This is a genomic window from Herbaspirillum sp. 1173, from assembly GCF_031455335.1.
GTDB lineage: Bacteria > Pseudomonadota > Gammaproteobacteria > Burkholderiales > Burkholderiaceae_D > Herbaspirillum > Herbaspirillum huttiense.
Genome location: NZ_JAVDSP010000001.1, coordinates 225,218 through 1,147,963 on the forward strand (window position 1 = coordinate 225,218; position 922,746 = coordinate 1,147,963).

Consider the following 922,746-nt stretch of genomic DNA (forward strand, 5'->3'; position numbering starts at 1 on the left):
GAATCTGGTTCTGAGCCGCTGGCGGCGATGTGCAGGGTCCGCGTTGTGGCCCTGCGGCCGCAGTGGCGTGACGCTGGCATTGCTGTCAGGACGGAAACCTAGTATGATCTCGGGTTTTCCTCTTCCCACACCCGTCTTGACGCCGGGGTGGGCGTCTTCAATAAGTCCATAAGGAGTCTACATGCGTCATTATGAAATCGTATTTATCGTCCACCCGGACCAAAGCGAGCAAGTGCCGGCGATGATCGAGCGTTACAAGGGCATCGTCACCACCCGCGGCGGCAAGGTCCACCGTGTCGAAGATTGGGGCCGTCGCCAACTGGCTTACCAGATCCAGAAGCTGGCCAAGGCTCACTACGTCTGCCTGAACATCGAAGTCGACAGCGAAACGCTGGCTGAAATCGAAACCGGCTTCAAGTTCAACGACGCCGTCCTGCGCCACCTGACCGTCAAGATGAAGAAGGCCGAAACCGGTCCTTCCCCCATCCTGAAGGCAGTGCAGAAGGAAGACGCGGCCAAGAGCCGTACCGAAGCTCCGGCAGCTTAAGCGCTGCGAACATCGCGGAGAGTGAACCAGTTTCAAGTCATCGCCAGCCTGGCAGAACGTGATGTCCTACGTTATACGCCGGCCGGTATCCCGATTGTCACTGCCAGGTTGCAGCATCAGTCGGAGCAGACGGAGGCTGGCATGAAGCGTCAGGTCGAATTCGAGATCGCGGCGCTGGCAGCGGGGGAAATCTCCGGTGCGCTCAACAGGGCGGCACTGGGTGAAGTCTTCCGGTTCACCGGCTTTTTGGCCCGCAGGAATCGCAACAGCAAGAGCGTCGTGTTTCATATCGTTGATTTTGGCCCGGTCGCGCCGGATTGAGCGGCGCAAGGTAGCCAAACAGACCTTACCCAATTTTTAGATACAGGAGCCAACCATGGCATTCGGTAAAAAGTTCGATAAAAGCAAGCTGAAAAACAAGCGCCAACAGCAAAACCCGCTGTTCAAGCGCAAGAAATTCTGCCGTTTCACCGCCGCTGGCGTTGAACAGGTCGATTACAAGGACGTGGACACCCTGAAGGACTTCGTCCAGGAAAACGGCAAGATCATGCCGGCACGCCTGACCGGTACCAAGGCCCACTACCAGCGTCAAGTTGACACCGCCATCAAGCGCGCGCGTTACCTGGCTCTGCTGCCGTACACCGATCTGCACAACGCCTAATCAGCGTCGAGAAATAGGAGAAAAACATGCAAGTCATTCTGTTGGAAAAAATCGTGAATCTCGGCGGTCTGGGTGATGTCGTGCGCGTCAAGGACGGTTTCGCACGCAACTTCCTGATCCCCCAACGCAAGGCCCGCCGCGCTACCGATGCAGCCATCGCTGAATTCGAAGCCAAGCGCGCTGACCTGGAAAAGGCTGCCGCCGAGAAGCTGGCCGCTGCCCAAGCCCAAGGCGAAAAGCTGGCTGGCGCTACCGTGGAAGTGTCGCAGAAGGCCGGCGTTGACGGCCGTCTGTTCGGTTCCGTGACCAACTTCGACATCGCTGAAGCCCTGGGCAAGAAGGGTTTTGCTGTCGAGAAGTCGCAAGTGCGCCTGCCCAACGGCCCGCTGAAGACCGTTGGCGAACACCCCGTGTCGGTGGCTCTGCACACCGACGTGGTGGTCGATGTCACCATCGCAGTCAAGGGCGAGCAAGCGTAATACGCCTGTTTGCTGCAATTCGTTTTGCAATAGAAAAGCCGGGTTCGCCTGGCTTTTTTATTGTCAGTTGTACCAAGACACGCCGCCACTGGTCATCGTCATGGCGCGGCTTGTCAATGGCTTCATATTGCATTCGTTCGCATGAAGCATCTGGCCGTGCAAAAACGTTCGGCCGGACCTACGGCTTCACATCAGCAGGTTATAATGCGCGCCATGAAAGAATCGTCCCGCGGCAATCCAGAATTTTTCCGTGGCCAGAGAGAGTCATCCGATCCCCAGATCGATGCGCTCCGCGTGCCGCCCCACTCCATCGAGGCCGAGCAATCGGTGCTGGGCGGCCTGCTGCTGGACAACGCAGCCTGGGACCGTATCGCCGACTTCGTCAGCGCTGAAGACTTTTACCGCTACGATCACCGCATCATCTTCGAGCACATCGTCAAGCTCATCAACAGTACCAAGCCGGCCGACGTCATTACCGTCTATGAAGCCATGTCCACCAGCGGCAAGGCCGAAGAGGTGGGCGGGCTGGTTTATCTGAATGCACTGGCGCAAAACACGCCTTCTGCGGCCAACATCCGCCGCTATGCCGAGATCGTCCGTGATCGCGGCATTCTGCGCAAGCTCATCACCGTGGCCGACGAGATTTCCGGCAATGCCTTCAATCCGCAGGGCAAGGATGTGAAGTCCATGCTGGACGAGGCCGAATCCAAGATCTTCGCCATCGCCGAAGAAGGGTCGCGCGGCTCTCAGGGCTTCATGGAAATCCAGCCGCTGCTCACGCAAGTGGTCGAGCGCATCGACGAACTTTACAATCGCGACAATACCAGCGACATCACCGGCGTTCCGACCGGTTTCATGGATCTGGACAAGATGACCTCCGGCCTGCAGCCGGGCGACCTGATCATCGTCGCTGGCCGTCCTTCCATGGGTAAAACCGCTTTCTCGATCAACATCGGCGAACATGTCGCCATCGAGTCGGGCCTGCCGGTAGCCGTGTTCTCCATGGAAATGGGTGGCGCGCAGCTGGCCATGCGTATGCTGGGTTCAGTCGGACGCCTGGACCAGCACCGCCTGCGTACCGGCCGCCTGCTGGACGAAGACTGGCCGCGCCTGACGCACGCCATCCAGAAGATGAACGATGCGCAGTTCTACATCGACGAAACGCCGGCGCTGTCGCCCATCGAATTGCGCGCACGTTCGCGCCGCCTGGCGCGCCAATGCGGCAAGCTGGGCCTGATCATCATCGACTACCTGCAGCTGATGTCGGGCAACGGTGGCAGCTCTTCTGAAAACCGCGCCTCCGAAATCTCGGAAATCTCGCGTAGCCTGAAGGGCCTGGCCAAGGAACTCAACTGCCCGGTGATCGCGCTGTCGCAGCTGAACCGCTCGCTGGAACAACGTCCCAACAAGCGTCCCGTGATGTCCGACTTGCGCGAATCAGGCGCTATCGAACAGGATGCTGACGTTATTTTGTTCATTTACCGTGATGAAGTTTACAATCCGGACTCGCCCGACAAGGGCACGGCGGAAATCATCATCGGCAAGCAGCGTAATGGCCCCATCGGCAGCATTCGTCTGTCCTTCCTGGGGATGTATACCAAGTACGACAACTATATCGGCAATCTGGCGCAGCCTTACGGCGGCGACTGATGCCATCGGCGGCGCGCCACCAGGGCGTGTCGCTGCACAAGGATCACGGGCGGCGTCGGGCCGCCCGTGTCATGCAAGGCGAACGGCCCCCAAGGCCGTTCGTGCAGGACCGGCAGGGCGGGGTACCGGCTTCCAAGGGGGTAGCCGCAGGCCGGTTCGAAACGGCGCTTTACATGAGCGCTAACCATTGATGAGAGAGAAAAATGTTTGGACGATTGATGCCGACTGAAGGCAAATTCTTTGACCTTTTCAATCAGCATGCAGAGCTGGCGGTCAAGTGCGCGAAAGAAATGGTGGCGCTGATGACCAATTTCGACGACCTTGAAATTCGCGTGCACGCCATTGAAGCCGTCGAGAAGGAAGCCGACAAGGTCACGCACAATGCCATCGAACTGCTGCACAAGACCTTCATCACGCCGCTGGACCGCGATGACATCCACCAGCTGATCACCCGCATGGATGACATCCTGGACCTGCTCGAAGATGCGGCCCAGACCATCTCGCTCTACGACATCAAGGCCATCACGCCGGAAGCCAAACGCCTGGCCGAGCTGTGCCTGTCCTGTGCGGAGAAGGTGCAAGCCGCCGTGGGCCTGCTGTCGAACATGGACAACTCGCGCCAGATCCTGTCGATCTGCCAGGAAATCGACCGCCTGGAATCCGACGCCGACCACGTCATGCGTGCGGCCATGTCCAAGCTGTTCCGCGATGAACCGGACGTGCGCACCCTGATCAAGCTCAAGGCCATCTACGAAATCCTGGAAACCGTCACCGATCGCTGCGAAGACGTGGCCAACATCATCGAAGGCATCATCGTCGAAAACGCCTGATCTCGCGGCGTAGCGGCGATTCCCTCGATTTCCGACGGGGACGCCGCTGGTTTCACACAACGGTTTCCCCCATGCAAACAATCCAAATCAGCTTACATATTCTCGCGTTGTTGATCGTCCTGGCGCTGCTGTTCGACTTCATGAATGGTTTCCACGACGCCGCCAACGCGATCGCCACCGTGGTCTCCACGGGCGTGCTGCGTCCGCAGACCGCCGTGGCCATGGCCGCCTTCTTCAACCTGGCGGCCGTGTTCGTGTTCCATCAACTGCACGTGGCGGCTTCGGTGGGCAAGGGCACCATCGAACCGGCCATTGTTGACCAGTACGTCATCTTCGGTGCCCTGATCGGGGCCATCTTCTGGAACCTGGTGACCTGGTATTACGGCATCCCGTCCTCGTCCTCGCATGCTCTGATCGGCGGCCTGGTCGGCGCGGCCGTGGCCAAGGCCGGCACCGGCGCGCTGATCTCGGCGGGCCTGCTGAAGACGATTCTCTTCATCGTGCTCTCGCCCGTGCTGGGCTTGGTCTTTGGCTCCCTGATGATGCTCGTGGTCTCGTGGATCTTCTTCCGCTCCACGCCACGCAAGATCGATGGCTGGTTCCGCCGTCTTCAGCTGCTGTCGGCCTCCATGTACAGTCTGGGCCACGGCGGCAATGACGCGCAGAAGACCATCGGCATCATCTGGATGCTGCTGATCGCTTCGGGCTATTCCTCCCCGGATGCGCCGCCGATGTGGGTCATCATTTCCTGCTACTGCGCCATCAGCCTCGGTACGCTCTTCGGTGGCTGGCGCATCGTCAAGACCATGGGCCAGAAGATCACCAAGTTGAAGCCCGTCGGCGGTTTCTGCGCCGAAACCGGCGGTGCGATCACCTTGTTCATCGCCACCGCCCTGGGCATTCCGGTCTCGACTACCCACACCATCACCGGTGCCATCGTCGGCGTGGGCGCGGCGCAGAAGATGTCGGCCGTGCGTTGGGGCGTGGCCAGCAACATCGTTTGGGCCTGGATCTTCACCATTCCGGCCTCGGCCTTCGTGGCGGCGATCGCCTGGTGGATTGGCGTGCACGTGCTGTAACAAGCCGTCATTCATGGTCGCTGCCAGCGCGGCGGCCGTCCAAAAGCAAAAAGCCACGTTTTCACGTGGCTTTTTGCTTGGGTGCTGAAGAAAAGTGCTTACAACACGTCGCTGGCGTGATCGGCCAGGCGCGAGCGTTCGCCACGCGCCAGGGTGACATGCCCGCTGTGCGCCCAGCCCTTGAAGCGGTCGACCACATAGGTCAGGCCGCTGGAGCCTTCGGTCAGGTAGGGCGTGTCGATCTGGGCGATGTTGCCCAGACACACGATCTTGGTGCCGGGACCGGCACGGGTGACCAGGGTCTTCATCTGCTTGGGCGTCAGGTTCTGGGCCTCGTCGATGATCAAGAACTTGTTCACGAACGTGCGTCCGCGCATGAAGTTGAGCGACTTGATCTTGATGCGCGAGCGGATCAGGTCCTGGGTCGCGGCACGGCCCCATTCCCCGGCATCGCCATCGGACTTGTTGAGCACTTCGAGGTTGTCATCGAAGGCGCCCATCCAGGGGCCCATCTTCTCTTCTTCCGTGCCCGGCAGGAAACCGATGTCTTCACCGACCGGCACCGTCACGCGGGTGACGATGATTTCGTTGTAGAGCTTGGTCTCCAGCACTTGCGCCAGGCCCGAGGCCAGTGCCAGCAGGGTCTTGCCGGTACCGGCCTGGCCCAGCAGGGTGACGAAATCACACTCCGGGTTCATCAGCAGGTTCAGCGCGAAGTTCTGCTCGCGGTTGCGCGCAGTGATGCCCCAGACGCTGTTCTTGGCGTGGCCGAAGTCGCGCAGGGTCTGCAGCACGGCAGTCTTGCCGTTGATCTGGCTGACCTGGCCGTAGAAGGCCGGTTCACCATTCTTGGGCTCGATGAAGACGAACTGGTTGACCAGGAGCGAGGGCACGTAGGGGCCGGTGACACGGTAGTAGGTGTAGCTGCTGCCGTGGCGGCTTTCCTGCCAGGACTCCATGCCCTTGCCATGCTTGTTCCAGAAGTCATCCGGCAGCTGCTGGATGCCCGAATACAGCAGGTCGGTATCTTCCAGCACATGGTCGTTGAAGTAATCTTCCGCGGGCAGGCCAATGGCACGCGCCTTGAGGCGCATGTTGATGTCCTTGGAGACCAGCACCACCGGACGTTCCGGATACTGCTGGTCCAGCGCGCGTACCACGCCCAGGATCTGGTTGTCGGCCTTGCCTTCGGGCAGGCCTTCCGGCAGGGCGGCGTTCTGCAGCTTGGTCTGGAAGTACAGGCGGCCCTTGGCATCCTTGTTGCCCAGCTTGGCCAGCGGGATGCCCAGGTCGATCGAATCCTCGGCCACGTCGGACACCAGCGCATCCAGCGAACGCGAGATCTGGCGCGCATTGCGGGCCACCTCGGACATGCCCTTCTTGTGGTTGTCCAGCTCTTCGAGCGTGACCATGGGCAGGTAGATGTCATGCTCCTCGAAGCGGAACAGCGAGGTCGGATCGTGCATCAGCACGTTGGTATCCAGCACGAACAGCTTGGACTTGCCCAGCTTGTCGGCCACGCGGCTGGTGGGCGACTTGGGTCGGGCTTCTGCGCTCTTGGGAGCGGCTTTCGGTTTCTCGGCCACGGCGGCAGTCTTGCCGGTGATGCGCGCGCGGGGCGCGGTGACCTTGGTATCGGAGACGTCGGCAACGGCAACTGCAACTGCTTGGGGAGCAACTACGGGAGCGGAGGTTTCAACGAGAGTGATGTTCGGTTTGACGGGCTTGTTGCGATCGGCCTTGGGATAGTCCTTGGGAGACAGCATCGAAGCTGGTTTGCTCGGCATTTTGGGCAGGGGCATCAGGACCTCGGAAGTGGATGAAGAAAACACCGCTTTGTCAGAGCGAACAGGTGAAGCAATACATCAGACAGCAAAGAGAGGGATCTTGCTGCAAGGCCGGGCATGCCAATGAAATCCTTGCACCTGTGCTGCAACGTAGCAGCCGTTGCCGTACGGAGGGCAGACAGGGAATGAGCGAGGGCTTGATTGGCCGGGACGGCAGGGGTGGCAAAGTAAAAAGTAAAAAAGCCGTTTCGGCAGGCCACGGGCCTTAACCTGAAACGGCTTCCAGCAAACGTTTTTCTGTTTGAATTCAATGGCTTGTATCGTTTGACCGCATGGTTGGAACGCGTCGCAGCTACTTGCCAGGTCTCCGCGCCGCGGCCTGAATCGATCGTTGCCGTCCGGACCCTGCGCGCAGCAGCCGGGTGGGCTATTGCGCTGCAGCAACCGGACCGCCTGTCTCAGGAATCGAACTTCATTCAGGCCAGGGTTTTGATGAAGGCCAGCACCTCATCCACGTGTGCAGGAACCTTCACTCCACGCCATTCTTTCACCACTTTGCCTGCGGCGTCAATCACAAACGTGCTGCGCTCCACGCCACGTACCTGCTTGCCATACATGTTTTTCATCTTCATGACGTCGAACATGGTGCACAGGGTTTCATCGGGGTCGGAGATCAGCTCGAAGGGCATGCCCAGCTTGCCCTTGAAGTTTTCGTGGGACTTCAGGCTGTCGCGGCTGATGCCGAAGATCTCGGTGTTGGCGGCCTGGAATTGCGGATGCAGGTCACGGAACTGCATGCCCTCGGTGGTACAGCCGGGGGTGTTGTCCTTGGGGTAAAAATACAGAACCAGGTTCTTGCCGCGATAGTCGGCCAGGTTGAAGGTCTTGCCACTGGTCATGGCGGCCGAGAAGTCCGGCACGGTCTTGTTCAGGAGGGATGGTCGGTCTGTCAAAGTGGCGCCCCGTAGGTGAAGTCTTGTTGGTGGATGGTTGGCGGGCCGGGGTTCCCGGCCCTGATAAAGCCATGATCAAGCCCTGTGCAGCCTTACATGGCCTGCACGATCATCTCGCCCGACCGGCCGGGCAGTTCGCCCCAGGCGATCGGCAGGATGGGCAGGACGTCATTCTTGATGCTCTGGTAGTAGTCGCCCATGGAGACCAGTTCGTAGCCTTGGGCGCGCCAGCCAGTGAGCAATTGTTCGAAAATGGGGCCGAGTTTCTGTCCTTCAAGCTCCGCGTGAAGAGTGAAGACATGGTCACGCGGTTCCTTGGTCAACTGAAGCAAAAATTCAGCAGCATTGCTCGCGTCGATCATCTTGCCGCCGATCTCGCGACCCAGGATTTCATCCAGCGTGGGCAGGGTGGTGGGCAGTTGCACGCAGGAGAGCGGCTTGCCGAAGGCCGACAGGCGATGCGGGCCGGCATCGGCATCGGCCAGGCGGCCGTTTTCCCGCAGCTGCGAGCGTCCGTCCGAGGAGTAGGCCATGCCGAACTGGTCCAGCTGGACGAAGGCGTGATCGTTCATCTGCCAGCCCGCAGCGCCGTGCGTACGGGGTGCCTCACCGAAAATCTCGCGATAGCGGGCATGCGACTTGTGCATGGTCTCCACGGTCCACTGAGCGTCGGCAGTGCGAACGTCGTCCTGCCAGACCCGGTGGTCCCAGGTATGGATGCCGCATTCGAAACCCGCGTCCCTGGCTGAGCGCATGAAATCGGCGCAGGTCTTGCCGATGTCGGGGGCGGGCAGCAGGGTGCCGTACATCAGCGTTTTGATGCCATAGTGTTCCACCACCGAAGTGCGCGAGACCTTGCTGAAGAAGCCCGGACGGAAGATCTGCTTCAGCGCCCAGCCGGTGTGGTCGGGCCCGAGCGAGAACAGAAAGGTGGCACCGGCACGATGGCGGCGCAGCTGGTTGATCAGGTTGGGGACGCCCACGCGGGTGCCGCGGTACGTATCGGCGTCGATCTTGAGAGTGAGTTTGGGCAATTCGCTGGACCGGAAAGAGGGTGATCGGCGGTGGTCCGCCATGGTGTTGCTGACTGTCGTGGTAGTGCGCCGGGCGTTGGACTGCGGCGGCTGACGACAAGTTGCGAGACTAGCATCCTGCGCCGGATAGAACAATATGCAGCAGCGCAGCATGCGGGGCAATACGGTGTCACGACGGCGATCTGTTCCGGCGCAAGCCAGACGGACATGGCCGGAAAAAGCAAAACCGCGCCGAAGCGCGGTTTGCATGAGATCGACAGTCAGCGGCCAATCAATCCATCAGCGCACGTGCCTGAGCCACCTGGCTGCGGTAGGCATCGAAGATGTTGCGCAGGGTGTCGGCCATGGTGGTCTTGGGGGCCCAGTTCAGTTCGTCACAGGTGTTGGTGATCTTGGGCACGCGGTTCTGCACGTCCTGATAACCCTTGCCGTAGTAGGCGGCGGAGGTGGTCTCGACCAGCTTGACCTGCTTGGCGGTCTCGGCGTATTCCGGGTACTCGGCGGCCAGCTTGAGCATCATGTCGGCCAGGTCCTTGATGGAATAATTGTTCACCGGATTGCCGATGTTGTAGATCTTGCCGGAGGCCACGCCGCCTTCGTTGGCGATGATCTTCATCAGGGCGTCAATGCCGTCATCGATGTAGGTGAAGGCGCGCTTCTGCTGGCCGCCGTCGACCAGGGAGATATTCTCGCCACGGACGATGTGGCCGAAGAACTGGGTCACCACGCGCGACGAACCTTCCTTCGGGGTGTGGATCGAGTCCAGGCCGGCACCGATCCAGTTGAACGGACGGAACAGGGTGAAGTTCAGGCCGGCTTCCATGCCGTAGCCCCAGATCACGCGGTCCATCAGCTGCTTGGCGCAGGAGTAGATCCAGCGCGGCTTGTTGATCGGGCCGCAGATCAGTTCGGATTCTTCCGGATCGAATTCCTCGTCATGGCACATGCCATAGACTTCCGAGGTCGAGGGGAAGACCAGGTGCTTCTTGTACTTGGCGGCCGAACGCACGATCGGCAGGTTGGCTTCGAAGTCCAGCTCGAACACGCGCAGCGGGGCGTTCACGTAGGTCGACGGGGTCGCGATGGCCACCAGCGGCAGGATCACGTCACACTTCTTGACGTGGTATTCCACCCATTCCTGGTTGATCGTGATGTCGCCCTCGAAGAAGTGCATGCGCGACTTGTAGGCCTCGTTTTCCAGAATGTCGGTGATGCGGTCGGTCATCATGTCCATGCCATAGACGTGCCAGTCCGTGGTTTCCAGAATGCGCTTGGACAGGTGGTGGCCGATGAAGCCGTTGACGCCGAGAATGAGGACTTTTTTCATAATGTAGAGAGCTAGTGAATGGCCGGACTTCAGGAGGCCATGTATTTCAGGTAATTGTTGAGTGAAGCATCCTGATCATTGATCAGGATGCCCAGGATCTGGAGGAAGTTGCCATCGCCACAACGTGCGTACAACTTGCCGCCTTCGAAGAACTTGTCTTGCGTACCGTGGGCCCGCTGCAGCGCAGGATGGGCCGCCGGCGGAACCAGCCGGGTTCTCGTGACCGTAATTTTATCACCCGCGATTTCCTCGAAGGCACCCGGATAGGGCGGGGCCACCGCGCGCACCAGATTATGGACCTCGCCGGCGGTACGCCGCCAGTCGATACGGCCATCTTCCGGCTTGCGGCCACTGAAGTAGCTGCCTTGCGAGAGGTCATTGGGCAGGTTGGGCGTATTGCCCGCCAGCATGGCCGGCAATACGTTCCAGAGCGTCATTTCTGCCGCCACGACCACCTTGCCAAAGACTTCATGCGCGGTATCGTCCGGCAGAATCGGTACGGCAGTCTGCGCCACGATGGCACCGGCGTCGGGCTTGACCGTCATCTCATGCAGGGTGGCGCCGGTTTCGCTCTCGCCATGCAGCACCGCCCAGTTGATGGGGACGCGGCCACGATACTTCGGCAGCAACGAGCCGTGCATGTTGTAGGCACCGCGCCTGGCGCAGGCCAGCACTTCCACCGGCAGCATATGACGGTAGTAGAAACTGAAGAGGAAGTCCGGCTGCAGCGCTTGCAACTGCGCCAGCAGCTGCGGCGAGCGCGGGTCAGCTGGGGTGATGCAGGCAATGCCATGTTCGCGGCACAGGCTGGCTACGGAACCGAACCAGATATTCTCGGTAGCGCTGTCCTCGTGGGTCACCACCAGCGACACCTGCACGCCACGCGCGAGCAAGACCTTCAGGCAGCGGACGCCCACATCATGGTAGGCAAAGACGACGGCGTTCATAGGGCTTGCTTGTCTTCCGAAGAGGATTGCTCAAGGATGGCTTGCACCACATAGCGCGGGCGCGAGCGCACCTGCATGTAGATGCGGCCGATGTATTCGCCCAGCAGGCCGATGGAGAACAGGATCACGCCCATCAGGAAGAAGGTGATGGCGAACAGCGTGAAGACGCCACCGACTTCCGCGCCGATCAGCATGCGGCGCAGCACGATCAGGATGAACAGCGCCGCCGACGCGAACGACAGGCCGATACCCAGCAGCGAAAAGAATTGCAGCGGCACCAGCGAGAAGCCGGTGACCAGATCGAAGTTCAGGCGGATCAGGCTGTAGAAGGAATACTTCGATTCGCCAGCCGAGCGCTCTTCATGTTCCACCACGATCTCGGTCGGATTGCGCGAGAAGGTGTAGGCCAGGGCCGGCACGAAGGTATTGACCTCGCGGCACTGGTTGACCAGGTCGATGACGTTGCGGCCATAGGCACGCAGCATGTTGCCCTGGTCGGTCATCTTGATGCGCGTGATCTTCTCGCGCAGGCGGTTCATGGCCTTGGAGGCGTAGGTGCGCCAGGCCGAATCCTGGCGCTTGCGGCGAATCGAGCCGACGTAGTCGTAGCCCTCGCGCATCTTGGCCACCAGGTTGCCGATTTCTTCCGGCGGATTCTGCAGGTCGGCATCCAGCGTCACCACCACTTCGCCACGGGTGGCTTCGAAGCCCGCCATGATCGCCATGTGCTGGCCGTAGTTGCCATTGAACAGCACCACCCGCGTCACGTCCGGGCGCAGGCGGTATTGCTCGGCCAGGATGCCGGCGGAGCGGTCGCGGCTGCCATCGTTGACGAAGATGACTTCATAGCTGTAGCCCAGGGCGTCCAGCGCCGGGTAAAGGCGCTCGAACAATTTGGAGAGCCCGGATTCCTCGTTGTAAACCGGGATGACGACGGACAGTTCTGGTTTCATCAAATATCAAAAAAATAAGGCTGGAATGCCTGGCCCTGCGGCCTGCATCCAGCGGTACTGAAAGCGTGTTCTGCAATAAATCAATGGCCCGATGCGCCACGAAACAGGGTCATCGCGGCGTTCAGGCCAGGGGCAAGGCAGGAGACCAGCTTGCGAAAATGCAAATAAAACGAATTATGCCGAATTTTTTCGTCGAATTCTTTGCATTATCCGCAAAAATCAACCAAGCACCGATTTTACCGTTTCCACCGAGCGTTCCACGTCCTCTTTACTCATTGCATTGAACATGGGCAGCGACACGATGCGCTGGCCGACGCGTTCGGCCACCGGGAACATGCCTTCCTTGAAGCCACGTTCACGATAGAGCTTCAGCAAGTGAATGGACGGGTAGTGGTAGCCGATGCCGACCTGCTTTTCCATCATCTTTTCCATGAAGGCGGCGCGGGTGATGCGCTCCGGCAGGACCAGCTGGAACATGTGCCAGTTGGAGTTCTCGAAGTCGGCCACTGGCAGCTGGGCACCGAAGCTGGCTTCGAAATCGCTCCCGAAGCAGGCGAAATAGTGGCGCGCCAGTTCCTTGCGATGGGCGGTGACGGCATCGATGTGGGCGAACTGGCCCAGGCCGATGGCGGCGGCCACGTCGGTCATGTTGAACTTGCCGCCCAGAACATCCACTTCCAGGCCGTCGAAGCCGCTGCGGGTGACGCCCTGCAGGCGGTATTTCTCGGCCAGACGGGCTTCCTCGGCATTGTTGAGCACCAAGAAACCGCCTTCGGAACTGGTGATGTTCTTGTTGGCCTGCAGGCTGAAGGAGACGAAATCGCCGAAGGCACCGATGCGCTTGCCTTTCCAGGTCGAACCCAGCGCCTGGGCGGCATCTTCCACCACGCGCAGATTGTGCTTGGCGGCAATCGCGTAGAGGCGGTCCATGTCCAGCGGCAGGCCGGCCAGGTAGACCGGGATGATGGCCTTGGTGCGCGGGGTAATGGCGGCTTCGAGGCGGTCCAGGTCGATGTTGCGGGTGACCGGATCGATGTCGGCGAACACCGGGGTGGCGCCGGTTTCCAGGATCACGTTGGCGGTGGCGACCCAGGAGATGGGGGTGGTGATGACTTCATCGCCCGCGCCGATGCCGGCGATGCGCAGCGCGATTTCCATGGTGCAGGTGCCGGAGTTGAAGGTGCGCACGATGCGTCCGCCCAGGTAGTCCGACAAGGCCTTTTCGAACGCCTGCACCTTGGGGCCGCTGGTGATCCAGCCCGAGCGCAGCACTTCGCCGACGGCGGCGATGGTGGCGTCATCGATGGTGGGTTTGGAAAACGGCAGGAAAGGCAGGCTCATGGTGGAATCCGGTCAGACTAGGTTCAAGGGGAGGGCGCTGCCGCAGCGGGCAGCGCAGTGGCCGGCGCGCCGGGCGCGCGGCAACCCGGTATTGTAAATCAGCTTCTGGTCAGCAAGACCACGCCGACGATGATCACGCCGATGGCCAGCAGGCGCTGCAGGGAGATGGCCTCGCCCAGGAAGTACCAGGCACCGATGGCGTTGATGATGTAGCCCAGCGAGAGCAGCGGGTAGGCGATGGTCACGTCCACCCGCGACAGGCCGATGATCCACACGCCCACCGAGATCACGTAGCAGGACAGGCCGCCGATGATGGGCAGCTGGGTAGCCAGCTTGAGGCCGGTGGAAAACCAGTTGTCCGCCGTCAGGTGGATCGCACCGACCGCATTGGTGCCGGCCTTGAGCAGCAGTTGTGCAACGGCGTTCAGGCAGATGCCGACGAAGATGAAGCCAAAGGTAGTCAGGTTCATTTCGCCGCCTTCTTCTCGCCAGCGACCGCTGCGGCGGGGGGCGGATCATTGGCCACGATCACGCGGCGCGGGTCCTGGCCGATCAGGCGCATCGGCAGCTTGCGTTCGACCAGCTGCTTGTAGATGGTCGGATCGATGATGGCGATATCCTTCTTGCCAGCCGCGTTGTCGGCCACCCATTGCGCCACGAAGGCGTCAATGGTCGGCAGCCACAGCTGCGGTTCCTGCTTGAGACCGAACTCCATTTCGTCGGCATGCTGCACCAGGGTCATGGTGCGGCGCAGGTAGAAGGGCAGGGCCTGTTCATAGCGGCCGACCAGGTAGATCGGGGTTTCCGGCTTCAATTCAGCCTGCAATGCCGGCACGTAGTCCACACCCGCCGAGTAGCGGCCCTGCGGATCATGGCCCAGCATCAGCAGCTGGCCGGCCACGAAGGCGGTCGCCGCCAGCGCGGTCACGGCCCAGTCCTTGTGCTGGCGTGCCAGGCGGATGGCGGCGATGCCGCCGACGAAGAAGATCAGGGTGGCGGCGTACAGGTAGGGCACGTGGGCCTCCACCAGCGGCAGCGAGTAGGCATCCTTGGCCAGCGAGGGCACGCGCGGGATGAAGGCCAGCGCCACCGCCGAGGGCAGGGCCACCAGCGAACCGGCCCAGGCCAGCGCCTTGTAGTCCGCTTCGTCCAGGTAGCAGGCGATCAGCAGCGCCAGCGCCGGGAAGATCGGCAGGATGTAGGAGGGCAGCTTCGAGTCCGAGATGCTGAAGAACACGAAGATGAACACCGCCCACACCAGCAGCATCCGCTTGGGCTGGAAACGCCCGCCGTTGAGGCTGTTGTAGCCGGCGGTGTCGCGTTGCTCGCGGGTGCCTTTCCACAGGCTCTGGAAGAACACGCCCAGCCAGGGAATGATGCCCAGCACCAGGATGGGAATGAAGTAATACCACGGACCGGTGCGGCTATGGATCTTGGTGGTGAAGCGCTGGAAGTGCTCGTGGATGAAGAAGAACTGCGGGAATTCCGGATTGCGCAGCGACACCGCCACGAACCAGGGCGTGCAGATCGCAAAGAACAGGATCAGGCCCTTGACCAGATGCAGTCGCTTCCAGATCGCCCAGTCGCGCGCAAACAGGGTATAGAGCACCAGCACCGCACCGGGCAGAACGATACCGATCAGTCCCTTGGACAGCACCGCCAATGCCATGCCGGCCCAGCACAGGAGCATCCAGTTGCGCTGGCCTTCACGGGAGGCACCGTCGCGCTGCGCCATCAGCAGCGAGCACAGGGCGATGGTCATCATGCCCGACAGGCCCATGTCCAGCGTATTGATGTGGCCCATGCCCGCCCAGAAGAAGCTGGAGGCCAGCACCAGGGCGGCATAGAAGCCGACGCGGGCGCTGAAGACGCGGGTGCCGGTGTAAGCCGCCAGGCCGATGCCCAGCAGGCCGCACAGGCCGGTCCACAGGCGCGCCTGCCATTCACCGAGGCCGAACAGCTCGAAGGTGATGGCATTCATCCAGGTTTGCAGGGGCGGCTTCTCGAAGTACTTGATGCCGTTCAGGCGGGTGGTGATCCAGTCCTGCGTGGCCACCATTTCGCGCGCCATCTCGGCATAGCGGCCTTCGTCGGTGGGCACCAGTACACGGGCTCCGAGCATCCAGAACCAGACCAGCAGGAAGAGAATGAGCAGCGTCCAGACGAACGCCTTGGATTTATACAGTTCGCGCATTGACAGCGGTTCCTTGTTGCGTGTTCTTGGGTTTCTTGTCGCGGCAGGTGCCGGCGTCAGGCCTGGGGCGCAATGATCAGCGCCAGCGCCACCTTGCGCCCTTCGGCCATGAGAATGTTGTAGGTCCGGCAGGCGGCCTGGTTGTCCATGCACTCCACGCCGATGCGGCGCGCAGTCAGCACCGTGGTCAGCTTGGGATGGACGAAGCGCTGGCGCTCGCCGGTGCCCAGGATGACCACGTCCGGTGCGGTGGCATCGATCTGGGCGAAATGCTCGGGAGTGAGCGCCTCGAAGCTCTCTGCCGGCCAGGGCACCGGCTCGGTCTCGGGCAGCACCAGCAGGCTGTTGGTGAAACGGATGGCATTGAGCTCGACGCCGTCCTCATCATAGGCGGTGACGGTCTGGTATTGCTTGGTTTCGGTCGAATGGAGCTTCATCGCAGATGGGCAGGATGGGTTGCAGGCGGCCCCGCGGGGCGAACGACCGGGCCATGATGTCAAGTCGACATGCATCGCAGCAACGCGGTCGTAAAGTGCGCCATTGTAGCCGTTTCCGACCCCGGCGCACGCCTATTTGATTGATAAAATGCTTAGCTTTGGGCAAAATGGCCGGTTCCCGGCAAGCCCATGAGGCAGCGCCGCAGGCCGCTTTGCAGGTGCTTTACATTGCACTGCAGCAGGCAAAAACGTGCAGGAAAATGATGGCAAGCGTGGTAATGGAGGGGAGCCGCAGGATAATGGTTCCGGTCCGGTGCCCGCGGCCGATGAAGCAGGACAGGACGGGCAGGGGCCGACGCCGCCTGTCGCGAAACGATTAGAGGAAGAGCTGTGCGACCGATTCAGAAATCCAAGAAGCTGGCAGATGTGTGTTACGACATTCGGGGTCCCGTGCTGGAAAAGGCGCGCCAGATGGAGGAAGAAGGCCACAAGATCATCAAGCTCAACATCGGCAACCTGGCCGCCTTCGGCTTCGATGCGCCCGACGAGATCGTGCAGGACATGATCCGCAACATGGGCAATGCCTCCGGCTACACCGATTCCAAGGGCCTGTTCGCGCCTCGCAAGTCGGTGATGCACTACACCCAGCAAAAGAAAATCGAGGGCGTGACCATCGATGACATCTACCTGGGCAATGGCGCCTCCGAACTGATCGTCATGAGCGTCAATGCGCTGCTCAACACCGGCGACGAAGTGCTGGTGCCGTCGCCCGACTATCCGCTGTGGACCGCCGCCGTGAGCCTGTCCGGCGGCACCCCGGTGCATTACGTCTGCGACGAGCAGCAAGGCTGGCAGCCCGACATCGCAGACATCAAGAAGAAGATCACCCCCAACACCAAGGCCATCGTCGTCATCAATCCCAACAATCCGACCGGCGCGCTGTATTCGGTGGAGGTGCTGAAGGAGATCATTGAGCTGGCGCGCCAGCATCAACTGATCATCCTGGCTGACGAGATCTACGACAAGGTGCTCTACGACGGCAACACCCACACCTCGCTGGCCTCGCTGGCCGACGATGTGCTGTTCATCACCTTCAACGGCCTGTCCAAGAACTATCGTTCCTGCGGCTACCGCGCCGGCTGGATGGTGGTTTCGGGCGAGAAGAAGCATGCGCGCGACTACATCGAAGGCCTCAACATGCTGGCCTCGATGCGCCTGTGCGCCAATGCGCCCGGCCAGTTCGCCATCCAGACCGCGCTGGGCGGCTACCAGAGCATCAATGACCTGGTCGCCCCCAATGGCCGCCTGACCAAGCAGCGCGACCTGGCGCACAAACTGCTGACCGACATTCCTGGCGTGACCTGCGTCAAGCCCAAGTCGGCGCTCTACATGTTCCCGCGCCTGGATCCGGAGGTTTATCCGATCAAGGACGACCAGGAATTCGCCTACGAACTGCTGGCCGAGGAAAAGGTATTGATCGTGCAGGGCACCGGCTTCAATTGCCCGACGCCGGACCACTTCCGCGTGGTGTTCCTGCCCAACACCGACGACCTGACCGAATCCATGGGGCGCATCGCGCACTTCCTGGAAGGCTATCGCCGCCGCCACGGCACGGCCTGATCCGATTTGCAGTACCCGTCACGGCCGCGGCCTGCGGCGTGGCGGTCATTTTTCACCAACCACGAAGACAATATGAAATCCATCAAAGTAGGTTTGCTCGGCATCGGCACCGTGGGTTCCGGTACTTTCAATGTTCTCAAGCGCAACCAGCAGGAGATTGCGCGCCGTGCAGGCCGGGGCATTGAAATTACCATGGTCGCCGCTCGCAATACTGCCCGCGCGACCGAACTGACCCAGGGAGAAGTCAAGGTCGTCAATGACGGCAACCTGGTGGTGAACGATCCCGAGATCGATATCGTCGTGGAGCTGATCGGCGGCGATGACATCGCCCGCGACCTGGTGCTCAAGGCCATCGCCAACGGCAAGCACGTGGTCACGGCCAACAAGGCCCTGATCGCCAAGCATGGCAATGAAATTTTCAAGGCGGCGCAGGAAAAGGGCGTCATGGTGGCCTTCGAGGCGGCCGTGGCCGGTGGCATCCCCATCATCAAGGCCCTGCGCGAAGGCCTGACCGCCAACCGCATCCAGTGGGTGGCCGGCATCATCAACGGCACCACCAACTTCATCCTTTCCGAGATGCGCGACAAGGGTCTGGACTTCGACGTGGTATTGAAGGAAGCGCAGCGCCTGGGCTATGCCGAAGCCGATCCGACTTTCGACATCGAAGGCGTGGATGCCGCCCACAAGCTGACCATCATGGCCTCGATCGCTTTCGGCATCCCGGTGCAGTTCGACAAGGCCCACGTGGAAGGCATCACCAAGCTGCAGGCAAGCGACATCACCTATGCCGAGAAACTGGGCTACCGCATCAAGCTGCTGGGCATCACCCGCCAGACTGCCAAGGGCATCGAACTGCGCGTGCACCCGACGCTGATTCCGGCCTCGCGCCTGATCGCCAACGTTGAAGGCGCGATGAATGCCGTGGTGGTGCGTGGCGACGCCGTGGGTGAAGCGCTGTACTACGGCAAGGGTGCCGGTTCCGAGCCGACCGCCTCGGCCGTGATCGCCGACCTGGTCGACATCACCCGCCTGGCGACTGCCGACCCCGAACACCACGTGCCTTCGCTGGCCTTTCAGCTCAACGCCATGGCCGATACCCCGGTGCTGCCGATGAGCGAAGTCGTGACCAGCTACTACCTGCGCATCCGCGTGGCCGACCAGGCTGGCGTGCTGGCCGATGTGACGCGTATCCTGGCGGATTCGACCATCTCCATCGACGCCATGCTGCAGAAGGAGCCGGCTGAAGGCGAGCAGCAGACCGACATCATCATGCTGACCCACCAGACCCAGGAAAAGAACATCGAGGCTGCCATTGCCAAGATCGAAGCCCTGGCGACAGTGGTCGGCCAGGTCACCAAGATCCGCCTGGAAGAGCTGAGCTGATTCGATCTGCTGTCATTGCATCAAGGAAAAACGGAGCCCGCGGGCTCCGTTTTTCTTTGGATCGGGAAGAAGGGGGGGGTGGTAAACGCCCCCTATGATCATTTCTTCAGTTCGAAATTGCAGACTGCCTGCAGCATGGCGTCGCCGACCGACATCGGCTTGGGCTTGATGAACTCTTGTCCCTTCAGGGCATCGCTGTGGTCACGCTTGTCGCCCTTGCCATCGTTCTCGGCGAAGATGATTTCGCGCACCAGCTTCATGCTGCCGGCCTTGCAGTTGTACTGGTGCAGGTCCTTGTAGGATTTCAGCGCGGGGAAGCTCTTGTCGCCATTGTTGGGACGCGCTTCCTTGAAGTTCCACATCGACCAGGCTTCGCGGATGCCGCCCGATTCGACGATGGAGTCGGTATCGACCAGCAGTTCGGACGTATCCGAGCCACCCAGCGATTGCCAGTTCTCGGCGTGCGCCGGCAGGCTCGCCAGCAGGGTGCCGAACAGGCCGGCCGCGGCCAGCAGGGTCTTGATCTTGTGGTTCATGCCGTTTTCCATCCTTTTGAGTTTGAAGTGCATCTTTGATGTGGCCAGCGTGCAAACATTCCCGCCATCCCGGCGGCGCTGCACGAAGTGGCGCAGCATAGCCCGGGCATGCGCGGCTTTCAAGGGTGGTAACGTTTTATTTCAGCTTGCGCCGGCGCCATGATGATTCAGTGCAACAAATGGCCCGTCAGCCCGAGACCCTGCGCCACCGCCCTGTCTGCAGGTGCAGCTTTCTTCCATGCCGCGCTTTTGTGCAGCGCCCGCTGGCCGTATAATCGTGGACTTTCCTCCCATTCCACGCTCCCGCCGCCTGCCGGCGCATCCTAATCGACATGCAATACGTTTCCACCCGCGGTCACGCTGCAACTCCTTCCTTTTCCGACATCTTGCTGGGCGGCCTGGCCCCTGACGGCGGCCTGTACCTGCCGGCCACTTATCCGCAGGTCAGCGGTGCCGAGCTGGACCAGTGGCGTACGTTGTCGTATGCCGACCTGGCTTTCGAAGTGCTCAAGAAATTTGCCACCGACATTCCCGAAGCCGACCTGAAGGCGCTGGCCCACAAGACCTATACCGCCGACGTCTACCGCAACACCCGCGCCGGCGAAGATGCCAGCCAGATCACCCCGCTGCGCACCCTGCAGGAAGAAGGCGGCAAGAAGCTGGTGCTGCAGAGCCTGTCCAATGGTCCCACGCTGGCCTTCAAGGACATGGCGATGCAATTGCTGGGCAACCTGTTCGAATATGCGCTGGCCAAGAAGGGCGCGGAATTGAACATCGTCGGCGCCACCTCCGGTGACACCGGCAGCGCCGCCGAATACGCCATGCGCGGCAAGAAGGGCATCCGTGTCTTCATGCTGTCGCCGCACAAGAAGATGAGCGCCTTCCAGACCGCGCAGATGTTCAGCCTGCAGGACCCGAACATCTTCAACCTGGCCGTGGAAGGCGTCTTCGATGATTGCCAGGACATCGTCAAGGCCATCTCCAACGACCTCGAATACAAGGCCGCCAAGAAGATCGGCACCGTCAACTCGATCAACTGGGCGCGCGTGGTGGCGCAGGTGGTGTATTACTTCCGCGGCTACCTGGCAGCCACGACCAGCAACGAGCAGAAGGTGTCCTTCACCGTCCCCTCGGGCAACTTCGGCAACATCTGCGCCGGCCACATCGCCCGCATGATGGGCCTGCCCATCGACAAGCTGGTGGTGGCCACCAACGAGAACGACGTGCTGGATGAATTCTTCCGCACCGGTCACTACCGCGTGCGCAAGTCCGCCGAGACCTACCACACCAGCAGCCCCAGCATGGACATCAGCAAGGCCTCCAACTTCGAGCGCTTCGTCTACGACCTGCTGGGCCGCGACAGCGCACGGGTCAAGGCGCTGTTCCACAAGGTCGAGACCGCAGGCGGCTTTGACCTGAGCGGCCAGGCCGGCAGCGACGGCAATGAATTCGCCAGCGTCCTGCAGTATGGCTTCGCCTCCGGCAAGTCGACCCACGCAGACCGCCTGGAGACCATCCGCTTTGCTGAAAAGGCCTATGGCATCACGGTCGACACCCATACCGCCGATGGCATCAAGGTAGCGCGCGAGCATCTGACGCCGGGCGTGACCATGATCGTGCTGGAGACGGCCTTGCCGGCCAAGTTCAATGAAACCATCCGCGAAGCCCTGGGCCGCGACGCCGACCGTCCGGCGGGCTTCGAGAACATCGAGGCGCTGCCGCAGCGCTTCGAGGTGATGCCGGCCGATGCCGCCCGGGTGAAGGCTTACGTGGCCGAGCACACCGGTCTGTAAGCCGCGCCTTACCATCTCTACGCCGTCCGCGCCATTGGCCCGGACGGCGTTTTTCATGGAGCGCGTGCGGGCGGCGATTGCATTAGAATGTCGGGTCGCTGTATCGACCAGAAAACAACGCTTCACCCTTGTCCCGAACTTCGATCTTCTCCGTCAGGCCTGCCATGTCCTCCACGCCCGTTCCTTCCGCAGCCCCCTCATCCGACAAGCCGGCCCGCCCGCCCATGCAAAGCGTCAGCCAAGCGCTCGATACCTTGTTGTCGGCCGCCGTGCCGGTGGTGGAGAGCGAGACCGTCGATACGCTGGAGGCGTGCGGACGCGTGCTGGCAGCGCCGGTGGCGGCTTCCATCGACGTGCCCGGCATGGACAATTCGCAGATGGATGGCTACGCCGTGCGGGCGGCGGATTGCGCATCGGGCCAAGCGCGCCTGCGCGTATCGCAGCGCATTCCGGCGGGCCACGTGGGCCAGCCGCTGGAACCGGGGACGGCGGCGCGCATCTTTACCGGTGCGATGATGCCGCAAGGGGCCGACGCCGTCGTCATGCAGGAAGCCTGCGAGACCGAGGGTGAGCACGTGGTGATCCGCCATGTCCCCAAGAGCGGTGAATGGGTGCGCCTGATCGGTGAAGACATCCGCCAGGGCAGCACCATCCTCGCCGCCGGTACCCGGCTGCGCCCGCAGGAACTGGGGCTGGCGGCCTCCATCGGACAGGCGCAGCTGCAGGTGCTGCGACCGGTGCGCGTGGCGGTGTTCTTCACGGGCGATGAGCTGACCATGCCCGGCCAAGCCCTCAAGCCGGGCGGCATCTACAACTCCAATCGCTTCCTGCTGCGCGGCCTGTTGCAGAAACTGGGCTGCCAGGTCAGCGACTTCGGCATCGTGCCCGACAGTCTGGAGGCGACCCGCCAGACCCTGCGCGAGGCCGCGCGCGAGCACGATCTCATCATCACCAGCGGCGGCGTCTCGGTGGGGGAAGAAGACCATGTGAAGCCTGCTGTCGAAGCCGAGGGCCGCATCAACATGTGGCAGATCGCCATGAAGCCTGGCAAGCCGCTGGCCTTCGGCCAGGTGCGCCGCGGGCAAGGGGCGGGAGAGCAGGGAAGTGAAGCTTTCTTCCTGGGGTTGCCGGGCAATCCGGTGTCGTCCTTCGTCACCTTCCTGCTCTTCGTCAGGCCCTTCATCCTGCGCCTGCAAGGGCTGCCGCGCGAGGCCGTGTTGCCGCAACCGGTGGCCATGCGCGCCGACTTCGACTGGCCACGTGCCGACCGCCGCCAGGAATTCCTGCGCGTGCGCCGCAATGCGCAGGGCGGACTGGATCTGTTCCCCAGCCAAGGGTCGGCAGTGCTGACCTCGACTGCCTGGGCCGATGGCCTGATCGACAATCCGCCGGGGCAGATCATCGCCGCCGGCGACACGGTGCAGTTCCTGGCCTTCGATCATCTGCTGAACTGAACGCGGCGCAACAGCGATGAGACTGGCGGAGATCGATCAGTACCTGAGCAGCAGCATTCCCAGCGAAGCCACCGGCTGGCGGCGCTTCGTGCTGGAGTTCCTCATGTTCGGCCTCAAGGAGGCGCGTTGCTGCCTCTTTGCGGGGCTGTTCTTTGCGGCCGTGTTCCTGATGCCGCGCGCCGGTCTGTTCGGCATTCCGCGCTATGACGCCTTGCTGCTCTTCGCCTTGCTGGTACAGGTCTGGATGGTGTCGACCCGCATCGAGACCATCGCCGAACTCAAGGCCATCAGCGTCTTCCACGTCGTCGGTTTTGCACTGGAGGTATTCAAGACCTCAGGAGCGATCCAGTCGTGGAGTTATCCTGACTTTGCCTATACCAAGCTGTTCGGGGTGCCGCTGTTCTCCGGCTTCATGTATGCCGCCGTGGGCAGCTGCATCATCCAGGCCTGGCGGCTGTTCGACCTGCGCATCCAGCATCATCCCCCTTACTGGATGGCGACCCTGATCGCCTTGCTGATTTACGTCAACTTCTTCACCCATCACTACATCGGTGACTACCGCTGGTACCTGGCAGCCTGCGCGCTGGGCCTGTATGCGCGCTCCACGGTGCTGTTCCGTCCGCTGGACCGCGATCGCAAGATGCCGCTGCTGCTGGCGTTCCTGCTGATCGGATTCTTCATCTGGCTGGCCGAGAACATCAGCACCTTCTTCGGCATCTGGCGCTACCCCAACCAGATGGGGGCCTGGTCCACCGTGCACCTGGGCAAGTGGAGCGCCTGGTCGCTGTTGGTCATGATGACCTTTACCATCGTGGTGCATCTCAAGCATATCCGCAGCAAGATTCATATCGCCCACTAAGGGCCTGCTGCCACCCTCAAGGAAATCCATGAAAATCGAACTTCGTTTCTTCGCCAGCGTGCGCGAAGCCCTGCAGACCTCGCAGGAAATCATCGAGCTGCCGGACAGCGTCAAGACCGTCGGCGACGTGCGTGCCTTCCTGATGGGCCGCGGCGGCATCTGGGCCGAAGTGCTCGGCCCCGAAAAGAACCTGCGCATGGCCTACGACCATGAAATGACGGAGGCCGATACCGAGGTCGTCGACGGCGGCGAAGTGGCCTTCTTCCCGCCCGTCACCGGAGGCTGAGGTGAGCCCCCGCCGCGATCCTGTAGCCGGCACCATTGCGCATTACAGCAGCCATGCCGAGAGCTTCCGCGAAGGGACCTGGGATCATGACGTCAGCCAGAACATGGCAGCCCTGCTGGACGCACTGCACGCCAGGGCGGGAGCCGCCGGGCAGGGACCGTTCACGATCCTCGATGTTGGCTGTGGCCCGGGTCGCGACCTGATCGAATTCACCCGGCGCGGCCACGTGGCAGTGGGCCTGGACGGCACTGCCGAGTTCGTCGAAATGGCGCGAGCGGCCAGCGGCTGCGAAGTCCTGCACCAGGACTTCCTGCAACTGGATCTGCCGGTGGCGCGCTTCGACGGGATCTTTGCCAATGCCTCGCTGTTCCATGTGCCGGCGGTGCATTTGCCGCGCGTGCTGGGGCAGTTGCATGCCAGCCTGAAGCCGGGCGGCATCCTCTTCAGTTCCAATCCTCGCGGCAATGATCTGGAAGGCTGGAGCGGTCCGCGTTATGGTGTCTGGCATAGCCTGGAAGGCTGGCGTCGCTACTTGCAGCCAGCAGGTTTCATTGAATTGCGGCATTATTACCGCCCTGACGGTTTGCCACGCGAGCAGCAACCGTGGCTGGCCAGCGTCTGGCAAAAGACGCAAGACCCGCATCCAGCGGGCTGAGATCGAACATTCGGAATCCCGATTCTTTGGGAGGAGACCAGGCCTGCGCCAAACAGGTCTGCGGAGGGGTGCAAAAGACATCGTTCAATGAAGCGATGCGCATTCATCCACACCTGTAGAAGGATCTATCTTGATTTCGACCCATCTGGCCGCCTGGGCGGCCCAGGACACGCAGTTGCTGCTGGTGACGCTGGCGGCACTGGTCACCATCGTGGTGCTGATCAGTTTCCTGTCCATCGCACCTTTCCTGTCCATCCTCATCGGTACCTTCGTGGCCGGCATCGGTGCCGGCCTGCCGCTGGAAGACATTGCCAAAGCCTTCAGCAAAGGGGCCGGCAGCCTGCTCGGCGAAGCCGGCATCATCATCGCCCTGGGGGCCATGCTGGGCGCGCTCATGGCCGAATCGGGCGCAGCCGACCGCATCGTCAATACCCTGCTCCGCTATGCGCGCGGCAGCATCATTCCCTGGATGATGGCGCTGGTGGCGCTGGTGGTTGGCCTCCCGCTGTTCTTCGAAGTGGGGCTGGTGATGATGGCACCGATCATCTTCGTGATGGCACGCCGTTCCGAACTGCCCATCATGCGCGTGGCCATTCCCGCACTGGCCGGCATGACTACATTGCACGCGCTGCTGCCGCCGCATCCGGGCCCGCTGATCGCCGTGTCCGCGCTGCACGCCGACCTGGGCACGACCATGCTGCTGGGCTTCATCGTGGCCATCCCTGCGGTGATCATCGCCGGTCCCCTGTACGGCAACTTCATCGCGCCGCGCCTGAACCTGGCTGAACCGGACCAGATCGGCAAACTGTTCAGCGCCCGTGAAGGCCAGTCGCAGCCCAGCTTCCTGGTGGCGCTGGTGACCATCCTGCTGCCGGTGGTGCTGATGCTGGGCCGCACCGTGGCGCGCATCTGGGTCACGCCCAAGACCGAGCTGTTTGAAATGCTCAATTTCTTCGGCGAACCCATCATCGCGCTGACCGTGACGGTGCTGTTTGCGGTGGTGGTGCTGGGCTGGGGGCAGGGCAGCAGCCGCTTTGAAGTTGGTGCCACGCTGCGCCGCGCCTTGCCGCCCATCGCCGGTCTGTTGCTGACCATCGGTGCGGGTGGCGGACTGAAGCAGACCCTGCTGTCGGCCGGTATCAGCGACACCATCACCAAGATCGCCGATGGCACCCACATGCCGTTGATCCTGCTGGCCTGGATCATTGCCGTGGCGCTGCGCCAGGCCACCGGTTCGGCCACTGTCGCCACGACCGCCACTGCCGGTATCGTTGCGCCGCTGGTGGCGGGCCTCTCTGCCACCCACAACTCCCTCATGGCGCTGGCCATCGGGGCTGGCTCGGTGTTCTTCTGTCACGTCAATGACGCCGGCTTCTGGATGGTCAAGGAATACTTCGGCCTGAACCTGAAGCAGACCCTGGCCACCTGGTCGGTGATCCAGACGCTGGTTTCGGTGATCGGACTGGGCATGACGTTGCTGCTGTGGGGACTGCTGGTGTAATGCCGCTGCACTCGCGGACGGGCTGGCGCTGGTAGAATCGCAGCCTGCATTCATTTCCTGTTGAACCATGCCCGTCCGCGTCCAGACTGCCGATTTCGATCTCTCCACTGAAGTGGCGCAGTTGCGCCTGGCCAATCCGCGCGTCGGCGCGGTGGTCAGTTTCGTGGGCACCGTGCGCGATCTCAACGATGGTGCAGCGGTCTCGGAGATGGAACTGGAACACTATCCGGCCATGACCGAGCGGGCCCTGGAGCAGATCGTGGAACAAGCCAAGGCACGCTGGCCCATCTTCGATGCGCTGGTGATTCATCGCGTCGGTCCGATGCAGCCGCGCGAACAGATCGTACTGGTGGCGGTGACTTCACCGCATCGCGGCGAAGCCTTTGCCGCCTGCGAATTCATCATGGATTACCTCAAGACCCAGGCCCCGTTCTGGAAGAAAGAGCAAACACCCGACGGTGCCCGCTGGGTCGATGCCCGCGAAAGCGACGACACGGCGCTGGCCAAGTGGGCGCAATAAGTCAGCATCGCCCGGGACACTGATCCCGGCGACGCCATCAACGGCACACAGGGGGATTTTCGTCTTGCCATTCACTTTCCGCTTTCCCCGCATCCCGGGTTTGCCCACGACGGCCACGGCACCGTTCTGTCCTTCCGAAGTGGCCGGTACCGTCAACGTGCCGCGTGGTGCTTCTGTTTGGCAGAAGCTGCGCATCTACGTCGGCCCCGGGCTGCTAGTGTCGATCGGCTATATGGATCCGGGCAACTGGGCCACGTCCATCCAGGCGGGTTCGCAGTTCGGTTATCAGCTGCTGTTCGTTGTAATGCTCTCCAGCCTGGCTGCCATCGTGCTGCAATGCCTGTGCGCGCGGCTGGGCATCGCTACCGGCAAGGATCTGGCGGTGCATTCGCGCGAGCACTATCCGCCCGCCGTGGGCAAGGGCATGTGGGTGCTGGCCGAACTCTCCATCATCGCCTGCGACCTGGCCGAGGTGCTGGGCTGCGCGCTGGCCTTCAACCTGCTGCTGGGGGTGTCGTTGCCGGTGGGCGTGCTGCTGACCGCGCTGGATACGCTGATCGTGCTTGGCTTGAAGGGCAGGGGATTCCGCCAGGTCGAAGCCATCATCCTGGGCCTGGTCATCACCATCGCCGCCTGCCTGCTGGCGCAACTGGCCTTCGTCAAGGCGGACTGGCACGAGGTAATGCAGGGCTTCGTCCCCTCGCTGCAGGCTATTTCCAGCCGCGAACCGCTGTACCTGGCCATCGGCATCATCGGGGCCACGGTGATGCCGCACAATCTCTACCTGCATTCCTCCATCGTCCAGACCCGCAGCGTGCAGCGCGATCCGGCTTCGCTGCTGGAGGCGGTGCGCTATACGCGGGTCGATACCACGGTGTCGCTCCTGATCGCCATGGTCATCAACGCCACCATCCTGATCCTCGCGGCTTCGGCCTTCCACAAGAGCGGCAATACGCAGGTTGCCGAGCTCGATCAGGCCTACCACCTGCTGGACCCGATTACCGGCTCGGCCATGGCGGCCATTCTGTTTGGGGTAGGCTTGTTCGCCTCCGGACAGAGTTCGACCTTCACCGGCACCATCGCCGGACAGGTCATCATGGAAGGCTTCCTCAAACTGAAGATTCCCTGCTGGCAGCGCCGCGTCATCACCCGCGCGCTGGCCCTGGTACCGGCGCTGATCGGCGTGCTCACGCTGGGGCCGCATTCGGTAGGCAAGCTGCTGGTCGCCAGCCAGGTGGTGCTGTCGCTGCAGCTGCCCTTCGCCATGTATCCGCTGATCCGCCTCACCAGCCGCCGCGATCTGATGGGCGACCTGGTCAACCGCTGGTGGGTGAGTGCATTGGCCTGGCTGCTCTTCGTGACCATTTCGGCGGCCAATGTGTGGCTGGTGTGGCAGGTGTTTGCCGAGTAGTACAAGCTCATTTGCACATCAAAATATCATGATTGAACTGGATTTTCAGGTTAATGATGATAGTATGGTGTGTATATGAAGACTTCCTGCACACTTCAAGTTCATATCGACGGGGCCTGGCGGCAGGCCGGTGCGTTGTCGTTGACTGCGCCGGTCGAGCTGGGCATGGCGGCCTCGACTTACTTCAGCTATGACGCCGTGCACGCCATCGATTACATGGGCAGGCGCGATGCTGCGGCCTTGTCGGTGAACGTGCCGGTGGGGTTGGAGAGCCTGAGCGAAGCGCGCTGGCCAGCTTGCCTGATCGATCTGCTGCCGCAAGGTTACGGCCGTGGCGAGCTGTTGCGCCAGCTGGGGCTGGATGAACGCGCCGAAGCCAGCGCCGACTGGCCGCTGCTGTGTGCGGGCGCGGGCAACCCCATCGGCAACCTGCGCGTGCAGGAAGCCTGGGAGTGGGCGCAGGCGCGCAGCGGACCGCAACTGCGCGGCTTTGCGATGGATGACATCGCTGCACGCTCCGAAGACTTCAATGAATACCTCGCCCAGCATGGCTTGTTCCTGGCGGGCTCGTCGGGGGTACAGGGCGAGTGGCCCAAGATCCTGCTCACCCGTGCCCGCGATGGCCTGTTCTACCTCGACCACGCCTTGCCCGATGAGCAGGCCGAGCGCCATTACATCGTCAAGTTCGGACGCGGGCCCGACCCGGATCTGGCCGACATCCTGCGTCTGGAGGCCCCCTACATGCAGCTGGCGATGCACTTGGGCCTGAAGGTCCACGGCGCGCTGCAACTGCATGGCAAGGCCTTGTTCATCCCCCGTTTTGACCGCGAAGTGCGCGGGACCGAAATCGTACGCCACGCACAGGAAAGCATTGCTTCCCTGTGCGGCGTGACGGGCTTTGCGGCCATCCCGTCGCACAATGTTGTCTGCGCCAGGCTGGGTGAAGTCGCCACCGATCCGCTGCCCGAGATCATCGAATATCTGAAGCGCGACATCGCCAACATCGTCCTGCGCAACAAGGACAATCACGCCCGCAATACCGCCATCCGGCGCGATGCACAGGGGCGGATCAGCCTGACGCCGCTGTTCGACTTCGCCCCGATGTGGCTGCATCCGGATGGCATTGCACGGCGCATGCGCTGGGAACGCGACGATGGGGGCTCACCGCAGTGGGCCAGGGTCATCACGCAGGCCTGCGAAGCCGCGCAGATCGAACAGGAACCGGTCAGATCGGCCTTGCGCGAGATGGCGTCGCCGCTGGCGGACCTGCTGCCATATGGCCGCAGCCTGGGTATCGAAAGCACCTTCCTCGACCCGCTGGCCGCCACCGTGGACCAGGTACGGGCACAGCTGGAGGCGCTCTGAATGGACAAACGCTTCAAGCCCCTGACCGCCATCGAGCAGATGGAAGAGCGCCGCGCACTCTTCGACGAACTGGCCGCCGATCCCACGCTGCCGGTGCCGGCGGTGGTCCGCAAGATCCGCACCACCTTGCGCCTGACCATCGCCGAATATGCCAAGGTGTGCGGCGTATCGGCCCGTACCCTGCAGGACATCGAACGCGGTGAGTCCAGTCCCACCCTGGCCACGGCCGACAAGCTGCTCAAGCCGGTCGGCATGTGCGTCGGTGCCGTCATGCGCAAGCGTCCATAAAAAAAGCGACCTGTCGCCAGGTCGCCTCATCGTTTCATCTCACTGCAACGTCATCAATTCTTTGCCATCGCCTGCTGCTTGCCGCTGCCCGGCTCCAGCACCACCGTGCAGGTCAGCCCCGAGGCCAGCAAGACGTTTTCCGGCACCTTGTCCAGGTGGATGCGCACCGGGATGCGCTGGGCCAGGCGTACCCAGTTGAAGGTCGGGTTGACGTCGGCCGTCAGTTCGCGGCTCTGCGGGTTGTCGCGGTCATAGATGCCGCGGGCGATGCTGTCCACGTGGCCTTCCATGGATGCGCCGTTGATCAGCTGGATCTTGGCGCGGTCGCCGATCGACAGGAGCGGCAGCTTGGTTTCTTCGAAATAGGCATAGACCCAGAAGGAGTGACTGTCGATCACCGCGATCTTGGCTGCACCGGCGGCCGCATAGTCGCCCCGGCGCACGCTCAGGTTGGTGATGTAGCCATCCACGGGCGAGAAGACCTTGGTACGTTCCAGGTTCAGCTTGGCCGTATCCCGCTGCGACAACGCGGCCTGGTATTGCGCCTGCGCTCCCTGGAATTGGGCCTGGGCAGCTTCCAGCTGGGCTTGCGAGGCGGTGACCTGGCTGCCGGCATCTTCACGGGCTTCGCGCGAGACCACCAGCGCATCCACGTCGGCACGGCGGCGGGCTTGCGCACGGCGCATGTTCAGGTCGGCGCGGCGCGCTTCCACTTCCGCCTTGCGCACGTCCAGATCGGCCTTGCGCGCCGTGACGGCAGCCTCCGCCTGCTGCAGCGCCAGCGTGTAGCGGGCCGGGTCGATTTCCATCAGCAGGTCGCCCTTCTTGACCAGCTGGTTGTCGCGCACCGGCAAGGCCACTACCTGCCCCGAGACATCGGGGGCGATATTGACCACGTCGGCGCGGACGCGGCCGTCACGGGTCCAGGGGGAATGCATGTAGTGCTGCCACAGGCTCCAGGCCAGCAGGATGGCCAGCAGGAAGATGGCCGTGGTGATGAGAACGCGGAAGATCGATTTGACCGGCATGATGAACTACTCCTGATTGTTTCTTTATCTTTTCGTAGGGGATGGGTACGCAAGGAAGTGCGGTGCGCTAGCGATACACCGCCAGCCCCAGCAAGGACGCCAGGCAGACGAACAGGCTGACCCGGAACAAGGCTGGGTGCCAGGTCAGCTCGTAGAAGCCGAAGCGCACCAGCACGCGGTCGGCCAGCATGGCCAGCACGGCGGCTACCACCGCCAGCAGCAGGACGGTCGGAATATAAGCGTCGAAGAAGGAAATCTCACGTGGCATGGCGGGCTCCCGTTGTGTTGTTCTGGCCCCCGGCGCGCATGGTGTGCAGCGGTGATTGCTCGTCCAGCAGGGCGGTACGGATGAAATGCAGGTAACTCAAGGTGCGCTGCAGGCGATGGCGTTCGCTGCGTTCGCGGTAATGCGGACCGATGGCGGCCTGGACTTCGGCGATGGTGGCATCGTTGGCTGCCAGCGCCGCCGACAGGGTGGCCGCCGAGGGCTGTGCAAACAGCGCCGGGATGGCTTCACGCAGACGGTTCAGGGCCGCATGGGCAGAGGCTGGCAGCAGGTCCGGGGCCTCCGAGCGGATGCCCTGCAGCTCGTTGCGCAGTTCGATGATGGCGTGGCCCACTTCCAGCGTGGCAAACATCCAGCCCAGCGCCTTCTGACGTAGCAGGGGACGGCTGCTGGTGAACATGGTGATCTGGTGCATCAGGTCGCGGGTACCGCTCTCGAACTTCAAGGCCAGGTGGGCCAGCTTGCCGAAACAGGCATCGACCACCTGCTTGCGCAACTGCTTTTCCAGCACGCGCACGGTCCAGTCGGTGGTCGGCGGCAAGAGCAGCATGAAGGCGACGGCTGTCACGATCAGCGATACCACCAGCGCCACGGATTCGTTCAGATAACCGGCCGCATTGAAGTGCGCAAAATTGTCCGGCACCGCCAGGAAGGGGAAGAAAATGCAGATCCCCAGGCCATAACCTGCATAAGCGGGTCGGGTGGTCAGGTAGACGGCCAGCATCAGCACCGGCATCAGCGCGCTGGCCAGCATCCAGTAGCCATCCAGGCGCGGCAGGATATGGAAGGTGTAGAAGTAGCCGGCTACCGCAGCAAACAGCACGCCAATGGCCACCGTGCGGGTCGCCTTGGCCGGATCGGGCGCGGCCGAGGTGATGGCACAGAAGGCAGCGGCATTGAGCACGGCCACATCGCCGCTGGGCCAGCCGCTGACGATCCAGAACGCGGCCAGGGCCAGCATCACGATGGCGGCGCGGGCACCGGCAATCAAGGCAGTAGTCATGCTGGTCTTGGGGGCATAGGAATGCTCCCATTGCTCGCGCTCGTGGTGGCGCTGGGTCAGCGAGGCATAGGTCAGCGTGTAGGCGTGCAGTTCCTCGATGACGCGATAAAGCAGTTCGGACGCCGTATCGAAGTCCAGCATGGCGCTGTCGCTCTGGCACTGCTCGGACAGCGTATGGCGCGTGGCCCGCACGCGGCGCGGCAGTTCCCGCTTGTATGCGTCCAGCTTCAGGGCCGCATCGGCCGCGTCCAGCGCGCTCATGACCGGCTCGCCGCTGGCGCGGGTGAGCAGGGGCTGCACTTCGCGGTAGTAGGGTGAAATGGCCTCGATCACCACCCGGGCACTCGGCGCCGGGTTGGCATGCAGCCGGTTCATCAGCTGGTGCAGCGCATGCACGCGGGTCGACAAGGCCATGAACTCGCTGTTCATGCGGGAGAGGCGGCCACTGCGCAGGCGCACTTCGGGGTCCTCGAAGATGGCCGAGCTGCGCATGGCTTCCAGGCCGATGATGTCGCCCACGAAGCGGGCATTGGTGGCCTCGAGCTGCTTGCGGTCGGCGGTGCCGCCCAAGGTCGCACTGACCATGTCGACGAAGGCGGTGAAGCGGCCGCGGATGATGCGCACCAGTCCGGGGGCGCTGGCCTGCGGGAATACCAATGCGCTGACCAGGCCCACGCAGACGATGCCGACCATGATCTCGCTGACCCGCGTCATCACCGAATCGAAAGTGACGGCCGGGTGCAGGGCCGAGGGCAAGCCGATCAGTGCCACCGTATAGCCGGAGAGCACGAAGCCATAGGAACGAAAATTACGGTTATGGGCCGAGCCCACGGTACACAGGCCGATCCACAGTGCCGAGGCCAGCAGGAACAGTTCCGGGGTCTGGGCAAACAAGCCGACGAAGACCACCACGGCGGCTGAACCGACCAGCGTACCGATGACGCGATAGAAGCTCTTGGCCAGGATCATGCCGCTTTGCGGCTGCATGACGATGAAGACCGTGATCAACGCCGAGCGCGGCGATTCCAGATCCAGGCCGTAACCGATGCCCAGCGCCAGCAAGCCGGCGAAGACCATCTTGAATACATAGACCCAGATCGGCGCATCACTGCGCCACCAGTCGGTGGCCGCCTCGCGCAACTGGGCTTTGATGGAAAGGGCGGGGGTGTTCATTGTGCCGCCACCTTGGCCGGTGCTTCATCCTCGATGCCGCCGCCCAGTGCGGTCTGCAGGGCCGCAAAGGCCGCCAGGCGCTGTGCCTGCAATTGCTGCACGATCTGTTGCTGGCGCAGCCATTGGGTCTGCGCATGCAGGATGTTGAGATAGTCGGTCAGGCCACGCTGATAGGCGCGGGTGGCGATGTCGACGTTCTTCTGCGCCGCCTGCACCGATTCCTGCGCCTGCTTCTGCTGGCGTGCCACCGACTGCAGGGTCACGACCTGGTCGGAGATGCCTTTCAGGGCTTGCGAGAGCAGGGCGTTGTAGTGTTCCACCTCGATGTCATAGCCGGCACTGGCCGCCCCCAGCTGGCCGCGCAGGCGTCCGCCTTCGAAAATGGGCAGCGAGATCGCCGGACCGTAGGTGGTTTGCAGATTGGGGGCCGAGAGGAACGAGAACAGCCCGCCACCGGCGGCGGCGGGGCCGATGCCGGCCAGCAGGTTGATGTTGGGATAGAAGGCTGCCTTGGCCACCGAAATGCCCTTGGCAGCCGCTTCCACACGCCAGCGGGCGGCGCTGATGTCAGGGCGGCGGCCGACCAGGTCGGCCGGCAGCGCACTGGGCAGGCCGAGCGAGGTCTGCAGTTGCATGGTCGGCCGCGTGATGCCGTCGGCAGCACCGGGGCCGGCACCGAGCAGCGCGGCCAGCTGATTGCGGATCAGGGCAATGTTTTCCTGCAGGGCTTCCATCTGGCGGCGGGTTTCCGGCAGGGGGGATTCGGCCTGGGTGATTTCCAGCTGGGTCCCGAGGCCGCCCTTGAAACGGCGCCGGGCCAGGTCGAGGATCTTCTGTTCTTCCTTGAGCATGGCCTCGGTGTTGTCCAGCAGGCCGTACTGCAGCGCCAGTTGCACGTAGGTGCGCACCACATTGCCTTCCAGCTCGAGCTGGGCAGCACGGGCGTCGGCGGCCACGGCGTGCATTTCATCCTGGGCACGCAGGGTGGTGTTCTTGTTTCGGTCCCACAGGTCGACGTTGTAGGACAGACCCAGGGTCGCGGTGTTGTTCCAGGTCAGCTTGTCGCGGAAGGCCGCGCCGTAATAGACGTTGTCGGACCAATCCTTGCGGCCGACCGACACGTCCAGCTGGGCACTGGGCAATTCACCGGCATGGGCGACGACGGCCATCGACTGCGCCTGGCGCACGCGAGCGGCTGCCACGGCCATGCTGGGGTTGCCGGCGACGGCGCGGGTCACCAGCTGGTTCAGTTGCGCATCGCCATAGGCTTGCCACCAGGCACGCTGCGGCCAGCCCGCTTCGCTGGCGGCCTGGCGGATGGCCTGGCCGGCGTCCAGCGCGGCGACGTCGCGCAGCTGGGCCTGCGGCTGGATGCCGCCCTGGTCGGCACAACCGGCGATTGTCAGCGAAAGCGCAATGACGGTCAGCGCGGGCAGCTTGGAGAAGGCGATACGTGTCATGGAATTACCCAAAAAAATGCAAATATCAGAAGTTGTGTATTCTATTTTGTAATTATTCTCGAAAAAATCCGCTATTTCGCAATTGTTTATATCAGATGCAGCAACAATGATTGCTCAATTCTGGGTAACAATGCTGTCATGGCGCAGTGTGTCCGCAGCGGCAAGTTCGGCCAGACGGACCCCTGCGCTCAGTACAGTGATAGGAAAACGATGGATACCCTGCAAAACATGCGCGTCTTCGCGCGCGTGGTCGAGGCTGGCAGCTTTACTCAGGCGGCTCAGCAGATGAGTCTGACCACTGCCCATGTTTCGCGCGCCGTGGCCGATCTGGAGCGGCATCTGCGCACCCGCCTGCTGAACCGTACCACGCGCCGCATTGCCCTGACTGAAGCGGGCGAGCGATATTTGCTGCGTTGCCAGCAGATCATGGCCTATGTGGACGAAGCCGAGGCCGAGGCCAGCGCGGCCTACGTGAAACCCTCCGGCCGGCTGCGCATTCACGCCATGACCAGCCTGGGCCAGCGCTACGTGATCCCGTCGATCTCGGGCTATCACAAGCGCTATCCGGAGGTGGCGGTGGAGCTGACGCTGGCGCAGCGCATCCCCGACATGCTGGAAGAGGGTTACGACGTCTCCCTGGTGGTGGCGCGCGAGCTGCCCGATTCCGGCCTGATCTACCGGCAGCTGGGCAGTACCTTCAGCATCCTGTGCGCCTCGCCCGCCTATCTCGACAAATACGGACTGCCACAGCATCCCGGCGATCTCCTGAACCACGCCTGTCTGCAACTGGTGAGCCCCATTTCTCCGCTGATCGAATGGGCGCTGGAAGGGCCGGAAGGCCAGACCGTGATCCCCGTCAGGAGCAATTTCCAGGTCAACGTGGCCGAAGCCATGCTCACCGCCGTGCGAGAAGGGATGGGCATCGGCGTGCTGCCCATTTATTCGGCGGTGGACGCGTTGCGCGCTGGCACCATCGTGCGGGTGCTGCCGCAGCACCGGCTGCAGAACATGGGGGTGTATGCGCTGTATCCTTCACGTCAGTACCTGGATGCCAAGATCAGCACCTGGGTCGACTGGATGCACGAAACGGTAGACAAGACCTTGCAGGAAGATCATCAGGCGCTGGAGCGCCTGGGCAGTCTGCGCGAGGAAATGCAGGGCTTGGCCGCACGCGGTGGTACGCTGGCCTGATCAATCGAGGGGAATGCGATGGGATGGCTGGCGGTCGGGATGGGAGCAGCGCTGGGCGCCTGGTTGCGCTGGCGCATCTCCGTGGTATGGAACGTGGACGGGCACTTCGTGCCGCTGGGCACGCTGGCGGCCAACTGGATCGGGGCCGGCGTGATCGGTTTTCTGGTCGCCTATTTCGAGCAGCATCCGGCATTGGCACCGGAATGGCGGCTGTTCGCCGTGACCGGCGTGCTGGGCGGGTTGACCACGTTTTCGACCTTCTCGGCCGAGTCCATGATCCTGCTGCAGCGGGGCGATTACCTGTGGGCCATCGGGCACTCGGGCCTGCATCTGCTGGGCTCTGTCGTGCTTTGCGTTGCCGGGTTTGCAAGCTATCGCGCTTTGGCTGGATGACTACTTTGAGCGACATGATGCAGATCAAAACAGACGGCACGATCATTGCTTGAAAATCGCAGGCGCTGGCCCAACTTTCATCTCATTGAAAAATTGGAGCGAACCATGCGTCTCGACAAACTCACCACCAAATTGCAGGAAGCGCTGGCCGACGCGCAATCCCAGGCAGTCGGCCACGACAATCAATATATCGAACCCGTTCACCTCATCCTGGCACTGCTGAATCAGGATGACGGCGGCGCGCGCTCGCTGTTGCAGCGTGCCGGTGTGAATGTGAACGGTCTTTCCACCGCCTTGCAGGCCGCCGTCAAGCGCCTGCCGCAGGTCTCCGGCAACGGCGGCGAGGTGCAGGTCGGCCGCGAGCTGGTGGCCCTGCTGAACCTGGCCGACAAGGAAGCGCAAAAGCACGGCGACCAGTTCGTCGCCAGCGAAATGGTGCTGCTGGGCCTGGCGGACGACAAGTCCGACGCCGGCCGTGCCGCCCGTGAAAACGGCCTCACCCGCAAGTCGCTGGAAGCGGCCATCAAGGCGGTGCGCGGCGGCGCTTCCGTGTCTTCGCAGCAGGACGAAGGCCAGCGTGAAGCCCTCAAAAAGTACACCCTGGACCTGACCGAGCGCGCCCGCGCCGGCAAGCTCGATCCGGTCATCGGCCGCGACGATGAAATCCGCCGCGCCATCCAGGTGCTGCAACGGCGCAGCAAGAACAATCCGGTGCTCATCGGCGAACCCGGCGTGGGCAAGACCGCCATTGTTGAGGGCCTGGCCCAGCGCATCGTCAACGGCGAAGTGCCGGACAGCCTCAAGTCCAAGCGCGTGCTGTCGCTGGACATGGCCGCATTGCTGGCTGGTGCCAAGTATCGCGGCGAATTCGAGGAACGCCTGAAGGCTGTCCTGAAGGAAATCGCCCAGGACGAAGGCCAGACCATCGTCTTCATCGATGAGCTGCACACCATGGTCGGCGCCGGCAAGGCCGAAGGCGCCATGGATGCCGGCAACATGTTGAAGCCGGCCCTGGCCCGCGGCGAACTGCACTGCGTGGGCGCCACCACCTTGGACGAATATCGCCAGTACATCGAGAAGGATGCCGCTCTGGAGCGCCGTTTCCAGAAGATCCTGGTGGATGAGCCCAGCGTGGAAGCCACCATCGCCATCCTGCGCGGTCTGCAGGAAAAGTATGAAGTGCACCACGGCGTGGACATCACCGACCCGGCCATCGTGGCGGCTGCCGAGCTGTCGCATCGCTACATCACCGATCGCTTCCTGCCGGACAAGGCCATCGACCTGATCGACGAAGCCGCTTCCAAGATCAAGATCGAGATCGACTCCAAGCCGGAAGTCATGGACAAGCTCGACCGTCGTCTGATCCAGCTGAAGATCGAACGTGAAGCCGTCAAGCGCGAGAAGGATGAAGCCTCGCAGAAGCGCCTGCAGCTGATCGAGGAAGAAATCGAGAAGCTGGAGCGCGAATACGCCGATCTGGAAGAAATCTGGAAGGCCGAGAAGTCCACTGCGCAGGGCGGCCAGCAGTTGAAGGAAGAAATCGAGAAGGTGCGCCTGCAGATGGAAGAGGCCACCCGCAAGAGCGACTGGCAGAAGGTCTCCGAGCTCAAGTACGGCAAGCTGGCCGAGCTGGAGGCCGCGCTGGAAGTGCAGAACAAGAAGGATGCAGCGGGCGTCAAGGCCGAGAAGCCCAAGCTGGTTCGCACCCAGGTCGGTGCCGAGGAAATCGCCGAGATCGTGGCGCGCGCCACCGGCATCCCGGTCTCGCGCATGATGCAAGGCGAGCGTGAGAAATTGCTGCACATGGAAGACGTGCTGCATGAACGTGTGGTCGGCCAGGACGAAGCCATCGTGGCCGTGTCCGACGCCATCCGCCGTTCGCGTGCCGGTTTGGGTGACCCCAGCAAGCCGTATGGTTCGTTCATGTTCCTGGGCCCGACCGGGGTGGGCAAGACCGAGCTGTGCAAGGCGCTGGCCTCGTATCTCTTCGATACCGAAGAAGCCATGATCCGCATCGACATGAGTGAATTCATGGAGAAGCACTCCGTGGCCCGCCTGATCGGCGCGCCGCCGGGCTATGTCGGCTACGAAGAGGGGGGCTATCTGACCGAAGCCGTGCGCCGCAAGCCCTACAGCGTGATCCTGCTGGATGAAATCGAGAAGGCGCATCCGGATGTCTTCAACGTCCTGCTGCAGGTACTCGACGATGGCCGCATGACCGATGGCCAGGGCCGTACCGTGGACTTCAAGAACACCGTGATCGTGATGACTTCCAACCTGGGTTCGCACAAGATCCAGAGCATGGAAGACAGCGATCCGGCCTTGGTGAAGCTGGCGGTGATGGCCGAGGTGCGCACGCACTTCCGCCCGGAATTCATCAACCGGGTGGACGAGATCGTGGTCTTCCACGCGCTGGACGCCAAGAACATCGGTGCCATCGCCAAGATCCAGCTGCGCATCCTGGAACAGCGCCTGGCCAAGCTGGAAATCGGCCTGCAGATCAGCGAGGCTGGCTTGCAGAAGATCGCCGAGGCCGGCTTCGATCCGGTCTACGGGGCGCGTCCGCTCAAGCGTGCCATCCAGCAGGAGATCGAAAACCCGCTGTCCAAGCAGATCCTGGCGGGCAAGTTCGGTCCCAAGGACGTGGTCCACGTGGAGGTGCAGAACGGCCAACTGGCCTTCAGCAAGGGCTGAGACCCCTGGTCTGCCCGGTCTTGCGGCCGGGCAGACCAGCTCCCTCATGAAAGTGAAGGTCCTGGTATTCAGGGCTGACAAGCGGCGGGACATGTGTTCATGTCCCGCCGTTTTTTCATGAATTTGCGTCAGCAAAAGCGCAAGCAGGCCGGTCTGACTTGCACAGGTGTCCGTAAAAGTTGTAATACATCTACAATAATTGGCGAAATGGCACTTCTCCGCGCCCAGTGCGGCTCTTGGCGAGGTTGACGGGCGTGCTTTATTACGCCGCATCGCAAAAAAACCCTCCCCAAGCGAGGGGGAATGTGATATTTACTTCACTACAAGGGGGACGCGCCTGAACAGACAAGACCGGTGCGCCATCGATAAAAGGAGCAAGCCAGCGCGGCAATGGCCGGGCCGGTTTGCGATGCTGGCAGCAAGGAATTCATGGTCATATCCGTCATTTGGGGTCACGTCAGCAGCAGGGGCGTATGGGGGCGATTCTGAAGCGATCGTCCTTGCAGCGGCTGTTCATCTTGCCGTTCATCTTCTTGATGGTTTGCCTGATGCTGACCATCGGCTGGTTCCTGTACCGGGCGGGCGACGATGCCACCGAGGTACTGGCGCGCAATGCCCTGACCGAAGTGATGGGCCGCGTCAGCCAGGCCATCACGCGCCAGACCATGGGGGCCCGCGAAACCCTCAACGTCATTGCGCCGCCGCCGGTGCCGCCGGCCGAGGCCGGGCAAGCACCGGCTGCGCTGCCTTTCCCCAAAAGCCGCAAGGAGCTGGAAGACCGGCTGTGGCTGGCCAATTCGCTCTTCGATGAGCCCAGCTACGTCTATTTCGGCGGTGCCGATGGCAGTTTCCTGGGAATCAAGCAGGAGCAGCCGCAGGTCTTCATGTACAGCGTGCGCGAGCCGGGACAGAAGAATTTCGTCTACTACCTGCGCGGTCCCGGGACCGAGATGAAACTGACCGCCGTACAGGACTACGAACCGCGCAAGCGGCCCTGGTACCTGCAGGCCGTGCAGCAGGGCCGGGAGACCTGGTCACCGGTCTATGTCGACTACCGCAACAAGGCCATCGTCGGCATCAACCTGTCCAAGCCGATCTTCGCCGAGGATGGCAGCCTGCTCGGTGTGGCCAACAGCAGCATCGGATTGCAGCAGCTGACCGATCTGCTGCGCCAGGTGCCTCTGAGCGCCCAGGGCGTGGCCTTCGTCACGGAGATGAAGGGGGACATGGTCGCCACCTCCCTCGATGAACCCATCTACCAGGCCGGCGAGAACGGTGGCGAACCGCTGCGGCTCAATGCCGGACAGAGCAAGTCGCCGCTGGTGCGGCAGGCTTTCGAGGAAGTGCAGCGCTATCTGGGCACGCACCCGCCCGAGCCGGACAAGCTGATCCTGCTGGGATCGCGCAGCGAAGGCAGCAAGATCGAGGTGGCCTTTCGCCTCTACCGTGATCCCGCCGGACTGGCCTGGCTGTCCATCAGCGCGGCACCGCGCTCGGACTTCTTGGGATCGGTCACCAGCGGCGTCTACCAGACGCTGACGCTGGGCCTGATGGCGGTCTGCCTGACCTTCGTGATCGGTTTCCTGCTGCTGCGCTGGGTGCTGCGCGATATCCGCAAGCTGACCCTGGCCGCCAAGAGTATCGGCAACGGCAGCCCGTTCCCGGCCCTCAACATCGACCGCAATGACGAAATCGGCCAGCTCGCGCAAAGCTTTGTGGAGATGGAGCGCAACCTGCGCACCGACCGGCTCACCAATGTCCTCAATCGCGATTCGCTGATCGCGCAGATCGATTTCCGCCGCCGCAACAGTTCGCAGGCCGTGCCGCTGCACTTTGCCTTGCTCTTCATCGATCTCGACCGGTTCAAGGCAGTCAATGATGAATACGGGCATGACGAGGGCGACAAGGTCCTCATTGCCATCGCCGAGCGCTTGCAGCACAGCCTGCGCCATGATGATTCGGTGGCACGCTTCGGCGGCGACGAGTTCGTGGTCTACCTGCATGGCGTGACCGAGATGGACGTGGCCCGCAGCATCGCCGACAAGATCCGGCACGCCGTCAACAAGCCCATCGCAGGGCGGGATGGCCAGGACTATACGGTCGATGCGTCGGTCGGCGTGTCGCTCTATCCGGACGACGGGCTGGATGTCGAAACCTTGCTGCGGGTCGCCGATTCACGTATGTTCGACCAGAAGCGCCTGCATCGCATCTTGTCAGTGTGATTTGCGTTCAGGTGTCCCCAGACCCACCATCGAACGCCCGGAGAATCCCATGACCCTTGCCAGCTTTGCCACCTGTGACCTGTGCGACGCCAACGAAGACAAGCTGACCGCCGGCACGCTGCACGTGCTGCCGCCCATCTTTGCCTCCTTCGGCCGCAAGCAGGTCTTCGCCGGTCCGGCGCGTACGCTCAAGGTCTTCGAGGACAACGTGCTGGTGCGCAAGGCCCTGGAAACCCCGGGCAATGGCGACGTACTGGTAGTCGACGGCGGCGGCAGCCTGCGTTGCGCCCTGGTCGGCGGCAATCTGGCACAGCTGGCGCAGGACAATGGCTGGGCCGGCATCCTGGTCAATGGCTGCGTGCGCGATGCGGCTGAACTCAATGCCTGCGAGGTCGGCATCCGGGCGCTTGCTACCCATCCGCAGCGCAGCTTCCGCAAGGGGGCAGGGGATGCCGACATCAAGGTCGGCATTGCCGGCGTGGCGGTGCACCCGGGCGACTGGATCTATGCCGATTTGGATGGGGTGCTGGTGTCGCGTACCCGGCTTTGAGCGTTTTCCTTCACCTTCTGTTGCAAGCTCTCAAGCCCGCCGCGTGCGGGCTTTTGTTTGAGCCCGCAAAGCCGCTCAGTCCGGGGTTTTGCGCAGTACCCGGTCGATGGCCTCGGTCTGGCTGACAATTTCCTTCAAATCCTGATTCAGCAGGCTGGTCCGGCGGCGCAGATTGTCCCAGCCGGACCAGGCGCTGGCCTCGGCCGGTACCGGCTCCGGCGTGACCGGGCCGATCAGTTCGATCTTGCCGGACAGGGCCTTGTCCTCGGCTGCGTCGGGTGACACCACCACGGCACCGCCACGCTTTCTTGGCTTGGGGGCCAGCAGGCGCTGGGCTTCGGCCAGGTGCTGGCTGGCTTCCAGATAGGTCTCCTCGATCAGCCTGGCCACTGCGCTTTGGGGCATGTTTTCCTGATGCCGCCGCAGCATCAGGCGCAGGGCAGCAATGTGGGCCGCCACCAGATAGTTCTGCACGATGAAGCGGTTTAGCTCGCGCACCGCGCGCTGCTTGGTGGCCGGTTCATCCATCATCCGTACCAGCGCCGAGATGAGCGCGGCCAGGCTGTCCATGAAGCCCTTGCGGCAAACCCGGTAGAAGAAATCATCCTTGACCTTGCCCTCCAGCAGATCGCGGCTGGCCGTCAGATAGCGCTGGCTGGACTTGAGCACGTTGCGCAGCAGTTTGGGCAGGTCGCGGTACTCCCAGGCCGGCAGCACGTAGCTGAAGACGGTGGCGATGACCACGCCGATGAGGGTATCGATGAGCCGCTCGCCGATCACGCCCTGGTGACCGGCCGGGACCAGCAGGTTGAGCAGCATCAGGATCTGCACCGAAGCCGCAATGGCCGTGTAACGGTACTTGATGTAGGTGAAGGCAGGGGCCGCCACGCTGGCGGCGAACAGCACCGCAAGCTGGCCCAGCGGGTTGTGCACGAAGCGCAGGATCAGCATGGTGATCAGGCAGCCGATCACGGTGCCGATCAGGCGGTCCGCCATGCGCTGCTTGGTGGCGCTGAAATTGGGCTTGAGGATGATGACGATGGTCAGCACGATCCAGTAGCCATGCGCCATGTAGGGCAGCAGCCCGGCAATCCACAGGCCGGTGGTCACGGCCAGCGCCACCCGGATGGCGAAGCGGAAGATCGGCGACTGCCAGCGCAGGTTCACCAGCAGCATGTTGAACTTGAATTTCTGCTGGGTCAGGAAGGGTGTCATGTCCGAACCCGGCAAGATGGGCAGCGGATCGACCGGGTTCTGCGTGGCCTGGTGTACCTGGCCGATGAATTCGATGATGTCGCGGATCTTGTTGTAGGTCACGCGCAGCAGCGTGAGCGCTTCCTGCGAGGCCTGGCGCGGACCGGGCTGGGCCAGTTCCTGCATCTCGAACTGCACCGCGCGCAGTTCGGCCTTGTAGTTCACACTGGGTTCGGAGGCCTTCTTGCGGGTGATCGCATAGGCGATCGATTCGATGTCCTGGGCCGCCTTGGTGGCCAGGTCGCGCAGGAAGATCATCACGTCGGACTCGCCGAAGTGCTGGCGCAGGAGGGCATAGTCGGCGTGGGTAGAGAGCACCTGTTCATACAGTTCCAGCATCGACAGGTGCACCTGCACCAGCAGGCCATCCTGCTTGGTATGCAGGTCGCGCAGGATCAGGTCGCGCGAGGCCTGCTGCTTGTCGGCCACCACGATCTGCTGGCGCACCAGCTGGTTGAACTGGCTGGCCAGGTCATGCCTGACGTCATAGAAGTCGGCCTTGATGCGCAGGTAGCGTGCCAGCTCGAACAGCGCCTCGGCCAGCACCTGCTGCTTGATGCGGCGGCGCAGGAACCACGATACCGTCATCGAATAAGCCAGATAGCCCAGCCCGCCGCCCAGGAACAGGCCCGCATGCAGGAAGGCGTCGGCAATGGGGACCTGGTTCTCCATCGACAGCGTCATCACCATGAGCGCAGCGAACTGCAGCGGCATGGTCTTCTTGCCGTAGACCACCATCATGCTGGCGAAGAAGCTCACCACTACCATCATCGCGCTCACCAGCCACGGCACCGGCGCACAGAGGCTGATGACCAGCATCACCACCGTACAGAGCAGCACCCCGGCCAGCATCTCGTTGAACTTGTGGCGCAGCGGGCTGGGCAGGTCCATCAGGCTGGTACAGAGTGCCCCCAGGAAGACCGTCATCGTGGTCGGCATGTCGGCCACGTTGAACACCAGCAGGGTCAGGCCGACTACCCCGATCGCGATCCGCACACCTGTATAGAAATAATGACTGAAGAGGAAGGTGCGAATGTCCAGGGCGTAATGCATGTAGACAGGGGCGGCGTTGCATCACCGCTTTGGAATGAGTTAGGCGCTTATTCTCTGCCTTCTTTTGCAATTAGACAACCCGAGCGCCTTGGGTCGTGGAAGACAGTTTGACGAGTCGATAGATGAAGGAAAAAACGGATCTTCGGACGCCAGTGCGGCCTGGATCGGTCAAAAGCGTCATCAACGATCGCGGTGATATGAACGATGAGCGTGCAAGAGGTTTCATCTCCGCGCTTTTTTTACTATACGAAATCGTCATTTCGTATGGTGAAAAGTACGAGTGCGCTGCATCAAAATTCCTTTTCATTCTCCGGATTTTCGTTTCGTATCGCAAAATAGAGCGCGTAAGTACATGATTATATTGGTATAAAAATTTTACAGATATCTTATATAAGACATTGTTGCTCCGCTCCGCCAGGCCTACTATGAAGTCATGGAATCAACGATTTCATCCGGTTTCAAGCCACTTCATATTGACCAACAAGGAGATCCACATGAGCACACGTGAACAGCAAATCCAGGCCCTGGAACGCGACTGGGCAGAGAACCCCCGCTGGAAGGGCATCAAGCGCAACTACAGCGCCGCCGACGTGGTCCGCCTGCGCGGCTCGCTGCAAATCGAGCACACCCTGGCCAAGCGTGGTGCTGACAAGCTCTGGAACCTGGTCCACAACGAACCCTTCGTCAACGCCCTGGGCGCGCTGACCGGCAACCAGGCCATGCAGCAGGTGAAGGCCGGCCTGAAGGCGATCTACCTGTCCGGCTGGCAAGTTGCCGGCGACGCCAACCTGGCCGGTGAAATGTATCCCGACCAGTCGCTGTACCCGGCCAACTCGGTGCCGATGGTGGTCAAGCGCATCAACAACACCTTCGCCCGTGCCGACCAGATCCAGTGGTCCGAAGGCCGTGACGACATCGACTTCTTCGCGCCCATCGTGGCCGATGCCGAAGCCGGTTTCGGTGGCGTCCTGAATGCCTTCGAACTGATGAAGTCGATGATCGAAGCCGGTGCGGCCGGCGTTCACTTCGAAGACCAGCTGGCCTCGGTCAAGAAGTGCGGCCACATGGGTGGCAAGGTGCTGGTGCCGACCCGCGAAGCCTGTGAAAAGCTCAACGCCGCTCGCCTGGCTGCCGACGTCATGGGCACCAAGACCCTGGTGATCGCCCGTACCGATGCCGAAGCCGCCGACCTGCTGACTTCCGACGTGGATGCCAACGACAAGCCCTTCCTGTCGGGCGAGCGCACCGTGGAAGGCTTCTTCAAGACCCATCCGGGCATCGACCAGGCGATCTCGCGTGGCCTGGCCTACGCGGAGTATGCGGACATGGTCTGGTGCGAAACCGGCAAGCCCGACCTGGCCTTTGCCAAGACCTTCGCCGAAGCCATTCACGCCAAGTTCCCGGGCAAGCTGCTGGCCTACAACTGCTCGCCGTCCTTCAACTGGAAGAAGAACCTGGACGACGCCACCATCGCCAAGTTCCAGCGTGAACTGGGTGCCATGGGCTACAAGTTCCAGTTCATCACGCTGGCCGGTTTCCATGCGCTGAACTACTCGATGTTCAACCTGGCGCACGGCTATGCCCGCAACCAGATGTCGGCCTTCGTGGAACTGCAGGAAGCCGAATTCGCCGCCGCCTCCAAGGGCTTCACGGCGGTCAAGCACCAGCGCGAAGTCGGCACCGGCTACTTCGACGCCGTGACCCAGGCTATCCAGCAAGGCCAGTCGTCGACCACGGCCCTGCACGGTTCGACCGAAGATGAACAATTCTTCGATGACAAGGCCAAGAAGGCCGCCTGAGCCAAGACGATGCCGAAGTTTGAGTGAATGTGTGTGATGTAACGCCGGCCCGCATCCTTGCGCGGGCCGGCGGGGAGATCCCCGAACTTGATGCCGCACTCCACAAGAGTGCGGTTTTTTTTCGACCGTCTCCCGGAAATCAGGCGGCCAGGATCAGGGATGATGCAGGCGGCCGTCGCGCAGTTCGAACACGGTCTGCCCCAGCGCTTCCACATCGGCCGGGTCATGGGTGATGAGCAGCATCGGCACCTGCAGACGGCTTTGCAACTCGGCCAGCTCGCTGCGCATGCGCTGGCGCAGCGACAGGTCCAGTGCGGAGAAGGGTTCATCCAGTAAGAGCATGTCGGGTTCGGCCACCAGCGCGCGCGCCAGCGCCACCCGCTGCCGCTGGCCGCCGGAAATCTGCGCCGGGCGGCTGTGGGCGATGGCGTCCAGTTCAAAGGCCTGCAACCACTGGCGCACGGCCGGATGCTCGGCGGGGCGGCGCAGGTTGATGCTGCCGCGTGCCAGACCGAAGGCGATGTTCTGCGCCACCGTCAGATGCGGGAAGAGGGCGTAATCCTGGAACAGGTAGGCGACGTTGCGCTCCTGTACGCGCACATCGATGCCTTGCGCGCTGTCGAAGAGCGTGCGGCCCTGGATGCGGATGTGGCCGCTGTCAGGACGCATCAAACCGGCGATGGCCTTGAGGGTGAGGCTCTTGCCCGAACCCGAAGGGCCATAGAGCACGATGCGCTGGCTGTCGGAGGCCAGCGTGATGTCGAGCGAAAAGACGCGATCGGCAGCGCGCAGCTCTTTCTGAAGGTGAAGGTCGACGCTCACGTGATCGTTCAGGTGTCAGATGGCAGGAGGGGAAAGTGAAGCAATCTTACCGGAGCGGCAGCTGTGCGCGGTCCGGCATCAGGCGCCCGGCCACCATCAACAGCACGATGCAGGTGATCGAGGTCACCACGACCAGGAAGGTAGCGGCCCCATCGTCCCCCGCCTGCACGGCTTCGTAGATGGCCACCGACAGGGTTTGCGTGCGTCCCGGCAGGTTGCCGGCCACCATCAGGGTGGCACCGAATTCGCCCAGGGCGCGTGCAAAGGCCAGCAGCACCCCGGCCGTGATCCCGCGCGTGGCCAGGGGCAGGCTGACCCGGAAGAACACCCCGGCTTCGGACACGCCCAGCACGCGGGCGGCATCTTCCAGTTGATGATCCACGCTCTCGAAGGCCGCCCGCGCCGCCTTGAGCACCAGCGGAAAGGCCACCACGGTGGACGCCAGCACTGCCCCCTGCCAGGTGAAGACCAACTGGATGCCCAGGCTCTCCAGCCAGGCCCCGAAGGTGCCGCGCCGGCCGAACAGCACCAGCAGGTAATAGCCCAGCACGGTCGGCGGCAGTACCAGTGGCAGGGTCAGGATCGAATCGATGAAATCGCGCAGCGGCGAGCGCCAGCGCGAGAGTCCCCAGGCGGCGGCCACGCCCAGCACCAGGTTGAGCAAGGTCGCCAGTCCCGCGACCTTGAGCGAGAGCAGCAGGGGAGTCCAGACCGGATGCATCAGGCGCGCCGTGTCAAGCGATCAGGGCTTCTGGAAGCCATAGCGCGCCAGCACCGCCTGCCCGCTGGCCGACAGTACGTGCGCCACGAACTGCGCGGCCAGTGCCGGCTGCCGGGTACCGGCAGTCACCGCGATGGGATAAGTGGCCGGAGTAGTGGAGGGGATGCGCAGGGCAACCTTGACCTTCTCCGGCATCACCGCAGCATCGGTGGCAAAGACGAAGCCGGCATCGACTTCGCCGCGTGCCACGTAATCCAGGCTGGTGCGCACGTTCTCGGCCATCACGCCCTTGGCCTGCACTTGCGCCCACAGTCCGGCCTGCTCCAGTGCGGCCTTGGTGTAGCGGCCGAAGGGGACAGAGGCCGGATTGCCCAGCGCGATGCGCTGGTAGCCTGCGCCGGTGAGGTCCGCCAGCGTCGCCGGTTGCACTCTGGCGTCATGCGGCACGATCACCACGATCTGGTTGGCGGCAAAATTCTTGCGGGTAGAGGAATCGACGGCTTTTTCGGCGGCGGCTTTATCCATGGCGGTCTGGTCAGCCGAGGCGAAGACATCGGCCGGGGCACCGCGCACGATCTGTTGCATGAGGATGTCAGAGGCGCCGAAGTTGGTAATGACCTTCACACCCGGATGCTGCTGTTCGAAGCTTTGGGCCAGTTCCTTGAAGGCATTGGTGAGGCTGGCGGCGGCCGACACCACCAGGTCGGTGGCCTGCGCGCTGGTAGTGGCCAATAGCAGCGTAGCGGCACAAGCCGCACCCAGAGCGGCTTTCAGGCGGGCGGTCTTTAGCATCGTGCAGTCCTTGGTCGTGACAAATGAAGAAAAAGGCAAAAAAGCGCAAGCGCGGCAGGTCGGCGAAATATACGCAAGGATATAACGAACGTCAATTGCGTGCAGTCGCCTGGCCGCAGCCGACTGCCCACTAGTACAATCACGCGCATGAATGATTCCAAGACCCTACGAGTGCGCGTGATGCAAGGCGAGACCATCGCCTTCGGCCCGGGGAAGGCCGACCTGCTGCAGGCGATTGCACGGACCGGATCGATTTCCGGTGCGGCGCGCGAGATGGAGATGTCCTATCGCCGCGCCTGGCTGCTGGTGGAGGAGATGAACCGCTGCTTCGCCAGCCCGCTGGTGGCGACCGCCACGGGCGGCGCACGCGGGGGCGGGGCGGCCGTCACTGAGCTGGGGCAGGAAGTGCTGGCGCGCTATCGACGCATGCAGAAAAAGGCGGCGGCCAGTATCGCCGCCGATCTCAGGCATCTGCAGGGCTTGATGAGCGCCGTCCAGCCGGAGGGCGAAGACGACCATGCATGAGCTGTGGATCAAGTACCGGCTGCGCGTCCTCAATGCCTGCCGCGTTTCCGAAAATCATTCGATGCTGCTGTGGGGCGCGCTGGCCGGCTTCGTCGGGGCGCTGGCCACGATCGCTTTCCGTGAATGCATCGCGCTGCTGCAGATCTGGCTGACCGGGCATGATGGCAGCTTCGTCGATATCGCCAAGGGGCTGTCCTGGCCGGTGCGGGTACTGCTGCCGACCTGCGGCGGCGTGATTGCCGGCCTGTTCCTGGTATGGGCCAAGCGCACCCCCGCCGGCAATGGCGGCGACTACATGGAAGCGGTGGCCATCGGCGATGGGGCCATTCCGGTGCGCAATACACTCTTGCGCAGCATCTCTTCGCTGGCCTCGATTGCCTCGGGCGGTTCCATTGGCCGCGAGGGGCCGATGGTGCAGCTCTCGGCACTGTGCGCCTCGCTGGTGGGCAAGTTTTCGCATTTTCCTTCATCTCGCCTGCGGCTGCTGGTGGCCTGCGGGGCCGCAGCCGGCATCACGTCGGCCTACAACGCGCCCATTGCGGGCGCTTTCTTCATTACCGAGATTGTCCTCGGTTCGCTGGTGATGGAGAGCTTTGGTCCGGTGGTGGTGGCCTCGGTGGTGGCCAACATCACCATGCGCGAGCTGCCGGGTTATCGCGCCGCATACGAGATGCCGTATTTCCCCGAGATCGGCGGCTGGGAAGTGCTGCTGTTTCTGGTGCTTGGGGTGCTGGCCGGGATCCTGGCACCGCAGTTCCTGCGAGTGCTGGAACTGGGCAAGCAGGGTTTCGGCAAGTTCAAGTTGCCGCTGCCGGTGCGCCTGGGCGTGGGCGGGCTGCTGGTCGGGCTGATCTCCATCGAAGTGCCCGAGGTCTGGGGCAATGGCTACAGCCTGGTCAATTCGCTGCTGCATACCACCTGGCTGTGGCAGGCGGTGCTGATGGTGCTGGTCATCAAGGTGCTGGCCACCGCCATTACCGTCGGGTCAGGGGCGGTGGGCGGTATCTTCACGCCAACGCTGTTCGTCGGCGCGGCGGTGGGTTACCTGTTCGGGGATACCGCGCAGGCCTTGCTGCCGTTCCACATGTCGCAGCCCTTCGCCTACGCCATGGTGGGCATGGGGGCCTTCCTGGCGGCTGCGTCCTATGCGCCGCTGATGGCGATCCTGATGATTTTCGAGATGACCTTGAGCTATCAGGTGGTGCTGCCGCTGATGCTGTCCTGCGTGGTGGCCTATGTGGTGGCGCGCAGCACGGACGGGCGATCCATGTACGAGATCACCCTCAAACGCCATCGCGACAACGAAGAGCGGCTGCGCCTGCGCGGCACCCACATGAGTGACCTGATCCGCCCGGCCGATACGGTGCTCAGCGAGACAGCCAGCCTGGAAGAGGTCAGCGCGCTGTTCCTCAGATACCCGGTCAAGTACGTCTACATCGTCGATGCCCATGAGCGCTACCTGGGCGTGGTGGCCTTGCAGGACATCACCTCCTGGCTGCTGGACAAGAAGGAACCTGCAGGCCGGGTCGCCCGGGACTTTCTGCGGCCGCACTTCCTGCATGAAGTCACGCCCGACATGTCCCTGGGCGAGGCGCTGCAGCTGTTCCTCGATCACCAGGGGGAGCGCCTGCCCGTCATCGCCAGCGCGGAAGACCCGCGCCTGTTGGGGGTGGTCTTCAAGACATCGCTGCTGGATGCCTATTTCCGCCTGGATCGCGCCGGAAACTGAGGGCAGGGAAGGCGGGAGACTCGCTTGTCGCCGCCGCTGGCGCCGCCGTCGTTTGTAACAATGGCGGAGCTGTCCGACAACTGCTCACTTATCCTTGATAAAATGCGAAACGTTCCACCTCAACGGTGGCCGTGGCGCAGAACTCGTTCGAGCCGATGCGTCACCCGATTTCAACCCCCATCCTAGAAGTGAATTTTCCATGCTGAGTTATCGCCACGCTTTCCACGCCGGCAACCACGCCGATGTCCTGAAGCACATGGTGATCATCCAGTTGATGCGCTATCTCGGGCAGAAAGACCCTGCCTACATGGTCATCGACACCCATGCCGGCGCAGGCGTCTATGCGCTGGATGGAGATTACGCCAGCAAGAACGCCGAATATGAAACCGGCATCGCCAAGCTGTGGGACCGCAAGGACCTGCCGGCGATGGTGAAGGAATATGTCGATCTGGTCAGGTCGCTCAATCCCAGCGGCAAGATGCGTTACTACCCCGGCTCTCCCTACTGCGCCGAAAAGACCATGCGCGAGCAGGACCGCCTGCGCCTGTTCGAAATGCACCCCAGCGAGGTGAAGGTGCTGGAAGACAATTTCCGCAAGCTCGAGGCCCACGCCGCCGCCCAAGGCCAGCGCCCGGCTGCACGCGGCAAGCGGGTGATGGTGTACCGGGGCGATGGTTTCCAGGGCCTGAAGGCCTTGCTGCCGCCGCCGTCGCGCCGCGGCCTGGTGCTGATCGATCCGCCCTATGAAGACAAGCGCGATTACACCCACGTGGCCCAGGTGCTGGCCGATGCGCTCACGCGTTTCCCGACCGGCACGTATGCGGTGTGGTATCCGGTCCTGCAGCGCAACGAATCGCGCCAGCTGCCTGAACGACTCAAGCGCCTGGGCGCCAAGAGCTGGCTCAACGTCACGCTGGCCATCCATGGCCCTGCGCCCGATGGTTTTGGTCTGCACAACAGCGGCATGTTCATCCTCAATCCGCCCTGGACGCTGGAAGCCCAGTTGAAGGAAGTCATGCCCTACCTGATCGAGGTGCTGGGTGTGGATGACACCGCGGAGTACGTGCTCGAATCCGGCGAAAACTGAATCGCGTGAATGCGGGCTTGTGAATATTCGTGAGTTTTTTTTCGTTTGGAATAGTCATGATGTCGCTGAAACAATGCCAAATCGGCATACAATAAGCGGATTGCTGCACGTCAAGATTGATCGCAACGCCAGGGGCCCGTAGAAAAACAACCATGTCAGACCAGTCAGCCGACCCAACCGCTTCGACCCTTCCCGCGCACCAGGCCCTGGATTTCTTCCTGGCGCGCCAGCCCATCCTGAGCCGCGAGCAGGATCTGATCGGCTATGAACTGCTGTTTCGCAGCGCCGCATTCGGTCCGGCCAATGTGAAGGATGACGTCACGGCCACGGCGGCCGTGATTGCCCATGCTTCGGAGCTGGGGCTGTCCAACGTGATCGGCAATCTGCACGGCTTCATCAATGTCGATGCCGCCGTGCTGATGAGCGACTTCATCTATTTCCTGCCGGCCGACAAGGTGGTGCTGGAAATCCTCGAAACCGTGCGCGTCACGCCCGAACTGGTGACGCGGGTGCGTGAACTCGTGGCCGCCGGTTACGTATTCGCGCTGGACGATGTGGTGGCTGAGTCGCAGGAGATCGAAGAGCTGCTGCCGCTGGTGAAGATCATCAAGATCGACGTGATGGAAGTCGATCCCAGCAAGCTGCTCAAGCTGTCGGTGCATTTCAAGCGGGCGCAAAAGGAACTGCTGGCCGAGAAGGTCGAGAGCCTGCAGGTGTTCAATGACTGCATGACGTTTGGCTTCGATTATTTCCAGGGCTATTACTTCGCCAAGCCGATGATCCTCCAAGGCAAGAAGCTGGAAGCCTCGAAGATGATCATCATGCATCTGCTCACGCTCCTGGTGCGCAATGTCGACAACGCCGAGATCGTGCGTTACATCAAGCGCGACGTGGCTCTGTCGCTCACGCTGCTGCGGCTGGTCAACACGCCCGTCTACGGTTTCCAGAAGTTCATCGATTCGCTGGGCCAGGCGCTGATCGTGCTGGGCCGCCGCCAGCTCAAGCGCTGGCTGCAGATCCTCCTGTTTGCCAATACCGACAAGGATCGTGCCCATTCCATGTCGCCGCTGATGATCCTGGCGGCCACGCGCGGCAAGATGCTGGAACTGATCACGGCCAAGATTCGCCCCGGCCGTCGCAAGATGTCGGAGATGGCCTTCACGGTCGGCATCATGTCTCTGGTAGATGCCTTGTTCGGCATGAGCATGGAAACCGTGCTGCGCCAGATCACCGTCAGTACCGAGATCCGCGAAGCGCTGCTGCGCCGCACCGGTTTCTATGGCACCGTGCTGCGCCTGGTGGAGTGCACCGAGCTGCGCGCGCCCGATCAGGAGGAGATGCAGCGCCTGCTGGAAGAGCTGCAACTGTCTGCAGACGATTTCTTTGCCGCCGAAAAGCAGGCCTTCGAATGGGGCAACAGCATCGCCAACAACAACATCGGCCAACAGGCCACGATGCAGATGTCGCCGCCGCCGGAGGGCTACATCGATGACGACGATGACGATGACTGATTGCGCCGCTGCCGCATGAGCGGGCGTGTCTTCATGAAGTAAGGGCTGCTTTAGCAGCCCTTTTCATTTTTGAAATCAGCAAGATGAATCTATTTGCTCCGCATGCGGGCCACCAGCCGGCGCAGCAGCCGCAACAGGCGAGAGGACGGCGCACCGGGGCGTGTGACGATGCGGGCGGCCAGCTTGCGCTTGAACTCGCCAATGGCCGACTTGACCGCCTTGAGCAGACGCTGCACCTGCTGCCAGCCGGCCGTGGCCTGCAGTTGCGCGGTGAGCCGGGCTTTGATGTCCAGCAGCCGGGTGTGATAGCGCTGGAACCACTCCAGCGACAGCAGGCTACGCCGCGTGAGCGCATAGATGCGCGCTACCAGCGCCGTGCCCAGCACCTTGGCCGTGAGCACGATGATCACGCCCAGTGTAGGGTGGCCATGCGCGATGGACATCAGCGCCAGAATCTTCACCGGCAACAGCAGCAGGGTCGGTGCCAGGAAGATCAGCAGGGCGGCGTAGGGCGAGAGCCGTTCCACCCAGCGCTGCAATTGCACCAGCCAGGGCCATTCGGGGATGCGTGCCAGCACCGCCTGGGTGGCGTCCCACAGCCATTCTTCCAGCATCAGCAGCAGGGCTGCCGTGTAGAGCAGCGGTGCCAGCAGCCGTCGCCGCCAGCGGGGCGGCCGGCGCGGCGGCAAGGTCGGGTCAGTCATCCAGCGATCAGACGGCGCGCGCCTTGATGAGGGAGAGCCAGCGATCGCCCCATTTCACGTCGCTCATGCAGGAGGCATAGCCGGTGACGGTGCGGGCGGCGCGCTCCAGCAACTGGATGTCGGCTTCGTGCTGGCGTGCCACGTGCGGGTCTTCCAGGAACAGCACGCGGCGGCACTGGCGTTCCAGGATCAGTTCGGCGATCTGGGCGTCCCCGCCCAAGGGACCGGAGAGGAAGGGCTTGACCCAGTTGCGGCCAGCTTCGCCTTTCATCTTCACCGCCAGCTGGTTGAGCAGGCCGCCGGTGGTGCCGGTGGCACAGCGGAAGGCAAATTGGTCGAGTACCTCGAAATGCTTTTCGGCCAGCTCCAGCATGCGCGTTTTCATGGCGTCGTGGGCGATCAGGGCGATGCCTTCGTCCTTCAGATGGAAACGGTCGTCCAGGAAACTATCGGGCGCGGCTCCGTTGGCCAGGGCTTCCAGCTCGAACCACTCCTGGGCACCGGCCAGGGTCGAGAGGAAGGGCTTGCCGTGGATCACGCACTGGCGCTTCAGGGCCACCGCTTCCGGGAAGGTGGACGAGGGGTCGACCGGATCGATCAGGTAGATCACCGCATCGAGGGTGCGGGCGGGATCGGGGTCCACGGTACGCGACACCAGCTTCATCAGGCCGCCGTGGCGACCATAGGGAAAACGCACCAGATGCTCGTAGCCAGGCAGAAGATTCATTTGTCCGATGGCATCGAGCGTGCGGCCGACCACGATCAGTTCGGGTTGCAGGCTTTCGATGCGATGGCGCGAACCGGTCAGCAGCTGGACCAGGGCGGAATCCGAAGCGTCCTGATGGGCGCGGTTGGCAATGAGACCGATGCGATAGCGGGGAGCGATGGAAGACATGGGCGCGAGCAGGCGAGTTGGAGAACCTGGCATGGACGTCATGCGCAGGCGCGAGTGCAGATTATCGCCGAGTGCGCCCCAAAGGGCGAGCCCGGCACGGTGCCCCGCGCATTAATCGCCGCAACTGTACCGTTGCAGGCGCTCGCATGCGGCTACAATAAGCGTCAACCTGCATACCAACCCCACTCCAGCATGAACAAGGCTTTTGTTAAAGAATCCGACGGTGCCGACGACGATGATGACATCGCCTTGCCGGCCATCCCCGCCGGCAGCAAGAACTACATGACCCCGCAGGGGCATCAGCGCATCAAGGATGAACTGCTGCACCTGATCGATGAAGAGCGTCCGGAAGTGGTGCGCGTGGTGTCCTGGGCCGCCTCCAACGGCGACCGTTCCGAAAACGGCGACTACCTCTACGGCAAGAAGCGCCTGCGTGAGATCGACCGCCGCATCCGCTTTCTGACCAAGCGGCTGGACAATGCCGAGGTGGTCGATCCTTCCGTGCACCACGGCAGTGACCAGATCTTCTTCGGCGCGACCGTGACCTACGAAAACCAGCGCGGCGAAGAGCACACCGTCACCATCGTGGGCATCGATGAACTCGATCCCCTCAAGGGACTGATCAGCTGGATCTCGCCGGTGGCGCGGGCGCTGACCAAGGCCCGCGAGGGCGATGAAGTAGTGCTGCAGACACCGTCGGGGGTAGAGCAGCTGACCATCCTCGAAGTGACCTATCCGGCACCGCAGTAGCGCTTGTCCTTATCCCTTGTTGACGGCGGCCCGGCGTGCAAATTGCATGCGGGCAGGCTGTCGCCGCGTCCGGCAAACCGAATTTCAATCCTCCACGAGAACGTTCATGTCCATCGTTTTTGCCAGCCTGAATCACCCCCAGCGCGTCGTCCTGGCTGCCGAGGTGCATTCGCGCCCCTTCCTGCAGCTCACGCGCTCGGAAACCTTGACGCACCTGGCCGTCTACGTACGCGAAGACGGCAACGGCGGCCGTCACGCCAGCGCCCAGCACGTCCTGCTGGACGAACTGTGCGCCCACTTCGGCGTGGTCGCGCCGGGCGGCGAGGCCAAGCACTTCTATCATGACTTCGGCCGCTTCCGCCTGAAGTGGGAATGTCATACCGAGTTCGCCACCTACACCTTCGCCCAGGCGCACGAGGAAGAACTGGGCACCGACCACGCCTTTGCCCGCGCGCCGCTGGCGCATATTCCGCAGCAATGGTTGCTGGGCCTGAAGGGCAAGCTGATGGTGGCCGCGCACGTGGTGGTCGAGCCGGGCGCTGACGATACGGCCGCCACTGCACGCCAGATGCAGCGCATCTTCGAAGGCAAGCTGATGAGTTCCAGCAAGGTCTTGCAAGGGGGCGAGATCTGGACTGATTTCCAGATCCAGTCGGATGGTTTTTCGCGTTTTGTGGTGCGCGATATCGGCCTGCGCGAATTGCAGGGCGGACGCCTGGCGCAGCGGATTCTTGAAATCGAGACCTATCGCATGATGGCGCTGCTGGGCTTGCCGCATGCGCAGCAGTCCGGCCCTTTGCTCAATGAAATCGAAGGCGACCTGGCCGCGCTGACGGCAGCCATGGTGCAGTCCGAACAATCCACCAGCGGCACGCCGGAAGAGATGGCCGAGGATGAGCGCATCCTGCGCAAGATCACCGGACTGGCGGCGCGCATCGAAAAGCTGTCGCTGGAGAACAGCTATCGCTTCTCGGCCTCGCAAGCCTATTTCCGCCTGGTGCAGGCGCGTATCGAAGAATTGCGCGAGCAGCGCATCGAGGGTGTACCGACCATCGGCGAATTCATGGAGCGCCGCCTGGCCCCCGCCATGAATACCTGCCAGGCCATCGCCCGCCGTCAGGAAGCGCTGGCCGAGCGCATCGCCCATACCAACGACCTGTTGCGTACGCGTATCGGCATCGTGCAGGAGCGCCAGAACCGCCAGATCCTGGAATCCATGAATGCCCGCGCCGCCCAGCAACTGAAGCTGCAGCAGGCCGTGGAGGGCTTGTCGGTGGCGGCGATCTCGTATTACGTGATCGGTTTGCTGGGCTATGCCGGCAAGGCGGCCAAGGCGGCGGGCCTGCCCATCAATCCCGACCTGGCCACCGGCTTGGTGGTGCCGGTGGTAGCGGCCTGCGTCTGGCTGGGCTTGCGCCGCATGCACAAGGACCTGGGCAACCATTGACGGCGCGCCAAAGCAAACGGGGCGCACCACGTTGGCGGCGCACCCCGTTGCTGGGAATTGCTCTGGCGAGGATCAGACAGTGGCGTTGATCTTGGCTTCTGCGCCGGCCACGGCGGCCTTGGCAGCTTCTTCGCCCATCGACACACCCTCGGCGACCACCAGTTCCACATCGGTGATGCCGATGAAGCCCAGTGCGCTCTTGAGGTACTTGCCCTGGAAGTCCAGTGCTTCCATCGGGCCTTCGGAATACTTGCCGCCGCGCGAGAGGATGATGACGGCCTTCTTGCCCTTGACCAGGCCGACCGGGCCGGTCTCGGTGTAGCTGAAGGTGCGGCCGGCGCGGAAGACGTGGTCGATCCAGGCCTTCAGGGTCGACGGCGGGGCGAAGTTGTACATCGGCACGCCGATGACGATGGTGTCGGCGGCCAGCAGTTCGTCCACCAGGGCGTCGGATTGCTTGATCACTTCAGCCTGCTCGGCGCTGCGGGCATCAGCCGGGGTAAAGTAGGCACCCAGGAGCGATTCGCTCAGGTGAGGCAGGGCATTGGCCGCCAGGTCACGGTGCACCACCTTGCCGCCAGGGTTCTTGGCTTGCCATTGCTGGGCGAAGGAAGCGGTCAGCTGACGGGAGATGGAACCGCCGCTGCGGGCGCTGGAGTCGATGTGCAGAAGAGTGCTCATGGTGTGTCCTTTCGTTGTTCGGTGGGCAAGGCCTTCGGTGAACGCCTTTGCATTGGGGTCAACAATACCCAGTTTTCATTTCTTCCAATAGATGCGAGAATCGCATTTCACTGATCCATTTTTGGTGGGAATCGAACATCGCCATGCTAGACCTCAACGACATCTGGCTTTTCGTCCATGTAGTGCGGGCCGGCAGCTTCGCCGCTGCCGGGCGCAAGCTGTCCATGCCGCCCAATACCATCAGCCGCCGTTTGCAGGCGCTGGAAGCGGCCATGGGGGTGCGGCTGCTGCAACGCTCCACGCGCCAGCTCAACATGACGGCGGCGGGGCGGGAATTCTTCGAGCGCTGCGCGCCGGGCCTGGAAGACATCGAGCACGCCAGCGCCAGTCTCACCCAAAGCCAGGGCGAACCGTCCGGCAGCCTGCGCGTGGCTGCACCGGTGGACTTCTTCGACAATTTCTCCATCGAGTGGATGCATGAGTTCATGCATCTCTATCCCAAGGTGCAGTTGGAGTTCGTGCTCAATGACGGGCGCGCCGACCTGATCGCCGAGGGTATCGACCTGGCCTTCCGTGGCGGCGTGCTCCCCGACTCCAGCCTGGTGGCCAGGAAGCTGGTGCAGAGCCATATGGCCCTCATTGCCAGTCCGCGCTACCTGGAGCGCGCAGGCACGCCGCAGGCCCTGGCCGACCTGGTGGGCCATGCCTGCCTGGCGACGTCGCAGGCACCCCAGCATACGGTGTGGAAACTGGAAGGGCCGCACGGTCCGGAAAACGTGCGGGTGGTACCGCGCCTGTGCATCAACACCGCACAAGGGCAGTTGCGTGCGGCGCGGGCAGGATTGGGCATTGCGCTGCTGCCGACCATGCTGGCCTCCGAAGACCTGCGCAATGGCAGCCTGATCAACATCCTCCCGGATTACCAGCGCGACACCATGGGCTTCTATGCCGTGTACGTACACCGGCGGCAATTGCCCAGTGCGGTCAGTGCGCTCATCGAATTCTTCGCCGACAAGCTGGAGCGCGGCATTGCCGACAAAGGCGCACAGGCCTGCCAGGAGCATCTGAAACGGGAGGCCGCTGTGCAACCGCTACCGCAGAAAGCGGCCTGAGTCCGTCTCAGAACTCCACCGCCTGTTCGGCCAGGGCATAGCGGCGGCAATGTTCCAGATAGGCGCGCTCATGGTTGGCGACCAGGTCGACCACGCTGCGCCACAGCCAGGATGGCACTTCCAGCGTCTTCGACCGTTGCCGCGCCAGTTCGGTGTACCACGCGCGGCAGGTTGCTTCATCCATCTGGCGCGCATGCGCCTGGCCGACGACGCGGGCCAGGTAGCGCGCCGCACGCAGGGCCTCTTCCTGGCTGACGTGATCGATTTCCAGCTTCAGGTCCTGCGGCAGCAGCTCGCGCACGAACACCGGGCGCTCCAGCAGCCGCATGGCCAGCATGCGTGAACCCAGATGTGGCGCCAGATGGCGTGCACCGGTGACGACGCGTTCGGCGTTGTCGCGCGGCATGCCGGCATCGCGGTAGCGGGGCGCGGCGGCGGTGACGGCTTCCTTGATATCGAAGAGGCACAGGTCGCTGCGTTCGCTGGCCTGTTCGTTCACATCCAGCAGCACGGCAAAGCGCAGCAGGCCCAGCGAGCTGCATCCCTTCATCCAGTAGGCGGTATCGAGCATCCTGATGGCGGCGTCGTCCTCGCGATGCCGCAAGGACGTCAGCAAGGCGCGCGCCGGAGCTGACTCCACCAGCGCGGTGATCTCTTTTCTTTCCTGTCGCGAGGCCGACCAAAAGCGTTTTCCCAGCGGGATACGCACGGTCTTGCCTTGCATGCGTTCACGCGCCAGTTCCTTCCAGGTGCGGCGATGTGCAGTCTTCAGAGCCACGCGCACGGACTTGGGTTTCTTGCCCAGTCGCAGGTCGTCACCGGGCCGGAAGGCAGATTCATATCCCTCCACCAGCACCTCCATCATCTTGGCCGTGATCACGCCCGGCAGGTCCGAACTGCGCGCGGCCATGGCCAACGACAGTGCCAGGCGGATCAGGTCGTGCGATGGGTTGCCGATGACGGTCTGGTCGAAGTCACGGATCTGGATGTCGATCTTGCCCTCGGCATTGGCCACCGGTCCCAGGTTGCCGATGTGGCAGTCGCCGCAGATCCAGATGGCCGGACCTTCGGGCAGGCTGCTGGCCTGGGTCTCGTTTAGCCAGTTGTAGAAGCGCAGGGTGCTGCCGCGCACGTAAGCGTGGGCGGAGCGGGCCATTTTGAGGTTCTGGGCGGTTTTCAGGATGTCCTGGCGTGCAGAGGGACGAGGCGTCCTCGTAAGCAGTTTTTTTGGCATGGCGATTTATATTATTTATATTCATTTTTCTTCTGGGCGGATGAAGCCCAATGTTCAGTTTCCTCGCCTCTTCGCCGCTTGCCTATCAGAGAAGCGAGACTTGCCTTGTCAGACACCCGGCCATGCGCTGCCTGCAAAACGAATTCCGGAAAAGACAAACGCCCGCATCAGCGGGCGTTTGAGGAGGGGGCCGAGCCGGATCAGCCGCGTTCGCGCAGGATACGTGCGACACTGTCGATCTTGCGGATGCCGCGCATCAGGCGCGCCAAGTGCACGCGATCTTCGACCTGGATGGTGAAGCGCAGATACTTCATCGAAGCATTGCCGCCTTCGTCATCCATGGCCACCGAGACGATGTTGGCATCGGACTCGCCGATCTCGGCAGCGATGCGCGCCAGCGTGCCGCGCTCGTTGTGGATCAGGATGGTGATGCGGCAATCGAAGCGGCGATTGAGATCGTGGCCCCAGACCAGGTCGATCCAGCGGTCCGGTTCCTTCTCGTGCAGCCGCTTGGCGGTCTCGCACTCCTGGGTATGCACGATCAGAGTCTGGTCCGGCTTCAAATAGCCGGTCAGGCGATCGCCCGGGATCGGCATGCAGCAGGACGACAGTTGCGCCGAGGCCCCTTCGCTGCCGGTGATGACCACCGGGTCCGGCTTGTTGGGCAGCATGTGGCCTTCCGGATCGAGCTGCGGCACGCTCACGCCGGTATCCATCATGGTCATGATGTGTCGTGCCACCAGCGGGGCCATGCGGGTGCCGATGCCGATCTCGGCATACAGGTCATCCATGGTCTTGGCGCTGGATTCGTTGAGCAGGCGTTCGACGATATGGGAAGGAAGTTCGGGTTCGATGCCCAGCGTATGAAGAGCGTTGCCCAACAAGCGGCGTCCGACGGCTTGCGACTCGACCTTGTTGGCCGTGCGCAGGCGGTGGCGGATGGCCGAACGGGCCTTGCCGGTGCGCACGTAGCCCAGCCAGTTGGGGCTGGGGCGCGAGGTCGGCGAGGTGATGATCTCGACGATGTCGCCGTTGTGCAGCTCTGAGCGCAGCGCGGCCGGTTCGTGATTGATGATGGCCGACGTGGTCTGGTCGCCGATGTCGGTGTGGATGCTGTAGGCGAAATCGAGCGCCGTGGCACCACGGGGCAGGGCGATGATCTTCGATTTGGGCGTGAAGACGTAGACCGAATCCGGGAACAGGTCGACCTTGACGTGCTCCAGGAACTCGGCTGAATCGCCAGTCTGCTTCTGGATGTCCAGCAGCGACTGCAGCCAGGCGTGGGTACGCTGCTGCAGGTCGGTGAGGCTGCCTTCGTCGTCCTTGTAGAGCCAGTGGGCGGCCACGCCGGATTCGGCCACGCGGTGCATGTCGGTGGTGCGGATCTGGAACTCCACCGGGGTGCCGTAGGGGCCGATCAGGGTCGTGTGCAGCGACTGGTAGCCATTCAACTTGGGAATGGCAATGTAATCCTTGAACTTGCCCGGCATGGGCTTGAACAGGGAGTGCAGGGTGCCCAGCGCCACGTAGCAGTTGGCGAAGCTGTCCACCACCACGCGGAAGCCGTACACGTCCAGTACCTGCGAGAAGCTCAGGTGCTTGTTGCGCATCTTGCGATAGATGCCGTAGAGGGTCTTTTCGCGGCCATCGACCTGGGCCGGGATGCCGGCGGCGATCAGGGTGCTGGTGACCGATTCCATGATCTTGGTCACCACTTCGCGGCGGTTGCCGCGCGCGGCCTTGACGGCCTTGAGCAGGGTGCGATGGCGCAGCGGATGCAGGTGCGCGAAGGACAGCTCCTGCAGCTCGCGGTAGATGTTGTTGAGGCCCAGGCGGTGCGCGATGGGCACGTAGACTTCCATGGTCTCGCGCGAGATGCGGCGCTTCTTCTCGGGCGGCATGGAGCCCAGCGTGCGCATGTTGTGCAGGCGGTCGGCCAGCTTGACCAGGATCACCCGCACGTCGCGCGCCATGGCCAGCAGCATCTTGCGGAAGTTTTCCGCCTGCGCCTCGACCTGGCTCTGGAATTCGATCTTGTCCAGCTTGGAGAGGCCATCCACCAGTGAGGCCACGGAGGCGCCGAAGCGCTCGATCAGCTCTTCCTTCTTGACGCCCTGGTCTTCCATGACATCGTGCAGGAAGGCCGCCATCATGGCCTGGGCGTCGAGCTTCCATTCGGCGCAGATCTCGGCCACTGCCAGCGGATGCGAGATGTAGGGCTCGCCGGACTTGCGCATCTGGCCCAGGTGCATCTCGTCGGCGAAGCGATAGGCTTCCTTGACCTTCTTCAGTTCGGAAGGGGTCAGGTACTCTTCGAGCTTGGGGATCAGATGCGCGAAAGTCGCCACGCCGCTATGTGCGGCAGGGGCGACTTCGAGGGGAGTTGCGGTGCGGCCGGAACCGGCGGCACGTTTGGAGCTAGCAGCGGCTGATAAGGTGGAGTCGGTAGTGGTGAGGCTCATACTTGTCCGTTATCAGCTTCATGGACGGACCAGGATCAGGCCGGAACCTTCTTGAGCATCTCGATACCGACTTTGCCAGCGGCGATTTCGCGCAGGGCGGTCACGGTCGGCTTGTCCTTGGCTTCCACCTTCGGGGTGTGGCCTTGCAGCAGCTGGCGGGCACGGTAGGTGGCCGACAGGGTCAACTGGAAGCGGTTGGGGATCTGCTTGAGGCAATCTTCGATGGTAATGCGGGCCATGTGATACTCCTGAATGACGGTCTTGCTTGTGGATTGATGGGTCCGGCGCCGGGTTGCTGGTCTGGCTTGTGCGGCTTAGCTCGCGTGGATGCCCAGCTGGGTGAAGAGGTAGGCATTGCGGGCGGCTTGCTGCGGGAAGCGGCAGCGGGCGGCCTGGACGATTGCCGTCAATTCGGACAAAGCGACGGCAAACTCTTGATTAATAATAACATATTCGAACTCCGGCGAGTGAGCGATTTCGCCGCCGGCGGCCAGGATGCGGCGCGTGATGACGTGTGGTTCGTCCTGTCCGCGCTTCTTCAGGCGCTCTTCCAGCGCGGCAATCGAGGGCGGCAGGATGAAGATGCCGATCGCATTGGTAAATTGTTTCTTCACCTGCTGCGCACCTTGCCAGTCGATCTCCAGCAGCACGTCGGTGCCATTGGCGATCTGGTCGGCAATCATCAGGCGCGAGGTGCCGTAGTAGTTGCCGTGCACTTCGGCCCATTCGAGGAATTCCCCTTCGGCCTGGCGCTTCAGGAAATCTTCCACGTCAGTGAAATAATATTCACGGCCATGTTCTTCGCCCGGACGCGGTGCGCGGGTGGTGTAGGAGATCGACAGCTTGATGGCCGGCTCCTGCTTGAGCAGGGCGTTGACCAGGGTCGATTTGCCGGCGCCGGACGGGGCAACCACCATGAAAAGGCTACCGGAAGTGGGTTTTTGGACGGGCATGGGGTCCTCGCTGAAAAATGTCTTTTAACTAATCAATATCGGTCGGAATGGGGCTGTGCGGCTGGGGTCATTCCAGATTCTGCACCTGCTCGCGCATCTGGTCGATGAGCAGCTTCAGTTCCATGGAGGCATCGGCCAGTTCCTTGACGGCGGCCTTGGAGCCGACCGTGTTGGCCTCGCGGTTCAGTTCCTGCATCATGAAATCGAGGCGCTTGCCGACCTGGCCGCCCTTTTTGAGGATGTGGCGGGTTTCGCCCAGGTGGGCCGACAGGCGTGCCAGTTCCTCGGCGATGTCGATGCGGATGCCGTAGAGGGTCACTTCCTGGCGGATGCGTTCCAGCGATTCCTCACGGGTGGCCACCGGCGTTGCGCCATTCTGCGTCTGCAGGGCCAGGCCCAGAGCTTCGGTCATGCGTTCGGTGGCCTTCTGCTGGAATTGTTCGACCAGTTGCGGCACCAGCGGGGTGATGCGGGCCACGATGGCTTCCATCGCATCCACCCGGGCCAGGATCACGGCCTGCAGGGCCGCACCTTCACGGGCGCGGGATTCGACGAAGGCGTCCAGGGTCTGCTGCATCGTGGCCAGGATATCGGCCTGCAGGCTGTCCTGGCTGATCTCGGCTTCTTCCATCACGCCCGGCCAGCGCAGCAGTTCGTTGATCGACAGCGGCGCGGCATCGGGGAATTGCGCGCGCAGTTGGTCTTGCAGGCTGGCCAGCTGGCCGACCAGGGTGTGGTTCAGGGCCTGGCTGTTGCCGCTGGCGACCTTGCGGCCGAAGGACAGGCGGCATTCCACCTTGCCGCGCACCAGGCGGCCCATGATGGCTTCGCGCAGCATCGGTTCGACCGCACGCAGGTCATCGTTGATGCGGAACTGCAGGTCGAGGAAGCGCGAATTGACGCTCTTCATTTCCAGGGTGACCGTGCCGGCAGTGGTTTCACGGGTGGTGACGGCATAGCCGGTCATGCTGTAGATGGTCAAGGTCGGGACTCCATAAAGCGGGCGGGCGGCGCAGCAGGGCGCGCCGGCGAATAAGGGTTGCGGGCGGGGCGGGCAGGGTGGCCAGAGAGGTAAATGGAGGATGCCGCGACGGCGGACATCGTGTTCCTTTACAATGCCGGACTTGAACGTTCCGGCACCGCCTGTGCGGCCTGCCCGGGTGCCACCCGGTCGGAGCCCGCATTTTAATGAAGTTTCGCGGCGCCGCGCTATCAAAAACATCAAACCGGCGGTTTTGGAGGCCAATTGGCCGCCCGCCATCCGCCCAGCCTCGCCCAGACCAAGACAAGGATCACCATGACAGCTTCCCATCGCCCCAGCGGCCGCAGCGTTTCGCAATTGCGCGACGTGCGCCTGACCCGCCAGTACACCAAGCACGCCGAAGGCTCGGTGCTGGTCGAGTTCGGTGACACCCGCGTGCTCTGCACCGCCTCCATCGAGGAAAAGGTTCCCGGCTTCCTGAAGGGCAAGGGCCAGGGCTGGCTGACCGCCGAATACGGCATGCTGCCGCGCTCCACGCATACCCGCATGGACCGCGAAGCCGCCAAGGGCAAGCAATCCGGCCGTACCCAGGAGATCCAGCGCCTGATCGGCCGCGCCCTGCGTGCCGCCTTCGACCTGGAAGCCTTTGGCGAACGCACCCTGCAGCTGGACTGCGACGTGCTGCAAGCCGATGGCGGCACGCGCACCGCCGCCATCACCGGCGCCATGGTGGCCGCCTATGACGCCTTCAACGTGCTGAAGTCGCGCGGCCTGATCGAAACCATTCCGGTCAAGCAGTTCGTGGCCGCGATTTCGGTCGGCGTCTACCAGGGCGTCCCGGTGCTCGATCTGGATTATCTGGAAGACTCGGATTGCGATACCGACATGAATGTGGTCATGACCGACGGCGGCCATTTCGTCGAAGTGCAGGGCACCGCCGAAGGCGCCGCCTTCGACCGCGCCACCCTCAACAACCTGCTGGACCTGGCCCAGCAGGGCATCGCCACGCTCAACGGCTTGCAGAAGCAGGCCCTGGGCCTGTAATCCCCGGCCACGCCGCGGCGCAAATCGCCGTACAATGCCGCCTAGAAGCGATATGAACAAAAACGCCATGTGCTCCATCGACATGGCGTTTTTCATTGGGGCGCAGCGGCTGTCATGCCCATCCCGTGCGCCTCGCCAAGATCAGGACCAGACATGCAACCCAAGCAAAAGATCGTGATGGCGTCCAACAACGCCGGCAAACTGAAGGAATTCGCCAGTCTCCTGGGCGACATCGGATTGGACGTGCGCCCGCAAGGCGAATTCGACGTGCCCGAAGCGGAAGAACCCTTCGGCACCTTCGTCGAGAATGCCCTGACCAAGGCCCGCCACGCCGCCCGCCTGACCGGTCTGCCGGCCCTGGCCGATGATTCCGGTGTGTGCGTGAATGCCCTGGGCGGTGCGCCCGGAGTCTATTCCGCCCGCTACGCCGGCGAGCCCAAGTCGGATGCCAACAACAACGCCAAGCTCATCGCCGATCTGGCAGCCCATGCCGACAAGTCCGCCTATTACTACTGCGTGCTGGTCTACGTGCGCCATGCCGACGATCCGCAACCGGTCATCGCCGATGGCGTATGGAAGGGCGAGATCATCGATCAGCCGCGCGGCCAGGGCGGATTCGGCTATGACCCTTATTTCCTGCTGCCCTCTCTGGGCAAGACGGCCGCTGAACTGACGGCCGCAGAGAAGAATGCCGTCTCGCACCGTGGCCAGGCCTTGCGTGCCTTGGTCGAGAAGCTGGCATGATCCCCATCAAGCCGATCCCGGCCGATATCCCGGCTGGCCAGGCGGCCAGCGGCCCGGCTCAGGCCGCGCTGGCCTTCCTGAAGCCCGGCAGCCTGCAGCTGACGGCTTTGCCGCCGCTGTCGCTGTACGTGCATTTCCCGTGGTGCGTGCGCAAGTGCCCGTATTGCGACTTCAATTCCCATGAGGTCAAGGGCAGTTTCCCTGAAGAAGCTTATCTGGATGCCCTGCGCAGCGACCTGGAGCAGTCGCTGCCGCTGATCTGGGGCCGCAAGATCCATACGATCTTCATCGGTGGCGGCACGCCCAGCCTGCTGTCGGCCGCCGGTCTGGATCGCTTGCTGTCGGACCTGCGCACCTTGCTGCCCTTCGATGGCGACATCGAGATCACCATGGAAGCCAATCCGGGAACGTTTGAAGCCGACAAGTTCCGCTCCTACCGGGATAGCGGCATCAGCCGCCTGTCGATCGGTATCCAGAGCTTCAACGGCCAGCACCTGCATGCTCTGGGCCGCATCCATGATGGCGACCAGGCGCGCAAGGCGGTGGAGATCGCGCAGGCCAACTTCGACAACTTCAACCTCGACCTGATGTACGCGCTGCCGCAGCAGACGCTGGCAGAGGCCAAGTCCGACATCGAAACGGCCATCGCCTTCGCGCCGCCGCACCTGTCGCTGTATCACCTGACGCTGGAGCCCAATACGCTCTTCGCCAAGTACCCGCCGCCGGTGCCGGATGACGATGCCAGCGCCGACATGCAGGACATGATTGCCGAGCTGACCACGGCTGCCGGTTACGTCAACTATGAGGTCTCAGCCTATGCCCAGCCCAAGCGGCGCGCCCGCCACAACCTCAATTACTGGCAATTCGGCGACTACCTGGGCATCGGCGCGGGGGCGCATTCCAAGCTCTCGTTCCCGCACCGCATCGTGCGCCAGATGCGTTACAAGCATCCCCAGTCCTATCTGGAGCATGCCAAAGCCGGCACGCCTGTCCAGGAAGAAGCGGAAATCGGCCGCGATGCCCTGGGCTTCGAATTCATGCTCAACGCCTTGCGCCTGACGGAAGGATTCTCACCGAATCTCTTCGCCGAGCGGACCGGCATGAGCCTGAACCAGATCGAAAAATCACTGAATCTGGCCGAGCAAAAAGGCATGTTGTATCGCGATCACGCTTTGATCCGGCCGACCGATCTTGGGCGTCGTTTTCTCAATGATTTGCAGGAAATTTTCTTGTCAGAATAAACCCATGTTGCAAGGTGGCTTTTATCGGGTATATTTAGAAAAAATTTAATTTTAATTAAGTATTCTGCTGGGAAACTTGTTAATATGTTTTTAACATTGCAGAGCGTCTCAGCAAATAATGCGGCGCGCCACGATAAAAATATGGCTGTTCAGGATAAAAGCGTTCCATTCCCACTCGTGTTTTTGCAGCCCGTTGCGGACGTCCACCACGTCTGGACCGCGCTGTCCTTGCATATTTCACCTGCGGTCGAAGACGACAACGCCTTGCTGTCTCGCTTGTTCAATGAATTTGATCTGCACGACGCACTGGGCGGACTGAGCTGCATCATCCCGGTGCGTGATCCTGCGGTCTTCGCGCCGGAATTCCGGCAAGAAATCCCGCAAGGGCAGCTCGCATTGCGCGTGCCGGTAGAGCATTGCGTGGACCCGGGCAAGATCGATGCGCTGGACTGGCTCTACAGCCGCGGCTTCGCCATCATCGCCGATGGCTTGCCGGCGCAGGGCGCGAGCGTTTTCCCCTTCGTTGAATCGATGGCGCTGGACGCCGGGGTGGGGCACCTGCCTGAAACCGGGCAATGGCTGCACCGCCTGCGTGGCCCGCACCTGGCCGAGAACGTGGGCGATGCCGTTCAGTTTGATGCCTGCCGGGTGGAAGGTTTCCGCTGGTTCTCTGGCGACTATGCCTTGCATCCCGACAGCCGCCTGTCGCAAAAGAATTCCATTTCCCGTGCGCGCCTGCTGAAATTGCTGGAGCTGGTGGCACGCGACGCCGATGCCAATGAACTGGAATCCCTGCTGAAGCAGGACCCGGCCTTGTCCTATCAGCTCTTCAAGCTGGTCAGCTCGGCCGCCTTCGGTTTCTCGGCCCATATCACCAATTTCACCCAGGCCATCAACCTGCTGGGCCGCCGCCAGCTGCAGCGCTGGCTGCAGTTGCTGCTGTATGCACGCTTCCCCGGCGACGAGTCCGCCAATCCGCTGCTGCCGCGTGCCGCGGCGCGCGCGGCGATGATGGAATCGATGGCGCAGAAGGTGGACTGCACCCAGGAAGAACTGGACCGCGCCTTCATCACCGGCATGTTCTCGCTGCTGGATATTTTGCTGGGCATGCCGCTCAACGACATCATCGAGCCGCTCAAGCTGCCGGTGGATATCGTCAATGCGCTGGTGTACCGTACCGGCCGGCTGGGCAAACTGCTGAACGTGGTCGAGCGCTCCGAAGATGGCCGCATTCCGCTGCGTCATGTCGACCTTGATGCAGCCGGTCTCGATGCCGAGGTGTATTGCCGTTGTCTGATCCAGGCCTTCAATTGGGCCACGCGCGTCAGCACTGAGGCGTGATGACAATGATTTCCTCCGTGGGCACTGACGATCTGGCATGCTGTTCGGCACTGCTGGACGCCATGCAGAACCTGCAAGGCATGGCCTTGCATGCGGCACTCGGAGGGATTGCATCCGGTTTCCTCAAGCGTCCCGATGGCCGCTATGTGGTCAGCCCGCCGCCGGAGTCGGCCAGCGGGCTGTGCCAGGTGGTGGAGCATGAGGGCGCGCGCTTCGGCCACTTCGTCTTTCCGGCGCTGACCCGCCCCTATACCGAACTGGAACGCACGCGTCTGGCGATGCTGGCGGCTTTCCTCGGCCGCCTGATGCAGCGCCGCGCCGAGACCGACAAGCGCGCCCGTTCGCTGGACCAGATCGAAGCCAAGCTGGAGCAGCAGGCGCAGATCCTCAATCAGATGCACGAGTCGGTCATCACCATGGACCCGGCCGGTTTCATCACCAGCTGGAACCGTGGGGCCGAGCAACTGTTCGGCTACAGCGCGCTGGAAGCCATCGGCCGCAACGTGCTGTTCCTCTACGAGAACGAAGAGGAAGAGGATTCGCTGCACGACTTGTTCCTGGAGCAGGGTGGCCGCGAGATGGAGGTGCGTCGCCGCAAGAAGTCCGGCGAGGTGTTCTGGGCCAGTCTGTCGCTGTCCGTGATGCGTGACCAGCACGGCCATCCGATTGGCCTGATCGGCTATCTCAACGACATCACCGAACGCAAGAACGCCGAAAAGCTGATCCATCATCTGGCCTACTACGATGCCCTGACCGGACTGCCCAACCGCACCTTGCTCACCCGCACCGTGGATCAGGCGCTGACCGAAGCCCGGCATGAGAACATGCACGGCTGCGTGATGTTCATCGACCTGAATCGCTTCAAGCCCATCAACGACACGCTGGGCCACGTGGCCGGCGACATGCTGCTGGTGGAAGTGGCGATCCGCCTGCGCCGCGCCTTGCGCGAGCAGGATGTGGTGGCACGCCTGGGGGCGGATGAATTCGCGGTAGCGCTGTTCGACATCGACAAGGATTACCATCCCGGCTTCGTCGCACAGAAGCTGCTGGCCGTGTTTGATGATCCGTTCTTCATCGACGGCCATGAGCTGCGCGTGGGGGCCAGCATTGGCGTGAGCATGTATCCGGAAGACGCGACCGATACCGAAACCCTGCTGCGCCTGGCTGACATCGCCATGTACCGGGCCAAGCAGGGTGGCGACAACAACGAAAACGGCTACGTCTATTACAGTGAAGAGATGAATCGCAACACGCTGGATCTGTTGCGCATCGAAACCGGTTTGCTGCACGCCTTCGAATACAACGAATTGCTGCTGTACTACCAGCCCAAGGTGGATATGAACACCTTGGCGATCACCGGTGGCGAGGCCCTGGTGCGCTGGCAGCATCCGGAGCGCGGATTGCTTTTGCCGGGTGAGTTCATCCCGATTGCTGAAGAAACAGGCTTGATCGTGCAGTTGAGCGATTGGGTGCTGGACGCAGTATGCCGCCAGGCGCGCTCGTGGAGGGATGCCGGCCTGGCTCCGATCCGCATCGCCCTGAACGTGACGGCGCGCGAATTCACCCGTTCGCTGCCGGACCGCGTGCGTGCGGCGCTGAACCGCCATTCGCTCAGTGGCGACTGGCTGGAGCTGGAAATCACCGAGAGCATGCTGATGCACAGCACCGATCGGGTCATTTCCATCATGGAAAAGATCTGCAGCCTGGGCATCACGATTTCACTGGATGACTTCGGGACTGGCTATTCCAGCCTCTCGTACCTGAAGCGCTTCCCCATCAATACGCTCAAGATCGACCGGTCCTTTACCATGGGCATTCCGGACGATACCAATGACTGCGCCATCGCCAGCGCCATCATCGGCATCGCCAAGCAATTGCGCCACAAGGTCATCGCCGAAGGGGTGGAGACGCAGAAACAATTGAACTTCCTGCGCGAAGCCGGTTGCAATGAATTGCAGGGCTATATCTTCTCGCGCCCGATTCCGGCGGTGGATTTCCACGCCATGCTGCTGGAGGGGCGCAAGCTCAACTTTGTGCCGGAAACGTCGGCTTCCGCTGAAGACCTTCCCGACCAATAAGGCTGGCCGCCGGTGCGTGGTGTTGCGCTGCCCGGCAACTGGCTGCTTCTCTTCCAGATTTCCCTGTTGTCCTGCGCCGCATGCGGTCCTATGCTGAAGGCCGTGTTGCGAGAGATTTAATCCCTTCGGGCATTCTCTCGAAGTTTTTCGGTCTGATGGGAGAATATTGTCCAGATATCATCAGCGATTTTTCTGGTTTTCGGCCTGCTGCCGTGTCAGTGCCTATTCTTCACCTTTCAACCAACGAAGGAGAACGATCATGAAACGACGTATTGCACAGCTGGCCTTGCTGGCCGGCGCATCAGCGGCTTCGGCTGCCATGGCTGCCGAAGCGCCGCTCAAGGTGGCGCTGAACCTGGTCAACGCGCAAGGGGTGGCGTCTCCGGCGGGCGAGGTGACCATCAGCGAGACGCCTTATGGGCTGCTGTTCCAGCCGGCCTTGTCGGGCTTGCCGGCGGGTGTGCATGGCTTCCATGTGCACCAGAATGCCTCCTGCGCGCCGCTGGAGAAGGATGGAAAGATGGAGCCGGCGCTGGCCGCCGGTGGGCATTGGGATCCGCAAAAGACCGGCAAGCATGAAGGTCCCTATGGCGAAGGCCATCTGGGTGACTTGCCGGCCTTGTATGTGACGGCCGATGGCAAGGCCGAGAATCCGGTCCTGGCCCCGCGCCTGAAGACGCTGGCCGAAGTGCGCGGACATGCGCTGATGGTGCATGTGGGCGGGGATAATCACTCGGATCATCCGGCTCCGCTGGGTGGCGGGGGTGTGCGACTGGCGTGCGGGGTGATTCAGTAAGCGTTCGTCCTGACATTCCATCAGGATGTGGATCAGGAAGTGCGTTCCAGCGGGCGCACTTCCTGTTCGATCCGCGCGCCGTGGTCACGCTGCTTGACCTTCAGATGGAGGGGTATTTGCCGGTTCAGTCAGGACCCAATCAGCAGCGAGAATTAAAGTTGCCCTGAACGAGTCGGTGCAAGCGGGGATTTTTCGAGTAAGAGATAAAGCCGGAAGGGAAAATGAAAAACGGGTCCATCAGGACCCGTTTTTCATTTGAAGCTTTGGCGGAGACGGAGGGATTCGAACCCTCGATACAGGTTTAAGCCCGTATGCTTCCTTAGCAGGGAAGTGCCTTCGACCACTCGGCCACGTCTCCACACTGAAGGCTGTTATCGCATTGCTGCGTTGCCTCAGCGAAGACCGAGATAATATCTTCTCATTTGCATCCGGTCAACAGTGGTCTTGCAAAAAATCACTGTTTTTTCAGCGGTGCGGTCTTCGCTTTGCGCGGTGCGTGATTTACTTGGCGCTGTCCAGGTCAAAGGCCTTGTGCAGGGCGCGCACGGCCAGTTCCATGTACTTCTCGTCGATCAGCACCGAGATCTTGATTTCCGAGGTGGAGATCATCTGGATGTTCACGCCTTCTTCCGACAGCGTGCGGAACATCTGCGAAGCGATGCCGACGTGGCTGCGCATGCCCACGCCGACCACCGAGACCTTGGAGACCTTGGTGTCGCCATTGATGGCGGCTGCGCCGATGTGTGCCTTGACGCTGCTGTTGAGCACTTCCACAGCCTTGGCGTATTCGGCGCGCGGCACGGTGAAGGTGAAGTCGGTCTTGCCTTCCACCGACTGGTTCTGGATGATCATGTCCACTTCGATGTTGGCGTCGGCCACCGGGCCCAGGATCTGGTAGGCGATGCCCGGACGGTCGGGGACGCCCAGCACGGTAATCTTGGCTTCGTCGCGGCTGAAGGCGATGCCGGTGATGGTTGCTTGTTCCATGTTCTTGTCTTCCTCAAACGAAATCAGGGTGCCGGAGGCGGCTTCTTCGGCCAGCGGCGTGAGCGGGTCGGTCAGCGACGACAGCACGCGGGTCGGCATCTTGTAGTTGCCGGCGAATTCCACGGAGCGGATCTGCAGGACCTTGGAACCCAGGGACGCCATTTCCAGCATCTCCTCGAAGGTCACGGTCTTCAGGCGCCGGGCATCGCTCACCACGCGCGGGTCGGTGGTGTAGACACCATCCACGTCGGTGTAGATCAGGCATTCCGCCGCCTTGATGGCAGCGGCCACGGCCACGGCCGAGGTGTCCGAGCCGCCACGGCCCAGGGTGGTGATGTTGCCGTCGGCGTCCACGCCCTGGAAACCGGTGATCATGACGATCTTGCCAGCGTTCAGATCCTTGCGGACCTTGGCGTCATCGATGGAGCGGATGCGCGCCTTGGTGAAGGCCGAGTCGGTCTTGATGGGGACTTGCCAGCCGGCGTAGGAGACGGCTTGCTTGCCCAGTGCCTGCAGGGCGATGGCCAGCAGTGCCACCGAGACCTGTTCGCCGGTCGAGGCCAGCATGTCCAGTTCGCGGCCGTCGGGCTGGGCCATGATTTCCTTGGCCATGCCCAGCAGGCGGTTGGTTTCACCAGACATCGCCGAAGGCACGACAACGATCTGATGGCCGGCGTCGTGCCATTTGGCAACGCGCTTTGCGACATTCTGGATGCGCTCGATTGAGCCCATCGAGGTGCCGCCGTATTTGTGAACGTATAAAGCCATAGGGGATAAAAAAAGGTGGCCCGACTTTGACAAGAAAACCCTGAGCCAGGCGGGAAGGAACAAACCCTTGACTTTACATGCGGTGCGCCAAAATCTCAAGGAAAAGCTCGGTTTGACAAGGTTTTCCGGGGATTTTTGCATGTCGCATCGCAGCAAAAAAGCGCATTGAATGCATCAGTCATGCACGATCTGGCCGGCTCATGCGGTGAGAATGCACGTCGCTTGCGACCAGGGCGCGATCAGTGAAAAAAGAAGGGGAGCCAAACGTGGGGAGGAGGGAGGCTGGTGCACCAGCTGTCATGCGCCCGGCAAGACGTGGCGGCATGGCAGGTGGTGCTGCGGTACGGGGACTGCGGTACTGCGGGTAGTGCGTTGCTGCGGTATAGCTTCATCCTGGCACGGTGGTTCGGACGCAGGCGGTCGGCATTCGTTCGCGTTCATTCACGTTCAACGCGGGGCATGCGCCGGTGCGGAACACTGCCGTGGCGGAATCGGTCCATCCGGACATCGGATGCGGATCGGTTCCGATCAAGCGCCGCTATACAGGCTTTGTGCTGCGCTGTTGGCTTGTTGCACATGGTTGGCGACATCCTGGCGGCTCAGTTGCGAGGGGGCTTGGCGGATGATGGGATATTCATTGCGCGTGGCGATCTCGTGATTGGCTTGGGCGCGTTGCAGTTCGGCCTTGACGTCAGCACGGGTCTGGGTCGAGTGGAACGGGGTTTCCGGCGGATACGGAGCTTCAGCCATGGCGGCACCAGCAGCGGCGAGCAGGGAGGCGGCAACGATGATGTTCTTGATGTTCATGATAATGTCCTCTGTTTGGGTAAGTGGGGTTGCTCTTCTCCAGGGCCGGCGAGTCGCGGGAGTGATCCATGCTCTCCTTGTGGGGAAAGCCCACTCGTGGGCGACCTGGTGAAGCCGGTCGGCGCGATCTTGTTGCTTTGTTGCGTTGCGCTAACCGATGACTGAAGTGTAAATATTGCGAAGACAAAGAAAAATAGGTTTAATCGGAATTGACTATTTCTCTTTGTGGAACAATCAGGGACTTGAAAAATGGATCGTCTGCAATCAATGCGGGTGTTTGCAAAGGTGGTGGAGCAGGGCAGTTTCGTCCGTGCCGCCGAGTTGCTGGACATTTCCAATGCGGTGGCAACCCGTTTCATCGCCGATCTGGAGGCACACCTGGGGACCCGCCTGCTCAATCGCTCGACCCGCCGCCTCTCGCTTACGGAGGCCGGGCAGGCCTATCTGGAGCGGGTTCACATGATCCTGGCCGAGGTCGATGATGCCGAAGCGCTGGTATCCATGGAAACCAAACGTCCGGCCGGGACGCTGGCGATTTATTCCAATGCCGGTTTCGGCCAGTCGCAACTGGGCGAGATGCTGGCTGCCTATGCCGGGATCTATCCTGACGTGGGGCTGGACGTCTATCTTTCCGACCGCTCCATCGACCTGGTGGAGGAAGGCATCGATATCGGATTCTTCAGCAGCATGCAAAAGTTTGATGCCAGCATGATCGTGCGACAGCTGGGTGTAGCCAAGGTGATCCTTTGTGCTTCACCTGCCTACCTGGAGCGCGCCGGAGCGCCCGCACAGCCCGAAGACCTGTCGCGCCACAGCTGCCTGAACTTCTCGCATGAATATTTGCGCCATCACTGGCATGTCAATACTGAGGCCGGCGTGATGGATGTGCCCATCGTCAGCAAGGTGGTCTCCAACAGCGGCGTGCTTTTGCGTGACCTGGCACTGGCTGGCATGGGTATCGTGCTGCGGCCCTCCTACTCGCTGGGCGATGACCTGCGTTGCGGCAAGCTGGTACAGGTGCTGCCCGGCTTTGACATGGGGCAGGTGGTGATTTCGATGGTGTATCCGAGCCGCCGGCTGCTGTCGGCCAAGGTGCGCAGCTTTGCCGATTTCATCAGTGCGCGCTTCCCGCACCCGGAAACCGATCCCTGGCTGACCTGAAGTACGCAACCAGAAGCGACGCGCGTTGAGGGAAACTTCAGCCGATCACATCAGCCAGCTTGTCCAGCAGGCTGCAATCTTCCTGCCAGGTGCGGCGCTCGGCGGAACTGGCGGCTTCACGTTGCAGATCGGCGTCGCTCTTGTCGACCTGGGCCAGCAGGATGCGCTCGGCCAGGCGGGTGTCCGGTTCCATGGGGCCGAAGAAGGCGACCGTGGCACCGCGCTCGATCAGGAGGGTAGGGAAGTTGTCGATGTCGAGATCGCCGACCAGGTCGGCCTGGTCCTCGATATCGATCCACACGAAGTGATGCTGCGGATAGCGGGCCGCCCAGGCCTGGAAGGCGGCTTCATATTCACGGCAGCTGCCGCACCAGTTCGCGCACAGGCAGGCCACGACCCAGGTGTCGTTGCGAAGCGCCTCGGCGAGCGGGCGGCGGTTGGTTTGGTCTAATTTCTGGTAGGACATGGCGCGCTTATTTTACCCCCTTCGGCGCGAAGGGTTTTGCGCTGCCGCACAAAGGCTCACGTTAGATGCGAACGCTCCGAACAATTGCGCGCCGCACGGTAAAATAGCGGGATGTCCACGATTCTTGCCATTGAAACCTCCACCGAGCTGGCCTCGGCGGCCTTGCTCTACCAGGGCGAACTGATTGCGCGCCAGTCCGCTGGTACCCAGACGCACTCGGACGCCATCCTCCCCATGATCCAGCAATTGCTGGCCGATGCCGGCCTGGCGCTGTCGCAATGCGATGCGCTGGCCTTTGGCGTGGGCCCCGGCTCCTTCACCGGCGTGCGCACGGCGTGCGGCGTGGTGCAGGGGCTGGCCTTTGGCTGTGACCGTCCGGTGGTCCCCGTGGTGACTCTGGAAGCGGCGGCCCAAGCCTGCCGTGATGAAAATCCGCAGGCCAGCGATGTGCTGGCCGTCCTCGATGCCCGCATGGGTGAAGTCTATTGGGCGCGCTACCGTGCTCGTGCCGATGGCGGCTGGGAGACGCTGGCCGAACCGGCCCTGTCGTCTGCCGCTCAGGTACCGGTCGAAGGTCGCCCCCATGCCTGCGGCAATGGTTTGTCGGTGTATGCCGAGCATTTCAGCGCCAACTTCTGCACGGCGGCCTTCGCCAGTGTGCAGCCGCAGGCCATGCCGCACGCGCGCCAGGTGGCAACGCTGGGCCAGGTGCATTTCAGCGCCGGCCTGGCCTTGCCGGCGCAGCAGGCGCAGCCGCTCTATCTGCGCAACAAGGTGGCCCTGACCACGGCCGAGCGCGAAGTGCGCGATGCGGCCAAGGGTGTGGCATGAGCGAGCAACTGGCCGTGTCGCTGCCTGTCTCGCATCCGCGCTACGGGCGGCTGCAATTTGCGGCCATGGGTGCGAGCGATCTGGATGCGGTGGTCAGGATCGAAGAGGCCGTCTACTCCCATCCCTGGACGCGCGGCAATTTTCAGGATTCGCTCTACAGCGGCTACCAGGCGCAGACCCTGCGGGATGCCCACGGCGAATTGCTGGGCTACTTCCTGGTGATGCTGGCCGTGGATGAAGCCCATCTGCTCAATATCAGCGTGGCCGCCTTGCATCAGCACCAGGGCCTGGGCCGCAGGCTGCTGGACCAGGCGACCGGGCTGGCACGCCTGCACCACATGCGGACCATGTTGCTGGAAGTACGTGAGTCCAACGTGCATGCCGCCAAGGTCTATCGCCAGTACGGCTTTACTGAAATCGGGCGGCGCAAAAATTACTATCCCGCCGCCAACCAGACCCGAGAAGGGGCTATCGTCATGAGTCTGCCCTTATGAATGAAGAATTGAAACAAGATCCGGGCTTCGGCTCCTCCCTGGCCCTGCTGGATGCGCTGGGCATTGGCCCGGTCTGGGTGCGGCGTGAGCTGGCGGTGGAAGAGGTGCAGGCCGCGCAGGCGGAAGTACCTGCTCAGGAAACGGCCGCGCCCGCTGCCCCTGTCGACGCGCCCAAGGTCATCGCGCCTGAACCCGTCGTGGCTCAATCCAAGCCGCCCGTCGCTGCTCCTGTGGTGCAAGCGTCCACGCCTGCTGCTCCTGCTGCTCGTCCGGCTCCCGCCGCCCCCGCCCGTCCGCGTGCGCCGCTCGAGGAAGAGGGCGGCCCGCCTTCCTGGCTGGACGAGATGGACTTCGGTACTGCGCTGGAACCCATGCTGATCCCTGAGGGCGACGACGAGGAAGACGTCCCTGCCGTCGACCCCATGATTGCCCGCATCAAGGCCATGGACTGGCCGCAGCTCAAGCAGCAGGTTGCTGAGTGCCGCCGCTGCGGACTGTGCGAAGGCCGCAAGAATACCGTCTTCGGCGTAGGCGATGAAAAGGCCAAGTGGCTCTTCATCGGCGAAGGCCCGGGCCGCAACGAGGATCAGCAGGGCGCACCCTTCGTCGGCCCTGCCGGCAAGCTGCTGGACAACATGCTGCTCTCCATGGGCGTCAAGCGCGGTGAGAATGCCTACATCGCCAACATCGTCAAATGCCGTCCCACCGACGACAACGGCCGCGACCGTCCGCCCTCGCCGCAGGAAGTGGCCGCCTGCCTGCCCTATCTGCAGCGCCAGATCGAACTGATCCAGCCGACCGTGCTGGTAGCACTGGGCAAGACGGCGGCGATTTCGCTGCTGGGCATGGATCCGGCCACGCCGGTTTCGCGTCTGCGCGGCACGGTGCATCGCTATCATGACCTGCCGCTGGTGGTGACCTACCACCCGGCCTATCTGCTGCGCACGCTCACCGACAAGAGCAAGGCCTGGGCCGACCTGTGCCTGGCCATGAGCACTTACGCTGCGCAAGCCCGCTGAAGCGATGGCCGGCATGGACCTGAGCTCGCATCAGGCGCGTTTCCACCAGCGCTGGCCCGATCTGCGGGATCCGCACGTGCGCGCACTGGCCTGGCTGTTGTATGCGCCCGATCTGCTGGCACCGGAGGCCGTCTGCTGGGAGGGCCGGGTCGCCACGCTGGGCCAGCTGTCACCCGAGGTGGCCGGCTGGCTGCACGACCTGCAATACGATCCGGCCATGAATGCCGCCTTGCACGCCCACCTGGCGCAACAGCCCTCAGGACGCCTGGGCCGGTACGCCGAAAAGCTGCTCGGTTTCTATCTGCGCCAGCAGGACTGCCTGGTCGCCGCCAATTTGCAGGTCCGCAATCAGGGTCCGACGCGAGAAACATTGGGCGAATTCGATTTCCTGATCCGTTCCCCTGAGGCGGAAAGCGATGCCGGCGTCGTGCATTGGGAGTTCGCCACCAAGTTCTATCTCTTGCAGGCGCGGGAGCTGGCCGCCACGGCGCAGGCGGATACCTTCGTCGGTCCCAACCTGGCCGATTCGCTGGGCCGCAAGATGCGCAAGATCATGCGGCAGCAACTGAAGCTTTCCGAACATCCGGCGGCCCAGGCGGTACTGCCGGCTCCTGTCGTAGCGGCGCGCGCCCTCGTCAAGGGATGGCTGTTCTACCCGCTGGATGCGGCGCTGAGCTTGCCGCCCACCATGGGCATTGCTGCCGATCATTGCCGGGGATTCTGGTGTGATGCGGCCTCGCTGCCGCGTATTGAAGAAGAGACGATGTGCTATGCCGTCCTGCCGCGCCTGTCCTGGCTGGCACCGGCGCGCCTTCCAGCCGGGCAGGGCATGACCCTGGCACAGCTGCGGAGCACCTTGGAAGACATGTTCAGTGCCGACGACAGTCCGGTCATGGTGGCGCAATGCCGCCTGCAGGAGGGCACCGAACCGGAATGGCTGGAAGTGATGCGCGGCTTCGTCGTGCCGCCGCAGTGGGAAGCGCGTGCCGCCGCAACGGTGCAGCACGCCATCGTGCCGGTCTGAACCGCCGGTCCAGACCTTCAATCCATCGTGAAATCAGTGGTGGGGATGCTTGTCCTCGCCGATCAGCGCCAGCGAGTCATGCTCGCGCTGGTTGGCGGCATGGCGGCGCATGATGAGATACATGATGCCGGCCACGAAGGAGCCGAAGATGATGATGACGGTATTCACATCCAGGTTCATGCGCACCATGAAGGCATACAGCACCAGCATGGTCAGCACCGAGAGGTTCTCGTTGAAGTTCTGGACGGCAATCGAATGGCCTGCGCTCATGAGCACGTGGCCACGATGCTGCAGCAGGGCGTTCATCGGCACCACGAAGTAGCCCGACAGCGCGCCCACGATCACCAGAAGCGGGTAGGCCACCCACACCGAGGTGGTGGTGGTCATCAGCATCACCACGAGGCCCATGATGATGCCCAGCGGCATGACGGTCAGCGATTTTTTCAGCGGCACGAAGCGGGCGGCGGCCACTGCACCCAGGGCAACACCCACGGCGACGATACCCTGCAGGATGGCGGCCTTGTCCAGCGGCATGTGCAGCGACTTTTCCGCCCATTTCAGGACGATGAACTGCAATGTCGCCCCCGCGCCCCAGAAGAGCGTGGTCACGGCCAGCGAAATCTGGCCGAGCTTGTCCTTCCACAGGGTGGTGAAGCAGCCGGCGAAATCGACGATGAGACGGATGGGATTGCGTTCCTGGTGCTCGTAGCGGGCACCGGTATCAGGAATGTAGAAGTTGAAGAGGGCGGCGACGATGTAGATGCAGGAGATGATGCACAGGGCCGCTTCGGTGGGGGTGTCAATGGGCAGGTCGACCATCGGGAAGTCGAAGCTGAGGATCACCGCTGAAATCTTGGGATTGACCAGTGCCCCGCCGAGGACCGTGCCCATGATGATGGAGCCCACCGTCAGCCCCTCGATCCAGCCGTTGGCCGCGACCAGTTTTTCCGGCGGCAGCAGTTCGGTGAGGATCCCGTACTTGGCCGGTGAATAGGCCGCCGCGCCGAATCCGACCACGGCATACGCCAGCAGCGGATGCACGGTAAAGAACATGAGGGAACAACCGACGATCTTGATCATGTTGGTGATCAACATGACCTTGCCCTTGGGGAAGGCGTCGGCGAAGGCGCCCACGAACGCCGCCAGCAGCACATAGGAAAGCACGAAAAACAGCTTCAGCAGCGGGGTCATCCACGCTGGCGAATGCATTTCGGCAAGTAGGGCGATGGCGGCGATCAGCAGCGCGTTATCGGCGAGCGACGAAAAGAACTGCGCCGCCATGATGGTATAGAAACCGCGATTCATCCCTGTCCAAGATGTATAACAAATGATGTCCGGGTAGCTTTATACCATGAAACCATGCACGCTCCGTCATAAGTCAAACCATAAAGATGTTCGTCCGGTAAAATGCCCGCTTGTTCCCCGCTGGACAAAAACTTCCGGGCGAACCGCGACAGGCAGGCCCATGGCGGCCTTGCCGCTCGCCGTGCGCATTGCCAGCCGAGATCGGCCGTTCGCCTACCCGCGAACGCCCTCTGTGAGCCATCTGCCCTCGTTACTGCCACTGGATATCATGCCAAGACCGATCGTCGCTTCCATCAGCATTTCTGCACTTCAACACAATCTTGCCGTCGCCCGCGCCCATGCGCCCAACGCCCGCGTCTGGGGCGTGCTCAAGGCCAATGGCTACGGTCACGGGCTGGAACGCGCCATGCGCGGTTTCGCCGATGCCGACGGCCTGGCGCTGGTCGAACCGGATTATGCCGTTCGCCTGCGCGAGCTGGGCTGGACCAAGCCCATCCTGTTGCTGGAAGGGTTCTTCGATGCCGAGGACCTGCCGGTGCTGGCCCGCCACGACATCCAGTTCGCCGTGCATTGCGATGAGCAGATCGCGCTTTTGGAACAATTCGTCACCGAAGCCGCCTTCCATGTGCACCTGAAGATGAACAGCGGCATGAACCGCCTGGGTTTCAAGCCCGAGGCCTTTCACGCCGCCCATGCGCGCGTGAGCAAGATCGCCAGCGTGCGCAGCATCACCATGATGACCCACTTCGCCAATGCCGACGATGCGCTCAACCCGTCTTTGCCGCTCTCCGAGCAGGTACGCCGCTTCCAGGCCGGCACCGAAGGGCTGCCGGGTCCGCGCAGCCTTTGCAATTCCGCTGCCGACCTGATGCATGGCGAGCTGGCCCATGACTGGGTACGCCCCGGCATCATGCTGTACGGCGGTACCCCGGGCGGTGGCAGTGCCGCCGACTTCGGACTGCGCGCGGCGATGACGCTGGAAAGCCAGATCATCGGCGTGCAGGACATCCCCCCGGGCGAAGCCATAGGCTACGGCAGCCGCTTCGTGGCGGACAAGCCGATGCGTATCGGCGTGGTCGCCTGCGGCTATGCCGACGGCTATCCGCGCCATGCACCGACCGGCACGCCCGTGCTGGTCGACGGTATCAAGACCGGCACCGTCGGGCGGGTCTCGATGGACATGCTGTGCGTGGACCTGACCGAACTTCCCGGCGCCAGCGTGGGCAGTCGCGTCGAGCTGTGGGGCCAGCAATTGCCCATCGATGAGGTCGCATTTGCGGCGGGTACGATCGGATATGAACTGATGTGCGCACTGGCCCCACGGGTGGCGGTACGTGAAGTGGACTGAACGAAAAAAGATGAACTTCCTGGCAGATTTCCGGGAAGGCTCAGCAGGCATACCCAAGTAGAGCAGAAAGCAGCAAGGCGACGATGGCGAAGGTCAAGACCAATTACACCTGCACCGAATGCGGCGGGGTCAGCAACAAATGGGCCGGCCAGTGTCCGGCCTGCGGCCAGTGGAATACCCTGGTTGAGACGCTGGTGGAGAGCGGTGGCGGGAATCGCTATTCGTCGACGCCGCAAAGCCTGGCGCAGACCGCACCGGTACTGAGCCTGGCCGATATCGAAGCGATCGACGTGCCGCGCTTTGGCACTGGGATCGAGGAATTCGACCGTGTGCTGGGCGGTGGCCTGGTGCCGGGCGGAGTGGCGCTGATCGGCGGCGATCCCGGCATCGGCAAGTCGACCTTGCTGCTGCAGGCGCTGGCCAATATCTCCCGGCTCAAGAAGGTACTCTATGTGAGCGGCGAAGAGTCCGGTTCGCAGATCGCCTTGCGCGCCAAGCGCCTGGCGGTGGATGCCCGTGAACTGCAATTGCAGGCCGAGATCCAGCTGGAAAAGATCCTCGCCACGCTGGCCGAGCACAAGCCCGAAGTGGCCGTGATCGACTCCATCCAGACCATTTATTCCGATGCACTGACCTCGGCTCCCGGCTCGGTGGCGCAGGTGCGCGAATGCGCGGCGCAACTGACGCGGGTGGCCAAGACTTCCGGCATCACCATCATCATGGTCGGCCATGTCACCAAGGAAGGCGCGCTGGCCGGTCCGCGCGTGCTGGAGCACATCGTCGATACGGTGCTGTACTTCGAAGGCGATACGCATTCCAGCTTCCGCCTGGTGCGCGCCTTCAAGAACCGCTTCGGAGCCGTGAATGAACTGGGCGTGTTTGCGATGACCGAGAAGGGCTTGAAAGGGGTCTCCAACCCTTCGGCGCTGTTCCTTTCGCAGCACGAAAACCAGGTCCCCGGCTCCTGCGTCATGGTGACTCAGGAAGGCACGCGTCCGCTGCTGGTGGAAATCCAGGCCCTGGTGGACAGCTCGCACGTTCCCAACGCGCGCCGCCTGTCGGTCGGCCTGGAGCAGAACCGCCTGGCCATGCTGCTGGCGGTGCTGCACCGGCATGCGGGCGTGGCGGCCTTTGATCAGGATGTCTTCATCAATGCGGTCGGCGGGGTGAAGATTACCGAACCGGCGGCCGACCTGGCGGTGCTGCTGGCGATCAATTCCTCCATGCGCAACAAGCCCTTGCCGCGCGGATTGGTGGTGTTCGGTGAAGTGGGCCTGGCTGGGGAGATCCGCCCAGCGCCACGCGGCCAGGAGCGGCTGCGCGAGGCCGCCAAGCTGGGCTTCTCGATTGCGGTCATCCCCAAGGCCAATGCACCCAAGCAGGCTATTGAGGGATTGAAGGTGATTCCGGTGGAGCGCATCGACGATGCTCTGCAGAAGGCGCGCGAGATCGACGATTACGCTGCCTGAACCGGATCACTGAATCAGCCTGGCGCGTCGAAAGTGACGATGACCTGGTTCATTTCGCCCTTGATGGGCGGTTCACCTGTGCGGGCCGTTCCGCGCACGCTGTAGTGCAGCTGGAAAGGCTGGCCGGCGTCGCGGCCATTGAAGAATTCGGTACTGCCGGCATTGGCCTGGCTTACGTCCCAGCATACCCCGGCATGCTTCCAGCACAGTTTGGCCTCGAAACCGGGCGGCTTGCTGGCCAGCGTATAGCGCCAGCTGACCTTGCGGATGATTGCGCCGGCCGGTATCTGTCCCACCACCTTGAATTGCGTGATGTAGTCGGCGTTGCGGGCGCGGATGTCCGGGCCTGGCTCGTCGGAAGCATAAGCCCCTGCCGGACCGCCCTGTGGCGGGGCAATGCTGAGCGGTGAGGGACCGTTTGGAATGACCGGCGAAATGATCACGATGGGACGCTTGCTGCCCTCACTGCCGGCAGCGGGCATGCTCAGGTTGCGATCCGCATAGGTCTGGGCCATGGCCAGGACGGGCAGGGCGGCTGCCAGCAGGCAGGGCAGGTGCCGCCAGTGGAGGGACCGCTCAGGCATGGCGGCGATGGCCCTTCAAGGGCAGGGAAATCTGGATCAGCAGGCCGCCGTGGGTGTCTTCATGTCCCTTCAACAGCAGCTTGCCATTGTGCTTGAGCACGATGCGGTTGACGATCGCCAGTCCCAGGCCGGAACCATTGGCCTGGCCGCGTGCGGTATCGAGCCGGGTGAAGGGGCGCAGCAGGCGTTCGCACTCGCTCTCGGGCACGCCCGAGCCATGGTCGAACACTTCCACCACCACCTGATGTCCTTCGATGCGGCTGCGCAGATGAATTTCTGCGCAGTCGGTGCCGGGGGTCTTGCCGTAGCGGCGCGCATTTTCGATCAGGTTGCTGAAGACACGCGCCAGCTCGGTGCCATTGCCGGCGACTTCGGTGGCGGGCGCGATCTCGGTAGTGAGCTTCACGTCCGACAGGCGCGCAGACTTGGCGGCCACGTCTTCCAGCACGCCGGCCAGGTCGATGGTTTCCAGACTGTTGGCATCGAATGGCTTCGCGTAGTCGAGGAACTGGCCGATGATGCTGTCCATCTGTGCCAGGTCCGAATGCATGCCGTCGCGCGATTCATCGGACAGGTTGGCCATCTCCACTTCCAGTTGCATGCGTGCCAGGGGCGTGCGCAGGTCGTGCGAGATGCCGGCCAGGATGAGGGCGCGATCCGATTCGATGCGATTGAGGTCGGCCACCATCTGGTTAAAGCTGCGGTTGGCTTCCTCGATCTCGGTCGGGCCGGATTCCGGCAGCGGCTCGGGCTGGCGGCCCTTGGCAATGGCGCGAGCGGCCGCCGTCAGCCGCGCCAGCGGCTGGTTGATGAGGGTGGAGATGAAGACCGCACCGATCAGCGACAGGAACAGCGCGATCGAGCCCCAGCCCAGCCATTGCAGGCCGGACGTGCGGTCCAGCCTTCCGCGGTCGAGCATCAGCCAGTACTGGTCATCGTCGATATTGAAACTGATCCAGAAGCCTTCCACTTCATTCACGCTGGAGGCGAAGATGGTGTTCTCATCCAGCGACTGGCGCACGTAGTACTCCAGTTCCGGGATGATGGGCGAGTCCTCGGGCGGGACGATGCGGTCGCTCTTTTCCAGCGGATAGATGCGGATACCTTCATTGCTGGCCAGGTCGAACAGCAGTTCCCGGCGCATCTCGGGGGCCGAGTGCGTCAGTGCCGCACGGGTGATGGTGACCACCGAGACGATCTGCGCGGCCAGCTGTTCCGCACGCGGTCCGCGTTCGACCATGCGAAAGCTGGCCACCCAGGCCACCATGCTGGCGGTGATCAGGAAGGTCAGGAGGAAGAAGGTGCGCCAGAACAGGCCGTTGCTGAACCATCCGGATTGAGGGCGGGTTTTCATCGGCAAACGGCCTGCAGGTCAGGGGTGAAGCGGGAGATCAGCGCGGTTTCCCTTCCGGGATGAAGACATAGCCCAGGCCCCACACGGTCTGGATGTACAGCGGATTGGCCGGATCGGGTTCGATCAGCTTGCGCAGGCGCGAGATCTGCACGTCCAGGCTGCGGTCAAAAACTTCATATTCGCGGCCGCGCGCCATTTCCATCAGCTTTTCACGCGACAGCGGCTGGCGGGCGTTGCGTGCAAATACCTTCAGTACCGAGAATTCGCCGGTGGTCAGGGAAATGGTTTCGCCGTTCTTCTTCAGGGTACGGGTACCCAGGTCGAGGATGAAGTCGCCGAATTCGAAGGTTTCCGGGGTTTCCGAAGGCGCACCCGGCAGTTCATCCGGACCCTTGCGGCGCAGCACCGCATTGATGCGCGCCACCAGTTCGCGCGGGTTGAAGGGCTTGGGCAGGTAGTCGTCCGCGCCCATTTCCAGACCGATGATGCGGTCCACGTCCTCGCCCTTGGCGGTGAGCATGATGATGGGTGTCTGGTCGCCGGCACCACGCAGGCGGCGGCAGATGGCCAGGCCATCTTCGCCGGGCAGCATCAGGTCCAGCACCAGCAGGTCGTAGCGTTCGCGGATCCAGAGCTTGTTCATGGCCTGGGCGTTTTCCGCCGTGACCACGTTGAAACCCTGCTCGGTCAGATAGCGGCGCAGCAGGTCGCGCAAGCGGATGTCGTCATCCACCACCAACACTTTGAATTGATTGGCGGATGTTGTCGTATTAGTATTGCCGTTGGTCGTATTCATGTTGCCTATGGTAGCGTCTTGGCGATTTTGAGCAAGTCGGGGCTGTTGATCCATTACAAACTGTTACATACCTTACCTTAATCATCTTATACCATCGCGGCCTGCGGCCTAAACTGGAATCACGTCGGGAAAGCAACGTCGATACCGCTTTCTCTTCCCTGATTCTCTGTCTCCGGAAAAAATCGCATTATGAAGATTGCAGTCGTCAACAAGCTATGTCTTGCAGCGATGCTGGCGCTCGGTGTGGGAGCGGCCGCGCTGGCTGGCCCTCCGCAGGGCGGCCGGCCGATGCCGGGGCAGCCGGGCGACTTCAGGCAGCATGCCGGTGACTTCAACCCGCAAGATCACCGCAACCAGATCGCCAGCGACCAGGACCAGCGCCGCAACGGCAAGCTCAGTGCCGATGAACGCCGCGAACTGCGCCGCCAGATCAATGAAGTCGGCCAGGATATCTACCGCGTCAAGCGTTGAGTTCCGCGCGGATGAAAAGATTCCCGCCCCGGTCAACAAAAAGCTGACGAAAAAGCCCGAGTGCATCGCATTCGGGCTTTTTTCCTTGGGGCGGGCGATCAGTGCTGGTGCGCCTTGCCCAGCCGCTTCTCCAGCCGGTGCTGCAAGGCTTCGAAGCACAGGCTCAGGATCCAGTAAATGGCTGCCGCCGCCAGATACAGCGGGAGCGGGCGGAAGGTCACCGCAATGACTTCCTTGGTCGCCAGCATCAATTCGGTCACCGTGATGACTGATACCAGCGAGGTATCCTTGATCAGGCTGATCAGGGTATTGCTCATCGAGGGCACTGCTATGCGCACTGCCTGCGGCACGATGATGTAGCGCAGCGTCTGGAAATACGTCAGTCCCACGCTGTAAGATGCATTCCACTGCCCATGCGTCACGCCCAGGATGGCGCCGCGCAAGCTTTCCGAGAGGTAAGCGCCGGCATTGAGGCTCAGGGTCAGTACACCCGCTGTCAGCGGCGAGAATTCGATCCCGATCCCAGGCAAGCCGTAATAGACCACGAAGATCTGCACCAGCAGCGGCGTGCCACGCATCATGCTGACGTACACGGCAGCCGGCCAGTGGATGGGCCGCCAGGGAACGATGCGTGCCACCGCCAGCACGAAGCCCAGCACCAGGCCGCCGACCATCGAGGCCAGCGCGAAGAGCAGGGTGTAGCCCACGCCCTTGGCCAGGGTCGGGGCGGCTTGCTGCAGCAGTTCGAGGATTTCCATAAGCATTCGAATAAAAAAATTATCCCCGCGATGCGGGGATAAGTCGGTCCGCCCGGAACGTGCCGGGCGGCAGGGAGCACCAGTTCAGGCGCGCCTTATTGTGCTTTCGGCGGCTGGCTCACGTCAATGCCGAACCACTTCTCGGAAGCGGCCTTGAAGCTGCCGTCCGCCTTGATGTCGGCCAAGGCCTTGTTCAGTGCAGCCTTGAACTCCGGATTGCCCTTGCGGAAGGGAATGCCGATCTTGTCGACGGTGCCGATCGGGCTGCCAGCCTTCAGCGGCAGGTTGGTCGACTTCAGGATGTAGCCGACCAGCAGGCTGTCGTTCAGGGCAGCATCGATGCGACCGGCGGCCAGGTCAGCCAGATACTCGGGCGAACCCGGATAGGTGCGCACGTCGATACCGGCCACGGCCTTGGCCTTCTGTTCGAAGTTGGTGCCCTGACCCAGGCCCAGCTTCTTGCCCTTCAGGTCGTCCAGGCTCTTGAATTCGCGCTTTTCATCCTTGCGCACGATCAGCTGGGCGCTGGAGAGGGTGTACGGATCGGAGAAGTCGAAAGCCTTCTGGCGCTCGTCGGTGATGCCGACCTGGTTGATGATGACGTCGTACTTGCCTGCGCCCAGACCGGCCAGGATGCCGCTCCATTCGGTGGTCGTGAAGACCGGCTTGACGCCCAGCTTGGCCGCCAGCAGTTTGGCCACGTCGACTTCAAAACCGGTCAGTTCTCCGGTCTTGGCATCCTTGAAGTTGAACGGCGGGTAGTTGCCTTCCAGCGCCACCTTCAGCGTGCCGCTGCTCTTGACCGATTCCAGCAGGTCGGCCGCCGATACGCTCAGGCTGGACGCCAGCAGGGTTGCGCCGACACCGGCCAGCAGCCATTGCTTGATATTCTTCTTCATATGTTCATGTCCTTATAAAAACTTTCGCCACAAAAACTGCGGCCAGGGCGCAATGATGCCCTCGTTTTGCCGAACTGCAAGGGCTGGCTTAATACTTTGATGTAGAAAGCTTATGCCCGACGCGGTTCCGCAGCTCAGGCCTGCAATTGCTCCAGCGCCTCCTGCTGTTCCAGCCATTCATTTTCAAGCTGGTCCAGCTCCTTGCTGCAATAGGCCTGGTCGGTGATGAGCGTCTTGAGTTCTTCCTTGTTGGCGGCGTCGTAGATATCCGGGCTGGCCAGGCGCGCATCGATCTCTCCCTTGCGCGCATTGAGCTTGGCGATCTGTTCGTCGAGGCGCTTGATGCGGGCCTCAATCGGTTTTTTGAGGGCCGACATCTTCTGGCGCTGCTCGGCCTCCAGACGCTTCTGTTCCTTGCGGTCCACCAGCGAGGCCGGAGCCTCGGCCACCGGCTGGCTGGCCGTGGGCAGCGGCGCGGCAGCCGCCGCATCGTTGCGGGCGGCCAGCTTGGTCTTGAAGAGCCAGTCCTTGTAGTCGTCGAGGTCGCCATCGAAGGGTTGCAGCTTGCCTTCGGCCACGATCAGGAACTGGTCGGTCGTGGCGCGCAGCAGGTGGCGATCGTGGGAGACCAGCACCAGCGTGCCTTCGAACTGTGCCAGCGCCATGGTGAGCGCTTCGCGGGTTTCCAGATCCAGGTGGTTGGTCGGTTCATCCAGCAGCAGCAGGTTGGGGCGCTGCCAGACAATCAGGGCCAGCGCCAGGCGCGCCTTTTCGCCGCCCGAGAAGGGGGCGATCGAGGAGGTCGCCATGGTGCCGTTGAAATTGAAGCTGCCCAGGAAGTTGCGCAATTCCTGCTCCCGCACATCCGGGGCCAGACGCGTCAGGTGCCACAAGGGCGATTCGTCATGGCGCAGCATCTCGACCTGATGCTGGGCAAAGTAGCCGATCACCAGTCCCTTGCCCAGGCGGGCGGTTCCTGACAGCGGATCGATCTCGCCGGCCACGGTCTTGATGAGCGTGGACTTGCCCGCGCCGTTGACGCCCAGCAGACCAATGCGCTGCCCACTCTGCAGCGAGAAATCGATGCCATGCACGATGATCTTGTCTTCATCGGACGCGCCATTCTTGCCCTCGATGTGATAACCCGCGTTGACCTTTTCCATCACCAGCAGCGGATTCGGTGCCGACAGGGGCTCACGGAATTCGAAGGAGAATTCGGCGGCCGCCCGCAGCGGTGCCAGCTCTTCCATCTTCGACAGGGCTTTCATGCGGCTCTGCGCCTGTCTGGCCTTGGTGGCCTTGGCCTTGAAGCGGTCGATGAAGGATTGCAGGTGCGCGCGCTGGCGCTGCTGCTTCTCGATCATGCCCGCCATCAGTTCCAGCTGGGCCGAGCGCTGGCGCTCGAAGCTGCTGTAGTTGCCGGAATAGCGCTTCAGTTTTCGATCATCGATATGAACGATCACGTTCACCACGCCATCCAGGAAATCGCGGTCGTGGGAAATGATGAGCAGGGTGCCCGCGTAGCGCTTCAACCAGTCTTCCAGCCAGATGATGGCATCCAGGTCCAGGTGGTTGGTCGGTTCGTCCAGCAGCAGCAGGTCGGACGGGCACATCAGTGCCTGCGCCAGGTTCAGGCGCATGCGCCAGCCGCCGGAGAAGCTGGCCACGGGCCGCGCCATCTGCTCCAGCGAAAAGCCCAGACCCAGCAGCAATTGCTCGGCGCGCGAGCGCACGGTGTAGGCATCGGCATCGGCCAACGCGGTATGCAGCTCGGCGATATGGTTGCCGTCGTGTTTGTCGTCCGGCTGCGCTTCGGCGCGGGCCAGATCGGCTTCCAGCTGACGCAGGTGAGCGTCGCCATCGATGGCGTACTCGATGGCGGGACGATCCAGCGCCGGCGTTTCCTGCGCGACGTAGGCCATGCGCCAGCGCGCCGGGAAATCGACATTGCCCTGGTCGGCATGCAGCTCGCCGCGCAGCATGGCGAACAGGCTGGACTTGCCGGCGCCATTGGCACCGATCAGGCCGATCTTGTCGCCCGGATTGAGCGTCAGGTCGACATTGTCCAGGAGCGGCTTGACGCCGCGCTGGAGGGAAACTTGCTGGAAACGGATCATCGGTGATTCACAATCGTTGGAGCGCGCTAACGCGGATGCTGACGCTCAGGGTCAGGCCAGTTGCAGTTGTTCGGCCGTGACCAGGAACACCATGTCGTCACCGGCACTGGTGGTCAGCCAGGTCAGTTCCAGTTCCGGGAAGGCCGCTTCGGCGAAGGCGCGCTCATTGCCGATCTCGACCACCAGCACGCCTTCGGGCGTGAGGCGCTCGGCGGCGCCGGCGACGATCTTGCGTACCAGGTCCATGCCATCCTCGCCACCGGCCAGGGCTAGTTGCGGTTCGCGCAGGTATTCCTGGGGCAGCTTGCTCATGGAACCGGAATTCACATAGGGCGGATTGCTGATGATCAAGTCATACTTGCGCAGCGGCAGTTGCGTGTACAGGTCGGACTCGACCAGCTTGATGCGCTCCTGCAACTGGTATTCGTCCACATTCTTGCGCGCCACGGCCAGCGCGTCGGCAGAGACGTCGACCGCATCGATCTGCGCGTTCGGGAAGGCATCAGCCAGCAGGATCGGCAGGCAACCGGAACCGGTACACAGGTCCAGCGCGTTGACGATGGCTTCCGGATCCTGGATCCAGGGCGAGAAATGCTGCGGAATCAGTTCGGCGATGAAGGAACGCGGCACGATCACGCGTTCATCCACGTAGAAGCGATATGCGCCCAGCCAGGCTTCATTGGTGATGTAGGCGGCCGGGACGCGGTCCTTGCTGCGGCGTTCGATCACGCGCATGACGGACGCGATTTCCTCGGGGAGCAGACGCGCATCCAGGAAGGGATCGAGCTGATCCAGCGGCAATTTGAGCGTATGCAGGATCAGGTAGGCTGCCTCGTCGAGCGCATTGCTGCTGCCGTGGCCGAAGAACAGTTGCTCGGTGTTGAAGCGGGTCACGGCGTAGCGCAGCAGGTCGCGCACGGTGGAGAAATTGTTGGGGGTCATGATGTTCTCGTCAATGCTTGGGCTTACGCCAGCAGGTTTTCCAGCGTCTTGCGGTAGATGTTCTTCAGGGGATCGATATAGCGCACTTCGATGTGCTCATCGATCTTGTGGATGCTGTCATTTGGCGGACCGAACTCGATCACCTGCGGGCAGATCTGGGCGATGAAGCGGCCGTCTGAGGTGCCACCGGTGGTCGACAGTTCGGTGTCCAGTCCGGTCTCGTCCTTGATCGCCTTGGACAGCGCATCCGACAGGTCGCCGCGCGGGGTCAGGAAGGGCAGGCCGCCAACGGTCCACTTCAGGTCGTATTCCAGGCCATGCTTGTCGAGGATGGCATGCACGCGCTGCTGCAAACCTTCCACGGTGCTGGCGGTGGAGAAGCGGAAGTTGAAGTCGATCACCACTTCGCCGGGAATCACGTTGGAGGCACCGGTGCCGCCATGGATATTGGAAATCTGCCAGGAAGTCGGCAGGTAGTATTCATTGCCCGCATCCCACTGCTCGGCCACCAGTTCGGCCAGTGCCGGCGCAGCCTGGTGGATGGGATTGCGCGCCAGTTGCGGATAGGCGATATGGCCCTGGATGCCCTTGACGGTCAGCTTGCCCGACATGGTGCCGCGGCGGCCGTTCTTGATCATGTCGCCCAGGGTCTTGGCCGAGGTCGGCTCGCCGACGATGCAGTAATCCAGCTGCTCGCCACGCGCCTTGAGGGCATTGCAGACCACCACGGTGCCATCGATGGCCGGGCCTTCTTCATCGCTGGTGATGAGGAAGCCGATCGAACCCTTGTGATCGGGATGGGCCGCCGTGAACTCTTCGCAAGCCACCACCATGGCGGCAATCGATGTCTTCATGTCGGACGCGCCACGGCCATAAAGGCGGCCATCGCGCAGGGTCGGCTGGAAGGGATGCGACTGCCACTTCTCCAGCGGGCCGGTGGGCACCACGTCGGTGTGGCCGGCAAAGACCACCAGCGGCTGCGCCGTTCCCTTGCGCGCCCACAGATTGGTGACGTCGCCGGACTGGATGGTCTCGCAGACGAAGCCCAGCGGCGCGAGCAATTCCGCCAGCCGCGCCTGGCAGCCTTTGTCTTCGGGGGTGACGGAAGAAAGGGACATCAATTCCTGGGTCAGGGCCAGCGTCTTGCTCATGATCATTTCTCGAAAATGTGTTGATACTGATCGGCCTTGAAGCCGACGTGATACTGCTTGCCATCGAACAGCACCGGGCGCTTCACCACCGACGGGTTTTCCACCATCAGGGCCACCGCAGCGGCGTCATCGGTGATGGCGGCCTTGCGCTCATCCGGCAGGGCGCGCCACGTGGTCCCCTTGCGGTTGACCAGCACGTCGCGCTCCACGTCCTTCAGCCAGGCCCGGGCCTGTTCGGCAGTGAGGCCGGCCTTTTTGAAATCGTGGAAGTGAAAGGCGATGCCTTGCTCGTCCAGCCACACGCGGGCTTTCTTGACGGTGTCGCAGTTGGGAATGCCAAAAAGGGTGATCTTGTCGCTCATGTTCGCTTTCTCAATGGGGCTGGCTATCGGGGGCCAGAACACGACGCCGCGCCGGTGTGCGAGACGACCGGCGCGGCGCGTGGGTGCTTCAGGCCTTCAGCAAAGCCGCAGCGCGGAATTACTCGCCGCGCAGCAGTTCGTTGATGGAGGTCTTGGAGCGGGTCTGGGCATCGACCTTCTTCACGATGATCGCGGCGTACAGGCTGTACTTGCCATCCTTGGACGGCAGGTTGCCCGGCACCACCACCGAGCCCGCCGGCACGCGGCCGTAGTGGACTTCGCCGGTTTCGCGGTCGTAGATCTTGGTCGACTGGCCGATGTACACGCCCATGGAGAGCACCGAGTTCTCTTCGATGATGACGCCTTCGACCACTTCCGAACGGGCACCGATGAAGCAATTGTCTTCAATGATGACCGGACCCGCCTGCACGGGCTCCAGCACGCCGCCGATGCCGACGCCACCGGAAAGGTGAACGTTCTTGCCGATCTGGGCCGCCGAACCGACGGTGGCCCAGGTGTCGACCATCGTGCCTTCGTCGACGTAAGCGCCAATGTTGACGTAGGAGGGCATCAGCACCACGTTGCGGCCAATGAAGGAGCCATGACGCGCCACCGCCGGCGGCACCACGCGGAAGCCGCCCTTGGCGAAATCTTCCGCAGTGTAATTGGCGAACTTGGTCGGCACCTTGTCGTAGAACTGCGGATAGCCAGGTCCGGCCGACATCGGCACGTTGTCTTCCAGGCGGAAGGACAGCAGGATGGCCTTCTTCACCCATTGGTTGACTTCCCACTGGCCGACGCCCTGACGGTTGGCCACGCGCAGGGTGCCATCATTCAGGCCTGCGATCACTTCGGCCACCGCATTGCGGATGTCGGCCGGGGCGCTCTTGGGAGACAGGCTGGCGCGGTCTTCCCACGCCTGATCGATGATGTGCTGAATGGACTGTGTCATGTTGATATCGATGAACTCTAGGGTGAACGGGAGAGAAACTGGCACCGGGGCCGGTGCGGACAAGCTCAAGCCTGGCCGGCCAGTTTCTTCGTGAAGGCGACGATGCGTTGCGCAGCTTCCAGGCATTCGTCGACTTCGGCCACCAGCGCCATGCGGATGCGGCCCGCGCCCGGATTGACGCCATGCGCTTCGCGTGCCAGGTAGCTGCCCGGCAAGACCGTGACATTATATTCGGCGTACAGACGGCGGGCGAATTCGGTGTCGCTGATGTCGACCAGCTTGTCGACCTTGGCCCACAGGTAGAAGGCGGCATCGGGCAGGGCGACGTCCATCACTTCCTGCAGCAGCGGGGTCACCTGGGAGAACTTGGTGACGTACTTGGCGATGTTGTCCTGCACGTGGGTTTCGTCCTGCCAGGCCAGCACGGAGGCGGCCTGGATCACCGGGCTCATGGCCGCGCCGTGGTAGGTGCGGTAGAGCAGGAATTTCTTGAGGATGGCTGCATCGCCGGCCACGAAGCCCGAGCGCATGCCCGGCACGTTGGAGCGCTTGGACAGGCTGGAGAAGGAGACCAGGTTGCGATAGTCACGGCCCAGCAGACGTGCGGCCTGCATGCCGCCCAGCGGCGGATCCTGCTTGAAGTAGATCTCGGAATAGCACTCGTCGGAGGCGATCACGAAACCATAGCGATCCGACAGGGCGAACAGTTCCTTCCAGTCTTCCAGCGTCAGCACGGCGCCGGTCGGGTTGCCCGGCGAGCAGACGAACAGCAGTTGCACGCGTTCCCATATTTCTTGCGGTACCTGGCTGAAATCGGGCGCAAAGTTGCGCGCCGGGTCCGAATTGACGAAGTAGGGCTCGGCGCCGGCCAGGTAGGCCGAACCTTCATAGATCTGGTAGAACGGGTTGGGGCACATCACCAGCGCGCCGGGCCTGGTCGGATCGACCACGGTCTGGGTCAGCGAGAACAGGGCCTCGCGCGAACCGATCACCGGCAGGATCTCGGTGGCCGGATCGGGACGCGGGATGTCGTAACGCTTCTGCAGCCAGTCAGCGATCGCACCGCGCAGGGCGTCGCTGCCCAGGGTGGCCGGATACGAGGCCAGGCCGGACAGGTTGTCCGTCAGCGCCTGCTGGATGAAGGCAGGGGTAGGGTGCTTGGGCTCGCCGATGCCCAGGCTGATCGGACGATAAGCCGGGTCGGGCGTGATGCCGGCGAAGAGCTTCTTGAGCTTTTCGAAGGGATAGGGCTGCAGTTTGTCGAGTAGGGGATTCACGTCGCTGGACTGGAGTAAAGCTTTCCGGGCCAGCGTCTCGCGAGGAGCTCGGCCGGCCACGGCAAAGGGCTGGGAAAGTTGGCGATTATACCGTCATTTGAGGGCATTGCCGCGCTCCCGGTCGGCCCGGTGTTGAGTCCTTGGCATGTCTGGCTCACAAGAAAACGGCTGTGGTGATCCTGATCGGGCGCGTGTTCACCTTCCTGCACGCTGGCAAAGAAAAGGTGCAATCCGGAAAATCAGGGACAGTTACGCGGTGTATTCAGGGGATTGTCAGGGAGAGTCAGAGAGTATTGTGGTCGCTCGCCAAAACGGGACCGTTCACAGGGCGGCCCACCCATTCCCGGAGAACAAGAATGAAAAGCCTCAAGGCGCAGCTACTGTCTGCGCTGGTCGTGATGTGGATCGGTTTGCTGGCGCTGGCCGCCTGGTCCGCCTTCAGCGCCCGTGAAACCATGATCGAAGAACGCAAGGATGGCCTGCGCCGCGTGGTGGAAGCCGCCAACGGGGTGGTCAACAGCTATGTGGCCGATGTCGCGGCCGGCAAAATTTCCAAAGAGGAAGCCCAGAAGAACGCGCTGGAACGCATCGCCGCCATGCGCTACGACGGCGACAACTATCTCTTCATCTTCGACTCCCGCCCGGTGGTGTTGATGCTGCCCTCCAACAAGGCGATGATCGGCAAGAACGTGGCCGACCGCAAGGATTCCGAAGGCAAGGCCTATTACGTCGAGATGATGAAGGTCGGCCAGGAAAAACAGCACGGCTTCGTGCAATACATGGGCCGCCTGCCTGGTACCGACGACAGTAACCGCACCCCAAAAATGAGCTATGTGGTGCACAACAAGACCTGGGACTGGTTCATCGTCACGGGCGTGTTCCTCTCCGATGTGCAGGCCCAGTTCCGCTCCGACCTGTTCAAATTGCTCGGTATCCTGGTGGTGGTCGGTGGACTGGTCTCGCTGATGATGCTGGCCATCATCCGCCGCATTACCGGTAGCCTCGGTGGCGAGCCGGCCTATGCGGTGGCCATCGCCACGCGCATTGCCAACGGCGACCTGACGGTACGGGTCGACACCCGTGCCGGTGACAACCGCAGTCTGCTCTTCGAGATGGCCACCATGCGAGAGCGGCTGGGCGGCGTCATCAAGGGCATCCGCCAGGGCACCGATGCCATCGATATCGGCGCGCGCGAGATTGCAGCGGGCAACCTGGACCTGTCTTCGCGCACTGAAGAGCAGGCCGGTTCGCTGGCGACCACAGCCTCCAACATGGATACCCTGACCGCCACCGTCAAGCAGAACGCCGACAACGCCCGCCAGGCCGGCCAGTTGGCAAACAACGCCTCGGAAATCGCCAGGCGCGGCGGCGAGGTGGTGGGGCAGGTGGTGCAGACCATGGAGGGCATCACGGAAAGCTCGCGCAAGATCTCCGACATCATCGGCGTGATCGATGGCATTGCGTTCCAGACCAATATCCTGGCCCTGAATGCGGCGGTGGAAGCCGCCCGCGCCGGCGAGCAGGGGCGTGGCTTTGCGGTGGTGGCCTCGGAAGTGCGTTCGCTGGCCCAGCGCAGTGCCCAGGCGGCCAAGGAGATCAAGGCCCTTATCGAGGATTCGGTGCAGCGCGTGGGCGATGGCTCGGACCAGGTGGCCCGCGCCGGCGAGACCATGGGCGAGGTGGTGTCGGCGGTGCATCGCCTGACCGACATCGTCAGCGAGATTTCGGCGGCCTCCGAAGAACAGCGCCGGGGCATCGAGCAGGTCAACCTGGCCATCGGCGAGATGGATCAGGTGACCCAGCAGAACGCGGCCCTGGTCGAAGAGGCTGCTGCCGCAGCCGGTTCACTGGAAGAGCAGGCGCGACGCCTGAAGGCCGCGGTGGCGACCTTCCGCGTCGAAGGAGAGGAGGGCACCGCAGCGCCCGCGCCGATGGCTGCCCCCAAGGTTGCGCCTGTTGCGGCCAAGGCAGCGATCCCGGTCAAACCACTGCCCAAGCCTGCGGCCAAGCCCCTGGTCAAGGCAGCCGCGACGCTGGCGCCACCAGGCAAGCCTGCAGCCCCCGCCAAACCGGCCTCTGCGGGCAGGTCATCGCCCGCAAACGATGATGGGGATTGGGAGACCTTCTGATTTTCTCGGATTGAAATGAAGAAATGGACGCCGTACCGGGTGCGCTCGGTGCGGCGTTTTTCATGGCGGCCGGCGCATGGGACAGAAGAGCGGAAGCAGGCATCCTGGCGCGGTTTTTGGTCTGGCCGGGCCCGTGCGATGTTATGATACCGGCCGTTCCGGAAGCAAAAATCCCGCTTCCTCTTAATTGATTCAATTTGTCGATAACGTGCGTCTAACTTCCATCAAATTATCTGGATTCAAGTCCTTCGTCGAGCCTACGCACTTCCAGGTTCCGGGGCAGCTGGTGGGTGTGGTCGGGCCCAATGGCTGCGGCAAATCCAACATCATCGACGCCGTGCGCTGGGTCCTGGGCGAATCCAAGGCCTCCGAGCTGCGTGGCGAGTCGATGCAGGACGTCATCTTCAACGGCTCCACCCACCGCAAGCCGGCCGGGCGCGCCTCGGTCGAACTGGTGTTCGACAACTCCGCCGGCAAGGCGGCCGGCCAGTGGGGCCAGTACGCCGAAATCGCCGTCAAGCGCACGCTCACGCGCGACGGTACGTCCTCGTACTACATCAACAACCAGTCCGTGCGCCGCCGCGACATCCAGGACATCTTCCTCGGTACCGGCCTGGGCCCACGCGCTTACGCCATCATCGGGCAGGGCATGATCTCTCGCATCATCGAGGCGCGTCCTGAAGAGCTGCGCATCTTCCTGGAAGAAGCCGCCGGCGTGTCGAAGTACAAGGAACGCCGCCGCGAGACCGAGAACCGCCTGCACGACACCACCGAAAACCTCACGCGCCTGGAAGACATCCTGCGCGAACTGAACGCCAACCTGGAAAAGCTGGAAGCGCAAGCCGCCGTGGCCAAGAAATTCCACGAGCTGCAGAACGACCAGGAAGAAAAGCAGAAGCTGCTCTGGCTGCTGCGCAAGAACGAAGCCAAGGCCGAGCAGGAGCGCTTCTTCAAGGAAATCGAACGCGCCCAGATCGACCTGGAAGAGCAGACCGCCAAGCTGCGCCACGTCGAAACTGAACTGGAGCACATGCGCCAGGCGCACTACGCCGCCGGCGACCGCCTGCACCAGGCGCAGGGCCACCTGTACCAGACCAATTCCGAGATCGGCAGCCTGGAAGCGCAGATCAAGTTCGTCATCGAATCGCGCAATCGTCTGCAGGCGCAACTGAACTCGCTGGGCGCGCAGCGCGACCAGTGGCAGCGCCAGGGCACGCAGCAGCAGGAAGAACTGGCGGAAGCCGAAATCCAGCTGGAAGAATTCGGCATGCGCGTGGAGCAAGCCCAGCACGCCGTGCAGGACACCAGCGACCGACTGCCCTCGCTGGAATCGGCCTGGCGCGAGTCGCAGGTCAAGACCACCGAGTCGCGCGGCAAGATCATGCAGGTGCAGCAGCAGATCGAACTGCAGTCCACGCACCAGCGCAATGCCTCCAACATCCTCTCGGGCCTGGCCGTGCGCCGCGAACGCCTGCTGCAGGAAAAGAGCGGCATGGCCCTGCCTGACGAGACCCACCTGTCCAACCTGCGCATGCAGCTGGAAGAAAAGCAGGCCTCGCTGGAAGAGGCGAGCATGTATCTGGAAGAGGCGCAGGAGCAACTGCCGCGCCTGGAAGAAGAGCGCCGCACCGCCCAGGAACTGGTCAGCAAGGAAACCTCGGCCAACGCCCAGCTGGAAGCCCGCCTCACCGCCCTGAAGCAATTGCAGGAAAGCGTGCAGGCCCAGGGCAAGGTCCAGCCCTGGCTGGAAAAGCACGGCCTGGCCGAGCTGCCGCGCCTGTGGCAGAAGCTGCACATCGAATCCGGCTGGGAAACCGCGCTGGAAGCGGTGCTGCGCGAGCGCATGTCGGCCCTGGAAATGTCCAACCTGGACTGGGCCAAGGCCTTCTTCAGCGACGCCCCGCCGGCCAAGCTGGCGCTGTACGCCCCCAATGCCGGCCTGGCCCAGCCCGAAGCCCAGCCGGTGGCGGGCCTGAAGCCCTTCGTGACCCTGCTGCAGCTGAACGATCCGGGCCTGCGCGCCCTGATGAACGACTGGCTCAATCACATCTACATCGCCGACGACACGGCCACCGCCTTTGCCGAGCGCGCCAAGCTGCCGCTGGGCGGCTTGTTCGTGACCCGTCAGGGCCATGTGGTGAGCAATGCCAGCGTGCGTTTCTATGCCTCCGATTCGGAGCAGGACGGCATGCTGGCGCGCCAGCAGGAAATCGAGAACATCACCAAGCAGCAACGTGCCCAGGCTATGCTGGCTGAGGAGGCCAAGGGCCGTGCCGTGCGCGCCGAGGCAGCCCTGTCGGGCGCATCGCAGCGTCTGCAGGAACTGCGCCAGCGCGTCAATTCGCTCACGCAATCGGCACACAGCCTGCAGATCGAGGTGATGAAGCTGGCCGAAGTGCAAGAGCGCTTCAACCAGCGCAGCACCCAGATCGCCACTGATCTGGAAGAAATCGGGATGCAGGAAGCCGAGCAGCAGCAGGTGCAGGCCGAATCCGAGGCCCGCTTCGAAGAGCTGGACATCGAACTGGCCGAACTGCAGGAACAGCACGAGAACGGCCAGACCGATTACCTGAACAAGGAACAGCAGCTCAACGACGCTCGCACCCGCCTGCGCGAGCTGGAGCGCGCCGCCCAGGAAACCGAGTTCGCCGAGAAGTCGCATCGCAACAAGATCGAGGAACTCAAGCGCGGCATTGCCACCGCCTTGGAACAGGCGGCGCAACTGTTTGCCAGCATGCAGCAAGGCTCGCTGGAACTGGAAAGCCTGGACGACCAGGCCGCCCAGGCCGGCCTGCAGGAATTGCTGGACCGCCGCAGCGAACAGGAGCGTGCGCTGGCCGATGCCCGCCACGAGCTGGATCAGCTGTCGCAGCAACTTCGTTCACATGAAGAATCGCGCATGCAGGCTGAACGCAGCCTGCAGCCCCAGCGTGACCGCATCACCGAGCTGCAACTGAAGGAACAGGCCGCGCGCCTGAACCAGGAGCAATTCTCCGAAGCGCTGGCACAGACCCAGGCCGACGAGGCCGCGCTGTCGGAAAAACTGACCAGCGACATGCGTCCGTCCTACCTGCAAGGCGAAGTGACGCGCCTCACCAATGCCATCGCCGCGCTGGGGGCGGTCAACCTGGCCGCACTGGATGAACTGGCGACCGCCTCCGAGCGCAAGCACTTCCTTGATGCCCAGCACGCCGACCTGAACGAAGCCATCACCACGCTGCAGGATGCGATCCACAAGATCGACATGGAAACCCGGGATTTGCTGCAGGACACCTTCGACAAGGTCAACCACCACTTCTCGGAACTGTTCCCGGTGCTCTTCGGCGGCGGCCAGGCCAAACTCATCATGACCGGCGACGAAATCCTCGATTCCGGCGTGCAGGTCATGGCGCAGCCGCCGGGCAAGAAGAACGCCACGATTCACCTGCTCTCCGGTGGCGAGAAGGCCCTGACCGCCACGGCCCTGGTCTTCTCCATGTTCCAGTTGAACCCGGCGCCGTTCTGCTTGCTCGACGAAGTGGACGCGCCGCTCGACGATGCCAACACCGAACGCTTCGCCAACATGGTCAAGCGCATGTCGGAGTACACGCAGTTCCTCTTCATTTCCCACAACAAGATCGCCATGGAAATGGCGCAGCAGTTGATCGGGGTGACCATGCAGGAGCAGGGCGTGTCGCGCATCGTGGCGGTGGACATGGAGTCGGCCGCCAACTTCTCCAGCGCCGAGCAGGCCGCCTGATGATTTGTGCGGCAATGGCCTGCGGCTTTGTCGGCTTGACAAGCAGGGGGTGTGACCGTACCCTGAAAACCTTGCCGGCCAGCCCGCAGCGGGCGCAAGCCCCAGCTGGAACCGTTCTGATTCGGCCCCCACGGGCCATGGAAAAATAACAATATCTTGACCGCGCACTTGCCGTACCCGATCCGTCCGATTTTCCTGCATGGCTCCGCTGAGCCGGTGCAGGTGGCTGCCAGCGCTGCGGCAGCATCGACGGAGCGCCGTGTGAGCGGCCCGCGCGGTCCAGGCTTTCTTGGATTGATAGGATTCGGATTTCTTCGATGAGCAGCTTTTCCCAGCCGACCATGCCACGCGGCGCCCATGATGGCGCCCTCCAGCCCGCCAGCCTGAAAGGTCGTGCAGCATGATGATGGATCTCCAGACCAGCCTGATCATCCTGGGCGGCGTCTTCGTCGCCGGGGTCATCACCTACAACAAGTGGCAGGAGCACAAGGCGCGCAAGACCGTGGAGCGCGCCTTTTCTTCGTCCCATGATGATGTCCTGATGTCGCCGGACGAGCCGGCGGCCACGGCCGAGCCGGTCTTCGCCCCGCCTGTGGCAGACCGCACCGCGCCTGCGCCGCGCATGGCCGAGCCGACGCTCGAACCTGATGCCGGACGCGCCGAGCCTTCCTTCTACGATCTGCCCGAACGCAAGCCGGTACCGGCCCCGGTGAAGGCTTACCAGGAGCAGGCCGAGTTCGAGCCGCGTGAACCCTTCCTGGGTGAGCCGCCGGTGCCCGCAGCCTCTGCCACTGCGGCAGCCGAGGAGGCCGTACTGGGCGAGGCGGTGGCGCAGGCGCCGCAATCGACGGTGGCCCAGGTCATCGCCGGTGCGGAAGAGCAGGGCGATACCGTCCCCGCCTTCACGCCGCCGCCCGAGATGCAGGCCCGCCTGGCGCCAAAGCGCGAACTGCCGGTGGACGAACTGATCGACTGCAACATCCCCATCGCCCTGGACAACCCGCTGCGCGGCGAAAAGCTGCTGCCGATGCTGCAAGGCCTGCGCCATGTCGGCAACAAGCCGGTGCATTTCATCGGCCGCACCACCGACGGCGACTGGGAAGCCATCGCCCACGGCAGCATCTACAACGCCTTGCTGGCCGGTGCGCAGCTGGCCAATCGCAGCAATGCCATCAACGAGATCGAGTATTCGGAACTGGTCATGCGCCTGCGCGACCTGACCGATTCGCTCTCGGGCGAACCCGAACTGCCGGATATGCCCGACGTCATCCGCACCGCCCAGGCGCTGCACCAGTTCATCATCGACCATGATGCGCAACTGTCGGTGAACGTGCGCTCGCAAGGCGCGCCCTGGAGCCTGGCGACCTTGCTGGCCGCACTGACCCGCCAGGGCTTTGATCGCCGTACCGAAGGCTATCTGGTGATGCAGGATGGCGAAGGTGAAGTGCTCTTCGCCCTCTCCACCAATGCCACGCCGACCGATGAAACCACCGATCGCCTGACCCTGTTGCTGGACGTGCCCCGTGTGGCGCCGTCGCGCGATGGCTACGGTGCTTTGGTGGCCTGCGCCAAGTCGCTGTCGGCCCGCCTGGGTGGCGTCATCGTGGATGACAGCGACCAGCCCCTGACCGATGAAGCTCTCTCCGATATCGCCGAACAGGTGGCCGCGTTCTACAGCGCCATGGAATCGGCCGAGATCCCTGCCGGTTCCACCCGTGCCTTGCGCCTGTTCAGCTAAGGCCGCGTTTTTACTCCCCCTACGATGCAAGACGACTTGTTTTCCGCCGGACGGCCCCCGCAAGGGGAGCCGGACTGGCTGTCGCGCGCGCGCGTGCTGCGCGACGAACTGAATCGCCACAACCACAGTTATTACGTACTCGACCAGCCCAGCATTCCGGACGCCGAATACGATCGCCTGTTCCAGGAACTGCAGGCACTGGAAACCGCCCATCCCGAACTGTTGACGCCCGATTCGCCGACGCAACGCGTGGGTGCCGGGCCGCTGCCGCAGTTCGAGCCGGTGCGCCATGACATCCCCATGCTCTCGCTGGGTAACGGTTTCGCCGACGAAGACATCGAAGCCTTCGACAAGCGCGTGCGTGATGGCCTGGAAACCTTGCAGGAAGTGCGCTACGCCACCGAGCTGAAGTTCGACGGCCTGGCCATCAGCCTGCGCTACGAGAATGGCGTGCTGGTGCAGGCCGCCACGCGCGGCGATGGCACCACGGGCGAGAACGTGACCGCCAACATCCGCACCGTGCGTGCCATTCCCCTGCGCCTGCACGGCGAGAGCCTGCCGCAAGTGATCGACGTGCGCGGCGAAGTGCTGATGTACAAGGACGACTTCGCGCGCCTGAATCAGCGCCAGCGCGATGCCGGGCAGAAGGAATTCGCCAACCCCCGCAATGCCGCCGCCGGCAGTCTGCGCCAGCTGGATTCGCGCATCACCGCGCAACGCACGCTGCGCTTCTTCGCCTATGGCATTGGGGTGCTGGAGGGGGCCGAGATGCCGGCTTCGCACTCGGCCCTGCTGGACTGGTACCAGCAACTCGGCCTGCCGGTGTGCAAGGAGCGCGCCGTGGTGACGGGGGCTGCCGGTTTGCTGGACTTCTTCCGCAGCATCGGTGCCAAGCGCGAGAGCCTGCCTTACGAAATCGATGGCGTGGTCTACAAGGTGGATCGGCTGGACCAGCAGAAGCATCTGGGCTTCGTCTCGCGCGCTCCGCGCTTTGCGCTGGCCCACAAATTCCCGGCGCAGGAAGCGCTGACCGTGGTGCAGGATATCGAAGTGCAAGTCGGCCGCACCGGTGCCATCACTCCGGTGGCGCGTTTGAATCCCGTTTTCGTCGGCGGAGTCACGGTGACCAACGCCACCCTGCACAACGAAGATGAAGTCCGCCGCAAGGACATCCAGATCGGCGACACGGTCATCGTGCGCCGCGCCGGTGACGTGATTCCGGAAGTGGTGGCCTTCGTGCCCGAGAAGCGTCCGGCCGATGCGCGCCCCTTCGTCATGCCGGCCAACTGCCCGGTGTGCGGCTCGCCCATCGTGCGGGCGGAAGATGAGGCAGTGGCGCGCTGCTCGGGCGGTTGGCTGAAATGTTCAGCGCAGCGCAAGGGCGGACTGCAGCATTTTGCTTCACGCCGCGCCATGGACATCGAAGGCCTGGGCGAACAGCTGGTGGAACAACTGGTGGATCGCCAGGTGGTCAACACGCCGGCGGATCTGTATCGCCTCGGCTTGTCGGCGCTGGCCGAACTGGACCGCATGGCCGAGAAATCGGCGCAGAACGTACTGGACGCCCTGCAGAAGTCCAAGACCACCTCGCTGGCACGGTTCATCTATGCGCTGGGCATCCGCCACGTGGGCGAGGCCACGGCCAAGGAGCTGGCGCGCCATTTCGGCGGCATCGACAAGCTGCTCGCCGCCAGTGAAGAACAACTGCTGGAAGTGGCCGATATCGGTCCGGTGGTTGCCGCCTCGATCCGTGCCTTCTTCAATGATCCGATCAATGTCGAGCTGGTCGAGCAGTTGCGCGCGGTCGGCGTGCACTGGCCCGAGAGCGAGGGTGTCGATGCCGGTGCCAAACATCTGGCCGGCAAGACCTTCGTGTTGACCGGCACCTTGCCCAACCTGTCGCGCGATGAGGCCTCGCAGCTGATCGAAGCGGCCGGCGGCAAGGTTTCCGGTTCCGTGTCGAAGAAAACCAGTTACGTGGTTGCCGGGGCCGAAGCCGGCAGCAAGCTGGCCAAGGCCGAGGAACTGGGCATCGCCATCCTCGATGAGGACGCTCTGAAGGCGCTTTGCGCCGGTCAGGATGCGTCAGAAACGTAATCACCTTGTCTTTTTATTCATATAGAATGCCGCCCGTAAGCAGTCCCGTTCCCGGGACTGCGGTGCAGGATTCACCGCATAACGCCATAACAACATAGCAAGACCCATTCTTACCTCGGAGTCATGATGATCAAGAAGATCAAGAAAGCCGTTTTTCCTGTCGCCGGTCTCGGTAGCCGCTTCCTGCCCGCCACCAAGGCCCAGCCCAAGGAAATGCTGCCCATCGTCGACAAACCGCTGATTCACTATGCCGTGGAAGAGGCGGTCGCCGCCGGCATCACGGAAATGGTGTTCATCACCGGCCGCAACAAGCGCGCCATCGAGGATCACTTCGACAAGGCCTACGAGCTGGAATCCGAGCTGGAAGCCGCCGGCAAGAAGAAGCTGCTGGAGATCGTGCAGAACGTGGTGCCCAAGAACGTCAACTGCATCTTCATCCGTCAGTCCGAGCCGCTGGGCCTGGGCCACGCCGTGCTGTGCGCGCGTCCGGTGGTGGGTGAAGAACCCTTCGCCATCCTGCTGGCCGATGACTTCATGGATACCGATGAGGGCGTCAAGCCGGTGCTGGCACAGATGACCGACATCTATGCACGTGAAGGCATGAGCATGCTGGCCGTGCAGGAAGTGCCCAAGAACGATACCCGCCAATACGGCATCGTCAGCGCCACCCCTTACCAGCCGGACCTGGAGCGCATCAACGCCATCGTCGAAAAGCCGGCCCCGGAAGAAGCCCCGTCCACGCTGGCCGTGGTGGGCCGCTATGTGTTGAACAGCCGCATCTTCCACTACCTGGAAAACATCCCGCGCGGCGCTGGTGGCGAGATCCAGCTCACCGACGGTATCGCCAAGCTGATGCAGGCCGAATCCGTGCTGGCTTACCGTTACCAGGGCCAGCGTTATGATTGCGGTTCCAAGCTGGGTTACCTCAAGGCCATGGTGGCCATGGGCCTGAAGCACCCGGAAACCGGTCCGGCCTTCTCGGAATACCTGCAGGAAGTGGCCAGCAAGGCACGCTGATCGCAGCTGCGGTCCAGCGCCAGCCTCTGGCGCGGCGCACTGCTTGCACAATGACGCCCGGTTCCTGCCGGGCGTCTTTCATGGAGAGCTTCAATGGCAATACGCGAGATCCTCAAAATGGGCGACCCGCGCCTGCTGCGCCAGGCGCAGCCGGTCACGCAATTCGGTACGCCTGAACTGGCGCAACTGGTGGACGACATGTTCGAGACCATGCGTGCCGTAAACGGTGCCGGGCTGGCCGCGCCCCAGATCGGGGTCGACCTGCAGCTGGTGATCTTCGGCTTCGGCCATAACCAGCGCTATCCGGAGGCACCGGCGGTGCCCGAGACCGTGCTCATCAATCCGGTGCTGACGCCCTTGTCGGACGAGGAAGAAGAGGGCTGGGAAGGCTGCCTGTCGGTGCCCGGCATGCGCGGCGTGGTGCCGCGCTGGAGCCGTTTGCGCTATCAGGGCCTGGACTTGCACGGCAACGAGATTGACCGCACCGTCGACGGCTTCCATGCCCGCGTGGTGCAGCATGAGTGCGATCACCTGCAGGGCATCCTGTATCCGATGCGCATCCGCGACTTCCGCCAGTTCGGATTCACGGAAGTGCTGTTCCCGGATCTGGATCCCAACCAGGACGACTGAACAAGGACGCTGCAAAAAACACATCCCGGCACCAGGCCGGGATGTTCGTTTCAGGACCGATGAAACCGCATATCGGCCATCAGGCGTTTTCCTTCACACGCTGGTCGATGTGCGCCAACGCCTCTTCCACCTGGTCGATCAGGATCAGGCACAGGTCGCCGGGCTGCAGGGTAGCGAGGGCAGTATCGATGGCGACGAATTCGCCGTTGATTTCCTTCACATCCTTGGTACGCTTGGCCCCTTCGAGGCCCTGGCGCAGCAGCGCAATCACTTCGCCGTCTTCACGGCCGCGCTGGCACTGATCCTGGTACAGCACCACTTCATCGAAGGCATCGCCCAGCAGTTCGGTCTGGCGGGTGATGTCGACGTCGCGGCGGTCACCGGCACCGCTGATGACCACCGAGCGGCGCTTGGCAGGCAGGCTGTCGACGGCCTTGATGAGGGCCTGGATGGCATCCGGATTGTGGCCGTAGTCGGCGATCAGGGTGGCGCCCTTGTAGTCGAACAGGTTGAAGCGGCCCGGGGCGGTGCCGCTGTCGCTGATGAAGCTGGCCAGGGCGCCGGTGATCTGTTCCCAGTCCAGGTTCAGCGCCCAGGCGGCACCCACGGAAGCCATCACGTTCTCGACCTGGAAGCCGATGGCACCGCTGCGGGTGAGCGGAATGCCGGACAGCTTCAGGCGTTTTTCGAACGTACCTTGCGCGGCCACGATGGCGTCGCCGTCTTGATAGACGATGCGGTGGCCCTGCGCGCGGTGGGTGGCCATGATGGGGTGGGTCGGGTCCAGCGCGAAGAAGGTCACCGAGCCGGGGCAGGAGGCGGCCATCTTGGACACCATCGGGTCCGCCGCATTCAACACGGCAGTGCCGGTCGGCGCCACGTTCTCGACGATGACGCGCTTGACCACGGCCAGGTCTTCCACGGTGCTGATGTAGGACAGGCCCAGGTGGTCGCCCATGCCGATGTTGGTGACCACGGCCACGGCGCAGCGGTCAAAGCCCAGGCCTTCGCGCAGCACGCCGCCACGGGCGGTTTCCAGCACGGCAGCATCGACATCGGGGTGGAACAGCACATTGCGGGCGCTGCGTGGGCCGCTGCAGTCGCCGGTATCGGTGCGCTGGCCATCGATGTAGACGCCATCGGTATTGGTCATGCCCACGCGCAGGCCGGTCTTGGCCAGCAGGTGCGTGATCAGGCGCACGGTAGTGGTCTTGCCGTTGGTGCCGGCCACGGCCACCACCGGGATGCGGCCATCGTCGCCATCGTCGTACATGGTTGAGATGATCGCTTCGCCCACATCGCGAGCCTTGCCGTAAGAGGGCGAGAGGTGCATGCGCAGGCCGGGCGCGGCGTTGACTTCGACGATGCCTCCGCCTTGTTCTTCCAGCGACATGTGCACCGAATTGCAGACCACGTCCACGCCGCAGATGTCGAGCCCGACCATTTGCGCAGCGGCGATGGCGCGTGCGGCCACATCCGGATGCACGTCGTCGGTGACATCGGTGGCGGTGCCGCCGGTGGAGAGGTTGGCGTTGTTGCGCAGGACCACGCGCACGCCCTGGGCGGGGATGGCTTCCGGGTCCAGGTTTTGGCCGGACAGCACCGACAGGGCGATGTCGTCCAGGCGGATCTTGGTCAGCGACGTGGCGTGGCCATCGCCGCGCAGCGGGTCGGCGTTGACCTGGTCGATCAGCTGGCGGATGGTGTGCACGCCGTCGCCGATGACTTGCGGCGGATCGCGGCGGGCGGCCGCCACCAGGGTCTTGCCGATCACCAGCAGGCGGAAGTCGTGGCCGGGCAGGTAGCGCTCGACGATGACTTCATCGCTGATCAGTGCGGCGTTGTTGAAGGCGCGGGTGATCTGTTCCGGGGTGCTGATGTTGACGGCCACCCCCTTGCCCTGGTTGCCGTCCAGCGGCTTGATGACCACCGCCGAACCGATTTCCTCGGCGGCCTTCAAAGCATCTTCTACGGTCTCGACCACGCGGCCGTTGGGGACCGGCACGCCAGCGGCGTGCAGCAGCATCTTGGTCAGGTCCTTGTCTTGCGCAATCGATTCGGCGATGGCGCTGGTATTGCTGGTCTCGGCGGCCTGGATGCGCTTCTGGCGGCTGCCCCAGCCGAACTGCACCATGCTGCCCTGGGTCAGGCGGCGATACGGGATGCCGCGCTTGATGGCGGCGTTGACGATGGAGCCGGTCGAGGGACCCAGGCGCACATCTTCATCCAGTTCGCGGATGCGGGCCAGCGCAGCGGTGAGGTCGAAGGGGGTGTCGGCCTGGGCGGCGCGCACCAGTTCCAGCGCGAGGTCGAAGGCCAGGCGGCCGACTTCTTCTTCGCTGTATTCCACCACCACCTGGTAGATGCCGGTCTCGACGGTGGAGACCGTGCGGGTGAAGGTCACCGGGCAGCCGGCCTGGTTTTGCAGCGCCAGGGCAGCAGCGGCCAGGGCGTGCGCCATGGAGACGACCTGCTTGCCGCCATCGGGTTCGAGGAAGCCGATCTGCGGGAAGCGGGCGCGCAGGCGCAGTTCGAAGCCGGGCATGTCATTGATGACGCGCTCGTTTTCCGGGCAGGAAACGATGGCCTCGATGGCAGTGTGTCTGCTCCAGAGATTGGGGCCGCGCAGGGCGCGAATGCGGGATACGTCCATGGACTCGTTTTCCTAGATGTCTCTTGATCTTGATTCAGTCAGTCTTGCAGCAGAGCGCCGATTCAGGCGGCCTGGCTCTTGAACTTCAGGCCTTGCTCTTCGGCGCGCTCGGTGCCGAACAGCTCGATGCCGGCACGGATCACCTCCGGGCCGATGCCCAGGGCCCAGGCGGCACCGACGGCGGCCAGCACGTTCTCGACCTGGTAGGCTACCGCGCCGTTTTCTGTCAGGGGGATGGCATCGACCGAGCTGACCTTGCACTGGCGCTCGCCTTCGGCCTGGATCAGGTCGCCATCGCGCAGGAACACGGCGCGGCCGCCTTCCTTCAGGTGGCTGGCCAGCAGTTCGGACGCCGGGTCGGTACTGAAGAAGATGACTTCGCCATCGCACAGCTGGGCCATGTCGGCCACCAGCGGGTCGTCGGCATTGAGCACGGCAGCCCCTTCCGGCAGCACCAGGTCAACCTGGGTGCGCTTGACCTTGGTGGCGATCTGCTCGGCGTTCTCGATGTAGAACTCGGGCAGGCTGTCGGTGGGATCGATGTTGGCCACCACGCCGACCAGGCAGCGGTCATAGGCCAGGCCTTCGGCGAGGATGGCAGCGCTGCCGTTCTCGAACACGGCAGCTTCCACGGCGCGGTTGAGCAGGACGCGATGGGCGGCATCCCAGGTGGCGCGGTTGCCGCGCTCGATCTGGCGTTCGCCGAAGTACAGGCCTTCACCGCAGGCCAGGCCCACGTGCTTGCCCGAGAGGTGCACGATGCGGGCGATCAGGCGCGAAATGGTGGTCTTGCCATGGGTGCCGGTGACGCCGACGACGGGAATGCGGCCGTTTTCTTCCGGGCCGAACAGGTTGTCGACGATGGCTTCGCCGACCGGACGCGGCTTGCCGTCGGAGGGCTTCAGGTGCATCAGCAGGCCGGGGCCGGCATTGACCTCGACGATGGCGCCGCCCTGGTCCTGCAGCGGGCGCGAGATGTCTTCGGCCACGATGTCGACACCGGCGATGTCCAGGCCGACGATGCGCGCGGCCAGGGAAGCGGCAGCTGCCACGCTGGGGTGGACCAGGTCGGTGATGTCGGAGGAGACATTGCCATTGCGCAGCAGCAGGATGCGGCGGCCGGCGGCGGGGACCGATTCGGTGGTCAGGTTCTGGCGCTGCAGTTCCAGCACGGCGGCCGGTTCGCGGTCCAGCAGCACCGGGTCCAGCAGGTGTTCTTCCAGCAGGCCGCGGCGCGGGTCGCGATTGAGTTCGTCCAGCAGGTCCTGCACGGTGGACTTGCCATCGCCGACGATGAAGATCGGTTCACCACGGGCGGCAGCGGCCAGCTTGCCGCCGACGATCAGGAGGCGGTGTTCCAGGCCCGGCACGAAACGTTCGACCAGCACGCCGCTGCCTTCTTCCAGCGCGACCTTGTAGGCGGTTTCGATTTCTTCCTGGGTGTTCAGGTCGATGAAAACGCCCCGGCCGTGGTTGGCATCGCAGGGCTTGACCACCACCGGCAGGCCGATGTCCTGGGCGGCCTCCCAGGCGTCTGCGGGGCTGACCACCAGACGGCCTTCGGGCACCGGCACGCCACAGGTTTCCAGCAGCGACTTGGTGAGATCCTTGTCACGCGAGATGCCTTCGGCAATCGCGCCGGTCTGGTCGGATTCGGCGGTCCAGATGCGGCGCGACTTGCAGCCGTGACCCAGTTGCACAAGGTTGCCTTCGGACAGGCGGATGGTCGGGATGCGGCGCTCGTCGGCGGCGTCCACGATGCAGGCGGTGCTGGGGCCCAGGCACAGGCGGTCGACCATGCGGCGCAGCTTGCGCAGGGTGCCGTCGAGGTCGTACGGACGGTCTTCGATGGCGGCCATCACCAGGTCGCGGGCGGCAAAGAGCGCTGCGCGGGTGACCGTTTCATGGCGGGCACGCACCACGACCTTGTAGACGCCGCGCACGTTGGTCTCGCGCGCCTTGCCGAAGCCGCCAGGCAGGCCGGCCAGGTTCTGCAGTTCCAGGGTCACGTGTTCCAGGATGTGGCCGGGCCAGGTGCCTTCGTGCAGGCGGCGCACGAAGCCGCCGCGCTCTTCGTAGCTGCAGCGGTGTTCGATCAGGGTGGGCAACCAGGTGGTGAGGCGGTCGACGAAGCCGGGAATGGTATTGGAGGGAAAATCTTCCAGTTCGCCGATATCGATCCACACTTCGAGGGCGGAGCGGTAGGTCCAGATGTTGGGACCCTTGAGATTCAGAAAACGGAGGAATTCGATGTTTTTCATGTGTGGTGGATAGTCCGCTGTAATTGCCCAAGCCAGGATGCCGATGCTGGCTGCATCGCACGTGCCGCCCTGCGCACGCCGGTCAGCGCTCTGTCAGAATAACGCATGGTTCACTAACGCGCAGGGCGAGTTTTGGTTTACTGCATTTGCCAACTGGAATAACTGAATGAAATGGAGTGTTGCCTTGTGGCAATCAAGAACTGGCTCCGCAGGTGAGAGGGCAGGCCGGAAGGTGCAGGCGAAATGCGAGAATCATGCGGGCAGGCTGGGGGTGGATATGAACGATATTGTCGCAGACTGTCCCGTTGCCGTGGCAATGCGGCCGGAAAAAACGCGCACGCCGTCGTGACCTGAAGCTTTGGGCAGATCAGCCGTTCGCATCATGCGGGAAAGATCACCCCCGCGTAGTCGGAAGTGAAATTGCCGGTACACCGTTTGCGGCGCTCTTGCGTTATCGGAGGGCCGCTGCCCGATCGATACCCACGAGGCGGCGCAGTTCGTGGATTTGCAGCAGGGGACGCTGCGCTATAATCGCGCGCTGCCCGCTGGCACATCCTTGCAGGCATCAAGACAACAGGTCCGGCGAGACCTGCACCTCCTAAAACAATAGCCAAACTGCTCACTTCGGGCCTCAACGCTGCCGTTACATGACTACTGACTCAATACCTTCCGCGACCGCCAGCCTGCCCGAGCGCTGGCAAACGGAAACCGCTGCCCGCCTGGTCCAGGGTGAATCCGTGCTGGCCTGGCTGGAACTGGACCTGGACGCCCAGCTGCAATTCAACGCTTCGCTGGTGCTGGCCACCGACCGCCGCCTGCTGGCGCTGGCCCCGGACCGCCAGCAATGGCAGGAGTGGGCCTATCGGCCCGACCTGCAACTGAAGCATGTCGACCACGCCGGTGTGGGTACCCTGGAGCTGTGCGACGCTGCCAGCCGGCTGGCCGCCTGGCGTTACACCTTGGCCCAGAATCCGCAGGCGCTGCGCCTGATCAAGCTGTTCGAGCAGCAGCGCGACCTGCTGGCCTCGGGCGTGCAGGCCGAAGAGGAGGGCGACGTCTGCCCGACCTGCAAGGCCGTGCTGCCGGAAGGACAGGAAACCTGTGCCATCTGTCCGGAAACCAAGGAGGCGCCGCCGTCGACCTGGGCGCTGTTCCGCCTGTCGCGCTTTGCCAAGCCCTACAAGGGCTCGCTGCTGCTGGGCTTCCTGCTGACGCTGGCCTCCACCGCCGCCACGCTGGTGCCGCCCTACATGACCATGCCGCTGATGGACAACGTGCTGATCCCGTTCCAGAACGGCACTCCCATTGACACCCACCTGGCCACGCTTTACCTGTCGGGCCTGCTGGGCGCGGCGGTGCTGGCCTGGGGACTGGGCTGGGCGCGCACCTACATCCTGGCGCTGGTGTCCGAGCGCATCGGCGCAGACCTGCGCACGACCACCTACGCGCACCTGCTGCGGCTGTCGCAGGAGTATTTCGGCGGCAAGCGCACCGGCGACCTGATGGCGCGCATCGGCTCGGAAACCGACCGCATCTGCGTGTTCCTGTCGCTGCACCTGCTGGATTTCGCCATCGACGTGCTGATGATCATCATGACGGCGGCCATCCTCATTTCGATCAACCCTTGGCTGGCGCTGGTGACCTTGTTGCCGCTGCCGTTCATCGCCTGGATGATTCACGTGGTGCGCGATCGCCTGCGCCACGGTTTCGAGAAGATCGACCGCATCTGGTCGGAAGTGACCAATGTGCTGGCCGATACCATCCCCGGCATCCGCGTGGTGAAGGCGTTTGCGCAGGAGAAGCGCGAAGTGGCACGTTTCCGCGAAGCCAACCGTCACAACCTGATGGTCAATGACCGGGTCAACAAGATCTGGTCGCTCTTTACGCCCACGGTCACCTTCCTGACCGAAGTGGGCTTGCTGGTGGTGTGGGTGTTCGGGATCTGGCAGGTCTCCAGCAACCAGATCACGGTCGGTGTGCTGACTGCCTTCCTGGCCTACATCAGCCGCTTCTATACGCGCCTGGATTCGATGAGCCGCATCGTCTCGGTGACTCAAAAGGCCGCCGCCGGCGCCAAGCGCATCTTCGACATCCTGGACCACGTCTCCAGCGTGCCGGAACCGGCCAACCCGGTGCACCTGGAAAACGTCAAGGGGGCCATCGAAGTGCGCAACATCGGCTTCCGCTATGGCAACCGCGCGGTGATCCGCAACATGAGCCTGTCCATTGCGCCGGGCGAGATGATCGGCCTGGTCGGCCACAGCGGTTCGGGCAAGTCCACCATGGTGAACCTGATCTGCCGCTTCTACGATGTGTCCGAAGGGGCGATCCGCATCGATGGCGTGGACATCCGTTCGCTGCCCATCTCCGAATACCGCCGCAACATCGGCCTGGTGCTGCAGGAGCCCTTCCTGTTCTTCGGCACCATCGCCGAGAACATCGCCTACGGCAAGCCGGAAGCCACCCGCGAGGAAATCATCGCGGCGGCCCGTGCGGCCCACGCGCATGAGTTCATCCTGCGCCTGCCGCAAGGCTATGACTCGCTGGTCGGTGAGCGCGGCCAGGCCCTGTCGGGCGGTGAGCGCCAGCGCATCTCGATTGCGCGCGCGCTGCTGATCGATCCGCGCATCCTGATCCTGGATGAGGCCACTTCCTCGGTCGATACCACTACCGAAAAGGAAATCCAGAAGGCGCTGGACAACCTGGTCCAGGGCCGCACCACGATTGCCATCGCGCACCGTCTGTCGACCCTGCGCAAGGCTGATCGCCTGGTGGTACTGGATCGCGGCCAGGTGGTCGAAGTCGGCAACCACGAAGAACTGATGGCCCGGGAAGGGCATTACTACAAGCTCTACCAGGCCCAGGCGCGCAATCCTGAGGGCGATGCCGAGGTCTCGGTGAGCGAAGAAGAGAAGGGCGAATAAGCCATGAGCACCACGAACAATTCTGCCCAAAGCTTCACCCTGGAACGCAATGCTTTCGGACGTCTGGTCTTGACCGACGCCCAGGGCGGCCTGCACGAGCACGTGATTCCGGTACGTGCATTTCCGGTCACATCGCCCGATCGCGGCCTGTCTCTGGTCAGCAGCGACGGCCACGAGCTGGCCTGGATCGATACCCTGGAGGAAGTGGATGCGCCCACGCGCCGCCTGATTGAGGAAGAACTGGCCAGCCGCGAGTTCATGCCGGAGATCCAGCGCATCGTCAGCGTGTCGACCTTCGCCACGCCCAGCGACTGGACCGTGCAGACCACGCGCGGTACCACCACCTTCACGCTCAAGGGCGAGGAAGACATCCGCCGCCTGGCCGCGCCGGCGCTGCTGATCGCCGATAGCCACGGCATCCAGTTCCTGATCCGCGACCAGAAAGCACTGGACAAGCACAGCCGCAAGATCCTGGATCGTTTCCTCTGATCCGTTTCAGTGCTGCAAAAAAGAACGGCCCTGATGATGAATCAGGGCCGTTCTTGTATGGAGCGGGCTGAGGCTCAGAACTTCTCATCCGGCCGCAGGTAGCGCCACTGGCCGGTCGGCAGTTCGCCCAGCTTGACGCCGCCGATACGCACGCGCTTCAAGCCGATCACCTTCAGGCCGACCATGTCGCACATGCGGCGAATCTGGCGCTTCTTGCCTTCGCGCAGGGTGAAGCGCAGCTGATCCTCGTTCTGCCAGACCACCTTGGCCGGGCGCAGCGGCTTGCCATCCATGATGAGGCCGTGGTTCAGGCGCTTGAGATCGGATTCGGGCAGCTTGCCGGGGCGGGTGTATTGCACGCGCACCAAGTATTCCTTGTCGACCGCCGAATCCTCGCCGATCAACTGCTTGGCGATGCGGCCATCCTGGGTCAGCACCAGCAGGCCCACCGAATCGATGTCCAGCCGTCCGGCCGGCACCAAGCTCTTCAGCTGGCGCGGGTGGAAGCGCGTCTCGGTCTGGTCTTCAGCCCAGCGCGATTGTTCATTGACCAGCACCATGGCCGGCTTGTAGCCATCCTCGGCCTGGCCGCTGACGTAGCCCATGGGCTTGTTGATCAGGATGGTCACGCGCTGGGCCTGCTCGGCGCAGGCCTGGCGTTCCACGGTGACCTTCTGGTGCGGCAGCACCTTGCTGCCCAGCACCGACACCACCTGGCCATCCACGCGCACCCAGCCTTTTTCTATCCATTCGTCGGCTTCGCGGCGCGAGCACAGGCCGAGTTCGGACATGCGTTTGGAAAGTCGTACAGGTTCAGTCATGGGGATTGCCTTGCGAAAAACGGAGGCCGGCCAGCGGCGAGGGTGAGATTGTACGGCCAGCCGCGCCGCCGCGCCAGACTGGGGCGGCAGCGCGGACAGGGTGATGCGGGTCAGATGCGCAGGGTCTGCAGCAGTTCGGTTTCCAGCATGATCTGGTTGCGCGGCTGGGACAGGCCGGGGCCGTCGATCAGGAAGACGTCTTCCACGCGCTCGCCCAGGGTCATGACCTTGGCGGTATGCAGGTTGATGCGGTACTTGGCCAGCACGTTGGAGATCGAATACAGCAGCCCGGCGCGGTCATTGGCCGAGACCGACAGCAGGTAGTACTGGCCGCGCTCATCCGGGCGCAAATCCACCGACGGATTGACCGGGAAGGTGCGCGACAGGCGCGACAGGCGAGCCTTGGAAGGAGCCGGCAGCGGGGCGTCGGACTGCAGCAGGGCCCCCAGTTCGTGCTCGATCAGGTTGATGATGTCGCGGTAGTTCTTGGCGAACACCGGGGCATTGATCAGGAAGGCGTCCAGCGCGTAATCGTTGCGGGTCGTGTGGATCTTGGCGTCGAAGATGCTGAAGCTTTTTTCGTCGAAATAGCTGCAGATGCGCGCAAACAGGTCAGGGCGGTCGGGCGTGTAGACCGCCACCTGAACGCCTTCGCCAATGGGCGCCAGGCGGCAGCGCACCAGCGGTACGCCGGTATCGACCTTGTCGTAGAAGCAGCGCGTCTGCCAGGCGATGTCGGAGGCGTCGTGGCGCAGGAAGTAGGCCACGTCCAGCTGCTTCCACAGCGCTTCGTGGGCGTCGGCCGGCAGGCCGTACAGGCGCAGGGTCTTGATGGCTTCCTGCTGGGTATTCTTCAGTTCGCGGTCGGCCGAGGGCGCTTCGCCGCCCAGCACGCGCAGGGTCATGCGGTACAGGTCTTCCAGCAGCTTGCCCTTCCAGGCGTTCCAGACCTTGGGGCTGGTGCCGCGGATGTCGGCCACCGTCAGCAGGTAGAGCGCGGTCAGGTGGCGTTCGTCCTTGACCAGCTGGGCGAAGGCGGTGATGACGTCGGGGTCCGACATGTCCTGCTTCTGTGCCACGTGCGACATGGCCAGATGCTGCTCCACCAGGAACACGATCAGCTCGGTATTGTCCGGCGAGATGCCGTGCTGCTCGCAGAAGGCGCGCGCATCGTCCATGCCCAGCTTGGAGTGGTCGCCGCCCCGGCCCTTGGCGATGTCGTGGAACAGCGCCGCGATGTACAGCACCCAGGGCTGGCCGAAGTTGGCCATGAGCTGGCTGCAGAAGGGATATTCATGCGCATGTTCGCTCATCGTGAAGCGGCGTACGTTGCGCACCACCATCAGGATGTGCTGGTCCACCGTGTAGACATGGAACAGGTCATGCTGCATCTGGCCGACGATCTGGCGGAAGTTCGGCAGGTAGCGTCCCAGCACGCTGGTGCTGTTCATCCCGCGCAGGGCGTGGGTGATGCCGCGCTTGCTCTGGATGATCTGCATGAACAGGCGATGATTCTCCGGATTGGCGCGGAAGGCATTGTCGATCTTGAAGCGCGCATGCCATAGCGCACGCAGGGTGCGCGCCGACATGTCCTTCAGTTCCGGATGCTCGGAAAGCACCAGGAAGACTTCCAGCATGGCCGAAGGCGTCTCTTCGAAGACCCTGTCATGGGCGATGTCGACGAAGCCGTTGACCTCGTTGAAGCGCTCGTTGAGCGGGCGCGGAACCGCCTGCTGCGGGAACAGATGGGCTTCGATGTTCTGCAGCAGGATGGTGTTGAGCTGCGTGACCGCCTTGGCTGCCCAGTAATAGCGCTGCATCAGGTATTCGCTGGCGCGGCGGGTATCGGTGGTCTTGAAGCCGAAGGTCTCGGCGAGCTGGGTCTGGATGTCGAAGACCAGCCGGTCTTCGCGGCGGTCGGTCAGGATGTGCAGGCGGATGCGAATGTCCTTGAAGGCGCGTTCCTTCTGGCGCAGCTGGCGCGCCTCGGTGGAGGTCAGCATGCCGTGTTCGGCCAGCTCGCCCCAGGAGTTGCCCAGGCCCGCCGCCTTGGCCACCCACAGGATCACCTGCAGGTCGCGCAGGCCGCCGGGGCTTTCCTTGCAGTTGGGTTCGAGGCTGTAGGGCGTATCTTCATATTTGATGTGGCGCTGGCGCATTTCCAGGGTCTTGGCCTGGAAGAAGGCCAGCGGCTCCAGCGCCGCATGGTAGCGCTCCTGCAATTTCTTGAAGAGGGCGCGGTTGCCGGTCACCAGGCGGGCTTCCAGGAGGCTGGTCTGCACCGTGATGTCGGCAGCCGATTCATCCAGGCATTCGTCGATGGTGCGGATGCTGTGGCCGATTTCCAGGCCGATGTCCCAGAACAGCTGCACCAGGGATTCCAGCTTTTCCTTCTTGGCGGCATCCGGGGCCTGGTCCAGCAGGATCAGCACATCCACATCCGAATGCGGGAACAGCTCGCCCCGGCCATAGCCGCCCACGGCCACCAGGGCGGCATTGCCGGACATGCCCAGTTCTTCCCAGGCAGTGGTGAGGGCTTCGTCCACGTTGCGGCGCAACTGGGCCAGCAACTGCTCGGTCTTGTGGTTGGACTGGAACACCTCGATGGCTTGCTGGCGCGCGGCCTTGAGCTGTTTCTTGAGCGTGATGGCGAGTGTGGGCATCGTGGTCGGCAATTAAGGCAAGCAGGGCGGCGGGGCGGCGCCTATATGAACAAAGCCGCATCCCCATGCGGCTTTGCGCTCGAAGCAGGTTTCGTGCCGGAAACTGTGTGCAGGGTGGAGGGGCACATGGTTCCAGCCGCCAGGGTCACGCCGGGGTGGCGACCTGGTTCTGGATGAAGGCCGGCGGTGCCGGCATGCCGGGCGACACCGTCAGCACTTCGAAGCCGGTCTCGGTGACCAGCACGGTGTGTTCCCATTGGGCTGACAGGCTGCGGTCCTTGGTCTTGATGGTCCAGCCGTCGCCCATTTCGCGGATCTCGCGGCGGCCGGCGTTGATCATCGGTTCCACGGTGAAGATCATGCCGGCTTCCAGCTTCTCCAGCGTACCGGGGCGGCCGTAGTGCAGGACTTGCGGTTCTTCATGGAAGACCTTGCCGATGCCGTGGCCGCAGAACTCGCGCACCACGCTGTAGCCGGCCTTTTCGGCGTGCTGCTGGATGACGTGGCCGATGTCGCCCAAATGTGCGCCCGGCTTGATCTTGGAGATGCCCAGCCACATGCATTCATAGGTGATCTCGGTCAGGCGGCGTGCCAGGATGGACGGCTCGCCCAGGAAGAACATGCGGCTGGTGTCGCCGTGGTAGCCATTCTTGATGATGGTGACGTCGATGTTGAGCACGTCGCCGTTCTTCATCACCTTGTCGCCGGGGATGCCGTGGCAGATCACGTCATTCAGGGAGGTGCAGATGGCCTTGGGGTAGGGCGTGTAGCCCGGCGGGCAGTAGTTCAGCGGGGCCGGGATGCTGCCTTGCACGTTGGTCATGTACTCGTGGCAGAGGCGGTCGATCTCGCCGGTGGTCACGCCCGGCTTCACGAAGGGGGTGATGTAGTCCAGTACCTCGGCGGCCAGGCGGCCGGCCACGCGCATGCCTTCGATGTCTTCGGCGGTCTTGATGGTGATGTTGCCCATGATGAATCGCAATTCGCTAGAAAATCGTCAAGACGGGATTATAGACGACGGGGGTGCTTTCTGTTTTGCCGGCTCCGGCCGACAAGCCGGGGACGGCGTTTGGCTGCGTTCCTTATCTTCATGTGCTACTTGAACAAAAGTGATGGGTCGAGTAGAATGCCGGGCTGATCTGAAAACCACAGGTCAGTTGTCGAATGCGGTGTGCGGAATGATTCTTCATGTCTGTTTGGCAATAAGTGTCGTAAATTATTTTTTGAAACGCGAATCCGTTCGCTAAAAGGGTGTCCGGCTGCATGAGCCGGATGACCGAGCGGATTCCAGACCTAACCCTGGAGAAATTCATGTCCGTTACCATGCGCGAAATGCTGGAAGCCGGTGTCCACTTCGGTCACCAAACCCGCTTCTGGAACCCCAAGATGGCCCCCTTCATTTTCGGTCATCGCAACAAGATTCACATCGTCAACCTGGAAAAGACCCTGGGCATGTACCAGGAAGCCGTCAAGTACGTGCGCCAGCTGTCGGCCAACCGTGGCACCATCCTGTTCGTTGGTACCAAGCGTCAAGCCCGCGACATCCTGTCCGCTGAAGCGCAACGCGCTGGCGTGCCCTACGTTGACCAGCGCTGGCTGGGCGGCATGCTGACCAACTTCAAGACCATCAAGACCTCGATCAAGCGCCTGAAGGACATGGAAGCTGCCATCGAAGACGGTTCGGTCGAGAAGCTGTCGAAGAAGGAAGCCCTGCTGTTCACCCGTGAACAGGAAAAGCTGCAAAAGGCCATCGGCGGCATCAAGGACATGGGCGGCATTCCTGACGCCATCTTCGTCATCGACGTCGGCTACCACAAGGGCGCCATCACCGAAGCCGCCAAGCTGGGCATTCCGGTCATCGGCGTGGTCGATACCAACCACTCGCCCGAAGGCGTCACCTACGTGATCCCGGGTAACGACGACTCCGCCAAGGCGATCGCTCTGTACGCTCGCGGCATGGCTGACGCCGTGCTGGAAGGCCGCGCCAACGCCGTCAACGACGTCGTCGAAGCAGTCAAGGGCGATGAATTCGTCGAGGTCGAGCAGGCTTGATTCTGCTCTTCCGGTAGTACGGTAGTCCAAAAAGGGGTGACAGCGGGTAGTGACGCAGTGGCCCCTTTTTTTTGATTCAATTTTCGAGTTTCAGGCATGCCGCAAGCGCGGGATGCCTCCAAGTCAGGAGAAAAGTATGGCGGCAATTACCGCAGCAATGGTGGGCGATCTGCGTGCGAAGACCGACGCGCCGATGATGGAATGCAAGAAGGCGCTGACCGAAGCCGATGGCGACATGGCCAAGGCCGAAGAGATTCTGCGCGTCAAGCTGGGCAGCAAGGCTTCCAAGGCCTCTTCCCGCATCACCGCAGAAGGCGTGATCTCGGCCTACATCGCTGGCAACGTCGGCGCGCTGGTCGAAGTGAACTGTGAAACCGACTTCGTGACCAAGAACGACGAGTTCATCGGTCTGGTCGAAGCTGCTGCCAAGCTGGTGGTCGAACAGAATCCGGCTGACGTGGCTGCCCTGGGCGCCTGCAAGCTGGCCGACGGCAAGACCCTGGAAGAACTGCGCACCGAACTGATCGGCCGCATCGGCGAGAACATGTCGTTCCGTCGCTTCCAGCGCTTCGAAACCGCCGGCAAGCTGGCTGCCTACCTGCACGGCACCCGCATCGGCGTGATCGTCGAGTTCGACGGCGCTGAAGAGCAAGTCGGCAAGGACGTGGCCATGCACATCGCTGCCATGAAGCCGGTCGCCCTGTCGGCCGAGCAAGTGCCGGCCGACCTGATCGAGAAGGAACGCTCGGTCGCCGCCCTGAAGGCTGCCGAATCCGGCAAGCCGGCTGACATCGTCGCCAAGATGGTGGACGGTTCGGTGCAGAAGTACCTGAAGGAAGTGTCGCTGTTCAACCAGGCTTTCGTGAAGAACGACAAGCAAAGCGTCGAACAGATGCTGAAGGCGGCCAATACCACCGTCAAGTCGTTCGCCATGTACGTGGTCGGCGAAGGCATCGAGAAGAAGCAAGACGACTTCGCTGCCGAAGTGGCAGCGCAAGTGGCTGCAGCGAAACAAGCTCAGTAAGCGTCGCAGGAAAAACGGGCCGAGAGGCCCGTTTTTTTAAGCCGGATTCCGGGAACTTTCGGAGTCGCCCGCGTCTACAGTCAGGGTCGTCCGTCGGATGAATGATGACGCGCAGGGCAGGCCGCCTGGCAACGGCAATATGGGTAGCAAAAGCAATACTGGCAGCACACGGCAAGACAGAATAGGGCGCAGCAGTACATCCCCTCATGCGTTCGGACCTGCCCCTGATGACGAAAAAGCGCCATTTCGTCGGGTGACAGCGAGTGCCGGCGCGTCAATACGTAATTCAACCTCGGACAGAACACGGAGCCCTGCAATGACAACACCAGCCTACAAGCGCGTACTCCTCAAACTCTCCGGCGAAGCACTGATGGGCGACGACGCCTACGGTATCAATCGCGCGACCATCGAACGCATGGTCGCGGATGTAGCAGAAATCAGCAAACTGGGCGTGGAACTGGCCATCGTGATCGGTGGCGGCAACATCTTCCGCGGCGTCGCGCCGGGCGCCCAGGGCATGGATCGTGCAACCGCCGACTACATGGGCATGCTGGCCACCGTCATGAACTCGCTGGCCCTGGCTGATGCCATGCGCCAGGCCGGCCTGACGGCCCGCGTGATGTCGGCCATCGGCATCGAGCAGGTAGTCGAGCCCTATGTGCGCCCCAAGGCGCTGCAATACCTCGAAGAAGGCAAGATCGTGGTGTTCGCCGCCGGTACCGGCAACCCCTTCTTCACCACCGATACCGCCGCCGCCCTGCGTGGCTCGGAAATCGGTGCCCAGATCGTGCTGAAGGCCACCAAGGTGGATGGTGTCTACACCGCCGACCCCAAGAAGGATCCGGCCGCCACCCGCTACCAGTCGATCTCCTTCGATGAAGCCATCGCCAAGCACCTGCAGGTGATGGATGCCACCGCCTTTGCGCTGTGCCGCGACCAGAAGCTGCCGATCAAGGTGTTTTCCATCGTCAAGCCGGGCGCGCTCAAGAGCGTGGTCATGGGTGACGATGAAGGCACCCTGGTCCACGTCTGATTGATATTGCAGTGCAGAAACCGGCCGCAGGCCGGGATTCCCGTTTACAATGCCCGTCTTTCAGGCATTTGCCATCAAGACAAGCCAAGTTATTGCACCAAAGTTAGGAGAGCAGCATGAGTGTCGCTGACGTCAAGAAAAATACCGAGCAGAAGATGGCCAAGTCCATCGAAACCCTGAAGGCCAACCTGGCCAAGGTCCGTACCGGCCGCGCCCACACCGGCCTGCTGGACCAGGTCATGGTTGAATACTATGGTTCGCCGACAGGCCTGTCGCAAGTCGCCAACCTGACCCTGATCGATGCGCGCACCATCGGTGTGCAGCCGTTCGAGAAGAAGATGGCCGCCGTCATCGAGAAGGCCATCCGTGAAGCCGACCTGGGCCTGAACCCGGCCACCCACGGCGACCTGATCCGTGTGCCGATGCCTGCGCTGACCGAAGAGCGCCGCAAGGAAATGGTCAAGCTGGTCAAGAGTGAAGCCGAAGATGCCAAGATCGCCGTGCGCAACATCCGCCGCGAAGGCAATGAAGGCCTGAAGAAGCTGGTCAAGGACAAGATCGCCTCGGAAGATGAAGAGCGCCGCGGCCAGGACGAGATCCAGAAGCTGACCGACAAGTTCGTGGCTGACATCGACAAGATGGTCACCGACAAGGAAAAGGAAGTGATGACGGTGTAAGCCGTCCTGCAGGTCTCACGCGCGGCTGCCATGGCGGCCGCGCTGCACGAACAAGTCCAAGACAGCAAAAGTGCAGGCGGGAAGTGAGAGCGGCAATGGGGGGAGGGGGCTGGCCGGTTTGTCAAAGCGGCGCGTGCCCGTTACCATGTTGCGCTTCACCATCCGGCGCACGGAAAAGTAATAAATCATTTACATGAAGCATCAAAGCTCAACTCTGGCGGTTCCGGAGACTTCCGCGGTTCCGCGCCATGTTGCCATCATCATGGACGGCAACGGTCGTTGGGCGACCAAACGTTTCCTGCCGCGTGTGGCGGGGCATGCCAAGGGCGTGGATGCAGTGCGCTCCATTGTCGAGGCCTGCGCCGAGCGCGGTATCGAATTCCTTACCCTGTTTGCCTTCAGTTCCGAAAACTGGCGTCGCCCTGCCGACGAAGTGTCGGTGCTGATGCGTCTGTTCATGACGGTGCTGGAGCGTGAAGTCGGCAAGATGGCCAACAATGGCATCCGCCTGCGCATCGTCGGCGACATGAGTCGCTTCGATCCGAAATTGCAGGAGATGGCGGCCAAGGCCGAGGCACAGACCGCCGGCAACAGTCGCCTGACGCTGACCGTCTGCGCCAACTATGGCGGGCGTTGGGATGTCATGCAGGCCGTTTCCAAAATGGTCAAGGACAAGCCGGGCGCGACCGACTACACCGAAGAAGAACTGGCCCCGTATCTGGCCATGGCGTATGCCCCCGAGCCCGATCTGTTCATCCGTACCGGCGGTGAACAGCGCATCTCCAATTTCCTGTTGTGGCAGCTGGCGTACAGCGAGCTGTACTTCACCGAAACCTTTTGGCCCGATTTCGACGACAAGGCGCTGGATCAGGCGATCGGCTCCTACCAACAACGCGAGCGCCGCTTCGGGCGCACCAGTGCCCAGGTACTGGACCAGAAAAAGGCTTCCTGATGCTCAAGACGCGTGTCATCACGGCGTTGATCCTGCTGGCAATCCTGTTGCCCATCCTGTATTTCGGTTATTTCCCGGCCTTTGCCATGGCGGTGCTGGTGTTCTTCGCCGCCGGTTCGTGGGAATGCTTCCGTCTCTTCAAGAGCCCGCGTCCCACCTTGTGGGCTGCCGTGTGGACGTTGGTCTTCAGCGTCATCCTGTTCTTCTCCGGCTTGCCCAGCGTGCGCGCCCTGTATGTGCTCTGCGTGCTGTTGTGGGCCTTGCGCTTCGTGCCCGCGCTTGGCCTGGGCCTGCCTCGGATCGAAGCTTTCGGCAATCGGCTGCTCAACGGCACCTACATGCTGTCCATCCTCGGCTGCTTCGTTGCCATCGTGGACCTGTTCCAGCATTCGCCGCTGTATCTGCTGTCGGTGATGGCCGTGGTGTGGGTGGCTGACATTGGTGCCTATTTCTCTGGCAAGGGCTTCGGACGCCACAAGCTGGCTCCCACCATTTCCCCGGGCAAGTCCTGGGAGGGTGCCATCGGCGGCTGGCTGGCGGTGCTGGTGATTTCGGCGGCAGTGGCCATGTCCATGAGTGGTGGCGAGACCTTCCAGTATCACCTGTTCAATCGCTGGGGCTGGGGCGGCTTTGTCGGCGTGCTCAGCCTCATGGTGGTGGCCAGCGTGGTCGGTGACCTGTTCGAGTCGCAACTGAAGCGCCGCGCCGGCATGAAGGACAGCAGCAACCTGCTGCCCGGCCACGGCGGCGTGCTCGACCGCATCGATGCGCTCATCCCGGTGCTGCCGCTGGCAGCGCTGGTCGATCTCTGGCTGGCGGCTGCCTGAGCCGCCGCTTTCCTTCTGGAAATTTCATGCAGTCCATCAGCATTCTCGGTGCCACCGGTTCCATCGGCGTGTCCACGCTGGACGTGGTGGCCCGTCATCCCGACCGCTATCGCGTCTTTGCGCTGAGCGCCCATTCCCGTGTTGCCGAACTGGCCGAGCAATGCCAGCGCTTCAGTCCGCAAGTGGCCGTGGTCGGTTCCGCCGAAGCGGCCGCGCAGTTGCAAACCTTGTTGCGCGCAGCCGGGCTGTCCACCGAAGTGGCCTACGGTCCGCAAGCCTTGTGCGACATCGCGTCGGCCGACGGCTGCGACATGGTCATGGCGGCCATCGTCGGTGCCGCAGGACTGGCCTCCACGCTGGCCGCCGCACGTGCCGGCAAGAAGATCCTGCTGGCCAACAAGGAAGCCTTGGTGATCTCCGGCCAGCTGCTGATGGATGCGGTGCAGGCACATGGTGCCAGCCTGCTGCCCATCGATAGCGAACACAATGCCATCTTCCAGTGCCTGCCCGCCGGCTACACCCGTTCGATGACGGCGCATGGTGTCGAGAAAATCCTCCTGACGGCCTCTGGCGGTCCGTTCCTCCATCGGGATGTGAATACGCTGGATCAAGTCACCGTGGAAGAAGCCGTGGCCCATCCCAAGTGGGTGATGGGGCGCAAGATCTCGGTGGATTCCGCCACCATGATGAACAAGGGCCTGGAAGTGATCGAAGCGCACTGGCTCTTCGGCGCGCCGGCGGACAAGATCGAGGTGGTGATCCACCCGCAGAGCGTGATTCATTCCATGGTCTCGTATGCCGATGGCTCTGTGCTGGCGCAGTTGGGCAACCCCGACATGCGCACGCCCATTGCCAATGCGCTGGCCTATCCGGAGCGTATCGCCTCGGGCGTGGCAGCGCTGGATCTGGCGCAGATCGCGCAATTGTCCTTCTTGCCGCCTGACTATCAGCGCTTCCCCTGCCTGAAACTGGCGTATGATGCGCTGCGGGCCGGCGGTACGCTGGCGGCGATCCTCAACGCCGCCAACGAAGTCGCCGTGCAAGCCTTCCTCGATGGTCGCATCGGCTTCGGGAAGATCGCCCCCCTGATCCAAGAGGTCATGTCCGCCATCCCCAACCGGCAAGCCGATGACATCACGGCGCTGCTGGAGCAGGACCGGCAGGCGCGTGACCACGCCGAGGCCCTGATTTCACGATGAACCTGCTGCATACCCTGATCGCTTTCTTCGTTGCCCTGGGCACCCTGGTGGTAGTCCACGAGCTGGGGCATTACCTGGTGGCGCGCTGGTGCGGTGTGAAGGTATTGCGCTTCTCGGTCGGCATGGGCCGGGTGATCTGGTCGCGCCGCTTCGGCCGCGACCAGACCGAATGGGCGTTGTCGGTGCTGCCCTTGGGCGGCTATGTGAAGATGCTGGACGCGCGCGAACAGCCGCTGGAAGACATTCCGGAAGCCGATCTCAAGCGCGAATTCACGCGCCAATCCGTCTGGCGTCGCATCGCCATCGTGGCGGCCGGGCCGATCGCCAATTTCCTGCTGGCCATTCTCCTCTTTGCTGGTCTCTACATGCACGGCGTGCCGGAGCCGGTGCCCGTGCTGCGTGCAGCGACCGCGCAGTCGGCCGCCTACCAGGCCGGCTTGCGCGCCGGTGACCGCATCACGGCCATCAATGGCGCGCCGGTGCAGGTCTGGTCCGAAGTACGCTGGAAACTGATGCAACTGGTGCTGGAAAAGGCCGATGCCCGCATCGACGTCGAACGTCCCAACCCTAATGGCAGCGGCAAGCTGCTCAACTCGGTCACGCTGCGTCTGGGCGGCATCGACAGCAATGAGCTGGAAGGCGACTTCCTCGGCAAGCTCGGCCTGTCGCTGGCACGTCCGCCTGCCGTGCTGGGCAAGATCATGGAGGGTCCGGCCAAGATGGCAGGCCTGGAAAGCGGCGACCGCATCACCGCCATCGATGGCGTGCCGGTCCAGGATGGCCTGGCCTTCGTGGAAAAAGTGCGCGAATCCGCCGGCAAGCCTCTGCTGCTGCAGGGCGTGCGCGGCACGGCGCCGATCGAGGTGCGCGTCACGCCGGAGTCGGTGGAAGAGGGTGAAAGCGGCAAGCGCATCGGCCGCATCAAGGTCGAAGTGCCGCTGGCACCGGAGATGGCCACCGTCAGCGATGGCCCGTTGACGGCCGTGGCCAAGGGCGCGCAGCGCACCTGGGATACCAGCGTGATGACCATCAAGATGATCGGCAAGATGATCATCGGGCAGGTCTCGCTGAAGAACATTACCGGCCCCATCACCATCGCCGACTATGCCGGACAGACCGCCCGCGTGGGCCTGGTGAGCTACCTCAGCTTCCTGGCCTTCATCAGTATCAGCCTGGGAGTGATGAATCTGTTGCCAATCCCGGTTTTAGACGGCGGTCATTTGCTGTATTATGCGCTGGAGATTTTGACAGGGCGGCCCGTTTCCGAGCGGTTTGGGGAAATCGCGCAGCGCGCCGGCCTGGGATTACTGATGGCGCTGATGCTCGTTGCCGCTTTCAACGATATCGTGCGACTGATGTTCCAAGGATGAATCCGGCCTGATGCCGGCCCCGTCGAGCGAGCAACATCGGCGGGGCGGCCAGAAAGACCGGATTTTTTACATTTGCCGGCCAACCCCGATGGCAGTTGTTAAGCAATTGGCAATGGATCAGGAATCCGTTTTCAATTGCTTACCAGCATCATGTCAGGCAGTGCCGCAGCGAAAAACTGTTGATGAACGATAGATGAAATTACACCCTGCGCAACATCCCATTCCGACTCTCTCCCGTCGCCTGATTGCCGCTGCCGCCTTTGCCCTGTGCTCCAGCCAGGCCATGGCCATCACGCCGTTCGTGGTCAAGGATATCCGCGTCGAAGGCATTCAGCGTACCGAAGCCGGTACCGTCTTCAGCTACCTGCCGGTGCGCGTGGGCGATACCTTCAACGATGAAAAGGCCACCGCCGCCATCAAGGCGTTGTACGCCACCGGATTCTTCCGTGACGTGCGCATCGAAGCCGAAGGCGACGTGCTGGTGGTGCAGGTGGTCGAACGCCCGGCCATTGCCAGCGTCGACTTCTCCGGCATCAAGGAATTCGACAAGGAGCAGCTGACCAAGGCCCTGAAGGAAATCGGTGTCGCCGAGTCGCGCATCTTCGACCGTTCGCAGGTCGATCGCGCCGAGCAGGAACTGAAGCGTCAGTACCTGTCGCGCGGCCTGTATGGTGCCAAGGTGTCGACCACCGTCACGCCGGTCGAGCGCAATCGCGTCGCCATTACCTTCGCCGTGGATGAAGGTGAAGTTTCGCGCATCAAGCAGATCAACTTCGTCGGCAACAAGGTGTTCTCCGACAGCACCCTGCGCGACCAGATCAAGCTGACCACCCCGGGCTGGTTCACCTGGTACACCAAGGCCGACCAGTACTCCAAGGAAAAGCTGCAGGGCGACATCGAAACCCTGCGCTCCTACTACCTGGACCGTGGCTATCTGGAGATGCAGGTCGAATCGACCCAGGTGTCGATCACGCCCGACAAGAAAGACATCTACATCACCGTCAACATCAAGGAAGGTGAGAAGTACACCGTCTCCGACATCAAGCTGGAAGGCGAGATGTTCGGCATGGAGCCGGAACTGGCCAAGCTGGTGCAGCTGAAGAAGGGCGACGTCTATTCCGGCGCCAAGCTGACCGACAGCACCAAGAAGATCGGTGAACGCCTGGGCAACTTCGGTTACGCCTTCGCCAACGTCAACGCCAACCCCAATGTGGACCGCGAGAAGAAGGAAGTTGCCTTCACCATCATGGTCGACCCGGGCAAGCGCGTCTACGTGCGTCACGTCAACATCGCCGGCAACACCAAGACCCGCGATGAAGTGATCCGCCGCGAATTCCGCCAGTTCGAGGATTCCTGGTACGACGGCGAGAAGATCAAGCTTTCGCGCGATCGCGTCGACCGTCTGGGCTACTTCAAGGAAGTGACCGTGGATACGCCTGAAGTGCCGGGCACCAGCGACCAGGTTGATGTGAACATGAAGGTCGAGGAAAAGCCGACCGGCAACATCATGGTCGGTGCCGGCTTCTCGCAGTCCGACAAGCTGAGCCTGACCGGCTCGATCTCGCAGGAAAACGCCTTCGGCAGCGGCAACACCGTCGGTATCGACATCAACACCAGCTCGCGCTATCGCACGATCTCGCTGTCGACCACCAATCCGTATTTCACGGATGACGGCATCAGCCGCACCTACGAAATCTACCTGCGCACGATTCGTCCGTCGGTCTATACGACCGGTGACTACCGCGTCAAGACGCTGGGCGGCAGCATCAAGTTCGGTGTGCCGTTCTCGGAACTGGACCGCGTGTTCTTCGGTATTGGCGTGGAAAACACCAACGTCAGCACCGACAACACCAGCCCGACGCTGTATCGCCAGTACGTGCGTGACTTCGGCGGCGTGGGCGGTTCCGGTTGTAACGTAACTGACGTGTCGTCGACCGCGACTTGCGGTATTGGCAGCGCCCGTACCACCAGCATCCCGCTGACCGTGGCATGGCAGCGTGACGGCCGTGACTCGGCCCTGGTGCCGACCACCGGCCGCTATCAGCGCGCCAACTTCGAGGTCTCCTATGTGGGCACCCTGAAGTACTACCGTGCCAGCTACCAGCAGCAGTACTTCCAGCCGTTCTTCAGCAAGGCCGTGACTCTGGCGCTGAATGGCGAAGTCGACTACGGCCGCGGCCTGGGCAGCAAGCCGTACCCGGTGTTCAAGAACTACTACGCCGGCGGTATCGGCACCGTGCGCGGCTATGAAGCGTCCTCGCTGGGTAGCCTGAAGGACCAGTACGGTGACTCCATGGGCGGCGCTTCGCGTCTGTACGGCAATGCCGAACTGCAGTTCCCGTTCCCGGGTTCGGGCCAGGACCGCACGCTGCGCTGGTTCACCTTCTTTGACGGCGGCAACGTCTTCGCCGACGGCGAAAACATCAAGCTCAACGACCTGCGCTATTCGGCCGGTGTCGGTATCAGCTGGGTGTCGCCGATCGGTCCGCTGAAGCTGAGCTTCGGCAAGCCATTGAACCTGAAGGCGGGTGACAAGTCTCAAACCTTCCAGTTCCAACTGGGTACCGGCTTCTAAAGCGGTCATCATTGATTCGTAATACGGAGAGTAATCTTGAAGTTCATGACCAAATCGTTCCTGTCCCTGCAGACCATCGTGATGGCTGCCTGCCTGTTGAGCTTTGCCCCCGCCCACGCGCAGGAAAGCTCGAAAATCGCCTTCGTGAGCACCGAGCGCATCTTCCGCGAAGCGGCGCCTGCCAAGGCCGCACAAACCAAGCTGGAAGCCGAGTTCGCCAAGCGTGACCGTGACCTGCAAGACATGGCTGCGCGCCTGAAGGCCCAGTCCGACAAGCTGGACAAGGATGCTGCCGTGCTGTCGGATTCCGACCGCGCCAAGCGCCAGCGTGACCTGTCCGACCTGGACAAGGAATTCCAGCGCAAGCAGCGTGAATTCCGCGAAGACCTGAACCAGCGCCGCAATGAGGAACTGGCCGTGGTCCTGGAGCGCACCAACAAGGTGATCCGCCAGATCGCCGAAGCCGAGAAGTACGACATCGTCTTCCAGGAAGCCGTCTATGCTTCCAAGCGCATCGACATTACCGACAAGGTCCTGAAGGAACTGGCCAAGTAATTGCCGCCTTCACCATGCGGGCGCCGGGCGGCAACGTCCTGCGCCCGCATGTCGCTTCAGGGGCTGCCTTCAGGGCGGCCTTTGTTCTACCGTAAGCCAAGCAACGCCTACCATTCGGAAAAGCCAAGATGAGTATTCGACTGCAGCAACTGGTCGAGCGCCTGGGCGGTCAGCTGAAGGGTGATGCGACCATCGCGGTCGATGGCATCGCGCCGCTGGATGCCGCCGGTGCCAGCCACATCACTTTCCTTTCCAATCCCAAGTTCCGTGCGCAAGCCGACCAGACCCAGGCGGCGGCGCTGATCCTGTCCGAGACGGACGACGCCCAGGTGCAGGGCTATGCCGGTGCCCGCATCGTCACCCGCAATCCTTACGCCTATTTCGCCCGCGCGGCCCAGCTGTTTCAGGCTCAGGCCGAAGTGCGCGCGCCTGCCGGCATCCATGCCAGCGCCGTGGTCGATCCATCGGCCCAGGTCGCACCGGATGCGGTCATCGGCCCGCTGGTGGTGATCGAAGCAGGTGCCGTCATCGGTGCCCGCGCCCGTATCGACGCCGGCAGCTTCATCGGCCACCACGCCAAGGTCGGTGACGACACCCATTTCCACGCCCGTGCCACCCTGCATCACGCCTGCGAGATCGGGGCGCGTGGCATCGTCCATTCGGGCGCGGTGATCGGGGCCGATGGCTTCGGTTTCGCCAACGAAGCCGGGCAATGGATCAAAATTCCGCAAGTTGGCCGTGTCATGATCGGCGATGACGTCGAAATCGGCGCCAATACCACCATCGACCGCGGTGCCTTGGCCGATACCGTGATCGAGGAGGGCGTCAAGCTCGACAACCAGATCCAGATCGCCCACAACTGCCATATCGGCGCCCATACTGCCATTGCCGCCTGTGCCGGCATCGCCGGCAGCGCGAAAATCGGCAAATACTGCTCCATCGGCGGCGCGGCCATGATCCATGGCCACATCACCATCGTGGACAAGGTGCACGTCTCGGCCGGTACCCTGGCCCTGCGTTCGATTCTTGAGCCGGGGCAATACACCGGCTTCTATCCCATCACCGAACACCGCGACTGGGAAAAATCAGCTGCATTGGTGCGCAATCTGGGCACGATGCGTGAGAAAATCCGGGCGTTGGAAAAATCGCTTAAAACGTTGACACAAGAACAAGCAGGCCAAGCCCCGCTTTCAGAGAATCAAGAAGAGAATGAATAGCCTCGACATCAATCAAATCAAACAGTACCTGCCGCACCGTTATCCGCTGCTGCTGGTTGATCGCGTGCTGAACTGGGAGAGCGGCAAGACCATCACCGCGATCAAGAACGTGACCGTGAATGAAGAATTCTTCAACGGCCACTTCCCGCACAAGCCGGTGATGCCGGGCGTGCTGATGATCGAGGCGCTGGCCCAGACCGCTGCGCTGCTGTCCTTCCTGACCGAAGGCCGCAAGCCCGACGAGAACACCGTGGTCTACTTCGTCGGCATCGACAATGCCCGCTTCAAGCGTCCGGTGGAACCGGGCGATCAGCTCAAGATGGAAGTGGAAATCACCCGCCGTGCCCGTGGCATCTGGAAATACCGTGCCGTGGCCACCGTGGACGGCCAGGTGGCTGTGGAAGGCGACCTGATGTGCACCATGCGCAGCGCCGCCGACGCCAGCCAGAGCGCCTGACCCCAGGCCTGCCTGCAGGCTTGACGCATCAAGCCAGGCCCGGCGGTGATCGGCAAGATCGCGCCGGGCCTGATTCATTGTGCAGATTGCTTCATTGCAAGATGTGCAACAAGTGAACCCATCGAAGCACAGGACATGTCCAAGATCCATCCCAGCGCAGTGATTGCCCCCGGAGCGCAGATCGACGAATCGGTCGAGATCGGCGCCTATGCCGTCATCGGTCCTGACGTGCGCATCGGCGCGGGCACGCGCATCGGTCCCCACGTGGTGATCGAAGGCCACACCACCATTGGCCGTGACAACGAGATTTTCCAGTTCGCCTCCATTGGCGCCGCACCGCAGGACAAGAAGTACGCCGGCGAACCCACCACCATGGAGATCGGCGACCGCAACACCATCCGCGAATTCGTCACCTTCAACCGGGGTACCGTGCAGGATGGCGGCGCAACCCGCATCGGCAATGACAACTGGATCATGGCCTACGTCCACCTGGCGCACGACTGCCAGCTGGGCAGCCACATCATCCTGGCCAACAATGCCACGCTGGCCGGCCACGTGCACCTGGGCGACCACGTGTTCCTGGGCGGTTTCACCACCGTGCACCAGTTCTGCCATATCGGCGCCCATGCCATGACGGCCTTTACGGCGGCCGTGAGCCAGGACGTGCCGCCCTTCGTGACGGCGGCCGGCAACCGTGCCGTTCCGGCCGGCATCAACAGCGAGGGCTTGAAGCGCCGTGGCTTCACCAGCGAGCAGATCATGGAGATCAAGCGCGCCTACAAGCTGATCTACCGCGCCGGCCTGCCGCTGGAAGAAGCCAAGCAGCAACTGGCGGACATGGAAGCCAAGTCGGCCCACAGCGCCGAGCACATCCGCCTGCTGCGCGAGTTCATCGAGGCTTCGGCCCGTGGCATCATCCGCTGACATCACGCGCCGCCAGTCGATCGCACTGGTGGCCGGCGAAAGCTCGGGCGACCTGCTGGGCAGCCGCCTGTTGGCCGGCGTGCGCGAGCGTCTGCCGGAAGTGCGCCTGCACGGTATTGGTGGCGAGCACATGATGGCGCACGGCTTTACCAGCGACTGGCCGATGGACAAGCTGACGGTGCGTGGCCTGTTCGAGGTGATTCCGCGCTACCGCGAGATCAAGGGCATCCAGGAGTCGCTGCGTGACAAGCTGCTGGCGGACCGGCCGGATGTTTTCGTGGGTGTGGACTATCCCGGCTTCAACCTGGGTCTGGAAGAACAGCTCAAGAAGGCCGGCATCCCGACCATCCACTTCATCGGCCCGCAGATCTGGGCCTGGCGCGGCTGGCGCGTCAAGAAGATCCAGCGTGCGGTGTCGCACATGCTGGTGATCTTTCCCTTCGAGGAAAACCTGTACCGGCAGGCGGGCGTTCCGGTGACCTATGTCGGCCATCCGCTGGCCGAGGTGATCCCGCTGCAACCGGATACCGCAGGCGCACGCCAGCGCCTCGGACTGGCGGGGCCGGGCAGGGTGGTGGCCATCCTGCCGGGCAGCCGCATGAGCGAACTGAAGCAGAACGGCGAAGGTTTCCTCGCCGCGGCACGGCTGTTGCGGCAGCGCGACCCCCAATTGCAGTTCATCACGCCCATGGCGGGTGACCGGCAGATGGCCTTTTTTGAAGAGCAGATTCGCCAGGGCGGATATGAAGATCTTGGCATCAGCGTCATCCGTGGCCAGTCGCACAGTGCGATGGAAGCCTCCGATGCGGTGCTGGTGGCCTCGGGCACGGCCTCGCTGGAAGTGGCCTTGTACAAGAAGCCGATGGTGATCTCCTACAAGGTCAACTGGGCCTCGTACCAGATCATGCGGCACATGGCTTACCAGCCCTGGGTGGGCCTGCCCAATATCCTGGCGCGCGACTTCCTGGTGCCGGAACTGCTGCAGCACCAGGCCACGCCCCAGGCCCTGGCCGATGCCATGTGGCACCAGCTGGAAGACCATGCGCACCAGCAGCGGCTGGTGCGGCGCTTTGCCGACATGCACCAGTCCCTGCTGCGCGATACCAGCCGGGAGAGCGCCAATGCGGTCTGTGAAGTCATTGGCGCGCGTCGTCGTTGACGGGCCGAAAGAAGGATCGCTGCGGCGATCCGTGTGAGAGTTTGATGAAGGAAATTGCTATGCCCAAGGCGGCCCCCCAGACCCTGGCTTTGTTTGACGACTATACCGGCGAGATCATCTGCGGCGTCGATGAGGCCGGCCGTGGTCCGCTGGCGGGTCCGGTGTTCGCAGCCGCCGTGATCCTCGATCCGGCGCGTCCGGTCAAGGACCTGCGCGACTCCAAGAAGCTTTCCGAAGCCGCGCGCGACAGCCTGGCGCTGGAGATCAAGGAATCGGCGCTGGCCTGGGCCATTGCCTCCTGCAACGAGCAGGAGATCGACGAGCTCAACATCCTGCACGCCAGCATGCTGGCCATGCGCCGCGCGGTGGAGGCACTCTCCACGCTGCCCACGCTGGCCCTGATCGATGGCAACCGCTGCCCGGTCATGAGCATCCGCTCCGAAGCCATCGTCAAGGGCGACGACAAGGTGCCGGCCATCTCGGCCGCCTCCATCCTCGCCAAGACCGCGCGCGATGCGGCGCTGCTGGTCTTGCATGACACCTATCCACACTACGGTTTCGACCGCCACAAGGGCTATCCGACCCCGCTGCACCTGGAGATGCTGCGCCTGCATGGCGTCTCGCCGGTGCATCGGCGCTCCTATGCGCCGGTCAGGGCCTTGCTGTCCGGCCAGACGGTGGTGATGGCGTGAGCGAGACAGGCATGAAACTGATCACTTCCAAGGACAACCCGGTCTTCAAGGATTTGAAGCAACTGGCCACCAGCAGCCAGGCCCGCCGCCGCGCCGGTCAGAGCCTGCTGGATGGCGTGCATCTGGCGCAGGCGTGGCTGCAGCATCGCGGCGCGCCGCAGGTGTGCGTGGTGGCCGAGAGCGCCCAGTATCACCCGGAAGTAGCGCCCATCCTGGCGCAATGTGAAGCTTTGCACGCGCAATGCCTGGTGCTGGCTGACAAGCTGTATGACGCCATCAGTACCGTGGAGAACGGCGTGGGCTTGCTGTTGCTGGTGACTACCCCCGAGCCGGTGGCCCCGGCGCAATTGAAGGAATCGGCGGTGCTCCTCGATGGTCTGCAGGATCCGGGCAATCTCGGCTCCATTCTGCGCAGCGCCGCTGCGGCAGGCGTGAAGCAAGTGTTCTGTTCACCCGGCACGGCAGCGGCCTGGTCGCCCAAGGTGCTGCGGGCCGGCATGGGCGCGCATTTCGTGCTGGACATCTTCGAGAGTGCCGACCTGGTCGCCCTGTGCGCCGCCAGCCGCATCCCCTTGCTGGCCACCAGCTCGCACGCGGCCCAGACCATTTACGATTGCGACCTCTCCGGTCCGGTGGCCTGGCTGCTGGGGCATGAAGGGCAGGGCGTGTCGCCGGCCTTGCAGGATGCGGCCACCCATGAAGTGGTGATCCCGCACCTGGGCGAGATGGAATCGCTCAACGTGGCGGCGGCAGCGGCGGTCTGCCTGTTCGAACAACTGCGCCAGCGTACCGTCGGGCGCTGAGGGTGGAGCGCATCATGGCTGCCTTTGTCCCCGCCGATCTGGCCGCCATGGCCGATTACTTCCTCGGGGAATGGATCTTCAGCCGCACTATCTGGGAAGGCAGCGAAAGCCCGCAAGCGACGGCGTCAGGTGAACTAAGTTTCACTAGAGGCGAGGTGCGGGGGCAGTTGGTCTACCGCGAGCATGGCCAGCTGCGCATGACCAGCGCGCCCGGCCGCTTGATTCCGTTTTCCCGCGTCTTTGACTATCGCTTCGGCCCGGACCGCCTGTGCGTGCTGTTCGCTGACGGCGAGCGTGTCGGCCAGCCTTATCAGGACTATCTGTTGCGTGGACAGGAACTGATACCGGCCGCCGATCACCTGTGCGGCCCGGACTGCTATACCGCGGTGTATACAGCCCATGGTGAAGACTCCTTCACCATGGAAACCACCATCAACGGCCCGAAGAAGCGCACCCGCGTGCGCACTGAATTTTCACGCCGACAGTCGGTCAGCGCGTCTCCAGCTTGATCTCCTGCAGGATGGTGGCGGCGATTTCCTCGATGGACTTGGTGGTCGACGACATCCAGCGTATCCCTTCGCGGCGCATCATCTTCTCGGCCTCATTGATTTCATAGCGGCAATTTTCCAGCGCGGCGTACTTGCTGCCGGGACGGCGTTCATTGCGCACTTCCGAGAGGCGTTCGGCGGCGATGGTCAGGCCGAAGATCTTCTTCTTGTGCAGCACCAGCCCGCTGGGCAGCTTTTCGCGTTCGAAGTCTTCCGGGATCAGCGGATAGTTGGCGCACTTGATGCCGAACTGCATGGCCAGGTACAGGCTGGTCGGGGTCTTGCCCGAGCGCGACACGCCCACCAGGATCACGTCGGCTTCCGACAGGTTCTTGTTGGACTGGCCGTCATCGTGTGCCAGCGAGAAATTGATGGCCTCGATGCGGTTGCGATATTCCTCGGAATCGGTGGTGTTGTGGCTGCGGCCGATGGTGTGGGTGGACTTCATCTCCAGTTCCTGCTCCAGCGGCTCCACGAAGGTCTGGAACAGGTCCATGTGCATGGCCTTGGCGCGCCGGATCACCGAGGACAGTTCCGATTTCACCAGCGTGGAGAAGACGATGGGCAGCTTGCCATCCACCGCATAGGCTTCATTGATCTTGCGGGTGGCGTCGTGGGCCTTTTCCAGGGTATCGATGAAGGGCAGGCGGATCTGCTTGAAACGCAGCTCGAACTGGCTCAGCACCGAATGCCCGAAGGTCTCCGCAGTGATCCCGGTACCGTCGGAGACGAAGAACACGGTGCGGTTGGCGGCCACGACGGGGGAAGGGTGCGGGATCGGCATGGGGTCGAGCATTTAGTTGTCTTTTGGAAAATAGAAAAAGTATTGGGTGCTACGAACAAAAATGATTTCACGCGGTACAATGCTTGGCAACAATTTCGAGAAGCCCATCTTGATGACCGTCATGTCGCTGCGCAATTTGCCCGAATTCCTGATGATGTTTGCAATGGCAAACGTCCTCGGTGTGGCTGCGCGCCTGATGCTGTCCCTGGGCTGGTCCTCGAAGCCGCACCTGCTGCCGCAACCGTCGCAGAATAACAAAAATAAACCGACCCATGCCGCGCCCGCGAAGATTTCTTATCATCAAGCTAGGGGTTGTCATGTCCAACGCAGTAAACACCCAGGGGGCGGTATACGTAGCCTCCTTTGAAACTCTTCGCATGACGGACGTCGAGTCCGTCGGTGGCAAAAACGCATCGCTGGGAGAAATGATTTCCCAGCTGGCCGGCGCGGGTGTACGCGTGCCGGGCGGTTTCGCCACGACTGCGCAAGCTTTCCGTGATTTCCTGGAGCACAGCGCCGATGGCGGCCCGACCCTGGCCGCCCGCATTGCCCAGCGCCTCGAAGGCCTGGACATCGACGACGTGCGTTCGCTGGCGCAAGCCGGTGCCGAGATCCGTCAATGGATCATCGAGACCCCGTTCCAGCCCCGCCTGGACCAGGAAATCCGTGCCTTCTACGACAAGCTGGTGGCCGATTCGACCGCCGAGATGTCCTTCGCCGTGCGTTCCTCCGCCACCGCAGAAGACTTGCCTGACGCGTCCTTCGCCGGCCAGCAGGAAACCTTCCTGAACGTGGTCGGCATCGACAACGTGCTCGAAGCGATGAAGCACGTCTTCGCCTCGCTCTACAACGACCGCGCGATCTCCTATCGCGTCCACAAGGGTTTCACGCACGCCGAAGTGGCCTTGTCGGCCGGCGTGCAGCGCATGGTCCGTTCGGACGTGGGCGCGGCGGGCGTGATGTTCACCATCGACACCGAATCCGGCTTCAAGGATGTGGTCTTCATCACCTCCAGCTATGGCCTGGGTGAGACCGTGGTGCAGGGTGCCGTCAACCCGGACGAATACTACGTCCACAAGCCCATGCTGGAACTGGGCAAGCAGCCGGTGATCCGCCGCAACCTGGGTTCCAAGCTGATCAAGATGGAATTCACCGGCGAAGCCAAGGCCGGACGTTCGGTCAAGACCGTGGATGTACCGGTGGAACTGCGCAACCGCTATTCCCTGACCGACGCCGAAGTGGTGGAACTGGCCAAGTACGCCACCATCATCGAGAAGCACTACCAGCGTCCGATGGACATCGAATGGGGCAAGGACGGCCGCGATGGCAAGCTCTACATCCTGCAGGCCCGTCCGGAAACCGTGAAGTCGCAGCAGAAGGCGACCGATGCGCAGCAGCGCTTCAAGCTCAAGAGCTCGGGCACCGTGCTGGCCACCGGCCGTGCCATCGGCCAGAAGATTGGCGCCGGTCCGGTGCGCGTCATCAGCGACCCGGCTGAAATGGAACGTGTGCAGCCCGGCGACGTGCTGGTGGCTGACATGACCGACCCCAACTGGGAACCGGTCATGAAGCGTGCCTCGGCCATCGTCACCAACCGTGGTGGCCGTACCTGTCACGCCGCCATCATCGCGCGTGAGTTGGGCGTGCCGGCCGTGGTCGGCTGCGGCGATGCCACCGAAGTGCTCAAGGATGGCACCCTGGTGACGGTCTCCTGCGCCGAAGGCGACGAAGGCAAGATCTATGATGGCCTGCTGGAAACCGAAGTGACCGAAGTGGCCCGTGGCGAACTGCCGCCGATCCCGCTGAAGGTGATGATGAACGTGGGCAACCCGCAGCTGGCTTTCGACTTCCAGTCGATCCCCAACGGCGGTGTCGGCCTGGCGCGTCTGGAATTCATCATCAACAACAACATCGGCGTGCACCCCAAGGCCATTCTGGAATATCCGAACATCGACGCCGACCTGAAGAAGGCCGTCGAATCGGTCGCCCGTGGCCATGCCTCGCCCAAGGCCTTCTACGTTGACAAGCTGGCTGAAGGCATCGCCACCATCGCTGCGGCCTTCTGGCCCAAGCCGGTGATCGTGCGCCTGTCGGACTTCAAGTCCAACGAGTACAAGAAGCTGATCGGCGGTTCGCGCTACGAGCCGGACGAAGAAAACCCGATGCTGGGCTTCCGTGGCGCCGCGCGTTACCTGGCCCACGACTTCGCCGAAGCCTTCCAGATGGAATGCCAGGCCATGAAGCGCGTGCGTGAAGACATGGGCCTGACCAACGTCGAGGTGATGGTGCCCTTCGTGCGTACCCTGGGCCAGGCCGAGAAGGTCATTGGTCTGCTGGGCAAGTATGGCCTGAAGCGTGGCGAGAACGGCCTGCGCGTCATCATGATGTGCGAAGTCCCGTCCAATGCCATCCTGGCTGAGCAGTTCCTGGAACACTTCGACGGCTTCTCCATCGGTTCCAACGACCTGACCCAGCTGACCCTGGGCCTGGACCGCGATTCCGGCATGGAACTGCTGGCCGCCGACTTCGACGAGCGCGATCCGGCCGTGCAGGCCTTGCTGACCAAGGTCATCGCTACCTGCCGCGAAAAGGGCAAGTACGTCGGTATCTGCGGCCAGGGTCCTTCGGACCATCCGGACTTCGCCGAATGGCTGATGGAGCAGGGCATCGAGTCCATCTCGCTGAATCCCGATACCGTCATCGACACCTGGCAGCAGCTGGCCAAGAAGTGATGAAGCTTTAAGCGTCACTCACGACCAACTTCGAAAGAAGTGAAAGGCGCGGGCAGAAATGTCCGCGCCTTTATTTTTAGGTTCTCAAGCTGCGGTAGACTTGCGCTGTTTGCAGTTTCATTCACGGGGAATCAACAATGACCGACTGGGCTATCTGGCTGGTGCTGGCCGGCGCGCTGCTGGGTGCAGAACTCTTCACAGGCACCTTTTACCTGCTCATGATCGCGCTGGGACTGGTGGCCGGTGCGGTCGCCGCCTGGTGCGGCTTGATGCTGGAATGGCAGTTGCTGGTGGCCGCCGTGGTCGGCGTGGCGGCGGTGCTCGGTCTGCGCCGCAGCCAGTATGGCCGGCTGCGGCGCAGCAGCGCCAACGACGATCCCAATCTCTTGCTCGATATCGGCCAGAGCGTCGAGGTCCCGGCCTGGCAGGTGCACGGCAACCAGTTCATGGCGCGCGTACCTTATCGCGGTGCGCAGTGGGATGTCGAGCTGCTGCCCGGCCATCATGCCAGTCCCGGCAGCTTCGTCATCCGTGAAATCCGTGGCAGCCGCTTGCTGGTTGCGCCGCGTTGATCGGCGTCTTCACTTCTTCCCCCCTCTCGTTTTCAGGAGAATTTCATGCTGGGTAGCGTCACTCTGGTCATCTTCTTCCTTGCCATTGTCTTCGTCGTGCAGACGGTCAAGGTGGTCCCGCAGCAGCATGCCTGGGTGGTCGAGCGCCTGGGCAAATACCACGCCACGCTGGCCCCTGGCCTGAACATCGTGGTGCCCTTCATCGACCGCGTGGCCTACAAGCACATCCTCAAGGAAATCCCGCTGGACGTGCCGCCCCAGGTCTGCATTACCAAGGACAACACGCAATTGCAGGTCGACGGCATCCTGTATTTCCAGATCACCGACCCGATGCGCGCGTCCTACGGCTCCTCCAACTACATCGCGGCGATCACCCAGCTGGCGCAGACCACGCTGCGCTCGGTGATCGGCAAGATGGAACTGGACAAGACCTTCGAGGAACGCGACCACATCAACACCGCCATCGTCAGCGCCATCGATGAATCGGCCGAGAACTGGGGCGTGAAGGTGCTGCGCTATGAAATCAAGGACCTGACCCCGCCCAAGGAAATCCTGCACGCCATGCAGGCCCAGATCACCGCCGAACGCGAAAAGCGCGCCCTGATCGCTGCCTCCGAGGGTCGCAAGCAGGAACAGATCAACATCGCCACCGGTGAGCGCGAAGCCGCGATTGCCCGTTCCGAAGGCGAGAAGCAGGCCTCCATCAACCGTGCCGAGGGCCAGGCTGCGGCCATCCTCGCCATCGCCGAAGCCAGTGCCGAGGCGATCCGCAAGACCGCCGCCGCCATCGAGCAGCCGGGTGGTTCGGATGCGGTCAACCTGAAGGTCGCCGAGCAGTACGTGGATGCCTTCGGCAAGCTGGCCAAGACCAATAACTCCATCATCGTGCCGGCCAACCTGGCGGACATGAGCGGGCTGATCGCCTCGGCCCTGCAAGTCGTCAAGCAGCAGAAGTAAGCCATGCATTCACGTTTCACGTCCGTTTTTGCATGCAAACCGCTGGCTGCACTGATGGCGGCGGGCCTGATGCTCGCTTCCGTTTCCGTGCTGGCGCAGGAAAGCCCCGACATGGCCGCCGTGGCCGAACGCGTCGACCAGCAGATGACGCAATTGCTCGGTCAATATCCCGTGCCCGGTGCCAGCATCGCCATCGCCTATCAAGGCAAGCTGGTTTACCAGCGTGGCTACGGCATGGCGGTGACCGAATCGAATACGCCGGTCACGCCGCTGACGCGTTTTCGGATCGGCAGCGTCTCCAAGCCGGTCACGGCGGTGGCGGTGCTGAAGCTGTTCGAGAAGGAGCTGCCGCAGGTCCTGGATCGTCCCGTGTTCGGTCCGGAAGGATTGCTGCCGGACGCCGCCTATCCTGACTTTGCCCAGCCCCTGGACCAGCGTGTCCTGAAGATCACCTTGCGCGAGCTGTTGCAGCACACCAGCGGCTGGGGTGGCAGCGATTACGATCCGCAATACGACCTGGTCAACATCGCCAAGGCGCGCCAGGTAGCCGCACCGGCCTCGGCGCGCGACGTGATCGCCTACGTGCTCAAGCAGCGCCTGCTGGATGCAGCGCCTGGGACGGAGTATTTCTACAGCAATTTTGCCTACAACGTCCTGGGACGCCTGGTGGAGCAGAAGTCCGGCATGTCTTATGAAGAGGCGTTGCAGGCACTGGTCTTCAAGCCCGCTGCGGTGGAGGACGCCGCCATCGCCGGTGACCGCCGCATCGAGCGCGCCGCCAACGAGACCGTCTACTACGACGATCCACGCTGGCCCGCTGTGGCCGATCGCGATGGCAGTGGCGCCACCGGTCCGGAATCCTATTCGGCCCTGCATTTCAAGGCCATGGATGCCACTGCGGGCTGGATCGCCACGGCGGCCGACCTGGTACGCTTTGCCGATGCGACGCAGGGACGGGGCGTTGCTGCGTTGCTGCAACCGCAGACGCTGGCACTGATGAAGCAGCGCAATCCCGCACAGGCCGAGAACAACTATGGCCTGGGCTGGGTGGTGACCCGCAGCAATGGGGTGGAGATCCTCTCCCACAGCGGCGCCCTCACCACCGGTACGTACGCCTACCTGCAATCGCGCGCCGATGGCTGGACCTGGGCAGTGCTGATGAACCGCCTGCCGATTCCTTATCCACCCGAGCAGGGCGTGAGCGAGTTGCAGGCCTTCCAGGTGGCGGTGCAGCGCGGGTTGATGAATGCCATCGTCAATCCGGCCGCGGTGCCTTCTGCTGCACAATAATTCATACAGCAAACGCCCATTGAAAAGCCCCGCCCGGCGTGAAACCGGACGGGGCTTGGTCTTGGTGAATATCGTTCATATCGTGCTTGTCGCCCGCGAGGCGGCGCTCAGATCTCGGCAGTGTCTCCGCGTGCCGGCTCATCGGCCATGAAGGGCAGGGTGATGTCCACCCGCAAGCCACCGTCGCTGCGATTGGCGGCGCGGATGAAGCCCTGGTGCGCTTCGACGATGCGCCGTGCAATCGAGAGCCCCAGTCCGTGGCCGGCGCTGTTGCTCTTGGTGCGGCTGCTGCGGAAGAACAGCTCGAAGATGCTGTCCATTTCTTCTTCCGGTACACCCGGTCCGCGATCCAGGATGGACAGGTGCAGCAGCTTGTTGACCTCGTCGATCTCGGCCACGAATTGCACGGCCGTCTCGGGTGCCGTGTGCTTGATGGCATTGCGCAGCACGTTCTCGATGGCGCGATAGAGCAATTCCGGATTGCCCTTGACCTGCACCCGGCAATCGATGCGGCTTTCCACCCGCTTGCCCAGCGCCTCGGCCTCGAAGCTGGCGTCATTGGTCATGTCGGCCAGCATGGCCTGGATGGCGATAGCTTCTTCCATCGAACCGGGCACGTTGGCTTCCAGCCGCGACAAGGTCAGCAATTCGCCCACCAGCTTGTCCATGCGCACGCTTTCGCGTTCGATGCGTTCCAGGGTCAGTTCCAGCTTGTCCTTGTCCTGCACGCGTGCCAGGCCGATGGCCATCTGCAGGCGCGCAATCGGCGAGCGCAGCTCGTGCGAGACATCGTGCAACAGGCGGCGCTGGCTTTCCATCAGGGTACGCAACTTGGCCGTCATGGCGTCGAAGTCGCGTCCCAGGTCGGCCAGTTCATCGTTGCGCGCGCTCATGACCGGTTCCAGCGCCTGGTCCAGATTGCCGTTGGCGGCCTGGTTGAAGGCATTCTTGAGGTGCCGGATCGGATGCGAGAAATACCAGGCCAGCAGCAACGCAAACACCAGACTGGCCACCAGCGCCACGGCAATCGGCATGGTCGGGAAGAACAGCGGCTTGGGTCCGCCCCTGTCCTTCATGTAACGCGGCTCGCGGCCCGGCATGCCGCCCGGGGGCGGGCCGAACTCGTCGTTGGGCGTGGGAATGAACATCAGGTAGCTGTGGCCATTGGCGGCCTTGACCAGTTCCACCACCCGGCGATCGCGTTCGGTGGCCAGCACGCGGCGCGCCTGTTCCACCAGATGCGGCGAGACTTCGCGGCCCATCAGGTCCTGGTTGTCTTCATCCACGGCATACAGCTGCAGGCGATGCGGGCGCCCCTCGTTGATCAGGCTGCGCAAGGCTTCCGGGCCGCCGAACTGCAGGGTGGCGGCGGCCGCGCGGATCATGAAGGAGGCCGGTGGACTGAGGTCGATCTCCGAATTGCGGTTGCTGCGTTCCAGGTTCTCGATCCAGAACAGCACGCCCACGCCGAAGGTGGCGGTGATCTGGGCGATCGCAATGAAGAAGAAGAACTTCCAGAAAAGCCGGCCCACTTTATTCCTTGATGAACTGGTAGCCCAGGCGGTAGACGGTCTGGATGCAGCTCTTGTCGCTGCCCAGCGCGGCGATCTTCTGGCGGATGCTGGAGAGGTGGACGTCGATGTTGCGGTCGAAGCGCGCCAGCGGACGGCCCAGGCCTTGCTCCGACAGGGTCTGCTTGCTGACCGGCTTGCCGGCATTGCGGGCCAGCACTTCAAGCAGGTTGAATTCGCTGCTGGTCAGTTCCAGCGGACGGCCGTTCCAGGTGGCACGGCGCTGTTCCGGCCACATCGACAGGGCCCCCACGGCCAGCGGCGAATAGGGCGCCTGCTCGCTGCTTTCGGCCGAGGCGCGACGCAGGATGGCACGGATGCGGGCAGCGATCTCGCGCGGCGTGCAGGGCTTGGGGACGTAGTCGTCGGCACCGAGTTCCAGACCGATGATGCGGTCGGTGTCATCGCCCTTGGCGGTCAGCATCACGACCGGCATGTTGCTCTTGGCGCGGATGCGGCGCAGGGTGTCGACACCGTTCAGGCGCGGCATCATCACGTCCAGCACGGCGATGGCGTACTGGCCGGTGAGCGCCTCGGCGGCACCGGCTTCGCCGTCATGGGCGACGTTGACTTCGAATTTTTCCTGCTCCAGGTATTCCTTGAGCATCTCGACGAGCTCCACGTCATCGTCGATCAAAAGCACTTTAGACATTGCTGCATTCCATTCTCGAATTGCCCTGCCTTCAGGCCGCAGGGCGTCGGCAGCCCGTAATATGCCGTAAAAGGTTTTGCAGAAGTGTTTCAGGCCTTCTTTACAATTGCATCTTTACATTCATTTACCGCGGCCGGCCGCCGCCTGTCAAAGTGCGAGAACTCGCATTTTTCTTGCTTTCCATTCATCAGTGCCTGACGGCAACCCGCACCGGGCCTGGCTGGGGCGCTGAGGCCGGACGAGCGCGCTTAACAAGACTTTACTCGGCTTTACGCAGCAGGCATCAACTTAACACGTCTTGATGACCGATACTTTTGGCATGTACAAGGGAGCGATGCACGGGGCATCGCGCACAATAAAAGGAGTCCGTCATGGCCATCAGCAGCGTGTCGTCCAGCAATTTCAGTCTTGCCGATCTGTCGGCGTTGTCCGGAACCAGCGGTTTTTCGACCAGCGCCACGCCGCGCATGGATGCGCCGCCACCGCCGCCGCCGCGTGGTGACAAGGGCGGGGGCCTCATCGGGGCGCTCAAGGATATCCTGTCCGCGCTGGGCGTCGATCTCGACAGCTCGGCCACCAGCGCCACTTCGGTCACGTCGGCGACCACCACTTCCTCCAGCAGCAGCATCTCGTCGGCCAACGTCGATTCCAAGCTCGATGCCTTCCTGCAGGAATTGATGGCGGCTCTGAAGGGCCAGAACAATCCGCCGCCGGGACCGCCCCCGGCCAGCTCCACGTCTTCCTCGGACAGCAGCACCAGCAGCGTATCGGCCACCAGCGATACCAGCAGCACGAGCAGCACGAGCAGTACCACCAGTTCAACCAGTACTGATACCACCGCACGCGCCTACACACCGGGCGGCCGTCCGCCGCCACCGGGAGGAGGGCTGGAGGCGGATCTCCAGAGCCTCATTTCCAGCCTCTCCGGCAGCAGCAGCGGCACTGATGCAGGCTCAGGAGACGGCACCGTCTCCTCGCTGGAAAGTGCGTTCAGCAACCTCCTCAGTTCCTTGGGCGCGTCGTCATCCACGACCTCGCTCTCGAGCTTCCTGCAAAGCCTGCAGAGCAAGCTGGCCGCAGGCAAGACCACCGGCAACCTGATCGATACCACGGCGTGACGGGAAGGGCCGTGCCCGGGCCGGCAGCCATGCTAAGCTGCCGGCCATGAATGCTCCCGACCCCGCCACCCTGGCTGGCATCATGGGCCTGATGTGCGAGGCCATCGCCCTGCGCGGTGCAGGCCAGCCTGCCGCCGCCCTGGCCGCTCTCGATCAGGCCCTGCGACTCGATGCCGGCTTCCTGCCCGTGCTCATGCAGCGTGCCAGCCTGTTGCAGGAAACCGGCGATCTTCCTGCCGCGGCCGCTGCCTACCAAGCCTGCCTCGATCTGCTGCCCGATTACGACGAAGCCCGTGTGGCGCATCGTGCCGTCTTGCTGCAATGGGCCGATGCGCTCCAAGCGCGGCTGCTGCAGGAGGGCGCAAGGCCTGTCGATCAGCGGGTGTTGCTGGCGCGCTTGTACCACCAGCTGGACCAGCCTCATGCGGCCTTGTCCGCCATCGAGCCTGCCCTCCCGCTGCCTGCGCTGGAGGACCAGGCCCTGCATGCCGATATCCTGCTGCGGCTGAATCGCCATGAAGAGGCCTTGCGCTGCTATCCCGACGACGCGGCCGAGGATGATGCGCGCGCCCTGATCGCCTTCAATCGGGCCGACATCCTGCGTCGCATGGGCCGGATCGAGGCGGCTCAAGCCGGATATGAAGAAGCCTTGCGCTGGCATGCCGACTTTCCGCAAGCCCAGGTGGGGCGTGCGCATATGTTGCTCACGCGCGGGGACTTCGCCGAAGCTTGGCGAGAACATGAAGCGCGCTTCCGGATTCCGGAATTGGCCCGGCGCGCCATCGCCACGTCCAGCCCGTCCTGGCAGCACGGTGAGTCGCTCAGTGGCAAACACATCCTGCTGTGGTCTGAACAAGGGCAGGGCGATTGCCTGCAATTTGCTCGCTATCTGCCGCTGGTGGCAGCGCAGGCGGCGCAGGTCACCCTGTGTGCGCCGGCGGGCTTGGTGGCAGTGCTCGCGCCGTCCTTTGCGCAGGTTCGCTGCGTGGCGCATGTCAGTGAAGCCGGTCCGCATGATTGTCACGCTTCCTTGCTCAGTCTTCCGTATTTGCTGGATCTGCCTCATCCGAGCCAGGCTCCGGCCGCGCCTTACCTGAATGTGGATCCGATCCGCCTTCAGCAATGGCAGCAGCGTCTGGCCGAGACAGCGGCGGCTTCACCGCGCCGTCCGCGCATCGGCCTGGCCTGGGCCGGTCGCCAGTACGCCACGCCGCACCCCAGTCGCGACGTGCCACTGGCCGAGTGGCTACCTTTGTTTGAGTTGCCGGTAGAGGTGGTCTGCCTGCAAGTCGAGATCCCGCTGGCCGATCAGGGCGTACATCAGGAGCTGTCTGGCCGGCTCTGCACCTTCCCGCTGGCGGACTGGGCCGATTCGGCAGCGCTGGCCTGTGCGCTGGATCTGGTCATCAGCGTCGATACCGCCGTGGTGCACCTGGCCGGGGCGTTAGGCTTGCCGTGCTTCCTGCCGCAGCGGCTGGAGGGCGAGTGGCGCTGGGGCGTGCAGGGCGAGCAGACTGCCTGGTATCCCTCGGTGAGGCTGTTCCGCCAGCAGCAGCGGGGGCAGTGGGGCAGTGTGGTGCAAGAAATCGTCACCGCTTGCCGTGAACGGTTTGAGGGTTGGGCGTAAGCGCGCTGCAAGCGGACATGAAAACGGCTGCACAAGGCAGCCGTGGTCGCAGTCAAGGAGAGGCAGGAAGGGATCAGCGGCGATGCTGCTTCATCGCCGTCTGGATTTCGCGCTGGGTGTCGCGCTGTTTTTCGGTCTCGCGCTTGTCGTGCTGTTTCTTGCCCTTGGCCAGGCCGATGTCGCATTTGACGCGGCCTTTGCTGTAGTGCAAGTTCAGTGGCACCAGCGTGTAGCCGGAGCGTTCCACCTTGCCGATCAGCTTGCTGATCTCGGCGGCATTCAAGAGCAGCTTGCGGGTGCGGGTGGTCTCCGGATGCACGTGCGTGGAGGTGCTGGTCAGTGCACTGATGTGGCAGCCGAACAGGTAGACCTCGCCATTGCGCACGATCACGTAGGCTTCCTTGAGTTGCACGCGGCCGGCGCGGATCGATTTGACTTCCCAACCTTGCAAGACGAGGCCTGCTTCGAATCGCTCTTCGATGAAGTAATCGAAAAAGGCCTTTTTGTTATCAATAATGCTCATCTAAATAAAAATTCGTCTCGTCGGTTAAAATTGTGCCTTTGCGATTTTATCAAACGGATCACCCTCGATGGCAGTCGTACACAAAACCGTCCTGATCAACTATAGCGCGGAGCAGATGTTCAACCTGGTCGACAAGGTTGAGGATTACCCTGAATTCCTGCCCTGGTGTGGCGGTGTCGAGGTTTCCGAGCGCAGTGATGAGAGCCTCACGGCCAAGATCAAGATCAATTATCACGGCCTCAAGCAATCCTTCAGCACCCAGAACACCAACGTGCGCCCGACCAGCATGACCATGCGCCTGGTGGAAGGCCCGTTCAAGCATTTCGAAGGCCGCTGGACCTTCAAACCGCTGCGCGAGGATGCCTGCAAGATCGAATTCGACATGGAATATGAATTTTCCAGCCGCATCCTGGAAGGGGTGATCGGGCCGGTCTTCAGCATGATCGCCAACAGCTTCGTCGATTCCTTCTGCAAACGCGCCGAACAGATATATGGCTGATGATGCCTTTTTGCAAGTCCAGCTCTGCTACGCCGCGCCCGGCCTGCAGATCCTGCAGGACCTGCAGGTAGCCCCCGGCAGTACCATCCAGCAGGCCATTCTGGACAGCGGCCTGCTGCGCGAGCAGCCGGCCATCGACCTGTCGGTGTGCAAGGTCGGCATCTTCGGCAAGATCAAGACGCTCGACACGGTGCTGCGCGCACGCGACCGCATTGAGATCTACCGGCCGCTGATTGCGGACCCCAAGCAGTCGCGCCGCCGCCGCGCCGCGCACCGGGAGCAAGCGGACCGCCCTTGAACGGTGCTGCTGCCCGGCCCGGAATCCCAGCCTTCCGGCATTTTTACGACGCCCGGAGGGAGAAACGCAAGTAGAGCAAGACGCGCGTTCAGCTTTTCTGTATAATTCGCTTTTGCGCCTATAGGAAACACTATGCGTCTTCTCCAAAAAGCACTCACGTTCGATGATGTGCTGCTCGTTCCGGCCTTCTCGGACATCCTCCCCAAAGACACTTCCCTGACCACGCGCCTGACGCGCAACATCTCGCTGAACATTCCGCTGGTCTCCGCGGCAATGGATACCGTGACTGAAGCCCGCCTGGCCATTGCCATGGCGCAAGAGGGCGGCATCGGCATCATCCACAAGAACCTGACGCCCAAGGAACAGGCGCGCGAGGTTTCCAAGGTCAAGCGTTTCGAGTCCGGCGTGGTCCGTGACCCGATCACCATCCCCCCCACCATGAAGATCCGTGACGTCATCGCGCTGTCCAAGCAGCATGGCATTTCCGGCTTCCCGGTGGTGGAAGGCAAGGCGCTGGTCGGCATCATCACCAACCGCGACCTGCGCTTTGAAGAAGAACTGGACGCAGAAGTCCGCGCCAAGATGACCCCGCGCGACAAGCTGGTCTACGTCAAGGAAAACGGCTCCAGCGCCGATCCGGAAGAAGCCAAGCGCCTGATGAACAAGCACCGCCTGGAGCGCGTGATGGTCGTCAACGATGCCTTCGAACTGCGCGGCCTGATCACCGTCAAGGACATCGAAAAATCCACCGAACACCCCTTCGCCTGCAAGGACGAACACGGCAAGCTGCGCGTGGGCGCCGCCGTCGGCGTCGGCCCGGACAATGACGAGCGCATCGAGCTGCTGGTCGCCGCCGGTGTGGACGTGATCGTGGTCGACACCGCCCACGGCCACTCTGCTGGCGTGCTCAACCGCGTCAAGTGGGTCAAGACCCGCTACCCGCACGTGGAAGTCATCGGCGGCAACATCGCTACCGCCGCTGCCGCCAAGGCTCTGGTGGAACATGGCGCGGATGCTGTCAAGGTCGGTATCGGCCCCGGCTCCATCTGCACTACCCGTATCGTCGCCGGCGTCGGCGTGCCGCAGATCTCGGCCATCGCCAACGTCGCTGAAGCCCTCAAGGGTACTGGCGTTCCGGTGATCGCCGACGGCGGTATCCGTTTCTCGGGCGACGTCGCCAAGGCGCTGGCCGCCGGCGCTTCGGCCGTGATGATGGGCAGCATGTTCGCCGGTACCGAAGAAGCCCCGGGCGAAGTGATCCTGTACCAGGGCCGCAGCTACAAGTCGTATCGCGGCATGGGTTCGCTGGGTGCGATGGCTGACGGTTCGGCCGACCGCTACTTCCAGGACGGCGACAACACCGCAGACAAGTTCGTGCCGGAAGGCATCGAAGGCCGCGTTGCCTACAAGGGCTCGGTGGTTGCAATCCTGTACCAACTGGTCGGCGGCGTGCGCTCCTCCATGGGTTACTGCGGTTGTGCCTCCATCGACGACTTCCGCGAGCGCGCCGAGTTTGTCGAGATTACCGCGGCCGGCATGCGTGAATCGCATGTCCACGACGTGCAGATCACCAAGGAAGCCCCGAACTACCGCGCCGAGTAATTTTCGATGCGGCCACAGCCCGACAGTCCACCGGCCTTGTGCCAGGCTGTCGGGCTGTTGATCTTTTCAGAAGTCCATTTTTAACGTAGCCAGACCTCACTGCCCATGTCCACGCATTCGCATTCGAAAATCCTGATCCTCGACTTCGGTTCCCAGGTGACCCAGCTCATCGCTCGCCGCGTGCGCGAAGCCGGTGTGTTTTCCGAGGTATTCCCGCATGACGTGACCGACGAGTTCGTGCGCAACTACGGCGCGGCCGGCGTCATCCTCTCCGGCGGCCCCAACAGCGTCACCGAAGGCGATACGCCGCGTGCCCCGCAAGCGGTCTTCGAACTGGGCGTGCCGGTGCTGGGCATCTGCTACGGCATGCAGACCATGGCCGAACAACTGGGCGGCAAGGTCGAGAACGGCCACCTGCGTGAATTCGGTTACGCCGAAGTGCGCGCCCACGGCCACACCAAGCTGCTGGACAACATCAGCGACTTCACCAATGCGCAAGGCCACGGCATGCTGAAGGTGTGGATGAGCCACGGTGACAAGGTCAACGAACTGCCCGCCGGCTTCAAGCTCATGGCCTCCACGGGCAACTGCCCGATCGCCGGCATGGCCGACGAAGAGCGTCGTTTCTACGGTGTGCAATTCCACCCGGAAGTGACTCATACGGTGCAGGGAAAGGCCATGCTGGGCCGCTTCGTGCACGAGATCTGCGGCTGCCAGTCGGACTGGAACATGCCGGACTACATCGCCGAAGCCGTCGAGATGATCCGCCAGCAAGTGGGCAGCGATGAAGTCATCCTGGGCCTGTCGGGCGGTGTCGACAGCAGCGTGGCGGCAGCGCTGATCCATCGCGCCATCGGTGACCAGCTGACCTGTGTGTTCGTCGACCACGGCCTGCTGCGCCTGGACGAAGGCAAGATGGTCATGGAGATGTTTGCCAAGAACCTGGGTGTGAAGGTGATCCATGTGGACGCCACTGCGCAGTTCATGGGCCATCTGGCGGGCGTGACCGATCCCGAAGCCAAGCGCAAGATCATCGGCCGCGAATTCGTGGAAGTGTTCCAGGCCGAATCGGCCAAGCTGACCAGCGCCAAGTGGCTGGCCCAGGGCACGATTTATCCGGACGTGATCGAAAGCGCCGGCAAGGGCAAGAAGACCGCCCACACCATCAAGAGCCACCACAACGTCGGCGGCCTGCCGGAAACGCTGAACCTGAAGCTGCTGGAGCCGCTGCGCGAACTGTTCAAGGATGAAGTGCGCGAACTGGGCGTGGCGCTGGGCTTGCCGCCGGAGATGGTGTATCGCCATCCGTTCCCGGGTCCTGGCCTGGGTGTGCGTATCCTGGGTGAAGTGAAGAAGGAGTACGCGGACCTGCTGCGCCGTGCGGATGCGATCTTCATCGAAGAACTGCGCAATACGAAGGATGAAGATGGTCAAAGCTGGTATGAGAAGACCAGCCAGGCCTTTGCCGTGTTCCTGCCGGTGAAGTCGGTGGGCGTCATGGGTGATGGCCGTACCTACGAATACGTGGTGGCCTTGCGTGCGGTGCAGACGCAAGACTTCATGACGGCGCACTGGGCGCACCTGCCGCATGAACTGTTGGGACGCGTGTCCAATCGCATCATCAACGAGGTGCGTGGCTTGAACCGGGTGGTGTATGACATTTCGGGGAAGCCGCCGGCGACTATTGAGTGGGAATGATTCCCTAGAAACCCGGATCAGCCTGAACCTGGCTTTGCAAAAACCCGCTGAATGGCGGGTTTTTTCATATCCGGAGGGCGACCGTGGCGCGCTATCATTGGCTTCGCCCCATTGCGCCGCCGTTTCGGGCAAAGGCCTGGCCTTGAATCTTCATATCGCCCCTGAACCTCATGCCCCCACCGCAAATCCACTTCCGATGCGATCCTGCGCTGATTGATCATCTCCCACGCCCCCGCCTGGCCCGCGAGCTGATCCCCGACTGGATCCGCAGCATGCCGGCCAAGGCCTTCTCCGCGCTGCATGACCGCGATATCCGTACCGTCAAGCAATGCCCGCCCTTCATCGATGCAATGGCCCATGGCTTCATGATCCTGCTGCCCTGCGACGTGCACGTGGACAAAGGCAGCTTCAGTTGGGATTGGGAAGCCCCGGCGACCACCGTGGAGGGCCATCCGCGCGCGCCATTGAGTTTTCATCCGCCCGCACAGGTCACCGGCACACCCTTCGAACAGGGCGATGCGCTGGTGCTGAAGTTCAACAGCTTCTGGACCATCGAACTGGAACCTGGCTGGTCACTCTTTGCGACGCATCCGGTGAACCGCCACGACCTGCCGTTCCGACTGCTCTCAGGACTGGTGGATGCGGACCAGTTCCATGACGCCGGTATCAATTTCCCTGCCGTCTGGACCGATGAAGAGTTTGTCGGCGTACTGCCCAAAGGCATGCCGGTCGCGCAATGCATGCCCGTGCCGCGCGAACGGCCCGTGCTGCACTTCGATACCCTGGAAGGGGAGGCCGCTACCCGCTACAGCCAGACCGTCGCCGACGTGCTGGCCGCCCCCAACGTCTACCGCAAACAATACCGCCAGCGCAAATAGCCGCTTACGGGCGTCCCGGCAGGATGGTCGGTGTGGCGCGGGGCAGGGTGCGTGGATAGTCCTGGCTGAAGTGGAGGCCGCGGCTTTCCTTGCGCATCAGGGCGCTGGAAACGATCAACTGCGCCACATCCACCAGGTTGCGCAGCTCCAGCAGATCGCGCGAGATGCGGAAGTTGGCGTAGTACTCGTCGATCTCTTCCTTGAGCAGGCGGATGCGGTGCTGGGCGCGTTCGAGACGCTTGTCGGTGCGCACGATGCTGACGTAATTCCACATGAAGCGGCGCAGCTCGTCCCAGTTGTGGGCGATCACCACTTCCTCGTCGGCATCGCTGACGCGGCTTTCATCCCATTGCGGTACCTCGGCGATGCGCCAGGTGCCCGCTGACAATTCCCGTTCAATATCCTCGGCGGCCGAGCGGCCCAGCACCAGGCATTCCAGCAGCGAATTGCTGGCCAGGCGATTGGCGCCATGCAGTCCGGTATAGGCCGTCTCGCCGACCGCGTACAAGCCCGGCAGGTCGGTACGGCCGGCCATGTCGGTCACCACGCCGCCGCAGGTGTAGTGCGCTGCCGGCACCACCGGGATGGGCTGGCGCGTGATGTCGATGCCGAACTCCAGGCAGCGCGCCTGGATGGTCGGGAAGTGCTCGGCGATGAAGGCCGGGCTTTGATGACTGATGTCCAGGTCGACATGGTCCAGCCCGCGTTTCTTCATCTCGAAATCGATGGCACGCGCCACGATGTCGCGCGGCGCCAGCTCGGCACGCTCGTCGTGTTCCGGCATGAAACGCTGGCCCGCCAGGGCACCCGCCGAAGCCGGCAGCTTGAGCAAGGCCCCTTCGCCGCGCAAGGCCTCGCTGATGAGGAAGGATTTTGCGTAAGGGTGATACAGGCAAGTCGGATGGAACTGGATGAATTCCATGTTGGCCACCCGGCAGCCGGCGCGCCAGGCCATGGCGATGCCGTCGCCGGTGGCTGAATCGGGATTGGAAGTGTAGAGATACACCTTGCCGGCCCCGCCTGTGGCCAGCACCGTGCGGCCGGCCGCAATGGCCAGCACGCGGCCGCTGGCGGTGTCCTGGACATGCACGCCCAGGCAGCGCGGTTCGGCCTTGGGATCGAGCTTGCGCGCGTGGATCAGGTCGATGGCGCAGTGATGCTCCAGCAGCGTGATGTTGGGGTGGGCCCGCACGCGCTGCTCCAGCGTCACCTGGACGGCGTGGCCGGTGGCATCAGCGGCGTGGATGATGCGGCGCTGGCTGTGGCCACCTTCGCGGGTGAGGTGATAGCCCAGCTCGGCGCTGTCGTCGCGGGTGAAGGGCACGCCCTGCGCGATCAACCATTCGATGGCCTCGCGGCCGTGTTCGACGATGTAGCGGGTGGCGCTTTCATCGCACAGGCCGGCACCGGCCACCAGCGTATCGTCGATATGCTGGGCGTGGCTGTCGCCCGAATCGAGCACGGCAGCAATGCCGCCTTGTGCCCAGTTGCTGGCCCCGTCCAGCAGCTCGCCCTTGGAAACGACCACCACCTGGTACTTCTCTGCCAGATGGAGGGCCACGGAAAGACCGGCCAGACCGCTGCCGAGGATGGCGACATCACACTTCATGATCGTGAGCAAAGCTGCTGTTGTGGAGGGAGACGGTGATTATAGCGGCATGCCGTAGGCATATCGTTTATATCGTTTCTGGCACAAGGGTGATGTTTTTGCCCGCCCAAAACAAAACGGGCCCCGATTTTCGTCGGAGCCCGTTCACGTCATGCGACTGAGTGCAAGATCACTGCGGAATCACCGGCTTGACCTTGGCCGCAGCCTGCTTGGCGCGGATACGTGCGGTTTCGACGCTGTCACCGGAAGCCAGCGCCACGCCCATGCGGCGGCGGGCGAAGGATTCCGGCTTGCCGAACAGGCGAATATCGGCACCCGGGATGCGCAGCGCTTCAGCCACGCCATCGAAGGCGATGCCCCGGGCGTCATGCTGGCCGTAGATCACGGCGGAGGCACCGGGGCTCCTGAGGGCGGTATTGACCGGCAGGCCGAGGATGGCTTTGGCGTGCAGTTCGAACTCGCTCTGCACCTGGCTGACCATGGTGACCATGCCGGTGTCATGCGGACGCGGGCTGACTTCGGAGAACCAGACCATGTCGCCCTTGACGAACAGTTCCACGCCGAACAGACCCAGGCCGCCGAGGTTCTCGGTGACCTTGCGGGCGATGTCGCGGGCCTTTTCCAGCGCGGCGTTGGGCATGGGGTGCGGCTGCCACGACTCGACGTAGTCGCCCTTGACCTGGACGTGGCCGATGGGGTCGCAGAAGCTGGTGATGGTGTCGCCGTTTTCGTTCAGCGAGCGCACCGTCAGCAGGGTGATTTCATAGTCGAAGTCGATGAAGCCTTCGACGATCACGCGGCCGGAGTCGACGCGGCCACCGGCGGCGGCGTAGTTCCAGGCGGCTTCAATTTCATCGGGGCCGTCGATCTTGGACTGGCCCTTGCCGGAAGACGACATGACCGGCTTGATCACGCAGGGGAAGCCGATCTGGTCAATGGCCGCCTTGAGTTCGTCCAGGCTGTCGGCGAAGCGGTAGGGCGACGTTGCCAGGCCCAGGGTTTCACCGGCCAGGCGGCGGATGCCTTCGCGGTTCATGGTCAGCCAGGCAGCGCGCGCGGTCGGGATCACGCGGGCACGGCCGGCTTCTTCCAGCTTGACCAGGGTCTCTGTGGCAATGGCCTCGATTTCGGGCACGATCAGGTCGGGCTGCTCCTGCTCGATCAGTGCGGCCAGGGCGGCACCGTCGGTCATGTTGATCACATGGGCACGATGGGCGACCTGCTGGCCAGGCGCGTTCTCATAACGGTCAACGGCAATGACTTCAACGCCCAGGCGTTGCAGGGCGATGATGACTTCCTTGCCGAGTTCGCCGGAGCCCAGCAGCATGACTTTGGTGGCGGAAGGAGACAGCGGAGTGCCGAGTCGGATTGGTTTTTTCATATCGGGGGGAGTGTGTCAGCGGGGGGCGCTGATGCAGTGCGAGAATCAATCACGGGCGGACGATACCAAATCTTGCAGGGTTTGGACAGACGCAATGTACGCAGTTTAGCCAGGAATAATTGGCTAAAAATTTCCTATTTTTCCAAGGGGAAACTAATATCTTCCGATGCCGATGCTGATGTGACTAACGTCGCGCTAACTGGCGTCAAAAGCCCATAAATTGCTGAAGATTTTTCATTCTTGCTGGGTGGGAATGCTCTTCGCTTTGTCAAAAATCCTGTTCAGCGACCTCGACTCGCAAGTCAATATCGAGCATCACCCCCGACAACGCCTTCCCATGCGCATCCAGCGCCAGTGACCGGGTAACCCCTCCGCCCAGCGCACGTTGCATCACGAAGTTGAGCGCCCCCAGATGCGGCAGCGCGTGGCGCACCACTTCCCCATGGACCACACCGGCAAAATGCGCACGCACCCGTTCGGCCGTCAGGGTGCGCTCCAGCAGCGCATAGTCCTCCTGCCGATAGGCGATTACGGAGATATTCGATATGTCGCCTTTGTCTCCGGCGCGCGAATGAGCAATTTCTCTGAGCAGCATCTCAGGCCTCCTCGATGAAAACGGATGGATGCACCAGCGTGCGTGGAAGCAGCAGCGACAGCACGGCGATGACTTCGCGGGCCGACTTGGTGGCGCCGCCGCCACCGGCCGGGCCATTGGTATAAAGCGTCTCGACTTCGTTGCCGATGCGGACCGCCTCTTTCATGCTGGCCGTGCGGCCGGTCACACGCAGGCGGACTTCGTGCGGCTCGGGCGCTTGCGCCGACATCTGTTCACCGGCAATGGCATTGATGCCGATCAGGTCCACGCGCAGTTCTTCAGTCTGCACGCCGGTCATCGCCAGCCGCTCGCGCACGATCTCGCCGGCCAGTTGCGCACGCGCTTGCGCGCCTGGCCCGGCATACGAGATCTGGCCTTCGCCAATGAAACTGTCGCGGTAGCCCAGCGTGGTCTTGAGCGTCTGCGGTCGCGCACGGCCGCGGCCGCCGGTGACGGCGACGCGGTCCGGCCCGACTTCTTCGATGCGGACTTGCGAGAAATCGGCAATCACATCCGGCGTGAAGTAGGCGCTCGGATCATGGATTTCATAGAGCAATTGCTCCTTGCAGGTGCGCGCCGTGACTTGTCCTCCGGAGCCGGCCACTTTTGTAATGACTGCACTGCCATCGGCTTTCACTTCACCAATGGGAAACCCCAGCCGCGCCAGTCCGGCTACGTCCTTCTTGCCGGGGTCGGCAAAATAGCCACCGGTAATCTGTCCTGCGCACTCCAGCAGGTGGCCGATGAGGGTGCCCTGGCCGAGCTTGTCCCAGTCATCGGCGGCCCAGCCGAATTCGTGTACCAGAGGCGCCAGCACCAGCGCAGGGTCGGCCACGCGGCCGGTGATGATGACCTGGGCCCCGGCCTGCAGGGCTTCGACGATGGGGGCGATGCCCAGATAGGCATTGGCCGAGATGAGGCGGCTACCGAGGGAAGCGACCGGCTGGCCATTGTCCTCGATGCGCCATTCGTCCTGCTGCACGGCCTCCAGCACGTCGTCTCCTGCCACGGCTGCTACCTTCAGTCCGCTCAGTCCCAGTTCACGCGCGATCTCGCGCACGCGTTGCGCCGCCGCCAGCGGATTGGCCGCGCCCATGTTGGTGATGATGCGGATGCCCCGGGTGGCGCAGGTCTTGAGTACCGCATGCATGCGCTCGGCCAGCAGCGGGTCGTAACCCTTGCCCGGGTCCGCTAGCCGGGCTTGCTGGCCGATGGCGATGGTGCGCTCGGCCAGGCATTCGAAGATCAGGTAATCCAGCTGGCCGTGTTCGGCCAGTTCGGCGGCCGGCTCGATGCGGTCGCCTGAATAGCCGGCACCGGCGCCGATGCGCACGGTGCGCTGTGGATCTTGGGTCATGCGATTCTCCAAAACAGGGTGTTGCACTTCCGGTGGCCCGCGCTCAGAACAGCGGGAACAGCCCCAGTACCACGCAGGCGATGGTCATCACCACGGAGGCACCGAAGAGGAAGGGAATGGTGTATTTCTGGTGGTCCGCCAGTTCGATCCCGGCCAGGCCGCACACCAGGAAGGTCGCGGGCGTGAGCGGGCTGACCGGGAAACCGGTCGTCATCTGGCCCAACAGCGCTGCCTGGGCCACCTGGATGGTCGGTACGCCCAGCATGTGGCTGACCTCGGCGATCACCGGCAGCACGCCGAAGTAGAAGGAATCCGGATCGAACAGCAGCGACAGCGGCATCGACAGCACGCCCAGCACCACCGGGATATGCCCGGCCATCTCGGGCGGCACGAAGCCGACCGCGGTCTTGGCCATGGCCGAGAGCATGCCTGACTTGGTCATGATGCCGGTGAACACGCCCGCCGCAAACAGGATGCTGGCCATCAGCAGGGCCGCCTTGGCGTGGGCGTCGATGCGCTCGCGCTGCATGGCCACGTCACGGTAGTTGATCATCAGCGCCAGCACCACGCCGATCATGAACATCACCACCGGATCGACCTTGCCGCTGATCATCACGCCCAGCACGAAGACCGTCAGCACGATGTTGGCCCAGAAATTCTGCGGGCGACGGATCTTCAGTTGCGCTTCGCTCAGCTCATGCTGCTGCACGAAATCGACCGTCGATCCCTTGCCCAGCCCGAGTCGGCGCTCTTCCTTCAGGCCCAGCAGATACGAGGCGATGAACACGAACGCCAGCCCCACCAGTTGCACCGGCACCAGCGGCGTGAAGATGTCCGAGACCGGGATGTGCAGCGCCGCCGAGGCGCGGATCATCGGCCCGGTCCACGGCAGGAAATTCACGCCCGCCGCCATCGAGGCCACGCAGGCCAGGATGCGCTTGTCGATGCCCAGCCGCGTGTACAGCGGCAGCATGGCGGGGATGGTGATGAGGAAGGTCACCGCACCCGAACCATCCAGGTGGATCAGCAGCGCCAGCAGCGCCGTGCCCGGCACGATGCGGGTAGGGCGGCTGCCCACGGTCTTGAGGATGCGGCTGATGATCGGGTCCAGCATACCGGCATCGGTGACGATGCCGAAGAACAGGATCGCAAAGACGAACATGCCGGCCACCGGCGCAATGGCGGTCACGCCCTGGACGATGAACTTGGAGGTCTGCAAGCCGAAACCACCCACTAATGCGGCAATGATGGGGATGGCGATCAGCGCCACCAGGGGCGACATCCTCTTGGTGAGGATGGCCGTGAACAAGGATACGATCGTAACAAAGCCGAGCAGGGCCAACATGCGTGTCTCCGGTTTTTTTGATGTGATGTTCTTGTCGTGTCAGCACATCCGGTACCGGTTCGTTCTTTTTTCTGCTTCAGCTTCTGTACATGATTCCGTACAGGGTGCGCGGATGTGAGCAGGGCGAGTGTAGGTGGCGGCTGATTTTGTTGTAAAGTCGCTTTTTTCGATTGATTGACCTGCTTTTCGGCATAATCCGCTCCCGTCTTCCACCATGCACGCCAACCTGTCCACGCGCCTGCTGCACGCATTCCTCGCACTGGCCGACTGTCGCCATTTCGGCCACGCGGCCGAGCGCTGCCATGTGTCGCAGTCAGCGTTCAGCGCCATGATCCAGAAGCTGGAAACGGCAACCGGCGCGCGCCTGTTCGAACGCGATACCCGCAACGTGAGCCTGACGCCGGAAGGTGAAGTCTTTGTCGAGGTGGCACGCCAGCTGGTCGCAGACATGGAGGCGGCGCTGGCGGACATGAACGATTACGTCGCACGGCGCAAGGGCAGAGTGGCCATCGCGGCCTTGCCATCGCTGGCGGCGGGGTGGCTGCCGCCGGTGCTGGCGGCTTACCGGCAACGTCATCCGGGCGTGGCGGTGGAGCTGTTCGATGCCATATCGGATCAATGCCTGGACCTGCTGCGCCAGGGCAAGGCCGATATCGCCCTTACCGCGCCGGGCCCCAATCTGCTGGAGTTCACCACGCAGCCCCTGTGCGCCGACCCGTTCTACCTGGTCTGCCGCAAGGACCATGCGCTGGCCGGCAAGCGCCGCATCAAGGTGGCCCAACTGGCCGGGTGCGAAATGATCCACCTGGCGCGCTCCACCAGCGTGCGCCAGCATCTGGATGCCGTGCTGCGGCCGGGCGCGGTGATCCACACCGGGCTGGAGGTCGAGCACCTGGCCACCCTGGCCGCCCTGATCGAAAGCGGCCTGGGCGTGAGCGTGGTGCCGGAGCTGACGCTGTTCCAGTTCCGCCTGCCCAATCTGGTGGCCATTCCGGTGGACGCGCCGGAGCTGGTGCGGCCGCTGCTGATCGTCACGCCCAAGGAGCGCAGCCTGTCCATCGCCGCACAAGGATTGCTGGACCTGATCCAGGCCAAGGCGCGCGCTGAAAGCGCAACCCCCGCGCGGCGCGGCCGCAAACCACAGGCTTCCTAGAACAATTCCATGGCCGGCAAGTCCGGCTCGCGCACCAGGTGGCGGTGCTCCTGTTCCACGTAATCGATGACCACCTGCGCGATGACAGTGGCCGCCTCATGCGCGGGCAGGATCACCGTGGTCTCGCCCGCCATTTGGGCCAGGGCCGCATTGCGCCGGTCCACGGCGTACTGGACGCGCTCCACGCATTGCCGCACTACGTCCTGGAACTGCAGATGGCCCAGCATGTTGCCGGTGGTCGCGACCAGTTCCTCGCCGTGCGCCATCATCTGCGTGTATTGCTGGTCACTGGTATCGCGCACGTGCTCGAAGCTGCTACGCAGCCTGCCCACGGCCTCGGCGGTGGCGGCGATGCGATCCAGGTCGGCCGCCGACTGGGCCGTATTGCCGCCCAGTTCGTCGTGCAAGGTCTTGCGCACTTCCGACAGGGTGGTGCGAATCCGTGCCGCCGCGGTATGCGAATTGGCTGCCAGGTTGCGTACCTCCGAGGCGATCACCTTGAAGGCTGCTCCCTGCTGGCCGGCGCGGCTGGCCTCGATGGCCGTATTGATCGACAGCAGGTGCGACTGCGTGCTGATGGCCTGGACGTTCTGCGCCAGATCGGAGAGGTTGTCGATTTCCTCGGCGATGCGGGCAATGCTTTCAACATCGCGGCGCATGCGTTCGGGCAGGCTCTTGAGGAATTCGGTCATGGACACCAGGGCATCGACCGTTTCCAGCATCTCGTCACGTACGCGTTCGTTTTCCTGGCTGGCACGCTGCATGCGCTCCAGCAGTTGCGCAGAGCGGTCGCACAGGGCGCGCGCTTCGCTCATGATGGCCAGCGAGGAATTCTCGGTCTGCTCCACCGCACCCTTGAGGCGCACGGCGATTTCTTCGTCGAGTTGCATGCTGGCCACCAGGGCGGCCTGGCAGGTCGGTCCCGGTTCTGCCGGCATGTGCGGCTGGGCGCGTACCCGGGTGCGCAAGGCGTGGATGATTCCCATGTCAGGCCCCCGGCAGCACCTGTTTGACGATCTTGAGCAGCTCGGCGCCCGGCACCGGCTTGACCATCCAGCCGCTGGCCCCGGCACTGCGGGCTTCATCGCGCTTGGCCTGCTGGCTCTCGGTACTGAGCACCAGGATGGGCGTGAAGCGGAAACCCGGCAGGGCGCGCGCCTTGCCGATGAATTCGATGCCGCCCATGTTGGGCATGTTGATGTCGGTGATGATGAGATCCGGCTTTGGCGCCTGGCCCAAGCGGGCCAGGGCGGCCGCACCGTCGTTGGCGGTGATGACCTTGAAGCCGGAAATTTCGAGATTGTTTTTCAGGCTCAGGATCATGGTGCCTGAATCGTCCACTACCAGGATGGTCTTGCTCATTTGGGTACTCCTTGCTGGTTGATGCTGCTTGTCTGGTTTGTCTGGTGTGTTAGTTTGTCCGGGTCGTTGGCGGCGCAGGCGGCCTCAGTGCTGCGGCAGAGCCGCGCGCAGCCATTCGCTGAGTTCCGGCGCGCCCGGCCAGGCGCTGATGCTGGCGGCACTCGCCATCAAGACCTGCAGGCAGGCCGTATGCACATGCTCGCAGGCAGAGAGGTCCACCGCGGCCGCCGGATGGCCGGCCACCAGGGCCAGCAGGGCCTCGGCATCCTCTACGGCCAGTACGCCCGCACAGTGCAGGGTGTCGTCCTTGAATTCGATCGTCATTTCAGCAGCTCCTTGGGGTTGATGACCATCAGTACCGAGCCGTCGCCCAGCAGGGCCGATCCGGCATAGGCCGTGAGGCCGGCGAGCACTCCGGAGAGCGGCTTGAGGATCACTTCCACCACCTCCCGGAAGTCATCGATCACCAATCCCAGGTACTGCCCGTGCACGCGCAGGATCAGGGTCGCCCATTCGTCGTGCTCGTTGCAGCACTGCGGGGTGTCCAGCCCGAGCAGGCTGTTCAGTTCAAGCAGCGGCACGATGCGCCCGCGCAGGACGGCGGCATTGTGCTGCTTGATGCGGTGTACGTCGGCGGCCGGGACGCGCACCGTTTCCACCACCGCTTCCATCGGCAGGCCGTACTGCACGCCGCCGGACTGCACGATCATCACGTTGGTCACCGCCATCGACAGCGGCAGCGACAGTTGCAGGCGGGTGCCCTGGCCGGCTTTGCTTTCCAGCTGCACGCTGCCGTGCAGGCGTTCGATGGCGGTGCGGACCGCATCCATGCCCACGCCGCGCCCGGAGAGATCGGTGACGGCCTCGGCCGTGGAGAAGCCGGGCAGGAACACCAGGTTCACGGCCTCGCGGTCGCTCATGCGTTCCAGTGCCGCTTCATCCACCAGGCCGCGCGCATAGGCCTTGCGGCGGATCACGGCGGGGTCGATGCCGCGCCCGTCGTCGGCGATCTCGATGACCACGCAATCGGCTTCCTGGCGGGCGCTCATGACCAGTTTGCCGGTGGCCGGCTTGCCGGCGGCGCGGCGTTCTTCGGGCGTTTCCATGCCGTGGTCCAGCGCATTGCGCACCAGGTGAACCAAGGGGTCGGCCAAGGCCTCGATGACGTTCTTGTCGGCCTCGGTGGTCTCGCCTTCCAGCAGCAGTTGCACCTCCTTGCCCAGCTTGCGTGCGATGTCGCGCACCAGGCGCGGGAAGCGCTGGAACACGAATGACACCGGCATCATGCGCACCTGCATGATGGCATCCTGCATTTCCTCGACGATGCGGTTGATGACCGCATGCTGGGCCCGGATATCGCGGCCCAGCTCGCGCTCGCCGTACTGGTTCTCGGCACGGGAGGCCAGGTAGGGCAGGCCGTTGCGGGCCACCACCATCTCGCCGATCAGGTTCATGAGGCGGTCCACTTTTTCCTGTTCCACCTTCAGGACCCGCGCGCCATTGCTGTCCTCGGCACGGCGTCCGAAATTGACGGGAGCCTCTCCCTCGGCAGTGGCGGGCGCCATTGCCGCCGTCGCCGGGGCCGCAGCCTCCGCGGCCGGTGCGGCGATCTCTGCGGCGATCATTTCTTCTTGCACATCCGCGTGTGCGCTCACCTCGGCCATCGACTGCACTTGCGCATGCTGCTCGATCCAGGCCACCACCGGCGCCACGCTCGACAGCGCAAGGGCTTCCTCGGCGCAGGCTTCCAGTGCCGGCAAGACATCCAGGCGTCCGATGGCGCGCATGCAATTGGCGATGGTCGTCACGGCCGCTTTCAGATGGCCAGGGACCCAGGGCGCGCCTTCGAGTGCCCACAGTGCATCATTCTGGGTTTGCACGATCATCAGCGCATCGTTGGCCCGGGTCTGGTCCTTGACTTCGATGGCCGCTGCCGGCAGGGCGGTGATCCAGAACTGTCCTGGCACGTAGCGGAAATGATCATCCAGCAGGCTGCGGTCGGCGGTCGTTACTGCCTGGAATACCAGGTTGGCACGATAGGCATCCAGCTCGGCCAGGGCCGGCCAGGCGCTGCCGGGCAACACGCGGCGCCACAGCACGCCCGGCATCTGCGCGGCCAGGCGCAGCGGATCCTCGCCCTTGAAGAAGCATTCCGGTTCAGGCGTGTATTCCACCCATAGCAAGGTCTCGCCGTTGCGGGCGGCATCGGCCCAAGCCATGCGCAGGCTGGCGGGCACCCGGGCCAGGGCCTCGGCCATGCGGCTGCGGGCGGCTTCTTCAGCCGCGCGCTGGCTCGCCTGGTGGGCATCCTGGCCACCGCCCTGGGCCAGCTGCATCCCGCAGCGCTGGCGCAGGCGGGCCACCAGTTCCGCGCACGGGGCAGCCTGGGCCGGGTCCGGCTGGCCGGCCAGTTCGATGTCGTCGAACTGGCGTGCCACGAAATCCATGGCTTCCAGCAGCAGGTCGGCCATCTCGCGGTCATAGGCGACCTGGCCGTCGCGCACCGCACTCATCAAGTCTTCGGCCGCATGCAGCACCCGGAACATCTCGGGAAACTCGAACAGTCCGCAGTTGCCCTTGAGCGTATGCACCACCCGGAACAGGGACTCCATCAATTCAGGATCGGCCGGCTGGCGTTCCAGGGCCAGCAGGCGGCTGGCGATCTCCTGCAGGCCGTCGCGCGACTCCTGCATGAATTGCAGCAGCAGGGGAGAGAAGGCGGTCGTCATTGCGTTTCTCCCAGCATCAGTTTCACGTTGCGCAGCAGCGGCACGGGGCGCGCCGGCTTGACGATGTAGAGATTGGCGCCGGCCTCGAAGGCCTTGCGGCGATCGCATTCCTGGGCTTCGGTACTGACCATGATGGCCGGTGCCTGGGGGATGTCGTGCTGGCGCAGGGCGCGCAGGAAAGAGTAGCCATCCATTTGCGGCATGTTGACATCGACCACGTACAGGTCGAAGGGCTGCTGGCCTTCGGCGCAGGCGGCCAGCGCCGTCTCCAGCGCCTCCAGCCCGTTGCTGGCTTCGCGCACGGTATAGCCGGCGTCCTCGAAGATGGCCCGTTCATACAGACGGACGGTGGCAGCATCGTCCACGATGAGGATATGTTTCATGCTTGCTCCAATGGCTTCTGGTAGACGATCGCTTGTGCAAACTTGCGGATCGCAAACAGCGATGAGATGCGGCTCATCGACTCCGAGTGGCCCAGGCAGATGAAACCGCCCGGGCGTAATACGTCATAGAAGGCTTCGGCGGCACGGCGGCGCGAGGCGTCGTCGAAGTAGATCAGCAGGTTGCGGCAGAACACCAGGTCGTAGTTGCGGTAGGCTGCCACTTCGGCGCGTTCGTTCAGGTTCACGCGGGTAAAGGCCACGACCTCGCGCAGGCTGCGGTTGATGCGCCAGTTTTCCCCCTCGCGGGTGAAATACTTCTGCAGCCAGGCGGCCGGCAGCTGGTGCACGGCACGCGGCGAATAGAGGCCGGCCTCGGCCTGGGCCAGGATGCGGGTGTCGATATCCGAGGAGACGATCTCCACATCCCAGCGTGCCAGTTCCGGCCAGCGTTCCAGCAGGTACATGGCCACCGTGTAGGCTTCCTCGCCGGAAGACGACGGCATGATCCAGATGCGCATCGGTTCGCCGCGCGGCTTGCGCGCCACCAGCTCGGGCAGCATCGACTGCACCATGCAGTCGAACTGGTAGTGCTCGCGCATGAAGTAGGTCTCGTTGACCGTCATCTCGTTGACCAGGCGCTGCCATTCGCGGCCCGAGGTCTCGAAGCGCAGCAGCGAGAAGTACTCGCGAAAGTCGGCACAGCCTGCTGCCTGGATGCGGTCGATGAGGCGCTTGTCGACGAAGTAGCGTTTGGTCGATTCGAAGTGGATGCCGCTGCGGCGGTAAAAATATTCACGGAAGCGCTCGAAGTCTTCGGCGCTGATGCTGCTGGTGGGGGCTTCTGCAGAAACATTCATTACGCGCCCCGTCCAAGCCGGTTCAGCAGCAGGCGCCCGGCAAACGTGATGTAGGGCTCGTCGGCAAAGCGGCGCATGAGCGTGGTCACCGGTCCGATGGCCGCTGGCGTGCCGATGGTGGTCAGCACTTCCAGTGCAGCGCCGCAGACGTTGACATCGGTCTCGGCATCGATCAGTTGCAGCAGCCAGTCCTCCACCCGCGCATGGCGCAGCGTGTCGAGGATGCCCACGGCCAGGATGCGGATATCGGTTTCCGGATCAATGAGCATGTGCGCGATCACGGGAGCCACCTGCTCGGGCATGCCGCGCAGCAGGTCGATGGCGGCGTTGCGCAGCCAGGCGTCTTCGCTGCGCAGGCAGCCGGCCAGGGCTTGCACGGCCTCGTCGCCGGGCGTGGCCGCCAGTGAATCGAGCAGGGCCGTGCGCACGGCCAGGCTCGATTCGCGTTCCAGGGCATCGAGGATGACCGGTACCGCCTCCGGCTGTCCGGCCAGAGTCTGGGCCGCACTGCGGCGCAATGCCGGGTCCGCCGCCTGCAGGCTGGCCAGGGCCGTGGCGCGGGCCACTTCCGGGATACTGGCGCTGGACATTCCTGTGGACTTGTTCAAGGGCATGATGGGTTCCGTATCGGTGTGATTCGTATCAGTTGAGGGGACACAGCCACTGGATCAGCTGGCCTGCAATCCGTTCGGCCGGCAGTACGCTGCTGGCGCCGCCACGGCGGATCAGTTCGGCCGGCATGCCGAAGACCACGGCGGATTGTTCGCTTTCGGCGATGGTGCGTCCGCCGGCTTGCCGGATCTCGGTATAGGCCTCGGCACCATCGCTGCCCATGCCGGTGAGCATGACGCCCACGATGGCCTGGGGCGGATACAGCTGCAGGGCGCTGGCCCCCAGTAACTGGACCGAGGGATGCCACAGCTGGGTTGCGTCGGGCGGGCGGCTGACCAGCGTGGGACGGCCGTTGCGCGTGGTGAAAATGCTGTCGGCACCGCCCTTGCAGACATACACCGTGCCCGCTTCCAGCGGCATGGGCTGCGCCGCCTCGACCACACGCAGGGCGCATAGCCGGCCCAGGCGCTCGGCGAAGGGCGCGGTAAAACTGGTCGGCATGTGCTGCGCCACCACCACCGGCCAGGGGAAGTGCGCCGGCAACTGCGGCAGGATGCGCTCCAGCGTGCGCGGGCCGCCGGTGGAGACTCCGATGACCACCACCCCCGGCCGGCGGGCATCCAGCGGCGCGGAGAGGGTAGCAGTCGGGGCCGCCGTCGCTGGTCCGGCAGGATCGGCTGGCCGAGCGGCGCTACGGGGGCGGGCAGCGGTGCGCGGCGACGTGGCCGGCGGTGCTGCGTCGGGCCCGCGCACCTTGGCCTTGGCGGCGCCCCGTACCTTGGCCACCAGTTCGGTGCGCAGCGCATCGATGCCCAGGCTGATGGTGCCGCCCGGCTTGGCTACGTAATCCACCGCCCCCAGGGCCAGGGCTTCGAAGGTCGCCAGCGCCCCCTGGGCCGTCAGGGAGGAAAGCATGATCACCGGCACCGGACGTTGCAGCATCATCTCCGCCAGCGCCGAGAGACCATCGAGTTCGGGCATGTTGATGTCGAGGGTGACGACATCGGGCGCGAATTCCAGGTTCATGCTGACGGCTTCGCGGCCATTGCGGGCAAAGGCCACCGCAAAGCCACCGGCCTGCTCGAAGAGCTCGCCCAGTTGCTTGCGCATGAGGGCTGAATCGTCGACGATGAGCAGCTTCATCCTTCTCTCTCCTGTCCTTTCTCGTGCGTAGGCTTACGCGGCTTGTCTCATGCCGGCCAGCAGGGCCAGCTCTTCGCCTTCCACCAGGTAGCGCGGTTCCACCAGCTGGATCATGCGTTTCTGTTTCTCGATGTTGGCCATGCGCGAGAGCAGGCGCACCTGCTGGCTCGACAGCGAAGGCGCGGGCCCGATGGCGCGGCGTTCGATTTTGAGGACCTCGGCCACCGAATCGACGATGAAGCCGGTGCACACCTGGTCGATCAGGAACACCATGATGCGCTGGCGGTCACTGCGTTCCACCCGTGGCAGGCCCAGCCGCATGCGCAGGTCGATCACCGGCAGCACGGCGCCGCGCAGGTTGATGACGCCTTCCACAAATGTCGGGGCGCGCGGCACGTGGGTCAGTTGCTCCGGCACGCGCACGATCTCCTGCACGCTGTCGATGGGCACGCCGAATTCCTCCTCGCCGAAGCGGAACACCACGACCTGTTCCTCATCGTCGCTGCGGGTTTCGGGCTGCTTGTTCTGGTTCACCTCGTTGTCCTCCAGCAAGGTTTCGATGGCCGGCTGGCGCAGCAAGCTCACGGCATCGATCACCGACACCAGCCGCTTTCCGTTGTCCAGCCGGCAGATGCGGGCGATGTCGGCCATCCCCTGGTCGCGCGCCAGCAGCGTGGGGACCGCTTCCACGGTGTTGAGCGGCACCCGCAGCACTTCGTTGACGGTATCGATGACCACTCCCACGGCGCCTGCCGAGTCCCCGGCCGCCGGGGCAACCACGGCGATGCGGCTGCTGTGGTCCTGCTGGTGCGGCGGCAAGCCGAACATGTGGCGCAGCGACACCAGCGGCAAGAGCCGGTTGCGCAGGGTCATGATGCCCAGCACGTGCGGCTCCGCATGCGGCACCTGCACGATGGTCTGCGGCATCTGCACGATTTCCTGTACGTCTTCGATGGCTACCGCATATTCCTGGCCGGCCACCATGAAGCTGACCAGTTGCAGTTCGTCGCCACCCTGGGCCTGCACGTCTTCGGTGCTGCCGCCATCCATGGCAGTCTGTCCGGCGCGCGTGCCGGTAGCGGCTTCGGCAAATTCGGCCGCCACCAGCCGGGCGAAATCCAGCACCATGATCATGGGGTGGCCGCCGACGTCCTTGATCAGTCCGGACAGCAGCTCGGTGCGCACCGAGGAGGCGATGCAGGCCACGTCTTCGATCTGGCGCAGGTCCACGCCGACCACGCTGGCCACGTGATCCACCACGAAACCCAGCGGCTGGCCCAGGTCGATCACCACGGCACGGCTGGCATCGTCGGCCGGCCGGTCCGGCAGCCCGAAGATGCGGCTCAGGCTGACGATGGGCAGCACCTTGCCGCGCAGGTTGGCCAGGCCCAGGAGGGCCTGCGGGGCCAGCGGCACGTGCACTACTTCCGGCACGCGGATGATTTCCTGTACCGGTGCCATGTCCACGCCAAAGACCTCGTCGCCCACCGTGAAGGTGACGAACTGGCGCAGTTCGGTGTCGCCGGTGGTGGGCGGGGGCAGGTCGTCGTCGGCTGTGCCGGAGTAGGCCGGCGGCGTCGCTGCGCCAGGTACGGGCGCGACGGCGGCCGGGGCCGTCTCGCGCTCGATGAGGGATGCGTCATTCATGTTGTGTGTGCCTTTCTCGGGTCCACGGGTTCACTGGAGCAGCGAGTCAGGTGCTTTGCAGCTCATCGGCCAGCGAGGCCACTTCCTCGACGGCGGCGGCCAGTTGCTCGGCCCCCTGGGACTGCTGGCGCGCGGCGGCAGCAGCTTCGGTGGCGGCACGGTCGGCTTCCTGGGCGGCGGCGGCAATCTGCTCGGTGCCGGTGCGCACCTGCACGATGGCCGCAGCCACCTCGCTGGCAGCCGACAGGATTTCCTGCGTGCCTTGCTCCACGGCGGCCACATCGCTTTCGATGCTGACCAGGGCGCTGGTGATGGCCTTGGCTTTTTCGGCTTCACCGATGGCAGCGTCGGCAATTTCTTCCAGGTCGCGTTCGACCACGGCGATCTGGTCCTGCACTGCTTTGACCAGATCCTTGATGTTGTCGGCATTGCCGGCCGAGTCGTGGGCCAGGTTGCGGATGTCTGTCGCGACCACCACGAAGCCCTTGCCGAACTCGCCGGCGCGGGCCGCTTCGATGGAGCCGTTCACGGCCAGCATGTTGGTCTGGATGGAGACGGTGGTGATGGCATCGACGATCTTGTCGATGCGGCGCGAGACCAGGGCCAGGTCCTTGATCTGGCGGATCGAGGCGCGTGAGGCGTCCACCGAATTGGCGATGCCGGCGATGAGCGAATCGACGGCCTTCTTGTTCTCGCCCAGCAGCGTCCGGATCGCGGTGGCGCGTTCGCCGCTGGTGCCGGCGCGTGCTTGTGCCACCTGCAGGCCGCGTGAGATCTGTTCGATGGCCGTGGCCGATTCTTCGGTGGCCACTGATTGCACCTGCGTACCTTTGCGGATCTGTTCGATGGCCGACATGATCTGGGCGCTGGCGCGGCTGATTTCCTGTACGGCCGCCGAGAGTTCTTCGGCACTGGCGGCGACTTCTTCGGCACTCTTGGCCACATCGGTGGAGTTCTTGAGGTCTTCGGACAGTTCCGAGAGCGCTTGCGAGGTGGTTTCTGCTTCCGACAATGCCTGGCCTTGCTCGGCCACGGTCTTGGCGGATTCGACGGCAGCGGCCGATTGTTCTTCGGCGGCAGCGGCGATTTCCTGGGCGCCATCAAGCGCCTGCTTGGTCGCGGCGACCGACTGCTGGGCGCCTACGGCAATCTCTTGCACGCCGGCGACGATCACCTGGGCATCGCGGCGGATGTTCTCCAGCTGGGCGCTGATCATCTTGCCGCTTTCGACCTCGCCCAGGACAGTGGTGGCGGCCGCGCCGATACCTTCGACCACGGCCTTGACTTCACGCTGGATCTGGCCGACCAGTTCCTGGATCTGCTTGGCGCTTTTTTCCGAGGTCTCGGCCAGGGTGCGCACCTCGTCGGCCACCACCGCAAAGCCCTTGCCATGCTGTCCGGCGCGGGCCGCTTCGATGGCCGCGTTCAGGGCCAGCAGGTTGGTCTGGTCGGCGATGCGGGCCACGGCCTTGACGATGTCGCCGATGTTGGCGGCCTGCTTTTCCAGTTCGGCCACCATGGCCACCGAGCTGGACTGGCGCTGGGCGGCGATGCCCACGTTGGTGACCAGGGTGGCGATATCGCCGCTGGTGCGGGTGACCTGGTTCTGCACGGCCAGCATGCGGGCCTGGCTTTGATCGGCATTCTGCAACTGGCGGCCGATGGCCTGCTCGACCTGGCGGAAGGCGGCCAGCGACTCCTGAGCGGCGCTGGAGGCTTGCTCGGCGCCGCGCGCAATCTGGTCGGAGGCGCTTTTCAGTTCTTCTGTGGCGGCAGAAGCCTCCGAGATGCCGGCGCTGAGTTCGGCGGTGGCGGCGGCGATGCGCTCGGCGGCCTGCTGCTGCTTGGCCAGGGTGCGTGCCTTCTTGCGCAGGGCATCGGCCTGGCGCGACGTCGAGGCGGCCGCACGCTGGTCGGTTGTGCCCTCATAGTTGGAGTTCTGGATAGTCTTGACGAGCGCCATGTGCGCCTCCTGGAAAAAAGTTGTGCTCAAACGGACGGTCTTGCAGGAGAAATGGTAGGCGGCAATATTGCCGGGCGGAATCGGTTCTGGTCCTAGGAGATACATAGGAAATGTCCTAGGCAAACCGAGCAGCCCGGTTGCGCTTGCCTAGGGCCGTGTTGACGCCTTGGCCATGTGCGCAGGACCGCGCTTTGCGCAAGGCAAGCGCGAAAGCACGCGTGCCGCGGTCAGCGGGCGCTGTTCCGTACAAAGGATGGGGTGGAAAGTCGCCGCACTGGCGTGCCGGGTGGCAGGAACGGGGACAGAGAGGGCGCGGGAAGTTGCGCGAATGGATCAGGAAAAACGACTGCAGCAGCAGCTGAAGGAAGGTTCAGGTCTGCCGTTCCACCAGGTTGTTCTTGACGGCCCACAAGACCAGTCCGACCACGTCGCGTACGCCGATGCGGTCCATGATCTGGGCGCGGTGGGCCGCGATGGTCTTTTCGCTCAGGTCCAGTTCGTAGGCGATTTCCTTGGTCGTCTTGCGATGGGCGATCATGGCCAGGATCTGGTGCTGGCGCGGCGTAAGCGGATCGGCCTGGGTCTGCCGGGCGGGCCCCGTGTAGAGGCAGTGGCTGATCATGGACTTGGCTACAGCCGGGGTCAGGTAGCACTCGTTGCGGGCGACGGCCTGCAAGGCGATATCGAGTTCAGCGGGATTGGATTGCTTGAGCAGATAGGCCGCTACCCCCATGCGCATCACCTCGGCCAGCAGCTCGGCATCGGGCTGGTTGCCGACGATCACCACGCGGCTGGCAGGGCATTTGCTGCAGATGTCGGCCAGCAGGGCCAGTCCCTTGCGGGTGTCGGTGGAGATATCGATGATGACCGCGTCCGGCGCCACGCTCTGGATCACATGCAAGGCCACCGGTCCGGCTTCCACTTCGCCAATGACTTGTTGGCCTTCCAGCTTCTCGATCAGGCAACGCAGGCCCGCGCGCATCATGATCTGGTCGTCCACCAGGACTATATTCATGTTCAGGATCCCCCACTGAGCAAGTTGATGTGGCAACCCTCCTCAGTGTGCCGGCGACAGCGCAGGGCACGCGCAGCGGTCTCGGGATGCCTGTTCTCAGCGGTGAATTTACCGGTTTTTCTTAATCATTTCAATCAAATATAGCGAATAAGTGCAAATTCATCAGAAGTATGATTTTTGATGAAGATGATCTGGTCATTCTGTTCACGTTCAGCACGCCCGTTCTTGGCTGTTACGCCTCACCCATGAAAAAACCGGGCGCAATCATGATTGCGCCCGGTCCGGGAATGCTTTGCGCTGCGCCGTCCTGCCTTGGGGGGCGGGCGGCGAGCACGTCATTGAGAAGCTTACTCGTGGATGTTGTTGCGCACGGTTTCCTTCACGAACAGCAGACCGATCACCACGGTGATCAGCGAGATCACGATCGGATACCACAGGCCGTAGTAGATGTCGCCCTTGAAGGCCACCAGTGCGAAGGAGGTGGTGGGCAGCAGGCCGCCGAACCAGCCGTTGCCGATGTGGTAAGGCATGGACATGGAGGTGTAGCGGATGCGGGTCGGGAACATTTCGACCAGGCAGGCGGCGATCGGGCCGTAGACCATGGTCACGTAGAGCACCAGGATGAACAGCAGCAGCAGGACCATGGGCTTGTTGATCTGCTCCGGATCCGCCTTGGCCGGGTAGCCGGCGGCCTTGATGTCGTCTGCAAGTGCCTTGGACAGTTCCTTGTCCTTGGCAGCAGCGTCTTCCTTGGACAGGCCGGTCGCGTCATAGGAGGTGATGATGCGATCGCCGATCTTGACGGTGGCCACCGAACCCGGGGCGCCGGCCACGTTCTGGTAGTTCACCGAGGCAGCCGACAGCTTGGCCTTGACGATGTCGCAGGACGAGGTGAACTTCTTGGTGCCGGTCGGGTTGAACTGGAACTGGCAGCTGGCCGGGTCAGCGGTGACGATCACCGGCGACTTTTGCAGGGCGGCTTCCAGCGCCGGGTTGGCGAAGTGGGTCAGGCCGTTGAAGATCGGGAAGTAGGTCACGGCGGCGATCAGGCAGCCCCCCAGGATGATGGGCTTGCGGCCGATCTTGTCCGACAGCGATCCGAAGAACAGGAAGAAGGGCGTGGCCAGCAGCAGGGCTGCAGCGATCAGCAGGTTGGCGGTCGGGCCATCCACCTTCAAGGTCTGGGTCAAGAAGAACAGAGCGTAGAACTGGCCGGTGTACCACACCACGGCTTGACCGGCGGTCAGGCCGACCAGCGCCAGGATCACCAGCTTCAGGTTCTTCCATTGGCCGAAGGCTTCGGTCAGCGGGGCCTTGGAGGTCTTGCCTTCAGCCTTCATCTTCAGGAAAGCCGGCGACTCGTTCATGGACATGCGGATCCACACCGAGATGGCCAGCAGCAGGATGGAGACCAGGAAGGGAATGCGCCAGCCCCAGTCGGCGAAGGCGGCTTCACCCACGGCCGTACGCACACCCAGGATCACCAGCAGCGACAGGAACAGGCCCATCGTGGCCGTGGTCTGGATCCACGCGGTGAAGGCACCGCGGCGGCCTTCCGGCGCGTGCTCGGCCACGTAGGTGGCGGCACCGCCGTATTCACCACCCAGCGCCAGACCCTGCAGGATGCGCAGGATGATCAGGATGATCGGGGCAGTGATGCCGATGGAGTTGTAGTTGGGCAGCACGCCGACGATGAAGGTCGAGGCCCCCATGATCAGGATGGTCACCAGGAAGGTGTACTTGCGGCCGACCAGGTCACCCAGGCGGCCGAACACCAGCGCGCCGAAGGGACGCACGATGAAACCGGCAGCAAAGGCCAGCAGGGCGAAAATGAACGCGGTATTGGGGTCGGTGCCGGCAAAGAACTGCTTGGCGATGATGGCCGCCAGCGAGCCGTACAGGTAGAAGTCATACCATTCGAAAACGGTGCCTAGCGAAGAGGCGAAGATGACTTTCTTCTCCTCCGGGGTGATGCCGCGCGCAGTCGTATTGACTGATGCTGTGGTCATGTCTGTCTCCTTGGTTTTAATGAGTGTGCTACTGCATGGAATGCAACCAGGTACTCGGGGCAACAGGGCAACAATGCAACAGATGGCCGAATGGGGCGTTATGCAAGAACGCACCGGAGAACAAAGCATGAAGAGCATGCAAAGCATGAAACATCGACACCCCTCGCTTCCCCGTCTGACACAAACCGCGATATTGGCTTCGCATTGCTTGCGTAAGGACCCACTTGTCCATGCGGCGAGTGTGCGACGCCAAACTTACGCAGGACTTGCTCCAAACTTACACAAGCTTACAGCGCAGCAAGTCGATTTCTGGTTGCGACGCAGCAGCAAAAAGCCCGTCAGCCAAGGCCTTGCGGGGTGGTAACAGATATTGCGGCGCAGCGGCCGCAGCGCGCGGCTCGCCTTTTGGGGAACGCGGTCAAAAAGATTTTTCTGTCAGGAATCAGCGCGAGCAAGTGAAGCATCGTGCCAGGCATGCGGATCAGCGGCATGTGCTCCCGGGCGGGACGGCAGACGGGACGGCGGTGACAGGACGGCATCACCGCCCTGTCACGGCTCAGGTGCGGGGATCAGGCCAGCGCAGTGGCCGGGGTTGCTTGCGCTGTCGGTGTGGGCAGGCTGTCGCCCTCCAGCAGCGCCTTGACCACGCGTTCGCCCAGGCCCAGGCCGACGCTCATGCCGATGCCGGTATGCATCAGCACCACCGAGGTGTGGTCGTCGATGGCCAGGGCCGAGAACGGGCCCGGTCCCTTGCTGCCGTAGACGCCTTGCCAGCGCTCGATCACCTGCACGCGCGAAGCCAGGGTATGTTCGACCAGGCCGATCAGCAGTTCATCGATTTCCTCACTGTTGAACGGGGGCGAATCGGTACCGTAATGGTGCGAATCGCCGACGATGAGCTCCTGATACGGGGTCGGGCTGACCAGCAGGTGAATGCCGTGCTTGTTCAGCAGCGGGGCGTTCGCCTCGATCTCCGCGTGCACCGCGCGGGCGGTCGGCAGGTCCGAGAAAGCGCCGTAGTGGGTGCAGGACAGGCCGGTCAGCACGGCATGGGTCAGCGGCACCGCCTCTTCAGTCTTCAGGCGCAGCATCTGCAGGCGGCACTGCTTCAGGTTCATCGGCTGCAGACGGTCGGCAAAGAGCGTCAGGTAATCGTGGCCCGAGCACACCACCACGCGCTCGGCGCGGAATTCGCCGGCGGTGGTCGAGAGGCGGCCGTCGGCGGTGCCATGCACCAGCGTGTTGAAACGGAAATGCACGCCCTGCGAATGCAGGTAGGCCACCAGGGCCGGCATGGCTTCGCGCGAATACAGCTGCAGGTCTTCGGTGCCGTGCAGGGCCGAGCGGTGATGGCTGAAACGGCCGTTGTAGAGCGCGTCCAGCTTGTCGCCTTCGAGCAGGGAGGCGCGGTAGTCGTACTGGCGTGCACGCACGGTCATGAATTCCAGCAGCACGTCGTGTTCGGCCTCGCTGCGGGCAAACAGCAGGGTGCCAGCTTCACGGGCGCTGAAATGCGCGCGCGCGGCCAGGTGCAGCCAGAGGGCGCGGCTTTCGCGGGCCAGGTCGAGCATGATGCCGGGGGGCTGGCCGGTCACCAGGCCCATGCCGAAGTTGCGTACGGACGCGCCCAGCGGCGTGCCGGTGCGTTCGAAGACGGCCACCTTGAGGCCGCGCTTGACGGCGGCATAGGCGTGGGCGAGGCCAAGGATGCCCGAGCCGACCACGGCCAGGTCGAAGTGCTGCGGATCGTGTTCTGAGAGGGAATTGTTCATGAGAAGTGCTCCATCGGAGTCAGTGGCGAGATGTTGTGCGGCGTCTTGTGCGGGGACGCTCTGACGGCGTCCTGCGGTCCTCTCCGTGCGCCGTCACGCTACAGCTCGAAGCTGTTGGACCCGTGACGGCGCGGTAGTGCGGGCAAGTGCAGGGATTACTGCTTCTTCTCCGACTTGCTTTCGTAACGCTTGCTCCACTCGGTCAGGATGCGGTCACGGCTGGTGCTGGCCCAGGTGAAGTCGTTCTTGATCAGGCGCTTTTCATAGTCGGCCGGCAGCAGCTCGTCCGGCTTGGCCACGCCAGGAATGGCGACCACGGCGAAGTTCTTTTCATACAGGGCCATGGCTTCCTTGCTGGCGGAGAAGTCGGCCAGTTTCTTGGCGGCTTCCAGGTTCTTGGTGCCCTTGACGATGGCAGTGGCTTCGATATCCCAGCCCAGGCCTTCGGACGGCAGGATCACGTCGATCGGTGCGCCTTCCTTCTTGGTCTTGACGGCACGGTACTCGAAGGCGATGCCGATCGGGAATTCACCGGTGGCCGCCTGTTTGCAGGGCTTCGAGCCGGAGTGGGTGTATTGGCCGATGTTCTTGTGCAGGGCGTCCATGTAGGCCCAGCCTTTTTCTTCACCCATCATCTGCAGCCAGGCCGAGACATCCAGGTAGCCGGTGCCGGAGGAAGCCGGATTGGGCATGACGATCTTGCCGGCATAGACCGGCTTGGTCAGGTCGGCCCAGGAGGTCGGCTTGGGCAGGCCCTGCTTTTGCGCTTCCACGGTGTTGAAGCAGATGGCCGAGGCCCACACGTCCATGCCGACCCAGGCCGGCGGATTGGCGGCGCTGCGGTACTTGGCGTCGATCGCTGACAAGCCTTGCGGGGCGTACGGGGTCAGCATGCCTTCCTTGTCCAGCAGGGCCAGGCTGGTGGCGGCCAGGCCCCAGATCACGTCAGCCTGCGGGTTGGCTTTTTCGGCCAGCAGCTTGGCGGTGACGATGCCGGTGGAGTCGCGCACCCACTTGATCTCGATGTCCGGGTTGGCCTTCTGGAACGCGGCCTGGTAAGCCTTGATCTGGTCGGCTTCGAGGGCGGTGTAGACGGTCAGCGTGGTAGCGGCGTGGGCCTGGGCCGAGAACAGCAGGCCGGCACCGATCACCGATGCGAACAGGGAAAACAGCTTGGTTTTTTTCATGATGGCCTTCGTCAGTGAATGGCTGGGTTGAAAACGCGTCGGGGACGCAAGGTGGAGAAATCGTAGGGCTGCCGGTCCGGCTCAATGCGCGCGTCCACGGCGCCAGGCCTGGGCCCGCGCCAGCCAGCGGCTGCCGGCCAGGTGCATGAAGAGCGAGGCTGCAGCCGAGGTCAGCAGGATCAGCGTGGACATGGCGGCCGCCGGGCCGACATCGCCGGCGTCGTCCATGTTCAACACCGCCACCGAGGCCAGTACCGTATCCGGGCGATACAGGAAGATCACCGCCGACACCGTGGTCATCGAGGACACGAACAGGTAGCGGAAGATCTCCAGCATCTGCGGCAGGCACAGCGGCACCGTCACGCGCAGGAAGGTCTGCAGCAGAGGCACCTTCAGCGACAGCGAGGCCGCTTCGAATTCAGGATCGAGCTGCTTGAGCGCGGTGACGGCGGTGAGATGGGCCGTGGTGTAGAAGTGCACGATGGAGCAGAGCACCAGCAGCGTCATGGTCCCGTAGAGGAAATTGAACGGATTGGACGGATGGTTGAAGAACAGCAGGCTGCCCAGACCCAGCACCAGCCCGGGCACGGCCATCGGCAGGAAACTCAGCATGCGCAGCAGGGGGGCGAGCCAGGCCTGGCCACGCGTCTTTTCCATCAGCCAGGCACCGGTGAAGATGACCAGGGTCCCGGCCACGCTGGTGCCGCAGGCCAGTTTCAGGCTGTTCCAGTAGGCCAGCCAGCCGCCGCCATCCATGTTGTCGAAGTCGTAGTGCTGCAGCGTCAGTTGCAGGTTGTAGGGCCACAGCTTGACCAGAGAAGCCCCCATGGCCACCACGATCATCATCAGGATGGCGGCCGCAATCAGGGCCACCGCCAGCAGGTTGATGCCATCACGGCGCCAGTCGGGGCGGGGAACGTAAGCTTCGGAGCGGCTGCTCATGGTGGCGCGCTGGCGCCGCTGCAGCCAGGCGTCCAGCGCAAAGGTCAGCAGGGCCGGCACCAGCAGCAGCAAGCCGATCAGGGCACCGCGTCCGAACTGCTGCTGGCCGACCACCGCCTTGTAGGCTTCCACGGCCAGCACGCTGTAGGCGCCGCCGGTGATCTTGGGTACGCCGAAGTCGGTGATGGTGAGCGTGAACACCAGGCACAGTGCACCGAAGATGCCGTAACGCGTGGCCGGCAGGGTGACGGTAGTGAAGATGCGCCAGCGCGAGGCGCCCATGGCGTGCGCCGCGTCGTACAGCCGGCCATCGGCCTGCGACAGCGCCGACAGCAGGATCATCATGGCATGCGGGAAGGTGTAGAACACTTCACCCAGCAGGATGCCCCAGAAGCCGTAGATGCTGCCATCCATCCACTCCTTGAACAGCCCCTGGTTGCCGAACAGGTAGATCAGCGCGATACCGGGCAACAACGACGGTGCCAGCAGCGGCAGCAGGCCGATGCCACGCCACAGGCCTTTGAAGGGAATGCAGGTGCGCTGCAGGGCGTAGGCGAACACATAGGCCAGCGGTACCGTCACCACGGCGGTCACTGTAGAGACCCACAGGCTGCGCCCCAGCATGGGCAGGAAATTGATGTTGGAGAACAGGGTCACGAAGGGCTGGCTGCCCGCCCAGTTGCCCTCGGGCGTCAGCACGGCTTGCGCCAGGATGAACAGCAGCGGTCCGCCCAGACCCAGCAGGAGCAGGGCCAGCAGCATCCATTTCATCGCGCCCGGCAGCCGCTGGCTGCGGTCGGTCGGGGAACGCCGCGCCGCTGGGGCGCCAGCTTGGGTGCGATCGCGCGCCAGGGCAGGCATGGGGGAGGTGGGCGGCAAGGAAGATTGCATCGTCATGAACGGTCCGGCTCAGGCAAAGACCTGCAGGGCCTGACGCGGCAGCGCCACCCACAGTCCGTCGTGCGCCGGCAAATCGGCCAGGCGCTCGTGCGATTCACCGCTGACATCGGCCAGCAGCGTCTGGCCCGGCAGGGCATCGGCCGCCAAGGCCAGGCGATAGCGGTTGCCGAGATAGATGCGATCGATCACGCGCGCCTGGAAGCGGTTGGCGCAGGACTCGGTAGCAAACAGTTCCACGGCTTCGGGGCGGCAGAACAGGCGGCCGGTTTGCAGCTCCGCTTCTTCAGGGCGGACTTCGAAGCGCAAGGCCCCGACCGTGACCTGCGAACCCGAGATGCGCGAAAACGGCAGCCAGTTGGCGTGGCCGATGAAATCCGCCACGAAGGGCGTGGCCGGGCGACGGTAGATCTCGGCGGGCGTGCCGAACTGTTCGATGCGGCCATGCTGCATGACGGCGATGCGGTCGGCCATGACCATGGCTTCTTCCTGATCGTGCGTGACCATCAGGGTAGTGATGCGGAATTGCTTCTGCAGGCGGCGGATTTCCAGTTGCAGGTGTTCGCGCACCTGCGCGTCCAGGGCCGAGAGCGGTTCGTCGAGCAACAGCAGCGAAGGCGAGGGGGCCAGCGCGCGCGCCAGGGCCACCCGTTGCTGCTGGCCGCCTGAAAGCTGGCCGGGATACTTGGATTGGCTGCCGGCCAGGCCGACCATGGAGAGCATTTCCGTGACGCGCTCCTGGCGTGCCTGGCGCTTCATATTGCGCAGGCCGTAGGCGACGTTGTCGGCCACGGTCAGATTCGGGAAGAGGGCGTAGGACTGGAACAGGATGCCGTAATCGCGCGATTGCGGCGGCAGATCGGAAATGTCGCGGCCAGCGGCGAAGATCTGGCCGGCATCCTGGCGCTCCAGGCCGGCGATGGTGCGCAGCAGGGTGGTCTTGCCGCAGCCCGAGGGACCCAGAAGGCAGACCATCTCGCCTTGGCGCACTTCCAGCGAAACGCCGTCCAGCGCGGTGAAGGCGCCGAAACGCTTGTCGATGCCGCGCACCGACAGGAAACGCGCGTTGCCGTCGGTGTCATCAGGCGGGCAAACCGGCATCGCAAGGGCGGCGGCGGAAGAGGGTGTCTGCATCATTTCGGAGGGTTTCCAGCTGGTTCGCGATGTTCCCCAAAGGCAGTCCCCATGCGGACTTTCGCCGGATGGACTGGCCCGTTCAGAGGCAAGCGGATGGTACGGGCCAAATATGACTGCTGGATGACACCCCCTGCTGTGATAGCAGCCCGGAATCCTTGCTATAGATTGAAGCTATGGATCATCTTGGAAGCTCTCGCGGCGAGGGAATCCGGGCGGCGCAACGCTGTCCAAATTCGGTCCGATCATTCATTGACGCCATGCGGCGAGTGAAGCAAGATCGGCCAGTGATCAGGAGGAGAAAATGAATAAATACGGTAGGCCCGCCCGCCGGCCGGGCGTGCGCCTGGCGATGTCGGGCTTGGGCATTGCTGCCATGCTGGCGGCCTGCTCCGCACCCGAGAGCACCCAGCAGGAGCGTGATGCGCTGGCGCGCTCCCTGATCGAGCAGAAGAAGACCACCGAGGACGCCACCTCCACAGCGACGTCCGTGGATGGCTACAAGGTCGACCTGGCCAAACGCATTTCGCAGGTCAACTTCACCAGTGTCTACGTGGAACGCCCCCAGGCCTTGCTGCGCTCGGTGATCGTCATCAAGTACGTGGTCGATGGCGACGGCAATCTGGTCAAGAGCGAGATCCTGCGCAGCAACCGCGACAAGCACGCCGAAGCCAGCGCCCTGGGCAGCCTGAAATCGGCCACGCCCTTCCCCAAGCCGCCGCCGGCGCTGCTCAAGCAGGGCCGCATCGAACTGTCGGAGAGCTGGCTGTTCAACAACGACGGCCGCTTCCAGTTGCGCAGCGTGGCCCTGGCCCAGATGGACCGCTAGCGGCAGCCTTGCCAAAGATGCCGCCCGGCATTGGCATGTGTATAATGTCGCGCGAGCACGACGGTGTGCGTTGTGTCTCCCGGGCCTGACGGGCCTGCGCCGGATCAGGGCGAACGCGAGTTCGCCTTTTTTCTTATGGGCGCGCACCAGCGGCAGTCTGCGCTGAACCCCGCTGTCCTTCATTGACCAGATCGTTTATTGATTGGCTATACATGTTTGATTTCATTCGTACTCACCAGCGTCTGATGCAGTTCCTGCTGCTGCTGTTCATCTTCCCGTCGTTCGCTTTCTTCGGCCTGGAAGGCTACAGCCGCCTGACCGACGACAACGGCGTGGCCAAGGTGGCCGGCCAGACCATCACCAAGGAAGAGTGGGATGCCGCGCATCGCCAGCAGCTGGACCGCATGCGCCAGGTGTACGGCAATCAGTTCGACAGCAAGATCTTCGACAGCCCGCAGGCGCGCCGTGCCATCCTCGACAACCTGATCGCCCAGCGCGCCCTGGGTGCCGAAGTGGTGGCCAGCAAGCTGGTGGTGCCGGACCAGGTGCTGCAGCAAAGCATCCTGCAGATCCCCGGCCTGACCAAGCCGGACGGCAGCTTTGACAATGAGCAGTATCGCGTGCTGCTGGCGGCCCAGGGCATGACCCAGAAATCCTACGAAGCCGGCCTGCGCCGCGAGATGGCCCTGCAGCAGCTCAATGCCGCCATCCAGACCACCGCCTTCGCCCCCAAGACCGTGGCCGAGAACCTGTCCAGCCTGAACGACCAGGAGCGCACGGTCCAGATGCTCAACTTCAAGCCGGACAGCTACGCCGGCCAGGTCAAGGTGAGCGATGACATGCTCAAGGCCTACTACGACAAGAACGGCGCCCGTTTCGAGACTCCGGAACAGGCCGACATCGAATACGTGGTGCTGGATGCCGCTGCCGTGGCCGCCCAGGCCAGCGTCACCGATGACGACATCAAGGCCTACTACGAGCAGAACCAGAAGCAGTACGCCACTGAAGAACAGCGTCGCGCCAGCCACATCCTGATCACTGTCAAGAAGGATGCCTCGGCCGCCGACAAGGCTGCCGCCAAGACCAAGGCCGAAGGCCTGGTGGCGCAGCTGCGCAAGAACCCGGGCGACTTCGCCAAGCTGGCCAAGGCCAATTCGCAGGATCCGGGTTCGGCCGACAATGGCGGCGACCTGGGTTACTTCAGCCGTGGTGCGATGGTCAAACCCTTCGCCGATGCCGCCTTCAGCCTGAAGCAGGGTGAGATCAGCGATCCGGTCGAATCCGATTTCGGTTATCACGTCATCGAAGTGACCGGTATCAAGCCGGCGTCGGTCAAGCCGCTGGAGTCGGTCAAGGCCGAGATCGGAGCCGAGATCAAGAAGCAGATCGCCGCCAAGAAGTATTCCGAAATGGCCGACCAGTTCAACAACCTGGTCTATGAAAACGGCGACAGCCTCAAGGCCGTCTCCGACAAGCTCAAGCTGAAGATCCAGACCGCCTCGGGCGTGACCCGCAACCCGAATCCGGCCGCCGGCGCTGCGCCGTACAACAACGGCAAATTCCTGTCCGCCCTGTTCACCGACGACGTGATCAAGGCCAAGCACAATACCGAAGCCGTGCAGACCGCCCCCAACACCTTGGTGGCCGGCCGCATGACCAGCTACAAGCCGGTGGCCAAGCGTCCGTTCGAGGAAGTCAAGGCCGATGTGCAGAAGGCCGTTCTGTTGGCCGAAGAGCAGTCGCTGGCGGTCAAGGCCGGCCAGGAACGTCTGGCGCAGCTGCAAGCCAAGGATGATGCGACTGGTTTCAGCGATGCCAAGGTGGTCTCGCGCGTGAAGTCCGAGGGCTGGACCCAGGAAGCCTTCAACGCCGTCATGAAGGCCGATACCGCCAAGCTGCCGGCCTACGTCGGCGCCGAGACCCCGGGCATGGGCTACCAGATCTACCGCATCACCAAGGTGGAACAGCCCAAGACGGTCGACACCGCGCGCCGCAAGGCCGAGCAGGAACAGATCACCGCCGCCTTGTCGCAGCAGGAAGCACTGGGTTACCTGGACTATCTGCGCGAGAAGGCCAAGACCAAGCTGTTGAAGGGCGCCGCCGCCGTCAGCGCGGATGACGCCGCCAAGTAAGGTGAAGGGCATGGCCCGCCTTTGGGGCAATGCGTGCAGAGGGCGCACCGGGATCGTGAATCGGTGCGCAGTGCCGCCCCAAGGCGGGGAATTGTCGGCATGACTGCCACAATTTACTAAAAAATTTACACGTGCCGCTTTTCCAGCGGCCCTTTTTGTTTCATCATGGACACCGGCGCTGCATTCGGGCGGGATGCACAAGGGAGCCGGCACCGGGGAATCCGCTTCATTTCTTCCATCGCCGTTGGCGTTTCGTCAGCTTTCCATCTAGCGGGAAAAGGCAGTTTTTGTGCTGTCGAGATGAATTTCCTGTCATCCGCACGTCATGTTGCGCCGTTTCGGAAACAAACGGCTGCCGTACTTGTTGTCGCTTTCTCCAGTCGACATTCGAAAAGCATCGCAGGGGGTATTTCCACGAGGAGTACGTCCGATGCGAGTCTTGCCCTGAATACGACCACGTTTTTATGCCTGCCCCAGTCCTGATCATACAAACCGGCGATGCCAATCCCGCCCTCAAGACCAACTACGGTGGTTACGCCGACCAGATAGGCTGCGCTGCCGGCCTGTGCCACACCGAGATCGAAGTCGTCACCGTTTATGAAGGCCAGCGCCCGTCCTGCCCGCGCAGCTACCGGGCAGTCTTCATCACCGGCTCACCGGCCATGGTGACCGACAAGGAAGACTGGAGCGAACGGACCGCCGAATGGATCCGCGACGCTGCCGAGCTCGACACCCCCATGTTTGGCATCTGCTACGGCCACCAGCTGCTGACCCACGCCTTTGGCGGCGAAGTCGGCTACAACCCGGCCGGCCGCGCGGCCGGCACCATGCACGTGAAGACGCTGGAATGCTGCCGCCAGGATGAATTGCTGGGCGTGCTGCCTTCGGAGTTCCCGGCCCACATGCTGCACATGCAGTCGGTGCTGCGTCCGCCCAAGGATGCCATCGTCATGGCGCGTTCGCCGATGGATCCCCACCACGTCATCAAGCACAAGCACAACGTCTATTCGACCCAGTTCCATCCCGAGTTTTCGCCGGAGTTCGTGCGGGCGCACCTGCATTACTACACCGATATCTATCGTGGCTGTGGCATCGATGCCCAGGCGCTGTGCGAGAAGGTGTGTGACACGCCGCAATCGACCGGATTGCTGCGGCGATTCCTGGAGTTGTACGCGCGGCATTGAAGCGCCTGCGCTCAATGAAATAGCCCCTGCGACCAGCGATGGCACAGGGGCTTTGTTTTGTGTTGCTGCGCTGAGGAGGCTTACTTCACCCCGACCAGCGGCTTCAGATACGGCCACACATTGTCCAGCAGCCTGGGCTGGGCCTGTTCATTAGGATGGATGCGGTCGGCCTGGAACAGCGAAAGATCGGCGGCAATCCCCTCGAAGAAGAACGGCACCAGTGCCACCTTGTTGCTCTTGGCCAGCTCCTGGAACATCCCTGCGAAGCGGCGCGTGTAGTCGGGGCCGTAATTGGGCGGAATCTGCATGCCCACCAGCAGCACCTTGGCCTTCTGCTGGCGCGCCAGGTTGATCATGGCCTGCAGGTTGTCCTGGCTGGTCTTCAGCGGCAGGCCGCGCAGGGCATCGTTGGCGCCCAGTTCGATCACCAGGACCTCCGGCTTGTGCTGCGTCATCAGCGCCGGCAAGCGGTTGCGCCCGCCGATGGTGGTGTCGCCGCTGATGCTGGCGTTGACCACCCGGTAATCCGCCTTGCTCTGTTGCAGCCGCTGCTGCAGCAGTCCGGTCCAGCCGGTGCCGCGCTGCAGCCCGTATTCGGCCGAGAGGCTGTCGCCGAGCACGAGCAGGTTTTTTGGGGCAGAATAAGCGCTCGTCGCCGCAACCACCAGCGCGACGCCCGCCAGCAGCCGCACTGCCGCGCCCAACAGCGCCTTGCGCCTCGCCCCTGTTCCGGACCCTCTTGCCCGATTGCCCTGCATGCCTGCTTCCGCTCCTGCCAGTTCCGCCGTCATTGCCGCCATTGAAGTCCTTCAGTTATCCAAACACGTTGCCGATGTCTCCGCGCCTGCCGGCCGGCTGACCATCCTGAGCGACATCGATTTTACCGTGGCCGCCGGGACCACGGTGGCCATCGTCGGCGCCTCCGGCTCCGGCAAGTCCACCTTGCTGGGCCTGTTGGCTGGACTGGATACGCCCAGCGAAGGTTCCGTGCGGCTTGATGGCGAAGACATCTATGCCCTCGACGAAGACGGCCGGGCGCTGCTGAGAAAGCGCAAGCTGGGGTTCGTGTTCCAGTCCTTCCAGTTGCTCGGGCACCTCAATGCCTTGGAAAACGTGATGCTGCCGCTGGAACTGCGCGGTGATGGCCAAGCGCGGGCCAAGGCCGAGCAGATGCTGGGCCGGGTCGGCCTGGGCAGCAGGCTGAAGCACTATCCCAAATACCTCTCCGGCGGTGAGCAGCAGCGGGTGGCGCTGGCACGCGCCTTCGTGACCGAACCGCCGTTGCTGTTTGCCGATGAACCGACTGGCAGCCTCGATGCGGCGACAGGAGAATCGGTCATCCAGCTGATGTTCGAACTGAACCGCGAGCGCGGCTCCACCCTGGTGCTGGTGACCCATGACCCCGGCATCGCGGCGCGCTGCGAGCGCACCCTGACCATCGCGACCGGGCGGCTGGTGAAGTAAATCCGACCGATCAGACGGATTCCATCGGATCGGCCGGCGGCAGCGGGTGCGCCCGCTTGTGTTCGATATAGGCAATGCCGATGCCGCTGGCGCAGATGATGGCAATGCCCAGTACCGTGATCTGGTCCGGGAACTGCCCGAAGACCAGCCAGCCCATGCCGCAGGCCGAGATGATCTGGGCGTAGAAGAAGGGCGTGAGCACCGAGGCTTCCGCGTGCCGGTAGGCCGAGTTCTGCAGGAAATGGCCGATGGTGCTGGTGATGCCGGTCGACACCAGGATCGCCAGTTCCACCACCGTCGGCGTATGGCTGGTCCAGAAGAAGGGCACCAGCAGCGTCGAGACGATGCTGCCCACCAGCGCGCCATAGAACAGCGTCACCATCGGATTGTCCGCCTGGCTGGCCTTGCGGTTGAGGATGGATAGCAAGGCTTGGGTGAAGGCCGAGACCAGGCCCAGCGCCACGCCCACCGGCGGGATGTCGCCGCTGGGGCGGATCACGATCAGCATGCCCGTAAAACCGATCAGCACCGCAATCCAGCGTGACAGATAGCTGCGCTCGCCCAGCAGCCAGGGAGAGATCGCCAGCACGATCATGGGCGCGCAGAAGTTCATGGCCGTGCCTTCGGCCAGCGGTACGATCTTCAACACCGAGAAGAAAATCAGCGTCGAGGCCAGCAGCAGTGCGCCGCGCCCCAACTGCAGTCCCAGCCGGTTCGACTTCAGGATGCTGCGCCCGTGACGCCGCCGGTAGAGCGGTGCCAGCGTGGCCGCCATGAAGAACAGGTTGATGGTGTAGCGCATCCACGCAATCATCACCACGTGATACCCGGCCAGCGCCAGCAGCTTGCCGGCCGTATCGAGCAAGGACAGCGTCCACAGGCCCGCGATGAGGAAAATGATGCCCAGCTTATGGTTGTGGGCGATGCGGATGTAAGGCAGGACGGCGCTGGACATGGTCTCGGAGGATCTGGTTGAACACGGCACGGATGGCCGGGATGAATTCGCTGGCGGTCAGCCCCACCGGGCCCTGGCCGGCCGCCACCAACTGGTCGGCGGCGGCGCCGTGGATCCAGGTGGCCGCCAGTGCCGCTGCCCGGGTCGGCCAGCCCTGCGCCAGCAGCGCGCCACACAAGCCTGACAGCACGTCGCCGGTGCCGGCCGTGGACAGCGCAGGATTGCCGCTGGGGTTGATGGCGATCTCGCCATCGGGGAAGGCAATGACGGTCCCCGCGCCCTTGAGCACGGTGATGGCGTTGAACTGGCGTGCCAGCAGGCGTGCGGCCTGCGGGCGGTCCTGCTGGATTTGCTGGGTAGTGCTGTCGAGCAGGCGTGCTGCCTCCAGCGGATGGGGCGTGATGATGCTGCAGGCCTCCTTGCTGCGCTGGCTGCGGCGATGCAGCTTGTGCTGCAGCGTGGGTTCGGCCGAGATCAGGTTCAGGGCGTCGGCATCGACCACGATGTCGGCTTCGCTGTCGAGCGCCCGCGCCAGGATGTCATGCGCATGGCGCGAGGTACCCAGGCCGGGGCCGATCACCAGCGCCGCGCTGGCGCCGAATTCGACACGGTCGGCCAGGCGGAACATCAGTTCGGGATGCTTGTCGTCGTAGGCCGGGCCATCGTCGACGAAGGCCACATAGACCCGTCCGGCTCCGCCGAAGGCGGCGGTGCGCGCCGCCAGCACCGGCGCTCCGGCCATGCCGCGCGCACCGCCCACCACGATGACGTCGCCGTAGCTGCCCTTGTGGCTGTTGTTGGCACGTGGCTTGAGCGCGGTGGCAAAACTCTGCGGACCATTCAGGAAGGCACGCGCCGGTGGCAGCAGGGCGGTGTCGATCTCCAGCGCGTCGACCACGATCTGGCCGCTGTGGTCGCTGCCGTCACAGGTGTGCAGTCCGGGCTTGTCGCCGATGAAGCTCAGGGTATGGGTGGCCTGCACCGCCACGCCCTCGCGGCCGCCCACGATGCTGCCGGTATCGGCATTCAGTCCGCTGGGGACATCGATGGACAGCACCGGGCAGCGCAGGCTGTTGATGTACTCGATGATGGGCCGCATGGCCGGGCCGGGCGGGCGCGTCAGGCCGATGCCGAACAGTCCGTCGATCACCAGCGCCCAGGAGCGGGCGCGCAGCGGGACATCCCCCGTTCCTTCAATGAACTCCAGCTCGGCCTCGCGCGCCCGTGCCAAGGCACGGCGCGCATCGGCAGGCTGGCGGCTTTCATCAGCGTGCAGTTGCACGCTCACTTCGATGCCGGCTTCTTCCAGCAGGCAGGCGGCTTCCAGTGCGTCACCGCCATTGTTGCCGGGACCGGCCAGGACCAGCACCGAGGGCGAGGAGGCCGTGGTCGAGCACAGCAACTGCTGGGCCTGCTCGGCGATGGCCGCGCCGGCGCGCTGCATGAGGGTGTAAGGAGGCAGGGCGGACAGGGCCGCTTGTTCAACCTGGCGGATCTCGGCAACGGAATGGAGCGCGCTCATGATCGGGGTGGCAGGGACGTTGAGTGGATGGGCGTCAGTGCAGCAGGCAGATCGCTGGAACCCGCGAAAGATCGGCGCTGGGGAGCCAAGTGCAGAAAAATTCACCTGCTCAAGCGCTGGTCACGCGGGTGCTTGATTTTAAGTGAATTGTTCTGCCAGCGCAGGCGCTTCGGCGATTTTCATCGATGAAAAGAATGCACGCGGTCGGCCTGCACCGCGTGGTTCGGCAACTGCTCGCTCAGCCGAGCACGTCACGCGGCAGCAAGCCTTCGACCGGGATTTCGCTGTCATCGCCGCTGATCATGTCGCACAACAGGCGCGCCGAACCGACGCTGGCGGCCCAGCCGGTGGCACCGTGGCCGACGTTGACGAAGACGTTGCCTTGCCGCGTCGGTCCCACCACAGGCAGGCCGTGCGGCAGCAGGGCCATGGTATTGCTCCAGAAATGTGCCTGGTTGTAGTTGGCGGCATTGGGGTAATAGTCGCCGGCAATCTTGAGCAGGTTGCGCAGCGCCTTGGGCGGCAAGGTCTGGCTCTGCGGCACGAAGCCCAGCAGGCCACTGATGCGGATGCGGCTGCCCAGGCGTGTCATGCTGACCTTGTAGCTGTCGTCATGCAGGGCCATGCTGGGTGCATCATCCGGATTTTTCACGGGTACCAGTGCCGAATAGCTCTGCAGGGCCAGCAGCGGCAGGTCGGTATCGAGCGGACGCAGCAGTTCGGCGCTGGACATGCCGGCTGCCACGACCACGGCATCAACCCGCATTTGCGAGGCCAGATGAGGCGAGCTGACGTGCAGCGTCAGGCGGCCGCCGAATTCGGCGTTGATCGAGGTGACGGTGGAATCGAAATGGAAGCTCACCCCCAGGTCCTGGGCCGCATTGCGCATCTGCTTGGCAAACAGCACGCAGTTGCCGGCCACGTCTTCCGGGTAGTAGAGCGCGCCGGAGAGCTTCGCTTCCGACGAGAAGGCCGGTTCCAGTGTGCGGATGCCGGCCGCGTCCAGGGCCTGGTGCTTGAACTCGCATTGGCCGGCGGCTTCCTCCAGCTGCGCCATGCGGGCCGCTTCGGCAGGTTGGCGGAAGAGGTGGAACACGCCCTGGCCATTTTCATGCTCCAGGTTGTGATGGGCCTGCAATTGCAGGGTCAGGCTCTGGCCGTAGGCCGACAGGCGCGTCAGGCGCAGCTTGTTCCCGGCAAAATCGTGGTGCTGGGCCTGGCGCGTGGCGCGCATCCAGCGCCGGCGGCCGAAATCGGTCCCGGGGGCCAGCAGGACCCGCGGCTCGTCCTGGAAGCGGCAGGCGAAGGTCGCCATGGCACCCGGTAATGTCAGCGGCATGGCCGCCCCCGGTGCCAACAGTCCTGAATCGCCGAAGGTGGCTTCTTCGGCCACGTGCGCACGGCGCTCGATGACGGCAACTTCATAGCCTCTGGCGGCCAGGAAGTAGGCGCTGCAAATCCCTGAAAGTCCCCCGCCGATGACGGCGATCTGTCGTTGTGTGCTGTTCACTCTGTTCGTCTTGGAAGCGGCAGGGCCGCTGTGGTCGTGGGCATCGGCCATGGATCGCCGGGCTGGCCCTGCGCCGATGCGGGCCGAATGATACCGCGAAATTTCCTTGCAGTTTGGATATTGCCGCAGGGCTACGTGCGTCCTGCCCGAAAGGGGGGACATTTTCTGCTCCAAATGACAACGTCTGGCGACACGGCGCGGATGACAGCGGTCTGCTGCATCGCGCTGCCGCCCGCTTGGAGGCAGCGCGGCCCCACCGCTCGCTTTGCGCGGGACTTGGCGCGGTGTCCACTGTATAATGCCGGCTCTGCCAGCAAACGCGCGCACGATCCATCATTCCGCCAGTCCCCGACCTGCACGATTTTTCCTTGTGCGATGCGTCATCCGGGGCCGGTTGGTGTCGGTGGACCGGTCCCTGCCGCGATGCTGCGACGGTTTTCCCGATTCAAGCTAACTGCCTCGACCTCGCCATGCTGATCCTGCCGGGCTCCAATGCCCTTTCCGCTTTCCGTACCCAACGCCTTCTGACCCAATTGCAAGCAGTGGATGCCGCCATCACCGGCGTATCCGGCCGCTATCTGCACTTCGTCGACGCCGGCCAGGCCCAGGCCCTGACGCGGGAGGACGAGGCACGCCTCAACGGCCTGCTGACCTATGGCGATCCCTTCAATGGCAGCGACGAGGGCGATGCCTTCGTGGTGATCCCGCGCTTCGGTACCATCTCGCCGTGGGCCAGCAAGGCCACCGACATCGTGCGCAACTGCGGCATGGGCCACATCCACCGGGTCGAGCGCGGCATCATCTTCCGCGTGCAGGTCAAGACCGGCCTGCTGGGGGGGACCAAGAAACTGAATGAAGCCAGCATCCCGGCCGTGGCCGCGCTGCTGCACGACCGCATGACCGAAACCGTGCTGCGCGATCCGCAGGACGCCGCCGGCTTGTTCTCGGAACTGCAGGCCAAGCCGCTGGAATCGGTGGACGTGATCGGCGGCGGCCGTGCCGCGCTGGAACGCGCCAACACCGAACTGGGCCTGGCCCTGTCGGATGACGAGATCGATTACCTGGTGGACGCCTTCACCAAGGCCCAGCGCAATCCGACCGACGTCGAACTGATGATGTTCGCCCAGGCCAACAGCGAACACTGCCGCCACAAAATCTTCAATGCCGACTGGACCATCGACGGCGAAAAGCAGGACAAGTCGCTGTTCGGCATGATCAAGAACACCCATCAACTGGCGCCCAAGGGCACCGTGGTGGCCTATTCGGACAACTCCTCCATCATCGAGGGCGCGACCGTTTCGCGCTTCTACCAGCGTGGTGCCACCAAGGGCAACGTGTATGAAGCTTCGGACGAGCTGACCCACATCCTGATGAAGGTCGAGACCCACAACCACCCGACCGCCATCTCCCCGTTCCCGGGTGCCTCCACCGGCGCCGGCGGCGAGATCCGCGACGAAGGTGCGACCGGCCGTGGCTCCAAGCCCAAGGCCGGTCTGACCGGCTTTACCGTGTCCAACCTGATGGTCACGCATGCGGTGCAGCCGTGGGAAAACGCCCGCGACGTCGCCCAGCCGGTGGACCAGCGCGATGAACACGCCCAGGGCGGCATCTACGGCAAGCCGGAGCGCATCGCTTCGCCCCTGCAGATCATGATCGACGGCCCGCTCGGTGGCGCGGCCTTCAACAACGAATTCGGCCGTCCCAACCTGGGCGGTTACTTCCGCACCTACGAGCAGAACGTGGGCGGGCAGGTCATGGGCTATCACAAGCCCATCATGATCGCCGGCGGCATGGGCAACATTTCCGCCAAGCACACCAAAAAGAACGACCTGCCGGTGGGCAGCCTGCTGATCCAGCTGGGCGGCCCCGGCATGCGCATCGGCATGGGCGGTGGTGCTGCGTCCTCGATGGCTACCGGCGTGAATACTGCCGATCTGGACTTCGATTCGGTCCAGCGCGGCAACCCGGAAATGGAGCGCCGTGCCCAGGAAGTCATCAATGCCTGCTGGGCGCTGGGTGACGACAATCCCATCCAGTCCATCCACGACGTGGGTGCGGGCGGCCTGTCCAACGCCTTCCCCGAGATCACCAATGATGCCAAGCGCGGTGCCATCTTCGACCTGCGCAAGGTGCCGCTGGAAGAAAGCGGCCTGGCTCCGCGTGAGATCTGGAGCAATGAATCCCAGGAGCGTTACGTGCTGGCCATCCTGCCGGAACACCTGGATCTGTTCAAATACCTGTGCGAGCGCGAGCGCGCCCCCTTCGCCGTGGTCGGTACCGCCACCGAAGAACGCCAGCTGAAAGTCATCGACCCCGAGCACAACAACAACCCGGTCGACATGCCCATGGATGTGCTGCTGGGCAAGCCGCCCAAGATGCACCGCGACGTGCAGCACGTCGAGAAGCAATTGCCGCCGGTGGACCTGACCGGCATGGAGCTGGTGGACGTGGCCCAGCGCGTGCTGCGCCTGCCGGCCGTGGCCGACAAGTCCTTCCTGATCACCATCGGTGACCGCAGCGTCGGTGCCATGACCGTGCGCGACCAGATGGTCGGCCCGTGGCAGGTTCCGGTGGCTGACGTGGCCGTGACCGCCATGGGCCTGGAAGGCTACCTCGGCGAAGCCATGGCCATGGGCGAGCGTACCCCGCTGGCCGTGATCGACGCCCCGGCTTCTGGCCGCATGGCCGTCGGTGAAGCCATCACCAACATCGCTGCCGCGCCCATCGCCGAAATCGGCGACATCAAGCTGTCGGCCAACTGGATGGCGGCCTGCGGCCAGCCCGGCCAGGACGCCGCGCTGTTTGACACCGTCAAGGCCGTGGGCATGGAACTGTGCCCGGCACTGGGGATCTCGATCCCGGTGGGCAAGGATTCGCTGTCCATGCGCAGCACCTGGAGCGATGAAGAGGGGGCCAAATCGGTGACCTCGCCGGTCTCGCTGATCGTCTCCGGCTTTGCGCCGGTGACCGACGTGCGCCGCGTGCTGACCCCGCAACTGCGCAAGGACAAGGGCGAAACCGTCCTGATCCTGATCGACCTGGGCCGTGGCAAGAACCGCATGGGTGCCTCGGCGCTCACGCAGGTGATGCAGCAGATCGGCAACGAGACCCCGGACGTGGATAGCGCAGAAGACCTGAAGGCCTTCTTCAACGCCATTCAGCAACTCAATACCGAAGACCGCCTGCTGGCCTACCACGACCGTTCCGATGGCGGCCTGTATGCCACCCTGGCCGAAATGGCCTTTGCGGGTCACACCGGCATCTCGGTCAACCTCGACATCCTGACCATGGAAGCCGAGCATGCCGCTGACTGGGGCGATTCCAAGAACTGGACCACGCAAGTGGCCGAGCGCCGCAATGAACTGACCCTGCGCGCACTGTTCAGCGAAGAACTGGGTGCGGTGATCCAGGTTCCGGCCGAGCAGAAGTCGGACGTCATGAACGTGCTGCGCAGCTACAACCTGGGCGCGTGCAGCCATATCATCGGCAAGCCCAACGACCGCGACGTGATCGAATTCATGCGCGACGCCAAGAACATCTACAGCCAGCCGCGTGCCGAGCTGCACCGCGTCTGGAGCGAGACCAGCTGGCGCATCGCCCGCCTGCGCGACAACCCGGCCTGCGCCGATGCCGAATACGAACGCCTGCTGGACGCAGCCGACCCCGGCATGACGCCCAAGCTGACCTTCGATCCGCAGGAAGACATCGCCGCACCCTACCTGTCGCTGGGCGCAGCGGCGCGTCCCAAGGTCGCCATCCTGCGCGAGCAGGGCGTGAACTCGCACATCGAGACCGCCTATGCCATGCACAAGGCCGGCTTCACCGCCGTGGACGTGCACATGAGCGACCTGATCGCCAACCGTGCCAAGCTGGATGACTTCAAGGGTTTCATCGCCGTGGGCGGCTTCTCCTACGGTGACGTGCTGGGCGCCGGCGAAGGCTGGGCCAAGACGATTCTCTTCAATGCGCAGCTGGCCGAGCAGTTCTCGCGCTTCTTCCAGCGCCAGGACACCTTCTCGCTGGGCATCTGCAACGGCTGCCAGATGATGAGCAACCTGAAGTCCATGATCCCGGGCGCGGAAGCCTGGCCCAAGTTCACCCGCAACAAGTCCGAGCAGTTCGAGGCGCGTTTCGTGATGGTGGAAGTGGCCGATTCGCCGTCCATCTTCATGCAGGGCATGGCCGGTACCCAGGCACCGATCGCCACCGCCCACGGTGAAGGTTTTGCCGACTTCTCGCAGACCGGCGACATCGACAAGGCCCTCATCGCCATGCGCTACGTCGACCATCGCGGCGCGGCCACGGAAGCCTATCCGTTCAACCCCAACGGTTCGCCACAGGGCATCACCTCGGTGACCACCCCGGACGGCCGCTTCACGGTCCTGATGCCGCACGCCGAACGCGTGTTCCGCACCGTGACCCAATCCTGGCACCCTGAATCGTGGGGCGAGGATTCGCCGTGGATGCGCATGTTCCGCAATGCCCGCAAGTGGGTGGGTTGAGCCGGAAATGGCTTGAAATGAAGTTTCCTGTTCCGACTGCCCGCTGTGCGGGGCACTCGGGTAGGGGCTGAAAAAGCAGGATGAAAAAAAACGCAGTTCCTTTCGGAACTGCGTTTTTTTGTTTCTGCTGCGCGGTCGGATGATGACGCTTCCCCGAAGGAAAGCGCCGTCCTCAAGCCGGATCAGAAGATGTGACGAATGCCAACGCCGACGGTGGTCAGGTTGCTCTTGCCGTTGGCCGAGTTGGTGATCTCGTACACGGCAGCGTCCTTGGCCTTGTTGTAGTCCACGGTGGTGTACAGCTGGGTGCGCTTGGACAGGGCGTATTCGGCCACGCCCACGACGGTGTAACGCTTGCCGTCGCCGACATTGCCGAGGGTCTGGTAGGCCACGTTCTTGCTCTTGTCGTAGTACACGCCGCCGGTCAGGCTCAGTGCAGCGGTGGCCTGGTAGTTGGCACCGAAGAAGTAGCCATCATCCTTGCGTTCCACGCCGACGGTGTTGCCACCTGCGGTGTTGGCCAGCGAGTAGTTGGTGGTTTCCATGAACAGACCGTTCAGGCCGGTCGCGTCCTTCATGCGGTAGTAACCGGCGAAGACCTTGGCCGCGCCGAAGGCGTAGGAAGCCGACAGGTTGTAGGTCGTGGCCTTGTTGCGTGCAGGCGTGGTGTCCACGGTTTGCTGGAAGCCGCCACCGATGGCGAAGCCACCGTTGTTGTAGCGCAGGGCGGTGCTGATCTGGCTGCCGCTGCGGGTCGAACCGGCTTGCTCGCCGAAGGCGTAGCTCACGGAAGCGGCCACGGGACCGAACTGGCCGTCATAGCGCACGGTGTTGTCGCTGCGCACGCGGGTGGCGGCAGCCGGCATCCAGGAGTTGGTTTCGTAGTTGCCGACGGTCAGCGGATCGAAGTGATCGGCCATCAGGTCGAACAGGGCGGTGTTCTGGCGGCCCACGGAGACCTTGCCGAAATCACCGGCCAGGCCAACCCACGATTGACGACCGAACAGACGGCCACCTTGTTGGGCGGCGCCGGTGTCGCTGCTGAAACCGTTTTCCAGACGGAACACTGCCTTCAGGCCGCCACCCAGGTCCTCGGTCCCCTTGAAACCGATACGGCTGTTGGAAATGGCGCCATTGTCCATGCGCACGTTGCTGCTGCCCTGGGCATTGTCATTGCTCAGATAACGAATGCTGGTGTCGACGATGCCGTAGATGGTCACGGAGGACTGGGCAAAGGCTGCGCCGCCGGTGGTCAGGCCGGCTGCCAGCAGCAGCATGGAACTCTTCTTCATAGGTTTCTCTCCAGAAAGCACGATGTTGTGTTGTTGATGGCGCCGTGGATCAGCCTTGTGTGCCTCTCCCCGAAACACCTCTTTTATCGCCGCGACCGCATTCAACGTGGCCGGCCGCAGCCTGTCCCTATTTGGAACTGGGTCGAAGAATATCAGAACGATGGTTCGCAAAATGCGCGAAATGCTGCAGGAAAATTCCTCTTTTTTAATTATTTAGTGAATTTATATGATTTTAAAAAATTCATTGCGTAAATCTTTTATAAAAATAAATCTTCACTATGAAACTGGATTTGTGTCTTCCATATGACAGGAAAGCCAATTTCAGCGGTTTTTTGGAGGAAATCCGAGGTTTACAAGTGACTTTTCGATGTTTCAAGCAGAACTTGTGCGTGCAAACGTAGCTAAAAAGCAACATGCCCGGCAAGGAAACCTGGCCGGGCATGCGGGGAGAGCGATGAAGAGGAGGGCGCGCGGCCGTCCTCTTCGGCGATCAGGGCGTCAGGCTTATTGCACCTTGGCCTTGGCGCGCAGTTGCTCCTGGTAAGCCTGCAGCTTCTTCTGTTGCAGGGCTTCGGCGATCTGCGGCTTGACTTCGTCCAGGGTCGGGACCTTGGCCGGGCGCACATCTTCCAGCTTGATCACGTGCCAGCCGAACTGGGTCTGCACCGGAGTCTGGGTGATGTCACCCTTCTTCAGGGCCACCATGGCGTCGGAGAACGGCTTGACGAAGGAGGCCGGGGTCGCCCAGTCGAGGTCGCCACCGTTGGCTGCCGAACCGGTGTCCTTGGATTGCTTGGCCAGGTCTTCGAACTTGGTACCGGCCTTCAGCTTGGCGATGATGGCTTCGGCGTCTTCCTTCTTGTCCACCAGGATGTGGCGGGCGTGGTATTCCTTGTCGCCGGCCTGGGCCTTGAACTTGTCGTATTCGGCCTTGATGTCGGCGTCGGAGACCGGGTTCTTCTTCAGGTAGTCAGCGATCAGGGCCCGGATGACGATGGACTGGCGGGCCAGTTCCAGCTGGTTCTTGACGTCGGTGCTGTTGGACAGGCCTTGCTTGTCGGCTTCCTGCATCAGGATTTCACGATTGATCAGCTCTTCCTTGATGGCACCGCGCAGTTGCGGGCTGTCAGGCTGGCCTTGCGCAGTCATCTGCTTGACCATCAGTTCGGCGCGGGAGGAAGGGATCGCCTTGCCGTTCACGACGGCCAGGTTTTGAGCGAAGGCCGGGATGGAAGCGATGGCGAACAGCAGCACCAGCAGACGAGCGGGTTTGAATGTCATTGTTGAATCCTAGAAAAGAAAGGAATGAATCAAAACGGAGAAGAAAAACAGGAGGGGCTTGGATAAAAGCAGGCGTCGGTCTTTGTTCTTGGTCTCAGTTCGTTGCCTCTGATGGGGAGAGCGCCACTATGGCCAGCGCATGGATCTCCTGCTGCATCAGGTCGGACAGGCAATCATACACCAGCCGATGGCGGTTCAACCGATTTTTGCCCTCGAACAAGTCGGAAACCAGGCGGATCCTGTAATGTCCTCCGCCAGAGGCGGCACCGGCATGTCCAGCATGCAGGGCCGACTCATCCTCGACCAGACAGACCTGCGGCGAGAAAGTTGCAGTCAGACGCTCGGTGATGCGCTGCACGCGGGTGTCAGCGGCGCTCATTCGGCATCCTTCATGTACTTGGAGAGGAACAGGCTCTGGCCGATGATGAAAGCAAACATCAGGCCCATGCTGCCGAACATCTTGAAGTTGACCCAGGTATCGAGCGAGTAATTGAAGGCGATGCACAGGTTCAGTACGCCCATGACCGCGAAGAACACGATCCAGGCCAGGTTCAGGCGCGGCCAGATCGCTTCGGGCAGGGTGACCTGCTTTTCCATCATGACGCGGATGAGATTTTTCTTCATGAAGAGCTGCGACACCAGCAAGGCCAGGCCGAAGGCCCAGTACAGGATGGTCGGTTTCCACTTGATGAAGGTATCGTCACGGAAATAGATGGTGGCACCGCCAAAGACCACGATGATGGCCAGCGACACCCACAGCATGCCGTCCACCTTGCGCCGGCGCAGCAGCAGCCAGGCGATCTGGCCCAGCGAGGCGACGATGGCGACCGCGGTCGAGAGCAGGATCGGGGCCTGGCTGGCCGTGACGGCACCGGCCGACATGGCCCCGCCCAGGTATTGCATTACCAGGTCCTGCGCGGCCGAGGGATGGCCCTCGGCCCATTTGAAGACGCCGAAAAACAGGATGACGGGGAACAGGTCGAACAGAAACTTCATCGGGGTGGCTTCTTCAGTGAGTCAATGAAACGGTGGAGGAGCGGCTTACGCCGGGTCGAAACGCAGCGAAGCCGAATTGATGCAATAGCGCAGTCCGGTCGGCGGCGGGCCGTCGGGGAAGACGTGGCCCAAGTGGGCGTCGCAGACGTTGCAGATGATCTCGGTGCGAATCATGCCATAACTGCGGTCCACTTTCTCGCGCACGTTGGCCGGATCGATGGGTTCGAAGTAGCTGGGCCAGCCGCAGCCGGAATCGAACTTGGCATCCGAGGTGAAGAGCGGCGTGTCACAGCAGACGCAGGTATAGGTGCCGGCTTCATGGTGATCCCAGTAACGGCCGGTGAAGGCGCGCTCGGTGGCGGCTTCGCGGGTGACCTGGTATTCCATCGGGTCCAGTTGTTCGCGCCATTGCGCTTCGGTCTTTTCTACACGTTTGTTCATGCTTGGCTCCTTGGGGGATGACGGGCGGCGGGCAACTGCGGCCTGCTCAGGAAGAAAGTTTCAGATATGCCAAAAGTCAGGCCATGCTTCAGGATGAGCAGCTCACTTCCAGGTGACGGGCCCACTCCGGCGGCAGCGCCGCATAGCGCTCGAATTCGGGCTGTTCGTCAAAGGGATGTTGCAGGATCTGCTGCAGGCGGGCCACTTCCCTGAAATCCTTCTCCAGCGCACGGTCGATGGCGTCCTGGGCAAGGTAATTGCGTAGCACGTACTTGGGGTTGACCGCGTGCATTGCAAGCCGGCGGGCAGCGTCGTCGCTGTCTTCGGCGCGCAGGCGGGCGCGGTATTGCGTGGCCCAGGCATCGAAGGCGGGGCGGTCGAGGATGAGATCGCGTACCGGCTCATCGTCAGCCGTATTGCCGATGCGCAAGTCGCCCAGGCGGCGGAAGAACAGGGTGAAATCCACGCCATTGGCTTGCAGGATGGCAAACAGCGCTTCGATCAGTTGCTCATCCTCGGGCTGCTGCGTGCGCAGTCCGAGCTTGGCGTGCAGCAACTCGGCATGGCGCGCCTGGAAGATGGCTTCATAGTCGGCCAGCGCCGCTTCGGTCCGCTCCACCGAGCCGATCAGCGGCAGCATGGCCTGGCCCAGCGCGAAGCAGTTCCATTGGCCGATGCGTGGCTGCATCTGGTAGCTGTAGCGGCCCTGGCGGTCGGTGTGGTTGCAGATGTGGCGGGCGTCGAAGGCTTCCATGAAGCCGAAGGGGCCGTAATCCAGCGTCAGGCCCAGGATGGACATGTTGTCGGTATTCATCACGCCATGCATGAAGCCCACGGCCTGCCATTGCGCCATCAGCGTCGCCGTGCGGCGGGTGACTTCTTTCAGCAGGGCCTGATACGGGTTCTCTTCAGACAGCAGTTCCGGATAGAACTGCTCGAGTACGGTATCGGCCAGAATCTTCAGTTCATCGAAGCGCTGGTTGTAATACCAGTGCTCGAAAGAACCGAAGCGGATGAAGCTGGGGGCCATGCGGGTGACGACGGCGGCGGTTTCCGGGGCTTCGCGCATGACGCGCTGGTCCGAGCCGATCACGGTCAGGGCACGCGTGGTCGGGATGCCGAGCGCGGCCATGGCTTCCGAACAGAGGAATTCACGGATCGAAGAGCGCAGCACGGCACGGCCATCACCCATGCGCGAATAGGGGGTCATGCCCGCGCCTTTGAGCTGCAGCTCGATGCGTCCCTGGCCGTCGGCGGCCGGCAGGTCGCCCAGGGTGATGGCGCGGCCATCGCCGAGCTGGCCGGCCCAGACGCCGAACTGGTGTCCGGAATAGACCGCCGACAGCGGCGTCGAACCGGGCGGGATCAGGTTGCCGGCGAAGATGTCGAGGAAGCTGAAGTGCTCATCGGCCGGCCATGGCAGGCCGGCCGTGGCCGCGGCTGCCTCGCTGAATCCGACCAGGTAGGGCGCGGGCAGGGGCGTGGGCTGCAGCCGGGTATAGAAGGCCGGTGGCAGTTCGGCGAAACGGTTCCCGAAAGGGGGCAGCGGATAGGATTGCGTCATGGTCAGCCTGTGGCGCGCAGCCCGGACCGGGCCGCAATCCGCTATTTTGACAGAGAAGCGCGAATCCCATAGGATCGCTGCACTTTTGCGTCCTGCCGCGCCTGGCCGGACGCGGCAAGCTCTTCAACCTCCTCGATACGGCATCTCCCCGCAAGGCTGGCAATTTGGAATTCGCGCTGATCACCTTCCTGAACGGCCTGGGCTACGGCTTTTTGCTGTTCCTGCTGTCCTCGGGCCTGACGCTTATCTACAGCATGATGGGCGTGCCCAATTTCGCCCATGCCAGCTTCTACATGCTGGGTGCCTATGTTGCCTATGCACTGGCTGGCGTCCTCGGATTCTGGTGGGCGCTGCTGCTGGCGCCCCTGATCGTGGGTGTGGCCGGGGCGCTGGTGGAGCATTACGGCCTGCGCATCGTGCATCGCTATGGGCATGTGCCGGAATTGTTGTTCACTTTCGGTCTGTCCTATCTGGTGGTGGAACTGGTGCAACTGGTGTGGGGCCGCTCGCCGGTGCCTTATCGCATCCCGCCCGAACTGGACGGCACGCTGTTTACGCTGTATTCGACCGCCTTCCCGGTCTATCGCGGCTTCATGCTGCTGGTGGCGGCCTTGATGCTGCTGGCCTTGTGGCTGTTGCTGCGCCATACCCGCATCGGACTGGTGATCCAGGCCGCGCTGACCCATCCGCAGATGGCCGAAGCGCTGGGCCACAACGTGCCGCGCGTGTTCATGCTGGTATTTGGCGGCGGCTGCGCACTGGCGGCGCTGGCAGGCGTGATCGGTGGCAATGCCTTCGTGACCGAGCCGGGGATGGCGGCGGCCGTGGGCAGCATCATCTTCGTGGTGGTGGTGGTGGGCGGGCTGGGCTCGCTGGCCGGAGCCTTCATCACCTCCCTGCTGATCGGCATGATGCAGACCTTTGCGGTGGCGCTGGATGTCTCGCTGGCCAGCCTGGGCTTGCAGGTGCCGGCCGCCAGCGCGCTGGCACCGCTGGCGCGGCTGACATTGGCGCAGGTGGCACCGGTCTTGCCCTATCTGCTGCTGGTAGTGATGCTCATCGTGCGTCCCAAGGGCCTCATGGGCCGGCGGGAGAGTTGAGCCATGCGACGGATCGTGCTTCCCTGGCTGCTCTTTGCCCTGATGCTGCTGGCCGCACCGCTGGTGTTTCCGCAGAGCGCAGCGTTGTCGCTGCTGTCGCAGATGGGCACGATGGTGCTGCTCTGCCTCTCATACAACATGCTGCTGGGCGAGGGTGGCATGCTTTCTTTCGGGCATGCGGTGTATTCCGGCCTGGGCGCCTTTGGGGCCATCCACCTGATGAACCGCATGGCCGATGGCGTGCTGGCCTTTCCGGTGACGCTGGTCCCGCTGGCCGGCGGCCTGACCGGTGCGCTTTGTGCGGTGGTGCTGGGCTATCTCACCACGCGCCGCGCCGGCACGACGTTCGCCATGATCACGCTGGGACTGGTGGAACTGGTCTCGGCCTGCGTGTTGATGTTTCCCGAGGTTTTCGGCGGGGAGGGCGGCATTTCGGGCAACCGCGTCATCGGCGAGCCCGTGCTCGGGATCAGCTACGGCCCGCAGATTCAGGTGTATTACCTGATCGCCGGCTGGCTGCTGGTCTGTGCCGTCGCCATCCATGCCCTGCGCCATACCCCGCTGGGCCGCATCCTCAATGCCGTGCGCGACAATCCTGAACGCGCCGCCTTCCTCGGCTACGATCCGCAGCGGGTGCGCTATCTGGCCTTGATCCTGTCGGCTTTCTTTGCCGGCGTCTCTGGCGGGCTGTCGGCCATCAATTTCGAAATCGTCAGTGCGGAATACGTCGGAGCGCTGCGCTCCGGCACCATCCTGCTGTTTACCTTCATCGGTGGCACCGCCTATTTTTACGGGCCCGTCATCGGGGGCGTGGTCGGGGTGCTGTTTTCTTCCTGGCTGTCGGCTTATACGCAGGCCTGGCAGTTCTATCTGGGTGCGTTCTTCATCCTGATCGTGATGACTACGCCGGGCGGGCTGGCCAGCCTGATCGACCGCAGCTGGCACCTGCTGCAAGGCGGCCAGATGAATGCCCGTCTTGCGGGACGTCTGGCATGGTGGCTGGCGGCTGCATTCTGTACCTCGACGGGTGTCATCCTGGCGACCGAGATGGCGTATCAGGCCAGCCTGGGCAGCCTCGCCGATACCGGCGAAGGCGCTGCATCGCTGATGCTGTGGGGCTGGCGCATCGACGTTCATGCCGCTGCCCCGTGGGGCATTGCAGCGCTCTGCGTGGTGGTCGGCGCGGGTGCGCTGGTGGGCTGGCAACGTTCGGGGAGGGCGCGATGACGGCCGCTTTGCCACTGGTACTGCAGGATGTGCACAAGGCCTTCGACCGCAGCGAGATCCTGCGTGGTGTCGATCTGCAATTGCAGCCCGGCGAGCGCTGTGCCCTGATCGGGCCGAATGGAGCCGGCAAATCCAGCCTGTTCCACGTCGTCTCGGGACGCCATCGCGCCGATGCCGGCCGCGTGCTGCTGCACGGACGCGACATCACGCGCCAGCCGCCCCAGCAGATTCACCGGCTGGGACTGGCACGCAGCTTCCAGATCACCAGTCTGTTCCCGCGCCTGAGCGCTTTTGAGAATGTGCGTTGCGCGCTCTTGTGGACCCTGGGCTACCGCTATGCCTTCTGGCGTCGCATCGGCCAGTTGCGCGATGCCAGCGAGCGGGCGCTGTCCGTGCTGGACAAGGTCGGTCTGGCCCAGCGTGCCGAGGTGGCCGCGGGCGAGCTGAGCTATGCCGAGCAGCGTGCCCTGGAGCTGGCAGTGACCATCGCGGCCGATGCCTCCGTGATCCTGCTGGACGAACCGACCGCCGGCATGAGCCGTGCCGAGAGTGCCGCCATGGTCGCGCTGATCCGCGAAGTCACCGTCGGCAAGACCCTGCTGATGGTGGAACACGACATGCAGGTGGTCTTCGGCCTGGCGGACCGCATCGCAGTCATGGACAACGGCCGCGTGATCGCTTGCGACAGCGCCGAGCGCATCCGCGCCAATCCGGATGTCCAGGCGCTGTATCTGGATCGGAGGCCCCATGGATAAATCCTCTGCGTTGCTCAGGCTCACCGGCCTGCAGGCCTGGTACGGCCAGAGCCACGTACTGCATGGCATCTCGCTGGAGGTGGCGCGCGGGGAGATCGTCAGCATCCTGGGCCGCAACGGCGCGGGCCGCTCGACCCTGCTCAAGGCCGTGATGGGCCAGGTGCGCAGTACGGGGGAGATCGATTTCGAGGACCGTTCGCTGGCCGGTCTGGCCACCTACGCCATCGCGCAGCGCGGCATCGGCTACGTGCCTGAAAGCCGCGATGTCTTTCCGGCGCTCACCGTGCAGCAAAATCTGCTGCTCGGCCGCAAGAGCGGGCCGGTACCGCGCGATGGCTGGCGCGAAGAGGAAGTATTGACCTTGTTCCCGTCCCTGGAACGGCGCTACAAGGTGGCGGCCGGGGCGCTGTCGGGCGGGGAGCAGCAGATGCTGGCGCTGGGCCGCGCACTGATGGGCAATCCCCGGCTGTTGCTGATTGACGAACCGACCGAGGGCCTGTCGCCACAGATGGTCGGGCAGGTCGCCCATTACCTCGCACTGCTGCGCCAGCGGCAGGTGGCGGTGCTGCTGATCGAGCAGAAACAGGCACTGGCGCTGGAGCTGTCACAGCGGGTTTACGTGATGGGACGCGGCGAAATGGTCTTTCATGGCACGCCGGCGCAACTGGCGGCGGACCAGGCCTTGCAGCAGGAGTGGCTGGCTCTCTGAGGCCAGCGTCGATGAAAGGCGGCAATTCTCGTGCCGCCACGATGGCCGGGCCATCAGGGGACGCGCACAATCCCCGCTTTAGCCGATCGGGAGATGTTCATGCTGCTCTGGCCCCTGCTGATTTGCCTGGCCGTCCTGGCCCTGTATGCGGCTGACCGCGCCTGGTTGCGTTACGTCCGCCGCGAGGATGTGCCCTTGCACGATCCGCAGGGCTATCTGGAGATGACCGCCCGCATGACTGAACTCTGCCACGGCGACCGGATGCGGGTTGACCAGCTGATTGCCCGCCAGCGGCAGCGATTTCCGCAGGCGGGGCATGCCGAGCTGGTGCGGCTGGCCATGCGGGCATTGCTGGAGCCGCAATCCGCAAGCCAATCGGAACGCAGACGTTGATCCACGGCGTGTGGATTTTTCTCTTCTGATTACAGCATCGCCGGTGGCAAATCCAATCCCAGGGTGCGCAGCATCTCCTTGCGACGCAGGCGCAGGTCGTCGTCGCTTGCCGGCCATTTGCGGTAGATCGACAAATAATCCAAGGCGATCGAACCTTGGGACTTCGCGTCGTTGTTGCGGCTCTGGCCTTCATTGATGTGCACGACCGGCCCGGAAATGCCGAGGAAATTGAAGTCGTATTTCACCACCAGCGAAATCAGATAATCCCAGTCCTCATGGCTTTGCAGCGCGGCATCCACCAGATGGCGCTTGGCGATGGACGAGGAGAGGATGATGGTGTTGTTGGGGATGAAATTGCTGACCAGCAGGCCGCGGATGTCGGTGCCGCTCATATCGATGTCGGTGCTGGAGATCACCTGGGTGCTCTCGGCTGTACGCATTTCCCTCACCTGGCTATAGGACACGTAGTTGACGGCATCGCTGCGGAAGCGGTTGCATTGGACGATGGCCTGCAGGAAATCGGGCCGATAGCTGTCGTCATCATCCAGGAACAGGATGAAACGGCCACGCGCCAGCTGCACACCCGCATTGCGTGATTCGGCCGGGCCCTTGGCACCGGGCAGGCAGAGGAAGACATCAGTTTCGCGCAGCAGGCGGCTGGCGACTTCCTTGGTCGCGGCAGTGCCTTCATCAGCGACCAGGACAATCTCGAAATCCCTGAAACTCTGGGCCAGCAAGGATTGCAGAGCGCGTTCAAGGATGGCCGGGCGGCGGTGCGTGGAGACGACGATGGAAAACACGGGCGCAATATGCATGGTCATGAGTCAGTAGTGGGCGGTGGATGTCAGCCGGCCTGGGCCGGTAATCCTGAAAGGAGATCGTCAGGCCATTCGTCCGGCTGGCAGGCAATGCTCTCCCGGCGAACGTAGAAGAGGTGCAGGGTGTCGATGGACATCGGCCCGGCGGGCAGACGATGCAGCAAGATGGGATCCCCCCCGGAATCGACTTTTATTGGGGGCTAACTATAGCGCCCAAAGCAGGCACTGTAAACTTGATGCGGGGAGCTGCATGAAGAAGTCCACCTGCCGGGAGGCAGGTGGAGGGCCGACCTGAATGCGAAGAGGATTGCCAGGCCGTCTTACTTGTTGACCAGCTTGGCCGGCAAGCTCAGCGTGAGCAGGCCGCCGATCACCAGCGAGGCCGCCAGCACGTACATGCCGGCATTGGTGCTCTGCGTGGTGTCCTTGAGCCAGCCGACCAGGAAGGGGCTGACGAAACCGGCCAGGTTGCCCAGCGAATTGATCAGCGCGATGCCGGCCGCAGCTGCGGTGCCCGACAGGAAGGCCGTCGGCAGGCTCCAGAACAGCGGCAGGGTGGTCAGGATGCCGACGCTGGCCAGCGTCAGCGAGGCCATCGCCAGCGCCGTGTTGTGACCATACAGGGTGGACAGCAACAAGCCGATGCAACCGACGAAGGCGGGAATGGCCACGTGCCAGCGGCGTTCGCGGCGGGCGTCGGCGCTGCGGCCGATGAGCACCATGGCCGCAGCGGCGAAGGCGTAGGGGATGGCGGTGAGCAAGCCCACGTTCAGCGGATCGGAGACGCCGGTGGCCTTGATGATGGTCGGCAGCCAGAAGCTCACGCCATACAGGCCCATGACGAAGCAGAAGTAGATCAGCGCACCCAGCCAGACGCGGCCGTTGGCGAACATGGCACCCAGGGACAGGTGCTCCTTCTGGCTTTCTTCGTGGCTGATGTTGGTTTCCAGCAGGTGCTTTTCGTCTTCGGTGAGCCACTCGGCGTCACGGATGCGATCCTTCATATACAGGATCACCAGAACGCCCAGGATCAGCGAAGGAATGGCTTCCAGGATGAACATCCACTGCCATCCGGTATGACCCCATACGCCCGGCATGGCATGCATGATCCAGCCCGACAGCGGGCCGCCGATCACGCCCGAGAGGGCAATGCCGGTCATGAAGAGCGCAGTGATCTTGCCGCGCCGCGCAGCCGGATACCAGTAGGTCAGATACAGGATCACGCCCGGGAAGAAGCCGGCCTCGGCCACCCCCAGCAGGAAGCGCATGATGTAGAACATTTCCGGCGTGGTGACATAGGCCATCGCGCCCGAGATGATGCCCCAGGTGATCATGATGCGGGCGATCCAGAGGCGCGCGCCGACCTTGTGCAGGATCATGTTGCTGGGCACTTCGAAGACGAAGTAACCCAGGAAGAAGATGCCCGCGCCCAGGCCGTAGACGGTATCGCTGAATTTCAGGTCCTGCAGCATCTGCAGCTTGGCAAAGCCGACGTTGACCCGGTCCAGGTAGGAAGCCACATAGCACAGGAACAGCAGCGGCAGCAGCCGCCAGGTGACCTTGCTGTAGGTCGCGTCTTCAAAGGATGCGCGCGCGCCGTCGGCGGCTGCGCCTGCTTGGTAGGTCATGTCTCGCTCCAGATAGTGTTTGACGTATCGTTGTTGTGCGTCGCCGGTTCTTTGTGACCGCTTGACGGTGCCACGCATTGTAGTGGCGGTGAGGACATTGTCAAATCATTATCCTCACCGCTTGCATGAAGATTTTTACATCGCCGCCTTACACGCAACGCCCGCCATCGACCTCGATGCACACGCCGGTGACGAACTCTGCTTCATCCGAACCCAGGTAGAGGCAGGCATTGGCGATGTCTTCCGGGGTGGAGAAACGGCCCATGGGGATGGTGGCGACGAACTTCTTGCGGTTTTCCGGGGTGTCGGGCACGCCCATGAATTCGGACAGCAGGCCGGTGGCCGAGATGACCGGATTGACGCAGTTCACGCGGATCTTGTCCGGACCCAATTCGGCCGCCATCGACTTGCTGGTGGTGATGACGGCGCCCTTGCTGCCGTTGTACCAGGTCAGCCCGGGACGCGGGCGGATGCCGGCGGTGGAGGCGATGTTGACGAAAGCACCGCCGCCAACCTGGCGGAAATAGGGCACGAAGGTCTTGGCCGAGAGGAAGATGCTCTTCACGTTGACTGCATAGACGCGGTCGAACTCGTCTTCTTCCACTTCCAGCATGGGGCGGTTGCGATGCGTGGTGCCGGCATTGTTGACGACGATGTCGAGCTTGCCGAAGTGCTCCAGGGCGCTGGCCAGCAGCTGGTCCATGTCAGCGCGCTTGGAGACGTCGGCCTTGGCGAAGACCGCACGGCCGCCGGCCGCCTTGATCTCTTCAACCACCCGCAGGCCGCCCGTTTCGCCGATATCGGCCACCACCACGGAGGCGCCTTCACGGGCATAGGCCTTGGCGATGCCTTCACCGAAACCCGAACCGCCACCGGTGACGATGGCTACCTTGTCTTGCAAACGCATGATGTGTCTCCTTGAAAATTGTGTGTGTTGAATGAGGGGGAATGTCAGCCGTGGCGGATGGCGATGGTCTTGAGGACCGTGAAGCCATAAAGGGCTTCGAAGCCCTTCTCGCGTCCGTGGCCGCTGGCCTTGACGCCGCCAAAGGGTAGTTCCACGCCGCCACCGGCGCCATAGTTGTTGATGAAGACCTGGCCGCTGCGAATGGCGCGCGCCAGCCGCAGCTGGCGGCCGCCGTCGCGGGTCCAGACGCTGGCTACCAGGCCGTAGTCGGTACCATTGGCCAGGGCGATGGCTTCGGCTTCATCCTCGAAGGACATGGCCGCCAGCACCGGACCGAATACTTCTTCCTGCGCCAGCCGATGCTGCGGCGGCACGTCACGCAGCAGCGCCGGGGCCTGGTAGAAACCGCCCGCCGGGGCGCCGGGCGCGATCTCGCCTTGCGCCACCAGGGCGATGCCGTCGCGCCGCGCATCCGAGAGGAAACCGGCCACGCGTTCCTGCTGGGTCTTGCGGATCAGCGGGCCGCAATCCAGGTCCATCTGCGAGGAACCCACCTTGAGTTGCGAGAACAGCCCGCCAAGCCGTTCCAGCACCTGCTCGTAAGCGCCACGTTGCACCAGCAGGCGGCTGCCGGCCGAGCAGGTCTGGCCGGCGTTCTGCACGATGGCATTGACCACCACCGGCAACAGGGCGTCCATGTCTGCATCCTCGAAGACCACCTGCGGCGACTTGCCGCCCAGCTCCAGAGTGACCGGGGTGTGATGCTCGGCGGCCGCGCGCACCACCAGCTTGCCCACATTGGGCGAGCCGGTGAAGGAAACGTGGTCCACGTCAGGGTGCTTGACCAGCAGGTCGCCGGCCTCGTGGCCATAGCCGGTGACGATGTTGAGCGCACCCTCGGGGAAGCCCGCCTCGGCGGCCAGTTCGGCCACCCGGAGGATGGACAGGCAGGCATCCTCGGCCGGCTTGACCACACAGGTATTGCCGGCAGCCAGGGCGCCGCCCACGCAGCGTCCGAAGATCTGCATCGGATAGTTCCACGGCACGATGTGGCCGGTCACGCCGTGCGGCTCGCGCAGGGTCAGTACCGTATAGCCGGCCTGGTAGGGAATGGTGTCGCCGTGCAGCTTGTCAGCGGCACCGGCGTAGAACTCGAAGTAGCGCACGATGGCCGCAGCATCGGCACGTGCCTGTTTCATGGTTTTGCCGCAGTCGCGTCCCTCCAGCTGGGCCAGTTCTTCCTGATGATCCTGCAGTTTGAATGCCAGCTTCATCAGCAGGCGGCTGCGCTCGGCGGCGGAAAGCTTGCCCCACGCACCTTCATACGCGCGGCGTGCTGCCTGCACGGCCTGGTCGATGTCGGCGGCATTGCCACGGGCGATGGCCTCGAAGGCCAGGCCATCGGAGGGATCGATGACCGGGATGCTTTCGCCGGAGGCGGGGGCGACCCAGCGATTGTCGATGAAGTGCTGTTTCATGGCAGTGCGGTCCTTGGAGGCGGATGACGGGGGAGCAGCACAGGGAAGCGGCAGGATGGCACGCCTTGCAGGCGCGGGCCTGCTTCGGATGGTCAGTCCGAGCTTGGCCGGGTAGGGGCTTGTCTCCTGGTGTCTTGTCGTGTGCTGCTGTTTTTTGTTGTGCCTGAATCTAAGCCTGTGCATCCAAGATGTCAAATATATTTACTACTTTGATGACTACTTGCATCGGATGGCTGGCGGTGAGACTGACAAATCCGCTACCATGCGGCCCATGCCGTTCCTGTCCTTTCCTGCCTAACTGGAGTGTCGATGCCCTCATCGAGCAAGTCCCCACGCCCCGGCGCTTCCGGTGACATCCTGAGTCTGGCCGCGGCTGGCCTGGGTCCGGTGCGGCCGGAACGCTTCGCTGAACGCGTGTATGAAACCTTGTTCCATGCCATCGTCGAAGGCCGCATTGCCGTCGGCAGCAAACTGCCTTCCGAAAACGACCTGGCCACGCTGTTCGAGGTCTCGCGGCCGGTGGTGCGGCAGGCGCTGGATCGGCTGCGTGAAGATCAGCTGGTGGAGTCCCAGCGTGGCTCCGGGACCTATGTGAAGGAAAAGGCAGGATTGGCCCCGGCCCGTCTCGATGGCGAACCCGAGACCCGCATCGGCCACATCATGAACGGGCTGGAACTGCGGCTGGTGCTGGAGCCGGAATGCGCCTACATGGCCGCCCTGCGACGCAACAAGCAGGATCTGGAAAAGATGGATGCCTTGCTGCTCGGATTCGAGGAAGCCAACCGCGTGGGCGGCATCGCCCATCACTATGATTTCGGCTTCCATGAAGCCATCGCCCAGGCCACCGGCAACCAGCGCTTCGTGCAGGTGATGAAGACGCTGGAATACGATGTCAGCCACGCCGTCAACATGCTGCGCCACCTGATGCAGATCCCGCCCTGGAAGCGCTCGCAGGATGCCATGGACGAACATCGCCAGATTTTCGAGCTGATCCGCCTGCAGGATGCCGAAGGCGCACGGCGCGCCATGCGTGGGCATATCGAGAATGCCCGCACGCGCATGTTCAACAGCCGGCCCGGCTTGTAAGGCTGCTTGTCATTCAGGCTGTCAATTTAGTTAACTACTTATCGTCAAGCAGGAAGCTCTTCGCATGGAATTACGCCAACTGCGCTACTTCGTGGCCATCGTCGATCACGGCTCGCTCTCACGCGCGGCGCGTGTGCTGCACATCGCCCAGCCGGCGCTGACCCAGCAGATCCGCCAGCTGGAGGACGAGATGGCGGCGCAATTGCTGCATCGCTCGGCCCAAGGGGTCATCGCTACCGATGCCGGCAAGGTCTTCTATGAGCACGCGCTGGCGATCTTGAAACAGGTGCAGGATGCCAAGCAGGCCGTGGCGCAGTCCACCGACAAACCCTCGGGTACGGTGGCGCTGGGCATTCCGCAGAGCGTCTCCAATGCGCTGGCCTTGCCGCTGCTCAATGCAGTGCGCTCGATCTACCCCGAGATCACCCTGCAACTGACCGAGGAGTTGACCGGTAACCTCATCACCCAGTTGAAATCCGGCCGCATCAACCTGGCGGTGCTGTTTGACGATGGCCAGCTGTCGTCCTTCGCAGCCACGCCCATGATCGAGGAAGAGATGATGTACATCACCCGCGCCAAGTCGCGCTATGGGGTGAAAGGCCGCAAGGGCGTGCCGCTGGCCAAGGCCATCGAAGCACCGCTGATCCTGCCGGGCCTGGCCCATGGGGTGCGCCCGCGCATCGAGAGCCTGGTGCGCGGCCAGGGCATGAGCCTGGACAACGTCATCGAGATCAACTCGGTGGCCATCCTCAAATCCGCCATCCTGGCCGATATCGGGGCCACGATTCTGCCGGTGGCACCGCTGCTGGCCGACATCGAGCGCGGCGAGATGGTCGCCCATGCCATTGCCGGCGAACAGATCTCGCGCACCCTGGTGCTGTGCGCCTCGCGCAATATCCCGCTGACCACCGCGGCGGCTGCGGTGGAACGGCTGGTGCTGGATGTGACCGACGCGCTGTGCCGTTCCGGCCAGTGGGGACATACCCGGCTGTTGGAACGTACATGAACCACGCTAATAAAGTGAATAAAATTGAACAAGCGCCGTCTTTTTGAGCTTAAAAGTTCAGATTTTTTGATGAATTGCTGAAAATCACTGCTGAGCTGGCGCCTTCGGTTACACTGGCGTCGACCCTGGCCGTCCTCGAGCCCCAAGCCAACTGAGGACGCCGCCGATGCGCTGAGGGGCGCATCCTCCGCATCGCTTGCCGCGATGCCTTCTATACCTGCCCGCAAGGGCAAGCGAATCCGCATGAATCCTTTCACCGCCAGCATTGCGCTGGCCATCGTACAGTTTTGCAGTGGCGTGATCATGACCGGCCTGTTCATCAGCACGCCGTCAGAGCGCTTCACGCGGCTGTGGGCGCTCTCGGGCGTGTTCTCGGCACTGGGGATCTGCGTTACCGTTGCAGTGTATGCCGGGCTGGCTGGCAGCCTGCGGCCGCTCGGCTTGTTGCTGGGCAATACGCTGGTGTTTTCTTCCGGCATCGTTGCCTGGTGCGGACTGCGCAGCTTTTACCAGCGCCAGTCGGGCGACTGGCCTTGGATGCTGCTGATCGCCTATGCCGTCAGCTTTACCGCGCTGCTGATCGGCGGCGCCGATTTCACCCATCGTGCCTACCTCGCCGTGGGCGGCATGCAGGTGGTGTTCTGCCTGGTGCTGCTTGAATTCTTCAAGGGCTTGTCCGGGCCGCTGGCCGCGCGCTATCCACGCTGGACCTTTGGCCGCTGGATCGGCATCGTGGCCTTGTTGATCCTCAGCGCCACCCATGTGAGCCGGTTGCTGCTGTCGTTGTCGCATCCGGAACTGTTCATGCCCCCCGAGATGAGCAGTCTGGGCGTGGGCCTGATCTATCTGATTCCCATCAGCGGCACCTTGCTGCTGTCGGTGTCGCTGATGATGATCTACTTCGAACGGCTGCTGGCCGACAAGCAGCGCCTGGCCACCGAAGATGAACTGACCGGCACCCTCAACCGCCGCGAGCTGGTGCGCTGTGGCGAAGAGGCGCTGGCCCGGGCCGTGCAGGGCAGGCGGGTCCTGACGCTGGCCTTCATCGATGTGGATCACTTCAAAGACATCAACGACACCCACGGCCACCTGGTCGGAGATCGGGTGTTGGCTGACATCGGCGCCTTGCTGCGCGAGCACTGTTGCCAGGGCGGCATGGTCGGCCGCTACGGTGGCGAGGAATTCTGCGCGGTCTTCCCGGACTGGTCGGAAGCCCAGGCACGTCAGATTGCCCAGCATCTGCTGGAAACCGTACGCAACCACGATTTCGGTCATGGACAACCAGTCACCATCAGCGTCGGATTGGCCGTGCTGTCACCGGGCCAATCCAGCAGCTGGGATGCGCTGGTGCACGAAGCCGACCTGGCCCTGTACCGTGCCAAGAGCGAAGGGCGCAATGCTTTCCGGATGGCGCTGGCGGCTTGATTTCATCGGTAAAAAATGCTGAGTAAAGAACACAGCGAGTCAGCACGACTTGCTTGACTTGCCGCTATACGAGTTGCTAGTCTTCAACCTCCCATGTAAATGGGATCGGGTTTGGCGACTCGAATTCACCCAAAGCGGACATCCGCCTCACGGCGGCTTTTTTACGTCCGTTGCCTTCGCACGTCCGTACCATGGCGGGCCTGGGCAGGGATACCTTCGGGTATGCCGGTGGCTTTGGGTGCCGGTTCGCCAACCCTGTCTTGTGCCTGCCACCTTCATTTGGCGATGAAGTGGCTGGTTTTTCAATGCGACCCAAGGAGGCAACATGCCTGATACTCGTCATTCCGAAGTGTCCCCGGTGCCCTTATTCCAAGCGTTTTCGTGGCACAACCCTGAAGTCCCTCCCTCCCACAACAAGAAGTTTTTTGAGTACGCACACGACGTCAGCAACGGCGTGGCGATCCTGCTTTCTCTGATCGAGTTCAGCGAAAGTGAGAAAGAAGATGAGAGGCCGCTGCTTTGCGAGCCTGACAAAGGCGCGTTAATGCGGTTGGCGATTACTGCAAGCCGGATGCTCGCCAACGTCGCGGAGAAACAGATCGACTCAGCCAATAACGCTTATTCGCAGCAATAGTTCTCTGCCTTGGGAGGTGTCATGACGCCTCCCAAGTTCGCTTCAGCACGCATTCAGAAGAAATCCCGGCTGCGCGGCTGCAGCTCGCCCAGCAGATGGGTCCAGTCTTCCAGCCGTCCCGCCACCAGGTGGCGCACTTCTCCATGGCACTGCCAGCTGCCATACACCCCCAGCAAGCGCGCATTCAAGACCTCGCTGCGCTGCCGTTCCAGCACCGAAGGCCAGACGATCACATTGGCTGAACCAGTCTCATCCTCCAGCGTCATGAAGATCACCCCCTTGGCCGTGCCCGGCCGCTGGCGCACCGTGACGATGCCGCAGCAGCAGGCGAACTGGCGGTTCTGCAGTGTGTTCAGGTCGGCCACGCTCATGAAGCGCCGCCGCTGCAAGGTCGGGCGCAAGAGCGCCAGCGGATGGCGGCGCAGCGTCAAATTCATGGCGCGGTAGTCGTCGACGATCTGGTCGCCTTCGCCGGGTGCCTCCAGCTGGACCGCGTCATCCCCGCGCGCTGCCGTGCGCAGCAGGTCACGGTCGGGCACTGCGCCTACCGCATGCCAGAGCGCAGCGCGCCGGTGTCCGGCCAGCTCGCGCAAGGCATCACCTGCTGCCAGTGCCTGCAGGGCGTGCCGATCCAGTCCGGCGCGCCGGGCCAGGTCATCGACATCGACAAAGGGACGTTCGGCCCCGGCCTGCTCGATACGCTGCGCCGCCTGTTCGGGCATGCCGCGCAGCAGGCTCATGCCCAGCCGCACGGCCGGACGCGCCTGGCCGGTCGGGTCCAGCTCCAGAATGGATTCCCAGCGGCTGCGCAAGACGTTCACCGGCAGGACCTTGACCCCATGCCGGCGTGCATCCTGGATCAATTGAGAGGGCGAGTAAAAGCCCATGGGCTGGCTGTTGAGCAGGCCGCACAGGAAGGCTTCCGGCTCGTGGCACTTGAGCCAGCTGCTGAAATAGGTCAGCAGGGCAAAGCTGGCGGCATGGCTTTCGGGGAAACCGTATTCGCCGAAACCCTCGATCTGGTTGAAGATGCTCTCGGCGAATTCACGTGAATAGCCATTGTCGGTCATGCCCAGCACCAGCCGTTCATGGTGCGGTCCCATGCCGCCCTTGCGCTTCCAGGCGGCCATGGAGCGGCGCAGGTCATCGGCTTCACTGGGGGAATATCCGGCAGCCTCGATGGCCACATCCATCACTTGCTCTTGGAAGATCGGGATGCCCAGGGTGCGCTCCAGCACTTTCCTGATCTTGCCGCTCTTGCTGGTGTTGTCCGGATAGTCGAAGCTGCCGCCGCTGCGCACCAATTCCCGCCGCCGCAGGTAGGGATGGACCATGCCGCCCTGGATCGGCCCCGGCCGCACGATGGCGACCTGCACCACCAGGTCGTACTGGGTGCGTGGCTGCATGCGCGGCAGCATGCTCATCTGGGCGCGGCTCTCGATCTGGAACACGCCGATGGTATCGGCCTTGCAGATCATGTCGAACGTGGCCGGATCTTCACGCGGAATGTCGTACATCTGCATGACTTGGGGCAGGCCGCGCCGCAGGCTCACCAGTTCCAGCGAGCGGCGCAGGGCGGTCAGCATGCCTAGCGCGAGCACGTCGACCTTGAGCAGCTTCAACGACTCCAAGTCATCCTTATCCCATTCGATGACGGAACGCTCTTCCATGGCCGCATTCTGGATCGGCACCAGCCGCGACAACTGCCCGCGTGCGATCACGAAGCCCCCGGTGTGCTGCGACAGATGGCGCGGAAAGCGCAACAGCTTGCCGGTGATGCTGGCCCATAGGCCGATCTGCGGCAGTTCCGGGTCCAGACCGGCTTCGGCAAAGCGGGCCAGCAATTCTTCCCGGCTGTCGAACCAGTGCTGCGACTTGGCCACCGTATCGACGATGGCCGCATCCACGCCCAGTGCCTTGCCGACCTCGCGCAGAGCGCCACGCGGCCGGTAGCTGTGCACGGCGGCCGCCAGCGCAGCGCGGCGGCGGCCGTACTTGCGGTAGATGTGCTGGATCACTTCTTCGCGGCGCTGGTGCTCGAAGTCCACGTCGATGTCGGGCGGTTCTTCCCGTTTTTCGCTGATGAAGCGGGCAAACAGCAGCCGGGTGGAGGTGGGATCGACCTCGGTCACCCCCAGGCAGTAGCACACCGCCGAGTTGGCCGCCGAGCCGCGCCCCTGGCACAGGATGCCGCGTGAACGGGCGAACTTGACCAGGTCGTAGACCGTCAGGAAATAAGCTTCATATTCCTTTTGGGCGATCAGGGACAATTCCATCTCGATCTGTGCGCGCACCTCGCCCGGCATCCCTTGCGGATAGCGTTTAAAGGCCCCGGCCAGGGTTTCCTGCCGCAGGTAGTCGGCCGGGCTCATGCCCAGCGGCACCAGTTCGTCAGGATATTCATATCGCAATTCAGCCAGGCTGAACTGGCAACCGGCCGCCACCGCCAGGGTCTGGGCCAAGGTGGCCGGGCTGTGCACCAGCGACAGCCGCATGCGTGGCCGCAGGTGCTGTTCGGCATTGGGGGCCAGGGCCAGGCCGCATTCCTGCACCGGCTTGCCGACGCGGATGGCCGTGACCACATCTTGCAGGTATTTGCGCGAACGCTGGTGCATCTGCACATCGCCCACCGCCGCCAGCGGCAAGCCATGCCGCCGTGCTGCGGCATCGATGGCAGCGCGATGCAGGTCGTCCAGCGGACGGTACAGGCGCGTCATGCCGACCCATGAGCGGCCGGGGGCCAGCGGGGCGAACCAGCGCAATTGCGCATCCAGCGTTTCTTCATCGGCCGGGTAGTCCGGCACCAGGATCAACTGGCAATCGGGCAGGGTGCGCAGGTGCGACAGGGCGGGCGGCGGCTGGCTCAGGTCTTCCGGCGACAGCAGGTAGCTGCCTTTTTCGGCGCGGGTGCGCGCCAGGGTGATGAGTTCGCAGAGGTTGCCATAGCCCTCACGATTCCTGGCCAGGGCCACCAGGGTCATCCTGGCCAGGGGATGGGCCGGATCGTCCTTCAAGGCTGTAAATCGGAAGCAACTGCCGATGAGCAGCTTGAAATCCTTGGCCTTGCCGCGATGGACCTGTTCCACCCAGGCGGCATGGGCGCGCACCACCCCGGCCATGGTGCATTCGTCGGTGATGGCCAGGGCCCGATAGCCCAGTTCGATGGCACGATCCACCAGTTCCTGCGCATGCGAGGCCCCTTGCAGGAAACTGAAGTTGGTGCGGCAATATAGTTCGGCATAGTCGGGCAGGCCGGTCTGGGGGACGCCCAAGGGCAGGGAAGCTTGCATGCCGTGCTCCTAGCCGAACAGGCCGTGCAGGAACCACTGCGGCTCCTCGTCGGACCACTCGCCGCCGCGCCACTGGCGGAAGATCCAGTAATAGGCATGGCTGGCATCGCGCGCCGTGAAGTAGTCGCGCGTCAATGGCCGGCCTTCCCACCAGCCGGCTTCGATGCGTTCGGGCGGCGAAGTGAATTCCAGCGCACTGCGATAGAAGGGCTTGTGCTGCTGCATCCGCAAGGGCAAGGGTTCGGCCAGCAGCCACAGCGGACGCGGCGGCAATCGTGCCGCATCGGTGTTCAGGGCAGCCGGCAGGCTGGCGGGGCTCTGCATCACGCTGCACCAGCGGTTGGCGATCTCGGGCCGGTGATCGGCGCGCGGGGCGGCCTGCTGCACCTTGTCCGCGCCCAGACGCGCCACCAGCAGTTCCAGCAGGCGCTGGTGATCCTCGGCACTGCCGCCGGGTTCGGGAAAGAGCATCTCGCTGGCCGCCTGCTGGCTTTCCAGTTCATCGGCGGCCAGCCCCAGGGCGATGGCCGGGGCGGGCAGGGAGGAACGGGCCAGCTTTTCCTTGACCAGGGTGTGCAGGTGGTCTTCCTGCCAGGCCGGGACCGACAGCGCTATCTGCAGCCCGGTCGGTGCCACTGCCTGCCGTCCCCGTTCATGTTCCAGCCACAGGCACAGCTTCTTGATGGCCAACTGGCGTGCCGTCAGCCAGCCGGCCAGCTGGGCCAGCAAGCCTTGAGCATAGGCGGCCAGGATGTCGGTGTGCTCGATGCGGTCCGGCAGCTCCACCCGGGCCTGGAAGGTTGGCGGTGCCACGATCCAGTCATGCACTTCGGGTGCGGCACCATAGGCGCGGTCCAGCATGGCCAGCAAGTCCTTGCCGCAGCGGCGCTGCAGACCGGCGCGGGGCAGGCGTTGCACCTGACCCAACTGGCGGCAGCCCAGCCCGTGCAGCCATTCCAGATGGGCACGGGCGGCGGTGAGCAGAACCACTGGCAGGCGGTCCAGTCGGCGCTGCAGGGAACGATGATTGAGGGTACGCACGTAGCCGTAGCGCGCCAGCAGCCAAGATCCGGTCGCCGTAACGGCGCAGGACAGGGTAGCCGACAGTCCCATGCGGGCGATAGTCACGCGGATCTTGCGGCACAAGGCCCGGATGCCGCCGAACAGGCGCAGGCTGGCGCCCACTTCCAGCAGGATGCAGGCCTCTTCGGCCAGCGTGACCTGGGGCGTGTATTGCAGCAGGGCCAGGGCGGCTTGCTGCAAGGTGGTTTGCTCCCGCAGGATATCCCGCTCATTCAGATGCGCTTGCGGTGCCAGCAACTGCACGCCGCCACGCCGCATGCCTTCGTGCACGCCCAGCGCGCGCGCCGGTGCCGTCAGGGCGGATACGCGATCGCGCTCGAAGACCACGGCCGCTTCCTCATCCAGCCAGTTCGGACGGAAGACTTCCAGCGGCAGCAGTGGCAGGTGTACGGCGATCCACAGGGGTGACATGGCGTTGCAAATTCGGTGAAGGCAGCAAAGGGAGAAACAGGCTTTGTTCGCGCAGCGGTCCGCGGCGCTTGAGAAAACCGATCTCCAGCCCGTCGCGCGCCGGCTTGAGCGTCAGCCGCAGGGGCGCGGGGGAAGGCTCGCGCGCGCAGGACAGCGGCCTCAGCATGAAGAACAGCGTCTGACCGGCCTGCGCCGCCACATGCAGGCGTCGCAGCAAGTCATGATCGCCCTTGCGCAAGCGCGGCTGCCACATCAGCAGGGCCTGGCAACTGTCGGCCCGCAAGACCTGCTCGGCAGCCCAGCAGGCGTCGGCCGCATGATCGGCCTGCAACTGCAGCAGCCGTGATGCTTCCACCCCCATATGCGCCCAGCCGGGGGCATTGACCTGGTGTGGGGCCTGCAGCAGGGCGATCCGGCCAGCCTGCGGCGGGCGCCGGGCAGTGGCGGGCGCACGCGCCAGTACCGGGCGCAACAGGCGCAGCTCGCCCACGCCCTCCTGCGGCAGCAGCAGCTCGATGAGCACCCCGGGCGGCCAGCCGCGTTCGGGCAGCTCGGCATCCAGCGCCTCGAATCCGCTGGCGACACCGCGCGCACCACCGCGCGCCAGCTGGGAGGCCAGCCAGAGCGAGGGGTGGATGATTTCCGGACGAGGGACCGGAGAGCTGGATGTCAACATGGCAAGAAAACGAGGATGCGAAACAGCAGGAAAGTGCGGGTAAAAGCAAAGACTGTATAAATATACAGTAATTGTTTTGAGGTGTGAAAAAAACTGCCTTTGGGCTTTCAATCACGTGAAATTTCCTGGGTGCAATGCCGAAGATCGCTGATCCATCAGCAATTGATACCGAAAATGCAAGCTCATCTTCAGTTTTTCCTACCTGTCTGACAGCCATTGCTGACCTTGGCAGAAGAGCTCTTCCGATAGTGAGGATCGGTGAGGCTTTCTACACTGCAGATGTGGACAAAAGTTGGGTTGTCATTTGCATGCTCGCGCAGAGCAAGAGGGCGGCGAATGACAAATGTCTGCTCCATTCGATCATCCAAGACAAGGAGTCACACATGGCAAATTCACAAAATCCGGGGAACAGCAATCGCGGCTTCGCCGCCATGGATAGGGAGAAACAGCGCCAGATCGCCAGCATGGGAGGCAAGGCCGCCCACGCCAAGGGTGCCGCCCATGAGTTCACCTCCGCCGAAGCCCGGGAAGCCGGACGCAAGGGTGGCCTCAACAGCCATGGCCGCAAGAATGCCGCCGCGGCCGCCGCTGCTCAGAACGGCAATGGTGGCAATGGCGCCAGTGCATCGGCCCAGCCGCAAATGAACCAGAGCACGCCGCAAGAGGGCAATGGCGCCCAGCAGCCGCAGCAGTCGGACAGCAATCCCCAGCAGCAAGGCTGAGAAAGCGGCCCCAGCGGCCACCTCAGGCAGACTCAGCCGCCGTACCAGGACCCTGATCGCATCAGGCAGCCGTTCCAACGAAGGACCCTGCGCTCCACTGGCTTCAGGAACCGGGCGGTGCACCTAAGTCGATAACAATAAAACGAAAGGCGCGTTGAGCGCCTTTTTTGTTGCCTGCAGCCCGCCTCCGATGGGAGGCTTCAATTGCGTGCCAGATCATCCATCATCGGCACCAGCGCCAGCAGGAACAATGCGGCTGCCAGCGGCATGGTCGCGAGGAAGCCCAGCGCCTTGAAGCCAAAAGCACCCGTCACGCCCCCCAGGAAGAACATCAGCAACAGCGAGGACAGCAGCATGAACTTGCGCCGCGCACCCGGCACGGGATCTTCCGTCACCGCCTCATGGGGCTGGCGGGGGGCCAGGGTCCAGTAGCACATCTTGCCGATCTCGATGCCGATGTCGGTGACCAGGCCCGTGACGTGGGTGGTACGGATCTCCGATCGCGAAATCTTGCTGATCATGGCATTTTGCAGACCCATCACGAAGCACAGCAAGGCCGCGGTCACCGGCACGAACAGCAGACGGTGATTTTCCAGATTGCTGCCGAGGATGCCAAAACACAGCAACAGCATGGCTTCCAGCATCAGCGGCATGGCGTATTCGCTGTGCAGGCCGCGCCGCCGCGCCCAATTGATCATCACCGCCGAACAGGCCGCTCCCAGCAGGAACGACAGCAAGGCACTGGCGCCGGCCACCAGCAGCAGGGTTTCCCCCAGCACCAGGTTGTCGGCCAGCGAGGAGACGATGCCCGACATGTGCGAGGTGTATTGGCCCACGGCCAGGAAACCGCCCGCATTGACGGCGCCGGCGATGAAGGCCAGTGAACGCCCCAGATGGCGGTTGGAGAGATCGGTGCGCGCCGGACTGGTCAGACGGCGCAGGTAATTGATGGGCATGACGGTTCCAGACAGAGAGGCAAGCACCCCAGGCGACAGCATCCCCCAGCCACCCCTGCGCAACGTCTGCCTCTCCTGTCCCCCCGGAGAGACTCATCTTCGCCGCTTCCTACGCAGAGAGCCGGTGGCTTCTTGCTGCCTTTGCCTTCAGTGTTTCTTATGCTGACAAGAATACTTCTTCCTGGCCCGGCGCGGGGAAAGAGGCTGCATTGCCTGACCTGCGTCAGTGGCGCGGGCGGCACAGGTTTCTTCCTGCCGGGTCTTTCACCTTGAACAGAGGAGCACACCATGAGCATTCCCATCGACATTCCCGGCGGTCACCATCTGGGCGAACTGAGCGGCCCCGTGGCCGATGCGCAAGGAGGAGCGCTCATGCAGCCAGGCGTGCAGCAATCCGAGGAAGGCGGCTTTCGCGGCATCGTGCTCATCGGCGCTTCCCCGCAAGCGCCGCAGGAGCCGGTCTCTACCCATGTCTGCCCGATGTTGCGCACGACCAGCGAACTGGCCTATGCCGATGCTCTGGCGTTTATCGCCGGACAGGGCAAGTGAATCATTCGACCCATGCGAACCATTCTTCAGGTGAAGAAACCAATGCGGATAAAAATGAAGATAAAAAAAAGGCCGCCTGGGGAGGCGGCCTGAGGGGGAGGGATATAAGACGCCGGGGATCGGGGGAATCGCCGGAGAATTTCTGCTTATGAAAACGACTCGTGGGGATAAACCGATGGGGGATGGACTGTATTCATGACACGACGGAGGGGGACGTTCGTATCGGAATGTGGGGTCCTCGGTTTCGAGTTCGTTGAGATACATAGTAGCGATGCAGCGCAAAAAAGAAGATCGGACAGTGTCCAATAAACGCGTAGGAAAACACCTACAGCGCGTCTCTCCAGATGCCCCGCAAAGCCGCGCCAGTACTAGTTGTGGCCGATATTGACCTCGTGCATGTCACTATTGCGCACTTCCGGCAATTCGAAGTCGCCAGAAGGCGACACTTCCTGTGCCGGACGCACCGGTGCAGCGGGCAAGGAAATCTCCGCCAGTGCGTTGCCCACGCCGCGATTCTGGGTCTTGGCGGCGACGTCGCCCAGGCTCACCATGCCGACCAGATTCTTCTGGCGGTCCATCACGGGCAGGCGGCGGATCTGGCGCTGCACCATATCGTCCAGCACATCATCTACAGGCTCATCTTCGTAGCACCACAGGACCTCGTGGCTCATTACCTCGGTCAGCGGCAGGCTCTCGGAAAGGCGATTGCGGGCCACGGCGCGCAGAACGATGTCGCGGTCGGTGACCAGGCCGACCAGATTGTGCTGGGCATCGCAGACGGGCAGGGCGCCTACGTCCAGTGACTCCATCGCCTGGGCGGCCCGGATGACGGAATCATCCGGGCTCAAGGTATGGACACCGCGTGTCATGACGTCGGCAATGGTTCGGGTAGCGTGCATGTTGACCTCCTGAGTGGATGGGAATGGCTGTAAAGGGGGATCTGAAGGGGGATCTTGACTTCCACTCCAGACTAGGGAAGTGAGGCCGATGCCGCAATGCCACATGCGCCCTTTGTCGGGTCGGCCAATTCGCGCAGGCCCGTGCGAATGCGCCGACCTGCGTTGCAGGGCTGCCGGGGAAACTTCCTACACCGCCTCGCGGCGCTGGCCGACTGTGGCCGCTGCCGGCTTGGTCCACCATCGGCACACCATTAGCTTGCCGGGCCTTCACGGGCTCATCTCGACCATCATGTCCGATCACATCACCGACCTCATCGGCTGGGGCGCGACCCTCATCCTTCTGCTCACCATCTCCTCCCAGGTCTACGAACAGTGGCGCAGCCGCTCCACCCAGGGCGTCTCGCACTGGCTCTTTGCGGGCCAACTGGCGGCTTCTACCGGCTTCGTCGCCTACAGCGTCCTGCAAGGGGACTGGGTGTTTGTAGTCTCCAATGTGTTCCTGCTCTTTACCGCATTGCTGGGGCAGGTGCTGTATCTGCGCAATCGCCGCCGTCAGCAGTGAGTCACGCATGAGTCACGCATGATCCGGGCGCCATCCCGCTCATCGATTCTTACATCGGTCATTGGCGCTGTCTGATGCAAGCCGCCGCGCTTCCTGACTACAGTGAAAACATGGCAGCCCCGAATGGGGCAGAAGCTGATCCATCATCCACACGACAAGGAGCCTTTCATGCAACGTACGCAGAATATTCAATCCCGCCCGCACACCTGCGCCAGCCGCCGCCTGATCGGGGCCGGCCTCCTGATGATCGCCGGGGCCGCCTTGTCCTTCAATGCCGCGGCCGAGTCCGTGAACAGCAAGGACAAGAGCTTCATGACCAACGCCGCCGAAGCCGGTCATGCCGAAGTCGAAGCCAGCAAGATCGCGCTCGAAAAGAGCAGCAACCAGGCCGTCAAGGATTACGCCCAGAAAATGATCGACCAGCACACCACGGTGGATGAGCAACTCAAGCAACTGGCCTCGAGCAAGGATGTCACCCTGCCGGCCGAACCGAGCATGGCCCAGCGCGCCAAGATCGCCATCCTGGAGAAGCTCAAGGGCAATACCTTCGACAAGCGCTATGCCAGCATGATTGGCGTGTCCGCCCATGAAGATGCGGTCAAGCTGTTCCAGAAGTCGTCCAAGGAAGCTCAAGATCCGGATGTGAAGACTTTTGCCGCCAAGACGCTGCCGGGCCTGCAGGAACACCTGCAGATGGGCCGTGATCTGAAGAAAACTGTGGATGCCGCCAAGAAATAATCGTCATCCCTTCAGTCGATCAGCTCTGCAAATGAAATAAACCTTCCCTTGCGGCGTTGATCGACTAAGCTGTAGTCAGCTTCACTCCCGCTCCCTGTCATGCCGTCCCCCCCTCACGCCCGTGTGCCCAGGAGACTTGCCATGAAACACTTCGCCCGCTCCGTCGAACAGCAGCAAGCCGGTCATTTCATGCCGCGTGTCACCAAGCTGGACAAGCACAAATACGTCGCCTACATCGATACCCGTATTGATGAACTCTGGCACATGGATTTGCTGGACCTCGGTGCGCAACCGGTGCGTATCTGCAAGAAACGTAAAGCGGCCGAGAAGGCTGCCTTGGCACTGCTGGCCGAAGCCATGCACAAGCATCAAGCGGAACAGAGGGGCTAGGCCGCCGATGGATGCCGGCCATTTGCCTGGCGTCCTTGGTGCTGCCAATGCCGTCCGGCGTGGTCCGGGCGGCATGCTCATTTTCAGGGCTGGCAGTTTTGGTCAATTCCTTCACGCAACAGGCGCGCGCTTCAGAGCCAACCCGTCGCCCGGCCATAAAAAATCGAGGGGCTAGCCCTCGATTTTCACTTTCCTTCATATCAGCCTGAAACCGTGCTTAACCATCGCTTTGCGCCGATTCGCCATGGGCGACCGCAAAGGCTTCGCTTTCATGGTTGGGCGGTGCGGCCGGGGCACTGCCTTTCTCCGACAATTGCGGTTTGGAGGAGCCGCCGGCAGAGATGGAGCCATCGCCTGCAGCGTCGGCGGGTTGCTGGCGCTGTTCACGGCGCTGCTGCTCATCCAGCAGTTTCATGAATTCATTGTTGAAGGCCGGGATATCGGCGGGTTTGCGCGAGGACACGAAGTTTTCGTCCCGCACCACTTCCTGGTCGACCCACTGGCCACCCGCATTCTTGAAGTCGTCCTGCAGGCTGGGCCAGCTGGTGACGGTGCGCCCCTTGGCGATGCCCGCCGAGATCAGCAGCCAGCCGCCATGGCAGATGGAGGCGATGGGCTTTTCCGCATCATTGGCGGCGCGCACGAAATTGCGGGCTTCGGGCAGCAGGCGCATGGCGTCGCCATTGACCACGCCACCCGGCAGCAGCACGGCCGAATAATCAGCCGGATTGGCGCTATCCAGGCTGCCATCGACACTGACCACTTCGCCCTTGTCCACGTGCTTGAAGCCCTGCACGCTGTCGCTCTTGTCGGAGAGGATGTGGACCGTCGCGCCGGCGGCTTCCAGCGCCTTTTTCGGTTCCAGCAGTTCGGCCTGCTCGAAGCCATCGGTCACCAGCACGGCGACCTTCAATTGGTTGTAGCGATTGCTCATCATGGTTCTCCCTTCATCAAATAAAAAAGCGGCCGGCATGCACCGGCCGCCCAGGAATCGGGCGCAACTGGATCAGTTGGCCTTGGGGGTGTTTTCCTTGACCCGGTGGCTGTTCTGGTGGTCGTCCTTGGCCTTGTCCATCTCGGGCGCCTTTTCGATGCGCGTGATGTTGGAGGTGGACACCGGATCGCTGCCGGGGAAGCTCATCTCATTGGCCTCATCCAGCGTTACTTCGGACGGCGTGTCGTACTGGTTGGGACGATGGTCCTTGCCGGTTTTGCTTTCGCTCATGCTGTTCTCCTTCTGGTCTGATGGAATGGGCTGGCAAGCGGTGCAGCCTGTGAGATGAAGCTTACTGCGCCTGCCGCTGCCCCCCTATAAGCGGGAGGCGCAACCGCACGTAAGAATGCGCGAGGAAGATTTCTCCCCGCGCAGATTTCACGGCCAGGGTGCTGGCGTCACGTCTTCGAACTGCGTTTGCTGCGCGCCGCTGGCGGGAATGCCGTCGGGTTTGCGGCCCGGGTGCAGCATGGTGCCGGTGAGCAGATCCAGTTCACGTTCGGCCGCAATGAACGCGCTGTCGTCCAGCGGCTGTTCCGCCACGGGCCAGTGCTCGATGGCCCAGCGCTTGTATTGCTCGAAACGCAGGCGCAGCTGCCTGGCGTACTCTTCTCGTTGCTGTTCGATGGCATCCATGGTTCATCCTCCTTGCATGGCAATCAGGCTTTCCTTGACCTTGGCCAGGCCGAATTTCCAGATCTGCTCCATCTTGATGTGCGGCATGACGGGCAGCTCCGACGGATCGATGAAAACATCCAGCACCGCCGGGCCAGGCGCGGCCAGCAGCTGCTGCAGGCTCTCCTGCAACTCTTCCGGGGCGCGCGCAGTGAAACCTTGGCCGCCACAGGCACGGGCGAAGGCGGCGAAGTCGGCATTGGGGAATTCCGAGCCCTCGAAGGCAGGCATGCCGGCTTCTTCCATCTCCAGATGCACCAGGCCCCATTCACGGTTGTTGAAGACGATCACCTTGACCGGCAGCTTGTGTTCCACGCTGGTCATGAACTCGCCCAGCAGCATGGTGAAGCCGCCGTCACCCACGCCCACGATCACCTGGCGTTCGCGGTCCAGTGCCTGGATGCCATTGGCCTGGCCAAGCGAAGTGCCGACCGCGGCATTGTTGAACGAGGCCAGCAGGCGCTGCTGGCCGCGCTGGCGGATCCAGTTGCCGCACCACAGCGTGACCACGCCGGTATCGATCACGAAGCGCGCATCATCGTCGGCCAGGTCGCTCAGGGCCCGGGCCACGCTTTGCGGTTTGATCTTCTTGTGATGGCGCTTGATCTCGGCGGCGCTGTCCAGCTTGCTGTTCCAGCGTTCACGATCGGCATTGGCTTTCTGCAGGAAACTGCCATCGGTCTTGCCGTCGACCTTTTCCAGCAAGGCTTGCACGGCCGGTCCGACCGAGCCGGTAATGCCCAGCGTGACCGGGGCGCGGCGGCCGAGCACGAAACCGCGTTCGTCAATCTGGATGATCTTGGCTTTGGTCGGCAGGAATTCCGAATACGGATAATCCGAGCCCAGCATCAGCATCACCTCTGCACCATGCAGGGCATCAGTGCCAGGCGCGCCACCAATGAGGCCGACTCCGCCGATCCAGTGCGGATGGTCGTAAGCCACCAGATCCTTGCCTCGGAAGGTATGCATGACCGGAGCCTGCAGCTTGCTGGCCAGGGCCAGCACCTGGTCGATGGAACCGCGGCAGCCATTGCCGGCGAAGATGGCCACCGAGCCGGCGGCATTGATCAGTTCAGCCGCAGCGGCAATCTCGGCGGCCGGCGGGGCCAGTTCACTGCGTTCACGCAGCGTATGAATGCTGGGGACGGTGCCGCTGACCTTGGCGCCGATGATGTCTGCAGGAATGTTCAGGTGCGCTACGCCGCGCTGTGCATAGGCCTGGGCGATGGCCTGGTGGAACACGGCGGGGGCCTGTTCCGGGCTGGTGACGACCTGGCTGTAGGCAGCCACATCGCGGAACAGCATGTCGGGTGAATTTTCCTGCAAATAGTCGGTGCCGCGCTTGGCCGCGGGCACACCGCCTGAAATGGCCAGCACCGGCGCGTGGTCCTTGCGGGCTTCGTAGAGCCCGGCCACCAGGTGGTTGGCACCGGGGCCGGTGGTGCCGCAGCACACGGCCAGGCGGCCGGTCAGTTTGGCCTGGCCGGCGGCGGCCAGGGCGGCGCCTTCTTCGTGGCGTACACCGATCCATTCGATGCGCTTGTCACGGCGGATGGCGTCGGTCAGCGGGTTCAAGGCATCACCGACGACGCCAAAGATCTGGCGCACGCCGATCTCGTAGAGCGTGTCGATGAGAATGTCTGCAACGGTAGCGGGCATGGCGGCTCCTGGGAGGGGGAGGGAATCGCTCAAGAGTAAGTCCGGCAGTGCCGGGCCTGTATCGGCATGTGCGGTAAATCCATGTAGGAGAAGACCGGGCGGGAGGCCGCAAGGCGCGCCATGGCGGGCGGGAGCGGCACATTCCTACGCGGGCTTCATCGGCAGTCCGACTGCGCGGCGGACGGGGCGATTTGATAATCGGCGCATCAGCGAACTTGCGGAGGAAGCGATGCGACGCGCACTGTGGAAGGGAGCCATCAGCTTCGGGCTGATCAATATCCCGGTCGAACTCTATACCGCCGAAAAACACGATGAGCTGGATTTCACCCTGCTCGACAAGCGCGACCTGTCTCCGGTGGGCTACAAGCGCTACAACAAGAAATCCGGGCGCGAAGTCCCCTGGGAAAACATCATCAAGGGCTACCAGTACGAGGAGGGCAAGTTCGTCCTCATGTCCGATGAAGATTTGCGCCAGGCCAATGTGGAGGCGACCCAGAGCATCGACATCCAGAGCTTCGTGGAGCGTGAGCAAGTCCCCATCCTCTACTATGAGCAGCCGTATTTCCTGGCCCCGGCCAAGGGCGGCGACAAGGCCTACGCCTTGCTGCGCGAAACCCTGCTGGCCAGCGACAAGATGGCCATTGCCCAGATTGTCATCCGTACCCGGCAGCATCTGGCCGCCCTGATTCCCCAAGGCGACATGCTGCAACTGATCACCTTGCGCTATCCCAGCGAATTGCGGGCACCGGATGACTTGCCGGTGCCGTCACGCAAATCGAAGAAATCCGCCGTGTCCAAGCAGGAAGTCGAGATGGCGCGGGCGCTGGTGGATCACATGTCTTCCGATTGGGAGCCCGGCCAGTTCCACGATACCTATCGTGATGACGTGCTGGCGCTCATCAAGAAGAAGATCAAGAGCCGCCAGACGCATGCGGTGGCCGAACCCGATGAGGCCGCTGCGCCAGCCACGTCGGGCGCGAAGGTGGTGGACCTGATGGCCTTGCTCAAGAGCAGTCTGGAGGGACGAGGCAAATCCAAGCCAGCCCCGAAAGACAAGGCAGACGAGAGCACTGCCAAGGTCCACAAGATGGCCGACCGCAAGCCTGCTGCCAAACGCCGCAGCTCGGCCAAGAGCGAGTCCCGAACGGCGGCCCGCAGCAAGGCATCGCCCCGTAGCAAGGCCGCCGCCAGCAAGAGTACGGCGCGCAGCATGCCTGCGCGCGCCAACGCCAGGAGGGCGCAGGCATGAGCCGGTCTTCTTCCGCACTGGATCGTTACCATGCCAAGCGTGATTTCAGCGTCACGCCCGAGCCGTCCGGCCACGCTCAGGCTGCCCGGCGGCAGGGCAAGCAGGCCTCACCGGAGGGCTTGCAGTTCTTCATCCAGCGCCATCATGCACGTCGGCTGCATTACGACTTCCGGCTCGAGCTCGATGGCGTACTCAAGAGCTGGGCCGTTCCCAAAGGGCCGAGCCTGGACCCGCATGACAAGCGGCTCGCCGTGAGGGTCGAAGACCATCCTTTTGATTACGGCACGTTTGAAGGCGATATCCCGGCCCACCAGTACGGTGCCGGCCACGTGGTGCTGTGGGATCGCGGCCAATGGCAACCGCATGGCGATCCGCAGGCCGGGCTCAGGAAAGGCCATCTCAGCTTCCTGCTCACGGGTGAGAAACTGCAGGGCCGCTGGGCTCTGGTGCGCATGGGCAAGCCTGCCGAGGACGGCAAGGAGAATTGGCTGCTCATCAAGGAAGAAGATGACGCCGCCCGCACCGGCGCAGCCGCCGCCATCACCGACCTGCGCCCGGAAAGCGTGAAGGACCAGGGGGATACGCCCCCTGCTGGCAAGGCCATCGCGCCTTCGCCCGCGCAATCCACCAGCGACATGTCCGAACGCATGGAAGCGCAGTTGGCCACGCTCGCCGACAGCGCACCCCAGGGCGAGGAATGGCTTTCCGAACTGAAGTTCGACGGTTATCGCGGCCTGTGCCGCATCGAGAACGGCCGGGCTGCCATCCATACCCGGGAAGGACTGGACTGGAGCCATCGCTGGCCCATCCTGGTGGAGGCGCTGGCCAAGCTGCCGGTGGATCAGGCCTGGATCGACGGCGAGGTGGTGGCACTGGATGCCGACGGCCGTGTCAGTTTCGAGGCCCTGCAAAATCTGGTGCGCGGCGACCGCCAGCAGGCCAACGGCATCCGCCTGGCCCTGTACGCCTTCGACCTGCTGTACCTGAATGGCCATGACGTGCGCGAACTCCCGCTGCACCAGCGCAAGGAGCTGTTGCGCGAGGTGATTCCGGGTGGCGATGAACAGGGCTTGCTGCTCTACAGCGAGCATATCGCTGGCCACGCAGATGAAGTATTTCGCCACGCGTGCCAGCACGGGATGGAAGGTATCGTGGTCAAGCGGGCCGATGCGCCCTATAGCGGGCGGCGCGACCGCAACTGGATCAAGGTCAAGTGCGAACATCGGCAGGAGTTCGTCATCGCGGGTTATACGGAGCCGGCCGGACAGCGCAGCGGCTTCGGGGCCATCCTGGTGGGTGTGCATGACGAACAAGGGCAACTGCAATATGCCGGCCGCGTGGGCACGGGCTTCGACGAACGCTTGCTGGGCAGCATGCTCAAGCAGTTCCACCAGCGCGAACAGGACCAGCCTGCCTTCGTCAATCCGCCGACCGGGCAGCAGCGGCGTGGCGTGCACTGGCTGAAGCCGGAACTGGTGGCAGAGGTGAAATTCGCCCAGTGGACCAAGTCCGGCATCCTGCGTCACGGCAGCTTCGTAGCGCTGCGCGAGGACAAGGCACCGGAGGAGATCGTCAGGGAAACGCCGGGAAGCGCCTCTGATGAGGTCCATCCCGAAAACGCGGAAGCGAAGCCGAAAGCACCCGTCCGCCGCAGCGCCCAGGACCTGTCCAGGCCCGTGATGGTGGAGGGCGTCAAACTGACGCATCCCGGCAAGATCCTGTTCCCCGATACCGGCCTGACCAAGCTGGAACTGGCGCGCTACTACCAGAGCGTTGCGCCCTGGATCCTGCCCGAACTCAAGCAGCGCCCGCTATCCCTGGTGCGCTGCCCGGATGGCCATGCCGGGAAGTGCTTCTTCCAGAAACACACTGGCCAGGGCATGCCGGACGCCATCGAGACCATAGAAGTGCCGGAAGGCGAAGGTACGGCCCGCTACATGATGGTCAACGACGTCGCCGGACTGGTCGCCACCGTCCAGATGGGCGTCCTGGAGCTGCACGCCTGGGGGGCCACCGGGCGGGCGCTGGACAAGCCGGACCGGGTGGTGTTCGACCTCGATCCGGCACCTGATGTGCCCTGGGCCACGGTGGTGGAGGGTGCGCAACTGGTACGGGGGCTGCTGGAGGAGCTTGGCCTGAGCTGTTTTTTGAAGACTTCCGGCGGCAAGGGCCTGCATGTCATGGTGCCAATTCGTCCGGAACACGACTGGGACGTCATCAAGGACTGGGCACACCGCCTGGCGGCGCATCTGGCGCGCCTGCTGCCGGATCGTTTCATTGCCCGCATGAGCAAGGCCGCCCGCACCGGCAAGATCTTCATTGACTACCTGCGCAATGCGCCCGGTGCCACTACGGTTGTGGCGTATTCGGTGCGCGCCCGCGACGGCGCGCCGGTGTCGGTGCCGATCACCTGGGAAGAGCTGGAGCAGGGCGTGCAGGCCGACCATTTTCGGGTCTCCACCATGCAGAAAAGGCTGGAAAGCCTGTCCCACAGCGACCCTTGGGCCGATTTCAACAAGCCTCCGCAGCGCCTGACGCGCGCCATGCTGAATGCCTTCGATCCGGCCTGAGCCGACCGGCAAGCTCAACAAGGAGGTGATGTCCTACACGCGGTTCATCTTCCTGCCGACTGTGGATGACAAGGGCAAACTTCATAATCCACTTTAACTTGATGGACGCGGCTAGCCGGTCCGTTTGCAACCTGACAGAGCACGCCCCGCCGTGACATGAACAACAAGAAGGATTTGGCCAGCGCCATGAATACCATCAGCCACCGCACTTCGCTGACCCAGCTGTTTACCCGCCCCTTGCAAGCCGTGATGCCGGCCCTGATGCCGCAGGCTCCCGCCGCGCTGCACGTTGCCCAGCCGCGCAAGTTGCCGGCGGCACTGGTGGACCGCCTGCTGGAACAGGAAGGACAGCGCGGCCTGCGCCACGCGGGCTTGCCCCGCGCCACCTTCAATGCACCGCAGCCGGCGGCCCATCGCGCTGCCACGTTCAGCTATCCGCTGCATATCGACCGCGCCAGCATTGAAGCCTTGCCCGCAGCCTGCGGCGTCTACATTTTGCGTGGTGTGAACGATCAGGCTTTGTACGTGGGCCGCAGCGTGAACCTGCGCAGCCGCGTGCTGGCCCATTTGCACAATCATGAAGAACAATTCCTGATCGGCCAGACCCGCCGCATCGAATGTCGTTGCACCGCCGGTGAGCTGGGCGCTGCCCTGCTGGAAAGCAGCCTGCTGCGCGATCTGCGTCCGTCGCACAACAAGAAGCAGCGCACCAAGCGTGGACTGTTCACCTTGCGCCTGAACGCTGCCGGCCAGCCGCAGGTGGCCCAGGTCGAGGAACGTGAATTCAGCCGTGCCGAGAATCTGTTTGGCATCTATACCAGCGAGCGTGCTGCACAGGAAGCGCTGCAAAAGATGGTCGAGCGCCATGGCCTGTGCTCCATTGCCACCGGTCTGGAGCAGGCCGATGGTGTCGGCATGGCCTGCTTCGGCCGCCAGATCCGCCGCTGCCGCGGTGCCTGCACCGGTGAAGAAACGCATGAACAGCATCAGCAGCGCCTGATGCAGGCGCTGGAAGACCTGCGCATCCTGCCTTGGCCTTATGCTGGCCCGATGGCCCTGGTAGAGCAGGGTGATGGCTGGCAGCAGGTGCATGTCATCGATCATTGGCGTTATCTGGGCTCGCTGGACCGGGACAACCGCCAACTGGCCAGCCGTCCGGCCGCCAGTCTCAAGGGTTTTGACCTGGACAGCTACAAACTGATGATCCAGCCGTATCTGCTGGGTCAGTTGGAATTGCGTCCACTGCCCGGGCTGCCGCTGGCGCAGGGCTGAATTCGCATTGACTTGGGCCGGTCTTCCCGGCCCTTGCTGTTTTTGCCGGACCAGAAGTCCGCATCACACTCCTCCCGCTTTTTCTGTTTTGACTCCCTTCGATCCGATGCAACGACGATTCCCTCTCCCTGTCGCCGCCATCCTGCTGGCCGCTCCCATCAGTCTGAACCCGGCCCATGCCGCTGATTCCGCAGGTTTCTGCAACACCGAGCAAACGCTGGACAAGGACCAGCTGGCTGCCACGCTGATCCGTACCTATCCCGTGAGTACCGCCTATCTGTCGGTCGGCAAGGAGCCAGCGCCGCTGAACTCGCCGCGCGCGCTGGTCGCCTGGCTGCTGCAAAAGCGCGCCACGGAAAAGTCAGGGGGACAGGCCTGCCAGGGCGACAGCTGCAACGTCGACCACATGGCGGCCGATGTGCAATCGCTGCTGGATGGCAAGGATGCCCGTTTCCAGCCTAGTGGCCGCAGCGATGTCATCGCCTTCTTCCGCGACAACAGCCGCGTGGCCTTGCGCTGCACGACGGCCGATGCCACTCCGCGGCTGGCCCATGCAGATGCCGCCTTGCGCATGGGCGTGGCACCGGCTCCTGCATCGACGCCAGCGGCCGCACCCGCCGCGCCAGCCACGGCGCAGGCTCAGGAGGCTCAGCAGGCGGGCTGGATGGACCATGTACGCATTCGCGGCAATCCTGACCAGCTTTCCATCGATCATCGCAACAAGGCGGCTTTTGCCTCGGTCGACCGGGCCAGGGTGTCGCTGGCCAATGACGATGTGGCGCAATCGCGTACCAATGATGTTGTGGTGTTTGCCGGGTATTCGCTGGACAAGCGGGCCATGGGCGAGCCGGGCAGCACCTATGAGGCGGTGCCTTATGTGGGCTTCAAGCAGAACCGGGTGACCACCTATGACACGGGCAATCCCGAGATCACCACGACGCGCACCAGCCAGATCGGGATGCTGTCCGCCTTTCACTTCGCGCATGCGGATACGGCCAATACGGAGGATCTGACGGCGCGTCCCGACTACCTGGTCAACAATACCGACGGCAGCCGCCTGCTGACGGTCAACTTCACGCTCACGCCGGTTCGCCCGGGCGTGCTCAACGATTTCCTGCGCTGGAACAACGGGCTGGCGTTCAAGCCCATTCTGATCGGCCAGAGCCGTAACGGTATCTACATCAACCGGGGGGATCCGGATGTCTACGACCAGCACCGAGATTTCATCCGACTGGGGGCGCAGGCGGGGTTCACGCTGTCTTCGACCAATCCGGCCTTGCCGTTTGATTTCACCACGACCTACACCGGGTTGAAGGCTTTGCAGGGCAATCGCAGCATTCATTACTGGAAGTCGGTGCTGACTTACAACTTTAACCAGAACGTGGGCCTGAGCCTGGATTATTCGAACGGCTTGCTGCCGGATAGCGGGGATGCGGAACGCAAGTGGGGGTTGGGGGTGTCGAGCAAGTTCTGATGATTGGACGCAGCGCTGACGGGGTCGGCGGCGCTGTCGCGATGCTTAATCGCATCCTGCGCCAAGCCCGTAGAGCAGCCATTTTCCCTGGTCGAGTCGGAGGCTGCGGCTTTCCACGCAGGCTTCGTCGGCAAAGAACATCACCTCAATTTGCTCATCGGTGACGGTTGTGGTGACTTGCCAGGCTTCACCGGCTTTCATCAGGTGATCAAGCAGCTCGTCGTTTCATCTTGACGCCACGAATTCACTGAGTACTTCTTTGATTTCGTCCTTGGATAGATAGCCAGTGCTGAGAATCGTATCGAGATCCTTTCTGGTAAGGGGATGATTCCTGAGAAGTTTCAGCAGGGCTTCCTGACGGAAAGGAGCTGCTTCTAACGGGGCGATCATGGTCGGATCCGGCAGGTTCTCCAGCGGCAGCGGCATGCGGTCGATGTTGACGTAAATTTTATAGCGGGAAAATCCTTCAGGGAACGAGGTGTCGTAATAGAGCGTTGTGCCAACCGGTAAAATTCCATTGGAAGCCTCCTTCGTGCCGAGCTGCAGCGGTGCGGCCAGGCGATGGATTTTTACGGTAGCTGGCTTCCAGACAAGGTAGACGCAGATCAGCAAACTTGCGGCAGTGGCCCCGCCAAGGAAAGAAAGTATCGTGCCTGGTATTTTCATGATTCGTAAATTTCTGAGCTTGAGCCTTTTGCGCCTCGACATCATGAGGGCAGCAGTAGTCGGTAATTGTTAGCCTGACTGCTTTCCGGGAAATGCGGGACAAGTTTCCAAATCAAGATTCATGTCGTAAATCACGTCGACCACCTTTCCTGTCGTCAGATCCACGATATCGTGATCCACTATCGCTGTTCTGTGATTCCTGCTGAAGGCCGCTTCGTAGGGGCCCCTCGTTCTCGTGAAATGATTGATCGGCTTTCTCTTTTTTAGATCGATGACGTAAATCTTATTAACGGGCGGGGCACCTATCCGTGCTTTACTTAGATCTTGTCCCCATGCAATGGCACGGGTTCTTGAGCAGTTGACGGCCCAGTCGCTCACTCGGATACCGAGCGGAATTGAAACTGTACGTTTTCCTGCTTCGAATGCGAATCCATTTGCTCCGCCGCGGAACGAATTGCGAAGTTCAATGTTCGAGGCGCTGATCGGATCTGGAAATAAGAAAAACATTGAGAGAAATAGGGAGAGGTAATCGCATGCTTCGCCAATTTTGTAGAGAAGCCATTTTCCTTGAGCAAAGCTGAGAGTGCGGCCTTGCAAACATGCTTGGTTGACAAAAACCATTGCGTCAATTTGTCTGTCAGTGATGTCTGCCGGGCCTGAGATGGCTGAGCGAGAAACTAATCGCAAGCATCATCGGTTTCGGCGATCCACCATTTTCCTTTGAGCCGAATTAAATTCCGACTGGAATGACAAACTTCATTTGGCATGAAGTTGAGCTGGATTCTGTCAGCAGTGACCTCCAAATCTACATTCCATGCTTCGCCTGCGCTCAGTAGTTCTTCTGCAAGCTCGGGGTCGGCTTTGATCACTTTGGTGCGCTCAATATAATTTTCGTCTAGTCCTGTTCTTTTAATGAATTTGCGCATATGCCTCAGCAAATAGGTTTTGCTGGCTTCTGTTTTCTTTACACATAAAAGGGCATCAACTAAGCCACGGGCGTCCTCCGGTAGTCTCTTCAACATGGACTGCTTTTGTTCGGGGAGACACGCGTTATGTTTTATCTCTCCATAAACGTCAAGAGGTGGAAAATCTGTACTGTGCGGGTTGGCCGAAGCTGCAGTGCAAAGGATCAACAAGGTATGAAACAGCACAAGAGGAAATTTGCTGATCATAAAATCTTTTCTTCCAAGATGGTGATGTGGAAATGATGCGCGTGTGTTTTCTTGTTCTGTGTGATTTGCATATGAGGTAGTGGTACGTCTTTATCTTTGCTGTTGGCATCGATGTGCCATGGCTCAAATATGTGCGATACCGCTGGTTGCCTCATCAGTGACTGTCTAAACGTCCTGACCCGTTTGCCTGGGTGACAGCAAGGGTGATCAGGATCGCTTGCGCGGTATTGCGGAGTGTTATTTTTTCTCCAAATTGATGTCAATGGCGAAGCCATGGCTGCGCTTGCATTGGCCTGATGAGCAGCAAGGGCGATGAGAATTGCGTACGTGGTGTTGCGGAGCTGACCTGCTTCTGAATTACTAATCAATTACTTTTGTTCCGAATGCTTTCCGGGGAATGATGGACAAGCTTCCGTGGCTATCTTTACGTTATCCGTCATGCTCAGCACTTTTCCTGAATTTTGGTCTATCACATAGTCATCTACTATCACCGTTCTATGATCCGCGCTGAATGCGGCACTAAATGGACCACGTGTGATTGTGTAGTGATTAATGATTTTCCTGCTATCAAGGTTAATGATGTAAACCTTGCTTACTGACGGTACACCTGATTGACTTAGGCCAAGATCGACGCCCCAGACGACGGCCCGAGTTCTTGTGCAGTTGATGGACCAACCATTGACATGGATGTCGAGATCAAATCTAACCGTCCGCTTTCCCTGTTTGAAGGAAAACAAATTCTTCCCGCTGCTGAACGAACTGCGCGATTCGAAATTCGCGGCGTTAGCCTTACCTGAAACAGGAAGTGCTGATAGTAGTATTGAGAAAATCAAAATCTTATGGCCGTGGAAGCGCCCCACGACCAGGGATTCGGGAAATCCAGCGTCCTGTGCGCTGGCCAGCGTGATCAGGCGCGCGTGCTGCAACAGGCCGGGCCCGAACAGCGTAGAGGGGAAACCAGAAAGGAGTGTGGAAAGTAAGCGTGCTGCAACAGGCGCGCTGTGCTGCCTGCCGGGCGGTGCTGCATCTTGCGTCACGGGATAGCCTCATCTTGATGGTCCGCCATTCGCGCTGTACTGCGAATGAACGTGTGTTGGTCTTCAACACCACGCTGGCATCAAGTTGTCCCCGTGCTACCCCCGTATCGACTGCTGCATGGCAGCGGCGCTCAGCAATAAGCCCGCTCATTTTTGTGCCGTGCATTTTGCCAATCCGGGCCTTCACCCTCCATCGAAAAAGTTCGTTAATTCATGACTGAAATATGGGCAAGAAAAATAAAGCTTCATGCCGCAGCATGGCGACATGAAGCTTCAACCAGGTTTGCTCTTTACTGGAACGTGCTGGCCATCTTCGCCGGCAGCGGCACGTTGAGCCATTTCTGAACAATGGCATTGAGTTCGCCGCTCTTCTTGGCCGCCGTCAGCACCTCGTTGACCTTGCCCAACAAGGCCGTCTCGCCCTTGTTCAAGCCGACGTTGCAGGCCGATTCCTGGATGATGTACTTGAGCACCGGCTTGTTGTTGGGTGCCTTCTCCGCCAGGGCGTAGGCCACGAAGTCACCCGTGCCCACCAGCTGTACCTGGCCCGAGACATAGGCCGAGATCATGGCGTTGTTGTCCTCGTAGCGTTTGATGGTGGCGCTCTTGGGCGCCGTGTCGGTCAGTTGCAAATCCTGGAAGGTACCGCGTGCCACGCCCACGGTCTTGCCGGCCAGGTCCGCAGGGCCGCTCACCGCCACACTGGCCACACCGAACACGCTGTTGTTGTAGGGCGCATAGGGCTGGGAAAAATCGATCACCTTCTCACGCTCGGCATTCTTGCCCAGGGTGGAGATCACCAGGTCGGCCTTGTGCGTCTGCAGATAGGCGATGCGGTTGGCGCTGGCCACCGGGACCAGTTGCACCTTGAGGCCCATTTTCTGGGCGATCAGCTTGGCCACATCAATGTCCAGCCCCTGCAATTGCAGGTCCGTATTGACTGAACCGAAAGGCGCAAAGTCCTGCGGTACGCCGATACGAACCACGCCGGCCTTCTGGATGTCGGCCAGTGCATCGGCCTGTGCCGGCGCGTTGGCCAGCACGCCCAGACCGAGTGCAATTGAAAGGGCCAGCAGGCGGTGTTTGGATGTCATTTTCTTGGTCTCCTCTTATGAATATCAGCGCGCCGATGATACCCCCATATTGCATGGGGGTTCAGCCCGGCAGCGGCAAGACACAATCCTCCGCCGCCAGATAGATGCGCTGCCCCGGCAAGGCATCGACACGATAGCCGCCCGTGAACGCGCCAAAGGCCGGAAGCATCGCCCAGCGCTCATCCACGACAAAGCAGGGCAGCCGCAAGCTGTCGCCCGCCGAGGACAGGCGATACACCGGATGCACATGGCCGACAATGGCAAAGGCACCGTCGACCGTCTGCGGATGATGGCAAAAGGCCAGCGGGCCGACCCGCCAGGGTTCATCGACCAGCTCCATGCCCAGTGCTTCAGGCGGATCCCCCGCATGATGGTCGTGATTGCCGCGCACCAGCGTGAGCGTCAGCCCCGCGTTGCGGCCACGCCATTGCGCCAGCGCCGCGAGCGTTCCTGCAGCACGGCCCGCGCGAGCATGCAGGAAATCCCCAAGGAACACGATGTGACGCACCGCATGCTGCTGAACCAGCGCATCAATGGCCTCCAGGTTGGCGCGGGTCGTGCCGTGCGGGACGGGAATGCCGCCCGCCCGAAACGCCGCCGCCTTGCCGAAATGCACATCGGCCAGGATCAGCATGCCGCGCTCGCGCCACAGCAGGGCGCGTTCCGGCAACATGGTCAGAATTGCGCCATCGGCGTCGAAGCTGGGGTAGTGCATCATGCGGCTGTCTTGGGCTTGGCCTTGCGCCGTGCGGCGGGCTGGGGTTGTTCACGAGAAGCGGTCTTGTCAGCGGCACCTTCCAGCTCGCGCAGCATGCGTGCGACACGGTCCGCCAGTTTCTCGGTCGAGAGTTTCTCGCGGAAGCGTTCCACCATCAGCGGCAGCGCAAACGGGGTAGGGCGCTCCAGTTGTACCAGCGTCATGGTGCGCGCCCGCAGCTCGGCGAGGGTGCTGCGCAGGCGCTCCAGTTCCAGCTCCTGTTCCAGTACCTCGCGCTGGGCCTGGGTGAGCAGAAGATTGCCGGCATCATGCTTGCGGAAGACCTCGAAGAACAGCGCCGACGACGCCTGCAACTGGCGCGCGCTCTTGTGCTGGCCCGGATAGCCCTGGCTGACCAGTCCGGCAATGCGGGCGATCTCGCGGAAGCGCCGTTGCGACAATTCCGTCGCGTTCAGGCTGGCGAGTACGTCCTCCAGCAAATGCTCTTCGCTGAAAAGGTCCTGCGCCTGTTGCGGGGCCAGACGGGCCATCTCCACCTGGTCCGCCGCCAGCAATTCGAAACCATAGTCGTTCACGGCAATGGAGAAGGTGGCGGCGCGCGTGCTGGCCAGTCGCCAGGCCAGCAGCGAGGCCAGCCCCATGTGGACCAGACGCCCGGCAAAGGGATAGAAGAACAGGTGATGCCCCTCGCGGCTTTTGAGGGCTTCCACCACCAGCCGCTGCCCCGTTGGCAGCGCCGACCAGGCATGCTGCAAGGCCAGCAGCGGCTGCACGGCCTGCATCTCGGGGCCTTCGAAGTGCTGTTGCTCGGCTTGCTGCAAACGATCCAGGACAGCATGCGCCAGCGTCGAGGACAAGGGCATGCGCCCGCCTTGCCAGCGAGGGACCGCGCCACTGCCGGCGGTGCTGCGGCGGACCCAGGCCGTCATCTCATGCACCCGGACAAATTCCAGCACCCGCCCCCCGAAGAGAAAACGGTCACCCGGACGCAGGCGCGCGATGAAACCTTCTTCGATGGTGCCGATGCGTCCGCCCTTCATGTACTGCACATGCAGGCTGGCATCGGCCACGATGGTGCCGATGTTCATGCGATGCCGGCGCGCGATGGCGGGCACATCCACACGGTAGACGCCATCCTCGCCCTGGCGCACCCGGTGGTATTCGGGATAGGCGGTCAGGCTCTGGCCCCCGCGCACCACGAAATCCAGCGCCCACTGCCACTGGTCCTCGCGCAGATCGCGATAAGACCAGGCTTGCCGTACTTCGTCCAGCAGCGCATCGGCCTGGAAGCCGCCGCCCAGCGCGATGGTGACCAGATGCTGCACCAGCACGTCCAGTGGCGTTTCCGGTACCGGACGCTGCTCCACACGACCCGCTGCGATCGCATCCTGGGCCGCGATGGCTTCCACTAGTTCCAGGCTGTTGGTCGGCACCAGCGTGGCGCGCGAACTGCGACCCGGGGAGTGGCCGGAACGTCCGGCACGTTGCAGCAAGCGGGCCACGCCACGCGGACTGCCGATCTGCAATACCCGCTCTACCGGCGTGAAATCCACGCCCAGGTCCAGGCTGGAGGTGCAGACCACGGCCTTGAGCCGGCCATCGCGCAGGCCGTGTTCGACCCAGTCCCGCACTTCGCGGTCCAGCGAGCCATGGTGCAAGGCGATGATGCCAGCCCAGTCAGGCCGGGCGTCCAACAAATTCTGGTACCAAAGTTCAGCCTGGGACCGGGTATTGGTGAAGACCAGTGTACTGCCACTGGCCTCAATCTCCTGCACCACGGCCGGCAGCATCTGCATGCCCAGGTGGCCGGCCCAGGCGAAGCGTGCCGGTTGCGGCGGCAGAAGGGTGTCGATGACGATGCGCTTGCGCTGTTCGCCGCGTACCAGTACGCCTTGTTCGGCAGCTGCCGGACCCAGCAGGGCTTGCAGTGATTGCTCAAGATTGCCCAGCGTCGCCGACAGCCCCCAGACCACCATTCCGGGCCGCCAGCGGCGCAGTCGCGCCAGCGCCAATTGCACCTGCACGCCGCGCTTGTTGCCCATCAGCTCATGCCATTCATCGACGATGACGGCATCGAGCCTGGCAAAGCGCTGCCGGGCATCGGCTTGCGAAAGCAGCAGGGACAGGCTTTCAGGGGTGGTCACCAGCGCCTGCGGCAGGGATTTCATCTGGCGCGCACGTTCGCCGGAGGCGGTATCGCCGGTCCGCATGCCCGCCTGCCAGTGCGGCAGCAGATCGGCCAGCGGCGCTTGCAGGGCGCGCAGGGTGTCGGCCGCCAGGGCGCGCATCGGTGTAATCCACAAGACCCGCAAGCCAGGCGCGTTGGCGGGCAGGTCAGGCATGCCGAGCCTCGGCTCGGCATGGAGCAGGGCTCCGAACCAGACGGCATAGGTCTTGCCGGACCCCGTGCCGGAATGCAGCAAGCCGCTTTGGCCACTGGCAGCGGCCTGCCAGACGGCGCGCTGGAAATCGAAGACTTCCCAGCCGCGCTGGCTGAACCATTGTTCTGCGCGTTTCAGTGCGGGCGCACGGGAGTTAGTCGTCTTGCGTGGCACGATGCAGTTCTTTCTGTTTTTCTTCAGGCGGCAGGCTGGCCGACGGCCCCAGCAGCGCCCGCAGGCTGGCCAGGGTATCGGCCTGCTCGATGGTCTTGTCCAGGCGCTGGCGCAGGATGCGCGGGAAGCGCACGGCGATGCCTGCCTTGTGGCGCGAGGACAGCGCAATTCCCTCGAAGCCGATCTCGAACACCATGCTCGGCTTGACGCTGCGGACGGGGCCGAATTTCTCGATGGTCGTCTTGCGGATGGCCTGGTCCACCACGGCAATTTCGGCATCGGTGAGGCCCGAATACGCCTTGGCGAAAGGTACGAGCTTGCGTTCGCCCTGGTCATCCGGGGTATCCCAGACCGCGAAGGTGTAATCGGTGTAGAGCGAGGCGCGTCGGCCATGGCCGGCCTGGGCGTAGATCAGCACGGCATCGATGGAATAGGGATCGACCTTCCACTTCCACCAGGTGCCGACATTGCGCGTGCGGCCAATGCCGTAGCGGGCTTCCCGTTGCTTGAGCATCATGCCTTCCACGCCGCGTTCGCGCGAGGTGCTGCGCAATCGCGCCAGTGACTCCCAGTCGCCCGAGGCGATTTGCGGTGCCAGCATCAGCGCCGGGCTTGCATGGCCCTGCACCAGCGTTTCCAGCCGGCTGCGGCGTTCGTGCTGGGGCAGGCTGCGCAGGTCTTGCCCATCCTGCTCCAGCAGGTCGTAGGCAATCAGACCCGCCGGCAAGTCCGCCAGCAGGCGGGCGGTGAGGTTCTTGCGGCCGATGCGTTTCTGCAGATCGGCGAAGGGGGCCACACGATCGGCCTGGGGGCCGGAATCGGGCAGGCGGATCACGATCTCGCCATCGATCACTGTGCCGTCCGGGAGGGCCAATGCGGCCAGTTCGGGGAAGCGATCCGTGATCAATTCTTCACCGCGCGACCACAGCCAGTTGCTTCCCTGACGTCGCACCAGCTGGGCACGGATGCCGTCGTATTTCCATTCGACTTGCCAGTCCGAGAGCGGACCCAGGGTGTCCGGTGTTTCCAACAGGGGATGCGCCAGGAAGAATGGATAGGGCTGGCCGCCCTGCAACTGTGCATCCTGGCCGTCCGCCGGCGCGATGAGCGCGGCGAAACGGCGGGCGTCCGGACGGGCGCGGCCATCTGTCCAACCAACCATGCGTTGCGCCACCAGCTTGGGATCGAGTTGTGCGACGCTGGCCAGTGCACGCGTGACCAGCAGCCGCGACACGCCCACCCGGAAACCGCCGCCGATCAGTTTGGCCAGCAGGAAGCGTCCCTGCCAGTCCAGTTCATCCCAGGCGGCAAACAAGGCGGTGCGGATCACGGCAGGATCGGCCCCGCGCAAGGGCGCGATGCGCTCTTCCATCCAGCGCCCCAGCCCCAGGTCGCTCGACCCCTTCGGCGGCGGCAGGACGTGGGCGATGGTCTCGGCCAGGTCGCCGACGCTGTGATAGCACTCCTCGAACAGCCATTCATCGATCTGCGCGTATTCCATGGCACATTGCTTGAGCAAGCCCGTCGGGACGGCCTGGCGCGGCTTGCCGCCTGCCAGGAAATACACCGCCCAGGCCGCATCGGCGGCATCGGCGCGGCCGAAGTAATCCTGCAGGGCCGCCAGCTTGCGGATGGTGGAGGTGGTGGCGTCCAGTTCGGCATACAGCCGTGAAAATTCACGCATGGCCGCCTTCCTGCGCCGTCACGGGGGCGGCGGGGCTGGGGTTCTCGTTAGTTTCTTCATCTCCGTATTCAGTCGCGAAGGCCCCGGCATCCAGTCCGTTCTGACGCAGCCAGCGCACCATGGTGGCGACTTGGCCGTGGGTGACGATGACGCGTTCAGCACCGGTGGCGTGGATGGCTTCGTGCAGGGCTGGCCAGTCCGCATGGTCGGAGAGGATGAACCCGCGATCCACGCCACGCCGGTGGCGCGTGCCGCGCAGGCGCATCCAGCCGCTGGCGAAGGCATCGCTGTAGTCGCCGAAGCGGCGTATCCAGGGCGACCCGGCCGCCGATGGCGGGGCAATCACCAGACTGCCCGCGTAGGCGGCCGCCTTGCCGCGCTTGCCGGCTTCCGCTTCGCCGACCGTCAGTGTCTCCGGCAGGGCGATCCCGGCCTCGCGGTAGAGGCGATTGAGCGGCTCTACCGCGCCATGGCACACGATGGGGCCAATGCTGGCATCGATGCCGTGCAGGATGCGCTGCGCCTTGCCGAAGGAATAGCAGAACAAGACGCTGGCACGCCCTTCGGCGGCATTGCTGCGCCACCATTGGTTGATTTCCTCGAAAATTTCCCGCTGTGGTTGCCAGCGGTAGATCGGCATGCCGAATGTGGACTCGGTAATGAAGGCGTCGCAGCGTACCGGCTCGAAGGGGGCGCAGGTGCCATCCGCTTCCAGCTTGTAATCGCCGGAGGCTACCCAGATGCGGCCTTCATGTTCCATACGCAGTTGCGCCGAGCCCAGCACGTGGCCGGCCGGGTGCAAAGACAGGCGCACGCCATTGTGGGTGATGGTTTCGCCATAGGGCAGGGGCTGCAGGTTGATCTCTGCGCCCAGCCGCGCACGCAGGATGCCGGCCCCCGGCGCTGCTGCCAGATAGTGGCCATGCCCTACGCGCGCGTGGTCGGCGTGGGCATGCGTAATCACCGCGCGCGCCACCGGTCGCCAGGGATCAATGTAGAAATCGCCGGGCACGCAATACAGGCCCTCTTTGCGTACCACGACCATGTCTTCCTTGCCTGCCATTGCTGATGTGTCCTCGCTCTGCCTTGTCGAAATCGTGCGGCTCCGTTGTGCCGTGTCCGGCGGGCTTTGTCCATGCCTGCCGCGTCCTTGTCCCGGCTTTGCCGCAAGTTATATGAAGGTTCAGGCAAATTTGCCGCTACTTGTCACGCTCGGTCAGCTTAACGGCAAGCCGGTCCGGAAGCTGTCAGTGCCTGTCTTGCCTTTCTGTCAGCGGGAAGGTCGCGAGCACGCATGAAACTTGATTTCAGTTTGCAATGATGCAACGCACAACGGCTATTATTTGGGTATGCTTGTCGTCAATTCCAATTGGCGTTGCGCCAAGCATCGAACTCAAAAGAATCACACCAATCCTCATGTCTCATTACGTCGATCCCAAGGTTTTCCGTGAACTGCAAGACTCCGAAGTCTTGCCTGCGCCCTCCGGCGTGCGTCTGAAGATCATGCAGATGTGCCAGCAGGAAGACATCGCGCTGCCGGATCTGGTGGCGCAGGTGCAGGGCGACCCTGTACTGGCCGGCCGCCTGATCCAGATTGCCAACATCCCCAACATCAACAAGGGGCGCATGGTTGCAGCCGTCAATGTCGAGCTGTTGCTGATGGTGGGGCTGCACGCGGTACGCCAGATGGCGCTGGCGATTTCGCTGACGGAATCGGCACGGCGCGGCGATTGCAAGGAATTCGATTACGACCTGTTCTGGAGCCGTTCCACGGCCATGGCCTGCGCCGGCCAGGCGTTGGGCGACCTGCTGCAGGTGGCTCCCCCGGCAGAAATGTTCACCATCGGCCTGCTGGCCGATATCGGCCGCCTGGGTCTGGCCTCGGCCCGTCCCAAGCGGTATGGCGAACTGCTGGCTAGCGGCGTGCAGGGCAGCCAGTTGCGCCAGGAAGAAAAGGCGCTGTTCGGATTCAATCACCTGGAGCTGGCCGCCGCGATGATGCAGGACTGGCATTTCCCCAAGCTCTTCTGTGAAACGGTGCTGTATCACCATGACGCCGACAATACCGGCATGGACGAGGAAGACCGCCAGCAGCGTCTGATTCGCTTGCTGGAACTGGCGGCCTGCGTGGCGGACGTCTGCGTGGCCAGCGATGCCGCACGGCCAGCTTTGCTGCCGCGCCTGCTGGCGCTGGGTGAGCGCTTCGAGCTGCCGCTCTCCAGCCTGGAGTACCTGTGCGGCCGCGTTTCATGGGACTGGAGTGACTGGGGGGCCTTGCTCAAGGTGCCGACCCGGGTGCTGCGCGAGATCGGGACCGAACTGGCTGCCGCCGCGGAAAAGCCGGAGTGACGGATCTGCAAGAATCGTCAGATTTAGTCATGAAAAATCGAAGTTTTTTGTTGCTGATTTGTCAGTCGCCGATGGTACTATCCCCCTCGCTCTGGAAATGAAGCGCCTCTGTTGACCGTCAGGATCGCTGCAGGAACCGCCTGCAGCCGGCATTCCCCGTCATCATCAGACCCTGCCAAAACTTCGCTTCCAGCCGCATGCAAGGCTCGATGAACCCAGCCAGATTGATGTTCCTTCCGTAAAAGCCACGGCATTTACCGCAGCCACCAACGAGGACATATTCATCAATAAGGCCTTGCCTGCGCCTCTCCTGTCCGGAATGCCTGGCAAATTCCTTTGCTAATGTGTCCCGGCATGGCAGCGGCGCGATTTCCCTTCGGTTCGCTCCGACCACTTTGCTGTACCCGTCGCCTGCGGCGTGCTCCGTCACGTCCGTGGCAGGCACGGGTGTGTCAGTGTGGCCACGCGAATGCCGTACCGATCAAAACAAAGTACACAAAGTACAAGAAAGTGGGGTCTTTCATGAAAAACAACACCATCCGTCTGTCCTGCCTGACCGCACTGCTGCTGGCAGCCAGCCATCCCGCCTTCGCGGCCCATCCGCTGAACACCGACGATGCCGGCGTACAGGGGGCCGGCGGCATCCAGCTCGAAATGAATACCGACTGGAGCAAGCAGAGTGGCGATGCCGGCCACGTCGGGGCGTTTACCTTCACCTATGGTGTTACCGACAAGCTCGACCTGTTCTTCAACCTGCCGCAGACCTTTCAGTCGATTAACGGCACGGGGGTGAACGACGTCTCCGCAGGAGCCAAATGGCGCTATTACGAGGCGGACGGCCTGGCGCTGGCGCTCAAGCCGGAATTGTTCATGCCCAGCGGCGAGGAAAGCAAGGGGCTGGGGAGCGGCCGCAACGGCATGGGCCTGACTGGCATCGCTTCCTACGAGACCGGCCCCTGGACCCTGCACGGCAACCTGGGCCTGCGCTATAGCCCGTACAAGCTGGAGACTGACCAGGAAACGAAGCGCAAGACCATCTGGCGCGCCTCGGTGGCGGTCTGGTATGGGCTGAACGAACAATGGCGACTGGTGGCCGATACCGGCGTGGCACAGAATCAGGACGCGTCCAGCCGGAAATTGCCCTCGTATGCCCTGGTGGGGGCCATCTGGTCGCCCAACAAGACGGTGGACATCGATGCCGGCGCCAAATTCGGCCTGAACAAGGCCGAGGTGACGCGCCAGTTCGGCGTCGGGGTGACCTTGCACTTCTGACGAGGCAGGTAACGGCGGACAGAGCTTCATCTCTGTGCGCTGCAACATGCAATGCGCTGGAAAGCCACGGCAAATCTGCTATCGTTGACCTTGGCGCTAGGCCACGACTAAGGAGACGACATATGGATCTGGTGGAAAAATTCGATGCCAAGGGCAAGACCGGCGCACCTTACCACGTAGAGGTGTATCAGACGCAACAGGACGAGGCCGATGAAGCGGCCCGGGCCTTCAGCCGCAGCTACAAGCTGGCCGATGGTCGCGCGCTGGATCCCCTGACCAACGAGAAATTCAGGATCGTCCAGACCGGGGAGAAAATCTACCGCGTCTGAGTCCACCCTGGACCCGCAAGCCGATCAAGCCGGCACCGCAAGGTGGCCGGCTTTTTCATGTCTGCAGCCACTGGCCGCAGCCTCGCCTCAGAACGCATCCCCCGGCACCCGCACCCAACCCTCCATCAACACCCGCGCACTGCGGCTCATGATGGCCTTGGTGACGACCCACTGGCCGTCTTCCAGCTTGGCCTCTGCGCCCACCCGTAAGGTGCCGGAGGGATGGCCGAAGCGCACGCTGTTGCGCTCGCCGCCGCCCGCTGCCAGGTTCACCAGCGTGCCCGGAATGGCCGCTGCTGTGCCGATGGCGACCGCAGCCGTACCCATCATCGCGTGGTGCAGCTTGCCCATGGACATGGCGCGCACCAGCACGTCGGTATCCTGTACCGTGACGGTCTTGCCGCTCGAAGAGACATATTCCTTGGGCGGCGCAACAAACGCGACCTTGGGCGTGTGCTGCCGGGTCGCGGCTTCTTCCACCTTGCTGATCAATCCCATGCGGATCGCTCCATGGGCGCGGATGGTCTCGAAGCGGGCCAGCGCGGCGGGATCGCTGTTGATGGCGTCCTGCAGTTCGGTGCCGGTATAGCCGATCTCGTCGGCATTGAGGAAGATGGTCGGGATGCCCGCATTGATCATGGTGGCCTGGAAGCTGCCGACGCCGGGCACTTCCAGCGTATCGACCACGTTCCCGGTGGGGAACATGGCACCGCCGGCGCCTTCTTCCTCGGCCGCCGGATCCATGAATTCCAGCTGGACTTCCGCGGCGGGGAAGGTCACGCCATCCAGTTCGAAGTCGCCGGTTTCCTGCACCTGTCCGCCGCGAATGGGCACATGAGCCACGATGGTCTTGCCGATGTTGGCCTGCCAGATGGTGATGACGGCCACGCCGTCCTGCGGCACTTTGGACGGGTCCACCAGCCCGGCGGAAATCGCGAAGGGGCCGACGGCTGCGGACAGGTTGCCGCAATTGCCGCTCCAGTCCACGAAATCCTTGTCGATGGAGACCTGACCGAACAGGTAGTCGACATCATGGCCCGGCCGCTCGCTGCGTGAAATGATCACTGTCTTGCTGGTGCTGGAAGTCGCACCGCCCATGCCGTCGATCTGCTTGCCATAGGGATCGGGACTGCCGATCACGCGCTGCAGCAGCTTGTCGCGCGCAGGGCCCGGGACGCGGGCGGCTTCGGGCAGGTCATCCAGCTTGAAGAAGACGCCTTTGCTGGTGCCGCCCCGCAGGTGGGTGGCGGCAATTCGGATCTGGGGGACTTGGCTCATGCTTGTTCCTTGGCGTTCTGGCCGGCGTTGGCGGAGGCTTCCAGGAAATCCTGGGCGAAGCGTTGCAGCACGCCGCCGGCTTCGTAGATCGACACTTCTTCGGCGGTATCGAGGCGGCAGGTCACCGGCACTTCCACACGCTCGCCATTCTTGCGGTGGATCACCAGCGTCAGGTCGGCGCGCGGACGGCGCTGGCCGATGACGTCATAGGTTTCGGTACCGTCGATGGCGTAGGTATTGCGGTTTTCGCCGGCCTTGAATTCCAGCGGCAGCACGCCCATGCCGATCAGGTTGGTACGGTGGATGCGTTCGAAGCCTTCGGCCACGATGGCTTCCACACCCGCCAGGCGCACGCCCTTGGCGGCCCAGTCGCGCGAGGAACCCTGGCCGTAATCAGCCCCGGCAATGATGATCAGCGGCTGCTTGCGCTCCATGTAGGTTTCGATGGTTTCCCACATGCGCATGACTTTGCCTTCCGGTTCCAGGCGCGCCAGTGAACCTTGTTGCACGCTGCCATCGGCCTTCCTGACCATTTCGTTGAACAGCTTGGGATTGGCAAAGGTGGCGCGCTGCGCGGTCAGGTGGTCGCCGCGATGGGTGGCGTAGGAATTGAAGTCTTCTTCCGGCAAGCCCATCTTGGCCAGGTATTCGCCGGCCGCGCTGTCGAGCAGGATGGCGTTGGAGGGCGAGAGGTGGTCGGTGGTGATGTTGTCGCCCAGCACGGCCAGCGGCCGCATGCCCGAGAGCGTGCGCTCACCGGCCAGCGCACCTTCCCAGTAGGGCGGACGGCGGATGTAGGTGCTTTGGGGACGCCAGTCGTACAGCGGGCTGACCGATTGGCTGCGGTCCACGCGGGCGGAGAACATCGGGGTGTAGACATTGCGGAATTGCTGGGGCTTGACTGCGGTAGCCACCACGGCATCGATTTCCTCGTCGCTGGGCCAGATGTCCTTGAGACGGATTTCCTTCCCTTCGGCGGTCACGCCCAGCACGTCCTGTTCGATATCGAAACGGATGGTGCCGGCAATGGCATAGGCCACCACCAGCGGCGGCGAGGCCAGGAAAGCCTGCTTGGCATACGGGTGGATGCGGCCATCGAAGTTGCGGTTGCCGGACAGTACGGCAGTGCTGTAGAGGTCGCGGTCGATGATTTCCTGCTGGATCTTCGGATCGAGCGCGCCTGACATGCCGTTGCAGGTGGTGCAGGCGAAGGCGACGATACCGAAGCCCAGCTTTTCCAGGTCAGCGGTCAGGCCGGCTTCTTCCAGATACAGTTCCACCGCCTTGGAGCCAGGTGCCAGCGAGCTCTTCACCCACGGCTTGCGGGTCAGGCCCAGGCGATTGGCATTGCGTGCCAGCAGGGCGGCTGCGATCACGTTGCGCGGGTTGCTGGTGTTGGTGCAGCTGGTGATGGCGGCGATGATGACGGCCCCATCGGGCATCTTGCCTGGCTCGTTCTCCACCTTGCCGGCGATGCCTTGGGCGGCCAGTTCGGAGACCTGCAGGCGCTTGTGCGGATTGCTGGGACCGGCCAGGGTGCGGACCACGGTGGAGAGGTCGAAGCGCAGCACGCGCTCGTATTCGGCCTTGGCCAGCGTATCGGACCACAGGCCGGCCTCCTTGGCATAGGTTTCCACCAGCTTGACCTGTTCATCTTCACGTCCGGTCAGCTTCAGGTAATCGATGGTCTGTTGATCGATGGAGAACATGGCGGCCGTCGCGCCATACTCCGGGGCCATGTTGGAGATGGTGGCGCGATCCCCCAGCGTCAGGCTGGCCGCGCCATCGCCATAAAATTCCAGATAGGCCCCCACCACCTTCTGCTTGCGCAGGAATTCGGTCAGCGAGAGCACGATGTCGGTGGCCGTGATGCCGGGCTGGCGGCGGCCGCTCAGTTCCACGCCGATGATGTCGGGCAGGCGCATCCAGGAGGCGCGGCCGAGCATGACGTTTTCCGCTTCGAGGCCACCGACGCCGATGGCGATCACGCCCAGCGCGTCCACGTGCGGGGTGTGGCTGTCGGTGCCGACCAGGGTGTCGGGGAAGGCCACGCCATCCTTGGCGTGGATCACCGGCGACATCTTCTCCAGGTTGATCTGGTGCATGATGCCGTTGCCGGGCGGGATCACGTCCACGTTTTCGAACGCCAGCTTGGTCCAGTCGATGAAGTGGAAGCGGTCTTCATTGCGGCGGTCTTCGATGGCACGATTCTTTTCGAAGGCCTGCGGATCGTCGCCGCCACATTCCACCGCCAGCGAATGGTCCACGATCAGTTGCACCGGTACCACCGGGTTGACCTTGGCCGGGTCGCCGCCCATGTCGGCAATTGCGTCGCGCAAGCCGGCCAGATCCACCAGCGCGGTCTGGCCCAGGATGTCGTGGCACACCACGCGCGCCGGGAACCACGGGAAGTCCAGTTCACGCTTGCGTTCGATCAGCTGGCGCAGTGAATCCGTCAGGGTCGCCGGATCACAGCGGCGCACCAGGTTTTCTGCCAGCACACGGGAAGTGTAGGGCAGGGTTTCCCATGCGCCAGGACGGATCGCTTCCACGGCGGCGCGGGCATCGAAATAATCCAGTCGGGTGCCGGGCAGTTGCTTGCGGTATTGGGTATTCATGGCGGTTGGCTCGTGTCTCGTTGATGGAATGGTTGTTGTGTGGAGGAATGCGTTCAGGCCTGATCGCGCTGCTGCCCGGTACTGCCGGGCCCGGTCTGGGCGATCTGGTGTTCGATGTTGCGGCGGGAGGCCCCGATGTGACGCCGCATCAGCAGGTCGGCCAGTTCGCCGTCGCCATCGGCCAGGGCATCGAGGATGCGGTGGTGTTCGGCAAAGGCCTGGCGTGGCCGGTTGGGTGCGGCCGAATACTGGATGCGATACATGCGCGCCAGCTGGTACAACTCGCCGCAGAGAATGCGCGTGAGGATCTGGTTGCCGCTGGCCTGGATGATCTTGTAATGGAAGTCGTAGTCGCCTTCCTGCTGGTAATAGCCGCGTCCGGCCTGGAAGGCTTCGTCCTTCTCGTGGGTTTCCAGCACCCGGCGCAGCTCGTCCAGCTCGGCGCGGCTCATGCGCTGCGCCGCCAGGCGGCAAGCCATGCCTTCCAGCGATTCGCGGATCTGGAACAGTTCCACCAGCCCTTCCAGGGTCAGTGAAACCACGCGCGCTCCCACGTGCGGCACGCGCACCAGCAGGTTCTGGCCTTCCAGCCGGTGGATGGCTTCGCGCAGCGGTCCGCGGCTGATGCCATAGGTGCGGGCCAGTTCCAGTTCGGAAATCTTGCTGCCGGGCGCGATCTCGCCCTGCACGATGGCGCTCTGGATTTTGCGAAAAACGTGTTCTGAGAGGGTCTCTCCCTCACGTTCGGCACCAGGCAGTGCAATCAGCTCGCTCATGGGTTTTTTACCGTGTCAACAATCCAAGGGATTTGATGCGTTTAATCATAGCACTTCGCCTGAAAAATGGAAGAAGTGTCGACACTAGAATATTTTCGGCACTACCTAGTAAAAAAATAGCATGAGGCAATTTTCGTTACAGGTGAGAAAATTCAGCCGCCCGCTGGGAATATATGAAAAAGTAGCTCAAAATTTTTCTATTTATTTCCTCATATACGGGAATCGTTCGCCCAAAGTGAGAATTTAACCTTATATTGCCGCCATGGACTCACCACAAACCTCTACCATCGTTGACCGCGTTCTCCACGTACTCGCCGGCGTGGCCCGTGCCGGCAAGCCCGTCAGTGCCAAGCAGATTGCTGCGATGGTGCAACAACCGGTCAGTACCGTTTATCGCCACCTGGCATCCCTCAAGAAATGGGGACTGTTGCAGGAGCACATGAATTCCGGCACCTTCGAGCCGGGTCCGACCGGGGTGCAGCTGGCGTGGGGGTTCGACCAGAACTCCAACCTCATCAGCCAGAGCCGCGAGGAAATCATTTCGCTGGTCCAGCGCAGCGGGGAGAGCGTGGGCCTGCTGGTGCCGATCAATGGCCAGATGGTGTGCATCGCCATGGAAGAAAGCGATCAGCCACTGCGCTGTTCCTTCACCAAGGGCCGGGCACATCCCTTGCTTAAGGGAGCATCGGCCAAGAGCCTGCTGGCCTTCATGCCACGCAAGCTGCAACAGAAACTGGTGGCTGACCAGCTGGGCGACAAGCCCGAGGAAGCCGCCGCGCTGGAAGCACAGCTCGATGAGATTCGCCGTCGCGGCTATTCCATCAGCGAGAGTGAAGTGGACCTGGGCGTGTGGGGCGTCTCGGTACCCATCATGACTTCAAATGGCCGCCTGGAAGGCACCATCACCCTGATGGCGCCGGCCCTGCGCGTGGGTAACCGCGAACAGGAGCTGGTCCGCATGACGGTGGAGTCCGCCCAGCGCATATGTAATCGTTTTTAAGCCAGTCAGGCTGCGCCGTCCGGAGAGACGGTGCTGGCTGGACGCGGGAGGGCCCCATCCGGGCCCAGGGATGAATAATCCATTACGCCGGTACCCCGGCGTCCAGTCCATGTCGTCGTTTCTACCGAGGAACTCATGATGAAGCTTTCCCGCCTGCTGTGCGCCGTCTCGGCCAGCCTGTTTCTGCTGGTGGCGGCCGCGCCTGCCGCCCGTGCCGCCGACAACGTGATCCGTGTCGGTACCGATGCCACCTTCCCGCCGATGGAATTCGTCAAGGATGGCAAACGTACCGGTTTCGATATCGAATTGATGGAAGCCCTGGCCAAAACCATGGGCAAGAAGATCCAGTGGATCGACATCGACTTCAAGGGCCTGATTCCCGGCCTCATTTCCAACCGCTTCGACATCGCTGCCTCGGCCATCTACATGACCGACGAGCGCCGCAAGGTGGTTACCTTCAGCGATCCCTACTATCGGGGTGGTCTGGCCGTGCTGGTGCGGCGTGACGACAACAGCATCAAGGTGCCGGAAGACCTGAACAAGGGAAAGCGCGTCTCGGTCCAGGTCGGCACCAAATCGGTGAGCTATCTGCGTGACAACTTCCCCGGCGTGGAACGCGTGGAAGTGGAAAAGAACCAGGCCATGTTCGACCTGCTGGCCACCGGCCGCGTCAATGCGGTGGTGACCGGCCGTCCGGCCGCCGTCGAATATGCCCGCACCCAGCCGCTGGTACGTGTGCTGGACAAGGGATTGACCACCGAACTGTATGGTTTTGCCCTGCGCAAGAACGATACCGCGCTGGTCGAGCATCTCAACAAGGCCCTGCAGACCTTGCGCATGAACGGCACCTACGATGCGCTGACCGAAAAGTGGTTTGCCAGGAAGGACTGAGATCCTGCGCACCTGGCCTGGCGTTGTCGCCGGGCTCCTCCATTCCTCTCTGCATGGCCGACCCGGTCCGCCAGCCGTGACCGGGCAAGCGACTCCTTTTGCCGGAGCACTTCATGAAACTGGATTTTTCGGGCGTCTGGGACAGTTGGCCCTCGCTCCTCCACGGCACCATGGTGACCGTGGAAATCACCGCCGCCTCGCTGGTGCTGGGGTGCGTGCTGGGCCTGCTGACCGGCCTGGGGCGACTCAATCCGCAGCGCCGGCTGTTGTATGGTCTGTGTACTTTCTATCTCACGCTGGTACGCGGCACGCCCTTACTGGTGCAACTGTTCCTGTGGTTCTTCGGATTGCCGCATGTGGGCGTGATTCTGCCGGCGTATGTGTGCGGCATCCTCGGGCTCGGCATCTACAGCGCTGCCTATATTTCGGAAATCGTGCGTGGCTCGATCCAGTCCATCGAACGCGGCCAGATGGAAGCGGCACGCTCGCTGGGCTTGCCTTATCGGATGGCGATGCGCCGCGTGATCCTGCCGCAGGCCTTCGTGCGCATGATTCCGCCGCTGGGCAATGAATTCATCGCGCTGATCAAGAACTCGGCACTGGTGTCGCTGCTGACCATTGCCGACCTGATGCATGAGGGCGAGAAGATCATCAGCATTACTTACCGCTCGCTGGAAACCTATCTGGTCATTGCCCTGATCTATCTTGTGCTGACCAGCGTGACCACGCTGGCGCTGCGCCGGATCGAGAAGGTCCTGCGCTCCGAAGGGAGGGTGTGATGGAACACAGCGTGGTCGATATCAAAGGCTTGCGCAAATCCTTCGGCAGCCATCTCGTGCTCAAGGACATCGATTTTTCGGTCGCCCCAAGTCAGGTGGTCGTCATCATCGGCCCCAGCGGCAGTGGCAAGAGCACCTTGCTGCGCTGCCTGAACGGGCTGGAGACCGCCGAGGGCGGCACCGTGGTGGTCGGCGGTCATACGGTGGTCGAGGGCGGGCGCATGATGCCTGAAGCCATGCTCGATGCGCTGCGCGCCGAGGTGGGCATGGTATTCCAGTCCTTCAACCTGTTCCCGCACCTGAACGTGCTGGACAACATCACCCTGGCACCGACCTGCCTGCGCGGCGTGCCGCGCAAGGCGGCGCAGGAGCAGGGGCTGCGGCTGCTCAGGAAGGTCGGGCTGGAACACAAGGCGAAGGAATATCCCGGCACCTTGTCCGGCGGCCAGAAACAGCGCGTGGCTATCGCCCGTGCGCTGGCCATGGAACCGAAGGTGATGCTCTTCGACGAGCCCACCTCGGCGCTGGATCCGGAACTGGTCGGTGAAGTACTGCAGGTGATGCAGGACCTGGCCAGCGACGGCATGACCATGCTCATCGTCACGCACGAGATGGGATTTGCGCGCGAGGTGGCCGATGTGGTGGTGGTGATGGATCACGGCAGCATCGTCGAGTCCGGTCCGCCCTCCGAGATATTTACTTCACCGCGCGAGGCACGTACCCGCAGTTTCTTGCAAACCATGCTGGCCCGCGAGGTGGGTCATGCCGGGTAAAGCCCATGCGGTGGCGGGTTCCGGGGTGCCGCAGCACGGCGCGATAGCGTTCGTCGGCGAGCTGGCCAGCGTGGCAGCCGTCCCCTGGAAGAACGAGGGCGGGCAGACCCGTGAACTGTGCGTGGAGCCGCCAGAGGCCGACTTCGCCAGTTTTATCTGGCGGGCCAGCGTGGCCGACGTCGGTAGCGATGCAGATTTTTCCACCTTCGAGGGTATCGATCGCACCATCGTCCTGCTTGAAGGCGGCGGTTTCACGCTGCACAGCGAGGGACGGCAGGTCCACGATCTGGCGCACTGCTTTGCGCCCTACGACTTCCCCGGCGAGCAGCCGATCCAGGTGCGGATGCATGGTGCGCCCACGCTGGACTTCAACCTGATGGTGCGGCGTGAAGTCGCCGAGGGCAGGGTAGTGATGCTGGACGAGCGCAATTCGCGTTGCCTGCCCAGCCACAGCGCTTTGTTGTACGTGGCAAGAGGCGCCGCCTGCCTTTCCGATGAAGACGGTCTGCAACAGGCCTTGCGCGCCGGCCAGTTCGCGCGGCTGCAACCAGGGCACAGAGCGCGCATGCCCGATCTGCTTTGTGCGCCAGGGGCGGTGGTGGTGCTGGTCTGCATCATCCCCAAGCAAAAGGAAGGCCAGCACATGTAAGCGTTGAAGCGCCGAGGCCGTTCTGATTCCACCCGCTGCAAGCGGCACAACGGTGTCCGGCATACACTACAAAACCGCCAGTATAAAAGGTGAGCATATGGCATCGCTTGGCGAACAAACACAGCAACACCTGCATGCACATCCACAGCCGCATGCGCACGCGCTCCCTCGCCAATCGGCGCGTGCCCTGTTTTGCCCGCTGGCCTTGCTGCCGGATGGCTGGCAGCATGACGTCCTGCTGCGCTGGGATGACTCCGGACGCCTGATCGAGATCAGCGCCCGCAGCGCGCCTGGCACAGCAGCGCAGGCATCCGGGCCGGTGATTGCCGGCATGCCCAATCTGCATTCGCATGCCTTCCAGCGTGCCATGGCCGGCCTGACCGAGGTCATGGGCAGTCCTTCGGATTCCTTCTGGAGCTGGCGCAAGCTGATGTACCGTTTTGCCCAGCGACTGCAGCCGGAGCACCTGCACGCCATTGCCTGCCATCTCTATATCGAGATGCTCAAAGCGGGCTATACCTCCGTCTGCGAATTCCATTATCTGCACCACGCCCCGGGCGGCAGCCCCTACGCCGACCGCGCCGAACTGGCGCTGCGGCTGATGCAGGCGGCGTCCGAGGCGGGCATCGGCATGACCCTGCTGCCGGTGCTGTACCAGTACGGCGGCTTCGGGGGCCAGCCGGGTTCGCAGGAGCAGGCGCGCTTCATCGCGACGCCTGACGACCTGCTGGCCCTGCGCGAGCGCCTGCTGCACGCCTTGCCGGAGAACCCGATGCGCCGCTATGGCGCAGCCCCGCATTCGCTGCGGGCGGTATCGCCGCAAGGCCTGGAAGAACTGGTCAGCGGCCTGCGCCAGCAGCCGGGAGGACGCGACGCTCCCGTTCACATCCACGTCGCCGAGCAGTGGCGCGAGATTCAGGATTGCCTGGCCTGGTGCGGCCAGCGTCCGGTGCAATTGCTGCTGTCGCTGCAGGAGGTGGATGCGCGCTGGTGCCTGATTCACGCCACCCACATGGATCAAGCGGAATACCTGGATCTGGCCGCCAGTGGTGCGATCGTGGGACTGTGCCCGACGACCGAGGCCAATCTGGGCGATGGCATCATTGATGCCGGGCAGCTTTTGCAGTCCCGGACTCCCTGGGGCCTGGGCTCGGACAGCAATATCGCCATCAACCCGCGTTCCGAATTGCGGCTGTTGGAGTATGGACAACGCTTGCATCATCGCCGGCGCAACGTGCTGGCCTCCGAAGCGTCACCGGCCACGGCCGACCGCCTGTTTGCCCAGGCCGTGGCAGGCGGTGCGGCTGCCAGCGGCCGCGCGGTCGCCGGGCTGGCTGTGGGGCAGCAGGCGGATTTCGTGGTCCTCGACGGGGACGACGTCAACCTGGCCGATCGCAGCCCCGGGCAATTGCTCTCGGCACTGGTGTTTTGCGAGCATGATGGCCAGCCCATCCAGGATGTCTACGTGGGTGGCCGCCAGGTGGTGACCGCCGGGCAGCACCCCTTGCAGGATGATGCGCGCCGCGCCTATCGCCGCGCGATTGCCGAATTGTTGAAGGATTGAGGACCGCACGATGCCAGTAATGCCGCACGATATTTGCCAACTGCACCAGGGCAGTTCGCCCCTGCTGATTTCCATGCCTCACGTGGGCACCCGTCTGCCGGAGGAGTTGCTGGCCTCCTTTAGTGCGGTTGGCCTGCAGGTGGACGATACCGACTGGCATATCGCCGAGCTCTATGATTTTGCCGTTGGTCTTGGTGCTTCGGTGATTCGTCCTTTTCATTCACGTTACGTGATCGATCTCAACCGGCCAGCGGACGGACAGAGCCTGTATCCGGGGCAGAACACCACCGGGCTGTGTCCGCTGACGACATTCGACAACCTGCCGCTGTACCGCGAGGGCTGTGAGCCGGATGCCGCCGAGGTCGCACGCCGCCTGCAGGTCTACTGGCATCCCTATCATGCGGCACTGCAGGCCGAACTGGCGCGCCTGAAGGCAGTGCATGGCTACGCGCTGCTGTGGGATGCGCACTCGATCCGCTCGGTGATTCCGCATCTGTTCGAGGGCGAACTGCCGGTCTTCAATTTCGGAACTGCCAGCGGTGCTGCCTGCGCACCTGGTCTTGGAGAAGACTTGCTGGCGCTGGCGCAGCAACTGGCACCGCAGTTTCCCGCCGTACTCAATGGCCGCTTCAAAGGCGGCTACATCACTCGTCATTACGGCCAGCCCGCCCGGCAGGTCCATGCCCTCCAACTGGAATTGGCGCAGCGCAGCTACATGCAGGAGCACGCACCTTACGCGTTGCAGGCAGCGTTGGCAGATCGGCTCAAGCCGGTGCTGAAGGCGCTGGTGACGCGCTTCATGGCGTTTCATCCCTGATGCGAGCCTGCGCCCGTACCATTTGATCCAGCGCAAACGCAGGCCAGCTGCGGCGCTGCAGCCCGGGCGGCTTGATGCATGTCAAATCCGTTCATGCAGGCGAGGCTTAGTATGCAGTCATACCAAGTCAACGCAATCCAGTCACCTGCTGAGGTCATCATGTTCAAGAACATCCTGTTGGCAACCGATGGTTCCCGTCTGTGCAACGAATCCGTCAAGGCCGCCATCGCGCTGGCCAAGAGCTGCGGCAGCACCTTGGTTGGCTTGTCGGTAGCAGGCAATCTGCGGGCCTTGTCGATTCCTGAAGTCAGCGTCGGCGTGGATGTGGAGCGCACCGATGAAGCCGGTCGCGAACGTGCCCTGGCCAGCGTCGAGATGATCACCGCGATGGCCCGTGAAGAAGGTGTCCCCTGCACGGTGCAGGTGGCCCAGGGTGGACGTCCCTACGAAGAGATCATGCGCGTGGCCGAACGCGAGCACTGCGATGCCATCATCATGGCCTCCAAGGCCCGTTCCACGCTGGGCCGCCTGCTGCTCGGCAGCCAGACCCAGAAGCTGCTGGCGCATAGCAAGGTACCGGTGCTGGTTTATCGCTGATTGGCGAAAAGATGAAGAGATGCGCACCGCATGCGTGCGCATAGGGCGGTTGAAAATGCCGTCATGAAGGTTTGTGGTGTGGAGGGTCGGGCCGTTCCTGTGGAGAGGGACGGCCCATTTTTTTTTTGTCCGCGCATCGCGAGCCCGGGGCCGAAAGTTTGGAGAAAGACCTCGGCCTTTGTTACAGTCAGGCCTTGTTTTGAAGACGACAACAAGGAGCCCGCATTGACCACATCCCCTCATCAGGCCCACGGCGGTAACGCCTTTACCCGCTTCTTCGCGCATGAAGCCGCTGGCGGCATCGTGCTGGCCATCGCTGCGGTGCTGGCGCTGATCATCAGCAACAGCAGCTGGCGAGAAACCTACGAGGCCTTCACCCGAATTCCCGGCAAGGTCGACATCGGTGGATTGGTGGTCTTGTCCAAGCCGCTGTTGCTGTGGGTGAACGACCTGTGGATGGCGGTGTTCTTCTTCCTGGTCGGTCTGGAAATCAAGCGCGAATTCGTCGAAGGCGAACTGGCCTCACGCAAACAGGCCATCCTGCCGGCGGCAGCGGCCTTGGGCGGTATGGTGGTGCCGGCGGCGATATATGCGCTCATCAACCTGGGCGATCCGGTAGCGCTGCGCGGCTGGGCCATTCCGGCAGCGACCGACATCGCCTTTGCGATCGGTATCGTGATGCTGCTGGGGTCGCGGGTTCCGACCTCGCTCAAGGTTTTCCTCACCGCCGTGGCCATCATCGATGACCTGGGCGCCATCGTGGTCATCGCGCTCTTCTATACCGACAACCTCTCACTGGGCATGCTGGCCGGGGCCGGGGTAGGGACGCTGGTCCTGTTGCTGCTCAATCGCAGCGGCGTGCGGCGCGCAGATATCTACATCGTCGTCGGTCTGGTGATCTGGGTGTGCGTGCTCAAGTCGGGCATCCACGCCACGCTGGCCGGGGTGGTCACGGCGCTGGCCATTCCCATGCGCGACGCCGACGACCAGCCGCTGGCGGGTGCCCTGGAGCATGGCTTGCATCCCTGGGTGGCCTTCCTTGTGCTGCCCATGTTTGCCTTCGCCAATGCCGGCGTGTCCTTCCAGGGCATGTCGCTGGGCAACCTGTTTGAGCCGATCCCGCTCGGCATCGCCGGCGGACTGGTACTGGGCAAGACCATCGGTGTCTTCGATGCAGCCTGGCTGATGATCCGCAGCGGACTGGCCGCAGCACCGGCCGGTGCCAGTACCCGGCAGTTCATCGGCGTCTGCATGCTGTGTGGCATCGGCTTCACCATGAGTCTCTTCATCGGCGGCCTGGCCTTCCAGGGATTGAGTGCGGATTTCGAAGCCAAGCTCAAACTGGGGGTGCTGGGCGGCTCCATCCTGGCGGGCTTGCTGGGCACACTGGTCTTGTGGCGCAAAGAGATATCACCAGCGTGAACATCACGGTGCGCCGCATTTTCCATGCGGCCACTGTGCGTGTTGTCTATCAAAAACCTCATCAATACGCTTGAGACACACGAAAAGTCGCCATTTGGCGACGAAATATCGACTTTCTGTTTTGCGATGCAAAAAATTATATAAAAAATAATTGTTTGCACACCATTAGTGCGATTCCGGCCGGAAATGGGGTCCCGACGGGCTTCCGCTTCCACATGACGAAGTGAATCCCTACGACAACGAAATGTCGACCAGCAGCTCGGCCATGAATTGCTGCTGCGCAGAACAAGCGATTGTTTACATCACCTTTTGGCAGTAGCAAGATACTTGCACGGGCCTGTAACGGCGCGGCGTGGAAGGGCGCCGATGCTGACACTACTGACAACAGCGCCCGCAGCAAGCCGGGGATATTGTCTTTTCGACATTTTCACCCCTTGGGACGATAAGCCAGGCGAATAACAGCCCGGCCATCAAAAGCAGAGGAGACAAGCATGAAACTGATGGAATTGCTCATGAGCTACGGTAGCCAGGCACTGGTGTGGTATGCGATGTACGTGATCGTGGGGAGCTGTGCCTTCGGAGCTTATGTCTGGCGCCGCACCCATTTCGGTCACTGACCTCCAAACATTCACCCTGACGCACGCCGGAATGAACGCCGGCGCTGCGTGAACGACGCCAGGCGAGGGTACCGGACCAGTGCTGGCCTGAAGCATGCCGCTTCCCATCCCGCGCAAGGGCGTGGACATGGGAGCGGTGCCGTGCTGGTCTCCCGCGCGTATCGTCGACTTGTCATTTGACACCTGCATTTGCCTGCCAGAACGGCGGGGAGCGTCTTGCCGGCGCTCCCCGCCGTTCGCCGTTTTGGCGGTGGGGAAGGGCTGCAGCGGGCTTCCTCACGCAATCTCCAAGGATGAAAAAAAGCTGCACCGCAGCTTTATTTTCTTATTTTGCGGTGCTATTCTCCTTTCCGCGCAAACGTTTGCGCACTTATAACGGCGTCTATCTTCTAGGAAACGCCGGCAACATCAATACTGGAGACCCAGATGAACAAATTCACCCGCCGCCATTTCGCCATCGCCGCCCTGGCATGTGCAGTCCTTCCCGGTGCCGCCATGGCACAGACTCCGGCCAAGCCCAAGGTGGCCCTGGTCATGAAGTCGCTGGCCAACGAGTTCTTCCTGAACATGGAGAACGGCGCCCGCGAATACCAGAAGGCCAACGCCAGCAAGTTCGACCTGATCGCCAACGGCATCAAGGACGAGCAGGACACCGCCAACCAGATCAAGATCGTCGAGCAGATGATCGTCTCCAAGGTCAATGCCCTGGTGATCGCCCCGGCTGACTCCAAGGCCCTGGTGCCGGTGGTCAAGAAGGCCATCGATGCCGGCATCATCGTGGTCAACATCGACAACAAGCTCGACGACGCCGCCCTGAAGGAAAAGGGCATCACCGTGCCGTTCGTGGGCCCCGACAATCGCAAGGGCGCCAAGCTGGCCGGCGACTACCTGGGCAAGCAACTGCAGAAGGGTGACAAGGTCGCCATCATTGAAGGCGTGTCCACCACCTTCAACGCACAGCAGCGCACCCTGGGCTTCCAGGATGCGATGAAGGATGTCGGTGCGAATGTCGTGACCGTGCAGTCGGGCCAGTGGGAAATCGACCAGGGCAACAAGGTCGCCGCCTCGATCCTGAACGCGCATCCTGACATCAAGGCCATCCTGGCCGGCAATGACAACATGGCGCTGGGCGCCGTGGCAGCCATCCGCGCCGCTGGCAAGACCGGCAAGGTGCAACTGGTGGGCTACGACAACATCAACGCCATCAAGCCGATGCTGAAGGATGGCCGCGTACTGGCCACCGTGGACCAGTTCGCCCAGCAGCAAGCCGTCTTCGGCATCGAGACCGCCCTCAAGGCCGTGACCGAGAAGAAGCCGCAAAGCGCCCTGGGCGGTGTGGTCGAGACCAAGGTCTCGCTGGTCACCAAGTAATACCGACGCTCTCTGGCGTCTTCTCTGCAAGGTACCTGCGCCCGTGACCGGGCGCGGGGCTTTGCCTCTCCCTCCTTGTGCGCTACAGAACCATGCAGCCCAACGACTCCTCTCCCTCCCAAGCTTCGCCCTTGCTGACCTTGTCCGGCATCGGCAAGAGCTACGCCGCACCGGTGCTCGATGGCATTGACCTGGACCTGCGTCCGGGCCAGGTGCTGGCCTTGACCGGCGAAAACGGCGCCGGCAAGAGCACGCTCTCCAAGATCATCTGCGGCCTGGTCGATGCCAGCGCCGGCGGCATGACGCTGGATGGCCAGCCCTATCAACCGACATCGCGCACGCAGGCTGAAGGCCTGGGCATCCGCATGGTGATGCAGGAACTGAACCTGATCCCCACGCTGTCGATTGCGGAAAACCTGTTCCTGGAAAAACTGCCGCGCCGCTTCGGCTGGATCGACCGCAAGAAGCTGGCCGAGGCCGCTCGCGCCCAGATGGAAGTGGTCGGACTCGGTGAGCTCGACCCGTGGACGCCGGTCGGCGACCTGGGCCTGGGCCACCAGCAGATGGTCGAGATCGCCCGCAACCTGATCGGCAGCTGCCGCTGCCTGATCTTGGACGAACCCACGGCCATGCTGACCAACCGCGAGGTGGAACTGCTGTTCTCGCGCATCGAGCGCCTGCGCGCCGAAGGTGTGGCCATCATCTACATCTCGCACCGGCTGGAAGAATTGAAGCGCATCGCCGACCGCATCGTCGTTCTGCGCGATGGCAAGCTGGTCTGCAATGATGACATCGGCCGTTATTCGACCGAGCAACTGGTGCAACTGATGGCCGGTGAGCTGACCAAGGTTGACCTCGATGCCGAACATCGCCACATCGGTGCTCCGGTGCTGCGCATTCGTAGCCTCGGGCGTGCTCCAGTCGTGCAGCCGGCCAGCCTGGCGCTGCACGCCGGTGAAGTGCTGGGCATTGCCGGCCTGATCGGCTCCGGCCGGACCGAACTCCTGCGCCTGATCTTTGGCGCAGACCGTGCCGATCAGGGCGAGATCTTCATTGGCGACAGCCAGCAGCCTGCGCGCATCCGCAGTCCCAAGGATGCGGTCAAGGCCGGTATCGCCATGGTCACCGAAGACCGCAAAGGGCAGGGGCTGCTGCTGCCGCAAGCCATCAGCGTCAATACCTCGCTGGCCAATCTGGGCAGCGTGAGCCGCGCCGGCATGCTCGATCACGCGGCCGAGAGCAGCGTGGCGCAGGACTATGTGAAGAAACTGCGCATCCGCAGCGGCAGTGTGGCGCAAGCCGCCGGCGAACTGTCGGGTGGCAATCAGCAGAAGGTGGTGATCGCCCGCTGGCTGTACCGCGATTGCCCCATCATGTTGTTCGATGAACCCACGCGCGGTATCGACATCGGCGCCAAGTCCGATATCTATCGCCTCTTCGCCGAACTGGCGGCGCAGGGCAAGGGCTTGCTGGTGGTCTCCAGCGACCTGCGCGAGCTGATGCAGATCTGTGACCGTATCGCCGTCATGAGCGCAGGCCGCATTGCCGATACCTTCAGCCGCGATGACTGGTCGCAGGAGCGCATCCTGGCGGCCGCCTTCAGCGGTTATGTGGGACGCCAGGAAGCCGCCGCGGCGGCGCATGTGGCGGGCAACACCGCCTGAGCGGCCGGACCCTGCGGCCCCGACTATCAACTGCCAAGAATCAACGAGACAGATGCAAACTTCTTCCTCTACCCCCGCCGCCAGCCGGCAAGCGGCCTACCTGGCCGGTTTCAAGAACTACCTGGGCCTGATCGCGGCCTTGCTGGCCATGTGCGTGATGTTCGCCTTCCTGAGCGAGAACTTCCTCAGTGCGGCGACCTTCATCACGCTTTCCAATGACATCCCGCCGCTGGTGGTGATGTCGGTGGGCATGACCTTCATCCTCATCATCGGCGGCATCGACCTCTCGGTCGGCTCGGTGATGGCACTGGCGGCCTCCATGCTGTCCATGGCCATGGTGCGCTGGGGCTGGCCGCTGTACGCTGCGGCACCGCTGGGCGTGGTGGTGGCGGCGCTGTGCGGCACGCTGACCGGCCTGGTCTCGGTGCACTGGCGCATTCCTTCCTTCATCGTCTCGCTGGGTGTGCTGGAGATCGCACGTGGCCTGGCTTACCAGGTCACCAACTCGCGCACCGAATACATCGGCAGCGCGGTGGACGTGATCAGCTCGCCGATTCTGTTCGGCATGTCGCCGGCCTTCCTGTCGGCCATCGCCATCGTGATCATCGCCCAACTGGTGCTGACCCGCACCGTGCTGGGCCGCTACTGGATCGGCATCGGCACCAATGAAGAAGCGGTGCGCCTGTCCGGTGTGAACCCCAATCCCAGCAAGATCCTGGCCTTCGCCCTGATGGGCGCGCTGGCCGGTATTGCGGCGCTGTTCCAGGTCTCGCGCCTGGAAGCGGCCGATCCCAACGGCGGCGTGGGCATGGAGCTGCAAGTCATCGCGGCGGTCGTCATCGGCGGCACCAGCCTGATGGGCGGCCGGGGTTCCATCGTCAGCACCTTCATCGGCGTATTGATCATCTCCGTGCTGGAAGCGGGCCTGGCCCAGGTTGGCGTGAGCGAGCCGATGAAGCGCATCATCACCGGCGCCGTCATCGTGGTCGCCGTGATCCTGGATACCTATCGCCGTCGCGGCCAACGCCACGCCCGCTGAGCGAATTCGCCATGGCCACCATCAAGGATGTCGCCAGGCTGGCCGGGGTGTCCTACACCACGGTCTCGCATGTGCTCAACCAGACGCGCCCGGTCAGCAGCGACGCCCGTGAGCGCGTGCTGGCCGCCGTCAAGGAACTGGACTACGTGCCCAGCGCACTGGCGCGGTCATTGCGCAGCAAGGTCACGGGCAGTATCGGCCTGATCATTCCCAACAACACCAACCCGTACTTTTCGGAGCTGGCGCGCGGGATCGAAGATCATTGCTATGGCGCCGGCTACAGCGTCATCCTCTGCAATTCCGACGATGATCCCGACAAGCAGCGCGACTACCTGCAAGTCCTGCAGACCAAGCGCTGCGATGGCCTCATCATCGCCACCCTGAACCAGGCCGATCTCAATCCGGCGGGCAGGCTCGATATTCCGACGGTCCTGCTGGACCGTGCGCCCAAGGAGCTGGACATCGATCTGGTCAGCACCGACAACGCGCTCGGCGGCAGCCTGGCGGCGCGCCATCTGCTGGACTTGCAGCGCCGCCACGTGGCCTGCATTGCCGGGCCGGATGGGCTGGAACTGTCGGACGAGCGCGTGCAGGGCTTCCGCCAGACCCTGCGGGCGGGCGGCCTGGCGCTGGCCGACGGCGACCTGCTGCATGCCGACTTCAGCGGCATCGGCGGTTATCAGGCTGCGATGCAATTGCTGCAGGGACGAGCGCAGGGCGCACGGCCGGATGCCATCTTCTGCTGTAACGACATGATGGCCATCGGCGTGTTGCGTGCCGCCGGTGAATTGCAGATCGAGGTGCCGGGCGAATTGTCGGTGGTAGGTTTCGACGATATCGAACTGGCGCAATTCGTCCATCCGCCCCTGACCACGGTGGCACAAAATACCCGCAAGCTGGGCAACCTGACGGCGCAGTTCCTGCTGGAACGCATCGCCGACCCCGGCTTGCCGGCGCGCCGCGAGACGGTGGCACCGCAACTCCAGCTGCGCGGCTCGACCGGCCCGCTCCGGAACCCGACCTGAACAAGAAACACTTCAACAGAGCACGAGAGAACACACATGATCGTCATCATCGGCAGCGTCAACATGGACCTGGTCTTGCGCGTACCGCGCATGCCCTTGCCGGGTGAAACCCTGGCCGGCGAAAAATTCATGACCATCCCCGGTGGCAAGGGCGCCAACCAGGCCGTGGCTTGCGCCCGCCTGGCCGCACCGGGCACCTCGGTGGCCATGGTGGCCTGCGTGGGCGACGATGCCTTCGGCGGCCAGATGCGCCAGTCGATCACCGCCTGCGGCATCGATGACCGTTACATTGACGAAGTCGCAGGCGAAGCCACCGGTATCGCCTCCATCATGGTCGACGCCAATGCCCAGAACAGCATCGTCATCGCCGCCGGTGCCAATGGCCGCCTGGACGTGGAGCGCATCGAACGCGCGCGCCCCGTGATCGAACAGGCTTCCATCGTGCTGCTGCAACTGGAAGTGCCGATGGAGACCGTCATCCACAGCATCGAACTGGCTCACGCCCTGGGCAAGACCGTAGTGCTCAATCCCGCACCGGCACAAGCCTTGCCCCGTGCACTGCTGCAGAAGATCGATTACCTGATCCTCAACGAAATCGAAGCCGCCATGCTGGCCGAGGAACAATCCGAGGACATCCCGCTGCTGGCGCAGAAGTTGCACGGGCTGGGCGCGCGCAACGTGGTGGTGACGCTGGGCGAGAAGGGCGTCTACGGCTCCTTCGCCGACGGCCAGCAGCGCCATCTGCCGGCGCGCAAGGTACAGGCGGTCGACACCACGGCGGCAGGCGACACTTTCATCGGCGGTTTCATCGGTGCCATTGCGCAGGGCCGCGATCAGTTCGACGCCATCGCCTATGCCCAGGCGGCGGCCGCCCTGAGCGTGACCCGCGTCGGTGCCCAGACCTCCATTCCCACGCGCGACGAAGTCGTGCTCTGATCGCTTATCTTTCTGATTGCCATGAAAAAGACTGCTCTGCTCAACGCTGCCATTTCCCAGGTCATCGCTACCATGGGGCATGGCGATACGCTGGTCATCGGGGACGTCGGTTTGCCTGCCCCCGCAGGTGTCCCCGTGATCGATCTGGCGGTGACCCGCGGCGTGCCGGACTTCATGACGGTACTCAAGACGGTGCTCACGGAATTGCAGGTGGAATTCCACGTCGTGGCCGATGAAATGCAGACCGTCAGCCCTGCCTTGGCTGCACAGATTGCGGCGCTGGACCTGCCGCAAGCGCGTACCCTCTCGCATGAGGCCTTCAAGCAGGCAACCGCCGCTGCCAAGGCCTACATCCGCACCGGGGAATGCACCCCTTACGCCAATATCATCCTCGGCGCTGGCGTGGTGTTCTGAGCAAGAGATTTACAAACAAACACATTTATACATCTAGTTGTGTGATGACTTTGCGACACTTGCTGAAATAGTGTCGCGCAACGGTTGTACGATGGGTTGCCTTGGCGCATCATGCGGGCTCCAGAATAAAAATACAGAGGAGCTTGTTTCCCTGTTCGATAACAAGAAGCTGGATCTTCGAGGACTGGAAGAGACAGACAATAAATGAACAGCATAGGGAACCAGCATGTTTGGATATTTCGGGAATCTCAAGGTCGGCGCGCGCCTGGCGATCGTGTTTGCTTTCATCGTGGCCTTGCTGGCCGTGGTGAGCATCACCGCCTTCATCAAGATCAACAACATCAATCGTGCGATCGACCAGATCGTCAATGACCGCTACCTGAAGGTGCGCTGGGCATTCGACCTGCGTGACGGCGTCAATGAGCAGATCAAGTACCTGCGTGGCATGGCCATCGATATCGGCAATCCGGCCGCCAATGAAAAGCGCATCGGCCAGCTGGACGTTGCGGTCCGCGCCAGCAAGGAAGCCTTGGACAAGATCACGGCGCGCCAGGTGACTGCAGTAGGCCAGAAGAAGGCCAAGGCGCTGGATGATGCGCGCCAGCTCTTCGAGACCAGCCGGGCGCAGTTCCTGGCGTTGATCCGGGCAGGCCAGGGCGATGCCGCCGACGAATTCGTCCTGCGCAAGATTACCGACAGCCAGAACGCCTATCTTTCCCTCGCCACCGCCTTCGCCGATTCCCAGGACAGCCAGCTGCGTGCTGAAGGTGCGCAGGCCGTCGCTGACGGTGCGCTGGCGATCCAGGTCACCCTGGCTTGCTCGGCGGTCGCCGTGCTGGCCGCGATCCTGCTGGGGTATTTGATGGTACGTTCCATCGTCAAGCCGCTCAACGAGGCCGTCCGCGTGGCCGAGAACGTCGCTGCCGGTGACCTGACCACGCGCATCGAACCGCATTCCAGAGATGAGACGGGCCAACTGATGGCGGCCCTGCGCAAGATGAACGACAACCTGGTCGACATCGTCTCCGGTGTGCGTCGCAGTACCGACTCGATTGCCACCGCCTCGGGAGAAATCGCCAGCGGCAACATGGACCTGTCGTCGCGCACCGAGCAGCAAGCCGGTTCGCTGGAAGAAACTGCCTCGGCCATGGAAGAGATGACTTCCACCGTGCGCCAGAACGCTGACAATGCCCGCCAAGCCAACCAGCTGGCTGCCACGGCCTCCGAGGTGGCCTTGCAAGGCGGTGAAATCGTCGGCCGCGTGGTCACCACGATGGAAGAAATCAACCAGTCTTCGCGCAAGATCGTCGACATCATCGGTGTCATCGACGGTATCGCCTTCCAGACCAACATCCTCGCCCTGAACGCTGCCGTGGAAGCGGCGCGCGCGGGCGAGCAGGGCCGCGGCTTTGCGGTGGTGGCTTCTGAAGTGCGCTCGCTGGCGCAGCGTTCGGCGGCCGCAGCCAAGGAAATCAAGGGCCTTATCAGCGATTCCGTCGCCAAGGTGGAGGGCGGCAGCCTGCTGGTGGCCGAAGCCGGCCACACCATGGAGCAGGTGGTCAGCAGCGTGCGCAGCGTTACCGACATCGTCGGCGAGATTTCGGCCGCCAGTGTCGAGCAGAGTACCGGGATTGAGGAAATCAACCGGGCAGTGGGCCAGATGGATGAAAGCACCCAGCAAAATGCTGCCTTGGTCGAACAGGCCGCTGCCGCTGCGGGAGCTCTGCAGGACCAGGCCGCCAACCTGGCCACCGCGATCAGCATCTTCAAGCTGGCGCAAGGCCCGCAGGTGACCGTGGCAGCGCCTGCCAAGCCGGCAGCACCCGTCCGGCCGCCGGTCCGGCCGCCAGTTGTGGCCCCGAAGGCAGCGGCCGTCCCGGTTCTCCGTGCGCCTGCCGTGGCGGTCCCGGCGTCCACACCCGCGAGCAAGTCCGCAGCGCGCGCTGACGAAGACCTCTGGGAAACCTTCTGAGCGGTTCCTGACGGTGCTGCCCTCCGCGCTGCCGCTACTCTGACAAGCAGGTGGCGCAGCCTCCTATAGCCTTGGCGCGTCCGCCAGCTGATACTGTTGCGTTTGCAGAACGCAGATCAATCGATGGCCAGCGGCCAGGGAGGAAGGGGAAACATGCGAGAGGGCGGGGAGACGGCAATCACTATCATGATGAGGCGGGGTTTCAGGTTCCTGACCTGGGTGGCCCTGACGCTGGTCGCATTGATGGCCACGCTCGCGCTGGCCGTTGCCCTGTTCGACTGGAACCTGGCCAAGCCCTGGATCACGCGCCAGCTCTCTGCTGTGCTGGCGCGCGAGATTCGTGTCGATGGCCCCATCACGCTGGGGTGGTCGCTGGCTCCTGCGCACAAGGACGGCAGCAGCCCCTGGCTCCCCCAACTGCATTTCACTGCACGCGAACTGCACATCGGCAATCCCGATTGGGCCCGCAGTGCCGACCACCTGCTGCGCGCCCGCACGCTGGATCTGCACTTTTCTCCCTTGCCGCTGCTGCGCTGGCATTGGCACATTACCGACCTGCGCGTCGAAGGCCTGGACCTGGTCATGGAACGCGCCGATGAGCGTCGCAAGAGCTGGCGCTTTTCCGACCAGCCACGTTCACGCTGGAGTTTCGACATTCATCAGATCGTCTTCGAGCGCGCACAGATCCGTTATGTCGACCAGCCGCTGAACATGGATCTGCACTTCGATGTTCGACCGCTGGTCAGTTCGGCTAACCAGGCCGCCGAGGTACGCCAGGCAGAAGGCGCTGCCAGTGTCGGCCCTGCCAATCCATCGGCCATGGTGTTGCAGGCCGCGATCACCGGGCGCTTTGGAGATGCCAGCATTCAGGGCAATCTGCGCGGCGGAGCCTTGCCCGATCTCCTCAATGAAGACAGTATTTATCCCTTGCAGGCCGAAGGTGAGGTTGGCGAAGTCCATACGGCGTTATCGGGCAAACTCATCAATCCTCATCAATTGACCCGTGCCGAACTGCAGTTGCAACTCAGCGGCGACAGCCTCGACCGGCTTTACGCCGCCAGCGGTGTCCCGCTTCCCGCCACGCGGCCCTTCACGACCCAAGGTCAGCTCAGCATCACCCGCCTCGATACCGAGACCCGCGCCTGGGACTGGCACTATGCGCACTTCACCGCCAAGGTCGGTGACAGTGATTTCTCCGGCGATGCACAGTACTACCGCGGCCCCCCCAAGAATCGCTTGCGCGTGACGGCGGAGGCGGGCCTGCTGCGCCTGTCCGACTACGTTCCCGATGCAGGGAAAAAATCCGGCGCGCATCCGGACAAGACCGACTCCCGCGTTCTTCCCGATCAGCCCGCCAAACCACAGCGCTGGGCCAAGCTGGATGCCGAGATCGCCTTGCATGCAAAACGCTTGCAGTTGCATCCGGACATCGCCTTGCAGGACGCCAGCACCACGCTGCGCCTGCAAGACCAGGTGCTGACCGCCGCGCCACTGCGCTTTGCACTGGCCGGTGGCAAGGGAGAAGGAGAGATCCGCCTGGACGGACGCCAGGCCGATATCGGCGCGAAGCTGCAACTGCAAGTGCAGGGTGTGCAGGTGCGTGAACTGTTCCCGCGTCTGGCCCGCATCGATGCCAGCTTCGGCAAGGTCGATGGCCGCGCCACGCTGACTGGTAGCGGCAATTCGGTCGCAGCCATGCTGGCCCATGCCAATGGCGAAATCAAGGCGGACCTCAGCCAGGGCACCATCAGTCAATTCATTCTGGAGGCGGCCGGCCTGAACCTGGCCAATGCAGTGTTCGCCAAGCTGTATCGGGACCAGCAGGTCAAGCTGCTGTGTGGTGCCGCCGATGTTGGCATCAAGGACGGACTGGCGCAGGTGCGTCATGGCATTCTCAATACCGAGGATGCCGCCATCGACATCAGCGGCCAGGTTGATCTGGCCAAGGAAACCCTCTCGCTGGACGTGGTCCCTCGCACCAAGCAGGTTCGCATCCTGTCGCTGCGTACGCCCTTGTATGTACGTGGCACGTTCGCAAAACCGGACATCGGTGCCAGCAAGGGTGCACTGGCCGCGCGGGCTGGTGCGGCCGCTGCGCTGGCGCTGGTGGCGCCGGTGGCCGCAGTGATTCCATTGATTACGCCGGGACAGAAGATTCCCGACGACTGCGCGCCGCATGCCGCTGCGGCACCCTCATGATGGTATTGCGTTTCAGTCGGTGAATTCGAAGACGGCGTCAAAATCAGGCAGGGCCACCAGCACCCGTTGCGCATCCTGCTGCAACGGCAATCCGAGGGAGCGCGCGCCCGCGGCGACAATGGCCCGGTCCGCCCCGAAGAAACGTAGCATGGCAAAGGCCGCCGGTCGCGAGGGAGCATGCTCGGCCAACGTGTCGAGACGTGAAGCGAGGGCAGGAGCATCCAGGAACTCCAGCTGGAAGCCATCTTCCCACTGGCCCAGCCGTGCATAGGAAAGGCGGGTCGCCTGAGGATCGCGATCCACCACGACCATGCTGGCAACACCGCGCGCACCATTGGCGTGGGCCATCCACTGCGGACGCCAGACCAGTTCGGGCGTGAAGTGATGGCAGGCATAGACGCGTCCGGCGGCGAACTGGCCGGGAATCAGGCGGACCGTGGAGAAGCGCGCATCGATGGCCACCCCGTCCACTTCCACCGGCCGCGAGAAGTGCTGCACCGGTTGCACGGCCAGCCCCAGCGCCAGCCAGGCGTCGTGGCAGGCGGGGACGTCATCGACGGCATAGACCAGGCCATCGAGGCCGAGCGGACTGTCGAGGATTTCCTGGCGGACTTTTTCGCTCTCCCGGGGCTGGCCGATCAGCTCCAGGTAACCGCCTTCGAACATGACCAGATGGTTCACCGAGCCCAACGTATGATGGCCGCGCGGTGTCAGCGTAAAACCGAGCGCATGCAGTTGCGCGTGGGCACGATCGATCTGGTAGTGGGTATTGAGGACCACGTGATCCAGCCGGGCAGGAATATTTTGCGAGGACGGGAGCGTTTTGGAGGAAGCGGTAGTCATAAAAGCCAATCAACAAGAAAGAGCGCGCCAACCAGCAGCGGGCTGCCATTGTAAGGGCGGCCACATGGACTGTCATGGCGGGGGGGATTTGTCCGGGAAACTGGCCGCAGGGTCAGGGATTCCATTACTATGCCGACAAGCTCTACCGTAACGACGCAAGCGTGGTGGCGGAGGACGCTCAATCAGAACAGTGCGACGAGGAAGGGCGTAATCTTGGATCAGCAAGCGGCAACGGCAATGGAAAGCAATTCTCCTTTGAGCAGAGCGTATCGGCACGCCTTGCTGGAGGCGATCGATGACGGTTTCTGCATCATCGAATTCATCGATGGTCCGCACGGACCGCTCAGTGACTACGTCCACATCGAAGCCAATTCGGGCTATTACCGGCATACCGGCATCGAGGGCATTGTCGGCAAACGCCTGCGCGAGATCGAGCCGGACAATGCCCAGGTCTGGCTGGATGTCTATGGCCAGGTCCTGCTGACCGGCCAGCCGCTGCGTTTCGAACAGGAATTCCAGGCCGTGGGCCGGCACATCGAAGTGTCGGCCACGCGCGTCGGGCCAGTGGAGATGCGCCAGGTCTCGGTGCTGTTTCGCGACATTACCGCGCGCCGCCGTACCGAAGCCGCTCTGCGCGAGAACGTCCAGCGCGTGCAGCTGGCCATGGAGGCCGGGGCCATCATCGGCACCTGGATCTGGGACATCCCCTCCGACCGGTTCAGCGTGGATGACGGTTTCGCGGCTGCCTTCGGCGTCCCCCCTGAGAAGGGCCTGGTTGGCCTGAAGCTGGAAGACCTCATGCAGTCCGTACACCCGGACGACCGCGAGCTGCTTTCCACCCGCATCCGCGAAGCCCTGGCGCGTGGCGGTGCCTATGCCCACCAATACCGCACGCGCCGCCGTGACGGCCGCTACTACTGGCTGGAAGCCAATGGCCGCGTGGAGTTGACCTCGGACGGCCATGCCAGCACCTTCCCCGGTGTGCTGATCGACATCGAAGGGCGGCGCGCCGTCGAAGCCGAACGCGATCGCGCACTGGCTGCGCTGCGCGCCCTCAACGACACGCTGGAACAGCGCGTGCAGGAGCGTACCAACGCCTTGCTCGAAGCCGAGGAAGCCCTGCGCCAGGCGCAGAAGATGGAAGCGGTGGGCCAGCTCACCGGCGGCCTGGCACATGACTTCAACAACATCCTGGCCGGCATCAGCGGTAGCCTGGAACTGATGAAAGTGCGGCTGGCCCAGGGCCGCATCTCGGACATCGAGCGCCACCTCAATGGCGCGCAATCTGCCGTCAAGCGTGCGGCTTCATTGACGCAGCGGCTGCTGGCCTTCTCGCGCCGGCAGACGCTGGATCCGAAATCGGCCGACCTGAACCGCATCGTGGCCGACATGCACGAACTGATCGGCCGCAGCGTGGGCCCGGCGATCACGGTGGAAACCATCGCGGCCGGTGGCTTGTGGAACACCTTCGTGGACGTCGGTCAGCTGGAAAACGCCTTGCTCAATCTGTGCATCAATGCCCGCGACGCCATGCCGCACGGCGGGCGGCTGACCATTGAAACCGCCAACCGCTGGCTGGACGACATTGCCGCCATGCAGCGCGGTGTGCCGCCGGGCCAGTACGTGTCGCTGTGCGTGAGCGATACCGGCACCGGCATGTCGCCGGATGTGGTGGCGCGCGCCTTTGATCCTTTCTTCACCACCAAGCCGACCGGGCAGGGCACGGGGCTGGGGCTGTCCATGGTGTATGGTTTTGCCGGCCAGTCGGGCGGTGCGGTGCGCATTTATTCAGAACTGGGTCAGGGCGCGACGCTCTGCATCTACCTGCCGCGCCACCTGGGCGAAGCCGGGGAAGAGGACCTGCCGTTGCCGGACGACGGTTCTGCGGCGGCAGCGCCTGGCAGCAAGACCATTCTGGTGGTCGATGACGAACCGCTGGTGCGCATGGTGACGGTGGAGGTCCTGAGCGATCTGGGCTACAGCGTGCTGGAGGCGGAAGATGGTCCCTCGGCCTTGCGCGTATTGGCCGCTTATCCCGAGCTGGATTTGCTGGTCACCGACGTCGGGCTTCCCAATGGCATGAACGGCCGCCAGCTGGCCGATGCCATCCGCGCACCGCGGCCCGAATTGCCGGTGCTGTTCGTGACCGGCTATGCCGAGAATGCGGTGCTCAATCATGGTCATCTTGAACGCGGGATGCAGGTCTTGACCAAGCCGTTTGCGGCCGATGTCCTGGCGCGCAGGGTCAGGGAGCTGGTGGGGGAGGAGAGTTCGGACCGCAGCGGGTGATGCGACAGCGGGGCTACCTCCGGCGGCGGGATCGGGTGCCCGAGTGGTGCGTCGTGTTTTCCGATCCCTACGTGCTCGCTCCGCCACCACCGCTGAGGACGGCCCATCCCTCGCGCAGGTGGTCGGGGAATTGCGGCAAGTGTTGATCGGACTTGGGCGGCCTTGACGACACTAATTCGCCTTGCCGCTGCACTCTGCGGCATCCCATCTGCATTTCGTCGCATCCCGCTATCGTCCTGCCAGCAGCCTCAGCAGAATCGCTCCACCGATTCGCTGAAAGCCTGCCATGTCCCTCACACCTCTCATCGCACTCCATTTGAGCGTCGCACTCGCTGCGGTCGTCATTGGACCCTTCGCCTTCTGGGCCCGGCTCGGCCGCACGGTGCGGCCACGATGGCACCGCGCCCTGGGCTATGCCTGGTTCAGCTGCATGGCCGTTACTGTCCTTTCGGCGCTCTTCATCCGTTCGCATGACCTGCCCAACATCGCGGGCTATACGCCGTTGCATCTGCTGGTGCCAGCTACGGCCTTCCTGCTCTACCGCGGACTCGCGGCGGTGATGCGTGGTGATATCGCGCTGCATCGGCGCACCATGCAGCGGGTCTACATCGGTGCTTGCCTGGTGGCGGGGGCCTTCACGTTGCTGCCGTCACGCTATCTCGGCCAACTGATTTGGGGGCAATGGCTGGGTTGGCTTTGATGGCTAGACGGCCGCGCCGAAGAAAGACCCGATCGCCGCCGTACACCCCATGGCCAGCGAGCTCCACAAACTCACCCGCAAGGCTCCCTTCCACAAGTTGGCACCACCGGTTTTGGCCGCGACCGCACCCAGTACTGCCAGCGACAGCAGGGCGGCGATCACGATGGCCGGCAACAGGCTGGCGACCGGTGCCAGCAGCACCACCGCCAGTGGCAAGGCCGCACCGACGGCAAAGCTCAGGGCCGAGACGATGGCCGCTTGGACCGGCCGCGCTGCCGTGGTTTCGGAAATGCCCAGTTCATCGCGCGCATGCGCATCGAGGGCATCGTGGGCCATCAATTGGGTGGCGACCTGATGCGCGGTCTCCTGACTCAGTCCCCGGCGCATGTAGATGCCCATCAGTTCGCGATGTTCGCCTTCCGGATCCGTGGCCAGTTCTTCGCGCTCCTGGCTCAGGGCGGCGTGTTCACTGTCCGCTTGTGAGTGCACGGAGACATATTCGCCGGTCGCCATCGACATGGCGCCCGCGACCAGGCCGGCGACGCCGGTCAGCAGCACGTTCTCATGCGTGGCATTGGCCGCCACCACGCCCACCAGCAGGCTGGCAGTGGAGACGATGCCGTCGTTGGCACCCAGGACGGCGGCGCGTAGCCAGGAGATGGCGTCGACCTTGTGATGTTCGAGATGGAATTTGGCCATGACACTTCTGTTCATATACAGGGTTGCGGAATGGCGCAGATTCTAGGGCTGTGCTGCGGCAAAGGCTACGACAATTAGCGAAAATGAGGGCAATTCGTATTTGATGGCGAACGGATGGCGCAGCTTGACCGCCGTTTGTCCCACGAGGATGACAGGCTTTCGGAAGGCCATTTCCAGGCTGGCGCTGATGCCGTTGCCCGACTCCGCTTGCTAGGGTGAACGCTTGCGGATGAGTCTTCATTCTGAATTTTGAGCGATCCGTCCGCAGACCCCATTACATCCATGCATCAAGGGAGATCTCATCATGGCTGATCGCAAGCCCAAAGCCGCCATCGCCATCGTGGCCGGCATCCTCATCCTGGCACTGATCGGCGGCCTCGCGCTGCTGGGACTGTTCCAGTCCGCCGGACACAGCTGACCTTGCTCACACCGCGTTGAGCGGGATCTTCAGATAACGCACACCATTGCCTTCCGCTGGCGGCATCTGTCCGGCGCGCATGTTGACCTGTACCGAAGGCAGCAGCAGCACCGGCATGTCCAGCGTGGCATCACGCGCGCTGCGCATGGCCACGAATGCCTCTTCGCTGATCCCTTCGCGAACGTGAATGTTGTGCTGGCGTTCTTCCGCCACGGTGGTCTCGAAGCGCAGTTCGCGGCCCCCCGGCTGGTAATCGTGGCACATGAAGAGGCGTGTCTGCGGCGGCAGCGACAGCACCGCATTGATTGAACGGAACAGCTGCCGCGCATCTCCGCCCGGAAAGTCACAACGCGCCGTCCCATAGTCGGGCATGAACAGCGTGTCACCGACGAAGGCGGCGCTCTGTCCGCCTTCTTCCACTACATAGGTGACACAAGCCGGCGTATGGCCAGGCGTGTGCATCACGCGCGCCTGCAACTGGCCGATCCGGAAGATTTCGCCATCGGTGAAGAGATGATCGAACTGGCTGCCGTCGTGCTCGAATTCGGTGCCGGCGTTGAAGAGCTTGCCAAAGACCTGCTGCACCTGGCGGATGTGCTCGCCGATGGCGATGCGGCCACCCAGCTTCTGCTTCAGGTAGGGCGCGGCGGAGAGATGGTCGGCATGCGCATGCGTTTCCAGTATCCATTGCACCGTCGCACCGAGTGCCTGCACACGGGCGATCAGATGATCGGCGCTGCGGGTGGAGGTGCGGCCGGACTTGGGGTCGTAGTCCAGCACGCTGTCCACCAGCGCACAGTGCAAGGTGGCGCGGTCCAGCACGAGGTAGCTGACGGTGCTGGTGATGGTGTCGAAATGACCTTCGATATGCAGATTGTCCATGGGTGATCCTGGTGTTTTTTCTTCACATTCAAACGGGCAGATTACGGCGAGAGGCCCCCTGTAAGGACACCCTGCGTGCAGCAACATTCATTTCGCCCAAAACCGCTCATTCCAGCGGAACAGCAGCATGCCGGCCACCATGGCCAGCACGAAGGCCAGGCCCTTGCCCGATGCCATGCCTAGCAAGACCAATGCCGGTCCCGGACAGATGCCGGCAATGCCCCAGCCGATGCCGAAGAGCAGGCTGCCCAGCACCAGCCGGCGGTCGATGGTGCGCGCCGTGGGCAATTGCATCGGTTCGCCCAGCAGTGTCCGCTGACGCTTGCGTGCCAGCGTAAAGGCCGGCAGCCCGATGGCGATGGCCCCGCCCATCACCAGGGCCAGCGACGGATCCCACTGGCCAGCCAGATCCAGAAAGCCCAATACCTTGGCCGGATCGGCCATGCCCGAGACGATCAGGCCTAAGCCGAACAGCAAGCCAGCAGCCAGCGCGGCGAGGCTGCGCAGGAGCCTCATGGCAGTACTCCTTGCAACCCCAGCATGTGGCGCAGCAGATAGACACTCAGGAATCCGGCCGCCATGAAGCACGCCGTTGCCACCGCCGAGCGTGGCGACAGGCGCGACAAGCCGCAGACGCCGTGACCACTGGTGCAGCCGGCACCGTAACGGGTCCCCACGCCGACCAGCAGGCCTGCGAGTACGATGGCCGCATAGCCGGCATCGATGCGCGGCGCGGGCAGGGCGCTTGCCAGTGACGCCAGCAGCGGCGCGAGAAGCAAGCCGAGAACGAAGAGGGCGCGCCAGGCGCGATCCGATGCCGAGGGAGGCAGCAGCCCGGCGACGATGCCGCTGATGCCGGCAATGCGTCCATTGCAGAGCACCAGCACGCTGGCGGCCGCTCCGATCAGCAGGCCACCGGCCAGCGAGGCGACGGGGGTGAAGGCATTCCACGCAATGTCCATGCTCATTCCTTGGGGCAATAAAGTTGGTACATCAGTCCCAGCATCTCAAGCAGCTTGGGATCGGCGACACGGTAGTACACCCGCTTGCCCTCGCGCCGCGTACTGACCACCCCTTCGTTGCGCAGCACGCCAAGTTGCTGGGACAGTGTGGGCTGGCGGATATCGAGTGCTTCCTCCAGCTCGCTGACGCACATTTCAGCCTGCGATAGCTGGCACATCAGCAACAGCCGGTCTTCATTGGCGAGTACCTTCAACGCGGCCACCGCCTGGCCGGCGGCGCGGCGCATCTGGTCGGCTTGTAGCGAGCTGGGGCTGGTCATGGTGAACACTATTCAATTTAATAATATATTAAGTCATATAATAAATGCGCGACATGAAGATGGCAAGGCTTTCTGAACCGGAAGCGAAGCAAGAGGAGGGTGTGAAACGATGGGTGATTCGCTGAAACAGCTGTGGCAAGCGCGCTGCGCTGCTCAGGGGGAGGCGTGCAGCAGGTCGATCAGGTGGCGGCTGGCCTGCTTGGCGGCCGCCATCGCCTCTTCAGCGAACGCAAACGGGGCATCTTCACCACAGAATTGCAGTTCGCCATTGATATAGAGATCCCAGGTCCAGCCGGTGCCGACGTCGCCCGGACACTTGAGCTCTATCCTGACCAGCTCGTCGCGATACCTGAAAAGTGCCTTCCTCATCGTGCCCGCCGGGTTTCTTGTCGTGAAGCAGCAAGCTCGACAACACTTGCCCCCTGAGTTGCCCAAGTGTACGCCATTACCACGTTGGCAATATTGGCATTAGCGTACATATATTTGCGCAAATCTTCTTGCATTCTACCAAGGAGTAGCATTTATTTCTGACCGGTAACCGGCGTGCGGCTGAAACAATCTTCCTCGAAGATCAAGAAGGGAAGGGACCGCCCGCCAGCAGCCGGTCCAGCAGTTCATCGTAGTGATGATGCGGCGTGGTGATCGCATAGAAGCTTTCCACCAGCTCGCTCGTCTGGCCGGCCACGACCAGGGCACCATTGCGCAGTTCGTCCTGCACCACCACTTCCGGCAGTACGGTGAGCCAGCCGCTGTCGCGCGCGATCAGGCGCAGCATGGCCATGTCGTCCACCTCGGCACGCATGCGCGGGCGCACGTCGTTGGAGATGCACAGCGCGTCAAATTGCATGCGCAGGGCGTGACGCGGGCCGGGCAGGGCCATGTCGACGCCTTCCAGGTCTTGCGGAATGCGCAGGCTGCGTGCCTCCCAGCGGTGCGCCGGACCGACCACCGAGACCGCCTGGCTGCCCAGGAAGCGGCAGTGCAGGGGCCGATCCGGGTCGGAGGGCACGGTCTCATTGGCCAGCACCACATCAAGCTGATGCTGCATCAGCCGCTCCAGCAGCCCTTCCAGCAAGCCCGACTCCAGCGTCAGGGAGACCGAGGGGTCAGAGAGCATGGGACGGATCCAGTTTTCCTGATAGTTACGCGACAGTGTGGCCACGCTACCCACTCGCAGGCGCGTCACCCCGGCCGAGCGGCCCTCCAGCCGGCCCAGCAGCTCCTGGCTCAGTCCAAAGATATTGTCGGCATAGGTGAACACCAATTGCCCGGTATCGGTCAACGTCAGGCGGCGGCCTTCGCGGATGAAGAGATCTTCTTCCAGCTGCTTTTCGAGCTGGCGGATCTGCGCGGACACGGCGGATTGCGAGGTGTGCAGCTCTTCCGCCGCCCGTGTCAGATGGCCGAGCTTGGCCACCCGCCAGAAATAACGCAAATGATGAAAGTTAAGCTGTTCTAAGCGCATCGTTCGATTTTATGAATGAATTTGTTCTGATAAATGTAATTTACAGAACGATCGATGGCAAGCATCATGATGCCATTCCAATGCATGAGGTTCTTGTCATGACGACCATCCCCCTGATTTCCTGCAGCGCCTGGGCACCGCCCGCGCTGACGATGGCCGCCGCCCTGGCGCTGTGTCTGTCCCGGCTGGCACCGCCGCGCGTCTGGACGCTGTTCCAGTCGCTCTCCCTGTTGGCTTTGCTGCTGACCTTGTTCAACCTGGTGATGGCCCGCGACAGCGCCCCGTGGCCGGGCGTGCTGCATCCGTCCACGCTGGGCCTGGTGCTGGCCCTGCTGGTACAGGGACTGGGCACCGTGATCGGCAGTTTTTCGGCGCGCTACCTGCAGGGTGAAGCCGGCCAGCGCCAGTATGCCGCGGCGCTCGCGCTGGTACTGACTGCCGTCCACCTGCTGTTGCTGGCCGATCACTGGGTGGTGCTGATCGCCGCCTGGGCCGTCGTGGGCCTGGCCCTGCAACGCCTGCTGTGCTTCTATCCGGAACGTCCCTTTGCCCGTCTGGCTTCGTACAAGAAAAGCATCGCCGACCGCATCGCCGACTGCCTGCTGATCGCGGCGGCCGCGCTGGCCTGGACGACCGTGGGCAGCGGCTCCTTCTCGGACTTGTGGGCCTACCTGAGCCAGCACGGCATGAGCACCAGCCTGCAGGTCAGTGCACTGTGCCTGACGCTTGCGGTGATTCTGCGGACTGCGCTGCTGCCGGTACACGGCTGGCTGATTCAGGTGATGGAAGCGCCGACCCCGGTCTCGGCGCTGCTGCATGCCGGCGTGGTGAATCTGGGCGGCTTCGTGCTGGTGCGGTTTGCCCCCTTGCTGGAGCAGGCCGTCGCGGCGCGCGCCGTGCTGCTCATCGTCAGCGCCGGTACCGTGCTGCTGGCCGGGCTGGTGATGCTGACCCGCATCAGCATCAAGGTCAAACTGGCCTGGTCGACCGTGGCGCAGATGGGCTTCATGCTGCTGGAGTGCGCCGCCGGACTGTACCTGTTCGCCGCGCTGCACCTGATCGGCCACTCGCTGTACAAGGCACACGCCTTCCTGTCGGCCTCCTCGGTGGTGCGGGAGACCCGCCTGTCGGCCTTGCACAGCCCGGCGCTGCCGTCGGCCTGGAGCGTGATCCTCGCCCCGATGGTCAGCATCGCCCTGGTGCTGGGTCTGCACAGCCTGAGCCCGCATGCGGCCTGGCCATGGTGGTGGAGCGGCATCCTCGGGCTGGCCTGGGCACCGCTGCTGTGGCGCTCCACGGCCAAGGGCAGTGGCGGCCTGCGCGGCTGGCTGCTGGGCCTGCTGGGTGCGGCCGGCCTGACCCTCGCGGCCCTGGTGGCCCACCTGCTGCCGCTGCACGTCAACGATTACCCGCGTGCCGTGTTCGGCGTGACGGCCTTGCTGGCGATGCTGGCCCTGTATGTCTGCATGGGCTTGCTGCAACTGGCACCGCAGTCCATGGCCGCCTGGCGACGCCGCAGCTACGCCGGCTTCTACCTCGATGAAGCCTATACCCGCCTGGCGCTGCAGTTGTGGCCCTCGAACTGGGCTCCCAGTGCCCGCCGGGCCGCTGCCGAACAACAAGTGAACAATCTCGCCGCCGATGGCCGTAGCCAGGGCTGAGCCCGTCTCACCGGAGAAACAGCATGAACGTATTAGCCCAAGATAGCCAAGGACCAGCCGCCGCGCCGATCGCTGCGTGGAGCGCCGAGCTGGAGCAGCAATTGCAGCAAGCCTGCCAGGATGCCTGCGGTGCCATCGCCCCGGCCTGGCCGCTGGATCGCGCCATCGCCGTCAATCCGCACTGGTCGCGGGTGGGCATGCCGCTACGCCAGGTGGCCGCGCGCATGGCCCTGCTGGGCGGGATCCAGGTCTTTCCGCCCAAGGAACAGCTGCAGCAGGCCTGGGACCAGGGCCGGGTGACCCAAGCAGATCTGGAATACGCCCTGGCACACTCGATCGAGGCCCAGGAACGCGGTTTCGACGTTGCCCACTGTCTGTCGGTACTGGCCGCCACCGGCCCGGCGCCAAGGCTGCCGCTGCTGATCGACGTGCTGGACAACGATCCCCAGCGCCACACCCGGCTCTCCTGGCGGCAGGCCATCACGCACCAGGTCAGCCAGACCTGTGCCGCCTACTTCGACCAGCACCAGGCCGACTGGCAGCCTGAACGCGGCATGGGCCTGTATGCCTTCTGGCGCGAGACGCTGGAACACGACCACGGCATCGGCCTGCTGATGGGCCTGCCGCACATTGCCGATGGCGTCCGGGCGCTGCCGGCCTGCGCGCGCGAGGCCGAACGCTGGGTGATGCGGCGCATGGACCTGCCGCCCGAGGTCTGGGCCGATTATCTTGAATCGGTCCTGCTGACCGTCAATGGCTGGGCCTCGTGGTGTGCCTATCTGGGCTGGGAGGCCAAACTCGCAGGCGGCAGTGATGAACACCTGCGTGAATTGCTGGCCATCCGCATGGCCTGGGGTGCCTTGCTGTTGGAGTGCAAGGATGACGAAGCCGCCAGCCACGCCTTCCACACGGTGCAACAGGCCTGGGCACGCTCGCAGGAGCGTCTGGAACAAGTGCGTCAGGACCTGCTGGTCGATGAACTCTGGCAGGTCGCACTGGAGGCCGGCTACCAGCGCAAGCTGGCGGCAGCCTTGCTGCAACAGTCGGCCAATGCAGCGCCGCAGGTCGAGGTGCAAGCCGCATTCTGCATCGATGTACGCAGCGAACCGCTACGGCGGGCGCTGGAAGCGGTCCATCCCGGCATGCAGACGATGGGCTTCGCGGGCTTCTTCGGCCTGCCGGTGGCCTACACGCCGTTGGCCACCGAGGCCAGCCGTCCGCAGTTGCCGGGCTTGCTGGCACCGGCCTATCAGGTGCAGGACGTGGTGGCACCTGCTGGAGCGGCCACCGGTGACGGCGTACTGGCCGGTGCCGTGGCACGGGCGCGGCGCAAGTCGCTGGCCCTCAAGGAACAGTGGCAGGGCAATACGCGCTGGCCGGGGTCGGCGTTTTCCTTCGTCGAGGTGGCGGGCGTGACAGCACTGGGCGGTCTCTGGAAATGGCTGCAGCCTGGCCAGGCCGAACGTGCGCGCGATGACCTGGCCGGGTTGCCGGCGCGCTATCGCGAAGTGTGCCGGCCGCTACTGGTCGGCGTCGCGCTGGAAGACAAGGTGGCACTGGCCGCCCGCGTGCTGCACGCCATGGGCCTGGATCGCCAGGTGGCCCCGCTGGTGCTGCTGGCCGGCCATGGCAGCCAGTCCGCCAACAACGCGCATGCGGCAGCGCTGGACTGTGGCGCCTGCTGCGGCCAGACCGGCGAAGTCAACGCGCGCACGCTGGCCCAGTTGCTCAACGAACAGGAGGTGCGCCGCGGCCTGCTGGACCGGCAGATCTTCATCCCCGAAGACAGCCACTTCCTGGCCGTCCTGCACAACACCACGACCGACGAAATCGAAGCTTTCGATCTCGACCTGATGCCGGCAGCGGCCCGCGCGCGCTGGCAAGCCCAGCAGCCGGCGCTGGCCGAGGCCGGTGACCGTGTCCGCCGCGAGCGTGCGCTGCGCCTGGGGATGGAGCCGGCCCAGGCCGCGCCGGCCTTGCTGAAGCAACTGCGCCGCCGCGCCAACGACGGTGCCGAGACGCGTCCTGAATGGGGTCTGACCGGCAATGCCGCCTTCCTGATCGCCCCGCGTTCACGCAGCCGTGGACTGGACCTGGGTGGCCGCTGCTTCCTGCACGACTACGAGGCCAGCGAGGATCAGGACGGCAGCGTGCTGGAACTGCTGATGACCGCGCCCATGCTGGTGACGCACTGGATCAACTGGCAATATCACGCCTCCACCAGCGATCCGCAGCGCCTGGGCAGCGGCAACAAGCTCTTGCACAATGTGGTCGGGGGCACCATCGGTGTGTTCGAAGGCAATGGCGGCGATCTGCGCATCGGCCTGTCGCGCCAGTCGCTGCATGATGGCCAGCAGTGGGTGCATGAACCGCTGCGCCTGACCGTCGTGATCGATGCGCCGGCCGAGGCCATCGATGCCGTCGTCGGCCGTCACGCCATCGTGCGTCAGCTGCTGGAACATGGCTGGCTGCACCTGTGGCGTTTCGGAGAGGCAGGCCTGGAGCAGTGGCGGCGCGAGGGATGGAAGTCAATCGGCTTGTGAAACTTCTGGTATCGTTGGCAAGATGCGGTAGCATAGATGCCGTTTTGCAACTAATGATTTGCCGGAGAAAGCATGATCCCCATCATTCCAGACTCCAATGCCAGCCCGGGAGAGGACGCCGCGCGTCGCTCCTGCGAGGGCTGCTCGGACGACGGTAAGCTGGACATCGAGTTTGAATATGCCTATCAGCCCATCGTGCGCCTGTCCACGCGCTCGGTGTACGCCTATGAAGCATTGGTGCGCGGGCCGCAGGGCGAGCCCGCGTACACGGTGCTGGAGCAGGTCAACGACAGCAACGTCTATCGTTTCGACCAGGCTTGCCGTACCAAGGCGGTGGAAGGCGCGGCACGGCTGGGCATGACGCAGTACCTGTCGATCAATTTCCTGCCCAATGCGGTGTATCGCCCGGAGGTCTGCATCCAGAGCACCTTCAAGGCCGCGCGCAAGCATGACTTCCCGATCGAGCGCATCATCTTCGAGGTAACCGAAGGGGAGCGCGTGGTCGACCGCCCGCACCTGGTGAACATCTTCCGGGAATACAGCCGCTTCGGTTTCCGCACCGCCATTGACGATTTCGGGGCCGGTTACGCGGGCCTGAACCTGCTGGCCGAATACCAGCCCGATCTGATCAAGATCGACATGGACCTGGTCCGCAACATCGACACCGACAAGCCGCGCCAGGCCATCGTGGCCGGCATCGCCGCCATCTGCAAGGAACTGGATATCGAGATCCTGGCCGAGGGCGTGGAGACCCGTGCCGAACGCGATCACCTGGCGGCGCTGGGGATCGACCTGATGCAGGGGTACTGGTTTGCCAAACCTAAGTTTCAGGCACTGAGCGTGTTAGAGAATTCGGTTTGGGAATAGCGCAACCTTGCTCCCACCGGTGCTGGCGGACTGCCTTGTGGGCAGATGCCCGCGAGCCGCGTCGCGCGCGATTTTAAGATCCTGACGCAAGCATGCTTATAAAACGCCCAGCATGTGTGGGTATGCAGCATGTTGGTGTTTCCCTGTAGAATCGTCACAAAAATTTACGAACGACAGGGCTTGCATGAATCCCACGACGCAGGAGCTCAGGGGGCTGACTCCGCTTGATTATCACCTCGCCGTCATCGACCATCTGCGCACGCACGAGCCCGAAGTCTGGCGCTGGGCGGCCGCCCGGACCAGCCATGCAGAGCAGCGCGAATCCTTGCGCACGGCACTGTTGCGCAACACTTACCGCATCGACCAAGCGGCCCATCCCGAGATTCACGCCACACTGGACTTGGCGCGGCAGCGCCTGGGCCTGAACGTGGAGGTACCGGCCACCCTGTACCAGTCGGCCGGGACGGAGATGAATGCCTCGCTGGTGTTCGTGCCCGGTGAGGTTCACCTGATCGTGCAGGGCGACCTGCTGGCGCGCCTGTCCGAACAGGAAATGCTGGCCGTCTTCGGGCATGAACTTGCGCATTACGTGCTCTGGTCGCAGGAGGAGGGGGCGTTCCTGCATGCCGAACGCATCCTCTCCGATGCCAGCGCGGCTCCGGGTGCCGCCGCCTCCTTCAGCGAAACCTGGCGTCGCTACGCGCTGCATACCGAACTGTTCGCTGATCGCGGTGCGGCCATCGCCTGCGGCTCGCCGGACCCCGCGATTTCCTCGCTGGTCAAGCTCAATACCGGCATCCGCCAGGTCGATGCGGCCGCCTATCTGCGGCAGGCGGCCGAGGTCGATGCGCAGCAGACCGGTGCCAGTGAGGCGGCCAGTCATCCGGAAGTATTCATGCGCGCCCGCGCCCTGCAGCTTTGGTGGGAAGGCAGCGAAGAACTCGGCCCGTGGCTGCAGCAGCGTCTGCAGGGGCCGCTGGCGCTGCGCGGCCTGGACCTGCCTGGCCAGCACCGGCTGCAAGGCATGACCCGCGGATTCCTGGCGCACTTCTTTGTCGGGACGGAGCTCCTGAGCGAGACGGTGAAGGCGCAGATAAAGCTGATGTTCCCCGACTGGCACCAGGATGAACCCGCCGTCACACCGCAAGCCTTTGCCCCGGAACACGCCGATGAACCCGTGCGCCATTACCTGACGGCCTTGATGCTCGATCTGGCCCTGGCCGATCCGGACCAGCAGGAACCGGTCCTGCTGCGTGCCGGCGTGATCGCGCAAGCATTGGCGACGCTGGACCATCTGCATCAACTGCTCAAACGCGAGGCTGGCTTCGGCAAGCGCGAACTGGACCGATACAAGCGACAACTGGCCAAGGAGGCCGCAGCATGAGTGAACACCCATCCTCCCCGGCCGCATCGGCCAGCCTGCGCGAGCTGATCGATGCGCAAGCCGGCAAGCTGCTCTCCAACGATGACCTGCTGGTGCTGATGCTGCCGCTCTTTGCGCAGGTCGCAGAACTGCATGCACAGGGCCGGGTCGCCGCACTGAGCGAAGAGACGCTGCTGGTGGATCAGCAAGGCGGACTGTCCCTGCGGCATCCGGCGGGTCAAGCCCCGCAGATGAATATCGATGCCGTCCATGCTTTGCAACCGCATCTGTCTTCGGGCCTGTCCATCGTGGGTGCGCTGCAGCTTGATCATCACTCCGACGGCCTGCGCACCCAGCACGATCTGGCCTTGCTCGAGGACGAATCCGCGCGGATGACGCGGCCGGTCTACCTGAGCGGTCCGAAGAGCTGGGAAATCGCGCTGGGCCATCATGATGAAATCACCGATGTGTTCCAGCTCGGCATGCTGCTTGGCGGGCTGGCCTGCGGGCTGGACCTGGCCGAGCAGGACGACCTGCGCCTCTTCGTGCAGCACCGTCACAATCTGTTTGAGCTGCACGACAAGCTGTCTCCCATCATCGCCAGCGTCATCGTCGAGATGACCGAACTGAACCGCCATGATCGCGCCACCGATGTGGCTGCGTTGGCGCTGCGCCTGCGTACCTGGCGCGACCAGCCGGTGGCGCTGGATGTGGAACGGGCGCTGGCGGGCAAGGATGGGGTGGCCCCGCGCCGCATCGCCGTGCTGTCGCACCTGCGGGATCGCCTGTTCGACCTGTCCCGCCGCAACCGGCTGCTGTATTTCCGCCCCACCAGTGCCAACGTCAACCTGACGGTGGCCAGCGTACCCCTGATGCTCAACGTCGACAGCATCAAGCCGGAACAGATTTGTACCTGGGGCGACCCTTTCGCCGAACAACTGGTGGCGGGCAAGCCGATTTCCCTGCAGAACTGGCTGCGCTTCGATGACCAGCTCTATCTGCCCGCCACGCTGGACAAGCTGATTTCCGAGACACGCCACGACCGTGCCGAGTTCGGCTTCAGCAACCTGCGGCTGGTGGTGGCTTTCCTGCGCTGGCACAACCTCAAGGAAGCGCCTGATGAGCGTATCGTCTCGCCGCTGCTGTGGCTGCCGGTGGAGCTGGTCAAGCGCAAGGGCGTGCGGGATCAGTACCTCATCCAGTGCAGTACTTCCGAAGCCGAATTCAATCCGGTGCTGCGCCACTGCCTGTCCCAGCTGTACGACATCGCGCTGCCTGAAACCATCGACCTGGCCAAGACCTCCCTGCAGCAGATCCACGAGGACTTGCGCAACAAGATCCACCAGTCCGAACCGGCGGTGGAGTTACGTCTGGTCGACAAGGCCTCGGTGCGGCTGGTGCGGCAGAAGGCCATGCAACGCATGCAGCAATACACGCGCCGCCGCCCGGGTGGCGGTGCGCAGCGCAGCCGGGCCACGTCATGGCTTCCGCCTTACAGTTATGCCCGTGATGACTATCGTCCGCTGGGCAAGGCGCTGTTCGAGCACTATGTGCGTCCCAGCGAGCTGCCGCAGCGCTTTGAGGCCGGTGCCACGCTGCGCCGCCCGCAGATGGTGGCCACCAGCGAAGCGGCCGTCAGCGAGCAGCAGGAAGAGCGGGCCGGCTATGTTCTGGAGGAATCCAGCGGGCATCGTTACGCCTGGGATCTGGATCTTACCCAGGTAACGCTGGCCAATTTCAACTACAGGAAAATGTCGCTGGTGCGCGACTATGCCCAGCTGCTGGAGGACGCCAACGGCAATCCGGCCTTTGACCGTATCTTCTCGATCCAGCCACGCGAGCTCGATACCAGCCCGCCGGCACCGCTGGCCCCCTCCGAGCAATGGAACGTGGTGTCCTCGGATGCGACCCAGAACGCCGCCGTGCAACTGGCGCGCACGCAGCGCAGTTTCATCATCCAGGGGCCGCCCGGCACGGGCAAATCGCAGACCATCACCAACCTGATTGCCGATTATGCCGGGCAGGGTAAGCGGGTGCTGTTCGTCTGCGAGAAACGGGCGGCGCTGGATGTGGTGTTCCACCGTCTCAAGCAGAGCGGGCTGGCGCAGCTGTGCTGCCTGATCCACGACTCACAGGCCGACAAGAAGGCCTTCATCGCCGATCTGAAGCAATGCTATGAGCAGTGGATCGCCCAGCCGCCTGAGGGTGAGCGCTTGCGCGCCCGGCGCGCCGGCGTGGCGGCAGGCTTGCAGGATCAGCAGCGGCACATCGACCAGTTCGAACAAGCCATGGCAATGGTGCCGGAGAGTGTCGGCCTGAGCGTGCGCAGCCTGTTGCGGCGGCTGGCCGAGCTGCCGCCGCCACTGGACGTGGGTGCAGCGGTACGTGAAGCTTTGTGCGCGTGGACGCTGTGGGACGGGCAGCGCGAGCTGACCCGGCGCTTGCAGGGCGTCATGCAGGAACGTTTTGGCACCAGTGTGCCGGCCACCCATCCCTTTGCCACGCTCTCTGCCACGGTCTTGCGCCAGCAAGGGGTGGTGGCGGAACTGGAGCGTCGCTGTGATGCGGTCGATGCCATCCTCGGGCGTCTGACGTCTTTGCTGGAAAGCAGCCAAAGTCCGATCGTCGCCGACACCCCTTTGAAGGCCGCGCAGCAGGTCGTTACCGAAAGCAAGCGCCTGGTCGACAGCGGCCTGGCGCGCCATCTGGATCTGCTGGATCCTGCTTCACCTGGCCAGGCGGCCTTGTCGCAATGGTGCGAAGCGATGGCACAAGGCCAGCAAGCCGTGACGGCAGCCCAGTCGGTCACCGGCCACTGGCGCGACAAGCTGCGGGCGGATGATACCGAGACCGCGCTGCGGCTGGCCGGCCAGATGGAATCATCCTTCTCGCGCTGGTTCAAGCCTGCCTGGTGGCGTCTGCGCGGAGAACTCAAGCGTCGCTACGATTTCAGCCAGCATGCTTTGCACCCCGGCTATGCCACCGTCCTGACGCAACTGAAGGCCGAACACGAGGCGCTGTCACGGCTGGCTGCGACGGAGGAAGAGGCGCGTCGACGTTATGGGGCCAGTGACATGCAGCAGTTCCTGCAGACCCTGGAAACGCTCAGGAACCGCATGAACACGCCGGCCGGTCTGCAAGCGCTGGTCGATCATCTGCGCCGCGCCGGGGATCCGGCTGCGCTGGTGATGGGTCTGGCGGGTGCGCATGACGATGTGCAGGCGCTGGCAGCACTGGTCGATTCGACGCTTTCGGCTCCGGATCAACGGAATCTGGAACAGACAGGCGAGCTGTTCCGCGATCTGCGCGAAGCCCTGGAAGATTTGCCGGACCTGCTGCCGCTGTTGCAGGCGGTCCATGACGCTGACGCCACCTACGCTACGACGGTACTTGGCGTGCATGCCGATCCGCTGGCGCTGGAAGCTCTGGTGGCGGATGAGGCCTGGCGTCGCCTGGGGCGCGCCCATCCGGTGCTGGAACGCTTCAGCGGCACCGACCTGGCGCTGGCGACCCGCGCGATAGCCCAGGCCCAGCGCAGCTTGCTGGACATCAATGCCGAGGCGATCAAGGCCACCTTGCAGGGACAGTTCAGCGAGCATGTACGCCTTTCCGGGCTCTCGGCCACGCAGCTCGATACCCAGGGCAAGGCCCTGAAGAAGCAATACGCCACCGGCCGCCGCGAACTGGAACATGAGTTCGGCAAGAGCATGCGCTATCGCTCCATCCGCGACTTGGCCGATGATGAGACCGGCGCGGTCATCAATGACCTCAAACCGATCTGGCTGATGAGTCCGCTGTCGGTATCCGATACCTTGCCCTTGAGCAGCACGCTGTTCGACGTCGTCATCTTCGACGAGGCCAGCCAGATTCCTACCGAAGAGGCGATCCCGGCACTGAGCCGCGCCCAGCAGGTGATCGTGGTGGGCGACGAGATGCAGTTGCCGCCGACCAGTTTCTTCTCGGCGGCCGGCAGCGGCGAGGAAGACGAGATCCTGGTGGAAGAGGATGGGGAGCGCATCGCCATCAATCTGGATTCCGACAGCCTGCTGAACCAGGCAGCCCGCAATCTGCCCGCCACGCTGCTGGCCTGGCACTACCGCAGCCGCCACGAAACCCTGATCAGCTTCTCCAATGCGGCCTTCTATGATGGCCGTCTGGTCACCATTCCGGACCGTCTGCGGGAACGTCCGCTGGAGCAACTGCCGCGCCCGCGCTCGAACCAGGACGATGCCGGCACGCTGGCCGCCGACCTGCTCATGGGCAGCCCGGTCAGCTTCCACTGGCTGGAGGACGGGGTCTACGCCGATCGCAGCAATCAAGCCGAGGCACGCTACATCGCCCAGGCCGTGCGGGAAATGCTCAATCGCGAGACCGGCCTGAGCTTGGGCATCGTGGCCTTCTCCGAAGCCCAGCAAAGCACCATTGAAGCGGCACTGGAGGCGCTGGCGTCTGAAGATCCGGAGTTCAGCACCCGTCTGGAGCGCGAATACGTGCGCGAGGACGACGACCAGTTCAATGGCCTCTTCATCAAGAACCTCGAAAACGTGCAGGGCGACGAGCGTGACGTCATCATCCTCAGCATCTGTTACGCCCCCGGCCCCAACGGCAAAATGCTGATGAACTTCGGCCCGATCAACCAGCGCGGCGGCGAGAAGCGGCTCAACGTGATCTTCAGCCGGGCACGCCATCGCATGGCGGTGGTGAGCTCGATCCAGGCGGACGCCATCACCAACGTCCACAACGACGGTGCGGCAGCCTTGCGTAGCTTCCTGCAATTTGCGCAGGCCAGCGCCACCGGCCGCTTCGATCACGCCCAGACCATCTTGGGCGCGCTCAACCAGGGGGCGCGCAAGGCCTTTGCCGCCGAGCTGCAGCCAGACAGCATCCGCGATGCACTGGCTCAGGCCCTGCGCCAGCGCGGGCACCGGGTCCAGCTGCAGGTCGGACGGTCGCAGTTCCGCTGCGATCTCGCCATCGAGGGCGTGGACGGTACCTACGCACTGGCCATCCTGCTCGACAATCCCGCGCAGGCGGTCACCGATACGATGGAGCGCTACGTCTTCCGTCCAGCCATCCTGCGCAGTTTCGGATGGAAGGTGCTGGACCTGCCGGGACGTGACTGGCTGCGCGATCCGGTTGCGGTGATCGAGCGCATCGAACGGATATTGGCCGAGGGAGAGGACGCGGTGCTGCCGGAGCAGAACGCCGGTCCGGGCGAGCAGCCCGCCGAGTCGCCAGCCACACCGACCGCGCACGTTGCCATCGATGAGCTGTCCGAAGCGACCGCTGCGAGCGGTGCCGCCGCCGAGAGTCGTGCGCTTTCCTATGTGCAGGGGAGTTCCAGCAAGTTCTGGAACATCAGCCGGTCGGGTGCCGAGCTGACCGTCACTTACGGCCGGACCGGGACGCAAGGTCAGCGCCTGATCAAGTCGCATGAATCGGAAGAGCGTGCACAACGCGAGATGGAAAAACTGGTCGCCGAAAAGCTGCGCAAGGGATACGTCGACGCACCCTGATCATCCAAGGCGCAGGGAAGGGCCGGAGCGCTACAGCCAGCCTGCGCAGTGCCGCTCCGGTGCAGGCAGGTGAGCTTACTCGGGGAAGCGCACCAGCCGCTTGGCCTCCTTCGGTGCCTGGTATTGCGCCGCGTTCATCTGCATGGCCAGCAGCGTGTAATAGGCATTGATGCCGGTCAGATCGACCACGCCCTTCTTGCCGAAACGCTTTTCGGCGCGGGCGAAGGTCGGATCGGAGACGCGCTTGTTGCGATGCAGTTCGAGCGAGAAGTCATAGACGATCTGCTCGTCCTCGCTCAGGCCCTCGGGACGGCGGCCGTCGGCGATGGCCGCCGCCACTTCCGGCTTGATGCCGGCCTTGATGGCGATGGGGTAGTGCACGTACCACTCGTAATCCTGGGTCCATTCACGGGCCGTGATGAGGATCACCAGTTCGCTCAGGGTATTGCCGATGGCCGAGTTGTAGCGCAGGTAGTCGCCCATCGAGCGCGCCTGCGTCATCACTTGCGGGCTGTGCATCAGCGGTTCGAAGGGGCCGAACACCGGCACCTTGCGGGCGGCCAGGAATTCATCGGCGGCTTTTTTCTGTTCCGGCGTGTATTGATCGGGCGGGATCACCGGCAGGCGATCCGCAGCCTGGGCTACGGCGGCCGAGAGCAAGGTCGAGGCAAGGGCAATGCGCAGGAATCGTTTCATGAAGGTCTCTGTCTCTGGATGTTGGTCTGGTTATGGTGCCGACGCTGGCCTTGGCGGGCCACCGGGATGGCGGCTCCAGGATAGGGGAGCTTCAGCGGATTGTGTTGCTGAGTCTTCACTTTCGCCTGAGCCCATGTGAATGTCATGCAACATCGGCACGTCCTTGCCGATTTCGCTCCCGTCCGGAGGTGCTGCTGCGCGGCGTCATGGTGCCGGGACCCGTGCGCGGCTACAATCTCTGCCCACAGAACAAGCAACGAGACCTTACCGATGAAAACCTACGCCGTGCTCCCGTGGCTGGCCGTGATGCTGGCGCTTGGCGGTTGCGCCACCGAGGCCTATCGCGCCACCGAGAGCCAGTGCGCCCCGGCCGCCTATGCCCAGTACCCGATCATCCAGCAGACGCGGATGGAAATGCGCACCCGCACCATCCAGGTACCGACCGGGCAGACGCGCTGCAGCTCGGTGGTCAACGGCAACCGGACCGATACGGTCTGCCAGGACATCCTGCGTACCGAGTACCAGCAATATCCCGTCTACGTGACGGTCGACATCAATGAATATGGCCGCAACCAGGTGATCGCCGCTTGCGCCCGTGCGCAATGCGTCAGAACGCACGGCAATCCGGACTGCGAGTAGTCCGGCCAGACGGGATCGCGGTGGTTTATGGTTCGGCCTGATCGGGCGTGTCGAGCGCCGCAGTCTGCTGCGGCAGCAGACGCTCCAGCATGGCGCGGTGGTAGGGATCCTGGGATTCCACATAGCGTGCCGCCGAATGAATGTTTTTCCATCCCACGTATTCCATCAGGGCGCGCATCTCCCAGCCATTGGCGCTGGCCCAGCTGGCAAAGCCGCGCCGCAGCGAGTGCGAGCTGTAGAGATGTGCATCATCAATCCCTGCCGATTTCAGGATCCGTCGCAGCAAGGGGATAATGCTGGCCGCATTGACCGCTTCTTCGCTGATGCGGCCCCAGCGATCGATGCCGCGCAGTACCGGTCCGCTGCTCAGGCCGCTCACCGCCAGCCAGTCGAGATAAGCCGCCACCGGGCACAACCGTGACAGCGCCGGCGTCTTGTAGGTGCTGCCTTTGAGGCTGCGGTCGGTCTTGGTGCGAGGCAGGTGGATGCGCATGCCTTCGCCTGCTACCGCCTCGATGCGTTCGATATCCAGCCGCGCCAGTTCGTCGCTGCGAAATCCCCGCCAGAATCCGATCAGCAACAATGCCTTGTCGCGCGTATGCCGCAGCAGGTCGGCAAAGCGCGCCTGCTGGCGTGCCAGTTCCCGTTCGCGCTCCAGATGGGCGATGGTCTGCTCCAGCGCCTCCAGCTGCAGCGGCTTGGCGCGTTTTTCCTGGGCAGGATGCAGTTCCAGGATGCCGCGCAGCATCTTGCGCACGACCGGGGCCTTGGTCGGGTCCGGGAATCCCTGGTCCACATGCCACTGGCCCAGCGCGGAGATGCGCTGCTTGAGCGTGTTGTGGGCCAGCTTGCCGGCGTGCTCAGCGAGATAGCGCACCAGGCTGTCCGCCGTGGCTGGCAGAAAACCACCCCATTCCACTTCGAAATGCTTCACGGCCGCACGATAGCTGCGGCGAGTGTTGTCACGCGTGGCGGCGTGCAGATAGTCATCGATATTCAACGGTGCTGGTGCGGCTGGCATGGGCTCATTACAGACGGGTGAGGGCAGATTAGGAGGATTTTACGCGATCAGATTCGATAATCATCCAATATCCTGTGTGAAATATGTTTGCAATATTTCTGATTACTCTTCAATAATCTTATGTAATTACGTATTATGTAATACATCATCAAATAACGGATCTGGACCATGGCACGTACCGGCCTCTACAAATCGGAAGTGAAGAAAGCGCGCGATTCCTTGCTGGCATTGGGCCGGCATCCGTCGGTGGATGCTGTGCGGGTAGAACTGGGCAATACCGGCTCCAAGACTACAATCCACAAATACCTGAAGGAATTGGAAGAAGAGGAGGGCGGCCAGAGCCAGCCGCGCAGCATCAGCGAGGCGCTGCAGAACCTGGTGGAGCGGCTCGCCGTGCAGTTGCAGGAGGAGGCGCGGGCTGAGGTCAAGGCAGTGCGTGCCGAAACCGAGACCGTAACCGCCCGATTGGCGCAGGAATTGGCATTGCTGAAGGCCGCCCATGGCGAGCAGGGCCTGCGTCTGGATCAGACGCAAAAAGCCCTGATCGCCGAGCGCGCCGCCCATGAGAAAACCCGCGAGGAACGCCAGGAGCAAACCGCCATGGCACGCACCCTGGAAGTGAAGCTCGCTGCCTTGCAGGAACGCCTGGCCGAAAACGAACAGCACCGCCAGTCGCTCGAAGAAAAGCACCAGCACGCCCGCGATGCCCTGGAGCACTACCGCAGTGCCGCCAAGGACCAGCGCGACCAGGACCAGCGACGCCACGAGCAACAACTCCAGACCCTGCAAGCCGAATTGCGCCAGTTGCGCCAGGATGCAGTGGTGCGCCAGGAGGACGTCACCCGGCTCAATCAGGAAGGCGTGCGCCTGATTGCCGAGTTGTCACATGCGCGGCAGGCGCTGGCAGAACAGCACACGCTGGCCACGCGTCGCGAACAACAAATGGAGGTGCTGCAGGAGCAGGCTTCCGCCAAGCGCGTGCTTGAAGCGCAACTGGCTGCCAGGAACGAGGCCTTGACGCAACTGCAGGCCCGGGTCATCAGTGCCGAAGAAGAGGCCGCCAGCGCGCGCCGGCAATGGCAGCAGGGCGAGCGCGAGCTGGCGGCGGTACGCGCACGACTGGATACGCACGAAATGCTGCTCAAAGAGTGGCGCAGCCAATCCGCCGCGGAACAGGAGAGGCAGGCAGCGCCGCCGGTACCAAAAGAGCCAGGCACCGACCCCGGCTGATACCGGGGCAGGGCAGTGGTGCCGTGCATGCGCTCGCTGCACGTCCGTGCTGCACTTCCATTCAGCCAGCCATGCCCGCCGATGAAGGCTCATGCAAAAAGCTGATATCCAAGCATGTTTTACTTTGTAGCTCCAAATGATCTGATCGCCCACAATCGGGGCTCGCGGCGGCTTTCGAGGCCGTGTCCGCTGCCTCCATTGAACGACTCCACGATCAGGTCATGCACGCAAAGAACTTCATTCGCCGCTTCCGGTTTCCGCAGTCTCTGGCCGGTGCCATCCTGGCCTTGAGCGCAGCGTTTTCGCACGCTCAAGCCCTGACCATCGGCGTGACGCCCGGCGTGATCGCCGACTCCATCCAAGTGGCCGCAGCAGAAGCCAAGCGGCAGGGACTGGAGGTACGCGTGGTCGAGATGACCGACTGGACCACGCCCAATGTCGCCCTGCAATCCGGCGACCTCGACCTGAATTACTTCCAGCACACCGCCTTCCTGGAAAACGCCATCCGTGAACGTGGCTACGCCTTTGCGATTGCCGGTTATGGCGTGCTGCCCAACATCGGCCTGTTTTCCACCCGCATCAAGAGCCTGGCGCAACTGAAGGACGGTGCCACCGTCGCCGTGGCCAACGATCCCGTCAACCAGGGCCGGGGATTGCTGCTGCTGGAACGCGCCGGACTGATCAAACTCAAGCCGGGTGTGGGCGCCAAGGCCAGCCTGGCTGACATCGCCAGCAACCCGAAGAAACTGGATTTCAAGGAAATCGAAGGTCCGCAACTGGTTCGCGCCCTGGATGATGTCGATCTGGCGCAGGGCTACCCGGCGCATCTGGTTGCCGCCGGCAAGCCGGAGATCGCCAAGAGCGGCCTGCAGTATTCGACCGTGGACGACCAGCGCTTCGCGATCGTCTTCGTCTCCCGCACCAGTAATGCAGCCGACCCGCGCATCCGCAAATTCATCACGCTGTACCAGCAATCGCCCGCCGTGCTGGCCAAGATCGATGAGCGCTATGCACACGACAAACGGCTTTACAGCCTGCCCTGGCAAAAGCCCTGAGTGAAGCTTTATGTCGCTGGCGAGTGATCTTCTCGTGCCTCGCCGGCCGCAAGCCCGCTTCCAGCGGCCTCCCGTTGCGCCGACGCTGCCAGCGGCTGATTCACGACCTGAACATTTTTTCCCAAAACCCATTTTTTCCGGAGCCCTGCATGCAGCCTTCCCATCTTTTCCGTCATTTGCTGGTCGTCCTGACTGTCCTTTCTGCCCATGCCGGTGTGGCGCACGCCGCCGACAAGCTGCGCATCGGCGTGGTGCCTGGGGCCTATGGCGACTCCATCGCAGTGGCCGCCAAGGAAGCCAAGAACCAGGGCATTGACGTGCAAGTCGTCGAATTCACCGACTGGACCACGCCCAATGTGGCGGTGGATGCAGGGGACCTGGACCTGAACTATTTCCAGCACCAGCCCTTCCTCGACAATGCCATCCAGAAGAACGGCTACAAGCTGGCCAGTGCCGGTACCGGCATCCTGGCCAACGTCGGCCTGTATTCGCTCAAGCACAAGTCCTTCGCCCAGGTGCCACAGGGCGGCAAGGTCGGCATCGCCAACGATCCGGTCAACCAGGGGCGCGGCTTGCTGTTGCTGCAGAGTGTGGGACTGATCAAGCTCAAGCCCAACGTCGGCTACCTGGGCAGTCTCAATGACATCGTCGAGAACCCCAAGAAGCTGAACTTCGTCGAAGTGGAAGGCCCGCAGCTGGTGCGCATCACGCCGGATGTCGACCTGGCCCAGGGCTATCCGCACTTCATCGTGGCGGCCAAGGCCTTCGATCCTTCCAGCGGCCTGGCCTATTCCGGTATCGAGGATGCCCGTTTCGCCATCCAGTTCGTCACCAAGGCCAGCCGCGTGAATGATCCGGTGATCCAGAAATTCATCCGCATCTACCAGAACTCCGAGACCGTCAAGGCCGATATCCACCGCGCCTTCAACAGCGACAAGCGTCTCTACACGCTGGCCTGGCAGAAGCCCTGAACCCGCCGCACCCGTCCCGGAAGGAAACCGCATGGAACTCTCGATCACGGCCAGACAATCCTTGACCGCTCCCAGCCGTCCCGAGGCGGAGCATGATGCTGCCGCGCAGGCCTCGGCCCCCGGCGGCCCGTGGCCCGGCAGCGGTCCCAAGGGCAGGGTGGCCTTGCGCCAGGTCGGCAAGACCTACCTCTCATCGGCCGGCCCGGTGCAGGCCTTGCAGGACATCGACCTGGAGATTGCACCCGGCAGCATCTTCGGCATCATCGGCCGCAGCGGGGCCGGCAAATCCAGCCTGCTGCGCACCATCAACCGGCTGGAGACGCCCACCAGCGGGCGCATCGAAGTCGATGGGGTGGATATCGCGACCCTCGACGATGCGCAACTGGTGGAATTGCGCCGGCGCATCGGCATGATCTTCCAGCATTTCAACCTGCTCTCGGCCAAGACCGTCTTTGACAACATCGCCTTGCCGCTGCGCGTGGCCGGCGTGCCGCGCCAGCAGGTGGAGGGCAGGGTGCGTGAACTGCTGGCCCTGGTCGGTCTGCAGGACAAGGCAGAAACCTATCCGCGCCGCCTCTCGGGTGGCCAGAAGCAGCGTGTCGGCATTGCCCGCGCCCTGGCCAGCGGGCCCGAGATCCTGCTCTGCGACGAGGCCACCTCGGCGCTGGACCCGGAAACCACCCGCGCCATCCTGCAACTGCTGCGCGACATCAACCGCAAGCTGGGCATCACGGTGATCCTGATCACGCATGAAATGAGCGTCATTCGCGAGATCGCCGACCAGGTGCTGGTCTTGGAGCAGGGGCGCATCGCCGAGCTGGGACCGGTGTGGCAGGTGTTCGGTAATCCCGCCCATCCAGCCACGCAAGCTTTGTTGGCGCCACTGCAGCAAGGCCTGCCGCCGGAACTGCTGGACCAGCTGCAGACCGTGCCGCCGTCCGGGCTGCATGAGCGCATTCTGCAATTGCAATACCGTGGCGGGGATGGCCTGGAGCCTGATCTGTTGCGCGTGGCGCAGGCGCTGGGCGGCAAGACGCGCTTGCTGCAGGCCAGCGTGGAGCGCATCCAGGGACATACCCACGGTCAGCTCTACATCGCCTTGGCCGACGTCACGGGATCACCAGACTGGCAGGCCCTGACGCAGGGACCCACGGCGATTGCGCATCACATCAAGGAGTTGGGATATGTCACTCGAACTTAGTCTTTCCATTCCCATCGAGCGCTACGGCAATGCGCTGGTCGATACGCTGCAGATGGTCGGCATCTCGGGCGCACTGGCGCTGGTGGCGGGCATTCCGCTGGCGGTGCTGCTGATCGTGACGGCGCCGGGCGGCTTCCTGGCCTCGCCGCGCGTGCACCGGGTATTGGGCAGCATCATCAATGGTTTTCGTGCCACGCCCTTCATCGTTCTGCTGGTGGCGCTGATTCCGCTCACGCGCCTGGTGGCGGGCACCACCATCGGCGTCTGGGCCGCCATCGTGCCGCTGGCCATCAGCGCCACGCCTTTCTTTGCGCGCATCGTCGAGGTGAGCTTGCGCGAGGTTGATCCTGGTCTGGTCGAAGCAGCGCAGGCACTGGGCTGCAAGAAATGGGACATCGTGCGGCATGTCTACCTGCCCGAAGCCTTGCCGGGGATCGTGGGTGGATTCACGATCACGCTGGTGGCCCTCATCAGCTCTTCGGCCATGGCCGGTGCCGTGGGCGCGGGCGGGCTGGGGGATCTGGCGATCCGCTATGGCTATCAGCGATTCGATACGCAGGTGATGGTGATCGTCATTGCGGTGCTGATTTTGCTGGTGTCGGTGGTGCAGCGGCTGGGGGATGGCTACGTGCGCTGGCTGCGGAACCGATGATAGCGGCCGGCAGAGCCCAGTAGCGGCTGGATCCGTGGCAGCGTACGCAGCAAAATATCGCTGAATTCATGCACCGGCAAGTTCGCAACAACCATCTCTTTGATACCATTGCCGACTGTTAACAAGCGGCGATACAACGGGGGAGGTTAGAACGATGCTTGACGGTTGCAGCAAGACCTTGGATGGCACAACGGCCAACGTGCCGCAGAACTGGAACGAACAGCTTGAGGCACTGCTCTCCCGCATCAACGGATTGCCGGAGGGGACGGTGCGCGCAGGACTGGTTGGCGACATGGTCTCTTATGTCCTCACAGGTGCGCCCCAGGCTGTCCTGCAAGAAGTCGGCCAGAACTCCAATGTGGCTGAACAGCTGAACGTAGTCGGCTACAGCGATGAACGGGAGCATGCAGTCGTCCTTCGTTTTTACGATGCTTTCGACACCCTGCCGGTGGAGGTCGCGTTGCGTTGGGCCAGGCTGCTGGAAGCTTGCGTGGTGTGGAACAACAGCAGGTTGTTTCTGAAATTGCCTGGCGAGGCGCATTGGCCGGAAGTCTTGCTCATGCACACTACCGGCCATGGCCTCAACGTCTGGTCGCCGCGGCGACCCCACAGCGCAGCGCTGTCGGCACCAACCATCGAAAAGCTGCTGATCGAAGCGGGAATCGCCCCGGCTGCACTGCTGGTGGCCTCATTTTCGGAGGCTTCTCTGGTGGGCTACTACGCCTACCAGCGCCACCTGCTCATCACTGACCTCAAGGACTACGGCATGTGGCTGGACCGCGAAGTCGAGTCCATCCGCCACTTGCTGGACGGCTCCGTTGCGCACCGCCTGCACTGCCTTTCCATGCTGGAAAGAGCCGAGGTTTCCACACTCCGGAGCCTGCTGCCGGAGCTGATGGCAATGGTCGCCTCGAGCAGCAAGCAGGTGAGATCGGCGGCGGACGTGGTGATCCGCCGTGTCGGCCTGCCGGCCTGCGCGGCTTTGCTTGACTTCGCCTGCCGTGGCAAGCCAGAGCAGCGGCTGCACGCATTGCGGCTGATGTACACCATTGCGTGCGAGCAGGAGGATGCACCCAGCCAGCAATTGGCACGGGATACTGCCGCCGCCGACAAGGCGGCTTCCGTCAACGCCTTGCTTGCTGAGTGGGACGATGAGCAGCAATCCGCTGCCAAGGCAAGCACACAAACCTTCGACTATGCGATGCCTGTCATTAAATGGCCGGTGGCGCTGACTCCGGTTCTTTCTGATCAGCTCGACGCCTTGTGGCAGACGATCACGGACTCCATGGTCACCGCCAACAAGCAGTCAATCCAGCATCACCAGCGGATGCAGGCTGCAGGGCACAACTTCCCGTTGCGTCAGATAACCCTCTATACGGAGGATGACCAGCGTGCGTTGCGCGCCTACCTGGCCTCGGAGAGCCCCATGCCGCCCGAGCACGACGATCGGCGCATGATCAATCATCACCATGTCGGTCCCGCGCTGCGGACACTGGTTGCCTCGGAGGAGATGACGCCAGCCGCATTGCTGAAAATGCTGTTGTTCTTTGACTTGGCTACCGACTCGGACGGCAAACTGAGCTCGGTAGCGTCGGGGGCCTTCAATGAGATGTACCGCACCAGCGGCCGGCCGACCCTCCTGGAGTTGTCGGGAATGCTCGAAGAAGCCGGACAGTCGGCCACCAGCGTTCTGTACACTTACTGCTCCGCCTGGGGCGATCCGATCGGCAGAGAATGGGACCATGGGGCCGTATGGCCATTCGTGGCCCGTCATCTGGAGACCGTGGTTCAGCTGCTGGCCGGAAGAGATGAGCCGTTCGGGTACTGGTTCAACCGTGATGGTCTGTTCCGTGCGATAGCGACTCTGCCGTTCCCACCGCCGCCATTGGTCAACGTGCTGTTCAGCCTGGCGCTCGGCACGGCCAAGACGCAACGCCAGGCGGCCCAGGTTGCGCTGGCAACCTTGCCGGACAAGGAAGCGCGTATCGTTTCCGCCTTGGCCGATGGCAAGGCAGATACCCGTGCGGTGGCGGCGCAATGGCTGGGCCGGCTAGGTTTTACAGGTGCCGTTGCGGCGCTGGAACTGGCGCTGAAGAAGGAGAAGAACGATCTTGCCAAGGGGGCCATGCTGGATGCATTGGAGGTATTGGGTCAGCCGGTCGACAAGTATCTGGACCGCACCGCACTGCTAGGCGATGCAACCAAGGCGCTGGGCAAGGGCTTGCCCAAGGAACTGGCCTGGTTCCCTTGGGCCGCCTTGCCGACAGTCCGCTGGGCCAATAACGGAGAGGCCGTCGATGGCGATCTGCTGCGCTGGATGATGGTACAGGCCGTCAAGCAGAAACAGTCTGAACCCAACACCTTGCTGCGCAAGCTGTGCGCGATGTTTGAGCAGCGCGACCGCGAGCGGCTTGGGCAATTCATCCTGGAGGCCTGGCTTGATGAAGACGTGCGTCCGATCGCGCCCGAGGATGCCATGGCGCTGGCGCAAGGCCAAGCACACTCGATGCACCATTACTTGAGCAATTATTCAAAAGGCCCGAATGCTCCCCAGCAGGTTCCGACGTTGGAGGAACTGGTAGCCAAGTATCTGCCAGCCTGCCTGCGCCAGCCGGCAGGCTCTGCCAGCGCCAGCCGGGGCTTGCTGGCCATTTCCGCAGTGTGCGCACGCGAAGGTGCCGCCGTCCCGGTATCGCGCTACCTGAAGGCCTGGTACGGCTCGCGTGCCAGCCAAGGCAAGGCGCTCATCGGTATGCTGGCGTGGATCGATCATCCTTCCGCGACCCAACTGATGCTCTCCATCGGAAGTCGTTTTCGTACCAAGAGCTTCCAGGATGAAGCCACCTCCCAAGCGAGCGCACTGGCCGAGCGCAAGGGCTGGACACTGTCCGAGCTGGCGGACCGGACCATACCCACGGCGGGATTCGACGAGAACGGCGAGATGGAATTGAATTATGGCCCGCGCAGCTTCGCCGCACACCTGCATGCAGACTTCAGGATCGAACTCTGCAACCAGGACGGGAAAAAGATCGCCGCCTTGCCGGAGCCGCGCCAGGACGATGATGCTGAGCTCGCCAAGGACGCCAGGAAGGCGTTGAGCGCGGCCAAGAAAGAGATCAAGAGCATCGTCAGCCTGCAGAGCGAGCGCCTGTATGAAGCGCTGTGTACAGAGCGAGAATGGTCGTTCGAAGACTGGAGCCTGTACTTGAACCGGCATCCGGTGGTGCGTCATCTGGCGCAGCGTCTGGTATGGGTCGAAGTGGGGAAGGAGGGCGCGCTGCGCACCTTCCGTCCGCTGGACGACGGTACCCTCACCGATGTTGATGATGAAGAACTGCAGTTCCGGGCGAACGCCCGCATTCGCATCGCCCATGACTGCCTGCTGACGCCGGATCAGATAGCGCGCTGGCAGCAGCATCTGTCCGATTACGAGATCGTGCCGCTGTTCCAGCAGATGGGCAAGGGCATCTACATCCCGCCGGCAGAGGTCAGCAACAATCAATGCATCACGGATTTTGAGGGCCACCTGATCGAATCGTTTGCGCTGCGCGGCCGCTCGCTCAAGCTGGGCTATCTGCGCGGGGCGACCGAGGATGGTGGATGGTTCTACAGTTACGAAAAGCGCTTCCCGACCCTGGGTCTGCAGGCCGTGATCACGTTTACCGGGAATCCGCTCCCAGAAGAAAATCGTACCGTGGCGCTGTTGAACCTGTCGTTTTCCAGCACGGCGAGCAGATCGGGTTGGCAGCGCGCGGGCCTGCCTTTGCATACGGTACCCAAGATCCTGCTGTCCGAGTGCTACAACGACTTGCGGGTGATTGCTTCCGAAGGGAGCGGTTTCGATCCTGAATGGAAAAAGAAGAGCGAGTACTGACATGAACTTCGTACATGAGTCCATCCTGCGCGCTCCAGCCGAGCAGGTGTATGCGGCACAACTTGCCCTGCTGGCCGAACGGGATACAGGTCCAAGGCCCAGCGGCTGGAAGCTCTCCCCCAGGGCGGTGCGCGCGTTCATCCTGGGTGACGAAAAGTTCGGCATCAAGCGCAAGTTCTACGGCGATGATGCGCTGGTTGACCGCTGTATCGTCACCCTGATGAGCGACCGAGGCCTGCTCCTGGTGGGAGAGCCGGGCACGGCGAAATCGATGTTGTCGGAGCTGTTGTCGGCCGCCGTGTCGGGCAACTCCGCCTGCGTGATTCAGGGCACGGCGGGTACTACAGAAGACCAGATCAAGTATTCCTGGAACTATGCGCTCCTGCTGGCTGAAGGGCCGACGCCGCGCGCGCTGGTGCGCGGACCGGTTTATCAGGCCATGCAAAGCGGTGGTGTGTGCCGCTTCGAGGAAGTCACACGGGTGCAGCCCGAGATCCAGGACAGTCTCATTGGCGTGCTCTCGGACAAGGTGCTGCATGTGCCCGAACTGGATGGCGAGGCCGCGCTGATCTTTGCCGCACGCGGCTTCAATGTGCTGGCCACCGCCAACATCCGCGACCGGGGCGTGCATGAGATGTCCAGCGCGCTCAAGCGCCGTTTCAACTTCGAGACGGTGCGACCGATCAATGACCGCAAGCTGGAAATCCAGCTGGTACGAGAACGTACCGAAGCGCTGCTCAAGCACGCCCAGGTGGACGTCGAGCTGACACCGGATGTGGTGGAACTGCTGGTCACCGCGTTCCACGATCTGCGCGCCGGGGTCACCAGTGAAGGCGTGGTGGTGGAGAAGCCCAGTGCCGTAATGTCCTCCGCCGAGGCGGTATCGGTCGGCTTCGCGGCGTGTCTGGACGCGCATTATTTCGGCGACGGCCTGGTTGGCGGAGAGCATATTGCGCGGCAGTTGATCGGTACGGTGCTCAAGGACAATGTGGACGACGGCAAGAAGCTGCGGCATTACTTCGATGTGGTGGTCAAGCCCCGTGCCGAGCGCCAGCCGCAATGGCGGCGCGTGCTTGAGGCGCGCCGCGAACTGGACCGCTGATCGGCCCCGGATGCTGCCGATTTCCGACCACGTGCGCGCATTGGGCGCACAGCTTTTCTCGGATGAGCTGGTGGTGTTCCCGGTGCGGCACCACAGCCCCGTGTGCGCATGGCATTTGCAACAGCTGCTTGAGCAGATCCGGCCATCGGTGGTGCTGGTAGAGGGCCCGCGTTCATTCACAGCGCTGTTGCCCCAGCTGGTGGATTCTCGGGCACGCATGCCGCTGGCCATCTACACGTATGCGGTGCGGCGCGCGAAGGGCGACGAACCTCCCCCACGGCGGGCCGCCTATTATCCTTTCTGCGATCATTCGCCCGAGCTAGTGGCGGCGCGCGCTGCCAGCAGGCAGGGCATCCCGGTCCGTTTCATGGACCTGGATTTTTCCGAACAGATACTGTTGACCCCTGCAATCCAGCCCGAGGGTACACACGCCGAGTCACTGCTGGAAGAGCGACATTACCGCCGCAGCCATTATCTGAGCGCCTTGGCAGAGCGGCTGGGGTGCCGCGACCATGAGGAACTTTGGGAACACCTGTTTGAGATACCGGGTACGACGCGCACTGTGCAAGAACATGTCACGACCATGGTCGCCTACTGCCACCTCGCCCGCGGCGAATATGGCGATCAGGAGTTGCAGGCCGAAGGAAATCTGGCGCGCGAAGCGGAAATGGCATGGCACATTCGCGAAGCGCTTGCTACGAGGCAGCCGGGAGCGGGGCCGGTACTTGCCGTGATGGGCGGATTTCATGCTGTTGTAATGCCGGACCTGTTGCGGCGAGGGGAGGAGGGAGCGCCGCGGCCGTCGCTATCGCTATTGCGCCAGGACATTGCAGATGAGGCCTCTGCGCTGATCCGTTACAGCTTTGACCGGCTCGACCGGCTCAACGGCTATTGCGCCGGCATGACATCGCCGGCCTGGCAACATCAGGTCTGGGAGGGCATGCGCAAAGCCAGTCAGTTGGCGCCGCGCCCGTTGGTAAAAGTACGCCACGACGTGGCCCTCCACGTGCTGTTTGACGTCGCCGCCAGATTGCGGCAGCAGCATGGGATGCGTTTGCCCACGCCCACGCTGGCGGCGGCCTACGAGCACGTTGTCAGGCTAACTCGGTTGCGCGGTCGCCCAGCACCCGCACGGGAAGATGTGATGGATGCGGTCACGAGCTGCTTCGTCAAAGGCGACACCGATGCTGAGGGAGCGCAGGTGTTTGCTGCTGCGGGACATGTTCTGAGCGGCGACGCCATGGGACAGGTACCGCCCAACGCCGGAATGCCGCCGCTGGTCCAAGACTTTCACTACAGAGCACGGCGCCAACGGCTGAAAATCGACGACGTAACCTCCCGACGCCTGCTGCTCGACATCTATCGAAGGCCCGAACACCGGACGACCAGCCGGCTGCTGCATGGCCTGGCCTTTCTCGGGATACCGCTGGCGGCGCGCACCGGCGGCCCGGATTTCGTCAATGGGATCGGGCTCGAACGCCTGCACGAGCAATGGCAATACGCTTACTCGGCCGCGACCGAAGCGACGCTGGTGGAAGCTTCAGTCTACGGTGTGACCGTTCCAATGGCCGTGGCCAACCGATTCCTGGCAAAGGTAGCGCAACTGGAAGCCGACAGTGGCCAGCACAGTGCACGCGCCGGCGCCGCACTACTGACGCAGGCCTGCGTGCTGGGCCTGCATGATCACGTACCGCGCGTGGTGGCCCTGTTGCGGCGGCAAGTCGGGGCGGATCCTGCGTTCGATTCCGTGGTGGCGGCGGCGGGTAGTCTCTGCCTGTTGACCGAATCCCGCGAACCGCTGGAGGCACGCGAAGTGGAGGGCTTGCCCGACCTGCTGCAGGCCGCCTATGCCCGCGCCATCTACCTCGGCCGCGAACTTGACGGGCACCACAGTACGGCAGGAGACAGCATGCAGGCGCTGGCAAGGCTGCGCGAGTTGCTGGCCAGCCGCGCGGGCGACGCCTTGGATGCCAGCCTGTACTGGGCCATGGTTGTCGGCTTGCACGCTGGCCATGACTCCACGCTGATATGCGGTGCCGCAGCCGGTCTGTTGTTTGCCGCGGGCCGCCTTACCGATGCCGGCCTGGGGACGGTCTTGCGGGGCCATCTGCGTGGAATGGCACCGCCGCACGCGGCGGTAGGCTTCCTGCGCGGCTTGTTCCATACGGCGCGCGAAGTTGCGTGGCAGCAGGAAGGCGTGCTGCAGGTACTGGATCATTTGTTGGCAGAATGGGACGATGAAGCGTTCATCGCCAACCTGCCGGAGCTGCGCCTGGCCTTCACCGAGATGACTCCGAAGGAGACGGGACGGATCGCCGAATCCGTGGCCCGGCTTCATGGGCAGGACTACCTCGGTCGACTGACCCACCACGATCTGAGCGCAGCGGATGTACAGGCTCATCTTGTATTGTCGCAGAGCATGGAAGAGATCCTCCGCAACGACGGTCTGCAAGGATGGATGACGTAATGAGCGAACCCGACAACACACTTGCACGCTGGCGCTTGATACTCGGCAAGTATGCCGAGAAAGGCTTGCCACACACCATCCAGTCAGCCCACGCCGCCCGGCTTGATGCCGCGCTGGAATTCCTGTACAGCCGGGAGTATCTCGGGCGAGGAGTGCGTGGCGAACACGGAGCCGCCTCGCTGGAAGCGTCGCAGCCAAGCTTGGTGACCTGGTTAGGGGAGGTCCGCGAGCTGTTCCCGAACGACGCCGTCGAAGTCATCGAGAAACATGCACTGGAGCGCTATGGCCTGACGGAGCTGCTGACAGATCCCCGGACGCTGGAGCGGTTGGAGCCCAACCAGCAGCTGCTGCATACGCTGTTGACCTTGCGTGGCTACCTCAAGGATGAGGTCTTGCAGGTAGCCCGACGCATCATCAGGCAGGTCATTGAGGAGATTCGTGCCAGGCTCGAATCGGAGGTCCGCATGGCCTTGGCCGGGCGGCTTAACCCTTTGCGGCATTCGCCCATGGCGATGGCGCAGAACTTCGATGTGATGGGCACCATTCGTCGCAACCTGAAGCACTACGACACCCGACGCCAGCAGATCGTGATCGAACAGCTGCGGTTTTTCGAACGCAACAACCGGCGGTTACCCTGGGACGTCATCCTGTGCGTGGACCAGAGCGGCAGCATGGCCGACTCGGTCATCCACAGTGCTGTCATGGCAGGCATTCTGGCCGGCCTGCCTGCGTTTCGGGTCAAGATCGTGGTATTTGATACCAACGTCGTGGATTTGTCGGGCTACGTTGACGATCCGCTCGAGGTCTTGATGCGGGTTCAGCTCGGGGGCGGTACTCATATTGCCCAAGCAGTCCGCTATTGCAGTCAGTTGGTAGAGAATCCGCATCGCACGGTCTTTGTACTGGTGAGCGACTTCTGCGAAGGTGCGCCGCCAAGTGAACTTCTGCGCGAGGTGGCCAAACTGGCCGAAGCGCGCGTGAAAACCCTCGGCCTGGCGGCGCTGGACGGGCAGGCTCACCCGGCCTACGACCGCCAGATGGCAGAGCGGCTGGCGGCCTGCGGGATGGAGATCGCCGCACTGACGCCGCAACGGCTCGCGCATTGGCTGGTCAAGGTGATTTCATGAGCCACTTTTTGTCGCAGTTGCAGAGCCAGTTGCAACGCTTTGACGACGAGGCGTTGGCGGCGCTGGCCAATCGCGGGCTGCTGCGGCGCGCCCACAAAGACCTGAAGAAGCTGACGCTCCGCATCTCGGAAGAAAGCGCTGCCGAGCTTGTCTTGAGCGCCGGTGAACACCGGATCCGTTTCGATACCCGCGGCCCCGCCCACGCTCAATGCAGTTGCCCGGCCAGCGGTATCTGCCAACACATCCTCGCTGCGGTGATCGCTCTGCAGAGGATGACTCCGGCTGCGGACGCCAGTCCAGTTACGGAGCACAATCGCGAACAGAAGAGCGGAGAGGGCGCAGATGCAGCCGAGGCCACCTCTGATGAACCGCTTGCTCCCTTGCATGCCGCACTGCTGCACATCACTCCCTCCGACATGACACGCCATGGCGGAACCCGCGCTTACCGATGGGCGCTGCAATTCGTGCATGATCTGGACGCGCAGTCTGACCCGAAAATCAGTGGCAGCAAATACGTCGTGATCCGTTTCGCACATCCGCGGGTGGAGTTCAGGTACCTGGGCGGCGGGCTGGACAACCTGATAGCGGACGTCAACCTGCCTTCCCGCGAGAAGTACCAGATTGCAGCAGTGCTGGCGTATCAACGCGCGCATGGGGCCGAGCTGCCCGCACCGTTCTCGCACGATCTGCCCAAGACCGGCACGGCGGCCCTCAACCTGAGCAAGGAGCATGCCCTGCCGGATGCTGCCGGCGAGCAGGCAGCAGCGCGACAGCGCTTGCGAGAGAGTCTGCAGCAATTGATTGAGGAATCGGTCAGTCTCGGTCTGGCGCATTTGTCCCGAGGCATACAGGAGCGGTTTTCTACACTGGCGGTGTGGGCCCAGGGGGTGCAATACCATCGGCTGGCCTTGCTGATCCGCGGGCTGGCAGACCATGTAGAGATGCTGCTGGTCGGAGCGGGCGGTGCGGATGAACATCGATTGCTTGACGAGTTGGCACTGGCCTATGGGCTTGCCAACGCCCTCGGCAGTGCGGCCACTGAGGGCGGTGCACCGACGCATTTGATCGGGCGTGCCCGCAGTCAGTATGCACAGGGCGGCCCAGTCGAACTGCTGGGCCTCGGCGCCTGGCCATGGCGCTCCGCTTCGGGTTATGTGGGTCTGTCGATATTCTTCTGGTCGCCGCAGGATGGTGTTTTTCTCTGCTGCAGTGACGCGCGGCCGGAAACACAGCGTCGTTTCAATCCGCGTGAGCGCTATCGGGCATCGGGCCCTTGGGCGGGTATTAGTGCACCGGCCCAGTTGACCGGCTGCCGGGCCTCGGTTACCGGAGCTCACTTCAATGCCCAGGGACGGATTTCAACAGGACAGGGCTGCAGTGCGTCGGTATTGCCGCCCGTCGGCGCAGCCCACTTCGCAGCGACCTTGCCGGTCTGCGACGACTGGTCGGTCTTGATTGCGGCGCGCGGGCAGCGCGGGGGCAGCTTGTTGGCCGAGTCGCAACCAATGAGGGATTGGGTCGTCTTGCGGCCCGCGCGCTATAGTTCGGCCACGTTCGACACGACGCGCCAGACACTGAATTGGCCTGTTTTCGATCAAGAGGATCGTATGCTTGATGTTGAACTGGTCTACAGCGACATGGCCGCACACGCCATCGCACGCATCGAGCAGATGGAGCCTGACCAACTGCCACCCGGCACGCTGCTGGTAGCGAAGTTGCGTAACGACCGGGCACGCCTGACTGCCGAGCCGCTCAGCCTGATCTACCCTGATGCCGGGATTGGCCAGACTGTGGTCGATGCTCTGCACTTTGATGATCCGGTCGACGCCAACGAACCGTTGCGTGCCCGGATACGGCACCCGCAACACTACCCTGCTGTTCAGGACGCCCATGAAGTCATCGCTAACGGCGCGCCATCTCGGGTCCCGAGGGCGTTGCGCGACGTTCGGGAGTGGGCACAGCGGCAAGCAGAATCCGGTCTTGCACCGGAAACAGGTCGGCAAGCACTGGCGCGGATCAGTGTGCTTGACCAGAGAGCAGAGGCTGGTGGCATGACACTGTTTTCGAAGCTTGCGCCGGAGGTGAATCCTGCGAGACGTTTGCTGCGCATGCATTACCTCTGCATGCAGTACGAGCGGCTTTTGGAGAGTGAGTTGGGTGACGGAGACCTTGGTGGGCGGACAAGATGAACCTCCAACCGAGTACTGCCCCTTTTCATGAGCGCGAGCTCCAGCTCAGCCAGGCAAGCTCGCCACGATGAACATGCGCTGGAACGGCAGCAATGTGCTGCCGTCTGCGCTGGGCGGGTAAGCCTGTTGCATGCGGCGCGCATATTCGGTGCGGAAGGCCTGCAATTGATCGCCTTCCAATTTCTCGAGATAGGGACGCAGGCTGCTGCCGCTGGCCCATTCCAGTACCGGGTCCGCGCCCGTGAGGATGTGCAGGTAGCTCGTTTGCCAGATGTCCAGCGTCGCCACGCGCGGGCGCAGCAGGTCGTAATAGCGGCCCACCTCCAGGACATTGCGCCGTTCCGACACCTCGCCCAGCACATCGGCATAGGCGGGTGACCTCGCCAGCTCCACCTGCGCGCGCCGCAACGGCGCGTCATGCATGACCGGCATCTGCACCGCCAGGCAACCGCCAGGATTGAGGAAGGACAGCAGCCGCGGGAACAGCTGCGCATGATCGGGCAGCCACTGCAGGGTCGCATTGGTGTAGATCAGGTCCAGTTTGTGCTCGGGCACCCAATGATTCAGATCGGCAGCGACGAACCTGGCCTGCGGCACGTTCAGGCGCGCCTTGGCCAGCATGTCATCGGAGCCATCCACGCCCAGCACCTCGGCCCGTGGCCAGCGCTGCTGCAGCAGTGCGGTCAGGTTGCCGGTGCCGCACCCCAGGTCGAGGATGCGCGCGGGGTTCTGCGTGGGCAGATGCAACATCAGGTCCAGGGCCGGGCGCAGGCGTTCGCCGCCGAAACGCAAATACTGGCTGACGTCCCATTGAACCTGGGCTTGTATGGATTCTGGAGAGGTTTGCATGGATTGCTCCTGTGGCGAAGGTTGATTCTGGCTGAGCAGTCTGCCTCGCCTGGCTTGCAGATGAGCGGCACCGGCTTGGCTGACCTCTATCCGGGCCACGCCGCCAGATGCATGGACGCGTGCCAGATAGCCTCGCGCATTGGCGTCTTCCCAGACCGGCAAGCGAGGGCATGAGGTTCGCCAAGTATCTATCACTTCGCTGTAAGGCCGTCCATCGGCTCCTATCCATTCGAGAAGATCAAGGATGAGCGGCTCGACGGCGTCGCTTGCGGCCGGTTCTTCATGACCTGGCTGCGCGTCCGATAGGGTGATGTTCATGATCTGGCTCCCTTAGGGCTGACTTGAGGCTGTATCTTGAGCGCTGCCGGAGAAGCAGTAAAATGAAATTATCTGAAAGATTAATAAGTTTTACTCATGAAAATCGACATCCTCGGTGTACAGGCGTTTGTCGCGATTGCCGATCACGGCAGCTTTCAGGGCGCGGCTGGCGCCTTGCACGTGACGCAGACGGCGGTGACGCTGCGCTTGCGCAAGCTGGAGGATTTTCTGGGAGTGACCTTGATGGAGCGGACCACGCGCTCCCTTGCGCTCACCGAAATCGGACAGGACTTCCTGCCCCAGGCCCGGCGGCTGCTGGACGAGCTGGCGGGCGCGCTGGTGGAGATCCGGGAAACCGGGATGGCGCGGCGTGGCGACGTCTGCATCGCCTGTGTGCCCACCGTGGGTGTGCAGTACCTGCCACGCATCCTCCAGGCGTATTCCGCGCGCTATCCGCACAACCGCATCAAGATTCTCGATCACGCCTCTTCAGCCGTGGCCGATGCGGTGCTGCGCCGCGAAGCCGAATTCGGCATCAACATGGCCAGGGAACATCATCCCGAGCTGGCAAGCGTTCCATTGACCACGGACCGGTACGTGCTGATCTGCCACCACACCCATCCATTGGCCAAACGCCGCCGGGCCACCTGGGCGCAGCTCAAGCCGTATCCGCTGATCTTTGCAGGGGAGGTGAGCGGCAATCGCACCTTGCTCGATCCGGTGCTGGACGCCAACCGCCTCGCCTTGCGTTCTTTCTATGAAGTGCAGCGCAGCTCAACGGCGATGGGACTGGTGGCGCAGGGGGTGGGCATCGCCGTGGTGCCGGGGCTGGCCGTGCAGGAGGGAGCCTATCCTGATGTGCGCACGATCCAGCTGGTCGAGCCTGTGGTGTCCCGCAGTCTGGTGCTGATCACACGCAAGTCGGCGCACCTCTCGCCGGCGGCACAGGCGCTCTACGACATGATCCTGACAAAAGAAAGCAAGAACTGACAGGTCAATACGCTACATGTCTGAGGCCAACTCGATAATCACGTCGCGTAGCCAGCGATGTCCGCCATGGGCGTGGTTACGTTCGTGCCACAGCATGCCGACGGGAAATCCCGGGACCGGGAAAGGGCATTCGACAACGGTCAGGTTTTCCTGCCGATCGAGCACCAGCCGCTCCGGCACCAGCGCCACGACATCGGATCGCGAAACCAGGTCCGGCACAATCAGAAACGAGGCTGCCGAGAGCACCACGCGACGCTGGTACCCGAGGGCGGCCAATCCATCATCCACAGCCGTGCTGAAACCGCCGCCATCGAGCGAGACGACGACGTGTTCAAGCTGCGCGAACTGCGCCACGGAGAGCTTGCGCCTCAGCTTCGGATGTCGATGCCTTCCGATGAGCACATAACGTTCGTCAAACAAATGCCGGTAGCGCAGGCTTTGCGCCGCATGATCCGGCGTCATCAGCGCCAGATCGACGTCGCCTGCGGCCATCTGTGCTTCGAGTTGGGGCGGGTCAAGATGGCGCAGCGCGATGCGGATGCCCGGCGCGTGCTGCCGCAATACCATGCAGAGCGTTTGTATGACGCATGCCTGCACATAGTCGGTACTGGCGATGGAGACACTCATCTGCGCGCTCATGGGATGGAACTGGCTATGTTGCGCGACCGTGGATCGCACTTGATCCAGCGCCTGCCGCAAGGGTTCCAGCAGATCAAGCGCTTTTGCCGTCGCGGTCATGCCACGGTGGGAAGGAATCAACAGCGGATCCTCGAACAGTTCGCGCAGTCGATTGAGTTGCGCGCTGACAGCCGGCTGGCTCAAATGCAGCCGCTCAGCTGCCTTGGTAACGTTCTGCTCTGCAAGCAGCGTTTCCAGCGTGACCAGAAGATTCAAATCCAGGCGTTTTTTGCTATCCATAGAATGGATGGTAGCAGCAAAGATTCATGATTTCACTGATACCTGCGACTGGCCCACACTGGCTCCGTTTTCATTGCATCTGAAAGGAAGGCTGGCCATGCATTCGCACGACCGCAAAAAAATACTGATCGTCCACGCCCATCCGGAAAAGACCTCGCTGACGCACCATCTGGCCGAGGTGGCATCGAGGACCTTGCGCGATCAAGGCCATGAGGTCCTGCACTCGGACCTGTATGCCATGGGGTGGAAGAGTGCATTGGATGCCCAGGATTTCCCTGTCCGCCAACATTCCGATCGTCTTTCTATCATCGCCGAGTCCGAGCATGCCTTTGCACATGGCTGCCAGACGTCCGACGTGGCGGAAGAACAGCGCAAGCTGTTGGCTGCCGATGCGCTGATCCTGCAATTTCCGCTCTGGTGGTTCAGCATGCCGGCGATCATGAAAGGCTGGATCGACCGGGTGTGGGCTTATGGGCTGGCCTACGGCTATCGCGGCGCGGGCAATGCCTACCGATACGGGGAAGGCGGGTTGGCCGGAAAGCGTGCGTTGCTTTCGGTGTGTGTGGGAGGGCCGGAAGTGGATTATTCACCCCGGGGCATCAACGGACCTCTGGAGCAGCTGCTTTTCCCGATCACCCATGGCAGCTTGTTTTTTCCGGGGATGGAGGTCTTGCCGACCTTTGCGGTATATGGCGCAGGGCATTTGAACGAGGCCCGACTGGCTACAGCTGAAGATGCCTTGCGTTTGCGGTTGGCGGGACTGTTCCGGGACAAGCCGATTCCTTTCCGCACGCAAAACGGGGGAGATTATCCGGATGCTCATGTTCTGGCGGAGCATATCGCCCCGGGACAGAGCGGCCTGGCGGCGCATGTCGAGGAAGTCGGGCTTGGTTGAGACATCGGGACCATGCAGCAGCGCTTAGAAGGAAAGTTTGCCCGGGTAAGGTATCGACTTGTCCCCCGCACTACCTTCCTTTAGGCGCGCCCTTACGAAGCTTTCCTTCCTAAATGTTGCTCATCCAAAATAGAAAGTCGGAGCGATGAAGGAATAATTGGTACTTTCAAAATCTCCAATTCCAGTGAAAGAACGATCCTCCTTTTCCAGATCTTGACTAGCTCCTATTTTTGATTGAAATGTCAGATTTGCGGTCTATAGTAAAAACTATGTTCGCCCCTTGCGAGGCCGCGATGTCTAAGTCATCTCCCTACTCGATACTGAGTAACTTTTCAGCTCCATCACTCCCGGGTCGACAGCGTATTTCCGCGGTTGCAGCGATGGACAAGCGCTCTGCCAAAGCAGACTGCTGGTTTTTCGACTCTCCCAAAAATAAGCAACGGTTTGCTATACAAGGACAATTGGCCTACATACAAGCAGTACTACTCGAAGGTGATACCAGTGTCACCGGCTACGAGGTTGAAGATGAGCGTATTGAGTTGCCGGAAGATAATGTGTCGCTTAGGCCGACGATGACTGTGTACTTTAGAAATGGCAGTTTTGCTTGGCAGGATTTTCGCTATGAAGAAGATGATCCGCTAAAGCGTATATTCGTTCTCCGCCGCAGTCATGCTGAGCAGAAGGGCATTCCATATAGCCTGGTAGAAGAGAAGGTCCTTCGTGCAAAGCTTATCAAGTTCGATAACTGGCAAATGTTGAGCGCGATAATTAACCGGACGAAAAGCATCGATTTTCTTCATTTGCAGCGTGAAGTCTTTAACTTGTGTCGTCGCTTTGGGCGGATCACGTGCAAGGGGTTGTTGGATGCATTCCCTGGAGAAGATCCAGCCTTAATTTACGCCAGTGTAGCAATCGCCCTACAAGCTGGGGCATTGGTCTCTGAACTAGATACGGAACTATTCAATCTGGATTCGGAGTTGAGGAGCGGCTCGTCATGACAAACGTTAAGACACTCATCCCCATATCGCTGCAAGACCTTAATCTCTGGCCTAAACCAGATTTGAATTCTCTACCGGAGCACATTCGCTCGTTGTATCTCAGGAGGAAGCTAGCGATTGAAAGCTACGCCAGAGATGAATCTTACAAAGCGATAGAAGAAAAGACGGAACTAAACCAAAAGGAAGTCCGCCGGCTCATTCGAAGATGTACTGCGTTCTCTGAATCGATCGGGCAGATATGGGGCTTCTTTGCGCTTATTCCTAATGCGAGAATATCTTCATATGAGCGCAGGAGCCCAATAGATGGCATCTATCGGGGGCGCGGGGCCTATGCCGGAGCCTTTGAGAAGTTGCTCGAAAAATATCCCGATGTACGGGAAAAGATTGATTCCGAGTTTTTGAAAAAAGGAGGCGGGAAACAGGTTTTCGAAGCTAGAGTAACCCTCCGCAATTTACATGATCAGTTTAAATCTACTCTAAAAGAAAAAGGTCTTACCGAAGACGATTATCCTTTCAATACAAATGATGTTGCCTACCGCTCACTTTGCACATATTGCAGATCACTGTCTCATCGCGGTGGCAAGGTGGCGATGCGAGCCCGTGCTGGTAGGGACGCCGCGAATCGGGATCCTGTTGGCAATGGTAAGGAGCGTCTTATTAGGTGTCTACGTCCGTATAGCTCCGTGCAGCTAGATTACCTAAAGGTAGATGCCGCCTCAATCATCATGATCAAAAATAGTCATGACGAATGGCTGGAAGTGCTAGTGGCAAGATGGTACATCGGATTGCTCGTGGAGGAAGACAGCGGTGCAATCATAGGTGCTCACGCTGCTTTCGAAATGAATCCAAGTGGCGATACCGCCCTAGAGGTCGTAGATAGCTGTCTGCGATCGAAGCCATTCGACTCAGATGACTGCAGGAGTGAATATGTGGACGAAGGAAAAGCTCTGGTAGTCCAGATGATGCCAGAGTTGGAATACCAGACTTTCAGCTCATTGAAAGTGGATCGCGGATGGGCGAACTCAGCTACCGATGTGGTCAATAACATTATGGATACTTTTGGCTGCTCAATTTGTTTTGGCCCGACGTACTCCTGGTGGAAACGTGATCTTATTGAGAGGATAAATGGCCAATTAACCCGGCGTGGCTTGCAGAGGTTTCCCTCAACCTATGGAAGCAGCCCTCATGATACGAAGAAAGATAAGCCAGGTGAGACTGCCAAAAAACTCAAGATAAAAATTACGGATTTGGTGGCGGTGGTGTATGGGGCTATAAGAGAAATGAACGAGGCTCGTAAGGATAACTTAGAGCACTCTTCCCCAATTACGGTACTTCGATCAGCATTGAAAAATCCTAAAAGAGGTTTTTTTCATCAGCCAATTCCACGGAAAATGCAAGAAGGCTTGCAATTGTTGGCAGCAGTTGATGAGCGAATTGTAGCTGGCAATATTGAGAAGAACGTAAAGCCATACTTTAGCAGCGGTGGTTAGCGATACACCAATATCACCCTTGCAAACAGTTGGCACCTGGTGGGGAAGAAAATCATCATATACACCAACCGACGTTTGTGCCGCAATGTTCTTGCCTACGTAAAAGATACCGGTGAACCTCTGGGGCCGATGCAGCCAATCGGATGGCCGCGTGACAGCGTAATGACGCTAGCCGAACGCAAAATGATGGCAAGAGCAGGTGTACGAGAACGTGGGAAGGATATTCCCCACGACAGCTTAAATAGACATGTCGCAGAGAAGATTAATAGGATCCAAAAAGAAAAAAAAGGGGCCGCCGAAGCTTTGAAAATTGCGAAGCATCTGACTAATAAAAAGAGAGCAAAAAAAGAAGAAGCTTTCTCGAACGATCCGGTGATTCATGAAGAGAATATTGGATCCCAAGAAGAGCCTAAGGCAGAGTATTGCGAAGTTCAAGAGCCGTCGGGGGCGGGAAATGGTCTTTTTGATACATCACAGATGCGGCCGATTAGGAGAAAGAGATGAGTGCTGCAGCGCCCTCTGTTCGATATCACGAGCGCAATGTCAATAATGCGGCGGTATCGATACCTCGTGGGAAAAACTTTTCGCATCTCCGAGATCACCCTCTCTTTACGGGCGAGCTGCTACTCCCCACAAAACCAGTTGAGTACCTCTATCAACAAGTTACGAGGGCAATACTTTTATCGGAAACGGGTATCTGTTTTTCCGCCCCGTCTGGTGCTGGGAAATCCAGTGCATTGGATGTGGTGGAGGGAAACTTGGCGACAGACTTCCCAAACATTCCCGTATACGTTCACTCAACACACACTGCTCCAATTTCCTCTATCAGAGCGTTCTTTAAACACTTTTTGGAAACAGTGGGGCATTCAAAGCTAAATGGCGAGACACCTGATCTTAGGCGTCGTCTCATCATGAAGATAGTGGATGATGCTAGGGCTGGCGGGGAAAGAACGGTGCTGCTGTTCGTCGATGAGGCTCAAGCTATGCACATTATGGATTTCAACTTTCTGAAAGATGTGCACAACGACTTGCGTTCCGAAGGTATAAATTTGGTTACCGTGCTAATGGGTCAGGAACCCGAAACCACTGCAATTCTTAACAGTTTTAAGGCTGAGGGCAGGAGCGATCTGACTGGGCGTTTCGCAATGCGCGCCTTACCTTATCGAGCTCTGAATAGCGACGATCTTCAAGCACTTTTTAAACTGATCGATACGACCATAACGGCTGAAGATGAAGTGACCACATGGACCAGACATTTCTTTGATGAGTTATGGAAGCAAGGTTGGCGCTTTGAGAACCAATTTATTCCGTTTATCAATACGTTAAAAGAAGTCTCAAATTTCAGTTCGAATGCAGAGATTGCATGTCCCGCTCGGCAAACGTTTCTTGCAATCCGCTACTTCATCCTTGAACGCTATGTATCAAACGATTTAACGCACGTTCCATTAGATGCATGGGATGCTGCGATCAAATACGCACGGATGCGCGAAGCTAGCGAACTCTCTGCGTCGCAATCTCGAACTGCTGACCCTGCCACCAAAGTGATTCTATGAGATTGTTCCCTAGGCAAGATGCCCGCTATGAGTTGCCATCAGCGAATGAGAAACAAATATGCAGCCTCAGGGTTAGTACCCTTGCCATATGAATCTTCAATTGCAGGGCTATGGCGATTCCAATGGAGAAATGCCCTAAGCGCATCGGCATTACAAGAAATATGCAGCAAGCGGCGTGCAAATTTGCTGCGCCCCCATTTCATTAGTGACGCAGCTGATACAGCTTATTTCGAGACGCTTACTGGACTACATCTACCCAGCGAGGAGGAAAACCGATTTTTCGCCTTTAGAATTGACGACCTATTGTGCCCCTTTCTTCGTTACTGTCCGTTGTGTCTGGAGTTGGGCTATCACAGCTTTATCCAACAGTTCGAAGGTATTTCAGCATGCCCATGGCATCAGGTAGAGCTCACTACAAAGTGCCATTGTTGTGACGCACGTCTGCCTGCAACACGGATGCCAAAAGAGATTTTTCACTCACCATATCGATGCTCTAAGTGTGGTGGAGCATACTGCGGCATCGAGCCGAATTTGCAACTAGATGAGCTTCTTCGCATGCAAGCAGCTGAGGTAGAACGATATTTTGGCCCGATATATAGGTGGTGGTTAGATGCGGAGTCGACACGTGAAACTGCTTTGACTTTGCTACCTTATGGTGAGGACAAGTATTCACTTTCCGGCCTCAATAGTGCTCATTTGCAGCCGCTGGCACACGGCTTTGTATTCCATTCTAGTCCACGTCCATCTGCGATAGGAGATCCATTTTGCCAAACTCTGTGTTGTCTGACTTGGCAGCATCAGAAATACACCTGCTTCGAGCCCATATCGTCTCAGATGCGTCCGCAACGTGATGCTAGCGAAGTTAAAGACCTCTTTAACTACGCTTATAGGACCGCTCTCTTCGCTATTGAACAATGGGTAATGAATGACGCTGGACTAACGCACGACGAACTGTTATCAGAAATGGATCTGCCTCGTGAGTTCGTCTCGGAATACAAAGAATCGGTACTCGCACTTGTATGCTTTCGAGCTCAATTTGAGAACCGACCGGTAAGCGCGAATGATCTTTGCCCAACATATGCTTCTGTAAATTATGTTCCTGATGCTAGGGCACCGGATTTCTACGCGGATACTTCTTGGGCAGCATATGTAAGCTTCTATTTTCTGTCTCAATACGCTTCCTGGTGGATGAGAATTAGGCAGGCGCGGCGCGCTCCCGTTTCTTCGCTAGGATATTTCGAGACCCCGGAATTAGTTAGAAAATGCGAACATGTTTTTGGACCGGAAAAGGAAGGAATTATTCACAATTCGACGGGCTTTTTCGTACTGCCGGATATTCCTGGATGTCTAGAGTTTTTCTTGGAGTATTCACGCTGCCCGACCGTAGAACTTTCATGCCAGTTGATTACCTTAAACCACCGATTTCATCCATCGAGATGGTATTTGGAGAAAAGACGATCCTTAATGGCACATCCGCTGGTGCATGAGGAAGTAAACAAGTTCAGTCATAAACTGGATAAATTTCTTGCGCTCAAAACTTCGATTGACGGTTTTCACTCTGCTGAAGAAGTGAAGATGGAAGTAAATCGCTTTTTGCAGTGGTGTTCGGGTGTTTTTGCAGCGGACCCATACTGCATTTCTGCAGACGAACTTAACGAGTACCCTTTGTTTCTTGTACGGGGCTTTAGCAGTTCAACGGGCTACTCATCAGATGGTATTTGTCAAAAGGAATTTGAAGTAAGGATTAAGAGAATATATAAGAAGACGAGCTTATCGATCGGCTCAATTATTGGCGTGATTAACCAGTTTCTGGAAATGGATTTGGGCCTTCTGGGGGAGAGATGTCTCCGTAAGATGATAGTTTCCCCACTGCTATCTGGGCGTGAGTTCAGTCTCAAAGATGTCAAGCAATACCTCTTGGACTGTATGTCGCCAGGTGACGATCATCTCGAGGAAGTACATGACGCGGCCCTGATATCGCTGGCTATTGATACCCAGTGGTCACTTAGCAGCTTGCTGAAGATTCGAGCGGGAGACTTTAGCGATGAGATTTTTAGTGCAACGCCCGGAGAGCGCCTCGGTTCTCGGTCAGTATGGGATCCAGTTCTATGCAGATATTGTTCGCTATCCGCAGAAAGTGTCGAACTAATAACTAATCTTATGTCCATGCGCAATATGCGCTTTACTCATCACGGAGGCCTAATCTTTTCGCGCCGTTCAATCGGAATCCGTCCTAACCTTGATAAAAAGAAAAGAACTATAGAGGCGCGTATCAGCGATAAGTTGCCTGGAGGAACAACTTGGGGAAAAGGCTCGTTATCCGCCAAGACCGAAAAATTTACCGTGTTAACGTTGCGACATGTTCAAAACCATACTGTGACTGTTAAATTTATTTTTCCAGACAAGCTTCCTTTAACGCTTCTCATCGGAGCGGATATGTCCTTGAGTTTCTTCCGTTGAGTATTGAATTGAAATTTGATAATCATCTCGCCTTCGTCCTTAGGCAAGAGCCGAGCGTAATTCATGTCGTGAGTCTCACCATTTTGCGGGAGATCGGCTAGGAAATTTTAGGGAGCAGCGTCGCATCTTCAGTCAACCTGTAGCATACGTGTCATTGCTCACCCGTCGCTGAAGGGCTATACAAAGGAAATGGAGAAATTGCTTACACAACCGATGTAGTGGCAAGAACGATTCCCACTTTTCGCTTCGTAGATCATAAGCTGGGGAGGGTGGGAACGAAGGATAGAAAGGGCGGACGGTTCAGTCTCCCCCCTTAGTTTTTCCAAAGATTGAGCATCGCCGCAGCCAGCCTTAGGAAACTATTCTGCGCTAGCTCAACGGCTATCTTGTCCTTGAGTTTCTTCCGCTGAGTATTGAAAGCTACCTCCTGAGAAGCGCGGATGGGTCAAGGTTGATCTAGAAATTTTTCCGCTTGCCGCGCAAGTTGTGCTTCGAAACGACCCGGTTATTTATAAACGAGCTAAGAATCATGTTTGACAGTCCCAACTGGTTTGGGCAGGAGCGATCTCACAGGGCGTTTCGCAATGCGCGCCTTACCCGTCTAAAGTAGAAATTTCCGGCCATCATTGGAGCTGTCGTACTGGCTCCTGGCTTGCCCGGCGGAAGCCCCATTCGCCGGCATCCGGTCGGTACAACGCATAGATCTCAGTAATTCCCTTAATGGTCCACGTACGCAGATAGTCGCTGATGCCCGTAATGTGAATCTTGCGCAGCGCCTCGGTCGCACATTGGCTCACGGCGCATTCGGAGTGATTTTCGAGCGCACCGATCAGCTGGCCATAATTCTCGCCCCCGATACGGCCCCACCAATACTGGACAAAGGCCGGAATATCGGTTCCGATACGCATCTGGCGCGGGCCATGTCGCCGCTGGCGCATATCGAACTGCACCGGCAGCAAGGGCGTCACGAGCGATTGGCTGTCATCGGCGAGCAAGTCGTTGCTCTCGGAGGCATAGTACCCCAGCGACAGCATGAGCCGCTGTTGTTGTTCCGGTATCGCTGCCAGCACGACGGAAAGGTCGATACGTTCCAGGCGTTCTCGCTGCCATCTGCCTACGCCGCTCGCCGCCAGATGCTGGCAATAGATTTCCGCATCCAGTGCCGAGGCGAAGGTGAGTACGCCGGCTTCCTGCCCGAGCCGGACGATGAAGGTTTGCTTCATGGGCGGCTGATGAGGAGCGGTCTCGGCCTCCAGCGTCAGGCCCCAAAGAGAAAAGGGTGAATGCTTCGCGGACACGTTAGGATCTCCCATGATCGATCGGGATGCGAGGATGAGAAAGCATGTCCGGGAATCCCGTCTTGTCTTGACAAGGCGTACCGCTTTCGCCGAGATCAGCGAAGGGGGACTGTTCTGGGTGGCAAGGTTCGGCAGCGCGGTTCCACGCCTACGCAACGCAGCGCCAGGGTCCGGTACCGCAGTGAGCGCCGGATGCCGGTGCTGGGGTTGCTTGCCATGCGGGCATGCCGCTGGCCGCGTCGCCTACGCATCGAGCGCAGAAAGGAGTGAACATGCATGCTCATGATCACGCCATCTTCAAAGCCCGCGCCGTGTCATCCAGCGTCAGCGCGAGCTTGTCGATCAGTTCGTCCAGTTCGGCAAGACTGGCCACCAGCGCCGGCGCAAGGATGATGCGTGCGCCGGAAGTGCGCACGATCAGTCCATGGTGCTGCGCCCGCTGCATGCAATACAGCCCCACCGCATTTTCGTTGGCAAAGCGCTGCTTGCCCTGCTTTTTCGGGGCCAGCTGCAGGGCGGCTACCGCGCCGGTTCCTTCAATACCGTTGACCAGTACATGGTCGCCCAGCCGGCTGCGCAGTTGGGCCTGCAGATACGGCCCGGTGCAGCTGGCCAGTCGCGCCAGGACACCGCCTTGGTCCAGCAGTGACAAGGTCGCTAGCGCGACCGCTGCGGCAACCGGATGCCCCTGGTAGGTGAAGCCATGAGCAAACACGCCACCACGCTCGGCCAATGTCTCGCCGACGCGCTCGGAGAGCAGCAATCCGCCCATGGGCACATAGCCGGAAGTGAGGCCCTTGGCGATGGTGATCAGGTCGGGCTGGAACCCGAAATGCTGATGCGCAAACCAATGACCGGTCCGTCCGAAGCCACCGATCACCTCATCGGCGCACAGCAAAACGTCATGGCGTTGGCAGATGCGCTGTATCTCGGGCCAATAGCTGGCGGGCGGGAAGATCATGCCACCGGCGCCCTGAAAGGGCTCCGCCACGAATGCCGCCACGTTGTCCGCACCGAGTTCAATGATCTTGCGCTCCAGGGCTTGCGCTGCATGCAACCCAAACTCGGTCTGGCCCAGCGAACCGTCATAGCCGAACCAGAAGGGCTGCTCAATGTGCGCGACCTCGGGCAGCAGGCTTGCACCCAGCGCGTGCATCATCTTCATGCCGCCCAGGGAGGCGCTGCCAACCGTCGAACCGTGATAGGCATTGTGACGCCCGATGATGACGCGCTTGCCGGCGCGGCCGGCGAGTTCCCAGTAGCGGCGGACGACCTTGATGAGCGTCTCGTTGGCCTCGGAGCCCGAGTTGCAATACAGCACGCGGCTGTAACAGGCCGGCAGCAGCTCGAACAATCGGGCAGACAGCTCGGCTACGGCAGGGTGGGTGGTGTTGAAGAACTGGCTGCAGTAGGACAAGGTCGTCATCTGCCTGGCGGCCGCGTCCACCAGCTCTTGCCGCCCGTAGCCGAGGGTGGTACACCACAGGCCGGACATGGCATCGAGCAAGCGATGGCCCTGCTCGTCCCAGACATGCAGGCCCTGCCCGCGTACGATGACGCGTGCATGCTCGGGTTGAAGGAACTTGTGATCCTCGAAGGGCAACAGATGTCGCGCCAGATGAATGGCCCGATAGTCTCTTTGCTCCAGTACGCGACCGACGATATGGTTCATGGTTTTTGTCAGCAGAAGTTTGCCTCGGGGAGCGCCAACGGAGTAGAGCGTGCCGTGGCGGACCATTTCTCGTTGAGTGGCATCGCAGCGCCGACGGTTCCCCCACCGGCAGGACCCCGACCGCAGGAGTCAACATGAAAGCCATCGTGACCGGCCACAGCCGTGGTCTTGGGGCGGCCATCGCCGCCGAATTGATGCAACGCGAGATTGCGGTATTGGGGCTGGCACGTGGCCGCAATGACGCGCTGGCCCGGCACTGGCCCGGGTTGTTGCATGAACAGGCGATCGATCTGGCCGATCCCCGGCAACTGGGCAGCTGGCTAGACAGTGGCATATTGGCGGCCTTTTTCGCAGATCAGGGGCAGGTGCTGCTGATCAACAACGCTGCCACGATCGAACCCAGCGCTGCGTTGCCATTCCAATGCGCCCATGACGTCGCCCGGGCTGTCATGCTCAATGTCGGCTCGGCCCTCATGCTGTCGGCCAGGGTGGCGACACTTGTGCAAGCCCGCCCCGGATGCACTTGCCGCATCCTGCATCTGTCCAGTGGTGCTGGTCGCCACGCTTATCCTGGGTGGTCGGTATACGGCGCGAGCAAGGCCGCGCTGGACCAGCATGCACGCGCGGTCGCGCAGGATGCCTTGCCGTGGCTGCGCATCTGCAGCTTGGCCCCCGGGGTGGTCGATACCGACATGCAGGCGCAACTGCGGGAGCTTCCCGCCGAGCGATTTCCTTTGCGGGAACTGTTTCTTAGCCTGCGGGCGCAGGGGCAACTGGCGGAACCGGCTACCTGTGCGCGGCATCTGGTGGAGTTTCTTCTGGCTGAAGCGTTCGGGCAGCAGCCGGTGGCAAGCCTGGCTTGAGCGCCGCCAGGGCGTATAGGCTGGCGATCTCAGGCAGGGCGGTAGCCATGGCCGGACAGGGGGATGACCGTCACGCCGCACGGTCCGAAGCGATCGCAAGCTGCCGCCGCCGCGTCGCCGCTGCTGTGAGCAAGTTCCATGTAGGTATAGGCTTGTTCGGCCGTTCTTACCCGGACTGCAAATTTTCTCATCTGAGCATCTCCTCCCGGATTGCGCCATCGGCTGTCACGGTCTGCATGCCTGGCCACGGTTAGTGGCGATGGCGCGCCAGTTGGTTCGCCAAGCAGATGCACCGCCGTGCTACAGACTTGTATTGTTTCCGTCAGGGAAACAGTGTATCGTTTTGGTCTTGATCTTCCGTTTCATCGGGCAGGTTACGGACCAGGTGCCAGATGCCGTGACCTGATTCGCCCGGGCGGGCGAACACCATGCGCGTATTTCTGCGAAAATGGCCATCCCGTGGGGGCGGGACCAGGCCGTTGGTGACGGTCTCGTGAAGATTGCGTTGAATAACAAGGAAACTGATTTATGAGTTACACCGTCGATGCCGTCAGCAAGGCGATAGAGCTGCTGTTTCTGGTGGCTGAAGAAGGGGGCAATGGCGTGACCGAGCTGGCCAAGCGCTCCGGCAATACCAAGGCGCGTGCCTTCCGGCTGCTGACTACGCTGGAAGAATGTGGTCTGGTACGGCGTCAGTTGCCCATGGCGACCTACAGCCTCGGTTATCGTGCGCTGATTCTGGGAACCGCCGCGCAGGGCCAGTTGAGCCTGGTCAACGTGGCCCGTGACATCCTTCAGGATATCGGGAACGAATGCAACGAGAGCGTCCTGGTCAGGGTGCGCGATGGCATGGATACCGTCTGCGTGGCGTGGTGGGATGCACCGCATGCGATCCGGGTTCACAGCCAGTTGGGTGATCGCCGTCCCTTGTTTGCCGGGGCCTCCGGCAAGCTCTTGCTGGCGTATGCACCGGCCGATGTGCAGGCCGAGATCCTCTCCGGCAAGCTGCAGAAATTCACCCCGAACACCATCATCAAGCAGGCCGACCTCAAGAAGGAACTCAAGAAGATCCTGGCGGAGGGATTCAGCATTTCCCATTCCGAGAAGACGGCAGACATGGTGGCGGTCGCCGCTCCGGTGCGCGACTCCCAAGGCAATGTGGTGGCGTCGCTGTCCATGACGGCACCGTCGAGCCGCGTGCCCAGGGAGAAACTGGACAAGTACGTCAAGATCATCACCCAGGCCGCCGCCCGTTTCTCCCAGCTGCTCGGTTACGTCGACGCACTGGCCTGAGAAACGCAGACCTTTCCTGTATTGCTTTCAGGCCGGACTGCTCGCGCGATCCGTCGAGTCTTCCCGGGACGCGCTCCCGGTCCGGCCTGAAACGCCTCTTTCTTCTTCATTGATACGCATGCAGCAGCGACCTGAGTTTGCGCCGCGCATGAAACATGCGGGTCTTGATGGTATTGACCGGACATCTCATGGTGTGTGCGATCTCATCGTAGGCCATGCCGTGGTAGTAGGTCAGGGCGACCACACTGCGCTGCTCAAGCGGTAACTCGCCCAGCGCGTCTTCCAGCAATTTCCTCATTTGCAGATGGTTCATCTGCTGTTCCGGCTCGGACATGGCGCTGCGCTCATCTTCGTCGATCACGATCTCTGTCTTTCGTTGCACGCTGCGCAGTGCTTTGAGACCCTGTCGATAAGCTATCGAAAACACCCAGGTCGAGACCTTGCAGGTCTGATCGTAGGTATGCGCTTTCTGCCACACCACCAACATGGTGTCGTTGATGATCTCGTCGACAAGGTGCGGGTAGGCGGCGAAGCGACGCAGGAAAGCGGTCAGCCGCGGACAATACTGTTTATATAATTTCTCGAAAGCGACCAGATCGCCCTGGGCGATGCTCGCTATCAGACCCGCGTCGTTGGCGGCCACATCGGCGGGCACATCGCCGTCCGGCACGCGGCGCTGTCGCCCCTTTTTCGGCATGTCGTGTCGCATCTCGCTTTCCTTGCATTCAGGTGTCAATAGGCTGCCATGCATGGCCTGACGCATTCATCGGTGCGATGTCCGGAGCACGCCTGCGCTCTTTCGATCAGTGAAACGCCAGTCTCGGCCAGACATGACGCCGGGCATGGTCTCATTTGGTGCGGCGTCGCCTGCCAGTGCCACTTTCCGGCGCATTTCCTGCACCTGAATAGCCGACGTTGTTTCACATAATAATACAGCTTATTTTTTAATGAAACATCGTTGACGAGCTGGACACAGCTGATTAACATGTCGCCTGTCGTTACGGTGGTTTGTACAATGAGACGATGGGATGATGTTTCTATTATCGACAATCTGGTATCAAGGGAGAGAGATGTGAAGAAAACCGCAATTGGACTGGCCTGCGTGGGGCTGGTGGGGACCGCCTGTGCGCAAAGCTCGGTGGAGATTTACGGCATTGCCACGGCCGGGCTGGGTTATGTCGACAAAGTGGCTACCACCGGCACCAGCACGGGTAATCGCGTGGGCATCGATTCGGGCCAGTACACGCAGTCGCGTCTTGGTTTCCGTGGTGCCGAGGATCTGGGCGGCGGCAACAAGGCCGAGTTCGTCATTGAAGGCGGCTTTACGCTGGATAACGGTGCCTCCACGCAGAATGGTGCCACCTTCGGTCGTCGCACCACGGTGGGCCTGTCGGGTAATTACGGCGATGTGCAGTTGGGTCGCCGCAAGGATTACACCGATTTCATCGCCAACCAGTATTCCACTGCATCGCGCATGCTGCCCTTCACCGGCAAGGCGCATGGCAACAATCTGGATCGTGCTACCGGCGAACGCGCCAACAACATGATCTACTACACCACGCCGAACTTCAGCGGCTTCCAGGCCAACTTCACCTACGCCTTCGGCGAGACGGCCGGCTCCAACAGCACCGGTCAGTCGCTGGGACTGGGTGCCAACTATGACAATGGTCCGTTCGGCATCGGCTTCGCCTACTGGCAGTCGAAGAAGGCAGCCACGGTCGGCTCGGCCACCACCAATACCAGCAGTGACCAGGGCGCGGCGTCCAACGCCGGCTGCAATACTTCCACCTTGGGCAATGCAGGCGACACCTGCACCAAGGTCTGGATGCTGGGTAGCAACTACGATATCGGTCCCGTGACCCTGCGCGGCACTTACTCGCTGGTCAAGCAGCCGCTGGTCAACGCCTCTTCGGGTACTGCGGTCAACTTTGTGCGTACCGCGACCGCCACCAGCGGCGTGGCGGCATTCACTGCGGGCGGCATCAACAATTCGCGTGCTGATATCTATGACGTCGGTGCCGACTACAAGTTGGGTAACTGGGTCTTCAAGGGCAGCGTGATCCATTCCCGTTACGACTTCGTGGGTGCATCCAACAAGGGCAAGCTCACCACGCTGGTGCTGGGTGCCGACTACAACTTGTCCAAGCGCAGCCTGCTGTATGCGATGGTGGCCAACATGCGGGCCTCCGACATGTACAGCCCGGGCCTGACCAGCAATGGCGCGCCGGGCGCGGACAAGTCGCAGAATGCCCTGGCGCTGGGCATCCTGCATCGCTTCTAAGGTTCCGTTTTTCTTGAGGTGTCTCCTCTTTGCCAATCTCGCTTGCGGGATTGGCTTTTTTCTGGAACGTCGGCCTGCCTATGCAGCGCCGGAGAACCGCGCTGGACTCCTGCCGAGACATCAGAGTCATGACTGATTACACAATCGATGCAGTTGAAGAGACGCTGGGGCTGCTCCTGCTGGTGGCGAAATGTCCCGGCCTGGGTGTGACGGAGTTGTCGCTACGCTCGGGGATGACCAAGGCGCGGGCGTTCCGCATGCTCTATACGCTGGAGAAGAGTGGTCTGGTATGTCGTGATCACCAGGCACCTGTCTATTGCCTGGGCCACAATGCCTTGTACCTGGGGGTGGAGGCCGAAGGTCAGATCAGTCTGGCCCGACTGGGCAAGAAATATCTGCGTCAGATCGGTACTACCTGCCAGGAAACCGTACAGATGCGCATTCGCGATGGTCTGGAATCGGTCTGCATTGCACGCTGGGAATCCGTAGAGCCGGTCAGCGCTCCGTGCGAGCCAGGTAACCGGCGACCGCTCTATGCGGGAGCGTCAGGCAAGGTACTGCTGGCTTATGCTCCGCGGGAGATTCAGGATCATATCCTGCGCACAGAACGCAAGCGCTTTACCGGGGCCACGCTGGTCAATCGCAGCAGCCTCAAGCAGGCGCTGGCCAAGGTCCTGCAGGCGGGGCATGCGGTCTCCTACGGTGAGATGTCGGTCGATTCGGTGGCCATTGCAGCGCCTGTCTTCAATGCCAATGCCGAGGTGATGGCCACCATCAGCGTGGCCGGCCCGGCCAGCCGTATCGGTGGCGAGGAGGTCGCGACAATGGCAGGCATGCTGCGAACGGCGGCGCGCCAATTGTCAATGAATCTGGGATATCGTTGAGCGCCGGACGAAATATATCCATGTGCTCACCTGGCGGCCGCTGGTAAGGATGGTTAATGCGAGCGACAACGAGGCGAAGCCGTCATGAAATAAGCGGGCGCGCCAATACGGTTCTTGTGTTCTGCCTCTGGCCGGACGCATTGCTGCACCGGCCAGAGGGTGACAGGCAATGAGCTGATGGCGGCAGCTTCAACTGTTTAATCGAAGTCAAGGAGAGGGTCGCAACATGTTCAAGGTAGTGAGGAAAGTATTTGCCGCAGCCTGTATTGCCGTTGGGCTGCTGGCGTCGGTCGTGCAGGCGGCTGAACTGAAGATCGGGTTCAAGGCGGAGATCACCTCGGCCGATCCCCATGTGCTCAACAGCGCCAACCGCAACATCTGGGTTCACGTCTATGACTCACTGGTGGCCCAGGATCATCAGCTGCGTCCCAAGCCTGGCCTGGCGCTGTCGTGGCGCATGCTCAATCCGACCACCTGGGAATTCAAGTTGCGGCCGGATGTGAAGTTCCATGATGGGCAGACCATGACGGCCGAGGACGTCAAGTATTCGATCGAGCGCGCCATGAATCTTTCGGGACCGCGCACCTTCCGCTCCTATCTGCGCGAAGTGAGCGCCATCAGTGTCAGTGCGCCCCTGACCGTGCAGGTCAAGACCAAGCACGTCAGCCCGACGCTGCCAGACAATCTCGGCCTCATCGCCATCCTGCCCAGATCCCTGGGTGAGCACGTCAGCGAAGAAAGCTTCGCCAATGGTAAATCGGCCATCGGCACCGGACCGTATCGCTTCGGCAGTTGGCTGCATGGACAGAAACTCGTGCTCACCAAGAATCCGACGTACTGGGGCGAGAAGGAGCCTTGGGATACCGTGAGCTTCCAGTTCATTCCGCGTGAGCCGGCTCGCGCAGCCGCCTTGCTGTCGGGCTCGCTGGACATCATCAACGATATCACCGCCAACATGGAGACATCGCTGCGTGCCTTCAAGCTGGTCTCGGTGACGTCCTACATGCTCAACTATCTGGCGCTGGATCAGTTCCGCGACAGTTCGCCCTTCGTGCGCGACGCCAGTGGTGCCCCCCTGAAGAAGAATCCCATGAAGGATCTCAAGGTGCGTCAGGCGATGACGATGGCCATCAATCGCGACGGCATCATCAAGTACCTCATGAAGGACGATGCCACGGCGGCGTTGCAAACGGTGCCCAAGGGATTCTTCGGCTACGACGCCGACCTCGGAATGCCCGCCTATGACGTCGCCAAGGCCCGGGAGTTGCTGGCGCAGGCGGGCTATCCGCAAGGTTTTCAGCTGACCCTGCATTGCCCGAACAACCGCTATGTCAATGACGCCCGACTATGCGAGGCGGTCGCCCAGCAATGGAGTCAGGTGGGGATCAAGACGGACGTGGCGACGATGCCATATGCCGTGTTCCAGACCCGTGCCTTCGGAAGTGGCGGCAGCGGCGAGCCTGAATTCAGTGCCTTCCTGGTCGGCAACGGGGCGGTGACCGGCGATTCACTCACGGGGCTGGTGTCGATGATCCACAGCTACAACGCGGCAGCCTCTGTTGGCGTGAGCAACTATGGACGCTACAGCAACATGGAAGTGGATGCCCTCATCGAACGCGCTGCGGGTACTACCGATGAGGCAACCCGGGCGGATCTGCAGCGGCAGGCCAGCCGCCTGGCCTTGAGCGATGTCGCCATCATTCCGTTGCAGCACCTCAATGCATCCTGGGCCATGAAGAAGAGCCTCGTTCTGACACCGCGCGCTGACGGATTCACCATGGCCATGGATATCCGCCAGAAGTAAAGATCGTCGCATACGACCCGGGAAGGAGTGCGCAAGGAGTGCAGATTGCACTCCTTTTTTTCTTTTGCTGAACCACGGTTTCTCCACGGCTCCGCGCCCGAAGACGATCTGCGATGATTGCTGAAATCCCGCTCTGGAACTGGGTTTCCGCCTGGAATCGCAGGGCATGAAAAGATGTTTCGGATGGTGATCTTTGTTTGACACGGTATCGCTTGATAATATATAGTATCGCTCATTGATACGGCGTATCATGAGCTGCGAGGGGCTGCCGGGACAGCCTCCTGATCGCGAGCAGGAGTCCGGCGTGAATTCGACATGGGAGCGGAACGATGTTTGAGATGTTGTTGAGGCGCGCGCAGCAAAGCGTGCTGGTGATCTTTGTGATGTCGATTCTGGCTTTCGTCGGGATCAATCTGGTGGGCAACCCCATTCATCTGCTGGTCGCACCGGATGCACCACTGGAAGAAATACAGCGCGCCTCGCATGCGCTGGGGCTGGATCTGCCGATGTACCAGCAATACCTGCGCTTCGTGACCAATGCCTTACATGGGGATCTGGGCAATTCCTTCGTCTTCAATCAGCCGGCCATCGGCCTGATCTTCGAACGCATGCCGGCCACCTTCGAACTGGCTGTGGCGGCCTTGCTGCTGTCGGCGTTGATCGGCATTCCGCTGGGGATGTGGTCCGGTTTGCGTCCCGGTAGTCGCGTGCACAAGCTTGCCATGGGATTTTCGGTGCTGGGTGTGACGGTGCCGGTGTTCTGGCTGGGCCTGCTGCTGATCCTGGTATTTTCGGTCAATCTGGGATGGTTGCCTTCCGGCGGCCGCGGTCCGACCACTTCCTTGCTGGGAGTGCAGGTGAGTTTCCTTAGCTGGGAAGGGCTGCAATACATCATCCTGCCGGCCAGTACGCTGGCCCTGCACAACATCGCCCTGGTGATGCGCATGACCGAGGCCGGCACGCGCGAGGTGGCGGTACAGGAATATGTCAAGTTTGCGCGTGCCAAGGGGGTAGGGGCGGTACGCCTGATGATGCGGCATATCGCGCCCAACGTCATGATTCCCATCGTGACCGTCATGGGCATCGAGTTCGGTCACCTGATCGCCTTTTCCCTGATCACCGAAACCATTTTTGCCTGGCCCGGCATGGGCAAGCTCATCATCGATTCGGTACTGCAGCTGGACCGGCCGGTGGTGGTCGCCTATCTGATGGTGGTCTTGCTGCTTTATGTGGTGATCAATTTCGTGGTTGACGTGTTGTATCTGATTCTGGACCCGCGTCTGCGGACCAAGTCGGCTTGAAGAGGCAAACATAATGATGATGAATGATATCGAGACAGGCGCACTGGCATCGGAGGCTCATTCCGGAGCAGGCATCGCCAGGCCGTCCACCGAAACCGCTGCCTCGGAGTCTCCCTGGCGCGTTCTGGCCAGACGCTTCTTCAAGAGCCGCGTCGGCACGGCGGCGTCACTGCTGCTGGCCATCCTGATCGTCGCGGCGGTAGCCGCACCCCTGATTGCCCCACAGGATCCCTATGATCTGTCCAAGGTCTCCATCCTAGAAGCCGAACGCAGTCCCGGTACGCTCAGTACCGACCAGAGCATGCACTACGTACTGGGCACCGATGGCGCTGGCCGCGACATGCTTAGTGCCATCCTCTATGGCTTGCGCATCAGTCTGGGCATCGGCGTGGCCAGCGCGCTGGTGGCACTGGTGCTGGGCACCAGCCTGGGCCTGGTGTCGGCCTACTTTGGCGGCAAGGTGGATGCCTTGCTCATGCGCGTCGTCGATGTGCAACTAAGCGTGCCGACGATCCTGGTGGCCTTGGTGCTGCTGGCCGTGCTGGGGCAGGGGGTGGACAAGACGCTGATGGCGCTGGTGCTGGTGCAGTGGGCCATTTTTGCCCGCAATGTGCGCGGCGCGGCCCTGGTCGAACGCGGCAAGGATTACATCGAGGCGGCCTTGGGCCAAGGCTTGCCGGCGCGCCGCATCATGTTCCGCCACGTGTTGCCCAACTGCGTGGCACCTCTGATCGTCACCACTACCAATCAGATGGCCAATGCCATCACGCTGGAGGCGACCATGAGTTTTCTGGGCATCGGCCTGCCGCAGACCAAGCCTTCCCTGGGCCTTTTGATTTCCAACGGTTTCGACTACATGCTGTCGAACCAATACTGGATCAGCGTCTTTCCCGGTGTGGCGCTGGTCCTGCTAGTCATGGCGGTAAGTCTGGTGGGCGACCAGCTGCGCGTGGTCCTCAACCCCAAGCTGGATGCATAAGGAGCGAAGATGGCACTGCTGGAAGTCAGGAATCTGGTCACCCAATTTCATACGGAAGCGGGTGTGGCCAAGGCGCTGGACGATGTCTCGTTCGCGCTGGAAAAAGGCAAGGTATTGGGCATCGTCGGCGAATCGGGATCAGGCAAGTCCGTCACGGCTTTTTCATTGATGAACCTGATTGACGCGCCGGGCCGTGTCACGGGCGGCGAGATCATCTTCAACGGCGAGAACCTGCGGCAAGCCAGCCCCAAGCGCTGGAGCCAGTTGCGCGGGGATCGCATCGCGATGGTGTTTCAGGATCCGATGATGTCTCTGAACCCGGTCATGCGCATTGGCGCGCAACTGGGCGAGACCATTGCCATCCATCGCAAGGTATCGCGCAAGGAGATCGATGCGCGCGTCTGCGATGCCTTGAAGCGGGTCGGCATCCCGGCCCCGGAGGAGCGCATGCGGGTGTACCCGCACGAGATGTCCGGGGGCATGCGTCAACGCGTTGCCATCGCCAATGCCATCATCAATCATCCGGATCTGATCATCGCCGATGAGCCGACCACAGCCCTGGATGTGACGATCCAGGCCCAGATCCTGTACGAGATGAAACAGCTGGCGCGCGAAAGCGGAACCGCCCTGATCTGGATCACCCACGACATCAGCGTGGTCAAGGATCTGGCCGATGATCTGTGCGTCATGTATGCCGGCCGCATCATCGAGCGCGGGCCGGTACAGCAGGTCATCCGGCAGCCGCTGCATCCCTACACGCAAGGCCTGATCGACTCGCTGCCGCAGGCCGAGCATCAAGGCAAGCGCCTTTACTCCATTCCCGGTGCCACGCCGCCCCTGCTGCGACTGCCGCCCGGATGTTCCTTCGCGCCACGCTGCAGTCGTGCAGCGCCGGCTTGCCAGACCATTCCGCCGGTCGTGGCTGCGGGCGGCCGGGAACATCGCTGCTTTTACCCATTGAGTGCATGAGGATGACAACAATGCTGACGACCAACGAATTGAGCAAGAGCTTCAGCCTCAAGAGCAGCGGGCTCACACGTGCACTGGGCAAGCTGGGGCTGGCCAAGCCGCCGGCACAGCGGGTATACGCGGTCAATGAAGTCTCGCTGTGTATAGAACGCGGTGAAGTCCTGGGGCTGGTCGGTGAATCGGGCTGCGGCAAATCCACCGTGGGCAGGATGATTGCCGGTCTGCTGCCGGCCACCAGCGGCAGTCTCGCCTTCGAAGGCGAGGATATGACCAAGCCGAGCCTGCAGACACACCTGAACATTCAGATGGTATTCCAGAACCCGTATGCCTCGCTCAATCCGCGTCAGCGCGTGGATCAGGTCATCAGCGAAGCGGCCTTGTATCACGGACTGGTGCAACGCAAGGATGCCTCTGCCTTCGTCGGCGATCTGCTCAAGCAGGTCGGTCTTGACCCATCCTATGCCGGTCGTTATCCGCACCAGTTCTCCGGCGGGCAGCGACAGCGCATTGCGATTGCGCGCGCGCTGGCACTGGACCCGAAGTTCATCGTCTGCGACGAGGCCGTCTCGGCGCTGGACGTGTCGGTGCAGGCGCAGATTCTCAACCTGTTCATGGAATTACGCGAGACCAAGCAACTCACCTATCTGTTCATCAGCCATAACCTGGCGGTGGTCGAATACATCGCGGATCGGGTGGCGATCATGTATCTGGGCCGCATCGTGGAGATCGCCGACAAGCGGTCGGTGTTCGCCCGGCCCAACCACCCTTATACCCAGGCGCTGATGGCCGATGCGCCCAGGCTCGATGCCAAGGTGGTGCAACATCGGCCGATCCAGGGCGAGCTGCCCAGTCCGCTCAACCCACCCACCGGCTGTACCTTTCACCCTCGCTGTCCGCGCGCCATGCGCCGCTGCAGCGAGGAACGGCCGATGCTGCGCAGCATCGGCGATGGCCACTGGTCTGCATGCCATCTCAATGACGCCTGATGGCGTCGCAGTATCCAACGGAAAAAGCAATGATCAAGTCAGTCAATCAAGTGTATGCATTACTGCGCCCGGGCGTGAGCGAGACCCAGCTGCCGCTGGTGGTCGATTCGCCCCACAGTGGCACGATGTATCCCTTCAACAGCGGCATCGTGGCACCTGCCGAGGTCTTGCAGACCACCTGGGATGCGTACGTCGACGAATTGTGGGCGGGCGCGCCGGCGGTCGGAGCGGCCTTGCTGTCGGCGCGATTTTCGCGCGCCTACATCGATCCCAATCGCGCGCCCGATGATATCGACCAGGAGATGCTGGCACAGCCCTGGCCCCATGCGCTCACACCCTCAGCGGCATGCGGCCGCGGCATGGGCCTGATCCGGCGTCACGCCTTGCCGGGCATTCCGATGTATCAGGACAAGCTGAGCATCGAGGAGGTCGAACATCGCCTGCGTCATTACTATCATCCCTACCATGCCGTTCTGAAGGACTTGCTCGATGAAGCGTTCCAGCGTTTCGGCCGCGTCTGGCATATCAACTGCCATTCGATGAAGTCGGTGGGCAATGCCATGAACGTGGACAATGGCGCGGATCGCCCCGACATCGTGGTCAGCGACCGCAAGGGCAACTCGGCCAGCAGCGCGCTCACCGAGTGGATCGCCGGCGAGTTTGACCGACGCGGCTATCGCGTCAGGATCAATACGCCGTATCAGGGCGGCTATATCGTCCAGCATTATGGTGTTCCGACGATGCGCCGACATAGCATCCAGATCGAAATCAAGCGCAGCGTCTACATGAACGAGAAACGCTGCGAGAAACATGAGGGATTCGACCGCCTGCAGCATGATCTGAGCAGCTTCCTGGGCTCGCTGGCCGAGCACCTGCGCCAGGATATGCACCAGAGTCCTCCGGTGACGCCCGCACCGTGAGGCTACTGCGTCACCTCCTCACTTAGCACAGAATCGGAAATCGTCGAAAAGGAAATCAAGATGCAAGACCTGGTAGCGCGCCTGAACGCCATCTGCGATGAGCAGCCCTATGTGACCGCCTGGTATGTCAAGAACCTGATCACCGGCCAGGAGGCCGATCGCGACGGAAATGTCGCCTTTCCGTCGGGAAGCACCCGCAAGACCTCGATCCTGATGGCCGTGCTGCGTGCCGTCAACCAGGGCCGGCTGGACCTCAATGCGCCCATCGTGTACGAGGAGAGGCTGCGTCAGGGCGTGATGTCTGGAACCTTCAAGTACCTTACGCCGGGCTTTACCATCAGCCTGCGCGACGCCCTGGTCCAGATGATCATCGTCAGCGACAACGTTTGTACGGCCATGGTGATGGAGCGTATCAGCCTGGAAGAGATCAATCAGTTCTGTCACGGCATCGGCATGCGCAATACGGTCCATCGCAATTCGGTGCCGCGTCCGGATATGCCGGCCGATCACAAGCTCGACGAAGTGACCACCATCAGCGCCTGCGATCAGGGACTGCTGTATGACCTGATCCTCAAGGGCTGTTCCGATCATGAAGCCGCACAGCGCCTGGGTTGCACGCCGCAACAATGCGCCTTTGCCATCGAGGTCTTGAGCTGGCAGAAGTTGCGGACCAAAATGGCATCGCTGCTGCCCTCCGATACCAAGGTCGCCCACAAGGGCGGCACCGGCAAGCGGGGTCGCATGGATGGCGGCATCGTGTTCCGCAACGAACAGCCCCTGTTCATCCTGACCGGTTACACCGACCAGGTGCCCTGGGAAATGCCTGACGGCATGCCCGGCTACGTGTCGGCCTTCAATACCCTGGGCCGCCTGGCGCGGGCCTGCTGGGATGGTATCGGCAACGACCGCTGATCCGCGTCCCGACCCGCTTAACGTAATGAAAGAGCAGCCATGAACGACAAGCAAGATGTCCACCACGAAGAAGGAAAACTGGACCCTTCGTGGATGGATGCCAACCTGCCCGAGGGTTTCACTCTGGTGGCCGTAGGCGACCTGATCCTGACCGACGCCATCTTTCCACGGCTGCAGCGCAAGAGCCCGGACCTGATCGACTTGCTCAAGAGCGGGGATGTCACCTTCGGCAATTTCGAGGGAACCGCCATCGATCTGCAGCGCTTCGGCGGTTACCCGTCGGCGCTGGCCGGTGGCTCCTGGCTCATCAGTACGCCTGCCGTGGCGCAGGATATCAAGGACATGGGCTTCAATCTCATGAGCCGCGCCAACAACCACACTACCGACTGGGGCGTGGAGGGCATGCGTTATACCGATGCGTTGTTCGACAAGGCCGGCATGGTTCACGCCGGAACCGGCGAGACTCTGGCGCAGGCCCGCGCGGCGCGCTACTTGTGCATCCCGGCGGCACGCGTGGCCATGGTGGCGCTGGCTTCGCGCTTTGAGGCCAATGCCCGGGCCATCGACCCGCTCGGCCAGATTCCGGGGCGCCCCGGCCTCAATGCCTTGCGCACCACGCGCCATGTACTGGTTTCCCCGCAGCGACTGGCGATGCTGGCGGCCATCCGCGATGCGCTGCCCAAGGGCATGATGCGCAAGTCGGTTCTGGCTGCCGATGCCCGCAATGGCACGGTGACCCTGTTCGATATCAAGTACCGCGCCAGTGAAGAGGTCGGGGAGGGCGTTGATTTCACCTTCACCATGGACGAGCGTGACCGCAAGGAAATCATCCATCACCTGCGCCAGGGCAAGCAGAGTGCCGATTTTGCCATCGCCTCCATGCACACGCATGAACCGGGCAATTTCTGCGAGACACCGCCGGACTTCATGCCGCTGCTGGCCCGCCATGCCATCGACAATGGGGCCGATGCCTTCATCGGCCACGGCCCTCACCAGTTGCGCGGAATCGAAATCTACAAGGGCAAGCCGATCTACTACTCGCTGGGCAATTTCTTCTTCATGGAGAACCAGCAGCAGCCCATCACCCGCGATGAACACGAGAAGGACAAGGTAGAACCGATGTCCATGACCGAGGCCGAGTTCATGGAACACCGGCGGGTGCATGGCGTGTTCAAGGAACAGGTGTGGTATGAAAGCGTCGTGGCCGTCAATCGCTACGGCAGTCGTGGCCAACTGCAGCAGATCGTGCTGCACCCCATCGAGATGCATTGGCAGGGTGAACGCGATGCCGACCGCGGCATTCCGCGCATCGCCAACGGCGAGGATGCCCAGCGCATCCTGCAACGTCTGCAACGCTTGTCTGCCGCCTATGGCACCCGCATCGATATTGTCGGGGAAGTGGGCATCGTCAGCCTGACCTGAACGAGACCACAGAAAAAATGCTGCCTGCCGGGAAGGCAGGCAGCATCGTCAGGCGCAGATCATTGATGACGCGTCAGTTCAGCAGCACTGGCGCGCACTGCTTCAATGCGTGATGGCATCGTCGTCGGTGGACGTGGGTCTGCTCCACAGCTGCGGGATCTTACTGGCATGACCGTGATGCCGCCTGGCCGGCGGAGGGTCGAGGAACTGATCCTTGCGCCAGTCCATGGCCTTGGCGGCCAGATGGGCCAGAATCGAACGCAGCATGGCGGCATCCATGCCGCCGAGCCGGTAACGGTTGGCAAAGACGACCCGACCGGTCGCCGGCGAGAGCGTGTAGATGGGACCGTTGCCGGCATACATCAACAGATTGGTCTCCAGCAGCGCGCGATAGGCCTGGGCTTCGCGTCCGGCTTCCACCGCGCCGAAATCACAATAGACCAGCAGGGTGTCGGGGCTGAGCTGCTCGTGGTGGGCCAGTGAGAACACGACATCGTTCACCGCCACCGGTCCGCCTTCCAGAATACCCTGCGCACCCTTGATCTGGCACAGGTTGCAGAGCTGGTGGATCAGTTGTTCATAGTGCTGTCTGGACATGGATGACCTCGTTGTTCTTCGTTATCGGCCTAGCGTGCAAACTTCGTTTCCAGTCGCGCCAGGTTGCGGGAAAACTCCACCGCCATCTCCGCCAGGGCCTGGGTCGGGTCGATCAGTTTGATGTCGCCGTAATCTTTGTCTTTCAATGCCAGGGGAATTTCGGTACATCCTTCCACCACGGCCGAGAGCTTGTGCTCCTTGCCCAGTTCCTGGACCGCATTGTCCAGCAGTCTGGTTCCCTTTTCCATGTCGCCGAACTTGACGCCTTCGTAAATGCCGGCCATCACGTTGTCTCTCTGGGATGCTGGGGAGGGCAGCGCCCACTTGATGCGGGGGCAGCCATACTGCTCCATCCGCGTCGCCGTGGTCTGGTAGAGCTTGCTGTCGATGGTGCCGCTGGTAGCCAGCAGACCGACTGACTTGTCCGGATCCAGATTCTGCTTCCTGAGTGCCCACATGGTGGCTTCGGCGATATGCAGCAGCGGCACCTTCAGTTTTTCAGACAGCACGCCGTGGTAAGCGTGGAAGGTATTGCAGGGAAAGATCAGAAAATGCGCCCCGGCGGCCACGCAGGCCTGTGCCACGACGAGCGCGCCATGATAGGGATTGTTGGGATCGTTCTTGAGCAGATGGGCGCGCCATTCGTCGGCGTTGTTGCGGTCGCCCGTGAAGCTGTTGAGATAGGCAGTGCGGTCCTTGATCAGATTGGGGATGTTCATCGTGATGACCTGCATGTGATCCTGGTCGGATTTCGGGGCGCCCACCTCCTTGGCTGTCTTGAAGAGCTTCTGGGTGAGGTCCAGCGTCGCTTCCGGGCCCATGCCGCCGACCACCCCGACCGGGACGAAGTTGACGCAGGGCGGCAGCGGCACCTGGGCCGTGTCGATATCCTCCGTGCGCAGGCGCTTGGGGGAAGACCCCTCCTGGAAACTGCTACCCAGATCGAGGTGCCTCTTCCACTTCTGTTGGAGGATGGGATAGATGTCGTCGTTGTTCAGTTGCAGGGCCGGTCCCCACGGAACGACGCGCGCTTGCAATGCGGGCACACGTTCCTGGACCGGGGCTTGTTCTGAGGAACCCGCCTGGCTGGTGTCGCCGGGCGAATGATGTGAAATGGCGGCCATGATGATATCTGAGTCGAATTGATGGAGCAGGGCGCAAGCCCCGTGCGGCGCCGGGCCGCACGGGATTACGCGCTCTGACTCTGCGGAAATTACTTGTCCAGGATGGTGTCGCTCTGGTCGACGTTGGCCAGGATGTGCGACACCAGGCGAGTTGACCACTTGCACAGCTCGGTCATCTCTTCCTTGCTCACACCGACCAGATCCAGCGTGGCTTCACTGCACAGCGGCTTCATGAATTCGGACGCGGGCAGGCCGGTGGCCAGCACCTGGGCCGAGACGCTGGCGAAGCTCTTGGAGAAGTCGCCGCTTTCACCTTCGCGCAGTTTGGAGCCGCCATCGATCTTGATGATCGCCGGCACCGCCTTGAGCTGAGGGCCCTTTTCCTTGTCGGAGTAATCCGAATACACGGCCACGCGGAATTCGTACTTCATCGACTTCAGCGGCGAGTCCTCCTTGGACACACGGTCGGCGGTCAGGTACTCGGAGATGGTGTACGGGAAGCCGCCACGGTCACCATAGGTGCCCTTGACCGATTCGTAGGACTCCCTGATTTCCTGGCGGATCAGTTCCGGGGTCTCCTTCTCGGCAATGTCGAAGGCGCGGATACCGTCGCCATGGCCGGTGCCACTGGGCTTGATGATGACGCGCTTGCCCTCGGCCAGCATGCTCAGCACTTCCTTCTCGACATCTTCCAGGGTGGAGGCCTGACGATTGACGATCTCGCGCGAGAAGCCCGGATAGGCCGCCCCCTCGGCCTTGTTGAACTGGTTGGTGAAGGCGTAGGCGTGACCCTTGGAAGCGGCCGGCACATAGCTGATGTTGTTGGAGGTGAACTTGCTGGTATCGAGTTTCTTGCCGCTGCCCTCATTGAGCGCATTGATGTTCAGCACCAGACGGTCGTTGCCGATGAAGCTGACCTTGCGGCCATTGAGGAAGGGCGTGCCGTCATGAATCTCGATGGCCTTGGCCAGTTGCGCGGTATAGCCGACCAGCACGGTGGGTTGGGTGGGCTTGTCCCAGTTGTGGCTGTTGAGGATGTTCTTCATCTTTTCCACGCCATCCTTGTCGCGTCCCGGCTTTTCCAGTGCCTTGCTGTTCTCGATGACCGGCTTGCCGTCCTTCATGATCAGGGCGTCGGCATCGAAGCTGTCCACGCCCAGTACCTGCACGCCCAGGACCGGCTGGCCGGTCTTTTCGGCTTGCTCCTGTTGCGCTTGCGTGATGGTGGTTTGCATGGCATTGGCGATCATCAGCTTTTCGTGGATCTTCTTGCTTTGCCCGAACGCGGGCGGATCTTCACGTCCGGAACAGGCGACCAGGAACAGTGCCGTCGGTTCTTTCTCAAGGATGTGGCTGACGTTGCCGAACGAACTCATCACGGTGTCCAGAGTGTTGGGCTCCATGGTGGTGATGTTGCCGTAACCGGTGCCGTTGAGTTCCAGCAGGGTGGCGCGGAACTCGCCGGAGTCGGCAACCTTGTAGGGCATGATGTCCAGCGGTGCCACCACGAACTCGGTCGGCTTGATGTTGGCGGGCAGCGGCACGGCCGAGGCGTCGCCAAAATGCTTGGCCAGGGCGGCGTCCTGTCCGCGCTGGGTCTCGAAGTTCTGTTCCAGCTTAACGTCGCGCACCAGGTCGGCCACGCCGGGGCTGGTCATCATCTTGACGAAGCCGGAACCCAGGCGCTTTTGCAGCAGCGACAGGTTCTTGGCCGCCAGGCCATCGTCCTTGCCGGTGATGTTCTGCAGGATCTCGGCGACCACGGGATCTGAGACTGCCCGCAGCGAGGAGGCACGCGAGCCGGAACCGGAGATGCGCGGGGTGCCGCCGGTTTCAGTGGGCGTCGTTGCGCGGGTGGGGGATTGGGAGGGGGTGTCGGCGTAGTCGTCGTAATCACGTTTGACGCCGCTGGTGGAAGGAATGTATGCCATTTTTTTCTTGCCTGTGTATTCTCAAAATTGCGTGATGAACCGGAGGCAGTTGCCGTGTAACAGAGGCGTGTCCGCGCCAATGGGAGGGCGGTGTGTGCATGTCACGTCAAAGGTGCTTCCGGGGTGAATGACGGGAAATTCATTGAACCCGCGTCATTGAGTTGAGGCCCGAAAAGAGCTGGTTCCATCGCGGCAACAAAATGGGAATGGCCGGGCGATCCGGCCGCTACCGGGTGGCCGGCAAGGGGGCGTGGGCAGGCGTGGGGAACGAGACGGGGAGGGAACCGGGCACAGTGGCGCGCCCACTCATGTCGACTCATGTCGAGTCAACTTCACCTCAAGGAAAGGAGTACATCATGTCGCTCATTGGCGGTCTGTTTCATGCACTGACGCATCCCCTGGATACCCTCATGAACCCCGTCGGCACCTTCATCGAGGGATGCACGGAAGACAGCAGCCCCAAACCGGAAGACATCAAGTAAGACGGCAGGCCGGAGCAGGACGTTACAAGGACGTCGTGGAGCCGGCTCCCAGCGGCGGTGCTGCAGATGCTTTCCCCGCTGCGGCACCGCCTGGCCGACGCAATACGCGGGCCGACAACAACAAGCAAAAATGACGATCAGCCGTTACCGACAATTGATTGAACAACTGGGCGCACATTTCGGAATGCCGCTACAGGGAACCATGCACCAGGCCACCACTATGCAGGTGAAGGGGGTGGAATTGAATCTCTATCACGGTGGACTGATCGTGCCGGACAGCATGCTGCTGTCTTGCGAGTTCGGCCCGCTGCCTCAGTTTCAGCGCGAGAAAATATTGCTGCGTCTGCTGGAGACCAACATGTATCTCTTCAACGCCAATTGCCCCGCCTTCACCTATCAGGCGCAGAAAGACAGCATCATCCTCATCTGCCGCTTTTCACTGAGTTCGGCCTCGCTGGAATCGACCCTGGAATTGTTTGATTTCCTGGTAAGCCTGGCACTGCGCTGGCGGCGCGACCATTACCTGTTTGGCGAGGACGGAACGGAAATCTGAGTGCGCCAGGATAGCGCCGCGTGTAATTCGTGCGCTCGCTGATGATGCAACACGCAAGCAGCGACGAGATCCCGGCATGCCGGGATCTCGTCTGCTTTGTTGCTCCGCCTGCAGGTACCGCACAGACGCGCACAGGCGCTGCGATGGCTGGATCGTGCACGCCATCGCGCAACCCTGCTACAGGATCAGCCGCCCTTGATGTCGCCGCCGCCGGCGTCACCACCGCCAGCATCGCCGCCCTTGGCGGCATCCAGGGTCTGGGTATCCACGCCCAGAGCACCGGCCAGCTTCTGCTCTTCACCAGGGCTGATGGTGCCTTTAGTCAGTTTCTTGAGCAGCTTCTTGATCTCGTCATCATCGCCGCCATTGCCGCCACCGTTGCCGGCGCTGTTGGCACCGCTGTTGGAATCGGGTTTCTGCGATTGCTGCGCTCGGTTTTCCAGTTCCTTTAGGATGGCATCCTTCTGCCACGGCTCCATACCATCTTTGCCCAGGGCCTTGAGCAGGTCGCCGGATGATGCATTTTTCAGGGTCGACGAGAACGAATCCATTTCGGCGCCGGTCGGGATGCTGCTGACGCCACCAGACGAGATACTTAAGCTCATGTTATTTCCTTGTAAGAGTTGAAGGGAACATCATTACTGCCCCGATAGGTTGTTTCTGGGGGCGCAACGGTTCCGTGCGACTCTTTCATTTCGTCGCATCGCCTCGCCGTTCGATCGCAAGCGCCTGCCATGAATGGAACCGCACCGCCGGAAAATCCATACAGGGAGACTGGCGGGCAATCCACCAGCTCGCTGCACAAAGAAAATGATCTCGCCGACGGAACTATCGGCGTCGGCTTTCCCACCCATCGATGACCGTTCTGCTGTTTCGGTAGTGCGGTACTTTTTTTTACCATTCATGGAGGTTGTTATGGCTGCTGTAGGTGGTGCTTCTCTTGCAGGTTCTGGACATGCAATTGCGGATCAAAGTATGGAAAGCGCAGCTGAAACCGCTGTCAATGCCGTTACCGCATATACCAAATTCGTGAAGAAAGGGGAGGATAACGCCATTCAAAATATTTAAGCTCGGTAACGACCGGAAAGTTTCCGGCAAGTGGCGGTATCCGCAGCGGTGCCGCCACTGCCACTGCCGATTCTTTTTTCAAATGACGTCCTCATGAAAGGATACGCCGATGAGCACTTATCAAAGCCAGATGATGAATTCGTCCCAGTCGTACGGCAATCCCAGCCTGCGTCAGGGTGGTGAAGATCCCATGGTGCAGAATGCCCGGGCTGGCTCGGAAAATGCCATGGAATTCCAGCTGTGGGTGTCTCAGCAAGCTACATCGCTGGCCAAGCTGAAGATCTTCAGTGCGATGGCCAAGAACGTCAACGACCAGCAATAGGTAGTGCACGCCAGGCGCGATTGCTGCCAGGAGAAATCAAGGAGAAATGGATGATCAGTAATGCGACTTCTTCGGTTGGTGTCGGTGATGGCGTTCGCAAGGGAGCTGAGCGCTCCATGCAAGTCGAATCGGCCATCAGTGCTGCGGTGACAAACGTCGACAATGTGACGGTGTTCACCAAGTTCATCAAGAAGGCCGAGGATGCGGCGCAGGCGGCTGTCTGATCAGCGCTGCGCCTTCTTTACCTGCTTGATCTGACAGGATGACGACCACGATGATCCATTCACATTCACGCGACGATGCGGGAAGCGGCCACAGCATCTCAGCTGCGGCCCTGCCTGTGGACACGCTCCAACAGCCCGTGTTGGATGAGCATTTCCCCTGGCACCGCATTCGTCGCATGCCCCGCAAATAAGCCAGCGGATCAGTACAACGGCATGCAGTGTGTCGCATGCGCAGCGCCTGCCCGGGGATACGGTGCGGCGCATTTCTTACGACAGAAAGGCAAACGCAATGGAATGGAGCAATGGCTATGTGCATGGCATCGACTATCCGGTCAGTTTCTTCGCCGAGCAAAGCCCGGTTCATTTGAGTGTTGGCTGTGTGGTGCACGGGGTGGAACCGGTGCCGCTGGACCGGCCCTTCACCTATATGGAACTGGGTTGCGGCCAGGGCCTGACCTCGGCGGTGCTGGCAGCGGCCAACCCGCAAGGGCACTTCTATGCCGTTGACTTCCTGCCCACCCACGTCCAGACCGCACGCGAGATGGTCGACGCCGCATCGCTGGACAATCTGACCGTAATCGAATGCAGTTTCGAGCAGATGGCAGGCGGCGAGATCGATCTGCCGCAGTTCGATTTCGTCACCATGTACGGCGTCTACAGTTGGGTCGATGCAGCCAACCGCAGTTACATCGCCGAATTCCTGCGTCGTTACCTCAAGCCGGGCGGCATCGCCTACCTCAACTACAACGCCATGCCGGGCTGGAGCTCGGCGCTTTCCCTGCAGCGTCTCCTGCGCGAATTCGGCCGTGACAGCACGCTGTCCTGCGAGCGCCAGGTGGCACAGGGGCGCGCACTGGTCGAGGCGCTGCGTGACCAGAAAGCCGCCGCATTCGCCCGCGCTGACAGCGACGGACTAGGGCTGCGGCTGGAGATGTTGGGCGGCAAACACGTGGACTACCTCGCCCACGAATATCTCAACCAGGGATGGGATGCGCTGTATTCCATCGATGTGATCCAGGCGATGGCTGCGGTCAAGCTGGATTATGTCGGCTCGGCCCTGCTGGAGAACAGTTTCACCCAGCTGTATCTGACACAGGGACAACGCGAGCTGCTGGCCGGCCTGCCCAACAGCGGCATGCGTGAGCTGGCATGGGACCATTTGTGCAACAGCTCTTTCCGCGAGGATATCTACGTCCGCGGCGCGCGCATGATGAGTCCGGCTCGCCGTGACGCCTGGCTGGAGCGCTGCGGCGTGGCGCTCACCCTGCCTCGCTCACGGATCAATCTGGAACTGACGCTGGTGATCGGCAAGATCAACGCCGATGCGCGCCTGGCCGATCCGATGATCGAGGCGCTACTGGAGCGCCCGCATTCGCTGGTCGAACTGGCCGCTCTGCCGGAAATCCGCAGCCGGGGATATGGCTTGCGCGAGGTCGCGTCGATGGCTGGCTTATTGATGGCGGGCAGGCAAGCGGCGATATTCTTTCTGTCCTCGGCCGGGAACGATCAGGCTCCGGCAGCGCGCCTGAACCGGGTGATCGCAGCCCGTTCCCGCGAGTGCGATCATTTCCAGGCCCTGGCGTCGCCATTGCTGGGCAATGGCGTGAAATCCAGCCTGCTGCAGCGGGTAGCTTACGATCAGGCCGGGCATGCGGTGCTACAGCCGGAAAGCTGGGTACAAGCCATGGCGCAAGCTGTGCAGCGCCAAGGTGCCAAGCTCGAACGGGCGGGCGTGGCGTTGGAAACGCCGCATGAAATCGATGCCGAACTGCGCTATCTGGCCGAAGCCATCGCCGAACAGCGCATGCCGGTCTGGCGCAACCTGAACATGGCACCGCTGGCTGCCACGCCCTGAGGGACGGTACGCGCCAAGGGGAAGGCGGGAACCCATGTCATCCATCGTGGTGAGATGCGTTCCCGGCACATGTCATTTCTTTGCACGGGTTGAAGCGAGCTGCTGACGCTGCTCACAGGTCTCATGACGGACAACGACCGTTCCGTGAGCTTCCTCATTTCATCGCGAGATCCTGCCTAGGCGCAAGCACCTGCAATGAAGGGAACCGGTACAAGTCTGTCGCGACTCAGAAATCAGTTCAGCGACGTGACTTCCGCACCGCTTCTTTCTGAGGACAACAACATGGGCATTTACAACAATTTCAGTTTCCGGTCGGTCAGCGACTATTTCTCTGTCGGCGGCGAGGGCCGTACCAAGATTCGCGAAGGGGCAGCCAGGCTGTCCTCGTCATTCAGCGCCATGCGCAACAGCGCCTGGTACAAGAAATGTACTCGGTTCGATGCTTCTGATCTGTCCCGGCGCATGCAGAGCCATCCGCGCGCGCAACAGGCTTATGCCGAGGCGCGTCAACGATTGGCTCAATTGCAGGTGCAGATGAGCGGGCTGATCCAGGAGATCTACAGCAAGCTCAAGCAATACGGTATCTACGCCAGTCACCAGCCCCATGACGCGGAGCGTGCCATCCATCGGCGCTGGAGTAACGTACTGCCGCCGGGCGCAAGCATTCTGCCGGGCGCCCATTTCGATGCCAGGGAACGGGTCGAGCGAATGGAGTGGCACAGCGAGAGTGTGAAATGGAACGCGACCCATCATGTAGATACCGGTGAACGTATCTCCGTGACCGACTGGAGAAGCGGCGCTGATGGCTGGCAGCAGCGTGAAGAGATCGAACACAACTACCAACGCCGCTGGACCACCAGCCGACGCGAGGGACCACCGCTGCAACATTTCAGCATCTTTGTTCCGGTCGTTCCGAATAACGAAGGCTGGTTTGTCGGCATGATCCGGGATCATGCGAACGCTATCGAATGGAAGACCTACTTCCATCCCGGACGGCAGACGCATTATCGTTGTACGGCGTGGAGCGCCTCGGGTGATCAGGGAGTGCTCTTGCGAACCACCTACGACGAAGTTACCAAGACGACTTGGCACGAAACCTACAATCAGACGAACGGAGCGCACCACTCCAGGTCGGACTGGCGTACTGCGGAAGATGGCGTCAGCCGGGAGCGCACGGTCAAGGATCACATCACCGGAGAGGTCTTCGTCGAGGTCAACGAAGACTTCAACCGGACCGGCTTCTTCGATCAGGAATACGCCGGACAGGACTTGCACAAACTGGCAGCGGAGTCTCTTGCCGCACTGGGGCTGGAACCGCACGAGCGTGACCAGAGCACGATCAAGAAGCACTACAAGAGGCTGGCCTTGCGCTGGCACTCCGATAAACAGGTGAGTAAAAGCGAGGCGGAAAAGGAGGCAGCGCAGCGGGAATACGATCAGATCGATCGCGCCTACAAATTCCTCTCCAGCCCGGCCTTTGCCCAGCTTTGAGCGCCAGGATCCGACATGGAACGTGACGAATTGACGATGTACTTTTCCTATCCCGATCCGCAGCTCAAGTGGCCACTGAAACGCATCCCCATCCAGCTCCCGCCGGATCCTCAAACGACGGTGGCATACACTGACTTCGCCGCGCTGGCCCAGGCAGCGCGTGCATCCATGGAGCAGGCGTCGGACACCGCGCAGCAGCAGGATCAGCAGGGCATACGACAGCTGGAGGCGCTCAGGAATATCGGCTTGTCCGAGCAGGAGATGGAGCTGCTGCGCAAGCAGCTCCAGGAGGGCATTTCAGCCGTGATCGATCAGGTTTTCGCGGTACTGGTCAAGACGACGGAGGCCCCGGCGCGGCTCGGTGGCCAGATCGAAGAGATGGATCTGCGCACACTGAAAAAAATGTCGCGCGATGGCGAATCCATGATTCGCAACGGTCGCGAGCTGGCCGAGGATCTGGTCATCGGCAGCCTGGTCAACTGGGGCAACGAAGTGTGGGATCCGAATGATCCTTCCACCAGCGCGGCCTCGTCCGGCAACCTGCTGATCAAGATGCTGCAGCAGTAATTCGACAGCAGGCATGGCTGTCTTCATCCGACGCGTCACGAAGCCGTGGCAAGCGCGCTTGTCGTTGGTCGTATCTTCAGGAGCCGGCGGCCAAGTGAGCGCTGGCCGCCGGCATTCAAAAAAAGGAACCCGGCAAGACGCGGCGTCACTCATTCGGGAGTCCATGGGTGTTGCGGCAGTGGAAGGCATGGCGTTGGGGAAGACCCTCTCCAGCAATGGGTGCTGCCGCGCGCCACGGGCGTGCGGATCGTCCACCATCTTTTGGAGAAATCTATGTCGGTAAATATCACCACCACGACCACCACCACGACCACCTACAACATTGATCAGGAGAATCTCCTTCCACGTGCTCTAACGGATGGACAGCTCGATCCCGAGTCCAGCGATATCCTGTTGAAGGAGGGCGACGACGCGACCTCCGATATGGTCAACAATCTACCCATCCCCGACAACTTCAAGGGCGCGATCCTGAGCCTGATGGGCCTGGCCGGCGGACGCAATCCGTCGAGTGCGAGCGCAGCCAATACCATCCGCAACTTCCAGCAGGAAAACAATACCGGTCTGCTGTCGGCCAAGCAGATGAGCGATATCGCCGATACCGGCTATTACCAGGACAAGAACGGCAATCTGAAACCGGTCTCTGCCGATGTACAGGCCGCCGCCCAAGCCTTGATGGCCAACGGAGGCGCGCTGTTCAAGCAACTGGAATCGGCCAACACCGGCAAGCAGGATGGCCTGCTCGGTCCCAAGGATTTCCCGGCTGCCCGGCGCCAGGGAATCCTGTCGGACGATTCCGGTACCAACCGTACGACGCCGCGCAACGGCCTGGCGGACGACTTTCTGCTGCAGGCAGTGATGCGGGGTCTGCTCTCCAACGGTCAGTCGGGTTATGACGCCGGCAAGACGATGGACAGCTTCATGAAGGACAACAAGATCGATCTGCTGTCGGCCAATGACGTTCGTGATATGGCCCAGACCGGCTATTACAAGGACAAGGATGGCAACCTCAAGCCCCTGCCTGAAAACGTTCGTGAGGCGGCCGAGGAACTGATGGAAAATGGCGGCGAGCTCTTCAAGAAGCTCGAATCGGCCAACACCGGCGTGCAGGATGGCCTGCTGGGACAGAAGGACTTCGATGCCGCCGTCAAGAACGGTAGTCTGGACGGATTCAACAATACCCGCAGCGCCGGCAGCTGGAATGCCCCAACCAGCGTCGCCAGCAACAACGTGTTGCCCTCGGCCTACAGCGCGGGCAGTACGATGGATCACTTCCTGAAGGACAACAATATCGATCTGCTGTCGGCCAATGACGTGAAGAACATCGCCGAGACCGGCTACTACCAGGACAAGGATGGCAAGCTCAAGGCCGTTCCTCCTGAAGTGCAGCAAGCTGCGCAGGCCCTGATGGCCAATGGCGGTCAGCTGTTCAAGGAACTGGAGTCGGCCAACACCGGCAAGCAGGATGGCCTGCTGGGACAACTGGACTTTGCTGCCGCCGTCAAGAATCGCAGCCTGGACAGCCAGAACGCCACGCCGGCCATCGCCACACCCAACATCGTGCTGCCCTCGGCCTATAGCGCGGGCAACACGATGGATCACTTCCTGAAGGACAACAAGATCGATCTGCTGTCGGCCAACGATGTGAAGAACATCGCCGAGACCGGCTACTACCAGGACAAGGATGGCAAGCTCAAGGCCGTTCCGCCTGAAGTCCAGCAAGCCGCGCAGGCCTTGATGGCCAATGGCGGTCAGCTGTTCAAGGAACTGGAGTCGGCCAATACCGGCAAGCAGGACGGGCTGCTGGGACAACTGGACTTCGCCGCCGCCGTCAAGAACGGCAGCCTGGACAGCCAGAACACCATGCCTACCATTGCCACGCCCACCAACGTCCTGCCGTCTCCCTACAGCGCGGGCAATACGATGGATCACTTCCTGAAGGACAACAAGATCGATCTGCTGTCGGCCAATGATGTGAAGAACATCGCCGAGACCGGCTACTACCAGGACAAGGACGGCAAGCTCAAGGCCGTTCCGCCTGAAGTGCAGCAGGCCGCTCAAGCGCTGATGGCCAATGGCGGTCAGCTGTTCAAGGAACTGGAGTCGGCTAATACCGGCAAGCAGGACGGCCTGCTGGGACAACTGGACTTCGCCGCCGCGGTCAAGAACCATAGCCTGGACAACAATACCTCGACCTTGCCGACCGGTTCCCCGACCATCGTGGCCGACAACACCGTACTGCCATCTGCCTACAGCGCGGGCAATACGATGGATCACTTCCTGAAGGACAACAAGATCGATCTGCTATCGGCCAATGACGTGAAGAACATCGCCGAGACCGGCTACTACCAGGACAAGGACGGCAAGCTCAAGGCCGTTCCGCCTGAAGTGCAGCAGGCCGCGCAGGCCTTGATGGCCAATGGTGGACAGCTGTTCAAGGAACTGGAGTCGGCCAACACCGGCAAGCAGGACGGTCTGCTGGGACAACTGGACTTCGCCGCCGCCGTCAAGAACGGCAGCCTGAGCGGCAACGCCAACATGCCCACGATCTCGCAACCCAACACTGTCCTGCCGTCTGCCTACAGCGCGGGCAATACGATGGATCACTTCCTGAAGGACAACAAGATCGATCTGCTATCGGCCAATGACGTGAAGAACATCGCCGAGACCGGCTACTACCAGGACAAGGACGGCAAGCTCAAGGCCGTTCCGCCTGAAGTGCAGCAGGCCGCGCAGGCCTTGATGGCCAATGGTGGACAGCTGTTCAAGGAACTGGAGTCGGCCAACACCGGCAAGCAGGATGGCCTGCTGGGACAACTGGACTTTGCCGCCGCCGTCAAGAACGGCAGCCTGAGCGACAACACCACCATGCCCACGATCTCGCAATCCAACACCGTCCTGCCGTCTGCCTACAGCGCGGGCAACACGATGGATCGCTTCCTGAAGGACAACAATATCGATCTGCTGTCGGCCAATGACGTGAAGAACATCGCCGAGACCGGCTATTACCAGGACAAGGATGGCAAGCTCAAGGCCGTTCCGCCTGAAGTGCAGCAAGCCGCTCAAGCGCTGATGGCCAATGGCGGTCAGCTGTTCAAGGAGCTGGAATCGGCCAATACCGGCAAGCAGGATGGTCTGCTGGGACAACTGGACTTCGCCGCCGCGGTGAAGGCTGGTCAGTTTTCAGCTGGCTAAGTAAAGGACGGTGCCGGGCCGGATGGCATACGGCCTGGCACCCTCTGAGCGTTCAGCAAATCGATAGGAAGCATCATGTCAATTGCTCGTATCAATACCCACGGGCCATCCCGTGCAATCGACTACGCCTTGTTCCTGCGTGACTACATCGACATGCAGGAAAGTCAGTCCGCACAGGACTCGGCCCCTGCACCTGCCGCAAGCGTCGCGACCGCGCCGCCGAGCGCACCGGCCAAGGCGATCGATCATCCCCGGCGTGGCACCCGCGCTTTTCTGGAGCGGGCACCCGGTACACCGCGCAACCGGGTCAGCAACAAACGCCGCTACGGTGATTCGTCAGAAATCGTCCAGGGCGACATCGCGCACTGGCAGCCCATGGATACGCAAGCCCGCGAATCGCTGGATGCGATTCCGCAAGGCGACGAACTGGCGCGCGCCATGCGCGTGGACAAGCCTTACATGCGGCGCATCGGCGAGGGCAGGGCAGGCAGGTCCAAAGACGGCCCGGCGGCCGCTACCTCAGCGCCGCCGAACAAGGCTGCGATGAAACGGGCGAGCGGAGTCGGCCAGGCCATGCGCGAACGCGCCCAGTTCATCCGGATGCACGGTGTGCTGCTGGAGGCAGCATGGCGGCCCGTCGCTCACCTGGCACAGGTCTGAGGTCCGCCGCAGCTGTGGCGGCAAGATCGTTTCAGAAATCAATCTGCATACATCCCGGTTGGAGTTCAGCATGAAAAGGTATCTGTCTGGCATCGACGCCATGGAGCGCGAGAACGGGCCGCAAAAGAACCGCAAGCGTCGCAGGACGCCCTCCCTGGAGCACTTCGGGGATGGCGAGGAACTACGCCTGGACGAGCATTTCCCCTGGCATCGCATTCGCCGTCTGCCACGCAAATGAAGCGCCTGCGGGCGCGCTCCTGGCACAGCTGTGGGTCGGTGCGCAGCAAGCGGCCGTCGTCATCTCAACTCATCACGAGGGATTCAAATGCAATGGCATGAAGGCTATGTTGCCGATATCGACCATGTGGCCACGTTTTTTCCCGAGCAGAGTCCCGCCCAGTTGAGTTTCGCGTGTCTGCTCAATGGCTGCGAGCCACCTTCTCCGGAGCGGCACTTCCGCTATCTGGAACTGGGATCGGGCCAGGGCCTGACCGCCAATATTCTGGCGGCGGCCAATCCTCAGGCAGATTTCTATGCCGTCGATTTCAATCCGGCGCACATCGCGGGCAGCCGGCAACTGGCCGAGGCGGCAGGACTGCAGAACATCCGCTTTCTGGAAGCCAGCTTCGCTGATCTGGCCGATAGTCTGACGGCGCTGCCGCCGATGGATTTCATCACGATGCATGGCGTCTACAGCTGGATCAGCGCTGAAAACCGCCATTGCATCATGCGCCTGGTCGAGCGCTACCTGAAGCCGGGCGGGGTGGTCTATCTGAGCTACAACGCCATGCCCGGCTGGGCCCCGAGCTTGCCACTGCAGCGCCTTCTGCTGGAACATGCGAGCCGCTCTCCGGGCAGCATGCAGGCACAAATCGACAAGGCCCGCAGTCTCGTGCGGGCTCTGACGGAAATCCAGGGCGGCTATTTCACCAGGACCACCAGCGCCAACCTGCAGGCCCATCTGCGGCTCGCCATGGAGCAGGATGCCGGCGGCGCGCCCGAACTGGTTCACGAATACCTGAGCCAGGGCTGGCAGCCGCTCTATCACATCGATGTGGCTCGCGCTGCGGCCCAGGCCAAGCTGGAGTATGTGGGGTCGGCCGACCTGTCGTGGGCATTCCCCGCGTTGTACATGAATGCACAGCAACGCGACCTGCTGCAGCAGATCGAAGACTCCGCGCTCCGTGAAACGGTAAATGATTATGTCAAGAACACTTGCTTTCGCAAGGATATCTACGTGCGTGGCAAGCGTCCTCTGAGCGACCGGCAACAGGAGCAATGGTTCGACCGTATAGGCCTGGCACTGACGGTGCTACGGGAGACGGTGAGCCTGAAGATGGGGTTCCCCCTCCATGCCCACCAGCCCGATGCCGAGATCTACGGTGCCATGCTGGACGCGCTGGCGCCCGGCCCCAAAAGTCTGGCGCAATTGCGCCAGCTGCGGTGTCTGCAAGACCGGAGCCTGGCTGATATTGCAAGTCTGGCGGCCTTGCTGGTCGACACCGGACAGGCCGCGCCTTATTTCCTCCAATCCGCCACGCAGGATCGTCGACCGGCGCTGTGCCTGAATCAGGCGATTGCCCAGCTGGATAGCGGCTATCGCGTATTCGCGTCGCCCTTGCTGGGCAGCGGCGTGGCAACGCCACTGTTCCAGCGGCTGGTCTACAACTCGCTGGCTGATCCGCATACCGCCACCATGAGTTCCACGGACCTGGCCAGCCGGGTGCTGCGCCGGGTCGAGTCGCAGCATGTGCCAATTCTTCTGGACGAGCGCGAACTGGTGAGCGCGGAAGAAAAAAGGCGTGAGGTACAAGAAACCGTCAAGGCCATCCTGACCCGCCGCCGCCCGTTCTGGAAGCACTTGCTGATGTTGCCGGATGCGGCACAGGTCGGCGCGCATTGATCGACAAAGAGGAACTATGGAGTGCAAGCAAGCGTATGTCGCCGGCATCGATGATCCGAGCGGTTTCTACCGGGAGGCAAGCCCGGTGCATTTGAGTTTTTCCTGCGTTCTCCATGGTGTGGAACCGGTAGCGCTGGATCGCCCGTTCAACTATCTGGAGCTGGGGTGGGGACCGGACCTGGCTGCCAGCGCGCTGGCGGCAGCCAATCCCCAGGGGCGCTTCTACGCAATCGATTGCAGACCCGCCCAGATGCAGTGCGCGCGGGAACCAACACAGGTCGCTGAACCGGACAAGCTCTGCGTACTGGAATACAGCGTCGCTGAGGTCGCTGCCAGGCTGACCGAATTGCCGCCGATGGATTTCATCGCTCTGCGCGGCCTCTACAGCCGGGCCGGTGCCGGCCAGCCCCAGTGTATCGTCGACCTGATCTCCCGCTGTCTCAAGCCGGGCGGCATCGTCTGGCTGAACTATGACGCCATGCCGGGATGGAGCCCCTCCTTGCCGCTGCAGCGCCTTATCCGTGAACGGGCCTGCAGCGATGGCCCTGCCACGCACAAACAGATGTCAGCGGCACGCGAGATGGTGCAGCAACTGCAGGCAGCGGGGGCAAGCTTTTTCGATGGCAATCCCAATCTGCAGTACCAGCTCGATTCGCTGCGCCAGGAAGAGGGCGGCTATCTGGCCCAAGCATGCCTGAGCGAGGGTTGGACGGCGTTCTATCATGCCGACGTCGCAAGAGTAATGGCCGGGGCCAAGATGGATTACGTGGGCCCGGCAGACCTGGCGCAGGCCTTTCCCCGGCTCTACCTGACGCCACAGCAGCAACAGTTGCTGGCGACGATGGACGATCCCATCCTGCGCGAAACGGTCAAGGACTACCTGTGCAACACCAGTTGGCGCTCGGATATCTACCTGCGCGGGGTGCGGCGTATGACTTCTTCGCGGCGCGAGCTTTGGCTGCGTCAACTCGGTCTGTCGCTGACCAGCTTGCCGGACAGCCTCACGCTGGATCTGGAATTGTCCATCGGCATGGTCAAGGCCGATCCTCGTTTCTATGAGCCGGTGCTCAATGCGCTGGTACGGCGACCACACAGTCTGGTGGAGCTGGCCGAGATTCCAGCCCTGTTCCCGCTGCGGCTGGAAGACATTGGCCAAATGGCCGCATTGCTGACAGCCTCGGGCCAGGCCGGCGTTCATTTTCTCGGCGCTGGTGAGCTGCCGGTCGCGCCGGTGCCGCGCCTCGCTGCTGCCCAGAGCGATGCGATCATCATGCGGTATGCGTCGGCAGGGCGCACCCTGCACAAACGCTGATGCGTGCGACAAGGGCGCGCTGGCGCGCCCGGATATTGCCTGGCGTCATCATTACGAGGCGTTGAGAAGCCGCGCCGGCCCACGGCGTTTCGCGGTTAGAATAACGGCTGCATTGGGCGGGCGCGCTGCGCCTGGCCAATCATGACCCGGGGAGGACCGTTGGCCATTCCCGTTTGCAACGATAGCGAGACGCCACCATTGGATAGTGAAGAAGAGAAGTCTGGTCCGTACGGCGAGACCCACATTGAAGGGGTCAACCGCCTGCTGCGCGAGCTCATCGGCTTGACCGGCCAACCTGACGCGAGCGTGGCGGTGCTGGAGTTGCAGCTGGGCGAGATTTTCACGCGGACCCTGATCGATCCCGACACCTCGGATCACCACCTTGCCATCACGGCCTTGCTGCCCCGTTGCGAGCAGCCGCATTACCTGCCGCGCATGTTTTCTCCGCCGGGCGCACCGCCCCTGCCACCGCATACCGATTTCCTCTGGCATGCCGATCAGGGCTGCTATATCGTTGTGCAGCGCATCGCCGTGGACGCATTGGCCGACGAACGCAGCATCATGGATGCCATCCTCCTCACCGCCGACATTGCCCGCGACTACCATCTGGCGATCAATGCCGGTGCCGCCTCGGGTGGCTAGGGCGTATTTCCGCTGTTTCCTTAACGACGTCCTGTAACTCAGCTACGCTCAGGCGCGCCTGCCCCTAACGAACAGGGCAGGCCCATGTCTCGCATCAGGCGTACAGACTGTGGCTCAGCGGCGCGCTGCCATATTTGCTGCGCACGGTGGCGCGTACGCGCGAGACCCGTGAGCGTACGGTACCAATCGGAATGTGCAGGTGCTCGGCGGCTTCCTCGTAGGTCGCATCGCCATCGAGCACGGCCTCGAAAGTGGCGCGGATCTTGACGGGCAATTCGTTGAGCAGGTTTTCGACCTTCTCGGCCATCTGGCGCATTTCATAAAGCACGGCCGGATCCGCGTGCGTATCGACAATCTGTTCCATGAAATTCTCATCGACGGCATCGCAGCGGTCGGCGATGTTGCGACGGACCTGGTTGCGTGCCAGGTTGAGGGCAATGCCGAACAGCCATGTCGAAGGCTTGGAGAGCCCGGAAAAGCGATGCGCGCATTTGCTGGCTTCGATGAACGTGTTTTGTACTACGTCTTCGGCATCTTCATGGCTGCCGACATAGCGCTGGATGAAGCGCAACAAGTGAGTTCTGTGTTCGGTATAGAGTTGAACGACATCGATGGGGACGATTTGAGCGGCCGCTTGTTCCTGGGCGTACTCGTCATGTTTCTCTGCGCTGTCGTGCAGTTGTTCTTCGAATGCTTGATTCATTTGCTCCTCCTTGGAAAATCGAGGGGTGGGTGGGGGCAGGGTCACGCCGCGTTGGCGGGCGAACCTTGCTGGTTGGGGCGGAAGATAGCAGCGACAGATCAAGTTTCATCAAAACGGTGAACATTCATGAGACTTTGAAAAATGTTGAGGAAGCTCTTCATCATTGATGAGAAATTTCCGGAACCGGAGATGTTAGGGTAGCCACCGACAAGATTGCGCACCCGTCACCGGGGCCGCAGTGAGGGGAAGGAACCATGGACGCGGGCCGAGCCACTCAGGGCCATGAACATGAAAATCATCCCCTTCGATAGCCTCGACAACCTCAGCCCGGACACCACCCTGCCCAGGCCGCATCTGCGTCACGGCCATCGTCCCGGCATGGATCCCTTGGGCAATGCCAATACGACGGCCGAACTCAGTCCGCTCGATGCGCTGGAGGTCCTGGCCGGGGTTCAGGAGGGACTGGCGTTCAGCCGCAAGAGCCTGCGGCAGCGCCTGCGCGCACCGGTGCGCGCACAGACCCAGCAAAAGCTGTCCACGCCCGCACGCAAGTCCAAAGTCAGAGTGAGCGAGAAGGAACACCGCGACGAGGACGAGGAAGAACTGTTCGCGCCAATCGAACAGACCCTGGATCTGCTGCGCAACGGGGCGGACCGTGAGCGCCAGGCGGAGGTGGAGGCCATGCTGGCCAGGCATTTCGATCCGCTGCAGCGCTACCACGTGTTCTACGAGGCCTTGGAACAGATTGAACAGAATCCGCAGGGTGGCGGCAAAGACCGGGCGATCAAGAAGGCACTTACGGCGATGATGAACAATCTCACCGAGCGCCATCCCCATGAGCTCAGACGCGCCTTGCAGCAGAGCGATGAGATGGTCAGTTCGCTCGAAGCGATGGCCGGCGAGGATGGTATCTCCGCCAGCGGACCCAGCACGCGCGAGCTGCGTTTCCTGATCGGCGCAAAGTCCAAGGGCAATTTCGATGCGCCGCTGACACCACTGACCATGCTCAAGGCACTGATCCGTAATTTCGGACCGACCAAGTGCGAGCAGGCGCTGAGCAGCTTGCGGGCACGCATGATGGCCGGCTTCTGAGCCTCTTCACAACATGAAATGAAAGCGAACACCAATGCAACGAGTACCGACATGGCCCGCGCTGCGACAACACCGAGGCGGGGCCGCGGCATGAGTCTCCGATTCGATTTTGCCGTAGCCGAGGCGCTGCGACGCAAGCTCCTGGATGGGTGGCAACCTGCCCACGGGAGCGAGCTGCACGGCCTTGGCCAGCTATCGGCCATGTTGCGCAGACCGGAATTTTGAAACAACCCCGGCACGCGCAGCGTACCGCCGTCCTTCACACGGAGTGCTGATGTCAGCGCCTGCTGAGAAGGCGGGCGCATTTTTCATGCAATTCTTCGTCGGTGTTTTCATCCACTCGCCGGAACAGGAAGACTCAAGATGAAATCGGATTTGCGCAAGAATCCGCATCGGAGCATAGGGCGCTACTGGCTCACGATGTCCGATGCCTCGGCCTTTACGCTGGTGCGATCGGGTATTGCCATCGCCGATGAGTTGCGCGTGGCGCTGTGCGACAAGGAAAAGCTGTTGATCACGCAAAGCAGCGCGGAATTGGCGGTACTGATGCTTACCGCAGCAGAAGCGGGCTGGGGCAAGGGCAAGGTGGCGCATCTGGTGTCGCAGATGGTGGATGTGCGCAAGCTCGACAACCACGGCAAGGGCAGGGTGTATCTCCTGATCCGGGATGCCATGACGCGCTTGCCCATGATTCTGTGGCCGCAGGAAAAAATGCAGATGCGCCGCGAATTGCTGGAGGAGCTGACCCGTCAGATCAATCTCTACCAGGACGATGCGCCCAGCGTGATGACACGAGACGAGGTTCGCGAGCGCCAGTGGCGTGAATCGGTGCTGGCCATGCGCCAGCGGGAAACCAGGATCAGGAGCTGAGAGCAGGGAGATGGAAGAGATTCTCACCACGATGATTCATGACGCCAGCTTGCAGAAGGTGGTAGCCACCCGGCGTCGGGAGGATGGCCTGGTGCTGTTCGTCTATCCGCTGGCCGAGGGCGTCATTGTCGGGATGGGCGGCACGCGCGAGGGGGCTGCGTCTGCCAGGCAGATCTTGAGCCGACGCGCAGAAGATCTGGAGCGGTATGGCGCCTGGTTGCCCGCCATGTTCACCGACGGCAGCCTTTACGTGCTGCAGCGACTGAGCAGCGTCCATGAGCAAGTCCCGCCACTGGACGATGCGGCGCTGGCCATTGCAGAGGAGTTGCTCAATTGATCCATCAGAAACTCAGTGCCAGTGATCCGGGCTATCTGGCCGGGTTAGATGAACTTGGGGATATCCATAGCCTTCCCCAGCTGCCGGTCACCCGCAAGGCGCTGCCGGAGTTGTTGCCGGTCGAGCAGGAGAATTCGCTGCCCCCCCTGGATCTGCCGGTCGATCCGGGGATGGTGGTGCTCAACCGCCTGCTTGGCCCCGAATGCTCCTTCGACAGCCCGGCATGGAGCCTCAACCCGGTGCCGTGCATGCGCCAGCTGCAGAAGGTGCTGATCGCCCATTCGTTGCAACTGCCTGAACAACAACGCGGCCCCTGCCTGACCGCAGTACGCAGGATCAACGACAACATCGACTGGCGTCTGCGCCTGCAGCAGATGCGACGCAGCCACGCCGAGGGACCGTCCATTCAGCAAGACCAGGAAAATGATGAGAAGAAAGAGACCGCATGATGCCCTCTCCGAGGAACGGCTCATGGCCATCGCTCTGGTCTGGGGCTACTTCAGCGCCTACCAGTACGAAGCGGCCTTTGAGCTGGCCCAGGGCTGCCTGCAAGTGTGGCCGGACGAACCGAAACTGTTCCTGATGGCGTCCTATGCGGCGACCGAATTGCTTGAGCCGGTGGACCGACAGCGTCTTCTGACCATGCGCAATACGGAAAACGCAGCCTGGATCGACCTGATCCTCGCCAGGCTCAATGCAGGCGAGGCGTCCCAGGCGCTCTGCGCCACCAATCGCTAGGGGAAGGCATGCAAGGAATCGGGATACTGATGGCGCTCAACAAGTTTGCTGCCAAACTTGCCCAGCGCGCCGAACTGATCGTCGCCGCCTTCGTCATCGGCATCGTGTTCATGCTCGTGCTGCCCATGCCGGTATGGCTGCTGGACATGCTCATCGCCTTGAGCCTGTGCATCTCCGGCCTGATCGTGATCGTGGCCATGTACATGCCCGGGCCCACGGCCTTTTCCACCTTCCCGGCGGTGCTGCTGCTGACGACGCTGTTCCGGCTGGCCATCTCGGTCTCGACCACGCGTCTGATCCTGCTGGAAGGCGACGCCGGCCATATCGTCGAGACCTTCGGCAACTTTGTCGTCGGCGGCAACCTGGTGGTGGGTCTGGTGATCTTCCTGATCCTGACGGTGGTGCAGTTCATCGTCATCACCAAAGGCTCGGAGCGGGTCTCGGAAGTATCGGCACGCTTTTCGCTGGATGCCATGCCCGGCAAGCAGATGTCCATCGACAGCGATCTGCGCGCCGGTATCCTGACGGCCGAGGAAGCCAAGCAAAAGCGCGCCAAGCTGGGGCAGGAAAGCCAGCTGCACGGGGCCATGGATGGCGCCATGAAGTTCGTCAAAGGGGATGCCATCGCCGGCATCTGCATCGTGGCCATCAACCTCATCGGCGGCATCTCCATCGGCATCATCCAGCGCAATCTGGATGCTGCAGAATCGATGCGGGTCTATTCCATCCTCTCCATCGGCGATGCCCTCATCGCGCAGATCCCGGCCCTGCTGATCTCGCTGGGCGCTGGCGTGATCACCACCCGGGTCAGCAAGGATGAGGAAGCGGGCAAGAGCACCAATATCGGCCGCGATCTGGTCGGCGAGTTGTTTGCCGAGCCGCGGGCTCTGCTGACGGCGGCGGCCATCATGCTGTTGTTTGCAGCCATCCCCGGCATGCCCAGCATGGTCTTCGTCATCCTGGCGCTGGCGCTGTTCGTGGCCGGCATGGTCGGGGTCCTCAAACCGCTGGCCGATGCCCAGAGCAAGCTGGAGGCCGAGGAGATCGAGCGCGCCAACGCCGGCATCGTCGACCTCACCAATTTCTCGGCCACCACCCCCTTTACGTTGCGCATGCCCGAAGCCATGCGCAACACGCCGGAGGCCGAAATCATTCGCTCGGCGGTACGCATCATGCGCAACGGATTGCTTGAGCGGCGTGGCATCCCGGATCTCAAGCCCATCGAGTTCGAGTTCCATACCGCTGTGCCGGAAGGTCGCGTGCAATTCCTGATGGCCGAGGTTCCCCTGATCGATGAACCCATCATGTTGGGCTGGGGTGCGACCCGCGAGAATCTGGAGCGGGTGACCGAACTGGGCTTCGAGGCGCACGAACGCAATATCGCCGGATCACGCCGCCGCCGCGTCTGGCTGCGTCTGGACGATGAAGAAAAACTGGCCCAGACGGGCGTGCCGGTACAGCGCTGGGAACACGTCTTCTCTGCCGATATCGAGGTGGAGATGCTGCGCAACTGCCAGATGTTCGTCGGCGTCAACGAGGTCATCCGCTTCACGCGCTGGGCCGAGCGGCGTTACCCCGAACTGGGCAAGGAGGTCATCAAGTCGGTGACGCTGCCGCGGCTCACTGAAGTGGTACAGCGCTTGACGCGCGAAGGCGTCGCCCTGCGTAATGCCCGCCTGCTGCTGGAAACCACGCTGGACTGGGCACCCAAGGAACGCGATCCGGATGTCATCGCAGACTATGTGCGGCTGGCATTCAAGCGCCAGCTCTGTTTTGAGGTCGCCAGGGAGGGGCTCATCGAAGTCATCCTGCTGTCTCCGGAACTGGAGGACAAGCTGCGCAATGCGATGCGCCAGACCAGCCAGGGCAGCTACCTCGACATCGATTCGGAACTGGAACAGATGTTTCTGGACCGCCTCAACGAATTGTCTTCCAACGTCAGTACCCCCATCACGCCACCGGTACTGGTGACCGCCGCCGACATCCGGCGCTCGGTGCGCAAGCTCATCGAGGAAGAATTCTTTCCGGTGCCGGTCTTCGCTTTTTCCGAGCTGACCCAGCATGCCAAGGTGAAACCGGTCGGAATGATCGAGATCTGAGCCGGGCAGGGCAGCTCGCCACTGCACCACCGTGGAACTTGTTGCCACAGACCGACATAAAGAAGGGTAGGTCTTCTCCGTCCCGCCCCGCTGCAAGTGTGCAGTCAGACTGGATGCCCGCAGCCGCAAGGCGACGACGGTGAAGATGTCAGGGGCCGCCATCACGGCGCTCATCGCAATTCATCTGTTGGAGCAACAATCATGGCTTTTCATGTCAACTCCTCGGGAGCACCCGAGATTCATCACGATCATGCCGCAGAGACCGGATCCCCGTCCCTGCTGGCCAAGGTCTCGCGTCAGGCGGTGTCGCTATCGCGGCGGTTCATGGTGGCGTATGCCGCCTTCAGCCTGAAGCATCTCGAACACACCATGCGTGCATTTTCGACACGCAATGGCGAGGCGCACGATACCCGCACCTTCTACGCCGGCATCTTTGCGCACGCAAGGCAACGACTGCAAGTCAAGCAATACAGCGTCGAACAGGACCTGCTCAGGATCTTGACGTTGCTGGAGGCGCGGGGGCCGGGCGCACCGCATGGTGCGCATGCAACGGCAACACCGCCGGCCTTCACGGACGTGCTGGAAGCCTTGGCAGGCCAGCGCCAACGCGACGCGGAGGCCGCCGCATCGGCGGCAGAGCGGCATGATCGCCGCGGACAAAGCTGATGACACTGGCGTTTCAGCACACCGTCCTTTCGCCTATCCCTATCGCTTGATTCAACGGAGTGTAATTCATGAGCTTTTCTGCAAAAGAAGTACCAGCCCAGCCGCCCGCCTCACCGATGACCCGGGAGCAGGCGCAGAACATCATCGACCGGGCGAGCAAGGACAGCTTTCTGGCACAGGAGATCGATCAGCTCAGGGAGAAATGCTGCCTGTTCATCGGGGAAGTCATGCAGGAGGTCAATCAGGCGCTGGCCGAAAAGGAAAAACGTACCCCGGCCCTGCTGCGCAGCAAATCTGACAGCGCCATTTCCTTGCAAGCGGCCGGCCGCGAGCGCGAGAAGCTGGCCAAGCAGCGCCGCGAACTGGCCGAAGCCATGGTCATCGGGGCCTTGCTCAACAGTGACAATCCCGGCTGGAATCCGCTCGACCCATCGACCGCCAGGAGCGGCGGAGGCAGCCTTTTGCTGGCACTGCTCAAAAGTGCCGAGTTCTGAGCCTGCAGGGGCAACCACATCACCGGTTCACTCTTGAATTTGATGGAGCATTGTCATGCATGAAATGCGGATTCTGAATGGTTATCTTCGCGGTGCAACTATCCCGCTTGGCGACCAGGTCTGCATCATCGGTGCCAGCGACGAGGCCGATGTGGTCCTGGCGGACCCTGGCATTGCCACACGCCACGCCAATGTGTCGCTGAGCCCCGAGGGCTGGACACTGGAAGCGCTGGACGGCCAGCTGCGCAATGCCGAGGACAACCACCAGCGTGATTTCCTCAAGCTGGAGGTCGACGATTTCGCACGCCTCGGTCCGATCTGGCTGACCGTCACCGAAGAAGGCACACCCTGGCGTGATCCTCCCCCGGAGCCGGTCGACAGCGTGGCCGAGGTGCCAGATGCGCCGATCCCGCACGCTGCGGAAGACGACGAGGTGCACCACGCGGTCACGGACGCCACCGTGATCAGCGCAGATGAGGCCACGGCCACGCCGTCGGCAGAGACCTTGCCCACCGCACCCACCAACACCAAACGCGGGCGTCGCCTGTTGTTGCTGCCCTTGTCGCTGGCCGCGTTGCTGTCGGCGGCAGCGGCCTATGCCATCACCCGCCATTACCCGGTCGACGCGGAGCAGAGTTTGAGCGCCAATGAGCGGCTGCTGCCGCCGATTGGTACCACCGCGGCCATGGAGCCGCCCGCTGCCAGGATGACGCCTGAACAGTTGCGTGCGGCCTTTCGCAAGCGGCTGGCGGAGGTGGATCTGCTCAAGCGTTTCAATCTGCAACTGGACGATCACGAGTGGGTATTGCAGGCGGCCCTGGATGAAGACGAGAGCGAACGCTTCCAGCGCATGCTCAGCAGCTTCGTGCGTGCGCATGACATTGACTTCCCGGTCAGGGTCAAGATCGGCAGCGCCGAATCGATGTTGCCGTTCCGCATCCAGCAGGTGATTTCCGGCAGCAATGCCAGCATCGTCACCGAGGATGGCCGGCGTCTCTATATCGGCGACGAATATCGCGGCGTCGTCCTGGCCGCCATCGACAACAACCAGGTCAGCTTCACCGGCCGCCACAACATCAACGTCCGATGGTAAGCCCGACGCTAAGCCCGATGCCAGCCACGACCGCAGCCGTCGACGATGCCGATCCGTTGGAACGCAAACTGCAACACATGCGTCGGCAGCTCGGCGCATGGCGCCAGAGTCTGCCTCTGCGACCGGGGTTCGTCAGCTTCGGCAAGGTATCGCAGGTGCTGGGCACCCTGGTGGAAGCCCACATGCCGCCGGTCCAGATCGGTGAACTCTGCCATCTGCGCGACCCGCATGTGGAAGGTCCGCCCATCCTGGCCGAAGTGGTGGGTTTCACCGACAAGGCGGCGATCCTGTCGGCCTTGAGTCCGCTGGAAGGGGTCTCCAGCAGCACCATCATCGAACCCTTGCGGCGCGCTCACAGCATCGAGGTAGGGGATCACCTGTTCGGTTGCGTGCTGGACGGATTCGGTCGCTGGATGTTTCGCGCGCCGGCAGCGGCGGAGAACGTGGCGACCTGGCGCGCCATCTCGCCGGTCATGCGCGACGCCCCCAAGGCCACCGACCGGCCACGCATCTCGGTGCCGCTGGCCACGGGCGTACGGGCCATCGACGGTCTGCTGACCATGGGGACGGGACAGCGTATCGGCGTCTTCGCGGGGCCCGGATGTGGCAAGACCACGCTGATGGCGGCCATTGCGCGCGGCTGTGAAGCCCAGGCCATCGTCTTCGGACTGATCGGCGAGCGTGGCCGTGAGCTCAACGAATTCCTGGAACATGAACTGGATGCCGAACTGATCCGCAAGACCGTGGTGGTCTGCGCGACGTCCGACCGTACTTCGATGGAACGGGCGCGCGCGGCCTTTACCGCTACCGCCATCGCCGAGGCTTTCCGCGATCGCGGCATGAAGGTATTGCTGCTGGTGGACTCACTGACCCGATTTGCCCGTGCCCAGCGCGAAATCGGCCTGGCCGCCGGCGAGCCACCGGCCCGGGGCGGCTTCACGCCCTCGGTCTACACCATGTTGCCGCGCCTGATCGAGCGCGCCGGGGGGACGCCGCAGGGTTCGATTACGGCGATGTATACGGTGCTGGTGGATGGCGAATCGGTATCCGATCCCATCGGCGACGAAGCCAAGTCGTTGCTGGATGGTCATATTCTGCTGACCCGCAAACTGGCCGAACAGGGGCATTACCCGGCCATCGATGTGCTGGCCAGCATCAGTCGGGTGATGAGCAATGTGACCACCCGCGAACACCGCAAGGCGGCATCGCATTTCCGGGAACTGATGGCGCGCTATCAGGAGATGGAGCTGCTCATCCGCCTGGGTGAGTACAAGAGCGGTACCGACCCGGTAGCCGACCGCGCCGTCAAGCTGCGGGACGAGCAACTGGCCTTCCTGCGCCAGGATACCAGCAGCAGTGCTCCCTTCCAGCCGACGCTGGACAAGCTCATGGAATTGCAGGCATGACGACCGCACATCAGATCGCGGGCGGGATCGGACGTCGCGGCCGCCGTGAGGTCATCGATGTACTCGAACGCAAGCGCGAGGACCGGCGGCTGGATCAGTTGCTCCATGTGCGCAAGCAGCGTCTCGGGCGTCTGGAGCGCGAGCGCAACGAGGCCCGCCAGGCCTGGCGGGCCTCGCGCAATCAGTTGCGGCAGGCACGGCAACTCTGGCGTGACATGCTGGCCCGCACTCAGGAGCAGTGGCAGCAGTCGCGCCGCGAGTTCATGCAGATGACACTGACCACCGGCCAATTCAATCGCGCCAAGGCGCTTTACAAGCGCATGCAGGCGGAAAGCGCCCAACTGTATCTGCGCTGCCAGGAATGGGTACAGCGCTGCCGCCAGGCACGCAGCGTCTTTTTCGAGGCACGGCGCAAGGTGCTCGAAGCCAACCGGCAGCAGGAAAAACTGAGCGTCTTGCGCGACGAAATGCGTGCGCAGGCGCAGATGATGGAGCAATGACGGATGTCACCTCAAACCATTTCTTCGGTCATGGAGCACCTCTGCGGCGAGCCGCTGCCGGTGCAGCGCTCACCGGCCAATCGCGCGCCGCCATTCACGGCACACTTGCCGCCGGTACGGCCGGCACCGGCGGCGGCTCCCTCGCATGCTCAGCCAGGCACGCAGAACAACCAGCGTCCACGTACGCCCGCGAGCCCCCGGCGGGTGACCCGGGAGCGTTCGGCCATGTCGGGCAGCGGCGAACGCGCACCGGCCAGTGCCAGCGATACAGCGCGTATGGATGGCTGCATCGTGTTGCCAGAGGACAGACAGCAGGAGCATTCCGGGGAGGACGACAGCCAGCCGGAAGAGGGACTGGGCAGCACGGACGCGACGTCAAATTTCGATACCGAGGCCTTGCTCGATCTGCTGCCTGTGCAGGCCCAGAGCGGCGTCTTTGAGGTCATCCTGCCCGGTGGCGAGACGCTGGCCGTGCTGACCGACCTGAGGGAGTCTCTGGCCTCGTTCCTGCTGGCGGCCGGGAGCGATCGGCTGCGCGAGATCCTGCTTGGCAAAAGAATGGAACTAGAAAAGGGGCTGGCGCAACGTATGGGCAGAAGCGTGCGACTGGCCGTGCTCTAGCTGGATGGCCAACAGACCGGGTGCCAGCCCTAATGCGGACACCTACGATCAACCATGCAGCAGGATGCCCCATTCATGTCCTATACCGTTGCCGGCGACCTTCCGGAGCAGAACGGCGAGTCTGCCCGATTGACCACGAATCCTCTTCTGCGCCGCGCACCCAAGGTCTCTGCCAGCCTGGCGGCGCTGACGCGCAAGGTCGGACGCGGGTTGCTCATGGTGCTGCCGGACCAGCAGGGCGAGCTGACGCTGCGTCTGGCCACAGGCAATGCAGCGTCGCAGACAGCAGACATCCCGCTCCTGCTGTCGGGACCGGCCGGTTCCGTGTGGCTCGACGACGGCATACGCTGGTTGCGCGTACTCACCGGCATCGACCTCACTGCGGCGCTGGCCGATCCATCAACTCAGGAATGTCCGCCGTGGTTGACCGCTGCCGTCGCCGCCAGATTGCAGGGCAGCCCGTTGTACCGGACCGCACGGATCAGGTCTGCACAGATAGCCGATGCATCAAAGGTTTGCACCCTGGAATTGAGCCTGCAGCAAGACGCTCATGTGATGCTGGGCAGTCTGCACGCGGCGCCGCAAACCTGGCTGCGCTTGCTGGAGGACTGTGACCTCACCGCACTGCGCGCGCCAGAAGACGATTTTTTTGCGATCCCGTGGCACCAACCCGTGTTGCTCGGATGGCACCGACTAAGTGATGCGGACTACGCCGCACTGGCGCCGGGGGACATCATCTTGCCCTCCCGTCCTGCCTTCCAGAGCAATGGCACGGGCAGGCTCAATCTGGCCGGGCGCAGCTGGCGTGTACGTTATCTCGCTCCCGCGCAACTGCAACTCATCTCACCGGAGTCAAGCTTGGATATGGAATCAGCAGAGGATCTCGATTACGACGCAGCGCCGGATTCCCCCGCAGGTGAGGGCATCGCGGAAGTCGACGCGCCCGCCGTGCTGGAAGCGTTGTCGCTGACGCTGACCTTTGAACTGGGACGCATCGCCTTGCCGCTGGGAGCGGTGCGCAGTCTGGCCCCGCAATCGATTCTTGCCTTGCAGTCCGGCCAACCGGGCGACATCGGCATCTTCTGTGGAGGCCGCCGGGTGGGACAAGGCGAAGTGGTGGATGTGGATGGCGCGCTGGGCATTCGTATCGTCCACTGGGGTGGGGCATGCTGAACAATCAGTTCGACGTCGTATCGTTTTCTGTCCTGCTGGCCCTGCTGGCGCTGATCCCGCTGCTGGTGGTGACGACCACCTCGTTCCTGAAAATTTCGCTGGTGCTGCTGGTCCTGCGCAACGCCATCGGGGTGCAGCAGGTGCCGCCGACACTGGCCATCTATGGCATCTCGCTGGCGCTGAGCGTGTTTATCATGGCACCGACGGTACAGGAGATCGGGGTGCACGCGTTACAGATGGAGTCCTCGCCGGTCACGTCACGGACCACACCATTGCTGGTGAGGGCGCAGGAATCATTCGAGCCGCTGCGCAAATTCATGATGAAGGTCAGCCGACCGGAACAGCGCGAGCTGTTTCTTGCATCGGCCAAAAAACTCTGGCCCAAGGACGTGGCCAAGGAGGCGCGCCCCAGCGATGCGCTGATCCTGATCCCGGCCTTCGTGGTATCGGAACTGCAGGCCGGCTATGAGATCGGCTTTCTGATCTATATCCCCTTCGTGATCATCGATCTGCTGATTTCGAATCTATTGATGGCGCTGGGCATGCAGCAGGTCAGCCCGCAGACCATCACCATTCCCCTCAAGCTGCTGCTCTTCACACTGGTGGCCGGCTGGGGCAAGTTGCTCAATGCGCTGGCGCTGTCCTATGTGTGACAGGTCTTCCGGGTTCGGCGCAATTTCACAAGAAAGCGAAGATGGCTGATACGCTCAATTTTTTCCAGCAAGGCCTTTGGATGGCAGTGATGATGTCGGCACCGCCGCTGGTCATCGCCACGCTGTGCGGCGTGGTGGTCTCACTGATCCAGGCGGTGACCCAGATCCAGGACCAGACGCTGCCCTATGTGGTCAAGCTGGTGGCGGTGGCCGTCACGCTGGCGACCATGGGCCGCTGGATCGGTGTGGAACTGCTGCGGCTGGCGGACCTGGCCATGACCATGGTCCCCGACATCGGCCGCTGAGACTGCAGCGCCCATGCAATCTTCCACCCTGATCGACCTGCATGCGGTGATGGTGACCGTTGCCATCGTCACGCCGCGCGTGCTGGTGTGCCTGGTGATTCTGCCCGGCTTCGGCCTGAACGTGCTGACCGGGATGGTCAAGAACGCCACCGCCATGGCCATTGCGCTGCCGGCTGCGGTACCGACCTTTCTGTTCGTGCAGGACCGCGTTCCCGATTTCCTGCTCTCGGCCATGCTGGCCTTCAAGGAAGCCATGATCGGTCTGCTGTTCGGTGTCTTGATGGCGCTTCCGCTGTGGGTCACGCAGTCCATCGGATCGATCTTCGACATGCAGCGCTCACCCATCCAGATCCAGGCCAACAACGCCAGTGTGGACCGCGATGCCAGTGCCATCGGTGCCATGCTGCTGCAAGCGGTGGTGCTGGTGATGGTGCAGGCCGGACTGTTTTCGGCACTGGCGCGCATCCTGCTGGAGAGCTATGCCCTGTGGCCTGCCTACACCTTGCTGCCGCCTTTTGAGGCTGGGCATTTCGATGTCCTGGTCAAGCGCTTCGGCGAGTTCCTGTGGTATGTCGTGGTGTATGGCGCGCCGGTCATCATTCCCCTGATGCTCATCGAATTCGCCTTCGCCATCATCGGGGTATTCGCCTCCAATCTGCAGGTCTCGTTCGCGTCCGCCCCCATCAAGAGTCTGGTCGGCTTGCTGATCCTGCTGATGTACTGGGCCACTTTTTCGCATCACGTGACCGGCGACTTTTCCCATCTGCTGGACCTGCTGGCCAGCCTGACCGATGCGGGGAAGCGATGAGTGACGAAAAGAACGAAGAACCTACCCACAAGAAGATCGAGGATGCCAGGAAGAAGGGCCAGATCGCCGTCAGTCGGGATCTGGCACGGCTGGCCATGCTGGTGGTGGTGGCCGAACTGGCGTTGTCCACCGAATCGCTCTGGCGCGGTGCCATCTCCAACCTGATGGAGGCCGGCATCCATGGAGTGGGACAGGATTTCATCCCGGTGGCCATGTCCATCCTCAGTTCGGCCGGCATCTTCGTGGCTATCGTCGTGGCCACCTGCTTTGTGGTCTGCATCGTCATCGGCGTGGCCGCCCACTGGGGGCAGTTCGGTATGCTGGTGGCCAGCGAGGCGCTTACGCCCAAGTTCGACAAGCTCAACCCGGTCAATGGTCTCAAGCAGATCATCTCCAAGAAGAAGCTGGTGGAGCTGATGACCACCGTGGGCAAGGCGCTGTTGATCGGCTGGATCGTCTACGTGCTGGTGCGCGGGAATCTGGCCAACATCGTTTCTCTCTCCAGCGGCGATCCCAAGGACAGCTACTACGGTTTTCTGACCATCCTGCGGTCCATCTTCCACGTCGTCATCGTGGTCTGTCTGTGTCTCGGTCTGGTCGACTTTGCCATCCAGAAGTACTTCCACAAGAAGGAACTCATGATGGACAAGGAGGAAATCAAACGTGAGCACAAGGAGTCCGAGGGCGATCCGCTCATTAAGGGGCAGCGCAAGCGGCTGGCGCGTCAGTGGGCCAATGAGGCACCGGCGGCCAAGACCGCCAATGCCAACGCCGTAGTGGTCAATCCGACCCACTTCGCGGTGGCCCTTTACTACGATGCAGGCCAGCAGATGGTTCCGCAGGTACTGGCCAAAGGCAAGAACGAGACGGCGCGGGCCATGATCCGGCGCGCACGCGAATGCGGCATTCCGGTGATTCGCCATGTCTGGCTGGCCCGTCACCTGTACGCCCACTGCGATGAGGATACGGTGATCCCGCGAGAAACCTACGAGGCCGTCGCCCATGTCTATGCCGTGGTGCACGAGCTGGTGGCCAGTGCCCGCACCGACCGCCACGTCGAGCTGGAAAGTCACGGCATCAAACCGGATTCATCGGAAGGGCCGCCATGATGAAAATGCCCGACTATCTCAGCAGCGCCGAGCAGACGACAACGCCGGGAACCGCCCGAGAAAGCCTGTCCCGACGCACCATCAAGGCGACGCTGAGCCATACCGTCACCCGGGTGCGCGTGAGCGGCAAGGAGAACCCCGACAGTTCGGAGACCGGTGCGGCACGTACCGACATCGGAGACATCACGAGTTTCAGTTGCACCGTCCAGCTGGAGATCATCGGTGATATGCAAGCGACCGCATTACCTGTATCGCCTGCGCCCCAAGCAAGGTCCGGGGAGGCTGGCGGTCTGCTGCCGGGCGAAGCGGACGGGCCATGCGATGACAACGCCGGCATGGTCACGGGCGGCACCGAACGCGACGCGGGAGAAGAGACCATCATCGGCAGCGGTGATCGCGCCCATCATCTTGCGCTGAAGGACACCCAGGTCTCGGTGTCCTTGCGATCTTCCCGCATAGTAACGCCGCCACTGATCGCGCCCGGTGCGCCCTTGTCGCCGAGCCAGCGGCAACGTCGCTGCCTGCAGTCCGGGTTCTGCGATCCCTCCTCGCCGCTAGGCTGCGGCGGGCAATTTTGCGACCTGCTCCCCGACTTCTGAGCGCGGGCAGGGCGGAACCAGCAGTGCGCCAGCGACCACTCAGGAAGGAGTCAAGAGCTGCCATTTCCTGGAGAGGCGAAAACATGAGTGTGATGACAGAGGCTGGCAGCGCCGGCTATTCCTTTGAAACGCTGGGCAAGAACAATAACGTGACGCTGGACTTGCAGCCCGTCAATGCAGCCGACAGCAGCGATTTCCGTGCTGCCCTGGCGCGCCATCTGAACAACGATCCGGCGCATATCAAGACCGACAACGCCTCGCTGGGTTCGGCCATCGTTGATCGCACCACGCACCTGGCTGCGGAGATCAAGCAGGACCAGCAGTACGTCTCCAAGCTGCTGGAACAGGCCACCCGTACCGGCGACTCGATGCAGTTGATGAAAGCGATGATGGCACTCAATGATTTCCAGCTACGGGTGCAGACCGTGTCCAAGGTCGTCTCCAAGGCGGTGACCTCGGTTGATTCGCTCACCAAGCTCCAATAAACCATGCGCCTGCGACCACTGGCCAATTTCCTGCCCCTGCGCCCGCGATCACGTTGCAGCAACCGGCTGCTGGCACAGCTGCCGCGCCTGGCGGCGATTCTGTTGCTGCTGCTTCTGCTGTCGGCCTGCTCACGATCGGTCAATCTACAGGCCGGTCTGTCCGATGGCGATGCCAACGAAATCGTTCTGGTGCTCAATCGCAAGGGCATCAGCGTCGAGAAGCAGAAGAGCAAGGAGGGCGTCACGCTGATCGTCAAGGAAGATGATCTCTCGCGCGCCACCGAAACCATGAACGAGGCGGGCCTGCCGCGCCGCAACCTGTCCAACCTGGGGGAGGTGTTCAAGAAGCAGGGGATGATTTCCACCCCCATGGAGGAGCGTATCCGCTACATTCACGGGCTCTCCGAGGAACTGGAGTCAACGCTGCAGCAGTTCGACCATGTTATCTCGGCGCGCGTCCATGTGGTCCTGCCGGAGCGGATTGCACCGGGCGAACCGATTCAGCCGTCGTCAGCGGCGGTATTCGTCAAATATCGTGCACCGCTGGACGAGGATATGGTCATGCCGCGCATACGCAAGCTGGTGGCCTCCAGTATTCCTGGCCTGAGCGGCGAGGAGGGACGTGCCAAGGTCTCGGTGGTGATGATGCCCGGCGAGGTGCCCACGGCGGGCATCGAATGGACCACGCTGGGGCCCTTCGTGGTGGCCGTCTCCTCAGTGAGGGCGCTGGGCCTGACCCTGCTGGGGCTGGTTTTGCTGGTCCTGCTGGGGGGCGGCTGGCTGGCATTCCTGCATGTGCAGCGCAATCCCAAACTCATGTTGATGATCGCCCGGCTCGCCATGCGCAAGGCCAAGTCCGCAGATCCAACCGAACCGACCACGACCAAGGCCACGGCTGCGCCGACTTCGCCAGCCCCCGCAGCCGCAACGGCGATAGCGGGCAAGGCAGGGCAGGGCAAATCGTGACCGATCTGGTTCCCGAGCCTGCACCACCGATATTGAGTCAGGCTTTTCTCGACTGGTGGTTCGCCCCCTGGCAATACCTTGATCTGGCCGTCTTGCCGGGGATGAGCGCCACTCTCGTGGCCAGGCGCGACAGTTATCGTGCCTGGTGTGAACGCGCCGCGCTGGCCCCGGACCTGCCGCGCCTGTTCAATCCCGGCTGGCAGAGTGCGGCCAGCCAGCAGGGGCTGGAGTTGCGCCGTCGTGCCGGACTGTTCGGCGGCCTGTTCGCCGCGCGGGAGCACCAACAGTCGGTTCTCGGTACGCTGACCCGCGACCAACAGACCTGGTGTCAGCGCATCTCGCTGGCCCAGCCGCTGACGCGCTGCGTCCCCCGGATCAGCAGCCCCGACGGTGCTCAGGCAGACGCCGTCCTGGTCGGACTGGCCGAACTGGCGTGGCGGCTGCAACAACATTTCCCCGGTATGTGGGCGCGCCTGCGCGGCTTGCTGGATCCATCCGAACGCAGCCGCATCGACAGCGCCTTGCCCGCTGCGGCCCAATCACCGGTGGCCGAATCAGCCGCTGCCGCCCGGCGTGCACTGCGGTGTTGGCAGTCCTGTTGCACGCGTGCGCAGCAAGAATGAGATCGCCCGCGTTTTATGAAAGTGACGACCCATGAGCGACTTTGCCGTGCAGCGTGTGACCGTGCCGGATCAACTGCGTGCGCACCACGGTGTGCTGCGCCTCACCGGGCTGACCGTGACCAGCGATGCGGCGCAACTGGCAGAGCAGATGCTGGCGCAGGCCCGCGACGAGGCTGAGCTGATACGCGAACAGGCCGCAGAAGACGCCAGGCATGCCGTAAAGCGACAGCAGGAGGAAGTCGCGCAACGCGGGACTGCGTTGCTGGAGGGATTGCAACGAGCGCAGCACGACATGCTGGAGCGCATCGAAGAGGTCGTCGTGGATCTGGCGCAGGACGTGATGGAGTGCCTGCTGCTGGAGCTTGCCCCGCGTGACCGCATCGCCGCCATGCTGCGCAGGGTAAGTCAGGAGGCGCCAGCCAAGCTGCACGAGGCGGTACTGTGGGTCCACCCGGACGACCAGCAGCTGCTGCCGGCTTCGCCCTGGGAGATCCAGACCGATTCCGCGCTGGCCCCGGGCAGTTGCCGCCTGGAGGCGGCCAGCGGGGAGTGGCGCAGCGACTTTGCGCTGGCGGTGCAGGCTTTGCGCGATGGTCTGGCCGCTGCCCGCACCCACCTCGGAGCCCAAGATCCTTCATGAGCAGTGGTGGCAGAACACATCGACCCGGCAGATAGCGAGCTCGCAAAAAATCCGAACTGAAGTCCAGGCCGCTGCCACCTATCCGCCGTAAGCCCCCTGTCATCCACATGAGGAGATGAGCGTCATGTCGAGCAATCCGGTACTGCAGAATCTACGCCACATGGACAAGAAGTTCGATGAGATCAGCCAGAAGATCAACGACTTCAACCGCCAGCAGGTCGACGGCGAGATGCCTGATCCGGCCACCTTCATGGATCTGCTGCAAAAGCAATCCGTCACCAAAAGCGCCATGAGCGCCCAGTTCAATCTGCTGCAAAAGCCGTTGAAGACCGTCCTCAACGAAACCAAGTAACACGATGTCCACCGAGAGCCCAGACCACTGGCTGCAGACCCTGCCGCTGGATGAACCGGTCGTCATCGATGGTGAGACGGTGTTTCTGCGGGTACGCCAGGAAGGTGCCGAGCTGGGCGTCTACCTCGGCGGCCGGCCCAGCGACAGTGCATTGGCCGAGGCCATGCGCGTGAGTTTCCAGAGCGCCAGAGAATTCGACGCAGGTCTGGCCTGGGAGCCGGAAGGCGGACTGGTGCTGTCGCGCTGGGTGGCCGGTGCAAGTGGCTGGCACGACCTGGCAGAGCCGCTGGAGCAGCTGCTCAACCAGCTGGCCTTGTGGCGCGTCGCCTTGTCCCGCGCCCCTGCCGGCCATGACAAGCGCACCAGGCGCGATGAAGAACGCTTCTACAAACTGTTGTCTCAGTCCGGGGGAATGAAATGAATAGCCGCGAGTGGATCAAATCGTGGGGCATGGGCATCTTGCTGGCGGCGTTGCTGCTGTGGGGGACGACACTGCATGCGGCCGTGCCGGCAGCATGGAAGGACAGCGGCTTTTCCATCAATGCCAACGGCATGACGCTCAATGGTGTGCTGGAGGATTTCTCCCGTACCTACGGGGTGCGGCTGTCGATGAGCGGCGAGGGCGACCGCCTGGTGAAAGGGCGGCTCAAAGCCGACAACGGTATCGAGTTTCTCAACCGGCTCGGTGCGACCTACAAGTTTCGCTGGTTCGTCTACAACAACACCCTCTACGTCGCCTCGGCCAGCGACAACACCTCCGAGCGGCTGGAGGTGGGCGAGGATGCCGTGCAGGACGCCAAGGCTGCGCTGGTCGGGCTGGGTCTGTATGACGAGCGTTTCGGCTGGGGCGAGCTGCCGGACGAGGGCGTGGTCATCGTCAGCGGCCCGCGCAGCTATGTCGATCTGGCCCGTAATGTGCTGCTGCCCGCCAGCGACAAAAAAGTGCCCCGCAAGGGGCGGCAGATCATGATGTTCCGCCTCAAGTACGCCACGGCGATGGATCGTGTCATCACCTCGCGCGGCAAGACCGAGACCATCCCCGGCATCAAGACCATCCTCAGCAACCTGCTGTTCGGTCCCAACAGTGGCGAGAAATTGAGCGGTTCTACGCCACGCTTCGATGCCGCCAGCAATAAACGATCGCGCCAGCCCAAAAATGAGCGCGCTGCCATCGGCGAGAGCACCGGTGAGGGGCTGGGGCCGCTGTTTTCTGCGCCCGTGGGCAATGGCAACAACCTGATGATGCCGGGAGGCGCGATGGACGGTGGTCGTAATGGCGGTGGTGCCGGTGACTCCGGACGCGCCAGCGAAGAGGAGGGACGTCCGCGCATCGAGGCCGATCCCAGCCTCAATGCCATCATGATCTACGACAACATCAACAAGCGCGACATGTATGCCTCGCTGATCGCCGAACTGGATGTCCAGCCGCAGCAGATCGAGATTGAGGCCCTCATCGTCGATATCGATCGCAGCAAGCTCTCCGACATGGGCGTGGAATGGGGCGTGCGCGCCGGCGCGGTCAACAGCACCATCAATGCCACTACCGCCGCCTCGGAAGGCATGAACCTGCCATTGCCCGGCGCCACGCTGCTCATCAGCAACGCCGCCCGCTTCTATGCGCGGCTCAAGGCCATGGAATCCAATGGCGATGCCCACGTCCTGGCCACGCCCACGGTACTGACCCTGGACAACGTGGCGGCCGTGCTCGACCTGAGCCGTAGCGCCTACGTGTCGCTGGTGGGTGAGCGCGTGGCCGACCTCGCCGACATCACCGCCGGGACCAAGCTGCGCGTGATCCCGCGCATCATCCATGATGGTGGACAGACGCGGGTGAGACTGGAGGTCGACATCGAAGATGGCTCCTTGGACAGCAACGACAGCGGCAACAGCGGCAATCCCAACAATACGGTATCGACCAGCGTCACCCGCTCGACCATCAGCACCCAGGCCATCATTGACTCGCAGCAGACCCTGATGATCGGCGGCTATCGCGCCGAGGCATTGAGCAAGAACAAGCAGAAGGTGCCGGTGCTGGGAGACCTGCCGGTGTTGGGCGGACTGTTCCGCAGTGAATCGCAGTCCACCAGCACCAAGGAACGTTTGTTCCTCATCACGCCGCGCATCACCGGCACCGACGGTCTGGATGTGTCCACGACCAGGGCATTGCGCGAAAAGTCGCCTGACCAATCGGCTGCGCCGGCCATTCCCGCCACTCCGGCCACTCCCGCTGCGCCAGGAACAATGCCGGGTGCGCCAGCCGCACCGATGCCGCCACTGCCTCCAGGCATCCCCGGCACCACGACCGGACCCGTGCTGCCGGTAGGACCGCCACCGCATGCCGCCGGTCCGAGCGATACGACAGAGGCCAGCGCGACGCCCGCCACCGCGGCGGCCACCACTGCATCCGATACCCCTGCCGCCCCGGTAAGCACTGCTGCTGCAGCTGGCCCTTTCAGCCCCATTGGCAATGGCTTGCGCCTGCCCACACGAACGCGGGTCCAGTGCAAGCGACCCGCCGGCGTCGGAATGATGTAGGTAATTACGTAATGGTGACAGCCTTGTTGCAGAAGAGGGCAACGGGTCTTGAGAACGATTTGATGAGGAAGCGAACGTTCGATCTTTTTAAGAAATGCCGGGGAGGATTCTAAGAAAATGCCGGTCATATTTTTTGAGAATCTCCGTCTTGAATCTTCTTTACTATCAACAAGAAATAAAACAAACAGAAGCCAGCAAGGCAAAGGTCGCTCAGCCAGTCTCGAGGAGAAATTGCGGACAGATGCCACTTTCTGTATCGCCGCAACACCCTGACAAGAGCATCGGGCGGTGAAGAAATCAACCAAATGACGCATAAGGGTTAGTCATGTATTCAGAACAAATTACTTACAAATGCATGAGCAGAGTACTAAGTATTTTCTCCTTTACGCTGGGCTGCACGCTGCTGGCCGGTAGCATGCAGCCTGCCCATGCGGAAACCTCCACCGAACATCTGTTCCCCGTGACGGGCCGGTTCGACCTGCTGGCGGGAGACGGCGGCTTCTCCGATGACTGCGATACCGCGACGGGGCTGGCCGCCGGCGACAATGGTGTGATCATGCTGGCCAAGCTGGATGGTCAGAAGACGCGGGCAACCGGGAAGGGCAAGAATGGCGGCGCCACCGCGCCTGCAGCGGATGTGGAGCAGCTGCCGGCAGCGCTGCCGCAGAGTCCGACGGCACCCGATGCGCAGGAGACCTGGGAAATCATCGTCTCTGATAAGACCCTCAATGCCGCCCTGGCACGCTGGGCCAGCAAGGCTGGCTGGCAACTGGTGTGGGAGCTGCCGGTGGACTACGCGGTCGAGACCCGTACCACTGTCCATGGCAGTTTCGAGGAAGCGGTCGGTGCCGTGACACGCGGCATGGAAAGTGCCGAGATCCCGATGAAAGCCATGTTCTATCAAGGTAACAAGGTCTTGCGTATCACGGCCAAGGGAGCGGAATGATGAAGGCAAAATACTGGGCGCTGGCACCGTTGGTCGTCGTCATGGGCGGATGCACCGCGCTGCACCAGATGGAAAACGATATCGATGCCACCACCGACAAGACCACAAGCCTGGTCAAGGAAGTCGGCCGCACCGCACCAGGCGCGGTGATGCCGTCCACGCCACTGGTGACCCACGATAGCGGAATCTGGTTGGGCAAGAACGTGGTCAAGCTGGGGCAACCGGCGCTGCCGCCCATCTTCTACGAACCCACCACCTTTGATCGCACCCTCTATTCGCTGAGCGAACTGGCCGAGCGCATCACCTTGCGCACGGGCATTCCCAGCCGGGTCACGGCCGATACCCAGGAAGTGGCCGGCATGGCATTTCGCAATCGCCCCGGCGCGGCCGGGTTCAATGCTACGCAGCCGCTGCCGCCTGGTTTGCCCGGCGAGAATGGCCCGGGGGCAGCACCCGGCGCGGCGGCCGGCAATGCCGCACGCCTGCCGCTGCCATCTGCACCGACGCCGCAATTGCTGTCCCTGCCAGGAGATGCGTCGACGGGCGTGCGGATTTCCTATGCCAATGGTTCGCTCAAGGGGCTGCTTGATACCGCCGCTGCGCGGTTCGGTGTCTCGTGGAAATACGTCGACGGGACAATTCAGTTCTTCCACACGGAGTCGCGCAACTTCCAGATCAATGCCATTCCGGGGGACTCCACCTTCACGGCCACCGTTACCAGCGGTGCCACTTCCACCGGCGGCGTCTCCGGAGGGGGCAGCAGTGGCGGGGGCAGCACGACTTCCAGTGGCAGCGCCGTATCGGCCAACAATTCCCAGAACACCGGGGTCGCTTCGAAGCTGTCGGTCTACAGTGGTATCGAGAATGCCATCAAGGTCATGCTCTCGCCCTATGGCAAGGTACTGGCCTCGCCTGCTACCGGGGCCATCACCGTCGTCGATACGCCGGATTCCCTGGACAAGATCGCCGCCTACATCGATGGCGAGAACAAGGCGCTGTCACGCCAGATCGCCATCAATGTCACGGTGCTGTCGGTGAGTCTGTCGCATTCCGACGAATACGGCATCAACTGGAGTGCGGTCTACAACAGCCTGAACCGGAACTTCGGCATCAGCAACAGCTTTACGCCAGCCTCGCCGGGCTCCGGCAATTTCACGGCCGGCATCGTCGGCTCCTCCAAGTTCTCCGGCACTACGGCGGTGATCAATGCCTTGTCCGAACAGGGCAAGGTGCGTCGTCAGACCACCGCCTCGGTCGTGACCCTGAACAACCAGCCGGTACCGGTGCAGGTGGCGCGCCAGACCAGTTACCTGCAATCTTCGCAGACGTCGATCGTGGCGCAGGTCGGTACCACCACCACGCTGATCCCGGGGGTAGTGACGGCCGGCTTCAACATGAGCATCCTGCCGCACGTGCTGACCAACGGCACGGTAATGCTGCAGTTCTCCACTGACATCTCCACCTTGCGCGGCATCCGGCAGATCGAAAGCAATGGCAGCCGTATCGAATCCCCTGAACTCGATACCCGCAATTTCCTGCAGCGTGTCGCCATGAAGTCCAACGAGACCCTCATCATCAGCGGCTTTGAACAGACCGATGACAACCTCGATTTCAAAGGGGTGGGCACGCCCAGGAATTTCCTCCTCGGTGGCGGCGTCAATGGCCAGAACAACAAGGAAATCATCGTTGTGCTGATCACGCCGGTGGCCATGGCCGCGATCTGAGGAACAGGACCCGAGCTATGGCGAGCTATGTCACCCAGATAGAAAAGCACCGCTTCGTCTGCGGGCTTTTCTGGCAGTCCCTGTCGCGTCCGCGCGAACTGAAGAAGGAGGCCATCGACCTCGGCCGCAAGATCGATTCCGATCTACTGGTCATCCGCATGGATCACTCCACCGCCCAAGCTGGTTTTGCGCATAGCCGGGAGGGCGGGCGTTGCGGGATGTTCTCGCTGGCGGCGATCGTCTCCAAGACGCTGGCCATCGAGGGTGCCTTTTACGATGGCGAGCAGCAGGCGGTCCACAACTGGCTGGGGGTGTTCATGCTCCCGGACGGGAAGTGGCTGTACCTGGCCGTGCGCGACGCCAACTTCCTGCCCAACGGCGACTTCGTGGGCGAGAAGGAGGAGGTGCTGGACCGGCTGCATTCCGACTATGCGCTAGGAGGATGGAATGTGGTCATCGGCGAGCCCGAGCTGGCCGATATGGGCTTCCACAATTTCAACGCCCGCACCATCGCCACCCTGATCCCGCGCAAGAAGGACGGCAGCATTCGCGTGCACAAGTGGTGGCGCCTGTATCAGATCGACGGCGTGCCGTCCTGGCTGCCCACTGTAGCGGGGGCTGCGGCCGCCCTGTTGGTGGCCGCGGGCGGATGGCTGGGCTGGCGCTATTACCAGCAAAAGCAGGCGGAACAAGAAAACGAGCAGGCCATCGCCCGTGCGCGCGAGCAGATCCAGCGCGAAGCCCAGGCCGCCGCGCATCCCTGGTCGCACATCCCGTTGCCGGCAGTGATGGTGAAGACCTGCATGCATCAGTTCGATCATCTGACCGCAGGCGGCTGGCAGCTTGAAAGCTACCTCTGCACACCGGAGCGACAGAGCTACAGCTGGCAGCGCGGCGATTCGACCATCGCCCTGCTGCGCGCCCAGGTGCCGGACGCCATAGTCGATGCCAGCGGCGACAAGGCCAGCTATGTCCACCCCCTGTCGATGGCAAGCGGTGACAACGATGTGCTGGGCGAGGCGCAGCCCACCCTGGAAGGGCTGATGTCGCGCTTCCAGGCCATCGGTTTGCCCATCAAGGTGAGCGCGGTCGCGCCGCTGAAGCTGCAGGCGCAGCAACAACCGCAACAACAGCAGTGGCAGCCGGGATGGCGCTCTTTTCTTTTTTCCATCAATGCCCATGGCATGGCACCGACCGACATCGCCGCCATGCTCAGCCGCCCGGGCGTCCGGGTCGAAAAACTTGTTTATCACGGGGCCGAGTGGTCCCTGGAGGGAACGATCTATGCAAAATAATCTGGCGCTGATCTGGGTCGCAGCCACCGCGCTGCATGTGATGTCAGCCTCGGCTGAAAACGTCTCCGAGAGCCTCACGCGGATCGAAGCGGAAACCCTTGTGTTGAAGGCCCGAGAACGACAGTTGGAGATCCAGTCCAACATCGTCACGCGACAGAATGAGATCGCCGTGAAGCAAAACATGACTGCTGCCATCACCCAGCGCGTGGTGGTGGGTGACCCGGTGATCCGCGCCATCGAAGGCGTGGGCAGCAAGATTTTCGCCACCCTGCAGCTCAGTGACGGCAGCATCGTCGATGTCCAGCAGGGAGATACCTTGTCCAATGGCATGAAAGTGGTCTCGGTGACGCCACGCGAGGTCGTGGTGATGTCCAAGTCCAATCAGCGTATCCGCCTGGGAACCTATGCACCGCAGAGCGCGGTCTTCAACGGCGCTTACGCGGGCACGGCAATGGGTATGCCTGCTGCGCCAGCCAGGAGTGCTGCGCGATGATCCAGCATGCCGAACGGCAGGAGGGGCAGGCAACGGGCAAGGGGCAGGCCACACTTGGACTCGATGATCTGCAGGCGCTCTGTGGACTGGGCCTGCTCAGCAATGCCGGCAGCTTGGAGGCGCGACCGGAAGAGAAGAAACTGCTCTGCCTGCTGGGTGATGGCCGGCTGCTGGTGGCGGCCGGTCAGGCATTCAATCCGCATGTGCTGTCCTACCGCGGGCGGCTGGAGCGCATGGGCCATCCCTTCAGGGAAGTGCAGGCCAGCATCGAGCTGATCCGTCGCATCAACAGCAATGGCTTGCCGATCCAGGCCGAGCGCAATCAGGAACACTCGATGATGCAGGTCACGGCCAAGGAGATGCTCAACAAGGCCTGCCGGGTGCGGGCCTCGGACATCCATCTGCGGGTGCGGAAGAATTGTACGGAGATCTATTTCCGCATTCACAACGATCTGTTGCCAGTGGGGGGACAGACCCGCGAGTACGGTGAGCGCCTGTTGGCGACCTTGTATGGTGCCATGACGTCGGTGTCGGACAGCTCCTACAAACCGACCGAACGCCAGGATGCCAGCATCGCCGACCGTGACAAGCTGCCCCCGGAACTGTATGGGGTGCGCATCGCCACGGTGCCGACCAACGAGGGCAGCGTGATGGTACTGCGGTTGTTGTACAACGATGTGGGCGAGAACCTGGACCTGCGCTCGCTGGGCTTCTCCGACCAGCATGTGAGCGACCTGCAGCGTCTGAAGGAGCAGCCCATCGGCATGAACATCATCAGCGGGCCCACAGGCTCGGGCAAGTCGACCACGCTGCAGCGTGTGCTCTGCGGGCAGATTCTGGAAAGCGAGGGGAAACTGCACGTACTGACCATCGAAGATCCGGTCGAATATCCGATCGAAGGCGCGGTCCAGACCACGGTGACCAATGCCCACACCGAAGAGGAACGCTCGCGCCTGTTCTCGGCGGCGATCTCCAATGCCATGCGGCTCGATCCGGACACCATCATGATCGGCGAGATCCGCGACCGGGCTTCAGCCCAGAATGCCTTGCGTGCCTCGATGACAGGCCACCAGATCTGGACCACCCTGCATGCCAACAGTGCCATGGCCATTGTGGACCGTCTCGTCGATCTGGGCTTGCAGCAGAGCCTGGTGCTTGACCACACCGTCATCACCGGCCTGATCAGCCAGCGCCTGGTCAAGCAGCTGTGCCCGCATTGCAGGCAGCCACTGCTGGCGCACCTGGATCGGGTGCCGGCGGCCTTGTTGGCGCGCTTGCGCAAGGTGATCCCGGATCGTCTGCAGGACGTCTTTCTCTGCGGCCCGGGATGCGAAGTCTGCTCGCATCGCGGCACGATCGGACGGACTGTCGTTGCCGAGGTCATCGTGCCGGACGAGATTTTTTTCCGCCATCTGCGGATGGGCGAGAAATGTCAGGCGTGGCGCCACTGGAAGCAATCCCTGGGCGGCCGGAGCATCGCCGATCATGCACTCGAAAAGGTCGTGGCCGGTCTGATCGATCCGGCCATGGCGGAAAAGGTGGTCGGATATTTCCAGGAAGCGGCGGTGACCGCCGCACCTCACCTGCACGTAGTGGAGGCCGACGGTGCTGCGTGATCTCAATCGCTGGTGGGCGCGGACCCAATTCACGGCCACGGTCAGGTTGAGCCTGTACCGCAAGATCGCCAAGATGCTCTCGCATGGACTGCCCTTGCTCAAGATCCTGGAAGAGTTGCGCGACCGCGCCTCCGAGCACGGCAAGAAGCCGGGTGAGCCGCTGGCCATCGTCCTGGATGACTGTCGGCGCATGGTGCAGAACGGGCGTCTGCTGGCCGAGGGTCTGGAATGGTGGGTGCCGCGCTCGGAGCAGATGATCATCATGGCCGGCGAACAGTCCGGCAAGCTGGAGCACACGCTCATGGCGGTGGTGAACGTGGTGCAGGCAGGTAAGAAGATCAAGGGGGTGATTCTCGGCGGACTGGCCTATCCCTTATCGGTGCTGGCGCTGGTGATCGTCTACATCTACCTGTTCGGAACCCGGGTTATCCCCGAGTTCACCCGCATGATCGATCCCTCCGGCTGGCATGGTGCGGCCCGGTCGCTGTACCTGATGTCGCTGTGGGTACAGCAGTGGATGGCTTATGCCGTGCTGGGCTTGCTGGTACTGCTGGTCGCCCTGGCGCTGTCGATGAGTCGCTGGACCGGTTCGCTGCGCATCCTGGTGGACCGGCTGCCGCCTTATTCCATCTATCGCCTGATGGTCGGATGCGGATTCCTTACCGCATTCTCGGCCTTGCAGTCGGCCGGCGTGACGGTGGAGAAGTCGCTGCTGCGCCTGTCGGCGATGGCACAACCCTGGTTGCGCGAACGACTGGACGGTGCCTTGCTGGGGGTGCGTTCGGGCCTGAATTGCGGCGAGGCACTGCGCAATGCGGGGTATCAGTTCCCGTCCAAGGAAGTCATCGATGACTTGTGTGTCTATGCGGAATACAAAGGATTTGCAGAAGCGCTCAGGCTTCTGGCAGATGAATGGATGGAGCAGGGCGTGGAGGCCATCTCACTGAGGATGAAGGTATTGAACGGTTTTTCCATCATTACCCTGGCCTTGGTGATTGGCTGGCTCGTGACCGGATTTTTCGGCATCCAGCAGGAAATTGCAGCACTAACCCGAAGTGTCCATTGAACTACCAGACAAGGAAGCATGATGAAGTGCAAATACATCCATAGCAAAAAAGACCATCTGGCCATCCGTTCAGACAGCCTGCTGGCGCGACAGCAAGGGGCGTCGCTGCTGGAAGGCATTGCCTACCTGGGCATTGCGGCCATTGTGGTGCTGGGCGCGGTCTCACTGCTCACCGGTGCCTTCGGTAGCGCCAAGGCCAACCAGATGACCGAAGAGGTCGTGGCCATCCGAACCGCCGTCAGAAAGCTCTATATCGGCCAGAGCTATCCGACCTCCTCGCTGGTGCCCAGCCTGCTGCTGGCCAATGCCATCCCCAATACCCTGGCACGGCCGACCAATACCACCCTGAGCAACAGCTGGGGTGGGGCCGTGACCATCGTTGGAACCAGCACCGGCTTTACCATCACCTACAACGCAGTACCGCAGGATGTGTGCGTGAGCATGATCAGCGGTGCCAGCGGCTGGACGCAGATCGACCAGGGCGGCAACAATCCGATCACCACCTTCCCGGCAACGGTGAGCAATGCCAATTCGTTGTGCACGGTGAATTCGGCAGCCGGCAATTCGATCACCTTTACCGCCTCCTGAAAGCCGCTGCTGCCCCTGCCGCCAGCGAGGCGGTGGGTGCGACCACCGGGCTGATGCAGGAACGCGCATCAACCGGTGGCAATGATGTCGACTAAGGAAAGGACAGAGCGATGTGGGGCCTCATCGTGGCATTGGCAATGATCGCGGCGGGTGGCTTTTATTGCAGCACCAGCAGTCAGCAACTGGCCGTGGTCCAGTCCAATCGCGTCCGCGAAACGGCAGCGGAGATGGCCCTGTACCGCCAGGCCGTCATCGATTATTTCAGTGCCAACGACCTGCGCGGCACAAGCGTCTCCATCGAGACCCTCAAGAGCGCGCACGCCTTGCCGAGCTGGTCGCTGCTCTATCAGCAAAGTGACCGGCTGATCTGGAGCAACTACCGTGACCAGGACGGAATCATCTATGTCTACGGGACGTCGCTGCCTCCATTCAACATTCTCGCCGATCTCACGCAGCTCTCCGGCAATTCCCTGCTGGTCGGCGTCTACCGGAGCGGCAAGAGCACACTGCAGTCGGGGCTCTTCGGCGACACCGGCATTCCCGTCACCGCGTTGGCCGGCAGAGCCGTTCCGGATGGTTCTCCGCTGTGGATCGCGATGACCCAATGAGGCAAGCGGGTCGCAAGCCTTGCGACTGATTTTCCGTTTTCCAGTTGTTGCCGCTGTTCGTGCAGCCCGGCCTGCGCTTTTTTTTTCGGAGCCGATCCCATGCCTCATCCCTCCTCACGTATCCATCCGCAGCGCGGTTTCGCCATTATTGAAGTGCTCGGCGCACTGGTCATCGGTTCGATGATCCTGTTGGGTCTGGCGCATCTGATCGACGACTCCATCGATGATCTCAAGGGCACGCAGACAGCCTACTATCAGTCGCAGATCAGCGCGGCAGCGGCGAAATATCTCAGTATCAACAACCAGGCCTTGCAAAGCGCCACCCCCACCGCCAGCACGGTAGTGGCTATCGGCCTGGCCGATCTGAAAGCCGCCAAGCTGGTTGCCAGCGGGATGGCCTCCAGCAATCCTTACGGGCAGATCCCCTGCGTCCTGGTGCGCCAGCCGGATCCGACGGGTCATCCCGGGCAGTTCGATGCCCTGGTGATCACCAGCGGAGGCAACAAGATTCCCGATCGCGAGATCGCCGCCGTCTCCATGAATGCCGGCCTCGGCAGCGGCTACATTACGGCCGCCAATCCCGGCGTAGCGCGAGGTGCCTCGTGGAGCATGGCGACCGACGCCTATCGTTCGGTGGCCTGCAGCGGTGCCCCGGCATTGAGCGGCGGGGCCGCCGATGGTGGCCATCTGGTGTCGAGCGTCTTTTACGATGGGCCGGGACAACTCTCCACGGATTTTCTGTACCGTAGCGCAGTGCCGGGGCGACCCGAACTCAACCGCATGAATACGCCGGTGCGGTTTGCGTCAACGGCACTGGCGCAAAGCGGCACGTCCTGCCTGAATGCGGCCGGCGTGGCGGAGGCGGGCATTGCCATCGACAGCGCCACGCGCAACCTGATCACTTGCGCCAGCAATGGTCGCTGGTCGAGCTCATCCCAATGGCGCGAGCCGGTGGCCAGTTGGGCGGCTCTGCCCAGTTCAGGAAATCAGGCCGGCGATGTGCGCATGGTCACCGGGCTGAGCCGTGCATTTACCTATGATGGTGCCAAGTGGGTGGCACTGGCGGTGGACCAGCAGGGCAACATGACCGTACCCGGCACCCTCGATGCCAGCAAGCTGGCCGCCAGCCAGTCCGTCAGCTCCGGGGGAACCATCAGCGCCAATGGCGACATTAATAGCCAAGGCAACGTCGGAGCCGGCAACGATATGAGCGCAGGTCGCAACATGAGCGTTGGCATCAACCTCGCGGTCGGCAAGAACATCAACGTCGACAACATCTACGCCCAGGGCAACGTCAACTCGAAGGGTGGCATGCATTCGCCGCGTATCCAGTTGTACGACTCCGCGAATCCTCATGATCCCTGCAACTACAACGCAATTGACGACGATGGCAATCCCTTCATCAAGTTTCCGATCGGCACGATGCTGATGGACCAGAACGCCACGCCCCTCATCTGCTACCAGGACAAGACTTTTAGATATGCCAATGGTACTTACTCACCCTGATCAGCGCGCTGCGGCCAGTGCGCTCCTCGCGCAGCGTCGCTGGCGCAACCTGTTGGCCGGCACGCTGCTGGCGTCAAGCTGCGGCCTGGCGCACGCCTGCTGGGAGCAGGTGGCCAACTGGTACGGCGTGAACGTGCATCTGCTGTATGCGATCGCCAAAACCGAATCCAATCTCAATCCTCTGGCGAGGAACCAGAACAAGAACGGCTCTTACGACATCGGGCTGATGCAGATCAACAGCACCTGGCTGCCCACGCTGAAGAAGTACGGAATCGACGAGTCCCGCCTGAAGGATCCCTGTGTCAATCTGCAGGTCGGCGCATGGATTCTCTCCCAGAACATGCAGCGAATGGGGCCGACCTGGGAGGCGGTCGGCGCCTACAACGCCAGAAATCCCAAACTGAGAATCGAATATGCGCGGCGGGTCTATCGAAATATCCCGACCGAAGCGCTGGTTCAGGCGGGAAGGTAGTCGTCCGGGTCTGCGGTGTGCTGACCGGACGCCGCCTCCTTGCATAATTCCAACCGATATCCCTGGTTGTAGGCGGTGCGGATCATGACCACCGGCCGGTCGGGGTCGATCTGCAGCTTTTTGCGCAGCTTGTAGACGTGCTGTTCGATGGTGCGGCCGGCGATGTCACTGTCGGTGCTCCAGATCACGGCACCGATGGTCTCGCGCGAGATGTAGACCCCGGGGGAGGAAAAGAACAGCCACGCCATGCTGAATTCGCGCGGGGTCAGGTTGATCGGCGTTCCCTGATAGCTGAACCGGGTGGATTCCCGGTTCAGGGAAAATCCCGCATATTCAATCGTGCGCCGGCTCGCGGCCGGTGCCGAGCGCCGGATGAGGGCGTTCACACGCGCAGTAAACTCAATGACTTCGAAAGGACGGACCAGAAAGTCGTCAGCCCCGCTGTCCAGGGTCAGCGCAGCCAGCTCGGCGCTCCGGGTGGGCGACAAGACCAGGGTCGGGGTGCGGTCGCCGCTCCGGTAGTTCAGCCAGGAAAAAATGTTATCGTCACTGCCGGGGGCCTCGGTGATATCGATGATGATCAGGCTGAATCCCCTGCGCCGCAGCGAGCGCAAGAGATCAGTCTCCGTCGTGAAATGCACTGGCTCGAGGCCAGCTCGCATTAGTGCTTCCTTCACTTGGACATATACAGACGGGTTACGTAGATAGCATGCTATTTTCATTTCGCGATTCAAGCTGTGTTATGCCATCTCTACGTCGATGGATATTCCAGATTTCGGTTGTCAAAACGTTGAGAATTCTTGAACATCTCGTCATTCAACGGAAGGTATACTTTAATTATTAATATAGAGCAATTTCATCCGATCCCTGGGGCTCTGCAATGGTTTCCTCCCTGGTGGTTCAATGCCAAAACTGGACAGGCAAGGCAATAGTGTTTCTCCGGTTGCTCAATAATTCATGATCATCCAGGTGACCGAATGGCAAACAATTCCTCCTTTGCGCGAGATATGCGGCAAGAACTTCTCCTGCTGCTCAATAACCAAAAGACGTTCTCCGATATCCATATCGAGCAGGACGAGCCGCTGATGCTGAAGACGCCCCGTGGCTGGCAGTCTTGCGGCGACTCTCCGGTGACGCTCGAAGAGATGCAACCTCTGCTCAACGCAATCGACGAGGATTGGGAAGACAAGATCATCGACAAGGCAATCGATTCTCCGTTCATTCTTGATCGCTGGCGTCTGCGCTGCAATGTGTTCCGCATGGCACGTGGCACACGGGTGGCGATTTCGATCCGCCGCTTCCCGCTTGAGCCGATGGCACTGGAAAGCACCGGATTGCCGCCTTACATCAAGACCATCCTGGATGTCACCAAGGGCCTCATCCTCATCACCGGACCAACCGGGGCGGGCAAGACAACCACCATGGCCTCCATGCTGGAGTACATCAACGCCACCCGTCACGCGCATATCGTCACGATCGAAGAGCCCATCGAATACGAACTTCAACGCAAGCAATCCATCATCTCTCAAAAAGAGGTGCCCACCGATACCGCGAGTTTTTCCAGCGGTCTGCGCGAAGCCCTGCGTCAAAAACCCGACGTATTGATGGTCGGAGAAATTCGCGACTTCGAGACCGCCGACACGGTCCTGCATGCCGGTGAGTCAGGGCACCTCGTGCTGGCCACACTGCATACCAGCAGTGCGGTGCGCGCCATTACCAAACTTCTCAGTTTCTTTCCGCCCGATCAACGCACTCAGCGGGCGGCGTCGCTGGCGGATTCGCTGATCGGCGTCATCTTCCAGAGCCTGCTGCCTTCCGAGGATGGCGAACAACACGTGATGGCCAGCGAGATGGTGTTCAACAACAACCAGCAGATCGCGCCCTTCATCACGGATCCGGAAAAGCTGCCGCTCATCGGCGACTTCATGAAGCGCAAGGAAGATAATATGTCCCGCACGCTCAACGATGTCCTGATCCAGTTGATCGCCAAGAAGCGGATCAATCCGCGCGATGCCTTGCGCATTGCCTATAACCGCATCGAACTGCACGAGATGCTGACCAGCAAGCGCTGAAGGCCGACCATGACGGACGGGGGCGCGCCCTCGTCCGCATCCTGCCGGCAGCACAACGGCGGCGCAATGCCGTAGCATTTGCACGCACGAAGTACGCGCAACGCGTCACCGGGCTTTCTCCTGTCTTACTCTCTGAAACTGCCGGTTTATACCAAGTTCCCCGGAAGCAGGTTCTATCGGGCAGCTCTTTTTTCTATTTCTCTCATGGCACCCATGGCGCTCACGCGAGACCATCGGCCGCGCTACGCCCCTGTCACCCGGTGATCTAACCCGGCAGATCGCGATGAACATGCCGTGATGAGTGGAACTGTGATCACGGCAATGGTGACCCATGACTGTGCACGGAGTCGCTCGCTATCGACATTGTTAACGGACGAAGCTGACATCTGTGTGACATGCATAGAACCCATTTCATCAATAGGCGTGAGATGCCTATTGATGAAATGGGTTCTAGAACAACAGCGGACCAAGTCCGTGGTCAACTTCGAAAGACCTCAATGAAAGAAACTGACTTTGGCACACTGGTGGCCGATATCTCCCGGCTTGCCAACATCCAGCCACCGGAGGGAGTGGCCGGGCATGCCCACCTGGAAATCGATGGCATCAACTTCACCCTGATGGATGGTGCGGCCATGGAGGAGGGCAGCCTCGCCTACTTTTGCGACTTCGGCCCCATCCCCGACAACGCCGACCGCGCCGATATCCTGCAGCGCCTGCTGGAATGCAATCTGCTGATGTTCGGCGTGGGCACGCCGACTTTCTCGGTCAACTTTGAGACCGGCCACGCCATGCTGATGGGACGCGCCGAACTGGCGCAGATCGATGCCCGCAAACTGGTCAATGCCTTCGTCCACTATGCCGCCGAAGCAAGGCAATGGCAGCAGAACCACTTCCTGGAAAGTGCCACGCGCACCAGATCCAAGACTCAACACCGGCTCTTCAGCGCGGCTTAAGCCAGCGCACCAGCCCCGATTTCGGAACATATCATGCACATCACAACGGGAATTACCGAGGCCGGCCCCCTGTCGCCGACTCGCGAAACAGGATCGACATCACCCCCTGCCGGGCCGGTGCCGTCCATCAGCATCAGCCTGACACCGCCCCCGGCCAGCTTGCGGGAAATCGTTCAGCAACAGGCGCCGGCAGTGCAGGAACTGGATGTCCTGCCACTGGCTTCGGCAGCCGACACCGCGCGCGCCGGTGATATCGAACTGCGGCAGATCCTGGACAACTACCTGCAGGTCAAGAATCGACCGGTCAATCCCGAGCAGGCACTTGCATTCGTAAGGGAACAGCAAACGCAGCTGGCCAGACCGCAAGCACAGCAGGACTGGACCCGCGCTCAGGAACTCTATCTGCAGATGCAGCACATCACGCCGGAGGAATTCAAGGCAGTGGCGGGTGGCGTCTTCAAGGGAGGCTGGATCGGTTCGGGTACGGTGTACGCAATGAGCAGCCAGTTGGGCAATTTTCTTTCGGTGCTGCCGTCCATTTACACCGCTTCGGTCCCGCGCGACGAACTCAGAAATCATCCGGTCCACTATGCGCTGGTCAACCTGTGCATGCAGCTGGGCTTTTCACTGATTACGCCGATGATCAATGCGGCCATTCAGATTCCCATGGTGGCGCGCCAGGAGCTGATGCGCGCCAAGGGGCAGCCGGCACGCTCGAAGGAAATGCGGGCGCCCCTCTATCCCGAGACCCGGCAGCAGCTCATCAACGTCACGCGCCAGATGGAGTTGTGTTCCAAGCACATGGAAGCACATAGCGAGGCACTGGCCGCGTTGGAGAAAGGTTCGCCGGCGTGGAATGCGCGGATCGAGCAAATGCAGCGGCACGGTGAGGAGGCGATTGGCCTGATGCAGCGGCACACGCAGTTGCAGAAAGAATTCCAGGTGCGCAAGGACGTCACCGAACTCAACTACGTCAGCCAGTATTACCTCGCATGGAATCGTGTGCTGCGCGTGGCGGGCACGCTGGCCGGGCAGATCAGCGGTACGGCCACGGGCAATTCGCACCTGTCGGCCTATATTCAGATCGGCACGGCCGTATTGACCATGGGCCTGCAACAATTCTGGGCCGGGCCCAAGGGACAGTTGGCCAAGCAAAGCGATACCCTGCTGGCCACCTTGCGTTCAACCCGCTTGATCCGGCCCGAGCAGCAGACGCAACTGGAGCAGGGCCGACTGAGCGTGGAAGAACTCTCGACGGAACACCTTGACCTCAGCGATGTTCCGCGCCAATGGACCCGCGGCGAGGCGGTCGCCTTGGGTCAATTCAAGGAGTACCTGTCTCTGCAGATCCAGTATCTGGAGCAGCAGATGGCCGACATGCTCGGCATGAATCCGCATGAGTGGCGCACCCTGGCTGCCACCAGCGCGGACCCCGAGGCAGGCGAGGTCAGGGCGCTGGCCGTCCATGAGCGCAAGCTCGACAGTATGGAAGGTGCGCGGCAGCGCTATGCGGCCCTGGGTGAAGAACTGGCACAGGTGAAGGCGGACAAGGAGCATGTCCAGGCAGACCGCTGGCTGGATGTCTCGCCGGAGAATCGCGCGATCCTCTTGCGCAGCGTCGACGGCAAGCACGACTGGGAGACCGCCCTGCGTACGGCATGGGTGCGCATGCGTCTGCCCTCGGACTTCATTCCGCAGGTGGCGCAGCGGGTGGGTGCCCAGTTCCAGATGGTGTTCGCCGGCAGCAACATGCCACTGGTGGTCTCGGCCTTGATACGCATGATCCAGGCGGAGTCCACCGAGGCGCATCGCCGGGCCGTACATATGCTGGCCCAGGCCCCGTCTCCGCTCAACAGCCTGGCTCCCGCACTGGCGGCCACCCCCACAGTGGCGGCCGCAGCCGCACCGGTGATCAGCAACGGTGGCCGCTATGCCATCGCCTCGGTCATGTCCCTGATCGGCGTGGCCGGTGCCTTCTCCAGCGGTGCACTGGTCAACGACAAGATCACCCAGCGCAGCGAGATGCGCGACGATGCCAAGCGCGGCGAAACGCCTCGTGTCGGTTTCCAGCCGGGTCTCACTGTCCGCGCATTGAAGGCGATTGGCCGTTCCATGTTCGCTTTGCCCACGGCTGTCGTGAAGCGGACGATGATCGAATACAGCGCGCGCAGCGCCCGACATACGCAGGCGCAATTGCAGCAGCGCATCGACAGCGCAAACAAATTCGCCGCGGGTAACGGCTGATCCGCAAAGTCTTTGATACGTTCTATGAAAACCGCTTCCACCTCTTTTCACTTGCCTACGCTTTCTGAATTGCCGCCGCTGGCCGGTGCAATTGCTCCGTCTGACGGCACCGTTCAGCCCCGGCTGGCGGCCGACGACGAAGATGAGCGTGGCCACTCGCAACGCATCATCTCCGACCGCCGCGCAGCCGCGGTCTTGCTGGCGCAGGTGCGCAGAACCGCTTCGGCACCCTTGCCGCAAGGACGCGCCGCGCCACCGTCCGAGGAGATCGCCGACAGCGAGCTCGATCACGTCAGCCTCATCGACAGCCAGGCACCGCCTGCCGACGGCGATACGACGGTCTCCCCGGCGCTGCTGCAGCTTGCGCGGCGCGGTGAGCTGCTGCTGCAATACCAACATGCCATCGATCGTCGGTTGGACCTGGACCATGCGGTGGCTGCGATCAAATTGCGGCGAGCCGCCGAAATCTATTTTCCCAAGAGAAATCTTGCAAAATTCCTGCCACGCCTGCCAAAGTCCGACCAAGACCGCCAGACACTGCAGCGGCTGTATCACCAGCCGATTGACGATCTGCTCGCCGAACTGCGCTGCCATCCCGAAAATTATTCCCGTACGCTGCTCACTGACGTGGCCACCGCGCACATGATGGAGGCGCTCAATATCGATGTCGCCAACTATCTGCGTGGCATCAGGGCTGCCGGACGTTATGAGGGACTGCACAGTGTTGCCGGGCGTGTGGTCAGTACTGCCGCCGCACTGATCAGCCTGGGTGTATCGGAGTTGCCGTGCAGCGGTGAAGCGCTCAAGGTGCTGGCGGAGGTGTTCAAGATACTGGCCCATGAACTCCCGCCCAACCTGATCAATCCGTTCGTCACGGGTCGGTTGCGCACGTACACCGATATCAAGGAATCGTTCAAGCGCGCCGGCGGACAGCCGGTGGTCAGGCCGGAGATCGACAAGAGCCCGGACATGGGGCAGATCCTGCACAGGGCCGCCGCCCGTCGCCAGGCGCTGGAACAGGCGATCACGCAGTTCGAGCGAGTGGTCGATGGTGACGATCAATCCGCTGCACTGGCCGGCCTGGTCGCGGCCTTCATGGACTTGCACGAGCTGATCGACCGTACCTACCGGCGGCGCATCGGTCTCAATCGCACCCAGACCTACAGCAAGGCCTGGGGCATGGCCGTCAACGGCATCGGCGTGAGCGGCGCAGTGATCACGGCCACCGTGCCGGTGGCCGGCCAGATTGCCGGTCCGGCCATCCTTGGCGCGACCATTCCCTTGCAATGGGCGGCCGGTTATCTGGATGAGCAGCGCAACCGTCACCGTTACAACCTGCGCGCCAATGTGAAATGGGGAGATTTCCTGCTGCCGCATGCCGCAAAGCGACACTTCTCGGAACTCACTGCAGCGGACGTGAATGAAGCCGCTTTGCGCCAATCTTTCATCACCCAGCCGGAGATCCGCGTGGCGGCTATCCGAGAGGTGTACGAAGATGCGTTCGCCACGCTGGTCAAGGAACAACTGGAGCTTGAACGCGAGATTGCCGCAGGCGGCAGCCGGCAACGACCGCTGGCGGTGCTGCAGCGACGCAGCGCCGAACTGGCCGAGGAAATCGCCATCGCCACCCGCGAGATCGACGACTTCGAATCGTTCGACATGGAGCACTGGCACCGGCTCCCCGCAGACGGTCTGATCGGCCGTTGCCTGGACGATCTGTCCTACCTCGAAAAGCGCAATCGCCGCGCACGCCTGCGTAAGCCGGGCGAGTCCGCCCAGATCATCCAGCGCTACGTGCAGGCTTTCCAAGGGGGAATCTCGACCGCCACCAGCATGCCGATCATCGACACCCTCACCAACATCGACAGCCTGCATGTCCCTGGCGATAGCCACCAGCTGCAACCTGCTCCGCTGGCCGGGGCGGTCACGGTGGGGATCACCGGGGGAGCCGCCTTCACGGCTGCGACCGGCGAGGTGCGGGTGACCAAAGCCGACAACAAGCGCATCCTTTCCGGGCCACCGCCCTCGGCCCTCGACAACCCGCCGCTGGATGATCCGCGCTGGTCCCTGCAAACCTCCACGCGCAGCGTGGACCTGCGCGGCACCCTGGCTTACCGGCGCTTTACCTATACCCGTCGCGACGAACTGAGGCTCTTGGGGCGCGCCGTAGGACATGGCCTCACCAGCGGACCGGTCGGTTTGTACAACATGGCACGGGCGCGCGGGTGGCCGCAAGCCGAGGTGGCGCAGTCGCGCCGCATGTTGCGCCGCGCACTGGACGCACTGGCGAGAGTGGGCTTGCCCAAACTGCCGCCGCCGGGCGTACGCGCCGACACGATCTCGGCGATGCGAGACGAACTGTACGACTATCCCGCCATCCGTTCACTGCTTGAGCGGCCGCAGGCAGGGTAGTCCAGCCTGGCCTGAACGCTCAATACTGCAGCGCCAGGGAGCGCTTGACCAGCTTGCCGGACGCGTCCTCCAGTACCGGGGTCTCGGGACTCCCCTCAAGCTTGAAGATGCTGATGAGGTCCGCCAGACTGCGGGCCTCATCCTTCATGGCGGTCGCTGCTGCCATGGCTTGTTCCACCAGGGCCGCATTCTTCTGCGTCACGTCGTCGATCAGGTTGATGGCGTCGCTGACTTCGGCGATGCCACTTGCCTGATCCTGGCCGGAGGAACTGATATCGCCAATGATGGCGGCGACGCTCTCCACGCTCACGACGATGCCGTGGATGGTCTTGCCGGCTTCCTGTACCAGCGCGGTGCCTGCGTTGACCTTGAGCACCGAATCGGTAATCAATTCCTTGATCTCCCTGGCCGCGGCCGCCGAACGCTGCGCCAGGCTGCGCACTTCCGTGGCCACCACGGCGAAGCCACGCCCCTGTTCACCGGCACGGGCGGCCTCGACTGCCGCATTGAGTGCCAGGATATTGGTCTGGAAGGCGATGCCATCGATCACACCGATGATGCTGGAGATCTTCTGGGATGAAGCATTGATGGTTTCCATGGTCCGTATCATCCGCGCTACCGCGTCACCACCGGCCGAGGCCGCACTGGAAGCGATGGCGGTGGTCTGGTCGGCACGCCGGGCGTGCTCGGCGTTGCGTTTGACGGTGGTGGCGATCTGTTCCATGGCGGCTGCGGTCTCTTCCACCGAGGACGCCTGCTGCTCGGTCCGTACCGAGAGGTCCTGGCTGCCGGTGGCAATTTCGGCCGAGGCGATGGCAATGCCGTGGATGCTGATGCGCAGCTTGCTGATGAGCTCGCGCAGATTGAGCGTCATCGAACGTAGCGATTGCATCAACTGGCCAACCTCGTCCCGCGCGTCCACTTGAAGGTTGGCCGTCAGATCGCCGCGGGCGACCCGGTCCGCGACACCGACCGCCTCGGTCAGCGGGCCGATGATGGAGCGCGCCAGCAGGTGCACCACGATGGCCGCCAGCACGATGGCAAGCCCCTCCAGAATCAACAGCAGCCGACGGCTCTGCTTTGCCGTCTGTTCAATATCGAGATTGGTGCGATCGATCTGCTGGCGCTGGACATTGAGAAAGGCTTGCATGAGCTGCTGGAATTCTTTGGCCACCAGCACGTATTCATTTTCCAGTGTCTTGAGCGCCAGCTCGGCCTGGCCGGCCGCCTTCAACTGATTGACCCGATCCCGCGCGGCCAGATAGCGCTTGCGCTGCACACCGATCTTCTCAAACAGCGCGCGTTCTTCATCGGTGTCGAGCAGGCTGCCGATATGTTCTTGCAGATCCCCCGATTTCTTGGGCCCTTCGGTAGCGAGAAAAGCCGTCAGTGAGGTATCGCTGCTTTTGGCGATGGCGGTGGTGCGCATGATCCCGGATTCGATGGCCCGATACCAGTCGCTGCTGAGCCGCTCCTTCATCAAGGGTTTCTTCATCATGGCCGAGGAGGCGTCGCTCAGTGTCTGCAGATTCCACAACGCGACCCCGGTGGTCATACAGGACAACACCAGAACCAGCCCAAGACCCAGGCCAAGTCGCCTGGCTATCTTCAGATGAGTGAACATGACCGCCCCTTTTCAAGAAAACCTTACGCCGTATCAAAAAAGTAGAGTATCGCGGATGGTAACACCGTATTGATGAGTGAGACATAAAAAATTCAATGTATGGCACGCAGCGCTGCCACATTGCGCGACTGCGCCCGCCATTCATGAACGTCGGCGTCGCGCTTCAGAGCAAAAAAGAGAATGAAATCGGGGCAAAAGCGGGCAGGGTGATGCAGAGCGTTGGCGAGCGATGAAAGGCGCGGCGGCGCCTCCCTGCAAAGCAGGGGATGGCGACACGCAAACACGGATTCGCAGGCAGCCGCCCGCACGGGCATCCGCGTGTCAGGTATTTGTCAGCTTGTCTGGCGTTCTTCGATCAGGCACTTGACTAGCTGCGTCCGGTTGCTGACGTTGAGCTTCTTGAAGATCTTGGAAATATGGGTGCGTACCGTCGAGAATTCGATGTGCAATTCACGTGCGATCGCCTTGTCGGAAAGCCCGCAGCAGATGTAGCGGGCCAGGTCGCGTTCGCGCTCGGACAGCCGGGATACGACGGCGGGGTCGACTTCAGCCGCTGCCAAGGCTGCCGCACGCGGTTTGGTCCGCTGCAGGGCGTGGGTGAACGATGGCTGGATCAATGCCAGCAACTGCAGCGCCGCCGGACTGAAGTTTTCTTTCCGCGCGCCGCGCCAGATGCGGATGTCACCGATATTGCGGGTGCCATCGTAGGCAAACATGTTGATGCCGAAGCACAAGCCGTCCCGCGCCAGGAAGTCATTGAAGAATTCGGTGCGTTGCAGATGCTCCATCGGCATCACCTGCGTGACCAGGGTCGGTACGCTCAGGCGCTGAAGCTTGTGGGTGATGGGATCACGATACTGATAGTAGTGCTCGTAGTTGGCCAGATTGGCCGGATCCATATTGACCGACACCCGGTCACTGAAACACTGCCGGTCGTCATCCCAGGTGTAGGACGCGAAGTAATCCGCTTCCAGCAGCCGGAGCAGCGGCAGGGAAAGGAATTCCCGAACTTCATGGTTGGAGCGGCAGCCATTGAGCCCCCACATGATGTGCTCAAGCAACCGCAATTTATCGGCCGAAATGTACACGCGTCGCGCCCTCCTCAACACACATCCGTCGTCCCTTGCTCGTCCCGGATCACGCACCAAAAAGCATCGCGCCCGCACCTGATCGTGCCGCCATGCACCCGTGGATGCTGCATTCGGATGCAGATATCTTCGCCACAGGTAGCACGCAGGCAAGCGACCTGCCATCAAGCAAGATGCATTCCACGCCTGCCTTCCAGCCGGCGCGCGATCACATCATCGAAGAACAAGGGACTGCAGGGTACGCAGTGACAGGGAGTCAATCCTGTCGCCGCGCGGTCTCCATACTTTATAAATTATTTAAATCGTTTTGATTGCCGGTTCCGGCGCCTGCGGTCTCACGAGCCACGCTCGCGAGCCAGATTCGCAGCGCGACCATGCTACCGATTTTGCCGTCACGACGCAATGCTGCCGATGTTGCGCGCCGGCCGCAAGCGCTGATCTCGCCTGCATTTCGGGCCGATGGCGGGCTGCACGCGATGGGCGACGCACAGGCGTCGACGTTTGCGCAGTCTCTCTTCCGGCTCATCAACGCATCCTCATTCTTGTGGATAGGCGCGGACGCGGCACTGACCTATTCTCCAAATCAACCGATGAGCTGTTTCTCTGAGTGAGATGCGATCTCAGGCCGATACCTTGCGGCTGGCTCGCCTGTGCGGCGGGCGTGCGGGAAGCGATGGCGGCAGGTTGCCACCAACCAATTGACGAAAAAAAGGGAGTGACGTGATGCGCAATATTCTGTGGAAAGGCTTGTTCTGCTCGGGCGTGGTGCTGGCGTCTCCAGCCGTGCTGGCCGTGGAAGGCGGGGGCGGCAATACACCCAACGGGGCTGACGGCTTCATGGCAGGCGCGCTGCCGCCGCCGGGCACCTACGGCCTGGCGTTTCTGAACCACTACAGTGGAGACCGCTTCAACGACGGCAACGGCAATTCCTCCGTGCCGGGGTTCAGCGTCAAGGCCAATGTGGCTGCCCTCAAGATCGTCCACATGACCAACACCGACGTCTATGGCGGCCTGCTGGGCTTCTACAGTGCGCTGCCGCTGGTAGACCAGACCGTCCAGGCTGTAGGCCGCACAGATAGCCGAACCGGCCTGGGCGATCTGGAAGTGGGTTCGCTGGTGGCGTGGCATCAGGGTGACTGGCACTGGTATGGCCTGATGGCCCTGGTCGCACCGACCGGCTTGTACAACAAGGACCGGCTGGCCAACATCGGTTCGAACTACACCACCCTTCGCCCCCAGTTTGGCTGGACCTATGCGCCGGCCAACGGCATCGATATTTCCAGCCGCTTCACCTATAGCTTCAACACCCGCAACAACGCCACCAACTACAAATCCGGTCAGTACTTCGAGGCCGACTACAACCTCGGTTATGCCTTTACCCCCAGCTTCAAGGCAGGTTTGCAGGGCTATTACTTCCAGCAGATCACCAACGACGAACAGAACGGCGTGAAGGTGGGTAGCGACGGCAACAAGGGGCGGGTACTGGCAATCGGCCCCGGGCTGTTCTATCAGTCCAGTTTCGCGTCCTTCGAACTCAAGTACCTCACCGAGACCATGGTGGAGAACCGGGTACAGGGCAAGAGCCTGTGGTTCAAGAGCGTATTCAAGTTCTGATTCAAGTTTTTGATTGGCGCGGCTGCGGCTCGCATCACCTTGAGACCGGCCGTCGCGCTTGTGGGGCTGCGTGCAGGCGTGGCCGGTCTCTTCACTAGTAAATGGATGAATTCATGGATCTGCTGGAACTGACCCTGATCGAAGCGAGAAAAGGGCTTGCCGATCGCCGTTTCTCCTGTACGGAATATGTCAATGCTCTCATCGCCGAGACCGAAGCACAGGCACATCTGAATTGCTACCTGCACCGCGACTCCGAGTTGCTGCGGGCGCAGGCGCGTGCGTTCGACAAGGGTGCCGTGCATGGTGCGCTGGCCGGCATGCCGATCGCCATCAAGGACAATATCGACGTCGCCGGTATCGCCACCACGGGCGGCACGGCGGCTTTGCGACAGCACGTGGCGCAACATCACGCTCCGGTGGCAGCGCACCTGTTTGCTGCTGGCGCGCTGTATGCAGGCAAGGCCAACCTGCATGAACTGGCCTTCGGCATCACCAGCAACAACGGCGTGTTCGGGCCGTGCCGCAATCCGTATGACCGTGATCTGATTGCCGGTGGCAGCAGTGGCGGCTCCGCAGCCCTGCTGGCGGCGCGACTGGCCCCGGCCGCGGTGGGCACGGACACTGGCGGGTCGGTCCGCATCCCGGCGGCACTGTGTGGCGTGGTGGGTCTGCGGCCGAGTTCGGGAAGGTATTCGCAGCAGGGCATCGTGCCGATCTCTCATACACGCGACACTGCAGGCCCGATGGCGCGCAGCGTGGCCGATGTAGCCCTGCTGGACCAGATCATGGCGGGCAGCCCCGAGCTGCAGCCTCTGACCGCGATCTCGCCCGGGCAATTGCGGCTGGGGGTATTGCGCAATCCTTCCTGGGTCGGCCTGGAGCAAGAGGTAGAAGCCGCCGCCGAGGGTGCGCTGGCACGCTTGGCCAAGGCGGGCGTGGAGCTGGTCGATGTCGAACTGCCGACGCTGCAGACACTCAATGGTGCCGCCGGCTTCGCCATTGTGTTGTATGAGTTTCTGGTTGATCTGCCCGCTTATCTGCATGCGTCGGACGCCAAGCAAGCCTTGCTGGACATATTGAAACAGGTCGGCAGCCCCGACGTGGCTGGCATCATCCATGCCGCCATGGATCAGCCCGTACCGGAACAGGCTTACCGTCAGGCGCTCAGGGAGCGCGCGATGATCCAGGCACTTTACGACGATTGCTTCCGCAGCAATCGTCTCGATGCCTTGATCTTCCCCACGACCGCGCTCACGGCCCGTCCCATCGGCGAGGACGCCAACGTCGATCTCAACGGCGAACGCATACCCACATTCGGTGCGTTTGCCCGCAATGTCGACGGTGCCAGCATTGCCGGGCTACCCGGCATCAGCATCCCGCTGGGCTTGTCGGAGCATGGCCTGCCCGTGGGTCTGGAACTGGATGGCCCCGCCGGTTGGGACCGCCGCCTGCTGGAGGTGGCGGCCTGCGTGGAGGCGATCCTCGGCACGGTACCGCCACCGCCGCGGCAGCCTCGCTAGGCCGATGCCGCTTGCAGGTTCTGTTTTTCATTGTTCTTCTATCCTGTCATTTTTCCGGAGAAACGCATCATGCAACGTCGTACTTTTCTCGGCCGCACCTTACTCGGCGTCACCGGCATGGCCAGCAGCAGCGTACTGGGTCTGGCTGGCGCGCTGACCGCCCGCAACGCCCACGCGGCCGACACACTCAAGGTCGGTGCCATGATTCCTGCAAGCGGTCCGGCCGGATTGTTCGGCCCATCCAGCAAGAATTGCTGCCTGCTCGCCCAGGATGACATCAACGCCCGTGGCGGCATTCTCGGACAAAAGATCGAGGTGCTCTTCGGCGATGCCGGTGCCGGGCCGGAAGCCGCCACGCAGACTGCCCTCAAATTATGGAAGGGGGCCGGCGTACGTGCATTCGTCGGCATGCACGACAGTGCCGTCCGTGGTGCACTGACCACCATGCTGCGGGGCCAGGTGCCGTATTTCTACACCGCTTCCTACGAAGGCGGGGAGTGCTCTCTCGGCGTCTACGTCACCGGCGAAACACCGGCCCAGCAGCTGGCACCGGTGATCCCCTGGCTCAGCGAGCAACGCAAACTCAAGCGCTGGTACCTGATCGGCAACGACTACAGCTGGCCACGCGAGACCAATGCGATTGCGCGCACCCATATCGCCAGCAGCGGTGGCAGCGTGGTCGGTGAGGAATATGTACCGTTCTCGGTCGACAACTTCGATGCCAGCCTGGCCAAGATCCGGGCCAGTGGCGCCGACGCGGTGCTCATCACCCTGGTGGGCGGGGCCTCGGTGAGTTTCAATCGCGCCTTCGCCGGCCTCGGTCTGGCCGCCGGCATCACCCGTCTGGGGACACTGATCGAAGAAAACACGCTGGCCGGTATCGGTGTGCAGAATGCCGAGAATCTGTATTCCTCCGCCGGTTACTTTGCCGCCCTGCAGACCGCACCGGCCAAAGCGTTCGCGGCGCGCTACCAGGCTCGATTCAAGGGTCCGGATGCGCAACTCAACAGCCTGGCCGAATCCTGCTACGAGGGATTCCTGATGTTCGAGGAGCTGGCCCGACGCGCGGGCAAGATTACGGTTCCTGCCTTCAATGTCGCAAGCGAAGGGGCCCATTACGACGGTCCGCGCGGTCGGGTGGAAATGCATCAGCGACATGTGGTGGAGGATATCCTCGTCGCGCGTGCCTCACCGAGCGGCTTTGAGATCGCCAAGACCTTCCCCGCCGTGGGTGCCGGCCAGAGCTGCAAAGTCTGAGCACCATGACTGCGATGCATGCAAGCGCGCTGGCGACGATGGGGCTGGACCTGCTCTACGTGCTCTCCATCCTGGCGCTGACAGCCATCGGACTGGGTATCGTGTTCGGATTGCTGGGGGTGATGAACATGGCCCATGGCGAGTTCGTCATGCTGGGAGCCTACTGCGTGGTCTTCATACAGCAACGCGGACTGCCGACCCTGATGGCCTTGCCCTTGGCCATCGTGGTCTGCGCCACGGTCGGATGGGCGGTGGAACGCTACCTGATCCGCACGCTCTACAGCCGTCCCTTCGATACCTTGTTGGCGACCTGGGGACTGTCGATCGTGATGCGTGAGCTGATCAAGGCAGCCTTCGGTGCCGGATACCAGAACGTGATGCTGGCAGCCGCGCAGCCGCTGCAACTGGGGACGCTGGCCTATCCGCTCTATCGGCTCGAACTGATGGCGTGCGTGTTCCTGGGCTTGCTGGCGCTGGGAATCTGGTTTGGCCGCAGTCAGGTTGGTGCGCGTATCCGCGCCATGACCGGCAATCCGGTCCTGGCCAGGGCGGTCGGTGTCAATACCACGCGGCTGGCGAGCCTGAGCTTCGTGACGGGCGTGACGCTGGCCGGCCTGTGCGGCGTCATGCTGGCACCGCTGGTACGGGTCGAGCCCTACATGGGGCTGGACTATCTGCTCAACGCGTTCTTCGTGCTCATCGTCGGCGGTTTCGGCAGCGCGGCAGGCCTGCTGGCCGGTACCGGGATCATCGGTGCCACCCAGAGCCTCACGGCCAACCTGCTGGATCAGACGGCTGGCTATGCCGCGGTGCTGATCGTGTCGATACTCTTTCTCTGGATTCGTCCCAATGGTCTCATCGCGCGCCGCTAACCGCCTTGCCCTTGTCCTGATCAGCGCTGCGCTCTTGCTGGTGCCTGCCATGGTGGGGGATTTCGATGCCTATCAAATCGCGCTCTACCTGTTGCTGGGCATCGTCACGCAAGGCGTGGCGCTGTGCTGGGGCAATGTCGGTTTCCTGTGTCTGGGGCAGGCCGTGTTCTTCGGGCTGGGTGCCTACCTCTCAGGAACCCTGTTGCGGGCCGCCATGCAGCAGCCGGTGATGCTGGCGCTGCTGCCGCTGTGCCTGCTGTTGCCGGCGGCCATCGCCTATCTGCTGGCCCGTGCAGTCTTTGGGCGCAAGGTGGACAATGGCCCGTTCTTCTCGCTCATCACGCTGGCGCTGGCCATGCTGGCCAGCCTGCTGGCCAATCGTTTCAGCGGCCTGACGGGCGGCTTCAATGGCATGGTCGACATTCCCGATCTTCCCGGAACCGATCGATACGCCACGCTCTACTACGTCATCGCCGTGGTATCCATCGGCAGTACCTGGATTTTCTGCCGGCTGCTGCGTTCACCGCTCGGCATCTTGTGGAGCGCCCTGGAGCAGAACGAGGAGCGTCTGCAATTCTTCGGTTTCGATACCGGCAGGCTCAAGGCGATTGCCTTTGCCATCGGCGCGGCGGCCTCCGGACTGGCCGGCCTGCTGTACGCTCCCCACCAGGGCATTGTGACACCCAGTGCCATTGGCATCGGCATGTCCACGCAATTCGTGATCTGGGCGGCCATCGGTGGTCGCCGCAGTCCGGTGGGGGCATTGGCGGCCACGGTGATCATCGGTCTGGTCTCGGCCAGCTTGCGGGATCGCTATCCCTTCTGGGAAGCGCTCATGGCGCTCATCTTCATCGCCGCGGTGCTGTGGTTTCCGCAGGGACTCTCAGGCGCGGTGGCGCCTTGGCTGCGCTGGCCGGCGCGCTGGGTGCGACCGTCCACCTCGCTCACGGAACTGCAAGCACCGGCGCTGTCGTCAGGTGCGCCCAGCGGCGGCGATGCCGTCCCTCATCTGCAACTGCAGGATGTGCACGTGCGTCGCGGGGCGGTACGCATTCTTGACGGGCTGGCGCTGGAGAGCCGAACGCGCGGTATCTGTTGCGTGATCGGTCCCAACGGGGCAGGCAAGACCTCCATGTTCAACGCCATGAGCGGACGCCTGAGCGCCGACCGGGGAAACATCTGGTTCGACGGTCAATCGATCACCCGCTCTCCCGCATGGCGGGTCGCGCAGTTGCGCATCGGACGAAAGTTCCAGATTCCCTCGGTATTCCCTCGACTCAGCGTCAGACACAACCTGCTCATTGCGCTCTGGGCCAACCGTCTGTCGCCGCGCGATCATCTGCGCAGCGCACCACTGGGGTGGCACTCGGCGTTCGGTCAGCACCTGCTGGCAAGGCTGCCGCTGTTGCAACAGCGGCCCGAGCTGGCAGCGGGCAGCCTCTCGCAAGGGGCGCGCCAGATGCTGGAGTTCGCCATGGTGGCGCTCATGGAACCGCGACTGATGCTGCTCGATGAACCCTGCGCCGGGCTGTCGCCGGCGGAGACCCAGCAACTCATGGAGGTCGTACGCTGGAGTGTCGACCATCTCGGTGCCAGCGCGCTGCTGATCGAACACGACATGAGTGCGCTGGAGGCCATCGGCGGCCATGTCTTCGTGCTGCATCAAGGCCAGTTGCTGGCACAGGGCGCACTGGCGGAGATCAAGGCATCGCCAGAGGTACGCAAGGTCTATCTGGGAGGAAGAAAATGACGCTACCCGTCCCGCTGCTGACATTCGATAATCTGGTGGCCGGTTATGCGGATACGCCCGTCCTGCATCGCGTGAGCGCTAAGGTGAGCGCCGGGCAGGCGCTGGGCGTGATCGGGCGCAATGGCGTCGGCAAGAGCACGCTCTTGCGTGCACTGGCCGGGATCATCCGCCCCTTTTCCGGCAGCGTGTCCTGGTCAGGTCAGGCGCTGGAAGGGCAGCCCGCCTATGCCTATCGGGCAATGGGCATGAGCTATGCGCCTCAGGAACGGGTGGTCTTCGACGAGCTTTCGGTGGCGGACAATCTGACGCTGGGTCAGGCCAACCGCGACCTGGCGATCTTTGCCAACAGCTTTCTGCTGTTTCCGCGGCTGCAGTCCCGGCTGCCTCAGAAGGCCGGAGTGATGAGCGGCGGCGAAAAGAAACTCTTGTCCTTTGTCCGCATCATGAGTGAAGAGGGCGCCTTGAGCTTGCTGGATGAGCCCAGCGAAGGAGTGACTCCCGAAAATATCGCGCTCATGGCCCAGGTCATCCAACAGGCCAAGGCGCGGGGCAAGGCGTTTCTGCTGGCGGAACAGAATATCGACTTCCTGCTGTCGGTATGCGATCACCTGCTGATCATGGATCATGGGGAGTTCGTTGCCAGCGGCCCGCTGGCGCAATTTTCGCGCGAACGCATCGAGTCCTATCTGGCGGTGTGAGCCGCAATGCCGGGCGCAGACGAGGATCGTGACACTGCGTGAATGCGCTTCACGCAGTGTCGCACTGAAGGTCTAGTGTGAAGCGATCAGGCCGCGCCGTAGTCGTACTTGTTCTTGTCCAGGCTCAGCGGCGAATTTTCCGGTACCGTGCCGCCCAGGTGGACGGCGGTGGCCACGGCCGCATTGATCGCAGTCGTGACCGCGCCTTCGACCCAGCCGCCGTTGTGAGAGATCGAGTCGCCGGCGATGTAGACCCCGGTATCGGTATCGGGATGGTCTTTGTTGACGCTCAGGTACTGGTAGTAGGCCTCTTGCTGGCTGGCCTCCTGACCGGGGGTATTGAGCTTGAAGGCACCATACTGGTTAGGCGTACCCTGCCAGTCGATGGCATGGATCTCGTCATTGACCGGCACCAGGTTGCGGGCGAACTCGGGACTGACCTGTTCGATCACCTTCTTGAATTCGCTCAGCCGCTCTTCCGGCGTCATGGCCATGAGCTTGGTGGATTTGTCACCCCAGGTGTAGCTGACCAGTACCACGCCTTCCTTCATACCCGGATAATCCAGGCAATAGATGCCGTGCGGCGACTGGTCGGTCTGGATGGTCTGCGGAATATCCTTGCGGGGGTTTCCCTGCTCATCCAGCCAGAACTTGGTCGGGGTGCGGATGAACAGCTTGGAAGAATCCATCATGTGCAGATCCATCAGCGCACTCTTGACGGTATCGCTGAGCGGGTCCGTACCTGTTCCGGAGGTCACGGTCAATCCCATGCGCTGCAAGGCGGGGGGAGTCGCCGTGACGATCACGGCGTCGAAGGTTTCGGTACTCTCTTCGGCCGCCTCGCCGTTTTGGCGGACGGCGGTCAGACTCGGACGGCCATTGTCCATCTGCACACTCGTCACCTTGGTCTGCAGACGAATGTCGGCGCTGTCGTCGAGGCTGACCTTGCTGCCGTCAGGACGCGTCACCGGTTCCGAATAGAACTGTCGCAGCGCTGCGCTGGTGCCGTCGGGCAGCAGGTTCTGACGATCTTCCAGCTTGTTGAGCATGACGCGCAGAATCTCCAGGAAATTGACCTGGTACAGCGGGCCGAAACCACCGGTCCCGATCCCCAGCGCACCGAAGGCATCCATTTCCGTCTTGCCCCAGCCTTTTTGTTCCTTGAGTCCATCCAGCACGGCGGCCTGGAAGCTCATGTCCTTGTACTTGGTGATATAGCCCTGCCAGATTGCCTCCATTTTTTCCGTATCATGGACGGCACGCGCCTCTTCCAGCGGCATCATCAACGCGGTCGCAAATTCGGTGAAGTCGCGGCCCACCTTCTGCAACACCGGGTCCGACGGTGTGGCATTGCCCCCCGGCCAGTCGATGACCTGATTGCGATAGAACAGCTTGGTGTCGACCTTGCCCGGATTGGGGAAATTCGGATCGGTCTTCACACCGAACTGCTTGAGATAGTGGAACCAGGTCTCCCCGGTGGGCGGAAAGCGCATGGCGCCCATTTCCGAGAAGGCTTTCGATTCTGTCTCGCCGTCATGATAGGGACGGGATTCCAGGCGACCACCGATGCGCTTGTCGGCTTCTATGATGACGGGGGTCAGGCCGATCTTGAGCAGCTCACGTGCGGCGACGGTGCCGGCTGCACCACTGCCCACGATGGCCACCTTCTTGTTCATCGCCTCGGGCGGCAAGACGGCGATGCCGTCATTGAACTTCAGGTATTTCTTGTAACTGTAACCGGTGTCGATGAAGCTGATGTCCGGCTTCTTCTCCAGGATTTCAGTGATCGCACTGCGTTCGCCATCATCCAGATGCATCAGTAGCTTGTTGCGCTGAGGCGAGCTCATCTCGCTGAGCAGCGAATGCAACACGCTGACCGACGGGCCCTGGCGGCGTACCGCGATCAGCGCAGCCAGTCGCGCAGGCGGCAGGGTACTCTTGAGGTGATCGAGCATGCCACCGGGGACGCCTTCAGCGGCGAGATGGTAATACTGATTGGCCAGCCATAACTCCTTGTTCTCCAAGGTAGGGTTGGGGCTGATATCGCCCTTCAGGTATTGCACGCTGACATGCTTGAGCAACTCGACCTTTTCGGCGTCGCTCATGACATGCCAGTGCTGATAGATCTCGCGCTGTGCCTGCAAGCGCTGTTCACCCTTGGGCATATTGCGCAGCAGTTCCAGGTTGTGGAGCATCGGTGCGGCCAGGGATTGCGGACGGACCGCCGGCCACTCGCCCACCCGGGTGGTATTGATGAATGGCAGATCGCGTTTGCCGTTGGTGCGGCTGGGGCCGCTCTCCAGAAGGGACAAGGTAGCGGCCGTGAGACTGGCGGCAGAAGTGGATGGAGCAACTTCGCGGCCGGAGGAAGTGGATGCCGTAGCATCGAAGCCCGTCCGGGAAGTTTCTGTGACGTTGTGCATGATTGAATTCCTTGGTAAGTCATGGGGCGGCACCGCCCTCAGCGGTTGCGCACCATGAGTGAAGCAAAACTGGATGCACCCTTGCTGGGCGGTGGCGCGCGCCGCTCCTGGCTGAGCAGGAGCGGATCGATGCGCCATTGCCGCGCTTCGTGTGCGAGGACTTTTAACTTTTGCAGCAGCGATCCCGGGGTCAACTCGGCCACCGTCTCGGCTTGCAGACGGACCAGGTGCCCGGTGTCCGGCGAGAGTGCAAAGATCGGCTTCTCGGTGGTGTGCAGCGACAGGTTCATCTTCAGCAGTTTCTGGCAGAAATCCGGAGCCTGCGTCTGGCCGAGTTCACCCAGATCGCAGCAGATGGTCATGCGCGCCGGATTGATCTGTTCGCTGTGGATCAGGGAGAAATCGATTCCCTCTACCTGAAAAGCCTGGCCCTTGAGCAGGGTTTCAGGCTGTTCGAACAGGGTCAGACCGCAGAACTGCGCGATGAGCCGGGAATAAGGGGAGTGGGACATGATCGTGAAAGAGGCATCGTTAAAAGGCGGAAGAAAGGAGGGCGCCCATAAGACGACGCCCCGGTTCTTTTCCCGCATCGATAAGTGGCATCCGGGCAGCGCCGGTTCCATCTCATGCGCCGCCTGATCAGCGCGCCGTCGCGGCTGGCTGCGTTCGCTCACCATGCAGTTCGGCATGGGTTCGGTCGAGCCACTGATCGATGGGATCGTAGTCGCTGCGCGCAAAATTCTTGAGACAGGCGAGTACATCGCGGGCCGAATTGGCCACGTAGTCGGGGCGTCCCGGCACCAGTCTGCGCCAGCCGCGCGTCGTGTCGGTAGCACTGACCAGAGCACCATCACGTACCTGATAGCGGCGCTGGTCGGGGTTGGGATACGCGGCCGCCAGGAAAGCATGGATGAGATTGCCGGCCTGCAGGCTATCACCGGCAATACGTACCGGAACTGCCCGATAGCTGGCCTCATGCAGTGTGACCAGATAGTAGCCGCGCGGCCCGACGCCCAACATCGGGGCGACCTCGGGGGAATAGGTGAGGTCGAACAGGTCGTGGGTCTTGAGGAAATGCCGTCGTATCGCTGGCACATTCTGCAGGCGCAGGGCGTGGTTGTCGTCGCGCACTTCCTGTTGTTCCAGCAGCAGCTGGCCGGCTTCATCCACTTCCATGACCATCAGCGGACGGTGCAGGGCGGTCGACAGCGTACGTGCCAGCATTTCGCCCGGAAAGGGCCGACCGGGCAGGAACGGCTGGCCGGGGGCGGGCAGGGGGAAGCGCGTTGCGGGTGTCCAATCGAGAATCTCCGGCAACACATTGGCACGCACCCGCTCCTTCATGGCCTGGCGCCGCTCGTCGTCGCGCTGCTTGTAGCGGTGATTCGGATGATTGACGTCGTAGTAGCCCCCTTTTTCCCGGAACTTCTCATGCGATACGTTGCGCACGGCGTCGTTGAGAAACGGCGTGATCGGATGGCCGGTAAGGATGGCGCCCAGTATGCCCACGCGGATCTGCGCCGGACTGAGCGCCGAATGGTAGGGATGGCGCCAGCGCGCCGGTTCATCTTCGCGAGGCTCCAGCGGCGCGCCGTGAAAATTGTTGAGCGTACCGCCGGTAAAGATCATCTCCTGGCGTTGCGCATCGTAGCGATACATCTGCGCCGTCTCCGGATGGCAGCAGATGGCACCGTCTTCCAGCTCCAGCTGTAGCGGCTGACCATCTTGCCGGGCCTGTTCCAACGCTTCCAGATAACGGTGATAGCGCACCTCGGCCTGGAAGGTGTCGAGCTGGCGGATGTAGAGCACCTGACCGAGATTGAATTCTTCTGCGTCGTCCGGGCCGTCCGCCCCCCCGCGCCGCGCGCGCTCGGCTGGGGGATCATGATCGATGCGATCCAGCACCGCGACCGAACCGGCCATGAGCAGGCTCTCCACCTGCATGTGCTCGGCCAAGGGGATGACCGTCACGGCGGTCTCCTGCTGTATCACCATCTTCTGGCTGCGATCCAGCGGGGCCGCGCCATAGCCCAATCCCTGCAGGAAGGTCGCCGCCATGTGCCCGGAGCTGGTGACCGACATGAATTCGGTCATGGCCAGCAGGGCCCCCTCGCCGATGAAGACGGCATCCGCGCCATAGCGTTCGCGCGCCTGCGCCTGGCGCGACTGCTCCACGTAGTAGGCATCGGTCACCACGGCCCGGTAGACGTTGTGCGGGACGGTCTTGGCGTGCAGGGACATCAGATTGACCATCAGGACCGATAAAGGCGTGACCATGCGATCACGCTCTCCGGTGAGATTGCCACGCTGGTTCATGGCCGCCGTCTTGAACCACACGCCCGGCGCCAGCCGCAGATAGCGCGCCTGCCCGGTCTGCGCCCAACGCAGCAGGTAGTGGAACAGCTGCGACTCCAGCGTATAGGCATGGATCGCTTCCCGTCCTTCCTCGATCATGCGATTGCTCAGACGCTGGTAGAGCGGATTGCTGTGCTCCACGGTCTGCGGCATGCCCGGTGCATTGCCCAGCGTCTGCTGCAATTCCTTGACGTAAGGTACCTGGGCATCGGTAAAGGTGGTCTGTTCGCGCGGAATGCGTTCGGTGCGGGCGAAGGGTGCCGACGGGCTGGCCGTGTGCGGCAGCGGTGCACTGATGAAGTCGGGCGACACTGCGGTCGGATAGGCCATGGCCGAGTTGACCGCATAGGTCGCCGGAAAACTTTTCATCAACTGTTCCGTGGCCTTGCGGATGCGCACCGGCAAACTGGCAATGCTGTTGGAGGCAGCCAGTTCCAGATCAGGGAGCTGCGAGGGACCGGCCTGCTCGATATCGGGCGGGTGCGCGCGCCCGGAGAGCAGGTCGGAGGCGGCGATCATCTCTTCGTAATAACGCTGCACATCCTCCAGATGTTGCTGTTGCCGTGCCGGCGACATCTCGTGGAAACGGGCCGCTGCCTGCACCTGTTCAAGCTCTGTGCGTGCCGTGCGTGGTGCCTCCAGGTTGAGATGGTTGATCGCCCGCCGCATGTTCTCCACGCCATCCTTGAGCATGACCGAGGTTCGTCGCAAGGCTTCCACATCTTCCAGACGATCACGTCCTTGCTCAAGCATGCGCTCGGTTTCCACAGAAAAGACGTTGAGCAGATCGCGCACCCGTGCCAGCAGATTGTTGGGACTGTTCTCCCGCGCCAGTTGGTCTTCGCCGACGCGCGCGGAACGGCCGGCCAGACCGGCACCGGCAAACACGATAGAGAGTATCGGCAGCAAGGCCTTGTCGACGCCACGTACACCGAGACGCGTGACGAACGCTTCCAGATAATTGCGGCCCATGTCGCCGTGCCCGGCGGCAGCACCGCTGGCGCTGGCCGCAGGCGGCGGGGCACCGTAGACCGCGCCCAGCGAACGGAACACCAGGTCAGCCGCGAAAAAGTCCATGGCCTTGTAGGTTGCGCTGAGCAACAGATGGTTCTGCGGGTCGCCCGAGCGGCCGCGCAGGAATTCGATGCCGGTGAGCACCGTGGCCACGCCGAAGAGGCTGTAGATATCGTTCTGATTGCCGCGCGGCAGTCCCATGCGGGACTGGATGCCGTAATTGAGCAGCAGCCGCCCCAGCTCGCCCAGGAAAGGCAGCAGCGCTTCATTGAAAATCTGCCCCGGAATGTGTTCCCGGCTCTTGGCCGTGTCCTTGACGAAATTCTTGTACGCAAAACTGTAGGCCACAGTCACCACATCCTGTGCCAGCACGGTCACTGCGATGGCGCTGGCAATGGTCTTCTCGTCGACGACACCCGCGCCCGAACCGGTGAAGGCGCGGGCACCGGAAAACAAGGTATGCGTCTTTTCGTCGCGCAGGCTGTTCATCAGCGCCGTCATGCCATAGACCGTGGTCCCGGTGATCAGTGCGCGCAGGCTGGTGCGGATGATGCCATTGGCGGTAGTGCCCGCGACCATGGGATTGAGGTCGTTGAGGATGATGTCGGTCAGCACATGCGAGGCCGCCGTGGCAATGCCCTTGAGCGAATGGCGATCCTTGAGGAAGGGAGCGGCGGGGATTTCCTCGCCGGTGGAAACGATGATCCGGGGATCGGCATAGCCGGCGATGCTGCCATAGGGTCCGGTATTGTCGCCGCGCCACCCATAGGTCGAGACATCCGCACCTGGCAAGGGCGATAGCGCCTTGACCGCATCACCATGCGGATCGAGCAGGGTCATTTGCAGGCCCTGCTGCGTGTATTCGAAGCGGTGTCTGTACTGGTCTTCAGTGCGTACGATGAGGGTGCGGTTACGTGGCCGCTCGTCCATGAAGGATTCGATGAGCTGGCGCATGGTCGCATTCTTCACGCCCGGCGCATTGCTGGGCGCGATGATCTCCACCCCGCGTTCATCGAAGCCGGTCACCTGGGCGATGGCGCCGCCGCTGATGTTCAGACTGGCCGGATACTCGCCATAGGAGCGGCTCTGGATCGGACGCGGGGTATCGTGGTACTTCTGGTCGGTGAGGAAGATGATGGCCCGGTTCTCCGGACCATTGAGATCGCAGTAGCCCAAGCGGAAATCACTGCTCCGGCCGTCGGCGCGGCTCGATGGTGGCGGATCGCCAAATCCCTCGGCCATGTAGTTCTCGGCATTGGCCCATGAAAACTGGCGGGGGAACTGGGTGGCATTGGGCGGCACCGGCATGACTACGGTATTGCTCTCGTCCACGCTGCGGCGCGCGAACAGGACCGAGCGCCGCGAACACTCCAGCAAATAGGTACAGAAGTAGGTTTCCATGGTCACTTGCGGACCGCCCGTGCCGCTGAGTTCTGCCGCCATGAGTTCCTCGCGCCGTGCGTCAAACCCCACCAGCGCGCGCGCGCTGACCAGCCGGTTGGCGTAACCCTTGATGAAGTAAAGCTCGTCCGGGCCCTGCGGCCCCGGCACGCTGTCCTTGACCACCAGCAGGTGCGTGGCGACCGTGCTGGTACGGAAGGCGAACGGAAAACTGGCGATGCCGACATGATCATTGAGCGAGGCCAGCCTGATCCCGGCCGAGGCCGATTCCACGTGCCGCCCATTGAGGGCCACGACGATCTCGTCGAATTCGGCACGGCTTACGCCGCTCTGCCGCATGTCTTGGTGCAGCTGTGCCAGCGCAGGCGAGGGGGCCGCTACTGGTGTGCGCAGCGCCGACAGCAACGTGGCATCGGGCGCGATCTCGATATGGACGTCGGCCGGGGCGTCAATATGCGGGTGCAGAACCGGTATTTGCTGCTGCTCGATGCGTCCTTGCAGCTGTACGGGTCGGCGTTCCAGGCTGCGACCGGATGGCAGACGAACGGAATCCGCCGATTGCGGAGGCGACGCCGCCTCAGTGTGAGCGACGGTCGTTGATGTTGCAGATGACGCCCCGCTCGGCTCGGCGATGTCGCCGAACGCTGGGCGTGAAGAAGAAATATGGGCCATGTTGGTGCAAGAGAAGAGGGCTGAAGGAGGTCCTGCCGGCGTCGCGCGACGCGGCAATGACCTTGGGTCTGCTGCTGGGTGGCACGAACCGTCACATCGTTCCAACGTCATCGAAATGTCATATTCTCAGAGCGCAGTTAACCACTAATTGGACCGTACCACTTGTGCAAAAAGGTTCCTTTTTGGCGCGCCTTGCAATTCCCCGACGGCAGGGATGCGGGGCAGGCAGTTTTGCGTTGACCGCCCTAAATTGGCCCTATGCAGCACTTTAACGGTGCATAAGGAGAAATATCCCCGTAGCGACAAGCGAAGTAAACGTCCCCAATACCGCATTTTTGTTACCGCAATATTAAAAACAAAAAAATCAAATATATATTTAGTTGGTACGTACCACTTATTGACAGCCGAGTTCTGAAATTTCATAATCGCCTCACTTTCAGGGCGCGTGCGAACTTTTTCCCATGCGCAATACCGACCAAGGAGTTGAAGCGATGAGAAGCTGGGGCGAAACGGAAAAGCGCAGGGCGCGTATCGAGATCATTCCGATGATCGACGTGATGATGTTCTTGCTGGTCTTCTTCGTGCTGCTGAGCCTGAACGTCATTCCGGCGTTGGGCATCAAGACTTCCTTGCCCAGCTCCTCCTCGGCCAGCGACCTGCAGACCCAGTACATCGCACGCATCGCCCTGGGGGCAGGCGGGGAGCTGGAGCTCGAAGGCAAGCCGGTCAAGCTGGAGGCGCTAGTGCCGGGCCTGAAGCAATTGCAGCAGAAGGAGCCCGGCAAGAAGCTGGTGCTCATCGTCAATGCCGATCAGAAGATCGAGTTCCAGCGCGTGATCGACCTCATGGATGTCCTCAAGGGCAACGGCTTTGATGCGCTGTCCTTCGTGTCCAAGCGCAAGTGATGGCCATGCAGCTCATTTATCGCCATCGCGACTGGGTAGCCGCCTTGCCGGCAACCGGGCTGATCCTGCTGCTCGTGACGGCCGGGATACAGTTGGTCAAGCCGCTCAAGCCGAAGTACGACGAGCCAGTGAAATTGGAGGTCATCGATCCTGTCAGCCTGCCCCCTCCACCGCAGCCACCGCAGCCGCCCAAGACACCGCCGTCCGAGCCGGCCCCGCGCAGCCTGCCGCAGCCCAGGCCGACACCGCCGGTGCCAAAACCCGAGCTGCCCAAGCCGACGACCACGCCGGCGGTAAGCGTGCCCGCGCCGGTGGCAGCGCCCACCCCGCCAGCGCCCGCAGCGCCTGCGCCAGCAGCGCCTGCGCCAGCAGCGGTGGCGCCGCCGACGCCACCGGCACCGCCTGCACCCAAGCCGAATGTGGAGGCCGAATTCATCGCCCGGGTGCGCGCCTATCTCAATGCCGTGAAGCGCTATCCGACCGGGCGTGAAGCCAGCCTGCAGCGACCGGAAGGAACGGTCAAGGTGTGGTTCATCCTCAATCGCGATGGTTCGGTGGTCGACGCCGGTATCGAGCAGAGTTCCAATTCGATGCTGCTTGACCAGGCCGCGCGGCGCAGTGTGGGGATGGGGCGGTTCCCCGCGTTTCCCGAACAGTTCCAGCCGGGACAATCCACCCACCGCTTCGTAGTCGATCTCGAATTCAAACCGGCAACGGACTGATACGGACCACCCGTGGCCCACGCCAGCAAAGCTTTTCCGAGCAGTCGGCATCGCATGGGCGATGCATGAGAAACGCAATGGCCATCAGCGTCGGCAAGGCGCGCGAGGCACAACCGAACCACTCTATGGGAGTCGCAACGATGAAGTTCAAATTCAACAAGCTGGCCCTGCTGGTGTCGGGCCTGTTCCTGACCGAACTGGTGCCGGCATGGGCGCAGGAGACCAGCAATCTGGGTCAGATCACCGTCACCGGTGCGGCCGAGGCACCGGGCGGCGGCATGATCCAGGCCGACGACACGCCCAAGGCGCGCAGCTCGGTCAGTCGCGAGGCCATCAGCAAAATGGGAGCCTCTTCGACGGCCTTCCAGATCATCCAGAGCCTGCCGGGGGTATCGGCGTTCGACCAGGACGGCACTGGCCTGTTCGGCGGCACGCTGCGGGTACGCGGCTACAACGCCAATCAGATGGGCTTGACGCTGGATGGCGCACCGCTGAACGACTCGCTGAACTATTCGATCAACATCCAGGAGTTCGCCGATCCCGAGAACACCTGTGATGTCTTCCTCAACCAGGGCAGCGGTGACATGGAAGCACCGCACGTCGGTGCCAGTGGCGGTAACGTCGGTATCAGTACCTGTGACCCGCGGGACACGCTGGGTGGCAAGTTCAATCTCGCCTTCGGCTCCAATCGTTACAACAAGGAATTCGTGCGCTTCGATTCCGGCAAGTTTGCCAATGACCGGGCCAAGTTCTTCATTTCCATGTCGCAGGCCGGTGCTGACAAGTTCAAGGGCAGCGGCAGCGCCAAGCGCGAGCACGTGGACGCCAAGGCGGTCTTCGATTTCGGCTCAGGCAGCTACTCCAAACTGGCCTTCCTGTGGAACAAGATGGACAACGCCAACTATCGCACCGTCAGCAAGGCCGATCTGGCGCGCTTCGGCTATGGCTATGATTTCGGCACGACACCGCCGAGCCACCTGACACCCGGCAGTGGTACGGCCCAGAATGAGGCCACGGCCAATGCCGCCATCCTCGGCAACTACCAGGGCTTCAACAACAATCCCTTCGAAAACTATCAGGTATCGATGGTGAACCACTGGCAGCTCTCGCCGCAGGCCAGCGTGGATGTCAATCCGTACTACATCTACGGCTACGGCACCGGCGGCAACCAGCTCACCAGCGTCTCGGAGGCGCGCGGCAGCAACCTGCTGCACGGTGGCATCGGCGACCTCAATGGCGACGGCGACACGCTCGATACGATCCTGGGCTACGGCAGCAATATCAGCCAGACCAATCGCTTCGGTGTCACCACCAAGGCCAACTATCAACTGGGCAGCCACAACCTCTCGGGCGGATTGTGGCTGGATCGCGGGATCTCGCAGCAATACAGTCCCTTCGCCTCCATCGACAGCAATGGCAATACCTCGGATTACTGGCTGACCAACAGTGCCCAGTACCTGAAGTACGCCGATGGGGCGCCCTACAATGCCGGTCGCAACTGGTACACCCGGGTGGATGCGCACACGGTGTTCCTGCAGGACAGTTTCTCGCTGGTCAATGATCGCCTCAACATCCAGTTGGGCCTGAAGCGCCAGGAGGTCAAGCGCGACTTCCTCAACTTTGCCAGCGGCCTGACCGTCAACAGCGGCGGGGCGGACTACGAAGTGAAGCAGACATTCAGCAATACGCTGGGCAATGTCGGCCTGCGCTATCAGCTCACCGAAACCCAGTCGGTCTTCCTGAATCTGGGGCAGAATGCCCGCGCACCGGAGAACACCGCCAATACCGGCCTGGTACAGACCGCGGCCGCCAGCAACTACACCACCTCCATCGTCAATGGCGCGCTGATCGCACGTGACAGCCAGGGCAACATCGTGCCGCTGCGCATCGGCTCGCCCAAGGTCAGTCCGGAAAAATCCAACAACATCGACCTCGGCTACCGCTATGCAGGCAACCGCCTCACACTCTCCGGCTCGGTGTTCTACATCGACTTCAAGGACCGCATCGCCAGCCAGTATGATCCGGTCTCGGCCCTGAGCACCCAGTTCAACGTGGGTGCCTCGCGCACCTATGGCCTGGAGCTGGAAGCGGGGTACAAGATGAATGACAACTGGAACATGTATGGCTCGCTGACCCATGCCGACTCCAGCATGCTCGATGACAAGGTGGCCGTACGGGCCGCCAACGGCACCGCCACCACCTTGCAGACCTCAGGCAAGCAGATGCCCGACACCCCGCAATGGCTGGCCTCCCTGTCGCTGCAGTACACCACCGGTCCCTTCTACGCCAGTGCGCAAGGGCGCTACGTCGGCCAGCGCTACACCACGCTGGTCAACGACGACAGCATCGGCGGTTATACGCTCTTCGATCTCGGCGCAGGCTATCGCTTCAACAAGACCCTGTTCCTGCAGACGCCGACGATCCGTTTCCAGCTGCTCAACCTGTTCGACAGGAAATACCTGAGCATGACCGGTCCCAGCGGTTCGTCCTTCACCACCAATGCCAACGCCACCACCGGCACCAATGGTGCCGCCATCGCGGCGGCCTCGGCACCGCTGTTCTACGTCGGCGCACCGCGCACCTTCCAGGTATCGCTGAGCAGCGATTTCTGATCCGACTGGCCTGACCGACCGCACTGCCGTCCTGAAACCGGCAGTGCCTCTACCCCAAGGAGCTTTTATGAATGCCATCCAGCTATTCCATGAACTGACTTTCTATGCCATGTATGCGGCCGCTGCACTGGCGGTTTTCATGATCGTGGAACGGCAGCTGTTCTTCCTCTTCAGCGCCCGCGACGCAGCACGCTTGCTGCGCACGATGAGTGCCGGGGAGGGTGGCTCGCCGCTCATCGATCCCGCGCTGCTGGAACGCCAGACGGTGCCCGCGCAACTGGTTCGCGAGGCGCTGCAGACACAGGGCAGAGGGCTGACACATTCCCAGCAGGAAGACCTCGGCGAGGCCATCTACATCGCCGGCAAGAAACGGGTCAATGCGCGCCTCTGGGTCCTCGACACCATCGTCACGGCCGCACCGTTGCTGGGCCTGGTCGGCACCATCCTGGGCATCATCGATACCTTCGCGGTCCTGGCCTCCTCGGGCATTTCCGACCCCTCGGGCGTTTCCAAGGGCATCGGCACGGCACTGTATGCCACCGCGCTGGGCATTTCCATTGCGTTGTTCGGTCTGCTGTTTTACAACTATTTGCGTGAATGCGCCGACAACCTCAATGACCTGCTCAAGGAACTGTTGCTGCGCAGTTCCGGTCTGGAACATGATGCTGCCGAGGACGACAGCCGCCGCCTGCGCGACGCCGGCGCGGCGGCCCGCAGCGCCCGCCACCCGGTGCTGGCGGCAGGCTGAGCTAAGCGGAGCGGGCTGGTACGCGCCGGTGACTCACTTCGCCACTTCACCACTTCGCACCTGCCCGGTGCGACGGTTTCGGTCCGGGTTCAGTGATTTACAACTGGTACGTACCAATGTAAGATTGCCGTCATGAAAAAAGACCTCACTCCAAGCGAAACCCAGCTGCCGCGCTACCGCTGGCTGGCCGATATCATCCGCGACACGATCGATCGCGGTCTGCTCACCGACAATCAGGCGCTACCGCCCGAGCGCGAGCTGGCAGAGCACTATGAAGTCAGTCGCGATACGGTGCGCAAGGCACTGCGCTACATGGAAGAGCGCGGCATCATCTACAGCGATCATGGACGCGGCACCTTTGTCTCGCCGGCCATCGTGCGTGGCACCACGCGCTTCATCGACAGCTTCTCGCAAGATACCGGCAATCGGGGCGGCGTACCTGGACAGCGCATCATCAGCATCGAGAACATCGGTGCCAGCATGGCCATCGCCACCTTGCTCAATATCGATTCCGGTACGCCGCTGGTACGGGTGCGGCGCGTGCGCCTGATCGACGACATTCCGGTCGGGGTGCACGATGCCCATCTGGTCCTGCCGCGCGGATCGCGCCTGACCCGCAGCCAGATCGAGCGCAGCGGTTCGCTCTACAAGCTGCTGACGGCACAGTACGGTTTCGACCCGGCCGAGGCCGTGGAAAATCTGTGTGCCGGTGCGGCCGATGCCGACGACGCGCAATGGCTGGATGTACCGGTGGCGGCACCTCTGCTCATCTGCGAACGGATCACTTTGTCCGACCGCCGCCAGCCTATCGAATATTGCCTCATGAAATACGTGTCCAGTTACCGCTACCGCACGCGCATCGCCCGTCATAGCGACGGCACGCGCTGAACCTGCCTCCGCCCGCATTGATGAACGCCACTCTCCGCTACCTGCTGCCTCGCCTGGCCTGGACCCTGCTTCTGCTGGCACTGCTGTCGCTACTGGCGCACTGGTCCGATGGGCTGGCACGCAAGGGCAATGACAAGACGGTGCTGCGTGCGGTCCTGTTCATCAATGGCACGCTGGGCGACAAATCCTTTTTCGATTCGGCGGCCAAGGGAATGCGCCGCGCCGGGCGTGAACTGCCGGTCAGCGTGCGGGTGGTCGAAGGCGGCAATGACCCGACGCGCTGGGAGTCCGCGCTGGCCGATCTGGCCGATAGTGGCGACTACGATATCGTGCTGGCCGGCACCTTCACCATGGTGCCCTACGTACAGCGGCTGGCCGGAGAGTTTCCGCGCATGCGCTTCGTGATGTTCGATGCTGCAGTGGACTATGCCCGCTGTGCTTGCGGGAATGTACATTCCATCCTGTTCCGCCAGAACGAGGGCGCTTACCTGGCGGGCTATCTGGCCGCCATGCTGCTGCAGGAGCGGCTGCTGCCGGGCCTGCCCACCAACGCCGGTCTGGGGCAGGTGGGTGGCATGCAATTGCCGGTGATCGATGATTACCTGCTGGGCTTCGGTGCGGGCGCACGTGCGGCCAATCCATCGATACGGGTGGCGATACAGTATGCCAACGGCTTTTCCGATCCTGCGGCCGGCAAGGATATTGCCAATGCCCAGATGGCGGCGGGTGCCGGTCTCATCTTTCAGGCGGCCGGTGCGACCGGGCAGGGCGTGACCGAAGCGGCCAGCGAGGCGCATCGTTACACCATCGGCGTGGATCTGGACCAGTATGAGATGTATCGCCACAGCAATCCCCAGCGCGCCGCCGCCATCGTCACCTCGGTGTTGAAGAACGTCGATGTGGCCATCGTGCAGGCCCTGAGTCTGGCGCTGCGGCAGCAGCTGCCCTATGGACGCGCCGATTCCCTCGGCCTGGCCGAGGGCGGTATCGGGCTGGCACCGCATTCGGAGGTGCTGGACCGGCTGCCGCAGCCCCTGCGTCAACGTCTGGATGCCGTGCGCGCCGATCTGGTGAGTGGCCGCTTGCACCCGCCCAGTGGCTTTGCCCGCGCCAACACGGAGGCAAGGGGATGAGCACGCCAGCGATGCCGCAGGCCGGCACGGCGCTACTGGAGTTGCGCCAAGTCTCCAAACTCTATCCCAACGGCACGCTGGCCAACGACGATGTGAGCCTGTCCATCCGGGCCGGGGAGATCCACGCCATCGTGGGCGAGAACGGGGCCGGCAAATCGACCGTCATGAAGATGCTCTATGGCCTGGAACAACCCAGCTGCGGCAGCCTCTGGCTGGACGGCCAGGCGCGCGTACTGGCCGATCCGGCGCAAGCCATTGCCGCCGGAATCGGGCTGGTGCCCCAGCATCTGCATCTGCTGCCTTCCTTCACCGTGACCGACAACATCGTGCTGGGCGCGGAGCCCCGGCGAGGCTGGCGCATCGACCGCAAGACGGCGTTGCGGCGCGTGCAATCGCTGGTGCAACAATTCGGACTGGAGGTGGAGCCGCTGGCGCGCGTGCGCGACCTGCCGGTCGGGGTGCAACAGCGCGTGGGTATTCTCAAGGCGCTCTATCGCGGTGCGCGGGTGCTGCTGCTTGATGAGCCCACGGCGGTGCTCTCGGTGCAGGAAGCCGAGAGCCTGTTCCGCGTTCTGCGCAGCATGGTGGCGCAGGGTCTCACCGTGGTGCTGATCAGTCACAAGCTCAAGGAGATCCGCGATGTCGCCGACCGCTTTACGGTATTGCGCAAGGGACGGGTCAGCGGCAGCGGTCGGGTAAGCGATTTTTCCGAGGCCGAACTGGGCAGCATGATCGTTAGCAAGGCACCGCCGCCCATCCCCGCGCGTACCCGGCAGCGGGCGACGCAGCCGCTGGTCGAAATCCGCGATCTGCAGGCGCATCATGCAGACGGACGCCTGGCCTTGCAGTCGCTGTCACTGGACATCGCAGCCGGAGAGATTCTCGGCATCGCCGGCGTGGAGGGCAATGGGCAGGATGTGCTGGCGCGGGTGCTGCTGGGCCTGCAGCCAGCCAGCGGCGGACAAGGCCGTTTGCAGGGGCGGCGCTTCACCGGCCTGAGTGTGCGTGAGGTGCGTGCCTGCGGCGTGGGCTACATCCCCGAAGACCGCATGCGCGACGGCGTGGCAGCCGAGATGAGCATCGCCGACAACCTCATCGCCGTCAGTTACCACCAGGCACCGCTTGCCCGCCGCGGCTGGCTCGACAGCGCCGCCATCGGCCGTACCGCCGCCACGCTCATGCAGCACTGCGGTGTGGCCGCCCCTTCATCGGCGACGCTGATGGGAGCGCTCTCCGGCGGCAACATGCAAAAACTGGTGCTGGGGCGCGAGGTGGCGGCCGGGCCGCGTCTGCTGATCGCCAGCCAGCCCACGCGCGGGGTCGATATCGGTGCTGCACGGGCCTTGCATGGTCAGTTGCTGGCCTTGTGCGAGGGCGGTGCGGCAATCCTGTTGATCTCGGCAGACCTGGATGAATTGCTGGTGCTGTCGGACCGCGTGGCCGTGATGGCCGAGGGGGCGCTGGTGGCGCACTTCGATGCAGCCGGGCTGAGCGCCGATGTCCTCGGTCCCTATCTGACCGGCGCCCAACGCCAGCAAAATGCCACCGCCTTGCTCAATAACGCAGTCACATTTTCCGGAGTTCCCGCATGAAGCAAGCGACCGCCCTGCCATTGCAGCAGCGTCTGCAACGTCAGCAAGCCCTGGCGCAACGTCTGCGGCTGCCGGTGGCGCTGGCCGCCGGTCTGGGGTGTGGTTTCCTGATCATGTGCGCGGTCAGCAGCGAGCCCCTGCGCGCGTTCCTGACCCTGCTCACCGGTGCCTTGCCGCGCCTGCACTGGGGTGCGGGCGAGGGCTGGCAACTGACCCGCCTGGTACGTTTCGGGGCCGTGATCGAAGACGCCATCACGCTGACCCTGCTGGGTCTGGCCGTGGCCATTCCTTTCCGCGCCAGGCAATTCTCGCTGGGCGCAGATGGTCAGCTGTTCCTGGGCGCGCTGGCCGCTACCGTGGTGAGCCTGTATCTGCCGGGGCCGTGGTTTGTGGTCCTGAGCCTGTCGATGTTGGCGGCCTGTGCCAGCGGATTCCTTTGGGGTGCCTTGCCGGGGCTGCTCAAGACGCGCTTTCAGGCCAACGAGATCGTCACCACTCTGATGCTCAATATGGTGGCGGTGCAGGCCTATCGCTGGCTGGTCAGCGGCTGGCTGCGCGACCCCGCCGGCGGCTTCATCGTCACGCCCTTCCTGCCGGCCTCGCTGCAGCTGCCGGTGCTGCTGGTCCATACCAACGTGACGGTGATGCTGCTGGCCTTGCCGCTACTGGTCTGGATCAGCTGGCTGCTGCTCATGCGCACCACGCTGGGTTACGAAATCCGGGTGGTCGGACAGTCAGCTGCGTTCGCCTTGCAGGCCGGCCTGCCGGTACAGCGCACGGTCTGGCTGTCGATGGGAGCGGGCGGGGTGCTGGCCGCGCTGGCGGGCATGCATATCAGCCACGGCCTGCTCAAGCGCCTGCCGGTCGATCTGCCTGCCGGACTGGGTTACGAAGGCTTGCTGGTAGCGTTGCTGGCCCGCTGCGAGCCGCGCGCAGTGCCGTGGGCGGCGCTGATGTATGCCTATCTGCGTACCGGGGCACTGGCCATGGAACGCAGTACCGATGTATCGCGCGAAGTGGTGCTGGTGATCCAGGCGCTGGTCATCCTGTTCCTGGTGGCCGAACGCATGCAGCCGGCGCTGGCCGGGGGCTGGCTGCGCTGGCGCGCGCGCAGGGTAGCGGGAGGCCGACATGACGCATGACTATTGGGCCTGGAGCATGGCTGCCGCCACCTTGCTGCCGGCGGTGCTGCGCGCCGCTACACCGATCCTGCTGGCCGCGCTCGGTGGACTGATTTCTGATCTGGCAGGTTGCATCAACGTGGGCCTGGAAGGCCTGATGCTGGTGGCGGCTTTCTTTGCCGTGGTGGGGTCGGTGCTGGCGGCGTATTGGCTGCCGGGCCTGCCGCCGGTCTGGCACGCCTGGCTGGGGGCGTTGGCCGGGGTACTGGCGGCCATGCTGCTGGCGCTGCTGCTGGCGGTGTTCCACCTCGAATGGGGTGCCGATCTGATCGTGGCCGGCATCGCCCTCAACGTACTGGCTGCCGGCCTGACGGTGTTCCTGCTGTCCACGCTGGTCGGCGACAAGGGCTCGACCGCCAGCCTCGATACGCCAGTGCTGCCGGCGCTGCATCTTCCCGGCCTGCAGTCCTGGCCGCAACTGGACCTGCTGCTCAATGGCGAACATGGTCGGGGCCATCATCTGCTGCTGTGGACCGCCTTGCTGGCCATTCCCCTGCTGCGCCTGCTGTTGCGTCATACCCGTACCGGCGTGTGGCTGTGTGCCTCAGGGGAGCATCCGCAGGCCGCCGCCGAGGCGGGCATTCCGGTCAAGCGCATGCGCTATCTGGCACTGCTGGTCTCGGGGATGCTGGCTGGCCTGGGCGGGGTCTACCTGAGCATGGGCTACCTCAGTCTGTTCCAGTCCGACATGACTGCCGGACGTGGATTCCTGGCACTGGCGGCGGTCTTCGTCGGCGCGCGCGGTCTCACCGGCACGGTGCTGGCGTCCCTGCTCTTCGGTGCCAGCGCGGTCCTCTCGACCCGGCTCGGTGCGGCGGGCATGGCACCGCAACTGCTGTACATGCTGCCTCCTGTGGTCACCCTGCTGGCGCTGGTCGCCGCCGGTGCACGCAAGCAGGGCAGGGCGCACAGATCAAGCTAAGCAACAACCCCTTCGCATTACAGGAGAAGCATGTGAGCAGCACAAACTTTAGGGACAGGATCTTCGCCTCGCTGGCCCTGGCCGGTATGGGCGACGCCCTCGGTGCCCAGACCGAACAATGGAGCATCGACGAGATCGCCGCCCGTCACGGCGGACTGGTGACCCGCTTCGGCACCCCGCCCGATGACACCTTTGCCGGTGCCAATGCCGGCAAGCGCGCTGAGGTCACCGATGACGCCAGCCAGATGTACTACCTGGCGCGCGCCCTGATCGCCGCCGACGGACGGCTCGACTATGACGGCTGGGTGAGCTGCCTGCTGGATTGGGCCAGCACCAGCCCCAAGGCGGGATTCATGGGGCCGAGCACGGCGCTGATGGTCAAGGCCTTGCAAGAGGGCGGCGATGTCAATGAGGTGGGCATCATCGGCCGCTCGCGGCGCAAGATGACCACCATTGGCATTACCAATGGTGCGGCCATGCGGGTGGCACCGGCTGGGCTGATTCATCCCGGCGATCTGGCGGCGGCCTGCGAACAGGCACTGGTCACCTGCCTGCCTTCACACGATACGGATGTGGCCATTTCCGCCGCCTGCTCGATCAGCGCTGCCACTGCCCAGGCGCTGGTGAGCGACGATCTGCAGCAGGTGCTGGCGGCGGCCACCCACGGCGGCCGTATGGGCGAGCGAATGGCCAGCCAGCATGCGCGCTCCGTGGCCGGGCCGAATTATCTGGCCAGGCTGGAAATGGCCTTGAGTATCGCCGCCGAATCGCGCAACGACCGCGAGTTTCTGGTGAACATGGAAAAGAAGGTCGGCAATTCCGTGCTGGCAGCGGAGTCCGTACCGGCGGCCCTGGGCGTGGTGTGCTATGCGCAGGGTGATCCTTTGCGAACCATCGCACTGTGTTCCTCGATCGGCAATGATACGGATTCCATCGCCACCATGGCGGGGGCCATCGTCGGCGCTCTGCGCGGCACGGCTGCGTTGCCGGCCGATCTGCTCAGTGAATTCCTGGAAGTCAATCATGACGACTTCGACCTGCAGCAGATCGCCGAGGGCCTTAGCCAGCTTGCGATCGTCAACATGGCGCAACGCGCCCAACGTCTCTCCAGCACCGTATCGCCACGGATACAGCCATGAGTTCGCGCTCGTACGACCTGCTGACCCTGGGCGACCCGGTGGCCGACCTGATGCTGCGCGCCGAGCAGCTGCCGCCGCCCGGCGGCAAGACCGTGGGGCAATGGCTGGGCGTCCTGCCCGGCGGCACCACGGCCAATGTGGCCTGTGCGGCCAGTCGGCTGGGGATGCACTGCGCCCAATTCGGACGGGTTGGCGATGATCCTCATGCGCAGCTGCTGCGCGACTCCCTGGGGGAGTATGGTGTTGCCACGCAATGGCTGACCGTGCAGCAGCAGGCGGCCTCGGCGTCGTCAGTCGCAATCCTGGCGCCTTCCGGGGAGAAGTCGATCATCTACCTGCCCATGGCCGCCGCCACGCTGGATACGGACGCTTTGCAAACGGCGCTCAGACAGTCGCGGCTGGTCTATGCCATGCCCTACGATCTGGCTGAGCTGGAGACGGTCAGTCACCTGGCCCGTGCCACTGGCACGCTGGTGGCCATCGATCTGGAGGCAGCCGTGGCACCGAACGCAGACGAGATGTGGCGTCGGGCCTCGCTGGCGGACATCGTGTTTTTCAACGAGGCGGGCTTTCACAAGGCGACCGGCTGCGCACCCTCCGCTCAGGTGCTCACCGAGGCTTTGCGCCTGGGCCCCTCGGAGATCATCGTCACGCTGGGGGCGGATGGGGCCATTGGCGCAGTACGTACCAGTTCCTCCCGCCACGCGGCCTTCCCCGCACAGGTGGTCGATACCACCGGGGCCGGCGACTGCTTCAACGCGGCCTATCTGAGTGCCCGCCTGAGAGGACAGCCCTTGTCGCTGGCGCTGCGTTTTGCCTGCGCTGCTGCCAGCTGCGTCGTCAGCGCCCTCGGTGCGCGCCACGGCTTGCCCGACCAGGGCAGCGTGGCCGCCATCCTTGCCGCCACCGCTTGCACAGGAGCCACTTCATGAGCACTGTCATCATCGACTGCGATCCCGGTATCGACGATGCGCTGGCCTTGTTCCTTGCTGCCGGCAGCGTCGAGCTGGATCTGTTGGCCATCACCACGACGGCGGGCAACCGGCCTGCTGCGATCACGGCCGGCAATGCCCGCAAGCTGATGGATCTGGCCGGTCGGCCAGACCTGGCTGTTCACGCCGGGGCCGAACACCCCTTGAGCGGCCAACCGGCGCGCTGCAACCTGGTGCATGGTGAAGACGGCCTCGGTGGCGTCCTGCCCGGGACACCCGCTGCTCTCGAGAGCGAGCACGGTGCGCTGGCATTGGTGCGCCATCTGCAGCAGGCACCCGCCGGCAGTATCGACCTCGTGGCCATCGGCCCTCTGACCAATCTGGCACTGGCCGAATTGCTGGTGCCGGGCATTCTGCGGCGGAGCAGACGGCTTTCCATCATGGGCGGCGCCTTGCGGGTGCCGGGCAATATCACCCCGGCGGCCGAGTTCAATTTCTATGCCGATCCGCTGGCGGCTGACCTGGTCATGCGCAGCGGTGCTGCCATCCATCTGTATCCGCTGGATGTGACGCACCAGGCGGTCATGAGCCCCGCGTGGATCGAGACGACAGGGTGCCTGGCCAATCGCTGCGGGCAAGCGGCCGCCGCCATGCTCAGGCAATACGCCGCCATGGATCCATTGCTGCACGATGTCTGCCCGGTTGCCGCGCTGCTGCAACCTGCCTTGTTTGGCGAGCAGCTGTGCCGCGTTGAGGTCGACTGGCGCCCCGGTCTCACCGAGGGCTATGCGCTCACGCAGTTTGACCCGCCAGATGCGTCTGCCTCCTTCATTCGAGCCGCCACCAGCGTCGATAACGACGGGTTGCTGGCGCTGGTGCTTGAAAAACTTTCCGGTCTCCCGTGAATCCTGCTTTGTCATGCGATGGACCGTCGCTGAACTCCAACCGTTCCTGTTTATGCGTTCATTACCGTTGCCTGTTTTTCTGATGCGCACCCGCCTGGTGTGGCTGGCTTGCCTGCTGGCTTTCTGGTTGGGCGGCTGTGCCGTCAACCCGGACCAGAGCACACCGACGAAATCCCTTGTGGGCAGCCTGCGTCTGCTGGGCGAGCAGCGCATTGCGCTCAATGCGCCATTCATGGGGACGGTGATCGGCGGCTTGTCCGGAATCGACTACGATCCCCGCTCCGACACCTGGGTCGCGGAAAGCGATGATCGCTCCGAGGTCAGTCCCGCGCGCTTTTACACCTTGAAGCTGCGCTATGACCTGCAGGGATTTCATGCCCTGCAGGTGGATGCGGTGACGCTGCTGAGACAAGCCGATGGCAGCCTGTACCCGGATGCAAGAGAAGCGGCAGTGCGGGGCGGCGATATTCCTGATCTGGAATCCATACGGGTTGATCCGCTCGATGGCAGTCTCTGGTATAGCAGTGAGGGTAATCGTCCGAAAAAGATGTCGCCCTTTGTCCGGCGCGCTGATCGCGACGGGAGCTACCTGTCACAGTTTCCCACCGGTACGATGTTCCAGGTGCGCCCGGATCAGCCACTGGGGCCGCGCGACAATCTTTCCTTCGAAGGTCTTTCTTTCTCGCCCGACGGACAGACACTGTGGCTGGGGATGGAGGCTCCCTTGTATCAGGACGGCGAAGTACCTACGCTGGAACATGGTGCTCTGGCCCGTATCACTCACTATCGTCGCGACGGCACGATCATCGCCCAATATGCCTACTCCTTGGACGCAATTGCGCATGCACCGGGAGGCCGATATGCCGATAACGGCCTCTCCGAGTTGCTGGCCGTCGATGCACATCATCTGCTGGCGCTGGAACGCTCGGGAGTGCAGGGGAGCGATGGCGTGTTTCGTTTCCACATCCGGCTCTACGAAATGGATATCAGCAATGCTACCGATATTGCGGCGATGCCTGCACTGGCCGGACAGTGCTGCATCAGGCCGGCCGGCAAACGACTGATCCTCGACTTTGACACCTTGCCGCTGGCGAAGATCGACAATCTGGAGGGCGTATCCTGGGGGCCGCGACTGGCCAACGGGCATGACAGCCTGGTCTTCATTTCAGATAATAATTTCAATGCCTCCCAGGTAACGCAGCTATTGGCGTTCGAAGTGATTCCCCCTTGAAGAGAAAGGACTGCTTGCAATGAAAATTCTGTCCACCATAGCACTGCCTCTCATCGGTCTGTGCTTGAGCGTGCCCTCCGCTTTCGCCGACACAGTCCCTGTGACGGCGTTATCCAGCCAGGCCGACATCGTGCAGGCGCTCGACCAGGGCGCGACTGTGCGGCTCTCGCTGGACCTGAGTCATTGCCGCCCGGATGGGGTGACCAGCCGGACTGGCAAAGCGAAAGGGGGCCTGACCATCGATGCTTATCTTGTCATGGATGGCGTGCTGAGCTTCTCGGACAGCCATCCTACTGTGAGCAGAAACGGCGAGCCGTTGTGGCAATTCCTGCGCTACCAGGTCAAGGCCGATCAGAGCGTAACCTTCACTGCTGACATGTTCCAGCTGCCTGCTTACACGCGGCTTGGAGAGCGCATTTCCTACCAGTGCAGCATCAATGAAGGCATCCGGTTCTTCCAGCAATGAGCCATGAGTGCAGGGCGTGTACGCCCTGTGCAAAGGCCCTAGCGATAGCGGTCGCGGTTGCAGCTCAGTTCGAAGACCAGTTCGTGACGCGATGAAGTAAAGGACAAAGGCCGCTCCTGATTTTGGTCGGCATGGACGCGGCCGGTCTTTCGCCACTGTTCCATTTCTTCGGCCACGGTTTGTCGTATGGCGTTGCGTAACGCAATGCGGAACAGGATGACGACAACGATGCCGCAGCCGATCCCCGTGATTTCCAGCCAATCGAGCATGATTCCTCCTGTGTGCCAGGTTGAGACTAAGTGAGCCGCCACGCATAGGTAGGTGTGACTGGAGAAAGAGTTCCTCGACGCATTGAGCACCTGTATCAGGCGCCGTGCGTAAGCTCGATGCGTGCAGGCATGGCGAGCGAATTGTGCGACATGGCTCGGAACGCTGAAGCTCCTGCTGCCAGATCCTGATCCGTCGCTACTCTGCATGATCAATCCAGTTCGCCAGCCAGTTGCGCAAGAGGGGTTGCGCTGACGTCCTCAGTGAACTCCATTTTCAGGATGGAACGGATTCCTGAGAATGCGTAAGCTCTTGTCGCCTGGTAAAACCGGGACATCTCGTTCATGAATCGGGGCAATTCACCCGGTGGCACCTTACATTCACCCAAGTTTGAATCAAACACGGTCAGTGAATGCCTATCCCCTTGCGAAAATACGCTGAGGTTGTGGCCAGCTTCTTCTCCGCTCTGATTGGTGAGACTAATGCCAAGATCGTAATAACCGGGCGATCTTTTCAGTAGCTGTTCTGCACGTAGATACGCTGCTGACCCCGTGAAAAATTCATTGCTGATGCACCTCGCCTGACTTGAATAGACGCTTGAGAGATTTGATACCGCCGTATCGAACTGGGCTTCGAGCCCCAGCTCCAGCAGCCTTTTCAGGGAGGGCGCTGCACCGGAGTGGTGATGAACATTTTCCTGGGCGTACAGTCGTTGTGCGATGGTGGCATGTGCCGTACCACGCTCCGACATCAGCAGGGACATGCGTGCCGAGGCTTTTGCCGCCGGTTTCGCCTGATGCAGACGAAGCCAGACGGAGCCCATACCTCGGCAGATTCCTCTCTGGCTTTCAAGATGGTCGGCACCGAAGTGCCTTTGCTGGGCCAGTGCTTTTTGCATGCGCGCTTTGACGTACTTGCGCAGCGCAGGTTGCAGTTCGTCCCATTGTGGATGATCGATATTGGCGCACTCATTGACAGAACCGGACGCAGCTTCCTGATGCCGGAAGAGGCGACTGAATTTGCTCAGCGTGGATTCGCGGCGGCGAGACGGTCCGCCGACTTGGCTGGAGTCGCCAAGTGCAGCAGCGGGACTGCCGCAAGGTAATTGGCCGGCGTTTTCTGCGCCGGAATCCTCTGCTTCCGGCACCATGCTCCATGGGAGAGATGCATTGAGGTGGGCGGGAGGATTTGAGCGTGGAAACATGTTTGCAAATGAAAACCGATGTGGGCAGTTGGAGTGATGAAGATTCAATCTCCTGATGGGTGCAGGAACAAGTAGATAAGTTCGCCGAGCGCATCTGAAACAACGCGAATAATTTAACCATTCTTGATTTTCCCGATTTGTCTTTTTAGCCGATTTTCGGATTGGGCTGCGCTTGTCTGTACACCCAACAAGGGCTGGACATTGATCCCGCGTTTGGGGGCTTTACTTCGGATCACCCGCTCAGGGCCGACTCTGCGAGTCAGTCAACACCTGTCGCCGATTATCGGAATTTTTTTCCGCTCTTTCGCTTGCAATCTGCTAGTACGTCTGGAACCCGATGCCGGATAGCGGGCTGCGCCCTCGCAGGGTAGAGCAGCTGAACACTTGAGCGGCACGGAAGGGCAGGTGCAATAGAACCAGGCGCGTCCGCGCACCACTCATGAGCTCCATTGCCTACCAGGAGCTCGCGGATGAGGATTGCCAGCCATTCGATCAGCACCATGGTCCCCACGGAGACTGAATTCAATGCTCAGGAGGCAGCGGCCTCATCGATGGGGGGCATCGGCTGTACTCAGCGCCACCAATACGGGGTCGGCCAGCATGCGTCACAGCCGTCCAGTTTGGCTCCAGTCTGAGGACTTCGCCGACGACATGGCGCTGTCAGCGCACTCGGGCCCGCGCAAAGCTGAAGCTGCGCCTCAGGGTGGCGATGATTTTTCATCCGCGCTGGAACAGTACCTGGCGGTGCGCTGGAGGCACGATCGCACCGCCGTACTCGACCGGCTCGGCCAGCTACGCGCGTCAGCGCAGCGAGCAATTGCAAGCCATCCACGGTAGTGGTGATCCGGCCCGGCAATATGGCCTCCTCGCGACCAGGAAGGAATACGCGCTGCGCGGGTCCTCACTGGACCAGCACCATGTGCCCGGACTTACGGTGGAACATCAAGAAAGTGCAGAATATCAGCGGGATGCGCCCTCCGAGCGAACTAGGACGCAATGCCTGGACATCTACCGCATCTTGGGGCGCAGCCATCCTTCCAAGTGCGTCCTTTTCGCCAACTCGCAGACCAACGCGGCCCGCATCCTTGCCCAGCTCAAAATACGCAATTCGGCTTCCTGCCTGGTCCCCGGGCGCAAGGAGCCAGGCAGGATCCTGCCCTTGAAGCCGGGCCTGGTGGCCATCGAATTGTACAGCGAGGCACTGGAACCCGAGGCGCAAAAAATCGGTGTGACGCCTGGGCTGCCAACCTTCGCATTTTCATGTCGACAAGCTCCACTGGCAGTCTCTGACAATACGGTACGGCCGCGCAAAACGCTGCAGCATCTCTTTGATGAGGAACGCATCGACAATCACGCGCAATTGCAGTCGGCCAGGGGCGGAGACATGCCACAGACGATATCATCACTGCGGCAGCTGCCATCTGGTCATGCCATGCAGACGTTGGCCAACAGCACCGCATCCTTGCTGGCAGCATTGCAGCAGACCCTGCAGAGCAAGCTGGACAGCCCCGGATTGCGACACGATCCCCTCATCGCCGATGCCCTCGACAGCCTCCTCAGGACTGCGCAGGCAATGACCTCGGTGACCAATGACTCCACGCTGTTCTTCTGGGCGCAGGAGGCGATCATCGAGGAAATGCATCTCCTGCTGGCGTCCGTGCAGCCCTACGGCTAGACCGATTTCAAGAAGGCAACGGCAGCGTTGCTAGAGCGCCGCCCTGGACCGGTGCTGGGTCAGCTGCAGATCTTCCTTTTCAACATCTATTTTCAGAAATAGGAATACGAGTCTTTCCCTACAATGTTATTGCAATAGCTACTTTTTCTACTTATTCGCTTAGCGCGCTTAAATGCATCGCCTGCTCTGAAATTTTCATGACGCCTCTATCTAGCTAGTTTTCTCAGCTGGGGCAAATCAATTCTCAAATTAAAAATTAACTTTTTTGAAAATAACAAATACTTACAAATCTCATTTCTAATTACTGATTTTGTAAGGTATTTGTCAGCTTAAAAATGCGAGCTTGTAAGAGAATGTTCCCGTCACTTCGCATTGAGGTGACGTTCCCCTCACATCTATAAGGAGTTGTTTCATGCGTATCGTCAAGACCGTGGTAGCTGCTATTTTGTTGGTCGGTTTCGCATCCTCTGTCTTTGCGGAACCTCGTCTGTCCAGTGGTCTCCGTATCAACAAAGCTTGCGACGACATCGATGGCGTGAAAATTTGCTACTGAAGCATCTAGCGAGCAATAAAGAAGCCCCGGATCTAGCCGGGGCTTTTTTTTACGGTACCACCTGAGATAAATCCAAGTGGATTTTGTTCGGTGTCATTAAGAGATTAAAAAGCCCCAAATTCCGGGGCTTTCCTTCTTTTTTGAGAGTAGTGAGCTTGTTTATTTCTATTGCTAGAACGTTTGGAATCCGATTCTCCTCGATCCGCTTGGGTTAATAACCTCCCTATATGGCTCTACATTGTGTTCCATGGCCGTCACAAGTGCTTCTCGCATGTCAGACCAAGCTTCGATTCGTGAATTCAAATCGCTCAAGATATTTTCTACTCGATGTCCGGAATGAATAGTGGAAGCGCCAGTAAGATAGGCGTAATGCATGTCAGCCGTTTGAAGTGTTGTCGTCGTATCTCGGAACAAGCGGTTGTAGCGATCACGAATACCACCAGGTGCTCGGTAGATCACGAAGTCATATTGATCTCGTGGTAGGCCGGCCGAATTTTGCAGTTCGTTCCGACGCTGCAAAATTTGTGTGGCTGCATCACTTTCCTGATGTGTTGGAGAGCTAACTTCATGGGTTCCGCTCGCCCCCCCTACGCAAAGATAATTTCCCATTGCAATTCCTTTAAAATTTGAACTAATGATCGAGCCAGAATCTATATGGTCTCGATACGTTAGTACGTGGAAGAAAAGCAATATATGGTTCGATTTACTAATTGAAAAAAAGCCCCAGAGTCTGGGGCTTTTTTTATTTTGTGCGGATTCACTTTTGGAAAACTAGCCACTTATTGCACGAGATTAAATGACGCTTTGATTTCCTTTTTCCCTATCGCATATGCGGAGCGAGCCAGAAAAGCCATTCTCAACTCTAATTTTCAATTCAATACACTATCAATTTTGAAGGACTTAATGTAGCCATGAGAATTCCCGACAAATCCGTGCATGTCTCGGCCCATCTCGAAGTGGCAGGCGAGATAGAAGAGGTGACGGCGTCGCCTTCACCAAGTCCTGTGCACGTAACTGGACATTTTCCGAGTGTCCCTCCTCACATCAGAAGGGTTGGCGAAGAAGCTACGAGTAAACGCCTCCTCAATGAAATGACTGGTACGAATATAGATCTACCTGATATTCGAGAAAGCGAAATATGCATCGATATCTCGGAAGACATACTAGTTCAGGTCGCTCTCGATAACATTCCCTGGTCTGCTCGCACCGCCGAAAATCAGCCCTTTCATGAAAGACAGCGGCAGTTGGAGCGAATCTTTGTTGATTGGGCCGCTCAACAGGTGAAGGCGCGGCAGCAAGCTTTCGGTCACGCCTATGTTCTCGGAGTTGACATGAGCGCTCCTGTAAAGGAAGCATTGTTGCCTGCGCTTTATGATGGCGTCCGGCAGTTTATCTATGCTGCTGCGCGAGGCCCGCTTCGGAATGCGACCGTATCAGCGCTTGGCCCCCGCAAGAACGAGGCAGGTCAGAACATTGGGGAGCTCAACACCGAATTCAGTGCGACGATGGTAGGCGGCGCTACAGGTGGATTAAGCGCTTACCTGGCAGAGGTATGGTTATTACAGGCAATGGATCGGCGCGCCAATCTTTCGAATCTGGCGAAGCTTGATCCGGTAGATATGCGTGTGCTGGCACCGGATCCTTGTCCCGTACAATTGCGATTGGTTGATGGTGCCAAAGAATATTGGCTTCCTGCCTCTGATGAATATGGCGGGCATGCTGAAGCCGGTAAGGACGAGAATGATCCCAGCTTGCCGCGCGACATTGATCCGACCCTTACTATGCTGAAGGACCAAGCCGTCGAACTGAGAGCGTCGTGGGTTCGATGGCAGGGTAATATTGAAGGGAAGGGAATGCTATCTTGGTTCCGCCCCGGTCTAAGTGGCGCGTTTAATACCGCGCGTAGAGCGCTTTCGACCATGCAAATGCTGAAGTCACCCCTCCCGTTGTTCGGCACTTCGGTGCTGGCTGCCAGCGCAGGAGGTGTCGCTAACTTTACGATTGGGATGAGCAAGGCGATGCCGTGGATATCGCAAGTGCAAGCAGATAACTTGATAGGCGGGACGCAAACGCTCAATCTGTTCAAGCTCACGAGCCCGCAGTCGAATATTTCCTCTGTGTCGTGGCGTGACGCCCCTTCTTTTCCTCGCTACGCAAAGGATGTCATATGGGAAATGGGCGGGCGCATAAAACATTCCTTCAATCCGCAGCGCTCGTGGCGCGATTTCTCGGTGCAGGCTAAGGATGGCTTTCGAAATGCCGCTATTAGTGCAATCGGAAGCATGATGTCTGCCGCCACCGCCAAAAAATTGGCGGAAGTCATGCGCAACGGAAGTCCCGTGGAACTGCCGGGAGAATCTTTCAAGGCCGGGGCGAGCCTTCTCCAGCAATTTGGTCAGAGCACCACCTATGACTATATTTGGGAGGCCTTCAGGGATTTTACCAAAGGCGATGCGTACGACCTTTCTCCGAGCCTAGACAGGACACGTGATCAGCGGCAATTGTCTCTTCTATTTCAAACAAGGCAAGAGTGCGCGACATTGCTCGTTGCTATGGATGAATGGCGCAAGCGTATGCCGTCACATATCCAAGTTATCGAGCAAATCAATCTTCATATCAACGAGTTTGAAAAGTATGTCAGTGTGAATCAGATTCAAGCCATCCATGAGGTTCTCACAAGCGAAACTGTTATATCCTGCCAAAGAACCGCAGCACAACTTCATTCGTACACAAAGCTAATAGATTCGACAGAGAAGGTGATTAAGCTGATCAATCAACGCGAGGCGTTGATGGCCAAACGCAGACCAGCCAACTAAAGATAAAGTCATCAGTAATTGTGGTGGGCGGCAAGCTTCGATAGCTTACAATTCAGGAAATTTCAGCAGAAGATATACCATCAACTGAGCCCGTTTTAAGCCGATCTCATGTAGAAAAGTACGAACTTGGGAGTTTTCGACAAAATACACAGCTGGCGGCAGATCTTGCATCGCGTGGCAACGGATGTAATGCAATTATTAATTGGAGTCCCGAAGTAAGCATGGAACTGACCGACCGATGATCTCCGGTTTGTCTTCACACTGCTGCTGAAGAGTCTTTTGTAGTGCTCGGCCATGAGCTGGTACATGCTCGGCATTTGATGGAAGGCACTTCAAAGGCGTACTCAGGTGGTTATCGATATGATGAGACAACTCCTGCAGGCAAAGAAGAATTGAGGGCAGTTGGTTTAGGCAAATATAGGAATTTGCCGTCCGCAAACTCGATCAGAGCGGAGTATGGTCTTCCTTTGATGTTTAGATATAGACCTCGGGATGCCTAATGACATATTGCAGTCCTGCCGTATGGATGGGATAGAGAGAGGCAAGATCCAAAAAAGAAAGCCCCGGAACTCCGGGGCTTTCTTTTTGGTGAAGGGCAGGGCGCTTGTCAATCTGGTGGACGACCGCGCCGAGCGATACAAATGCGCAAGAGTGGGCATCGGCTGTACTCAGCGCCACCAATACGGGGTCGGCCAACATGCGTCACAGCCGTCCAGTTTGGCTCCAGTCTGCGGAGTTCGCCCACGACATGGCGCTGTCAGCGCACTCGGGCCCGCGCAAAGCTGAAGCTGCGCCTCAGGGTGGCGATGATTTTTCATCCGCGCTGGAACAGTACCTGGCGGTGCGCTGGAGGCACGATCGCACCGCCGTACTCGACCGGCTCGGCCAGCTACGCGCGTCAGCGCCGCGAGCAATTGCAAGCCATCCATGGTAGTGGTGATCTGGTCCGGCAATATGGCCTCCTCACGGCCAGGAAGGAATACGCGCTGCGCGGGTCCTCACTGGACCAGCACCATGTGCCCGGACTTACGGTGGAACATCAAGAAAGTGCGGAATATCAGCGGGATGCGCCCTACGAGCGAACTAGGACGCAATGCCTGGACATCTACCGCATCTTGGGGCGCAGCCATCCTTCCAAGTGCGTCCTTTTCGCCAACTCGCAGACCAACGCGGCCCGCATCCTTGCCCAGCTCAAAATATGCAATTCGGCTTCCTGCCTGGTCCCCGGGCGCAAGGAGCCAGGCAGGATCCTGCCCTTGAAGCCGGGCCTGGTGGCCATCGAATTGTACAGCGAGGCACCGAGCTGGCCCCAGCGTCACGGCGAACAGGACAAGCAGAACGATTGGAGCACGGACAAGCTGGTCCGTCAGACCATCGCTTGGGTCAAGAACGGGAAGATGAGTAAAAGCGATCCCGGTGTACTGGTGCTTGTTGCGACGCTGGAGCAACGTGCCTCCGATGGCAAATCCGATCTCGCCGATGTCACTAAGAAGCTGCAGCCGCTGATCGACAGTGGTCAGCTCAAGATCGTACTCTGCAAGAGCTATCAGAAATACACCTCACTGGGCAGTGGCAAGAGCATGGCGGGGGCAGTGACCGTCATCGGACGTGACGATGCCAAAACCCGCCTGGCCAACAGCAAGCTGCGTGAGGCAGAGCTGGGTCTTGGCTGGATCAACAATGACGAGAGCCAGTTGCTGGTGCGCATGCTCAGCCACGCGCAGGACGATGAACTCAAGCTCATCGACGAAGCCACCCAAAATGCTGCCTTCGTCGAGGCTTTCTGCCTTCGCAAAGCTCACCAGATCGACGCCGGGATGATCCTCCGGGAAAAGGATTTACCTTTCACTATCATCAATACCGAAAGCGCCCGCAGGGCCATGCAGCTCCTTGCGCGTCAGGTGGAGCTGCGGACCAGTTTCGGCTTCCTCGGGACGGCCATGCTGGATGTCGGGAGATAGTGGCTGCGCTTGACTGTGAGTAGCGAGAGCAGGGTGGAGCTGGTGGAGAAACACTTTGCAATGGGCTGGACGCTGGAGGGTGGCCTGTCCGATAACGCGGTTTCCGAGCTGCATCACAAGGTCGTGGAAGTCGCCAAGGATGCCTTGCGTACGATGCTCGAGCAGGGCGATGTGACGCGCTGGGGCCCCACGGCGATACAGATCATCAACACGCGTTCCGACACGCGTGGTATCCCAGCGCCATTGACGCTGCAGCGCTGCAAGGCCTTGTTGGACGAGCTCATCGTCAGCGCGACGCCGACTTCTAAGTATGCCGCGGATAGGGTGGCCGGCCAGAAGCAGTGGCTCAGGGAGCAACTCGACAGCCTGCTGGAGGAGTCCGAATACCTGTCCGACGCGCTGATTACGGAAGAAATGCTCGTGCTGAGCTTCCCTAATCGCGCTTTGCTTTCGCACTGTTTGGACCTGTAATTTACAGTCAGTTATCTAACGTTGAGTTCTGTTTCTTGTAGTAACTACTATTGTCGAAGTATTCGATGGTTCTTGTAAGTGCTGTGTCTAAGGCCTGGGATATTTCGTCCCTATGTTGTTTATCTTTTGCGAGTTCTACAATGGAAGAATAGTCGAGGTGGTAGTTTTCAAGATGCTGTACAAATACCTTCTTCCGCTTTTCATCGAGTAACCCTTGCCGATTACTATTTGCGAAACGCTTCGCTACGGATGGGGGAGCCTTGCCATTAAGAAGCCTTTTTTCCAGCGCTTTCGTCCTTGCTACCTCTTCCGAATTCAGTTCAATTTTTTCGCTAGCAATGATTGCAGTGTAGACGGCCATTACTTCGTTTAGAGAATGGCCGCCGTCAAATCCGAGAAACATCATGCCAGCCAGTATGGCTTGATCCACTGAAAAATCACTGTCTTCCTTGGCGATCCTTCGGCTGAGGTAAGTCAGCAAGTTGGCGTTGCCGGATAGTCCCGTAACGATCGCATGCCCGTGATACAAAGCTTGCTGTTCCATTCCTGACAGGTTCGCCATGTTGGGATTCATGCGCCCATAAGTGGTATCTCTCGCGATATAAAATTTCTCCTGCGGTTCGTACTCGGGATGGTTAAGCAAACCGGTGCCGTATCTGCTTGTTTTGATATCCAGTCCCAGTTTATTTGTCAGATCTGCGGCTTGCTGTGCGCTAACGCCGACTTCATTTTCAAGAACCTGGAATGGGCGCGTCTTGCGAGCAGGCTGCAAGACGTATTTGTATCGTTGATCAGCGTACTCTTTCCATTCAATGTCATCAGAAAATTGTTTGCTCACTTTGGAGATCAGTGACTGTACCTTAAGTATATCGATGCCATTGTTGACGCTTAGTAGCATTGACTTCAGGTTGCTGTAAGTAGGCTCCTCCCTGAACTTCTCCAGATCAGGGGCCAGTGCTGTCCAAGGTCGCAATTCGATGGATTCCGCTATTCTTTTCAATGTCGTTTCGGTGGATAGAGCACCTGACGCATGTATCTTGTCAAAATCATTCAGCAGCGCTTGGCCAATCTTCTGGGTAACTTCTATGGTGCCGCCTGGGGGATTTTTGACGAGAATATGAATGAACTCGGATTCGAATTTTCTTCCATACATATTGTCATTTCGCTGGGTTGCCTCTTTCGGCTTGATGACAGCATCAGCAATTGAAACTACGTAGGAATGAAGACGAGATCTGTCTTGCAACTCCGACGCGGCATCCATCAGGAACGCAGCCACTGCGGTATCACTGAGATTGCCGGACATCCATAGCTTGCTTGCCTTTTCAAGCAATTCCTTTGCTCTATCTCCTCCTGATCTCTGCATGAGATCCATGAACTGAATCAAACAGTCCGCTCCGGGACGTGCTTCAGATCTCTCGTCTTCGGTGTTGGTTTGGGTAAGTGATTTGATGATGGCCGCTTGTAGTTCGTTGAGCGCGGTGTTGGAAAGTTGTTTTTTGAAAGAGATAACGCGCCCGATCCCGTCAAATTCGACGGAATGCATGTGTTTTTCGGCAACCCTAGGGTCTATTGTTTGACCTATAAGCAGGTTTTTTCTCCGATTGAGTAAAGCTTTCTTCTCAGAATTCGAGGAAAAAAATCTCCTGAGGATGCTCCGTTGCTGAGTATTTGAGTGAGCAGTCAATCCCTGTCTGTTCAATGCCGACTCTGCAGCGCGAGTATCCTTGGCGGGATGATTGTGCTCCGAGTTCCGTACGCGAACTTCAGCATCTCTTTGATCTAAGGGGCCAGGGGGCTCAATGCTCGACGCTGGCCAGATGTTTTTCCACACAGGGCGGTTCCTCTCGTGTTGTGCTCTAAAAGTATGTCGCTATCAGCGGCAGAGTGCTCCATGAGTGTGTATGAAGGAGTACCTGACGCAATGAAGGCCCGACCAACGGAGGCATCTCGCAGCCATTGCTTGACTTTGCCACAGTGACTCGGCTCCGCTAAGCCACTTCCCCTTACCGGTGATGGGTACTATGGCAGGCATGCCCCCTGTTCTCAGCGCTCGCCATGTTCGAGATCAGGCGTGACGCTGGTCGCTGCATCGTCGGATGGCTTTCCCAGCACTGCCCGCTCGTAGGGCAATCGCGCACGGATGCGCAGATTGTTCTCACCCGGTCCGAGCAGGTCCGTCATGGTCTTGCTTGCCTGCGCGGGTAGCGCCCTGAGCATCTCGGTATAGCGGGTGGCGGTCTGTGTATCAGGCGCATGCTCTTCGCCACGTAGATAGGAAATCGACGGGCGCGCGACGGCCATGCCAGCAGAGACCGCCCATTCCACGGCAGTTCCAGCACTGGCACCGACATACTGCCCTGCCGTGGAGAGCAATTCTCCAGTGCGGGATGCCAGATGACGAACAGCGTCGGGCATGGTCGCGCCGATGCGCGATGGCAGATCTGCCAGTGCACGCAGCCCGACCCGCCCGCCGTTTCTGAGATGGCTGCCCCCCTCATAGACCGGATGAATCATGGCACCGCCCAACATGGACACTGTCTGTTGCTGCCATTGGCGCAAGCCTTCTTCCGAGATCAGTCGGTTATCCAGCAGGAACTGTACTGCCATGCGCCGGCTCCGGACCGCGCCAGGATTGTCCTGCGAACATGATTGCATCACCTCCGCCAGGCGCGTCCGCAGCTCTTGTTCGTTGGCGCGATTGGAAATGGCGCCTGTGATCGTCATCCAGAGAAGTTCACCCGGGCCAAAGAAGACGGTATCGAGCGCAAACGAAATCGCCTGATTCATCCCCGGAATCAGCGAAATACCACCCTGCACGACACCCGAAAGAAACTCCATCGGGACCGACAGGCGGACCGCCAGCGCATCGGGCTCGTTGTTGAGCTGTTCCTGGGTCATATCCCAGACCGCGCGCTTGACTTGCTCCATGTCGCTGCGGTCGAAGGCCTGAGTGGCATCGAAAGGATTGTGCTGTGGCCAGGCCAATTGCCGCTGTTCGAGTGCTTGCAGAACTGCTGCTTCGGTCTCGGCTGCTACTTCGCCCATCTTGAGGAAGAATCCTGAACTGCACGCGAGGCTGGATACGGGAGATGTCACCGCGACCTTGAAGCCTGCCTTAAAGGCACCCACGGCACCGGCTGGCTTCCAGATCTCGATCGCCTTGTCGGGCCAAGAGAATACGCCCGAGATGATGCCGGCCGGCACTGCGAACGAAGCAGAAGAGACCATCTGCCCCATCATTGCAGAGGCTTTCGCAGCTACCGTGCTGAGCCCTGACTTCAGATTGGCGGCTGTCAGCTCTGCCAGACCCTGTCCTATTTTCTCTTGCGACGCGACCAGTGCCCCGGCTAGCAAGACAGTACCAGCTTCGGCACCAGCGTTCTCGCCAGCCTGCACAGAGATCTGATCAGTGGCATCGGTTGCCACGGCTTGCAGCGACGGCTCATCGTCGGAGTCGTCATCGCCCAGCACGGCATCGAGGATGGCGTTGTCGAAGATCTCCCAGCTACCCAGTTGCCAGCTCGGATCGAATGTCATCAGGAATTTTTGCCACGGTGTCGCTACCGACAGGAGGTCTTCGGATACATCCGAAAACAGTTTCTGTGCCGTGGTTTGTCGATCGAGCCCGCTTTCGCGCCGCACCTCTGCCGGGATCATGCTGCGGTTGATGACATTGTTGAGCATCATCATTCCGAGCGAATAGACAGCGCCGCCTATCATGCTGCCGCCTAGCGCGCCCCAGCTGTGCTCAATCCGGCCCGCCTGATAACGCGCATGAATCAGCGCCTGACTTGCGCGAAAGTCCGCATGGGAAGGTTCGGCCAGTTCCAAACGGATGGCCTCTCCAAGCGCGTCTAGCCAAATGTCATCGGCTGTCGCATGTACCGAGATATCAGGTATCACGCTTGCGAGGCGGGCATAATCGTCATGGCCAGTTTTCTCGTCCCAGAGTGCCCCCTGCTGGCGCATACCTGCGAGGGCGGCACTGAAGACGCTGACACCGTTGAGGTCGAGCACAACGAAGTCCTCTTCAGCCCCGATCGAAGGCGAATGTTCGGACGCGGCCGCCAGCACTTGGTCGCGACGACGCGCTGCATGGTCGCCATCCTTCCATACCAGAGCCTGTTTGACTTTGAAGCGTGATTGCAGATGACGATATTGCGCATCCATTGACGCGCCCATACTGTAGCGCAATTCAAGTGTCTGTTCTGGCGCGAGGTTTTGGTACAGATGCTTCATCCGCTCCAGAAATGTGGGAGAGCTGTTCAGCTCTTCCACCAGACTGGTCAGGGCCGCGACATCACCGGCCGCGCCGGTTCGCGCAGCCCCCAGGCGCCCACTAGCGGGATCAATCACCAACTGGCAACGCAGCACAGGCCACTGCAGCGGTTTAATTTGCTCATCGATGTCGATATGCGCTGCGAGCTGTTCGTTATTGGCCCGGGCCAGCGTGATTTCCGTACTGCAGCTGAGCTGCTGCGCGCGGATGCGCTGTTCGTGACTACGATCTAACATGGCTGCAGCGGTTGGCAGCGAGGCCTGTGCAGGCGCATCGGCAGCACCATGCTGATGTGCGGCAATATCTTCGAGCAACGGATCCAGGAGGATATTGTTGCTGGCGTTTGAAGGAAGAACGTGGTTATTCATTAGATGGTCCAATAACATTTTTATGGGAAGCTCCGCCTTGGCAATCTGGCTCACTAACCGGATCGGATGCGGACTACCCTGCAGTTCAGATCACTGCTGTAAGAGGGCAGGTCACGAATGTATATCGTGCTTGCAGGGGGACTAGTGGTCAGTCCGCACAAGTACGCGTCTGCGGCGAACGGGAAAGATTTTCCGACATGAGCACGTCTGAGCGTAAAAATGGGTCAAGAGGAGAACTTCCTTTTCGCTGTCGACGTCGCGAGGCTTGCAGGATTTATCGATGGACTCGACGTCGCCCTGAGCAAGATTATGTAGACAGCGGAAGACTCCTAGTTCCACAGATCAATACTGTCGCCAAAGAAACCGTGGGTGGAAACGAAAAATTTTCCGTAAAAATAGGGAGTATTTGAAGGCAGAAAATGCGATAGAGACCCGCCTGTTCGATCAAGACTTACTTCCTCGTTTTTCGAATTTGTAAGTAACTAGGGAGTGGGAGCGGATGAGGGATGAAGTGGCAGAGGCAATGAATAATCCGCAGCGGCCTTCTGTTATCGTGATTAATCCCTCTGAAACGTTAGACCCTCGCAATATATCTCGTCGAATTGGTAATCAAACATTTTGATAAAAGAAACAGCCCCCTAGCGTGGGCTTTTTACTGGAATCTGGATTGATGTAACTTCCTAATACGGCCCCGGGATTTAGCAAACCGTAATATTTGATTACCGATTAGATTGGTATTGTCTGCAGCGCCTTCGCCCCACGCGTGAGTGATGCGGCACGCCATGGTACGGATGTGGCGGCGATGCGCGCGGCGATTCAGCGAATCGGTATGGCCGCCGGCACGGGCGAGGGCGAGGACCTGTCGGCTGCGATGGAACGAGCCCGCTATGCGCCGCATGCCATTGCCTCGCTGCTGGCCGGAGGTGCGGTGGCATTTGCACCGGGGGCGATGCCAGTAGAAGATCCGTCTCGTTGGGAGTCACTTTTTGCGATGTGCCTGGACTCAGGCTTGCCCGGCGTGACTGCCGAGACCCGCGCGCATATCCTTTCGGACTGGGCCATGCTGCATGAACGCAATCTGCAAACCGAGGACCCAGCCCTACAGCGTGCTGCGGCAGAAGAGATTCCGCGTCACCTGCGCCTGGGCTCCTATCGCGACATCGGGGCCAGGATCTTCGCCGCCATCAAGGAGAACACCTTTGCCGCGCTTGCGCCTTCGGTTCAGCAATGCCTGACTGAAGCCTTGTGCGCCGGGCTGGATGTGGATGCCCGCCTGGCCTTCATACAGAAGCTGGCACAACGCCAGCAGACCAGCAAACTGCCGGCGTGCGTGAAAGGTTTTGCTACCGCGTTGGCCCAGGAGCCCAACGCGGTAGCTGCCTTACGGATGTCCGATATTCTGCTGGAGGGCAGGATCGCACCGCGTGAGCAAATGCGCCCACTCACGTAGGAGAAGCGTGGAGAGCTACTGCAGGCGCTACAGTCCTATCAAGGGCCGCAGGTGGACGTAACGATATGAGCAAATGTCTCGGCCAGTGTTTTCAGTGCAAACGCCGGAGGCGGGCGGAGATGGATATAGAAGCAGATCCAGTCACCAATGTCGTGAAAAAGTCGGACATGAAAGAAGAGACAGGAAGGGTTGATCCTGCCTTCCCTTATTCGGACAATTGCCGAACGCGGCGCAACTTCTCTTCAGCATCTAGTGCTCTGTCACGATACTCGCCTGCATGCTCTAGAAGGTGATAGACCTCCAACCAATACGCGCCGTCAAGATCTCCTCCCTCTAATTGCAGGCGATGCAACTTCTTGAGAGCTGTGGTCAAGTCGATTTTTTCATCCATGGTTTTCTCTTTTGCATTCCTAAAATTAATGCCCAGCCGCTATTCAAAGAATGCCAAAACTTGGATCTTTGTTTGCTCAGTGATAGCGGGTTGCGCTTCATAGGTTTTCACCGCGACGCCTTTGGCGTCAAAGTGCGCATAATAAGGAACGCCAGCTGGCGCAGCTTCATATTTTCCAAGCCCCAAAACCTCCGGAAAACGTAGCTCGCTAAAGCCGCTCTCATGCTGAACTCGTTCGATCATATATACCTTGCATCGGGAGCCAAGATCACCTACTGCGTATTGGATGAGGCGCTCCACCGAAGAAATAATAGCCATAGAAAAAGGTTTTACGCACTTCTCAGCTTCGTTATTAGCAGCGACGATGAAGCATGGCTCCGTTTCTGACGCCATCACCCAATCCCACATTTTGAATGATTTAACCCAATGCTTGCGTGCATCTCGCAATTCGGATGATGGATCTGTAATCAACATAGATTTCGAAATACTGAGGTTTTTTGAAGTTGAACAAATAGGGGCTCGCAAGATTGCGAAGACCGCGACGTCCTATTAGCGTAGATCCCAGCCGAATTTGAAGCTGCGCACCTCATAGCGTGTGATGCGTGGCGTGCATCCGCTCAATTTGCAATCGACGAAGTCAAATTCGACATCAACATCTGCGGTAAATTTAAGCGACGAGTTTTCTTTTGAGGCAGCATAAATTTGTGCCTGATGTACTTTCGGATCAACTGGAACATTCAGATGTAATTTCGGCACTTCATAGTTGATATTACAGTTTTGGAATGCCCAGGAGTCGTTCGGAGAATTTGATACAAGAGGACCGTAACTACCCGTTGAGCGCGATTTCCCGTTTCCTTTGAGCCGCTTGTGGGCGGGCAAATTGACAAATACGTCGAAGACCGATAAGTCATCTCGCCCCGAAGCGATCGGTGCTGTAAAGGCCTCTATCTTTTCCCGGGTCCAGTAGCGGGTAGTTGGATATGCCCGAATTGCCTCTTGATTACGGGCCGCTGCCATGGCTGTAACATCGCCCAAAATCGCCTTCGGGTTCATCTTGGCGTTTGTCCGTGCTATCTGCTCTAGGGCTAAGTCGCGGTAGCACATAGTCGCGAATCGCGACCGCTCGGCTAAATTGGAATTTAGAAGGAGAGCACTGATAAATACTTGATTCAACTCCTGTGGGTCGATCTGGTCTATACGAACAAGTCCTAGATCAGCAATCGGTTGTTGGCTCGTGTTCCGCTGTGTAGATGAGCAAGCCACTAGGCCTACAGAAACCGCGGCAGTTAAAAAAATTTTTCTCATTCTTACACAAGCATCATTTATCAATAAGATGCTAATCATAGTATGTAGAATTATAGTATGCAACGGGCGGACACTTTGCGCATGCCCGTCGCACCCCAAAACAGCCCGCTAGTAATTAAATTTGCGCACAATGTGCGCAAATTTCGTCTAGCTCGCGGCGTCTCGCAAGAGGCATTGGCGGAGGCAGCAGGATTGCACCGTACTTACATAGGCATGATTGAAAGGGCGGAAAAGAACATTACGCTCTACAACATCGAGCGAATCGCCATTGCACTGGATGTAGCTCCGGCGACATTGCTCAGTTAGCCCATATTTTCTCCGCTGCGCGCTTAGATCTGGGAGACGAATTGAGATGCGGAGGCGTATCCTTGATCTTGGTTGTCTTCTTGGTTAGGACTGAACTTTTTTCCCGTACAATCAATCTGTGCCGCTTATCAGGCATGTGTATCTACATTAGTTCTAATCGCGATACACGAACTGTTAGGGTAGGGGACTGACCGCCCCTTCTCATCTGATCTTGAGTGTGCTCGTTATCATTATCGTAGCAGTGAAAAAGACCTTAGGGCATTACACTTAGCTCGGCTGAGGCCGGGGGCCTATCAACTTTCCTCGTCTGACTCTTGTAACACAACCGCATCGAATTCCCATCAATGAGAGTGCCTGCGTGCCTAGGCGGCAATTCGGCGTCAGAAGTCAACTTTGGGCTGGCAGCCCCATATCTTCATCTTTACAAATCCCACCATGAGCGCATGCCTTAGCCATCGATATTCGGGGCCTAGGGAATAATGTACTGTATTACGTTACCCCTCTCAGTACGTACGAGTACACATAAAAACTCGGGGCAACCTTACGGGTATAACCGTCGATAAGACTTCTTATCGACGGTTATCTTTTTCGCGCATGGCGTGAGTCAATTTATACCGGTACAACATCCCATAACAAGCGACGCATTTTCCTTCGCCTTTCGCCAAATCATTGACAACCCGCCCGGCAGGCGGTCGGCGAAAAGCGGGATTCGTAGTTTTGTGTTGACGCCTTGGGGTAAGCCCGATTCCTCCTCAGCCAAGTAGCTGTCGCAACAGCTCCTTGTTAAGCTGATTCGCATAATGAAAACGAAGGTCTTCATCCTCTTAAAAAGATAGGCAGTTGCATCTTCGTGAAAAGTGGACTATTCATTGTAAGTAAGGCTTGACATCGGCATCTAGCATCGAGCGATGAAGGCTCTCTCCAGCTCATCTAAGGTCGAGTTTCTTACAGCGCAGCTAAAAAAGAGTTTAATAAGGTTGGGACACCATGCTTAGCTCAGATCAAATATCGTTGTGGAGTCGAGATAGTCGCCTTGCATTCGAGGCCTGGATCCTCTCTATGAAGGGAAGGGGCCTCAGTAAAAATGCAAAACAAGAAACAATCAAGATATATCGAGTTCGATGGGGACAATTTGACCAATATTTGCGAGACCATAGACTCAATATCTATCAGGTCCGTCCACAACATATAGGAGAGTTCTTATCCCAGAAGGCACGGATGCTCTGTGACAAGAAAAGTAGTTATGAGCAGGACGAGCTCAATCAAATTGAACAGCTTCTGTGCTATCGCCGGCTTATTGAGAAGGTCTACGAATTTGTCATCGACACCTGTCCCGACAATATCTCAAAAAATCCAGCTGAACTGAGCAATCAGGAAGGGAAGGAGTGGACTGGTGCGATTAAAAGTGATGGCCGAGATTTTCTGTCAGAGCCAGAACTCGAAATTCTTGAGCAGCACCTTGAATACATTGCGCAAAAGCCCTTCGAATCACTCCGAACGCTCGCAGAAATCAGAGAGTTCAGGCGATACGTCACTACGGCATTAATGATTGGCGCTGGACTGAAATCATCTGAAATTCTGACACTCAAAATTTCCGACATTCATATCCGATCGGGACAGATCTCATTACATCGGGAAGATACACCTTTTCACAGAAAGATAAACTTAAAAGACGTTAGCTATCTTTATGTATTGCTAGAAAATTGGCTCACCTACTGGCACTCGTATTTTGAGCAACCGCAGCCGCGGGAAAAGCTGCTATTCCCTGCGATGGGCCCTGTGGCTTACCCAGCCGTCGGCGGCCAGATGAATAAGACCACCTTGCAACGTAACACAAATGCTGTTTTCGAGGAGGCCTACAAACATGCGGAGGCCATAGTGCCGGAGCTATGCGTACGAGCTTTAACCTCCTCGGCGGCAAGAGGAGGGATCGTAAACCCACAGATTTTACGTAACAGCTATGTAGCCCAGCTTTTCCGAAATGGATCAAGCACGGAATCAGTTGCGAAACACATGGGATTTGCGGAAGTCGTAATCGCGGTGCGCATTTGGCGTTCTTGGATGCAATGGCGCGCAAAATATGAAACATCTGCGTTTATCGCCTGGGTAACAAATAACCCATGGGACTATCATCTTCATCAATCGCTAATACAAGCCCTCGGCGATTTGGAACATAGTGAGTACTTTTCAGGCGACTTCACTGATAAAATTTATTCAATTTTAGAATCGGGGGGTACGCCGCGCGCGGCCACCGGCTGACCTGCTTCCCGATTTCGTACGAGAACGACATGGAGTCTGGGTTCAACCTGGAGGAAGGCTCAGCGCCTTTCTATCTGATTAGGATCGGCGGCCACTCGTATAGCGTTCCTCATGAAAGAATAATTCGCGGTGCTTTCGCGGAGAATATTCACCGTTGTCGATGATAATCGATTGCGGCAAACATCGAAGCTCTGATAGGCGCGACAGCACCGATACGACCCGTGCGCGAGGCAGCGACGTATCCAATTCGATAGCCAGGCATGCCTCGGGGAGGGCGCCCACGATGTTCAATCAGCACAATCGGCGACCATCAACCAATCGATCCGATACAAAGTCCATCGACCAGCTTTGATTGGGCGTCGTCGCCCGAACGGTCGGCTGCCTGATCTGTTTTCCTTTTTATCTCTTGCCTTGCGCCACAATGCGGCGAAGGGGTGGAGGGGGCGTATCGGGGAGGGAGCGGGACGAGGTTCCATAGGTACGGCTACGACCGCGACGTAGTCGCAGCGATGGCAAGGCAGGTAGCAATCCCGCACCGACAGCAGTTTGTCAGCCTGTTCTCCTAAGATATTCTCTCAATATGCCCACCGCTGACCTGGCCGCTTCGGTTGTTGCTGTTTGCCCTCAATGATGAAATCATTCAATCAGGATCGATCTGCTCAGCTATTAGCAATTTTGTTTGGAGGCATGTGGCTTTTACTTATGTCCCCTTATCTCCTCAAAGTCTTCCATCCGCCCAAAGCGGATCTCTGCGCCACTACTGAGTCCGGCTACCCCGCTGCCAACCGTTTCGTGCAAGGGATCGTTCACTATCTCGGAAGATCAGTCGTGATCGAGAGTGGAGAAGGAAAGCAATTTGGCAGGACCTTCCTCGGTGGATGCGGGAAGCAAGGATGCACGCTTGTGTACGAGCAGCTAAAGACATATGCAGGAAAGAAGATCACAGCTGGATTTTGTGAAAATACTCTGGTGGCGATTACGACATTGGATGGTGTCGTTCAATATCGCGGCAGTCCAACAACACAGGCTGAGCTGGACCGCAAATACAGACGCGATTCGCTGTTTATAGTGGGCGTGTACTTGATGGTCTTGGGTCTGATCTGCGTCTCTTGGCGCAAGATCAGACAGGTCTCTTAATTTTCCGTCCCAACACCGTATCCATGAACATCTCCCGTTTCCTGTTGGTCCTCTGCTTTCTCGCCGCTACGACCGCTCATGCCGCGAGCTTCGATTGTGAGAAGACCTTGACTCCGATGGAAGAGACCATTTGCGAGGATCGAGAGATTTCCGACTTAGATGAAGTGCTGCTCCGGACATACGAGGCCGTGTTAAGAATTTCGGAAGATCCTGCCTCGGTAAAGATAGATCAAAGGCGGTGGCTCACTAAAATTCGTAACGGCTGCGATGATGAAAAGTGCCTTGTTTTTTCGTATGCGAACCGCATCTCTGAACTCGAAGATAGCTGGAAGAAGAAAACAGTAGCACTCCATTCGAAGCAGAGACGTAACGCCCTCTCCAACGCTAAACCGTTTGAAGGAAATTGGAATTCATGCCAGCTTATCAGGGGTGATGAAGTCTGCGTTTCTTACACTCTCCTTCAGAACGGAGAGCGCATTTGCGGTGAGTCGGAGCATTGGGCCACCTTTCGTACATACGATGGACGCCTTCAGGCAACACTACAAGCACGTGGGCGTGCGACAGTTGAAGCGAGTTGTGGGAGCGTCGGCGGAACTGGCTGTGTAGATCCAGAGGATGGGAAAGACCGATGGGAAACGGTGGAAAGTACATTGCTAGTCTGCGGAAATCAACTTTATAACGCTGCTGCCGACAAGCAATGCAGCGAGCTGTCCCGTGCCCCCGGTTTTTTTTATAGCAATCTAACAAACGCACAACGGAAAGAAATGCTTTCGCAACCCTGGTTAAAGCAGTGCATTGGTAAGAACTAGTGACTCTTTTTCGGGGCCGACTTGGCAGGGGCCGGCCTGGTCAGTGCTCCGTGGCCGTGTTCGATGCGGTTGAAACCGTCCAGCTTCGGTGTCTCTCGACCGCGATATCGGCGTTTTATGGCTACCAATTCGCAAAAACGTTGACGCAGTTCCACATCGTCAGGACGACGGGATTCGTAGTGAAGCAAGGAGCAGGAACTTCCTATCAGTAGGCGTGCACTGGTTCCGCCTAGACCGTCGACATGTATGATGTGCGTTACGGCGCTTCGCTTATCCTGCGGGCATGCCACTTCCGGCCGAGCGCATCCTTCAGGGCGGCGTTCCCTGGCAGGTTTTCTGCAAGCCGTTTCTTGGGTGAAAATTCCTGATTTGTAACTAGCTAGGTCAGATTCATTTAACAGTTATACGTCTAAGATCATTTAATTTTTACCAGATCAAGAAGAATCGATTAAGGAGCACTTAGCGTCTTAAGCCTCTAATCGCGCTTGTGAGGGACTACCTAGCGTCACAACAGTTTGCAGATACCTTTTTAACCGCAAACTCCAAGTTCCCGCAGTAACTTAGGAAGCAGGTCAGGCGTAACTAATACCCTCAATATGTATTTTTTGGTACCAGTATTGCCGGCAATTTGTTGACTATCTGTTACAGTGTAAGGAAATGCTAAGACGAACACTGGCTCAACAAATGACTGCCTCATCTCGGCGGTCTTGCAGCCATTCTACGTTTCCAATTAAGAAAAAAATCTGGAGGGTAGTCGATGCAAGGCAGTGTGGGCAGCACCGCGGGGGATATACCGCGCTTGACCATTGATGCGTTTGTTCGCTCGATCTCGGTAAACCGCAATCGGCCTACGATCATCCTTTTAGGAGCAGGCGCCTCCATTACATCTGGAATGCCTTCGGCGCAGCGCTGCATCTGGGAATGGAAGAAAGAGATATTCGTCACGAAGAATCCTTCGTTGCAAGACTCCGTGTCCGAACTTTCGCTCCAGGGCACAAAAAAAATTATCCAACGATGGCTCGATCAGAGCGGTTTGTATCCGCCAGAAGGTGCACCAGAAGAATATTCGTTCTACGCGTTGGAGTGCTATCCCACCGCGCTGGATCGATCTGCCTTCTTTCATAAATTCATTGCCGAATCCAAGCCTCACGTTGGCTACCAGCTATTGGCGTTACTCGGCGGCGCCGGCGCCGTAAGAAGCATTTGGACCACCAATTTCGACAATCTGGCCGCGCGTTCCTTGAGCGCTGCGAACGTAGTGTGTGTCGAAGTCGGTATAGATACCCAGCAACGAACATCGCGCGCCCACGGCAACAACGAAGTGCGCCTTTTGGCTCTGCATGGTGATTTTCGATACGACAAGCTCAAGAATACGAACGACGAACTGCGAGCGCAAGAGACTTGGCTAGGCACCGAACTGATACGTGAAATTCAGAACTACGACCTAATCGTAGTGGGGTACAGCGGCAGAGATCAGTCACTCATGGATGTTCTTGACCAAGCCTACAGAACGTCGGAGCGTCGCCTTTACTGGTGCGGCTTCGGCGACGAACCGTCGGAAGAAGTCAAGATACTCCTACGTACCATCCCAGCTGAGAAGCAATCTGCTTTCTATATTGCGTCCGCCGGATTCGATGACCTGATATCGCGATTGGCAATGCGCCAGTTAGAAGGTGATGATCTGACGAAGGCGCAGGCGTTGATCGCCAGCACAGGACAAGATGGTGTTCGCAAGATGGCATTTTCGGTACCGCCACTGCAAATCAGCCATCTCATCAAGAGTAATGCGCATCCGCTGCGATATCCTGCATCAGCCCTGAAGCTGCCCTTGTATATGCCGGAAGTTGGAAGCTGGAAGGACTGGCTGCGTGAGCAGACACCGAACGAGGCTGGCCCAACCGTGGTATTCGACAAAGGGGCGCTGTGCCTGTGTGACGCACCGCTTGCGCAAAGACTATTTGCCCACCATTTGAACGGACCGGCGACAGAAGTGGCCATCTCGGATGAAAATCTCATCTCGGACGGCCGTATTTTGGGGCTGTATCGCCGCGCGTTGGTGATCGCTGCCGCAAGGGCGACGGGAATGCAGACGGACTGCCGGCGCAGGATCTGGGAGGCCGCGCCGTACGACCAGAAGATGGCAGACAAGGTCAGCTACAAGGTACATCGTGCATTGTCGATCGATATTGTCGGCATTGATGGGGTACCGCATGTCGTCTTTATGCCAGAGATCGTCGCCACAACGTTGGAAGGCAAGATTGCCGATGTTGAACCCACCAAGGCGCTTCGTAACCAGATTTACGGCTATCAGCACAACAACGTCTTCGATGCTGACTTATCGAGATGGACTGGCCAGCTGGTGAGTTTGGACTTACCGTCGCCGCATGGTGGCATATTCCATATTGCCCGGGCGCCGCTGTTTGCCGGGCTTTCGAATAAGGCGGCGAAGACGCTTCCTGCTGAATTTTCCAAGTATGCAAAGCAGTCGGGGATTGTAGTTCCTGATGCACCGTTGATTTTCGCCAGCAAAATGGGGCGTCACGAGATCAAAAATCCCAATCCATTACACGGTTTGGTCGAAAATCGACCCTGGGATCATTCGCTGACAAGTTCAGGATTCTGTCAATCGACGGATGTCGCAGTGGTATGCCCGGCCAATCTTGCGGGCAATTTTGAGCAGTTTTTGCATGGCTTGGAGCAGCCCGCCAATCCAAGCCAGTCTGAGAGAGACTATCTGCACGACTACCCGGGATACACGGCGGCTTTCGGCCTGCCGTTGAGGACACCATGCAGAGGAGAGTCCGCTTGGCTGGCGCTTGACGACAATGTCAGCAGTGACGCCATGGTCGGCGCCAAGCAGCTCGCGCAAAGGATATGCCAGACGCTGGATCTGATCCGACGGGCTCGTCAGTCAGTAACGGTGGTGATCTATGTCCCTCGGCGCTGGGAGCCGTACAAGCTTGTGTCGAAGGCCCACGAGTCGTTCAACCTTCATGATTATGTCAAAGCATATGCCGCACGACATGGCCAGAGCACGCAATTCGTGCGGGAGGAAACCACGGGTTCAGCCTCCCTATGTCGAGTGCGCTGGTGGCTGGCCCTGGCGCTTTTCGTGAAGTCGATGCGCACTCCGTGGCGGCTAGACGCACTCGACGAAGACACTGCCTTCGTCGGAATTGGCTATAGCCTGGACAAAGATGCTCACAACGATAGTCACGTGCTTTTAGGTTGCAGCCATCTCTACAGTGCTCGTGGAGAGGGACTTCAATTCAGGCTAGGTCGCATCGAGAATCCGATCATAAAAGGTGGCAATCCATTTATGTCGCAAGACGACGCGCGACGAACAGGCGACACTATTCGCCAGCTCTTTTATGAGTCCAAGATGCATCTTCCGCGGCGCGTCGTGATACACAAGCGCACGCGCTTTACGCAGGATGAACAGGAAGGGCTGCTACAGGGGCTTGAAGGCGTGCCCAATGTCGAGCTGATCGAGATCAACGTTGAACGCTCGCTACGCTATCTCGCCTCCAAGCTTAAAGACGGAAAATTGGGCATCGACGGCTTCCCAGTACAGCGGGGAACGACTGTTGTTGAAAGCGACGATACGGCGCTTCTATGGGTTCATGGATCTACACCCAGCGCGGCCAACAAATACTACAAATATTATCAAGGGAAGCGACGAATTCAGGCGCCGCTGAGGATCCGCCGGTTCATGGGCCAATCTGATGTCATGCAATGTGCAACTGAGATTCTTGGCCTGTCGAAAATGAACTGGAACACCTTAGATTACTACTCCAGAATGCCGGCTACGCTGGATTCTGCCGGGAGTATTGCCAAGTTCGGCAAATATCTCGATGGCTTCACGGCGGCACCGTATGACTACCGTCTTTTGATTTAAAGAAGTATAGAGGAGAAGGGCAGTGAACCCAATATGGACGGCTGTTATCCCTATTATCACGGCCATTGCTGCCGGAACTGCCACATTGGTCGGCATTCGTTGGGGAGCTGGGCTCACGCGTAAGCGGGAGCAAGAACGGGAGGATGCTCAGAGACAGCAGGATGCGACGTACTTGGCCATCATTGTTAGTACGCACCTGGAGCGCTTCACAAATTCGTGCGTCGACGTCATGTATGACGATGGAACTGCATATGGTCAGCCCGCCGATGCTAAGACCGGCTATCACGAGGTAACAACTACCACACCCACCATCGATCCGATGGAATTTGACGTGAACTGGAAAGCATTGCCGGGAGCGTTGATGTACGAAATCCTTTCGTTGCCGTATAAGCAGGAGCTGCTGAAACGGCATCTGGGAGCGGTCGGGGAACACGATATGCCACCCGACTTTGCTGACTTCTTTTGGGAGCGCCAATACGGTTACGCCTGTTTGGCGAGGGATGTTGCCGACCTTGCTTCACGATTGCGAATGAACGCAGGATTGCCGGTGCTGCCTCATTCCCTTGGCAAGTGGGATAGAGCGCAAGGCATCGACGAACGGATTACTAAGCTAGAACACATCCGAGACTCTCAACCCAGGCCTGTCATGCCGTTTTTCCCGGAAGGGTGAAAGTCATGTCCCAGAACCCCTGATCGGTGCCCGAATTAGCCAAAAAGTGTCTACAACTTTTAGCAAACAACAAAAGTCCTCTGGCCATCTTGAATTTCCTATGGATGCGGCTTGTTTGAGCCAATCAATCATCTGTTTCTTGTTGTTCGGCACTAAAGAACGACGTGCGCATCTCCCGAAATGGTCTGATATTACTTTGGTGAATGCGTGAAGGAATAATTTAGTTTTTGAGGGGAGTGAATTTTGGCGGAAAGAATAACTGTTTTTTTGAGCTAAATTACTGAATTATTTTCAAAGGGAAAACGATTACTTCTTGTAGGCGCTAAAAAGATCAATCTTTCTTTCTAAGCGCTGCAGCAGCTTGCCTTAATCAGGCAATCTGCAAACTATATTTTACATAATACAAATTATGCGAAATCGACGAAATATAAACCCGGGAAACGAGTTCGATAATTTCTCGCACAACGGGAACAATCTTTTCTCGCGGGTCACCTATCAACTCGACTAAATAAAACACGAGCCCATATGAGATATCCCAATATCAGATACGGTCACAAAGGCGAACTTGAGTTTTGGATGCAAGGACATTCAGTAAAGGACGTGGCAAAACGGCTCAAGCGTTCTGAGCGATCCGTGCATGATTGGCTGCACGGCAAACGCAAGGTGCCTTGGTGGGTTCCAGAGATACTCCGGCTACAACATTATGAATACCAAGACCGACTCAGACAAATGGGGTTTATCTCTCCTAAGACAAAGCTTGCCATCGCTACCGCCGATGTATTGACGTTTCCCACGCCCGCCAGCCCGGTCAGCGCTCCGATAACATCACTCCAAAGGCCCAATGAATCCAACCAAACCAGCGCCCGCTAACACGGTGCTATACTGATCGAAAGCAGCCCAATGGCAACTACCCTTTTTGATACTCACGAATACGTCAAACGGCTTGAAGCAACTGGTGTTCCCACCGAGCAAGCCGAAGCCCACGCAACCGCACTAGCCGAAGCCATGAATAACGAACTGGTCAAGAAAGCCGATCTAACAGAGTTCCGCGCCGAGGTGCGCGGACAATTCGAGCTGCTCAAATGGATGCTGGGTTTTATGCTGGCTGGCACCGTGGGAATTTTGTTCAAGATTTTCCACTGACAAGCGCCCTTCCCTCCACAAAATGCAAAGCCCTGGATTTCCGGGGCTTTTTTTTGCGCCTTTTGAAGCTCCAGACCATATCAGCACAGCACGAAAGCTGAAAAAAGCTCAGCTCGCCGCAATGTCTGATTCGCCGTAGCCCCTAATAAGATTTCAAGTTCAATTGATAGCAGCGCGTCTGGTTACTAGGACATCTCGTTTATGAACCAGCTTAATCAGCTTCTTTGTCGAATTAATCAGCTTCGTATAAGCATGAAGCTGTGCAGCCGTTCTTTGACAAGATGAAACCGCTTCGCTTGTGAGTACGTCGTGAATGGACTGGATCTGCCTCACACTAATATCCCGTTCTAAAAGGCTCCTCTGCTATGAAACCATGGGGCAAGCTTGACGAGCGCCCTGCTGGATAAGCGGCTGAACGACATCGGATCGGATCTAGTAGCGAACTATGTTGCTGGAAACATGAAGCCTGCGGTCGATTTTCCGAATTGAAATGTGGTCTCTGATGTACGAGCTTCGAATCCCTTGCTCAGCTAAGATTTCTGCATACAGGGACTTTTTCACTAAGAGTATCTGGTGCCTTCGAACTTCACATCAATATTCCCTTTGATAACTTTTAGGCCAAAAGTCTCAGGAATCAGCAGGACATGCTTTCTACGTATGAGCTTACTCGGCATAAAAAAGGCCGGCTTATAAGTAAATTCTCGCCCAGCAATCTTAACCACGGAACGGCCATCTATGAGACCTCCTATAGGAGCCGAGACATATCCAACCCTAATTTCCAGCTGATCTAATGCCTCCAGAAACTCCTTAAGGAAATCACCCTTACCGTTACGACAGCTTTGAAACTTGATCACGCCTACTTCTCGCAACCCTGCCCTCTTTAGTTTACAAGCAAAGATAAACGGACCGTCATCCTCGAACATAAACATGTTCCCATGGCCGTGCAAATCAAGCCGGCAACTGCAATCAAGCGTACTCAGGGCCCCTTCGTGCAATAGCTCGCCGAACTCCGAATAGTAAGATGTTTCCTCCAGCTCGAAACGGTTTGACTTGGGAATACGACGGTCTAATGCATTCAGCAACCCGCTAGTTCGTACCACGCTATCACTCATGCTAGAAATAACAAATCGTTTTTCCGGCGCCCATTTATGGCGACCTATATGTAGCATTGAGCGCAATTTTTCCGCAATGCTTTGCCCCCCATTTCTCTGAAAATATACATCATTCGATGTTTTTTTGTAGGAAGACGAAGGCGGTGAGCACTCGCCCCCATTCCCTATGGATTTGTTATCTTCAGACACGTCAGAAATATGGTCACAGCGAAAAATGTGGCTCGTTTTGAAAATCATGATGCCTCTAATAGATTCATATTTGGCTAAAATATCAGCAATTACACTCAGATATGTCGTGAACGTTACGTGAAGGTTCCATCACTATGTTGATTTGCTCGCAGATTTAACCCTCTCCATTTGACCCACCTTCCATTGCCTTCCGAAGGCAGTCACCCGGTCAGACGACCCCTCGTATCCCAGTTCTCTTAAGTCCAGGAACATCTGTTTAAGGGTTTTTCTTTGGTTCCGAGATTTGATCGCCTCTGCGCTGAGCCAGGCGAGAGCCTAGATGTGAAGTTGTCGGGCGAGCGTGGCGTACGCCTTGCTGGATACCCGAAATGAAAAAGGTCGTCTGACCGCGTGACAGCCTTCGGAAGGCAATGGAAGGTGGGTCAAATGGAGAGGATTCTGCGAGCAAATCAACACACCGGTTGCGCGGTGAATGCTCGCAAAGCTACGCCCCGCAACGACGGAAGATACGATATTTAACGCTACAACATTTTCGTCTAGAGAACTATTTATCGAGATGTTTTCACATACCCATGCGAAAAACGTCGCAATTTTTACCTTTTGATCGAATTTATATTGTTGAGGCTTACTAATGGGAAATTTATGTGTTGGTGGTTCTAGAGATGCTCAAGAGGTGAACTCTCCTAATCACGAGAACCACGTCATTGCAAGACAGATTTTGGAAAAACGAAATGAGCTACGAAATGCCGCTGGCGTACCGCAAAATCAATACGATTACGTTCTTAATGCAGCACCCGAAGAGCTTCGTAATCGCTATAACAGTCTTTTTACAGCAACGAATAACTCCATTCGAATGGCAGATGTAATACACGACTATCTAGCAGAGATTTCACGTGTTCATCCTGGCGTTATCACCCCTCAATCTACATTAACTGACCTGAACGAGAAAATTGAAGCTTGGACGGCTATGAGAACCTCTATAGAGGCTCACATGCGCAGCAACGGTGCCCCATACACGGCGGTAATTGGCCCCAGTGGTTCACGCAGAATCGGCTTCCAGACATTTTAATTTTCGTATTCCGAAAGTGCCGCTCTCCATTTAAATATTGTCTGACTGGTGCAAATCAACAGCCTGAAGGTCACAACGTCGAATTCAAGCTTTCGATAATGAGGAAGGGGAGCTTCCCCAGTTGGAACTTAACCGCATCAATGACTACGTATTAACTCTCTTCCAAGAGAGCGATTATTATTTTTAATTTAAATAGAAAGGACCTCGACATGTCTCTGAACAGCCTATTTCATAACATTGGCCATTCTCTTTCCGATGCATTTCATGGCCACAAGGTAGATAAGGAAGAACTGAAGCAGGCCCATCCAATGAAGGAACACGAGGCAAAAGCAGAAGACATTAAGTAATCGAAAGCCCCGGCTGGTTCCGGGGCTTTCGTGCCAGCTAGATAATTTAGAAACAAATCTTCTGACCGTCTTCGTAGGTGCAAGCGGGATCGTCCTTCGCTGCGTTCACGCGACGGCCACTGGCCAAGTTGGGCTCCGCAAAGACCGAGGATGCAAAACCGACCAACAGAACAGCAGCTACAACAGTCTTGATGATACGCATGGAATATAACTCCTTAAAAATTTGGTTAATGTCATCTCAACGGGAAACGACGTTTCTATTCTTATATAAGCTCGCATTTTTAGGCTGACAATTTACTTACAAATTAATGACATCAACATAAGAATCGTAAGTTTTTGTAATTATTAACTAACCGCTTCTCTTCTTTAATAATCGCTGATCCCTCTATGAGAAAAATATAACTAGAGCGTTAATTGAAAGCTCTATCGTTGAAATTTGATCTGCATGGATATGAAGCAGGATATCTAAATTAGGCTCAACAATAGAATTTCCCAAGAGCCATCGCGTTTCTATTCGCAAAAATTTTATTTAAAACGGAGCGGTCAACAAACTTCCTTTGCCTTGATGAGGTGCGGTTGCTATCCAGATAACATCTAGCGCTTTGTTGTACCAAAACTGCGCACCGTCTAAGAGGCCCGTACCGGCAATGACAAAGGCCGTTTGCACCGCACCGAGAGAGTCAGTACTGGCGAGCGTCCAGCTCTGCACATCGGGCTTAGGAATACCCCTTGAGGCGAAATAGCGCTTCTGGTCAAAGTCCCTGCACTGCATCTGCTTACCGCAGTATTTAGCGATATAAGAGGCGAGCTTGTGAATGCCCTCCTTCCCGAAACCGAACTTGGAGGGATTGCGTACATCAATATTTGACATTGAGCGCCCTTGGTCATCGACACCGACGATGCTTGACCAGATCGAGCGCAGAAGCTGATAGCACTGCCGGCCACGGACAGCAACATGGAAATGCAACGCTCCACGTTGCTGCTCCTCAATCACGGCCACATAGTGGAAATCAACGCACTTTCCAACCCTACGTCGGAACTTGTCCCAATCCTTCAGTGCCTTTTCCCGATCAACCATGTTGTCTCTATAGGTCAGCGTAATCATGCGATCTGCCCCAATGGACTTACAGCGCTCTCTTACGCATTTCTTTGCATTGCGTGCGGCGACGGCCTCGTTACGCTCGCGGTTTTCGGATTCACCGCGCTTGGTGCGCTTACCGATAATCGGAGCGGGGCCTTTGAAGTGCTTCTCACGGCAGACTGTCACTTCCATCTGCCCGTCTGGATATGTGACCTTACGGGCCACGTAGCGATCATTCCACGTGTTTCTGATGCCCTCATCGCTCCAGCCCGGAGCCTTTTGTTCGAATTCGTTGCAGGCATCAAACGAAACGTTTGACAGATCAAAATCTGGGGTATAACTTGCAGACATTCATTCACCTATCTCAGCTAGTTGGATGAACGCCCTGATCGGATCGCGAGTCCTTTCAGGGCATTTTCTTTTCTGGACTACCCTTCCCTACTATTTTCTTCTTTCGGTTTGTCTGCCTTGGCATGCCGCGCCAGGCTTGTTTCCGTTAAGTATGCTTAATACAAGTCTAGGCGCTCGCTTCGCTCGCGCCGTCCTCGCAAGCTGCGGGCGGCGCGATCTTGCTGCGCCTCTTTTCCGTTACGCGTAACGGAAATTCCCCTGCCTTTATCGAGCGCCGCAGCGCCTCGAGTCAACCGCATGAAACCTGACTTGTGAGTGCTTTGCACTCATGGGCCGTTGAGGCCGTTTCTCCGATCAACCCGCCACCGTTTTCCTGAGTTCTCCGCCTTTTCGATGAACGATAGCCGGCGCGTCTTTTGCTGCAAGGGGGCATTCATAAAAGCGCCAGCAACCGCGCTTTTACAAACCTTCCCCCTTGCGGCAAAAGCCTAATGCGCCGTCTATTCGATCATCGGGCGAAGAACTCAGGAAAACGGCGGCAGGCGGTGGAGTAGAAACGACCGAAACCGCCGGTCTTACGGAGGGCTCCGAATCTAGGAACCCGGTCAGCTTTAACACCACCTCGAAGGCGCGATCATGGAACAACCAGAACTGCCCCTGCTGCATTTCCCGTATCAACCTTACTTCGCTCATTTCAAGCGCACGCGTAAGGCGCTGGCTCCGTCCAACTTCGTCCCGCCGTGGAAGCAACTGCGTCTGACGCTGTATGTCCGCAATCTGATGCGCAAGGGTGCGGCCTTCATCTGGACGCGTCCGGATGGCCGTCAATTCTTCTGCAAGACCATGCGCCAGTTGGTGGCGCGGATCATGGACTACGACGGATATATCCTGCATACGATTTTCAAGAAATATGGAATACGAATGATTAAAACCTAAGGCATATTTCAATTTCTATTGCGTCGATCCTGCGTTTCCTTCACGGAACTATCAAACCATTGCCTGTTACCTACCTCATAGGTTGCGGCAGTGAAAAAGGCCTGCCGTTTCGCAAGACGGGCATTCAGATCAAAGTTGCCCATATCTACTAATGAGAGAAAAAATGGATCGTATTTATCCAAAACCCCCCTTCGAGTTTTACGATAGCAGTGACAGTGACAACGAAAGTAAAAACACTCAGTCCCCCTCGCGCGGTGAGTCGAGCAGCAGTAATTGGCAGCCAAGCACCCGCATCCCTGACAGCAATCGTCGAGTTCGCTTCGACGTTCCAACAGAGCCAACTCTTCAGCGTAGTACCGGTAGCCGACAAGAAGTGATGGAGATTTACAGCCTAGAGCAGGAGTTAAGAAAGGCAAAACGACATATCAATGAGGCTGCAGCTGATCTCGTAAAAATGGGGCAAAGTTACTCCACAATGGTGAAGGAATACGTCGGAAAAGGAGAAATTCCTCCGGCTCTTAAAAGCAAATACAAGCTTGACGAACTTGACATCCCAGAAGTGATCAAGCGATACAAAGACACTCTTGCGGATCGATAATAGTTAATCGAACCTTAAGGCGGTTCCTGTAGAGTGCCCATAAAGCTGGGCGCTCTACAGTTTTGTAACCTGTAATACAAGGAGTATCTCTATCTTTCCGGTCTGCCCTGTGTTGGATCTCATCCAATCAGGCAAGAACGAAAATCCGATGCGGCCGGAGCTTTCTCGGTTCTCTGCAAGACCACCGATGATGACCACATCACCATCCGTGACCGACAATGAAGTGCTGACTTCCCGCTTAGTAAGCGTAGGCGAATTGTTGACGCCAGTTTGCGTGACAATGAAATTTGATAGCTGCTGGCTGACTATCAAATCCACTACTGACTCTCGCACAATCGGCTTCAAATCGAAGATAACGCCCGAGCTCCGATACTCCACCGACTGCACCGGAGCGCTTCCATTCCCAGGATAGCTGATTGCGCCAAGCACAGGCACATCCTGACCAACAGCGAAGCGACCAGCCGCACCAGAGCGCACACGTAATGACGGTGCAGATATCGTCTTGAAGCGGCTGTCACTGGAGAGTGCTGCAAATACGGCGTCAATGGACGCATTCTTGATCCGCACGAAACCGTCAAGGGTGGATGGCGTAGAGAGACCGGCAGACACAGTGCCGCCAAGCAGATGCAGGGCGAGAGAAAATGCCGAGCCTTCGGCCCCATTGGAAGCGACCTCAAACACCTGGCCGCGTACCATCACTTCGCCTTGCCGTGTATCCAGTTGCGCAAGCAGCGCAGAGAGCTTCTTGATATCTGGTTCCGTTCCATTGAATACCAGCGCGTCCGGATCGGTATCGAGCAGCGAGGCGGCAGAACCTGCAGGGGCAGGCATTTTCGATTGGCCGGTCACTGAGTCCGCCGTGATCGCTTGCGGCGCGCCATGAATGGATCGCGTGGAGGTGAATTCCCCTTTTGGGAAAAGGCCGCGCAGAAGCTCTACCAGATATGTCACATCCCGATACTTTGGCCGATACACGAAAGGCTCTTTGTCCGGCTCCACTTCTTTCACAATCCCGACGATATCAACGCCGTTCACCGTGCGCACTGATAATCCGAGTAGACCCATGAAGCGAGAGACTTCAGAGCGAGCGGAAACGCCAGTGCCGAAGCGGAATGAAACAAGCCGCTCATCAGCTACGACTTCAGGCTGTATCAGGTATGGCGTTTTGAGGATCTGCGTATACATCGCTTCGACAGCTTCCGCCACGCGCACCCGCGAGAACTCCATAGCGCTATCAGACTGTGGCGGCGCACCAGCGGGAAGCGGCATAGACAGAGGCATGAGAGGAAGCAATGGGCCAGCAGGGGCAGCGGCTGCAACTGCGCTGTATGCCATCAGTAACGCCGTAATCATGCGTTTCATTTCTTCCCCTCGATATGAACTGGATGAACCACCGCGCCGGAATAGCGCGTCACTTTGGCACCATCAATTTCCCCAATGGTCTGCGGTCCCATCTGCACGAACATCGAGGGCGATTCATAGCGCAGACGGCCAGCCTCATCCGCAATAACGACATAGCTTGTCGTGCCGAATCGCGCCGTCCCTACAATCCGCCACGCGTCCGAGAATGCAGGCTTTGCAGGCTGGACAGCAGATTGCTTTCCGCTGTTATTTCCTGTGTCTTGCTTCCCTGCCTGAGTTGATTCGGAGACCGGCTTCGGATGAAAAAAACGATTGATGCTGTAAAGCCCAACCACCAAAGCTACCAGCAGAACCCCCGCTGTCATCCAAATCTTTTTACGCGCCAGCATGTTTTGACGCTTATCGACATTGACTATTTTCCCGTCAGCTCCGCCCTTGAAGGAGGAATACAGAGGAAAGATATCCTTGCGGTACTTGCGCAGTTCGACACTGATCCGCGCTGCCTTGCTCTGCTTATTCCCCTCGAAGATCGACACGCTGTAATGCGTGGGCATGCCTAGCGATATCTTCTTGTGCGTGCGAATGTGAAACGCCACCACGTTCTTTACGAAGCGATTCAGCGTAGACATGTCCTGAATCATCAGCACCAAATCGCAGGCCACTCCCGTTTGCTCATTGGTGAAATGCCGATGCTCAAGGAAGAAGCTCTTATGCTCTTGCAAGAGATTCGCACCAGTGGCAGGCCAGAAGCGCCACGCCTCATCGATGCAGACCAAATCCCCAGGCTGAACGATGGTATCGGTGTGCGCACCCTTCTTATCGTCGTAATAAGGGAAGAAGTTGGCGAGCGCGACATCGCCATTTGTCACATGGTGTACCTCGCCTAATTGCTCTGGAACCGGCTTGTAATTCTTTTCAATGTAGGCGCGGATTTTTTCTCCATCGATCCCATCCACATTGGTGACAACGCGCCGCCCTTTGGCGATGGCAGGGACGATGACTTCAGCTACTACCTCATAGCTTTTTCCGGAGCCCATCAGACCGGTATAGACATTGATGCCCATGATTAGCCAATCAGCGGGATACGGCGGATCGTGAAGCGCGTCACGTAGGCCGATAGCAGCAGCGGTATCCCGGCCTTGATATTGAATAGGTTGAGGAAATACCAGACCGCATTGGGAATGCCGCCAAAGGCATTCGTGAGCTGATCGCCAGTCGGAAGGAATTGCACGATGACGGCCATAAATTCAGTCGTCACAAAGAACAGTGCAAAGAACACGACGAACTTAACAATAATCGACCGTAGAACGAATGCAAGGACGGCATTGAGCGCCGACAGAACGATGCCAAACATGTCTTGTTCCCCTTAAGAGCGAAGGACAATGAACAGCGCTAGGAGCGCATAGACCACGGCCATTGCCGCATAGAGGGAAGACCTCGATTGCTCCAGGAGCGGACAGTGATCCTTCAACGCGATATCTTTGCCGAAAACGGGAACAGTCCAAGTCGGGCATTGCACATCCACACTAGGGACAACGAAGGATTTCAGTGTCGGAAAGATATTGCGCGTGGGCGCAATAATTTGCGTGGCCGTTGGAATGGGCTCCAAGGAGGGAGCGCCAATGCCGGGATCAGGTCCGAGGTTTTCCAGCGGCTGAGTGCTGGGATTGCTGCCTGTATTTGGTGCCGAACTGGACGGATCAACCGAGGATTGTGGACTGCTGGAAGTCGGTAATCCAAAGGGTGACGAACTAGCAGGCGAACTGGAAACCGGGCCGCTGCTAGGAATCGGATTGGTCACATTGCCGGTGCCGGGATCTACCGGCGTGGCCTGCTGGGGTGTTGCGAAGTCTCCTACGGTCGGCCAGTAATCGGGGTGAGAAGATTGCCAGTTGGAGACATCCCCCGTTGTGATCGGATTGGAGGCGTCATAAGGCAGGCCATCATAGCCGGACGAACCTGCAGCGGTTCGCCACGCTGCGTTAGCGATATCGGCAATGGGTTGCGTTGGCAAAGGCGCTGCTAGATCAGAGGAAGACAATGACTTGGCCGCGTCAGCAGCGCTCATCGAAGGAGCAGCAGCTAACTCTTTGAAATTGGAGGCGGGACAGACGCCGTTTGAGGCCGTGAGCTTGATGCCGGGACAGAGCGTTTTATTGTTGGACGATTTTTGTGGCGCGCCCAGCGAGCCATTATCTTCTGTGTAGGAGCCGCCCGTATCTGAAACAACGGTGCGGATCAGGTGGCAGAAACCGTCTGAGTTCAAGACAGCGCGTTGCGTACCGTGTCCACCGGAAATCGTGAAGTCAGAATACGATGCGCCTAAACAAGCAGTGGCCGGAGAAGTCGCCACTGCATTAGAAAAAATATAAATCGTATCCGGAGGTGCAAGGCCCGCAGGCGTATTGATCGAACTAGGGTTATCGCCAACTTGCACACTTCCGTTTTTGCCGTAGTACCACTTTGCCCCAAGATAACCGATCGCCCAACCAACGGCACCAGCCACTGCAAGCGCTCCGATGACAATAGCGCCAACCGTTCCCCACGCTACCAGCGTGCTAGAGGCGGCAGCAGCCCCACCAGCAGCAGCTTGGGCTTGCGTCGCCTTCACCACAGCATCCGTCAGAGGGTAAGAAGAACGCACCAACGTATTTGCCAAGCGGGGATCAGATGCGGAAATGCCGTTGGATACGGCTTTTGCTTGAATCACACCGGCCAGCGCATTCTGCACTTTCGAGACCGGCACGTTTGCGCTATGCGCATCCAGCCAAACGGTCCACAGCGCTACGAGCAAGAGGAAATGGGCGCGCTTCATTTTGAAACCTCAAGGCCGACGACCACCGCCCACGCGCAAACCATACCCCACGCGAATGCGATCAGATACCACCAGTTCGAATAATTCACGCCTTCCCCCTTTTCGTATGGACGAAAAAAAGGACGATGCAGCGCTACATCGTCCCTGATTACAGCTTGGCGAACCTTAGGCCGACTTCAGGAACGCCATCACCAGCTTGGCCGCTTTCACGGTCACATGCACTACGGCCAGAACCGCACCGATGGCCAGAACGCCGGTCACGATGTCGCCGGACGAGACAGCACCGGTGATCGAACTCAGATCCACCGTGGTGCCAGCAGCATGAGCAGGCACCGCAGCGACTGCCGCCACACCAGCAGCGGCGACGGCTGCACCCTTCTTGAACTTGGAGAGCACTTGCATGGTTCTACCCCTATAAAACGCCGGAACCGTCCGGCAGCGCTTGCCCGAGATAGGCAAATCTTTAGCAGAAGGCGCGGAAGATCAACACGAAATCTAGCACCCACAAAGCGGCGACGCCTGCCGCCAATAGCCCAGTTATTGCACCTGTTGACATCACCCCTCCCGAATCATTTGAAGTACTGCGCCAATGCAACGCCCGATCAGGAAACACGCCATCACCAAGGAGAAACCGGCAGTCCAGACACCAGCTACTGACGAGGCATCCGGGGAGTCCAGCGTTGTTTCCAGCAGCCCGACCTGTAGCGCCGATGTACCGCCGTCGCACGAGAGCTTGCCGTCCACTGACACCGTAGGTGCGGCATCTTGCGAGCAGTACAGAACGTACTTAGGCATCGGATTTATCGTTACGCGTAACGGAAATTAGGAAATCGAACTTGCGCCGCTGGCGAAACTCGCGCTGACGTTGTGCATTCGTTTTAGGCACGAGCTTCGGCGGGCGGCCACGGCGGGGACTACTAAACAGATCCGCCGTGAATTTATCCGCCGCCTGTTTCATGGTCAGGCCGCAGCCTTTGCTGGTTCTTTTTGTGCGGCTTTTGGTACGTAGGGAACGATGGAATCCACTACGGACTGGATACGCTTGTCTTGGGCGACCGACAGGCGGAAGTCAACTTCGTACATCCCTCGCGGAATATCGTTGTATTGCTTCGGCAGAAGTAGTTCGCCAACGAGCGGCTCAACTTGGCCGGTATCTTTGTTGACGTGGTGGACGATGCACTGAGCAAAGCGCATGTCGTAAGCGTTGCCGGACTTTTTTCCGACGCCAGACAGGGGAACAACGTGAATGATTTCAATGATGGATTTAGCCATTTTCTTCGAGCCTCTAGACTGAATAGAGAAGATGGAGATTCGCGATACCAGCCGTTTCGCTTAGTACGCGCGTACTTGTGATATCTTACAAATAGCCCAACTGAACTAAGTACATTTGGGCTAATGCAAAATCAATCTTAGCCCAATCGTACAAACTTTGTAATTGGAGTTTCAAATGAACTACGAAGAATTAATAGCTAAAGCTGTCAAGGGAAGGACAGTGAACAGCCTTGCAAAGGAATGGGGAATACCCCAGAAAACCTTGGACAACTACGTCAAAGGAACGCGAACACCCGACTTTCATACCGCTTTAATTTTGGTCAAAGAGACGGGGATAGCCGCAGAGAAGGTGCTCTGGGTGCTGGCCGAGCATGAGGCGAATCGAAAGCTGACCAAAAGAAATCTGAGTGCAATTACCGATAAATTTTCGCCGTCTTTTGAATTGTTACTGCGTTTGGCGAACACTTGCTGGGCTCAAATACAGCGAGTGGCGTAGTAACTGATTCGTCGATTTCTTTAAATACAAATTATACGAATAAATACCCCTCGAATAAATACGAATAATAGCTATTCTCATTTGATACAATTCAAAGACACTTTGTTACATGAGGCAACAATATGCGTACTTTGAATCTCATCCAGGACCTAGGTGAACCCCAAGATGTCCATCTCAACCGAGCCTGGCATCAAGCCCGGCAGCGCAGTCTGCAACGCACCCTGCAAGCGCTGTTCCGCGAAAAGCTGCTGCAGCGGGAACACCTGATCTTCGATGGGCACTACGCCTGGCTGCCCTTGTGGAAAGCGCAAAGCATGCTGCGCATCGAGGGCCTGCACCTGGGTGTGGCGGACAACTGCCAGCTTCACGGTTCCATCGCACACTACAGTGTCGGAAACCCGGTCCCGCAAGCCTTGCTGAGCTCGTCCATGCTGTTGGCCAAGGTGGCTCGGGCGCATGAGGACATTTCCGAAGCCAGCCTGCAACGGCTGATCATGGAGCTCTCCAACAGCGCAGAAAATGACGCCCTTTGCCTGAATTACCGCCAACACTGGGGACTTCGATTGCGTGCTGATTTCGGGCAGCAGCAGACCAATTTTGTCGCCGCATTATTCCGTTCAGCACACCCCAACCCGAGCCTGCTGCTGGAACAATGGGGTACGCTGGGCCATCCCTGGCACCCCAACTACAAGACCAAACTCGGCTTGAGCAGCGCCGAGGTCATGGCGCTCTCGCCCGAATTTGAAGCCACGATCACGCTCTCCCTGGCAGCAATGCACGTCGATGTCGCCTGCATCACCGGCGGCCAGGACCACGCCGAATACCGGCAATGGTTCGCTACCCACTACCCGCAAGCCTGGGAAACGTGGACAACAGCCTTGCAGCACCGAGGTGAAGACGTTTCACACTGGCTCCCCCTGCCCTTGCATCCCTACCAGCTGGATCGCGCCATCCCCGAGCGCTTCGCTCAGGCAGTGGAAAAGCGCCAGCTCCTGCTGCTGCCCGAAGTGAGCCTGCCGGCACGGCCGACCATGTCCTTCCGCACCGTGGTCCCTGAAGGCTCGCCGACACAGCCGCACATGAAATTGCCCGTATCGCTGCGCCTGACCAGCGTCGAGCGTACCGTCTCGCCCAAGTCTGCCGTGATGGGCCCGCGCCTGACCAGGCTGCTGCGCGACATCATCGCCAGGGAAAACGGTTTCGGCGGACGACTGGCCATCCTCGGTGAAGAAGTCGGCCTGTATTACCGCGACCCGCAGGGCAATGACGATGTCTCCCGCCACCTGGCCGTGCTCTACCGCAGCAACCCCATGACGCAACGCTGCAAGGAGCGCATGCCGGTACCGGTGGGTGCCTTGTTTGCAGATTCCCCTCTGAGCGGCCGTCCGCTGGTCTGCGATCTGGTCAGCGCAGCGTGGGGAGACGACGCCGATGCTGCCGAACACTTCTTTGCTGCCTATCTGGATGTCGCCTTGCCGGCAGTGCTGGGAGCTTATCTGCGCTATGGCATCGCCTTTGAAGCCCATCAGCAGAACAGCTTCGTGATGGTGGATGCCCAACTTCGGCCCGTGCAGATGCTGTTGCGAGACTTTGGGGACCTGCGCATCCATGCCCCCGCCTTGCGCCACAGCAGACTGGCGCTGGAAACTTACAGCAGCAAGCACACCCTGTTCGAAGACAACGATTCCGTGCGCGACAAATTTCTGCACGCCTTCATGCTGTGCCACATCATCGAACTTGCCTTGCTGCTCTCACGCAACTATCAGAAGCCGGAAGCAGCATTCATGGCGATACTGCGCGAGCGTCTCGAAGCCTGCTTCGCGGAACTCAAGCCAAACACCGAACCGCAGCGTTGGCAAACCGAGTATCTGGCACTGCTGCAGGATGACTGGCCGGCCAAGTCCTTCGTCCGCATGCGGCTGAGCGACACCTCCGAGGACGTCGTCCTGCGCATGCCCAATCCCCTGCTGGGCCCAGCATGAGCGTGTTGATGGGCCGCAGTCCGGCTGTGGCGTTGCGCTATCTGATGGCCATCCAGCTGCTCTCGATGGGCGCGATGGAAATGAGCGGCCCCTTCTGGCCTCTGCATTTGCGGGAGCTGGCTCCCATGTCGGCTGCCATGCTGGCCTGGGTCAGCATGGCGGTCTATGCCGGCCCCTTGCTGATGACCATGCTCACCGCCCCCTGGTGGGGCCGCCTGGGCGACCAGACCGGCCACAAGCCGATGGTGGTGCGGGCCTTGCTGGCGCTGGCGGTCAGCCAGCTGATGGCGGCCTGGACCGACAGCGTCACCGTAGTACTGCTGGCACGCCTGATCCAGGGCGCGCTGGGCGGCTTCATCGCTACGGCGCAAGCCTATGGCGCGGGTCTGGCCACCCCGGCGCAGCGCAGCTCGCTCATGGCACGATTGCAAGTGGCCACCGCCATGGGCTCAGCCCTGGGCCCATGGCTGGGCGGCCTCCTGTTTGACCTCTGGGGCTTCTGGATCGTCAACCTGACGACCGCGCTGGTGTGCGTGCTGTGCGCGCTGCTGGCTGCGGTGGCCCTGCCCTTCGTCAAGCCAGCCGCGCCGACTGATCGACAGCGCGCATCATCAAAGCCGGTTGCTCCAACGGCGGCAGAACGCCCTGCACTGCAGGCGTTTCAAGGCTTGTTGCTGGGCATCTTGCTGGTGCAGGCGGGCAAGATCATGCCGCAGGCTTTCTTTGCGGTGTATGCCGATCAGGTCCTGCATGCCAATGCCAGCTTCACCGGCCTTTGCTATGGCGCTACCGCACTGGGCCTGTGCATTGCGGCTCCGCTCTGGGCACGCGCCTTCGCTGCACTGGCACCGGAGCAAGTCCTGCAGCGAGTCAAGTGGATCACGCTGGCCTGCGCTGCCACGCTGGCCTTGCAGTCCATGAGTCATGTGCCGGCATGGTTTGTCGCGGCACGCTTGCTGTGGGGCGTGTTCCTCGGCGCATTGCTACCGGTGTTCTACACCCTGCTGTCACGCCAGGCCGATGGGCACCGCCAAGGCTGGGTGCTTGGCGCCGGCAACAGCGCGGCCAAGGCCGGTGCCTTGCTGGGAACAGCTGCCGGTGCCTTGGCCATGGGCTGGCTGCCGATCAGTGAAGTGTTCTGGCCCAACGCTGCCGTCTATCTGATCGTGGCCGCCGCCCTGCATGGTTTGCAGCGACGTTCCGACACCCGCGAGGCCGCCAGCTGAAACACCTCCCTTGCAGTCCCAAGCTTTCCCTCCGCCAGCCTTCCGCCAGCCTCTGCAACAGAAGTTCGTCCATTCACAACGTAAAACAATATTGCTATGAACACCAAACTGTGTACCCTCAGTGCCCTGCTGGCCCTGGCCTTCGACAGCTACGCGCAACAAGTCCAAACCAATGCGCTGCCGGAAGTGACCGTCAAGGCGACTGCAGATGACAACAGCGGCTACCGGCCCAAGAACTCCTCGGCGGCCACCAAGATCGACGTACCGCTGCGCGACGTGCCGCAAACCGTCAACACCGTCACCAAGCAGGTCATGCGCGATCAGAATGCCCTGTCGCTGCAGGATGCCCTGCAGAACGTGGCCGGTCTCAGTTTCAGTCTGGGCGACGCCCAGCGCGACCAGGTCATCATCCGCGGCTTCAGCGCCATCACCGATCAGTTCATCGATGGCGTGCGCGATGATGCGCTGTATTTCCGCGACCTCTCCAATGTGGAACGCGTGGAAGTGCTCAAGGGTCCGGCCTCCGTGCTGTACGGACGCGGCTCGGCGGGCGGCATCGTCAATCGTGTGACCAAGAAACCGAGCGACGATCCGGTCAGCGAGATCGGGCTCACCGTCGGCAGCGAAGGACAGAAGCGCAGCGAATTCGACGTAGGCCGCAACAGCGCCGACGGCACGCTGCTGTTTCGCCTGACCGGCGCGGTGGAAGACTCCAGCAGTTTCCGCAACCAATATTTCCTGGAACGCCAGGCACTCTCCCCTTCCCTGACCTACAAGCCGGATGCGCAGACCAGTTTCACGGCGCAATTCAATTATCTGCACGACAGGCGACTGGCCGACCAGGGCATCCCCAGTTACCGGGGCCGTCCCGCCGATGTGCCCATTGCCACCTATTACGGTGCGGCCAACGGGCGCGACAGGGCCTTCGTGCAATCCGAGGTGAAGGATGCCACCTTCACCCTCGACCACAAGTTCAGCGAAAGCCTGGCCTGGCGCTCGGTACTGCGCACCTATGATTTCGACCTCGACCGCAACTACACCACCATCAGCCGGGTCACCCAGACCGCCAATCCGACGGTGACGATCGCCCAGGCCCATCGCCAGCGTGCCGAGCGTGGCTTGTTCTGGCAAAACGAACTGACCCAGAAACTGCAACTGGCGGGCATGCATCACGAGCTGTTGTATGGCGTGGAATACAGCTGGCAAAACAAGACTGACTGGCAGGTCACGCGCAACAATGCGGCGACCTATTCCCTGTTCAATCCGGTGCTGGCCAACTTGTCGCCCATTGCAGCCAACGCCGTGCCGAACATCAATGCGGAGACCCGGATCAATACGCTGGCCACCTATGTCCAGGACCTGATCAGCCTGACGCCGCAATGGAAACTGCTGGCCGGTCTGCGCTATGAGCGCCTGTCCCAGGACCGCGATGACAAGGTCGCCAGATCCAGCCTCAATCGCGTCGACACCCCGCTGTCGCCCCGTGTGGGCCTGGTCTACCAGCCCGATGAGCGCACCTCGCTGTATGCCGGCTACAGCCGTTCCTTCCAGCCGCTGGCGGACTCCTTCGTCTTCTACGGCAACAGCGCCCAGCTGGAACCGACCAAGACCGAGAGCAAGGAGGTCGGCATCAAGTACGAGCTCAACGACAAGACCAGCCTGACGGCCGCACTGTTCGAGATGACGCAGAACAACATCCAGGTCGCCGACCCCAACCGGCCGGGCTTTGCCATCAACGTCGGCCAACAACGCACGCGCGGTGTGGAATTGTCCGCCAGCGGCGAGCTTGCGCCGCACTGGAATCTCATCGCCGGCTATGCCTACATGAATGGGCTCATCGTGCAATCCAGCGGGCTGACCTCCGCCGGCACGCCCTTCCAGGGCAACGTGTCTTCCCTTACGCCGCGTCACACCTTCAACCTGTGGCTCAAGCACGATCTGCCTGATGGCTACTGGGTGGCGGCGGGCGCGCGGGCGGAATCGGCGCGTTTCGCTTCCTCTGACAACCTGACGGTATTGCCCGGCTATGCCGTCATCAATCTTGGCGCAGGTTATGTAGCCGAGAAGTTTGACGTCACGCTGTCACTGAAGAATCTGCTGGATCGCCGCTACTTCATCTCCGCCCACAGTGCCGCCAACGATTACAACATGCCCGGCGAGCCGCGCAGCCTGCTGGTGAGTACGCGTTACCGGTTCTGATAGCGGAGCGGCCGCGTGCGTGCTTTGCCCGCATCGGATCCTGTCCCCTTGCAGACAAGAGCCGATGCGGCGGGGAGCAAGTCGCGGCCGGCCTGGCACGGATCTCCAGGACTACTGATGATTTGAGAAGTCAGCCTCGGTACGGTATCTATTCCCTTGGTCATCATGAAATGGATTCAACCCTCAGCGTTAGCGGGGTGGCTTGAATTGGCCGGCCATCTGATGCTGTCGTTATGCTGTATCGAGGCGCAATGCATTGGCTGGATCCGGCGCAGCTGCCGCCAAGGAAGTCAGCCGGGACGACCATTGTTGATGCGGTGGAGCGCCAGATTCATCATGGTCTCGCGGAGGAACTCCACCACTCGTCGCGCACTCGGCGACAAGGGCCACTCCGCCCGATGGATCAGCCACAGGTTATCGACCACCTGGGTGCCATTCTGGATGACCTGCAACTGATCCTGTCGCGCGAACGCCTGACGCGCAAAGCGCGGGATCACCGTGAAGCCCAACCCGCGGCTCACTGGTTCCAGGATCAGGCCAATCTGGTTGCTGAAGCCATGGCAGGGTAGCTGCCGCACCCCAGGTGCGTCCGGGAAGCGACGGCTGAGCAGACGCGTGGCCATGGCCTGCCCGTCCGGATGATCGATGAAACCCAGTCGTGCAAGATCATCCCACTGATCTGCATGACGGCCGGCGGGTACCACCAGTTCGAGCGGCTCTTCTGCGAAGTGCGTCACACTCAGACGCGCATCATCGGGCCGCAGCGCCAACACCCCAAGTTCATAGCGGTTCTCCAGTACCTCACGCAATACTTCGGTATCGGGAGCAAAGCGGTGGCGCACTGACAGCCCCTGCCAGCGCTGCTGCAAATCCATCAGTAGCGGATACAGGCATAGTCCGATGCTGCCCGGGGTGATGAGAGAAACCTCCCCCGGCGTATGGTCCGCCTCTACCAGACGCTGACGCAAACGGCGCTCGGCATGATCAGCCTCACGGCAGTATTCCAGCAACAGCAGGCCGGCTGGCGTGAACTCGAGGCGGCGCGGGCTGCGAATCAGCAAGGGCCCCAGCTCAAGTTCCAACTGACGCACGTGCTGACTCACGGCCGCCTGCGTGAGGCCCAGACGATCGGCACTACGGGTGAAGCTGCCCTCCTCGCCCAGTGTGGCAAAGGTTCTCAGCCATTGCGGATTTAGCATAAGCAAAATTTATGGCACTGATAATTTGCACGTCATTTTAATGATTCGGGGCAGGTCCTACACTACGGCACTCTGGTCCGTCGCAAATCTCCCGCGGCGCCGTCAGTCTGGAAAGGAAATCTCGTGCCCCGCTATCCCCGGAATTTTTCTCACATCGGCCTCTCAGTCACGGATCTGGATGCTGCCGTCAAGTTCTATACCGAAGTGCTGGGATGGTACCTCATCATGCCGCCCACCACGATCAATGAAAATGACAGTGCCATCGGCGTGATGTGTACCGATGTCTTCGGCGTTGGCTGGGGCTCCTTCCGCATCGCCCATCTCTCCACGGGTGACCGTGTCGGCGTGGAAATCTTCGAGTTCCGCAACGCTGAACGCCCGGCTGACAACTTCCAGTACTGGAAAAGCGGCGTTTTCCATTTCTGTGTGCAGGACCCGGATGTCGAAGGGCTGGCCGCCCGGATCGTGGCAGCCGGAGGCAAGCAGCGCATGCCCGTCAGGTATTACTTTCCCGGCGAAAAACCCTATCGCATGGTCTACATGGAAGACCCTTTCGGCAATATTCTGGAGATCTACAGTCACAGCTACGAGCTGACCTATTCGGCGGGGGCTTATGCCTGAGATCGCCTTGCCGCCACTGCCACCGGACCACCTCGCGTGGGGTTGGTATGCAGGTTTTGACACGCGGGCCTTGCGCCCCGAGCGGCAGCCGCTGCCGCAGGTCGGGACGGGCCAGGTGCTGGTGCGCAATCGCGTCGTCGGTCTCAACCCGGTTGACTGGAAAGTGCTGGGCCGCATGGGCGCATCCTGGGCCCCCGGACATGTGCCCGGGGTGGACGGTGCGGGAGAAGTCATGCGCTTGGGCCCGGACGTACCGTCCAACTGGCTGGGCAGCCGGGTGGCCTATCACCAGGACCTGCGCCGTGGTGGCAGCTTTGCCGAGTACACCGCGGTCGATGCGCGTGCGCTCATGCGTATTCCCCATGCAATGAGCTTTGCTGATGCAGCAGCCTTTCCCTGCCCTGCATTGACGGCATGGATAGCGCTGCAGAAGCTGCCGGCGCCTGCGGGCCGGAGGTTGCTCATCAGCGGAGCCGGCGGATCGGTTGGCCACTATCTGATGCAGCTGGCGTGCCGTCAAGGCTGGCAGGTAACCGCCATGGCCCATGCGCGTCATTGGCCGCGCCTGCATGCGTTGGGAGCGATCAACTGCCTCGATGGCCCCCTGTCGCCGACTCATGGTGCATTGACCAATGACCTGCACGTCACGGCCATCATCGATTGCATCGGTGCACAGCATGCCGCCCTGCTCGCCTCCGCCCTGGATGCCAATGGCCATCTGGTCTGCATACAGGGCCGCATTGAACACTGGCCTTGCGCGCCATTCGGCCGCGCGCTGTCGCTACATGAAGTGGCGCTGGGCGCCTTGCACGTGCATGGCAGCGATGCCGACTGGAATACGCTCACCGGCGCTGGCCAGCAGATGCTGCAGGACCTCGCCCGGAGGGACTTGCAAGCCGAGCAGCATCTCCTGCATGACTTCGATCAGCTGCCTACGGCACTCGAAGGACTCAAGCAACGCAATTTCACCGGCAAGTCGCTGGTCCACGTCAGTTCATGAACGCCGCTACGGCCTTACGGGGAAACGCCGCCCGGATGCGCTGGATTACGTGGCTGGTCACCGGCGCCCTGTTCATGGAGATCCTTGACGGTGCCATCACGACGCCGGCCATCCCCGCCATGGCGCGCGACTTCGGTGTCACGCCACTGGCCCTCAATGTAGGCATCAGTGCCTATCTGCTGGCCGTGGGCATCTTCATCCCTGCCAGCAGCTGGATCGCCGATCGCTTCGGCTCGCGCCGGGTCTTCATGTCGGCTATCGCCCTCTTTACGCTCAGCTCAGTGCTTTGCGCACTGGTGCAGCATCTGGAAGCCTTCGTTGCGATCCGCATCATCCAGGGCATCAGCGGCGCCCTGATGGTCCCGGTCGGGCGATTGGTGATACTGCGCCAGACCCCGCGCGAAAATCTCATGGCTGCGATGTCCGCACTGATCTGGCCGGCGCTGGTGGCCCCGGTCCTCGGTCCACCATTGGGCGGCTTCATCAGCCAGCATCTGGGCTGGCAATGGATTTTCCTGATCAACGCCCCCCTCGGTCTGCTGGCGTGGGTGGTGGCGTGGCGCATCCTTCCCGACGTCCGTGGCGAACAGATCACTCGCTTCGACTGGACCGGCTTCCTGCTCTGTGGCGGCAGCATCTCGCTGTTGCTGATCGCACTGGAGAAGTTGGAGGCCAATATCGACGCAACAAGCCTATGGTCCGGCCTGGCCGGAGTGATTCTGGGCGGACTGTCATGTCGGCATTTCTTGCGCAGCAGCGCGCCGATGCTGGACCTGGCAGCACTGCGCATTCCTACCTTCCGCTTTGCCATGTTCAGCGGCACACTGGCCCGCATGGCCATCGGTGCTGCGCCTTTTCTGCTCACGCTGATGTTCCAGCTCGGCTTCGGTGCTGATCCAGGTACGGCCGGCCTGCTGGTACTGGCTCTGTTCGCCGGCAACCTTCTGATGAAGAGCATGACCACCCGCGTGTTGCGCGAGTTCGGCTACCGCCAGGTCCTGTTGTTCAATGGCGCGCTCTGTGCACTTGCCTTGCTGGGCTGCGCCCAACTGCAGCCACACGACTCTCCGGTCCTGGTAGTGCCGCTGCTGATCGTTGCCGGAATGACGCGCTCGATGCAGTTCACCGCCCTCGGCACCATCGGTTTTGCCGATGTGCCCAAAGCCATGATGGGGCATGCCAACGGACTGTCCAACACGATCAATCAGATTGGCATGGCAGCCGGCATCACCGTCGCTTCACTGAGCGTGCGCCTGGCGCACGGCGGGGTGAACCGTACCCTCATTACTCCCACCCTGGAAGATTTCCAGACGGCCTTCATCGTGTTGGCACTGATGGTCGTGGTCAGCCTGGTGGGCGTGCTGCGGCTACCTGCGCATGCAGGGCAGGATTTTATTCAACGCAGCGGCCAAGGCTGAACTCCCGGTTGGCGTGTTGTCGCGTGCGGTTTCCATAATCAGCACGAGTGCGCCACCGCGCACGGATCATCTGATTCATCGTAGTCCACTATGAGAGGAGGCCTATCCATCCGATCCGCATCAACGTTGTTGCAACACGCGCACACTGAGTGAAGTGCATCCGCCTGTCATTTTTCCGACGGTGCAAATCCAGGTAAATGCGCAGGGAATACTTTTAGAACAGTAACAATTACTATTTAAAATATTCCAGCTCTGGCCCCCCTTGCAGCCCCCATCCACGGTTTGTACCCCGCTGCTGCAGCTGCCAGATACTCCGCGAAATCCCGCCAGCCGCCAGACTCGCTCACTCCAACTCCCTGAAACCAGGACGCTTCGCCACCTGCATATCCATGCGGGCGACGGTGCTTTCCTTTCCACTCAACAGAGGACGCTTCGTGTCATACATAAAAAGTCGCAAACGCGCGCCAAACGATTTCCCTGTCTCACCGCTCTCTCGCGGCAGTGCTACCGTCATCACCGGACTGGCCATGACACTGTCGGTGTCCGTGACCCACGCCGCTGATACCGGCACCGGTGCTGACAGCAGCACCGCTCTGCCCGGTATCACCGTCGAGGCAAGCGGGACCAAGGTCCTGTCTTCGCCGAAGTACACTGCCCCTCTGGCAGAGACCACCCAGACCATCCAGGTACTCGACAAGGAAGTGCTGAAATCCGAGGGCGTGTCCACCCTCACCGAGGCCATGCGCAACGTGCCAGGCGTGGGCACCTTCAACGCCGGCGAAGGCAACGGCGGCCCGAATGTCGGTGATGCGCTCTACATGCGCGGGCTGGATATTTCCAACAGCATCTACGTCGATGGCATTCGCGACCTCGGCTCAGTGACCCGCGACATGTTCAATATCGAACAGGTCGAGGTCACCAAGGGTGCGGCAGGTACCGACAATGGCCGTGGCTCGGCGGCTGGTTCCATCAATCTGGTGACCAAGCAACCCAAGCTGGCTGACAGCTTCGATGCTTCCGCAGGCGCGGGTAGCGGCAGCTACCGGCGCACTACCCTGGACTGGAACAAGAACCTGGATGAATTCAGAAGCGGTACGGCTTTCCGCCTGAACCTGGTTGGCGAGGATTCTGGTGTAGCCGGTCGTGATCAGGTCAGGAACCGCGGTTGGGGTGTCGCTCCCTCACTGGCCTTCGGCCTGCATACCGACACCCGGGTCTACCTGAACCTGCTGCACGTGGAAAAAAACAACCTGCCCGAAAGTGGACTGCCCACCATCGGTATGGCCGGCTTCTCCGGAACCGTCGCAGGACTGTCCTCTGCAAGCCAGGTCAACAGCAGCAATTACTACGGCAGCAGCGATTCGCACGACAACTCCATCGCCACCATGGCTACTGCACGTGTCGAGCACGATATCAACGGCTCCACCATGCTGCAGAACACCACGCGCTGGGGCAAGAACAGTGTCGACTACCTGGCCGTCACGGCCGGCGTTCCTGCCACCAGCAACGGCACCATTACCCGTCTGGGTGCAGCCAAGCAACTTGACGACGAGATCATCTCCAACCAGACGAACCTGACGACGAAATTCACGACGTTCGGCATGGAACACAGCCTGAGTTCCGGCTTCGAAATCTCGCGGGAGAAGCAAACCAATTACGGCTTGAACAAGACCGGCACCCTGTCTTCCCTGAGTCTCTACGATCCGCAACTGACCTCCAGCGGCCTGACCATTACCCGCAACGGGCAGGACGCTGTGTGGCAGACCGATACCGCCGCGCTGTATGCGTTCGATACGCTCAAGATCAACCAACGCTGGCAGGTCAATGCGGGTCTGCGCCTGGATCACTACAAGACCACTTACAACGCCATCGCCACTACCGGCAACACGAATATCGAGGGCAGCGGCAACCTGTTCACCTACAAGCTGGGCGCACTCTACAAGCTGACCAGCAACGGCAACCTCTACGTCAACTACGCGCTATCGCAGTTGCCGCCGGGCAGCACCAGCAGCTTCGGTGCCTATTCGCTGTCGAGTTCAACCAGCAGCGCCAGCAATCCGAGTATGGAACCGCAGAAGTCCAAGACGTTGGAAGCGGGCACCAAGTGGGAATTCTTCAACCAGAATCTCCTTCTGACCGCGGCGCTGTTCAGGACCGATGTCTACAACGAAGTCTACGAGAATGACGATGGCACGTATTCCCAGATCGGCAAGAAACGCGTGCAGGGTGTCGAACTGTCCGCTACCGGCAAGATCACCCGCGACTGGGACGTGACTGCGGCCTATACGCATCAGAAGACCGATATCGTGGTCGGCGCGGCGACCGCACAGGATGGCTCGTCCACCCTGCCCTATGCTCCCGAGAACGCGTTGAGCCTGTGGAGCAGCTACCGCATGCCAATGGGACTGACCGTCGGCGGCGGCGCGCGCTATGTCGGCATCGTCAAGCGCCAGACCAAGCTGGCCACCACGCCGGACCACATTCCTGCGTACTGGGTGTATGACGCGATGGCAAGCTACAAGGTCAGCAAGAACTGGGATCTGCAATTCAACGTCTACAACCTCTTCGACAAGCACTACATCACCGCCATCAACTACCTGGGATATCGCTATACCCCGGGCCTGGAGCGCTCGGCGCGCGTGACCGTCAATTATCACTTCTGACGGAAGATGTTCCCGGGGCCGAAGGCCCCGGGATTTTTATGAGGTCTGGACGATGTTATTGCATATTCCCAACGTACTGAGCCGGGAGCAGGTCCTGGCGATGCGTGCCGCCATTGATGCAGCCGACTGGATCGATGGTCGCGCCACGGTCGGCAGCCAGGGCTCGCAGGTCAAGCGCAACCGTCAACTGCCGGAAGATTGCCCGGTGGCACGCGAACAGGGACAGCTCATCCTGCGCGCCTTGCAGCAGAATCCGATGTTCTTCCGGGCAGCGCTGCCGGCGCGCTACATGCCGCCTCTGTTCAACCGCTATGCCAGCAGCACCGGGGAAACCTACGGCCTGCATGTAGACGGCTCGCTGCGCGGGGTTCCCCATTCACCGGTGTGGCTGCGCACAGATGTCTCCAGCACGTTGTTCCTGAGTGATCCCGAGGATTACGACGGCGGCGGTCTCGTCATCGTCGACAGCTATGGTGAACATGAGGTCAAGCTGCCTGCCGGCGACCTGATTCTCTATCCGGCCACCAGCCTGCACAGCGTGGAGCCGGTCACGCGCGGAGAGCGCGTATGCTCCTTCTTCTGGACGCAGAGCCTGATCCGGGATGATGCACGGCGGACCCTGCTGTACGAAATGGATCGCTCCATCGACAGCCTGCGCAGCCGCGTGGGCGAATGCAAGGAAACGCTCACGCTGACCGGCAATTATCACAACCTGCTGCGCATGTGGAGCGAACCGTGAAGCGGGATCACCGGCTCAAGCGCTACGCGTGGGCTCCGTGAACAGCTTGACCACGGCAGTCATGTTTGCCTTGCCCAGGCCACACTGCATTGCGGCACGGAAGACTCCGCGCGCAGCAGCGATGGTTGGCACCATCAGCTCCGACGTTGCAGTGTCCACGGTATAGGTAAAGTCCTTCTCGATCAGCTCGACCGGAAACTGCGGGGCAAAACCTCCCGCGAGCATCGAGCCGGCCACACGCCCTGCTACCGGACTCCATACGGGCGTCGCCGCAACCGCTTCGAGTACCCTTGCCACGTCCGCGCCGGCATGACGGAGCAGGCCTATCAGTTCGCCAAGGACGCTGACCTGGACACCAAGCAAGGTATTGGTGGTCAGCTTGGTCAGTGCCCCCGCCCCGAGCGAACCCACGTGCTGGATGACGCTGCCCATCGTCTTCAGGACGGGTTCGGCGCGGGCCAGCGTAGCAGCCTCGCCACCGACCAGATAGACCAGTTGGCCCGCCTCGGCCTGGGGCGTACTTCCCGATACCGGTGCCTCGAGCAGGGCGATCGACCGGTCGGCAGCTTGGCGTCCCAGATCACGTATCCAGTCCGGAGTGAGCGTCGAGCTCTCGATCGCAATGGCGCCAGGACTCATGCCGGCCAGCGCACCGGTGGCTGCATCCAGCCACACCTGCCGCGAAGCCTGATCGTCACGCACCATGGCCATGACGAAGTCCGCGCCCATGGCGGCTTCCTTGGGCGTGCCGGCCCATCTGGCGCCGGCGGCTACCAAGGCGTCGGCGGCAGCCGGGCTGCGATTCCAGACGGTCACGGTGTGACCTGCCTTGATGAGATTGGCGGCCATGCGCGAGCCCATCGCGCCCAAGCCCAATACGGCGATTGTTGTCATGTGTCTTTCCTTTTGGCGGGCGGGCTTACTGCAGGGGCCCGGCCCTGAATGAACAAAATGGCGACGCCGTTACGGGCGACGTGCCTGACGTGCTGCTGCCACCAGGCCATCCAGCCAGTCCTGGTGTCCGTTGATCATCGGGTTGGGCTTGGTATTGTGCAGCACCTCGGCCGGCTTGCCTTTCTGCGTTTCCTGCGTGAGGATCCGCACCCGCCCTCCGTCCAGGTCTTCCACCAGCCATGCGTGATGCACGTCCAGGCGATCGTCGCTGCCCACCTCCCCGGCCCAGCCGTGCCAGGCGATACGACCGGCCTGTCCGGCAGCGGGGGCCACGTATTCATTGCATTGCGCCTCGACCGGGAAACCGAAGGTTTCGAAATAGAATCGGTCCCCGTCAGCCAGTTGCGGACCCTTGCCGTCGTAGAAACGTACATTCGCCGAGTTGGCGTAGTAGGTCGGCCATTGCGATGGCACGGCAAGCAGCGGCCAAACGTCGGCCGCACTCAGGCCAGCGACGATGACTTCGTTGGAGGCAAAATTCTCGGTAAAGCCCGGCACGTAGCCTTCGGGCCAGATGATGGCGTTCATGTCACATCCCTTTTCATGGTGCAGTTGAATGAAGATGAGGCAAGCTACCAGCGTGTCGGACTGGCATTTGCCGACGGTCGCAGAGGATTGCCTCATCACAGGAAGGTCATGATGCGAACAAATCAGATATAAATCCAATCCTGTTTTCTTATCATTGTCATCAGCTCAAATGATATGAGAAATGATCCCTCCCCTCAGTTGGCAGCTTGTTCTACCTGTGTGTGGATCCATGCAAACAACCCATCGTTAGGTAGCCCTGAAATTTCCGGACACGCCTGTTTGTTAAACTTGACCAACAGGAGCAAGCAATAAGCAAATCAGAGAAACAGAGATACACAAGGGAGCTCCGCACCGAGACGCCCGGCACATGGCCTGATTCATCACACGGACCGTGGCAGTCAGTATTGCTCCCATGCCTTTGGTCGTTTGCTGAAGAAGTTTGGCGCGTGGGCATAGATGTCGCGCAAAGGGAACTGCTACGACAATGCGCCGATGGAGAGCGTCTGGGCAGCTTGAAAAACGAACTGATTCATCGCCAACGTTACACAACGCGTGCAGAGGCTGGGGCGTCGATTCGGGAACACATCGAAATTTTTTATAACCGCAAGCGGCGTTACTCTCGTCTTGGCAACATTGCCCCCGCTCGGTTTGTTGAACAATTCAACAGGAAACTGCGGACCGCATAAAACAAGAGTGTCCGTTATTGACTGAGTTGTACCGAATTTTGCAGCGAACCTGTCCGACGACAATGCACTAGCGGCAAGCCTGCTGGCCTGCCGCTGAACACCCGTTACCGATGCGGCAACAAGAAAATCAAGGTTGCTGCAAAGCCCGCTGGATATCCCCCACCATATCGAAATCCGCACCCACCCAGCGGCGCGCCAGCCTGTCAATGGTGCCATCGCGCGTCATGTCGCCAATGGCCTTGCTGACGGCCTCCTTCAATGGCTGCTGGCCCTTGGCCATGGCCGGTGCCGACAGCTGGTAGATCAGTACTGGTCCGACTTCCTTGATCGGCAACTTGTTCACGTTCGCGTATTTCATGCCACCGAAGTGCGAACTGATGACCGCATCGATGCGCCCATTGCCCAGGTCATTGAAGACGAAACCGCCATTGTCATAGGCGCGGATATCCGATTCCTTCAGATTGGCCCGCGCCCAGCTTTCGTTGGTGGTGCCGGTCGTCACGCCGACCTTCTTGCCCTTGAGATCGCGCTTGTCCTTGATGCTGGCATTGCTGGCCAATACGAAGATACGAAAATCCTCCACGCCATAGGGTGCCGCAAAATCGACCTGCTTCTCCCGTTCCGGCGAAGGGGTGAGGTCGTTCATCACCATGTCGTACTTGCCCGCCTTGAGTCCTTCCACAAAATTCTTGAAGCTGTCGGCCACGAAGACCACCTTGGCCACGCCGATGCGGCGCGCCACTTCCTTGGCCACCTCGACGTCATAGCCGGCCGGTTGCAGCTTGTCATCGATCAGGCTCCAGGGCGGACTGCTCTGGGTATTGGCGATGCGGATCACGCCCGACGCACGGGCACTGGCCAGAATGTCGGCCGGAATGTTCTGGGCTGTCACGGCAGCCGCTGCGCTGCCCAGGAGCGCTGCCAGCAGGCAGGCAGGAATAAAATAATGCAACTTCATGGTGCTGTCCCCTCTTGATCATCAATGGAATCGGAAGCCCATTCTGTGCTCAGGCCGGGGGATCAGCAATCCGTGCACGTTTCTTGAGTGATAAGCGGAACTTATACTTTCTTCGATCAAACTGATGGATCGATAAGATATGCCGCACCAATCCGGCACAGCAAAATGATAAGGGCCAACAGTGTTTCACCCTTCCCTGTCCCAGTTATCTCCGGGCTGACTGCTCTTCGTGCGGTCTCGTGCACCATGGCCTTGCCCCAACCCTGTGCGCAGCGCTCAAATCGGTGCATTGCCGCGAAGTTCAGAGCGCGCCAGGTTTCTGGTACAGCACCTGGCGCAGCGAACTCATGTCCGACTCCATCTGGATCCGCATCACCCGCAGCAGCTCCTTGGCATTCTCCGACATCGGCACCCCAGGCCGGAAAACCAGCAGCGCCGTAAAGTTGGCCGTCACTTCCATCGGCTTCAGGCGCAGGCCGCGCGTGACGTAATCCAGCGCCAGGATGGGATGCGCCATGCCCATGCCAACCCCGCGCATGGCGAATTCGCACACCGAATTGGAATAAGGCGTCTCCAGGATGGGACGCAAAACCTTCCCCTGCAGCATCAGCTCCTGCTCCAGACGCCGGCGGCTGGCATCTTCCGGATTGAGGGCAATAAAGGGATGTTCCAGCAGATCGTCAGCCGTGATCACCGGCTTGCCGGCCAAGGGGTGCCGGTCGTTCATCACGATCACACCCGGCACGCTCATGAATTGCGAATGCTCCAGCCCGGAGACTGACAGCTCATCGGCCATCAGTCCGAAATCCAGCTGCCCTGCGCTGACCTGCTGGTAGACCTCGCGCGAGCTCATGATCTGGAACGACATCTGCACACGCCGCTCACCCAGTCCGAAGGCGGCGATGGCGCGCGGCATGAAACCATTGCCCAGTGCGGGGAAGGAAGCGATGGCCAGACGACCCAGTCCGAACGAGCGCAGGCTGCGGATGCGGTGCTCAATCATCTCGAAGCCGGCAAAGCAACGATCCACTTCCACGATCAAGGCCAGCGCCTCCTGCGTCGGCACCAGGCGGCCACGGGTGCGCTCGAACAGCCGCAGTTCGGAAGTCGCTTCCAGCTTGCGGATCGACTGGCTGATCGCGGGCTGGGAGACGTTGAGCAGGGCGGCGGCCTTGCTGGTGGTTCCGGCGCGCATGACGGCGCGGAAAACCTGGATATCTCGCATGTCCATATATAAGTACCACTTATAGAGTTAGTCCGGCGTGCTGTTGATGGCTGCGGCGCGAATTCGGATACTGGGTTCCTCTTTTTTAGATTAACAAATTAATCGCATGAGCCACCCTATTTCATCGCAACCCGCGTTCGCCAGTCTCTCGCCCCCGGTGATGCGCGCCTCCACCGTGGTATTCGACACCTTCGAGGACTTTGTCCAGCGCAAGCAGCGCCAGCCCGATGGCTTCAGCTATGGCGTCACCGGCACCCCCACGGCGCGCCTGCTGGAGCAGCGCGTGGCCGCGCTGGAAAACGCCCGCCACTGCGTCATTGCGCCCTCCGGTGCGGCTGCCCTGATGACCACCGTCATGGGCTTCGTGCGCGGTGGCGACCACTTGCTGGTTTCGGCCGCCTGCTATGGCGCGCTCAAGACCTTTGCCGAGAAATGGCTGGCACACATGGGCGTGGAGGTCGAGCTGTATCGGCCGGACATCGGTGAGGAAATCGCCGACCTGATCAAGCCCACCACCCGCATGATCTGCATGGAAGCGCCCGGCACGGTCACCATGGAAATGCAGGACATCCCGGCCATCACCGCCGTGGCACGCCAGCACGGGGTACTGACCATGCTCGACAACACCTGGGCCAGTCCGCTGGGCCTGACATGCCTGGATCTGGGCGTGGACTTCAGCATCCAGGCCGCCACCAAGTTCCTGGGCGGTCACTCCGACGTGCTCATGGGATGCATCAGCATGAATGACCACGGCCACTACGGCATCCTGCGCGAGACCCAGAGCATCCTCGGCCAGCAGGTCAGTCCCGAGGATTGCTTCCTGGTGCTGCGCGGGATGGAAACACTGCCCTTGCGGGTGCAGGCGCAAGGTGCGTCGACCCTGCGGGTGGCACGCCATCTGGCCGGTCATCCGATGGTGGCGCGCATGATGTATCCGCCGCTCGACAGCGACCCCGGCCATGCCCTCTGGAAACGCGACTACAAGACCCCTGGCTGCCTGTTCTCGATGATCCTGCAACCGGCACCTGAGAGCGCCTTCCATGGCTTCTTCGACGCCCTGCAGCACTTCGCCATCGGTGCCAGCTGGGGCGGCGTGCACAGCCTGGCGGCGTATTATCCGGCCGCGCTGCAGGCCAATCGCGCTTTCCCGGCGACCGACCAGCCGGTGGTGCGCCTGTCCATCGGTCTGGAAGATCCTGCCCTGCTGATCGCCGATCTGGATCAGGCACTGGCCCAGTATGCAAGCGCGGCAGCCCAGGCGTGATGCCCGCATCAATGAACACTGAAGCAGCGCCCCAATGCAGGCGCTGCAACCGGGAGGAGAACCATGATTGATCTGTTTGTCAGGGCGCTACCGCTGCTGGAAAAAGCGGTAGTGGTGACCATCGGGCTGGGTATCGGCTCGTTCGTGCTGGGCTCGGCGCTGGGCATGCTCATTGCGCTGGCCCGCATTTCCGATGCGCGGCCGCTGCGCTGGCTGGCGTTTGCCTATGTGTCGGTGTTTCGCGGCACGCCCTTGCTGATCCAGATCCTGCTGATTTATTTCGGCCTGCCCAACTACGGCATCACCATCGATCCCATCCCCGCCGCCTTGCTGGCGCTGACCTTGTTCTCGGCGGCCTACCTGAGCGAGAACTTTCGCTCCGGCATCAATGCGGTCGATCGCGGCCAGTGGGAAGCCGCCTGGGCCATGGGCATGGGTTACTGGAAGACGCTGTGGCGCGTGATCCTGCCGCAGGGCCTGCGCATCGCTATTCCACCCGTGGGCAGCCGCCTGATCGCGCTGATGAAGGACACCTCGCTGGCCTCCACCGTCACCGTGGTGGAGCTGACACGCGTGGCCGACCAGCTGGGAGCGACCACCTTCCGCTACATGGACATGTTCATCATCGTCGGGACCATCTACTGGGTCATCAATCAACTACTCACTCTCCTGCAAACCTGGCTGGAAGAGAAACTGTCGAGGCGCTATCAATGAATCCGTCTTCTTCCTGTACCGTGCGCGTGAGCGCCTTGGCCAAGGCGTATGGTGCCAATCAGGTACTGCGCAACATCAACCTCGAAGTCGCGCGGGGCGAAGTGGTGGTCATCATGGGACCCTCCGGGTCCGGCAAGACCACTTTCATCCGCTCGCTGAACCTGCTGGAATTGCCGGATCGCGGCAGCATCGAGATCTGCGGCGTGGCGCTGAACGATCCGGCGACGCTGCCCGCCCGTGAACTGCGGCGCAAGACGCTGCAGATCCGGCAGCAGACAGCCATGGTGTTCCAGTCCTTCAACTTGTTCCCGCACATGACCGCGTTGCAGAACGTGATCGAAGGGCTGATCTCGGTCAAGGGGGTCGCCAAGGGGGAGGCCCGTGAGCGAGGCCTGGCACTGCTGGACAAGGTCGGGCTGGCGGAGAAAGCCGATGCCTATCCGGGCAAGCTTTCCGGTGGCCAGAAGCAACGCGTGGCCATCGCCCGCGCGCTGGCCATGGATCCGGAAGTGATCCTTTTCGATGAGCCGACCTCGGCACTGGATCCGGAACTGCGCGACGACGTGTTGAACGTGATGCGCGCGCTGGCGGCCGAAGGCATGACCATGCTGGTCGTGACGCACGAAACGCGCTTCGCCCGGGATGTAGCCGACCGCATCCTCTTCATGGAAGGTGGACACGTGCTGGAAGATACCACCCCTGCCCTGTTCTTCGGCACGCAGGGCAGCGAGCGCTCGCGGCAGTTTCTGGGACGCCTGCACGAATGATGTGCGCAAGCTGGCGAGCTACCTGGCCGCGCTGCGCACTATCCCGGCGGCGATATCACCTTAGGTTCCAAACTGCCGAGAGACCGTGACCTGGGCCGACAATGGACGGCCCGGGCTCAGGGTGTAATTGAAGTTGGAGGCCGAACCACCCGTGTAATAGCGACGATTGAACAGGTTCAAGATATTGAGCTGTGTTTTCCATGGGCCGGCCTGATAGGCGAGCATGAGGTCGGTACGGGCGTAGCCTGCCAACTGGAATGTATTTGGCAAGCTCGCTTCGCGTGCGCCCATCGCGTAAACGCCAGCACCCGCCTTCAAGCCTCACAGCGATTTGAGCTCATACCTGGTTGGTGATTGATTCAGCGCTTCTCAATGATCCATGGTGTTTCGGCACGTCTACAAATACTCAAGAAGCCGAAAGAGATTCAAAAAGTTTGCTGCGCTCGGACCATAACTGCTGGAGCGACACGTCCAGAAAGAACGGCTCGTCACCGTCTTCTGGCCACCATTCGAACACACGTCCCTCAGCGGTCATGCCCCAGGTCGACCCGATACCATAATCCCCGAAGGCCACCGCTGCGGACCATAGTGATGCAGCGGCCGGCAAGCCGCGCAGAACTTGCGTGAGCCTTAGCATGGTCACCAAGGAGAACGCCTCTCTTCGCGCCAGCGGGTAAAGAAACCGGGCTTCGGACGGCCCGGTAAAACCGTTGGCGCTGAGGTAGGCATTGCGCAACTCCATCGGCAATGAAAAACCAAGGATGCATTCCGCATCGAGGATTTCCCGCTCGGTACAAGGCTGGCCGCTCTCCAGCACTTCCAGATCCGACATCAAGAACATAAGAAAACAGCGAGCCCGAAGCCCGACTCAGAATGCAAACCAATCTTCAGCTGCCGACTGGTCGCGAATTGATTCATTCGGATACCATCTGCCTGCCTTGCAGGAGTTGATGATTGTGCGACCAATCGAACTCCTTGTACCGGATTTCATGTGCGACATATTGTCGCTATGTCCGCTCCTCGCAATAGGCTGAAGACGGCCCCCTCTCGTTCAGGCGGCCAGCTTTTCCGTCTCCCATTTCGTTGGAATCCTGCCGCGCATGAGTTGCTCCAGGACTTGTGCCAGCCGTATCATCCAGAGCCGCTTCAACGCATCGTGAGCTAGCCTGTCAGCAGACAAGCGCAGACGATTGCCGAGCTGCCCCTGGACTGCGGCAAGGATTTCCGGCGGACACTCCATCGTCTTGAGCAACTCTATAGCGGCACGTCGGAGGTCATTGGGAGTCCAGTCCGAAATGGGCAGGCGTGGCCGCTGATATTCAGGTCGGGAATCGCAGTCCTCGCGTGCATTCCAGACGGCCACGCCGACATTCTTGGGATCGAAGCGGCCGCCCTTGCGTCCTTCGAACAGATAGCCTGTCCCGCTGGCCAGCAGGCGACGCTGTACGATTTCCAGCGCCCGGCCCACCAGGGGAACACGAAAATCACTAGCGGCACCGCGTCGTTGGGGACGCAGCTTTTCCTCCGGGATCGTCCACCACCAGCCATCTTGCTCCTGGTTGATCTCGCGGGCGTGCATGGCGCAAATTTCCTTTCCGGGAGCGCATGTCCAGGCAAACAGCGTCAGGATATCCTCGTTGGCGCTGGTGAAATGATGGAGCCACGGCAATAGAACGGCGAGCTCATTGACCGACAGCAGACGCTTCTCAGGGCCGCGATGCACGCCCTTGATGCGAACGCCTTTGCTCTTGAACTCACCACGCAGGACGCTACGCCACACGTTGACGCACTTGGCAGGAAGCAATCCATGCGCAATGGCGTAGTCCCAGGCAGCACCCAGTTCGCGTCGCGTGATAGTGCCTTGCGTGGGCCGATCCAGGAAGCCACGAAGAAAATCAGCGGCCATGTCTGCATCGACCGCCTGTGCAGACAGGTTCCCGAATTCACCCAGCGTGCGCGCGAAAATACGCCACACTTCCTTGGCCCCTCTTTCGCCCCAATGATGCTTGACGTGTCCCTCGTAATAATGAAAACCGATTTGCTGCACCGTCAGTTGCGCAGCGGACTCATTGGACATTGATACGGAATCACGTTGCGGGCGTTCCGCTTGCCGATGCACCGTTGATGGATCGATCCCCTGATCACGCAAACTCTTGAGTTGCCGCCATTGGCGAACGGCCGAGTTCAATGACATGTGGGGCCATTCGCCCAGTTTGACCTGGCGAATCCTGCCATCATTTGGATTCTTGTAACGATAGATCCAGTTGTACATGCTTTCGTTGGCGCGCAAGCGCAAGCCACGATGCTTGGGGATGGTGAGATGTTTGCCAGCGGGCAGAGATTGCACTGTGATTGCATTGAACATGTTTTCTTCTCCCTCAGAGCCCTTCAAAGGTCAGCCAATTCATTTGGCTTGGTGGGCCGCCAGTTTGGGATGACGGAAGGAAGTTGAGCTGCTGACTGCGGTATGGCATGTGGGGATCAGAGGGTGCGGGAAATTTTTCCATCATTGAGGCCCACGCTGCTTTCACCTCAGGGGCCTTCGAACGTTCAAGATGAACATCGATCAGGACGCGAGCAACCGGAATACCGGTTAGCTGGGCCACCTTCACTGCTGTCGCATCGCCGATACCACTTTTTCCACTTTTCATATGGCTGATCGCACTGCGCGTCACACCCAGTACATTTGCCAATGCGTGGTCGGACTGCAGGTCGAGCTTTCTCTTTACCAATTCCAAATAATCATTCGTTTGCATATGGCCTCCTGGGGCCGGACAGGCCGGAGTAACAAACCTCGTTGTGGACGTTTCGATTGGGATCATGTAATCGGACATGCGCAAATCGCTGCATCCTGAACGGAGCGTTCGCTGAATGGATCGGGAGAGAAATGAGAAAGCCTCCGCGCTGACTGCGCTCGCTTTCTCATAAGATGAGCCTATGGCATGCATCCCCGCTTGCTCATGTTCTGCCTTTCTGAACATCTGTGGTTAGTGTGGCCAGGCACACAAAGACCTGCACAAGTTCGCGAAAGAGACTTGTGCAACACACAGAATCAAGGCGGTCAAACGAGAGTCGGAGGTGCTCGACTGCGATGTGCCGTGGGAGCCAGAGCCGGGACCACGGTGAAGTCAGTAATGAAGAAGACTGGATGCACCAGTACCGCAATCAGCGAGGCGATACCCGGCGCAGCAGACGGTAGTGTCGGTGCGTGCTGCTGAAGGACACAATAGCCGCAGTGTGCTCCGTCGACGGGAATTTTCTCCTGCCCTGCCGTACTGTTTCCTGTTACCGCGACGCGCTTGGTGCCACTGGCACTGCAGACTTCCATCCAGGTGAGCTGGCTATTGGAGGCCAGCGTGCGCGAAATGGTTGGAGCGGCAGCACCAAACACCATCACGCATAGCGCAAGCCATGCGAGCAGTTGATGAAAGCGTCGGCTCAAACTCATGTTCGGAGGTCTGGAAACGAGAGGCAAAAATAGGATCTGGCGTAACCTATGATAAGCCCGCATTCGCAGATGATGACGCTGCATGGACCCGACTGCGTCAATTTGCCGCAGCCAGGTCATGTGCCATGCGACTTCCGTAGCATTGCTTGGCGTCGGAATCTCCCTGTCGGGTACCGATCAAATTCTCGTCAAAACAATCGCGCCGTCCATGAAGTAAATTTCTGAAAACCAGCTTGAAGAACTTCTCGACCGATATGATCTTCAGGCAGGCCATTTCTGGCACAGTCTGCGCGGAGAAGATCCAAGGGGGACGCCCTGTTTTCCCTTCGTGAACCAGGCGACGCAATGGGCATGGCTTTAAATTTCAACAAGGCAACAACCTCATGAATCGACGAGAATTCAATTTGGCACTGCTCGCAGCGGCCACGGTTTCCAAGGTCGCTTTTGCGCAGCCGATCCGAGAGAACCCGCAACTACTGCTGGACACGGAGCATTACAAACATCAACAGGTAACGGTTGATGGGCAGGTCATCCAGGTACGCGCCTTTGAGGGCATCCCCTATGTGGCGCGACCCGTCGAGCCCGAGTACCAGGTACTCAACCTGTACATTCCCGAGACCTACTTTCAGGGCGGCCGCATCGGTAGCTTCGACGCGCGTAGCGCCCCGATCTTCTTTCCCAATGCGGTAGGCGGCTACATGCCCGCCAAACCAGGGACTCTTGCCGGACGCGGCTTTCCAGCGGGACCGCCGGGTGGCCAACGTGGGCAGCAACACATTCCGCCGCCAGGCCTGCCTCCGGGGGCCTTGCCACCTCCCCCTATGGGCACAAATACCGTCAGCGCCAGTGCCGTGGCCCTGGCGCGTGGATTCATCGTAGCGGCCCCGGGTGCGCGGGGACGCACTCTGCAAGCGAGCGATGGCCGATGGACCGGCAAGGCACCTGCCGCCATCGTCGATCTCAAGGCGGCAGTGCGCTGGTTACGCTACAACGCTGGCCGCTTCCCCGGCAACCCCGAACGCATCATCTCCAATGGCACCAGCGCGGGTGGTGCTTTGTCAGCGCTGTTGGGTGCCAGCGGCAATCACCCTGACTACGAGGCCGAGCTCAACAAGCTGGGGGCAGCGCCGGGGCGCGACGATATCTTCGCCGTATCCGCTTATTGCCCCATTACCAATCTGGCGCATGCCGATGAAGCCTACGAATGGCAGTTCGAGGGCTTGCGAGAGTATCGCAATGTGGCCATCTCGATGCTTGATTACAAAATTCAGCGTCAGGAAGTCGTGGGGCAGCTCAGTGATGCGCAGTTGCAGCTGTCGGCGCAACTGCGTGCGGCATTTGTCGATTATGTCAATGCCTTGGGCCTGCGTTCGCCGGAGGGAGGCACGCTCAGCCTGCAGGCCGATGGTCACGGACCATTGCGTGATCATATCGCCGGGCTGTTGCTCGACTCGGCCCGCAAGGCCCAGGCCGGCGGCACTGATCTGGGCCAGCCGGCATGGCTTCAGCTTCGCGATGACAAGGTGGTAGCAGTCGATTTCAGTGCCTATGCTCGTAGTGTCGGACGCATGAAGAGTCAACCAGCCTTCGATGGCCTGGCCCTGGAAACCGGCGAGAACCAGCTGTTCGGTGATGCGAACACCGACAAGCGCCACTTCACCGCATTCTCGGCGCAGCACAGCAAGGTCTCCGGTGCTGGCCTGGCTGAGCCACAGACGGTCAAGGCCATGGATGCGATGCAGGAAATCGCTGATGCGCGCTCCGTAGTAGCGCAACGCTGGCGCATCCGACAAGGCACGATGGATCGGGACACCTCGCTGGCGGTGCCGACGCTGCTCGCTGCAGCGGCACGTCAGCGTGGCGCACAGGTCAATCTGGAGTTCGCCTGGAACCGCCCACATAGTGGCGATTACGACCTGGAGTCGCTGTTTGCATGGATCCAGGCGCAGGTGAGTTAGGCTGGGGAGACCGGATATCTCAGAGCGCAAGAGCATGTGCTCAAGACGTCACGCTGCGGCGCTTTGCCGCAGTGGCAGCATTTTCAATTTGGCTGCAACATTCCCAGCCATGCCAGCAACATCAACGCAAACCAGGAGAGCAAAATTTCCGCCAGGGTCAGTCGGCGTATCTGTCGCAGGGCATTGCGATGATGACGCATCGACGGTACCAGTACATACCTGTTGAACACGGCAATCGCCATCATTGCGCCAGCCACCAGGATCTTCATGCTCAACAGCGCTTGGTAGCGAAAATGGAAGTCCAACGGCAGTCGTCCAAGAATGAGGAGGGTATTGAGCAAGCCTGTCAGGAAAACCAATGCCACCACTGCATGACCGATATTTGAAAAACGCCGCAATATTGTATTGACCATATCTGGATACGCGCGGCGATATCGGTCTGACAGGACCATCAAGACGATCGGCAACGCGCCTATCCAAGCCCCGACGCTCCACACGTGGAGAACGTCGTTTGCCTGATGCAACAGTCCCCTCCATCCTTCATGCATGACGGCATGTCCGGTCAGCGCCAGGCTCGTCAGCATGATGCCGCTACCACCGATGCATGCGAGCAAGCGCATGCGATCCAATGGCGTCACGCTGAGCAAGAGCAGGCAAATGGCGACCAATTGGGTCCACCATGCCGTACCGATCGAGGTCCCGTTGGCTACCGCGGCGAGCATGTCAAGGTGCCAGGCATCAGCCCAGCCATCACCAAGAATACTGGCTTGCACGGGCAAACTGGCAAGCACGGCAGTCAACAGGAGTCCCAACAAAAGACGTCGCCATCCGGCCAGGCGTTGCCATAGCTCGCTCCTGAGCGGCTCTGCCACCAGCACAAACAAGGTCAGGCCGGAGCCCCACAGAAACAGTGCCGCTCCATCGATTGACAGCCGGCAAAGCCCCAACAGAAGCGTGGGAGAAATCAAGGCGCTACGGAAAAGCTATAGCTGCCCTCGGTCTTGTGTCCATCCACGGACAAGGCATGCCATTGCACCGTGTAGGTACCCGGTGCCAGTCGCGTGGGGATCCCCACCATGAATGACTTCCCCTCGTCCATGAGCATGGACTCACCCAATTTGACTTCCTTCTGATCGGGGCCTGACAGCCTGACGCCGCTGAATTTCAGATTCAATCCCTCTGAGAAAGTGAGTGTCAGCTCTGCTGGTGAAGCCACTACCGCCTGATCGCCAGGAATGGCCGTCTTCAGGTGGGCGTGCGCCCAGACGAATTGCGCCAGGAAAAGACTGGAAAGGATCACTAGCGACAGGAGGCGCTTAACGTTTTTCATTATCTTCAATTCCGCTATGGGATCGGCTGAGGGGATGTACTTACCCTGATCGGTCCGGTGATTTGATTCATGGAAGCTGACTGAGCCCGCATCCGGGCGCACATCTTCGCGGGCGACAAGTTTGCCACGACCAAGGCGCAGCACATGCGACATATTGTCGCAGACAAGCCGAATGTGCATCTGACGAAAATCTTACAAATCCTTTACAGGCAAGGACTTCCTGTCTTTTTCTCACAGGAAGGCTTGATTTCCGTGAGCGGCCCGATCGGCTCCTTGGGCGTTAGAATCTGCGCCCATGAAAACTCGCCTTCCCCGCATGCGCATGATCGCGTGGCTCACCATTGCTGCCCTGCTGGCAATGATGTGGTCGGGAGTGGTGCAAGCACGCATCGGTACCAAGCTTGCCTTAGCTTGGAATGACATATGTTCCGTCTCCGATGATCCAGCTACGACTTCAGGTGGGGCCAGTGGCAAAACCGGGAATGTAGCCCATGCAGGGCACTGCATGTTCTGCGCAAAGCAGGATCTTGCCCACGCATTGCCGCCGCGGTTGGACCTGTCACAGCCTCCATTGCGGATATCGCGGGCCGTCGAGCTTGTCCAGGGAGCGCGACGGACACACACGGCCTGGGCAACTGCCGCCCCACGCGGCCCACCAGGTACACGCTATTGATTGACCCGATGCGGTCACTGTAGCCGGCATCCCCACCCTGACGCCCTCAAGAGGCGTTGAAGATGCTGTGTGCCGCGCGTGACTGGGTCTTTCTCAGTCACCCCACGACACCTTCCCCGAGACACTGACATGACAAAAAAATCCCAACCACACACCCTCGCGTATCCTGCCCGTTCGCTGCCAGCCCAGTTGCGCCGCACGATTGCATATGCTCCCTATGCACTGCCCCTGCTCTGCCTCGCCGCTCCTGTCCAGGCAGAGCAATCCGCCAATGCGCTGCCGGCCATCACGATCAATGCCCAGAGCACATCGCCGCTGCAAAATCAGGTGTCGGTCGGTTCCAATCTGGATCTGACACCATTGCAGACGCCAGCCAGCGTCACCGTCATCAACCGCCAACAACTGGAAGAGCGCGGCGACGCCAGCATCACCGATGCCATCACCCGCGCACCCGGCTACAGCGCCATGGGCCACCCGGGCAACAGCGGCAGCGCGCTGTCGGCACGCGGCTTCACCGATGCCACCTCCGTGATGCGTCTCTATGACGGACTGCGCCAATACGGTGGCGTGGGCGTGAGCTTTCCGTTCGACACCTGGAACATTGACCGTATCGAAGTCCTCAGCGGACCTGCCTCGGTGATCTATGGCGATGGTGCCATCGGCGGCGTAGTCAATGTGATCCCCAAAAAGCCCACACGCGGGAAGATCGAAAACGAAATTGAAACTACCATCGGCACCCACAACACCCGGCGCCTGGGACTGGGCAGCGGCGGCGCCATCAACGAGATGCTTTCCTACCGGGTCGACATCGCGGGAGATCGCTCGGATGGCTGGGTCGATCGCGGCAACACGAACAACCTGAGCCTGTCCGGTGCGCTGCGCCTGGATGTCAATCGCGATCTGTTCGTGCAGCTGAGTTATGCCCAGGGGCATCAGCGTCCGATGGCCTATTTCGGTACGCCCCTGATCAACGGTCAACAAGTCGATGCGCTGCGCGAACGCAACTACAACGTGGCTGACGGCACCATCGACTACAAGGACCGCTGGGCGCAACTGGAAGCCCAGTGGACACCCGACGCCGATACCACGCTGCGCACCCGTCTCTATCAGATCAACAGCAATCGCTACTGGCGCAACGCTGAAAGCTATGTCTACAACAACGCGACCGGACTGGTCGATCGTGGCGATGCCACCGAAATCCGTCATGACCAGTCTCAGACCGGGGTGACTACTGATGCGACTTTCAAGGGACATCTGGCAGGCCTGAAGAATCAGGTCTCGGTCGGCTTTGATATCAACTCGACGTCTTTTACGCACACCAACAACACCTACAGTGGCAGCTTCAGCTCCGTCAATCCCTATAGCTTCGACCCGGGCAGCTATGCCAGCGGCGTGGGGATTCCGGCTTTCCTGCCTCGCTTCCGCGCGCGCGCCTCGCAGTATTCAGTCTTCTCCGAAGACAAGCTGGACCTGACCGAAAAACTGAGTGTGCTGGCCGGTCTGCGCTTCGATCACGCGGATGTCTCCCGCACCGATCTTGCCGGTGGCACGGGTGGTTTCGATCAAGGCTTCTCCAACCTGGGCTGGCGCCTGGGAACCGTCTATGCCATTACCCCTGACCTGAGTGTCTACGGCCAATACTCGAAGGCTGCCGCGCCCGTGAGCAGCATGCTCTTCATGAGCAAGGCCAACAGCAAATTCAAGTTGTCGACCGGACGACAGATTGAGGCGGGCATCAAGCAGGTGTTCTGGGACAAGCGCGGTGAGTGGACGCTGGCGCTCTACGATATCCGCAAGAACGATCTGCTGACCCGCGATCCGGCCAATCCCAGTGTGAGCGTGCAGGTCGGACAGCAGTCCTCGCGAGGCGTCGAAGCCAGCCTGTCGCTGGCCTTTGCAGAGCAATGGAAACTGAACGCCAATGCCACCGTGCTGCGCGCACGCTTCGATGACTTCACCGAATCGGTCAGTGGCGCGGCTGTCTCGCGTGACGGCAAGGTACCCACCAACGTCCCCGAGCGTCTGGCCAATGTCTGGCTGAGCTGGAACTTCCTGCCGGCATGGACCGCCAGCGGCGGCCTGCAGTATGTCGGCCAGCGCTATGCCGACAATGCCAATACGATCAGACTGCCCTCCTACACCACCACTGACCTGGCGCTGCAATGGAAGGCCACGCAGGCCACCACAGTCACACTGCGTGCCAACAATGTCTTCGACAAGCGTTATTTCACCACGGCGTATTACACCACCACGCAATGGCTGTATGGTCCCGAGCGTGAAGTTCAGCTGACGCTGAATCATCGCTTCTGAGCTTGATGAAGAAATTGACAGGCAGCCTGCGGCGCTGGACCTATCTCACGCACCGCTGGTGCGGTGTCGCCGGCTGCCTGCTGATGGCGTTGTGGTTCGTCAGCGGCATGGTGATGCTGTTCATCGGTTATCCCAAGCTCACCCCTTGGGACCGATTGGCGGCATTGCCAGCGCTGAGTGCCGCACCACAATTACCCTCGCAGGTCATGGGAGATGTGCCGGTCAGCCGGCTGCTCCTCAACGCTGCCTCCGGGCAAGCACGCTATATCGTCCAGCGCGCCGATGGTAGCCTGATCAGCATGGATGCTTCCAGTGGCGTCCAGGCAAGAGGCTTCAGCAGCGCTGCGGCACTGCGCAGCGCCAGGGTATTCTCAGGCAGTGACGACGTTCTATACCTGGGCAGCATCGATGAAGACCGCTGGACCCATTCCGGCAGCCTCAACCCGCATCGCCCCCTGCACATGGTGCAGGTCGGCGATGTTGCGCAGACCTTGCTCTACGTTTCCTCCCGGACCGGTGAGGTCGTGATGCAGGCCAGCCGGTCTCAGCGCATGTGGAATTATGTTGGCGCGTGGCTGCACTGGATTTATCCCTTGAAGAACCAGTCGCGCGATCCTGTCTGGAGCTGGACCGTTATTGCGCTCTCGGCCGGCTGCGTTCTGGTTGCCTGCAGCGGCATCGTCGTGGGGCTTTGGCGCTGGCGCTTTGCGCGACCTTACAAATCGGGTTCCCGCTCGCCCTTCGCCCCGGGATGGATGCGCTGGCACCATCTGCTCGGGTTGGGCTTTGCTGCCATTACGCTGACCTGGATTTTCAGCGGTTTGATGTCGATGAATCCACTGGGTATTTTTTCACCGACGCAATCGCCGAACCTGGCGCGCTACGACGGGGCCATTGTCTCCCGGCAGCACATGGATCGCACGCCAACGGACATCCTGCAGGCACTGCAGCGGGATGGTTTCCAGGCCGTCGAACTGGAGTGGAAGAATCTTGGCGGCCATTGCTTCGTGCTAGCACGGGATGCCGCAGATGGCACGCGCATCGTCACCACGGATGCACAGGGTCTGCTGGTGCAGCGGCGATGGCCACAGGCCGTACTGCAAGAGGCCGCTGCAATGCTGCTGCCCGCCAAACTCATGCAGGCAGAGCTGCTCGATGGCGGTGATGCCTATTACTACCGCCGTGCGCCGGAAGCCATGATGGGCGGCACCGAGCGCCGCCTGCCGGTGCTCAGGTTGCGTTTTGATGATGCGGGCAGCACCCTGGTCTATATCGATCCAGCCACCGGGCAGATCGCTCTCACCGCTGACCGCGCGCAACGCGTGGGGCGCTGGCTGTTCAGCTTCCTGCATAGCTGGGACCTGCATTTCATGCTGGCTGCGGTCGGCTGGAGGGAGGCTGTGCTGATCCTGCTCAGTCTTGGGGGACTGGGGCTTTCTCTCAGCGGGATTGTCATCGGAGTGCGTCGTGTCGATAGAAAGATGAGAAGTCGCAACTAGAACTCGTTGAAGTCCCAAGGACAGCGATCTTTTGCTTGGTTGGCGGCTGACAGTTCAGGTGTCGCAGATGATCTGCTTAAGTCGGTCTTTGCATTAGCAATGGTATTTTTCTTCGTTGAAAGCCGGCGCGCCAACGGACAGACTGCCGCCTTTGAGCGTGAGCACCTTTGCTCATCGCGCCCCTCCTTGCCGGCTTTTTGCATGAACGACTTCTTCACTCCCATTACCGGCTCGGTGCTACCGCGCTTCGCCGGCATCCCCACGCTGATGCGGCTGCCGCCGCTGACACTGGAGGACCCGCGTCTGGCCGAGCTCGACATCGCGCTCGTGGGTGTCCCCTGGGACGGCGGCACCACCAACCGTCCCGGTGCACGGCACGGTCCGCGCCAGGTGCGCGATGCCTCCACCATGGTGCGCAACGTCAACCGTGCCAGCGGCATCAATCCCTTTGCGCTGTGCCGCTGTGCCGATCTGGGCGACGCCCCCGTCAATCCCGTGGACCTGATGGATAGCCTGCAACGCATTGAGTCCTTCTTTGCCAAGCTGCATGCCGCCGAGGTGGCCCCGCTGGCCATCGGCGGCGACCATCTGGCCAGCCTGCCCATCCTGCGCGCACTGGGCAAGGATGGACCGGTGGGGATGATTCATATCGATGCCCATACCGATACCTGGGACACCTACTTCGGCGGCCACAAATACACCCATGGCACAGGCTTCCGGCGGGCTATTGAAGAAGGCGTGCTCGATGCGCGCCGTACGGTGCAGATCGGCATTCGCGGTGCGCTCTACCACGATGCCGAAGATACCTGGGGCCAACAGCAAGGCATCCGGGTCATCGATATCGACGAGTTCCATCAGCTCGGACTCGACGCCGTCATCGCCGAAGCACGGCGTGTGGTGGGTGATGGCCCGACCTACATCAGCTTCGACGTCGATGGCCTGGATCCCGTCTACGCGCCTGGCACCGGCACCCCTGAAATCGGCGGCTTGACGACGCTGGAAGCCCAGCGCCTGCTGCGCGGCCTGCAGGGCTTGCATCTGGTCGGCGGCGACGTCGTAGAGGTGTCGCCGCCCTTCGACCCCAGCGGCAATACCGCACTGGTGGCCGCCACGCTCGCCTTCGAAATCCTGTGCGTGCTGGCGCACAGCGTGCAAGCTCGCAAAGGGTCATCCGCGAAATCCGCATAAGGAACCGCGAAAACGGTCGTTGTGCAAGCCATGCGCGCTTTGCATACTCATCAACGACGCAAGCTTGCGCGCCCATTAAACCAAGAACAGGAACAGACCATGCACATCACAAGAAGAGTATTCAACACCGCCATCGCCGCCCTGCTGCTGACCGGAGCCACAGCCGCAGGTGCAGCCGACAAGCCCATCGTTGTCGGCTACCAGAGCGATGCCCTGCCCTCGTCCCTGGCCATCGCCAACGGTGAATTCGAAAAGGCCACCGGCAAGAAGATCGACTTCCGCAAGTTCAACTCCGGCGCCGACGTGATCGCGGCCATCGCCGGTGGCGATGTGCAGGTGGGCTACGTGGGCTCGAGCCCGTTGGCTGCGGCCGCTTCGCGCGGACTCGACGTCAAGGCCTTTTACCTGGCCTCCATCTCCGGGACCGATGAGGCCTTGGTGGTGCGCAATGGTTCGGGCATCAACAGCGTTGCCGACCTGAAGGGCAAGAAGCTGGCGGCCGCGCCCGTCTCCACCGACCATTACCAGCTGCTGGCGCTGATCAAGAGCCAGGGGTGGACAGAGAAGGATGTGAAGGTTTTTGCCATTCCGCAGCCTGAAATCGTGGCCGCCTACAATCGTGGCGACATCGACGGCGGGTTCGTCTGGGACCCGGCTCTGACCGAACTGAAGAAAAACGGCAAAGTTCTGGTGACCTCCAAGGATGTGGCCGACAAGGGCGCGCCGACCTTCTCGGCGTGGATTGCCACCGGCTCGTTTGCCAAGGAACAGCCTGAATTCCTGAAGACCTTCAGCGCCGTGATCGACAAGGCCAGCCTGTCCTTCCAGAACGACAAGGCCGCCTGGAACAAGGATAGCGAGAACGCACGCCTGCTGGCCAAGCTGCTCGGCGGCACCCCGGCCGACCAGGCTTCGGGCCTGCAGAACCTGAACCTGGTACCGGTCAGCGCCCAAGCCTCGCCGGCCTGGCTGGGTGGCGGTGAAAACTCGGGCCTGGCCAAGATCCTCAAGGAAACCGCCGTGTTCCTGAAGGAACAGAAGAAGATCTCGGACGTGCTGCCCAGCTATGCCGCCTTCGTCACCCCAACGGCGGTGACTGGCCTGAAGTAAGCCTCCCCGTCGATACCGTCTGCGAGCCCGCCGTGCTGATAGCCACCCTGTCGCACGGCGCTTGCGTTTGCACGGTTTGGAAAGAACACACATGTTGAAAGTAGAAAACGCCAGCGTCTTCTTTGCCGGCCGGGACAAACAGGTGGTCCATGCGCTGGACCGGGTCTCGCTGGAGATTCCCGAACGCGGCTTCGTGGTCGCGCTGGGCACCTCGGGCTGTGGCAAGTCGACCTTGCTCAATGCCATGGCAGGATTCCTGCCGCTCTCCGAAGGCAGCATCACCCTCGACGGCAGACCGGTTTCCGGACCCGGTGCCGAGCGTGGTGTAGTGTTCCAGAAGGACAGCCTGCTGCCCTGGAAATCGGTGCAGGACAACGTCGCCCTCGGTCTGAAGTTTGCCGGCGTGCCGCGCAATGAAAGCCGCGACCGTGCGCAGGAGTTGTTGCGCCTGGTAGGACTGCAGGATTTTGCCAAGGCTGCCCCCTACGAACTCTCGGGCGGCATGCGCCAGCGCGTGGGCCTGGCCCGCGCTTTGGCTCCGGATCCCAAGATCCTGCTCATGGATGAGCCCTTCGGTGCGCTCGACAGCATGACCCGCGAACAGATGCAGGAGCTGCTGGTGTCGGTCTGGGCACGCACGGGCAAGCAGGTTTTCTTCATCACGCACTCCATCGAGGAAGCGCTTTTCCTGGGCACCGAGGTGATCGTGATGTCACCGCGCCCGGGCCGCATCGTGGCGCGTTTCGAGACCGATTTCGTGCGCCGTTTTGCCGCCGAAGGCGATGCCCGGGCCATCAAGACCGAACCTGCCTTTGCACAATTGCGTGAAGAGATTCGCGCCATCGTCCACCAGTCCGAAGACCTCGTCACATCATGAGCGACCAAGTCCAACCCCTCCCTTTGCTCGATTCCCTGCGCGCAGGGACATCGGCTCCCACTACGGCCAGTGCGCCGCCGCGCCTGGTCAAGATGCGCAGCTTCGGCATCGGCGAAGGCTCTACGGTGCGCATCAGCATGGCCGCCGGCATCGCCATCCTGGCGCTGTGGTGGCTCATCGCGCAGACCGGCTGGGTGCCGCACCTGTTCCTGCCTACCCCTTCCGAGGTCATCAATGTGGCCCGGAGCATCTGGGAAGACGGCTACGCCAATGCCACCCTGACCGAACACGTGGGCGCAAGCCTGCTGCGCATCCTGACCGCCGGTGTCATTGCGGTCTCGCTGGGCATCCCGGTGGGCCTGCTGATGGGGCTCAATCGCTGGGTCAAGGGCGTGCTCGATACCCCGATTGAATTCTATTGGCCCCTGCCGCCGCTGGCTTACCTGCCCTTGATGATCATCTGGCTGGGCATTGGTGAAGCCTCCAAGATCACCCTGCTGACCCTGGCCATGTTTGCACCCGTGGTGCTGTCGGCGCAGGCGGGCGTACGCTCGCTGCCGCTGGAGCGGGTCAATGCGGCGCTCTCGCTGGGCGCGACACGCTGGCAACTGCTGGTCGAGATCGTCCTGCCCTCGGCTCTGCCGGAAATCCTGACCGGCATCCGCATCGCGCTGGGCGTGGGCTGGAGCACCCTGGTGGCAGCCGAACTGATTGCAGCCAATCGCGGCATCGGCTACATGATCATGTCGGCATCTCACTTCCTGGCCACCGATGCGGTCTTCGTCGGCATCGCCTTGATTGCCATCTGCGCCTTCGTCTTCAGCTATGGCATGCGCCTGCTGGAACGCGCGCTGGTTCCCTGGAAGGGCAAGAGCTGAGGCCATCGGGCCAGCCTGCTTTCCTCCTTCAATCCCCTGACACTTTCAAGCCATGACATCTGCTCACCTTTCCGCCGTTGCACGCGATCCTGACCACACCGACGAGCTCTCCGTCGCCACACGCCGTGCCGCCGCCGTTGCCCACTTCGTGGCGACCGCCCGCCAACTGATCGGCGACCCCGCGCATGCGCGGCGCGAGGACCTGGAAGCGGTAGCCCGCCATCTGGAAACCCTGGGCCGCCAAACGGCGCTGTTTCCGGAAGGCGACTTCCCGGTCAATGAAGAAACCCCGGCCGTGGTCTATCGCCTCAGCGAAGAGACCGACGGCACGTTCGCCCTTTACCTCTCGGTCGGTTTGCCAGGCAAGTCGGTCCAGCCGCACGACCATACGACCTGGGCCATGATCACCGGCGTGCAGGGCATCGAGCGCAATGTCTTCTATCGCCGCGAAAAGACCGCCGACCCCGCACGCGATACCCTCACCCCTGAACGCACCATCGATGTCGTGCCGGGCAATTCGGTCATCCTTGGGCCGGACGATGTGCACACCATCGAATTGCAGGGCCCGCAGACCGGCTTGCACCTGCACTTCTACGGCCGTGGTCTGGACCACATGCCGGCGCGCGTAGTCTTCGAGAGCCGCGAAGGCGGCAGCTATCGCACCTTCGGCCCGCCGGCCGGGATTCGCCACGCGCGCATCAGCCCGCAGGCGCTCAAGGCGGCGCTGGCCGGGCGTGAAGAAATCGCCCTGCTGGACGTGCGCGATGCCGGCGTCTATGCCCGCAGCCACCTCCTGTTTGCCGTGTCGGCGCCGCGCTGGCGGCTGCCGCTGGAGATCGATCGCCTGGTACCGCTGCGCAATACCCGCATCGTGGTGGTCGATGGCGATGAAAGCCAGGCGCACGACGGCGCGCATCAGCTGATCCGCCTCGGCTGGACCAATGTCTCGGTCCTGGCAGGCGGCACCGAAGCCTGGGCGGCCGCCGGACTGGAAGTGTTCAGCGGCACCAATGTGCCCAGCAAGGCCTTTGGCGAAGTCATCGAACACGAGAAGCAGACGCCCTGGATCACCTCCGATGAGCTGGAGCACCTGGTCCAGCAGGGTGAAGACATTGCGGTGGTCGACAGCCGCACGCCGGAAGAATTCGCCGCCTTCAGCCTGCCGTTCGCCCACAGCGTACCGGGGGCCGAACTGGTCTACCGCATCGGCGAGATCGCGCCCGATCCGAAGACGCTGGTGGTAGTCAATTGTGCCGGTCGCACCCGCAGCATCGTCGGCGCTCAAACGCTCATCGACGCCGGCATTCCCAATCGCGTGGTCTCGCTGCGCAACGGCACCATGGATTGGCTGCTGACCGGCCGTACGCTGTCGCACGGCCGCCAGACGGCGCTGCCCGAACCCTCGGCCAGCACCCAGGCCAGTGCGCGCGCGCAAGCCGAAGCCGTGGCGCAACGGGCCGGCGTGCGCCGTATCGACAGCACTACCCTCAAGCGCTGGCAGGAGGCCGCACGGCAGCAGCAACGCACGCTCTACCTGTTCGATATCCGCACCCGCGCCGAATACGAGGCCGGCCATCTTGAAGGCTGGCGCTGGGCACCGGGTGGCCAGCTGGTACAGGCCACCGATGAATATGCAGGGACCCGGGGCGCCCGCATCGTGCTGGCCGATTGGGATGGCGTGCGCGCCCTCACGACCGCCGCCTGGCTGGCCCAGCTGGGATGGGATATCTCCGTGTATGCCCCGGCCACCCACGGTTCCGAGGCAGCCCGCGTGACCGGGCCGGAGCCGGTACGCGTGCTGGTCCCCGACCACCCTGCGCCAGTGATCTCCCCGGCGCAGGCGGCCAGCTTGCAAGCGGCGGGCAACGCCATCCTGATCGACATCGACAGCCGTGCAGCCTACGAGAAGCGGCATCCGGCCTCGGCCCGCTTCGTCGCGCCAAGCCGCCTGGCGGAGTTCCTGGCCTCGCAGCCGGCGGAGCTCTCGGTGGTGCTGGTTTCCGGCGACGGCGTGCTGGCCGCCAGCGTGGCCGCAGGATTGCTGCGTGGCGCGAAACCGGCGCAGCCGCTGCTAGCCCTGCGCGGCGGTACGCAAGGCTGGATCACCGCCGAGCTGCCCACCGGCAGCGGCAGCGAGGGCGTGGTCACCGGCGACGATGACCAGGGCTACAGCCCCTACCTGCACAAGGACCTGGCGCTGCGCAATGCCGGCTTCGTCGACTACCTGGAGTGGGAACTCGGCCTGGTAGCCCAGCTGGAACGCGAAGGACATACCGGTATTAGCCTGATCGAGTAAGGCAATGGGAACCAGCCTTCGCTTCCGGTGCAGCGCATGCCGGCGCGAAGGCCGGTGACCGGTTTGCAGGACGGGCATAAAGCGCATTAGCAAACGCAAAAAGCTTCGTTGCTCGCGGTTGCCGGGATATTGCATGATCTGCGCCCATGTTCAACCGTCCTCTGCGATCCGCCATGTCCTCTGCGTCCGTTTCTCTGCCTCGTACTGCTTCCCGTCTCTTCACCCTGCTGCTGCCGCTGGCCCTGCTGGCCAGTCCCGCTGCACAGGCCGATGCCACCCTCGACAAGATCAAGCAGCGCGGCAAGCTCTCCGTGGGCGTGGACGGGATCAGTCCTCCGTTCGGGGTGATGGATCCGGCGACCGGCAAGACCGGCGGCTACCAATACGAACTGGCCGCCGATATTGCCCGCCGCCTGGGCGTGTCGCTGGAAACCGTGTCGGTCACTGCCTCGACACGCGTGCAGTTCCTGCAGACCGGCAAGGTCGATCTGCTCATCGCCAACATCCAGTGGACCAAGGAACGCAGCGATACGCTGTCCTTCGCACCCACGCCCTACGACCTCATCGGCGGCGGCGCACTGGTGGCCAAATCCAGCGGCATCAAGCGCTGGGAAGACCTGCGCGGCAAAGTTGCCTGCGTTTCCCAGGGCAGCAATTTCGCCAAACCACTGGCGGAAAGCTATGGTGCCGTGGTCAAGGGCTTGCGAGGCATTCCCGAGTCCTTGCTGGCGCTCAAGGGCGGTACCTGCGACGCATCGGTGCACGTCTACCCGGCGCTCTACAACACCCTGCACGGCGATGGCAGCGACCAGTGGAAGGACTTCACCCTTGGCACCGAAGACCAGCTGATTCCCTCGCCCACCGTGGTCTGGGTGCGCAAGGGAGAAAGCGATACCCAGGCCTTCGTCGACAAGGCCATCCAGGATTGGCATCGCTCCGGTTTCCTGCTGCGCCAGGCGCGCCAATGGGGTGTCCCGGACAAATGGATTGCCAGCCGCCACGAGCTTGCGCTCAAGGGCAAGTTTGATCGTGCGCCCTTTGATTTCGACGTCTACAAGTCGGCGCAACTGGCTGACGCCACCAAGAGCAGCAAGCCATGAGCGCAGCGGCTCTGCTTGATGCGCTGCGAACCGCCCTGGGTACGGCGCACGTACTGGTCGGGACAGACGCCGCGGGCTATCTGACCGACCAGCACGGCCGCCTCACCGGGCAGGCGCTGGCGGTGGTACGGCCGGCCGATACCCACCAGGTTGCCGAGGTGGTCCGCCTGTGCCGTCAGTACCGCACACCCATCGTCGCCCAGGGCGGCAATACGGGTCTCATGGGTGGCGCTACGCCAGACACCTCCGGGCAGGCCATCGTCCTGCTGCTGGGGCGGCTCAACCGCATCCGCCACATCGATACGGACAACGACACCCTGACCGTCGAAGCCGGTGCCATCCTGGCCAATGTCCAGCAGGCCGCACGCGAGGCCGGCCGGCTGTTTGCGCTCAGCCTGGGTTCCCAGGGCAGTTGCACCATCGGCGGCAACCTGGCCACCAATGCCGGTGGCACCCAGGTGCTGCGCTATGGCAACGCACGCGAGCTGACACTGGGGCTGGAAGTGGTCACCGCCGAAGGCGAGATCTGGGACGGCCTGCGCGGCTTGCGCAAGGACAATACCGGCTACGCCCTGCGCGACCTGTACGTGGGCAGCGAGGGAACCTTGGGCATCATCACGGCAGCGACCCTCAAGCTGCATCCGCTGCCGGCAGCCCAGCAAACCGCCCTGTTGGCGTTTGCCAGCATCGAAACGGCGCTGTCTTTCCTCAATCTGGCCCGTGCCGGTTTCGGCGCCGGCCTGACGGCCTTCGAGCTGCTCTCCGAGGCCATCCTCGGCCTGGTTGCCCAGCACGTGCCGGAGCAGCCGCTGCCGCTTGCGCTCGGCCATCCCTGGTACGCCCTCATCGAGCTCTCCGACAGCCAGGACGATCAACATGCGCGCACCCTCTTCGAGAAGGTGCTGTCGCAGGCCATGGAGGACGGCATCGTCCAGGACGCCGCGCTGGCGCAGAGCAGCAGCCAGCACCTGGCCCTGTGGCGCTTGCGCGATGAAGCGCTGGGCGTGGCCCAGAAGCGTGACGGGGGCAACGTCAAGCACGACATCTCGCTGCCGATCTCGCGCATTCCGGCCTTCCTCACGGCCACGGCAGCTGCGCTGCAGGCCGGCTTTCCAGGGGTGCGCCCGGTGGCGTTCGGCCACCTGGGCGATGGCAACCTGCATTACAACGTCTCGCATGCGCTCTCCGGCACGGCCGCCGAACTCTTTGCCGTGGAAGACCATATCCATGCCATCGTGCATGACAGTGTGCACGCCCATGCAGGATCAATCAGTGCCGAGCACGGCATCGGCCAGACCAAGCGCGACCTGCTGCCACGCTACAAAAGCGCAGTTGAACTGGACCTGATGCGCAGGCTCAAGACCGCCTTTGATCCGCTGGGCCTGCTCAATCCCGCCAAGATTCTCACTCTCGACCACCGACCCTAGACCACCACCATGAGCCAGGCCATTGCCCCCATCGTGCTCTCGCCGCGCGTCTCGCGCGTGAAGCTCTCTCCCAATGCCGCTGCGGCAGCCCGCGCTGCGGCCTTGGCCGCCGAAGGGCGCGACATCATTTCGCTGACCACCGGCGAACCCGATTTCGACACCCCCGAAGCGATCAAGCAGGCCGCCATCGCCGCTTTGGCGCGTGGTGAAACAAAATACACGCCCACCCCCGGCACGCTCGGCCTGCGCCGTGCCATCAGCAGCAAATACCTGAACGAACTGGCATTGGAGTACGGTACCGGCCAGATCATCGTCAGCAATGGCGGCAAGCAGGTCATCTACAGCGCCTTTGCCGCCACCCTGGCCGAAGGCGATGAGGTGATCATTCCCACCCCGTACTGGCCGTCCTTCCCGGACATGGTGCTGGTCAACGATGGCGTACCGGTGCTGGTGGCCAGCGGCATCGAGACCGGCTACAAGCTCAGCGCTGCCGCACTGGAGGCGGCCATCACGCCGCGCACGCGCTGGCTGGTCCTGAACACGCCGGGCAATCCTTCGGGGGCCGTCTATGACCGCGACGAACTGGCCGCGCTGGCCGAGGTGCTGCGACGGCATCCGCAGGTGCTGGTGCTGCTCGATGAACTGTATGAGCACATCTGGTTTACGCCGGAGGCACCGGTGCACTGGCTGCATGTGGCACCGGACCTGAAGGCCCGCACCCTGCTGGTCAGCGGCGCTTCCAAGACCTATGCCATGACGGGCTGGCGCATTGGCTGGGGAGCGGGACCGGAACGGCTGGTGCAGGCCATGGTGGTGATCCAGTCACAGGTTTCGTCCGGCCCCAACGCCATCGCGCAGGCGGCGACCCAGGCGGCGCTGGAGTCACCCGACCAGGAGTTTGCCGTGCAGGCACGCCAAGCCTATGCGCGCCGCGCGCGACTGGTGGAAGCCGCCATCGCCAACATCCCGGGCCTGGCCCTGCGCCGTATCGATGGTTCCTTCTTTGCCTTCGTCCATTGCGCCGGGCTGATCGGCCAGGTGCGTCCGGATGGCCAGGTGATTGCCACGGACCAGGATGCGGTGCAATGGCTGCTGGAGTCCGAAGGACTGGCGCTGGTCGATGGCGCGGCCTTCGGGCTCTCGCCCTATCTGCGCTTGTCCACGGCGGCTGCCGATGCGGTGCTGGAAGAGGCCATGCGGCGGCTCAAGCGCGCGGTCAGCGCCTTGCGCGCGCCAGTACTTGAACTCAATCAGTACTGAAACCGAGAATGACGCCATGCGTCTGCGACGGCGGCACCACCAGCTTGCCGCCGCTTTCCTGCACGCCCTCCACGGCCTGTTCCTGCAGGTAAGCGCGCGTCGCGTCCAGCGACTGCACGCGCACGGTCAATCCCACGGCACGCTCGATGCCTTGGGGTACCAATCCCACATCCACACCGTAATGCGCTGCCACGCCCTCGCGGGTCAGATACCAGATGGCCGTGGGGCCGGCCTGGAAACGCACGCCATGCGCATGCCGGGTCAGGCTGCCCGTACCGAACGCCTGCGCCAGGATGCTTTGGGCAGCGCTCGGATCGAGCGCCAGGTAGACATATTCGGCCAGGCCCGTTGCACCGTTGGGATGCTGCTGCCATTCCTTGCGCCACACCAGTTCGGGCGTGCCGTGCTCACAAAAGAACACCCGGCCGTTGGGGATGCGGTTGGCGGCAATTCGCAGGGTACGAAAACGGGCATCGCCCAGGTGCTGCCCGTCGACCACCACCGGCCGGTGGAAGGACTGCGGCCCGCCTTCTTCCAGCGGCACGCCGCGCTCAGCCAGGTGGCGCCAGGTGTGATCGGCATCGCTGGTCTTGAAGACCAGCCCGGCCAGCCCGCCAGGATGGCCCCAGCGCAAGGTGGAGCGCTGCGGCTCCACCCCCAGCAGCTCCAGGTAATCATCGCCGAAGACGGCCAGGTGATTGCTGGTGCCTTTGGAATGATGGCCGCGCGGGGTGAGCGCAAAACCCAGGCGGGCATAGGCTTCCTGGGCCTGGTCCAGGGCTTCTTCGACGTGGATCACGACGTGGTCGATACGTTGGGTCATGCTTGTCTCCGGTGGGTGTGGCTGTCCTCACGGGCCAGCGCGTGATGCCAGTGCCGGCCCGGAACCGAGTCGAGCAGCTGGCGCGTATAGGGATGGACAGGCGCACCGAATACCTCGGCGCTGCTGCCGCTTTCGACTACCCGGCCGTCCTTCATGACGGCGATGCGGTCGCAGATCTGCGCCGCTACGCGCAGGTCATGGGTAATGAAAAGTATCGACAGCCCCAGCTGTTCACGCAGGCGCGCCAGCAAGGCCAACACTTGCGCCTGTACCGACACATCCAGCGCCGACACCGGCTCATCGGCCAGCAGCACGCGCGGTTGCAAGGCCAGCGCACGCGCCAGGCCGATGCGCTGGCGCTGGCCACCGGAAAATTCATGGGGATAGCGCTGCAAGGCATTCGGATCCAGCCCCACCAGCGCGAACAATTCGCGCACCTGCGCCAGAACCTGCCGGCGTGGCACGCCTTGTTCCAAGGGACCTTGCGCGACGATGTCGCCCACGCGATGGCGCGGATTGAGCGATCCATACGGATCCTGGAACACCATCTGGATCTGGCTGGCCCGCTCGCGCCGTCGTCGCCAACCCTGGGGCAAGGGAGCACCACCGACCTGGATGCGGCCGGCATCAGGTTGTAGCAGACCCAGGATCAGGCGCGCCAGGGTCGATTTGCCGGAGCCGCTTTCGCCGACGATGCCCAGCGTTGCGCCCGCTGGCAGGAGCAGGCTGACCTCGTTGACGGCCGGACGGGCTGGGGTCTTGCGCTGGAACCAGCCGCGCGGACGATAGGTCTTGGACAGGCCACTGACCTCCAGCGCGAGAGCCGCATCACTGGTGGTGGCTGCCGGGCGCGGCGGCGGCGGGACCAAGGCCGGTACGGCAGCGATCAGGCTGCGGGTATAGGGATGCAGCGGGGCGTTGAGAACGTCTTCTGCGGGCCCCTGCTCCACCAGCTTGCCCTTCTGCATGACCGCCACGCGGTCGGCGATCTCGGCGACCACACCGAAGTCGTGGGTGATAAATAGCACGGCCGTGCCGCGCCGGCGTTGCAGTTCGTGGATCAGGTGCAGGATCTGCGCCTGGGTGGTGACATCGAGCGCCGTCGTCGGTTCGTCCGCAATCAGGAGGGCCGGTTCCAGCGCCAGGGCCATGGCGATCATCACCCGCTGGCGCTGTCCGCCCGAGAGTTCATGCGGATAAGCCTTGAGCGCGCGCGCCGGATCAGGCAGCTGCACCGCCACCAGCAGGTCATGCACGCGCACGGCAATCTCGTGCCGGCGCAGCGTGGTGTGGACCTCAAACACCTCGGCCAGTTGGCGGCCGATGGTGTGCAAGGGGTTCAGGGCCGTCATCGGTTCCTGGAAGATCATGCCGATGCCCTGGCCGCGCAGGCGGCGCAGCTCGGCGGGGTTCAGTTGCAGCAGGTCCTCGCGGCCCTGCCAGAGCGCCTGGCCGCCGCGCACGGCCACGCCTTCGGGCAGCAGGCCCAGCAAGGCATTGGCCGTCAACGACTTGCCCGAGCCGCTCTCGCCGACCACGCACAGGATTTCACCGGCACGCAACTCGAAGGAAACGTCATCGAGTGCCAGCGCCCGGTCCGCGCCCTTGGGCAGTGCGATCGATAATTGGCGCACCGACAGCAACGCGGGAGGAAGAGGATGAGGAGCGGTCATGAGCGGTGCAGCCTTGGATTGAGTGCGTCATTGAGGCCCTGTCCGACCAGCGAAATTCCCAGCACGGTCAGCAGGATGGCCACCCCGGGAATGGCCGAGACATACCATTGCACGCGGATCACGCCACGGCCGGCGCCGATCAGGTTGCCCCACGACGGCACATTGGGATCAGAGAGATTGAGGAAGGCCAGCGCGCTTTCCAGCAGGATGGCCACGGCCATGATGACGCTGGCATAGACGATCACCGGCGGCAAGGCATTGGGCAGGATCTCGCGGAAGATCAGCTTGATGTCGCCCACGCCCAGGCTGCGCGCAGCCTGCACGAACTCGCCATGGCGCAGCGCCAGGAATTGCGAGCGCGTCAGCCGCGCCACCGGTGGCCAGGAAACGATGCCGATGGACAGCACCACGGTACGGATGTCCGAACCAAACACCGCCACCAGTACCAGCAGCAAGAGAAAATTGGGCAGGATCTGGAAGGCTTCCGTGATGCGCATGAGCACATCGTCGATCCAGCCGCCGTAGAAGCCGGCCACCGCACCCAGCACCAGGCCGATGATGGCCGCGATGGCCGTGGCGACCACGCCGATGCCCAGCGAGATGCGGGCACCATGCAGGATCTGGGCGGCGATGTCACGGCCGACCTGGTCGGTACCCAGCAGGAAGCGCGCGCTGTCGCCCGGCCACTGCAACGGGCGCCCGGCCAGCGACAGGGGATTGCGCGGATAAACCCAGCCGGCGGCCAGGGCGCCGGCCACCACGGCCAGCAGGAGCAGCAGTCCGACCACGGCGGCCGGATTGCGCAGGTAACGTTTGAGCAGATTCATGGGATGTCGCCAGGTCCTTGATTCAGTGCGTGCCGTGAATGCGCGGGTCCAGCCGCGCATAAAGCAGGTCGACCACAAAGTTGATGGCGATGACCAGCAGCGCCGAGACGAAGACGATGCCCAGCAAGGTGTTGAGATCCCGCTGCAGCACCGCTTCATAGGCGAGCCGCCCCAGCCCGGGCAAGGCGAACACGGTCTCCACCACCACCGAGCCGCCCAGCATGGTGCCGGCCTGCAGGCCGATCAGGGTGACCATGGGCAGCAGCGCATTGCGCAGCATGTGGCGCACCACCACGGCCGTCTCGCCCACGCCCTTGGCACGGGCGGTACGGATGAAGTCCTGGGTCGACACCTCCAGCATGGAGGCACGCATGATGCGCAGGTACACCGCCAGGAAGATCAGCGACAGGGTGACCGTCGGCAGCGTCAGGTGCCAGGCGATATCGGCCACTCTGGCCCAGCCGTGCAAGGCCACGTCGATGGACTCGAAGCCGCCCGAGGGCAGCCAGTCCAGCCAGATGGCGAAGACGAATATGCCCATCAGGCCGAACCAGAACGAGGGCGTGGCATAGAACACCAGGCCCAGGGTGGAGATGAGCGTATCGGGCCAGCGATTCACGCGCCGCGCCGCCAGCACGCCCAGCGCCATGCCCACCGCAAAAGCGATGGCCAGCGCCGAGCCCATCAGCAGCAGGGTCGCCGGCAAGCGCTCGATGATGACCTGCGCGACCGGCTTGCCGTAGATGGCCGAGTGACCCAGGTCCAGATGCACCAGCCGCCACAGGTAGTCGCCCAGGCGCACCGAGACCGAATCATTGAGACGGTAGTACTCGCGCAGGCTGGCGATCATGGTGGCGTCACCACCGCCCATCTGCGCCACCAGCGCATCGACGGTGTCGCCGGGAGCCAGTTGCAGCAGCAGGAACAATCCCGCCAGGATGATCAGCAAGGCCGGCAGCGCCGCCAGCAGGCGGCGTCCGGCCAGGGCAAACAGACGCATGCGTTCGCCCCTTATGCCTTGAGCCAGGTGTCATGCCAGCTGCTGGAAGGCCAGCGGGCATTGTTGTGGCCGTTCTGCACGTTGCGGCTGACCACCGAATAGAACTCGCGCTCGGTGGCCATCCAGATCGGCAGTTCGTCGTTGACGGCCTGCACCCACTGCGCATAGAGCGCACGGCGCTTGGCGGGATCGATCTCGCTGGCGGCATCGTCGATGAGCTTGTCGACCTTCTCGGACTTCCAGCCGTACTGGTTGGTCCAGGGCGCGCCGGCCGGGCTGCCCGAGCGATACCAGACGGTGGTGGAGACGGCCGGATCGCCGCGGAACTGGTGCCAGCCGGTGGCGATGTCGAAATTGCTGTCCTTGTAGACGGCAGTCAATGCGCCGGCGATGTCGTACTGCACGATCTCGACCTTGATGCCCACCGCCTCCAGCGACTGCTGGATGAAGGTGGCCAGCAGCGGCACGTCTTCGCCGTTCTGGATCGGCACCAGCTTCAGGGCGAAACGCACGCCATCCTTGCCGCGCTTGTAGCCTGCTTCTTCCAGCAGGGACTCGGCGCGCTTGGGATCGAAGGGATAAGGCGGCTTGGCCCCCTTGGGCGAGAACGACGAGCTCGAGGGAATCGGTCCGTTGGCCGGCTTGCCCAGGCCATAGAGGAAGTTCTCGATGAAGTAATTGATGTCGATGGCATGCACGATGGCACGGCGCACGCGCACGTCGGACAGTTCCTTGCGGCGGACGTTGAACTCCACCGTATTGTTGAAGAGGTTGGCCTCCAGTCCCTTGCTGCGCACTTCGAACTTGGGATTCTTGCGCAGGCGGTCGAGATCGGCCAGGCCCAGCTGTGAATAGGCCGACAATTGCAGCGAGCCTGTCTCCAGCGCTGCGGTAGCAGCCGACTTGTCGGTGATGATGCGCCAGACGATGCGGTCCAGGTAAGGCAAGCCCTTGCGCCAGTAATTCGGATTGCGCTCGGCAATGATGTACTGGCCGCGCTGGTATTCCACGAAACGGAACGGACCGGTACCGATGGGCGCGGTATTGGCCGGATTCTCCAGCACATTGGATTTTTCGTAGATATGACGCGGCACCACGTAGCCCAGGTCGGCCAGTGCGCGGAGCAGCAGATCCAGCGGCATCGGGCGCTCGTAGCGGAACACCACCGTGTGGGCGTCGGGCGTATCGACGGCGCGCAGATAGAGATGCAAGGCTGTGGCGTAATTGAGCTGCTTCTTCCACAGCTCCAGCGCGTTGTACTGTACGTCGGCAGCGGTGAAGGGCTTGCCGTCATGCCACTGCACGCCTTCGCGCAGCTTGAAGGTGATGGTCTTGCCGTCGGCCGAGCTGGTCCAGGAGGTGGCCAGCTGTGCAACCGGCTTGCCCTCTGCATCCAGGTCGACCAGTGACTCGATGATCTTGCTGGTGACGATGTAGACGCCGGTGGAGGCGCGCAAGGCCGGATTGAGGATGCGCTGCTCGGAGCCGAGGTGGACGTTCAATACCCCGCCGCGGCGCGGTTCGGTCTGGGAAAAGGAAATCGAGGGCCAGGCGGAAGACACCAGCAAGGCACCGGAAGAGAGCAGAAATTGACGGCGGGTTGCGCGCATTGTTGTTGTTCCTGTGATGGATTGTTGGAAACACCGCGCAGCGTATGTCAGGGGCAGATGGCTGCGGAACGACCAATTTCGCATTTGCAAATGCGTTTGTCGTTGCCAGCGGATTACGCCCGCACCCAGGCGTCATCGCCGGCGGTCCTCCCTGCCGCCCGGGAGGACTTCGCCAGGCCGGCTCAGACGTTCAGCGGAAAGAAGTGATTGACCACGAACAGCACGACCAGGAGCGTAATGCCGGTGATGAGACTGCCGGCGATGAGCTTCTTTTCGATTGGCAGCAGGGGCTCGGCGTGGGTGCCGGAGGCCAGTTCCTGTTTCAGTTCTTGTTGCGACATGGGCTTATCCTTTCAGTAAGAACGCGTCAGTTGGCCAGTGGTGGCTTGACGCCGGCGAAGAAGATCCACGACACCAGCAGCCCGACCCAGATCACGAAGCCGAACAGGCTCACCACATAGACCGCCACCAGCTTGCCCAGCCCGTCTTCCCACAGCTTGCGGAAGTTGGAGAGCACCCCGATGGAGAAGAAGGTGAGGATGAAGAAGATCACCCGGAAGGTATTGGCGACGCCGACCGAGGGCGTGAGCTTGGCCAGGGTGTCGGGCGAGCTGGTGGTGGCCAGCCAGAAGCCGACCAGGAAGGTCGCCACGAAGCCCAGGATGAATTTGGGGAAACGCTCCCAGATTTCAGCGGCGCGGGCGCGCGGCTGGCCGGGCTGCACATTGACGTGGTTGGTCCAGATATAGGCCAGGATGAAGGCCCAGATGCCGATGAAGACGTCGATGAAGACCTTCACGGTCGCCGTCGTGCCGAGGATCCAGCCACTCTGGTAATGGATGCCCTCGGCCGCGTTCTTGGCCTGAATCAGGGCTTCGGTGATGCCGCCTGCGGCCACGGCCGCGCCATCGGTCTTGACCGCCAGGCCCAGCCATGCAGCGGCGACCAGCGGTTCATGCGAGAGGAAAGCCTGGGCCAGGAACGGCAGCACCAACACCTCGATGACGGCAAAGATCACCACCAGCGACGACACCAGCACCGGGACCGCCGGGCGTGAGCGGATTGCGCCGCCGGTAGCGATGGAAGCCGCCACGCCGCAAATGGAAATGCCCGAAGCGAGCGGCGCGGCCCATTCCCGCGAAAAACCGAACCACTTGCGCGCCACGAAATACACCACAGCCCAATAGATGAGGTAGGCCTCGACGATGGCGGCCAGTCCACGCAGCAGCACCGAGCTGGCCAGCGAGAGCTTGCCGGCGATGGTTACCGCAATGAACCCGCCCAGGATCACGATGGCGATCTTGATGTACAGCTCGGGCCGGATGGCTTCCTTGAGCCAGTCGGCAAAGCGCGGGAAGACATTGCTGATGACCAGTCCCACGATCAATGCCACCACGAAGCCACCTTCATTGGTCAGCCGCAGGGACCAATCGATGCCGAACTTCTGCAGGTCGGCCGGCGTCACCGCAGCCAGGTAGGCATTGTTGCCCACGAACCAGCTCAGGTAGGCCAGCGCAAAGACGACGGTAAAGGCCGCCGCAAAGCGCCCGACCCGCAGCTTGAGCAGGGAAGCCCCCAGCGACAGCACCGCCAGCAGGGCCACGTAGGTCGCCAGCAAGGCGCCGATGCCGCCCAGTCCCGCATAGGACTTGGCGGTCGGCCCGAGCGCGCCGGCCGGCGCGTGCCAGACCGAAGTGGAGACCACCCAGCCCAGCAGGTTGGCGCCGGCCAGGCCACTCAAGGCCAGCGCAAAGATCAGCAGGCCGATACCCAGGGCCAGCCAGTCTTCGTTGAAGCGAGCCTGCTGGCCCACCTGGGAATTGACTGCATTGGCAATCACGGGATTGGACATGGAAAAACACCTCCGCGTAAGGAATACGACGCCAGCGGTCTTGGATGTTGTTGGCGATGGCGCGTTTGCTTCGACGATCTGCCTGGCCCTTGCAGGGGCCAGGCGCGGATTGCCGCTCCGCACTTTATGGCGCTTCCCGTCCGGTGCAAGACGGGTCGGCGCACAGGGGCTTTGGCGATTTGGTCATTGGTGGTACGGACCGGCAAGTGTTGAAAATACCGCGCCGCCGCGGCGTGCAGAACGAATCGATTTGCATATCCATACGCAACTTTTGCGCGGCAGGGGCGGCCGCCGCTTATGCGTTTTTCTTCTTTCAAGCCTCTTTTTTATTCGTTCACCAAAGACAACGGCAGTTTTACAGTGGACCCATCGATTGCCGTCTATAGCCACCAAAAGACGGCCCGGCCCCACAACGCTTCCTTGTCCATGGAGAACCCGAGATGTCTTCCCTGTCGTCCGTAGCCACCCTGAACACCTTTGCCCCCGATGCCGCGCAGCAAGGCCTGCCGCCCGAGCTGGAACAGATCCGCGCACAGGCAGCCGCCGATGGCCTGCCCTACGCCGGCGGCATCGGTCCGAAAGAAGCCTGGGCACTGGTCGAAGCGGGCAAGGTCGTGCTGGTGGACGTGCGTACCGCGGAAGAACGCAAATTCGTCGGCCATGTCCCCAACAGCCTGCACGTGGCGTGGGCCACCGGCACATCGCTGTCGCGCAATCCCCGCTTCGTGCGTGAGCTGGAAAGCAAGCTCGGTGGCAAGGATGTCCCGGCGCTGCTGCTGTGCCGCAGCGGCAAGCGTTCGGTGGCTGCCGCCGAAGCCGCGACCAAGGCCGGACTGACCTGTATTTTCAATGTGCTGGAGGGCTTTGAAGGCGAACTCGACGCCGGACAGCAGCGCGGCAAAGCCGATGGCTGGCGCTTCCACGGCCTGCCGTGGGTGCAGGACTGACCCGAAGCGGCGACCGCCTGCGGCCCCCAACAAGAACCAACAAGAGAGTCCCATGGCCAATTTCGACATCCACCAGATCGTCCACTCCCTGCACGAAGCCCGCGTCGGCTGGCGTGTAGCGCAGCGGCGCAACAATGATTCCAACGGCCGCGAGTTTCCCTCGCGCGATGCCCTCGATGGCATCGTCACCACGCTCAAGGGCGTACTTTTTCCGATGCGCCTGGGGCCGCCGGATTTGCGCCAGGAAAGTGAGAACTACCACGTCGCCCACGCGCTGGACGCCGCCCTGCATGGGCTGCTGGAGCAGGTGCGACTGGAACTGAAATACAGTGCCGGGCTGGCCGGCCGGGCCACTCCCACACTCGAAGAGGACGCCGTTTCCATCACCCGCGCCTTCGGTGCCTCCCTGCCCCAGATCCGCAGCCAGCTCGATACCGACGTCCTGGCCGCCTACCAGGGTGACCCGGCCGCTCGTAGCGTCGATGAAGTGCTGCTCTGCTACCCCGGCACCCTGGCCATGATCCACTATCGCCTGGCCCATCGCCTCTACCAGCTGGGCCTGCCCTTGCTGGCGCGCATCATTGCCGAACTGGCGCATGGTGCCACCGGCATCGACATCCATCCGGGCGCACAGATCGGCACCGGTTTCTTCATCGACCACGGTACCGGCGTGGTGATCGGCGAGACCGCCATCATCGGCAACAACGTGCGCATCTACCAGGCCGTGACGCTCGGGGCCAAGCGCTTCCCGACGGATGCCGAGGGCAAGCTTGAAAAGGGTCGGGCGCGCCATCCCATCGTGGAAGACGATGTCGTGCTCTATGCCGGAGCCACCATCCTCGGGCGCATCCGCCTGGGACGTGGGGCCATCATCGGCGGCAACGTCTGGCTCACGCATGATGTGCCAGCGGGTGCCAACATTTCTCAGGCAGCCTCGCGCGAAGACGCGCTGTCCCTGGCCAACGCCGCAGCAGCATGAGCGAGGCGGCCATGAGCAATCCCGTCTTTGCTTCCGGGCATGCCGATGAAGAGGCCCTCACCAGTGCGCTGGTCCAAAGTTTCGGTATCGGCGTGCGCCAGCTGCGGCGCGAGCGCGGCTGGTCGCAGGAGAGGCTGGCCGAGAACTCCAACCTGAATCGTTCCTACATCGGCGAGATCGAGCGCGGCACCGCGATCGCCTCGCTGGTGACGGTGGAGAAACTGGCTACCGCCCTCACCCTGTCGCCTTCGGCGCTGGTGACCCATGGCGAGCGGATCAACCAGCAGAACCTGGTGCGTGGCCTTCAGTTGATGGCTATAGCATGTTGAGCCATCAGGCCTGAGCCCCGACACTTCGCCTGTTCACTCACCCCATTCCCTGCAACCCTCTCTTACGGAGTCCAGATGTCCGCAACTGTCGGCGGTACCACCGCACTCGGCGATAACGCAGCACGGCAACTAGCCAATGCCACCAAGACCGCCCCCCAGCTCGAAACCATCAGCCCGCGCTGGCTCACGCACCTGCTGCAGTGGGTCCCGGTCGAAGCCGGCATCTATCGCTTGAACAAGGTCAAGAACCCGGAATCGATCAAGGTCACCTGCACCGCCCGCCAGGAAGAAAACCAGCTGCCGCGCACCTTCGTGGACTACGAAGAACAGCCGCGCGAATATTTCCTCAATGCCGTCTCCACCGTGCTGGACGTGCATACCCGCGTCTCCGACCTGTACAGCAGTCCGCATGACCAGATCAAGGAACAGCTGCGCCTGACCATCGAGACCATCAAGGAAAACCAGGAAAGCGAACTCATCAACAACCCCGACTACGGCCTGCTGGCCCAGGTGACCGACGAACAGCGCATCTTCCCGCTGACCGGTGCACCGACTCCGGACGACCTGGACGAACTGCTGACCAAGGTCTGGAAGGAGCCTGCCTTCTTCCTGGCGCACCCGCTGGCCATTGCCGCCTTCGGCCGCGAAGCCACCCGCCGTGGCACGCCGCCGCCGACCATCAGCCTGTTCGGTTCGCAGTTCATCACCTGGCGCGGCGTACCGCTGATCCCCTCGGACAAGGTGCCTGTGGCCGATGGCAAGAGCAAGATCCTGCTGCTGCGCGTGGGCGACAAGCGCCAGGGCGTGGTCGGCCTGTACCAGCCTGGCCTGCCGGGCGAGCAGAGCCCGGGCCTGTCGGTGCGCTTCATGGGCATCAACAACCACGCCATCGCGTCCTACCTGATCTCGCTGTATTGCTCGCTGGCCGTGCTGACCACCGATGCCCTGGCAGTACTGGACGATGTCGAGATCAACAAGTATCACGACTATCCCGACACCTACAAATAAGAGGCCGCCAACGTGAGTATCCTCACTCCCGCTTCCCCCGGCGCCGGCTTGCCCGGCCAGGACGCGTCGGCGGCGCCTTTTGATCCGGCGCTGCTGGCGCGGCTGGCCAACGAGCTGTTCGCCGCGCCAGCAGCACCGGCCTGGGCGCCCGGCCAGGTGCCGGGTGCCCAGCCGCCGGCCAACTTCGCACCGCCCGCCTCGCCCCTGTCCAGTCCGGCCGGCACCAGCCAGGGCGTGCCTGGCACTGCCATTCCGCAAGGACTGGCTCCGGGCCTGAACCTGATTCCGTCGTCGCCGCATCAGGTGCTGACACTGGGCAACCGCGCACCCTCGCTGGCTCCTGCCGCACCCGCTGGCAATGGCACGCCGGACAAGGCGTTTGCCGCCCTGCCCGCCTACGAGCCACGCCTGGGTGGTGCTGCCACTGGTGTGCCGCAAGCGGCTGCACCGGTAGCCACGCCTGCTGCGCCCTCCACGGCGGGGTATTACTTCCTCGATGGTGGCCATGGCCATCCCCGTGGAAGTGCGGCGGCACCAGCTGCCGCTGCGCCATCGGCCCCGGCCGGTGCGGCCAGCAGCCCGCAGTATTACTTCCTGCACGCGGTGGAATTGCCCAGTGGCTATGTCACCCCTGCCAAGCCGGCGCCGCACGCGGTGCACCAGCCTGCCGGCGCGCAGCAAGGGGCGGCCTTCGACGTGCATGCGGTGCGCCGGGACTTCCCTATCCTGCAGGAGCGCGTGAATGGCCGGCAACTGATCTGGTTCGACAACGCTGCCACCACGCACAAGCCGCAATCGGTGATCGACCGCATCAGCGAGTTCTATCGCCGGGAGAATTCCAACATCCACCGCGCAGCGCACGAACTGGCCGCGCGTGCCACCGACGCCTACGAAGGCGCACGCGAGCGGGTGCGGGGCTTTCTCAATGCGCCGGATGTGAACGAAGTCATCTTCGTGCGCGGCACCACCGAAGCCATCAACCTGGTCGCCAAGTCCTGGGGCGGCAAGCACGTGGGTGCGGGCGACGAGATCATCGTCTCGCATCTGGAGCACCACGCCAACATCGTCCCCTGGCAGCAACTGGCCGCCGAAAAGGGGGCCAAGCTGCGCGTGATCCCGGTGGACGATTCGGGCCAGGTGCTGCTGGATGAATATGCCAAGCTCTTGAACGAGCGCACCAGGATCGTGGCGGTCACCCAGGTCTCGAATGCCTTGGGCACCGTCACACCGACCAAGCAGATCGTGGAGCTGGCCCGTCTGGCCGGTGCGCGCACGCTGGTCGATGGGGCGCAATCGGTGTCGCACATGCGCACTGACGTGCAGGCGCTGGGCGCGGACTTCTTCGTTTTCTCCGGCCACAAGGTGTTTGGTCCGACCGGCATCGGCGCACTGTGGGGCCGGCGTGAAGTGCTGGAAGACATGCCGCCGTGGCAAGGTGGCGGCAACATGATTGCCGACGTCACTTTCGAGAAGACCATCTTCCAGCCACTGCCCAACACCTTCGAAGCCGGCACCGGCAATATCGCCGATGCCGTCGGACTGGGTGCGGCCATCGATTACGTCAACCGTATCGGCATCGACAACATCGCCGCCTACGAACATGCGCTGCTGGAATACGGCATGCACAAGCTGGGCGAGATCGAAGGCTTGCGTCTGATCGGCACGGCCACCCACAAGGCCAGCGTGATGTCCTTCGTACTCGACGGTTACAGCACCGAGGAAGTCGGCAAGGCGCTCAACCAGGAAGGCATTGCCGTGCGCACCGGGCACCATTGCGCACAGCCGATCCTGCGGCGCTTCGGGGTGGAAACCACGGTACGTCCGTCGCTGGCCTTCTACAACACCTTCGAGGAAATCGACTGCCTGCTGACGGTAGTGCGTCGGCTGGCGGCGCAGCGTCACCGGCGCTGATCCATTCCAGATGGACTTGCAACGGCCGCCTCGTGCGGCCGTTTTTTGTTTTGCATCAGCATCGCAAAAACCGCATAAGCACATGAAAAATGGGCGCAGCGGGATGAGGACAGCTGTCTTAGACTCGGTTCCATTCTCCCTCGCCTGGAACCTGCATGCCCCAAAAATACTCCGACATCGCCATCATCGGCGGCGGTTTTGCCGGCACCGTCACGGCCATCAAGCTGCTGCGCGCCCTGGCGGCCGAGCCGCAGCGCCTGCCCCTGACGCTGACCCTGATCGAGAGCCGTGCCGAGATCGGACGCGGTATCGCCTACAGCACCGACAATCCCGACCATATCGTCAACGGCACGGCACAGTTGTTCGGTCTGTACCCCGAGCAGCCCAATCATCTGCCAGGCTGGCTGGCGGCCAATGCTGCGCGTCACGGCTGGCAGCCCCCGGCAGGCGTGGCCGAGGCCGGTTATGTGGATGCCTTCCCGCCACGCAGCCTTTATGGCGCCTATCTGCAGGACGAATTGCGGCAGGCGCTCAAGGCCGCCGGCCGGCAAGTGCGCTGGCAACCTGTGCAGGGCCGCGTGATCGATCTGCTGCCGCAGGAGTCCGGATACGAACTGATCCTGGAAGATGGCCGCCGCTTGGAGGCCGCACGCACGGTGCTTGCGCTGGGCCTGTTCCGGGCCAGCGGCGCCGGTTTCTTCGCTACGCCGCAAGAGCGCCAGGTCTTGGGAGACCGCTATATCGACGACGTCTGGAGCGCCGCAGCCTGGCAGCCTGGGGCCAATGACCAGGACATCCTGCTGGTGGGCGCCAGCCTGACGGCGCTGGATGCAGCGTTCAATGCCGACCGGGCAGGCTTCCGTGGACGCTTCCACCTGCTCTCGCGCCGTGGTTTGCTGGTCCAGCCACGCCGGGGACTGGCACCGTGGCCGGACCTGCTGGATGCCGAAAAGCTGCCGTCCAGCCTGCGCGACCTCCTGCGCATCACACGCCAGGCGCGCCGCGCCGTGCGCGCCAGCGGTGCCGACTGGCAGCAGTTGCCCCCAGCCATCCGCCCCCACGTACCGGCCCTGTGGGCGCAGGCCAGTGCCAGCGACCGTCGGCGCTTCCTGCGCCATCTGCGGCCTTTCTGGGAAATCTCGCTGCATCGTGCCGGTCCGGAATCGGCCCGCAAGCTGGCGCAGTATCAGGAACAAGGACGCTTCCGGCAACTGGCAGGACGCATTCACGCCCTGCGCAAATCGGGCGACAAGGTCGAGGTGCAATGGCGTGCGCGCGGCAGCGACACCTTGGAGACACTGCTGGTGGATCGCGTTGCCAATGCCGCCGGCTATGAATTCAACTGGCCGCGCATCGCCGATCCGCTGGTGCGTGCGCTGCTGGAACGGCGACTGGTCCGTCCAAATGCCACCGGATTCGGCATCGATGCCGATCCGGCCAGCGGGGCGCTCTTCAACGCCGACGGCCATCTGCAGGAAACGCTCTTTGCGGTCGGCCATCCCTTGCGCGGCGTGTCCTGGGAATCCAATTCCATCGGCGAGCAGCTCATCGGTGCTACCGCGACCGGACTCGCCCTGGCCGCCACGCTGGTGTCCCAGGCCACTGCCAAGGCCGCCTGATTCAACCATTCAATGACTGACAGACCATGAGCCGTACCCAGTACAAATCGCACTCCCCGCGCCACCTCGCCCTCGGCGCCTTCCTGATGCAGACTGGCCATCACATCGCCGGCTGGCGACATCCCGAGGCGCAGGCCGATGCGGGCAGCAACTTCGCGCATTACGTCGCATTGGCCAGGCAAGCTGAAGCCGCCAAGTTCGATGCCATCTTCATCTCGGATTCGGTGGGCGTGCGCAACCGCGACCTCAACTCGCTCTCGCGCACTGCCCGTGCCGACCAGTTCGAGCCGCTCACCCTGCTCTCTGCCCTGGCAGCGGTCACCGAGCGTATCGGGCTGATCGGCACGGCCTCGACCTCCTTCAACGAGCCTTACAACATCGCCCGCAAGTTTGCGTCGCTGGATCAGATCAGTGGCGGCCGTGCAGGATGGAACCTGGTCACCTCCAGCGGCGACGGCGAGGCCGAGAACTTCAATCTGGTCAAGCATCTCGACCACGCCCTGCGCTATGAACGCGCGGCCGAATTCCATCAGGTGGTCCAGGGACTCTGGGACAGCTGGGAAGACGATGCCTTCCCGCGCGACAAGCAAAGCGGCCGCTACCTCGATCCGGCCAAGCTGCATGTACTCAATCACCAGGGCAAACATTTCTCGGTGCGCGGCCCGCTGAACGTGTCGCGCTCGCCGCAGGGACGGCCGGTCGTGGTCCAGGCCGGCGCGTCCGAAGCGGGGCGTGACCTGGCCGCCCGCACGGCTGAAGTGATTTTCGTGGCGCACCAGACCTTTGAGGAAGCACGCAGTTTCTACGCGGATATCAAGCAACGGGCTGCAGCGTACGGACGCACGCCGGACGAAATCAGGATCATGCCGGGCATATTCCCGGTGGTGGCCGCGACCCGCGCCGAAGCGGAAGAGAAATTCCAGGTACTGCAGGAGCTGATCCCGGTGGAAGTCGGGGTGCAATTGCTGTCGCAAATGGTCAGCTTTGATCTGTCGCCCTACCCGGTGGACGGTCCCTTGCCCGAGCTGCCGCCCACCAATGGCGCCAAGAGCCGCCAGCAGCTGATGGTGGACCTGGCCCGGCGCGATGGCCTATCGATCCGCCAGACCTATCTGCGCATCGCCGGCGCACGCGGGCACCAGCAAGTGGTCGGCTCGCCAAAGGATATTGCCGACCTGCTGGAGTTGTGGTTCCGCGAAGGCGGCGCGGATGGCTTCAACATCATGTCTCCAGCGCATCCGGTTGGCCTCACGGACTTCATTACGCTGGTCCTGCCGGAACTGCGCCGGCGTGGTCTCTTCCGCGGCGACTATGAAGGCCGTACCTTGCGCGAACACCTGGGCTTGCGTAGACCCGCTCATCCTGCTGCAGCATGATGTTGCGGGATCTGTGGCAACGTCCATCAGGGCAATTCTCCGCGATCCGCTTCCTGTTGACGGACATGGACGAGACGCTGACGCATCACGGGCGCCTGGCCGCAGCGACCTATGCAGCGCTGGAGCAATTGCAGCAGGCAGGCATCAAGGTCATCCCCGTGACCGCCGCGCCGGCAGGCTGGTGCGACCAGATGGCGCGCATGTGGCCGGTCGATGGCGTCATTGGCGAGAACGGCGGATTCTTTTTCCGGCGTGACGGTGCGCATGGCGTGCATCGTCATTTCTGGCATGGCGATTATGCTGCAGCGGTCATGCAGCAACTGCGTGACAAGGGCGATCTGATCCAGCGCCAGCTGCCTGGGGCACGGCTGGCAGACGACCAGCCATTTCGCCTGACCAGCCTGGCCTTTGCGCGCCAGGGCAATGACGAACTGGAACAGGCGCTGCTGGCTGCCATGCAGTCGCTGGGCCTGGATGCCACCATCAACAATCTGTGGGTACTGGGATGGATAGGCGGCTACGACAAGCTGGCGGCGGCACAACGCGTCCTGCGCGAGCATTACGCAACCGACGATGCCAGCGCGCTGGAGACCTTGGCATACAGTGGGGATTCGCTGAACGACGCGCCCATGTTCGCGCATTATCACCATACCCTGGGGGTATCGACCATTACGGCCTGTCTGCATCAGCTGCCACGCGCACCGGCCTGGATCAGCCAGGGTCCCGGCGGTGCAGGTTTCGTCGAGTTTGCGCAGGCGATCCTGGCTGATCAGCGTCAGTAGAGCCCGGCTTCGGTCCGTTGCGGAAGTTCGCGGTCATAGGCCTCCCCATCGAGCTTGCCGGCACTCAGGCGCTGATGCATGGCCCCCGGCGATGGCAGGCTGCTGCGTTCGACCTGGGCCGAGGCAGACCACAGGGCCGAGCGCACGATGGACTTGGAACAATGGAAGTAGGCGCGCTCGACCTGTACCACGATGACACTGCGCGGCAGCTTGTCCCGTATTTCGAAGCGCGCCAGCAAGGCCGGGTCAGTCGAGATGGTGGCGCGGCCATTGACGCGCAAGGTCTCACCTACCCCCGGGATGAGGAACAGCAGTGAAATACGCGGATCGGCAATGAGGTTGCGCAGGTTGTCGAGCCGGTTGTTGCCCGGCCGGTCGGGGACCACCAGCGTGCGCGCATCGATGATCTGCACGAAGCCGGCCGGGTCTCCCTTGGGCGAACAGTCCAGTCCTTCGCTGCCGGCAGTGGCCAGCACCACGAAGGGGGACGCCCGCACGAAGGCCTGGTAGTCCTCGTTGAGATGATCGATTTCCTTGACGATGGCGCGCTCCCCTGGCTGGCCATACAAGGCTTCCAATTGTTCGACGGTCGTGATGCGCTCGCTCACTGTGCTCTCCTCCAAGTGAATGGCAAGGCCTCAGTATAGCGGGCCATCCTGCAGGTCTCCTTGGCACGAATGCGCATAAGCAAAGCCGGAAATAGTCGTTCCACAATGGGGCGGGTGTTTCTATACTCGCTCCGGTTTGGTGCAGATCGCACCAGATCGCAGCAAGCCTGAAGCCGGGCCGCCACGAGCCCCGGCAGACAGCCTGCCGCGTTCCAGGACATGCGAACAACAAGGAAAACCCATGAAACAAACAATCTTGAAGACGGCGTTCACGCCGCTGTTCATCGCCCTCGCCCTGGCCTCGGGCGCGGCCCACGCCGACAAGCTGGACGACATCAAAAAGGCCGGCGTGCTGCGGGTCGCCGCCTTCGACGGCAACCCGCCGTTCGGCTATGTCGATGCCACGACCAAGAAGATCGTCGGCCTCGATATCGACTATGCCAACGAACTGGGCAAGAAGCTGGGCGTGAAGGTCGAGATCGTCCCGACCAATCCGGCCAACCGCATTCCCCTGCTGACCTCCAACAAGGTCGACCTGGTCTTCGCCAACTTCACCATCACCGAAGACCGCGCCAAGGTAATCGACTTCAGCATTCCCTACATCGCCTCCGGCCAGCAGTTCCTGGCCAAGAAGGGCTTGCTCAAGTCGGCCGATGACATCAAGAAGGTCCGCGTGGGCACCGACAAGGGCACCACCATGGAAACCACCCTGCGCGAGAAGTATCCCGACACCAAGGTCGTGCTCTACGACGACACCCCGCTGGGCCTGGCCGCCCTGCGCAACGGCAACATCCAGGCACTGAGCCAGGATGGCACCAAGCTGACCGCGATCCTGGCGACCCTGCCGGACAAGGACAAGTACGAGATCCCGCCCTTCGCCATCTCCGAAGAATATGAAGGCGTGGGCGTACCCAAGGGCGAGACGCGCCTGGTGAATTACCTCAACGACTGGCTGCGTGAATTGGAGAAAACCGGCACCGCCCAGCAGATCTACGACAAGTGGTTCGGTCCGCAGAGTACGCAGCCGCTGCCGCGTCTGTTCAAGATCGGCGATACGAAGCTGAGCCAGAAATAATTTTCGTCTTGCCACAGTCGGCCGGCGTCATGCCGGCCGTTTTCGTTTTCCGTATCGGACCCCGCATGTTGTCGCATTTCCTCGCCGGCCCCTGGCTGGCTCCCAAACATCTGCTCTGGATGTGGCAGGGTTTCCTGACCACGCTCTGGCTGAGCCTGCTGGTGGCCTTGTTCGCCACCCTGCTGGGCATCGTCCTGGCCAGCGCCCGCGCCAGTACCCTCGCACCGCTGCGCAACGCGGCCGCGTGCTACACCTCGCTTTTTCGCAATACGCCGTTGCTGGTGCAATTGCTGTTCTGGTATTTCGGCGTGCCCAGCCTGTTCCCGGAAGGGACCATGGACTGGCTCAACGCCGACCACGTCCTGAACCTGCTCGGCCCGTTCTCGCTGCGCTGGCCCTCCTTTGAATTCCTCTCGGCCTGGTGCGGGCTGGTGTGCTACTCCACCGCCTACATCGGCGAAGAGATCCGCTCCGGCCTGCGCGGCGTACCGGGCGGCCAGGCCCTGGCGGGTGCGGCCATCGGCATGACGCGGCTGCAGGTGCTGCGCCACATCGTGCTGCCCCAGGCGATCCGGCTGATCCTGCCTTCGCTGCTGGGCCAATACATGAACATCCTCAAAAATACATCCCTGACCATGGGCATCGGCCTGGCCGAACTGTCCTATGCCTCGCGCCAGGTCGAATCGGAAACCTTCCTGGCCTTCCAGGCCTTCGGTGTGGCGACCATCCTTTATATCGCTGCCATCGCCCTGCTCGAAGCGCTGGGACAGGCGCACCTGCGCGCACGCCGTGCGCGGCAAGGGAGGGCATGATGCAGCTGGCCGTGATCGTGGACAACCTGCCCTATCTGCTCTGGGGCAATTATCCGGACGGACCGCTGGGAGGCGCTGCCCTGACCGTGCTGCTGAGCGCCGGTTCAGCCGTGCTCTCGGCGATACTGGGACTGGCGCTGGGCATCCTGCTGGCGGTCGGCCAAGGGCCGTGGCATCGGCTGCTGGTGGTGGTGATCGGCTTTCTGCGGGCGATCCCGGTGCTCATGCTGATCTTCTGGACTTACTTCCTGCTGCCCATCGCTTTCGGCATCGACGTGCCGGGGGTGCTCTCCGTCATGTTCGCGCTGTCACTGGTCAGTGGCGCTTACCTGGCGCATGCGGTGGCCGCCGGCATTGCAGGCATCGGCAGCGGCCAATGGCAGGCCGGCCTGTCGCTGGGCCTGCCGCGCTGGCAGGTGCTGGCCCACATCATCCTGCCGCAGGCGCTGCAGATCATGCTGCCGTCCTTCGTGAACCAATGGGTGACGCTGGTCAAGGACAGTTCACTGGCCTACATCGTAGGCGTGGGCGAGCTCTCCTTCGTGGCGGCACAGGTCAACAGCCGGCTTATGGTCTATCCCGCCGAGGTGTTCCTGCTGGTGGGGCTGCTGTACTTCCTGATGTGCTCGGCACTGGAACAGCTGGCGCTCTGGGTCGGCCGCCGCTTCTCGGCAGAACGCCGCGCGGCGCGCAGGGAGGCGGCGCAACAAGGGACAGCGCTGGCCACTTCGCAGGCCGGAGCAAACACGGCCGGCGCATAAGGATATCGATTTATATTCGTTCCGTGCAGGTGGGCGCATTCATTAGAGTGAGCCCCTCACCTTAACCACGAAAAAAATATCCTCATGCGCAATTCGTTCCACACCTCCACTTCCCGCAGCCTGAGCCAGTTCGCCGCAGCGCTCGCCCTGACCGGCGCTACCGCCTTGCTGGCCAGCGCACCGGCACACGCTGACGCCACCCTCGACAAGATCAAGAGCCGCAACAAGATCGTGGTCGGCGTCATGCTCTCGGGTGGCCCCTTCGGTTCCATCGATCCCTCCACCCAGAAGCCGGTCGGCTGGAATTTCGAACTGGCCCAGAAACTGGCGCAGGACCTGGGTGTGGAGCTGGAGACCGTGCAGGTACAGCCGTCGAACCGCGTGCAGTTGCTGCAGCAGGGCAAAGTCGATGTGCTGATCGCGTCGATGGAATGGAATGCCGAACGCGGCGAGCTGCTGTCCTTCGCGCCGACGCCGTTCTATCGTGTCGGCGGCGTGGCCATCGTCCCCGCCGACAGCAGCATTCGCCGCTGGGAAGACCTGCGCGGCAAGGACATCTGCATCTCCCAGGGCAGCAGCTACATCAAGCCGGTCTCGACCGAATACGGTGCCATTCCCAAGGGGTTCAAGGGCGCGCCCGAATCGCTGCTGGCCCTGCGCGGCGGCAATTGCGTGGCGGCCGTGCATGACGCCACGCTGCTCAATCCGCTGGTGGCCAGCAATCCCGACTGGAAGAACTATCGCACCATCACGCCCGAGCTGATCCCCGGCAATTCGGTGGCCTGGGTGCGCAAGGGCGAGCAGGATACGGCCGCCGCCATCGACCGCGTCATCCAGGGCTGGCACAAGAGCGGCTGGCTGATCGCCACTGAAAAGAAGCTCGACATCACCCCGGCCTCGCCTGCCCTGCCGGAACTGCACAACAAATACAAGAACGGCTGAGTCCCCGGCATGAGTTCCACCGATTGGCCGCAAGCCGCCGTCGCCAGCCTGAAGGCGGCGGGCCTCAATTATGATTTCCTGCTCGCCGCCAGCGAGCGCGCTGCCTTCCTGCACGGACTGGTGGTCACGCTCGAACTGGCGATGGCCGCCATCGTCTGCAGCCTGGTCGCCGGGCTGCTGCTGGCGGCCATGCTGGTCTCGCGCCATGGCTGGCTGGCGCTGCCGGCGCGTGCCTTCGTCGAGGTCACCCGCAATACGCCCACGCTGGTGCAGCTGTATTGCGCCTTCCTGGTGCTCAACATGCTCATCACCGAAGCGCTGAAACTCTCCGGTGGCAATCCGCTGACGCCCTTCCTGTGGGTGGTGGTGGTGATCTCGCTGCACAAGGCGGCGTTTCATGCGGAGGCCCTGCGTGCAGGACTGCAGGCAGTGCCGCCGGTGATGCTGGAGGCGGCGGCCTCGCTGGGGTTCACCACCACGCGCCGCCTGTGGCTGGTGCAGTTTCCGCTGGCCCTGCGCTTTGCCTTGCCCAGCCTGGTCAACAACCTGGTGGACCTGGTCAAGATGACCACCGTGGCCTCGGCCATTGCGGTGGGCGACGTGACCTACCAGGCCATCATGATCTGGAGCCAGCGCGACAACGTACTGGAGCTGATGCTGCTGCTGTTGATTTTCTTCGGCCTGCTGACCTGGCTGGTCAACCGGGGCGGCCGCGCCCTGGAGCACTACTGGAGGATGCCTGGCTATGGCCGATAACACCGAACTGACGGCGCGCCTGCCGGCCTGGCGCAGCGCGCGCAGCATTACCCTGCCAGCCGCAGCGGCATTGGGCATTGCGCTGCTGCTGGCACTGGCCGTGCTGTGGGTCATTCCCGTGTGGACGGCCTCGCCGCTGCTGGGCCACATCCTGCGCTGGCTGCCGGCGCTGCTGTGGGGCATGCTGGCCAATATCCAGATCAGCGTGCTGGCCATTGCCCTGGGCACGGCGGCCGGACTGGTGATCGGGGCGCTGCAATTGTCGCCGGTGCTGCCGGTGGCTACCGTGGCGCGCTGGTATGTGCAGATCTTTCGCAATGCGCCGATGCTGATCCTGATCTACTTCAGCACCTACGTCTTCCCCTTCGAGATCCGCCTGGGCAGCACTTATCTGGCCTTTCCCGACTGGATCAAGGTGACGCTGGGACTGGCGCTGCCCGCCAGCGCCAATGTCGCCGAGATCTTCCGGGGCGCCATCGGCGGCATTCCCTCGGCGCAATGGGAAGCAGCCGCACAGCTGGGGCTGCGCCGTTCGCAGGCCTACCGCTGGGTGATCCTGCCGCAGTGCCTGCGCCGCATGCTGCCGCCGTGGATGAACCTGTACGCCACCATCACCATGGGCACCGCACTGGCTTCGCTGGTGGGTGTGAAGGACCTGCTTGATACCGCGCAGATCGCCAGCAGCACCGTCAACCGGGTCGATTTCACGGTGGCCGTGTATTTCCTGACGCTGCTGCTGTTCTTCCTCTACTGCTATCCGATTTCGCGTTTGACGCAATACCTGGAAAAGAAACATGCCTTCCATTGACTCCCCCGGCCAGGCCCTGGTCAGCCTGCGCGACGTTCACCTGACTCTGGGCGGCAACGCCATCCTGCGCGGCATCGACCTGGAGGTGCAGCGCGGCCAGGCGGTTTCCATCATCGGGCCTTCCGGTTCCGGCAAATCGACCATCCTGCGCTGCATTACCGGTCTGCTGCATCCGCAGCAGGGGCAGATCCTGGTCGATGGCGTGGAACTGGGTTCGCTGCGTTCCGAAGCCCAGCTGGCGCGGCTGCGCCAGCGCGTGGGTTTCGTGTTCCAGCAATACAACCTGTTCCCGCACCTGACCGTGCTGGAAAACCTGGTGATGGCCCCGGTACGCATCCTCGGACTGGACCGCGGCACCGCGCGCAGCCGTGCGCTGGCCCTGCTGGAACGCGTACGCCTGGCCGGCAAGGCCGATGCCTATCCCGGCCAGCTCTCCGGTGGCCAGCAGCAGCGCGTGGCCATTGCACGAGCGCTGGCCATGCAGCCGGAACTGATCCTGTTCGACGAAGTGACCTCGGCGCTGGACCCGGAAATGGTGGGCGAGGTGCTGGCCGTGATCCGCGAGCTGGTACAGGAAGGCATGACCTGCGTACTGGTGACGCACGAGATGCGCTTCGCCGAGGAAGTCAGCGACCAGGTGCATTTCATCGAGAGCGGACGCGTGGTCGAGCACGGCGCAGCCAGCCATATCTTCAGTGCGCCCGACAACGAGCGTACCCGCGCCTTCCTCAACCGCGCCCTCAACGGTGAACGCAGCGCTGCGCGCAACAGTTTTGCGCCCATCGCCTTCAACCAGCTGGCCTTCTCCGTCTAGGCCAGCCCACTTACAGAACAAGGAAATCCGCCATGAGCCTGTCTTCGCAACGCGCCACCGCAGTGGCCGCCACCCTGCAACGCATCCGCCAGATCGAACAACAGCAAGGCATCACCCGCGCCTCGCTGCAGGACATCACCGCCGTGCTGCAGGAACTGGCAACACGCCACGACCTGTTCAACTTCGGTGAGTTCCCGCCGCCGCAGGCCGACAGCGGCAGCACCTCCAAGCGCTACTACCTGAACCAGGAAGGCGCAGAAACCGACAAGGATGACATCGCCCTATACCTGAATTCCATCATTCCCGGCAAGACCACCTTCCCGCACAACCACGATACGTGGGCCGTGATCGTGGCCGTCAGCGGCCAGGAACTCAACCGCCTCTACGAGCGCGAGGATGACCGCAGCAATCCCGAACAGGCGCAGATCCGCGTGGCTCGCGAGCTGGTGGTGGAACCTGGCACGCCAATCAGTTTCCTGCCAGATGACCTGCACAGTATCCACGTGCAGGGCGATACACCTACCTTACACTTCCACCTGTACGGTCGCCCGCTGGACACCCTCACCGGACGCATCGGCATTGATCCGCAGAGCGGCCGCATCCTGAACTACAACCAGAATTTCTTCAACCGCAGCGAGCAGCCAGCATGAGTCACCACCTGCACACTGCACTGATACACGCCGGTACACCTCGCCTGACAGAAGGCACCGGGCCGGTCAATGTGCCGGTCGTCCGGACCAGTACACTTCGCTACGCCAACATGGCCGAATACGACGGCATCCATGAGCGGCGTGCCGCTGGCGAGAACGTGGCCGCCTACGGACGCCACGGCCTGGACACGCACCGAGCACTGGAGTCGGCCATCGCTACCCTGGAAGACGGCCAGCACTGCCTGCTGGCACCCTCCGGTCTGGCTGCCATCACGCTGACCTTGCTGGCCTTGCTGTCGCCGGGTGACCACGCCCTGGTGCAGGACAGCGTCTATTCGCCGCTGCGCCGGGTAGACCAGAGCCTGCTGAAGCGCCTGGGCATCCGCCTGAGCTACTTCTCGCCGGGGAAGGATGATCTCGATGCCCTCATCGAGCCGCAGACCAGGCTGCTCTATCTCGAAGCCCCCAGCTCGCTGCTCTACGAGATCCCCGACCTGCCGGCCCTGGCGGCACGCGCACGCGATCGCGGCGTGCTGGTCGCCACCGACAATACCTGGGCGTCCGGTTATCTGTATCGTCCGCTGGCGCTGGGCGCTGATGTCTCGATCCTGGCCGCGACCAAGTACATCTCGGGTCATTCCGACGTGATGCAGGGCGCGGTGGTGGTCAAGGATGACGGACTGGCACAACAGTTGCGCGAGACCAGCGACAGCCTCGGACTGGCCGTCAGCCCCGACGATGCCTATCTCTCCCTGCGCGGCATCCGGACCCTGCCGGTGCGCATGCAGCAGCACCAGGCCAATGCCTTGCAGGTTGCGCAGTTCCTGCACAGCCATCCGCAGGTGGCGCGGGTGTTCTATCCGGCCTTGCCCTCGGACCCCGGCCATGCGCTCTGGCGGCGCGATTTCAGCGGTGCCAACGGGCTGCTGTCCTTCGCGTTTGCGCAGGGTGATGTGCAGCACGCGCGGCGCTTCATCGATGCGCTGGAACTGTTCGCCATCGGTGCTTCCTGGGGCGGCTATGAAAGCCTGGTCCAGCTGGCCGCACCGGCACGCCTGGCCGAGCACAGCTACTACCAGGGCAATACGCCGGTGGTACGCCTGCACATCGGCCTGGAAAACCCGCATGACCTGATCGACGACCTCTCGCGCGCCTTCCAGGCTGCGCAGGGCTGATGCAAGGAGACTGACATGGCAGACACGATTTCCCCCGCCACCCTGCGCCACTGGCTGGCTGACGGCGCTGAACTGGCGCTGTTCGATGTACGCGAGGCCGGCCAGTTCGGTGAAGGACACCTGTTCTTCGCCGTGCCGCTGCCCTACAGCCGCCTGGAACTGGATGCGCCCCGCCTGGCCCCGCGCAAGGACGTGCGGCTGGTGCTGGTGGACGACGGCGACGGCATCGCCACGCTGGCCGCGGGCCGGCTGGAAGCGCTGGGCTATCGCCAGGTGCTGGTGCTCGATGGCGGCGTGGCCGCCTGGCAGGCCGCCGGACATCCGCTCTTCAAGGGCGTCAACGTCCCCTCCAAGACCTTCGGCGAGCTGGTCGAACACGCCTACGCCACACCGCACATCAGCGCGCACGAGCTGGACCAGTGGCGGCGCCAAGGCAAGCGCTTCGTGCTGCTGGACGGCCGCACGCTGGAAGAACACCACAAGATGACCATCCCCGGATCGGTGGCCTGCCCCAATGGCGAGCTGGCCTATCGCATCGGCACGCTGGTGCCCGATGCGGATGTGCCGGTGGTCATCAATTGCGCGGGCCGCACGCGCAGCATCCTGGGTGCGCAGACGCTGCGCAACCTCGGCCTGGCCAATCCGGTGCTGGCGCTGGAGAACGGTACCCAGGGCTGGTACCTGGCCGGCCTCACGCTGGAACATGGCAGCCGCGCACGCTATCCGGACCAGGTGCCCCAGGACCTGGAGGCCGCGCGTGCCGCAGCCGAACGCCTGCGCCAGCATTTTTCCATTCCGCTGCTGGATGCGGCCCAGGCACAGGCCTGGGTCGATGACACACACCGCACCACCTATGTACTCGATATCCGCAGCGCCGAAGAAGTCCGCGCCGGCACGCTGGCCGGCGCCGCCCACGCGCCTGGCGGGCAGCTGATCCAGGCCACCGACCAGTATGTGGGCGTGCGCCGCAGCCGGCTCATCCTGCTCGACAACGAACAGGTGCGCGCCCCGGTAGTGGCCAGCTGGCTATATCAGCTGGGCTTCGAGGTGGCAGTACTGGCGCAAGGCATCGCCACGCCGCTGCGCCTGCCGACGAAGGACGAGGCCCCGCGGCCTGGTCCCGCAACGGTGGCTCATGCGGACGTGCAAGCGGCGACAGCCCTGATCAAGCAACGCCAGGCGATCTTGCTGGATGTGCGCAGCAGCGAGGCCTACCTCAAGGAACACGCCCTCACCAGTCAATGGCTGTCTCGTGCGCGGGTGGCACATTGGCTCAAGGCACAGCCTTCGCTGCCGGACCAAGTGTTCCTGGTGGCCGACAGTGCCGAAGCAGCAGCGCTGGTCGCTCAGGACCTGCAGGAAAACGGCGTGCGGCAGGTGGCCTGGATTGACGGGCTGGCACCGCTGCAACAGGCTGGATGGCCGACCATCACCGACCCCGCTTCACTGGGCGCGGCTGAACGCATCGATTACCTGTTCTTCGTGCATGACCGCCACGCCGGCAACGCCGAGGCGGCGCGCCAGTACCTGGCCTGGGAGACCGCGCTGGTCGGCCAGTGCAGCCGGGATGAACTGGGCGCGTTCCGGCTCGATTCGCTGCCGCTCTGATCGTCCGCTTCTCCCTCACAACCGGCCTCCGTGCGAGGCCGGTTTTTGTCGTTTCTTGCGGGTTTTTCCTGCGCTTCCTTAGCGTTTTTTCTCCCGCGTCTCCTGCACCACTGCTGGCACCAGCCAGCGCATAAGGTCATACGAATTCATTCGTTTTCCTGCGCAATTCCCCCTTCCTATACTGGCCGCACGCCTTTCGTCCTCCACGACGATCAACCTCCGCCCCCAGAAAGGACCCGCCATGCAACAGGACCGCCGTAGCGTCCTCAAACAACTCGCGGCTGGCAGCGCCGCGCTGCTGACCCTGCCGCTGCACGGCGCACGTGCCGCCGCTACCGGCAATGGCCAGCCGGCCATCATCCGCATCGGCGTAGCGCAGCCGGGCATCGGCAATCCGCCGGTTTTCTCGGGCAGTTCCGCCGCCGTGGCGCATGCCAAGGGATGGGTGGAGGAAGAGTTCAAGGCCGACGGCATCAAGGTCGAGTGGTTCTTCTTCAAGGGGGCGGGGCCGGCGGTCAATGAGGCGCTGACCAACCAGCAGCTGGACTTCGCCTTCCAGGGCGACCTGCCGGCGATCGTGGCACGCGCCGCTGGCCTCAAGACCAAGCTGGTGCTGGCCACCGGTGTGCGTTCCAACATCTATCTGGCCGTGCCGCCGGACTCGCCCATCCAGTCGGTCAAGGACCTGCGCGGCAAGCGCGTGGCCATCTTCAAGGGCACCAATGCACAGTTGCCCATCAACCGCGTGCTGGAAGCCAACGGCCTGCAGGAACGCGACCTGCGCTCCATCAACCTGGACCAGGCGACCACGCTGGCCGCACTCTCCACCAAGGACATCGACGCCGCCTTCGGCAACATCAACCTGCTGCGCCTGCGCGACAAGAACGCCGCTCGCATCGTCTATTCCAGCAAGGGCGGCAATCCCATCTTCACCACCCAGTCGCACGTGCTGGTGACGGAACAGTTTGCCCAGCAATATCCGGAGGCGACCGCGCGCGTGGTCAGGACCTTTGTGAAGGCCGCCAAGTGGGCCTCGGACGAGGTCAACCGGGACGAGGTACTGCATCTCTGGGCCAAGGCGGGTACGCCCTACGAGCACTGGCGCGAAGACTACGAAGGACAGCCGCTGCGGGTGCGCATCAATCCCAATTTCGATCCCTTCCTGATCGCCCGCTACAAGGATTCGGTGGAACAAGCCTACCGCTTCAAGCTCAGCCGCGCCCGCGTGGACGTGGACCAGTGGATCGACCAGCGCTACCTGCAGGCGGCCCTGAAGGAACTGAAGCTGGAAACCTACTGGCCGATCTTCCAGGCCAACGGCAAGATCCTGGGGGCCTGAGCAATGGCCCATTCCTCCGGCACTCTTCCGGCCGCCGCCAGCGTGCCGGCACGCAGCAACAGCGGCCCGGCGCGCAATGCCTACAGCGCCTTCTTCGGGCGCTGGGCCGGCACCTGGCTGGCGCTTCCTTTCCCGCTGGGCTTGCTGCTGCTGTGGGGCGTGTCGGCCCATTACGGCTGGGTCGCCCCCCAGGTGCTGCCTTCGCCGCAGGCGGTGCTCACCACCTTCATCGACCTGGCCCAATCCGGCGAGCTGTGGGACAACCTGTGGATCAGCCTGCTGCGCGTGCTGGCCGGCTTCGGCGTGGGTGTCGTCGGCGGCCTGCTGCTGGGGGTGGCCATGGGGCTCTCGCCGCTGTTCAAGGATTACACCTATCCCTTCTTCAAGGCCTTCAGCCAGGTGCCGGTGCTGGGCTGGCTTCCCTTGCTGATGCTGCTGGTGGGCATCGATGAAGCGCTCAAGATCATCCTCATCGCCAAGGCTGCGCTGGTGCCTATCGCCGTCAACACCTACAAGGGCATCGAGAACGTGCCCTCGCGCTATGTCGAAGTGGCGCGCGTGCTGCAGTTCTCGCGCTGGCAATTGCTGTGGCGGGTGGTGTTCCCGGCCGCGCTGCCGCCGGTCTGGAATGGCGTGCGCTATGGTTTCACGCATGCCTGGTTGGCGCTGGTGGTGGTGGAACTGCTGGCCTCCTCGGAGGGGCTGGGCTACATGATCGTCTTCGGCCGTCAGCTGTTCCAGCTGGACGTGGTGATTGCTGCCGTGGCCGTGGTCGGCGTGGTGGGCTACCTGGGCGACCAGTTGCTGGCCCGCATCGAAGTCGTCCTGCTCGGCTGGCGCCGTAGCGGCTTCTGAGGAGTTGCGCATGATTCCGTATTTCAACAAGACCCGTCATCAGCGCGACCGCCATCCGGTGCCGCCCTTCCTGCGCGGCTGGGTGCTGCCCATCGCCCTGGTGCTGCTGTGGTGGCTGGCCGCGCGCCTGCACTGGTCGGATTCGCCGCTGCTGGTGCCGCCGGGCAAGGTGTGGGACACCGCCGTGCAGCAGGTCGCCAGCGGCGAACTGGTGCGCGCCCTGGCCGCCAGCCTGCGGCGCGACCTGATCGGGCTGGCCATCGGGGTCAGTGCTGGGCTGGTGTTCGGGATCGCCTTCGGCTTGTCGCGCCTGTTCGAAAAAATGATCGGCCCGACCTTCCATACCTTGAAGCAGATTTCGCTGTTCGCCTGGATTCCGCTGTTGTCGGTGTGGTTCGGACTGGGGGATGCCGCCAAGGTGGCCTTCCTCTCGTTGGCGGCCTTTTTCCCGGTGGTGTTGAACACCTTCGAAGGCATCCGCAGCGTGCCCGGCGAACTGATCGAGGCGGCCCGCGTGCTCAAGTTCACGCGCCGCCAGTGGCTGACCAAGCTGGTGCTGCCGGCCGCCGCGCCCTCCATCCTGGCGGGCATCCACCTGGCGCTGGTGTACGCCTGGCTGGCCACGCTGGGTGCCGAATACCTGCTGGTCTCGGGCCAAGGCATCGGCAACACCATGATCGATGGCCGTGAACTGTTCCTGATGGACCTGGTGATCTTCGGCGTGATCGTGGTGGGGCTGGTGGGCTTTGCCCTGAACTGGCTGGCCGCACGGCTCGAACGCCGCCTGCTGGCCTGGCGCGGACGCTCGGTGGCGCAATTCTGAGATCGAACAAGAACGGAAATTCCCAACAAGGAGTCAAGATGGCGCAAGCCGGTACGCTGGAAATCCAGCACCTGAGCAAATCCTACGCAGTCAAGGAAGGCGACCTGGCCGTCCTGGAAGACGTGACCCTGCACATCGCCCCGGGCGAATTCGTCAGCATCGTCGGCACCAGCGGCTGCGGCAAGTCCACCCTGCTGCGCCTGATCGTGGGCCTGGAAGACCAGTACCAGGGCCAGGTCCTGCTGGATGGCCAGCGCATCGTCGGCACCAGCCTGCAACGGGGAATCGTGTTCCAGGAGCATCGTCTGTTCCCCTGGCTGACGGTGGAGGGCAACATTGAACTGGGCCTGCTCAATGCCCCCGGCACGCCCGCGCAGAAGCGCGAAGCGGTGCGCGAGCACATCGCCCTGGTCGGCCTGCAGGGCTTCGAGAAATCCTATCCGCACCAGCTCTCCGGCGGCATGGCCCAGCGCGTAGCCATTGCCCGTGCGCTGGTGAGCAAGCCCGAGATCCTGCTGCTGGACGAACCCTTCGGCGCGCTCGACGCCATGACCCGCGCCTACCTGCAGCAGGAGCTGCATCGCGTCTGGCAGGCCGAGGGTATCACCATGATCCTGGTGACCCATGATGTGGAAGAAGCGGTCTACCTCGGCGACAAGGTGGTGGTGATGGAACCGCGTCCGGGCCGCGTGCGGCGCATCGTCCCGGTCAATTTGGCGCATCCGCGTGCGCGTGGCGAGGCGGATTTTGCCGCTGTGAAGCAAAAGGTCCTGGACGAGTTCTCCCACGACAGTGCCAGCCTGGCCGAAGCGCCGCTCAAAGCGGATCCCGGGACTGTGCCCCAGCTGCCGGCCGCGCTGTGGCAATTCGCGATATGAAGGAATTGGTAAAAAACCAGAACCGCCGCCGTTTCCTGCGGGGCGGTGGCGCACTGGCCGGGGCTGCCCTGGCCTCCACCGCATCGGCCGTCGGCGCGCTGGCGGGACAGGCCCAGCCGCTGGAGGTGGCCCCGTGGAGCAAGACGCCAGGCGAGCCGGCCCTGTGGCATCCCTACGGCCAGCCCTCTCCCTTCGAGGACAAGGTGGTGCGCCGCTCGCGCGGTGCAGCGCCCTTCCCCGGTGCCAATTCTTCGATGACGCCGCTGCAGGACCTGTTCGGCATCATCACCCCGACCGGCCTGGTATTCGAACGCCATCACGCCGGCATCCCGCTGATCGATCCAGCCCAACATCGACTGGCAGTGCATGGGCTGGTGGCGCGGCCGACGCTGTTTTCCATGGACGACCTGGTGCGCCTGCCGTCGGTGTCGCGCATCCATTTCCTGGAGTGTTCCGGCAACACGGGGCGGGAATGGAAAGGTCCCGGCACGGCCTCGCTGCAGTTCAGCCATGGCTTGCTGTCCTGCTGCGAGTGGACCGGCGTGCCGCTATCGGTCCTGCTGGAGGAAGTAGGCGTGGACCCGCAAGCCGCCTGGATCCTGGCCGAAGGCGCGGATGCGGCCGGCATGACGCGCAGCATCCCGATGGCCAAGGCGCTCGATGACGCGCTGCTGGTCTATGCGCAGAACGGGGAGCGCCTGCGGCCCGAACACGGTTATCCCTTGCGCCTGTTTCTGCCGGGTTTCGAAGGCAACATGAGCGTGAAGTGGCTGCGCCGGCTCAAGGTCGGGCGCGAACCCTTCATGTCCCGCGAGGAGACCTCGAAATACACCGACTCCCTGCCCGATGGCACGGCGCGCCAATTCACTTTCCTGATGGAGACCAAGTCCGTCATCACCTTCCCGGCACCGGACCACCGGCTGCGCGAGCCCGGTTTCTACCAGATCGCCGGACTGGCCTGGACCGGGCGCGGGCGCATCCGGCGCGTCGATGTCTCGGTGGACGGCGGGCGCAACTGGCAGGAGGCGCGCCTGCAGGAGCCGGTGCTGGACCGCGCCCTGACCCGCTTCACCCTGCCCTGGCGCTGGGATGGCGCGCCTGCCGTGCTGCAGAGCCGCGCCATCGACGAGACCGGCTACGTGCAGCCGAGCGGACGGCAACTGGTCCACGCCCGTGGACTGGAATCGAATTATCACTTCAATGCAATCCAGAGCTGGAAGGTAGGCGCCGATGGGATCATCAGCAATGTGCAGGTCTGAGCGCGTCTGGTTGGTGCTGGCGCTGCTGATGACGATGGCCGGCAGCAGCAGCGCGGCCGAACGCCTCGCCCTGGGCCAGCCGCTGTCGGACGCCCAACTGGCGCGCTGGAACATCGATGTCGATGCGCAAGGGCGCGGCCTGCCTGCCGGCCGGGGCAGCGTGGCACAGGGCCAGCGGATCTACGCCCAGACCTGCGCGGCCTGCCATGGCGACAAGGGCCAGGGCAATCCGGCCGATGCGCTGGTCGGCGGCCAGGGCAGCCTGGCCACGGCCAAGCCGCTCAAGACCATCGGCAGCTTCTGGCCGTACGCCACCACGGTCTTCGATTTCATCAACCGTGCCATGCCCTACAACGCGCCCAAGAGCCTGAGCGCCGATGAGGTCTATGCGGTGACGGCCTACCTGCTGCATCTCAACGGCATCGTCCCGGCCAACACGGTCCTGGACGCCGCCAGCCTGCCGCAGGTGCGCATGCCCAACCGCGACGGCTTCATCGGTGACACCCGGCCCGACACCAGCAACGTAGCCTGCCAGTATTGTTCGCCGCCGGCCGCCGCCTCAACGCAGTAAGGATTTTCTTTTCCGCAGCACAGAGCCCGCAGTCCCATCCAACAAGGAGATTCGCCATGTCTGACACCCTGCTTGACATCCACCCGGTCGCCGGCCGCATCGGCGCTGAAGTGCGCAACATCCGCCTCTCGGCCGAGCTCGATACGGCCACCTTCGCTGCCGTGCGGGCGGCGCTGCTGCGCTACAAGGTGCTGTTCTTCCGTGGCCAGCATCATCTGGACGATGCCGCGCAGGAAGCCTTCGGCAAGCTGTGGGGCGAGCTGGTGGCGCACCCCACGGTACCGGTGCGCGATGGCACCGACTATCTGCTGGAGCTGGACTCCGAACATGGCGGCCGCGCCAACTCGTGGCACACCGATGTCACCTTCGACCTGGCCTACCCGCAGGCCTCGATCCTGCGCGGCGTGGTGATCCCGGCCGCAGGCGGCGATACGGTCTGGGCCAATACCGCCCAGGCCTACCTGGACCTGCCGGCGCCGCTGCGCGCACTGGCCGACCAGCTGTGGGCGCTGCATACCAACGAATACGACTACGCCTCGCGCTTCAATACCAGCGAAGCGGGCCTGAAACGCTACCGCGAGATCTTCACCTCCACCCTCTACGAGACCGAGCACCCGGTGGTGCGGGTGCATCCGGAGACCGGGGAACGCACGCTGGTGCTGGGCCACTTCGTCAAGAAGCTGCTGGGCTATCCGACCTCCGACTCGGACCATCTGCTGAAACTGCTGGAGAGCTACGTGATCCGTCTGGAAAACACCGTGCGCTGGCGCTGGTCCGTGGGTGACGTCGCCATCTGGGACAATCGCGCCACCCAGCATTACGCCATCAACGACTACGGCGACCAGCATCGCGTGGTACGCCGCGTGACCGTGGCCGGTGACGTGCCGGTATCGGTGGATGGCCGCCAGAGCGTCTCGCGCAACGTGCGCCGCCAGGCCGCCGATTCGGTGCGTGCGCCCGAGGGCGTGGGGCAGCAGGCGGCGGTGCTGTCATGAGCACCCCGCGCCGTCAGATCAAGCTGGGGGCCTTCGTGATGGCCACCGGCCATCACGTGGCGGGCTGGCGTCATCCGGGTGCGCAGCCGGATGCGGGGCAGAACATCGCCCACTACAGGCAGATCGCCCAGGCCGCCGAGCGCGCCAAGTTCGATGCGCTGTTCCTGGCCGATGGCGTGGCCATCCGTGCGCATGACCAGGAGACCCTGCATCGCACCGCCCGCGCGGCCTCCTTCGAACCCTTGACGCTGCTGTCGGCCCTGTCACAGGTAACCGAACGCATCGGGCTGGTCGCCACCGTCTCGACCACCTACAACGAGCCCTATCACGTGGCCCGCAAGTTCGCCTCCCTGGATCATCTCAGCGACGGCCGCGCAGGCTGGAACGTGGTGACCTCGTGGTCCGAACACGAGGCGCAGAACTTCAACCTGGACAAGCATCCCGAGCACGCTGCCCGCTACCAGCGCGCCGAGGAATTCGTCGATGTGGTGCGCGGACTGTGGGACAGCTGGGAAGACGATGCCTTCCTCTACGACCGCGAGAGCGGCCTGCTCTTCGATCCCGAGAAACTGCACACCCTGCATCACCACGGCCAGCATTTCTCGGTCAAGGGACCGCTCAACGTGGCGCGGCCGGTGCAGGGCCATCCGGTGATCGTGCAGGCCGGTTCCTCCGAGGCTGGACAGGACCTGGCCGCCCGCACGGCCGAAGTGATTTTCACGGCCCAGCAGTCGCTGGCCGATGCGCAGGCCTTCTACACCAGCCTCAAATCGCGCATGGCGCGCCATGGCCGTGACCCGGACCAGCTCAAGATCATGCCGGGCGTGTTCCCGGTGGTCGGGCGCAGCCACAGCGAAGCGCAGGAAAAATATGAAGAACTGCAATCCCTGATCCATCCCAGTGTCGGGCTGTCGATGCTGCAGCAGCATCTGGGCGGCATCGACCTGTCCGGCTATCCGCTGGACGGACCGCTGCCGGAAGATCTGCGCGAGCCCAACGGGTCAAAGAGCCGTTTCCAGCTGGTCACGGCACTGGCACGGCGCGAGGGGCTGACGCTGCGCCAGCTTTACCTGCGCCTGGCGACGGCGCGCGGACATTGGTCGCTCTATGGCACACCGGAGAGCATCGTCGATGAGCTGGAGGCGTGGTTCACCCAAGGCGGTGCCGACGGCTTCAACATCATGCCGCCGACCTTGCCGGGCGGGCTGGACGATTTCATTGCGCTGGTGCTGCCGGAGTTGCGGCGGCGCGGTTTGTTCCGCACCGAATACGAGGGCCGGACCTTGCGAGAGAACCTTGGACTGGCCAGGCCCGCGCACCAACGGCCGAGCCGGCCGGATAGCGCGCTGACCAAGGTGGCGTAGCAAGGTTCGGAACAGGTTTGCGCGGGTATGCGCCGCCCGCGCAAGCTAAGAAGAATTTCGCAGTTTGGTCCGGCGCTGCATGACCCTATGATGTCCTCATCCTTGCCATCCGCTGCAAGGCCGATTCCCGGACCTCTTCAGACACGACCTCATGAGCACAATCTCTCCCGACCTCCTGCAACGCATCGCCGACGGCGCTGCCCAGCGCGACGCCCAGCGCGAACAACCCTTTGACGTCATCGCCGAGGTCAAGGCCACCGGTTTCGGTGCCGGCCGCCTCGACGCCGACTACGGCGGTGGCGGCGCGAGCTTCGTCGAGACGCTCGATACGGCCATCCAGCTGGGTGCGGCCGATCCCAACGTCGCCCACATCTGGCGCAATCACCACGTCGCCCTCGAACGCCTGCTCAATGCACCTCTGCAGCATGCGGGCGTGCAGCGCCTGCGCGAGCGCGTGCGGGCCGGAGATCTGGTCGGCGCTTCCCACACCGAACTGGGCCAGCCCCAGATTGGCGGTAACGCACCGCTGGCCACGCGCCTGGTGCGCCAGGGCGATCACTACGTACTCAACGGCCAGAAGTTCTATTCCACCGGCTCGCTCTTCGCCGACTGGCTGCACGTGACCGTGTCGGTCGAGGATGGCCGCCGCGCCGTCGTGCTGCTGCCGCGCCAGCGTGAAGGCGTGCAGACTGTCGACGACTGGTTCGGCATGGGCCAGCGCCTCACCGGCAGTGGTACGACCGTCTTCGAAAACGTGGTGGTGGCCGCCGACGAAGTGGTCCTGCCGGATCAGGTACCGGCGCGCCAGGCTGTCTTCGGCTCGACCATCGCCCAGCTCTTCCTGACCTCGGTGATCGCCGGCGTGGTCAGCGCCGTTGCCCGTGACGGTGCCGCCCTGCTGGGCAAGCGCAAGCGCAATTACTACTACGCGCCTACGCCCTCGGCTGCGCAGGATCCCATCCTCCTGACCGCCCTGGGCGAACGCGATGCCGATGCCTTCGCCACCCGCGCCGTGGTGCTGGCCGCGGCCGCTGAAGCCGACCGCGCCTATGCCGCCCTGAAGGCCAATGCGTCTGACGCCGATGATCGCCTGCAAGATGCGGCCGCTGCCGCCGCCCGCGCCAAGATCACGGTGGACCGCATCGCCCATCACGCCGCCACGGCGCTGTTCGATATCGCCGGGGCCTCGGCCACGCTCGCGCAGTTCAACCTGGATCGCCACTGGCGCAATATCCGCACCATCTCCACCCACAACCCGACCTCGCACAAGGCCTATGCGCTGGGCAACCTGAGCGTGAACCAGGTCCGGCTGCCCACGCAAGGCTTCTTCTGAGCCTGACCCTGCCCGTAATACCCTGCGCCCGCCAGGGTTTTCATTTGGTTAGTTGTCCTATAAAGTAGACAAAAAACCAAATCAGGGACAGGCGCGGGCAGCATGAATCAACCAGCACCCACTCTGGCTGCGACAGGGGAGAAACCGGCCAGCGGTCAACAGGGCAAGCCGTCCAGCGGCAACGCGTGGCGGCTTCGCCGTTCGTGGCCATGTCTGCTGAAACGGCTCGCACTGCTGGGCCTGTTGGCCGCTGGCAGCGTCTGCATGACTGCGCACGCCCAGCCGCCAGGCGCACCTGCCAAGCTGTTGACCGTCGGCGTCTATCAGAATCCCCCCAAGATCTTCTTCGACGGCGAAGGGACGGCCAGCGGCCTGCACATCGACCTGATCCGGCTCATTGCCGAGCGCGAGCACTGGCAATTGCGCTTCGCCCCCTGTGAGTGGCAGGCCTGCCTGAAGCAGCTTGAGGAGGGCCGGATCGACCTGCTGCCCGACGTGGCCTGGACCGAGCAGCGCGAAAAGGTCTTCCAGTTCCCTTCCATACCGGCGCTCTACAGCTGGTCCATCCTTTATCGCAGCCGCTCGGTGGCGATCAATTCCGTCTTCGATCTCAAGGACAAGCGGATCGGCCTGCTCGAAAACTCGGTGCAGGCCAGTTATTTCCGCAACCTGATCGACAACTCCGGCATCAAGGTCCACCTGGTCATGCTGCCCAACGTCGAGAGCGGTTTCCGGATGGCGGCGGCGGGCGAGCTCGATGGCATCGTTGCCAGCCAGCAAGCGGGCGACATGCTGGCCGATCGTTATCATCTGGCCGATACCAGCATCGTGTTCCAGCCGGTCAAGCTGTTCTTTGCCAGTGGCAAGCAAGAGGACCCGGAAGTGCTGGCCGCGATCGACCGCGCGCTCAGCCAATGGCAGGCCGATCCTGATTCCGTGTATTTCCAGATCCTGCGCAAGTGGGGGCGCGGCAATACCAGCCTGCCCGCCCATGTCTGGTGGCTGCTGTGCGGCGCGCTGGCCTTGCTGCTGTGTGCCCTGCTGATTGCGGCCTACCTGCGGCGCGAAGTGGCACGCCGTACGGCACGGCTGCAGCAGAGCGAGACCTCGCTGCGCATCGCGGCGGCGGCCTTTCATTCGTCCGAGGCGATCTGGGTGCTCGATGCCGGGCGCAACGTGCTCGATGCCAATGCCGCCTTCATCGCCCTGACCGGCTACCAGCTGCACGAGCTGCCTGCGGAGGGGATGCCGCCCTGCCAGCGCGAGCAAGACCAGGAGGATTTTCGCGCCCGGCTATGGACGCTGGTCCAGCGCAACGGCAAATGGCAGGGAGAGGTGCGGGTCTGGCGCAAGAACGGCGAAACCTTCTGCGCCATGCTGACCCTGACCGCCGTGGCCGATCCGGCCGGACACATCACGCACTACGTCGGCACCCAGATCGACATCAGCGACCAGAAGCGCCTGCAGGACGAAACCCGGCAACTGGCCTTCTATGATCCGCTCACCGGCCTGCCCAACCGCCGCCTGCTGCTCGACCAGATCGCCGCCGCCAGCTATCTCGGCCAGCCCTCAGCGCTGTTCTTCATCGACATCGACAATTTCAAGGATCTCAACGATGCCCTCGGGCATTCCATCGGCGACCGGCTGCTCTGCCAGATCGCCACACGCCTGCAGGAACTGGCTGGCGGGGCCCTGGTCGCCCGCCTGGGCGGTGATGAATTCGTGATCCTGCAGCAGCAGCCCCTGGCCTCGCCAGCCCTCATCGAAGAGAGCGCCTGCGGATTCGCACAGCGCATCGTGGCGGCCATGGAGCAGCGCTTCGACCTGGACGGGCTCAGTCATTTCGCGACCTGCTCGGTCGGCATCGCCCTCATGCACGGACAAGGGGCCAGCGTCGAAGACCTGTTGCGCCAGGGCGACCTGGCGATGTATGCGGCCAAGCAGAAGGGGCGCAATACCAGCTGCCTGTTTGACCAGGCGATGGAACATGCGCTGCATTTCCGCACCGGTCTGGAAAGCGACCTGCGGCGCGCCATCGGCAGCAGCGAATTCCTGCTGCACTATCAGCCGCAGCGCGACCAGGCCGGCAACCTGATCGGCGTGGAAGCGCTGGCGCGCTGGAACAGTCCTTTCCGTGGCAGCGTCTCGCCGGCCATCTTCATTCCGGTGGCCGAAGCCTCGGGATTGATCCTGCCGCTGGGTCACTGGGTGTTCCAGCAGGCATGCCGGCAGTCGGTGCGCTGGAACCGCGAAGGCCGGCGGGTACCGGTGGTCATTGCCGTCAACGTCAGTGCTGTCCAGGTGCGCCAGCCGGACTTCGTGAAGTGCATCCTGGAGACCCTGCAAGCGACCGGAGCCGATCCCTGCCACCTCAAGCTGGAGCTGACCGAGTCAGCCATGGTCGAGGATGTACAGGCCACCATCGAAAAGATGATGGAACTCAAGCAGCACGGCCTGGCCCTGTCGCTGGACGATTTCGGGACCGGATATTCGTCGTTGTCGCTGCTCAAGCGGCTGCCGATCGACCAGCTCAAGATCGATCAGTCCTTCGTGCGCGAATTGCTGTTCGCGCCCAGCGACGTGGCCATCGCCAAGAGCATCATCACCCTGGCTGATGCGCTGGGGCTGGAAGTCATTGCCGAGGGCGTGGAAACCCGCGAGCAGCAGCAGTTCCTGGCGGCGCTGGGGTGTACGCGCTATCAGGGCTACCTGTTCGGCAGGCCGGTGCCTGCGGAACAGTTTGATGACGTGATATGAGGGATGGGTTGCCGGCTCGAATGAACGCTTGAATGAACGCCCGAATTCAAGCGCGAATTCAGGTGTGAATTCAGGCTTGATTTCACCCCTGAATTCGCGCGTGTTGCCTCATTCAATGGGTGGCGCGACGCTCCGCCATGGTCAGGTATTCCGCATGCAGGTGCGCTGCTTCCAGCACCTTGCGGCATTTGGCGCGCTCTGCCGGCAAGGCCGCCAGTTCATGCTGCAGCAGCTGTTCGATAATCTCGGCGGCCTCCATCGGTTCGGTCCCCGCCGTCTGCATGGCCAGCAGGCAGTTGCGGACCGTGGCGCGCACCAGCTCGGCGATCGGTTCATCCTGTTCCGACATCTCACACAGCCGCACGATGATGCCCAGATGACGCCGCGCGATGCTCATGGCATTGGTACACATGTCTCCCTCCTTGTTATGCAAACCAAGATAGGACGTGGCCATCCACACCGCCATCAGGCGTTTCCTGATTTCAACATCGACAAGCAGCGCGCATTCCCGGGCGATGAAAAGCCTGCCTTGCGTAATCTGCCGCCATGATTTTTTCATCGTGCCGCCTGTCACCCTAAACAAGAACACGTCTCATTCGTCAACCAGAGAACGGGCCCTTCGGTTCGTGCCAGCACCGCTGGCGATCCCTCTTTGCGACCACGCTCCTGACCATGACGACAAGAAAAACCTGCCGCACTTCCCCGCACGCCCGCGCTCTCCTGCCCTCTCCCGTGGCCCGTCCCCGCCTGATGGTGCAGGCGCTGCGCCTGGCCTTGCTGGGCCTGCCCGCCGCCGCCCCCGCCTGGGCGCAGACCACCACCGATGCCACGCTACCCCAGGTCACCGTCACCGCCGGCCAGGAAGAACAGGCCACCGGCCCGGTCCACGGTTTCGTCGCCAAGCGCAGCGCCACCGCGACCAAGACTGATACCCCCATCACCGAAACTCCGCAATCGATCTCGGTCGTCACGGCCGACCAGATCGCCACCCAGCAGGCGCGTTCCGTCTCGGAGGCACTGGGCTACAGCAGCGGCATCCAGGTCTCCAATGGTGCCTTCGCCATTTCCGAAACGGCCTCGCTGCTGCGCGGCTTCCCCATCAACAATGGTGGCTCGCTCTATCGCGACGGCACGCTCACCGCCTCCAACGCCAGCTACAGCCGCTACGCGCCGGAACCCTACGGACTGGAACGCATCGAGCTGCTGCATGGACCGGCTTCGGTGATGTTCGGACAGAACGCGCCGGGCGGTCTGATCAACGTGGTCTCCAAGAAACCGACCACCACCACCCTGCGTGAACTGCAGCTGCAGGCCGGCAGTTTTGATCGCAAGCAGGTGGCCGGCGACTTCGGTGGCGCGCTCGATGAAGGCGGGGTCTGGTCCTATCGCATCACCGGACTGGCACGCGACGCCGGGACCCAGGTCGATGGCACCGTCGATCGCCGCCTGTTCCTGGCACCGGCCATCACCTGGCGTCCGTCCGACCGCACCGAATGGACCGGGCGCTTCGAATACCAGCGCAGCGAAGGCCTGTCCAACAACGTCTTCCCCGCCAGCGGCACGGTCACGGCCAATCCCAACGGGCAGATCCCGACCAGCACGGCTGTGGGCCGCAGCGCCGACAACAGTGAGCGCTACGAGAACTGGTCGCTCAGCTCGCAGTTTTCGCATCAGTTCAACGAGGTGTGGAGCTTCCGCCAGAACCTGCGCTATACGGATTACAACGGCACCCGCAACAGCATGCGCTTCGCTGCCTTCTATCCGGCCACGCAGTCGGCGACCGCCGCCCTGCAGCGCTGGCGACTGGGTACCGAGTCCGATACCTTCACCGCCGACAACCAGCTGCAGGCCGACTTCAGCGCCGGTGCCGTGCAGCACAAGGTGTTGATGGGTGTGGACTTCCATCACACCGCAGGCACGGTACGCGGTTATGTCAGTCCCAATACGCTGGCCGGTTATGTGCTCTCCAATCTTTACACGACCAGCTACGGCAATCTGCCCGCCGTATCCGAGAACTACAATCTGCGCACCGTGGATGACCAACTGGGCTTCTATCTGCAGGACCAGCTGAAGATCGCCGAACGCTGGTTTGTCTCCGCCGGCATCCGCCACGACCGCTCGCAACAGACCGTCAGCAATGCCATCGCGCGCACCCGGACCGAGCGCAGCGACCGCGCCAACACGCGCAACCTGGGGCTGGTGCATGAGTTGGCCAATGGCGTCTCGCCCTACCTGAGCTACACCGAATCCTTCACGCCCACCACCGGCACCAGTTTCGGCGGCGACATGCTCAAGCCGGAACGTGCCAAGCAATATGAAGCCGGGGTGAAATACGCACCCGTCAATACCAATGCGCTCTTCACGCTGGCGGTATTCGACTTGCGTCGCCAGAACGTGGCGACCACCGACCTGGTCCATGCCGGCTACTCGGTGCAGACCGGTGCGGCCCGCTCCAAGGGCGTGGAGCTGGAAGGCAAGCTGTCCCTCACCGAGGGCCTGAGCCTGACCTCCAGCTACAGCTATACCAACGCCAAGGTCACCAGCAACAATGCCACCAGCAGCAGCACCAACACCGAGGGCAAGGCCTTGCCCGGCGCGGCCAGACACAATGCAGGCGTGCTGGCGGACTATGCCTTCCAGCGCGGCGCGCTGGCCGGTGCGCATGTGTCGGCAGGCGTGCGCTACATCGGGCGTTCCTACGGCAATGCGCTCAACACCTTCGAGGTGCCTTCGGTCACGCTGCTGGACTTCGGCGCGCGCCTGGACCTGGGCCGCATCAATGCGGACTGGCGCAACTTCGAGCTGGCCTTCAAGCTGAACAACGTGACTGATCGCGTCTACGCCTTCTGCTCGGAACTCTGCGAGTATGGCGCGCGCCGCACCGGCCTCGTGCAGCTGACCACGCGATGGTAAGCACGCTGTCCGCCTGGCTGTGTCGCCGTGCGCCACGCCGCCACCACCTGGTCCTGCTGCATCGCTGGACCGGGCTGGCCATCGCCTTCTTCCTGCTGGTGGCCTGCCTCACCGGCAGCCTCCTGAGTTTCGAAGAGGAGCTCGATACCTGGCTGGCACCCGAGCTGCACCTGGCGCAGCCGGGGCCCGGCCAGGCGGCCACTGCGATGCTCGATCCTTACCAGTTGCGCGCACGGGTGGAACGGGCGCTGGGACCGCAGGCACAGGTGAACCAGTTGATCCTGCATCCGCAACCGGGACGCACGGTTCGCTTCATCGCGGAACCGGCGCTGGATCCGGCCAGCGGCAAGCCCTATCGGCTCAGCTATGACGAGGTCTTCGCCAATCCCTACGATGGCACAGTCCAGGGCGTGCGGGACCGCAACGCGATCAGCCTGCGGCCCGCGCAACTGATGCCCTTCCTGTTCAAGGTGCATCATTCGATGGCCCTGCCGCGCGTGCCGGGCGCACTGTTGATGGGCATCGTGGCGCTGCTGTGGACCCTCGACTGCTTCGTCGGCATGATCCTCACCTGGCCGCGCGCGCGGCCCTTCCTGGTGAAATGGAAACCGGCCTGGCTCATCAAGTGGCAGGCCGGTTTCTATCGCGTCAATCTCGATCTGCATCGTGCCTGCGGCCTGTGGCTATGGGTGATGTTGTTGCTGATCGCATGGTCCAGCGTGATGTTCAACCTGCGCGACCAGATCTATCTGCCGGTGATGTCGCAGATCCTGCCCTTCGATACCAGCTGGCGCGGCCGCCCGCCACTGGCCAGGCCGCTGGCGCAGCCGCCGCTGGAATGGCCGCAAGCCCATGCCATGGCACGTGCGGCCATGGCGCGCTTCGCGCAGGAACGCGGCCTGACCGTCGACTTCGAGGAAAAACTGAGTATGGATCGTCGCAGGGGCTTGTATGCATACATGGTCCACAGCAATGCAGACATCCGCAGCGACGCCGGCAATACCGGCTTGCTGATCGACCCCGCCACCGGCGATATACGCGGCCACTGGCTGCCGCAGGGCGACCGCAGCGGCAATACCTTCAGCAACTGGATCGGCGCACTGCACATGGGCCAGGTGTTCGGCCTGCCATGGCGTATCTTCCTGGCCGTGCTGGGCGTGCTGGTGAGCGTGCTCACCGTGACCGGCATCGTCATCTGGTGGAAGAAACGCGCAGCGCGCGCTCCACGTCCGGTCAGGGCGGCGGTGTCAGCGCGAGGCACTGGCGGCAGCTTGCCTGGGCATCGCGGATCAGGAAATTGACCAGCGTGACCGAGATGCCCAGTTCGCTTGCGATCTCGCGCTGGCTCAGTCCGGTCAGGCGATACAGCTCGAAGGCCCGCCGGGTACGGGCAGGCAAGCCGTCCAGCGCCTGGCTCACCAGTGCCAGGGTCTGGCGGCCAATGGCGATGGCCTCGGGACCCTGCGCTTCTTCGTGGATGTCTTCGCCGGCTTCTTCCTCGGCAAAGACATCGCTTTCAAAACGGCAGCGGCGATGACGATCGATCGCCAGGTTGCGCACGATGCGCATCAGGTAGGCCTGCGGCTGGCGGATGGCGCAGTTTTCCTGTTCTTGCACTTCACGGATCTTGAGATAGGCATCCTGCACCACGTCATCGGCGCGATGCGGACATCCCAGAATGCGCTGGGCCGCCTCGCGCAAGCGCTGGCGCTGGCCGATGAAGTGCTGTTGCAGGCCGGTGGGGGTGGCGGCGGTGGCGTGATGCATGCGTCCGGGTCTCCTCGTGAAGTGCTACCAGCGATAGCGGGCACTGAGCACGGCGGTGCGCTCCTCGGCCCAGAAACAGGTCAGCGTCGGCTCGGCCAGGCAGGACGTGCTGCGGCGATTGGCCAGGTTGCTGACGTTGAGGGCATAGCGCCAATGGCCCTGGTCCAGGCGCAACATCGCGTCGAGCAGCACCGTGGCGGCGTTGCGCACGCTGTTGTCGGCATTGGCGTAACTGGCCCCCGTATAGCGCGCGCCGGCACCCATGCCCAGGCCGGGCAAGTCCTCGCCCGGCGTGTAGTCCAGCCACAGGCTGGCGGCATGGCGCGGCACCAGCATCGGCGTCTTGCCGACCAACGCCGGATCGGCATGGGCCGTATTGATGGCCTGCGTCCAGGTGTAGGCCGCCAGCAGGTTCAGTCCAGGTGACAGCGCACCGCGCGCTTCCAGTTCCAGGCCGCGCGAGCGTACCTGGCTCTGGTCGACCGAGAAATTGGCGTTCTGCGGATCGCTGGTGAGAACGTGATCCTTGCTGGTCTGGAACAGCGCAGCGGTGTAGAGCGCCCGCCCCGCCTCGGGCTGGAACTTGATGCCGGCTTCGATCTGACGTCCGTGGCTGGGGGAAAATGGCCGGCCCGCTACGTCCTGCCCAGGCTGCGGCAGGAAGGATGTGCTCACGCTCAGATACGGCACCAGCGACGGCATCAGTTTCCACGACACACCGGCGCGATGACTGAGCGCATGGGCGCGCGTGTCGGTGCGCACTGCCGTGCTCAGGTTGCGGGTGGTGTCGGTGACGCGGTCGTAGCGGCTGCCCAGCGTCCAGACCAGTGCGCCGTCACGAATCTGGTCCTGCACGTAGAGCCCGGTCTGCTGCATGTCCTCCTGCAAGCGCGCGGCCAGTTGCGAGGCCATGGCGATGGGCAGGCCGTAGACCGGTGCGTCCAGGTCCAGACTGGGTGCGCTGCCGCGATAACGCTGCTCGTCCTGATGCAGGCGAGTCAGGTCCAGCCCCAGCACCACCACATGTTCGGCATCGCCCTGCTGCAACTGGCCTTGCAGGCGCGTATCGAGCTGGCTGCTTTGTAGTTGCGTGTCGTAGCGTGCCGCCATGCGGGTAAGCACGCTGCCACTGAGGCTGACCGGATTGAGGACCGAATACTGCGACCGCAAGCCGGCCTGGCGAAAGTCCTGCAGCAACTGCCAGTTTTCATTCAGGCGATGCGCCAGCTGCCAGCCCAGCGACCATTGCTCGCCGCGCTGGCGGTCGATGCCGGGATCGCCCACCAGCGTGTGGGTGAGGCTGCCGTCGGCATTGACGGCGGTCCAGCGGCTGCTGCCGTTGCGGTCCTTGAGGTAGTCGGCCAGCAAGGTGAGGCTGGTGTCGCTGCTCAGGCGCAGCTTGAGCGAGGGGGCCAGATACAGGCGGTCGTTCTCCACGGCGCGGCCATTGCCGTAACGGAACTGGGTATCGCTCTCACGCACCAGTGCCACGAGACGCGCCTTCGCCTGTCCGTCTTCATCCAGCGTGCCGCTGAGGTCGGCGGCCAGCTGGCGCGTGTTGAACGTTCCCGCCGACAGCATCAGTTCATCGAGCGACTCCGCGCCGGCCAGTTTGCTGATGCGATTGACCACGCCGCCCGGATCGGCCTGGCCGATGGTGGCCGAGGCCGCGCCGCGCAGTACTTCGACCCGCTCCAGTCCATAGGCTTCGGTGCGGAACATGCCGAAGCCCGCCACCAGCTGGCGCAGGCCGTTGAGGTAGTTGCTGGTGTTCTGCGCATTGATGAAGCCGCGCAGGTTGAAATAGTCGTAGCCACGCGGATCCACGCCATGGGTCTGGGTGTTGGCCCCCGGCAGGTAGCGCAGCGCGTCCATGACGCTGGCGGCTCCGCGTGCGTCCATTTCCTCACGCGTGACGACCGAGAGCGATTGCGGGATCTCCAGCAGCGGTGTGGCGGTGCGGGTTGCAGTCTGGCCGTGGGTGGCGGCGTAGTCTGGCTGCCCCTCGTGCATCGCCAGAGAGTCGGGACGGCCGATGATGACGACCTGTTTCAGGCGTTGGCCCTGCTCGGGGATGAGGTCATTGCCGGAGCGCGCCGGCCCCTGCCATTGCAGGCCATAGCCGCCGCCCGGGGTGCGCATGGCCCGCAGGCCAGATCCGGCCAGCAGCTGCGCGAGGGCATCTTCCACCGCCAGATCGGCGTCGAGGGCGGGGGCAGTTCGGCCCTGCACCATGTCCGGCGCATAGGAGAGCGTGATGCCGGCCAGACGCGCGAACCGGTTCAGGGCTTCGTCCAGCGGTCCGGCACCGAGCTGGTAATGGCGATGCACCGCCCTCGCCTCCTGCGCCCAGGCGAATCCGCCGAAGCGCGGCACGGCACAGGCCAGCAGCAGCCCGAGCACGAGGCAGGGGCGGCGCAGACGGTCAGCGTGCAGTCGCGGCGGGATGAAGGCGGGCATGGAAAATGACAAGAACATTCACTGGTTTCATGAGGTATGCCGAAGCAGGCCCCCAAAACCCGCAATCCCTGCCAGAAAATTCTTATCGGCTGTTTAGCGCCGTCACCCGGACCCAGAAGCGGGTACGCTGTTCGATGCGCACCGGCAGCGCTTGCGCCAGCGACTCCAGCGCTGCATCGCCATCGCGCAGCTGGAACACGCCCGACACCTTCAGGGATGCCACGGCGTCCTCGCAGACCAGCCATCCGTGGCGATAGCGTGCCATCTCGGCCAGTACATCACCCAGGCGCATGTCGCGCGCCACCAGCGAGCCATCGAGCCAGGCCGTGGGGTCCATGGCGGCCGCCGGAATGGCCTGCCGCCGCAGCTCGCCGCGCGTATCGATCTCCACCGTTTCGCCGGGGACGATCACGGTGCGCGTGCCCTGCCCCGGGTCCACGGCCACCCGCCCTTCCAGCACGCTCAGGCGGGTCACGCCCTCTTGCTGGCGCACGGCGAAGCGCGTACCCAGCGCCTGCAGGCGAGCCTGGGCCGTCTGGACCAGGAAGGGGCGATGGCGGGGCGAGAGTGCATCGCGCCCGGTATCGATGAAGATTTCGCCGTGTTCCAGCGCGATCAGGCGCTGCTCCCCATCGAACTGCAGGCGCACGGCCGTCGCGGTATTGAGGGCCAGTTGCGTGCCGTCGCCCAGGGTCACGCGGCGCTGGTCGCCGGTCCCGGTGGCGTAGCGCTGGCCGGCGAGGCTATCGAACAGCCCGGCCTGGCGTGCGGCCAGGCTGGCCAGGGCTACGCTGCCCAGGCCCAGAGCCACCCCGCCCAGCCAGCGACGACGCGACTGGCGGCGGCTGCGCGAGCGGTTCAGCGCCGAGAGCGGTTGCTGCCATTGCGCGGGCGCGACCGGCAAGGCCACCAGTCGCTGGAATTGGGCTTCTGATGCCATCAGCTCGGACCACACGCTTTCATGACGGCCATCTGCCGCGCGCCAGGCATCGATGCGGGCCTGCAAGGCGGGATCCGGCGCCACACCGGAGGGCTGCGCCCGCAGCTGAACCAGCCAGGCGATGGCTTGTTCCAGGACCGGATCAGGTGGGGCCGAAGGCATTGGATTGGCGGACATCAGCGTGAGAGGATGTGCTTCAGCTGGCTTGCCAGGCTTGCCGCATCAGATAGCAATGGCGGATGGCGGCCCCCATGTATTTTTCGACGCTGCTCAGCGAGACGCCCATGCGCCGGGCGATCTCGGCATAGCCCAGGTCGTCCAGCCGGGACATCAGGAAAGCCTCGCGCGGCTTGGCTCCCAGGCCTTCCAGCATGGCGTCGATGGTGGCCAGTGCCTCGACCAGCAGCATCCTGGCCTCGGGCGAGATCACTTCCGGTACCGGCAGATGGGCGATGGCCTCCAGGCAGGCGCGTTCGACCTCGTCGCGCCGGACCTTGTCCACCACCAGGCCCTGCGCGATGCGGGTCAGCCAGGCGCGCGGTTCGCGTACTTCAGCCAGCACTTGCGGCTTGCCCAGCACCCGCAGGAAGGTATCCTGGGCCAGATCGGCCGCATCGCTGCTGCTACCCAGCTTGCGTCGCAGCCACTGCTGCAGCCAGCCATGATGCTCGCGGTAGAGCGAGTCGATGCGCTGGGCGTCGGCGGGGTGCGGGACGGACATGAGGGAGCCGGCAGTCTCTAAATAATAATAATTCTCATTTTAGCGACGGATATGAAGTTTGACAACGGTGGGAAAGGTACGCTGCGTTGCGATGGATGTTTTAATGCTGTATAAATACATCATTATTCTCTGCATGATGCATTTATGCGCCATAAACCGGATTTCCTTACTGCGACAGTACACGACACGCTGACCCAGCTTGGACTGCGAATCCGGCGCGCGCGCAAAGCGCGCAAATTGTCGTTGTCGCAATTGGAGCAGATCACCCGCATCCACCGCTCGACCTTGGGCAGACTGGAGTTGGGTGACCCGGGCGTTTCCATTGGCGGCTTCCTCGCCGTACTGGAAGCCTTGCAAGAGCTATCGGATGTTGAATTGCTGGTCAACCGCCCGGAAACTCCGCGGCACTTGCGCGATGCGCCGTCGCCAATAGTCGATCAGGACTTCTGACATGCGGCAAACAGCCTGCACTGTCTTCGATTGCTCCAATCCGGACGCGCCCCGCCCGGTGGCCGGTTTCGCGCTCGACGCCAACGGCGACGGCAGGCTGGGCTACGGCAAGCACTACGTTGCACACCCTGACGCGTTCTCGCTCGACCCGGTTCACTTACCGCTCCAGACTGACTTGCATACAGTGCGCCGACGCCGTGATGGCTCCTTCGGCGTGCTCTCCGATGCCGGACCAAACGCCTGGGGTGTGCGCCTGACCGCCAGCATCAATCGCCAGTACGGCCGCCCACAGCCCGAGACGCCGGTAGACTGGTTCATCCACTGCTGGCATTTCGGATCGGGCTGCCTGGGATTCTCCGAACACCATTCGGTGGTACCCGTGCCCGGTAACCGGCCCGAGCCATTGTCGAGACTGGACGAGCGGCAGACCCATGCGATCGAGGCCCTGGCGGGTGACCCGGATAGCGAATTGGATGAGGAAGCACTGCGCCTGTTCTTTCCCGGTGCCAGCCTTGGCGGTGTCCGGCCAAAGACCGTGGTGCTGCATGAAGGCCGGGAGGCCATCGCCAAGTTCAGCCGCCTCGACGATCGATTCGACGTTCCGACGGTTGAATACGCCACACTGCGTCTGGCGCACCAGGCCGGCATCGACGTACCCGACTTTGAACTCGTGACATTGGGGAGCCGTTCTCTGCTTCTGCTGACCCGATTCGACCGCACGGACGATGGACGCCGTCTTCATTATCTCAGCGCCAACAGCCTCATCGACATCGACCAGGTAGACCCCGGGCTCCTTCGAACCCGTTACTCCTATGCCGGTATCGCCGAAGCCCTGCGTCCGCTGGACGATTATGCCGTGCGGGACGCTCACGCCTTGTTCCGCCGGATGGTCTTCAACATCCTGATCGGGAATGTTGATGACCACATGCGCAATCATGCTCTGCTGCGTGATACGCGTGGCCGCTATCGACTCTCTCCCGCCTTCGACCTGCTTCCGCATCTGGATGCCGCCTATCTGCCGCAATCCATCGGCGTGGGGGACCATGGTGCTGCCAGCACGACGATCAACGCCCTGTCGCAATCCCGCCGTTTCCTTCTCACGCCGGAAGAAGCACGGACGATCATCGAGGAGGTGCGATCTTGTGTTGCGGGCTGGCGCACGCTCTTCGCGGAGTGCGGGGTAAGCCGTACCGATCTTCAGCTGCTGGGGACCTGCATCGATGCCGGCCGTTGAACGCGTCCATGCTCTGCGCCGCGCGCTCCGGAACGTAATGTGCGTGCCCTGACCAGTCCAAATGGACTAGTTTCATTCCCGGCAAGCCCCGTTAGAATGCCGCTGGTAGATGAGTCACCCTGGAGGGGGGAAAAGATCGGCCCGCATAGCGCGGCGTCGGCAGCTCGGGGGGGACTCATCTGCTTTCTTCTCGTGGCATCCTCTGCCGCGCCTGCCTGAGTTCCATCCCAGCCTCGTTGTTTCCCTGCCCGGCGCTTCTTCCGCCGACCCTCCAACAGACTGACCATCTTGCGGCTGCCCGACAAGGCAACCGCCACCTCGCCATGCTGCAGCGTGGCGGCCCCGTGATGAGAACGCGCAGGCGCGGATTCTCGCCCGGCGGAAGAGGCCGGGAACGGCTGCCACAGCGTGCTGTAGCAGCCGACCAGAAAAAAATTCTGTGCGGTTTGAGTGGCCTTTTTTGCATCAAGCTCCCGCACCCGCGCCCGTATTCTGGACCCACTGGCCCCCGCGCAGCCATTCGTGGCCAGGTCCCCCACTCTCATCGTCATTCCCTTTTTTCTGGAGCAAGACATGCCTCTGAAGGATTTCAAGGTACTCACGTTTGACGTCGTCGGCACTCTCATCGATTTCGAAGGCGGCATGCTCGCGTACCTGCGCAAGGCCGCTCCCGACTGCAAGATCTCGGACGAGGATTTCCTGGCCGCCTATCGCGCCGCGCGCAGCGATGGCAACACCGGCTGGTATCCGGATGACCTCGAGCGCTGCTGGCATGTCATCGCCCCGGGCCTGGGTCTGCCCGACACCCCGGAACTGGCGCGCGGCCTGCGCGATTCGGTGGCCGACTGGCCGGCCTTTGCCGATTCGGTCGAGGCGCTGCAACGCCTGCGCAAGCATTACAAGCTGGTCACCATGACCAATGCGCAAACCTGGGCCCTGCAACACTTCGCCCGCACCCTTGGCGAACCGTTTGACCTGCTGCTGAGCTGCGACGACGCCCTCTGCGAGAAACCCGACCCGCAATATTTCGCCTACGCCCGCGGCCGCTTCGAAGGCGCATGGGGCTATCGCCAGGCCGACAACCTGCATGTGGCGCAAAGCCAGTATCACGACATCGGCGTCTCCAAGCGCCTGGGCATCACCACCTGCTGGATCGAGCGCCGTCACGGCAAGTCCAGCTCGGGCGGCACCATCGCCTCCGAGCACACCGTCCCCGATTACCACTTCCACACGCTGGCGCAACTGGCCGATGCGGTAGAAGCGGGGCAATAAGCTTCACCCTCACAGCGGACCGCAGAGTCCGCATTCACCGGCACGCAGCGCCGTGCCGGCTTGCATCAGTGCATCCGAGTCCAGGCGGGCCGCCATCGCCCCGCCGGTCTTCTCACGCCTCAACAACACAGGGAGCTGCACCATGGACCACAACAGCAAGAACAAACTCGACCTGCTCGGCGCCAGCGACACCGCTGGCCTGATGGATTGCCTCAAGCGCGGTGCCAGCCGGCGCGACATTCTCAAAATGCTGCTGGCCGGGGGCATGCAAGCCACGCTGGCGGGCGGTCTTGCCACCAGCGCCGCCAGTGCCTACGCCCAGACCCCGCGCCGCGGCGGCAAGCTGCGCGTGGGCGGCGACACGGCATCGGTCAGCGACACGCTCGATCCCGCCAAGCAATCCAACAAGACCGATTACTCGCGCGGCACCATGCTCTACAACGGCCTGACCGCGCTGGATGCCAGCCTCACGCCGCAACCGGCGCTGGCCGAATCCTTCATCAGCAAGGATGCCAGGGTGTGGGTGTTCAAGCTGCGCCGGGGTGTCAGCTTCCACGACGGCAAGCCGCTTACGCCGGCCGACGTGGTGTTCTCGCTGATGCGCCACAAGGATCCGGCCACCGCCTCCAAGGCCAAGACCCTGGCCGACCAGATCGAGAGCGTCAAGGAAACCGGCCCCGATGAAGTGACCGTCACGCTGACCGCGCCGAATGCCGACCTGCCGGTCATCGTCGGCACCTTCCACTTCCACATCGTGAAGGCCGGGACCACCGACTTCAGCGCCGGCATCGGTACCGGTCCCTACAAGCTCAAGGAATTCACTCCCGGCATCCGCTCGGTGGTGGTACGCAACGACAATTACTGGAAACCCGGCAAGCCCTACCTGGACGAGATTGAGTTCGTCGGCATCGGCGACGAGAATGCGCGCGTCAACGCCCTGCTCTCGGGCGGACTCGATCTGGTGGCCAACCTCAATCCGCGTTCCATCGAGCGCATCAAGGGCAGTGCCGGCTTTGCGGTACTGGAAACGCCATCCGGCGCCTATACCGACCTGATCCTGCGCAAGGATGTGGGCCCCGGCAGCAACCCCGATTTCGTGCTGGCCATGAAGTACCTGATGGACCGTGAGGTCATGCGCAAGAACATTGCGCGCGGCCATGCGGTGCTGGGCAATGACCAGCCGATCGATCCGACCAACCCCTTCTACCTCGCCGGCCTGCCGCAGCGCCAGATGGATCTGGACAAGGCCAAATACCACCTGCAGAAGTCCGGCGTGACCGGCAAGATACCGCTGGTCTGTTCGGCGGCGGCCATGTGTTCGGTGGACATCGCCACGGTGCTGCAGCAGACCGCACAGCGCGTCGGACTGGACCTGGAACTCAAGCGCATGCCACCGGAAGGCTACTGGTCTAACCAATGGCTCAGCAATCCGGTCGGCTTCGGCAACGTCAACCCGCGCCCCAGTGCCGACGTGCTGCTCACCCAGTTCTTCCAGTCACAGGCGGCGTGGAACGAGTCGCGCTTCAAGAGCGAGAAGTTCGACCAGCTGCTCACGGCCGCGCGGGCCGAGATCGATGTCGGCAAGCGCAAACAGATGTATGGAGACATGCAAACCATCATCCATGAGGAAGCCGGGATCGGCATCCCCATGTTCCTCGCCCTGCTGGATGGCTACAGCAGCAAGGTCAAGGGACTCTCGCCGATTCCGCTGGGCGGCATGATGGGCTACTCCTTTGCCGAGCATGTATGGCTCGATTCATGATTTGATCCATACAAGCTGGAGGGCTTGTCCGACGGCGGCCTGGCTCACTTTTCCGCAGTCACTCGCGCTTTTGCCTTAGACTCTGGCACCATCCGATGGCCGGATGCATTGAAGGAGGCATGGCAAGCGATGCGAATTCTGCTGGTGGAAGATGACGCCATGATTGGCGAGGAAGTCCGCGCGGCCCTGCGGGAGGCCAGCTACGCGGCGGACTGGGTGCGCGACGGCAACGCCGCGCATGCTGCCCTGGACCAGCAGGACTACGACGCCGTCCTGCTGGATCTGGGCCTGCCCGGTGCCGATGGCTTGTCGGTACTGCGCCAGATGCGCCGGCACGCCACCACGCCGGTACTGATCCTGACCGCCCGCGATGGCGTGCAGGACCGCATCGACGGACTCGACAGCGGTGCCGACGACTACATCCTCAAGCCTTTTGCCATGGGCGAATTGCTGGCGCGCCTGCGCGCGGTGATGCGGCGCAAGTCGGGGGCGGCTACGGTGGTGCTGGACAATGGCGAACTGTCTATGGATCTGGCCGACAAGACCGCCCGCTGGCAAGGCCAGGCGCCGGTGACGCTGTCGGCCCGCGAATTCGCCCTGCTGCAGGCACTCATGCATCGCCCTGGCGCGATCCTGTCGCGCAGCGAACTGGAAGAACGGATTTATGGCTGGGGCGAGGAAGTGGAAAGCAATGCGGTCGAATTCCTGATCCATGCATTGCGCAAGAAACTGGATCGTACGGCCATCAGGAATGTGCGTGGCATGGGCTGGATGGTGGCGCGCGGAGCAAGCGCTTCATGACACCCCTGCAACGCTCCCTGCAAGCACGGCTGTCGCTGGCGCTGACGCTGGCCATACTGGCGGTGGCCCTGTGTGCCGGGGCCTTCGGCTTCCTCAGCGCCTATCGCGATTCGATCCGGCAGCAGGACGACCTGTTGCTGCAGGTGGGCACACTCATCGCCCGCCTGGGCGGCACCCTGCCCGAGGATGGCGCGGTGGGCAGCTACCCCGGTGCCGATCATGAATCGCGCATCAGCGTGCAATGGCTGCCCGAGCCGGGCCAGTCCCCATCGGCGGTTGCCGCCTTGCCGCTGCCCTCGGGCCTGCGGGACGGCTTCCAGACGGCCGTCATGTTTCATGAGAATTTCCGCGTCTATGTCCAGCCGCTTCCTTCCGGCCGCCGCATCGCGCTGGCGCAGGAAACCGATGTGCGCGATGGCATTGCATCGCGCAGTGCCTGGCGCGCAGTGATTCCCGTCCTGCTTCTGGTACCGGTGCTGCTGCTGGCACTCCGGCGCATCATGCGCACGCTCTTCGCGCCGCTGGCCCAACTGCGCCGCGAGATCGACCAGCGGCGCGATGATCAGCTCGATCCCTTGGCCACCCAAGGCCTGCCCACTGAAATCAGCCCCTTCGTCGACGCCATCAATCGCCTGCTGGCGCGCGTACAAGAGGCGATGACGGCACAGCGCCGCTTCGTGGCCGATGCCGCGCACGAATTGCGCACGCCCCTGGCCGCACTCTCGCTGCAGGCAGAAGGACTGCAGCAGAGCGAGCTTTCCGATACCGCCCGCGCACGCTTGCAGCGTCTGGAACAAGGACTGGAGCGCGCGCGCATGCTGGTCACCCAAATGCTCGCCCTGGCCCGCGCCCAGGATCAAACGGCAGCCTCGCCGCGCACACGGCTGCTGCTGCGCGAGGCCGTGCGGCCGATGCTGGAGGACCTGCTGCCGCTGGCTCAGCAAAAGGACATCGACCTTGGCGTGGACGGACCGCTGACGGCCGAGGTGGACAGCAATCCGGTAGAACTCGGCTTGCTGCTGAGCAACCTGATCGACAACGCGATCCGCTATACGCCGGCGGGCGGCTGCATCAGCCTGGCGCTCGCCGCAGCGGCTCAGACGCCGCCGGGGCGCGTGCGTCTCGAGATCACCGACAATGGTCCCGGCATTCCGGCCAGCGAGCGCGAGCGCGTGTTCCAGCCCTTCCATCGACTCGATCCCGCAGCCGCTCCCGGTGCTGGCCTGGGGCTGGCCATCGTGCAGTCGGTGGCGGCGCGGCTGGATATCATGATCGGGCTGGCGGCAACGGATGAGAAATCACAGACCGGATTGCGCGTGATCCTGGATATTCCTGCGCCGGGGCAGGCCTGAGTCAGGTTTGGTCAGCAGTTTCTTGCACGAGGCTAATGCTGAACTAAGTTTCCTGACTTACCATGCAGGCTCATTTTTCCAATGGGAACCCAGATGAACAAAACCAATAATGCCCTCGGGCAAGGCACCCGCTACCACCCCCTCTACGCCGCCCTGCACTGGCTGATGTTCATCCTGTTCGTGGTGGCGCTGGCCACCATCGAATACCGCGACGACATCCCCAAGGGCGACCCGCTGCGCGACCTGCTGCGCACGGTGCACATGCATGCCGGTCAACTGGTCCTGATGTTCGTCGTGGTGCGCCTGATCGCCCGCAAGCTGCTGGGCGTGCCGCCCGAACTGCCGCTGCCGCGCCTGCAGCAGCTGGGCGCGAGCGCCGTGCATCTGCTGCTGTATGCCGTGATGATCGGCCTGCCCATCACCGGCATCCTGTTCACCCAGGCCGGTGGCCGCGATGTGGTGTTCTTCGGCATGACGCTGCCGGTGATTCTGGCCAAGGACATGGCCGTGCGCGGTCCCATCAAGGAAGTGCATGAATTCATGGGCAATGCGGTGTATTTCCTGGTCGGGCTGCATGTGCTGGGTGCGCTGTGGCACCAGTTGTTTGATCGCATGCCCATCCTGCAGCGCATGTCCTTGCGCTCGCCACGCAAGTAAGCGGATTTGCCACCCGCGCAGCGAATGCTGCGCCGCCTTCGTCGACCACGCCATCCGGACATTTCGGGTGGCGTTTTTTGTTGTGAAAGGCCGGTTTGTGAAATCCATCAAAAACCTGACAGAGGCCGCGCCAGCGGTCTTTGCGGAAGATCAAACGGCTTCCGATCAGCGTATCGATGTGGTCACAGTGCAAGGTTTAAATGGGGCAGGTTTCACTCTCGGAATAACGATCCGGACCCATCATGACAACACTTCACCGCCCCCTTCTTCCCCTGATTTTTCTCTTGCTCGCCACGCTGATGCTCTGCTCACCGCTGGCCAGTGCTGCACCGGCCGTCGCCATGCCGACGAGCGCGGCCAACCTGAGCGACGATCTTCCTTCCGACTTCAGCGACGCGCTCGATGCCAGTACCCGCGAGCAAATTCTGCGCGGCCGCTATGTCGCCCGGCTGGGCGACTGTGTGGCCTGCCATACGCAAGACAAGCGCAAGCCGATGGCTGGCGGCCTGGCGCTGGAGACGCCGTTCGGCAAGCTGTATTCCACCAACATCACGCCAGATCGCCAGACCGGAATCGGGCAATACAGCTTCGCCCAATTCGATCGCGTCATGCGTGAGGGCGTAACGGCGGACGGCCGCCATCTTTATCCCGCGATGCCCTACCCGTCCTACGCCAAAATGAGCGAAGAGGACATGCGCGCGCTCTATGTCTACCTGATGCAGGCGGTCACGCCGCTGGCGCTACCCAACCGGCCGCTGGAGATGTCCTTCCCCTTCAACCAGCGCTGGGGGATGGCGCTATGGAACATGGCCTTCCTGCAAGCCGGTCCATTCCGGCCCGATCCTGCACAGTCGGCCCAATGGAATCGTGGAGCCTACATCGTGCAGGGGCCGGGGCACTGCGGGGCCTGCCATACACCGCGGGGTATCGGCATGCAGGAAAAAGCCATGAGTGAATCCGGCAGCAATGGTCCGCTGTTCCTCTCCGGCGAGACGGTAGAGAACTGGCGCGCGCTCGACCTTCGCGGCCGCTGGCAGCCCGCGGATGTGGCCGGGCTGCTGCGCACCGGCAGCAACCGCTTCGGTACGGTGGCAGGCAACATGGTCGACGTGGTCCAGCACAGCACGCAATACATGAGCGACGAGGATCTGCTGGCCATCGGCACGTATCTGGCCAGCCTGCCCTCGCCGGCGCGCCAGCGCCCGCCGCAGGCCACCGCCGCACCCGTCGCCGCTGCCATCCCGGCCGACCTCTACCTCTCGCGCGGCGGGCTGGGTTACGTGCAGTTCTGTGCCACCTGCCATCGTAGCGACGGCAACGGGGTGCAGGGGCTGTTCCCGCCGCTGGCGGGCAATCCGACCCTGCAAAGCAATGAGCCCGCCTCGCTGATCCACATCATGCTCACCGGTTGGCGTGCGGCGCGCACCCATGCCCAGCCCAAGGCAATGAGCATGCCGGCGTTTTCCGTGTTGAGCGATGGCGAGATTGCCGAGATTCTCAACTTTGCGCGGACCAGCTGGGGCGGCCGTCAACAGGCGGATATCAGCGAGCGCCAGGTCGCACGGCTGCGTGCCGAACTGGGCGCGCAGCCGGCAAATACGGTGGGGCCGCGCTTCGAAGCGCCGCGCCTGGCTGACATGCTGAAAGAAAAAAATGCCGCACAGCTCATTCTTGGTGCCCGCCTCAATATCGAGACCGGCCGACTGCTGCCGCAGCACGTCGGCAACGGACTGAACTGCGCCAGTTGCCATCTCAATGCGGGCACCGTCGGCGGCGGGTCGCCCTATGTGGGCGTGTCGGCCGCCTTCCCGAGTTACGCGGCACGGGCCGGGCGTGTCATCACGCTGGAAGATCGCATCAATGGCTGCTTCCCCCGCTCCATGAATGGCAAGCCCCTGCCGCCGGGATCGCAGGACATGCAGGCCATGCTGGCCTACATCGAGTGGATGCGCCGTGACGCGCAGCCCGGTGAAAAAGTACCGGGACGCGGCATCGGCAAGATCGATCAGAAACTCAAGCCCGATCCGGTCAATGGCGAACGCATCTACCACGCGCAGTGTGCCGCCTGCCATGGCGCGCAGGGCGAAGGCATCCGCAGCCCGTCCGGCCAGTGGGTCTACCCGGCGCTGTGGGGCGCGCAGTCCTTCAACATCGGTGCCGGCATGGCGCGCACTTATACCGCTGCTGCCTTCGTCAAGCGCAACATGCCGATCGCCCTGCATGACCGTTTCCCGCTGGGCCAGGGCGGGCTGTCGGACCAGGAAGCGGTGGATGTGGCGGAGTTCTTCACGCATCAGCCGCGTCCCGACTTCGCACCCAAGACCAGGGACTGGCCGCGGGACAATAAACCGGCCGATGCGCGTTACTGAGGTGCCGCCACGCGATCCGGGAAGTGCAGCCGGCAGGCTGCCCCCATGCCATCGCCGCGATTGCTCAGGGTAATGCTGGCGCCATAGCCGTCCAGCACGGCACGCACGATGGCCAGTCCCAGTCCGGCACCGCTGGTCTGCCCCTGCTGCGAGGCGCGACCGCGATAGAAGCGCTCGAACAGTTGCGGCTGGTCGCCACTGGCGATGCCGGGGCCGCGATCGAGCACTTCCAGCGTGGCCCCGCCACCCTCGGCAAACACGCGGATCTCCACCGCCGAATCAGGCGCGGAAAACTTGATGGCGTTGTCCAGCAGATTGTTCAACACCAGCAAGGCAGCGCGCTCGCCCACGCTGGCGTGGACCGCCTCCGGTGCGTGCAGCTCAAGCCGGATGCGGCGCGCAGCGGCCGTGGCTTGCCATTTGGCGATGGCCTCGCGCATCACCGCATCCAGCGCAATGCGCTCGGGTTGGCGGCTTTCCTGCCCGGCATCCAGGCGCGCCAGTTGCAACAGCTCTTCCACCATGCTGGTGAGACCGACCACTTCTTCCAGGCAGGATTGCAGGGTGGCCACCTGCTCCTGCACCGAACGGGGCCGCCGCAGCGACAGCTCGATCTCGGTGCGCAGGCGCGACAGCGGCGAGCGGATCTCATGGGCGGCATTGGCGGTGAAGTTGCGCTGCAGTTCAAAGGCGCGCTGCAGCCGTGCCAGCATGGAATTGAGCGTGTCCACCAGATGCCCGATCTCGTCATCGCTGCCCGGATGCGCGAGCCGCTCGCCCAGGCTGGCATCGCTGATGCGGCGCGCCTGCGCGGCGATGCGCTCGACCGTGCCGAACAGGCGGCCGGTGAGAATCGCCCCCGCCGCCGCCAGCGCCAGCAGCAGCGCCACGGCCAGGCCGCCGAACAGCAAGGCGGCTGATTCGACGATATGGTCCGCATCGTCCAGCGACCCGGCCACCAGCACCGCATACCTGCGCTCGCCCAGCCGGACCGGGACCGCCGCCATGCGCAAGGGTTCTTCGCTGGCCTTGGGCAGGGTTTCAAAGACGGTCTGCCCGCGCTCCAGGCGCTTGAGCAGGCCGGCCGAGACCGGCAGGGTTCCCGCACCCAGGTTGTTGCTGCGCGCGAGCACCTGCCCGTCGGCATCGATGATCTGTACCAGCCGGTCCAGCCGCACCAGCGAAGGCGGCGCCGTACCGGGGCGCGGTTCGTGGACGTGGATGGCATCGGGCGCACCTTCCGCCAGCAGACCCGCCTCGGTCTCGCCCAATGCCAGCAGCGCCGCATCGAGCTGGCCCAGCACGGATTGCGAGAGCAGCCACCAGCCCGCTGCCGCCGCACACGTCACGATCAGCACTACGGCCAGCATATGCACCAGCAGCAGCCGTTTGCGAAAACCCATGCTCATGGCGCGCCGTCAACGCGCATGCGAAAGCCCTGCCCGCGCAAGGTTTCGATCAGCGCCGGCCGGCCATCGGCTTCGATCTTGCGGCGCAGGTTCTTGATGTGAACGTCCATCAGGTTGTCGATGGCGATCAGGTCGGCATGCCAGACTTCCTCCGCCAGTTGCTGGCGGCTGACCACCTGGCCGCTGTGGCGCACCAGCAGCACCAGTACGGCGTATTCCTTCTGCGTCAGGTCCAGCCGCTGGCCGTCGCGCATCACCTCATGCGCCAGCAAGTCGATGCGCAGATCGGCCAGCTGCAAATGCAGCACCTGCAGCTGGCGCGGACGGCGCAGCAAGGCATGCAGGCGCGCCAGCAATTCCTCGAAGGCGAAGGGCTTGGCCAGGTAATCGTCGACCCCGGCATGCAGGCCCTCGACCTTCTCGCCCAGTGCATCGCGCGCGGTCAGCATGAGGATGGGCCACAGCACCTGCGACTGGCGCACGCGCCGGCACAGCGCCAGACCGTCCATGCCGGGCAGCATGCGGTCGAAGATGGCCACCTCGAAGGGACGATCCAGCAGCGCCAGCGCCTCTTCCGCACTGTGCGCCACCGTCACCGCGAAACCTTCTTCCTGCAAGCCCTGGGCCAGCAGTCGCGCGGCTTTCATGTCGTCTTCCACCAACAGGAGTTGCATACCTTTCCATTCACGTGCGTCATCGAGATCGGGATTAAACCATGGGCTGGCGGCCCGTTTCCTGAAGAAACATTCAGAAACCCCGGAAACCAGGCCCCCTATCATAGCGACGTTTTCTGCAGCGCGGCCCACGGCGACGGCCCGGCGGCGCGGCTGCAAGACACAGCGGCGACTTCGCCACGCGGACACCCGTCCCTCCCCCCAACCGCACAGTCCACGGTGCCACCATGAAAACCAGAATCTCCACGCGCAGTGGCGTCCTCGCCCTGCTCGGCGCAGCCGCTTTGCTTGTCATCGCCGTACGCGGCACCCTGCCGCTCATGGCCGGCGAGCTCAAGCCGAATCCGGCCGCCAGTCCCACGCTGACCCATGAAGGCGAGGCCATCGTCGTTCCTGCCGGATCAGCGCTGCGCAGTACCCTGAAAACCGCCACCATCGAGGCCCGTCCGATGGCCACCCCCTTCAGCCTGCCGGCCGTGGTGGAGGCTGATCCGGCCAAGCTGGCCAGGATCCTGCCGCCGACGACCGGGCGCATCGTGCTGCTGCACAAGCGCCTGGGCGATGCGGTCAAGGCCGGCGAAGTCTTGTTCGAAATCGATTCCTCCGACCTGGGCCAGGCCGTCAGCGATGCGCGCAAGGCGCAGGCAGCGGTGCAGCTGGCACGACGCAATCTGGAACGCCAGCGCAGCCTGGACCAGGCCAACATTTCCGCGCGGCGCGACCTGGAACAGGCGCAGAGCGACTATGAGCAGGCCGACAGCGAAGCCGCCCGCGCCCAGGCGCGCGTGGCCGCACTCGGCGGCACCACAAGCAGCAGCGGTACAGCGCGGCTGGCGGTGCGCTCGCCCGTGAGTGGGCACGTGATCGAGCTCAATGCCGCCGCCGGGAGCTTCTGGAACGACGCCACGGCCTCGGTGATGACGGTGGCCGATCTGTCCTCCGTCTACGTCACCGCCAGCGCCCAGGAGAAGGACCTGGCGCGCCTGCGCCCCGGCCAGGATGCCGATCTGACGCTGGACGCCTATCCGGGCCAGGTGCTGCCATCGAGGGTGCAATCGGTGGCCCAGGTACTGGACCCGGATACCCGCACCGTGAAGGTCCGCATGCGCGCCGCCAATTCCGATGAACGGCTCAAGCCGGGCATGTTCGCCCAGGCCACCCTGCACGAGCCGTCCCGGCCCGGTCTGCTGGTGCCGATGACGGCGGTGGTGCAAAGCGGCTTTGCCAATCGCGTCTTCGTGGAAGTGGCCCCGTGGAAATTCGCGGCCCGCAAGGTCAGCCTCGGCGCGCAGATCGGCGATGCGGTTGAAGTCACCGCCGGTCTGGCATCGGGCGACCGCGTCGTCACCCAGGATGGAGTGCTGCTCAATGATTGAACGTCTCGTCAACCTCTGCTTCCAGCGTCGCGGCATCGTCCAGCTGGTGTTCCTGCTGGCCGCCCTGTACGGCTGGTATTGCTGGAACCAGCTGCCGCTGGAAGCCTATCCCGACATCGCCGACGTCACCTCGCAGGTGGTCACCCAGGTCAACGGCCTGGCCGCCGAAGAGGTGGAACAGCAGATCACCATTCCGCTGGAGCGCCAGATCATGGGCACGCCGGGCATGCACGTGATGCGCTCGGAGAGCACCTTTGGCCTCTCGCTCATCACGGTGGTCTTCAATGATGGTGCCGAAGACTACTGGTCGCGCCAGCGCCTGCAGGAGCGCATCGCCGCCGTCAGCCTGCCCTATGGCGCGCAGCCGGGGCTGGATGCGCTGACCTCGCCCATCGGCGAGATCTACCGCTATACCCTGCAATCGAAGACGCGCGACCTGCGTGAACTCTCCGAGCTGCAGTTCTGGAAGGTGATTCCGCGCTTGAAGCAAGTCTCCGGCGTGGTGGATGTGTCCAATTTCGGCGGGCTCACGACGCAGTTCATGCTGCAGCTGGATCCGGCCAAACTGGTCAAGTACAACACCTCGCTGAGCCAGATCAGCCAGGCCATCTCGGCCAACAATGCCAATGCCGGCGGCAGCATCATGAAACGCGGCGAACAGGGCCTGGTCATTCGCGGCGTCGGACTCATCCGCAGCCTGGACGACCTGGGCAATATCGTGGTGTCGCAAAAGAATGGCGTGCCGGTGCTAGTCAAGGATCTGGGCCAGGTGGTGCTGGGCAACCAGGAGCGCCATGGCGTGCTGGGCATCGATGGCCAGTCCGATGCCATCGAAGGCATCACCCTGCTGTTGAAGAACGAGAATCCCTCGCGCGTGATGGAAGGCGTCCATGCGGCCGTGCAGGACCTCAACGAACACATCCTGCCCAAGGACGTGAAGATCGTGCCCTACATCGACCGCAGCAAGCTGGTGGACGCCACCGTGCATACGGTCGGCAAGACGCTGGTGGAAGGCATGCTGCTGGTGTCGCTGGTGCTGCTGCTGTTCCTGGGCAGTGCGCGCGCAGCGGCCATCGTGGCCATGACCATTCCGCTGTCGCTGCTGACGGCCTTCATCCTGATGCATCATTTCAAGATCCCGGCCAACCTGCTGTCGCTGGGGGCGATTGACTTCGGCATCCTGGTCGATGGTGCCATCGTGCTGGTGGAAAGCGTGCTGCGCCTGCGCGAAGAACGTCCGCAAGGCGAGATTACCGGTGCCGACATCCAGCAGCTGATGCGCCAGCTGGCGCGGCCGATCTTCTTCGGCATGCTGGTCATCATCATTGCCTACCTGCCTCTGTTCGCCTTCCAGCGCATCGAGTACAAGCTGTTCGCGCCGATGGCCTTTGCGGTCGGCTTCGCCCTGCTGGGCGCGCTGCTGGTGGCCTTGCTGCTGACGCCCGGCCTGTCCTGGCTGGCCTATCGCAAACCGGTGAAGATCTTCCATAACCCGGTGCTGGCCTGGCTGGAGCCGCGTTACCGCCAGGTGCTGGGACGGCTGGTCGGCAAATCCCGCTTCGTGCTGGCCGCCACCGCCCTGACCCTGGCCGCCATCGGCGTGCTGGGAGCGACCATCGGGCGCGACTTCCTGCCGTATCTGGATGAGGGCTCGATCTGGCTGCAGGTGCAATTGCCGCCGGGCGTGTCGCTGGACAAGGCCAGCGAGCTGGCCGACCGGCTGCGTGCCGCGACCCGCGAGTTTCCCGAGGTCGAGCACATCGTGACCCAGGTGGGCCGCAATGACGATGGCACCGATCCGTTCACGCCCTCCCACATCGAGGCTGCGGTGACGCTGCATCCCTATTCCGAATGGGCCTCCGGCTGGACCAAGCAGGAACTGATCGCGCACATGGCCGAGCGCTACAAGAAGCTGGCCGGCATCGATGTCGGTTTCACGCAGCCCATGATCGATGGCGTGCTGGACAAGCTTTCCGGCTCGCACAGCGACCTGGCCGTCAAGATCTACGGCAACGACTTCGGCGAGATGCGCGTGCTGGCCACGGCCGTGCAAGGCGTGCTGCAGGACGTGCCGGGCGCGGCCGACGTGGTCATCGACCAGGAGCCGCGCCTGCCCCAGGTGCGCGTGAATGTGGACCGTGCTGCCGCCGCCCGGCTGGGCATCAACGTGGCCGACATCATGGCGCTGATCCAGACCGGCATCGGCGGCAGTCCGGTGACCCAGGTCTTCATCGAGGAACGCAGCTACAACGTGGCCGCCGTCTTCAATGGCCGCGCCCGCTCCACGCCCGAGGCGCTGGGCAACCTGACGCTGGTGGCCGCCAACGGTGCGCACATCGCACTGTCGCAGGTCGCGCACATCACCATGGAAGATGGCGAGACCACCATCACCCGCGAGATGAACCGCCGCCACCTGACGGTGCGCCTGAACCTGCGCGGCCGCGACCTGGCCTCCTTCCTGGATGACGCCAAGGCACGCATCGCGCAGCAGGTGCAATACGACCACGGCCGCTACCAGATCGCCTGGGGTGGCCAGTTCGAGAACCAGCAGCGGGCCCAGGCGCGCCTGGCGCTGATCCTGCCGATGGCGCTGGCCCTGATGTTCGTGCTGCTGTTTGCCGAGTTCAAGAACCTGCGCCAGCCTGCGCTCATTCTGCTGTGCGTTCCGCTGGCCACGCTGGGCGGACTGGTGGCGCTGCATCTGCGCGGCATGACGCTCAACGTGTCCTCGGCGGTGGGCTTCATTGCCCTGTTCGGGGTGGCCGTGCTCAACGCCATCATCATGATGTCGAACCTGAATCGCTGGGTTGCGCGGTCCGGCCTGCCGCTGCGCGAAGCCGTCATCAGCGCTGCGCTGGAACGCATGCGGCCGGTGCTCATGACCGCGACGGTCGCCGCGCTCGGCCTGGTCCCGGCCGCCATTGCCCACGGTCTGGGCAGCGACGTGCAGCGGCCGCTGGCCACGGTAGTGGTGGGCGGCCTGATGAGCGCCACCCTGCTGACCCTGGTCTTGCTGCCCGCCTTGTACTACCTGGTCGAATCGAAGCTGGCGCGGCCTGCGCAAGCGCCTTCCGATGACCCTGCCAACGCCCGATGAGGATGACTTCACCATGTTCCTGACTCCTGTCACTCTCCGCCTGCTGCGCTGGCCCAGCCTGGCCTGCAGCACCGCGCTCGCGCTGACCCTCGGCGGCTGCGCCGTCGGTCCTGACTTCAAACAACCCGCTGCCCCGGCGGTCAGCAGCTACACCGCCGAGAAGGTGGAAACCACAGCGTCTCTCGATGGCCAGCATTTCGTGGCCGGGCAGGATGTGCCGGCGCAGTGGTGGAAGGTCTTTGGCTCGCCGGCGCTGGATGCGCTGGTCGACCAGGCCTTGGCCCACAACGCCGACCTGGAAGCGGCGCAGGCCGCCCTGCGCGCGGCGCGCGAGTCCGCCGCGGCCCAGGGCGGCGGGCTCTGGCCCAGCGTGGACCTGCATTTCATGCCCACGCGCCAGAAGGTCGCCGATACCCTGGCCAGTCCGCTGGCCGACAACAGCTACATCTACAACCTGCACACCGCCCAGCTCAATATCGCCTATGCCCCGGACATCTTCGGCGGAACACGCCGCCAGATCGAGGCGGGCCGGGCGCAGGCCGAGGTGCAGCGCTTCCAGCGCAATGCCACCTACCTGACGCTGGTGTCCAACGTGGTGCTGGCCGTGGTCAATGAAGCGGCGCTGCGTGAGCAGTTGCAGGCCGCTGAACAGGCCGCCGCTCTCGCCGCACGGCAGCTGGATCTGGTGCGCCAGCAACGCGCGCTGGGGGCGCTGGGGCTGGCTGACGTGGCGGCCCAGGAAAGCCTGCTGGCGCAGGCCCAGGCGGCCTTGCCGGCCCTGCGCAAGCAACTGGCCCAGCAGCGCGACCAGATCGCCGTGCTGGCAGGACGCTTCCCCGGGGAAGGCGGCAGCCCGCAACTGCCGCTGTCGGCCCTGACCCTGCCGGCCGAGCTGCCGCTGAGCCTGCCGTCGACGCTGGTGCAGCAACGCCCCGACGTGCGCGCCGCGCAGGCGCAACTGCAGGCGGCCTCGGCCCAGGTCGGCGTGGCCATCGCCAACCGGCTGCCCAGCTTCAACATCACCGGCACCATCGGCAGTTCGGCGCAGGAGTTCTCCAAGCTGTTCACCTCGGGACCCGGCTTCTGGACCTTGGGGTTGGACCTGGCCACGCCCCTCTTCCATGGCGGCAGTCTGCAACATCAGCAGCGCGCGGCCGAGGCCGGGCTGGATCAGGCCGGCGCACAGTACCGCAGTGTGGTGGTGGGCGCGTTCCAGAACGTGGCCGACACCTTGCATGCCATTGCTGCCGATGCCGACGGGCTGGCAGCTGCCACACGCGCCGAGAGCGCGGCCCAGCGCAGCTTCGATGCCGCGCAGGCGCAATGGAAGGCCGGCATCGCGGGCTATCCGCAGGTCCTGCTGGCACAGCAGAACCTGCTGACGGCCAGCCAGTCGAGGGTACAGGCGCAAGCCGCGCGCCTGGCCGATACCGTGGCGCTGTTCCAGGCACTAGGTGGCGGCTGGTGGCATCAGGACCTGTAACCGCTCACACCACCACAATGTCACGGAGGGCGCGGCCGGCATGCCGCCGCTCTCCGTCACCCGGAGACCCGATCATGAAACTGCCCCCGACCTCTTTGCTCTTGCTGCTGAGCGCGCTGGCCCTGACGGCCTGTGCCTGGACGCCATCATCTCCGGCCCACCGAGCCAGCAACACGCCCGGCGTGGTGGAAGGCTTCATCGATCCGGACACGCCGGCCGACCAGTTGCCACCCTGCGTGGCAAAACAACTGGCCAAGCTGCGTGGCGGCACGCGCTTTGCCGCCATCGGCTATCGCCACTGGGCCAGCCATTTCCATGGCACTGCCTACACCGCGCTGGCCGACGGCACCGCTTTGCAACTGCATCAGAAAGTGCTGATTGTTCCCGGAGACTGCAATCGCGGCGACCTGGCGCAACTACTGGAACCGACCTGGATTCCCGTCATGAACAACGCCACCCCGTAATGCTCAGAACCAGTGATTGGCCTGCTTCAGATCGCTGCGCAGCTCGCGGAAGCAGTGATCGGTCCAGTGGCTGCGGCTGACCTCATTGCGCCGCATGAGGACGATCTTGCGTTTCAAGGTCGGCTGCCGCAGCGGGGCCACGTGCAGGCTGTCATCGCGCAGATACGTGGTGTAGAGGCTGGGCATGATGCCGATGGCAATCCCCGAGCGCACCACCCCATAGAGTGATTCGCTGTGCACGACTTGATAGCGCCGCGAGGATGCCAGCCCGTGCTGCATCAGCGCTGCGGAAGCAAATTCCCACACGCTGCCCTGGGTGAACAGCACGATCTCTTCCCCCGCCATCTGCCGCCACTGCACCTCCTTGGCCCCCGACAGGGGATGGCGGCGCGAGACGATCAGCACCAGTTCATCTTCGAACAGGGTCACCGTCTCCAGCGTCTGCGAGGATAGCGAATCGGGCGGCTTGATGCCCACGCAGAAATCCAGCTTCCCCGAATGCAGCGCGTCCAGCAGGGCATCATTGGGCATGTCCTGTAGCAGAATTTCCACATGTTCGTCATGCGCCTGGTTGTAGCGCGCGATCACCGCCGCCGTCAGCGTCACCGCCGAGGGAATCGCACCGACCCGGATGCGATGGCGTCCGGTGCCGATGGCGTGCTCGATGTCGTCGAAGATGTTGCTGGCCGTATTGAGCAGATGGCGGGCGTATTCCAGCACCACGCTGCCCTGCGCGGTCAGGCTGATCTGGTGCGTGGTGCGGTCGAAAAGCCGCGTGCCGAGCTGGTTTTCGAGCTGCTTGATGGAAGCCGACAGGGCCGGCTGCGTCACCGCCAGGGCATCCGCAGCACGGCTGAAGCTGTTGGTGTCGGCCAGGGTGACCAGCGCCTGCAGATGGCGCAGGGTGACTTTCTGATTCAGTTTGATCATGGCAAGCCCGCAAAACAAGTTGGCAATCCCGCAGTCCATGCAGAATCAGCTGACGGGAAACGCGGCATCGTTATAAATTGAATTTATGAAATTATAAATATAAACAAATTATATTATTTAACGTCTTGTCCTATCCTCCACACCGTTCGCAGCGAATTCCAACAATGAACGGTCGCAAGGCCATCTTCAACACCACAGGGGCAGGCATGAAAAAACACTGGATGATAGGCGCGCTGGCCATTCCGGCAGCGCTGGCAGGCGCACAGGCACAGGCGCAGAGCAAGGTCGAGATCTACGGTCTCATCTCGGGCGGCGTGGGGTATCTCACCAACCAGGGCGGTCCGCACAACTTCGAGGCGCTCTCGGGCACCAACCAGAATCCGCGCATCGGCTTCCGCGGCCAGGAAGACCTGGGCGGCGGCACCCGCGCCATCTTCACGCTGGAAAACGGTTTCAACATGATGACCGGCGCGGCCTCGCAGAGTGGCCGCCTGTTCGGCCGCCAGTCCTGGGTCGGCCTGGCCTCCAACAGCATGGGTACCGTGACCCTGGGCCGCCAGTACGAAGCGGTCAAGGACTACCTGGGTCCGGTGGTCATCGCCAGCAACGGCGTGCACATCGGCGACAACGACAACGGCTACAACAACCTGCGCGTGCAGAACTCGGTCAAGTATGTCAGCCCGATGTTCAACGATTTCAACGTCACCGCCTTGTATGGATTTGGCGAAGCCGCCGGTGATGCATCGGTCAACCGCGTCATGAGCATCGGCTCCGGCTACAAGGGCGGCAACTTCCGCTGGGCCGTGGCCTTCACCCAGATGGACCAGCCCAACAGCACCAAGAGCCCCGATGGCGCCATGGGCAACGACTACGCCAGCTCGCTGCTGATCTTCAACAAGAGCGCGGTCAACAGCTCGGCCGGCGTACGCCGCCAGCGCATCGCCGGTACCGGCGGTTTCTATACCGTCGGCAAGACCGACTTCGGTGCCATGTATAGCAACGTCAAGTACGAATACCTGGACAACACCAAGCTGACGCTGCAGAACTTCGACATCAACCTGGTGCACCACTACACGCCGGCCCTGAACCTGGGCGCGTCCTACTTCTATACCACCGGCAAGTACGACACCATCAACAAGAACCCGAAGTGGCATCAGATCAACCTGCAGGCGGATTACTTCCTGTCCAAGCGCACCGACGTGGCCATTACCTACAGCTACCAGCTGGCGGCAGGTGATGCGACCAAGGCCACCATCTTCGGTTTCCCCTCGTCCAGCGACAAGAAGCAGGCCGTGCTGATGCTGGGCATGCGTCACGTGTTCTAAGTTTCATCTGCTCTCCCCAGGCCTGGCCAGTGGCTCCCGCGCTGGCCGGGCCTACAATATGCAGTCTTTTCACCGGTATCAAGGATCGCCATGTTCAAGCCCGCTCGTTGCTCTCGTCCCCTCGCCGCCCTGGCCATGACCGGCCTCGGCCTGTCCCTGCTGGCGGTCCCGGCCCACGCGGAAAAGCGCACGCTGGTGCTGTCGGCGTATCCGATTTCCCAGCCGCTGTTCAACAAGCTGGTCTATGCACCCTTCAAGGAAAAATGCGGCTGCGAAATCGTGGTGGAAACCGGCAACAATGCCGACCGCATCGCCAAGCTCGACGCCCGCCGCAACAATCCGGTGGTGGACCTGGTGCTGCTGTCTGACTTCGGCATGCTCGAAGCGGCGCGCAAGGGCCTGGTGCAGCCGCTGGACTATGCCAAGCTGAAGAATTACAGCCAGATCTATCCCTTCGCCCGCAATCCCATCGGCGGCAATTACGCGGTCGGCTACACCATCTATTCGGTCGGCCTGGTGTACCGCAGCGACAAGACGCGTGCCCCGCAATCCTGGAAAGACCTGTGGAGTCCCGAACTGAAGGGCCGCCTGGCGCTGCCCGACGTGAGCACCACGCAAGGCCCGCTGGCCCTGCAGATGGCCGACCTGGCCTGGGGTGGCAAGGGCGGCGACTATGCCACCGGCATGCAGAAGATCCTCTCGATCAAGAACAACGTGGTGACCTTCACCAAGAACAGCGCGCAGTTGTCGTCGCTGTTCGCCCAGGACGAGATCTGGGTGGCACCGGTAGCACGCTTCACCTGGTCGCAACTGATGAAGACCGGCATGCCGCTGAAATGGGCCATCCCCGCCGAGGGCCAGGCCGCCGGCATGAACGTGATGGGCATCGTCGCCAAATCGAAGAATGCCGACCTGGCCTACCAGCTGATGGACTTCTGGCTCTCCAAGGAGGTGCAGACGGCGCTGGCCATGGAACTGGTGGATTCGCCGGTCAATACCCAAGTCGTGCTGCCCAAGGACAAGGCCGAATTCAATACCTATGGCGGTGAACACATCGCCTCGCTCAAGTTCGTCAAGCCGGAAGACCTGCTGAAGTACCGCTCGGGCTGGCTGGAACAGTGGAACAAGGGCATCAGCAAATAAGCGAAATCCTTCATGTCGCGGCGACGCCTGCCCGGTGCAGTGCGCCGCCCTTTTCTTTCCGGACCCCGTTAGCGCCCCATGCTCGCCTCTTCCAAATCACGCCTCGGACTGATGCTGGTCACGCCTGCGCTGATCTTCACATCGGTCTGTTTCCTGCTGCCGGTGGCGGCTTTGCTGCTGGATGCCTTCCACATCGGCGGCCCCGACAGCCTCGACGGCGGCCCGCTGCAGTGGAGCCTGGCCCGCTTCGCCGACTTCTTTGCCGAGCCGCTGCACCTGCAGGTGCTGTGGCGCACCCTGCGCATTGCCGCCCTGGTGACGCTCTGTTCGGCCCTGCTCTGCTATCCCGCCGCCCAGGCCATCGTGCGCGTGCATGCGCGCTGGCGCGGGCTGGTGCTGGGCATGATGATCCTGCCGCTGATGGTCTCGCCCATTGCGCGCACCTATGCCTGGATCGTGCTGTTCGGACGCAATGGGGCGGTCAACGCGGTGCTGTTGCATCTCGGGCTGGCCGATGAGCCGCAACGCCTGCTCTTCACCGAGATGGCGGTCTTCGTGGGCCTGCTGCAATTGCTGTTGCCGCTGATGCTGATGTCGCTGGTCAGCGCCATGGAAAACATTTCCGCCGACCTGGCGCTGGCTGCCTCCACGCTGGGTGCCAATGCCTGGCAGGTGTTCACCCGCGTGACCCTGCCGCTGACGCAGGAAGGCTTGATCGTCGGCGGCACCCTGGTCTTTACCGGCAGCGTCACCGCCTACGTCACCCCGGCCCTGCTGGGCGGACCGAAGGTCCTGATGCTGGAAACCCTGCTTTACCAGAAGGTCAGCGTGGAAAGTGATTTCGGCACCGCCAACGTGATTGCGGTGATCCTGGTAGCGATGACGCTGGCCGTCAACGCCGGTCTCAAACGCATAGCCGCTCCCCGGAGGACGACATGAAACAAGGACTCTTCCCGCGCGTGGTGCTGTGGGCCGTGATGCTGTTCCTGCTGGGCCCCTTCATCATCGTCTTCCTGGCCGGGTTCAGCGGCGGCGAAACGCTGGCCTTCCCGCCGCCTTCGTATTCCCTGCGCTGGATCGTCTCGGTGCTGCAGGCCGATGAATTCCGCCAGGCCTTCGGCACCAGCCTGCAGATCGGCTTGCTGGCGACCGTGATCGCGCTGCTGCTGGGCGTGCCGGTGGCTTATGCGATGTCGCGCATGCCGCCGCCGGGCATGGCGGTGATCAAGCAGGTGCTGACTTCACCGCTGATCATCCCGGCCATGCTGGTCGGTCTGGGCCTGTTGCGCCACTTCGTGCTGCTGGTCGATGCGCCGGTGTTCCTGGGCCTGCTGATCGGCCACGTCGGGCTGCTCACGCCCTATGCGGTGCGGGTGGTCTATTCCAGCCTGGCCAACCTGCGGGTCGATATCGAGGAAGCCGCCATCACGCTGGGGGCCACGCGCCTCCAGACCTTCCGGCTGGTGGTGCTGCCCAATATCCGGGGCGCGGTGATTGCGGCCTTCTTCCTGGCCTTCGTGACCTCCTTCAACCAGGTGCCGGTGTCGCTGTTCCTCACCGGCCCGGGCATCAGCACCCTGCCCATCGAGATGCTGGGCCACATGGAAAACAGTTTCGATCCCTCCATTGCGGCGCTGTCCACGCTGCTGGTGCTGTTCACCATGGCCTTCGTGCTGGTCACCGAGAAGGTGCTGGGCATTTCCAAATACATGTGATGTGAGAACCTGATGAGTTACCTGAATCTGCAGCAAGTGGCGCTCGGCTACGGCAACGCCAGGACCGCCGTGGAAGGCCTGGACCTGGCCGTGCAACGTGGCGAACTGATTTCGCTGCTGGGCCCCAGCGGCTGCGGCAAGACCACTACCATGCGCGCCATCGCCGGCCTGATCGACCTGCGCGCCGGCCGCATCACGCTCGATGGCCGCGACATCAGCCGCCTGCCGCCCAACAAGCGCGACATCGGTCTGGTGTTCCAGTCCTATGCGCTGTTCCCGCACCTGAACGTGTTCGACAACGTGGCCTTCGGCCTGCGTCTGCGCAAGGTGCCGGCCGCCGAACTGCGCCAGCGCGTTGAGAAGGTCATCGCAGCGGTCGGCCTCAGCGGTTTTGAAGCGCGCTTGCCGGCGCAGATGTCGGGCGGCCAGCAACAGCGCGTGGCGCTGGCGCGCGCCATCGTGATCGAACCCAAGCTGCTGTTGCTGGATGAACCGCTGTCCAACCTCGATGCCAAGCTGCGCGTGCAGATGCGCGCCGAGCTGCGCCGCATCCAGCGCGAACTGGGCATCACCATGCTCTACGTCACGCACGATCAGGATGAGGCGCTGGCCATGTCGGACCGTATCGTGGTCATGAACAGCGGCAAGATCGAGCAGCTCGATACGCCCGAGCAGCTCTTCAATGCGCCACGCACGCGCTTCGTGGCCAACTTCATGGGCTTCGAGAACCTGTTCGATTATCGCGACGGCCAGTTGCACGGTGCGGCGGGACAACTGCCGCTCCCCGGCCTGCCCGCCAACACCGCCTGCGCCGGCTGGCGAGTACAGCAGGTGCAGGTCGGCAGCGGTCCGTATGAGGGCCGCGTGCTCTCGCGCGGCTTCCTCGGCGAGCATGTCGAATACCTGCTGCAGACCGCCCTGGGCGAGGTGCGCGGTATGGCCCCGGCGGCGCAGGCATCGGCACGTGAAGGCGACACCGTCCGCTTCGACCTGCCGGCGCAGGACGCGCTGGCGCTGGCCGCCTGAGCCTTTCCCCTGGACCTTTGAAGAAGAAGACAAACATGCACAAGATCTGGCTCGATACCGACCCCGGCTTTGACGACTGGCTGGCCATGCTGATGCTGTCGGCCAACCTGGAGGTGAACTGGCTGGGCGTCTCCGTGGTGGCTGGGAATGCCCCGCTGGTCACCACCTACGACAATGCGCTGCGCATCAAGCAGCATTACCAGCTCGACGTGCCCGTCTATGCGGGCTGCGAGCGGCCGCTGGCCGGCGCCGTGGAAACCGCACAAGGCATCCTCGGCGAATCCGGCATGGCGACCACCGGCGAGGCCCTGCCCCAGGTCGACATCGCCGACCTCGAGGCACGCCAGTCGCGGCAACTGCAACGCGACCCGCTGCCGCATGCGGTGGATGCCATGATCGAGGCGATCCGCCTGCATGCGGGCGAGATCACGCTCATGTGCATCGCCCCGCTGACCAATGTGGCCGTGGCCCTGCAGCGTGCGCCCGAGATCGCGGGCATGGTCAAGGAAATCATTCTCATGGGCGGCTCGGCCGACCAGGGCAATCACACCGCTGCCGCTGAATTCAATATCTATGCCGATCCGGAAGCGGCCGATGTGGTGTTCCGCTCCGGCATCCCGCTGCGCATGTTCGGCCTGAACCTGTGCCGCCAGCTGCTGGTGACCGCCGCTGAAGTGCAGCAGGTGCGCGCCTTGGGCACACCGCGTGCAAAGTGGCTGGCGGGCTACTTCGATGCCTACCTGCGCATCCGCAGTCCGGACGGCTCGGTGCCGATGCCGATGTATGACCCGGCGGTGGCGATCTGGCTCAAGCGTCCGGAATTGTTCAGCTTCCAGCCGGCACGGGTGGACATCGAATTGCAGGGCCGTCTCACGCGCGGCATGACGGTCTGCGAATTCCGCGTACCGCGCCGCGCCCCGGCCAATACCGAGGTCGCCATGACGGTCGATGGTCCGCGCGCCATGCAATGCATGATGCAGGAATTGCTGGGCAGCCTCTCCTGAAGAGGCCGCCCTCCCAGCACACCGGCCCCGGCCCTCTCCACTGATTTGCGTTTCATGACCTTCGACAACCAACACCAAGACGACACAGGCCCGCTCACGCTCGAACAATTCGTGCGCGCGCTGCCCAAGGTCGAACTGCATTGCCACCTGTTCGGCGCGGTGCGCCGCGAGACCTTCAGCGATCTCTCCGCCCGCGCCGGTCATCCGGTCTCGCCGGAAGAGATCGAAGCCTTCTATACCCGTGGTGAAAAACCGGTGGGCGTACTGCGCGTACTGCGCGCGCTGGATGCCGAGCTGATCCGACAGCCTGGCGATCTCTACCGCATCACCTACGAATACCTGGAGGATGCCCACGCCCATGGCGTGGCCTGGAGCGAATTCTTCTGGAATCCGACCGGTACGGTGCGCGTGTCCGGCATCCCCTATGCCGATGCGCAGGACGCCATCGTGCGCGCCATCGTCGATGCCGAACGCGAGATCGGCATCATCGGCCGCCTGATCCCCAGCATTGACCGCGAGGCCAGTCCGGAAGAAGCCGTCGCCATGGTGCAGTGGATGCTGGCCGCCCGCGTCCCGCAGGTGCCGGGCATCGGCATGGATTACCGCGAGAACGACCGCCCGCCGGAACTGTTCGAAGCCGCCTACCGCCTGGCGCGCGAAGCCGGCCTGAAGACCACCGCCCATGCGGGTGAATTCGGCATGCCCTGGCACAACGTGGCCACGGCCATCGACCTGCTGCAGGTGGACCGCATCGACCACGGCTACACCATCGTCGAAAATCCCGATCTGATGCAGCGCTGCATCGGCCGCGGGCTGGTCTTCACGGTGGTGCCGACCAATTCCTACTACCTGCGCACACTGCCCCCGCAGCGCTGGGCGCAGGATCACCCGATTCGCCAGATGCTGGCGGCCGGGCTGCGCCTGCATCCCAACACCGACGATCCGACCTTGCATCTGGTGACCCCGACCGGGGCCTGGATGATGATGCTGCAGCTCGGGGCCACGGTGGAGGACTTCCGGGACTTCATGCGCAATGGGCTGGATGCGGCCTGGATGGATGAGGGCTTGCGCAGTCAGTGGCAGCAGGCCTGGAGCGAGCGCTACGATCAATTGCGCGCGCGCCTTCAGACCTGATCACCGGGGCATCAACGGGACATGTCGATGACCAGCTCGCCCTCGCCGGTACCCTCACCCGTCTCCAGGCGGAAGCGGGCCATCAGTGCGGCCATGCGTTCGGTCGCCAGGCGCATGGCTTCTGCGGCCGCGGACGATTGCTGCACCAGTAGCACGTTGCGCTGCGTAGCCTGATCGATGGCGCTGACCGACTGGCTGATGCGGCGCGCCCCGGCCGATTGCTGGCTGCTGGCGCTGGCCACCTCGCCGATGAGCTGATTGAGCCGTCCCACCTGCGCCACCACTTCCTGCATGCTGCGACCGGCCGTTTGCGCGCGCCGGCTTCCTTGATTGATGCGCGCCATCGCATCGTTCAGCAAGACCCTGATCTCCTGCGCCGCATCGGCGCTGCGGCGGGCCAGCTGCCGCACTTCATCTGCCACCACTGAAAAAGCCTGGCCATGGGTGCCGGCATGGGCCGCCTCGACGGCTGCATTCAGCGCAAGCAGATTGGTCTGGGAAGAAAGGCCATCGAGTTTGGCCACGATCTCTTCGATACGCCCGGCCGCCAGGTGCACCGCGTGCATGTTGCCGACCATCTCGCTGACCGCCACGCCGCCCTCCAGCGCCGCTTGCGCCGCCGACCGGGTCAGGCTGCAGGCTTGCTGCGCGCGGTCGGCGCTCTGCTGCACGGCCTGATTCAACTGTTCCATGGCGATAGCCGCCTGCTGCAGGGAACCGGCCTGCTGGGTGGCCCGTGTGGTCAGATTGAGCGCCCCCTCGGCGATCTCCCCGGCAGAACCCCGCATGACCCGCGCCCCGTGCCTGACCTCCCGCACCAGATGGCTCAAGCCCTGGCGCATGTCCTGCAGGGACGACAGCAGTTGCCCGGTTTCGCCCTGGAAGCCCCCATCGATGCGTCCGCACAGATCGCCCTTGGCCACCCGCGAGGCCACCTGGGCCGCCTGCGACAGCGGACCGGTCACCAGCCGGTACAGACTGGCCACACTCACTATCATCACCAGCAGCAGCAAGCCGCCCACTGCGGCCACCACGGTATCGAGCCGCTCCCTGGCCTGACGCGCCCCCAGGATGTCCGCCCGGGTGCGGGTGTCCAGCATGGCCTGCAGTGCTTCCAGCGGGCGCATCATGGCGGCCCGCGCCGTTTCGTAGCGCGGTTCGTGGAGCAGTCGGCGGGCCTGTTCGAGCGGGTCTTCGCGCAGGGCCGCATCGATCAGGACGCGGTCCCGCGTATGCCGCCGCACCAGTTCCATGGCGCGCAACTCGATGGCCAGCACCGCACCGGACCGGCTGCGCACTTCCTCCACCTTCGCCATCTCATCGCGGCTGAAGCCGGCCTGCTGCATCAGCTCGCCAAGCGGCACGATGACCGCGCTGTCCGGACGCGGCGGCCGGCCATCCGCATCCACCAGGTCCCAGTAGATGCGCTCGTAGTGTTCCGGGCGGGGACGGCGGCCGTCACGGATTTCCGCAATGGCCTGGTATTGGCGTTCAGCCTGGTATTCACCGGTGGCCACGAAGCTGCGCGCCAGGCGGCTCAGGTCGTCAGCACCCTGGCGCAGCTCGGCCACCAGCCGCTGTGCCTGTTCGCGCCGCTCAATGGCGATAGCCATGCGGTCTTCGGCTTCCAGCGCTGCCACTGACAGGGCAATGAGCAGCGCCAACAGCAAGGCGACCACCACGCTCAAGGCGGACACGATCTGCCGCATGGAAAAATATTTGTAGATGGACATGCTCCCCTCGCTGATTCGACTGAAGATGCCGGGCCCGGGCCTGCGCGCCGGGCGGCGGCGTCTCGGCGGGGACGGCAAGCGGACGATACGTGGGGAGCCCGTCCTTGTGCGCGAGGGGCTAGATATGCTGAACGAATCTCGAATTACTTCGCTTTTTATCTCGAAATTATTTGAATTTCTCTCTAAAACTATCCGTTTACTTGCCAAATAATTCGGCTCTTTTTTCTACTATCGGAGACAGTCTTCCAACGAAAGAGCGAGCGCCAGCAGAAAAACGCACCAAGGTTCACAATAGCGGTCTTTGCCATGCAGCATCCGCTCTCCATGAACCCTGTCAGTCCCGCCACACGGCCTGTGCCGCGCCATCCGCCGAATCACCCTAAGTTCCTGCTGTTCCTGATCTGTGCCTTTGCCTCGGCGGGCCAGCTGGCCATCGACTTGTACGTGCCGGCCCTGCCCCAGATGGCGATCGACTACGGCACCTCGGCCCAGGCCATCCAGACCAGCGTGACCGGCTACCTGATCGCCTACGCCTTTGGCCAGCTGGCGTTCGGACCGCTGGCCGATGCCTGGGGTCGCAAGCGCGTCCTGATGCTGGGGCTGGGCCTGTTCACGCTGGGATGCGTGCTGACGCTGCTGGCCCCCAACCTGGAAACCTTCGTCGCGGCGCGGGTACTGCAGGGCTTCGGCATTGCCGCCACCAATTTGCTGGCCAAGGCCATCATCACCGATTCCTTCGTCGGCCAAACCCTGGTGCATGCCTACACCTACATGGCCATTGCCTGGGGCCTGGCACCGATCATTGCACCGGTGATCGGGGCGCACTTGCAGGAAGCCTTCGGCTGGCGTTCCTGCCTGGTGTTCCTGCTGCTGTATTCGTTCGCGATGTGGGCCATCCTGTGGCGCTATCGGGAAACTTTGGCCGAGCCGGTGCACCTGCATCCGGCGACCCTGCTCAAGAATGCGCGCATGGTGCTGGTCAGCCCGGTGTTCCAGAGCTGTTTCCTGGCCCAGGGGCTGTGCTACAGCATCCTGCTGGTGTTCAACATCGTCGGTCCCTTCATGGTGCAGAACACGCTGCGCCAGCCGCCGACCTTCTTCGGCTACCTGGCGCTGGCGATCGGGATGATGTATTTCCTGGGCGGCATCTCCAACCGCATCCACCATCGCCGCCTGCCCTCGGCCGAACAGCGGCTGCGCATCGGCGCGCGGGTGATGACGGCGGCGGCCTTTGCCATGCTGGCCCTGGCCTTGCTGGTGGGGCTGACGGTGTGGACCCTCATCACGCCGGTGCTGGTGATGGCCTTCTGCGCCGGGGCCATGTATCCCACGCTGATGGCCAAGGGCAATTCGATCTTTCCGCACATTGCCGGACTGACCAGCGCCATCCTGGGCTTTGCGCTGCTGCTGGTATCCTCGGGCATGATGGGGCTGGCCGGGTTCGTCTCCATCCACAGCCTGACGCCGCTGGCGGTGTTCTTCTGCATCGTCGGCCTGACCGTGATAGCCATGGTGGGCAAGCTGCTGCAGCACCTGCAGGTACCGGCGCCTTCGGCGACGTTGCAAGTCAGACCATCAGAAAAACCCTGATATCCGCCGCCTCCCGGCAGGCATACGATGTGGCCATCGACACTGATTCATTCCCGGGAGGACCCCATGGCCATCATCCAGACCCTGCTGCACTACGGTAGCTATCTCGCCGCGTTCTACGCCGTCTATCTGCTGGCGGGCAGCCTGGCGTTCGGGCTGGTGCTCTGGCAGAAGGTCTACGGCAAGTCACAGCGCCAGCCGGTGCCGGTGCGCGTGCGCGTGCATTCCGAGCGGATGGACGGACGCGAACGCGATTCGTATTACCGCTGAAGCGTGAATGCAGTGATGCGTCGAACGTAGACAATCGCTGTTCGCCTGCAGGTCAGCCAAGGGCTGGATTCGTGGAATCCGGCCCTTTGTCTTTGGTGATGCTCCCCATCCGTTCAGAACAACTCCTGCTGCGGCGAGGTCACCGCCGCAAAACTGTCGCCCACGAAGACCAGGATGGCATCGGCCACCGGGGCCAGCTGGCGTTCCAGGTAATGGCCGTAGTCGATGGCGGCGCGGCGTTTTTCCAGGGGTTCCGGTCCGGCCGTGGTCATGACGTAGTTGATCCAGCCGCCTTGCTGGTATTGCAGCGGACGCCCGCCTTCCTCGTTGACCTGGTCGGCCATGCGCGCAGCGCGCACGTGGGGCGGGACGTTCTTTTCGTAATGGTCGAGCTGGCGGCGCAAGCGCTTGCGATACACCAGCAGATCATCCAGCCGCCCGGCCAGCAGGTCGGCCACGTAGCCGGTGATGAAGTCGCGGTAAGGCTCGCCACGGAAGATGCGCAGATACAGTGCCTGCTGGAAGCGCTGCGCCAGCGGCGACCAGTCGGTGCGCACCGTCTCCAGTCCCTTGTAGGTGACCTTGTCCTCGCCTTCGCTGGTCCGCACGTAACCGGCGTAGCGCTTCTTGCTGCCGGTCTCGGCCCCGCGCACATGCGGCATCAGGAAACGCTGGTAATGCACCTCGAACTGCAGTTCCAGCGCGCTTTCCAGCTGATACTGCCCGGCCAGATGGCGACGCCACCAGTCATTGATGCGCGCGGTCAGCTGCAGACCGATCTGGCGCGCCTCGTCATCGCCATGCGGCCGGCGCAGCCAGACGAAAGTGGAATCGGTATCGCCATAGATGACTTCGTAACCCGCCTCCTCGATCAGCTCGCGCGTGCGATGCATGATCTCGTGCCCGCGCCGGGTGATGGACGAGGCCAGGCGCGAATCGAAGAAGCGGCAGCCGGTCGACCCCAGCACGCCGTAAAAGGAATTCATGATGATCTTCAGCGCCTGCTGCAACGGCTTGTTGCCCTGGGCCTTGGCGGCCTCGCGACCCTGCCAGATCTGCTCGATGATGGCCGGCAGGCTGTGGCTGCGGCGTGAGAAGCGGGCGCCGTTGTAGCCGGGCACGGTCTCGCTCTCCGGCTCATTCAAGGTGCCATCGACCAGCCCGACCGGGTCGATCAGGAAGCTGCGGATGATGCTGGGATACAGGCTCTTGTAGTCCAGCACGATCACCGAGTCATACAGCCCCGCGCGCGAATCCATCACGAAGCCGCCCGGACTGGCCAGTGCCTCGGCATCCCCGAGATTGGGAGCGACGTAGCCCTTGCGATGCATGTGCGGCAGATACAGATGCGTGAACGCCGCCACCGAACCGCCGCTGCGGTCGGCCTGCAGGCCGGTCACGCTGGCGCGTTCCAGCAGGAAGGAGAGAATGTCGGTCTTGGCGAAGATGCGCGTGACCAGTTCACAGTCCTTGATGTTGTAGGTGGCCAGGGCTGCCTTGTCCTCGTTGAACATGCGATCGATCTCATCCATGCGCTGATACGGCGTGGCAATGGCCTTGCCTTCGCCCAGCAGCGATTGCGCCACGTTCTCCAGACTGAAGGACGGGAAATTCCAGAACGCCCCGCGCAGGCTTTCAATGCCGTCGATCACCAGCCGGCCCGCTGCGTTGACCAGCAGGTGATTGGCGCGCATGCCATGTTCGCGCCATTCCAGTGCCCGTCCCGCACGGCCCAGGCGCAGCGTGGTGTGGTATTTCTGCGCCTGCTTCTGCAGTACGTTGAGGTCGAACTGCACCAGGTTCCAGCCGATGAGCGCATCCGGATCGTGGCGTGCCACCCAGTCATTGAGGCTGTCGATCAGTTCCTTGCGGCTCTGGCAGAACTGCAGTGCGAAATCCACCGACGCCACCGCGCCACTGGGCGGCCCCAGCGCATAGACGCTGCGCTGGCCGCAGCCTTCGATGGCGATGCTGTAGAGCTCGCCCTCCCAGCTGGTTTCGATATCCAGCGACGCCAGCCTGAGCGGCGGACGATAGCCCGGCAAGGCACGAATGCGCGCTTCTGCCAGCACCCCGTGCCCATCGTCCACGCCCTGAAAGGCCAGCGGCGCATTGATGAAACGCTCCATCAGATAACGTTCGGGCGGACGGATATCGGCTTCATATACACTGATGCCAGCGGCGATCAGGGACTTCTCCATCTTCAGCAGCTTGCGGTACTGGCGCGCATACAAGCCCAGTACCGGGCGCTGGCTGACATCCTTGAGATGTTCCAGCGCACGCAGTTCCATACCGGGTTCGCGGGCGATCAAGGCCTGCACGCGTTCGGCCTCGGCTTGCGGCACGAAGGCTACCGCTGTCTGCGGCGGCAGGCGCAGGCATTGCGGACCGTCATCAGTGGCCACCCACAGCTCGATCTCCACCCCGGCCGGGGTATCGCGCCAGTGCCGGGACAACAGGAAGCCTGCGCGTTCGCCGGGGCGCAAGGCGGTGGAGGAAAGAGGAGCGGCTGAGTCGGTCACCGTCAATAGCGGGCTGGTGCGGATGGAGACGGGATTCTACTTGGATGTGAGCGAGCTTGCGCGACTGCGCACGGGCAATTGTGAAGAACGGCCAACATGCTTTTTCAGCTGCAAAGATTTTAAAAAAATTCCGTTTCTTCTCCGCGTTTTGGGCAGCCAATGGCAGTGCGATGCTGGCGCCCATCACGTCCCCGCAATACGGAGAGTCTCGCCATGAAAACCCTGCCCCTCATCCTCCTGCTCAGCAGCGCCAGCCTGTTGGGTGCGCTGGAACTTCCGTCGGCGCGTGCCGCCAGCTTCGACTGCAGCAAGGCCGGTTCGGCCAATGAAAAGACCATCTGCCGGGATGCCGAGCTGTCCGCGCTGGACGATCAACTGGGCCACGCCTACCGCCGCGCGCGCCAGGCCGCAGCCGATCAACGTGCTTTCCGCACCGCCAGCGATGCGCAATGGCGCTGGCGCGAAGACAACTGCCGCGACCGCGCCTGCCTGCTGGCCTGGTATCAGCGTCGCCAGACCGAACTGGAGGCACAAGCCGCACCGGCCATCGCAGCGGCCCTGCTCACCGCCAAAGGAAATGCGACTTCACCTGCGCCCGCCCTGGTCGCAGTGCCCCCTGCCCAGGCCCCGCTTGCGGCACCGGCCGCCCCGGGCTTGCGGCTGGGCCTGGACGCGCGCCAGATCGACCACCTGGCGCCGGCAGGCAGCACGCCCTGGCCGCATTACGCGCGGGCCGAACGCGGCCAGTATTTCTATCGCGACCCCGAGGCCGGCGAGACCCAACCGCTGGTGGCCGTGCGCTATTACGGCATCGAAAACGGCCAGTACATCCTGGAAGCCGTGCGCGGCCAGACCGTGCTGCGCTACACCTGCAGCGCTGACTGCCGCTACATCGCACAGCTGGCCCTGCCGGGCGACGTGGAAAAGGATACGGTGATCGTCAGCAATGACCGCGCATCGCTGCCCGGACTGATCGTGAGCGATGCGGTCAACGGCTTGCTGGCGCCGGTGCAATCGCGCTAAAGCGGCGTCACGGATGAGATTGCGTTCTTGTCCTACACGTCTTTGCGAAGGCGGATGACAGGCAGGAGAAATCGCCAGCGGCATACTGCGCAACATCGAGCATGGTGCGCATGCTCCCCTTGCCCTGGCGAGAAGCTCCTATGAAGAAAATCGAATTCGACGGTTACCTGCTGGTCTATCAGGCCGATGATAGTGAAGGCCGCTGGAAAGGCTCCTACGCGATCCTGAAGGATCGTGCAGAAATCACCCGGGGCTCCCTGCCCCTGTCCGCCCATTCGGAGGACGAAGCCGTCGGCGAGATTCTGGCAGCCGCGCGCCGCCAGACCAGTCTTGCCATCGCGGCCTAGGTTCTCACACCACCTACACTACTGTTTCGCGCGGGCTGCGGCGATGGGCCAGTTCCATCAGCCGCCGCAAGGCGTGGACCAGTTCAAAGCGGCTGCGCGAACGCCCCAGCGAGAGACGAATGTGCGGCGCACCGCTGCGCGCGGGTTCGCCGTCACCGGCCTGGAAACTGTCCTGCGCAACCACGTTGAGCCCAGCCTCCCTGGCCTTGCGGACGAAGTCCTGCCCCTTCCAGTGTTCCGGCAAGGCCTTCCAGAGATGGATGCCGCCGCTATCGGCCGGCCCTTCCTCACCCAGCGTACGCAAGGCCAGCGCCTGGCGCGCCCAGGCTTCCTGGCGGATGCCTTCGGCCAGCATGGCGGCGGTGCCATCGTGGATCCACTGCGTCGACAGCGCCGTGGTCAGCGGCGTGGACATCAATACGAAAGACCGCAGTGCAGCCAGCACTTCGTCCTGTGCCTGCCCCTCAGGGGTGAGCACATAGGCGGTCCGCAATCCGGGGAGCAGGCACTTGGCCAGCGTGGACACGTAAAACACATGCCGCGGTGCATAGTGCGCCAGCGGCCTGGGCGCATGGGCCGCAAAGCGCCAGTAGGGATCATCTTCGATGATGCGCAGATCGAGCCGGGTGGCGACGGAAGCGATCTCGGCGCGGCGCGTGGCCGGCATGGTGCGGGTGGTCGGATTCTGCAGCGTGGGATTGAGATAGACCAGCCGCGCGCCATGCTTGCGCACCATGGTCGTGAGCAGATCCGGGCGCATGCCTTCGTGATCCACGCCGACCGCGACCACGCGGCGCCCGAGCTGGGCTGCCGCCGCCAGCAGCCCAGGATAGGCCAGCGGTTCGGCCAGCACGGTTTCACCCGGCCGGGTCTGCGACAGCAGCAAGGCGGCCAGGGCCGACTGCGCCCCCGGACAGGCCAGCACCCGGTCATCTTCCACCGGGCCCAGCATGTCCTGCAGCCACATCGCACCGGCGGCGCGGTCGGCACTGCTGCCACCGCCCAGGTGATACGTCATCAGCAGATCGACATCGCTGTGCATCAGCACCTGCGACACGCCCTGGCGCAGCAGGTCATCCAGATCGATACCGGCCGGCGGCGGCGGGATGTTCATCGACAGGTCGATCACCTGGCTCAGGTCCACCTTGGGCGCGGCCACGAAACTCCCGGCGGCGCCGCGTCCTTCCAGCAACTGGCGGCGGCGCGCCTCGCCATAGGCGCGGGTGACGGTGGTGAGATCGACATCGAGGCGATCAGCCAGCATCCGCTGCGGCGGCAGGCGATCGCCGGGCTTGAGGCGTTCGTCGGCGATGGCCTGCTCCAGAAAGCCCACGATCTGCAGATAACGTGGACCGCCATGAGCCGTGAAGCGGCTGATCCAGTCCAGGGAGGGATCTGCGGTGTGTGAAGGGTTCGGTCGGGCCATGGAAAATCCTGGTGAAGGGCTGCCTGCCGGCAGGTGTACAGGCAGACATCTAGTATGGATGCACCAACAACAAAAATCCATACATCGCCACTGCCCCTTGTGCCAAGGTTTTCCGGGCTGCTGGCGTTTATGCGGAGGCCGTGCGCATCCATTCCACCGCATCTTCTCCTGCGGCGATGCGCATCGGCGCTCCTGCCTCGGTCGCCGCCCGCCACACCGCTTCGGCTACATCGCTGGCGTGGGTGATCTGGCTGTGATCCTGGAAATTGTTGAACACTTGCGCTGCGAGCGCGCCGTAAGCATCCGGGATCGCCCCTTCCATGCGCGGCCGGGCATTCTCGGCGAAGCGGGTCTGCGGTGCGCGCCCCGGCAGGACCAGACGCGCCTGCACGCCGACGCTGGCCAGTTCGAGGGCGACGGATTCGGTGAAGGCATTCACGGCAGCCTTGCTGGCCGTGTAGACCGCCAGCAGCGGTAAGGAGCGCAAGGTCACCGAGGAGGTGACATTGACGATCACGCCCGCGCCGCGCTGGCGCATCTGCGGGATGACCGCCTGTGTCATGGCGATGCTGCCGAGGGTGTTGGTGTCGAAGATCTCGCGCACCTGCTCCATGGGCTGGGCTTCGACGGCGGCAAGCGCGCCGATACCGGCATTGTTGACCAGCACGTCAATCGGGCCGGCCTCTGCGATGGCAGCGGCGATGCTGGTAGCGCTGGTCACATCCAGCGGCAGGATGCGCAGCCGGGGCGAGTCGGGCAGCAAGTCGCTGCGCGGTGTACGCATGGTGGCGATGACCTGCCAGTCGCGTTGCAGGAAGTACGAGGCGATTTCGAGGCCGAAGCCGGATGAACAGCCGGTGATGAGGACGGTTTTCATGCTGGATTCCTTGTGAGGTGTAAGAGAACAAGGCGAAGAATAGGCGCCCGCAGCCGGACTTGCTACAATCCAGAGTCCATCATTCATTGGCAATCGTCCAGCCATGTCCGAACCATCACTCACCGATCCCCTGGCCGAAGTGGTCAGTCTGCTGCAGCCGGCCGCCCGCTACACCAAGTACGTCCAGGGTGCCGGCGGTTGGCGGGTGCAGCGTTCCCGGCCGGAGCTGGCCTTCTATTGCGCGGTGCTGGAGGGCAGTTGCCGCATCCTGCGCGCAGATGCCGGCGCAATGACCGAGGAGACCTGCATCGTGCTGCACGCCGGTGATTTTTTCCTGGCCCCGGCCTTGCAGGGTTTTACCCTGGCCAGCATGGACGATTGCGATGACGCCCTGCTCGATGAAGACAATCCGCCGCCGCGTCTGTCCGATGGCCGCTATCACCTGGGGACGCTGGGCTTGCCGCCGCAGGTGCAACTGGTGGTCGGCCATTGCGTCTTCGCCTCGCCCGATACGCCACTGCTGCTCTCGCTGCTGCCCAGCCTGGTTGTGGTGCGCGCCCATGCGCGCCTGCATACGCTGGTGCAACTGGTGGGTGACGAATACCGCGCCGAGCGTCCGGCGCGCGACGTCGTGCTGGCGCGTCTGCTGGAGGTGCTGCTGATCGAAGCCCTGCGTTCCGGCACGGACACCGGAGCGGCCGCCACACCCGGCCTGCTGCGGGGCCTGGGCGATGTACGGCTCGCTGCGGCGCTGCGATCCATACATGCGCGGCCCGCCGACAACTGGAACGTGCTGCGGCTGGCGCGGGCTGCTGCGCTGTCGCGCTCCTCCTTCTTTGAACGCTTCCGCCGTGAAGTCGGACTGGCTCCGATGGAATACCTGCTGGCCTGGCGCATGGCGCTGGCCAAGCGCCTGCTGCTGGGCGAGGCGGCCTCCATGGCGACGGTGGCTCAGCAGGTAGGCTACAGCTCGGCTTCCACCTTCAGCGTGGCCTTCAGCCGGCATGTCGGCGTGCCGCCGTCGCAGTTCGCCCAGCAGGGCAAGGCCTAAGCCGCCACGAAGCCGACCCGTTCCATGGTTCCGATGTGCATGCTCAGCAGCTGCACGGCACGGTCGGTCTTCTTGTCGCGCAGGGCTTCGATGATGAGGCGGTGATCGTGATCCGAGCGCGGCTGCCAGCCGCGCTTGAAGCCGGTCGAGAACAGGTAGCGTGAATTGGTCAGCTGCAGTTGCTTCAACACCGCCAGCAGGCGCGGCATGCCACATTCGCTGGAGAGGATGTCGTGGAACAGGTTGTTGGCGGCATCCCATTCGATCAGCGAAGCGGCCTGGGCACAGGCCTCCTGGGCGGCTTCCAGGCGGGCGATATGTTCGGGGCCGAACTTGCGGATGCTGTGGCGCAGGGCCAGGATTTCCAGCGAGCCCCGCATCTCGGCATTTTCCTTGACCGCCGCCCGGTCCACCTGCGTGACCCGCACCCCGCGACGGGGCAATGTGAGCACCAATCCCTCGGCTTCCAACTGGCGAAACGCTTCCCGTACCGGCACGTGGCTGGACTGGAATTCCTGCGCCACGTGATCCTGCCGAAGCGCCGCCCCGCCTGCGATTTCGCCGCGGATGATGCGCGTGCGCAGGACCTCCGCGATGCGTTCGACGGTGCTTGGATGCTCGGAATGATGCGCCATGTTTTTATAGATAATCTATGAAAAAAGAAATTGTTGAACGAATTTGAGCGAAGTTAGAATCCGCCGAAGCTGAATTCTAAGCCTTTTCACTCACGGACCGGATTTTATCGATGAGCCAGTGCCCTTCCCCCGCCGCTGCCCAAGCCAGCGCTCCCCTGCATTTCCACCGCCCTTTGGCCGCCATCGACAGCAGCGCGGCCGAGCAGCTGTTTGAACTGCCCTTCCTCGATCTGCTGTACCGCGCACAGACCGTGCATCGCCAGCACCACCGCGCCAACGAAGTCCAGCTGTCCAGCCTGCTGTCGATCAAGACCGGGGGCTGCGCGGAAGACTGCGGCTATTGCTCGCAGTCGGCGCATCACAAGGAAGCGGGCGTGCCGGCCGGCAAGCTGATGGGCGTGGACGAGGTAGTGCAGGCCGCACAGGCCGCGCGCGACCAGGGCGCGACGCGCTTTTGCATGGGTGCGGCGTGGCGCAATCCCAAGCAACGTGACATGGCCGCGCTCACCGAGATGGTCAGCCAGGTGCGCGCACTCGGGATGGAAACCTGCATGACCCTCGGCATGCTGGAGCAAGCCCAGGCCGAGGCGCTCAAGCAGGCCGGACTGGACTACTACAACCACAACCTCGATACCGCGCCCGATTTCTATGGCCAGGTCATCTCCACCCGCAGCTACCAGGACCGGCTGGACACCCTGCAACGCGTGCAGGAAGCCGGCCTCAACGTGTGCTGCGGCGGCATCATCGGCATGGGCGAGACGCGCGCCCAGCGTGCCGGCCTGATTGCCCAGCTGGCCAGCCTGCCGGTGCCGCCGCAATCAGTGCCGATCAATCACCTGGTGCCGATCGCGGGCACGCCGCTGCAGGATGTGGCACCGCTGGACGAATTCGAATTCGTGCGCACCGTGGCGGTGGCCCGCATCGCCCTGCCGCACGCGGTGATCCGCTTGTCCGCCGGGCGCGAGAGCATGAGCGAGGCGACCCAGGCCCTGTGCTTTGCGGCAGGCGCGAACTCCATCTTCCTTGGGGCCAAGCTGCTGACCACGGCCAATGCGCCGGTCTCGGCCGACCTCGACCTGCTGCAGCGCCTGGGCCTGCAAGCGGCAGCTGCGGCCGCCTGATGCCACTGCACTGGAGCACCGCCCACTGCGGCGGAGCCTGGGTCATCACCGGTTACGAGGAGGTGGCCGCTGCCTTGCGCGATCCGCGCCTATCCGTAAGGCGTGCAGCGCGCTGGATCAACAGCGGGCTAGGTGAAAGCGGTAACGGACAGCAGGACGAAGCGCAGCGTGAGTTCAAGCGCCTGTTCTCGCGATCCTTGCTGTTCCTGGACGGCCGCGCCCATCGCCGCCTGCGCGGCGTACTCAATCCGGGATTCAAACCGGCTGACCTGCAAGCCCGGCGTGGCGACATCACCGCACTGGCGCAGCGGCTGGCCGATGCCATCGTGGCCGATCCGCAGGCAGCACGCGGCTTCGATTTCATCGCGCGCTTTGCACGTCCCTTGCCCGCCCTGGTGATTGCGCAACTGCTGGGATTGCCCGACCGCGTACCGGCGGAATTCATCGACTGGGCAGCCGATCTGGCGGCCTTCATCGGCAGTCCGACGCCGGACGCCACGCAGACCCTCGCGGCGCAACAGGCCATGCGCAATCTGTGTGATTTCTTCAGCCAGGCGCTGGCGCGAGCGGACGAGCTGCCCGAGGCTTGTCTTCTGCGCGGCCTGCTGAAAGCCCATGCAAGCGGACAACTGAATCGCAACGAACTGCTGGCCCAGTGCAGTACCCTGCTCTTCGCCGGCTACGAGACCACCCGCAATCTGCTCGGCAATGGCGTGCTCGCCTTGCTGCAACATCCCGCGCAATGGGCCGCACTCAAGGCCCGCCAAGCGGACCCGTCCGCGCTGCGGATGGCCGTGCGGGAGATGCTGCGCCATGACAGCCCGGTGCAGTACACCGGCCGCCGCCTGTTGCAGGACGTGACGCTGGCTGGTCAACGCCTGCAGCGCGGCCAGCTGGCCATCCTGCATATCGGGGAGGCCAATCACGATGCGCGCCGCTTCCGTGATCCGCAGCGTTTCGATATCCGGCGTGACGAAGGCATGCACCTGTCCTTCGGCCAGGGGCCGCATGTCTGCCTGGGGGCGGCACTGACGCAGCTGGAAGCCGAAATCGCTTTCAGCGTGCTGATGCAGCGCCTGCCCACGCTGTCCCTCGCTGACGAAACGCCGGTGTGGCAAGGCAATGCCGCCTATCGGGCGCTGGATCGCTTGTCCGTATTTTTCTGAAAGCCCCTCCATGCAAGATTTCACCCGTGAGCTGGATGCCCTCGCCAGCCAGAGCCTGCTGCGCACGCGGCGTGTGGTCGACGGTCCGCAGGGACCGCTGCTGCAGGTCGATGGACACGACGAATTGTCCTTCTGCAGCAATGATTACCTGGGCCTGGCCAACCATCCGCAGCTCATCGCCGCTGCCGCCGAGGCCTTGCAGCGCTATGGCGTGGGTGCAGCGGCCTCGCCTCTGATCAGCGGCCACAGCCGCGCTCATGAAACGCTGGAAGCCGAACTGGCGGCCTTTGTCCGCAAGCCTTCGGCGCTGGTGTTCGGCAATGGCTACATGGCCAACCTGGGGGTCGCCGCAGCGCTGGCCGGCAAAGGAGACACCGTCGTCGTCGACCGCCTGGCCCATGCCTCGCTGATCGATGGCGCACGCTTGTCCGGGGCCAGCCTGAAGGTATTTCCGCACAACGATGTGAGCCGTCTGGAGCAGGTGCTCTCCCGCTGCAGCAGCCCTCGCAAGCTGGTGCTCACCGATGCTGTCTTCAGCATGGATGGCGACCTGGCCCCGCTGGCCGAACTGGCGGCAGTGTGCGCCCGGCATGAGGCCTGGCTGCTGGTGGATGACGCCCATGGCCTGGGCGTACTTGGCCCGCAAGGACGAGGCAGCCTGGCCCTGGCGGGCGTGCAGGCGCCGCACGTGCTGCTGATGGGCACGCTTGGCAAGGCGGTCGGGGTGGCCGGCGCTTTCGTCGCAGGGGATGCCGGCGTGCTTGCATGGATCCTGCAGCGCGCCCGTACCTACATGTTCAGCACGGCGCATCCCCCCGCGCTGGCCGCCGCCACCTCGGCCAGCCTGCGCCTGATCGCCCGCGAAGAGTGGCGGCGCGCGCATCTGCAGGTACTGGCCAAGCAATTGCGCAGCGGACTGGCGGGGCTGCCGTGGACACTGCTGCCCTCCCCGACCGCCATCCAGCCGCTGATCGTCGGCGACAATGCGGCCGCCCGCGCCCTCTCGGCGGCCCTGCGCGTCAGGGGCATCTGGGTGCCGGCGATCTGCCCGCCCACGGTCCCCAAGGGGACAGCCCGGCTGCGCATCAGCCTGTCAGCCCTGCATACCCCGGCCGATGTGGCGCGCCTGGTGGCGGCACTGAGATCACTGGCACAAGGAGAATCCGCATGACCATGGCAAGCCCGCTGGCCGCCCGCAGCCTGCGCAGCGTGTGGCATCCCTGCACCCAGATGCGCCAGCACGAGCGCACGCCTCCCATCGCGCTGGCCCGTGCGCACGGTGCATGGCTGGTCGATACCGAGGGACGGCGCTATCTGGATGCCATCAGTTCCTGGTGGGTCAATCTGTTCGGCCACACCAATGCGCGCATCAATGCGGCCCTGATCGACCAGCTGGGCCAGCTGGAGCACGCCATGCTGGCAGGCTTCACGCATGAGCCGGTGGTGCAGCTCTCCGAGCGGCTGGCGGCGCTGACGGAGCATGCGCTGGGCCATTGCTTCTATGCCTCGGACGGTGCCTCGGCGGTGGAGATCGCGCTGAAAATGAGCGTGCATGCATGGCGCAATGCCGGGCATGCAGACAAGAATGAATTCATCTGCATCGCCGGCGGCTATCACGGCGAGACCGTGGGGGCGCTCGGCGTGACCGACACGCCGCTCTTTCGCAGTGCCTATGAATCCCTGCTGCGTCCGGCACATATCGCTGCCTCGCCCGATGCGCGACAGGCTGCACCGGGCGAGACGGCCGCCGATGTCAGCCGCCGCGCGCTGGCCGATGTGGAAAGGCTGCTGCAGGAACGCAGCGGACGCATTGCCGCCCTCATCGTCGAACCGCTGGTGCAATGCGCTGCGGGCATGGCCATGCATGATCCACAGTATGCGCGCGGACTGCGCGCGCTGTGCGACGCCTACGGTGCGCACCTGATCGCCGACGAGATCGCGGTCGGCTGCGGGCGTACCGGCCGCTTCTTCGCCTGTGAGCAGGCGGGCGTGTGGCCGGATCTGCTGTGCCTGTCCAAGGGCATCAGCGGTGGCTACCTGCCGCTGTCGCTGGTGATGGCCAGCGAGGCCATCTATGCCGCTTTCTACGATGACGATGTGCGGCGCGGCTTCCTGCATTCGCACTCCTATACCGGCAATGCACTGGCGTGCCGTGCTGCGCTGGCGACGCTGGACATCTTCGCGCAGGAACAGGTGCTGGACCGCAATGCCCGGTTCGCCCCGGTGCTGGCCGAGGCCCTGCAGCCGCTGGCGCAGGATGCGCGGGTGCGGCACGTGCGACAGTGCGGCATGATCTGGGCTTGTGATGCGCGCATCAATGATGCCGCCGTCACGGCAGGTTTTTCGCGCCGGCTCGCCGACGAGGCCGCGCAACGCGAACTGCTGGTGCGTCCGATCGGCAAGACGCTTTACGTGATGCCGCCCTACATCCTCGATGCGGCCCAGGCGCAATGGATGGGCGAGCGTCTGCATGCGGCCTTCGATGCGGCGATGCGCGCGGAGCCTCGTCCATGAGCGGCCGCAGCTATTTCGTCACCGGTACCGATACCGGCGTGGGCAAGACGCTGGTGGCGTCCGCGCTCATCCACCTGCACGCCGCGCGAGGCATGCGTGCCGGCGGCATGAAGCCGGTGGCATCCGGAGCTTTCCTGCAGGACGGCGTCTGGTGCAACGAGGATGTGCAGGCCTTGCAGGCCGCGGCCAATGTGGATTTGCCGCTGCACCTGGTGAATCCCTACCTGCTGCGGCAGGCCACGGCACCGCACATTGCGGCGGCGGAGGAAGGCGTGCAGATTGCACTCGATCATCTGGCGCTATGCCATGCGCAATTGCAGTCGGCGTGTGACGTACTGATTGTGGAGGGTGCGGGTGGCTTCATGGTACCGCTCGATGCGGACCACAACAGCGACGATCTGGTGGCCCGGCTGGGCTTGCCGGTAATACTCGTGGTCGGCATCCGCCTTGGCTGCATCAATCATGCCTTGCTGAGTGCGCTGGCCATCCGCGCGCGCGGGCTGCACTTGGCTGGCTGGGTGGCCAATCATGTCGACGCCCGAGAGACGCAGGCCGGCGCCATGGTGAACACGCTGGTGCGGCGGCTGCAAGCGCCGCTGCTGGGACGTCTGCCCTGGTCACCTGAAATGACGGCGGCGCAAGTGGCTGGTCTTCTTACTTGGCCAGATCCATCTTGACGACGTTGGACGTGCCACTGCGCACGGCCGTGATGTGCTTGTCGTGAATCGTGCGATAGCTGGCCAGTCCCAGTTCTGCCATGGAGTTGGACAATTCCACCAGGTCGGTGACGGCCTCTTCGGAATACATGGCATCGACCTCGTTGGCATCGAGCCAGTGACGGATGCGGCGCTCGCCGGAGAAGACGAAATCGCTCAGCCGCACCCAGTGGCCACCAAGGATGGCAGCCTCCTGGCCGTCGCGGCCGGCCAGCACGCTGTCAACCTGCGTGACCAGCTGGCGCATGCTCTTGCCGCTGCCGTCGACCAGGAACCGCGTGAGCTCCTCTTCGCTGGCGCAGTACCACAGCCACAGGGCATTGAAGGCGGCCTCGATCTGGTGCCCGATGAGGGCAAAGGCCGAGGCGTGGACCGGCATGTCATCACGCAGCAGCAGGATGATGCCGCAGTGATGTTGCTGGGCCACAGTGAGACAACCGATGGCGGCGCAGGCGCGCCGGTCATCGGGCAAAGGCTGGCCGTTGAATTCGGCCGAAATGCGATAGGCAAGGGACTGCGCCCTGGCCAACAGGTGATCCAATTGCATGGGACAACTCCCCTTCGTGTGAGGGCACGTGTACGGACGACTTGTTGTTATTCTTTTCAGCTCACGCCAGTGGCGCCGTCGAGGACAATGCGGATCTTGCGCGCCAGCTCATCGTGGCGGTAAGGTTTGTCGAGGACGGGAAATTCGCCATCGGCACCATGCCGCTCTATCGATTCACTGGCATAACCGGTAGTTAATAAAATTTTGATGGAAGGTATCATGCGCCGGGCCTCTCGCGCCAGTACCACGCCATTCATGCTGCCCGGCATGATGAGGTCGGTGAAAAGCAGATCCACCTTCGGTTCGGAACGCAGCACCTGCAAGGCTTCCGTCGGTGAATTCACCATGCTGACGCGATAGCCCAGGCTTTCCAGCATCGCCTGGGCCAGCTCGGCGACCTCGATTCTATCGTCAACCACCAGAATGTGCTCGTGACCGCCTTGGGTATGCGTGCGGTTGTCATACTCGAAGGCCCCCCCGACCTGGTCCTGCGTGGCCGGGAAGTAGATCGAGACGGTCGTGCCGCGCTCTGCGCTGGAGACGATGCGCACGGATCCGCCGGACTGCTTGACGAAGCCATACACCATCGACAGACCGAGGCCGGTGCCCTTGCCTTCGTCCTTGGTAGTGAAAAACGGGTCCATCACGCGCGGGAGGATGTCCGCAGGAATGCCGGGGCCGTTGTCCGTGACCGCGATGCAGACATAGAGACCGGGTTTTACGCCCAGCTGGATGGCACGATCTTCCGAGCTCAGGTCTTCATTGCTTGTATGGATTTTTACCGTTCCCTTGCCGGACATCGCATCGCGCGCATTGATGAGCACGTTCAGCAATGCCACTTCCATCTGGGTCGGATCGAGACGGCAATTCCACAGGCCCGAGGCCAGCTCGGTTTGGACCTCGATATCGCCACCGAGCGTGCGTTGCACGAGATCGGTGAAACCTTCCGTGAGCGAATTCAGGTTGATGGTGCGCCCCTCCAGCCGCTGCTTGCGGGCGAAGGCCAGCAATTGCTGGGTCAGCATGGCCGCCTTGCCGGAAGCCTTGCGGATGCTGTCGGCGCTGCGCGAGACACGCCCGAGGTCGGGCGTATCGCTGCGCAGCGCAAGATTGATGATGTCCAGGTAGCCGCTGATGACCTGCAGCAGGTTGTTGAAGTCATGCGCAATGCCGCCGGTGAGCTGGCCCAGCGCTTCCATCTTGCGCGCCTGGCCGAGGGCTTGCTCGGCATCACGTCGGCGGCTGATGTCCAGTTGCGAGCTGAAGAAGTATTTCAGTTCGCCATGCTGGTCATAGACCGGTGAAATGAAGAGCGCATTCCAGAACGTCGAGCCATTCTTGCGGTAGTTCAGCAGCTCGGTGGCGAGCTCGCGCTTTTCCGCCACGGCCTGGCGCACTTGTGCGACCACTGCGCGGTCGGTCTCCGGGCCTTGCAGGAACCGGCAGTTCTTGCCCACGACCTCGGCCCGGCTGTAGCCGGTCATGTTCATGAAGGCGTTGTTGACGAAGATGATCGGATTGTCCGGCTTGTTGGGATCGGACACGATCATCGGCATGCGCGTCATTTCGACGGCTGCGAAGAAGATATCGTTGGCGTCATCGCCTACCGCGACCTTGGCGTGGTCGTTGCGCATTCCTGCATCATTGAAGTCGTCGGCAGGCCAATGCACCGTGGGGTGCTTGGCGGTGTTGGGCATTGTATTTTTCTCCAGTGGGCTGGGCTCGGTTGCAGTGAGGCAACGGGAAGCGAGCTGCTTTCAGGAGTTTGGACACGGACGACCTCAACGGTTCCCGGCCCAATTGCAACAAGAATGCGAGTGTCCTGTTACACGTTGAGATGCATTTTGCGCAGCCCTTGCTGCAGGCCGGATTGCCATGGATGAGCTTGACGGGATGGCGTGCTGTCCTACGGCAACATGCGGCCCTGATCCAGTGTGTAGCTGCGGTCGCTGACCAGGCCGGCGAAGTGCGTATTCTGTTCGCAGAGGAGGATGGACATGCCGCGCCGTTTCAATTGCAGGATCATGTTCGCCATCTGCTCCACAATCACCGGGGCCACGCCTTCGGAAGGCTCATCCAGCAACAGCAGGTGCGGATTGCCCATGAGCGTGCGGGCAATGGTCAGCATCTGCTGTTCGCCGCCGCTCATGCGCCCGCCGGGGCGATGCGGCATGGCGCCCAGGTTGGGGAAGAGCGCGAAGAGCGCCTGCGGCGTCCATGCCGGCTCGCCCGCGCGCGCAGGCTGCCGACCGGTTTCCAGATTCTGCAGAACGCTCAGTTCGGTGAAGATGCGCCGGTCCTCGGGCACGAAACCGAGTCCCAGGCGGGCGCGCTGGAAAGGGGCCAGGCGCGTGATGTCGCGGCCCTCCAGCGTGACCTGGCCCTGCGTGCCTTCCAGCAAGCCCATCAGCGCCTTGAGCGTAGTGGATTTTCCCGCGCCGTTGCGCCCGGTGAGCGCGACCACTTCGCCGCGCCCCACTTCCAGCGAGAGATCGAACAGGATATGCGCCTGCCCATAGAAGGCATGCAGTCCCTCGACCCGCAACAATGGCCCACTCATGCCGGGCTCCCGAAGCTGGCACCCGAACCGAAGTAGACCTCGCGCACGCGCGCGTCCTGGCGCACCTCCTCGGGAGCGCCTTGCGCGATCAACTGGCCGCGCGCGAGCACGATGATGCGGTCGGCAAACGCGAATACCACATCCATGCTGTGCTCGGTGAAGAGTACCGACAAGCCGCGTTCGCTGACCAGGCGGCGCGTCAGGGCCATCAGCTCCTGACGCTCATACGGGGCCATGCCGGCGGTCGGTTCATCCATCAACAGCAGACGCGGCGCATTGGATAGCGCCATGGCCAGCTCCACGCGCTTGATGTCGCCATAGGCCAGCACGCCGCAGGCCCGTCCGGCCTGATCAGCCATGCCGACCTGCGCCAACAGGGCCATCGCTTCCTCGCGCAGACAAGCCGCAGCGGGACGCCACAGCTGCCACAGCCGGCGACGATGCGAGAGCAAGGCGGCCTGGACGTTTTCGAGCACGGTCAGCGATGCAAAGGCGGCCGACACCTGGAAAGTCCGCCCCACGCCGCGCCGCCAGATGCGGCGCGCATCGAGACCGGCAATATCCTCGCCATCAAGCAGCACACGCCCGGCATCCGGACGCAACTGGCCGTTGATGAGATTGAAGCAGGTGGACTTGCCCGCACCGTTCGGTCCGATCAGCGCCAGCATCTCGCCGGCCGGCAACGTAAAGGAAACGCCATCCAGCGCGGCGACACCACCGAAGGATTTGCGCAGGCCATCGATCTGCAGCAGGCTCATGCGCCCTCCTCCCGCTTCAACGGTGCACGCAGGCGGCTGAACGCGCCTGCCATGCCGCCGGGGAACAGCAATACCAGCAGCAGGATCACGCCGCCCAGCAAGGCACGCCAGTAATCGGTCTCGCGCGCCACCAGGTCTTGCAGCCAGGTAAACAGCGCTGCGCCCAGCAGCGGACCGAGCAGGCTCTGCACGCCGCCCAGCAAGACCATCACCAGGCCATCCACCGAGCGCCCCACGCTGGCCACCTCGGGCGAGATGCTGCCCTTGGAGAAGGCGAACAGCACACCGGCCAATCCGCAGAACAGCCCGGCGATGGCGAAGCCGCCCCATTGCAGGCGGCGCACGTCCATGCCCAGCGACTCGGCGCGCACGGCCGCGTCGCGGGCGGCGCGCAAGGCCAGTCCGAACGGCGCATGGATCACGCGCCGCAGAAGAATGACGCCAAGCGCGGCACAGCCCAGGGCCAGGTAGTAGTAGGCCAGCGGGGAGGCCAGCGCTTCTGCGGGACGAATGCCGACCAGCCCGTTGCTGCCGCCGGTCAGGTCATCCCACTGGAAAAAGGTGGCCCAGACAATCTGGGCGAAGGCCAGCGTCAGCATGGCCAGATACACGCCCGACAGCCGCACGCAGAACCAGCCGAACAGGATCGCGCCAGCCATGGCCGCGAGCGCGCCGGCGAGCATGGCCAGCGGCATCGGCCACTGCAGTTTGAGCGTGACCAGTGCGGCGGCATAGGCCCCCAATCCGAAATAGGCGGCGTGACCGAAGGACACCATGCCCCCCGGCCCCATCAGGAAATGCAGGCTGGCGGCGAAGAGGACGGCGATCAGGATTTCCACCATCAGCACCGGCAGATAAGGGAAGCGGCTCGCCAGCAAGGGCAGCGCCAGCAAAGCCAGCAGCGCGGTCCATCCCGCCAGGCGTGCCTTGCGCCCGGGTGCGCGCAACGGCGCGTCATGGCCGGCACCGCTGCGCACCAGCGCCAGCGGCTTGCCGAACAGGCCCCACGGGCGCATCACCAGGATGGCCGCCATCACCAGAAATTCCACCACCAGCGTGAGCCGCGAGAGCGAGACCTCGATGCCGAACAAGGAGACATTGCCCAATGCAATGCACAGCGCCTTGACCTCGGCGATCAGCAAGGCAGCGGCGAAGGCACCGCCGAGCGAGCCCATGCCACCGACCACCACCACCACGAAGGCGTTGCCGATGGTATCGAGATCCAGTGCCAGGTTGGCCGGCATGCGTGGCCCTTGCAGCGCGCCGCCCAATCCGGCCAGGAAGCAGCCCAGCGCGAAGACGGCCGTGAACAGCCAGGCCTGATTGACGCCCAGCGCACCGAGCATCTCGCGATCCTGCGTCGCGGCGCGGATGAGCGTGCCCCAGCGCGTGCGGTTGAGCAGCAGCCACAGCAGCCCGAACACCAGCGGACCGATGACGATGAGCAGCAAGTCATACTGAGGCAGGCGCCGCCCCAGCAACTGCACGGCACCGGAGAGCCCCGGCGCACGCGGGCCGAACAGGTCTTCCGGCCCCCAGATCCAGAGGGCGGCATCCTTGATGATGAGGACGAGGGCAAAGGTGGCCAGCAGCTGGAACAGTTCCGGCGCACGATAGATGCGACGCAAGACCACCACTTCCACCACGGCACCCAGCGCGGCCACGGTGAGCGCGGCCAGCAGCAGTGCGCCCCAGAAACCGAGCGCCGTGCTGCCCAGCCGTTCCACCAGGCTGTAGGCCACATACAGCCCCAGCATGTAGAACGAGCCATGCGCAAAATTGACGATCCGTGTAACGCCGAAGATCAGCGACAGGCCTGCCGCCACCAAAAACATCGCGGAAGCATCGGCCAGCCCATTGAGCAGCTGGACGGTGAGGCTGGCAAGCGTCATGGCATCAGCAACGGCCGCATTGGAACGTGAGCAAGATCAGCGTGGCAGGTCAATCCGCCGGACGCAGCTTCTTGACCTCGGCATCCGGCAACTGCAGGCTGGCGCCGTCGACATAGCTGAAGCTGGTCATGATGCCCTTGCCGTCCTTGATGCCGGTACGGCCGACGAAAGCGCCCAGCGTGGACTGGTGATCCTGCGGGCGATAGACGATGGAAGCCACCGGCGTCTCCACCTTCAGGCCCGAGAAGGCCGCAGCGAGCTTGTCGGCATCGGTACTGCCGGCCTTCTTGATGCCGGCGGCAATCGACATCAACGCGCTGTAGCCAACCAGCGAACCATTGCGCGGGTAGTCGTTGAATTTCTTGCGATAGGCGTCCACGAACTTCTTGTGTTCGGGCGTGTTGATGGCGTACCAGGGATAGCCGGTGACAATCCAGTTCTGCGGGGCTTCGTTCTTCAGCGGATCGAGGTATTCAGGTTCGCCGGTCAGCAGCGACGCCACCTCCACCTGATCGAACAGACCACGCGTGTTGCCTTCACGCACGAACTTGCCCAGATCGGCGGCGAAGAGTGCATTGAAGATGGCATCCGGCTTGGCATCGGCCAGCGCCTGCGTGACCGCGCCCGCATCGATCTTGCCCAGCGGCGGCGCTTGTTCGGCGACGAATTCCACATCCGGCTGGGCTTGCTTGAGCAGGGTCTTGAAGCTGGCGACGGCGGACTGGCCGTATTCATAGTTGGGATAGACGATGGCCCAGCGTTTCTTCTTCAGCTTGGCGGCTTCTTTCACCACCGACGCCACCAGCATGTAGGTGGACGGACGCAGGCGGTAGGTGTACTTGTTGCCGTTCTGCCAGACGATCTTGTCGGTCAGCGGCTCGGCCGCCAGGAAGAAGACCTTGTGCTGCTTGGCGTAATCGGTGAGCGCCAGGCCGGTATTGGAGAGGAAGCCGCCAAAGAGCAGCGCCACGCGTTCACGCGCCATCAGTTCTTCGGCCACGCGTACCGAATCGCCGGGGTTGCCATTGTCGTCGCGGGCGATCACTTCCAGCTTCTTGCCCAGCACGCCACCGGCGGCATTGACTTCATCCAGGGCCATCTCCCAGCCCCGGCGGTACGGCTCGAGGAAGGCAGGCTGCGCCTTGTAGCTGTTGATCTCGCCGATCTTGATGGTCTCCTGGGCCTGGGCTGCGCCTGCAGAAAGATTCACGATGGTCGCGGCGCACGCCCACAGCAGGCCGCGCTGGAAGTTGAAATGGTTCACGTCATTCCCTTCTGGTGAGAGTGCCCCGGCCGTTGCGGCGCGCGGGGCGGGCGTAATGATAACCGCTGGCGCGGCCGTGTGCAGATTACTTCACACGCTGTTTTTCCAGCTTGCGCGCCAGGGTACGGCGGTGCATACCGAGGCGGCGCGCGGTTTCGGAGATGTTGAAATCGGTTTCCACCAGCACCTCGTGGATGCGTTCCCATTCCAGGGTCTTGATGGAGGTGGCGCGCGCGGGCAGTTCGACGTCGGAGGCACCGGCCACGTGGCCGAAGGCGGCTTCGATGTCGTCGGTATTGGAGGGTTTGGCGAGGTACTGGCAGGCGCCCAGCTTGATGGCTTCCACCGCCGTGGTGATGCTGGCGAAGCCGGTCAGCACGACGATGAGCATGGCTTCATCGTGGGCATGCAGCATCTGCACGCAAGCGAGGCCGGAGGCGTTGCCGCCCAGTTTCAGGTCGACCACGGCATAGCCGGGACTGTGTTCTTTCAGGTGGGCCGCCGCTTCCTCCTGGCTGGCGGCCAGCAGGACGGTGTAGCCGCGACGCTCGAAGGAGCGTCCCAAGGTGCGTGCGAAGGCGGCGTCGTCCTCGATGATCAGAAGCAGGCGATCAGCCGGCATGTGCATTTCCTATTTTTCTACTTTGCCAAAGCCGGTATTGTAAGGCGAGACGGCGCCGGACATCGCCAGCACATGAAGAAAAAGGAAATGATCACGGTCAATGCCGCGTCAGGCGCGGCTTGCGGCACATCAAGCGCCCATCGGATAGTCCGGTGGTTCGCTGCCAGGCTCCGTTTCGGTCAGCGGGGCCAGGCTGATGGCCGACAGCGGCAGCTCAAGCGTCACGCGCGCACCACCCGCGGCACGATTGCTGGCCCAGATCCGTCCGCCCAGCTTGCGCGCGACGTTGACCACAAAGAACAGGCCCAGGCCACGACCCGGCTTGCCCTTGGTGGACTGGTAGGGCTTGCCGATCTGGTTGATCATCCAGTCGGGGAAGCCGGGGCCGCGATCGCTCACTTCCATGAGCAGCAGATCCCCTTCCCGCCTCACCTCCAGCGCCAGCCATTGCGGCGAGACCTCGAAGGCATTGTCCAGCACATTGCCCAGCATCTGCTTGATGGCCGAGTCGAAGGCGACCGGCACATCCTGCGCGATCAGGTTGCGGTATTCGAAGATCTCCACCGGCCGCGTCTTGCGCCAGTCTTCGGCGACGCTGTCGAGGAAGGTGTTGATCGTGGTCTTGATGGACGATTCGCCGCGCGCCTCGCCGGCCGACAGCAACACGCCGCTGACGATGGATTTGCAGCGCTGCAGCTGGGCTTCCATCTCGGCGATGTCTTCCAGCATGTCGGCGCGCTGGCTGATTTCGGGCATGCGCTTCCAGTCACCCAAGATCACGGAGACGGTCGCCAGCGGCGTGCCCAGCTCGTGCGCCGCACCGGAAGCCAGCAGGCCCATGCGCACGATATGGTCCTCTTCAGCGGCACGCTGGCGCAGGTCGGCCAGCAAGGCATCACCGGCGCGCAGGTTGCTGCTGATGCGGGTGATGAAGAACACCATCAGCCCGGCATTGAGCAGGAAGCAGATCAGCGTACCCTCCACATACAGGCTCAGCAAGCCCGCGTTGTGGTCCGGCGGCAGTGCCAGCGGCTCGGAAAACAGAGCCAGTCCCGCCAGGCAGGCCATGGTCACGGCGACGATGGCCCAGCTCGACCAGGGCTTCAGGAGCACGGCCGAGAGGATGATCTGCATCAGGTACAGGAACGCGAAGGGATTGGTGATACCGCCGCTCAGGTAAAGCTGGAAGGTCAGCACCGCCACATCCACCAGCAAGGCCAGGAACAGTTCGGCATTGGTGGCGATGCGCCGTTCATGCCAGCGCAGGTGGCTGGCAATGTTGAAGGCGATCAGGCAGGACAGCACCTCCAGCATGTGCGGCAGCGGCAGGTGCAGGTCGAACACCAGCACCACGAAGGCAATCGTGGAGACCTGCCCCAACACCGCCAGCCAGCGCAGCTGGATCAGCAGCAGCATGTTCTGGTGGCCGGCCGGGTTCTGCTCGCCCTGGCGCAGGCGCTGCCAGCGCTCGCGCAGGGTCTTGCGCTTGGCGACGGTGTCGGAGGCAGTCATCGCTCAGCCCCTGGCTTGCGCATCCTGGATGCGCTGGCGCCAGCGGCGTTCGTCGCGGATCACCCAATAGCCCGCACCCAGCGACATGAGCGCCAGGGCATACCAGGTCAGGGCATAGACCAGGTGGCTGTTGTGGAAGGCGATCACGGTCAGGCCACCGACGGGTTTCTGCGCATCAGGAGCGCTGGCGGCATTGGCTTCCGACGACGCCTTGTCGGCATCGACGAAATATGGTGCCACCTGCCCCGCTGGCAGCTGTCGGGCTTGTGCAATTGCCTTCACATCGCGCGAATACCAGCGGTTCTGCGCGGCGTCATTGCTGCGCAGGAAACCGCCGCCCTGCTCGCTCATGCGCAGCAATCCAGTCACTTCGTTCAGTTGGCCTGCAGGCGCATCCGCCAGCTGGGAGTCAGCCAGCTTGAGCGGCGATACCGAGACGAAGCCGCGATTGATCAGCACTACGCTGCCATCGGCAGTCTGCAAGGGCGTCAGCAGCCAGGCACCGCTGCCCAGGTCGGTACTGGCCTGTACGGCCACCGTCTTGCTGTACAGGTAGCGGCCGCTCAAGGCCACGCGCTTGTACTCATCGCGTTCGGCGGTCACGTTCGGCCAGTCCTGCGCAGCGGGTGGCGCCACCGGCGCAGCGTGCACCCGGGCGTCGACCTTGGCGATCAGGTCCAGCTTCCATTGCAGGCGATAGACCTGCCAGGTTCCCAGCGCAGCGAAGACCAGAAAGAAAAATCCCGCCAAAAGCGTCAGCAGCAACAAGCTGGCCTTTGTGCGGGATACCGGGGCGGCTTGCGCCGCCCCGCTTTCTTTGCCTTGCGTCACGCCATCAGTTGGCGTCGGGCTCATTTCGATGGGGCTGCGCCGTGTTGCATGCCTTGCATACCCTGCATCGACTGCGGCACGGTTTCGGTCGGCATGTTTTCAGGCGACATGGTCGGCATCATGTTGTGGTTCAGGTGATACATGACCCACAGCGAACCGGACAGCGTAATGACCACGATGACGATGGTGAAGATCATCGCCAGCATGTTCCAGCCGCCTTCGGACTTGCCGTTCATGTGCAGGAAGTAGCGGATGTGTACCACGATCTGCACGGCCGCCAGGGCCAGCAGCACGATGCCCAGGGTCGCCGAATTGGCGATGGTCTTGTTCATGACCATCCAGAACGGGATCGCGGTCAGGATCACGGCCAGCACGAAGCCGGTGACGTAATCCTTCATCGTGCCGTGGGCGGCGTGGTCGCCATGACCATGGCCGTGACCATGGTCATGGTCATGGTCGTCGTGATGGCCCATCGGTCGGGCCGGGTGTTCTTGGTGGCCGCGGCTCATGGCAGGACTCCCATCAGATAGACAAAGGTGAAGACGCCGATCCAGACCACGTCCAGGAAGTGCCAGAACATCGACAGGCACATCAGGCGGCGGCCGTTGGCTTCGGTCAGGCCGTGCTTGTTGATCTGGAACAGCAGCACGATCAGCCAGATGATGCCGAACGTCACGTGCAGGCCGTGGGTTCCGACCAGCGCGAAGAACGAGGTCAGGAAGCCGCTGCGGGACGGGCCCGCGCCTTCGTGGATCAGGTGCAGGAACTCATACAGTTCGAAGTAGATGAAGCCGGCACCCAGCAGACCCGTGATGATCAGCCAGATGATGGTGTTCTGCTGCTTCTTGGCCTGCATGGCCAGCATGGCGAAACCGTAGGTGATCGACGACAGCAGCAGCAGCGCGGTGTTCAGCGCCACCAGCGGCAGGTCGAACAGCTCGGCACCGGTCGGACCGCCTGCATAGTTGCGGCCCAGGACGGCGTAGCACGCAAACAGGCAGGCGAAGATCAGGCAATCGCTCATCAGGTAGATCCAGAAGCCCAGCAAAGTGCCGTTCTCCGGATGGTGATGGCGGACGAAGTAGCGCGAGCTAGGCGTCGCGTCGGCCGTGTGGTTGATTGCTTCAGACATGGCTATTCAACAGACGTGTGCGCTCTGCTTCGACACGGACGACTTCGTCGGCCGGGATGTAGTAGTCGCGGTTGTAATTAAAGGTGTGGATGATGGTGGCGGCAACCAGAACAACGAAGATTGCCACGGCCGGCAGCCACATGTGCCAGATCAGGGTGAAGCCCAGCGCTGCCGACAGCGCAGCGATGATGAAGCCGGCACCGGTGTTCTTGGGCATGTGGATTTCCACGAAATCACCCAGCGGACGCTGATACTTGTTCTTCTTCATGTCAGCCCAGGCGTCGTTGTCATGCACGACCGGGGTGAAGGCGAAGTTGTAGGCCGGCGGCGGCGAGGAAGTCGACCATTCCAGGGTACGGCCGTTCCACGGGTCGCCGGTCACATCGGCCAGCTTCTTGCGGTCGCGGATCGAGACGGCGATCTGGATGATGAAGGAACCGATGCCCAGGGCGATCAGGCCAGCACCAACGGCAGCGGTGACGAACCAGATCTGCAGCGACGGATCATCGAAGTGGCTCATGCGGCGGGTCACGCCCATCAGGCCCAGTACATACAGCGGCATGAAGGCCAGGTAGAAGCCGACCAGCCAGAACCAGAACGAGCACTTGCCCCAGAATTCGTTCAGCTTGAAGCCGAAGGCCTTCGGGAACCAGAAGTTGATGCCGGCGAACATGCCGAACACCACGCCGCCGATGATGACGTTGTGGAAGTGGGCGATCAGGAACAGCGAGTTGTGCAGCACGAAGTCAGCCGGGGGAACGGCCAGCAGCACGCCGGTCATGCCACCGATGACGAAGGTGACCATGAAACCGATGGTCCACAGCATCGGGACTTCGAAGCGGATGCGGCCACGGTACATCGTGAAGAGCCAGTTGAAGATCTTGGCACCGGTCGGGATCGAGATGATCATCGTGGTGATGCCGAAGAACGAGTTCACGCTGGCACCTGAACCCATGGTGAAGAAGTGGTGCAGCCACACCAGGTAGGACAGGATGGTGATCACCACGGTCGCGTAGACCATGGAGGTGTAGCCGAACAGGCGCTTGCCGCTGAAGGTCGAGACGATTTCAGAGAAGATGCCGAAGGCCGGCAGCACCAGGATGTAGACCTCGGGGTGGCCCCAGATCCAGATCAGGTTCACGTACATCATGGCGTTGCCGCCCATGTCGTTGGTGAAGAAGTTGGTGCCGAAGACGCGATCCAGGGACAGCATGGCCAGCACGGCGGTCAGCACCGGGAAGGCAGCCACGATCAGGACGTTGGTACACAGCGAGGTCCAGGTGAAGACCGGCATCTTCATCATGTTCATGCCCGGGGCGCGCATCTTGACGATGGTCACCACCAGGTTGATGCCTGAGAGCAGTGTCCCTACCCCGGCCACCTGCAAGGCCCAGATGTAGTAATCCACCCCCACGTCAGGGCTGTACAGGATGCCCGACAGCGGCGGGTAAGCCAGCCAGCCGGTGCGGGCGAATTCGCCCACGAACAGCGAGGCCATCACCAGCAGTGCGCCGAAGGTGGTCATCCAGAAGCTGAAGTTGTTCAGGAACGGGAAGGCCACGTCACGTGCACCGATCTGCAGGGGCACGACGTAGTTCATCAGACCGGTCACCAGGGGCATGGCCACGAAGAAAATCATGATCACGCCGTGGGCGGTGAACACCTGGTCATAGTGGTGCGGCGGCAGGAAGCCGGCATTGTCGCCAAAGGCGATGGCTTGCTGCGCACGCATCATCAGCGCATCGGCAAAGCCGCGCAGCAGCATGACGATGGCCAGCACGATGTACATGATGCCGATGCGCTTGTGGTCGATACTGGTGAACCAGTCGCGCCACAGCATGCCCCACAGGCGATATTTGGTGAGCAGGCCGAGTACTACTATGCCGCCCAGCGCCACCATGGCGAAGGTACCGATCAGGATCGGCTCATGGTATGGAATCGCTTCCAGACTGAGACGACCGAAGATCAGCTTTATCAGGTCAAAATTGTCAGACATCTTTACTTCCCGGGGAAAAAGGAAATGGGGGCGCAGCGGTGTTCTGCTGCGCTGATACGGCTACCAGGCAAGGAAATCATTCGGCCTTTTGCTGGCCCGGTTTCACGTTCAGGTCGGTGGCCATCATCTTGTCCATGCAAACCGTGTTGGGTGCGACGCAACGATTCACGATGGCGTGGAACAGTTCGGGCTCGACGCTGCCGATCAGGCGGGCAGGTTCACGTTCACTCGGCTGTTCCAGCTTCAGGTATTCGGCACGGTCCAGCTTGCCCGCGCCCGCCTTGGCCTTCTGCACCCAGGCGTCAAAGCCGGCCTGGTCCAGGCCATGGAACTTGAAGCGCATGTGCGAGAAGCCGGCACCGCTGTAATTGGCGGAGAAACCGTCGTATTCGCCGGCCTTGTTAATCACGGCGTGCAGCTTGGTTTCCATGCTCGGCATCGCGTAGATCTGGCCTGCCAGTGCCGGGATGTAGAACGAGTTCATCACGTTGGAGGCAGTGATCTTGAACTGGATAGGGGTATCCACGGGTGCGGCCAGTTCATTGACGGTAGCGATGCCCTGCTCCGGATAAATGAACAGCCACTTCCAGTCCAGCGCCACGACTTCCACCACCAGCGGCTTGACCTGAGGCGACAGCGGACGCTCGGCGTCGATGCGCGAGAGCGGACGGTACGGGTCCAGGGTGTGGGTGGTGATCCAGGTCAACAGGCCCAGGGCGATGATGATCAGCAGGGGTGCGCCCCAGATGACCAGTTCCAGGCGGGTCGAGTGATCCCAGTCCGGCTCGTAGGGAGCGGAAGTGTTGCTCTTGCGATAACGCCATGCGAACAGCAGCGTCAGGATGATCACCGGGACGATGATGAGCAGCATCAACGCGGTCGAGATGACGATCAGGCGTGCTTGCTGGTTAGCGATGTCGCCGGAAGGATTCATCACGACGGTGTTGCACCCAGCCAACAGAAGCGCAGGAAGCAGGAGCAATCCGCGACGGAGGATTTGAGAAACCATGAAGGAAAATTCCAGTCGTATGTATCAGAGCGTGGTAATGTAACGCCAATAAAGTGTGTTGGCGATTGGACGTTTTGTCCCACCCTGTCACTTGCCACCTGCCAGGTTGGGATTTGTAGCACGTACTGCGACTAAACCTCTAACAGTGGGAGACAAAGCCATGGCAAGCACCAGCATCCACAATGGTGAAGGTTCCGGTCAACTCCGGCCTCAATCCAGCAATCCTTCCACTCACCACGAACACGGCACGATCGAACCCGGTGAGATCGCGGTGGGCGTGGTGATCGGACGCGCGTCCGAATACTTCGACTTCTTCGTTTATGCACTGGCTTCAGTGTTGGTGTTCCCGGCGGTCTTCTTTCCCAACGAACCGAAACTGGAAGGCACGCTCTACGCCTTCGTGATCTTTGCCTTCGCCTTCCTGGCCCGCCCCATCGGGACCACGATCTTCATGGCGATTCAAAAGCACTACGGCCGAGAGGTGAAACTGACGCTGGCGTTGTTCATGCTCGGCTTTTCGACTGCGGGCATTGCGTTATTGCCAACTTACGAACACATTGGTGTGTGGGCCATCATCTTGCTCTCGCTCTTGCGTGTCGGTCAAGGGGTGGCGCTGGGCGGTGCGTGGGACGGCCTGCCTTCGCTGCTGGCGATGAACGCCCCGCCGAACAAGCGTGGCTGGTATGCCGCACTGGGCCAGCTGGGCGCGCCGCTGGGCTTCGTGATTGCCGCCAGCCTGTTTGCCTACATGCTGGCCACGCTGACCACGGCGGACTTCCTTGACTGGGGCTGGCGCTTCCCCTTCTATGTGGCCTTTGCCATCAACGTGGTGGCCCTGTTCTCGCGCCTGCGCCTGGTGTCGGCGCCGGAATACGCCAAGCTGCTCGATGAACGCGAACTGGAGCCGGCCGGCGTGGTTGAGCTGGCCACCACCCAAGGCCGCAACATCATCATCGGCGCCCTCGCCGCCCTGGCCAGCTATGCGCTGTTCCACCTGGTGACGGTATTCCCGCTGTCGTGGATCAAACTGTATTCGCTGCGTGAAGCCTCGGCTTTCCTGGTGATCCAGATCTGGGGCGGTGTGATCATGGCAGCTGGCATCGTGGTATCGGGCCTGATTGCGGATCGCTTCGGGCGCCGCAATACCCTGGGTTCGATGGCATTGCTGATCGCTATCCTGTCGGCCTTCGTCCCGAGCTTGATGAATGGCGGCGAATCCGGCCAGAACACCTTCATCCTGATCGGCTTTGCGCTCCTGGGCTTGTCTTACGGCCAGGCTGCCGGCGCCGTGACGGCCAACTTCAAGACCCGCTATCGCTACACCGGCGCGGCCCTGACGTCAGACCTGGCCTGGCTGGTCGGTGCCGGTTTCGCACCGCTGGTCGCACTGGGCTTGTCAGCGCACTTCGGCATGGCCTACGTAAGCTTCTACCTGCTGTCGGGCGCTGTGGGTTCGCTGGCGGCGTTGAGCCTGAACCGGGCGCTGGAAGGGCGTGATGACTGAAACAGCCTGAACTCTACGTCACGGCTTGCCTGATGAAGAAAAAACCCGGAAGGAAACTTCCGGGTTTTTTAATGGGCGACGCGCATGTGAGTGAACAATCCTGCGAGCCTCAAGCAGGCGCGCCGCCATTGACCACCTCATGCACGAAGCGCAATTTCTGCAGCACCGGCGTAGACAAGGTGAAGGGATAGGAATCCGGCATGCCAATGCTGCGATTGAGGCTGTTGAGCACATAGGTCAGCGCAAACCACTCGCGGGCCAGTTCGTCAAAGGAACCGGCCGCCACCGGCGGCGCCTTGATGACCAGCTTCTGCTCGCCCTCATGGCGCGGCCGCAGCTGCACGCCGCAGGCATAGGCCGTCTCCAGCGTATCGAACATATGAAGATAATGGGCCCAGGTCTCCGCCCAGTCTTCCCAGGGGTGGCTGCTGGCGTAGGCACTGACGAAGTTTTCTTCCCAGTCCGGGCGCGGGCCATTCTCGTAATGAGCCTTGAGCGCTTCACCATAGTCCTGGCGCTCGTCACCGAACATCTCCCGGAACGGTGTGATCCAGTCGGTTGGCGCCACCAGCCGGTCGAAATAGTAATGGCCGCTCTCATGCCGGAAATGCCCCAGCAGCGTGCGATACGGCTCGGCCATCTGCTCGCGCGCCTGTTCGCGGTAGGCGGGATCGGCTTCGGCAATGTTGATGGTGATGACGCCATCGGCATGCCCGGTCAGCACCCGCTCGCCATGCGGAAGGTCTTGCAGGAATTCGAAGGCCAGGCCGGCTTCTTCATCTTCCATCTTCGGTACCGGCTGCAATTGCAAGGTCCAGAGAGAATGCAGCAGGCGCCGCTTGGCCGTCTCCAGGCGGCTCCACAGCACCCGGTTGTTGCCTTCGTCGAGATTGGGAATGACGCGCGTGAGGCGGCAGGAGGCACACAGTTCGTGCGGCTCGCGCTCATCGAGCATCCAGTTGCAGATGTTTTCGCGCCAGTAGTTGACGCACTGCTTGAACACCAGACCCTCATTCTGCGGCTTGACGCTGCGCCAGCGTCCCGGCCCGGCTTCAGGGACGACGGCGTTGGCGTCCGGCGCCGGTGCGGCTGCCGGCGCCAGCGGCGAAAAGCTGGCAATGGCCTGCAATTGTGGCTGATAACCCAGCATCCAGCCGCAATTGCCACATACGGTGTTTTCGAAGAAGACTTGCGCGCTGCAATTGTCGCAGTGAAAGGTTTTCATGGGCTCCCCCGTTGTTTATCGTCATTGCCAACGAAGCATTGTCGTCGGCATCTGGCGTTTGAAGGGGAAAACCGAGATACGTTCCTGCATGCAGGAACGCAAAAAAGTGAAGCCTGGTGCAAGTTACTGCGCCAGGCCGATGCAAGGGTGAGGCCGGCCGTTCAGCCGGTCAGCCAATCACGCGCAAGGAAAAATCGGTCGCCTGGATATCCTTGGTGAGGCTGCCAATCGAGATGCGATCCACGCCGGTCTCGGCAATGGCGCGCACGGTCTGCATGTTGATGCCGCCGGACGCTTCAAGCAAGGCGCGCCCCGCATTGACGGCTACGGCCTCGCGCATCATGTCCAGAGAAAAGTTGTCCAGCAGAATCGATTCGGCACCAGCCTGCAGGGCTTCATTGAGCTCGGCAATGCTTTCCACCTCGACCTGGATGGTCACGCCTGCGTTGAGCTTCAAGGCGGCAGCCACAGCCGCAGTGATGCCGCCGGCGGCCGCGATGTGGTTTTCCTTGATGAGGATGCCGTCATACAGCGCCAGGCGCTGGTTGGCACCGCCGCCCACCCGCACCGCGTATTTCTGCGCCAGGCGCAGACCGGGCAAGGTCTTGCGGGTATCGAGGATGGCCGCGCGCGTACCCTGCACTACTTCCACGTAACGACGGGTAGCGCTGGCCACGCCCGAAAGCAGCTGCAGGAAATTGAGTGCGCCGCGCTCGGCGGTCAGCAAGGCACGAGCCGGGCCTTCGATGGTGCAGACCTCGCTGTCGGCGGCCATCAGGTCGCCTTCGGCATAGCTCCAGCTGACCTGCAGGCGCGGGTCGAGCCGGGTCATGACGGCCTCGAACCAGGGCGCACCGCACAGCACGGCAGCTTCGCGCACGATGACGCGGGCCTTCACGAATTCGTTTTCCGGTACCAGGAGACCCGTGTAGTCGCAGTCGCCCACATCCTCGGCGATGGCCTGGTTGACGTTGGCGTCGAAAGCTGCATGCAGCGCGGCATCGAAAGGACCGAAGGGATTGCGCAGATTGCTGGCCGCGATGGTCGAGGCAGTCTTGAGGGCGTGGAGCGTCATGCGGGGCCGATTCCTGCAAACAGTTGCTGTTCGTCTTCAAGGCGCGCCGAGGGGCGGACCTTGGCCTTGCGCTGGGCGGCGAAGTCCAGCATGCGGTCGATGCAGACCACGGCCTGCTTGCCGATCGCCGGATCGACGTGGATTTCATTGGCGCCGGTTTCCAGCACGTGCAGCAGGTTCTGCAAGCCATTCATGGCCATCCACGGGCAGTGCGCGCAGCTCTTGCAGGTGGCGCTGTTGCCGGCGGTGGGTGCATCGATGAAACGCTTGCCAGGAGCCGCTGCGCGCATCTTGTGCAGGATGCCATTGTCAGTAGCGACGATGAAAGCCGGCGCATCGGACGATTGCACCGCCGCGATCAGCTGCGAGGTCGACCCGATCACATCGGCCTGCGCCACCACCGCTTCGGGCGACTCCGGGTGCACCAGCACCAGCGCGTCCGGATGTTCGGCACGCATCAGTTCCAGCTCGATACCCTTGAATTCGTCATGCACCAGGCAGGAACCCTGCCACAGCAGCATGTCGGCGCCGGTCTGCTTCTGGATGTAGCTGCCCAGGTGCTTGTCCGGTGCCCACAGGATCTTCTTGCCCTGGGCGTGCAGGTGCTGGACGATCTCAAGACCAATGCCGGAAGTCACCATCCAGTCGGCACGGGCCTTCACGGCCGCGCTGGTATTGGCATACACCACCACGGTGCGGTCCGGATGCTGGTCGCAGAAGGCCGCGAACTCATCGGCCGGGCAACCCAGGTCCAACGAGCAGGTCGCGTCCAGGTCGGGCATGAGGATACGCTTTTCGGGGCTGAGGATCTTGGCCGTCTCGCCCATGAAGCGCACGCCGGCCACGACCAGGGTCCGGGCGGCATGGTCACGGCCGAAACGCGCCATCTCCAGCGAATCCGAGACGCAGCCGCCGGTTTCCTCGGCCAGGTCCTGCAGGTCGCCATCGACGTAGTAGTGCGCCACCAGCACCGCCTGCTTTTCCTTGAGCAGCTGGCGGATGCGCGCTTTCAATTGCGCGCGTTCCTCGGGGCTGGGCGTGGCCGGTACCTTGGCCCACGCATTGGCGGTACAACTGCCGCCGGTCTCCATTTGCGGTCGCTCGAATTCGACGACCTTGGTTGCTGTTGCTTGCATGGCGGTCAACAATGCTGTGCTGATGCGGTTGGGGGAATTATTCGATGCCCTGGCTGGCCAGGTAGTCTTCGTAGCCGCCCTGGAAGTCGATCACCTGGCCGTCCTTCACTTCGAGGATGCGGGTGGCCAGCGAGGACACGAATTCACGGTCGTGCGACACGAAGATCAGCGTACCGGCATACTTTTCCAGTGCGATGTTGAGCGATTCGATGGATTCCATATCCATGTGGTTGGTCGGCTCATCCATCAGCAGCACGTTGTGGCGGCCCAGCATCAGCTTGCCGTACATCATGCGGCCCTTTTCGCCCCCGGAGAGCACCTTCACCGACTTCTTCACATCATCGCCGGAGAACAGCAGACGGCCCAGAATGCCGCGCACGGCCTGGTCATCGTCGCCTTCCTGGGTCCACTTGCCCATCCAGTCGGTCAGGGTCTCGCCACCGGCGAATTCCTCGGTCGGATCCTGGGGCATATAGCCGACGTTGGCGTTTTCCGCCCATTTCACCTCGCCCGAATCCGGATGCAGGCCGGTCACGTCGCCGCCGATGCTGCGCAGCAGAGTGGTTTTACCCGCGCCGTTGGCACCGATGATGGCGATCTTCTCGCCGGCTTCGACCATGATGCTGAAGTTCTTGAAGATGTCGCGGTCGTAGGTCTTGGTGATGCTTTGGGTTTCCACGGCCAGGCGGTGCAGCTTCTTTTCGCCTTCGAAGCGCACGAACGGGTTCACGCGGGAAGACGGCTTGATGTCCTCGACCTTGATCTTGTCGATCTGCTTGGCGCGCGAAGTCGCCTGGCGGGCCTTGGACTTGTTGGCCGAGAAGCGGCGCACGAAGTCCTGCAGTTCGGCCACTTTTTCCTTGGCCTTGGCGTTGACGGCCAACTGCTGCGCTCGCGCTTGCGATGACGCCAGCATGTAGTCGTCATAGTTGCCGGGATAGATCTTCAGCGTGCCGTAATCCATGTCGGCCATGTGGGTACAGACCTGGTTCAGGAAGTGGCGATCGTGGGAAATGATGATCATGGTGGAATTGCGCTCGTTGAGCACTTCTTCCAGCCAGCGGATGGTGTCGATGTCCAGGTTGTTGGTCGGTTCGTCCAGCAGCAGGATGTCCGGGTTGGAAAACAGGGCCTGGGCCAGCAGCACGCGCAGCTTCCAGCCGGGTGCGACATTGCTCATCGGGCCGGTGTGCTGTTCGATGGGCACGCCCACGCCCAGCAGCAGCTCGCCGGCACGCGCTTCGGCGGTGTAGCCGTCGTATTCGGCGAACTTGGCTTCCAGGTCGGCGGCCTTCATGTAGTCGTCGTCGGTGGCATCCGGATTGGCATAGATCGCATCGCGTTCGGACATGGCCGCCCACATCTCCACGTGGCCCATCATGACCACATCCAGCACGCGCATTTCTTCATAGGCGAACTGGTCCTGGCGCAATTTACCCAGGCGCTCGTTCACGTCCAGGCTGACGTTGCCGCCCGACGGCTCCAGGTCACCGCCCAGAATCTTCATGAAGGTGGATTTGCCGCAGCCATTGGCACCGATCAGGCCGTAGCGATTGCCATCGCCGAACTTGACGGAAATGTTCTCGAACAACGGCTTGGCGCCGAACTGCATGGTGATGTTTGCGGTGGATAGCACTGCGAAAACCTTTTCAAAAATGTAACTTGCGTACGCCGGTCAACAACGAACCCCTGGCGCGCGAAACCGGGCATTTTACCACTGCACGCCTGATGCGGCTTGTGTTGCGGTGGCGGCGCACTGCCAAAATCTTGCCAAATTTCAATGTTTGCGTTGCTCATCTGCAGCGCTGCCTTACAATTCCCGGGATTTTTACGCCCTTGGGCGCGCTCTGACCCATTTTGTCACTCTGGAAACCGCAAGCATGAAGCGAGCCATCCTCTCCGCCATCGCCCTCCTCGCCGTATCCACGCCGCCCCTGCTGCCGGCGCACGCGGCCGATACCGGTTACAACATCTGGACCAATGAATACACCGTCTCCAGACAGCAACTGCAGAGCGCCATCGCCCCGCAATTCCCGCGCAAGATGCGCTACATGGACATCTTCGACGTGACCTTCAGCAACCCGCGCCTGGGCATGCTGCCGTCCGAAAACCGCATGAATACCGTGGTCGACGCCCAGATTGCCAATCCCCTGCTCCTGCAGCGCCCGGTCAACGCGGTGCTGACCCTGAGCAGCGCATTCAAGTACGATCCGGCCACGCGCTCGCTGCGATTGGATGCCCCGAAGGTGGACAAGGTCGACAGCACCGACCTGCCGCCGCAATATGCCCAGCAGTTGACCACCCTTGGCAATGCCGCCGCCAACCAGTTCCTGCGCGGCTACGCGCTCTATACCTTCAAGCCGGAGCAGTTGCAGATGAACGGCAAGACCTTCGAGCCCGGCAAGATCACGGTCGAACAGGACGCGGTCAAGGTGGAAATCAAGGAAAAGTGACGATTCCTTCACTGAGCACGCAAGCAGCCCGCCGGGCCGCGTGCAGTCTCAGCGACGGGCCAGGGTCGGATAATCCGAGAGAGTCAAGGTGAAGCCTTCTGCGCCGCGGGCATCCAGCTCCGCGTGTGCGCCCAGCGGCAGGGTCACCAGATCGCGCACATGGCCGAAAGGCAGGCCGGTCACGATAGGGGTGGCGATGCGCTGGCGCAGGAAGGCCAGCATTTCAGTGAAATCGTAGCCGTTGTCGATCTCGGCCAGGCGGTAGGCCGAGAAGTCGCCCAGCAGGATGGCCTTCTGCCTGGCCAGCACGCCAGCCTGCTCCAGCTGCAGGAACATCCGTTCCACCCGGAACGGATGTTCATTCACATCCTCCAGGAACAGAATCCCGCCGTCGATCGCGGGAAACTGCGGATGGCCAACCATATGCGCCATCATCGCCAGATTGCCGCCCCACAGCTTGCCCGAGCACTGCAGCACCGGACTGAGCGGATCGGTACGGCGGTCGCCATTGGCGGCCCGATCTGCACCGGCCTGGCCGTCATAGTTGTGGGCCACCACCTGCGATGAAGTCAGCGTGCGCCACAAGGTCGCCAGCGCTGCCCAATTGGGGGATTCGGCACCAAAGTCACCGGAGAGCATCGGCCCCTGGAAACCGGCGTAGCCGGATTGCGCCAGCAGGCAGCACTGCAGGGCCGTGAAATCGCTGTAGCCCACCAGCAGCTTGCCACTGGCAGCGAGCGCAGGAATATCCAGCGCTGGCAGGATACGGCTCATGCCGTAGGAGCCACGCAGCCCCATGATGACCTCGATTTCCGGGTCGGCCGCCGCTTCCATCAGTTGCGCCGCGCGCTGCTCATCGGTGGCGCCGAAGCGCTGGTAGCGCCGGGCATGGTCGTAGAAATTGCGCACCCGGCAGCCCAGCGATTCCAGCAAGGCCACGCCACGCTGCACGCCGGCCGGGTCCAGCCCGGCATGGCCACACGGTGCCACAATGGCCACCCCCGTTCCCGGCGGGACCAGTCCTTCCAGCAGTTCACGGCCAGCAGTTGCGATCGTCATGTTGGTTCACCTGATGCTTGAGCATCGCCTTGCGCGGCGGCGTCCAGCAGGCGTTGCTGCTTCACTTGTTCGCGTCGCATGGCGAAGAATTCTTTCAGTAACTGGCCACATTCCTCGGCCATCACGCCGCCCAGCAGTTCGGTGTGATGGTTCAGCTTGTCCTGTTCAAACAGGTTCACCACCGAGCCGCACGCACCGGTCTTTGGATCGGCCGCGCCATAGACCACGCGCGCCAGGCGGGCGTGCATCATGGCACCGGAACACATCACGCAGGGTTCCAGCGTGACGTAGAGTTCACATCCGGGCAGGCGATAGTTGCCCAGCTTCTCGGCCGCCCGACGCAGCGCCATGATCTCCGCATGGGCGGTCGGATCGTGCTTGCCGATGGGCTGGTTGAAGCCGGTGGCGATCACCACGCCATCCTTGACCACCACCGCACCCACCGGCACCTCGCCCAGCGCCCAGGCATTGTTGGCCTGGTCGAGCGCGGCGCGCATGTGGCGCAGGTCGGCCTCGGTGATGGCTTGCGGGAGGACAGCGCCGTCCATCAGTCGGCCGTGATTTCAGCCCAGCAATTGGGCGTTTCGTGCAGCACCAGCTTCTGCAGATGCAGGCCGGTGCCGTAGCGGTCCTTGTAGGCTGCCTTGAGGATGGCGAAGGCTTCGCGGGCCAGGTTTTCGACCGTCGGGATGCTGCCGATGATGACCGTCTTGTGGCCCGGCAGGCTGGCCAGGAAGTCGCGGACCGGCGTGTCCTTTTCATAGACCAGGAAGGCATGGTCCCAGACATCGACCAGGTGCTCCTTGGCCAGGGCCTTGATGTCGGAGAAGTCCATGATCATGCCATTGTCGGAATTGCCCTCGATGTCGATGACCGCGCCGGTCAGGGTGATTTCCAGCGTGTAGCGGTGGCCGTGCAGGTTGCGGCACTGGCTCTTGTGGTCCGGAATGCGGTGGCCGGCGTCGAATTCGAGTTTGCGGGTAATGGTGAGCATGAATGTTTCTTCGAGGATGGCCGCCGCACAAGCCGTGCAGCAGGCCGGGTAAAGCCATTGTAATCACGCGGCGCAGCGCCGCATGAAGAAAAAAGCAAAAAATCGATCAGGGGATATTGAGCAGCTTGTGGGTCTGGATGCTCAGTTTCCACTTGGGGTTGTTCTTGACCATCTCGATGGCCAGCCGGGTATTGGCGGCCGCCTGCAGACCATCCATGGGCTGCAGCAGGAAGTGCTGGAAATCCAGCTTTTCATATTCGTCCAGCGGCTGGCCGGGCTGCGGCACCACCACTTTCAGTTCGCTGCCGCGTTTGACCTTCAGTTCCGAACCCATCTTGGGGCTCACGCAGATCCAGTCCACGCCCTCGGGTACTTCGATGGTGCCATTGGTCTCGATGGCGATTTCAAAGCCGACCGCATGCATGGCCTCGATCAGGGTCGTATCCAGTTGCAGCAGGGGCTCGCCGCCGGTGAAGACGACGTATTTGCTGGCCGCGTGGCGGGCCGGCCAGAAGCTGTTGATCTTGTCGGCCAGCTCAGCCGCCGACTTGAACTTGCCGCCGTTCTCGCCATCGGTGCCGACGAAATCGGTATCGCAGAACTGGCAGATGGCGCGGGCGCGGTCTTCCTCGCGGCCTGTCCAGAGGTTGCAACCCGAAAAGCGGCAGAACACCGCCGGACGGCCGGCGTGCGCGCCCTCGCCTTGCAAGGTATAGAAGATTTCTTTGATGCTGTAAGTCACGATATGAAGGCGAAAGGCAGGCGCAAGGCCGCACTGGGATGAATTCACGCGGCGGGCTTCAGCAATTCAGCAAACTTCACTAAGTCACTGATATTGCAGCCCATTTTGTCCGCATCAGGGGCGATATTATAGCCGCTCCTCGCGCCAGTTCACCTCATTGATCCTCATCGAGCATGCGGCCGGGAGGCGGCAAGTCCAGCTTCAGGCCCAGGCGTTCGATCAGGCGGCGCGCATCAAAGGGGGCCTTGACCTTCATATCGTTATCAAAATAACAGTAAATATCGCGACTGGCCCGCTTGCGCGGCGCGCTCCCCGAGATACGCGGCCCATCTTCCGGCTGACCGCCGCTGGCCCAGGCCCGGATACGCTCGGCCCAGGCGTCGATGGCTTCATCGCTGTAACCGCTCTGGTACAGGCGCTTGTCGCCATGCAGGCGCAGGTACATGAAATCAGCCGTCACGTCCTCCTGATAGGGCCATTTCTTGGGCGCATCCGCGACGACCAGCGCGACCTTGTATTTGCGCAGCAGCTTGATGAAGGATTCATCCACGAAGCTGTCATGACGAATTTCCATGGCATGGCGCAGCTTGCGCTTGCGGTCGATGTCCAGCGCCACCCTGCCCTCCATGCGCGGCTCATGGCCACGCGCCAGCCGCTGCGCCGCCTCGGTATCGTGCGGCAGCAGGTTCAGGAAGTGTTCCAGCGGCTCCGGCTCATAGCGGAAGCTGGGCGGGAATTGCCACAGGAAGGGGCCGAGCTTTTCTTTCAGGTTCAGTACGCCGGAGGCGAAGACATTGGCCAGAGCGCCATCAATATCCTGCAGCCGGCGCGTGTGCGTGATGAAGCGATTGCCCTTGTGGCTGAAGAGGAAGCCGGGCGGCGTGTCTTCATACCAGCGCTGGTAGCTTTCGGGGCGCTGCAGGGCGTAGAAGGAACCGTTGAGCTCGATGCTCGGCAGCACCCGCGAGGCGTAGTGCAGTTCGTCGTCCTGACGCAACCCCTCGGGATAGAAACTGCCGCGCCACGGCGCATAGCGCCAGCCGGAAATGCCGATCCATATCTTGCCCATGATGCTCTCCTCGTTCAGATTCTCCTGTCCGGATGTGACCAAAGGCATCCAGCTTGGTGCCAGCCAGCGCGACTGTAGCGGGCCCGCTGCTGTTACACTGCTGGCCTCGCCGTTGACCATGCCTGTCCACTTCTTCACCATGTCCGCCACCCCTGCCATCACCCAGTTCCGCCTGAATTCCCCTGCACCCGAATATGACCACCCACGCGAAGACCGCCGGCTGGAGGGCAATCCGCTGCGCACCACGTGGAATCACTTCACCAATGCCAGCGGAGAAGTGAACGCCGGCATCTGGGCCTGCGAAAAGGGCAGCTGGCGCATCGCCTTCGCCCCCAACAAAGATGAATATTTCTGCGTACTCGAAGGCCGCTGCCGCGTCATCGACGAACAGGGCCACGCAGCCGAAGCGGGTCCGGGCGATGCGATGGTGATTCCGGCGGGATTCAAGGGCGTCTTTGAAGTGCTGGAGCCGGTGCGCAAGCATTACGTCATCGTCGAACGCGCCGCTGGCTGAACAACCACCTGCCCGCGCCATGTCCGCCTCGCCAGCCGCTCCCGACCAGATCATGGGCGCCGCCCTGCAGCACTACAATGGCGGACGTGCCGCAGAAGCCGAACAAGCCTGCCACGCCTTGCTGGCGCTGGTGCCGCAGCATCCGGCGGCCCATCAGCTGCTGGCCATGCTGGCGCTGGACCGGCAGGCGCAGGCGCAGGCGCGGCAACATATCCTGCTGAGCCTGGCACCTCGGCCGCAGCATGTGCCCTCGTTGCTCATGGCCGGCCGGATTGCGCTGGCCGAAGGCGATCCCGCCACGGCGGTCCACTATTTCCAAGCAGTTGCGCGACATCAGCCTGAACTGAGCCAGGCGCATTTCCACCTCGGCACCAGTTTGTCGGCAGTGGGGCGGCATGCGGAGGCAGTGGCGGCTTTGCGCCAGGCCGTCGCGCTGGCGCCGCAAGCCATGGAAGCCGTCCTCAACCTGGGGAGCGCCCTGCGTGAACTGGGCGAGCTGCCCGCCGCCCGTGAGGCCTTTGAACAAGCGTGCCGGCTGCGTCCCGAGGTAGCCGAGACCTGGTTCAACCTCGGTCTGACGCTGCAGGATATGAAGGAAGGTGCCGCCGCCGTCGACGCCTTTGCCCGCGCGCTGCAACTGCGTCCCGGCTATGCCGATGCCGCGCTCAACCTGGGTGTGGCCCTGCAAGAGATACATCGCATGGACGATGCCCTGCAGGCCTTCCGCACGGCGCTGCGGCTGCAACCGCAGTGGTTCGGCCGCATCGCCCACGCCCTGACGGCTGGCAAAAGCGGCCGGCTATGGCTGCACGTGCGTGACCTGGAAGCGGCCCTGCGTGGATGATTGACCTATGAACTGTCTGCAACAGACAACGCGTCGTTGTCGATGAGCTTCAATCTTGCTACTATCGGGGTCAAGGAGATGGCATTCCTCCTTCAACCGCCACCAACGTCCTGTTGGGGCTGATGATGCCTACAGTGACCTGGCAATCCGGGGCTGTAGGCGTTCGCCTTTCTGCTTCGCGCGCTCCTTACCCGGTGTGCCAGGATGTTCATTCAGCACTCTGGTCACATGAAAAATCAAAAACTCCCCGAACAGCTGCACCTGCTGCCTTACATCGTCAAATGGTGTCTGATCGCCAGCCTGATCGCCGCCCTTGCCGGATCGGCCTCGGCCTTCTTCCTCTTCGCGCTGGACTACGCCACGCACTGGCGTGAAACCCATCCGTGGATCATCTGGCTGCTGCCGCTGGGCGGTTTTGCGGTCGGCTGGCTGTACCTGAAGACCGGCAAGCCGGTGGAAGCCGGCAACAATCTGCTGATCGATGAAATCCACGATCCGAAAAAGGTGATCCCGCTGCGGATGGCGCCGCTGGTGTTGTTTGGCACCGTGATGTCGCACCTGTTCGGCGCCTCCGTGGGCCGTGAAGGCACGGCCGTGCAGATGGGCGGCGCGCTCGCCGATCAGCTGACCACGGTGCTGCGGTTGCGCACGGAAGACCGGCGCATTCTCCTGATGGCCGGCATCAGCGCCGGATTTGCGTCGGTCTTCGGCACGCCGATGGCCGGTGCATTGTTCGGACTGGAAGTGCTGGCCATCGGCCGCATGCGCTATGACGCCATCCTGCCCTGCTTCGTGGCGGCCATCGCGGCCGATCAGGTCGGGCTGGCCTGGGGCGTGCATCACACCCACTACCACATGGGCGGCGTGGTGCCGGTCGCGCTGTGGAGCGTGGCGGCGGTGATCGCGGCCGGTGTGGTCTTCGGGCTGGTCGGCATGGTGTTTGCCAACAGCACGCACCGGCTGTCGGCCTTCATGAAGCGCCACGTCAGCTATGCGCCGCTGCGGCCGTTCATCGGCGGCGCCATCGTTGCGGTGGCGGTGTGGGCGCTCGGTACGCAACGCTACATCGGCCTCGGCATCCCGGTGATCGTGGAAGCCTTCCAGCAACCGCTGGCCCCTTGGGATTTCCTGGGCAAGATGGTGTTCACGGTGACCTCGCTGGGCACCGGTTTCAAGGGCGGCGAAGTCACCCCGCTCTTCTATATCGGCGCGACAGTGGGCAATGCGCTGGCCCCCCTGCTGCATCTGCCGTTTTCGATGCTGGCCGGGATCGGCTTCGTGGCGGTCTTTGCGGGCGCGGCCAATACGCCGATTGCCTCCACCATCATGGCCGTCGAACTGTTCGGGCCGGAGATCGGTCCGTTTGCAGCGCTGGCTTGCGTGGTGGCTTATCTGTTCTCCGGACATACCGGCATCTATCACGCGCAACGCGTGGGACAGGGGAAGGTTCTGTCGCTGCCGGAAGGCTTGAAGATCGGCGAGATTGGCGCCTACAGAGCGCGGCGTCGCGTGGAGCGGGAGTCGGAGCACGCTCGCGAGAAGTGATGCCAGGTCAAACCAGAACCGTACAGCAAGCTGTATCGGGACTGTAATGGTTATCAGCCCAAACTGTACTGCTGCCCGAACCAGAGGTGTCCGCACAAGTGTCCGCACCAATGCCGATTTCTGATGCGGCCCCGGTCAGAAGTCCAGCTGCTCCAAGGTGATGCCCAGCGCTGACGCAATACGGACCAGCGTTGCTGGCCTTGGGCTGAGGCTCTTCTCATGTTTTGCGTAAGTTGGCTGGGCGACTCCCATCCGCGCGGCCACTTCGGTCTGCGTCAAACCAAGATATTCCCGCCACGCGCGCGCTGGCGTTGCGCCCTCAACCGTGGCTCCCACTACCTCGTTGGGTATGAGCTTGCACTCCTGTCCGCACAGCGCGAGGAATTGCGCGTAGGGCAGTACGGCAAACGCCGGTTTGCCGTCCGCGCCCTTGATCATCTGAATGTCAGTAGGTACGTTCATCACGTTTTCTCACTTCCTGGATTTCCACGATCCGGATCTCGACCGTCCAGTCAAACAACACGCGATATTGGCCCACTCTCAGGCGATAGCCGTATTCGTGATTCATCAGGCGTTTGACGTTGTGGCAGCCCGGCATCTCAACAAGCTCCTGGATCGCGCTGTAAATAGGCGTGCGGATGTGCGCGTCCAGCTTGCGCAATTGTTTGGCTGCTCTAGGGGTCCAAGTAATCACGTTCATGATTACCGAATATAGCCAAAATATCACTTTACGAATAATTTGGCTATTTTTCCTTGACGAAACTCGTCAAATTTTGGTTCAGGGGGTGCCGCTGCCCACTTCATCTGCATGCTGACAGATTAAAAACATTCACCGGCATCACGTCACCGAACGCGCGATAATCCCCGAACTCGACCAGCTCAGATGGCCCCTCAAAGCCACACCGCCCGCAGCCCAGCTGCCAAGGAGACCGCATGCCAGCCGCACCCGCCTTCGCCCGCACCGTCCGCCACCCCGGCCCGCCTGATCCGCAGCGCATCGTTGCACTGGCCGGTCCGGCGATGCATCTCAACTTCACCCTCGAAGCCGGCATGAACCTGCGTGACGCCATCAGCATTCCACTGTCACGTGCGGGCCTGGATGGCGGTACCGTGCGCTTCGCCAATCTCCCTGTCTCCCTCCTTCACTTCCTCATGCCTGCACTGGCGGTGGATGACCAACACGCCGCTTTCTACAGCGCGCCACAGGCGATGGAAGAAGGAACGGTGATCGAATACGCCTGCGCGACCGTCGGACGCAAGGATGGTGAGCCTTTCGTGCACTGTCACGCCATCTGGCGCGGACGCGACGGCCAGCGCCAGGGCGGTCACCTGATGATGGAAAAAACCGTGGCCGGCGCCAGTACGCCCGCGCAAGCCTGGGGCCTGCAAGACGCCACCATGGCGACTCGCTACGATCCGGAGACCAATTTCACCCTGTTCTACCCTACCCGGCTGAGCGACCAGACCCTCTCGTCGAGTGGTAAGCGCGTGGTACTGGCACGCATCCGCCCCGATCAAGATCTGACCATTGCCGTCGAACAGGTCTGCGCGGAGAACGGTATGCGCGATGCAGTCGTGCGTGGCAGCGTGGGCAGCATCATCGGGGCGGAATTCGAAGACGGGCGCGTGCTGGAAGACCGTGCCACTGAAATCCTGATCCGCTCGGGCGAAGTGCGTGATGGAGTCGGCCGCCTGGACATCGGCCTCATCAATCCACAAGGTCAGGTCTGTGAGGGCGTACTGGCGCGTGGTTGCAATCCAGTCTTGATTTGCTTTGAGCTGGTGCTGGAAGAAAAATAAAGCCGACCTCATCATGAAGGCCGGCTTTGTGACTAGCTCAGCGAGGTTTAGACACCCACCAGCTTCTTGAACGTCGGCAACACTGCCTCCCCCTTGAAGGGCTTGACGATCCATCCCTTGATGCCCGCTGCCTTGCCACGCTCCTTCATGATGGGCGAATTTTCGGTAGTCAGCATGATGATGTTCACGCTGGCATTGCCCAGTTCGCTGCGGATCTTCTCGGCCATGGTCAGGCCATCCATGTTGGGCATGTTCACGTCGGACACCACCAGCTTGATGGCCGGGTCGCTCTTGAGCTTGGCCAGGCCATCGCGGCCATCCACGGCCAGGGCCACGTCCAGGCCATTTTTCTTGAGGAAGTCACCGACTTCGGCGCGCACGGTGCTCGAATCGTCCACTACCAGGATTTGTGCCATCTTGAATTCTCTCTTTGCTTGATTTACGTAATTGCTTGAGGGGAAGGTAAATCAATGCCGGGGTGCTGCCCCGGCCTCAGAACAGTTCCAGCTCGCCGGATTCGAACAGCTCTTCCACCGAAGTCTGGTTCTCGGTGAAATCCTCCGGCGACCATGACAGGTTGAAGATGAAGCGCTGCAACAGCACCAGCGGCGCAGCGCCGTCATTCCGGCGCAGCAAGTACTTGAAGCACAGCTGCGCATCCTCCGAACCGAAGGAAATGTATCGATGCTGGTGATTGATGATGATCGGCACCTGGCTCAGTTGATGAATGGGCTGGCTCTGGTTGATGAAGCGGTTCTTGAACCAGCCCCAGATCAGGTTGGTCAGTTCGCCCAGCGCATTGTTGAGATGGCGGAAATCGCCCGATTCGTCCGGTGCCAGTGCCTGCAGCGTCTTCTGTTCCGCCTGCAGCATCATGTAGCCACGGCACCAGCTGCTCTCCAGCGGAATGAGCGTGAACACTTCGCCGAAGATGATCCGGTCGCGCACCAGGTAAGGCTGCTCGATCTCGACCTGCATCCCGGGGAACTGGCTCTCCAGCACCATGCGGCTGATCTCGGCAATGCCGCGCACCAGTGCATTGGGGTATTGCTGGCTGAAGATCGACGAGGCCACCGCTGGTGCCAGCGCATCGATGTGCTCGATGCGATAGACGGCGCTGAAAAGTTCACTATCGCGTTCGGACAATTCGACATCAGCAGCTTCCCGGCGGCGGCGCAGGAAGATCGGCAATTCCGGACGCACCTCGCGGATGCGGCGCGCCAGGCCCCGCCCGCCCTCGCCCAGTCCGGCCAGGCTTTCCGAGAGCATGATGCCGCCCAGGTCGACGTTGCTGCGCAAGACCGCCATCACATGTTCTTCATGCGCCTTCAGCCCGACCAGGTTGTGGCGCTCGCAAAAGGATTTGATGGTGTCGTAGCAGTCGGCGTCGCGGTCCAGGACCAACACCTTGCTGGTGATGGCGTTGTCGAGGCTGGCAGTGGCTTCCATGGTGATGAGATTCCCCCGAATCGTTGAATGGTCAGAACAGTTCCAGCTCGCCCGTGGTATCGGCCTCTTCGCCCGGTGCCACGGCAAAGTCCAGCCGGTCGTAAGTGGAAAGGGCCAGCGAGACATGCAGGCGCGGCGTGTCTGCCATGTCGATGGCGAAATGCCGCACGTGCGCGCAGTTGAGTTTTTGCAGGTAGGCCACGCACTGGGTATCGATCACGTTGGGCGTGGACATGCCCAGGTGCGGGAAGAAGCGCCCCAGTTCGCGATTGAAGATACCGCAGCAGAGATTGCCGCATTCGGCAATCGCATCCATCAGGGCCTGCTCGCCCATCTCGCTGGCCGACACCCGCGTCAGGCGCGCAAAGTGGCCGCGCGTGGCGGCGTCCGGCGAGAAGTGGAACATCACCATCAGGCGGAACAGATAAGACGAGATGGTCAGCACCACCATCTTCTTCTCGGTAAGGGCGGCGATGTCTTCCACCACCGAGATCTCCGCACTGGCGTCCGACGGCACCAGGCTGCTGCGCAGCGCCTGCTGCAGGAGCGTATCGAAACCGTCGCGCGCGCTGGCGCTGATGCGCTCGTCGGCCACGACCTCGGCTACTGCCTGCAGCTCGTCCATGTCGTTGGCGCTCATGCCGCTTCGGCCAGGGCTTGCCGGGTCTTCTTGTTGATCAGGTCGAGGCCGATGACGGCACCCATGATCATCTTGCCGCCGGCCTGCAGGTCCTGGAAGGTGGTGGTGGTGATCAGGTCGTTCTGGTACAGGTTGGCGCGATAGCTCTTGGAAAGCTTCTCGGCCCGCTGCGCCAGATCGCGCACTTCCTGCGCCACCACGGCAAAGCCACGGCCATGCACACCGGCACGCGCGGCTTCGATGGACGCATTCAGGGCCACGATGATGACCTGATTCACGATCAGCGCGAACTCGTCGTTCTTGCGATGCATCTCGCGGTTGTGCGCGATCAGCTCGTTCATGTCGTCATGCCAGCGCTCGAAGGTGCGCACCAGACCCAGCAGCTTGCTGATGGTGTCCTGCGACTCGTCGCAACTCTGGCGCACGCGCGACACGTGATCGGACTGCTCGCTGGACAGGCGCGCCAGCATGGCCTCGCTCTCGCGGCGCATCTCGGCCATATGCTGCTGCGCGGCCAGCCGATCCTGTTCCAGCTGTTGCTGGTGCGCGCTCCATTGCTGCTGTTGCTCGGCGAGTGCGGCCTGTGCCTGGTCACGCACGCGTTCCAGCTGACCGGCATCGATCAGCTGGCGCGCGCGGCGCTTCTGGCGCACCCACAGCGCGGCCATCGGCAGGCCGGCCAGGGCAGCGCCCAGCGCCACCAGAAGAAGTGATTGAAACATGGCGTGCTATTCCTGCTGTCTTGATGATATTGCGTGATCGCGTCAGGTGAATCAGGCGACCTGTGCATCGCCGCCCGGCGGCAGCACCGCCGGTGCAGCGATTTCCTGTCCCGCCATTGGATACGGCACGTCGATGCCATCGACTTCCACCGCCACGTTTTCCGGCAGCATCACGATGATCTGGAAGGCACGGAAGGCAGCCCCCTCTTCGCTATCCATGAAGCGGATCTCGATCTTGCCGTGTTCACGGGTGACGAAGTCCAGCACTGCATCCATGCCCACGCCGCGTCCCGACACCTCGGTCACTTCGCTGCGGGTAGAGAAACCCGGCTGCAGGATCAGGCGCGCGATCTCGGCATCGGTCAGTACCTGGTCCACGCTGATGAGCTGCTTCTCGATAGCGATCTGGCGCACCTTGTGCAGCGCCAGGCCACGGCCATCGTCAGACAGCGCCATCTGGAACATGTCTTCCATCACGCCCATTTCCAGCTTGATGGTGCCGGCTTCGGGCTTGCCCTTGGCCAGGCGCTCTTCGCCCGATTCCAGGCCGTGATCCACGGCATTGCGGATCAGGTGCATGAACACGTTCTGCAGCAGCGGCGAAGCAAAACTGTGGACCACGTAGCCGTTGTCGTCGATCTGCACCACCGGGGCCGACTTGCCGAGGTCGCTGGCCAGCGCCGGCAGCGAATCGATGACCGGGGCCAGTACTTCCTCGATGGTCTCGGTGCCCAGCAGGCGCAGGGTACGGCGCACGTCGTTGCGCACGGCCACCAGCTCGTGCAGGTTGGCGGTATTGACGTTCTCCAGACGCAGCAGGCTTTCCTGGATGTGCTTGCGGTCGATGGTCAGGACATGGCGTTGGTAGCCCGGCAGCACCTGGTCGCCGCCGGCACCGGCGCTGGCACCGCGGCCCAGCGTGACGTCGTTGATGCGGGCGTAGCGGTCGATGATCTCGCGCACCTGGGCCAGTTGCAGCAGCAGCTGTTCCTGGTTCCAGACGGCTCCGCTGGCCGGATGGCGCAGGTCGTCATAATGCTGCTCGGTGTGGTGGACCACGTTGGCCAGGTGCAGCAGGCCGTAGGTGCGGCCGTTGCCCTTGATGGTGTGCATGTTGCGGAACAGCTTGGCGATGGCGAAGGCCGTCGCCTGCGGGTTCTGGTGCACGATCTGCTCGTTCTCGTCCAGGAAGCGGCGGGCACTGACGATGAATTCGGCAAACTTGGCCGGGGCCACGGCGAGGATTTCACCAATCATTTCCAGTTCGCGCTTCTGCTCGTTGGCTTCGGCGGCCAGGTGGCGCAATTCAGTGACGTCGCGCACGCACAGCATCAGGCGGATCACCATGTCCTGCTCATCGGTGATGGGCGACCAGGAGAGATCGAGGATCTTCACGCTGCCGTCGGCCATGGTCTTTTCAATTTCGCCGACCATCAGGTGTTCGTTGAAGCTGAAGTTCATCACGTCTTCGCCGATGCAGGCACCGCCGATGGCTTCGATCTGAGAGAGCGTGTCGGCGCCGAGATTGGTGTTGGAGAAGACCAGTTCCATCACGTCGCGGCCGGCGATGTCGGTGGTATCGAACACCGTTTCGAGGAAGGCCGAATACTCCGGATGCACCTTGTTGCCATCGACGATGGTGAGAATGCCCTGCGGAATGTTCTGCAACATGGCCTGCATGTCGGCAGTCTTCTGGCGCACCTGGGCCGAGGCTTCCTCGATCTTCTCGACCATGCCATTGAAGGCGACGATGGAATGGCCCACTTCGTCCATGCGCTGCACCGGCAGGCGGCGGGTGAAGTCCTGGCTGGTGGCGATCTCGCCCATCATGGCGGCCATGCGGCTGATCGGACCGGTGATCTGGCGATACAGCAGGAAGCCCAGGCCACCCAGCAGCAATACTGCCACCACGGTGACGATGCTGATGGTGGTAGTGGTCTGCGCCAGCTTGCCGTTCAGCGAGGCAATGGCGTTGTCCTTGAAGCGGTTCTTCTCGATGCGCAGGGTGTTGACGATGCCTTCCAGCTCGGTCTGGTACTGCATCACGCCGCCGAAGAATTGCGCTTGCGCGATCTCGTTCTTGCCGGCCAGCTTGAACTTGGCGGTGGTATCGATGGCACCGAAGTAATTGTCCAGGCTTTCCTTGGCCTGCTCGATCAGCCCGCGCTGCGCTACGCCCTCAGCCTGCTGCGCCTGCAGGGCCAGTGCCTTTTCCAGCACGGCCTTCTTCTCGGCCAGCTTGTCGTTTTCCTGCGCGACCAGTTGATTGTCGGTCTCGTTGACCATCACCATGGCGGCCAACTGCACATCCTTCAACTGCCCCATGAGATCGGCCGAGGCCAGCACGCTGGGCATCACGCCCTCGGTCACCGAACGCACCTCCACGGCGCTGCTGCGGGATTGCATCATCGCGTAGCCACCGATACCGGCGATCGCGACAAAGGTAAGTATCACCAATAGCGTGATACGCATGCGGATGGTCATGGAATTCCCCTTGAGGTGGCGGTGAACCGGCGCAGGTTTGGTCATTTGCTTCAGTTTCTTCCCTGGAAACTGAACGAATGAACAGCCGGTCTGGATGCGGGGCGCATTGTTGCACTGAAGTATTACTGCTCCATGACAACAAAAAATTACACTTTCGCGTTTATCGGAGACTCGCATTTGCCCTGCCAGGGGCGATCTGCGACAGCATCTTCCTACATCAGCTTGGGGAGCTGTCCGATGGGCTGCCGCCGAGGAAGGGCCTAATGTGAAGCTTTTGGCGGCATGGCCCCCTGCGCCCTGCTGCCATCACGCTTACCCATTTGCTTTGCCAGTTGAACAGGAGCCCGCATGCCCAGCCTCAATCCCTCCCAATTGCAACGTTTCAAGGACAAGGTCGTCATCGTTACCGGGGCCGCCTCCGGCATCGGCGAAGCGACTGCGCGCCGCTTTTCGGACGAAGGCGCGAAGGTATTGCTGGCCGACCGCGATGCTGCCGCACTGACCAAGGTCTTCGATTCCCTTCCGGCCGAGCGCAGCGCCGCGCGTGAAACCGATGTGTCGCACCATGAAGACGTGCGCCAGATGGTGGATTTCGCCATCGAACGCTTTGGCCGCATCGACGTCCTGGTCAGCGACGCCGGCATTTTTGCCGAAGGCGACATCACCCAGGTCAGCCCGGAAGACTGGCACCACGTCCAGGCCACCAACGTCAACGGCGTGTTCTACGGGGCGCGCGAGGCCATGCCCCATCTGGAGAAGACGCGCGGCTGCATCGTCAACGTGGCCTCGGTCTCGGGACTGGGGGCCGACTGGAATCTGGCGGCCTACAACACATCCAAGGGTGCCGTCGTCAACCTCACCCGCGCCATGGCCCTGGATTTCGGCCGCAAGGGCGTGCGCGTGAATGCAGTCTGCCCCAGCCTCACCTTCACCGGCATGACCGCCGATGTGGCGGAGGACCAGGAACAGCTGGCCAAGTTCGCCGAACGCATTCCGCTCGGACGCGGTGCGGACCCGGTGGAGATTGCTTCCGTGATCGCCTTCCTGGCCAGCCCTGATGCCGGCTTCGTGACCGGTGTGAACCTGCCGGTCGACGGTGGCGTCACCGCCTCCAACGGCCAGCCGCCGCAATGAACCACAAGTGATTGAAAGTGAAGAGGAGCCCATCGTGAGCGACAAAATTCCCCTGCCCGAAGAAACCACGGAATCCACCGAGACCGGCATGGACCAGCGCAAGCCCAAGCCTCTGCCGCACCAGGCGCTGCAAGAGCGCAGCAAAGGCGCGACGGATGCGTCCCGGCAATCGACCGACACGGATGAACATCCGATGTCTGTTGGCAAGCCCTGATCCCATTCACACCACAACGATCACAAAAGTCACGTGTCTCCGGAGGCCATGATGTCGTCCACCCCTGTCCAGGACTCCCCCGCAGCGGGGCTGCTGCAGCCCGGCCGCAATTGCTGGCGGGTGGAACATGCGCAGCGTTTCAAGCTGCTCATCGACGCCGCCGATTATTTCCGCGCCTTGCGCATGGCCCTGATCAACGCCCGGCGCAGCGTCTTCATTCTCGGCTGGGATATCGACAGCCGTACCGTCCTGGTACCCGATATCACTGACACCGACGACGGCCTGCCGCCGCAGCTGGGTGACCTGCTGCATGCGCTGGTCGAGCGCCAGCCCGATCTGCACATCCGCGTGCTGAATTGGGACTACGCCATGCTCTACGCGCTCGAACGTGAATGGATGATTGCCCGCAAGCCGGGCCGTGCGCGTAACAAGCGTCTGCATTTCCGGACCGATGCGCGCCATCCGGTCGGCGCTTCGCATCATCAGAAGATTGTGGTGATCGATGACAAGCTGGCGTTCGTGGGCGGCCTCGACCTGACCCGCTGCCGCTGGGATACGCCGGAACATCTGCCAGAGAACCCGCTGCGTCGCGATCCCGACGACAAGCCTTACGCCCCTTTCCATGACGTGCAGGCCATGGTCGATGGCGATGTCGCCCGTGCCTTGGGCGAACTGGCGCGTCGGCGCTGGAGCCTGGCCGGCTACGCCGAACGCCGTACTGCGCTGACACAAACCACCAGCATGCCTGCCGGTGATCCTTGGCCTCAGGGTTTCGAGCCCGATGTGTGCGATCTGCGGGTCGGCATCTCGCGCACCGAACCTGCCTATGAAGAACGTCCGGGGGTGTTTGAAGTGCGCGAACTCTATCTTGATGCCATCGCCGGCGCGCAGCATCACCTGTTCTTCGAAAACCAGTACTTCACCTCGAACGTGCTGTCCGAAGCGATTGGCGCGCGCCTGCGCGAACCGCAAGGCCCCGAAGTGGCCGTCATATCTCCGCAGACCCAGAGCGGCTGGCTGGAGCAGGCCACCATGGGCGCGCTGCGCGCCCGCATCCATCACCGTCTCAAAAGCGCCTTGGAAAACCAGGGCGAGCAGGCCGCTACGCGCTACCAGATGTATTGCCCGCACCTGCCCGGCCTGGAAGATGGCTGCTGCCTGAACGTCCACAGCAAGGTCTTCAGCATGGATGACCGGCTGTTCTCGGTCGGCTCGGCCAACATGAGCAATCGCTCCATGGCCTTCGACACCGAATGCAACCTGACCATCGAATTGCAGGGCGATGCCGCCAAGCAGGACGAAATCCGCGCGGCCATCGCGCTCATGCGCAACCGCCTGCTGGCCGAGCATCTGGGCGTCGCACCTGCCGATGTGCAAGCCGCCCTTCAGCAGGAGCAGAGCCTGCATGGCGCCATCGCCCGCTTGCGCAAGGCAGAACGGCGCGAACTGCGCCCCATGGATCCGCGCCTCATCCCCGAGCTGGATGCCTTGACCCAGGACAATGCCGTCTTCGATCCGGAACGCCCCATCAGTCCCGATGAAATCGTCGATGCTTATGTGCCGCACAGTGCCAGAAAGCCGGTCCCGCGCCGCATGATCGGCCTGGGCGTGCTCGCCGTGGCGCTGGTGGTCTTTGCATTGGCATGGCGCTTCACGCCGCTGCGCGAATGGATCAATCTGAGCTCGCTGATTGCGCTGGCGCGCAGCGTCGACCAGATGCCCTTCACGCCGGCCATCGTGATTGCGGCCTTCGTGGTGGCGGGCATGCTGATGGTACCCATCACGGTGCTGATCGCGGTCGCGGGGGTGGTGTTCGGGCCGGTGAATGGCGGCCTGTATGCCACGGCGGGCGTGGGCTTGAGCGCCCTGCTCGGCTTCGGCTTGGGCCATTGGCTGGGGCATGACGCGCTGCGCGACATGCTGGGTCCACGCATCAACAACCTGAGCCGACGCTTTGCCCAGCGCGGCATCGCTGCCATGGCCGTGGTGCGGCTGCTGCCGATTGCGCCCTTCACGGTCGTCAACGTGGTGGCGGGTGCGTCGCACCTTGGCTTGCGCGATTACCTGCTGGGCACCCTGATCGGCATGGCCCCGGGTATCGCGTTGACGGTGGTGTTCTCGCACAATCTGGCCGAAGCCATTCGCCATCCGAGTTTGCAGACTGTGCTGATTCTCGTCGGCGTGACTGCCGCGCTGATGTTGATGGCGTTTGGCTTGCAGAAGCTGCTCAAGCCGCGCGTCGGGAAGAAATCGAAATCGTCCGCACCGTCCGCCCGCAAGAGCCCTGCGCCGCGCACTCCGGGCGATGAGGACATGGCGCGCGTCAGCGCCGAGCATGGCGTGGAGGCGAGGCAGGCCTGATGCGCTCCGGTAGCCTGTCCCATCGTGCCGCCGAGCACCAGCCGGCATCGACGGCGGAGGCGCGTTCCGATACGGAACTCGTCCTCACCGGCGATGTGCCCTTGCGCGACCTCGACCCATGGCCGCTCACCGTGGCGACGTACAACATCCATGGGGCGATCGGCACCGATGACGTATTCTCCCCGCAGCGCATTGTCCAGGTGCTCAAGGAAATCAATGCGGATGTGGTGGCCCTGCAGGAAGTGCCCCTGGGCGGCTCCTCGCAGCCGGATGTGCTGTCCTTGCTGAGGAAAGAGACTGGATTTTTCGCGGTCGAGGGACCGACCATGGAGAGTGCCGAACGCCGTTATGGCAATGCCGTCCTGAGCCGCTACCCCATTCTGGCCAAACAGAGCATCGACTTGTCCTTCGGCAGCCGCGAACCGCGCGGCGCACTGGATGCGGATATCGATTGCCACGGCCACATGCTGCGCGTGATCGCCACCCATCTGGGGCTCAAGCCCGCTGAGCGGCGTGCCCAGATCAAACGGCTGCTGCAGGCCTTCGATACCGACCAGGCACCGGTGATCCTCATGGGCGACGTCAATGAATGGTTCATGTGGGGGCGTGCCCTGCGCTGGCTGGTTTCCCACTTCGAGGCCGCACCCGCGCCGCGCACGTTCCCATCTCGCTGGCCGCTGTTTGCGCTGGACCGCATCTGGATCAGCCCGCGTCAACGCCTGCTGCAGGTGCAGGTCCACCGCACCGCCCTGTCACGCGTGGCCTCTGACCATTTGCCGCTGGTGGCCCATATCGATGGCTGACCAGCTGATAACGCGAAGGATCAGCCTGCGCTGCGCTTGCCGCTCCACAGCTTGACTGCCAACGCGATCCAGATCAGCAGGAACAGCATGTTGCCGGGCAGCCAGATCATCTGCGTCCATACATAATCGCGTACCCACATCGAGACTGCCTCACGGCAATCGCAGACGTGATCGGCGTAAAACAATTCGCCGCCGCTGCGCGCGGCGACGAACTGCAGCCAGAGAAATCCCAGCAAAAACGGAATGCCGACGAAGCCGGTGAGACACCAGCGCCGCATCTTGCGATAGCGGCGGCAGAATTCCTGGCCATCGCCGGAAGCATCACCGCCCCGGCATGACTGCATAGCGTTGCTGTGCATATTTCCCCCTTGCACTGGCATATGTTGCATGTGTGGTCTGCCCCTGGGTTGCCCACGCGCCGTCGTGACGACGCCCAAATGCGCGGCGGCAACCATGCGCCAGTCTCCCGTGAGGGATGCTGGCAATGACTGTTCGGATCAACGTCGTCTGGAATTGCGCCGGCCTGCACCGGTGCATGGGAAGAAGCAGGTCACCCACTGAGCAGGTGGCTCGCATTTCCCGAGGGCTGTCCTCCGCGCCCTCTGCGGAGGAAGAGATGGATTTTTGTCGTCGAAAGCCGCCGTCTGCTGGCGCTTTCAGCGTATCCCGGTGGCCCGGAATCGCTGATTTTTGACGCAAAAGTTCACTTGCCCAGAACCAATACGATACGTTTCGTCTCGGATTCTAGGTGCAATCGGGGTACTGCTCAATAAAATTTACGTTTGTTGGCTCGAAATTTTACTTGGCGTCAAAAGGGGTTGGGACAGCGCAATGCTGCCCAGGACCAGTTTCAGTTGGGACTGGATCTGGCGTTCGTCGATGTCGGCGCTGCCGGTCAGCAGACGCTGCAGTACGGGGGCGTACAGCAGGTCGAAGACCAGGTTGAGGTCGGCATCTTCCCGGAATTCACCGCGCTGGGCGCCACGGCGCAGCACGTTGACCAGCGCCAGGCGGCGCGGCTCCAGGTAGTTGTCGTTGAAAATGCGGCGGCTCTCGGGCTCGAACTGAGCCAGCGCGATCATCTCGCGCACCACCCGGCCGGACTTGCCACGCAACAGTTGGGACAGTTGCAGCATGTGCTGTTCGATGTCGTCGCGGGCCGAACCGCTGTCGCCCAGCGGCGGCAAGGGTTCGACCGCGCGCAGCAGGGCTTCCATGGCCAGTGCGCTCTTGTTGGGCCACCAGCGGTAGATGGTGGCCTTGCCTACGCCGGCGCGCGCCGCCACGCCCTCCAGGGAGAGCTTGTCGAAACCGATCTCCTCGAGCATCACATAAGTGGCATCGAGGATGGCGTCATGACTGACGGCATTCCTGCGGCGACCGGTGGCCGGATCGGAGATGAAGGTGAGAGAAATGATGTGCTCCAGATGACAAAGGCATGTTTTCCGTCATTGATAACGGCATGCTTTTGGACAACTTGAGCGATTGACAGCAAAAAAACGAAGATTTTTGTGACAAAAATCCCGGAAATCTCATTACTGCATCGTCACCGCGTCCAAGGGACGGCCGAAACGCTCCAGACGCGGCTTGTAGAACTGGTCGGCATCCAGGGAGAAGGCGATGCGGCGGGTGCGCCCCATCAGCTCGCTGCGGGCGAAGAAGCCGAAGTAGCGCGAATCCATGCTGTTGTCCCGATTGTCGCCCAGCATCATGTAATGATCGGCCGGCACCACCACCGGGCCGAAGCTGCTGTGCATGCTGGGATGGGCCTCGGACAGGCGCACCAGGTGATTCATCCCGTCCAGCCTTTCATCGCGGTAGCGCGCCTGGTCGACGCCATCTCCGCTTTCGGGACGCGCGTGCGCCGGGCCGTAGCTGGCGGGCTGGCCATTGATGAAAAGCACGTTGTCACGCAGCTCCACCACATCGCCCGGCAGCCCGATGATGCGCTTGAGCAGCAGTTCGCCGGCCTGCCGCGAATCGATGGTGACGATATCGCCACGCTGCGGTTCACCCAGGCGCAGCAGGCTGATGTGGGTGAGCGGCAGGCGCAGGTCATAGGCCAGCTTGTCGACCAGGATGCGGTCGCCCACCATCACGGTCGGCAGCATGGAGCCGCTGGGCACCACGTTGTAGTCGGCGATGGCGCTGCGAAACACCACCATCAGCGCGATGAAGGCCAGCAGGCCCTTGTTGGCTGCTGCCAGTTGTTTGAGGGGGAAGCTCATGTTGCCGTCTCGTTGTTTGTTTTCACGAAGACCACCATGCTAAATGAAATCAGCTCCATGCGGGCTGGACGCTGCGCAAGGGCGAGGCCGGCCGGTCCCACGCCATCTCGGCCGCCCCCACGCTGAGCGGGCCTCGCAGGCGCCGGGCCGGGCCCCAGACGGTCATTTCCAGATGCGGATGCACATCGGCCATCGTTTCGGGGGCCAGCGGCGATTGGCCTGAGCCGGCCGGATAATCGGCCAGCAGGCGGGCAGTACGGGCCAACGACAAGCGGTATTGGCTGCCGCCACCGGTCTGGCGCCGGGTGAGCCCGCGCACGGCGGCCGCCGCCATCAGATAACCGGTCGCATGGTCCAGCGCCTGCACCGGCAGCGGTACCGGCTTGTCGCTGCCGGCGGCGCGCATGCCGGCCTCGGCAATGCCGCTGCTCATCTGCACCAGGCTGTCGAAGCCGCGCCGCGACGACCACGGACCGCTCCAGCCGTAGGCATTGAGGGCCACATCGACCAGCCCGGGGTTCAGTTCGCGCCGCCGATGCGCACCCAGCCCCAGGCGCTCCAGGGCATCGGCACGATACCCGTGCACCATCACGTCGGCCTGCCGCACCAGCGCTTCCAGCACGGCGCGCCCGGCTGGCTGGCGCAGGTCCAGTCCGGCGCAACGCTTGCCGAGCGTCATGTCGGGAACCACGCCGGGCTCCTCCCACGAGGCCGGGTCGATGCGCAGCACATCGGCCCCGAAAGCGGCGAGCAAACGCGTGGCAGTCGGGCCGGCCAGCACCCGCGTCAGATCCAGTACCCGCACCCCGGCCAGTGGCCGCACCGGGTCCACCGGGCGCGGCGCGGCCGCAGCCGCATCGAAGTAACGGCAGGCCACCAGCGGCTCGGCCGCCACGGCCGCGCCTTGCGGATGGCTTGCCCATTGCACCTGGCTGCGCATTTCGGCGGCGCAGCCACCGTGGGCTACCACGGCGCTTTCCAGTTCGCTGGCGCGCCAGCCCGAGACGGCACGACCCACGTCCTCGCGCGTGGCCTGCCCTGCATCCAGCCCCAGCGCTGCCAGGGCTGCAGCACGGTGATGGCTGGCGTTGGTGTGCAGGCGGATCCAGCCATCGGCGGCGCGGTAATCGCCCGCTACCGCATCCCACAAAGGCGGCGGCGCCCAGCCCTCGGGCCGCAGGCTGCTGCTGAACCACATCGCTGCAAGGCGGCGATCGCAGCTCACCTCGGGGTAAGCCCCGCCGGCACCGCTGACCAGCCCGGCCAGCGCGAGTCCGGCTGCCGCCACCGAGGCCTGGGCCAGGTCGGTGGTGGCAAACACCGACGGCAAACCGCCCTCGCCCGTCAGGCCCACGGCGGCAAGAGCGTCAGGATCGCCGTCGAGGGCGCTCCACATCATGGCAAGCATGGCTTGCGAGGGGGAAAGGGATGTCATGGCAATCCTCGGAATGAAAGGGCGATGACTGCAGGATACTAGCCTTGAATTAATCGTCAATATTGATTAATTTAATCAACTTGTCTGTCTTTCAGGGCCCCCATGAGCCGCTATCTTTCCTCTTCCGAGGCCGCCACCTTGCTCGGCGTATCCCGCCAGACGCTCTACGCCTACGTCAGCCGCGGCCTGCTGCACGCCCATCCCGGCGGGCAGGCCCGCGACCGCCGCTACCTGGCCGCCGAGGTCGAGCGGCTGGCCGCCAGCCGCTCCCGTGGACGCAAGCCGCGCGAGGTGGCACGGGCAGCACTGGACTGGGGCTTGCCGGTGCTGGAATCGGCGCTCACGCTGATCGAAGACGGCCGGCTCCATTACCGGGGCCATGATGCCGTGACCCTGAGCGCCGAGGCCAGCGTCGAAGAGGTCGCCGCCCTGCTCTGGGATTGCGCGGTGGAGGATGCCTTCGGCCCGGTGCCGCCGGCCCGGCCGCCGCGGCTGGAGAGCGTCCAGTCCGAATGGAGCGCAGGCCGCGCCGAGCAAACCTTGCTGCCGCTGTTTGCCCTGGCCTGCGCTGAAGACATCGGCGCCCAATGGCACCTGCCGCTGGCGCGCCAGCTGGCCAGCTGCGGCTTGCTGGTACGCCGCCTGGCGGCCTGCCTGCTCGGAACGGCGCCTTCCACCGCGCCCCTGCACCAGCAATGTGCCAGCGCCTGGGGACTGGATGCGGCCGGTGCGCAGCTGGTACGCCGTGCCCTGGTGCTGTGCGCCGACCACGAACTCAATGCCTCGGGTTTTACTGCCCGATGCATTGCCTCGACCGGCGCCAACCTGCAGGCGGCCGTCATCGGCGGGCTGGCCGCGCTGTCCGGGCCGCTGCATGGCGGCACCACGGCGCGTGTCGAAGCCCTGCTCGAGACGCTGGATGAACAGGACGATCCCGCTGCCAGCCTGCGCCAACGGCTGGCACGCGGCGAAGAGCTGCCCGGCTTTGGCCACCATCTCTATCCGCAGGGTGACGTGCGCGCTTCCGCCCTGCTGGCGCCGCTGCTGCCGGTCCATCCGCGCTGGCAGCAAACCATCGAGGTGGTCCGCGAACTGACCGGCCATCCCCCCTCGGTGGACTTTGCCCTGGCCGCCGTGCGGCGCCATCTGCACCTGCCGCCCGGCAGTGCCTTCGGCCTGTTTGCGCTGGGGCGTTCGCTGGGCTGGATCGCCCATGCGCTGGAACAGGGCCGCAGCGGCAGCCTGATCCGGCCGCGGGCTGCCTATGTCGGTGTACGTCCTGGCTGACAAAATTGTCATGTTGATGTCAGCCTCGCGTTGAGCGGCCGGGCTTACATTAGCGCCGTAAGCAGGGGTCGGCCTCGGGTGCTGAGGGGTGCCGCGTTGCCGGCCAGTCCTTCATCCGCAAGCCATCATCGTGAGCCCTATGGTCGTCCCGTTTCGCCGCGTCGCAGCCAGCGCCCGTCTTCGTCATTTCACTCATCACCCACAACACTCCCCCTTCCGCGCCAAGAAGGGAATGACGGTACTGGTGCTGGCCGCGCTGCTGGGCGGCTGCGCGGTCGGGCCCGATTACGTGCGCCCGGCCATGGATCTGCCCCAGGCCTACAAGGAACAAGGCCCCTGGAAAGTGGCCGCGCCGCGCCAGGCCGATGACCATCAACGCTGGTGGGAAGCCTATGGCGATCCCATCCTCAACGACCTGGTCAATCAGGCCAACGCCGCCAACCAAACCATCCAGCAAGCCGCTGCCCAGTATCGCCAGGCCCAGGCCACAGCCGCCGTGGCGCGCGCCAGCCTGTGGCCGACCGTCGGCGCGCAGGCCGGTGCGGCCCGGGCGCAGACCAATACCAACGGCGTGCAACGCCTGGGCGACAGCTACACCGTGGGCCTGAATGCCTCGTGGGAAGCGGACGTCTGGGGCCGCATCCGGCGCGGTGCCGAGGCCGGCGATGCCAGCGCCCAGGCCAGCGCCGCCAGCCTGGCCGCGGCCCGCCTGGCGATCCAGGCGACGCTGGCGCAGAACTACCTGCAACTGCGCGTGACGGACCTGCAAAAGGATTTGTACCGCCGCACGGTCGAGGCCTATACCCGCTCGCTGCAACTGACCACCCATCAATACGAAGCCGGTACCGCCCTGCGTTCCGACGTCGCCCAGGCGGAGACGCAGCTGCGCTCGGCCCAGGCCCAACTGATCGACCTGGACGCCACCCGCAACCAGCTGGAACACGCCATCGCCATGCTGATCGGCAAGGCACCGGCGGCCTTCAGCCTGGCTCCCCTGCCAGCGGCGGCGGCCACCGACAGCGGCATGGATGCCAATGCCCTGCGCCTGCAGGCCAGCCTGCCGCAGATTCCGGCAGGTTTGCCCTCCGACCTGCTGGAGCGCCGCCCCGACATCGCCAATGCCGAACGCCTGGCCGCTGCCGCCAACGCCAATATCGGCGTGGCCCGTGCGGCTTACTTCCCGACCCTGACCCTGTCGACCACCGGCGGCTACAACAGCGCCTCGTTCGCCGACCTGTTCAACACGCCCAGCCGCGTCTGGTCGCTGGGTGCAGCGCTGGCCGAGACGCTCTTCGATGGCGGCGCGCGCACTGCCCGCAACGACGCAGCGATGGCCGCCTATGACGCTGCCGCTGCGCAATACAAGCAGACCGTCCTGGCCGGCCTGCAGGACGTGGAAGACAACCTCTCCACCCTGCGCGTGCTGGATCAGGAAAGCGCGGCCCAGGCCCAGGCCGTCAGATCGGCGCAGCTGGCCGAACGGCTGGCCATGAGCCAGTACCAGGCCGGCACCGTGACGTATCTGTCGGTTGTCACCACCCAGGCCACCTCCCTGACCAACCAGCGCAGCGCAGTCACCCTGCTGGGCCGCCAGTTGGTCGCCAGCGTGGCGCTGATCAAGGCCACCGGCGGCGGCTGGCAGGTCGGACAGACCGATCCGGCCAGCGTGCAGGCACCGATGGCTGCGCGCTGATGTGCGCGGCCCATCTTCCGAATCCCATGTGCATTTTCCAGGACGAGTTTCAGGCATGACCACCTCACCCAACTCCCCCAAGACTTCCCCGACTCCGCAACGCTCCCCGCTGGCCATCGTCGTGGCGACAGCCCTGATCCTGGCCGCCGGCGTCGGCGGCTGGAGCGCCATGCAACGCGCCACCGCGGCCGATCAGCCTGCCACCAAGGCACTACCCCCGGTATCGGTCTCGGTGGCCCGCGTGCAGGAGCGCGATCTGCCGCTGTATCTGGCCGGCGTCGGCACGGTCACCGCCAATGCCAGCGTGGTCGTCAAGACCCGCATCGACGGCCAGCTGGACAAGGTCGGCTTCGAGGAAGGCCAGGAGGTCAAGAAGGGACAACTGCTGGCGCAGATCGACCCGCGTGCGCTGCAGGCGCAACTGGCGCAGGCCGAGGCGCAACGGGCCAAGGATGCGGCCACCCTCATGAATGCGCGCCTGGACCTGCAGCGCTACACCACCCTGCGCAGCCAGGATGCGGCCACCCAGCAGCAGCTGGATACGCAGAAGGCGCTGGTGGCGCAGCTGGAGGCAGCGGTCAAGACCGATGAGGCGCAGGTGGCCTATGCCAAGGTGCAACTGAGCTACACCACCATCAATGCGCCACTCTCGGGTCGTGTCGGTGCGCGCCTGGTCGATCCGGGCAATATCGTGCATGCGGCCGATGCCAATGGCCTGGTGGTCATCAACCAGATCGATCCGATCACGCTGGTCTTCACCCTGCCGGAAGAAGCCGTGGTCGGCATCAACCGGGCCCAGCGCAACAGCCAGCAGCCGCTGAAGGTGGTCGCCTATGCGCGCGACTCTCAGGAAGTACTGGCCACCGGCAAGCTGATCCTGCTGGACAACCAGATCAACACCACCAACGGCACTGTGCAGTTGAAGGCACGCTTCGACAATGCCGAACACAAGCTGTGGCCGGGCCAGTACGTCAATGCCCGCCTGCAGATGAACAGCCACGGCAACGCCCTGACCGTGCCCGCTGCCGCCATCCAGCGCAACCAGCAAGGCACTTATGTCTATGCCATCGACCAGGACGACAAGGCCAACATGCAACCGGTCAAGGTCGACCGCATCCAGGACGGCGTCGCCGTGCTGGCCGCCGACAGCGGCGTGACGGCGGACCAGCGCGTGGTCATCGACGGCCAGTACAAGCTCAAGCCGGGCAGCCGCATCGTGGAAAGCAAGCCGCAGCCGGCCAAGGGCGCTGTTGCTGCTGCGCCTGCCGCCAACGCTGACGCGAAAGGAAGCACCAAGTGAGCGTCTCCGCCGCCTTCATCAAGCGCCCCATCGGCACCACGCTGCTGGCCATCGCCATCCTGCTGGTGGGCATCGCGGTGTGGCCGCTGTTGCCGGTCGCGCCCTTGCCGCAGGTCGATTTCCCCACCATCCAGGTGACTGCGCAATTGCCGGGAGGTAGTCCCGAGACCATGGCCTCCAACGTGGCACAGCCGCTGGAACGCCAGTTTTCGCTGATCGCGGGTCTCTCGCAGATGACCTCGCAGAGCACCCTGGGCAGCACCCAGATCACCCTGCAGTTCGACCTCAACCGCAACATCGATGCCGCCGCGCTGGACGTGCAGGCCGCCATCAACGCCTCCACCGGCCAGTTGCCGGCCAACCTGCCCAATCCGCCGACCTTCCGCAAGATCAATCCGGCCGATTCGCCCATCATGATCATGTCGGTGCAGTCCGATGCGCTGCCGCTGACGGTGGTCAACGACTATGCCGACAACATCCTGGCCCAGCAGATCTCGCAGATCTCGGGCGTGGGCCTGGTGAGCGTGAACGGCCAGCAGAAACCGGCCGTGCGCATCCAGGTCGATCCGGCCAAGATCGCTACGCTGGGCATCAGCCTGGAAGACATTCGCGGCGTCATCGCCACCACCACGGTGAACCAGCCCAAGGGCACGGTCGATGGCGCGCGCCAGGCCTTCACCGTCTATACCAACGACCAGCTGCTCAAGGCCGAGCAGTGGAACGACATGGTCCTGGCCTGGCGCAATGGCGCGCCGATCCGCGTCAAGGACATCGGCATCGCCATCGACGGCCCGGAGAACAACAAGATCGCCGCCTGGGCCTTCGCCGGTGCGGCCAATACGGCCGATCACACCATCAGCAATGGCCGCTCCATCGTGCTGGCCATCACCAAGCAGCCCGGTGCCAACGTGATCGAGACCGTGGGCCGCATCAAGGCCGCCATGCCACGCCTGCGCGCGGCCATCCCGGCGGCGATCAACGTCAACACCCTGATCGACCGTACGCAGACCATCCGCGCCTCCGTGGAGGATGTGGAATTCACCCTGGTGCTCACCATCGCGCTGGTGGTGATGGTGATCTTCGTGTTCCTGCGCAATGTGGCGGCCACGCTGATCCCGTCGGTCACGGTGCCGCTGGCCATCATGGGCACGGCCGGGGTCATGTACGTGGTCGGCTACAGCCTCGACAACCTCTCGCTGATGGCGCTGACCATTGCGGTCGGTTTCGTGGTGGATGACGCCATCGTCATGCTGGAAAACATTTACCGCTACGTCGAGGAAGGCATGTCGCCGCTGGAAGCGGCCCTCAAGGGCGCGGGCGAAATCGGCTTCACCATCATCTCGATCTCGGTGTCGCTGGTGGCGGTGTTCATTCCGCTGCTGCTGATGGGTGGCATCGTCGGGCGGCTGTTCCGCGAATTTGCAGTGACGGTCACGCTGACCATTGCGGTCTCGGTCATCATCTCGCTCACGCTCACACCCATGCTGTGCTCGCGCTTCCTCAAGAACGAGCATGGCCGTCAGCACGGCAAGCTGTATCAATGGTTCGAACGCTGCTTCGATGCCATGCTCAATGGCTACAAGCGCGGGCTCGACGTGGTGATGAAGCACCAGTTCATCACGCTGATGAGCTTCATCGCCACGGTGGCCCTGACGGTGGTGCTGTTCATCTTCATCCCCAAGGGTTTCTTCCCGCAGCAGGACAATGGCGTCATCGTCGGCTTTGCCGAGTCGGCCCAGGATACGTCTTCGGCGGCCATGCAGGAACGGCTGCTGAAGGTGGCTGAGGTGGTGCGCAAAGATCCGGACGTGATCGGCTTTGCCATGAGCGCCGGTTCCACCACCTTCAATACCGGACAATTCTTCATCGCACTGAAACCCAAGGATGAAGGCCGCACCACCAATGCCGACGAAGTCATCGCGCGCCTGCGTCCGCAGGTGGCCAAGGTGCAAGGCGTGAACCTGTTCATGCAGGCCAGCCAGGACATCAACGTTGGTGGCCGCCTCTCGCGCACCCAGTACCAGTACACCATCACCGACACCGACCTCGATGAACTGAACGTCTGGGCACCGCGCATGCTGGAGCGTTTCCGGCAGCTGCCGCAGCTGACCGACGTGGCCTCCGACCAGCAGAACCAGGCAGCAGCAGCGGTCATCACCATCGACCGGGCACGCGCCTCCAGCTTCGGCATTTCGCCTTCGCTCATCGATGCCACCATCTATGACGCCATCGGCCAGCGCCAAGTGGCGCAATACTTCACGCAGATCAACAGCTACCGCGTGATTCTGGAGGTGACGCCACAGTTGCAGAAGGATCCTGCACTCTTCGACAAACTCTACCTGACCTCGCCCCTGACCGGCCAGCAGGTGCCGCTGTCGACCTTCGTGAAGGTCGATACCACCAAGACCTCTTACCTGTCGATCAGCCACCAGAGCCAGTTCCCGGCGGTGACGATTTCCTTCAACCTGGCCAAGGGCGTCTCGCTGGGCGAGGCGGTGGACATCATCCAGAAAACCAAGGACGAGATGGGCGTGCCGCAGACCCTGGTGGGCAACTTCCAGGGAACGGCCAAGGCCTTCGGTGATTCGCTGGCCTCGCAGCCTTATCTCATCGCGGCCGCCCTGATCGCGGTCTACATCGTGCTGGGCCTGCTCTACGAGAGCTACATCCATCCGCTGACCATTCTCTCCACGCTTCCCTCGGCCGGCGTGGGGGCACTGCTGATCCTGATGATCGGCGGTTACGACCTGTCGGTGATCGCCCTGATCGGCATCATCCTGCTGATCGGCATCGTCAAGAAGAACGGCATCATGATGATCGACTTCGCCCTCACCGCCGAGCGCACCCAGGGGATGAAGCCGGAAGAAGCGATCTACCAGGCCTGCCTGCTGCGCTTCCGTCCCATCATGATGACCACCATGTGCGCCCTGCTCTCGGGCCTGCCGCTCATGCTCGGCCATGGTGCCGGCTCCGAGCTGCGCCGTCCGCTGGGTTATGCCATGGTCGGCGGTCTGGTGCTGTCGCAGGCGCTCACGCTCTTCACCACGCCGGTGGTCTACCTTTACCTGGACCGTGCGCACTACTGGTACGAACGCAAGAAGAAGGCAAGGCAGGAACGCAAGGCCGCGCGCCTGGCGCAGGAACATTGACTCCGTAGCTGTTCATCAACAAGGGGAGCCGGGAAGGTAGAATCCGGCATGGGCCGGCGCCGGGGAATGTTCCCGGCGCGGCCAGTGGAGACCGAATGAAGATCCTGATAGTCGAAGACGAGCAAAAGATGTCCGAATACCTCTGCAAGGGCCTCACCGAGCAGGGATGCGCGGTGGATGTGGCCAGCAACGGCATCGACGGGCAGCACCTGGCGATCCAGCATGACTACGACGTCATCGTGCTGGACGTGATGCTGCCGGGCCTGGATGGCTTTGCCGTGCTGCGTTCGCTGCGTACCGTCAAGCAGACGCCGGTCATCATGCTGACCGCGCGCGACAGCGTGGAAGACCGCATCAAGGGCTTGCATGACGGCGCCGATGATTACCTCATCAAGCCGTTCTCCTTCCTGGAACTGCTGGCCCGCCTGCAGGCCCTGACCCGCCGTGGCCGCGTGCAGGAAGCGCCGCAGCTGCGCATCGGCGACCTGCAGATCGACCTGATCTCGCGCAAGGCCTTCCGGGGCGGGCTGCGCATCGACCTCACCGCCAAGGAGTTCGCCCTGCTGGCCGTGATGGCACGCAGACAGGGCGAGATCCTCTCCAAGACCGCCATCGCCGAACTGGTCTGGGACATGAATTTCGACAGCAATACCAACGTGGTGGAAGTCGCCATCAAGCGCCTGCGCGCCAAGATCGACGCGCCCTTCGAGCAGAAGCTGCTGCATACCGTGCGCGGCATGGGCTACGTGCTGGAGCCGCGCGCCACCTCCGATGCCGGCGATGAGTGAGACCGCTGCCGCGCCGGCAAAGAAGCGCCGCCTGCCGCTGCGCCAATCCATCACCGCGCGGCTGGTGCTGATGTCGGCGGCGTCGGCCCTGTTGATCTTCGCAGTGGCCGGCGTGGCGCTCTACACCGTCCTGAAGGGGGAACTGCTGCGCCACGAACGCGATGCCCTCTTCACCACCCTCAACGACATCAGCTACCAGATCGAGCGCGCCGGCAATACCGAGCGCTGGGCCCGCGTACAGTTGAAACTGTCGACGCTCTCGCAGGCCGACCAGCACGTGTTCTTCTGGATCGCCAGCGATGATCCCCGCTACACCTATGGCGACCTGACGCGGCTCGCGCCCTCGGCCATCAATCATGCCGACGGCAAACAGGTCGGCCGCCTGCACCTGCCGGGACGCGCCTATCCACTGCACATCATGACGCGCACCCTGCCGGCCTTCGAGGATCGTCCTGAAGTGCGCGTGACGGTCGGTGTCGATGGCGCTCCCTACTTCGAGATGCGCCGCACCTTCCTGCTGGCCACCAGCATTTCTTCGCTGCTGGGCATCGTGCTGGCGGTCATCTCCAGCTACTGGATCGCTCGAGCGGGGCTGGCCCCGCTGCGGCGCATGTCAGCGCGCGCGCAAAGCTTTTCGCCACGCAAACTGTCAGCTCGCATGCCGGTGGAAGCCTTGCCGGAAGAATTGTCGGTATTGGCCGATGCCTTCAACGGCGCGCTCGAACGCATCGAGCAGGCCTATACGCAACTGGAAGCCTTCAATGCGGACGTGGCCCATGAGTTGCGCACGCCGCTGGCCAACCTGATCGGCGAGACCCAGGTGGCGCTGGCGCGCGAACGCAGTGCGGGGGAATTCAAGGACGTGCTGCAATCGAACCTGGAAGAGCTGGACCGCATCCGTTCCATCGTCAACGACATGCTGTTCCTGGCGCGCTCCGACCAGGGCGAAGCGGCCACTGCCCGGGTACCGGTGCGGGTCGCCGAAGCGGTGCAGAAGACCGTGGATTTCTTCGAGTTCGTGCTGGACGACACCGGCATGTCCATCACCGTGGCGGGCGATCTGGAGGCCACGGCCACCATGGAAACGGCGCTCTTCAAACGCGCCCTCACCAACCTGATCCAGAACGCCATCCAGCATTCGCCGCAGGGCGCGCAATTGCGCATCGACATTTCCGGTGGCGAAGAGATGGTGCGCGTGGCCGTGACCAATCCCGGCCCGGCCATCGACGAGCAACACCTGCCACGCCTGTTCGACCGCTTCTACCGAGTCGACAGCGCGCGCCAGGACATCAACGGCAGCCACGGCCACGGCCTGGGGCTGGCCATCGTCAAGGCAGTGGCCCGCATGCACGGCGGGCGCGCTTTTGCCAGCAGCAGTGGCGGGCACAATACCATCGGCTTTACCATCGCGCGCCAGTGAACGCGCCGGTTGTACTCAATGGCGCGATGGCTCAATGGCTCAATAACCGCGCTTGAGATCGACATTGGCAGCGATCTCTCCGGTGTTGCGATAGCGGCGGATATTGGCGGCCACGATGGCTGAAGCGGTGCCCGAATCGGTCGGTGCCGAACAATGCGGCAGTACCGTCACCGCAGGATGCGACCAGGGCCACGCCTCTGGCGGCAAGGGCTCGGTGGCGAACACGTCCAGCACCGCATGGCGCAACCTGCCCGCATCCAGCGCCTCGCGCAGCGCCTCATCATTGATGATCGGCCCGCGTGCGAAATTGATAAGCTGTGCCTGAGGAGGTAGCAGTGCCAGCCGCACTGCATCCAGCAGTCCGCGCGTTTCGGCCGTCAGCGGTAGCAGGCAGACCAGAATGTCGGTCTGTGCCAGCATCTCCGCCAGTCCGTCCATGCCGCTGCAGGTCCGCACGTCGGGCACGTTGCGCGCACTGCGGCTCCAGCCCAGCACCGGGAAACGCGCCTGGCGCAATGCCACGGCTGCCGCTTCACCCAGCGCGCCCAGGCCGAGGATGGCTACGCGGCGCTGCTCCGGCAGCACATAGTCCAACGGCCTCCATTGCCGCGCCTGTTGCTGGCGCGCGTAATGCGGCATGTCGCGATGCAGATAGAGCGTCCAGGCCAGCACGGCTTCGGCCATGGTGGCGGCCAGGCGCGGATCGACCAGGCGCGTGATCTGCAAGTCGCTCTGTCCGAGATCGGCCACCAGCCGCTCGACTCCGGCCCAGACGCTATGCACCCACTGCAGTTGCGGCAGCAATTTCAGCTGCGCCGGATCAGGATTGGCGACGATGGCCACGCGGCATTGCGCGCGTTGGTCTTCGTCCAGCTCGCTGAAGGCGATGATCTCTTCCTCCGGCATGGCCGCGCGCAAAGCTTGCAACCACGACGCTACCGCAGCGGGATCACTCTGGCTGACGAAGGGGATCGGCATGGGCGCGCTCATTTGGCGTACACCGTCGCCAGATCGCGGAAGCCCTTGACTTCAATGGGGTTGCCCGAGGGATCGAGGAAGAACATCGTGGCCTGCTCGCCCGGTTCGCCCGCAAAGCGGATCTGCGGGGCCAGCACGAATTGCACCTCCCCGCTGGCGCTGAGGCGATCCGCCAGTTGCTGCCATTCATCCAGTTGCAGGATCACCCCCAGGTGCGGCATCGGCACCAGATGATGGCCGACATGGCCGGTATTGCTCACGGCAAACGGTTCACCCAGGTGCAGCGAAAGTTGATGGCCGAAGAAATCGATGTCGACCCAGGTTTCGGTGCTGCGCCCTTCGGCGCAACCCAGCAGGTCGCAATAGAAGTGGCGCGACTGGTCGAGGTCGCGCACGTGGTAGGCCAGGTGGAAGATGGATGGCATGGACAGTCCCGGATCGGCAGGCAGGTTGCGAAAGCCGACAAGCATACCGCAACCGTCATGCTTGTATGGAAACAAGCCAATAATGCTTCCCTACAAGAGCCACGGGGCAGGATTGACATGCGTCAAGCAGTTCGGGATTTGCGCTGGACGCATGGAGGTGCCCGGCCTAATCTGCCTGCATGGCATCCCGCCCCGGATGTCTTCCCCCACGAATTTCCGAGGAGCCACCATGAGCTACAAGTCCATCCTGGTCCACGTCGACCAGTCGCGCCACGCCGCCCAGCGCATCCGCATTGCCGCCGAGCTGGCCCGCGCACAGCAGGCGCACCTGATCGGCAGCGCCGTCAGCGGCATCTCCAGCTTCATCACCATGGAAGGCGCGGCCTACATCGCGGCGCAGATGGATGGTTTCCGCGACCGCGCGCTGGCCGCGCTGGAAAATTTCGACAAGATCGCCAACAGCGTCGGCGTGCCCTCCTGCGAAAAGCGTTTCGTCGATGACGACGCCGAGGGTGGACTGGCCCTGCAGGCGCGCTATGCCGACCTGGTAGTGGTGAGCCAGGCCGACCTGGACGATGCCGATGACAGTTTCCTCACCGACCTGCCCGAGTACGTCATGCTCAATTCACCGCGCCCGGTGCTCATCATCCCCAGCGCCGGTGAATTCAAGCAGGTAGGCAAGAATGCCCTGATCGCCTGGGATGGCAGCATGGAATCGACCCGCGCCATCACGGCCGCCCTGCCCCTGCTGCGCCAGGCCGACAACGTGACGGTGGTGCTGTTCAACTCCGACAAGCGCCTGGGTACCCACGGTGAACAGCCCGGTGCCGACATCGCGCTCTATCTGGCGCGCCATGGCGTGAAGGTGGAAGTGGCACAGGAACAGACCACGCTCGATATCGGCAATGCCCTGCTCTCGCTGGCTGCCGACAAGGGCTCCGACCTGCTGGTCATGGGCGGCTACGGACACACCCGCTTCCGCGAAGTGCTGCTGGGCGGCGTGACGCTGACCATCCTCAAGACCATGACGCTGCCGGTGCTGATGGCGCACTGACACCGTCAGCAACACTTGCGCGGATTCAGCGCGCCTCCACCACCGGCCCCTCGCGGGCCGGTGTCTTTTGGGCGGCCAGGCGCTCGCGCTGCTGCAGGCGGGCACGGCGCTTGCGCACCCAGATGATCACCCCGGTGACCGACAGCATCGCCACCAGCACGCCCATCAAGGAAATCAGCACGCGTCCCGTCAGCCCGAGGATGCGGCCGGAATGCAGCGGGAATTGCGCCTGCAGGAAGATATCGCCTGCACTGCCGCGTCCCGGAATCTTGCCGCCTTCATAGGCGCCGCTCATGGCATCGAAATACAGCCAGGCATTGCCGAGGCCCACATCGCCATGGTCATTGCCAGGCTGGAAGAAGCCCACGCCATAGACCCCGAACATTCCCGAGTAGAAGACCCCGCCGACCGGCTCCGTCAGGCCCAGCTTCTCGCCTTGCGCGCGTCCCAGCGCCACCGCTTCCTCGCGTGAAATACGCGGTTCCGGCACCTTCTCGGGCGCAATCGGCGTACGCGTGTCGAAGGGGCCCGCAGTCAGGGTGGAAACGCTTTGCAGAATCGGACGCATGACCTGCCGCTCCAGATTCATCGACACCGACGTCACCGCCAACACCAGCAGCAAGCCCCAGATCCAGACCCCGCCCGAGCGATGCAGGTCGAAGTTGAGCTTGTGGCCGCCCTCGCGCCAGCGGAAGGCCAGCGACTTGCGCCAGCTGCGCCAGTTGGGGAAGGACAGATAGAGCGCAATGAAGCAATCCAGCGCCCACACGATCCCGATGATGCCCATCAGCCAGATGCCGGTCTCGATCCCGCCCATGTCCGGCAGGTGCATCGTGTAATGCAGTTTGTAGAGGAAAGGCAGCAGGTTTTCACGCGCCAGCGAAATCGCGCCCCACATGCGGCGGCCCTGTATTTCACCGGTCACCGGATCGACCGCGATCTGGTTGTAATCCAGGACCGGCAGCTTGCCGGTAGCCGGATCCAGGCGCGGTTCGACCATCATGCTGATGGTATGGCCGGGCTCGGCTTCGGTGAGCACATAGGTCACGCGCAGCTTGGGCTCGGCCGCTTCCACGCGCTGCGCCAGTTCCAGCCCGGGCATGGGCTGCCCGGCGTCCGGACGGTCGGCGCTGCGGGCATGGAACAGTTGCGGATTGAGCCAGGCATCCAGTTCGTGATCCCAGGAGATCAGCGCACCGGTCACGCCGGCGATGAACAGGAACACGGCCACGGCCAGGCCGAACCAGCGATGGAGGAGGACGAGAAGTGCGCGCATGGGCTGGATTACCTGGCTAATTGGCGGAGTGATTCAGGGACTGCCGGGAGGGCGACCATGACCAGATCAGAAATCGACCTTGGCCGACACGCTGAAGGTACGCGGGTCACCCGGCTTGATGTAGTTCTCGTACTGGTATTGCCAGTAACGCTTGTCCAGCAGGTTGTTCACCGAGGCCCGGAAAGTCGTGTCGTGCTGGCCAATGCGCGTGGTGTAGCTGGCACCGAGGTTGAACAGCGTATAGCTGGCCAGCTCGATGTCGTTGGCCGCGCGCGCCATGGTGCTGCCGGTGAACTTGGCATCGGCCGAGAGCTTCAGGCCAGCGACTTGCGGCACCAGATAGGCGACCGATGCGGTCGCCATGTTGCGCGGCGCACCGGCCACGCGATTGCCATTGTAGGTATTGCCCTTGTCGTACTTGGCATCCAGCAGCATGAGGCTGCCGGCCACTTGCCACTGCGCCGTCGGACGATAGGCTGCGCCCAGTTCCAGCCCCTGGTAGTTGGACTGGCCATCCTGCACCAGCGCCCCGTTGAGCGTGTATTCCGAGGCGCGTTCGATACGGAACAGCGCAGCGGTGGCACTCCAGTTCTGCTGATCGGTCTTGGCCCCGACCTCGTACTGCTTGCTCTTGAGCGGCTTCAGCTGGCTGCCGTAGTTGGTGTTGGTCACGCCCGGTACGCCGCCCTGCTCCAGCGATTCCACATAGCTGGTGTAGACGGTGGTATTGCGCTCAGGCTTGAACATCAAGGCTACCGTAGGCGTCAAGGCCGACTTGTCGTAGCGCGAACTGAGGGTCCCGCTGGTGCTGAAATTATCCTGGCGGAACTGGTTGTAGCGGCCACCGGCCAGCAGCGACCAGCGCTCCGAGAAGTTCAGCGTATCGCTGGCGAAGACCGCCTGCTGGGTGATGATGGCGTTGTGATAGGTCTGCAGCTCGGTGCTGCTGTAATACGCATTGGTGTTCTGCGTATAGAGATTGCCGGTACCGATCTGCTTGTACACCGAGCTGATCGAGTAATCATTGACCTGCTTCTGCCACGAGGCCCCCAGCACCAGCTGATGATCGATGCTGCCGGTGCGGGCATTGCCTTCCAGCATGGCCTGCCACTGGTCGAAGGTATGGCCTTCGCGGCTGTCCGAGCGCCAGTCGGTGTAGTTGCCGGCGGCATCCGAGAGCATCGCGATGTCCTCGTTGCGGAAGCGCTTGGAGGTGCTGTGGCTGTAGCTGAGGTTGGCCTTCCAGTCCGGGTTGATGCGATAGGTCAGCCCGGTCTGGTAGAGCTGGAAGTTGGTATCGAGATGCTGGCCCGGACCGACCAGGGTCTTGTCGGCCCCGCTGACCACCGACGGCAGGCGGCTGCCGGTCAGGCTGCTGGTGACGACCGACGGCGTCTGGTCGGTGGAATTGCTGTTCTGCCAGATGGCCTGGAAATCCCAGGTCAGGTCGCGCGTGAGGCGTCCGTCCAGCGCCAGCGAAGCGGAATTGCGGCGGATGTGGCCTTCATTGAAGGTCTCGCCCTGGTCATGCGTGACATTGAGGCGATAGCCGAACATGTTGTCGTTGCCGAAGCGCCCGCCGAGATCGACGTGCTCGCTCCAGATGCTGTTGCTGGTATAGCCCACCGAGACGCTGCGCACCGGGGTGTCGGTCGGCTTCTTGGTGACGTAGTTGAGCACCCCGCCCGGCGAGCCGAAGCCATACATGAAACCGGCCGAGCCCTTGAGCAGGTCGACGCGCTCGAAGTGATCGTAGGGCAGCGTGATGCCATAGCCGAGGAAGGGCTTGCCATCGATGCGGAAGGAATTCTGCCAGTCCGCCGGCAAGCCGCGAATGGTGATGTACGAAGCCCAGGCGCTGTAGCCACCGCTGTTGTCGCTGACCGAGGCCTCGTTGTAGAACAGATCGCCGAGCTTGTTGACCTGCTTGTCGGCCAGATCCGCAGCCGTGATGCTGGTGACGGAAAAGGGCGTATCCAGCAGCGAACGCGATCCGAGCGCACCGGCGCTGGACTGGCTTTGCAGGTGCTGCGTTCCCTCGCCTGCAGCAGGGGCCGAGACGGTCACGGTCGGCAATTGGCCGGCGCTACTGTCATTGGCGGCAGTGGCCGCGCTGTCGGTGGCGGACTGCGCCAGCACCAGCGCAGGAGCGCCGGCCAACGCCATGCTGATGAACACCGGACGGAGAGCACGGGACATGGCGCTGGGGCGGGCGCGCAGGGACGACTGGAGCAAGGGATTCCTCTTCATATTCATTTTATTTAATACGAACGATAATAGTTCTTATTTATTTTATGGAATATGACAGAAAAAGGAAACCTTCCTTACAAAGTTTCTGAAGTCCCTGCCCTGACTTCTCGAAATGATTCGACGCAGTGCTGCAAAAATTACTGATTGTGATTGATCTCTTGCCGCCTATGCGCCACAGGCTGAGCGATGGCTTTATCTTCCCTGCTTTTCCTCCTGTGAAAGAGACTGCATATGACCAGGGCCATCATCCGCCTCGACGATCCGACCTCGCATGGCGGCGTTGTCCAGCAAGGATTTGACAATGTGAAGCTGTACGGCAAGCCCATGGCCGGGGTGGGCCATCGCGGCTACTGTCCGAAATGCCGATGTGAATTCATCATCCTGCCAGGTGAAGAAAACTACGAATACCTGGGCCGACGGGTGGCCGTGGAAGGGATGAAAACTTCATGTGGTGCCCTGCTCATCGCGACCCAGCAGTTGGCCAGGATCGCGCCAACCAAAGACGACGAATGATCGCCACGAAAAAATGGCCCGCTCACCGGGATGAGCAGGCCATGTTCTGCGCGCGGCAGCAGGAAGGAACCCGCCCTGCCCCACGCGCTCTCGCCGGGCATCACGCTGCAGGCATCACGCGGTCGCGATCTTCTTGAGTATCTCCTGCAGCTGGTCGATATCGTAGGGCTTGGGCAGCGCATGCGAGGCGAAGCCGACATTGCGCGCCACCATCGCGCCATAACCGGAGGCGAAGATCACCGCCATGTCCGGGAAGCGCTCCAGCGCGCTCCTGGCCAGGTCCACGCCGGACATGCCGGGCAGATTGACGTCGGTGAAGAGCACATCGAAACTCTGCTCGCCCAGCGCCTGCTGCGCATCCTCCGCGCTGACCACGCCGCGTGCCTGGTGGCCCAGCGTTTCCAGCAATTCGCACACCAGTTGCTGGGAGTCGATGTTGTCTTCCACCACCAGCAGGCGCAGGCCGCTTGCTGACGCGGAGACGGATTCTGCCTCCGGCACCGTCACTACGCTGGCCCCGCTGCCTGCCTGGTCGAAATGCGCATCCTGACCGTCAGCCTGGCGATGGCTGCCGCCCACCGGAAGGACATGGAGCATGGCATTGGCGTCTGCACTGGCATTGGCCTGGTCGCGCTCGCGCGTCATCTGTGCCAGTTCGATGCGATGCGCCCGGCCCGACAGCATCTGCCGGATGCGCTGCGCCAGCTGGTTGATGCGATACGGTTTGGACAGCAGCTCCACGCCCGCATCCAGCCGCCCTTCATGGACGATGGCGTCGCGCGGATAGCCGGAGGTGAACAGGATCTCGATCTCCGGCAACAACTGCCGTGCCTGGCGCGCCAGTTCAGTCACCGGCACGCTGCCGGGCATGACCACATCGGTGAACATCAGGTCGACCGGAATGCCGCTCTGAAGGATGGCCAGCGCGCGTTCGCCATTGTCCGCCTTGAGCACGCGGTAGCCCAGCGAGGACAGGGTATCGATCACCGTCAGTTGCAGGTTGGGATCGTCTTCCACCACCAGGATGGTTTCGTCACCGCCGCGCACTTCCATGTCGCGGTTGTCGTCGATCACCACTTCCTGATCGATGCAGCGCGGGAAGTAGATGCGGATCGTGGTGCCCTTGCCCGCTTCGCTGTGCAGGCTGATGTGGCCCTTGCTCTGCTTGACGAAACCGTAGGCCATGGACAGACCCAGACCCGTGCCCTCACCTTCGCGCTTGGTCGTGAAGAAGGGCTCGAAGGCACGCTCGCGCACCTCGGGCGACATGCCGGCCCCGTTGTCGGAGATCTGCAGTTCCACGTAATCGCCCGGCGGCAGGTCGGCCTGCGAGAGGAAGGCCGGATCGCTCAGTTGCACGTTGTCGATCTGCAGCGTGAGCCGTCCGCCATTGGGCATCGCATCGCGCGAATTGATGGCGGTGTTGATGATGAGGTTCTCGACCTGATTGGGGTCGAGCATGGTATTCCAGAGATCATGCGTGATGACGGTGGAGATTTCGATGTTCTCGCCCACGGCCCGGCGCAGCAGGTCATCCATGTTCAGCACCACGCGTTCCAGATTGATGCTGCGCGGCTGCAGCGGCTGGCGGCGGGCAAAGGCCAGCAACTGCGAGGACAGCTTGGCACCGCGATCGACCGCGCCAATGGCGATGCGCACGCGCTGGCGGCTGCGGTCATCCAGGCGCGGATCGGTCTGCAGCAACTGCAGGTTGCCGCCGATGATCTGCAGCACGTTGTTGAAGTCGTGCGCCACGCCACCGGTCAGTTGGCCCACGGCTTCCATCTTCTGCATCTGGCGCAGCGCCGCCTCGGCGCGGCTGCGTTCAAGGATCTCCTCGACCACGCGCTGCTCCAGCGTGTCATTGAGTTCGCGCAGGGCGTCTTCGGCGCGACGCCGTTCGGTGATGTCGGTAGAGACCGCGATCATGGCCTGTGGCCTGCCCTCGCCGTCGACGATGCGGCTGATGTCGCTGGAGACCCAGAACGCGCTGCCATCAGGACGCAGGTAGCGCTTTTCCAGCGTGAAGGAACTGCCGTCGGCAATGCAACGCTTGAACAGCGTCATGTTCATCGGCACGTCATCAGGATGGGTGACGTCGGCCAGGGTCATCTGCAGCATCTCGGCCTCGGTGCGGCCCAGCATGCGGCACAGCGCCTGGTTCACGCGCAGGTAGCGGCCCTCCAGGTCCAGTTCGGAGAAGCACACCGAGGCCTGGTTGAAGATGGCGGTCAGGCGATTCTCGCTCCACGACAGCGCCTGCATGCCGCGCCGCCGTTCGGTCAGATCGATGAAGGTGCACAACGCACCTTGCAGCTCACCATCCTGCCAGACCGGATGGGCCTGGTATTGCACCGGGAAACTGCTGCCATCAACGCGCAGGAAATCTTCGCTCTCCACGTGCGTGGTCACGCCGTCACGGGCGGCCTTGAGCACGGCACATTCGCCGCGCACGCCGCTGCCATCGTCGGCTGAGGTCAGGATCACCTCGTGGATCGAGCGGCCCAGCACATCCTTCTCGCCGGCATAGCCGAGCAATTTCAGGAAGGCCGCATTGCACAGCGTGACGATGCCCTCGCGGTCGATCGAGAAGAAGCCCTGGTCGGTGGAATCCAGCAGTTGGCGCACGAAGGCATTGTTGGCCCGCACGCTGGCTTCGGAAGCGGCCAGTGCCTGCTCCATCAGCTTGCGCGAGGTGACGTCGAACACCACCCCTACATAACGCGAACCGGCACGCGGATCGTCTTGCACCACCTCGCCTTTGCGCGCCAGCCAGCGCTGTTCGCCGTCGGGGCGGGTGATGTGGTATTCGGTATATTCCAGCGGATTGCGCGGACCGCCTTCCTTGATGCGCGAGGTGCCCAGGTTCGGGTGGAATTCTTCATCGATCATGTCCACCAGTTGCTGCGAGGTGACCTCGCCTTCGGCTGGCAGACCCCACAAGCGGCGGAATCGATCCGAGACCGCCAGCTTGCCGGAGACCGGGAACCATTCAAAGATGCCGATCCCGCCCGCGCGGTCGACGATGCGCAGGCGCTCTTCGGCCACGAAGCGTTCGGTGACGTCATTGCCCTCGATGAAGATCCCGGCCACCTGGCCATCGGCGCCCTTGATGGGCTGGAACACGAAATCCAGCACGGCCCCCTCGAAACCGGTCTCATGCGCGCGCCGCAGGAACAGGCGCGCACCGCGTTCGGTATAGGTCTGCCCGGTCTGGTAGACGCGGTCCAGCAATTCGTAGAGATTTTCGTCCAGCAGCTCGGGCAGCGCTTCCCGCGCCGGCAGGCCCAACACCGGCCGGTCACCGAAGAGCTTGAAGTAGGCCCCATTGACGCGTTCGAATACGTGCTGCGGACCGCGCACCACGGCCTTGAAACTGGGCGACTGCTCCATCAGGTCGCGCAGCATGTCGGTGTGCGCCAGCGCGGCATCCAGACCGGTAGAGCGCACCAGCGTGCAGAGCACGCCGGCCACTTGCGCGGGCTGATCATCGGCCGCGTCTTCCCACACCGGCACGCAAGTCAGGTCCCATTGATCGGGTGTGCCCGCTGCTGCCGCGGTATCGGCAAACAGCGATACCCGGCCCAGTTGCTGTTGCTGGCCCTTGAAGGCCGCACCGATCGCCGCTTCGCAGAGGCGCGCGGCACCCCGCCACAGCGCGGACTCGCTCATGCGCGCACCGAAGGCCGCCGGATGGGCCGTACCGATACAGGCCGCGAAGGCATCGTTGTAAAGCATCTGGCGTGCTGTGCCCCAGACCAGCAGACTCGGCAGGGGTGAATGCAGTGCGATGTTGAGAGAGGTGCGCAGGGTCGGCGACCATTGCGCCGGCGCACCCAGGGGACTTGTGGTCCAGTCGGTTGCCGTGACGATCTGCGCGGCCAGGCCTGTGCCGCGCAACCAAGAAATGTCTGCCATGTCGTGAAACTTACCTTTAAGCCTAGCTTTGAGCACCGAGGTCGGTCTCGCGAGAGACGAGGCTTGCGCCGTCATGCTCCCGCGGGTCCCTTCATTGTTGTTCGCATCCGCTTGGAGCAGGCCCGTGAAGACGGGCGCAAGCACCCGGCGCGCCTGCTGCGTGCCGCCGATGATTATACGGGAAGCCGGCGCCGCTTCCGGGGCCGCTCTCAGCCCACGGAAAAACATCCACCGGCCGCAACACCGCATGGGACAGGCATCTGCGCAGTCTTCCTGTTTTCCTACATGAAATTGCGCCGAGCACCTACGCGCGCCCTTCCCGCAGGACGGCGCGCGAAGGGAATATTCAACTGATGCAATTGGCGCAATCTGCGCAATTGGCGCAAGGCGCGCTCAGCTGTCCGGCTGGCTTTTCTTTTTCAGCGCCCGCTCCTCACGCAGCAGGCGGTTGAGTTCGGCCAGTTCCTGTACCGCTTCCTGGGTCAGGATCACGGGCTCGTTGGGCCGGTAGGCACGGCCGCCGAGACGGCCGTTCATGCCGATGTAAGCCCGCGCACAGCGCCGCCGGTAGGCGAGGATATCTTCCTCGCCGTGCAGTGGCTGTCCGGCGGTGTCCTGCGCCGGTTCGGGGTAAGCCGGCATCGCCAGTGGTTCGGGCTCGGCATCCGCCGCGGCGTGGCCCTGCGAGGCGATATGGTTGCGGTAGGCCGTCCAGTCGCCTTGGGCAATGGCGATCAGCGGATCATAAGGATGGGTGGAATCAGACTTGTCCATGAGGCTACCCTGCTCAAAGATCCGGCGCTGACCACTTGCGCCGGGCTGGTTGCAACGTCAGCTTGTCCTGTGCGGCATCGCGAAGGACCTGCGCATGCAGGCGCTCGCGCTGCCACTGATCGACCAATCGTGTCGTCTGGCCGACACTGCGATCGATTTTTTCCCTGTGTTTCATCGACAGCATGGGGTGTTCGCTCCCTGATGGTTCACCGGCTGCCCTGCTGCCTCCCGCTTCCGATGACAATTCATTTTAGCCGCGTCCGCCCAAACTGGAAGAGGCTGATGCAGCCGTTGTCCGAGAATTGTCACTGCAAAAGTGGTCACAGCGCAGGACCGGAATTTTTCTTTTCCCATGTGGCATCAATCGGATCCGCTCATCCTGCAGGAAGACCGACCGTGCCGCGTTGTTTCTGCGAGTTTTGAGGATCTTAGAACCTCGCACGGATGAGTCCTATCGGACTGCGCCCGATTGATTTGTAGGACAAAGTGGAAGAACCCCCTTGACGGCGATACTGCCCGGATCGTCACTTGTCGCGCGGTGGAATTAAATGTTGTTCAGCCTGCACGCAACTTTGCGATGACGCCTATAATTGGCATTTCCCGAAGCCAAGAATGCGCATCATTTGCCATCGCAGCCACTGGTCATGAGCCAGCATCTGCCGGACGTGAGACCGGGGTCTCCCGGATGCCCTTGCTTTCGCCCCCCACCTTGCCGGCGCGCGCGCATCAGCGCATCGGCAGTTCGACGTCCTGCAGTGCAGGCATCGAGAAAGTAGTGAATGAGCAATCCGTATCACGCAAGCCGCCGGCGACCGGTCGACCTGAGCAATTGTGATCAGGAGCCGATCCACATCCCCGGATCCATCCAGAATCATGGTGCCCTCCTGTGCTTCACGCCCGAGGGCAAGCTTGCCACGCGCAGCGCCAATGCCGCTGCCTTGCTGGGCGACTTGCCGGAGGTGGGACAGCCTCTGGAGGAGGCCCATCTCAACGCTGCGGCCCGCGCCGTGATCCAGGCGGCACTGGAAGACCGCTATGGCTACGTCGACTCGCGCATGATCACGCTGGCCTCCGGTGCCTTCGACCTGGTCACGCACAAATCCGAAGGCGTGCTCATCGCCGAATTTGAACAGCGTCCCGCCGATGCCCTGTCGCTGGAGTCGTTCGCCCTGGCCGCGCATCAGGCCATCCAGCGCATCCAGCGCCAGCCCGGCGTGGAAGACCTGCTGACGCTGGCGGTCGACGAGATCGCCCGCATCACCGGCTTCGACCGCGTGATGGCCTATCGCTTCCTGCATGACGACAGCGGCGAAGTGATCGCCGAGCACAAGCGCGAGGACCTCGAACCTTTCCTCGGCCAGCGTTATCCGGCCAGCGATATCCCGGCGCAGGCACGCCGCCTGTACGTCATCAATCCGATCCGCCTGATCGCCGATGTGACAGCCTCCACCGTGGCGCTGGAACCGGATCACAATCCGCTCACCGGCCGTCCGCTGGACCTCAGCCACAGCATGCTGCGCAGCGTCTCGCCGGTGCACATCGAATACCTCAGCAACATGGGCGTGGGTGCCTCCATGAGCCTGTCGATCGTGATCGGCGAACGCCTGTGGGGCCTGATCGCCTGCCATCACATGAGCGCGCACCTGGTGCCGCATGCGGTGCGCATGTCATGCCAGCTGCTCTCGCAATTCGTGAGTGCCCTGGTGGAACGCAATCTCAACGGCGAGCGCGCCCGTGCGCTGGAGTACAGCGCCGACCTGCGCCGCAAGATCGTGGCCCAGGTCACCGACCGGGAAGACATCGTGCTGGCCCTGGCGGCTGACCATGAGGGCTTCCTGCGTCTGATGAATGCGCACGGTGGCGCCATCTCCATGGAGCGCAAGACCCAAGTCTTCGGCAAGGCTCCCTCGCGCGAAGGCGTCAACGCGCTCATCAACTGGCTCAACGAAAACGAGCCGGGCGACTTCTTCTCCACCAGTGCGCTGGGGGCCGATGTGCCGGCACTCAAGGCGGCGCTGGGCGATATCTGCGGCGTGCTGGCCGTGCGTTTCTATCGCGAACAGGATGGCTACGCCTTCTGGTTCCGCACCGAGCAGGTGGAAGACGTCCGCTGGGGCGGCAACCCGGAAAAGAAATACAGCATCGGCCCGCTCGGTCCGCGCCTGACCCCGCGCGGCTCCTTCGCGGTCTGGAAGGAAACGGTACGCGGCAAGAGCCTGCCGTGGGCCAAGACCGAAACCGAAATCGCCAACCAGTTGCGAATGGACTTCCAGGAAGTGGCGCTGTCCAATGAGAACATGGTCAAGCGCGCCCGCGAAACCCTGCTGGCGACGCTGGGCCATGACCTGCGCGATCCGCTGCAGGCCATCATGATGGCCGCGCGCATGATCGAGGTGCGCGAGCATTCGCCATCCAGCTCCAACCTGAGCAAGCGCATCTCGTCCTCGTCAAGCCGCATGCATCGCCTGATCTCCCAGGTGCTCGACATCAGCCGCCTGCAAAGCGGCATGGGGCTGGACATCCAGCGCCGTCCGGTGGATGTGCGCAAGATGGTCACCGAGATCGTCAACGAAGCGCGCATGGCCTACCCCGATAACGAGATCATCCTCGAAGCGGAAGACTGCGGCGAAATCGAACTCGATGGCGACCGCATCAGCCAGGTGGTCTCCAACCTGCTGTCAAACACCCGCCATCATGGCGAGATCGGTACGCCCTCGACCCTGATCGTGTTCCGCCGCGACGACGTACTGACGCTCTCGGTCTCCAATCACGGTCCGGCCATCCCGATGGCGGTGCGCGAGCACATGTTCAAGCCCTACAAGAAGGAATCCATGGGCAATCAGCGCAATGCGCGCGGACTGGGACTGGGCCTGTACATCGTCAGCGAGATCGCCAACGGCCACGGCGGCAAGATCGACCTCAACTGCGATCACCACATCATCACCTTCACCGTCACCTTGCCCATCCTGCCGGCCTGAACCGGCTGGATGGCGCATCAAGGCCAGTCCCGCTCCTGCTCCGGCAGTGCGCCGGAGAGGATGCGGTGCCGGGCAAGCAGGTCTTCCACCCACTGCGACTGCGCCCGCGCATGGCGCTCGATCACCTGCAAGCCCTTGTGCAGGTTGGCGGCATCCGTCCCGCCTTGCAGCAGGTAATCGGTCCAGCCGAGGATGGCATTGAGCGGCGGGCGCAGTTCCTGTGACAGCGTCCGCAGGAAGGCATCGCGTGCGCTGCGCAGGCGCTCGATCTCGGCCTGCGCCGCCTGCACCTCAGCCAGCAGCGCGTCGCGCTCGGCCTGCAGCTGGCGCACCTGCTCATCAATCTGCCCGGCATCACCGGCCTGCCGCTGCTGCGCCAGCACGCGCTGCACGCATTGCGGCAAGTGGTCGAGGTAATCGCTGGTCTTGGGCAGTACATCGGCTACGCCAGCCCGCAAGGCTTCGATGATGCGCATTTCATCCGACATGCCCGAGACCATGATGGCCGGGATCTCCATGCCCGCAGCCCGCAGGCTGCGGAAGAAATCCAGGCCACTGTCCAGCGCCTGCAGGTTGTAGTCCACGATCAGCAGGTCGGGCCGATCCTGTTGCACCGCCGCCTGGGCGGACTCGGCATCGGCCACGGCGGTGACACGGTATCCCTGCTTCCTGAGCACACGGCCGGCCAGCGCCAGCAGGCCTTCGTCATCCTCCAGCACCAGCACATGGACGGTCGCACCGCTCATCGGGAATCGCTCTCCCGCACCGGCGCGCCCGGCGGCGGCAGCTTGACCACCTGCAGGAAGAAGCCCAGCCGGCGCACCGCTTCGATGAAGTCGTCGTATTCCACCGGCTTGGTGATGTAGACATTGCAGCCTACTTCATAGCAATGGGCGATCTCGCGCGGGTCGTCGGTCGTGGTCAGCATGATCACCGGAATGGCTGCCGTGGCCGCGTCCTGCTTCATTCGCCGCAGCACCTCTACGCCATTCACGCGTGGCATGTTAACGTCCAGCAGCACCACCACCTGCTGCAGGTCGGTCCGCCCCAGCTCGCCCCCGAAAAAATGATCCAGCGCTTCCTGTCCGTCGCGCAGGCGCTGGAAGCCGTTGACCAGCCCGGCGCGCCGCAGGTTCTTCTCGACCAGCACGGCATGGCCGTCGTCGTCTTCGACCAGGATGATGTTGACGCTCTGCTCTGTGGCCATCTCGTTCCCCCTTGTCCGTTGTTGATCCCTGTTTTGTCCGATACGGTTCGAATGCGTTCAGAACACCGGCGGGCGGGCCGGCAGGGCGACGTAGAAACAGCTGCCCTGCCCTTCGACCGATTCCACCCAGATGCGGCCGCCGTGCCGCTCCACCACCCGCTTGACCAGTGCCAGCCCGATGCCTTCGCCCTTGGCGGCGTTGCCATGCAGGCGCTGGAAGGCAATGAACATCTTGTCCATGTAGGCGGCGGGAATACCGAGCCCGTTGTCGCGCACGAAATAGGTCACCAGACTGGGAGCCGCCACCACGCTATCGGCCTGCGGCACATGACCGATGGTGATGTGGCCCGGACGGCCCGGATCAAGATAATTGACGGCATTGCCAACCAGGTTGCCTAGCACCTGCTCCACCGAGGTCGGATCGCCATAGGCCGGCGGCAGATCCGCTTCGATCTCGACCCGGGCGGACTTGACACGGATGCTGCCGCTCATGGCGGCGACGATGCGGGTGACGATGGCATGCATGTCCAGCATCACCGGCTGATATTCAACACGGCCGGCACGGGACAGTCGCAACATGGCGTCAATAATCCCGGCCGAGCGTGTCACGGCATTCTGGATGAAGCGCAGCGATGTATGGATGTCCTCTTCGACAAGCGTGCGCAGGCGTTGCCGGTCCGGTTCGGGCAGCGCCAGGCGATCCACCTCGTCCAGCAGATCTCGGGTGGCATGGGTGATTTCCTTGCTGAAGCCCTGCAGGTTCACCAGCGGCGAACGCAGGTCATGCGAGACGCTGTAGATGAACATCTCATTGTCCTGGGTCTGCTGGCGCAGGTCGGTGTTGACGTCGGCCAGTTCGCGCGCGCGCTGCTCCAGTTCCTCGCGGTAACCCTGGCCCTGGCGCGCGGCTTCGGCGAGACGCTCGCTGCTGCGATGCAGGGCATCGTCGAGCAGCGAGATCTCATCATGGCCACCCAGGCGCGCCGCCAGCGGCTGGCCATCGGCCAGGCGGCGGGCATTGCCGGTGAGCACGCCGATGCGGGTGCTGATATTGCGCGTAAAAGCCAGCGAGGCCAGTGCGGCCGTCACGATGGAAACCAGCACCGCCAAGATCAGCAGCCAGGTCTGCGAGCGGCGTGCCGCCTGCAGGCGCTCGCTGCGTTCGGCACCCAGACGCCGCTCTTCGGCCACGAAGTTGTCGAGCAGATTGAGGAAGGTGGAAAGCCGGTGTGCGCCCTGTTCGTCGCGCAACTGGCGGATCAGGTCATCGCGCTGGCCGCGCATGAGGCGCTCGCGTGCACTGTCATCCCAACTGCGGTAGCTGGCAATGGATTCATGCACCTTTCGTACGGCCGCGCTTTGCGACGCGTTGTCGGCAACCAGCCGCGCAAGCTCGCCGGTCTTGACCTCGATGTCGGCCCACAGGTCGCCCCGGCTCAGGGTGTCTGGCAGGTCCAACAGAACCGCATTGCGCACGCGCGCTGCCTCCAGCAGCATCGGCTCACGCAGTTCGGCGGCCTTGTTCATCACCTGCAGGGAATGCGAGGCCCAGCCCTCGGCATCCTCGGCATCGGCCTGGACCTTGAACAGCGCTCCCAGCAGCAGCACTTCAAACAGGCTTGGGATGGCAACGATCAGCAAGCCCTTGGTCAGCAGTCTCATGTGCATTCGCCCGCTTCACGATCATTCTTACGGTGCAAAGCCACCGGTCCAGCGCTGCCGCCACTCGCTGCCCGGCGAATGCCAAGCTGCATCGGACGGCATCGGGCTTGACCTGCAGTGCGCCCCCTTCTGCATTTCCTTGTTGTTCTGTCCTGCGCACGTCCCGGTTTGCTTGCGGACCATGGGTCACGTTGATCCGGCCCCGCAGGCGTGCGTTTCTGGTAATCAATTGTTACGCACGATTATAAACTCACAATATGCCCGCACGTGTGCGCGATGGCAAGCGTCAATGCAAAAGCCCGGCAGGACACTGCCGGGCCAGGGGGAAGCGAGGCTATTCGGAACCTCAGCCGTGGAGCCCTGCGCCCCTACGCATTCACGGGCTGCGGCGGGGAGAGCGGATCAAAGTCGATCCAGTCGCCCGCGCGGATGTTGCCCTCGGCGCGTTCCAGATCGCTGCCGTCCACGCCTTGCAGCAGGCGGATGACCTGCAGGCTTTGGGGCTCGTCCTCCACGTCGACTGCCACCAGCATCCCAGCCAGACGCCGTGGCGGTGTGACCTCATCGGTCGCGGCCAGGCTGCCGACCAATCCACCGAGATGGCCGCCGACCAGGCCACCCAAGGCGGGGCCAAGCGGGCCAGTCACTGGGGCGGTGGCCAGACCGGCAGCCGCTCCCGCGCCGGCACCCGCTGCAACACCGACGGCGGCGCCGCGGTCGGTATCTTCGGCACCGGGTGATTTGTCGCGATCGCCGCCGACTGCAAAGCGGTCATGCTGGCCCGCCGGGTTGACGAAGAAACTGCTGATCCGCTCGCGCGCAAAGCCGGCGTCTTCCAGCACCGAGACCGCGTGCGCGGCGTCTTCCTGCAAATCGAAACGGGCGGCGATGATGGTGCTCATGGTTTCTCCTGCGCAAGGACGGGCAGCGCGGCTCAATCGTTCTGATCGGACCAGGCGCTGCGATAACGGCGAATCAGGGCGTTGGTGGAACTGTCATGGTGCAGCGGTTCGGTCGGGTCGAGCAGCTGCCGCGCGGTGCGCTTGGCCAGCTGCTTGCCCAGCTCGACGCCCCACTGATCGAAGGAATCGATGTTCCAGATCACGCCCTGAGTGAAGACGCTGTGCTCATACAAGGCCACCAGCGTGCCCAAGCTGTGGGGCGTGAGCCGCTCGACCAGCATGCTGTTGCTGGGACGGTTGCCAGGGAAGACGCGATGCGGCGTCAAGGATTCCGGCGTGCCCTCTTCCCGCACCCGCTGCGCATTCTTGCCGAAGGCCAGCGCCTCGGCCTGGGCAAACATGTTGGCCATCAGCAGCGCATGGTGGTCGCCAAGTGCTTCCACCGGCTGGCAGAAGCCGATGAAATCACAGGGAATCATCTGCGTGCCCTGGTGCAGCAACTGGTAGAAGGAATGCTGGCCGTTGATGCCATTGTCACCCCAGTAAACCGGCGAAGTCTGGTAGTCCACGGCATCGCCCTGCAGGTTCACCTGCTTGCCGTTGCTCTCCATGGTCAGCTGCTGCAGGTAGGCTGGCAGGCGCTTCAGGTACTGGCTGTAAGGCAGCACCGCCTGACTCGTGGCACCGAAGAAATTGGTGTACCAGACGGTGAGCATGCCGAGGATGGCCGGCACGTTGGCTTCCAGCGGGGCGGTACGGAAATGTTCATCCATGGCATGGAAGCCGGCCAGCATCTCGCGGAAATGTTCAGGCCCGATGGCGATCATGGTGGACAGGCCGATGGCACTGGTCATCGAATAGCGGCCGCCGACCCAATCCCAGAAACCGAACATGTTCTGCGGATCGATACCGAAGCGGCTGGCCTCCTCGATGTTGGTCGTCACCCCGACGAAATGACGGGCCACCGCCGCTTCCTCGCCCAACTGCCGCACCAGCCAGTCGCGCGCCGCGCGCGCATTGGTGGTGGTTTCGAGCGTGGTGAAGGTTTTGGAACAAACGATGAAGAGCGTCTCCTCGGCGGGCAGGTGGCGCACGGTTTCCAGCAGCGCGGCACCATCCACGTCCGAGAGGAAGTGAAGAGACAGGTCCGGTTGCGCATAGGGACGCAATGCCTCGTACGCCATCATCGGGCCGAGGTCGGAGCCGCCGATGCCGATGTTGACGACGTGGCGAATGCGACGGCCGGTGTGGCCTGTCCATGCGCCGCTGCGGACCTGTTCGGCGAAGGCCTCCATGCGGGAGAGCACCTCTTGCACCGATGCGATCACGTCCTCGCCTTCGACCACCAGGCGTGCGCCGGCAGGCATGCGCAGGGCCGTGTGCAAGACCGAGCGCTGCTCGGTGGCATTGATGCGGTCACCGCGGAACATGGCCTCGATGCGATCCTGCAGGTCGCACTGGCGCGCCAGGTTCATCAGGAGGGTCATGGTCTCGGTGGTGACCAGGTTTTTGGAATAGTCGAGATAGATGCCGGCGGCTTCGGTCACCAGTTTTTCACCGCGTTTGTCATCGGCAGAGAAGAGACGCTCCAGCCGGAAATGGCGGGCGCTGTATTGATGGTGTTCCTGCAGGGCGATCCAGGCGCTCTTCTCGGTCAGCGACTGGCGCTGGCCATAGGTGAACAGCGGCAGCTGCAGATCGGCGGCGGGCAACTTGGTCATGCGCAAACTCCTTGTACAACATGGCGGGGCCGGCGGAGATGCCGGTATCGCGTCATGGTAGTGGCCGGAGACGAATGCACGACATCGGACGGCGGAACATTTCCATGTAGGAAAAGAGGAAGTCATGCGTGACGACGCACACAAGCACAGCGCCATGCGTGAAACTCAGAGCCCCCGAACAATCGGTTGTTCGGGGGCTCTTCACGCTACGGCTCAATTCACACGCAACGCCAGCAATTCCACCGGCAAGCTGCCCAGAATGTCCGCCACCACAATGCTGCCGCCGCGTTCGCCATCAGGCATGGCGCACTCCTCCAGCTCACCCTGGCCACTGGTGAGCACGCTGCGCCAACGGCGCATGCCGCCGCCGGCATGCGACAGGACCTGCGGAATGGCGATGCGCGTATCGCCCCAGGACTCGGCGGAGACCAGCGGCAAGGCCTCTTCGCGGCGTCCCTCGAAGGACAGCAGATGACCGGCCAGGCGCGTGCAGATCACCAATGTTGCCTCAAGCGCGTGCTCGCCCCCTTCCTGCACCGGCAATAGCCGGGCAAAGGCGATCACGTGCCGCGCCAGCTTGCCGTGGGTGGTCAACGGAACATAAGCACCCTGCGCAAACAAGAGCGCATGATCGCGCCGGTACTGCAGCACCGCGTGAATCAATTGCTGCTTGGCGCTGCCGCTCTGCCAGTCGCGCAGCGACACCGGCCGGCTGACGGCATCGGCCAGACGCCGTTCACGCAAGGCGAAATCCACCGGACGACGATTGTCGGGATCGACCATGCTCAAATCCCACAGCTCGCTGCCCTGGTAGAAATCCGGTACGCCCGGCGAGGTCAGCTTGAGCATGGTCTGCGACAGGCTGTTGACCGTGCCCAGCGGTGCCAGCCGGCGCACGAAATCTTCCAGCTCGGTGAGGAAAGGATGATGGCGCGGATCGAGTCCCGGATCACACAGCAGCGCGCGCGTAAAGCGCTCGCAGGCCGCCTCGTAGTCAGTCTGCGGCACCACCCAGTCGCTGCGGCGCTTGGCTTCGCGCAAGGCCTTGCGTTGCCAGGCGATCACGCGCTCGGCCAGTTCTCCCAGTGCACTCAGGTCATCGTCACCGGCACGCATGCCGTCGGGCCAGGCACCGACCAATGTCTGGTACAGCATGCATTCATCGACTGCATCGATGCCGCCCTGCTGGCCCGCCGTCGCCGCCACGATGGGCGCGTTCAATTGATGCCAGTGACGCAGCACCGTGGACCATTCCTCGGCAATTTCGGAGAGCGCGGCAAGCCGCATGCGGGCATCCTCCCCGCGCTTGTGATCGTGGGTGCCGGTGGCCAGCAGGCTGCCCGGCGTCTGCTCGGCGCGTCTGGCCGCGAGCCGGTGGAAGTGCGACACCGACAGTGACAGATGGGCCGGCTCGGCACCGACTTCATTGCGCGAGAGCAGTCGGCCAAAGCGATAGAAGGCCGTGTCCTCCATCGACTTGGCCGTCAGCGGTGGCGTCAGTTGCTGGAATCGCGCCATGGCATGCAGCTGCAGGGCGCGGCGATGCGCATCGCGACTGTCCAGCAACAGGTCCCCGCCCAGCCAGCCTTCCACCACATGCAGCGCGGCATGGTCGGCCGCATGCAGCGTGGCCTCGGCCTTCTGCACGGTGCTGGCCAGCAGCTCGCGATCTCCGGCAGGCATGCCCTGCGCGTTGGCGTAGGTACGGTAGACCGGGAAATGCACCAGCAGCTCGGCCACCGCACGGCGGATGGACATGAGCGTCAGGTCGCGCGTCTGCGTGGCGCTGCGCGCCAGCTGATGCAGGCACAGCGTCAGGGCATTGAATTCCGCAGCAAAATTGCGGACCAGGAAGCTGCGCCGCGCCTCCTGCACGATGGTCGGGAAATGGCACAACTCGCCCGGACCGTGGCTCTGCAGCTGATCGGCCGTCACCGGCAATTCGCCGACGATGTCGCGCCAGAGTTCGTCCAGCACAGGCTCTCCTTCGCCATCGTGCAGCACCGCTGCGCATTGGTCCATGAACTCGTAACCGGTGGTGCCGTCGAGTTGCCAACCGGGTGGCAGGCTTTCGTCGCCGGCCAGAATCTTCTCGGCGATCAGATAGGGTTCGTGACCGGGGCGCAGCGATCGCAGGCGCTCACGCAGACGCAGGCAATAGGTAGCAGGATCGGTCAGGCCATCGATATGGTCCAGCCGCAAGCCATCGATGATGCCCTCGGCATAAAGCCGGAAGATCTCGGCATGCATGGCCTCGAAGACGTCTTCGCGCTCCACGCGCATGCCCACCAGTTCGCTCACTTCGAAGAAGCGCCGCCAGTTGATCTCATCGGCGGCATTGCGCCAGTACGCCAGACGATAGTGCTGACGCTCCAGCAATTGATGCATGGCACTGCGGCCATGCGGCTGGCTGGCCGAGAACGCAGCAAGCGCGGCGTCGATGTCGCCCAGCGCCTCGGGATCGGCGGCCAGGGTGCGCAATTGCGCGCGGGCGGCATCGGCGCGGCCATCCTTGTCCTCCTGCGCGGGATCGATGGCGGCAAAGGCAGCGATCACATCCTTGAGCCGCGCACTGCCTGCCGTCTCCAGTACGGCAGCGTAATCCGTCGGCGTGAGCGGGAACACATTGTCGTGATGCGCAATCTGCAGCTCGCCGTGCTCGGCGTCAAAGCGCAACACCAGCTCGCCCGCCTCCAGCGCTTCCGCGTAGGGTTGCCCCAGGAAAGGCAGCAGGACCTTGCCGCTCAGGGCCGGATCGGGGCTGTCCCAATGGATGTCGAACCATTCGGCGTGGCGGCTGTGGCGGCCCCAGCGCAGCACGTCCTGCCACCACGCATTGTGATGGCCCACGGCCATGTGGTTGGGCACGATGTCGACCACGATGCCCATGCCCTGTGCGTGCAAGCGCTGGTGCAAGTGGCGCAGTCCGGCTTCGCCGCCCAGTTCGGGATTGATGCGAGTGGCATCCACCACATCATAGCCATGGGTGGAACCGGGGCGGGCCACCAGAATGGGAGAAAGATAGAAGTGGCTGATGCCCAGGCGGTGGTAGTAGTCCACCGTCGCGGCCGCCTGCTCGAAACGGAAATCGCGGTGCAGTTGCAGCCGCGCGGTGGCGCGCGGAATGCCGCTGTGCGCCGAAAGGTCTGGCGATACGGAAGGGGCTGGCATCAAATCTCCTTGGCGGTGCCGCCGCGCACGCGGCGCAGGCGCTCCAGCCTGGCCTTGGCGGCGTAGGCGGAAAACAGTTGCGGCGTGTCTTCCGGCAAACGGCGACGCCAGTTGGGGTGAGGCTCGGTCATGCCGGGCAGATTGGGTTGCTGGGTCAGGCCGAGGATGTCTTCCACCGGCACCACGGCCAGCGAGGCGGGCGTGGCGGCGACGTAATCCAGTGCGGCATCGACCACCATGGCACAGTCGTCCAGCGCAACGGGCAAGGCGGACTCTTCGTCGCCTTCCTTGAGGGCCGGCGCAGCTTCGGGCAGCGGGCCGCTCGCGCAGCCCTGCTGCACCAGTCCTTGCCAGAGCTGGCTGCGCTCTTCGCGGCGCTGCTCACGGGCGGCCGGCAAGCCGTCCTCCAGTTGGCCGAGACGCTCGCGCCAGGCCAGATCGGCACCGGACCACCAACCGGCCACCGTCGGCAGGTCGTGCGTGGTCGTCACGGCAATGGCCTGACGCGACCAGTCCGAGGGCGGCAGGAAACCCGTCTTCTCACGCTGGAACCAGAGCACGCGAATACCGGAGACACCCGCCTCATCCAGCACGGTATCGAAGCCGGGCGGCACGGTGCCCAAGTCCTCGCCGATGACGATGGTCCGATAGCGCCAGGACTCCAGCGCAATCAGGCGCAGCATGTCCTGCTGGGGGAAGGATACATAGGCCCCGGCATCGGCCTCTCTCCCCTGCGGCACCAACCACAGGCGGTTCAAGCCGAGCACGTGGTCGATGCGGACCCCGCCGCCCTGCGCGAAGGTCGCACGCAACATGGACAGGTAAGCACGATAGCCGGTGCGGCGCAGGGCCAGTGGCGAAAACGCGCCCAGCTCCCAGTTCTGGCCCTGCGGGGCCAGGCGATCCGGTGGCGCGCCGACGGTCAGGCCGGCGGCGATCTCGTCCTGATGGCTCCAGGCCTGGCTGCCGCCATTGTCGGCACCGACGGCCAGATCGGCGATGAGACCGATCGCCATGCCCGCCACGCGAGCGCTATGCTGGGCCTCTGCCAGCTGGCGTGCCGCCTGCCATTGCAGGAACAGGTGAAAGTCGATCTCGCCTGCATGTTCAACGGCGAAGGCCTGCATCTCGGGCGTATCGGGATGGCGTCCAGCCTCGCCCCATTGCCGCCAGTCGCAGCAACCGGTGACACCCTGACTGCTCAGGTGGTGGCTGTAGGCTTCGAACAAGGCGTGTGCGCGCAGTGCGGCACCGCCTTCGAGCTGGAAGGCGGCGAAGGCCGCCTGCTGCGTGGCATCGCCTGCGTGCTCCGTGCGGAACAGCGCATGAAGCCGGCGCAGCAGCGTCATGCGATGCGCACCGGCGCGCGCCCAGTCGATCAGGTTGGATTGTTGCAGGCGTTGATGCGCGGCGATCATTTCCGAGCCGCCCTCGGCCAGCACCTGGGCCTGGGCATCCGCACCGAGAATGCCGGCCGGATCGATCAGAAACGGATTGAGGAACAGACGGCTGGACGGCGAATACGGGCTGCTGCGGCCGGGATCGGCGGCAAACATGGCATGCACCGGCGACATCGCCAGCGCGGCTGCACCATAGCGCGCGGCCAGCGGTGCCAGTTCGGCCAGCGCGCCGAAGTGGCCGATGCCGCCGTCGCCATAGACCTTGCGCGCTTCCTTGAGGCTGTCGCTGCGCAAGCCATAGACCTGCGCAGCCAGCGCCCAGCCGCGCTCGCGTCCCTGCTCGGCCAGTGCATCGGCAATGGTGTAGCAACGCGGCGGTGCGATGGCCAGTGTCAGGATGTGACCTGCCACCAGCAGGCGGTGATAGCCGGGGACATCAATGGGCGACAAGGTCGGCGGCGCGTTCAGATCGGAGGAGATCAGCAGGGTCAGGCGGGCACCGTTGTCCAGCTCCACGCGGCAGGACAGTCCATGCAAGCGCGAATGCGCAGGCAGTGCAACCGGCTGATGCTGTACGCCGGTCAACAGCGGAGGCAGGTAGCCTACCGCGTGCTCGCGGTCGAGCTGCGCCAGGCTGTCACGGCAGTCGCTGGCCGTAGCGCAGGGCAGGCCCAGCGCTTCCAGGATCGCCTGCAAAGCCTCATCGGCGACGACCTGCGGCTGGTCGTAAGCGTCGATCCAGTGGACGGCAATGCCGGCACGTTCTGCCAAACGATATAAATCGTTTTCAGACGAGGACGAATTCACCGGGGCAATGAGTTCGGGGGCCGCTGACGCAGCCGGCTGGCGCAGGGCGGCGTTCATGCTGCGCTCCCGGCCTCGGCGGCGGCCGGAGGTTCGCGCAGTGCCAGGATGGCATGGCCCGGGAAGCTGCCGGCGGCCAGCGCCTCCAGTGCGCCGCCACTGTCGAAGAGCACGTCGGCGCCGGCCGGCCGGGCCAGATCGTCCAAGGCTTCCTGCAGCGGCGCTTCGTCGAGATTGACCGTGATGTTGAGGACGCTGCCATTGGCCAGTTGCCAGCGCGCGTGCACGGCCTTGGGGCCGATGGCGCGCGCCTCCAGCGACTTGGCTCCACGCAGGTAAGGCACGATGTGCAGCTTGCGGATGTGCAGCAGTTCGGCGACGCGCCGCAGGCAAGCCGCCGAACCGGGTGCCGGACCGGGCTCCGGAATGGAGGACACGAAGGTGGCAAAACTGTTGGGATCCGGAATTTGCTCCAGCAGCTTGGGATCGGCAAATTGCGGGAAGCGCGCGAACTCGCGTCGACGCCCTTCCCGTACTGCCTTCACCAGTTCTTCGTCGCGATGGCTGGTGAAATACAGGAAAGGCTGCACCGCGCAGAACTCCTCGCCCATGAACAGCATCGGCACCTGCGGTGCCAGCAGGATCAGGGCCTGTGCGGCGTGCAGGGCCAGCGGATGGGCCAGCACGGTCAGGCGCTCACCGAAGGCGCGATTGCCGATCTGGTCGTGGTTCTGCAGGAAATTGACGAAGGCCGTGGGCGGCAGGTCGGCACTGGGCTCGCCACGCGGCTCACCGGAATACGGCGAAACCTCGCCCTGATAGACGAAGCCCTGTTGCAGGCAGCGCGCCAGTTTCTCGGCAGGGGCCTCGGCGTAAGCGCTGTAGTAGCCGCTGTCCTCGCCGGTCAGCAGCACGTGCAGGACGTGATGGGCATCATCATTCCACTGCGCGTCGTAGACATGGCTGGAGCGCTCGCGCACCTGGCCGATCTCGGCCACTTCCGCCTCGGCCTCGACGGCAGCGGTATAGCCCAGCAGATGCGCGGCGTTGCCGTCATGCTCCAGCACCAGATGCACATGGCGTTCATTGCCGATCTCGGCGCGGACGCGCTGGCCCAGCGCCACCAGCCAGTCAGGCTCGCAGATGGCGTGCACGGCATCCAGGCGCAAGCCGTCGAAACGATATTCCTGCAGCCAGTACAGCGCGTTCTGGGTAAAGAAGTCCGACACTTCCGGCCGGCGGAAATCGATGGTCGCACCCCACAGGGTATTCATGTCATGGCGGAAGAAATCCGGCGCATAGCTGTGCAGGTAGTTGCCATCCGGCCCGAAGTGGTTGTAGACCACGTCGAGGAAGACCATCATGCCCAGTCCATGCGCAGTATCGATCAGCGCCTTGAGCTGGTCCGGCGTGCCATAGCTGGCATCGGGCGCGAACGGCAGCACGCCGTCATAGCCCCAGTTGTGAGCCCCGGGGAATTCGGCCACCGGCATCAGTTCGATGGCGGTGATGCCCAACTCGGCCAGTTCGGCCAGGCGCTGCTGGATGCCGGCAAAGCCGCCCATTGCGCCCGGATGCAATTCGTACAGCACGGTCTCTTCCCACGGGCGCCCCTGCCAGTTCGTGTGCTGCCAGAGGAAGGCTTCCGCATCGACCACCACGCTGGGATCGAAGACATCGCCGGCTTGGCCGCGCGAGGCCGGGTCCGGTGCGCTCACTTCGCCCTGCTCGCGGGTCTGGAACACATAGCGATACAGGGTGCCCGGATCACACTCGGTCTCGAGCACGTACCACGCCGGGGAGGCCGTATCCTCGGCGCGCATCGGCAGGCGGCCACGGCCGGTGATGTCCACCGCGACCGCGTCGGCACCGGGTGCCCAGACGCGGAAGCGCACCTGGCCGGGCGCGGTGACCTGCGCGCCGAACGGCAGCTTCACGGAAAAGCGGGCACTCATGCGCGTTCTCCCCATTCGTTGCGTTTGATCCATTCATTGGCGGCCAGCGGATAGATGGCCGAAGACAGATGCAAGGGCCGGTTGGCAAACACCTGCAGGGTGTGCGCCTGCACTTGCACGGAGGCGCTGCCGTCGACCTTGACCTGGCCGCCCTCGCCTTCCGGCATGCCGGTCGGCTGGGCGCAGTCGAGCAGCAGGAAGTACTCGCCCTCGGTACGCGGGAAGCTGAATTCGATCGGCTCGTGACCGGCATTGACGAAGATCATCAGCACATCGGGCGGCACTTCCTGAGCCTCCCCCGGCCCGTCTGCAGCGGCACCGGCGCCGTCATGCAGGCGTGAACTGAGCTGCTTGTGCGGCTCCAGCCGCTTGCCCGCCAGTTGCAGGGTAATGGCGCGCGCCACCGGGTTGTTCCAGTCTTCGCTGGTGACCGGTTGCGCCGATTCATCGAACCAGGCCACATCCGGCAAGCCATCGGCCACCATCTGGTTGCCATGCAGGAAGTAACTCGCACGCAGGACGTCGAAGTCGCGCCGGATCGCCGTCACGCGGCCGACGAAGGCGGTCAGCGCGGCACCTTCTGGCGAGCGGGCCTGTTCCCAGTTGATCCAGGAAATGTCGTTGTCCTGGCAATAGGCATTGTTGTTGCCGCCCTGGCTGCGATTGAACTCGTCACCGGCCAGCAGCATCGGCGTGCCCTGCGCCAGCAGCGTGGAGGCCAGCATGGAGCGCTGCACACAGGCGCGGGTGGCCTGGATGGCGGGATCATCGGTCTCGCCTTCAGCGCCCCAGTTGTAGCTGGCGTTGTCGTTGTGGCCGTCGTTGTTGTTCTCGCCATTGGCGTCGTTGTGCTTGCCGTTGTAGCTGACCAGATCGCGCAGCGTGAAACCATCGTGCGAGGCGATGAAGTTGACCGTCGCCCAAGGCTTGCGGCGATTGTGCTCGAACAGTTCGGCCGAGCCCATCATGCGCTGGGCAAAGCCGCCGCGCATGGCTTCATCGCCCTTCCAGAACTTGCGCATGTCGTCGCGGAATTTGTCATTCCACTCGCCGAAGCGCGCCGGATGATTGCCGAGCTGGTAGCCGCCGGGGCCGATATCCCAAGGTTCGGAGATCAGCTTGAGCTTGGACAGGACCGGGTCCTGCAGCAGCGCGTCGAAGAAGCCCGAACCCGGATCGAAGCCATGCGGCTCGCGTCCCAACGTCGAACCCAGATCGAAACGGAAGCCGTCGATATGGAAGGACTGCGCCCAGTAGCGCAGCGAATCCATCACCATCTGCAATACACGTGGATGCGACAGATTGAGCGTATTACCGCAGCCGGTATCGTTGATGTGATAGCGCTCCTGCCCCGGCAGCAGACGGAAGTAACTGGCGTTGTCGAGGCCACGGAAAGACAGCGTGGGTCCGAGTTCGCTGCCGCAGCTGGTGTGGTTGTACACCACGTCGAGAATCACCTCGATCCCGGCGCTGTGCAGGCGGCGCACTGCCATGCGCAATTCGTTAGGATCGCCCATGGACATGTAGGACGGCTCCGGTGCGAAATACGACAGCGTGCTGTAGCCCCAGTAATTGGAGAGGCCGCGTTCGATCAGGAAGCTGTCCTGCAGGAAGGCGTGCACCGGCATCAGTTCCAGGGTGGTGACACCCAGGCGCAGCAGGTGATCGATGAAGGCCGGATCGGACAAGGCGGCGAAGGTGCCGCGCTCATGCGGCAGCAGATCCTCGCGCATCTTGGAAATGCCCTTGACGTGGGCCTCGTAGATCACCGTCTTGTTCCACGGCACCTGCGGCAGGCGATCGTGTTCCCACACGAAGGCATCATCGGTGACCATGGCCTTGGGCATGGCGGCGGCACTGTCGCGACGATCGAAGGACAGGTCGGCACGTGCCGAGTGCAGGCGATAGCCATAGAGCGCATCGGTCCAGCGCACCTGGCCGACCAGGCGCTTGGCGTAAGGATCCAGCAGCAGCTTGTTGGGATTGAAGCGATGGCCCTTGGTCGGCTCGTAAGGACCGTGGGCACGGAAACCATAGACCAGGCCGGGCGCGGCACCGGGCAGGTAGCCGTGCCACACTTCATCGGTACATTCGGGCAGCGTGATGCGCTTGAGTTCACGCTTGCCGGAGGGGTCGAACAGGCAGAGGTCCATGCGGGTGGCATTGGCCGAGAACACCGCAAAATTGACCCCCAGGCCATCGGAAGTGGCACCGAGGGGGTAAGGCAAGCCTGGCATCAGGCGATCAGGAAAGGCGACGCTCATTATCAGGACTCTCTACGCAGGATCAGGGTGGATAGCGGGGGCAGGTTCAGTTCGATGGAAGTCGGGTGGCCGTGCCAGCCAAATTCCTGCACTTGTACCTGGCCCAGGTTGCCGCTGTTGCTGCCGCCATAGACGGCGGCATCGGTATTGAGCACTTCGCGCCAGACGCCATGATGGCCGGGCGCGATCGGTGGCACGCCGATACGGTAATGGGTGCGCGGTACCGGGGTCAGGTTGACCACGATCAGCACTGGCGGACCCTCATCGGCATAGCGGAAATACGCCAGCACGCTGTTGACGCTGTCGTCGCCCACCGCCCAGGAGAAACCGTCGGCGCGGCAGTCGCGCTGGTGCAAGGCGGGCTCGCTGCGATACAGATGGTTCAGGTCGCTGACCAGCTGGCGCAACTGGCGATGGCCCGCAGGATGGTCGCCGTGCTCGTTGAGCAGGTGCCAGTAGGGCGACTTGTCGTGGTCGAACTCGTCAGGCTGGCCGAACTCGCTGCCCATGAACAGCAGCTTCTTGCCGGGATGCGTCCACATGAATCCGTAATACGCACGGACGTTGGCGAAGCGGCGCCATTCGTCGCCGGGCATCTTGTTGAGCAGCGCGCGCTTGCCATGGACCACCTCATCGTGCGATATCGGCAAGATGAAGTTTTCCGAGAATCCATATAGCAAACCGAATGTCATGTCGTGATGGTGATAGCGACGGAACAGCGGGTCATGCTGCATGTAGCGCAGGGTGTCGTTCATCCAGCCCATGTTCCACTTGTAGCTGAAACCCAGGCCGTGATGGTCGGCCTCGTTGCTGACCTCGGAGGTCACGCCGGGCCAGGAGGTCGATTCCTCGGCGATCATCAGCACGCCGGGGCAGCGCTGTGCCACCACGGTATTGAGTTCGCGCAGGAAGGCCACGGCCTCCAGGTTCTCGCGGCCGCCGTGGATGTTGGGTACCCATTCGCCGGACTTGCGGCTGTAGTCGCGATACAGCATCGACGCGACCGCATCCACACGCAGGCCGTCAACGTGGAAGTGTTCTATCCATTCCAGGGCGCTGGCGATCAGGAAGCCGCGTACTTCATTGCGGCCGAGGTTGAAGATCAGCGTATTCCAGTCCTGATGGAAACCTTCGCGCGGATCGGCGTGCTCGTACAGCGCGGTGCCGTCGAATTGCGCCAGGCCATGCTGGTCGCTAGGGAAATGCGCCGGCACCCAATCCAGCAACACGCCGATACCGGCCTGGTGACAACGGTCGACGAAGGCCGCAAAGCGCTCCGGTTTGCCGAAGCGGGCACTGGGGGCAAACATGCTGATGGGCTGGTAGCCCCAGGAACCGCCGAAGGGGTGTTCCATCACCGGCATCAGTTCGATATGGGTGAAGCCCATGCCGACCACATAGGGGATCAGCTCATCGGCCAGCTCATCCCAACTGAGGTTGCGGTGCGCCTGTTCGGGGATGCGCCGCCACGACGCAGGATGCAGCTCATAGATGGACATCGGTGCCGACAGCGACTGGCGCTGCGCGCGCTCGGCCATCCACTGCTGGTCCTGCCACAGGTAAGGACGGGCATCCGCCACGACCGAGGCGGTGGCCGGCGGGGGCTCGGTAGCGCGCGCGACGGGGTCGGCCTTGAGCGGCAGCAAGGCACCATCGCGGCCCAGGATTTCGTACTTGTAGACATCGCCGGGGCCGATGCGCGGGATGAACAGTTCCCACACGCCGGATTCGTGGCGCAGGCGCATGACGTGGCGGCGGCCGTCCCACTGGTTGAAGTCGCCGACTACCGAGACGCGCTCGGCATTCGGTGCCCACACCGCGAAACGCGTGCCGGGCACGCCGTCGATGTCCATCGGACGTGCGCCCAGGCAATCAGCCAGCTGGCGATGCCGGCCTTCGCGCAACAGGTGCAGGTCGAGCTCGCCGAGCAGGAGGCCGAAGGCATAGGGGTCTTCCGTGCTTTGTACGCTGCGGCTGCCGTCCGGGATCAACCAGTCCACTTCAAGCACATAAGGCACTTGATGGCGACGCTGGTCGAGACCGGTGGCCACACCACTGAAGAAGCCGCTGGGCTGGCCATGCAGCTCGAACTGCTGCAATTCGCCCAGCAGCACACCGCTGTGACGGCAGCGCACACGCACCGCTGCCGCGCCGGGATGGAAGGCGCGGATGGCAGAAACGCCACTGGACTGGCTGGCATAGCGCGGGCCGAGCAGGCCGAAGGGCTGTGTCAGGCGGCCGGCCAGCAAGGCTTCGAGCAGGCCCTGCTCTTCAAGGGAAAGGGACAAGGCGGTTTGTTCCGGGAATTCAGGGGGATGAGAGGAATGAGAAAAAGACGGCGGCTGCGCCGAAGCGGAACCGGGCGCGGCCGAGCTGGCGTCGGAAGTCTCTTCCTGGGGCGTCGTGGACGCCCTATATGCCGTGACAGACATGCCGGACATGCACACTCCTGTTGTTGTTATCGGGGTTGATCGAAACATCGCAAAACAGCGGAATCAAAACAGCTGAATCAAAAACCGGCGCGCTGAGGGCGGCGCGCCGGCAAACACTCTCCCTGCCCGGTCCATGCGGACCGGGTAAGGATCAAAACAGAATCACAAGGGGCGCAACGCCGGCGCAATCGCCCCGGCGCCTCGTCGTTCAGGCAGCCGCCACGGCGGCCGGTACGCCGACCACGCCGGCCAGTGCCGCAGCGATGGCGGCCGCCGGACTGACCATGCGCTCCGGCTGGGCGTGCGCCTGGGCAGCAGGACGATCCACCGACAATGGACGCGGTGCGAACAACGGGCGCACCGCCATGTCGGCCACGTGCGCATAGGCGTCGATGTAGGCGCGGGTCGGGCCAGCCCAATCGCAGTCGATGCTCATGGCATTGCGCTGCACGCTCTGCCAGTGCTCGGTGTCGTTGTAGAGTGCGAAGGCACGGGCCACGGCGTGCTGCATGTCGGCGGCGCTCTCGCCTTCGAACAGGACGCCGGTGGCGCGCTGTGGATCGCGGTCGGCATCGCACACGGTGTCGACCAGGCCACCGACGCGCGAGCCGATGGGGATGGCACCGTAGCGCATGGCATACAGGGGAGTAAGGCCGAAAGGTTCAAAGCGGGTCGGGTGCAGCAACATGTCGCTGCCCGCATGCAGGGCGTGCGCGCGGCGCTCGTCATAGCCGATGTGGACCGCGATGCGGCCGCGATAACGCTCGGCCAGATCAAGGAAGGCGGCTTCGTAGTCGTGATCACCACAACCCAGGATCACCACCTGCAGGCGCGGATGGCGCTCCATGATGCCGGGCAGCGCTTCGATGACGACATCGGCCATCTTCTGGTGCGAGATGCGCGAGCCCAGGCCCATGACAGGTGCGAAGGGATCCACTGGCAAACCGAAGAGCTTTTGCAGATCGCGCTTGCAGGCAGCCTTGCCCTTCATGTTGCCGATGCTGAAGTTGCGGGCGATGAGCGGATCATCGGCGGGATTCCACAGTTCAGCATCGATGGCATTGGGAATGGCGCGCAGATCCAGCTTGCGGAAGGAAAGAATGCCGTCCATGCCGCAGCCGAAGCGCGGGGTCATGATCTCTTCCGCGTAGTTCTTGCTGACGGTGGAGACGCAATCGGAGAAACGAATGCCGGCCTTGAGGAAGGACAGCTTGCCCCAGTACTCGACGCCGTCGCCGGTCAGCAGATGCTGGGGAATACCGATCTGCTCGGCCGACTCCAGCGCGAAATTGCCCTGGAAAGCCAGATTGTGAATGGTCAGCATGGTGCCGATGTGATCCAGCCCGCGCAGCTTCAACAGGCAGGGAATCAGACCGGCGTGCCAGTCGTTGGCATGCACCACGTGCGGCACCGGCAGGCTGGTTTCACCGGCGCAGATGGCCACAGCGGCGTGCGACAGATCGGCGAAGCAAAGCGCGTTGTCGCTGAACTCTACGCCGTCGGTATCGACGTAAGGATTGGCCCCGCGCTGGCGGAAGCGCGCCGTATCCAGCAGCAGCGCCGGCACGTCGGTACCGGGGATGGTGCCGCGCAGAATCCGGCCGGCACCGCCGGGCAGGCCGTGCTTCAGGCCGATCTGCACCGTGTCGCCGAGATTGCGGACCGCCTCCGGATAGGCGGGCATGAGGATGCTGGCATCGATGCCGACTTTGCGCAGCGATACGGCCAACGCGGTAATCACGTCGGCCAGGCCACCGGTCTTGACGAGCGGTACGGCCTCTGAGCTGACTAACAGAACTCGAGCTTGCAAGATGGACCCCTAATGTGTGAAAGCACCTGAGATGGAAAGCACCCTTGGCTCGTCGCATCGCATAGGTCTTCGTCCTGGCCGTGGCTTGATCCGGGGGCCGGGGCGAAAACACGTCCTTGTTGTTGTGTTGGACTGGACAGTCTTTTGAGCGCCGATGATTACGTTATACGGATCGGCAGATCCGCTCACTATCGGACAGCGGCCTGAGATGGCGTAGGATGAATCCTACTGTTGCAGCGCGGCGAAAATGCCCACGCCTCAATGCATCGACGATCACCATAAAGCAACAAGCCGGCATCGCACAGCCGGCTTGCGCTCTTCAATCACGGAAGAGCTCGCCACGCTGCACTGCCAGATGAGCTACTTGAATGGCTAAATGATTTACGGGAAAAAACGGCACGAGGTGCCGTCATTGAAACGCCCTGGATCGAGGGTTCAGGGCGCCGGGTGCGAAGAGTTTTCAGCTTAACGAGCCGATGCCACAGGCGCAAATTGAACATCGCTATCCGCTGGCGATGCGCATTGCCTGCCTGTATCCCTCATCCATGGCATCGGCCTTGGTCGCTCAGGATTCGACGCGGAAACCGATCTTCAAGCCCACCTGGAAATGGCCGATGCTGCCATTTTCCACATGGCCACGGCATTGCGTGACCTCGAACCAGTCCACGTTCTTGACAGTCTTGGCCACGTCGGCAAGGGCATTGCGGATCGCTTCATCCGTGCCGTTGGGCGAGCTGCCGACGACTTCGATGATCTTGTAGGTGTTGGAATTGTCTTGCTTGCGTTCGGTCATGGGGACTCCTTCCTGATGGGGATGGGCTCATCGGACGATGAGGCGAATCCATAGCCTAGCCGGCCCATTGCGCGCACGGCATCGGCCAACGCCAGCAGCTTGCGTAGGACAGCAGGCGGGAAAGCCATCCCGCGCAGGACAGACGACCGATCAGATCAACTCATTTTTTGCTTCGCAGCAAATTTACCGGAGCCGCCCTGCCATTGCCGCAAAACAAGGATTGCCGGTCTTCAACAGTGCGTGTCTTCCTACAAAAATTTAAGCCGCTCAATACCTGTTGCACCGCAACCAAACCGGCTAATATTGCATCATCTGGCTTGCCAAAACGTTCATATGCGTTGCGACGCTACGCATGATTGATGGCCGCCCTGCCCGCCCTGATTCGTTCCGGCGGGCCTGCACGAGATTTTCATCCCTTGGAGATCATCATGTCGCAACTCAACCCCGGCGTTACCGTCACTGCACCCACAGGCGCACCCGTGAAGGTCATCAGCGCACCGCCCGAAGACCTGCAACACGTCAACGACGATGCCGCTGCCGCCCGCAACCTGACGGCCATCCGCATTCGCGGCCAGCTGGCAGAACTGGATGTGGAGCGTCAAGACGCCTGAGGCTGTTCTCCGCTCTGGCTTTTTGACACCAGGCTTCACGCCGCCACGGCCGGAATCATGATGGGCAGCCTGCCCTGACGGATTCCGGCCGTTTTCTTTTCTTTTTCTTCATATCGACCGTAAACCACCCTCCCCTCGGCTCAACGCAGTCCGAGACGTCTGGCCAGCCGGTTCAGGTTGGCCCGGTCCACCCCCAGCTCCCGCGCCGTCGCGGCAAGGTTGCCGCCATGGCGTTCGAGACACTCACTGACCAGCTTGCGCTCGAAGCGCTCGACGGCTGCACGCAGGCCTTCGCCCGGCTGCGCGGGTTCAGCTTGTGCGCTGGCCACAGTGTCAGGCGAGTCAAGCGGGCGGGCGGAATGCCCCAACTCCAGCGCCGCCGCATCCAGCGTCAGGATGGCGGGTCGTTTTGGCTGCGATGCCAGGGCGCGCAGGGCGCTGCGCCCGATCAGGTGTTCCAGTTCGCGGATGTTGCCGGGCCAGGCGTAGTCCAGCAGTGCGCGCTGGGCATCGGCTGCCAGGCGCAGACTGGACAAGCCCAGCCGCGCCCGGTTCTGCTCCAGGAAATATCCGGCCAGCAGCAGCACATCGCGCCCGCGCTCGCGCAGCGGCGGCACGCGGATCGGGAACACCGACAAACGGTGATAGAAATCCGCGCGGAAATGGCCGCGCTTCACTTCCTCGGCCAGGTCCCGGTTGGTGGCAGCGATCAGGCGCACGTCCACGCGGTGCTCGCGATCTGAACCGACCCGCTGCAGCTGCCCGCTCTGCAGCACCCGCAGCAGCTTGGCCTGCACCGCCAGCGGCAGCTCCCCGACCTCATCCAGAAACAGCGTACCGCCATCGGCCATCTCGAACTTGCCGCGACGGTCTGCAACCGCTCCCGAGAAAGCCCCGCGCACGTGGCCGAACAATTCACTTTCGACCAGCGTATCGGGCAAGGCTGCGCAGTTCAGGCTGATCATGGGCTTGTGCGCACGGGGCGAGGCTGCATGCAGGGCGTGGGCCACCAGTTCCTTGCCGGTGCCGGTTTCGCCGGTGACCAGCACCGTCATGTCGCTGGGGGCGGCCATGCGGATCTCGTCCAGCAGTTGTTGCTGCGCCGGACTCTGGCCGATCAGTTCGCGCTTGCCCTGGCTCTCCTCCAGCCCCAGCCGATAGGCTTCGGCGCGCTGGCGTGCCTGTTCGCCAGCGGCGGCCAGGTCGTCGATGCGTTCGGCCACATGAACGGTGGCAGCCGCCAGCGCCGCAAAAGCCTGCAGCGAGGCCATGTCGACGCCATCGAAGCGCCCTGCACCCAACGCATCCAGCGTGACCAAGCCCCACGGGCGGCCATTGACCGAGAGCGCACAGCCCATGCAATCGTGCACTTCCAGCGCGCCGGAATGGGCGTCATTCAAGCCATCGACCAGACCGTCATAGGGATCGGGCAGGCTTGAATCGGCAGGAAAGCGTGTCGGCCCGAGATTGGCCAGCAGCACGCCGAAGCGCGGATGGTCGGCGATGCGGAAACGGCGGCCCAAGGTATCGCTGGAAAGTCCGTCGATGGCCAGCGGCACCAGCAGCTCGCCCTCCAGTCGCAGCAAGGCTGCAGCATCGCAGGGGAACAGCGTGCGCAAGGTCTGCAGCAGGCGGCGATAGCGCTCGCGGTCATCGATCTGGCGCGACAGGTCGGCTACCAGCGGGAGCAAGGCGTCGAGCAGGACTTTTGAGGTCATATTGACTCCCAAAGGAAGAATGATTGGTCATTATGACACAGGTCATAAATACACCAAGCGCTCGCAAGTTCCTGATTTTATTGGTATTCGAAAGTGGCACGCCTTTTGTAATAGCAAGAGGGTCCCGGACATTCCGGCACTTCCTCCACCGCTTCCAACAGAAAGGTCCCGCATGCTTACCGATGCCCAACTCGCCATCGTCAAATCCACCGTCCCCCTGCTCGAATCGGGCGGCGAGGCGCTGACCACGCACTTCTACAAGATGCTCATGCGCGACTACCCGCAGGTTCATCCCCTCTTCAATCGCGCCCACCAGGCCAGCGGCGACCAGCCGCGTGCGCTGGCCAATGGCGTACTGATGTACGCGCGGCATATCGATCGCCTGGAAGAAATGGGCCCGCTGGCCGCGCAGATCATCAACAAGCACGTCGCCGTACAGGTGCAGCCCGAGCACTACCCGATGGTCGGCGACTGCCTGCTGCGTGCCATCCGTGAAGTGCTGGGCGCGGAGATCGCCACCGATGCCGTCATCGATGCCTGGGCGGCCGCCTATGGCCAGCTGGCCGACATCCTCATCGGCGCCGAACGCCAGCAATATGACGCCAAGGCCGCCGCACCAGGCGGCTGGCGCGGTGCGCGCAATTTCGTGGTCACGCGCAAGGTGGCCGAGAGCGAGGAGATCACCTCCTTCTACTTCATGCCCCAGGATGGCGGCGCGCTGCTGGACTTTGAGCCGGGCCAGTACATCGGCCTGCGCATGGTGGTGGACGGACTGGAACAGCGCCGCCAGTATTCGCTGTCGGCCCCGCTGCGCCAGCAGGGGCAGCCGCTGCAATACCGCATCAGCGTCAAGCGTGAAGCCGAGGGCAAGGTCTCGCGCCATCTGCACGACGAGATCCATGTGGGCGCGGTGGTGGAACTGTTCCCGCCGGCCGGCGACTTCACGCTCACGGCCAGTGACAAGCCGCTGGTGCTCATCAGCGGCGGCGTGGGCATTACGCCGATGATGACCATGCTGGCAGCGGCGCTGCCGACCGGTCGCCCGGTACATTTCATCCATGCGGCGCGCCATGGCGGCGTGCATGCTTTCCGCCGTCAGGTGGAAGAACTGGCGGCGCAACACCCGCAACTGCAGGCGCATTTCTGCTATGAACGGGCGCGCGCAGGCGATCCGGCCCCCTACGCCACCGGCTTCATCGATGCGGCTCTGCTGCAGCAATGGCTACCGCAAACACGGGACGTGGACGCCTACTTCGTCGGCCCCAAGCCGTTCATGAAAGCCATCAAGCGTGCGCTGGGCGCGCTGGGAGTACCGGCGGCTCAGAGCCGATATGAATTCTTCGGTCCGGCTGCCGCGCTGGAGTGATCCTGTCTGGCCGAAAGGCGCGCTGAAGGGGCGATGGCGGGCGATCCGCCATCGCCCTTTTGTTCCGTCTGAGCGCCATGCTGCAGCAGCGTGAAGCTCTTTGCAAAATTTACCTGCCTCGCGCTGGCAATCCCTGAAAGATTGATCTTCGACAAGTTTTCCGCGCTGCAGCAAATGCTATCCTGAGGACTCCCCTCCTCCTCCGAAAGACCGCCATGAGCGAAAAGCTGAGCGCCGAGCGCCACACTCCCGATGAACTGACTCAGGAACTGGAAGCACTGGACCTGGAGATCGTCCGCTGCGCCGTGATCTGCCAGGTACGCCTGTTCGATCCGGGCGTACTGAACCAGGTCATGGACAACAACGAGCAGGTCTGCGGCCAGGCCCATCCGACTGCTTTCCAGAGCCTGCGCGGACTGCTCTACCTGCATTTCGACATGCATCGCCAGCTGGCGCAGACCTATGGCGCCGACGATGCCGAACACATCATCCAGCGCGTGCATGAACACCTGCGTCCGCGCATCGGCGAGCAGCTGGGCTCGCTGTTCGACACCGGCCGCCATGCGAGCTGATCAGGCCACCAGACGCTCGCCCAGTTGCTTGCCCGCGGCGAAATCATTCAGGTTGGCGATGGTGGTCTGCATGATCTGGCCGATGGCTTCCTCGGTGAAGAAGGCCTGGTGGCCGGTGACGATGACATTGGGGAAGGAGACCAGGCGCTGGATCACGTCATCGGTGATGATGGTCGAGGACAGGTCCTGGAAGAACAGGCTGGCCTCCTGTTCATAGACATCGATGGCCAGGCCGCGCAACTGGCCGCTCTTCAAGGCGGCAATCGCGGCTTCGGTATCGACCAGCCCGCCGCGGCTGGTGTTGACCAGGATGCAGCCGGGCTTGGCGAGGGCCAAGGTCCCGGCATTGACCAGATAGCGCGTGGCTTCAGTGAGCGGACAATGCAGCGAAATCACGTCACTGGCGGCGAAGAGCTCTTCGCGGCGCACGTAGCGTCCGCCCAGAGCCTCGAAGTCCGGATTGTGATGCACGTCGCTGCCCAGCACGGTGCAGCCGAATCCGGCCATGATGCGGGCGAACAGCGCGCCGATCTTGCCGGTACCGATCACGCCCACGGTCTTGCCGTGCAGGTCGAAGCCCATCAATCCTTCCAGCTCGAAATTGCCTTCGCGGGTGCGCATGCTGGCGCGCGCGATTTTTCGGTTCACCGCCAGCAGCAGGCCCACGGCGAACTCGGCCACCGAGTAAGGTGAATAATCGGCCACGCGCGCCACCGTGATGCCCAGCCGCCGCGCGGCTTTCGTATCGATGTGATTGAAGCCGGTGGAGCGTGTGGTGACGAAACGCACGCCCAGAGCGGCCAGGCGTTCCAGCACGGCAGCACCCAGGTCATCGTTGACGAAGGCCGCCACGGCCTGGCAGCCGCTGGCCAGCTGTGCCGTATCAAGATCGAGACGGTCTTGCAGAAACACCAGTTCATGCGCAGCGCCGGACGCGGTATTGGCGCGCGTGAGCAGGGTCTGGTCGTAGCGGCGGGCGCTGAAGACGGCGGTTTTCATAGGAACCTTTCATGGATGAGCTGGGCTGCGTGAAGTCACGAGCCATGCCGCATTGCACCATAATTCACCTCTGATCGCCTTGATACACCGCAGCTTGTCGCGCGAACAGCTTTTTGCGATGGAAATGCGCGCTGAAGCTTTCATCCAGCTATCGAAAAAACCGATATTTGCTTGCGCAGCGCCGCAAGTGGGTCCCATGGATCACTTTCGGGCATAGAATCGGCGGCGCAATAGCTGTCCCCACAAAAAAAGATCCTGACACAAGCTGCCGCATGGCAGTACGAGACAGGCGCAAGACCGGAATCAACACGGTCCGCCCAACAGATAACGAGGCACATATCATGACGACATCCACTTCTTCGCAATCGAAGTTTTCCACCGTGCTGCGCGTGACCAGCGGCAACTTCATGGAAATGTTCGATTTCTTCCTGTTCGGTTTCTACGCGACCCACATCTCGAAGGCCTTCTTCCCCAGCGACAACGAGTTCGCCTCGCTGATGCTGACCTTCATGACCTTCGGTGCCGGCTTCCTGATGCGCCCGCTGGGCGCCATCATCCTGGGCGCCTATGTCGACCGCGTCGGCCGCCGCCAGGGCCTGATCGTGACCCTGGCGCTGATGGCCCTGGGCACGATGCTCATCGCCTTCGTCCCCTCCTACGCCACCATCGGCGTGCTGGCTCCGATGCTGGTGCTGGTCGGCCGCCTGCTGCAAGGCTTCTCGGCCGGTGTGGAACTGGGCGGCGTGTCGGTCTACCTGGCCGAAATGGCCACGCCTGGCAACAAGGGTTTCTATGTGAGCTGGCAGTCGGCCAGCCAGCAGGTGGCCATCATCGTGGCAGCGGCCATCGGCTACATGCTCTCGACGACGCTCACCCCGGCCCAGGTCGGTGACTGGGGCTGGCGCGTGCCGTTCTTCATCGGCTGCCTGATCGTGCCGGTGCTGTTCGTGATCCGCCGCTCGCTGCAGGAAACCGAAGAGTTCATGCGCCGCAAGCATCGTCCGAGCACCGGCCAGATCTTCCGTTCCATGATCGAAAACTGGAAGCTGGTCATTGCCGGCATGATGCTGGTGTCGATGACCACCGTGTCGTTCTACCTGATCACGGTCTACACCCCGACCTTCGGCAAGAACGTGCTGAAGCTCTCCACCGAGGCCAGCCTGATCGTGACCTTGTGCGTGGGCCTGTCCAACTTCATCTGGCTGCCCATCATGGGCGCGCTGTCAGACCGCATCGGCCGTCGCCCGATCCTGGTGACCTTCACCGTCCTGACCATCCTGACTGCCTACCCGGCCGTGAACTGGCTGGTGCATGACGCCAGCTTCGCCAAGATGCTGATGGTGGAACTGTGGCTGTCCTTCCTGTACGCCAGCTACAACGGCGCGATGGTGGTGGCCCTGACCGAGGTGATGCCGGCTGACGTCCGTACTGCGGGCTTCTCGCTGGCCTACAGCCTGGCTACCGCCGTCTTCGGCGGCTTCACGCCGGCCATTGCGACTGGCCTGATCGAAATGACCCACGACAAGGCAGCGCCTGGCCTCTGGATGAGCACGGCTGCAGTGTGCGGGCTGATCGCCACCCTGATCCTGTATCGCAACAAGGCGGCACGGCAGGCAGTGACGGCCTGAGACAGGTTCTTGTACTAGCTATTGGGATGGGCCGCAGAGTTGCGGCCCTTTTTTGTTTGCTCAGCGTCCGTGATCGAACCCGATATTCTCAGGTAGTCCTGATTTCTTCAAGCAGACCGGGATGGCGATCCAGCAGCCTGAAGAGCTTCACCAGTGAAAGCGGCGGCTTGGCCTTCCCGTTTTCGTAGCGAGAAAAGGCATTGACGCCGCCGCCGAACAACTCGGCGGCCTCACGCTGGTCCAGATCAAGCTTGCGTCTGACCCGCGTGATATAGGCCGGGTCAACATAGGTGGCGTTGACCGTGCGCTGAAATTTGCCGATTTGTGCGCTGTAGCGGTCGCCGTGTTCACGATCAAGCAGGACTTCGCCGCAGGCCGGACAGAAATCTCCCGTCACCGCTTCAATGAGGGTGCTCTGCCCTTTGTAGGTGTAGGGCAGATTGCGCGTCTCGCGGACCAGTTCAGCTGCACCGCAGCAAGGACATTTCATTTCATAGCTCCTTGAAGGAAACGACAAGCACATCATCAACCACGCTCAGCTTGAGATACACCTTGACGCCGCTGGCAAGCCGAGGGTGATAAACATCCTGCCAGATGCGATGGTCGGCGTGCGTGGTCATGCTTTTATGGAAATCACGGACGGACAGCCCGAGAATCACCGCACAGATGCCTTCCAGGTTGTCGATGCCGCAAGCCCGCGCACCCTGGAAGGCAGTAGCGGTCACCCTCACCCTACCGGACTCGATCAACGACCTGAGCAGGGGCAGCTTGCAATGTGCGGTGTGCTTCTCCATCGGAATTCTAACCTGTCAGGTGATTAAACCAAATAGGTTAAAAGATTCCACGGAAGGAACAAACGCGGCGGCTCACATTCAAGCCAAAAGCAAAAATTTCTTCAACTCTTATAGATGAGTTGAAGCGCTTTATTGGAATAGGCCGCAGATTTGCCGCCCCTTCTTATGGGCTGCTGGAGAATTGCCGCTTGCTTAACGCACTGACGCGAGGGGCAAGAACAGCGTGAGCGGTGCATCCTGCAGGGCGATGAAACCATGGTGGCGGTAAAAGGCTGACGCCTTCGGATCCTTGGCGTCGACCACCAAGACCGCGCCCGGAATCTCCGCCGCGACGGCCCGGCGCAATGCATTGACCAGCAAAGCATCACCGAGGCCCCGGCCCTTGAATTCCCGGTCGGCGGCAAGACGACCGAGACGGATGGCAGGAATGGCGCCATAGCGAGGCAGCTTGCGGCGCATCTCATCGGACAGGCCCACCAGCGGCACGCTGGCGCTGGCCAGCGTGTAATAGCCGGCCACCCGCTGATCGTCGTCCACTGCGACAAAGCAGGCGGCCACGCGGCGCCGGATATCCTGGGTCACCTGTTCGCGCAAATAGCGGTTCAATGCGGGTGTGCCGCTGTCGAAGCGGCTGCGATCGTGAAGGGCGGGTTCTAACGCCGTCACGAGGAACGGCGGGCGCGTCATTCTTCGCTGCGCAGGAGTTTGTCATGACGCGCCATGGCGCGCTGCAGTGCTGCCGATGGTGGTGGCGGAGCCAGAAGCGCCTCGGCAAAGCGCTGTTGGTCCTGCAAGGACAAACGGATGACTTCGGCCTGCTCGACCGCTTTCTGCGCCGCTTCCCGGACGGCAGCAACGACAAAGTCGGTCAAGGTCCGTCCTTCAATCTCGGCGGCACGTTTGAGCAATTGCTGAAGCTCCGGGCTGATCCGGGCTTCCAGTCGAGCAGTGGCGACAGCTGGCGTCATGCGTTTTCCCATGAAATGAATTGTACGGCATTTTGCCGGATACCCACAAAAAGTGGATCCACGACAATAGCAGAGTCATGCCAAGGGATTGAGAACGGGGCAGCAATCCTTCGAAAAGCAAAAATTTCTTCAAGTCTTATATAAGAGTTGAAGCATTTCGCCCCGCTTAGGAGTAAACTACCGCTGTTTTTTGCCGCGGCCTTCTGGCAGCAGTACGCCAGCCATGCCGCCCCGGGAGACGAATTTCCACGCAGCACAGCCGACAAGGAGGTGGCGCCAGCCCAGGCCGACAGAGCCAGGGCGGTCCATCCGGCGCTGCGGGGATCGCACCAAAGCACATCAACACACCAACGCAAGGACATCATCGTGACTACTGGCAACCCGACCATCATCTATACGCTGACCGACGAGGCACCCTATCTGGCGACCCACTCGCTCTTGCCCATCGTCAAGAAGTTCACCGCCGCGGCCGGCATCGACGTCGTCGAAAGCGATATCTCGGTGGCTGCGCGTATCCTGGCTGAATTCCCGGAGTACCTCACCGATGAACAGAAAGTCCCCGACAACCTGGCCGCACTGGGCGCACTGACCCAGAGCCCCGACGCCAACATCATCAAGCTGCCCAACATCAGCGCCTCGATCCTGCAGCTGCAAGCGGCCATCCGCGAACTGCAAGCGCGCGGCTACAAGCTGCCCGACTATCCGGAAAACCCGAGCACCGAAGAAGAAAAGGCCCTGCAGAAGCGCTACGCCAAGGTCACCGGCAGCGCCGTGAACCCGGTCCTGCGCGAAGGCAACTCCGACCGCCGCGCACCCAACGCCGTCAAGAACTACGCCCGCAAGCACCCGCACTCGATGGCCAAGTGGTCCATGGCCTCGCGTACCCACGTGGCGCACATGCACGGCGGCGACTTCTACGCCGGCGAAAAGAGCCTGACCCTGGACAAGGCCGTGGACGTCAAGATGGACCTGGTCACCAAGTCCGGCGAAACCATCGTCCTGAAACCGAAGATCTCGCTGCAAGCCGGTGAAATCATCGACAGCATGTTCATGAGCAAGAAGGCCCTGTGTGCCTACTACGAAGAGCAGATGCAGGACGCCTTCGACACCGACCTGCTGCTGTCGGTGCACGTCAAGGCCACCATGATGAAGGTCTCGCACCCGATCGTCTTCGGTCACGCCGTGCGTACCTACTACAAGGACACCTTCACCAAGCACGCCAAGCTGTTCGCCGAGATCGGCGTGAACCCCAACAACGGCATGTCCGGCGTCTACGAAAAGATCAACACCCTGCCCGAAGACAAGAAGGCCGAAGTGCTGGCCGACCTGAAGGCCGATGAAGCCAAGCGTCCGCGCCTGGCCATGGTGGACTCCGCCAAGGGCATCACCAACCTGCACGCCCCCAACGACGTGATCGTCGATGCCTCCATGCCGGCCATGATCCGTGCTGGCGGCAAGATGTGGAACGCCGCTGGCAAGACCGAAGACACCAAGGCCCTGCTGCCGGAGTCGACCTTCGCCCGCATCTATCAGGAAATCATCAACTTCTGCAAGACCAACGGCGCCTTCGACCCGACCACCATGGGTACCGTGCCCAACGTCGGCCTGATGGCCCAGAAGGCAGAAGAATACGGTTCGCACGACAAGACCTTCGAAATCGCCCAGGCCGGCGTGGCGCGCATCGTCACCCTGGATGGCCAGGTGCTGCTGGAGCAGAACGTGGAAGAAGGCGACATCTGGCGCATGTGCCAGGTCAAGGACGCTGCGGTGCGTGACTGGGTCAAGCTGGCCGTGACCCGTGCCCGCCTGTCCGGCATGCCCGCCGTCTTCTGGCTGGACCCGTACCGTCCGCACGAAGCCGAACTGATCAAGAAGGTCAACACCTACCTGAAGGATCACGACCTGACCGGTGCCGACATCCAGATCATGTCGCAAGTGCGCGCCATGCGTTACACCCTGGAACGCGTCATCCGCGGCCTGGACACCATCTCGGTGACCGGCAACATCCTGCGCGACTACCTGACCGACCTGTTCCCCATCATGGAACTGGGCACCTCGGCCAAGATGCTGTCGATCGTCCCGCTGATGGCAGGTGGCGGCATGTTCGAAACCGGTGCCGGCGGCTCGGCCCCCAAGCACGTGCAACAGCTGGTCGGTGAAAACCACCTGCGCTGGGATTCGCTGGGTGAATTCCTGGCCCTGGCCGTCTCCATCGAAGACGTGGGCATCAAGACCGGCAACGCCCGCGCCAAGATCCTGGCCAAGACCCTGGACGCTGCCACCGGCAAGCTGCTGGACAACAACAAGTCGCCTTCGCCCAAGACCGGTGAGCTGGACAACCGTGGCAGCCACTTCTACCTGGCCCTGTACTGGGCCCAGGAACTGGCCGCACAGAAGGACGACGCCGAACTGGCCAAGCAGTTCGCCCCGCTGGCAAAGGCACTGTCCGAGAACGAGCAGAAGATCGTCGAAGAACTGAACTCGGTGCAGGGCAAGGAAGTCGACATCGGCGGCTACTATCTGCCGGATCGTGAGAAGACCTTCGCCGTGATGCGTCCGAGCGCCACGCTGAACCAGGCACTGGAATCGGTGTAAAGCGTCGATGCTTGAGGGAGGGGGGATGCATCGCCCTCCCCGCGCAAAAATGAAAGGCCGCGAATGAAAGTTCGCGGCCTTTTCCTTTTTCCCGATAACGCTTCCCTTTCAGATTTTCAGATAAGCCGGCTCATCCCCGCCGAGCAAAAAGTTGCGCCGCACATCCAGTGCCTCACCCTCGCTGGCCGTCTCATCCTTCAAGGCCACGCCGGACAGGGCACGCTGGTGCGCCTGCGCCATCAGGTAATGCAGCTTGTAGGCGGCTTCCGGATAGGGCAAACCTTCCGGCCGCACATTGGAGATGCAATTGCGGCTGGCGTCGGTGAGTCCGCGCGAGGGCATCCAGGTCAGATAGAGACCCATGCTGTCCGGCGAACTCAGCCCCGGCCGCTCACCGATCAGGATCACCACCAGCTTCACGCCCAGCAACTCCCCGATTTCATCGGCCACCGCCACCCGTCCCTGCTGCACGATCACGGGTGGCGCCATCGACCATCCTTCCGGCGCAATACGCTGCATCACCTCCGCCAGGAAAGGCGCGGCATTGCGCACGATGGCCAGCGCCGACAAGCCATCGGCGATCACGAAGCCCACATCGAAGCGCCGTTGCGGCTCGGTACCGAAACGCTCAAGCAATTGCTGGCGCGATGCTTCCGACAGCCTGCGCCCGAAGTCCGGTCGTTGCAGGTACACCAGCCGGTCCGCTGCCGCGCTTTGCACATCGATCACTTCTTCGGCTGCGCAGAGACCTTGCTGCTGCAATTGTTCCTTGAGCGCAGCCACATCCAGCGGCAGATGCACGGCATCGCGCGCCTGCGCATGCGCCAGCTGGAAAGCCAGTTGCGGCGCGGTCGGCAGGCTTACGCCACTGCGTCCCAGGGCGATGCGCGCAGCAGTGAAGCGGCGCAATGCCTCCCATGGATTGGCCGTGACGTTTTCTGCACCGGGGCTGACGTTTTCTGCACCTTGCGGTGAAATGGCTTGTTTGTCGTCCATGGTCATTGAAGGCGCAACAAGGTCTCGCGGAAACCGGGGGGCATGTCGGCATGCAGGCGGAATGCCTGATCCTGGCCACCCGCATTGAAGATCTGCATCCTGTGCAGCCACGCCTCGAACTCCGGCGCCGGCCGCGAACCCAGTACCCGCCGCGCATACAGCGCATCGTGGAAGGAAGTGGTCTGGTAATTCAACATGATGTCATCCGAACCGGGGATGCCCATGACGAAGGTACAGCCGGCGACGCCCAGCAAGGTCAGCAGCACATCCATGTCGTTCTGGTCCGCTTCGGCATGGTTGGTGTAGCAGACGTCACAGCCCATGGGCAGGCCCAGCAGCTTGGCGCAGAAATGGTCTTCCAGTCCGGCGCGGATGATCTGCTTGCCGTCATACAGGTATTCTGGCCCGATGAAGCCCACCACCGTATTGACCAGCAGCGGCTTGAAGGCGCGGGCCACGGCATACGCGCGCGCCTCGCAGGTCTGCTGGTCGAGTCCGTGATGCGCATTGGCCGACAGCGCACTGCCCTGGCCGGTTTCGAAATACATCACGTTGTCGCCGACCGTGCCGCGCTTCAGGGACAGCGCAGCCTCACGCGCCTCGCCCAGGATGGCCAGGTCGATGCCGAAGCCGCGATTGGCCGCCTCGGTCCCGGCAATGGACTGGAACACCAGATCCACCGGCGCGCCGCGCTCGATGGCGGCAATCGTGTTGGTGACGTGGGTGAGCACGCAGGATTGCGTCGGGATCTCGTAACGCGCGATCACATCGGCCATCATGCCGACCAGCTTGACCACCTGCGGGACGTTGTCGGTAGCGGGATTGATGCCGATGACCGCATCGCCGTTGCCATACATCAGGCCATCAAGCATGCTGGCGGCGATGCCGCTGGCGTCATCCGTGGGGTGATTGGGCTGCAGGCGGGTGGACAAGCGGCCGGGCAAGCCGATGGTATTGCGAAAGGCCGTGACCACGCGGCACTTCTTGGCCACCAGGATCAGGTCCTGGTTGCGCATGATCTTGGAGACGGCCGACGCCATCTCCGGCGTCACCCCGGGTGCCACGGCGGCCAGCACCGTGCTGTCGGTGTCATCGGCCAGCAGCCAGTTGCGGAAATCGCCCACGGTCAGGTGCGCGATCGGCGCAAACGCGGCACGGTCGTGACTGTCGAGGATCAGCCGGGTGACTTCATCCTGTTCGTAAGGGATCAGCGGCTCGTCGAGAAAAGTCTTCAGCGGCAGGTTCGCCAGCGCCATCTGCGCAATGGCACGCTCCTCGGCGCTGCCCGCCGCTACACCGGCCAGCAGATCGCCGGAACGCGCCGGGCTGGCCTTGGCCATCACTTCCTTGAGATCACGAAACACGTAGCTGGCGCTACCCACACTGTGCCGGAAACGGTGTTCGGCCATGATGATGCTCCTCCTTGGTCACCGCTGCCTGCTCAGGCAGCGGTGCGTCATGCCCCGCAACGGCGCGATCAGCTGGTCAGCAGTTGCGGTGCGGTCTTGCCGTATTTGATGCTGGTTTCGGCCGGCAGCCAGTTGCCGGTCGACTCCTGGCGTCCCTGCAGCAGGAAGCGCGGCTTGGCGGCACTGATCTGGTCAGCCGCGAGTTTGGACAGCTCACCGATCTTGCCGTTCTTCATGCGATTGACGATGAGGCCGTAACGGGTCTCGGGGAAGTCACGCAGCATATCGTAATCGCCATCGCTGTCGCCCGCCACGAACAGCGGACCATACCCCTTTTGCGCCACCAGCACCTGCTTGATGGCGACCGTCTTGCCCGGCCCCCAGGTCAGCGGCCACTCCTTCAGATAGGCATTGCGGAAGCTCTGCCCGTTGCGCTCCAGGCGCAGGCCGATGACGTTCTCACGGGTAACGTGGTAGCCATACTTGGGGTGCGTCGCAAACACGGCCACCACATCTTCCAGCGAGGCGGTACAGACATAGACGTCGATGCCATTGCGGCGCAGGCTGTCCATCAAGGTGGCGATTTCGGTGCACAGGCGGATGCCATGGAAGTGCGACACGCTCACCACGCCCGCCTTGCCCGCACGATCGGCCGGGCTGGTGTACTTGACCTTGGTCAGCGCCGCGCCCAGCGCAGCATCGTTGGAGGCTTCGGCCAGCGCGCTCACTTCGGCCACGCTCATGTTGGCGAAGAAGTAGATCACCCACGGATAACCGACGGCTACGCCATGGGTATCGTTGACGGCTTCATAGAGGTAGTAGAGCTTGGTACGGAAGTCCTGGAACTCCGGCGTGGCGGTGATTTCTTCCAGGCTCTTGCTACCGGCCATGCCCTTGTAGTTGGCGTACAGGAACGCATAATCCGCATCGAGGTCAGCGCAGATCGCTTCCAGATCCACGATGTTGCCTGCCGCATTCTTGAAGTCCTTGCTGAACGGACCCGGCGGCACATTCTGACGGGTGATGGCCGCGAACTCGTTTGGTGTCAGCTTGAAAGACAGCGTATTGATCTGGTACATCAACAGCGCTTCTTCGCAGTCATTCATGATGCTGGTGTTGTCCCAGTCGAACACGGCATAGGGCCGCTTGCCGCTCTGGTAACCGGATGACAGCTTGCCATGCTCGGCGATCATCTGCGCCACCATCTCGTGATTGCGGGCCGCCCATTTGGCACGGTCCAGCGCGACTTCAGCGCGGGCGGCCGCCTGGCCGGGCGTGGCGATGGTGGCCAGTGCGCCACCGGCCGCAGCCGCCAGCAGGCCGCCCAGGAAGCCACGGCGCTTGAGAGCGGGTGCGGCGGTGTCGGTCGTCGGTTTGTGATTGTTGTTCATGATGGCCCTGTCGAATGATCGGTATGGAGTTATCGGTATAAAAGTTTTATATCGTTCAGAATTCTGCAACCGCCGCCGCCCCTTCCGCACGCTGGCGTGCCGTCGCCAGGAACCAGGCATAGCCCAGTGCCAGCAAGGCGACGAAGATGCCGAAGATCAGCGGGTTGTAATAGATCATGGTGGCCATGCACACCAGCGCACCGAAGAGCGCGAAGGCCGGGAAGTACGGATACAGCGGTGCCCGGAAAGGCCGCTCCAGGCCGGCCTCGGCGCGGCGCAGGCGGAACAGCGAGAGCATCGACAGGATGTACATCAGGATGGCGCCGAATACCGACATGGTGACGATGTTGGCCGTGAGCGTCTGGCCGCCGATCTTGATGAGTTCATCGCTGTAGATGGCGGCGATCCCCACCACCCCGCCGGCCAGGATGGCGCGGTGCGGCGTCTTGAAACGCGGATGGACGCGGGCGAAATACGCCGGCAGGTAGCCTTCGCGGGCCAGCGCAAAGATCTGGCGCGAGTAGCCCAGGATGATGCCGTGGAAGGACGCCACCAGCCCGAACAGGCCCAGCCACACCAGCATGTGCAGCCAGTTGCTGTTGTCGCCGACGATCAGCTTCATGGCCTGCGGCAGCGGGTCGTTGATGTTGGCCAGCTTGGTCCAGTCGCCCGCACCGCCAGCAAAGAGCATCACCCCAATGGCCAGCACCACCAGCGTGAGGATGCCGGTGATGTAGGCGATGGGAATGGAACGCTTGGGGTCCTTGGCCTCTTCGGCCGCCATGGCCACGCCTTCGATGGCCAGGAAGAACCAGATCGCAAACGGAATCGCCGCGAACATGCCAGGCACTGCCGCCATGCTGAAGCCATCACTGCCGGACCAGCCGCCCTTGGTGAAATTGGCCAGCGAGAAGCCCGGTGCCACCACGCCCATGAACACCAGCAGCTCGAAGATCGCCAGCAGCGTGACGAACAATTCAAAGGTCGCCGCGATCTGCACGCCGACGATGTTGAGCGTCATGAACACGAGATACGCCCCCAGTGCCGCCAGCTTGGGATCGATATTGGGGAACTGCACATTCAGGTAGGCGCCGATGGCCAGTGCGATGGCCGGTGGCGCAAAGACGAATTCAATCAGCGTGGCGGCCCCGGCCAGATAGCCGCCGACCGGCCCGAAGGCGCGCTTGCTGTACGCAAACGGCCCGCCCGCATGGGGAATCGAGGTGGTGAGTTCAGTGAAGCTGAAGATGAAGGTGGCATACATGGCCGCGATGAACAGCGCCGTGACGGTGAAGCCCAGCGTCCCGGCACTGGCCCAGCCATAGCTCCAGCCGAAGTATTCGCCGGAAATCACCAGCCCGACCGCAATGGCCCAGAGCTGCAGGGTGGACAGGACGGGCTTGAGCGTATGCCCCTGCCCTGAAGAGCTTGCATTCATCGGATTCTCCCTTTGGCGCGAAGGCGGAGCCGCTGCATGGCGGCCCCTGTGAAAGGACGGGCGGGCATGGCGCTTGCTTGATTTCGCGCAATGCGCTGCCCTGCCGACGCAATATAGCAACGGCGATTTCAGCGGCGTTATCGAAATTCGGCAAAACTGCGCGGCTTGCCCGCCCCCCGTCGATCAAGGAGCCTGTCCATGCCCACTCTCGCACTGTCCCAAGCTGACACACCTGCCACGCACAGCCAGCGGGCATTGCGCACCGCCATCGCGCGCGACGTGGATGAGCATGCGCACAACCTGACCGATTGGGAGCAACGCTACGACCAGATCACCTGCGGCGCTTTCGAAGGCGTGCTGCAGGAATGGCAGAGCAGCGGCCTGCAGATCTTCCGCGAGGCCAGCAGCCGCGCGGTACGGCAGTCCTGCCAGGTGTGGCCGGACGCCTTCTGGTTCGGCATCGAGGTGCGCACCAGTGGCATGCGCATCAACGGCCGCCAGGTCGGCGAGGATGTGGTGATGACGCGGCCCGGCGCCTGCGAATTCGAACTGGTCACGCCGGATGCACACGAGATCTATGGCATCGTGGTCCAGCGCGATGCTCTGCAGTCCAGCGCGGCACGCCTGGGCTGCATGGCCTCACTGGACTGGAAGCGTCTGGGCCAGGCAGAGTTGCTGAAAGTCGATCACCAGGGGCTGGAGGAGTGCCGCCAGCAGATCGCTGCCCTGCTGACCCTGGCCGGACAGGCCAGCGGTGCGCAAGCGCACGCCGCCCTGCAGCTGCGCCAGGAAGCGGTGCTGGTGGCGCTGCTGGCGATGCTCGATGAAGGCGAGATCGAGGCTGAAGCGGGGGCCAGCTTCCTGCGCCGCCGCCGCATCGTCAACGATGCGCGCGAGTTCGCCATGGCGCATCAGGACAGTCCGGTGACCGTGCCCATGCTGTGCGAAGCGGTCCATGTCAGCCGCCGTACGCTGCAATACTGCTTTGAGGATGTACTGGGCATCAGTCCCATGAGCTATCTGCGGTCGCTGCGCCTGAACGGCGTGCGCCGCGCCCTGTGCGAAGGTGATGGCAGCCAGGCGGTGGGCAGCATCGGCGACATCGCGGCCGCCTGGGGCTTTGCCAATTTCAGCCAGTTCTCCTGCGACTACAAGAAGCTGTTCGGACAGACGCCGTCGGCCATGCTGCAGGCACGGACCCGGCACTGATCGCCGCCCGCCGGTACGATGAAACGAGAGGCATGCACGACCGGCCATGCCGCAACGAGGTATATTCTGCACATATGCATTCGCATGCAAGCCTGCACTTGAACCTATGGTACGCCGATGGTCCGCTTAGCCCCCCTGGTCCGCTCAGTCCGATTTTCTGCCCTGCTCATCGCCGCCTTGTGGGCGTTGCCAGCAGCAGCCGAGTCCTCATCGTCCTCCCCGCCCGCCCCTGAGCAGGCGCGTCAGGCGCTCTCGCTGGGCAGCACGCCCTACACCATGGCCGTCTATGCCAACGCCGATCTGAACGATCTCCCCAGCCATGTCGAGCGCGCCGTCATCATCGTGCACGGGGTCAAGCGCAATGCGGTTGACTACTTTGCCCTCGGTCAACACCTGCTGCAGCAGGCAGCGTTGACTTCAGGCAATACACTGCTGCTGGCACCCAACTTCATGGCCCGCAAGGATGCCGGTCTCTTGCCGGGCATGCCGATCTGGGCCGGCAACGGCTGGATGCAAGGAGCAGCCTCCATTCGAGGCGTCACGGGGATCAGCAGCTTCGCGGCACTGGATGACCTGGTGCGCTGGCTGGCAGAACCGCGGCGCTTTCCCGACCTGCGCGAGATCGTCCTGATCGGCCATTCCGCCGGGGCCCAGCTGATGCAGCGCTACGCCTTGCTCAATCCGGTCGCGGAGACCTTGCAATCCGCCGGGATCCAGGTGCGCTACATCATTTCCAGTCCTTCGTCCTATCTCTACGTAAGCCCGGAACGTCCGCAGGCAGGCGCATTCGCGGTACCGGCAGCGGCGTCCTGCCCGCAATACGACCACTACCGTTACGGTCTCGTCGAGCCTCCCGCTTACCTGATGCAGCAGCATCTGGAGGCGCGCCAGCTATGGGCGCGCTATGCGGCTCGTGACGTGCGCTATCTGGTGGGCGGGCGCGATGTCGATCCGCAGCATCGCTTCCTCGACCGCTCCTGCGGCGCCGCGCTGCAGGGACCGACGCGGCTGGCGCGGCAACTGGCGTACCGGGACTATGAACAGTTTCTGGCCGGGCAATGGCAGATCCCGATACACCATCCGCAGCAGGTGATTCCGGACGCGGCCCACGGGGCGCCGCGCTTGTATCGTTCTCCGCTGGCGCCGCGCCTGATCTTTGCACAGCCCGCGCAGGAGCCTCCGGCTCAGCACTAGCCGTCTTGGGGCAACGCCTCTCGCAGATTGCATGTGAACAGGCTCCAAAGCACTGGCAGTGAACCCGGAGAGACGGCACAATGCCGGCAGCCCAAGCCCGACAACGAGAACACAATGACGGCCAGCCAAGACGACATTTTCTCCCTGGAAAACTTCGAGTACCTCTGTTACGCGCGCCAGCAGGAACCTGCGGCACGGGAACTGGTGCGCCTGCTGCAACTGATTGACCGCCAGTATGGCCAGCTGGCCGGCAAGTTTTCGCTGCAGGTCTCCCCGGCCGTAACCCAGGCAGAACTGGAACAGCACACGCTGACCCGCATCACCGGTGCCATCTCGGCCCTGCTGTCGGATCCCGGCTTTCACCTGAGCCCCAATGGCTTCGGTCAACTGATCCACTTCCAGCGCTGGCTGGCGGCCCTCTTCGGTGCCAGCCACTTCATCAATGCCGACCACATCCTGCGCTCGCTCAACTTCGGCGGGCCACAGGCCCAGGTGTTCGAGGTCAAGCCGCTGGACCTGGTGAAATTCTGTCTGCTGTATTCGCCCGAGTCGGAGTTGGCACTGGATGTGGAAGCCCTGTGGGCGCAAAACAAGCCGCTGGCCGCCGCCCTCTTCCTGGCGCTGATGTCACCGCGTTTTCTCGGTACGCCGGCGGCGCACTCCAAGCGTGAAGCGCTGCTGCAGTGGCTGCCTGACCGGCTGCCCGAGCTGGAATCGCTGGACGGGCTGCCAGTGGCCGTCCTGCATGATGTCTACATGCACTGCAGCTACGCCGACCTGCCGCAGCGCCATCGCATCAAGGGCGCAATCAACCAGCTGCTGCGCAGGAAGCTGGATGCCGAAGGGCTGGACGACCTTTCGCAGACCGGCGATGCACGCGTCAATGGCAAGCCGGTGATGCTGGTCTTGCTGGAATGGTTTTCGGGCGGGCATTCGATCTATCGCACCCACTCCAAGACCCTGGAAGCGGCGCGCCGTCATTTCCACGTGGTGGCCCTGGGCTACGCGGCCAATACCGACGAACTGGGCCGTGCCGTCTTCGATGAATTCATCACGCTGGCGCAGCCGGGCAATCTGATGGCCAGCCTGCAGACGCTGCGCGAGATTGCCACGGCGCGCCGGCCGCGGGTGTTCTACATGCCCAGCGTGGGCATGTTCCCCATCACCATGTTCGCCGCCAATCTGCGCGTGGCGCCCTTGCAGGTGGCGGCGCTCGGGCATCCGGCGACCACCTGCTCGCCGCGCATCGACTACATCAGCGTGGAAGAGGATTTCATCGGCGACCCGGCCTGCTTCAGCGAGCAACTGCTGCGCCTGCCTGCCGACGGACAACCCTACCGGCCCTCGGCCGTGCCCTTCATCGTGCCGCAATTGCAGCGGCGCAATCAGCCGGTGGTGAACGTGGCTGTGGCCGCCACCACCATGAAACTGAATCCGCGCTTCCTGATGGCCTGCCAGCGCATCGTGGAATTGTCGGCGCAAGTGCCGGACGGCGCGGCGCGGGAGGTGCGGCTGCATTTCCTGGTGGGGCAGGCACAAGGGCTGCTCTATCCGCAGCTGCAACGGCTGATCCTGCGCTACGTTCCGAGCGCGCAGGTCTATCCGCACCAGCCTTACCAGCAGTACCTGTCGCTCTTCAACCAGTGCGACATGTTCCTGTCGCCCCTGCCCTTCGGCAATACGAATGGGATCATTGATGCCTTCACGGTAGGACTGCCGGGCGTCTGCAAGACCGGGCCGGAGGTTTTCGAACACATCGATGAGGGGTTGTTCCGCCGTATCGGACTGCCCGACTGGACCATTGCCGCCACGCTGGACGACTACATCCTGGCGGCAGTCCGCATGGCGACCGACTATGCTGCGCGCAGTGCGCTGTATGCGTTGCTGGCCGATCCGCAAGCGCTGCAAAGACTGTTCGAGGGACGGCCCGAATCGCTGGGCGATGCGCTGGCCGCACTGTGCGGCGAGGCAGCGGGCGACTGAGCCTCAGGCGGTGGCGAGGGGTGCCGCCTGCTCCGGCGGCAAGGCAGCCAGCGCGGGAAGGTTCAGGGCTGCGCGTCGTTGCTGGCAGGCGGGATTGGGTTGCCCGTCGGGCTCCCAGGGAGAGAATTCACGGCAGGTGCTGGGCCGCTGCGGGTAGATGCGGCATCCCACGCCCGGCTTGCCCAGCTCCCCGACCAGCGCGATGCAGCGGCCATGGCCGTTTTCCGTGCCTTTCATGCAGGCCAGCGTGTCGTTGACCTTGCTGGTGAGTTCCACCGGCACCACCCCGCCCAATCCATCGCTGAGTTCGCCGCAATAGAACGACACCCGGAAATGCGCGCAGCAGCCACCACAGGCAGTGCAAGGATTGTCGGGTGAATCGGCCATGTCGGTGAAGAGACGGTCTTCATCGACGATCCAGTGGAGGGCGGTGTTTTTCGGCATGAAGAAACGTAAGCAAAATGTCGGGCATATTCAAATGACATGCGCCGGCAGGCGAAGACGCGACTGCTTTCAGTCGTCCTCAGGCGGCCACTGCTGCGCGCCATGAAGAAGACGAATGACTTCGATCACACGTTGACGTGGCCGATAACGATAAACAGCAATGAAGGGAGTGCCACTGATGACCAACTCGCGGGTACCGTTTATGCGTCCGGCTCGCCCCAGAAGCGGATGCGCAAGAAGATGAAGAAGTTGATCTTCAATCTTGTCGCCCTGATCAATCGCAGCGCTGAGATTATGTTGAGCGATGTAATCGATCAAAGCATCGCGGTCAAGAAACGCCCTGGGAAGCCAACGTAAAATCAATCACTTCCCCCTCTTCACCTGCCTCAACAAATTGGCCCGTTTTTCGGACCAACTTGCCTGCGCTTGCTCCTGGCTTATCCATTGGGTCGCGGGATCATCGGCTTCGGCCAATCCCTGTTCCACTTGAGCGCGGAACCAGCGATCATGTTCGACGGCTTCATTGGCGTTCTTCATGGCTGCGGCGCGATCGGGCCGTGTACGCGCCAACGGCTTGAGCTCGGGATTCCAGTTGGAAATATCAAATGTGCCTACCATCAGGCCAAGCTTGCGCAACAAGGTAATGGCAGGAAGCGGATTGGGAAACGTACGCGGTTCATCGCTGCGCGCATGCGAAAGTACGGCTTCCGCATTGTTCTTGGTCGTAATCCGGACGTAGAACCCGCCGCCTTCGGCCTGCAACCTGACGGCAGAAACTCCGCCCGCCTCCGTTGCAGTACGCAATTGCTCAAGAGTCCAGCTTTGCATGATGACACCTCGGCGCGAGACCAATAATGATTAATTGTCTGCAAGTTTAACATAAAACGTGCGAATTTTTCAAGACTGAACTTGCATAAGTTGCCTTACCATCTCTGCGATAATCGGCAGCGCGCACCACTGCACACATCGGACCGACAATCTATCCTGGCGAAACACGACGGGTTCGCCTTATTGTGATGAGCTCAACGTCCAAGGATCTGAATCGGATTTCCACATGGCAGCCAAAGCCAAAGACCCGCTCTCTGCTATTCAGAAGACGCACTCCATTCTCTGGATGAGTCTGTGTTTTACGATCATCTTTATCGTCATGGGAAGCTATTCGTACTTCGAAAAGCCAATCGGACTTCCATGCAAGTTCGCCACGAGAACAGGCATTCTCAAGAAAACGGCCAACTCGGATTTCCTGCTGGATGGCACGCATCAATACGCACTTTCCTGGCCACTCCGCCACGGCCATGGGGGTGCATGGAACGCCTTGGAAAACGCCCGCAACGGCATGCATGTCCAGTCGCAGGTATGTGGGAATGACTTGGTGCGGGTGTTCCTGGAAGGTCGTGAGGTCTTCGTCATCCACTCACGAGACACGCGGGCAGAAAACGTCGCCAGTGCCAAACTGGCGTTCGGCATGGCTTTTTTCTGCCTCGTGTTGATGACCACGATGAGGTATCGATTGAAGCATTTGCGCGCCTGAGCTCGCAACTACGTTGCAGCGGCGATCGCCACACACCATACGAAATACACCCCTGTCCGGGGTTGCCGCGTCGAATCAGCCACCCTTGCGCTCCTTGAACACCGGCACGAACATCTCATGCCACACCGCCGGCTTGGTCTTGATGGTGCCGGCCTTGCCCATGAAGATCACGTATTGCATGATGTCCACCGGGGTGCTCGTGAACTCGGTGCCCGGGTCCGCCAGCATCTGCTCCACTTCTTCCTGCGGCAGCTTCAGCTTGGAGACGCGCAGGAAGATCTCGGCTGCGCCCTTGCGGTTCTTGGCGATGTAGGCGTTGGCCTCTTCCTGCGCGGCCATGAAAGCCTGGGTCAGTTTGGGATTCTTGTCGGTGAAGGACTTCAGTGCAAAGACCACGTCAATGGTGATGTGGCCCAGCACGTCGGTGGAATTCAACACACGGGTGATGCCCGGCGCCTTGGCTTCCTGATAGGAGAATGGCGGCGAGGTGAAGTGCGCCGTGATCTCGGTCTTGCCCGAGACCAGCGAAGCCATCGCTTCCGGGTGCGACAGGCTCACCGTCAGCGGATCCAGCTTCGCGTAGTTCTCGATGCCGAAGGTCTTGGCGGCCGCCATCTGCAACAGCACCGCCGACAGCGAAGTCTTGATGCCGGGAATGGCGATCTTGTCCTTGGGCGTAAAGTCTTTCAGCGACTTGACGTTGGGGTTGTTGGTGTTGAGCCAGAGCGGCGACGTCGACAGTGCGCCCAGTCCCACCACTTCCGAACGCGGAATGCCATGCGCCTTGGACCACAGCGTCACGAAGCCCGGTGCGCCGGTGCCGGCGATGTCGAGGTTGCCGGCCAGCATGGCGTCATTGATGACGTTGCCGCCGTCGAGCAGCACCCACTTGGTCTTGACCTCGCCCAGGCCCATGGCCTTGGCGTGCTTTTCCACCAGGTTCTGGTCGCGGATCACCATCAGCGGCAGGTACAGCAGGCCATAGCCGTGCGAGATGCGCACTTCCTGCGCTTCGGCGCGGGCCGTGCCGGATACGGCGGACAGCGCCAGGGCGCTGGCGATCATGAGGCTGGTGAAGGTACGTCGTTGCATGCTTGTCTCCTGAAGGTCGTCAGTTTATCGGTCTTGTATGGATCGTTGCGTGTTGATGTACGGCTTGCGCGGACCTTGTATGGAGGCAAGGTCCGCAGCCCGGCAGCTCAGTGCTGCATGCCCCAGCGGCGGATGGTGCGCTTCTCGATCTGGGCGAAGATCAGGTTCTCCACCACCAGGCCGATGATGATCACGAAGAACAGGCCCGAGAAGACATTGGCCGTTTCCAGCTGGTTGCGGTTTTCGAAGATGTACCAGCCCAGGCCGCCCGCCCCCGAGGACACGCCAAAGACCAGCTCGGCTGCGATCAGCGTACGCCAGGCGAAGGCCCAGCCCACCTTGAGGCCGGTCAGGATGCTGGGGAAAGCGGCCGGGATCAGGATCGATTTCACCAGCGAGAAGCGGCGCAATCCATAGTTCTGGCCGACCATGCGCAGCGTGTTGGACACCGCCCGGAAGCCGCCATGGGTATTGAGCGCCACCGCCCACAGCACCGAGTGCACCAGCACGAAGATGATGCTGCCGGTACCGAGACCGAACCAGATCAGCGCCAGCGGCAGCAGCGCAATGGCCGGCAGCGGATTGAACATCGAGGTCAGCGTCTCCAGCAGGTCATTGCCGATGCGCGAGCTGATGGCCACCGTCGTCAGCAGCCCGGCCAGCAGGATGCCCAGGCCATAGCCGACCAGCAGCGTCTGCATCGATACCGCCGCGCGCTGCAGCAGCACGCCGCTGCCGATGCCGGAGAGGAAGGCTTGCACCGTCTCGCTGAAGCTGGGGAAGAGCAAGGCATTGTCCAGCCAGCGGCCGTAGACTTCCCAGATCAGGGCCAGCACCAGCAGGATCACGGTCTTGCGCAGCCAGCCCATGCGGTACAGGGACTCGAAGGCCGACAGCGGCCGCTGCACTTCGGCAGTGGCATGGGGATTGGGGTCCACCAGGATTTCCGGGCGGACGAAGGGCAGATTGGTTTGCATGATGAAGTCTCCGGCGCGGCTCAGTGATGGGCGAACAGCATGTCGTTGATGCGGGTTTCCAGTTCGGCCTGGGCAGCGGTGCCCAGCTTGCCGGGATCGATGCTGTTGAGTTCGGCGCGGACCTGGCCCGGGTGCGGTGTCAGCAGCAGGATGCGGGTGCCCACGCGGATCGCTTCTTCGATCGAGTGCGTCACGAAGAGCACCGTGAACTGGGTGTCGTCCCACAGGCGCAGCAGTTCATCCTGCATCTTGCGGCGGGTCAGTGCATCCAGCGCGGCGAAGGGTTCGTCCATCAGCAGCACGTCCGGCTCCATGGCCATGCCACGGGCAATCGAGACGCGCTGCTTCATGCCGCCGGAGAGCATGTGCGGATAGCTGTCGATGAACTTGGCCAGGCCGACCTTGCCGATGTAGTACTCGGCGCGCTCGGCGGCAGCCTTGCCTTGCAGGCGGCCACTGGCGTGCAGCGCGAACTCCACGTTCTGGCGCACCGTCTTCCAGGGCAGCAGCTGGTCGAATTCCTGGAACACCATCATGCGGTCCGGACCGGGCTCATGCACTTCCCGGCCCTTGAGACGGATCGCCCCCGAGGTCGGCTGCAGGTAGCCGCCGATGGCCTTCAGCAGCGTGGACTTGCCGCAGCCAGAGGGGCCCAGCAGGATGTAGCGGTCGCCCGGATGGACGTTGAAACTGACGTTCTGGGTAGCGGTGACCAGTGAATCGGTGGTTTTGTATTGCAGGGTGACGCGGTCGATTTCCAACAGCGGACGCGATGGGTCGAGGATAGCCGCAGCTTGGGCAGGGTCGCTCATGCCAGTCTCCAAATGATTTATAAGAATTATTGATGCTGGAACGGATGCTAGGCCGCCAAGCTGTAACGAATCTGACTAAATCCTGACGTCTTCTTTTCGTGAGCGGTTCGGACATACAATGACGACCTGCCCAAGCAGCGTCCAACAGCTGCGGCATCGAAAAACAACACTGGAGATCCCATGCGCATCCTGCTGGTCGAAGACACTGCCGACGTGGCCGAGGCCATCGTTTCCCACCTGGCCCGCATCGGCCACACGGTCGAATGGGAAAGCCACGGCGGCCACGCCGCGCGCCGCCTGGGCGAGGCCTTCGACCTGCTGATCCTGGACGTGATGCTGCCGCAGACCGATGGCTTCGCCCTGCTGGAGCAATTGCGCGCGCGCGGTCAGCACACGCCGGTGCTCATGCTCACCGCCTGCGGCGAGATCGAAGAGCGCGTGCGCGCACTCGACCTGGGCGCGGACGATTACCTGGTCAAGCCCTTCGACTTCCGCGAACTGGAGGCGCGCATCCGCGTGCTCCTGCGCCGGAGCGGCGGCGAATCGACCAACCTGCTGCACTGTGCCAACCTGTGCATCGACCGCAAGAGCCGCACCGCCACGCTGGACGGCCAGCCCATCGAGCTGACCCGGCGCGAGGTGACGCTGCTGGAAATCATTGCGGCAAGGCCGGGGCGCATCTTCAACAAGGATGAGTTGATGGATCGCCTCTTCACGGTCGACGACACGCCCAACGCCAACACGGTCGAGCAATACGTGGCGCGCCTGCGAAAGAAACTGGCCGCTGCCGCCTTCGAAATCCGCACCCTGCGCGGCCTCGGTTATCAGCTGGTGTTGCACGCCCCGGCCGCCGGTGAAGCTTCCGCGTCCACTCCTGCCGCTGCCCTGCACTGATGCTGGGCCGTTCGCCGCACGTCGTCGCCGGACGCTCGCTCTACACGCGGCTGGTGGTGCGCGTAGGCGCGGTGCTGCTGGTGAGCGCCGCCGTGCTGCTCATCGCCATCTGGATCTCGACCCAGCTGGCCGCGCGCCAGGCCTATGACCGCATCCTGGCCGGCAGTGCCTTGCAGATCGCCGAGAACACCTGGTACGACCATGGCGAGGTCAATGTCGATGTGCCGCTGGCGGCGCTGTCGATGCTGGGCACCGGGGACCATGCGATCTATGCGGTCTTCGATCCGCGTGGCCGGGTGATCGCAGGCGATGCCGAATTCCGTCCGGAGATTCCCTGGAACGAGCTGGAACAAGGCCCGCTGTTGCGCGACGGCGATTATCTGGGCACGCCGGTGCGCATGGCCATCATCGGGCGGCGCATGCCGGTCGACAGCGCCCATCCTTGGGCCGTGATCGTGCTGGCACAGACCAACAACGCGCGCATGTCCTTTGCGCAAAGCCTGGGCGGCAAGGCGCTGGTGGTGATCGTGGCCATGAGCGCCCTGACGATTTTGGCAGCGATGTTCACCCTGTACCAGGCACTGGCACCGCTCAAGCGCATCGAGGCGGCCATCCGTGAACGGGACCTGAACGATCTTTCACCCCTGTCGTTAACCGTGCCTGCCGAGACGCATGCGCTGGTGTCGGCCATCAATGCCTTCATGGAGAGGCTGGTGGTCCACCGCGCCACCATGCGCCGCGTGATCGGCGATGCCGCGCATCAATTGCGTACGCCCGTCACCGCCCTGGTGGCGCAGATGGAACTGCTGGCCACCGAGCCCAGCGAGGAGAAGCGCCAACGCCACTTGGCGCTGCTGCGCGAGCGCACGCGCCACCTGGGCGCGCTGGTGAACCAGCTCATCAATCACGCCATGGTCCAGCATCGCAATGACAGCCGCCTGCAGGAACGCATCGATCTGGCCGACCTGGTGCGCTCGCAGATGACGGAAGTGCTGTCCAATCGCGCGCGCACGCCGCACGACCTGGCGCTGGATGTGCCGCCCCTGCCCTGCCTGATCCAGGGCGACCCGATTGCGCTGGGCGAGGCCATCAAGAACATCCTCGACAACGCCCTGCAATACGGTGCGCCGGGGCTGTTGCACGTACGGCTGGACAGCGATGGCCAGCGCCATCGCCTGAGCTTCATCGATGACGGGCCGGGGATTGCTGCCGAGGATTGGGAGAGATTGCGCAAGCCCTTCGCCCCGCGCGGAGAGAACCGCATGGGGGCAAGCCTGGGCTTGTCCATCGTGGAAGAAGTCATGCGCGCGCATGCGGGCGAGATGCGCTTTGCTTACCTGCCCGACGGGCATTTTGCGGTCCTGCTGGATTTCCCGGCCTGGCAGGAGCCGGCCTGAGGCGCTGAGCGCGAATCAGCGCCCTATTTCCATTCCAGGATCGCATTGCGGCGATCCAGCCAATGTACCTTCACACTGCCGGGTGTCACCTTGCGTGCCGCGCAGGCGCTGGCCGCGAGCGCGAAGGAGGCATCGTAGTAACGTCCGCTGGCCGACGAGCGCAACGGCGTCTGCGGCGCATTGCGGGCAATCCAGTCAGCCGCATTGGTGCGCAGGAAGATCATGCAAGCGCTGCCACTGGTCTCGGCTACCTGGCAGGCGCAGCTGTTGCCGGAGGTGGTGATGGGTTCGCTCAGTGGCGGGTTGCGATTCAGCGCATCCGGCACCGGGACAGGGACCGGTACCGGAACGGGCACCCCCTGCTGCGGACCGTAATGGCCGCCCAGATCGCGGGTGGTGACCTGGGCCGTGGCCGGCAGGAGCAGCACGCCCAACAGCAGCGGCAGGCATCGGATCATGTTCATGGATGGTGTCTCCTCGCTGGCATCAGGTGTGTTCAGGCGCGGGCGCGCAGGCGATACAGGCTGGTGGTTTCCTTGCTGCGCGCAGCATGCAGCGGATCATCGCGATCGACTGCCTTGCCGTGGCGCGGCTTGATGTCGTGCCGTGCCACCACTTCCAAGCCGGCCTGGGCAATCGCCTCGGCCAGCATGCCGGGGGCGCGCAAACCCAGGTGTTCGGCGAAGTCGGAGAGAATCAGCCAGCCTTCGCCCTGCGGGGTCAGGTGATCGGACAGTCCCTTCAGGAAGCCCAGCAGCATGCGGCTGTCCGGATCGTAGACCGCGTGTTCAATCGGTGAACTGGGACGCGCCGGCAGCCAGGGCGGATTGCAGACGATCAGCGGTGCGCGGCCTGAGGGGAACAGGTCGGCCTCCTGCAATTCGACCTGCGGCAAGACCCCCAGCCCTTGCAGGTTCTCGCGTGCGCAGGCCAACGCGCGCGGGTCCATGTCGGTGGCGATGATCTTGCGCACGCCGCGCCGGGCCAGCACGGCCGAGAGCACGCCGCTGCCCACGCCGATATCGAAGGCCAGTTCGGTCGAGGGCAGCGGGGCCTTGGCCACCAGGTCCACGTACTCGCCACGCACCGGCGAGAAGACGCCATACCACGGATGGATGCGGCTACCCAGTGCGCCGATCTCGACGCCCTTCTTGCGCCACTCATGCGCACCGATCAGGCCCTGCAGCTCGCGCAGCGAGACCGCAAAGGATGTGCCCTGCAGCGAGGGCGCATAGGCTTCGCGGCAGGCGGCCTGCACGTCGGGCGCACGGCGCAGCGGCACCACGAAACCGGGATCGACGGGAATGAGCAGCATGCCCAGGATGCGCGCGCGCTGCGCCTGCATCTGGCGATGATGATGGAAGGCTTGCGCCGGGCTCTCAGCGGTGGCCGCTTTGGATTTGCTCTTGGCCTGGGCGCGCTCGCGGGCGCGGTCCACACGTCGGCCCAGGGCTTGCAGCAGTTGGCGCGCATTCTGGAAGTCGCCGCGCCAGAGCAGGCCCGTTCCCTCGCAGGTCAGCTTGTAGGCGGCATCGGCGGCCATCTGGTCGTCCGCCTCGACGACGCGCTTGGGGGGCGGATTGCCGGCCTCGGAATGCCAGCGCAGTTGCTGTGAAGTGGCACCGGTGGTCCAGGTGATGAAAGCGGAAGTGTCGTCGTGTGAGGTCATGAATCAGGGGATCAGCGAGCGCGGCACAGGAAGCGCCGCGCAAAAACAGCCGCCAGTGTAACAAAGCATGGCCTGTACTCGGCGCTGCCGGAACTTGTGTCTGGCAACCGTACCCAAACAGAAGAACTTGATGCCGGGCAAACCCCGGCGCCTTTTTTTGCCGGCCCGGGCGTGATGCGCCTATGATGGAGCCGGTCCATCACCGAAGGAGAATCCATGAGCGAGCCCATGCAAAACCCAGCGTTCGACCACCAGCGCCTGCTGGACATGGTCGGCCAGTTCGAGGCGGAATTGCAGAAACTGCCCGCTGGCAGCACCGAAGCCGACCAGCTGCGCGAAGACATCGCCCGTCTGCGCCAGCACCTGAGCGAACCGCAGCCGCATGCGGGACAGGTCGGCGATACCTGGCACTCCCTGCGCCGAGCCGCCGACAGCCTGGAAAACCAGGTGCTCAAAGACAGCCCCTACATCACCGAGATGGGGCGCATCATCGGGCTGATCTGATTTGTCAGCGCATGAACGGCTGCAACGGCCGATCACTAACCGCCTGTCGCTGGAATGCCGCAGGCGGTTTTGTTTTCAGGTGGTCGGTAGCAATTCGATCATCTTGCATGGCTTATTCTCCAAAATCCGTACAAAATATTCTGCCATAGCAGAATTTGTCACTCGATTTCCCGAAATACGCTCCACCGCAATAAAAAATTCTATTTTGATAGAATATTGAGTGAATTCAGCCATTGAGAAACCTGATATTCTTCTATAGCAGAATACGGAGGGCATATGGCAAAGCCAGAATATTTTGGAAAAATCAACGAAGCAGCAGGTTTCGGCGCTGCCATCCGGGCCGCACGTAAAGCAGCCGGGATGCGAATTGCCGACGTTTGCGCACTGGCGGACGTGTCCATCCAAACCCTGAGTGACATTGAATCGGGCAAGCCGACGGTCAGCATCGGCAAGATGCTTGATGTGGCGGATTGCCTGGGCGTTTCGTTCTTCTCGGTCTCGGCAGAAGAACGGCACACTGCGGAGAAAGAACTCCCGCGCTTGTTCCCGGCGTGGCATCGATGAGCATGTTCCTCAACATCTGGATGGGTGGAGTGCGGGTCGGCGAGCTTTGGCACCACACCGATGAGAACCTGTTTTCCTTGCGCTACGACGAGGCCTGGACGCAATCCGGCCATGCCTTGTCACCGGCCCTCCCCCTGATTCGTCCCGAAGCAGAAAGCAGGGAACGTCACAGCATGGAGGTGCGCAATTTCTTCCAGAACCTGCTTCCGGAAGGAAAGGCGCTGGACGACGCCGTGGCCACCTACCATCTTTCCAAGTCGAACCTGGCGGGTCTGCTGCATGCACTCGGCCGCGAGTCGGCGGGCGCGCTGGTCTTCACCGCCAACGCCGTTACGCCCCACGACAAGGACGAGCGACAAGCCAGGCGACTGTCATCGGAGGAACTTTCCCAGCGCATCCGGGCCCGGCCGGAGCATCCTTTCACGGTGTGGGATGGCCGGGTCAGGCTGTCCATCGCCGGTTATCAGGACAAACTGGCCGTCCTCCAGCAGGGCGATGTGTGGTTTCTGCCGGAAACGCTGCAACAGTCCTCCACCCACATCCTCAAGCCGGAGCCGGTCAGCCGGCAGCTCGCGGGCATGACCACCAACGAACTGATGTGCATGCTGCTGGCAGGCGCGGTGGGCGTCAGGGCGGCTGGGGTGAGACTGGCGCACGTACCGGAGCCGGTACTGGTGGTGGAGCGATTTGATCGTGTCCACGCCCGGGGGGACATGCAAGCAGCGCAGGCCGACGGCACGCAAGTCTTGCGCCGGCAATGCATAGACGGCTGTCAGGCCTTGGGACTTCCGGTCGACTTCAAATACGAACGGCCCTTTGGGGATGGCGATGACGTCAAGGAGATACGCGATGGCGCCTCGCTCAAACGCTTCTTCCGTTTGCTTGGCGACCGTGACCTCATGCACTCGACCGGCCCCGCCAAGCTTGCCTTCCTGCGCTGGCTCATCTTCCAGGTATTGATCGGCAATACCGATGCGCACGCCAAGAACCTGAGCTTTTTCAGCGATGCCAATCGGCTTGTACTGGCGCCCGCTTATGACATGGTGTCGGGATTGGCGCTCATTGACGCTCAGGTGGCCGACCAACTGGCGATGGCGGTGGGCGACAATTTTGATCCGCGCACCATTCGTGCTTTCGACTGGGCCTTGATGGCGCATGAGTGCGCCCTTGCACCGAGGCTGGTCGTCAATGCGCTCAAGGAGCTGGCTACGCTCAGCCTGAAAAAATTGCCGGACATCTGCCACGAAGTGCTGGCGCAGGGAGGAGACCCGCGCATGACGCAGCGCGTGGCGGGCGTCGTGCAATCGCAATGCGAAGCAGCCTTGGCCTGTGCGAAGGATATCCTGGCCGTCAATCCGGCCTACCTTTGATCGGACAAATCGGACAAAAAAACTGCCCATCGCAGCAGGGGTGACGGACAGTTTTCGTTTTGGACACGGCGTATCAATGCGCCGGCAGCGGAATCCACTCAGTCTCACCGGGAATATCCGGGAACACGTTCTTGTCACGTCCATTCCAGGCCAGCTTGGCCGCTTCGATCTTCTCGCGCGAGGTCGCCACGAAATTCCACCACACGAAGCGCGGACCATCCAGCGGTGCGCCGCCCAGGATCATGAACACCGTTTCTCCCACGGCCTTGAGCGCCACTGCCGCACCCGGGGCCAGAATGGCCAGCGTGCCCGGCTCCATGCGCTCGCCGTCCAGCGTCACGTCACCGCGTACCACGTAGACCGCGCGTTCCTGTACGTCGGCGGCAATCTCCAGCTCGGCGCCTTGCGTGGTGCTGCCCGCCACATACAGCGTCGGGCTGGCCGTGGCCACCGGCGAGCTCACGCCGAAAGCCGAACCCGCCAGCACGTGCAGACGGGCGCCGCCCACTTGCGCCTCAGGCATGTCCTCCGAGGCGTAATGACGGAACAGCGGGTCGCTGTCTTCCTGCTCGACCGGCAGGGCCACCCACATCTGCAGGCCATGCACCGGCACCTTCTGCTCGCGGATATCGTCGGGGATACGCTCTGAATGGACGATGCCGCGTCCCGAAGCCATCCAGTTGACCGCCCCCGGGGTGATGCGCTGGACCACGCCCAGGCTGTCCCGGTGCATCATGGCCCCCGAAAACAGGTAAGTCACGGTGGCCAGGCCGATGTGGGGATGCGGACGGACATCGCCTTCGGTGGTGCCGGCATCGAATTCCACCGGCCCCATATGATCGAAAAAGACGAAGGGACCGACCGTGCGTGCAGCCGCCGCCGGCAGCAGGCGCCGCACCGGAAAACCGATGTCGCGAGTCAGGCCGTGGATCTGGTGAAGAATGTTGCTCATGGTGCTCTCCTGTGGCGGCGGGCGCACTTGGCTGCCCGCCGCTGGGGTTCGGATGAATCAAGGGTTCAGAAACGACCGGCGCGGAAATCGTCGATGGCGGCTTCCACCTGTTCGCGGGTATTCATCACGAACGGGCCCCACTGGGCAATCGGTTCATTCAAGGGCTTGCCGGCAATCAGCAGGAAGCGGCTGGCCTGCTCGGCCCGCACCGTCACACCGGCGGCGCCCGCCACGTTGGACAGCACGGCCATGCGACCAGCCTCGGCGGCACGGGTCTCGCTGCCAGCCGCACCTACGGCCAGCTTGCCTTCATACACGTAGAGGAAAGCATTGTGCGTGGCCGGGATCGGCAGGTCCAGCGTCACGCCGGATTCCAGCTTCAGGTCCAGATACAACGGCTCGGTGGTCTCGCGGCTGATGGCGCCAGCCACGCCAAAGGCGGTCCCGGCCAAGACGCGGACCTTCACGCCCGCTTGCGGCTCGGTCTCGGGGATACCTGCCGAGGGGATATCCTGATAGCCGGGATCGGTCATCTTGTCCTTGCCCGCCAGGTTCACCCACAGCTGGAAGCCGCTCATGAGGCCGTTTTCCTGTTCCGGCAACTCCGAGTGCACCAGGCCACGGCCGGCCGTCATCCATTGCATGCCGCCCGGTTCCAGCAAGCCTTCGTTACCGGCATTGTCGCGGTGGCGCATGCGGCCGGCCAGCATGTAGGTCACGGTTTCGAAGCCGCGATGCGGGTGGTCGGGGAAACCCGCCAGGTAATCGCTGGGCTCGTCCGAGTGGAAGGCATCCAGCATCAGGAACGGGTCCAGGCGGCGCTGCAGGTCGTGGGTCAGCACGCGGGTGAGGCTTACGCCGGCGCCATCCTGGGTAGGGATGCCGTTGACCAGGCGTTCGATTTGACGGGTGTAGGGGGTGCTCATGCTTGTCTCTCCTGTAGAGGCCCGCACGTCGTGGGCGCGGGCCGGTGAATCATGGTCGATGGTTGGAACGGGTGGCCATCAGGCTCAACGGCTTTCTTCCGGCTGGGCTTGCGGGTCGATCGAGGACACCAGCAACAGTGCACCGATCAGGGCCACGTTCTTGAGGAAGTGAATCATCTGGCCTTGGGCGGCAGCGCCTTCGAGCGTCCAGAAATGATGGGCCGACAGGGTTGCGCCGACGGTGAAGAGCGCAATCACCAGCGACACCGGACGCACGCCGCGACCGGTCATCAGCAGCAAGCCGCCGCCGACTTCGACCAGGATGGTGACCAGCACGGCCAGAGTCGGTACCGGCAGGCCCAGGCTGCCGAAGTAGCCGACCGTGCCGGCAAAGCCGACGATCTTGAAAATGCCCGAAATGACGAACAAGGAAGCCAGCAGGACGCGGCCAATACGGAAAGTGGTGAAGTTGGTAATCATGGTAAGCCTCTCTGATGTTGGGTGAACGACGATGTTTGAATTGTGATGCCGTGGTGCCTTGAATCTTGTTGTTGCCTGACGCCAATCTCTGACCGGCTCTCGCGCTGTGCTCTGCCCGGTGATGCATTCGCTGCAGCCAGTGACGACAGAATAGGCAAGTTCGCCTTCGGCTAAAACTGATTATCTTTTTATAATCATGATCTAAATTTTAGATATAGTTGGCACTTTCTTATTTCATCGTAGCTTGAGGGCCTTATGAATATTGAGCGTCTGTCGCTGGATCAGTTGCGGGTTTTCGTGCAGGTGGCCGACAGCGGCAGCTTCCTGGCCGCCGCGCGCAAGCTGTCGCGGGCGCAGTCGGCCGTCAGCTATGCCATCGCCACGCTGGAGGATCAGTTGGGCGTGCTGCTGTTCGACCGCAGCGGCTACCGGCCACAGCTGACCAGCCCCGGCGTGGCCCTGCTGGCCGATGCCCGGCAGGTGCTGGATCACGTGGATTCGCTGCAGGTGCGGGCCAATTCCTATGCGCGCGGGCAGGAACTTGAAGTGTCACTGGCGGTGGATGTGTTTTTTCCTACCGATTGTCTGGTGGACCTCCTGCAGCGCTTTCGCGTGGCCTTCCCGGCGGTGACCGTACGACTGGAGGTGGAAGCACTGGGGGCGGTGGCCGAGCGCGTCATTGACGGACGCTCCATGCTGGGCATCCTGGGGACACTGCCGACCACGCCGCCCAACCTGCTGCGCATCACGCTGCCCAGCGTGCAACTGGTGGCGGTGGTATCACCGGACCATCCGCTGGCCAAGGTAAAGGGAAGGATTTCCGAAAAGCTCCTGCAGCAGCAAACCCAGCTGGTGCTGTCCGACCGCAGCGAACTCACTGCGCGTCAGGATTTCTCGGTGCACTCGCGGCTGACCTGGCGCATGAGTGATCTCGGCACCAAGCACGCCCTGCTGCGTGCCGGCATGGGCTGGGGCAACATGCCGCTGCACGTGGTCAAGAATGACCTGGACCGCGGCCGGCTGGTCAGCATCAGCACCATCCACCATCCGCCGCAAGGAGCGGAACTGCCGATCCAGTGCGTTTACAGACCGGACCATCCGGCTGGCCCGGCCCTGTCGTGGTGGCTGGATTCGCTGGCAGCATTGACTGCATTGACGGCGCTGTCGCCAGACGACCCGACACAGTCATGATTACAAGCCAAAGCTGATAATGTTAGTTTATCGTATTTAAACGATAAATACCAAAAACAAGACATTTCTTATATTGTAATTTTATCGTTCTTACCCTATATTTTCCTCAACAGCCGCGCAGCCTGGCCATCCGCCATGCGCACCGTTGCGGCTGCATCCTTGTCTTGAGGAAAACTTCATGGCCAACGATTTTCCCATCAGCCTCTCCATCCAGTTGCGCGAGCATCTGCGTGCCTTGCGCAAGCGGCGGCACATGACCCAGGCGCAACTGGGCGAGCGCATCGGCATCAGCCAGGCGCGCATTGCCGAGATAGAAGCCAATCCCGGTGCCGTGAGCGTGGAGCAGATGCTGTTGCTCCTGTCGACACTGGGGGCCGGTCTCAAGCTGCATGTCCACGCGGTAAACAAGCCGGTCGATGCGGTCGGGGAAGATGGAGCTGTCTACATCCCCTCACGCAAACAGGGCTCCTGGTAATGCTGCATGCCTGGATGAACGGTGAGCTGGTCGGTACCTGGAGCGTGGAACGCCAGGTGCATCGCTTCCGCTATGCGCCCACGTGGGTGCGCTCGTCGCATTTCCGTCCATTGTCGCTGTCCCTGCCGCTAACCGCCTCGGGCGAGCTGCGCGGCGACAGCGTGCGCAACTATTTCGACAACCTGCTCCCGGACAACGCCGATATTCGCGAACGGCTGCGGCAACGCTATCGCCTGCCCTCCACCGAAGTCTTCGACCTCTTGCAGGCCCTGGGACGCGACTGCGTCGGCGCCCTGCAACTGCTGCCACCGGACCAGGAACCGCAAGGCTGGCGCAGCATCCACTGCGAGCGTCTGGATGAGGCGATGCTCGAACAACTGCTGTATGCCCTGCCCTTGTCTTCCCCCCCGGCCAGCGCACAGGAAGATGCGCTGCGCATCTCGATCGCAGGTGCACAGGAAAAGACCGCTCTGACCTGGCATCGCGGCAAGTGGTGCCGTCCTCTGGGGGCCACGCCGACCACCCACATCATCAAGCTGCCGCTGGGCCTGATCGGCGGCGTGATGCAGCGGGTCGATGCGGGCGACTCGGTCTACAACGAATGGCTGTGCTCCCGCATCCTGGCAGCGATGGGTCTGCCGGTGGCCCCGGCGCGGGTGGAACATTTCGGGCGTCATACGGTGCTGGCGGTGGAGCGTTTCGACCGCGTCAGGATGAAGGAGGGCTGGATCGCCCGTCTGCCGCAGGAGGATTTCTGCCAGGCCTTCGGCCTGCCACCGACGATGAAGTATGAAAGCCAGGGCGGTCCCGGCCTGAACCAGTGCCTGGGCCTGCTCAATGCCAGCAGCCAGGGCGGCGACAAGACGTATTTCCTGCTGGCGCAACTGGCCTTCTTCCTGCTGGCGGCCACCGACGGCCACGCCAAGAATTTCTCGCTGCACCTGCATGCGGGCGGCCGTTACGAGATGACGCCGCTGTATGACGTGCTGTCGATGTGGCCCTACTTCGGCAAAGGGCCGAACCAGTTCCGCGCCCGGCAGGCCGGTCCTGCCATGCTGCTGCGCGGACGCAATCCGCATCGCCACTTCCATACCATCGAAGCCCGCCACTGGCGGCAGCTGGCCTTGCAGCACGGCGGTGAACCGGTGTGGCAGGCGATGCTGGCGCTGGTGCAAGGCGCCGAGCATGCCCTGGCGGTGGCCGAAGGCGAACTGCCGGACGACTTCCCTGTACGCACCTGGGAGCGCATCCGCGAGGGAGTCCGACACCACCAGGAACGTTTCCTGCGCGGTGTGGGGCAGTAGATCACTGGGCCGCGAAGCGCTCGCGGTATTGCCCCGGGCTCACCCCCAGCTGGCGCAGGAAGACCCGCCGCAGGTTCTGTTCTTCCCCGTAGCCGGACTGGCTGGCAATGCGCTTGAGCGGCAGCCGGGTTTCTTCCAGCGCCCGGCGCGCCGCCTCCAGCCGCATCAGCTCGACCGTGCGCGCCGGCGTGCGGCCGGTCTCGGCCACATACAGCCGCGCGAAGGTACGCGGACTCATGTTGGCCTGGCGGGCCAGGTTCTCGACCCGCAGATCCGCTTCCAGATTGCCGGCGATCCAGGCATGCAGCTCGGCAAACCGGCCCGCCCCGGTGGCCTGTGAAGCCAGCGGCGTGCTGAATTGCGATTGTCCGCCCGGACGCTTGATGAACATCACCAGTTGGCGGGCCGTCGCAATCGCAGCGGCGTGGCCCAGGTCCTGTTCCACCAGCGCCAGTGTCAGGTCGATACCGGCGGTGACGCCCGCCGAGGTCCAGATGCGGCCCTGGCGGATGTAGATGGGCTCGCCATCCACGTCCAGTGCGGGATAACGCTGCTGCAAATCTTCGGCCGAATCCCAGTGCGTCGTCACCCGCAAGCCGTCCAGCACGCCCGCCTCGGCGAGGTGGAAAGCACCGGTGCAGACCGAACAGACGCGCCGGGCCAGCGGCGCGGCCGCGCGGATCCACGCGACCAGGGCGGGATCGATGCGGAAGCTGTCCCCCACGCTGCCGCCGGGCGAAATCAATGTGTGCAGTTCCTCAGCGCACAGCAGCGCGTCCAGCGCAGACAGCGCTTGCGTCAACACCGGCAGGCCGGCGCTGGTGGTCACCGCGCCGCCCTCTGCCGAGGCCACATGCAGGCGATAGACTTCACGGCCTTGCAGGCGGTTGGTGGTCGCCAGCACCTGCATCGGGCCGGCAAGATCCAGCAGGTTCATGCCGCCATAAGCCAGCAGCACCACATTGCGCGGGGCCTGTACGGCCTGCGCGGAAAGGACGGGGTTCATTGGAATCATGCTCCGATGTTAGCGCAGGCCCGTCACCAGCGCCGTGCGCGCAGTACGCTGGGCCCACATCCAGCGCAGCGTGACCAGCGCCGACACCAGCAGCACCGGCAGGATGGCCGCATTGAGCGTTTCCCAGCCGAAGCGGGCCAGCAAGGGACCGGCACCCAGCGTGGCCAGCGCCGTCGCGGCATAGCGCATCAACTCGGCCAGCCCCTGGGTCTTGGCGCGTTCCGATGGGGTATAGGACTGCGCCAGCAAGGTAGTGCCACCGACGAACATGAAATTCCAGCCCACGCCCAGCAGCAGCAAGGCAACGTAGAAAGCGGGCAGCGTGGTCGAGAGCATGGCGATGACGGCGCAGCCGAGGTTCATGCCCAGCCCTGCCAGCAGCACCGGTCCCAGGCCGAAGCGCTGGATCAGGCGTCCGGCAAAGAAGGAGGGAGCGTACATGCCCATCAGGTGCCACTGGATGATGGCCGCACCATCATCAATGCCGTGATGGCAGGCCACCGCCGCCAGGGGTGCGGCCGTCATGATGAACATCATCACCATGGAGCCGGCCACGTTGTTGGCAACCGAGGCCATGAAGACCGGCGTACGTGCAATGGCCGATAGCGGGCGCGCGGGGGCGAGGTCAGATTGCGACTGCGCAACGGCCGCCGGTTCGGCCTGATCCCGATAGAACAGCACCAGTACCAGCACCGACAACAGCCCCATGAGCGCCACCACCAGATAGGCCCCGGCAAACAATGCCGCCGGGAACCAGTCCTTGCTCCAGGCCGCCAGGGCCGGGCCGACCAGGGCCGCGATGACGCCCCCGGCCAGCACGGTGGAAATGGCACGGCTCTTGGCCGCTTCGGCGACCGCATCGGCGGCCGCCAGCCGGTAATACTGCGCAAACGCCTGAAATACACCGACCAGCGCCGTGCCGACGCAGAAGAACCAGAACTGCCCATGCCAGACCGACCACACCGAGATCAGCCCGCCGACACAGCAACTGGCCGCTCCCAGCACGAAGGACCAGCGGCGACCCAGGCGCTGGATCAAGAACGCCGCAAACCAGGTCACCACGGCACCGGCGACCGTGATGAGGGCGAACGGCAAGGTTGCCAGCGCCTTGTCCGGAGCGAGTTGCCAGCCGGTCAGCGCGGTCAGGGTCAGGTCGATCGAGATGGCGCAGGTGAACAGGCCCTGGCACAAAGCCAGGATGGCGGCATTGCGGCTACCGCCATGGGAATCGGCGGACAAGGAGGCGCGCATGGATTTGCTCCGAAGGGTCAATGATGGAAAAATTGTCGGATTCCCACCCGCTTGGCGTCAATGACACAAGACCTTCAATTTCTGCCAAGCCCACATGACAGGACTTCCATGCTGATCCAGGCTCATCAATCCGCCCTGCTGGTGATCGATCCCCAGGAAAAACTCTTGCCCGCCATCCACGAGGGCCAGGCCGTGCTGGCGCAGACCGTGCGCATGGCCGCCATTGCCGGCCTGCTCGGGGTGCCGGTCATCGCCACCGAACAAAGGCCGGACAAGCTCGGCCACAACCATCCGGATATTGCCCGCCTGTGCGACAAGACGCTCTCCAAGCAGCATTTCGATGCCTGCGCGGACGGCCTGCTGCCGGTCATACCACCGGCCGTACGGCAGCTCATCGTCGCCGGTTGCGAAGCCCACATCTGCGTGCTGCAGACTGCGCTTTCCCTGCTGCAACAGGGCTACACGGTGCTGCCCCTGCTGGAGGCCTGCGGCTCGCGCCGTCCGCTGGACCGCGACGCCGCCTTCGAGCGCATGCGCGCCGCCGGTGCCATCCCGGTCACACTGGAGATGGTCGCCTACGAATGGCTGCGGCACAGCGCACATCCGCAGTTCCGGGCGGTCCTGAAACTGGTGAAATAACCGGGCCCGCCAAGCGCAAACAGGGTGACGTAACCGAAAAGCAAGTTTCCCCTTGCTCCGATGAAAGTTTTGATTGCTCCCCCTGCGTATGCGTTTTGCAGGCAAGAACTGTGGTAAAAGTACGGGAAAAATAGCTGCGCAGCTGCATGACAATGTGGCGCATCACAAATCATCACGCCAAGACCTGGCCAGCCGACGCCGCCACAACATAGAGGAAAATCCAACGCTTATGTCCAGCTTACCTGCCCACACGCCCATTCATTCGCCGCCTCCGCTCACCCTGCACGCCCTGCGCGCCAGCTGCTCGGCCTGCAGCATGCACCAGCTGTGCCTGCCGATGGGGCTGGACCAGGGCGACATGCAGCGGCTGGAACAGGTCATCAACCGCCGCCGCAAGGTCAAGCGCGATGAAAGCCTGTACCGCCTCAACGACAAGTTCGACATGCTCTACGCCATCCGCCTGGGCCATTTCAAGACCTTCCAGGGCAATACCAATGGCGGCCAGCAGATCACCGGTTTCCAGATGGCCGGCGAATTGCTGGGCATGGATGCCATCGGCGCCGGGCACCATCTGTGCGAAGCCGTGGCACTGGAAGACAGCGAAGTCTGCGAGATTCCGTTTACGCGCCTGGAAGAATTGTTCCGCGACATGCCCACGCTGCTGCGCCAGTTCCATCGCATGATGAGCCTGGAGATTTCGCGCGAGCAACGCGTCATGCTGACCCTGGGCAGCATGACCGCGCAGCAGAAGATGGCGGCCTTCATGCTCAACCTGTCCTCGCGCTACGCCAGCCGTGGCTATTCCTCGACCCGTTTCCAGCTGCGCATGACGCGCGAGGAAATCGGCAACTACCTGGGCCTGGCCGTGGAATCCGTGAGCCGGCTGCTGACCAATTTCAAGAAAACCGGCGTCATCGAAGTCAACCATCGCGACGTCGAACTGTGCGACCTGCCTGCCCTGCGTGCCATCGCGCTGGGCAACGATCCCTGCGCCTGACCATACCGGCACCCTCCAGCCCCTTGCCGGGGCACGGGGGGCTGAGGTTAGAATGGCCGGATGACAGAACGACACTCTTCTCCCTCTCCCTCCCTCCAGCGTTTCCTGCGCGCCCGCATGGCGCGCGACCACCATCTCGGACTGCCGCTCACCACGGGCCTGATGGCCGCGCTGGCCACGGTGATGCTGTTCGCGCTGATCGCCTACGAAGTCAGCAGCAAGGGTGCGCTCACGCGACTGGATCAGCAACTGGCGGACTGGTTCAACCAGCATGCCTTCTCGCCCCTGACCGAACTGGTCCTCGGCTATACGCATCTGCATGGCACCATCGGCGTGCTGGCCATGGGCGCACTGCTGCTGTGGCACATGGTCCGCAAGCAGCGCTGGGCCTGGGTCACCGACCTGCTGCTGGTGCTGCCCGGCGGCATGCTGTGCAATTTCACGCTCAAGCACATCTTCGCACGCCTGCGTCCCAGCTTTGAGGATCCCATCCTGGTACTGCACAGCTACAGCTTCCCCAGCGGACACACCATCGGCGCCACCCTGCTCTACGCCATGCTGGCCGCCTACCTGCTCAACCAGCCGGGCGTGACGGCCGCCATCGGTGCGCGCCTGAAGACCGGCGAGCGCGGCGTGCAGGCCGCCGTCATCGGCGCAGCCCTGCTGCTGGTGGCGCTGACCGCTTTCAGCCGGGTCTACCTGGGCGCGCATTTCCTGAGCGACGTACTGGGTGCGATGCTGCTGGGCACGGCCTGGTTCGCGCTGTGGACGACCGTGGTTTTCACCTGGCAGCGGCACTATTACGCGCAGCCGCGCTCCAACGGGCTCTGAAACCACCTTCCTACTCGCCTGCGGATGACAGAACAAGACATGACCCAGGAATTGCCCGCCAGCCAGGGCCGCCCCGACGTGGTGGCCGCCATCAACGCCCGTGCCGGTGGCGGCCACGCCGAGGAACTGGCCGCGCACCTCACCGAAGAGTTCGCCCGTCACGGCCTGCACGCCGTGGTGCATCTGGCGCGCAGCGGCGAAGACATGCTGGAGGCCGCCCGCGATGCCGTGCGCAACAAGATCGCGGTGGTCGCCGTGGGCGGCGGCGATGGCAGCGTCAATGCCGTGGCCTCGACCCTGCTGGCCGATCCACACTGCGAGAGCGCGCTGGGCGTGTTGCCGCTGGGCACGCTGAATCACTTTGCCAAAGACCTCAACATCCCGCTGACGCTGGACGAGGCCATCGCCAACATCGCCACCGGGCGCAAGCTGCGGGTCGACAGCGGTGAGGTCAATGGCGCGCCCTTCATCAACAATTCCAGCCTGGGTCTCTATCCCGACATCGTGCGCGAACGTGAAAAGCAGCAGGCTCGCCTGGGCCGTGGCAAATGGCTGGCCTTCACCTGGGCCGCCATGGGCGCGCTGCGGCGCTATCCCTTCCTGCGCGTGCGGCTCTCCATCGACGGCAAGGAACACTGGCGGCGCACGCCCTTCGTCTTCATCGGCAACAACGAGTACCTCATGAGCGGCCTGGACATCGGCAAGCGCTCCACCCTCACCGACGGCCAGCTGAGTCTGTACGTGTGCCACCGCACCGGCCGCCTGGGCCTGCTGCGACTGGCCCTGCATGCACTGTTCGGCCGCCTGCGTGAAGCGCATGACTTCGATGTACTGACCTGCAGCGAGATCCATATCGAGACGCACAAGAAACGCATGCGCGTGGCCACCGATGGCGAAGTCAACCTGATGCAGACACCGTTGCACTACCGTATCCGTCCGGCCTCCTTGACCGTGATCGTGCCGCAGCTCGCCGCCCCGCAAGCGGCCGCCCCCCGCGAACCCGGCCTGCTCGACAAACTGCTGGGGGAGAACTGATGCGTACCCTCATTCATCTGTCGGACCTGCATTTCGGGCGCACCGATCCGGAGATCCTCGAACCGTTGATCGCCCAGATCCACGAGCTCAAGCCGGACCTGGTCGTCGTTTCGGGCGACCTTACCCAACGCGCGCGCAGCATCCAGTTCAAGCAGGCCAGGGAGTTTCTCAATGCGCTGCCGCAGCCCCAGCTGGTGGTGCCGGGCAATCATGACGTTCCGCTCTTCAACGTGGCGGCGCGCCTGCTGCAGCCGCTGCGCAAGTACAAGCGCCACATCACGGCCGATCTGCAGCCGCGCTACGTGGACGAGGAAATCGCCGTGGTCGGCATCAATACCGCACGTTCCCTGACCATCCAGGATGGCCGCGTGAACGACAGACAGATCGAACACGCGCGGCGCGAACTGGCTGGCGTGGGCGATCACCTGGTCAAGATCATCGTCACCCATCATCCCTTCGACCTGCCGCCCGGCCCGCAGCATCACGGCTTGGTCGGCCAGGCGGTACCGGCCATGCGTGCCTTCGCGCTGTGCGGCGCCGACCTGCTGCTGGCAGGTCACGTGCATACCAGTTCGGCCGTGAGCAGCGCCGGGCGCTATCACATTCCCGGCTATTCGGCGCTGGTGGTGCAGGCGGGTACGGCCACCTCCACCCGTGGGCGCGGCGAAAGCAATTCCTTCAACGTCTTGCAGGTGGAAGCACACCAGATCGTGGTGCATCGGCTGGGCTGGAAGCCCGATGTGAAGAGTTTTGCGCTGGCCGCGTCGCAGACCTTCGTGCAACGCGGCAGCGAGTGGTTCGAGCAGACCGCCGATGGCCTGCTCAGTGAATGATCAGACCGTCGCGCGGCGTGCGCGGGAATAACGGATCACATCCACCAGCAGGAACAGCAACAAACTGGCCCCCATCAACGGCAGGCTCCAGCCCAGCAGCAGGGCCAGCACAGCCAGCGTCAGGCGTTGCAGGGGCGCCAGGCGCATCACCGCCTGCGTCAACGGAGCCAGGCTGGCACCCGCCGCCGGGCGGCGCCGCCACCACATCACGTAGCCCAGCACGATGAGCCCGGTCAGGGCCACGCCGAAGAGGGCCATCAGGATCTGGTTCGCCACGCCGAACAGCACCCCCATGTGCGCATCCACACCCCAGCGGATCAGCTTGGCGATCAATGGGAAATCAGCGAAATCGGCCCGGCTGGTAATGGCCATGCGGTCGGCATCGATAGCCACCGTATCGACCTGGGTCGGCCAGGAGCGATCCACCTCCCGCACCACCCAAGCCTGCTGGGCCGAGCGCGGTGGGCGGATTTCGATCTCGGAGGAGTCGATGCCACCCGCGCGGGCGATCTGCTGCACCATGTCGAAACGGGCCGGATCGCTGGCCTCCGGCATGGGCATCTGCATGCCATGTGCGCCCATGTGATCGGCGTGTTCGCCCATGGACATGGCCGGGGCACCGGCCTGCAATTGCGTCGATACCGAGGGCGTGATCCAGCCCAGCTGCGTGCGCATCTGGCTCACGCGCTCACCGGCCCAGCGTGACCAGGTCAGGCCGGTAGCCGAGAAAAACACCAGCCCCAACACGATCCACAGCCCTACGAGGGCATGCAGCCGGCGCGCGTTCATGGGACGCGGCGCGCGCACCGTACTGCCAGCGCGGCGCTGGCGACCTCGCCACCACAGCCAAACTCCGCCCAACGCACCCAGCCACAGCCATGAAGCGGCCAGCTCGCTGTAGTTGCGGCCGAAGTCGCCCAGCATCAGGTTGCGGTGCAGGTAATCCAGCGTAGTGCGCAAAGGCAGCACGCCGCTGGTGCCATAGACGATCAGGTCGCCCTTGACCTGCAGGCTGACCGGATCCACGAAAATGGCCCGGCTTTCCGAGTCGCCCAGACCGGGCTGGCTGAACATCACGCGGGTATTCCATCCCTCCGCCTTGGCCGGGCGCACCGCGAACAGGCGCGCCTGCGGCCCCAGGAATGCCTGCGCGGCCTTCACCTGTTCGGCCAGCGGCCGGGCCTCGCCCCGGCTCTGGTTGTAAAGCTGCGAGGCGTAGAGATGCGATTCGATCTGCGGGGTGAGCACGTACAGCGTACCGGTCAGCGCCGCCACCAGGATGAAGGGGCCGACGAACAGGCCGATGTAGAAATGCAGGCGCAGCAGCACGGCGTGCAAGGCGGAGCGATGGGCATCGCCAGTACGAGCGGTCGCGCTGGCGGCGTTGGCGGCGCCATCGCCGGCGGGCTGGAAGGAGGTGGTCATGAAGGCGGGCGGGGAGTGCCGAAAACGGGAACAGGCTCGCGATTGTAGGCCGTACGGCGGTCCCTGCGAATGTGGCAATTTGTCGCAGCCCCAATGAAAAAGAGCCGACGGAACACATTCCGTGCGGCTCTTCCTGCCTGTGATCTGCAGCACCGTGGCAACGGCGCGCGGCGGGATCACATGGGATTTTCGTCGATCCAGTCGCCCGAAAAATCGAGGATGTAGGCGATCGCCTCGTCTTCGGTATCGAATTCATTGGTGGGCGCCTTGCGCTGATAGCGCAGCTTGCCGCTGCCATCCTTGCCCTCGTGAATCACGAAGCAAGCCATGAATTTGCCGTTGTCGAGCTTCTTGATCTCCGGGATGACGGCGTTTCCCTTGTACGGGAAGATCTGGGACATGTGATGAAACCTCCTTGTTGCGAGGCGACATGCTAGCACAAGCCGGGCTTTCCTTCCCGCGGACGGCCACTGGCAACCCCTCTCTCAGATGCGTGACCGGCGCGCACACCGCACCCACTATTTGCAACAAGGTTGCATTTATGAGATATTCGCAACTCAGTTGCATTTATCTCGAGAAATCTGTCATCAGTTTCGCTGATGGCATCGCTTGCTCCTCCACCCTTACGCTGATTTCACACTCGCCATGACCTCCCTCCAACGCCAGCCAGGCGACCGCCGGCTTCCCGTGACGGTGCTCTCCGGTTTCCTCGGTGCCGGCAAGACCACCCTGCTCAACCACATCCTGCACAACCGCGAAGGCCGGCGCGTAGCGGTGATCGTCAATGACATGTCGGAAGTCAACATCGATGCCGCGCTGGTGCGTGATGGCGGTGCGGATCTGTCGCGCACGGAAGAAAAACTGGTGGAAATGAGCAATGGCTGCATCTGCTGCACCCTGCGCGAAGACCTGTTGATGGAAGTGCGCAAGCTGGCCCGCGAGCGCCGTTTCGACCAGCTGGTGATCGAATCGACCGGCATTTCCGAACCGCTTCCGGTGGCCGAGACGTTTACTTTTACCGATGAAGAGGGGGCCAGTCTGGCCGATGTGGCGCGGCTGGACACCATGGTCACGGTGGTGGACGCCTTCAATTTCCTCAAGGACTACAGCTCCCAGGACAGCCTGCAGGAGCGTGGCGAATCGATGGGCGAGGAAGACAGCCGTACCGTGGTCGACCTGCTGATCGAGCAGATCGAGTTCTGCGACGTGATCGTGCTCAACAAGCTGGACCTGGTCTCGCCGCTTGATCTGGAGCGCCTGCACGCCATCCTGCACAAGCTCAATCCGCGTGCGCGCATCGTCACATCGGAGTTTGGCAAGGTCGCGCTGGACCAGGTCCTCAACACCGGCCTGTTCGATTTCGAACAAGCCAGCCAGGCCCCCGGCTGGTTGCAGGAACTGCGTGGCGAGCACGTCCCGGAGACCGAACAGTACGGCATCACCAGCTTCGCCTGGCGCGCGCGCCGGCCCATGCATCCGCAGCGTTTCCACGATCTGGTCAACAGCGAATGGCCGGGCGTGGTGCGCTCCAAGGGTTTCTTCTGGCTCGCCACCCGCCCGGCCCATGCGGGTTCATGGTCGCAGGCCGGTGCCGTCTGCCGCCACGGGCTGGCCGGCAAATGGTGGGCCGCCGTGCCGCGCGAGAAGTGGCCGCAGGATCAGGAGTCCATCGACTTCATCCTCGAACAATGGGATGACAACGTCGGCGATGCCCGCCAGGAACTGGTGCTCATCGGCATGGACATGGATCAGGCCGCATTGACGGCCAGGCTGGAAGCCTGCCTGCTGAGCGATGCCGAGATGGCGCAAGGTCCGATGGGCTGGGCGCGCATGGCCGATCCTTTCCCCGGCTGGGAGTGATCGGCATGACCCTCATCAGCAAGCGCAATTCCCTGCCCGACGTCGCCCGCGATGAACCCGCCAGCATCGCCCTGCCCCTGCAATGGGTAGGCATGTGCGGCATCGCCCTGCCGCTGCGGCTGGCCGACGGCACGCCCCTGCCGGCCAGCGCCGAAGTGGCGGTGGACCTGCCCGATCCGCAGGCCAAGGGCATCCACATGTCGCGCTTGTACCTGCTGCTGGACGCCTTCGCCGCTCGATCGCGCCTGACGCCGGCCGCTGTGCATGAACTGCTGCGCCAGATGCGCGAGAGCCACGCCGATTGCCAGTCGCGCGCCGCCTTGCTGCGGCTGGACTTCGCCTTGCTGCAGCAGCGGGCCGCGCTGGTCACGCCGGAGCTGGCTGGATGGAAGAGCTATCCGGTCACGCTGACGGCGCAATTGCGCGATACCACGCTGGCGCTCCGCTTGCAGGTGCGCATCGCCTATTCCTCCACCTGCCCCTGCTCGGCCGCCCTGTCGCGACAGGCCCTGCAGGATGCCTTTGCCGCCGACTTCGCGCAGCACGAGGCCATCGGCCGCGATGCCGCGCTGGGCTGGCTCGCCCGCCATGCGAGTCTGGCCACACCGCACAGTCAGCGCAGCGAAGCGGAGCTCAGCATTGCCATCACCGGCGATGCCGCGCAGTTCCCGCTGTTGGAATTGATCGATACCGCCGAAGCCGCACTGGGCACGGCCGTGCAGACCGCCGTGCGGCGCGCGGATGAGCAGGCCTTTGCGCTGGCCAATGGGGCCAACCTGATGTACGTGGAGGATGCTGCGCGCCGACTGCGGCAAGCACTGGAAGCGCGCTTTGCTGCCTGCTCCGTCCGCGTGTCGCACTTCGAAAGCCTGCATGCGCACGACGCCGTGGCGACTGCCGTGACACCCGGCTGGCAGGAGCTGCTGCGCTGATCCCGGCGGCGGCGACTGGCAGCGCCGCCCGAACCGGGGTATCGTTGCCCTTTCTGCTTCCTGTGCATGCCACCCGATGACGTCCGATTCCCTTCCTTCTTCCCTGCGCAGGCTGCAATATGCGGCCTTCACGCCCGGCCCGCGCCTGCTGATCCTCGGTGCCGTGCACGGCAATGAAACCTGCGGCACCCAGGCCATCACCCGCCTGCAGCGTGAACTCGACAGCGGGCAACTGCGCCTGCAGCGCGGCCTGCTGACGCTGGTGCCGGTGACCAATCCGCTGGCCTATGAAAAACAGCAACGCCAGGGTGACCGCAATTTGAACCGCAACCTGCGCCCGCATCCGGCCCCCGCCAACTTCGAGGACCAGCTCTGCAACGTGCTGTGTCCGTGGATCGATGAACACGAGATCCTGCTCGACCTGCATTCCTTCCATACCGGCGGCATGCCCTTCGCCATGCTCGGCCCGGAAGACAATGACGGCGAGGTCGAACCCTTCGCGCATGCCGCCGCCGAAGCACGCATGGTCGCGCACCTGGGCTGCCAGCGCGTGGTGGAAGGATGGATGGGGGCCTATGTGCGCGGGGTGGAACGCCGCCGCCAGCAAGGCCATGCGGTCTCGCCCGACCTGCTGGACCGGCAGTATGGCGTGGGCACCACCGAATACGCGCGCAGCAAGGGTTTATACGGCGTGACCCTGGAATGCGGCCAGCATGATGATCCGCAAGCGCCGGAAGTCGCCTATCGCGCGATCCTGCAGACGCTGGCACTGCACGGCATGATCGATGCGCCCCCGCAGCCGCCGGTGGCGGATATCCAGCTGATCCGCCTGGTGGACGTGATCGACATGGAACATGCCGAGGACCGCTTCACCCGTGACTGGTCCAGCTTCGACCGCGTGCAGCAGGGTGAAGTGATCGGCCACCGGCACGATGGCCAGGCGGTGCTGGCAGCGGGCGACGGCTACATCGTCTTCCCCAATCCGCGCGCCTTGCCGGGCAATGAATGGTTCTACTTCGGGGTCGACAGCCAGCGCCGGCTGTGACCTCGCAAGCGCTTCAGCAATCCAGCGCGTAGAAGCGGGTATCGACCACCATCACCGGGAAAGCGGGCGGCAGCGTGCTCTTCTCGATGAGCCGGAAACCGTTTTTCTCGTAGAAGCGATGCGCCGCCAGGAACTTGTCCGTGGTACCCAGGAAGATCTGGCGCACGCCCTGCGCACGCGCCCAGGCGATGGCCCCTTCCAGCAGGCGCGCGGCGGTGCCGTGCTCCTTGCCGCGATGGCTGGCCGCCACGAACATCTTGCGCAGCGCGACCTGGGCGTTGCCGATATCGAGCAGGGAAATGGTGCCGACCACCTTGCCACCATCAACCGCCACCCAGAAATTGCCGAGGCCCTTCTGGTAGAAACCGGCAATATCCTTCAGGTCGGGCTGCCCTTCCAGCGTGATGGGAATACCGAACTCTTCCTGCTGGATGGGCAGGATGACCTCGACCACGCCCTGTGCGTGTTCCGGGCGATAGACTTGAATCTCGATCATGGCAATTCTTTATAAATGATTTAAAACGTTATTTAAGTTCATTTCCGGGCGTCAGCTCCCAGCAGCGGGGGCTGTGGGCGAAACCGATATGGCTGTAGTAGTCGGTGGCATCGGGGGCGGCCAGCAACCGCAGGCGGCAGCGCGGACCGAGGCGGCTGCGGGCGGCGCGGATCAATTCCTTGCCGATGCCCCGGCGCTGGTACTGCTCATCGACGGCCAGCTCCGACATATAGCAGGCGTAGACGAAATCGGTGACGCAGCGCGCCACACCGACCAGCAATTCGCCATCCCAGGCGGTCGCGGTCAGGCTGGCATGGGTGACCATGGCCTCCATGCATTCGCGGTCCTCGAGCGGACGGCGCGGGCCCAGCGAAGTACGGGAAAGAATGTCGATGAACTGATCGGCGGTCAGGCGAAGGTCGGTACGGTAGACGATGGACATGGGCGCAGGCGGACGTGACGACGAAGCCGGTCACGTTAACACAAAACGCCGCAGGGCATGCAGCGCTGCGGCGTCCGTTGTGCTTGGCGAAGACCGGCGGATCAGTCGGGCCGCGCGTAGACCTTGTGCGATACGGGCTTGCCGCTGGCATCGACCCGCACCAGCACCATTTCTCCCGAGGCCACACTTTCTCCGGTCCAGCGGCCGATGTTCACGTCATGCGTGACCAGGATCAGCGCCCGGCTGCCCTTGCCCGGCAAAGCCGTGCGCAGGTACTGCTCCAGTCGCTGGTTGGCGGTCTCGCCCTGGGCCGCGTCGTTGAAGAAGGAGGCCAGGCCATCCTGCACCTCGGGCGTACCGAAACCCAGCAAAGTGGCGGTCTCTTTGGTACGGCACCAGGGGCTGCTGGCGACGATGGCGCGGCTTACGCCTTGCTGACGCAGCCAGTTGCCGATCTTGCGCGCCTGTTCGCGGCCTTCATCGTTGAGATTGCGTTGCGTGGCACAGTCATTGAGCGTGAATCCTGCAGGATCGCCAATGCCCGGCGCACGCGCGTGGCGCATGATCAGGACATGATCGGGCTGGGTCAATTTGTCCGACAGTTCGGAAGCCCCCGCCGCAACGGGCAGGCAGGACAACGTCAGCAGGGAGAACAGAAACGCGGCAATACGTGATGACATGGAAAGCCTCGACGGGATCGGATGGATCAAATGGATCACGTGGATCAAGGCTGCCAGTCTAGCCCAAGGCCATCGCACCACGCCCTCTCCGACGCCGCATTTGCCGCGTCAAAAACAGGTCATGATGCAGAAAACGTCAGGCCCTGTGCCGAAACGTTCAGGCGTTTTTCCAGCTCGGCGCGCGCTTTTCGAGGAAGGCGTTGACGCCCTCCTTCTGGTCCTGGGTATCGAAGAGATCGACGAAGAGTTCGCGTTCGGTTTGAAGGATAGTGCCAAGCGGATTGTGGCGCGCCCCCTGGATCAGCTGCTTGCTGGCCGCAACAGACGAAGGGCTCTGCTTTTCGGCTTGCAAGGCCAGCGCCAGCGCACGTTCGCGCGCTTGGCCCTTGGGGACCACTTCCTCCACCAGGCCGATACGCAGCGCGGTCTCGGCATTGACGCGTTCGCCGCACAGGATCATGCGCTTGGCCCAGCCTTCGCCGACCAGCCACGGCAGGTTCTGCGTGCCGCCCGCGCAGGGCAGCAAGCCCACGGCGGCTTCCGGCAATGCCATCTGGGCCTGTTCTTCGGCGATGCGGATGTCGCAGGCCAAGGCGCACTCCAGGCCACCGCCCATGGCGTAGCCATTGATGGCCGCAATCGAAACGCCCCGGAAGCCCGACAAGGTCTCGAAGGCTTCCCCGAAGCGGCGCGCCATCTCGCGCGCCATGGCCTTGTCGCCATCGGCGAAGAGCTTGAGGTCGGCCCCGGCGGAAAAGAATTTCTCGCCCTCGCCGGTCACCACCAGGGTGTAGATCTCACGGTCGGCGTTGAGGTCCTTGACCAGGCGCGTGAGGTCGGCCAGGGCTTCACGGGTCCAAGTGTTGGCGGGGGGATTAGACAGGGTCAGCACGGCGGTGTGGCCGCATTTTTCCAGCTTCAGGTTGGTGTAGGTGCTCATGCGTTTCCTTGTGAGGGGTCAGCGGATGTCGTCCAGCGTGTCGCGGCCGAGCAGGTTGCGCGAGATGATGACGCGCATGATTTCATTGGTGCCTTCCAGAATCTGGTGCACCCGCACGTCGCGGAAATAGCGTTCCAGCGGATATTCGCGGATGTAGCCATAGCCGCCATGCAATTGCAGCGCCTCATTGCAGACGCGGAAACCCAGATCGGTCGCCAGCCGCTTGGCCATGGCGCAATAGGTGGTGGCTTCGGGCGAGCCGGCATCCAGCTTGGCCGCCGCCAGCCGCACCATCTGGCGCGCGGCCACCAGTTCGGTCTGCATGTCGGCCAGCTTGAATTGCAGCGCCTGGAAGTCGGCAATCGGACGGCCGAACTGCTTGCGTTCCTTCATGTAGGCGTGGGCCGCATCCAGCGCTGCCTGCGCCGCACCGACCGAGCAAGTGGCGATGTTGATGCGCCCGCCATCGAGCCCCTTCATGGCGAAGACGAAGCCCTCGCCCTCCTCGCCCAGCAGGTTGCCCACCGGCACCTTGACGTTGTCGAAGCTGATGGTGCGCGTGGGCTGGCTGTTCCAGCCCATTTTGCTTTCCTTCTTGCCGTAGCTGATGCCGGGGGTATCGCCCGGCACCGCGATGGCCGAGACGCCGCGCGCGCCGGGGCCGCCGGTGCGCGCCATCACCACCAGCAGGTCGGTGCTGCCCGCGCCCGAGATGAAGGCCTTGGAACCATTGATGAGGTAAAAGTCATCGACCCGGCGCGCCGTGGTCTTGAGCGATGCAGCATCCGATCCCGAGCCCGGCTCGGTGAGGCAGTAGGAGCCGATCTTCTGGCCGGCGGCCAGTTGCTCGCACCATTCTTCCTTCAGTTCGGCATGGCCCCAGGTGGCCACCATCCAGCTGACCATGTTGTGGATGGTGAGATAGGCCGCCGTCGAGGTACAGGCGCGCGCCAGCTCCTCGAAGACCACCGTGGCATCCAGGCGCGAGAGGCCCAGGCCGCCCACCTCTTCCGGGGTGTAGAGGCCGCAGAAGCCCAGTTCGCCGGCCTTGGCGATGACGTCCAGCGGGAAGTGCGCCTCCTCGTCCCACTTGGCGGCGAAGGGGGCCATGGCGCGCGCAGCGAAATCGCGCGCGCTTTGCTGGAAGGCCAGTTGGTCTTCGTTGAGTTCAAAATCCATGCTTGTCTCCTGTTCGTTGTTCTTGCCAGGCAATGCGGGTTGGGCGCTTGGCTTCCCGCTTTGCGCCCAAGCTTAATGGAATTCGCGCCGGACAGTTGTCACCGGCGCGACATTGGCCGATCTCGATGCCGAAGCGGTCAGGACCGGTCAGGCTGCGGCCGGCGTTGCACTCGGGGCGGCAGGCTTCTTGCCTGCCTGCGCAAACGCCGCCAGCAATTCCGCCTGCCGCCCCTGCATGGCCTGTACCGCCTGCTCCTTGACATGACCGAAGCCGCGCACCTGTTCCGGCAACTGCGCCAGGGCGATGGCCTCGGCCAGATTGTCCGCCGTCAATGCGGGCAGCAACTCCAGCACCATCTGGCGATATTGCACGATGAGCGCCCGCTCCATGCGCCGTTCTGCGGTACGCCCGAAGAAATCGAAGACACCGCCGCGCAGCCCCTTGCAGCGCGCCAGCAGCTTGAAGGCCGTCATCATCCAGCTGCCATAGCGCGCCTTCACCAATCGCCCCTGTCCATCCTTGCGCGCAAAGATCGGCGGTGCCAAGTTGAAGCTGAGGGTGAAATCGCCCTCGAACTGCTGCGCCAGGTCCTTCTGGAACTGGCCGTTGGTGTAGAGCCGAGCCACCTCGTATTCATCCTTGTAAGCCATCAAGCGCGAGAGACTGCGGGCGACGGCCAGGGTCAGCTTGTCGCTGCCCAACGGCGCTTCGGCGGCACGCACGGCCGCGACCACTTCGGCGAATTGGGCGGCGTAGGAGGCATCCTGATACTCGGTCAGCAAGGCCACCCGGCGCTTGACCAGTTGATCCAGTGACTGCGGCAGATGCACCACCACCGGCTGGGCCGGCACCGCGATCTGCTCCACGCGGCGCAGATCGACTGCGGCACGGCGGCCCCAGCGGAAAGCGGTCTGGTTGGCTTCGACCGCCACGCCATTGAGTTCAATCGCACGCAGCAGCGCGCCTTCGCTCAAGGGCAGTTCACCGCGCTGCCAGGCATAGCCCAGCATGAAGAGATTGGTGGCAATGGCGTCGCCCATCAGGGCCGTGGCCAGGCGTGTCGCATCGATGAAGTCGGCCTGCTGGTCGACCGATTCCAGGATCAGCGCCTTGACCTCCTCGAACGGAAATTGCCAGTCAGGATTTTTGGCGAACTGGCCCGGCGGCTGCTGGTGCAGGTTGACCACCGCCCGCGTGCGGCCGGGGCGCATCTTGGAAATGGCATCGAAAGCGCCCGCCGTGAGCATGTCGCAACCCAGCACCAGGTCAGCTTCCCCGGTGGCGATGCGCTGCGCGCGGATGGTGTCGCGCCGTGCAGCGATGCGCACGTGCGAGGTCACGGAACCGTTCTTCTGCGACATGCCGGTCATGTCGAGCACCGACGCGCCCTTGCCTTCCAGATGCGCGGCCATGCCCATGAGTGCGCCGATGGTGATGACCCCGGTACCGCCGATGCCGTTGATGAGGATGTTGAACGGCGTCTCGCAAGACGGGATGGCCGGTTCGGGCAGCGCGCCGAAATCGTCAGTCGCGCCTTTCTTGTGGACGCCGGTGCGCGACTTCTTCAACTGCCCGCCGGTCACGGTGACGAAGCTGGGGCAGAAGCCCTTCACGCAGGAGTAATCCTTGTTGCAGGAAGACTGGTCGATGACGCGCTTGCGGCCCAGCTCCGTCTCCAGCGGCAGGATCGAAGTGCAGTTGGACTGCACGCCGCAATCGCCGCAACCCTCGCACACGGCCGCATTGATGAAGAGCCGTTCGTTGGGGTCAGGGAATTCTCCCTTCTTGCGGCGGCGGCGCTTTTCGGCGGCGCAGGTCTGGTCGTAGATGATGACGCTCACCCCCGGAATCTCGCGCAGCTCGCGCTGCACGGCATCCATCTCCTTGCGGTCATGCAGGCTCACCGCCGCCGGCAAACCGTTGCGGCCGGTGTAACGGCTGATGTCCTCCGACACCAGCGCGATGCGCTGCACGCCTTCAGCGGCCATCTGCTGCGCGATCATCGGCACCGAGACTGTCCCGTCCACCGGCTGTCCTCCGGTCATGGCCACGGCATCGTTGTACAGGATCTTGTAGGTCATGTTGACCCGCGCGGCCACGGCGGCGCGAATGGCGAGATAGCCCGAATGGAAATAGGTGCCATCGCCCAGGTTGGCAAATACGTGCGGCACTTTGGAGAAGGGCGCTTGCCCGATCCAGGGCGCACCCTCGCCGCCCATGTGGGTGGTCAGCTTGTTGAATTCCGGATAGATGGCGGTGGCCATGACGTGACAGCCGATCCCGGCCAGCGCGAAGCTGCCCTCGGGCACGCGCGTGGAGGTGTTGTGCGGACAGCCCGAGCAATAGTAAGCCGGGCGCGGCGGCGTGTTGACGGCCTTGGTCAGCACCGCATCCTTGGCATCGAGGAAGGCCAGGCGCGCCTTGATCAGGTCACTGGTATGGAAGCGCGCAATGCGTGCGGCGATCACGCGGGCGATCTGCGCCACCGAGAAATCGGCCTTGGAAGTCAGCAGCCATTCGCCGCGCGGAGCCACCCATTCGCCCTTCTCGTCGAACTTGCCGATCACGCGCGGACGGACATCGTCGCGCCAGTTGTAGAGTTGCTCCTTCAACTGGTATTCGACCATCTGGCGCTTTTCTTCCACCACCAGGATTTCATCGAGGCCCTGCGCGAATTCGCGCACGCCATCCGGCTCCAGCGGCCAGGGCATGGAGACCTTGAACAGCCGCAATCCGATCTCGGCTGCGAAGGCTTCATCAATGCCCAGTTCCGATAAAGCTTCCAGTACGTCGAGATAGGACTTGCCCGAGGCGATGATGCCCAGCCGCGCACGGGGGCTGTCGATCATCACGCGGTTGAGCCGATTGGCGCGGGCGTAGGCCAGCGCGGCGTAGATCTTGTAATCCTGCATCAGCGCTTCCTGCTTGCGCGCCTGCACGCCCAGGGTATCGGTGGACAGCCGTGCATTGAGGCCGCCGGGGGGCATGACGAAATCGGTCGGCAGACGGATGTCGACGCGGAAAGGATCGGCATCCACCGACGCGCTCGATTCCACCGTGTCGGCCAGCGCCTTGAAGCCCACTACGCAACCGGAATAGCGCGACATGGCCCAGCCATGCAGGCCCAGGTCCAGGTATTCCTGCACGTTGCAGGGATAGAGCATCGGAATCATCGATGCCGAGAAGATGTGGTCGGACTGGTGCGGCAGGGTCGACGAATAGGCCCCATGATCGTCCCCGGCCACCAGCAGCACGCCGCCCTGGGCGGAGGTGCCGGCGTGGTTCATGTGCTTGAGCACATCGCCGCAGCGGTCCACGCCGGGGCCCTTGCCATACCACATGGCATAGACGCCGTCATAGTCGGACGGGCCGATCAGCCTGACCTGCTGCGTGCCCCAGACGGCAGTAGCAGCCATGTCTTCGTTCACGCCCGGCTGGAACTTCACGCGGTGCGCGGCCAGGTGCGGCTGGGCATGCCAGAGGGCTTCATCCAGTCCGCCCAGGGGCGAGCCGCGATAGCCCGAAATGAAACCGGCCGTATTGAGGCCGGCCGCACGGTCGCGGATCTGCTGCAGCATCGGCAGGCGCACCAGCGCCTGGATGCCGGAAAGATAGATGGCGCCTTCGGTGGCGGTGTATTTGTCGTCCAGACTGACAGGTGCCAGTCCGGAAGTGTCTGAAACTGTTCCGGTACGGTTACCTGTCCGGTCAGTCAAGTGTGCGGTGACGGTATGCAAGCCGTCTGTCGCGGGGGTGCCGGGTGTCTGGTCGAGGACCGGCGAGTGAGCGCTCACTGGGGTCACAGCCTGTGCGCAGTCGCGAACGCCTTCTACGGTTGGCGTCGCCGCTGCGGCAGGCTCAGCTGCCGAACGGAATTGCATTTGCTTGTCTCCAAAATTTTTGTTTCAGATAGCGTCTGCCATTACTGCACCGGGTACGGCACATCACTGCCAGACACATCGACCGTGGTAGCGGTCCACACAACAATCTCCGTTTCGAAAACTGCTGTGACTGAAGTCTATCCGCAGCGACCAGCCATGCGGAAATACCGAATGAGGATAGGGGTATAAGGAAAAACGATAGCCCTGCACACATGGCGCGCGTCGACTTCCGGCGATTGCCCTGCAGAAACTTGAGTGGGCAGTTGCACGCTTGAGCGCATTTTTTCATCGTCCTGACAGCAAGACGCGTTATGCTTGCCGGCAAATTTTTTGTGCTGCCTTGTGGCAGCATTTCCCGACAACAACTCCGTTACCACCACCTCGCGACCAGGAATCATGAGCAACTCGATCCAAGAACAGATGGAACCCGACAGCGCCGTCTACAAAACCCTGCTGGAATCAACCAAGGCGATTCCCTGGAAGATCGACTGGAGCACCATGCAATTCACCTACATCGGCCCGCAGATCGAACAGCTGCTGGGCTGGACCCCGGAGAGCTGGAAGACGGCCGACGACTGGGCCATGCGCATCCATGCGGAAGACCGCGAGGCCGTGGTCAACTTCTGCATCTCGCAATCCAAGGCCGGTGCCGATCACGAAGCCGACTACCGCGCCCTGACCCGCGATGGTGAGCACATCTGGATCCGCGATGTGGTGCACGTGGTGCGCAATCCCGATGGCAGCCCCAATGCCCTGATCGGCTTCATGTTCGACATCACCGAACGCAAGAAGACCGAAGCGCGCCTGGTCGAGCTGCAAAAGGAACTGGAGGCGCTGTCCTATCGCGACGGCCTGACCAACGTGGCCAATCGCCGCATGTTCGATTCGGCGCTGGAAGTGGAATGGGCCAATGCGGTCAACACGCGTGCGCCGCTGTCGATGATCATGCTCGACATCGATTACTTCAAGCAGTACAACGACCATTACGGCCACATCCGGGGGGACGAGTGCCTCAGGCAAGTAGCCCAGCTGCTGAGCCAGAGCGCGACCCGCAGCCGCGATTTCTTTGCCCGCTATGGCGGCGAGGAATTCGTGCTGATCCTGCCGGATTGCGACGAGAAGGCCGCCCTGCAAGTGGCCCAGCGCTGCCGCGCGATCATCAACGAGGCCGCCATCCCGCACGCCAAGTCGCAGATCTCGACCCACGTCACCATCAGCCAGGGCGTGACCACCATCGTGCCTTCGCCGATGGACCAGCGCATCGCCTTCCTGGAACAGGCCGACCGCCGCCTGTATCGCGCCAAACAGTTGGGCCGTGACTGTATTGGCGTGGGAGACTGAACTGTACCTGTCTCGCAGTGAAGGCCGTGGCTACAATCGGCCTTCCTGCTTCTGCCGATGCGGAAGTTTCATGAACCTGCTGCGAGACCTCCATGCCTGCCACCTACGCTTACCGCCTGCTCAACGTCTTCGCCGAATCCACCTTCGGCGGCAATCCCCTGTGCGTGTTCGAGGATGCACGCGGCCTGGATGAGGCCACCATGCTGGCGCTGGCCCTGCAATTCAATCTCTCGGAAACCACCTTCATCCTGCCCTCGGCGGTGGCCGATGCGCGGGTGCGCATCTTCACCACCGGCTACGAGATGCCCTTCGCGGGCCATCCCACGCTGGGCACGGCGCAGGTGGTGCGTGATCTGCTGGGAACGGGTGACGCGCTGCGCCTGGAGTTCAAGGCCGGCGTGGTCCCGGTGCATGCCCAAGGGGATGTCTGGACCTTCACTGCCCCCTGCCCCGGCGGCCCGCGCACCGCGCCATCGCCGCTTTCGCGTGCCGAAGTGGCCGCCCTGCTGGCGCTGGAGGAAAGCGACCTGGCAGCCGATCCGGTCTGGGTCGATACCGGGGCCGACCAGTTCCTGATCCCCCTGCGTTCGCCCGCAGCGGTGCGCCGTGCCCGGCCCGACAGCGGGCTGCTGGAGCGCTGGCCGGTGAGCAGTCTGGGACGCAAGACGGCCTATGTGTTCGCCTTCGATGAAGACGCACCAGGCCAGGTGCTGGCCCGCTATTTCTTCACCAAGCAAGGCGGCGGAGTGGCCGAAGATCCGGGCACCGGCTCGGCCTGCGCCAATCTGGGCGGCTGGCTCATTGCCACCGGTGCCACCCTGCCCGCCCACTACGCCATCGAGCAGGGCGCGGCGGTCGATCGACCCTCGCGGCTGCGCCTGACCGTCAATGCGGATGGGGCAATCCAGGTCGGCGGACGCGTCATCGAGATCGGACGCGGCACGGTCACCATCGATCCGGCCGGACAGACCATGCTGGCCTGAGCGGGCCGCTCAGCGTGTGAGGCCGCCCTCCTGCGTGAGCGGAAAGATCAGCGCATGCAGCCAGTCCATGAACTCCGCCAGCCGTGCCGGTACATGGCGCCGACTGGCATAGAGCAGGTTGATGGGCATGGGCGCCGGACGATATTGCGGCAACACTTCCACCAGCTTGCCGCCGTCGAGCATCTTGCGTTTCTGCGCGCCCACCAGCGGCAGCTGGATCAGGCCCAGGCCGGCCTGGCAAGCGGCGTAATAGGTCTCCGTACTGTTGACCGTGACGCTGCCGGCCATGGGCAGCGTACGGGTCTGGGTGCCGTCGAACCACTCCCATCCCGGTGAACGTCCGCCCAGCACCTGGCGGTAGTGCACCAGCTGGTGATGGGCCAGATCCTCCAGGGTGCGCGGTGTGCCGTGCCGTTTCAGGTAGGCCGCGCTGGCGCAGTTGATCTGCACCAGATGGCCGATGGGCCGCGCCACCAGCGAGGAATCGTCCAGCGTGCCGGTACGCAGCACGCAATCAAATCCTTCAGCCACCAGATCGACACGACGGTCGCTGGCTGACAGCTCGATCTCCAGTTGCGGATGCTGCGCCAAAAAAGTCGGCAAGGCCGGCAGCACCACTTCACGCGCCATGGCACTGGACATGTCGACCCGCAGCTTGCCGCTCAAGGGCTGCCCGCCCGCGCGGAACATGCCGCGCAGGGATTCGAATTCATCCAGCAACTCCTGGCTGCGCCGGTAGAAGGCTTCGCCATCGGCGGTCAGCTGCACGCGCCGCGTGGTGCGCTGGAGCAGGCGCGTGCCCAGCATCTGTTCCAGCTGCTGCACCGCCAGCGAGACGCTGGCATTGGGCAGGCCGAGCTGGCGCGCCGCACCGCTGAAACTGGCCAGTTCGGCCACGCGCTGGAAGATCTTGAGGGTGTCCAACTGGTTCATGTGCCCGCCTGATTATTATTCAATTCTGAAAAGTCTAATAGTAAAACCGAAATTTATTCTGAAATTTCTTCTCAATATACTGGGCTCCGTGGTCTTGCAACATCCCCTGCATTGCTTTCCTCAACGACTTCAGGAGCCTCACATGAACGCAGCAACCGCTTCCAGCAACACTATTCCCCGCATCGCCCTGATCACCGGCGGCAGTCGCGGCCTGGGCAAGAACGCCGCCCTGCACCTGGCCCGCGAAGGCGTGGGTATTCTCCTGACGTATGTCGGCAACCGTACTGCTGCCGATGCCGCGGTGTCAGAAATCGAAGCCCTGGGTGTACCGGCGGTGGCCCTGCAACTGGACTTGGCCGACAGCGCAAGTGTGCCGGCCTTCGCACAACAAGTGTCCGATGCACTGTACCGGGTGTGGCAGGTCCGCCAATTCAACTATCTGGTCAACAACGGCGGCATGGGCATCTATGGCCCGATCGCCGAGACCAGCGAAGCGGACTTCGATGCGCTCTACAAGGTGCATCTCAAGGGGCCGTTCTTCCTGACCCAGGCGCTGCTGCCGCTGCTGGCCGATGGTGGCCGCATCATCAACATTTCCAGCGGGCTGGCCCGCTTCACCCTGCCGGGCTATGCGGCCTATGCCGCCATGAAGGGCGGCGTGGAAGTGATGACGCGCTACATGGCCAAGGAATTCGGCGCGCGTGGCATCGCCGTCAACACCGTGGCACCGGGCGCCATCGAGACCGATTTCGGCGGTGGCCGCGTACGTGACAATGCCGAACTGAACGCTTTCATCGCCGGCCAGACCGCGCTGGGCCGGGTCGGCGTGCCGGATGACATCGGTGCGGCAATCGCTTCGCTGCTGCGCGAGAACAATGGCTGGATCAACGCCCAGCGCGTAGAGGTCTCGGGCGGCATGTTCATCTGAACGGAACAACGCTTCAAGCGATGTCCCTGTCATCCCGACATCAGACATCGTGATCTCCCGATCTCCCGAAATCCTCACAGACAGACCGGTGTTTCCATGGCGGAAACTCCGGTTTTTTTGTGCATGACACCCCGCTTTCCTGTCAGCTCATCCATGCCTTTCTGCACTCCCGTGCACATGGCGCGCGGCCGCATCCAGCCTGCCGCAGCAGCGGCGGATGCATTCTGTTGCGCAATGGAATCTGCTCGGGTAACATCGCTCGGCATTTGGTGCAGTGCCGTTTCTGCTGGCGTCTCCAGCATGTCAGCAGAGCTGGTGATCACACCACCGTCTCCACGGACGGCAGAGTCAAAACTACAGGACAGGGCACCGCTCTCATGCGGTGATTTCAGGGAAGGACGACACGGCAGTGCGTCGGGCGCGAGATCGCGAAGTTCGCGCCACGCTCGTATTGCTTCGTCCATAGGGTGGCGTCTACATAGGGGGCAGTATTTTCAGTCGACTCTTTCGCAATCGCGCAGTGCGTGCCTGTGCGAATGTGGCCACACTTTTCACTGCCCTGCTGGCTTGTTCCCCTTCCCACGCTGCCGGTCCCGATTGCTCGCGTCCCTATACGCTGGCGCTGCACGATCACGGCCTGCTCTACTCGGCCGCTACCGATACCGGCATCGACAAGGATTTCGCCGACGAGCTGATCCGCCGCAGCGGCTGCAAGGTCAATGTCAGTCTGATGTCGCGTGCGCGCATCTGGCAACTGATCGAATCGGGGGCACTCGATTTCAGCCTGTCCGGCATTACCAATCCGGAACGCGACAAGTTCGCCGCCTTCGCCTGGTACTTCAGCAACAAGTACTACCTGCTGGTGCGCAAGGATGCCGGCATCACTCAGTTGGCCGACGTCGCGCGCAATGATCGTTTCCAGATCGGCGTCATCCGCGGCTTCCGCTACAGCAGCAATGCCAATCGCATGGTGGACCAGCTCACGGCTGCCAATCGCGTCACCCTGGCCGGTGGCCTGGAACCGCTTTATGAAGCGCTGCTGCAGAACCGCATCCAGGGCATGATCATGGAGCCCTTCGATTACCCGGTCGTGGAAGAGAAACGCATTCGCGAGGCCACCACCATCATCAGCTTCGAGGATCCTTCCGTACCGCACGGTCTGATCATGTCACGCAAGGCGCTTGCGCCGGCCGAGCTGGACAAGTGGCGCGCCCTGGTCAACGGCATGCTGGCAGACGGCACGGTGCTGCGCATCTTCCGCAAGTACTTCAATCCTGAACTGGCGGCAGCCATGGTCGAATTCCAGAGCAAGCCGTGAACTGGATACGCCAGATCCTGCTCCCCGTCATCATCCTGGCTACAGGATTGGGCGTCACCTGGACCGCATGGGACCACGAGCGCGAAGCCGCCGCCAAGGAAGTCCACACGCAGTTCGCCTCGGTGCTGCGCGAGACGGTCAGCCGCATCGAGCAGCGCATGGCGTCCTACGAACAGATGCTGCATGGGGTGCAGGGCCTGGTTTCTGCCACCGGCAACATCGACCGCAACCAGTTCCGCGATTACGTTGACGCGCTCAATCTGGACGCCAATTTCTCCGGCATCCAGGCCATCGCCATCGAGGAATGGGTACCGGCTGCGCAGCTCGACGCCCATCTGCTTCGCATGGCGCGCCAGGGGGTGGCCGATTACAAGATCCGTCCGAGCGGCAGCCGTACTGCCTATGCCCCGACCATCCTGCGCGAGCCCTATGTAGGCCGCAACCGCATCGCCTTCGGCAATGACCAGTGGGCCGATCCGGTGCGGCGCGCCGCCATGGAAAAGGCGCGCGACTCCGGCATGGCGACCATCTCCGGCAAGATTGAACTGAGTACGGAAGGGCCGGCAGCACCGGCCTTCATGATGTACCTGCCGCTGTACGAGCGCGGCAAACCGCAGTCCACCATTGCCGAGCGCCGCGCCAGCCTGATCGGCTGGGTACATGCCGTTTTTCGGATGAGCGACGTGATCGCCAGCCTGTATGGCGAAAACAGCCGCACCATTGCCTTCACTCTCTATGACGGCGTGACCCAGGAAACGCAAGCCCTGCTCTACCAATCGCCGCTGGCCAGCGGCCCGCTGCATCGCCCGCGCCTGCAGGCCGATGAATACCTGGTGGTGGCCAACCACAACTGGACGCTCTCCATGAGCACCACCGATGCCTTCACCGCCCAGTTCGGGCGCAATGCCGAGCAGCTCATCGCCGTCACCGGCATCGCCATGAGCGTTACGCTGGCGCTGCTGGCCTGGCTCATGATGTCCAGCCGCAAGCGCGCGGTACGCCTGGCGCAGAAGATGACCGTCGAGCTGCGCGCCAGCGAAGAGCAGTTCCGCGCCATCGCCGATTGCACCGTCAACTGGGAAGTCTGGTGGGGCCTGGATGGCCGTCCGCGCTGGATCAATCACGCGGTGCGCGACTACACCGGCTATACCGTGGAGGAATGCCTCTCCATGCCGGACTTCATCGGCAGCATCGTCCATCCGGATGACGAGCGCCGCATCCGCGCCGAACTGGCGCGCTGCATGGATGGCCAGAAGCGCGAAGACGTGGAATTCCGCTGCGTGCGCAAGGATGGCACGGTATTCTGGCTCTCGCTGTCGTCGGCCCCGATTGCCGATGCCCAGGGCAGCTTCACGGGCTTCCGTACCAGCGCGCGCGACATCACCGACCGCAAGCAGATTGAAGCCGAACTGCGCATCTCGGCGGTGGCCTTCGATTCGCGCGAAGGCATGCTCATCACCGACGCCAACAGCAAGATCCTGCGCGTGAACAAGGCCTTCACGGAGATCACCGGCTATACCGCCGAAGAAATCGTCGGCAAGCACCCCAACCTGCTGCGCTCGGACCGCCACGGCCCGGCCTTCTTCCAGGAGATGCGCGAGAGTGTCCGGCGCTTCGGCAAGTGGCAGGGCGAAATCTGGGACCGCCGCAAGAACGGCGAGGTCTACCCCGAATGGCTGACCATCTCCGCCGTCAAGAACAAGGACAACCAGGTCACCCACTACGTCAGCACGCATCACGACATCAGTGACCGCAAGCTGGCCGAGGAGCGCATCCGCGAACTGGCCTTCTTCGATGCTCTCACCCGCCTGCCCAACCGCACCCTGCTGCTGGACCGCCTCAAGCAGGCCATCGCGCTGTCGCTGCGCACGCGCACCTGCGGCGCCTTGCTGTTCATCGACCTGGATCACTTCAAGACGCTCAACGACACGGTCGGCCACGAAAAGGGCGACACCCTGTTGAAACAAGTGGCGCAGCGCCTGCTGGCCAACGTCCGTGAAAATGATACGGTGGCGCGCGTGGGTGGTGATGAATTCGTGGTGGTGCTGGAGGGGCTCAACGACACCCAGCAGGAAGCCGCGACCCAGACCCGCACCATCGGCGAGAAAATCCTGGCGGCACTGGGCCAAACCTACCAGCTCGACGAGGTGGAATACCGCACCACCGCCAGCATCGGCGCCACCGTCTTCCTGGGCCGTGCGGCCTCGGTGGATGAGCTCATGAAGCAGGCCGACCTGGCCATGTACAAGGCCAAGGAAACCGGCCGCAACGCACTGCGCTTCTTCGACCCCGCCATGCAGACCGCCGTGCTGGAACGCGCCACGCTGGAAGCCGGCCTGCGCAAGGCCATCGAGGGCAACCAGCTGCTGCTGCATTACCAGCCGCAGGTGGTCGAAGGCGGCCGCGTCACGGGTGCCGAAGTGCTGGTGCGCTGGCAGCATCCGCAGCGCGGCATGGTGCCACCGGGCGACTTCATTCCGCTGGCCGAAGAAACCGGGCTGATTCTGTCACTGGGCAACTGGGTGCTGGAGACCGCCTGCACGCAGCTGGCCACCTGGGCCAAGCGGCCGCGCATGGCCGAGCTCAGCATCGCCGTGAACGTCAGCGCGCCGCAATTGCGCGAGCATGATTTCGTGCAGACCGTACTGGACATCATCGACCGTACCGGTGCCAATCCGCGCCGCCTGAAACTGGAGCTGACCGAGAGCCTGCTGGTGGACAACGTCGAAGACATCATCCAGAAGATGTTTGCCTTGAAGGCTTACGGCGTGGAGTTTTCGCTGGATGACTTCGGTACCGGTTACTCCTCGCTGTCCTACCTCAAGCGGCTGCCGCTGAATCAGCTTAAAATCGACCAGTCTTTCGTGCGCGATGTCCTGATCGATCCCAACGACGCCTCGATAGCCAAGACCATCGTCAACCTGGCCCAGAGCCTGGGACTGGGGGTGATCGCCGAGGGCGTGGAAACCGATGCCCAGCGCTCCTTCCTGGCCGATGCCGGCTGCCATGCCTACCAGGGCTACTACTTCTGCCGGCCGGTGACGGTCGAGGCCTTCGAAAAATTCGCTCAGGACCGCGATCTCCACATATCCGTTGCCTAGGAGTCCGATCTCATGAGTCACGCTTTGTCCGCCTTCGCCATCAATCAAAAATGGCCGGCGCAACATCCCGACCGCATCCAGCTGTATTCGCTGCCCACGCCCAATGGCGTGAAGGTCTCGATCATGCTGGAAGAAACCGGCCTGCCCTACGAAGCCCACCTGGTCAGCTTCGAGACCAATGACCAGCTGTCGCCGGAATTCCTGTCGCTCAATCCGAACAACAAGATCCCCGCCATCATCGACCCCAACGGTCCCAATGGTGCGCCGCTGCCGCTGTTCGAATCGGGCGCCATCCTGCTCTATCTGGCCGAGAAGACCGGCCAGTTCCTGCCGGCCGATCCCGCTGCGCGCTATCAGGTGATCCAGTGGGTGATGTTCCAGATGGGCGGCGTCGGTCCGATGTTCGGCCAGCTCGGCTTCTTCCACCGCTTTGCCGGCAAGGAATACGAAGACAAGCGTCCGCGCGACCGCTACGTCAACGAATCCAAACGCCTGCTGGGCGTGATGGACAAGCGCCTGAGCCAGAGCCAGTGGCTGGCCGGCGATGCATATTCCATCGCCGATATCGCTACCTTCCCGTGGATCCGCAATCTGATCGGCTTCTACGAAGCGGCCGAGCTGGTCGGCTTCCAGGACTTCCCCCATGTGGCCCGTGCGCTGGAAGCTTTCGTGGCTCGTCCGGCCGTGGTGCGCGGTCTCAACATCCCGGCGCGCGGCTGACCGGATCTGCGTTGATGGCCAGGTCCGGAGCGCAGGGTGTAAATCGCTTTGCGCCACCGTGGCCTGCACGTTAACATGGCGTCCATTCCCGCGACCGCATCCTGTCTGCCATGACGAACCGCTTTCCGTCTCGCCCTTCTGATCGCGCCGGCCGCTTGCGCCGCCACTTGCTGGCAGCGCTGTGCGCACTGTGCGCACAGCCGCTGCTGGCCAGCCTGCCGGCACAGGCGATCGATCTATCCTTGAAGACGATCCGCGTCGGCAATCTGTCACGCGCCTATTTTTCCGAACGCAACGCCGTCGGTGAACCGCAGCCGCTGATCGTCGCACTGCACGCCAGCGGTTCCAGCGGCTCGCTGATGGCGCGCGCTACCGGACTGACCGAGATTGCCGAGGCGGCGGGCTACATGATCGTTTACCCCAACGGCACCGGGCTGGCCATCGACGCCCGTACCTGGAATTCCGGCGGATGCTGCGGTTACGCGCAGATGCACAAGGTGGATGATGTGGCCTTCCTGCGCGCCCTGATCGACAAGCTGGTCAAGGATGGGCTGGCCGATCCGCAGCGCATCTACCTGGTGGGCGTGTCCAATGGCGGCATGATGGCCTATCGCATGGCCGCCGAAGCGCCTGAACTGTTCAAGGCAGTGGCGGTGGTCAGCGCGGTGCTGGATGTGCCGCCCGAGGCCGTCAAAGCCCCCATGCCGCTGCTGCACATCCATGGCAGCGATGATCCCTTCATTCCCTTCCTGGGCGGCATCGGCAAGCAGGAAGTCTCGCAGTTGCCGCGCATCTCGGTGGCGCGCAGCATCGAAGCCTTCGTCAAGGCCGATGGTGCCAACCCGCGCCCGACCGTCGCCGATATTCCCGATACCGCCAACGATGGCACCACCATCCGCCAGTACACCTATGCCAGCAAGAGCGACCCGCAGGCCGTGGTGCTTTACGAGGTCAAGGGGGGCGGCCACGCCTGGCCGGGTGGCGTAGTGCCCATCGTCAATGGCGGCAAGTCTTCGCAGAACCTCGATACCTCGCGCACCGTCATCAACTTCTTCAATGCCCACGGCGGTGGCCGCCAGAACGAGCAGGTCGATGAAAACCTGCCACCGGGAGCAACGCCGCTGCCCGCCGCCGCGCCTGCGACGACGGTCACGCCGACGGGCGCTGCTCCGGCCAAGCCGCCCGTACCGGCTGCCCCGGCACCGACACGGCCCGGCATGAAGGGGCTGTCGCCCGGCTGATGCGCCATCACAGGTCAAATCGCACTATCATAGGCCCCAGCGTTCAACCCTCCCGCCAAGACAATGAAAAGACTCCTGACCAGCATCCTGATCGCCATCGTCCTGTATTTCCTGCTGCCGTGGATCGGCAAGCTGATTCCGCACTACCGCCTGGCGGTCATCTGCATTACGGCGGGCATCGTCTCCTTTGCGGTCTCGGCGCTGATGGAAAAGATCTGATCCCGTCCGCCTCAGCGCAACCCGCCAACGACAACGGCCGCAACGTCTTCACGTTGCGGCCGTTTCGTTTCATCACTTCAATTCAAATCAAAACCGGCGAGCTTCAGCACTCACCCTTGCGCGCATGGCCCGGCGGGCAGTCGCGCCCGCGTCCCGGACCACGGTGGTCGTCATCGCCATCATCATGACGCGGACCCCGTCCCGGCGGCGGACCACCGCGCCAGCCACCGCGATCCAGTTCCCAGCCGCGCGGTCCCTGGCGCCAGACCGGCTGCGCATAGACATAGCCGGGACGCTCGCGCACCCAGTGGCCTTCGCGCCAGATGTGGCGGTAGCCATCCCAATCCCAGAAGCCGGGCGCCCAGACATAGCCATGGCGCGGGGGTGGCAGCGGTTCAGCGCGCGGCGGCGGCGGTGCGCCGATGTTGATGTTCACGGAGACTTGCGCTTGGGCAACCGGCAGCACCGCGGCCGACGCGCCCAGCGCGATGAGGCTGGCGAATATTATTTTTTTCATCATATAAAACAGTCAGGGGGTGAAGAGGGTTGTATGACACACGGCCGGCCGATGCAGTTCCGGCCTTTACACCGGCCCGGCGGGTGCCCGTCAACCGCCCTTGGCGTTCTTGAACATGGTCTTGATGCCACGGATGGCCTGGCGGATGCGCGATTCATTCTCGATCAGGGCAAAGCGCACGTACTCGTCGCCATATTCACCAAAACCGATGCCGGGCGAGACGCAGACCTTGGCCTGTTCCAGCAGGATGCGCGAGAATTCGAGCGACCCGAACTGGCGATACGGTTCCGGGATGCGCGCCCAGATGTACATCGAGGCCTTGGGCACATCGACCATCCAGCCCGCCTCATGCAGGCCCTTGACCAGCACGTTGCGGCGTTTTTCGTAATTGGCGCGGATCTCCTCCACGCAGGACTGGTCGCCTTCCAGCGCCGCAATGGCTGCCACCTGCACCGGGGTGAAGCTGCCATAGTCGTGATAGCTCTTGATGCGCGCCAGCGCCGCCACCAGGCGCGCATTGCCGACCATGAAGCCGATGCGCCAGCCGGCCATGTTGTAGCTCTTGGAGAGCGTGAAGAATTCCACCGCGACCTCCCGCGCACCCGGCACCTGCATGATGGACGGCGCTTTCCAGCCATCGAAGGTGATGTCGGCATAGGCCAGGTCATGCACCACCAGGATCTGGTGTTCGCGCGCCAGCTTGACCACCCGCTCGAAGAATTCCAGTTCCACGCATTGCGCGGTCGGATTGGAGGGAAAGCCCAGGATCATCATCTTGGGCTTGGGATAGCTCTCCCGCACCGCGCGTTCGAGTTCATCGAAGAAATCCACGCCCGGGCTCATGCGCACCGAGCGAATGTTGGCACCGGCAATCACCGCACCATAGATGTGGATGGGGTAGCTGGGATTGGGCACCAGCACGGTATCGCCCTTGTCGAGGGTGGCCAGCATCAGGTGCGCCAGGCCTTCCTTGGAACCGATGGTGACGATGGCTTCGCTGTCGGGATCGAAGTCGACTTCGTAGCGGCTGCGATACCAGTGCGCAATCGCCCGGCGCAGACGCGGGATGCCCTTGGAGGAGGAATAACCGTGGGTATCGGGCCGCTGCGCCACTTCCACCAGTTTCTCGACGATGTGCGGCGGCGTGGGGCCATCGGGATTGCCCATCGACATGTCGATGATGTCCTCGCCCCGGCGGCGCGCGGCCATCTTGAGTTCGGCGGTGATGTTGAAGACGTAGGGTGGCAGGCGTTCGATGCGCGGGAAGCTGACCGGGAAGGCGTCTGGGGAAGTGGCAGGAGAAGAGGATACTGCAGGCGTGCGCGAGGGATCGCGCGAATCGGCGGATTGCGTCATGGGTGTCTTTCACGTAAGCGCCCGGAACCGTCCGAGCGACGTTGGAACCAATGTTCCGTTGCCGATTTTATGCGCGAAGCTTCACCTGCACAAGCACAAATCGCCCGGCATGTTAGATCCCCTGCAAGCTCCTTCACCTATTCGTATTTGCGGGCGTCCTCAATGACCTTGCCATCGTTGGGCAAAGTCCCCGGCGCCACCAGCAACACATCCCCTCGCAGCTTGGTCACCTCGCGCAGGCTACCGGCCAGCGCGCTGACATCAATGGCCGGATCTTCCGGGTCACCCACTTCGCAATGCAGGGTCATGATGTCATTGGCCATCTCGCCCGACACCACCAGCCGCGCCCGCAAGACATCGCCATGGCGGCGCAGTACGTCCGCCACCTGCGAGGGATGGACGAACATGCCGCGCACCTTGGTGGTCTGGTCGGCGCGCCCCATCCAGCCCTTGATGCGGGTATTGGTGCGCCCGCAGGGAGAAATGCCCTGCACCACCGCCGACAGATCCCCGGTCCCGAAGCGGATGAGCGGATAGTCGGGATTGAAGGACGTCACCACCACCTCGCCGACCTCGCCTTCGGCCACCGGATCGCCGGTGCCGGGCCGCACGATTTCCAGGATCAGCGATTCATCCAGCACCATGCCGGGATGCACCGCGCCCTCGCTCATGGTCTCGTAGGCGATGTTGCCGATGTCGGCCGATGCATACAGCTGCAGCACCTGCGGCACGCCGTGTTCATGGAACCAGCTGCGCAGCGAAGGCGGCAGCGCTTCGGCGCTGACCAGGGCGCGCTGCACGCTGCTGATATCGGCGCCCATCTCGCGCGCCTTCTCGATGATGATCTTCAGGAACGAGGGCGTGCCGACATAGGCATCGGGCTTTAGCGCCGCCATCGCATTGACCTGCAATTCGGTCTGTCCGATGCCCGCCGGGATCACCGCACAGCCCAGCCGCGCCGCCGCGCCCTCGACCATGAAGGCCGCCGGCGTGAAGTGATAGGCGAAGCAGTTCTGCAGGATGTGCCCGCCCTGCAATCCCAGCGCCTTCATGGGACTGGCAAAACGCCACCAGTCCGCCCCCTGCCCCTCGGGATCGAAGATCGGGCCGGGCGACACGAAGAGCCGCCGCAACTGCCGCGCCGGGGTCGTGTTCAGACCGCCGAAGGGGCTCTCGCGGGTCTGCAGTTCCTTGAGGTCGGACTTGCGCGTCACCGGCAGTTGCGCCAGCGCCGCGCGCGAGGTGATCGCCGCCGCGTCCACGCCAGCGAGGATGCGCGCCCAGCCCGGCGCACTTTGCGCGCGCGCCACCAGTTGCGGCAAGGCGCGCATGAGTGCTTGCTCGCGCTGCTGCGGATCGCGCCGCTCCAGCGCATCCAGTTCGGCCAGTACCTGTGTCGGATCGGACATGATGCCCTCCCCTTACGCCAGCCAGCGCTTGCGGCGGCGATAGAACTTCATGTCGCGGAAATTCTTGCGGCCGCCACCGGAGACGCCCAGATAAAATTCCTTCACATCTTCGTTATCGGCCAGTTCACTGGCCGCACCTTCCATCACCACACGGCCGTTTTCGAGGATGTAGCCGAAGTCGGCATAGCGCAGTGCCACCATGGTGTTCTGCTCGGCCAGCAGGAAGGAGACTTTCTCCTTGCTGTTCAAATCCTTGACGATCTCGAAGATCTCTTCGACGATCTGCGGCGCCAGCCCCATCGAGGGTTCATCCAGCAGGATCATGGAAGGCTTGGCCATCATGGCGCGGCCAATGGCCGTCATCTGCTGCTCGCCGCCCGAGGTATAGCCGGACTGCGATTTGCGGCGCACCTTCAGGCGCGGGAAATAATCGTAAATCTTTTCCAGTTCGTGCTTCACTTCGGCGTTGCTGATGCCACGCGTGTAGGCACCGGTCAGCAGGTTCTCTTCCACCGTCAGGTGACCGAAGCAATGCCGTCCTTCCATCACCTGGATCACCCCGCGCTTGACCAGGTCATTGGGCGTCATGCGGTCCACGCGCTCGCCCCGGAACTCGATGCTGCCCTTGGTGACGTCGCCACGCTCGGCGTGCAGCAGGTTGGAGATGGCCTTCAGGGTGGTGCTCTTGCCGGCGCCGTTGGCCCCGAGCAGCGCCACGATCTTGCCTTCCGGCACGTCCAGCGAGACGCCCTTCAGGACCAGGATCACGTGGTCATAGATCACTTCGATGTTGTTGATGGCCAGCGCCTTGGCCACCGCTGCCGTAGCGGCGGAAGGCGCGGCACTGGTCTGGATCGGTGTGGCATTCATGGTCGTTCGCATTCCCAAAAAAGCACCGGCGGCCGTGGGAGACGTGCAGAGCCGCCGGCGCAAGCGCCTACTTCATGCAGGCAGGAGTGATGCCTTTTTCTTTTGCGTATTTCGCGGCCGAGGCCTTGAAGAGCGGGTGGATCAGGTTCTTGTTGCCCTCGATCCAGTCCGACACCAGCACCCACTTCGTGCCATCCCATTGCTGGATCTTGACCTTGCCCGAGCCCTCATGGTTGTCGCACGAGGTCTTGATTTCAGGCAGCAGGCCGGTCGCCCCCAGGGCCTTCAGACGGGCATCGGTGATGTTGAGGTTTTCGAAGCCCCAGCGCACCTGCTCGCCGCTCATGACCTTGCCCTTGCCGTATTTGTCCTGGGCCGTACGCACCGCTTCCACGGTGGCAATGGCCGCCGAGACGCCCCGGTTGTAGAGGATGGAGCCGAGCTTGTTCTTGTCCTGCATGTTGCCCTTGCCCGCGCCATAGACCACCTTGTCGATGTCGGCAATCACGGGGACATCCTTGCCGGCCACGTTCCAGGTGGCCGACAGGTAGCCCTTGGCGGCGTCACCGGCGGGGATGGTGTCTTCTTCCGAACCGGCCCACCAGGAACCGACGATCTTGTCACGCGGATAGCCGACCTTCTGCGCGGCCTTCAGTGCGGTCTGGTTCATCACGCCCCAGCCCCAGAAGATCACGTAGTCCGGGTTCTCCTGGCGGATGCGCAGCCACTGTGCGCCCTGCTCGTTGCCGGGGTGGGCCACCGGGATTTCCACCAACTTGAACTTGCCGATGGAGGACTCCGCCTGCAGCGCCACGATGGGTTCCTTGCCATAGGCCGAGTCGTGATACAGGAACACGATCTTCTTGCCCGCCAGCGAACCATTGTTCTTGCCGGCCAGGTATTTCACGATGGCCGAGACCTGCATCTGGTAGGTGGTCACCAGCGGGAAGGCATACGGGAACACCGAGCCATCCACCGCATCGGTACGGCCGTAGCCGATCATCACCAGGGGTACCTTGTCCTCGGCGGTCTTGTCGATGAGCGCATAGGAGATGCCGGTGGCCATGGGGTTGATGGCGGTGCCGTGCGTGACCTGGTTCTTGTTCTTCATGCGCTCGTAGCACTCCACGCCCTTGGCGTTGTTGTACTCGGTCTCGCACTCTTCCCAAGATAGTTTGACGCCGTTGACGCCGCCTTCCTTGAGGTTGATGTAGTTGAGGTAATCGACATAGCCGCCGTAATACGACTGGCCATTGGTGCCATACGGCCCGACCCGGTAGCTGGGGATGGCGATGAACTGGTCGCTGGCCTGCGCCAGGGCCGGCGCCGCCGGAGCCAGCAGGCTGGCGGCGCAGGCGGTGGCCAGCAGCCACTGCCGCAGATGCTTCATGGTTTTCATGGTCTCGTCTCCTTGTTGTTGTCGTTGCCGACTTTGATCGGAGACCGGTGTTCCGGTCTCCGCCTACCTCAATCCGGTCCTTGCGGCGCTCAGTGCGGGAACGGCCACAAGCGCAGTTTTTCCTTGGCGATCTGCCACAGCCGCGCCAGCCCGTGCGGCTCGGCGATCAGGAAGAAGATGATCAGGGCACCGAAGACCATCATCTGGATATGCGAGACCGTCGCGTTGGTGAACGGCAGGTGCAACAGAGACGCCAGCGGCGGCAATGCGTTGTCCAGGAAGATCGGCAGCAGCAGGATGAAGGCCGAGCCCAGGAAGGAACCGAGGATGCTGCCCACGCCGCCGATGATGATCATGAAGAGGATGCGGAAAGACAGGTCCAGCGAGAAACCGTCCGGCTCCACCGAGCCCAGGTAGCAGAAGGCATACAGGGCACCGGCCACGCCGCAATAGAAGGAGCTCACGGCAAAGGCGGTCAGCTTGGTGCGCATGAGCGGGATGCCGATCACTTCGGCCGCTACGTCCATGTCGCGCACGGCCATCCAGGCGCGTCCCGTGGAGGAGCGCACCAGGTTCTTGGCCACCAGCGCCAGCACACTCACCACGGCCAGCACGAAGAGGTATTTGCGCACCGGAGTATCGATGGCGATGCCGAAGAAATCGATCTTGGGCGTGCTGATCACGCCGGATGAAGAATTGTTGGAGAACCAGGGAAACTTGGTCAGCGCCCACACCACGAAGAATTGCGCCGCCAGCGTGGCCACGGCCAGGTAGAAGCCCTTGATGCGCAGCGAGGGCAGCCCGAAGAGCACGCCCACCATGGCCGCACAGGCCCCCGAGAGCAGCAGCGTGGCGACGATGGGAATGCCCTCCACCCGCAACTGGAAGTTGTAGGCCGCATAGGCGCCCACGGCCATGAAGGCCGCCGACCCCAGCGAGAGCTGGCCGGCGTAACCGGTCAGCACGTTCAGGCCCAGTGCGGCCAGCGCAAACACCAGGAACGGCACCAGGATGGCCGAGAACCAGTATTCACTGCCCAGCAGCGGCACGCCCACGAAGGCGAACACCATGAAGAGCGTGAAGATGATGCGATCCTGGCGGATCGGGAAGATCTGGCTGTCGGCGATGTAGCTTGTCTTGAATTGTCCTGCTTCACGGTACAGCATTGCGTTCTCCTTGTTCCTGCATGGCACCTGTGGCGACATATCGCCAACATTGGAATGAGCACATTGTCATACTCGGTCGATATGGCGCTCGCCAAACAACCCTTCCGGCCGCACCAGCAGGAACAGCAGCGCGAACACGTAAGGGAACCAGCCTTCGATGCCACCGAAGTTGCCGCCGAAGGCATCCTGCATGACCGGCGGGATATAGATCTCGGCCAGTTTCTCGGAAGCGCCGATGATGAGCCCGCCCACGATCGCCCCGGGAATCGAGGTGAAGCCGCCGAGGATCAGCACCGGCAGTGCCTTCAGGGCCGTCATGGTCAGCGCGAACTGCACGCCATTGCGCGAACCCCACAGCAGGCCCGCAATCAGCGCCACGAAACCGGCCACGCCCCACACCACGGCCCAGATGTGCTGCAGCGGGATGCCCAGCGACAGCGCCGCCTGGTGATCGTCGGCCACCGCACGCAGGGCGCGGCCGACCTTGGTCTTCTGGAAGAACAGCGCCAGTGCCGCCACCAGCGCCACCACCATGCCGGAGGCGAAGAGGTCGAACTTGGAAATGCCGATGCCGATGCTGTCCATCACCGACTGGATCGGTTCATCGACGATGCCCAGGTCGATGGGCCGCACTTCGCTGCCGAACAGCAAGGGGCCCAGACCTTCGAGGAAGAAGGTCAGGCCGATGGTGGCCATGAAGAGCGTGATCGGCGGCTGGTTGACCAGCTTGCGCAAGACGAAGCGCTCGGTGGCCAGGCCCACCAGGATCATCACCACGAAGGCGCCGATGATGGCCGCCCACATCGGCATGCCCTTCTCCATCAGGCCCACCACCGCCAGCGCGGCGAAATACACCATCGCGCCCTGGGCGAAATTGAAGACGCCGGAGGCCTTGTAGATCAGTACGAAACCCAGCGCCACCAGGGAATACATCAACCCCGAGAGCAAACCGCTCAGGGTGACTTCGAGGAAGAATTGCATGTCGTCTCCTTGCCTGCCATGTCCATATTGTTTTTATTGTTTATATTGTTTTCACATTCAGTGGGAAGTGCCGAGATAGGCCTTGATGACTTCCGGATTGCTCATCACCTCATCGGGCGTGCCGTCGCCGATCTTCTTGCCGTAGTCCAGCACCACGACGCGGTCGGAGATATCCATGACCACACCCATGTCGTGTTCGATCAGCACGATGGTGGTGCCGAACTGGTCGTTGACGTCGAGGATGAAGCGGCACATATCCTGTTTTTCTTCCACATTCATGCCGGCCATGGGTTCGTCCAGCAGCAGCATGTGCGGCTCGGCCGCCAGGGCGCGCGCCAGTTCCACGCGCTTTTGCAGGCCGTACGGCAGGCGTCCCACCGGGGTTTTGCGGATGTGCTGAATTTCAAGGAAATCGATCACTTCTTCGACTTTCCGCCGATGCTCGATTTCTTCGTTGCGGGCCGCGCCCCACCACAGCGCATTGGAAAACAGGCCCGAGCGCATCTTGGTGTTGCGGCCGGTCATGATGTTGTCCAGCACGGTCATGCCTTTGAAGAGCGCGATGTTCTGGAAGGTACGAGCAATGCCCTGGCGCGCGATGCTGCTGGGATGCATGCCCAGGCGCGGCTGGCCGCGATAGAGGATGCTGCCCTTCTGCGGATGGTAGACGCCGTTGATGACGTTGATCATCGAGCTCTTGCCGGCGCCGTTGGGTCCGATGATGGCGCGGATCTCATGCTCGCGCACATCGAAGGAAATATCGGTGAGCGCCTTCACCCCGCCGAAGGACAGCGAAATGTTCTGCAGGTCGAGGATGACCTCGCCGATGCGGCGGCCATTGGCGGCCACCGACGGGGCTTCGTCATCGGGGCTGGTCACGGGCGGCAGTCCCGCGGGCAGGATTTCGGAAGACAGGTGTCGTTTCATGGTCGGATTCATTCAGCAGTGGTCTGGTCGGGCTACGCTGCAAGCCGGAGGCATCGAGGCCGCCGGGACGGGACTGCGTGCTGCTCAGGCGGCGCTTTGCAGCGTCTTGAAGGTCTTGGCGTCGGCAATCCTGAGGTCGGCCGAGATCATGCCCTGGCGGCCATCCTCGAACTTGACCTGGGTCTCGATGTACTGCGACGCATGGCCCGCATAGAGCGCCTCGATCAGGACCGCATACTTGTCCGCGATGAAGCCGCGCCGGACCTTGCGGGTGCGGGTCAGCTCCTCGTCATCGGGATCGAGTTCCTTGTGCAGGATCAGGAAGCGATGGATCTGCGAATCGGCCAACAGCGGATCGGCCACCAGGTCAGCATTGACCTTTTCCACGCATTCACGCACCAGGTCGTAGACCGCCGGATTGGCGGCCAGGTCGGTATAGCCGCTGTAGGGAAGATTGCGGCGCTCGGCCCAGTTGCCCACGGCATCCATGTCGATGTTGATGAAGGCCATGCATTGTTCGCGGCCATTGCCGAAGGTCACCGCTTCCTTGATGAAGGGGAAGAACTTCAGCTTGTTCTCGATGTACTTGGGCGCGAACATGCTGCCGCAGGCCATCTTGCCGACATCCTTGGCGCGGTCGATGATTTTCAGGTGGCCGTCGCTGTCGAAGAAACCTGCATCTCCCGTGTGGAAGTAGCCGTCCCGGTCGATGGCTTCGGCGGTGGCATCGGGCCGCTTGAAATATTCCTTCATCAGGCCCGGAGAGCGCACCAGTACCTCGCCATTGGCATCGATGCGCACTTCCACGCCCTTCATGGGGCGGCCCACGCTATCGAGCTTGACGTCGCCCGAGGGTTGCATGCACACCGTCACGCAGGTCTCGGTCATGCCATAGAGCTGCTTGAGGTTGATGCCCAGCGAACGATAGAAGTCGAACAGGTCCGGCCCGATGGCCTCGCCGCCGGTATAGGCCACGCGCAGGCGCGACATGCCGAGCACGTTCTTGAGCGGTCCATACACCAGCAGGTCGCCGATGGCGTATTGCAGGCGATCCACCAGCGACACGCCCGGCTTGCCATCGAGGATGCGCATGCCGACCCGGCGCGCCACCTTCATGAAACCATGGAACATCTTGCGCTTGATCCAGCCGGCGTCCTCAATGCGGATCATCACTTGCGTGAGGATGTTTTCGTACACGCGCGGAGGCGCAAAATAATACGTCGGGCCGATCTCGCGCAGGTCCGTCATCACCGTATTGGGCGACTCCGGGCAATTGAGACAGAAACCGGCCACGTGCTGCTGGGCGAAGGAGTACAGGAAGTCACCGACCCAGGCCAGCGGCAGGTAGCAGAGGATGTCGTCGCTCTCATCCAGATGATCGAACTCCACCAGCGTGGTGGCGGTGGTGATCATCGCGCGGTGCGAGTGGCACACGCCCTTGGGCTTGCCGGTGGTGCCGGAAGTGTAGAGGATGATGGCCACGTCATCGGGCGAACCCGCCGCCACCTCCTGCTCGAAGTAACCCGGATGCGCACGTTCGTAAGCGCGGCCCAGTTCCTGCACGCGGGCAAAGGACAGCAGCTCGGGCTGGTGGTAGTTGCGCATGCCGCGTTCGTCGTCATAGATGACGTGGGCGATGCGGGGCAGGTTTTCCTTGATCTCGAAGACCTTGTCGACCTGCTCCTGGTCTTCGGCCATGACGAAGTCGACGTTGGCGTCGGCCAGCACGTAGGCCATGTCGGCCGCAGGCGCATCCTGGTACAGCGGCACCGGCATGCCACCCAGCGCCTGGGCCGCGCTCATGGCCCAGTACAGGCGCGGGCAGTTGTTGCCGATGATGGCCAGGCTCATGCCGCGCTTGAATCCCAGCGCCGCCAGGCCGCAGGCGAAGCTGCGTACCTCGTCGGCCACCTGGCGCCAGGTCGTGGTCTGCCAGATGCCCAGGTCCTTCTCGCGGAAGGCCGCCCGTTCGGGCCGTCGTTGGGCATGCGCCAGCAGCAGCCGCGGAAAGGTCGCGGCTTCCTTGTCTTGTCTCGTCTCCACCATTTCCCACCTTCTTGTGCAGGTTCGAAAGATCCGTTTCCTTCATGGAATTGCATGAGGATACGAACCCGGTGTCGGATCAGTCTGTGCCGCCAGGCTTACGCTGCTCTTACTGCGGCAGTCATTGTGTCGGGCATGCCAGCTGTCCTGTCTCTATGATTGGCCAGACTTCTGCCTGGACCTTTTTTGCGATGATAGTAGAGGCAGTGGTTGCCAGTGGATGTCATCTCACCGACAATTGACAAAACTTTCGATATTGCGACGCATCATCATGGAGACATCAATTCGACGCATGCTGTCCAAGAGCATCTGGGCGCAGGCGCTGACCGAAGAACAGCTGGCCCGGGTGGAAGCCGAGGTGGTCAGCCGCAAGATCCCGGCCGGGGGCTACGTCTGCCGCAAGGGCGATCCGGTGGCGCACTGGATCGGAGTGCACGAGGGCTTGCTGAAGATGAGCAGCGTCTCGCCCGAAGGCAAGACCGTCTCCTTCGCCGGCATGGCCAACGGCGGCTGGCTGGGCGAAGGCTCGCTGCTCAAGGACGAACCGCGCAGGTATGACGTGGTGGCCCTGCGCGAAAGTGAACTGCTCTACATGCCCAAGGCCACCTATCTCTGGCTGCTGGACAACAGCATTCCCTTCAACCGCTTTCTCGTGACGCAATTGAACGAGCGCCTGGCGCTGTTCATTTCGCTGGTGGAATACGACCGCATGCTGGAGCCGGATGCCCGCGTGGCGCGCTGCCTGGCGGCGCTGTTCAATCCTTATCTGAATCCTGGCATCGGGCTGAACCTGCAGATCTCGCAGGAAGAAGTCGGCAACCTCTCCGGCACCTCGCGCCAGCGCGCCAACCAGGCCCTGCAGGTGCTGGAAAAGGCCGGCCTGCTGAAGGTGGACTACGGCAGCATCACCATCAATGACCTGGAAGGGCTGCGGCAATTTCCGGGATGAAACGCAGCTCCGGTCAGGAACCTGAGGACATGAAAAAAGCGCGGCCTGGCCGCGCTTTTTCGTTGGGGGTACAGTCGCTCTCTCAGGGCGTGGGCCGGGCGGGCTCATCCCCGCGCGCCGGACGATTGCGGTTGCGCCAGTAGATGCCGGTATCGGCCACCGTGCCCATGAATTCCTTGGGATCCGTGGATTTGACCACGTAGCCATTGGCACCGAGTTCGTAGCTCTGGTTGATGTCGCGCTGGTCGTCGGAAGAAGAGAACATCACCACCGGAATGTGCGAGGTGGCGGCATTGGACTTGATGATCTTGAGGAAATCGTGGCCGCTCATCAGCGGCAGGTTCAGGTCAAGCAGGATCAGGTAGGGATGCAGATCCTTGCGGCTCGCATATTCCCCCTGGAAAAAGAATTCCTCCGCCAGCTCCGCATCGGCAAACCAGGTCAGCTTGTCAGCCAGCTTGCGGCTGCCCAGCGCCAGGCGTGTCAACTCGGCCACTTCCGGGCTGTCGTCGACGAGGATGATGTCATATTGCTCGATATCCATGGATGGATCGCTTTCTTCAATTAATTTCAAGCTGGAACACTTCTTGTCTGGATGACCACATCCCGGCCACCCTGCATCGCGTTGCTGCCGCCTGCCCCGTCCATCCCCGACGCAGCTGCGGGCAGTGCATTTCACTGCTGCCACTGCCCTGCGGCCTGGTTCCAGCCTCGGCGGTCTGCTTGAAACCAGTACCGACGCCGATCTCCGTACTGTCAGGGGATTATTGCACAGGCATTTTCAAAAAAAATCAGAAATTTCCTGAATGTGAAGATCTCTTCACTCAGGTTTTTTGTCACTTGTCCGGCGTGGCAATGCCGGTACGAATCGCATAGCGCACCAGGCCGGGCACATCGCGGATGTCCAGGCGCTCCATCAGCTGTGCCCGGTGGGTCTCGATGGTCTTGGCGCTGACGTTAAGCTGGTAGGCGATCTCCTTGGTATTGTTGCCTTCGGCAATCAACTGCAGGATTTCGCGCTGGCGCGGGGTGAGCACTTCGACCGGCGTGCCGTTTTGTGCAACACGCTTCATATAGTTATCGAGCGCCTCGCGCGAGATGTGCGAATCCAGGTACTGGCGCCCATGTTTTACTTCATACAGGGCTTTTTCCAGCTCGGTGGCGGCCGAATCCTTGAAGAGATAGCCGTTGGCGCCGGCATTCAAGGCCTGCATGACGTATTCCTCGCTGCCGTACATGGACAGCATCAGGAAGCGGATGGTCGGATACTCGCCCCGCAGGCGGCGCAGCGCTTCCAGGCCGTTCATGCCCTTCATGGCGATGTCCAGCAGCACCAGGTCGGGTTTCAGCTGCGGGATCATCTCGATGACTTCGGCACCGTCGGACGCCTCGCCCACCACCTCCACACCCGGCATGGCGGTCAGCAGTGCCTTGATGCCGCTGCGCACCAGCGCGTGGTCGTCGGCCAGCATGATTCGGGTCAGCATTTACATTCTCCTTACGATGGGGGCGACCGGCAGGTGCATGACGATTTCCGTCCCTGCGCCGGGCGCCGAAGTGATGTCCATGGAACCGCCTACCAGCACCGCCCGCTCTTCCATGTTGAGCAGGCCGAAACTGGTGCCGGAAATGGCATTGCTGCGGGCACGCTCGATGTCAAAACCTTTTCCGTCATCGCGGATGCTCAGGTACACCTGGTCCTGCTGGCGGTCGATCTTGACCCAGATGTTCTGGCACTTGGCGTGGCGCAGGATGTTGGTGACGGCTTCCTGCACGATGCGGAAGGCGGTGTTCTCGATGTCGTGGTGCAATTCTTCATCATGCCCGCTGCTCTCGAACCAGCCGTTCACGTTGGCCAGCTTGGACTTCTGCTCCACGTAGGAACGCAGGGCGGCAATCAGGCCCAGATTGTCCAGCTGCGGCGGGCGCAGGTCCAGCGACAGGCTGCGTACCTGGGCCAGCACGGCGGTGACGATGTCGATGCCGTTCTGCAGCGACGGGCCTTCCAGCGAGCCGGTCTTCTTGATGGTTTCCAGGTTGATCTTCAGGGCGGTCAGCGACTGCCCGACGTCGTCATGCAAGCCGCGCGCCAGGTGCTGGCGTTCGCGCTCCTGCACCTCGATCACGCGCGAGGACAGCAGTTGCTGGCGCTGGATCGCCAGTTCCAGTTCGCGCCGTGACTGTTCGCGCTCGGTGACGTCGATGGCCAGGCCGGCCACCATGTCGCCCTTGCCTTCCCCACTGATCGGGAAACGCACCACGTCGAGGATGCGTGCATTGTGGTTGTGGTCGAACACGGTTTCCTGGGTGTGCAGCTCGCACTTTTCTTCCAGCACCTTGCGATCGTACTCACGCGAGGCTTCGGCCCCGCCCGTGGTCATCAGCTCGGCATCGGTCATGCCATCCATGTCGTGCGGGGTCATGCCGTAGAAGGCCGACTGCGCCGGATTGACGTAGCTGTAGCGCAGCTGCGCATCCTTGATCCAGGTCGGCATGGGGGCGGCATTCATGAAGGCATTGAAGCGCGCCTGCATCTCGCGCAGGGCCTGGGCACTGGCGCGCTGCTTGCGCCGCGCCTGGGCGTCGCGCAGCTCGCGGTCAACCGCGTGCGGCAGGCGGGCGATGGCGCTTTTCAGGAAGTAATCCTGAGCACCCGCCTTCATCACTTCCACTGCCGTCTGCTCGCCGATCACGCCGGAGACGATGATGAAGGGCGTCTGGTCATTGTCGGCCTTGACCAGCTTCAAGGCTTCGACGCCGGAGAACATCGGCATCGAATAATCCGAGATGACGATGTCCCAGCGCTGCGCCTGCAGCGCCGCCAGCAGGGCCTGTTCGTCGTCGACCCGTTCCCAGGTCGGATCGAAGCCGCCGCGCTTGAGCTCACGCACCATCAGCACGGCATCTTCTTCCATGTCTTCGACGAACAGTACGCGTAGCGGAATGCTCATGGGACCTTGTTCTCCTTCAGGCTCACGGTTGAGTCGGTTCAATTCTCATCGGACGATCGGCGCGCTTCGCCCAGGCTGGGCAGCACGCCCTTGCGCGGCAACGCGAAGTAGAAGCTGGCCCCTTCCCTGGGCTTGCTCTCGGCCCAGACCCGGCCGGTGTGGCGCACCACGATGCGCTGCACCAGCGCCAGGCCAATGCCGGTGCCGGCGTATTCCTCCTGACGATGCAATCGCTGGAAGGTACCGAACAGCTTGTGCGCATAGCGCATGTCGAAGCCGACGCCGTTGTCATGGACGCCGTAGACGTATTCGTCCGCATTGGCCTGCATGGTCACGCACACGCGCGGCTGCTCGCTCTTGCTGCTGAACTTGACGGCATTGGACAGCAGGTTTTCCCATACTTGCGCGATCAGCCCGCGATTGGCGACCGCACCTTCCAGACGCGGCACGTCGAAGATCACGCCGGGGTTTTCCTGCTGCAGACCGGCGACCACCTGCGCCACCAGTTCGTCCATCGAGAAGCGCTGCAAGGTCAGTTCACCGGTGGTGGACTTGGCCAGCTTGAGCAGGTCGTTGATCAGGGCATCCATCTTGCGCACGTTGCGGCGGATCACCTGCAGCTGCTCGCGCCCCTTCTCGTCGATGGCGTGGGCGTAGTCCTCTTCGAGGATCATGGCATAGCCGGAGATGGCACGCAGCGGCGCGCGCAAGTCATGCGAGACCGAATAGGAAAAACTCTCCAGCTCCTTGTTCACGTTGTGCAGGTGCTGGGCCTGGCGCTCCAGGTCGGCATTGAGGGCCTCGATCTCTTCCTCGGCGCGCTTGCGTTCGGAGATGTCGTAGATCACGGTACGGCTGATGAGCTTGCTGTTGTCGCGGCTGGGAATGGCGGTGGCATTGACCAGCGCGGTGAATTCGCTGCCATCGGCGCGGCGGAAGTTGAGGTCGATGCCGCTGATCTCGCGCCTGAGCAGGAACTGGGGTTGCAGCTCGCGCTCGTAGCGCGCGGCGCTGGCCGGGGCCAGCAGGTCGGTCTGGGTCATGCGGCCCACCACCTGTTCGCGCGTGTAGCCCAGCCATTTCAGTTCGGTGTCGTTGATCTTGATGATGCGCTTGTCGGTCTCGTCGACCGAGTGATAGCCGCAGGGCGCGTTGTTGTAGAGATCCTCGATCTCGTCCGAATAAGCTTGTGCGCGCTGCTGGGCCTCGACCCGGCGCGACATTTCCTTGCGCAGCTTGCGGTAGACCAGCAGCAGCAAGGCAATGCTGAGCAGGCTGCCGCTGATGACCATGAAAATGGTCAGATTGGCGCTCATGGCCGTGTCATGTGAGCGTGTGGCCAACAATGCGTTCTCGTTGCCCTTCATCTGCTCAAAGCCGGTGCGGATGCGCTCACCCAGTTCCTTGCCCTCCAGCACGCGGGCGCGGCCCTCTTCCTGGCTCAGTTCCATCAGCTGGCGCGACAGCGTCAGGCGCTGCATCACCAGGTCTTCGGTCTGACTGAGCAAAACAGCCTGCCGCGGGTTGTCGCTCAGCAGGCGGCGCAAATCCTGCAGCAGTGCGTTGACATGACGCACCCCCGTCTCGAAATTGTTGCGGTATTCCTGCTCACCCGAAAGCGCAAAGCCGCGCGAACTGCTGACTGCGTCGCGCAGGGCCGAGTTGGCTTCTTCCAGCTTGTTGAGCACCGTGTAGCTATGCTGCAGCCAGACGGCACGCCGCTCGAAGTCACGCACGCTGTGGTACGAAAAAGCTGCCACGCCCAGTGAGAGCAACAGGGCCAGCAGAAAGAAAATGCCGGTGCTGGCGCGGGCCAGTCCGCTTTGTCTGGTTATCGGCATGGTTCACGTTTCATTGGTCTGCCAGTCACGCTTCCGGCTTGCGAGCCGGTTACCCGACCACCTGCCCGAATGCAGCACGCCTTGAGCAGGCTGCTCGGGTATTCATACTGTGTGTTGCCGGGAACCGCGCATGCACACGCACCTGGATGCGGCGTAGCCATTCCCCCCCGCAGCAGCCCGGCCAACCTGTCTGCGCCAGGGTGGTGAGGGGGCGGCTGAAGTGTCTCCTTGCTGCCTGTCCCGATACCGGAATACGGCCTATCCGATATCAACTGTTTTCTTTCTGTCAGCAAATGGAACCAACATCTTCAAATTCGTGGAAAACGCTGTTGCGCAAATGCGCCATGCGATGCGCATCAAGCCCAGCTATCCGGCATTTTCCTATTGTTTATTCGAATTAATTCTATAATAGATTCCGATATTTACCCGTTTTTTCCGGGCTTGGGCCCGAGCTCTGCCGGCGCGTATTTCGATGAAAAATTCACATTCCCTGCTTCTGGCTGCCGGCCTCCTGAGTTGCATCAATCTGGATGCACTGGCTGTTTCCTCCACCGGCAACCTGGAAATTTCAGCCATCGTCCCCTCACAATGCGCGGTCCAGAGCGCCGCCCTGCCCTTCGGCAGCTATGCAGCCAGCGCCCTGCAGCAGAATGCGCAGATCGGCGTGGCTTGTTCCAACGGCACCAGCTACACCGTGAGCCTGGATGCCGGCACCGGCAGCGGTGCCAACGTCGCCACGCGCAAGCTGAGCACTGCCGATGGCCTCAATACCCTCAACTACGGCCTGTATCAGGATGCTGCGCGCACCCGTTCCTGGGGCAACAGCACTGGCAGCGATACAGTGGCCGGGGTGGGCAACGGCAGCAACCAGAACATCCCGGTCTACGGCTACATCCCGGGTGGCCAGACCGCCCGTGCGGGCAGCTACAGCGACGTGGTGGCCATCACCCTGTCCTATTGATTCGGAGAACGCCGGCGCAGCGCCGGCAGGCCAACACAATGGCGCGGACTCCTCACGGAGACGCGCCATTTTTCTTGCCCGCACCGCTGTCGCTGGCGCCACCAAGTTACTGATGAGCAAATTTTTTGTTGATTGTTGATCACATTCTGTGGCTGGCTTGCAACTTTCTTCACACTTTTTGACCAGTTCCGTTTTAATCTAGCAAAAAACTGACAACGATCTGACAACCAGAGTGGAGATGTCGCAGCGTGACGAGATCAGCATCCATAGGGGGGCAGCTGGTGCGCGTAATGGCGCTGGCTTGCCTGGCAAGTGCGGGGGGATGGCAGGCGGCCCACGCGTCCAATTTCGAGATCGCTCCGGTGGTGCTGGAGCTGTCGTCCTCGCGCACGGCCGGCGTGATCAAGATCGTCAACAACGACAATCACAATGTCTCCCTGCAACTGCGCGCCTATGACTGGCAGCAGGCCGACAGCAAGGATGAGCTGCAACCCACGCAGAACCTGATCCTCAGTCCCCCCGTATTCAATCTGGCCCCCGGTGCCTCGCAAGTGATCCGGGTGGTGGCCAAACAGCCTGCCGCGCCGACCGAGATCGCCTATCGCCTGCTGATCGATGAAATCCCCGCCGCCACCGAGGGAGCCACCATCAATTTCAAATTCCGCATTTCCATGCCGGTGTTCATCGCACCGTCCACCGCGCCCAAGGCCCAGCTGGAGTATCAGCTGCGCGCCGGCAAGCCCTTGCGCCTGCTGGTCGAAAACAGCGGCAACCGCCGCGCACGCCTGCTGGACCTGGCGCTGACGCTGCCCAATGGCAAGAAACTGAGCGCGCCGGGCGGGGGCAATCCCTACACCCTGGCCGGCATCACCCGGCAATACCTGATCGAGAGCGACACCCCGCTTGCCGTGGGCAGCCGAGTCAAGCTGACTGCCAACAGCGATGCCGGGCCGATTGATGCCGAACTCACCGTGGCACCTTGATTCGCACGGCACGCTGGTTTGCTTCCCTCCTCCTGGCCGGGTGCCTGGCCATGGTGGCGCTGGCGCGGGCTGCCGAGCCGGGTGACGAGATCCTGTTGCTGGAGGTTTCCATCAACGGACGCAACACCAGCCTGGTAGCGCAGTTCACGCGCCGCCAGCAGGCACTGTATGCCACGGCATCGGAACTGCGCAGCCTCAAGCTGCGCGTCGATGGCGCGGATGAGGAGCTGATCGCCCTGCGCGCCCTCACGACGGCAGTCGACCTCGACGAGGCCGGTGCCAAGATCAACCTGATGGTCCCGGCCCGTTTCATGAACACCACTGACATCGACGCCGCCAGCATCGCCAGCAAGGTCCCCCTGTCACCCGGCGGACAGGGGCTGGTGCTGAACTACGACCTGCTGGCGTCCAGCAGCCAGAACCAGCACGCGCTGGGCGGACTGTTCGATGCGCGCTGGTTCTCCGGCAGCAGCGTGTTCAGCTCTACCGGGCTGGGCTATACCGGCAATAGCGGCGGGGTGTCGGCCCGGCTGGAATCGACCTACACCTATTCGGACCCGGCCACGCTCACCCGCTATCGCCTGGGCGATGTCATCAACAGCAGCCTGGCCTGGAGCCGCTCGGTGCGTCTGGGCGGTTTCCAGTACGCATCGGATTTCAACCTGCGGCCGGACCTGGTGCGTTTTCCCACGCCGTCGCTGGGCGGCGAAACGGTAGTCCCTTCGACCGTCGACCTGTTCGTCAACGGCGTGCGCCAGCTCTCGCAGCCGGTGCCGCCCGGTCCCTTCGAGATCCGCCAGCCGCCCATCGCCAGCGGAGCCGGCCAGATCGCCGTGGCGGTGACTGACGAACTGGGGCGGCAGACCTTCCGCACCATCAACTTCTACGCCACCGACCGGCTGCTGAAACCGGGACTGTCGTCCTATTCGGCCGAAGGCGGCTGGGTGCGGCGCAATTACGGTCTGCGCAGCAATGACTATGGACAGTTCGCTCTCTCCGGCACGGCACGCCATGGGATGAGCGACTGGCTCACCCTGGAAGGGCATGCCGAAGCCATGCGCAGTCTCAAGCTGGCCGGCGGCGGCGCGGTCTTCAACCTGGGCAATCGCGCGGTGTTGGCCAGCTCGCTGGCGGCCAGCAGCAGCGAGGGCAATTCCGGCCAGCAAGTCTCGCTGGCCATCGAGCGCAATGCCGATCCGGTCAGCCTGTCGCTGTCGCGCACGCAATCCACGCGGGGCTATCAGGATATCGGTGCGCTGCAGGGGGCCCCGGTCTCGCGCAGCGCCACGCTGGCGACGCTGGGCCTGAACCTGCGTGAATACGGCTCGCTGAGCATGGCCTATGCACGCAGCAAGAGTCCGCTGCTGTTCACCGACCTCGGCACCAGCAATCTGGCAGACAGCGAGACCGTGACGGTGACCTGGTTCAAATCGGTCGGCAACACGTCCAATTTCTATCTCACGGCCTATCGCGACTTTCGCAGCAGCGGCTACGGTGCCACCATCGGGCTGATCATCCCCTTCGGCGGCCGCGACGTGGCCGGGGCCAGCGTGAGCAACAACAACGGCCAGCGTACCAGCACGCTGCAAGCCAGCCGCTCGACGGTGGCCATCGGCGATCTCGGCTGGCAATTGCAGGATACCGAGGGCAGCTATCGGCAGCGCATCGGCCAGCTCAACTACAAGAGCCGCTACGGCAGCGTCAGCGCGGCAGCCTCGCAATCGAACGGTGCCACCAGCCAGCGCCTGGGTGCGCGCGGTGCGCTGGCCTTCATGGATGGCAGCGCCTTCGCCACCGACTGGATCGAGGACAGCTTCGCGGTGGTCAATGCCAGCGGGGTCAAGAATGTCGGCATCTACAACGAAAATCGCTACGCCGGCCGCACCGACGACAACGGCCAGTTGCTGCTGACCGACCTGCGCGCCTATGACGTCAACAAGATCTCGGTGGACGTGCTGGACCTGCCGCTGACCCTGCAACTGGACCAGTCGGACCAATACGTGAAGCCGCGCGACCGCTCCGGTGTGGTGGTGCATTTCAACGCCCGGCGCGCCTCGGACGTAACCATCATCCTCAAGGACGCCGCGGGGGAATTCATCCCGCTCGGCTCCTCCATCCGCGTGCGCGAGAGCGGCCTGCAGGCACCGGTCGGCTATGACGGCGTGAGCTATCTGCAGGAACTGGGGCCGGTCAACACGCTGGACGTACTGCTGCCGTCCGGAGCCCGCTGCCAGGCCATGCTGACGCCGCCGGCACGCAGCGAAGGTGGCATGAGCAATGAAATCGTGACCTGCCGTTGAAGGGCGGCCTGCATCGTGGAGAGCACATGAAGAACACTATCCATTCCGTGTCCCTGGCTGCGCTGGCGCTGCTCATCGCATTGGCCGCTGGTCCGGCGCAGGCCCAGCAACTCTGCTCGGCGGCGTCCAACCCGGTGTCCTTCGGCCTCTACGATCCGCAGTCCAGCAGCAGCCTCGACAACACCGGCAACATCACCGTCACCTGCCAGGCAACCGCCTCGCTGCTGATCGCCTATACCGTCAAGCTCAGTGCCGGCAGCAGCGGTGCCTATGCCCAGCGCAAGATGCTCAGCGGTGCCAACAGCCTCAACTACCAGGCATATCGCGACGCCGCGCACACCTCCGTGTGGGGCGATGGTTCCTCCAGCACCAGTTTCATCAGCGACGGCTACCTGCTTCAGGTCCTCACGCCGGTGAGCAGGACCTACACCGTCTACGGACGCATACCGGGCAGCCAGAACGTCAAGGCTGGCAGCTATCTGGATACGCTGACGGTGCTCATCACCTACTGAGCGGATCCGGCAAAGTGGCTGGAGAACTGCTGATGAGCTTGATAAACGTTCTCGTTGCGATTCAGGTTTTCCCTGACGAAAATTGACAGGGTGATAGGGAATAGCCGGATGCCTGATACGGGCTGCGGAAATTAAAGTATCTCCATACCAACGCTGCACAGGGAAGTTCTTGCAAGGGGCGAGGACGGGGCAGCCAGACCAGGAGAAACAAAATGTTCTTCATCAAGAAAAATCGCATCGTCGCTGCTTCCATCGCTGCTGTCGTGCTGGCTTCCAGCGCACCGGCTTCCTTCGCCGCCACTGCCAGTGGCACGCTGACCATCAGCGCCTCGGTGGTCGCCGCCTGCACCGTGGTCGGTTCGGCCATCGCCTTTGGCGCCTACACCCAGAGCGTGGTCAACCAGTCCGGCACCATCACCGTGCTGTGCACCAACGGCACGGCCTACAACGTTGGTCTGGACGCCGGTACCGGCACCGGTGCCAGCGTGAGCAACCGCAAGATGAGCGCAGCCGGCGGCGGCACCCTGAACTATGCGCTGTACCGCGATTCGGCCCGCAGCAACAACTGGGGTTCGACCATCGGCACCGATACCCTGACCGGCACCGGTTCCGGCCTGACCCAGACCCTGACCGTCTACGGCCAGATCCCGGCGGCCCAGACGCCGCTGGCAGGTTCCTACTCGGATACCGTGACCGTGACGCTGACCTACTGAACTACGGAAGTATTCAAGGATGGAAGGCTGACAGGATGGCCTGACGCGCTTTTGACACAAGGATTGCACTGCAAGCATTGCGCTGCAGCTTGACGATCCTGCAAGACGCGGACTACAACATCAGCTGCGATGCATACCGGGGAAACCGGAGGGGGTGGGCGGTGTACTTCATGATGAAGTACACCGTTTTTTTTTCATCCGCCAAGTCGTGGTTTGGCGCGTCGGCCTGATGCGTTCATGCCGGGAATACGGACTGCACCAGCGCCGCCTGCTGGGCATAGTGGCGGGCCTTGGACGCCGTCGGACCGGCATCGGTATCCGGCCGTGTTACGGCTCGCAGACGCACCTGCAACGGCAAGGCCGCTTCGATGGCATCCCGCACGCACAGCCAGGCCCCCTGCTTGCTCTCTTCCTCCTGTACCCAGATCACTTCCTCCAGCTGCGGATAGCTGCGCAAGACAGCACCCAGCCTGTCTTCGGGGAAGGGATGCAACTGCTCCACGGTCAGCAGGACAGTGCGCGTGTCGCCCGCCTTGCGGCGGCCGTCGGCCAGGTCGTAGCAGACCTTGCCACTGCACAAGACCACCCGCTGCACCTGTGCGGGCGGCGGCGCATCGGCATCCTCCACCAGGGGTTGGAAGTCCCCTTGCAACAGGGCCGACAAGGGCGACTGCGAACGCACTTCGCCATGCAGCATCGATTTGGGCGTGAAGACCACCAGCGGACGGTCGCCCTGCAGTGCCTGCTGACGCAGCAGGTGGAACCACTGCGCCGAACTGGACGGATACGCCACGCGCATGTTCTCCTGCGCGCACAGCAGCAGCATGCGGCTGAGGTAGCCGGTCGAGTGCTCCGGCCCCACGCCTTCATAGCCGTGCGGCAGCAACACGGTCAGCGCGGAGGGGTAGCCCCATTTGCCGCGACCGGAGGCGATGAACTGGTCGATCATGATCTGGGCACCGTTGACGAAGTCGCCGAACTGGGCCTCCCAGATGACCATCGTACCGGGCCCCGCCTGTACGCTGAATCCATATTCGAAGCCAACCACTGCCTCTTCACTCAGCGGTGAATTGACCACCTCCAGCGCCGTACCGGGCGCAGCCACCTGGCGCAGGGGCCAGAAGGCCTGCTGCACGCCTTGCGCCGCGTCGATCGCATGCCAGACGGCGTGGCGCTGCATGAAGGTGCCACGTTGCACATCCATACCGGAAATGCGCAGCCCCTGCCCTTCCCACAGCAAGGAGGCATAGGCCATGTTTTCGGCGAAATTCCAGCTGCACGCGTGATCGCTGGCGCTGACGCTGTCCTGCCACTGCGCAATCAGTCGCGTGACTGCAGGATGTGCAGCAAAGCCTTCCGGCAAGCGCGTCATGCGTTCCACGAACTGGCGCAGGCGCAGCAGGTCCGGCGCGTCGGGCTTGACGGCCAAGGCGGGTGCCCTCCGTTGCGCCGCCGGGGCGGATGGACGACTGTTGCGGAAGCTTGCGAGCACTTGCTGGCTGCTCACCGCCAGCAGCGTCGCGCCGTCGTCCGAACCGGGCCACCCGGCCTGGGCATAGAGCTGCGTGACCGGCGGATGCTTGTCGATGAAACCGTGCAGCAGGGGCTGGGTCACGGTCGCCGTATCCTGTTCCGCATGCCCCCAGCGACGATAGCCGACCAGATCGATCACCACATCGGCGCCAAACTGCATGCGATAGTCGAAAGCGATCCGCGCGGCACGCAGTACCGCCTCCGGCTGGTCGGCGTTGACGTGCAGCACTGGCGCGCCGACGATGCGGGCGATGTCGGTGCAGTAGCCATGATTGAGGGGATCAAGCGGATTGGGCGTGGTGAAGCCGATCTGGTTGTTGACGATCACGTGGACCGTGCCGCCCACGCTGTAACCCGGATGCAGGGACAGCTTGAGCGACTCCATCACCACGCCCTGGCCGCAGAAGGCAGCATCGCCATGGATCACCACCGAGGCCGGCATGGGTGATTGCGGATGCGCACTGCGGTAGCCGCGCACCATGCCCAGCAGCACCGGATAGGCGCTTTCCAGATGGGAGGGATTGTGCGCCATGAACAGGCCCAGCTGACCATGGGCGGTGGTGCGCACGGTCTCGGCCCCCAGATGGTAAGGCAGATCCACTGCGCCGGCTGCTGCTGCGGTCGTGCTCGTCGCGTCGAAATACGCCACGATATCGGCCGCCGGCATCTGCATCAGGTTCACCAGCAGGTTGAGACGGCCGCGATGCGGCATGGCCAGGAACAATTGCTCCAGCTGATAGAAACTGCTGCGCTCGGCCAGCGCATCCATCAGTACCAGCAGCGCTTCGCAGCCTTCCAGCGAAAAGCGCTTGGCGTGCGGATAATCTTGCTGCAGGTAGTGCTCCCACTGTTCGGCGGCAGCCAGCCGGGCCAGGATGGCGGCGCGCTCGGCAGTTGCAGGATCGGCCCCCGGGTCGCGCGCGGCCAGGCGTGCAAACAGCCACTGGCGGCGGGACTCATCACGTACGCCACTGGCATCGAGGCCGAGCGGGCCGCAATACAGCCGACTCAGAAAATGCGTCAATTCCTTCACATTGGTGAGGCCGAGCCCCTCCAGAAAGCGGTGCTGGCCCAGCGCCAGGTCCTCATCCTTCAGATCGTGGTGTTGGGGCAGCAAGGCAGGGATCTCGGGCACCGAGAGCGTGCCCAGAGGATCGATGTCAGCGATCCGGTAGCCCTCATGGCGATAGGCCTCGATGAAGGATTGTATGCGGGCGTGGGCCAGGGCCTGGCGCGCATCGGACGTCTGCTCGGTGCTGCCGGCGGGGGAATGGTGGAGCGTCATGGCTAACCTTTCGGGGCTGGGTCGGGGGCGGACTGCGTGCAGCGCCCTGAGCAGCGGCGACGCACGCAACGGACGTGTCCGCTCCTGCCAGCCGGCTGCCAGGCCTTTTCAGGCCGGGTGCGGCAGCAGCGTGCAGGGGGACACTTTGTTGTTGTCGCGCCCGGCGTGACGAAGCGGGCGCGGTCTCCTCGCAGATACCGGTTCAGGCGGCAGGCACGCCGCCCGGGTGAAGCATCAGCCCTGGATCAGCGACAGCTCGGGCTGGATGACCTTTTCGCGCGGACCTTTGCGCGGGGAAGCGGCATGGCCGCCAGCCTGGCCGTTGGCCAGCAACTCGCTGAGCCGGAAGCGGCCCATCAGCGCCGACAGCTGCTCGGCCTGGGATTGCAGTGCCTGGGAAGCGGCCGCATTCTGTTCCACCAGGGCCGAGTTTTCCTGGGTCATCTGGTCCATCTGGCTGATGGCCTGGTTGATCTGCTCGATGCCCTCGCTTTGCTCCTTGCTGGAGGCGCTGATATCGGTGATGAGGTCGGTGGCGTGCTTGATGCTGGCGATGACTTCATCGATGGTGGCGACGGTCTGCTCGACGATGCTGCTGCCGGCCTTCACATGACCGACCGAGCCTTCGATGAGCGACTTGATTTCCTTGGCGGCCACGGCACTGCGCTGAGCCAGGCCGCGCACTTCGCTGGCCACCACCGCAAAGCCACGTCCGTGCTCGCCGGCGCGGGCCGCTTCCACGGCCGCGTTCAGCGCCAGCAGGTTGGTCTGGAAGGCGATGCCATCGATGACCGTGATGATGTCGGCGATCTTGCCGGAGGAGGTGCTGATGGCGGTCATGATGTTGACCACCTGCTCCACCGAGGCACCACCGCGTACCGCGACATCCGAGGCGGAGACTGCCAGTTCGCTGGCCTGGCGAGCATTGTCGGCATTCTGGCGCACGGCCGAGGTCAGCTGCTCCATGGCGGAAGCGGTTTCTTCCAGCGAGCTGGCCTGCTGTTCGGTGCGATCCGACAGGCTCAGGTTGCCTTGCGCCAGTTCGCGCGCGGCCATGTCGATGGCGGAGGTGCCATTGCGCACGTTGGAGACGGTATCGTGCAGGTTATCGCTCATGTGCTGCAGCGCCTGCAGCAGGCGGCTGATCTCGTCCTTGCCGGCAGCGTTGAGGCGATAGGACAGGTCGCCCTGGGCCACCGCTTCGGCCAGCACCACGGCGTGGCGCACGGGGGCGGTGATGGAGCGCGTGATGAGCACGCCAATCACCGACGCCAGTACCACGGCCACGGCGGCCAGCACGATCATCTGGATCACGGCCAGGTGGCCGTCCTCGGCGACCTGGCGGGAATCTTCGACCATTTCCTGGGCCAGCGAATTGACCATCTTGTCGACCATGACGAAGTACTCCGTCTGCAGGCGCGCCAGATCGCCCTGGAAGAGCGTGGTCGCCTCGGCGCGTTCGCCGGTCTTCATCAATTCGAAGAACTTGCGCACGGCCACGCCGTAGGCCGAGCGGGCGGTAGTCTGCTCGGCGTAGAGCGCTTTGGTCTTGTCGGAATCGAGCATGCCTTCGAGCTGCTTGTAGGCCTCGGTGTTGGCCTTTCGCAGGCCGTCGTATTCACCCATGTACTTCGCCGAAGCCTCGGGCGTGGTCGCCAGCAGGATGTTGGACAGCACCGCATTGGCCTTGTAGCCATTGTTCTTGATCTGGTTGCTCAAGGCGATGAGCTGGTACTTCTCGTTGACGATGCTGTTGATTTCAGCGTTGTTGGAAGACTGGTTCCTGACACCGACCATGGCCGTCACCATGATCAGCAGCAAGACTACTGCAAAAGCGCCGCCCAGGCGGACGCCAATGTTGAAATTGGCGAGCTTCATCGCTACCCCCTTGTTTGTCCCATTTGATGCCCACGTGCAGGCCCTGGCTGGACGACTTTGTCCCGAGTCGTCGCTGATTGCCCTGCGTGCCCATGACACTGCACCACTTTGCGAATCCGCAATGCGTCTCTTGGGTTCTCTTCACATCTTTGGGGAGCGGCTTGTGCCCTTCTTCCTCGGCCTGCTTGCAGGGGCCGGGTTCCCTCAAAAACATTGTTTGCCCCGGGCTATGCCGGTCTCCTGTTTTTTGAGAAATTGCAAATTCCGGTTCAGTGTAAACATTTCCGCGCGGAAAAGTACTTGAAAATCACATTTATTTGACTCCTGTCGCGTAATTTTGTCAGGAGAGGGAAATAAAGCCAGTGGGTGAGAAATGATGAGTGGAGTGAAGCTTTTCGCTGCGCAAAAACAAAAACGCCCCGTTCTTGCGAACGAGGCGTTTTATTTGGCGGAGCGGACGGGGCTCTCCTACACAAGCGCAGGCCGCGGAATCGCTTGCAAGCGATTCCCTTCTCGCCCCGCCGGGAGCCGCGCAGGCGGCTCCCTCCGCTCCGCATGTTTTTGCTGCGCAAAAACAAAAACGCCCCGTTCTTGCGAACGAGGCGTTTTATTTGGCGGAGCGGACGGGGCTCGAACCCGCGACCCCCGGCGTGACAGGCCGGTATTCTAACCAACTGAACTACCGCTCCTAAACTGGTGCTGACTGCAAGATGCTGGTGGGCGCTGAGAGGCTCGAACTCCCGACCTAAGCCTTGTAAGGGCTCCGCTCTACCAACTGAGCTAAGCGCCCCGGCAAACTTGTCAGTCTCGTTGCTTTGTTACCTCAGCAACGAAAGAACATTATTTTATAGCATCTTTTAAAGCTTTGCCAGCTTTAAATTTAGGAACCTTGGATGCCTTGATTTTCAGGGCAGCGCCCGTCTGAGGATTGCGGCCCGTACGCGCCGCACGCTTGCCCACCGCAAAAGTGCCGAAACCCACCAGGGTAACCGTGCCATTCTTCTTCAGCGTGGTCTTCACAGCACCAATGAATGCGTCTACTGCTCGTCCTGCTGCTGCCTTGGAGATGTCTGCCTCGCCGGCAATGTGCTCAATCAGTTCGCCTTTATTCACTTACGCCCCTCGAACGAGTTTCTGGTTTGTTTGATTTCAAACGACGGTGCTTCGGCTCCAACACAGCGCGACAGAGCCCTCCTCACCATCGCTTGCCTGACGGAAATTTTCCGCAGCGGCTATTAAACAAGCCCATCTGCAGCGCTGTCAAGCCAAGGCGCAGGCTTGACGCGATTTTCAGTGAGATTTTCACGCACATTCCCGCAGGCCGATACATGAAGCCTTTGGGTACATAAAAAAGGCGCCTCAACTGAGGCGCCTTTCAAAGCGGAGGACTCCCGCAGGATCAATGCTTCACAACCGGGTCCGTCGCACCTTCCTTCGGCTTGACGGCCGCTTCGACGATGGCTTCATCTTCGGTCAGCGGGACCGGCTGGCGCTCCAGCGCCACTTCCAGGACCTTGTCGATCCAGCGCACCGGGATGATCTCCAGCTTGTTCTTGACGTTGTCCGGGATCTCGGCCAGATCCTTCACATTCTGCTCAGGAATCAACACGGTCTTGATGCCACCGCGATGCGCCGCCAGCAGCTTTTCCTTCAGACCGCCGATGGGCAGCACCTCGCCGCGCAGCGTGATTTCACCGGTCATCGCCACATCAGCACGCACCGGAATGCCGCTGAAGATGGACACCAGCGCCGTGGTCATCGCAATACCGGCCGACGGACCATCCTTGGGCGTCGCACCTTCCGGCACGTGGATGTGAATGTCGCTCTTCTCGAACACCTCATTCTTGATGCCCAGCTTGCGGGCACGGCTGCGAACCACGGTACGTGCTGCCTCGATCGATTCCTTCATCACGTCGCCCAGAGTACCGGTGCGGATAATCTGGCCCTTGCCGGGCATGTTCACCGCTTCGATGGTCAGCAGGTCGCCGCCGACTTCGGTCCAGGCCAGGCCGACCACCTGGCCGATCTGGTTTTCCTTCTCGGCCATGCCGAAGTCATAACGACGCACGCCCAGGAACTTGTCCAGATTGCGCGAGGTGACGGTGACCTTCTTCTCCTGCTTCTTCAGCAGCAGCAGCTTGACCACCTTGCGGCAGATCTTCGAGACTTCGCGTTCCAGCGAACGCACACCGGCTTCACGGGTGTAGTAGCGAATGATGTCACGGATGGCTGATTCAGCCACGCTGATCTCGCCTTCCTTCAGGCCGTTGTTCTTGATCTGCTTGGGCAGCAGGTAACGCTGCGCAATGCTGGTCTTCTCGTCCTCGGTGTAACCCGACAGGCGGATCACTTCCATCCGGTCCAGCAGCGCCGGCGGGATGTTGAAGGAATTCGACGTCGCCACGAACATCACGTCCGACAAGTCGAAATCGACTTCGATGTAGTGGTCGGAGAAGGTGTGGTTCTGCTCCGGATCCAGCACTTCCAGCAGGGCCGACGAAGGATCGCCACGGAAATCCATCCCCAGCTTGTCGATTTCATCGAGCAGGAACAGCGGGTTGCGCACGCCGACCTTGGACAGGCTCTGCAGGATCTTGCCCGGCATGGAACCGATGTAGGTGCGGCGGTGGCCACGGATCTCGGCTTCATCACGCACACCACCCAGGGCCATGCGCACGAACTTGCGGTTCGTTGCGCGGGCGATGGATTGGCCCAGCGAGGTCTTGCCCACGCCCGGGGGGCCGACGAAGCACAGGATCGGTGCCTTCAGCTTGTCCACGCGCTGTTGCACGGCGAGGTATTCCAGGATGCGTTCCTTGACCTTCTCCAGGCCATAGTGATCGCCTTCCAGCACCTTCTCGGCATTGGTCAGGTCGTTGTTGACCTTGGACTTCTTCTTCCACGGCAAGGCCACCAGCGTGTCAATGTAGTTGCGCACCACGGTCGCTTCGGCCGACATGGGCGACATGAGCTTGAGCTTCTTCAGCTCGGATTGCGCCTTTTCCAGAGCTTCCTTGGGCATCTTGGCAGCGGCGATCTTCTTTTCCAGCTCTTCCAGATCGGCACCGTCTTCGCCTTCGCCCAGTTCCTTCTGGATGGCCTTGACCTGTTCGTTCAGGTAGTACTCGCGCTGCGACTTTTCCATCTGGCGCTTGACGCGCCCACGGATGCGCTTTTCCACCTGCAGGATGTCCAGTTCGCCTTCCAGCTGCCCCAGCAGATGCTCGTAGCGCTTGGTGACGTTGAAGATCTCCAGGATCACCTGCTTCTGCTCCAGCTTCAGCGGCAGATGCGCGGCGATGGTGTCGGCCAGGCGGCCAGCGTCATCGATTCCGGCCAGCGAGGTCAGGATCTCGGGGGGGATCTTCTTGTTCAGCTTCACGTACTGGTCGAACTGCTGCACGATGGTACGGCGCATGGCTTCGACTTCGGCCTCGTCGCCCTGCTCGGATTCGACCGGGGTCAGGTCGGCGACGAAGTGGGTTTCCAGTTCGCTGATGTGATGGATGCGGGCACGCTGTGCGCCTTCAACCAGCACCTTCACGGTACCGTCAGGCAGCTTCAGCATCTGCAAGATATTGGCCACGCAGCCGATTTCATAAATGTCTTCGGCCGAAGGCTCATCCTTGGCGGCGGCCTTCTGGGCTGCCAGCATGATGCTCTTGCCCTGCTCCATGGCCGCTTCCAGCGCCTTGATCGACTTCGGGCGGCCGACGAAGAGCGGAATCACCATATGCGGGAAGACAACCACATCCCGTAAGGGCAACAGCGGCAATTGCGATTGTTCTGTGAGTATAGGAGTCGTCATGGCGGGCCTTATCAATAAGTACTGTGAATGATGTTGGCACGAGTGACCAAAACACAAGTCCGGTGGAAGAAATATTCACCAGCTGCGCGTTGTCATGATCGCAACAAAATAAAAAAGCCACACGCGAAGCTAGCTCCGGGTGGCTTTTCGATGGAAGCCAGTTATGTGCGCCGGTTTATTTTACCGTGTTTGCGGTGACCGGACTTCGTGGTGGCTTCTTGCTTCCGGAAGGCCCCACTTGGGGGCCTTCCTTTTACTGCTCTTTACTTCACTTGCCGGGCAATCAGCCGCCCGAGACCTTGGGTTGGTCGTGATAGATCAACAGCGGCTTGGCACCATTGGTGATGGTGTTCTCGTCGACCACCACCTTGGCCACGTTCTGCTCGCTCGGAAGTTCATACATCACGTCCAGCAGGGCGTGCTCCAGGATGGACCGCAGGCCGCGTGCACCGGTCTTGCGCGCCAGGGCCTTCTTGGCGATGGCGTGCATGGCCGCCGGACGGATTTCCAGCTCTGCGCCTTCCATCTGCAACAGCTTGGCGTACTGCTTGATGAGCGCGTTCTTGGGCTCGATCAGGATCTGGATCAGGGCTTCTTCATCCAGCTCGTTCAAGGTCGCGATCACCGGCAGACGGCCCACCAGTTCCGGTATCAGGCCGAACTTGACCAGGTCTTCCGGCTCGGCATTCAACAGCACTTCCGAATTGCTCTTCTGGGTCTGGCTCTTCACGCTGGCCGAGAAACCGATGCCGCTCTTTTCGGAACGGTCGGAAATGATCTTGGCCAGGCCATCGAAGGCGCCGCCGCAGATGAACATGATGTTGGTCGTGTCGATCTGCACGAAGTCCTGGTTCGGATGCTTGCGGCCACCTTGCGGCGGCACCGATGCCATGGTGCCTTCGATCAGCTTCAGCAGGGCTTGCTGCACACCTTCGCCGGACACGTCGCGGGTGATGGACGGGTTATCCGACTTGCGGGAAATCTTGTCGATCTCATCGATGTAGACGATGCCCTTCTGGGCTTTCTCGACTTCGTAATTGCAGTTCTGCAGCAGCTTCTGGATGATGTTCTCGACGTCCTCGCCAACATAGCCGGCTTCGGTCAGGGTGGTCGCATCCGCGATCACGAACGGGACGTTGAGCATGCGTGCCAAGGTCTGTGCCAGCAAGGTCTTGCCGGAGCCGGTCGGGCCCACCAGCAGGATGTTGCTCTTGGCCAGTTCGACGTCATCCTTCTTGCCGAGGTGCTTCAGGCGCTTGTAGTGGTTGTAGACCGCCACCGACAGGATGCGCTTGGCGGTAGCCTGTCCGATCACGTACTGATCCAGCAGGTCGGTGATTTCCTGCGGGGTTGGCAGATCCGACTTGGTGCCGGTGACGCTTTCCACGCTGGCGGCTTCATCACGGATGATGTCGTTGCACAGGTCGATGCATTCGTCGCAGATGAAGACCGAAGGACCGGCGATGAGCTTCTTCACTTCATGCTGGCTTTTGCCGCAGAAGGAGCAATAAAGCAGTTTTTCGCCGCTGGAAGATTTTTTCTCGGACATAGAGCTACTAGAGTAAAAGTTACGACCCGATCATACCCGCGAAATCCGGATTCGTCACGGCTTGGTCATTTTTGCTGTCCCAAATTGCTTCACAGGACTGCCGTATGACCGTTATATGTCAGCCCAGGTGCCATTTATCAAGCAAATAGAACCCGAAAAGCCGCTCTGTGCCAATTTCGTCAAAATTTGGCCAAAAAAAAATGCCCGAACAACATTACGTTCGGGCATTTTTCGCGTTGGATGGTCGCCAATGCGATGACGCAAACTCAAGCGCGCTGGGTCAGCACCTGGTCGATCAGACCGTATTCCGCGGCGGCCTCGGCCGACATGAAATTGTCGCGATCGGTGTCCTTGCTGATCTGCTCGACGCTACGGCCGGTCTTCTCAGCGAGGATGGTGTTCAGACGTTCACGCAGGTACAGGATTTCACGTGCCTGGATCTCGATATCCGATGCCTGGCCCTGGGCGCCGCCCAGAGGCTGGTGAATCATGATGCGCGAGTTCGGCAGCGAGAAACGCTTGCCCTTGGCACCAGCAGCCAGCAGGAAAGCGCCCATGGAGGCAGCCAGACCCGTGCACAGCGTCGACACTTGCGGCTTGATGAACTGCATCGTGTCGAAGATCGCCATGCCGGCCGAAACCGAACCGCCAGGCGAGTTGATGTACAGGGAAATGTCCTTGTCCGGGTTTTCGCTTTCCAGGAACAGCAGCTGGGCCACGATCAGGTTGGCCATCGCATCATTGACCGGTCCGACCAGGAAAATGATGCGTTCCTTCAGCAGGCGCGAATAGATGTCGTAAGCGCGTTCGCCACGGCCACTCTGTTCGATCACCATCGGCACCATGCCGAGCATTTGGGTATCCAGTGCAGATTGCTTCATCAGACCTGTCATGTATGCATCCTTAAGCGTAAGAGTTTTCTGATACTACTAGAGAAAACCGGATTACGCTTGCGCCTGATTACCCATCAGTTCGTCGAACGAAACCGGCTTTTCCGAGACCTTGGCCTTGCCGAGAACGTAGTTGACGACGTTTTCTTCCAAAACAAGAGCTTCGACTTCGGCCAGACGGCGACGGTCGGAGAAGTAGTACTTCAGCACTTGTTGCGGATCTTCGTAGCTTTGGGCGAAGTCTTCGATCTGGGCCTTGACCTGCTCTTCGGTGGCTTCCAGCTTGTTCTGCTTGACCACTTCAGCCAGGATCAGGCCCAGGCGCACGCGGCGCTCGGCCTGGGCGGTGAACAGTTCCTTGGGCAGTTGCATGACCTTCGGGTCCATGCCGCGCTGGGCCATGTCCTGACGGGCCATTTCGGACAGGCGCTCGACGTCCTGATCGATCAGGGCCTTGGGCACTTCCAGTTCCGACGCCTTGATCAGGGCGTTCATGACGCTGTCCTTGGTCTTGGCCTTGGTGCGGGCGGTGACTTCGCGCTCCAGGTTCTTCTTGATGTCTTCGCGCATCTTGGTCAGGTCGCCGTCTTCGATGCCCAGGGATTGAGCGAAGACTGCATCGACTTCAGGCATGTGGGCCCATTCGATCTTCTTGACGGTGATGGTGAATTCAGCGGTCTTGCCGGCCACGTCCTTGCCATGATAGTCCTCGGGGAAAGCCAGCGGGAAGGACTTCGACTCGCCGACCTTCAGGCCGATGGTCGCAGCTTCGAATTCCGGCAGCATGCGGCCTTCGCCCAGCACGAACGGGAAGGCATCGGCCTTGCCGCCCTGGAATTCAACGCCGTCGATCTTGCCGACGAAGTCCACGGTCACGCGGTCGCCGTTCTGGGCCGACTGGTCGGCACCGCCGTCGCCGTGCGCGCCTTGCTCGCCCTTGACGTGGTAGTGCACGCGCTGCTTGCGCAGGATGTCGATGGTCTTGTCGATTTCGGCGTCGGAGACGGCCGCGGTGGTCTTCTCGACTTCAGCGCCGGACAGGTCACCCAGGGTGACTTCCGGATAGACTTCGAAAGTGGCGTCGAAGGCCAGCTTGCCTTCGCCGGCTTCTTCGCTGGTCTTGGGTTCGATGCGGGGGAAACCTGCCACGCGCAGATTGTTTTCGACAGCAGCGTCGTTGAATGCGCGGCCGACCTTGTCGTTCAGGACTTCGGTTTCGACCTGGTAGCCGAACTGGGCGGCAACCATCTTCATCGGCACTTTACCCGGACGGAAACCCGGTGCCTTGGCGGTACGGGCGCGCACCTTCAGGCGCTTTTCCACTTCAGCCTGAACATCGGCCAGCGGGAAAGACAGGGTCATACGACGTTCGAGTTTGCTCAGGGTTTCGACTGCAGTTGCCATTTAAATCGTCCAAATGTTAAGAATTCCGTAAGCCGGAGCATGCTGTCTTCCATCCCAATCATCAGACTGCAGACGAAAAGCGCCCTGCCCGGCCGCGCTAAAGCTCGCTATTTTATACGCAAAAAGCGCCGATAGTCCAAAAATGGGCTTGCCATGCTGCAAACAGCAGCAAATCCCCTCCAAAGCCCGCCGGGCCAGCGCCGGTGCGGCCCGCCAACGCGTGACCGCCGCCCATGGATTGCCTGTCAGCAAAGTCCACCGTAAAGAATTTAGAGAATTTTCCTCATTTCACCGGAATCGGCGTGGAAGGTGCCACCGGCACGGCGGTGACGGCATTCATCGGGCTGCCATCGATGAGCTTGTCCGAATAGGTCAGGTAGACCAGCGTATTGCGCTTGGTATCGACCACCCGCACGACGTGCAGGCGTTTGAAGAGAATGGACATGCGCTCGCTGAAGACGTCTTCCTGGACCGGCAGCTTGTCCTGGAATTGCAGGGTCGGCGCCACCTGGCGGCAGGCGATGGAGGCTTCGGACTTGTCCTCGGCCAGGCCGACCGTGCCCTTGACGCCACCGGTGCGGGCACGCGAGACGTAGCAGGTCACGCCCTGCACCTTGGGATCATCATAGGCTTCGATGACCACGCGGTCGTTCTTGCCCAGCCAGCGGAAGGCGGTGCTGACGTCGGCCAGTTCTTCGGCCGAGGCCACATGGGGAATGGTGGCGGCAAGGGCGAAGACGGAGAAGATCGCCCCGGCCAGGGCGCGTGCTTGATGTTTCATGAGGATGCCCGAATAAGGTGAATGGAATTTATGAAGGATTGAAGTAGACCGTCATGCGCGCGCATTGTTCAGCTTGCATCCGCCAGCGACGCGGTTTTGCATCGAATCGCAGCAGCCACCCGGAACTACGGGCTGGATCAGTCCTCAATCTTTTCGAAACGCGGCACCTGCTTGCCGTCGACCTCGACCGTTTCGAAGAAGACATCGCGCGGACGCAGCCAAAGGCGGCCATCGGCGGCGCGGTAGATGATCATGGGCGTGAGGTCGGCTTCGAGGATGGCCTCGTCGATATAGTCATAGATGCCGCCCTTGTAGTGACGATAGCGTGTCATGGCGATCCTGCTGGCTGGAAGAAGAAGCGGCATGGTACTACCGATCAGCGGCGGCACAAAAATGTCCGCACAGAAAAACGCCCACAGTGACAACACCTTGCAGTACAATGGCGCGCTTTGACAAATTGCTACCTGCATCGGTAGCGGCAGGTCTGCGGCGAAAGCCCTGCCAGACTGCTATCGCACCGGTGCCCGACCCCCTTCAGCGAGGATGGCGAAATTGGTAGACGCACCAGGTTTAGGTCCTGACGCCAGCAATGGTGTGGGGGTTCGAGTCCCCCTCCTCGCACCAGAAAATCCCTTTAAAATCAATAACTTAGATGTTGAATTGCATTGAAATCTGACCCACTTTCTCAGGAAATTTGCATCCTAAGTTGACCCATGTTTAGACCACAATCCTGCTCATGACAGCGAGCGGGAGAACGGAGTGATAAACGTGGCCCTACTTGGAATTATTCGACGCTGGTACATCAGAGACCATATCTCAATCCGGGAAATCGCTCGTCGCCTGGACATCTCACGCAACACGGTTCGCCGTTATATCCGGTCGGATGCGATCGAACCCGCATACCCGGCAAGGCATTCGCCCAGCTCCCTTGATGAGTTTGCTCCCAGGCTCTCCGCTTGGCTGAGCGCTGAATCCGTTAAATCTCGCAAGCAACGAAGAACCCTGAAACAGATGTTCCTGGATCTAAAAGAACTGGGATATCAAGGGTCGTACGACCGTGTGGCCGCCTTTGGTAGACGATGGAAGGTGGGTCAAATGGAGAGGGTCAAATCTGCGAGCAAATCAACACACGTGCCAACTTGATTTCCCCGAAATCAAAAGCTAGCCCAGCAGAAACAGCAAAATCACGAACCTTCTTAAAAAACCATCGCTGTGCGTGCTTTAACTCATACAAGGAATGAATAACACGCGCAGCTGCGAACCGCTGCAGACGAGATCCTTCAGCGCATCCTTCCAATGCGACCATCGCGAGCTGCATATCCATAATGAAATGCTCGACATGGACACCTATATTTCGTAGATCTCGCATGAGGGGATCTTTCATTAGCGGAGCGAGCGTAACCACGACAGCCGAAAATTTCTCAGACGAACGCGCCACTTCGTCCGCCAGCTCATTGCTGATCCTGAATTTTTTAGCGAGAGCTAGCTCCCTATTATTCTCATCCACAGCGAAGCATCCCTTTAATCCCAAGCATCTGCCGAAATATACACGAGCTTGCTATGAGCAAAACAATGGCAATGACAACCTTATGCCAGCATCCCCGCTACAACACGCTTCATTATTGTGTAGTGAGGATATTCGAGCCCCCCTCCTCGCACAAAAAATCTCTTTGAAATCAAAGACTTAGAAATTCTCGACTGACATTATTGCGCGTATTGTGTGACAGTTTTAGCACAGTAATGCCAGCAGAATCAGAAGCTGACTCTGTTTAGGTGCAAACAAAAAGGCCTCTACCGCTCATGCACCAGAGGCCTTTGTTTTTCCTTCTCGGCGGCTCAGCCTTGCCATACCGGCGGCATATTTTCGTCAGACGAAGAAAATGTCGTGATCAATGTCCGGCAGATGGCCAAAAGTCAGGGGCTACATGCCGATAAATCATCTCAGCTGTGCCGACAAACTCCATTGAGCATTCTTTTCTCGTTCATCGAAGCCTTCCCACATGGGGCAGATAACAACAGCGCCAGCCCTGCCTGCTGGCAGAGCCGGCGCTACTGGTTTACCCCAGGCACTCAGGACTTCGGAGCGAGCCAGGAGTCTTCTGCCTCGATACCGTCCGGATCGAAGGTCCAGGTGATCTTCTCGTAGGTGAAGGAGATGTCTTCCATGTGACCCATCTGCTGATTGGTCGGCGTCAGGCAGTTCGGCGTCCAGGCACGCATGTTGGTCAGGATGGCGTTGGACAGCTTGACCGTGTAGTACTTCTCTTCCGTGCCCTTGGGCGAGATGCGGTAGTACTCCAGCGTCACATCCTTCATCTGCTCGCCCGAAGTCAGCGCCTGGAACAGCTTGGGCGAGGACTTGTCGATTTCCTTGGTCAGCGTCATCGGCAGGTGCACGCGCTTGCCGGTCGGCAGCCCGGTCTGCGGGCTCTTCGGGATCTCGATGGTGTGATCCACGGCTTGCACCAGGATCTTGCCTTCGTGACCCTTCACTTTGGTCGAGCCTTCGATCTTGCCCTGGTTCTGGCCTTCGAGGATCAGGTAGCATGGCATCGGCATGATGATTTCCTTTATGTAGAGAGTCGGTTGGTTCGCTGTTGATAGCGTAATGGGCAGATCCATTCATGGGGCCCGCTCCGGCGGCAAGGCCCCTCAGCCCCACACGCCATCATTTGCCTGCCCCTGCCCAGTCCTTCTTCAGCGCCCTGGGCATGGAAATCATTCTGGGGCGCTTTCGTTACCGGCACATTTCACGCCCGCACCGTTTCGGTTACAGTTGAAACACAAGGATGTCTCACACCCCGGCAATTGCGTCAGCCGGACGTGACTCTCGGGCCCTGCGCCAACGCGCCTGCTGGCGCGCAACGGCGGTTTTCCGTCACCGAGGCCGCTCATTTCCATCTACAATAGCGCGCGGATTGATCGACGCAGCCGGCATCTGACCGGCAAGGGCGCTCAGTACGGGGGGATGGCCGTGAAAATATCAAGGGGCGGGAAAAACAGCTGGGCAAACGCAGCCGTCGCGTCATGCACTTCGAGTGAGGCGTGTGCTTGCGTCGGTCCGTTCACATCCAGCGCATCAGGCGTTGACGAGGGAGCCGACCTGGCATGAACTCGCTGAAGCGCCTCTGGATGTTCACGCTCACGCTGAACCGTTTTTTCGTCATGTTGCTGGCACTGGTGCTGCTCGTGGGCAGCGTGGCCGGTGTACTGGCCTGGCGCGAGGCGCTGGAACAACGCAGTGCTGTCCTGCGCGAGGCACGATTCCAATTCAATCTCAACACCATCAAGCGCCAGCTCGAATCCGGACTGCAGGTCGGGCTGCAACTGCCCGAGCAGACCGGCATGCAGCATCTCATAGAGCAGGTGCGCGCCTACGAGGTGGTCATTCGTTCCATCGACGTCTTCGACGCCCAGGGGCATATTGTTTTCAGTACCGATGGCGGTGGCGTGGGTGCCAACATCCCGGTGTCCTGGCGCCAGTCCTGTCTGAGCGCGACTGCAGCCAACTGGGGGGCGGAGGATGAAGAGGGCCGCCTGCTGTGCGGTTCGGTCATCACCGGCTTCGATCAGGTCGCCGGGGGAGTGGCCCTGCGCTACGGCCTGCCGGACCGCAGCAGCCTGCTCAATCAACTGACGCGCTATTGGCCGATGTTGCTGGGATTGGGCGCGACGCTGCTGTGCGGTGTCGGCCTGCTGGCGTGGCTGCTGTTGCGCCCGCTGGAGCGGGATCTGCAAGCGCAGACCGCCGCCCTCGCCGGCGAGGGTACGGCGCACAACGATGCCTTGTGCGGTCCGTTGGCCGATGCCATCGTGCAAGGCCACGCCTTGCAGCAAGCGCTGGCGCAGGTCGACCGCGAAGCCGATCGGCTCGACAACCTGGAGGCGAGCTGATGCTGCCCCGCCCCTTGCGCAGGCTTTGGCTGAGCTGGTCCTTGCTGATGCTGGCGGCCTTGATGGCGCTGGTCGCCGGCCTGGGATGGATGGCCCACCGCGCAGCCGCCGATCTGGCGGCTCCCGAATTGAAGCAAAGCTCGCGCCTGATTGGCCGCACCTTGGTCGGCGATCTGGAACGGGCCCTGGCCTATCGCATTCCCATCGCCCGCCTGGTCGGCGTCGATGCCTGGTTCAATGGACTGGCGCGCGACAATCCCATGCTGGACCTGCTGGTGCTGACCGATGCCCAGGGCAATATCCTGGCCAGGCTTGGCGGCGATGCGACCGTGCTGCGCGAGCTGGGCGCGGCTTCCGCCCAAACCACGGCGGCACATGGCATGGCGCGCGGCAGTTTCAGTTACATCGAAACCTTGCCAATCAAGACCCCCGACGGCGCGCTGGCCGGCTGGTTGCACGTGGGCAGCAAAGCTCCCCCCCTGCCGCTCTACGGCTGGTGGTGGTCGCTGTCGGCAGCCGTCGTCCTGGCCGCACTGGCGACCCTCAGCCTGTTGCAACTGGTCCGCTGGCGCCTGCAGTCGCCCTTGGCGCTGTCGCACCAGTGCACCCTGGCACTGGCCGGCGGGAAGTTGTCGCACCTGAGCGATGTACCGGTACGCGATCCGGCTTCGCAATATCAGGCGGCCCTGGCGGGATACCTGCATACGCTGCGGCGCCGTAACGATGCGTTGCTGCTCAAGCTGGAGGAAGTCCGCGCGGCGCATTTCAACCCCGCCATCGTCGAGACCCTGGATAACTTGGCGCGCCCGCTGTTGGCGCGCCGTCCGCCCTCCCATCAGGAGGCCGCGCAGTCCACCGCTCGCGGTGCGAATGCTCAGCACCGTGCGCTACTGGTCACACTGATGTGTGTGCTGACCCTGCTGACCTGCGCCTATGGGCTGCACCGACAATACCAGCAGGCGGATCAGCGCAGGCTCCTGGAAAGCGGCTCACAACTGCTGCTGCAGTCCTGGCAAGCTGTGCTCGATGAAGACCGTAACCAGCTCGACCAGGATCTGGCACCGCTGCTGACCGCAGAGGCCGGCCAGCGGCTGCTACGCGACAAGAGCCCTGACGATGTCCTGGAGACGGTGATACGGCACAGTACCCGACCCGGGCTGGCGCTGGCCGTGCTGGAGCTGGACGGCTCGCTGCATGCCGCCGCCGGCCAGTCGCGCGAAGCCACCACCATTCCTGTGCTGACCTTGCCCTTGCTGCGGGGCGCCACCGATGGCCTGTACGGCATCTGGCAAAACGGTGTGCGCGATTATCAGAGCGGTGCCGTCAGGCGCATCGAGGTCGAGGGACACGCCCTGCTGCTGGTGGCCACCCGCCCGCTGGAAAAGAGTCTGGGCCGCCTGCGCGAACGCCTGCTGGCCACTCGCTTGGCAGCCGGGGACGACGGCGCAAGCAGTCTGCAGGTGGCGGTGGCCGACCTGCGCGGCCAGCCGGTACTGGACGCCTATGCGTCACTGACCAGTCTATGGCGCGCCCACGATCGCAGCAATTTCATGCGCGATGGCAATCAGGCCGCAGTCCTGGTGAGCCTGGCCCTGAATGCACCCAGCGGGCATGCGCTGGGCACCTTGTTGGCCATGCTTCCGCAGGCGCCCCGGCTGGAACCGGACGAAGACCTGGCGATCCTGCTGTGGGCAGCACTGGCGGCATCGGCCCTGCTGGCCTTGCTGCTCTACGTGCGCAGCCCGTTCGTGTTGCTCGGACAGGCGACACGGCAGCTGGAAAGACTGGCCGATGGTGACACCGATGTCCAGGCGCCCTTGCAGGGCGTTCGCCAGGTACGGCTATGGCACGGCATGATGCAGCGTATTGCCGGCAAGATCGATGCCCTCGAAACGCTTCGCCGTTCCCGCGAGCGCCAGGGCAAGCGTCAGGCGCGTTTCATCCGGCGCCAGATGATGCAGCTGGCCGAGCGCCTTGATGAAGCCGCCCGCCGCGGCATCCTGGAGGACCTGCACCGCATCGAGCACGGCCGGCGCCCGGATGCGACCAGCGATTCCGGAACCGATGAGCGCGCCGGGCGCATCGCTGACGAATTCGGCGTGCTGGCACTGGGTTTCCAGAACTTGGTGAGCCGCGTCGGCGAGCAATACCAGGAACTGGACCGCCTGGTAAACCAGCTCCGCGAGGCCTTGCAAGCCAAGACCCAGTTCATCGCGCTGCAACAAGAACTCGAAATCGCCAGCAAGATGCAGTTATCCATCCTGCCCCGGCAATTCGCCGCCAATCCGGCCTTGTCGCTGCACGCCATGATGATTCCGGCCAAGGAAGTCGGCGGCGATTTCTATGACTTCTTCGACCTCGACGCCCATCGCACTGCCCTGGTGATTGCCGACGTTTCCGGAAAGGGCGTGCCTGCGGCATTCTTCATGGCCGTGTCACGCACGTTGCTACGTGCCATTGCGCCGTATACGAGCAGCGCAGCGGCCTGCATCGCGCGCGTCAACGATCTGCTGGCAGCAGACAATGAAGAGATGATGTTCGTGACCCTCTTCTACGCCATCCTCGACACTCGTGATGGCAGCATGCACTACATCAACGCCGGGCATAACCCTCCCTACCTGCTGCGTGCGGACGGGTGCGCCGGACATCCTCCCGCGACCCGAGGCATTGCCCTGGCAGTGGAGACGGACATGTATTTCGAGCAGGGAACGGTACAGCTTGCGCCGGGCGATGGCCTGTTCCTCTATACCGACGGCATTACCGAAGCCACCGATCCTGATCAACAGCTGTTTGGCGAGCAGCGGCTCATCGAAGAGCTGAAACAGGCGACCGGACGGCCGGTAGACCAGATTACCCGACACGTTGTCGAGCGCATCAAGGACTTCGAGGCTGGCGGACCGCAAGCCGATGACATTACTTGCATGATGGTGCGCTACCGGGGTGGCGCATGAATACTCCCGCCCCGCCGCCCCTGGCGCCCTCGGCCTCAGAACGGCAGATGGCCCGGCAAGCGGCGCTGGAAGCGCAGGTGCGCCTCGCGCAGCGAACGTTGTTCCCCTACGCCGATGTAGCCGGCGGCAAGCGCCTGCTGCTGGCCGCTCAGGTTGTCGCTGCCGATCAGGCGCTCGTCGCTGGCGACGACGACGGGCCTGCGCCGCATGTCGATGAGGGTGAGCTGTCGTTGCAAGCCATCGATGTCGCCGGCCCAGGCAATGTGCATGCCCGAGCGCAGCATGTTGTGACGGCTGGAATGATTGCGAAGCGAGACCATGCCCATGCAGACGTTGCGGCCATAGCCGCGCGCCAAGGCCAGGCGGGCAGCCAGCAGCGCCCGCTGCAAGCCGATGCCACGCCATCCCTCGCGCACCATGCAGCTTGCCAGGTGAGCCACCTCCATCCGATCGCGCGGCGGCAGGCCGATCACCGCACCCAGGTTGGCGGGATCCTCCGGGTGCGGCAAGGCCAACATGGCATAGGCCACAAGGCTGCCCTCATGGAAGATGCCGATGGTGGCACCATGTGCACCGAGGTGTTGCAGCAGGAAAGTGTGCTCATCGGATTCGCGCACATAGCAATCGGGATCGGGCAACGCCGCCAGCACTTCATCACGCAGCGCCTTGAGAGCCGGCAGGTCATCCCGCAAGAGCAAACGGCTGTGCAGCTCCGACCGGCCGGCGAAACCGCCGACAGACATCTGCGTGGACATCATGGAATATTGCGTCGAATACAAGTCTGAATCTCCTAGACAAGCGTAGGGAAATACTCAGTCTTCGGCGCGAGGAGGGGGAAGGTAAAACTGAATGTGGTTGGAGTCTAACATGGGAAAGCAAGAGTTGGATACTTCAGTTCAAGCGCACTCAATGCGAAAAAAACTGCGTCGCCAGGCGATGCAGTTTTCAGGCTTGTTCTGCGGCTTGCTGTTCTGCCTGACACTGGTACTGATCATCTGGCGGGTCGAGCAGATGTTGACGACGCTGGCCCAGGACAGGACCGATCGCATCGTGCGCCAGCTGGTCGAGGAAGGCGAAGGCGCCATGCGGCTGGGGATCGATGCTGGCGACCTGCAGTTCTACCAGGAGCGTCTGGAGCGCTTGCGCCAGGACGATCCGGGCATCTTGCTGGCCTTCGTCGAAACTCGTACCGGCGAGGCCGTGGCGGAATCGGGCGACCGTGCCCTGCGCCGGCTGATTGATCCACGCTGGATCCAGCGCCTGATGAGCGGGGGACGCAGCGCGGCCAGTGAACTGCGTCACCTGCCGGCGCACACGATCAGCGGTGCCACTCTGTTCGATCCGACCGGTAGCCCGGTAGCCAGCCTGTGGCTGGTCGCGAGCCCCGAGGCGCTGCGCATCCAGGCGCGCAGCGCAGCCCAGGCGGTGGTCCTGAAGGCCTTGCCGCTGGCGGTGCTGTCCTGCCTGGTTCTCTACCTGGCCATGCATGGCTGGGCCAGGCGCAGCATCTGGCTGGTCACCGGCCACACCGGCACGGCCGGTAGCCGGCGCGCGCGCCGCGCCGCGCCGCTGATGCTGGCGGCCCTGTTGCTGGCTTCTCCGGCGATGATCTGGATCGCTCGTGAAGCCGCCCGCCCCTATGTCAGTGCACAGATCGAATCCAGCGCCGACATGGTGGCAGCCAGCGTGGCCGGCCAGGTCCAGCGCGCGCTGCAGCTGGGCGTGCCACTGCAGTCGCTCAACGGGCTGCCAGCCCTGTTCGCGGATCGACTGGCGGTGGCGCGCGAGCTGTCCTGGCTGGCCCTGCGCGGCCCCGACGGCCAGGAACTGGCGCATGCCGGCACCAGCCATCCGGATGACATCATGACCGAGCGCAGCGCCCCGGTTGGCGGCAGCAGCGCCCGCATCGTGGCCGCCTATTCGCACAACTACGTGGATCGCGCACTGGGCGCAATGCTGCTGGACCTGGTACTGGCCGTGGTCATCAGCGTGGTGCTGCTGCGTGAGCTCACCCGAGGGCTGTGGCGCCGTTCGCTGCTGCATCCTTTGCTGGACTATCGCATTGCCCGCGTCTGGTGGTGGATTGATGGCCTGCGGGGACGCAAGCCCTCGTCGAAGACCGTCGAAGAGGCACGCAAGAAATGCAAGGCTGAACTCTCCATCGCCGCCTCGGGCCACGTCCACGGCGAGATCGACAGCGGCGGCACGGATTTCGGCGTCCAGCTGACGCGGCTACGGCTGGCGGTGTTCCTGATTGCGCTGTCGGATGAATTGCTGCGTCCCTTCTTCACCGCTTTCGCAAGTGAGATGCAAACGTCTTCTGCATGGCTGTCACCGGCCATGCTGGCCGGTCTTCCGGTGGTGGCCTTCATGAGCATGCTGGCCTTGTCGCAGATCATCGGCCCCATGCTGGCACAACGTTTCGACCTGCGCCGCATGCTCATGCTCGCTGCACCGGCAGGCGCCCTGGCGCTGGTCGGAACGGCCTTCACCCACGATGTTGGCGCGCTGGTATTGTTGCGCTCGGTCAGCGGCGCAGCCTACGGCCTGGGATTGATCCTGGTGCAGACCGCCATCGTGCGCCATGCGCCTCCAGCCCAACGCGCCCGCAGTCTGGCGGAGGTAGCTGCGGCCATCGTCGCCGCCGGCATCGTCGGCCCTCCGTTCGGCGGCATGCTGTCAGGCCGTATCGGCGACGCCCACGCCTTGCTGGCCTGCGCGCTGGCGATGATCGGCGCCCTGGTGGTGGCATCGCGCCTGCGCCTGTCGTGCACCGCCCGGGATGCTGAGACTCCGGTAACCACCACGGCACCCACCTGGCGTGGCTACCTGGCGGTCCTCCACAACTGGCGGGCCATGTGCGTGATCCTGGGGTCGGCACTGCCGGCCAGGCTGGTGGCTGTGACCGTCCTGGTGGTGGTGGCACCGCTGTACGTCAGGCAGCTGGAGCTGTCAGCCGATGCCGCCGGCCGGGTGATGTTGATGTATTTCCTGTGCTTTGCCGCAACCGCCTCGTTGATGGCGCACTGGTCTGACCTGCTAGGGCAGCGCAAACCGTTCATTGTGGCCGGTTGCCTCGTGGCTGCTGTGGCCTGCCTGCAGTTGCCGGCCATCCAGGGCATCGGCGGACTGGCGCTTTGCTGCGCCTTGCTGGGTGTGGGTCAGGCGGTCCAGTCCTCGCCCCAGATCACGCTGGTGACCGAGCTGTTCGAGCGCAAGGAGGCCTCCGTTCAGGCCGCCACGCCTGAGCAGGCGCTGGCGGCCTTCCGCCTGATCGAACGGGGTGGCAGTATCATCGCCCCCTTCGTGACCGCATTGGCGATCGCGCTGCTGGGCCTGGAGGGGGCGGTAGCGGCCGTGGGCGTGTTGCTGGCGCTGGGCGCGCTCGGAGTCTGGCTGGGGCTGCGACCCTCTGCGCCGCTGGCGATCAGCGCTCGCTCTTGATGAATCACGTGCTTATACCAAGGAATTGTTCCATGCATGCCTTCTTTGCTTTCACGTCGGCCGGGATGACCCGCTTGCTGTGTGCGCTTTTTCTCTGCAATGCGACGCTGGCCATGGCCCAGATGCCGACTCCCCGGGACCAACCGGTGGAGGCGCGCAATATCGCGACGGTGACCATTGCCATGGTCCTGCCGCGCGAGGAACAGAATATCGAGGAAGCCTTCAAGGCTTATCTGCAGCATCAGGGCCTGTCGGTGCATTACATCCCCATTCGCTTCAGCGGCAGAGCCGAGGATGCCGGCCGCTTGCGCCAGGAAGTGCGCGATGCGCATCCCGACCTGATCTATTCCTGGGGCACGCCCACCACCCTGGCACTGGCTGGCAAGGTCGATGGCCCGGCGGGCGACGCCATTCGCGACATTCCCATCGTCTTTACGGAGGTGACCGATCCGGTCGGAGCCGGACTGATGCGCTCACTGGATCACCATGAGAGCAACGTCACCGGCGTGAGTCACGTAGCGCCGCTGCCGGTGCAGCTCAATGCGATACGCTCATATCGCCCGTTCAGTCGGCTGGGCTACCTGCACAATCCGGCCGAACCCAATTCCGCGCTGGTCCGCGCCCAGTTGCAGCAACTGGCAGCGCAGCAGAAATTCGAGGTGGAAAGCGCCGACATTCCGCTCGATGCCCGCGGCGAACCCGATGTCCAGGCCCTGCCGGCTCTGATCCGCCGCATGGCCGAACGCAAGGTGGATTTCCTGTACATCGGCCCCAGTACGTTACTGGCCTTCACCCACCGGGATCTGGTCACCGGGGCGGCGCTGCAGGCCCGCCTGCCCACGTTCTGCGCCACCGAGAGCATCGTGCGGCGCTCCGGCTGCATGTTCGGATTGTTTTCCAACGGGGCCAACACCGGGCGTTACGCTGCGGCCAAGGCCTTGCAGATTCTGGTACAGCATATCCCTGCACAACGCATACCAGCCTCCACCCTGCAGCGCTTCTCGCTGCTGATCAACATGCGCACCGCGCAGAGTCTGGACTTGTACCCGCCCATGCTGCTGCTCAATATCGCTGAAGTCATCGGCTTGGGACCGAACCCGTTGCGGCTGGGCATGGCGCCGCGATGAGCCGGAAATACACAGTCCATCTGGACTAGTGCCAATGTCCCTGAGAATTCCTAAAATGCTGTTGGATTTGCCGACTTCAGGAGGGGAACCGGACCGCCATTCAGCGGGCCGGGCTTCGGGGGGGTGGCGAGTCCGGATCACCACAACAAGAAGCGACCAAATGCGCGACAGGCTCATCGGCTTGTCGCGCTGGATTGCAAACTCAACACGTTCACCAGGGCCTGGGCGAGCCGACAGGCTGACTCTGCGCCATTAATCCCGCCATTTACCTGGGCTTCATCAGGAAGAAAGGGGCGAATCGATTGCATTTCAGATGCACAAAGTCAACTGAATCGTCTGGCACTTACCTACCCTCTCAAGGGGTTTTCTCCTGACTCAGAGCGAGCCGGGGGCGGATTAATCGCTGCCTGAATGAAGAGATATTGACGTCTCGCCGTAGAGCCCAAAAAGAGAATCCAACTATGCACTGCCTCGTCGCACAGCATCGTCGACCAAATTCGATCTCAACAAGAAAATGCCAGAATCAAGAGGGCGTAAATAGGCGCAAGACGCATTACAGTATCGAACCGTCTCCGGGCCATTGATACGCCGTGAAGCCCACCCTTGCTTCACCGACCTAACTCCTTTGAGCAGCAAAACGCGCCTGCAACGGCTCACCCTCGTGGCACCCGGCCACTGCCGACCCTTCGTCACAGGCCGCACCGGCATGAAAAAAAATATCATGCCCCCTTCCCGCCTCCCCCGCTTCCAGTCCTCACCGCCACCGCTTTGAACGACCATCAGTCCCCTCACGTTGGCATTTCTCTTGTGGTCAGTTCTTGTCAAGCGGCCAACGGCACTTTTGTGCGATTTACCGAAGCATTTCAATCCGATTGAATCGCCCCGGGACAACAAAATTCATATAGCAAGCTTGCGGCACCGTGCCATCCCGGCGCTGGCACTTCCGGCCAGCGTCCGGGCCACGCGGCATTGCAAGCAACACGTCCCCGGGGAAAGACGCAGCATGCGCAGACTCTCTCCGAACGCCTTCGCCTTTACCGGCGTAATTGAAAGGGAACCCGTGTCAACCACCACCTCGCAGGATCAACCCAAGGCAGCATCGTCGCTTTCGCATCCGGTCATCACTCGCATCGACAAGCGCTTCGTCCAGATCAAGACCGGCACCGGCACCAAGATCGTCTTTGCGCCGATCTCGCCCGACATCAAGCTCTTCGATCCACCGGAAAAGCCCGCCACCACGCCACCGGCCACCAGGCCGCCAGCCATTGCGAGCAAGCCCGTCGTCGCGCCGCCCTTGGCCAGCCCCACCAAACCGGCAGCAGCCAAGCCGTCGCCCATCCAAACGCCGGTCAACGTCAAACCGGATATCGCACCGCCACCCATCACCAGCAAGCCCGCAGCCATTGACGATGGGGCCGATTGGAGCCAGTCCGGATTGAGCGGCTGGCACCAGGCAAGCCGGTGGCGAATCAAGACCTCGCCGCCGGCTTCTGTTTTTTTGCAATTTGCTTCACCAGCCCCCAAGGCGGCGGCCCCCGACGGGCGACGGCAAGGGGCTGCCGGAGAAAACTTCACTTGAAGGCTTTTTTGCTGCGATCCACGCACGCTGGGCTGATTGCGCCTCGCCTGCCCGCAGCGGCGTGCTGAACTGCTACAATCCGCGCCTTTGCTGGCTGCTGCAGGAGCCTATCCTGCCCCAGCCGCGCCATCCCGCGAGGACCCGCCATGCCCACCCAGGAAGAATTCGACGCACTCAAGCAAAGCCACAACGCCTTGCTCAACAAGTTCATCGAGAACAATACCGCTGACCAGATCCTGTTCTCCACCCTCTTCACGGCAGCGGCCGTGCTGTCCAAGGATGGCAAGCAGTTCACCGAAGGCGCCATGGGCATTGCCCGCTCGCTGGCCGCGCAGTTGAATGCCGGCGGCACCATGCCCAAGGCCCTGCTGGAGACGGTCGAAACCCGCATCGCCACCATCGAGGCGCTGCTCAAGGACAAGTTCGACTGAGTCACGTGCCCCATGGCCGTCGATCACTACGAGAACTTCCCCGTGGCCTCGCTGTTGCTGCCGGCCCGCCTGCGGCCGGCAGTCACCGCCATCTACGCCTTTGCCCGCAGCGCCGACGACATCGCCGATGAAGGCGACGCCCGCCCTGAAGAACGACTGGCCGCGCTGCATGCCTACGACGCGCAGCTCGACCTGATCGAGCAGCAGTTGCCCTGCACGCATCCCGTCTTCCCGCGTCTGCAGCAGACCATCGCCGATCACGCCCTGCCCCTGCAACCCTTCCGCGACCTGCTCTCGGCCTTCCGCCAGGATGTGGTGACCACCCGTTACCCCCGCTATGCGGACCTGCTGGACTACTGCCGCCGGTCTGCGAACCCGGTAGGAACTCTGATGCTTCACCTGTACGGTGCGGCAAATGAAGAAAACCTCCGGGATTCGGATGCCATCTGCAGTGCCTTGCAGCTCATCAACTTCTGGCAAGATGTGGCCATCGACTGGCAAAAGGCGCGCATCTACCTGCCGCTGGAAGACCTGGAGCACTTCGGCGTCAGTGAAAACGACATCGCCCAAGCCTGCAGCGACCAGCGCTGGCAACAGCTGATGCAGTTCGAGGTCACGCGGGCGCGTGCATTGATGCTTTCCGGTGCCCCGCTGGCGCGCCGCCTGCCGGGCCGTATCGGGCTGGAACTGCGCATGGTGGTGCAAGGCGGGCTGCGCATCCTGGAGCGCATCGAGGCGGTGCAAGGCGATGTCTTCCGCCAGCGCCCCAAGCTGGGCAAGCCGGACTGGCTCCTCGTCGGCTGGCGCGGCCTGACCCGATAAGCCGCAGCCGCAATGAAAAAGCCCCGCCCGGCACATTGGCCGGGCAGGGCTTCAAGAAGAAGCGGTCGCGTACTGGTTCAGACCAGCAAGGCAGCGGTCAGGGTGCGGATCTGTTCTTCGGAATCATCCAGCATCTCGCGCAGCGAACGGTCCCCGATGTAATCATCCACCAGGTTCTCGCCACCGATGCCGGCCTCGGCCACCACGGTGCGTTGCAGCGGCGAGGGCACCGGCGACAGTTCCTTGGCCAGCAGCAGCACGTCGCCGATGGTCTGCGGCGGCAGCACCCGCACGCCATGCCACAGGGATTCGATGGCATCGACCACCGGCTGCGGCACGCCCAGCTTCTTGAGCACGGCACGGCCGATCATCTTCTCTCCGTATTCCATCCAGTCCTCAGTACCGCCGTCGAGCAGCCCGGGGAAGTCATCCGTGCGTGAGAGCAGGTAGAAGCCACCCACTTCATGCACGATGCCGGCAAACATCGCCGTTTCCGGATCGGCCTTGGTCAGCTTGGAGGTCAGCACATAGGCGGTGGCCGCCACGTGGGCGCAGTGCTCCCACAGCTGGGCCGACTTGATGCGCATGCCGGGATTGTTGATGGTCCGCCCCAACTGGCGCACGATCACCGACGTCGTGATGGTGTTCAGGGTGCGGAAGCCCAGCCGCATCACGGCCGCCCGCACGTTGTTGATCTCGCCGCCGGAACGGTTGTAGGCCGCCGAATTGGCAATGGCCACGGTACGCGCCGACACCAGCGGCTCGGCCATCACCAGCTTGGCAGCCAGCTCCAGATGGCAGTCCGGGTCGGCCAGGGCCTTTTGCAGCTTCAGCGAGGCGCTGACGTTGGCCGGGAATACCAGCTCGCCGCGACCAGCCTGCGAAGCGATGTTGCGAAAGATTTCCAGTCTGTCCATATTGTCTCCAGCCTCCAGGGGGCCATCGTCGATGGCCGGGGTTGCCGATGTGCCGCGCTGCAAGCGGGGTTGACCGCTGCAGCGCCACGTCTGGTTAGATTAACGGCAGAATTCATCCGGATTTGATGTCATGTGAATTTGTTTTTCCGGGATGCGCTTGACCCGAGCTTAATGGACAACGCCGGGGGCCGCAATAGACGGGTTTCAGGCCCCGTTTCAAGGCCAGGTCAACGGCAGCCGGCATTTGCCCTGCCGGGCGCACTCGGCTAGCATAGCGCCTTTGCCGCAGGGGGCCGTCAGGCTGCCTGCCCCATGCTTCAACCGCCCGCCACGCATCCATGTCTCCAGACGAATACTGCCAGCAGAAGGCCGCCGCCAGCGGTTCCAGTTTTTATTACAGCTTCCTGTTCCTGCCGCCGCAACGCCGGCTGGCGATCACGGCGCTGTACGCCTTTTGCCGCGAGGTCGACGACACCGTCGATGAAATCGAGGACGCCATGGTGGCCCGCACCAAGCTCATGTGGTGGCGCAAGGAAATCGCAGCCATGCTCGAAGGCCAGCCCACGCACCCGGTCACCAAGGCCCTGCATCCGCACGTGGCGACCTACCAGCTCAAGGGAGAACACCTGCAGGCCATCATCGATGGCATGGAAATGGACCTGGACCAGACCCGCTACCTCGACTATCCCGGCCTGCAGCGCTACTGCTGGCACGTGGCCGGGGTGGTCGGGGTGCTCTCGGCCAGCATCTTCGGCCATACCCAGCCCGGCACCCTGCTCTTTGCCGAAAAGCTGGGGCTGGCCTTCCAGCTCACCAACATCATCCGCGATGTCGGCGAGGATGGCCGCAAGGGCCGCATCTACCTGCCCGTCAATGAATTGCAGCAATTCAACGTCACCGCCGCCGACATCCTCAACGCCCGCCACAGCGAGCGCTTCGAGGCACTGATGAAGTTCCAGGTCGAGCGCGCCCAGGCGGTCTATGACGAAGCCTTCGCCCTGCTGCCCAAGGAGGACCGCCGCGCCCAGCGCCCCGGCCTGATGATGGCCGCCATCTATCGCACCCTGCTGGACGAGATCACGCGAGACGGCTACCACGTGCTCAACCAGCGCATCTCACTCACCCCCATCCGCAAGCTCTGGCTGGCCTGGAAGACCTATGTCTTCGGCTGACCGGGCATTCTCCCGATGAACGCCCCGCGTCACTACGCCGTCATCGGTGCCGGCTGGGCCGGGTGCGCTGCTGCCGTGGCGCTGGCTGCCGGCGGCCATCGCGTGAGCCTGTTCGAAGCTGCCCGTACGCTGGGCGGCCGCGCGCGCCGGGTAGAACTGGACGAACGCACGCTCGACAATGGCCAGCACATCCTGCTGGGGGCCTATCGCTCCACATTGGCACTGATGAAGCAGGTCGGCGTCGATCCGGCCAGCGCCTTGCTGCGCCTGCCCTTGCAGATGCGCTATCCGCTGGCCACGGGGGCCGAGGGCATGGATTTCGTGGCACCCCGCCTGCCGGCCCCCTGGCATGTGGCCGTGGCGCTGCTGCGGGCCAAGGGATTGCAACGCGAAGACAAGATGGCGCTGGCGCGCTTTTCCACCACGGCGCGCTGGATGGGCTGGCAGCTGCATCAGGATTGCAGCGTGGCCGAGCTGCTGGAACGTTATGAGCAGACCGCGCGCCTGATCCGCCTGATGTGGCGTCCGCTGTGCATCGCCGCGCTCAATACCGCGCCGGAACGGGCTTCGGCGCAAGTCTTCCTGAACGTGCTGCGTGACAGCCTGGGCGCGCGCCGCGCCGCCTCCGACATGCTGCTCCCCCGCGTTGACCTGGGCGCATTGCTGCCCGATGCCGCCGCGGCCTATCTGGGCAAGCGCGGCGGTCTGGTGCAGGCAGGCGTGGCCGTGGCACGCCTGCTGCCGGGCAATGACGAGGGCAGCTGGCGGCTGGAAGACCGCGCCGCTGAAAGCCTGGGCGAATTCGCCGGGGTGGTGCTGGCCACCGGCCCCGACGCCGCCGCCCAGTTGCTGGAAGGCCTGCATGACACGGCGCTGCTGCAGGCGCTGGACCACGAACCGATCACCACCTGCTACCTGCAATACCCGTCTGGCGTGCGCCTGCCGGCTCCCTTCCTGGCGCTGGCCGATGATCCGCAGCGCCAGGCCTGGGGCCAGTTCGTCTTTGATCGGGGACAACTGAGCGGTGAGGCAGGCTTGCTGGCCGTCGTCGTCAGCGCTGCCGGCCAGGCCATTGCCGAGGGCCACGCGGCACTGACGGCAGGCATCACACGCCAACTGGCCAGCGACTTCGGCGAAGCGGCCCTCGCCACGCCCGGCTGGAGCCGCGTCATCACCGAAAAGCGCGCCACCTTTGCCTGCACACCCGGCCTGCAGCGGCCCGACAATACCGGCATGCCCGCCGGACTGGCACTGGCCGGCGATTACGTGGCGGGCGATTACCCTGCCACCCTGGAAGGCGCGGTGCGCAGCGGGATGGCAGCTGCGCGGCTGCTGGCGGCCTGACCGTAAAATTTTCATGGATGGCGGCAAAGGGATTCACCCCAAGCGCGGCAGGTATGCACTAGCATAACGGGCATTCTGCAGTCCTTTTGTCCGCAGCCCGATTCCGGTTCGTGTCTGCAAGCCCAACACAAGGCGGCCCTGGCCGCCCACCATAACAACGGAGAAAACACCATGCCGGTCATGACCTGTGTCGAAGACTTCCGCCTGCTGGCCAAGAAGCGCGTTCCCAAGGCGTTCTACGATTACGCCGACAGCGGCTCCTACACCGAGAGCACCTATCGCGCCAACACCAAGGATCTGGCCGCCGTGAAGCTGCGCCAGCGCGTTGCCATCAATGTCGATGAGCGCAGCACCCGCAGCACCATGATCGGCCACGACGTGACCATGCCGGTGGCCATCGCCCCGACCGGCCTGACCGGCATGCAATGGGCCAATGGCGAGATGCTGGGTGCCATCGCGGCCGAGAAATTCGGCATCCCCTTCACCCTCTCCACGATGAGCATCTGCTCCATCGAGGACGTGGCCAGCGTGACCACGAAACCCTTCTGGTTCCAGCTCTACGTGATGCGCGACCGTGGCTTCGTGCAGTCCCTGATCGACCGCGCCAAGGCCGCCAAGTGCTCGGCCCTGGTGCTGACGCTGGACCTGCAGATCCTCGGCCAGCGCCACAAGGACCTGAAAAATGGCATGTCCGTGCCCCCCAAGCTGACCCTCGACACCCTGCTCGACCTGGCCAGCAAGCCCGGCTGGGCGCTGCGTGCACTGGGCGGCCGCAAGACCTTCGGCAACCTGGCCGGCCACATCAAGGGCGGTGAAGGTGCCGGCGGCGTGCAGACACTGTCCAAGTGGACCGCCAGCCAGTTCGACCCGACCCTGAACTGGGAAGATGTCGCCTGGATCAAGCAGCAATGGGGCGGCAAGCTGATTCTGAAGGGCATCCTCGATGTGGAAGATGCCAAACTGGCCGTGCAAAGCGGTGCCGATGCCATCGTGGTCTCCAACCACGGTGGCCGCCAGCTCGATGGCGCCATGTCCTCCATCGAAGCCCTGCCCGCCATCGCCGAAGCCGTCGGCGACCAGATCGAAGTCTGGTTCGACGGCGGCATCCGCTCCGGCCAGGATGTGTTGAAGGCGGTCGCCCTGGGTGCACGCGGCACCATGATCGGCCGTGCCTTCCTCTACAGCCTCGGCGCCATGGGCGGCGATGGCGTGTCGCAGATGCTGGAAATCATGCGCAAGGAACTCGACGTCAGCATGGCACTGACCGGTACCAAGGACATCAAGGACGTCGGTCCGCAGATTCTGGTGCGCTGAAGCAGCCGACCATGTAAAACGTCCCGGTCCACCGTGAGGTGGCCGGGACGTTTCCTTTTGCGGGACCGAATGTGCGGCTTACTGGCGCGGTTTGACGTTGAGCACGTCGATCACGCCCTCCTGCCCGTAGCGGCGGGCCAGGTCCATGGCAGTCAAGCCATCCTTGTTCTTGAGCGTGAGGTCAGCGCCGTTGTCGCGCAGCACTTCCACTGCCGCAACGCGGCCGCGCATGGCGGCCAGCATGACGGGCGTCATTTTGTCATCGGGGGATTCGGCATCGACATAGGCCGAGGCATCCAGCAGCAGCTTGACGATCTCGGAGCTGCCATTGATGGCGGCGTAATGCAGGGCGGTCCAGCCGGGACGGTTGACCTCGACCTCGCGCGCCAGCAACAGCTTCACCACAGGGATATTGCCGTAGAAGGAGGCCAGCATCAGCGGCGTGTCACCGTTGGTGGCCTGGGCTTCCAGGTTCACATCGGGCGCATTGACCAGCACGTCGAAAGCCTTCATCGAATCTTCGCGGATGGCCAGCATCAGGCCGGTATAGCCGCGCTTGGGCTCGATCAGGTTGGGCCCCATGCCCCGCTGCATCAGCTGCTTGAGGAAATAGACATTGTCCATGCGGATGGCCTGGAAATAATCTTCATACGCACCCGCGCGGGCGGCCCCCGGCAACAGCAGCGAGGTATAAAGGACGATACGGCCGATGCCGCCGAAGCGGGCGCGCAGCTTTTCCAGCAGGGTCATGGCTTGATTCCGAACAGCTTGAAGAAATTGTCAGAGGTCTGGCGCGCCACTTCGGCCGCGCTGATGCCGCGCAGGTCGGCGATGAATTCACCGACATGGCGCACGTAACCTGGCTCGTTGGTCTTGCCCCGGAACGGAACCGGTGCCAGGTAGGGCGAATCGGTTTCGATCAGCATGCGCTCCAGCGGAATGGTGCGGGCGACTTGCTGCAAGTCCTTGGCCGACTTGAAGGTGACGATGCCGGAGAAGGAAATGTAGAAACCCAGTTCAATGGCCGCATCGGCCACCGCCTGTGATTCCGTGAAGCAATGCATGACCCCGGCCACACCGCCCGCCTGCGGGCTGGCGCCCTCTTCCTGCAGGATGCGGATGGTGTCTTCCGACGCAGAACGGGTATGGATGATGAGCGGCTTGCCAGTGGCCCGCGAGGCGCGGATATGGGTACGGAAACGCTCGCGCTGCCATTCCAGGTCACCCTGAAGGCGGTAGTAATCCAGCCCGGTTTCACCGATGGCCACGATGCGCGGATGGTCCGCCAGGCGGATCAGCTCATCGAGCGTCGGCTCGGGGGTGTCTTCGTAATCCGGATGCACGCCGACCGAGGCGTAGACGTTGGGATATTGCTCGGCCAGGGCCAGCACCTGCGGGAAATCCGGCAGGTCCACCGAGACGCACAGGGCATGGCTGACCTGGTTGTCGGCCATCTTGCCGAAGATCTCGGGCAAGCGCGCCGCCAGGTCGGGAAAATTGATGTGGCAATGGGAATCGATATACATGGCCGCTATTGTAAAGCCATGCCGACAGGCTGTCGCCCCTGCTTGCCGGGCGCTTACCTTTCGTTACAGAGCCCCGCGATGTCGGCTCAGCGTGCTACCGGCCGCTTGGCCAGCTTGCGCTGCAGGGTGCGGCGGTGCATGTTCAGCGCCCGTGCGGTGGAGGAAATATTGCCTTCGTGCTCGGCCAGTACGCGCTGGATGTGCTCCCATTCCAGTCGTTCCAGCGACAGTGGCGATGCCTCTTCCACCGGCAATACGGGCTCATCGACTGCCTCGCCTTCGGCCACGTACGACAGCGCCGACAGGATGGAATCCACATTGGCCGGCTTGGCCAGGTAGTTATCTGCGCCGGACTTGATGGCCTGCACCGTGGTGGCGATGCTGGCATAGCCGGTCAGCACCAGCAGGCGCGCCTCCGGCAACGCCTGGCGCAGCGGCCCGACCCATTGCAGGCCGGAATCCTTTTCCAGCTGCAGGTCGATGGTGACGTAGTCGAAACGCTCGCGGCGCGCGGCCTCCAGCGCCTCTTCGCCGGTGTGGGCGACGACGGCACGAAAGCCGCGCCGTGCCAGCGAACGTGCCAGCGTGCTGGCAAAGACGTCATTGTCATCGAGGATCAGGAAGGCGGCACTCATGGGGATATCCGTAAAACCAGAAGAATGAAGGATGGCGGTTCACACCAGGGGGAAGCGCAACTGCGCGACCGTGCCCTGGCCCGGCGACGAGCGCAGCTTCAGCTTGCCGCCCAGGTGGGTGGCGCTGGCCGAGGCCAGCATCAGGCCGATGCCCGAGCCGCCCGAACTGCTGGCCACCGGCCCGTGGCCCAGGCGCTGCAACAGTTCCGGGCTGATGCCGGCGCCATTGTCGGAGACCTCGATGATCGCCATGGTGCGCCCCGGCTTGCCGGAGGCGGCAGATCCGCCCTCGCCCGCCTCGGCCGGTGCCAGGCGGATGCGGATTTCGCCTTGGTGGCCGAGGCCGCGCACGGCATGGGCTGCATTGTCCAGCAAGGTCAGCAGGATCTGCGACAAGTCCTGCAACTGGCTGGCCCGCCAGCCCGGCTGATGTACCTCCGCCGCCAGCAGCACGGCCGGATGGCGCAGGCGCCAGCCTTCCAGCAGGCTGGTGAGCCAGGGCGTGATGGGCGCGCTGTCTTCATTGCGCAACTGGGCATCGGCGTCGAGCCGCATGTTCTCCAATGCGGCCTTGCAGACGGCGATCTGTTCCTCGACCACCCGCACGTCTTCCTCATAGGCCGCCAGCGCGGGATTGCTGGCCATGTCGCGGCGCATTTCGCCAGCGATCACTGCTACCGTGGACAGCGGTGTATTGAGCGCATGGGCGGCACCGGCAGCCTGGGTGCCGAGGGCGACGATGCGATGGCTCTGCAGCTGGCGCTCGCGCGCCTGTGCCAGCTGGCCGTCGCGCAAGCGCACGGCCGCTGCGATGCGGCTGACGAACCAGGTGATGAGCAAGGCCGAGATCGAGAAGTTGATCCACATCCCGGCCAGGTGATAGGCCATCGCCTGCCCGTGGTCGTGGATGTGCAGCGGCTGGTAAAAGTACACCAGCCCCGAATAGCAGCCCAGCGCACACAGGGCCAGCAGCAAGGCATAGGGCCAGGCCAGCGTGGCAGCGCCTGCTGCCAGTGCCGGCAGGTAGAAGGAAACGAAGGGATTGGTCGAGCCGCCCGAAAAATACAGCAGCGCCGTCAATACCGTCACATCCAGCAGCAATTGCATGAACAGTTCGGCCTGCTCGGCCGGCCGCGCCCAGCGCATGCGCAGCCAGGTGGCCGCGTTGATGATGGCCTGCAGGCCGATCAAGGCCAGCAGCGCCGGCAAGGGCAAGGCGATATGCAGCCAGGCATGTGCCCCGGCCAGCACCAGCAGCTCGCCCGCCACCATGGCCCAGCGCAGCCAGAACAGCCGCGACAGCAGCAGGTGCTGCGGCTGGTTCATCTGCTCGGAGACGGGAATGAAGAAGGAGGTCAGCGACATCATGCCGGAATTATACGGTCCGGCACGCCGCTTCCCCCCAGGCGCGGCGATTTGCCGCAGGCCCGGCCTGGTCGACGCGGCGTCAATCGAACAAGCGCGCGTAATCGATCAGCATTTCCTCGATGAACAGCTTGGCCGACAAGGGGTGATCCGCAATGGCGCGGCGATCGCCCATGCCGCGCAAGGCCTTGGACACGGCCAGCGCATCGACCCGTTCGGCCAGACGCCCCAGTTCTTTGCCATACCGCGGGTAGTAGCGCACCACCCCGGCCGACTTCAGCGACAGCAAATCATACAGCCAGCGCTGTACCCAGCCGACCAGGTCGGCGGCCGGCGTTTTCTGCAGTTTGTCGGCAGCGCGCAAGGCACCATCCACGCCGGGCTGGGCCAGGTGGCGCAGCAATTCATCCAGGGCATCACGGCCCTCGCCCTGGGCAGCTTCCAGCGCGGCCAGCGGTGCCCCCCCCTGCTCGGCCAGCCAGGCATCGGCATCCTTGACGCCCTGCTGCTTGAGCCAGGCCAGCGCTTCGTCATGGCCGGGTGCGGTCAGGGCGAACTTGCGGCAGCGCGACAGAATGGTCGGCAGCAGGCGGTCCAGGCGATTGGACAGCAGCAGGAACATGGTGCCCGGCGGCGGTTCTTCCAGCGTCTTGAGGAGCGCATTAGCGGCCGCCGTGTTGAGCGCTTCGGCCGGATACAGCATCACCACCCGCAAGCCCGAGCGGTGGGTGGAAACGTTCATGAAATCGGCCAGCGCACGGATCTGGTCGATCTTGATGTCCTTGGAGGGGGCCTTGCTGGCCTTGGCGGTTTTCTTTTCTTCACCTGCCTCGTCTTCGGCGGTCTCATCGTCCAGTACTTCAGGGCGCACGCGCCGGTAGTCAGGATGATTCGATTGCGAGAACCAGTTGCAGGAGGCACATACGCCGCAGGCATGGGCCTCTGGCGTGGGCGATTCGCACAGCAGGGACTTGGCGAAGGCTTCGACGAACTGCGTCTTGCCGGTGCCGGCCGCGCCATAGAACAGCAGCGCATGCGGCAGGCGTTCACGCAGCTGCTGCAACTGGCGCCAGCTCTCGCCCTGCCAGGGCAGCAATACCTCGGAAACGGTCACGGACATGCAGCCTCCCTCACAGCGCTGCCACGATGGCGCGCAGTTCTTCCTGGATCACCGGGATGGGACGCGTGGAATCGATCAGGCGGAAACGCTGCGGGAACTGCGCGGCGCGGCGCAGGTATTCGGCGCGGGTGTTGGCGAAGAAATCGGCCTTTTCCTGCTCGAACTTGTCCAGCGTGCGTTCGGCATCCAGCCGCGCACGCGCCACTTCCAGCGGCACATCGAAGAGCAGCGTCAGATCCGGTTGCAGATGGGGATGGACCCACTGTTCGAGGCTGTCCAGCTTGTCCAGCGCCAGCTTGCGGCCACCGCCCTGGTAGGCGAAGGTGGCATCGGTAAAACGATCCGAGATGACCCAGTCGCCGCGTGCCAGGGCCGGCTCGATGACCTGGGCCAGATGCTCGCGGCGCGAGGCGAACATCAGCAGGGCTTCGGTTTCCAGATGCATCTTGTGATGCAGGACCAGCTCGCGCAGGCGTTCGCCCAGGTCGGTGCCGCCGGGTTCACGGGTGGCGACCACAGTCATGCCGCGCTCGCGCAGCAGCTGGGTCACGAAAGGAATGTGGGTCGACTTGCCGGCGCCGTCGATGCCTTCGAAGGTGATGAATTTGCCTGATGCCATGAAGGTATCGCTACTCAATGAATGAAACGGTAAAAGAAAGACTGGCTCAACGCTGGTAGCGGTTGACGGCCTGGTTGTGTTCGTTCAGGTTGCTGGAGAAATGGCTGGTGCCATCCCCGCGCGCCACGAAGTATAAGGCCTCGGTCTTGTCCGGGTTCAAGGCCGCCGCCAGAGAGGCTGCTCCGGGCAAGGCAATCGGCGTGGGCGGCAGACCGGCGCGCGTGTAGGTGTTGTAGGGGGTGTCGGTGAGCAGGTCGACTTTGCGGATCTTGCCCTGGTAACGGTCGCCCATGCCATAAATCACGGTCGGATCGGTTTGCAGCAGCATGCCGGTGCGCAGGCGGTTGACGAAGACCCCGGCCACCATGCCACGCTCGGATTTCTGCCCGGTCTCCTTTTCGACGATGGAAGCCATGGTCAGCGCCTCATAAGGCGTACGGTACGGCAGCGACAGGTCGCGCCGCGCCCAAGCTTCGTTGAGCTTCTTGCTCATGAGGGCGAAGGCCTGTTTGTAGACCTGCATATCACTGGCCCCCTTGGCGAAGAGGTAGGTATCGGGGAAGAACAGGCCTTCCGGATAGGTGTATTCGTTGGTCAGCTTGGCCAGGATCTGCTGATCGGTCCAGGTGGCGGTGTCGTGCTTCAGGGCGGGTTGATCGGCGATGGCCTTACGCATCTGCTTGAAGGTCCAGCCTTCGATCACCGTCAGCGCTTCCTGGGCGAATTCCCCGCGCACCAGTTGCAGCAGCAGGCGCTGCGGCGTGTAGCCGGGCTTGATTTCATAGCTGCCGGCCTTGATGCGGCCGCCTTCGCCGGACAGGCGCGCGTACAGGGCAAACAGGTCGGGGTTGACCGGCACCCCGGCCGCGGCAATCTGCTGGGCAGCGCCGTTGACGCCCGCGCCCGGCGTGATGGTGAAGGCAATCACTTGTCCGTTCGGCTCCACGATGGGCTGCTTGGACCAATAGACGCCTGCCCCTGCCACCAAGGCTGCCAGCACCAGCAATGTCACAAATAACTTCTTCATACCAGAGGCGAAATCCTTGTTGCTCCGACGCGATTTTTCGGAGATCACTATAATCGAGGCATCAATGATAATCGCTGGCACGACAGTTGCCTAATTTGCCGGACCGACCGACCCGGCAAGACGTAATCCGTAAAAGATTTCCTTTATGACAGACATGACTTCTTCGCCCTCCGGCTGGCGTGACTTTCTGGCGCAACAAGGCGCCCAGTTCGACGCCGAGAGTGGCGACATCACGGGCTTTGGCCCGACCGCCCCGGCACCGCAAAGCCTGGAAAGCTTCATGGCCCCCCTCGCCAGCCTGGGCCTGATCACAGCCACCGGCGAGGACGCCGCCAGCTTCCTGCATGGGCAGCTCACCAATGATGTGCAACAGCTCGACAGCAGTGCGGCCCGCCTGGCCGGCTATTGCTCCCCCAAGGGCCGTCTGCTGGCGACCTTCCTGATCTGGCGCGACGAGCAGGCCATCTGGCTGCAACTGCCGCGCAGCCTGCAGCCGGCGATCCAGAAGCGTTTGCAGATGTTCGTGATGCGTGCCAAGGCAAAACTGGCCGATGCCAGTGCCGAACGTGCCGTGCTTGGCCTGGTCGGCCCGGCCACGGCCAATGCCCTTGCTGAATGGTTCCCGGTCTTGCCGGCGGCCCCCTACGCCAAGATCGACAACAGCCACGGCACCCTGATACGCCTGGCCGATGTCGCCGGCAGCCCGCGCTACCAGTGGATCGCGCCGGTCGACGTCCTCACCGCCGCCTGGCCCAAGCTGGCCCAGCATCTGACCCCGACGGCCAGCCTGGCCTGGCGGCTGTCGGAGATCCGTGCGGGCGTGCCGGGGATCGTGCAAGCCACGCAGGAGCAGTTTGTCCCGCAGATGATCAATTTCGAACTGATCGGGGGCGTCAACTTCAAGAAGGGCTGCTATCCCGGCCAGGAAATCGTGGCGCGCAGCCAGTACCTGGGCAAGCTCAAGCGCCGTACCATGCTGGCCACCATTGCCAGCGCCGAGGCACGCGCCGGGCAAGAAGTCTTCGCTGCCGCCGATCCGGGGCAGCCCTGCGGCATGGTGGTCAACGCCGAAGCGCTGGATGCGGAGCACGCACTGGCTTTGGTGGAAATGAAACTGGCCGCTGCCGAGGATGCCGTGCATCTTGGTGCCGCCGATGGCCCGGCCCTGCATTTCCACGCCCTTCCCTATGAGCTGGCCGATCCGCAATAAGCGGCGCGCCGCCTGAGCCACACCGCAGCCATAGGGACGCATCCATGGATCTCTACATTTACTATCGGGTCGACAGTGCGCACGCGACTACCCTGTTCGGCAAGATCAAAGGCGTGCAAGCCATGCTGCAAGCGCGCCTGGGCATCGCCGGCGCGCTCAAGCGGCGTCCCGGCGAACAAGACGGCCTGCAGACCTGGATGGAAATCTACCAGGGCATCCTGCCCGCTTCCGCTGAGGACTTCACCCGGACCCTGGACCGCGCGCTGGCAGATTCCGGCGCAGCGGCGCTCATCAGCGGCGAACGCCACGTCGAGCACTTCGAGGATGTTGCGCCATGTGCCTGATCATCTTCGCCTGGAAAGTGATCCCCGGCATGCCGCTGATCCTGGCGGCCAACCGGGACGAGTTCTATGCCCGCCCCGCCGCCGATGCCGGCTGGTGGAACGACCATCCCCACATTTACGCCGGGCGCGATCTGCAAGGCGGCGGTACCTGGCTGGGCGTGACCCGGGACGGACGTTTTGCGGCGCTCACCAATGTGCGCGCACCTTCGGAGCGACGGGCCGATGCGCCCACACGCGGGCAACTGGTGGCCGGCTATCTGGCCGGAGACCTTGATCCGCAAGCCTACTTGCGCCAGATCGAACCGCAAGCGCAACGCTACAACGGCTTCAACCTGCTGCTGGGCAACCGGGAAACGATGGTGTGGTATTCCAACCGGGGGCAGGAGGATCCGCGCAACGGACAGCCTTTGGAGTATGGCGTCTACGGCGTTTCCAACGCCTTGCTCGATACCCCATGGCCCAAGCTCACCCGCGCCAAGGCGCAATTTGCCAGCCTGCTGTGCCAGGGAGCTCCGGAAGAGACCTTCTTCGAGATGCTCACTGATGGCACCCGCGCCAATGATTGCCGCTTGCCCGATACCGGGGTGGGGCTGGAGAAGGAGCGCATGCTCTCGCCCATCTTCATTCGCTCCCCGGACTACGGTACCCGCTGCTCGACGGTGCTGCGCGTGCCCATCGTCGGTGAGCCGGTGCTGACCGAGCACGTGGTCGATCCTATGGCAATGCAATATAGTGCCGAGCCGGCCACGGACAAGGCTTGCAAGATTCCGTGCAAACCACGTGTGCAAGAAGCTTCACCAGAAGACGGGCTGCAGGGTGAAACCACACGCCCGGCGTGATGATTCGGCTTCACATGAGCCCATCGAGAAATAAGCAAATCGAATATCTGATATACGAAAGATAAATTGGCTGAATTTGGTGCGGAGCAGTAAAGTTGCACCTGTCTCCTCCAATTTCCTCCTAAAGAATTGGATTGAAGCCCACACCGCAAGGTCGTGGGCTTTTTTTTCGTCCATACACGGCGATACCGGGCCAACGGGATTGCTCCCGCCGCCCGGTGCCGCTCTCAACGCAACTTCTTGCGCTTCAACCACGCCAGCAATCGCTGCGGTTCATCGGTCTGGATGATGCTCACCCCACTGGCAATGAGCTTGCCCCACACTTGCTCGGGATGAACCACCGCCACCGTATCGAGGTAAGGTCCGGCCAGATCCATGGGCCGTCCGCTGTCGATGTCGATCGCCATGGTGTTGACCAGCAGGCGTACCGGCCTGCGCCCGATCGCCTGAACTGCCTCGCCGACTACGGCGGGATCACGGAAGATGATCTGCAACACCGTCGGCTCCTGTCGGGCCATGGTTTGCAATTGCCCGCTGCGCGCTGACGCTCCGGTCTTTTCATCGAAATACAGCGTCTGCACGGCAATGCCCAGCGAACGCGCCCAGGCCACCTGCTGCGCATCGACACCTGCATTGATGTTCAGCAGCACGTCGCGCGCGGTATCCGTCTCCAGGATCGCCGCCACCATTGGCCCGATGTCCGCCGCCTTGACATCCAGATTGAGCAGGATGCGCCCGCGCGCCGCAGCCAACGCTTCTTGCAGCGTAGGCACCCGGCGCGCGGTCAGGGACGCGCCTTTGCCACCGCCGCGCGCATACAGGCGCAGGGCCTGAATCTCGGCCAGCGTAAGGTCGGCCACCGCGCCATGTCCGTTGGTCGTGCGATCCACGGTCTCATCGTGCATCAGCACCAACGCGCCATCGCGCGTGGTGCGGACATCGATTTCTCCGATATCGATGCCTTCGGCGATGCAGCGACGGATGCCATCGAGCGAATTCTCCGAGGTTTCAGTCCAGCAGCTGCGGTGCGAGGACACCAGCACCGGGCCGGTCGCGGTGGTCAGCGCCGACTGACGCCAGGCAAGGGGTGCTGCTTGTGCGAGAGCTTGATCCATGAGCAGGCAAAAGGTACAGGTGAGGAGAAAACGGCCAAGAGAATGCATGAAAACTTCCTGGTAGATGAAGGAATGTAAAAATGGGCCGTCCTGAAATGACCCATGAAGAAATGACTAGGTGACGAAAAAGGACGGACGCCCGGTTTCCACATGGCCCGCCAGCCGGCGCGCAAAACCCGGCCTGTCCTCGCTCTGGACCAGCAGGTCGTACCAGTGGTGACTGTTTTGCAGCGGCCATCGCAGCGTGGCCGACTGCCCCGGTGCCAGCGCAGCCATACGCGCAGGCTGCCCGTAGGCCTGATCCCGCAGCACCAGGCGCACTACTTGCGCACCCGGATTGGTCAAGGCCAGTACCAGCTCGCCACGCTCGCCATCATGGCGCACCTGCACTACCGGCCCGGCATCGCCGCCAGCGTCCAGGCTGCCGCGCAACTCACGCAGGAAACCGTTGGGGCCGTACACCTTCAGGTCGTAGACGCCCGCCGGCCCGACGCCGCGCCATTGCGCCGTCAGTGACTTGCCCGGTTGTACGGTGAAGGTCTGGTAGCGTTCGCTCTCCTGACGGGCATACACCTGATAGACCACACCCGCCTTGCCGGGGTTGAGGAACTCCAGCTGCAGAGCGCCCCCTTGTGGCAGCGGCAGGTCATCTACCGCCAGCACATACGGCAAGGCCCGCGCCGGCCGCATGCCGCGCTCCTGCTGCGGCATCATCGGACTGGCAGGCGCAACGGGTGCGGGCAGGCGGGCCTGCGCATCCGACAGCGCGCGATAGGCCGAGGTGTCGGGCAAGACCGGACTGGCCACGTCGCGGCGACTGAAATCGAAGGCCGAGGTCAGATCCCCGCACACCGCGCGCCGCCATGGGCTGATGTTGGGTTCGTGCACATCGAAGATCTGCTCCAGGAAACGGATGACCGAGGTATGGTCGAACACTTCCGAGCACACATAGCCGCCCTTGGACCAGGGCGAGATCACCATCATCGGCACCCGCGCCCCCAGCCCGGCGGGCAGGTCATCGGCCGGGTTGACGTAGTCGCCCAGCCGATGGAATTCGCCGCTGACCTCTACCGTGGACTGGCCCTGCCCCCCATGCAGCGGCGGCGTGGGCGGTGCCACGTGGTCGAAGAAGCCATCGTTCTCGTCGTAGTTCACCAACAGTACGGTGCTGCTCCACAGCGCCGGATTGGCGGTGAGGATGTCCAGCACCTGGCTGATGTAATGCGCGCCGTAGCCGGGAGTGCGGTCAGGATGCTCGCAACTGAGCTTGGGCGGCATCAGCCAGGATACCTGCGGTAGCGTGCCGCCGTTGACATCACGCGCCAGGTCGGCCAGCGTGAACTTGCTGCAGGCCTTCTGCCACAACGGCGAATCGGGCGCGGCATTCTGGTACTGCGCGAAAAAATACTGCAGCACGTTGAAGTCGCTCGGATAGTCGCCGTGGTCCTTGTGCAGGTCATCGGTCCCCTGATACACCTTCCACGACACGCCATGCTGCTCCAGCCGCTCCGGATAGGTGGTCCAGCGGAAACTGTCGGCACCGTTGCGGCGCTCGCCCGGCACCCCGGACCAGCTGCCGGTACGCGGCTGGAAGGTCATGGGTCCACCTGCCCTGCCCTGCAGGTCGATGCCGCCGCTCATCATGTGAAAGCGATTGGGATTGGTCGACCCCAGCACCGAGCAGTGATAGGCATCGCAAATGGTGAAGGCATCGGCCAGCGCGTAGTGGAAAGGCAGGTCTTCGCGCGTGAAGTAGGCCATGGTCACGGTGTCCTTCTTGGCCTCGATCCACTTGTCATAGTCGCCCCGGTTCCAGGCCGCGTGCTGATCCTTCCAGGCATGCGGCAGATTGCCGCCGGCGCGCCCGGCACTGGTGGTGGCCATCTCCATGCGATACGGCAGCACCAGCCGGCCCTGCGGATCGCGCTGGTGAAACACCGGGCTGCCGTCCGGCAAGGGACGCGGGATAGGATCAGCGAAGCCGCGGACGCCCTTCAGGCAACCGAAATAATGATCGAAGGACCGGTTCTCCTGCATCAGGATCACCACGTGTTTCACATCCTTGATGGTGCCGGTCGGTGACGAGGGAGCCACTGCCAGCGCCTTGCGGATGCTGGCTGGCAAGGCCGTCAGTGCCAGCGCCGCGCTGCCGGTGCGGGCAGCATTCTTGAGGAAATGGCGGCGGCCGGGGGATTTTCTGTTCATCGGCGAATCTCGCAATCTTCGTATTGTTACGCTCAGTTCAGACTGAAGCGCAGTTCGACCTCACCCAGCACCGGCTCATCGGTACGTGAGAACTTCCATTGCATCAACGCCTTGGTCGCGGCCTGGTCGAACAGCTTGGGCGGCTGCGCGCGCACGATCTGCACGGCGCTGACTGAGCCATCCTTCTCGATGGTCAGGTGGGCCACCACCACACCTTCGGTATTGCTGGCCAGGGCTTTGGGCGGGTAGTCCGGCTCAACTCGCTTCAGCGGCACCAGACCGCGCCGTACCTCGCCGGGCTGGGCCTTGGGCGCAGGCGCCGCCGGTGCCGGCGGCGTACTGGGCACAGCCGCAGCAGGGGCTGGCTGACTGGGAGACACCGGGGCTGGCACTTCCTGAGACGGCGCGCTCGGTGCGGGCACCACCGGAGCCGGCTTCGGCGTGGGCGCTGGCTTGGGCGGGACCGGTTTGGGCGGCGGCCTGGGCGTCGGAGGCACCGGCGTCGGCGGTGCGGGCGCAGGCAACGGCGGTGCCTCGGCAATGCTCACCAGCTTCATCACCTTGACCGGTTCGGGCGGAGGTTCGGGCACCTGTGTCTTGGGCCAGGCCAGCAGCACGATGGCGCACTCGACCGCCACCGCCACGCCGACCGCCAGCGGCCAGCGCAGGGCGCTGCCGGCGGGTACGGCGGGTGGCTGATCCTGCCAGGAAGATGACGGCGCGGCGGACCGCGGCAGGGTCATGGAATGACGCATATCCACCTCAATGCTTGGCCGCAATGCCGATGTCTTCGACCCCGGCAGCGCGGGCCACATCCATCACGTGCAGCAGGTTTTCCAGCGACACGTCCTTGTCGCCGGCTACCAGCACTTCCAGCTTGGCGGTCCGGGCGCGCTCTTTCAGTTGGCCAACCAGCGCATCATGCTCAACCGGCTTGCCTTCGAAGAACATGGCCCCCGTCTTGTCCACCACGATGGTGAGCGACTTGCTGGGCAGCGTGGCGGCACTGGCGGCTTGTGGCACGTTGATCTTGAGTCCGCTCACATCGATCATCTTGAGCATCGTCACCATGAAGAAAATGAGCAGGAACATCATGATGTCGATCATCGGGATGATCTCGATATGCGGCTCATCCGACTGCAGGTAGCGGGTGCGGCTCATGATGCGGCTCCGGCATAGACGACCTCGGCGGCGCGCTTGATGACGGGCTTGCCCTGCCCGGCTGCTGGCGACTCTCCGGCCTGACGCACCACGATGGATTCTTCCAGCAGACAGTGCTGCTTGATGAAGACCAGCTTGATCAGATCCAGCTCCAGCAGCGCCAGGCGCACTCGCTTGGAGAAGTAACTATTGGCCGCCACCCCGGCGATGGCCACCAGCAAGCCACAGCCCGTGGCCAGCAAGGAGTGGCCGATCCCGTTGGTGACCGCCCCGCTGCTGCTGCCGGCGGTGCCCAGCACGTTGAAGGATTCGGTGATGCCGATGATGGTACCGAGCAGGCCGATCAGCGGGCCCAGCGTAATGGCCGCACCCAGCAGCCACAGTGCGCGGTCCAGTTCGGGCATGGTCCGTACGATGGCCTCGTCGATGTAACGATCCATGGCCTCGCCCGAGGCCAGTGCACGCGACTCCACGGCCGCATGCAGGGTCGGGCCGAAGACCGTGTTGCGATAGCGCTGGGCGATCTCCTGCAAGGCGGCGTCGCTGCGGTGATCGGCGCGCAGCAGCGCCTGGTCGATCTGCTTGCCCGACGGCAGGCAGCGGGCAAAGAAGATGAAGCGCTCGACCGAGACGGCCAGCACGACCAGCAGCAACAGGGCCAGGACGGGAATGATGCCCATCGATTGGCGGCTCAGTTCCAGGAGTTGTTCAAGATTGGACATGGCGTTTCCTTACAGGGGGGAGGTACAAAGGGTGAGTCAAACAAAACAATGCATCACAGGTTCTTGGGGCTGTAGTTCACTCCGAGCCAGATCATCCGGCCCATGGAGAAGGTGTCCTTGAGCTGGTCCTTGTTGGGACCAGTGACGCTGGTCACCGGCGAATTGGTCAGGTTGGCCACCTCGGCAAAGGCGCGCCAGCCACCGCCCAGGTCGTAACGGGCCTGCAGGTCGATCTGCTTGCGGGCCTGCCAGTAGACATCCTGGCTGGGCAGGCTGGCGTCGACCAGGCGCAGGCTGCGGCCGGTCCAGTTGTAGGCGGCCGAAAGATCCAGCTTCTGGTAGTTGTAGAACACGGTAAGGTTGCGGATCTGGTCGGGCTGGTTGACCAGGTTCTGGATGGTGCGCGTACCGCCACTGCTGGTGGCGGCGTTGAGCCGGCCGTCCAGGAAACTCAGGTTGGCGCTGAAGCCCAGGCCTTGCAGGGCCGGGCTGATCCAGCCCAGCGAACTCTGCACGTAACTCAGTTCCACGCCGTTGATACGCGAGCTGGAGGCATTGACCGGCTGGGTGATCGAGGCCGCACGGGTCGCGCCGTTGTAGAACAGAGTGCCCTGGCTGGAAAGGGTGTAGATCTCGTTCTTGATCTTCTTGTTGAACACCGCCAGCGACACCAGGCTGGAATTGGGCAGGTACCACTCGACCGAGGCATCGAGGTTGGTCGATTCGCGCGGCTTGATGTCCGGATTGCCCTGGGTCACGGTGACCGAGCCATCGGTGTTCTGGCTGATCGTGGTGTTGGGCGCATAGGCATCGTAGTTGGGACGGCCGATGGTCTGGCTCGCCGCCAGCTTCAGCTTGACGGCATCGGTGGCGCTGAAGACCAGCGACGCCGCCGGCAGCAGATAGTTGTAGCTGGAATCCTTGGTCTGCGACACCCAGGTGGTGCTGCCATTGCTGACGTTGCGCACGTTACCGGTGGTGGAAAGATTCGTATTGTCCTGGCGCAGGCCGAACAATGCGCTCCAGCGATCGGTCCGGTAGGAACCCATCGCATACAGCGCGGCGGTCTGTTCACTGTGCGAGTAATTGCTCTGCAGGCTGTTGACGCTGTTGGCACTGCTGGCGGCGATCTGTCCCTGGTTGGCCGCGAACTGCTGCCAGGCCTGGGCACCGTTGACCAGGATGAAGGGCAAGCCGCCGCTGTAGGGCATGATGGTGCCGGATACCGAACCATTGCCGGCCAGCGTCAGCCCGCCCGAGGTCGGGAAGTACTGGTTGTTGACGTAGTCATAGCTGTGCTCCAGGCGGCGATAATCGACGCCCACGCCGGCACCCAGGCCGCGGGCATCCTGGTCCATGTTCCAGCGGTAATCCAGCTTCACGTCGCCGACCTGGTCATCGATGCTGACCATCTCCTTGCGCCAGTAATAAGCCTGCCAGTTGTTCAGGTTGGTGAAGTTGGAAGGATTGTTCAGTGCGACCGAAGGCTCGAAACCGGAGGTGTTGTAGCTCATGCCGAGCGCATTGGTGCCGCTCAGGACCGGTGCCGATCCCGCCCCCGGATAGGCGAAGTTGGCAAAGATGTACTTGGCCAGCTCGCGCGGCTCGCGGTGCTGGGCTTGCGAGTAGGAAGAACGCAGCGAGAGCACCTGGCTGTCGTCCAGCTTCCAGTCCAGTCCGCCCTGCAGGGCCGATGTGGTGCGCTTGATGGTGGAGGCAGCATAGCCGGCTTCGGCCTCGCCGCGCGCGAACTGCCCGCTGGTGGCGGTCTGGTTCAGGACCGGATTGTTGCCGGTGCTGCGGCTGTCGTCGATGAAGGTTTCATTGCGCAGGATGTGGGTGGAATCGCTGTTGTAGCCAAAGCCCAGGAAGCCGTAGACATCCGGGGTGAAGCGCCCTTCCAGCTTGGCATTGAAGCCGCTGGTCTCGCTGTTCTTGAGGTGCTGCCAATACTTGAACTGCTGCGGCACCGGGAAACCGTTGCCGGTGTTGGGCCCGCCGGATGCTGCCGGGTTGGCGATGCTGCCGTTGGCGTTGTAATAGTTGTAGAAGATGTTGTCGGTGGTCATGTGACCGATGGAGACCGTGTTTTCCTTCTCGAAATTGGCCGAGATCACGTAGCCGAAGCGATTGTCCGGACCAAAGGTGTTGCTGAAGGTAACATCCGACTTCTTGGCCAGACCCTCCGCTCCCGAAGCGACCTTGCCGCTGCCGCCGGCGTGGCCGAGGGCACCGGTGGCGCTGAACATGGGTTTGCCGCCGTTATCGAAGGCGCTGCGGCTGACGATGTTGACCGAGCCGCCGACCGCATTGGGATCCATGTCCGGAGTCCAGGTCTTGAAGACCTGCACTTCCTTGACCATCGAGGCCGGCAGCATGTTGGTACGGGCGCTGCGGGTGGTCTGGTCGACCGAGGCCAGTGGCGCGCCGTTGATGGTGACGTTGTTGTAGCTGCCATCGAGACCGCGAATGGCGATGAACTGGGCCTTGTCCCGACCGTTCACATTATCCGGGTTGAAACTGACCGATACGCCAGCCACGCGCTTGACCACATCGGTCACCGTGGAATCCGGCAGGCGCTCCACCTGCTCGCGGGTCACGCTGTCCATCACACGCTCTTCCACCTGCTTGCCGGCCACCGCCGCACTGGTCTGGCTGCGCTTGCGCGTGACCACCACGCTGTCGAGGCGCTTGACGCTCCCATCCTGGGCTGCCGGCGACCCATCGGCCTGGGTCGTGGCAGCAGGCGAAGCGGCGTCATCGGCTGCCCGCGCCAGCAGCGGCAGCACCGACAGCATCGCCAGGCTCATCAAAGACAAACGTCGGTACTGCGGACTTCCACTGCGGTAAGACATGGTATTCCCCTGAAAATCAAGTCGTGGCGAGAAGGCGTGCGCATCCGGATCAGCCATGGCGGCGGGATGCGAAGCGGGCTATCATTTATAGAACGTTCTAATTTCAGAAAGAAAAAAATGGCAGTCTTTACAATAAGTCCCTGCCACTATTCTTTTTTGGCAACTTTATTTCAGTTGCTTTACATTAGAACGTTCCAATAGACTCGTATTTTCTCGAAGATTTGTGACCTCGTGATTACATCCGATGCGCTTGTCGCAAAAACATTTTTGGCGGCTACCCAGCCCGGTTGTGCATGGCGTCATATATGATTGCGCAGCGCGGCACGCTCTTGCGCCGCCGCAACCCGACGCCGACCTGACATGACTTGCCTGCTCCGCTCCTCCCCGTCCTCGCTGCGCTTGCGCCAACCGCTCCGTTCATGAGTCGCCTCACCATCAAGGATGTCGCCAAGGCGGCTGGCGTCAGTTTCCAGACCGTCTCGCTGGTGCTGAACCACCCGGAGAAAGTCGCCCCGAGGACACGCGAGCTGGTGCAAGCGGCCATCGATTCGCTCAATTTCATCCCCAACGTGGCCGCCCGCTCGCTGCGCAACATTTCCACGCGCACGCTGGCCTGCGTGATGTTCAATGGTTCGTCCTACGACGAACGCTCCGAGCGCACCCAGGACACCCACTATCACAACGTGGTGCAGACCCTCACCCGCGCAGCCGATCGCGCCGGCTATACGCTCCTGCAACGCAATCTGATGCGCGAAGACGAAGCCTCGCTGGTCTATGTGCGCGACCTGTTCCTGGCCGGACGCATCGACGGCATGATTGCCATGGTCAATCGCGCCGGCAATCCGGTGGTGAATGAATTGCATCGGCTGGGCTACCCCTGCGTGGTCTATGGCATGGCCGACCCGGCTTGTCACCACGTCGTGCAATCGGACCGGCAGGCCGGGCTGGCCGTGGTCGAACACCTCTATCGCACCGGCTGCCGCCGCATCGCCCTGGTGACCGGGCCGCACAAGGATCATGAACAGGGAAAATCGCGCGAGGACGGCGTACCGACTTCCAGCGAAGCGCGCTATTTCGGTTATCTCGACGGACTGGAAAAGTGCGGCCTGACGCCGCGCCCGGAATGGATAGTGACCGGAGACTGGTCGCTGGAAAGCGGCTATCGCGCGGCCGCCCAGCTCTGTCACCAGTCCGAGCGTCCGGACGCCATCTTCCTCGGCAATGACCGCATGGCGCTGGGCGCGCTCAAGGCGCTCTACGACCTTGGCGTGAAGGTGCCGCAAGAGATCAGCGTGGTGGGCTTCGACAACATGCGCTATGCCGACTTCAGCATCCCGTCCCTCACCAGCGTGGACGCGCCCATGCTGGAGATGTGCGAGTTTGCCGTGAAGCTGCTGCTGGAACGCATCGAGCTGCGCCAGGAGCAACGCAACCAGTCCGGTGATGCTGCCGCCGCCCAGGCGGCCCTGGTGCAGAAGATGTTCTCGACGCACCTGGTGATCCGCGACAGTACCCGCCCGGTCATGTGAAGCATCCTGCCCGTCCTGGCCGCGCACGCTGCCGCCTCACTCTCTTCCGGCACTGCATGGCATTGCTGCTGGTCTTGGCGGTGCCGCGCGCGCAGTCGGCCAACTTCGAATTCTGGAGCAGCCACAGCGGCCCCATGGCCCAGGCCGTTCGGCAACTATGCGCGGGCTTCAATACCGCACAAAAGCAGCATCAGGTACGTTGTGTCACGCCCGGCTCCTACGAGCAGACCATGCAGAAGACCATCGCCGCCTATCGCGCCGCGCAACAACCTGCGCTGGTGGAAATCTACGATGTCGGCACGCTGGACATGATGCTGAGCGGAGCCATCGTGCCGGTCCACCAGTTGATGGCCGCGCATGGCTACCACGTGGACTGGCAGGATTACCTGCCCGCGATCCGCAGCTATTACACCGATGCCAAGGGGCAGTTTGATTCCCTGCCCTTCAATGTCTCCACCGCTGTTCTGTACCTGAACACTGCCAGGCTGCAGCAAGCCGGCATCAACACCCTGCCCGCCACCTGGAGTGAACTGGAGCAGGCTGCACGGCAGTTGCGCGCGGTTGGCCAGACCTGCCCTCTGGTGAGCGACTTCAATCCCTGGATCCTGCTGGAGCAGGTCAGCACCATCGAGGGCGCACCGCTGGCCGACCAAGACAACGGCCACCGGAGCCTGGCCACCCATTATCTGTTCGACCAGGGACTGCATCTGCGCTTCATGCAGCAGGTACAGCGCTGGCATCAGCAGCATCTGCTGGTGGAAGCCGCCGCCACCCGCACCGGGCGCCATACCCTGGCCTTCACTACCGGGGAATGCGCCATGCTGCTCGACTCCACCAGCGCCTGGCATGCCGTGGCGCGCAGCGGCCTGCCCGGACTGGCAGTGCTGCCGCTGCCGGTGCATGCCGGGAGTGCGCGCCACAACAGCGTACCCGGCGGCGCCTCGCTGTGGGTGATGAAGGGATTTGACGACCAGGTCTATGCGGCCGTGGCGGCCTTCATCGCTTATCTGCAGCAACCGCAGAACCAGCGTCTGCTGGTGCGGCAGACCGGTTACCTGCCCGTTACCCGCCAGGTGGCAGCCCAGATCATGGACGATGCGGGGCACTATCCGGCCTCGGTGGTGGCGGGCATTCATTCGCTGGATGCGAACGCTGGCCAGCCAGGAGTCGGACCGCGCCTGGGCTTCTTCCCGCAGCTGCGACTGGCCTGGACCGAGCAGGTGCAGACCGCACTGGCCGGCCAGCAGGACATGGCGAGTGCTTTGGCCAAGGCGCGCCGCCGGGGGGATGCCTTGCTGCAGCGTTTCCGCCTCACCTATGCCCCCGCCTATTCCCCTGCACCGCAGCGCTAGCACACATCATGGATACCCGCCCCGCCTTCCCTGCCCGCTGGTTCCCCTTGCTGCTGGCCGCGCCGCAGATGCTGATCGTGTTTCTGTTCTTCCTGTGGCCGGCCGTCAAGGCGATCGCCTGGTCCTTCTATCTGGTACGTCCCTTCGGCAACGGTTCGCGCTTCGTCGGACTGGACAACTACCTGCGCATTCTCACTGATGACGGCTTCTATGCCTCCCTGCGCGCCACGCTGGTCTTCACGGCCGGCAGCACCCTGCTGGCCGTGACCATCGCCCTGGCACTGGCGGCCTGCCTGGAACTGGATGTGCGCGCCAAGCGCCTGCTGCGCAGCATCTTCATCTGGCCCTATGCCGTGGCCGGGGTAGTAGTCGGTATCGTGCTGAAGGTCTTGATCAATCCGGTTACCGGTTTGCTGGCTTTTCTCAACCACCTCTGGCCGGGCCTGTGGGCACCCCATCTGGCTGGCCAGCAAGCCATGCTGGTACTGATCGCGGCCTTCGCCTGGACCCAGGTGCCGCTGAACTTCATCCTGTTTTCTGCCGCCTTGCAGCGGATTCCCGCCGATCTGACGGGAGCCGCCGCCATCGATGGGGCTGGCCCGTGGCGGCGCTTCATGGATATCCAGTTGCCGATGATCGCACCGGCACTGCTGCTGGCCGGTGTCCTCAACGTGATCGAGGCCTTTACCCACGGCTTCGGGCTGGTGGACGCACTGACCCAGGGCGGACCCGGCCGCAGCACGGCGATCCTGGCCTATCAGATCTATTCGGATGGCTTCATCGGGCTGGACCTCTCGGGCTCATCGGCCTTGTCGGTGATCCTGATGCTGTTCATCGTGGCGCTCACGGTGTTGCAGCTGCGCTTCTTCCGCCAAGGAGCAGGACGATGGTAGAGCGCCATCCGCGCATGACCGCGCTGGCCTACTGCATCCTGGGGCTGGGCGTAGTGCTGGCCTTGGGGCCGCTGTACCTGATCCTGTGCTCGGCCAGCGTCTCCAGCCAGCAGTGGATCAGCCAAGGCATGCCGCTCATGCCAGGCACCGCGCTGCCGGACAATCTGCGCGAAGTGGCGCAGCGTATCGACCTCTGGCGCTATCTCTTCAACAGTCTGCTGGTGGCCGCTCTGGTGGTGACCGGCAAGCTGCTGCTGTCCTCGGTCACGGCTTTTGCGGTGACCTACTTCCAGCCACGCTGCCGGGGCCTGATCCTGGCCTTGCTGTTCAGTGCCCTGCTGCTGCCGCTGGAAGTGCGCATCGTCCCGACCTATGCAGCGGCCTCTGACTTGTTCGAACCGCTGCGCAGCCTGTTGCAGGCGCTGGGCCTGGGTGGACAGCATGCGGTGCCGTCGATCAGCCTGATCAATACCTATGCAGGCCTGTCCTTGCCGTTGGTGGCGTCCGCCACGGGAACCTTCCTGTTTCTGCAGTTCTACCGCACCATCCCGCCCGAGCTGGTGGAAGCGGCGCGCATCGACGGGACCGGGCCGTGGCGCTTCTACGTAGATATCCTCCTGCCGCTGTCGAAGACCAATTTTGCGGCGCTGGGATCCATCGTCTTCATCAATACCTGGAAAGACTACATGTGGCCCCTGGTCATCACCAGCCATGACCAGATGCGCACCATCACCCTCGCGCTGGCCAGCTTCCTGCCGGTGGAAAGCGGGCAGATGCCGCAGTGGAACCTGCTGATGGCGGCGGCCCTGGTGGCCATCGTGATCCCCGCCGTGTTCGTGGTGGCGGCGCAGCGCTGGTTCGTCAAGGGCATCGTCGGCACGGAAAAATAAAGGCCCGCCCCGCATGGGACGAGCCTTTCAACCAGCAGACGACAGGAAAAATCAGGCACCCAGTTCCAGCGCTTCCAACAACATTTCAGCCACGCGCTCGGAAGACTGCGGATTCTGGCCGGTGATCAGCTGGCCGTCACGGATGGCAAACACCTGCCAGTTGTCGGTCCCCTCAAAGACGGCACCCAGTTCACGCAGACGGCTCTCCAGCAGGAAGGGCACGACCTCGGCCAGTCCCACTTCGCGCTCTTCGGCATCTGTGAAGGAATTGACACGCTTGCCAGCTACCATCGGCTTGCCATCGGCCTTCACGGCCGACACCAGGCCAGCGGCACCGTGGCAGACTGAAGCAATGAACTTGCCGGCGGCATAGGCGCTCTCGACGGTCTTCTTGACGTTGGCATCGGTAGGCAGGTCCCACATGGTGCCATGGCCGCCGGGGAAGAACACCGCATCAAATGCGCCGACTTCGATTTCGCCCAGCGCACGCGTGGCCGCGATGCGCTGCTGCAGTTCCGCATCGGCCAGCATGCGTTCGACGATGGCATCGTTCTGACCTTGCGGCTTGACGCTGCCCGGATCGATCGGGGCCTTGCCACCGGCGGTGGAGGCGATGACGACCGAGGCACCGGCATCCACCAGGGCGTAGTACGGGGCCGCCAGCTCTTCGGCCCACAGGCCGGTGGGCTTGTCGGTTTCACCCATGCGGCTGCTGGAGGTGACGATCATCAGGATGTTGGGCTTCTTCATGGTGTTCCTTTCTTCACGAGGGAGGGACGGCATCTGCAGCAAAGCGGCATTGCCAGACTGCCGATCACTGTATTCCCATCAAAAACAAAGATAAACTCCATCCCTCTCAATTCATTCATTACACCATTGAACAAATGCGCAACTTCGATCCCGTCCAGTTAGGCAGCATCGAACTGTTCTGCAAAGCCGCCGAACTGGGCAGCTTCACGGCCGCCGCCGAGGCGCTGGGCCTGACGCCGGCCTCGGTGAGCCGTTCCATCAGCCGGCTGGAAGCTCGTCTGGGCGTACGGCTGTTCGCCCGGACCACGCGCCAGATCCGGCTGACCCGCGAGGGCGAGCTGTATCACGAGCAGTGCCGCCAGGCGCTGGAACAGATCGCCGAGGCCGAACGCATCCTCACCGGCCAGCAGAAAGTGCCCAGCGGCCCGCTGCGCATCAGCGTCGGCACGCCTTATGCGCACTATCGGCTGCTGCCGTTGCTGCCGCGTTTCCAGGCGGCGTTTCCGCAGATCGAGGTGGAATTGAGCATTGCGAACCGCGTCATCGATTTCGTCGAAGAGGGCTATGACCTGGCCATCCGCCTGGGCGTGCCGCAGGATTCAAGGCTGATCGCGCACACGCTGGAGGATGCCACGCTGGGCGTCTTTGCGTCCCCCTCCTATCTGGCCCGGCGCGGCACGCCCGACAGCGTGGAAGCGCTGAAACAACACGACTGCATCCAGTTCATCCTGCCCAGTACCGGACGCGCGATGCCGTGGATCTTCAAGGACGGACAAGGGCGCGACATGGATTTTCATTTCCGGAGCCGGCAGCGCATCCATGACGACGTACTGGGCTGCGTCAACTGGGCCATTGCCGGCGGGGGCCTGTTCCAGATCTATCACTTCATCGCGCAAGCCGCCGTGCAACGGGGCGAGCTGGTGGAAGTGCTGCAGTCGGCCGGGCATCGCACCCGGCGTTTCTCCATCCTGTATCCGCACAATCGCCATCTGTCGGCGCGGGTGCGGGCGTTTGTGGATTTCGTGATGCAGGCGGTGCGGCCATAAAACATCGGCCCCATCGCCACGCCAACTAAGACGCGAAGATGGGGCCGACGAGGCAATGGGTGCGGGAATGCTTCCCGCCTCCCTGCTTAGTGATGCATCTTGGCTTCGGTACGATCCAGGACGGCTTCAGGGGCTTGCGCGTCTTCCACGGTCTCGTTGTTCAAGACCTTGGTCAGGCGTTCGCTGTCCAGTTCACCGCTCCACTTGGCGACCACCAGGGTGGCCACGCCGTTGCCGATGGTGTTGGTCAGTGCGCGAGCTTCCGACATGAAGCGGTCGATACCCAGGATCAGCGCCAGACCGGCCACCGGCACGTGGCCCACGGCCGACAGCGTCGCCGCCAGCACGATGAAGCCCGAACCCGTGATGCCGGCTGCCCCCTTGGAGGTCAGCAGCAGCACGCCCAGAAGCGTCAGTTCCTGCACGAAGGTCATGGGGGTGTTGGTCGCCTGGGCGATGAACACGGCGGCCATGGTCAGGTAGATCGCGGTACCGTCCAGGTTGAAGGAGTAACCCGTCGGGATCACCAGGCCGACCACGGTCTTCTTGGCACCGGCGTTTTCCATCTTGGCCAGCATGCGCGGCAGCACCGATTCCGAGGACGAGGTGCCCAGCACGATCAGCAGTTCTTCCTTGATGTACTTGACGAACTTCCAGATCGAGAAGCCGTGCAGGCGGGTGATGATGCCCAGCACCACGAAGATGAACAGCAGGCAGGTCAGGTAGAAGGTACCCATCAGCTTGGCCAGCGAGAACAGCGAACCGACGCCGTACTTGCCGATGGTGAAGGACATCGCGCCGAAGGCACCGATCGGGGCCACCTTCATGATCGCGCCCACCACCGAGAACAGCACGTGCGAGATCTTTTCGATGAAATCGAACACCAGCGTGCCGCGGCCGCCGAACTTGTGCAGCGCGAAGCCGAACAGCACTGCCACCAGCAACACCTGCAGCACGTCACCCTTGGCAAAGGCGTCCACCATGCTGGTGGGGATGATGCCCAGCACGAAGTCGGTCACCGAACCCATCTTGCCCGGGGCGGTGTAGGCGGCGATGCTCTTGGTATCCAGCGAAGCCGGATCGACGTTCATGCCCACGCCCGGTTGCAGGAAGTTCACCAGCAACAGGCCGATGATCAGTGCCACGGTGCTGACGATTTCGAAATACAGCAGGGCCAGGCCGCCGGTTTTGCCGACCTTCTTCATGTCTTCCATGCCGGCGATGCCGATGACGACGGTACAGAAGATGACCGGCGCGATGATCATCTTGATCAGCTTGACGAAGCCATCGCCCAGCGGCTTCATGGCTTCACCGGTAGACGGATAGAAGTGACCCAGCGCGATACCGATCACGATGGCACACAGGACCTGGAAATACAGGGATTTGTAAAGGGGCGGTTTTTGCGCCGACATAGTGCTTTCTCCTTGAAACATGGATGACCGGCGGGTCCGTGGAGACCTGCCGCCTGCCGTTGTCGGATCGTCGTCCGTTCTGGCGGGTACTTATTGTTTGTCCGGGAGAACTCCCCCTCCCCGGTTCGGCCGCAAGTATCTCGCAGTCATTTCCGGGCGGGTATTGTGGGAAACCACATAGCGTCACTAAAGAGGCACGCAAACTGCTTTATTCTTCATTCTGCATAGCAACAAAATTCGCTATATTCTGTGCCGGACTGAACGGTTCATTCTTTCTCCGGATGCAGTCGGCACTTACAAGGAAAACATCGTGCAACGAAAACTGACGGTCACCGCCCGCCTGGCGATCCTGGTGGCGGTACTGTGCGGCAGCGTAGTCCTGCTGGCCTGGCGCGACATACAGGGCATGGCGTCCAGCAACGACAAGCTGCGCTACGTCTATGAAGACCGCACCATGGCGCTGATCCACATCGCCCGGGTGCGCGACGCGCTCTACCTGAACCGCGACGTCATGGGCCGTGCCCTGATGATCGCCAACCTGCCCGCTCCGGCCATTGACGACAGCAACGGCACCAGCAGCGATCGCATCAAACCCCTGCTGGAACGCATCCCGGCGCTGGATGCGACCTTTGAGCAAGGCTGGCAAGCTTACCGGGCGACGCGGCTGGAACCTCAGGAACAGACCGAGGCGGAACGCTTCGAGCAGAGCTGGCGGCGCTACGTCGCCGAGCGCGCCGTGGTGCTGGACCTGTTGCGCAGCAACGAGCCGCTGCAGGCCAACCGCCGCTGGACCCCGCTGACCAGCGAGCTGGCCGGCCTGGCGACGCAGCTGGCCACCCTGGGCCAGTTGCAGGAAAGTTTTACGCGCACCTCTTATGAGGCGGCGTTGCAGGACTATCGGCAACTGCGCACCCACAACCTGCAGATCGCCGGACTGGCGCTGGCCATCGGCGTGTCCATTGCGCTGTGGATCATGATCAGCCTGCGCCGCCAGCTCGGTGGAGAGCCGGATTACGCCGCCCACATCGTGCATCAGATCGCCGAAGGCAATCTGGGCGTGGCGGTCACCCTGCGCCGCCGGGACCGCAGCAGCCTGCTGTACGCGATGCAAGGCATGCGCGAACGGCTCACCGACATCCTGCGCGGCGTCACGCTTCTGACGCAGGCCCTGGGCGACTCTGCCCGCCAGCTCAATGCCACTGCCCAGGACCTGGCGAGCGCTTCCAACGAGCAGGCGGCCGCCGTGGAAGAAGTACACAGCGCCATCAGCAACATCAGCCTGGCCATCCAGCAGACCGGAGAACATGCCCGCCGCACCGACCAGATCGCCCTGAACGCTGCTGCCGACGCCGACCAGAGCGGTGCGGCCGTCCAGAGCACGGTGGCGGCCATGCGCGGCATCGCGCGCCAGGTCGGGGTGATCGACGACATCGCCTACCAGACCAATCTGCTGGCCTTGAACGCCGCCATCGAGGCGGCGCGCGCGGGAGAACACGGACGCGGATTCTCCGTGGTGGCGGCTGAAATCCGCAAGCTGGCCGAGCGCAGCCAGGGCAGCGCGCAGGAGATCAGCGTGATTGCCCAGCAAAGCGTGGAATTGGCCGAGGCCACCAGCCAGCGCCTGGCCGCCGGTACACTCAACGGCATCCGTGAAGCCTCACAGCAGATCAACAAGATCACACTGTCTGCGCGCATGCAGGAGGAAGGTGTGCAAGAAATCGGTTCGGCGGTGATGCAGCTCAATGACACCACCCAGCGCAACGCGGCCGCCTCCGAGGAACTGGCCACCACTGCGGAACTGGTGGCCGAACGGGCGCGCGAACTGACCGCCCAGCTGTGCTACTTCAGACTGGACGAGAGCCGTCCGGCGATGCCGTCGTCGGCCTCGCAAGCTTGAGCAGGACGATCAAGCGGCCGCCCCTTGCAGTCGCGCGCGCATGGTGATGTGGGGGATGCCGGCTTCCATGAATTGCTCACCCTCGCGGGCGAAACCATGGCGCTGATAGAAGCCCTCGGCATGCACCTGGGCATTGAGGATGACTTCGGCGTCGCCACGTGCACGAGCCGCAGCAATCAAGGCCTGCAATACGGCGCCGCCCACGCCTTGGCCGCGCCCGGCCTTGCGCACGGCCATGCGGCCGATGTGCCCGTCCGGCAGCAAGCGGCCGGTCGCCAGCGGCTGGCCCGCATCGTCATAGGCCACGGCGTGTACGCAATGCGGGTCCATCTCATCTAGCTCGATCTCGGCGGGTACCTTCTGTTCATCGACAAAGACCTCGAAGCGAATCGGCTGGGCCTGCGCACGCAGCTGCTCCCAGCTGCCGGTGGTGATTTTCATGGTGGACTTCCTGCAAAAAAAAAGAACAGCGTGCTCCGCTCACTCCTGATCCAGCTTGCGCGAGATATCCAGGCGGCGAATCAGCTTGAAGGTGCCCATGGCCTTGGCCACCAGGCGATCGCCGTTGAACAGGTCGGCCTGGCAGAAGCACATGGTGGTGGAGCGGTGATAAGTGTGGCCGCGCGCGATGATGGTGTCCCCGGCGTGCCCGGCCGGCTGCAAGAAACTGGTGCTCATCTCGACGGTCGCGGAGGATTTGGCATCGGGAGCGCCGGCGCGGGCCGACAGGCCCATGGCAACGTCCAGCAAGGTCATGCTGATGCCACCCTGGGCCACATGCCAGCTGTTCATGAACTCGGGCTTGAGCTTCAGTGCCATGACGGCGCGGTCATTGCCGTATTCCAGCACCTCCACGCCCAGTGCTTCCAGATACGGATTCCCCTGCGGGAAGATGTCAGTAACGGACAGACTCATGCCGGCCTCAAATTTCGTAATCCATACATTGGCGCGCTTCGCGCACGGCACCGATGAAGGGCTTGATGGCCACGTGGTCCGGATGCTCCTGATAGGCGTCCAGCGCTTCGCGCGAGGCAAATTCGGAATAGAGCACTACATCGTAGGTCGCTTCCAGGCCCGGCTGGGCCAGCACGGCTTCGAACTTCAGGATGCCGGGCACCACGTTGGCACAGCTGTCCAGCAGTGCCTTCATCTTGAGCAGGTTGGTGGCCTTGTCGGCCCCTTCTGCATGGTCCTTCAGTTTCCACATGACGATATGCTTGATCACGGTAGGGCTTCCTGGTCAGAAATGAACAGTCCGTAATGATAAGCCAAAGTGCCAGCTGCCTCAGTTGCCAGCGTTGCGCTGGGCGATCTTCATGAAGGAGCCGACCAGCCGCCCTTCCCTGCGTTCGGCCAGGCAATAGACATAGGTGTGGGTGCTGACAGGATCGCCCGCAATGCGCACCATGCGGAAACGTTCATCCGCAATGAATTCTGCCTCGGAAACCGCCCCCAGGCCCAGCCCCCGCGCGACTGCTTCGCGCAAGGCTTCACGGCTGCCGATTTCCATCACGATCCGTGGGCTTGCACCGGCCTGCTGCATGGCTTTTTCCAGCGCCAGGCGGGTGGTGGATCCCTGCTCGCGCATGAGCATGGGCTGCTGGTCCAGCTCGGCCAGTGAGACCGCTTCGCGCTGGTAAAAAGGATGACTGCGGTGGGCGAACAGCACCACCGCATGGTCGGCGTAGGGCAGCGCATGAAAGCGCGCGTCGTCGGTGAAACTGGCCAGCACCGCCACGTCGGTCACGTAGTTTTCCAGGTCAGCCAGGGATTGCGCGGAGTTGCCCAGTTTGATCGACAGCTCCACCTGCGGATAACGGGCGCGATAGGCATCGACCATCTCGATCACGTGAAAAGGGCCGACCGCGCCGATGCGCAGATGGCCCACGTGCAGCGCGCCCGAATTGACCAGCAGGTTCAGGGCATCGAGCTCCAGCTCGGCGATGTTCTGGGCGATCGGCAGCAGGCGCTGGGCGGTTTCAGAAAGATCGACACGTCGCCCGCGCCGGAAGAACAGTTCCACGTTGTGCTCACGCTCCAGCGATTGCACCTGGGTGGTCAGCGTGGGCTGGCTCACGCCCAGCGCCCGGGCAGCGGCCGAAAAACCGCGATGGCGTGCGACGGCCAGGAAAGCGCGCAATTGTGAAGGGGTCATCTATAGATCCTATCAATAGATTTATTCGATTTTCACGATTATATCGATAACAGGGGCGTCACAATGTCTCTTTAAGCTTCTGTCCTGTCGGCGCCGCATCAACCGCAACGGCTCCTGACGAGCGCCAAGGCCGAACCATCGGTCCTTTGGCACCCCGCTCATCGCGTCCCGTCCCCGGGACGCCCTCAACAAGGATGCAATCATGCAGCGACGCAGCTTCTTCACCCTGTGCCTGGGCGCCCTCGCCTCTGTCTTGCTGGCAGGGCCTGCAGCCGCAGTACCGCCACTGACTGTCGGCCTGATCCCGGCCGAAGATTCGCAGGCCATGCTGGAAAACAGCAAGGCCGTCATCGACAGCCTGCAGCAGCAACTGGGCATGCCGGTCAAGCCCTTCATCGCCACCGACTACAACGGCATCATCGAGGCACTGCGCTCGCGCAAGCTGGATGTGGCTTATCTCGGCCCCTTCTCCTACGTACTGGCCAGTTCGGTGGCCAACGTGGAAGCCTTCGCCGTGGCCGAGACCAAGAAGAGCGGCCGCAGCTTCTACAAGAGCCTCATCATCACCCGCAAGGAGAGCGGGCTGCAGAGTCTGGAACAGTTGAAGGGCCGCACCATGGCGTTTGTTGATCCCTCGTCGGCTTCCGGGCACCTGTTCCCCAGCGCCGGCCTGCAGAAACTCAACATCGATCCCAACAAGTATTTTTCGCGGGTGATCTTCTCGGGCTCGCACGACGCCAGCATCCTGGCCGCGGCCGTGGCCAAGGGTGTGGTGCAGCAGTCGGAACTGAACGTGGTGTGGACCTCGCCGGACATTCCCGAGTCGCCCATGGTCTGGCGCAAGGATCTGGACCCGGCCCTGAAGCAGAAGATCGCCGCCGCCTTCGCCAACATCAAGGACGTGAAATGGGGTGACCAGGGCGTCCTCAACGGTTTCGTGCCCACTACCGACGGTGCTTACGACGTGGTGCGCGAGACCGCCAAGATCCTGAACCTGGACCTGAAGGCCATGAAATGATCCACATCCGCGGCCTCGCCAAGCAATACGGCAGCCATGCCGTCTTGCGCGGGATCGACCTGGACGTGCCGGCCGGCCAGTTCCTGGTGGTGCTGGGCCCGTCCGGGGCGGGCAAATCGACCCTGCTGCGCTGCCTGAACGGGCTGGTCCAGCCCAGCTCGGGAGAGCTCCGGGTGGCCGGCTTCGACGCCACCGACACCCGCGCCGCTCAGGTACGCCAGTTGCGGCGCCAGGTGGCGATGATTTTCCAGCATCACAACGTGGTACCGCGCCTGTCGGTGCTGAAGAACACCCTGACCGGCCGCCTCGGTCAGGCTCCCACCCTGGCGTCGATCCTGCAGTTGTTCTCGCCCCAGGACATTGCCCTTGCCCTGGACTGCCTGCGCCGGGTGGAATTGGAACACAAGGCCCATCAACGCACCGACGCGCTCTCCGGCGGCCAGCGCCAGCGGGTCGGCATTGCCCGCGCCCTGGCCCAGCAGCCGCAGGTGATCCTGGCCGACGAACCCATTGCCAGCCTGGATCCCAAGACCGCGCGGCTGGTGCTGCATTACCTGCGCACCGCCTCGCGGGAGCTGGGCATTACCGTGCTCTGCAACCTGCACCAGGTGGACTACGCGCGCGAGTTCGGCGACCGCATCATCGGCCTGGCCGGAGGACGTCTGGTCTTCGATGGCACCGGTGAAACGCTCAACGAACACCATCTCGACGCCATCTACGCCGGCAAGCCCGAAATGAACGAGGCTGAATTGCCCCTGATGGCATCGGCCGTGCAGGCAGCAACAGGAGCACTGACATGAATTTTTCTTCTCCGGCCGCCCCCCCTTCAGGACCGCGCGGCTACCTGTGGACCGGTCCGCGTCCGGCGACGCTGCGCGGCTGGCTGGGATTCATGGCGATTGTGCTGCTGGCGGCTTGGATCCTGGCCTGGAGCGCTGCCGGCACGCAACTGTCGTGGAGCGAATTGGCCAATGGCCTGCCGCAGATCGGCGACTTCCTGGCGCGCTCCTTCCCGCCCAACTGGGGCTTGCTGCCGTCACTGCTGGCCCCGGCCGTCGAAACCTTGCAGATCGCCCTCTGGGGAACCTTGCTGGGTGTGCTGGGCGCAGTACCGGTGGCCTTGCTGGCCGCGCGCAATCTCAATGCCAACCGCACCCTGCATGCGCTGGTACGCCAGGGCCTCAACGTCACGCGCAGCATCAATGAACTGATCCTGGCGCTGGTGTTCGTCTCGGCAGTGGGTCTGGGGCCCTTTCCCGGGGTGCTGGCGCTGGCTGTACACGGCGTCGGCATGATCGGCAAGTTCTTTGCCGAGAGCATCGAGGAAATCGACCAGGGCCCGTTGGAAGCCCTGCGTGCCACCGGAGCCCGGCCCCTGCAGGTGATCGTCTTCGGGGTGCTGCCCCAGGTGGCTACGGCCTGGATCGCCACCGTGCTCTACCGTTTCGAAGTCAACCTGCGCCAGGCCACTGTGCTGGGCATGGTCGGCGCCGGCGGACTGGGCTTTGAACTGGTCAACAGCCTCAAGCTGTTCAAGTACCAGGACACGGCCACCTGCATCGTCGTGGTGACCTTGATGGTGGTGGCGGCAGATGCCCTGTCGAGCCGGCTGCGGCGCATGATCCAGGACGGCCATGCCCATTGACTTCGCCCCTCCCCATCTTGATGCAAGAAGAGAAAAAACCATGTGGCATTTTCATAATCCTGTCGATCTCCATGCCGGTGTCGGCAGCCTCGCACAATTGCCGCAGCTGCTGGCCGGCCGGCCCGCATTGCTGATCACCTTTCCCGAGGCCGCTGCCCTGGGGCTGCAACAGAAGGTCGCCGACCTGCTGGGCCCGCAACTGGTTGGCATCGACAACGGCGTCCTGCCCAATCCTGACGTGAACTGGCTGACCGGCATGTACCAGCGCCTGTGGCAGCGCCACGCCGATGTCCCCTGCCTGATCGCCCTCGGGGGCGGCAGCGTCATCGATTGTGCCAAGGCCATGCTGGCACCCACGCCGTCGGGCCACTTCGACGAACTGCTCGCGCATCTGCGCGAAGACACCCCCTTTGAACCCGATCCGGCGCATCTGAAGTCGCTCATTGCCATCCCCACCACGGCCGGCACCGGCAGCGAAGTCACGCCCTGGGCCACGCTGTGGGATGCGCAGCGCGGGCGCAAGTATTCACTGCATCGCCCCTGGACCTGGCCGCAGGCAGCCATCATCGATGCCAGCCTGATGCTGAGCCTGCCCGCCCCGGCAACGCTGGCCAGCGGCCTGGATGCCCTCTCCCATGCGCTGGAGGCGATCTGGAACGTGCATCGCAACCCGGTCTCTTCGACCCTGGCCAGCAGCGCCGCCCGCGCCATCGTGGCCACGCTGCCGGCACTCATCCGCGAGCCTGAGGACCTGGCCCTGCGCGAACAGATGGCATTGGCTGCGCTCCAGGCCGGCCTGGCCTTTTCCAATACCCGGACTGCGCTGGCGCATTCCTTGTCCTATGACATCACGCTGCAGCGCGGTGTCCCGCACGGCATCGCCTGTTCCTTCTCGCTGCCACACATCCTGCGCCTGGCGATGGGGCGCGACAGCGCGGTCGACGCCCTGTTGCTGCAGATCTTCGATGCCACCAGTACCGAGCAGGCCGTCGCGCGCCTGGCCGGCTTGCTCGAATCGCTGGGCGTGTCCACCGACCCGGCCCACTATGGCCTGCAAGACCGCTGGGAAGCGGCCCTGCAGGCAGCGCTGTGCGGGCCGCGCGGACGCAACTTCATCGCCGCAATCCATTGACTTCTGCTGACTCACTTTCAAGGAAAAACCCATGCACCCATCACTCGCCCGTCCGCGCAACCTGCAAGGCGTCATCTTCGACTGGGCCGGTACACTGGTCGACTTCGGTTCGCTGGCGCCCACGCAAATCTTCGTCGATGCCTTCAAGAGCTTCGGCATCAACCTCACCCTGCAACAGGCACGCGGCCCCATGGGCCTGTCCAAGTGGCAGCATATCCGCGTGCTGCTGGACGATACGGCCATCGCGGCGCAGTGGCAGCAGCAGAACGGCCGGGCGCCCACCGATGCGGATGTCGATGCCATCTATGCCCGCTTCATGCCGATGCAGATCGCCAAGGTCGGCCAGTATTCGCAGCCCATCGCGGGCGCGGCGCAGGTGCTGGCCTGGCTGCGCGGCCAAGGTCTCAAAATCGGTTCCTGCTCCGGCTATCCGCGCCAGGTGTTGGATGTGCTGCTGCCGATGGCGGCCGAGGAAGGCCTGCGCCCCGACCACGTGGTGGCCGGCGACGAACTGGAGGCCGGTGGCCGTCCGGGCCCCTACATGGCACTGGCCAACGTACTGGCGCTGCAGATCGATGACGTGGCCTGTTGCATCAAGGTCGACGATACGGTGCCGGGAATTGAGGAAGGTATTCGCGCCGGCATGTGGAGCGTTGGCCTCTCCCTTTCGGGCAATGAAGTGGGGCTCACGCGAGCCGAACTGGACGCCTCGCCGACCGAGGAAATCGAGCGCCTCAAGACACACGCCGAAACACGCCTGCTCGCCGCCGGCGCGCACTACGTGATCGATTCGGTGGCCGACCTGCCGCAGATCGTGGCTCATGTCCGGGCGCGGCTGGCAAGGGGTGAACGCCCCTGAAAACAGGCGGCACCGGCTGCTGCGCCATCCTTTGCGGTCGTTGACAAGCCCGTCGCCGGGCTCATAGAATTGCCCGGCAGATAATTCACACAAGAGACCATCTGCAAGATGGTCTCTTCACGCGCGCAGTGCGCAGGCCTCTTGCAGTCAACATCAGGAGAGCCCTGTGCACACCGCAGTCCCCTTGCGCGACATCGACGATGTCGCCGCCTTGATTGACTCCCGCCCCTACCGCTGCGGCCACGCCACCGCCAGCAGTGCGCCCGTTCCTGTCGACAGAAGCCGCCATGAACAGCCGTGACGGGATCCTCGCCATCGACGCCGGCAGCTCCAGCACACGCGCGGCGATCGTGACGGCCGATGGCCTGGTCTCCTGCCTGCACCGACGCCCCTTGCGCACGCACTACGCACGCAGCGGCGTGGTGGAACAGGATGCGGCGCTGATCTGGCAGCAGACCCTGGCCGCGTGCCGCGCCAGCCTGCAGCAGGCGCGGCAGAAGGGACTGCGGGTGCGCGCCATCGGTCTGTGCAACCAGCGCGCCAGCGCCGTGGTGTGGGATACCGTGAGCGGAGAACCGCTGGCACCGGCACTGTCCTGGCAGGACAGCCGGCACGCGGCCGAACTGGCGGCACTGGCACCGCACTGGGATCAGCGGCTGCGACCGCGTCTGGGGCGACCGGTCGGCAGCCGCTCGCCCTACCTCTGGGCGGCCCATCTGCTGCGCCATCAGCCGCGCGTGGCGCGTGCCTGGGCGCAAGGACGGCTGGGCTTTGGCGGCATTGACACCTGGCTGCTGTGGCAACTGAGCGGCCGCCGCCTGCTGGCTACCAGCGCGACCAATGCCACGGCCTGCAACGCCTATGTACTGGACGCGCATGCCTATGCGCTGGACTGGCTGGAGGCGCTTGGCTTCCCCGCCGGGCTGCTGCCCACGCTGTGCCAGGATGCCGACGACTACGGCCGCAGCGACGCTGCCGTTCTCGGCGCCGCCCTGCCGATTCGCGCCTGCGCCGGAGATCAGCTGGCCGCTGCCATCGGGCAGGGTTGCCTGGAACCCGGCCAGGCGCTGTGTCAGCACGGCACCGGCAGCTTCATCGACGTGCTGGTCGGCCCGCGCGTTGCACTCGCCCCCGCCGACAGCACCGCCGAGGCCAGCGTAGTAGTCACCGCCAGGCGTCAGAACGGCGTCTCCCACTTCGCCCTCGAAAGCTACACCGCCTCCACCGGAGCCGCACTCACCTGGGCCTGCCAGCGCCTGCGCTGGTTTCCGGATGCCGGCCAGCTGCTGGCCCTGGCGGCCAGCGTGAGTTCGGCCGGCGGCGTCAGCTTCCTGCCGGCGCTGGCCGGGATGCAGTCACCGCAACGCCAACCCGCAGCGCGAGCAGCCCTGCAGGGGCTGTCGCTGGCCACGGGCCGCGCCGAAGTGGCACATGCGCTGGTGGAGGGAATCGCGCAATCGGTGACCGCGTGCGTCAGTGCCAGCGCCGACACGGCCGGACTACCGGTCTCGCGGATCATGAGCGGCGGTACGCTGGCCAGCAGCGACCTGCTGCTGCAGTTGCAAGCCGACCTGTCGGGCGTAACCACCTGCCGCACCCACCAGAGTGCGCACGCCAGCCTGCGCGGCATCGCTTTCCTGGCCGGCAGCCATGGCCTGCTGTGGGATGACTTGCCCCAGGCCTGCGCCCGGACCCGGTTGCAGGCGGTCTTCAAGCCACGCATCGACTTCGCCGAGCGTGCCTGCCGCCGTGCCCGGTGGCAGGCACGGCTATGTGCCGAGCTGGACCATGTGCGCCAGGAAAACACACGCTAGCCGCGTGTTTTCCATTCGCCTTTCTTTCTTGCTTCTCTTTTTTCACTCTGGAACCTTGCATGCGCTCTCCCTCTCCCCCTCGTTCCCCGGCACGCGCCGCCGCCGCGCCGGCCTCCCCGCCCGCCTCCCCTGACGACCGCTCCCTGCAAGCCAGGCTCAGGCGGCATCCGGTCATGGCAGCGGTCTATGGAACCCAGCACCTGCCAGCCTTTCTCGCCAGCGCCGCTGAAGTCGGCATCGTTGCCAACGTGGAGTTGCGTGAGTTGCTGGCGCTCAGCACCCGCATCCGGGATGCGGGCAAGTTCCTGATGCTCAATGTGGATACCTGTGAAGGACTGGCGCAGGACAAGGCCGCCATCGATTATCTGGTCGCCCTGGGCGTACCGTCGCTGGTGTCAACGCGGGTGGCCACGCTGCTGCGGGCCAGCCGGGCCGGCATGATCACCATGCAGAAGGTATTCGTGACCGATCGCACCACCTGGCCGCGCAGCCTGAAGGCGCTCGAACAGAGCGAACCCAACCTGGTGCAACTGATGCCGGCACCGATGCTCACGCAACTCAAGCCGGCGGACCGCGCCGTGCTTCCGCCCATCGTCGCGTCGGGCTTCGTCTGCAATGCAGACGATGCGCGTGCGGCACTGGAGGGTGGCGCGGTGGCCTTGTCCACCAGCGAGCAGGCCATGTGGAACCTGCCCGCCGGGACTTTCGGCAAACCATGAAGGCCATCCGCAAAGGGCAACGTGAACCTGGCCTTGAGTGTTTCAGCTGCGCTTGGACCGCGTGCGCGCCGGTGTGCCGCTCCTGGTGGTCTTGGTGGTCCCCGTGGCTTTGGCGATGGGCGCAGACTTCGCTGTCTTGGCGGAGGTCTTGGTCTTGGCGCTGGCAGGCTTGGCCGAGGATGCGCTTCTGACCGGCTTCGGCGGCGCACTCACCTTGGCCGGCTTGGCCACGGACGCAGGCGGGCGTGCGGCCCGCTTGCGCGGTGCTGGCGCCGGTCGCGCCGGTTCCTCATCAGACGACGGCAAGGTCAGCGCATCATCGTCTTCACCGATGGCCTTGGTCAGCTTGCGGGCCAGCGCGATCACGCGATCGGGATCGACCTCCAGCGTTGCAACCAGCAGTTCGATGATTTCCGAGCGCGGATTGGCCAGCGTCGGTTCGATCATCATCACCGCCGCTGCCAGTGCCAGCGCGCGCTCGCGCGAGGCTGCATCAGGCAGCATCTGCCCGAGTGCATTGAGCGCCTCCACAGGGGCCACCGCGGTAATGCGTGCCTGCTCCTTCAGCAACTGCACCCAGTTGGTCTGGGGCGACACGCTGGCATGCATGTTCGGCAGTTGCGCCAGCAGCCTGGCCAGACGCAGGCTGCGCCGTTCGAACGCACCGATGGAGACCATGCCGGCGATGACGATCCGGCAAACCGCTTCGGCAAAACCGCCGTCGGCTATCTGGCCAATGACCGTATCACGGTAGCTTCCCAGCTCCTGCTGCGCCCAGCGCTGGGCCAGATCGGCATCCGGCTCGCGCGGCGGCAGCCAGGCACCCAGTCCGGTCGGACCGAACAGCTGGCGCGTCATCCGTACCGTGCGGGCATCGCGCTGGTCGCGCCAGGCATTGAGCTCGTCGGTGATCTTCTGCGCCATGCGGCGTTCGTATTGCTTCAGCGGATGGTCGGGGTCGAGTTGTACCCGGTGCGTGCGCGCGGCAGCAGCTTGCTGGCGAATGAAGGCGGCGGCCGGGTGCTTGTCCGAGAACAGTTGCCGCTGCATGCGCAAGGGATTCATGCGCATCAGCGCATTGGCGCTGTCGCGGGTGGCCGTCATGCGCACCCACGGACGCACCCAGGTCTTGTACCACTGCGCATTGAGTTGCGACCACTGGCTGATGGTCGAGAACAGCGACTCTTCCTCTCGGCCTTCGGGATTGAGCTTGCGCAGGTCTTCCATGGTGCGGTGCTGGTAGTGCACCGTGTAGTCACCCGGCTCCAGCGCATCCCAGCGCTGGGTCGCGCGGCCGTCCTTGCGTTCCAGCTTCATTTCGTAGAGCCCTGGTGGCAGGCTCTCGATGACGTCCAGCGAGCTGACCAGCTGGTCGTGTTCCTTGAGCGCCACCGAGCCGCCCACGAAGATGCCCAGATGGCCCACGCTCTCGTGCAGCACGTAGATGATGGTGCGGCCGGCGGCGGCGATGGCCCGCTCGTCGCCCCAGACATCGATGATCCAGTTCAACGCCTGCGGCGGCGGCGTGATGTTGTCCCCCCAGGAGGCGAAGACCACGATGGGCGCCGTGATGTCGCGCAGATTGACAACCCTGCCCTTGACCTCCAGCTCTCCGCGCGCCAGCTTGTTGCCCACGAACAGATTCTCGGTGATGGCCTCGATCTCTGCCCCGGTCATTCGGAAGAAACCGCCCCACCAGCGTTCGAATTCCAGGAAACGCGCTGCCTCCTGATCGACTCCGGCCCAGAGGTTGTAATACTTGCTCCAGAAGGTATTGGCCGGATTGAGCTTCTCGAAGTTCTCGACCAGATAGGCGCCATCGAAGCGGTCGGCCCCGAGATCGGCGGCCAGCGAGGCCAGCCAGGTCCCGCCGAGGTTGGCACCGCTGTAGCGCATGGGATTGAGCGTGGAGCTGCCGGCCCAGTAGGAGGCCGGGGCACCGACCATCATCAGCGGCCCGAACAGCTCGGGCCGCACGGCATCGAGCGTCATCATGGCCCAGCCGGCCTGGCAATTGCCGATCACTACCGGCTTGGCCGGGCATTGCGGATGGCGGCGTATCACTTCTTCGAGGAAGCGCGCCTCCGCATCCATCACGGTGACCAGCGTCTGGCCCTCCTCGGGCTCGGGCCGGAAAGTGACGAAATACACGGTATGCCCGGCCTTCATCGCCATGCCCACTTCCGAATCGAACTTGAAGCCGCCAATACCGGGGCCGTGTCCGGCGCGCGGATCGACCACCACCACCGGTCGCGCCTGTGGATCAACCGGCAGGCCCGGCGGCGGTTGCAGGCGCAGCAAGGCGTAGTTGCAGGGCTGCGGCAGGTCGTGACCGTCCAGCACCAGTTCGTGCTCGAATTTGAGGAGCGGCGGCGTGCCCTGCTCCAGATGCTCCAGGTAGTCATTGCCCCGGTCGAGCAAGGTATCGAGGAAAAGGAAACTGCGCTGCACGCAATCCTGCACATAATTCGGTACATCTCCCCACGCCCCGGCGGGCGTGACGGGCTGCTCGGGAGGATGCGGGTCGGACGTCTTGCGGCTTGCCATGGGTGCACTCCGGTCAAGTGAGACTTCCATCATACTGACCTGGATCGTCAGCAAATCGTCCGAACTCTGCGACAATGGAACCGCAATTCCCGGAATTGCCTGCAAAAACCACACAAACCATTGCATGGAGGAACTGTCATGGAGCTCAAGAGCCTGGTAGACCAGCCCGGCAAGCTGCCGACCATCCCCAAGGTCGTGCAGCAGCTGATGACCAGCTTCAACAGCGAGGAAGTCTCGGCCCAGGATATCGCCCACCAGATCGCGGCCGACCCGACGCTCACCGCCAAACTGCTGCGACTGGCGAACTCGGCGTTCTTTCACGCTTCGCGCACCATCGGGACGGTCGACGATGCGCTGCGCATGCTGGGTTTCATCATGGTGCGCAATCTGGTGCTGGGCAATGGCATGGTGGCGGCTTTCAAGAGCACGCGCGGCATGGAGCTGCCGCAGTTCTGGCGACATACCCTCTACACCGCCGTGGCAGCGCGCTGGCTGTCGATGCACGCCGGCATCCACGGCGAAGACAATGGCGACGCTGTCTTCACCGTCGGCATGATGCATGGCATCGGCCAGTTGCAACTGCATGCGGTGGCCGCCGCGACAGTCGCCCCGCTGGACAAGCAATGCAACGTGCTCGACGGCGACCGCGCCGAACGGGAAAAGCAGGCCTGGGGCTTTCACTACGCCGATGTCTCGGCCGAACTGGCGGCGATCTGGAATTTCCCTGAAGCGCTGGTCACGGCACTGCGCTCGGTGCCTGATCCGCTGGCAGCGGGCCGGCTCGACCGCGCCGCTGCCTGGGTACACCTGGGCGCGTGGGCCGCACGCGTGACCGTGCTGTCACTGGATGACGAAGCCGCACTGGCCACCTATCCGGTGGCCGTGGGCAAGAGGCTGGGCGTGGATCCGGCCTGGATGCCGGTGCTGGTGAAGCGCGATCCCGACAAGGCCGAGCGTGCCATGCCCTCGCTCACCGAACTGGCGGCGGGGCTGGACGCCATGCTGGAGTAACTGGAGCAATCCGGCCGGCCTCAGGTCGCGCAGATACTGCAGCTGTGTCCCTTGCAGTTGTGCAGCACGCTGCTGCGGCCTGCCCCTGCATGGGTGCCCGGCCCGGTCGCCCCCTGCCCGGCCAGTTGCTCGGCACCGTTGCGCGGCTGCCAGCGATGCTTGACCTGCAAGCCGACATGACCGCCCGTGGCCATGGGTGAGGCGGCCGTCTCCTCCTTGCAATAGGGACAGCAAGTCTGGCCGTGCAATCCCTGAAGGGGAATGAGGCGTTCGAAGATGCCTTCGCAATGGCTGCAACGAATGTCATACAAGGGCATGGGGACTCCTTCACCAATCCGTTATCACGAAAAAAACCGGCCAGGCCTGCGCCCGGCCGGGAACACACACGTCACTGCGTTGATCGCTAGCCCTTGCGGCCCCAATAGGATTTGTCGTTGAGCATGCCCTTGGGCGTGATGTCCTGATCGAAGATGGAGGTCGGCAAGGCCACCGTGCAGGCGCAGTTGGGAATATCGACGATGCCGCCGATGCGCCCTTCCACCGGCGCGGCCGTCAGCAGCATGTAGGCCTGGCTGCCGGTGTAGCCGAAGTGGGTCAGGTAGTCGATGGCCTTCAGGCAGGCCTGGCGATAGGCCACGGTGGCGTCGAGGTAGTAGTTCACGCCGTTTTCCACACTGATGCCTTCGAAAGTCAGCCACTGCTCGTAATGCGGCTTGACGATGCTGGGCATGAAGATGGGCGAGGTGATGTTGTACTTGGCCATGCCGCCCTTGATGAGGTCGAAGCCGACGTGGCTCACGCCATCCATCTCGATGGCGCCGCAGAAACCGATCTCGCCATCACCCTGCGAGAAGTGCAGGTCCCCCATCGAGAAACCCGCGCCCTTCACGTACACCGGGAAGAAGATGCGGGTGCCTGCCGACAGGTCCTTGATGTCGGTGTTGCCGCCATGCTCGCGCGGCGGCACGGTGCGGGCGGCAACCTTGGCCATCTCGTCGAATTTCGCACCGGTCAGGCCGCGCAAGACGGCAGTGCTGGGGTTCGGTGGTTGCGCCAGGCCCTTGGCGGCCAGCGGCGCTTCCCGGCGATTCCACTCAGCCAGCAGATCGTGGGACGGCAGGCAACCCATCAGACCAGGGTGGGTCAGGCCTGCGATGCGCACGCCCGGAATATGGCGCGAGGTGGCATACAAGCCCTTCAGGTCCCAGATCGCCTTGTCGGCTTCGGGGAAATAATCGGCCAGGAAGCCGCCGCCGTTTTCCTTGGCAAACACGCCCGAGAAACCGACCGGGGTGACCGGCTTGATGTCCAGCAGGTCGATCACCAGCAGGTCACCCGGTTCTGCGCCTTCGACGTGGAAGGGACCGGTCAGCGGATGGGCGCGGGTGAGGTCGACGTTCTTGACGTCGGAGACATCGTCAGTGTCCTGGATCTGCGCGTCGAGGAAGTCCAGCGACTCGATCAGGATGGATTCGCCCGGCTTGACCGAGGCCAGGAAAGGCAGGTCCGGGTGCCAGCGGTTGTGACCCAGTTCAGCCTGCTCTGCCAGCGGGACGCCGGGCTTGATCTTGAAGTGTTGCATGCGATCTCCTTGGTGGTGGATGTGTGATGAGGCCTTGCGCCTTCGGCCTCAGGCTGCCGGCTCGGTGGGAATCCCCGGCATCGGGCATTCGGGCGTACCGGCACTGTTGCGCGTCAATGCCTCGACCTGGGCGCGTGCAGCCGCCGGGTCGTTGACCCAGGTGCGATAAAAGTCGAAGGGACACTCGGCCACGCCGGCCGGCGATTCGCCAGAATTGATCTTGCCGGTGTAGCCGCGATGCAGCAGCTTGTAGAGGTGGTTCTGCGACTGCCAGTTGCGGCGTGCATCGCGGATGGCCGAGACCGACAGTTCGGCATACTGGATGCCCATCTCTTCGGTACCGCACTCGCCCAGCGTGCGGCCGTCGAAACCGACGATGGCCGAATGGCCGAAGTAGGAATAGACGCCATCGAACCCTGATGCATTGGCCACGGCCACATACAGGTTGTTCATCCAGGCCATGGCCTTGGAGACCATGATCTGCTGTTCCTTGGCCGGATACATGTAGCCCTGGCAGCGCACCACCAGTTCCGCACCCTTCATGGCGCAGTCGCGCCAGATCTCGGGATAGTTGCCGTCATCACAGATGATGAGGCTGATCTTCAAGCCCTTGGGGCCGTCGCAGACGTAGGTGGTATCGCCCGGATACCAGCCCTCGATGGGCGTCCACGGCATGATCTTGCGATACTTCTGCACGATCTCGCCCTGGTCGTTGATGAGGATGAGGGTGTTGTAGGGCACCTTGCGCGGATGCTCCTCATGGCGCTCGCCGGTGAGCGAAAAGACGCCCCACACGCCGGCGATGCGGCAGGCTTCGGAAAAGATGGCGGTCTCGTCGCCGGGGATGGTGGCGGCGGTCTCGAACATTTCTTCACGGTCATACATGATGCCGTGGGTGGAATACTCGGGAAACACCACCAGGTCCAGCCCTGGCAGTCCCTGCTTCATGCCGACCAGCATGGCGGCGATCTTCCTGGCGTTCTCCAGTACCTCGCCGCGCGTATGCAGGCGTGGCATCTTGTAGTTCACCACGGCCACGCCGACGGCGTCGCGGCTGGCTGAAATGTCTCCGTGTCGCATGGGCTTGCTCCTCTGAAAAGACGGTCGGATCAGACCGACAGATACTTGCTGATGGTGGGCGCATCGACGTTCTCGCGCGTGTCCTCGTAGACAAAGCGGCCCTTGTCGATGACCAGAAAACGGTCCGCAATCTCCAGCGTGAAGCTCAGCACCTGCTCCGAGACCACGATGGTGAGCGCACGGATCTTGCGGATTTCCTTGAGGCTTTTGGCGATGTCCTTGATGATGGAAGGCTGTATCCCTTCAGTCGGTTCATCCAGCAGCAGCACGCGCGGGTTGGTCGCCAGTGCGCGCGCAATGGCCAGTTGCTGCTGCTGTCCGCCGGACAGATTGCCGCCCTTGCGGGTACGCATGTCATACAGCACCGGGAACAGCGAATACAGTTCATCGGGCACCTTGCCCTTGGCCGATGCGGGCAAGCCGGTCTGGATGTTTTCCAGCACCGTCATGTGCGAAAAGATCATGCGCCCCTGCGGCACGTAGGCCACGCCGCGCTCGACGCGCTGGTGGCTTTCCAGGCCACCGAGTTCCACGCCATCGATGCTGATGCTGCCGCCGCGCAGCGGCAGGATGCCCATTAGGGTCTTGAACAGCGTGGTCTTGCCCATGCCGTTGCGGCCCATGACGGCGACGATTTCTTCCTTGGCCACCGACAGGTCGACATCGTGGATGACCTTGCTCTGGCCGTAGCCGGAGGCGAGTTGCGAGACTTTGAACATGGCAGGCTCCGAGGATGAGGAAAGTTCAGTGACCGAGATAGACGTCGATCACTTTGGGATCGGACTGCACCTTCTCCATGCTGCCCTCAGCCAGGATTTTCCCCTGGTGCAGCACGGTGACCTTGTGGGCGATGCTCTTGACGAAATCCATGTCGTGCTCGATCACCACCACCGAGCGGCCCTGGCTGATGCGGCCCAGCAGCTCGGCCGTCTTTTCGCGTTCGGACACGCTCATGCCGGCCACCGGTTCATCCAGCATCAAGAGCTCCGGCTCCTGCATCAGCAGCATGCCGATCTCCAGCCACTGCTTCTGGCCGTGCGAGAGCAGGTCGGCTTGCGTATGCAGTTGTTCGTCCAGGAAGATCTCGGCGGCCACCGCTTCCACCCGCGCCACCACATCCGGCGAACGCTTGAAAGTCAGCGCGCCGAACACCTTGCGGCCACGCGGGAAGGACATCTCCAGGTTCTCGAACACGGAGAGGTTCTCGTAGATGGACGGGGTCTGGAACTTGCGTCCCACGCCTACCCGCACGATGGCGTGCTCGCTCATCTTCGTCAGTTCGTGATTGTTGAACTTGATGCTGCCGGAGGTGGCGCGGGTCTTGCCGCAGATCAGGTCCAGCACCGTGGTCTTGCCTGCGCCGTTGGGGCCGATCACCACGCGCACCTCATTGCGCTGCACGTAGAGATTGAGCTTGTCGACTGCCTTGAACCCATCGAAAGACACGGTCAGGTCTTCGATGGCCAGGACCGGATGGGCGTCCGATTCGAAACCGATGGCGTTCTCGCTCATTTGCTGGCCTCCAGGGTCGCGCCCGGCTCGATGCCATCGCGCTTGGGTTCAGGGGTGGATGCTCGGGAAACCGGCTTGGCGGCTTCTGCAGCAACGGGGGCTACCGGCTTGGATGGGCCGCGCAGCTTGTCCATCAGGCGCTTGCCCTGGGTCTGCCAGAGGCCGGCCAGGCCATTGGGGAAATACATCACCACCGCGATGAAGAGACCGCCCATCAGGAACAGCCACAATTCGGGGAACGTTTCGGAGAAGTAGGTTTTGCCAAAGTTCACCAGCAGCGTTCCGTACACCGCGCCCAGCAGCGACATGCGGCCACCCACTGCAGCAAAGATCACCATTTCGATGGAAGGCACGATCCCGACGAAGGACGGCGACATGAAGCCCACCTGCAGCGTGAACATGGCCCCGCCGATGGCCGAGAACATGGCCGCCGCACAGAAGACGAAGACCTTGAAGCTGGCCACGTCATAGCCGGAGAAGCGCACCCGTTCTTCCTTGTCGCGCATGGCCACCAGCAGGCGGCCCAGCTTGGACCCGAGCACATAGCGGCCAAACAGGATGCAGCCGAAAAGCAATCCCGCATTGACGAAATACAGCACCAGCTTGGCGTGGTCGGTGCGGATATCCCAGCCCATCAGAGTCTTGAGGTCGGTGATGCCATTGACGCCGCCGGTCAGCCCCTGCTGGCCGATGATGAGGATGGACAGGATGGCCGCAATGGCTTGCGTGACGATGGAGAAATACACATCCCCCACACGGCGCTTGAACATCGCCAGCCCGATCAGCATGGCCAGCGCGGTCGGTACCACCAGCACGGCAATAATCGTGAAGGCAAAACTATGGAAAGGCTCCCACATGGCCGGCAAGGCGGTGATCTGGTTCCAGTCCATGAAGTCGGGAATGCCCGGCGTGGACTGGATCTTGGTGCTGATGGGGTCAGAGGCTTCGAGCTTGAGGAACATGGCCATGCAATAGCCGCCCAGGCCGAAGAACACGCCCTGCCCCAGGCTGAGGATGCCGCCGTAGCCCCAGCACAGCACCAGGCCCACGGCCACGAAGGCGTAGGACAGGTATTTGCCCACCAGGTTGAGACGGAACATGTCCATCGTCAGCGGGAACACCACCAGCAACAGGGCTGCCATCACAAGCAGGCCAAGCGCACCGGAGCGCCCGCCCAGCAGTTTTTCATAGGCTGCATTCATCATCGGACCTCGCTCATGTAGTTGGATCGGAAGTGGCCATGTTTCAGATTCATTTGCGCACCTTCGCCGAGAACAGCCCTTGCGGACGCAGCATCAGGATCAGGATCACCGCCGACAAGGTCAGCACCTTGGCCATGGAACCGGTCAGGAAGAATTCCGCCGTGGACTGCGTCTGCGCAATCGAGAAGGCCGAGGCGATGGTGCCGATCAGACTCTGCGCGCCACCGAAGACCACCACCAGGAAGGTATCGACGATGTAGAGCGATCCGCTGGTCGGGCCGGTGGAACCGATGGTGGTGAAGGCCGCCCCCGCCACGCCGGCCACACCGCAGCCGAGTGCAAAGGTGGTGCGGTCCACCTTGCGGGTATTGATGCCTACCGCTCCGCTCATGACGCGGTTCTGCATCGTGGCCCGTACCTGCAGGCCCCAGCGTGAACGGAACAGCAATACGAAGATGGCACCGGTGAGCAGCACCGTGAGGCCCATCATGAAGAGACCGTTCAAGGGGATATCGATGGCATCGGTCGGCTTGAAGGAACCCATGAGCCAGTCCGGCAAGGTGGCGCTGACTTCCTTGGCGCCGAAGATGGAACGGAAGGTCTGCTGCATCGCCAGCGACAGGCCCCAGGTCGCCAGCAGCGTATCGAGCGGACGCTTGTAGAGGCGGCTGATGAGCAGCAGCTCGGTGAGATAACCCACGCCATAGGCCACGGCGAAGGACAGCACGATGGCCACGAAAAAATAGAACGGCTGCAAGGCCGGTGCATAGGTGGTGGTCAGGTGCGACAGCAGGTAGGTGATGTAGGCACCGATGGTGAGGAATTCACCGTGGGCCATGTTGATCACGCCCATCTGCCCGAAGATGATGGCCAGGCCCAGCGCCATGAGCAGCAGCACGCAGAAGACCGAGAGGCCATTGAAGCCCTGCATGGCGAAGATGGCGCCGAATTCGGATAGAGAAACCATGATGACTCCCGACGGGGCAGAGTTGCCGATTGGAGAAATGGGCGGCAGCGCCCGCATGTCACTACAGACGCCGCCGCTTTGCTGCACGAAGGGCCGGTGCGGCACCGGCCGGACCGCCTTACTGGTAGCCCTTGGGGAAGGGATTTGGCTCGATCAGTTCGGACTCGTAGACCACCTTGAACTGGCCATCCTTCTGCGCTTCGCCGATGCGGGTCTTGCTCCACAGGTGATGGTTTTCATGAACCTTGACGTAGCCTTCGGGCGCGGTCTTGAGTTCGATGCCGGGCGAAGCGGCCACCACCTTGTCGACATCGAAGCTGCCGGCCTTTTCCACGGCAGCCTTCCACAACCAGGGGCCGAGATAGGCGGCTTGGGTGACGTCGCCGATGACCGAATTGGCACCGAACTTGGCCTTGAACTCGGCCACGAATTTCTTGTTGTTGGCGTTGTCCAGGCTCTGGAAATATTTCATCGAGGCGAAGAAGCCTTCCACGTTCTCGCCGCCGATGCCCAGCATTTCATCCTCGGTCACCGAAATGGTCAGCAGGTTCTGGGTCTTGGCGGTCACGCCGGCGGCCTTCAGCTGCTTGTAGAAAGCGACGTTGGAGCCACCGACCACGTCGGCGAAAATCACGTCGGGCTTTTTCAACTTGATCTTGTTGATGAGCGAACCGAATTGCGTGTTGCCCAGCGGGTAGTATTCCTCGCCCACCACCGACCCCTTGAGCACGTTCTCGATGTGCTTGCGGGCGATCTTGTTGGAAGTCCGCGGCCAGATGTAGTCCGAGCCAACCAGGAAGAAGGTCTTGGCCTTCTTCTCCTTGGCCACCCAATTCAGGCCTGCCAGCACCTGTTGCGTCGCCTCCTGACCGGTATAGAACACGTTCTTGGATTGCTCCAGGCCTTCGTAGAAGGTCGGGTAATACAGCAGGCCATTGTCCTTCTCGAACACCGGCAGCACCGCCTTGCGCGAGGCTGACGTCCAACAGCCGAAGACGGCAGCCACGCGGTCGTTTTCCAGCAGCTTCTTGGCCTTTTCGGCGAAGGTCGGCCAGTCGCTGGCACCGTCTTCCTGGATGATCTTGATCTTGCGGCCGAGGATGCCGCCCATGGCATTGATCTGGTCGATGGCCAGGCGCTCGGCCTGGATCGAACCGGTTTCGCTGATGGCCATGGTGCCGGTAGCCGAGTGCAGCTGGCCGACCGTGACTTCGGTATCGGTGATGGCCAGCTTGGTGGTGTTGACCTTGGCGGTCGGATACTGCTGGGCCGAGGCCATGCCCGGCAGGGCCGCTGCTGCCGCCCCGGCGGCCAGGCCCATGAGGATCTTGCGGCGCGGGAGCGAGGGAGGATTGGAAGACGAGGAATGCGACATGCGGTACTCCTTTCGGGCGTTGTTGTTGGACTCGGTCTGGGCCATCGTGGCGTCATGCAAGCGGTGAAACGAAGACCGGACAAGTCACTGCCCCGGCAGTGGCGCAGCTCGGGAAACCCCGTCCATCACACGGTTCCGGCGCTTCGTTCTGAGGCGCAGAATAGGTTCGCAGGTGCAGCGCAACAATACGTTGTTTGACGTAAGCCCCCTGCTGGTGCGGCCTGCCGGCCTGCACAGCTTTTGATCATGGCTTGCCTGCTGTTGGTGCGCACTTTGCGTGCAGGGCGTCGGGATGCGGCGACGGCGTTCATGCCGGCTGCCTTTTCTTGGTGAATTCTCATGTCATGCAGACAGGCATCTACGTCATTTGACGTATGCCCTCTTGCCCCGAATGGTTTGAAAATTGCTTGGACATAAACACGAGCCAGGCAGCCCGTCTGCGCTACAGCACACTGACAGAATGCTGACGGACATGAGCCACCGGAACCCCCGACCCCACCAAGAGCCAACGTGACCCATCCCGCCACACAACGCATCGTCAAGGTCAGGCGCGACTACAACACCTGGGTCGCCAACGAGACGCTGGAAGACTACGCGCTGCGCTACACGCCGCTGTCCTTTCGCCGCTGGTCCGAATTTCGCCTGGCCAACACGGCGCTGGGGGCCACCTCCTTCCTGGCGCTGGAAGCCATCAGCGGTGCCATCACCCTGAGCTATGGCTTTACCAATGCCTTCTGGGCCATCATCTGCGTGATGGTGCTGTTCTTCGCGACCGGCCTGCCCATCAGCTATTACGCGGCGCGCTACGGGGTCGACATGGACCTGCTCACGCGCGGCGCCGGCTTCGGCTACATCGGTTCGACCATTACCTCGCTGATCTACGCCAGCTTCACCTTCATCTTCTTCGCGCTGGAAGCGGCCATCATGGCGCAGGCCATCGAGATCTATTTCGGCCTGCCGCTGGTGTATGGCTATGTGCTCTGTTCGCTCATCATCATCCCCATGGTGGCCTACGGCATCACCCTCATCAATCGCCTGCAGATGTGGACCCAGCCGCTGTGGCTGGTGCTGCTGGTGCTGCCCTATGCCTGCGTGCTGTACAAGGAACCGGAGGCACTGTCGAACCTGATGAGCTTCGCGGGCCGTGCCGAAGAAGGCAGCTCCTTCAACCTCACGCTCTTCGGCGCTGCCGCCACGGTGGCCTTCTCGCTCATTGCGCAAGTGGGCGAACAGGTGGACTTCCTGCGCTTCCTGCCGCAGAAGACCGCCGCCAATCGCGGCCGCTGGTGGAGCGCCCTGCTGCTGGCCGGACCCGGCTGGATCCTGCTGGGCGGGGCCAAGATGCTGGGCGGAACGCTGCTGGCGTTCCTCGCCATCCAGCATGAAGTGCCCATGGCGCGTGCCGTGGAGCCGACCCAGATGTACCTGATCGGCTACCAGTACGTGTTCGGCAATCCGGCCTTTGCGCTGGGGGCGGTGGTGCTGTTCGTGGTGGTGTCGCAGATCAAGATCAATGTCACCAATGCCTATGCCGGCTCGCTGGCCTGGTCCAATTTCTTTGCGCGCCTCACGCATAGCCATCCGGGGCGCGTGGTGTGGCTGGTGTTCAATGTGCTGATCGCGGTGCTGCTCATGGAGCTTGGGGTGTTCAATGCACTGGAACACGTGCTGGCGCTCTACAGCCTGGTGGCCATCTCCTGGATCGGGGCCGTGGTAGCCGACCTGGTCATCAACAAGCCGCTGCGCCTGAGCCCGGCGCACATCGAATTCAAGCGCGCGCACCTGTATGACGTGAACCCCGTGGGTGTGGGATCGATGGTGATTGCCACCCTGCTCTCCACGCTGGCCATGTCGGGCGTGCTGGGCAAGACCATTGCCGCGATGGCCCCCTTCATCGCATTGGGGACGGCGCTGGTGACGGCGCCGCTGATCGCGCTGGCCACCGGCAGCCGCTACTACATCGCGCGGCGCGATACGCTGTCCGAGCAGAACTATCGGCCCGTCACGCCCGGACAGGCGCACTCGGTACTGGATTGCGTGATCTGTGGCAATGCGTTCGAGACGCCGGACATGGCGCATTGTCCAGCCTACCAGGGGGCCATCTGTTCGCTGTGCTGTTCACTCGATGCACGCTGCAAGGACCGCTGCAAGACGCCCCGCGCACGCCTGCCCAACCAGATTCTTCATACGCTACGCCAGCTGATCCCGGCGCGCTTCGCACTCAAGCTCAATACGCGCATCGGGCATTACCTGAGTGTCTTCGGGCTGTTGGCCGGCGGGCTGGCCATCGTGTTGTGGATGCTGTATTTCCAGCAGATGGCCGATCTTTCCGGGCTGAGCTTGTCCGCACCGGATTCATTGCGGGGCGTCTTCATCAAGCTGTTCTGCCTGCTGCTGGTAGTGGTTGGCGTCGGTGCCTGGTGGCTGGTACTGACCAACGAGAGCCGCGCCGTCGCCCAGGAAGAATCGGAACGCCAGACCAACCTGCTGCTGCAGGAAATCGAGGCCCACAAGCAGACCGATGCCGAACTGCAGCGCGCCAAGGAAGCCGCCGAATCGGCCAACCTGGCCAAGAGCCGCTTCGTGGCCGGCATGAGCCACGAATTGCGCACGCCCCTGAACAGCATCCTCGGCTATGCCCAGATTCTGCACGTGGATGCCACCATCCCGCCGGCCCGCAAGGAAGCCATCGCCATCATCCGCCGCAGCGGCGAACACCTATTGAGTCTGATCGATGGCCTGCTCGATATCGCCAAGATCGAAGCCGGCAAGATGCGCCTGGCCTCGGACGAGCTGGCGCTGGAAGCTTTCCTGGAACAGATCGTCGGCATGTTCGCGCCACAGGCCGAACAGAAGGGGCTGCACTTCCGCTTCGAGAAATCCGGACGCCTGCCGCAGATCGTGCACGCGGACCAGAAGCGGCTGCGCCAGATCCTCATCAACCTGCTGGGCAATGCGGTGAAATTCACCGATCACGGCGGCGTCACGCTCAAGCTGCGCTACGCCCGCGAGATCGCGTATTTCGATGTGATCGACAGCGGCATCGGCATTGCCGACGAGGACCTGGAACGCATCTTCCTGCCCTTCGAGCGCAGCAGCGCCGCCAATCTGCGCGAAGACATCGGCACCGGCCTCGGTCTGGCCATCAGCCGCATGCTGGTGCACATCATGGGCGGCGAATTGAGCGTGCAGAGCCGGGTCGGCCAGGGCAGCAGTTTCCATCTCAAGATCTACCTGCCTGAAGTACACGTCCCGCGCCCGCGCATCAAGCTGGAAGACCAGATGTCGGGCTACGCCGGTCCTTCTCGCCACATCCTGGTGGTGGACGACCAGGCCTCGCAACGTCGCCTGCTCAGGGACATGCTCATGCCGCTGGGATTCGTGGTGAGCGAAGCCGACAGCGGACTGGCCTGCATGGAGCGTCTGGGACGCGAAGTACCGGACCTGATCCTGCTGGACATCGCCATGCCGCAGATGGATGGCTGGACGGTGGCCCGCGCCATTCGCGCACGCGGGCTCACGCAGTTGCCCATCCTGCTGGTCTCGGCCAATGCCTTCGAGAACCTGCATGAGCGCAACGAGCCGCCGCTGGTCAATGACTTCGTGGTCAAGCCGGTCTCGTATCACGAATTGCTGGGCAAGATCCGCCAGCATCTGCAACTGGACTGGGTGGCGAGCATCCTTCCTGCTGTGCCGGCAGAAGTGCCACCGCCATCTGCGGCGCCACAGGCCCTGATGCTGGTGCCACCGCAAGAGAAGCTGGCCACCCTGCTGGAACTGGGCAGCATCGGCTACGCCAAGGAAATCCTGCGCCAGCTCGACGCCATGGAGCGCCAGCAGCCGGCCTACCTGCCCTTCACCACCGAGCTGCGGCAGCTGGTCAAGCAATTCCGATTGAACGAATACGTCACCCGCATCAAGGAGCTGATCCGACATGATCTCAACGACGTTCGATAGACACGTGGTACTGATCGTCGATGACATGCCCGACAACCTGGCCATGTTGTCCGACGCGCTCGATGAGAGCGGCCACATCGTGCTGGTCGCCACCGACGGCCTGGCGGCGCTGGAGCGGCTGGATCACATCACGCCCGACCTGATCCTGCTGGATGCGATGATGCCCGGCATCGATGGCTTCGAGACCTGTCGCCGCATCAAGCAGGTCAAGCGCGTGGCGCATGTCCCGGTGGTGTTCATGACGGGCCTGTCGGAGACCGAGCACGTGGTGCGCGGCTTCGAGGTCGGCGGCATCGACTACGTGACCAAGCCGATCCGTCCGCAGGAGGTAGTGGCGCGCATCGGTGCGCATATCCGTACTGCGCGCATGATGACGCAGACGCGCGGCATGCTGGAACATGCGGCACATGCGGTGATCGTTCTGGGCGGCAATGGCTTGCCGATGTGGCAGACCAGCAAGGCCTCACAGTGGCTGGAAAAATACTATGGCCCGGCGGCACCGGCCAGTCACAAGCTGCCCGGGCCCTTGCAGGTCTGGCTCAACGAGCAGCTGGTACGGCAGCGCCAGGGCGAGAGCCTGGATCACGTACCGCCGTTGATCGTGCGCCAGCAACAGGATGAACTGCACATCACCCTCTCCGGTCCGGGTCAGGGGCATGGCGTGAGTCTGGTGCTGGAGGAGAAAATCGCTGGCGGGGCGCAGCGTGGCGAAGAGCTCATGGTCCTGCCGGCCACTCTGGAAGGCGCGCGCCTGACGCCGCGCGAAAGCGACGTGCTGCTCTGGCTGGGCAAGGGCAAGACCAACCGCGACATCGCCGAGATCCTCGGCATGAGTCCGCGTACCGTCAACAAGCACCTGGAACATATCTTCGTGAAGCTGGGGGTGGAGACGAGATCGGCGGCGGCGGTGCTGGCCAGCAGTATCGCGGCGGCCAGCGGTACCAGCAGCGGCAGCCAGTTGCTGCAATGAACCCGGCCCAATAAAAGTGCGCACGCATGGCCGGTTTGGCCTATCCTTGCACAGGGCACTCACGCCCATCATTACCGAAGCAAAGGAGTCAACATGCCCAAGAAAGAGAAACTGGACCCGGAAACCGAAGCCCTGATCCAATGGTGTACCGAAGTCGAGCAATTCCTGGTCAAGGGCGGTGCCACGCTGGACCAGGCACAAGAGCACATCGAGGAACAGGTCGAATGGTTCACTGACCTCTACTACGATGGCCTCACCCCGGAAGAAGCCGCCAAGGAAGCCCTGGCCTGATTCTCATCCGCCACTCCCCCAACCGCATCCCGGCCCGCAAGGCCGGGATTTTCTTTGGCTGACACGCTGCACCGTGACACCGGGGCCGCCGAGGCAGACCACCGCTCACAGGACAAGGCAAGTGAAACGCCTTTGATCTGAGCTGAACCCGGCCAACGTTACGCAGTCAGAGGACGAGCCCGGTTCAGTGATCCCAGGCTTTGCTGGACACTCCACTGTCGCCCCTTCACGCGCACACCATGCTGACAATTTTCTTCCAGACCACCCGAACCACACTGCGTACCGCCTTGCTTTGCCTGTGCGCGGGATGCACGCCGCTGGCGGAGGCCGAAGGCAGCGCCTTCGTTCATCCGGGCGGCCTGCACACCACCGCGGATTTCACCCGGATCAAGACCCGCCTGGCCGCCATGGACCAGCCCTGGACTGCAGGCTGGCAGCGCCTCACCGGCAACCGCCACGCCGGCCTCGACTGGCAGCCGGCGGCGGTCCCGGTGATCTATCGCGGCAAGGATGGAGCCGGACATGCAGAAAACTACAGCCGCCTCTTCAATGATGCGGCCGCAGCCTATGCCCTGGCCCTGCGCTGGAAAATCAGCGGCGACGATCGCTACGCCGCGCGCGCTGCGCTCCTGCTTGACGCATGGGCCAGCACCTTGCAGGCTATCGAAGGCAGTTCGGACCGCTTCCTGGCATCGGGCATCTATGGCTACCAGCTGGCCAACGCAGGAGAACTCCTGCGCGACTATCCACACTGGCCCGGCGGCGGCTTCAACGCGTTCAAGGACATGATGCTGCGGGTCTTCTACCCGATGAATCACGACTTCCTCACCCGCCACAATGGGGCCCGCATCGATCACTACTGGGCCAACTGGGACCTCGCCAACATGAGTTCGATGATGGCGATCGGGATCCTGGCCGATCGCCACGATCTCTACCAGGAAGCCGTCCGCTACTTCAAGCAGGGAGCCGGCAATGGTGCCATCAACAATCTGGTCTGGACGCTCTATCCCGACGGTCTTGGCCAGATTCAGGAAAGCGGTCGCGACCAGGGACACAGCCTGCTGGACCTGGCCCTTGCCGGCGCGTTCTGCCAGATGGCCTGGAACCAGGGTGATGACCTGTTCGGCTACGAAAACAATCGGCTGCTGCGCGGTGCCGAATATGTGGCGCGCTACAACCTGGGCGATACCGTTCCCTTCACGCCTTATCACAACAGCGACGTGACGCAGGAGACCATCTCACCCGCAGGCCGAGGCGAAATACGCCCGATCTGGGAACTGCTGTACCAGCACTATGTGGTGCTCAAAGGCCTGCCCGCGCCCGCCGTGCAACGCTTTGCCGAGAAGGTGCGGCCAGAGGGAGGCGGCGGCGACTACGGACCCAACAGTGGTGGTTACGATCAGACCGGCTATGGCACCTTGATGTACACCTTGCGTTAGCAAGCCGCCCTTCCGGCAGCGCCAGGCAATCAGACGTGCGTCTGGCCTGCCGTATTACTTCAGCGCAAACCGCGTCGGCACCCGCTGCAGGGCGTCATACAAGGGCCGGCAGGACTCGGCCAGACGCTCCAGGCTGGCCTCGCGCAGCGCGTCCAGATCCACCGGCTCCGTCCCCGCCAGTCCGGCCCAGGCCAGCAGCGCACCGAAGGCTTGCGGCGTATCGAACATGCCATGCAGGTAGCTGCCCAGGATCTGACCATCTTCCGATTGCGCACCCTCGCCGCGCCCGTCGATCACGAACGCAGGACGCCCCAGCGCCGGGCCGGAGGACACGCCCATGTGGATCTCGTAGCCACTGACCGTTGCAGCCGTCTCTCCGAAGGCACACTGGCCGCTGACCTGCAGCAGTTTCTTCTCACGCGTCAGTTCGGTACGCATGGGCAGCAAGCCGAGGCCGGCACTGCTGCCGGGCGCACCTTCCACACCATGCGGATCGTCCACGCTCTCCCCTAACATCTGGAAGCCGCCACAGATGCCGATGAGCTTGCCGCCATAGCGCAGGTGCCGTGCGATGGCCGCGTCCCAGCCATGCTCACGCAGCCAGCGCAGGTCACCGCGCGTGTTCTTGCTGCCGGGCAGGATGATGAGATCGGCGGACGGCACCGGCTGACCCGGCCCGATGAAACGCAGGTCCACACCGGAATGGGCGCGCAGCGCGTCAAAGTCGGTGTGGTTGCTGATGCGCGGAAAGACCGGCACCACAATGCGGAAATCGCCCTTGACTTCCTGCGTGGCCGCCACGGCATCCTCGGCATCGAGATGCAGTCCGTGCAGGTAAGGCAGCACCGCCAGCACGGGCTTGCCGGTGCGGGCTTCGAGCCAATCCAGGCCGCCCTGCAAGAGACTGATATCGCCCCGAAAACGATTGATGACGAAGCCGATCACGCGCTCGCGCTCACTCTCGGAAAGGCAATCGAGGGTGCCTGTCAGATGGGCGAAGACGCCGCCCCGGTCGATGTCGGCCACGATGATGACCGGACAATCGACCGCTTCCGCAAAGCCCATGTTGGCGATGTCGCGCGCGCGCAGGTTGATCTCGGCCGGACTGCCCGCGCCCTCCACGATCACGCAGGCATATTGCGTGCGCAGGCGCTCGTAGGATTGCAGCACGGCCTGCATGGCTTCGGTCTTGTAGCGGTGATAGTCACGGGCATTCATATCCGCGCGCACCTTGCCATGCACGATGACCTGAGCGCCGGTATCGCTGGAAGGTTTCAGCAGCACCGGATTCATATCGGTGTGGGGCGCGATACCGGCGGCCTGGGCCTGCAAGGCCTGGGCCCGTCCGATCTCGCCACCGTCGCTGGTGACGGCGCTGTTCAAGGCCATGTTCTGCGGCTTGAAGGGGGCGACGCCGATGCCATCCTTCTTCAGCAGACGACACAGCGCAGCGGCCAGGGTGCTCTTGCCGGCATCCGACGTGGTGCCCTGAATCATCAAGGTATGAAAGGGAAAATCAGCCACGTTGGCTCCATGTGTTCAAGGCGTCTTGCAGACGCGACCAGCCCGCTTCATCCGGTGGCAGGCCGAGCCGGATGCCACCGGCACCGCGCGTGAAGAGGCGCACCCAGATGCCGGCACGCGCCATCACTTCATGAAACGCCTGCGCCTCGGGCTCGGGCCACCACTGGAACAGCGCCGTACCACTGGCGCGGATGCCGTGCTGCGCCAGCAGCGCATGCAGGCGTTCGCCTTCGGCAAGCAAGGTCTCCAGCGTGGCGACCTGCCATGGCCGATCACACAGCGCGGCGCTGCCGATATGCTGGGCCGGGCCGCTGATGGACCAGGGACCGAGCCAGTCGGCCAGCGCCTCCAGCACGGCGGGCGCAGCCCCCACGAAACCCAGCCGCAAACCGGCCAGGCCAAAAAACTTGCCGACCGACCGCAGCACGATCAGGCCAGGCTGGCCGCTGTGGGCGGCCACGCTGTGGCCCTGCACGGTGTCGCCAAAAGCCTCATCCACCACCAGCCAGCCACCGCGTGCGGCCAGCAGCGTCGACCAGCGTAATACATCCTCCGGTGCCGCCATGGCACCGGTCGGGTTGTTGGGATTGCACAGCACCAGCACCTCGCAGCGCGACTCACGGACCGCCTCATCCAGATCGTCATACGGCACCTCCCGCACGGCATGCCCTGCACGCCGCCAGCAGTGGGCGTGTTCGGCATAGATGGGGGCCGCGACCACCACCTGTGCCGGTCGGCCTTGCTGTTGCAGGCGCAGTTGCGGCAATGCCTGTATCGCCGCTTGCGTGCCCGCCACGGCCAGCAGGCGGGGCGCGCCGTAATACGCGCAGGCGGCCCGTTCCAGCGCGTGCGAGGGCTCGGGCAGGCGATGCCATGCATCGGGCGCAGGTGCAGGGGCCGGGTAAGGACGCGGATTGATGCCGGTAGAGAGGTCCAGCCATTCACTGCGCGCACGGCCGTAATGGCGGGCCGCTTCGTTCAGATTGCCGCCGTGTTCAAGCATGGTGCGCTCCCGTTCCGACTGCGAGGGTCAGCACTGCCAGCGCGCAGACCACGGCCACCCATAGCGCCGTGCTCATCGCCACCAGACGCCAGGCACGCACGATGTCCGGCCCTTGCGGCGGCAGGCCGCGTCCCAGCGGAGGGCGCTCTTCCACTTCACCGTCGTAGATGGCAGGTCCGCCCAGGGCCAGCCCCAGTGCGCCGGCACCGGCCGCCATCACGGGGCCGGCGTTGGGGCTGCTCCAAGCGGGTGCCTGCGCCTTCCAGCAATCCAGCGCTTGGCGGCGCTGGCCCAGCCACGCATAGGAGAACGCGGTCAGGCGGGCGGGCAGCCAGTTGAGGGCATCATCGATGCGGGCGGCAGACCAGCCAAAATACAGGAAACGCGCATTGCGATAGCCCCACATGGCATCCAGCGTATTGGCCAGCCGGAACAGCAACGCCCCCGGACCGCCCGCCACCAGAAACCAGAACAAGGTGCCGAAGACGGCATCGTTGCCATTCTCCAGCAGGGATTCAACGCCCGCCTTGGCCAGCTCGCCCTCACCGGACTCACGCGTATCCCGGCTGACGATGTACGAGGTCAGCCGCCGTGCCAGTGGCAGATCGCCTTGCGCCAGCGCCTGCGCAATCGGCAGCGTATGTTCGCGCAGGCTGCGCAGGCCGATGCAGAAATACAGCAGCGCCGCATGCGCCAGCGCGGCTAGCCATCCCGGCAATACGGAGAGCAGCCAAGCGCAAGCCAGCACCGGCGGCAACACTGCCAGGCACCAGGCCAGTACACCGCGCAGACGCAGCGCGGGAGCGTGATTGAGTGCGCCCTCGATGCGCTTGGTCAGGTGGCCGAAGCCGACCAGCGGATGCCAGCGCCGCGCCTCGCCCAGCAGCAGGTCCAGCGCGATGCCCAGCGCCACCAATGCGGCCAGCGCGGGCCACGACAGCCCGCTCAACATGGATGGTCCTTGAAGGTCAGCGGCAGGCCGGCCGCCACCCATTGCACGCGTTCGCACAGGGCCGCTACAGCCTGGTTCAGGCGCCCTGCCTCATCGACGAACCAGCGCGAGATCGCCCCCTGCGGCACGATGCCCATACCCACTTCATTGGAGACCAGGATCACGCTACCCTGCGCGTCCTGCAAGGCGCGCAGGAAATCCGCGCGCTGCTGCGTAAAGGCCAGCGGCGGCGTGATCGGCCCTACCTCCGGATAGTCCACGCCCTCGGCGAAGAGCAGGTTGGCCAGCCAGACGGTGAGACAGTCGACCAGCACCACGGACTCGGGCCGGCTCAGGCTCCGCAGCGCCTGACCCAATGCCAGCGGTTCTTCCACGGTGCTCCAGTGGCCGCCCAGCGCGCGGCGGCGCTGCTGGTGATGGGCGATGCGTTGCTGCATCTCGGCATCGTCGCGGCTGGCGGCGCGATTGGCGGTGGCCAGATAGACGATCTCCTGCGGACCGGACTGCGCCGCCGCCAGGGCCAGGCGCTCCGCGTGCGCACTCTTGCCGCTGCGGGCGCCGCCGAAGATGAGGCTGCGATGTCGGGTTGAGATTGGGGAAGTCATGCTTGTGATGCTCCTTGCACGGGCCAGCGGTCTTCAAAGACCAGGTCCTCCAAACGTTGGCGGGTCGCCCATTGCTCCTGCTCCAGCATGGGCTTGTCATAGAATGCGGGCACGTGGCCCAGGCACAGTACCGCTACCGGTTCGGCACCCTCAGGCAGATGCAGCAATTGCGCCAGTGCCGCCGGTTCAAACAGCGATACCCAGCCCATCCCCAGCCCTTCGGCACGGGCGGCCAGCCACATGTTCTGCAGCGCGCAGGACAGCGAGGCCAGGTCCATCTGCGGCAAGGTGCGGCGACCGAAGATATGGGTCTCGCGCTGATCCATCAGTGCGGCGACGAGTACCTCGCCACACTCGCGAATGCCTTCTACCTTCAGGCGCATGAATTCGTCTTCGCGCTGATCCAGTGCGCGAGCAGTGGCGATGCGCTCCTGTTCCACCAACGTATGGATCTGCTGGCGCAGCGCCTGGCTGCGGATGCGAATGAAACGCCACGGCTGCATGAAGCCCACGCTGGGGCCATGATGGGCGGCCTGCAGCAGGCGTTCCAGCAGGTCAGGCGCAACCGGATCGGGCAGGAAATGGCGCATGTCGCGCCGCTCGCGAATGACACGGTAGACCGCATCGATCTGCGCCTGCGGATAGCGGTGAGAGACGCCCTCGCTCATGAGGCCGCCCCTCCCAGCAGCGCCGCCACCGTGCGCGGCGCCGAACGGAAATAGGCGTGCAGATAGCTGGCGGTGACCTGGCCACGGCGATAGACCACTTCCCCTTCGGAAGAATCAAAGAGACGCTCGCCGCGTGCGATGAATTCCGCCCCGACCACCGCACGCGAATAGTGGAAGGTATGGCAGCGCAGATGCTCGCCGACTGCACCGGGCAGGTTCAGTTGCAAGGTCTGGTAACCGAGTCCCTGCAGGCGCGGCTGCACCGTGGCCTGGCCGGGCAGGATGCCGCACAGCTGGCCGCTGCTGCCGTCACCGGCAATGACCGTCTCCAGCAGGAACAGCATGCCGCCGCATTCCGCATAGAGCGGCTTGCCGGCCCCGGCATGGGCGCGCAGGCTGGATTGGGTGCGTTGCGCGGCCTGCAAGGCTGGCAGGTGCAGTTCCGGATAACCGCCCGGCAGCCAGACCGCGTCGCACTCCGGGACCGCTTCATCGGCCAGCGGCGAGAAGAAGGTCACGCTGGCCCCCATGAGCGCCAGCAGATCGAGGTTGGCGGGGTAAATGAAGGAAAACGCCAGATCGCGCGCCACGGCGATGGTCTTGCCCTCCAGCAGGCGCGGGAATGCGCGTTCCGGCGGGGGCGTGCCGAAGTCCACTTCCGGAGGCAGATTGGCCAGTGAAGTAGCGGACATTCTTTCGGCCACTGCATCCAGGCGCGCATCCAGATCGGCGATCTCGGGCGCAGCCACCAGTCCCAGGTGGCGCTCCGGCAAGGCGAATTGCATGTCGCGCTGCAAGCCGGTCAGCAGCGGCACTGAAGGCCGTGCATTCTGCAAGCCCTGGCGCAGCATCTGCGCATGGCGCGGACTGGCCACGCCATTGGCCAGCACCCCGGCGAACTTCAGCTCGGGACGATAGGCCAGCAAGCCTTGCGCCAGCGCGCCGATGGTCTGGCCCATGCCGCGCGCATTGATGACGGCCACGATGGGAATGCCCAGCAACTGCGCCAGGTCGGCACTGCTGGGCTCGCCATCGAAGAGGCCCATCACGCCCTCCACCAGCAGCACATCGGATTCGGCGGCGGCCAGTGCCACCTGGCGGCGGCAGTGATCCTCCCCGCCCAGCCACAGGTCGAGGTTGGCCACCGGCTGGCCGCTGGCCTGCTGCAACACCATCGGATCGAGGAAATCCGGGCCGGTCTTGAACACCCGCACCCGCTTGCCCTGGTGGCGATACAAGCGTGCCAGGGCGGCGGTGATGGTGGTCTTGCCATGGCCCGAGGCCGGGGCCGAGATGAACAGGGCCGGGCAACGATATTGAGGGGCAGACATCAGAACTCCACGCCTTTCTGCGCCTTCACGCCCTGCTCCTTGTAGGGATGTTTCAGCGGGCGCATCTCGCTGACCAGGTCGGCGTGTTCAATCAGGGCCTCCGGCGCATGGCGGCCGGTGACGACGATGTGCAGCATCTCGCGGCGTGCCGCGAAGACACGCAGCACTTCCTCCAGATCGAGGTACTGGTATTTCAGGACGATGTTGAGTTCATCCAGGATCACCATGTCGTAGCTCGGATCCCCGATCATGCGCACGGCCTCGTCCCAGCCGCGCGCGGCGGTGCGCATGTCGGCGTCGCGGTCCTGGGTATCCCAGGTGTAGCCTTCGCCGACGACGTGGAAGTCACAGTTGGCGTGCCCGCCCAGGAAGTCGCGCTCGGCGCTGTAGAGCGCGCCCTTGATGAACTGCACCACGCCCAGCTTCATGCCGTGGCCGAGGATGCGCATGCCCATGCCGAAGGCGGCACTGGACTTGCCCTTGCCGGTACCGGTGTTGACGATCAGCAGACCCTTTTCCTTCTGGGCGGCGGCCTTCTTCTTTTCGAAGCCCTCCTTGTGACGCTGGGTCATGCGCTTGTGCGATTCGGGATCGGTTTTCATGGTGAGGTTCTTTCCTGGTACTGCAACAAATTCAAATCCATTCGGTGCCGGTCAGCGACGACAGCAACTGCGCCACACGCGTGCGACTGGGGTGGTAGCCAATGAAGACCAGTTCCGATCGTCCCGCGCTCTTGCCGCCCTGCGCGCCGGCCACGACGGCCCGCGCACGCACGGCTTGCAGCAATTGCGTGCTGCCCTCGGCAGTGGCGATGAAACCCTTTGTGCGCAGGATGGGCTGGTCCAGCGCCACGGCCACCACGGCACGGCGCAGGGACTCCGGCTCCTGCGCTGCCTGGCTGCGCAGCGTAAAGGATTGCCAGCCGGGATCCTGCTCATGGAAATGCTTGTGGGTGGACAAGCCATGGCTGTGCGCGCCCAGCCCGGAGTGTGCATGGCCATTGAAGCGCCACTGGTCCGCTGCCACGGTGGAGCGTTCGCCCGGCATGCCCACCGGCGTGTAATGGTGATGCACGGTGCTGCCTGCCTGGTGCAGGCGCAAGCCGAGTGCGAGACGGATGTCCAGCCTCGCTCCATAGGCCAGCTCCAGGAAACGCACGTTCGGTGCCAATGCGCGCACGGTCTCCTCAGCCTGCAGCAGCGGCGCTTCTTCCATGCCATCGATCTTGTTCAACACCACCACGTCAGCGCATTCCAGCTGCTGGCGGAACAGCTGCGCCGTCGCATCGCGCACGGCGTCGCCGCTGGCAAAGGCTTCTTCCAGCAGCAGCGGCGTGTCGACCACGGCCAGCGTGGCGTCGAGCACGAAGTGCGGGGCCAGTTCCGGCGATTGCAGCACTTCCATGACGGCACTGGGCAGGGCCAGGCCGGACGTCTCGATGAGCACGTGATCGATCTGTGCCCGCCGTGCGGCCAGGGCCAGCATGGCGGGGACGAAATGTTCATCGTCGCCATAGGCGATGAGGCCATGGGCAAAATCCTGGATCTGTACATGACCCTGCGCATCTCCTTCGGCACGCAGCAGGTCGCCATCGATGGCGACCTCGCCGAATTCATTGATGAGCAAGGCCAGGCGGCGCGACTGGCGGCGCTGGACCAGGCCGCGCAGCAAAGTGGTCTTGCCGGCACCGAGGAAACCCGTCACCACTGTTACTGGTATCGGCGGCAATGGTGGCGGCAAGGAAGGTAAGACGCTGGCCATCTTCAGCCCCCGGCCAGTGCCGCCAGTTGCGCCTGCAGGGCCGGCACATCATGGGCCACCTGCGGATAGGCCAGCGCTGGCCGGCGCACCGTCAACAGCGGGATGCCCAAGGCGCGCGCCGCCTCCACCTTGGCCCGATAGCCACCGGCCTCGCCCGAATCCTTCGTGACCACGCAGTCGATGCCCCAATCCCGCCACAGCGCTTCATTGAAGGCCTGCGAGAACGGTCCCTGCATGGCGCACAGGTGGGCGCGCGGCAAGCCCAGTTCCAGCGCGCGCTTGATGAAGTCCGGATCGGCGGTGACGCGGGCGAACCATTGCTTATCGGCCGCACCGGGCGCCTGCACGAAGCTGCCCAGGTCCTTGGAGCCGGTGGCCAGGAAGATGCGGCGGCCCATGGCGATGGCGCGGGTGGCGGCTTCTTCCATGTCGGCGCAGGCGTGCGGATCATCGGCGGCCAGGTCGCTAGCACGTTCGTAGCGCAGATACGGTATCGTCAACTCCTTGGCCAGCGTCATGAGTTGCTGCGACATCTGCACCGCAAACGGATGCGTGGCATCCACCAGCACGCGCGCCTGGCTCTCGCGCAAGGCCTGGCGGCGCGCTTCCACGCCCTGGCGGCCGGACCAGACGTGAGCCCCCGGACAATCCTGGCTGGCCAGTTCGCCGCCATAAGCGGTCGCCGTGGAGATCACCACCTGCTCGCCCTGACGGGCCAGCTCGCGTGCCACCAGATTGCCATCGCTGGTACCGGCAAAGACCCACACCGCCCGCTGCGGCAGTTGCGCCACTTCAGCGGCCTGCGATTCTTCGCTCCAGTCGTTGTAGCCGCGCGGGGTAAAGATCCAGTCGCGCTTGCGCTGGGTAAAGCGGTTGCCGATGACGATCGAGGTCAGCATGTCGAACTGCAGGCCCGGCAATTCATCCAGGCGATGAATGGACACCTGCTGGCCCGGCCGATAGGCGTTGCGCACCACGCCGCACAGGGTGTGCGGGGCCTTGTGTTGCAGCATCAGCTGCAGGATGCGATAGACGCCCTCCTGCCGCCCGGCACTCTGCACGTTGTAGAGCACGCAGGCCAGGTCGGCCTGGGCGATGTGGCTGGCGCGCTGCTCGATCCATGACCACGGGCACAGCAGGTTCGACAGCGACAGCGTGGCGAAGTCATGCGACAGTGGCGACCCCAGCAGCGAAGCGCAGGCATTGGCCGAGGTCACGCCGGGAATGACGTTGACCTCATAGGTATCGTCCTCGCGCATGTCGTCGAAGGCCAGCGCGGCCATGGCGTAGATGCCGATGTCGCCGCTGGAGATGAGCGCCACGCGGCGTCCGGCGCGGGCCTGCTCGATGGCCAGCAAGGCGCGCTCGCGCTCTTGCGTGAGCGGCGGCGTGTGGATTTCCTTGCCCACGATGTGCGAGGCGATCCAGCGCAAATACAACTCGTAGGCGACGATGACCTCGCTGTCGCGCAAGGCCTCGATGGCGCGCGGGATGATCATCTCTTCAAAACCCGGTCCTACGGAGACCAGGTTCAATACGCCTTTTTTCTTGACGACTTCCATCTGCATACTTTCCATGTTTTACAGCTTGTCTTTGAATGTCCGCCAAGCATCCGCGTCATCCACCACGGCCACGGTCACCCCGTCCAGCGCGGTCTTGCCCAGCAACAGACGGCCACGCGGGCTGGCGATCAAGGCCGCCGGTTCGCATACGCCATCCACGCCGACATTCTGGCGCACCCACTCCGAGGGCTTGCCGACCCAGGCGCGCTGGGCGATCTGCTCGCGTGCAATCACGCGCAGCGGCAAGTCATGGGTGGCGCAAAAGGCCAGCAGGCCCGGCTCTTGCGCCTTCATGTCGATGGTGGCCACTTCACGCACCTGGGCCAGTGACGCGCCGGGGCACAGCGCCAGCGCCTGCGACACGGCAAGGGCAATCTGCTCCGCCGAGGCCAGCTTGCGGCAACCGATGCCCAGTACCAGCGGCTTGACCGCTTCCGTGGCGGTCGTCACCACCGTCTGCGCCCCCGTCAGTTGCGCTACGCGGTAGGCCAGTCCGTTGGCCCCGCCTTCATGTCCGGCCAGCAAGGCGATGGCAAAACGGGCCACCTCATCGACCACCACCAGCGCCGGATCGCTGTGCTTGTCCTGCGGCAGGCCGTCCAGGAAGCGCACGGCAATGCCGGTGGCGCCGATCATGATCCATTGCCGATGGCGGCGATAGGCCAGCGCAAACTGCTGCCGCTGCGACAGTCCGCCCTCGGCCTGCAGCCACGGCTGATACAGCTCGCCGCCCAGCCTGTCCTGCAGGTAAAGAGCCAGCGCCGCCGCCTCGGCACGCACCGGCCACAGGCCGAGTTCAGCCGGGGCGACGGGGGGATTCATGCGGCGTCCTTGTTCTTCTTGACCACGCGGAAGAGGTGCGTGAAGTCCTTGGAGTAGAGACTGGATTCGGCGACCTGTTCCTTGTTCAGGGCGGCACCCACCAGCATCATGGTGGTCAGGTTCCACTCGCCGCGCTTGTTCTCTTCCAGCACCTTGTCGAGCGAGCCCTGATAGATGCGCTGCTCCGGCCATGTCGCACGATAGACCAGTGTCACGGGCGTTTCCGGCGGATAGTGCAGCAGCAGGTCGTTGACGATCTTCTTCAGGTGCGGGCCGGAAAGGAAGATGCACATGGTGGCGCGATGTGCCGCCAGCGAAGCGATCGATTCCGATTCCGGCACGGCTGAAGCACGTCCCGACACCCGCGTCAGGATCACGCTCTGCGACACCTCCGGCTTGGTCAGTTCAGCCGACACCGCCGCTGCGGCAGCGGTGAAGGACGACACCCCCGGCACCACTTCATAGGCAATGCCCAGCGCATCGAGACGGCGCATCTGCTCGGCAGTCGCGCCGTAGATGGCGGGATCGCCCGAATGCAGTCGTACCACATCAATGCCCTGCTCGTGCGCACGCACGTAGCAAGCTTGCTGCTGCTCCAGATCGAGGGCGGCGGTATCGATGATCTCGGCCTCGGGGTGGCAATGTTCCAGCAAGGCGGTCGGCACCAGCGAACCGGCATACAGCACCATGCGCACCTGGCCCAGCAGGCGCGCACCGCGCAGGGTGATGAGGTCGGCCGCACCGGGGCCGGCCCCGACGAAATAAACTTTCATGCATTTCCTTTCGAATTCTCTTCGGGCGCACGATGGCGCTGCGCCTGGGCCGTCTTGCGGATCAGCAGCACGGCGAGATAGCCGCTCGCTTCTGCCGCATCCAGCGAGGTGAGGTCAGTGGCCAGCACTTCACCTTCCAGCCCGATGCGACGGGCGAAGCCGCAGTGCTGCGCAATGCCCATCTCCCGCAGCAAGGCCAGCACCCAAGGCAGGCGTGCGCCGACTTTCATCAGCACGACGATGTCATGGCCTTCGATCTCGGCGCGCAAGGTGGCGGCGTCTTCCGGACAAGGGAGGATCAGCGTGCGCTCCTTGCCCACCCCCAGCGGCCATTCCAGCGCGGCAGCCGCAGCGGCGTAGCTGGTGATGCCGGGCAGCGTCACGCAGTCGCACCCGGGATACAGGTCACGCACGGCCGCCAGCACATAGCCGTAGGTCGAGTAGGTCAGCGCATCACCGATGGTGAGATACACCACCTGCAGGCCCTCACGCAGTTGCGCCGCCAGTTGCTGGCCCAGTTGCGCGTAATGTTCCTGCAGGACCTGGCGATCCGGATCCATGTTGAATTCGATTTCGCACAGGCGGCTGCGGTCGAACTCCACGCCTTCCAGGCATTGCAGGGCCACCGACAAGTCCGCGCCACGCGCACGCGGAATGTAGATCACATCGGCCGACCGCAGCGCTGTGAGCGCCGCCAGCGGCAGATAGCCGGCCGGACCGGGACCGACACCGATCCCCGTGAGACGCCCGCTCATGCGCCCTCTCCCAGTTGCCGTCCGTCCAGATCGAACAGCCGCACCACGATGCGTTCAACCGCCGGCACGCGCGCCTGGGTGAGCGCCGCAATGCGGGCTTCGATCTCGCACCAGAGGCGGCGCGACAACGCGGCATCCTGCTGGCGCACCAGTTCTATGATTGCTTCCACCGTATTGGCTTCCTTCATCTGCTGCAGCAGGGCGGCGTCAAAGCAGACGCCCTGCCCCGCCGCGTTCATTTCTTCGGCCACGCGGGCCACGCCCAGCATGGCCATGTTGCTCTTGCTGGAGTGCGTATCCCATACGCCATCCAGCACCTTGGCCAGTTTGCCCGGATGCCCCGCCAGCCACAGCAGCGGCAGCGTGCGTCCCTCTTCGGCCAGCGCCTTTTGCGTGAAGTCCAGCGCATCGCCGAGGAAATTGGCGATCTGCACGCTGCGCTTGTCGGGCAGGCCCAGCGTCTGTGCCACAAAGACACGGCCGATCTTGCCCGGCAGGTAGGCCACCGCATCGCCCGGCGCACAGGCGGCCAGGGCCACGCGGATGTAGACCTCGATGGAGGCGATCCACGAGGCCATCGACATCGGTTCCACAATGCCCGAGGTGCCCAGGATGGAAATGCCGCCGACGATGCCCAGCTTGGGATTGAAAGTCTTGGGCGCAATCGAGAGACCTTCGCGACAGCCGATGGTGAGGTCGAAGCCCCATCCCTGCGCACCGGGCAACAGCTCCGCCAGCACCTCCGCCACGGCCGCCCGCATCATGGCACGCGGCACCGGGTTGATGGCCGGCTCGCCGACGGCTACCCGCAAGCCCGGCATGGTGGCCGTGCCGACGCCCTCGCCGGCGAAGAAGCGTATCTCGCCCCCGGCATTGCGCCGCACCTGCGCCACAATGGTCGCGCCGTGCGTATTGTCGGGATCATCGCCGCCATCCTTGAGCACTTCCGCCTGCGCGGTATCGGCATCGATCATGCTCACCGACTGGATCGGCACACTCAGGTAATGCAGGCCATCGGGCAGGCTCACTTCGGTCTGCTGCACCGTCATGCCCGCCAGCAAGCGATACAAGGCCGCACGCACCGCAGCGGTGGCGCAACTGCCGGTACTGCGTCCGCGCCGCAGGCCATTGGGCGCCAGCACGGACAGGTCGTACTCGGCACGCTGCAGCTCGCCGCTGGCCTCGTTCACTGCACGCCTTCGCTCTGCGCTTCCTGCGCGACCAGCCAGGCGATGGCATCGATCATCAGTGCATTGACCACGCTGGCCGCCCAGGGCGAGCCGCCGCGCGTGCCGCTGTTGGTGATGCGCGGCACCTGCAGGCAGCGGCGCAGTTCATCCTTGCTCTCGCGCGTGCCGACAAAACCGACCGGCAAGCCGATCACCAGTTGCGGCCGCCAGCCGTGTTCGCGGATCAGGCGCACCGCCTCGGTGATGGCCGTCGGTGCATCACCGATGGCCAACACCATGTCGTTGCCGAACTTTTGCCAGGCGCGGCGGATACCGGCGGCCGAACGCGTCATGCCCAGGTTCTGCGCCATCAGGTGCGATTCGGGATCATGCACGCCGCACCAGGTTTCCACACCCAGCTGTTCCAGCACGGCGCGCTTGAGACCCGTTTGGACCATCGTCACATCCGTTACTACCCGCTTGGTGCGCAGCAAGGCCTTCATGCCGGCCTGCACGGCACCGGCAGAAAAATAGATTTCATCGGCCACGGCGAAGTCGCCGCTGGTGTGGACCAGGCGCTGCAGGACCGTCAGGTGATCGGGCGGGAAGCCGCTCCAGTCGCGTCCGGCCTGGATGATCTCCATGCTTTCCGCTTCGATGGGATGGGGCACGTAAGGGGCCGTGCCTGCCGTGCCCTGCGCCAGCTGCTCGCGTGCGGACAGATCGCGCACCTGCAGGTGATGCGCGCGCTGCGGCTCGCCGACCTGCTGCTCGAAGCCGACGATCTGCACCCGGTACTTGCAGAGCGTGCAGTTCATGGCGGCACGGCCTTCAGCGGCATCACGCGCGCGTTCCAGCATCACATCGGCCACGTGCGCATGCACGCCCAGATAGGCGGCCTTGAGCACTTCCACGCCTCGCTCGCGCTGTGCCAGTTCATCGGCAGCAGCGTAGATACGCTTGACCAGCACGCCATCGAACAGGAAGAACGGCAACACCACCAGACGCTGCCAGCCTTCGCCAGCGGCCTGGGACAAGCCGTCCCGCACCAGCGGCGTGGCCGTGCCCGAGAAGCAAACCTTGACGCCGCCAAAGCCCATGCCTTCCTGCACCATGCGCGCCAGCTTGGCGATCTCGCCATTGGCGTCCGGATCGGTGGTACCACGGCCGACCAGCACCAGGCAGGCATCCTGGCGATGGATGATTTCTTCCGAACCGGCTTCGGCTTCCACCACGCGCTGCTGCACCAGTTGCAGCAGCAGCGGGTGCAGGTCCATGGGCGCGCCGAAATGGAAATCGACCTGCGGATAATCGCGGGCCAGGGCCAGCAGTTCGGCCGGCATGTCGTTCTTGGCGTGGCGTGCGCCCAGCAGCACGCCGGGCACCACCGCCACTTCGGTGGCGCCGTCGGCCACGCAGGCGGCGGCCGCTTCCGAGATTGTGGGGGCCGCAAATTCCAGATAGCCATGGCGCACGATGCGGCCCTCGGCACGATCCCGCACCAGCGCGACCAGTGCCTCGAATTCCCGCAGGGCATCGGGATCGCGGCTGCCGTGGCCGGCGATCACGACGGCCGATTGGCGCGTGGTAATCATGCCGGGGCTCCCGCTGCCACCTTTTCCGGCGGCGGTTCGATCTGGCTGTCCATGGGCGTCAAGGTGCGGATGAGCATGATGCTCATGTCGCTGAATTCCTTGTCGGCACAATCGGCGAGCTTGCCGTGCCACTCGGCATCGCCCCGGGTCAGGTTTTCCCAGACTTCCGTGGGATGTTCGGGATTGACGCCCTGTTGCAGCAGATAAGTCGCAATATGACGCGGCATGAAGGAGCGCGCCGCATCCCACGGACAAGGGATGACGATGGCATTGCGTCCATCGTTCAATACGTTCACCAGGTGGCGCTTGAAGGGCTCCAGGTCGCCGCGCCGGTGGAAGGTGATGAAGGTCGTTTCATCAAAGCACACCCGCGCCCTGGAAGCGAGGATCTGCGCCGAGGAAATGCCCGGCAAGGTCTCCACGCGATGGCCGCAAGCACGCTCCACGCGCTCCAGGTACTGGAAGCCGCTGAAGTGGATATCGCCCATGAAGACCACCACGCAGCGCTTGCCCGCGTGATGCAGGGCGGCGACTTCGTCGAGCTTGGCGACCTGGTCGCGGTAGCCCATCAGCACGACCTGGGCGCTGGCGGGGATGAGGTCCTTGACCACATCGACCACGGCATTGAAGCCGGCCACCACGTCGGCATTGCGGATCAGTTCCGCGCCGCGCATCGTCAGGTAGGAATGGTCGCCGGGTCCGGCACCGATGCAGATGATCATGTGTTTTCCTTGTTCAGCGCGCGCCCAGTTGCGCGCGCACGGTCAACGCCAGGGCGTCGCCGGTCAATTGTTCGAGGGTCAGGCAAGGCGCACCCAGCGCCTCGGCCAGCTGGGCCGCACGGCCCAGGCGCAGGTAGCCGGCTTCGGTGTCCAGCACCAGGGCCGGTACGCCCTGCGCGGCCAGCGTCTGTGCGGCTTGCAGGGTTTCGGTCCAGGGGTCGCCGCTGCTGCCGGGCAGGCTGACGTTGGCCTTGCCGTCGGAGAGGATCACCAGCAGCGGGGGGGCTTCCTGCGCGCCGTGGTGGGCGGCTTGCTGCAGCACTTGTGCCGCCAGTTGCAGCGCATGCGGCAATGGCGTGCGGCCACCAGTAGGCAGTTCGCGCAAGCCCTGCTCGGCCAGATCGGCGCTACGGGTCGGGGCCAGCAGCAATTGCGCCTGCTCGCCACGGAAGGCGATCACGGCCAGTTGATCGCGGCGCTGATAAGCATCGGTCAGCAGCGCAAGCACCGCGCCCTTGACCGCTTCCATGCGCCGCTGTGCGGCCATGGAGCCGGACGCATCGACCACGAAGACGATCAGGTTGGCACCGCGCCCGCTGCGGACCTGGCGATGCAGGTCGTCGCGGGTGACGGTGAGTGGCCCGTCCGTCTCGCCCGCCAGTGCGCCGCGCACGGCGGCACTGCGCAGGGTGGCACCGATGGCCAGGCGGTCCGGATTCGCATCGGGCACGGCGCGTACGGCGCTGCCCCGGTTGGCATCAGCCACGGTACTGCGGCGGCCGCTGGCTGCATTGGCGGCCGATTGCGGCGTCGCAGCCACGCTGATTCTGCGGGCCGTACCCGCTGCAGCAACGGCGAAGGTCTGTTGCCCGCCCTCGCCTTCCTGCTCCTGTTCCTGCTGCGGCTCATCGGAGGGAGGCGTCTCTTCCGCATCTTCGCCCCGGTTATCGCCATGTTCAGCTTGCGGCGGCGTCGGCTCGGGCTGGCGCGCCTGATCGACCAGGTCATCCAGCTTGTCCTCGTCCATGCCGGTTTGCTCGAAGGGCTTGCGGCGGCGGCGATGCGGCAGCACCAGCAAGGCGGCTTCGCGTACATCGTCCGGTGTGACCCGCGTGCGGGCCTGCAGGGCGGCGATGGCGCGCGCGGTCTTGTGCATGACGATGTCGGCCCGCAGGCTCGCCACTTCGAACTCGCAGCAGAGATGGCTGATCAGCTCCAGCATGGCATCGTCCAGCACCACTGCTGGCAGCAGGCGCTGGGCCTCGGCCACCTGCGCAAGCAAGGCGTCCTGCTGCGGCTGCCAGCGCTGCGCAAAGGCGCCAGGATCAGTCTCGAAGGCAATGCGGCGACGTACCACCTCGGCGCGCACGGTCTTGTCGGTCGGTGCGCTCACTTCCACCATGAGGCCGAAGCGGTCCAGCAATTGCGGCCGCAGATCGCCCTCTTCCAGGTTCATGGTGCCGATCAGCGTGAAGCGCGCCGGATGGCTGATCGAGATGCCCTCGCGCTGCACTGAATTGACGCCCATGGCGGCCACATCCAGCAGCACATCGACCAGGTGGTCGGCCAGCAAATTGACTTCATCGATGTAGAGGATGCCGCGATGGGCCGCAGCCAGCAGGCCGGGCTGGAACGCGCGCTGGCCACCTTGGAGCGCCTGCTGCAGGTCGAGCGAACCGAGCACACGGTCTTCGGTGGCGCCAAGTGGCAAGGTCACGAAGGGTACGGTGTCCTGGCGCTGTACCGGGTCTGTATTGCAAACTGTACAGGCACTGGCCGGCTGGCCCGGCGCGCAACGGAAAGCGCAGCCCTCGCTCAGGGTGATCGGCGGCAGCACCTGGGTCAGCCCACGGGCAGCAGTGCTCTTGGCCGTGCCCTTGTCGCCGCGCACGAGCACGCCACCAATGCCGGGATCGACCGCGCACAGCAGCAGCGCCTGCTTCAGCAGGGGCTGGCCGACGATGGCCGCGAAGGGATAGGCATTGAACGCCGTCATTGCATGTCCTTGGTGTGTTCGCTGCCGCGCACGGTTTCACCGCGTGCTTCCAGCAGGGCTTCACTGTGCAGGTACAGTGAGCGCAACTGTTCGATGGTCTGTACTGCAGGTGTCTGCCACATGCCACGGCTGGCGGCTTCCAGCAGACGCTCGGCGATGGCGTTCTGGGCCCAGGGATTGGCCTGCTCCAGGAACTCGCGCATGGCCGGATCGAAACCATAGGTTTCGGCCAGTTGCTGGTACATCCAGTCCTCCATCACTTGGGCGGTGGCATCGTAGCCGAACAGGTAATCAACGGTGGCCGTCAACTCGAGGCCTCCCTTGTAGCCATGGCGGCGGATGCTGGCCAGCCACTTGGGATTGACCACGCGGGCGCGGAAGACGCGCAGGGTTTCTTCCTTCAGGTCGCGCACGGCGGCGCGCTGCGGGTCGTGGCTGTCGCCAAAATAATGGCGCGGCTGCTGGCCGGACAAGGCGCGGATGGTGGCGATCATGCCGCCGTGATATTGCAGGTAGTCGTCGCTGTCGAAGATGTCGTGTTCGCGGTTGTCCTGGTTGTGCAAGGCGACCTGCACACCCGAGAGACGCTGGCGGAAGGCCTCGCGCTGGTCCGCGCCCTGCACCTTGCGGCCGTAGGCATAGCCGCCCCAGTTGATGTAGGCCTCGGCGAAATCGGCCTGGTCCTGCCAGTTCTTCTCCTGGATCAGCGGCAGGATGCCTGCGCCGTAGCTGCCGGGCTTGGCCCCGAAGACGCGATAGGACGCCTGCGCCGCCGCCTCGGCCTGGCCCAGTCCGCCCTGCATGGCTTGCTGCAGATCGCGCAGGTAGTGCTTGCGCACGAAGTTCAGGTGTTCCGGCTCGTCGGCGGCGATGGCCAGTTGCACGGCATCGTCGATCAGTTCGATCAGCTGCGGGAAAGCATCGCGGAAGAAGCCGCTGATGCGCGTGGTCACGTCGATGCGCGGACGCTGCAGTTGCTCCAGCGGAATCAGTTCGACCCCGGCCACCTGCCGGTTGCCTTCGCGCCACACCGGCTGCGCGCCCATCAATGAAAGGATCTGCGCCACATCGTCGCCATGGGTACGCATGGCGCTGGTGCCCCAGATGCTGATGGCCACGCTCTCGGGATAGTCGCCGCTCTCGCGGTGATGGCGCTCCAGCACTTCGCGCGCCAGTTGCTGGCCCACGCGCCAGGCCGATTGCGAGGGCACGCTGCGCGGATCGACCGAGTAGAAATTGCGTCCGGTCGGCAAGATGTGGGCCATGCCGCGTGTGGGCGATCCGCTGGGTCCGGCTGGAATGTAGCCACCGCGCAGGCCGTTGAGCTGGTTGCTGATTTCCTCCTCGGTACGCTGCAGGCGCGGCACCAGCTGCTCGCAGGCGAAGGCCAGGATGCGGCGTACGGCGCTGGTGTCGGTAGCCTTGATGGCAGCGGCCGGTACTGCGCGCTTGAGCGGTGCGGCCGGTCGCGCCATGGCGCGCATGCCACCCAGAACGCTGCCTGTGCTTTTTTGCTGGGTCGGTTGCAGGCGCGGCTTTTCTTCGGCGGGGGCACTGAACAGCGGGGCGAACATGGCCTGGATGACTGGCTCGATGGCCTGCACCGCGAAATTGTGCTGCTGCAGGGCCTGCAGCAGCGACAGGCACAGCGCATCGATGGCTTCCAGCGCATCGGCGCGGGTGACGATGGCGCGTCCGGCCGTGCGGGACAGCGCATCGTCGATGTTGAGGCGGCGGCCCTTGTGTTCCAGCAGCATGTCCAGCGACAGGCCGAAGAGACGCGCCACTTCTTCCTGCAGGCCCGGCAGGTCCTGGTTGGGCAGACGCGTCAGGGCCACCAGCATGTCCGGCAGTTGCTGCGCATCGGGCATGCGGCCGAGGATGTGCAGGCCGTCGCGGATCTGGGCAGCGCCCAGTTCGCACAGGTAGCCGTCGAGGTCCTCGATCAGGTGCGCCACACCGGCACCATCCAGCTCGCTCAGCGCGTGCGGCAGCGCGTCGTCGTGCGCATGGTCATGGTCGTGATGATGGTGATGGTGAGGGTCATCGTGATGATGATGTCCGTGATGATGGTGATGCCCATGGTCGTGCCCGTGCTCATGGTCATGATCGTGGTCATGATGCAGCAGCTTGTACTGCAGGTCCGTATCCAGATTGGTCTGCCGTACCAGCTCCCAGATCTGCTGCTGCAGCAGTGGCAGCTTGGCCGGATCGAGCACCTCGACCTGGTAATACTCGTCCACCAGCTGCGTGAGCTGGGCCAGCGCGCCGTAGCTGTCGGCGGTGGTCATGGGCGGCGTCAGGTGGTCCACCACCACGGCATGGGCGCGGCGCTTGGCCTGCGAACCTTCGCCGGGATCGTTGATGATGAAGGGATAGAACAGCGGCACATCGCCCAGCAAGGCATCCGGGAAGCATTCTTCAGACAGGCCCACGCCCTTGCCCGGCAACCACTCCAGGGTGCCGTGCTTGCCGACGTGGACGATGGCATCCGCGCCCCATTCTTCATCCAGCCAGCGGTACAGCGCGTAGTAGTGATGCGTGGGCGGCAGGTCGGGCTGGTGGTAGATGGCGTCCGGGTCCATGCCGTAGCCGCGCGGCGGTTGCAGGGCCACGAAGGCATTGCCCAGATCGAGGCCGGCGATCACCAGATGCTGGTCGTGCACGTAAGCCTCGCCGGGCGCGGCGCCCCATTGGCGCTGCATCCTGGCCTGCAAGACGGCGGGCAAGGCGGCGAACCATTGCGCATAGCGCGCCGCCGGAATGCGCGCGGCAGCGCGGCGCAGCTGGTCTTCGGAGAGCAGGATGTCGTCGTAGGAGCAGCGGTCCACCAGTTCGTGGATCAGGGCCGTACCGGTGTCGGGCAGATCGCCGATGGCATAGCCATCTGCTGCCAGCGCGCGCAGCACGGCCATGAGCGACTCGGGCGCATCCAGCCCCACGGCATTGCCGATCTGCGCGGCCTTGCTGCTGGAATTGGTGAAGATGAAGGCGATGCGTTTTTCTGCATTGGGCGTGCAGCGCAGGCGCACCAGCCGCTGCGCCAGTCCGGCGAGGCGGCGCACGCGGTCCGGCAGGGCCTGGTACTGCACCACGCCCGCTTCACTGGTGTGCTTGAAGGACAGCGGCACCCCGATGATGCGGCCGTCGAATTCGGGCAGGACCACGTTCATGGCCGCATCCAGCGGATTCATGCCGCGCGTGGAATGCTGCCACTGGTCCTGCGTCATGCCGCTGGTGATGGCCTGCAGCACCGGGCGGTTCAACTGTTCCAGCACCGAGACCGACCAGCCCGCCGGCGTGATGCCGCCTGCCGTAATCTCGCCCATGGCGAAGCTGGTGGTGTTGATGATGAGATCGACCCGGCCCTCGGCGAAATACGCCAACGCAGGCGGCAGTGCCGCCCCACTGCCGGCCGACACCCGCAGCGAAGACGTGAAGACTGGCAGCACATCCATGCCGCGCGCCTCCACTGCTGCCACCAGCGCATCGATGAAGGCGGTATTGCCCGAGAGCCAATGCGCCCGGTAGAAGATGATGCCCACCGCCGGCTTGCCCGCCGGGGCCTGAGCGCGCAGGGCCAGCCAGTCGTCGAGGCGGGCGTCCTGTTCGAGGTCGGGATGATAAAGGCCGTGTTCGGGCAAGGCTTGCGCGGGTTCGTAGCCGTAGCCGCTCAGCAGCAGGCGGTCCGACAGACAGCGCAGCAACTGCGCCAGGTTGACGCTGCCGCCGCCGTTGAAATACGCCAGCGCCTGCTGTTGCACATCGGGCGCAGCAGTGGACGCCGCAGCCAGTTCGGCATCGGGCTCGCCGGTGCCGGACAGCACGATCAAGTGCCGCCCTTCGGCGCGCGCAGCGCGCAGCAATTCAGGAAAACCGGCTACTGCACCCAGCCGTCCGAGGACGCGCAGCACGATCACCTGGGCGCTGGCCAGCTCCGTGCGCAGCAGGGTCGCCAGCGTGCGCAGCGGCTGGCCCTGCTCGTCGGTGCCAGATTGCAGGGCTTGCAGGTCGTAGCCCGCTACGGCGGGGAATTCCGCCGGCAACTGCGCGCGTGCAGCAGCCAGCAGCGCCAGGTCGGTCGGGGCGTGCGTCAGCAGGACGATTCGAGCCACGGGATCATGCATCGGAGGCCTCCGCTTCCGGCATCACGTCACCGGTGCCAAGGCGATGGAAGATGAGGTCGCTCACTTCGCGCCCGCCTTCCAGGTGCTCCACCACCACGCGCTCGATGGCGGCGGCATCCTCGCAGCGATACCACACGCCCTCGGGATAGACCACCACCACCGGGGCCTGCGCCTTGCAGGCCACCATGCAGTGGGTACGGGTACGCTTGACGCGCAGCTCGGGGCGGGCGTCAATCTGCTCGCCCAGCACGCCGAACATGGCTTCGGCCAGCACGCCGTTTTCGGTACAACGCGGACCCACGCACATGAGCACGTGACGATGATGAGTTCTCATGGCTTTGATGCTTTACTTTCCCCGGCGCAGCAACGCCGGACAGGGGCCCGTCAGGGCCGGCCCATCAGCCGAAGCGGCGATAGAAGAAACCGGTCAGCCCGCCCAGCGCCAGCCAGAACACGGCATTGGCCGCCGCCGTGGCGCGGATGAAGGCTTGTGCCAGCTCTTCGGGTGCCACGCTGCCATGCACTTCCGGCTGCGGTGCACCGATGAAATGCGGAACCACCAGGAGCATGACGCCGACCAGCTTCCACGGCCAGCCACGGGTGAAGACGAACAGGCCCAGGCTGGCCGCCGTCATGGCGGCGGTCATCACCCACCAGAGCTGGCGCGCCTGCAGCGGTGCGGCCAGGGTACCGGGGACTTCCGGCGGCAAGCCCAGCGAGGGCGCGACGAAGAACACGCCATAACCGGCCAGGCCCCACAGCAGGCCGCTGCGCCAGCTGATCTGGCGTCCGCTCAGGGCAAAGGCCGCCACCAGCAGCAAGGCGAAACCGACCGCCATGCTGACGTTGGCCAGCACGGTGTAGCCGGTGCGCTCGGCGCCGTCAGCCGGCTCCCAGGCATTGGCGTCATGCGCGTGTTCGTGCTCATGTGCGTTCGCATGCGAGTGCTCGTGCGCAGCCGCCTGGGCGGCGGGTTCGTGGACGTGGTCATCGGCCGCGGGGGCCGCCGATTCGCCGGCCTTTTCATATTCCTCGGCCTTGAGGATGATCTTTTCGACCTGGAATTGCTGCACGCCCGACAGCAGCACGCCCGACAAGGCACCTGCCACCACCACAGCCGACGCCATGCGCCGGAATACGGTCCAGTTCATCGTCCGCTCCTCAGTGGCAGGGGAAACCGGCCGAGTGGCGGCCATCGTGGGCAGCATTGTGCAGCTCGACCTTGGAGGCGAAGCCGGCGCCGTAGATCAGCGCCACGCCCAGCGCGAAGGCCAGCAGCGAGGGCGCGATGCGGTCGCGCCAGACCTGGCTGCCGGAGCGGCTGGAAGAGGAAGAATCAGCGGTGTGACGGGCGTCGAGACCGGAGGGAGTGGACATGCGCTTTCCTTGGCAGGTGGATGAAACGAAGGAAGCCACACGGCGAGCGCCCAAGCACAATCCCGCCGTCGGCTGACGGCACCGGTTCACACCAGCGGGAAATGATGGAAGCTTTCCGCATGATCGCCCTCCGCGATGCATTCAAGAACTTGCCTCGGGCCGGTCTCCGGGCTGGCGAGGGGAAGCCTGGGGCTTCGGGACAGGCGCCTTCCCATGCGCGGGGCACAGTGGCGTAGTGCGTGTCCTTCCTCGCTTACCGTTGCGGGGGCAGCGCCGGCTTTGGCCCGATGCTGTGGCACCGGCCGCACCGGCTTCCCGTTTCAATCCCGGGCGCGGCTGCGCACGGAATACCAGAAGCAATGCTAAGGGGCGAAGTATAAAGGCGGGGGCGGGCTTGGGCAACCTGCATTGTCAGCCTGTACGGGGCTGGCGGCAACTTCAGCGGGGCAAGGCGGGCTGGAGCGGTGGGGAGGATGAGGGGGAAGCACTGGAGGAAGCAGCCGGCAGTTGCGGCAAGGCAGGCGAAGCCGCCAGCTTGTAATACAGGCTCATTTCCGCCCCCATGCGGGTGGGAATGCGCGCCACGTACACCGAGCGCTGGCCGGACCGGGGACCGTGCCCGTGCACTTCCATCAGGCACAGGTAGCGTTCCCCCAGGAAGCCCAGCACGGCAAACGAGGCCTTTTGCGGGCGGGACAGCCGGGGGGCACGCTCCGGTGACAGGCCGATGGCGCGGTCAAGGTAGCCGCGATGGGAATTGACGAACAGATAGTCACGTCCGGGTGGCTTGCCGCTGGCATAACCGATGCGCCACTGGCGATTGTCGCCATCAGGCAGATACAGGCTGTAGGGAGATGCCGGGCCGCTTTCCATCACCTCGACCCGCCCTGCGACCGGATCGATGCTGACCCGGCTGAGGGGAAAATGGTCTACGGCCAGGCAACTGGCCAGCACTTCTTCGGGCGGCGAAGGCGGACCGGGCAGCGCCGCCAGACAGACGAACAGCAGGACCAAGGGCAGGCAGCGCAGCGCGCTCTTCTTCCAGAGAGAGGCATGGGCAAGGAAGCAAATCATTGACAGCTCCTTCAACAGACGGCGGATCAGATCGGCTGCAGCAGAAACACAACCGGCCACCATGGTTGCAGAAGGGCAATGCCATGGATATCAGAAAACTCTCAATGAGCAGGAACAAGTCACTTGCCATGGACGGCGTGCGCCCTGTTGTGCGCCCGGCGACAACACCGAGAGGCCGATGTCGGCTCGCGACGGCCTCAGCGCGGCCCGGCGACCATCTCGGCAAGAAAATCGAGGGCGACGAAGTGCCATTGCGCCGATTCGGCGTCATACAGCGCGATCTGGTTGATTTCCCGGCCCGGTTCAGTGCGGCCCGGGATGCGCTCCATGGCCCGCTCGGCATGCCGGTGGCGCTGCTGCGGGTTCAGTTGTTCCAGCCGGGCCGCTGTCTCCGCATGGGCGTAGAGACCGGCACACTCCCATAGCCGGGCGTGGCATTCGAGATCGGCCAGTCCGATGTCCAGCGGGATGCTGTCGATGCTCGCCGACACCTGGGCCACGCGCGCCGACGACAGCCGCACCGGATCGCCCTGCGCGCGCACGGCGATGCGGCCATCGTGCGCGCCCCATGCCAGATGCAGGCAGTACGGCAAGTGGCCCTGATGACGCGCCACCAGTTCATCGGGGGAAAAGGACGCCACCGGCAGTACCTGGTAATCCTCCACAGCCAGACCCAGCCAGAGCGCATCGAGATGCGCATCAAAGGGAGACAGGTAGAGCACCATGGCCTGCGCACCGGCAGCCGGCCCGGCCTTGACCGGCTCGCACAGCACCCGGGCGGTGCTGCTGCCGCTTGGCTGCAGGCGTACCAGCACATGCAGAGGAAGCGCCGCCAGCACAGTGTGGCGGCGGCCAGCGGGAAAACCCATGGACTGCGGAGGATAGGGATACAAGGTGCCACTCCTGACAAGGACGGCGGAGGTGGCAGTCCTGCTCAATTCATCTGCGGTCTCCGCAAAAAGCAGATGCTTTCACAAATGCAAAGCGGCTTGAACGAGAAAAGTCTCAATCAACGCGAAAGAATGGCGGGGAGAGAGGGCAGACTGCAAAGGAGATGGTGCGGGCCGAAATCAGGGCGGTTCCGGGGCGATATGAAAGAAAAAGACAGCGCGCAGTCGCAATGGCCGCGTAACGGCATGTTGCACGCTCGATCGCTCGCAAGACGTGAACGGAAATGCAAAAACCAAGGTCGCGATGGACGGCTGCAAGCGCAACGAAGAACGGCGCGCCTGCTTCGCAAGCGCGCTCAACGACAGCTACTTACATGCGCAAAGGCTTGTCAGAAGGCCGGGGATTGTCGGGCGGATCTTGCACCGGCACCGGCTCATCATCGGGCAGTGCCGGCGGCGGCAGGTTGGGCTCGTTGACCGGCGGGGTTTCTTGGGGAGTGTGCAGGGAATGGTACAAACAGACCTCCTCGGACAGGGCAATTCGGGTGGCAGATCCGGCAGGCAAGCTCAACCCTGGCCGGCCATCGGGTTCTGATGGGGAATCGGGTCCTGGGGCGGCGTCGGATCGAGCGGCGGGACCTCGACCGGCGGGGTGTCCTGGGGCTTGTGCATGGTGTTCTCCTCTGAGGGTAACGGGGTAGTGTGGTCGCCGGGCCGTGCCGGCAGCATGGGCAGCAAGCCATCATCGGCATTGGCCAGCGGGTCTTCGGTGCCGTCGGGCTCAACGACATGGCCGGGATCGGCCACGATGTGATCCGGCACGGGCGCGCCTGACGGCGCAGGCGGCGTGCCGGGTGGACGCAGCAGTGCGGCTGCCGGGGTTTCCGGTGGTCGCGCGCCCTGCGCTGCAGCGGACTCTGCAGCGAGATCCGGACGAGGCAGGTTCATGGCGGTCCTCCTGACAAGGTGGCAAACAATACCTCATCTTACGAAGCCCCTGCCCTGCCCTCAGCCAGACATCGGCCCATTCGCCTGTAGGAAGGCCGGAAAAAAAACGCCGCCAGCCCCAAGGGGTGGCGGCGTCATCGGCATGCGCAATGCAAGACGTCAGCGCATTCAGCTGGCCTTGAGCGCGCGCGTCACGATTTCTTGCGCTTCGGCGAAGATGCGGTCCAGATGCGCCTGGTCGCGGAAGCTCTCGCCATAGATCTTGTAGATGCTTTCGGTACCGGAAGGACGGGCCGCGAACCAGCCATTGTCGGTGACGATCTTCAGGCCGCCGAAGGGCTTGCCGTTGGCCGGTGCGGTCGTCATCACCTCGCGGATGGTCTCGCCGGCCAGCTCGGTCGACGTCACATCCTGCGGCGACAGTTTGGACAGGCGCGCCTTCTGCTCCGGCGTGGCGGCGGCTTCCTTGCGGCCATTGACAGGCGCACCCAACTGGCGGGTCAGGTCCTGGTAGATCTGACCGGGATCATTGCCGGTGCGGGCGGTCATCTCGGCGGCCAGCAAGGCGGCGGTGATGCCGTCCTTGTCGGTGCTCCAGGGCTGGCCGTCGAAACGCACGAAGGAGGCGCCGGCGCTTTCCTCGCAACCGAAGCCCAGGCTGCCGTCGTACAGGCCATCGACGAACCACTTGAAACCGACCGGCATCTCCAGCAGCTTGCGGCCCAGGTGATCGGCCACGCGATTGATCATCTGGCTCGACACCAGGGTCTTGCCCACGGCCGCGTCAGCACGCCAGGCCGGACGATGGCGGAACAAGTAATACACCGCCACCGACAGGTAGTCGTTGGCCGGCAGGAGGCCGGTGCTTTTGGCGACGATGCCGTGGCGGTCATGGTCGGTGTCGCAGGCCATGGCGACGTCGAAGCGATCCTTCAGGGCGATCAGCTCGCTCATGGCATAGGGCGAGGACGGATCCATGCGGATCTGCGCGTCCCAGTCCAGCGGCACGAAGCGGAAGCTGGCATCGACATCGGTGTTGACCACTTCCAGGTTGAGCTTGTAGCGATCGGCGATGGCCGACCAGTAATGCAGGCCGGCACCGCCCAGCGGATCCACCCCGATCTTGACGTTGGCCGCCGAGATGGCCCCCAGGTCGATGATGTTGGGCAGGTCGCCCACGTAGTTGTCGAGATAGTCGTAGCGGCGCGTGGTCTCGGCCTTCAGGGCCTTCTCGAAGCTGACGCGGCGCACGCCTTCCAGCTTCTGCTCCAGATAGCCATTGGCGCGCTTCTCGATCCAGCTGGTGACGTTGGAATCCGAGGGACCGCCATTGGGCATGTTGTACTTGAAACCGCCATTGTCCGGCGGGTTGTGCGAGGGCGTGACCACGATGCCATCGGCCAGCTTGTCACGATGCACGCGGTTGTGCGTGAGGATGGCGTGCGAGACGGCTGGCGTGGGCGCATAGGGGCTGCCCTCGGCCAGCATGGTCACCACTTCGTTGGCGGCCAGCACTTCCAGTGCGCTGTGCCAGGCCGGTTCCGACAGGGCGTGGGTATCGATGCCCAGGAACAGCGGCCCCTTGAAACCCTGCTCCTTGCGGTAGTCGCAGATGGCCTGCGTGATGGCCAGCACGTGCCATTCGTTGAAGCTGTGCAGATTGGCATTGCCGCGATGGCCGGAGGTACCGAACGCCACACGGTGGCTGGCTTCGGCCACATCAGGACGCAGGCTGTAGTAGTTCGACAGCAGCACCGGCAGGTTCACCAGGGCTGAGGGTGCGGCACGCTTGCCGGCGAGGGGATTGACGCTACTCATAGGTTTGTTCTGGATGAATGGATATCTGAGGAAACGAGGTGGCACGGCCACTTCGCTACTTGATCTTTTTTCAACGTCCCGGACATTGTAACGCCAGGATGGCGCGCTGCAGCATCGATATGAAGATTCTTGCAGAAAGCTTGCCGCGAGGCACTGTTCACGGGGCTTTGCGGGCCACGGCGATGCGGGGATGCTGGTGACGCATGAAGCTTCTTGCCGAAAAGCAAAACGCGTCCGGGCCAAGGCACGGACGCATTCGGTCAGGGCAGAAACACCGGCCGCGCCCCTTCAGGCGTGGCCGCGTGCAGGCCTGGTCAGGCTCGCCGGAAAGCGCGCACGATCACCAGCAGCACGATGGCACCCAGCGTCGCGGTGACGATGGAGGCCAGGATGCCGCCACCCACGGCGATGCCCAGCAGGCCGGCGAGCCAGCCACCGATGACGGCACCGACGATACCGATGAGGATGTCAGCCAGCAGACCGAAGCCGCCACCCTTGACCAGCACACCGGCCAGCCAGCCGGCAACGGCGCCAATGATCAGCCATGCGATGAGTCCGTGTTCCATGATGTTCCCTTTCAATCGTTCTGTCGTTCTTGGGTTGATGTCGGAAACCGTGCAATGCAGGGGCTTCCTCTTGCTTCCACTTCTCTGCAAGCGCTCTGCGCAACAGATGAGGTGATGATAGAAAAGCGCGCGTCGGCAAGGTATCGGACAGCGGCCCATTTCCTTGTAGGACAAGCCCGGCATGTGGCGCTGTTGAGCCGATCAGCGCCAGGCCACGCTGGTTTGCGGCGCGCAAAGCGGTCATGGCCGCGCCTTCCTCTTTTCCTACATCGCAAAAGGCGGCATTCCTATAGAGAGGAAGCGCGAGTTTTTTTACTCTTGCTGCACATAAGCGCAGTGCAGCATCGAACACAGCCTCCATCGCTTGCCGCCGCGCCTGCCCAATACCGCATTCGCCAGCCCGATTTCCAAGAGAGCCGCCATCATGTCCGCCACCGAAACCAGTGCCCGTCCGTCACCCGTTTTTGCCAATGCCTTCGCGCTGAACACCTTCGGCACTGCACCGCAGGCCGCCGAGGGCGCTGATTTCGTCGAACACTATGCCCGCTACGCCCGCGAATCGGCCGAGATGCTGCATCAGATTTCGATGAAGGCACCACAGCTGGCTTCGGTGCTGGACCAACTCAACGAAGGCAGCCTGCCGCAGCGCATCGCGCTGGTCGATGAGCAGGCAGCGGCCGCTGTACCGGCAACGCGCCGTCAGCCGCGCGCTTCCCTGCTGGAGACTGCGGCGCATGCATTGAGCCACGCCTTCCCCGGCGTCGCGCCCCTGTTTCAGGGATGCCGCGCGTTTTTGCAGATGAAGATGATCAAGAACAACAGACAGGCGTGAGGAGGCGCGAGTCGCTAGCAAGCCTGCATTGTGTGCCTTTGGGTGTCACGCCCTTCACTCAACCAAAACTGGACTTACCATGAAAAAAATCACCAAAGCCGTTTTCCCCGTCGCTGGCCTCGGCAGCCGCTTCCTTCCCGCCACCAAGGCACAGCCCAAGGAAATGCTGCCCATCGTCGACAAGCCGCTGATCCAGTACGCCGTTGAAGAAGCGGTGGAAGCGGGCATTACCGAAATGATCTTCATCACCGGCCGCAACAAGCGCGCCATCGAAGACCACTTCGACAAGGCCTATGAGCTGGAATCCGAACTGGAAGCCGCCGGCAAGGTGAAGCTGCTGGAAACCATCCGCAACGTCATTCCCAAGCACATCAACTGCGTCTACGTGCGCCAGGCCGAGCCGCTGGGCCTGGGCCACGCCGTGCTGCTGGCCAAGCCGCTGGTGGGTGACGAGCCCTTCGCCGTGCTGCTGGCTGACGATTTCATGGATGCCGCTCCCGGCCAGAAAAACGTGATGGCACAGATGACCGAACTGTACGAACGTGAAGGCAAGAGCCTGCTGGCCGTGCAGGACGTACCGCGTCCGGAAACCCGCCAGTACGGCATCGTCAGCGGCACCGCACACGGCGAGCGTACCGAGCTGCTGAGCGGCATCGTCGAAAAGCCGTCGCCGGAAGACGCACCGTCGACCCTCGCCGTCGTGGGCCGCTATGTGCTGACCCCGGCCATCTTCGAGCGCCTGGAAAACATCGGCACCGGTGCCGGTGGCGAAATCCAGCTGACCGATGCCATCTCTGCCCTCCTGGAACAGGAACAGATCCTGGCCTATCGCTACGAAGGCCAGCGTTTCGACTGCGGCTCCAAGCTGGGCTACCTGAAGGCAGCCGTCGCCATGGGCTTCAAGCACAAGGAAGTCGGCACCGGCTTCGCCCAGTTCCTGCAGGAATTCACCAGCCAGAACGATCTGGCGCAGGCCGCCCAGCCCAAGGGCCCGGCCACCGTGACCCCACTGAAGACTGCTGCCGGCAACCAGCCTGGCAGCACACCGGTCTCCAGCGATAAGTTGCCAGCCGTCGCCAACAGCATCATGTAAGTCCCCGGTAGAGAGCGTTGTTGATTGCAGTCCGTCCGCAAGGCCGGGCTGCTTTTTTTTGTGGCTTTGCGCTTCGTATAAATTGTTTTGACCTTTGTCACAGAGTTTTAACCTGGACTTGCTAGCATCGCGGCCATGAATCTGGAGAAGTTCATTTCGCCCGGGACAAGTAATTCGCCGCAATACGGCCAGGCGCGTATGCTGTGGTCACCGCACCCCTGAAAACGTTTGCAACATCGAAATACGACGATGAAATCGTTGCCAGGCGGCAGGAATGTTGCGGCAAAGGCGCAAAAAATATATATTGTTTATATCAATTTTCAGAGGAGCGTTCATGGCCACCAGAGTTCAAGCCGCAGCAGCAGCAACCGAAACCAAGAAACCTGTCGCCAAGCCGGCAGCCCCCAAGCCCGCCGCGGTGAAGAAACCAGCCGTCAAGCCCGCCACCCGCGCAGCCGCCAAGCCGGCCGCTGCAGCAGCTGCACCGGCAGCCCCCAAGGCCGAAAAGAAGGTCGAGAAAGTCGCCAAGCCTGAAAAGGCCGACAAGCCGGTCAAGGCCGAGAAGGTAGAAAAAGTCGAGAAAGCCCCCAAGGCCAAGAAGGTCAAGCAAGTGCGCGACAGCTTCACCATGCCCGAGAACGAGTACGCCGTGCTGGCCCAGGTCAAGAAGACCTGCCTGAAGTCCGGTGTCGAGATCAAGAAGAGCGACCTGCTGCGTATCGGCGTGTCGCTGATCAAGAACCTCAAGATCAACGAACTGAAGGACATCCTCGGCAGCCTGACCCCGCTGAAGGTGGGACGTCCCAAGAAATAAGCCCCCCTGCTCTTCGCAAACAGCAATGCCGCCCGGTTCATCCGGGCGGCATTGTTTTTGGCAGCGAGAATTTCCTTCGAATTCTTCGATCGCCCTCAACTCCTGTCCGGATTGCCGATGCTGCGCACGACGCGCCACCGTCCGCCACTGACGCGATACAAGGTAAATACGGGATCGCGCAAGTTGCCTTGGGCATCGAAGGCGATCGTGCCGGAAATCCCCTTGTATCGAATCCGGTGCAGACTGGCCGTGACCTTGGCCGGCTCCACCGAATCGGCCTCGCGCATGGCGGCCGCGATCACGCGCACGGCATCATAGGCAAAGGGCGCATAGAGATAGATCTCGTCCTGATAACGCGCCTTCCAGGCTTGTTCGAAATGGCTCCACTGCGGGCCCTTGTAGGAAGGCAGTCCCGGTTCCACCACGCTCACCCCCTCCCCGGCGGCACCGGCCAGCTTGAGAAAGGTCGGCCCCACCAGTCCGCCGATCCCCACCAGCGGCGCGCGGATCTGCAACCGCCGCAGGTCCTGTACCAGTTGCGCGGCCTGGGCATCGAGTCCGGCGAAGAAGACCACGTCGGGATGGCTGTCGCGGATGCTGCGCAGGACGCTGTTGAAGTCGGAGGTCTTGCTGCTCACCGCATAGCGTCCCGTGACCCTGCCCTGCAAGGCCGTCAGCGACTTGACGAATTCATCGGCGTAAGTGGAGCCAAACACCGTGCTGTCATCGATCACGGCGACGTTGACGCCTTTCAGCTCGCGGACGACATAGTCGGCGGTCAGGCGCGCGCCCTCGCCGTCGTGCGGCACGATGCGGAAGGCACTGGCGTCGCCCTGCTGCGTGTAAGCCGGGGCCGTTACGGCGGGGGCCACGTGCGGAATGCCGGCCGCGGCATAGATGCGTGCGGCGGGGATGCCCACGCCACTGTTCCAGTGACCGACTACGGCGGCCACCTTGCTCTTGACGAAGTAATCGGCGATCAGCTCGCCCGTGCGCGGATCGGCCCGGTCGTCCTGCGGCAGCAGCTTGAACAGCACCGGCTCGCCGGCGATGACGGGCTTGCTGTTGTTGAGGTCGTCCACCGCCAGTTGGGCGGCGCGTTCCAGGCTCACGCCCGTGCTGCCGGACGGGCCGCTCATGGGCGCGGCCAGGCCGATCAGCACGGTACGTGCCTGGGCCCCAGCGCTGCCGCTGGCAAAAAAGCACCCCGCGCCCGCCAGAGCCAGGGTGAGCAGGAGGGATTGTCGCAATGCCTTGATCATCTTGTTCCTTGCTGCAGTACTGCCGGAAATGGCTTGAGATTGGATTGAAGCTGGATCGAGTTTGACGGGGCCACCCGGCGGGACACTCAGAAATTCAGTTCCCACTCGCAGGCCTGGCCGACCTCGATCACGCCGCCCTCCCCGCCGATCACGATGGCGTTCTGGCCGAAGGTGAGACCGCCATTCACCCTGGCATTGGCACGATAGGTGGCCAGCGTGTCCATGGGTTCATTGGGCCACTGCGGATCGCGCTGGCCGCTGCGCTGGTCGATGCCGGGGATCGGACATCTTGCACAAGGCTTCACCAGCTTCAGTTGTACCGGACGGTCTTCACTGCCCAGGCGCACGGTATCGATGAAGTCTTCTTCATAGGCCTCCCAACCGGCGATCACCAGGTTAGGACGGAAGCGATCCATGGGCAAGGCCGGTGCGCCCTTGGCAGCGAGCCGGGCGTTGAGGTCATCCAGCGAGGCCTGGCCGATTACCAGCAGCGGATAGCCATCCGAGAACTGCGTGGTGGCCCGATGCTCGCCGGTCCAGCGGGTACTGCAGGCGCGCTTGACGGCCGGATTGAAACGCACCAGGCGGGCGTCATCCTGCAGGTAGGCGGAGAACCACTCGCGCGCCTGCTCACCCTGGTCGAGCGCTTCAACCCGGCTGTCCCAGACCTTGACGGCGAGCGTGGCACCATCCTGGCCGGCGGCGGCCAGCTGCAGCGCGGGCATGCCGGGCGCACGCAGTACCAGGGCATCGCCCTCGAAAGCGGGCGTGATGCAGGCCATCGCCGGATGCGTGCGCTGGGTCAGGAACTGGCCTTGGCGGTCCACCAGCATCCAGTGGCGGTCCAGCGCCAGGCCCAGCGGACTGATCTCGGCGCGGCTCAGGGAGAGCGCGCCGCAGGATTTGATCGGATAGAAGAAGATGGCACTGAGCGTGGTGCCGCTGAAGCTAGTGTTCGACATGGTGTGACCGTCCCCCCGGATGGCGGCGCAAAGAAGCGCCCGATGAGTGAGTAGTATTGGTGATGAAGTTTCTGCAAGACATTACCACAAGCTGGCGGTTTCGCCCGGCTGACGATACGCCGTGTTCCCACTCATGCGACAATGCGCCACGGATGCATATGAACTTTTCTGACGGGAGCGCCATGCTGTTTGCCAAATTCTTCCATCTGCTGGGCCTGACGATCTGGGTCGGCGGCATGTTCTTCGCCCACATGGCCCTGCGCCCCGCGCTGGGCGTGCTGCATCCGGAGCAGCGGCTGAGCCTGATGGCCGCCGTGCTGGCCAATTTCTTCATCTGGGTCTGGGTCGCCATCGCACTGGTGCTGGGCAGCGGCCTGCACATGATGGCCATGATGGGCGCTGGCGCTGCCAAGTTGCCGCCCTATGTCCACGCCATGACCGGCATCGGTATCGTGATGATGCTGATCTTCGCCCACATCTTCTTCGCCCCCTTCCGCCGACTCAAGCTGGCGGCCGCCCAGCAAGACTGGGACCGCGCCTCGCGCGCACTGCGCCAGGTGCGCATGCTGGTAGGCATCAACCTGTGCCTGGGCCTGCTGACCATCGCCATCGGCGCACTCGGCCCCTTGAGCGTCTGAACACAAGCCTTCATTTTGGGGAGACCGCCGTGCTGACCGATTCACAATGCCAGGAAGCCGCCGACCTGCTGTGGGACTGCTGGGCGCACAACCGCCGCATCCCGCAATTGCCGGCGCATCTGCAGCCGGGGGACCGGCGCCAGGCCTATGACATCCAGCGCCGCCTGGAAGCGCGCAGCTTCGCGCCGCTGGCCGGCTGGAAGAACGCCGCCACCGGTCCCGGCGGACAGCAATTGCTCAAGGTCGATGCACCGCTGGCTGGCCGCCTGCTGGCCGAGCGCATTCACCGCAGCGGTGCCCGCATCACGCTGGGCGACAACCTGATGCGCGTGGCCGAAGTGGAAGTGGCCTTCCGCATGGGCAGCACGCTCGCGCCACGCGATACGCCTTACACGCAGGAAGAAGTGATGGCGGCCGTGGCCGCGGTGCATCCGGCCATCGAGATCCCCGACACCCGGTATGACCTGTTCCGCGAAGTAGGCGCAGCGCAGCTGATCGCCGACAACAGCTGTGGCGACCAGTTCGTGCTGGGCGCACCGGCCAGCATCGACTGGCGCAGCCTGGACCTGGCCGCGCTGGCGACCTCGGCCACCATCGAGGGCGGCGAACGGCGCACCGGAAGTGGCGCCCAGGTGCTGGGCGATCCGCGCGTGGCGCTGACCTGGCTGGCCAATGAATTGCGCGAGTACGGCCTGACACTGGCAGCCGGACAGCTGGTTGCCACCGGCTCCACCATCGTGCCCATGCCGGTGCGGGCAGGACAGACGGTGCTGGCCGAGCTGGGCGTGCTTGGCTCGGTGGTGGTGCATCTGGACTGAGCGCCAGTCCGGCGGGAATCAAAAAAGGGGATGAGCGCTGGCTCATCCCCTTTTTCATTGCGCGATCCGGAAGGCTCAGTTGGCCTTGTCCGTGCCGGGCTTGACTTCCTCGTAGCGGCGCGCCAGTTCCTGGCGCAGCGACTTGCGGATCACGGCGGCGTCAAAGCGGCGCTTTTCTTCCTGCGAGAAGGGTCGCAGCGGCGGCACCGGGATCGGCTTGCGCTGGTCGTCCACGGCCACCATGGTGAAGAAGCAGCTGTTGACGTGGCGCGTTTCCTGGGTGCGGATGTTCTCGGCCACCACCTTGATGCCGATTTCCATGGACGACTTGCCGGTATGGTTGACGCTGGCCAGGAAGGTCACCAGCTCGCCCACGTGGATGGGCTGGCGGAACATCACCTGGTCCACCGACAGGGTCACCACGTACTGGCCGGCGTAGCGGCTGCCGCAGGCATAGGCCACCTGGTCAAGCAGCTTGAGGATGGTTCCCCCGTGCACGTTGCCGGCGAAGTTGGCCATGTCCGGGGTCATCAGGACCGTCATGGTGAGTTGGTGAGATGGCAGATCCATGGTGCGTGGCTCTCTCTGTAGTGTGATGGCGATGGGTTGATCTTCGAATGAAATGACACCGGGGTGCCGTGCGCCGGCACGCTCCCCCGAGCGCGCGCAGGCGACCGGCCGGGACGCTCTCGTGGAGGAAAGCACCCCGGCCGCGGCCGACATTATCGGCCAGCCAGCCCGGCTATGGCAAAAAAACTCGCGTCAGCTGTCGCGCAGCCGCCCGCTCAGGCCCGCACCACCGGCTCGGCTGCTGCGAAATGCTCCTCGCAATTGCGCAGGAACTGGCGCACGGAAGCACTGATGGCTTCCGGCGACCAGCCGGCGATGTGCGGCGTCAGGACCACATTGGGCAGGCCGATCAGGGCGGCCGGCGGCTTGGGCTCGCCTTCGTAGACATCCAGCCCGGCACCGGCCAGGCGGCCGGCCGACAGGGCCGCGGCGAGGGCCTCGGTATCGACGATGCTGCCACGGCCGATGTTGACCAGGTAGCCCTTGGGACCGAGTTCTTCCAGCACGCGTGCATTGATGAGGTGATGGGTCTGGGCGCCGCCGGGCGCTGCCACGATCAGGCAGTCGGCCCAGCCGGCCAGTTGGGCCACGTCCGGAAAGTAGTGGAAATCGACGTCATCACGCTTCTTGCGGTTGCAGTAGGCGATCTCGGCATCGAAGGCAGCGGCGCGGCGGGCGATCTTCTTGCCGATATTGCCCATGCCGACGATGCCCACCCGCTTGCCCGCCAGCTGCGGTTGCAAGGGGATGGTTTCGCGCCAACCGCCGTCGCGGGTGTAGCGGTCCAGCACCGGGATGTTGCGCAGGATGGCCAGCAGCAGGCCCAGCGTATGGTCGGCCACGCAGTCCTCGTTGGTACCGGCACCGGTGGCGATCTCGATGCCATGCGCCTTGGCATGGGCGGCGTCGATGTTTTCAAAACCGGCGCCCAGGGCACACACCAGCTGCAGATGCGGCAAGGCACGCATTTCGTCGGCAGTCAGGCCGGTGGAACCGTTGGTCAGCACCACCGCCACCTTTTTGGCCGGGCCGGCGATCATCGCGTCACGGCGCTGGCGATCCGGCGCGTAAAGGATGTCGTAGTGGGCGGCGATGGTGGCGGTGCTTTCTTCGGAAAGGTGAATCAGGACGAGCAGAGGCGGTTTCATGAGGGGACCTGGCCGGACGGGGGAAAAGGAAGAGGTGAAGGAAAATGCAATCATCGCCATTCTATTGCGAAACAGCAGAGTGAGCAGCCTGCCACTCATCAGCCGCTGCCGTCAGCATGCGAATTCCATGCCATCAGCGTCCAATCAATGCGAAGAAGCCCGATGCGCCAACAGGCGGATCGGGCTTCTTTAGTGGGAAACTGCGGTCAATGCCGCGCTGTCTGCTTCTCCAGCAGCTCATGCGCAGCCTGGCGCGCGCCCTCCTCGGCCGCCTTTTCATCGGCGAAGGTCTGGTCGGGCAGCACGCGCTGCACCGGGAACACCGGGTTGCGGTGCATGGGATTGGTGGAATGGCCGAAGATGGCCACCTGGGCCACCCATTCGTCGCCGCCGATGAGGCGCACGCCAGCGTATTCCACTTCGTAATCGCCTACTTGTTCAGTGGGCATGATGATCTCCTCTGCGGATGGGCCGATAGCCTGGGGTCTCAGGCCGCGCCGTCGCCGCTGCGTTGGTCCAGATGGGTGATGGCGTAGCCTTTCTCGCCGATCTGCATGAAGGCATCTTCCGGATCCAGCGTGAAATGCCGCTTGCCGTCGCGCTCAAAGTCCACGTTTTGCTCATGGAGCTGCCAGTCGGTATTGGTCACCTCTTCCGGCATGGGCTTTTCGTGGGGCAGGACGAGGTAGGAAAACAAACCGTCGCCGTCCGGGCGCTTGTACACATCGACTTTCATCTTGGGGCCTCCTGGTCGGGTTGAACATGGGCACTGCTTCAAGATGCGACTGAGGGTTCGGTCATTGGTTCGCCGCCGCGATGGACTGAACTGCACAAAGCGGGTTGCGCTGTCAGCCGGATCCGACAGGCGCATGGACAATGGAAGAATTCTTCATTTCACGATAGCACCAGCATGGCGCAGAAGCCAGCTGAAGGCGGACCGCGCGCCGATTCAGTCAGTTTGCCGACGCAGCCATGCCAGCGCGCCCGAGAGGCTGCGGAAGTCCGCCAGCGAACGGCAGGCCATCTGCGGATGGCGCTCGCGCAGCATGCGCGACAGTGCCGCGCCAGGCCCCAGTTCCAGCGCGACCGTCACGCCACGCTCAGCCATGGCATCCATGCAGCCGGCCCACTGGATGGACGCGACCAGCTGTCGCACCAGCAGTGTCCGCGCCTGCGCTGCATCGGCAATCGCCTGCCCGGTGACACCCGCCAGCAAGGCCGGACCGGGCGAGCACAGCTGGAGTGCGGCAAGCTCTGCCGCAAACAAGTCCGTGGCCGCCTGCATCAATGGGGTGTGCGAGGCCAGCCCGACGGGCAGGGAGGAAATCCGCGCGCCAGCGGCCGCAAGCTCATCCGCGGCGGCTTGCAGGGCCTTCCCGGTGCCACCGGCGATGAGCGTGTCTTCGCCAGTGACGATGGCGACGTAACCACCATGCCGCGCCAGGCATTCCTGCGCCACGGCAAGCGGCAGTCCACCAATGGCCATCAAGCCTTGTTCCGGTTGCACGCTGGCCGCCTCGGTCATCGCTGCAGCGCGTCGTGCTGCCAGCGCGACGGACTGCGCGGGATCGAGGACCCCGGCGACCGCATAGGCGGCCAGTTCGCCCACGCTGTAACCTGCCACCACCAAAGGCGCACCCGCGAAGGCTGACAACGGCTCCCGCAACGCTTGCCATGCGGCGAGTTGCGCCGCGACGATCAGCGGTTGGGCGTTGCGATTGGCGTACAGCTGCGCAGGATCGTTGAGCACCGTTTCCACCGGCGCTTGCAGATGCGACGACAGATCGCTTTGCGTCAGGAAAGCGCTGGCCACGGGATCCTCGCGCAGCAGATCGAACATGCCCGCATGCTGCGCGCCCTGCCCCGGACACAGGATAGCCAGGCGCAGACTCATAAGTTGCAAACCTCATGGACCAGGCAAGCCGCCGCCAGCAGATCGGCCGCGCCGCCCGGCGACAGGCGGCGGGTGACGAACTCGCGATGGCAGTCCAGCGCACGCGCTTCCCAATCGGCAAGCGCAGTACCGCCCGCCGCCAGGAAGGCCGCACTGCGACTGCGAACCAGGGCAGCGCCCTCGGCCCCGCCGCGATGGTAGACATTGGTATCGCTGAGATGCGCCATCAGCGCAAAGAGCGCATCGATACGGGCTTGATACAGCTCGCGTCCGGCCGCCAGGGTGGCCTGCAATTGCGGCAAGGCCACCTCGAACACTGCCGGGAAGCCCAGCGCGCCCTCCTCTCGCGCCCCGCCCACGGCATGCTCGGCGGCCACGCGCTGGCCATGGCTGTGCTGGCCGCACGGCATCGCTGCCGCGCTATGGCGGGCCAGTGCATCGCCCCACTGGATCAGCAAAGTGGCGCGGAGGGTGGCCGGTTGCAGGGGCATGTGACGGCCCCGCGCATATCCCGTGGCCGCGCACAGCATGCCCAGCGCAAAGATCGCGCCGCGATGCGTGTTGATGCCGCCGGTGGCGCGCAACATGCGCTCTTCGGCGCGAATCGCCAGCGTCTGCAGGGTGCGGAAAGACGCGCCGTCGAGGCCTGCGGCGGCGATCTGGAAAAAGTAATGGCGCAGCGCAAACAGACTGCGCAGGAAAGTCTCGGCCGTCATGTCGGTGTGGCTGCCATTGTCCACGCGCGAGACCAGGCCGGGCTTGGGATAGAGCACAAGTTCCTGGTACAGGCTGCGCACCGCCAGGCGCGCGAGCTGGCGGCAGAACGCCAGGTTCTCGCGGGCGGCGCGGCGCTTCTGCGTATGGTGCAGCGGCGGGGTCAGCGTATCGGGATGCTGCATCAGGCGGCGCATGTCTGCTCCTGCGGCAGGCTGGCGCGCAGTGCGCCCACGCGTTCGAGCGCTACGCTGGCTGGCCGCTTGACCAGCACCTGGCCTTCGGGATGGCTGCCCAGCACCGCGACCTGTCGCCATTCCTTCCACGACACGGCGGCCCCGTCAGGAAACACGATTTCTCCATCCAGCGGCAGGAACATCGCCTGCCAGGCCAGCAGCCTCACGCCTGCTTCCAGCTGGGCCTGGCTGCGCGGCTGGAACAGCAGGTCGATGTCGGAACTGCTGCGCAGATAAACTTGCGCCGTCACCGCCTGCCAGGCCAGAGAACCGAATACAGAGAGAGCAATACCGGCGCGCTCCATGTGCTCCTGCAACTCCGCCAGCCCAGCCTGCCACGCGGCCGGCAGACCGGCCAGACGCGCAGCGACGATGTCGCGCAGCAGGAAAGGCGCGCGGCTTGATGCCACTTCATCGGCCCTCACCCGCAGCGCGATGCGCGGCTTGTTGCCCTGCGCATCGGGCGGCAAGGCGATGCCGACACAGATCTCTTCGTCCTTGGCCTCCACGTCGCGGCGACGCACGATCAGCGGCCAGCGCATGCGCTGCCAGTGCTGTAGCGTGGCCTGCTGGCGTGCATCACTGCCACCGGCCAGCAGGCGCGACCAGCCCGCCTCGCTCAGCCAGAGCAGGTGATGACGCGAGTCGGCCAGAGCGGACGCGGACGGCATACTCATCCGTTCAAGGGCGTATCGTTGGCGACCGCATCGATGACGCGTTGCGCCCACTTGCGCCCGCCCCGTTCGAGCCCCGTGGCCGCACGGGTGTCGGCACTGCGATCCTGGGCCAGCGCAGCGGCCAGCGCCGTGGCGAGATCGCCATTCCAGATCTCGGCAACGCCGCCCATGCGTAAATAATTTTCAGGTCCGGGGGCAAACACCGGATTGCTCTTGGCCAGCTCGGTCAGCCGTTCTTCCGGCACCTTGGTAATGCGGGCCATCGCTGGCAGGCCCATGACGCGAATGGTCGCCTCCGGCAAGGCATAGCAGGCATCGGCGATCAGGCCGCTGGTGATGAAGCCGCCCGACAGCGCCTGGTCATACACCAGGCCGACCACGCGATGGCCCTGACGGCGCGCCAGTTCCACGCATTTGCCCAGATGCGCCATGTAGCTGTTGATGCCCAGCATTTCATCGCGGTGGCGCAAGCGCTGGCCCTGGGTATCGACCAGGATCACGATGGGCCGGCCGGGATGTTCACGCACCGTCTGCAGGATCGCACTGGCCTGGGCCAGCGCAATTTCGATGCCGATGGGCGTATGCCCGGTGGTACCGACCACGGTGACGGTACGGCCATCCACCTGCGCCGTGCCGGAGAGGAAGTGATCCTGCTCGGTGATCGCATGGCCTTGCGGGAACAAGTCCTGCGCCAGTGCGCGCCAGTCGACCTGGGGTTGAGTAACAGTCTGGTTCATGAATTCCTCTCAGGCCTTGGAGACGATGCGCAGGCGCTCGGCCATGGCGGTGAAGGCAGCGGCTTCCAGCATCGGTACCGTTTCCGGTCGGGCCACGCCCAGCTCGGCCCAGATATCCATCGGGTCCTCGGCATGGCCGAAAGTGGCGATGCGACGGCGCAGCATCTCCTGCTCGGCTTCCAGCCCGGACAGCGTGAGCTTCGCATCGCTGACGGCGGACAACGCGGCGATGGCTGCCGTGCGGAAGGCGTCAATGTCATCGCTCACCAGTTGCTGGCAATCGCCGATCAGGTAGCGATGCTTGCCGCCGGTCGTTCGCCAGACCAGGGCACGGTCGCGCGAATCGAATTCCTCGACGCCATTGGCAGTCTCGATCACTTCCGGACCGGACATGGCCAGCCGCCCTTCCTCGGACATGATGACGGTATTGGCACACCGCGCCACGATGCCCATGCCGCCGAAGCAGCCATTGGCTCCACCGACCAGCACGATCACCGGAATGCCGGCGGCACGCGCCTCCAGCACTGCGCGCATCACTTCGGAGACGGCGATGAGCCCCGCATTGGCTTCATGCAGGCGCACGCCGCCGGTTTCCAGCAGCAGGATCACGCCTGCGGCCTGCCTGGCCATGGCGCGCTTGAGCAGCCCCACCAGTTTGGCACCGTGCACCTCGCCCACTGCCCCCCCCATGAATCCGCCTTCCTGCGCGGCGGCCATCACGGCGCTTCCACCCAGCAGGCCTTCGCCGATGATGACGCCATCGTCGAAAGAGACCGGCGCATCGAGCTGGCCCAGATGCGGACTCACCACACGCTGCGCGGGCGGCAGCAGTTCCTTGAAGCTGCCGGCGTCCAGCACCGCCAGGATGCGCTCGCGCGCCGTGGCTTCCAGATAGCTCGCACTCATGCGCCCTCCTCCACCATGGCTTCCACGGCCTGGTCCAGGCGCAGGCTGACCACGGCCGGCGTGGCCCCCATGTCGTTGATGGAGATGCGGGTATCGGCCAGTTGCCAGCGTTGCTGGAAGTCGGTCATCACCGCTTCCCAGATGGTGCCGAAGCCGCGCGCGGCGGTCTTGACCTCGATGGCGCAGGCACCATTGAGGGCCGCATGCTCGATCAGTACCTCCAGGTTGCCCGAGCTGACCACGCCGACCAGTTCAGGCGTGGCCTTGAGGCGGCGCTGGCCGTGCTCGAAGCGAAAAGTCAAAGTTTCCATAATGTCGCTTTCATTGCGGGAAAATCACCAGTTGCGGAAGCGCTTGGGCGGGTTGTACAGCCCGCCGGAAGCCCGCACCAGGTCCTTCATGTTCTTGGCCGCCAGCAGGTCGCGGGTGGCCATGCGCTTGTCGATGCCCAGGTCTTCGGCGCGGCGGATGATGCCCCGGTCGCGCAGGTTCTCCACCATGCGCTTGTCACGGCCCATGCCGACCGCCGTATAACCGGCCACGCCGCGGATGGCCTGCTCGCGCTCTTCTTCGGTACGGCACAGCAGCAGGTTGGCGATGCCCTCTTCAGTGAGGATGTGGGTGACATCGTCGCCATAGATCATCACGGGCGGAATCGGCATCTTGGCCTGCTCGCCCAGCTGCCACGCGTCCAGCTTCTCGACGAAGGCCGGCTGCATGTGCTCGCGGAAGGTCTCCACCGTCTGCACCACCAGCTTCTGGCCGCGCGGAATGGTATTGCGTCCGGCGCGCGCCTGCTGGCCGGCCTTGAGCCAGGCCTCGCTGGCGTGGCGGCGTCCGCGCGCATCCGCGCCCATGTTGGGGGCGCCGCCAAAGCCGGCGATGCGGCCCAGCGTGGCCGTGGAGGAATTGCCCTGCAAGTCGATCTGCAAGGTCGATCCGATGAACATGTCACAGCCATAGTGGCCGGCCGTCTGCGAGAAGGCGCGGTTGCTGCGCATGGAGCCATCGGGTCCGACGAAGAAGACATCGGGCCGTGCGCGGATGTAATCTTCCATGCCCAGCTCGGAGCCGAAGGAGTGCACGGATTCCACAAACCCGGCCTCGATGGCGGGAATGAGCGCCGGGTGCGGATTGAGCGCCCAGTGCTTGCAGATCTTGCCGCGCAGGCCCAGCGATTCGGCATAGGTAGGCAGGATCAGCTCGATGGCGGCGGTATCGAAACCGATGCCGTGATTCAAGCGCTGCACGCCGTATTCGGCATAGATGCCCTTGATGGCCATCATCGCCATGAGCACCTGGATCTCGGAAATCTGCGCCGGGTCGCGCGTGAAGAGCGGTTCGATGTAATGCGGCGTGGGAGCCTTGATGGCAAAGTTGACCCAGTCGGCCGGGATGTCCACGCGCGGCAGCTCATCGACGATTTCGTTCACCTGCGCAATGACGATGCCGCTGGAGAAGGCCGTCGCTTCGACAATGGCGGGCGTATCTTCCGTATTGGGCCCGGTATAGAGATTGCCGTGGCGGTCGGCCGCCTGCGCAGCCACCAGCGCCACGCGCGGCGTCAGGTCGACGAAGTAGCGGCCAAACAGCTCCAGGTAAGTATGGATGGCACCGATGTTGAGCTTGCCGGCCGAGGCCAGTTTGGCCAGGCGGCCGGCCTGCGGACCGGAGAAGGAAAAATCGAGCCGGTCGGCGATGCCCTTCTCGAACACGTCCAGATGTTCCGGCAAGGCCAGCACCGAAAACAGCATGTGCAAGCCCTTGACCCGTGCCGGATCGAGCGCCGCCAGGCCCTTGGCCAGGAAATCGGCCTGCTTCTGGTTGTTGCCCTCGACACAGACCCGGTCGCCGTTTTCCAGCACCGCATAGAGCAGCTCCGCCAGTTTGTCCGCAGGCGCGATCTTGCCCTGCAACTGGCTACCCAATGCGGCGGTGGCGCGCGCCAGCCGCTGTTCACGGTTCTTCTGGCGCGCATTCCACACGCGTTCGCTACTACTCATTTACTTGGCTCCCATCAACAAATCAGGCAATACGGTCGCGATGCCGGGGAACATGCACAAGAGCAGGACCGCGAGAAACATCAGCGCCAGGAAAGGAATCGTACCCTTGATGACATCGCCCAGCGCGATATCGGGTGCGATGTTCTTGATCACGAACAGATTCAGCCCCACCGGCGGGTGGATCAGGCCCATCTCCATGACCACCGTCATGACGATGCCGAACCAGATCAGGTCGAAACCGGCGGCCTTGAGAGGCGGCAAGATGATGGGCGCGGTCATGAGGATGATCGACACCGGCGGCAGGAAGAAGCCCAGCACGATCACCATGCCCAGGATCACGGCCAGCAGCAGCCACTTCGACAGATGCAGGTCGACCACCCATTGCGCTGCCGACTGGCTGATGTGCAGGTAGCTCATCACGTAGGAATACAGCAGCGACATGCCGATGATGAGCAGCAGCATCCCCGATTCCTTGATGGTGGAACTGAGGAAGGGTGCGATCTGTTTGGGCTTGTAGATGCGATAGACCACCGCGATCAGCACCAGCGCCAGCAGCGCGCCCAGGCCAGCGGTTTCGGAGGGCGTGGCCAGGCCGCCATAGAGCGCCACCATCACCCCGATCAGCAAGATCAGGAAAGGCAGCACGCGCGGCAGCATTTCCACTTTCTGGGCCAGCGTGAAATGTTCGTCGTCCAAGTAGGCCGACTTGGCCCCACCGGCGGTGTAGACGGCATGCGCCAGCTTGTATTCCTTGCGCGCCCGGAAGACCGCATAGCCCGCGAACAGGATCACCAGCAGCACGCCCGGCCCGATACCGGCCAGGAACAGCCGTCCCAGCGACTGCTCGGCGGCCACGGCATACAGGATCATGGTGATCGACGGCGGCAACAGGATGCCCAGCGTGCCGCCGGCGGCGATGATGCCCGCGGCAAACCCCGGTGAATAGCCACGACGGCGCATCTCGGGAATGCCCGCCGAACCGATGGCCGAGCAGGTCGCCGGCGACGAACCGGCCATGGCGGCAAAAAGCGCGCAGGCAAACACGTTGGCGATGCCCAGCCCGCCCGGCACCTTGTTCAACCAGGCGTGGATGGCCGAATACAAGTCCTTGCCCGCAGGAGATTTGCCGATGGCCGCCCCCTTCAGGATGAAGAGCGGAATCGACAGCAGCGTGATGGAAGCGATTTCTTCATAAACGTTTTGCGTGATGGTATCCAGCGACGATTCCGGCATGAAGAAATACATGAAACCGGTCGCCACCACGCCCAGCGCAAAGGCGATCGGCATGCCCGAACACATCACCAGGATGGTGACCACGCCATAGAGCACACCCAGGGTCAGCGGACTCATTGCGCACCTCCGGACGTTGCAGCAGGCACGGTGCCGGTGATGCGCGTGAGCACCTGCACCAGCAATTGCAGCGTCAGCATGCTCATGCCCAGCGCCATCAGGGAATACGGAATCCACAGCGGCGGCGCAAAGGTGGACGACGTGGTCTGCCCCTCCACCCAGGCTTCATGGAACAGGGTCCACGACTTCCAGGTGAAGAAAGCGCAGAACAGGAAGGACACCACATCCACGATGAACATGCGCACCTTGTTGGCCAGCGGCGAGAGCAAGCCGGCCAGCGCCTCGATGCCGATGTGCCCGCGCAGCGACTGCACATAAGCCGAGCACAGGAAGATCACGCCAACCAGCATGAAGACCGAGGCTTCATCCTGCCAGTCGGTAGGCTGATGGAAGAAGTAACGCACCACCACCGAATAGGTGAGGATGCAGGAGGTCACCAGCAGCGCAATCATTCCCAGGAACACGGCCACGCGATGGTAGCCCTGCAGGAAGGCCGACAGCCAGGCCACCGGGGCGCTGGCCGGCACGGCCGGGCGCGTGGCCGCCGCGCCGGGCATCTCGAAGCCGTGGCTCATACGGTCTTCTCCGCCAGGGCCAGCAGCTTGGCGCAGTTGGTATTGCGGGCCGCGAAGTCCTTCCAGGCGGTATTGCGGGCGATGTCCTGCCACTTCTTGACGACCTCGGCGTTGAGGTCAACCACCTTGGCACCGGCCTTCTGGTAGACCTGGGCCACGGCGATGTCGTCGGCCTGGGCAGCCTTGGTGGCGAACTGTTCCATGTCTGCACCGACGGACATGATGACGGCCTGCTGGTCCTTGGGCAGACGTTCGAACACGGCCTTGGACATCATCAGCGGCTCGAACATGTACCAGTAAGCCTTGTCGCGCCCGGTAGTGAGGGACTTGGCCACCTCCTCCAGGCGGAAGGACATGAAGGAAGTCGACGAAGTCATCGCCGCATCCATCGCGCCGGTCTGCATGGCGGCGTAGATCTCATTGGAAGGCAGGGTCACCACGGCGGCCCCCGCTTCCTTCAGGATCAGGTCCATCTCGCGCGAACCGCCGCGCACCTTCATGCCCTTGGCATCGGCCGGATCGACGATGGGCTTGCCGCGCGAGGCCACGCCGCCCGCCTGCCAGATCCAGCTGACGATGACCACGCCCTTCTCGCCCAGGATGCGGGCCAGTTCCTTGCCCACTTCGGCATTCTTCCAGGCGGCGCCCTGCTGGTAGGAGGTCACCAGGCCGGGCATGAGGCCGATGTTGGTTTCCGGGACTTCCCCGCCTGCATAGTTCAGCGGTACCAGCGACATGTCCAGCGCGCCCTTGCGCAGGGCGGAGAACTGGGCATTGGTCTTCATCAGCGACGAGCCGGGATAGATCTCGAACTTCAAGGCCCCTTTGGTCTTTTCGTTCACCTGCTGGGCGAACATGCGCACCAGGCGGTCACGGAAGTCGCCTTCTGTCAGGGTGCCACCGGGAAACTGGTGAGAAATCTTCAGGCTGGCCGTTTGCGCCCAAGCAGCGGGCATGGCGGTGGCAAGCGGTGCAGCGGCCAGGGTGCCAAGGAAATGGCGACGGGTAAATGCGGTCATGCTGGTATCTCCTCCAGGAATTGATGGAACTACTGTGTTTTTATGCTCTCATCGTGTATACAATTTCAGTCGAAACGCATACATTGTCAAGCATTAATCCCGTGGAGGCTCTTCCCTTTACAATGCTTGTTTTAGAGGCAACACACCATGGACACGCCAAAGACCCGTTCTGAAACCCTGCGCGAATCGATTGAAGAGCTGATCGCCGTCGGCAAGCTGGCGCCGGGCCAGCATCTGGATGAAACCTCGCTGGCCGAGGAATTCGGTGTTTCGCGCACGCCCATCCGTGAAGCGCTGATCCAGCTGGCCTCGATGGGCATCGTCGAGATGCGGCCGCGCCGGGGGGCCATCGTGGCCGAGATCGGCCCGCAGCAATTGATCGAGATGTTTGAAGTGATGGCCGAATTCGAAGCCATGTGCGGCCGCCTGGCCGCGCGCCGCATGACGCCGGCCGAGCATGCCGAGCTGCTGGCGGCGCACCAGGCCTGCCAGGCGGCGCGCGATGCCAGCGATCCGGATGCCTATTTTTACCTGAACGAAGCCTTCCACGACCACATCTATGCCGGCAGCCACAATGGCTTCCTGGCCGAGCAGGCGCGCGCCCTGCACCGCCGCTTGCGGCCGTATCGCCGCCTGCAGTTGCGGGTGCGGGATCGTCTCAGGATGTCCTATGACGAACACCAGGCCGTGGTGGATGCCATCATCGCCGGCGACCCGGAACGTACCGTCGAGGTGCTGCGCCAGCACATCATGATCCAGGGGCAACGGTTTGCTGATCTGGTGGCTTCTCTGCACCAGCTCAAATCGGCTGCCTGACCCGCGTTAACGTCCCGGCTAAAGGCTGCGCTGGCTGACGAAATGCCGCTCGCTGCCATCGAGCGGATCGATGAAGAACAGGGAACGGGCCAGCAGTTTGAGGGGCTTGTCCAGATCATCGGCCACGCCCACGGGCACGGCGTGCGGATAGAACAGATCGTTGAGGATGGGAATGCCCAGCGAGGCCATGTGCACCCGCAACTGGTGACGCCGTCCGGTGACCGGTTCCAGCTGGTAGAGGCCCAGTTCTCCCCGCTGTTCGAGGAGGGAAATGTGGGTTTCAGAATTGGGCGCGCCTTCGGCCTCATACATCTTAAAGAACTGTTCAGGGATCTCTTCCACTCGGCTGCGGTGCACCCGTGGCAACGCCAGATCCGGCCGCAGCGGGGCAATCGCTTCATAGACCTTGAACATGGACCGTTGCTGGAACATGGACTGATACTTGCCTCGGCTGGCCGGCTGATGCGAAAAGACGATCACCCCGGCCGTCTCCCGGTCCAGCCGGTGGATGGGGACCAGGTCCTGCAGGCCGGTGGCCTTCTTGAGTCGCACCAGCAGGGTTTCCTGCACGAAGCGACCAGTCGGGATCACCGGCAGGAAATGCGGTTTGTCGGCTACCAACAAATGGTCGTCCAGATGCAGAATCTTTTCTTCCACCGGAATGCGCGCTTCACCCTCGGGTAATTCGCGGTAGTAGAAAATGCAATCGCCGCTGCGATAGGGCGACTCCGGGCGCAATGCTTCACCATGCTGGTTGCGGACTTCCCCCCGCAGCAGGCGCTCGCGCCAGATCGATTCGGGGACGGCCGTAAAGCGGTCGGCCAGGAAGGACAGCATGTCGCGCCAAGGCCCCGGTTGCAGCCACAGGTAGCTGGGCGACAAGCCCTCGCGCATGGGCAGGGTGGGCGTGGGCCTCATGCGCCCTCCGCGCTGGCAGGCTTCCTGCGCGCGGCGCGGCGGCGCCAGGCGGCCACGCTGGCATTGGCCTCCAGATGCGCCAGCAGCTTGCCGCGCTGGGCGTCGGTAAAGGGGAGGCTTTCGATCAGGGAAGGCCATTGCGTCATGGCGCGCTCGACCGTCTCCACCAGCACCGCCTGCAATCGCGGCTCCGGCAGGCGCCACAGGTTGGCGAGCTGGCGCAGGATGGCGGGCGTGAGCAATTGCTTGCCCTTCTGTCCCGGCACGAAGGCCAGCGCATGGCCATCGCCGCCCACGTAGGCGGCGTAGGCCACGATGTCATAGGCCGGAGACAACGCGGCCTGCTGGGGCGTGTGATACAGCAGGCTGAAATTCTTCAGGTGCGCATCGAAATTGCCGAGCAGCTCGTTGACCTTGATCCGCCGCAGCAACTCGTAGACATCCTCGGCCCCGCGCGTACTTCGCTCCAGCAGTACCACGCCGATGGCCGCGTAGGTACCGACATACTTGGCCGCCGGCGCAGTACCGGTGACCTGGGCGAAATCCTCCATGTGCAAGCGTCCGGTGGGCGTGGGCGCGTCGCGGTCGAAGCGCTGCACCAGCAGGAAACGGCTGGCGTCGTTGCGCAGGCCGAACGGCAGGTGATCACCGATGGCCGACAACGGCTCCAGGCTGAACCGGCAAGTCTGCACGCCAGCGGCAGCGGCCAGGGTCAGCGAGGCAAACTCAACCTGCGGCATGTTGGGGTAGTCGGTGGCCGGCAGCTTGGCGATGAAGTGGCTGCCCTGGCTATCCTTGGAGCGCATGACGTAGCGTCCCCCGCTCTCCCGCACCAGCGCCAGCTTGGGCTGGACACCCGAGAGCGATTCCCCGCCCGGCACCGGCAACTGGCCGGAACTCATCTCGTAGCTGTCATGGCCCTGGCCTAGCAGGCGGCCGAGACCGCGTTCATCCAATTCTTCGGCCAGCGCCGAGACATCGCCGGGCAGATCGCGTCCGCAGTAGGCCAGCAGGCCAAATTCATCGTCCGGAGCGAGACCGGCGCGCTGGATCAGGTGTTTGCGCAACTGCCCTTCGGGCAGGAGATTCTGGAAGAAGGGAGGCAATCCGCCACGGCCATCCCCCCGGTTGGCCGCCAGCGTGGGATCGAGCAGCTGGGCGCGGGTACGCTCTTCGGTGGAGGCCAGATAAAGCTGCGAGAGGACGGGACGATCGTCCCCCTGCAAGGCATAGGCGTCATCGAAACGGAAATAGCAGCGCCCGTCATCCAGGGCGAACAAGGAACCGACCTCGGTCTGCCCGAGGCGGATGCGCAGGGAACGCAGCATGCTCATGCCCCGCCTCCTTCGCCCATGAGCGCTTGCAGCCGCGCCCCCAGTTCGGTCTGGCTGCCAGCGCCTTGCGCCTCGGCGGCGCGCAGCGGCGCTGCTTGGCGCGGCAACAGCAGCAGGTCCAGCTCCAGCTCCTCGCACAGGGCCAGCAGCTTGACCAGTTCGATGTTGCCGCGCCCGGTTTCCAGCGCCAGCAAGGTGTTGCGGTGCATTCCGGCCAGCGCGGCCAGCGCGACAGCCGTCATCCCCCGTGCTTTACGCGCGGTGCGAATACGACGGCCGATGTCTTGCAGATTGGTCATCAGAAGATCCAATTAAATGGTTCTTTTTACATATAACCATTATATTGGTCATCTGCACGAAATCAAGAACAACAGATTGTGTATTTACCTAAACGCACAATCTATTGTTCTTCCGAAGAATTGGCAAAGGCGGCGATCCGACGATGCACAAAAAAAATCGCAGTCCGGCAAGGACTGCGATTTCAAGAGGACGGTGTTCAGGCAGTGGTATTGACGTTGCGCCCGATGTTCGGGTTGGCCGGCAACGGCGGCAATGCCTGCAACAGGCCCACGGCGGCAGAAGCCTGGCTGTCGAGCGCTTTCTTCAGCATCAGTACGTTGACCGAATCCGAAGTCTGCGCCGACGCCATGCTGGTGGCCAGTGATGCGATTTGATTGACATCCATGGTGCTCTCCTTTTGGGGGATACCGGGAAACAGGATGCGTCGCCCGGTGCCTTGGTTACGGCATTGGACGCTGTTTCTTTACATCAATCAAGAATATTTTTGAGTATTTGTCAGTATTTCAACTCAGCTCGACACGTCTCGCTACGAATATCTTGAGCCCATCATGACAAAAAAAATCGCACCCCGAAGGGTGCGATCAAGCGAACGCCAAGGCAGCAAGCCCTGGCCACCTAGACGATGGTATTGATGATGCGTCCAATGTTGACATTGGCCGGCAGGCGCGCCACGGTCGTTGCGACACCTACCACATCATCCACCGCCGCCTTGGCGACCTTGCCCAGATCGATGCCGACGGACTGCGCCGCCTTGTCGACCAGCCAGGCCGTTGCTGCACCGCTGGCGATAGTTGCTAGCTCCATATGAAACTCCTTGTCTGAAGTGCAACCGGACCATGGCGTGAGCCTGATCTCGCATGTTTCCACATCCCCCCACCATGGTTGATCAGGCTTTACGTCATGGGTAAATGTGTTAGCGGCAGGCAAGCAGACAGTCTTGACGGGAGTTGCCCCGTCCTTACCCGCTTTTGCATGTGTAAACCTCAAGTCGGAACAAGGTCCGCCGTAAGGCGCTCAGCGTGACGGCGCGGGCGGCAATGGCACCAGTTGCTCGTAGACCGAACTGGCAATGCGCGACAGTTCAGCGCGTGCAACGCCGCCCGACAGCGCATAACCGAACTGGCCATCGATCCAGTAGAAGACGTTGACCTTGCCTTCCTGAGCGAAGCGGAAGCCGGTCTCGCTGTTCTGCACCTGGTCGTGCGAGACATACAGGGTCAGCCGCTGTCCGGCCGCATCCTGATACATGAACTGCGCCACCGGACCGCTCTGCCCCGGCAGCAGCCGGCCACCGATCAGGTCGTACCCCAGCGGTGCCAGCTTGGGGGCGCGCACGTTCACGCCCAGCCGGCGCGACAGCCAGGTCACCAGCGCCTGTTCCTGATCGGCCCCGACTTCCACCGGCCGCCGCAAGTCGGCACTGAAGACGGTATGGGCCACCGCGGCCTGGCGCGCCAGCATCACGGGCGCGGATGCCAGCGTGCCGGCGCGGCCGCCGCCGCTCAGGTCATGCGCCAGCCAGCCGCCCGTAGCGCCCGCCAGCGTGAGCAACAGCATGGCCGCATAACGCCACCAGAACCGGCCATTGGCCGCCCCCTCGCCTGCCTCATCGCGGCGGCGGTGCGGCTCCCCCGCCCCGGCCAGCACCGCTGCAGCCAGACGCGGCGGCAGGGGCTCTTCGAGGACCGGGTCGTAATGGGCATGCAAGGCGCGGTTCTGGGCGCGCCAGGCGCGCACGCGGTGCAGATCCCCGGCGTGTGCCGGGTCTTGCTCCAGCCAGGCGGCCATCTCGCTGGCACGCGCCGCCGGCAGCTGGCCGTCGGTGTAAGCGTGCAAATCTTCTTCGGGGAATGCCGGGGTCTTCATTTCACCACCTTCAGGGTCGCACCGGCTTCACCCTGCCCGCCGGGTCCCTCCATCCATTGCCGCAGACGCTCGCGGGCGCGCGACAGGCGGGACATCACGGTCCCGGTCGGAATGCCCAGCGTGGCCGCGACTTCTTCATAACGCATCTCTTCCAGCACCACCAGCAGCAGGACTTCCCGCTGCTCCGCCGGCAGCAGCTGCAGGGCCGCTTCCAGATCCAGGGCCAAGCCGTGTTCGGCCAGCGACGCCGGGGCCGCAGCGTCTGCTGCCTGCTCCAGGTCCACCGTGACCAGCGTCGGCTGGCGGCGCTGGTCGGCGTGCAGATTGTGCATGATGGCAAACAGCCAGGGCCGCATGTCGCTGCCGCGTTGCCAGCTGTCGAGCTTCTGCCAGGCGCGCTCCAGGGTGTCCTGCACCAGGTCGTCGGCACTGTCGCGCCCGCCCGTAAGCGCGCGGGCGTACCGCCGCAGGCGCGGCAGGCAGGCGAGCATGGCTTGCTCGTCGGCCTGACGTTCCCGTTGCTGGCGCTGCAGCCTGGCGGTGCGTCCGAACATGGCGGGCAGGAGGGTCTGAAGGACGATCAGGGCTTGACGACGTGCCAGACGTCCTTGAAGTTGTCGCCGGTACGGTCACCCGGCTTCTTGTCGGCCTCGTACAGGTACAGCGGCTTGCCCTGGTAGGCCAGTTGGGCGCTGCCATCGTCGCGCGTCACCGTGGAATACGGCGCGGCCGGCTTGCCCATCGGTGCGACCGGCGGCCACAGCTTGGCACAGGGGCCGTTGCAGACGCTCTTGCCGCTGTTGGCGGTGTCCTTGTCGAAGGTGTAGACGGTCATGCCGCTGGCGTCGACCAGGATGCCGTCCATGGTCTTGACACCGGCGCTCTGGGCCGAGGCGGTGAAAGACACCGAGGCGCAGGCCAGCGCCAGCAGGGAGGTTGCGAGCAGTCTCATGATGTTTCCTTTTCGTGGTCGGGTTGCGCGATGTGCCATACCCATGCCGACGTATACGGAAGGCGGCCCTGCTTTATTCCCGCCGCCACAAAATATTTTTTGCTATCGGCTGACCGTCTCGCGCTGCATGGGTGCCAGCAGCGCCAGCAGGCGGTTCTGGGTGCGGGAGGGGATGCCATTCTTGTCCATGGCCAATTGCAGATCTTCCACCAGGGCATTGAAGTCGGCATTGCTCAGTTTGAGACCCTGGTGCACTTCGCGCATGGGATCCCCGGTGTAGATGCAACCACCGCCGCTGAGCTGGCAGAACTGCTCCACCAGCTTTTCCCTGACGCGCTTGACGTTGGAATTGTCGAAGGTATGGCGGATGCGGGCATCCGCCAGCATGTTGTCCATGAAATCCTGCACCACCCGCTCGATCACGGGCAAGCCGCCCAGTGCGCGAAACAGGCTGTCATCGGGCGTGGCCGGAGTCTGGGCCTGCGCCAGGCCGAGGGCACAGGCCAGGGTCAGTGCGAGCGCGGCTTGCTGCATTCTGAACTTGTTCATCGCGGCTCCCGTGCGCTCAGAAACCGGCCTGCAGCGACAGATAGACGCCGCGTTGCCGCTTGGGGTTGTAGACGGTAATGTCGCCCAGCGCCACGTAGGCCAGGGTCATCGACAGGTTCTTGCTGGGGAGCCAGGCCAGGAAGGCATCGTAATAATCCTTCTCATGGTCGGCCGCCAGGTTGCGCGGCTTCATGCGGTATTCCATACCCAGCGCCAGCTTGCGGTTGATCATGTAGGCCGCCGAAAACTCGCCCATGGCCTGGTAGCGGTCATTGAGGTCGCCGCCGAAACCGAGCAGTCCCATCTGGTTGGCCTTGGTCAGCCGCAGCGTACCGTTGAGCAGCAGGCTCTGCTCCAGCAGCAGCTTGGTGGCCGAGAGGTAATAGTCGATGCCGGCATCACTGGCCGCGCCAAGCTGCTTGACGCTGGTGACCGTGCCCAGCCCGCCGATGCCGTTGTTGTGCTTGAACATGGCACCGACGGCGATCTGCGGCAGCCAGCGGTCCTGATCATAGACGGCGTCACCGGCCAGCTTGAGCTTGATGCCGACGATGTCCTGCGTGATCTTGAGATCGGCCAACGGGGCCAGGCTGCCGTAGAACTCCTGCTTGGCCAGCGACAGTTCCAACCGGTCCAGCATCCCCACGGCCACGCCATAGGATTTGAGCGTGTAATCCTGGGTCGCCAGATAGGTGTAATGGGCGTTGGCACCATAGCTGTCGCGCGTGCCATAGCCGGTGATGAGCGCCCAGGGCGTCAGACCGCCGCCGCCGGCCCCCTCGACCTGGATCACGCCGCCTGTGGCAGTGAGCTTGCCGAGGTCGGGCATCCAGCGTGTCTTGTCCTGATCGGCAGCGGGTTCGGGGGCAGTGGCTGCCGCGCCGGAACTGACGGGGCCCGGCGCGGCGCGCATGGCCTGAGCGGCCTTGCGCTGCTGTGCCTGCATCCAGGCCTCGCGGTCGGCATCGCTGAGCTGCGCCCAACCCGGCGCAGACAGTGTCGCCAGCAACGCGAACGCGCCACTTTTGGTGATTTTCTTCATACTGTCCCCTGCCCCCTCTTGGTGATTCTTTGCTGGCGCGACCCCTCGCGCCATCCTTCATATTGCGACGTTTTCCGACTGATCCAGCATCTCCGGCGCCCGCCATTGCTGCAGCCACTCCAGGAAGCGCTCCACCGGCATCGGCTTGCCCATGAAATACCCTTGTCCCTGGTCGCAGCCCATCTGTCGCAGCAGGAACCAGACCTCTTCGCTTTCCACCCCTTCGGCCACCACCCGCAAGCCCAGGTTGTGGCCCAGGTCCACGGTGGAGCGCACGATCTTGGCGTCATCCTGATCCTGCGCCATCTTCATGACGAAGGACTTGTCGATCTTCAGTTCATCCACCGGCAGGCGCTTGAGGTAGGCCAGCGAGGAATAGCCGGTACCGAAGTCATCGATGCTCAGCGCAAAGCCCATGGCGGCCAGACGGTCCAGCGTGCTCTGGGCGCGCGCCGGATCATCCATGATGGCGCTCTCGGTGATTTCCAGGCAGAGCGCGGCGGGCGTGAGGCGATGGCGTTCGAGGATGGCCCCGAAGGCGTTCGGCAATTCCTGGTCCAGCAAGTCGCGCGTGGAGAGGTTGACCGAGAACTTCAGGCGCAGCCCCTGCGCCTGCAACCGGGCCGACAGCCCCGCCACCTTTTCCATCATCCAGATGGTCAGCATGCGGATGAAACCGGTGGTCTCGGCAAACGGAATGAAATTGTCGGGCCCGATGAAGCCCTTCTCCGGATGCACCCAGCGCACCAGCGCTTCGCCGCCGACCACGGCACCCGTGGCCAGGTCCAGCTTGGGTTGGAGATAGAGCATGAATTCGTCGCGTTCCAGCGCGCGGCGCAGTTCGGACAGCAGCGACAGGCTTTCCTGGCTGCTCTGGTCGATGGCCGGATCGTAGATCGTCACGCCATTGCCCTTGCGTTTGGCGGTGTACATGGCGACCTCGGCCCGGCTGAGCAGCACTTCGCTGCTGTCACCGTGGGCCGGATAGCCGGCCACGCCGATGCCGGCCCCCAGGTCCACGGTCTGTTCCTGCAGCGACAAGGGCTGTTCGAGCGCACGCAGGATGTGTGCCGCCTGATCCAGCGCGCCAGCGAGATCGACGCCCGGCAGCAGGATGGCGAACTCATCCCCGCCCAGGCGCGCCACCTTGGCCCCCGGATACAGCAGCTGCGCGTCCAGGCGTGCCGCTACCTGGCGCAGCAGGTCGTCGCCGAAGCTGTGGCCGAGCACATCGTTGACCTGCTGGAAGCGGTCCAGGTCCATCATGAGGATGTGGCAGCTGCCTCCCGGCAGCGCCTGCGCCTGGCCGATCGCTTCACGCAGCAGGTCGCCGAATTGCACCCGGTTGGGCAGGCCGGTCAATTGGTCCTGATACGCCAGCCGGCTGATCTTGAGTTCGCGGCTGGCGATTTCCGAGCGCATGGTTTCGAAGGCCGCGCCAAGGCGACCGATTTCGTCCTGCCGACGAATGTAGAGCCCTTCGCTGTAATCGCCCTCCCCCAGCCGCTTGGCCACGGTGGCCAGGTCACGCAGGGGGCTGGTGATGCGGCGCGCCATCACGGCGCTGGCGACCGCCGCACCGAGCACGCCCAGCACGGTGATGCTGAGCAAGATCAGTTGCAGACGCTGATATGGAGCCACCGCCTCGCTCACCGAGCGCTGCAATACGGCCACCGCTTCCTGGCCATTGCTGGCGCGTGCCAGCGGCAGCACGCGGGCACGATACTGGTTGCCGTCGATCTGCAGGTCGGTGGCACCCGCCTGGCCCATCTGCGGGCTGCTGGCCTCCTTGGCCATCATCTGAGCTTCTGCCTTGGGCAGGGTCGATACATCGGCCGTCCAGCCCGCGCTGCCACGCTGGCGCACCAGGATGGAGACCTGCAGTTGCGACAGCGCGCGCATGTCGTTGACCAGGTCGCGGTCCACCGGGAAGCCCATCACCACCCAGGCGATGGTGACCGGGGCCTTGATCGGCACCGCTACGATCTGGAACAGGTTGTCGCCGACCACCGCACTTTCGGCCGCGCCATTGCCGTTGCCGGCCTTGCGGACCAGTTCCAGGCTGCTGCGCTGCAGGTCGGTATCGGGATATTCGAGGGTGGAAGCGTGGATGAGGCCATCGGTGCCGACCAGCATGCCCATGGACGCACCGATGCGCGCCCCGTGGTTGGCCAGTACCGAGGCGATGGTGTCGCGGTCATCGGTGCCGATGGCCTGGCGGAAGCCGAAATCGGAGGCCAGCAGACGTGCGCCTTGGGTCAGCTTCTGGGCATTCTGGTCCAGCAGGCGTGTGAAGACGCGCTCGCCAATGATCAGCTCCTCGCTGATGGCGCTGCGCGCATTGCGATCAATGGCGGTTCGGATCGCCACGAAGCCGGCCAGTTGCACCACCACGATGAGGATGATGAACAGCGCGACGATCTTGCTTTCCAGACGGTAAAGACGCACCCCGGCCCCGATTCCTGTTGTTCAGATTGGCGTGATGCCGCCGCTTCAGAGCGGCACCGCCTTGACGTTGAGTTTGATGACGGCCCGGCCGTCTCCCTGTACTTCCAGCGGCTGCTCGACGGCGGCCTGGTTCGGTCCCATGGTGAAATACCAGGCCTTGAGCGTGTAGCGGCCATTGGCGATGCCGTCCAGCTTCACCACGCCGTTACGTTCGCTCACTCCGAAATGCGGCGTGTTGACCACCTGCACGTAGGCCACCATTTCGTCGTGGATGTTGCAACCCAATACCACGGTACCGGCCTTGTCGAACACTACCGGACTGCCCGGCACGCCCGAATACAGCTTCAGCTCGAAGGTCTTGGCCGGGGAAAACGAATAGACATGGTGCCGGACGTTGTCATGGTTGGGGAACAGGATCGCTGTCCCGGTCTGCACCACCGTCACCAAGGGAATGAAGGTCTTGTTCTTCTGCTCGATCTCCACCTGGCGCGCCGCCTTGACGGCGCCCCCGCCACCCGCCGGTTCGGCATAGACCACGGCATTGGGCACCGGCTGGCCGGCGCTGTCGAGCACCTGCACCGAGACGGCGGCCTGAGCGCTCAAGGCCCACGTTCCTGCCCACAACAGGAAGAGAGTCAGGAGGGGGGCGCGGCGCATGTTCTTTTTCTGCATATCGCTGTCATTGAAAAATAAGGGCAATGAAGATGACCGGCGGCGACCGTGGCAACAGCGCATCCTTCCAGCCTTCCATCCCCGCACTATACGGAAGCCCTGCGGGATGGATATCGGGGAGTTTCTGACTTGCCTGTGCGCAATATTCCAGGATCATCGGCCTTCCCGCCCTCGGTGGCCGCCCCGATCCCCGTTTCAATCTTCACTCTGGTAATTATGCCCGTGAATTTCAATACTGGATGCCCCTCAGCAACCAGATCATTTGATGTCGCGCTACTGACTGCGCGGAGCGGTCAGATAGCCGATCACGGCGGGCAGGATCTCGGTCCGCACGCTGGCCGGGGAGACGCCACCGTAACCGGTCAGCACCACCGCCTTGATGAGCGCCTTCAGCATGCGCTGGACCACGAAGGTCGCCACATCCAGATCGGGGGGCGTGATCGCGGCGCGGTGCTTTTCCAGCACCCGGCGAATGGAATCGAAGAAGCCCTGGCGGATTTCCTGCGAGACCGGCAGGTTGAAGGCCGGAAATTCCTCTTCGAGGATGCGATTGAGTTCCGGCTCCAGCAGGTGTGCCGCCACCAGTGCGTTGATCAGTTTCTCGAAATCGCCCGAGAGCGTCCCGGAAGCATCGATGTGCGCCACCACGTCTTCGAACAGCGTGAGCATGCGCGTGCTGTGCCGCTCGCGCAGCGCGAAGATCAGCGCATCCTTGTTGGGGAAATACTGGTACAGCGAACCGACGCTGATGCCGGCCGATTCGGCCACGAGATTGGTATTGGTCTTGGCATAGCCACGCTCGACGAGCACGCGCGACATGGCATCAAGGATGGTATCGACCATCGCCCGCGAACGCGCTTGGCGAGGTTCTTTTCTGGGTTGCAGTTTCATTGGCAGCTTTGGTGAGGAATTCGCCCGCCCCCGACGCGAATTCGCAACGTGAGTGATTGTTCGTATATCGAAGTATAATACGAAAAATGAGTTTTTACTCGCCCGACCCCGTCATGGTACTCGTAAATCCAGGCAAGCGCTGCCTGCCCCATCGGCCCGGTCCTGCGAGTCTTCGCGACTGAAGGCTGTCGGAACGTCGCGGCGCGTATCGCAAAACTCGAAAAACAACTCGTATCGCCAAACATTCTTCGTGGAGAATTCTATGCAACGCATCATCTCGCCCGCCACCCGGCCGCGGGCGAAGGCAGCCTGCGCCGTGCTGGCCGCGCTGATCGGGGCCATCGGCCTGGCGGGCTGTGCCAGCTTCGAGGGCATCGGCAGCGACAAGCAGCTGGCCCAGGCGCGCGACTTCAGTACCACACGCAGCCTCTCCGATCCCAATCCCGGCGCCCCCAACGGGCAATGGCCGGGCAGCGACTGGGTTCGCCAGTTCGGTGACGCCCAGCTCACCGCATTGATCGAGGACGCTCTCGCCACCAATCCCGGCCTGCAACAGGCGCGCGCCCGCATCAGTGCAGCGGCCGCACTGGCTGAGTCACGCGGCGCACCGCTGCTGCCGACCGTGAACGCCGAAGCCTCGGTCATCCGCAATCAGTTTTCCAGTACCTCGATCTACCCGCCGCCTTACGGTGGCAACTGGTACAACGAAAAAAAGGCTGGCCTGAACGTCGGCTATGAGCTTGACCTCTGGAACAAGAACCAGTCTGCCCTGGAGCAAGCCATCTCCAGCGAGAAGGCGGCCCAGGCCAGCGAGCAGGAAGCACGCCTGGCACTCACGGCCTCGATCGTCTCGGTCTACAGCCAGCTGGCGGCGCAATATGCGGTACAGGACATCCTGCAGCGCACGGTACAGCAGCGCAGCAATCTGGAGACCATCACCGCCGACCGCGTCAAGACCGGTCTGGACAGCCAGATCGAACGCAACCAGTCGCGCACCAGCAGTGCCGATGCCCGCGCCCAGCTGGAACAGAATGCCGGCCAGATCGTGCTGCTGCGCCAGCAGCTGGGCGCGCTCAGCGGCAAGGGACCGGACCGCGGCCTGCAACTGGCCCCGCCCGCCCTGCAGAACATGGCCACGCCGGGCCTGCCGGCCGACCTGCCGCTGAACCTGCTGGGCCGCCGTCCCGACATCGTGGCCGCGCGCTGGCAGGTGGAAGCCGCCAGCCGTGGTGTGGATGTCGCCAAGGCGCGTTTCTATCCGGACATCAACCTGAGCGCCATGATCGGTTTCGACAGTCTGGTCGATGCCAATCCCTTCACGGCCGCCAGCAAGAGCATCGCCTTCGGTCCGGCCATCACGCTGCCGATCTTCGAAGGCGGCGCACTGCGGGCCGGGCTCAAGGGCGAATACGCAAACTACGAGCTGGCCGTCGCCACTTACAACAAGACCTTGAACGATGCCTATGCCGATGTGGCGCGCCAGATTGCGGCAATCCACTCCATCGAGCGCCAGCTGCCGATCCGCCGTGAAGCGCTGCAAGCCGCCGAGCGTGCCTACGACCTGGCGCGCGAACGCTATCGCCTGGGCCTGGTGTCGCAACTGACGCTGCTGTCCTCGGAAACGGGCGTGCTGGCCCAGCGCCAGTCGCTGGTGGCGCTGGAAGCCCAGCGCCGTGAACAGCAAGTGGCGCTCTACAAGGCTCTGGGCGGCGGTTTCGACGCCCAGCAGGCCGGACTGGCGGCAGCCCCGCCGCCGTCGCGATGAGCCTGCCCCAAGACGACCTGAGCCAATGAACTGAACCCAGCCCGCCACCGGCTTCTCCACCCTGCCGCCGGTGACCGGGACGGCCCCGCTGCTGCGGCGGGGCTGATCGACCGACTACAAAAAGATAGAACGGAGTCCTCCATGAGTGACAGCACCACCCAACAAAACCCGCAAGCCAACAGCAATGGCAATGGCAATGGCAACGGAAATGGCAACGGCAAGCGCAAGCGTCAGCTGATCCTGCTCACGCTGGTCCTGCTGGTGATCGCCATCGCCTGTTTCCTGTACTGGTTCCTGCATGCCCGCTTCTTTGAAGAAACCGATGACGCCTATGTCGGCGGCAACGTCGTGCAGATCTCCGCCCAGGTTGGCGGCACCGTGGTGGCCGTCAAGGCCGACGACACGCAAGTGGTCAAGGCCGGTCAGCCGCTGGTGGCACTCGATGCAGCTGACACCAAGCTCGCGCTGGAGCAGGCCCAGGCCGCACTGGCCCAAGCCGTGCGCCAAACGCGCCAGCTGTTCCTGAACAACGACACGCTCGCCGCCAATGTGGCCGCAGCCGACAGCAACCTGGCCCGTGCCCGGGAAGACCTGCAGCGCCGCCAGGCTGGCCTGTCTTCCGGTGCGGTCTCGCAGGAAGACGTCTCGCACGCGCGCGACGCCGTCAAGAGCGCCGTCGCCGCACTCGACCAGGCCCGCGCTGCTGCAGCCGCCAACCGCGCCCTGACCGACCACACCAGCGTGACCGAGCACCCCAACGTGCTGCAGGCGGCCACCGCCGTGCGCAATGCCTACCTGAAC

The 922,746-nt window shown here is 62.7% G+C and carries 823 protein-coding genes, 4 tRNA genes, 4 pseudogenes and 2 riboswitches (1 of these 833 running past the window's edge); of the genes and pseudogenes, 443 read left to right on the forward strand and 388 right to left on the reverse strand.

Annotated elements, in window-relative coordinates; all coding sequences use genetic code 11:
* Positions 1–181 precede the first annotated feature (181 nt).
* From rpsF to J2X56_RS01135, 7 genes are all read left to right on the forward strand, one after another.
* Positions 182–547: a 30S ribosomal protein S6 gene (rpsF, locus tag J2X56_RS01105; RefSeq protein WP_006462645.1), complete on the forward strand. Its 366-nt coding sequence runs from the start codon at positions 182–184 to the stop codon at positions 545–547.
* A 21-nt stretch (positions 548–568) separates the two neighbouring features.
* On the forward strand, positions 569–868 hold the full coding sequence (priB, locus tag J2X56_RS01110) for a primosomal replication protein N (protein WP_121039785.1): 300 nt from the start codon (positions 569–571) through the stop codon (positions 866–868).
* A gap of 55 nt (positions 869–923) precedes the next feature.
* Complete coding sequence (gene rpsR, locus J2X56_RS01115; RefSeq protein WP_006462643.1) at positions 924–1,208, forward strand: 30S ribosomal protein S18; 285 nt, start codon at positions 924–926, stop codon at positions 1,206–1,208.
* Between the two features lie 26 nt (positions 1,209–1,234).
* The gene (gene rplI / locus J2X56_RS01120) at positions 1,235–1,687 is read left to right on the forward strand and encodes a 50S ribosomal protein L9 (protein WP_121039788.1); all 453 of its coding nucleotides are present in this window, start codon (positions 1,235–1,237) and stop codon (positions 1,685–1,687) included.
* A gap of 204 nt (positions 1,688–1,891) precedes the next feature.
* Positions 1,892–3,337: a replicative DNA helicase gene (locus J2X56_RS01125; protein ID WP_121039791.1), complete on the forward strand. Its 1,446-nt coding sequence runs from the start codon at positions 1,892–1,894 to the stop codon at positions 3,335–3,337.
* Between the two features lie 203 nt (positions 3,338–3,540).
* Entirely contained in the window at positions 3,541–4,167 is a 627-nt protein-coding gene (locus J2X56_RS01130; RefSeq protein WP_034330265.1) for a DUF47 domain-containing protein, read from the forward strand.
* A gap of 71 nt (positions 4,168–4,238) precedes the next feature.
* Positions 4,239–5,246, forward strand: coding sequence for an inorganic phosphate transporter (locus J2X56_RS01135; RefSeq protein WP_039788418.1), 1,008 nt, complete (start codon positions 4,239–4,241; stop codon positions 5,244–5,246).
* A gap of 98 nt (positions 5,247–5,344) precedes the next feature.
* Here J2X56_RS01135 and J2X56_RS01140 read toward each other — a convergent pair whose 3' ends face one another.
* The 10 genes from J2X56_RS01140 to J2X56_RS01185 all read right to left on the reverse strand — a co-directional run bounded on the left by J2X56_RS01140 (position 5,345) and on the right by J2X56_RS01185 (position 16,219).
* A complete protein-coding gene (locus J2X56_RS01140) occupies positions 5,345–7,012 on the reverse strand; it encodes a PhoH family protein (RefSeq protein WP_310157506.1) in 1,668 nt (555 codons plus the stop codon).
* 497 nt (positions 7,013–7,509) lie between these two features.
* Positions 7,510–7,986 (reverse strand): peroxiredoxin, encoded by a 477-nt coding sequence (locus J2X56_RS01145; RefSeq protein WP_083859450.1) that lies wholly within the window; start codon positions 7,984–7,986, stop codon positions 7,510–7,512.
* 92 nt (positions 7,987–8,078) lie between these two features.
* Positions 8,079–9,020: a xylanase gene (locus tag J2X56_RS01150; protein ID WP_134222218.1), complete on the reverse strand. Its 942-nt coding sequence runs from the start codon at positions 9,018–9,020 to the stop codon at positions 8,079–8,081.
* 271 nt (positions 9,021–9,291) lie between these two features.
* Entirely contained in the window at positions 9,292–10,347 is a 1,056-nt protein-coding gene (locus J2X56_RS01155; RefSeq protein ID WP_051057356.1) for a bifunctional UDP-4-keto-pentose/UDP-xylose synthase, read from the reverse strand.
* A gap of 29 nt (positions 10,348–10,376) precedes the next feature.
* On the reverse strand, positions 10,377–11,294 hold the full coding sequence (locus J2X56_RS01160) for a formyltransferase (protein WP_121039794.1): 918 nt from the start codon (positions 11,292–11,294) through the stop codon (positions 10,377–10,379).
* A complete protein-coding gene (locus J2X56_RS01165) occupies positions 11,291–12,247 on the reverse strand; it encodes a glycosyltransferase (protein WP_034330258.1) in 957 nt (318 codons plus the stop codon). Before J2X56_RS01165 ends, J2X56_RS01160 begins: the two co-directional genes overlap by 4 nt.
* Before the next feature lie 219 nt (positions 12,248–12,466).
* Positions 12,467–13,588 carry a DegT/DnrJ/EryC1/StrS aminotransferase family protein gene (locus tag J2X56_RS01170; protein WP_310157519.1) on the reverse strand — a complete coding sequence of 374 codons (1,122 nt, stop codon included), beginning with the start codon at positions 13,586–13,588 and terminating at the stop codon, positions 12,467–12,469.
* Between the two features lie 98 nt (positions 13,589–13,686).
* Entirely contained in the window at positions 13,687–14,058 is a 372-nt protein-coding gene (locus tag J2X56_RS01175; RefSeq protein ID WP_121039800.1) for an EamA family transporter, read from the reverse strand.
* Complete coding sequence (locus tag J2X56_RS01180) at positions 14,055–15,782, reverse strand: glycosyltransferase family 39 protein (protein ID WP_209580662.1); 1,728 nt, start codon at positions 15,780–15,782, stop codon at positions 14,055–14,057. The genes J2X56_RS01175 and J2X56_RS01180 overlap by 4 nt, the downstream gene beginning before the upstream one ends.
* A 56-nt stretch (positions 15,783–15,838) precedes the next feature.
* Positions 15,839–16,219, reverse strand: a complete 381-nt coding sequence (locus J2X56_RS01185) for an Mth938-like domain-containing protein (RefSeq protein WP_039788406.1) — start codon at positions 16,217–16,219, stop codon at positions 15,839–15,841.
* 390 nt (positions 16,220–16,609) lie between these two features.
* Between J2X56_RS01185 and J2X56_RS01190 the strand changes: the two genes are divergently transcribed.
* Both J2X56_RS01190 and J2X56_RS01195 read left to right on the forward strand, forming a co-directional pair.
* Complete coding sequence (locus tag J2X56_RS01190; protein ID WP_088753784.1) at positions 16,610–17,839, forward strand: pyridoxal phosphate-dependent aminotransferase; 1,230 nt, start codon at positions 16,610–16,612, stop codon at positions 17,837–17,839.
* A gap of 72 nt (positions 17,840–17,911) precedes the next feature.
* Positions 17,912–19,222 (forward strand): homoserine dehydrogenase, encoded by a 1,311-nt coding sequence (locus J2X56_RS01195; protein ID WP_034340975.1) that lies wholly within the window; start codon positions 17,912–17,914, stop codon positions 19,220–19,222.
* A gap of 98 nt (positions 19,223–19,320) precedes the next feature.
* On the opposite strand, the gene J2X56_RS01200 is transcribed toward J2X56_RS01195, so the two are convergent.
* Positions 19,321–19,758, reverse strand: a complete 438-nt coding sequence (locus tag J2X56_RS01200; RefSeq protein ID WP_034340981.1) for a surface-adhesin E family protein — start codon at positions 19,756–19,758, stop codon at positions 19,321–19,323.
* Positions 19,759–20,090: 332 nt separating this feature from the next.
* Here J2X56_RS01200 and thrC point away from each other — a divergent pair, with 332 nt between their 5' ends.
* From thrC to J2X56_RS01250, 10 genes are all read left to right on the forward strand, one after another.
* The gene (thrC, locus tag J2X56_RS01205; RefSeq protein WP_121039806.1) at positions 20,091–21,551 is read left to right on the forward strand and encodes a threonine synthase; all 1,461 of its coding nucleotides are present in this window, start codon (positions 20,091–20,093) and stop codon (positions 21,549–21,551) included.
* Between the two features lie 164 nt (positions 21,552–21,715).
* Complete coding sequence (glp, locus tag J2X56_RS01210) at positions 21,716–23,005, forward strand: gephyrin-like molybdotransferase Glp (RefSeq protein WP_121039809.1); 1,290 nt, start codon at positions 21,716–21,718, stop codon at positions 23,003–23,005.
* A 16-nt stretch (positions 23,006–23,021) separates the two neighbouring features.
* Positions 23,022–23,864: a DUF817 domain-containing protein gene (locus J2X56_RS01215; protein ID WP_209569096.1), complete on the forward strand. Its 843-nt coding sequence runs from the start codon at positions 23,022–23,024 to the stop codon at positions 23,862–23,864.
* 28 nt (positions 23,865–23,892) lie between these two features.
* Entirely contained in the window at positions 23,893–24,150 is a 258-nt protein-coding gene (gene moaD, locus J2X56_RS01220) for a molybdopterin converting factor subunit 1 (protein WP_121039815.1), read from the forward strand.
* Between the two features lies 1 nt (position 24,151).
* Positions 24,152–24,805: a bifunctional 2-polyprenyl-6-hydroxyphenol methylase/3-demethylubiquinol 3-O-methyltransferase UbiG gene (locus tag J2X56_RS01225; protein WP_121039818.1), complete on the forward strand. Its 654-nt coding sequence runs from the start codon at positions 24,152–24,154 to the stop codon at positions 24,803–24,805.
* Between the two features lie 130 nt (positions 24,806–24,935).
* Positions 24,936–26,306 carry a gluconate:H+ symporter gene (locus J2X56_RS01230; protein WP_039788393.1) on the forward strand — a complete coding sequence of 457 codons (1,371 nt, stop codon included), beginning with the start codon at positions 24,936–24,938 and terminating at the stop codon, positions 26,304–26,306.
* A 67-nt stretch (positions 26,307–26,373) separates the two neighbouring features.
* Entirely contained in the window at positions 26,374–26,826 is a 453-nt protein-coding gene (moaE, locus tag J2X56_RS01235; RefSeq protein ID WP_121039821.1) for a molybdopterin synthase catalytic subunit MoaE, read from the forward strand.
* Between the two features lie 64 nt (positions 26,827–26,890).
* Positions 26,891–28,237: an Nramp family divalent metal transporter gene (locus tag J2X56_RS01240; RefSeq protein ID WP_121039824.1), complete on the forward strand. Its 1,347-nt coding sequence runs from the start codon at positions 26,891–26,893 to the stop codon at positions 28,235–28,237.
* 75 nt (positions 28,238–28,312) lie between these two features.
* Positions 28,313–29,602: a type II toxin-antitoxin system HipA family toxin gene (locus J2X56_RS01245; RefSeq protein ID WP_209569094.1), complete on the forward strand. Its 1,290-nt coding sequence runs from the start codon at positions 28,313–28,315 to the stop codon at positions 29,600–29,602.
* Positions 29,603–29,890: a helix-turn-helix transcriptional regulator gene (locus tag J2X56_RS01250; RefSeq protein WP_121039830.1), complete on the forward strand. Its 288-nt coding sequence runs from the start codon at positions 29,603–29,605 to the stop codon at positions 29,888–29,890.
* A gap of 53 nt (positions 29,891–29,943) precedes the next feature.
* Here the strand turns inward: J2X56_RS01250 and J2X56_RS01255 are convergent, their stop codons facing one another.
* The 4 genes from J2X56_RS01255 to J2X56_RS01270 form a co-directional block, all read right to left on the reverse strand.
* Positions 29,944–30,918: an HlyD family secretion protein gene (locus tag J2X56_RS01255; RefSeq protein ID WP_121039833.1), complete on the reverse strand. Its 975-nt coding sequence runs from the start codon at positions 30,916–30,918 to the stop codon at positions 29,944–29,946.
* 67 nt (positions 30,919–30,985) lie between these two features.
* Positions 30,986–31,186, reverse strand: coding sequence for a DUF1656 domain-containing protein (locus tag J2X56_RS01260; protein ID WP_039788384.1), 201 nt, complete (start codon positions 31,184–31,186; stop codon positions 30,986–30,988).
* Positions 31,176–33,380: an FUSC family protein gene (locus tag J2X56_RS01265; RefSeq protein WP_134135260.1), complete on the reverse strand. Its 2,205-nt coding sequence runs from the start codon at positions 33,378–33,380 to the stop codon at positions 31,176–31,178. The genes J2X56_RS01260 and J2X56_RS01265 overlap by 11 nt, the downstream gene beginning before the upstream one ends.
* Positions 33,377–34,840, reverse strand: coding sequence for an efflux transporter outer membrane subunit (locus J2X56_RS01270; RefSeq protein ID WP_121039839.1), 1,464 nt, complete (start codon positions 34,838–34,840; stop codon positions 33,377–33,379). Before J2X56_RS01270 ends, J2X56_RS01265 begins: the two co-directional genes overlap by 4 nt.
* Before the next feature lie 210 nt (positions 34,841–35,050).
* Here J2X56_RS01270 and J2X56_RS01275 point away from each other — a divergent pair, with 210 nt between their 5' ends.
* The 5 genes from J2X56_RS01275 to rraA all read left to right on the forward strand — a co-directional run bounded on the left by J2X56_RS01275 (position 35,051) and on the right by rraA (position 41,890).
* Entirely contained in the window at positions 35,051–36,031 is a 981-nt protein-coding gene (locus J2X56_RS01275; RefSeq protein ID WP_039788379.1) for a LysR family transcriptional regulator, read from the forward strand.
* An 18-nt stretch (positions 36,032–36,049) separates the two neighbouring features.
* A complete protein-coding gene (gene crcB, locus J2X56_RS01280; protein ID WP_121039842.1) occupies positions 36,050–36,424 on the forward strand; it encodes a fluoride efflux transporter CrcB in 375 nt (124 codons plus the stop codon).
* A 105-nt stretch (positions 36,425–36,529) separates the two neighbouring features.
* Entirely contained in the window at positions 36,530–39,118 is a 2,589-nt protein-coding gene (gene clpB / locus J2X56_RS01285; protein WP_121039845.1) for an ATP-dependent chaperone ClpB, read from the forward strand.
* A gap of 473 nt (positions 39,119–39,591) precedes the next feature.
* Positions 39,592–41,340, forward strand: coding sequence for a diguanylate cyclase (locus tag J2X56_RS01290; RefSeq protein WP_204725400.1), 1,749 nt, complete (start codon positions 39,592–39,594; stop codon positions 41,338–41,340).
* A gap of 49 nt (positions 41,341–41,389) precedes the next feature.
* Complete coding sequence (gene rraA / locus J2X56_RS01295; RefSeq protein WP_310157554.1) at positions 41,390–41,890, forward strand: ribonuclease E activity regulator RraA; 501 nt, start codon at positions 41,390–41,392, stop codon at positions 41,888–41,890.
* Positions 41,891–41,965: 75 nt separating this feature from the next.
* On the opposite strand, the gene J2X56_RS01300 is transcribed toward rraA, so the two are convergent.
* A complete protein-coding gene (locus J2X56_RS01300) occupies positions 41,966–44,197 on the reverse strand; it encodes an FUSC family membrane protein (RefSeq protein WP_134135261.1) in 2,232 nt (743 codons plus the stop codon).
* A 494-nt stretch (positions 44,198–44,691) separates the two neighbouring features.
* On the opposite strand from J2X56_RS01300, the gene aceA reads away from it, so the two are divergent.
* Positions 44,692–45,996, forward strand: a complete 1,305-nt coding sequence (gene aceA, locus J2X56_RS01305; RefSeq protein ID WP_034333643.1) for an isocitrate lyase — start codon at positions 44,692–44,694, stop codon at positions 45,994–45,996.
* A gap of 153 nt (positions 45,997–46,149) precedes the next feature.
* Here aceA and J2X56_RS01310 read toward each other — a convergent pair whose 3' ends face one another.
* The 3 genes from J2X56_RS01310 to modA are packed head-to-tail and all read right to left on the reverse strand — an operon-like array spanning position 46,150 to position 48,331.
* Entirely contained in the window at positions 46,150–46,818 is a 669-nt protein-coding gene (locus J2X56_RS01310; RefSeq protein ID WP_209569088.1) for an ATP-binding cassette domain-containing protein, read from the reverse strand.
* A 46-nt stretch (positions 46,819–46,864) separates the two neighbouring features.
* Positions 46,865–47,539: a molybdate ABC transporter permease subunit gene (gene modB / locus J2X56_RS01315; RefSeq protein WP_034333639.1), complete on the reverse strand. Its 675-nt coding sequence runs from the start codon at positions 47,537–47,539 to the stop codon at positions 46,865–46,867.
* Between the two features lie 21 nt (positions 47,540–47,560).
* The gene (gene modA, locus J2X56_RS01320; protein ID WP_134222236.1) at positions 47,561–48,331 is read right to left on the reverse strand and encodes a molybdate ABC transporter substrate-binding protein; all 771 of its coding nucleotides are present in this window, start codon (positions 48,329–48,331) and stop codon (positions 47,561–47,563) included.
* Positions 48,332–48,478: 147 nt separating this feature from the next.
* On the opposite strand from modA, the gene J2X56_RS01325 reads away from it, so the two are divergent.
* The 4 genes from J2X56_RS01325 to J2X56_RS01340 all read left to right on the forward strand — a co-directional run bounded on the left by J2X56_RS01325 (position 48,479) and on the right by J2X56_RS01340 (position 53,183).
* Complete coding sequence (locus J2X56_RS01325) at positions 48,479–48,856, forward strand: winged helix-turn-helix domain-containing protein (protein WP_121039862.1); 378 nt, start codon at positions 48,479–48,481, stop codon at positions 48,854–48,856.
* On the forward strand, positions 48,849–50,585 hold the full coding sequence (locus J2X56_RS01330; RefSeq protein WP_121039865.1) for a ClcB-like voltage-gated chloride channel protein: 1,737 nt from the start codon (positions 48,849–48,851) through the stop codon (positions 50,583–50,585). Before J2X56_RS01325 ends, J2X56_RS01330 begins: the two co-directional genes overlap by 8 nt.
* 199 nt (positions 50,586–50,784) lie before the next feature.
* Complete coding sequence (locus tag J2X56_RS01335; RefSeq protein ID WP_121039868.1) at positions 50,785–51,672, forward strand: 23S rRNA (adenine(2030)-N(6))-methyltransferase RlmJ; 888 nt, start codon at positions 50,785–50,787, stop codon at positions 51,670–51,672.
* Between the two features lie 152 nt (positions 51,673–51,824).
* Positions 51,825–53,183, forward strand: a complete 1,359-nt coding sequence (locus tag J2X56_RS01340) for an EAL and HDOD domain-containing protein (RefSeq protein ID WP_121039872.1) — start codon at positions 51,825–51,827, stop codon at positions 53,181–53,183.
* A gap of 89 nt (positions 53,184–53,272) precedes the next feature.
* Here J2X56_RS01340 and J2X56_RS01345 read toward each other — a convergent pair whose 3' ends face one another.
* Both J2X56_RS01345 and J2X56_RS01350 read right to left on the reverse strand, forming a co-directional pair.
* Complete coding sequence (locus J2X56_RS01345; protein ID WP_121039874.1) at positions 53,273–53,887, reverse strand: hypothetical protein; 615 nt, start codon at positions 53,885–53,887, stop codon at positions 53,273–53,275.
* A gap of 7 nt (positions 53,888–53,894) precedes the next feature.
* A complete protein-coding gene (locus tag J2X56_RS01350) occupies positions 53,895–54,782 on the reverse strand; it encodes a methylglyoxal synthase (protein WP_121039877.1) in 888 nt (295 codons plus the stop codon).
* 192 nt (positions 54,783–54,974) lie between these two features.
* Between J2X56_RS01350 and greB the strand changes: the two genes are divergently transcribed.
* On the forward strand, positions 54,975–55,532 hold the full coding sequence (greB, locus tag J2X56_RS01355) for a transcription elongation factor GreB (protein WP_121039880.1): 558 nt from the start codon (positions 54,975–54,977) through the stop codon (positions 55,530–55,532).
* 106 nt (positions 55,533–55,638) lie between these two features.
* Positions 55,639–56,979 (forward strand): DUF3422 family protein, encoded by a 1,341-nt coding sequence (locus J2X56_RS01360; RefSeq protein ID WP_121039883.1) that lies wholly within the window; start codon positions 55,639–55,641, stop codon positions 56,977–56,979.
* A gap of 72 nt (positions 56,980–57,051) precedes the next feature.
* On the opposite strand, the gene J2X56_RS01365 is transcribed toward J2X56_RS01360, so the two are convergent.
* On the reverse strand, positions 57,052–57,660 hold the full coding sequence (locus J2X56_RS01365; protein WP_204725407.1) for an FMN-dependent NADH-azoreductase: 609 nt from the start codon (positions 57,658–57,660) through the stop codon (positions 57,052–57,054).
* 143 nt (positions 57,661–57,803) lie between these two features.
* Here J2X56_RS01365 and J2X56_RS01370 point away from each other — a divergent pair, with 143 nt between their 5' ends.
* Positions 57,804–58,772 (forward strand): LysR family transcriptional regulator, encoded by a 969-nt coding sequence (locus J2X56_RS01370; RefSeq protein ID WP_039788350.1) that lies wholly within the window; start codon positions 57,804–57,806, stop codon positions 58,770–58,772.
* A gap of 7 nt (positions 58,773–58,779) precedes the next feature.
* On the opposite strand, the gene J2X56_RS01375 is transcribed toward J2X56_RS01370, so the two are convergent.
* The 5 genes from J2X56_RS01375 to J2X56_RS01395 form a co-directional block, all read right to left on the reverse strand.
* Positions 58,780–60,006, reverse strand: coding sequence for a DUF2252 family protein (locus J2X56_RS01375; RefSeq protein WP_134135272.1), 1,227 nt, complete (start codon positions 60,004–60,006; stop codon positions 58,780–58,782).
* A 200-nt stretch (positions 60,007–60,206) separates the two neighbouring features.
* Positions 60,207–62,468, reverse strand: a complete 2,262-nt coding sequence (locus J2X56_RS01380; RefSeq protein ID WP_121039895.1) for a bifunctional (p)ppGpp synthetase/guanosine-3',5'-bis(diphosphate) 3'-pyrophosphohydrolase — start codon at positions 62,466–62,468, stop codon at positions 60,207–60,209.
* A 35-nt stretch (positions 62,469–62,503) separates the two neighbouring features.
* On the reverse strand, positions 62,504–62,707 hold the full coding sequence (rpoZ, locus tag J2X56_RS01385; protein WP_008328299.1) for a DNA-directed RNA polymerase subunit omega: 204 nt from the start codon (positions 62,705–62,707) through the stop codon (positions 62,504–62,506).
* Between the two features lie 75 nt (positions 62,708–62,782).
* The gene (gmk, locus tag J2X56_RS01390; RefSeq protein WP_039788345.1) at positions 62,783–63,421 is read right to left on the reverse strand and encodes a guanylate kinase; all 639 of its coding nucleotides are present in this window, start codon (positions 63,419–63,421) and stop codon (positions 62,783–62,785) included.
* A 67-nt stretch (positions 63,422–63,488) separates the two neighbouring features.
* Positions 63,489–64,403 (reverse strand): YicC/YloC family endoribonuclease, encoded by a 915-nt coding sequence (locus J2X56_RS01395; protein WP_209569086.1) that lies wholly within the window; start codon positions 64,401–64,403, stop codon positions 63,489–63,491.
* Positions 64,404–64,718: 315 nt separating this feature from the next.
* Here J2X56_RS01395 and rph point away from each other — a divergent pair, with 315 nt between their 5' ends.
* The 6 genes from rph (at position 64,719) to sodC (ending at position 71,647) form a co-directional block, all read left to right on the forward strand.
* Positions 64,719–65,447 (forward strand): ribonuclease PH, encoded by a 729-nt coding sequence (gene rph, locus J2X56_RS01400; protein ID WP_039788342.1) that lies wholly within the window; start codon positions 64,719–64,721, stop codon positions 65,445–65,447.
* A 153-nt stretch (positions 65,448–65,600) separates the two neighbouring features.
* The gene (gene rdgB, locus J2X56_RS01405) at positions 65,601–66,191 is read left to right on the forward strand and encodes an RdgB/HAM1 family non-canonical purine NTP pyrophosphatase (protein WP_121039900.1); all 591 of its coding nucleotides are present in this window, start codon (positions 65,601–65,603) and stop codon (positions 66,189–66,191) included.
* Positions 66,188–67,432 carry a radical SAM family heme chaperone HemW gene (hemW, locus tag J2X56_RS01410; protein WP_039788337.1) on the forward strand — a complete coding sequence of 415 codons (1,245 nt, stop codon included), beginning with the start codon at positions 66,188–66,190 and terminating at the stop codon, positions 67,430–67,432. The genes rdgB and hemW overlap by 4 nt, the downstream gene beginning before the upstream one ends.
* A gap of 141 nt (positions 67,433–67,573) precedes the next feature.
* On the forward strand, positions 67,574–68,773 hold the full coding sequence (locus J2X56_RS01415) for an EAL and HDOD domain-containing protein (RefSeq protein WP_121039905.1): 1,200 nt from the start codon (positions 67,574–67,576) through the stop codon (positions 68,771–68,773).
* Between the two features lie 5 nt (positions 68,774–68,778).
* Positions 68,779–70,851: an EAL domain-containing protein gene (locus tag J2X56_RS01420; RefSeq protein ID WP_310159339.1), complete on the forward strand. Its 2,073-nt coding sequence runs from the start codon at positions 68,779–68,781 to the stop codon at positions 70,849–70,851.
* 259 nt (positions 70,852–71,110) lie between these two features.
* Positions 71,111–71,647 carry a superoxide dismutase family protein gene (gene sodC / locus J2X56_RS01425; RefSeq protein WP_134135274.1) on the forward strand — a complete coding sequence of 179 codons (537 nt, stop codon included), beginning with the start codon at positions 71,111–71,113 and terminating at the stop codon, positions 71,645–71,647.
* Between the two features lie 264 nt (positions 71,648–71,911).
* On the opposite strand, the gene J2X56_RS01430 is transcribed toward sodC, so the two are convergent.
* The 3 genes from J2X56_RS01430 to J2X56_RS01440 form a co-directional block, all read right to left on the reverse strand.
* A tRNA-Ser gene (locus J2X56_RS01430) sits at positions 71,912–72,005 on the reverse strand.
* A gap of 143 nt (positions 72,006–72,148) precedes the next feature.
* A complete protein-coding gene (locus J2X56_RS01435) occupies positions 72,149–73,402 on the reverse strand; it encodes an aspartate kinase (protein WP_006462578.1) in 1,254 nt (417 codons plus the stop codon).
* Between the two features lie 528 nt (positions 73,403–73,930).
* Entirely contained in the window at positions 73,931–74,209 is a 279-nt protein-coding gene (locus J2X56_RS01440) for a DUF4148 domain-containing protein (RefSeq protein WP_310157601.1), read from the reverse strand.
* A gap of 249 nt (positions 74,210–74,458) precedes the next feature.
* Here J2X56_RS01440 and J2X56_RS01445 point away from each other — a divergent pair, with 249 nt between their 5' ends.
* The gene (locus J2X56_RS01445; RefSeq protein ID WP_039788330.1) at positions 74,459–75,370 is read left to right on the forward strand and encodes a LysR family transcriptional regulator; all 912 of its coding nucleotides are present in this window, start codon (positions 74,459–74,461) and stop codon (positions 75,368–75,370) included.
* 37 nt (positions 75,371–75,407) lie between these two features.
* Here J2X56_RS01445 and J2X56_RS01450 read toward each other — a convergent pair whose 3' ends face one another.
* Positions 75,408–75,836: a thioredoxin family protein gene (locus tag J2X56_RS01450; RefSeq protein WP_034329278.1), complete on the reverse strand. Its 429-nt coding sequence runs from the start codon at positions 75,834–75,836 to the stop codon at positions 75,408–75,410.
* 111 nt (positions 75,837–75,947) lie between these two features.
* Between J2X56_RS01450 and tsaB the strand changes: the two genes are divergently transcribed.
* Genes tsaB through J2X56_RS01470 form a run of 4 tightly spaced genes read left to right on the forward strand, consistent with a single transcriptional unit; the run spans position 75,948 to position 79,204 of the window.
* A complete protein-coding gene (gene tsaB, locus J2X56_RS01455) occupies positions 75,948–76,667 on the forward strand; it encodes a tRNA (adenosine(37)-N6)-threonylcarbamoyltransferase complex dimerization subunit type 1 TsaB (RefSeq protein ID WP_204725412.1) in 720 nt (239 codons plus the stop codon).
* On the forward strand, positions 76,664–77,161 hold the full coding sequence (rimI, locus tag J2X56_RS01460; protein WP_121039916.1) for a ribosomal protein S18-alanine N-acetyltransferase: 498 nt from the start codon (positions 76,664–76,666) through the stop codon (positions 77,159–77,161). The genes tsaB and rimI overlap by 4 nt, the downstream gene beginning before the upstream one ends.
* A complete protein-coding gene (locus J2X56_RS01465; protein ID WP_310157611.1) occupies positions 77,158–78,180 on the forward strand; it encodes a uracil-DNA glycosylase in 1,023 nt (340 codons plus the stop codon). Before rimI ends, J2X56_RS01465 begins: the two co-directional genes overlap by 4 nt.
* A gap of 13 nt (positions 78,181–78,193) precedes the next feature.
* On the forward strand, positions 78,194–79,204 hold the full coding sequence (locus J2X56_RS01470) for a DUF1853 family protein (protein ID WP_310157613.1): 1,011 nt from the start codon (positions 78,194–78,196) through the stop codon (positions 79,202–79,204).
* 33 nt (positions 79,205–79,237) lie between these two features.
* Here the strand turns inward: J2X56_RS01470 and lplT are convergent, their stop codons facing one another.
* A complete protein-coding gene (gene lplT / locus J2X56_RS01475; RefSeq protein ID WP_310157615.1) occupies positions 79,238–80,509 on the reverse strand; it encodes a lysophospholipid transporter LplT in 1,272 nt (423 codons plus the stop codon).
* 268 nt (positions 80,510–80,777) lie between these two features.
* On the opposite strand from lplT, the gene alr reads away from it, so the two are divergent.
* Together alr and radA are read left to right on the forward strand one after the other, a co-directional pair.
* Complete coding sequence (gene alr / locus J2X56_RS01480) at positions 80,778–81,857, forward strand: alanine racemase (protein ID WP_310157617.1); 1,080 nt, start codon at positions 80,778–80,780, stop codon at positions 81,855–81,857.
* Between the two features lie 83 nt (positions 81,858–81,940).
* Positions 81,941–83,326, forward strand: a complete 1,386-nt coding sequence (gene radA, locus J2X56_RS01485) for a DNA repair protein RadA (RefSeq protein ID WP_034329257.1) — start codon at positions 81,941–81,943, stop codon at positions 83,324–83,326.
* Positions 83,327–83,340: 14 nt separating this feature from the next.
* Here radA and J2X56_RS01490 read toward each other — a convergent pair whose 3' ends face one another.
* From J2X56_RS01490 to ompR, 3 genes are read right to left on the reverse strand one after another with little or no spacing between them, the layout of a single operon-like run.
* Complete coding sequence (locus tag J2X56_RS01490; protein WP_310157620.1) at positions 83,341–83,910, reverse strand: flagellar protein FlhE; 570 nt, start codon at positions 83,908–83,910, stop codon at positions 83,341–83,343.
* Positions 83,903–85,264 carry an ATP-binding protein gene (locus tag J2X56_RS01495; protein WP_310157623.1) on the reverse strand — a complete coding sequence of 454 codons (1,362 nt, stop codon included), beginning with the start codon at positions 85,262–85,264 and terminating at the stop codon, positions 83,903–83,905. Before J2X56_RS01495 ends, J2X56_RS01490 begins: the two co-directional genes overlap by 8 nt.
* 37 nt (positions 85,265–85,301) lie before the next feature.
* Entirely contained in the window at positions 85,302–86,060 is a 759-nt protein-coding gene (ompR, locus tag J2X56_RS01500) for a two-component system response regulator OmpR (protein ID WP_039788315.1), read from the reverse strand.
* 189 nt (positions 86,061–86,249) lie between these two features.
* Here ompR and J2X56_RS01505 point away from each other — a divergent pair, with 189 nt between their 5' ends.
* Positions 86,250–86,531, forward strand: coding sequence for a hypothetical protein (locus tag J2X56_RS01505; RefSeq protein ID WP_039788314.1), 282 nt, complete (start codon positions 86,250–86,252; stop codon positions 86,529–86,531).
* A gap of 98 nt (positions 86,532–86,629) precedes the next feature.
* Here the strand turns inward: J2X56_RS01505 and J2X56_RS01510 are convergent, their stop codons facing one another.
* The 8 genes from J2X56_RS01510 to dapC all read right to left on the reverse strand — a co-directional run bounded on the left by J2X56_RS01510 (position 86,630) and on the right by dapC (position 94,989).
* Positions 86,630–87,289, reverse strand: coding sequence for an amino acid ABC transporter permease (locus J2X56_RS01510; RefSeq protein WP_199900340.1), 660 nt, complete (start codon positions 87,287–87,289; stop codon positions 86,630–86,632).
* Between the two features lie 95 nt (positions 87,290–87,384).
* Complete coding sequence (locus J2X56_RS01515) at positions 87,385–88,188, reverse strand: cystine ABC transporter substrate-binding protein (RefSeq protein ID WP_121039936.1); 804 nt, start codon at positions 88,186–88,188, stop codon at positions 87,385–87,387.
* A 134-nt stretch (positions 88,189–88,322) separates the two neighbouring features.
* Positions 88,323–90,305: an ATP-binding cassette domain-containing protein gene (locus J2X56_RS01520; RefSeq protein ID WP_310157634.1), complete on the reverse strand. Its 1,983-nt coding sequence runs from the start codon at positions 90,303–90,305 to the stop codon at positions 88,323–88,325.
* 51 nt (positions 90,306–90,356) lie between these two features.
* Positions 90,357–91,247, reverse strand: a complete 891-nt coding sequence (gene prmB, locus J2X56_RS01525) for a 50S ribosomal protein L3 N(5)-glutamine methyltransferase (protein WP_310157637.1) — start codon at positions 91,245–91,247, stop codon at positions 90,357–90,359.
* Positions 91,248–91,270: 23 nt separating this feature from the next.
* Positions 91,271–92,398: a succinyl-diaminopimelate desuccinylase gene (gene dapE, locus J2X56_RS01530; protein WP_134135289.1), complete on the reverse strand. Its 1,128-nt coding sequence runs from the start codon at positions 92,396–92,398 to the stop codon at positions 91,271–91,273.
* 2 nt (positions 92,399–92,400) lie between these two features.
* Positions 92,401–92,760 carry an ArsC family reductase gene (locus J2X56_RS01535; protein ID WP_121039948.1) on the reverse strand — a complete coding sequence of 120 codons (360 nt, stop codon included), beginning with the start codon at positions 92,758–92,760 and terminating at the stop codon, positions 92,401–92,403.
* A 118-nt stretch (positions 92,761–92,878) separates the two neighbouring features.
* Positions 92,879–93,712 (reverse strand): 2,3,4,5-tetrahydropyridine-2,6-dicarboxylate N-succinyltransferase, encoded by an 834-nt coding sequence (dapD, locus tag J2X56_RS01540; RefSeq protein ID WP_039788307.1) that lies wholly within the window; start codon positions 93,710–93,712, stop codon positions 92,879–92,881.
* A gap of 65 nt (positions 93,713–93,777) precedes the next feature.
* Complete coding sequence (gene dapC, locus J2X56_RS01545) at positions 93,778–94,989, reverse strand: succinyldiaminopimelate transaminase (RefSeq protein ID WP_310157643.1); 1,212 nt, start codon at positions 94,987–94,989, stop codon at positions 93,778–93,780.
* Positions 94,990–95,345: 356 nt separating this feature from the next.
* On the opposite strand from dapC, the gene J2X56_RS01550 reads away from it, so the two are divergent.
* The 6 genes from J2X56_RS01550 (at position 95,346) to def (ending at position 106,339) form a co-directional block, all read left to right on the forward strand.
* Positions 95,346–97,118 (forward strand): methyl-accepting chemotaxis protein, encoded by a 1,773-nt coding sequence (locus J2X56_RS01550; RefSeq protein ID WP_310157646.1) that lies wholly within the window; start codon positions 95,346–95,348, stop codon positions 97,116–97,118.
* A 208-nt stretch (positions 97,119–97,326) separates the two neighbouring features.
* Positions 97,327–100,857 (forward strand): chromosome segregation protein SMC, encoded by a 3,531-nt coding sequence (gene smc / locus J2X56_RS01555; protein WP_084320190.1) that lies wholly within the window; start codon positions 97,327–97,329, stop codon positions 100,855–100,857.
* A 400-nt stretch (positions 100,858–101,257) separates the two neighbouring features.
* Positions 101,258–102,595, forward strand: a complete 1,338-nt coding sequence (locus J2X56_RS01560; RefSeq protein WP_209580566.1) for a cell division protein ZipA C-terminal FtsZ-binding domain-containing protein — start codon at positions 101,258–101,260, stop codon at positions 102,593–102,595.
* A gap of 24 nt (positions 102,596–102,619) precedes the next feature.
* On the forward strand, positions 102,620–104,692 hold the full coding sequence (ligA, locus tag J2X56_RS01565; protein WP_204725426.1) for an NAD-dependent DNA ligase LigA: 2,073 nt from the start codon (positions 102,620–102,622) through the stop codon (positions 104,690–104,692).
* 126 nt (positions 104,693–104,818) lie between these two features.
* Positions 104,819–105,709 carry a UTP--glucose-1-phosphate uridylyltransferase GalU gene (gene galU, locus J2X56_RS01570; protein WP_039789660.1) on the forward strand — a complete coding sequence of 297 codons (891 nt, stop codon included), beginning with the start codon at positions 104,819–104,821 and terminating at the stop codon, positions 105,707–105,709.
* Between the two features lie 93 nt (positions 105,710–105,802).
* A complete protein-coding gene (gene def, locus J2X56_RS01575) occupies positions 105,803–106,339 on the forward strand; it encodes a peptide deformylase (RefSeq protein WP_121039964.1) in 537 nt (178 codons plus the stop codon).
* 79 nt (positions 106,340–106,418) lie between these two features.
* Here the strand turns inward: def and cphA (J2X56_RS01580) are convergent, their stop codons facing one another.
* The gene (gene cphA / locus J2X56_RS01580) at positions 106,419–108,992 is read right to left on the reverse strand and encodes a cyanophycin synthetase (RefSeq protein WP_121039967.1); all 2,574 of its coding nucleotides are present in this window, start codon (positions 108,990–108,992) and stop codon (positions 106,419–106,421) included.
* Between the two features lie 62 nt (positions 108,993–109,054).
* On the reverse strand, positions 109,055–111,253 hold the full coding sequence (gene cphA / locus J2X56_RS01585) for a cyanophycin synthetase (protein WP_121039970.1): 2,199 nt from the start codon (positions 111,251–111,253) through the stop codon (positions 109,055–109,057).
* Between the two features lie 647 nt (positions 111,254–111,900).
* Between cphA (J2X56_RS01585) and J2X56_RS01590 the strand changes: the two genes are divergently transcribed.
* Positions 111,901–114,177: an ABC transporter ATP-binding protein gene (locus tag J2X56_RS01590; protein WP_121039973.1), complete on the forward strand. Its 2,277-nt coding sequence runs from the start codon at positions 111,901–111,903 to the stop codon at positions 114,175–114,177.
* 3 nt (positions 114,178–114,180) lie between these two features.
* Positions 114,181–114,666 carry a DUF1854 domain-containing protein gene (locus J2X56_RS01595; protein WP_121039976.1) on the forward strand — a complete coding sequence of 162 codons (486 nt, stop codon included), beginning with the start codon at positions 114,181–114,183 and terminating at the stop codon, positions 114,664–114,666.
* A 74-nt stretch (positions 114,667–114,740) separates the two neighbouring features.
* Here J2X56_RS01595 and J2X56_RS01600 read toward each other — a convergent pair whose 3' ends face one another.
* From J2X56_RS01600 to map, 3 genes are all read right to left on the reverse strand, one after another.
* Positions 114,741–115,487 (reverse strand): pseudouridine synthase, encoded by a 747-nt coding sequence (locus tag J2X56_RS01600; RefSeq protein ID WP_310157664.1) that lies wholly within the window; start codon positions 115,485–115,487, stop codon positions 114,741–114,743.
* A gap of 110 nt (positions 115,488–115,597) precedes the next feature.
* Complete coding sequence (locus tag J2X56_RS01605; protein ID WP_121039979.1) at positions 115,598–118,150, reverse strand: [protein-PII] uridylyltransferase; 2,553 nt, start codon at positions 118,148–118,150, stop codon at positions 115,598–115,600.
* A gap of 145 nt (positions 118,151–118,295) precedes the next feature.
* Positions 118,296–119,120, reverse strand: a complete 825-nt coding sequence (gene map, locus J2X56_RS01610; protein WP_121039982.1) for a type I methionyl aminopeptidase — start codon at positions 119,118–119,120, stop codon at positions 118,296–118,298.
* A gap of 341 nt (positions 119,121–119,461) precedes the next feature.
* Here map and rpsB point away from each other — a divergent pair, with 341 nt between their 5' ends.
* The 17 genes from rpsB (at position 119,462) to J2X56_RS01695 (ending at position 136,175) form a co-directional block, all read left to right on the forward strand.
* Positions 119,462–120,202, forward strand: coding sequence for a 30S ribosomal protein S2 (gene rpsB / locus J2X56_RS01615; RefSeq protein WP_039788284.1), 741 nt, complete (start codon positions 119,462–119,464; stop codon positions 120,200–120,202).
* Between the two features lie 136 nt (positions 120,203–120,338).
* The gene (gene tsf, locus J2X56_RS01620) at positions 120,339–121,226 is read left to right on the forward strand and encodes a translation elongation factor Ts (protein ID WP_310157670.1); all 888 of its coding nucleotides are present in this window, start codon (positions 120,339–120,341) and stop codon (positions 121,224–121,226) included.
* Between the two features lie 316 nt (positions 121,227–121,542).
* Positions 121,543–122,259: a UMP kinase gene (gene pyrH / locus J2X56_RS01625; RefSeq protein WP_006462540.1), complete on the forward strand. Its 717-nt coding sequence runs from the start codon at positions 121,543–121,545 to the stop codon at positions 122,257–122,259.
* A gap of 116 nt (positions 122,260–122,375) precedes the next feature.
* Positions 122,376–122,936: a ribosome recycling factor gene (frr, locus tag J2X56_RS01630; protein WP_034332968.1), complete on the forward strand. Its 561-nt coding sequence runs from the start codon at positions 122,376–122,378 to the stop codon at positions 122,934–122,936.
* Positions 122,937–123,129: 193 nt separating this feature from the next.
* Positions 123,130–123,888, forward strand: a complete 759-nt coding sequence (uppS, locus tag J2X56_RS01635; RefSeq protein WP_083859609.1) for a polyprenyl diphosphate synthase — start codon at positions 123,130–123,132, stop codon at positions 123,886–123,888.
* Complete coding sequence (locus J2X56_RS01640; RefSeq protein WP_039788277.1) at positions 123,888–124,715, forward strand: phosphatidate cytidylyltransferase; 828 nt, start codon at positions 123,888–123,890, stop codon at positions 124,713–124,715. Before uppS ends, J2X56_RS01640 begins: the two co-directional genes overlap by 1 nt.
* Positions 124,716–124,741: 26 nt before the next feature.
* On the forward strand, positions 124,742–125,914 hold the full coding sequence (ispC, locus tag J2X56_RS01645) for a 1-deoxy-D-xylulose-5-phosphate reductoisomerase (RefSeq protein ID WP_310157680.1): 1,173 nt from the start codon (positions 124,742–124,744) through the stop codon (positions 125,912–125,914).
* Positions 125,911–127,284 carry an RIP metalloprotease RseP gene (gene rseP / locus J2X56_RS01650; protein WP_310157683.1) on the forward strand — a complete coding sequence of 458 codons (1,374 nt, stop codon included), beginning with the start codon at positions 125,911–125,913 and terminating at the stop codon, positions 127,282–127,284. Before ispC ends, rseP begins: the two co-directional genes overlap by 4 nt.
* A 193-nt stretch (positions 127,285–127,477) precedes the next feature.
* The gene (gene bamA, locus J2X56_RS01655) at positions 127,478–129,859 is read left to right on the forward strand and encodes an outer membrane protein assembly factor BamA (RefSeq protein ID WP_134135298.1); all 2,382 of its coding nucleotides are present in this window, start codon (positions 127,478–127,480) and stop codon (positions 129,857–129,859) included.
* 45 nt (positions 129,860–129,904) lie between these two features.
* Positions 129,905–130,414, forward strand: a complete 510-nt coding sequence (locus J2X56_RS01660) for an OmpH family outer membrane protein (RefSeq protein ID WP_227022628.1) — start codon at positions 129,905–129,907, stop codon at positions 130,412–130,414.
* 128 nt (positions 130,415–130,542) lie between these two features.
* Complete coding sequence (gene lpxD, locus J2X56_RS01665; protein WP_310157688.1) at positions 130,543–131,631, forward strand: UDP-3-O-(3-hydroxymyristoyl)glucosamine N-acyltransferase; 1,089 nt, start codon at positions 130,543–130,545, stop codon at positions 131,629–131,631.
* Positions 131,624–132,088 carry a 3-hydroxyacyl-ACP dehydratase FabZ gene (gene fabZ / locus J2X56_RS01670; protein WP_006462531.1) on the forward strand — a complete coding sequence of 155 codons (465 nt, stop codon included), beginning with the start codon at positions 131,624–131,626 and terminating at the stop codon, positions 132,086–132,088. Before lpxD ends, fabZ begins: the two co-directional genes overlap by 8 nt.
* Positions 132,089–132,223: 135 nt before the next feature.
* Entirely contained in the window at positions 132,224–133,012 is a 789-nt protein-coding gene (gene lpxA / locus J2X56_RS01675; protein ID WP_034332590.1) for an acyl-ACP--UDP-N-acetylglucosamine O-acyltransferase, read from the forward strand.
* Positions 132,996–134,171, forward strand: a complete 1,176-nt coding sequence (gene lpxB, locus J2X56_RS01680) for a lipid-A-disaccharide synthase (protein WP_310157693.1) — start codon at positions 132,996–132,998, stop codon at positions 134,169–134,171. The genes lpxA and lpxB overlap by 17 nt, the downstream gene beginning before the upstream one ends.
* Before the next feature lie 59 nt (positions 134,172–134,230).
* Entirely contained in the window at positions 134,231–134,863 is a 633-nt protein-coding gene (gene rnhB / locus J2X56_RS01685; protein ID WP_310157696.1) for a ribonuclease HII, read from the forward strand.
* Between the two features lie 11 nt (positions 134,864–134,874).
* The gene (locus J2X56_RS01690; RefSeq protein ID WP_310157699.1) at positions 134,875–135,666 is read left to right on the forward strand and encodes an RNA methyltransferase; all 792 of its coding nucleotides are present in this window, start codon (positions 134,875–134,877) and stop codon (positions 135,664–135,666) included.
* Between the two features lie 14 nt (positions 135,667–135,680).
* Complete coding sequence (locus J2X56_RS01695) at positions 135,681–136,175, forward strand: DUF6314 family protein (protein ID WP_310157701.1); 495 nt, start codon at positions 135,681–135,683, stop codon at positions 136,173–136,175.
* Here J2X56_RS01695 and J2X56_RS01700 read toward each other — a convergent pair.
* Complete coding sequence (locus tag J2X56_RS01700) at positions 136,156–137,010, reverse strand: pyruvate, water dikinase regulatory protein (RefSeq protein WP_039788257.1); 855 nt, start codon at positions 137,008–137,010, stop codon at positions 136,156–136,158. The two genes, J2X56_RS01695 and J2X56_RS01700, sit on opposite strands and share 20 nt — an antisense overlap.
* A 49-nt stretch (positions 137,011–137,059) precedes the next feature.
* Here J2X56_RS01700 and J2X56_RS01705 point away from each other — a divergent pair, with 49 nt between their 5' ends.
* From J2X56_RS01705 to J2X56_RS01725, 5 genes are all read left to right on the forward strand, one after another.
* Positions 137,060–137,365 carry a hypothetical protein gene (locus tag J2X56_RS01705; protein ID WP_084320188.1) on the forward strand — a complete coding sequence of 102 codons (306 nt, stop codon included), beginning with the start codon at positions 137,060–137,062 and terminating at the stop codon, positions 137,363–137,365.
* 10 nt (positions 137,366–137,375) lie between these two features.
* On the forward strand, positions 137,376–139,730 hold the full coding sequence (gene ppsA / locus J2X56_RS01710; RefSeq protein WP_240733890.1) for a phosphoenolpyruvate synthase: 2,355 nt from the start codon (positions 137,376–137,378) through the stop codon (positions 139,728–139,730).
* A 137-nt stretch (positions 139,731–139,867) separates the two neighbouring features.
* A complete protein-coding gene (locus J2X56_RS01715) occupies positions 139,868–140,302 on the forward strand; it encodes an NfeD family protein (RefSeq protein ID WP_310157710.1) in 435 nt (144 codons plus the stop codon).
* A 45-nt stretch (positions 140,303–140,347) separates the two neighbouring features.
* Complete coding sequence (locus J2X56_RS01720) at positions 140,348–141,259, forward strand: SPFH domain-containing protein (protein ID WP_034336986.1); 912 nt, start codon at positions 140,348–140,350, stop codon at positions 141,257–141,259.
* Positions 141,260–141,328: 69 nt separating this feature from the next.
* The gene (locus tag J2X56_RS01725) at positions 141,329–142,549 is read left to right on the forward strand and encodes a serine hydrolase (protein WP_227022629.1); all 1,221 of its coding nucleotides are present in this window, start codon (positions 141,329–141,331) and stop codon (positions 142,547–142,549) included.
* Between the two features lie 107 nt (positions 142,550–142,656).
* Here the strand turns inward: J2X56_RS01725 and J2X56_RS01730 are convergent, their stop codons facing one another.
* Positions 142,657–144,081, reverse strand: coding sequence for an ATP-binding protein (locus tag J2X56_RS01730; protein WP_039788249.1), 1,425 nt, complete (start codon positions 144,079–144,081; stop codon positions 142,657–142,659).
* Position 144,082: 1 nt separating this feature from the next.
* Complete coding sequence (locus J2X56_RS01735) at positions 144,083–144,772, reverse strand: response regulator transcription factor (RefSeq protein WP_039788247.1); 690 nt, start codon at positions 144,770–144,772, stop codon at positions 144,083–144,085.
* Positions 144,773–145,143: 371 nt separating this feature from the next.
* Between J2X56_RS01735 and J2X56_RS01740 the strand changes: the two genes are divergently transcribed.
* Entirely contained in the window at positions 145,144–145,890 is a 747-nt protein-coding gene (locus J2X56_RS01740; RefSeq protein WP_121040018.1) for a hypothetical protein, read from the forward strand.
* Between the two features lie 46 nt (positions 145,891–145,936).
* The gene (locus J2X56_RS01745) at positions 145,937–147,517 is read left to right on the forward strand and encodes a tetratricopeptide repeat-containing glycosyltransferase family protein (RefSeq protein WP_121040020.1); all 1,581 of its coding nucleotides are present in this window, start codon (positions 145,937–145,939) and stop codon (positions 147,515–147,517) included.
* Between the two features lie 73 nt (positions 147,518–147,590).
* On the opposite strand, the gene smpB is transcribed toward J2X56_RS01745, so the two are convergent.
* Complete coding sequence (gene smpB, locus J2X56_RS01750) at positions 147,591–148,040, reverse strand: SsrA-binding protein SmpB (protein ID WP_088753876.1); 450 nt, start codon at positions 148,038–148,040, stop codon at positions 147,591–147,593.
* A 67-nt stretch (positions 148,041–148,107) separates the two neighbouring features.
* Between smpB and J2X56_RS01755 the strand changes: the two genes are divergently transcribed.
* The 5 genes from J2X56_RS01755 (at position 148,108) to J2X56_RS01775 (ending at position 153,015) form a co-directional block, all read left to right on the forward strand.
* Complete coding sequence (locus J2X56_RS01755) at positions 148,108–148,539, forward strand: type II toxin-antitoxin system RatA family toxin (protein ID WP_013234181.1); 432 nt, start codon at positions 148,108–148,110, stop codon at positions 148,537–148,539.
* Positions 148,532–148,837 (forward strand): RnfH family protein, encoded by a 306-nt coding sequence (locus J2X56_RS01760; protein WP_121040023.1) that lies wholly within the window; start codon positions 148,532–148,534, stop codon positions 148,835–148,837. Before J2X56_RS01755 ends, J2X56_RS01760 begins: the two co-directional genes overlap by 8 nt.
* A gap of 132 nt (positions 148,838–148,969) precedes the next feature.
* Complete coding sequence (gene guaB / locus J2X56_RS01765) at positions 148,970–150,439, forward strand: IMP dehydrogenase (RefSeq protein ID WP_121040026.1); 1,470 nt, start codon at positions 148,970–148,972, stop codon at positions 150,437–150,439.
* A gap of 105 nt (positions 150,440–150,544) precedes the next feature.
* Positions 150,545–152,137, forward strand: a complete 1,593-nt coding sequence (guaA, locus tag J2X56_RS01770) for a glutamine-hydrolyzing GMP synthase (protein WP_039788239.1) — start codon at positions 150,545–150,547, stop codon at positions 152,135–152,137.
* 170 nt (positions 152,138–152,307) lie between these two features.
* On the forward strand, positions 152,308–153,015 hold the full coding sequence (locus tag J2X56_RS01775; RefSeq protein ID WP_158601245.1) for a hypothetical protein: 708 nt from the start codon (positions 152,308–152,310) through the stop codon (positions 153,013–153,015).
* A 4-nt stretch (positions 153,016–153,019) separates the two neighbouring features.
* Here J2X56_RS01775 and nadB read toward each other — a convergent pair whose 3' ends face one another.
* The 5 genes from nadB to J2X56_RS01800 form a co-directional block, all read right to left on the reverse strand.
* Positions 153,020–154,624: an L-aspartate oxidase gene (gene nadB, locus J2X56_RS01780; protein ID WP_121040032.1), complete on the reverse strand. Its 1,605-nt coding sequence runs from the start codon at positions 154,622–154,624 to the stop codon at positions 153,020–153,022.
* Positions 154,625–154,793: 169 nt separating this feature from the next.
* On the reverse strand, positions 154,794–156,005 hold the full coding sequence (gene purT / locus J2X56_RS01785) for a formate-dependent phosphoribosylglycinamide formyltransferase (protein ID WP_310157741.1): 1,212 nt from the start codon (positions 156,003–156,005) through the stop codon (positions 154,794–154,796).
* Between the two features lie 268 nt (positions 156,006–156,273).
* The gene (locus J2X56_RS01790) at positions 156,274–156,600 is read right to left on the reverse strand and encodes a hypothetical protein (RefSeq protein ID WP_121040035.1); all 327 of its coding nucleotides are present in this window, start codon (positions 156,598–156,600) and stop codon (positions 156,274–156,276) included.
* Between the two features lies 1 nt (position 156,601).
* The gene (locus tag J2X56_RS01795; protein ID WP_121040038.1) at positions 156,602–157,957 is read right to left on the reverse strand and encodes an acyclic terpene utilization AtuA family protein; all 1,356 of its coding nucleotides are present in this window, start codon (positions 157,955–157,957) and stop codon (positions 156,602–156,604) included.
* A gap of 43 nt (positions 157,958–158,000) precedes the next feature.
* The gene (locus tag J2X56_RS01800) at positions 158,001–159,302 is read right to left on the reverse strand and encodes a CitMHS family transporter (protein WP_039788220.1); all 1,302 of its coding nucleotides are present in this window, start codon (positions 159,300–159,302) and stop codon (positions 158,001–158,003) included.
* Between the two features lie 214 nt (positions 159,303–159,516).
* On the opposite strand from J2X56_RS01800, the gene J2X56_RS01805 reads away from it, so the two are divergent.
* Entirely contained in the window at positions 159,517–160,455 is a 939-nt protein-coding gene (locus tag J2X56_RS01805) for a LysR family transcriptional regulator (protein WP_121040041.1), read from the forward strand.
* Here J2X56_RS01805 and J2X56_RS01810 read toward each other — a convergent pair.
* From J2X56_RS01810 to J2X56_RS01885, 16 genes are all read right to left on the reverse strand, one after another.
* Positions 160,452–161,441 carry a methyl-accepting chemotaxis protein gene (locus J2X56_RS01810; protein ID WP_158601246.1) on the reverse strand — a complete coding sequence of 330 codons (990 nt, stop codon included), beginning with the start codon at positions 161,439–161,441 and terminating at the stop codon, positions 160,452–160,454. The two genes, J2X56_RS01805 and J2X56_RS01810, sit on opposite strands and share 4 nt — an antisense overlap.
* A gap of 1 nt (position 161,442) precedes the next feature.
* Positions 161,443–161,817, reverse strand: coding sequence for a response regulator (locus J2X56_RS01815; RefSeq protein ID WP_034309554.1), 375 nt, complete (start codon positions 161,815–161,817; stop codon positions 161,443–161,445).
* An 84-nt stretch (positions 161,818–161,901) separates the two neighbouring features.
* On the reverse strand, positions 161,902–162,141 hold the full coding sequence (locus J2X56_RS01820; protein WP_121040047.1) for a hypothetical protein: 240 nt from the start codon (positions 162,139–162,141) through the stop codon (positions 161,902–161,904).
* Positions 162,138–164,546: a chemotaxis protein CheA gene (locus J2X56_RS01825; protein WP_310157761.1), complete on the reverse strand. Its 2,409-nt coding sequence runs from the start codon at positions 164,544–164,546 to the stop codon at positions 162,138–162,140. The genes J2X56_RS01820 and J2X56_RS01825 overlap by 4 nt, the downstream gene beginning before the upstream one ends.
* Positions 164,543–164,929, reverse strand: coding sequence for a response regulator (locus tag J2X56_RS01830; RefSeq protein WP_034309545.1), 387 nt, complete (start codon positions 164,927–164,929; stop codon positions 164,543–164,545). The genes J2X56_RS01825 and J2X56_RS01830 overlap by 4 nt, the downstream gene beginning before the upstream one ends.
* Positions 164,926–165,786, reverse strand: a complete 861-nt coding sequence (locus J2X56_RS01835) for a protein-glutamate O-methyltransferase CheR (RefSeq protein WP_034309541.1) — start codon at positions 165,784–165,786, stop codon at positions 164,926–164,928. Before J2X56_RS01835 ends, J2X56_RS01830 begins: the two co-directional genes overlap by 4 nt.
* Positions 165,786–166,400: a HEAT repeat domain-containing protein gene (locus tag J2X56_RS01840; RefSeq protein WP_121040053.1), complete on the reverse strand. Its 615-nt coding sequence runs from the start codon at positions 166,398–166,400 to the stop codon at positions 165,786–165,788. Before J2X56_RS01840 ends, J2X56_RS01835 begins: the two co-directional genes overlap by 1 nt.
* Positions 166,401–166,428: 28 nt before the next feature.
* The gene (gene cheB / locus J2X56_RS01845) at positions 166,429–167,541 is read right to left on the reverse strand and encodes a chemotaxis-specific protein-glutamate methyltransferase CheB (RefSeq protein WP_209569035.1); all 1,113 of its coding nucleotides are present in this window, start codon (positions 167,539–167,541) and stop codon (positions 166,429–166,431) included.
* Between the two features lie 33 nt (positions 167,542–167,574).
* Entirely contained in the window at positions 167,575–169,188 is a 1,614-nt protein-coding gene (locus J2X56_RS01850) for a chemotaxis protein CheW (RefSeq protein WP_209569033.1), read from the reverse strand.
* Positions 169,189–169,234: 46 nt separating this feature from the next.
* Positions 169,235–171,151: a methyl-accepting chemotaxis protein gene (locus tag J2X56_RS01855; RefSeq protein WP_310157771.1), complete on the reverse strand. Its 1,917-nt coding sequence runs from the start codon at positions 171,149–171,151 to the stop codon at positions 169,235–169,237.
* A gap of 370 nt (positions 171,152–171,521) precedes the next feature.
* Positions 171,522–172,166 carry a response regulator transcription factor gene (locus J2X56_RS01860; protein WP_121040064.1) on the reverse strand — a complete coding sequence of 215 codons (645 nt, stop codon included), beginning with the start codon at positions 172,164–172,166 and terminating at the stop codon, positions 171,522–171,524.
* Positions 172,167–172,513: 347 nt separating this feature from the next.
* A complete protein-coding gene (locus J2X56_RS01865; RefSeq protein ID WP_121040067.1) occupies positions 172,514–174,175 on the reverse strand; it encodes an MFS transporter in 1,662 nt (553 codons plus the stop codon).
* A 569-nt stretch (positions 174,176–174,744) separates the two neighbouring features.
* Positions 174,745–175,947, reverse strand: a complete 1,203-nt coding sequence (locus J2X56_RS01870; protein ID WP_209569029.1) for a TIGR03364 family FAD-dependent oxidoreductase — start codon at positions 175,945–175,947, stop codon at positions 174,745–174,747.
* A gap of 155 nt (positions 175,948–176,102) precedes the next feature.
* Complete coding sequence (locus J2X56_RS01875) at positions 176,103–177,134, reverse strand: putative 2-aminoethylphosphonate ABC transporter substrate-binding protein (RefSeq protein WP_039788217.1); 1,032 nt, start codon at positions 177,132–177,134, stop codon at positions 176,103–176,105.
* An 81-nt stretch (positions 177,135–177,215) separates the two neighbouring features.
* On the reverse strand, positions 177,216–178,973 hold the full coding sequence (locus J2X56_RS01880) for a putative 2-aminoethylphosphonate ABC transporter permease subunit (protein WP_209569026.1): 1,758 nt from the start codon (positions 178,971–178,973) through the stop codon (positions 177,216–177,218).
* A 12-nt stretch (positions 178,974–178,985) separates the two neighbouring features.
* A complete protein-coding gene (locus tag J2X56_RS01885) occupies positions 178,986–180,074 on the reverse strand; it encodes a putative 2-aminoethylphosphonate ABC transporter ATP-binding protein (RefSeq protein WP_121040370.1) in 1,089 nt (362 codons plus the stop codon).
* A gap of 337 nt (positions 180,075–180,411) precedes the next feature.
* On the opposite strand from J2X56_RS01885, the gene J2X56_RS01890 reads away from it, so the two are divergent.
* From J2X56_RS01890 to J2X56_RS01900, 3 genes are all read left to right on the forward strand, one after another.
* Positions 180,412–180,936, forward strand: a complete 525-nt coding sequence (locus tag J2X56_RS01890) for a TonB C-terminal domain-containing protein (protein ID WP_199725023.1) — start codon at positions 180,412–180,414, stop codon at positions 180,934–180,936.
* A 212-nt stretch (positions 180,937–181,148) separates the two neighbouring features.
* Positions 181,149–183,068: a SurA N-terminal domain-containing protein gene (locus tag J2X56_RS01895; RefSeq protein WP_121040079.1), complete on the forward strand. Its 1,920-nt coding sequence runs from the start codon at positions 181,149–181,151 to the stop codon at positions 183,066–183,068.
* Between the two features lie 464 nt (positions 183,069–183,532).
* Entirely contained in the window at positions 183,533–184,252 is a 720-nt protein-coding gene (locus tag J2X56_RS01900; RefSeq protein WP_039788210.1) for a glutamine amidotransferase, read from the forward strand.
* Between the two features lie 80 nt (positions 184,253–184,332).
* Here J2X56_RS01900 and J2X56_RS01905 read toward each other — a convergent pair whose 3' ends face one another.
* Entirely contained in the window at positions 184,333–185,010 is a 678-nt protein-coding gene (locus tag J2X56_RS01905; RefSeq protein ID WP_199725024.1) for an arylesterase, read from the reverse strand.
* Between J2X56_RS01905 and J2X56_RS01910 the strand changes: the two genes are divergently transcribed.
* Complete coding sequence (locus J2X56_RS01910) at positions 185,009–185,716, forward strand: ABC transporter ATP-binding protein (RefSeq protein WP_310157783.1); 708 nt, start codon at positions 185,009–185,011, stop codon at positions 185,714–185,716. The genes J2X56_RS01905 and J2X56_RS01910 overlap by 2 nt on opposite strands.
* A gap of 10 nt (positions 185,717–185,726) precedes the next feature.
* Here J2X56_RS01910 and J2X56_RS01915 read toward each other — a convergent pair whose 3' ends face one another.
* From J2X56_RS01915 to J2X56_RS01925, 3 genes are all read right to left on the reverse strand, one after another.
* Positions 185,727–186,671: a DMT family transporter gene (locus J2X56_RS01915; protein WP_121040085.1), complete on the reverse strand. Its 945-nt coding sequence runs from the start codon at positions 186,669–186,671 to the stop codon at positions 185,727–185,729.
* Complete coding sequence (locus tag J2X56_RS01920; RefSeq protein WP_134136244.1) at positions 186,625–188,193, reverse strand: NAD(P)H-hydrate dehydratase; 1,569 nt, start codon at positions 188,191–188,193, stop codon at positions 186,625–186,627. Before J2X56_RS01920 ends, J2X56_RS01915 begins: the two co-directional genes overlap by 47 nt.
* A 238-nt stretch (positions 188,194–188,431) precedes the next feature.
* Positions 188,432–189,703, reverse strand: a complete 1,272-nt coding sequence (locus J2X56_RS01925; RefSeq protein ID WP_134136246.1) for an FAD-dependent oxidoreductase — start codon at positions 189,701–189,703, stop codon at positions 188,432–188,434.
* 470 nt (positions 189,704–190,173) lie between these two features.
* Here J2X56_RS01925 and purL point away from each other — a divergent pair, with 470 nt between their 5' ends.
* Positions 190,174–194,205: a phosphoribosylformylglycinamidine synthase gene (gene purL, locus J2X56_RS01930; protein WP_310157793.1), complete on the forward strand. Its 4,032-nt coding sequence runs from the start codon at positions 190,174–190,176 to the stop codon at positions 194,203–194,205.
* Positions 194,206–194,387: 182 nt separating this feature from the next.
* Here purL and J2X56_RS01935 read toward each other — a convergent pair whose 3' ends face one another.
* The 6 genes from J2X56_RS01935 to J2X56_RS01960 form a co-directional block, all read right to left on the reverse strand.
* Positions 194,388–195,497 carry a porin gene (locus J2X56_RS01935; protein WP_310157796.1) on the reverse strand — a complete coding sequence of 370 codons (1,110 nt, stop codon included), beginning with the start codon at positions 195,495–195,497 and terminating at the stop codon, positions 194,388–194,390.
* 504 nt (positions 195,498–196,001) lie between these two features.
* The gene (locus tag J2X56_RS01940) at positions 196,002–196,778 is read right to left on the reverse strand and encodes a peptidylprolyl isomerase (RefSeq protein ID WP_121040097.1); all 777 of its coding nucleotides are present in this window, start codon (positions 196,776–196,778) and stop codon (positions 196,002–196,004) included.
* 94 nt (positions 196,779–196,872) lie between these two features.
* Entirely contained in the window at positions 196,873–197,157 is a 285-nt protein-coding gene (locus J2X56_RS01945) for a BolA family transcriptional regulator (protein ID WP_121040099.1), read from the reverse strand.
* Entirely contained in the window at positions 197,154–197,774 is a 621-nt protein-coding gene (locus J2X56_RS01950; protein WP_310157801.1) for a septation protein A, read from the reverse strand. The genes J2X56_RS01945 and J2X56_RS01950 overlap by 4 nt, the downstream gene beginning before the upstream one ends.
* 45 nt (positions 197,775–197,819) lie before the next feature.
* Positions 197,820–198,215 (reverse strand): peptide-methionine (R)-S-oxide reductase MsrB, encoded by a 396-nt coding sequence (msrB, locus tag J2X56_RS01955; protein WP_034335690.1) that lies wholly within the window; start codon positions 198,213–198,215, stop codon positions 197,820–197,822.
* An 88-nt stretch (positions 198,216–198,303) separates the two neighbouring features.
* Positions 198,304–199,779, reverse strand: coding sequence for a protein adenylyltransferase SelO family protein (locus J2X56_RS01960; RefSeq protein ID WP_310157807.1), 1,476 nt, complete (start codon positions 199,777–199,779; stop codon positions 198,304–198,306).
* Between the two features lie 164 nt (positions 199,780–199,943).
* On the opposite strand from J2X56_RS01960, the gene J2X56_RS01965 reads away from it, so the two are divergent.
* The 5 genes from J2X56_RS01965 to J2X56_RS01985 all read left to right on the forward strand — a co-directional run bounded on the left by J2X56_RS01965 (position 199,944) and on the right by J2X56_RS01985 (position 203,963).
* The gene (locus J2X56_RS01965) at positions 199,944–200,879 is read left to right on the forward strand and encodes a branched-chain amino acid ABC transporter permease (RefSeq protein ID WP_134136250.1); all 936 of its coding nucleotides are present in this window, start codon (positions 199,944–199,946) and stop codon (positions 200,877–200,879) included.
* Between the two features lie 3 nt (positions 200,880–200,882).
* Positions 200,883–202,106: a branched-chain amino acid ABC transporter permease gene (locus J2X56_RS01970; RefSeq protein ID WP_134136252.1), complete on the forward strand. Its 1,224-nt coding sequence runs from the start codon at positions 200,883–200,885 to the stop codon at positions 202,104–202,106.
* Entirely contained in the window at positions 202,103–202,861 is a 759-nt protein-coding gene (locus J2X56_RS01975) for an ABC transporter ATP-binding protein (protein WP_134136254.1), read from the forward strand. The genes J2X56_RS01970 and J2X56_RS01975 overlap by 4 nt, the downstream gene beginning before the upstream one ends.
* Positions 202,854–203,570, forward strand: a complete 717-nt coding sequence (locus J2X56_RS01980; RefSeq protein WP_134136256.1) for an ABC transporter ATP-binding protein — start codon at positions 202,854–202,856, stop codon at positions 203,568–203,570. The genes J2X56_RS01975 and J2X56_RS01980 overlap by 8 nt, the downstream gene beginning before the upstream one ends.
* A gap of 93 nt (positions 203,571–203,663) precedes the next feature.
* Complete coding sequence (locus tag J2X56_RS01985; RefSeq protein ID WP_227022689.1) at positions 203,664–203,963, forward strand: hypothetical protein; 300 nt, start codon at positions 203,664–203,666, stop codon at positions 203,961–203,963.
* A gap of 29 nt (positions 203,964–203,992) precedes the next feature.
* Here the strand turns inward: J2X56_RS01985 and J2X56_RS01990 are convergent, their stop codons facing one another.
* The 5 genes from J2X56_RS01990 to J2X56_RS02010 form a co-directional block, all read right to left on the reverse strand.
* Positions 203,993–204,778 (reverse strand): glycosyltransferase family 2 protein, encoded by a 786-nt coding sequence (locus tag J2X56_RS01990; protein WP_227022690.1) that lies wholly within the window; start codon positions 204,776–204,778, stop codon positions 203,993–203,995.
* Between the two features lie 29 nt (positions 204,779–204,807).
* On the reverse strand, positions 204,808–204,945 hold the full coding sequence (locus J2X56_RS01995; protein WP_166675572.1) for a hypothetical protein: 138 nt from the start codon (positions 204,943–204,945) through the stop codon (positions 204,808–204,810).
* A gap of 156 nt (positions 204,946–205,101) precedes the next feature.
* On the reverse strand, positions 205,102–206,409 hold the full coding sequence (locus tag J2X56_RS02000) for an MFS transporter (protein WP_134136257.1): 1,308 nt from the start codon (positions 206,407–206,409) through the stop codon (positions 205,102–205,104).
* Between the two features lie 148 nt (positions 206,410–206,557).
* Positions 206,558–207,316 carry an SDR family oxidoreductase gene (locus J2X56_RS02005; protein ID WP_121040112.1) on the reverse strand — a complete coding sequence of 253 codons (759 nt, stop codon included), beginning with the start codon at positions 207,314–207,316 and terminating at the stop codon, positions 206,558–206,560.
* Between the two features lie 44 nt (positions 207,317–207,360).
* Positions 207,361–208,794, reverse strand: a complete 1,434-nt coding sequence (locus J2X56_RS02010) for an aldehyde dehydrogenase family protein (RefSeq protein WP_310157834.1) — start codon at positions 208,792–208,794, stop codon at positions 207,361–207,363.
* A gap of 309 nt (positions 208,795–209,103) precedes the next feature.
* Here J2X56_RS02010 and J2X56_RS02015 point away from each other — a divergent pair, with 309 nt between their 5' ends.
* The 4 genes from J2X56_RS02015 to J2X56_RS02030 all read left to right on the forward strand — a co-directional run bounded on the left by J2X56_RS02015 (position 209,104) and on the right by J2X56_RS02030 (position 212,945).
* The gene (locus J2X56_RS02015) at positions 209,104–209,880 is read left to right on the forward strand and encodes a FadR/GntR family transcriptional regulator (RefSeq protein WP_310157837.1); all 777 of its coding nucleotides are present in this window, start codon (positions 209,104–209,106) and stop codon (positions 209,878–209,880) included.
* A gap of 64 nt (positions 209,881–209,944) precedes the next feature.
* On the forward strand, positions 209,945–210,886 hold the full coding sequence (locus J2X56_RS02020; protein ID WP_121040118.1) for a LysR substrate-binding domain-containing protein: 942 nt from the start codon (positions 209,945–209,947) through the stop codon (positions 210,884–210,886).
* 243 nt (positions 210,887–211,129) lie between these two features.
* Positions 211,130–212,311: a diguanylate cyclase gene (locus tag J2X56_RS02025; RefSeq protein WP_121040120.1), complete on the forward strand. Its 1,182-nt coding sequence runs from the start codon at positions 211,130–211,132 to the stop codon at positions 212,309–212,311.
* Positions 212,312–212,636: 325 nt separating this feature from the next.
* The gene (locus J2X56_RS02030; RefSeq protein ID WP_209569011.1) at positions 212,637–212,945 is read left to right on the forward strand and encodes a hypothetical protein; all 309 of its coding nucleotides are present in this window, start codon (positions 212,637–212,639) and stop codon (positions 212,943–212,945) included.
* A 53-nt stretch (positions 212,946–212,998) separates the two neighbouring features.
* Here J2X56_RS02030 and J2X56_RS02035 read toward each other — a convergent pair whose 3' ends face one another.
* Genes J2X56_RS02035 through imuA form a run of 3 tightly spaced genes read right to left on the reverse strand, consistent with a single transcriptional unit; the run spans position 212,999 to position 218,405 of the window.
* Positions 212,999–216,235, reverse strand: coding sequence for an error-prone DNA polymerase (locus tag J2X56_RS02035; protein WP_209569009.1), 3,237 nt, complete (start codon positions 216,233–216,235; stop codon positions 212,999–213,001).
* 9 nt (positions 216,236–216,244) lie between these two features.
* Positions 216,245–217,729 carry a DNA polymerase Y family protein gene (locus J2X56_RS02040; RefSeq protein ID WP_121040126.1) on the reverse strand — a complete coding sequence of 495 codons (1,485 nt, stop codon included), beginning with the start codon at positions 217,727–217,729 and terminating at the stop codon, positions 216,245–216,247.
* Positions 217,656–218,405 carry a translesion DNA synthesis-associated protein ImuA gene (imuA, locus tag J2X56_RS02045; protein ID WP_121040128.1) on the reverse strand — a complete coding sequence of 250 codons (750 nt, stop codon included), beginning with the start codon at positions 218,403–218,405 and terminating at the stop codon, positions 217,656–217,658. Before imuA ends, J2X56_RS02040 begins: the two co-directional genes overlap by 74 nt.
* A 383-nt stretch (positions 218,406–218,788) precedes the next feature.
* On the opposite strand from imuA, the gene J2X56_RS02050 reads away from it, so the two are divergent.
* Positions 218,789–219,127, forward strand: coding sequence for a KGG domain-containing protein (locus tag J2X56_RS02050; RefSeq protein ID WP_034336800.1), 339 nt, complete (start codon positions 218,789–218,791; stop codon positions 219,125–219,127).
* Positions 219,128–219,327: 200 nt separating this feature from the next.
* Here J2X56_RS02050 and J2X56_RS02055 read toward each other — a convergent pair whose 3' ends face one another.
* Entirely contained in the window at positions 219,328–220,083 is a 756-nt protein-coding gene (locus tag J2X56_RS02055) for a YoaK family protein (protein WP_034336803.1), read from the reverse strand.
* 288 nt (positions 220,084–220,371) lie between these two features.
* Here J2X56_RS02055 and J2X56_RS02060 point away from each other — a divergent pair, with 288 nt between their 5' ends.
* On the forward strand, positions 220,372–220,632 hold the full coding sequence (locus tag J2X56_RS02060) for a hypothetical protein (RefSeq protein ID WP_134136265.1): 261 nt from the start codon (positions 220,372–220,374) through the stop codon (positions 220,630–220,632).
* A 368-nt stretch (positions 220,633–221,000) separates the two neighbouring features.
* On the opposite strand, the gene J2X56_RS02065 is transcribed toward J2X56_RS02060, so the two are convergent.
* On the reverse strand, positions 221,001–221,531 hold the full coding sequence (locus J2X56_RS02065; protein WP_134136267.1) for a CBS domain-containing protein: 531 nt from the start codon (positions 221,529–221,531) through the stop codon (positions 221,001–221,003).
* Between the two features lie 289 nt (positions 221,532–221,820).
* Between J2X56_RS02065 and J2X56_RS02070 the strand changes: the two genes are divergently transcribed.
* From J2X56_RS02070 to J2X56_RS02080, 3 genes are all read left to right on the forward strand, one after another.
* Entirely contained in the window at positions 221,821–222,093 is a 273-nt protein-coding gene (locus J2X56_RS02070; protein ID WP_034329984.1) for a PQ-loop repeat-containing protein, read from the forward strand.
* Positions 222,094–222,261: 168 nt separating this feature from the next.
* The gene (locus tag J2X56_RS02075) at positions 222,262–222,831 is read left to right on the forward strand and encodes a DUF4142 domain-containing protein (RefSeq protein WP_209569005.1); all 570 of its coding nucleotides are present in this window, start codon (positions 222,262–222,264) and stop codon (positions 222,829–222,831) included.
* Between the two features lie 141 nt (positions 222,832–222,972).
* Positions 222,973–223,221 (forward strand): hypothetical protein, encoded by a 249-nt coding sequence (locus J2X56_RS02080; protein WP_121040142.1) that lies wholly within the window; start codon positions 222,973–222,975, stop codon positions 223,219–223,221.
* Positions 223,222–223,606: 385 nt separating this feature from the next.
* Here the strand turns inward: J2X56_RS02080 and J2X56_RS02085 are convergent.
* The 4 genes and pseudogenes from J2X56_RS02085 to J2X56_RS02100 form a co-directional block, all read right to left on the reverse strand.
* Positions 223,607–224,155: pseudogene (locus J2X56_RS02085) on the reverse strand (type 1 glutamine amidotransferase domain-containing protein); the annotation flags it as partial.
* Between the two features lie 72 nt (positions 224,156–224,227).
* Positions 224,228–224,446 (reverse strand): hypothetical protein, encoded by a 219-nt coding sequence (locus J2X56_RS02090; RefSeq protein WP_121040144.1) that lies wholly within the window; start codon positions 224,444–224,446, stop codon positions 224,228–224,230.
* A 147-nt stretch (positions 224,447–224,593) separates the two neighbouring features.
* Positions 224,594–224,851 (reverse strand): hypothetical protein, encoded by a 258-nt coding sequence (locus J2X56_RS02095; protein ID WP_209569003.1) that lies wholly within the window; start codon positions 224,849–224,851, stop codon positions 224,594–224,596.
* Positions 224,852–224,854: 3 nt separating this feature from the next.
* Entirely contained in the window at positions 224,855–226,549 is a 1,695-nt protein-coding gene (locus tag J2X56_RS02100) for a thiamine pyrophosphate-binding protein (protein WP_209569000.1), read from the reverse strand.
* 229 nt (positions 226,550–226,778) lie between these two features.
* Between J2X56_RS02100 and J2X56_RS02105 the strand changes: the two genes are divergently transcribed.
* The 4 genes from J2X56_RS02105 (at position 226,779) to J2X56_RS02120 (ending at position 233,114) form a co-directional block, all read left to right on the forward strand.
* Positions 226,779–227,798, forward strand: a complete 1,020-nt coding sequence (locus tag J2X56_RS02105; RefSeq protein ID WP_310157875.1) for a Ku protein — start codon at positions 226,779–226,781, stop codon at positions 227,796–227,798.
* Positions 227,795–230,368, forward strand: coding sequence for a DNA ligase D (gene ligD, locus J2X56_RS02110; protein ID WP_209568996.1), 2,574 nt, complete (start codon positions 227,795–227,797; stop codon positions 230,366–230,368). Before J2X56_RS02105 ends, ligD begins: the two co-directional genes overlap by 4 nt.
* A 186-nt stretch (positions 230,369–230,554) precedes the next feature.
* A complete protein-coding gene (locus tag J2X56_RS02115) occupies positions 230,555–231,640 on the forward strand; it encodes a nucleotide excision repair endonuclease (protein WP_310157881.1) in 1,086 nt (361 codons plus the stop codon).
* Between the two features lie 106 nt (positions 231,641–231,746).
* The gene (locus tag J2X56_RS02120) at positions 231,747–233,114 is read left to right on the forward strand and encodes a hypothetical protein (RefSeq protein WP_310157883.1); all 1,368 of its coding nucleotides are present in this window, start codon (positions 231,747–231,749) and stop codon (positions 233,112–233,114) included.
* A gap of 45 nt (positions 233,115–233,159) precedes the next feature.
* Here J2X56_RS02120 and J2X56_RS02125 read toward each other — a convergent pair whose 3' ends face one another.
* The 11 genes from J2X56_RS02125 to J2X56_RS02175 all read right to left on the reverse strand — a co-directional run bounded on the left by J2X56_RS02125 (position 233,160) and on the right by J2X56_RS02175 (position 243,103).
* Positions 233,160–233,315 (reverse strand): hypothetical protein, encoded by a 156-nt coding sequence (locus tag J2X56_RS02125; protein WP_158601247.1) that lies wholly within the window; start codon positions 233,313–233,315, stop codon positions 233,160–233,162.
* A gap of 24 nt (positions 233,316–233,339) precedes the next feature.
* Complete coding sequence (locus tag J2X56_RS02130; protein ID WP_310157890.1) at positions 233,340–233,780, reverse strand: hypothetical protein; 441 nt, start codon at positions 233,778–233,780, stop codon at positions 233,340–233,342.
* A 69-nt stretch (positions 233,781–233,849) separates the two neighbouring features.
* On the reverse strand, positions 233,850–234,467 hold the full coding sequence (locus tag J2X56_RS02135; RefSeq protein WP_134040174.1) for a YncE family protein: 618 nt from the start codon (positions 234,465–234,467) through the stop codon (positions 233,850–233,852).
* Positions 234,458–234,952: a hypothetical protein gene (locus J2X56_RS02140; RefSeq protein ID WP_121040157.1), complete on the reverse strand. Its 495-nt coding sequence runs from the start codon at positions 234,950–234,952 to the stop codon at positions 234,458–234,460. The genes J2X56_RS02135 and J2X56_RS02140 overlap by 10 nt, the downstream gene beginning before the upstream one ends.
* The gene (locus J2X56_RS02145; protein WP_199725027.1) at positions 234,949–235,320 is read right to left on the reverse strand and encodes a hypothetical protein; all 372 of its coding nucleotides are present in this window, start codon (positions 235,318–235,320) and stop codon (positions 234,949–234,951) included. Before J2X56_RS02145 ends, J2X56_RS02140 begins: the two co-directional genes overlap by 4 nt.
* Positions 235,321–235,989, reverse strand: a complete 669-nt coding sequence (locus J2X56_RS02150; RefSeq protein WP_121040159.1) for a hypothetical protein — start codon at positions 235,987–235,989, stop codon at positions 235,321–235,323. It lies immediately after the preceding gene.
* A gap of 290 nt (positions 235,990–236,279) precedes the next feature.
* Positions 236,280–237,083 carry a transporter substrate-binding domain-containing protein gene (locus J2X56_RS02155; protein ID WP_134136275.1) on the reverse strand — a complete coding sequence of 268 codons (804 nt, stop codon included), beginning with the start codon at positions 237,081–237,083 and terminating at the stop codon, positions 236,280–236,282.
* Between the two features lie 61 nt (positions 237,084–237,144).
* On the reverse strand, positions 237,145–237,801 hold the full coding sequence (gene pdeM, locus J2X56_RS02160; RefSeq protein ID WP_121040163.1) for a ligase-associated DNA damage response endonuclease PdeM: 657 nt from the start codon (positions 237,799–237,801) through the stop codon (positions 237,145–237,147).
* Positions 237,798–240,356, reverse strand: a complete 2,559-nt coding sequence (locus tag J2X56_RS02165; RefSeq protein ID WP_310157907.1) for a ligase-associated DNA damage response DEXH box helicase — start codon at positions 240,354–240,356, stop codon at positions 237,798–237,800. The genes pdeM and J2X56_RS02165 overlap by 4 nt, the downstream gene beginning before the upstream one ends.
* Positions 240,337–242,040 (reverse strand): ATP-dependent DNA ligase, encoded by a 1,704-nt coding sequence (locus J2X56_RS02170; RefSeq protein WP_310157911.1) that lies wholly within the window; start codon positions 242,038–242,040, stop codon positions 240,337–240,339. Before J2X56_RS02170 ends, J2X56_RS02165 begins: the two co-directional genes overlap by 20 nt.
* Positions 242,033–243,103, reverse strand: coding sequence for a ligase-associated DNA damage response exonuclease (locus tag J2X56_RS02175; protein ID WP_310157914.1), 1,071 nt, complete (start codon positions 243,101–243,103; stop codon positions 242,033–242,035). Before J2X56_RS02175 ends, J2X56_RS02170 begins: the two co-directional genes overlap by 8 nt.
* 353 nt (positions 243,104–243,456) lie before the next feature.
* On the opposite strand from J2X56_RS02175, the gene J2X56_RS02180 reads away from it, so the two are divergent.
* The 3 genes from J2X56_RS02180 (at position 243,457) to J2X56_RS02190 (ending at position 245,990) form a co-directional block, all read left to right on the forward strand.
* Positions 243,457–244,389 carry an HDOD domain-containing protein gene (locus tag J2X56_RS02180; protein ID WP_121040171.1) on the forward strand — a complete coding sequence of 311 codons (933 nt, stop codon included), beginning with the start codon at positions 243,457–243,459 and terminating at the stop codon, positions 244,387–244,389.
* Between the two features lie 522 nt (positions 244,390–244,911).
* The gene (locus tag J2X56_RS02185) at positions 244,912–245,661 is read left to right on the forward strand and encodes a transporter (RefSeq protein ID WP_310157916.1); all 750 of its coding nucleotides are present in this window, start codon (positions 244,912–244,914) and stop codon (positions 245,659–245,661) included.
* Between the two features lie 122 nt (positions 245,662–245,783).
* Positions 245,784–245,990: a hypothetical protein gene (locus J2X56_RS02190; RefSeq protein ID WP_039788137.1), complete on the forward strand. Its 207-nt coding sequence runs from the start codon at positions 245,784–245,786 to the stop codon at positions 245,988–245,990.
* A gap of 87 nt (positions 245,991–246,077) precedes the next feature.
* Here the strand turns inward: J2X56_RS02190 and prpF are convergent, their stop codons facing one another.
* The 3 genes from prpF to J2X56_RS02205 are packed head-to-tail and all read right to left on the reverse strand — an operon-like array spanning position 246,078 to position 250,662.
* Positions 246,078–247,268, reverse strand: a complete 1,191-nt coding sequence (prpF, locus tag J2X56_RS02195) for a 2-methylaconitate cis-trans isomerase PrpF (RefSeq protein ID WP_310157919.1) — start codon at positions 247,266–247,268, stop codon at positions 246,078–246,080.
* Positions 247,265–249,886, reverse strand: coding sequence for a Fe/S-dependent 2-methylisocitrate dehydratase AcnD (acnD, locus tag J2X56_RS02200; RefSeq protein ID WP_310157922.1), 2,622 nt, complete (start codon positions 249,884–249,886; stop codon positions 247,265–247,267). Before acnD ends, prpF begins: the two co-directional genes overlap by 4 nt.
* Positions 249,887–249,939: 53 nt before the next feature.
* Positions 249,940–250,662, reverse strand: a complete 723-nt coding sequence (locus tag J2X56_RS02205; RefSeq protein WP_310157925.1) for a GntR family transcriptional regulator — start codon at positions 250,660–250,662, stop codon at positions 249,940–249,942.
* A 262-nt stretch (positions 250,663–250,924) separates the two neighbouring features.
* Between J2X56_RS02205 and J2X56_RS02210 the strand changes: the two genes are divergently transcribed.
* The 18 genes from J2X56_RS02210 (at position 250,925) to J2X56_RS02295 (ending at position 270,391) form a co-directional block, all read left to right on the forward strand.
* Positions 250,925–251,662 (forward strand): IclR family transcriptional regulator, encoded by a 738-nt coding sequence (locus tag J2X56_RS02210; protein WP_034332582.1) that lies wholly within the window; start codon positions 250,925–250,927, stop codon positions 251,660–251,662.
* Positions 251,663–251,800: 138 nt separating this feature from the next.
* Complete coding sequence (locus J2X56_RS02215; protein WP_134136515.1) at positions 251,801–252,553, forward strand: glutamine ABC transporter substrate-binding protein; 753 nt, start codon at positions 251,801–251,803, stop codon at positions 252,551–252,553.
* Between the two features lie 113 nt (positions 252,554–252,666).
* Positions 252,667–253,332, forward strand: coding sequence for an amino acid ABC transporter permease (locus tag J2X56_RS02220; RefSeq protein WP_039788129.1), 666 nt, complete (start codon positions 252,667–252,669; stop codon positions 253,330–253,332).
* Positions 253,332–254,105 carry an amino acid ABC transporter ATP-binding protein gene (locus J2X56_RS02225; protein ID WP_245201944.1) on the forward strand — a complete coding sequence of 258 codons (774 nt, stop codon included), beginning with the start codon at positions 253,332–253,334 and terminating at the stop codon, positions 254,103–254,105. The genes J2X56_RS02220 and J2X56_RS02225 overlap by 1 nt, the downstream gene beginning before the upstream one ends.
* Positions 254,095–254,754 (forward strand): HutD family protein, encoded by a 660-nt coding sequence (locus J2X56_RS02230; protein ID WP_121040179.1) that lies wholly within the window; start codon positions 254,095–254,097, stop codon positions 254,752–254,754. Before J2X56_RS02225 ends, J2X56_RS02230 begins: the two co-directional genes overlap by 11 nt.
* 97 nt (positions 254,755–254,851) lie before the next feature.
* Entirely contained in the window at positions 254,852–256,318 is a 1,467-nt protein-coding gene (locus J2X56_RS02235; RefSeq protein ID WP_121040181.1) for a formimidoylglutamate deiminase, read from the forward strand.
* 19 nt (positions 256,319–256,337) lie between these two features.
* Positions 256,338–257,135, forward strand: coding sequence for an N-formylglutamate deformylase (hutG, locus tag J2X56_RS02240; protein ID WP_121040183.1), 798 nt, complete (start codon positions 256,338–256,340; stop codon positions 257,133–257,135).
* A gap of 159 nt (positions 257,136–257,294) precedes the next feature.
* Entirely contained in the window at positions 257,295–257,732 is a 438-nt protein-coding gene (locus tag J2X56_RS02245; RefSeq protein WP_039788122.1) for a universal stress protein, read from the forward strand.
* Between the two features lie 225 nt (positions 257,733–257,957).
* Entirely contained in the window at positions 257,958–259,154 is a 1,197-nt protein-coding gene (nhaA, locus tag J2X56_RS02250; protein ID WP_310157936.1) for a Na+/H+ antiporter NhaA, read from the forward strand.
* A 491-nt stretch (positions 259,155–259,645) separates the two neighbouring features.
* Positions 259,646–259,771 (forward strand): hypothetical protein, encoded by a 126-nt coding sequence (locus tag J2X56_RS02255; RefSeq protein WP_255475291.1) that lies wholly within the window; start codon positions 259,646–259,648, stop codon positions 259,769–259,771.
* Between the two features lie 426 nt (positions 259,772–260,197).
* Positions 260,198–261,142 (forward strand): sugar ABC transporter substrate-binding protein, encoded by a 945-nt coding sequence (locus tag J2X56_RS02260; protein WP_039788120.1) that lies wholly within the window; start codon positions 260,198–260,200, stop codon positions 261,140–261,142.
* Positions 261,143–261,234: 92 nt separating this feature from the next.
* Complete coding sequence (locus J2X56_RS02265; RefSeq protein ID WP_310157941.1) at positions 261,235–262,806, forward strand: sugar ABC transporter ATP-binding protein; 1,572 nt, start codon at positions 261,235–261,237, stop codon at positions 262,804–262,806.
* Between the two features lie 52 nt (positions 262,807–262,858).
* Entirely contained in the window at positions 262,859–263,845 is a 987-nt protein-coding gene (locus J2X56_RS02270) for an ABC transporter permease (RefSeq protein WP_134222355.1), read from the forward strand.
* Between the two features lie 11 nt (positions 263,846–263,856).
* A complete protein-coding gene (locus tag J2X56_RS02275; RefSeq protein ID WP_310157947.1) occupies positions 263,857–264,870 on the forward strand; it encodes a LacI family DNA-binding transcriptional regulator in 1,014 nt (337 codons plus the stop codon).
* A gap of 36 nt (positions 264,871–264,906) precedes the next feature.
* Entirely contained in the window at positions 264,907–265,806 is a 900-nt protein-coding gene (gene rbsK / locus J2X56_RS02280) for a ribokinase (RefSeq protein WP_310157950.1), read from the forward strand.
* Positions 265,807–265,827: 21 nt separating this feature from the next.
* Entirely contained in the window at positions 265,828–266,220 is a 393-nt protein-coding gene (rbsD, locus tag J2X56_RS02285; protein ID WP_034341119.1) for a D-ribose pyranase, read from the forward strand.
* A 226-nt stretch (positions 266,221–266,446) separates the two neighbouring features.
* Entirely contained in the window at positions 266,447–268,192 is a 1,746-nt protein-coding gene (locus J2X56_RS02290) for a methyl-accepting chemotaxis protein (protein WP_134136286.1), read from the forward strand.
* A 186-nt stretch (positions 268,193–268,378) separates the two neighbouring features.
* Positions 268,379–270,391, forward strand: a complete 2,013-nt coding sequence (locus J2X56_RS02295) for an AsmA family protein (RefSeq protein ID WP_227022693.1) — start codon at positions 268,379–268,381, stop codon at positions 270,389–270,391.
* A gap of 12 nt (positions 270,392–270,403) precedes the next feature.
* Here J2X56_RS02295 and J2X56_RS02300 read toward each other — a convergent pair whose 3' ends face one another.
* The gene (locus J2X56_RS02300; RefSeq protein ID WP_134136287.1) at positions 270,404–271,234 is read right to left on the reverse strand and encodes a VOC family protein; all 831 of its coding nucleotides are present in this window, start codon (positions 271,232–271,234) and stop codon (positions 270,404–270,406) included.
* A gap of 237 nt (positions 271,235–271,471) precedes the next feature.
* On the opposite strand from J2X56_RS02300, the gene J2X56_RS02305 reads away from it, so the two are divergent.
* On the forward strand, positions 271,472–273,523 hold the full coding sequence (locus tag J2X56_RS02305) for a response regulator (protein ID WP_209568974.1): 2,052 nt from the start codon (positions 271,472–271,474) through the stop codon (positions 273,521–273,523).
* A 286-nt stretch (positions 273,524–273,809) separates the two neighbouring features.
* A complete protein-coding gene (locus tag J2X56_RS02310) occupies positions 273,810–274,223 on the forward strand; it encodes a DUF2306 domain-containing protein (protein WP_209568972.1) in 414 nt (137 codons plus the stop codon).
* Positions 274,224–274,226: 3 nt separating this feature from the next.
* Here J2X56_RS02310 and J2X56_RS02315 read toward each other — a convergent pair whose 3' ends face one another.
* From J2X56_RS02315 to J2X56_RS02345, 7 genes are all read right to left on the reverse strand, one after another.
* Complete coding sequence (locus J2X56_RS02315) at positions 274,227–274,922, reverse strand: VIT family protein (protein ID WP_121040202.1); 696 nt, start codon at positions 274,920–274,922, stop codon at positions 274,227–274,229.
* A 424-nt stretch (positions 274,923–275,346) separates the two neighbouring features.
* A complete protein-coding gene (locus J2X56_RS02320; protein WP_121040204.1) occupies positions 275,347–276,222 on the reverse strand; it encodes an MBL fold metallo-hydrolase in 876 nt (291 codons plus the stop codon).
* Positions 276,223–276,309: 87 nt separating this feature from the next.
* The gene (locus J2X56_RS02325) at positions 276,310–276,738 is read right to left on the reverse strand and encodes a YeeE/YedE family protein (RefSeq protein ID WP_121040206.1); all 429 of its coding nucleotides are present in this window, start codon (positions 276,736–276,738) and stop codon (positions 276,310–276,312) included.
* Complete coding sequence (locus J2X56_RS02330; protein ID WP_121040208.1) at positions 276,735–277,184, reverse strand: YeeE/YedE family protein; 450 nt, start codon at positions 277,182–277,184, stop codon at positions 276,735–276,737. Before J2X56_RS02330 ends, J2X56_RS02325 begins: the two co-directional genes overlap by 4 nt.
* A gap of 2 nt (positions 277,185–277,186) precedes the next feature.
* Positions 277,187–277,504 carry a helix-turn-helix transcriptional regulator gene (locus tag J2X56_RS02335; protein ID WP_204725487.1) on the reverse strand — a complete coding sequence of 106 codons (318 nt, stop codon included), beginning with the start codon at positions 277,502–277,504 and terminating at the stop codon, positions 277,187–277,189.
* 153 nt (positions 277,505–277,657) lie between these two features.
* The gene (locus tag J2X56_RS02340) at positions 277,658–277,873 is read right to left on the reverse strand and encodes a hypothetical protein (RefSeq protein WP_209568971.1); all 216 of its coding nucleotides are present in this window, start codon (positions 277,871–277,873) and stop codon (positions 277,658–277,660) included.
* Positions 277,874–278,075: 202 nt separating this feature from the next.
* Entirely contained in the window at positions 278,076–278,969 is an 894-nt protein-coding gene (locus tag J2X56_RS02345) for a LysR family transcriptional regulator (RefSeq protein ID WP_310157967.1), read from the reverse strand.
* A 98-nt stretch (positions 278,970–279,067) separates the two neighbouring features.
* Between J2X56_RS02345 and J2X56_RS02350 the strand changes: the two genes are divergently transcribed.
* From J2X56_RS02350 to J2X56_RS02370, 5 genes are all read left to right on the forward strand, one after another.
* Complete coding sequence (locus J2X56_RS02350; protein ID WP_209532787.1) at positions 279,068–280,630, forward strand: NADH-quinone oxidoreductase subunit L; 1,563 nt, start codon at positions 279,068–279,070, stop codon at positions 280,628–280,630.
* 23 nt (positions 280,631–280,653) lie between these two features.
* Positions 280,654–283,173, forward strand: coding sequence for a DUF2309 domain-containing protein (locus J2X56_RS02355; protein WP_310157971.1), 2,520 nt, complete (start codon positions 280,654–280,656; stop codon positions 283,171–283,173).
* Between the two features lie 72 nt (positions 283,174–283,245).
* A complete protein-coding gene (locus J2X56_RS02360; RefSeq protein WP_121040218.1) occupies positions 283,246–284,040 on the forward strand; it encodes an EAL domain-containing protein in 795 nt (264 codons plus the stop codon).
* A 184-nt stretch (positions 284,041–284,224) separates the two neighbouring features.
* On the forward strand, positions 284,225–285,424 hold the full coding sequence (locus J2X56_RS02365; RefSeq protein ID WP_310157976.1) for a M48 family metalloprotease: 1,200 nt from the start codon (positions 284,225–284,227) through the stop codon (positions 285,422–285,424).
* Positions 285,421–290,919, forward strand: a complete 5,499-nt coding sequence (locus J2X56_RS02370; protein ID WP_209568969.1) for an AAA domain-containing protein — start codon at positions 285,421–285,423, stop codon at positions 290,917–290,919. Before J2X56_RS02365 ends, J2X56_RS02370 begins: the two co-directional genes overlap by 4 nt.
* Before the next feature lie 75 nt (positions 290,920–290,994).
* Here J2X56_RS02370 and J2X56_RS02375 read toward each other — a convergent pair whose 3' ends face one another.
* Positions 290,995–291,615 carry a carboxymuconolactone decarboxylase family protein gene (locus tag J2X56_RS02375; RefSeq protein ID WP_209568968.1) on the reverse strand — a complete coding sequence of 207 codons (621 nt, stop codon included), beginning with the start codon at positions 291,613–291,615 and terminating at the stop codon, positions 290,995–290,997.
* Between the two features lie 270 nt (positions 291,616–291,885).
* Here J2X56_RS02375 and J2X56_RS02380 point away from each other — a divergent pair, with 270 nt between their 5' ends.
* Positions 291,886–292,254, forward strand: coding sequence for a hypothetical protein (locus J2X56_RS02380; RefSeq protein WP_039788085.1), 369 nt, complete (start codon positions 291,886–291,888; stop codon positions 292,252–292,254).
* Positions 292,255–292,279: 25 nt separating this feature from the next.
* On the opposite strand, the gene J2X56_RS02385 is transcribed toward J2X56_RS02380, so the two are convergent.
* Complete coding sequence (locus J2X56_RS02385; RefSeq protein ID WP_310157979.1) at positions 292,280–293,275, reverse strand: site-specific integrase; 996 nt, start codon at positions 293,273–293,275, stop codon at positions 292,280–292,282.
* 168 nt (positions 293,276–293,443) lie between these two features.
* Between J2X56_RS02385 and J2X56_RS02390 the strand changes: the two genes are divergently transcribed.
* The 10 genes from J2X56_RS02390 (at position 293,444) to J2X56_RS02435 (ending at position 309,143) form a co-directional block, all read left to right on the forward strand.
* Positions 293,444–294,505, forward strand: coding sequence for a DNA-binding protein (locus J2X56_RS02390; protein WP_134136302.1), 1,062 nt, complete (start codon positions 293,444–293,446; stop codon positions 294,503–294,505).
* A gap of 221 nt (positions 294,506–294,726) precedes the next feature.
* A complete protein-coding gene (locus J2X56_RS02395) occupies positions 294,727–295,560 on the forward strand; it encodes a MetQ/NlpA family ABC transporter substrate-binding protein (RefSeq protein WP_034331992.1) in 834 nt (277 codons plus the stop codon).
* Positions 295,561–295,709: 149 nt separating this feature from the next.
* Positions 295,710–296,531, forward strand: coding sequence for a MetQ/NlpA family ABC transporter substrate-binding protein (locus tag J2X56_RS02400; RefSeq protein ID WP_310157984.1), 822 nt, complete (start codon positions 295,710–295,712; stop codon positions 296,529–296,531).
* Between the two features lie 31 nt (positions 296,532–296,562).
* Complete coding sequence (locus J2X56_RS02405; RefSeq protein WP_310157986.1) at positions 296,563–297,732, forward strand: ATP-binding cassette domain-containing protein; 1,170 nt, start codon at positions 296,563–296,565, stop codon at positions 297,730–297,732.
* The gene (locus tag J2X56_RS02410; protein WP_121040234.1) at positions 297,716–298,384 is read left to right on the forward strand and encodes a methionine ABC transporter permease; all 669 of its coding nucleotides are present in this window, start codon (positions 297,716–297,718) and stop codon (positions 298,382–298,384) included. The genes J2X56_RS02405 and J2X56_RS02410 overlap by 17 nt, the downstream gene beginning before the upstream one ends.
* A 154-nt stretch (positions 298,385–298,538) precedes the next feature.
* On the forward strand, positions 298,539–302,258 hold the full coding sequence (locus tag J2X56_RS02415; protein WP_134136305.1) for a DUF4132 domain-containing protein: 3,720 nt from the start codon (positions 298,539–298,541) through the stop codon (positions 302,256–302,258).
* Between the two features lies 1 nt (position 302,259).
* Positions 302,260–303,360, forward strand: coding sequence for an AAA family ATPase (locus tag J2X56_RS02420; RefSeq protein ID WP_121040238.1), 1,101 nt, complete (start codon positions 302,260–302,262; stop codon positions 303,358–303,360).
* Between the two features lie 10 nt (positions 303,361–303,370).
* Entirely contained in the window at positions 303,371–305,827 is a 2,457-nt protein-coding gene (locus J2X56_RS02425) for a DUF5682 family protein (protein WP_310157990.1), read from the forward strand.
* Positions 305,827–306,954 (forward strand): VWA domain-containing protein, encoded by a 1,128-nt coding sequence (locus J2X56_RS02430; RefSeq protein WP_121040384.1) that lies wholly within the window; start codon positions 305,827–305,829, stop codon positions 306,952–306,954. Before J2X56_RS02425 ends, J2X56_RS02430 begins: the two co-directional genes overlap by 1 nt.
* Entirely contained in the window at positions 306,951–309,143 is a 2,193-nt protein-coding gene (locus J2X56_RS02435; protein ID WP_310157993.1) for an SWIM zinc finger family protein, read from the forward strand. Before J2X56_RS02430 ends, J2X56_RS02435 begins: the two co-directional genes overlap by 4 nt.
* Positions 309,144–309,188: 45 nt before the next feature.
* Here J2X56_RS02435 and J2X56_RS02440 read toward each other — a convergent pair whose 3' ends face one another.
* Positions 309,189–309,992 (reverse strand): methyltransferase domain-containing protein, encoded by an 804-nt coding sequence (locus tag J2X56_RS02440; RefSeq protein WP_121040244.1) that lies wholly within the window; start codon positions 309,990–309,992, stop codon positions 309,189–309,191.
* A gap of 414 nt (positions 309,993–310,406) precedes the next feature.
* On the opposite strand from J2X56_RS02440, the gene J2X56_RS02445 reads away from it, so the two are divergent.
* Entirely contained in the window at positions 310,407–311,300 is an 894-nt protein-coding gene (locus J2X56_RS02445) for a LysR family transcriptional regulator (protein WP_121040245.1), read from the forward strand.
* A 12-nt stretch (positions 311,301–311,312) separates the two neighbouring features.
* On the opposite strand, the gene J2X56_RS02450 is transcribed toward J2X56_RS02445, so the two are convergent.
* Positions 311,313–312,218: a LysR family transcriptional regulator gene (locus J2X56_RS02450; RefSeq protein ID WP_310157996.1), complete on the reverse strand. Its 906-nt coding sequence runs from the start codon at positions 312,216–312,218 to the stop codon at positions 311,313–311,315.
* A 97-nt stretch (positions 312,219–312,315) separates the two neighbouring features.
* On the opposite strand from J2X56_RS02450, the gene J2X56_RS02455 reads away from it, so the two are divergent.
* The 6 genes from J2X56_RS02455 (at position 312,316) to J2X56_RS02480 (ending at position 319,614) form a co-directional block, all read left to right on the forward strand.
* Positions 312,316–313,113, forward strand: a complete 798-nt coding sequence (locus tag J2X56_RS02455; RefSeq protein ID WP_209568964.1) for an NAD(P)H-dependent oxidoreductase — start codon at positions 312,316–312,318, stop codon at positions 313,111–313,113.
* A gap of 380 nt (positions 313,114–313,493) precedes the next feature.
* A complete protein-coding gene (locus J2X56_RS02460; protein ID WP_310158000.1) occupies positions 313,494–314,111 on the forward strand; it encodes a hypothetical protein in 618 nt (205 codons plus the stop codon).
* Positions 314,108–315,601 carry a hypothetical protein gene (locus tag J2X56_RS02465; RefSeq protein WP_310158003.1) on the forward strand — a complete coding sequence of 498 codons (1,494 nt, stop codon included), beginning with the start codon at positions 314,108–314,110 and terminating at the stop codon, positions 315,599–315,601. Before J2X56_RS02460 ends, J2X56_RS02465 begins: the two co-directional genes overlap by 4 nt.
* Before the next feature lie 162 nt (positions 315,602–315,763).
* Positions 315,764–316,105, forward strand: a complete 342-nt coding sequence (locus J2X56_RS02470) for a hypothetical protein (RefSeq protein WP_310158005.1) — start codon at positions 315,764–315,766, stop codon at positions 316,103–316,105.
* Positions 316,102–317,154, forward strand: a complete 1,053-nt coding sequence (locus tag J2X56_RS02475) for an ATP-binding protein (RefSeq protein ID WP_310158007.1) — start codon at positions 316,102–316,104, stop codon at positions 317,152–317,154. The genes J2X56_RS02470 and J2X56_RS02475 overlap by 4 nt, the downstream gene beginning before the upstream one ends.
* 45 nt (positions 317,155–317,199) lie before the next feature.
* The gene (locus J2X56_RS02480; protein ID WP_310158009.1) at positions 317,200–319,614 is read left to right on the forward strand and encodes a hypothetical protein; all 2,415 of its coding nucleotides are present in this window, start codon (positions 317,200–317,202) and stop codon (positions 319,612–319,614) included.
* A gap of 623 nt (positions 319,615–320,237) precedes the next feature.
* Here the strand turns inward: J2X56_RS02480 and J2X56_RS02485 are convergent.
* Both J2X56_RS02485 and J2X56_RS02490 read right to left on the reverse strand, forming a co-directional pair.
* Positions 320,238–320,837, reverse strand: coding sequence for a hypothetical protein (locus tag J2X56_RS02485; protein WP_310158010.1), 600 nt, complete (start codon positions 320,835–320,837; stop codon positions 320,238–320,240).
* 361 nt (positions 320,838–321,198) lie between these two features.
* Positions 321,199–322,584, reverse strand: coding sequence for an aminotransferase (locus J2X56_RS02490; RefSeq protein WP_310158012.1), 1,386 nt, complete (start codon positions 322,582–322,584; stop codon positions 321,199–321,201).
* Positions 322,585–322,718: 134 nt separating this feature from the next.
* Between J2X56_RS02490 and J2X56_RS02495 the strand changes: the two genes are divergently transcribed.
* Positions 322,719–323,447 (forward strand): SDR family oxidoreductase, encoded by a 729-nt coding sequence (locus J2X56_RS02495; protein WP_204725507.1) that lies wholly within the window; start codon positions 322,719–322,721, stop codon positions 323,445–323,447.
* Between the two features lie 29 nt (positions 323,448–323,476).
* Here the strand turns inward: J2X56_RS02495 and J2X56_RS02500 are convergent, their stop codons facing one another.
* Positions 323,477–323,638 carry a hypothetical protein gene (locus J2X56_RS02500; RefSeq protein WP_259435090.1) on the reverse strand — a complete coding sequence of 54 codons (162 nt, stop codon included), beginning with the start codon at positions 323,636–323,638 and terminating at the stop codon, positions 323,477–323,479.
* A 337-nt stretch (positions 323,639–323,975) separates the two neighbouring features.
* On the opposite strand from J2X56_RS02500, the gene J2X56_RS02505 reads away from it, so the two are divergent.
* Complete coding sequence (locus J2X56_RS02505; protein WP_310158016.1) at positions 323,976–324,740, forward strand: IclR family transcriptional regulator; 765 nt, start codon at positions 323,976–323,978, stop codon at positions 324,738–324,740.
* Between the two features lie 106 nt (positions 324,741–324,846).
* Here the strand turns inward: J2X56_RS02505 and J2X56_RS02510 are convergent, their stop codons facing one another.
* Positions 324,847–325,449 (reverse strand): sigma-70 family RNA polymerase sigma factor, encoded by a 603-nt coding sequence (locus tag J2X56_RS02510; protein WP_310158018.1) that lies wholly within the window; start codon positions 325,447–325,449, stop codon positions 324,847–324,849.
* A 363-nt stretch (positions 325,450–325,812) separates the two neighbouring features.
* Here J2X56_RS02510 and J2X56_RS02515 point away from each other — a divergent pair, with 363 nt between their 5' ends.
* From J2X56_RS02515 to J2X56_RS02560, 10 genes are all read left to right on the forward strand, one after another.
* Positions 325,813–327,021: a porin gene (locus tag J2X56_RS02515; RefSeq protein ID WP_310158020.1), complete on the forward strand. Its 1,209-nt coding sequence runs from the start codon at positions 325,813–325,815 to the stop codon at positions 327,019–327,021.
* 128 nt (positions 327,022–327,149) lie between these two features.
* A complete protein-coding gene (locus J2X56_RS02520) occupies positions 327,150–327,905 on the forward strand; it encodes an IclR family transcriptional regulator (protein WP_204725511.1) in 756 nt (251 codons plus the stop codon).
* Positions 327,906–328,131: 226 nt separating this feature from the next.
* Positions 328,132–329,709: an ABC transporter substrate-binding protein gene (locus J2X56_RS02525; protein ID WP_310158023.1), complete on the forward strand. Its 1,578-nt coding sequence runs from the start codon at positions 328,132–328,134 to the stop codon at positions 329,707–329,709.
* A gap of 329 nt (positions 329,710–330,038) precedes the next feature.
* Positions 330,039–331,010: an ABC transporter permease gene (locus tag J2X56_RS02530; protein WP_310158025.1), complete on the forward strand. Its 972-nt coding sequence runs from the start codon at positions 330,039–330,041 to the stop codon at positions 331,008–331,010.
* Between the two features lie 13 nt (positions 331,011–331,023).
* Positions 331,024–331,989, forward strand: a complete 966-nt coding sequence (locus J2X56_RS02535) for an ABC transporter permease (protein ID WP_204725514.1) — start codon at positions 331,024–331,026, stop codon at positions 331,987–331,989.
* A 9-nt stretch (positions 331,990–331,998) separates the two neighbouring features.
* Positions 331,999–332,958, forward strand: coding sequence for an ABC transporter ATP-binding protein (locus tag J2X56_RS02540; RefSeq protein WP_310158031.1), 960 nt, complete (start codon positions 331,999–332,001; stop codon positions 332,956–332,958).
* A 2-nt stretch (positions 332,959–332,960) separates the two neighbouring features.
* Positions 332,961–333,944 (forward strand): ABC transporter ATP-binding protein, encoded by a 984-nt coding sequence (locus tag J2X56_RS02545; RefSeq protein ID WP_209568947.1) that lies wholly within the window; start codon positions 332,961–332,963, stop codon positions 333,942–333,944.
* A gap of 29 nt (positions 333,945–333,973) precedes the next feature.
* Entirely contained in the window at positions 333,974–334,864 is an 891-nt protein-coding gene (locus J2X56_RS02550; RefSeq protein ID WP_310158035.1) for an N-formylglutamate amidohydrolase, read from the forward strand.
* 60 nt (positions 334,865–334,924) lie between these two features.
* A complete protein-coding gene (locus tag J2X56_RS02555) occupies positions 334,925–335,776 on the forward strand; it encodes a serine hydrolase (protein ID WP_209568942.1) in 852 nt (283 codons plus the stop codon).
* A gap of 39 nt (positions 335,777–335,815) precedes the next feature.
* Positions 335,816–337,198 (forward strand): CapA family protein, encoded by a 1,383-nt coding sequence (locus tag J2X56_RS02560; RefSeq protein WP_310158040.1) that lies wholly within the window; start codon positions 335,816–335,818, stop codon positions 337,196–337,198.
* A 102-nt stretch (positions 337,199–337,300) separates the two neighbouring features.
* Here the strand turns inward: J2X56_RS02560 and J2X56_RS02565 are convergent, their stop codons facing one another.
* The 3 genes from J2X56_RS02565 to J2X56_RS02575 all read right to left on the reverse strand — a co-directional run bounded on the left by J2X56_RS02565 (position 337,301) and on the right by J2X56_RS02575 (position 340,850).
* Positions 337,301–337,795 (reverse strand): CesT family type III secretion system chaperone, encoded by a 495-nt coding sequence (locus tag J2X56_RS02565; RefSeq protein ID WP_209568939.1) that lies wholly within the window; start codon positions 337,793–337,795, stop codon positions 337,301–337,303.
* A gap of 29 nt (positions 337,796–337,824) precedes the next feature.
* A complete protein-coding gene (locus tag J2X56_RS02570; protein ID WP_310158042.1) occupies positions 337,825–338,919 on the reverse strand; it encodes an amino acid racemase in 1,095 nt (364 codons plus the stop codon).
* 89 nt (positions 338,920–339,008) lie between these two features.
* Entirely contained in the window at positions 339,009–340,850 is a 1,842-nt protein-coding gene (locus J2X56_RS02575; RefSeq protein ID WP_209568937.1) for a hypothetical protein, read from the reverse strand.
* A gap of 356 nt (positions 340,851–341,206) precedes the next feature.
* Between J2X56_RS02575 and J2X56_RS02580 the strand changes: the two genes are divergently transcribed.
* Both J2X56_RS02580 and J2X56_RS02585 read left to right on the forward strand, forming a co-directional pair.
* Entirely contained in the window at positions 341,207–341,332 is a 126-nt protein-coding gene (locus J2X56_RS02580; protein WP_259435101.1) for a hypothetical protein, read from the forward strand.
* A 130-nt stretch (positions 341,333–341,462) separates the two neighbouring features.
* The gene (locus tag J2X56_RS02585; RefSeq protein ID WP_209568935.1) at positions 341,463–341,885 is read left to right on the forward strand and encodes a CesT family type III secretion system chaperone; all 423 of its coding nucleotides are present in this window, start codon (positions 341,463–341,465) and stop codon (positions 341,883–341,885) included.
* Between the two features lie 185 nt (positions 341,886–342,070).
* Here J2X56_RS02585 and J2X56_RS02590 read toward each other — a convergent pair whose 3' ends face one another.
* Complete coding sequence (locus J2X56_RS02590) at positions 342,071–342,490, reverse strand: hypothetical protein (RefSeq protein WP_245201948.1); 420 nt, start codon at positions 342,488–342,490, stop codon at positions 342,071–342,073.
* Between the two features lie 310 nt (positions 342,491–342,800).
* On the opposite strand from J2X56_RS02590, the gene J2X56_RS02595 reads away from it, so the two are divergent.
* From J2X56_RS02595 to J2X56_RS02650, 12 genes are all read left to right on the forward strand, one after another.
* Positions 342,801–342,953: a hypothetical protein gene (locus J2X56_RS02595; RefSeq protein WP_209569200.1), complete on the forward strand. Its 153-nt coding sequence runs from the start codon at positions 342,801–342,803 to the stop codon at positions 342,951–342,953.
* A 109-nt stretch (positions 342,954–343,062) separates the two neighbouring features.
* Entirely contained in the window at positions 343,063–343,275 is a 213-nt protein-coding gene (locus J2X56_RS02600) for a hypothetical protein (protein ID WP_209568933.1), read from the forward strand.
* 50 nt (positions 343,276–343,325) lie between these two features.
* Entirely contained in the window at positions 343,326–343,499 is a 174-nt protein-coding gene (locus tag J2X56_RS02605) for a hypothetical protein (RefSeq protein ID WP_209568931.1), read from the forward strand.
* A gap of 289 nt (positions 343,500–343,788) precedes the next feature.
* Positions 343,789–345,354: a class I SAM-dependent methyltransferase gene (locus J2X56_RS02610; protein ID WP_310158049.1), complete on the forward strand. Its 1,566-nt coding sequence runs from the start codon at positions 343,789–343,791 to the stop codon at positions 345,352–345,354.
* Between the two features lie 282 nt (positions 345,355–345,636).
* Complete coding sequence (locus J2X56_RS02615) at positions 345,637–346,845, forward strand: J domain-containing protein (protein WP_310158051.1); 1,209 nt, start codon at positions 345,637–345,639, stop codon at positions 346,843–346,845.
* Between the two features lie 15 nt (positions 346,846–346,860).
* Entirely contained in the window at positions 346,861–347,412 is a 552-nt protein-coding gene (locus J2X56_RS02620; RefSeq protein ID WP_209568927.1) for a hypothetical protein, read from the forward strand.
* Positions 347,413–347,685: 273 nt separating this feature from the next.
* A complete protein-coding gene (locus J2X56_RS02625) occupies positions 347,686–350,604 on the forward strand; it encodes a hypothetical protein (RefSeq protein ID WP_310158053.1) in 2,919 nt (972 codons plus the stop codon).
* Positions 350,605–350,679: 75 nt separating this feature from the next.
* On the forward strand, positions 350,680–351,264 hold the full coding sequence (locus J2X56_RS02630; RefSeq protein WP_209568923.1) for a hypothetical protein: 585 nt from the start codon (positions 350,680–350,682) through the stop codon (positions 351,262–351,264).
* Positions 351,265–351,334: 70 nt separating this feature from the next.
* A complete protein-coding gene (locus tag J2X56_RS02635; RefSeq protein WP_209568922.1) occupies positions 351,335–351,502 on the forward strand; it encodes a hypothetical protein in 168 nt (55 codons plus the stop codon).
* Between the two features lie 87 nt (positions 351,503–351,589).
* Positions 351,590–353,167, forward strand: coding sequence for a class I SAM-dependent methyltransferase (locus tag J2X56_RS02640; protein WP_310158056.1), 1,578 nt, complete (start codon positions 351,590–351,592; stop codon positions 353,165–353,167).
* 16 nt (positions 353,168–353,183) lie between these two features.
* A complete protein-coding gene (locus J2X56_RS02645; RefSeq protein ID WP_310158059.1) occupies positions 353,184–354,479 on the forward strand; it encodes a methyltransferase regulatory domain-containing protein in 1,296 nt (431 codons plus the stop codon).
* A 159-nt stretch (positions 354,480–354,638) separates the two neighbouring features.
* Positions 354,639–355,121 carry a hypothetical protein gene (locus J2X56_RS02650; RefSeq protein WP_310158061.1) on the forward strand — a complete coding sequence of 161 codons (483 nt, stop codon included), beginning with the start codon at positions 354,639–354,641 and terminating at the stop codon, positions 355,119–355,121.
* A gap of 94 nt (positions 355,122–355,215) precedes the next feature.
* Here J2X56_RS02650 and J2X56_RS02655 read toward each other — a convergent pair whose 3' ends face one another.
* Positions 355,216–355,824 carry an RNA polymerase sigma factor gene (locus tag J2X56_RS02655; RefSeq protein WP_209568916.1) on the reverse strand — a complete coding sequence of 203 codons (609 nt, stop codon included), beginning with the start codon at positions 355,822–355,824 and terminating at the stop codon, positions 355,216–355,218.
* A 288-nt stretch (positions 355,825–356,112) separates the two neighbouring features.
* Here J2X56_RS02655 and J2X56_RS02660 point away from each other — a divergent pair, with 288 nt between their 5' ends.
* The 35 genes from J2X56_RS02660 (at position 356,113) to J2X56_RS02830 (ending at position 386,302) form a co-directional block, all read left to right on the forward strand.
* Entirely contained in the window at positions 356,113–356,916 is an 804-nt protein-coding gene (locus J2X56_RS02660) for a hypothetical protein (protein ID WP_245201951.1), read from the forward strand.
* 363 nt (positions 356,917–357,279) lie between these two features.
* On the forward strand, positions 357,280–357,786 hold the full coding sequence (locus J2X56_RS02665) for a hypothetical protein (RefSeq protein ID WP_245201952.1): 507 nt from the start codon (positions 357,280–357,282) through the stop codon (positions 357,784–357,786).
* Positions 357,787–357,796: 10 nt separating this feature from the next.
* On the forward strand, positions 357,797–358,123 hold the full coding sequence (locus J2X56_RS02670) for a hypothetical protein (protein ID WP_209568911.1): 327 nt from the start codon (positions 357,797–357,799) through the stop codon (positions 358,121–358,123).
* The gene (locus J2X56_RS02675; RefSeq protein ID WP_310158062.1) at positions 358,120–358,572 is read left to right on the forward strand and encodes a hypothetical protein; all 453 of its coding nucleotides are present in this window, start codon (positions 358,120–358,122) and stop codon (positions 358,570–358,572) included. Before J2X56_RS02670 ends, J2X56_RS02675 begins: the two co-directional genes overlap by 4 nt.
* Positions 358,573–358,594: 22 nt before the next feature.
* Positions 358,595–358,861 carry a hypothetical protein gene (locus tag J2X56_RS02680; RefSeq protein ID WP_245201953.1) on the forward strand — a complete coding sequence of 89 codons (267 nt, stop codon included), beginning with the start codon at positions 358,595–358,597 and terminating at the stop codon, positions 358,859–358,861.
* A gap of 8 nt (positions 358,862–358,869) precedes the next feature.
* Entirely contained in the window at positions 358,870–360,960 is a 2,091-nt protein-coding gene (gene sctV, locus J2X56_RS02685; RefSeq protein ID WP_310158064.1) for a type III secretion system export apparatus subunit SctV, read from the forward strand.
* A 201-nt stretch (positions 360,961–361,161) separates the two neighbouring features.
* On the forward strand, positions 361,162–361,626 hold the full coding sequence (locus tag J2X56_RS02690) for a hypothetical protein (protein WP_209568903.1): 465 nt from the start codon (positions 361,162–361,164) through the stop codon (positions 361,624–361,626).
* A 68-nt stretch (positions 361,627–361,694) separates the two neighbouring features.
* On the forward strand, positions 361,695–362,120 hold the full coding sequence (locus J2X56_RS02695) for a hypothetical protein (RefSeq protein ID WP_245201955.1): 426 nt from the start codon (positions 361,695–361,697) through the stop codon (positions 362,118–362,120).
* A gap of 55 nt (positions 362,121–362,175) precedes the next feature.
* A complete protein-coding gene (locus tag J2X56_RS02700) occupies positions 362,176–363,213 on the forward strand; it encodes an FHA domain-containing protein (RefSeq protein ID WP_209568901.1) in 1,038 nt (345 codons plus the stop codon).
* Positions 363,214–363,290: 77 nt separating this feature from the next.
* A complete protein-coding gene (locus J2X56_RS02705) occupies positions 363,291–364,619 on the forward strand; it encodes a FliI/YscN family ATPase (protein WP_375166062.1) in 1,329 nt (442 codons plus the stop codon).
* The gene (locus tag J2X56_RS02710) at positions 364,616–365,119 is read left to right on the forward strand and encodes a hypothetical protein (RefSeq protein ID WP_310158070.1); all 504 of its coding nucleotides are present in this window, start codon (positions 364,616–364,618) and stop codon (positions 365,117–365,119) included. Before J2X56_RS02705 ends, J2X56_RS02710 begins: the two co-directional genes overlap by 4 nt.
* Before the next feature lie 3 nt (positions 365,120–365,122).
* The gene (locus tag J2X56_RS02715; protein ID WP_245201956.1) at positions 365,123–365,740 is read left to right on the forward strand and encodes a hypothetical protein; all 618 of its coding nucleotides are present in this window, start codon (positions 365,123–365,125) and stop codon (positions 365,738–365,740) included.
* Between the two features lie 75 nt (positions 365,741–365,815).
* Complete coding sequence (gene sctQ / locus J2X56_RS02720; RefSeq protein ID WP_310158072.1) at positions 365,816–366,913, forward strand: type III secretion system cytoplasmic ring protein SctQ; 1,098 nt, start codon at positions 365,816–365,818, stop codon at positions 366,911–366,913.
* Positions 366,907–367,566 (forward strand): type III secretion system export apparatus subunit SctR, encoded by a 660-nt coding sequence (gene sctR, locus J2X56_RS02725; RefSeq protein WP_209568893.1) that lies wholly within the window; start codon positions 366,907–366,909, stop codon positions 367,564–367,566. Before sctQ ends, sctR begins: the two co-directional genes overlap by 7 nt.
* A 41-nt stretch (positions 367,567–367,607) precedes the next feature.
* Complete coding sequence (gene sctS, locus J2X56_RS02730; RefSeq protein WP_209568892.1) at positions 367,608–367,871, forward strand: type III secretion system export apparatus subunit SctS; 264 nt, start codon at positions 367,608–367,610, stop codon at positions 367,869–367,871.
* Between the two features lie 13 nt (positions 367,872–367,884).
* A complete protein-coding gene (gene sctT, locus J2X56_RS02735) occupies positions 367,885–368,679 on the forward strand; it encodes a type III secretion system export apparatus subunit SctT (RefSeq protein WP_209568890.1) in 795 nt (264 codons plus the stop codon).
* Complete coding sequence (gene sctU, locus J2X56_RS02740) at positions 368,676–369,788, forward strand: type III secretion system export apparatus subunit SctU (protein WP_310158076.1); 1,113 nt, start codon at positions 368,676–368,678, stop codon at positions 369,786–369,788. Before sctT ends, sctU begins: the two co-directional genes overlap by 4 nt.
* Positions 369,785–370,387, forward strand: coding sequence for a hypothetical protein (locus J2X56_RS02745; RefSeq protein WP_209568886.1), 603 nt, complete (start codon positions 369,785–369,787; stop codon positions 370,385–370,387). Before sctU ends, J2X56_RS02745 begins: the two co-directional genes overlap by 4 nt.
* An 83-nt stretch (positions 370,388–370,470) precedes the next feature.
* Positions 370,471–370,872, forward strand: coding sequence for an EscI/YscI/HrpB family type III secretion system inner rod protein (locus J2X56_RS02750; RefSeq protein ID WP_209568884.1), 402 nt, complete (start codon positions 370,471–370,473; stop codon positions 370,870–370,872).
* A 3-nt stretch (positions 370,873–370,875) separates the two neighbouring features.
* The gene (sctJ, locus tag J2X56_RS02755; protein WP_310158077.1) at positions 370,876–371,838 is read left to right on the forward strand and encodes a type III secretion system inner membrane ring lipoprotein SctJ; all 963 of its coding nucleotides are present in this window, start codon (positions 370,876–370,878) and stop codon (positions 371,836–371,838) included.
* Positions 371,835–372,461, forward strand: coding sequence for a hypothetical protein (locus J2X56_RS02760; protein WP_310158078.1), 627 nt, complete (start codon positions 371,835–371,837; stop codon positions 372,459–372,461). Before sctJ ends, J2X56_RS02760 begins: the two co-directional genes overlap by 4 nt.
* Positions 372,462–372,492: 31 nt before the next feature.
* Positions 372,493–373,101: an HrpE/YscL family type III secretion apparatus protein gene (locus tag J2X56_RS02765; protein WP_209568880.1), complete on the forward strand. Its 609-nt coding sequence runs from the start codon at positions 372,493–372,495 to the stop codon at positions 373,099–373,101.
* A 124-nt stretch (positions 373,102–373,225) separates the two neighbouring features.
* Positions 373,226–373,453 carry a hypothetical protein gene (locus tag J2X56_RS02770; RefSeq protein WP_209568878.1) on the forward strand — a complete coding sequence of 76 codons (228 nt, stop codon included), beginning with the start codon at positions 373,226–373,228 and terminating at the stop codon, positions 373,451–373,453.
* Between the two features lie 4 nt (positions 373,454–373,457).
* Entirely contained in the window at positions 373,458–373,874 is a 417-nt protein-coding gene (locus J2X56_RS02775) for a hypothetical protein (RefSeq protein ID WP_209568876.1), read from the forward strand.
* Positions 373,871–375,988 (forward strand): type III secretion system outer membrane ring subunit SctC, encoded by a 2,118-nt coding sequence (gene sctC / locus J2X56_RS02780; protein WP_209568874.1) that lies wholly within the window; start codon positions 373,871–373,873, stop codon positions 375,986–375,988. The genes J2X56_RS02775 and sctC overlap by 4 nt, the downstream gene beginning before the upstream one ends.
* Before the next feature lie 355 nt (positions 375,989–376,343).
* The gene (locus J2X56_RS02785) at positions 376,344–376,934 is read left to right on the forward strand and encodes a toxin co-regulated pilus biosynthesis Q family protein (RefSeq protein ID WP_310158081.1); all 591 of its coding nucleotides are present in this window, start codon (positions 376,344–376,346) and stop codon (positions 376,932–376,934) included.
* Positions 376,934–378,658, forward strand: a complete 1,725-nt coding sequence (locus J2X56_RS02790) for a PilN family type IVB pilus formation outer membrane protein (RefSeq protein ID WP_209569173.1) — start codon at positions 376,934–376,936, stop codon at positions 378,656–378,658. Before J2X56_RS02785 ends, J2X56_RS02790 begins: the two co-directional genes overlap by 1 nt.
* Positions 378,659–378,675: 17 nt before the next feature.
* The gene (pilO2, locus tag J2X56_RS02795; RefSeq protein ID WP_310158084.1) at positions 378,676–379,953 is read left to right on the forward strand and encodes a type 4b pilus protein PilO2; all 1,278 of its coding nucleotides are present in this window, start codon (positions 378,676–378,678) and stop codon (positions 379,951–379,953) included.
* Positions 379,943–380,446, forward strand: coding sequence for a type IV pilus biogenesis protein PilP (pilP, locus tag J2X56_RS02800; protein WP_310158086.1), 504 nt, complete (start codon positions 379,943–379,945; stop codon positions 380,444–380,446). Before pilO2 ends, pilP begins: the two co-directional genes overlap by 11 nt.
* Positions 380,443–382,062: a GspE/PulE family protein gene (locus J2X56_RS02805; RefSeq protein ID WP_209568868.1), complete on the forward strand. Its 1,620-nt coding sequence runs from the start codon at positions 380,443–380,445 to the stop codon at positions 382,060–382,062. The genes pilP and J2X56_RS02805 overlap by 4 nt, the downstream gene beginning before the upstream one ends.
* Positions 382,052–383,128, forward strand: coding sequence for a type II secretion system F family protein (locus tag J2X56_RS02810; RefSeq protein ID WP_209568866.1), 1,077 nt, complete (start codon positions 382,052–382,054; stop codon positions 383,126–383,128). Before J2X56_RS02805 ends, J2X56_RS02810 begins: the two co-directional genes overlap by 11 nt.
* Positions 383,129–383,149: 21 nt before the next feature.
* Positions 383,150–383,716 (forward strand): type 4 pilus major pilin, encoded by a 567-nt coding sequence (locus tag J2X56_RS02815; RefSeq protein ID WP_209569171.1) that lies wholly within the window; start codon positions 383,150–383,152, stop codon positions 383,714–383,716.
* Between the two features lie 110 nt (positions 383,717–383,826).
* On the forward strand, positions 383,827–384,324 hold the full coding sequence (gene pilM / locus J2X56_RS02820) for a type IV pilus biogenesis protein PilM (protein WP_209569169.1): 498 nt from the start codon (positions 383,827–383,829) through the stop codon (positions 384,322–384,324).
* 99 nt (positions 384,325–384,423) lie between these two features.
* Entirely contained in the window at positions 384,424–385,830 is a 1,407-nt protein-coding gene (gene pilV / locus J2X56_RS02825; protein ID WP_209568864.1) for a shufflon system plasmid conjugative transfer pilus tip adhesin PilV, read from the forward strand.
* Positions 385,811–386,302: a lytic transglycosylase domain-containing protein gene (locus tag J2X56_RS02830; protein ID WP_209568861.1), complete on the forward strand. Its 492-nt coding sequence runs from the start codon at positions 385,811–385,813 to the stop codon at positions 386,300–386,302. Before pilV ends, J2X56_RS02830 begins: the two co-directional genes overlap by 20 nt.
* Here the strand turns inward: J2X56_RS02830 and J2X56_RS02835 are convergent.
* Positions 386,287–386,964 (reverse strand): response regulator transcription factor, encoded by a 678-nt coding sequence (locus J2X56_RS02835; RefSeq protein ID WP_245201960.1) that lies wholly within the window; start codon positions 386,962–386,964, stop codon positions 386,287–386,289. The two genes, J2X56_RS02830 and J2X56_RS02835, sit on opposite strands and share 16 nt — an antisense overlap.
* A 315-nt stretch (positions 386,965–387,279) precedes the next feature.
* Between J2X56_RS02835 and J2X56_RS02840 the strand changes: the two genes are divergently transcribed.
* The 4 genes from J2X56_RS02840 to J2X56_RS02855 all read left to right on the forward strand — a co-directional run bounded on the left by J2X56_RS02840 (position 387,280) and on the right by J2X56_RS02855 (position 393,983).
* Positions 387,280–388,374: a type IV pilus twitching motility protein PilT gene (locus J2X56_RS02840; protein ID WP_209568859.1), complete on the forward strand. Its 1,095-nt coding sequence runs from the start codon at positions 387,280–387,282 to the stop codon at positions 388,372–388,374.
* 497 nt (positions 388,375–388,871) lie between these two features.
* Positions 388,872–389,327 (forward strand): CesT family type III secretion system chaperone, encoded by a 456-nt coding sequence (locus J2X56_RS02845; protein ID WP_209568857.1) that lies wholly within the window; start codon positions 388,872–388,874, stop codon positions 389,325–389,327.
* Between the two features lie 33 nt (positions 389,328–389,360).
* Entirely contained in the window at positions 389,361–391,571 is a 2,211-nt protein-coding gene (locus tag J2X56_RS02850) for a hypothetical protein (RefSeq protein WP_310158093.1), read from the forward strand.
* Between the two features lie 24 nt (positions 391,572–391,595).
* Entirely contained in the window at positions 391,596–393,983 is a 2,388-nt protein-coding gene (locus tag J2X56_RS02855) for a hypothetical protein (protein ID WP_310158095.1), read from the forward strand.
* Positions 393,984–394,002: 19 nt separating this feature from the next.
* Here the strand turns inward: J2X56_RS02855 and J2X56_RS02860 are convergent, their stop codons facing one another.
* A complete protein-coding gene (locus tag J2X56_RS02860; RefSeq protein WP_310158097.1) occupies positions 394,003–395,607 on the reverse strand; it encodes a methyl-accepting chemotaxis protein in 1,605 nt (534 codons plus the stop codon).
* A 332-nt stretch (positions 395,608–395,939) separates the two neighbouring features.
* On the reverse strand, positions 395,940–396,860 hold the full coding sequence (locus J2X56_RS02865; protein WP_209570739.1) for a response regulator transcription factor: 921 nt from the start codon (positions 396,858–396,860) through the stop codon (positions 395,940–395,942).
* 558 nt (positions 396,861–397,418) lie between these two features.
* Here J2X56_RS02865 and J2X56_RS02870 point away from each other — a divergent pair.
* The 6 genes from J2X56_RS02870 to J2X56_RS02895 all read left to right on the forward strand — a co-directional run bounded on the left by J2X56_RS02870 (position 397,419) and on the right by J2X56_RS02895 (position 404,406).
* Positions 397,419–398,309 carry a transporter gene (locus tag J2X56_RS02870; protein WP_209568847.1) on the forward strand — a complete coding sequence of 297 codons (891 nt, stop codon included), beginning with the start codon at positions 397,419–397,421 and terminating at the stop codon, positions 398,307–398,309.
* 113 nt (positions 398,310–398,422) lie between these two features.
* Positions 398,423–399,829, forward strand: a complete 1,407-nt coding sequence (iaaH, locus tag J2X56_RS02875; RefSeq protein ID WP_310158101.1) for an indoleacetamide hydrolase — start codon at positions 398,423–398,425, stop codon at positions 399,827–399,829.
* Positions 399,830–399,898: 69 nt separating this feature from the next.
* Complete coding sequence (locus J2X56_RS02880) at positions 399,899–401,086, forward strand: substrate-binding domain-containing protein (protein ID WP_209568844.1); 1,188 nt, start codon at positions 399,899–399,901, stop codon at positions 401,084–401,086.
* A gap of 5 nt (positions 401,087–401,091) precedes the next feature.
* The gene (locus tag J2X56_RS02885; protein WP_310158104.1) at positions 401,092–401,958 is read left to right on the forward strand and encodes an ABC transporter permease subunit; all 867 of its coding nucleotides are present in this window, start codon (positions 401,092–401,094) and stop codon (positions 401,956–401,958) included.
* A 49-nt stretch (positions 401,959–402,007) separates the two neighbouring features.
* Positions 402,008–403,708: an ABC transporter permease subunit gene (locus J2X56_RS02890; RefSeq protein WP_310158106.1), complete on the forward strand. Its 1,701-nt coding sequence runs from the start codon at positions 402,008–402,010 to the stop codon at positions 403,706–403,708.
* Entirely contained in the window at positions 403,705–404,406 is a 702-nt protein-coding gene (locus tag J2X56_RS02895; RefSeq protein WP_310158108.1) for an ATP-binding cassette domain-containing protein, read from the forward strand. Before J2X56_RS02890 ends, J2X56_RS02895 begins: the two co-directional genes overlap by 4 nt.
* 86 nt (positions 404,407–404,492) lie before the next feature.
* Here the strand turns inward: J2X56_RS02895 and J2X56_RS02900 are convergent, their stop codons facing one another.
* The 3 genes from J2X56_RS02900 to J2X56_RS02910 are packed head-to-tail and all read right to left on the reverse strand — an operon-like array spanning position 404,493 to position 412,271.
* Entirely contained in the window at positions 404,493–406,829 is a 2,337-nt protein-coding gene (locus tag J2X56_RS02900) for an FAD-dependent oxidoreductase (RefSeq protein WP_310158110.1), read from the reverse strand.
* A gap of 38 nt (positions 406,830–406,867) precedes the next feature.
* Complete coding sequence (locus J2X56_RS02905; protein WP_310158113.1) at positions 406,868–407,506, reverse strand: CesT family type III secretion system chaperone; 639 nt, start codon at positions 407,504–407,506, stop codon at positions 406,868–406,870.
* Positions 407,469–412,271 carry a hypothetical protein gene (locus tag J2X56_RS02910; RefSeq protein WP_310158115.1) on the reverse strand — a complete coding sequence of 1,601 codons (4,803 nt, stop codon included), beginning with the start codon at positions 412,269–412,271 and terminating at the stop codon, positions 407,469–407,471. Before J2X56_RS02910 ends, J2X56_RS02905 begins: the two co-directional genes overlap by 38 nt.
* Before the next feature lie 491 nt (positions 412,272–412,762).
* On the opposite strand from J2X56_RS02910, the gene J2X56_RS02915 reads away from it, so the two are divergent.
* The 14 genes from J2X56_RS02915 to J2X56_RS02980 all read left to right on the forward strand — a co-directional run bounded on the left by J2X56_RS02915 (position 412,763) and on the right by J2X56_RS02980 (position 427,647).
* Complete coding sequence (locus J2X56_RS02915; protein ID WP_209568830.1) at positions 412,763–413,176, forward strand: biopolymer transporter ExbD; 414 nt, start codon at positions 412,763–412,765, stop codon at positions 413,174–413,176.
* Complete coding sequence (locus tag J2X56_RS02920; protein ID WP_310158117.1) at positions 413,176–413,898, forward strand: TonB family protein; 723 nt, start codon at positions 413,176–413,178, stop codon at positions 413,896–413,898. The genes J2X56_RS02915 and J2X56_RS02920 overlap by 1 nt, the downstream gene beginning before the upstream one ends.
* 140 nt (positions 413,899–414,038) lie before the next feature.
* The gene (locus J2X56_RS02925; RefSeq protein ID WP_209568827.1) at positions 414,039–416,510 is read left to right on the forward strand and encodes a TonB-dependent receptor; all 2,472 of its coding nucleotides are present in this window, start codon (positions 414,039–414,041) and stop codon (positions 416,508–416,510) included.
* 67 nt (positions 416,511–416,577) lie between these two features.
* Entirely contained in the window at positions 416,578–417,258 is a 681-nt protein-coding gene (locus tag J2X56_RS02930; protein WP_209568825.1) for a MotA/TolQ/ExbB proton channel family protein, read from the forward strand.
* 132 nt (positions 417,259–417,390) lie between these two features.
* Positions 417,391–418,146: a GntR family transcriptional regulator gene (locus tag J2X56_RS02935; protein ID WP_310158120.1), complete on the forward strand. Its 756-nt coding sequence runs from the start codon at positions 417,391–417,393 to the stop codon at positions 418,144–418,146.
* 20 nt (positions 418,147–418,166) lie between these two features.
* Positions 418,167–419,279: a BMP family ABC transporter substrate-binding protein gene (locus J2X56_RS02940; RefSeq protein ID WP_310158121.1), complete on the forward strand. Its 1,113-nt coding sequence runs from the start codon at positions 418,167–418,169 to the stop codon at positions 419,277–419,279.
* Complete coding sequence (locus tag J2X56_RS02945) at positions 419,276–420,871, forward strand: ABC transporter ATP-binding protein (protein ID WP_245201963.1); 1,596 nt, start codon at positions 419,276–419,278, stop codon at positions 420,869–420,871. The genes J2X56_RS02940 and J2X56_RS02945 overlap by 4 nt, the downstream gene beginning before the upstream one ends.
* Positions 420,868–422,013, forward strand: coding sequence for an ABC transporter permease (locus tag J2X56_RS02950; protein WP_209568819.1), 1,146 nt, complete (start codon positions 420,868–420,870; stop codon positions 422,011–422,013). The genes J2X56_RS02945 and J2X56_RS02950 overlap by 4 nt, the downstream gene beginning before the upstream one ends.
* Positions 422,003–422,974 (forward strand): ABC transporter permease, encoded by a 972-nt coding sequence (locus J2X56_RS02955; RefSeq protein WP_209584988.1) that lies wholly within the window; start codon positions 422,003–422,005, stop codon positions 422,972–422,974. Before J2X56_RS02950 ends, J2X56_RS02955 begins: the two co-directional genes overlap by 11 nt.
* Before the next feature lie 32 nt (positions 422,975–423,006).
* Entirely contained in the window at positions 423,007–424,113 is a 1,107-nt protein-coding gene (locus J2X56_RS02960; RefSeq protein ID WP_310158126.1) for an ADP-ribosylglycohydrolase family protein, read from the forward strand.
* Positions 424,110–425,045 carry a carbohydrate kinase family protein gene (locus J2X56_RS02965; protein WP_310158128.1) on the forward strand — a complete coding sequence of 312 codons (936 nt, stop codon included), beginning with the start codon at positions 424,110–424,112 and terminating at the stop codon, positions 425,043–425,045. The genes J2X56_RS02960 and J2X56_RS02965 overlap by 4 nt, the downstream gene beginning before the upstream one ends.
* Complete coding sequence (locus J2X56_RS02970) at positions 425,042–425,950, forward strand: nucleoside hydrolase (RefSeq protein WP_209568813.1); 909 nt, start codon at positions 425,042–425,044, stop codon at positions 425,948–425,950. The genes J2X56_RS02965 and J2X56_RS02970 overlap by 4 nt, the downstream gene beginning before the upstream one ends.
* Positions 425,925–427,181, forward strand: coding sequence for an esterase-like activity of phytase family protein (locus tag J2X56_RS02975; protein WP_259435148.1), 1,257 nt, complete (start codon positions 425,925–425,927; stop codon positions 427,179–427,181). Before J2X56_RS02970 ends, J2X56_RS02975 begins: the two co-directional genes overlap by 26 nt.
* A 19-nt stretch (positions 427,182–427,200) precedes the next feature.
* Complete coding sequence (locus J2X56_RS02980) at positions 427,201–427,647, forward strand: VirK family protein (protein ID WP_209568811.1); 447 nt, start codon at positions 427,201–427,203, stop codon at positions 427,645–427,647.
* Positions 427,648–427,685: 38 nt separating this feature from the next.
* Here J2X56_RS02980 and J2X56_RS02985 read toward each other — a convergent pair whose 3' ends face one another.
* A complete protein-coding gene (locus J2X56_RS02985; protein WP_209568809.1) occupies positions 427,686–427,916 on the reverse strand; it encodes a hypothetical protein in 231 nt (76 codons plus the stop codon).
* 209 nt (positions 427,917–428,125) lie between these two features.
* Positions 428,126–429,064 (reverse strand): YopT-type cysteine protease domain-containing protein, encoded by a 939-nt coding sequence (locus tag J2X56_RS02990; RefSeq protein ID WP_209568807.1) that lies wholly within the window; start codon positions 429,062–429,064, stop codon positions 428,126–428,128.
* 763 nt (positions 429,065–429,827) lie between these two features.
* Here J2X56_RS02990 and J2X56_RS02995 point away from each other — a divergent pair.
* Complete coding sequence (locus J2X56_RS02995) at positions 429,828–430,793, forward strand: hypothetical protein (protein WP_310158133.1); 966 nt, start codon at positions 429,828–429,830, stop codon at positions 430,791–430,793.
* Positions 430,794–431,205: 412 nt separating this feature from the next.
* Entirely contained in the window at positions 431,206–431,346 is a 141-nt protein-coding gene (locus tag J2X56_RS03000; protein ID WP_209568803.1) for a hypothetical protein, read from the forward strand.
* Between the two features lie 171 nt (positions 431,347–431,517).
* On the opposite strand, the gene J2X56_RS03005 is transcribed toward J2X56_RS03000, so the two are convergent.
* Complete coding sequence (locus tag J2X56_RS03005; protein ID WP_310158135.1) at positions 431,518–431,955, reverse strand: type III effector; 438 nt, start codon at positions 431,953–431,955, stop codon at positions 431,518–431,520.
* Positions 431,956–432,257: 302 nt separating this feature from the next.
* Here J2X56_RS03005 and xopF2 point away from each other — a divergent pair, with 302 nt between their 5' ends.
* Entirely contained in the window at positions 432,258–434,162 is a 1,905-nt protein-coding gene (xopF2, locus tag J2X56_RS03010; protein WP_310158138.1) for a type III secretion system effector XopF2, read from the forward strand.
* A gap of 320 nt (positions 434,163–434,482) precedes the next feature.
* Entirely contained in the window at positions 434,483–434,662 is a 180-nt protein-coding gene (locus J2X56_RS03015; protein WP_245202030.1) for a type III secretion system effector protein, read from the forward strand.
* On the opposite strand, the gene J2X56_RS03020 is transcribed toward J2X56_RS03015, so the two are convergent.
* Positions 434,637–434,861 carry a hypothetical protein gene (locus J2X56_RS03020; protein WP_310159377.1) on the reverse strand — a complete coding sequence of 75 codons (225 nt, stop codon included), beginning with the start codon at positions 434,859–434,861 and terminating at the stop codon, positions 434,637–434,639. The two genes, J2X56_RS03015 and J2X56_RS03020, sit on opposite strands and share 26 nt — an antisense overlap.
* A gap of 107 nt (positions 434,862–434,968) precedes the next feature.
* Here J2X56_RS03020 and J2X56_RS03025 point away from each other — a divergent pair, with 107 nt between their 5' ends.
* Positions 434,969–436,123, forward strand: coding sequence for a hypothetical protein (locus J2X56_RS03025; protein ID WP_259435152.1), 1,155 nt, complete (start codon positions 434,969–434,971; stop codon positions 436,121–436,123).
* A gap of 33 nt (positions 436,124–436,156) precedes the next feature.
* Entirely contained in the window at positions 436,157–436,594 is a 438-nt protein-coding gene (locus J2X56_RS03030; protein WP_259435153.1) for a hypothetical protein, read from the forward strand.
* 7 nt (positions 436,595–436,601) lie between these two features.
* On the opposite strand, the gene J2X56_RS03035 is transcribed toward J2X56_RS03030, so the two are convergent.
* Together J2X56_RS03035 and J2X56_RS03040 are read right to left on the reverse strand one after the other, a co-directional pair.
* Entirely contained in the window at positions 436,602–438,137 is a 1,536-nt protein-coding gene (locus J2X56_RS03035; protein ID WP_310158141.1) for a hypothetical protein, read from the reverse strand.
* Between the two features lie 500 nt (positions 438,138–438,637).
* Positions 438,638–441,295: a hypothetical protein gene (locus J2X56_RS03040; protein ID WP_310158143.1), complete on the reverse strand. Its 2,658-nt coding sequence runs from the start codon at positions 441,293–441,295 to the stop codon at positions 438,638–438,640.
* Positions 441,296–442,043: 748 nt separating this feature from the next.
* Here J2X56_RS03040 and J2X56_RS03045 point away from each other — a divergent pair.
* Positions 442,044–442,691, forward strand: a complete 648-nt coding sequence (locus J2X56_RS03045) for a hypothetical protein (protein WP_209568795.1) — start codon at positions 442,044–442,046, stop codon at positions 442,689–442,691.
* Positions 442,692–442,896: 205 nt separating this feature from the next.
* On the opposite strand, the gene J2X56_RS03050 is transcribed toward J2X56_RS03045, so the two are convergent.
* The 3 genes from J2X56_RS03050 to J2X56_RS03060 all read right to left on the reverse strand — a co-directional run bounded on the left by J2X56_RS03050 (position 442,897) and on the right by J2X56_RS03060 (position 444,135).
* Entirely contained in the window at positions 442,897–443,082 is a 186-nt protein-coding gene (locus tag J2X56_RS03050; protein ID WP_209568794.1) for a hypothetical protein, read from the reverse strand.
* 39 nt (positions 443,083–443,121) lie between these two features.
* Entirely contained in the window at positions 443,122–443,556 is a 435-nt protein-coding gene (locus J2X56_RS03055) for a hypothetical protein (protein ID WP_209568792.1), read from the reverse strand.
* Positions 443,557–443,631: 75 nt separating this feature from the next.
* On the reverse strand, positions 443,632–444,135 hold the full coding sequence (locus J2X56_RS03060) for a hypothetical protein (RefSeq protein ID WP_310158146.1): 504 nt from the start codon (positions 444,133–444,135) through the stop codon (positions 443,632–443,634).
* A gap of 333 nt (positions 444,136–444,468) precedes the next feature.
* Here J2X56_RS03060 and J2X56_RS03065 point away from each other — a divergent pair, with 333 nt between their 5' ends.
* Positions 444,469–444,693: a helix-turn-helix domain-containing protein gene (locus tag J2X56_RS03065; protein ID WP_209568788.1), complete on the forward strand. Its 225-nt coding sequence runs from the start codon at positions 444,469–444,471 to the stop codon at positions 444,691–444,693.
* Between the two features lie 1,218 nt (positions 444,694–445,911).
* Complete coding sequence (locus J2X56_RS03070; RefSeq protein WP_310158148.1) at positions 445,912–446,952, forward strand: site-specific integrase; 1,041 nt, start codon at positions 445,912–445,914, stop codon at positions 446,950–446,952.
* A gap of 150 nt (positions 446,953–447,102) precedes the next feature.
* Here J2X56_RS03070 and J2X56_RS03075 read toward each other — a convergent pair.
* A pseudogene (locus tag J2X56_RS03075) lies at positions 447,103–447,309 on the reverse strand (IS3 family transposase); the annotation flags it as partial.
* Between the two features lie 273 nt (positions 447,310–447,582).
* On the opposite strand from J2X56_RS03075, the gene J2X56_RS03080 reads away from it, so the two are divergent.
* The 6 genes from J2X56_RS03080 to J2X56_RS03105 all read left to right on the forward strand — a co-directional run bounded on the left by J2X56_RS03080 (position 447,583) and on the right by J2X56_RS03105 (position 454,609).
* On the forward strand, positions 447,583–448,089 hold the full coding sequence (locus tag J2X56_RS03080) for a hypothetical protein (RefSeq protein ID WP_310158150.1): 507 nt from the start codon (positions 447,583–447,585) through the stop codon (positions 448,087–448,089).
* Positions 448,090–448,112: 23 nt separating this feature from the next.
* Complete coding sequence (locus J2X56_RS03085; protein ID WP_310158152.1) at positions 448,113–448,898, forward strand: hypothetical protein; 786 nt, start codon at positions 448,113–448,115, stop codon at positions 448,896–448,898.
* A gap of 757 nt (positions 448,899–449,655) precedes the next feature.
* On the forward strand, positions 449,656–452,796 hold the full coding sequence (locus J2X56_RS03090; RefSeq protein WP_310158154.1) for an SIR2 family protein: 3,141 nt from the start codon (positions 449,656–449,658) through the stop codon (positions 452,794–452,796).
* A 22-nt stretch (positions 452,797–452,818) separates the two neighbouring features.
* Positions 452,819–453,466: a hypothetical protein gene (locus J2X56_RS03095; protein ID WP_209568781.1), complete on the forward strand. Its 648-nt coding sequence runs from the start codon at positions 452,819–452,821 to the stop codon at positions 453,464–453,466.
* A gap of 525 nt (positions 453,467–453,991) precedes the next feature.
* Positions 453,992–454,336, forward strand: a complete 345-nt coding sequence (locus J2X56_RS03100) for a hypothetical protein (protein ID WP_209570740.1) — start codon at positions 453,992–453,994, stop codon at positions 454,334–454,336.
* Positions 454,337–454,366: 30 nt separating this feature from the next.
* A complete protein-coding gene (locus tag J2X56_RS03105) occupies positions 454,367–454,609 on the forward strand; it encodes a DUF1640 domain-containing protein (protein ID WP_017454675.1) in 243 nt (80 codons plus the stop codon).
* A 560-nt stretch (positions 454,610–455,169) separates the two neighbouring features.
* Here J2X56_RS03105 and J2X56_RS03110 read toward each other — a convergent pair.
* A complete protein-coding gene (locus tag J2X56_RS03110) occupies positions 455,170–455,958 on the reverse strand; it encodes a hypothetical protein (RefSeq protein ID WP_209568780.1) in 789 nt (262 codons plus the stop codon).
* 583 nt (positions 455,959–456,541) lie between these two features.
* Between J2X56_RS03110 and J2X56_RS03115 the strand changes: the two genes are divergently transcribed.
* Together J2X56_RS03115 and J2X56_RS03120 are read left to right on the forward strand one after the other, a co-directional pair.
* Positions 456,542–456,979 (forward strand): hypothetical protein, encoded by a 438-nt coding sequence (locus tag J2X56_RS03115; RefSeq protein WP_209568779.1) that lies wholly within the window; start codon positions 456,542–456,544, stop codon positions 456,977–456,979.
* A 209-nt stretch (positions 456,980–457,188) separates the two neighbouring features.
* On the forward strand, positions 457,189–457,326 hold the full coding sequence (locus tag J2X56_RS03120; protein ID WP_209568778.1) for a hypothetical protein: 138 nt from the start codon (positions 457,189–457,191) through the stop codon (positions 457,324–457,326).
* Positions 457,327–457,372: 46 nt separating this feature from the next.
* Here the strand turns inward: J2X56_RS03120 and J2X56_RS03125 are convergent, their stop codons facing one another.
* Complete coding sequence (locus J2X56_RS03125; protein WP_209568776.1) at positions 457,373–457,528, reverse strand: hypothetical protein; 156 nt, start codon at positions 457,526–457,528, stop codon at positions 457,373–457,375.
* A gap of 327 nt (positions 457,529–457,855) precedes the next feature.
* Positions 457,856–458,758, reverse strand: a complete 903-nt coding sequence (locus J2X56_RS03130; protein ID WP_209568774.1) for a hypothetical protein — start codon at positions 458,756–458,758, stop codon at positions 457,856–457,858.
* Positions 458,759–459,394: 636 nt separating this feature from the next.
* On the opposite strand from J2X56_RS03130, the gene J2X56_RS03135 reads away from it, so the two are divergent.
* Positions 459,395–459,694 carry a hypothetical protein gene (locus tag J2X56_RS03135; protein ID WP_061790624.1) on the forward strand — a complete coding sequence of 100 codons (300 nt, stop codon included), beginning with the start codon at positions 459,395–459,397 and terminating at the stop codon, positions 459,692–459,694.
* A 163-nt stretch (positions 459,695–459,857) separates the two neighbouring features.
* Positions 459,858–460,292 (forward strand): hypothetical protein, encoded by a 435-nt coding sequence (locus tag J2X56_RS03140; RefSeq protein ID WP_209568771.1) that lies wholly within the window; start codon positions 459,858–459,860, stop codon positions 460,290–460,292.
* Positions 460,293–460,346: 54 nt separating this feature from the next.
* On the opposite strand, the gene J2X56_RS03145 is transcribed toward J2X56_RS03140, so the two are convergent.
* The 6 genes from J2X56_RS03145 to J2X56_RS03170 form a co-directional block, all read right to left on the reverse strand.
* Complete coding sequence (locus J2X56_RS03145; protein ID WP_245201965.1) at positions 460,347–461,654, reverse strand: type II secretion system protein GspD; 1,308 nt, start codon at positions 461,652–461,654, stop codon at positions 460,347–460,349.
* On the reverse strand, positions 461,651–462,718 hold the full coding sequence (locus tag J2X56_RS03150) for a zonular occludens toxin domain-containing protein (RefSeq protein ID WP_209568769.1): 1,068 nt from the start codon (positions 462,716–462,718) through the stop codon (positions 461,651–461,653). Before J2X56_RS03150 ends, J2X56_RS03145 begins: the two co-directional genes overlap by 4 nt.
* Before the next feature lie 2 nt (positions 462,719–462,720).
* Positions 462,721–463,008: a DUF2523 family protein gene (locus J2X56_RS03155; protein WP_017453338.1), complete on the reverse strand. Its 288-nt coding sequence runs from the start codon at positions 463,006–463,008 to the stop codon at positions 462,721–462,723.
* Positions 463,009–463,020: 12 nt separating this feature from the next.
* Positions 463,021–464,469 carry a hypothetical protein gene (locus J2X56_RS03160; protein ID WP_209568767.1) on the reverse strand — a complete coding sequence of 483 codons (1,449 nt, stop codon included), beginning with the start codon at positions 464,467–464,469 and terminating at the stop codon, positions 463,021–463,023.
* Between the two features lie 165 nt (positions 464,470–464,634).
* Complete coding sequence (locus tag J2X56_RS03165) at positions 464,635–464,871, reverse strand: hypothetical protein (RefSeq protein WP_061790620.1); 237 nt, start codon at positions 464,869–464,871, stop codon at positions 464,635–464,637.
* 558 nt (positions 464,872–465,429) lie between these two features.
* A complete protein-coding gene (locus tag J2X56_RS03170) occupies positions 465,430–465,741 on the reverse strand; it encodes a hypothetical protein (RefSeq protein ID WP_209568765.1) in 312 nt (103 codons plus the stop codon).
* A gap of 175 nt (positions 465,742–465,916) precedes the next feature.
* Between J2X56_RS03170 and J2X56_RS03175 the strand changes: the two genes are divergently transcribed.
* The 4 genes from J2X56_RS03175 (at position 465,917) to J2X56_RS03190 (ending at position 471,644) form a co-directional block, all read left to right on the forward strand.
* The gene (locus J2X56_RS03175) at positions 465,917–466,237 is read left to right on the forward strand and encodes a hypothetical protein (RefSeq protein ID WP_209568763.1); all 321 of its coding nucleotides are present in this window, start codon (positions 465,917–465,919) and stop codon (positions 466,235–466,237) included.
* A gap of 122 nt (positions 466,238–466,359) precedes the next feature.
* Complete coding sequence (locus tag J2X56_RS03180; protein WP_310158169.1) at positions 466,360–468,219, forward strand: IucA/IucC family protein; 1,860 nt, start codon at positions 466,360–466,362, stop codon at positions 468,217–468,219.
* Positions 468,216–469,445: an MFS transporter gene (locus tag J2X56_RS03185; RefSeq protein ID WP_310158171.1), complete on the forward strand. Its 1,230-nt coding sequence runs from the start codon at positions 468,216–468,218 to the stop codon at positions 469,443–469,445. The genes J2X56_RS03180 and J2X56_RS03185 overlap by 4 nt, the downstream gene beginning before the upstream one ends.
* Positions 469,446–469,541: 96 nt before the next feature.
* Complete coding sequence (locus J2X56_RS03190; RefSeq protein WP_134222417.1) at positions 469,542–471,644, forward strand: TonB-dependent siderophore receptor; 2,103 nt, start codon at positions 469,542–469,544, stop codon at positions 471,642–471,644.
* A gap of 290 nt (positions 471,645–471,934) precedes the next feature.
* Here J2X56_RS03190 and J2X56_RS03195 read toward each other — a convergent pair whose 3' ends face one another.
* Positions 471,935–472,843, reverse strand: coding sequence for a LysR family transcriptional regulator (locus J2X56_RS03195; RefSeq protein ID WP_121045402.1), 909 nt, complete (start codon positions 472,841–472,843; stop codon positions 471,935–471,937).
* Positions 472,844–472,966: 123 nt separating this feature from the next.
* Here J2X56_RS03195 and J2X56_RS03200 point away from each other — a divergent pair, with 123 nt between their 5' ends.
* The 5 genes from J2X56_RS03200 (at position 472,967) to J2X56_RS03220 (ending at position 479,284) form a co-directional block, all read left to right on the forward strand.
* On the forward strand, positions 472,967–473,464 hold the full coding sequence (locus J2X56_RS03200; protein WP_121045404.1) for a lactoylglutathione lyase family protein: 498 nt from the start codon (positions 472,967–472,969) through the stop codon (positions 473,462–473,464).
* On the forward strand, positions 473,457–474,464 hold the full coding sequence (locus tag J2X56_RS03205; RefSeq protein ID WP_310158175.1) for an alcohol dehydrogenase catalytic domain-containing protein: 1,008 nt from the start codon (positions 473,457–473,459) through the stop codon (positions 474,462–474,464). The genes J2X56_RS03200 and J2X56_RS03205 overlap by 8 nt, the downstream gene beginning before the upstream one ends.
* Positions 474,465–474,499: 35 nt before the next feature.
* Positions 474,500–475,882: an MFS transporter gene (locus J2X56_RS03210; protein ID WP_121045406.1), complete on the forward strand. Its 1,383-nt coding sequence runs from the start codon at positions 474,500–474,502 to the stop codon at positions 475,880–475,882.
* Positions 475,883–476,271: 389 nt separating this feature from the next.
* Positions 476,272–478,545 (forward strand): catecholate siderophore receptor Fiu, encoded by a 2,274-nt coding sequence (locus J2X56_RS03215; protein WP_409025199.1) that lies wholly within the window; start codon positions 476,272–476,274, stop codon positions 478,543–478,545.
* Between the two features lie 52 nt (positions 478,546–478,597).
* Positions 478,598–479,284, forward strand: a complete 687-nt coding sequence (locus J2X56_RS03220; protein ID WP_121045410.1) for a Fe2+-dependent dioxygenase — start codon at positions 478,598–478,600, stop codon at positions 479,282–479,284.
* A 15-nt stretch (positions 479,285–479,299) separates the two neighbouring features.
* Here J2X56_RS03220 and J2X56_RS03225 read toward each other — a convergent pair whose 3' ends face one another.
* The 3 genes and pseudogenes from J2X56_RS03225 to J2X56_RS03235 form a co-directional block, all read right to left on the reverse strand.
* Positions 479,300–479,716: an NAD-binding protein gene (locus J2X56_RS03225; protein WP_310159340.1), complete on the reverse strand. Its 417-nt coding sequence runs from the start codon at positions 479,714–479,716 to the stop codon at positions 479,300–479,302.
* Positions 479,702–480,184 (reverse strand): annotated as a pseudogene (locus tag J2X56_RS03230) (NAD(P)-dependent oxidoreductase); the annotation flags it as partial. The gene J2X56_RS03225 and the pseudogene J2X56_RS03230, both read right to left, overlap by 15 nt.
* 63 nt (positions 480,185–480,247) lie before the next feature.
* Positions 480,248–480,766 carry an SRPBCC domain-containing protein gene (locus J2X56_RS03235; RefSeq protein ID WP_134136322.1) on the reverse strand — a complete coding sequence of 173 codons (519 nt, stop codon included), beginning with the start codon at positions 480,764–480,766 and terminating at the stop codon, positions 480,248–480,250.
* Positions 480,767–481,120: 354 nt separating this feature from the next.
* Between J2X56_RS03235 and J2X56_RS03240 the strand changes: the two are divergent.
* Positions 481,121–481,452, forward strand: a pseudogene (locus J2X56_RS03240) (IS3 family transposase); the annotation flags it as partial.
* 127 nt (positions 481,453–481,579) lie between these two features.
* Here J2X56_RS03240 and J2X56_RS03245 read toward each other — a convergent pair.
* Both J2X56_RS03245 and J2X56_RS03250 read right to left on the reverse strand, forming a co-directional pair.
* The gene (locus J2X56_RS03245; protein WP_134136323.1) at positions 481,580–482,410 is read right to left on the reverse strand and encodes a transporter substrate-binding domain-containing protein; all 831 of its coding nucleotides are present in this window, start codon (positions 482,408–482,410) and stop codon (positions 481,580–481,582) included.
* A gap of 301 nt (positions 482,411–482,711) precedes the next feature.
* Positions 482,712–483,641: a LysR substrate-binding domain-containing protein gene (locus tag J2X56_RS03250; RefSeq protein WP_121045417.1), complete on the reverse strand. Its 930-nt coding sequence runs from the start codon at positions 483,639–483,641 to the stop codon at positions 482,712–482,714.
* A gap of 100 nt (positions 483,642–483,741) precedes the next feature.
* On the opposite strand from J2X56_RS03250, the gene J2X56_RS03255 reads away from it, so the two are divergent.
* From J2X56_RS03255 to J2X56_RS03265, 3 genes are all read left to right on the forward strand, one after another.
* Positions 483,742–484,899: an aminotransferase class V-fold PLP-dependent enzyme gene (locus J2X56_RS03255; protein WP_121045419.1), complete on the forward strand. Its 1,158-nt coding sequence runs from the start codon at positions 483,742–483,744 to the stop codon at positions 484,897–484,899.
* Positions 484,900–484,962: 63 nt separating this feature from the next.
* Positions 484,963–485,613, forward strand: coding sequence for an amino acid ABC transporter permease (locus J2X56_RS03260; RefSeq protein WP_034333493.1), 651 nt, complete (start codon positions 484,963–484,965; stop codon positions 485,611–485,613).
* A complete protein-coding gene (locus J2X56_RS03265; RefSeq protein WP_121045421.1) occupies positions 485,610–486,380 on the forward strand; it encodes an amino acid ABC transporter ATP-binding protein in 771 nt (256 codons plus the stop codon). The genes J2X56_RS03260 and J2X56_RS03265 overlap by 4 nt, the downstream gene beginning before the upstream one ends.
* A 60-nt stretch (positions 486,381–486,440) precedes the next feature.
* Here J2X56_RS03265 and J2X56_RS03270 read toward each other — a convergent pair whose 3' ends face one another.
* The 5 genes from J2X56_RS03270 to J2X56_RS03290 all read right to left on the reverse strand — a co-directional run bounded on the left by J2X56_RS03270 (position 486,441) and on the right by J2X56_RS03290 (position 489,912).
* On the reverse strand, positions 486,441–486,671 hold the full coding sequence (locus tag J2X56_RS03270) for a TonB-dependent receptor (protein WP_134040401.1): 231 nt from the start codon (positions 486,669–486,671) through the stop codon (positions 486,441–486,443).
* Positions 486,672–486,786: 115 nt separating this feature from the next.
* Complete coding sequence (locus tag J2X56_RS03275) at positions 486,787–487,212, reverse strand: SMI1/KNR4 family protein (RefSeq protein ID WP_134040399.1); 426 nt, start codon at positions 487,210–487,212, stop codon at positions 486,787–486,789.
* Positions 487,213–487,431: 219 nt separating this feature from the next.
* On the reverse strand, positions 487,432–488,745 hold the full coding sequence (locus J2X56_RS03280; RefSeq protein WP_121045427.1) for an integrase family protein: 1,314 nt from the start codon (positions 488,743–488,745) through the stop codon (positions 487,432–487,434).
* A gap of 13 nt (positions 488,746–488,758) precedes the next feature.
* Positions 488,759–489,136, reverse strand: coding sequence for a helix-turn-helix domain-containing protein (locus J2X56_RS03285; RefSeq protein WP_158601288.1), 378 nt, complete (start codon positions 489,134–489,136; stop codon positions 488,759–488,761).
* Between the two features lie 305 nt (positions 489,137–489,441).
* Entirely contained in the window at positions 489,442–489,912 is a 471-nt protein-coding gene (locus J2X56_RS03290) for a DUF2946 domain-containing protein (RefSeq protein WP_158601289.1), read from the reverse strand.
* A gap of 299 nt (positions 489,913–490,211) precedes the next feature.
* Here J2X56_RS03290 and J2X56_RS03295 point away from each other — a divergent pair, with 299 nt between their 5' ends.
* Positions 490,212–491,786 carry a subtype B tannase gene (locus J2X56_RS03295; protein ID WP_310158194.1) on the forward strand — a complete coding sequence of 525 codons (1,575 nt, stop codon included), beginning with the start codon at positions 490,212–490,214 and terminating at the stop codon, positions 491,784–491,786.
* Between the two features lie 83 nt (positions 491,787–491,869).
* Here J2X56_RS03295 and copD read toward each other — a convergent pair whose 3' ends face one another.
* A complete protein-coding gene (copD, locus tag J2X56_RS03300; RefSeq protein ID WP_310158196.1) occupies positions 491,870–492,754 on the reverse strand; it encodes a copper homeostasis membrane protein CopD in 885 nt (294 codons plus the stop codon).
* Positions 492,751–493,296, reverse strand: a complete 546-nt coding sequence (gene copC, locus J2X56_RS03305; RefSeq protein ID WP_245201967.1) for a copper homeostasis periplasmic binding protein CopC — start codon at positions 493,294–493,296, stop codon at positions 492,751–492,753. Before copC ends, copD begins: the two co-directional genes overlap by 4 nt.
* A gap of 142 nt (positions 493,297–493,438) precedes the next feature.
* Between copC and J2X56_RS27010 the strand changes: the two genes are divergently transcribed.
* The 11 genes from J2X56_RS27010 to J2X56_RS03355 all read left to right on the forward strand — a co-directional run bounded on the left by J2X56_RS27010 (position 493,439) and on the right by J2X56_RS03355 (position 507,734).
* The gene (locus J2X56_RS27010) at positions 493,439–493,789 is read left to right on the forward strand and encodes a DUF2946 family protein (protein ID WP_409025208.1); all 351 of its coding nucleotides are present in this window, start codon (positions 493,439–493,441) and stop codon (positions 493,787–493,789) included.
* 129 nt (positions 493,790–493,918) lie between these two features.
* Positions 493,919–496,099: a TonB-dependent siderophore receptor gene (locus tag J2X56_RS03310; protein ID WP_199725143.1), complete on the forward strand. Its 2,181-nt coding sequence runs from the start codon at positions 493,919–493,921 to the stop codon at positions 496,097–496,099.
* 5 nt (positions 496,100–496,104) lie between these two features.
* Positions 496,105–497,598 carry a PepSY domain-containing protein gene (locus J2X56_RS03315; protein ID WP_310158201.1) on the forward strand — a complete coding sequence of 498 codons (1,494 nt, stop codon included), beginning with the start codon at positions 496,105–496,107 and terminating at the stop codon, positions 497,596–497,598.
* Positions 497,599–497,799: 201 nt separating this feature from the next.
* On the forward strand, positions 497,800–498,786 hold the full coding sequence (gene speB, locus J2X56_RS03320) for an agmatinase (protein WP_227022702.1): 987 nt from the start codon (positions 497,800–497,802) through the stop codon (positions 498,784–498,786).
* A gap of 99 nt (positions 498,787–498,885) precedes the next feature.
* Entirely contained in the window at positions 498,886–499,896 is a 1,011-nt protein-coding gene (tauA, locus tag J2X56_RS03325; RefSeq protein ID WP_121045439.1) for a taurine ABC transporter substrate-binding protein, read from the forward strand.
* Between the two features lie 91 nt (positions 499,897–499,987).
* Positions 499,988–500,773, forward strand: coding sequence for a taurine ABC transporter ATP-binding protein (locus J2X56_RS03330; RefSeq protein ID WP_121045441.1), 786 nt, complete (start codon positions 499,988–499,990; stop codon positions 500,771–500,773).
* Complete coding sequence (locus tag J2X56_RS03335; RefSeq protein ID WP_121045443.1) at positions 500,770–501,651, forward strand: ABC transporter permease subunit; 882 nt, start codon at positions 500,770–500,772, stop codon at positions 501,649–501,651. Before J2X56_RS03330 ends, J2X56_RS03335 begins: the two co-directional genes overlap by 4 nt.
* A 52-nt stretch (positions 501,652–501,703) precedes the next feature.
* On the forward strand, positions 501,704–503,947 hold the full coding sequence (locus J2X56_RS03340) for a rhodanese-like domain-containing protein (RefSeq protein WP_199725144.1): 2,244 nt from the start codon (positions 501,704–501,706) through the stop codon (positions 503,945–503,947).
* A gap of 173 nt (positions 503,948–504,120) precedes the next feature.
* Positions 504,121–505,047, forward strand: a complete 927-nt coding sequence (locus J2X56_RS03345; RefSeq protein ID WP_227022704.1) for a transporter substrate-binding domain-containing protein — start codon at positions 504,121–504,123, stop codon at positions 505,045–505,047.
* Positions 505,044–506,474 carry an FAD-binding oxidoreductase gene (locus tag J2X56_RS03350; protein WP_121045447.1) on the forward strand — a complete coding sequence of 477 codons (1,431 nt, stop codon included), beginning with the start codon at positions 505,044–505,046 and terminating at the stop codon, positions 506,472–506,474. The genes J2X56_RS03345 and J2X56_RS03350 overlap by 4 nt, the downstream gene beginning before the upstream one ends.
* Before the next feature lie 9 nt (positions 506,475–506,483).
* Positions 506,484–507,734 (forward strand): aminotransferase class I/II-fold pyridoxal phosphate-dependent enzyme, encoded by a 1,251-nt coding sequence (locus tag J2X56_RS03355; RefSeq protein ID WP_121045449.1) that lies wholly within the window; start codon positions 506,484–506,486, stop codon positions 507,732–507,734.
* On the opposite strand, the gene J2X56_RS03360 is transcribed toward J2X56_RS03355, so the two are convergent.
* The 7 genes from J2X56_RS03360 to J2X56_RS03390 form a co-directional block, all read right to left on the reverse strand.
* Positions 507,721–508,557 (reverse strand): VOC family protein, encoded by an 837-nt coding sequence (locus tag J2X56_RS03360; protein WP_134136334.1) that lies wholly within the window; start codon positions 508,555–508,557, stop codon positions 507,721–507,723. The genes J2X56_RS03355 and J2X56_RS03360 overlap by 14 nt on opposite strands.
* The gene (locus tag J2X56_RS03365) at positions 508,554–510,230 is read right to left on the reverse strand and encodes an ABC transporter ATP-binding protein (protein WP_134136336.1); all 1,677 of its coding nucleotides are present in this window, start codon (positions 510,228–510,230) and stop codon (positions 508,554–508,556) included. Before J2X56_RS03365 ends, J2X56_RS03360 begins: the two co-directional genes overlap by 4 nt.
* Positions 510,227–511,057 (reverse strand): ABC transporter permease, encoded by an 831-nt coding sequence (locus tag J2X56_RS03370; protein ID WP_121045455.1) that lies wholly within the window; start codon positions 511,055–511,057, stop codon positions 510,227–510,229. Before J2X56_RS03370 ends, J2X56_RS03365 begins: the two co-directional genes overlap by 4 nt.
* A gap of 22 nt (positions 511,058–511,079) precedes the next feature.
* Complete coding sequence (locus tag J2X56_RS03375; protein ID WP_121045458.1) at positions 511,080–512,057, reverse strand: ABC transporter permease; 978 nt, start codon at positions 512,055–512,057, stop codon at positions 511,080–511,082.
* An 11-nt stretch (positions 512,058–512,068) separates the two neighbouring features.
* Positions 512,069–513,667: an ABC transporter substrate-binding protein gene (locus tag J2X56_RS03380; RefSeq protein WP_121045460.1), complete on the reverse strand. Its 1,599-nt coding sequence runs from the start codon at positions 513,665–513,667 to the stop codon at positions 512,069–512,071.
* 182 nt (positions 513,668–513,849) lie between these two features.
* Positions 513,850–514,008 carry a hypothetical protein gene (locus tag J2X56_RS03385; RefSeq protein ID WP_166675576.1) on the reverse strand — a complete coding sequence of 53 codons (159 nt, stop codon included), beginning with the start codon at positions 514,006–514,008 and terminating at the stop codon, positions 513,850–513,852.
* A 26-nt stretch (positions 514,009–514,034) separates the two neighbouring features.
* Positions 514,035–515,519 carry a putative sulfate exporter family transporter gene (locus tag J2X56_RS03390; protein WP_121045462.1) on the reverse strand — a complete coding sequence of 495 codons (1,485 nt, stop codon included), beginning with the start codon at positions 515,517–515,519 and terminating at the stop codon, positions 514,035–514,037.
* Positions 515,520–515,959: 440 nt separating this feature from the next.
* Between J2X56_RS03390 and J2X56_RS03395 the strand changes: the two genes are divergently transcribed.
* From J2X56_RS03395 to J2X56_RS03430, 8 genes are all read left to right on the forward strand, one after another.
* Complete coding sequence (locus tag J2X56_RS03395) at positions 515,960–516,466, forward strand: rhodanese-like domain-containing protein (RefSeq protein ID WP_310158221.1); 507 nt, start codon at positions 515,960–515,962, stop codon at positions 516,464–516,466.
* A gap of 52 nt (positions 516,467–516,518) precedes the next feature.
* Positions 516,519–517,445: a serine O-acetyltransferase EpsC gene (gene epsC, locus J2X56_RS03400; RefSeq protein ID WP_310158222.1), complete on the forward strand. Its 927-nt coding sequence runs from the start codon at positions 516,519–516,521 to the stop codon at positions 517,443–517,445.
* 11 nt (positions 517,446–517,456) lie between these two features.
* Positions 517,457–517,774, forward strand: a complete 318-nt coding sequence (locus J2X56_RS03405) for a helix-turn-helix transcriptional regulator (RefSeq protein ID WP_310158224.1) — start codon at positions 517,457–517,459, stop codon at positions 517,772–517,774.
* A 75-nt stretch (positions 517,775–517,849) separates the two neighbouring features.
* Positions 517,850–518,782 (forward strand): family 2A encapsulin nanocompartment shell protein, encoded by a 933-nt coding sequence (locus tag J2X56_RS03410; protein WP_145602088.1) that lies wholly within the window; start codon positions 517,850–517,852, stop codon positions 518,780–518,782.
* Between the two features lie 12 nt (positions 518,783–518,794).
* On the forward strand, positions 518,795–520,693 hold the full coding sequence (locus tag J2X56_RS03415) for a family 2A encapsulin nanocompartment cargo protein cysteine desulfurase (protein WP_121045472.1): 1,899 nt from the start codon (positions 518,795–518,797) through the stop codon (positions 520,691–520,693).
* Positions 520,694–520,848: 155 nt separating this feature from the next.
* Positions 520,849–522,312 (forward strand): FAD/NAD(P)-binding protein, encoded by a 1,464-nt coding sequence (locus tag J2X56_RS03420; RefSeq protein WP_121045474.1) that lies wholly within the window; start codon positions 520,849–520,851, stop codon positions 522,310–522,312.
* Positions 522,313–522,338: 26 nt separating this feature from the next.
* Positions 522,339–523,688, forward strand: coding sequence for an LLM class flavin-dependent oxidoreductase (locus J2X56_RS03425; RefSeq protein ID WP_121045476.1), 1,350 nt, complete (start codon positions 522,339–522,341; stop codon positions 523,686–523,688).
* A gap of 2 nt (positions 523,689–523,690) precedes the next feature.
* Complete coding sequence (locus J2X56_RS03430) at positions 523,691–524,470, forward strand: HAD-IIB family hydrolase (protein ID WP_375166009.1); 780 nt, start codon at positions 523,691–523,693, stop codon at positions 524,468–524,470.
* Here J2X56_RS03430 and J2X56_RS03435 read toward each other — a convergent pair.
* Positions 524,464–525,078: a pyridoxamine 5'-phosphate oxidase family protein gene (locus J2X56_RS03435; protein WP_121045478.1), complete on the reverse strand. Its 615-nt coding sequence runs from the start codon at positions 525,076–525,078 to the stop codon at positions 524,464–524,466. The two genes, J2X56_RS03430 and J2X56_RS03435, sit on opposite strands and share 7 nt — an antisense overlap.
* Before the next feature lie 241 nt (positions 525,079–525,319).
* Here J2X56_RS03435 and J2X56_RS03440 point away from each other — a divergent pair, with 241 nt between their 5' ends.
* From J2X56_RS03440 to J2X56_RS03535, 20 genes are all read left to right on the forward strand, one after another.
* Positions 525,320–526,153, forward strand: a complete 834-nt coding sequence (locus tag J2X56_RS03440) for an ABC transporter substrate-binding protein (protein ID WP_310158234.1) — start codon at positions 525,320–525,322, stop codon at positions 526,151–526,153.
* Between the two features lie 65 nt (positions 526,154–526,218).
* Entirely contained in the window at positions 526,219–526,965 is a 747-nt protein-coding gene (locus J2X56_RS03445; protein ID WP_121045687.1) for an amino acid ABC transporter permease, read from the forward strand.
* The gene (locus J2X56_RS03450; RefSeq protein ID WP_199725152.1) at positions 526,965–527,726 is read left to right on the forward strand and encodes an amino acid ABC transporter permease; all 762 of its coding nucleotides are present in this window, start codon (positions 526,965–526,967) and stop codon (positions 527,724–527,726) included. Before J2X56_RS03445 ends, J2X56_RS03450 begins: the two co-directional genes overlap by 1 nt.
* An 84-nt stretch (positions 527,727–527,810) precedes the next feature.
* Complete coding sequence (locus J2X56_RS03455) at positions 527,811–528,668, forward strand: transporter substrate-binding domain-containing protein (RefSeq protein WP_204726391.1); 858 nt, start codon at positions 527,811–527,813, stop codon at positions 528,666–528,668.
* A 9-nt stretch (positions 528,669–528,677) separates the two neighbouring features.
* Positions 528,678–529,424 carry an amino acid ABC transporter permease gene (locus J2X56_RS03460; protein ID WP_134136344.1) on the forward strand — a complete coding sequence of 249 codons (747 nt, stop codon included), beginning with the start codon at positions 528,678–528,680 and terminating at the stop codon, positions 529,422–529,424.
* On the forward strand, positions 529,414–530,232 hold the full coding sequence (locus J2X56_RS03465; protein ID WP_121045489.1) for an amino acid ABC transporter permease: 819 nt from the start codon (positions 529,414–529,416) through the stop codon (positions 530,230–530,232). The genes J2X56_RS03460 and J2X56_RS03465 overlap by 11 nt, the downstream gene beginning before the upstream one ends.
* Positions 530,219–531,046: an amino acid ABC transporter ATP-binding protein gene (locus J2X56_RS03470; RefSeq protein WP_121045491.1), complete on the forward strand. Its 828-nt coding sequence runs from the start codon at positions 530,219–530,221 to the stop codon at positions 531,044–531,046. The genes J2X56_RS03465 and J2X56_RS03470 overlap by 14 nt, the downstream gene beginning before the upstream one ends.
* A 32-nt stretch (positions 531,047–531,078) precedes the next feature.
* Positions 531,079–531,696 carry a cysteine dioxygenase family protein gene (locus J2X56_RS03475; protein WP_209569793.1) on the forward strand — a complete coding sequence of 206 codons (618 nt, stop codon included), beginning with the start codon at positions 531,079–531,081 and terminating at the stop codon, positions 531,694–531,696.
* Entirely contained in the window at positions 531,693–532,871 is a 1,179-nt protein-coding gene (metC, locus tag J2X56_RS03480) for a cystathionine beta-lyase (protein ID WP_209569790.1), read from the forward strand. Before J2X56_RS03475 ends, metC begins: the two co-directional genes overlap by 4 nt.
* 15 nt (positions 532,872–532,886) lie before the next feature.
* A complete protein-coding gene (locus tag J2X56_RS03485; RefSeq protein ID WP_310158244.1) occupies positions 532,887–534,479 on the forward strand; it encodes a rhodanese-like domain-containing protein in 1,593 nt (530 codons plus the stop codon).
* A gap of 241 nt (positions 534,480–534,720) precedes the next feature.
* A complete protein-coding gene (locus J2X56_RS03490; protein ID WP_121045500.1) occupies positions 534,721–535,818 on the forward strand; it encodes an aliphatic sulfonate ABC transporter substrate-binding protein in 1,098 nt (365 codons plus the stop codon).
* Positions 535,819–535,821: 3 nt separating this feature from the next.
* Positions 535,822–536,673: an ABC transporter permease gene (locus J2X56_RS03495; RefSeq protein WP_310158248.1), complete on the forward strand. Its 852-nt coding sequence runs from the start codon at positions 535,822–535,824 to the stop codon at positions 536,671–536,673.
* A 10-nt stretch (positions 536,674–536,683) separates the two neighbouring features.
* Positions 536,684–537,496 carry an ABC transporter permease gene (locus J2X56_RS03500; RefSeq protein WP_121045504.1) on the forward strand — a complete coding sequence of 271 codons (813 nt, stop codon included), beginning with the start codon at positions 536,684–536,686 and terminating at the stop codon, positions 537,494–537,496.
* 38 nt (positions 537,497–537,534) lie between these two features.
* Positions 537,535–538,374 carry an ABC transporter ATP-binding protein gene (locus J2X56_RS03505; protein ID WP_310158253.1) on the forward strand — a complete coding sequence of 280 codons (840 nt, stop codon included), beginning with the start codon at positions 537,535–537,537 and terminating at the stop codon, positions 538,372–538,374.
* A complete protein-coding gene (gene soxC / locus J2X56_RS03510) occupies positions 538,371–539,633 on the forward strand; it encodes a sulfite dehydrogenase (protein WP_310158255.1) in 1,263 nt (420 codons plus the stop codon). The genes J2X56_RS03505 and soxC overlap by 4 nt, the downstream gene beginning before the upstream one ends.
* Positions 539,620–540,204, forward strand: coding sequence for a c-type cytochrome (locus tag J2X56_RS03515; protein ID WP_409025200.1), 585 nt, complete (start codon positions 539,620–539,622; stop codon positions 540,202–540,204). The genes soxC and J2X56_RS03515 overlap by 14 nt, the downstream gene beginning before the upstream one ends.
* A gap of 56 nt (positions 540,205–540,260) precedes the next feature.
* A complete protein-coding gene (locus J2X56_RS03520; protein ID WP_310158256.1) occupies positions 540,261–541,199 on the forward strand; it encodes a TauD/TfdA family dioxygenase in 939 nt (312 codons plus the stop codon).
* On the forward strand, positions 541,196–542,563 hold the full coding sequence (locus J2X56_RS03525) for an LLM class flavin-dependent oxidoreductase (protein ID WP_204726402.1): 1,368 nt from the start codon (positions 541,196–541,198) through the stop codon (positions 542,561–542,563). The genes J2X56_RS03520 and J2X56_RS03525 overlap by 4 nt, the downstream gene beginning before the upstream one ends.
* A 151-nt stretch (positions 542,564–542,714) precedes the next feature.
* Positions 542,715–543,896 carry an acyl-CoA dehydrogenase family protein gene (locus J2X56_RS03530; protein ID WP_121045516.1) on the forward strand — a complete coding sequence of 394 codons (1,182 nt, stop codon included), beginning with the start codon at positions 542,715–542,717 and terminating at the stop codon, positions 543,894–543,896.
* Between the two features lie 102 nt (positions 543,897–543,998).
* Positions 543,999–546,653 carry an EAL domain-containing protein gene (locus J2X56_RS03535; protein WP_310158260.1) on the forward strand — a complete coding sequence of 885 codons (2,655 nt, stop codon included), beginning with the start codon at positions 543,999–544,001 and terminating at the stop codon, positions 546,651–546,653.
* 112 nt (positions 546,654–546,765) lie between these two features.
* On the opposite strand, the gene J2X56_RS03540 is transcribed toward J2X56_RS03535, so the two are convergent.
* The gene (locus J2X56_RS03540) at positions 546,766–547,065 is read right to left on the reverse strand and encodes a hypothetical protein (RefSeq protein WP_039785778.1); all 300 of its coding nucleotides are present in this window, start codon (positions 547,063–547,065) and stop codon (positions 546,766–546,768) included.
* A gap of 260 nt (positions 547,066–547,325) precedes the next feature.
* Here J2X56_RS03540 and J2X56_RS03545 point away from each other — a divergent pair, with 260 nt between their 5' ends.
* Both J2X56_RS03545 and J2X56_RS03550 read left to right on the forward strand, forming a co-directional pair.
* Complete coding sequence (locus J2X56_RS03545; protein ID WP_310158262.1) at positions 547,326–549,566, forward strand: TonB-dependent siderophore receptor; 2,241 nt, start codon at positions 547,326–547,328, stop codon at positions 549,564–549,566.
* On the forward strand, positions 549,560–550,867 hold the full coding sequence (locus J2X56_RS03550) for a PepSY domain-containing protein (protein ID WP_121045522.1): 1,308 nt from the start codon (positions 549,560–549,562) through the stop codon (positions 550,865–550,867). The genes J2X56_RS03545 and J2X56_RS03550 overlap by 7 nt, the downstream gene beginning before the upstream one ends.
* Here the strand turns inward: J2X56_RS03550 and J2X56_RS03555 are convergent.
* From J2X56_RS03555 to J2X56_RS03570, 4 genes are all read right to left on the reverse strand, one after another.
* On the reverse strand, positions 550,800–551,333 hold the full coding sequence (locus J2X56_RS03555; RefSeq protein WP_121045524.1) for an RNA polymerase factor sigma-70: 534 nt from the start codon (positions 551,331–551,333) through the stop codon (positions 550,800–550,802). The two genes, J2X56_RS03550 and J2X56_RS03555, sit on opposite strands and share 68 nt — an antisense overlap.
* A gap of 24 nt (positions 551,334–551,357) precedes the next feature.
* Positions 551,358–553,811 carry a TonB-dependent siderophore receptor gene (locus J2X56_RS03560; protein WP_121045525.1) on the reverse strand — a complete coding sequence of 818 codons (2,454 nt, stop codon included), beginning with the start codon at positions 553,809–553,811 and terminating at the stop codon, positions 551,358–551,360.
* 64 nt (positions 553,812–553,875) lie between these two features.
* Complete coding sequence (locus J2X56_RS03565) at positions 553,876–554,910, reverse strand: FecR family protein (RefSeq protein WP_310158265.1); 1,035 nt, start codon at positions 554,908–554,910, stop codon at positions 553,876–553,878.
* A gap of 19 nt (positions 554,911–554,929) precedes the next feature.
* Positions 554,930–555,454, reverse strand: a complete 525-nt coding sequence (locus J2X56_RS03570) for a sigma-70 family RNA polymerase sigma factor (RefSeq protein WP_310158267.1) — start codon at positions 555,452–555,454, stop codon at positions 554,930–554,932.
* A 144-nt stretch (positions 555,455–555,598) separates the two neighbouring features.
* Between J2X56_RS03570 and J2X56_RS03575 the strand changes: the two genes are divergently transcribed.
* From J2X56_RS03575 to J2X56_RS03610, 8 genes are all read left to right on the forward strand, one after another.
* The gene (locus J2X56_RS03575) at positions 555,599–555,904 is read left to right on the forward strand and encodes a helix-turn-helix domain-containing protein (protein WP_310158269.1); all 306 of its coding nucleotides are present in this window, start codon (positions 555,599–555,601) and stop codon (positions 555,902–555,904) included.
* A gap of 1 nt (position 555,905) precedes the next feature.
* Positions 555,906–557,138: a HipA domain-containing protein gene (locus J2X56_RS03580; RefSeq protein ID WP_310158271.1), complete on the forward strand. Its 1,233-nt coding sequence runs from the start codon at positions 555,906–555,908 to the stop codon at positions 557,136–557,138.
* A gap of 573 nt (positions 557,139–557,711) precedes the next feature.
* Positions 557,712–558,410 carry an HAD-IA family hydrolase gene (locus tag J2X56_RS03585; protein ID WP_310158272.1) on the forward strand — a complete coding sequence of 233 codons (699 nt, stop codon included), beginning with the start codon at positions 557,712–557,714 and terminating at the stop codon, positions 558,408–558,410.
* A 142-nt stretch (positions 558,411–558,552) separates the two neighbouring features.
* Entirely contained in the window at positions 558,553–560,172 is a 1,620-nt protein-coding gene (locus J2X56_RS03590) for an ABC transporter substrate-binding protein (RefSeq protein ID WP_310158274.1), read from the forward strand.
* A gap of 129 nt (positions 560,173–560,301) precedes the next feature.
* On the forward strand, positions 560,302–560,973 hold the full coding sequence (locus tag J2X56_RS03595) for a response regulator transcription factor (RefSeq protein ID WP_310158276.1): 672 nt from the start codon (positions 560,302–560,304) through the stop codon (positions 560,971–560,973).
* Complete coding sequence (locus J2X56_RS03600) at positions 560,970–562,325, forward strand: ATP-binding protein (protein WP_310158278.1); 1,356 nt, start codon at positions 560,970–560,972, stop codon at positions 562,323–562,325. The genes J2X56_RS03595 and J2X56_RS03600 overlap by 4 nt, the downstream gene beginning before the upstream one ends.
* 93 nt (positions 562,326–562,418) lie before the next feature.
* Positions 562,419–562,982: a cytochrome b gene (locus J2X56_RS03605; protein WP_204726414.1), complete on the forward strand. Its 564-nt coding sequence runs from the start codon at positions 562,419–562,421 to the stop codon at positions 562,980–562,982.
* A 341-nt stretch (positions 562,983–563,323) separates the two neighbouring features.
* On the forward strand, positions 563,324–565,351 hold the full coding sequence (locus J2X56_RS03610) for a c-type cytochrome (protein ID WP_310159346.1): 2,028 nt from the start codon (positions 563,324–563,326) through the stop codon (positions 565,349–565,351).
* Here J2X56_RS03610 and J2X56_RS03615 read toward each other — a convergent pair.
* Together J2X56_RS03615 and J2X56_RS03620 are read right to left on the reverse strand one after the other, a co-directional pair.
* Positions 565,345–566,754 carry a sensor histidine kinase gene (locus J2X56_RS03615; RefSeq protein ID WP_409025209.1) on the reverse strand — a complete coding sequence of 470 codons (1,410 nt, stop codon included), beginning with the start codon at positions 566,752–566,754 and terminating at the stop codon, positions 565,345–565,347. The two genes, J2X56_RS03610 and J2X56_RS03615, sit on opposite strands and share 7 nt — an antisense overlap.
* Positions 566,755–566,756: 2 nt before the next feature.
* A complete protein-coding gene (locus J2X56_RS03620) occupies positions 566,757–567,434 on the reverse strand; it encodes a response regulator transcription factor (RefSeq protein ID WP_310158284.1) in 678 nt (225 codons plus the stop codon).
* Between the two features lie 227 nt (positions 567,435–567,661).
* Between J2X56_RS03620 and J2X56_RS03625 the strand changes: the two genes are divergently transcribed.
* From J2X56_RS03625 to J2X56_RS03640, 4 genes are all read left to right on the forward strand, one after another.
* The gene (locus J2X56_RS03625; RefSeq protein WP_310158287.1) at positions 567,662–568,810 is read left to right on the forward strand and encodes an efflux RND transporter periplasmic adaptor subunit; all 1,149 of its coding nucleotides are present in this window, start codon (positions 567,662–567,664) and stop codon (positions 568,808–568,810) included.
* On the forward strand, positions 568,803–571,907 hold the full coding sequence (locus J2X56_RS03630) for an efflux RND transporter permease subunit (protein WP_209569755.1): 3,105 nt from the start codon (positions 568,803–568,805) through the stop codon (positions 571,905–571,907). Before J2X56_RS03625 ends, J2X56_RS03630 begins: the two co-directional genes overlap by 8 nt.
* A gap of 13 nt (positions 571,908–571,920) precedes the next feature.
* The gene (locus J2X56_RS03635; protein ID WP_245202039.1) at positions 571,921–573,390 is read left to right on the forward strand and encodes an efflux transporter outer membrane subunit; all 1,470 of its coding nucleotides are present in this window, start codon (positions 571,921–571,923) and stop codon (positions 573,388–573,390) included.
* Between the two features lie 74 nt (positions 573,391–573,464).
* Positions 573,465–573,854, forward strand: coding sequence for a hypothetical protein (locus J2X56_RS03640; RefSeq protein WP_134136376.1), 390 nt, complete (start codon positions 573,465–573,467; stop codon positions 573,852–573,854).
* Between the two features lie 3 nt (positions 573,855–573,857).
* On the opposite strand, the gene J2X56_RS03645 is transcribed toward J2X56_RS03640, so the two are convergent.
* Positions 573,858–574,784 (reverse strand): LysR family transcriptional regulator, encoded by a 927-nt coding sequence (locus J2X56_RS03645; protein WP_034330341.1) that lies wholly within the window; start codon positions 574,782–574,784, stop codon positions 573,858–573,860.
* A gap of 206 nt (positions 574,785–574,990) precedes the next feature.
* On the opposite strand from J2X56_RS03645, the gene J2X56_RS03650 reads away from it, so the two are divergent.
* The 7 genes from J2X56_RS03650 to J2X56_RS03680 all read left to right on the forward strand — a co-directional run bounded on the left by J2X56_RS03650 (position 574,991) and on the right by J2X56_RS03680 (position 582,131).
* Complete coding sequence (locus J2X56_RS03650) at positions 574,991–576,109, forward strand: porin (RefSeq protein ID WP_051156369.1); 1,119 nt, start codon at positions 574,991–574,993, stop codon at positions 576,107–576,109.
* Between the two features lie 90 nt (positions 576,110–576,199).
* Positions 576,200–577,252 carry an ABC transporter substrate-binding protein gene (locus J2X56_RS03655; RefSeq protein WP_310158293.1) on the forward strand — a complete coding sequence of 351 codons (1,053 nt, stop codon included), beginning with the start codon at positions 576,200–576,202 and terminating at the stop codon, positions 577,250–577,252.
* A 78-nt stretch (positions 577,253–577,330) separates the two neighbouring features.
* Positions 577,331–578,191 (forward strand): ABC transporter permease, encoded by an 861-nt coding sequence (locus J2X56_RS03660; protein WP_310158295.1) that lies wholly within the window; start codon positions 577,331–577,333, stop codon positions 578,189–578,191.
* Positions 578,188–578,967 carry an ABC transporter permease gene (locus J2X56_RS03665; protein ID WP_121045541.1) on the forward strand — a complete coding sequence of 260 codons (780 nt, stop codon included), beginning with the start codon at positions 578,188–578,190 and terminating at the stop codon, positions 578,965–578,967. Before J2X56_RS03660 ends, J2X56_RS03665 begins: the two co-directional genes overlap by 4 nt.
* Positions 578,968–578,979: 12 nt before the next feature.
* Positions 578,980–579,993 (forward strand): ABC transporter ATP-binding protein, encoded by a 1,014-nt coding sequence (locus J2X56_RS03670; protein ID WP_204726420.1) that lies wholly within the window; start codon positions 578,980–578,982, stop codon positions 579,991–579,993.
* 35 nt (positions 579,994–580,028) lie between these two features.
* On the forward strand, positions 580,029–580,997 hold the full coding sequence (locus tag J2X56_RS03675) for a nucleoside hydrolase (protein WP_209569746.1): 969 nt from the start codon (positions 580,029–580,031) through the stop codon (positions 580,995–580,997).
* 54 nt (positions 580,998–581,051) lie between these two features.
* Positions 581,052–582,131 carry an adenosine deaminase gene (locus J2X56_RS03680; protein ID WP_310158301.1) on the forward strand — a complete coding sequence of 360 codons (1,080 nt, stop codon included), beginning with the start codon at positions 581,052–581,054 and terminating at the stop codon, positions 582,129–582,131.
* Between the two features lie 11 nt (positions 582,132–582,142).
* Here the strand turns inward: J2X56_RS03680 and J2X56_RS03685 are convergent, their stop codons facing one another.
* On the reverse strand, positions 582,143–583,864 hold the full coding sequence (locus J2X56_RS03685; RefSeq protein WP_310158303.1) for a methyl-accepting chemotaxis protein: 1,722 nt from the start codon (positions 583,862–583,864) through the stop codon (positions 582,143–582,145).
* Here J2X56_RS03685 and J2X56_RS03690 point away from each other — a divergent pair.
* The 3 genes from J2X56_RS03690 to J2X56_RS03700 all read left to right on the forward strand — a co-directional run bounded on the left by J2X56_RS03690 (position 583,857) and on the right by J2X56_RS03700 (position 585,724).
* Positions 583,857–584,075, forward strand: a complete 219-nt coding sequence (locus J2X56_RS03690) for a hypothetical protein (RefSeq protein WP_310158305.1) — start codon at positions 583,857–583,859, stop codon at positions 584,073–584,075. The two genes, J2X56_RS03685 and J2X56_RS03690, sit on opposite strands and share 8 nt — an antisense overlap.
* Before the next feature lie 113 nt (positions 584,076–584,188).
* Positions 584,189–585,454: a multidrug effflux MFS transporter gene (locus tag J2X56_RS03695; protein ID WP_310158307.1), complete on the forward strand. Its 1,266-nt coding sequence runs from the start codon at positions 584,189–584,191 to the stop codon at positions 585,452–585,454.
* A gap of 66 nt (positions 585,455–585,520) precedes the next feature.
* Positions 585,521–585,724 carry a hypothetical protein gene (locus J2X56_RS03700; protein WP_121045546.1) on the forward strand — a complete coding sequence of 68 codons (204 nt, stop codon included), beginning with the start codon at positions 585,521–585,523 and terminating at the stop codon, positions 585,722–585,724.
* 113 nt (positions 585,725–585,837) lie between these two features.
* Here the strand turns inward: J2X56_RS03700 and J2X56_RS03705 are convergent, their stop codons facing one another.
* Positions 585,838–588,246: a DNA polymerase II gene (locus J2X56_RS03705; RefSeq protein ID WP_310158309.1), complete on the reverse strand. Its 2,409-nt coding sequence runs from the start codon at positions 588,244–588,246 to the stop codon at positions 585,838–585,840.
* Positions 588,247–588,459: 213 nt separating this feature from the next.
* On the opposite strand from J2X56_RS03705, the gene J2X56_RS03710 reads away from it, so the two are divergent.
* Together J2X56_RS03710 and J2X56_RS03715 are read left to right on the forward strand one after the other, a co-directional pair.
* Positions 588,460–589,269, forward strand: a complete 810-nt coding sequence (locus J2X56_RS03710) for a lysozyme inhibitor LprI family protein (RefSeq protein WP_252695988.1) — start codon at positions 588,460–588,462, stop codon at positions 589,267–589,269.
* A 140-nt stretch (positions 589,270–589,409) separates the two neighbouring features.
* Positions 589,410–589,616 (forward strand): hypothetical protein, encoded by a 207-nt coding sequence (locus tag J2X56_RS03715; RefSeq protein WP_166675067.1) that lies wholly within the window; start codon positions 589,410–589,412, stop codon positions 589,614–589,616.
* 13 nt (positions 589,617–589,629) lie between these two features.
* On the opposite strand, the gene J2X56_RS03720 is transcribed toward J2X56_RS03715, so the two are convergent.
* Both J2X56_RS03720 and J2X56_RS03725 read right to left on the reverse strand, forming a co-directional pair.
* Positions 589,630–591,042, reverse strand: a complete 1,413-nt coding sequence (locus J2X56_RS03720; protein WP_310158313.1) for a PLP-dependent aminotransferase family protein — start codon at positions 591,040–591,042, stop codon at positions 589,630–589,632.
* Between the two features lie 127 nt (positions 591,043–591,169).
* Positions 591,170–591,919, reverse strand: coding sequence for an SDR family oxidoreductase (locus J2X56_RS03725; RefSeq protein WP_121045551.1), 750 nt, complete (start codon positions 591,917–591,919; stop codon positions 591,170–591,172).
* 103 nt (positions 591,920–592,022) lie between these two features.
* On the opposite strand from J2X56_RS03725, the gene J2X56_RS03730 reads away from it, so the two are divergent.
* Positions 592,023–592,970 carry an AraC family transcriptional regulator gene (locus tag J2X56_RS03730; RefSeq protein WP_121045552.1) on the forward strand — a complete coding sequence of 316 codons (948 nt, stop codon included), beginning with the start codon at positions 592,023–592,025 and terminating at the stop codon, positions 592,968–592,970.
* Here the strand turns inward: J2X56_RS03730 and J2X56_RS03735 are convergent.
* The gene (locus tag J2X56_RS03735) at positions 592,967–593,605 is read right to left on the reverse strand and encodes a GntR family transcriptional regulator (RefSeq protein ID WP_039785832.1); all 639 of its coding nucleotides are present in this window, start codon (positions 593,603–593,605) and stop codon (positions 592,967–592,969) included. The two genes, J2X56_RS03730 and J2X56_RS03735, sit on opposite strands and share 4 nt — an antisense overlap.
* Positions 593,606–593,715: 110 nt before the next feature.
* Between J2X56_RS03735 and bioB the strand changes: the two genes are divergently transcribed.
* The 5 genes from bioB to bioD are packed head-to-tail and all read left to right on the forward strand — an operon-like array spanning position 593,716 to position 599,083.
* Positions 593,716–594,726 (forward strand): biotin synthase BioB, encoded by a 1,011-nt coding sequence (gene bioB, locus J2X56_RS03740; RefSeq protein WP_121045554.1) that lies wholly within the window; start codon positions 593,716–593,718, stop codon positions 594,724–594,726.
* Positions 594,726–595,892 (forward strand): cytochrome P450, encoded by a 1,167-nt coding sequence (locus J2X56_RS03745; RefSeq protein WP_310158318.1) that lies wholly within the window; start codon positions 594,726–594,728, stop codon positions 595,890–595,892. The genes bioB and J2X56_RS03745 overlap by 1 nt, the downstream gene beginning before the upstream one ends.
* A gap of 10 nt (positions 595,893–595,902) precedes the next feature.
* Complete coding sequence (bioF, locus tag J2X56_RS03750) at positions 595,903–597,063, forward strand: 8-amino-7-oxononanoate synthase (protein ID WP_310158320.1); 1,161 nt, start codon at positions 595,903–595,905, stop codon at positions 597,061–597,063.
* Positions 597,060–598,406: an adenosylmethionine--8-amino-7-oxononanoate transaminase gene (gene bioA / locus J2X56_RS03755; protein WP_310158322.1), complete on the forward strand. Its 1,347-nt coding sequence runs from the start codon at positions 597,060–597,062 to the stop codon at positions 598,404–598,406. The genes bioF and bioA overlap by 4 nt, the downstream gene beginning before the upstream one ends.
* Complete coding sequence (bioD, locus tag J2X56_RS03760; protein ID WP_310158324.1) at positions 598,403–599,083, forward strand: dethiobiotin synthase; 681 nt, start codon at positions 598,403–598,405, stop codon at positions 599,081–599,083. The genes bioA and bioD overlap by 4 nt, the downstream gene beginning before the upstream one ends.
* Here the strand turns inward: bioD and J2X56_RS03765 are convergent.
* The 13 genes from J2X56_RS03765 to cyoA form a co-directional block, all read right to left on the reverse strand.
* Positions 599,061–599,669, reverse strand: coding sequence for a DUF6988 family protein (locus tag J2X56_RS03765; protein WP_039785847.1), 609 nt, complete (start codon positions 599,667–599,669; stop codon positions 599,061–599,063). The two genes, bioD and J2X56_RS03765, sit on opposite strands and share 23 nt — an antisense overlap.
* 56 nt (positions 599,670–599,725) lie before the next feature.
* Positions 599,726–601,366, reverse strand: a complete 1,641-nt coding sequence (locus J2X56_RS03770) for a histidine kinase famiy protein (protein ID WP_039785849.1) — start codon at positions 601,364–601,366, stop codon at positions 599,726–599,728.
* 209 nt (positions 601,367–601,575) lie between these two features.
* On the reverse strand, positions 601,576–602,229 hold the full coding sequence (locus J2X56_RS03775) for an ABC transporter ATP-binding protein (RefSeq protein ID WP_134136411.1): 654 nt from the start codon (positions 602,227–602,229) through the stop codon (positions 601,576–601,578).
* Complete coding sequence (locus tag J2X56_RS03780; protein WP_310158328.1) at positions 602,226–602,987, reverse strand: ABC transporter ATP-binding protein; 762 nt, start codon at positions 602,985–602,987, stop codon at positions 602,226–602,228. Before J2X56_RS03780 ends, J2X56_RS03775 begins: the two co-directional genes overlap by 4 nt.
* Positions 602,984–604,879, reverse strand: coding sequence for an ABC transporter permease (locus tag J2X56_RS03785; RefSeq protein ID WP_310158330.1), 1,896 nt, complete (start codon positions 604,877–604,879; stop codon positions 602,984–602,986). Before J2X56_RS03785 ends, J2X56_RS03780 begins: the two co-directional genes overlap by 4 nt.
* 49 nt (positions 604,880–604,928) lie before the next feature.
* Positions 604,929–606,116 (reverse strand): ABC transporter substrate-binding protein, encoded by a 1,188-nt coding sequence (locus J2X56_RS03790; protein ID WP_409025210.1) that lies wholly within the window; start codon positions 606,114–606,116, stop codon positions 604,929–604,931.
* 112 nt (positions 606,117–606,228) lie between these two features.
* Positions 606,229–606,765, reverse strand: coding sequence for a response regulator transcription factor (locus J2X56_RS03795; protein WP_121045563.1), 537 nt, complete (start codon positions 606,763–606,765; stop codon positions 606,229–606,231).
* Positions 606,766–606,894: 129 nt separating this feature from the next.
* On the reverse strand, positions 606,895–608,277 hold the full coding sequence (locus tag J2X56_RS03800; protein WP_310158336.1) for an ATP-binding protein: 1,383 nt from the start codon (positions 608,275–608,277) through the stop codon (positions 606,895–606,897).
* 3 nt (positions 608,278–608,280) lie between these two features.
* A complete protein-coding gene (locus J2X56_RS03805) occupies positions 608,281–609,132 on the reverse strand; it encodes an SURF1 family protein (RefSeq protein ID WP_310158338.1) in 852 nt (283 codons plus the stop codon).
* On the reverse strand, positions 609,129–609,617 hold the full coding sequence (cyoD, locus tag J2X56_RS03810) for a cytochrome o ubiquinol oxidase subunit IV (RefSeq protein ID WP_134136418.1): 489 nt from the start codon (positions 609,615–609,617) through the stop codon (positions 609,129–609,131). Before cyoD ends, J2X56_RS03805 begins: the two co-directional genes overlap by 4 nt.
* Entirely contained in the window at positions 609,614–610,240 is a 627-nt protein-coding gene (gene cyoC / locus J2X56_RS03815) for a cytochrome o ubiquinol oxidase subunit III (RefSeq protein ID WP_121045567.1), read from the reverse strand. Before cyoC ends, cyoD begins: the two co-directional genes overlap by 4 nt.
* Complete coding sequence (cyoB, locus tag J2X56_RS03820; RefSeq protein WP_121045568.1) at positions 610,233–612,236, reverse strand: cytochrome o ubiquinol oxidase subunit I; 2,004 nt, start codon at positions 612,234–612,236, stop codon at positions 610,233–610,235. Before cyoB ends, cyoC begins: the two co-directional genes overlap by 8 nt.
* A gap of 76 nt (positions 612,237–612,312) precedes the next feature.
* Positions 612,313–613,245 (reverse strand): ubiquinol oxidase subunit II, encoded by a 933-nt coding sequence (gene cyoA / locus J2X56_RS03825; protein ID WP_034331667.1) that lies wholly within the window; start codon positions 613,243–613,245, stop codon positions 612,313–612,315.
* A 160-nt stretch (positions 613,246–613,405) separates the two neighbouring features.
* Here cyoA and J2X56_RS03830 point away from each other — a divergent pair, with 160 nt between their 5' ends.
* On the forward strand, positions 613,406–614,749 hold the full coding sequence (locus J2X56_RS03830; RefSeq protein ID WP_121045569.1) for an MFS transporter: 1,344 nt from the start codon (positions 613,406–613,408) through the stop codon (positions 614,747–614,749).
* A 109-nt stretch (positions 614,750–614,858) separates the two neighbouring features.
* Here J2X56_RS03830 and J2X56_RS03835 read toward each other — a convergent pair whose 3' ends face one another.
* The 4 genes from J2X56_RS03835 to J2X56_RS03850 form a co-directional block, all read right to left on the reverse strand.
* Positions 614,859–615,974, reverse strand: coding sequence for a putative zinc-binding metallopeptidase (locus J2X56_RS03835; protein ID WP_310158344.1), 1,116 nt, complete (start codon positions 615,972–615,974; stop codon positions 614,859–614,861).
* 169 nt (positions 615,975–616,143) lie between these two features.
* Positions 616,144–617,049, reverse strand: coding sequence for a carboxylating nicotinate-nucleotide diphosphorylase (gene nadC, locus J2X56_RS03840; RefSeq protein ID WP_121045571.1), 906 nt, complete (start codon positions 617,047–617,049; stop codon positions 616,144–616,146).
* On the reverse strand, positions 617,046–618,185 hold the full coding sequence (nadA, locus tag J2X56_RS03845) for a quinolinate synthase NadA (RefSeq protein WP_039786188.1): 1,140 nt from the start codon (positions 618,183–618,185) through the stop codon (positions 617,046–617,048). The genes nadC and nadA overlap by 4 nt, the downstream gene beginning before the upstream one ends.
* Positions 618,186–618,222: 37 nt before the next feature.
* Positions 618,223–619,821 (reverse strand): ABC-F family ATPase, encoded by a 1,599-nt coding sequence (locus tag J2X56_RS03850; RefSeq protein ID WP_134136421.1) that lies wholly within the window; start codon positions 619,819–619,821, stop codon positions 618,223–618,225.
* 244 nt (positions 619,822–620,065) lie between these two features.
* On the opposite strand from J2X56_RS03850, the gene J2X56_RS03855 reads away from it, so the two are divergent.
* Positions 620,066–620,638, forward strand: a complete 573-nt coding sequence (locus J2X56_RS03855; protein WP_134136422.1) for a DUF1439 domain-containing protein — start codon at positions 620,066–620,068, stop codon at positions 620,636–620,638.
* Between the two features lie 48 nt (positions 620,639–620,686).
* On the opposite strand, the gene ldcA is transcribed toward J2X56_RS03855, so the two are convergent.
* The 5 genes from ldcA to J2X56_RS03880 form a co-directional block, all read right to left on the reverse strand.
* On the reverse strand, positions 620,687–621,697 hold the full coding sequence (ldcA, locus tag J2X56_RS03860) for a muramoyltetrapeptide carboxypeptidase (RefSeq protein ID WP_227022712.1): 1,011 nt from the start codon (positions 621,695–621,697) through the stop codon (positions 620,687–620,689).
* On the reverse strand, positions 621,694–622,245 hold the full coding sequence (gene tadA, locus J2X56_RS03865) for a tRNA adenosine(34) deaminase TadA (protein ID WP_034332337.1): 552 nt from the start codon (positions 622,243–622,245) through the stop codon (positions 621,694–621,696). Before tadA ends, ldcA begins: the two co-directional genes overlap by 4 nt.
* Positions 622,245–622,691, reverse strand: coding sequence for a 6-carboxytetrahydropterin synthase QueD (queD, locus tag J2X56_RS03870; protein ID WP_013234189.1), 447 nt, complete (start codon positions 622,689–622,691; stop codon positions 622,245–622,247). The genes tadA and queD overlap by 1 nt, the downstream gene beginning before the upstream one ends.
* Before the next feature lie 106 nt (positions 622,692–622,797).
* Positions 622,798–623,433: a 7-carboxy-7-deazaguanine synthase gene (queE, locus tag J2X56_RS03875; RefSeq protein WP_121045574.1), complete on the reverse strand. Its 636-nt coding sequence runs from the start codon at positions 623,431–623,433 to the stop codon at positions 622,798–622,800.
* 154 nt (positions 623,434–623,587) lie between these two features.
* Positions 623,588–624,502: a DUF72 domain-containing protein gene (locus tag J2X56_RS03880; RefSeq protein WP_121045575.1), complete on the reverse strand. Its 915-nt coding sequence runs from the start codon at positions 624,500–624,502 to the stop codon at positions 623,588–623,590.
* A gap of 139 nt (positions 624,503–624,641) precedes the next feature.
* Here J2X56_RS03880 and J2X56_RS03885 point away from each other — a divergent pair, with 139 nt between their 5' ends.
* The 3 genes from J2X56_RS03885 (at position 624,642) to J2X56_RS03895 (ending at position 627,405) form a co-directional block, all read left to right on the forward strand.
* Complete coding sequence (locus J2X56_RS03885; RefSeq protein WP_121045694.1) at positions 624,642–625,016, forward strand: cupin domain-containing protein; 375 nt, start codon at positions 624,642–624,644, stop codon at positions 625,014–625,016.
* Positions 625,017–625,035: 19 nt separating this feature from the next.
* Positions 625,036–625,860: a tetratricopeptide repeat protein gene (locus tag J2X56_RS03890; protein ID WP_310158352.1), complete on the forward strand. Its 825-nt coding sequence runs from the start codon at positions 625,036–625,038 to the stop codon at positions 625,858–625,860.
* A gap of 65 nt (positions 625,861–625,925) precedes the next feature.
* Positions 625,926–625,999: riboswitch (Fluoride riboswitch) on the forward strand.
* An 89-nt stretch (positions 626,000–626,088) separates the two neighbouring features.
* Positions 626,089–627,405 (forward strand): voltage-gated chloride channel family protein, encoded by a 1,317-nt coding sequence (locus J2X56_RS03895; protein WP_310158354.1) that lies wholly within the window; start codon positions 626,089–626,091, stop codon positions 627,403–627,405.
* 135 nt (positions 627,406–627,540) lie between these two features.
* Here J2X56_RS03895 and J2X56_RS03900 read toward each other — a convergent pair whose 3' ends face one another.
* Complete coding sequence (locus tag J2X56_RS03900) at positions 627,541–627,867, reverse strand: helix-turn-helix transcriptional regulator (protein ID WP_310158356.1); 327 nt, start codon at positions 627,865–627,867, stop codon at positions 627,541–627,543.
* Positions 627,851–628,105, reverse strand: a complete 255-nt coding sequence (locus J2X56_RS03905) for a type II toxin-antitoxin system RelE/ParE family toxin (protein ID WP_209569710.1) — start codon at positions 628,103–628,105, stop codon at positions 627,851–627,853. The genes J2X56_RS03900 and J2X56_RS03905 overlap by 17 nt, the downstream gene beginning before the upstream one ends.
* Before the next feature lie 233 nt (positions 628,106–628,338).
* Between J2X56_RS03905 and J2X56_RS03910 the strand changes: the two genes are divergently transcribed.
* Entirely contained in the window at positions 628,339–629,205 is an 867-nt protein-coding gene (locus tag J2X56_RS03910) for a PCC domain-containing protein (protein ID WP_310158358.1), read from the forward strand.
* A 47-nt stretch (positions 629,206–629,252) separates the two neighbouring features.
* Here J2X56_RS03910 and J2X56_RS03915 read toward each other — a convergent pair whose 3' ends face one another.
* The 5 genes from J2X56_RS03915 to J2X56_RS03935 all read right to left on the reverse strand — a co-directional run bounded on the left by J2X56_RS03915 (position 629,253) and on the right by J2X56_RS03935 (position 634,500).
* Complete coding sequence (locus J2X56_RS03915; RefSeq protein WP_034331553.1) at positions 629,253–629,621, reverse strand: response regulator; 369 nt, start codon at positions 629,619–629,621, stop codon at positions 629,253–629,255.
* A 76-nt stretch (positions 629,622–629,697) separates the two neighbouring features.
* Positions 629,698–630,654, reverse strand: coding sequence for a chemotaxis protein CheX (locus tag J2X56_RS03920; RefSeq protein WP_134136428.1), 957 nt, complete (start codon positions 630,652–630,654; stop codon positions 629,698–629,700).
* Between the two features lie 31 nt (positions 630,655–630,685).
* On the reverse strand, positions 630,686–631,294 hold the full coding sequence (locus J2X56_RS03925; RefSeq protein ID WP_134136430.1) for a hypothetical protein: 609 nt from the start codon (positions 631,292–631,294) through the stop codon (positions 630,686–630,688).
* Complete coding sequence (locus J2X56_RS03930; protein ID WP_310158363.1) at positions 631,291–632,016, reverse strand: methyl-accepting chemotaxis protein; 726 nt, start codon at positions 632,014–632,016, stop codon at positions 631,291–631,293. Before J2X56_RS03930 ends, J2X56_RS03925 begins: the two co-directional genes overlap by 4 nt.
* 51 nt (positions 632,017–632,067) lie before the next feature.
* A complete protein-coding gene (locus J2X56_RS03935; protein ID WP_310158365.1) occupies positions 632,068–634,500 on the reverse strand; it encodes an ATP-binding protein in 2,433 nt (810 codons plus the stop codon).
* Between the two features lie 348 nt (positions 634,501–634,848).
* On the opposite strand from J2X56_RS03935, the gene J2X56_RS03940 reads away from it, so the two are divergent.
* The 4 genes from J2X56_RS03940 to J2X56_RS03955 are packed head-to-tail and all read left to right on the forward strand — an operon-like array spanning position 634,849 to position 639,012.
* Complete coding sequence (locus tag J2X56_RS03940; protein WP_209569702.1) at positions 634,849–635,634, forward strand: SDR family NAD(P)-dependent oxidoreductase; 786 nt, start codon at positions 634,849–634,851, stop codon at positions 635,632–635,634.
* A 34-nt stretch (positions 635,635–635,668) separates the two neighbouring features.
* A complete protein-coding gene (locus J2X56_RS03945) occupies positions 635,669–635,848 on the forward strand; it encodes a hypothetical protein (protein ID WP_245202077.1) in 180 nt (59 codons plus the stop codon).
* Positions 635,849–635,899: 51 nt separating this feature from the next.
* Positions 635,900–638,209 carry a VTT domain-containing protein gene (locus tag J2X56_RS03950; protein WP_310158368.1) on the forward strand — a complete coding sequence of 770 codons (2,310 nt, stop codon included), beginning with the start codon at positions 635,900–635,902 and terminating at the stop codon, positions 638,207–638,209.
* Positions 638,209–639,012 carry an endonuclease/exonuclease/phosphatase family protein gene (locus tag J2X56_RS03955; RefSeq protein WP_134136433.1) on the forward strand — a complete coding sequence of 268 codons (804 nt, stop codon included), beginning with the start codon at positions 638,209–638,211 and terminating at the stop codon, positions 639,010–639,012. Before J2X56_RS03950 ends, J2X56_RS03955 begins: the two co-directional genes overlap by 1 nt.
* Positions 639,013–639,032: 20 nt before the next feature.
* Here the strand turns inward: J2X56_RS03955 and J2X56_RS03960 are convergent, their stop codons facing one another.
* From J2X56_RS03960 to J2X56_RS03975, 4 genes are all read right to left on the reverse strand, one after another.
* Positions 639,033–639,467: a hypothetical protein gene (locus J2X56_RS03960; RefSeq protein ID WP_227022714.1), complete on the reverse strand. Its 435-nt coding sequence runs from the start codon at positions 639,465–639,467 to the stop codon at positions 639,033–639,035.
* 321 nt (positions 639,468–639,788) lie between these two features.
* On the reverse strand, positions 639,789–640,439 hold the full coding sequence (locus J2X56_RS03965; RefSeq protein WP_280920959.1) for a TetR/AcrR family transcriptional regulator: 651 nt from the start codon (positions 640,437–640,439) through the stop codon (positions 639,789–639,791).
* A 108-nt stretch (positions 640,440–640,547) separates the two neighbouring features.
* Complete coding sequence (gene lepB / locus J2X56_RS03970; protein WP_134136435.1) at positions 640,548–641,240, reverse strand: signal peptidase I; 693 nt, start codon at positions 641,238–641,240, stop codon at positions 640,548–640,550.
* 49 nt (positions 641,241–641,289) lie between these two features.
* Positions 641,290–642,675 carry a CoA transferase gene (locus J2X56_RS03975; protein WP_134136436.1) on the reverse strand — a complete coding sequence of 462 codons (1,386 nt, stop codon included), beginning with the start codon at positions 642,673–642,675 and terminating at the stop codon, positions 641,290–641,292.
* 102 nt (positions 642,676–642,777) lie between these two features.
* On the opposite strand from J2X56_RS03975, the gene J2X56_RS03980 reads away from it, so the two are divergent.
* From J2X56_RS03980 to J2X56_RS04005, 6 genes are all read left to right on the forward strand, one after another.
* On the forward strand, positions 642,778–643,962 hold the full coding sequence (locus J2X56_RS03980; protein ID WP_134136437.1) for a citrate synthase family protein: 1,185 nt from the start codon (positions 642,778–642,780) through the stop codon (positions 643,960–643,962).
* A gap of 232 nt (positions 643,963–644,194) precedes the next feature.
* A complete protein-coding gene (locus J2X56_RS03985) occupies positions 644,195–645,655 on the forward strand; it encodes an efflux transporter outer membrane subunit (RefSeq protein ID WP_227022715.1) in 1,461 nt (486 codons plus the stop codon).
* A gap of 55 nt (positions 645,656–645,710) precedes the next feature.
* Positions 645,711–646,955 (forward strand): efflux RND transporter periplasmic adaptor subunit, encoded by a 1,245-nt coding sequence (locus tag J2X56_RS03990; protein WP_121045589.1) that lies wholly within the window; start codon positions 645,711–645,713, stop codon positions 646,953–646,955.
* On the forward strand, positions 646,952–650,104 hold the full coding sequence (locus J2X56_RS03995) for an efflux RND transporter permease subunit (RefSeq protein WP_121045590.1): 3,153 nt from the start codon (positions 646,952–646,954) through the stop codon (positions 650,102–650,104). Before J2X56_RS03990 ends, J2X56_RS03995 begins: the two co-directional genes overlap by 4 nt.
* Positions 650,105–650,199: 95 nt before the next feature.
* Positions 650,200–650,892, forward strand: a complete 693-nt coding sequence (locus J2X56_RS04000; protein WP_034341551.1) for a heavy metal response regulator transcription factor — start codon at positions 650,200–650,202, stop codon at positions 650,890–650,892.
* On the forward strand, positions 650,885–652,312 hold the full coding sequence (locus J2X56_RS04005) for a heavy metal sensor histidine kinase (RefSeq protein WP_134136440.1): 1,428 nt from the start codon (positions 650,885–650,887) through the stop codon (positions 652,310–652,312). Before J2X56_RS04000 ends, J2X56_RS04005 begins: the two co-directional genes overlap by 8 nt.
* A gap of 39 nt (positions 652,313–652,351) precedes the next feature.
* Here the strand turns inward: J2X56_RS04005 and J2X56_RS04010 are convergent, their stop codons facing one another.
* Together J2X56_RS04010 and J2X56_RS04015 are read right to left on the reverse strand one after the other, a co-directional pair.
* Positions 652,352–653,302, reverse strand: coding sequence for a glyoxylate/hydroxypyruvate reductase A (locus J2X56_RS04010; RefSeq protein ID WP_134136442.1), 951 nt, complete (start codon positions 653,300–653,302; stop codon positions 652,352–652,354).
* Positions 653,299–653,715 carry a VOC family protein gene (locus J2X56_RS04015; protein WP_034341547.1) on the reverse strand — a complete coding sequence of 139 codons (417 nt, stop codon included), beginning with the start codon at positions 653,713–653,715 and terminating at the stop codon, positions 653,299–653,301. Before J2X56_RS04015 ends, J2X56_RS04010 begins: the two co-directional genes overlap by 4 nt.
* Positions 653,716–653,944: 229 nt before the next feature.
* Between J2X56_RS04015 and J2X56_RS04020 the strand changes: the two genes are divergently transcribed.
* The gene (locus J2X56_RS04020) at positions 653,945–654,769 is read left to right on the forward strand and encodes a universal stress protein (protein WP_121045592.1); all 825 of its coding nucleotides are present in this window, start codon (positions 653,945–653,947) and stop codon (positions 654,767–654,769) included.
* A gap of 25 nt (positions 654,770–654,794) precedes the next feature.
* Here J2X56_RS04020 and J2X56_RS04025 read toward each other — a convergent pair whose 3' ends face one another.
* The gene (locus tag J2X56_RS04025; RefSeq protein WP_134136444.1) at positions 654,795–656,045 is read right to left on the reverse strand and encodes a PepSY domain-containing protein; all 1,251 of its coding nucleotides are present in this window, start codon (positions 656,043–656,045) and stop codon (positions 654,795–654,797) included.
* Between the two features lie 66 nt (positions 656,046–656,111).
* Positions 656,112–658,244 (reverse strand): TonB-dependent receptor, encoded by a 2,133-nt coding sequence (locus J2X56_RS04030; RefSeq protein ID WP_310158385.1) that lies wholly within the window; start codon positions 658,242–658,244, stop codon positions 656,112–656,114.
* A gap of 282 nt (positions 658,245–658,526) precedes the next feature.
* Between J2X56_RS04030 and J2X56_RS04035 the strand changes: the two genes are divergently transcribed.
* Positions 658,527–658,808 carry a PAAR domain-containing protein gene (locus J2X56_RS04035; RefSeq protein WP_134136447.1) on the forward strand — a complete coding sequence of 94 codons (282 nt, stop codon included), beginning with the start codon at positions 658,527–658,529 and terminating at the stop codon, positions 658,806–658,808.
* A 114-nt stretch (positions 658,809–658,922) separates the two neighbouring features.
* Here the strand turns inward: J2X56_RS04035 and J2X56_RS04040 are convergent, their stop codons facing one another.
* From J2X56_RS04040 to J2X56_RS04050, 3 genes are all read right to left on the reverse strand, one after another.
* A complete protein-coding gene (locus tag J2X56_RS04040; RefSeq protein ID WP_310158388.1) occupies positions 658,923–662,726 on the reverse strand; it encodes a PAS domain S-box protein in 3,804 nt (1,267 codons plus the stop codon).
* 393 nt (positions 662,727–663,119) lie between these two features.
* Positions 663,120–663,500 (reverse strand): hypothetical protein, encoded by a 381-nt coding sequence (locus tag J2X56_RS04045; RefSeq protein ID WP_039787088.1) that lies wholly within the window; start codon positions 663,498–663,500, stop codon positions 663,120–663,122.
* A gap of 13 nt (positions 663,501–663,513) precedes the next feature.
* A complete protein-coding gene (locus J2X56_RS04050; protein WP_157845750.1) occupies positions 663,514–663,684 on the reverse strand; it encodes a hypothetical protein in 171 nt (56 codons plus the stop codon).
* Between the two features lie 595 nt (positions 663,685–664,279).
* On the opposite strand from J2X56_RS04050, the gene J2X56_RS04055 reads away from it, so the two are divergent.
* Complete coding sequence (locus J2X56_RS04055) at positions 664,280–666,478, forward strand: ATP-binding protein (RefSeq protein WP_310158389.1); 2,199 nt, start codon at positions 664,280–664,282, stop codon at positions 666,476–666,478.
* A 17-nt stretch (positions 666,479–666,495) separates the two neighbouring features.
* Here the strand turns inward: J2X56_RS04055 and J2X56_RS04060 are convergent, their stop codons facing one another.
* The 12 genes from J2X56_RS04060 to J2X56_RS04115 all read right to left on the reverse strand — a co-directional run bounded on the left by J2X56_RS04060 (position 666,496) and on the right by J2X56_RS04115 (position 686,599).
* The gene (locus J2X56_RS04060; RefSeq protein WP_134136448.1) at positions 666,496–667,224 is read right to left on the reverse strand and encodes a response regulator; all 729 of its coding nucleotides are present in this window, start codon (positions 667,222–667,224) and stop codon (positions 666,496–666,498) included.
* Positions 667,221–667,685, reverse strand: coding sequence for a response regulator (locus J2X56_RS04065; protein ID WP_034330180.1), 465 nt, complete (start codon positions 667,683–667,685; stop codon positions 667,221–667,223). Before J2X56_RS04065 ends, J2X56_RS04060 begins: the two co-directional genes overlap by 4 nt.
* Before the next feature lie 57 nt (positions 667,686–667,742).
* Positions 667,743–669,347 carry an ATP-binding protein gene (locus J2X56_RS04070; RefSeq protein ID WP_310158391.1) on the reverse strand — a complete coding sequence of 535 codons (1,605 nt, stop codon included), beginning with the start codon at positions 669,345–669,347 and terminating at the stop codon, positions 667,743–667,745.
* Positions 669,348–669,715: 368 nt separating this feature from the next.
* Entirely contained in the window at positions 669,716–670,249 is a 534-nt protein-coding gene (locus J2X56_RS04075; RefSeq protein ID WP_310158393.1) for a hypothetical protein, read from the reverse strand.
* Between the two features lie 32 nt (positions 670,250–670,281).
* The gene (gene pgi / locus J2X56_RS04080) at positions 670,282–671,970 is read right to left on the reverse strand and encodes a glucose-6-phosphate isomerase (RefSeq protein ID WP_310158395.1); all 1,689 of its coding nucleotides are present in this window, start codon (positions 671,968–671,970) and stop codon (positions 670,282–670,284) included.
* Positions 671,971–672,183: 213 nt separating this feature from the next.
* Positions 672,184–675,141 carry a malto-oligosyltrehalose synthase gene (treY, locus tag J2X56_RS04085; protein WP_310158397.1) on the reverse strand — a complete coding sequence of 986 codons (2,958 nt, stop codon included), beginning with the start codon at positions 675,139–675,141 and terminating at the stop codon, positions 672,184–672,186.
* On the reverse strand, positions 675,141–677,405 hold the full coding sequence (gene malQ / locus J2X56_RS04090; protein WP_310158399.1) for a 4-alpha-glucanotransferase: 2,265 nt from the start codon (positions 677,403–677,405) through the stop codon (positions 675,141–675,143). Before malQ ends, treY begins: the two co-directional genes overlap by 1 nt.
* On the reverse strand, positions 677,402–679,300 hold the full coding sequence (treZ, locus tag J2X56_RS04095) for a malto-oligosyltrehalose trehalohydrolase (RefSeq protein ID WP_310158401.1): 1,899 nt from the start codon (positions 679,298–679,300) through the stop codon (positions 677,402–677,404). Before treZ ends, malQ begins: the two co-directional genes overlap by 4 nt.
* Positions 679,297–681,564 (reverse strand): glycogen debranching protein GlgX, encoded by a 2,268-nt coding sequence (gene glgX, locus J2X56_RS04100; protein WP_039787100.1) that lies wholly within the window; start codon positions 681,562–681,564, stop codon positions 679,297–679,299. The genes treZ and glgX overlap by 4 nt, the downstream gene beginning before the upstream one ends.
* Positions 681,565–681,566: 2 nt before the next feature.
* A complete protein-coding gene (gene glgB, locus J2X56_RS04105) occupies positions 681,567–684,005 on the reverse strand; it encodes a 1,4-alpha-glucan branching protein GlgB (protein WP_121045605.1) in 2,439 nt (812 codons plus the stop codon).
* 199 nt (positions 684,006–684,204) lie between these two features.
* Positions 684,205–685,806, reverse strand: a complete 1,602-nt coding sequence (gene glgA, locus J2X56_RS04110; RefSeq protein WP_310158404.1) for a glycogen synthase GlgA — start codon at positions 685,804–685,806, stop codon at positions 684,205–684,207.
* Positions 685,807–686,371: 565 nt separating this feature from the next.
* Positions 686,372–686,599, reverse strand: a complete 228-nt coding sequence (locus tag J2X56_RS04115) for a dodecin (protein ID WP_034330632.1) — start codon at positions 686,597–686,599, stop codon at positions 686,372–686,374.
* A gap of 428 nt (positions 686,600–687,027) precedes the next feature.
* Between J2X56_RS04115 and J2X56_RS04120 the strand changes: the two genes are divergently transcribed.
* A complete protein-coding gene (locus J2X56_RS04120; RefSeq protein ID WP_121045607.1) occupies positions 687,028–687,210 on the forward strand; it encodes a hypothetical protein in 183 nt (60 codons plus the stop codon).
* A gap of 140 nt (positions 687,211–687,350) precedes the next feature.
* On the opposite strand, the gene norR is transcribed toward J2X56_RS04120, so the two are convergent.
* Positions 687,351–688,928: a nitric oxide reductase transcriptional regulator NorR gene (norR, locus tag J2X56_RS04125; protein ID WP_121045608.1), complete on the reverse strand. Its 1,578-nt coding sequence runs from the start codon at positions 688,926–688,928 to the stop codon at positions 687,351–687,353.
* Between the two features lie 172 nt (positions 688,929–689,100).
* On the opposite strand from norR, the gene hmpA reads away from it, so the two are divergent.
* Both hmpA and J2X56_RS04135 read left to right on the forward strand, forming a co-directional pair.
* Positions 689,101–690,294, forward strand: a complete 1,194-nt coding sequence (gene hmpA / locus J2X56_RS04130) for an NO-inducible flavohemoprotein (RefSeq protein ID WP_134136462.1) — start codon at positions 689,101–689,103, stop codon at positions 690,292–690,294.
* A gap of 215 nt (positions 690,295–690,509) precedes the next feature.
* Positions 690,510–690,866, forward strand: coding sequence for a hypothetical protein (locus J2X56_RS04135; RefSeq protein WP_039787111.1), 357 nt, complete (start codon positions 690,510–690,512; stop codon positions 690,864–690,866).
* Here J2X56_RS04135 and J2X56_RS04140 read toward each other — a convergent pair whose 3' ends face one another.
* Complete coding sequence (locus tag J2X56_RS04140) at positions 690,867–691,865, reverse strand: 2-hydroxyacid dehydrogenase (RefSeq protein ID WP_209569668.1); 999 nt, start codon at positions 691,863–691,865, stop codon at positions 690,867–690,869.
* Positions 691,866–692,206: 341 nt separating this feature from the next.
* Between J2X56_RS04140 and J2X56_RS04145 the strand changes: the two genes are divergently transcribed.
* Positions 692,207–693,493 carry an MFS transporter gene (locus tag J2X56_RS04145; RefSeq protein WP_121045611.1) on the forward strand — a complete coding sequence of 429 codons (1,287 nt, stop codon included), beginning with the start codon at positions 692,207–692,209 and terminating at the stop codon, positions 693,491–693,493.
* Positions 693,494–693,581: 88 nt separating this feature from the next.
* Here the strand turns inward: J2X56_RS04145 and J2X56_RS04150 are convergent, their stop codons facing one another.
* The 4 genes from J2X56_RS04150 to J2X56_RS04165 form a co-directional block, all read right to left on the reverse strand.
* Positions 693,582–693,983: a type II toxin-antitoxin system MqsA family antitoxin gene (locus J2X56_RS04150; protein WP_121045612.1), complete on the reverse strand. Its 402-nt coding sequence runs from the start codon at positions 693,981–693,983 to the stop codon at positions 693,582–693,584.
* Position 693,984: 1 nt separating this feature from the next.
* Positions 693,985–694,287, reverse strand: a complete 303-nt coding sequence (locus J2X56_RS04155) for a type II toxin-antitoxin system MqsR family toxin (protein WP_121045613.1) — start codon at positions 694,285–694,287, stop codon at positions 693,985–693,987.
* Between the two features lie 192 nt (positions 694,288–694,479).
* A complete protein-coding gene (locus J2X56_RS04160) occupies positions 694,480–694,974 on the reverse strand; it encodes a GNAT family N-acetyltransferase (RefSeq protein ID WP_121045614.1) in 495 nt (164 codons plus the stop codon).
* Positions 694,971–695,255, reverse strand: a complete 285-nt coding sequence (locus J2X56_RS04165; protein WP_121045615.1) for a DUF1778 domain-containing protein — start codon at positions 695,253–695,255, stop codon at positions 694,971–694,973. The genes J2X56_RS04160 and J2X56_RS04165 overlap by 4 nt, the downstream gene beginning before the upstream one ends.
* A gap of 366 nt (positions 695,256–695,621) precedes the next feature.
* Between J2X56_RS04165 and J2X56_RS04170 the strand changes: the two genes are divergently transcribed.
* Positions 695,622–697,850, forward strand: a complete 2,229-nt coding sequence (locus J2X56_RS04170; protein WP_121045616.1) for an NADP-dependent isocitrate dehydrogenase — start codon at positions 695,622–695,624, stop codon at positions 697,848–697,850.
* A 108-nt stretch (positions 697,851–697,958) separates the two neighbouring features.
* On the opposite strand, the gene eutC is transcribed toward J2X56_RS04170, so the two are convergent.
* The 4 genes from eutC to eat form a co-directional block, all read right to left on the reverse strand.
* Positions 697,959–698,852 (reverse strand): ethanolamine ammonia-lyase subunit EutC, encoded by an 894-nt coding sequence (eutC, locus tag J2X56_RS04175; protein ID WP_121045617.1) that lies wholly within the window; start codon positions 698,850–698,852, stop codon positions 697,959–697,961.
* Positions 698,849–700,255 (reverse strand): ethanolamine ammonia-lyase subunit EutB, encoded by a 1,407-nt coding sequence (locus J2X56_RS04180; protein ID WP_121045618.1) that lies wholly within the window; start codon positions 700,253–700,255, stop codon positions 698,849–698,851. Before J2X56_RS04180 ends, eutC begins: the two co-directional genes overlap by 4 nt.
* Before the next feature lie 68 nt (positions 700,256–700,323).
* The gene (locus J2X56_RS04185; RefSeq protein ID WP_121045619.1) at positions 700,324–701,646 is read right to left on the reverse strand and encodes an HAD family hydrolase; all 1,323 of its coding nucleotides are present in this window, start codon (positions 701,644–701,646) and stop codon (positions 700,324–700,326) included.
* Positions 701,647–701,701: 55 nt separating this feature from the next.
* Positions 701,702–703,084: an ethanolamine permease gene (gene eat, locus J2X56_RS04190; protein ID WP_121045620.1), complete on the reverse strand. Its 1,383-nt coding sequence runs from the start codon at positions 703,082–703,084 to the stop codon at positions 701,702–701,704.
* Between the two features lie 198 nt (positions 703,085–703,282).
* On the opposite strand from eat, the gene J2X56_RS04195 reads away from it, so the two are divergent.
* The 3 genes from J2X56_RS04195 to J2X56_RS04205 all read left to right on the forward strand — a co-directional run bounded on the left by J2X56_RS04195 (position 703,283) and on the right by J2X56_RS04205 (position 707,470).
* Positions 703,283–704,293, forward strand: coding sequence for a helix-turn-helix domain-containing protein (locus tag J2X56_RS04195; RefSeq protein WP_121045621.1), 1,011 nt, complete (start codon positions 703,283–703,285; stop codon positions 704,291–704,293).
* Positions 704,294–704,410: 117 nt separating this feature from the next.
* A complete protein-coding gene (locus J2X56_RS04200) occupies positions 704,411–705,487 on the forward strand; it encodes a hypothetical protein (RefSeq protein WP_121045622.1) in 1,077 nt (358 codons plus the stop codon).
* Positions 705,488–705,601: 114 nt separating this feature from the next.
* Positions 705,602–707,470, forward strand: coding sequence for a hypothetical protein (locus tag J2X56_RS04205; protein ID WP_039787130.1), 1,869 nt, complete (start codon positions 705,602–705,604; stop codon positions 707,468–707,470).
* A gap of 3 nt (positions 707,471–707,473) precedes the next feature.
* Here the strand turns inward: J2X56_RS04205 and J2X56_RS04210 are convergent, their stop codons facing one another.
* The 3 genes from J2X56_RS04210 to J2X56_RS04220 all read right to left on the reverse strand — a co-directional run bounded on the left by J2X56_RS04210 (position 707,474) and on the right by J2X56_RS04220 (position 708,742).
* Positions 707,474–707,914 carry a YkgJ family cysteine cluster protein gene (locus J2X56_RS04210; RefSeq protein WP_121045623.1) on the reverse strand — a complete coding sequence of 147 codons (441 nt, stop codon included), beginning with the start codon at positions 707,912–707,914 and terminating at the stop codon, positions 707,474–707,476.
* A gap of 69 nt (positions 707,915–707,983) precedes the next feature.
* Complete coding sequence (locus J2X56_RS04215; RefSeq protein ID WP_083859711.1) at positions 707,984–708,277, reverse strand: type II toxin-antitoxin system RelE/ParE family toxin; 294 nt, start codon at positions 708,275–708,277, stop codon at positions 707,984–707,986.
* Positions 708,278–708,742: a hypothetical protein gene (locus J2X56_RS04220; protein WP_034335887.1), complete on the reverse strand. Its 465-nt coding sequence runs from the start codon at positions 708,740–708,742 to the stop codon at positions 708,278–708,280.
* A gap of 226 nt (positions 708,743–708,968) precedes the next feature.
* Between J2X56_RS04220 and J2X56_RS04225 the strand changes: the two genes are divergently transcribed.
* The gene (locus tag J2X56_RS04225; RefSeq protein ID WP_134136470.1) at positions 708,969–709,445 is read left to right on the forward strand and encodes a hypothetical protein; all 477 of its coding nucleotides are present in this window, start codon (positions 708,969–708,971) and stop codon (positions 709,443–709,445) included.
* 75 nt (positions 709,446–709,520) lie between these two features.
* On the opposite strand, the gene J2X56_RS04230 is transcribed toward J2X56_RS04225, so the two are convergent.
* From J2X56_RS04230 to J2X56_RS04240, 3 genes are all read right to left on the reverse strand, one after another.
* Complete coding sequence (locus J2X56_RS04230) at positions 709,521–710,537, reverse strand: ABC transporter substrate-binding protein (RefSeq protein WP_310158419.1); 1,017 nt, start codon at positions 710,535–710,537, stop codon at positions 709,521–709,523.
* A gap of 107 nt (positions 710,538–710,644) precedes the next feature.
* Positions 710,645–711,514 (reverse strand): ABC transporter permease, encoded by an 870-nt coding sequence (locus J2X56_RS04235; protein ID WP_034335868.1) that lies wholly within the window; start codon positions 711,512–711,514, stop codon positions 710,645–710,647.
* 20 nt (positions 711,515–711,534) lie between these two features.
* Positions 711,535–712,326 carry an ABC transporter ATP-binding protein gene (locus J2X56_RS04240; RefSeq protein ID WP_121045626.1) on the reverse strand — a complete coding sequence of 264 codons (792 nt, stop codon included), beginning with the start codon at positions 712,324–712,326 and terminating at the stop codon, positions 711,535–711,537.
* 180 nt (positions 712,327–712,506) lie between these two features.
* Between J2X56_RS04240 and J2X56_RS04245 the strand changes: the two genes are divergently transcribed.
* Together J2X56_RS04245 and J2X56_RS04250 are read left to right on the forward strand one after the other, a co-directional pair.
* A complete protein-coding gene (locus J2X56_RS04245; RefSeq protein ID WP_134136473.1) occupies positions 712,507–713,220 on the forward strand; it encodes a response regulator transcription factor in 714 nt (237 codons plus the stop codon).
* Entirely contained in the window at positions 713,220–714,617 is a 1,398-nt protein-coding gene (locus tag J2X56_RS04250) for a sensor histidine kinase (protein ID WP_121045628.1), read from the forward strand. The genes J2X56_RS04245 and J2X56_RS04250 overlap by 1 nt, the downstream gene beginning before the upstream one ends.
* A 23-nt stretch (positions 714,618–714,640) precedes the next feature.
* Here J2X56_RS04250 and J2X56_RS04255 read toward each other — a convergent pair whose 3' ends face one another.
* Positions 714,641–715,081 carry a hypothetical protein gene (locus J2X56_RS04255; protein ID WP_121045629.1) on the reverse strand — a complete coding sequence of 147 codons (441 nt, stop codon included), beginning with the start codon at positions 715,079–715,081 and terminating at the stop codon, positions 714,641–714,643.
* 32 nt (positions 715,082–715,113) lie between these two features.
* Entirely contained in the window at positions 715,114–716,286 is a 1,173-nt protein-coding gene (locus J2X56_RS04260) for a class I SAM-dependent methyltransferase (RefSeq protein ID WP_121045630.1), read from the reverse strand.
* A gap of 228 nt (positions 716,287–716,514) precedes the next feature.
* Between J2X56_RS04260 and J2X56_RS04265 the strand changes: the two genes are divergently transcribed.
* The 3 genes from J2X56_RS04265 to J2X56_RS04275 all read left to right on the forward strand — a co-directional run bounded on the left by J2X56_RS04265 (position 716,515) and on the right by J2X56_RS04275 (position 718,724).
* Positions 716,515–716,790 carry a hypothetical protein gene (locus tag J2X56_RS04265; protein WP_227022717.1) on the forward strand — a complete coding sequence of 92 codons (276 nt, stop codon included), beginning with the start codon at positions 716,515–716,517 and terminating at the stop codon, positions 716,788–716,790.
* A gap of 276 nt (positions 716,791–717,066) precedes the next feature.
* On the forward strand, positions 717,067–717,354 hold the full coding sequence (locus tag J2X56_RS04270) for a helix-turn-helix transcriptional regulator (RefSeq protein ID WP_121045632.1): 288 nt from the start codon (positions 717,067–717,069) through the stop codon (positions 717,352–717,354).
* 2 nt (positions 717,355–717,356) lie between these two features.
* Positions 717,357–718,724 (forward strand): HipA domain-containing protein, encoded by a 1,368-nt coding sequence (locus J2X56_RS04275; protein WP_204726478.1) that lies wholly within the window; start codon positions 717,357–717,359, stop codon positions 718,722–718,724.
* A gap of 73 nt (positions 718,725–718,797) precedes the next feature.
* On the opposite strand, the gene J2X56_RS04280 is transcribed toward J2X56_RS04275, so the two are convergent.
* The 3 genes from J2X56_RS04280 to J2X56_RS04290 all read right to left on the reverse strand — a co-directional run bounded on the left by J2X56_RS04280 (position 718,798) and on the right by J2X56_RS04290 (position 721,082).
* Positions 718,798–719,676 (reverse strand): pirin family protein, encoded by an 879-nt coding sequence (locus J2X56_RS04280; protein WP_134136475.1) that lies wholly within the window; start codon positions 719,674–719,676, stop codon positions 718,798–718,800.
* Positions 719,677–719,741: 65 nt separating this feature from the next.
* Positions 719,742–720,602, reverse strand: coding sequence for a pirin family protein (locus J2X56_RS04285; protein ID WP_134136477.1), 861 nt, complete (start codon positions 720,600–720,602; stop codon positions 719,742–719,744).
* A gap of 84 nt (positions 720,603–720,686) precedes the next feature.
* The gene (locus tag J2X56_RS04290; protein ID WP_121045636.1) at positions 720,687–721,082 is read right to left on the reverse strand and encodes a DoxX family protein; all 396 of its coding nucleotides are present in this window, start codon (positions 721,080–721,082) and stop codon (positions 720,687–720,689) included.
* 255 nt (positions 721,083–721,337) lie between these two features.
* On the opposite strand from J2X56_RS04290, the gene J2X56_RS04295 reads away from it, so the two are divergent.
* The 3 genes from J2X56_RS04295 (at position 721,338) to J2X56_RS04305 (ending at position 724,052) form a co-directional block, all read left to right on the forward strand.
* Positions 721,338–722,273 carry a LysR family transcriptional regulator gene (locus J2X56_RS04295; protein WP_310158430.1) on the forward strand — a complete coding sequence of 312 codons (936 nt, stop codon included), beginning with the start codon at positions 721,338–721,340 and terminating at the stop codon, positions 722,271–722,273.
* A gap of 178 nt (positions 722,274–722,451) precedes the next feature.
* Entirely contained in the window at positions 722,452–722,748 is a 297-nt protein-coding gene (locus J2X56_RS04300; RefSeq protein WP_310158432.1) for a helix-turn-helix transcriptional regulator, read from the forward strand.
* A complete protein-coding gene (locus J2X56_RS04305) occupies positions 722,742–724,052 on the forward strand; it encodes a HipA domain-containing protein (RefSeq protein WP_121045639.1) in 1,311 nt (436 codons plus the stop codon). Before J2X56_RS04300 ends, J2X56_RS04305 begins: the two co-directional genes overlap by 7 nt.
* Position 724,053: 1 nt before the next feature.
* Here J2X56_RS04305 and J2X56_RS04310 read toward each other — a convergent pair whose 3' ends face one another.
* On the reverse strand, positions 724,054–725,058 hold the full coding sequence (locus J2X56_RS04310) for a GlxA family transcriptional regulator (RefSeq protein WP_310158437.1): 1,005 nt from the start codon (positions 725,056–725,058) through the stop codon (positions 724,054–724,056).
* Between the two features lie 18 nt (positions 725,059–725,076).
* Positions 725,077–726,318 (reverse strand): MFS transporter, encoded by a 1,242-nt coding sequence (locus J2X56_RS04315; protein WP_310158439.1) that lies wholly within the window; start codon positions 726,316–726,318, stop codon positions 725,077–725,079.
* Positions 726,319–726,426: 108 nt separating this feature from the next.
* On the opposite strand from J2X56_RS04315, the gene J2X56_RS04320 reads away from it, so the two are divergent.
* The 5 genes from J2X56_RS04320 (at position 726,427) to J2X56_RS04340 (ending at position 730,653) form a co-directional block, all read left to right on the forward strand.
* Positions 726,427–726,957: an isochorismatase family protein gene (locus J2X56_RS04320; protein WP_121045642.1), complete on the forward strand. Its 531-nt coding sequence runs from the start codon at positions 726,427–726,429 to the stop codon at positions 726,955–726,957.
* Positions 726,958–727,186: 229 nt separating this feature from the next.
* Complete coding sequence (gene fnr, locus J2X56_RS04325; RefSeq protein ID WP_121045643.1) at positions 727,187–727,954, forward strand: fumarate/nitrate reduction transcriptional regulator Fnr; 768 nt, start codon at positions 727,187–727,189, stop codon at positions 727,952–727,954.
* Between the two features lie 60 nt (positions 727,955–728,014).
* Positions 728,015–728,785: a phosphatase PAP2 family protein gene (locus tag J2X56_RS04330; RefSeq protein ID WP_121045644.1), complete on the forward strand. Its 771-nt coding sequence runs from the start codon at positions 728,015–728,017 to the stop codon at positions 728,783–728,785.
* A gap of 39 nt (positions 728,786–728,824) precedes the next feature.
* Positions 728,825–729,820 carry a diacylglycerol/lipid kinase family protein gene (locus tag J2X56_RS04335; protein WP_409025201.1) on the forward strand — a complete coding sequence of 332 codons (996 nt, stop codon included), beginning with the start codon at positions 728,825–728,827 and terminating at the stop codon, positions 729,818–729,820.
* Positions 729,820–730,653, forward strand: coding sequence for a metallophosphoesterase (locus tag J2X56_RS04340; protein WP_134136479.1), 834 nt, complete (start codon positions 729,820–729,822; stop codon positions 730,651–730,653). Before J2X56_RS04335 ends, J2X56_RS04340 begins: the two co-directional genes overlap by 1 nt.
* Here J2X56_RS04340 and J2X56_RS04345 read toward each other — a convergent pair whose 3' ends face one another.
* Together J2X56_RS04345 and J2X56_RS04350 are read right to left on the reverse strand one after the other, a co-directional pair.
* Complete coding sequence (locus tag J2X56_RS04345; protein ID WP_310158446.1) at positions 730,654–732,078, reverse strand: PepSY-associated TM helix domain-containing protein; 1,425 nt, start codon at positions 732,076–732,078, stop codon at positions 730,654–730,656.
* 176 nt (positions 732,079–732,254) lie between these two features.
* Positions 732,255–732,479 (reverse strand): hypothetical protein, encoded by a 225-nt coding sequence (locus J2X56_RS04350; RefSeq protein ID WP_034331366.1) that lies wholly within the window; start codon positions 732,477–732,479, stop codon positions 732,255–732,257.
* 244 nt (positions 732,480–732,723) lie between these two features.
* Here J2X56_RS04350 and zigA point away from each other — a divergent pair, with 244 nt between their 5' ends.
* From zigA to J2X56_RS04365, 3 genes are all read left to right on the forward strand, one after another.
* Positions 732,724–733,938 carry a zinc metallochaperone GTPase ZigA gene (zigA, locus tag J2X56_RS04355; RefSeq protein ID WP_134136482.1) on the forward strand — a complete coding sequence of 405 codons (1,215 nt, stop codon included), beginning with the start codon at positions 732,724–732,726 and terminating at the stop codon, positions 733,936–733,938.
* A gap of 5 nt (positions 733,939–733,943) precedes the next feature.
* Positions 733,944–734,870 carry a GTP cyclohydrolase FolE2 gene (folE2, locus tag J2X56_RS04360; RefSeq protein WP_199725147.1) on the forward strand — a complete coding sequence of 309 codons (927 nt, stop codon included), beginning with the start codon at positions 733,944–733,946 and terminating at the stop codon, positions 734,868–734,870.
* 76 nt (positions 734,871–734,946) lie between these two features.
* Positions 734,947–735,915, forward strand: a complete 969-nt coding sequence (locus J2X56_RS04365; RefSeq protein WP_121045649.1) for a succinylglutamate desuccinylase/aspartoacylase family protein — start codon at positions 734,947–734,949, stop codon at positions 735,913–735,915.
* Positions 735,916–735,928: 13 nt separating this feature from the next.
* On the opposite strand, the gene J2X56_RS04370 is transcribed toward J2X56_RS04365, so the two are convergent.
* From J2X56_RS04370 to J2X56_RS04395, 6 genes are all read right to left on the reverse strand, one after another.
* Positions 735,929–736,411 carry a GNAT family N-acetyltransferase gene (locus J2X56_RS04370; protein ID WP_121045650.1) on the reverse strand — a complete coding sequence of 161 codons (483 nt, stop codon included), beginning with the start codon at positions 736,409–736,411 and terminating at the stop codon, positions 735,929–735,931.
* 28 nt (positions 736,412–736,439) lie between these two features.
* On the reverse strand, positions 736,440–736,853 hold the full coding sequence (locus J2X56_RS04375; RefSeq protein ID WP_121045651.1) for a GNAT family N-acetyltransferase: 414 nt from the start codon (positions 736,851–736,853) through the stop codon (positions 736,440–736,442).
* 101 nt (positions 736,854–736,954) lie between these two features.
* The gene (locus J2X56_RS04380) at positions 736,955–737,533 is read right to left on the reverse strand and encodes a histidine phosphatase family protein (protein ID WP_310158455.1); all 579 of its coding nucleotides are present in this window, start codon (positions 737,531–737,533) and stop codon (positions 736,955–736,957) included.
* A gap of 157 nt (positions 737,534–737,690) precedes the next feature.
* A complete protein-coding gene (locus tag J2X56_RS04385) occupies positions 737,691–738,473 on the reverse strand; it encodes an enoyl-CoA hydratase (RefSeq protein ID WP_039787174.1) in 783 nt (260 codons plus the stop codon).
* A gap of 18 nt (positions 738,474–738,491) precedes the next feature.
* Positions 738,492–739,652 carry an acyl-CoA dehydrogenase family protein gene (locus tag J2X56_RS04390; protein ID WP_121045654.1) on the reverse strand — a complete coding sequence of 387 codons (1,161 nt, stop codon included), beginning with the start codon at positions 739,650–739,652 and terminating at the stop codon, positions 738,492–738,494.
* A 147-nt stretch (positions 739,653–739,799) separates the two neighbouring features.
* Positions 739,800–743,390 carry an indolepyruvate ferredoxin oxidoreductase family protein gene (locus tag J2X56_RS04395; protein ID WP_409025211.1) on the reverse strand — a complete coding sequence of 1,197 codons (3,591 nt, stop codon included), beginning with the start codon at positions 743,388–743,390 and terminating at the stop codon, positions 739,800–739,802.
* Between the two features lie 564 nt (positions 743,391–743,954).
* Here J2X56_RS04395 and J2X56_RS04400 point away from each other — a divergent pair.
* Entirely contained in the window at positions 743,955–744,875 is a 921-nt protein-coding gene (locus tag J2X56_RS04400; protein ID WP_121045702.1) for a sensor domain-containing diguanylate cyclase, read from the forward strand.
* A 92-nt stretch (positions 744,876–744,967) separates the two neighbouring features.
* Positions 744,968–745,858 carry a PhzF family phenazine biosynthesis protein gene (locus J2X56_RS04405; protein ID WP_310158461.1) on the forward strand — a complete coding sequence of 297 codons (891 nt, stop codon included), beginning with the start codon at positions 744,968–744,970 and terminating at the stop codon, positions 745,856–745,858.
* 9 nt (positions 745,859–745,867) lie between these two features.
* On the opposite strand, the gene J2X56_RS04410 is transcribed toward J2X56_RS04405, so the two are convergent.
* Positions 745,868–746,791, reverse strand: a complete 924-nt coding sequence (locus J2X56_RS04410; protein ID WP_034331597.1) for a LysR family transcriptional regulator — start codon at positions 746,789–746,791, stop codon at positions 745,868–745,870.
* 142 nt (positions 746,792–746,933) lie between these two features.
* On the opposite strand from J2X56_RS04410, the gene J2X56_RS04415 reads away from it, so the two are divergent.
* Positions 746,934–747,719 carry an SDR family oxidoreductase gene (locus J2X56_RS04415; RefSeq protein ID WP_134136489.1) on the forward strand — a complete coding sequence of 262 codons (786 nt, stop codon included), beginning with the start codon at positions 746,934–746,936 and terminating at the stop codon, positions 747,717–747,719.
* Between the two features lie 74 nt (positions 747,720–747,793).
* Here the strand turns inward: J2X56_RS04415 and J2X56_RS04420 are convergent, their stop codons facing one another.
* Positions 747,794–748,042, reverse strand: coding sequence for a hypothetical protein (locus J2X56_RS04420; protein ID WP_134136491.1), 249 nt, complete (start codon positions 748,040–748,042; stop codon positions 747,794–747,796).
* 215 nt (positions 748,043–748,257) lie between these two features.
* Between J2X56_RS04420 and J2X56_RS04425 the strand changes: the two genes are divergently transcribed.
* From J2X56_RS04425 to J2X56_RS04445, 5 genes are all read left to right on the forward strand, one after another.
* Positions 748,258–749,037 carry an ABC transporter substrate-binding protein gene (locus J2X56_RS04425; protein WP_227022718.1) on the forward strand — a complete coding sequence of 260 codons (780 nt, stop codon included), beginning with the start codon at positions 748,258–748,260 and terminating at the stop codon, positions 749,035–749,037.
* Positions 749,034–752,138, forward strand: a complete 3,105-nt coding sequence (locus J2X56_RS04430; RefSeq protein WP_310158467.1) for an EAL domain-containing protein — start codon at positions 749,034–749,036, stop codon at positions 752,136–752,138. The genes J2X56_RS04425 and J2X56_RS04430 overlap by 4 nt, the downstream gene beginning before the upstream one ends.
* Before the next feature lie 12 nt (positions 752,139–752,150).
* Positions 752,151–752,858, forward strand: a complete 708-nt coding sequence (locus tag J2X56_RS04435; protein WP_039787184.1) for a glutathione S-transferase N-terminal domain-containing protein — start codon at positions 752,151–752,153, stop codon at positions 752,856–752,858.
* A 110-nt stretch (positions 752,859–752,968) separates the two neighbouring features.
* A complete protein-coding gene (locus tag J2X56_RS04440; RefSeq protein WP_409025202.1) occupies positions 752,969–754,099 on the forward strand; it encodes an alpha/beta hydrolase family esterase in 1,131 nt (376 codons plus the stop codon).
* A 63-nt stretch (positions 754,100–754,162) separates the two neighbouring features.
* On the forward strand, positions 754,163–754,318 hold the full coding sequence (locus tag J2X56_RS04445) for a hypothetical protein (protein ID WP_166675069.1): 156 nt from the start codon (positions 754,163–754,165) through the stop codon (positions 754,316–754,318).
* Positions 754,319–754,421: 103 nt separating this feature from the next.
* Here the strand turns inward: J2X56_RS04445 and J2X56_RS04450 are convergent, their stop codons facing one another.
* The 9 genes from J2X56_RS04450 to J2X56_RS04490 form a co-directional block, all read right to left on the reverse strand.
* Positions 754,422–754,835 carry a YXWGXW repeat-containing protein gene (locus J2X56_RS04450; protein WP_371925459.1) on the reverse strand — a complete coding sequence of 138 codons (414 nt, stop codon included), beginning with the start codon at positions 754,833–754,835 and terminating at the stop codon, positions 754,422–754,424.
* 90 nt (positions 754,836–754,925) lie between these two features.
* Positions 754,926–756,191, reverse strand: a complete 1,266-nt coding sequence (alaC, locus tag J2X56_RS04455; protein ID WP_034331604.1) for an alanine transaminase — start codon at positions 756,189–756,191, stop codon at positions 754,926–754,928.
* Between the two features lie 137 nt (positions 756,192–756,328).
* Positions 756,329–757,600, reverse strand: a complete 1,272-nt coding sequence (locus J2X56_RS04460) for an AMP-binding protein (RefSeq protein ID WP_310158470.1) — start codon at positions 757,598–757,600, stop codon at positions 756,329–756,331.
* 12 nt (positions 757,601–757,612) lie between these two features.
* Positions 757,613–758,470 carry an ABC transporter ATP-binding protein gene (locus tag J2X56_RS04465; protein ID WP_187697641.1) on the reverse strand — a complete coding sequence of 286 codons (858 nt, stop codon included), beginning with the start codon at positions 758,468–758,470 and terminating at the stop codon, positions 757,613–757,615.
* Between the two features lie 67 nt (positions 758,471–758,537).
* Positions 758,538–759,869: an ABC transporter substrate-binding protein gene (locus J2X56_RS04470; RefSeq protein WP_310158473.1), complete on the reverse strand. Its 1,332-nt coding sequence runs from the start codon at positions 759,867–759,869 to the stop codon at positions 758,538–758,540.
* Between the two features lie 89 nt (positions 759,870–759,958).
* Positions 759,959–761,035: a branched-chain amino acid ABC transporter permease gene (locus tag J2X56_RS04475; RefSeq protein ID WP_039787190.1), complete on the reverse strand. Its 1,077-nt coding sequence runs from the start codon at positions 761,033–761,035 to the stop codon at positions 759,959–759,961.
* 66 nt (positions 761,036–761,101) lie between these two features.
* Positions 761,102–762,016 carry a branched-chain amino acid ABC transporter permease gene (locus tag J2X56_RS04480; protein ID WP_013234543.1) on the reverse strand — a complete coding sequence of 305 codons (915 nt, stop codon included), beginning with the start codon at positions 762,014–762,016 and terminating at the stop codon, positions 761,102–761,104.
* A 57-nt stretch (positions 762,017–762,073) separates the two neighbouring features.
* Positions 762,074–762,955, reverse strand: coding sequence for an ABC transporter ATP-binding protein (locus tag J2X56_RS04485; RefSeq protein ID WP_310158475.1), 882 nt, complete (start codon positions 762,953–762,955; stop codon positions 762,074–762,076).
* Between the two features lie 72 nt (positions 762,956–763,027).
* Positions 763,028–764,989: an AMP-binding protein gene (locus tag J2X56_RS04490; protein ID WP_310158476.1), complete on the reverse strand. Its 1,962-nt coding sequence runs from the start codon at positions 764,987–764,989 to the stop codon at positions 763,028–763,030.
* Between the two features lie 268 nt (positions 764,990–765,257).
* Here J2X56_RS04490 and J2X56_RS04495 point away from each other — a divergent pair, with 268 nt between their 5' ends.
* The gene (locus J2X56_RS04495; protein WP_121045664.1) at positions 765,258–765,935 is read left to right on the forward strand and encodes a Crp/Fnr family transcriptional regulator; all 678 of its coding nucleotides are present in this window, start codon (positions 765,258–765,260) and stop codon (positions 765,933–765,935) included.
* An 82-nt stretch (positions 765,936–766,017) separates the two neighbouring features.
* Here the strand turns inward: J2X56_RS04495 and J2X56_RS04500 are convergent, their stop codons facing one another.
* The 4 genes from J2X56_RS04500 to J2X56_RS04515 form a co-directional block, all read right to left on the reverse strand.
* The gene (locus tag J2X56_RS04500; RefSeq protein ID WP_121045665.1) at positions 766,018–766,479 is read right to left on the reverse strand and encodes a response regulator; all 462 of its coding nucleotides are present in this window, start codon (positions 766,477–766,479) and stop codon (positions 766,018–766,020) included.
* Between the two features lie 292 nt (positions 766,480–766,771).
* On the reverse strand, positions 766,772–767,422 hold the full coding sequence (locus J2X56_RS04505) for a response regulator transcription factor (protein WP_008329401.1): 651 nt from the start codon (positions 767,420–767,422) through the stop codon (positions 766,772–766,774).
* Complete coding sequence (locus J2X56_RS04510; protein WP_034334328.1) at positions 767,423–768,886, reverse strand: ATP-binding protein; 1,464 nt, start codon at positions 768,884–768,886, stop codon at positions 767,423–767,425.
* A gap of 38 nt (positions 768,887–768,924) precedes the next feature.
* Complete coding sequence (locus J2X56_RS04515; protein ID WP_121045666.1) at positions 768,925–770,727, reverse strand: CHASE3 domain-containing protein; 1,803 nt, start codon at positions 770,725–770,727, stop codon at positions 768,925–768,927.
* A 472-nt stretch (positions 770,728–771,199) separates the two neighbouring features.
* Here J2X56_RS04515 and J2X56_RS04520 point away from each other — a divergent pair, with 472 nt between their 5' ends.
* From J2X56_RS04520 to J2X56_RS04540, 5 genes are all read left to right on the forward strand, one after another.
* Positions 771,200–771,688, forward strand: coding sequence for a spore coat U domain-containing protein (locus J2X56_RS04520; protein ID WP_134136502.1), 489 nt, complete (start codon positions 771,200–771,202; stop codon positions 771,686–771,688).
* 248 nt (positions 771,689–771,936) lie between these two features.
* On the forward strand, positions 771,937–772,671 hold the full coding sequence (locus J2X56_RS04525) for a molecular chaperone (RefSeq protein WP_227022720.1): 735 nt from the start codon (positions 771,937–771,939) through the stop codon (positions 772,669–772,671).
* Entirely contained in the window at positions 772,668–774,971 is a 2,304-nt protein-coding gene (locus tag J2X56_RS04530; protein WP_227022721.1) for a fimbria/pilus outer membrane usher protein, read from the forward strand. The genes J2X56_RS04525 and J2X56_RS04530 overlap by 4 nt, the downstream gene beginning before the upstream one ends.
* 26 nt (positions 774,972–774,997) lie before the next feature.
* Entirely contained in the window at positions 774,998–775,483 is a 486-nt protein-coding gene (locus J2X56_RS04535; RefSeq protein ID WP_121045669.1) for a spore coat U domain-containing protein, read from the forward strand.
* Positions 775,484–775,695: 212 nt separating this feature from the next.
* Positions 775,696–776,196: a spore coat U domain-containing protein gene (locus J2X56_RS04540; RefSeq protein WP_039787206.1), complete on the forward strand. Its 501-nt coding sequence runs from the start codon at positions 775,696–775,698 to the stop codon at positions 776,194–776,196.
* Between the two features lie 235 nt (positions 776,197–776,431).
* Here J2X56_RS04540 and J2X56_RS04545 read toward each other — a convergent pair whose 3' ends face one another.
* The 11 genes from J2X56_RS04545 to J2X56_RS04595 all read right to left on the reverse strand — a co-directional run bounded on the left by J2X56_RS04545 (position 776,432) and on the right by J2X56_RS04595 (position 789,656).
* A complete protein-coding gene (locus J2X56_RS04545) occupies positions 776,432–779,014 on the reverse strand; it encodes a 2-oxoglutarate dehydrogenase E1 component (RefSeq protein WP_209569645.1) in 2,583 nt (860 codons plus the stop codon).
* 234 nt (positions 779,015–779,248) lie between these two features.
* Positions 779,249–780,892, reverse strand: a complete 1,644-nt coding sequence (locus J2X56_RS04550; RefSeq protein WP_121045671.1) for a methyl-accepting chemotaxis protein — start codon at positions 780,890–780,892, stop codon at positions 779,249–779,251.
* A gap of 612 nt (positions 780,893–781,504) precedes the next feature.
* A tRNA-Asp gene (locus tag J2X56_RS04555) sits at positions 781,505–781,581 on the reverse strand.
* A 25-nt stretch (positions 781,582–781,606) separates the two neighbouring features.
* A tRNA-Val gene (locus tag J2X56_RS04560) sits at positions 781,607–781,682 on the reverse strand.
* Between the two features lie 50 nt (positions 781,683–781,732).
* A complete protein-coding gene (locus J2X56_RS04565) occupies positions 781,733–782,005 on the reverse strand; it encodes an HU family DNA-binding protein (protein ID WP_008329418.1) in 273 nt (90 codons plus the stop codon).
* 286 nt (positions 782,006–782,291) lie between these two features.
* A complete protein-coding gene (lon, locus tag J2X56_RS04570; RefSeq protein WP_121045672.1) occupies positions 782,292–784,700 on the reverse strand; it encodes an endopeptidase La in 2,409 nt (802 codons plus the stop codon).
* Between the two features lie 283 nt (positions 784,701–784,983).
* The gene (gene clpX, locus J2X56_RS04575) at positions 784,984–786,249 is read right to left on the reverse strand and encodes an ATP-dependent Clp protease ATP-binding subunit ClpX (protein ID WP_121045673.1); all 1,266 of its coding nucleotides are present in this window, start codon (positions 786,247–786,249) and stop codon (positions 784,984–784,986) included.
* Between the two features lie 266 nt (positions 786,250–786,515).
* A complete protein-coding gene (clpP, locus tag J2X56_RS04580) occupies positions 786,516–787,142 on the reverse strand; it encodes an ATP-dependent Clp endopeptidase proteolytic subunit ClpP (RefSeq protein ID WP_034341328.1) in 627 nt (208 codons plus the stop codon).
* Between the two features lie 51 nt (positions 787,143–787,193).
* Positions 787,194–788,543, reverse strand: a complete 1,350-nt coding sequence (tig, locus tag J2X56_RS04585; RefSeq protein ID WP_034350407.1) for a trigger factor — start codon at positions 788,541–788,543, stop codon at positions 787,194–787,196.
* A gap of 283 nt (positions 788,544–788,826) precedes the next feature.
* Positions 788,827–789,324 (reverse strand): CreA family protein, encoded by a 498-nt coding sequence (locus J2X56_RS04590; RefSeq protein ID WP_121045674.1) that lies wholly within the window; start codon positions 789,322–789,324, stop codon positions 788,827–788,829.
* Positions 789,325–789,461: 137 nt separating this feature from the next.
* On the reverse strand, positions 789,462–789,656 hold the full coding sequence (locus J2X56_RS04595; protein ID WP_204726496.1) for a DUF1653 domain-containing protein: 195 nt from the start codon (positions 789,654–789,656) through the stop codon (positions 789,462–789,464).
* Here J2X56_RS04595 and J2X56_RS04600 point away from each other — a divergent pair.
* From J2X56_RS04600 to J2X56_RS04610, 3 genes are all read left to right on the forward strand, one after another.
* Positions 789,655–789,777, forward strand: coding sequence for a hypothetical protein (locus J2X56_RS04600; RefSeq protein WP_269799922.1), 123 nt, complete (start codon positions 789,655–789,657; stop codon positions 789,775–789,777). The genes J2X56_RS04595 and J2X56_RS04600 overlap by 2 nt on opposite strands.
* Positions 789,778–789,861: 84 nt before the next feature.
* Positions 789,862–789,948: transfer RNA gene (locus tag J2X56_RS04605), tRNA-Leu, on the forward strand.
* A 144-nt stretch (positions 789,949–790,092) separates the two neighbouring features.
* Complete coding sequence (locus J2X56_RS04610) at positions 790,093–790,467, forward strand: HTH domain-containing protein (protein WP_409025203.1); 375 nt, start codon at positions 790,093–790,095, stop codon at positions 790,465–790,467.
* On the opposite strand, the gene J2X56_RS04615 is transcribed toward J2X56_RS04610, so the two are convergent.
* Both J2X56_RS04615 and J2X56_RS04620 read right to left on the reverse strand, forming a co-directional pair.
* Positions 790,430–790,831 (reverse strand): hypothetical protein, encoded by a 402-nt coding sequence (locus J2X56_RS04615; RefSeq protein WP_310158496.1) that lies wholly within the window; start codon positions 790,829–790,831, stop codon positions 790,430–790,432. The genes J2X56_RS04610 and J2X56_RS04615 overlap by 38 nt on opposite strands.
* Positions 790,832–791,394: 563 nt before the next feature.
* Complete coding sequence (locus J2X56_RS04620) at positions 791,395–791,883, reverse strand: Hcp family type VI secretion system effector (protein ID WP_034331632.1); 489 nt, start codon at positions 791,881–791,883, stop codon at positions 791,395–791,397.
* Between the two features lie 549 nt (positions 791,884–792,432).
* Between J2X56_RS04620 and J2X56_RS04625 the strand changes: the two genes are divergently transcribed.
* Both J2X56_RS04625 and J2X56_RS04630 read left to right on the forward strand, forming a co-directional pair.
* Positions 792,433–793,218, forward strand: coding sequence for a hypothetical protein (locus J2X56_RS04625; protein WP_121041438.1), 786 nt, complete (start codon positions 792,433–792,435; stop codon positions 793,216–793,218).
* The gene (locus J2X56_RS04630) at positions 793,218–796,169 is read left to right on the forward strand and encodes a SpoIIE family protein phosphatase (RefSeq protein ID WP_121041440.1); all 2,952 of its coding nucleotides are present in this window, start codon (positions 793,218–793,220) and stop codon (positions 796,167–796,169) included. Before J2X56_RS04625 ends, J2X56_RS04630 begins: the two co-directional genes overlap by 1 nt.
* Before the next feature lie 35 nt (positions 796,170–796,204).
* Here J2X56_RS04630 and J2X56_RS04635 read toward each other — a convergent pair whose 3' ends face one another.
* The gene (locus J2X56_RS04635; protein ID WP_310158502.1) at positions 796,205–796,927 is read right to left on the reverse strand and encodes a GNAT family N-acetyltransferase; all 723 of its coding nucleotides are present in this window, start codon (positions 796,925–796,927) and stop codon (positions 796,205–796,207) included.
* 151 nt (positions 796,928–797,078) lie between these two features.
* Between J2X56_RS04635 and J2X56_RS04640 the strand changes: the two genes are divergently transcribed.
* The 5 genes from J2X56_RS04640 to hpnC all read left to right on the forward strand — a co-directional run bounded on the left by J2X56_RS04640 (position 797,079) and on the right by hpnC (position 803,572).
* Complete coding sequence (locus tag J2X56_RS04640) at positions 797,079–799,613, forward strand: MFS transporter (RefSeq protein WP_209566693.1); 2,535 nt, start codon at positions 797,079–797,081, stop codon at positions 799,611–799,613.
* 32 nt (positions 799,614–799,645) lie between these two features.
* Positions 799,646–800,740, forward strand: a complete 1,095-nt coding sequence (locus J2X56_RS04645; RefSeq protein WP_158601255.1) for an ABC transporter substrate-binding protein — start codon at positions 799,646–799,648, stop codon at positions 800,738–800,740.
* 1,003 nt (positions 800,741–801,743) lie between these two features.
* Positions 801,744–802,319 carry a hypothetical protein gene (locus J2X56_RS04650; RefSeq protein ID WP_310158507.1) on the forward strand — a complete coding sequence of 192 codons (576 nt, stop codon included), beginning with the start codon at positions 801,744–801,746 and terminating at the stop codon, positions 802,317–802,319.
* Between the two features lie 146 nt (positions 802,320–802,465).
* Positions 802,466–802,750 (forward strand): hypothetical protein, encoded by a 285-nt coding sequence (locus tag J2X56_RS04655; RefSeq protein WP_006463927.1) that lies wholly within the window; start codon positions 802,466–802,468, stop codon positions 802,748–802,750.
* A 12-nt stretch (positions 802,751–802,762) separates the two neighbouring features.
* Positions 802,763–803,572: a squalene synthase HpnC gene (gene hpnC / locus J2X56_RS04660; RefSeq protein ID WP_204726512.1), complete on the forward strand. Its 810-nt coding sequence runs from the start codon at positions 802,763–802,765 to the stop codon at positions 803,570–803,572.
* A gap of 77 nt (positions 803,573–803,649) precedes the next feature.
* Here hpnC and J2X56_RS04665 read toward each other — a convergent pair whose 3' ends face one another.
* A complete protein-coding gene (locus J2X56_RS04665; protein WP_034331571.1) occupies positions 803,650–804,489 on the reverse strand; it encodes an HDOD domain-containing protein in 840 nt (279 codons plus the stop codon).
* Between the two features lie 338 nt (positions 804,490–804,827).
* Between J2X56_RS04665 and hpnD the strand changes: the two genes are divergently transcribed.
* From hpnD to J2X56_RS04680, 3 genes are all read left to right on the forward strand, one after another.
* The gene (gene hpnD, locus J2X56_RS04670) at positions 804,828–805,661 is read left to right on the forward strand and encodes a presqualene diphosphate synthase HpnD (protein WP_034331572.1); all 834 of its coding nucleotides are present in this window, start codon (positions 804,828–804,830) and stop codon (positions 805,659–805,661) included.
* Positions 805,662–805,676: 15 nt separating this feature from the next.
* Complete coding sequence (gene hpnE, locus J2X56_RS04675; protein WP_121041449.1) at positions 805,677–807,005, forward strand: hydroxysqualene dehydroxylase HpnE; 1,329 nt, start codon at positions 805,677–805,679, stop codon at positions 807,003–807,005.
* Positions 807,006–807,176: 171 nt separating this feature from the next.
* Positions 807,177–808,319, forward strand: coding sequence for an alpha-hydroxy acid oxidase (locus tag J2X56_RS04680; RefSeq protein ID WP_121041451.1), 1,143 nt, complete (start codon positions 807,177–807,179; stop codon positions 808,317–808,319).
* A 78-nt stretch (positions 808,320–808,397) separates the two neighbouring features.
* Here J2X56_RS04680 and J2X56_RS04685 read toward each other — a convergent pair whose 3' ends face one another.
* From J2X56_RS04685 to mltG, 7 genes are all read right to left on the reverse strand, one after another.
* Positions 808,398–809,069: an ankyrin repeat domain-containing protein gene (locus tag J2X56_RS04685; RefSeq protein WP_034331576.1), complete on the reverse strand. Its 672-nt coding sequence runs from the start codon at positions 809,067–809,069 to the stop codon at positions 808,398–808,400.
* Positions 809,066–809,845: a TatD family hydrolase gene (locus J2X56_RS04690; protein ID WP_034331577.1), complete on the reverse strand. Its 780-nt coding sequence runs from the start codon at positions 809,843–809,845 to the stop codon at positions 809,066–809,068. Before J2X56_RS04690 ends, J2X56_RS04685 begins: the two co-directional genes overlap by 4 nt.
* An 86-nt stretch (positions 809,846–809,931) precedes the next feature.
* Entirely contained in the window at positions 809,932–810,480 is a 549-nt protein-coding gene (locus J2X56_RS04695; protein WP_121041455.1) for a response regulator transcription factor, read from the reverse strand.
* Positions 810,481–810,519: 39 nt separating this feature from the next.
* Positions 810,520–811,848 carry an ATP-binding protein gene (locus J2X56_RS04700; RefSeq protein ID WP_310158517.1) on the reverse strand — a complete coding sequence of 443 codons (1,329 nt, stop codon included), beginning with the start codon at positions 811,846–811,848 and terminating at the stop codon, positions 810,520–810,522.
* Positions 811,849–811,927: 79 nt separating this feature from the next.
* Entirely contained in the window at positions 811,928–812,965 is a 1,038-nt protein-coding gene (locus tag J2X56_RS04705) for a DNA polymerase III subunit delta' (RefSeq protein ID WP_121041459.1), read from the reverse strand.
* A gap of 10 nt (positions 812,966–812,975) precedes the next feature.
* A complete protein-coding gene (gene tmk, locus J2X56_RS04710) occupies positions 812,976–813,584 on the reverse strand; it encodes a dTMP kinase (protein WP_121041461.1) in 609 nt (202 codons plus the stop codon).
* Between the two features lie 46 nt (positions 813,585–813,630).
* Positions 813,631–814,611, reverse strand: a complete 981-nt coding sequence (gene mltG, locus J2X56_RS04715; RefSeq protein WP_039787874.1) for an endolytic transglycosylase MltG — start codon at positions 814,609–814,611, stop codon at positions 813,631–813,633.
* 145 nt (positions 814,612–814,756) lie between these two features.
* On the opposite strand from mltG, the gene J2X56_RS04720 reads away from it, so the two are divergent.
* From J2X56_RS04720 to J2X56_RS04730, 3 genes are read left to right on the forward strand one after another with little or no spacing between them, the layout of a single operon-like run.
* Complete coding sequence (locus tag J2X56_RS04720; protein WP_310158520.1) at positions 814,757–815,821, forward strand: folate-binding protein YgfZ; 1,065 nt, start codon at positions 814,757–814,759, stop codon at positions 815,819–815,821.
* Positions 815,822–815,865: 44 nt separating this feature from the next.
* On the forward strand, positions 815,866–816,165 hold the full coding sequence (locus J2X56_RS04725; protein WP_121041467.1) for a DUF4936 family protein: 300 nt from the start codon (positions 815,866–815,868) through the stop codon (positions 816,163–816,165).
* Positions 816,156–817,004 carry an NRDE family protein gene (locus J2X56_RS04730; RefSeq protein WP_121041469.1) on the forward strand — a complete coding sequence of 283 codons (849 nt, stop codon included), beginning with the start codon at positions 816,156–816,158 and terminating at the stop codon, positions 817,002–817,004. Before J2X56_RS04725 ends, J2X56_RS04730 begins: the two co-directional genes overlap by 10 nt.
* 227 nt (positions 817,005–817,231) lie before the next feature.
* Here J2X56_RS04730 and J2X56_RS04735 read toward each other — a convergent pair whose 3' ends face one another.
* The 6 genes from J2X56_RS04735 to J2X56_RS04760 all read right to left on the reverse strand — a co-directional run bounded on the left by J2X56_RS04735 (position 817,232) and on the right by J2X56_RS04760 (position 825,062).
* The gene (locus J2X56_RS04735; protein WP_134135800.1) at positions 817,232–818,119 is read right to left on the reverse strand and encodes a glycerophosphodiester phosphodiesterase family protein; all 888 of its coding nucleotides are present in this window, start codon (positions 818,117–818,119) and stop codon (positions 817,232–817,234) included.
* A gap of 114 nt (positions 818,120–818,233) precedes the next feature.
* A complete protein-coding gene (locus J2X56_RS04740; protein WP_310158523.1) occupies positions 818,234–820,324 on the reverse strand; it encodes a phosphocholine-specific phospholipase C in 2,091 nt (696 codons plus the stop codon).
* Between the two features lie 32 nt (positions 820,325–820,356).
* Positions 820,357–821,079 carry an energy transducer TonB gene (locus tag J2X56_RS04745; RefSeq protein ID WP_310158525.1) on the reverse strand — a complete coding sequence of 241 codons (723 nt, stop codon included), beginning with the start codon at positions 821,077–821,079 and terminating at the stop codon, positions 820,357–820,359.
* 7 nt (positions 821,080–821,086) lie between these two features.
* Positions 821,087–821,485: a biopolymer transporter ExbD gene (locus J2X56_RS04750; RefSeq protein WP_121041477.1), complete on the reverse strand. Its 399-nt coding sequence runs from the start codon at positions 821,483–821,485 to the stop codon at positions 821,087–821,089.
* Positions 821,482–822,207, reverse strand: a complete 726-nt coding sequence (locus J2X56_RS04755) for a MotA/TolQ/ExbB proton channel family protein (RefSeq protein WP_039787888.1) — start codon at positions 822,205–822,207, stop codon at positions 821,482–821,484. Before J2X56_RS04755 ends, J2X56_RS04750 begins: the two co-directional genes overlap by 4 nt.
* A 53-nt stretch (positions 822,208–822,260) precedes the next feature.
* On the reverse strand, positions 822,261–825,062 hold the full coding sequence (locus J2X56_RS04760) for a TonB-dependent receptor (RefSeq protein ID WP_310158528.1): 2,802 nt from the start codon (positions 825,060–825,062) through the stop codon (positions 822,261–822,263).
* A 419-nt stretch (positions 825,063–825,481) separates the two neighbouring features.
* Between J2X56_RS04760 and J2X56_RS04765 the strand changes: the two genes are divergently transcribed.
* From J2X56_RS04765 to J2X56_RS04780, 4 genes are read left to right on the forward strand one after another with little or no spacing between them, the layout of a single operon-like run.
* Positions 825,482–826,591, forward strand: a complete 1,110-nt coding sequence (locus J2X56_RS04765) for a LacI family DNA-binding transcriptional regulator (protein ID WP_121041483.1) — start codon at positions 825,482–825,484, stop codon at positions 826,589–826,591.
* A 56-nt stretch (positions 826,592–826,647) separates the two neighbouring features.
* The gene (locus J2X56_RS04770; RefSeq protein WP_310158531.1) at positions 826,648–827,943 is read left to right on the forward strand and encodes an extracellular solute-binding protein; all 1,296 of its coding nucleotides are present in this window, start codon (positions 826,648–826,650) and stop codon (positions 827,941–827,943) included.
* Between the two features lie 8 nt (positions 827,944–827,951).
* Positions 827,952–828,836, forward strand: a complete 885-nt coding sequence (locus J2X56_RS04775) for a carbohydrate ABC transporter permease (RefSeq protein WP_134135805.1) — start codon at positions 827,952–827,954, stop codon at positions 828,834–828,836.
* Entirely contained in the window at positions 828,830–829,726 is an 897-nt protein-coding gene (locus tag J2X56_RS04780) for an ABC transporter permease subunit (RefSeq protein WP_310158533.1), read from the forward strand. Before J2X56_RS04775 ends, J2X56_RS04780 begins: the two co-directional genes overlap by 7 nt.
* Before the next feature lie 51 nt (positions 829,727–829,777).
* Here J2X56_RS04780 and J2X56_RS04785 read toward each other — a convergent pair whose 3' ends face one another.
* On the reverse strand, positions 829,778–830,476 hold the full coding sequence (locus tag J2X56_RS04785; RefSeq protein ID WP_310158535.1) for a type 1 glutamine amidotransferase domain-containing protein: 699 nt from the start codon (positions 830,474–830,476) through the stop codon (positions 829,778–829,780).
* A gap of 134 nt (positions 830,477–830,610) precedes the next feature.
* Here J2X56_RS04785 and J2X56_RS04790 point away from each other — a divergent pair, with 134 nt between their 5' ends.
* Positions 830,611–831,522, forward strand: a complete 912-nt coding sequence (locus tag J2X56_RS04790; RefSeq protein ID WP_199725067.1) for a LysR family transcriptional regulator — start codon at positions 830,611–830,613, stop codon at positions 831,520–831,522.
* A gap of 86 nt (positions 831,523–831,608) precedes the next feature.
* On the opposite strand, the gene J2X56_RS04795 is transcribed toward J2X56_RS04790, so the two are convergent.
* Positions 831,609–832,934, reverse strand: coding sequence for a dicarboxylate/amino acid:cation symporter (locus J2X56_RS04795; protein WP_121041495.1), 1,326 nt, complete (start codon positions 832,932–832,934; stop codon positions 831,609–831,611).
* Positions 832,935–833,244: 310 nt separating this feature from the next.
* Between J2X56_RS04795 and J2X56_RS04800 the strand changes: the two genes are divergently transcribed.
* A complete protein-coding gene (locus J2X56_RS04800) occupies positions 833,245–834,831 on the forward strand; it encodes a methyl-accepting chemotaxis protein (RefSeq protein WP_121041497.1) in 1,587 nt (528 codons plus the stop codon).
* Between the two features lie 9 nt (positions 834,832–834,840).
* Here the strand turns inward: J2X56_RS04800 and J2X56_RS04805 are convergent, their stop codons facing one another.
* From J2X56_RS04805 to J2X56_RS04820, 4 genes are read right to left on the reverse strand one after another with little or no spacing between them, the layout of a single operon-like run.
* Positions 834,841–835,272, reverse strand: a complete 432-nt coding sequence (locus tag J2X56_RS04805; protein ID WP_121041499.1) for a GNAT family N-acetyltransferase — start codon at positions 835,270–835,272, stop codon at positions 834,841–834,843.
* Between the two features lie 39 nt (positions 835,273–835,311).
* Positions 835,312–835,746 carry a PaaI family thioesterase gene (locus J2X56_RS04810; RefSeq protein ID WP_121041501.1) on the reverse strand — a complete coding sequence of 145 codons (435 nt, stop codon included), beginning with the start codon at positions 835,744–835,746 and terminating at the stop codon, positions 835,312–835,314.
* 7 nt (positions 835,747–835,753) lie between these two features.
* Entirely contained in the window at positions 835,754–836,056 is a 303-nt protein-coding gene (locus tag J2X56_RS04815) for a Dabb family protein (RefSeq protein ID WP_088753589.1), read from the reverse strand.
* Between the two features lie 60 nt (positions 836,057–836,116).
* Positions 836,117–836,986 carry a LysR substrate-binding domain-containing protein gene (locus J2X56_RS04820; protein ID WP_121041503.1) on the reverse strand — a complete coding sequence of 290 codons (870 nt, stop codon included), beginning with the start codon at positions 836,984–836,986 and terminating at the stop codon, positions 836,117–836,119.
* A 202-nt stretch (positions 836,987–837,188) separates the two neighbouring features.
* On the opposite strand from J2X56_RS04820, the gene J2X56_RS04825 reads away from it, so the two are divergent.
* The 8 genes from J2X56_RS04825 to J2X56_RS04860 all read left to right on the forward strand — a co-directional run bounded on the left by J2X56_RS04825 (position 837,189) and on the right by J2X56_RS04860 (position 844,173).
* Positions 837,189–838,004: a phosphate/phosphite/phosphonate ABC transporter substrate-binding protein gene (locus J2X56_RS04825; RefSeq protein ID WP_310158545.1), complete on the forward strand. Its 816-nt coding sequence runs from the start codon at positions 837,189–837,191 to the stop codon at positions 838,002–838,004.
* Positions 838,001–838,804, forward strand: coding sequence for a phosphonate ABC transporter ATP-binding protein (gene phnC, locus J2X56_RS04830; protein WP_121041508.1), 804 nt, complete (start codon positions 838,001–838,003; stop codon positions 838,802–838,804). Before J2X56_RS04825 ends, phnC begins: the two co-directional genes overlap by 4 nt.
* A complete protein-coding gene (gene phnE / locus J2X56_RS04835; protein ID WP_121041510.1) occupies positions 838,801–839,649 on the forward strand; it encodes a phosphonate ABC transporter, permease protein PhnE in 849 nt (282 codons plus the stop codon). Before phnC ends, phnE begins: the two co-directional genes overlap by 4 nt.
* Positions 839,650–839,689: 40 nt before the next feature.
* A complete protein-coding gene (psrA, locus tag J2X56_RS04840; protein ID WP_121041512.1) occupies positions 839,690–840,781 on the forward strand; it encodes an iron-containing alcohol dehydrogenase PsrA in 1,092 nt (363 codons plus the stop codon).
* 31 nt (positions 840,782–840,812) lie between these two features.
* Entirely contained in the window at positions 840,813–841,640 is an 828-nt protein-coding gene (phnX, locus tag J2X56_RS04845) for a phosphonoacetaldehyde hydrolase (protein WP_204726529.1), read from the forward strand.
* 166 nt (positions 841,641–841,806) lie between these two features.
* Complete coding sequence (locus J2X56_RS04850) at positions 841,807–841,941, forward strand: hypothetical protein (RefSeq protein WP_256497630.1); 135 nt, start codon at positions 841,807–841,809, stop codon at positions 841,939–841,941.
* Entirely contained in the window at positions 841,928–843,454 is a 1,527-nt protein-coding gene (locus J2X56_RS04855) for an FGGY family carbohydrate kinase (RefSeq protein ID WP_121041516.1), read from the forward strand. The genes J2X56_RS04850 and J2X56_RS04855 overlap by 14 nt, the downstream gene beginning before the upstream one ends.
* Positions 843,455–843,627: 173 nt before the next feature.
* Positions 843,628–844,173, forward strand: coding sequence for a glycerol-3-phosphate responsive antiterminator (locus tag J2X56_RS04860; RefSeq protein ID WP_121041517.1), 546 nt, complete (start codon positions 843,628–843,630; stop codon positions 844,171–844,173).
* Between the two features lie 42 nt (positions 844,174–844,215).
* Here the strand turns inward: J2X56_RS04860 and J2X56_RS04865 are convergent, their stop codons facing one another.
* The gene (locus J2X56_RS04865; protein WP_310158553.1) at positions 844,216–846,720 is read right to left on the reverse strand and encodes a DUF3141 domain-containing protein; all 2,505 of its coding nucleotides are present in this window, start codon (positions 846,718–846,720) and stop codon (positions 844,216–844,218) included.
* 138 nt (positions 846,721–846,858) lie between these two features.
* Between J2X56_RS04865 and J2X56_RS04870 the strand changes: the two genes are divergently transcribed.
* Positions 846,859–847,731, forward strand: a complete 873-nt coding sequence (locus tag J2X56_RS04870) for an HDOD domain-containing protein (protein ID WP_121041521.1) — start codon at positions 846,859–846,861, stop codon at positions 847,729–847,731.
* A gap of 20 nt (positions 847,732–847,751) precedes the next feature.
* Here J2X56_RS04870 and J2X56_RS04875 read toward each other — a convergent pair whose 3' ends face one another.
* The 8 genes from J2X56_RS04875 to urtA form a co-directional block, all read right to left on the reverse strand.
* Positions 847,752–848,048, reverse strand: coding sequence for an FmdB family zinc ribbon protein (locus J2X56_RS04875; protein WP_121041524.1), 297 nt, complete (start codon positions 848,046–848,048; stop codon positions 847,752–847,754).
* Between the two features lie 86 nt (positions 848,049–848,134).
* The gene (gene fmdA / locus J2X56_RS04880) at positions 848,135–849,313 is read right to left on the reverse strand and encodes a formamidase (protein WP_013234603.1); all 1,179 of its coding nucleotides are present in this window, start codon (positions 849,311–849,313) and stop codon (positions 848,135–848,137) included.
* Positions 849,314–849,361: 48 nt separating this feature from the next.
* Entirely contained in the window at positions 849,362–850,393 is a 1,032-nt protein-coding gene (locus tag J2X56_RS04885; protein WP_121041526.1) for an aliphatic amidase, read from the reverse strand.
* Between the two features lie 29 nt (positions 850,394–850,422).
* Positions 850,423–851,112 (reverse strand): urea ABC transporter ATP-binding subunit UrtE, encoded by a 690-nt coding sequence (gene urtE / locus J2X56_RS04890; protein WP_034332312.1) that lies wholly within the window; start codon positions 851,110–851,112, stop codon positions 850,423–850,425.
* A gap of 25 nt (positions 851,113–851,137) precedes the next feature.
* The gene (urtD, locus tag J2X56_RS04895) at positions 851,138–851,905 is read right to left on the reverse strand and encodes an urea ABC transporter ATP-binding protein UrtD (RefSeq protein WP_034332310.1); all 768 of its coding nucleotides are present in this window, start codon (positions 851,903–851,905) and stop codon (positions 851,138–851,140) included.
* Positions 851,902–853,107 carry an urea ABC transporter permease subunit UrtC gene (urtC, locus tag J2X56_RS04900; protein ID WP_310158560.1) on the reverse strand — a complete coding sequence of 402 codons (1,206 nt, stop codon included), beginning with the start codon at positions 853,105–853,107 and terminating at the stop codon, positions 851,902–851,904. The genes urtD and urtC overlap by 4 nt, the downstream gene beginning before the upstream one ends.
* 49 nt (positions 853,108–853,156) lie before the next feature.
* Complete coding sequence (gene urtB, locus J2X56_RS04905) at positions 853,157–854,074, reverse strand: urea ABC transporter permease subunit UrtB (RefSeq protein ID WP_039787923.1); 918 nt, start codon at positions 854,072–854,074, stop codon at positions 853,157–853,159.
* Positions 854,075–854,192: 118 nt separating this feature from the next.
* Positions 854,193–855,449 (reverse strand): urea ABC transporter substrate-binding protein, encoded by a 1,257-nt coding sequence (gene urtA / locus J2X56_RS04910; RefSeq protein ID WP_039788032.1) that lies wholly within the window; start codon positions 855,447–855,449, stop codon positions 854,193–854,195.
* Between the two features lie 510 nt (positions 855,450–855,959).
* Between urtA and J2X56_RS04915 the strand changes: the two genes are divergently transcribed.
* The 4 genes from J2X56_RS04915 (at position 855,960) to J2X56_RS04930 (ending at position 862,106) form a co-directional block, all read left to right on the forward strand.
* Positions 855,960–859,406, forward strand: a complete 3,447-nt coding sequence (locus tag J2X56_RS04915) for an ATP-binding protein (protein WP_310158564.1) — start codon at positions 855,960–855,962, stop codon at positions 859,404–859,406.
* Complete coding sequence (locus tag J2X56_RS04920) at positions 859,384–860,376, forward strand: response regulator transcription factor (RefSeq protein WP_121041530.1); 993 nt, start codon at positions 859,384–859,386, stop codon at positions 860,374–860,376. Before J2X56_RS04915 ends, J2X56_RS04920 begins: the two co-directional genes overlap by 23 nt.
* Before the next feature lie 93 nt (positions 860,377–860,469).
* Positions 860,470–860,667, forward strand: a complete 198-nt coding sequence (locus tag J2X56_RS04925; protein ID WP_008329502.1) for a hypothetical protein — start codon at positions 860,470–860,472, stop codon at positions 860,665–860,667.
* Positions 860,668–860,906: 239 nt separating this feature from the next.
* A complete protein-coding gene (locus J2X56_RS04930) occupies positions 860,907–862,106 on the forward strand; it encodes an alginate lyase family protein (RefSeq protein WP_204726533.1) in 1,200 nt (399 codons plus the stop codon).
* 54 nt (positions 862,107–862,160) lie between these two features.
* On the opposite strand, the gene J2X56_RS04935 is transcribed toward J2X56_RS04930, so the two are convergent.
* From J2X56_RS04935 to J2X56_RS05060, 26 genes are all read right to left on the reverse strand, one after another.
* On the reverse strand, positions 862,161–863,630 hold the full coding sequence (locus J2X56_RS04935) for a cobyric acid synthase (protein WP_204726534.1): 1,470 nt from the start codon (positions 863,628–863,630) through the stop codon (positions 862,161–862,163).
* Positions 863,623–864,633, reverse strand: coding sequence for a threonine-phosphate decarboxylase CobD (cobD, locus tag J2X56_RS04940; protein WP_310158569.1), 1,011 nt, complete (start codon positions 864,631–864,633; stop codon positions 863,623–863,625). The genes J2X56_RS04935 and cobD overlap by 8 nt, the downstream gene beginning before the upstream one ends.
* Positions 864,626–865,585 carry an adenosylcobinamide-phosphate synthase CbiB gene (cbiB, locus tag J2X56_RS04945; protein WP_310158571.1) on the reverse strand — a complete coding sequence of 320 codons (960 nt, stop codon included), beginning with the start codon at positions 865,583–865,585 and terminating at the stop codon, positions 864,626–864,628. The genes cobD and cbiB overlap by 8 nt, the downstream gene beginning before the upstream one ends.
* Complete coding sequence (gene cobU, locus J2X56_RS04950; RefSeq protein WP_204726537.1) at positions 865,579–866,190, reverse strand: bifunctional adenosylcobinamide kinase/adenosylcobinamide-phosphate guanylyltransferase; 612 nt, start codon at positions 866,188–866,190, stop codon at positions 865,579–865,581. Before cobU ends, cbiB begins: the two co-directional genes overlap by 7 nt.
* Positions 866,187–866,858: a 5,6-dimethylbenzimidazole synthase gene (gene bluB / locus J2X56_RS04955; RefSeq protein ID WP_134135828.1), complete on the reverse strand. Its 672-nt coding sequence runs from the start codon at positions 866,856–866,858 to the stop codon at positions 866,187–866,189. The genes cobU and bluB overlap by 4 nt, the downstream gene beginning before the upstream one ends.
* Positions 866,855–868,189, reverse strand: coding sequence for a cobyrinate a,c-diamide synthase (locus tag J2X56_RS04960; RefSeq protein ID WP_310158573.1), 1,335 nt, complete (start codon positions 868,187–868,189; stop codon positions 866,855–866,857). The genes bluB and J2X56_RS04960 overlap by 4 nt, the downstream gene beginning before the upstream one ends.
* The gene (cobO, locus tag J2X56_RS04965; RefSeq protein ID WP_310158574.1) at positions 868,189–868,791 is read right to left on the reverse strand and encodes a cob(I)yrinic acid a,c-diamide adenosyltransferase; all 603 of its coding nucleotides are present in this window, start codon (positions 868,789–868,791) and stop codon (positions 868,189–868,191) included. Before cobO ends, J2X56_RS04960 begins: the two co-directional genes overlap by 1 nt.
* A gap of 31 nt (positions 868,792–868,822) precedes the next feature.
* Positions 868,823–869,950, reverse strand: a complete 1,128-nt coding sequence (locus J2X56_RS04970) for a GTP-binding protein (protein ID WP_121041546.1) — start codon at positions 869,948–869,950, stop codon at positions 868,823–868,825.
* Positions 869,951–869,952: 2 nt separating this feature from the next.
* Positions 869,953–871,512, reverse strand: coding sequence for a precorrin-3B C(17)-methyltransferase (cobJ, locus tag J2X56_RS04975; protein ID WP_310159358.1), 1,560 nt, complete (start codon positions 871,510–871,512; stop codon positions 869,953–869,955).
* Positions 871,513–871,530: 18 nt separating this feature from the next.
* Entirely contained in the window at positions 871,531–872,334 is an 804-nt protein-coding gene (locus J2X56_RS04980; RefSeq protein ID WP_121041548.1) for a cobalamin biosynthesis protein, read from the reverse strand.
* Positions 872,331–873,107, reverse strand: a complete 777-nt coding sequence (gene cobM / locus J2X56_RS04985) for a precorrin-4 C(11)-methyltransferase (RefSeq protein ID WP_121041550.1) — start codon at positions 873,105–873,107, stop codon at positions 872,331–872,333. The genes J2X56_RS04980 and cobM overlap by 4 nt, the downstream gene beginning before the upstream one ends.
* Entirely contained in the window at positions 873,104–873,862 is a 759-nt protein-coding gene (gene cobI / locus J2X56_RS04990; protein ID WP_121041552.1) for a precorrin-2 C(20)-methyltransferase, read from the reverse strand. The genes cobM and cobI overlap by 4 nt, the downstream gene beginning before the upstream one ends.
* A complete protein-coding gene (cbiD, locus tag J2X56_RS04995) occupies positions 873,859–875,052 on the reverse strand; it encodes a cobalt-precorrin-5B (C(1))-methyltransferase CbiD (protein ID WP_310158576.1) in 1,194 nt (397 codons plus the stop codon). The genes cobI and cbiD overlap by 4 nt, the downstream gene beginning before the upstream one ends.
* A complete protein-coding gene (locus J2X56_RS05000) occupies positions 875,049–876,626 on the reverse strand; it encodes a precorrin-8X methylmutase (protein WP_310158578.1) in 1,578 nt (525 codons plus the stop codon). The genes cbiD and J2X56_RS05000 overlap by 4 nt, the downstream gene beginning before the upstream one ends.
* Positions 876,623–877,348, reverse strand: a complete 726-nt coding sequence (locus J2X56_RS05005) for a cobalt-precorrin-7 (C(5))-methyltransferase (protein WP_252695857.1) — start codon at positions 877,346–877,348, stop codon at positions 876,623–876,625. The genes J2X56_RS05000 and J2X56_RS05005 overlap by 4 nt, the downstream gene beginning before the upstream one ends.
* A 13-nt stretch (positions 877,349–877,361) precedes the next feature.
* A complete protein-coding gene (locus J2X56_RS05010; RefSeq protein ID WP_310158581.1) occupies positions 877,362–879,344 on the reverse strand; it encodes a putative cobaltochelatase in 1,983 nt (660 codons plus the stop codon).
* Positions 879,341–883,471, reverse strand: coding sequence for a cobaltochelatase subunit CobN (locus J2X56_RS05015; protein ID WP_310158583.1), 4,131 nt, complete (start codon positions 883,469–883,471; stop codon positions 879,341–879,343). The genes J2X56_RS05010 and J2X56_RS05015 overlap by 4 nt, the downstream gene beginning before the upstream one ends.
* A complete protein-coding gene (locus J2X56_RS05020) occupies positions 883,464–883,805 on the reverse strand; it encodes a ferredoxin (RefSeq protein WP_166675565.1) in 342 nt (113 codons plus the stop codon). Before J2X56_RS05020 ends, J2X56_RS05015 begins: the two co-directional genes overlap by 8 nt.
* Before the next feature lie 64 nt (positions 883,806–883,869).
* Positions 883,870–884,622: a CbtA family protein gene (locus J2X56_RS05025; protein ID WP_121041566.1), complete on the reverse strand. Its 753-nt coding sequence runs from the start codon at positions 884,620–884,622 to the stop codon at positions 883,870–883,872.
* A 10-nt stretch (positions 884,623–884,632) separates the two neighbouring features.
* Positions 884,633–884,848, reverse strand: a complete 216-nt coding sequence (locus J2X56_RS05030) for a CbtB domain-containing protein (RefSeq protein ID WP_121041568.1) — start codon at positions 884,846–884,848, stop codon at positions 884,633–884,635.
* A 139-nt stretch (positions 884,849–884,987) separates the two neighbouring features.
* Positions 884,988–885,218: riboswitch (cobalamin riboswitch) on the reverse strand.
* A gap of 68 nt (positions 885,219–885,286) precedes the next feature.
* The gene (locus J2X56_RS05035; RefSeq protein ID WP_310158586.1) at positions 885,287–885,922 is read right to left on the reverse strand and encodes a hypothetical protein; all 636 of its coding nucleotides are present in this window, start codon (positions 885,920–885,922) and stop codon (positions 885,287–885,289) included.
* Between the two features lie 197 nt (positions 885,923–886,119).
* Positions 886,120–886,815: a hypothetical protein gene (locus J2X56_RS05040; RefSeq protein ID WP_199725068.1), complete on the reverse strand. Its 696-nt coding sequence runs from the start codon at positions 886,813–886,815 to the stop codon at positions 886,120–886,122.
* A 367-nt stretch (positions 886,816–887,182) separates the two neighbouring features.
* Positions 887,183–887,329 (reverse strand): hypothetical protein, encoded by a 147-nt coding sequence (locus J2X56_RS05045; protein WP_166675071.1) that lies wholly within the window; start codon positions 887,327–887,329, stop codon positions 887,183–887,185.
* A gap of 50 nt (positions 887,330–887,379) precedes the next feature.
* Positions 887,380–887,760, reverse strand: coding sequence for a hypothetical protein (locus J2X56_RS05050; RefSeq protein ID WP_252695850.1), 381 nt, complete (start codon positions 887,758–887,760; stop codon positions 887,380–887,382).
* 168 nt (positions 887,761–887,928) lie between these two features.
* Positions 887,929–889,578 (reverse strand): phosphoglucomutase (alpha-D-glucose-1,6-bisphosphate-dependent), encoded by a 1,650-nt coding sequence (pgm, locus tag J2X56_RS05055; RefSeq protein ID WP_121041572.1) that lies wholly within the window; start codon positions 889,576–889,578, stop codon positions 887,929–887,931.
* A 314-nt stretch (positions 889,579–889,892) separates the two neighbouring features.
* Positions 889,893–890,144, reverse strand: a complete 252-nt coding sequence (locus tag J2X56_RS05060) for a GlsB/YeaQ/YmgE family stress response membrane protein (protein ID WP_017450312.1) — start codon at positions 890,142–890,144, stop codon at positions 889,893–889,895.
* Positions 890,145–890,568: 424 nt separating this feature from the next.
* On the opposite strand from J2X56_RS05060, the gene J2X56_RS05065 reads away from it, so the two are divergent.
* The 3 genes from J2X56_RS05065 (at position 890,569) to J2X56_RS05075 (ending at position 892,883) form a co-directional block, all read left to right on the forward strand.
* The gene (locus tag J2X56_RS05065; protein ID WP_198516508.1) at positions 890,569–890,976 is read left to right on the forward strand and encodes a hypothetical protein; all 408 of its coding nucleotides are present in this window, start codon (positions 890,569–890,571) and stop codon (positions 890,974–890,976) included.
* Positions 890,977–891,055: 79 nt separating this feature from the next.
* Positions 891,056–892,069, forward strand: coding sequence for a UTP--glucose-1-phosphate uridylyltransferase GalU (gene galU, locus J2X56_RS05070; RefSeq protein ID WP_121041574.1), 1,014 nt, complete (start codon positions 891,056–891,058; stop codon positions 892,067–892,069).
* Between the two features lie 334 nt (positions 892,070–892,403).
* Entirely contained in the window at positions 892,404–892,883 is a 480-nt protein-coding gene (locus J2X56_RS05075; RefSeq protein ID WP_121041576.1) for a hypothetical protein, read from the forward strand.
* A 95-nt stretch (positions 892,884–892,978) separates the two neighbouring features.
* Here the strand turns inward: J2X56_RS05075 and J2X56_RS05080 are convergent, their stop codons facing one another.
* On the reverse strand, positions 892,979–894,145 hold the full coding sequence (locus J2X56_RS05080; protein WP_204726545.1) for a branched-chain amino acid ABC transporter substrate-binding protein: 1,167 nt from the start codon (positions 894,143–894,145) through the stop codon (positions 892,979–892,981).
* Between the two features lie 86 nt (positions 894,146–894,231).
* Positions 894,232–895,107 (reverse strand): MOSC domain-containing protein, encoded by an 876-nt coding sequence (locus tag J2X56_RS05085; protein ID WP_121041580.1) that lies wholly within the window; start codon positions 895,105–895,107, stop codon positions 894,232–894,234.
* Positions 895,108–895,289: 182 nt separating this feature from the next.
* Between J2X56_RS05085 and J2X56_RS05090 the strand changes: the two genes are divergently transcribed.
* Together J2X56_RS05090 and J2X56_RS05095 are read left to right on the forward strand one after the other, a co-directional pair.
* On the forward strand, positions 895,290–895,745 hold the full coding sequence (locus tag J2X56_RS05090) for a CopD family protein (protein WP_134222644.1): 456 nt from the start codon (positions 895,290–895,292) through the stop codon (positions 895,743–895,745).
* A 29-nt stretch (positions 895,746–895,774) separates the two neighbouring features.
* Positions 895,775–896,563 carry a fumarylacetoacetate hydrolase family protein gene (locus J2X56_RS05095; RefSeq protein ID WP_310158594.1) on the forward strand — a complete coding sequence of 263 codons (789 nt, stop codon included), beginning with the start codon at positions 895,775–895,777 and terminating at the stop codon, positions 896,561–896,563.
* A gap of 75 nt (positions 896,564–896,638) precedes the next feature.
* Here the strand turns inward: J2X56_RS05095 and J2X56_RS05100 are convergent, their stop codons facing one another.
* The 14 genes from J2X56_RS05100 to dctP form a co-directional block, all read right to left on the reverse strand.
* Positions 896,639–897,133: an acyl-CoA thioesterase gene (locus tag J2X56_RS05100; protein ID WP_034334157.1), complete on the reverse strand. Its 495-nt coding sequence runs from the start codon at positions 897,131–897,133 to the stop codon at positions 896,639–896,641.
* 215 nt (positions 897,134–897,348) lie between these two features.
* Positions 897,349–898,281, reverse strand: coding sequence for a 2-hydroxyacid dehydrogenase (locus tag J2X56_RS05105; RefSeq protein WP_121042316.1), 933 nt, complete (start codon positions 898,279–898,281; stop codon positions 897,349–897,351).
* 206 nt (positions 898,282–898,487) lie between these two features.
* Complete coding sequence (locus J2X56_RS05110) at positions 898,488–898,730, reverse strand: hypothetical protein (RefSeq protein ID WP_121041588.1); 243 nt, start codon at positions 898,728–898,730, stop codon at positions 898,488–898,490.
* A 38-nt stretch (positions 898,731–898,768) separates the two neighbouring features.
* Positions 898,769–899,017, reverse strand: a complete 249-nt coding sequence (locus J2X56_RS05115) for a DUF6139 family protein (protein WP_204726548.1) — start codon at positions 899,015–899,017, stop codon at positions 898,769–898,771.
* Between the two features lie 213 nt (positions 899,018–899,230).
* A complete protein-coding gene (locus J2X56_RS05120) occupies positions 899,231–900,175 on the reverse strand; it encodes an acyltransferase domain-containing protein (RefSeq protein WP_310158597.1) in 945 nt (314 codons plus the stop codon).
* Positions 900,172–901,086: a triphosphoribosyl-dephospho-CoA synthase MdcB gene (mdcB, locus tag J2X56_RS05125; RefSeq protein WP_121041592.1), complete on the reverse strand. Its 915-nt coding sequence runs from the start codon at positions 901,084–901,086 to the stop codon at positions 900,172–900,174. Before mdcB ends, J2X56_RS05120 begins: the two co-directional genes overlap by 4 nt.
* Positions 901,074–901,796 (reverse strand): malonate decarboxylase holo-[acyl-carrier-protein] synthase, encoded by a 723-nt coding sequence (gene mdcG, locus J2X56_RS05130; protein ID WP_245201980.1) that lies wholly within the window; start codon positions 901,794–901,796, stop codon positions 901,074–901,076. The genes mdcB and mdcG overlap by 13 nt, the downstream gene beginning before the upstream one ends.
* 2 nt (positions 901,797–901,798) lie before the next feature.
* Entirely contained in the window at positions 901,799–902,539 is a 741-nt protein-coding gene (gene mdcE / locus J2X56_RS05135; protein ID WP_310158601.1) for a biotin-independent malonate decarboxylase subunit gamma, read from the reverse strand.
* Between the two features lie 9 nt (positions 902,540–902,548).
* On the reverse strand, positions 902,549–903,445 hold the full coding sequence (locus J2X56_RS05140; protein WP_209566763.1) for a biotin-independent malonate decarboxylase subunit beta: 897 nt from the start codon (positions 903,443–903,445) through the stop codon (positions 902,549–902,551).
* Positions 903,442–903,756: a malonate decarboxylase acyl carrier protein gene (gene mdcC, locus J2X56_RS05145; protein WP_121041600.1), complete on the reverse strand. Its 315-nt coding sequence runs from the start codon at positions 903,754–903,756 to the stop codon at positions 903,442–903,444. Before mdcC ends, J2X56_RS05140 begins: the two co-directional genes overlap by 4 nt.
* 24 nt (positions 903,757–903,780) lie before the next feature.
* The gene (gene mdcA, locus J2X56_RS05150; protein WP_310158604.1) at positions 903,781–905,448 is read right to left on the reverse strand and encodes a malonate decarboxylase subunit alpha; all 1,668 of its coding nucleotides are present in this window, start codon (positions 905,446–905,448) and stop codon (positions 903,781–903,783) included.
* A complete protein-coding gene (locus J2X56_RS05155) occupies positions 905,449–906,798 on the reverse strand; it encodes a TRAP transporter large permease (protein WP_310158607.1) in 1,350 nt (449 codons plus the stop codon).
* Positions 906,795–907,373, reverse strand: coding sequence for a TRAP transporter small permease (locus J2X56_RS05160; protein ID WP_209566768.1), 579 nt, complete (start codon positions 907,371–907,373; stop codon positions 906,795–906,797). The genes J2X56_RS05155 and J2X56_RS05160 overlap by 4 nt, the downstream gene beginning before the upstream one ends.
* Entirely contained in the window at positions 907,370–908,392 is a 1,023-nt protein-coding gene (dctP, locus tag J2X56_RS05165) for a TRAP transporter substrate-binding protein DctP (RefSeq protein ID WP_209566771.1), read from the reverse strand. Before dctP ends, J2X56_RS05160 begins: the two co-directional genes overlap by 4 nt.
* Before the next feature lie 147 nt (positions 908,393–908,539).
* Here dctP and J2X56_RS05170 point away from each other — a divergent pair, with 147 nt between their 5' ends.
* Entirely contained in the window at positions 908,540–909,208 is a 669-nt protein-coding gene (locus tag J2X56_RS05170) for a GntR family transcriptional regulator (protein ID WP_134135855.1), read from the forward strand.
* 18 nt (positions 909,209–909,226) lie between these two features.
* Here the strand turns inward: J2X56_RS05170 and J2X56_RS05175 are convergent, their stop codons facing one another.
* The 14 genes from J2X56_RS05175 to J2X56_RS05240 form a co-directional block, all read right to left on the reverse strand.
* Entirely contained in the window at positions 909,227–910,126 is a 900-nt protein-coding gene (locus J2X56_RS05175; protein WP_134135857.1) for a pseudouridine synthase, read from the reverse strand.
* Positions 910,123–911,460, reverse strand: a complete 1,338-nt coding sequence (locus tag J2X56_RS05180; RefSeq protein WP_310158612.1) for a type II toxin-antitoxin system HipA family toxin — start codon at positions 911,458–911,460, stop codon at positions 910,123–910,125. The genes J2X56_RS05175 and J2X56_RS05180 overlap by 4 nt, the downstream gene beginning before the upstream one ends.
* Positions 911,457–911,759: a helix-turn-helix transcriptional regulator gene (locus J2X56_RS05185; RefSeq protein ID WP_039785683.1), complete on the reverse strand. Its 303-nt coding sequence runs from the start codon at positions 911,757–911,759 to the stop codon at positions 911,457–911,459. Before J2X56_RS05185 ends, J2X56_RS05180 begins: the two co-directional genes overlap by 4 nt.
* Positions 911,760–911,956: 197 nt before the next feature.
* Positions 911,957–912,145: a YjfB family protein gene (locus J2X56_RS05190; protein ID WP_121041615.1), complete on the reverse strand. Its 189-nt coding sequence runs from the start codon at positions 912,143–912,145 to the stop codon at positions 911,957–911,959.
* A gap of 230 nt (positions 912,146–912,375) precedes the next feature.
* Positions 912,376–912,564: a hypothetical protein gene (locus J2X56_RS05195; RefSeq protein WP_034331488.1), complete on the reverse strand. Its 189-nt coding sequence runs from the start codon at positions 912,562–912,564 to the stop codon at positions 912,376–912,378.
* A gap of 210 nt (positions 912,565–912,774) precedes the next feature.
* The gene (locus tag J2X56_RS05200; RefSeq protein ID WP_310158620.1) at positions 912,775–913,626 is read right to left on the reverse strand and encodes an anti-sigma factor; all 852 of its coding nucleotides are present in this window, start codon (positions 913,624–913,626) and stop codon (positions 912,775–912,777) included.
* Positions 913,623–914,180 (reverse strand): RNA polymerase sigma factor, encoded by a 558-nt coding sequence (locus J2X56_RS05205; protein ID WP_051156335.1) that lies wholly within the window; start codon positions 914,178–914,180, stop codon positions 913,623–913,625. Before J2X56_RS05205 ends, J2X56_RS05200 begins: the two co-directional genes overlap by 4 nt.
* Before the next feature lie 26 nt (positions 914,181–914,206).
* Positions 914,207–914,578, reverse strand: a complete 372-nt coding sequence (locus tag J2X56_RS05210) for a hypothetical protein (RefSeq protein WP_121041624.1) — start codon at positions 914,576–914,578, stop codon at positions 914,207–914,209.
* Positions 914,579–914,680: 102 nt separating this feature from the next.
* Entirely contained in the window at positions 914,681–915,127 is a 447-nt protein-coding gene (locus J2X56_RS05215; protein ID WP_310158624.1) for a group 1 truncated hemoglobin, read from the reverse strand.
* A gap of 16 nt (positions 915,128–915,143) precedes the next feature.
* A complete protein-coding gene (locus J2X56_RS05220; protein ID WP_310158625.1) occupies positions 915,144–916,169 on the reverse strand; it encodes a DUF3034 family protein in 1,026 nt (341 codons plus the stop codon).
* 57 nt (positions 916,170–916,226) lie between these two features.
* Positions 916,227–918,617 (reverse strand): EAL domain-containing protein, encoded by a 2,391-nt coding sequence (locus J2X56_RS05225; protein WP_121041630.1) that lies wholly within the window; start codon positions 918,615–918,617, stop codon positions 916,227–916,229.
* A gap of 45 nt (positions 918,618–918,662) precedes the next feature.
* The gene (locus tag J2X56_RS05230) at positions 918,663–919,289 is read right to left on the reverse strand and encodes a methylamine utilization protein (RefSeq protein WP_166675566.1); all 627 of its coding nucleotides are present in this window, start codon (positions 919,287–919,289) and stop codon (positions 918,663–918,665) included.
* A gap of 7 nt (positions 919,290–919,296) precedes the next feature.
* A complete protein-coding gene (locus J2X56_RS05235) occupies positions 919,297–919,446 on the reverse strand; it encodes a hypothetical protein (RefSeq protein ID WP_209566782.1) in 150 nt (49 codons plus the stop codon).
* A gap of 116 nt (positions 919,447–919,562) precedes the next feature.
* Positions 919,563–920,180 carry a TetR/AcrR family transcriptional regulator gene (locus J2X56_RS05240; protein WP_121041634.1) on the reverse strand — a complete coding sequence of 206 codons (618 nt, stop codon included), beginning with the start codon at positions 920,178–920,180 and terminating at the stop codon, positions 919,563–919,565.
* A 262-nt stretch (positions 920,181–920,442) separates the two neighbouring features.
* Between J2X56_RS05240 and J2X56_RS05245 the strand changes: the two genes are divergently transcribed.
* A complete protein-coding gene (locus J2X56_RS05245; RefSeq protein ID WP_121041636.1) occupies positions 920,443–921,945 on the forward strand; it encodes an efflux transporter outer membrane subunit in 1,503 nt (500 codons plus the stop codon).
* A 141-nt stretch (positions 921,946–922,086) separates the two neighbouring features.
* Positions 922,087–922,746 carry the 5' portion of an efflux RND transporter periplasmic adaptor subunit gene (locus tag J2X56_RS05250; protein ID WP_121041638.1) on the forward strand. The gene runs 585 nt beyond the window's last position, so only the first 660 of its 1,245 coding nucleotides appear in the window; it begins with the start codon at positions 922,087–922,089; its stop codon lies off the right edge, out of view.

Coding starts and splice junctions, on each gene's coding strand:
- rpsF (WP_006462645.1), top strand. CDS start 182: ATGCGTCATTATGAAATCGTATTTATCGTCCACCCGGACCAAAGCGAG.
- rpsR (WP_006462643.1), top strand. CDS start 924: ATGGCATTCGGTAAAAAGTTCGATAAAAGCAAGCTGAAAAACAAGCGC.
- rplI (WP_121039788.1), top strand. CDS start 1,235: ATGCAAGTCATTCTGTTGGAAAAAATCGTGAATCTCGGCGGTCTGGGT.
- J2X56_RS01125 (WP_121039791.1), top strand. CDS start 1,892: ATGCGCGCCATGAAAGAATCGTCCCGCGGCAATCCAGAATTTTTCCGT.
- J2X56_RS01130 (WP_034330265.1), top strand. CDS start 3,541: ATGTTTGGACGATTGATGCCGACTGAAGGCAAATTCTTTGACCTTTTC.
- J2X56_RS01135 (WP_039788418.1), top strand. CDS start 4,239: ATGCAAACAATCCAAATCAGCTTACATATTCTCGCGTTGTTGATCGTC.
- J2X56_RS01140 (WP_310157506.1), bottom strand. CDS start 7,012: ATGCTGTCTCCCAAGGACTATCCCAAGGCCGATCGCAACAAGCCCGTC.
- J2X56_RS01155 (WP_051057356.1), bottom strand. CDS start 10,347: ATGAAAAAAGTCCTCATTCTCGGCGTCAACGGCTTCATCGGCCACCAC.
- J2X56_RS01160 (WP_121039794.1), bottom strand. CDS start 11,294: ATGAACGCCGTCGTCTTTGCCTACCATGATGTGGGCGTCCGCTGCCTG.
- J2X56_RS01165 (WP_034330258.1), bottom strand. CDS start 12,247: ATGAAACCAGAACTGTCCGTCGTCATCCCGGTTTACAACGAGGAATCC.
- J2X56_RS01170 (WP_310157519.1), bottom strand. CDS start 13,588: ATGAGCCTGCCTTTCCTGCCGTTTTCCAAACCCACCATCGATGACGCC.
- J2X56_RS01175 (WP_121039800.1), bottom strand. CDS start 14,058: ATGAACCTGACTACCTTTGGCTTCATCTTCGTCGGCATCTGCCTGAAC.
- J2X56_RS01180 (WP_209580662.1), bottom strand. CDS start 15,782: ATGCGCGAACTGTATAAATCCAAGGCGTTCGTCTGGACGCTGCTCATT.
- J2X56_RS01185 (WP_039788406.1), bottom strand. CDS start 16,219: ATGAAGCTCCATTCGACCGAAACCAAGCAATACCAGACCGTCACCGCC.
- J2X56_RS01195 (WP_034340975.1), top strand. CDS start 17,912: ATGAAATCCATCAAAGTAGGTTTGCTCGGCATCGGCACCGTGGGTTCC.
- J2X56_RS01200 (WP_034340981.1), bottom strand. CDS start 19,758: ATGAACCACAAGATCAAGACCCTGCTGGCCGCGGCCGGCCTGTTCGGC.
- thrC (WP_121039806.1), top strand. CDS start 20,091: ATGCAATACGTTTCCACCCGCGGTCACGCTGCAACTCCTTCCTTTTCC.
- glp (WP_121039809.1), top strand. CDS start 21,716: ATGTCCTCCACGCCCGTTCCTTCCGCAGCCCCCTCATCCGACAAGCCG.
- J2X56_RS01215 (WP_209569096.1), top strand. CDS start 23,022: ATGAGACTGGCGGAGATCGATCAGTACCTGAGCAGCAGCATTCCCAGC.
- moaD (WP_121039815.1), top strand. CDS start 23,893: ATGAAAATCGAACTTCGTTTCTTCGCCAGCGTGCGCGAAGCCCTGCAG.
- moaE (WP_121039821.1), top strand. CDS start 26,374: ATGCCCGTCCGCGTCCAGACTGCCGATTTCGATCTCTCCACTGAAGTG.
- J2X56_RS01245 (WP_209569094.1), top strand. CDS start 28,313: ATGAAGACTTCCTGCACACTTCAAGTTCATATCGACGGGGCCTGGCGG.
- J2X56_RS01250 (WP_121039830.1), top strand. CDS start 29,603: ATGGACAAACGCTTCAAGCCCCTGACCGCCATCGAGCAGATGGAAGAG.
- J2X56_RS01255 (WP_121039833.1), bottom strand. CDS start 30,918: ATGCCGGTCAAATCGATCTTCCGCGTTCTCATCACCACGGCCATCTTC.
- J2X56_RS01260 (WP_039788384.1), bottom strand. CDS start 31,186: ATGCCACGTGAGATTTCCTTCTTCGACGCTTATATTCCGACCGTCCTG.
- J2X56_RS01265 (WP_134135260.1), bottom strand. CDS start 33,380: ATGAACACCCCCGCCCTTTCCATCAAAGCCCAGTTGCGCGAGGCGGCC.
- J2X56_RS01270 (WP_121039839.1), bottom strand. CDS start 34,840: ATGACACGTATCGCCTTCTCCAAGCTGCCCGCGCTGACCGTCATTGCG.
- J2X56_RS01275 (WP_039788379.1), top strand. CDS start 35,051: ATGGATACCCTGCAAAACATGCGCGTCTTCGCGCGCGTGGTCGAGGCT.
- crcB (WP_121039842.1), top strand. CDS start 36,050: ATGGGATGGCTGGCGGTCGGGATGGGAGCAGCGCTGGGCGCCTGGTTG.
- clpB (WP_121039845.1), top strand. CDS start 36,530: ATGCGTCTCGACAAACTCACCACCAAATTGCAGGAAGCGCTGGCCGAC.
- J2X56_RS01290 (WP_204725400.1), top strand. CDS start 39,592: ATGGGGGCGATTCTGAAGCGATCGTCCTTGCAGCGGCTGTTCATCTTG.
- rraA (WP_310157554.1), top strand. CDS start 41,390: ATGACCCTTGCCAGCTTTGCCACCTGTGACCTGTGCGACGCCAACGAA.
- J2X56_RS01300 (WP_134135261.1), bottom strand. CDS start 44,197: ATGCATTACGCCCTGGACATTCGCACCTTCCTCTTCAGTCATTATTTC.
- aceA (WP_034333643.1), top strand. CDS start 44,692: ATGAGCACACGTGAACAGCAAATCCAGGCCCTGGAACGCGACTGGGCA.
- modB (WP_034333639.1), bottom strand. CDS start 47,539: ATGCATCCGGTCTGGACTCCCCTGCTGCTCTCGCTCAAGGTCGCGGGA.
- modA (WP_134222236.1), bottom strand. CDS start 48,331: ATGCTAAAGACCGCCCGCCTGAAAGCCGCTCTGGGTGCGGCTTGTGCC.
- J2X56_RS01325 (WP_121039862.1), top strand. CDS start 48,479: ATGAATGATTCCAAGACCCTACGAGTGCGCGTGATGCAAGGCGAGACC.
- J2X56_RS01330 (WP_121039865.1), top strand. CDS start 48,849: ATGCATGAGCTGTGGATCAAGTACCGGCTGCGCGTCCTCAATGCCTGC.
- J2X56_RS01335 (WP_121039868.1), top strand. CDS start 50,785: ATGCTGAGTTATCGCCACGCTTTCCACGCCGGCAACCACGCCGATGTC.
- J2X56_RS01340 (WP_121039872.1), top strand. CDS start 51,825: ATGTCAGACCAGTCAGCCGACCCAACCGCTTCGACCCTTCCCGCGCAC.
- J2X56_RS01345 (WP_121039874.1), bottom strand. CDS start 53,887: ATGACTGACCCGACCTTGCCGCCGCGCCGGCCGCCCCGCTGGCGGCGA.
- J2X56_RS01350 (WP_121039877.1), bottom strand. CDS start 54,782: ATGTCTTCCATCGCTCCCCGCTATCGCATCGGTCTCATTGCCAACCGC.
- greB (WP_121039880.1), top strand. CDS start 54,975: ATGAACAAGGCTTTTGTTAAAGAATCCGACGGTGCCGACGACGATGAT.
- J2X56_RS01360 (WP_121039883.1), top strand. CDS start 55,639: ATGTCCATCGTTTTTGCCAGCCTGAATCACCCCCAGCGCGTCGTCCTG.
- J2X56_RS01365 (WP_204725407.1), bottom strand. CDS start 57,660: ATGAGCACTCTTCTGCACATCGACTCCAGCGCCCGCAGCGGCGGTTCC.
- J2X56_RS01370 (WP_039788350.1), top strand. CDS start 57,804: ATGCTAGACCTCAACGACATCTGGCTTTTCGTCCATGTAGTGCGGGCC.
- J2X56_RS01375 (WP_134135272.1), bottom strand. CDS start 60,006: ATGCCAAAAAAACTGCTTACGAGGACGCCTCGTCCCTCTGCACGCCAG.
- J2X56_RS01380 (WP_121039895.1), bottom strand. CDS start 62,468: ATGAGCCTCACCACTACCGACTCCACCTTATCAGCCGCTGCTAGCTCC.
- rpoZ (WP_008328299.1), bottom strand. CDS start 62,707: ATGGCCCGCATTACCATCGAAGATTGCCTCAAGCAGATCCCCAACCGC.
- gmk (WP_039788345.1), bottom strand. CDS start 63,421: ATGCCCGTCCAAAAACCCACTTCCGGTAGCCTTTTCATGGTGGTTGCC.
- rph (WP_039788342.1), top strand. CDS start 64,719: ATGACAGCTTCCCATCGCCCCAGCGGCCGCAGCGTTTCGCAATTGCGC.
- rdgB (WP_121039900.1), top strand. CDS start 65,601: ATGCAACCCAAGCAAAAGATCGTGATGGCGTCCAACAACGCCGGCAAA.
- hemW (WP_039788337.1), top strand. CDS start 66,188: ATGATCCCCATCAAGCCGATCCCGGCCGATATCCCGGCTGGCCAGGCG.
- J2X56_RS01415 (WP_121039905.1), top strand. CDS start 67,574: ATGGCTGTTCAGGATAAAAGCGTTCCATTCCCACTCGTGTTTTTGCAG.
- J2X56_RS01420 (WP_310159339.1), top strand. CDS start 68,779: ATGATTTCCTCCGTGGGCACTGACGATCTGGCATGCTGTTCGGCACTG.
- sodC (WP_134135274.1), top strand. CDS start 71,111: ATGAAACGACGTATTGCACAGCTGGCCTTGCTGGCCGGCGCATCAGCG.
- J2X56_RS01435 (WP_006462578.1), bottom strand. CDS start 73,402: ATGGCTTTATACGTTCACAAATACGGCGGCACCTCGATGGGCTCAATC.
- J2X56_RS01440 (WP_310157601.1), bottom strand. CDS start 74,209: ATGAACATCAAGAACATCATCGTTGCCGCCTCCCTGCTCGCCGCTGCT.
- J2X56_RS01445 (WP_039788330.1), top strand. CDS start 74,459: ATGGATCGTCTGCAATCAATGCGGGTGTTTGCAAAGGTGGTGGAGCAG.
- J2X56_RS01450 (WP_034329278.1), bottom strand. CDS start 75,836: ATGTCCTACCAGAAATTAGACCAAACCAACCGCCGCCCGCTCGCCGAG.
- tsaB (WP_204725412.1), top strand. CDS start 75,948: ATGTCCACGATTCTTGCCATTGAAACCTCCACCGAGCTGGCCTCGGCG.
- rimI (WP_121039916.1), top strand. CDS start 76,664: ATGAGCGAGCAACTGGCCGTGTCGCTGCCTGTCTCGCATCCGCGCTAC.
- J2X56_RS01465 (WP_310157611.1), top strand. CDS start 77,158: ATGAATGAAGAATTGAAACAAGATCCGGGCTTCGGCTCCTCCCTGGCC.
- J2X56_RS01470 (WP_310157613.1), top strand. CDS start 78,194: ATGGACCTGAGCTCGCATCAGGCGCGTTTCCACCAGCGCTGGCCCGAT.
- lplT (WP_310157615.1), bottom strand. CDS start 80,509: ATGAATCGCGGTTTCTATACCATCATGGCGGCGCAGTTCTTTTCGTCG.
- alr (WP_310157617.1), top strand. CDS start 80,778: ATGCCAAGACCGATCGTCGCTTCCATCAGCATTTCTGCACTTCAACAC.
- radA (WP_034329257.1), top strand. CDS start 81,941: ATGGCGAAGGTCAAGACCAATTACACCTGCACCGAATGCGGCGGGGTC.
- J2X56_RS01490 (WP_310157620.1), bottom strand. CDS start 83,910: ATGCCTGAGCGGTCCCTCCACTGGCGGCACCTGCCCTGCCTGCTGGCA.
- J2X56_RS01495 (WP_310157623.1), bottom strand. CDS start 85,264: ATGAAAACCCGCCCTCAATCCGGATGGTTCAGCAACGGCCTGTTCTGG.
- ompR (WP_039788315.1), bottom strand. CDS start 86,060: ATGAATACGACCAACGGCAATACTAATACGACAACATCCGCCAATCAA.
- J2X56_RS01505 (WP_039788314.1), top strand. CDS start 86,250: ATGAAGATTGCAGTCGTCAACAAGCTATGTCTTGCAGCGATGCTGGCG.
- J2X56_RS01510 (WP_199900340.1), bottom strand. CDS start 87,289: ATGGAAATCCTCGAACTGCTGCAGCAAGCCGCCCCGACCCTGGCCAAG.
- J2X56_RS01515 (WP_121039936.1), bottom strand. CDS start 88,188: ATGAAGAAGAATATCAAGCAATGGCTGCTGGCCGGTGTCGGCGCAACC.
- J2X56_RS01520 (WP_310157634.1), bottom strand. CDS start 90,305: ATGATCCGTTTCCAGCAAGTTTCCCTCCAGCGCGGCGTCAAGCCGCTC.
- prmB (WP_310157637.1), bottom strand. CDS start 91,247: ATGACCCCCAACAATTTCTCCACCGTGCGCGACCTGCTGCGCTACGCC.
- dapE (WP_134135289.1), bottom strand. CDS start 92,398: ATGAGCAAGACGCTGGCCCTGACCCAGGAATTGATGTCCCTTTCTTCC.
- J2X56_RS01535 (WP_121039948.1), bottom strand. CDS start 92,760: ATGAGCGACAAGATCACCCTTTTTGGCATTCCCAACTGCGACACCGTC.
- dapD (WP_039788307.1), bottom strand. CDS start 93,712: ATGACACAGTCCATTCAGCACATCATCGATCAGGCGTGGGAAGACCGC.
- J2X56_RS01550 (WP_310157646.1), top strand. CDS start 95,346: ATGAAAAGCCTCAAGGCGCAGCTACTGTCTGCGCTGGTCGTGATGTGG.
- J2X56_RS01560 (WP_209580566.1), top strand. CDS start 101,258: ATGATGATGGATCTCCAGACCAGCCTGATCATCCTGGGCGGCGTCTTC.
- ligA (WP_204725426.1), top strand. CDS start 102,620: ATGCAAGACGACTTGTTTTCCGCCGGACGGCCCCCGCAAGGGGAGCCG.
- galU (WP_039789660.1), top strand. CDS start 104,819: ATGATCAAGAAGATCAAGAAAGCCGTTTTTCCTGTCGCCGGTCTCGGT.
- def (WP_121039964.1), top strand. CDS start 105,803: ATGGCAATACGCGAGATCCTCAAAATGGGCGACCCGCGCCTGCTGCGC.
- cphA (WP_121039967.1), bottom strand. CDS start 108,992: ATGGACGTATCCCGCATTCGCGCCCTGCGCGGCCCCAATCTCTGGAGC.
- cphA (WP_121039970.1), bottom strand. CDS start 111,253: ATGAAAAACATCGAATTCCTCCGTTTTCTGAATCTCAAGGGTCCCAAC.
- J2X56_RS01590 (WP_121039973.1), top strand. CDS start 111,901: ATGACTACTGACTCAATACCTTCCGCGACCGCCAGCCTGCCCGAGCGC.
- J2X56_RS01595 (WP_121039976.1), top strand. CDS start 114,181: ATGAGCACCACGAACAATTCTGCCCAAAGCTTCACCCTGGAACGCAAT.
- J2X56_RS01600 (WP_310157664.1), bottom strand. CDS start 115,487: ATGACTGAACCTGTACGACTTTCCAAACGCATGTCCGAACTCGGCCTG.
- J2X56_RS01605 (WP_121039979.1), bottom strand. CDS start 118,150: ATGCCCACACTCGCCATCACGCTCAAGAAACAGCTCAAGGCCGCGCGC.
- map (WP_121039982.1), bottom strand. CDS start 119,120: ATGGGCAACATCACCATCAAGACCGCCGAAGACATCGAAGGCATGCGC.
- rpsB (WP_039788284.1), top strand. CDS start 119,462: ATGTCCGTTACCATGCGCGAAATGCTGGAAGCCGGTGTCCACTTCGGT.
- tsf (WP_310157670.1), top strand. CDS start 120,339: ATGGCGGCAATTACCGCAGCAATGGTGGGCGATCTGCGTGCGAAGACC.
- pyrH (WP_006462540.1), top strand. CDS start 121,543: ATGACAACACCAGCCTACAAGCGCGTACTCCTCAAACTCTCCGGCGAA.
- frr (WP_034332968.1), top strand. CDS start 122,376: ATGAGTGTCGCTGACGTCAAGAAAAATACCGAGCAGAAGATGGCCAAG.
- uppS (WP_083859609.1), top strand. CDS start 123,130: ATGAAGCATCAAAGCTCAACTCTGGCGGTTCCGGAGACTTCCGCGGTT.
- J2X56_RS01640 (WP_039788277.1), top strand. CDS start 123,888: ATGCTCAAGACGCGTGTCATCACGGCGTTGATCCTGCTGGCAATCCTG.
- ispC (WP_310157680.1), top strand. CDS start 124,742: ATGCAGTCCATCAGCATTCTCGGTGCCACCGGTTCCATCGGCGTGTCC.
- rseP (WP_310157683.1), top strand. CDS start 125,911: ATGAACCTGCTGCATACCCTGATCGCTTTCTTCGTTGCCCTGGGCACC.
- bamA (WP_134135298.1), top strand. CDS start 127,478: ATGAAATTACACCCTGCGCAACATCCCATTCCGACTCTCTCCCGTCGC.
- J2X56_RS01660 (WP_227022628.1), top strand. CDS start 129,905: ATGACCAAATCGTTCCTGTCCCTGCAGACCATCGTGATGGCTGCCTGC.
- lpxD (WP_310157688.1), top strand. CDS start 130,543: ATGAGTATTCGACTGCAGCAACTGGTCGAGCGCCTGGGCGGTCAGCTG.
- fabZ (WP_006462531.1), top strand. CDS start 131,624: ATGAATAGCCTCGACATCAATCAAATCAAACAGTACCTGCCGCACCGT.
- lpxA (WP_034332590.1), top strand. CDS start 132,224: ATGTCCAAGATCCATCCCAGCGCAGTGATTGCCCCCGGAGCGCAGATC.
- rnhB (WP_310157696.1), top strand. CDS start 134,231: ATGCCCAAGGCGGCCCCCCAGACCCTGGCTTTGTTTGACGACTATACC.
- J2X56_RS01690 (WP_310157699.1), top strand. CDS start 134,875: ATGAAACTGATCACTTCCAAGGACAACCCGGTCTTCAAGGATTTGAAG.
- J2X56_RS01695 (WP_310157701.1), top strand. CDS start 135,681: ATGGCTGCCTTTGTCCCCGCCGATCTGGCCGCCATGGCCGATTACTTC.
- J2X56_RS01700 (WP_039788257.1), bottom strand. CDS start 137,010: ATGCTCGACCCCATGCCGATCCCGCACCCTTCCCCCGTCGTGGCCGCC.
- J2X56_RS01705 (WP_084320188.1), top strand. CDS start 137,060: ATGATTTCACGCGGTACAATGCTTGGCAACAATTTCGAGAAGCCCATC.
- ppsA (WP_240733890.1), top strand. CDS start 137,376: ATGACGGACGTCGAGTCCGTCGGTGGCAAAAACGCATCGCTGGGAGAA.
- J2X56_RS01715 (WP_310157710.1), top strand. CDS start 139,868: ATGACCGACTGGGCTATCTGGCTGGTGCTGGCCGGCGCGCTGCTGGGT.
- J2X56_RS01720 (WP_034336986.1), top strand. CDS start 140,348: ATGCTGGGTAGCGTCACTCTGGTCATCTTCTTCCTTGCCATTGTCTTC.
- J2X56_RS01725 (WP_227022629.1), top strand. CDS start 141,329: ATGCTCGCTTCCGTTTCCGTGCTGGCGCAGGAAAGCCCCGACATGGCC.
- J2X56_RS01735 (WP_039788247.1), bottom strand. CDS start 144,772: ATGTCTAAAGTGCTTTTGATCGACGATGACGTGGAGCTCGTCGAGATG.
- J2X56_RS01740 (WP_121040018.1), top strand. CDS start 145,144: ATGGCCATCAGCAGCGTGTCGTCCAGCAATTTCAGTCTTGCCGATCTG.
- J2X56_RS01745 (WP_121040020.1), top strand. CDS start 145,937: ATGAATGCTCCCGACCCCGCCACCCTGGCTGGCATCATGGGCCTGATG.
- smpB (WP_088753876.1), bottom strand. CDS start 148,040: ATGAGCATTATTGATAACAAAAAGGCCTTTTTCGATTACTTCATCGAA.
- J2X56_RS01755 (WP_013234181.1), top strand. CDS start 148,108: ATGGCAGTCGTACACAAAACCGTCCTGATCAACTATAGCGCGGAGCAG.
- J2X56_RS01760 (WP_121040023.1), top strand. CDS start 148,532: ATGGCTGATGATGCCTTTTTGCAAGTCCAGCTCTGCTACGCCGCGCCC.
- guaB (WP_121040026.1), top strand. CDS start 148,970: ATGCGTCTTCTCCAAAAAGCACTCACGTTCGATGATGTGCTGCTCGTT.
- guaA (WP_039788239.1), top strand. CDS start 150,545: ATGTCCACGCATTCGCATTCGAAAATCCTGATCCTCGACTTCGGTTCC.
- J2X56_RS01775 (WP_158601245.1), top strand. CDS start 152,308: ATGCCCCCACCGCAAATCCACTTCCGATGCGATCCTGCGCTGATTGAT.
- nadB (WP_121040032.1), bottom strand. CDS start 154,624: ATGAAGTGTGATGTCGCCATCCTCGGCAGCGGTCTGGCCGGTCTTTCC.
- purT (WP_310157741.1), bottom strand. CDS start 156,005: ATGAAAAAACCAATCCGACTCGGCACTCCGCTGTCTCCTTCCGCCACC.
- J2X56_RS01790 (WP_121040035.1), bottom strand. CDS start 156,600: ATGCTGCTCAGAGAAATTGCTCATTCGCGCGCCGGAGACAAAGGCGAC.
- J2X56_RS01795 (WP_121040038.1), bottom strand. CDS start 157,957: ATGACCCAAGATCCACAGCGCACCGTGCGCATCGGCGCCGGTGCCGGC.
- J2X56_RS01800 (WP_039788220.1), bottom strand. CDS start 159,302: ATGTTGGCCCTGCTCGGCTTTGTTACGATCGTATCCTTGTTCACGGCC.
- J2X56_RS01805 (WP_121040041.1), top strand. CDS start 159,517: ATGCACGCCAACCTGTCCACGCGCCTGCTGCACGCATTCCTCGCACTG.
- J2X56_RS01810 (WP_158601246.1), bottom strand. CDS start 161,441: ATGGGAATCATCCACGCCTTGCGCACCCGGGTACGCGCCCAGCCGCAC.
- J2X56_RS01815 (WP_034309554.1), bottom strand. CDS start 161,817: ATGAGCAAGACCATCCTGGTAGTGGACGATTCAGGCACCATGATCCTG.
- J2X56_RS01820 (WP_121040047.1), bottom strand. CDS start 162,141: ATGACGATCGAATTCAAGGACGACACCCTGCACTGTGCGGGCGTACTG.
- J2X56_RS01825 (WP_310157761.1), bottom strand. CDS start 164,546: ATGACGACCGCCTTCTCTCCCCTGCTGCTGCAATTCATGCAGGAGTCG.
- J2X56_RS01830 (WP_034309545.1), bottom strand. CDS start 164,929: ATGAAACATATCCTCATCGTGGACGATGCTGCCACCGTCCGTCTGTAT.
- J2X56_RS01835 (WP_034309541.1), bottom strand. CDS start 165,786: ATGAATGTTTCTGCAGAAGCCCCCACCAGCAGCATCAGCGCCGAAGAC.
- J2X56_RS01840 (WP_121040053.1), bottom strand. CDS start 166,400: ATGCCCTTGAACAAGTCCACAGGAATGTCCAGCGCCAGTATCCCGGAA.
- cheB (WP_209569035.1), bottom strand. CDS start 167,541: ATGAAGCTGCTCATCGTCGACGATTCAGCCCTCATGCGCAAGCAACTG.
- J2X56_RS01850 (WP_209569033.1), bottom strand. CDS start 169,188: ATGAATGACGCATCCCTCATCGAGCGCGAGACGGCCCCGGCCGCCGTC.
- J2X56_RS01855 (WP_310157771.1), bottom strand. CDS start 171,151: ATGGCGCTCGTCAAGACTATCCAGAACTCCAACTATGAGGGCACAACC.
- J2X56_RS01860 (WP_121040064.1), bottom strand. CDS start 172,166: ATGAATATAGTCCTGGTGGACGACCAGATCATGATGCGCGCGGGCCTG.
- J2X56_RS01865 (WP_121040067.1), bottom strand. CDS start 174,175: ATGACCACAGCATCAGTCAATACGACTGCGCGCGGCATCACCCCGGAG.
- J2X56_RS01870 (WP_209569029.1), bottom strand. CDS start 175,947: ATGAACAATTCCCTCTCAGAACACGATCCGCAGCACTTCGACCTGGCC.
- J2X56_RS01875 (WP_039788217.1), bottom strand. CDS start 177,134: ATGAAAAAAACCAAGCTGTTTTCCCTGTTCGCATCGGTGATCGGTGCC.
- J2X56_RS01880 (WP_209569026.1), bottom strand. CDS start 178,973: ATGACGATGCAATCTTCCTTGCCGCCCACCTCCCCCATGCCTGCCCTG.
- J2X56_RS01885 (WP_121040370.1), bottom strand. CDS start 180,074: ATGCCGGTTTGCCCGCCTGATGACACCGACGGCAACGCGCGTTTCCTG.
- J2X56_RS01890 (WP_199725023.1), top strand. CDS start 180,412: ATGAATAAATACGGTAGGCCCGCCCGCCGGCCGGGCGTGCGCCTGGCG.
- J2X56_RS01895 (WP_121040079.1), top strand. CDS start 181,149: ATGTTTGATTTCATTCGTACTCACCAGCGTCTGATGCAGTTCCTGCTG.
- J2X56_RS01900 (WP_039788210.1), top strand. CDS start 183,533: ATGCCTGCCCCAGTCCTGATCATACAAACCGGCGATGCCAATCCCGCC.
- J2X56_RS01910 (WP_310157783.1), top strand. CDS start 185,009: ATGCCTGCTTCCGCTCCTGCCAGTTCCGCCGTCATTGCCGCCATTGAA.
- J2X56_RS01905 (WP_199725024.1), bottom strand. CDS start 185,010: ATGCAGGGCAATCGGGCAAGAGGGTCCGGAACAGGGGCGAGGCGCAAG.
- J2X56_RS01915 (WP_121040085.1), bottom strand. CDS start 186,671: ATGTCCAGCGCCGTCCTGCCTTACATCCGCATCGCCCACAACCATAAG.
- J2X56_RS01920 (WP_134136244.1), bottom strand. CDS start 188,193: ATGAGCGCGCTCCATTCCGTTGCCGAGATCCGCCAGGTTGAACAAGCG.
- purL (WP_310157793.1), top strand. CDS start 190,174: ATGCTGATCCTGCCGGGCTCCAATGCCCTTTCCGCTTTCCGTACCCAA.
- J2X56_RS01935 (WP_310157796.1), bottom strand. CDS start 195,497: ATGAAGAAGAGTTCCATGCTGCTGCTGGCAGCCGGCCTGACCACCGGC.
- J2X56_RS01940 (WP_121040097.1), bottom strand. CDS start 196,778: ATGACATTCAAACCCGCTCGTCTGCTGGTGCTGCTGTTCGCCATCGCT.
- J2X56_RS01945 (WP_121040099.1), bottom strand. CDS start 197,157: ATGAGCGCCGCTGACACCCGCGTGCAGCGCATCACCGAGCGTCTGACT.
- J2X56_RS01950 (WP_310157801.1), bottom strand. CDS start 197,774: ATGAAGTTTCTGTTCGACCTGTTCCCCGTCATCCTGTTTTTCGGCGTC.
- msrB (WP_034335690.1), bottom strand. CDS start 198,215: ATGAACAAACGTGTAGAAAAGACCGAAGCGCAATGGCGCGAACAACTG.
- J2X56_RS01960 (WP_310157807.1), bottom strand. CDS start 199,779: ATGACGCAATCCTATCCGCTGCCCCCTTTCGGGAACCGTTTCGCCGAA.
- J2X56_RS01970 (WP_134136252.1), top strand. CDS start 200,883: ATGCGACGGATCGTGCTTCCCTGGCTGCTCTTTGCCCTGATGCTGCTG.
- J2X56_RS01975 (WP_134136254.1), top strand. CDS start 202,103: ATGACGGCCGCTTTGCCACTGGTACTGCAGGATGTGCACAAGGCCTTC.
- J2X56_RS01980 (WP_134136256.1), top strand. CDS start 202,854: ATGGATAAATCCTCTGCGTTGCTCAGGCTCACCGGCCTGCAGGCCTGG.
- J2X56_RS01985 (WP_227022689.1), top strand. CDS start 203,664: ATGTTCATGCTGCTCTGGCCCCTGCTGATTTGCCTGGCCGTCCTGGCC.
- J2X56_RS01990 (WP_227022690.1), bottom strand. CDS start 204,778: ATGCATATTGCGCCCGTGTTTTCCATCGTCGTCTCCACGCACCGCCGC.
- J2X56_RS02000 (WP_134136257.1), bottom strand. CDS start 206,409: ATGACCTACCAAGCAGGCGCAGCCGCCGACGGCGCGCGCGCATCCTTT.
- J2X56_RS02005 (WP_121040112.1), bottom strand. CDS start 207,316: ATGCGTTTGCAAGACAAGGTAGCCATCGTCACCGGTGGCGGTTCGGGT.
- J2X56_RS02010 (WP_310157834.1), bottom strand. CDS start 208,794: ATGAAACAGCACTTCATCGACAATCGCTGGGTCGCCCCCGCCTCCGGC.
- J2X56_RS02015 (WP_310157837.1), top strand. CDS start 209,104: ATGCCCTCATCGAGCAAGTCCCCACGCCCCGGCGCTTCCGGTGACATC.
- J2X56_RS02020 (WP_121040118.1), top strand. CDS start 209,945: ATGGAATTACGCCAACTGCGCTACTTCGTGGCCATCGTCGATCACGGC.
- J2X56_RS02025 (WP_121040120.1), top strand. CDS start 211,130: ATGAATCCTTTCACCGCCAGCATTGCGCTGGCCATCGTACAGTTTTGC.
- J2X56_RS02030 (WP_209569011.1), top strand. CDS start 212,637: ATGCCTGATACTCGTCATTCCGAAGTGTCCCCGGTGCCCTTATTCCAA.
- J2X56_RS02035 (WP_209569009.1), bottom strand. CDS start 216,235: ATGCAAGCTTCCCTGCCCTTGGGCGTCCCCCAGACCGGCCTGCCCGAC.
- J2X56_RS02040 (WP_121040126.1), bottom strand. CDS start 217,729: ATGTCACCCCTGTGGATCGCCGTACACCTGCCACTGCTGCCGCTGGAA.
- imuA (WP_121040128.1), bottom strand. CDS start 218,405: ATGTTGACATCCAGCTCTCCGGTCCCTCGTCCGGAAATCATCCACCCC.
- J2X56_RS02050 (WP_034336800.1), top strand. CDS start 218,789: ATGGCAAATTCACAAAATCCGGGGAACAGCAATCGCGGCTTCGCCGCC.
- J2X56_RS02055 (WP_034336803.1), bottom strand. CDS start 220,083: ATGCCCATCAATTACCTGCGCCGTCTGACCAGTCCGGCGCGCACCGAT.
- J2X56_RS02060 (WP_134136265.1), top strand. CDS start 220,372: ATGAGCATTCCCATCGACATTCCCGGCGGTCACCATCTGGGCGAACTG.
- J2X56_RS02065 (WP_134136267.1), bottom strand. CDS start 221,531: ATGCACGCTACCCGAACCATTGCCGACGTCATGACACGCGGTGTCCAT.
- J2X56_RS02070 (WP_034329984.1), top strand. CDS start 221,821: ATGTCCGATCACATCACCGACCTCATCGGCTGGGGCGCGACCCTCATC.
- J2X56_RS02075 (WP_209569005.1), top strand. CDS start 222,262: ATGCAACGTACGCAGAATATTCAATCCCGCCCGCACACCTGCGCCAGC.
- J2X56_RS02080 (WP_121040142.1), top strand. CDS start 222,973: ATGAAACACTTCGCCCGCTCCGTCGAACAGCAGCAAGCCGGTCATTTC.
- J2X56_RS02090 (WP_121040144.1), bottom strand. CDS start 224,446: ATGAGCGAAAGCAAAACCGGCAAGGACCATCGTCCCAACCAGTACGAC.
- J2X56_RS02095 (WP_209569003.1), bottom strand. CDS start 224,851: ATGGATGCCATCGAACAGCAACGAGAAGAGTACGCCAGGCAGCTGCGC.
- J2X56_RS02100 (WP_209569000.1), bottom strand. CDS start 226,549: ATGCCCGCTACCGTTGCAGACATTCTCATCGACACGCTCTACGAGATC.
- J2X56_RS02105 (WP_310157875.1), top strand. CDS start 226,779: ATGCGACGCGCACTGTGGAAGGGAGCCATCAGCTTCGGGCTGATCAAT.
- ligD (WP_209568996.1), top strand. CDS start 227,795: ATGAGCCGGTCTTCTTCCGCACTGGATCGTTACCATGCCAAGCGTGAT.
- J2X56_RS02115 (WP_310157881.1), top strand. CDS start 230,555: ATGAATACCATCAGCCACCGCACTTCGCTGACCCAGCTGTTTACCCGC.
- J2X56_RS02120 (WP_310157883.1), top strand. CDS start 231,747: ATGCAACGACGATTCCCTCTCCCTGTCGCCGCCATCCTGCTGGCCGCT.
- J2X56_RS02125 (WP_158601247.1), bottom strand. CDS start 233,315: ATGAAAGCCGGTGAAGCCTGGCAAGTCACCACAACCGTCACCGATGAG.
- J2X56_RS02130 (WP_310157890.1), bottom strand. CDS start 233,780: ATGAAAATACCAGGCACGATACTTTCTTTCCTTGGCGGGGCCACTGCC.
- J2X56_RS02140 (WP_121040157.1), bottom strand. CDS start 234,952: ATGATCAGCAAATTTCCTCTTGTGCTGTTTCATACCTTGTTGATCCTT.
- J2X56_RS02155 (WP_134136275.1), bottom strand. CDS start 237,083: ATGACATCCAAACACCGCCTGCTGGCCCTTTCAATTGCACTCGGTCTG.
- pdeM (WP_121040163.1), bottom strand. CDS start 237,801: ATGATGCACTACCCCAGCTTCGACGCCGATGGCGCAATTCTGACCATG.
- J2X56_RS02170 (WP_310157911.1), bottom strand. CDS start 242,040: ATGCGTGAATTTTCACGGCTGTATGCCGAACTGGACGCCACCACCTCC.
- J2X56_RS02175 (WP_310157914.1), bottom strand. CDS start 243,103: ATGGCAGGCAAGGAAGACATGGTCGTGGTACGCAAAGAGGGCCTGTAT.
- J2X56_RS02180 (WP_121040171.1), top strand. CDS start 243,457: ATGTCTCATTACGTCGATCCCAAGGTTTTCCGTGAACTGCAAGACTCC.
- J2X56_RS02185 (WP_310157916.1), top strand. CDS start 244,912: ATGAAAAACAACACCATCCGTCTGTCCTGCCTGACCGCACTGCTGCTG.
- J2X56_RS02190 (WP_039788137.1), top strand. CDS start 245,784: ATGGATCTGGTGGAAAAATTCGATGCCAAGGGCAAGACCGGCGCACCT.
- prpF (WP_310157919.1), bottom strand. CDS start 247,268: ATGAGCCAAGTCCCCCAGATCCGAATTGCCGCCACCCACCTGCGGGGC.
- acnD (WP_310157922.1), bottom strand. CDS start 249,886: ATGAATACCCAATACCGCAAGCAACTGCCCGGCACCCGACTGGATTAT.
- J2X56_RS02205 (WP_310157925.1), bottom strand. CDS start 250,662: ATGAGCGAGCTGATTGCACTGCCTGGTGCCGAACGTGAGGGAGAGACC.
- J2X56_RS02210 (WP_034332582.1), top strand. CDS start 250,925: ATGGACTCACCACAAACCTCTACCATCGTTGACCGCGTTCTCCACGTA.
- J2X56_RS02215 (WP_134136515.1), top strand. CDS start 251,801: ATGAAGCTTTCCCGCCTGCTGTGCGCCGTCTCGGCCAGCCTGTTTCTG.
- J2X56_RS02220 (WP_039788129.1), top strand. CDS start 252,667: ATGAAACTGGATTTTTCGGGCGTCTGGGACAGTTGGCCCTCGCTCCTC.
- J2X56_RS02225 (WP_245201944.1), top strand. CDS start 253,332: ATGGAACACAGCGTGGTCGATATCAAAGGCTTGCGCAAATCCTTCGGC.
- J2X56_RS02230 (WP_121040179.1), top strand. CDS start 254,095: ATGCCGGGTAAAGCCCATGCGGTGGCGGGTTCCGGGGTGCCGCAGCAC.
- J2X56_RS02235 (WP_121040181.1), top strand. CDS start 254,852: ATGGCATCGCTTGGCGAACAAACACAGCAACACCTGCATGCACATCCA.
- hutG (WP_121040183.1), top strand. CDS start 256,338: ATGCCGCACGATATTTGCCAACTGCACCAGGGCAGTTCGCCCCTGCTG.
- J2X56_RS02245 (WP_039788122.1), top strand. CDS start 257,295: ATGTTCAAGAACATCCTGTTGGCAACCGATGGTTCCCGTCTGTGCAAC.
- J2X56_RS02255 (WP_255475291.1), top strand. CDS start 259,646: ATGAAACTGATGGAATTGCTCATGAGCTACGGTAGCCAGGCACTGGTG.
- J2X56_RS02260 (WP_039788120.1), top strand. CDS start 260,198: ATGAACAAATTCACCCGCCGCCATTTCGCCATCGCCGCCCTGGCATGT.
- J2X56_RS02265 (WP_310157941.1), top strand. CDS start 261,235: ATGCAGCCCAACGACTCCTCTCCCTCCCAAGCTTCGCCCTTGCTGACC.
- J2X56_RS02270 (WP_134222355.1), top strand. CDS start 262,859: ATGCAAACTTCTTCCTCTACCCCCGCCGCCAGCCGGCAAGCGGCCTAC.
- J2X56_RS02275 (WP_310157947.1), top strand. CDS start 263,857: ATGGCCACCATCAAGGATGTCGCCAGGCTGGCCGGGGTGTCCTACACC.
- rbsK (WP_310157950.1), top strand. CDS start 264,907: ATGATCGTCATCATCGGCAGCGTCAACATGGACCTGGTCTTGCGCGTA.
- rbsD (WP_034341119.1), top strand. CDS start 265,828: ATGAAAAAGACTGCTCTGCTCAACGCTGCCATTTCCCAGGTCATCGCT.
- J2X56_RS02290 (WP_134136286.1), top strand. CDS start 266,447: ATGTTTGGATATTTCGGGAATCTCAAGGTCGGCGCGCGCCTGGCGATC.
- J2X56_RS02295 (WP_227022693.1), top strand. CDS start 268,379: ATGATGAGGCGGGGTTTCAGGTTCCTGACCTGGGTGGCCCTGACGCTG.
- J2X56_RS02300 (WP_134136287.1), bottom strand. CDS start 271,234: ATGACTACCGCTTCCTCCAAAACGCTCCCGTCCTCGCAAAATATTCCT.
- J2X56_RS02305 (WP_209568974.1), top strand. CDS start 271,472: ATGGAAAGCAATTCTCCTTTGAGCAGAGCGTATCGGCACGCCTTGCTG.
- J2X56_RS02310 (WP_209568972.1), top strand. CDS start 273,810: ATGTCCCTCACACCTCTCATCGCACTCCATTTGAGCGTCGCACTCGCT.
- J2X56_RS02315 (WP_121040202.1), bottom strand. CDS start 274,922: ATGGCCAAATTCCATCTCGAACATCACAAGGTCGACGCCATCTCCTGG.
- J2X56_RS02320 (WP_121040204.1), bottom strand. CDS start 276,222: ATGGACAATCTGCATATCGAAGGTCATTTCGACACCATCACCAGCACC.
- J2X56_RS02325 (WP_121040206.1), bottom strand. CDS start 276,738: ATGAGGCTCCTGCGCAGCCTCGCCGCGCTGGCTGCTGGCTTGCTGTTC.
- J2X56_RS02330 (WP_121040208.1), bottom strand. CDS start 277,184: ATGGACATTGCGTGGAATGCCTTCACCCCCGTCGCCTCGCTGGCCGGT.
- J2X56_RS02335 (WP_204725487.1), bottom strand. CDS start 277,504: ATGACCAGCCCCAGCTCGCTACAAGCCGACCAGATGCGCCGCGCCGCC.
- J2X56_RS02340 (WP_209568971.1), bottom strand. CDS start 277,873: ATGAGGAAGGCACTTTTCAGGTATCGCGACGAGCTGGTCAGGATAGAG.
- J2X56_RS02345 (WP_310157967.1), bottom strand. CDS start 278,969: ATGCGCTTAGAACAGCTTAACTTTCATCATTTGCGTTATTTCTGGCGG.
- J2X56_RS02350 (WP_209532787.1), top strand. CDS start 279,068: ATGACGACCATCCCCCTGATTTCCTGCAGCGCCTGGGCACCGCCCGCG.
- J2X56_RS02355 (WP_310157971.1), top strand. CDS start 280,654: ATGAACGTATTAGCCCAAGATAGCCAAGGACCAGCCGCCGCGCCGATC.
- J2X56_RS02360 (WP_121040218.1), top strand. CDS start 283,246: ATGATCCCCATCATTCCAGACTCCAATGCCAGCCCGGGAGAGGACGCC.
- J2X56_RS02365 (WP_310157976.1), top strand. CDS start 284,225: ATGAATCCCACGACGCAGGAGCTCAGGGGGCTGACTCCGCTTGATTAT.
- J2X56_RS02370 (WP_209568969.1), top strand. CDS start 285,421: ATGAGTGAACACCCATCCTCCCCGGCCGCATCGGCCAGCCTGCGCGAG.
- J2X56_RS02375 (WP_209568968.1), bottom strand. CDS start 291,615: ATGAAACGATTCCTGCGCATTGCCCTTGCCTCGACCTTGCTCTCGGCC.
- J2X56_RS02380 (WP_039788085.1), top strand. CDS start 291,886: ATGAAAACCTACGCCGTGCTCCCGTGGCTGGCCGTGATGCTGGCGCTT.
- J2X56_RS02385 (WP_310157979.1), bottom strand. CDS start 293,275: ATGCCAGCCGCACCAGCACCGTTGAATATCGATGACTATCTGCACGCC.
- J2X56_RS02390 (WP_134136302.1), top strand. CDS start 293,444: ATGGCACGTACCGGCCTCTACAAATCGGAAGTGAAGAAAGCGCGCGAT.
- J2X56_RS02395 (WP_034331992.1), top strand. CDS start 294,727: ATGCACGCAAAGAACTTCATTCGCCGCTTCCGGTTTCCGCAGTCTCTG.
- J2X56_RS02400 (WP_310157984.1), top strand. CDS start 295,710: ATGCAGCCTTCCCATCTTTTCCGTCATTTGCTGGTCGTCCTGACTGTC.
- J2X56_RS02405 (WP_310157986.1), top strand. CDS start 296,563: ATGGAACTCTCGATCACGGCCAGACAATCCTTGACCGCTCCCAGCCGT.
- J2X56_RS02410 (WP_121040234.1), top strand. CDS start 297,716: ATGTCACTCGAACTTAGTCTTTCCATTCCCATCGAGCGCTACGGCAAT.
- J2X56_RS02415 (WP_134136305.1), top strand. CDS start 298,539: ATGCTTGACGGTTGCAGCAAGACCTTGGATGGCACAACGGCCAACGTG.
- J2X56_RS02420 (WP_121040238.1), top strand. CDS start 302,260: ATGAACTTCGTACATGAGTCCATCCTGCGCGCTCCAGCCGAGCAGGTG.
- J2X56_RS02425 (WP_310157990.1), top strand. CDS start 303,371: ATGCTGCCGATTTCCGACCACGTGCGCGCATTGGGCGCACAGCTTTTC.
- J2X56_RS02430 (WP_121040384.1), top strand. CDS start 305,827: ATGAGCGAACCCGACAACACACTTGCACGCTGGCGCTTGATACTCGGC.
- J2X56_RS02435 (WP_310157993.1), top strand. CDS start 306,951: ATGAGCCACTTTTTGTCGCAGTTGCAGAGCCAGTTGCAACGCTTTGAC.
- J2X56_RS02440 (WP_121040244.1), bottom strand. CDS start 309,992: ATGCAAACCTCTCCAGAATCCATACAAGCCCAGGTTCAATGGGACGTC.
- J2X56_RS02445 (WP_121040245.1), top strand. CDS start 310,407: ATGAAAATCGACATCCTCGGTGTACAGGCGTTTGTCGCGATTGCCGAT.
- J2X56_RS02450 (WP_310157996.1), bottom strand. CDS start 312,218: ATGGATAGCAAAAAACGCCTGGATTTGAATCTTCTGGTCACGCTGGAA.
- J2X56_RS02455 (WP_209568964.1), top strand. CDS start 312,316: ATGCATTCGCACGACCGCAAAAAAATACTGATCGTCCACGCCCATCCG.
- J2X56_RS02460 (WP_310158000.1), top strand. CDS start 313,494: ATGGACAAGCGCTCTGCCAAAGCAGACTGCTGGTTTTTCGACTCTCCC.
- J2X56_RS02465 (WP_310158003.1), top strand. CDS start 314,108: ATGACAAACGTTAAGACACTCATCCCCATATCGCTGCAAGACCTTAAT.
- J2X56_RS02470 (WP_310158005.1), top strand. CDS start 315,764: ATGACGCTAGCCGAACGCAAAATGATGGCAAGAGCAGGTGTACGAGAA.
- J2X56_RS02475 (WP_310158007.1), top strand. CDS start 316,102: ATGAGTGCTGCAGCGCCCTCTGTTCGATATCACGAGCGCAATGTCAAT.
- J2X56_RS02480 (WP_310158009.1), top strand. CDS start 317,200: ATGAGAAACAAATATGCAGCCTCAGGGTTAGTACCCTTGCCATATGAA.
- J2X56_RS02485 (WP_310158010.1), bottom strand. CDS start 320,837: ATGAAGCAAACCTTCATCGTCCGGCTCGGGCAGGAAGCCGGCGTACTC.
- J2X56_RS02490 (WP_310158012.1), bottom strand. CDS start 322,584: ATGAACCATATCGTCGGTCGCGTACTGGAGCAAAGAGACTATCGGGCC.
- J2X56_RS02495 (WP_204725507.1), top strand. CDS start 322,719: ATGAAAGCCATCGTGACCGGCCACAGCCGTGGTCTTGGGGCGGCCATC.
- J2X56_RS02500 (WP_259435090.1), bottom strand. CDS start 323,638: ATGAGAAAATTTGCAGTCCGGGTAAGAACGGCCGAACAAGCCTATACC.
- J2X56_RS02505 (WP_310158016.1), top strand. CDS start 323,976: ATGAGTTACACCGTCGATGCCGTCAGCAAGGCGATAGAGCTGCTGTTT.
- J2X56_RS02510 (WP_310158018.1), bottom strand. CDS start 325,449: ATGCGACACGACATGCCGAAAAAGGGGCGACAGCGCCGCGTGCCGGAC.
- J2X56_RS02520 (WP_204725511.1), top strand. CDS start 327,150: ATGACTGATTACACAATCGATGCAGTTGAAGAGACGCTGGGGCTGCTC.
- J2X56_RS02525 (WP_310158023.1), top strand. CDS start 328,132: ATGTTCAAGGTAGTGAGGAAAGTATTTGCCGCAGCCTGTATTGCCGTT.
- J2X56_RS02530 (WP_310158025.1), top strand. CDS start 330,039: ATGTTTGAGATGTTGTTGAGGCGCGCGCAGCAAAGCGTGCTGGTGATC.
- J2X56_RS02535 (WP_204725514.1), top strand. CDS start 331,024: ATGATGATGAATGATATCGAGACAGGCGCACTGGCATCGGAGGCTCAT.
- J2X56_RS02540 (WP_310158031.1), top strand. CDS start 331,999: ATGGCACTGCTGGAAGTCAGGAATCTGGTCACCCAATTTCATACGGAA.
- J2X56_RS02545 (WP_209568947.1), top strand. CDS start 332,961: ATGACAACAATGCTGACGACCAACGAATTGAGCAAGAGCTTCAGCCTC.
- J2X56_RS02550 (WP_310158035.1), top strand. CDS start 333,974: ATGATCAAGTCAGTCAATCAAGTGTATGCATTACTGCGCCCGGGCGTG.
- J2X56_RS02555 (WP_209568942.1), top strand. CDS start 334,925: ATGCAAGACCTGGTAGCGCGCCTGAACGCCATCTGCGATGAGCAGCCC.
- J2X56_RS02560 (WP_310158040.1), top strand. CDS start 335,816: ATGAACGACAAGCAAGATGTCCACCACGAAGAAGGAAAACTGGACCCT.
- J2X56_RS02565 (WP_209568939.1), bottom strand. CDS start 337,795: ATGTCCAGACAGCACTATGAACAACTGATCCACCAGCTCTGCAACCTG.
- J2X56_RS02570 (WP_310158042.1), bottom strand. CDS start 338,919: ATGGCCGCCATTTCACATCATTCGCCCGGCGACACCAGCCAGGCGGGT.
- J2X56_RS02575 (WP_209568937.1), bottom strand. CDS start 340,850: ATGGCATACATTCCTTCCACCAGCGGCGTCAAACGTGATTACGACGAC.
- J2X56_RS02580 (WP_259435101.1), top strand. CDS start 341,207: ATGTCGCTCATTGGCGGTCTGTTTCATGCACTGACGCATCCCCTGGAT.
- J2X56_RS02585 (WP_209568935.1), top strand. CDS start 341,463: ATGACGATCAGCCGTTACCGACAATTGATTGAACAACTGGGCGCACAT.
- J2X56_RS02590 (WP_245201948.1), bottom strand. CDS start 342,490: ATGAGCTTAAGTATCTCGTCTGGTGGCGTCAGCAGCATCCCGACCGGC.
- J2X56_RS02595 (WP_209569200.1), top strand. CDS start 342,801: ATGGCTGCTGTAGGTGGTGCTTCTCTTGCAGGTTCTGGACATGCAATT.
- J2X56_RS02600 (WP_209568933.1), top strand. CDS start 343,063: ATGAGCACTTATCAAAGCCAGATGATGAATTCGTCCCAGTCGTACGGC.
- J2X56_RS02605 (WP_209568931.1), top strand. CDS start 343,326: ATGATCAGTAATGCGACTTCTTCGGTTGGTGTCGGTGATGGCGTTCGC.
- J2X56_RS02610 (WP_310158049.1), top strand. CDS start 343,789: ATGGAATGGAGCAATGGCTATGTGCATGGCATCGACTATCCGGTCAGT.
- J2X56_RS02615 (WP_310158051.1), top strand. CDS start 345,637: ATGGGCATTTACAACAATTTCAGTTTCCGGTCGGTCAGCGACTATTTC.
- J2X56_RS02620 (WP_209568927.1), top strand. CDS start 346,861: ATGGAACGTGACGAATTGACGATGTACTTTTCCTATCCCGATCCGCAG.
- J2X56_RS02625 (WP_310158053.1), top strand. CDS start 347,686: ATGTCGGTAAATATCACCACCACGACCACCACCACGACCACCTACAAC.
- J2X56_RS02630 (WP_209568923.1), top strand. CDS start 350,680: ATGTCAATTGCTCGTATCAATACCCACGGGCCATCCCGTGCAATCGAC.
- J2X56_RS02635 (WP_209568922.1), top strand. CDS start 351,335: ATGAAAAGGTATCTGTCTGGCATCGACGCCATGGAGCGCGAGAACGGG.
- J2X56_RS02640 (WP_310158056.1), top strand. CDS start 351,590: ATGCAATGGCATGAAGGCTATGTTGCCGATATCGACCATGTGGCCACG.
- J2X56_RS02645 (WP_310158059.1), top strand. CDS start 353,184: ATGGAGTGCAAGCAAGCGTATGTCGCCGGCATCGATGATCCGAGCGGT.
- J2X56_RS02655 (WP_209568916.1), bottom strand. CDS start 355,824: ATGAATCAAGCATTCGAAGAACAACTGCACGACAGCGCAGAGAAACAT.
- J2X56_RS02660 (WP_245201951.1), top strand. CDS start 356,113: ATGAAAATCATCCCCTTCGATAGCCTCGACAACCTCAGCCCGGACACC.
- J2X56_RS02665 (WP_245201952.1), top strand. CDS start 357,280: ATGAAATCGGATTTGCGCAAGAATCCGCATCGGAGCATAGGGCGCTAC.
- J2X56_RS02670 (WP_209568911.1), top strand. CDS start 357,797: ATGGAAGAGATTCTCACCACGATGATTCATGACGCCAGCTTGCAGAAG.
- J2X56_RS02680 (WP_245201953.1), top strand. CDS start 358,595: ATGGCCATCGCTCTGGTCTGGGGCTACTTCAGCGCCTACCAGTACGAA.
- sctV (WP_310158064.1), top strand. CDS start 358,870: ATGCAAGGAATCGGGATACTGATGGCGCTCAACAAGTTTGCTGCCAAA.
- J2X56_RS02690 (WP_209568903.1), top strand. CDS start 361,162: ATGGCTTTTCATGTCAACTCCTCGGGAGCACCCGAGATTCATCACGAT.
- J2X56_RS02695 (WP_245201955.1), top strand. CDS start 361,695: ATGAGCTTTTCTGCAAAAGAAGTACCAGCCCAGCCGCCCGCCTCACCG.
- J2X56_RS02700 (WP_209568901.1), top strand. CDS start 362,176: ATGCATGAAATGCGGATTCTGAATGGTTATCTTCGCGGTGCAACTATC.
- J2X56_RS02705 (WP_375166062.1), top strand. CDS start 363,291: ATGCGTCGGCAGCTCGGCGCATGGCGCCAGAGTCTGCCTCTGCGACCG.
- J2X56_RS02710 (WP_310158070.1), top strand. CDS start 364,616: ATGACGACCGCACATCAGATCGCGGGCGGGATCGGACGTCGCGGCCGC.
- J2X56_RS02715 (WP_245201956.1), top strand. CDS start 365,123: ATGTCACCTCAAACCATTTCTTCGGTCATGGAGCACCTCTGCGGCGAG.
- sctQ (WP_310158072.1), top strand. CDS start 365,816: ATGTCCTATACCGTTGCCGGCGACCTTCCGGAGCAGAACGGCGAGTCT.
- sctR (WP_209568893.1), top strand. CDS start 366,907: ATGCTGAACAATCAGTTCGACGTCGTATCGTTTTCTGTCCTGCTGGCC.
- sctS (WP_209568892.1), top strand. CDS start 367,608: ATGGCTGATACGCTCAATTTTTTCCAGCAAGGCCTTTGGATGGCAGTG.
- sctT (WP_209568890.1), top strand. CDS start 367,885: ATGCAATCTTCCACCCTGATCGACCTGCATGCGGTGATGGTGACCGTT.
- sctU (WP_310158076.1), top strand. CDS start 368,676: ATGAGTGACGAAAAGAACGAAGAACCTACCCACAAGAAGATCGAGGAT.
- J2X56_RS02745 (WP_209568886.1), top strand. CDS start 369,785: ATGATGAAAATGCCCGACTATCTCAGCAGCGCCGAGCAGACGACAACG.
- J2X56_RS02750 (WP_209568884.1), top strand. CDS start 370,471: ATGAGTGTGATGACAGAGGCTGGCAGCGCCGGCTATTCCTTTGAAACG.
- sctJ (WP_310158077.1), top strand. CDS start 370,876: ATGCGCCTGCGACCACTGGCCAATTTCCTGCCCCTGCGCCCGCGATCA.
- J2X56_RS02765 (WP_209568880.1), top strand. CDS start 372,493: ATGAGCGACTTTGCCGTGCAGCGTGTGACCGTGCCGGATCAACTGCGT.
- J2X56_RS02770 (WP_209568878.1), top strand. CDS start 373,226: ATGTCGAGCAATCCGGTACTGCAGAATCTACGCCACATGGACAAGAAG.
- J2X56_RS02775 (WP_209568876.1), top strand. CDS start 373,458: ATGTCCACCGAGAGCCCAGACCACTGGCTGCAGACCCTGCCGCTGGAT.
- sctC (WP_209568874.1), top strand. CDS start 373,871: ATGAATAGCCGCGAGTGGATCAAATCGTGGGGCATGGGCATCTTGCTG.
- J2X56_RS02785 (WP_310158081.1), top strand. CDS start 376,344: ATGAGCAGAGTACTAAGTATTTTCTCCTTTACGCTGGGCTGCACGCTG.
- J2X56_RS02790 (WP_209569173.1), top strand. CDS start 376,934: ATGAAGGCAAAATACTGGGCGCTGGCACCGTTGGTCGTCGTCATGGGC.
- pilO2 (WP_310158084.1), top strand. CDS start 378,676: ATGGCGAGCTATGTCACCCAGATAGAAAAGCACCGCTTCGTCTGCGGG.
- pilP (WP_310158086.1), top strand. CDS start 379,943: ATGCAAAATAATCTGGCGCTGATCTGGGTCGCAGCCACCGCGCTGCAT.
- J2X56_RS02805 (WP_209568868.1), top strand. CDS start 380,443: ATGATCCAGCATGCCGAACGGCAGGAGGGGCAGGCAACGGGCAAGGGG.
- J2X56_RS02815 (WP_209569171.1), top strand. CDS start 383,150: ATGAAGTGCAAATACATCCATAGCAAAAAAGACCATCTGGCCATCCGT.
- pilM (WP_209569169.1), top strand. CDS start 383,827: ATGTGGGGCCTCATCGTGGCATTGGCAATGATCGCGGCGGGTGGCTTT.
- pilV (WP_209568864.1), top strand. CDS start 384,424: ATGCCTCATCCCTCCTCACGTATCCATCCGCAGCGCGGTTTCGCCATT.
- J2X56_RS02830 (WP_209568861.1), top strand. CDS start 385,811: ATGGTACTTACTCACCCTGATCAGCGCGCTGCGGCCAGTGCGCTCCTC.
- J2X56_RS02835 (WP_245201960.1), bottom strand. CDS start 386,964: ATGCGAGCTGGCCTCGAGCCAGTGCATTTCACGACGGAGACTGATCTC.
- J2X56_RS02840 (WP_209568859.1), top strand. CDS start 387,280: ATGGCAAACAATTCCTCCTTTGCGCGAGATATGCGGCAAGAACTTCTC.
- J2X56_RS02845 (WP_209568857.1), top strand. CDS start 388,872: ATGAAAGAAACTGACTTTGGCACACTGGTGGCCGATATCTCCCGGCTT.
- J2X56_RS02850 (WP_310158093.1), top strand. CDS start 389,361: ATGCACATCACAACGGGAATTACCGAGGCCGGCCCCCTGTCGCCGACT.
- J2X56_RS02855 (WP_310158095.1), top strand. CDS start 391,596: ATGAAAACCGCTTCCACCTCTTTTCACTTGCCTACGCTTTCTGAATTG.
- J2X56_RS02860 (WP_310158097.1), bottom strand. CDS start 395,607: ATGTTCACTCATCTGAAGATAGCCAGGCGACTTGGCCTGGGTCTTGGG.
- J2X56_RS02865 (WP_209570739.1), bottom strand. CDS start 396,860: ATGGCAGGTCGCTTGCCTGCGTGCTACCTGTGGCGAAGATATCTGCAT.
- J2X56_RS02870 (WP_209568847.1), top strand. CDS start 397,419: ATGCGCAATATTCTGTGGAAAGGCTTGTTCTGCTCGGGCGTGGTGCTG.
- iaaH (WP_310158101.1), top strand. CDS start 398,423: ATGGATCTGCTGGAACTGACCCTGATCGAAGCGAGAAAAGGGCTTGCC.
- J2X56_RS02880 (WP_209568844.1), top strand. CDS start 399,899: ATGCAACGTCGTACTTTTCTCGGCCGCACCTTACTCGGCGTCACCGGC.
- J2X56_RS02885 (WP_310158104.1), top strand. CDS start 401,092: ATGACTGCGATGCATGCAAGCGCGCTGGCGACGATGGGGCTGGACCTG.
- J2X56_RS02890 (WP_310158106.1), top strand. CDS start 402,008: ATGGTGGGGGATTTCGATGCCTATCAAATCGCGCTCTACCTGTTGCTG.
- J2X56_RS02895 (WP_310158108.1), top strand. CDS start 403,705: ATGACGCTACCCGTCCCGCTGCTGACATTCGATAATCTGGTGGCCGGT.
- J2X56_RS02900 (WP_310158110.1), bottom strand. CDS start 406,829: ATGCACAACGTCACAGAAACTTCCCGGACGGGCTTCGATGCTACGGCA.
- J2X56_RS02905 (WP_310158113.1), bottom strand. CDS start 407,506: ATGGTGAGCGAACGCAGCCAGCCGCGACGGCGCGCTGATCAGGCGGCG.
- J2X56_RS02910 (WP_310158115.1), bottom strand. CDS start 412,271: ATGGCCCATATTTCTTCTTCACGCCCAGCGTTCGGCGACATCGCCGAG.
- J2X56_RS02915 (WP_209568830.1), top strand. CDS start 412,763: ATGAGAAGCTGGGGCGAAACGGAAAAGCGCAGGGCGCGTATCGAGATC.
- J2X56_RS02920 (WP_310158117.1), top strand. CDS start 413,176: ATGGCCATGCAGCTCATTTATCGCCATCGCGACTGGGTAGCCGCCTTG.
- J2X56_RS02925 (WP_209568827.1), top strand. CDS start 414,039: ATGAAGTTCAAATTCAACAAGCTGGCCCTGCTGGTGTCGGGCCTGTTC.
- J2X56_RS02930 (WP_209568825.1), top strand. CDS start 416,578: ATGAATGCCATCCAGCTATTCCATGAACTGACTTTCTATGCCATGTAT.
- J2X56_RS02935 (WP_310158120.1), top strand. CDS start 417,391: ATGAAAAAAGACCTCACTCCAAGCGAAACCCAGCTGCCGCGCTACCGC.
- J2X56_RS02940 (WP_310158121.1), top strand. CDS start 418,167: ATGAACGCCACTCTCCGCTACCTGCTGCCTCGCCTGGCCTGGACCCTG.
- J2X56_RS02945 (WP_245201963.1), top strand. CDS start 419,276: ATGAGCACGCCAGCGATGCCGCAGGCCGGCACGGCGCTACTGGAGTTG.
- J2X56_RS02950 (WP_209568819.1), top strand. CDS start 420,868: ATGAAGCAAGCGACCGCCCTGCCATTGCAGCAGCGTCTGCAACGTCAG.
- J2X56_RS02955 (WP_209584988.1), top strand. CDS start 422,003: ATGACGCATGACTATTGGGCCTGGAGCATGGCTGCCGCCACCTTGCTG.
- J2X56_RS02965 (WP_310158128.1), top strand. CDS start 424,110: ATGAGTTCGCGCTCGTACGACCTGCTGACCCTGGGCGACCCGGTGGCC.
- J2X56_RS02970 (WP_209568813.1), top strand. CDS start 425,042: ATGAGCACTGTCATCATCGACTGCGATCCCGGTATCGACGATGCGCTG.
- J2X56_RS02980 (WP_209568811.1), top strand. CDS start 427,201: ATGAAAATTCTGTCCACCATAGCACTGCCTCTCATCGGTCTGTGCTTG.
- J2X56_RS02985 (WP_209568809.1), bottom strand. CDS start 427,916: ATGCTCGATTGGCTGGAAATCACGGGGATCGGCTGCGGCATCGTTGTC.
- J2X56_RS02990 (WP_209568807.1), bottom strand. CDS start 429,064: ATGGTGCCGGAAGCAGAGGATTCCGGCGCAGAAAACGCCGGCCAATTA.
- J2X56_RS02995 (WP_310158133.1), top strand. CDS start 429,828: ATGATTTTTCATCCGCGCTGGAACAGTACCTGGCGGTGCGCTGGAGGC.
- J2X56_RS03000 (WP_209568803.1), top strand. CDS start 431,206: ATGCGTATCGTCAAGACCGTGGTAGCTGCTATTTTGTTGGTCGGTTTC.
- J2X56_RS03005 (WP_310158135.1), bottom strand. CDS start 431,955: ATGGGAAATTATCTTTGCGTAGGGGGGGCGAGCGGAACCCATGAAGTT.
- xopF2 (WP_310158138.1), top strand. CDS start 432,258: ATGAGAATTCCCGACAAATCCGTGCATGTCTCGGCCCATCTCGAAGTG.
- J2X56_RS03015 (WP_245202030.1), top strand. CDS start 434,483: ATGGAAGGCACTTCAAAGGCGTACTCAGGTGGTTATCGATATGATGAG.
- J2X56_RS03020 (WP_310159377.1), bottom strand. CDS start 434,861: ATGTTGGCCGACCCCGTATTGGTGGCGCTGAGTACAGCCGATGCCCAC.
- J2X56_RS03025 (WP_259435152.1), top strand. CDS start 434,969: ATGATTTTTCATCCGCGCTGGAACAGTACCTGGCGGTGCGCTGGAGGC.
- J2X56_RS03035 (WP_310158141.1), bottom strand. CDS start 438,137: ATGCATTCCGTCGAATTTGACGGGATCGGGCGCGTTATCTCTTTCAAA.
- J2X56_RS03045 (WP_209568795.1), top strand. CDS start 442,044: ATGCGCGCGGCGATTCAGCGAATCGGTATGGCCGCCGGCACGGGCGAG.
- J2X56_RS03050 (WP_209568794.1), bottom strand. CDS start 443,082: ATGGATGAAAAAATCGACTTGACCACAGCTCTCAAGAAGTTGCATCGC.
- J2X56_RS03055 (WP_209568792.1), bottom strand. CDS start 443,556: ATGTTGATTACAGATCCATCATCCGAATTGCGAGATGCACGCAAGCAT.
- J2X56_RS03060 (WP_310158146.1), bottom strand. CDS start 444,135: ATGAACCCGAAGGCGATTTTGGGCGATGTTACAGCCATGGCAGCGGCC.
- J2X56_RS03065 (WP_209568788.1), top strand. CDS start 444,469: ATGCCCGTCGCACCCCAAAACAGCCCGCTAGTAATTAAATTTGCGCAC.
- J2X56_RS03070 (WP_310158148.1), top strand. CDS start 445,912: ATGCTCTGTGACAAGAAAAGTAGTTATGAGCAGGACGAGCTCAATCAA.
- J2X56_RS03080 (WP_310158150.1), top strand. CDS start 447,583: ATGAAATCATTCAATCAGGATCGATCTGCTCAGCTATTAGCAATTTTG.
- J2X56_RS03085 (WP_310158152.1), top strand. CDS start 448,113: ATGAACATCTCCCGTTTCCTGTTGGTCCTCTGCTTTCTCGCCGCTACG.
- J2X56_RS03090 (WP_310158154.1), top strand. CDS start 449,656: ATGCAAGGCAGTGTGGGCAGCACCGCGGGGGATATACCGCGCTTGACC.
- J2X56_RS03100 (WP_209570740.1), top strand. CDS start 453,992: ATGAGATATCCCAATATCAGATACGGTCACAAAGGCGAACTTGAGTTT.
- J2X56_RS03105 (WP_017454675.1), top strand. CDS start 454,367: ATGGCAACTACCCTTTTTGATACTCACGAATACGTCAAACGGCTTGAA.
- J2X56_RS03110 (WP_209568780.1), bottom strand. CDS start 455,958: ATGATTTTCAAAACGAGCCACATTTTTCGCTGTGACCATATTTCTGAC.
- J2X56_RS03115 (WP_209568779.1), top strand. CDS start 456,542: ATGGGAAATTTATGTGTTGGTGGTTCTAGAGATGCTCAAGAGGTGAAC.
- J2X56_RS03120 (WP_209568778.1), top strand. CDS start 457,189: ATGTCTCTGAACAGCCTATTTCATAACATTGGCCATTCTCTTTCCGAT.
- J2X56_RS03125 (WP_209568776.1), bottom strand. CDS start 457,528: ATGCGTATCATCAAGACTGTTGTAGCTGCTGTTCTGTTGGTCGGTTTT.
- J2X56_RS03130 (WP_209568774.1), bottom strand. CDS start 458,758: ATGTCTGCAAGTTATACCCCAGATTTTGATCTGTCAAACGTTTCGTTT.
- J2X56_RS03135 (WP_061790624.1), top strand. CDS start 459,395: ATGGAACAACCAGAACTGCCCCTGCTGCATTTCCCGTATCAACCTTAC.
- J2X56_RS03140 (WP_209568771.1), top strand. CDS start 459,858: ATGGATCGTATTTATCCAAAACCCCCCTTCGAGTTTTACGATAGCAGT.
- J2X56_RS03145 (WP_245201965.1), bottom strand. CDS start 461,654: ATGAAACGCATGATTACGGCGTTACTGATGGCATACAGCGCAGTTGCA.
- J2X56_RS03150 (WP_209568769.1), bottom strand. CDS start 462,718: ATGGGCATCAATGTCTATACCGGTCTGATGGGCTCCGGAAAAAGCTAT.
- J2X56_RS03155 (WP_017453338.1), bottom strand. CDS start 463,008: ATGTTTGGCATCGTTCTGTCGGCGCTCAATGCCGTCCTTGCATTCGTT.
- J2X56_RS03160 (WP_209568767.1), bottom strand. CDS start 464,469: ATGAAGCGCGCCCATTTCCTCTTGCTCGTAGCGCTGTGGACCGTTTGG.
- J2X56_RS03165 (WP_061790620.1), bottom strand. CDS start 464,871: ATGCAAGTGCTCTCCAAGTTCAAGAAGGGTGCAGCCGTCGCCGCTGCT.
- J2X56_RS03170 (WP_209568765.1), bottom strand. CDS start 465,741: ATGGCTAAATCCATCATTGAAATCATTCACGTTGTTCCCCTGTCTGGC.
- J2X56_RS03175 (WP_209568763.1), top strand. CDS start 465,917: ATGAACTACGAAGAATTAATAGCTAAAGCTGTCAAGGGAAGGACAGTG.
- J2X56_RS03180 (WP_310158169.1), top strand. CDS start 466,360: ATGCGTACTTTGAATCTCATCCAGGACCTAGGTGAACCCCAAGATGTC.
- J2X56_RS03185 (WP_310158171.1), top strand. CDS start 468,216: ATGAGCGTGTTGATGGGCCGCAGTCCGGCTGTGGCGTTGCGCTATCTG.
- J2X56_RS03190 (WP_134222417.1), top strand. CDS start 469,542: ATGAACACCAAACTGTGTACCCTCAGTGCCCTGCTGGCCCTGGCCTTC.
- J2X56_RS03195 (WP_121045402.1), bottom strand. CDS start 472,843: ATGCTAAATCCGCAATGGCTGAGAACCTTTGCCACACTGGGCGAGGAG.
- J2X56_RS03205 (WP_310158175.1), top strand. CDS start 473,457: ATGCCTGAGATCGCCTTGCCGCCACTGCCACCGGACCACCTCGCGTGG.
- J2X56_RS03210 (WP_121045406.1), top strand. CDS start 474,500: ATGCGCTGGATTACGTGGCTGGTCACCGGCGCCCTGTTCATGGAGATC.
- J2X56_RS03215 (WP_409025199.1), top strand. CDS start 476,272: ATGCGGGCGACGGTGCTTTCCTTTCCACTCAACAGAGGACGCTTCGTG.
- J2X56_RS03220 (WP_121045410.1), top strand. CDS start 478,598: ATGTTATTGCATATTCCCAACGTACTGAGCCGGGAGCAGGTCCTGGCG.
- J2X56_RS03225 (WP_310159340.1), bottom strand. CDS start 479,716: ATGGGCAGCGTCATCCAGCACGTGGGTTCGCTCGGGGCGGGGGCACTG.
- J2X56_RS03235 (WP_134136322.1), bottom strand. CDS start 480,766: ATGAACGCCATCATCTGGCCCGAAGGCTACGTGCCGGGCTTTACCGAG.
- J2X56_RS03245 (WP_134136323.1), bottom strand. CDS start 482,410: ATGAAGTTGCATTATTTTATTCCTGCCTGCCTGCTGGCAGCGCTCCTG.
- J2X56_RS03250 (WP_121045417.1), bottom strand. CDS start 483,641: ATGGACATGCGAGATATCCAGGTTTTCCGCGCCGTCATGCGCGCCGGA.
- J2X56_RS03255 (WP_121045419.1), top strand. CDS start 483,742: ATGAGCCACCCTATTTCATCGCAACCCGCGTTCGCCAGTCTCTCGCCC.
- J2X56_RS03260 (WP_034333493.1), top strand. CDS start 484,963: ATGATTGATCTGTTTGTCAGGGCGCTACCGCTGCTGGAAAAAGCGGTA.
- J2X56_RS03265 (WP_121045421.1), top strand. CDS start 485,610: ATGAATCCGTCTTCTTCCTGTACCGTGCGCGTGAGCGCCTTGGCCAAG.
- J2X56_RS03270 (WP_134040401.1), bottom strand. CDS start 486,671: ATGGGCGCACGCGAAGCGAGCTTGCCAAATACATTCCAGTTGGCAGGC.
- J2X56_RS03275 (WP_134040399.1), bottom strand. CDS start 487,212: ATGTCGGATCTGGAAGTGCTGGAGAGCGGCCAGCCTTGTACCGAGCGG.
- J2X56_RS03280 (WP_121045427.1), bottom strand. CDS start 488,745: ATGTTCAATGCAATCACAGTGCAATCTCTGCCCGCTGGCAAACATCTC.
- J2X56_RS03285 (WP_158601288.1), bottom strand. CDS start 489,136: ATGCAAACGAATGATTATTTGGAATTGGTAAAGAGAAAGCTCGACCTG.
- J2X56_RS03290 (WP_158601289.1), bottom strand. CDS start 489,912: ATGCAGCGTCATCATCTGCGAATGCGGGCTTATCATAGGTTACGCCAG.
- J2X56_RS03295 (WP_310158194.1), top strand. CDS start 490,212: ATGAATCGACGAGAATTCAATTTGGCACTGCTCGCAGCGGCCACGGTT.
- copC (WP_245201967.1), bottom strand. CDS start 493,296: ATGCACATTCGGCTTGTCTGCGACAATATGTCGCATGTGCTGCGCCTT.
- J2X56_RS27010 (WP_409025208.1), top strand. CDS start 493,439: ATGATCGCGTGGCTCACCATTGCTGCCCTGCTGGCAATGATGTGGTCG.
- J2X56_RS03310 (WP_199725143.1), top strand. CDS start 493,919: ATGACAAAAAAATCCCAACCACACACCCTCGCGTATCCTGCCCGTTCG.
- J2X56_RS03315 (WP_310158201.1), top strand. CDS start 496,105: ATGAAGAAATTGACAGGCAGCCTGCGGCGCTGGACCTATCTCACGCAC.
- speB (WP_227022702.1), top strand. CDS start 497,800: ATGAACGACTTCTTCACTCCCATTACCGGCTCGGTGCTACCGCGCTTC.
- tauA (WP_121045439.1), top strand. CDS start 498,886: ATGCACATCACAAGAAGAGTATTCAACACCGCCATCGCCGCCCTGCTG.
- J2X56_RS03330 (WP_121045441.1), top strand. CDS start 499,988: ATGTTGAAAGTAGAAAACGCCAGCGTCTTCTTTGCCGGCCGGGACAAA.
- J2X56_RS03335 (WP_121045443.1), top strand. CDS start 500,770: ATGAGCGACCAAGTCCAACCCCTCCCTTTGCTCGATTCCCTGCGCGCA.
- J2X56_RS03340 (WP_199725144.1), top strand. CDS start 501,704: ATGACATCTGCTCACCTTTCCGCCGTTGCACGCGATCCTGACCACACC.
- J2X56_RS03345 (WP_227022704.1), top strand. CDS start 504,121: ATGTCCTCTGCGTCCGTTTCTCTGCCTCGTACTGCTTCCCGTCTCTTC.
- J2X56_RS03350 (WP_121045447.1), top strand. CDS start 505,044: ATGAGCGCAGCGGCTCTGCTTGATGCGCTGCGAACCGCCCTGGGTACG.
- J2X56_RS03355 (WP_121045449.1), top strand. CDS start 506,484: ATGAGCCAGGCCATTGCCCCCATCGTGCTCTCGCCGCGCGTCTCGCGC.
- J2X56_RS03360 (WP_134136334.1), bottom strand. CDS start 508,557: ATGACCCAACGTATCGACCACGTCGTGATCCACGTCGAAGAAGCCCTG.
- J2X56_RS03365 (WP_134136336.1), bottom strand. CDS start 510,230: ATGACCGCTCCTCATCCTCTTCCTCCCGCGTTGCTGTCGGTGCGCCAA.
- J2X56_RS03370 (WP_121045455.1), bottom strand. CDS start 511,057: ATGAATCTGCTCAAACGTTACCTGCGCAATCCGGCCGCCGTGGTCGGA.
- J2X56_RS03375 (WP_121045458.1), bottom strand. CDS start 512,057: ATGCGTCTGTTTGCCCTGGCCGGACGCCGCCTGCTGGCGGCGCTGCCG.
- J2X56_RS03380 (WP_121045460.1), bottom strand. CDS start 513,667: ATGCGCGCAACCCGCCGTCAATTTCTGCTCTCTTCCGGTGCCTTGCTG.
- J2X56_RS03385 (WP_166675576.1), bottom strand. CDS start 514,008: ATGTCGCAACAAGAACTGAAACAGGAACTGGCCTCCGGCACCCACGCC.
- J2X56_RS03390 (WP_121045462.1), bottom strand. CDS start 515,519: ATGTCCAATCCCGTGATTGCCAATGCAGTCAATTCCCAGGTGGGCCAG.
- J2X56_RS03395 (WP_310158221.1), top strand. CDS start 515,960: ATGTCTTCCCTGTCGTCCGTAGCCACCCTGAACACCTTTGCCCCCGAT.
- epsC (WP_310158222.1), top strand. CDS start 516,519: ATGGCCAATTTCGACATCCACCAGATCGTCCACTCCCTGCACGAAGCC.
- J2X56_RS03405 (WP_310158224.1), top strand. CDS start 517,457: ATGAGCAATCCCGTCTTTGCTTCCGGGCATGCCGATGAAGAGGCCCTC.
- J2X56_RS03410 (WP_145602088.1), top strand. CDS start 517,850: ATGTCCGCAACTGTCGGCGGTACCACCGCACTCGGCGATAACGCAGCA.
- J2X56_RS03420 (WP_121045474.1), top strand. CDS start 520,849: ATGCCCCAAAAATACTCCGACATCGCCATCATCGGCGGCGGTTTTGCC.
- J2X56_RS03425 (WP_121045476.1), top strand. CDS start 522,339: ATGAGCCGTACCCAGTACAAATCGCACTCCCCGCGCCACCTCGCCCTC.
- J2X56_RS03440 (WP_310158234.1), top strand. CDS start 525,320: ATGAAACAAACAATCTTGAAGACGGCGTTCACGCCGCTGTTCATCGCC.
- J2X56_RS03445 (WP_121045687.1), top strand. CDS start 526,219: ATGTTGTCGCATTTCCTCGCCGGCCCCTGGCTGGCTCCCAAACATCTG.
- J2X56_RS03450 (WP_199725152.1), top strand. CDS start 526,965: ATGCAGCTGGCCGTGATCGTGGACAACCTGCCCTATCTGCTCTGGGGC.
- J2X56_RS03455 (WP_204726391.1), top strand. CDS start 527,811: ATGCGCAATTCGTTCCACACCTCCACTTCCCGCAGCCTGAGCCAGTTC.
- J2X56_RS03460 (WP_134136344.1), top strand. CDS start 528,678: ATGAGTTCCACCGATTGGCCGCAAGCCGCCGTCGCCAGCCTGAAGGCG.
- J2X56_RS03465 (WP_121045489.1), top strand. CDS start 529,414: ATGGCCGATAACACCGAACTGACGGCGCGCCTGCCGGCCTGGCGCAGC.
- J2X56_RS03470 (WP_121045491.1), top strand. CDS start 530,219: ATGCCTTCCATTGACTCCCCCGGCCAGGCCCTGGTCAGCCTGCGCGAC.
- J2X56_RS03475 (WP_209569793.1), top strand. CDS start 531,079: ATGAGCCTGTCTTCGCAACGCGCCACCGCAGTGGCCGCCACCCTGCAA.
- metC (WP_209569790.1), top strand. CDS start 531,693: ATGAGTCACCACCTGCACACTGCACTGATACACGCCGGTACACCTCGC.
- J2X56_RS03485 (WP_310158244.1), top strand. CDS start 532,887: ATGGCAGACACGATTTCCCCCGCCACCCTGCGCCACTGGCTGGCTGAC.
- J2X56_RS03490 (WP_121045500.1), top strand. CDS start 534,721: ATGCAACAGGACCGCCGTAGCGTCCTCAAACAACTCGCGGCTGGCAGC.
- J2X56_RS03495 (WP_310158248.1), top strand. CDS start 535,822: ATGGCCCATTCCTCCGGCACTCTTCCGGCCGCCGCCAGCGTGCCGGCA.
- J2X56_RS03500 (WP_121045504.1), top strand. CDS start 536,684: ATGATTCCGTATTTCAACAAGACCCGTCATCAGCGCGACCGCCATCCG.
- J2X56_RS03505 (WP_310158253.1), top strand. CDS start 537,535: ATGGCGCAAGCCGGTACGCTGGAAATCCAGCACCTGAGCAAATCCTAC.
- soxC (WP_310158255.1), top strand. CDS start 538,371: ATGAAGGAATTGGTAAAAAACCAGAACCGCCGCCGTTTCCTGCGGGGC.
- J2X56_RS03515 (WP_409025200.1), top strand. CDS start 539,620: ATGTGCAGGTCTGAGCGCGTCTGGTTGGTGCTGGCGCTGCTGATGACG.
- J2X56_RS03520 (WP_310158256.1), top strand. CDS start 540,261: ATGTCTGACACCCTGCTTGACATCCACCCGGTCGCCGGCCGCATCGGC.
- J2X56_RS03525 (WP_204726402.1), top strand. CDS start 541,196: ATGAGCACCCCGCGCCGTCAGATCAAGCTGGGGGCCTTCGTGATGGCC.
- J2X56_RS03530 (WP_121045516.1), top strand. CDS start 542,715: ATGAGCACAATCTCTCCCGACCTCCTGCAACGCATCGCCGACGGCGCT.
- J2X56_RS03535 (WP_310158260.1), top strand. CDS start 543,999: ATGAATCAACCAGCACCCACTCTGGCTGCGACAGGGGAGAAACCGGCC.
- J2X56_RS03540 (WP_039785778.1), bottom strand. CDS start 547,065: ATGTGTACCAATGCCATGAGCATCGCGCGGCGTCATCTGGGCATCATC.
- J2X56_RS03545 (WP_310158262.1), top strand. CDS start 547,326: ATGACGACAAGAAAAACCTGCCGCACTTCCCCGCACGCCCGCGCTCTC.
- J2X56_RS03550 (WP_121045522.1), top strand. CDS start 549,560: ATGGTAAGCACGCTGTCCGCCTGGCTGTGTCGCCGTGCGCCACGCCGC.
- J2X56_RS03555 (WP_121045524.1), bottom strand. CDS start 551,333: ATGCATCACGCCACCGCCGCCACCCCCACCGGCCTGCAACAGCACTTC.
- J2X56_RS03560 (WP_121045525.1), bottom strand. CDS start 553,811: ATGTTCTTGTCATTTTCCATGCCCGCCTTCATCCCGCCGCGACTGCAC.
- J2X56_RS03565 (WP_310158265.1), bottom strand. CDS start 554,910: ATGTCCGCCAATCCAATGCCTTCGGCCCCACCTGATCCGGTCCTGGAA.
- J2X56_RS03570 (WP_310158267.1), bottom strand. CDS start 555,454: ATGTCCGTCCCGCACCCCGCCGACGCCCAGCGCATCGACTCGCTCTAC.
- J2X56_RS03575 (WP_310158269.1), top strand. CDS start 555,599: ATGCGCCATAAACCGGATTTCCTTACTGCGACAGTACACGACACGCTG.
- J2X56_RS03580 (WP_310158271.1), top strand. CDS start 555,906: ATGCGGCAAACAGCCTGCACTGTCTTCGATTGCTCCAATCCGGACGCG.
- J2X56_RS03585 (WP_310158272.1), top strand. CDS start 557,712: ATGCCTCTGAAGGATTTCAAGGTACTCACGTTTGACGTCGTCGGCACT.
- J2X56_RS03590 (WP_310158274.1), top strand. CDS start 558,553: ATGGACCACAACAGCAAGAACAAACTCGACCTGCTCGGCGCCAGCGAC.
- J2X56_RS03595 (WP_310158276.1), top strand. CDS start 560,302: ATGCGAATTCTGCTGGTGGAAGATGACGCCATGATTGGCGAGGAAGTC.
- J2X56_RS03600 (WP_310158278.1), top strand. CDS start 560,970: ATGACACCCCTGCAACGCTCCCTGCAAGCACGGCTGTCGCTGGCGCTG.
- J2X56_RS03605 (WP_204726414.1), top strand. CDS start 562,419: ATGAACAAAACCAATAATGCCCTCGGGCAAGGCACCCGCTACCACCCC.
- J2X56_RS03610 (WP_310159346.1), top strand. CDS start 563,324: ATGCCGACGAGCGCGGCCAACCTGAGCGACGATCTTCCTTCCGACTTC.
- J2X56_RS03615 (WP_409025209.1), bottom strand. CDS start 566,754: ATGGGTTTTCGCAAACGGCTGCTGCTGGTGCATATGCTGGCCGTAGTG.
- J2X56_RS03620 (WP_310158284.1), bottom strand. CDS start 567,434: ATGCAACTCCTGTTGGTGGAAGACGACATGAAAGCCGCGCGACTGCTG.
- J2X56_RS03625 (WP_310158287.1), top strand. CDS start 567,662: ATGAAAACCAGAATCTCCACGCGCAGTGGCGTCCTCGCCCTGCTCGGC.
- J2X56_RS03630 (WP_209569755.1), top strand. CDS start 568,803: ATGATTGAACGTCTCGTCAACCTCTGCTTCCAGCGTCGCGGCATCGTC.
- J2X56_RS03635 (WP_245202039.1), top strand. CDS start 571,921: ATGTTCCTGACTCCTGTCACTCTCCGCCTGCTGCGCTGGCCCAGCCTG.
- J2X56_RS03640 (WP_134136376.1), top strand. CDS start 573,465: ATGAAACTGCCCCCGACCTCTTTGCTCTTGCTGCTGAGCGCGCTGGCC.
- J2X56_RS03645 (WP_034330341.1), bottom strand. CDS start 574,784: ATGATCAAACTGAATCAGAAAGTCACCCTGCGCCATCTGCAGGCGCTG.
- J2X56_RS03650 (WP_051156369.1), top strand. CDS start 574,991: ATGAAAAAACACTGGATGATAGGCGCGCTGGCCATTCCGGCAGCGCTG.
- J2X56_RS03655 (WP_310158293.1), top strand. CDS start 576,200: ATGTTCAAGCCCGCTCGTTGCTCTCGTCCCCTCGCCGCCCTGGCCATG.
- J2X56_RS03660 (WP_310158295.1), top strand. CDS start 577,331: ATGCTCGCCTCTTCCAAATCACGCCTCGGACTGATGCTGGTCACGCCT.
- J2X56_RS03665 (WP_121045541.1), top strand. CDS start 578,188: ATGAAACAAGGACTCTTCCCGCGCGTGGTGCTGTGGGCCGTGATGCTG.
- J2X56_RS03670 (WP_204726420.1), top strand. CDS start 578,980: ATGAGTTACCTGAATCTGCAGCAAGTGGCGCTCGGCTACGGCAACGCC.
- J2X56_RS03675 (WP_209569746.1), top strand. CDS start 580,029: ATGCACAAGATCTGGCTCGATACCGACCCCGGCTTTGACGACTGGCTG.
- J2X56_RS03680 (WP_310158301.1), top strand. CDS start 581,052: ATGACCTTCGACAACCAACACCAAGACGACACAGGCCCGCTCACGCTC.
- J2X56_RS03690 (WP_310158305.1), top strand. CDS start 583,857: ATGGACATGCTCCCCTCGCTGATTCGACTGAAGATGCCGGGCCCGGGC.
- J2X56_RS03685 (WP_310158303.1), bottom strand. CDS start 583,864: ATGTCCATCTACAAATATTTTTCCATGCGGCAGATCGTGTCCGCCTTG.
- J2X56_RS03695 (WP_310158307.1), top strand. CDS start 584,189: ATGAACCCTGTCAGTCCCGCCACACGGCCTGTGCCGCGCCATCCGCCG.
- J2X56_RS03700 (WP_121045546.1), top strand. CDS start 585,521: ATGGCCATCATCCAGACCCTGCTGCACTACGGTAGCTATCTCGCCGCG.
- J2X56_RS03710 (WP_252695988.1), top strand. CDS start 588,460: ATGAAAACCCTGCCCCTCATCCTCCTGCTCAGCAGCGCCAGCCTGTTG.
- J2X56_RS03715 (WP_166675067.1), top strand. CDS start 589,410: ATGAAGAAAATCGAATTCGACGGTTACCTGCTGGTCTATCAGGCCGAT.
- J2X56_RS03720 (WP_310158313.1), bottom strand. CDS start 591,042: ATGGCCCGACCGAACCCTTCACACACCGCAGATCCCTCCCTGGACTGG.
- J2X56_RS03725 (WP_121045551.1), bottom strand. CDS start 591,919: ATGAAAACCGTCCTCATCACCGGCTGTTCATCCGGCTTCGGCCTCGAA.
- J2X56_RS03730 (WP_121045552.1), top strand. CDS start 592,023: ATGTCCGAACCATCACTCACCGATCCCCTGGCCGAAGTGGTCAGTCTG.
- J2X56_RS03735 (WP_039785832.1), bottom strand. CDS start 593,605: ATGGCGCATCATTCCGAGCATCCAAGCACCGTCGAACGCATCGCGGAG.
- bioB (WP_121045554.1), top strand. CDS start 593,716: ATGAGCCAGTGCCCTTCCCCCGCCGCTGCCCAAGCCAGCGCTCCCCTG.
- J2X56_RS03745 (WP_310158318.1), top strand. CDS start 594,726: ATGCCACTGCACTGGAGCACCGCCCACTGCGGCGGAGCCTGGGTCATC.
- bioF (WP_310158320.1), top strand. CDS start 595,903: ATGCAAGATTTCACCCGTGAGCTGGATGCCCTCGCCAGCCAGAGCCTG.
- bioA (WP_310158322.1), top strand. CDS start 597,060: ATGACCATGGCAAGCCCGCTGGCCGCCCGCAGCCTGCGCAGCGTGTGG.
- bioD (WP_310158324.1), top strand. CDS start 598,403: ATGAGCGGCCGCAGCTATTTCGTCACCGGTACCGATACCGGCGTGGGC.
- J2X56_RS03765 (WP_039785847.1), bottom strand. CDS start 599,669: ATGCAATTGGATCACCTGTTGGCCAGGGCGCAGTCCCTTGCCTATCGC.
- J2X56_RS03770 (WP_039785849.1), bottom strand. CDS start 601,366: ATGCCCAACACCGCCAAGCACCCCACGGTGCATTGGCCTGCCGACGAC.
- J2X56_RS03775 (WP_134136411.1), bottom strand. CDS start 602,229: ATGAGTGGGCCATTGTTGCGGGTCGAGGGACTGCATGCCTTCTATGGG.
- J2X56_RS03780 (WP_310158328.1), bottom strand. CDS start 602,987: ATGAGCCTGCTGCAGATCGATGGCCTGCGCAAATCCTTCGGTGGTGTC.
- J2X56_RS03785 (WP_310158330.1), bottom strand. CDS start 604,879: ATGACGCTTGCCAGCCTCACCGTCCAGCTGCTCAATGGGCTGGCCGAT.
- J2X56_RS03795 (WP_121045563.1), bottom strand. CDS start 606,765: ATGCCGGCTGATCGCCTGCTTCTGATCATCGAGGACGACGCCGCCTTC.
- J2X56_RS03800 (WP_310158336.1), bottom strand. CDS start 608,277: ATGACTGCCTCCGACACCGTCGCCAAGCGCAAGACCCTGCGCGAGCGC.
- J2X56_RS03805 (WP_310158338.1), bottom strand. CDS start 609,132: ATGAGCCCGACGCCAACTGATGGCGTGACGCAAGGCAAAGAAAGCGGG.
- cyoD (WP_134136418.1), bottom strand. CDS start 609,617: ATGAGCCGCGGCCACCAAGAACACCCGGCCCGACCGATGGGCCATCAC.
- cyoC (WP_121045567.1), bottom strand. CDS start 610,240: ATGTCTGAAGCAATCAACCACACGGCCGACGCGACGCCTAGCTCGCGC.
- cyoB (WP_121045568.1), bottom strand. CDS start 612,236: ATGTCTGACAATTTTGACCTGATAAAGCTGATCTTCGGTCGTCTCAGT.
- cyoA (WP_034331667.1), bottom strand. CDS start 613,245: ATGGTTTCTCAAATCCTCCGTCGCGGATTGCTCCTGCTTCCTGCGCTT.
- J2X56_RS03830 (WP_121045569.1), top strand. CDS start 613,406: ATGGCAAGCACCAGCATCCACAATGGTGAAGGTTCCGGTCAACTCCGG.
- J2X56_RS03835 (WP_310158344.1), bottom strand. CDS start 615,974: ATGAAAACCTTTCACTGCGACAATTGCAGCGCGCAAGTCTTCTTCGAA.
- nadC (WP_121045571.1), bottom strand. CDS start 617,049: ATGACGCTCCACGCCCTCAAGACTGCCTCGACCATCGCGGCCAGCAAT.
- nadA (WP_039786188.1), bottom strand. CDS start 618,185: ATGCAAGCAACAGCAACCAAGGTCGTCGAATTCGAGCGACCGCAAATG.
- J2X56_RS03855 (WP_134136422.1), top strand. CDS start 620,066: ATGAAGCGAGCCATCCTCTCCGCCATCGCCCTCCTCGCCGTATCCACG.
- ldcA (WP_227022712.1), bottom strand. CDS start 621,697: ATGACGATCGCAACTGCTGGCCGTGAACTGCTGGAAGGACTGGTCCCG.
- tadA (WP_034332337.1), bottom strand. CDS start 622,245: ATGGACGGCGCTGTCCTCCCGCAAGCCATCACCGAGGCCGACCTGCGC.
- queD (WP_013234189.1), bottom strand. CDS start 622,691: ATGCTCACCATTACCCGCAAACTCGAATTCGACGCCGGCCACCGCATT.
- J2X56_RS03880 (WP_121045575.1), bottom strand. CDS start 624,502: ATGGGCAAGATATGGATCGGCATTTCCGGCTGGCGCTATGCGCCGTGG.
- J2X56_RS03885 (WP_121045694.1), top strand. CDS start 624,642: ATGTCCGCCACCCCTGCCATCACCCAGTTCCGCCTGAATTCCCCTGCA.
- J2X56_RS03890 (WP_310158352.1), top strand. CDS start 625,036: ATGTCCGCCTCGCCAGCCGCTCCCGACCAGATCATGGGCGCCGCCCTG.
- J2X56_RS03895 (WP_310158354.1), top strand. CDS start 626,089: ATGAAAAATCAAAAACTCCCCGAACAGCTGCACCTGCTGCCTTACATC.
- J2X56_RS03900 (WP_310158356.1), bottom strand. CDS start 627,867: ATGAACGTACCTACTGACATTCAGATGATCAAGGGCGCGGACGGCAAA.
- J2X56_RS03905 (WP_209569710.1), bottom strand. CDS start 628,105: ATGAACGTGATTACTTGGACCCCTAGAGCAGCCAAACAATTGCGCAAG.
- J2X56_RS03910 (WP_310158358.1), top strand. CDS start 628,339: ATGCCAGCCGCACCCGCCTTCGCCCGCACCGTCCGCCACCCCGGCCCG.
- J2X56_RS03915 (WP_034331553.1), bottom strand. CDS start 629,621: ATGGCACAAATCCTGGTAGTGGACGATTCGAGCACCGTGCGCGCCGAA.
- J2X56_RS03920 (WP_134136428.1), bottom strand. CDS start 630,654: ATGGAAGCCACTGCCAGCCTCGACAACGCCATCACCAGCAAGGTGTTG.
- J2X56_RS03925 (WP_134136430.1), bottom strand. CDS start 631,294: ATGAGCGCCAACGACATGGACGAGCTGCAGGCAGTAGCCGAGGTCGTG.
- J2X56_RS03930 (WP_310158363.1), bottom strand. CDS start 632,016: ATGTTTCAATCACTTCTTCTGGTGGCGCTGGGCGCTGCCCTGGCCGGC.
- J2X56_RS03935 (WP_310158365.1), bottom strand. CDS start 634,500: ATGACCATCCGCATGCGTATCACGCTATTGGTGATACTTACCTTTGTC.
- J2X56_RS03940 (WP_209569702.1), top strand. CDS start 634,849: ATGCCCAGCCTCAATCCCTCCCAATTGCAACGTTTCAAGGACAAGGTC.
- J2X56_RS03950 (WP_310158368.1), top strand. CDS start 635,900: ATGTCGTCCACCCCTGTCCAGGACTCCCCCGCAGCGGGGCTGCTGCAG.
- J2X56_RS03955 (WP_134136433.1), top strand. CDS start 638,209: ATGCGCTCCGGTAGCCTGTCCCATCGTGCCGCCGAGCACCAGCCGGCA.
- J2X56_RS03960 (WP_227022714.1), bottom strand. CDS start 639,467: ATGGTTGCCGCCGCGCATTTGGGCGTCGTCACGACGGCGCGTGGGCAA.
- lepB (WP_134136435.1), bottom strand. CDS start 641,240: ATGAGCTTCCCCCTCAAACAACTGGCAGCAGCCAACAAGGGCCTGCTG.
- J2X56_RS03975 (WP_134136436.1), bottom strand. CDS start 642,675: ATGACATCCCTTTCCCCCTCGCAAGCCATGCTTGCCATGATGTGGAGC.
- J2X56_RS03980 (WP_134136437.1), top strand. CDS start 642,778: ATGAGCCGCTATCTTTCCTCTTCCGAGGCCGCCACCTTGCTCGGCGTA.
- J2X56_RS03985 (WP_227022715.1), top strand. CDS start 644,195: ATGACGGTACTGGTGCTGGCCGCGCTGCTGGGCGGCTGCGCGGTCGGG.
- J2X56_RS03990 (WP_121045589.1), top strand. CDS start 645,711: ATGACCACCTCACCCAACTCCCCCAAGACTTCCCCGACTCCGCAACGC.
- J2X56_RS04000 (WP_034341551.1), top strand. CDS start 650,200: ATGAAGATCCTGATAGTCGAAGACGAGCAAAAGATGTCCGAATACCTC.
- J2X56_RS04005 (WP_134136440.1), top strand. CDS start 650,885: ATGAGTGAGACCGCTGCCGCGCCGGCAAAGAAGCGCCGCCTGCCGCTG.
- J2X56_RS04010 (WP_134136442.1), bottom strand. CDS start 653,302: ATGAGCGCGCCCATGCCGATCCCCTTCGTCAGCCAGAGTGATCCCGCT.
- J2X56_RS04015 (WP_034341547.1), bottom strand. CDS start 653,715: ATGCCATCCATCTTCCACCTGGCCTACCACGTGCGCGACCTCGACCAG.
- J2X56_RS04020 (WP_121045592.1), top strand. CDS start 653,945: ATGAGCTACAAGTCCATCCTGGTCCACGTCGACCAGTCGCGCCACGCC.
- J2X56_RS04025 (WP_134136444.1), bottom strand. CDS start 656,045: ATGCGCGCACTTCTCGTCCTCCTCCATCGCTGGTTCGGCCTGGCCGTG.
- J2X56_RS04030 (WP_310158385.1), bottom strand. CDS start 658,244: ATGTCCCGTGCTCTCCGTCCGGTGTTCATCAGCATGGCGTTGGCCGGC.
- J2X56_RS04035 (WP_134136447.1), top strand. CDS start 658,527: ATGACCAGGGCCATCATCCGCCTCGACGATCCGACCTCGCATGGCGGC.
- J2X56_RS04040 (WP_310158388.1), bottom strand. CDS start 662,726: ATGGCAGACATTTCTTGGTTGCGCGGCACAGGCCTGGCCGCGCAGATC.
- J2X56_RS04045 (WP_039787088.1), bottom strand. CDS start 663,500: ATGGACAAGTCTGATTCCACCCATCCTTATGATCCGCTGATCGCCATT.
- J2X56_RS04050 (WP_157845750.1), bottom strand. CDS start 663,684: ATGCTGTCGATGAAACACAGGGAAAAAATCGATCGCAGTGTCGGCCAG.
- J2X56_RS04055 (WP_310158389.1), top strand. CDS start 664,280: ATGAGCAATCCGTATCACGCAAGCCGCCGGCGACCGGTCGACCTGAGC.
- J2X56_RS04060 (WP_134136448.1), bottom strand. CDS start 667,224: ATGAGCGGTGCGACCGTCCATGTGCTGGTGCTGGAGGATGACGAAGGC.
- J2X56_RS04065 (WP_034330180.1), bottom strand. CDS start 667,685: ATGGCCACAGAGCAGAGCGTCAACATCATCCTGGTCGAAGACGACGAC.
- J2X56_RS04070 (WP_310158391.1), bottom strand. CDS start 669,347: ATGAGACTGCTGACCAAGGGCTTGCTGATCGTTGCCATCCCAAGCCTG.
- J2X56_RS04075 (WP_310158393.1), bottom strand. CDS start 670,249: ATGAGCACCATCATCGCCGCCCGTTTCGATTTGCAGGAAGACGCCGCG.
- pgi (WP_310158395.1), bottom strand. CDS start 671,970: ATGACCAAGTTGCCCGCCGCCGATCTGCAGCTGCCGCTGTTCACCTAT.
- treY (WP_310158397.1), bottom strand. CDS start 675,141: ATGCCAGCCCCTTCCGTATCGCCAGACCTTTCGGCGCACAGCGGCATT.
- malQ (WP_310158399.1), bottom strand. CDS start 677,405: ATGAACGCCGCCCTGCGCCAGCCGGCTGCGTCAGCGGCCCCCGAACTC.
- treZ (WP_310158401.1), bottom strand. CDS start 679,300: ATGAGTGCCCGCTTTTCCGTGAAGCTGCCGTTCGGCGCGCAGGTCACC.
- glgX (WP_039787100.1), bottom strand. CDS start 681,564: ATGAGCGTCGCCTTTCCTGATCGCCTGATGCCAGGCTTGCCTTACCCC.
- glgB (WP_121045605.1), bottom strand. CDS start 684,005: ATGTCCGGCATGTCTGTCACGGCATATAGGGCGTCCACGACGCCCCAG.
- J2X56_RS04115 (WP_034330632.1), bottom strand. CDS start 686,599: ATGACCGAACGCAAGCAAGACAATTCCAACACCTACAAGATCATCGAA.
- J2X56_RS04120 (WP_121045607.1), top strand. CDS start 687,028: ATGTCGCAACTCAACCCCGGCGTTACCGTCACTGCACCCACAGGCGCA.
- norR (WP_121045608.1), bottom strand. CDS start 688,928: ATGACCTCAAAAGTCCTGCTCGACGCCTTGCTCCCGCTGGTAGCCGAC.
- hmpA (WP_134136462.1), top strand. CDS start 689,101: ATGCTTACCGATGCCCAACTCGCCATCGTCAAATCCACCGTCCCCCTG.
- J2X56_RS04135 (WP_039787111.1), top strand. CDS start 690,510: ATGAGCGAAAAGCTGAGCGCCGAGCGCCACACTCCCGATGAACTGACT.
- J2X56_RS04140 (WP_209569668.1), bottom strand. CDS start 691,865: ATGAAAACCGCCGTCTTCAGCGCCCGCCGCTACGACCAGACCCTGCTC.
- J2X56_RS04145 (WP_121045611.1), top strand. CDS start 692,207: ATGACGACATCCACTTCTTCGCAATCGAAGTTTTCCACCGTGCTGCGC.
- J2X56_RS04150 (WP_121045612.1), bottom strand. CDS start 693,983: ATGAAATGTCCTTGCTGCGGTGCAGCTGAACTGGTCCGCGAGACGCGC.
- J2X56_RS04155 (WP_121045613.1), bottom strand. CDS start 694,287: ATGGAGAAGCACACCGCACATTGCAAGCTGCCCCTGCTCAGGTCGTTG.
- J2X56_RS04160 (WP_121045614.1), bottom strand. CDS start 694,974: ATGACGCGCCCGCCGTTCCTCGTGACGGCGTTAGAACCCGCCCTTCAC.
- J2X56_RS04165 (WP_121045615.1), bottom strand. CDS start 695,255: ATGACGCCAGCTGTCGCCACTGCTCGACTGGAAGCCCGGATCAGCCCG.
- eutC (WP_121045617.1), bottom strand. CDS start 698,852: ATGACCATGGACGACAAACAAGCCATTTCACCGCAAGGTGCAGAAAAC.
- J2X56_RS04180 (WP_121045618.1), bottom strand. CDS start 700,255: ATGGCCGAACACCGTTTCCGGCACAGTGTGGGTAGCGCCAGCTACGTG.
- J2X56_RS04185 (WP_121045619.1), bottom strand. CDS start 701,646: ATGAACAACAATCACAAACCGACGACCGACACCGCCGCACCCGCTCTC.
- eat (WP_121045620.1), bottom strand. CDS start 703,084: ATGAATGCAAGCTCTTCAGGGCAGGGGCATACGCTCAAGCCCGTCCTG.
- J2X56_RS04195 (WP_121045621.1), top strand. CDS start 703,283: ATGCCCACTCTCGCACTGTCCCAAGCTGACACACCTGCCACGCACAGC.
- J2X56_RS04200 (WP_121045622.1), top strand. CDS start 704,411: ATGGTCCGCTTAGCCCCCCTGGTCCGCTCAGTCCGATTTTCTGCCCTG.
- J2X56_RS04205 (WP_039787130.1), top strand. CDS start 705,602: ATGACGGCCAGCCAAGACGACATTTTCTCCCTGGAAAACTTCGAGTAC.
- J2X56_RS04210 (WP_121045623.1), bottom strand. CDS start 707,914: ATGCCGAAAAACACCGCCCTCCACTGGATCGTCGATGAAGACCGTCTC.
- J2X56_RS04220 (WP_034335887.1), bottom strand. CDS start 708,742: ATGCAAAGCTGGACTCTTGAGCAATTGCGTACTGCAACGGAGGCGGGC.
- J2X56_RS04225 (WP_134136470.1), top strand. CDS start 708,969: ATGGCAGCCAAAGCCAAAGACCCGCTCTCTGCTATTCAGAAGACGCAC.
- J2X56_RS04230 (WP_310158419.1), bottom strand. CDS start 710,537: ATGCAACGACGTACCTTCACCAGCCTCATGATCGCCAGCGCCCTGGCG.
- J2X56_RS04235 (WP_034335868.1), bottom strand. CDS start 711,514: ATGCAAACCAATCTGCCCTTCGTCCGCCCGGAAATCCTGGTGGACCCC.
- J2X56_RS04240 (WP_121045626.1), bottom strand. CDS start 712,326: ATGAGCGACCCTGCCCAAGCTGCGGCTATCCTCGACCCATCGCGTCCG.
- J2X56_RS04245 (WP_134136473.1), top strand. CDS start 712,507: ATGCGCATCCTGCTGGTCGAAGACACTGCCGACGTGGCCGAGGCCATC.
- J2X56_RS04250 (WP_121045628.1), top strand. CDS start 713,220: ATGCTGGGCCGTTCGCCGCACGTCGTCGCCGGACGCTCGCTCTACACG.
- J2X56_RS04255 (WP_121045629.1), bottom strand. CDS start 715,081: ATGAACATGATCCGATGCCTGCCGCTGCTGTTGGGCGTGCTGCTCCTG.
- J2X56_RS04260 (WP_121045630.1), bottom strand. CDS start 716,286: ATGACCTCACACGACGACACTTCCGCTTTCATCACCTGGACCACCGGT.
- J2X56_RS04265 (WP_227022717.1), top strand. CDS start 716,515: ATGCAAAACCCAGCGTTCGACCACCAGCGCCTGCTGGACATGGTCGGC.
- J2X56_RS04270 (WP_121045632.1), top strand. CDS start 717,067: ATGGCAAAGCCAGAATATTTTGGAAAAATCAACGAAGCAGCAGGTTTC.
- J2X56_RS04275 (WP_204726478.1), top strand. CDS start 717,357: ATGTTCCTCAACATCTGGATGGGTGGAGTGCGGGTCGGCGAGCTTTGG.
- J2X56_RS04280 (WP_134136475.1), bottom strand. CDS start 719,676: ATGAGCAACATTCTTCACCAGATCCACGGCCTGACTCGCGACATCGGT.
- J2X56_RS04285 (WP_134136477.1), bottom strand. CDS start 720,602: ATGAGCACCCCCTACACCCGTCAAATCGAACGCCTGGTCAACGGCATC.
- J2X56_RS04290 (WP_121045636.1), bottom strand. CDS start 721,082: ATGATTACCAACTTCACCACTTTCCGTATTGGCCGCGTCCTGCTGGCT.
- J2X56_RS04295 (WP_310158430.1), top strand. CDS start 721,338: ATGAATATTGAGCGTCTGTCGCTGGATCAGTTGCGGGTTTTCGTGCAG.
- J2X56_RS04300 (WP_310158432.1), top strand. CDS start 722,452: ATGGCCAACGATTTTCCCATCAGCCTCTCCATCCAGTTGCGCGAGCAT.
- J2X56_RS04310 (WP_310158437.1), bottom strand. CDS start 725,058: ATGAACCCCGTCCTTTCCGCGCAGGCCGTACAGGCCCCGCGCAATGTG.
- J2X56_RS04315 (WP_310158439.1), bottom strand. CDS start 726,318: ATGCGCGCCTCCTTGTCCGCCGATTCCCATGGCGGTAGCCGCAATGCC.
- J2X56_RS04320 (WP_121045642.1), top strand. CDS start 726,427: ATGCTGATCCAGGCTCATCAATCCGCCCTGCTGGTGATCGATCCCCAG.
- fnr (WP_121045643.1), top strand. CDS start 727,187: ATGTCCAGCTTACCTGCCCACACGCCCATTCATTCGCCGCCTCCGCTC.
- J2X56_RS04330 (WP_121045644.1), top strand. CDS start 728,015: ATGACAGAACGACACTCTTCTCCCTCTCCCTCCCTCCAGCGTTTCCTG.
- J2X56_RS04335 (WP_409025201.1), top strand. CDS start 728,825: ATGACCCAGGAATTGCCCGCCAGCCAGGGCCGCCCCGACGTGGTGGCC.
- J2X56_RS04340 (WP_134136479.1), top strand. CDS start 729,820: ATGCGTACCCTCATTCATCTGTCGGACCTGCATTTCGGGCGCACCGAT.
- J2X56_RS04345 (WP_310158446.1), bottom strand. CDS start 732,078: ATGACCACCTCCTTCCAGCCCGCCGGCGATGGCGCCGCCAACGCCGCC.
- J2X56_RS04350 (WP_034331366.1), bottom strand. CDS start 732,479: ATGTCCCAGATCTTCCCGTACAAGGGAAACGCCGTCATCCCGGAGATC.
- zigA (WP_134136482.1), top strand. CDS start 732,724: ATGACCTCCCTCCAACGCCAGCCAGGCGACCGCCGGCTTCCCGTGACG.
- folE2 (WP_199725147.1), top strand. CDS start 733,944: ATGACCCTCATCAGCAAGCGCAATTCCCTGCCCGACGTCGCCCGCGAT.
- J2X56_RS04365 (WP_121045649.1), top strand. CDS start 734,947: ATGACGTCCGATTCCCTTCCTTCTTCCCTGCGCAGGCTGCAATATGCG.
- J2X56_RS04370 (WP_121045650.1), bottom strand. CDS start 736,411: ATGATCGAGATTCAAGTCTATCGCCCGGAACACGCACAGGGCGTGGTC.
- J2X56_RS04375 (WP_121045651.1), bottom strand. CDS start 736,853: ATGTCCATCGTCTACCGTACCGACCTTCGCCTGACCGCCGATCAGTTC.
- J2X56_RS04380 (WP_310158455.1), bottom strand. CDS start 737,533: ATGTCATCACGTATTGCCGCGTTTCTGTTCTCCCTGCTGACGTTGTCC.
- J2X56_RS04385 (WP_039787174.1), bottom strand. CDS start 738,473: ATGAGCACCTACACCAACCTGAAGCTGGAAAAATGCGGCCACACCGCC.
- J2X56_RS04390 (WP_121045654.1), bottom strand. CDS start 739,652: ATGGATTTTGAACTCAACGAAGACCAACTGGCCTTCCAGCAAAGCGCG.
- J2X56_RS04400 (WP_121045702.1), top strand. CDS start 743,955: ATGGAACCCGACAGCGCCGTCTACAAAACCCTGCTGGAATCAACCAAG.
- J2X56_RS04405 (WP_310158461.1), top strand. CDS start 744,968: ATGCCTGCCACCTACGCTTACCGCCTGCTCAACGTCTTCGCCGAATCC.
- J2X56_RS04410 (WP_034331597.1), bottom strand. CDS start 746,791: ATGAACCAGTTGGACACCCTCAAGATCTTCCAGCGCGTGGCCGAACTG.
- J2X56_RS04415 (WP_134136489.1), top strand. CDS start 746,934: ATGAACGCAGCAACCGCTTCCAGCAACACTATTCCCCGCATCGCCCTG.
- J2X56_RS04435 (WP_039787184.1), top strand. CDS start 752,151: ATGAGTCACGCTTTGTCCGCCTTCGCCATCAATCAAAAATGGCCGGCG.
- J2X56_RS04440 (WP_409025202.1), top strand. CDS start 752,969: ATGACGAACCGCTTTCCGTCTCGCCCTTCTGATCGCGCCGGCCGCTTG.
- J2X56_RS04445 (WP_166675069.1), top strand. CDS start 754,163: ATGAAAAGACTCCTGACCAGCATCCTGATCGCCATCGTCCTGTATTTC.
- J2X56_RS04450 (WP_371925459.1), bottom strand. CDS start 754,835: ATGAAAAAAATAATATTCGCCAGCCTCATCGCGCTGGGCGCGTCGGCC.
- alaC (WP_034331604.1), bottom strand. CDS start 756,191: ATGACGCAATCCGCCGATTCGCGCGATCCCTCGCGCACGCCTGCAGTA.
- J2X56_RS04460 (WP_310158470.1), bottom strand. CDS start 757,600: ATGTCCGATCCGACACAGGTACTGGCCGAACTGGATGCGCTGGAGCGG.
- J2X56_RS04465 (WP_187697641.1), bottom strand. CDS start 758,470: ATGAATGCCACACCGATCCAGACCAGTGCCGCGCCTTCCGCCGCTACG.
- J2X56_RS04470 (WP_310158473.1), bottom strand. CDS start 759,869: ATGAAAACCATGAAGCATCTGCGGCAGTGGCTGCTGGCCACCGCCTGC.
- J2X56_RS04475 (WP_039787190.1), bottom strand. CDS start 761,035: ATGCTGTACCGTGAAGCAGGACAATTCAAGACAAGCTACATCGCCGAC.
- J2X56_RS04480 (WP_013234543.1), bottom strand. CDS start 762,016: ATGCAATTCTTCCTCGAAGTCACCCTGAGCGGTTTGCTCTCGGGGTTG.
- J2X56_RS04485 (WP_310158475.1), bottom strand. CDS start 762,955: ATGAATCCGACCATGAAACGACACCTGTCTTCCGAAATCCTGCCCGCG.
- J2X56_RS04490 (WP_310158476.1), bottom strand. CDS start 764,989: ATGGTGGAGACGAGACAAGACAAGGAAGCCGCGACCTTTCCGCGGCTG.
- J2X56_RS04495 (WP_121045664.1), top strand. CDS start 765,258: ATGGAGACATCAATTCGACGCATGCTGTCCAAGAGCATCTGGGCGCAG.
- J2X56_RS04500 (WP_121045665.1), bottom strand. CDS start 766,479: ATGGATATCGAGCAATATGACATCATCCTCGTCGACGACAGCCCGGAA.
- J2X56_RS04505 (WP_008329401.1), bottom strand. CDS start 767,422: ATGCTGACCCGAATCATGCTGGCCGACGACCACGCGCTGGTGCGCAGC.
- J2X56_RS04510 (WP_034334328.1), bottom strand. CDS start 768,886: ATGAGCATTCCGCTACGCGTACTGTTCGTCGAAGACATGGAAGAAGAT.
- J2X56_RS04515 (WP_121045666.1), bottom strand. CDS start 770,727: ATGCCGATAACCAGACAAAGCGGACTGGCCCGCGCCAGCACCGGCATT.
- J2X56_RS04520 (WP_134136502.1), top strand. CDS start 771,200: ATGAAAAATTCACATTCCCTGCTTCTGGCTGCCGGCCTCCTGAGTTGC.
- J2X56_RS04535 (WP_121045669.1), top strand. CDS start 774,998: ATGAAGAACACTATCCATTCCGTGTCCCTGGCTGCGCTGGCGCTGCTC.
- J2X56_RS04540 (WP_039787206.1), top strand. CDS start 775,696: ATGTTCTTCATCAAGAAAAATCGCATCGTCGCTGCTTCCATCGCTGCT.
- J2X56_RS04545 (WP_209569645.1), bottom strand. CDS start 779,014: ATGACGCTCCACCATTCCCCCGCCGGCAGCACCGAGCAGACGTCCGAT.
- J2X56_RS04550 (WP_121045671.1), bottom strand. CDS start 780,892: ATGAAGCTCGCCAATTTCAACATTGGCGTCCGCCTGGGCGGCGCTTTT.
- lon (WP_121045672.1), bottom strand. CDS start 784,700: ATGACGACTCCTATACTCACAGAACAATCGCAATTGCCGCTGTTGCCC.
- clpX (WP_121045673.1), bottom strand. CDS start 786,249: ATGTCCGAGAAAAAATCTTCCAGCGGCGAAAAACTGCTTTATTGCTCC.
- clpP (WP_034341328.1), bottom strand. CDS start 787,142: ATGACAGGTCTGATGAAGCAATCTGCACTGGATACCCAAATGCTCGGC.
- tig (WP_034350407.1), bottom strand. CDS start 788,543: ATGGCAACTGCAGTCGAAACCCTGAGCAAACTCGAACGTCGTATGACC.
- J2X56_RS04590 (WP_121045674.1), bottom strand. CDS start 789,324: ATGAAACATCAAGCACGCGCCCTGGCCGGGGCGATCTTCTCCGTCTTC.
- J2X56_RS04600 (WP_269799922.1), top strand. CDS start 789,655: ATGGCGATCCTGCTGGCTGGAAGAAGAAGCGGCATGGTACTACCGATC.
- J2X56_RS04595 (WP_204726496.1), bottom strand. CDS start 789,656: ATGACACGCTATCGTCACTACAAGGGCGGCATCTATGACTATATCGAC.
- J2X56_RS04620 (WP_034331632.1), bottom strand. CDS start 791,883: ATGCCGATGCCATGCTACCTGATCCTCGAAGGCCAGAACCAGGGCAAG.
- J2X56_RS04625 (WP_121041438.1), top strand. CDS start 792,433: ATGAACTCGCTGAAGCGCCTCTGGATGTTCACGCTCACGCTGAACCGT.
- J2X56_RS04630 (WP_121041440.1), top strand. CDS start 793,218: ATGCTGCCCCGCCCCTTGCGCAGGCTTTGGCTGAGCTGGTCCTTGCTG.
- J2X56_RS04635 (WP_310158502.1), bottom strand. CDS start 796,927: ATGATGTCCACGCAGATGTCTGTCGGCGGTTTCGCCGGCCGGTCGGAG.
- J2X56_RS04640 (WP_209566693.1), top strand. CDS start 797,079: ATGCGAAAAAAACTGCGTCGCCAGGCGATGCAGTTTTCAGGCTTGTTC.
- J2X56_RS04645 (WP_158601255.1), top strand. CDS start 799,646: ATGCATGCCTTCTTTGCTTTCACGTCGGCCGGGATGACCCGCTTGCTG.
- J2X56_RS04650 (WP_310158507.1), top strand. CDS start 801,744: ATGCGCAGACTCTCTCCGAACGCCTTCGCCTTTACCGGCGTAATTGAA.
- J2X56_RS04655 (WP_006463927.1), top strand. CDS start 802,466: ATGCCCACCCAGGAAGAATTCGACGCACTCAAGCAAAGCCACAACGCC.
- hpnC (WP_204726512.1), top strand. CDS start 802,763: ATGGCCGTCGATCACTACGAGAACTTCCCCGTGGCCTCGCTGTTGCTG.
- J2X56_RS04665 (WP_034331571.1), bottom strand. CDS start 804,489: ATGGACAGACTGGAAATCTTTCGCAACATCGCTTCGCAGGCTGGTCGC.
- hpnD (WP_034331572.1), top strand. CDS start 804,828: ATGTCTCCAGACGAATACTGCCAGCAGAAGGCCGCCGCCAGCGGTTCC.
- hpnE (WP_121041449.1), top strand. CDS start 805,677: ATGAACGCCCCGCGTCACTACGCCGTCATCGGTGCCGGCTGGGCCGGG.
- J2X56_RS04680 (WP_121041451.1), top strand. CDS start 807,177: ATGCCGGTCATGACCTGTGTCGAAGACTTCCGCCTGCTGGCCAAGAAG.
- J2X56_RS04685 (WP_034331576.1), bottom strand. CDS start 809,069: ATGACCCTGCTGGAAAAGCTGCGCGCCCGCTTCGGCGGCATCGGCCGT.
- J2X56_RS04690 (WP_034331577.1), bottom strand. CDS start 809,845: ATGTATATCGATTCCCATTGCCACATCAATTTTCCCGACCTGGCGGCG.
- J2X56_RS04695 (WP_121041455.1), bottom strand. CDS start 810,480: ATGAGTGCCGCCTTCCTGATCCTCGATGACAATGACGTCTTTGCCAGC.
- J2X56_RS04700 (WP_310158517.1), bottom strand. CDS start 811,848: ATGATGTCGCTGACCTCCTTCTTCATTCCCGTCTCCGAGCAGATGAAC.
- J2X56_RS04705 (WP_121041459.1), bottom strand. CDS start 812,965: ATGTCCGTGACCGTTTCCGAGGTATTGCTGCCCTGGCAGGGCGAGAGC.
- tmk (WP_121041461.1), bottom strand. CDS start 813,584: ATGGCATCAGGCAAATTCATCACCTTCGAAGGCATCGACGGCGCCGGC.
- mltG (WP_039787874.1), bottom strand. CDS start 814,611: ATGAAGAAGTTATTTGTGACATTGCTGGTGCTGGCAGCCTTGGTGGCA.
- J2X56_RS04720 (WP_310158520.1), top strand. CDS start 814,757: ATGACAGACATGACTTCTTCGCCCTCCGGCTGGCGTGACTTTCTGGCG.
- J2X56_RS04725 (WP_121041467.1), top strand. CDS start 815,866: ATGGATCTCTACATTTACTATCGGGTCGACAGTGCGCACGCGACTACC.
- J2X56_RS04730 (WP_121041469.1), top strand. CDS start 816,156: ATGTGCCTGATCATCTTCGCCTGGAAAGTGATCCCCGGCATGCCGCTG.
- J2X56_RS04735 (WP_134135800.1), bottom strand. CDS start 818,119: ATGGATCAAGCTCTCGCACAAGCAGCACCCCTTGCCTGGCGTCAGTCG.
- J2X56_RS04740 (WP_310158523.1), bottom strand. CDS start 820,324: ATGAACAGAAAATCCCCCGGCCGCCGCCATTTCCTCAAGAATGCTGCC.
- J2X56_RS04745 (WP_310158525.1), bottom strand. CDS start 821,079: ATGCGTCATTCCATGACCCTGCCGCGGTCCGCCGCGCCGTCATCTTCC.
- J2X56_RS04750 (WP_121041477.1), bottom strand. CDS start 821,485: ATGAGCCGCACCCGCTACCTGCAGTCGGATGAGCCGCATATCGAGATC.
- J2X56_RS04755 (WP_039787888.1), bottom strand. CDS start 822,207: ATGTCCAATCTTGAACAACTCCTGGAACTGAGCCGCCAATCGATGGGC.
- J2X56_RS04760 (WP_310158528.1), bottom strand. CDS start 825,062: ATGTCTTACCGCAGTGGAAGTCCGCAGTACCGACGTTTGTCTTTGATG.
- J2X56_RS04765 (WP_121041483.1), top strand. CDS start 825,482: ATGAGTCGCCTCACCATCAAGGATGTCGCCAAGGCGGCTGGCGTCAGT.
- J2X56_RS04770 (WP_310158531.1), top strand. CDS start 826,648: ATGGCATTGCTGCTGGTCTTGGCGGTGCCGCGCGCGCAGTCGGCCAAC.
- J2X56_RS04775 (WP_134135805.1), top strand. CDS start 827,952: ATGGATACCCGCCCCGCCTTCCCTGCCCGCTGGTTCCCCTTGCTGCTG.
- J2X56_RS04780 (WP_310158533.1), top strand. CDS start 828,830: ATGGTAGAGCGCCATCCGCGCATGACCGCGCTGGCCTACTGCATCCTG.
- J2X56_RS04785 (WP_310158535.1), bottom strand. CDS start 830,476: ATGAAGAAGCCCAACATCCTGATGATCGTCACCTCCAGCAGCCGCATG.
- J2X56_RS04790 (WP_199725067.1), top strand. CDS start 830,611: ATGCGCAACTTCGATCCCGTCCAGTTAGGCAGCATCGAACTGTTCTGC.
- J2X56_RS04795 (WP_121041495.1), bottom strand. CDS start 832,934: ATGTCGGCGCAAAAACCGCCCCTTTACAAATCCCTGTATTTCCAGGTC.
- J2X56_RS04805 (WP_121041499.1), bottom strand. CDS start 835,272: ATGAAAATCACCACCGGCAGCTGGGAGCAGCTGCGTGCGCAGGCCCAG.
- J2X56_RS04810 (WP_121041501.1), bottom strand. CDS start 835,746: ATGAGTCTGTCCGTTACTGACATCTTCCCGCAGGGGAATCCGTATCTG.
- J2X56_RS04820 (WP_121041503.1), bottom strand. CDS start 836,986: ATGACCCCTTCACAATTGCGCGCTTTCCTGGCCGTCGCACGCCATCGC.
- J2X56_RS04825 (WP_310158545.1), top strand. CDS start 837,189: ATGCAGCGACGCAGCTTCTTCACCCTGTGCCTGGGCGCCCTCGCCTCT.
- phnC (WP_121041508.1), top strand. CDS start 838,001: ATGATCCACATCCGCGGCCTCGCCAAGCAATACGGCAGCCATGCCGTC.
- phnE (WP_121041510.1), top strand. CDS start 838,801: ATGAATTTTTCTTCTCCGGCCGCCCCCCCTTCAGGACCGCGCGGCTAC.
- psrA (WP_121041512.1), top strand. CDS start 839,690: ATGTGGCATTTTCATAATCCTGTCGATCTCCATGCCGGTGTCGGCAGC.
- phnX (WP_204726529.1), top strand. CDS start 840,813: ATGCACCCATCACTCGCCCGTCCGCGCAACCTGCAAGGCGTCATCTTC.
- J2X56_RS04855 (WP_121041516.1), top strand. CDS start 841,928: ATGAACAGCCGTGACGGGATCCTCGCCATCGACGCCGGCAGCTCCAGC.
- J2X56_RS04860 (WP_121041517.1), top strand. CDS start 843,628: ATGGCAGCGGTCTATGGAACCCAGCACCTGCCAGCCTTTCTCGCCAGC.
- J2X56_RS04865 (WP_310158553.1), bottom strand. CDS start 846,720: ATGGCAAGCCGCAAGACGTCCGACCCGCATCCTCCCGAGCAGCCCGTC.
- J2X56_RS04870 (WP_121041521.1), top strand. CDS start 846,859: ATGGAGCTCAAGAGCCTGGTAGACCAGCCCGGCAAGCTGCCGACCATC.
- J2X56_RS04875 (WP_121041524.1), bottom strand. CDS start 848,048: ATGCCCTTGTATGACATTCGTTGCAGCCATTGCGAAGGCATCTTCGAA.
- fmdA (WP_013234603.1), bottom strand. CDS start 849,313: ATGCAACACTTCAAGATCAAGCCCGGCGTCCCGCTGGCAGAGCAGGCT.
- J2X56_RS04885 (WP_121041526.1), bottom strand. CDS start 850,393: ATGCGACACGGAGACATTTCAGCCAGCCGCGACGCCGTCGGCGTGGCC.
- urtE (WP_034332312.1), bottom strand. CDS start 851,112: ATGTTCAAAGTCTCGCAACTCGCCTCCGGCTACGGCCAGAGCAAGGTC.
- urtD (WP_034332310.1), bottom strand. CDS start 851,905: ATGAGCGAGAACGCCATCGGTTTCGAATCGGACGCCCATCCGGTCCTG.
- urtC (WP_310158560.1), bottom strand. CDS start 853,107: ATGAATGCAGCCTATGAAAAACTGCTGGGCGGGCGCTCCGGTGCGCTT.
- urtB (WP_039787923.1), bottom strand. CDS start 854,074: ATGGTTTCTCTATCCGAATTCGGCGCCATCTTCGCCATGCAGGGCTTC.
- urtA (WP_039788032.1), bottom strand. CDS start 855,449: ATGTCGCATTCCTCGTCTTCCAATCCTCCCTCGCTCCCGCGCCGCAAG.
- J2X56_RS04920 (WP_121041530.1), top strand. CDS start 859,384: ATGATCTCAACGACGTTCGATAGACACGTGGTACTGATCGTCGATGAC.
- J2X56_RS04925 (WP_008329502.1), top strand. CDS start 860,470: ATGCCCAAGAAAGAGAAACTGGACCCGGAAACCGAAGCCCTGATCCAA.
- J2X56_RS04930 (WP_204726533.1), top strand. CDS start 860,907: ATGCTGACAATTTTCTTCCAGACCACCCGAACCACACTGCGTACCGCC.
- cobD (WP_310158569.1), bottom strand. CDS start 864,633: ATGCTTGAACACGGCGGCAATCTGAACGAAGCGGCCCGCCATTACGGC.
- cbiB (WP_310158571.1), bottom strand. CDS start 865,585: ATGTTGAGCGGGCTGTCGTGGCCCGCGCTGGCCGCATTGGTGGCGCTG.
- cobU (WP_204726537.1), bottom strand. CDS start 866,190: ATGACTTCCCCAATCTCAACCCGACATCGCAGCCTCATCTTCGGCGGC.
- bluB (WP_134135828.1), bottom strand. CDS start 866,858: ATGAGCGAGGGCGTCTCTCACCGCTATCCGCAGGCGCAGATCGATGCG.
- J2X56_RS04960 (WP_310158573.1), bottom strand. CDS start 868,189: ATGTCTGCCCCTCAATATCGTTGCCCGGCCCTGTTCATCTCGGCCCCG.
- cobO (WP_310158574.1), bottom strand. CDS start 868,791: ATGAAAACCGATCCCGAATCGCACAAGCGCATGACCCAGCGTCACAAG.
- J2X56_RS04970 (WP_121041546.1), bottom strand. CDS start 869,950: ATGGCCAGCGTCTTACCTTCCTTGCCGCCACCATTGCCGCCGATACCA.
- cobJ (WP_310159358.1), bottom strand. CDS start 871,512: ATGGAAGTCGTCAAGAAAAAAGGCGTATTGAACCTGGTCTCCGTAGGA.
- J2X56_RS04980 (WP_121041548.1), bottom strand. CDS start 872,334: ATGAATCCCCCCGTCGCCCCGGCTGAACTCGGCCTGTGGCCGGTGCGT.
- cobM (WP_121041550.1), bottom strand. CDS start 873,107: ATGAAAGTTTATTTCGTCGGGGCCGGCCCCGGTGCGGCCGACCTCATC.
- cobI (WP_121041552.1), bottom strand. CDS start 873,862: ATGAGCGGGCGTCTCACGGGGATCGGTGTCGGTCCCGGTCCGGCCGGC.
- J2X56_RS05000 (WP_310158578.1), bottom strand. CDS start 876,626: ATGATTACCACGCGCCAATCGGCCGTCGTGATCGCCGGCCACGGCAGC.
- J2X56_RS05005 (WP_252695857.1), bottom strand. CDS start 877,348: ATGATCATCTGCATCGGTGCCGGACCCGGCGACCATTCCTACCTGACG.
- J2X56_RS05010 (WP_310158581.1), bottom strand. CDS start 879,344: ATGACGGCGTTCAATGCCTATCCCTTCGCGGCCATCGTCGGCCAGCCC.
- J2X56_RS05015 (WP_310158583.1), bottom strand. CDS start 883,471: ATGCATGATCCCGTGGCTCGAATCGTCCTGCTGACGCACGCCCCGACC.
- J2X56_RS05020 (WP_166675565.1), bottom strand. CDS start 883,805: ATGAGAACTCATCATCGTCACGTGCTCATGTGCGTGGGTCCGCGTTGT.
- J2X56_RS05025 (WP_121041566.1), bottom strand. CDS start 884,622: ATGAACTGGACCGTATTCCGGCGCATGGCGTCGGCTGTGGTGGTGGCA.
- J2X56_RS05030 (WP_121041568.1), bottom strand. CDS start 884,848: ATGTCCACTCCCTCCGGTCTCGACGCCCGTCACACCGCTGATTCTTCC.
- J2X56_RS05035 (WP_310158586.1), bottom strand. CDS start 885,922: ATGATTTGCTTCCTTGCCCATGCCTCTCTCTGGAAGAAGAGCGCGCTG.
- J2X56_RS05050 (WP_252695850.1), bottom strand. CDS start 887,760: ATGAACCTGCCTCGTCCGGATCTCGCTGCAGAGTCCGCTGCAGCGCAG.
- pgm (WP_121041572.1), bottom strand. CDS start 889,578: ATGAGTAGCGTCAATCCCCTCGCCGGCAAGCGTGCCGCACCCTCAGCC.
- J2X56_RS05060 (WP_017450312.1), bottom strand. CDS start 890,144: ATGGAACACGGACTCATCGCATGGCTGATCATTGGCGCCGTTGCCGGC.
- J2X56_RS05065 (WP_198516508.1), top strand. CDS start 890,569: ATGTCCGCCACCGAAACCAGTGCCCGTCCGTCACCCGTTTTTGCCAAT.
- galU (WP_121041574.1), top strand. CDS start 891,056: ATGAAAAAAATCACCAAAGCCGTTTTCCCCGTCGCTGGCCTCGGCAGC.
- J2X56_RS05075 (WP_121041576.1), top strand. CDS start 892,404: ATGGCCACCAGAGTTCAAGCCGCAGCAGCAGCAACCGAAACCAAGAAA.
- J2X56_RS05080 (WP_204726545.1), bottom strand. CDS start 894,145: ATGATCAAGGCATTGCGACAATCCCTCCTGCTCACCCTGGCTCTGGCG.
- J2X56_RS05085 (WP_121041580.1), bottom strand. CDS start 895,107: ATGTCGAACACTAGCTTCAGCGGCACCACGCTCAGTGCCATCTTCTTC.
- J2X56_RS05090 (WP_134222644.1), top strand. CDS start 895,290: ATGCTGTTTGCCAAATTCTTCCATCTGCTGGGCCTGACGATCTGGGTC.
- J2X56_RS05100 (WP_034334157.1), bottom strand. CDS start 897,133: ATGGATCTGCCATCTCACCAACTCACCATGACGGTCCTGATGACCCCG.
- J2X56_RS05105 (WP_121042316.1), bottom strand. CDS start 898,281: ATGAAACCGCCTCTGCTCGTCCTGATTCACCTTTCCGAAGAAAGCACC.
- J2X56_RS05110 (WP_121041588.1), bottom strand. CDS start 898,730: ATGCCCACTGAACAAGTAGGCGATTACGAAGTGGAATACGCTGGCGTG.
- J2X56_RS05115 (WP_204726548.1), bottom strand. CDS start 899,017: ATGAAAGTCGATGTGTACAAGCGCCCGGACGGCGACGGTTTGTTTTCC.
- J2X56_RS05120 (WP_310158597.1), bottom strand. CDS start 900,175: ATGAGTCTGCGCCTGGCTATCCTGTGTCCGGGGCAGGGCGCGCAGCAT.
- mdcB (WP_121041592.1), bottom strand. CDS start 901,086: ATGCGCCGCCTGATGCAGCATCCCGATACGCTGACCCCGCCGCTGCAC.
- mdcG (WP_245201980.1), bottom strand. CDS start 901,796: ATGCCGTCCGCGTCCGCTCTGGCCGACTCGCGTCATCACCTGCTCTGG.
- mdcE (WP_310158601.1), bottom strand. CDS start 902,539: ATGAACCAGACTGTTACTCAACCCCAGGTCGACTGGCGCGCACTGGCG.
- J2X56_RS05140 (WP_209566763.1), bottom strand. CDS start 903,445: ATGAGTGCGAGCTATCTGGAAGCCACGGCGCGCGAGCGCATCCTGGCG.
- mdcC (WP_121041600.1), bottom strand. CDS start 903,756: ATGGAAACTTTGACTTTTCGCTTCGAGCACGGCCAGCGCCGCCTCAAG.
- mdcA (WP_310158604.1), bottom strand. CDS start 905,448: ATGAGTAGTAGCGAACGCGTGTGGAATGCGCGCCAGAAGAACCGTGAA.
- J2X56_RS05155 (WP_310158607.1), bottom strand. CDS start 906,798: ATGAGTCCGCTGACCCTGGGTGTGCTCTATGGCGTGGTCACCATCCTG.
- J2X56_RS05160 (WP_209566768.1), bottom strand. CDS start 907,373: ATGAGCCACGGCTTCGAGATGCCCGGCGCGGCGGCCACGCGCCCGGCC.
- dctP (WP_209566771.1), bottom strand. CDS start 908,392: ATGACCGCATTTACCCGTCGCCATTTCCTTGGCACCCTGGCCGCTGCA.
- J2X56_RS05170 (WP_134135855.1), top strand. CDS start 908,540: ATGGACACGCCAAAGACCCGTTCTGAAACCCTGCGCGAATCGATTGAA.
- J2X56_RS05175 (WP_134135857.1), bottom strand. CDS start 910,126: ATGAGGCCCACGCCCACCCTGCCCATGCGCGAGGGCTTGTCGCCCAGC.
- J2X56_RS05180 (WP_310158612.1), bottom strand. CDS start 911,460: ATGAGCATGCTGCGTTCCCTGCGCATCCGCCTCGGGCAGACCGAGGTC.
- J2X56_RS05185 (WP_039785683.1), bottom strand. CDS start 911,759: ATGACCAATCTGCAAGACATCGGCCGTCGTATTCGCACCGCGCGTAAA.
- J2X56_RS05190 (WP_121041615.1), bottom strand. CDS start 912,145: ATGGATGTCAATCAAATCGCATCACTGGCCACCAGCATGGCGTCGGCG.
- J2X56_RS05195 (WP_034331488.1), bottom strand. CDS start 912,564: ATGGAGCTAGCAACTATCGCCAGCGGTGCAGCAACGGCCTGGCTGGTC.
- J2X56_RS05200 (WP_310158620.1), bottom strand. CDS start 913,626: ATGAAGACCCCGGCATTCCCCGAAGAAGATTTGCACGCTTACACCGAC.
- J2X56_RS05205 (WP_051156335.1), bottom strand. CDS start 914,180: ATGTTCGGACGCACCGCCAGGCTGCAGCGCCAGCAACGGGAACGTCAG.
- J2X56_RS05210 (WP_121041624.1), bottom strand. CDS start 914,578: ATGAGACTGCTCGCAACCTCCCTGCTGGCGCTGGCCTGCGCCTCGGTG.
- J2X56_RS05215 (WP_310158624.1), bottom strand. CDS start 915,127: ATGAACAAGTTCAGAATGCAGCAAGCCGCGCTCGCACTGACCCTGGCC.
- J2X56_RS05220 (WP_310158625.1), bottom strand. CDS start 916,169: ATGAAGAAAATCACCAAAAGTGGCGCGTTCGCGTTGCTGGCGACACTG.
- J2X56_RS05230 (WP_166675566.1), bottom strand. CDS start 919,289: ATGCAGAAAAAGAACATGCGCCGCGCCCCCCTCCTGACTCTCTTCCTG.
- J2X56_RS05235 (WP_209566782.1), bottom strand. CDS start 919,446: ATGATCCTGGAATATTGCGCACAGGCAAGTCAGAAACTCCCCGATATC.
- J2X56_RS05240 (WP_121041634.1), bottom strand. CDS start 920,180: ATGAAACTGCAACCCAGAAAAGAACCTCGCCAAGCGCGTTCGCGGGCG.
- J2X56_RS05245 (WP_121041636.1), top strand. CDS start 920,443: ATGCAACGCATCATCTCGCCCGCCACCCGGCCGCGGGCGAAGGCAGCC.